The following is a 901333-nucleotide window of genomic DNA, read 5'->3' as shown; positions in this document are numbered from 1 at the left end:
GCACCTGGCTCCTCGGCTGGTCGTTCGGCACCGAGCTGGCGCTGCGGTGGGGGCGTGACCCGCTGGTGGAGGGGGCGATCCTGCTGTCGCCGCCGCTGCACCGCGCCACCGACGCCGACCTGGACGCGTGGGCGGAGTTCGGCCGTCCGCTGGTCGCGCTGGTGCCCGAGCGCGACGACTACCTGCGGCCGCCGGAGGCGCGGGAGAGGTTCAAGCGGGTGACCCAGGCGGAGGTGGTGGGCGTCGACGGCGCCAAACACCTGTGGGTCGGTGAGCCGTACGTCCGAATCGTGCTGAACGAGATCGTGAAACACGTGGCGCCGGAGGCGTACCCGCTGCCCACCGAGGTCCTCTAGGCTCCGCCGCCCCAGAGCCCCGGCCACGGTGCCCGGCCGTTCGCCCTAAACGTCGAAGACCGATCACGGCCACGGTTCTCGGCAGGACGGGAATCAGGAGTGACGATGAGCGGGGTCCGGCGTGCGCCGGACCGGGGCGGGCCGTCCGCGCCGAGCGGACTCGCCGGCTGGCCCCGATGGGGTCCGTTGCGGAACGGGGAGGGGCACCGTGCAGTTGTACACCCGCGACATCGGTGGCGGGACGCCGTTGGTGCTGTTGCACGCGTTTCCGCTGTCGTCGGCCATGTGGCTGGCGCAGCGGGAGGGCCTGGCGGCGCGATTCCGGGTGCTCACCCCTGACCTGCGCGGATTCGGTGGTTCGTCCCTCGGTAGCGATGATCCCTCCATCGACGTCATGGCCGACGACGTCGCGGCCCTGCTCGACGCCAAGAACATCGATCGCGCGATCGTCGGCGGCCTGTCGATGGGCGGGTACGTGACGCTGGCGTTCGGCCGGCGGCATCCGGACCGCCTCCTCGGCGTCATCCTCGCCGACACGAAGGCCACGGAGGACGCCCAGGCCGCGCGTGCGGCCCGCATCCGGACCGCCGAACGCATCGAGGCCGAGGGCAGCGTCAACGTGCTCCTGGAGGAGCTGCTGCCGCGGCTGGTCGGCCCGACGACGATGCGCAGCCGCGCCCTGGTGTACGGCCGGGTGCGCGGGCTGGTGCAGTCGACGCCGCCGGCGGCCGCCGCCTGGGCGCAGCGCGCGATGGCCGCGCGCCCGGACTCGGTCGGCGCGCTCGCCGGGTTCCGCACGCCGACCCTCGTGCTGCACGGCGCCGAGGACGCCCTCATGACCGAGGACGACGCCCGGACCATGGTCGATGCCCTGCCCGACGCCGAGCTCATCACGATCCCCGGGTCCGGCCACCTCACCGCCGTCGAGCAGCCGCAGCTGTTCAACGACGCGGTCACCGAGTTCGGCGCGGCCCTGACCCGTACGGTGCGCTGAGGGGCGCCGAGTCGATCAGTGCGGGCGCCCTAGGACTCCTCCTGACGTGGCATCACGACCTCGCGCAGGATCAGCGCCACCGCCGCGGCGGCCGGGATCGCGAGGAGCGCGCCGATCACGCCGAGCAGCGCGCCGCCGATCAGCGCGGCGATGATCGTCACCGCGGGCTGTACGTCGACGGACCGCTTCATGACCCTCGGCTGGACGATGTAGTTCTCGACCTGCTGGTAGATCACGAAGTAGATCGCGGTGGCGATGCCGACCCACAGCCCGGAGAAGAACGACAGGCCGGTCACGAAGACCGCCCCGATCGTCGCGCCGACCAGCGGGATCAGGTCGGTGATCGCCACGAGCAGCGCGAGCGCGAGCGCGTACGGCACGCCGACGATCAACAGGAAGATGTACGACGTCACGCCGGCGATGAGCGAGATGAGCAGGTTGCCCGCGACGTACCCACCGATCCGGGCGAGGATCTCGTCGCCGAGGAGCGCCACCCGCGCCCGCCGCGACCGCGGTGCCAGCCGGTACATGAAGCCGGTGATGCTCGGCAGCGAGCTCAGGAAGTACAGCGTGAGGATCAGTACGGTCAGCGCGCTGAAGACGCCGCTGACGACGATCTGGCCGACTCCGACGACGCCGTTCGCGGCGCGGGTGCCCAGGTCCTTGCTCTCCAGCGCCGACCTGGCCTTCTCCAGCAGGTGGTAGCGCTTGTCCAGGTCCTGAAGTTTCGGGTTGTTCTGCAGTTGTTCGAGGTAGCCGTGGCCGCTGGTGAGATTGTGAATGATCGCGGTCGTCTGCTCCGACAGGGGCGGCACGATGGCGAATCCGAACCCGACGAAGAATCCCACCAGCGCCAGGAACACCAGCAGCACCGACCACCGCCGTGAGACGCCGATGCGTTCGAGCGCCTCGACTCCCGGGTTGAGGCCGACGGCCAGGAACAGCGCGACGACGATCAGGATGATGACCGAGCGGGCGTTGGTGAACGCCTGGACCAGCATGTACGCGGCGAGCACGCCGAGCGCGCCGTAGAAGCCGAAGACGAACGGATGGTTGCGGGTGAGCGGCCGGCCGGGCCGCCCGAACGGGAACAACTCGTCCACGCCCGCCTCGCGCTCCCGGGCCTTCACGTCGGTGACCGGATCCGCCTGGGCGACCCGGCCGCGCCGCCGTATGAGCCCCCCGCCGCCTTCTTCGGAGACCTCGTCGGCCGTGTCTTCGGCGGCTTCCGCGGTGGCCGTGCTCCTGGTGGCTTCGCCGGATGTAGCGGCGGTGTCCTCGGCTCCCTCGGCCGCCGTGGCGGCGGCCGGGCCGTCGGACTTCGCGCCCGCCGTCGCTCCGTCGACCACCGTGTCAGAGTCCTTGCGCCGGAGCTCCCACGGGACTCGCTTCCGCAGGTGGTGGGCCCATAGGCGGAGGTTGACAAGATCCGTCTTCGCGGCACCCGACTCGTTCGGATCTGCTTGCGATCCACCGGATGCGGCCCCGTTCCCCGCTTCGCCCGTCTCCGACGCTCCGGCATCGGCCGTATCGGAGTCGGCCCCGTCCTGGTCGGCCGACTTCTTGGCACGGCGGCGATCCCGGGCCAGCAGGCCCCGGTCCGCGCGCCGGTCGCTCTCAGAGAGCTCCTCAGGCACCCTTCACCTCCCGTGAAGTGCCCCAAATTACGGCAAAAAGCCTAGAGGAAATCTCCTCTAGGCTTTCCGCCGTCTCGCGCTGTGTTGCGGGATTCGCCGCTTTATTCGGTGCGGGCGCTGATGGTCACTCCTGCCACCAGTCGTCCTCGTCGTCCTTCTTGCGCTGCTGGGAGGGCTGCTGCGCCTTCGGCTGCGCGGCCGGCTTCGGGTCGGCAGCGGCGAGCGCGGGCTTCTCCGGCGGCGCGGCGATGGCCTCGTCGCCACCCGGGGTGGCGACGCCGCCGATGAGCTGGCGCAGCTGGTTGAGGTGGCTGGTGATGCTGTCGCGCTGGCGAGTGAGCTCGTCGACCTGGCGCTGAGCGGTGGTGCGCATCTTCTCGGCCTCGGACTTGGTGTCCGAGAGGAGCTGCTCGGCCTGGGCCTTCGCCTCGGCGATGACCGAGTCGGAGTTCTTGCGGGCGTTGGCGACCAGCTGCTTGGCGTGGTTGTCGGCCTCGCGGCGGGTCTGCTCGGCCTGCTGGGTCGCCTTGGTGGCGCGCTGCTCGGCGGAGGCGGCACGCTGCTCGGCCTCGGCGACGAGCTTCTGCGTCGCGCTCTGCGCGGCGGCGTGACGCTCGTTGTCCTGGCGCTCGGCCTCCTCGCGGCGGGCCGCGAGCTGGATCTCGAACTCGCCCTCGGCCTGGGCGCGCTGGGCCTCGCTCTCCTCGAGGATGCGCTGGGCCTGGGCCCGCATCTCGTCGGCCTGGCGCTTGGCCGTGGTGAGGATCTCGTCGCGCTCGCGCTTGGTGGACGCCCGCAGCTGGGCGACCTCGCGCTCGGTCGTGGTGCGGAGCTTGGCGATCTCACGCTCGGCGGCGGCGCGCTTCTCGGCGACCTCGTGGTCGGCGGTGGCGCGCAGCTTGGCCACCTCACGCTCGGTCGTGGAGGTCAGCTCGTCGGCCCCGCGGCGGGCGGACGTGCGCACCTCTTCGGCCTCGCGCTCGGCCATGTTGCGCATGTCCTCGCCCTCGCGCTGGGCGGTGGCGCGGAGCTCGGCGGCCTCGTTCTCGGCGGTGGCGCGGAGCTCGGCCGCGTCGACCTTGGCCGCGGCCTTGATCTCGTTGGCCTCGGACCGTGCAGCCTGCACGAGCTCGGTGGCCTGCTCCTCGGCGAGGCGGAGCAGCTGCTCGATGCGCGCGCCTAGGCCGGAGTAGGTGGGCCGTTCCTGCTCCTGCAGCTGGCGATGCGCGTCGGACAGCTCGCGCTGCATCGCCTGGGCCTGCTCACGGCTCTGGCGGACCTCGTTGTCGAGCTGCTTGATGTGCTCCTCGACCTGGTGCCGGTCGTAGCCGCGTAGCACCACGTCGAACTCGCGTGGGGGCGTGTCTTCGAAGAAGTTGCTGAGCTGGGCGTCGATGTCGGACTGCATGAGGCTCAATCCTGCTGTGACGAGACGGCTACCGGTGGGTGGAGATATCGGATCATGGCCGCGCGAATACTGCGTGTTACGGGGTATTGCACGCGCTGGACCACTTCCGCGACAGCAGAGTACTCCGGACACTGCCGTGTTGGGGGCTCAACTTGACGCCCTGGGTGAAATGTCTTGGTTGTTATGAGTAGTCAGGCGTTGTGTCGACCCTGGAGAGGATCTTTCGCCGCCTGTACCAGCTCGGTCAGCACCCCTCCGACATCCTTCGGATGCAGGAACGCGATGGAGGCTCCCATCGACCCATGGCGGGGACGCTCATCGAGCAGGCGCACGTGCTTGGCCCCGATCGCCTCGAGCGCGGCCGCGACGTCGTCCACACCGTAGCCGACATGGTGCACGCCTTCGCCGCGCTTGGCGAGGAACCGGCCCACCGGCGTGTCCGGGCCCAGCGGTTCAAGGAGCTGGACGTACGAGGAACCGGCCGGGCCGTCGGCGACGTGGAGCATGGCCTCTTTCACGCCCTGCGCCTCGTTGACCTCGCGCGAGGCCACGACCAGGCCGAATGTCGACTCGTAGAAAGCGATCTTCTCCTCCAGGTCGTGGCAGGCGATGCCGACGTGATCGATCCGCGTGAGTCCGGTGAACATGGCGTTGGCCTCCCAGGAAGTGCACTGTCCCCGTGTGGGTATGTTGGCAAACGTCGTACCGACCGGGTGCTGGAGGTCCTATTCATGGCCGGATCCGTCATCGTCGCCGGGGCGCGCACGCCCATCGGCCGTCTGCTCGGTTCCCTCAAGGGGTTCGCCGCCGTCGATCTCGGCGCGCTCGCGATCAAGGCTGCGCTCGAACGCGCGGGCGTCACCGGTGATCAGGTCGACTACGTGATCATGGGGCATGTGCTCCAGGCGGGGGCCGGTCAGATCCCCTCGCGTCAGGCCGCGGTAAAGGCCGGCATTCCGATGAATGTCCCGTCGCTGACGATCAATAAGGTCTGCCTGTCGGGCCTTGACGCCATCGCTCTCGCCGACCAGCTCATCCGGGCGGGTGAGTTCGACGTCGTCGTGGCGGGCGGCATGGAGTCGATGACCAACGCGCCGCACCTGCTCCCGAAGGCGCGGCACGGGTACAAGTACGGCTCGATCGAGGTGCTCGACGCCACCGCGCACGACGGGCTCACCGACGCCTTCGACGGCGTCTCGATGGGCGAGTCGACCGAGGGCTACAACGCCAAGCTCGGGATCAGCCGCGAGGAGCAGGACGAGTTCTCCGCCCGCTCGCACCAGCGCGCCGCCGCCGCGGCCAAGAACGGCCTGTTCGACGACGAGATCGTCCCGGTCGAGATCCCGCAGCGCAAGGGCGACCCGATCGTGTTCAAGCAGGATGAGGGGGTGCGCGCCGACACGACCGCCGAGTCGCTCGGCCGGCTGCGGCCCGCCTTCAGCAAGGACGGCACGATCACCGCCGGGTCCTCCTCGCAGATCTCCGACGGCGCCTGCGCGGTCGTCGTCATGTCCAAGGCCAAGGCCGAGGAGCTGGGTCTCACCTGGCTCGCCGAGATCGGCGCGCACGGCAACGTCGCGGGCCCGGACAACTCCCTGCAGTCCCAGCCGAGCAACGCGATCAAGCACGCGCTCGGCAAGGAGGGCCTCGACGTCGCCGACCTGGACCTCATCGAGATCAACGAGGCGTTCGCCTCCGTCGGCGTCCAGTCGATGCGCGACCTCGGCGTGGACGAGACCAAGGTCAACGTCAACGGCGGCGCGATCGCGCTCGGCCACCCGATCGGCATGTCCGGCGCTCGCATCGTGCTGCACCTGGCGTACGAGCTGCGCCGGCGCGGCGGCGGCGTGGGCGCGGCCGGGCTCTGCGGCGGCGGCGGTCAGGGCGACGCCCTCATCCTCAAGGTCTGACCCGGTGGCGCGTACGGCCGACGTCGACGACCTGGTCGCGCGGGCGCGCAAGGGCGAGCCCCGCGCGGTCGCGCGGCTCATCACCCTGATCGAGAACGCCTCGCCGCAGCTCCGTGAGGTCATGGCGGCGTTGAACCCCTTGGCGGGCCGGGCCCGCGTGATCGGCCTGACCGGTGCGCCGGGGGTCGGCAAGTCGACCTCCACCAACGCGCTCGTACGCGCGTTCCGCCGTCAGGACCTGCGGGTCGGCGTGCTCGCCGTCGACCCCTCCTCGCCGTTCACCGGAGGCGCGCTCCTCGGCGACCGCGTGCGCATGCAGGACCACGCCTCCGACGCGGGCGTCTTCATCCGCTCGATGGCCAGCCGTGGCCATCTCGGCGGGCTGGCGTGGGCGGCGCCCCAGGCGATCCGGGTACTCGACGCGGCCGGCTGCGACGTGGTCCTGGTCGAGACGGTCGGCGTCGGCCAGGCGGAGGTGGAGATCGCCTCGCTCGCCGACTCCACCATCGTGCTCGTCTCGCCCGGAATGGGCGACTCCATCCAGGCGGCCAAGGCCGGCATCCTGGAGATCGCGGACGTCTTCGTGGTCAACAAGGCCGACCGCGACGGCGCGCAGCAGACCGTACGCGACCTGCGCAACATGATCGCGCTGGCCGCGCCGGAGGGCTGGAAGCCGCCGATCGTGCCGACGGTGGCGGTCAAGGACGAGGGCGTCGCCGACGTCGTGCGGAAGCTGGACGAGCACCTGGCGTGGATGGAGGACTCCGGCGAGCTGAACCGGCGACGCCGCGCCCGCGCCCGCGACGAGATCGAGGCGATCGCCGTCACGGCCCTGCGGGAGCGCATGGGCGACCTGCACGGCCACCAGCGCCTCGACGTGCTGGCCGAGAAGGTGCTGGACGGCTCCTGCGACCCGTACGCCGCAGCCGACGAACTGGTCGAGGGCCTCACCGAGTCCGGCTGACGGACCTTCGAGGGGTGCCGTCACCAGCCTGGGGTGATCGGCAGGGCGTAGGAGTCCTCGGGGGCGGTCTCGGCGTGTCCCCGGCCGCTCTCGCCGGCCGGGCGCCAGTGGCCGAACTCCAGCGTGAGCAGCGCCACCGCGATCGGCAGCAGGCTCGCCCACGACGGGAACACCACCTTGCGTCCGACGTAGCGCGGCTTGAACTTGCGGTTGAACAGGTACAGCGACTCGACCTTCACGAATCGGTCGAGCAGGTGGATCACGTGGTACGTGCCCTGCTCCAGCGCGCTGCGGTCCTCGGTGTCGAACAGCTCGCGGAACGCCGCGAAGTTGAGCGACACCTCGTCCACACCGTGCTCGGCGGCGTACTCCATGATGTCGGCGATCATGCGTTCGTTGAGGCCGTTCGGGGAGCCCGGCGCGCGGCGCATCACGTCGAGTGACAGGCGGCGGGCGGACGCGCTCGGCAGGTAGCGCTGGAAACCCACCGGCGCGCCGTCGGCGTCACGGGCGACCACGAGCACCGGGAAGGCGTGCCGCCCGGTGAGCAGACCGTCCATGTTCATCGAGAAGCCGCGCTCCTCGACGCCGCCGAGGGCCTCGGTGGCGAGTGCCCGCAGCCGTTCGCGGTCGTCCTCGGCCAGGGTGCCCTCGGGCAGGACCTCGGTGGTCACGCCGGCGTTGTGGGTGCGGCGCACCGCCTGGCGCACGTTGCGCATGCTCCGGCCGTTCAGCCCGAACTCGCCGGGCGTGAGCAGGACCTCGTCGCCGATGCCGATCGCGCGCATGCCGTACGGGGTCCACAGCTCCAGCAGGTCCTCGCGGGCGCCGAGCACCGCCATCCGCCAGCCGGAGCGGCGGGCCAGCGCGACGAACTCGGCCACCGCGCCGGGGTAGGAGCGCGGGTCGCCCACCGGGTCCGCGCCCGCCGCGGCGACGCCGAACAGGACGCGGTAGCCGATCACCGCGCGGCGGTCGGGACTGAAGACGTAGGACTTGTCCCCGCGCAGCAGGAACGGCGCCAGAGTGTCGGAGCCGTCGGCGTCGACCAGGCGCGCCGCCTCGGCGCGCTCCTCATCGGTGCCGGGCGGCGGCGGGGGCGCCGGCGAGAGCAGCGTGACGAACATCGCGAGCAGGCCGCCGCCGCCGAGGATGCCGAGGCTGGCCAGGAACCAGTGGTCGGCCGAGCCGTCGAAGTGCAGCGGGCCGGATCCGGAGGCGCTCAGCCCGGCGAGGATCTCGCGCCCCGCCTCGCTCGCGGACGGGCCCGGCGTGATGTGGTGCCGCTGGGCGATCATGATGACCAGCCCGTACGCGACCGCCACCCCGTACGTGACCACGCCGGCGCGGACCGCGGCGCGGAACCGGCTCGGCGTGGTGTCGAACTCGCGGCGGTAGCGGACGAAGCCGATCGCCGCCACGCCGAGGATGAGCAGGCGGCCGAACTCGCGCACGCTGACCGCGTCGAGCATGGACAGGATGGTGAGCGCGAGGACGACGTAGTACGCCACCCGGCGGCGGAGCAGCAGGCCGCGGGCCGCGGCCAGCAGGACCAGCGCGAGGAGCAGCTCCTGCCCATCGGGGAACAGGTCGCCCACGAGGAGCTCCGCGGGTCGCGCGGAGAAGGAGGGGACGAGCGCGGGGAGTCCCACCGCGACCGCGGCGGCCGCCACGGGTACCGCGAACGGCCATGTCGGCCGTCGTACCGGGTCGTGCGCGACTGTCGCCGCTTCTGCTGCGATGGACACAGCGAATCACCCCGACTCGTCCCCAACCACGCCTCATGGAGAGGTATTCCCCCGGTGATCCTTCGCCCTCATTCAGGAAGATGTGGCAAAGGTCACGGTAACTGTTTTGAAGCCCAAAGCCTTCAACATGTTCGTGAGCATCTGCTTGGTGTTCGCGTCGGCACGCTGCGCGAGCCCGCTGGAGTTCGCCGCGTCCTGGATCTTCTGGGCCGCGAGGACGTACAGCTGCTGCTGCTGGTTGGGGTTGGAGCCGAAGAAGTCACCGAAGCGGTCGAACAGGCCGCGCTGGGTGGCGAAGACGTAGCTGTGCTTGGGGTCGAGGTTGGTCTTCTCCAGCTGGGCGTGGGGCATCCGGACGGTCACCGTCTCACGGGTCTTGTCGACCGTGAGGGCGCCGTTGCCGATGTGGGAGAAGTCGACGTAGGCGTCGACGGTGCCGTTCCCAACGAAGAGCGTGCGCTTTCCGCGCAGCGCGCTGGGCAGGAATCTCGCGTCTTTCTCCAGGTCGACGACGACCTGGTAGTTACCGCTCGCGGCCTCGTAGCGGGAAAGGTTCTGGATGGAGTTCAGCACGACGGGCGCGCTGCGGTCCTTGGTCGTCTCGCCGAACGGGTTGAGCCAGTGCGGCAGCTTGTGCGCCGCCTGCAGGCCCGCGTAGACCAATGCGACGAGTACGACGACGACGGCGACCGCGCGCAGGACGGGCCTGCGGGGACGCTCGGATATCTGTGTGTCCTCGGTTGTGTCCGAGTGCGCCATTTCGCATCACCTCTGGGGTTAGCTCAACCCGGCTATTCCCCAGATAGACGCGAAAGTCACCCCGCCGGCTCCGTGTGTGATGTGACGGCCGCCTGTTCGACCTCGATCAGCGACTCGCCGCGCCGCCGGGCCTCGTACGCCTCCTTGCCACCACGGATGCCGAACAGCCGCTTGGACACCAGCAGGTACACGACGAGACCCGCGTTGATCACCAGCGCGCCCGCGCGGACAGCGGTGATCCGCTCGGTCAGCTCGTAGATCTCCAGCGGCAGCCCGCAGGCGGTGGCGACAACCGCGAAGTACTCGCCCCAGCGCTTGAGGAGCCACAGGCCGACCGCCTCGATCAGCTCGATGAGGCCGTAGGCGAGCAGAGCGAGGGCGAACCAGGTCAGCGTGCTGGACTTGAGCACGAAGACATGGCGGATGCTCTCCACGACGTGGGAGTTGTCCAGATCCCATCCCACCTGGCGGGCGATGGGCTTGAGGAGCGGGATCTCCTTCTCGAAGACCTTCTCGATGGACCCGCGGTGGGCGGAGAACCGCCACACGCCGTACGCCGCGGCGGCGATCACCAGGCCGCGGATCACCCGCTCCAGGGCGAAGAACCGCATGATGAGCGCTTCGCGCAGCTCATGCCCGCGCATGACGAGCGGCGCCCGGTCGGCCGGGCCGCTCCCGTGGGGCTCGCCGTGGACGTACGTGCCGCAGCGCAGGCACCGCCACGCCTCTCCGGCCGGCGTCTCGACGTGCAGCCGGTCGCGCAGGGCGGTCTCGTCCGGCGCGTACGTGATGTGGCCCTTGCGGGCGCAGGTCAGCAGGCTCCAGTCCACGCCGCTGACGATAGTCAACATTACGGACGCATGTGGTGCTCCTGAGATCACCGGCCGTATTCAGGGGTACGCGCTGTTCGTCGCCGAGAAGCTCGGCGTGAGCCGGCCGGCCCGCGGCGAGCACATGAAGATCCTCAGCCAGGCCGGCCTCGTACGCGGCACGAAGATCAAACAGTGGGTGTTCTACCGGCGTGACGGAGGTCGCATCGCTGAGGCGAAGGAGATGTTGAGCGGTGACTGGTGATCCACAGGCCGTGGCGTCCGCGCCGGCCCGCTACGACCGACTGGTGGCGGACCCGGACGCCGCGGGCGCGCGCTACCGGCTGATCGACCATCCGCCCGAGGGGCGCACCGACCTGGTCAGCGCCCTTCGCGAGCACGACGTGGCGCACGCCGCCAAATGCCCTGCGGCTCGTGCTCATGATCGAGAAGGCCGGCGTCGTCGCCACCGGCGACTGAACCGGTCAGACGGTGCGGAAGTCGAGGCCGCGCAGCGTGCAGGAGCGGTAGCGGGCGTAGTGGAGGCGCAGCCAGTGCCGGCGGCGCGCCTCGGCCCAGCGGCCGAAGGCGCGGGCGGCCGTCGCGTCGGTCATGTGGGGCGGTGTCTCGTCGAGCAGCCAGGCCGACACCAGCGCGGTGTAGCGCACGCCGACGGCGTGCGCGGGGTTGCCGCACGTGCGCGCGTCGAGCAGGCTGATCTGGATCTCCTGCTCCGCGCGGTGCTCGTACCCCGGGGACAGGTCCGTGAGGTGGATGTAGACCACGCCGTGCCCAGGACGCGGGAAGTCGTTGTCGGGCCGGTGCTCGACCCGCGTGAATCCGCCCGGCGTGCCGCTCAGGCGTGTGGCCAGCGGGGTCAGGGCGGCCTCCAGCGACGGGAGCGCCGAGCGCAGCGCCGGGTGCACGCACACGGTCAGCGGCCACTGGCGGCAGGAGTACTCGAACGCGCGGGGGGCGAGCGGCGTGCGCTGCTGAGCGTGGATCCACAGGGTGGTGAGCGCGATCAGCCCCGCCGCCGCGACGAGAGGCAGGGCGAGCCGCGCGCGCCGCGTGAGCGTCCACAGGTAGCCGCTGACGAGGAGCCCGCCGAAGCCGAGTGACCACAGCGCCTGCCCGGCGAGCAGTTCGGTGCGCAGGCCGGCGAACGGATGGATGTGCTCGACCCCCGGCGGCGGCAGGAGGTACGTCCACGTGCCGGGGCGGGCGACCCCCCACAGGCAGGTGACGGCGGCCGCGGCGGCGACCGTCGGCAGCCGGGGGACGGCGCGGCCCGCGAGGTAGCCGATCACGGTGTAGTCCAGCAGGGTGAGCGCGCCCGCGAGCAGCCCGACCACCTGGGGATGCCCGGCCTCGACGTGCAGCAGGGTCTTCACCACGACGATCGCGGCCACGACGAGGTACGCGCACAGCGAGACGACGCCGAGCAGTGTCAGGTCCAGCAGTGGCCCGAGCGCGGGCGATCGGGCGCTCAATCCTCGCAGGTAGCCGAGCCGGTGTTCGCGCAGCGCCACCCACGCGGCGAGGGCCGCGGAGGCCGGCCCGAGCACGCGCACCGACGCGAACAGCGCGGCGACGGCGTCGTCCCAGTACGCGACGCCGGGCAGCAGGGCGTGCCAGGCCGCGACCGCGCCGAGCAACGCCAGGGCCGGGACGGCCAGGAACGGGGCGGTGCGGCGGGCGTCGATCCGCAGCACCCGCCCCAGGTCAGACACCGGCCGGCACCCGGGACCACGTTCGGCAGACCTCCAAGGACTCGATCAGGCGAGCACGGGCGATGGTGAAGACCCGGTCGCACCACCCCGTCAGCTCCGCCGGATCGGGCGCGGTCACGACCACGGCCGGGGCGAGCGCGCGCACCACGCCGATCAACTCGTCGCGCTCCGAATCGGCGATGGATCCGAGCGGTTCGTCCAGGAAGACCAGATCGGGCCGATGCACACAGGTCGCCGCGAGCCCCGCCCGCAACCGCAGATCGGCGGGCAGCATGTCCATCTCGAATTCCGCGGCATCGGTCAATTCAAATCGCTCCAAAATCGCCTCGGCCGCGTTCTTCGGCGTGGCTTTGAAATAGGCGGCGTAGGCCACGTACTCGCGGGCGGTGACCCCGGCCGCCCAGCCGAACCGGTGCGGCAGCAGGCCGAGCCGCGGGCGTACGGCCCGCTGCCCGGCCGGCCCGGTCACGTCGTGGCCCAGCAGCTCCAGCTCGCCCACGCTGGGCCGGCGCAGCGTGGCCAGCGTCGTCAGCAGCGCCGACCTGCCCGAGCAGGGCGGACCTGCGAGCCCGACCACCCCCGAGGTGATGCCGAACGTGGTGGGACGCAGGATCCACCGCCCCCCGCGGCGGATTCCCATGTCCCGAGCCACGATCGTGGAGAAATCCGCGATCATTCACTACCCCCCGAAATCTCGGTGCGCGCTCGAGGCTAGAGGCGGATCAGCCCGATGAACGGCCGCGTCGACGCCCCCCTTTGCCGTCGCCGCACGCACCGACAACGGAACTATAACTTGCCTTGGTGATGACTGTCAGCGTTGTTGTGTCCGCCGGTGTCGTTGGCAATGATTTGAGGAGAATGCGGGAAACAATTGTTGTTATAGGTCGGTAAATGTCGGATGGATGCTCGCCGGAGAGTCGCGGAGCCCAGGCGCTACCGTGTCCGGGTGTCCAAGCCGCTCAACCTCCCCTTCGACCCCATCGCCCGAGCCGGTGACCTCTGGGAACGCCGGTGGGGGCGCTCGCCCGCCATGCTCGCCGTCACGTCGATCATGCGCGCCCAGGCGATCCTCATCGCCGAACTCGACGCCCGGCTCAAGCCGTACGAACTGACCTTCGCCCGCTATGAGGCCCTCGTGCTGCTGACGTTCAGCAGCAAGGGCGCGCTGCCGCTCTCCAAGATCGGTGAACGGCTGATGGTGCACCCGACGAGCGTGACCAACACGATCGACCGGCTGGAGAGGCAGGGCTACGTCCTCCGCCGCCCGAACCCGCGCGACGGGCGCGGCGTGCTCGCCGAGATCACCGAGAGTGGCCGCGACACCGTCGAGCGCGCCACCCGCGACCTCATGGCCGCCGACTTCGGTCTGGGGGCGTACGACGCCGAGGAGCTGGGAACGATCTTCGACGTGCTGCGGTCGCTGCGGGTGACCGCGGGCGACTTCCAGGACTGACCGGGCTCTCTCCGCGGCGCGCGGGCCTGGAAACGGCTCCGGACCGGCTCGCGGTGGCTCCGCGACACAAATTACTAGGACGTCCTAGTATCTTGGAGTGAGGAGCAACCCGGAGGAGCGCTCATGGACATGCAGGACATCGAGGAGGGCCGCCGGCGCTGGCAGGAGCGGTTCGACGCGTCGCGCAAGCGGGACGCCGACTTCACGACGCTGTCCGGCGCCGAGGTCGACCCGGTCTACGGTCCGCCGGCCGACGACCCCAGGTTCGAGCGCATCGGCTGGCCGGGGGAGTTCCCGTACACCCGGGGCCTGTACGCCACCGGCTACCGCGGGCGGGCCTGGACGATCCGGCAGTTCGCCGGCTTCGGCAACGCGCGCCAGACCAACGAGCGCTACAAGATGATCCTCGCGGCCGGCGGCGGAGGGCTGTCGGTCGCCTTCGACATGCCCACCCTCATGGGCCGCGACTCCGACGACCCGCGCTCCCTCGGCGAGGTCGGCCACTGCGGCGTCGCGATCGACTCGGCCGCCGACATGGACGTGCTGTTCGACGGCATCCCGCTCGGCGAGACCACGACCTCCATGACGATCTCCGGCCCGGCCGTGCCGATCTTCTGCATGTACCTCGTGGCGGCCGAGCGGCAGGGCGCCGACATCCACGGGCTGGACGGCACGCTGCAGACCGACATCTTCAAGGAGTACATCGCGCAGAAGGAGTGGCTGTTCGCGCCCGAGCCGCACCTGCGCCTCATCGGCGACCTGATGGAGTACTGCGCCGCCGAGATCCCGGCGTACAAGCCCCTGAGCGTGTCGGGCTACCACATCCGCGAGGCCGGCTCCACGGCCGCGCAGGAGCTCGCGTTCACGCTCGCGGACGGCTTCGGGTACGTCGAGCTGGGCCTGTCGCGGGGTCTCGACGTCAACGCCTTCGCGCCCGGCCTGTCGTTCTTCTTCGACTCCCACATCGACTTCTTCGAGGAGATCGCCAAGTTCCGCGCCGCACGCCGGATCTGGGCCCGCTGGATGCGCGACGTGTACGGCGCGACGTCGGAGAAGGCGCAGTGGCTGCGGTTCCACACCCAGACCGCCGGGGTGTCGCTGACCGCGCAGCAGCCGGACAACAACGTCGTACGCACCGCGCTGGAGGCGCTCGCCGCCGTCCTCGGCGGCACCAACTCCCTGCACACCAACGCCCTGGACGAGGTGCTGGCGCTGCCCAGCGAGAAGGCCGCCGAGATCGCCCTGCGCACCCAGCAGGTGATCATGGAGGAGACCGGCGTCGTCAACGTCGTGGACCCGCTGGGCGGCTCCTGGTACGTCGAGGCCCTCACCGATCGGATCGAGGCCGGCGCCGAGAAGATCTTCGCCCGGATCAAGGACATGAGCCCGGACGGCTCGATGACCGGCGGCATCCTGCGCGGCATCGAGGACGGCTGGTTCATGGCCGAGATCGCCGACGCGGCCTTCGCCTACCAGCGGCAGCTGGAAAAGGGCGAGAAGCGCATCGTCGGCGTCAACACCCACACGCAGAGCATCGAGGAGCCCCTGGAGATTTTGCGGGTCAGCCACGAGGTCGAGCGCGAGCAGAACCGCCTCCTGGCGGCCCGGCGGTCCGAACGCGACCAGGCGGCCGTGGACGCCGCGCTGACCCGCATGATCGAGGTCGCCCGTACGGAGGAGAACCTCATCCCGGCCATGCTCGACGCCGCCCGCGCCGAGGCCACCCTTGGCGAGATCTGCGGCGCGCTGCGTGACGAATGGGGGAGCTACTCAGAGCCCGCCCGCTTCTGAGGCGGTCGCTCGTACGCATTCGCCGGTGTATGCGGCAGGATGGATGCATGACGTCATCGGACTTCTCGTTGCACGGCGCCGTCGACCTGGGCGCCCGGCAGGCCGCGGCGAAGCGGGCGCAGCAGCGTCCGGCCTCCGCGGGTGGCCCCGCCTCCGTCATCGACGTGACCGATGCGACGTTCAACGCCGAGGTCATCGACAGGTCGCGTACGGTTCCGGTGCTCGTGGACTTCTGGGCCGACTGGTGCCAGCCGTGCAAACAGCTCGGCCCGATCCTGGAGAAGCTCGCCAACGAGGCGGCCGGGGCCTGGCTGCTGGCCAAGGTCGACATCGACGCGAACCCGGCCCTCGCCCAGCAGCTCAGCCGCATGGGCGTGCAGGGCATCCCGTTCGTCGCCGCGGTGGTCGCCGGTCAGATGCTGCCGGTGCTCAACGGCGCCGCGCCCGAGCCGCAGGTGCGTCAGGTCCTCGACCAGCTGTTCGACGCGCTGCGCGAGCAGGGTCTGATGCCCGAGGGCGCCGGCGCCCCCGCCGCGCCTCAGGAGCCCGCCGGCGACCCCCTCCAGGACGAGGCCGAGGCCGCGCTGCAGCGCGGCGACCTCGACGCGGCGGCGAGCGCGTTCGGCAAGATCCTCGAGTCGCAGCCGAGCGACGTGTACGCCAAGAGCGGCCTGGCCCTGGTCGAGCTGCAGCGCCGGGTGACCGACCTCGACCCGCAGCAGGCGCGCAAGGACGCCGCCGACCGTCCGGACGACGCCGAGGCCCAGACCCGCGTCGCCGACCTCGACCTCGTCGAGGGGCGTGTCGAAGAGGCGTTCGACCGGCTGATCGGCACCGTACGCCGCACGTCCGGCGACGACCGTGAGCTGGCGCGCAAGCACCTGCTGTCGCTGTTCGAGGTGCTGCCGTCCGAGGACCCCCGCGTGGGGCAGGCACGGCGCCGGCTCGCGTCGGCGCTGTTCTGACCGGGCGGACATCGTGGCCGGCGTCGTGACGATCTCCGCGGCGTTCGGCGCGGGGGGCAGCGTCATCGGCCCCGCGGTCGCCGAGCGTCTCGGCGTGCCCTTCGTCGACCGGGCGATCCCCTACACCGTGGCCGCGGAGATCGGCTGTTCGATCGAGGAGGCCCTCGACCACGACGACCGTGCCGAGCACGGCCTCGGCCGCATCCTGTCCAGTGCCTCGCGGCTGCCCAACATCACCCTCGGTGGCGGGATGGACGACTATCTGTCCGACCGCGGCTTCGTGCCGGAGGAGGAGTTCCTCATCCGCACCGAGAAGGTGATCAAGCAGATCGCCGAGCACGGGGGCGGTGTGATCCTCGGCCGTGCCTCCCAGCTCGTGCTCGCCGGCCTCCCGGGCGCCCTGCACGTACGCCTCGACGGCTCGCGGAGGCGGCGGCTGGCGAACGTACGGGAAGCGCTGGACCTGTCCGAGCGGGAGGCCGAGCGGCTCCTCGACGACAACGACCGGGCGCGGACGGCGTACGTCAAGCACTTCTACCGGGCCGACCCGGCCGACCCGGCGCTCTATGATCTGGTCATCGACAGTACGCGGCTGGCGGCGCCGGCCTGTGCCGACATCATCGTGACGGCAGCGCTCGCCATCCTCTGAAAAACAAAGCCGACGCCCGAGGCCCGGACCCCGCCGGACGCGTGAAATCATCGCGAGGCGAAGCCCTGACCAGGCAAAAGGAGCAGTTGACGTGGCGACCGTGCCCAGCGTGTCCTACTCGATCACCGTCCGCCTCGAGGTGGCGGCCGGCGGCAATGCGGTGAGCCAGCTCACCGGTGCGGTTGAGCAGGCCGGCGGCATCGTCACCGCCCTGGACCTCACCCCGGCCGGCCACGACCGGCTCCGCATCGACGTCACGTGCGCCACGCGGGACACCGAGCACGCCCAGGAGATCGTCGACGCGCTGGAGCAGGTCGACGGCGTCACCATCCACAAGGTCAGCGACCGTACGTTCCTCATGCACCTCGGCGGCAAGATCGAGATGCAGTCGAAGGTGCCGCTGCGCAACCGCGACGAGCTGTCCATGGCCTACACCCCGGGCGTCGCGCGGGTCTGCCTGGCGATCGCCCGCAACCCCGACGACGTGCGGCGCCTGACCGTCAAGCGCAACAGCGTCGCCGTGGTCACCGACGGCTCGGCCGTGCTCGGCCTCGGCAACATCGGCCCGGAGGCCGCCCTGCCGGTCATGGAGGGCAAGGCGGCCCTGTTCAAGCGGTTCGCCGGCATCGACGCCTGGCCGATCTGCCTCGACACCCAGGACACCGACGAGCTGGTCCGTACGGTGCAGATCCTCGCGCCGGCGTTCGGCGGCATCAACCTGGAGGACATCTCCGCGCCGCGCTGCTTCGAGGTGGAGCGCCGGCTGCGCGACCTGCTCGACATCCCGGTCTTCCACGACGACCAGCACGGCACCGCGATCGTCGTGCTGTCCGCGCTCATGAACGCCCTGCGCGTGGTGGGCAAGGACCTCGCCGACGTGCGCGTGGCGATGGCGGGCGCGGGCGCCGCCGGTACGGCCGTGCTCAAACTGCTGCTGCACGCGGGCGCCAAGAACGTCGTCGTCTGCGACTACCGCGGCGCGGTGCACACCGGCCGCGACGACCTGGACGAGTCGCTGCGCTGGATCGCCGACAACACCAACCACGAGGGCTACTCCGGCGACCTGCGCGGCGCGGTGCGCGGTGCCGACGTGTTCATCGGCGTCTCGGCGCCCGGCATCCTCACCGGTGAGGACATCGCCACGATGAACGAGGGATCGGTGGTGTTCGCCCTGGCCAACCCCGACCCCGAGGTCGACCCGGCGGAGGCGCGCGAGCACGCGGCGGTGGTCGCCACCGGCCGCAGCGACTACCCGAACCAGATCAACAACGTGCTGGCGTTCCCGGGCGTCTTCCGCGGCCTGCTCGACGCCCAGAGCCGTACGGTCACCCAGGACATGCTGCTCGCCGCGGCCCGCGCGCTCGCCGAGGTCGTCACGGACAAGGAGCTCGGCCCGAACTACATCGTGCCGAGCGTGTTCCACGCGGACGTGTCCCACGCGGTCGCCGCGGCCGTCCAGAAGGCGGCCACCGCGTCGCGCTAAACGCCTCGCAGGGCGTCGCGGTTGCGCGCGCACCAGTCGGCGAAGGTGCGGGGGCGGCGGCCGAGCAGGCGTTCGACGGTGTCGGTCCGCACCCCGGTGGTGTCGGCGCGCATGACCGCCGCGGCCTCGAGCACGGCGTCGGCGAGCGGCTTGGGAGCGCCGCCGGGGTAGCGGGACCCGACGATCTCCTCGGGGGTGGTCGCGGCGCGGACCTCGATGTCGCGGCCGATCGTGTCGGCGATGATCCGCACCTGCTCGGCCGTGGTCAGGGCCTCGTCCCCGGTGAGGACGTAGGTCCGGCCCTCGTGCCCGTCCTGGGTGAGGACGGCGGCGGCGACCGCGGCGATGTCGGCCGGGTCGATGGCCGCGGCCCGGCCGGGGCCGATCGCGTCGACGACGTACCCGTTCTCGCGGATGGAGGGCACCCATTCGAGGGCGTTGGTGGCGAAGCCGCCGGGGCGCAGGATCGTCGCGGGTACGCCGGATGCCTCCAGGAGCCGCTCGCGTTCGCGATGCCAGCGGCCCATCGCGGGCACCGGGTCGCCGTCGGCCCAGATGGACGACAGCAGCACGATGTGCCGTACGCCTGCGTCGCGGGCCGCGGCGATGGCGTTCGCGGCCTGGTCGACGCCGATGCCCGGGGTGAGCAGGAAGAGCCGGTCGGCGCCGTCGAAGGCGGGGATGAGCGTCGCGGGTTCGTCCAGGTCGCCGACCACGCGCTCGGCGCTGGTGGGCAGGCCGGCCGCGCGGGCCGGGTCGCGCACGAGAACGCGGGTGTCCGCCTTCGCCGCGTCGAGCTCTCGCACCAGCTCACGGCCGATTCTGCCGGTGGCCCCTGTGATCAGTATCATCGATGCTCCTAGTCGTTTGCCGTCTAACGATCGGCTGAAGAGAACGTTAGACGGCAAATGATTAGCCGTCAATCGATCTGCTCGCATGGAGGCGGCGATGCCCGAGTTCCTCGACCTGCACAGCCAGACGACGAAGGTCCTGCGTGCGCTGGCCGAGACCGCCATGCGCCGCCACGGCCTGCACCAGGGGCAGAACCACCTCCTGGCGGCGCTGTGGGAGCGCGACGGCCGTACGCCCGGCGAGATCGCCGCCGCGCTGCACGTCACCACGCCCACCGTCGTCAAGATGGCCACCCGGATGAGCGCCGCCGGCCTGCTCACCCGCCGCCGCGACGAACGCGACAGCCGGCTGGTCAGGCTCTACCTGACCGACGCGGGCCGGGCGCTCCAGGAGCCGGTCGAGGCCGAGCGCCGCGGCCTGGAGGAGAAGGTCACCGCCGACCTCACCGAGGCCGAGCGCCGCTGCCTGATGACCGCCCTGGCCAAGGTCCACAGGTCGGCGAGCGACCTGCTGTGACCGGCGTCAGTGGCCCGGCGTGGCGCGCGAGTGGAGGGGCCGTCGACCCGGCGTCCAGCAGGGGCTGGATGCGGTGGGCATCCCGGAGGTGCTGCGGGGTGGAGCAGGTGGCGAGGGGTGTCGCGATCCGTGGTGCCTCACGGGTCAGGCGTTCCGGCGGTGAAGCAGCCCGATGGCGATGCCGATCAGGGCCGCGGCGAGGCCGATGAACAGCGACGCCTCGATGATCTGGAAGGTCCAGAACCGACTCGCGGGCTGGTAGACGACCTTGAGGTGGAGTCCGAGTCCGCGGAGGTAGGCGTCGGCGGCGGGGCCGTCGAGAGCATCCACTCGCCGGGAGATCTGCTCCTGGAGGGCAGTGGAGATCGGGTGGCCGGTCTTGTCGACCAGGCCTTTGCTGAGGGTCCAGCCCGGCGTGTCCGGCGTGATGGGCGCGGCCATCGGGCCGATGGGGCCCCAGTGGCCGGTCGGAGGGAGCAGGCGGGTCGCCGGCGGCTGGTACCGCTGCCGCAGCCAGAATTCCACCGGAAGACGTAGCGCCATGAACGCGGCGAATGCCGCGACCATCGCCGGTACCGTACGGCGGAACAGTTGCCCGGCCAGGACGCCCGCCGCGAAAGCGAAAAGCGTGTATCCGGTGAGCGAAAGCCCTTCAAGATCGAACGCTCCCGAGGAGAATCTGCTGGACACGTTGTCTATCGGGGCGCGGAACCAGCCGAAGACGGCGCTGAGGCTCGCGGTGATCGTCACGATTCCGAGACCGACGAGCAGGACCTTGGCCGTCAGCCATCGCGTCCGGGGTACGGCCTGGGTCCAGGCCAGGCGCCAGGTGCCATGCTCATACTCGCGGCCGAGCAGGCTCCCGCCGACGACCGCGCCGATCAGGCCAGGTATCGGAGTGAACCAGGTCAGCAGGTGGTTGGCGATGCCGTTGAACTGGCTCATGAACGCGGACATGGCCGACTGACAGTCGTCACCGCCGGTGCCGTGGACCAGGCACGGTCCAACGCCGTGCTGGTCATAGGCGCCGCGGATCGCGTGGCCGTACGGCAGGAAGACCAGGGCGGCGAGGCCGATCAGGGTCAGGCCGGCGAACGCCTGAACGCGGTGCTGCCGCCAGGTGAGCCAGATCATCGGGCGATCTCCGTCGGTTGTTCGAGGTAGGCGAGGATGAGCTCCTCCAGGCCGACCGGGTGGGATCGCCAGGCCGGATGGAATTCGGGCCGGTCGGTTCCGGTGCGGACCAGCAGGTCGGTGTGACGGTCGCTGTGGGTGGCGCGGACGAGCCCGGGAACCGGCGGTTCGGCGTCAGTGCGCGGTCCGGTGAGAATCCGGTGACCGGCCAGGACGTCGTCGATCGCGCCGGCGAGCTGAAGCCTGCCGTCCTTGAGGAGCACCAGTTGGTCGCAGACGGCCTGCAGATCGGCGATCACATGGGAGGACAGCAGGACGGTGACCTCGTCCTCGGCGACGGCGACCATCACCGTGCGCATGAAGTCGCGGCGAGCGATCGGGTCCAGGTTGGCCAGCGGCTCGTCCAGCACCAGCAGCGCGGGACGTTTGGCCAGGGCCAGTGCCAGGGCGACCTGGGCCTGCTGGCCGCCGGACAGCGCTCCGGCGCGTTGGGTCAGGGGAATGCCGACGTCGGCCAGTCGTCGCTCGGCCATCGGCCGGTCCCAGCGCAGGTTGAGCGAGCGTCCCATTCGCAGCAGGTCCGCTACGGACATGCCCCGGTAGAGCGGGTGTTCCTGGGCGACGAAGCCCACCTGGGCCAGTGCCTCGGCCGAGCCGGTACGGGCGTCCCGGCCGAGGACCTCGACCGTTCCCTCCGTCGGGCGCAGCAGACCGGTGATCAGTTGCAGCAGCGTGGTCTTCCCGGCGCCGTTCGGGCCGACCAAGGCGATCACCGAGCCGGTGGGCAGCCGCAAGGAGCAGCCCCGCAACGCCCACTTCCGGCCGTAGCGCATGCCCAGGTCCCTGGTCTCCAGCGCGGTGCTCATGCCGCCCCCTCCGTCCGCAACTCGCTGTGGACGGAGGCGAACATGGCCGTGACCGTCTCGTCGTCCAGCCCGGCGGCATGGGCATCGCGGACCCACTGCTCGAGCGAGCGACGCAACCGGGCGTAGGGTCCCGGGGCGACCGGCTCGATCGAGGCGGTGATGAAGGTGCCCTGGCCCGGCCGGGCGTTCACCATCCCCTCGTGCTCCAGCTGGCGATAGGCCTTCACCACGGTGTTCGGATTGATCGCCAGGGAGGCGACCACCTCCTTCACGGTGGGCAGTTGGTCCCCGGAGCGCAGATGGCCCAGGAGCAGCCCCTGTCGTACCTGCTGCACGAGCTGGAGATAGGGCGGGACGCCGCTCGAGCCGTCCAATCGGAACTGGAACACGCTCATCCCCTTTCACTATGATGTTAGTAAAACGGTAGCGATCGCCTTGAGATCGCGTCAAGGCGGGGAATCGGCCCAACGGTGGTGACGGCTCGCCGAGCGCAGGCAGGAGCCACCGGCCCAGTGCGGAAAAGGAGCAACCCCCCGGACGCGTGCGCCCGGGGGGTGAGGGATCCCGGCCCTTCAGGGGCCGGAGGAGGTCAGTTGTCGCCGAACATCTTGTCCTTGCGGCCCGGCCACACGCGGCCGTACCAGAAGATGATCAGGCCGGTCAGCATCGCGGCGACGCCGGTCGCGACCCTGGCGATGATCATTCCGCTGTCCGGGCCCGTGTGCGGCAGCGTGTGGCCCGGCGTGTTGCGGGCACAGTGCGCCGTACGGTCGAGGCTCTTGACCGGGACGTTGTGCCAGGTCACGGCGATCGTGGTGGCGTGGTCCTCCTTGATGGTCAAGGTGGACTTGCGGGTGGCGCCCGCCGGGATGCGGTCGGCCACCGAGATCGAGCCGTCGGTGGTGATGGTGTAGTCCTCGATGGCCTTGCCGCTGTTGGTCACCGACACCAGCACGCTGCGACCCGGGCACCGGACGGTGCCGATGGCGACCTTCAGCGGCGCCTGGGGCGTCACCGACGGCGTCGGGGCCGGCGTGACCGGGTGCTTGCTCGGGGTCCGGCTCGCCCGCGTCGGAGAGGGGCGGTGCGTGGGCGTGTGGGACGGCTTGGCGGACCTGGAGTGAGAGGCCGAAGGCGACGCCGAGACGTTGGGTGAGGGGGTGGCGCTCGTCAGCTGTGAGGGTGAGGAGCCGCCCAACAGCATCGGGATGATGATGAGCGCCCCGACGACAAAGAACACGGCCGCGATGGCGACCCTGGAAAGCTGCATCGGGGTCCTCCGTAGGTGGGGGGGCACACCTTCGTGATCTAGTTTGTGATCTAGGCCCGTATTCTGCCGATTACCCAAGGGGTGAGGGCGCGTAACCGACGTACTCGGCCGTGCACTGTTCGCATGCGGGCCCCGGCACAGGATGATTGAGTCATGGACGACGGGATAATCGCGGGCCGGCTGCTCGTCGCTACTCCAAAGCTGGCCGACCCGAACTTCCGGCGCACCGTGGTCCTTCTCGTGGAACACGAGGAGGAAGGCGGCACGCTGGGGGTCGTGCTGAACAGACCCACGGAGGTGCCCGTCGAACAGGTCCTCCCACCCTGGTCGGAGCTGGTGACGGGCCCGTCGGTGGTGTTCCAGGGCGGACCCGTCGCGCTCGACAGCGCGCTGGCGCTCGCGCACATCCCCGGCACCGACGAGCCTCTGGGCTGGCGTGCGCTGAACGGCAGCCCCGCGGTGGCGCGCGTCGGCCTCGTCGATCTGGACGCGCCGCCGGAGCTGCTCGCCACCGAGGTCACGAAGCTGCGGGTTTTCGCCGGGTACGCCGGATGGGGGGTTGGCCAGCTCCGGTCAGAGGTCGAAGAGGGCGCCTGGTACGTCGTGCCGGCGGAGTCGGGGGACGCGTTCCGCGACGATCCGGGGCGTCTGTGGCAGGACGTCCTGCGGCGACAGGGCGGGGATCTGGCGTTCGTCGCGACGTTTCCCGAGGATCCGTCACTAAACTGAGCCCGTGAGTACGAAGATCCTTCCTGAGAGCGACACCCGGCCGGACCTCTCCCACGGCGACGGCGGTCACGAGCGTTTCGCGCACTACGTGCAGAAGGACAAGATCATGGAGAGTGCCGTCAGCGGCACACCCGTGATCGCGCTCTGCGGCAAGGTCTGGGTGCCGAACCGCGACCCGAAGAAGTACCCGGTCTGCCCGGAATGCAAGGAGATCTACGAGTCGATGTCCGGCGACGACGACGAGTGAGCGTCAAATCGGCTTGACGGATCCGCGCGTCGGGCGCTCCGCGCCGAGCCGAGGTCCTAGCCTCTCCGTCTCAGGGGGAATCCATGAGACGGAGAGTCCTGTGGGGCCTGTTCGGAGTCGTTCTCGCGTCGTGCGCCACAGTGCCCGCGAGCAGCTGCGCGCCCGCGGCCCGCGGAGTGTCCTGCCTGCGGCGCGCCGCCGCGGCCACGCTCCGCACCAGCCGTCCGCGTGACGACGACGGCCTGTCGCCGTCGCAGGTCAAGGCGATGCTGCGCGACTTCACCGAGACTCTGCGCCGCAGGTACGGGGTCGCCGACGAGCGGCAGCTGGAGGCCGGCCGGCGGCTCGCGGGCCGCCTCGTCGTCCCGGTCCGCTTCCACGTCATCACCGACGGGCGGAACGGCCGGCTGACCACGGCCACCATCGACCAGCAGATCCGCGGCCTCAACGCCGCGTACGGGGGCGCCACGGGCGGCGCCGACACGGGGGTGTCGTTCCGGCTCATCAGCGCCGACGCCGTGAGCAACGCCGACTGGTTCGAACGCCCGCACGAGCTCCAGGGCCCGATGCTGGGCGCGCTCGTCAAGGGCGGCCCCGGCACGCTGAACCTCTTCACCGCCGAGGTCGGCTCGGAGGTTCTCGGCTTCTCCTCGTTCCCCCAGGCGTACCGCTCGCGGCCCGGGCTGGACGCCGTGGTCGTCGACTACCGCAGCGTCCCGGGGGGATCGTTCGCGCACTTCAACCGCGGCTACACGGCGGTGCACGAGATCGGGCACTGGCTCGGCCTGTTCCACCCGTTCGAGAACGGCTGCGTCCCGCCCGGCGACGGCGTGGACGACACTCCGTACGAGAGCACGCCGACCACGGGCTGCCCCTCGTTCAAGGACACCTGCCCGCAGCCCGGCAGCGATCCGGTGCACAACTTCATGGACTACGCCTGGGACCCGTGCATGACCTCGTTCACGCCGGGCCAGGGCCTGCGCATCCGCGCGATGTGGGCGGCCTACCGCGCCGGACCGGCCGGCTCGCCCCTGCTCCGCCAGGCCCGCACCAACGCCCAGGTCCGAAAATAAGGTTTTGGCTCTCCATTTAGAAGGAAACGTCCGCTAGCGTGTGCGCTGCCCGAAGTTGATCAGGGAGCAGCGCCATGTTCGGTCGCATTACTGTCGCGCTAGCAATTTGTTGCGTTATGTCCTGTTATGCGACGGTGGCGAATGCTGTCACAAGGCATTCCGGTGCGAGCTGTCACGCGACACAGGTGCCGGTCTCCATTCCGGCTGTGGGCCGTGCGCGCATCTACGGAGAGCTGTGTGTCCCGGAGGGCGCCGGAGGCAGGGCGCGGACCGTGCAACTGCTGGTGCACGGTGGCACGTACGACCACAACTACTTCGACTGGCCCCAGGACCCCGGGCGCTACTCATACGTCGACAAGGCGCTGAAGGCCGGGTATCCGACGTTCAACGTCGACCGGCTCGGAGACGGTGAGAGTTCCCGCCCGCCCGGCGTGTCGGACACGTTCGAGAACGGAGCCGAGGCGATGCACCAGGTGATCGCCAAGCTCCGTGACGGAGGCGTCGGCGGCCGTCCGTTCTCCCGCGTCGTTTGGGTCGGGCACTCGATGGGCTCGCTCACCGCCTGGTTCGAGGCCCACAAGTACCACGACGTCGACGCGTTCGTGCTCACGGGGGCGCTCCACAACGTGAATCTCACCTTCGCGACGAAGCTCGCGAATCTCCTCGGCCCGGCGATCGTCGATGACAAGTTCCGGGGCAAGATCCTGGACCCCGGTTATCTGACCTCGCTTCCGGGGACACGAGGCGACACCTTCTACTACCGGCCGGGCGTCGACCAGGCGGTCATCGACGAGGACGAACGGCTCAAGCAGACCATCTCCGTGCCGGAACTCGCCCAGATCACGGCCGTCGAGCTGCCACCCCTGCTGACGCTCACTCGCTCGATCACCGTGCCGACGCTCCTGGTCATGGGCGACCACGACGGCGCGTTCTGCGGGCCGCCGGTCGGCCACGACTGCACCCCCGCGAGCATCCTGGCCGCCGAGAAGCCCTACTACCGGCCCGAGGCGCGTCTGCGGGTCGTCGTCGCCCGGAACAGCGGCCACGACTTGCAGCTTCACCGCTCCGCGCCCGAGGCCGACGCGGCGATCACGCAGTGGCTCGACGGCCTGTCGTAGCCCTGCCGGGTCCGGCTGCCGACGGCTTCATCGCGCAATCCGCGGCGGAGCCGCCGGCTCGCCACAGTGCCTAACACCTACCGCGCGGGATCCTGTGGATCGCATCACGCTCGGCATGTCCTGTCAGTGCTTACGGGTAGCCTCTCTTCACCGTGAGCACGTTCGCCGCATCCGACACCCCTCCCGCGCTGCCCGGGCGGGCGCCCTGGGGCACCGCCCCGGCCCTGCGCGCCTGGCAGCAGGGAGCGCTGGAGGAATACTTCCGGACCGAGCCCCGTGACTACCTCGCCGTCGCGACGCCCGGCGCGGGCAAGACGACCTTCGCGCTGCGGCTGGCGGCCGAGCTGATGGGGCGCCGGGTGGTCGACCGGATCACCATCATCTGCCCGACCGAGCACCTGAAGCGCCAGTGGGCCGAGTCGGCCGGGCGCGTCGGCATCAAGATCGACCCGGAGTTCAAGAACGCGCACGGCCGTACGGCCAAGGACTTCGTCGGCGTCGCCGTCACGTACGCCCAGGTCGCCGCCCACCCGGCGCTGCACCGCAACCGCACGGAGGACCGCCGCACCCTCGTGATCATGGACGAGGTCCATCACGCGGGCGACGGTAAGTCGTGGGGTGACGCGATCCGAGAGGCGTTCGAGCCGGCCGCGCGGCGGCTCGCGCTCAGCGGCACGCCGTTCCGCACCGACATCAACCCGATCCCCTTCGTCACGTACGAGGAGGTCGGCGGCGTCCGCCGCAGCCGCGCCGACTACACCTACGGCTACGGCCCGGCACTGGCCGACGGGGTGGTCCGGCCGGTGATCTTCCTGGCGTACGCGGGGGAGATGCGCTGGCGCACCCGCGCCGGCGACGAGATCACCGCGACGCTCGGCCAGCCGCTGACGCAGGACCAGATGTCCCAGGCGTGGCGCGCCGCGCTCGACCCGAAGGGCGAATGGATCCAGCAGGTGATCGCCGCCGCCGACCGCCGGCTGACCGAGGTGCGCCGCGGCGTGCCCGACGCGGGCGGCCTGATCATCGCGAGCGATCACGAGACCGCGCGGGCGTACGCCAAGATGATCCGCAACGTGACCGGCGCCGGGGCCACCGTGGTGCTGTCCGACGATCCGTCGGCGAGCCGGAAGATCAAGCAGTTCAGCGAGTCCGAGGACCGCTGGATGGTCGCCGTGCGCATGGTCTCCGAGGGCGTTGACATCCCGCGCCTCGCCGTCGGCGTCTACGCCACCTCCACCTCGACCCCGCTGTTCTTCGCCCAGGCGATCGGGCGTTTCGTCCGTGCGCGGCGGCGTGGTGAGACCGCCTCGGTGTTCCTGCCGTCGGTACCGACCCTCATGGGCCACGCCGCGGAGATGGAGACCGAGCGCGACCACGTTCTCGACCGTCCCAAGCGTGAGGACGGCCTGGACGACGACCTGCTCGCCGAGGCCAACCGCAAACGCGACAACCCCGACGTCGGCGAGGAGCTCCCCTTCGAGACAGTCGAGGCGTCGGCCCACTTCGACCGGGTCGTCTTCGACGGCGGCGAGTTCGGCATGGGCGGCGCGCCGGGCTCGGCCGAAGAGGAGGACTTCCTGGGCATCCCGGGCCTGCTCGAACCCGACCAGGTCGCGAGCCTGCTGAAGCAGCGGCAGGCCGAGCAGCTGGCCGCCCAGCGCAAGAACGGCGCGAAGGCGGAGAAGAAGGACGACCGCACGACCGCCGAAGACCTCCACGCGCTGCGCAAGGAGCTGAACAACCTGGTCGGCGCCTGGCACCACCGCACCGGCCAGCCCCACGGCGTGATCCACGCCGAACTCCGCCGCACCTGCGGCGGCCCCCCGTCCGCCCAGGCCAGCACCGAGGACGTCCAGAAGCGCATCGCCAAGATCCGCGAATGGGCCGCCCGCCCGACCCCCCGCACCAAGGACTAGCCGAGTAAGTCCGGCCGGAGGCGGGGGTGGCCGATGACGGCGAACACCCGCCTCCCGTGCGGCCCGGTACGCACGGTGGACCGGACGCGTCCCGTACGGTCTGGCGGGGGAGACTCAGGTGTGTTGACCTGGGACGACGTCAGGGGAAGCGATGACGGGCGAGGACGTCTTCGACGTGGTGGTGATCGGCGCGGGGCCGGTCGGGGAGATCGCGGCCGCACGGGTCGTACGGGGCGGCCTGACGGCGGCCGTCGTCGAGGAACGCCTGGCGGGCGGCGAGTGCGCGTACTACGCCTGTGTCCCCAGCAAGGCCCTGCTCCGGCCGATGGAGCTGGCGGCCGAGGTGGAGCGGATGCCGGGGCTGCAGCTGCGCGGGCCGATCGACGCGCCGGCGGTGCTGGCCCGTCGCGACAGGACCGTGTCCCACCTGGACGACCGCGGCCAGGTGAGCTGGATCGAGGACCTGCCGGCGACGTTCGTCCGTGGCCGGGGACGCCTGGCCGGGCCGCTGCGGGTCGAGGTGACCGCGCCGGACGGCACCCGTTCGCTGCGGGCGCGGCACGCCGTGGTGATCGCGACCGGCAGCGATCCGCTGATCCCGGACGTGCCGGGGCTCTCGGCGGCGCGCCCGTGGACGAACCGTGAGGCGACCAGCGTCCAGCAGGTCCCGAAACGGCTGGCAGTGATCGGGGGCGGCCCCGTCGCCTGCGAGATGTCCCAGGCCCTGCACTCGCTCGGTGCCCACGAGACGACCATGCTCGTACGCGGTGACCGGCCGCTGGGCCGTACCGAGCCGTTCGCCGGAGAGCTGCTGACGGCGTCGCTTCTGGAGTCGGGGATCGACGTGCGTCTCGGCCGTTCGGTCACCGAGGTCCGGCGGCCGGTGCCGGACGGCCCGGTGACCGTCCACACCGACGACGGAGCGTCGGTCGAGGCCGACGAGGTCCTCGTCGCCACCGGCCGGCGGCCCGCCACGCACGCGATCGGCCTGGACACGATCGGCCTGGCGGCCGAGGGCCCGATCCAGGTGGACGCGAGCATGCGGGTGGCGGGAGTGCCGTGGCTCTACGCCGTCGGTGACGTCAACGGGCGCAGCCTGCTCACCCACATGGGCAAGTACCAGGCGCGGGTGTGCGGCGACGTGATCGCCGTCCGTGCGACCGGCGCGCCCGACGACCGGCCGGGGCTCCGCGACACCGCAGACGACCGGGGCGCGCCGCAAGTGATCTTCACCGACCCGCAGATCTGCGCGGTCGGGCGGACCGAGGCGCGGGCCCGTGCCGACGGCTTCGCCGTACGCGCCGTCGAGTACGACATCGGCGCGGTCGAGGGCGCGTACCTGCGGGCCGAGGGCTACACCGGCCGGGCGAAGATGGTCGTCGACGAGGACCGGCGGGTGCTTCTGGGGGTCACGTTCGCCGGCCCCGGGGTGGTCGACCTCCTGCACGGCGCCACGATCGCGGTCGCCGGGGAGGTCCCTCTCGACCGGCTGTGGCACGCCGTCCCGGCCTTCCCGACCGTGAGCGAGATCTGGCTGCGCCTGCTGGAGGAGTACGGACTGTGAGGTCGTGGGGGCGTCAGGCGCCCCCGCCCAGCCCCGCCCGGTCGATGATCCGCTGCACGACCTGGTCCGGCGGGCCGTCGATGGACACGACGACCGGGTCCTCGTCGGGCCCCGGGGCTTCGAGGTCGGCGAACTGGCTGTCCAGCAGCTGCCGGGGGAAGAAGTGCCCTTGCCGTGCCGCCAGGCGTTCGCCGATCAGTTCCTTGTCGCCCTCCAGGTAGACCAGGCGCAGATCCGGCCGGCCCTCCCGCAGCAGGTCGCGGTACGTGCGCTTGAGGGCGGAGGAGGTCACGACGGCGGGTGCGGTCTGGTCCCGCATCCACCTCGCGGTGGCCTCCAGCCAGGGCCGGCGGTCGTCGTCGGTCAGCGGAATCCCGGCGTGCATCTTCTCCACGTTCGCGCGCGGGTGGAAGTCGTCGGCCTCGGCGTAGGTCCAGCCGAGCCGGCCGGCCAGCATCGCGCCGATCGTGGTCTTTCCGCTGCCGGAAACGCCCATCAGCAGCAAAATCGGGTTAGACATGGACGGCAACGTACCGGGCGGCACGTGATCAGGGCGCGAGGACCGGCTCTCCGGTGAGCCGCACCCCCGCGTCGCTCAGCTCCTGCAGCGCGCGCTCGGTGGTGGGCCGGGCCACCCCGGCGGTCATCCTGAGCAGGACACGGGTGGACAGCCCCGCGCCCCGGGCGTCCAGCGCGGTCGCCCGTACGCAGTGGTCGGTGGCGATCCCCACGACGTCGACGCTGTCGACCTCGTGCTTGCGCAGCCACTCGGCGAGCGGCGTGCCGTCGTCGGCGACACCCTCGAAGCCGCTGTAGGCCGCCTCCCGCTCGCCCTTGCTGAACACGGCCTCGATCGGCGCCAGGTCCAGATTCGGATGAAAGTCCGCCCCCGGCGTGCCGATCACGCAGTGCGGCGGCCAGGAGTCGGTGTAGTCGGGATGCTCGGCGAAGTGGTCGCCGGGATCGAGGTGGAAGTCGCGGGTGGCGACGACGTGGTCGTACTCGCCGCGGTGCGCGGCCACGAACGAGGAGATCGCCGCGGCCACGTCCGCCCCACCGGCGACGGCCAGCGACCCCCCTTCACAGAAGTCGTTCTGCACATCAACGATGATCAACGCTCGGCTCATGACCAGCCCCTCCCCAGAGTGATCCCCACGGGGAAAGCTACCCGCGTGAGCCCCGGAACATCAGTGCCCCGGACGGTCAGCCGGTGAACTCCGTCGGGACGGCCGGGTAGCCGCGGGAGAGCTGGAACCCGTGGGAGGGGAGTTCGGCCAGGGCACGTTCGTGGCGGGCACGGGCTTCGGCCAGGGGTTCGCGGCCGATGATCTCTCCGCCCCGTACGAGCGGCGTCAGCAGCGGCCGGTCGAACGGGCCCGGCGTGGGTTCGGCCGTGGAGACCATCTCCGCGATGGCCTTCCCGTCCTCGCCGATGTGGCGGACCGCCCACTTGCGGCCGCCCCGGCTCGGCTTGCCGACCGAGCGCTTGGCGACGGGGCGCAGCAGGCCGTCGTCGGCCTCCTCGCGCGCCACCAGCTTGTACACCAGCGCCGCCGTCGGCGCGCCCGAGCCCGTGACCAGCGACGTCCCGACCCCGTACCCGTCGACGGGCGCGGCGGACAGGCCCGCGATCGAGTACTCGTCCAGGTCGCCGGTCACGATGATCCGCGTCTTCGACGCGCCCAGGGAGTCGAGCTGGGCACGCACCTCGTGCGCGGTCTCGGCCAGGTCGCCGCTGTCGAGCCGTACGGCGCCCAGCTCCGGCCCGGCCAGCTCCACGGCCACGGCGACGGCACGGGCCACGTCGTACGTGTCGACCAGCAGGGTGGTGTCGCGGCCGAGCGCCTCGAGCTGGGCGCGGAAGGCGTGCCGTTCGCTGTCGTGCAGGAGCGTGAACGCGTGGGCGCTGGTGCCCGCGGTCGGCACGCCGTAGGACCGGCCGGCCTCCAGGTTCGAGGTCGAGGTGAACCCGGCGAGGTAGGCGGCCCGCGCGGACGCGACACCGGCCATCTCGTGCGTACGGCGGGAGCCCATCTCGATGATCGGGCGGCCGCCCGCGGCGTGCACCATGCGGGACGCGGCGGACGCGATCGCGGCGTCGTGGTTCAGGATCGACAGCGCGAGCGTCTCCAGGATGACCGCCTCGGCGAAGTTCCCCTCGACGACGAGGATCGGCGAGCCGGGAAAGTAAAGATCGCCCTCCGCGTATCCCCAGATGTCACCGGAGAACCGGTACGAGGCCAGCCACGCGGCCGTCGGCTCGTCCACGATGTCATGGGAGGTGAGGAACTCCAGCGCGGGCTCGTCGAACCGGAAGGCCGCCAGGGCGTCCAGGAAGCGGCCGATCCCGGCCACGACGCCGTACCGGCGGCCCTCCGGGAGATGGCGCGCGAACACTTCGAACACCGCCCGGCGTGCCGCGGTGCCGGCGGCGAGCGCACCGCGCAGCATGGTGAGTTCGTAGCGGTCGGTCAGCAGTGCCGTCGTCGAAAGATCCACGAATGGCAGATTACGGTGAAGGTGTGCACGATGATTGAGGGGAGCTCCCGTTAAGGAGGCACCAAAGTGACCACGGCTCCCGTCGAACTCGGTCGACCGGACGCCGCCGAGGACGTACGACCGGACCGTCCGTGGGTGGCGATCGTGTGGAACGATCCCATCAACCTCATGTCCTACGTGACCTACGTGTTCCAGGCCGTCTTCGGCTACTCCAAGCGGAAGGCCGAGAAGCTCATGCTCGACGTGCACCACAAGGGGCGCGCGGTCGTCTCCAGCGGCACCCGCGAGGAGATGGAGCGCGACTGCGAGATCCTGCACTCCTACGGGCTGTGGGCGACCGTCAAGCAGGACGTCTGATGAACGGCGGCTTCACCAGCGCCCGCGGCGGAGGTGTGCGCCTGCGCATCGGCTCGGAGGAGGCGGCCGTCGTGCGCCTGCTCATGGGCCAGCTCATCGACCTTCTCGGCGAGGGCGGCGAGCCCGGCCCCCGGCCCGACGACGGCATGCCCGATCTCCAGCTGTCGGAGAACACCGCGGTCTCCGACGACCCGGTGCTGGCCCGGCTGTTCCCGGACGCCTACGGCGAGGACCAGAAGGCCTCCGCCGAGTTCCGGCGCTACACCGAGGCAGGGCTGCGCGAGGGCAAGCGCGCCGCGGCCCGTACGGTGCTCGCGACGCTCGGCGAGGGCGGCGAGATCGTGCTCGGCCCCGACGAGGCGCAGGCGTGGCTGCGGTCCCTCAACGATCTGCGCCTGGCGCTCGGCGTGCGCCTCGACATCACCGAGGAGACGCTCGACCAGATGCGGAGCTTCGACTGGGACGATCCGCGCAATGCCGGATACGCCGCGTACGACTGGCTGACGTACCTCCAGGAAAGCCTCGTACGCGCCCTCTGGTGAACGGGCCTTTGAGGGGTCGTCGCTACGCTGTGCCCATGCTGATGATCGAGCGCGCCATCGTTGACCAGATCATCGCGCACGCGCGCGCCGACCATCCCGACGAGGCGTGCGGCGTCGTGGCCGGCCCGATCGGCTCCGACCGGCCCACGCGCTTCGTCAGGATGGCGAACGCCGAGCGCTCGCCGACCTTCTACCGCTTCGACTCGATGGAGCAGTTCCAGGTGTGGAAGGAGATGGACGACCGCGACGAGGAACCGGTCGTGATCTACCACTCCCACACCGCCACGGAGGCGTACCCCTCGCGTACCGACGTCTCCTACGCCTCCGAGCCGAACGCCCACTACGTCCTGGTCTCCACGCGCGAGGCCGACGAGACGGAGTTCCGCTCGTACCGGATCGTCGACGGCGAGATCACCGAGGAGGAGGTCTCCATCGTGGAGGCCGGCGAATCCGACTCGGTAAACTGACCAGCGTGATGACGACGATGATGAAGCGCCGCGGACGCGGGCGTGTCGTCGCACCCGTGCAGAACTTCCTGTTCGGCCACAGCCGCGCCGAGATCGTCTACGACTGTCACTGAGGCATTTCCCCCGAGGCCTGGAATCCCCGGGCGATGCCGTGTGTTGGCGTGCGTTGCCGGGGACCGTACGACGAAGGAGCACATCGCCATGGCGATCGAGGTTCGCATTCCGACGATTCTTCGCAACTACACCGACGGCGCGAAGGCCGTCGAGGGTGGCGGGGCCACCCTCGACGAGCTGTTCACCGACCTGGAAGGACGCCACCCGGGCCTGCGCGACCGGCTGGTCGACGACAAGGGTCTGCGCCGGTTCGTCAACGTCTACCTGAACGACGAGGACGTGCGTTTCCTGGGCGGGCTGGAGACCAAGGTGTCCGACGGTGACACCGTCACCGTGCTGCCCGCCGTCGCGGGCGGCTGACGTGCGCTACGACTCGCTGCTCGACTCGCTGGGCCACACGCCGCTGGTCGGCCTGCCGAGTCTGTCGCCGTCGGCCGACGTGCGCCTCTGGGCCAAGCTGGAGGACCGGAACCCGACCGGTTCCGTCAAGGACCGGCCGGCGCACTGGATGATCAACAAGGCGGAGAAGGAAGGGCTGCTGACGCCGGGCTGCACGATCCTGGAGCCCACGTCCGGCAACACCGGCATCTCCCTGGCCATGGTCGCCCGCCTGCGCGGTTACCGCATGGTGTGCGTCATGCCCGAGAACACCTCCGCCGAGCGCACCCAGCTGCTGAAGATGTGGGGCGCCGAGATCATCCCCTCACCCGCGGCGGGCGGCTCCAACGAGGCCGTACGCGTCGCGAAGGGGCTCGCCGCCGAGCACCCCGACTGGGTGATGCTCTACCAGTACGGCAACGAGGCGAACGCGCGTTCCCACTACGAGTCCACCGGCCCGGAGCTGCTGGAGGACCTGCCGACGATCACCCACTTCGTCGCGGGCCTCGGCACGACGGGCACGCTCATGGGCGTGGGCCGGTTCCTGCGCGAGCGGGTGCCCGGCGTCGCGATCGTCGCGGCCGAACCGCGCTACGGCGAGCTGGTGTACGGGCTGCGCAACATCGACGAGGGGTTCGTGCCGGAGCTGTACGACGAGTCGGTGCTGACCACGCGGTACTCCGTGACGTCGGAGGACGCCCTGCGGCGCACGCGTGAGCTGCTGGCGGCGGAGGGCATCTTCGCGGGCATCTCGACGGGGTGCGCACTCCACGCGGCACTGGGCATGGCGGCCAAGGCGGTCAAGGCGGGGGAGCGCGCCGACATCGCCTTCGTGGTCGCCGACGGAGGCTGGAAGTACCTGTCCACCGGCGCGTACGACGGCACGCTGGACGAGGCGGAGAAGCGCCTGGAAGGGCAACTCTGGGCGTAGGCGCCGGTGGGCCCTCCCACGGATGGGAAGGACCACCGGTGCCGCGGTGAGGTCGTCAGCAGGCCGTGTCGGGGTCGTAGTCCGTGGGCAATCCCTGCACCAGCCAGGGCTTACCACCCCCGAACCAGTACGACGAGGCGTTGGCCGGATCGCAGTAGGTCGCGCCCGGATGGCTCCAGCCGGCGATCCAGATGGGCAGCCCGACCTTGAAGCCGTTGGTGATCTTGCCCCACTGCAACTGCGTGGAGTAGATGCCCGCCTGTTTGTGCTGTGCCGTCAGAGCGGCGATCGCGGCGCCGACTATGGTGCTGTTGACCTTCGGATCGCAGGTCCAGAAGTTCGCCGCGTAACAGTCCGGGCCGGGCTGGTTGATGCTGGTGGCGGTCGGAAGCTCGACGTCGAGCCAGTAGGAATTGCTCGTCGCGCCTGCGGCTGTCGCGATCTGGACCGAGTAGTTCGCGGCGTTCCAGCCCCAGTTGAAGGCCTGGCAGTAGTAATTGTCGGACGCGCAGTTTCCGGCCGGCCCGTGGTAAGCGTATTGGAGTGCCGTGTCAGTCGTGGAACCGATGGGCGAGTCGAGAATCATGTACTGCGCATGGACGCCGTTCGGTGACCAGGCCAGTTGCTGTTCGATGCAGGGGAGTGCGGTGAACGGAGTTCCGTCGTTCACTCCCACGACCGCGATGTCGGAGTCGGGTGGCAACACGGGATTGTGCGCCGGACACTGGGGCCAGGAGATGTCGTAGCCGGTTGCTCCGGTAGGCCAGATGTTCTCGGCCCTGTGCGCCGGCGTGCCCGTGCGGGCGGCGTTCGGGAGGCTGGAGCGTGCCGGTGCTTGAGGGATGTACTCCTTCGTTCCGTCGAGGCTCTTGATGGGCAATCCGCCGATCGCGTCAGACGCCACAGTGTGAATGACTTCCGGCCGAGTGGTGTCCGCCTGGGCCGGCACGGCCGCTGCCAGAGTCGAGCCGGCCACCAGCAGCGCCGACATTCCTGACCAAATCTTACGCAACTATTACTCCTTTTACCGGTAATTTTTCCGTATGGTACAGACCGCATATAGGCGCGGCGGTGATCTCGCGTAATGTTTCAACAAAGAAGCCCTTCTTGCCCTTGTCGGGGGTGGCGGCATGCGGTGGCCGAGGAGTCTCACACCGGTACTTCGCCGCAGCGCCCGATCTCGTTCACGGATCCGCGTAGGCGGAGAAGCGCGCGGCGGTCATGGTGCCGCCAGAGCCGGTAAGGATCGCCGATCGTGACGTGCTCGCCGTCGGCGGCGGAGGTACGTGCGTCTGTGGGACGCCGTCTCTCGGCGCCCGGCTCAGAAGAACGGCCGGTTAGGCGGTCGGCTCAGTCGCGGTCGGTCGGGGGAGGGGTGAACTCTCCGGTCTTGGCCAGGCGTTCGGCGACGTCGCGCAGTTTGACGTTCGAGTGCTGGGACGACGCGCTGAGCAGGGCGAACGCCTCCTGGGCGTCGACCCTGTACCGCTCCATCAAGATGCCCTTCGCCTGTCCGATGACATCGCGGCTCTCGAGCGCGGCCCGCAGTTGCGTGCGTTCGCCGATGGTGGCCATCGCGATGGCGGCGCAGGCCGCGATCGAGGTGCCGATCCGCTCGGCGGCCGGGGAGAAGGCGTGCGGCTTCGGGGAGTACAGGCTCAGGACGCCCACCGTGCCGATCCGTACGGACAGGCGGTACGTCAGCACCGAGCGTACGCCCAGCGCGACCGCCACCGGGGCGAACCTCGGCCAGCGTGACTCGTAGGCCAGGTCGTCGGCCCGCACGATGTCGGTGAGCAGGGCGTCCAGGCACGGGCCCTCGCCGACGTCGTACTGCAGCGCGTCCAGCCGTGCCGCCAGATCGCCGGTGTAGAGGGGCGTCGACGCGCCGTCCTGGCCCAGCATCGTCGCCCCCGCATGGGCGGTGCCGGGTATCTCGTTCTCGGCCAACCGCAGGAGCTGCTGGACGACGAGGGCCGCGTCGTCCTCGGCCTCCAGGACTCGCGCGAGCCCCGCCAGGTGATGGCTCACTCCATCAACCGGCGTCATCTCGTCAGACGGCATCGCCCCGCGGTTCTGATCCGGGCCGGGCACACCGCCCGGACATTCTCCACGTCGACCATCCCAATCCGACGGCCACCTGGAAAGCCAGGACGCGAACGGACCGCCTCGTACTATCCCGAGAGCGAAGGAGGGTCGCCGCGCGTGACCCTTCTGAGGTGTCCCGGTATGGTGCATACCGAATATCGTTCTAATTTTCCGGTTGGGGGCTGGCATGGGCGGATTCGGCGAGGCGACGGCGGTACGGCGTACGGGCGAGGGGCGTTACTCCGCCGTGCTCGACGCCGACTTCGGGTTCGAGCAGGCGCTCAACGGCGGCTACCTGATGGCCGTCCTCGCCCGGGCCGCCCTGGACGCCGCCGGCCGCCCGCACCCGATCTCCACCGCCGCGAGCTTCTTGCGGGTCGCCAAGCCCGGCCCCGCCGAGGTGCTCGTCGAGACGCGCAAGTCCGGGCGTACGGCCGAGGTCGCCCGCGTCTCCCTCGTCCAGGACGACACCCCGATCGTCGACGCCCTGATCACCACCGGAGCCCTCGACGGCGACGCCGAACCCCTCTACTCCGAGGACGCCGGTCACCTCCCGGCGATCGAGGAGTGCGTCACCTTCGGCGGCGACGGCGGCGGGAAGGACGGGTTCGCCGCCCAGATCGACATGCGGTACGACCCGGCCACCATGGGCTGGCTCGACGGCCGGCCGAGCGGCCGGCTGGAGATGCGCTCCCACTTCCGGCTCCGGGAGCCGTACGAGCCCGACGGCGTCCTGCTGGCGCTCGCCGTCGACGCGCTCCCGCCGGTCGTGCTGAACACCGGACGGTACGGCTGGTCGCCCACGGTCGAACTGACCTGGCACATGCGGGCCGTGCCGGCGCCGGGACCGCTCGCCCTGTACGGCAGCGGCCGCCTGGTCAATGACGGCTGGTTCGACGAGGAGGTCGAGGTGCGGGACGCGGCCGGCCGGCTGGTCGCCCAGAGCCGCCAGCTCGCCCGCGCCGGTCGCCGTCCCTCCTGACGAGTCCTGGAAGTCGTTCCACCTGGAGGTCGGCCGTGCTCGCCGGCGTCGGCGGCCGCCTGGTCGGCCTTGTCGGAGGCATGTCCGGTGGCGGGCACGGAAGCCGGGGCGCGAACGTGCTCGCGGCGGCGCGGCCCGTCAGACCGCCCGAGCGGGCCGCAACCGTCACCGACCGGGCACGCGTCGCGAGAGGCCGGCGAAATACCCGTGTGACATGCAGCGCATTGATGCCGCGTCGCCCGCGGCGTTCTCTAGCCTGTGGGGTCATGTCTGACGCTTCGATCGGAATCTTCGACAGCGGCGTCGGCGGGCTGACCGTCGCCCGTGCGATCCTCGACCAGCTACCGGACGAGCCGCTTTTGTACGTCGCGGACACGGCGCGTTTCCCGTACGGGCCGAAGCCGATCGCCGAGGTGCGCGCGAACGCCCTCGAGGTGCTGGACCACCTTGTCGAACAAGGCGTGAAAATGCTCGTGATCGCCTGCAACAGCGCCAGCTCCGCGGTGCTGCGCGACGCGCGTGAGCGCTATCAGGTGCCGGTGATCGAGGTCATCCAGCCCGCGGTACGGGCGGCGGTGAGCGCGACGAGTACGGGAAAGGTGGGCTTGGTCGCGACTCGTGCGACGGTGACCAGTCGCGCCTATGAGGACGCGTTCGCCGCTGCGCCTCATGTGACACTGACAAGTGTCGCCTGTCCGCGTTTTGTGGAGTTCGTGGAGCGGGGCATCACCAGGGGCGACGAACTACTCGGCGTCGCACGAGAGTATTTGGCACCGATTGTCGAGGCGGGCTGTGACACGCTCATCCTCGGTTGCACGCATTACCCCTTGCTGACCGGAGTGATCTCCTACGTCGCCGGAGACCGGGTGACCCTCGTCTCCAGCGCCGAGGAGACCGCCAAAGACGTCTACCGGGTACTGCACGACCGCCGCCTGGCCAGAGCGGAGGGCTCCCCGGAACCGTGCCACCGGTTCCTCGCGACGGGGGATCCCGCGCCGTTCGGCGCACTCGGCCGCCGCTTCCTCGGCCCGGAGATCGGGCTTGTCGAATCCGCACCGGTGGGCATCACGTTCTCGGCGTGAGAACGGCCCGCGGGACACTGGAAGAGGGGAGCGTCGATCCAGGTGGATGACGCACGAAGGCGACAGCGGAACCGATCGTCCTGCTCTCGGGCGACGTGAGGAGGCCGGCAACGTGCGGATTACGGTGATCGGCTGTTCGGGGAGCTTTCCGGGGCCGGACAGCCCGGCCTCGTGTTATCTGGTCCAGGCCGGCGGCTTCGCGCTGCTGCTCGACCTCGGCAGCGGCGCCCTCGGCGCGCTGCAGAACCACATCGGCCTCTATGACATCGATGCGATTCTGTTCACTCACCTGCACGCGGACCATTGCCTGGATCTCTGTGGTTACTGGGTGGCGCGCAAGTACGCACCGGACGGCCTGAAACCACGCATCCCGGTCTACGGGCCGGGCGGAGTGGCCGAGCGGATGGCGCGCGCGTACGACCTGGATCCCGAGCCGGGCATGTCGGAGGCGTTCGACTTCCGCACGCTGGCGCCGGGGACGTTCGACGTCGGGCCGTTCACCGTGACGGCCGCGACGGTGAACCATCCGGTCGAGGCGTACGGGTTCCGCGTGGAGTACGAGGGCGCGGCCCTCGCCTACACCGGCGACACCGGAGAGTGCGAGGCGCTCGTGGACCTGGCGCGCGGCGTCGACCTGCTGCTGGCCGAGGCGTCCTTCGTCGAGCGGGAAGGGCTGCCGGACGATCTGCATCTCACCGCGCGGCAGGCGGGCGTGTACGCCACGCGGGCGGACGCCGGGCGGCTCGTCCTCACCCACCTGGTCCCGTGGAACGACCCCGGCCACACGCTGGCGGAGGCGAAGTCCAGCGGTTACCGGGGTCACATCGAACTGGCCAGCCAAGGAGCCGTGTACGACCTGTAGATCGCGCCGGGCCGCCGCCCCCGGCGGTCCGGTCTCGATAGGGTGAACGACATGGCTCGTCCCGACGATCGTTCAGCCGACCAGCTCCGCCCCGTCACCATCCGTCGCGGATGGCTCACCCATGCGGAGGGCTCGGTGCTGGTGGAGTTCGGCGGCACCCGCGTTCTGTGCGCCGCCACGGTGCAGGGCTCGGTGCCCCGGTGGCGCCGCGACTCCGGACTCGGCTGGGTCACCGCGGAGTACGCGATGCTTCCACGCGCGACCACGACGCGCAACGACCGCGAGTCGGTCAAGGGGAAGATCGGCGGCCGTACGCACGAGATCTCCCGGCTCGTCGGCCGGTCCCTGCGGGCGTGCGTCGACTTCAAGGCGCTCGGTGAGAACACCATCCTGCTCGACTGCGACGTGCTGGAGGCCGACGGCGGCACCCGCACCGCCGCGATCACCGGGGCGTACGTCGCCCTGGCCGACGCGGTCGCCTGGATGCGTGACCGCAAGATGGTCAAGTCCAGCCCGCTCGTCGGTTCCGTCGCCGCGGTGAGCGTCGGCATCATCGACGGCGAGCCCCGGCTCGACCTGTGCTACGAAGAGGACGTCGCGGCCGAGACCGACATGAACGTCGTCTGCACCGGCGACGGCCGCTTCGTCGAGGTCCAGGGCACGGCCGAGGGCCAGCCGTTCGACCGTTCGGAGCTCGACGCGCTGCTCGACCTGGCGGCCGGCGGCTGCGCCGAGCTCACCCGCATCCAGCAGGAGGTCCTGGGCTCGTGAAGGTCGTCCTCGCCACCCGCAACCAGGGCAAGGTCGTCGAGCTGCGCCGGATCCTCGACGGCGTCGACGTCGTCGGCCTCGACGAGTACCCGGACGCGCCCGACGTCCCGGAGACCGAGCTGACGTTCCAGGGCAACGCCCTGCTGAAGGCGCGCGCGATCGCCGCGCACACCGGCCTGCCCGCCGTCGCCGACGACTCCGGCCTGTGCGTCGACGCGCTGAACGGCATGCCGGGAGTCTTCTCCGCCCGCTGGGCGGGCCGGCACGGCGACGACGAGGCCAACATCGACCTGCTGCTGGGGCAGCTGGCCGACGTGGCGCCGGAGCTGCGGGGCGCCCGCTTCGTCTGTGTCGCCGCCGTCGCCTGGCCGTCGGGCGAGGAGGAAACGGTCGAAGGCCAGCTGAGCGGCCACGTCATCGGCGAACGCCGCGGCGCGAACGGCTTCGGCTACGACCCGATCTTCGTCCCGGACGACGAGACCCGTACGACCGCGGAGCTGTCGCCGGAGGCGAAGGACGCCATCAGCCACCGCGGCAAGGCGTTCCGCGCCCTCGCCGAACGCCTGGCCCAGCGGCCGGCGACCGCGTAGTCGCCGCTCCGTAGTCCTACAAATAGGACGTAGGGGCATGACAACGACAAAGTTGCCTTAGGCGTCAATCAATCGTGTCCAAATTGATCATGCGCCGGATGGCGTTCCTTGTCGCACTGCCGATCCTCGCCACGGGCTGTGGTGGCTCGTCCTCCGGCGACTCGAAGGGCGAGAGCACCGGCGCCCCGACGTCTCCGGCCGCGACCCGGCCCGCGGCGGCCGGCGCCGGCACGACCGGCTACACGACGCCCATGCAGATCGCCCAGAAGATCAAGAAGGCCGGTCTGGGCTGCGCGAGCCCCAAGCCGGCCGAGGTGGCGGGGGGTAAGAAGGTGACCTGCACGGTCAACGGCGAGCAGGTCAACATCGAGGTCTATCCGTCGGAGCAGGTCTTCAAGCAGGTGATGAAGGCCGTCTGTGGCACGGGCGTCAAGATCGCGGCCGTCTCCGACAACCAGCGGTGGGACGTCACGCCGGACACCGCGCGTACCGCCAAGCGCCTGCAGAAGGTGGTCGGGGGGCGGGCGGAGATGCTCTGCGCCCACATCTAGCCGCTGCCGCGCCCGCGTCCGTCAGCGGGTGCGGACGCGCAGGCGGATGTCGGTGCCACCCGGGCCCGTACGGAGCTGGACCAGGGGGCACAGCATGCGGACGCCCCACAGGCCGAAGCCCGCGCGGACGAACGGGTCCGGCGGCAGGAAGCCCGGCAGGCCCTCCGGCGTCCAGTGACCGCCGTCCGTCACGTCGACCACGACGTCGCCGTTGTCCGCCCACGTGCGGCAGGTGACCGGGGGCAGGCCGTGCCGGATCGCGTTGGTGGCGACCTCCGTCGTCGCGACGAGCAGATCGTGCAGGCGGGCGGAGGAGATGCCGTGGCGCTCGGCGTGGTCACCGATGAAGGCGCGCAGCCGCCGCAGGTCGATGTCGTCGACCGGCATCGCGTACGCGTCCGGGGGAACGGGGGGCAGCGGTCGCCCGTCGATCTCGGCGTACACCGTGGCCGGGTCGGTGTACGCCGCGTTGGCGTGCGGGCCGGAGTCGCCGAGCAGCTCCGGATGGGTGCGCAACGCGCCGTCGAGCACGTCGGCGGCCGTGCCGCGTGCGTCGTACAGGCACAGCACGGACGCGTCGACCTGCGCGAACGCCTGGTTGACGATCGACTCGTAGCGGGTCCACTCGGAGATCTCGGCCGGTGTGCCGCCCTCCCAGCCGGGTTCGGCGAGGACGCGGAGGTGCCGGCCGGGGTTGTGGTCGATGAAGGAGCTGTACGCCGCGATGGTGCGCGTCGGCTGGGCGTACCAGCATGCCGCGTCGCGAAACTCCACGTCGCCGGTGCCGAGGGTCCGGCGCAGCAGGTCGAGCGAGGAGGCGGGCGCGACGGCGAGCACCACCTCGCCGGCGACCAGGCCCTCGTGGAGGAACGGGATCGTGGCGTCGAGGAAGGCCCGCTCGTCGGCGTAGACCATGGCGCGGTGGAGCAGTCTCGTCATGGGCGCGCCCCCGTGCCGATCTTCAGCCAGGGGTGCATCGGCCCGCCGACGAGCTGGACGACCTCGGTGAGGTCGGGTGGCGGCTCGTCGAGGATCAGGCTGCCGCGGCTGGCCATGCGTATCGCCGCGCCGGCCATCATGTTCAGCGCTCCGAGGTCGATGAAGCGCAGGTCGCGAAGGTTGAGGTGGATGTCGCCGCCCTGGGCCGTCACGGAGTGCAGGGCTTCGGCGAACACCGTGTGCCGCGCGCCGTCGAGCTCGCCGGTCAATCGCAGGCCACGCGGCGCGAACGTGCGGGTGATGGTGAGGACACCATCGTCGAATTCCGGGTCGGCGCCCACGAGGACCTCATGTGTCTCTTTGAGTGCGGCGAGCTCGTCGCGTGTGCACGAACGCCGGTCGACCTGGCAGATCGCCATCGCGGTGGTGCTGGGAGCGATGGCCGCGTCGACGCCCGCCTCGCAGTCGAGGACGCGTAAGCGGCCGCTGCGCTGCCGGATCGCCCAGGTCATGTCCGCGGTGATGCGAACGCCGCGGAAACGGTCGCGCTCCGCGCGGGCCAGCGCGTCCTCGAACGAGGCGGCCATCCGGCCGGGGTCCAGGACCCCGGCCGTCAGGCAGGTCTCCGAGCGCGGGAGGACGGCGAGCTGACCGGTGCGCAGGTAGGAGTCGAGGTCGAAGCCGTCGCTCCCGCGTAGGCCGGGAAGCTCGTGCGGGTCGGCGTCGGTCACGTAGATGACCTTGTCCGCCGTGAGGAGTCCGTCGCGCAGGAACGCGCCGATGACGTAGTCCTGCTCCTCCTGGCTGGAGTAGGAGAACCAGGCGTGGTCTCCGGGCAGCATCTGCCCAACGGATCGTTCGGCGAACCAGCTGTCCATGGGCTCCACCCCGACGGCTCCGGCAGGTGCGTTCAGCTTAAGCCCAACGACTCGACGTGTCTTTGACTCGCACTGCCTACGTATGCGGATCGAAGCGGCCGTACCGGCCATGGTGGTACAGGAGCGGCTCTCCCGAATCGCCCAGCTCGGAGCCCACGACGAGGCCGACGACGAGCCAGTGGTCGCCCAGCGCGATGGTGTCGTACGGCTCGCAGACGAGGTGGGCCGCCACCCCGGCCAGAATCGGCACGTCGTACGGGCCGGAGCGCCAGCGCGTCGGAGCCGCGAACCGGTCGATGCCGCGCCCGGCGAACCGCGCCGCCAGCGCCGCCTGGCCGCTCCCGAGCACGTTGACCGCGAAGTACGGCGCCTCGCGCAGGTCCGGCCAGGTGGTCGACTCGCGGTTCACGCAGAACGACACCAGCGGCGGATCGAGGCTGACCGAGGTCAGCGAGGTGGCGGTCATGCCGACCGGTCCCGGACCCGTGACCACGACCACCCCGGCGGCGTGCCGGCCGAGCGCACGGCGGAACCGGGCGGCGTCCACGATCGGGGTCTGACTCACTCTGGTGCCCATACCGACTCCGGTATCCGTAGCGTGGCCGCCCATTCCGCCAGGACCTCCCCGAGGCGTTCCAGGTCCGACTCGACGACCGCGAGGCCCGGGGTGGGCACGGTCGCGCCGAGTTCGACCAGGAGCGGGCGCAGGTGTACCTCGACGGCGAGCGCGTGCCGCGGCGAGCCCATCACGAGCAGCGGCACCGCGGTGACCCCGGCCAGCGAGCGCACCCGGTCGAGGAACGCCTTGAGCAGGCCGGTGTACGTGCCCTTGTACGTCGGGCTCGCCACCACCAGGAGCCCGGCCGTGCTGACGCGCTCGACCGCGTCCTCGACCGCGGCCGAGGGCGTGGGGCCCAGCAGGACCGGGGCGAGCGCGGTCAGGTCGATCACGTCGGGCGTCGCGTCCGGCGCGAGGGCGCGGGCCGCCCGCACGGCGACCGTGTGCGTACGCGACGCCGGGCGCGGGTTGCCGACCAGCGCGACGACGCCCCCGCCGCGCAGGGTCGGTGCCGGGGCGCTCACCTGGCCCCGCCTTCCCGGCCGGGACTCGGAACGCCTGACGCGGCGAGTTCGGATGTTCTCATGCGGCCTCCTTCAGTAGCTTCGGCAGCACGCCCTCGCCGAACCAGTACGCCTCCTCCAGGTGCGGGTACCCGGACAGGATGAACTCCTCCAACCCGAGTGAGGCGTACTCCGCGATGCGTTCGGCCACCTGCGCGTGGCTGCCGACGAGCGCGGTGCCCGCGCCCCCGCGTACCAGGCCGACGCCGGCCCACAGGTTCGGGTAGATCTCCAGGTCGTGGACGGAGCCGCCGGACCGGTACTCCTCGTGCAGCGCGCGCATCCGCGCCTGGCCGACCGACTCGCTGCGCGCCAGGCCGCTCTGGGCGGCGGCGATCTCGGCCGGGTCGAGGTCGTCCAGCAGCCGCTCGGCGGTCCGCCACGCCTCCTTGGCCGAGTCGCGGGTCACGACGTGCAGCCGGATGCCGAAGCGGATCTCACGGCCCTCGCGCTCGGCGAGCTCGCGGACCCACTCGATCTTGCGTTTCACCTGGGCGGGCGGCTCACCCCAGGTCAGGTAGACGTCCACGTGCTTGGCGGCCACCGGTCCGGCCGCCGCCGAGGACCCGCCGAAGTACAGCCGGGGCCGCGGGTCCGGCGGCGTGGAGACCGTCGCGCCCTCCACCTGGTAGTGGTCGCCGCTGAAGTCGTACGGCCGTCCGCTCCACGCGCCGCGCAGGATGGACAGGAACTCATCCGTGCGGGCGTACCGCTCGTCGTGGGAGAGACGGTCGCCGAAGCGCGCCTGCTCGGCCGTCTCACCGCCGGTGACGATGTTGAGCAGCAGCCGCCCGCGCGACAGGCGCTGGTAGGTCGCCGCCATCTGCGCGGCGAGCGTGGGCGACAGCGCGCCGGGGCGGAAGGCCACGAGGAACTTCAGGCGTTCGGTCTCCCGGGTGAGCGCGGCCGTGGTCAGCCAGGCGTCCTCGCACTGTGTGCCGGTGGGCGTGAGCACGCCCTCGAAGCCGAGCTGCTCGGCCGAGCGGGCGATCTGCGCGAGGTACTCGATGTCCGGCGGCCGCTGCACCCCGCGCCGGGCGGCGCCGTGCCCGCCGCCGACGAGGTTGCGCCCGTCCCCACTCGTCGGCAGGAACCAGTGAAAGGTGGTCATGAGCCCTCCTTCGTCGGGGGTGAGACCAGGTCGCCGTGCTTGCCGATTCCCTCGCTTCGCTCGGTCATGAGGATCCTTTGGGAACGATGTCGTTGAAGCGCCGGTCGACGAAGTCGGCGATCTTCAACCGGCCGGGGATGAGCTTGGCGTCGGAGAAGGCGTCGGCGAGCGGCTGCTCGCCGGCGATCACGGTGTCGTCGACCGGCACGGGCTTGGTGATCCGCCGGTGCGCGGCGACCTTGGTGACCGCCAGGGGCAGGCCGATCTGCGCCGACCACGTTCTGGCCCACTCGTCGGGGTGGTTCGACGCCCAGAGAGTGGCGCGCTCCAGGCGGCTCAGGTAGTCGCGGATCGCCGCGACCTTGGCCTTGTCCTTCAGCGCCTTGGCGGCCGCGACGTTGAAGTTGTAGTTGGTGCCGAACCCGTTGCCCCACACCAGGATGCGGGCGCCGGTCTGGGCCTGGGCCTGCGCGGCGTAGGGGTCCCAGATGGACCAGGCGTCGACCTTGCCGCCGCTGAACGCCGAGAGGGCGTCGGCGGGCTGGAGGTACTCCGGCCGGATGTCGCCGAAGCCGATGCCGGCCTTCTTCAGCACGCCGAGCAGGAGCGCGTGCGCGGAGCTGCCCTTGGCCAGTGCGACCTTCTTGCCCCTGAGGTCCGCGATGGTGCGGATCGGGGAGTTCCGGGGGACCAGGATCGCCTGCGCCTGGGGGTTCTGGGATCCCGCCGCGACGATCTTGATCTTGGATCCGGCCGCGGCGGCGAAGATCGGCGGGGTGTTGCCGACGGCGCCGATGTCGATGGCGCCCGCGTTGACGGCCTCCAGCAGCGGCGGACCGGACGTGAACTGCGACCAGGTGATCCGGTACTTCACGCCGGTGAGCCCGCCGGCGGCCTGGAGCAGCGCCTGGGAACCGGCCTTCTGGTCGCCGACGCGCAGCGTCACCTTGCTCAGGTCGACCGAGCCGTCCTTGCGGATCGCCGCGGTATCCGCGCCGTCCGTACCGCCGCAGCCCGCGAGGAGGACGAGCGCGCCGAGCAGAGGGAGGAGCCTCCTCATCGGGTCCCCTCCTCGACGCCGAGTTCTCCGAGCAGCCGGTCGCGCAGAGCGGTCAGGTCGGTGATCCGGCGTGGCCGCTCGGCCTCGATCCGCGACTCGTGCGCGATGCGTCCCTCGCCGAGCACGAGGACCCGGTCGGCCAAGAGCAGCGCCTCGTCGACGTCGTGGGTGACGAGCAGCACGCTGGTGTCGCGCGCATGGTGGTCCCACAGGTCGAGGACGAGCCGGTGCATGGTGATGCGGGTCAGGGCGTCCAACGCGCTGAACGGCTCGTCGAGCAGCAGCAGCCCGGGCTCGCGTACGAGGGCGCGGGCCAGCGAGGCGCGCTGGGCCTCGCCGCCGGACAGGGTGAGCGGCCACGCGTCGGCGCGCGCGGTGAGGCCGACCTCCCGCAGCGCGTCGCGCGCCCGCTCCCGCCCGCCGGGCGGCAGGCCGAGGGCGACGTTGTCGATCACCCGTTTCCACGGCAGGAGCCGTGGCTCCTGGAAGGCCACCGCGACGGTGCCGTCGATGGCGAGCTCGCCGGTGGTGTCCCGGTCGAGGTCGGCCAGCGCGCGCAGCAGCGTCGACTTGCCCGAACCGCTGCGGCCGAGCAGCGCGACGAACTCCCCGCGCTCGATGTCCAGGTCGAGCCGGTCGAGGACGGGGCGGTCGCCGAAGGCCCGGCTGAGCCCGCGGATCCGCGCGGTGTGCTCGGGTGCTACGCGGGTTGGAAGGCGCGTCGCCATGCCAGTGCCCTCCTCTCGATGAGTCGTACGACGGCGTCGGTGATCAGCCCGAGAGCGCTGTAGACCACCAGCCCGACGACGATCACGTCGGTCCGCATGAACTCGCGGGCGTCGTTGATCATGTAGCCGAGGCCCGCGTCGGCGTTGACCTGCTCGGCGACGATCAGCGCGAGCCAGGCGACGCCGAGGCTCTGCCGCAGCCCGACGAGCGTCTGGGGGAGCGCGCCCGGCAGGATGACGTGCCGGATGAGCGCCGTGCGGCCGAGCCGCAGTGTCCGCCCCGCCTCGATGAGCCCGCCGTCGACGCCCCTGATGCCGGCGTAGGTGTTGAGGTAGAGCGGAAAGGCGACGCCGAGCGCGACGAGCGCGACCTTGGGCGTCTCGCCGATCCCGAACCAGAGGATGAACAGCGGGATGAGCCCGTAGAACGGCAGCGCCCGCAGCATCTGCATGGGCGGGTCGATGGCGTTCTCTCCGACCCGGCTGAGGCCGGCGGCCAGAGCCAGCACGACCGCGGCCACCGCCCCGATCACGAAGCCTTCGACGACTCGCTGGAGCGAGACCCCGATCGCGTTCGGCAGGGTGCCGTCGGCGGTCAGGTCGACCGCCGTACCGGCGATCTTCACGGGTGCGGCGATGAGACGTTCGGGGAGCAGGCCGGAGGAACTGGCGGCCTGCCAGAGGAGGAGAAGGACGATCGGGCTGATGAGCCGTTGGAGGCCGGTCGCCCGCGGGGCGCGGGCGCGGGTTCGGGCAGCCTGCCGGGCCGCCCCGAGATCAAGGGCAGGTGAGGACATGAGAGACAAGACCCTTTGAGCGTGAGTTGTGCGGAGCAGGAGTGGCGCTCCGGAAGCCGAGGTTCGTTGGCTGCGGGGATCAGGTGGTCGGCGCACAGAGCGCGCTGGCCTGCCGCCGGAGGTCGACGTGCGGGCGCGTCACGAGGAGCTGACCTGTACTCACGCGCCCATCGTGAGCGACGTATTCGACAAAGTCAACCGGTAATATCGGGAATGTCGCCCGCTGGATACGATCGACCCCATGGCAGTGGTGGCGGTCGTGACCGGGGCGGCGAGCGGTATCGGACGGGCGACGGCGCTGGCCCTGGGCGCGCGCGGACTCACCGTGATCTGCGCCGACGTGGACGAGGAGCGCGCGGGCGAGGTGGGCGTGCCGTACCGGGTCGACGTGAGCGACGCACCGGCGATGGAGCGGTTCGCGGAGTGGGTGCGCGCCGAGCACGGCGCGCCGGCCGTCCTGGTCAACAACGCGGGCATCGGCATCGGCGGTTCGTTCTTCGACCACACGGTGGCGGACTGGCGGCGGATCGTCGACGTCAACCTCATGGGCGTCGTGCACGGCTGCCTGTTCTTCGGTCCGCAACTGCTCGAACGCGGGCGCGGGCACATCGTCAACGTCGCCTCGGCCGCGGCGTACACACCGACCCGGACCCTGCCGGCGTACGGCGCCACGAAGGCCGGCGTGCTGATGCTGACCGAGAGCCTGCGCGCGGAGCTGTCCGGCACGGGCGTCGGGGTCAGCGCGGTGTGCCCGGGATTCATCGCGACCGGCATCTACCGGGCGTCCCGGTACGCCGGCGTGGACCCCGCGGAGGGGACGCGCCGGGGAGAGCTCGCCGAGCGCCTCGCGGGCCGCTGGGCGCCGGGCCCGGAGACCGTCGCGAGGGCGATCGTGCGCGCCATCGAGCACGACCGCCCCCTGGTGCCGGTCACCGCGGGCGCGTGGGGCGCCTACGCCCTGGCCCGCCTGTCACCCGCGGCGATGCGACGCCTGGCCCGCCTGGGCGGCGACGATCCGTTTCTCCTGGTGGAGCGTTTCGCCGGGCGGTTCTTCCGTAAGAACACGTAGCCGATGGCGGCGGGCGCGCCGTCGCGCGCCCGCCGTCAGCGCACCGTCAGGAGGAGGGGACGGTGCCGATCCTGTCGACCCAGCCCTGGCGTTCGAAGGCCAGGTACTCGCCGGTGGCTCTCCGGGCGGCCTGGGGCAGCTGCTCGAAGTCGAGGAGCTGAGCGGTCGCCGGGTCCACCACGAGCCGCACGCCCGTGCCCCGGGCGGTGATCCCCACCCCGGACCGGCCCTCACGGTCGCGGATGCGTCCGGTGACGTGGACGGACGAGGAGTCCGCGAGGATCCGGTAGAGGGCCGCGCGGGTGCCGGGGGTGGTCGGGGCCATGAACAGGTCCCAGGCGCTCACGAAGACGTACTGGCCGAAGTCGGCGGTCGCGGTGTAGCCGTTCGCGCCGCCCACGCGGTCCTCCTGCCACAGCCTCCGCAGGTAGGCCTCCAGGCCGCTCTTGGTCGCCGGCAGCTTCGGCACGGTCCTCCACTCGATCTCGTGGGAGCCGATGTCGGGGTTCACCAGATGCGAACCCTTGTCGTACGTGACCGTGTGCGGCTTGGTGGCCGTCGTGCCGCCGTTGACGTCGAGTGGAGGGGAGCCCGCCGCCTTCCAGGCCGCCTCGTCCCTCTTGGCGGGGAAGGTGACCTGGACGTCCAGCGGCAGGTGCGTACGGAACCGCATGCCGGTCCCGCCCGGCAGCGTGCAGCTCCAGTTCTCGGTGCTGCTCGCGGTCCGCGCCTGGAACGCGGGGCCCTGGCCCTTGGGCGTCGGGAGCCCCGGGCCGGACTTGGCGGGCCCCTGGTCCTGCCACATGCGGGTCCGGGAGTACCAGCAGGTCCCGTGGGTGGCGGGCTGCTTGGCGGCCGTCTCCGCACTGGCCAGCAGGAACGTACGGGTATCGGTCGTGCTGCTCGGTCCGGTGCCGCCGTCGTGACCGCCGGACAGCGAGCCCGCGGCCAGCACCGCCCCGGCCGCCACCACCGCGGTCACGCCGATCGCGAAGGCCGGCCGCCGGACCGTTCGCCGCCTCCGTACCGGATCCGGGCTCGGGACGGACGTGCCGGCGCGCGTACGGACCAGCGCCGCGTCGGGGCGTCGTGCGTAGGCGGCGTCGGCGAGTTCGTCGACCATCGCGGGCCGCAGGGCGTGGATCACGCCGTCGAGTTCGTCGTGCTTCACGGCTTCTCCTGAATGACTCGGGGGCGCGGAGCGGGTGCCTCCGTGCCGGGGTCGGGGGACGCGTCGAGCGCCCTGGCCAGCCGGCGGCGGCCACGGTGCAGCCGGACGGTGAAGGCGGTGCGGGAACAGCCGGCGACCCGGGCCGCCTCGGCGGGCTCGAGCCCGTGCCAGGCGGTCAGCGTGACCGCCTCGGCCTCCTTGGGCGACAGCGCGCGCAGGGCGGCGAGCGCCTGGTCGCGGGCCACGACGTGGTCGGCGGCGTCCCAGGCGAGCCGGTCGGCGTCGGTGGTCAGGCCGGCCAGCCGGTCGACCAGGCCGCGCTCCTGGCCGGCCGCGCCGTGCGACCGGCGGGCGAGGTTCTTCGCCACGCCCAGCAGCCACGGCAGCGCCCGCTCAGGCACCTCGTCGATCTTTCGCCACGCGATCGTGAACACCTCGCCGGTCACGTCTTCGGCGGCCTGGGGCGCGACCCGCAGCACGACGTAGCCGAAGACGTTGCGGTAGTACGTCTCGTAGAGGCGGGTGAATCGGGCCTCTCGCTCGTCCACGCCACCTCCTCTCTTCTCGGGGGCGATACGTCGAGAAGTCGCCGTACGCGCCACCGGATTACGTCGGCGACCGAGGATTCTGCCCGAGCCGGGGACGGTCCTCGCGGTGGGGCCGGGCGGCTTCCGCTTCCGGCCAGAGCCGTTGACCTCACGCCTGACTGGGTTAGTTTCGGCTTGCTGGACGGCTTTGCGGCTATATGACCGTGACGCGGTATTCCGCGTTCGGGATAGAGACCATTCCCGTACAGGAGGTCGGATTTGAACCCCCGCCGAAGACTCGCCGTCGTCCTCACGGTCATCCTCACAACGGCCCTTACTCTGTCCTCCGTCTCCACCGCCGGCGCCGCCACGAGCTCGTCGAAGCTCAGCGTCGGATTCGGGTGTGCCTCGGCGACGGGCGCCGGGCGGCTGCACTGCTTCGGACGCATCCGGGCGCACCGCGCGAGCAACGGGAAGATCGCTCCGCTGACCGTCACCAGCCCGACCGGCCTGCTCCCGGCCGACCTGCAGTCGGCGTACAAGGTGGCCGGCCTGAACGGCGCCGGCCGTACGGTCGCGATCGTGGACGCACAGGACGACCCGAACGCCGAGGCCGACCTGGCCCACTACCGCTCCCAGCTCGGGCTGCCCGCCTGCACGACCGCGAACGGCTGCTTCAAGAAGGTCAACCAGAACGGCCAGGCCTCGCCGCTGCCCACCGCCGACTACGGCTGGGCGGAGGAGATCAGCCTCGACCTGGACATGGTCTCGGCGATCTGCCCCAGCTGCCACATCCTGCTGGTCGAGGCCGACGAGCCGACCGACGCGTCGCTCGGCACCGCCGTGGACACCGCCGCCGCCACGAGCGGCGTCGTGGCCATCTCCAACAGCTACGGCGGCGCGGAGGACTCGTCGATCCTCGCCGCGGACGCGCACTTCAACCACCCCGGCATCGCGGTGACGGCGAGCTCCGGTGACTCCGGCTACGGCGTCAGCTGGCCCGCCTCGTCGCAGTACGTCACCGCCGTGGGCGGCACGACCCTGACGAAGGCGAGCAACGCGCGCGGCTGGACCGAGACGGCGTGGTCGGGCGCCGGGTCGGGCTGCTCGGCGTACGAGCCCAAGCCGTCGTGGCAGCACGACACCGCCTGCGCCAAGCGCACGGTCGCCGACGTCTCGGCGGTCGCCGACCCGTCCACCGGCGTCGGCGTCTACGACACCTACAACAGCTGCGGGACCAGCTCCTTCTGCGACCTGCTGATCTCACTCGGCCTCGCTCAGGGCCTGGACGGCTGGGCCGCCGTCGGCGGCACGAGCGCGTCGTCACCGATCATCGCGAGCGTGTACGCGCTGGCGGGCAACACCGGGTCGACGACGTACGGGTCCTACCCGTACGCGCACACCTCGGCGCTGTTCGACGTCACGTCCGGCTCGAACGGAAGCTGCGGCGGCACCTACCTGTGCACCGCCGGAACCGGCTACGACGGGCCCACCGGACTCGGCACGCCGAACGGGACCGGAGGCTTCTGACGCAGGGCTTCACCCGGCCGTACGCGGCTCTCTCCGGAGCGCCGCGTACGGCCGTTCGCTCTTGTGCGAGCTTCACGGCTGGGGCCGGAATCGAGTCTGTCGTCGTTCTGGTAAGTGCGCGCCATGTGTTCGACGACAAGGCGCTGCATCGGCAGTAGCCAGGTCTGGCCCGCCGAATGGGTCCCGAGACTTCTGACACAGGGCTTGACCAGGCCGTACGTAGCCATCTCCGGAGTCTCCCGTGCGGCCGCCCACCCTGGGCCTGGAAGATGTTGACAGCACTTATTGGCAATTTGTCCCTGTCGCAGTTGATAAGGCGCGTGTAAAGATCGTCACGTCGTACCCCCCGCTCGCTCTTAGTTAGGAGAGCACATGCGACGACGCCTCACCGGGACCGTTCTGGGCGGACTGATCCTCGCCCTCGTCCCCTTCCTCACCGTGCCGGCCCAGGCGGCCGTGCCGTTCCACCATGCGTGCGCCACCGTGCACAAGGGACGGGCGAGCTGCACGGCGCTCGTCCGCAGCGATATCGCCATGAGCGCGAAGTCGCTGCGGAAGAAGGCCGCCGCCCCGTCCGGGCTCGCCCCGGCCGACCTGCAGGGCGCGTACAAGCTGCCGTCGTCGACCGCCGGCTCCGGCCAGACGGTCGCGATCGTGGACGCCTATGACGCTCCGACCGCAGAGGCCGACCTGGGCGTCTACCGGAGCCAGTACGGGCTGCCGGCGTGCACGACCGCGAACGGCTGCTTCAAGAAGGTCGACCAGAAGGGCGGAACGTCCTACCCGAAGAAGGACGGCGGCTGGGCGCAGGAGATCTCCCTGGACCTCGACATGGTCTCCGCGGTCTGCCCGAACTGCAAGATCGTCCTGGTGGAGGCGGACTCCCCGTCCTTCGCCGACCTCGGCGCGGCGGTGGACACGGCCGCCGGGCTCGCGAACGTCGTCAGCAACAGTTACGGCGGCTCGGACGCCTCCGACGACGACTACGGCAAGTACTACGACCACGACGGCGTCGCCATGACGGTCAGCTCGGGTGACTCCGGCTACGGCGTGGAGTACCCGGCCTCCTCGAAGTACGTCACGGCGGTCGGCGGCACCTCGCTGAAGACCGCGAGCAACAGCCGCGGCTGGGACGAGACAGTGTGGGACGGCGCGGGCAGCGGCTGCTCGGACCAGAACGCGGCGCTGTCTGCCCAGGCGGACGCCGACACCGGCTGCTCCGGGCGCGCCGTCGCCGACGTCTCCGCGGTGGCCGACCCTGCCACCGGCGTCGCCGTCTACGACAGCACCGCCTACCAGGGGCAGAGCGGCTGGATGGTCTTCGGCGGCACCAGCGTCGCGGCACCGGTCATCGCGGGCGTGTACGGCCTCGCCGGCAACGCCTCCGACGTCGACAACAACACGCCGTACGCGCACAAGGACGCACTGTTCGACGTGACGTCCGGTTCCAACGGCGCCTGCCCGACCGCGCAGCTCTGCACCGCGCGGACCGGCTGGGACGGCCCGACCGGTCTCGGCACGCCGAACGGCGTCGGGGCCTTCTGAGTGAGCGGGCCCGGCGCATCGGCGCCGGGCCCGTTCCGCCCGTATCGGGACCGGTCCCGTGACCGTTCGGCGAACATCGGTGCCGTCGCCCACGGTTCACGGAGGATCGAGATGATCGCGATACGGAATCGGATCACGCTGTTGAGCGTGGCCGCCCTGGCGTTGACCGGCTGCGCAGGAGCCGGCGGCTCCGCGTCGTCGTCGCCCGGCCGTTCCACTCCCGCCGGCTCCGGGAGATCGGCGGCGCCTGGACCGCACACGCTGGTCTTCTCGGTCACCGGGAAGGGCCACGTGGCGTCGATCACCTATGTCATCGATGGCAGGAAGGCCACGGAACGTTCGGTCGAGCTGCCCTGGCGCAAGACCGTGCAGGTGCCGCCGCGCGCGGGCGGCCACACCTGGGATCTGAGGACGCACCACGCGCGCGGAACGTCCACCGCCGTCGTGTACGTGGACGGTGCCGCCTACGGCGGCGGGACGTGCAGCGGAGCCGACTGCGAAGGCGGCAGCTCCGGCTCGATCGCCGGCTGAACCGGCGAGCGTACGGACTGCCGCCTCACCCGGCCGGGCGGGTGAGGCGAAGGCGGTCGCGGGTGGACTCGTCCCGCGGGGGATAGACGGCGACGGCAAGGCCGGCGGCGGACGGGAAGGTCAGCTCGGTCCGGTTGAACGTCAGGTCGCCCGCGACCGGATGCCGGAACCGCAGGACGCGGTCCCTCGGCTCGGCCACCTCGTGCCGTGCCCACATCTCGGCGAACTCCGGACTGGTCTCATGGAGACGGCGGAGGTCCTCCTCCCACGACGGGTCGCCGACGTGCCGGCCGTACGCCTCGCGGAGCCGCGCGACGAGATGCGGGACCTCCCGCTCGAAGTCGGGGAACCACTCGCGCGCCCGCGGCTCGGTGACGCAGCACCACAGAAGGTTCTTGTGGACGCACGGCAGGCTGTGCCAGTCGGCGAACAGGGCGACGTGCGCGGCGTTGGACTCGATGATGTCGAAGCGGCTGTTGGTCAGCGTGGCGGGGATCGGGTCGAGGCCGTGGAGGACGTCGCGCACCACGTCGGAGACCGCGGTCGTGCCGGCTCCGGCGCGCAGCGGAGTGGCCTCGGCGAGGCGGTAGAGGTGCTCGCGCTCGGCGCGGTCGAGCCGCAGCGTGCGGGCCACGGCGTCGAGCACCTGGCCGCTCGCGTTGATCGGGCGGCCCTGCTCGAGCCAGGTGTACCACGTGACGCCGACGCCGGCGAGCATCGCGACCTCCTCGCGCCGCAGCCCCGGTGTGCGGCGGCGAGGTGCCGGCGGCAGGCCGACCTCCTCCGGGCTCAGCCGGGCCCGGCGAGCCTTGAGAAAGCCGGCCAGCTCGACCCGGCGTGGTCGAACGGCGGCGTCGGTCGTCACGGCAGCCCCCTCACCCTGATTTCCCGTTTCCAACGTTAGGGACGGGGTCTGACATTTCCGGGCCGGCCGCCGACGGGCACGCCCTCCTGAGGCCACTGGATGGCGGATAGCCTGACCGGAGGGCGCCGCATCGGGCGCCGGCGGCCGGCCGGCGCCACGGGGTGATCAGGAGGCGCCGTGCAGACATTCCTGCCGTACGCCGGCTTCGCCGCGACCGCGCGGGTCCTCGACCCGCGGCGGCTGGGCAAGCAGCGGGTCGAGGCCCTGCAGGTGCTGCGCGGCCTGACCGTGCCGGACTACGGCTGGCGGCATCACCCGGCGGTGCGGATGTGGACGGGCTGCGAGGAGGCGCTGACGCGCTACGGCCTGGAGATCTGCCGCCAGTGGTGCAGTGCCGGACGGCGTGACACGTGCGCCGCCGCGCTGGTGACGCAACTGCGTACGACGCTGGGCCTCGACGCGCCCCGGAGCCAGACCGAGCTCCGCCGGGCCGGCGCGCTGCCCCGCTGGCTGGGCGACCCGGAGTTCCACCGCAGCCACCAGTCGGCCCTGGTGCGCAAGGACCCGGCCTACTACGGCCCGCTCTTTCCCGGGGTCCCGGCCGACCTGCCGTACGTGTGGCCCGGCGCCTGACCGGCCGTCCTCGCCGGAGGACGTCACGGCTGGACGCCGAGCGCGGCGCAGGCGGCGGCCACGGAGGCCCTGCGCAGGGGTTCGGCCGGCACGTCGGGGAACTGGATGGTGCAGTCCTGGAGTCCGCCCAGGGCCAGCGCGGCCCGGGCGGCCTGCTCCAGCGTCGGGTCGGGGCCGAACAGCAGGGCCGCGAGCCGTTCGCGCCAGGTCAGCACCGTCTCGGTCAGGCCCAGCTCGGTCAGCGTGGTCAGCTCCGTCAGGACGAACACGATGCCGTCGCGGTGTCGGTGGTGGAAGTCGAAGTAGCCCTCCAGCAACGCCCGCGGGTCGACCTCGTCCAGCGCCTCCTGCCCTGAGACGAACGCCTCGCCGTCGTCGATCAGCGGCTGCACGATGCTGCGCACCAGCTCCTCGCGTGAGCCGAAGTGGTAGTACAGCGCGGGTTTGGTGATGCCGAGCCGGTTCGCGATCTCCTGCAGGCTGGTCTTCTGCACGCCCTTCGCGGCGAACAGCTCACGGGCGACCATCTGGATGCGCTGCTTGGTGTCTGAGGGCTTCGGCACGGCTCCCACCCTAGCTTACTTAACGATAGGTAAGCTACGATGCGCTCCTTACCTATCGTTAAGTAAGGAGCGTTATGCGCATCCTCGTCTCCGGCGCCAGCATCACGGGCCCGGTGCTGGCCTACTGGCTGTCCCGGTACGGCTTCACCGTCACGGTGGTCGAGCGCGCGCCCCGCCTGCGCAAGGCGGGCGGCCACGCGGTCGACCTGTTCAGACCCGCCATGGACGTCTCCGAGCGGATGGGCGTGGTGTCCCGGATCGAGGAGATGAGGACCGGCACGGACCGGATGACCGTCGTACGGCGGGGCGCCCGGAGGCCGGTGACCCTGGACCTCACGAAGGTCTTCCACGCCACCTCCGACCGGCACGTCGAGATCATGCGCGACGACCTGAGCGAGATCTACCACGACGCCACCCGCGACGACGCCGAGTACGTCTTCGGCGACTCCATCACCTCCATCTCCGCCGACGGTGAGGTGACGTTCGAGAACGGCGCGCCGCGCCGCTTCGACCTCGTGATCGGCGCCGACGGGCTGCACTCCAACGTGCGGCGCCTGGTCTTCGGCGACGAGTCCCGGTTCAGCAGGTTCATCGGCGTGTACCTGGCCGTGATGTCGGTGCCGAACGACCTGCGGCTCGACGGTGAGATGCTCAGCCACATCGACGTCGGCCGCATGGCCGGCGTGTACGGGGCGCGGCACCTCGACGACGCGCGGGCGAGCTTCCTGTTCCGCAGCTCACGCGAGCTCGACTACCACTACCGGGACGTGCCGCGGCAGAAGGAGATTCTGCGCGAGACGTTCGCCGGCATGCACCCCGACGTGGACGGCCGGCTCGCCGAACTCGACCGGACGCCGGCGTTCTACTTCGACTCGATCACCCAGCTGCGCATGGACACCTGGTCCCGGGGACGGGTGACGCTCGCGGGCGACGCCGGCTACTGCCCGGGGCCCGCCGTCGGCGGCAGCACGAGCCTGGCGGTCCTCGGCGCGTACGTGCTGGCCGGCGAGCTGGCCGAGGCGCGAGGCGATCACGAACGCGCGTTCCCCGCCTATGAGCGCGCGATGGCGGAGCTCGTACGGGGCAGCCGCAGGTTCGCCCTGGGCGCCGCCAGGAGCCTCGTGCCGGACTCCCGTCTCGGCCTTTGGGCGCTGACACAGGGCGTACGGCTGGTCTCCGCACTGCCCGCCGGGGTCAGCCGGGCGGCGGCGCGCCTCAACTCCAAGGGCGTGCGCCTGCACGACTCGATGACCGTCAAGGACTACGCGGCCGCGGCGGGCGTCTGACCGTCTCGGCTACGTGGCCGCGGGAGCGTTCTCGCTCGAGGCGCGTACGACGAGGGCGGGGGTCAGGCGTTCGGACGCGGCGGGTTCGCCGGCCAGGACCCGTAGGAGGAGTTCGAGGGCGCGGGCGCCCATCTCGTGCATGGGGGAGCGCACGCTGGTGAGCGGGATGGGCAGTTCGGCGGCGAGCGGCGTGTCGTTGTAGCCGGCGATCGCGACGTCGTGGCCGGGGCGCAGGCCCTGGTCGCGGAGGGCGCCGAGCGCGCCGATGGCGGCGAAGTCGTTGACGGCGAAGATCGCGGTCGGCCGGGCGCGGGAGCGGAGCAGACGGTCGGCCGCGGCGCGTCCGCCGGCGGCGTCGAAGTGCGAGTGGACCACGCGTGAGGCGGGCACGTCGACGCCCGCCTCGCGGTAGCGGTCCAGGAAGCCGGTGGTGCGGTCGATGCCGGTGCTGGCGAAGGGCTCGCCGGCGATCACACCCACTCGCGTGTGGCCGAGTTCGAGGAAGTGCTCGGCCACCAGGCGGCCGCCCTCGTAGTCGTCGCAGGTCACCGCCGGATGGTCGCCGGCGCGGCGGTTGACCAGGACGAACGGGACCTGCTGGCCGGCGATGTCGTCGAGGAACGCGCCGTCGATGTGCGCGTCGCCGAAGATGAGGCCGTCGACCCGGCGGGACAGCGCGAGTTCGGTGCGTTCGCGCTGCTCGGCGGCCTGGTCGCGGCTGTTCATCACGAAGGTGGTCATGCCGTGGCGGGCCGCGGCGTCCTCGATGCCCTCGTACACCGTGGCGAGGACGAGGTCGGACAGGCGGGGCACCAGCACGCCGATCAGGTTGCTGCGCCGGGTGCGCAGGCTGGCGGCGTGCGGGTTGGGCCGGTAGTTGAGCCGGGCCGCCCACTGGCGGATCTCCTCCGCGGTCCGCTGCGACGCGGCCCGCTGCGCGTCCTCGGGCGAGCCGTTGAGCACGCGGGACACCGTCGACACGTCGACCCCGGCCGACTGCGCGATGGCGCGCAGCGTGGCGTGTCGTTGCCCCGTTCGAGCCACCCTCGTCCCGCCTCTCGTGGTGTCGCGCCGGCAGCGATCTTCTCATCCCACCCTTGACAGTTCAGCGAAGTGCGCCTTTCATGCTACCCAAACGTTTGAGCCAAACGTTTGGGTCACCACTTCGAGGCACCCAAACGTTTGGGCAAGGAGGTGGAGTGGTGCGACGACGCACCCAGGTCGTCCCCGGACGCTACGTGTCGCCGGCCCCGCACGCGTGGCGGATCCGGTGAGCCGGCTGCCGTCTCCGGCGGGGGCGGGTTACTTCGCCCGGCACACGGTGACCGGGTTGACCGGCGAGCTCCGCGCCGGCCGCGTGTCACCGGAGGACCTCGTCGAGCAGGCGCTGGCCGCGGCCGCTCGCCTCGAACCGGAGCTCAACGCCTTCGTCACCCTCGACGAGGACGGGGCACGGGCGGCCGCTCGCCGCGCCACCGAGGAACTGGCGGCGGGCGTGGACCGCGGTCCGCTGCACGGGATTCCCGTGGCGGTCAAGGACGTGGTGGACACCGCCGGCCTGCGCACCACGATGGGCTCCCGCCACTTCGCCGACCGGGTGCCGGACCGCGACGCGACCTGCGTACGACGGCTGCGGGCGGCGGGCGCGGTCATCATCGGCAAGACCGCGACGCACGAGTTCGCGTACGGGCCCACGGGCGACCGTGCGGCGGGCGGGGCGACGCGCAATCCGTACCGGCCGGAGCGTATGGCGGGCGGGTCCAGCAGTGGGTCCGCGGCCGCTGTGGCCGCCGGCGTCGTTCCGGTGAGTGTCGGCACGGACACCGGCGGCTCGGTGCGCATCCCGGCGGCCCTGTGCGGTGTCGTCGGACTGAAACCGTCCCACGGCGCCGTGCCCGTCGACGGGGTGTACCCGGTGGCGCCCTCCCTGGACACGGTGGGGCCGCTGGCGCGCACCGCCGCGGACTGCCGTCTGCTCTGGAACGTGCTCGCCGGCCGCACGGCGGCCGAACGCGACGACGCGCCGCCGGTGGTCCGGCGCGTGGGCTGGATACCGCCGGACACGATCCACCCCACCTCGCCCCGGGTGGCCGAGGCGGCCCGCGCGTGCCTGGCCGGCGGCGGGTTCGAGGTGGAGGAGGTGGCCGTTCCCGAGGCGGCCGCGCTGGCGAGGGCGTACCACACGATCCAGGGCAGCGAGGTCTACGCCGTGCACGCCGATCGGATGGCCACCGCCGCCGACCTGTACGACGAGGAGGTCGCCGAACGGCTCCGCGGGGCCGCGCGCGTGCGCGGCTGGGAGTACGTGCGGGCGTGCGACCTCCGCGACCGGGCACGCGAGGCGGTCACCGCGCTGCTGCGCGTCCACGACCTGCTGGCCCTGCCCACCGTGCCGATCCCCGCGCCCCCGCTGGACGCCCGCGCCCGGCGGGCGGGCGACGCCGGCGTCGACGTCCGTACGGCACTGCTCGCGCTGACCAGCCCCTGGAGCGTGCTCGGCCTGCCCGCCGTCACCCTGCCCGCGGGGCTGGTCGACGGGCTGCCCGCAGGCCTGCAACTGGTGGCGCCGGCCGGCGGCGAGGAGCTGCTGCTGGCCGTGGCGCAGGAGTTGCACGACGCCACGACCGAGACCGAGCCACCCGTACCGGCCCGACACTGAAGGGAAACGCCATGTCCTCTGCCCCTCCGCCCGCCGCCACCAGCCCGGTGACGGCCGCCGCCATCCAGTTCGACCCCCAGGTCGGCGTGGAGAACAAGGACCGGAACCTGCGGCGAACGCTGGAACTGGTCAACGAGGCCGCCGACCGGGGAGCGACGCTCGTCGTGCTGCCCGAACTGGCCGGCACCGGCTACGCGTTCGCCACCCGCGAGGAGGCGTACGCCCACGCCGAGGAGGTGCCCGCCGGCCCGACCACGCGGGCATGGATCGCGCTCGCCCAGGAGCGCGGCATCCACCTCGTCGGCGGCCTGGTCGAACTCGACGACGACGGGGTCCGCCTGTTCGACACCGCCGTGCTCATCGGTCCCGACGGGCTGGTCGGCAAGTACCGCAAGACCCACCTGTGGGAACGAGAGAAGCTGATCTTCACCCCGGGCGATCTCGGCTTTCCGGTGTTCGACACCAGGATCGGCCGGATCGGCCTGCTCATCTGCTGGGACATCTGGTTCCCCGAGACGGCGCGGCTGCTGGCCGTCCAGGGCGCCGACGTCATCTGCAGCGCCAACAACTGGGTGTGGACCCCGCCGCCGCTGTTCGACGAGGCCGGCCGGTGCATGGCCGCCTATCTGACGATGACCGCCTCGCACGTCAACAACGTCGCGTTCGTCGCCGCCAACCGGGTGGGGGAGGAGCGGGGCGGCCGGTTCCTCGGCTGCTCGCTGATCACCGGCACCAACGGATGGCCGATCGGCCCGGTCGCCTCCGCCGAGGACGAAACGATCGTCTACGCCGGCCTCGACCTGGTCGCGGCGCGCTCGGCACTGGTCTGGAACGACCTCAACGACCTCGCCCGGGACCGCCGGACCGACCTTTACGACCCACTCCTGGGCTACCGCGGCGGCGACGCCCTCCCGCGCTGAAGGAGGCTCCCATCATCGAGAGAATCGCCGGCCGCTCCGCCGCGAGGGGCGCCTCGGCCGCGGCCCTGCGGTGGCCGGCCGGCCTCGCCCTGATCGCGGTGACCGCGGCCGCCGCCGTCGTCCTCAGCCGCGTGACCGGCCGGCTGCCCCACCTGCTGCCCGGTTACGCCCACTGGGAGCGGCAGGCGTACACCCGTGTCCCGCAGTTCCTGCGGTGGTGGATCGGCGACACCACCGAGGCCGAGTTCTTCAAGAGCGGCCTCGGGGGACTCGGCATGCTCGCGGGCGGCTGGATCGCCCACGCCGCCGGAAGGCGCGGCCGGCGCTGGGCGGGCTTCCCCGTCGCGTGCGGCAGCGGCCTGTGGCCGTGGATGACCGGTTCGGCCGCCCTCGGCCTGCTGCTGTCCGACGTCGCGTGGGGGTGGACGCTGCCCGCCTCCGGGACCTGGCAACCCACGTTCGTGCCGTTCGTCTCCGTCCCGCCGGCCATCGTCCTGGTCTACGGGGCGGGGTGGGCGGTCGCGGCGACCGGTGCCGTGCTCGGCGCCGCCCTGACCACCCCGGTCGCGCTGCTGCTGGTCGACTTCGTCTGCCTGCCGCTGCACCTGCCCACGGTGATCGGCAACGTCACCGGCATGTGGGTCGGCGCCCTGATCGCCTTCGCGCTGTGCCGCCGCCTGCCGTGGATGCCGCCCGCCCTGGCCGCGCGGTCCACCCCGGCATCCGATCCGCCGGGCGGGGCCGCCGAGCCGTCCCCGGACCAGGGGCCGGGCTGGGTGGTCCGGCGCGTCCTGGCCGACTTCACCGAGGCCCAGTTCTTCGGCAACGAACTCGCCTCGATCGGCCTGGTCGGCGGCACCGTGCTGACCTTCCTGCTCAACCCGCTGACGCCGGTCTACGGCAGCGGTCTGCTGCCCGCCCTGCTGACCTCCCAGGTCATCGCCGCCACGGTCGGGGTGCTGGTCCACCGGCGGCGCTGGGCCGAACACGGCTGGTACCCCACCTTCGTGCCGGTCGTCTCCGTCGCCCCGGCGACCGTGCTGACCTACGGGCCCACCGTCCAGGCCGTCATCGCCGGAGCGGTGTTCGGCGCGCTCGCCGGACCGCCGCTGGCCGCGTGGATCTCCCGCCGGCTCCCACCGGACTTCCACCCGTTCATCGGCAACGTCGTCTCCATGACCGCCTGCACGCTCGTCGCCGTCCCGCTGCTGGGCACGCTGCCCGGCTTCACGGCGGCCTGACCACACTGAATGAAAGGGTTCAACGTGCGAACGCTCACGTTCGACCACGACGGAACGACGATCAGCGCCCGAAGGCGCGACGGGGACGGTCCGCCCCTCGTCGTTCTTCCCGGCATCATGGCCGACGCCGCCACCTGGCAACCCGTCGTCGACCACCTCACCCCGTCCAACCCGGTCATCGTGCTCAACCGCCGAGGCCGCGCTCCGAGCGGCCCGCTCGGCGCCGGGTACACCGTGCGCACCGAGATCGACGACCTCCACCACGTGCTCGGCGTCCTCGGTGAACCCGTGCACCTGTTCGGCTGGAGCTACGGCGCGCTGATCGCCGCCGAGACCGCCACCGAGCGTGCGGGCCTGCGGTCGCTGACCCTCTATGAGCCGGTCGGGCGGCCCTTCGCCCCGGAGGCGGTCCCCCTCCTGCGCGACGCCATCGACCGCGGCGACCTCGACAGGGCGGTGGAGATCGTCAACATCACCGTGTCCGGATTCACCGCCTCGTACGTGGCCGCGCTGCGCGAGGACCCCGTCTGGCCGGTCCTGCGGACCCTGGCCGCGTCGTTGGCCGACGAACTCGCCGCCATCAACGACCACCGCCCGCGTCTCCACGAGTACCGCGACCTCGACCTGCCGGTCACCCTGCTCCTCGGCGAACTCAACGAAGGCACGGCTCCGTACGGCACCGCGTTCACGCCGTTCGCGCAGGCGCTGCCGCAGGCGCGGATCGTCCGCGTCCCCGGCCAGGGCCACCTCGCGCACGCCCAGGCCCCGCGCCTGCTCGCCGAGTCCATCGCCGACGCGCTCAGCGGAACGCCGGCCGGCCGGTGATCGCCTGGCCCACGACCAGGGTGTGCATCTCGACCGTGCCCTCGTACGTCAGCACCGACTCCAGGTTGGTCATATGACGGATCACCGGGTACTCGAGGGAGATCCCGTTGGCGCCCAGGACCGTACGTGCCGTGCGGCAGATGTCCAGAGCCTCGCGCACGTTGTTCAGCTTGCCGAGGCTGACCTGCTCGGGGCGCAGCGTCCCGGCGTCCTTGCGCCGGCCCAGGTGGAAGGCGAGGAGCAGTCCCTTGGTGTACTCCAGGGTCATGTCGACGAGCTTCTGCTGCGTCAGTTGGAAGGCGGAGATCGGTTTGCCGAACTGCGTGCGCTCGCCGGCGTAGGACAGCGCCGCGTGAAGGCAGGACCGGGCCGCTCCCATCGCCCCCCAGACGATCCCGAAGCGCGCCTCGTTCAGGCAGCTCAGCGGCCCCTTCAGTCCGGTGACCTCGGGCAGTACCGCGTCGGCGGGGAGCCGGACCCCGTCCAGCACCAGCTCGCTGGTCACGGACGCCCGCAGCGACAGCTTGTGCTTGATCTCCGGCGCCGAGAAGCCCGGGGTGCCGGCGGGCACGACGAACCCACGGACTCCCTCGTCGGTCCGCGCCCAGACCACGGCCACGTCGGCGACGCTCCCGTTGGTGATCCACATCTTGCGGCCGTCGAGGATCCAGTCCGACCCGTCCCGGTGCGCCCTGGTCCGCATGCTGCCCGGGTCGGAGCCGGCGTCGGGCTCGGTGAGCCCGAAGCAGCCGATGGCCTCTCCGGCCGCCATCGCGGGGAGCCATTGCCGCTTCTGCTCCTCCGAGCCCCACCGCCAGATCGCGAACATCGCCAGCGACCCCTGCACGGACACCAGTGAGCGCACCCCGGAGTCCGACGCCTCCAGCTCCATGCACGCGACGCCGTACTCGGTGGCGGACATGCCGGCGCAGCCGTACCCCTCCAGGTGCATGCCGAGGACACCGAGGCCGCCCAGCTCCTTCGCGAGGCCGCGTACGTCGGGGATCTGTCCGCGTTCGAACCAGTCGGCGACGAACGGATCGACCTGCTCATCACAGAGCCTGCGCACCGCGGTCGCGACCGCCCGCTCGTCGGGCGTGAGCAGCTCGCCGAGCCCGGCGGGATCCCGGGGGTCGAGGGCGGGCGGGCGCGTCGTCGTGCTCATCGGGTCTTCTCCTCTGCGAGCCAGCGGCGAACCTCGTCGCTGTGTTGTCCGAGCCGGGGCGGGGGCGCGTAGTGCGTGACGGGCGTCTCCGAGTAGCCGATGGGGTGGCGGATCTGCGGCGGCGCGGAGTCGCCGACCGGGACGGTCGCCTCCAGGCCGAGCGACTCCGCCAGCCTCAGCCCGTCGGCGATGTCGCCGACCTTGCCGGCGGGCACCCCCACCGCGGTGAGGCGGGCGGTCCAGGAGGCGACGGTGTCCTGGCTCAGCCGCTCCTCGAGAGCGCGGCGCAGCGCCGGGCGGTTCAAGACGCGCGCCTCGTTCGTGGCGAAGCGCTCGTCGCCGGCCAGCTCGGCGGCGCCGAGGACCTCGGCGAGCCGGCCGAACTGCCGGTCGTTCCCGCACGCGAGGGCCAGCATGTCGTCCTTGCACCGGAGAGTCTCGTACGGCGCGATGGACGGGTGCCGATTGCCCATCCGCCGAGGCGACCGGCCTGTCGCGAGGTAGGCGGAGGCCTGGTTGGCGAGTGAGCCGAGCAGGCTGGACAGCAGATTGACCTCCAGCCGCTGCCCCCGCCCGGTGGCGGCCCTCGCGTGCAGCGCGGCGAGGATGCCGATGGCGGCGTCCTTGGCGGTCAGGACGTCCACCAGGGCCACGCCGACCTTCGCCGGCTCGCCGTCCTCCTCACCGGTGATGCTCATGAGCCCGCCCATCGCCTGGACGAGGAAGTCATAGCCCGGCATGGCCGCGCCCCCGCGGCTGCCGAAACCGCTCACGGAGCAGTAGACGATCCCGCTGTTGGCGGCGCGGACGGACGCATAGTCGAGTCCCCGCCGGGCGAGCGCCCCGTCGCGGAAGTTCTCCAGGAGCACGTCGGCGCGCCGGGCGAGCTCGCGCGCCAGGGCCAGGTCCTCCTCGTCGTCGAGGTCGAGCACCACGGAGCGTTTCGACCGGTTCGCACACTCGAAGTACGAACTGGAGTTGGCCGTCCAGGGCGGTCCCCAGCTGCGGGTGTCGTCGCCGACGTCAGGCCGTTCGACCTTGATCACGGTCGCCCCGAGGTCGGCCAGCATCATGGCCGCCAGGGGTCCGGCCAGCACCCGGCTGAAGTCGGCGACGATGACTCCGTCCAGCGGCATCGCCATGCCACCACTCCCTCGCGGTCTCGGCTCAACTTCTTCGCATATTGGCATCTTTCTACGTATTTACGCAATAACCCTGGGGTAGGGTCTCCTGGGCACCACCGAGCGAGAAAGCGCTGATGTCGTGTCGACGCACCCCACGCCGCATGGCCGTCCGAGGCCTCGCCACCGCATGATCGACAGGGTGGCGACCATCCTCGACCTGGCGGCCCGGTCGCGGTCCGGGGTCACGCTGACCGAGTTCGCCCGCGAGCTGGACGCGCCCCTGAGCTCCGTTCAGGGGCTGGTCAACGGCCTCGTGGCGACGGGATACCTCGATGAGCGCGAGCGGCGCTACACGCTGGGGCCGGCCCCGTTCCTGCTGACCCGGCTGGCCGGGCGGCCGGCCGTCACCGCCGTCACCCACCAGGACCTGGTGGAGCTGCACGAGGAGACCGGCATGACGGCGGTGCTCGCCATCGTCGTCGGCAGCGACCTGTACTACGTGGACTACGCGTCGTCCGACCCCAGGTACGCGTACCTGGCCGAGGGCTTCGTACGGCGCTCCCTCATCCGCACGTCCACCGGGTGGATCCTGCTGGCCGGGATGGAGAAACGCGACCTGTGGGCGCAGATCGGCGCGCTGCCCCCGGCCGAGACGGAGCGCGTGAACCGCTTCCTCTACTCCCTCGCGCGGATCCAGCGCGAGGGCCTGGTCGCCGCCCCCGGCGCGTCCACGGAGGCGGACGGCGTGTCCGTGGCGGTGATCGAGGACGGCAAGACGGTCGCCGCCGTCGGCGTCATGGGCGGCCACGCCGAGGTCGCCGAACGCAAGGACGAACTCATCGAGGTCCTGACGCGGCGCCGCCGCGAGTGGGAAGGCCGCGCCCCCGCGATGGAATAGCGGCCGGGGCCGGTCTCACCAGTTCGGAAAGGCCAGATCCATGATGACTGCGACCTGATAGCGATCATCGGCCGTGCCGAGTCCTGGTCTGTCCACTATCAGGACACCACAGTCATACGCCGTCCTGAAATGCTGTACGGCCCTGTTGGTGTCACCTATCTGAAGACACGCTATGCCGCACCAGTAGTGCGCGTAAAAGGTGCTGAAAGAAGCTTCAGCGCCTCCTGCGTAGGAGGAGTATGAGCCGTAGGAGCTGACCAGATTCGCATGTCTTTCATCGTGCGTGCTCGCGATCGCGGCATTGTGCATATGGACATGGCCGGTCGTCTCTGATTCCCAAAGGTCGCCGCGATTCGCCGGATCGAGCGCCTCTCGAACATGTGCGGCGACCGCATCGATCAGCTCGTTGATGACGTGTGTCGCCACCTGTTGGCCGACAGGATTGTCCAGTACGACTTTGATGCACCTGGCGGCTCTCTCTAAATTGGGTGACGGCATCCCGGCCTCCGTTTACAGTAGATGTCGCCAGACCTATTCCTTGTCACCTTACGTCGCAAGTGTCGCGCTGTCGCGTGAAGTTTCCAGGATTGATGATTCTGTGATGATCGGCCTGTCATCAAGATCAAATTTCAGGCGTTCCCGAACCGTCGAGTAGGGGCGCGCTAAATACCGGGCAGACCGAATTACGGCCCCTCGCATCGGGGCTTTCGGGGGTCGTCCCCCGGGTGGGCGCAGCGGTGGGGCCGGTGGGATTCGAACCCACACTGGCGCGATCCTAAGTCGCGTGTCTCCTGCCTGATTGGACTACGGCCCCTGGGGCGAGCGGCGCGTCAGACGCCGAGCTCGCGAAGAATGCGTTCGACGTGGCCCGTGGCCTTCACGTTGTAGAACGCCTTCTCGATCCTGCCGTCCGCGTCCACGATGAACGTCGACCGGCGCACGCCGATGAACGTCCGGCCGTACAGCTTCTTCTCCCCGTACGCGCCGTAGGCCTGCAGGACCTTCGTGTCGGGGTCGGAGAGCAGCGGGAACGTGAGGTTGTCGCGCTCGCGGAACTTGGCGAGCTTCGAGGGCTCGTCCGGGGAGATGCCGAGCACCGCCACGTCGGAGCCGGTGAGTTCCTCCAGGTGCTCCTGGAAGCCGACCGCCTCCTTCGTGCAGCCGGGGGTCATGGCGGCCGGGTAGAAGTAGACCACCACGCGCCGACCGCGGAACGACGACAGGGAGACGCGCTTGCCGTCGGCGTCGGGGAGGGTGAACTCCGGGGCGGCGTCCCCGGGCTCCAGCCGCTGTTCCGTCACGAGAGTACCTTTCCGTTCGAGCCGGGGCCCGTTCCGCGAGCCCCGCCTCGCGCGGGACCGGAAACAGAACCTTGCCCAACCCTACTCGTCAGGGTCCCCACGCAACGGGATCGGGTACAGAGTGGGCAGGAAGCGGTGTCGCGGGACCGTTCCTGACAGACTGATCATTGCTTCGCCCGGTGACAGCGCCGCAGGAGGTACGAGACGAGATGGCCGACAAGACCCGCGACCCCGCGATGATAGAGCGCGAGATCGAGCTGACGCGTCAGGAGCTGGCGCGCAGCGTCGACCTGCTCGCCGAACGCCTGAGCCCCAAGCGCGTCGCGCAGCGTGGGGTCGCCAAGGCCAAAGAGGAGGCCGGCAACGTCGCCACGGACATCAAGACGATCGTGCGCCGGGAGTCGGCCGAGCGCCTGAGCCCGCTGACCGGCCCGGTGCTGATCGGCGCGGGTCTCCTGGCCGCCGGCGTCGCCCTGCGCCTGCTGCTGCGCCGGGGCAACCAGGACTGCTGACGGCGGACCGCCGGGACACGCGGTCCCGGCGGTCCAGAGGGCACTCAGTCCGACGCGGTGGCGAGGCGGCTCGAGCCCGACGCGCGGGGCGTCGCGATGTTCTTGATCGACACGCCCGCGGTCTCCGGGATCAGGAGGATCGGCACCAGGGCGATCAGGCCGGCGACGACCAGGTAGAACGCCGGGATGTAGTTGGTGTGGAACACGCTGATCAGCGAGTCGATCACCAGGGCGGACGTGCCGCCGAACACCGACGTCGAGATGTTGTAGCCGATCGCGAACGCGCCGTACCGCACCTGCGTGGGGAACATCGCCGGGAACGTCGAGCCGATCACGGCCAGCATCAGCACGAGCAGCGCGCCCATGATGGCGAAGCCGGCCGTCACCGTCACCGGGTTGTGGAGCTGCATCAGCTTGATCGCGGGGAAGCTCAGCAGGATGTAGCCGGTGGCGGCGGTGGCCAGCAGCGGCTTGCGGCCGACCCGGTCGGACAGCCGCCCGAGCGGCGCGATCACCAGGAGCATGCCGAACTCCACGCCGATGGTGGTGAGCTGGGCGGCGACGTCGCCGATGCCGAGGTTGTCGGTCAGGTACGACGGCATGAACGTCAGCAGCGTGTAGTCGGCGACGTTCAGCAGGATGACGATGCCGATCAGGTTGAGGATCATCCGCCAGTGGTGGAGGAGGGTCTCCTTCAGCGGAGAGGAGGCCTTGTGGCCCGTCTCGTCGAGCTCCTTGAACGCCGGGGTGTCCTCCAGCCGGACGCGCACGTACAGGCCGACGAGGCCGAGCGGCAGGGCGAGCAGGAACGGGATGCGCCAGCCCCACGCGTGCATGCGGTCCGCGCCGAGGCTCAGGTTGACCAGCAGGACGAGACCGGAGCCGAGGATGTAGCCCCACAGGGTGCCGAACTCCAGGAAGCTGCCGAGCACCCCTCGTCGTCGTGTCGGTGCGTACTCGGCGATGAACGTGGCCGCCCCGCCGTACTCGCCGCCGGTGGAGAAGCCCTGGATGAGGCGTACGAGCAGGAGCAGGATCGGCGCCGCGAGACCGATGGTGTCGTAGCCGGGAAGGACGCCGATGACGAAGGTCGACCCGGACATCAGGATGATCGTGGTGGCGAGGACGCGCTGCCGCCCGAGCCTGTCGCCGAGCGGGCCGAAGAACATGCCGCCGAACGGCCGGATCACGAACGCCGCCGCGATCAGCGCGAACGACTTGAGCGTCGCGCTGCCGGCGCTGTCGTGCGGGAAGAAGACGGTGCCGATGATGGTCGTCATCACACCGGCGCTGAACACGCCGAAGTCGAACCATTCGATGCAGTTGCCCATCGCCGACGCGACGACGGCTCTGCGTACGGTCGCCTGATCGGGTGGGTCCTCAGCTCCGGAAGCGACCTGTTCGACATCCTCCTGCATGGAGTGTCCTTCCTCCTCGACGCCTGAGGCGGCGGGTGGGACCCAAAAGACCGTCACGGTTGGTCTTAAACCCGTCACCGACTGCCAGACAGGCTGCCCACGTGAATGACCGCCAAACGTGACATTTCTGGTGAAAGGGAGTTACCAACGCCGAGCAGCGGCCGAGCGACCGAGGTTTCAGCCGAGGTGGGCGGCGGTACTCGCGGTGCCGCCCGCCTCGGCCTCGAACGCGACGGCGAGGGTTCCGGTCGTGCCCGGCACGGTGACCGTGGTGGTCCCGGACCGGGTGATCTCGACCTTCTTCTGGCCGAGGATCTTCCCGTCCCACACGTAGGCGTACGCGACGCCCGGACCGCCCGCGCGCAGCCGGAAGGTGACCGAGCCGTCTCCGGCCCTGGGTCGCCCGGCCAGGCGAACGGCGAACGGCGCGGCCGGGCCGGCGGCGAGCGGGACGCGCGTCGACGCGGCCTGGATGATCGACTGTGGTGAGTTGACCGACAGCGCCGCGGTCTGCGGCATCACCGGCGGCGGGGCCGTCGTGGGCCGGCCGGGCGGCGGCGTGTAGCCGGGCAGGGTGGCCAGGCCCCAGCGGTACGGGTCGCCCTGGACGCCGCCCCACGTCGACCAGCCGATGCGCGTCTGGCCCGTCTTGTCGGTCGTGTCGGAGTCGTAGACGAAGATGTCCAGCGCGAGCCGTGACGGGTCGACCGCCGCGGGCAGGTCGGCGAGCGGGATCTTCGTCTCCACCGTGTAGCCCGTGTACGGCGCGGACACGGTGGAGGCCACCTGCATGCCCGGAGCGGTCTCCGCGCCCGGTCCCTGGTGGTTGTCGGCGTCGCGTTCGAAGCACGGGCCGCCGCCGGAGGTGAACGGCAGGATGCCGGTCTTGAACGTCGTCGAGGTGTTCTCCGCGTCGCCGCGCGGGTCGAGCGCGATCTCCACCGAGTCGGTGCGCCAGTGCCGCTTGCAGTCGGCGGCGTCCAGGGCGCTGCCCTGCTTGTCGTCCTTCACCTGCACCAGCACGTACAGCGCGTCGTCGTACCAGGTCGCCTTCGCGGTGGCCGAGCAGTCGGCGGCCGACGAGCACGCCGTGCCCTCCCACAGCCGCGACAGGTCCAGCGACGGCCCGGAGTACTCCCCGGCCGACTCCTTGCCGTCCACGTCCGGGGCCGCGCTCGCCTGCGGGATCGTCGTCCGCGGCACGAGTTCCAGCGCGGCGTTCGCGACGTCGGTGGCCGCGCCGTCGGCCGTCGTGCTGATCGTGTAGTCGTAGTCGCCCGCGCTGCCGCCCTGGTTGGAGGTCGGCAGGGACGCGTCCGTGTTGCGCACGGTGAAGGTCACCGAGCCGGTCTGACCGGCCTCCAGGGTGTACGGCCGGTTCGCGGGCTCGGCGGTGAAGCCCTGCGGCAGGTTCAGCGTGACGGTGCCCTGGTGCGGCCGGTCCGTGGTGTCGGCCAGGTCCACGCGGACCGTGCGCGAGTCGCCGGATCCGAGCGTGAGCACGCGTTCGACCCGTCCGGACAGCTGCGGGACGCCGGTGGACGCGGCCCAGGCGTCGAAGTCGGACACGCGTGGCAGCGGCTGCTGCGCGCCGGTGACGGCGTTCCGCACCTCGACGGCCCGGCCGGTGGTGCCGGTGCCGTGCGCGGTCCGCACGGTCGCGCCGAGCCGTACGCGCCCGGCCTTCGCGTCCGCGGCGGGGGTGACGGTGAACTTCGCCGTGCCGTCGCGCACCGTGCCGGAGCCGGCGGCCGTCCAGCCGGCGGGCAGCGAGAGCACGACCCGCCCCGCGGGGGCGTGCGCGGTGACGGTGAACGGCTCACCGGCGGCGACGCCGAACTCGCTGGTGGTCAGGGAGAACTCGGTGCCCAGCGGCAGACCGCCCCTGGCCGGGTAGACCGCGCCCTCCAGCGCGGCGTCCGGAGCGTGGTTCCCCGGAGTGAAGGGCACGCGGCTGTCGACCTGGGTGAAGTAGTCACAGCCGATCTTGTTCGGGTCGGAGGGCGGGTCGGCGGTGCCGGCCCAGCCCTGGCTCGCGTAGAAGCGATCGGCCTCGGCCTCCACCTGCGCCCAGGTCGCACCGCTCCGCGACCGGCGCCCGGCCCAGACGCCGTACACGTCGGCGGACGGGTCGGTCGGGGTGAACGTCGTCTCGCAGCCGGGCCCGTCGCCGCTCTTGACCAGGTGCTCCTGGTGGAGGAGGCGGCCCGCCCGCCAGGTGCGCAGGTGCTCCTTGGACAGCTGTTCGGGGAAGGCCTTCGGGTCGGCGGCGAGGTAGTACGCCTCGACGGCGAGCCGCCCGGCCTCCTGGTGGTTGCCGTGCTGACTCGGGATCGGCGACGGCGTCATCGTGACGATCACCTTGGGCCGCGTCTCGCGGACGAGGCGGACGACCTTGGCGATCGTGGAGTCGTGGTCCCAGGCCTTGCGGGTGAGCTCGTCGCTGACGGTGTAGTAGAAGTCGACCTTGTCGAGGTAGTCGATGTCGGCGATGCCCGCCTTCGCGACGGCCTTGCGCTCCTCGGCCTCGCGGAGCAGGCCGAGCGCCGGCCCCTCCTCGGTGCCGACCGCGTTGCCCCCGCCCTCGCCCCGGGTGATGGTCAGCACGCCCGTACGGAGGTGGCGCTGCTCGTTCCACTGACCGAACGTGGACAGATCACTCGACTCGTCGTCGGGGTGGGCGCCGACGAACAGCACGTCGAGCCCGCCGGGAGCCGTGGGTGCGCTTGCGGCGGAGCTGGGAACGTTCCGGCCGGGCGCCGCCCGGCGTACGGCCGGCGCCGCCGGAAGCGCGGCGGACCGGGCGTACGACGTCTGGGTGTACGCGCTCGCGGCGGCGTTGACCTGCCGCGACTGGGGCGCCGAAGGCTGCCGTGGCGACGTCGGCGGGACGGCCGAGGGCAGCAGCGAGACGACCAGACCGGCGGCGAGCGCCATGGGCGCCCCGAACCCTCCGCGCATGGCGGCCAACTCCTCTTAAACGATCACAGCCGATCGACTGAGGGTACGTTGCGAACTCATTCTTTGACAGCCCCGGAAAGCATGCCCGCGATGAAATGGCGTTGCAGGAAAACGTAGACGATGACCACCGGGGTGGCCACGATCAGGGCCCCCGCCATGAGCAACTGGTACTCCGTCTGGTGCTGGCCCTGGAAGATCGACAGGCCGAGCGGCGCCGTGCGCCGGCCCTCGTCGGAGTTCACGATCACCAGGGCGAGCAGGAACTCGTTCCACGTCCACATGGCGATGAGCAGCACCATCGTGAGGATCGCGGGCCGGCCGACCGGCACCAGGACCCGGCGCAGCGTGGTCCAGCTCGACGCCCCGTCGATGCGCGCGGCCTCGATCAGCGAGCGCGGCGCGGAGCGGAAGTAGGCGCGCATCCAGAAGACGCCGAATGACACCGACTGGGCGATCTGCGGGAGCATCAGGCCGGGCAGGGTGTTGTCCAGCCCGGCCGAGCGCAGGTCGAAATACAGCGGGATGACAATGGCCTCGGTAGGCACCATCAGTCCCAGAAGGAACAGATAGAACAAAGCGGTCGAACCGCGGAATTCCATGGTGCCCAGGGCGTACCCGGCCAGGATCGACAGCGCCGACGCGACCACGACCACCACGGTGACGACGATGAGGCTGTTGGTCAGGTAGCGGGCGAAGTGCCCTTGCCGCCAGGCCTCGGTGAACGCGCCGAACGACAGGTGCGGCAGGCCCAGCGCCTGCGCGGCGACGGCGAGCAGCGGGAAGACGGCCACGACCGTGAACAGGCTCAGCACGCCGTACGTCGCCAGGCGCTCGTTGCGGGACGTCATGAACGCCCCTCGACGACACGTGTGATCCCGGCCGTGAGGATGAACACGACGATCGCGATCGTGATGCCGATCGCGCAGGCCAGCCCCACCTCGCCCGTGTTGAACGCGCGGTCGTACACCTCGTAGGCGGGCACCTTGGTGGCGTCGCCCGGCCCGCCGTTGGTCGTCAGGTAGATCAGGTCGAAGTTGCGCAGCGCGGCCACCGTCGTGAGGGTCAGCGCGACGGCCAGCTCCCGCCGCAGCCCCGGGAGCGTGACCGCGAAGAACTCCCGTACGGCACCGGCGCCGTCGATGCGCGCCGCCTCGTACAGCTCGACCGGGATCTTCTGCACGCCGGCGAGGAACAGCACCATGGCCAGTCCGATCTCCACCCAGGTGCCGATCAGGCCGACCGACGGCAGCGCCCAGCCGAAGTCGCCCAGCCAGCCGCGCGTCAGGCCGCCCAGCCCGACGAACCGGAGCGTGCCGTTGACCGGGCCGTGGTCGGAGTAGATCCACTGCCAGGCCACCGCGACGGCCACCATCGCCACGACCTGCGGCAGGAACAGGACCGTACGGAAGAACGTCATGCCGCGCGGCCGCGAGCGGGACATCACCGACACCAGCACGAAGGCGATGCAGCAGGGCAGCACGGCGTAGAAGAAGAGCAGGACGAAGGCGTGCCAGAACGAGCCGCGCAGGCTCGGGTCGGAGAACGCCTGGGTGTAGTTGCCCAGCCCCGCCCACGTGCCGAGGGTGAGCCCGTCCCAGTGGAACAGCGACAGGTACGCCCCGTGCACCAGCGGCCACAGCAGGAACAGGGCGTAGACCACGAGTGCCGGCAGGACGTACAGGTAGCCGATCCGGCGCGGCTCACCGGGCGGCCGGGCGCGCCCGCTCACTTCTTGGCCAGGAAGGCGCTGTAGTCCTTCTGGGCGGCGGCCATGCCCTGCTGTGGCGTCTTACGGCCCGCGATGATCTCCTGCAGCGCGCCGCCGAGCGTGTCCATGAACGTCGTCGTCGAGTAGTCGAGGTAGGGGACGAGGAGGTCCTTGTCGCTGGCGGTCCGGTAGGCCTGGAACACGTCCCGGCCGACCGGCGAGGACGGTGTGGCGCTCGCCGGTTTGGCCGAGGGCAGCCCGCCGGTCTGGACGACGACGTCCATCGCCTGGGGGCTGGTCATGAAGTTCAGGTACGCCGCGGCGACGTCGGGGTGCTTGGACTTGGAGGTGATCGCCAGCGGCAGGCCGGGGCCGCCGAGCGTCGGAGGCTGGGCCTGACCGGCCTGCGGGGGCGGCGGGAGCATGAAGCGGACCTTGTCTCCCAGCTTCTTCTGCAGGTCCGCGGCGAACCACGGCCCGCCGATGAGGAAGACTCCGTCGCCCTTCGCGAACGCCGACGGCGAGTCGTTGTACTTGCCGGCGTTGGCGGTGCGCGGCAGGTAGCCGTTCTTCGCCCAGCCCGCCAGCCTCTGCGCGGCCTGCACCACCGGCGGGTCGGTCCACGCGCCGCCCTGGCCGAACACCAGGTTGCGCAGCGCGCCCTTGTCGGCGGTCTGGCCGAGCAGCACGCCGAGCTCGTGGATGGCCGGGAACTTCTCCAGGTTGGCGAAGTAGAGCGGCGTCTCGCCCTTGCTCTTGGCGAGCGCCAGGTCCTGCTCGAACTGGCTGAAGCTCGTCGGCGGCTGGATGCCGAGCTTCGCGAGTTTGTCGGTGTTGTAGTAGATGCCGACCGCCTCGCCGGTCATCGAGACGCCGTACAGGCTGCCGGAGCCGATGGTCTTGCCGTCCGTGGTGACGCTGTTGAGCTGCGAGACGCCCGCAGGGAACCGCGTGTGGAAGCCGTAGACCTTGTCGTACGGGTCCAGGGGGACCAGCGCGCCCGCCTTGACCAGCGCGGCCATGATGCCGTACCCCTGGTTGGCCTCGACCACGTCGGGCGGGTTGTCGCCGGACAGCGCGAGGCGCAGGGTCTTCTCCAGATCGCTGAACGACCGCGACACCCGCTTGATCGTGACGTTCGGGTACTTCGCGTGGAAGGCGGCGTTGAGCTTCTGCATCTGCTCGTTCTGGCCGCCGAGGACCTCCTGGTCCCAGACGGTCAGCGTGACCGGCCCGGCCTTGGCGATGTCGGTCTGCACCGCGCTCGGCGGCTTCTGCGTCGGTTTCGGATTGTTCGATCCCGGGGCACAGGCGGACACGGAGATCAGCATCGTGGCGAGGACCATGATCGGTTTCCGCATGGCGGGGGCTCCTTCGTCAACCGAACCGAGGCTTCGGTGCCTTTTTACAAGATCTTCATCCTCGGCGCACCGTCCTCCCGGAACGGTCCAGCGGTTCTCACCACGCCCCGCGAACGGTCGGCTCGGCGCGGGTCACGTTGATCGGGGCCGCGTCGGGGATGTACGGCACGAGGAACGAGTAGTCGCGAAGGATCTCTTCGGGCAGCTCACCGGACTCGCCGAACGCCGCGATGTCGCCCCAGCAGGGCGAGCCGAGCGAGCCGCTGTGGTGACGCACGGACAGGCCGGCGCACAGGTTGGCGAAGCGCAGGCGTTCGAGCAGCGGCCACTGGGCGAGCGTGCCGTAGACGAACCCGGCCCCGAACACGTCGCCGGCGCCGGTCGGGTCGAGGGCCTCGACCGGCAGTGCCGAAGCGTCGGCCCGCTCGCCGGTGGTGCCGTCGATCGCGATCGCGCCGTCGCCTCCGCGCTTGACCACGACGACCGGCACCCGCTCGCTGAGCGCCGCGAGGGCCAGCTCGGGCGTCGCGGTGCGGGTGTAGGCCATGGCCTCGATGGCGTTGGGCAGGAACACGTCGACGTGGTCGAGCCGGTCGAGCACGTCGCTGGACCAGGTCTCGGTGGAGTCCCAGCCGACGTCGGCCACCACGATCGCGCCCCGGGCACGCATCTCCCGCGCCCAGTCGGGCACGGGGTGGTCGATGTCGAGGAAGCAGGTGCGGGCGGCCGGCGGAGTCGTGATGAGCTCCTCCGGCATCACCGGCATCGGCCGGTGGTAGGTGACCATGCTGCGGTCGGCGTCGTAGGCCAGCGACACGGTCACCGGCGTCGGCCAGCCGGGCAGCCGGCGTGAGTGATCGAGCCCGACCCCCTCCTGCTCGGAGAGGGTGCGCCACAGATAGGCGCCGAACATGTCGTCCCCGAAGGCGGCGGCGAGCCCCACATTGAGGCCGAGCCGGCTCATCGCGACCGCGATGTTGGCGATGCCTCCGGGAGCCGATCCGAGCCCGTCGGTGATCAGCTCGGTGCCCGGCGGGGGCAGGCCGGGCAGCCCGGTGAAGATCATGTCCATGAAGACGGTGCCGGCGAGGAACACGTCGAGCCCGTCGCGCCCGGGATGCAGCAGGTCCCCGGCCGCCCCGCGTTCGGCGCAGGGGTCGTGCAGGCGGGGCTCGGGCGCGTGGCCGGGCCGGGCCGCGATGTTCTCCACCTGACCCATGGGCGTGTCTCCTCACCGGATCTCCGGGCCTGAGGTAACGACCATACGCGCCCGCGCAAGCCCCTCATCAGCCGATCCGCCGAACCGATGATCACAAACCGCCCGGCGACCCCGTACGGCCGGTCAGAGGAACGTCTTGCCCTCGCCCCGGTAGGTGGGGACGGTGTCGACGAGACGGTCGCCGTCGATCAGGTGGAGCTCGGCGAAGCGCTCGCACAGCTCGCCGGCCTTGGCGTGCCGGAAGTAGACCCGGTCGCCGATCTCCAGCTCGTCGGCGGCGGCGCCGACGAGCGGCGTCTGCACCTCGCCCGCGCCCTCCTTGGAGTCGAACCGCAGCCCGGCGGGCAGGAAGGGCTGCGGCAGCCGGCTGCGGTCGCCGACGCCCGACGCGGGATAGCCGCCGCCGAGGACCGTGACCACGCCGGGGCCGGGACGGCGGACGACGGGCAGGGCGAACAGCGCAGCCGGACGGCCCGTGAAGTTGGTGTAGTGGTCGAACAGGACCGACTGGTAGAGGCCGGAGCCCGCCGCGACCTCGGTGACGGAGACCTCCGCCGCGGTCTTCTCCACGCTGCCGGTGCCGCCGCCGTTGACGAACTCCAGGTCGGCCTCGGCCCGGACCGCCTTGACGATCGCGGCGCGGCGGCGGGCCAGCTCGACCCGCGACTGCGCCTGGACGAACCGGACCGCCCGGGAGAAGAACGGCTTGCCGGGCGGATTGTCGCCGACCCCGGCGATCTGCGACTCGTACGCCATCAGCCCCACGAGGCTCAGCGTGGGCCGGCGGGCGACGTCGCGGGCCAGCGCGGCGGCCTCATCGGCGGTACGGATGGGGGAGCGCAGGGCACCGATCCGCACCCGGCCCCCGGCCGGACGCCACGCGGCGTCGATGTCGATGCAGACGCGGATCGGCCGGTCGCCGCCGGCGGACTCGGCGATGTCCTCGATCATGTCGAGGTGCTGGACGCAGTCGACCATGACGGTGACCGTCGCCGCCGCCCTCTCGTCGCGGGCCAGCTCGGTCAGGACGCGGCGGTCCACGGTCGGGTAGGCGACCAGGATGTCGTCGCTGAGCCCCTCCGACGCCAGCCAGAGCGCCTCGGGCAGCGTGAACGCCATGATCCCGTGGAACCCCTCGGTGGCGAGGACCTGTGAGAGGAGCGTGCGGCAGCGCACCGACTTGCTCGCCACCCGGATCGGCTTGCTCCGCGCGCGGCGTACCAGGCCGGCGGCGTTCGCGCGGAAGGCGTCGAGGTCGACGATCGCGAACGGCGGCTCCAGGTGGGCTGTCGCGGCGTCGTACCGCTCACGCAACGTCATAGCCGCAGATTGCCACATTTTCGGCGAATATGAAAAGCCTTCACCTTCAGTGGAGGTCAGCCCTCGGCGGGCCGGAGAGTGAAACCCGGACGTTGATCGGCGCCGGGAGAGGCGTCCGTCGCGGTGACCTCCGTGGAGCCGCCCGCGGGGGCGTCCGCCGTCGGGGAGCCACCCGCCGGGACGGTCTCCTGGAGGGCGACCACGGCGGCGGCCAGCGCCAGGGGCACGGCGACGGCCAGCGCCAGCGCCGGCACCGCGATGCCCGAGTCGTTCACCGCCCCGCCCACCACGGCGGTGACGAAGGCACCGGACAGCCCGGCCCGCAGCATCGGCGCCCGCTCGTACGCCCGCTGCAGGCCACCGGCGCCCGCGCGCCCCGGACGGTGCAGCACCAGCAGGACGAACAGGAACCCCGCCACCACGACCGGCAGGAGCGTCGGGTTGCCGAACGTGTGCACCATCGCGGCGAACTTGCGCTCCAGCCAGGGCAGCGAGTCGCCCTCGACGAGTTGCCCGAAGAACCGGCCCATGTGCGTCTGCCGCGACGGCGGACGCAGGTAGTCGATCCAGGCGACGCCGAGAACGAGCGCCATCCCGGTCGCGCGCAGCAGTTGGAGCCGCAGGAACGACACCCGCCGCCCGGCCACCAGCAGCGCGGTCGTCGCCAGGCCCGGCACGAACGCGACCAGGCCGCCGAAGTCGCTGCCCCACGCGGTCCAGCTGTCCAGCAGCGCCGCGGTCAGGGTCAGGGCGAGGACGACCGCGACGGCGGCCCGGCGACCGGCGCGGGGTTCGAGCCACTGGGCGATCCCGGCCGACGCGAGCAGGGTCGAGGTGGCCAGCACCGCGAACGCGATGTTGCCCATGCCGTAGTACCGCCCGCCCACCAGCGGCGAGTACCCCATCATGCTGTTGAGCTGCAGGTGGGTTCCGGTCAGCAGGTCGGCGGCCAGGACCGCGGCGGTCACGCCCGCGATGACCGTCCCGGGGCCGAGGAGGTGGCGGCGCCACGGCCCGCACATCGCCAGCCCGACCACGAGCGCGTCGCCGGCCGCGATCCCGGCGACCAGCCAGAGCGCGGGCCGGGACATGTGCCACCAGGGCACCAGGTTGACGAGGTAGGTCGAGACCGGGACCGCGGCGGCGATGAGCGCGGTCAGCCGGGTCGCGGACAGGATCCGGCGACGCCGGCGCAGGGACCCGTGCCGCAGCGCCAGCGCCGCCGCCGCGTACAGGAGGACCTGGCTGATCACGAACCCGGCGAAGAAACGCGGGAGCAGCCGCCGGTGGGTCTGCGCCGCGACGTCCTGGGAGGACAGGTCGGCCACCGAGTCGGCGAGCGCGGGCCGTACGGCGTCCGGCAGCAGCGGCGTTCCGATCAACCCGGCCGGTGCCGGGACCCCCGCCGAGGCCAGCAGCGTCGCGGTGAGGTCGGGCAGGATCACCATGTTCGCGCGCCGGGTGGAGTCCGAGCCGAGGTAGCGGCCCGCGGTCCCGGGGCCGGTCGCGATGGCGAGCCGCAGATGCGGCGTACGGCTCAGGTCGTCGGCCACGCCCGCCACCACCACGCCGGTGCCGGCGGGCAGGTGCGCCAGCACCGTCCCGACCGTCGTGTCCGCCCGGCGCGCCGCGGAGGCCCGGTCGCCGCCGCCGACCATGCCCGCGTCGACGATCGAGACCGCGCATCGGGACCACGCGCCCGGCGGCAGCGCGGCGGGCGCCGGAGCGTACGTGTCGACGCGCCCCCGGCCGTCGGCGGCGGCCAGCGCCGCTCCGGCGCCGACGGCGTTCACGCAGCCGCCCGCCCGGTGCACGGCGTCGGCCAGCAGCCCCACCGGGCCGAAGCCCGCGTTGATCCGCCGGATCCGCTCGGTCTCGCCGACCATCGCGCCCTCACCGTGCCGGGAGAGGTGGACCGGCCGGTGGCAGTACGGCCCGGCGGCCGACCGGGCGCCCGCCGAGACCGTGACCCAGCCGTCCGCCGGGCAGGTCAGGGTGCCGACCGCCCGTACCGACAGCAGGCCCGTCCCGGCGGTGCCGGCGAGGCGCCACAGGTTCGGGGTGACCGAGGGCCCGACGTCGTTCCACCGCAGCCCGGGAACGCCGATGAGGACGACGTGCCGCGCCGGGGCCGCGTGGGCCGAGGGTGCGTGGGCCGGGGTCGCGCCCGCACTCGGGAAATGGGCGATGAGAGCCGCGGCGGCCAGTGCCAGCGCGGCGGCGACGCGTTTCGGCAACGATCGGCTCCCCGGCGAGTTCGCGACATGGCGGGGGAGATGATGCCCGCCGCTCGCGGCGCCCCCGCGCCGCGCGAGTTAAGCGCCCCCGTCCGCTCGGTGAAGTATGGACGGCGCTCTCGCGGCGAGGGGCGCCGTCCACCGGCATGTCGCCGGTCTTTGCCGGTTACTGGCACGAGCCGCCCGAACGCACAAGGCTCGACGCCCCCACGGTGGTTACCGTGGGGGCCATGGTTCACCCATCCGAAGTCACGCCGGAGACACACGCGCGCCGGGCCTCGTCGTTCGGCGCTCAGGCCGCCGCGTACGCGGCCGAGCGGCCCGGCTATCCCGAGGCCGCCGTCCGCTGGGTGCTGGAGCCGGTGTCGGGGCGCTCGCCGCTGCGGGTGCTCGACCTGGGTGCCGGCACCGGCAAGCTGACCGCGAGCCTGATGCGGACCGGCGCCGAGGTCGTCGCGGTCGAGCCGGACTCCGGCATGCTCGCCGAGTTGCGCCGCGCGCTGCCCGGCGTGCGGGCGCTGGCCGGCTCGGCGGAGCGGATCCCGCTCGCCGACGGTTCCGTGGACGCCATCGTGGTCGGGCAGGCGATGCACTGGTTCGACCTGGACCGCGCCGTGCCCGAGATGTCCCGCGTGCTCACGCCGGGCGGGGTCGTCGGCGGCCTGTGGAACCGCGAGGACGACGACGTGCCGTGGGTCCGCGGATACCAGGAGATCGCCCGGGGCTGGGCGGCCGTCCGCCGGCGGGAGAGCGTCGCCGAACTCGATCTGGGCCCCCGCTTCCCCACGCTGGAGCAGGAGACGTTCCGCCACGTCCAGCGGCGTACGGCGGACTCCCTCGCGGCCACCCTCGGCACCCACTCGCACGTGCTCGTGATGCCGGAGGAGGAGCGGGCCGCACTGCTGGACCGCGTCCTGGAGTACCTGCGCGCGACGCCCGAGACGGCGGGGGAGTTCGACCTGCCTCTGGTGACCCTGACCGTCCGCGCGGTCCGCGCCTGACCGCTCCCGCTCACGGCCGGGTCGTGAGGTCCTGGGTGCCGACGACCTTGAGCAGGCGGAGCGCCTCGTGCGACGGAGTACCGGGGGCGGCGGTGTAGAGCACGATCCACTGGTCCTGGTACGGGTCGTGCAGCGCCTCGCAGTCCAGGTCGAGCCAGCCGACCAGCGGATGGCGCAGCCGCTTGCTCGTCGAGCGGCGGACCCGCACGTCCTGTTCGGCCCACAGCTCGCCGAACTCGGCGCTCGCGGCCAGGAGCCGGTCGACCAGCCGGCGGATGCCGGCGTCGCGGGGATACCGTGCGGCGGCCGCGCGCAGATCGGCGACGGACTCGCGGGCGAACCGGCGGCCGCCCTCGGCGTCGTGCCGGTCACGTGCCGCCGCGTCCGTGAAGAACCGCCAGATCACGTTCCGCTCGCCGGGCGGCAGCGCCGAGTAGTCGCCGAGGAGGGCGGCGGCCATCGCGTTCCACGCGAGCACGTCGTACTTCGCGTCGCAGACGAGCGCGGGAGTGTCGTCGAGCCGGTCGAGCAGGTGCGCCACGCCGGGCCGTACGTCCCGTCGAGGGCCGGGCGGCGGTCCGGGCACCTCGCCGACGAGGTGGTGCAGGTGGGCGCGTTCGTCCTCGGACAGGCGCAGCGCACGGGCGATCGCGCCGATCATCTGCCGGGACGGGTGTGGCCCCCGGCCCTGCTCGAGCCGGATGTAGTAGTCCACCGACATGCCGGCCAGCTGGGCGACCTCCTGGCGGCGCAGGCCGGGCGTGCGCCGGCGGTGGCCGGCCTCCAGCCCGACGTCGGCCGGCTGGACCCGCGCCCGCCATCGCCGCAGGAAGGCGGCCAGCTCCGCCCGATCGAACTCGTTCACCCGCCCAGCGTGCCTCGCCGGAGCCGCCGCCACCATGGGACCGCCGGTACCAGCCTCGGCCGTGCTCTCCCGGCCGCGCCGGTCCGGGGTCAGGGTGAGGGCATGACCGACCACAAGATCATCTTTATCACCGGAGCGAACAAGGGCATCGGGTTCGCCGCCGCACGCGAACTCGCCCGTGCCGGGCACACGGTCCTGCTCGGCGCGCGGCACCCCGGCCGGGGCGCGGAGGCCGCCGCCGAGCTGACCGCACAGGACCTCGACGTACGGTTCGTCCACCTGGACGTGACCGACCCGGACACGATCAAGGCGGCGGCCGGCCTGATCGACGCCGAGTACCGCCGCCTGGACGTCCTCGTCAACAACGCGGGAATCTCCCGCGACCGGCCGCACCCGCCGGCCGAACTGCCGGTCGCGGCGCTGCGCGAGACGTACGAGACGAACGTGTTCGGCGTCGTCGCGGTGACCAACGCCATGCTGCCGCTCCTGCGCAGGTCGCCGGCCGGCCACATCGGCAACGTCTCCAGCGGCCTGGGCACCGTCGGCTTCCTCACCGACCCGGACTCCCCGCTGTGGCGGTACGCGAACCTGCTCGGCTACAACTCCTCCAAGGCCGCGCTCAACGCGATCACCCTCATCTACGCCCACTCGCTCCGCGACGCCGGGATCAGGGTCAACGCGCTGTCACCTGGCTTCTGCGCGACCGACCTGAACGGCCACGCCGGCCACCTGAGCGCCGACGAGGGCGGCGCCCACATCGCCCGCCAGGTGCTGTCGCCCGGCGAGGACACCACCGGCGTGTTCCTCAACGAGAACGGCGGCACTCATCCCTGGTGAGCCGCCAGAAGGTGGCCCACCTCCGGAGCCGTGTCGCCCGTACTCAACCTCCGTGGTCAGTACGGCTAGCCGACGCGTGGTGTCGGAGGGGTTCTCGCGGGGGCTCTCGGGGGTACCCGCCACTCGCCGAGCTCGGGGGCGTACCCGGCGTTCAGGGCGTACTGGACGCTGACGATCTTCGCCGCCCTCGGTACGGCGAAGACGATGTAGCCGCTCCGGACCTGGCCCCGTACCAGGCTCATCACACGGGGGAAGGGCGGTCCCGCCGACACCGTCGCGACGGTCGGGTCGTATCCGTGACCGGCCGAGTCGATCACCTTCGCGCCGAAGGTCGGGCTGTCGTGGTACGGCGTCGCGCCCATGTTCTTGAACACGAACCGCACGGCGGCGAACCGTTCACCCTTGCGGGGCTTCTCGAACGCGCCGCGTCCGATGGCCGTGGCGACGACGTTCTTGACCTTCACGGCCATCCGCAGCGTGCCGGTGCCGTTCGCGTCGTCCACGCCGGCGAGGACGACGGCGTCCCCGACGTTCACCTGGCGCACCCGCGGCCGGGAATCGCTGGGCTGAGGGTTCTTGGCCGTCTCGGCGGCGGATCCGCACCCGCCGAGCAGCACCGCGAGCCCCGCGACGAGAGCCAGCCTCCGCACGTTCCCGGTCCTCCATCGCCGACCCGAGCCACCAGAACCGGATGATCATGATAGGGGCCGCGACATGCCCGGAGCGACCGATTCGGCCCGCGTCAGGCGAGTGCTCGGGTGGAGGCGTGGAGGATGTCGCCCAGAGCCGTACGGGCGCGGGCTACTTCGGCGCGATGCGGAGCCCCTACCCGGCGGCCTGAGCCTCAGGCGGCGAGGCGGCGCAGGGCGAGTTCGGCGAGCAGCGCGGACCCGTCGGGCAGCACCGCGTCGTCGAAGACCGCCGTCGTGGCGTGGTTGAACGGCGCCGTGGCCGGGTCGCGGTCGGGCGGGCACGCGCCGAGGAACACGAACGCCCCCGGCACCTCCTCCAGGACGTAGGAGAAGTCCTCCGCCGTGGTCATCGGGTTCGGCACCCAGATGAAGCGCTCGGGCCCGTACAGGTCCGCGACCGCGCCGGCCGCGAACTCGGCCTCGGCCGCGTCGTTGACCGTCACCGGGTATCCCATCTCGTGCTCGAGTTCGGCGGTGAGCCCGTGGGCGGCCGCGATGCCGTCGACCAGCTCCCGTACGCCGTCGATGACGCGGGCGCGGGCCGCGGGGGAGAAGGAGCGGATGGTCAGGCCGAGCTGCGCCTCGTCGGGGATGATGTTGGGCGCCGTGCCCGCGTTGAAGCTGCCGACCGTGATCACGACCGGGTCGAACGCGTCGAACCTCCGGGTCGCCAGCGTCTGCAGGGCCGTCACGATCGCGCTCGCGGCGGGGATCGGGTCCTTCGCCAGGTGCGGCTGGGACCCGTGGCCGCCCGCGCCACGCACCGTCACGCGCATCTGGTCGGCGGCGGCCATCAGCGGGCCGCGCCGGGTGAGGAAGATCCCGGCCGGGATGAGCGAGGAGGTCACGTGCAGCCCGTACGCGGCGACCGGCCGCGCTCCGGCCGCCTCCAGCAGGCCCTCTTCGATCATCAGTTTCGCGCCGCCGTTGCCCTCCTCGCCGGGCTGGAACATGAAGACGACGCTGCCCGCGAACGACCGCTCGGCGAGCAGCCGGGCCGCGCCGACCAGCATCGCGGTGTGCAGGTCGTGCCCGCAGGCGTGCATGGTGCCCGGGATCTGCGAGGCGTACGGCACGCCGGAGCGCTCGGTGAGCGGCAGCGCGTCCATGTCGCCGCGCAGCAGCACGACCGGGCCGGGCGACGAGCCCCGCAGCACCGCGGTCACCGAGGACAGCGCCGTGCCGGTCGTGGTCTCCAGCGGCAGCCCGTCGAGGGCGGCGAGCACCTTCTCCTGGGTACGCGGCAGGTCGAGCCCCACTTCGGGCTCGCGGTGCAGGTCACGGCGGAGGCGGACGAGATCGTCGTGGAGGTCGCCGGCGGCGGCACGCAGAGAGGACATGACGCCTCAGATTACGCGGCGATCCTCATTTCGGTCAGCACGCTTCACCCGGAAGTCGATCACACCGCCGAGGTCGGCGCGGTTCAGCGTCGTGCGCAGGCGGACCATGGCGTCGTCGCGGATGCGCCACGCGAGTTCGCCCAGGTCGGCGTCTGCTTCGCACATCACCCGTACCCGCATCGCGGGGCGCCGGGCGCTGCCGGAGAGCCGCGTGCGCACCCGGCGCACCCCCGGATAGGAGGTCACGTCGGCCGCGATGGCGCGGGCGGCCACGCGCGCCGCCATGCGGGTCGTTCGGGCGCGTGCGTCGCCCATCGCGAGCCGCCGCAGCGTGCGGCACCGCCACTGCGCGGCCAGCCACGCGCTGCCCAGCATCGCGACCGTCAGCGAGCCGCCCGCCACGGCCGGCCAGAACCAGAGATGCGCCGCCACCCACCGCGACGTCGACGCGGTGACGAGCGGACGGCTCGCCCGGAACAGCCCGGCGGCCAGTGCCGTGCCGCCGCCGCCCAGCAACACCAGGCCGGTCAGCGCCAGCCAGACGCGGTTGAACATCCGATCAGTCCTTACGCTCGCAGACGCGTACCGCCACCTCCGGCACGCGAACCGGATCGAGCTCCTCCAGCCGGTCGCGTACGGCGTCGGCCACCTGCTCGCCGAGGTGCTCGGGGTCGCTGAACCCGGTGACCGCGCGGATCTCCGCCCGCGGCCGCAGCCGTCCTCGCAGGCGCACGGTCGCGGTGTCCACGCCGGGCACCTCCAGCACGCTGGCGTGCAGGGCCGCCCGCAGCGACGCCCGGCCGAGGCCCGTGACGAACCTCGGGTCGTCGCCGGCCAGCGGCGCCGTGCTCGTACGGCCGGGCAGCACCGCGGCCAGCACGAACAGCAGCCCCGCCAGCGTCATGCCGCCACCGGTGGCCGCGACGGCCGGGTCGTCCCACGCCAGCCGGGAGAGCCGCGCGGTGACCTCCGGACGCACGACCGGATGGCCGAGCCGGCTCGAGATGACGTGCACGGCGACGGACGCCCCGGCGGCGGTCAGCAGCGAGGCGGCCAGGCTCGCCGGCAGCACCCGCCGTGGGCGGAACGCGCGCACCGCCGCGCGGCAGGCACGGGAGCGGTCGTTCGCGGAGTCACCTCGATCACGCACCGTGGCATTGAACCACGGTGCGTGACGCGAGGTCGCGGACGACAGGTCAGCGGAGCACCACGGTCCGGTCGGCGTTGATCAGTATGCGGTGCTCGGCGTGCCAGCGGACCGCGCGGGCCAGCGCCAGGCACTCCATGTCGCGGCCGACCGCCATCAGCTCCTCCGGGCCGTGGGTGTGGTCGACCCGGGCGACCTCCTGCTCGATGATCGGCCCCTCGTCCAGGTGCGGGGTCACGTAGTGCGCGGTGGCGCCGATGAGCTTCACGCCGCGTTCGTGCGCCTGGTGGTACGGCTTGGCGCCCTTGAAGCTCGGCAGGAAGGAGTGGTGGATGTTGATGATCCGGCCGGGCAGCTTCGCGCACAGGTCGTCCGACAGGATCTGCATGTAGCGGGCGAGGACGACGAGGTCGGCCCCGTAGTGCTCGACCAGCGCGAGGATCTCAGCCTCCTGCGCCGCGCGGTTGTCGGCGCCGACCGGCAGGTGGTGGTAGTCGATGCCGTACGACTGGGTCAGCGGCCGCATGTCGGGGTGGTTGGAGGCGACCGCGACGACGTCGACGCCGAGCAGGCCGGAGCGCTGGCGGTAGAGCAGGTCGTTGAGGCAGTGCCCGTGCTTGGAGACCAGGATCAGCACGCGGGTGCGTACCGCGAGGTCGTACAGGTGCCAGTCGAGGCCGAAGTCGACGGCCAGGGCGGAGAACGCCCCGGTGAGCGCGTCGCGTAGACCGTCCGGCGCGTCGAACTGCGTGCGCAGGAAGAACCGGCCGGTGCCCCGGTCACCGAACTGCTGGCTCTCCACGATGTTGCAGTCGCGGTCGGCCAGCACTCCGGACACCGCGGCCACGATGCCCGGCCGGTCGGGGCAGGACAGCGTGAGCACGTACTGTGTCATGCCCCGAGCTTACGGTGAACGCCGAGCTCAGACGGCCGGGCAGCCGGCATCGGCGGTCGCGTCGCGGTCGCGGCGACCGTATGCCACGCCCCGGCCGCCGCCAGGCACAGCAGCGCGGCGAGCAGCACGGTCACCTGGAGGAGGCCCTGGGCGGAGGTGCGGGCGCCCAGGTAGACGCCGCCCAGCGTGGCGATGGCCAGGGTGTTGGCGAGCAGCGTGCCCGTGTTGGTCAGCGCCGACACCGCGGACGCCCGCGCCGGGCCCGCCGTGGCGGCGAGCCGCTCGACGAGCGGGCTGAAGCCCGCCGCGTGACCCGCCCCGGCCACCACCAGCAGCGGGATCACGAGCGGGGACCAGCCGTGCCGTACGGTCAGGGCGATGAGCGGGGCGGCCGCGGCGAACACCAGCGGCCCGGCGACCGGCAGCGGCCCGCGTACCGGCAGGCGCGGCCAGGACAGCCCGGCGGCCGCGAAGCCGGCCGTGTACGGCAGGAAGGCCAGACCCGCGCCCAGCGGCGACAGGCCCAGGCCGCTCTGCAGGTGCAGGGCGAGCGAAAAGATCAGACCCGTGTAGGCGCCCATGACGGCGCACGCCGCGAACAGCCCCGGCGCGACACCGGGCGCGCGCAGCACGCCGAGGTCCAGCAGCGGGCTCGCCGCGCGCCGCTCGTACCACGCGAAGGCGGCCAGGCCGGCGCATCCGGCGGCCAGGCACACCCAGGTCCACGGCGGCCGGCCCTCCTCTTGGCCGAACACGAGCGGCACCACCACGGCGGTCATCGCGGTGGACAGGATCAGCACGCCGGGCACGTCGAGCCGGGACCGTACCCGCTCCCGCCCACCGGGCAGCGAACGGGAGCCGACGGCGATCAGCACGGCGCCGACGGGCACGTTGAGCAGGAACACCGGACGCCACCCGGCCGCGCTCACGATGAGGCCGCCGGCGATCTGCCCGATCGCCACTCCCAGCGCGAGCACCATCGAGTACAGGCCGAGCGCGCGCGCCCGGGCCGGCCCGGAGAAGCCGAGCTGGACGAGGGACAGCACCTGCGGCAGCACGAGCGCCGCCGAACCGCCCTGCGCGAACCGTGCCGCCACGAGCGCCGGGCCGTCCGGCGCCAGCCCGCAGGCCAGCGAGGCGGCGGTGAACCCGGCGAGCCCGCAGCGGAACAGCCGGCGGTGCCCGTACAGGTCGCCGAGCCTCGCCCCGGTGACCACGAGCGACGCCATGGCGAGGATGTAGCCGCCGGTGACCAGCTGCAGCAGCGCGTCGGAGGCGTGCAGCCCGGTACGGATGTGCGGCAGGGCGACGGTCACGATCGATCCGTCCATCGACACCATGACCTGCCCGGTCAGCAGAACGACGAGTGACCCGCGACGCATGCGCCCTCCCAAGACGACCTCGGGCAGTCTGCGCCGCCGGGGCGGGTGCCGGCTTGACGATTCTTGCTCTCTCGCGGACCTTTTCGGCTTCGTTAGTGTGGCGGGGTGCTGTCCAGTGTTCCGCTCGCCGGCGGACCCGACTTCTCGGTCGCCACGGTGCGTTGTGCCGAGCACCGGCCGGGATGGTCGCCGCCCGAGCAGGCCGGGCGGCATCAGGTGGTGCTCGTACGCTCCGGCCGGTTCCGGCTGCGCTCGGAGGGGCGCGACGCGCTCGCCGACCCCACGGCCGGCTACCTCCAGGTGCCCGGAGACCTCGTGAGCTTCGCGCATCCGGCCGGGGGCGACGTCTGCACCGCGGTGACGTTCTCACCGGCCCTGTGGCGGTCGGTGGCCGGGGACGACCGGCGTCCGGCGTCGGCGTCGGTGTACCTCGACGGGCGGCTCCAGCTCGCCCACCGGCGCCTTCTGCGCGCCGCGCCGGACGTCGCGTTCGCGATGGCCGAGCAGCTGGTCGGCCTGCTCGACGGCCTGCTGCGTGGCCCCCGGAGGCGGCCCCCGCGCCGCGGCAGCCGCCGGACCCTGGCCGACGAGGCCCGTGAGGCGCTGCTGACGGACCACCCGGAGGCCGGAGGCCTGATCCCCCTGGCCCGGCTGCTCGGCGTGTCACCCAGCCACCTGAGCCGGACGTTCCAGCATGAGACGGGCACGAGCCTCACCCGCTACCGCAACCGGATCCGCGTGACCCGGGCGCTCGACCACATCGAGCAGGGCGCGGACCACCTCGCCGGCATCGCCGCCGACCTCGGCTTCGCCGACCAGGCCCACCTGTGCCGCACCGTACGCACCGAACTCGGCCACACTCCCACCGAGGTAAGGCGCCTGCTCGGAGCGTGACCGTCGCGGTCGCCGCCGGACGCCCATCCCGCGGAGTGACCGCGCTGGTCAAGGAGGCCCTGCTCAGTCGTCGGCGGCCTGTACCGCGACGGCGATCGGCTCGAGCGCCGCGACCAGCTCATCGAGCTCGTCCGTGCTGAGCACGTCGTACGCCGGTGCCGCCAGCTCGTCGGTGAGGGCCTCGATCCGCTCCCTGGTCTCCCGGCCGGCGTCGGTGAACCTGCCGGCGGCGTCCACGAGGCCGCGGTCGCGCAGCCCGTCGACGACGGCGGCCAGCCGTGCCTTGGGCAGGTGGTGGATCCGGCCGAACTCCTCCGGCCTCATTCCGAGGGAGAGCGCGATGAGGACGTGGGCCTCGGTACCGCCGATGCCGTGGGCGACGAGCGCGGCGTTGTGGCCGTCCCCACGGTGCTCCCGCAGCAGCGTCGCCGCGTGCCAGAGCCTGGCCACCGGCTCCTCCGGCACGTCGAGCGCCCGGAGCGCGGCGTACAGCACTCGGCCCTCGGTCGGCGCGCCGACCGCTGCTCGGGTGGCGAGGTCGGCGACCCGCACCAGACCGGGGGAGTCGGCGAGCTCCCCGATCATCTGCCGCAGCGCGGCGACGCTGCCCCGCTCGCGTACGGCGATCGCCTCCTCCGGGGTGGTCTTCCCCCAGACCCACGGGATGTGGCGCGCCACCTCGCCGTCGGCGAAGTTGTAGAAGACCGCGTGCACCACCTCGGCCGGTGCCGGCCCCAGCGGCGCGGCCCGGCCCGCGAAGTATCCGTCCCAGTAGTCGCGCATGCCGAGTGCCAGGAACGCCTCGTTCGGCACCTCGGAGAAGGTGACGGTGGCGATCGGCTCGACGAGCTCGAACATGCGGTGAACCTTGGCCTGTGGGTGCGGCATCGGTCGGTACCTCCGGTGGTCGTGGCAGCCCCTCGTAGGCGGCCTCTCACCCTCTCTACGAACGACGCGGCCCGGATCCGACAACCCCGGCCTCGACGAGCCCCACCGGTAATGGAAAAGAGCGGTGAACGCAGTGAGGCCGGGTACGCATTCCCGGTCTCCGGAACGCGCGGTTTCGCATTTTGACGTTCTGCGAAACGACGGGCCGGTTCATCGCCGGCGTGGATTTCGCGCGGCGCGTTCACGCTGTACATCGACGCGGACCGCATCGCCCGGGGGACGTTCAAGATGCGGTTCGCCTTCACGCACCCGGAGTCACTCCAGGGCAGGGACCAGCTCGGCCCGGACGGGACGCTTCGATTCGACTCGTCGCCCGACATGAGGGCCAAGCACCAGAACGGCGTCATCTTCCCGGCGACGTCGTACCTGACCTTCAGCCTCCAGGACCCGAAGGCGCCGCAGAGCATCCGCACACGTACGGTAAGCCGAAGAAGACCGACTGCGACGAGTACCCCTTCGCCAGCACCTACCAGGGGGCGGCGCGCGCGCACGGCAACTTCTCCGTGATGATCGTCCCCGATGGGGACAACCGGAGCTCGGGCTCGCGGCCGGGCAACTGGTACGCCACCGACCGGGTGCTGGACGGCGACCCCTTCTACATCAACGTCGTCGGCACGCCCCCGGCCACCCTGCCCAGCGCGCCGATCTTCCACCTCCCCTGACCGGAGGGACCGCGTCGTGACCGAGTGTCTCCAGCGCCTCGAGACGATCGTGCTGCACGGCGCGGTGTCCGTGACCGAGGTCACGACCGGCTCAAAGATCGGCGCTCGATTCTTGTAGGAGTCGGCGCTAGCGCTAACACGGCGCCTGTGCCGACGGCCGAAAACCGTTACTGAACGTCGTAGGTCCGCCTTTTGTAAGTGACGTGTCATTTTCCGCAAGAGCTGTAGTCATAACGTAACGTCCACATTCGGACGGTGATCGTAGTCAGGCCTTGAGTCAATATCGGCTTGTTCAGTGACCCGTATCGGGTCATCGATTCCCCCCGCTGAGGAAGGCCTGCATGCCCCAACCCTCCAGGGCGCGGCGTACCCGCCGCGTGTCTGTTCTCGCCGCGGCCGATCCCGCGGCGAGGAGACTGAGCGCCTGGCTGCTGGCGCTCGCCGTCGCGGTGGCCACGGTGATCGCCGTCCCCGCCGCAGCCGGCGCGTCCACCAAGGCGCCCCTCCCACGTTCCAAGGCCACGAGCCCGACCTCCGCCGGCCAGCACCCGACCCACAACGTCTGTGCCGAGGCCGAGAAGGCCGGGCAGGCGTCCTGTATGTCCGTGGTCCGCGACGACGTGATCGGTCCGAAGGGCGTCCAGCCGGCCGACACCCCCGCCGGCTTCGGGCCGGCGGACCTGCTCAGCGCGTACAACCTGCCCTCGGGCGGGGCGGGCCAGACGGTCGCCATCGTCGACGCGTTCGACGACCCGACCGCCGAGAGCGACCTGGCCGTCTACCGGCAGCAGTACGGCCTGCCGCCGTGCACCACGGCGAACGGCTGCTTCAAGAAGATCGACCAGCGCGGTGGAACGAGCTATCCGCCGCCGGACGCCGGTTGGTCCGGGGAGATCTCGCTCGACGTCGACATGGTGAGCGCGATCTGCCCGAGCTGCAACATCCTGCTCGTCGAGTCGGACGACAACTACATGGACAACCTCGGCGCGGCCGTGAACCAGGCCGTCGCGCAGGGCGCCAAGTACGTCTCCAACAGCTACGGCGGCGGCGAGGGATCCGACGAGACCTCCTACGACGACTCCTTCTTCCACCACCCCGGCGTCGCCATCACCGCCAGCACCGGCGACGACGGCTACGGGACCAGCTACCCGGCCGTGTCCCCGTACGTCACGGCGGTCGGCGGCACCTCGCTCGCCAAGGACACCTCCACCACGCGGGGCTGGACCGAGGCGGCGTGGAGCGGAGCCGGCAGCGGCTGCTCCACGTACGAGACCAAGCCCTCGTTCCAGACGGATTCCGGCTGCTCGCGCCGCGCGGTCGCGGACGTCTCCGCGGTGGCCGACCCGAACACCGGCGTCGCGGTCTACTACGGCGGCTGGCACGTCTACGGCGGCACCAGTGCCTCCGCCCCGATCATCGCGTCGACCTACGCGCTCGGCGGTACGCCGGCGGCCGGCTCGTCGCCCAACTCCTTCCCCTACGACCAGACCTCCGACCTCAACGACGTCACCTCCGGCAGCAACGGCAGCTGTGACCCGGCGTACCTGTGCAAGGCCGGCACCGGCTACGACGGCCCGACCGGGCTCGGCACGCCGAACGGTACGGGAGCGTTCCACTCCGGCCCGCGCGGCGTCGTGTCCGGTACGGTCACCGACGGCACCAACGCCCTGGCGGAGGCCAAGGTCAGCGTCGGCGACACCACCACCACGACGGACGGTCAGGGGCACTACTCCCTGAACGTGCCGGCCGGGACGTACGACGTCACCGCGAGCAAGTTCGGGTACACCTCCAAGACCGTCTCCGGCGTCGCGGTCGAGGACGGCCAGACGGTGACCGAGAACTTCGCGCTGACCGCGAGGTCGAACGTCCACGTCACCGGCACCGTACGCGACGGCTCGGGCCACGGCTGGCCGCTGTATGCGACCGTACGGGTCAAGGGTGAGACGACGGCGGTCGCCTACACCGACCCGAAGACCGGGCGCTACGACATCACCGTGCCCGCGGACGACACCTACTCACTGCAGGTCGACGCGCTCTACCCCGGCTACACGCAGGGCACGGCGGACATCACGGTCGGCTCGGCGGACGCGAACAAGGACGTCGACGTCGCCGTCGACCAGACGACCTGCAGCGCGGCCGGCTACGCCTACCACTACGACGCCGGCACCACGCAGTCGTTCGACGGCACCACCGCGCCGAGCGGCTGGACCGTCGACGACAAGGTCGGCAACGGCCAGACCTGGGTGTTCACCGACCCCGGCAACCGGACCAACCACACCGGAGGGTCCGGCGGCTTCGCCAACATCGACAGTGACAAGTACGGCAACGGCGGCAGCCAGAACAGCTCGCTGATCAGCCCCGTCGTCGACTTCACCGGGAAGGCTCATCCGTACCTGTCCTTCCGCTCCGACTACTACGGCATCAGCTCCTCGGTCGGGGACGTCGACTACAGCGTCGACGGCGGCCAGACCTGGAGCAACGTCTGGCACCACACCAGCGACAGCGCTCGCGGGCCGCGGACCGAGTCCGTGGACCTGTCCGCCGCGGGGAACAAGAGCGCGGTCCAGCTGCGGTTCCACTACACCGGGAAGTTCAGCTGGTGGTGGCAGGTCGACGACGTCTTCCTCGGCAGCCGCAGCTGTGACCCGACCTCGGGTGGCCTGGTCGTCGGCCAGGTCCTGGACAAGAACACCGGGGCCGGCGTGAACGGCGCCTCGGTCACCTCGGCCGACAAGCCGGCGGAGAAGGCGATCTCGGCGGCGACCCCGAACGACCCGAACCTGGGCGACGGCTTCTACTGGCTGTACTCCTCGGCCACCGGAAGCCACAAGTTCACCGCCACCGCGTCGAACTACACGTCCCAGGACGTCACCGTGAACGTGGCCGCGAACTGGGCGACGGGGGCGAACTTCTCGCTCGGCGCGCCCCAGATCACGATCACTCCGAGTTCGGTCGACAAGACGGTCGCCTGGCAGGGACAGGCCAGCCAGACCGTGACGCTGAAGAACACCGGCACCGCACCGGTCACCGCCAAGATCGGTGAGAGGTCGGGCACCTACCAGCCCGCGGCGCAGGGCGCCCCGCTGCAGAAGGTGAAGGGAGACTACTCGTCCGGACGGTTCCAGTCCGGCAAGGTGGACGCCAAGGCCAAGGCGAAGGCCGCAGCCGCGGCCGCCGCGAGCCCGTACGCACCGCCGTGGACCGCGACGGCCGACTACCCCTCGGCGGTCATGGACAACGGCGCGGCGACGATCGACGGCAAGGTGTACTCGGTCGGCGGCGTCGACGGCCTGGCCACCAGCGCCAAGGCCTACGTCTACGATCCGGGCACCCAGGCGTGGAGCGCCCTCGCGAGCATGAGCGCCGGACGCGAGGCGCCGGAGGTGGCCGCGCTGAACGGCAAGCTGTACGTCTTCGGTGGCTGGTCCGACTCCGGTGACACGGTCGCCAAGACGGAGATCTACGATCCGGCCGCGAACACCTGGACGACCGGGGCCGACAACCCCAAGCCGTTCGCCGGCGCGGGGGTGACCGTGGCCGACGGCAAGATCTATGTCGTCGGCGGCTGCGCCGACGCCTGCGGTCAGACAGGCGTGCAGGTGTACGACCCCGCGTCGAACTCCTGGAGCTCGGCGCACGCGTACCCCGAGTCGACCGCCTGGCTCGGCTGCGGCGGCCTCGGCGACAAGGTGTACTGCGCCGGCGGCACCGCGGGCACGGCCTCGTCCAAGCACGCCTACGCCTACGACGCGTCGTCCGACAGCTGGAGCTCCGTCGCCGACCTGCCGATCGACCTGTGGGCGATGAGCTCGTCGACGGCCAACGGCCAGCTGCTCGTCTCGGGCGGCGTGACCAACGGCACCAGCACGCTCACCAACCAGGGCTTCGCGTACGACCCGGACGCGAACGCCTGGACCGCGCTGCCCAACTCCAACAACACCCTCTACCGCGGCGCCGCCGCCTGCGGCTTCTACAAGATCGGAGGTTCGACCGGCGGCTTCAACGCGGTCAAGAACAGCGAGCAGCTGCCCGGCTACGACCAGTGCGACGCCGCGGGCGGCGACGTCCCGTGGCTGTCGGAGGACAAGTCGGAGGTGACGATCAAGGCGGGCGGTACCGCGAAGGTCGTGGTGTCGCTCAACGCGAACGTCGACACGATCACCCAGCCCGGCACGTTCACCGCGCAGGTCACCATCGGCGCCAAGACCCCGTACGGGGCCCTGGCCGTCCCGGTGACGCTCACGGTGAACCCGCCGAAGACCTGGGGCAAGATCACCGGAACGGTGACGGGTGCCGGCTGCACCGGCACACCGGCACCGCTCACCGGGGCGACCGTGGAGATCGACTCGTGGACGGCGAGCTACACGCTCAAGACCGACAAGAACGGTCAGTACGTGCTGTGGCTCGACACCCGCAACAATCCGCTCACCCTGATCGCGGCCAAGGACGGCTGGGCACCGCAGACCAGGTCCGTCAAGATCGCCAAACTGGCCACGACAACGGCCGACTTCGCCCTGAAACCCGACCACACCTGTAGCTGACCCACGATGACCGTACGGGCCGGCCTCCCCGGCCCGTACGGTCGCCTCCCCCTGCTCGGCGACGGTCGCGCAGGCGTACGTGGCGGCCGAGCAGGCGGCGCATGGCGCCGTAGCTCATGCCGAACTCCTGGGCGACCCGGCGGATGCTCCAGCCCATCTCATAGAGCCGAACCGCGTCCTGTTCACGGGCGGCGGGGGACACGTCGGCGTCTGTACGCGCATCGAGGAGCGTCTGAACATCGGCCCGGCGGTACCGCCGGTGCCCGCCCGGCGTCGGCACGGCGGTGATGCGCCCTTCGCGTGCCCACCGGGCGATGGTCGTCGTACGGACACCGAATATCTCCGCCACCTCTCGTGGCCGGAGCAGGTCGTCGTACGGGTTCAGAGGGCGGTCGTTCAGCGGCACGTGAGAACCGCCCAGACCGTTTTCCCGCCGTCGGGGAGCACGTCGAAGCCCCATGCATCGGCCAGCGCCGCCACGACGAGAAGGCCACGACCGTCCTCCGCCCGGTCGTCCCCGATCCGTGCCCTGACGATCGGTTCGTCCACGGAGTGATCACTTACCTCGATCCGCAGCGTTCGCTCGTTCACGATCAGGCGCAGCCTGAATTTCTGTCCCAGTTTGGTGGCATTCGTAGTGAGTTCGCTGACGACGAGAGTGGCGTCGTCCAGCAATTCCTTCATGTCCAATTCACGGAGGAAATGCGTCGTCGCCGACCGGGCCTGACGGGCCGCTTCCTTGGCCGGAGCGAGCGTAAGCGTGAACAAATCCGAGACCATAAGCACCTCCTTTTGCTACTTTTCGAATCAGCACAATGGAGGCGTGCGACTCAGCTGTCGCTGGCTCGACGAGAAGCAGGCGGCGAAGCTCGACTCGCTCTGGAACACCCACGGGCACTTCACGCGCCTCCTTGAGTACGCCTGCCGGGCCCACAATCCCGCCTGGATGAAGCAGCACGCCGACAAGGAGAGCCGGGCTGCGGAGAGGTCTGGGCGGTTCCTTCAAAATCCTCTAAAACGAAACCGGGGATGTGGCTTACTCCGAGGCTCAGTTCGGTGGGAGGCTGCTGGTGGCCGCAGCCGAGGTGCGAAGCCTTGCGGTACTGTACGAGCGAGTCGGAGCGCACGCACTTCCCGAGAATCAATCTCGGGAAATGATCAAGCGAGCCTTGGAGAGCCTCTTATGACAACGCTTGACTGGCGAAAGAGCAGCCGAAGCAACGCCCAGGGTGTGGATTGTGTCGAGGTCGCGCGTATTTCCTCCGAAGACGCCGAGCGCTTGGCCGACTAGTACTCCAGCCGTAGTTAGTGATCTTGTTTGTGTTGATGCTGGTAGTGGCATCGTCGGGTGGCCGGCAGAGCATCGCGAATAGTCGGCGGAGCTCGTGGGCCGCAGCGCGCAGCCGGCCCACGCCGGTGGGGACCTGATGAGCGCGTGAGACGGCCAGGACACAGTTGATCCGCCGGTCTTCCAAGAACCGGCGCAACGGCCCGTTATCGCCATAGGCCTCATCGGCGGTGACCCAGCCGAACGGCACCCCGGCGGTACACCTGAAGCGTCCAGCGGTGGCCGTCTCATCTCTCCATGCCTACGTCTACATGCGTCTCGATACGTCTCCAGACGTGTGCCTACGTGTCGAGATGCAGCGACACGTACAACCCCCGACGAACACCTCATCCGGCAGCCCGACCAGCGATGATCACCATCTGCGGCTGGAGTACCAGGGCGGCCGTCAGCTTCGCTCCCGCCGGAACCACCGCTAGGCCGGGCCGGTGGTTGGGGTCGGGGCGTGAAAGCGCTGAGGGAGATCGGGTGAGACCTGGGTGACCGCCAACGCGCCATAGAGAGGCCGCACATGAGACGGAGCCCAATGTGACCGCTGCGATCGGAGATCCAGCGATGCGCGCGGCCAACGACGCCGCCGTGATCCGCGAGTCCCGGGATGTCCCTGAACGCTTCGGAGCGATCTTTGATGCCTACTTCGCCGAGATCCACGCGTATGTGGAGCGGCGGATCGGGCCGGAGAATGCCTCCGACGTGGCCGCAGAGACATTCCTGGCCGCGTTCCGTAAACGCGACCGGTACGAGCCCGCGCGTGCCAGCGTGCGTACCTGGCTGTACGGGTTCGCGACCAATCTCGTCGGCAAGCACCGGCGCGGTGAGGTGCGAGCACTGCGCGCCATGGACCGGATCGCCGGGGACGCGGGGTCCATCGCCGGGGACGCCGGGTCTGAGGAACTCGAAGCGCGGATCGCCGCTGAGGGCCTGCGGGGGCGGCTCGCGGGGGCACTCGCCGCGCTGTCCGCCGGGGACCGCGATGTGGTGTTGCTCGTCGCGCTCGCCGAGTTGAGCCATGAGGAGGTGGCCGCCGCGCTGGACATCCCGTACGGCACGGTCGGGTCACGACTGAACCGGGCCAGAAGAAAGCTACGTGAGGCGCTGGGCGGGACCAATCCACTGCTCGACCTGGAGGAACACGATGGATGAGATCCAGCTGGTCCGCGATCTCTACGACCGGCCCGCGCCCGTGCCGGCGCACAAGGTCGCCGCGGCCCGCGCCCGTCTCGATCGGCTGAGCCGGCCCTCTCGTCGGCGGCTCTTCGGCGGCTCGCGGTTGTTGCCGTTCGGGCTCGGGCTGGCGGCCGCAGCCACCGCGGTGACGCTGACGGTCTTGTCGGCCGGCACCGGTCCAGAGTCGGAGACAGACCAGGATTCCGGCCGTCGGCTCCTGCTCGCGGCCGCGGAGAAGACCGGCCACCAGCCACAGCCCAACGGACGGTATTGGCATGTGCGGATACAGGTGAGCGACCTGTTGCTCTTCGGCACACAAAGCAACCCGTACTGGATCAAGACGCACGACCGTCTGGAGTACTGGATGGCGCGCGATCCCGAAAAGCCCGGCTGGGACCTGACACAGCACCTCGGTGCCGAACCGGCGAGTCCGGCCGACGCAGCGGCCTGGCGGCGCGCGGGCTCGCCGTCACCGTTTGAGAACAAACGGCTCCCGGACTTCCACGCGGAGGTCACGCCGGGACCAGGGAAGGCGACGCTCGAGCAGAGTGATCCGAACCTTGAGATCCTCACCGGACGGCCTTTCTCGCTCCGGCAGGTCTTCGCCCTGCCCGCGCGCTCGGACGAGCTGGAGGCGACCATCCGCGACTACCTCAGCCGGCAGGCCGAGCACAACGGCGAAGATCCTCCGGACGATGCTCGAATCTTCGACTTCGGCAGCGAACTGCTGGTGCGCGCGCCGCTGACGCCCCAGGTCCGCGCGGCCACCTACCGGATGCTCGCTGGGCTTCACGGCGTCAAGAAGGCAGGCGCGGCGAAGGACGAGGCCGGCCGATGGGGCACGGCGATCGCCATAGGCGGCGGCACGGACAAGGACGGGAACCACGTTCCGCAGTTCCGGCTCATCATCGATCCCTCGACAGGCCAAGCACTCGCCGACCAGACGGTGGTGCAGAAGTCGGACACGAAGGTACCCGCCAAGCCCGGCGCCGCGTTCACCTCCTTCACCATGCTGGAGTCCGGCTGGACCGACACGGCGCCGAAGTGACCGCACCCTACGGGGTCAAGGCGGCCACCTCGACGCCGTAGGAACCACGTCCGGCCGGGGGTGCAGTAGCCCGGCCGCGAGTGCTCCGCAGGTGACGGCGAGGATTCCGCAGACGGCGAGTGCGCCGGTGACACCCGCTGCGGCGCCTCCGGGAGTCGGCGGGCGGCTGTGGAAGACCGTGCCGCAGGTCGCGACGCCGAGGGCGAGCCCCAGTTGGCGGGCGCTGTTCGCGGCGGCGCCGGCGGTGCCGGCGTGGGAAGGCGGTACCGCGGTGGTGGCGACCGCGGGCAGGACAGGGGAGACCACGCCGGCTCCGGCTCCGGTGAGCACCAGGAACGGCAGCAGTGCCGGCCAGCCGGATCCGGCGTCGAGGGCGAGGCCGGTGAGGCAACCGAGACCGACCGCGACCGTTCCCCCGCCGAGCGTCCAGCTCTGGGGCAGTCCGTGCAGTCTGCTGCTGACCAGCCCCGACACGCCCATGAACACCACCAGCTGGACGGTGAGCACCAACGAGGTCGCGGACGAGCTCGTCCGCAGTTCGGACTGCAGCCATGTGGAGATGTCGGGCAGTGCGCCGAAGGCGGCGAAGTAGTAGGCGAACGCCGCCAGCAGCACGCCGGCGAACGCCCGGGTGCCGAACAGTGCCGGCGGGAGGATCGGGTGGGCGCCGGCACGTTCGGCCAGTACGAAGCCGGTGCCGGCGGCCACGGCGACGGCCAGGCCGAGCAGCGTACCGGGCGCCGACCAGCCGGAACCGGTGATGACGGTGTAGGCGAGTGAGGTGACCGCCACGCTGATCGTGACGACTCCCGGCCAGTCGATCCGCCCCGGAGTGGCGGGCATGTCGGGCAGTGAGGTGACGGCCAGCACCAGTGCGAGGGCGCACAGCGGGAGCGCGGCGAGGAACGTCGACCGCCAGCCCAGATGCTCGGTGAGCACACCGCCGCCGACCGTGCCCACCGCCGAGGCGGCGCCGGCCACCGCGCCCCACACCGCGAACGCGGTTCCCCGCGCCCGGCCGGTGTAGGTCAAGGCGATCAACGGCAGGATCGTGGCGAACATGGCGGCCCCGGCCACCCCCTGCACCGCACGGGCCACGATGAGCATCAGCGGTGTGTCCGCCAGCCCGCAGGCCAGCGTGGCGACGCCGAACACGGCCAGCCCGACCGTGTGGACCCGCCTGCCGCCCAGCACGTCGCTGAGCGACCCCGCTCCCAGCAGCAGTCCGGCCAGGGCGAGTGTGTACACGTCGATGATCCACTGCTGGGCGCCGAACCCGGCGTGCAGTTCGGCGCCGATGCGCGGCAGGGCGACCGTCACGATCGTCGTGAACAACAGCAGCAGGAACGTGCCGAGACAGCACGCCACCAGTGGCAGCCAGTACCTCATGCCCGACACTGTGCTGTAATGCCCTTATGCCGGTAAACCCTTACAATCTGCCGTTGCTGCGCAACGTCATCGACCTGCTCAACCGGCCGCCGACCAGCCCGGACGAACTCGCCGCCCGCTGGACCGCCGCCGGAATGCCCCTCGACCGGCCGGCCGGCGGCCGTGACCTCGACGTCGTACTGGACTACCTGACGCGCTGGGCGCGGCTGGTCGACGCCGCCACCGACCGGCACCGCGTCGCGCTGCTCAACGACCTGCTCTCCCGCTACGCGGGTCATCCCACCGTCACCGACCACGACGGCAGCGGCTGGCACATCCACTATCGGCCCGGCGGGGCCGGTCTGGCGGGCATCCTCACCGCGGCCACCAGCGTCGCCATCGCCCAGCACCTCACCGACCGCGGCATGCACCGCCTCGGACGCTGCGCGTCGCCCGAGTGCGGCAACGCCTACATCGACCACAGCCGCCCGGGACGGCAGCGCTACTGCTCCCACGCCTGCGCCAACCGGGACGCGGTGCGTCGCCACCGCCAGGCCGGAGCAGCCTGACCGAGAGGGCACGCTCGCCGGGCCATCGGCCGGCCCCCGTACTTCGGAACCGCTTCCTCACCGGAAGCGTGCCGCCGGCCGGTCGCGGCAGTACGGTCCCCTCCACGGTGTGCATTTTTTGTTCGGGCTCTACCGATCAATCAGAACAATCATTCTGATGTCGCCAATCAATAACGGCGGTCCTAGAAAGGAGGTCAAGCGCAAATCGCCATCAGGGCGAGAAAGGCAGGCAGCATCCCATGACTCGCACAACCGCCACACGGCCCGGTCCCAAGCGCCTGATCATCGTGATCGCCGCGGCGATCGTGACCACGCTGACCGCCGGTATCACCGCCGCATCGGCCGCTCCGGCCCACGCCGCCGTGCTGTCCGTCGCCGGCGAAGGCGACTCCCAGGCCGGGTCCGCCGCAGTGAATCCGGCGGACATTCAAATGCCGGCATCCATCAATTTCGACCGCACGTGCTACACATTCGCTGGAGATACGGAGGAAAGCTGCGGAATCCGGCTTGATCGGGGAACCAGCGAGGCGCTTTTCAACGCGGCCAAAGGAGTCGCAGTCGGTGCGTTCAACCTGGTGTGCGTCCCGCTGCTCACCCCCTTCGTCGGGCACGACTCCGCCACTCTCACCTGCACCGGAATCGCCGCCTACGCGACCTCGTGGGCGAAGCTGCCTGACGGGCAGACCTTCTGGATCGGAACCTCCGGCCCCAAGATGGCGCATATCTACCTCGTCGACGCCGACGCCGCCATGACGGGTTCCGCCCCGTCCGCCGCCCGGCTCGTCGCCTGAACGGTTCCTCAGTCCCGGCCTCCCGCCTCGTACGAGGCGGGAGGCCGGTCCGCGGTGCTGAGACGCGGTGCCGGCCGGCCGTGGATCTGCCAGGTACGAGCGGCCCGGTCCCAGGAGAGTTCGTGGCCGCGGCTCGCCTCGCCGGCGAGGTCCAGATCGGCCAGGGCGGCCGTGGCCCCAGCGGTGGCGGGCCGCGGCAGGACGAGCAGTGTCGGCACCGGCGTGCCGGGCACGGTGATCTCCAGGCTCCGAGGCCGGCGCCGGTCGCGGACCCGCCGAATCCGGTGGGACGCCTGGTCGGTGGGTTCCCTCAGCTGGGCGCCGAGAGCCACTTCGAGGGCTTCGAGGAGCGCCGTGGGAAGCTCATCGGCGCCGTCGGTCCCCGCGGGCACGGCCAGTCCCTCAAGGTACGGGCAGGGCGCGCCGTCTTCGATCAGCTGGTCGAACAGCTCGTGTGCGTCGGCGTCCGTGAACGGCCTTCCGCCGAGTCTGTCGTCCAACCGCGCGTCGCACCACATCGCGTGCTCGCGCGACCGGACCGCCGCCTGACCTCGGCCGATCAGGTCGAACGCCTCGGCGGCGTCGCGGTAGGCCGTCCGAGCGTTGTGCAGGCGGAGTAGTTCGTGGGTGAAAGCCCCTGTTTCACGCTCGATGCCGGGCGCGAGTGCGGCCAGCGCCGAGGCCGCCCGCGCGATGACACGGCGGTCGTCGACGGCCCGGGCCGCCCGCAGGCCGCGCCGGTAGAAGCTCGCCGCGGTGCCGAAACTGCCCCGGGAGGCGAAGGTGCGCCCGGCGGAGACGCAGATCCGGGCCACGGCGTCCTGGTCGTCGATCCGCCACAGGGCCTCGTACCGGAGGCTCGCCTGTTCGGTCACCGCGTGCGCGACCGTCGCGCAGATCCGGGTGACGGCCGCCTCATCGGCACGCCGCCGCGCCTCCGGCAGCTCCACGAGCAGCATCGCGTTGTAGTCCACCCGCCTCATGTTGCCTGGTGATCATCAGACCTCACCGAGAAGCCACGGAAATAAGCGATGGGATGGGATGATGGCCGCCCAAACCGACGGGAGGAAAGCAGCGTGACTCCGCCTGCGACCATGGACCCGAAACGACTGGGTGCCATCGTCAACAAGTTCAGCGGTGCGTTCATCGAGACCCCGGAGGACGCGGATCTCGTCGACCGGACCCGCATGGCGCTGAAGTCATTGCCGGACCGGACCGTACGGGAACTCGACGAGGCCATCAGCACTCTGGCGCTGCTGACCAAAGAGCGTCTCGCGGAGCGGGTGGAGTCGGCCACGAACAACGAAGAGGAGCAACGGCTTGCCCGGCCTGGACGAGAAACTGCATGACATCTACGACGAGGTAGTACGGCGCAACGCCGGCGAGGCCGAGTTCCATCAGGCGGCGCGCGAGGTCCTGACCAGCCTCGGTCCGGTGGTCGCCAAGCACCCCGAGTACGCCGACGCGGCCGTGATCCGCCGGCTGTGCGAACCCGAGCGGCAGATCATCTTCCGCGTCCCGTGGGTCGACGACGCCGGCACCGTGCAGGTCAACCGTGGCTTCCGGGTGGAGTTCAACTCCGCGCTCGGCCCGTACAAGGGCGGCCTGCGCTTTCACCCCAGCGTCTACCTGGGCATCATCAAGTTTCTCGGCTTCGAGCAGATCTTCAAGAACGCCCTCACGGGCCTGCCGATCGGCGGCGGCAAGGGAGGCTCGGACTTCGACCCGAAGGGTCGCTCCGACGGCGAGATCATGCGGTTCTGCCAGTCCTTCATGACCGAGCTCTACCGGCACATCGGCGAGCACACCGACGTGCCCGCGGGCGACATCGGCGTCGGTGGCCGCGAGATCGGCTTCCTGTTCGGCCAGTACAAGCGGATCACCAACCGCTACGAGTCCGGTGTTCTGACCGGAAAGGGGCTGGCCTGGGGCGGCTCCCAGGTGCGCACCGAGGCCACCGGGTACGGCACCGTCTTCTTCGTCGAGGAGATCCTCAAGACGCGCGACGACTCCTTCGACGGCAAGCAGGTGGTGGTGTCGGGTTCGGGCAACGTCGCCATCTACGCGATCGAGAAGGTCCAGCAGCTCGGCGGCACCGTGATCGCCTGCTCGGACTCCGGCGGCTACGTCGTCGACGAGAAGGGCGTGGACCTCGACCTGCTCAAGGACCTCAAGGAGGTCCGCCGCGGCCGCATCTCCGAGTACGTCGAGGCCCGAGGCGATTCCGCCCGGTACGTCGAGGGCGGCTCGGTGTGGGACGTTCCCTGCGACATCGCCCTGCCCTGTGCCACGCAGAACGAACTCAACGGCACCGACGCCGCGACCCTGGTCCGGAACGGATGCGGCATCGTCGCGGAAGGCGCGAACATGCCGTGCACCCCGGAGGCCGTCCAGCTCATGGCCGAAGCCGGCGTGGCCTTCGCCCCCGGTAAGGCCGCCAACGCCGGAGGCGTCGCGACCAGCGCACTGGAGATGCAGCAGAACGCCTCCCGCGACTCCTGGGCCTTCGACCACACCGAGCAGCGCCTTGCCGACATCATGCGCGGCATCCACGACCGCTGCGTGGAGACGGCCGACGAGTACGGAAGCCCCGGCGACTACCTCGCCGGAGCCAACATCGCCGGGTTCGTCCAGGTCGCCGACGCGATGCTCGCCCTCGGCGTCATCTGAGGCGGACGTTCGCTCACCGAACCTCGCCGTCGCCGCTCAACCGCGCAGTCGCGTGTTGAGGCGTGCGGCCTGTCGTGTGAGGTGGTCGCGTTCGGGGAGGTTGGGCGCTGATCGGGCGGCTTCGGCGTAGAGCCGTGCCGCGGTCGCCAGGTCGCCGTCGCGTTCGTGTAGGTACGCCGCGGCGGCGGTGTGGCGGGGCAGGGCGGGGTCGAGCTCGGCCAGGGCGGCCAGGCCGGCCCGTGGGCCGTCGGCCTCGCCCACCGCGACGGCCCGGTTGAGGCGGGCCACCGGGTTGTCGGCGAGGCGTACCAGTTCGTCGTACCACTCGACGATCTGTACCCAGTCGGTCTCTTCGGCCGTCCGGGCGTCGGCGTGCAGCGCGGCGACGGCGGCCTGGGCCTGGAACTCGCCCAGGCGGTCGCGGGCGAGGGCCGCCTGGAGCACGTCGATGCCCTCGCTGATCAGGCGGGTGTTCCACCGGCTGCGGTCCTGTTCGGCGAGGGGGACGAGCCGGCCGTCGGGACCGGTCCGTGCCGGGCGCCGGGCGTGGTGCAGCAGCATGAGTGCGAGCAGGCCGGCGACCTCCTCGTGGTGGGTCCTGGCTGCCAGCCGGCGGGTGAGCCGGATCGCCTCGGCGGCGAGGTCGACGTCGCCGGAGTAGCCTTCGTTGAAGACGAGGTAGAGCACGCGCAGCACCGTGGCGACGTTTCCGGGCTGGTTGAACCGGACGCCTGAGACGGTCCGTTTGGCCCTGCTGATCCGCTGGGCCATGGTCGCCTCCGGCACGAGGTAGGCCTGCGCGATCTGGCGCGTGGTCAGGCCGCCGACCGCGCGCAGCGTGAGCGCGACGGCCGAGGCCGGTGTCAGGGACGGGTGCGCGCACAGGAAGTACAGCCCGAGCGTGTCGTCCACCGCCACGGCCGGGCCGGGTACGGGCTCGGATTCGAGGCGTTCCTCGCGGTGCCGTCGTGAGGTGTCGGCGCGGGCGGCGTCGAGGGCCTTGCGCCAGGCCACGGTGACCAGCCAGCCCTTGGGGTCGCGCGGTGGGTCGTCCGGCCACACGCGTATGGCCTCGACCAGGGCGTCCTGCACGGCGTCCTCGGCCGCCGCGAAGTCGGCTCCGCGACGGACGAGGACACCGATCACCGCGGGCACCAGCTCCCGCAGCAGTGACTCGTTCACTCGGTGGCCGTGGACGCATCGCCCTGGAAGGGGCGCACCTCGAGCCACTCGTGGATCGGCTTGCCACCCGCGCCCGGAGCCGCGGAGAGCTCGCCGGCCAGCTCGAGCGCCCGCTCGTAGGTCTCGACGTCGATCACCATCCAGCCGGCGATCAGGTCCTTGGTCTCGGCGAACGGGCCGTCGGTGACCGGCGGCCGCCCCTCGCCGTCGTAGCGGACGAACGTGCCCTCCGGGGAGAGTGCCTGACTCTCGACGAACTCGCCGGTGCCCTCGATCCGAGTGGCGAAGTCCCGCATGTACTGCATGTGCGCTGAAATCTCCTCCGGCGTCCACTGCTCCATCGGCGTGTCGTTGACCGCTGCCGGTGCGCCACGGTAGTGCTTGAGCAGCAGGTACTTGGCCATGGTGTTCTCCTTGGTGTGGTACGGCCCATGTTCACTCCAGGGACGGAGCCGCGTCCGGGTTCTCGACATCCCACCGCGAGATTCTCCCGGCCGCGACGGGCCGTCAGCCGAGCTGCTCGGCCAGGGCGACGATGATGCCCGCGGGGCCGCGTAGGTAACAGAGCCGGTAGCTGTCCTCGTACTGCGTCACCTCGCCGAGGAGTTCGGCGCCGTGGGCGCGCAGGCGGGCGACGGTGTCGTCGATGTCGTCGACGGCGAACATGACACGATGCAGGCCCAGCGTGTTGGGCGGCGGGTTCTCCGAGCCGGCGCCGATCGCCGCGGGGGTGTGGTACTCCGTCAGCTCCAGCCTGCCGTGGCCGTCGGGGGTCCGCATCATCGCGATGTCGGTGCGGACCCCGTCGAGTCCGACGATGCGGTCGACGACAAGGCCTTCGAGCTGCGCCTTGCCTTCCAGGTTCATACCGAGTTCGGTGAAGAACGCGATCGCGGACTCAAGGTCGTCGACGATGATGGCGACGTTGTCCATCCGCTGAATCGTCATGGTGGTTCTCTCTCTCCGTCGCGCGGCCCGTCCTGGCCACATGTGTACCTGGGACGGAGCCGGCGCGGCGTTCTCGACATCCGAGAACGCGCGGAGTCCTCACCTCAGCACTCGATGACGTTCACGGCGAGGCCGCCGCGCGAGGTCTCCTTGTACTTGTCGAGCATGTCGCGGCCCGTGTCCCTCATCGTCTTCAGCGCCTTGTCCAGCGACACGAAGTGGCGGCCGTCGCCGCGCAGAGCCAATCGGGACGCGCTGATGGCCTTGATCGACGCGACCGCGTTGCGCTCGATGCACGGCACCTGCACCAGCCCGCCCACCGGGTCGCAGGTCAGGCCCAGGTTGTGTTCGATGCCGATCTCGGCGGCGTTCTCCACCTGCTCCGGGGTGCCGCCGAGCACCTCGGTCAGGCCCGCCGCCGCCATCGCGCACGCCGAGCCGACCTCGCCCTGGCAGCCGACCTCCGCGCCGGAGATCGAGGCGTTCTCCTTGATGAGCACGCCGATCGCCCCGGCCGTGAGCAGGAAGCGCACGACGCCCTCGTCGGACGCGCCCGGGACGTACTTGTCGTAGTAGTGCAGGACCGCCGGGACGATGCCCGCCGCGCCGTTGGTCGGGGCGGTGACGATCCGGCCGCCCGCGGCGTTCTCCTCATTGACCGCGAGGGCGAACAGCGTCACCCAGTCCATCGCGTGCAGCGGGTCCGCCTCGGTCTCGGCGAGCAGCTTGCGGTAGAGCAGGTGCGCGCGGCGCCGTACCTTCAGGCCGCCCGGCAGCAGCCCCTCGTTCGTGCAGCCGCGCGTGACGCTTTCCCGCATCACCTGCCACAGCCCGAGCAGGTCCGCGCGGATCGTCTCCTCGTCGCGCCCGAACGCCTTCTCGTTCTCCATCATCAGCGCCGGCACCGACAGCCCGGTCTCCTCCGTCAGTGACAGCAGCGAGGCCCCGGTCGCGAACGGGTACGGCACGACCGTGTCGTCCGGCTTGATGCGGTCGGCGCCGGTCGCGTCCTCGTCCACGACGAAACCGCCGCCGACCGAGTAGTAGACCTTCTCCCGCAGCACCTCGCCCGCGTCGTCGTACGCCGTGAAGCGCATGCCGTTCGGATGGTGCGGCAGCGACTCCTTGCGCTCGAAGACCAGGTCCGAGCCGACGACGAACGGCACCTCGCGCGAGCCGAGCAGGCGGATCGTCCCCTGCGAACGCGCCGATGCCAGCCGCGCCGGAACACCGTCGACGTCGACCGACTCCGGCCGGTCACCCTCCAGGCCCAGGATGACCGCCTTGTCGCTGCCGTGCCCCTTGCCGGTCAGGCCCAGCGAGCCGTACAGCACGGTGCGTACGGACGCGGTCTTCTCCAGCAGGCCGTCGGCGGAGAGGGAACGCGCGAACCGGTGCGCGGCCACCATCGGCCCGCCCGTGTGCGAGCTGGACGGACCGATACCCACCTTGAACAGGTCGAAGACGCTGATCGCCATGACTACTCGGCCACGACGCCGCGAGCCTCCATGGCCTGCTGGTAGAGACGCCCGGCGCGGTAGCTGGAGCGTACGAGCGGCCCGGACATCACCCCCGCGAAGCCGATCTCCTCGGCCTCGGCCTTCAGCTCGACGAACTCCTCCGGCTTGACCCAGCGCTCGACCGGGTGGTGGCGGGGGGTGGGCCGGAGGTACTGCGTGATGGTGAGCAGCTCGCAGCCCGCGTCGTACAGGTCGCGCATCGCCTGCGTGATCTCCTCGCGGGTCTCGCCCATGCCGAGGATGAGATTGGACTTGGTGACCAGCCCGTCCTCACGCGCCTGGGTCAGGACCGACAGCGACCGCTCGTACCGGAAGGCCGGCCGGATCCGCTTGAAGATCCGCGGCACCGTCTCCAGGTTGTGCGCGAGCACCTCAGGCCGGGAGGAGAACACCTCGGCGAGCTGCGACGGCACGGCGTTGAAGTCCGGGATGAGCAGCTCGACGCCGCAGCCGGGCAGCGCGGAGTGGATCTGCCGTACCGTCTCGGCGTACAGCCACGCGCCGCCGTCCGGCAGGTCGTCGCGGGCGACGCCGGTGATCGTGGCGTACCGCAGGCCCATCCGCTCGACCGACTCCGCGACGCGCCGGGGCTCGTCCGGGTCGTACGCGGCGGGCTTGCCCGTGTCGATCTGGCAGAAGTCACACCGGCGCGTGCACTGGTCGCCGCCGATGAGGAAGGTGGCCTCGCGGTCCTCCCAGCACTCGTAGATGTTCGGGCAGCCCGCCTCCTGGCACACGGTGTGCAGGCCCTCGCTGCGCACCAGGTCGGTCAGCTCCCGGTACTGCGGCCCCATCTTCAGCTTGGTCTTGATCCACGGCGGCTTGCGCTCGATCGGGGTCGCGGCGTTGCGCGCCTCGACGCGGAGCAGCTTGCGGCCTTCCGGGGCGATGGTCATCTCATCTCACAAACTGGGATATAGCGGGTGCTGTTCGGCCAGGGCGGTCACCCGGGCCGAAAGCGCTGCCTCGTCGAACGACGGCTGCAGCGCGAGCGCGATGATGTCGGCGACCTCGGCGAAGTCGGCCTCCTGGAAGCCGCGGGTGGCCAGCGCGGGCGTGCCGATCCGCAGCCCGGAGGTCACCATCGGCGGCCGCGGGTCGTTCGGGACGGCGTTGCGGTTGACGGTGATGCCGATGGAGTGCAGCCGGTCCTCGGCGTCGCGGCCGGTCAGCTCCGAGTCGACCAGGTCGACCAGGACCAGGTGCACGTCGGTGCCGCCGGTCAGCACCTTCACGCCCGCCTTGGCGGCGTCCTCGCGCGACAGCCGCGCCGCCAGTGCCTTCGCGCCCTCGACCGTACGGCGCTGGCGCTCGGCGAACTCCTCGGACGCGGCGATCTTCAGGGCCACGGCCTTGGCGGCGATCACGTGCTCCAGCGGCCCGCCCTGCGTGCCCGGGAACACCGCGGAGTTGATCTTCTTGGCGAACTCCTCGCGGCACAGGATGAGGCCGCCGCGGGGCCCGCAGAGGGTCTTGTGCGTCGTGCTCGTGACGACGTCGGCGTGCGGCACCGGCGAGGGGTGCAGCCCGGCGGCGACGAGCCCGGCGAAGTGCGCCATGTCAACCATGAGCAGCGCGCCCGTCTCGTCGGCGATGCGGCGGAACTCGGCGAAGTCGAGCTGCCGCGGGTACGCCGACCAGCCGGCGACGATCATCTTCGGCCGGTGCTCGCGCGCCAGCCGGGCGACCTCGTCCATGTCGACCAGGCCGTCCTCGCCTACGTGGTAGGCGGCGACGTTGAACATCTTGCCCGAGTAGTTGATCTTCATGCCGTGGGTCAGGTGCCCGCCGTGGGCGAGGTCCAGGCCCAGGATGGTGTCGCCCGGCTGGAGCAGCGCGAAGTACACCGCGATGTTGGCCTGCGCCCCCGAGTGGGGCTGCACGTTCGCGTGGTCGGCGCCGAACAGGGCCTTGGCGCGGTCGATCGCGAGCTGCTCGGTGACGTCGACGTACTCACAGCCGCCGTAGTAGCGGCGGCCCGGGTAGCCCTCGGCGTACTTGTTCGTCATCACCGAGCCCTGGGCCTCGAGCACGCCCACCGGGGCGAAGTTCTCCGAGGCGATCATCTCCAGGGTCGACTGCTGGCGGTGCAGCTCCTCGGCGATGGCCGACGCGACCTCTGGGTCGATCTCGGAGAGAGGGGCGTTGGACAGGCTCATCTCACGCCTCCTCGATCAGCTTGGAGTAGGCCGGCGCGTCCAGCAGGTCGGGGCCGTCACCGTCGGTACGGATCTTCAGTAGCCAGCCCTCCCCGTACGGGTCGGTGTTGATCACGGCCGGGTCCTCCTCGACCGCACCGTTCACCGCCACGACCTCCCCCGTCACCGGCGCATAGATGTCACTCACCGACTTGGTCGACTCCGCCTCGCCACAGGGCTCCCCGGCCTCGACCGTGGCGCCCTCCTGCGGCAACGAGACGTACACGATGTCACCGAGGGCGTCGGCGGCATAGGCGGTGATCCCCACAGTCACAACACCGTCGGACGGCTCGGTAATCCACTCATGCTCTTCGGTGTAGGAAAGGGTCTCGGGAACGTTGCTCACGGGGTCCTCCTATAGAAAGGCAGGGCGACCTTGTCGACCGGCTCATGTTTGCCGCGGATGTCCACCGCCAGATCGGTGTCTTCGGTGTGACCCGCGTGGATATAGCCCATGGCGATGGGCTTGCCCAGTGTCGGGGACGGCGCGCCGCTGGTCACGACTCCGCACGGCGTGCCGTCTGATCCCACGATGTCGTACCCGTGCCGGGGCACCCGCCGTCCCCTGGCGACCAGGCCGACGAGGGTGCGCTCCGGCGCCTTGTCGGCGATCGCGGCCAGCGCGGCACGTCCGACGAAGTCGCCCTTGTCGAACTTGACGGTACGGCCGAGGCCCGCGTCGAACGGCGTCGTCTCGGCGGTCAGCTCGTTGCCGTACAGCGGCATCCCGGCCTCCAGGCGCAGCGTGTCGCGCGAGGACAGCCCGCAGGGCCGCAGGTCGTCGCCGCCGGCCTCGGTCAGCGCCGCCCAGGTCGCCACGGCGTCGCCGGCGGAGACGAACAGCTCGAAGCCGTCCTCGCCCGTGTAGCCGGTGCGGGCGATCAGGGCGTCGACGCCGGACACCGCGCCGGGCAGGATCGCGTAGTACTTCAGGTCGCCGAGCGCGGCGTCGGTGAGCTTGCCGAGGATCCCCTGCGCCTTCGGCCCCTGGACCGCGACGAGGGCGTACGCGTCGGAGCGGTCGTCGACGGTGGCCCCGTCGAACTTCTCGGCCCGCGCGGTCAGCTCTGAGCGTACGGTGGCGGCGTTCGCGGCGTTGGCCACGATCAGATAGGTCTCGGCGGCCAGCCGGTAGACGATCAGGTCGTCCAGGACGCCGCCGTCGGCGTCGCAGATCATCGTGTAGCGCGCCCGGCCCACGGCGAGCGCCGAAAGGTGTCCGATGAGGGAGTAGTCGAGCGCCGCCCCGGCCTGCGGGCCGGTCACGAAGATCTCTCCCATGTGGGACAGGTCGAACAGGCCGGCGCTGGTACGGACCGCCTGGTGCTCGGCGGTCTCGCTGCCGTAGCGCAGCGGCATCCGATAACCGGCGAACTCGGTGACGGTGGCGCCGAGGCCCTCGTGGACCTCGTGGAGTGGTGTCTTCTTGGTGTCCGGAACGGACATCGCGGCAGGCTCCTTATCGCGCGGGCGATCCGGGGGTCATATCGTCCCACTGGTTCGCGTGCGGTCTCGGCGCCTCCCCCTCTGTCATCGGCGCCTGAGAGCTTCGCCCGGGGGGCTTGCACCTTCGGCGGGAGCAGTGCTCCGCTTTCCAGAGGTCGCCTGCTCCGCGCGGTCTTCGTCGCCTGAGAGGTTCCGGGGAGGAGTTGCTCCTTCGGCGGCCCGGACTGGCGGTCCGGGCGCTCTCCCGCGCGGGATCAACGGCTGCCGCCAGGCTAGCAGCGCCCGTCGCGCGGCGACAGCCCGCACATCGGCCCACCTGGCCACGCGGATACACGCTGAGTGTATAGACGGCGAGTATACGCGCGACGTACCCTCCGTCTCATGAGCGTTCCCTACGCCCTCCTCGGCCTGCTCGAACGGGAGCCGAGCCACGGGTACGACCTGAAACGCGACTACGACGCGCTGTTCGGCCGGGGCAGGCCGCTGTCCTTCGGCCAGGTCTACGCCACCCTCGGCCGGCTCGCCCGTGCGGGGAAGGTGGTCGTGGGCGAGACCGAGGCCGGCTCGGGCCCCGACCGCAAGCGGTACGTCATCACCGAGACGGGGGCGACCGAGTTCGAGTCCTGGCTCGCCGAGCCGGTCGAGGCCGAGCCGCACCTGCAGACGGTGCTGTTCACGAAGGTCGTGCTCGCGCTGCTGCTCGACCGCGACGCCGAGGCGTACCTCGACGCCCAGCGCGCCGCCCACCTGAAACGCATGCGCGAGCTGACCGAGACCAAGCGGACCGGCGACCTGGTCGACGCGCTGCTCGCCGACCACGGCCTGTTCCACCTGGAGTCCGACCTGCGCTGGATCGACCTCACCGCGGCCCGGCTCGACGCGCTGAAACGCGAGGTCCTGCCGTGACGACTCTCGTGGAGGCGCGCGACGTGACGCTGTCGTTCGGCAGCACGCCCGCGCTGCGGGGCGCGAGCCTGTCGGCCGAGGCCGGCGAGATCCTCGCCGTCATGGGCCCGAGCGGGTCGGGCAAGTCGACCCTGCTGCACTGCCTGGCCGGGATCCTCACGCCGGGTTCCGGCGAGGTCCGGTTCGACGGCCGCCGGGTGGACACCATGGGCGAGGCCGAGCGCAGCGCCCTGCGCCGCGACCGCTTCGGCTTCGTGTTCCAGTTCGGTCAGCTCGTCCCCGAGCTGACCGCCGAGGAGAACGTCGCACTGCCACTGCTGCTCGGCGGCATGCGCCGGGGCGCGGCCGTCCGGCAGGCCCACCCCTGGTTCGAACGGCTCGGCCTGGACGGCCTGGAGCGGCGGCGGTCCGGCGAGCTGTCCGGCGGGCAGGCCCAGCGCGTCGCACTGGCCCGAGGCCTGGTCGCGAGCCCGCGGGTGCTGTTCGCCGACGAACCGACCGGCGCGCTCGACTCGCTCACCGGGGAGCAGGTCATGGAGCTGCTCGTGTCCGCCGCCCGCGAGGAGGGCACCACGGTCATCCTGGTCACCCACGAGCCGCGGGTGGCCGCGTACGCCGACCGCGAGGTCATCGTCCGCGACGGGAGGACCACGTCGATCGGGGTGATCTCGTGATCGGGTTCGGTGTGCGGCTGGCCGTGGCGGGCGGGCGAGAGGCGGCCGTGCGGCTGGTGGTCACGGCGGCCGCCGTCGCGCTGGGAGTCGGGCTGCTGCTGGCGACCTTGGCGGGCGTCAACGCGGTCAACGCGCAGAACGCCCGCTACGCCTGGCTGAACTCCGCGTCCCCCGAGGCCACGGCGGGTGTTCCGCCGTCCCCGGACCCACTGTGGGCCACCCTCGGCTACGAGCGCTACGAGGGCAGGACGATCACCCGGGTCGACGTCGCCGCCACCGGGCCCCGCTCACCCGTTCCACCCGGCATCCCGCGCCCGCCCGGGCCGGGGGAGTACTACGCGTCACCCGCGCTGACCGCGCTGCTGCGCACGGCACCGCCCGGCCGGCTCGGCGACCGCTACCCCGGCCGCCGGATCGGCACGATCGGCCCGGCCGCGCTCCCGTCCCCGGACTCGCTGTACGTCATCGCGGGCGCGAGCGCCGCCGAACTCTCGCGCGCCCCCGGCGCGGCGAAGGTGACCGCCATCGCCACCAGGACGCCCAGCAGCTGTTCGAGCTGCAACGCCGGCACCAACGCGAACGGCATCGACCTCATCCTGTCGGTCACGGCGGCGGCGCTGCTCTTCCCCGTGCTGATCTTCATCGGCACGGTCACCCGGCTCGTCGCCACGCGTCGCGAACAACGCTTCGCCGCCATGCGCCTGGTCGGCGCCACGCCCCGGCAGATCTCCCTGGTCGCGGCCGTCGAGTCCAGCGTCGCGGCGGTCGCGGGCACCGCGGGCGGTTTCGGACTGTTCTTCCTCTTCCGCACGCGCCTGACCGCGCTCCCGCTCACCGGCGAGCGGTTCTACGCCGCCGACCTGTCGCTCAACCCGCTCCAGGTCGCGCTCGCCGCCGTCGGCGTCCCGATCGGGGCGATGATCGCGGCGCGCCTCGCGCTGCGCCGAGTGCGGATCTCCCCGCTCGGCGTGAGCCGGCGCGTCACTCCGCGCCCGCCTCGCCCGTACCGGCTGATCCCGCTCGTCGCCGGCGTCGCCGAGCTGGCGTTCTTCGTCGGCCGTCGCCCCGACACCACGAACGGCCAGATCTGGGCGTACCTCACCGGGATCTTCCTGATGATGGGCGGCCTGGTCGTCGCCGGGCCGTGGCTGACCATGGCCGGCTCACGCGTCGTCGCGCGGTACGCCCGCCGTCCCGCGGCGTTGATCGCCGGGCGGCGGCTCGCCGACGACCCGAAGGCCGGCTACCGCGCGGTCAGCGGCCTCGTGCTCGCCCTCTTCGTCACCAGCACGGCGGTCGGAGTGATCAACACGATGGTGGCCGAAGAGGGCCTGCCCGAGAGCGACGCGGCGGCCCGCGGCACGCTGGTGGCCGAGTACTCCCACGGCTGGACCAGGACGCCGGGCGTGCCCCGCGCCTCCGTCCCGGTCTCCGACCAGGTCCTGGCCCGGCTGCGCTCGATCCCCGGCGTACGGGGCGTCATGCTGATCCACACGAACCCGCTCGGCACGACGCTCTCGCTGGGCGGCCCCCGGCCGATGGTGGCCGGGCTGATGTCGTGCCGCGAGCTGGCCGGGGTGCCGCACTTCGGGCGGTGCGCCGCCGGCGCGGACGTGGTGTCGGTGCCGCCCGACTACGTCTTCGACTCCGAACGCCTCCCCGGCACGGACTGGCCCGCCGCCGCCCTGTCCTCGTCGCGGGCGCGGCGCCTCCCGGTCCAGACGGTCGTCGTCGGCACCGACGGGTCGGCGTCGGCGGTCGAACGGGCGCGGACCGTGCTCGCCGTCGCCTTCCCGCACCGCGAGCCGGCGGCCACCGTCCGGGAGATGCGTGCGAACGCCGACACCGCGCGGCTGCTCAGGGGGTACGAACGCCTGGCCGACGTGGTGATCGTCGTCAGCCTGTGCATCGCCGGGTGTGCCCTGGCGGCGAGCGTGGTCGGCGGCCTGAACGAGCGCAAACGGCCGTTCAGCCTGCTGCGGCTCACGGGCGTCCGGCTCGCGACCCTCGGCCGGGCCGTCGTCCTGGAGAGCGCGGTCCCGCTGCTGGCCAACGCCGTCGTGGCGACGGGGGCGGGGTTCCTGGCCGCCGGGCTGTTCCTGAGGTCACAGCTGGACTACCCGCTGCACCCGCCGGGCATCGGCTTCGCCGTCACGGTCGTGGCAGGGCTCGCCGTCTCCCTCGGCGTCATCGCCGCCACCCTGCCCCTGCTCCGGCGGATCACCGGGCCCGAGACCGCGCGGAACGAGTGAGGGGGCTCACCGATCCCCTCACTCGTTCGGCACGCCTACGTCCCGATGCCACCGTAACTGTGCGTCGCTTGGCGGGTTTTATCTGTCGGCTGGTACGAAACACAGTTCGAGGATTCCGGAGGGGAAGGCCGTGCTTTTCACCAGGCGCAGCTTCCGAGCCTCGTCCAGTTCGGGGACCAGTGGCGCGCCCTTGCCGGTGATGGCGGGGAGCACCCACAGGCGGTACTCATCGACCACGCCGAGCTTGATCAGCGATTGCATGAACTCGGTGCCGCCGCAGGCGACGAGGTCCTTGCCGGGCCCGGCCTTGAGCTTGGCGATCTCTTCCGCGGTGTCACCGCCGGCGATCCGGGTCTCGGGCCAGTCGTCGGCGGTTTCGAGGGTGCGGGAGAACACGACCTTGGGGATCTCGTTCATGGCCTTGGCGGACGGGTGGTCGGAGGTGGGCCAGTATCCGGCACAGATCTCGTAGGTCTTGCGGCCCATGAGGAAGGCTCCGGCCTCCCACAGCCGGCTGACGAAGTATTCCTCCTGCTCGGGGTCGTCGATGCTGTCCATGACGTCCCGGATTCCGTTGTCCCCGTCGGCGCTCTTGCCGTCGAGTGAGACGTAAAAGCCCAGAATCAACCTACGCATCCGACGCCTCCGTTTGTTTCTTCCCGCGCCGGGACGGTCCCAGCGCAGGTCCAACGCCCCTCTTGGACACCTACGACGCGAGCCAGGACCGCCACGCCGACTCGATCTCCTTCTCGTCCTCGTCGGCGGAAAAGCCGTGGTACCCGACGACGAGCGTGTTCCGGTAGCCCTTGATCAACAGGTGGATGCCGTGCGGGGTGCGCACACCGACGAAATATGGCGTGCCGAGGAACTCGACCACACCGTCGGTGGCGGGCAGGCCGGGTACGTTCAATCGCACGGGCGCACCCTGGTTCATCTCGCCGGTCAGCGAGAGCGCGGCCGCGAACCGCGACCACACCCGCTCGTTGTCCGGCACGGCCGGGCCGACCAGGAACAGGTTGCGCGTGGCGTAGCGGCCCGGGAAGTACTTCAGGTAGGCGGCGAGCTGCTTGAGGTACATCAGGTCGCCTGCCTTCATGCTGTCGTAGTACTCCGCATCCCAGTCGTCGCTCAGGATGCCGCTGTGCACGAACCGCAGGACGGTGCTTCCGCCGTCCCGGCCCTCCAGCAGGTACTCGCAGGCCGTGAACGTGCCGTCCGGGCTGTCCTCCCGGAAGGCCAGGCGCTCGCCCGGCTCCCACGCGGTGATCGTGGACTTCTGGACGAAACCCATCGCGCCCATCATGTCCAGGCTGTTCGTACCGCCTTCCCCTGGTTCGATCTCGGTGCGTCCCATGAACCACGAGTCGACGCCGGGACCGGTGGCGATGGCCTCCCACACCTGCTGCGGGGTGGCCTCCAGGGTGATCTCGTCGGCGATCTCGAATTCGTGCGACATGTCAGGAATCCTCGTGCAGACAAATATAGATGTCAAGACGAAAATTTTTGTCGGTGGCGCACGTCGATCGCCGCTGGTCAGGCGCTGAGCGCGGCGGCGGGGGTACAACCTCCGCCGCCGCGAGAACGGCCGCCCGGGGGCGAACAGGGCCCTGGGCAAAGCCCGCGCCGGTCTGCCAGCCCGCACCGTGGTCGACGCGACCACGGGTGAGGGGCTCAGCGCACGAAGGTCACGTCGGGGTACCGCGGCGACGGCCGGTCCAGCAGGTCGTCGTCGCGGCCGCGCAGCCACCGGTCGAAGAAGGCCGCCAGGTACGCACGCTGCTCGGCCACCGCCCGCGAGGAGTCGATCCAGCCGGTGTCCGCGTCCACCTTGAGCTGCGGCGCCAGTGACTCCAGGTCGGTGTAGGTGTGGTGCGCCGAGCCGCGCAGGTGCAGGTCGCGCTTCCAGCCGGTGCTGTGGTCCCACAGCGCCTCCCACGACCGTACGGTGTGGTGGTCGCTCGCCTGGCTGCCCATCAGCAGGAACGGCCGCCGCAGGCCGCTCTCGGCGAGCGACGACAGGCCGGGACCGCCGTCGCTCTGGTCGAAGCCGACCGTGCCGTCCAGGTCCGCCGCGGCCCGTACGCGCGGGTCGTCGTGCAGCGCCTGCAGGGCGGTGAACCCGCCCGCCGACTGGCCTGCCATGCCGATCCGCCCGGGGTCGACGGCGTCGCCCAGCCCGTTCGGGAGCGTGCTCAGCCGGTCGAGCACGAACCGCGTGTCGGCGGTCCGTACGCTCACGACCTTCTTCAACGTCTCCAGCGGGTCACCGTCCAGGGGCAGCTTGAACGGCTCGACCCGGCCGCCGGGGAACTCCACCTCCGACGCGTCATAGGTGTGGTCGATCGTCACGACGACGTAGCCGCGCGAGGCCAGGTCCTCGGCGAAGGTGGTGCCGAGCGTGCGCGGGTCGCCCAGGCCGGGGGAGAACAGCACGACGGGATGGCGGCCGGCCGTCACGGGCGCGCCCTGGTGGGAGTGCGTCATCGTGGCGCCCCAGTCGGCGGCGCCGGGCTTGATGCCCAGGCCCTGGTGGACGGGGGTGCCGAGCGAGGCGTCGAAGTGCTTCGCCGCGCCCGGTGTCATCTGCGGCGCGAGCGGGTGGGCCGCGGCGTCGCGCGCCGGGTAGAACACGCTGACCATCAGCTCCCGGTACGCCTGCGCGGGCACCCACGGATCGTGCCGTGAGTCGTCGACCAGACGCACCGCGACCGTGCCGACGTCGTCCGGCCCACTGGGAGAAGGCAGCGTGAGCCGCGCCGCGTTCGTGGACGCCGCCGTGTGGACGTTCGGCCGCAGCGGAACGGCCGAGGAGACGGTCGGCCCGGCCGCCAGCAGAGCGGCCGTGGCCAGGCCGCCCGCCACCAGACCGCCGATGAGACGGGAACCGTTCACGAGCCCTCCTTCGTCGGTGGAGTGATCCAGACGCGCGTGTTCTTGACTCGCTCGCTTCGCTCGCTCATGAGATGACCTCCGGTGTCGCAGGAATGGCCTCAATGCTGGTCGGGCGGGCGCGGCGGCGGAATCGTGCCACCACGCCGATCGGGGGTTCGGTTTTCCCGACCTCTCACACGACGACGACGGGTGCGGGGACGGCCGCGGCCGCCACCAGCGCGGAGAAGACCGCCACCTCCGCGTCGGCCTCCGGATGCCACTGGACGCCGACCGTGAACGGGTGCCCGTCCAGCTCGGCCGCCTCGATCAGGCCGTCGTCGGACCACGCGCACGCGGTGAGGCCCCCGCCGAGCCGGTCGATCGCCTGGTGGTGCAGGCTCGGCACGTCCAGAGTCGTACGGTTCAGCGCGCGGGCCAGGACGCAGCGGGGATGCAGGTGCACGTCGTGCCGGACGAAGACGCCGTCCCCGCCCGCGTGTCCCTCGTGGCCGACGACGTCCGGCACGTGCTGGTGCAGCGTGCCGCCGAGGGCCACGTTCATGAGCTGGAGGCCACGGCAGATGCCGAGGATCGGCAGCCGCAGCGCGAGCGCCTCCCGCAGCAGGGCCAGCTCGGCGGCGTCGCGGACGGCGTTGACCGGCCCGCTCGCCCGATGCGGGACCGCGCCGTATCGCGCCGGGTCGACGTCACCGCCGCCGACGAGCAGCAGCCCGTCGAGACGCGACAGCACGCCGTCGACGCCGGGCAGGGCCGGCAGGACCACCGGCGTCCCACCGGCGGCGAGAACCTTGTCGAGATAACGCTGGGGCACGACGCTGGCGGGCATGTCCCACGCCGCCCAGCGGGCCCGTTCGGCGTAGGCGCTCACGCCGATCACAGGTCTTGTCACGGCAAACGATGAAAGCGTGACGCGACGTCACGCCCCACCGACCTGGAATTCGCCTGGTCGCGATTTGACCTGTCGCTGACCGGGCCGGCCGTCCGCCGCCGCGACCAGGGCACGGAACAGCGACGGGTCCGCGTCGACCTCCGGATGCCACTGGACGCCCAGCGTGAACGGGCGGTCGCCGGCCTCGGCGGCCTCGACCAGGCCGTCGTCGGACCACGCGGTCGCGGTCAGCCCCGCCCCGAGCCGGTCGATCGCCTGGTGGTGGTAGTGCGACACCGTGACCGTCTCCGCGCCGAGCGCCGCGGCCAGCCGCGTGCCCGGCGCGACCTTCACCGGGAACCGGCTGTAGATCCCGGGGCTCCGCGAGTGCCGGACGTCGCCGCCCACGTCCGGCACGTGCTGGTGGAGCGTGCCGCCCAGGGCGACGTTGAGCACCTGGAGGCCACGGCAGACGCCGAGGAAGGGCAGGCCGAGCTCCAGCGCGCCGCGCACGAGGGCGAGCTCCGCCTCGTCCCGGAAGTCGCGGACGTGACCGGTCCGCTCGTGCGGCGCCGCGCCGTACGACGCGGGGTTCAGGTCGCCGCCGCCGGACAGCACGAGCGCGTCGAGGCGCGGCAGCACCGAGGACGGGTCGCCGGCCGGCGGCAGCAGCACGGGCTGCCCACCGGCCCGGACGATCTGCTCGACGTACGCGTGCGGCAGCAGCGTCGCCGTTGTCTCCCAGACCGTGAACCGCGCCGGCTCCACGTACGACGTCACCCCGATGACCGGCGGGGTCACGAGAGCGGAGTGACGTACGCGCCGGAGATCCCGCCGTCCACCAGGAACTCCGAGGCCGTGACGAACGAGGCGTCGTCGCTGGCCAGGAACGCCACGGCCGCCGCGATCTCGCTCGCCTCGGCGAACCGGCCGACCGGGATGTGCACCAGCCGCCTGGCCGCGCGCTCGGGGTCCTTGGCGAACAGCTCCTGGAGCAGCGGGGTGTTCACCGGCCCCGGGCACAGGGCGTTGACCCGGATGCCCTCGCGGGCGAACTGCACGCCCAGCTCCCGCGACATCGCCAGCACGCCGCCCTTGGAGGCGGTGTAGGAGATCTGCGAGGTCGCCGCGCCCATCACCGCCACGAACGACGCCGTGTTGATGATCGAGCCGCGTCCCTGCTCGCGCATGTACGGGATGACGTGTTTGCAGCACAGGTACACGCTGGTCAGGTTGACCTCCTGCACGCGGCGCCACGCGTCGATGCCGGTCGTCAGGATCGAGTCGTCGTCGGGCGGGGAGATCCCGGCGTTGTTGAAGGCGATGTCCACCGAGCCGTAGGCGTTCTTGGCGAAGGCGTACATCCCGCGCACGTCCTCCTCGCTGGTGACGTCCGCGCGGACGAACAGCCCGCCGACCTCCTCCGCGACGTTCTTGCCGGTCGTCTCGTCCACGTCGGCGATGACGACTCTGGCGCCCTCCTCGGCGAATCGCCGTACGGTCGCCAGGCCGATGCCGCTGGCACCGCCGGTGACGACCGCGACGCGGTCCTGCAGACGCTGCATTGATCCTCCGCTCCCGGGAGACCGGCCGTCAGCCGGTCGCGATGAAGACGTTCTTGGTCTCGGTGAAGGCGTCCAGGGCGTCCGGGCCCAGCTCACGGCCGAACCCGGACTGCTTGAAGCCGCCGAACGGGGTCCAGTAGCGGACCGCCGAGTGGGAGTTGACGGACAGGTTGCCCGCCTCGACGGCACGCGCGACGCGCAGGGCCCGGCCGACGTCACGGGTCCACAGCGAGCCCGCCAGCCCGTACACCGTGTCGTTCGCGATCCGTACGGCGTCGGCCTCGTCCTCGAAGGGCCGCACGCTCACAACCGGACCGAAGATCTCCTCGTCCCAGGCGCGGCCCGTCCCGGTCAGCACGGTCGGCGGGAACCAGAACCCCGGCCCGTCCGGGCAGCTCCCGCGGAAGGCGACGCCGTCACCGGTGAAACCGCGCACCTTCTCCCGGTGCGCCGCGCTGATCAGCGGTCCCACTTCGGTGTCCTCGGTGCGCGGGTCGCCGACGCGCACGCCGCGTACGGCCGGTTCCAGAAGTTCCATGAACCGGTCGTACACGCTGCGCTCCACGAGCACGCGCGAGCGGGCGCAGCAGTCCTGCCCCGCGTTGTCGAAGACGGCGTACGGCGCCGTGGCGGCGGCCCGCTCCAGGTCGGCGTCGGCGAAGACGATGTTGGCGCTCTTGCCGCCCAGCTCCAGCGTGAGCCGTTTCACCTGGTCCGCGCATGACCGCATGATCTCCTTGCCCACGCGGGTCGAGCCGGTGAAGACGACCTTCCGTACGTCCGGGTGCGCGACGAGCCGCCGTCCCGCGACCGGCCCCTCACCCGGCACCACCTGGAGCACGCCCTCGGGCAGCCCGGCCTCCAGGGCGAGCTCGCCGATGCGGCGCGCGGTCAGCGGCGTCGCCTCCGCGGGCTTGACGACCACGGTGTTCCCGGCGGCGAGCGCCGGGGCCATGCCCCAGCCCATGACCGGCATCGGGAAGTTCCACGGCACGATGAGGCCGACCACGCCGAGCGGCTCGCGGAACGTCACGTCCAGCCCGCCCGGCACGGGGATCTGCCGGCCGAACAGCCGCTCCGGCGCGCCCGCGTAGTAGTCGAGCACGTCGCGGACGTTCCCGGCCTCCCAGCGTGCCTGGCCGATCGGGTGCCCGGCCTCGGCCACCTCCAGGTCCGCCAGCTCCTCGACGTGCTCGTCGACGGTACGTGCGAAGGCGCGCAGCAGCCGGGCACGGTCGCCGGGCGCGACGTTCCGCCAGGTGGCGTACGCCTCGCGGGCGCGCGCGACCGCGGCGTCGACCTCCTCGGCGCCCGCCATCGGCACGGCCGCGACGACCTCCTCGGTCGCCGGATTGATCACTTTGAAGTCGGCCACGCGATCCCCCCGGTCAGGTGCGCTCGAAGTTGCGGAACAGCTCCCAGTCGGTCACCGCGCGGTCGTAGGCGGCCAGTTCGACGTTCGCGTTGTTGGCGTAGTGGTCCACGACCTCGTCGCCGAACGCCGCGCGGGCCAGGTCGCTGCCGGTCCAGTCGGCGGCGGCCTCGCGCAGCGTGGCGCGCACCTGGGCGGCGCCGGAGGTGTAGGCGTTGCCCTCGTAGGCCTCTTCCAGCGGCAGCTCGTTCTCGATGCCGTGCAGACCGGCCGCGATCAGCGCGGACACGGCGAGGTAGGGGTTCACGTCGCCGCCGGGCACGCGGTTCTCCACGCGCAGGGACGGTCCGGAGTGCCCGACGAGGCGCAGCGCGCAGGTGCGGTTGTCGCGCCCCCACTTGATCGCGGTCGGCGCGAACGAGCCCGGCGCGTACCGCTTGTAGGAGTTGACGTTCGGGGCGTACAGGAGCGTGAAGTCGCGCATGCAGGCGAGCTGCCCGGCGATGAAGTGCGCACCGATCTCCGACAGGCCGTGCGGGCCGTCGCCGGCCATGATCGGGGTGCCGTCCCGGTCCCGCAGCGAGATGTGGATGTGGCAGGAGTTGCCCTCCCGCTCGTTCGGCTTGGCCATGAAGGTGATCGAGCTGCCCTCCTGGGCCGCGATCTCCTTCGCGCCGGTCTTGTAGAGCACGTGGTTGTCGCAGGTGCTGAGCGCGTCGGCGTACCGGAAGGCGATCTCGTGCTGGCCGAGGTTGCACTCGCCCTTGGCCGACTCGACGTACATCCCGGCGCCGTCCATGGCGTTACGAATGCGGCGCAGCAGCGGCTCGACGCGCGACGTGCCCATGATCGAGTAGTCGACGTTGTACTGGTTCGCCGGGGTCAGGCCGTGGTAGCGCCGGTTCCAGGCCTCCTCGTAGGTGTCCTGGAAGACCAGGAACTCCAGCTCCGTGCCGACGTACGCGCCCCAGCCGCGCTCGGCGAGCCGGGCCAGCTGGCGGCGCAGGATCTGCCGGGGCGACGCGACGACGTCGGTGCCGTCCCGTTCTTCACCCCCGTGGCTACGCCCCTCCGCCCCCCAGGCGAGATCGGCGAAGACCAGGGCGGAGCCGGGGTGCCAGGGCAGCCACCGCAGCGTGGGCATGTCCGGGCGCATGACGAAGTCGCCGTAGCCGCGCTCCCACGAGGACATGGCGTACCCGTCGACCGTGTTCATGTCGACGTCCACCGCGAGCAGGTAGTTGCACCCCTCCGAACCGTGCGCGACCACCTCCTCCAGGAAGTACCGGGCGGACAGGCGCTTGCCTTGGAGCCGTCCCTGCATGTCGGTGACGACGATGAGGACCGTGTCGATCCGGTCCGCCTCCACCTCGACCCAGAGTTGTTCCAGCGTGAGCAGACCTCGGTTCGGCACGATGGCGCCCTTCGGGGGAGAGGCCATTGCTTGAAAGGCCAATGGTGTTATTTGTGACCATTGAGAGCCCTGAGCCGTGGCCGTGTCAAGACTCGCGCGTCAGGTACTGCGCGGTTTGTCCCAGGTCAGGGAGTAGCGCCAGAGGAGATGCCGCCGGAATCGGCAGCCCGGCAGCAGGCGCTGCGCGTCGCGGCGGATCTCGCCCCAGCTCATGGCCGGATCCTTCATCGGCAGCCCGTCCGGCTGGGTCTTGCCGCCGTTGCGGCGCCGGTGCCAGGAGGCGGCCGGGACGCCGGCGCCGCTCAGGATCCAGTCGAGCGGCGTCCCGTTGCGGGCGAGCCCGACGATCACTGCCCGGCCGCCCGGAGCGAGCAGGCGCTCGACCGCCGCGAGCGCCGGCGCGAAGTCGACGTGGTGGATGACCGCGACGGCGCTGACGAAGTCGAACCGGCCCTCGCCGAGCGGCTCGCGCTCGTGGTGCAGGAAGTCCGCCTCGGCGAACGTCACGTTGTCCAGGCCCTTACCGCGTTCGCGGGCCAGCCGGACCATCTCCGCCGAGACGTCCACGCCGACGACCGTGTCGCTCCGCCGCGCCAGCCGCCGGGCCAGCAACCCGTCGCCGCAGCCGATGTCGAGCGCGGCGTCGCAGCCCTCGGGAACCGCGCGGAGTACGAGCGGGTGGTAGTGCACGTTGTGGTTCCAGTACTCCTCCGCCATCGGCGCACCCTATCGAGGGGGCGTCCGCCCATCCGGGACCGAACAAAATTCGGGCACCCTCTTGACGCGATCTTCGGCCGCTCGCAGACTTCCGGAACAACATCAGGCCGCTGGACTGCCCTTGTGTTTCCAATGGGTTAAGGACAGGCCATGGTCACGAGCCTCGAGGAGGCACTGATGGCCACCCACCTCGATGACGACGCCAAGAGACTTGCCGAGCTCGGCTACACACAGGAGCTGGAACGCTCCTGGAGCGGCTTCTCCAACTTCGCGATCTCCTTCTCGATCATCTCCATCCTGTCCGGCTGCTTCACCACCTTCGGGCAGGCGTGGAACAACGGCGGGCCGGTCGCCATCACCTGGGGCTGGCCGTTCATCTCGGCGTTCATCCTGATCATCGGCTTCTGCATGTCCGAGCTGGTCTCGGCCTATCCCACGGCCGGCGGCATCTACTGGTGGGCGGCGACCATGGGCCGGCCCGTGCACGGCTGGTTCACCGGCTGGCTCAACCTCATCGGCCTGGTCGCGGTGACCGCCTCCGTCGACTACGGCTGCGCGACCTTCCTCAACGTGCTCCTCGGCATGCTGCACAAGGGCTGGGACGGCGGCCTGAGCTTCGTCTTCCTGCTGTTCCTGATCGTCCTGGTGCTGCACGCGCTGATCAACATCTTCGGGCACCACCTCGTGGCGGTCCTGCAGAACGTCTCCGTGTGGTGGCACGTGTTCGGCGTCGCGGCGATCGTGCTGATCCTGGTCTTCGGCCCGGACTCGCACCAGAGCCTGTCGTTCGTCCTCGGCCACCGGATCAACAACTCCGGGTTCTCGAACGGCATGTACTGGTTCTACGTGCTGCCGCTCGGCTTCCTGCTGACCCAGTACACGATCACCGGTTTCGACGCGTGCGCGCACGTCTCGGAGGAGACCCGCGGCGCGGCGCTCACCGCCGCGAAGGGCCTGTGGCGCTCCATCGCCTACTCCGCGGTCGGCGGCTGGATCCTGCTGCTGTCGTTCCTGTTCGCCGCGACGGACGTCAAGGGCATCGACGCCCAGGAGGGCGCGGTCACGGCCATCTTCACCACCGCGCTCAGCCCGGCCCTGGCCAAGGTCGTCGTCGCGATCTCGGTGGTCGGCCAGTTCTACTGCGGCATGAGCTGTGTCACGAGCACGTCTCGTATGACGTGGGCGTTCTCCCGCGACCGCGGCGTCCCCGGCTGGCGGCTGTGGTCGAAGGTCGACCGCAACCGCACTCCGGTGAACGCGATCGTCATGGGCTGCGTGGCGGCGCTCGTGCTCACCCTGCCGGCGCTGTACAAGAGCCCGACCGGCACGCCCGTCGCCTTCTACGCGGTCGTGTCGATCGCGGTGATCGGCCTGTACCTGGCCTTCCTCATCCCGATCTACCTGCGCCTGCGGATGGGTGACCGGTTCCGGCCGGGACCGTGGACGCTGGGGTCGAAGTACCGGGTGCTCGGCTGGATCGCCGTCATCGAGATCATCGTGATCTCGATCTACTTCATCATGCCGCTCGCGCCGGCCGGGGTGCCCGGCGACAAGGCCTGGAGCTGGAGCGCGGTGAACTACGCGCCGATCGCGCTCGGCGCCGTACTGCTGCTGGTCGGCGGCTGGTGGGGGCTGTCGGCCAGGAACTGGTTCACCGGCCCGCGCCGTACGGTCGACGGCGTCGCGGAGTCCCTCGAACCGGGCGACCTGGACGCGGGCCCCGCGACCGCCTGACCGGCCGTGGGCGGCGTCACGGCCGGCTCGAAGCCCGGCCGGCCGTGACGCGGGCGACGAAGCCCCTCGGTGCACGCGGACTCCGGATCACGGACTCGCCTCATGGCGGCCATGGTCCCAGCCCGGTTCCGGGCCGCCCACGGCTCGCTACGCTGAGCCGCATGAGCGAAGGCGGCCCGCGTTGAGCGACCGGCCGGCCGACGTCACGACCTCGGCGGTCTTCCGCCCGGTGCGCGAGGGGAACGCCTTCGAGGAGACCGTGGAGCGGCTCCTCCAGGCCGTCAAGCTCGGCGTGGTCGGTCTCGGCGAGCGGCTGCCGCCCGAACGCGAACTCGCCCCCCGGCTCGGGATCAGCCGGGTGACGCTTCGCGAGGCGATCCGCGCGCTCCAGCACGAGGGGTACGTCGAGTCGCGGCGCGGGCGCTTCGGCGGCACGTTCGTCACGTACCGGCCGCCCGAGCCGCGCAGGGGCGACCTCGAACGCGTCGCCGCCGGCATGGGCGACCGGCTCAACGACGCTCTGGTGTTCCGCATGGCGGTCGAGACCGGCGCGGCGCAGGCGCTGGCCGCGCGGCGGCTCGGCGACGAGCAGGTCGCCCGGCTGCGGCAGTGCCTGCGCGAGACCGACACCGCGGCGCCGGCCGACTACCGGCGGCTCGACACACGCTTCCACCTGACCATCGGCGAGCTGACCGGCTCACCGACGCTGGCCGCCGCGTGCGCCGACGCGCGCATGAGGCTCAACGACCTGCTGGGCGCGATCCCCGTGCTCCGGCGCAACATCGAGCACGCCGCGGTCCAGCACGCCGCCATCGTCGACGCCATTCTGGCCGGTGACCAGGACGCCGCGCGCCGGGCCGTGGCCGAACATCTTGAAGGCACCGCGGCACTACTACGCGGCTTCCTGACATGAGTTTGCCTTCACGGCATACGCTTGTCCGACTGAGGCATCGTTCGTCGGCTCGCCGCCGTTCGGGGCGCCTCCGGCACGACTGATGTGGAGCATTGAATGAGCTGGCTGTTCGTGGTGGGCATCGTCGTCTTCTTCTTCGGACTGCTCGCCTCGATCGCCCTGCATGAGCTGGGCCACCTGTCATTCGCGAAGCTTTTCGGCGTGCGCGTGCCGCAGTACATGGTCGGGTTCGGCCCGACGATGTGGTCTCGGCACACGGGCGAGACCGAGTACGGCGTCAAGTGGATCCCGCTGGGCGGCTACATCCGCATGATCGGCATGCTGCCTCCGCGCAAGGACGACCCGGAGGGCATGCTGCGCGCCTCCTCGACCGGGCGGTTCCAGACGCTGATCGAGTCCGCGCGCGGCGCCTCGCTCGAAGAGGTCGGTCCCGGCGACGAGGACCGCGTCTTCTACAGCAAGAAGTGGTGGCAGAAGGTCATCATCATGTTCGCCGGGCCGTTCATGAACATCGTGCTCGCGTTCGTGTTCATCAGCATCGTGGTGATGGGCATCGGCGTGTCGACGTACCAGCCGGTCATCGGTGAAGTGGCCAAGTGCACGATCCCGGCGGCGCAGGCCGGCCGTGACTGCTCGGCGAGCGACCCGGCGACCCCGGCGGTGCAGGCCGGGCTCCGGCCGGGCGACCGGATCCTGTCCTACGACGGCCACAAGATCTCCTCCTACGACAAGCTCCAGGGGCTGATCCGTGCCTCCGGCGGCCGTACGGTGGCGGTCGTCGTGCGGCGCGGCGGCCAGACGCTCGACCTGAATGTGCCGGTCACCACCAACCAGATGCAGTCGCTGACCGACCCCGACAAGACGGAGAAGGTCGGCTTCCTCGGCATCACGCCGACGAACGCGCGCGAGCGCCAGGGCCCCGGCATGGTGGTCAGCACGATGTCGGACCTGACGACGCGCACGTTCGGCTCGCTGGTCAACATGCCCAAGAAGATGGTCGGCGTCTGGAACGCCGCGTTCAGCGACAAGAAGCGCGACCCCAACGGCCCGATCGGCGTGGTCGGCGCGAGCCGCATCGGCGGCGAGATCGCCGCGTCGCACGAGCCCGGCCTGGACAAGCTGGCGTTCTTCCTGATGATGCTGGGCACGGTCAACTTCGCCATCGGGATGTTCAACCTGGTGCCGTTGCTCCCGCTGGACGGCGGCCACATCCTCGGGGCGCTCTGGGAGGGCGTCAAGCGTGGCGTGGCGCGGCTGACCCGCCGGCCCGACCCGGGTCACGTGGACGTCGCCAAGGCGCTCCCGCTGACGTACGCCATGGCGGCGGTGATCATTACGATGGGCGCGCTGCTGATCTACGCGGACCTGGTGAACCCGGTACGTCTCAACGGCTGACCGGCATTACGCTTCGCTGACCTGGTATTTCCCTTAGGGGCAATCGTCGCCGACGGCCGGAATGGGTCATGATGAGGGCGTACGAACTCGGGGGCGAATCGTGGGGGAGTTCTTCACGCAGCGAATCGTGGATACCGGCAGGTTGCCGCTGTTCTGCTTCTTTGTGGCGTTCATCGTCACGTTCGTGGCGGTACGCATCAACGTGCGGCTCATCCGGGCCAAGGTCCGCTGGTGGTTCAAGAACGTGCAGGTCGGTGACCTGCACATCCACCATGTGGTCTTCGGCGTGGTGCTCATGCTGGTCGGCGGGGTGGCCGCCTTGTCCATCCCGGACGCGTACACGATCTGGTTCGCGGCGGCGGCCAGCGTCTTCGGCGTCGGCGCGGCGCTCGTGCTGGACGAGTTCGCCCTGATCCTGCACCTGCGTGACGTGTACTGGATGGAAGAGGGCCGCGCGTCGGTCGACGCGGTGTTCATCGCCGTGGCCGTGACGGGCCTGATCCTCGTCGGCGTCCGCCCGATCGGCTTCAGCGACGTACGGGACCTGGGCCCGGACCGTACGGTGCCGGTCGGGGTGTTCCTGCTGGTCCTGTCGAACGTGCTCGTCAACCTGGCCCTGGCCATCGTGACGCTGTTCAAGGGCAAGATCTGGACCGGCCTGCTGGGGCTGTTCTTGCCGGTGGTGCTGGTGGTGAGCGCGTTCCGCCTGGCCCGGCCCGGCTCTCCGTGGGCCCGCTGGCGGTACGGGACGGACACGAGGAAGCTCCACCGGGCCCTGCGCCGGGAGGAACGCCTCAGACGGCCCCTGATCCGGGCGAAGATCTGGGTGCAGGAGTTCATCGCGGGCCGGCACGACCTGATCGTCCAGGACCACCGCCGGCGCCACCGCCGCTGAGGCGGTCAGAAGGCGGCGGTGGCGCGCACGCTGTCGATCGTGTCCGCCTCCTCGGCGGTCTTGTCGGGGCGGTGGCGCAGCACGCGGGCGAAGCGCAGCGCCAGGCCGCCCGGGTAGCGGGGGCTGCGCTGGACGCCGTCGAAGGCGATCTCCACGACCAGCTCCGGCCGGACGTACACCGTCCACTGGTCGCGCCGCTCCTCCAGGCCCAGGAGGCGTTCGGTCTGCCAGCGGAGCATCTCGTCGGTCAGGCCCTTGAACGTCTTGCCCAGCATGACGAAGCCGCCCGACTCGGGGTCGCGGGCGCCCAGGTGCAGGTTGGACAGCATGCCCTGCCGCCGTCCGTGACCCCACTCGACCGCCAGCACGACCAGGTCGAGCGTGTGCCGGGGCTTCACCTTGATCCACCCGGCTCCCCGGCGGCCCGCGGTGTACGGAGTGTCCAGCGACTTGACCAGCACGCCCTCGTGGCCGTGGGCGAGCGCGTCGCCGAAGAACGCGGTCGCCTTCTCCACCGAATCGGTCACCAGACGCGGCATGCGCAGCGGCTCCGGCACGAGCGCCGCGAGCGTCTCATTGCGCTCGGCGCCCGGCCGGTCGATGAGATCGGTGCCGTCGGCATGCAGCACGTCGAACAGGAACACCGACAGCGGCACGTCCTGCCCGGCACCGCGACGGGCCACCCGCGCCGACGTCACCTGGAACGGGTGCGGCCGCCCGTCGTCGCGCAGGGCGATCAGCTCGCCGTCGAAGACCGCGGAGCGTACGGGCAGTGCGCCGATCGCCTCCACCGCCTCCGGCAGGCGGGCGGTGATGTCGTCGAGCGTGCGGGTGAACAGGCGCACCTCGCCGTCGCGTACGTGGGCCTGCACACGGATGCCGTCGAGCTTCCACTCGACCGCCGCCGGACTGACCTTGTCCATCGCGGCCTCGACCGACGGGGCGCTGGCGGCGAGCATCGGCTTGACCGGGCGGCCGACCTCCAGCCCGAAGCCGCGCAGGCCCTCGCGGCCCGCCGTGAGCGCCGCCTCGGCCACCGCGAACAGCGAGCCGCGGAACATCGCCGCGCGCCGTACCTCCGCGGCGGGCACCTTGGCCGCGGCGGCGATCGCGTCGGCCATGACCCCGTCGAGCGCGCCCTGGCGCAGCTCTCCCGAGAGCAGCCGGAGCAGGAAACCGTGTTCCTCGGCCGTCGCGCGGGCGAACAAGTCGGCCAGCAGGGCTTTCCGGGTGGCCACGGAACCCTTACCCGAGACCTGGCCGACAGCGGTGAACGCGGCATCCACGTCGGCCAGTGTGAGGGTGGCCTCCGTGGCCGGAGCGGGCCGCTCGCGAAGAACGGCCCAGCCGACGCCGATCTGGCGTTGGGGCAGCTCACCGGACAGATAGGCGACCGCGATGGCCACCTCGTCCGGCGTCGCGAGGCGGAGGCGGTCGGCGAGCAGCTCGCGCTTGGCGAGCCGCGCCGACGTCGCGGCGACCGCGCGTGAGGTTTCGGCGATGTCCGTCAGCAGCACATTCGCATTGTGACTCTGGGGGCCGACAATCGAGACGACCCCCCACCCCCCGAGCGAGGAGCGGCATGGCCTCCCGTCACAGACCGGCGGCACCACCACCATCGACCGAAACCGGCCCTGGTATACCGGCCGGTTCCCCGGTTACCTTCTCAACGAGCGATCGTCCCGGCCCGGCGGCCGGGGATTGGGGAGAGGGATTGGGTCTGCCGCGCCTACCGGAGCCCTTCCACCGGGTGTACTCCCCGCCGGACGCGCCCAAGGCGAAGGCGCGCCGGTCGGGTGTCGTCGGCGCGATCCTCGCGGTGGTCGCCGCGGTGGCGCTGGCCGCCGTGGGCGTCTTCGCCTTCGCCCGCGACGGCGCGCGTCCGAAGGCCGGGTCGACGATGGTCGACCGGCCGCCGCGGTCCGGCGTCTCGACGACGGCGCGGCCGGCGCCGCCCTCCCAGGCACCGGTGTTCGCGACGATCCCGAACGCCTGCAACGTCCTCCAGCCCGCGACCGTACGCCGGTGGGTGCCCACCGACCGTCCCACCGTCGACAAGATGGGCGCCGAGACCGCCAGCGTCTGCAAGTACTCCCTGTCGCAGGGGCAGCGCTACCGGGCCGTCCAGGTGGACGCCCGCGCCTTCCTGCCCAAGTACATGCACGAACAGGCGACCAGCATGACGATCTGGTCGTACGAGGCGCAGTGGAAGCAGGCCGTCAAGGACCTGACCCCCGACACCCGCTCGCTGCGCCGCATCGGCGGGCTCGGCGACGCGGCGTTCGAGCGCTACTGGATCGACCGGGACGTGCACGTCGCGGTGGGGGAGGCGACGGTCCGCTACCGCAACGTCGTCCTGCGCATGCAGTACACCGAAGAACAGCCGGCGGCGAAGGACCGCGCCGCCAGCGAACAGCGGTGCCTCGCGAACGCCATCGCCGCGGCCCGCGCCGGCCTGCCCGCCTTCCACTAGACAGAAGATTCTGGGGCGCGTCGCCATCCGTCCCATAGGGTGCGAATCATGCGCGATGTTGTCGTCTGTTCCCCTGTCCGTACGCCGGTCGGCCGCTACGGCGGCGCGTTGCGCGACGTGGGCGTCGCCGAACTGGCCGCCACGGCGATCCGCGCCCTGGTCGCCCGTACGGGGATCGAACCCGCCGAGGTGAGCGACGTCATCCTCGGGCAGGGCTACCCGAACGGCGAGAGCCCCGCGATCGGCCGGGTCGCCGCACTCGACGCCGGGCTGCCGGTGGAGGTCGGCGGGTACCAGATCGACCGCCGGTGCGGCTCCGGTCTCCAAGCGGTGATCAACGCCGTCATGCAGGTGGCCACCGGGGCCAGCGACGCGATCATCGCGGGCGGCGCCGAGAGCATGAGCGGCGTGGAGTACTACGCCGACGACCTGCGCTGGGGCCGCCCCGGCGCGGAGATCAAGTTCGCCGACCGGCTGGCGCGCGCCCGCGTCACCGCCGGCGGCCGCGACCATCCCGTACCCGGCGGCATGCTCGAGACGGCGGAGAACGTCCGCGCGCAGTACGGCATCGGCCGCGAGGAGCAGGACGAACTGGCGTTGCGATCACACCGGCTGGCCGTCGCGGCCCAGGAGGAGGGCCGGTTCGCCGACGAGATCGTGCCGGTCGAGGTGACCGACCGCAAGGGCACCCAGATGGTCGACCGCGACGAGCACCCGCGCGCGGACACCTCCCTGGAGCGCCTCGCCGCGCTGAAGCCGGTGATGAGGATCGACGGCGCGACCGTCACGGCGGGCAACTCCAGCGGCCAGAACGACGGCGCGGCCGTCTGCCTCGTCACGACCCGCGAGAAGGCGGAGGCGCTCGGCCTCGCTCCCCAGGCACGGCTCGTGTCCTGGGCGGTGGCCGGCGTGCCGCCCCACCTGATGGGCCTGGGCCCGGTGCCGGCGACCGCCGAGGCCCTGCGCCGGGCGGGACTGAGCCTGGACGACATGGATCTGATCGAGCTGAACGAGGCGTTCGCCGCCCAGGTCCTCGGCGTCCTGCGCGAGTGGAAACTGCCCGACCTGGACCGGTTCAACGTCAACGGCTCGGGCATCTCCCTCGGCCACCCGGTCGGCGCGACCGGCGCCCGCATCCTGACGACCATGCTGTACGAACTCCGCCGCCGCGAGGCGAGGTACGGCCTGGAGACGATGTGCATCGGCGGCGGCCAGGGCCTGGCGGCGGTCTTCGAACGCGTCGCCTGAGAGCTCGCCCGTAGCCGCGGTGGTTCCTGTGCGGCGGTGGTTCCTGTGCGGCGGTGGTTCCTGTGCGGCGGTGGTTCCTGTGCGGCGGTGGTTCCTGTGCGGCGGTGGTTCCTGTGCGGCGGTGGTTCCTGTGCGGCGGTGGTTCCTGTGCGGCGGTGGTTCCTGTGCGGCGGTGGTTCCTGTGCGGCGGTGGTTCCTGTGCGGCGGTGGTTCCTGTGCGGCGGTGGTTCCTGTGCGGCGGTGGTCCCCGCCCGGAGACAGTCCCCGCCCGGAGACAGTCCCCGCCCGGAGACAGTCCCCGCCCGCCTCGGGGGGCTCAGCCCACTTCCATTGTCAAGCGCTGGAACCCCCGGCGAAAGACCAGCGGGCGGCTGGGGATAACTCGCGCGGCGACCCCGGCTCTCACGGCGCGCCGCCGCGCCGGTGCCGGCGTGAGGGCGCGGTTCCCCTGAGCGCGAGGGCGCGGTTCCCCCTGAGCGTGAGGGCACGGTTCCCCTGAGCGCGAGAGCGCGGCTCACCCCGTGTCAGCGCACGGCGACCGGCTCCATACCTGCCCCTACCAGCGATTTCGCAGAACGCGACAATCCGTCCCGATCTCGGGGAGATCCGGGGAATAGTCGCGCCGCGTCAGGTGATTGGACTCTGGAGTGGCCCGACCGGGCCCGGTTTGCGTCCCTCGACTCTCTCCTGATGCCTTATGACGCTTCAGCCTGTCTCCTTCCGAGTCTCCGAGCCCCTGAACCTCATTCGCCGCAGGGCCCAGCCGACGGCCGCGCTGGTCGCCCGGCTCACGGGCACCGCCACGGTGGCGTACCTGATCGCCCTGCTGTTGCCCGGCACGACCACCAAGCCGACCCTCGCGCCGCTGACCGCGCTGCTGGTCCTCCAGGTCAGTCTGTACCGGACGCTGCGCAGCGCGGTCCAGCGGATCGGCAGCGTGGTCGGCGGCGTCCTGATCGCCGTCCTCCTCGCCATGGTCCTCGGGTTCACCTGGTGGACCCTTGGCCTGGCCATCGGGGCGGCGCTCGTCCTCGGCCACGTGTTGCGCCTCGGTGAGCACATCCTCGAGGTGCCGATCAGTGCGATGCTGATCCTGTCCCTGCCGACCGGCGTCAACGCCACCGACCGGGTCGTGGAGACCCTGGTCGGCGCCGCCGTGGGGCTGGCCGCCGGTCTGATCCTGTCGCCGGTACGCGTCCAGCCCGCCGAAGAGGCGGTGGAGGACGTCGGCCTGGAGATGGGCCGGCTGCTCCAGGAGATGGCCGACGGGCTGCGCCAGACGCCCTCCCACGAGGAGGCCGTCGGCTGGCTGAACCGGGCGCGCACGCTCGGCAAGGAGCTGGGCCGGGTCGACCGCGCCCTCGGCGACGCCGAGGACAGCATCCGGCTCAACCCGCGCGCGACCGGGTTCCCCCACGCGTCTCTCGTGCTCCGTACGGGCCTGGACTCCCTGGAGCACCTCTGGATCAACATCCGCGTCCTCGCGCGCGTCATCGCCGACAGCACGCATGAGCGCGACGATCCGGCGTTCGGCCGTGCCGCCCAGGAGCATCTCGCGGGCATGCTGGCGGACCTCGCCGCGGCCATGCGCGTGTACGGGCGCGTGATCAGGGCCGAGGTGGCCGGGGACACGGGTCCGGCGGACGGGGAGCTCCGCAGGAGCCTGGGCCGGGCCGAGCACCACCGCGACCTGCTGGCCGAGGAACTGCTGAGGATGCCGGCCGGCGACTCCGGCGAGTGGTCGCTGCGCGGCGAGCTGCTGGCCCACCTGGACCGGTTGTCGGACCAGCTTCGCGTGGAGCACCGGACGCACGCGCGGCAGAGCCGGTCGCGTCGCCGGGCGGCGCGGCGCCTGCCGGTGCGGGTGACGCCGGACGGGTCCCGGCCCAGGGACTCTCGCCGGGCGGCCCGGCGCGGCTCTCGCCGTTCCCAGGCACATGTAATTTGAGCGGACCTCTGCCGGCATGCCCGGTTCGCGGTTTGTCTCCGGTGGATTTCCGGGCGGAGATGTGCTTTCGAACCGGGCCGAGCGGCTTTATGCGGCGATCAGCCGATAAGAAGGCGATCGACCGTACGCCGTGAGCGAGCGTTTTCACGGTGAAGAGCGATATCTGTTTGCTATGCGGCGCGACGTCCGCGGCCGGCCCGGCTCGGTGTCCGGCGTGGGCGCCGCGCGCCTGGCGTCCGTACGCAGCGGAATGTCGCGTCGTGTCGGATAGGTGAACCGCCGAAAGCGGCTCCGACGCCCTCGTCTCATCGTCTACCGTGCCACAACCACACTTTGCGCTACGAGCCGCCTTAGCGAGCTACAAAGCCGGACAAGAAGCGCCAATCCACTGCTCACGACGGACGAAATCGGCCGTTCTCCTAAGCCGCATGATCTGCACCGTAATCATTAGCTCAAGAGGATAGTGATCTTGGTCGTACTGCCCGCATTGCGGGAATGAGGGGGCTGGTGGCGATGCCGGCAGCCGGGAGGAGTCCGGGCTGCCGCTGACATCTAGGGGGGACCCATGAGGGTCAAGACTCTGACCCTGACAACCGCTTCAGCGGCCGCACTGACCATCGGCTTGGCCTCACCTGCGCTTGCTCTGGCGTCAACGGCCGACATGCTCGGGGCAGTGCACAACCAGACGGGTTTCGGGGCGCACCACCAGGGTGTGCTCCACAACGGGATGCACCAGGTGGCGCTTCCCAAGGGTGACGATGACGACGATGAGGGCGACGACGACGGTGGCGGCGACGCCGAGATCGGCGGCGTTCACCGCTCGCACCACGCCAACGGCCCGCGCGGCCTGTGTGGCGTCGGCGGCCGCATCGGCGGCATGGCTCACGGCTGTGGCGAGGAGTCCGGGGACGACGACGATGACGACGAGGGCCCCGGCGGCGGCGACTTCGCCTCCGAGCACTCGAGCGCCTGCTGTGCCGGGGGAGCCGCTCGCGTGAAGGTGACGCGTCCGGCGCCGGCTCCGCCGGCTCCGCGTCACTACGTTCCCACGGGCGCGGTGCGTACGGGCTTCGGTGGCACGCAGGGGGCGAACGTCCCGCTGGGTGTCGCGGGGATGTCCCTGCTGCTCGGCGGTGCGGGGCTCCTCCCGCTGGCCCGCCGGCGTCTCCAGGCCAGTGCCCGTTCCTGACTCATCGGCACGACCGCGTGGCGGCCGTCTCCTCACCGGGACGGCCGCCGCCCTGATCGCGGCGGGCTCGGCGGTCCTGGGGTTCGACGCCTGTCAGAACTCCGGGCCGCCGCGGCCTGCTCCGGGGGCGGCCCGGCCAAAGGCCGCGAACCCGCCGTCGGGACCCGTGCTGGCGGCCTCCACCCCGGTCCACGTCGACATCCCGCGGATCGGCGTCCACTCCAAGCTGCTGTCCCTCGGGCTGGAACACGACGGCACCATCGCCGTGCCGCCCCTGTCCAAGGCGCAGCTCGCGAGCTGGTACGACAAGGGGCCGACTCCGGGGGAGCGCGGTCCGGCCGTGATCGTGGGACACGTCGACACCAAGAAGGGTCCGGCCGTCTTCTTCGCGCTCGGCCGGCTGCGGCCCGGCGACACCGTCGACGTCACGCGCAAGGACGGCAAGGTCGCGGCGTTCTCGGTGGACTCCGTGGAGAACGTCTCCAAGAAGCACTTCCCGACGCAGCGGGTGTACGGCGAGCTCGGCTTCGCCGGGATCCGGCTCATCACCTGCGGCGGGGACTTCACGGGGCACAGCTACGACGGGAACACCATCGTGTACGGCCACCTCATCGGCCAGCGGCCCCGCTGACGGTCTTTCTGACGCGCGGCCTTTCGCTCCCGGACCGGGGATGGTTAACGTAAGTGAAGCCGGTCACAGCGAGTCGGGAGGCCACATGCGCATCTCAGAAGTTCTCCGGAGGAAGGGCGGAGAAGTCGCGACCATCGAGCCGGAGGCGAACGTCCGCCGCCTGCTCGCGATGCTCGCGGAGCACAACATCGGCGCTGTCGTCGTCTCCACGGACGGGAGCACCATCGAGGGCATCGTCTCCGAGCGTGACATCGTCCGCCGGCTGGGCGAGCGCGGAGCCGGGCTGCTCGACGAGCCGGTCTCGTCGATCATGACGGCGACCGTACGGACCTGCGCGCCCGGCGACAACGTCGAGGACCTGCGGGCCACGATGACCGAGCACCGCATCCGCCACCTGCCGGTCGTGCGCGACGGGCGGCTCGCCGGCATCGTCAGCATCGGCGACGTGGTCAAGTCCGCGATCGCGGAGCTGGAGAGCGAGCGCGAGCAGCTGGTCGACTACATCAGCCGTTGAACGGCCGTGCCCAGGGCCCGCGGGCGCGCCGCCGCGTGGCCGGCGGCACCATGGAGGGCATGATCGATCAGCCCCTGACCTTGTACTCCATGGACGGCGTGCGCATCGACGCCGGACACCTGCCCGGCGCGGACGGCCTGTGCGTGGTGCTCGCGCACGGCTTCACCGGCAACCGGCGGCTGCCGGCGCCCCGTCGCATCGCCGCCGCACTCAACCGCGTGGCCGGCGTGATCTCCATCGACCTTCGCGGGCACGGCAGGTCCGGTGGTCTGTCGACCGCCGGCGACCGCGAGATCCTCGACGTGGACGCCGCCGTACGCCACGCGCGGCATCTCGGGTACGAACGCGTGGCCCTGGTCGGCTTCTCGCTGGGCGGCATGATCGTCATCCGGCACGCGGCCCTGCTCGGCGGCGTGGACGCCGTCGTGTCGGTCAGCGCGCCCGCCCGCTGGTACTTCCGTGACACCAAGCCGATGCGCCGCGCGCACTGGGCGATCGAACGCCGCTCCGGCCGGCTCGCCGTACGCCTGGCCCGGCGGACGCGCGTCACCGCGCGGGGATGGCTGCGGGAGCCCGAGCCGCCGTACGCCGTCGCGGGGCGCATTTCTCCGGTGCCGTTCCTGGTGGTTCACGGTGACAGTGACCCTTTTCTTCCAGTTGAACACGCAGAGCAGTTGTACGATGCCGCGGGCGATCCGCGTGAGCTGTGGATCGAGCCCGGGTACGGGCATGCCGAGGGTGCCGTGACCCCCGCGCTCATCGGGCGCATCGGCGATTGGGCCGCCGCCCGTTCCCGGGAAAACCACCGAAGCCGTTCCTAACCGGCGGCGATTACAAAAAGTATTTCCGAGCGTCACGGAGTGCACCGCCGGGAATGCTCTAATCCGCTACCGTTACGCACCATACGGGTAACGGTGACGCGGGTCGCCGGGTGCGTGTGCGGGGCGCGCCGAGGGGCGATCCGCCGGGCGCCGTGTGCCCGTTCGTGGGTCGGGAGGCGCGGTGAAGAGGCTGTTGCAGGTGACGGTGGCGCTGGTCGTGGTCGCCGGATGCGGCAACGGCGGTCAGCTGCCCGCTTCGGCGCCGGTCGCCCCCTCGGAGTCGAGCGCCGTGGCGATGCCCGCGTTCCTGCGGGTGTCCGGGCGGCCCACCAGTTCGATGATGGCCGTCGTCTGGCGCAACGGCGTCGCGACGATCACCAGTCGGCTCGGCGGGCGGAAGGTCACGATCGCCGGGAAGGCCGGGCGGTACACGCGCAACGGCCGGCTCCTGGCCGTGGTCCGGAACTACCGCGACGGCGTGCGGTTGAAGAACGCCACCGGCGCCACCCTCTGGCGCGCCCGGATCTCGCGGACCCAGGTGCAGATCCTGCGCGGTGAGACCGAGATCCGCTACGTGTTCCGGCCGTACGGCGACGACCGGATCCTCGTCCGGCAGGGCACCCTCCTCGTCGGCAGCGTCCGCGCCGTGGAGAACGGCGCCGAACTCGTCAACGCGAGCGGCGTACGGCTGGGAACGTCCTCCTCGCGGCCGGGCAACGACATGGCCGTCCTGCTGTGCTCGGAGATCCCTCCGGACCTGCGCGCGATCCTGACCGCCGTGCTGATCCGCCGCCGCTGAGCCCCGGGGCGTCGTCAGGACCCGCCTCCCGCGAACCGGCAGTCGATGAGGACATGGCCCGACGAGACCGTCCGGACGTCGGCGACCTCCAGTCCGGCGGACGCGGCCAGCGTGCGGTAGTCGCCGGGGCCGCGCTCCCGCCCGCCGCACAGCACCAGCATGCGCAGGTCCATCTCGGCCGATACGGCGGGACCGTCGCCGGAGGTGCCGTACCACTCGACGATGACGACGCGACCGGTCTCCCCGGCGGCCTCGGCGCACCGGCGCAGGATCGCGGTGGCCGGCTCGTCGGCCCAGTCGTGCAGGACGCCGCTGAGCAGGTACACGTCGGCGCCGGCCGGCAGCGGGTCGAAGAAGCTCTGGCCGGCGAACTCGCACCGCCCGTCCAGCCCGCGTTCGGCGATGAGGTGGCGTCCTCGGGCCACGGTGCCGGGCAGGTCCACCAGCGTGCCGCGGACGCCGGGCGCGGCGCGCAGCACCTCGGCCAGCAGCGCCCCGGTGCCGCCGCCCACGTCGACGACGTGCCGCACTCCGGACCAGTCGTAGCCGGTGATCGCCGTGGTCCGCAGCGAGCCCGCCATCGTCGCGTCGAACGAGGCCGCGAGCGCCGGATCGGCCGCGAGATGGTCCCAGAACGGGGTGCCGAAGACGGTCTCCCAGGCGGGCCGGCCGGTGCGGACGGTGTGCATCAGGCCGGTGAACGCCAGGTCCATCCGGCCGCCGAACCCGTCCAGGTCCAGCCACATCCGCATCCGCGACGGGTGGTCGGACCGCAGCAGGCCGGCCGTCTCGTTGAGCGCGAACCGGCCGGGTGACGGCTCGGCGAACACGCCCTGAGCGATGAGGTGGCGCAGTAGCCGGCGCAGAGCGTCGGCGTCCGTGCCGCTCCGTTCCGCCAGTTCGTCGGCGTCTCGCGGGCCGTCGGCCAGCAGGTCGGGAAGCCTCAGCGTGGCGGCCACGCGGACCGCCATCGGGGTCACCAGGTCCATGACCGGAGCCAGCAGCTGCCAGGCCGACGGAATGCTCTCGTTCGACGTCATGGCTCGCAACGTAACCGCCGCGCCGCCACCCGGATTGGACGAATGGGACCTGCCGAGGGCCCCGGCTTCCCCGTCCGTTCCAGTGTCGCCCATAATATAGAACGACGTCCCGTACAGCGGAACAAAGGGAGCCGGAATGGACCATGTCGCGATCGAGCGGGCGATCGGGGAGGCACGTCTGCTGCCCGTGCTCCGCACTCCGGACGCCGGTGGGGCCGTGCGGGCGGCTTCGACGCTCATCGACGCGGGCCTCGGCGTCGTGGAGCTCACCGCCACGACCCCCGGCTGGGCGGACGCGCTGCGTGACGTCCGGCAGGCCCATCCCGGCGCGGTTCTCGGCGCGGGCACGGTGACCACCGAGGCCGACGCGCGCCGCGCGGTCGAGGCGGGCGCCGACTTCCTCGTCAGCCCGTACCCGGCCGAGGCCGTCCGCGTGTTCGCCGCCGACACGGGCACGGTGTTCCTGGAGGGCGGGTTCACGCCGGGCGAGGTCGCGGCGGCGTCCGGGCGCGGCATCGCCAAGCTCTTCCCCGCGCACGTCGGCGGTCCGGCGTACCTGCGTTCGGTCCTGGCCGTCCTGCCGGGCGCGCGCATCGTCCCGACCGGCGGCATCGGCCTGGGCGAGGTCCGCGCCTACCTCGACGCGGGCGCGTACGCGGTGGGCGTGGGTTCGGAGCTGGTCAAGTCCCCCGACCCGGCCGCGGCCGTACGGGAGCTGCTGGAGGAGTTGTCGTGAGCGGTCATCCGGACGTCGTCGTCATCGGCGAGCCGCTGGTCGAGTTCTCCGCGCCCACGCCGCTGACCAGCGCGGAGACGTTCCGCCTGTCGTTCTCCGGCGACGCGCTCAACGCCGCCGTCGCGGCCGCCGCGACCGGCGCGCACGTCGCGCTGGTCACGCGGACCGGAGAGGACGAGTTCGGCGAACGCCTGATCGCCTTCGCCGACGCGCACGGCATCGACACGCGCTGGATGTGGCGCGGGCCGGGCCATTCGGGCGCGTACGCCGTTGGTGCGGACCCGGACGGCGATCGCGCCTTCGCGTACATGCGGTCGGGCAGCGCGGCGTCACGGCTGTCCCCGGCGGACGTGGCCGCCGCCCCGGTGGCCGAGGCCGGAGCGGTGCTGCTGAGCGGCATCACCGCGGCGCTGTCGGCGTCCTGCGCCGCCACCGTCGTGGCCGCGGCGGAGGAGGCCCGCGGCGCGGTCGTCTACGACCCGAACTTCCGCGGCCGGCTGATCACCCCGGAGGCGGCGCGGGAGACCCTCGTGAAGGTCGCCCCGCATGCCGCCCTGATCACCCCGTCCTGCCCGGCGGACAGCGTCGCGCTGCTGGGCACCGCCGATCCGGGGAAGGCCGCCGAGGCGTGCCTCCGGCTGGGCGCGGCGGCGGCCGCCGTGACCCGCGGCGCCGACGGCGTGCACGTGGCGTCGGCGGCCGGCCGTACGACCGTGCCCGCCGTACCGGCGGAGGTGATCGTGGACGCGACGGGCGCGGGTGACGCGTTCGCCGGTGTGGTGACGGCCCGCCTGGCCGCGGGCGCGTCGCTGGTGGACGCGGTGCGAGCGGGTGCCGCGGCGGCGTCCGTGACCCTGGCGGGCCAGGGCGGCACCGGCCGCGTGGCGACCGCCGCCGAGATCGACGCCCTGCTGCGCGAGTTCTAGAGCGAGCCGGCGGGACGGATGGGAGGCCGCGTCGAGCGGTCTCCCAGGGGTGCTTCGGCGATGTCCGTGCCGTCGACGGCGCGGTCCGCAGGGGCGCCCAGGGCCAGGGAGACCTCGCGGGCGGCGGTGACGACCTCGTCCGCGAGGGCCTTGTCGTCCGGGGTGACCTCGAAGGTCAGGCCCGAGATCGAGATGCCGCCCATCACGGCGCCCGTGTGGTCGAAGACCGGCGCGCCGATGCACCGGATGCCGGCCTCGTTCTCCTCGTCGTCGACCGCGTAGCCCCGGCGGCGTATCTCCGCCAGATGGTCCAGCAGCGCCTTCGGCTCGGTGATCGTGTGTTCGGTGCGGCGTTCGAGTCCCGTACGGGAGGTGATCGAGGCGACCTCCCCGTCGCGCAGCCGGGCCAGGATGGCCTTGCCGATCGAGGTGGAGTGCAGCGGCATGCTCATGCCGACCCGTGAGGCCATCTGGTACGGGCGCAGGCCTTCGAGCTTGCGCACGTAGACGGCCTCGTCGCCGCTGCGGACCGCGAAGTGCACGGTGAAGCCCGTACGGTCGCGCAGGCCCCGCAGGGCCGTGTCGGCGTGCTGGGCCGGGTCGAAGCGGCTCATCACCTTGCCGGCCAGCGTCAGGATGCGAGGGCCCGGCACGTAGCCGCCGTTGCCGTCGGGGTGGGCGAACCCCCACCCGACGAGCGACTGCAGGATGCGGTGCACCGTCGACTTCGGCAGCCCGGTGCCGGTCGCGATGTCGGTCACCCGCCGGTGCTCGGCGAGCGCCTCCAGCACCGTGAGCGCCTTGTCGATGGAACCGCCGGTCGAGCTCACCACACGCTGAGCCTATCCCCGTGGCCGTCCGCGAAACCGGGCAGCTCACCGCAGGTATGCATCGCGCGCCGGTGTGAGGCCCTCACGCCTTGCGGCCCACTCCGGCGAGCAGCCGGCCGGCCGACATCCGGTACGGGCGGTCGGGACGCCATCGGGGCGCTTCGACGACGCCGGGGTCGAGGAGGTCGAAGCCGTCGAAGAGCGCGGCGACCTCGGCCCGGCCGCGCACCGTCACGCGTTCGCGCAGCTCGGCGAAGACCTCGCGGACCGCCGCGATCTCCTCCTCGGCCAGGAAGTCCAGCGTCGGGTGGCTGAGGACCAGGTGGCTGCCGGAGGCCAGCGGCTCGCGGAACTCGCGCAGGATCCGCGCCGGGTCGTCCTCGGGCGTGACGAGGTGGAAGAAATAGGTCGTCAGCAGGCCCACCGGCTCGGCGAAGTCGATCACCTCGCCGACCACGGGGTGGGAGAGGACCTCGGCGGGCCTGGTGGCGTCGGCGCGGATCGCCCGTGCGGGACCGGTGGAGGGCAGCACCGCCTGGAAGTGGCTGACCGCCACGGGGTCGTAGTCGACGTAGACGACGGCCGCGTCCGGGCCGGCCACCTCGTGCACGTTGCCCTGGCGCGGCAGGCCGCAGCCGATCTCCAGGAACTGCCGGATGCCGGCGTCGCGCAGGTAGCGGATCGCGCGCCGGGCGAACCTGCTGTTCTCCACGATCGGGCGGCCGATGCCGGGGACGAGGGACATGAGCTTGTGGGCGTACGCGCGGTCGATGGCGTAGTTGTCCTTGCCGCCGAGCGCGTAGTCGTGGACTCTCGCTTCGGTCGGCCGGTGTGCGTCGACGCCTCGGGGCAACCAGGCCTGTTCGGTCACCTGCGCCTCCCGGTCCCGCTCGGTGAGCGTCAATGTACGCGGGGACCACAGGGCCGCCGCCCGCGTCGCATCCGGAAAAGCTCGCGTTGTTTCCGAAAAGGAAACTACCAGCGCGCTGCCGGGGAACCTGGTGCTGTGGCCGTTTTGTAACGAATGCCCGAGACGAGGCGATCGGCGGGAGTGGCGGGGTAGGACCGGATCAGCACCAGAAGGCCGTCATGCGCCAGTGGCCGTGGTCGCACTCGAGTTCGTACGTGCGCTCCGGCGCGTCCGCGGACCGGGCCCGCACCTGCCAGAGCTGGGTGTCGACGCCGTCCTGCGGACGGCGGAAGGCGAGCATCTTGAGGAAGGTGATGACTTCGTAGTCGCAGTCGTCCTGACGGAAGCAGGCCGGACTGTCGCCGCGGATCTCGACCTGGACCGGGTGATCGCACGTTCGCCGCTTCATGTCCTCATTGTATCGAACATGAGTTCGAATGGCACGTATCTGCGATCTCACCGCAACCAACGTTCACTTCCCGTCGCCGAGAGTCGTAACCCGCCTTTGCTCAGACTTTGCTCATAGTTGACTATGCAATGTTTCATTACGGTGAAATCCGCCGTGACCAGCGGTTTCATCCATTGCATGGCAGTGCGGATCGGCCTACTCTCCCTCCAGCGCTCGCGCTCCTCGGGCTGTCCGCGGCGAGCGGTCGCGGCTGCCCGGATGAGGCCGTGAGTGCCGCGCGGACGACACTCGATAGAGACCCCTGCTTAGGGAGGCGGCATGGCGACCACCACGACCGGCGCAGTCGGTTCGGGGAGACATCTGCGCCGAGATGTCGGATTTTGGGGACTCATGTTCGTGTCCCTGGGTTCGATCATCGGGTCGGGTTGGCTACTCGGCGCGCTGACGGCGGCGAAGCTCGCCGGACCCGCGTCCCTGATCTCCTGGGTGCTCGCCGCGATCATGCTGGCGCTGCTCGCCCTGGTGCACGCCGAACTCGGCGCGGCCTACCCCGTCGCGGGCGGCACCGCGCGGTTCCCGGCCTTCGCGTTCGGGCCGTTGGCCGGCTTCGCCGCGGGATGGATGGCCTGGATCCAGGCGGTGTCACTCGCCCCGATCGAGGTCGAGGCGACGCTGTCGTACTCCGACCACATCGGCTGGGTCCACCGGAACTTCCCGCTGCTGCACACCGACGGCACCCTGACCGGCACCGGGTTGATCGTCGCGAGCGTCTTCATGCTGATCTTCATTGTGATCAACATCGTCGGGGTCAAGTTCCTGTCGGAGTCCAACTCGATCGCCGTGGTCTGGAAGACGGCGATCCCGCTGCTCACGATCGTCGTCCTGATGCTGCTGACCTTCCACGCCGGCAACTTCACGGCCGGCGGCGGATTCGCGCCGTTCGGCGCACACGGGGTGTTCGCCGCGCTGCCCGCCGGTGTGGTCTTCGCCCTGCAGGGCTTCGAGCAGGCGATCCAGCTCGCCGGTGAGGCCAGGAACCCGCAGCGGGACGTCTCCCGCGCGGTCATCACCGCCACCGTGATCGGCACGGTCATCTACATCCTGCTGGAGATCGCCTTCATCTGCGCCCTCGACCCGGGCAACCTCGCGCACGGCTGGGCCAACCCGATCGGCAAGGGCGACTTCGGCCCGTACGCCACTCTGGCGACCGGAGCCGGCGTGGCCTGGCTGGCGTGGATGCTGTACGCCGACGCCGTGATCTCCCCGGCCGGCACCGGCCTGGTCTACATCGCGACCTCCTCACGCCTGTCCTACGCCCTGGGCCGGGAGAAGGCGCTGCCCAGGCAGGTCGCCCAGGTCAGCAGGAAGGGCGTGCCGCTGATCTCGATCATCATCGCGTTCATCGTCGGCGAGCTGTGCTTCCTGCCCTTCCCGAGCTGGAGCAAGCTCGTCTCCCTGGTCACCGAGGCCACCGCGATCATGTACGCCTTCGCGCCGATCGCGATCACCGCGCTGCGCCTGCGCGACCCGGAGCGGCCCCGGCCGTACCGCCTGCCCGCCCTCCACGTGCTCGCGCCGCTCTCCTTCGTCGGGGCCAACCTGATCATCTACTGGTCGACCTTCCAGGCCGAGTGGAAGCTCGGTGTGGCGTCCCTCCTCGGCCTGATCATCTTCGCGGTCAACCGGGCGATGCTGCCCGCCGGCGAACGCGTCCGGCTCAACCTGAGGTCCTCGCTCTGGATCTGGCCGTGGTTCGGCGTCATGGTCGTCATCGGCGCCCTCGGCCGGTACGGCGGCAACAACACGATCCCCGAGTGGGCGGACATCGCGATCGTCGCGGTCTGGGCGCTCGTCGTCTACTACGTCGCGGTGTCGCTCGCGGTCTCCAGCACCGAGGTCAACGCCGCCGTGGAGGCGGAGGAGGCCGAGCTCAGGTCGGCCCCGGCCCTCAACCTCGCCGACTGACCCCCACATACAACGGAGCGCCCGCCGGTCCCTGCGGACCGGCGGGCGCTCTCGTGGTGTACGGGCGTCAGGACAGCAGCCGCAGCCGGACCGTCGTCGGCAGGTCGCGGAGCTGACCGATCACGTCGGAGGTGTACTGGCTGCCGATGTCGGTGATCACGTACCCGAGGTCGCCGCGGGTGCCGAGCAGCTGGCCCTCGATGTTGACCTGGTGGTCGGCGAGCACGCTGTTGATCGTCGCCAGCACGCCGGGCGTGTTGCGGTGCAGGTGGGTCAGGCGGTGCACGCCGTTCTGCGAGGTCAGCGAGACCGGCGGCAGGTTCACGCTGAGCGCGGTGTTGCCGGTGGAGACGAAGTCGTGCAGCTTGCCGGCCACGAACTGGCCGATGTCCTGCTGCGCCTCCTCGGTCGATCCGCCGATGTGCGGCGTGATGATCACGTTGGGCAGCCCGCGCAGCTCGGAGACGAACTCGTCCCCGCGCTTCTTGGGCTCGTTGGGGAAAACGTCGACGGCGGCGCCCGCCAGGTGCCCGGACTCGATGTGCTGCCGCAGCGCCTGGTGGTCGACGACGAAGCCGCGCGAGAGGTTGAGGAACAGGCTGCCGGGGCGCATCCGCGCGAACTCGGCCTCGCCGAACATGCCGCTGTTGCCCGGCCTGCCGTCCACGTGGAGCGTCACGATGTCGACCGTGGCGAGCAGCTCCTCCATGCTGGAGCAGCGGCGCGCGTTGCCCAGGGCGAGCTTGTCGGCGGTGTCGTAGAAGAACACCGACATGCCGAGGTTCTCGGCGAGCACCGACAGCTGGCTGCCGATGTTGCCGTACCCGATGATGCCCAGGCGCCGCCCGCGTACCTCGTGGCTGCCCTCGGCGGACTTGTCCCACACGCCGGCGTGCATCCCGGTGTTCTTGTCCACGAGACGGCGGGTCAGCGCGATGATCTCGGCGATGACCAGCTCGACCACGCTGCGGGTGTTGGAGAACGGGGCATTGAACACGGCGACGCCGCGCGTGGAGGCGGACGCCACGTCGATCTGGTTCGTGCCGATGCAGAACGCGCCGACCGCGAGCAGGTCGGGCGCCGCGGCCAGCACCGCGTCCGTGACGTTCGTCTTGGAACGGATGCCGAGCAGCTCGACGCCGCCGAGGCGGGCGATCAGCTCGTCCTCGTCGAGCGCGCCGGCGACGGTCTCGACGGCGTAGCCGTTCTTCTCCAGACCGGAGACCGCGTCGGGGTGAATGTTCTCCAACAGCAGCGCGCGGCGGGGTGCACTAGCGGGGCTCACCTGGAAATCCTCCTACCGGATTCGGTCGGTATTCATGCTATGTGAGGCCGCCGCGCCGGTGCGCCACCGCTGCGGTCAGCACTTCCGAGCGTACTGGGCGGGGGAGATGCCCAGCGTCCGGGTGAAATCGCGGGTGAAGTGGGACTGGTCGGCATAACCCAGTTCGGCGGCCAGCGCGGCCCAGTCGACGCCGGTGCCGGCCGCCGCGCGCTCGGCCGCCTCCTGCATCCGGTGCCGCCGGATCACCCACTTGGGGCCCACGCCGACGTACTCGGCGAAGATCCGCTGCAGCCGTCGCGCCCCGACGCCCAGGGCCGCAGCCAGATCGTCCACGCGCAGCAGGGCGGGGTCGGCGGCGATGCGGTCCACGATGGCCGCGACCTCGGCGATCACCGGGTCCGGCCGGTCCGGCGCACGGGACCGCAGCAGATCCTCCGCCAGCTCGGCGGCGCGGTCCCGGTCCGGCTCGGCGATGATCGCGTCCGCGACGGCGCGGGCGGAGGGACCGAAGATCTCCTCGACCGGCGTGAACCGGTCGGTGAGGCCGGACACCGGCCCACCGAGGAAGGGCCGGAACCCGCCCGGCCGGAAGCACACGCCGATGACCCGCCCCCGGCCCGCGATCGTCTCGCCGAACACGTCGCGGACGACCCCGACGACCCTCGCTCTGCCTCCGGTCGTGAAGGTCAGGTTGATCGCCGGGCGGGTGAGCACCTGTTGCCGGTGTGGCTCATGGTCGCGCAGGTCCCAGGTGAGGATCCAGAGGTAGTCGGCGAACGCCGCGAGGTCCGGCGAGGGCGCCCGGCGCTCGATGGCGAACCGGTCGAGCGCGGTGCGGCGCCGGAGGATGCCGCGCCCTCCCCCGTATGCCCCTTCGGCCATGGGAGCAGTGTCGCATTTGTTCAATACCGGTCCGCCGGCGCGCCGCTACGGTGGCGTACTCGTCATGGGGGAGCGGCGGATCGGGAGGAGAGAGGTCATGGAGCTGCGGCCGTTGATGGTGCGGGCCGTCGAGGCGTCGAACGCGGTGGTCCGGGGGATCGGGCCGGACATGATGGACCGGGCCACGCCGTGCCCGGAGTTCGACGTGCGCGCGCTGCTCGGCCACCTGTCGGGCTGGATGACCGAACCGGCGCGGGCGGCGGCGCTCAAGCGGCCGAACACCGGCGCCCCCGACGAGGACTTCGCCCCCGAGCCCGGCTGGGCGGAACGCCTCACCGAACGGACCCGCGCGACCGCCGAGGCCTGGTCCGAGCCGGCCGCCTGGGAGGGCACCGCCACTCTGTCCGGAGAGATGGAGATGCCCGCCGGGACGATCGGCGGGCTGGTGTTCGCCGAGTTCCTGCTGCACGGCTGGGACCTGGCCACGGCGACCGGCCAGGAGTTCGCCCTCGACGACGACCTGGCCGAGGCGCTGTTCGGCCAGGTGTCGTCGATGGCGGACATGGGGCGCCGGTACGGGGCGTTCGGACCGGAGGTGCCGGTCCCCGCGTCGGCCTCGCCCGTCGAACGCGCGCTGGGCCTCGCGGGGCGCGACCCCGCCTGGCGGCCCTGAGCGCCGGACGGGCGGGGTTCACGGGCGGTCCTTCAGCCGTTCAGGCGCGCGAACGTGCCTTGCGGGCGCGACGCTTCGCGGCCTTGATCCGACCGCCGGACCTGCCCCCGGTGGACTGCCGCTTGCCCGCGGCGTAGGCGAGGGCGGCGGTCATGGCCAGGACGACGAGCGGCATAATCGGACGGCGCGAACGCGAGAATCCCATCGTTGCACTCCTAGGTACGGTTACCGCTCCGAGCGGGCGGTGGTGGGTGTGATGAACCCGGTATGCCCGGACATCGGTCACGATCAGATCGTGCTCGCGTCAAGTTCTGGGCCGTCGATGATCGACACGGGTTCGACGCCGCCGCGCGTGCCCGGTCAGTGCTCGTCCCAGTGACCGCTGTGCGCGGCGTGCCGGTGCCCGTCGTGGATGTAGTCGACGTGGTCGCCGTGCGGGACGGCGACGTGCCCGCAGCCCTCCCGGTGCTGGTGCTCGTGGTGATCGTGCTCGCTGTGGCCACGGGGCTCGCACTCTTCGCAGTGCCCCTCGTGCATGGCGTCCAGGTGGCCCTCGTGCGCGTAGTCGACGTGGTCGCCGTGCGGGACCGCCACGTGGCCGCAGGCGGGCCCGTGCTCGTGGCCGTTGTGGTGCGACATGGTTCCCCCTTGTTGGTCCCCTTATGACTGGCATTCCCGAATTCCTGCGGGCGGACCCGTCAGGCTAAGTTGATCACCGGTCTCGCGAGGGAAGGAGTTCAACGTGCGGGTGGGCGTGGCGCTGAGCCAGTACGGGGCGTTCGCACGGCGCGACGCGGTCATCGAGGTGGCCCGCGCCGCCGAGGCGCTCGGCTTCGACAGCCTGTGGACCGGCGACCGCATCCTGGACCCGGTGCACCCACGCGATCGCTACCCCGGCAGCGCCGACGGGCGGATGCCGGCCGAGTACACCACCTTCCTCGACCCGCTGACCGTGCTCACCGCCGCCGCCGCGGTCACCGAGCGCGTCCGGCTCGGCACCAGCACACTGAACGCCCCCTGGTACTCCCCGGTGCTGCTCGCGCGGAGCCTCACGACCCTCGACGTGCTGAGCGAGGGCCGCCTCGACGTGGGCCTCGGCCTGGGCTGGTCCTCGGACGAGTACGCGGCGGCGGGCGTGCCGTGGGCGCGGCGCGGCGCGCGGCTGGAGGAGATCATCGACGTCCTGGAGCGGATCTGGGCGGACGACCCGGTCACGTACGAGAGCGGGTCCTTCTCCGTGCCGGAGTCACGCATCGAGCCCAAGCCGGTCCAGCGCCCCCGCCCGCCGATCTACCTGGGCGGCTACTCCTCCGCGGCGCTCGGGCGCATCGGCCGTCGCGCCGACGGCTGGCTGGCCGGGGGCGTGCCGCTGCCGGTGCTGACCCCGATGTGGGACGCCGTGCGACGCGCGGCCGAGGACGCCGGCCGCGACCCGGACTCGCTGCGGATGATGCTGCGCATCAACCCGAGGATCACCGACGAGCCGGCCGCCGCCGACCTGGTGCCGCGGACCGGCACCATCGAGCAGATCGCCGAGTACGCCCGGTCGACCGGCGCGTACGAGGTCTTCACCGACTTCCAGCAGACGACCGGGGACCTGACGCGGATGCTCGACCTCGCCGGGCGCTTCCGCGAGGCGATGGGCTGACCGCTCCTCTCAGGCCCGCGCCAGGGCCGGATCGGGCGTGCGGCTCACCGGGAGCCCGGCCCGCCCGGCGAACCGCCCGAACCGGATTGCGTCCCGTACGGCCGCGCCGCCGGGGTCGTTGTTGAAGTAGACGTAGGCGTCGTCCGGCCACGCGTCGCCGATACGGCCGACCCACGCGCGCAGCGCCTGGTCGCCGTAGCCCGGCCACGGTTTAGCGGCCCCCTCGTGGAACCGCACGTACCCCCAGCCGGCCGTCCGCCACAGCGGCATGAGCGGCCGGCCGAGCCGGTCGGCCCAGCAGAGGGCGGCGCCGCGTTCGGTGAGCAGGTCCCGTACCTCGTCGGTCCACCAGGAGTCGTGGCGCGGCTCGACCGCGACCCGTACGCCCGGCGGGAACGCCCGCAGGCAGCGGTCGAGCCGCTCCGGCTCGGCCCGGAGCGTGGGCGGGAGCTGGAGCAGGATCGGCCCGAGCCGGTCGCCGAGGCCGCGCACGGAGTTCATCAGGCGCTCGACGGGTTCCTCGGGCTCGACGAGCCGCTTGATGTGGGTGAGGTAGCGCGAGGCCTTGACCGCCATCACGAACGCCTCGGGCGTCAGGCCGCGCCAGCGTTCGAACAGTTCCGGAGCGGGCAGGCGATAGAAGGCGTTGTTGTTCTCCACCGTGCCGAACGCGGCGGCGTACGTCTCCAACCAGCGGTTCTGCGCCAGTCCGGCCGGATACAGCAGCCCCCGCCAGTCCTTGTACTGCCAGCCGGACGTGCCAACGAGGATCGGCATGCCGCGTACATACCCGCGGAGGGCGAAGTACGCCTGCCGCCTTTCAGGGCAGCGACGCGTGGACGCCGCCGATGATCAGTTCCAGACCGGCGTGGAAGTCGCGGTCCCGGCGGTCCCGGGGGACGGCGGCCTTACGCGCCTGCTCCTCGAACGTGTAGCCGTTGACGAACGCCAGGACGGTGTCCACGGCGACGACGGCCGCCTCGGTGGTGAGCCCGTCCGCGCCGAGGGCGGCGACGAGGTCGTGGAAGGCGGCGACGGCGGCGCCGCCCGGGTCCTGGAAGCCGGCCATGAGGCGCGCACCGTCGCGGTGGGCCAGCATGACCTCGCGGACGCCGGTCGCGACGTGGCGCAGCCGCTCGTCCCACGGGCCTTCGGGCGGCGGAGGGGCGGCGGCGGGCGGCGTGGCCAGGTGGGCGACCATCGCGTCCAGCAGGGCCTGCTTGCTCGGGTAGTGCCGGTAGAGCGCGCTCGCCCGTACGCCGAGCCGGGCCGCCAGCAGCCGCATGGTGAGGCCGTCCAGACCGACCTCGTCGAGCAGCTCGATCGCCGCCCGAACCACCTCGACGCGGCGCTGCCCCATTGAAGTCCTCCCGATTGACAACTCGGCGTGCCCGATGTGAACATTGTACACGTGAACGTTGTTCACATCGAATGGGGGGGACGGGATGGACGGACGCGTACTGGTGATCGGAGCGGGGCTCGGCGGCCTGACGCTCGCCCACGCCCTCGTGCGCGCGGGTGTCGACGTGCGGGTGTACGAGGCCGACGACGGGACCGGCGACCGCTTCCAGGGGTACCGGATCGGCCTGGCGCCGCCGGGCCTGGAGGCGCTGCGGGCGGCCCTGCCGGAGCGTCTGTACGCGCTGGCGGAGGCCACGGGCGGGTGGCTGACCGGCCCGGGGCTGCTCTTCGACGAGCGGCTCACGGAGTTGAGCCGTGACCACGAGGGGCCGCCGCAGGGGGCTCTGGCGACGGACCGGCAGGTGCTGCGGCGAATACTGCTCGGCGGGCTGGGCGACCGGGTCGCGTACGGCAGACGGCTCGTGGACTTCGCCGAAGACACGGGCGGGGTCACCGCGTGCTTCGCCGACGGCACGGAGTCCCGCGGTGAGGTGCTGGTCGGCGCCGACGGCGGGAACTCCGCGGTACGGCGGCGTCTCGTGCCCGAGGTCGGGCTGGCCGACGCCGACCTGTGCGGGGCGATGGGCCGCACCACCCTCACCGAGCGGTTCCTGCGGCTGGTGCCGGGCCGCGGCACGATGGTGAGGGGCCCGGGGATCACGCTGATGCTGGGACCGATGCGGTTCGGCCGTGAGCCGTCCACGGCAGCCGCCGAGCTGGCTCCCGGCCTGGACCTGCCGTATCGCGACGACTACGTGCGCTGGGTGCTGCTCGTGCCACCGGGGCATCCGGCGGTCACCGCCGTGGAGGACGCGCGCGACCTGGTGCTGGAGCTCATCGACGGCTGGCACCCCGACCTGCTCGACCTGGTGCGTTCCTCCGACATGAGCGCGGTCGGCCGGTCCAAGGTCCTCGACCGGCCGATGCCGCCCTGGCCGGTGGGGCGGGTCACGCTGCTCGGCGACGCCGCGCACCTGACCCTGGCCAGCGGAGGCAACGGCGCGAACACCGCGATGCAGGACGCCGTACGCCTGAGCGCGCGGCTGGCCGAGGCATTGGAAGGCGAGCGGGACCTGTCGTCGGCCTTGGGGGAGTACCAGCGCGACCTGCTCGAACGCGGGAACGCGGCGGTGGAGGTCGGTAAGCGGGCGGCGAAGCGGTTCGTCCCATCGGACACCGCGAACCGGGAAGAGGTGACGCTGTGAGCGAGCGGAGCGAGCGACCTCACCGGGCTCGCCGAGGCCCTCGCGGACGACTTCACCGTCTACGTGCCCGACCGCCGCGGACGCGGGCTGAGCGGCGGACACGGCGAGGACTACGGCGTCGCACGTGAGGTGGAGGACGTGCGGGCCCTGGTCGCGGAGACGGGGACGAACCGGATCTTCGGCCTGAGCTCCGGCGGACTCGTCGCCCTGCGCGCGGCCCTCGCCGTACCCGAACTGGAGCGGATCGCGCTCTACGAGCCGCCGCTGGACGCCGGCGGCGCGATGCCGTTGGACTGGCTGCCGCGCTACGAGCGGGAGCTCGCGGCCGGTCATACGGGCGCCGCCCTGGTCACGGTCCCCCGCCTACCTCCGCGCCGCGCTGAGCCGGCTCGCCGCCGTGCTCCCGCACGCGCGGTGCGTGACCTTCCCCCGCCTCGACCATTCGGGCCCGGCGAACGACGGGGACCCGCTCGTCGTGGCCGATGCGCTGCGGGACTTCTTCACGGCCGATCCCGGCCGACACGGGCGGCCAGGCGGCGCAGGGCGTTCTCGGTGATGGCGAAGTGCTCGCCGGCGACCTCGGCGGCGCGTTCCGCGTCGCCGCCGAGCACCGCCTCGGCCAGGTCGCGGTGGTGCGGCCTGGCCTCCTCGTAGATCTCCCAGGTGTACGGCTCCTCCGACACGCCCAGGCTCACCTCCGACAGCAGGAGCTGGTGCAGCCGTACGAGGCGGGCGTTGTGCGTCGTGCGGGCGATCACCAGGTGCAGTTCGGTGTCGTGGCGGCGGGCCTCGGCCGGGTTCGCCGACCCCTCGAAGGCGGTCAGCGCCGCGCGGATGGCCGCACGGTCGTCGTCGGTGGCGCGCTGGGCGGCGGTGCGGGCGATCAGGCTCTCGATCAGCCGCCGGTAGTCGAACAGGGCCTCGAAGTCCTCCCACTGCGCGAGCAGCGCCTCGCGTACCGAGGTCTCGCTGGACTCGGCCCACTGGGCGCGGACGAACGCGCCGCCGCCCCGGCCTCTCCGCACCTCGATCAGGCCGGCCTCGGTCAGCCGCCGCAGCGCGGCGCGTACGCTCTCGCGGCTCACCTCGAGCAGCGCGGCCAGCTCGCGCTCGCTGGGCAGCCGGTCGCCCAGGCTGAACTCGCCCAGCGCGATCGCCGTCGACAGCCGGTGGGCGACCTGCTCGCCGGTCGTCGCGGCCCGCAGCGGGCCCAGCGGTGGCGGTTCCTCGGCCAATGCGCACCCCGAAAGTCCGGCACGTAAAGGTCTGGAAACTAGACCTTTACCCTCTTATGCTGCGTGGAATGTGATCCCCAACTCTAGGAGGGTCTGCCGGTGAACGAGGGATACGCCGACTTCCGCGGCCACCGGACGTGGTACCGCGTGACCGGGAAGCTGGGCGCGGACAAGGCGCCCCTCGTGGTCCTGCACGGCGGGCCCGGCTGCACGCACGACTATCTCGACTCCCTGGCCGAACTGGCCGGCACCGGACGGGCGGTCGTCCACTACGACCAGCTCGGCAACGGCCGGTCCACGCACCTGCGCGACCGGGGCGCCGGCTTCTGGACCGTCGAGCTGTTCGTGGAGGAGCTGGCCAACCTCATCGCCCATCTGGGCATCGGCGACCGCTACCACGTGCTGGGCCAGTCGTGGGGCGGCATGCTCGGCGCCGAGCACGCCGTCACCGGGCCCGCGGGCCTGCGGTCGCTGGTCATCGCCGACTCGCCGGCGTCGATGGAGCTGTGGCTCGCCGCGGCCGGCGAACTGCGCGCACGGCTCCCGGCCGACGTCCAGGCGACGCTGCTCCGCCACGAGGAGGCCGGCACCACCGGCTCGGAGGAGTACACCCGGGCCACCCGGGTCTTCTACGACCGTCACGTCTGCCGGGTCCCGTGGCCCGAGGAGGTAGCGCGGACCTTCGCGGCGATGGACGAGGACCCGACCGTCTACCACACGATGAACGGGCCGAGCGAGTTCCACGTGGTCGGGACGCTGAAGGACTGGACCATCATCGACCGGCTCGACCGCGTCGCCGTGCCCACCCTGCTGATCTCCGGGAAGTACGACGAGGCCACCCCCGAGGTCGTCCGGCCCTACGCCGACGGCATCGCCGACGTCCGGTGGCAGATCTTCGAACACTCCAGCCACATGCCGCACGTGGAGGAGAAGGACGCCTGTCTCAAGGCCGTCGCCGCCTTCCTCGACCAGCACGACTGAGCCCTGCGAGCAGCACCACCGACTGAGGAGGCCCCCACTCCCATGTCCTCAGAGACCCTCCACTCCTTCGGGTACGAGCAGGAGCTCAAGCGCTCCCTCAGCCTGGCCGACCTGATGATCTACGGCCTGGTGTTCATGGTCCCGATCGCGCCGTTCGCCATCTTCGGCGTGGTCTTCAACGGCGCCAAGGGCATGGTGCCGCTCACGTACGTGATCGGGCTGGTCGCGATGCTGTTCACCGCGCTCAGCTACCGCGAGATGTCGCGGGCCTTCCCGATCGCCGGCTCGGTCTACTCCTACGCGGGCCGCGGCATCAACGACAAGGTCGGGTTCCTCGCCGGCTGGGCGATCCTGCTCGACTACCTGCTGGTTCCCACCCTGCTGTACGTCGTCAGCGCCGCCGCGCTCACCTCGCTGCTGCCGGGCGTGCCGCAGTGGATCTGGATCGTGGCGTTCGTCCTGGTCAACACGGTCGTCAACTATCTCGGCATCGAGTCGACGGCCCGGCTCAACCGGCTGTTCCTGCTGCTGGAGATGATCGTGCTGGCGCTCTTCACGGCGTTCGGCATCGCGGCGATCGCGGCGCACAAGAACGGCGCGCACTTCTCGTTCGACCCGCTGCTCAAGCCGCACCTGGTCACGCCCGGCCTGATCTTCGGGGCGCTGTCCATCGCGGTGCTGAGCTTCCTCGGCTTCGACGGCATCTCGACGCTGTCGGAGGAGGTCAAGGACGGCGACCGGCGTCTCGTCGGCCGGGCCACGGTGCTGTCGCTGTGCGCGGTGGCCGCTCTGTTCATCGTCCAGACGTACGTGGCGTGCCTGCTGGTGCCGCACCAGACGTCGTTCGCCGACGGCGACCCGACCAACGCCGCGTTCTACGACATCGCCAAGATCGCGAGCGGCGCCTGGCTCAAGACGACCGTCGCGGTCGCCTCGGCACTGGCCGCGGGCGTCGCCAACTCCCTCGTCGCACAGGCCGCCACCTCGCGCCTGCTGTTCAGCATGGCGCGCGACCGCAAGCTGCCCGCCTTCCTCGCGCACGTCCACCCCACGAGGAAGATTCCCGAGCGCGCCATCCTGTTCGTCTCGGTGCTCTCGCTGATCCTCGGCCTGACGTTCGTGGGCCAGGTCGACCTGCTGTCGTCGCTGGTCAACTTCGGCGCGCTGTTCTCCTTCCTGCTGCTGCACGTCTCGGTGTTCGTGCACTTCGTGCTCAGGAACGGGAGCCGCCGCTGGCATCTGCACCTGATCGCCCCCGCCGTCGGCTTTGTGATCATCGGTTACGTCCTGGTCAACGCGGACACGCGCGCCAAGGTCGGCGGGATCATCTGGCTGGCCGTCGGCGCGGTCCTGCTCGTCTTCTACCGGCGGACCGGCCGGGGCACCGAGCTCTCTCTGGAGGACTGACCATGCACGTCAAGCGGACCGAGACGCACACCGCCTGGGACCGCGCGCTGGACCCGATCGCGACGGTCGCGCCCGGCGACGAGATCACCGTCGAGACCGCCGACGCGAGCGGCGGCCAGCTCACCGCCGGCTCGACCGCCGCCGACGTGCCCGGCCTGGACTTCACCCGGGTCAACCCGGTCACCGGCCCGTTCGCGGTCGAGGGCGCGCGGCCGGGTGACGCGCTCGTGGTCGACATCCTCGACGTGGAGGTCGGCTCCTGGGGCTGGACCGCCTGCATCCCCGGCTTCGGCCTGCTCGCCGAGGACTTCCCCGACCCGCACCTGCGCGTCTCCACCATCGCGGACGGCCGTGCCGAACTGCTGCCCGGCGTCTCGGTGCCGGTCGTGCCGATGATCGGCACCATCGGCGTGGCGCCGCCCGAGCCCGGACCGCACCCGATGGTGCCGCCGAGCCGCTGGGGCGGCAACCTCGACGTGCGCCACATCGGTCCCGGCGCACGGCTCGTCCTGCCGGTCGGCGTCGAGGGCGCGCTGCTCTCCCTCGGCGACGCGCACGCCGCGATGGGCGACGGCGAGGTGAGCGGCACCGGCGTGGAGACCGACGCGACCGTACGGCTCCGGGTCGGGCTGCGCCGCGACGCCGCGCCGGGGACGCCGGTCATCGAGACGCACCCGCGCACCCACCGCACCGGGGCGGCGCTCGCCACGACCGGAGTCGGGCCCGACCTCATGGCCGCGGCGGTGGAGGCCACCCGCGCGCTCGTGGCGGAGATCGCCGCCCGTACCGGATTGGCCCCCGTCGACGCGTACCTGCTGGCCGGCGTCGCCGCCGACCTGAAGATCTCCGAGGTCGTGGACGCGCCCAACTGGGTGGTGTCGGCGCATCTGGAGCTGGTCCACCTCGGCTGAGGCCTCAGCCGAGGTGGAGGGTCACCGCCGCCTCCGTCTTCTCCTGCACGACGCTGTAGCCCGTGTCGCGCAGGAGCGCGGTGAACCGGTCGCGCGGTCCGCCGTCCGGCACCTCGACGCGCGCCCGCGCCGCCGGGGAGTAGCGCCGGCGGATGGTGGTCCCGTCGTACTGGTACAGCCCCCACTGCGCCCACGGCACGTCCGGCGCTGGATCCTCGTGCTGCATCCAGGCCATCCAGACGTCGCCGTGGACGTACCAGCAGTGGATCGCGCCCTTCCGCCACGCGCCCCGGTGACGGATCCAGACCCAGGGATTCCGAGCCTCGACCCGGTAGGAGCCGGACGGATAGTGATCGAGCTGACGGGCATCGCGCATGACCAGGCATTCTCGAACAAACTTTCGAATGATCGCAAGTTCGCCCTGGTCAAGAATTGATCCGTATCGCCTGGCGGAACGAAGTGCCGATCAGCGCGTACTCGCGCCTACGACCCCGTCACCTTGCCGTTCACCGCGAGGACGGCCGCCGCGCACGCGGCGCCGACCTCCTCGATCGTGGGCGCCGGGATGTCCTCGCGCGCCGGCTCCGGGCGCAGGTCCGCCGCGTCGCCGATGAGCGTCACGCCGCTGTCCAGCAGGTCGGCGACGTCCTCGGCGCTCCAGGCCGCGACGCACGACCGCCAGTGTGCCGGGATCGCGATGCGCGGCCCGCGCTCGGCGCGCGACTGGAAGCCGTCGGTCAGCACCGCCTCCCGCAGCCGCCGGGCCCGGTCCGACGGCCAGCCGGCCGACGCCAGCGCGGCGTTGAGCGAGGTGAGGACCACGGCCTCGGGCGCGGTCAGCCCCGTGTGCACGGGCCGCTCGGCCTCGTCGGAGCGGAACGTGAGACCGGGCACGCCGATCGCCTCGGCGAAGCGCGCCCACAGCAGCTCCGGCGGACGGCCGGGACTGGTCACCACGCGCACGCGGGACTCGCCCACCTCGCGCGCCCAGCGCCGTACGAGGCGCCCGATCGCGAACGCCCGCCACAGATGCAGGTCGACGTCCTCCTCGATCCGCGCCGACGGCATGCGTCGCTGCTCGGCCAGCATGTCGAGGTAACGCTCGAATCCGAGACGCCGGCCGTTGCGGACGTGCTGCTGCCACAGCGACGGCAGCGACCGGCTCAGGCTCCGCGCGGTCACCACGACCTCGACGTCCCGTACGGCCAGCCGGTCGAGCAGCGCGCGGATCGCCGACGCGCGGAGCACCGAGAGCGCCTCGGCGGACAGCAGGACCGTCCCTTTGGTGCGGGCGACCTGGCGTTCGAGGGTCTTCCACGCGCCCTTCTCCGCCGCGGCCCGCTGCTCGGACACCCAGGGGTACTCCGGGCCGAGCAGGCCGTAGGAGGCCCATTCGTGGTTCTCCGTGCGGCGCCGCCGCTTGCCGGCGGGTGTCACCGGGTAGACGACGCCGGCGTCGGCCAGTTCCCCGGCGCCGCTCGCGATGAGCTCCTGGAGGTAGGTCGTGCCGGACTTCTGCAGGCCTATGTGCAAGATCAGGCGGGATGCCATCGGCCACCGTTCGCCGCAAAGGAATGGTCAAGGGATGGCAAATGAGATTAGACGTGATGCGACCGGCGGCCGTTGCTGTGCCGGAATCACCGGGTGAACAGATCATGACCAAACCCGGACGCGGGCATGAGCGTTCGCTTGACGTCGACTGCGTGTTCCCTTGTGAGAGGGGGTGACCGGTGATCCGCGAGAACCCGCCGGTGCTGTTCCGCGCCGCCTGCGTCCTCACGCTCGACGGGCCGGAGACCGAGGCGTTCGCCGTGGACGGCGACCGGATCCGCGCCGTCGGCGACCTGGCCGCGCTGCGGTCGCGGTTCCCCGGCGCCCGAGAGGTCGATCTCGGCGCGGCCACGGTCGTCCCCGGCCTGCACGACGCCCACGTCCACCTCGTGCACGCCGCCGAGGAACTGCTGCACCTCGACCTGTCGGCGGCCGCGGTGAGCGGGGTGGAGGACCTCCTGGGCCGCGTCGGCGCGGAGACGCGTACGACCGAGGCCGGGACCTGGATCCGCGGCGGCCGGTACGACGACGCCAAGACCGGGCCGCTCACGCGCTGGGACCTGGACCGGGCCGCGCCGGACCACCCGGTGCTCGTCGTGCAGGTGGCCGGGCACTGGGGCGTCGCGAACTCCCGCGCGCTGCGCGAACTGGGCATCGACGAGTCCTCGCCGCCTCCGGCCGGGGGAGAGTACGGCCGTTCCCCCGACGGGCGCCTGGACGGGCGGCTGATCGAACGCGCGCTGCTGAACGTGGCCTATCGGGGGACGGCGCGCGGCGGCGCCGTGCTGCCGGCCCCCTCGCCGGAGGAGCGGCTGCGCGGCCTGGAGCGGGTCGTCCGGCGGTGGCACGCCGCGGGCCTCACCTCGATCTGCGACGCGCTGGTCGCGCCGCCGGACGTGGAGCTGCTGCGGCGGGCGCGGGACCGCGGCCTGCTGACGCTGCGGGTCGGCATGCTGCTGTCCGTCGACCACTACGACCGGGCGCGCGCCCTGGGGGTCGGGAGCGGCTTCGGCGACGACTTCCTGCGCTTCGTGGGGGTGAAGGCGTTCGCGGACGGGGCGGTCGGCGGCCGCACGTGCCTGCTGTCCGAGCCGTACGCCGACGGCGGCGGCCACGGCATGCAGACGACCTCGACGGAGGACCTGTTCGAGGCCGTGGCGACGGTGCACCGGGGCGGCGACCGGATCGGCGTGCACGCGAACGGCGACGCGGCGATTCGCCTGGTCCTGGACGCCTTCGCCGCCGCGCGGCGGGACTTCCCCCGGCCGGGCCTCCGGCACCGCATCGAGCACTGCTCGGTCGTGGACGAGGACATCCTGGCGCGGATGCGTGACCTGGACGCCGTCGCCGTCCCGTTCGCGGGCTACGTCGCGTACCACGGGGACGCGCTGAACCACTGGTACGGCCCGTCGCGTACGGAGCGGATGTTCGCGCACCGGTCCTTCCTGGACGCGGGCGTGACCGTGGCGGGCTCGTCGGACCATCCGTGCGGCCCGTACGAGCCGCTGGTGGGCGTCCAGTCGATGGTGACGCGGGAGGGCCTGGACGACGGGGCCCCGGTCGGCGTCTCGCAGCGGGTGAGCGTGGAGGAGGCGCTGCGCGTCTACACGATCGGCTCCGCCGAGGCGGAGGGCGTGGCCTCCACGCGCGGGCGCCTCGCGCCCGGGTACGCGGCCGACTTCGTGGTCCTGGGCGAGAACCCGCTGACCGCCGACCCGCACGGCATCGCGTCCATCCCGGTGCACGCGACGTATGTCGCCGGCCGCCGCGTCCACGGCGGCGTTTGATGGTCGCGCTCGCCTCCTCACTCGCTACGCGGACGGCTCGTCCCTCACCGTCCACTCCGCTCGCTCGTCGGCTCGCCGCACGCATTTGCCGGTCGCGCTCGCCTCCTCACTCGCTACGCGGACGGCTCGTCCCTCACCGTCCACTCCGCTCGCTCGTCGGCTCGCCGCACGCATTTGCCGGTCGCGCTCGCCTCCTTACTCGCTACGCGGACGGCTCGTCCCTCACCGTCCACTCCGCTCGCTCGTCGGCTCGCCGCACGCATTTGCCGGTCGCGCTCGCCTCCTCACTCGCTACGCGGACGGCTCGTCCCTCACCGTCCACTCCGCTCGCTCGTCGGCTCGCCGCTCCGGGTCAGCCGACGAGTTCCAGGGCGAGGGTCAGGCCGGCGGCGTGGCGTTCCTCGGCGGTGATGTCGGTGTCCTGCAGGACGAACATCGCGGCGTTGATCGAGGCCAGGGCCATCACGCACTTGAGCTGGGCGAGGGCCGGGGCGTCCCGGTCGGTCAGCAGGCGGACCATCGTGCGCATCCGCTCCTGTAGCTGTTCGCCGACGGACAGCTCACGCATCGAGGAGCGTACGTCCTGGAGCAGCCGTCGCATGCCGGGCGGGCTGTCGTGGGCCAGCCGGGCGTACCGCTGGACCAGCTCCCTGCGGGTCTCCGGGGTGCGGGGCTGGTCGCGGAGCCAGGCGATGATCGCGTCGGTCTCGGCGATGAGGCCGTCGAAGAGGCTGACGACGATGTCCTCTTTGCTGTTGAAGTGGTAGTAGAGCGCCGCCTTCGTCACGTGGAGACGCTCGGCGATCTCCCGCAGCGAGGTCTTCTCGTAGCCGTGCTCGGCGAACAGCTCCAGCGCCGTCGCCTGGATCCGCTCGCGTGTGTCGCTTCGGCGCTCGCCCATCCCCCGCCCCACCTGCCTTACTTGACGCCCGGTTAGTTGGTAGCTTACCGTACGGCAAGTAAGATTGCTATTGGTGGGAATCGGGGTACCTGATGTCCTTTCGGGGAGGGGTGGACCAATGACGGTCACGGACACCGCGGAGGTGACTCCGCCGGAGACGGCGGCACCACCCAGGAGCACGCGGTCGATCTACATCGCGATGATCGGCCTGATGCTCGGCATGTTCCTGGCCATGCTCGACAACCTCATCGTCGGTACGGCCCTGCCGACGATCGTGGGGGACCTCGGCGGCCTCGCCCACCTGTCCTGGGTCGTCACCGCGTACGCGCTCGCCACCGCGGCCGCGACGCCCATCTGGGGCAAGCTCGGCGACCTGTACGGCCGCAAGGGCATGTTCATGTCCGCGATCGTCGTGTTCCTCGCGGGCTCCGCGCTCTCGGGCATGTCGCAGAACATGGACCAGCTCATCGGCTTCCGCGCGCTGCAGGGTCTGGGCGCCGGCGGTCTGATGGTCGGCGCGATGGCGATCATCGGTGACCTGGTCCCGCCGCGCGAACGCGGCCGCTTCCAGGCGCTGATCGGCGGCATGATGCCGGTGGCGTTCGTCGGCGGACCGCTGCTCGGCGGCTTCCTGACCGACCACGCCAGCTGGCGCTGGGCGTTCTACGTGAACCTGCCGCTGGGCGCCGCCGCGCTGCTGGTGACCGGCCTGGGCATGCGCCTGCACACCCAGCACGTCAAGGCCAAGATCGACTTCATCGGGGCGTTCCTGCTGACCGTCGGCGTCGTCTCGCTCACCCTGGTCGCGAGCTGGGGCGGCACGGAGTACCCCTGGCTGTCCTGGCAGATCATCGTGCTGGCGATCGTCGCCGTCGTGACGCTGGTGCTCTTCGTGTACGCCGAGAGCAAGGTGTCGGAGCCGATCCTGCCGCCCCGCCTGTTCCGCAGCCGCAACTTCAGCGTCGCGCAGATCCTCAGCTTCCTGGTCGGCGCCGCGATGTTCGGCGCGGTCAACTTCCTCCCGCAGTACATGCAGTACGTCCAGGGCGCCTCGGCCACGGCGAGCGGCCTGCTGCTCCTGCCGCTGATGTTCGGCATGCTCATCGTGATGCTGACCACCGGCCAGCTCATCACCCGCAACGGCCGCTACCGCATCTACCCGATCATCGGCGGCGCGATCCTGACCGCCGGCATGCTCATCCTCCTCATGCTGAAGGTGGACACCGGCACGGCGGCGAGCTCCGCGCTGACCCTCGGCGTCGGCCTGGGCATGGGCTTCATCATGCAGAACACGATGCTGGTCACCCAGAACAGCGTCGAACTGCGTGACATGGGCGCGGCCAGCGGCTCGGTCACCCTCTTCCGTACGATCGGCGGCTCGCTCGGCGTCGCGCTGCTCGGCTCGATCTACACCAACCGCCTCCAGGACACCCTGTCCGAGCACCTCGGCTCCAAGGCCGGCGGCTCGCTGACCGACGGCGGCGTCCACGTGACCCCCGCGGCCCTGCACAAGCTGCCGCAGATGGTCCGCGACGCGTTCGAGCTGGGCGTCACGAACGGCGTGCACGGAGTGGTCGTCGGCGGGGCCGTGCTGGCGTTCGCCGGGTTCCTGGTCGCCTGGCTGATCCGCGAGGTGCCGCTGCGCGGAAGCGGCCCGGCGGCCGCCCCCGCCGCCCCGGCGGCTCCGGCGGCGGTGTCGGCCGCGCCGACGGCCCCGGCCGCTTCGGTCGCCGGGCCCGCTCAGGGCGTGGGTCGTCACGCGGCCCCGACCGTCGTCGACCCTGTGCCGCCGCGCGGCAGCGTGATCCACGGTTTCGTCGGCAGCCCCGAGGGCGCCCCGGCGACCCGGGCGGTGCTCACGCTGATCGACATCCAGGGCCACCAGCTCGGCCGCACCTCCGCGGGGGCGGACGGCCGGTACGAGCTGACCACGCCGGGCGCGGGGACGTACGTCCTGGTCGCGTCGTCGGAGGGCCACGAGCCGCAGGCGAGCACGCTGGTGGTCGGCGACCGGCCGGTGGAGTTCCACCCGGTCCTCGCGGGCTCGGCGGGACTGACCGGCCTGGTCCGCGACGCGCACGGCGAACCGGTCCCGGACGCCCGGGTGGTCGTGACCGACCTGTACGGCGAGGTCGTGACGACCGGCACCACGGGCGCCGACGGCCAGTACGCCTTCTCCGGCCTGCCCTCCGGCGCCTACACCCTGGCGGTCAGCGCGGCGACGCACCGCCCGACCGCGATCCCGGTCGAGCTGAACGGCGCGCGCACCCACAAGGAGATCGAACTCCCCGCGGGCGCCCGCATCGGCGGCACGATCCAGGCGGAGGGCCGCGGCCCGCTGCCGGACGCCCGGGTCACGCTGGTGGACGCCCAGGGCAACGTCGTGGGCGTCACGACCACCGGCCCGGACGGCACGTACACCTTCGGCGACCTGACCAGCGGCCAGTACACGATCACGGCCTCCGGCTACCCGCCGGTCGCCTCCTCCGTGGTGCTGAACGGCAAGGACGAGGAAGCCCACGACGTGTGGCTGGGCCACTGATCCGGCACCTGACCGGCCGACCTCCGGTCTGACTCACGGGCGACCGCCGTCGACGGCGGTCGCCCGTCGCGTTTCAGGGCAGGGCGGAGAGGCCGAGGACCCGCGTCAGCCCGTGGTCTTCGCCGGTAGCGATCACGCTGAGCCGAGGCCGGCCACGATGACCGTGGTCAGCCGGCTCAGGTAGGCGTCGTCGACCGGTCCCTCGTCCAGCAGAAGGCGCACCAGCAAAGGCGAGATCAGCAGGTCGAGGCCGAGCTCGTGGTCGATGTCGGCGGGCAGTTCGCCGCGTTCGACCCCCCGGCGCAGAACGGCGGCGGCAGCGGCACGACGTGGTCCGGCCACCGCCTCGCGGAGCGCGGTGCCGAGTTCGGGACTGCGCGTGGTCTCGGCCATCATGTCCAGCGCGATCCGTCTGACCCACGGATCGCCGGCCTGCGCGACGATCACATCCAGGAAGCCGCGCACATCGCCGGTCAGAGACCCGGAATCCGGCACCTCCGGCACGTTCCGGCGCACCGCCGCCTCGAGCAGGTCGAGCAACATGGCCTGCTTGGACGGCCAGCGGCGGTAGATGGCGGCCTTGCCGACGCCGGCCCGCCGGGCGACCGCGTCGACGGACATGCGGGCATATCCGGTCTCGGCCAACTCGTCGAACATCGCGGTCGTGATCGCGCTGGTGACGGACTCCTGGAGCACGGCGGCGCCGGCCGGCTCGCGCTTGTGCGGCATGCCGCGCAGTATAGCCACGACGGAACGGTTGCGTTCCATCGTTGCCATTACTACCCTTCGCCATGGAACGTCGGAACGGACCCGTTCCGACGTATCGGAGGGGAGTCGGTCTTGAACATCCACCCGCTGCGCATCGGTCGCACCAAGGTTCCGTTCGGCCAGTTCTACGGTGGCCTGCAAGGGTTTTCCCTCAGCGAGTTCGCCGCCGACAAGGACCACTTCATCTGGGTGCCGATCCACGCCTACCTGCTTGAGCACCCGACCGTCGGCCCGCTTCTGGTGGACACCGGGATCAGCCCGGCGCAGGCCGCGCACACCGACTACTACCGCAGTTCGATCATGGAGCACGTGATGGACGCCGACGAGTACGACCTGCCGGCCGAGGAGACGATGCCGGCCCGGCTCGCGCGGCTCGGCCACCGCCCGGAGGACATCCGCGCGGTGTTCATCACGCATTTCCACGAGGACCACGTCGGCGCGCTCAACCTGTTCGCGCACGCCCCGGTCTACCTGGGCGCGGCCGAGTACGCGGCGCGCGAGGACAAGGTGTTCGGCCTCGTGCCACTGGCCTACCCGCCGTCGATCGCGGCGATCACCGACTGGCGCCCACTCGAATTCACCGGCCCGGCCCTCGGCGGTTTCGCCGGTTCAGCGGACGTGTTCGGCGACGGCAGTGTCATCGCTCTGCCCACCCCGGGGCACAGCCCCGGCAGCACGAGCGTCCTGGTCGACCACCGGTTCCTCCTGACCGGCGACGCGATGTACACCATCCGGCACCTCGCGGTCGACCAGGTGCGCGCCATCCAGACCGGCGGCGAGACGCGCTACGTCGACTCGATCCGCCGCATCCAGTGGCTGCGCCGGGAACTCCCGGAACTGCTCGTCCTGACCTCGCACGACCACACCGAATACGGCGAGCGGTTGATCACCGGCCTGGCCACCGGCCAACTGTCCGATGCGGACCTCACCTGGGCCAAGTCCTACGAACGGGCCACCTTCGACGAACTCGCCAACATCAACCCGGCCCGGCTCCCTCGCTTCGTGCCGGCAGCGGACGGCGGCCCGGTCGGCCACGCCGAGTGAACAACGTCGCGCTCCCCTCCGGGACGCGGTTCGCCTCTCTACCAGGACCAGTAGTAGCGGCCGTCCGCGGCCCAGGTGCTCGGGACGGTCTGACGGATCGCGAAGGCCATGCCGAGGCCGCGGGCGATGTACTGGGTGCGGTCGATCCGCAGGCTGTAGGCGTGGCCGTTGTCGTCCCACCACTGCTCGTGCTGGCTGAGGCAGGTCCGGCCGGTGAAGTAGGCGTTGGAGCAGGACGCCGGCGCGGTCCACCGCTGCCTGTGGCGGAAGTGGACGACCGTGCCGGCGGCCGGGGACGTTATGGTGCCGGACGCGTCCAGGCAGTAGCCGGCGGACGGAATGGTCCACCGCACGTAGTGCTGACGGCCGCCGTCGGAAGGCAGATCCGTCATGTTTCCGCAGCCGGCGTCGCCGATCTTTTCCGACGTGACGCGCTGCACCTGGGTGACCGGCTTGTCCTGGCCGCCGGAGTACCCCTCCAGCTCCACCCAGTCGCCGCGGCGGACGAAGCGCTCCGCGTAGGCGGGCGGCCACTGCGCGGGGTCTCCCCAGGAGATGTCGCTCGTCGATGAGTCCTGCGGGCTCCAGGCCCACTGGCCCCCGACCTGGCTGCCGGACCAGTACTGGCCCGCGGATCGGGAGAACATGCGCGAGTAGTCGCCGTAATTCTCCGCCGCGGCCGTGGCAGCCGATCCGGATGCCAGTACGACCATCGCCGACCCGGCCGCCGCCAGCGCCGAAAGCCTCTTCCGCATGCGTGTGCACCCCCGCCTGATGACAACGTCTGAATTCGAGCCGGAAAGTATCAGGGAGGATCGGCCGCATCGGCACGCTTCAACGATTTTGGTAACGCGCGGTCGACTCAGCGGCTCCAGGCGGTGGAGCCGCCGATCAGGGCGTCCGCGACGGTGTCGCGGACCTCGGCGTGCGACGGCGTCGGCAGGCCGCGTGCGTCGGCGACGCGGCGCAGGGACGTCATGGTCACGTCGTGCAGGCCGCAGACCGTGAAGCGGTCGAATGCGCTCATGTCCGGGTCGACGTTGAGGGCGAAGCCGTGGCTGGTGACGCCCTGGCGGATCCGCATGCCGATCGAGGCGACCTTGTGATGGTCCGGGGTCCAGACGCCGGCCAGGCTGGTGGCGCCCGGCGGAGTGTCGCGGCGGAGCGCGGGGAAGCCCAGGCGGCCCAGCGCCTCGATGAGGCCGTTCTCCATCCAGCGGACGATGTCGACCGGCCCGTGCCGGCCGATGTCCGCCACGAGATAACCGACGAGCTGCCCGGGACCGTGGTAGGTCGCGAACCCGCCCCGGTCCACCTCCACCGTGCGTATCCCCAGGTCGGCGGGGAGATCGGCGGCGGACGTGCGCGGGCCGTACGTCACGATCGGCGGATGGCTCAGCAGGAACAGCCGGTCTCCGGCGAGACCCTCACGGCGCTCCTTCACCCATCCCGCCATCCGCTGCCGTGCGTCCTCGTACTCGACCTCACCCAGGTCGACGCGTTCGAGCATGTCACCCTCCGACGAGCCTGATGAACACCAGCCAGTATCGTCCGGGCTCAGGCGCTACGGGCCGGGGGATCGACGCGGCGCAGGCCGCGCTCGGTGGCGGCGAGCACGCCGACGCCGTCACGGGCCGCCAGGGCGTTCACCGCGCCGGTCGTGTCGTCCCGGCCCGCGGCCCGGCCGGTCTCGGCGTCCAGCCACACGACGCCCGAGTCCAGGCCGACGGCCAGCCACGCGCCGTCGGGAGTGAAGCACAGTGACGCCGACGAGGCCTGACCCGGCGCGACGTCGTCGTCGATGTGCAGGTCCCAGGCGGGTTCGCCGGACCGCGTCCAGATAACGGCGACGAGCCCGCGAGGTCCGCGCCGGCCGTGGTCGGGACGGACCCAGGTCGCGAACCTGCGCCCGTCCGGGGCGAAGGCGACGTCGGTGACGATCTCGGGGCATTTCCCGGTGGGGAGCCCGGTCGTGCGCTCGTAGCGTCTCCGTAGGTTCCCGTCGTCGCCGACGTCGAGCACGGTCGGCCACCACGTGCCCTGCATGGAGTTGCCGACCGCGAGCACCGTCCCGTCGGGGCTGAACCGCGGCACCACGCTCCAGTCGCCGAAGCCGGCCGGCTCGCAGACCGCCTCGCCGCGGCCAAGGTCGATCAGGCGCACGCACTCAGACGCGGGGACGACCAGATACCGCCCGTCGGGGGACGGCACCGGCGTGCCGTACATGTCGTCCGGGAGCGCCTCCAAGGGGAGCTCACGAGAGCGCCGGAGGTCGGCCCAGTCCCGCGACCACACCGAGTCGCCGTCGGAGAAGGCCAGCACCGTGCCCCCGCCGTACGGTCCGCGGACGGGCCTGCGCCCGCCCACCCGGATGACCTCGACCGGCGCGATCGACGGTGCCAGCCGCCACCGTACGAGCACCGCGCCGGAGAACGCGGTGGTCAGCGCCTCCGGCCGATCCGGGTGGACCGCGACACGCCCCTGCGGGCTCACTGCGGCCTCGTCCAACGTCAGTTCCACCGGGCGCCCGGACGCCTCCACCATGGCGACCAGTCGTTCTCGCAGCTCACCCGGACCGGTCAGGTCCGAGGCCAGCGCGCCGAACGGGTCGCGCAGTCCCGGATCGGCGCCGCGTTCGAGCAGCAGCTCGACCACCGGCACCCAGTCCTCGTCGGAGGCGGCCCGCCGGGCGGCGTCGTGCAGCGGCAGGCCCGGCCCGCCGGTCCGGTGCGGAGCTCCGGCCTCGACCAGCAGCCGTGCGACGCGCGGGTCGCCGGCCATGTCCAGCGGTGTTCCGCCGCGCGAATCGAGCGCGGCGGGGTCGGCGCCCGCGGCGAGGAAGGCCCGCACCACGTCCAGGCGGTCGTTCTCGACCGCGATGTGCAGCGGCGTCTGGCGGAACAGGTATCGCGCCGCCAGCCCGCGCGGCCCGGCGGCCTCGGCGAGGAGCTCCGCCACCTCGCCACCGGCCGCCCAGTGCAGCGCCGTGTCGCCGTTCGTCCGGGCGGCGAGCGGATCCGCGCCGCGTTCGAGCAGCAGCCGGACCGCCGGCGCGGAATCGGCTCGCCACGTGGCCGCGATCAGCGGGGTGATGTCCATCCAGCCCCGGACGTTCACCGACTCCGGGTCGGCGTCCAGCAGCTCCGCCAGGAGGTCCGTGTCACCGGCCGCCGCCGCCTCGATGATCGGGTGATCGTTCCGCAAGACACTTCCTCACCAGAGCCGACGACTGCCCGCAATCTATCGGTGGATCAGCGGGCGTACGCGGCGGCGAGGGCGTGGAAGACCTCCTTCGGCTCCCACCGGGTCTCGTCGAGGAACTTCACCACCCCGTACGAGGCGAGGTCGAGGTCCTCGCGCGGGTCCGCCCGGTGCGGCAGGCCGTACCCGGCGAAGGTGAACCAGAAGGCGCCCTCCACGCTTTCCTCCTCGAAGATCTCCAGCAGTTCGCGCAGGTAGGAGACCTGTTCTCCCTCGTCTCGCACGTAGTCGCCGTTGATGCGGGAGGACCGGCGGTCGGCGATCATCCAGCCGGTGCCGCCGCGGCCGGCCGCGCCGCGGAACGCGCAGCAGCCGAACTCGCTGACCACGACCGGCCTGCCGTACGCGAACCGCCGGCGTAGCTCGGCGCGGAACCCGGCGGCGTTCGACTCGTCCCGGTACGCGTCGACGGAGACGATGTCGAACGGCGTCCAGTCGACGTCCTCCCACAGGCCCGACGCGTAGGTGACCTTCCCGCCGAACCGCCGCCGCACGGTGCCGGCCGCCTCGGCGAGGAAGCCGTTCACCTCCCGTACGAGGCCGGGGAAGGCGGCCACGACCTCCGGATCGCCCGACATGACGCCCTGGATCCGCTGGAAGACGTCCTCGCCGGGCAGGAAGCCCGCCGCGAACAGGCTCAGCTCGCAGCCGGTGACGAAGACGACCTCCGCGCCCCCGCGCCGCAGGTCCTCCGCGTGCCCGGCGCACTCCTCGAACAGGCGCAGCATCGGCTCGGGCGTCAGGTCGCAGGGGAACGGCGAGAACCAGACCTCCAGCCCGGCCTCGGCCGCGTACCGTCCGGCGACGGCCAGCCGCCCGGCGTCGTCGCCGGTGATCCGTACGGCGTCGCAGTGCAGCCGGTCGGCGATGACGCGCATCTCGCGCCGTACGGTCTCGTGGTCGAACCGCTCACGTGACAGCCGGCCTCCCGGGCGGAACCCGGTGTCGTAGGTGATGCCTCCGCGCATGGTGCTCTCTCTCGTGTCGCTTGCCCGCGACCAGCGTGATCGAGCCCTCGAGCACCCGGCAGATCGATGTGTCCACGATTCGCAAGTACAAGTGTCCTATTTCGCAAATTTTTGGGTATCAAGGCGGCGACCATGACCTTGGAGGTATTCATGAGAGTCACGACAGCCGTGGTCCTCATCTGGCTTATCATCGGCGCCATCGCCGCCGGTCAACGGCACTACTACAGTCGCGGCCCGAGCAACTGCTCCCAGGCCGGCACGCTCCTCGTCACGATCATCGCGGGCCCGCTCAACTACGTCGGCGTGAACCCGAAGATCTCCTGCAAGACTCCCGAACCCAGCAAGTGACCCACACGTGGCACGGGGACCTCGCCGCGAACGGCGGGGTATCTCGTTGCCCTCCGTCGAGGCGAGGGCGGCAACCGCGCTCGGCCGCCCTCGCCTGACGGCGGACCCTCCTACCGGGTCAGGTCCCACAGCCGGATGCTCCGGTCCTCCGCGCCCGTGACCAGGGTGCGGCCGTCCGGGCTGAACGCGAGCGCGTCGATCCGGCCCTGATGGCCGTCGAGGACCCCGAGCCGCGTGTTGGTGAGGATGCCGTTCAGGAGGACCTTGTGGTCTTGGCCGGCGCTCGCGAGCGTCCGGCCGTCCGGGCTGATCGCGACGGCGTCCACCACGCCCCGGTGCCCGGTGAACACGCCCATGCCCAGGTGGGTCCGTACGTTCCAGAGCAGGACCTTCTCGTCCTCCCCGCCGCTGGCCAGCATCCTCCCGTCACGGCTGAAGGCGATCGCGTGCACCGGCGCGGCGTGCCCGTCGAGCACCGCGGCCTGAGCCCACGACGCGGTGTTCCACAGCCGTACGGTGTGGTCCAGCCCGCCCGCGGCCAGCAGGGACCCGTCCGGGCTGAACCGCACCGAGGTCACCGCGCCGCGGTCGTCGCGGAGGACGCGTACGGTCCGGCGCGTCCGGACGTCCCAGACACGGATGGTGTGGTCACGGGAACCGCTGGCCAGATAACGTCCGTCGGGGCTGAAGTCCACCGACCAGACCTCGGAACGGTGCCCGGACAGCACCGCGAGCTGCCGGTCGGAGGACAGGTCCCAGAGACGTACCGTCCGGTCGTCGCCGGCCGTGGCCAGCAGCCGGCCGTCGGGGCTGAACCGCACACCCTCGATCGGCGCCGTGTGGCCCGGTAACTGTGCCAGCTCGACGCGCCGCGCCACGTCCCACAGGCGGACCGTGGTGTCCGACCCGGCGCAGGCGAGCCTCCTGCCGTCCGGGCTGAACGCCACCGAGAAGATGTTCGTGTCCGACTTCAGCCGGGTGGACGGGAAATGGATGCCGAGGTGCACGACCGGAGGGGCGGGCGCGGCCGCCGGCGCCCGGTGCGGGGGACGCCGGGGCAGCCAGATCGCGGCGGCGGCGACGCCCAGGGCGAGCGTCAACAGGAGGGCGAGCAGGAGCGGCGTACGCGAGCGGCGGCGTCGTGGCGGCGCCGTCTCCTCCTCCGCCTCCGGGGGCGGCGGCTCGGCGGGTTCGGGCTCGCCGCCGGTGAGGCGGGAGAGGTGCGCCGCGAGGACGTCGGCGGGCATGCGCATGCTCGGCTCCTTGGCGAGCAGCCCCGCGATGACGGGGGCCAGCGGCCCGGCCCGGCCCGGCGCCGGCGGGTCGGTGGTCAGCAGCGAGACGAGGACGGTGGCGACCGTCTCCCCGTCGAACGGCGGCTGCCCCTCGACCGCCGCGTACATCGTCGCGCCCAGCGACCACAGGTCCGACGCCGGCGTGGCCTCAGCGCCGCGCGCCTGCTCGGGCGCCATGTAGGACGGTGTGCCGAGCATGGCCCCGGTCTCGGTGAGGACGGTGCCGCCGTCGAGCGAGGCGACGCCGAAGTCGGTCAGCACCGTACGGTCGCCGTCCAGGATGACGTTGCTCGGCTTGACGTCACGGTGCACGACCCCGGCGGCGTGCGCCGCGCGTAACGCGGTCAGGATCTGCGCGCCGATCTCCGCCACCCGCGCAGGCGGCAGCGGCCCGTCCTCCTTCAGCACCCGCGCGAGCGTACGGCCGTGGACCAGCTCCATGACGATCCACGGCCGGCCGTCGTCACGGACGACCTCGTGCACGGTGACGATGCCGGGATGACTCAGCCGCGCGGCGGCGCGTGCCTCCCGAAGGGTGCGCGCCCGCAGCGCCCCGACCTGCTCGACGTCCAGACCTGCCGGAAGCCGGATCTCCTTGACGGCCACATCACGGCCGAGTGACTCGTCGTGCGCCCGCCAGACGACTCCGATGGCGCCTTCCCCGAGGACCTCGATCAGCCGGTACTTCCCACCGACGAGTCGCTCACTCCCCATCGTCACGCTCCGAGCGTAACCGGACGCGAAGCGTGCATCTCGGAATCATCTGTTTTGGCGGTGCTGGTCCAGGGGGGCGACCCCCTGGAACCCCCGATGTGAGGGGCTCCGCCCCCCACGCCCCCCCACGGGCTGAGGTCTCAGCGTCCCTCCTCCGCGGAGAGGTTTGGAAGAGATCCGGGAAGTGTGTCGGGTTGGGGCGGTGGTGTTCGTAGCAGGGGTGAGGTCGCCGCAGGGCGCGGCGTGACCGGCTTCTCATGAGGAGACACCATGACCGCCACGTACACCTTCGACGTCTTTTCCACGCTCGACGGGTTCGCCGACCACGACGGCGACTGGGGCGGCTACTGGAGCAAGCAGGGGCCCGAATTCCTCGCGCATCGCGCCGCCGCCTACCGCGACCCGCTGCGCATGGTGCTCGGGGCCAAGACCTACTCCTCGAACGCGCCGTTCCTCAGCCCGGGCTTCGACCGCGGCCTGTTCGACGGGTGGATCACGCGCATGTTCGACTCTCCGGTCACGGTGCTGTCCCGCCGGCTGACCGAGCCGCTCGACTGGCCGGACACGACCATCGAGTCCGGCGATCCCGTCGAGGTGGTCAGGCGGCTCAAGGCCGAATCCGACGTGCCGCTGCGTTCCCACGGCAGCCTGACGCTCAACCGGGCGCTGCTGAACGCCGGCCTGATCGACGCCATCGAGGTGACGGTCTTCCCCGTGATCTCCGGGACGACCGGCGTGGACCGGATCTTCGACGGCGCGGACGACTTCGACCTCGAACTGCTCTCGGCCCGGACCTTCGACGGCCACACGCAGGTCCTGACCTACCGCCCGACCCGACACGCCTGACCGGCGACGGGGCGGCCGCCATAGGTTGGCGTCGTGGACGGAAGGCAGGTCGGCGACCGTCTCGGCGGTCTTTCCCTCGCGGCTCGGGCGGCTCTCGCGGCGTCAGTGGCCGGTCGGCTCCTGCCGTACTTCCGGCGGTTTCACGAGGAGACCGGGCAGGGTGATCCGGCGGTGCTGCGGAGCGCTCTCGACGGTGTGTGGGACCGGTTGGAGCACGGGGCCGCCCTGGACGTCGTCACCGTGGGCGTGGCCTGCATGGAACAGGCGTTCGTCGCCGCGGACTTCGGGTTCGCCCTCGCCGGGACGAGGGCGTGGGAGGCGTGGCGGGTGGTGAACGGCGCCGCCACTCCGCTGGCGGAGAACGCCGTGCACGCCGCCTGGGCCGCGGCCGCTGCCTGTCATGTCGCCGTCCACGGCCGGGTCACCGAAACGCTGCACTGCCTGCGGTACGGCCGGGACGCCGCACTGGCCGAGGCCCTCTCACGGCGGAAGGACGCCCTCGCGGAGAGCGATCCGCTGGTGGAGAAGGAAAACCGCCGCCAACTGCGCGACCTGGACATGCTGGAACGCTCGGGACCCACGGCTCGGGTCCTCGCCGAGCTGCGAACCCCGGCTATCTGATGACCAGGTGCGACTTCTCCGAGAGCCGGCAGCGGACCCTTCGCTTGCACAGCTGCGTCTGGGTCACCGTCGCGCCGCCGGAGTTCGCGTTGATGATGGTCTGGGCTCCGCGGATGAAGTTGGGGCTGTTGAAGGGAGCGGAGACTCTGTTGTGGCTGCCATTACCGTTGTGCTGGTCGCCGCCTCCCCAGTACATGGCGAGCCCGGCGCGGGTCGACGCCCGGCTCTCAGGCGCGGCCGTCAGGCAGGCCACGGCCGGCAGCAGGAAGACCATGGCGTAGAGCGCACTGCGATCGAGCATGCGTCCTCCTGATGGTGTCAGTGCGCTGTCGGCGATGGCAGTCGTACCCGCCTACCGCTGGTGACCACCCCCTTTGCACTCGCATATTACGAATGACGTTCCTGGGCATTTACTTGTGCGTCGTAGGCCCCCTGGGCGGCGGCGACCTCCTCGATGTGCGTCTCCGCCCAGTCCTTGATGGCCCGCATCACGGGCAGCAGGCTGACGCCGAGCGGGGTGAGTTCGTAGTCGACCCGTACGGGGACCGAGGGGGTGACCGTACGGGAGACCAGGCCGTCGCGTTCGAGGCTCCGCAGGGTCTGGGTCAGCATCTTCTGGCTGACGCCGGCGACGGTGCGGGACAGGTCGCTGTAACGCTGCGGACCGCCGGCGAGCGCGTTGAGGAGGAGGCTCACCCACTTGTCGCTGATCCGGTCGAGCAGCGTCCGGGCCGGGCACGTCGCGAGGTAGGCGTCGTACGCGACACGCGCGTCCTGGCGTCGCTGGGCGGCGGTGCGGGTGGCCATGGCTCTCCTCGGCGTACGGTACGCACCTCGAAGTGCGTACTCTCCATCAGAGAGTAGCTCTCCTTAGAGTCGTTCCGAAGCCTCTTCGAACGTAGGGAGATCTCATGCGAGCGGTCGTCATTCGCGGTTTCGGCGGACCGGAGGAACTGCGGCTCACCGACGTCCCGGTCCCGGTCCCGGCACGGGGCCGGGTACTGATCCGGGTCGAGGCCGCGACGGTCAACCCGGTGGACGTGGCCACCCGTTCAGGCGCGCTCGCCGGGGCGGGCCTGATGCCGCCACGCGAGGTGATCGGCATCGGCTGGGACGTGGCGGGCGTCGTCGAGCGGACCGGGCCGGGCGTCACGGGGCTGCGCGCCGGGGACCGGGTGATCGGCCTGTCCGACCGGCTCGACGTGCCGCTCGGTACGCAGGCCGACCAGGTCGTCCTCGACGCGGACGCCGTCGCCGCCGCGCCCGCCGGCACGTCGCCGGTCGAGGCCGCGACGCTGCCGTTGAACGGCCTCACCGCCGTCCAGGCGCTCGACCGGCTCGGCCTGTCGCCCGGCGGCACGCTGCTGGTGACCGGCGCGGCCGGGGCCGTCGGCGGTTACGCGGTCCAACTCGCCGCCGCACGCGGGCTCCGGGTGACGGCCGTCGCCGCACCCGCCGACGAGACGCTGGTACGGGAACTGGGCGCGGCGGAGTTCGTCCCGCGCACCGCGCGGCTGGGCGAGGCGGTCCGTGCCCTGGAGCCCGGCGGCGTGGCCGCGGCCCTGGACGCCGCATCGGTCGGCGTGGCCGCCCTCGACGCGGTGCGATCGAGCGGGGCGTTCGCCGCGGTGGTCGGCGGTGCGGCACCGCCGCCGCTGCGCGGCATCCGTGTCTTCAACCACTGGATCCACGCGGACGGCGAACGCCTGCGCGACCTGGCCGCCCTGGCCGAGGCGGGCACCCTCACGCTGAGAGTCGCCGGAACCCTGCCGTTGGAACAGGTCGCCGAGGCCCACCGGCACTTGGAGAAGGGCGGCCTGAGAGGCCGTCTCGTCTTGACGCCGTGATGCCGAGGGGGCGCTCCCTGTCACCCTCCGCTCCACCACGGTGCGTCGACGCCGCCCAAGACGGTCAGAGGTCGTGGCGCCAGTCGTTGCAGCGCATGAAATGGCCCTTGGGGAACTCGAAGTCATGCTCGCCGGCGAACGTGAAGCCCGCCTTGCGGCAGATCGCGTTGGACGCCGGATTGTCGACGGACGGGTACGCGTGGAGGCGACGACGGCGCCCCTCCGCGCGGGCCTCCTCGATGATCGCCAAGGCCGCGGCCCTGGCGATACCGCGTCCCTGGTGCTCCGGCAGGACGTTCCACCCCGTCTCGTACACCGTCTCGCCCTGCCACTCGCGCTCCCAGTAGCCGATCGTGCCGGCCTTGACGCCGCCCGGCAGGACCACGGTGAACATGCGCCCCGGCTCGCCCAGGTCGAGGTAACGCCTGTGGCGCTCCACGACCTTCTCCTCGGTCTCCGGGCCGCCCAGATGGGCCCAGATCTCCGGCGTGTTGAGCCGTCGCAGCAGATCAAGGTCGTCCTCGGCCCACGGCTCGAGTGTTATCTCCGTCATCGTCCTCACCTCGGGACGCAGTCTGCCGCACCCCACCGACAGTGCTGGTCCAGGGGGGTGACCCCCTGGAACCCCCGATGTGAGGGGCTCCGCCCCCCACGCCCCCCGGCGGGCCGGGGTCGGAGCGTCCCTTCAGGTTTTCAGGTCGCGGCGCATGCAGACGCGTGGCCAGCGGTCCAGGCCGTGTGCGGCCTCTCGTCGGCGGATCTCGCGTAGGCCGGGTGTCAGTCTCGCGTCGTCCAGCCGTTGGAATCCGCACTTTTCGTAGTACGGGGCGTTCCACGGCACCTCGGCGAAGGTCGTCAGTGTCAGGGCGGGCAGGCCGTCTTTCGTCGCGACGTCCGCGACGTGGTCGAGCAGGGTCCGGCCGATGCCGCGTCGCGCGGCGGACGGGTGCACCGAGACCTGCTCGACGTGCATCGCGCCGTCGATCACCTCGGCGATCAGGTACGCGATGGGCCGGTCGGTCGCGTCCGTCGCGACCCATGCGTGACCGTTCCGGCGGTAGGCCGCGAGGACCTCGGCCGGGAGCGGCTCGTCGTCGGCGATCTCGGGCATGCCGACGTCGCGGAAGCACTCGCCGGCCGCCCGCTCGATCGCGCGCAGGACCGGCAGCTCGTCCTCGCGGACCGTACGGATGCGCATGTGGGTCATTGTCGCGGCCGGCTCACGACCTTTCGCGGGGAGTGGGGGAGAGGACATGGCCACGGCTCCGCAAGGGCACGCGTTCGCGGAGAATGCGACGCATGGTGCCGTAGCTGCACTCGAAGCGTTCCGCGACCTGCCGGATGCTCCAACCCTGGGCGTACAGGCGGGCGGCGTCCTCGGCCATCAGCTGGTCGGTCTCTTCGGGCGCCGATCGCTCCAGCACGTCGCGGATCGCCGCGCGGCTGTACCGGCGGTGGCCGCCCGGCGTACGCAACGGTGTCAGCCTTCCCTCTCGGGCCCAGCGGGCGATCGTCGTCGTACGGACGCCGAAGATCTCCGCCACCTCCCGTGGTTTCAGCAGGTCATCCTGGTCTCGCATGATCTCTTTCCGTCGGACGTTCACGGGTAACTCACATCCGCGGGCCGCACGGCGGCGCCGCACCGGTGTCGGGGCCCTCGACCAGGGCCCACACGGTCTTGCCGCCGGGCTCTTCCAGGCGCCAGCCCCAGTCGCGGGAGCACGCCTCCACCAGGAGCAGCCCGCGTCCGTCGACCCGGTCGAGGGACCGCCGCCGGCGGTCGGGGGAGGCCTCGCTGCGATCGGTGACCTCGATGAGGGCGGTGTCGCCCTGGCGGGACAGGCTGAGGTGAAAGACGTCACCGAGTTTCACGGCATTCGTAACGAGCTCGGCGACAATAATGAGGGCGTTGTCGATAATGTCGTTTATCTTCCGATCAGCGAGCGCTATCTTCATCAATACGCGCGCCTGCTCGGCCGCGATCGGATGAGGAGGAAGTGGAAGCCGATACGTGCGGCTCTCCGCCATGTCCTGCGGCGATGAACACTCTTCGCCGCAGGTTTTCGTATCCGGTGCCGCGTGCAATCCGCCGCCCTCCTTGCCGTTCGCTTTTTCGTCCAGAACTGCGAACAAGAATGCATGGGGCGGGTTAATCTGTCGCCGTTCCACTCAAGACCTGGAAGATTATGGACATCACGGAGGTGCGCCGTGCTCCCCAAGCCATCCCCGGACCCGAAGTCATCGATGTGGGCCTGGCTGGCCCATGACCTGCGCTACTACCGCCTGCGGCGCGGCCTGTCCGGCGACGCCGTGGCCCGCCTGCTCAACTGCGGAAGATCCACCATTTCCCGCCTGGAGAACAACGAGGCCAAGCCAACGGAACGCCAGATGGAGATCCTGGACGCCCGCTGGGAGACCGGCGGCCACTTCAGCACGCTGCTCTTCTATGCTCGTCTCGGCCACGACCCGAACTGGTTCCAGCAACACATCGACGTTGAGTCCGAAGCCTCGGTTCACAAGGTCTTCGAGTCGCAGGTCGTGCCCGGTTTGCTGCAGCTACCCGAGTACGCTCGCGCGCTGATTGCGGAAAGCGGCGCCTCGAACGTCGAAGAACTCGTCGAGGAACGAATGGGTCGTCAGGCGATCTTGACCAGAGAACCTCCGCCCGTACTATTGGTGTTACTAACGGAAAACGTGCTCGACTGGCCCGTGGGAGGTTCAGGCCTGATGCGGGAGCAGCTCGCCTACCTCGGCGAGGTATCGGAGCGGCCGAATGTCGGGATCCGTATCGTGCCGAAAGCGGCTGGTGCCCATTACGGCATGAACGGAAGTTTCAAGGTGATGACCGGACCGTCGGGAGACGTGGCCTTCACCGAGGCGACCGGTGGCGGAAGGTTGGTGCTTTCCCCTACGGAAGTCCGGTCATACGTTCTACGTTATGACCGGATTGGGCAGAAAGCGTTGCCTGAAGACCAGTCCCGCGTGTTGATCAAGCAGTACATGGAGGCATTGGGATGAGCGCTCTCGATTGGCGTAAGAGCACCCGTAGCGGCAACCAGCAGGGTGACTGCGTCGAGGTCGCCGTGGCTGAGACCGTTGAGTCGGCGTGAGCGCTCCGGCGTGGCGCAAGAGCACCCGCAGCGGCAACCAGGAGGGCGACTGTGTGCAGGTTGCGGTCATTGAGGGCGGCGAGTGAGCTGTCACTGAGCGCTTCTTGGCGCTGATCAGTGGGCGTGGAGTTCTCTTAGGAGTGCGGCGCGGTGGGAGGCGTCGTCGGCCCAGTCGAAGACGTCGACGATGAGTGGGCGTAATGCCTCGAACGCGCCTGCGGGAGAGTCGGACCGTAGTGCGCCGCGTAGTGCTCCGGCCAGACACCACAGGCGGGTGGCTTGGATTCTCTCTTCTTCGGTCATGCGGTGGCGTTCGGTGGGGTCGGTCAGTACGTGGTGGGCGCGTCTTCCGTTCATCAGCCAGTCGCGTACGCGGTGGCCCAGGGCGGAGCCGGCGGGTACGGCCACGCTTCCTTCGCGTTCGGCCGTATCCAGGGCTTCGGACACGTCCCGGTGATGGGCGACGTCGAGCAGTTCGGCCAGGCGGCGGACCTCCCGTACGGCGCAGGGAGGCGGGGACGGCGGTCAGGGCGTCGGTGAGTTCCTCGTGCGAGAGGCGGTGGACGGCCGAGGGCTCGGTCGCGTTGAACCATGGTTCGAGGTGGGCACTCGCCAGCGGGCCGCCGGTGAGGTCGGGCAGGAAGCCGGTGATCTGACCGACGAGACGCAAGATCCCGACATGGGGGTGTATCAGGGGATCGCCGTCGTCAGGTCCCTCGGGATCCAGGCCGGCGGCGCGTAGCTGGGGGAGGATCCGGTCCGGTTCGGTTCCGCGGCGGATCGCGGGTTTCGCGCCGACCAGCTCGGTCACCAGCTCGCCGTCGACGCTGTAGGCGAGGTGGTCATTGGCGTAGTCGTGGCGGAGCACCGACACCGCTTCGGTGCCCCGTGACACGGCGTTCAGCAGCTGGGCGCCGGACCCGTGGACCCCGCTCGGCTCGATGACGACCGTCCACGGTCCGGCGTTCAACGCCTGGGCGATCGTGGGGTATCCGGCCTCGTACGACCGCATCTCCTGCCACACGTGGGCCAGCGGGCGGGGCCGGATCGTGTCCGCTAACCCGCCCATGCGCAGCAGGGCCCCGGTCTCGTCGACGCCGCGAACGAAGGTGAGGCAGTAGATCTCACCGAGCAGCTCTTCGTACCGGTCGAAATGACGTGCTGACATTCAGGACGCCGCGTCGGTGAGCTCGGCGATCACTTCCGAGGTGGTGACCGGGTCCAGGTCGCCGAAGGGCAGCCCCTCGCGTCTCGGCGACCAGTAGCCGTCTTCCGGGCGGTCGTCGAGCCGGATCTCCTCCAGCTTCTGGTCGGGGCTGTCCTCCACGTAGCCGATGACGATGCCGTGGTCCAGTTTGATGTTGACGTACCGGCCGCCGGGGACCTCGCGGAAGACGCAGAACTGGATTCCGGCGTCCATCGGGGAGCTGCGCTGCCATCCTCGGCCTTCCAGGCCGAGGATGGCAGCGGGCGGTACGGTGACGCCCTCGAATCGCTTCAGTCGCCGGCTGGCGCGTTCGGCGTCGGTCAGGACGTGGACTTCGCGGCCGAGCTGCGGGAACGGCTGGAGGATCTCGTAGTCGGCGAACACCGCCGACCACGCGTCCAGCGCATCGCCCAGCTCCAGCGGGTGCGGGATGCCGATGAGCGCCGTCTCGGGCAACGTCAGCACGTCGTCGTCGACGTCGGCGAACGTGCGGTCCTCGGCCACGCGGAACGCGGTCGCCTTGCCGCCGTCCTCGCTGACCCACACCAGACGCCGCGCGATGTGCCAGATCAGCGGGTGCGCCACGAACAGCCGGCGGAACTCTTCGGTCGTCCAGCGGCGCCGGGCCACCATCGCCGACTCCAGCCGCCGGATCTGGCCGGCGGCGACCGTGCGCACGTCCTTCTTCAGCGCGGTGAACCGCTGGTACGCAGCCTGTGCCGGCTCCTGGTCGTCCTTGGCGCCCGGCTTGGGCAGGGCCTTGCGGCGGCTGCCGCCCTCGTCGGCCACGTACGGCCGGAGCTGCTCGTCGAAGCCGACGACGAAACGGCGCGGCCCATAGTCCAGGACCAGCCCGCCGTCGGAGTCCAGGCCGAAGTCGGGGACCAACCGGTCGCCCAGCTGCTCGGCCGTCAGGCCGAACCCGTCGGCGACCTCCTCGATCTTCTCCTGCGCACGCGCCTTGAGGCCCTTGAACCTCACCTTCTGCGCGATGCCGTACAGGTGCATCAGCGCCACGTCCGTGCCGATCGCGGCCAGGACGTCCAGGCCCGCGACCGCCTTGGCGTGACCGCCCTCGCCCGGCCACTTGCGGATGAGCGGCGTCAGCCGGCGGACGGTGTCGTCGTCGCCGAACCAGCCGAGTTGCGTCAGTGCCCATCCGTCCTTGGCCGGCGCGTCGCCCCGCTGCCACTCCTCGAACAACGCCCATCCGAACGCGGCGAGCGAACCGGCGTCGCAGGCGTCCTTGACGATCCCGACGCCCGCGTACACCTCGTCGGGCTTGGACATGGCCAGCATCGTCAGCAGGTGGCGGACGGCATCGGCCGGGAGCGCGTCGTCCCGGTCACGGAGCCGGATCTGCGGCAGCCGTATCGCGTCGGCCCACTCGCCGACCACCGGTATGCGTTTCGGCAGCAGCTCCAGGGGATCCACCGAGAGCAGCGCCTTCAGAGCGTCCGCCGCCTCGTCGCCGTGCACGCGCGCCGTCGCCTCGACGACGCTCTCGTTCCCGTGCTTTCCGGCCAGCAGGCGCAGCGCGGCCTCGGCCTCCCGGCGCGGCGCGCCCGGCTTGCCCAGCGCGGCCGGCACCAGCAGAGGCACCGCGTCCACGCCATGCCGGTCGAACCAGGAGAGCGCGAGTTCGCGACGCTTCGGCTTGGCCAGGCCTTCGGCCATCACCCGCGCGACACCGGCGTCCAGGAACGGCAGTGCCCGATCGGCGAGACCCGCCGGGTCGGCCTCCGCGATCCGCCGTGCGACCGGCAGCGCGTCGACACCGGACCGGGCCACGATCGGCCGTAGCCAGATCTCGGCCTCCCACAGTTGCGGGGACCAGTCGGCCAGCAGCGGGCCGACCTTCTCCACGGGGCCGTACGTGAGGACGCCGAATCCGTACCCGTTGGCCTTCCCGGCGCGGAACTCCTCGATCAGCTTGTCCCAGTCGTCACTGTCCGGGACCCTGTGCCGCTGATCGGTCTTGGCCCACTGCTCCTGCTCACCGGGCTCCCACCGCATCCCGGGCTCGGCGGGCGGAGTGAGCCCGTTGACGACGACCGGCTCGGCCGGCGCGGTGGTGCGCAGCCACGGCGGGTCGGCCAGCGGTCGCGGCAGCGCGTCCGCCGGGGCGTCCGGCAGCCGGTCCTGGTCGTCCAGCGAACCGATCGCGTCCTGTAGCGCGGGCGGCAACTCGGCCACCAGCTCTTGGTGGGTCCGCGCGTGCGCGGCCAGCAGATCGGCGAGTTGCGGCGCACCGGCCAGCAGCCGCAGCGCCCGGGCGGGGAAGTGCGTCATCGCCGTGAGCAGGGCGGCCCGCACGTACTTCTGGTCGGCGCGGTCGACCAGAGCCTGGAACGCCTCGTCGCTCGGCACGATCGCGAGCGTCTCCAGGATCAGCTTGCGAAGGTCCGTGAGGTAGAGATCGGCCTCGAAGGCCTTCACGAGCAACGGCACGGCGTCCGCGCCGACGCCGTCCAGCAGGGTGACCAGGTGCGACCGGTTCCACGAATAGTGGAAGACGACTCCGTGCGGGGCGATCAGCTCCACATGGCGGGACGATCCCAGCGAGCAGTACAGCATCCACCAGAAATGGGCCTCGTGCCTGGCGTCGGGCGGAGCGGCGCAGCACTCTTCCACCCAGTCGTGCCGGGACGGCACCAGGAAGGAGACCACCACCCGCTGTGACGCGGTGCGGCGGCGCCCCGCCAGGCCGTCGACGGCCTCCGCGTACTCACGGTCGCCGGCGACGGCCAGCAGGCCCCGCAGCCGCACACCGGCCTTCGCCGCGGGACTCGCGACGACCGACGAGGCACTGCTTCCGTCCCCGATGAGCCGGAGCTCGGAAGAGTCCCACTGGAGCTGACTGAACTCGGCGAACGCGCAGGCGGCGAAAGGCAGCCCGTGCTCGGTCACCCACGCGTCCGCCAGCGGCACCGCGAGCTTCTCGATCGCGTAGTAGCCCGGCCGCTCGCCGAGGAGCAGCGTGGCGGCCACGGCCGCACCCAGCGGATTCGCGCCGCCGGAGACGTACTCCCGTGCCGCTTCGGCCAGGCCCGGCTCGACATCGGCCCGTTCGGCGAGTGGCCGCGCGGCCTCCATCCGCTGGAGCTTCTCGCGTACGTCCGCGACCGCCGAGCGGTCGACCTTGACCGCCGGTCCCGGCCGCCCGCCGCGCCGTGGATACAGCCGGCGCCGCCACGACTCCGGGATGTCCAGGGCGTCCTCGTCCGCTGTCGCAGCATGGTTGTCTCCCACGGCGCCCGACCCTAGAGCAGACCTACGACAGGGACCGCCACAATGATCACCTTTGGGCGGTGAACGGCGTCGGAGCGGCGCCGCGCAGCGCGCCCTCCATGGACGCCCGCCAGATCGGGCCCACGTTGGCGCCGAAGACGCCGGGGCTCGGGTCGCCGAACGGCGCGGCCGGGTCGCCGAACCAGACGGCCGCCGCGAGGTCGGGCGTGTAGCCGGCGAACGCCGCGCACGAGAAACTCTCACAGGTGCCGGTCTTGGCGGCCGCCGGACGGCCGATGCCCAGGCCCCGGCCCGTGCCCTTGGTGAGCACCCCCCGCAGGATCCGCGTCGCCTCGTCGGCGACGCCGGCGTCGACCGCCTTGTCGCACTCGGCCCTGGGGACGTCGATCCTCTTGCCGGTGGAGTCGGTGACGTCCGTGACGGCGATCGGCGCGCAGTACCGGCCGTGGGCGGCGAAGGCGGCGTACGCGGCGGCGAGGTGGGTGACGTCGATGTCGTTGGTCCCCAGCACCTGGGAGGGCACCTGTTGCAGCGGCCGGCCGGTCGCCTGCGCCATGCCGAACCTCTGTGCCATGCGGACCGAGTCGCACAGGCCCACGCGCTGTTCGAGGTAGGCGTAGAAGGTGTTGAGCGACTCCCAGGTGCCGGTCGACAAGCTGGCCGAGGACGCCTTGGTGGTCTCCGCGTTGCGTACCGACCACGGCTCGAAGTGGTTGCCCTCGCAGTCGGTGTAGCCGCTGACGGTGGTGCTGTTGGGTGCGGGGAGGGTGGTGCCGACGCTGTAGCCCTTGTCGAGGGCGGCGGCGAGGGTGAAGATCTTGAAGGTGGAGCCGGCGGAGTAGCCGCCGTTGCCGCCGTGGGCGTAGTCGGCGGCGAGGTTGAGGGTGGTCTGGCCCTTCTTCCTGCTGTCGCCGTAGGTCTTGCTGACGACCATGGCCTTGATCTCGCCGGTGCCGGGTTTGACCATCGCCTCGGTCGCGGTCTTGGCCTTGTTCGGTCGTAGCGCCAGTGCTCTTTGGGCGGCTTTTTGTGCCTTCATGTCGAGGGTGGTGCGGATGGTGAGGCCGCCGCGGTAGAGGAGGCGTTCGCGGTCGGCGGCGGTCTTGCCGAACGCGGGGTTGCCCAGGATCTCGTCCTTGACGTACTCGCAGAAGAACGGGGCCTTGCTGTCGACGCAGTCGGCCTTGGGCTTTTTGATGTGCAGCGTGATCGGTGTCGCCGCGGCGGCGTCGGCCTGCGCCTTGGTGATCATCTTCAGCTGCGCCATCCGGTACAGCACCGTGTTGCGGCGGTCGGTGGCGCCCTTCTGGTTGATCTCCGGGTCATAGAAGTACGGGCTGTTGGTGACACCGGCGAGCAGCGCCGCCTCCGACAGCGTCAGCTGTGAGGCGTTCTTGCTGAAGTAGTACTGCGAGGCCGCCTGCACCCCGTACGCGCCCGACCCGAAGTACGCGATGTTGAGATAACCCTGCAGGATCTGCTGCTTGGTCAGCCGCTTCTCCACATTCACCGCGTACCGGAGTTCCCGCAGCTTCCGCCCGAAGTTCGGCGCCTTGGCCGCCTGCGCCTCCTCGTCCGTCCTGGCGTTCTCCACCAGCAGGTTCTTGACGTACTGCTGTGTCAACGTCGAACCGCCCTGCTTGATCCCGCCGTCCTGCGCGTTGGTCACCAGCGCGCGGAAGGAGCCCTTGAAGTCCAGCGGGCCGTGGTCGTAGAACCGGTCGTCCTCGATCGCGACGATCGCCTTCCGCATGACGGGCGCCACCTGGTCCAGGCTCACCGACTCACGGTTGTGGTAGTAGAACCGTGCGATCACCTGGCCGTCGGCCGAGTACACCGTGCTCCGCTCCGGCGGCGGCGACAGGCTGAAGTCCGGCATGTCCTGGAAACCCGCTGACGCGTCCCGCGCCGCCATCCCCACACTGCCCACACCCGGCAATGCCAGCAGACCGACCAGTACCCCCGCGAAGGCAGCCGCCCCGAGCAGTCGCAGCAGCTTGACCAGCGCGCTCATCCGGCGGCCTTGAGGAACTTCGCCGCGATGGGCGCGGCGGCTTCGGAGCCGGTCCCGCCGCCCTCGACGATCACGGCGAAGGCCAGGTCGCCGTGGTAGCCGATGAACCAGGCGTGCGTGGGCGGCTCGGCGCCGGTCCCGTACTCCGCCGTGCCGGTCTTGCCCGCCGTCCCGGACGGGAAGTCGACGCCGGCGGCGGTCCCCTCGCTGACGACGGCGGGCATCAGGGAGTGCAGCGCCCGCTCCACCGCGGGCCGCAACCGGTGCGGCGGCTCGGGCCGGTGGCCGCCGGCGTCCACGGCCTGCGACACGAGTGAGGCGTCGACCAGCCGGGGCGAGCGCCAGGTGCCGTCGGCGGCGGCCGCGGCCACGCTCGCCATGTTCAGCGGGCTGGTGAGGACCTGCCCCTGCCCGAACGAGGCGGCGGCGAAGGAGGCGTCGTCCTTGTTGTCCGGGAACGAGGCCCGTACGGCGGGCAGCCCGGCGATGATCGGGGCGTTGAAACCGAACTCGGTGGCGACCTGGCCCAGCCGCCGCTGGCCGAGCCGGTCCACGGCGAGACGCGCGAACGTGGTGTTGCACGAGTGCGCGAACGCCTCCCGGAGGGCGACCGTCCCGAAGTCCTCCTGCTGGTAGTTGTGGAACGAGCGGCCCCCGACCGTGGTGGTGGCCGGGCAGCCGACCCGGGTCCCGGCGTCCATGCCGCCCGCGACCAGCGCCGCCGCCGTGACCACCTTGAACGTCGAGCCCGGCGGGTACTGGCCCATCAGCGCCCGGTTGTAGCCGCCGGGCTTGTTCGCCACGGCGAGGATCTCCCCGGTGGAGGGTCGCAGCGCGACCAGCGACGTGGGCTTGGCCACGTCGGCGAGGGCGTCACGGGCGGCGCTCTGGACCTTCGGGTCGAGCGTCGTCCGCAGCGGCCGGCCCTCGGTGCCGCCGAACCGCTGGAGCGTCCGCACCGGCGTGCCGTGCGCGTCGACGATCTGCACGGCGAGGGCGGGCGTACCGGCGAGACGGCGCTCGTACTGCCGCTGGAGCCCGTCCACGCCGATCGTGTCGCCCGCGCGGTACGGCGCGCCGAGCTTCTTCGCGGCGGCGGCGGACGCGGGGCCGAGCGGACCGGTGAGCTGCTGGACGGACCCGGACGGCGACCCGCTCAGACCGCTGCCGTCCGCCGCCTCGATGTCCGCCCGGTCCGGCCACGTGCGCGCGGCGCGGAGCCGCTGCCCCTCCTCGAGACCCGGGTACATGACCCGCGGAGACCAGGCCACCCGCCACCGGCCGTCCCGCTCGACGAACGGCAGCGACCCGCCGTACGTCCAGACGCGTCCCCCGGACAGCGTCAGCTCGGCCCGGTACGAGCCGCCCGCCTCGCCGTCCTTGGCGTGTCCGACCGAGGCGATCCGGTAGTGCTGTCTGGTGACGCCCAGGTCGTCCCGCATGCGGGTGAACCGGGTCGCGAAATCGGCGGGCGGACGGTCGGTCAGGGCGCGCATGGCGACGAAGTCGCCGCCGCTCCAGGCCGCGAGGTACCGCTTCGCGGTGTCGCCCGGCCCGTCGTCGTCACGCAGGAACCACACCGCTCCCACCCCCGTGAGCACGGCCACGGCCGCGACCACCGCGACGGCGACCATGCGGGATCGGCGCATCATCGGACTCCCCTCTGTCCGCCAGACTTCGTCAGGCCGACAAGGACAGCAGCTGACCAGCGAAAAGTCCAAGATGCATATGAATGGGGAGTGATAGGCGTTTCGATATCCTTCCTGCCCACAGCGCCCGGTCACCGAGCTCCGTCACAAGGGAAATCAGCCGGGTCAGGGCGTGGCGGACGGTTCCGCATCGGCCTCCAGCGGACGATGATCAGCTGGTCCGATGCGCATCCGTAGGAGGGCCTCTCATGCTCAGACGCATGATCGCGACGATGGCGGTCGCCGCGTCGCTCGTGGCGCCGGCCGGTCCGGCACACGCCGACGACGTCGGCGGTGCCAAGGTCGTGCCGGTCCAGGTCACCGGCGATCCGGCGAAGCGGTTCAACGTCGTCATCCTCGGCGACGGCTACACCGAGGCCGACATGCCGAAGTTCCGCGAGAACGTCGACCGGGAGGTCAGCACCCTCTTCGGGTTCGAACCGTGGAAGTCCTACCGCAGCTACGTCAACGTCTACCGGGTCGAGATCACGTCCGGCGAGTCGGGCGTGAGCTGCGACCCCTCCGTGAACTCCGCCAAGCGCACCACGCCGCTGAGCATGCGGTTCTGGAGCGGCTGCCGGACCGACGGCATCCAGCGCCTGCTGGTCATGGACGATGACGCGGCCGGCAGGTACGCGGACCTGGTCACCGGCACCAGCGCCGCCAACCGGCAGATCGTCGCGCTGGCCAACAGCACCACGTACGGCGGCGCGGGCGGGACGTACGCCACGGCGTCCGGCGGCAACGCGATGTCCTCGCTGATCATGCCGCACGAGATCGGCCACTCACTCGGCGGCCTGCAGGACGAGTACAACTACTACCAGCGGGGCGTGCCCGGCGGCGCGTACACCGGCGGCGAACCGGACTCGATCCACCACACCCTCCTCACCGAGCGGCAGATGCGCGAGCAGCACGCCAAATGGTGGCGCTGGCTCGGCGACCGCAGCACGGCCGGCGGCGTCGTCGGCCGCTACGAGGGCGGCGTCTACGACACCACGGGCGTGTGGCGGCCGAGCGAGCACTCGATGATGAAGACCCTCGGCTACGCCTACGACCAGGTCGAACGCGAACGGATGACGCAGGCCATCTCCGCCAAGCTCGACCTGGTGCAGGACCAGACCCCGACCGGGGCGCCCGTCGGCGCGGACCGCGTCGTCTGGCTGGAGACCCTCCACCCGGTGAGCCACCCGCTGCACATCACCTGGACCCTCGACGGCCGGACCGTCCCCGGCAGTACGGACCGGCACAACCTCGACCTGGCCCGGCGGCACCTCAGGCCGGGCACGCACACCCTGACCGCGAAGGTCGACGACCCCACCGGCTTCGTACGCGACCCGGCGATCAGGTCCTCCGCGGCCCTCACCCAGACCCGTACCTGGACGGTGGACACCCGGCTCACGACCGCGCCGGTGGCCCCCGCCGTGGGCTTCACGGACGCCACCCCCGCCGGCACGGACGTGGGCGCGAACGACGTGATCTACGCGGAGACGACGCACCCGACGGTGTCGGTCCCGGCGGTCCGGTGGACCGTCGACGGCCGGCGGGTGACGACCCCGGGGAACGACCGCGACCTCGACCTGGGGCGCTTCCACCTGACCTCCGGGACGCACACCGTCACCGCGCGAGCGGCCGACCCCGCCACCGGCGCCCGGTCGGCGCCGCTGTCCTGGAAGGTCGACGCGCGACGTCCGGCGATCGCCGCGCAGTTCTCCACACCGGCCGCGACGCACGGCGGCACCAAGGTCTTCGACGACCGGTTCACCATGAAGCTGAACCCGTCCGACGACGGGCCGGGCAGCACACTGGCGGAGTTCCAGGTCGACGGGGACGGCTGGTACCGCTACTTCGGCTGGCCGACCGACTCCACCGCGCCGTTCGTGTTCACACCCCTGGGCACGAACATCGACGACCTCTACTACGGCAAGCTCGGCAAACCCGCGCGAGCCGTCGCCTGGGAGAACGTACCGCCCGGCTACGGCCGGCACACCATCGAGTACCGCGCCATCGACGCCGCCGGAAACGTCGGCCCGGCCACGAAGGTCACGGTGATCCTGCGCAAGAGCGGCTGACGGCGTTTCCCCGGCCCACGGTCCCCCGGCCCGCCGCGGAACGGTGGGCCGGGGACGCCCCGCTTACTTCTTCGGCATCAGCACCGAGTCGATGATGTAGACGGTGGCGTTGGCCGTCTGAACGTTGCCGCAGACCACGTTCGCGTCGTTGACCTTGTACGACTCGCCCGAGCCACTGGTGTTGACCATGCCGCCCTGGAGGGTCTTGAAGCTGCCGCTCGTCAGTCCGCTGGGCGCGACCTTCTGGCCGACGACGTGGTACGTGAGGATGCTCGACAGGGTCTTCTTGTCCGCGAGCACCTTGTTGAGCGTCTTCTTGGGGATCTTGGCGAAGGCGTCGTTGGTGGGGGCGAACACCGTGAGGTTCTGCGCGGAGTTCAGCGTGTCCACCAGGCCGGCCTTCTTGACCGCCGTGACCAGCGTGGACAGGACCGGGTTGTTGGAGGCGGCGGTGGCGACCGGGTCCTGCGCCATGCCGGAGAAGCTGCCCTTGCCGGAGTCCGGCACGGCCGAGCAGCCGGAGCCGAACGGCTTGTCCGCCATCGCGGCGCTCGACGTCGGCGCGCCGCCGCCCGCCCCGGCGGAGGAGGCGCCGTCGCCGCTCTTGCCGTCACCGCCGCAGGCCGCGGCGCTGAGCAGGAGACCACCGGTGAGCATGCCGACGGTCAGAACACGGGTCTTCACGAGACTTCTCCTTCAACTGTGGGTTTCCTGTGGGCCCGTCAGGTGACGGTGACCACGATCGAGTGCCAACCCGTCGCCCCATCGGGGATGGGCGGCACGCGTGTACTCGGCTGGATCGCGCCGGTGCCGTCGGTGGCCCGGACCTCCAGCCGGTGTGAGCCCGGCGTGGCGTCCCACTCGAGGACCCACTGGCGCCAGGTGTCCAGTCCGGACACGGGGGCGAGCTCCGCCCGCCGCCAGGGCCCGCCGTCGACGCGGACCTCGACCGCGTCGATCCCCCGGTGCTGCGCCCACGCCGTACCGGCCACCGGCACTCGGCCGGCCTTGACTTGCGCGAACGCGCGGGGCACGTCGATGCGGGACAGCGTCTTGACGGGCGCGTGGTCGGCGTAGCCGCGTTCGGTCCAGTAGGCCTTGTCGGTGGCGAACCGGGTGACCTTCAGGTCGACCACCCACTTGGTCGCCGAGACGTAGCCGTACAGGCCGGGCACCACCATGCGGGCGGGGAACCCGTGGGCGACCGGGAGCGGCTCGCCGTTCATGCCGACCGCCAGCAGGGCGTCGCGGCCGTCCATGATCGTCTCGATCGGTGTGCTGACCGTGAAGCCGTCGGCGGAGCGGCTGAGGATCTGGTCGGCGCCGGACCGTAGCCCGGCCTCGCGCAGGAGCCCGGCCAGGGAGGCGCCGAGCCAGCGGGCGTTGCCGGCGTACCTGCCGCCGACCTGGTTCGAGACGCAGCTGAGGGTGATGTCGCGTTCGAGCATCGGGCGCTTCAGCAGGTCGTCGAAGGACAGCTCGACCGGGTGGTCGACCAAGCCGTGGATCCGCAGCGTCCAGTCCCGCGGCGCGACCTGCGGCAGCGTCAGCGCCGTGTCGACCCGGTAGAAGCCGGGGTTGGGCGTGACGAACGGCGTCATGCCGGGCACCCGGATCTGCGCGCCGGCCGGCACCGCCCTGGCCGCGGAGGCCGCGCGGGGCAGCCGTACGGACCTGCGGGCGGCGTCGACGTTCCCGCGCTCCAGCAGGAGGCGGCCGCCGAGACCGGATGCCCCGGCGACCGCCACCGCCCCCGCGCCGGTCAGGAGGAGGTTCCGCCGATCCGCGCCGACGGCCTGACCGGTCCGTGGGTGATCATGGGGGCGTACGAGAAGAGCCAGCGCGGCCATTCCCGCGAGGCCGCCGACGATCGAGGGGATGACGGCGGTCCAACCGGCGGCCGGCCGGGTCACCGCCGCCACGGCGCCCAGTACGGCCAGGGCGCCGAGGCCCGCCAGACCGATCACCGGATGCCGACGCGTGATGATTCCGAGGATTACGGCTATCGCCGCTATGCCGGCGCCAAGGCCGATGAGCAGGACGAGCTTGTCATTCGTCCCGAAATGCCGGATAGCAAAATCCTTGAGCCACTCCGGGGCCAACGTGATGCCCGCCGCACCCACCGCGATCAGCGGCGATGCCTGCTGCCCACCGGCGGCGGCCGCGGACAACTCGGCGACGCCGAGGGCCACTCCGCCGGCGATGACACCCGCGACGCCGTCTGCCGGTTTTCCGTCCATGCCCCCTTATTCGGGGCCGGACGCGGAGCGGATTGGCTCCTTTCTCGGATCAGATCTCGATGATCTGCAGACTGTCGATTCCGCGCAGGTGGCAGCGGGTGCCGGCGAGCGTGATCGGCACCGTGTCGAGCCGCATGTCGGCCACCCGGGCGGCGTAGCTCGGCGCGAGGCCGCCGAGTGGGATGGGGATGGTCCAGGGTTCGGCGGCGCCGGACGCGGCGGTGCCGGGGTTGTCCAGCGCCATGAGCCACTGCCCCTCGACCAGCGCGAACGTGTACTCGACCGTACGCGCGACCACGCACGCGTGCCCGCCGAGCGGCGTCACGCCCGTGTACGCGCCGTCGAGGTCGAGGTGGTGCACCCGCCAGGTGCCGTCGTCGGCGGACTCGGCGCACAGCGCGACCCCGTCCGGTCCGACGGCGGCGCTGTGCACCCGGCCCGGCACGGTACTGGTCCAGCGCCGTACGCCGGTGGCCAGGTCGATGGCGTGCACCCCGGTGTCGTGCGCCCAGGTGACGAAGTCGTCGTCGCGCTCGCCGCGATCGGAGCGGTCGAAGGAGGCCAGGTCGATGGCGATCAGCGCGTCACCGGCCCGGCCGGCCAGCACGTACCCTGCGGTCTCGGTGAACCACCGGGTGGTGCCCGTGGCGGCGTCGCGTCCGACCCAGCGCTGCGCCGGTCCCGGCCGGCCGTAGTCGGGCGAGGTCGCGCCGACGACGATGTCGCCGCTCGCGTGCAGCAGCCATTCCTCGCTGCCCCACAGGTACCCGTCCTCGCCCCAGCGCCGGTAGGTGATGCCCTGCCGCCGGCCCTGCCGGTACAGCCACGAGCACAGGTACCCCTCGTCGTCCAGGGCACGGACCGCCACCCGCAGCTTGCTGCCCAGGTCGTACGCGACGATGTCGTACGGCTCGTCGTCGGGGAGCGCGTCCACGGCGCGCACGTCGCCGTCGCGGGCGATCCGCATGACGTGGAGCGAGGTGTCGTGTTCGTAGACGGGCAGGACGATGTCGCCGCCCGGAGTGGTGGTGATCTCGCCGGGCTCGATCTCCCGGCCGCTGGCCTCGCGGGTCAGCCGGAACCGCTCTCCCACGCCGTTCTCATGGTCGATCGCCTGCAGGATCGGCGCGTCGCCGACCTCCTGGCCGCTCGCGCCGCCCGCGAGCAGGATCAGGTCGTCGCTGACCACGGGCGCCGCCGACCAGCCGCAGGTGGACTCGATGACGGGGAAGCGCGGTCCGTTTCCGAACACCACACGATTATGTCCTCGCGGGGGCGATCCTGGTACGGTGCCCCCTTTTTCGGTGCGGTCGGCGACACGCCACGGAAAGCGGCGGTACGCCCGTGGACGCGGCAATACTCTTCCTTCACCGAAGCATGAACCTGACGGGGAGTATCCGCATTCTCATGTCGGGGCAAGTCACCAAAGAGAACCGGCACTCGGGGAGGCGCAATGGGCGGACTTGACCGACGTCAGGTATTGCTTACGGCGGCCGCCGGGACCCTCGGCCTCCTGGCCGGAGGCGGGCCGGTGATCGTACGGGCGGTTCAGCCGGACACGAAGCCCGCGAAACGGCGGGCCCGTACGGCGGCCGCGCATCGCCCTCCGCCGGATCCGGGGTACGCCCATGGGCCGATCCAGGCGCTCCAGCGTCCCGTGCACGGGCTGAAGGACCTGTCGCCGCCCGCTCCGGCCACGGCCGTCGCGCTGACCATCGACGACGGTCCGCACCCGACCTGGACGCCGAAGATGCTGGACCTGCTCGCGGAGTTCAAGGTGCCGGCGACGTTCTCCCTCATCGGCGAACAGGTGATCGAGACTCCACAGCTGGTCAAGCGGATCGTGGCGGCGGGCCACCAGGTCTCGGACCACACGATGACGCACCCGCTCAACCTGCCGGGAATGGGCTCCGACAAGATCAGGCAGGAGATCGGCGAGGCGCACGACCGGATCGCGCAGGCCACCGGGGTCGCGCCGAAGTTCTTCCGCTCGCCCGGCGGCGCGTGGTCGACCCAGGTCCTCGACACCGCCGCCGAGCACGGCATGATCAACATCGACTGGGCGGTCGACCCCCGCGACTGGGCGCGCCCCGGCACGAGCCACATCACCGAGACGATGCTGGCCGCCAAGCCGGGCGACATCCTGCTCTGCCACGACGGCGGCGGCGACCGCTCCGAGACGATCGAGGCCCTGCGCACCGTCATCCCGGCCCTTCAGCAGCGCGGCCTCACGTTCGTCGCCCTCTGAGCCGTCCGGCCTACTTGAGCAGGTCGAGGTCCACGGTCTCGGCGAGGGCGCGGGCACCCGCGTCTCCGGGGTGCACGCCGTCGCCGGAGTCGAAGGCCGCGGGGAGCCGGGTGGGGTCGTCCTGGTCGGCGAGGGCGGCGGCGAAGTCGGCGACCGGCCAGTCCCGCTGGCCGGTGACGGCCTGGTTGACGGCTCGCCGCTCGCCTTCGAGACCGTCGGCCTGGAACATCTCATAAGTGCTGCCCCCGACCGGGGTGATCGTGCCCAGGATCGGCTGGGCGCCGTGCTCCTGCGTACGGCGGGCCAGCGCGAACAGGGCCGCGGTGATGTCGCCCGCCGTCGATCCCATGGCGAGGTCGTTGAGCCCGCCCATGATCAGGACGTGGGTGACCTCGGGGACGCCGAGCACGTCGCGGGTGAACCGCTCCGTCATGGTCGGCCCGAACAAGGGGCCGAGCAGCCGGTTGCCGCCGATGCCCGCGTTCAGGACGACGGCGCCCTCGATCCCGGCGGAGAGCAGCCTCCGCTGCAGGTGATCGGGGTACCGCTGGTCGCGGTCGGCGGAGGTGCCGTCGCCTCGGGTGATCGAGTCGCCGAGGGCGACGACGACCGGTCCGGTCGCGGGCGCGTCGGTGTGGACCCGGTTGATCCAGTAGAGCGAGGGGAACCGTTCGGCGCCCGGGAGGATCTCGCCGGTGCGCTGGGCCGAGTGCAGGTACGCGGCCGGTTCGGCGCGGCCGGCCACGAAGCAGCGGACCTGGAGTTCGTCGCCCGCCGAGGTGTCGAGGGGGACCGGGTCGCTCGTCGCGGTCTCTCCTGGCGGGATCTCCCAGCGCGTCCCACCGCGGTACGGGACGGGCACGCCGCCCGCCACCGTCACCTCGTCGATGACCAGCGGCGTACGGCCGAACTCGTTGCTCAGGGTGAGCCGCAGGGAGCGGCCGCCGCGCCGCAGCCGGACGGCCTGCCGCACCGTCTGGGCGGAGAACGACCGGGGCTGTGGCATGAAGGGCGGCGTTCCGTCCGGGTCACCCAGCGCGGCGAGAAAGGCGGTGGTCCAGGTCATGACACGCTCCATATATCGATGTCCGTCGATGTCTGTAACGTTAGTCGATCAGATCGATAGTTGTCGATATGGTGGGGTCATGAGTGACGACCGGCATCCCGCGACCGAGGATCTCCGGCTGAGGAAGGTGCTCGCGGCGCTCGCGGATCCCGTCCGCCTGACCATGGTGCGGGCCCTCGCGGCGCTCGACGAGTCACCCTGTGTCGAGCTGCATCACACCGCGGGCCTGACGATCAGCCAGCCGACCTTCTCCCACCACCAGAAGGTCCTGCGCGAGGCGGGGATCCTCCGTGAGCGCGTCCACGGCGCCCAGCGCATCATCAGCCTGCGGACCGAGGACCTGGACGCCTGCTTCCCGGGGCTGCTGAAGGCCGTACTCGCCACGCCGGAAGACCTCGTCTAACGGTCGATTCCAAGGGGCGAGAGGCGGGTGGTTCCTCTCGAGGGGTTCTCCTGACAGGAGAAGTTTCTCCTCCCAGAAGAAGCCCGCCATCGGCTACCCCTGCCTCCGGCGCGTGATGTACGGGCGGTGACTCGTCACCATGCTCGTCCAGAGCGGCTCCGGGCCGGTACCCCGCCCGGCTCCCGGCGATCCATGCGCGAACCGCCCGGGAACCCTCGCCCGTCACTCGACGGGACATGGTTCTCCGGGCGGTCCGGGGAAGCTGCGGGACGGCACGGTCACGTGTCTCCTCCCGCCTCGGCGACGACGCCGAACGGCGTCCCGGGATCCGGCGGTGCCGGCTCCGGCGTACCGGGCTCACCGATGCCGAAGCGCGCGGCGTACCGCATGAGGAGGTCGAGCGCGTCCCGCAACTCGGTTCCCGGCCGTGCCTCCGCCGCCGGACCCGCGGCGACCGGGACGGGCGCGCTCGCGGCCACCGGCCCGGAGGCGGGCCCGGAGACAGGAGTCGTCTCGGCCTCGGCCGCCGGTCGCGGCGGAAAGATCGGCCCCAACGGCGGAGCGCCCTCCCGCGCGACGGCGCCGAGCGAAGCTGCTCGTTTCCGCGCCCCCGGCGCCGCCGAGGAGTCCCGGTCCTCCGTTCCGCCGCTCGTGCGGGGCCTCGGGGCGGTCGTGCCGCTTCGCGTCCGTCGGCGGGGGGCCGCTTCTCGGATCTGCTCTCCGCGTTCCGTACGGTCGTCGCGAACGTCGGTGCGTTCCGGCGTCGCCGAGCGGTCCCGCGCGCCCTCGCGGGTCCGGTCCTCCGCGCCGGTTCGCGTCCGTGGGCGGGGAGCCGTCTCGCGGGTCTGCTGTCCGCGTTCCGTACGGTCGTGGTGCACGTTCACGGTCCGGCCCGTCCGGGCGTCCCCGCGTGCCGGTGGCCTTCCGCCCGTCCGCGGCCGTGCGTCGTCGGGCAGGGTGCCGAACTGGGCCGGCAGCTTGCGGAAGTGCCGGGGGATCCCGAGTGTCAGGACGTACCCCCAGAGGATCATGAGGTTGCGGTAGATGTCGTAGCGCTCCCGGTCGTCGGCCCGGACCACCGCGAGCGCGAAGAGCAGTGCCTCGCCGAGGATGAGCAGCAGCCCCCAGGACGCCACCACCACGACGACCATCGCGAGGACGAACTCCGTGAAGCGGCCCTCCGCCGGTGACCTCCCGACCAGCCGGCCGCCCCACACCGAGCCGCACAGCCAGTAGCCGGGCCCGAGCAGGCCGCCGAGGACGAAGAGGATGATGCGGCAGCGCCGCGGGCCGCGACGGCCCGCCCGGTCCCGCTCGCTCCCGGATTCTCCGGAGCGCCGGGACCGCGGCGCCTGGTCACCCACGACCGCCACCGGGGGCCGGGTCCGGCCCGCCGCCGCTCCCGGTCGCGTACCGCGCCCAGGCCGACAAGGCGTGACGTGCGGTAGGTCCGGACAGCAGCGGGTCGTCGCCACGATCACCCATGAACCGCAGCGAAATGGTCATCATTGCCATTTCATCACACTCCTGCATCGCGCCTGTTCTGCAAGAGCGAATCGGGACAATTCACATTGGGTGCGCGACCGGTCGCATCGCCGCTCGTCATGGCGGTACGGTGTCGGCGGTCTCGCGGTTTTCTGTTGTGAAGCTCCGGCTCACTCTCACCCGGATTCCTCCCGCAAAAATGACCAAGGAAATCCAGCGGCCATTACCCGGCTTCGGAAAGTCAATCGCGCACCGCTTCTTCAGGCACACTTTATCGCTCACCCTGCGTGACACCGCACATGCGACAGAGCCGGACGAATGGGGTGGCATAGTCGCACATACATCCCAGCCGTCCCCGGCCTCGACTCACGGAACGTCATCGGCGCTCGTTTAGGACACCCCCCATTGTTCGCACTGCTAAAGACATCACCCTGGGCGTCGGCTCGGTTACAGGCTGTCAATGTAAGTCGATAGCGGGCCGGGCAAATGACCCCTCTTCGACGTCACTTGTCCACTCGACGGCGGTGCCGCGTCATCGAGCCGTTTGCGCCCGAAATTCCAGCGACTACCTAAGAAATGTCACCTATGTTCCGACTCGTACTACTTGGACTCAATGCGGCCCAGTGGGTGGGTGCCCTCCGTCAGGGCCTTTTCCGCCGTACGCCAGCCGGCGTCGTCGATGCCGAGCGCGTGGCGGAGGTAGGCCCAGGTGAGCCGCTGGACCAGGGCGACTCGTCCGGGGTGCTCGTCCGTCGTCTCCCTGACCTCGTAGCCGGCGATTCCGCCGAGCGAGTGCTCCGCCCCGAAGAGAGTGAGCAGGCTCTCGCCGCCGGGGCTCAGGAGGTACGGCTCGGTCATCCAGTCCGGCCCGCGAACGGTCAGCCGGTGCTTCCGTGGGGTGTCGTCCCGGTCCCCGGCGACCACGAGGGTCGGCGTGGTCAGGTGTGCGAAGTTCGGGTTCATGTACGCGAAGTGCTCGGCCGCGAACGGCGTCAGGTTGGCCCCGCCCTCTCCTGCCGTGGCGAACAGGACGCCCGCCCTGACCCGCGAGTCGGACAGGTCCGCCTCCTCCTTGGTCTCCGGATCGAGGACGCGCAGGCCCAGCAGATTGCCCGCCGTCTGGCCGCCGAAGGAGTGCCCGGCCGCGGCGATGCGGCTCCGGTCCAGGCGTCCACCGAGGCCGGGAACGGCGGCCTCCAGGAGATCGAGCCGGTCGAGCACGTGCTTGAGGTCCTCGACCCGGAGGCGCCAGATCCGGGGTGTGCGGGGATCGTCGCGAGGGATGCCCAGCGTCCTGGAGTCCAGATGGGTGGGCTGGATGACCACGAAGCCGTGAGCGGCCCAGAAGTCGGCCAAGGGGCCGTAGCCGTCCAGCGACGAGCCGGAGCCGTGCGAGAAGACGATGATCGGCAGGTCGCGCCCGGTCGTCGGCGCGGACACCTTCACTTGCAGGTCGTCGCCCCGGCCTGGCGCCGGCAGCGTTATCGGCTTCACCGAGACGATCGGCGTGGGCGCGCCGAGGCCGATGGCCGCGTCCGTGATCGCCGGGTCTGATTCGGTCATGTCGGGATCTTCTTTCGGCTGGTTCGCGGCGGGCGGCCCGGCGGGCGCGCGCGGCTTGGTGCCGGGCCCGTGATCTGGCATGATGGATAAGTGGGACGTTGTCCCGTTTTGAACATACGGGACACTGTCCCGCTTAGCAAGGCCGGTGGCGAAGGGAAGGGCGCGTGAGCGACCAGAGCGCGGGGCGTGCGGACCGGCCCAAACGGGCGGACGCGCGGCGCAACAAGGAGACCCTGCTCGACGCGGCCGCCGCGGTCTTCGTCTCCTCGGGCGTGGAGGCGCCGATACGCGACATCGCGGCCAAGGCCGGCGTCGGTACGGCCACGATCTACCGCCACTTCCCGACACGGGCGGACCTCATCATCGCCGTCTACCGGCATCAGGTGGAGGCTCTCGCCGAGGCCGGCCCCGCCCTCCTGGCGGAGGGCCCGACGCCGTACGCCGCACTGGGGCAGTGGATCGACCTCTTCGTCGACTTCCTGGTCACCAAGCACGGACTCGCCGCCGTACTGCAGTCCGACGACCCCTGCTTCGACCCCCTGCACTCCTACTTCGTCGACCGCCTCGTGCCCGTGTGCGCCCGGCTGCTCGACGCCGCGGCCGGCTCCGGCGAGATCCGCCCCGGCCAGGACGCCTACGAGCTCATGCGCGGCATCGGGGGCCTGTGCGCGGGCGCCGGCAACAGCCCCCGCTACGACGCGCGCCGGCTGGTCGGCCTCCTGATCGCAGGGTTGAAGCTCAAGTCGCTTGAGACCTCATAGTCGTTCGCGCCGGAACGACGAGAGGAGCGGCGGTGACGGTCTCAGAGCATGTCGTGCCGTCGGACGGCGTGGGCATCGCGGTACGCGACCACGGCGGAGACGGGCGTGCGGTCGTACTTCTGCACGGCGGCGGGCGGACCATGGACGACTGGGACGCGGTGGTCCCGCTGCTGGTCGCGGCCGGACGCCGGGTCGTCACCGCCGACCTGCGCGGGCACGGGCGGTCGGGGGCGGCGCTCTGGTCCTGGCCGGGCGCGGTCGGCGACCTGGCCGCGGTCATCGCCCATCGCGGGCTGGCGGCGCCGGCGGTCGTGGGCCACTCGCTCGGCGGCCTCGTGGCGGCGATCTGGGCGACGCGGCACCCGGAGTGCCCGCTCGCGGTCAATTTGGACGGGCACACCAACCCGACCGGCCCGTTCGAGGGCGTCGACGCCGCGGCCGCCCGGCGTACGATGCGCGGGTTCCTGGACGCGTCGTTGGAGCAGGCCGGGGATCCCGCGCTGACCCGCCTGATCGCGGAGTTCGACGCACTGGACCTGTTCGCCACGTACGCCGCGCCGCGCTGCCCGCTGGTCGTGGTCTCCTCCGCGCGGCCGGAGATGGAGGAGCTCCTGCCGCCCGAGGTGGCCGAGGCGTTCGGGGCGTACCGGCGCGGCTTCGCCCGGCGCCTGCGCACCGTCGCGGCGGCCACCCCGCTGCTGCGCCTGCTCGACGTCCCGACCGGCCACGACGTCCATCTGGAGGCTCCCGGCACGGTCGCCGGTCTCGTGCTGGAGGAGGGATGAGCGACACTGGGCGGCATGGACGACCTGCGGACGATCGGCCAGGTGGCGCGGCTCAGCGGCCTGTCCGTGCCGACCGTACGGTTCTACTCCGACGCCGGTCTGCTGCCGGTCGCCGCGCGGACGGCCGGCGGCCACCGGCTCTACGACCGGGAGGCACTGCGCCGGCTGGAACTGATCCGCACCCTCCGCGACCTCGGCGTCGACCTCGCCACCGTCGCGCGGATCCTCGCCGACGAGCGCGCGGTCGCCGACGTCGCCGCCCGTGAGGCCGCGGCGCTGGAGGAGCGGATCGCCGACCTGCGCGTACGCCAGGCCGTGCTCCGGTACACCGCCGCGCGGCACACGGACGCGGACGGGCTCGTACGGGCCGGTCGGCTGGCGCGGCTGTCCGGCGGGCAGCGCCGTGCGCTGGTCGCCGGGCTCGTCGCCGAGGCCACGGCCGGGCTCGAGCCGGAACCGGGCTTCGCCGCCCGGCTGCGCTCCCTGCTGCCCGAGCCACCCGACGACCCCGAGCGGATCGAGGCCTGGGTGGAGCTCGCCCACCTCGTGAGCGACCCGGATTTCCGCTCGGCCGTACGGCGGGCGCTCGAACGGCACGCGGCCGACCGGGCGACCGGCGCCGACGGCGGGGACCCGGGTGACTGGCAGGCGGCCGAGGAGGCGGTACTGGAACTGGCCGGCGGAGCGCTCGCCGACGGGCTGCCACCCGCCTCCGCGGAGGCCCGCCCCATCGTCGACCGGCTCGTCGCGGTGTTCGCCGAGGCACACCGCCGCCGCGACGACCGGGAGTTCCGCGCGTGGCTGGCCGAGCGGATCCGCATCGGCGCCGACGCCCGGGTGACGCGCTATCTGCGGCTGCTCGCGACGATCAACGGCGCGCCGGCCCGTACGGACCCGGTGCCGGCCGCGCGATGGTTCCTCGCCGCGCTCTCCGCGTAGGCGATTGACCACTGTTTCATCGTGATTTCATCGCCTCTCCTTACCGTGGTCTCGCGCGCCGGAATTCGATCGCGGAAGCAGGTCAGGGGCGATGACAGACCAGGCGTTGGACGGATATACGGTCGAGACCGCGGGACTGCGGGATTTCCGCGACGGCACTCTGACCAATGTCGCCGAAAGCCTGCCGGGTCTTCATCAGGCGATCGCGGCCGCCGGCCTTTCCGCGGACGCCTTTCCGGCCGTGGTCGCAGACGCGGCGAAGAACCGCGACGTGGCGCTCGACGGCCTGCACGACGTCGTTCAGGGAGCCCGTCGCCACGTTGACGGCCATATCGATGACATGGACACGGCGATGGCCGGCTACGGGCAGGCCGAATGGCGGTCCTGGCTCGCCTCGCAGCCGGGCGTCGCGGCGGATCCGCCTTCCTCGCCGCCGGGCACCCCGCCGCAGCCGACCGGGCAGACCCTGGACACCACGGCGGCGACCACGGTGACCTCCTCGGACTCGACCTCCGCCGAGGACATCTTCCGCCTCTACCAGAGCCTTCAGAAAGCGGCGAATCTCGTCGGACTCGGACATCTCGTCCAGCCCATCGGTGCGCTTCTTCGGAGCAACGTGCGAGACCCCGGGCAGTACCTCCAGGCGGCCGACCGGCTGGACGGCGTCACACGCACCGCGAACCGGCTGCACTCCGCCACGCTCGATGGGCTCGAACGCCTCGGTGACTCGTGGTCGGGGCGGGCGAGCGACGGCCACCAGGCCTGGACGCAGGCGACCTACCATCAGCTTCTCGGCGATATTCAGACGCAGGCCAAAAACCAGAGTGCCATGGACAGGAACAACGCGGAGACGATCCAGGCCTTCAACTGTCACACGCGAAAAGTCATCGGTATCGCCATCGCGGCGACCTTCGCCCTGCTGGTGTTCGCCCCCTTTTTCGTCGCGGGTGTTCTCTCGTTGTGGGAGGCGGAGCAGTACCTGTGGGCCGCGACCGTGGTCCTCGCCGCCTTGATCGCGTTGATCTACCTGGTGAAGTGGCTGTCGAACGTGTGGCAGAGCAATCCGTGCCCCGCCCCCGAGTACGGTTGACGCGCGGAGGTCCCCGACCTGAACGCCATAGGTGACGCTGCGGGGCGGCTGGGGCCCTTCCAGGTCGCGACGCGTTTCTTCCGTGGCGCCGCTCTCGGCCGGGGGACCGCGGGCCGGCGCCTGACCGGACCGCTGACCACCGACCCCGTCCTGGTGGTGCTCATGGGCGTCCCCGGTTCCGGCAAGTCCACGGTCGCCGCGAAGTGGCGCCCGTCCCAGGTGCTCAGCCTGGACGGCTTCCGGAAGATCGTCAGCGGCGACGAGAACAACCAGGCCGCGACCGGCGAAGCCGTGCGCGCCCTGCACACCGTGCTGGACGGCAGGCTTCGCCGCCGCCTCACCACCGTCGTGGACGCCACGAACGTCGAGGCCGCCGCACGCCGCCCCCTGCTCGATCTCGCCGCCGCGCACGAGATGCCCGCCGTGGCCCTCGTGGTCGACACGCCTCTGCATCTGGCCCAGGCGCGCAACGCCATCCGGCCCGGCCCGATCGGCTCGGCACGCTGGGGACGACGCGTGCCCGCCGAGTTCGTCGACCGGCAGTACGACCAACTGCGCGCGTCGATCCCCGGCCTGCGCGCCGAGGGCTTCGCCCAGGTCATCATCCACCGCGGCTAGTACGCCGGTACGACTTCGCGATCTTGTTACGTCTCGCCCGACCAGGGCGGCAAGGCGATCACAGGACGAGGATGAGCTTGCCGCCGGGCCGGCGGGACCGGCTGAGCTCGGCCGCCTCCTGGATCTGGTCGAGCGTGTAGGTGCGGGCGACCGATACGACCAGGACGCCTTCGCCGGCCAGCCGGGCGAACTCGCCCAGCAGGTCGTAGCGCATGTCGATGCGGGTGACCCGGGTGCCCAGCTCGGCCGCGGCGGCGAAGTCCGAGACGGTGAGGACGCGGTCGGGGTCCCCGGTCAGCTCGATCAGGGTCGGCAGCGAGCCGCCGGCCGGGCTGGCCTGGTCGGCGCGGTCGACCCGGCCACCGGTCGGGGCCGTGTCCAGAGCACGGTCGACGCGGCCACCGGCCAGTGCGGCGACGCGTTCGGCCATGCCGTCGCCGTAGCCGGTCACCCGGGCGCCGATCTCTTCCAGGGCGGCGGCCCGCGCCGGCCCGGCGGTGGCGATCACCCGGACACCCCGGTGCAGCGCCAAGCGCACCGCCGCCTCACCCACGGTGGCGCCCGCGCCGTGGACAAGCAACAGCTCACCCGGCTGGACACCGAGGTCGTCGAGCGCGCGCCACGCCGTCTCGGCCGCCATCGGCAGCGCGGCGGCCTGCTCGGCGGCGACGCCCTCGGGGATGCGTGCCCAGGTCGCCATCAGCGCGTACTCGGCGGCCCCGGCCGTCGGGCCGTCGAAGGTCGCCGGGCCGAACACACGGTCGCCGATCTCGACACCGTCGACGCCCGCACCGAGCGCGTCGACGGTGCCCGCGACCTCGAAGCCGAGCCCGCGCGGCAGCGGTGGCAACTGGTCGGCGAGGAGGCCGTCGACCGTGTGCCAGTCGGCCGGGGTCAGGCCGCACGCCCGAACGGCGATCCGGATCTGGCCGGGTCCCGGCTCCGGCTTCGGGACGTCGCGGAGCACGATCACGTCCGGGGATCCGAATCGGTCGAACTGAAGAGCCTTCATGACGATCTCCCACCTGATGACAGCATCTGTTGTCATCGACCGTAGCACTGCGACGACAGCCTCTGCTGTCATAGCCTGGTGGGCATGCCAAGGTGGGAGTCCGACGCACAGGGCCGGCTCGAGCGCGCGGCGCTCGAGCTGTTCGAGACGCAGGGGTTCGAGCGCACCTCGGTCGCGCAGATCGCGCGCACCGCCGGTCTGACCGAACGCTCCTTCTACCGTTACTTCCCCGACAAGCGGGAGGTCCTCTTCGCCGGCGACGAGCTCGAGGCCCACCTCGTCGCCCAGGTCGAGGCGGCCGATCCGGGCCTCACACCGTTCGAGGCGCTCCTGACCGCACTGGGGACCGCCGACGAGATCTTTCGCCCGCGCGAGCTCCTGCTGCGCCGCGTCAAGGTGATCGCCGCCAACCCGGCACTGGCCGAGCGCGATCTGAACAAGCTCGCCGACATCGCCGGCGCGCTGGCACGGGCGCTCGAGCGTCGCGGCGTCGAGCCTGGCGAGGCACGCTTCGTCATCGACGTGGCGATAGCGATCTCCCGGCGCGCCACGTCCCGCTGGCTGGCCGACCCGGACGCGACCCTCGCCGAGCTCGTCGCCCAGGCCGCCGCCGAGCTGCGCGAGGCGGTCGCGCCGCCGGCCCCGACGGTCCGCTGAGTCCGCCTCTCGCGCCGCTCAGGCGGGTACGGCGGCGGTCTCCCGGTTGAAGTGGCGGTGGGCCGCCACGGCGTCGCCGAACTCCTTGACGAAGGCGCCGTCCGGCCGGTCCGTCACCACGACGCCCAGGTCAAGGCCGCCGTCCGGGACTCGGGCGGCGGACAGCAGGTCGCGGCCCTCGCCGAGCGCGCCGATCGCCTTGTAGTGCTTGTACGCCTCGGTGAGGAAGTACACCGCACCGCCGTCCTGGGACAGCGTCCGTACCGACTCCGCGCCGCCGGGCACCACCACCGCGTCGTACAGCACCGAGTCGACCGTCGGCAGCGCACGGGTGACCTCCACGGCCGCACCGTCGGCGGACCGTACGGAACCGTCACGCGGGGCCAGCACCTCGGGCGTCGCCCCGATGTCGCGCAGCCCGTCCCGTACCGTCCCGACGTCCTCGGCGTTCACTCCGTCGGCGACCAGGATCGCGATCTTGCGGGTGGCGGGACTGTGGGCCGTGTTGGCCTGGCTCAGGGCCGGCGAGCTGCGCCCGTGGTTGTCCGTCACCGGTTTCTCCGGCGGCTCGACGCCGACCCCCTCGGCGACCGCGACGGCGAGGTCGTGGTCGACGTGGTTGAGGTTCTCCACCACGCCCTCGCGCACGTAGTGGCGGTCGACCTTGCCCAGCTCGAACCGGAACGCCGCGACGATGTGCTCCTTCTCCCAGTCCGCCATGCTGTTCCAGAACAGCGTGGCCTGCGAGTAGTGGTCGGCGAAGCTCTCGGGACGCCTGCGCGTCTTGTGGCCGGCGAGGTACTCCGGGAAGTGCGTGTACGCGTTCTCGTCCGCCAGGGCCGGGCAGCCGCCGCCGATGGAGTTCGGGTGGTAGGTCGCGCGGCTCTGCGGGATCCGCGTCTGGTGCGGCCCGTCCACCTGGTGGTTGTCGACCCGCGCGACCGGCTGGTTCACCGGCAGCTGCGTGAAGTTCGGGCCGCCGAGCCGCAGGAGCTGGGTGTCGAGGTAGGAGAACAGCCGGGCCTGGAGCAGCGGATCGTCGGTGAAGTCGATGCCCGGGACCACGTTGCCCAGGTGGAAGGCCACCTGCTCCACCTCGGCGAAGAAGTTGTCCGGGTTGCGGTCCAGCACCAGGCGGCCGACCGGCCGTACCGGGACCTCCTCCTCCGGGATGATCTTGGTCGGGTCGAGCAGGTCGAAGTCGAACCGGCCCTCCTCGCCCTCGGGCACGAGCTGGACGCCGAGCTCGTACTCCGGGTACTGGCCGGACTCGATCGCCTCCCACAGGTCGCGCCGGTTGAAGTCCGGATCCTTGCCCGCCACCTTCTGGGTCTCGTCCCAGACGAGTGAGTGGGTGCCGAGTTTCGGCTTCCAGTGGAACTTCACGAACGTGCCCTTCCCGGCCTCGTTGACCAGGCGGAAGGTGTGCACGCCGAAGCCCTGCATCATCCGGAAGCTGCGCGGCAGCGCCCGGTCCGACATCATCCACATCATCATGTGCATGGTCTCGGGCTGGAGCTGCACGAAGTCCCAGAGCGTGTCGTGGGCCGAGGACGCCTGCGGGATCTCGTTGTGCGGTTCCGGTTTCACGGCATGGACGAAGTCGGGGAACTTGATCCCGTCCTGGATGAAGAAGACGGGCATGTTGTTGCCGACCAGGTCGAAGTTGCCCTCCTTCGTGTAGAACCGGGTGGCGAATCCGCGCACGTCCCGCACGGTGTCGGAGGACCCGCGCGACCCGGCGACCGTCGAGAAGCGCACGAACGCCGGCGTGCTCGCCGAGGTGTCGCACAAGAACCGCGCGCGCGTGTACTCACCGAGCGACTCATAGAGCTCGAAGTGCCCGTAAGCCCCCGCGCCCCGGGCGTGCACGACCCGCTCCGGGATGCGCTCATGGTCGAAATGGGTGATCTTCTCGCGGAAGTGGAAGTCCTCCATCAGCGTCGGCCCGCGTTCACCCACCGTCAGGGAGTTGTCGGTCTCGCCGATCGGAATCCCCAGATCCGTGGTCATCTCGGCGGCGCACGGATCGACCCGGTAGGCGTCGAGCTGCCGTTGCTTGTCATCCGGAGATGTCATGTCTTTCCCCCCGTCGAATCCGCCCGGGGCCGGGGCGGCGAACGGTCTGGGCCCCTCACTCCCAGACTAAGCCGCAGGTCGCGGCCGGTTCAGGGGGGTGAGGGGCCCGGAAGCCGCGCTCAGGCGTGCAGGGCCGCGTGCACCATCGCCATGATGTCGGCGGCCATCAGCACGCCCAGCCCGGCCATCCCCAGGCGGTTGTCGCTCCGGGGGAACATCGCGACGAGCAGGGCCACGCCGCAGACCGTGACGACCACGACGCAGATGGCAAGAGTGGACATGGAGACGTCTCCACGTGGAATCGGCGGACGGCGGAAGACGCACCGTCCGTGCGTGACACGGGTCCCGTACGGACACCGCGGGCGCGAACCGGCCCGGCCGGACGGTCCTCCCACGACCGCCCCGCCCGAAGGCCCGTCCTCACAGCTCCGCGGTGAGAGGGCCCTGGACCGGTGGGGAGGCCGGGGGAGCCCGGCCGCCGCGCGGCGGGCGGCCCGGGGCTCCTCGCGCCGCGCGCGCCGGGATCCGGCGGAGCCGGCGGCCGAGCAGCAGGATGACGAGCAGCGCGGACGGCACCGCCGCGGCGTCCGCCCGAGGCGCACCGAGCCGGGGCTGGGCGTGGAGATCGAGAACGGCCTGCGGGCCGGGAACGCCGGACGCGGCGGTCACCATCGGGTGCCCGCCGCCCGCTCCGGCGCCCATCTGCGCGGCGCCGCTCAGCCCGAGCGCGAGAGCCAGCGCGACCAGCAGGCAGGCCAGCGGCGACCTGCGCGTGCGGTCGGCGGCCGGCATGAAACCTCCTGGTCGGTGGCCTTCGAAACTACTCCATACCCCGCCTACCGGGGGTCCGGAACGGTTCGGTGATCACTGCGCGTCAGGCGAACGTGTGACGGCGTACGTGGACGGCCTGGAGCAGGCCCAGCGCGACCATGTTGGCGAGCGTCGCCGATCCGCCGTACGACAGGTAGGGCAGGGGTACGCCGGTGATCGGCATCAGGCCGAGGCACATGCCGATGTTCTCGAAGGCCTGGAAGCCCAGCCAGCACGCGACACCCGACGCCAGCAGGACGCCGAAGCTGTTCTCGCAGTTGATCGCGATGCGCAGCGCACGCCACACCACCAGGCCGAGCAGCGCGACGATCAATGCGGACCCGATGAAGCCGAGTTCCTCCCCGGCCACGGTGAAGATGAAGTCGGTGTGCTGTTCGGGCACGAAGTGACCCGCGGTCTGCTGCCCGCGGAACAGGCCGCGGCCGAACACGCCGCCCGAGCCCACCGCGATCCGTGCCTGCGCGGCGTTGTAGCCGACGCCCTTCGGGTCCGCGGCCGGGTAGGCGAAGGCGATGAACCGGTCGACCTGGTACGGCTTGAGCACGTGCAGCTGCCAGCCGGCGACGGCCGCCGCCACCGCGCCGCCGGACAGCGCGAACAGCCAGCGCCGGGACACCCCGGACACCGCCACCATCGCCAGGATCAGCACGCCGAGGACCATCGTCGTGCCGAGGTCCGGCTGCATGACGATCAGGCCGACGACCACTCCCGCGAGCAGGAGGGAGGCGAGCAGGTCGCCGGCGCCGGGTTCGGTGTGGCCGTCGCGCGGCTCGCCGAGCAGGACCGCGAGCACCATCACCAGCCCGACCTTGCCGAACTCGGCCGGCTGGAGCTGGAAGCCGCCGCCCACCTCGATCCACGAGTGGTGGCCCTTGATCGTCGAGCCGAGCGGGGTGAGCACCGCGACGAGCCCGATGCAGGAGGCGACGTAGAGCACCGGCGCGTACGCGCGGACCAGCCGGTAGTCCAGCATGGACACCGCGAGGGCCAGCATCAGGCCGACCGCCACGGTCAGCAGGTGCTTCTTCAGGTAGCTCTCCGGGTCGCGGCCGGCCTGGACGAGGCCGGGCCGGGTCGCCGACCAGACGAGCAGCGTGCCCAGCCAGGTCAGCCCGAGGACGGCGCCCAGCAGCACCCAGTCGAGGCGCCGGAAAATCGACCCGCGGCCGATCGCGCGTCTTATCGGCGAACGCCGGAAGGTGGACAGCGAACCGCCGTAGCCAGCGGACATGCAGGGTGCCTACCCGGCCCGGCGACGGCCGCCGCCCCGGTTTCCTCCCATTCACGCAATTGTTTGACAAGCCCGGTGAACTGCGGTTTCACTGAAAACGGCGCCTCATCGCGAGGCGTGACGCATGTCTGAGGAGGTGAGACGGAGTTGAGTTCCTGTCATCCCGGCCGGTGTCCCACCGGCGACGATCCGTCGCACCCGGCATGCGCCGTCGCTGACGCGTGACGGGTCCGGCGCCGCGCCCTCCGGCGCGGAGACGGGAGGTCCGTCATGACCATCGTTATCAGCATCCCCGGCGACCTCGCCGCGGTGATGCGCGCACTGTTCCCGCTCCTCGAGCCGATCGCGCTGGCGATCGCCGGCGCCTGCGGAGCGGGCGTACTCACGCAGTTCGGGCTGGACCTCGGGTTCCGGCTCGCCCGGCGCGCGCTGCGCGTCTGAGCGGGCGGGTCACGACTCCGGGCGGCGCTTGCCGAACGTGGCCGAGCGCAGGCCCGGAGCCAGCCCGTCCAGGTCCGCGTCCGGCCACTTCTGCCGGAGCGCGCGTACCAGCGCGATGACCATCCCCCGGCCGCCGATGCCGGGGGAGGTCTTGCCGGAGTGGCGGGCCCACAGGTCGTTGACGATGTCGAGGTAGGCCTCTGACGGCGGCACGCAGGCGGCCTCGCGGAGGAGGTCGACCGTCGTCGCGACCGGCAGCGAGCGGGCGTCCTCACGCAGTCGGAGCAGGACCAGCCGGCCCAGTGCCGGGAACGCCGGCAGGGCCTCGAAACAGGGCGCGTAGTGTTCCACGCGTTCCCACGCCGGCGCCTCTTTGGTGTGGTCCAGCAGCGAGAGCAGGTACGCGGGCAGGATCGCGCCGTCCTCGCCCCGGCGCCAGCGGAGCTGCTCGCCCATCGCCCGCAGGTACGGCACGGCCTGGAGCAGCAGCATCCCCGTGTGCCAGTTCGGCAGGAACGCCAGCTCCCGGATCGACAGGCCGAGGTAGCTCGACGCCGGCACGGCGAGGTCGCAGGTCTTCGGGTCGTGCGACAGGAGCACGTCGTAGTCGGTGGTGTCGGTCACCGCGCCGGGTGGCACGATGACGAACGTCTCCAGCAGGCGCGCGGGGGAGCCGTCCTCGCGGGTCAGGGTGACGTCGACACCCGCCTCGCCGCGGCTCACCCGGCCCCGTACGGTGTTCACCAGGCCGCTCCACTCCGACGGGGTCAGCTGGCCCTTCCACAGGTGGCCGTGCTCGACCCAGCGTTCGACGGCGGCGCCCGCGAACATCGCGCGTACCCCGATGCCCTCGGCGGACAGCAGCACGAGCAGGACCGTCAGGTTCGCGGAGTAAGCGGCCAGGCGGCGCGTGAGCGGGTGACGCGCCGGCTCGTACGCCGCGTAGGACCGGCTCGGATGGGTGTACAGCGCGCCGTCGAGCACTTGGAGCAGCAGCTCGCGGTAGCCGTCACGGGTCTCCTCGGGAAGCCCGTGGAAGATCGCGGCGAGGAAGTCGGTCACGGGCGCCCGCTCGGCCACGCACGCGAACGACAGGACCGCGAACAGGAAGCCGTCGTCGAGCCGCCCGGCGGCCGCGGTCGGCCGGTCGCGGACCAGGTCGTGCACTGCCACGAGGTCCCCGAGCGTCCGGTTGGTCAGCCAGGCGACCAGGAACTCCCCGAACGTCGTGTGCAGGAACTCGTACGTGCGGGTGCGGTGGCCGCGGGCATGCGCCTCGGACCGGTGGATGAAGAAGAACCGGCCGATCGCCCGCTGGGCCAGGCTGAGCGCCGCCTCGTCGCCGGGATCGACGGCGTCCGGCTCCGGGCGCAGGAGCGCCAGGTCGCGGTCGAGTTCGGCGTCGGTGATGCTCTGGCGGCCGCGCGCGAACATGCCGAGCGCGACCATCGCCAGCCGGTCCAGCTCGTTCTCGGCGAGCTTGCGCTGCGCGGACGCCGACAGCGACTGGTTGCCGGGATACTTGCGGATCTCCCGGAGCGCGAAGTCCATCAGCAGCGCCTCGTACAGCTCGGCCTGGCCGAGGCCGGCGTCGCGGGTCACCAGGGCGTTCTCGGTCGCGTCGAAGATCGCGAGCATGAGCAGGAGCAGCGGCTGGCAGGCCAGCTCGCGGTGCGCCAGCGCGGCCTCGGGGGTCAGCGGGCGCAGGTCGCGCGCCCGCAGCAGGTCGGCGTTGTGCCGCCGCCAGACCTCCAGCCACTGCCGCACCTGGGCGTCGGTGAACGGCTGGAGCTGGAGCGCGATGCTGCCCGCCGGGTACCGCACCCGGTCGGCGACGACCGTACGGCTCGTGACGAGCACGACCACGGGACGGCCCAGCGCGAGCTGCCGCCGCTGGAAGTCGCGCACCTGCTCCAGGTAGTCGTAGCGGTTGACCCCGGCGGCCTGCAGGAGCTCGTCGAAGCCGTCGAGCATCACCACCGGCAGCGCTCCGGCGGCCGCGTCGAGCAGGTCCTGGAAGGAGACGCGCTCGCCCGCCTGCCGGAAGATCGCCTGCTCGATCTGCTCCTGGATCAGCGACTCGGCCTCGACGTCGCGCAGCTCGACGCGGATCGGCAGGAAGTCCTGCTCGGGCAGGCGGGCGGCGAGGACCTCGGTGAGCTTGGACTTGCCGGAGCCGGGCTCGCCGAGCACCACGAGCGGCACCCGCACCGCGCGCGGCAGCGTGAGGTACCCGGCGAGGAACCTCTCGACGTACGGCACCGGCTCGTGGGCGTCCCACCACTCCTGCCCGGACGGCGTGTCGCCCGGACCCACCTCGGCCGCCTTGCAGCGCGGGCTGATGTACGCCTCGCCGAGCGGAGGCAACGAGACCCACTCCGGGGCGTGCCCGGTGGTCACGACCGGTTCGGCGAGTGCGGCGCGGTAGGCGCGGATCAGGTGGCTGCGCGGCCGGTCGCCGGCCTGCCGGCCCGCCATCTCGCCGAGCAGCCGGCCCACCTCGGCCAGGCCCGCGCTCAGCCCGGACGCCTCGGTGAAGCTGGCCCACACCTCGAACTCGCGGTTGTCGGAGGCCAGCCGGCGGAACGCGTCGTCGTACGCGCTGAGCGCCTGCGGCGGCATGCGGCGCACGGCGTCCAGCACGCGGGTGCGCTCGCGCCCGGCCAGGGCGCTCCACTCCGGCGCGGCGCGCAGCAGCGTCGTGAGACGGCGTGACATCAGGTCGTAGACGCCCTCGATGGCCTCGCGCGTGCGGGCGTACGGCACGTGCGGCTCGGGCATCGGCAGCCGGTCGCTGAGCAGCCCGTCGATCAGGTCGACGTACCCCTTGGACGGGCTCTCGTCCGGCGCGAGCCGCTCACCGGCCGCGACGGCGAGCCGGTCCGGCGTGAGCGGCAGCTCCGTACGGTCCAGCGTCTCGAAGTAGGACGAGACCACGAGCACGGCGTGCGCGGCGGCGAGCCGCTGGGTGCGGTCGTACCGGGACAGGCCGTTGCGGCGCTCGGAGATCCGGCGCATCGACTCGTGCCCGAACCGGACCACCTCGTCCTTGAGGTCGAACAGGTTCATCGGCGCGGACGCGTCGCCGCCCATCGTCCACGCGGTCGCCGCCCAGGTCGCAAGGCCCGCCGACATCACGCCGTCGAGGAGGCTGACGAGTCGGCTCTGGCGATCACCAAGGATTCTCAGCGCGTCGACATAGGTCAACGACTCTGACACATCGGCTCCACACGGCTTTTCGGGGAAGTGGCGGTGCGTTTCATCATCGCCCATTTACGTGCCCGTGGAACAGCGCGGCGTGTCCGCGGGCGCCTTTCCGGCGGCCCTTACGGCTCATTCGACGAGCGCGGGCCGATCGGGGTGGTCCATGCGGACGACCAGATCGGCGGTTCCGGCCGGGTCGGCCTCGCGTTCGTACCGCTCGTAGGCCGGCAGCGTCCACGCTTCGTCGGCCGCGACCTTGCGCCGCAGCGCCGCCGGGGAGAGCCACAGATGCGCCGTCAGGTCGAACGGGAGGCCGCGGCCGAGCAGCAGCGCGCCGTACACCAGCACCACCCCGCCCGGCGGCAGCGTGACGTACGCGGCCCGCACCGCACGGTCGGTCTCGCTGTCCCACAGGGCGGGCAGCACCCGGCCCGTGCCGCCGGGCCCGAGCGGACCGAGGACCTCCCGGTCCAGCGCCCCCACGTCGAGCCAGTCGTCGTAGAAGACGTCCGGATCGGTACGGCCGTGCTCGAAGCGCAGCGACGCCGGGCGCAGGAAGTCACGCGCGGAGACGCGCACGACCGCCCGGCCGCGCAGCCGCAGCGGCCCGGCCAGCGCGTCGGCGAGCTCGTCCGGCCGCGCGGGCGGCGCCCCGTCGACGGCGACCCGCACCCAGGGCGTTCCGGCGGACGCGACACGGTCGGCGATCTCCTCGATCAGGAGCGGAGGGGTGATCGGCCGGATGCGCACCCCGCCATCCTGCCCGCCGACCCGGGTACGGCTGGGTAGGTACCCCGGGTGAGGAGTCTCGGGAAGAGGTGAGACCGATGTCGATCCAGTTGAACCACACCATCGTCGCGGCCCGCGACAAGGCGGCCTCCGCGGAGTTCACGGCCCGCGTCCTGGGCCTGGAGGTCGGGGCGCCGTTCGGCCCGTTCCTGCCGGTCCAGACGGCCAACGGCGTCACGCTGGACTTCATGGAGGCCGAACCGGACCGGATCGTGCCGCAGCACTACGCGTTCCTGGTGTCGGACGAGGAGTTCGACGCGATCTTCGGGCGCATCCAGGACGCCGGGATCCACTACTACGCCGACCCCGCCCACCACGAGGAGGGAAGCATCAACCACCGCGACGGCGGCCGAGGCGCGTACTTCGACGACCCGAACGGCCACAACCTGGAGATCCTCACCCGCCCGTACGGCAGCGGCGGCTGATCGGACTCGGATCACCCATCATCTAGGCCGCCTGGCCGCCGCGGCGGCGGGTCAGTTCCTGGCCGATGGCGAACAGCAGCCAGCCGAACGCCGTCGCGTCGTCGATCACGCCGACCGGCAGCAGGAAGTCGGGGATGATGTCGATCGGGGACACGATGTAGATCACCGCGATGACCATCGCGATGATCTTGCCCTTGCTCGTGCGGTACACCCGGTCCCGGTGGCCGGCGACCCGCTGCCGGCTGCCGCGGCGCAGGCGCAGCAGGCCCGCGATGAGGATCAGGGCACCGAGGATCATCACGATGACGCCGACCGTGCCGACGCCGACGCCCCCGACGTCACCGTGGACGGCGAAGGCCAGCACCGCGCCGACGAGAAGCGCGAGAACGCCGGGAAGGATCATGCGATCTCCTCCGTACTCGGGGGCTCCACGCGGAGTATGTCCCGCCTAGCCGTTTTCATTCCCGTTGGATTCGCGCGGGACGGCCGGGGTTCCCCTCTCCGCCGTCCCGCGAGAGCCTGGGGCCACGTAGTTTCGGACCGAACGCGTGTTTTGGAGCTGACATGACCCTGGACCTGGCATCGATTCGCGCAGCGTACCCGGCCCTGCGCGATGGCTACGCCTACCTGGACGGAGCGGCGGGCACACAGGTCCCCGAGTCGGTGATCTCCGCGATCGCGGGCGCGTACGTGGGCGGCATCGGCAACGTCGGCGGCGCGTTCCCGGCCAGCGACCGCTCCGGCGCCATCGTCGAGGACGCCCGCCGGGCCGTCGCCGACCTGGTCGGCGGTGATCCGCGCGGCGTCGTGCTGGGGCCCAACATGACCACACTGACCTACCGCTTCTCGTACGCGCTCTCCCGTACCTGGCGTCCCGGCGACGAGATCGTGCTGTCCCGCCTGGACCACGACGCGAACGTACGGCCCTGGGTTCAGGCGGCCGAGCGCGCCGGCGCCACCGTCCGCTGGGCCGAGGTCGACCTGCCCGCCGGCGAACTGCCCGCCGAGCAGTACGACACCCTCCTCGGCGACCGCACCCGGCTCGTCGCGGTCACCGCCGCCAGCAACATCCTCGGCACCATGCCCGACGTCGCGGCGATCACCAAGCGCGCCCACGACGCCGGCGCGCTCACCTACGTCGACGGCGTGCACGCCACCCCGCACACCCCGATCGACGTGTCCGCGCTCGGCGCCGACTTCTACGCGACCAGCGCCTACAAGTGGTCCGGCCCGCACATCGGCACGGTCGTCGCCGCGCCGTCGCTGCTGGAGACCGTCCAGCCCGACAAGCTCGCCTCCTCGACCACCGAGGTGCCCGAACGCTTCGAGACCGGCACCGCGCCGTTCGCCGACCTCGCGGGCGTGACCGCCGCCGTCGACCACCTGGCCGGACTCGGCTCCGACGCCACCGGCACGCGGCGGCAGCGGATCCTGGCCTCGATGACCGCGGTGGAGGCGCACGAACAGGCCGAGCTCGCCCACCTGCTCGACGGGCTCGCCGCCCTCCCCGGCGTACGGCTCATCGGCGCTCCCCGGCGGCGTACCGCCACCGTCTACTTCACCGTCGACGGGCACACGCCGCGCGCGGTCGCCGAGCACCTCGCCTCACGCCGGGTGAACGTCTGGAACGGGCACAATTACGCGTGGGAGCTCACCGCGGCCCTCGGCATCCGCGACCAGGGCGGCGCCGTACGCGCCGGGCTTGTGCACTACAACGACCGGTCCGACGTCGAACGGCTGCTGGCGGCCGTATCAGAATTGCGTTGAGCACCATCCGACAGCGGTCAGTGAGGACACCGTATGACGTACACCGTCGATTCCGGCCATCTGGAGCGCGCCCGCGCGCTGCTCGCCGGCCACCCCGTGGTTGACGGGCACAACGACCTTCCGTGGGCGCTGCGCGAGAAGTTCGGATACGACCTCGACGCGTGCGACATCGCCGCCGACCAGACCGGCCGCCTGCACACCGACCTCGCCCGCCTGCGCGCGGGCGGGGTGGGCGCGCAGTTCTGGTCCGTGTACGTGCCCTCGGAGCTGGGGGGCGACCACGCGGTCAGCGCGACGCTGGAGCAGATCGACTGCGTCCGCGCCCTCGCCGCGCGCTACCCGGACCACCTGCGCATCGCCCTGACCGCCGACGACGTCGAGGCGGCGTGGGCGGACGGCCGGATCGCGTCGCTGATGGGCGCCGAGGGCGGCCACTCGATCGACAACTCGCTGGCCACGCTGCGCGCCCTGTACGCGCTCGGCGTCCGCTACATGACGCTGACGCACAACGACAACGTGCCCTGGGCGGACTCGGCCACCGACGAGCCGGCCGCGAACGGCCTCACCCGCTTCGGCGAGGAGGTCGTCCGCGAGATGAACCGGCTGGGCATGCTCGTCGACCTCTCCCACGTGGCCCCCGACACCATGAGGGACGCCCTGCGCGTCAGCCGGGCCCCGGTGATCTTCTCGCACTCCTCCTCGCGCGCCCTCTGCGACCACCCGCGCAACATCCCCGACGACGTGCTGACGTCCCTGGCCGCCAACGGCGGGGTCGCGATGGCGACGTTCGTGCCGAAGTTCGTGCTGCCCGAGGCCATCGACTGGACCAAGGCCGCCGACGAGCACGTCGAGGCGGCCGGCTTCCGCCGCTTCGACACCGGTCCGGAGGCCACCAAGGCACGGACGGAGTTCGAGACCGCCAACCCGCGGCCGGTCGCGACCCCGGCCACGGTCGCCGACCACCTCGATCACATGCGCGAGGTGGCCGGCATCGACCACCTCGGCATCGGCGGCGACTTCGACGGCATCCCGTTCACCCCGGACGGCCTGTCCGACGTGGCCGGATACCCGAACCTGATTGCCGAACTGCTCGGCCGCGGCTGGTCCGAGCCGGACCTGGCCAAGCTCACCTGGGGCAACGCCGTACGCGTCCTGCGCGCCGCCGAGGACACGGCCCACGACCTGAGCCGTACGGAGGCGCCGTCGATCGCGACGATCGAACAACTGGACGGCTGAGGGGAACCCGATTCGCGGGTACGGCGTCCGAATTAAATACGTTGCCCTCGCGGCGAGGGTTCTTATGATGGAAGCATCAGAACGACAGGAGAGGAGGAAGCGCGAATGAATACCGCGCACTGGCAGATGTCGCAGGGCACGCGATATGAGCTGCTGCATGTCCTCCTCAGGGGATCCTCGGGATAGGTCGCGCCTGTCGTGACGGGCCGCCCGAGGACATCGTCCCGGGCGGCTCTTTTCATAAGTAAGCCACGCTTGTGGGTGAGCCAACGGATAGGCGGCCGGTTTCCAAGTCCGGCGAGAAGCGGGTTCGACTCCTGCCACCCATGCTTTTCTCCTGCCTATGGCGGGGGAGCGCGTTTTGACAACTCCACAGCGGAAGACATTTACGCGCGGCGGCCTTTTCCGGGTTCCCGGCCGCCGCGCCCAGCCTCTGTAGCTCAGTGGAGAGAGCGCCCGCTTGCGGAGCGGGAGGCCCCAGGTTCGAGTCCTGGCGGAGGCGCGTACGTGGTCATTCCCTGGTCGTCCAACCGGAAGGACATGCGGCTCTGGACCGCACGATCGAGGTTCGAATCCTTGCCAGGGAGCGAGGCCGCCGCACACGGCTTGTGACCCCGCCTTCGTACAGCGGGTGGCCCGGGTCGGCACCGGGCGGCGGCTCTTTCGTCAAGCGCTCGTGGCCCAACTGGCAGAGGCACCGGCCCGAGGAGCCGGAGGTGCGGGTTCGAATCCCGCCGAGCGTACGCAGTTTCACCACGCCGCCATGGCCCAACCGGTAGAGGCGTCGCGCTCAGGACGCGAAGGTCAAGGTTCGAATCCTTGTGGCGGTACGCGAGAGACGACCGGGCCGTCCTGACGGGGGCGACGGCCCGGTCATCGACGCAATGGAAGGTTGGCGGAGTCCGGTATCGCGCCCGTTTCGAAAACGGAGGCCAGGGTCGCACCTGCGGGGGTTCGAATCCCTCACCTTCCGCCAGAAGAAAATCACAGCGCAGTAGGGGAGTCAGGCCGTCCCCACCGGCCCCATAAGCCGGGAGATCGTGGGTTCGAATCCCACCTGCGCGACTGGTCCGGTGTCATCCAACGGCAGGATGCGCGGTTGTTGCCCGCGACATGCTGGTTCGAATCCGGCCACCGGAGCCAGACCCTCGTAGCTCAGCGGAAAGAGCGCCCGCCTCCGGAGCGGTAGGTCGCCGGTTCGATTCCGGCCGAGGGTACGTCACGACCGGTAGCTCATCGGCAGAGCGGCGCCTTTACACGGCGCGCGTGGCAGGTTCGACTCCTGCTCGGTCGACCGCGTCCCACGGAAAAGGGACGCCATGGTGATCATGGTGTAACGGAAGCACGCCGGGTTGTGGCCCCGGAAGAGGCGGGTTCGAATCCCCCTGTTCACCCTTTGCATGGGCCTGGTCATGGGTGAGACCAAGCGGCTTTGACGAGCTCCCCGGTCTTTGGGCCGGGGATTTCGGCCTGGGGCGTTTGCCCCTTCCGATGGCTTCCTGCTTCAACGCGCTGTGCCAGGACTCTCGTCCTGGTCTTACTTGCGCTCTGCGAGGCGTTTAGTCTGTCGGCCCGTCCGGCCGCCAGGATGTTGCGTGCTGCGTTTATATCGCGGTCATGGACGGTCTTGCACTTCACGCAGGTCCATTGTCGGACGTTGAGGGGTTTGGGGCCGTCCTTGGCGCCACAGGCCGAGCAGACCTGAGAGGTCGGTTCAAAGCGGTCGATCTTGCCGACATAGCGGCCGTGCTTGGTGGCCTTGTACTCCAGCATGCTCACGAACTGCGTCCAGCCCGCATCGTGTACCGACTTGGCCAGGCGGGTGCGGGCCAAGCCGTTGACTGCGAGGTCTTCCACGTAGATCGCTTGGTTATCGCGAATCAATTCGGTGGAGAGCTTGTGTAGCCAGTCCCGGCGTTGGTCGGCTACGCGAGCGTGCTGGCGTGCGACCTTGGTCCGCGCCTTGGCGCGGTTGGTGCTGCCCTTGGCCTTGCGGCTGAGGGTCTTCTGCATTCTCTTAAGCTTCTTTTCCGCCCGGCGCAGGAAGCGCGGAGAGTCGACCTTGGTCCCGTCGGCGAGCACTGCGAAGTGCCCCAGCCCGAGGTCTACGCCGGTCTCGGCGCTGGTGGCAGGCAGGTGCTGGGGGTCCATGTTGATGACGAAGCTGAGGAAATATCGGCCGGAGCTGTCCTTGGTGACGGTCACCGATGATGGCGTGGCGGGAAGCGGACGGGACCATCTCACCTTGAGATAGCCGACCTTGGCCACGTACACTGTGCCGTTGCCGCGGATGGAGAATGCGTTGGTATTGAGGCGGATTGATTGCCGTGTGTCCTTCTTCGACTTGTACCGGGGCGGCCCGGCCTTAGGCCCATTGCGCTTGCCGTTAACCGACTCGAAGAAGTTTTTGAACGCGGTGTCCAGGTTCCGTAGGGACTGCTGGAGGACGACCGCTGACACATCGGCCAGCCACTCCCGCTCTGGGCTGCGCTTGGCCTCGGTGATGAATGTCCTGGACAGCTCCGCCGACGTGACATACGGCAGCCCGGCGGCGTGCGCGTCATTGCGAGCGCGCAAGCAGTCGTTCCACACCACACGCGCACATCCGAACGCTTGGGCCAGCGCGCGGCGCTGGGTGGCGTCCGGGTAGGTCCGGTAGTTGTAGCGGAGCTGCATGACCAAAACCATAGTGCTTCATTACTTCTGCCGATGGCTTTTGTTGTGACCGGCACATAGTCGCAGAATGTGCGGTCACTCGTTTCAGGGCATACCGGTGTAAATGGTGAGCGATTTTTATGGAGTTGCCCGCTTCGCATTGTGCAGGCTCGACTCCTGCCCCATGCACGATGTCTTCCGCTGTGGAGGGGCCGCCGAGAATTCTCAGTCGGCGGAGCCGAGCCGGTTGCCGACGATCCAGCCCATGCCCATCGCGGCGAGCAGGCCGTTGCCCGAGCTGTAACCGTCGGGGGACGGGCCCGAGATGCCCGTCGCGGCGCCGCCGGCGGCCGACAGGCCCGGGATGGGGGTGCCGTCCGGGCGCAGCACGTGGCCCTCCGCGTCGATCAGCAGGCCACCCTGTGTGGTGAGGATGCCGTGCGTGATCCACGCGGCGTACCAGGGCGGCCGCAGGCGTTCCACGGGACGTTTCACCAGGTCCGACGCTGCGACGAAGCCGTCCAGCGTCCGCCCGAGCGTGTCCTCGGGGAGGCCGAGGCCCCCGGCGAGCGACGACAGGTCCGCGTAGCGGCGGAACGCGCCCGCCGCGATCGACTCGCGCATCAGTTCCGAGTGGCGTGCCACCTCGTGCGCCGGTTCGTCCCAGATCATGACCGCGCGCTCGCCGGGAAGCCGGCGGATCAGCCCGCCGAGCCTGGAGTATCCCTGCGCCTTCTCGTCGCAGAACCGGCGGCCGGCGCCGTCGACCATCAACGCGCCGAGGAACGGCAGGTTCGGGTTGAGCCGGGTGCCGTGGCCGGCGACGACCTGGCCGTGGCCGAGGTAGGCGCCCATGTTCCGCAGTCCCGCGCCGATCCGCTCGCCCCAGATCACGGCGTCGCCGCGGCTCGTGCTGACGCCGCCGTGGAAGGCGGTCGCGGCGTCCGGTGTGAAGCGCCGCAGCAGGTCCGGGTTGTTGCCGTACCCGTCGCAGGCCAGCACCACTTCGTCGGCGGTGACCTCCTGCTCGCCGGTGTGCTCGCGCACCCGTACGCCGGTGACCCGCGCGCCGTCGTACCGCAGGCCGATGACGGGGGTCTCGTCGACGAACGTGATGTCCGCGACCGCGGACATGGCGCGGCGCAGCGTCTGCACGAGCACCTTGCCGCCGCCGCGGCCGGGGTCGGTGTGGAGCCGCGGGACCGACTGGCCCGCGCGGGGCATGTCGATGCCGAGCTCCAGCGGGTGGTCGAGTTCGTCGACGAGCCAGTCCACGTATCGCGGTGCCGCGGCGCAGACCGCCCGTACCAGCGCGGCGGCGCCGGGATCCCCGCTGGCGGCGAGGATGTCGCGGGCGTGCCGCTCGGGCGAGTCCTCGATGCCCGCCTCCGCCTGCAGCCGCGTGCCGCCCGCGGCGAGGCTGCCGCTGGAGTACTGGGTGTTGCAGCCGTGCCGGGTGCTCTTCTCGAACACGATGACCCGGCCGCCGCGGGCCGCGCGCAGCGCCGCGGTCATGCCCGCGGCGCCGGCGCCCACGACGACGACCTCGGCGTCGGTGCTCATTCGGCCGCCCCCCGGTAGAACTCGCGCGCCGCCTCCAGGACGGGGGCGGGCGGTGTCTCGAAGAAGAACCCGCGCCGCGAGGGGACGAGCCCGCTCGTGCGGTACATCCGCGCCCGTACCTCGCACAGCGCGAGGCCGACGCCGAGAGAGTCGATCACCGGGACGTCGTCGACCCGGGACACGCCCTGGTCGGCGAGGAAGATGTTCAGCGGACCCTCGCCGGGGACGATCACCTGCGCGCCGTCGGCGATCGCCCGCCGCGCCGCGACGGTGAAGGCCGCCAGCAGCGGTGCGGGGTCGTCGTAGGCGGAGACGATGTCGGTGAAGCCGCGTCCGATCGAGACGATCGGCCCGACGATCTCCCCGAAGCCGTAGTCGCGCATGTTCCGGTGCAGCTGCGGCTGGAGCGCGTCGATGAAGTTCACGATGCCCACGGTCGGCGCCAGCGTCGCGGCGAAGGCCACCGAGGCGTTCCCGAACGCGACGACGGGGAGGTCGACCAGCGAGCGGATCTCCTCGAACCCGGTGTCCGGGATGGTGGCGATCAGGAACGCGTCGTAGTCCTCGGCCCGGGCCTGAAGCGCCGCCGCCACGAACTGCTCCTTGTGCAGCCCGGACAGGTAGGAGTAGCGGATGTGCGTGCCGGGATACGCGGAGGGGTAGGTGCCGGGCCGCATGCCGTGGAAGTCGATCGTGGTGTCCGGCAGCCTGCGGGCGTCGAGGTGCCGGCGCATCGCCTCGACGTACGGGCCGACGTCCTCCAGGACGGTGAAGCTCTGGTGCCAGACGCGCGTCATGCCGGGACTCCGACGGCCGTCGCGGCGTTGCGTCCGCCGATGCGGCCGAAGACCGCCCCGCGCAGCACCGAAGTCGAGCCGGTGTAGTTGGAGTAGTAGAGCCCGGTGAGCTCGCCCGCGGCGTACAGGCCGGGGATGGCGCGGCCGTCGCGGTCGAGTACCTGCGCGTTCTCGTCGGTGCGCAGCCCGCCGAAGGTGAAGACGTTCGCCGCCATGATCGGGTAGGCGTGGAACGGCGCGGCGGCCACCGGCCGCGCCCAGTTGGACTTCGGCGGCACCAGGCCCTCGGTGGCCAGGCCGTCCGGGCCGCCGTGGTCGAACGTGCCGGGACGGCAGGCCGCGTTGAACTCCTCGACCGTCCGGTGTAGCGCGTCCGGCGGGACCTCCAGACCCGCGGCGAGCTCGTCGAGGTCGTGCCCGACGATCGGCGGCAGGTCGGTGCGGATCGAGGCGCGGATGTTCGGTACCTTCTGCGCCTCCGCGTCCAGGATGAGGTAAGCCACGCCGCGGGTCTGCGCCTGGATGATGCGGGTCACCCGCTCGTACCACGCGTCGGACGGCCCCGGCGCCTCGTCGGTGAAGCGCCGGCCCTCCGCGTTCACCAGGATGCCGTACGGGAAGGCGAAGATCGCCGCCTCGGGCTCGCCCGAGCGCGGGTCGACCGGCTCGGCGTGGAACAGCGCGAAGTTGCCGGCCGAGGCCGCCCCGGCGGCCAGGGCCATCTCGATGCCCTCGCCCTTGTTGTAGTGCCCGCCACGCGCGACCGGACGGCAGAGCATGCCCTTGTCGCCGTGGTACCGGGCCAGCAGTTCGGGGTTGCCCTCGTAGCCGCCGCAGGCGAGCACCACCCGCCCGGCGAGCTCCACCGGGCCGTCCGGGCCGAGCCCGCGTACGCCGCGGACCGCGCCGCCGTCGACGACGAGTTCGCGGACGGTGGTGTCGAAGTGGAAGGTCACGCCGACCGCACGCGCCGTCCGCGTCAGCGACTCGACGAGCGCCAGGCCGCCGCCGACCGGCGCCATGCGGCTGGTGGACGTGGTGGGGAACGGCGTGGGCAGCGTGGCGAAGCGGACGCCGAAGCCGGTCAGCCAGCGCAGCGTGGGTCCGGCCTCGTCCAGCAGCGTGGAGACGTACCCGTGGTCGACGATGTTCACCGTCGCGGTCGGGCCGTCCCAGCGGCCGCGGTCGGCGAGGGTGCCGGCCACGATGCCGGGGTCGGGGTGGCCCTGGAAGTCGCCCAGCAGCTGGTCGGCCAGGTCGTCGGCCGGCTCGTCCAGCGACTTCATCCGCAGGAACGCCTCGGTGTAGCGGGTGTTGCCGCCACTGGCCGCGGCGTCCGCGCGGTCGACGACGGCGACCGTCGCGCCGGACTCGTGGGCGGACAGCGCCGCGGACAGCCCGGCGACGCCGGCTCCGACGACCACGACGTCGTACTGAGTGGTCGCCATGTCAGGCCCCTTCGGCGATGGAGGAGAGGAACCGCTCGCTGTCGGACACCTCGGCGAACAGCGGCAGCGTGCGGGTGACCGCGAAGTCGTGCATGTCCGCGGCGAAGGAGGCGCACAGGTCCTCGAGTACGACGACGTCCAGCCCGGTGTCGACCGCGTGGCGCGCCGCGGCCTCGACGACGAGATTGGTGGCCACGCCGCCGAGGGCGACCCTCGTGATCGCGTTGCCCAGCAGCATCTCCGTCAGGGGCGTCCCGATGAAGGGGTTCACGCCGCCCTTGGTCACGATCGGCTCCGACGGCAGCGGCGAGACCTGCGGCACGAACTCCGCCTCCGTCGAGCCCAGCAGCATGGCGGCGGCGGTGCGGTAGGCGGTGAAGCGCGCCGAGCGGTTGGTGCGCAGCTCGTACGAAGGGTCGAACGCGAGGCGTACGTGCACGACGAACAGGCCGGCCGAGCGCGCCGCGTCGAGCGTCTTCGCCGCGCGGGCGATCACGTCGCGTGCGGCGACCTGCTCGGCCAGCGCGGGCTGGCGGCCGTGCGGGCCGGAGTCGCACATCGCGACCTGGTAGTCGAGCATCAGCAGTGCGGTGCGACTCATGTCTCGTCACCTTTCGTCGTAGGGGAGGTCACCACGCCGACCAGCCTCCGTCCGCGTAGATCACCTGGCCGGTGACGTACGATCCGGCCGGCGACGCCAGCAGCAGCAGCGGGCCGTCGAGGTCGGTCTCCGGGTCGCCCAGCCGCTTGAGCAGCGTCCGGTCGGAGAACCAGGCCAGGGTCTCCGGAGCGTCGGCGAGGGGCGCGGTCATGTTGGTGGGGTAGAAGACGCCGAGCGCCAGGCAGTTGACCCGTACGCCGGCGGTGCCGAACTCGCTGGCCATCGACCGGGTCAGGTTGGCGACACCGGCCTTGGAGGAGTAGTAGGCGGACTCGGGCACCGGTCCGACGCGTTCTGCGTAGACGGTGGCGAAGTTGACGATCCGGCCGCCGCGCTGGGCGGTCATCCGGGCGCCCGCCGCGCGACCCAGCAGCCACGCGCCGGTCAGGTTGACTCGCAGGACGCGTTCGAACTCCTCGACGGTCGTCTCGGCCACCGGCTTGCGGAGCATGACTCCGGCGGCGTTGACCAGGACGTCGAGCCGCCCGGCGTGCCCGACCGCCTCGGCCACCGACGACTCGTCGGTGACGTCGCAGGTCAGCGCCTCGACGGAGGCGCCCGCCGACACGAGCGAGTCGACCGTCCGGTCGAGGTCGTCCGCGCGGGAGGGCAGGTCGGCGACGAGTACCCGCGCACCGCGCCGGCCGAGGGTCAGTGCGGCGCGGGCGCCGAGCCCGCCGGCGGCCGCGCCGACCACGAGCGCGGTGTCGCCGGTGAGGTCGAACGGATCAGACATGGCGGGCCTCTTCTCGTGTCGTCGCGCGGGCCGCGTGCCGGGCGGCCTCGCGACCGGCGATGCGGCCGAAGACGGCGGACTTGCCCAGGGACGTTCCGGTGACGTAGCCGGCGCCGTGGAAGCCGCCGGTGACCTCACCGGAGGCGTACAGGCCGTGGATCGTCTCCCCGAAGACGTCGAGCACGTGCGCGGCCGGGTCGACGGTCAGCCCGCAGTACGTCGAGAGCAGGACGGTGGTGCAGGGGTAGCCGTAGTACGGCGGGCCCTGGATCGGCCGCGGCGTGCCGACGCCGCCGGAGAGCGTGGCCCGGCCGAACGCGTCGGGCTCGCCGCGTTCGAGGCGTCCGTTGTAGTCGGTGACACCGGCCTCCAGCGCGTCGGCCGGGATGCCGAGCGCGTCGGCGAGCCCGGCGAGGGTGTCGGCCCGCTGCACCTGGCCGGCCGCCAGACGGGGCGCGAAGTCGTAGATGGCCACCTCGGGATCGGTCTGCGCGAGGACCGAGTCGTCCATGATCTGGAAGGCGATGCCCTCGGGCTGCGCGAGGCAGGCGTCGCCGATCTCCTTGTACGGACGTGACTCGTCGACGAAGCGGTGGCCCTCGCCGTTGACCGCGATCGCGCCCTTGTAGACGGCGAGGATGCCATGGCCGCCCTCGGCCGGAGAGGGCCACGGGAAGATGCCGAACGTGCCCTTGACGTAGGGCATGTCGGCCAGTCCCGCGCCGGCCTTGCACCCCATCAGCAGCCCGTCGCCGGTGTTGGCGTCGCCGCCGGCCTTGAGTGCGCGCTCCATGGCGGGCGCGAAGGCGGCGAGCAGCCGCGGGTTGCGTACGAAGCCGCCGGTGGCGATGACGACCGCGGGCGCGGTCACCTCCGACACGCCGCCGGACCCGTCGAGGACGACCCCGGCGGCGTGGTCGCCGTCCATGAGGAGCCGCCTGGCCCGGGACCGGTGGCGCAGTTCGGCGCCTCGCGCCCGCGCCCGCCGGGTGAGCGAGTCGATGAGCGCCCCGACGTCCACGGGGTGCGAGCGCGGCACGGACTGGCCTGACGCGGCGCGCGGCGCGCCGAAGACCGCGCCGTGGGAGCGCAGCCAGTGGTACGTGCCGATCTGCTCCGCGCAGTAGGTGTCGATGAGGCTCTCGTCGGCGCGGTGCGCGCCGACCTCCACCAGGTCGCTGCGCAGCAGGCCGGGGCCGTCGTCGATGCCGGCGGCACGCTGTTCGTCGGTGCCGGCGAAGGCGGTGAGCCCGGCGCTGAGCACCGAGCTGCCGCCGAGGACCGCACGCTTCTCCACCAGGAGCACGCGCGCGCCCTCCTCGGTGGCCTGGGCCGCGGCGGCGGCTCCGGCCAGCCCGCCGCCGAGCACCACGACGTCGTAGCGCTCGCTCATCCCTCCGCTCCGGCGATCACCTCGGCGAACGCGGAGTCCAGGGCGGTGAGGCCAGGCAGCGCGAACAGCTCCTGCCGCTGCGCCCACGGCAGGATCCGGTCCGTGAAGCCGTTCGTCTCGCCGTGCTCGGCGAGATACCGCAGCGCCTGCTGACCGGCGAACGCCATCGCGCGCATCAGGAAGTTCGCGTACAGCACGATCGAGAAGCCCAAACCGGACAGCTCGGCGACGGTCAGCGGCACCGTCTTGCCGCCCTCGACGATGTTCGCCACCAGCGGGACGCCACGGAACTCCCGGCCGACCCGCTCCAGCTCCTCCACGCCCTGCGGCGCCTCGACGAACAGCCCGTCGGCACCGGCGTCGAGGTACACGTGCGCCCGGCGCAGCGCCTCATCGAGCCCGTACACGCCGCGGGCGTCGGTGCGCGCCAGGATCACGAGCGCCTCGGCGCCCTGACCGGACCGGGCGCGCCTCGCGGCGTGGATCTTGGCCACCATCTCTCCGGCGTCGACCAGCTGGTGGCCGTCGAAGTGGCCGCAGCGCTTCGGCATCTGCTGGTCCTCGAGCTGGATGCCCGCGGCGCCCGCCCGTTCGAGCAGGTGGACCGTGCGCATCACCGACAGCGGCCCGCCATGCCCGGTGTCGCCGTCGACGATGACCGGCCGGCCGGTGGCGTCGGTGATCCGCTCGACCTGCTCGACGACCTCGCCGAGCGAGACCAGGCCGACGTCGGCGACGCCGAACTGCGCGTTGGCGATCCCGGCTCCGCTCGCGTAGCAGGCCGCGAACCCGGCCCGGTCCGTGAGCCGCGCGCCCAGCGCGTCACTCACGCCGGGCAGGACGAGCGGCTCCGGGGCGCTCAGCAGATCGCGCAGGGCCGCGCGCCGTCGGGCCGGGTCGGTGTCGCTCGCCAGGCCGTGCGGTACGCCCGGTCCGTCAATTGCGGACATCGAACTTCTCCCTGTGGGGCTCCGCCGCGACGTCCGTCCATCCGGGACGTCGCATGGAAGCATGTAGTGATTGCTACAGGGACATTCGCATGACACACCGCCGTAACGCAAGAGGCAGTTCGCCGGGCGCTACGGGCGGGACCTGGGAAACGGCCGCGCGGGCAGGCCGAGAACGACCAGGGCCCGTCTCGACCGCGCGGTGGGACGGCGGGCGGCCGAGACGGGCCCAGAGTTCAGGAGCGGCGGGCCTCAGGCGTCCGCGCCGGTGGAGCCCGAGCGCTTGGAGCCTGTCGCGGGCCGCTTCGCGGGCTTGGCCTGCGCCGTCTTGGCGCGGGCGGCTCGCGCGGGTGCCGCCTTGGCGGCGGCCGGCGCGGCGCCCGCGCCTCCGGCGGCCGCCGCGGCGTCCTCGTCTCCGGCGGCCGCCAGGAAGTGATGGACCACGCCGCGCATGCCGATCGTCATCAGCTCCACGAGCCGGGCGTGGTCGAAGCCCTCATCGGTCTGCGTCGCGATGAACAGGCCGTCGGAGACGGCGATCATCATCTGGGCCAGCTCGTGCGGGGCCTGCGGGTGGGCCGCGATCGCCGAGCTGGGCAGCACGCGGTGCCACCAGCCGGTCATCATCATGATCGTGTCGTCGCGTACCTTGCGGAAGCGGGCCCGGGCGCTCGCCTCGACCGCGCGCCGTTCGAGGGCGAGCATCAGGCCGAGCCGCTGGAAGGACGGCTGGTCGACCAGGCCGGTGGCCAGGTTGCGCAGGGCGGTCTCGACCTGGACGTCCAGGTCGGCGTTGTCGGCGAGCTCGGTCCAGGACGTCCGGCTGGCGCGCCACTGACGGTAGTTGTGCTCGATGGCCTCGGCGAGCAGCTCGTCCTTGTTCTTGAACTGCCAGTACACCGAGCTCGCGGGCAGGCCGGCGCGCTTCGTCACCAGGGCGAGCGTGGTCCCGTCGTAGCCGCGTTCGGAGGCGATCTCGAAGGCCGCGTCGAGGATGCGCTGCCGTGACTCCTCGCCCTGCTGGTGGCGGCGCTGGGACTGTCTGGGCATCGTGTTCGACTCCTGCGGGGGATCGGCCATGTAGCGCGGCGTACACGGAAAGTGTACTTGTGCGGGGTCGTTCGCGACGGCCGTCGGCCTGCCCTGCTTCGCTGGCCAGTAAGGGAGCGGAGATTACGAAAAGGTTACGATCGATGCCCGCTCTTGTGTCATCCGCGTTACCGGCCACATGCTCCTGCCGTAACGGTCACTACAGGGAACCGTAGCAGTCAACACAGGGCCTTGACCCTGGACCCCGCGATGCGACGAGCCGCACGAGACCGGGGCCTGAGTCACCACACCTCCACCGAAAGGTCCAAGTCCCGTGGCACTTCCCATACGTTCCAAGGCCGCCGCGTCTCTCGTCGCGGCCGTGGCCATCGCCCTGCTCACCGCCTGCTCCGGCGGCGGCACGACCGATTCCGCCGCCGTCGCGGGCGGCGACTCCGGAGCGGTCGGTACCGGCGTCGCGTACGCCAAGGCGCAGCTGAAGAAGTACGAGGTGACCCGGGACGCCTACGGCACGCCGGTCTCGGTGCCGAAGCCTCCCGAACTGCACGGCAAGACCGTCTGGTACGTGCCCATCGGCACCGGTGTTCCGGTGCTGGCCACCATCGGCACCCAGATGCAGAACGCCCTCGGCCGGCTCGGGGCGAGCGTCCACGTCTGCGACGGCAAGTTCCAGCCGACGACCATCGCCGACTGCATGAACACGGCCGCGACGCAGGGCGCGAGCGCCGTCGTCACCGGCTTCGTCGACTACGCCAGCGCGCCGTCGGCCTTCCAGAGCCTGGTCGGCAAGGGCATCCCGGTACTCGTCGGCGGCGTGCCCGTCACCGGCGGCGCCAAGCCCGGCAAGAACCTCGGCTTCTTCGACCCGTCCGGACTGACCCAGCAGGCGTTCAGGCTGATGTCCGACGCCGCCATCGCCGACAGCGACGGCAAGGCGAAGGCGCTGGTCGTGAAGCTGACCGACTCCAGCGTGACGACCAAGAACAACGAGGTGGGCATCGAGGAGCTGAAGCAGCACTGCCCGAAGTGCGAGGTCACCACCGTCGACACGCTCACCGCCGACATGAGCAGGCTCGGCTCGGCGATCAGCGCGAAGCTCGCCGCCAACCCCGACATCGACTACCTGATCCTGCCGCAGGACGCGTTCCTGCAGGCCGCGCTGCCCGGGATCCAGAGCGCGGGGTTCACGAACAAGCTGAAGGTGATCGCCGCCGGCGGCACCACGGCGGGCCTGCGGGCACTGAAGGCCGGCCAGCTCGCCTACAACGTCGGCCAAGGGGCCGTCTACAACGGCTGGGGCTTCGCCGACGCCACCGTACGCCTGCTGGCCGGAGCCCCGATCCAGCCGGAGAACGACGGCGCGATCCGGGTCTTCACCAAGGACAACGTGGGCGGCCTCGACCTGAGCGACGCGAACTACAACGGCACCGCGTGGTACGGCGGTGACCGGTGGCAGCGGGACTTCCTGACCGCCTGGGGCGTCAAGTCGTGAGCGCAGGGGCCACGCCGCGGCTGGAGGTCGCGGGCATCGGCAAGACCTTCGGCTCCGCGTGCGTCCTGTCCGACGCGCGGCTCACGGTGCGGCCGGGTCAGCTGCACGCCCTCGTCGGCCAGAACGGCTCCGGTAAGTCGACGCTGGTCAAGGTCCTCACCGGGTACCACGCCCCCGACGCCGGCGGCACGATCCGGGTGGACGGTGCGGAACTGCGCCTGCCGGTGCGGTGGGCGCAGGCGCACGCGGCCGGCGTCTCGGTCGTCCACCAGGACCTCGGCCTGCTCGACCACCTGACGGTGGCGGAGAACATCGGCGTCGGCGGCTACTCCCGCACCCGCTACCTGCGCCGCGTCGACTGGCGGGCCCAGCGTACGGTCGCGGCGAAGGCACTGCGCTCGCTGCGCCTGGACCTCGACCCCGCCGCGCCGGTCGGGACGCTCGGCGCCGCTCACCGCGCCGGCGTCGCCATCGCACGGGCCATGCGCGACCTCGTTCCCGGCGGCGGCCTGGTCATCCTCGACGAGTCCACCCGCTCGCTCGGCCGCGACGAACTGCGCCGGTTTCACGAGATGCTGCGCCGCGTCATGGACACGGGCACCTCCGTGCTGCTGGTCAGCCACAGTCTCGACGAGGTCCTGACGTTCGCCGACCGCGTCACCGTGCTGCGCGACGGGCGGGTCGTGGGCCGGGATCTGGACACCGCCGGGCAGACCGAACAGGCCGTCGCCCGGCTCATGCTCGGCAAGGACGTGGACCGCGTCACCGCACCCGCCGCGGGCGCGCGTCCGGCGCCGGCCGCGCGGGTCAGCGGGCTGTACGGGCCGGGGGCCGCCGGCCTCGATCTCAGCATCGGCGCGGGAGAGGTCGTCGGGCTGACCGGCATTCCGGGCAGCGGCGTGGAGCACCTCCCTTATCTGATCGCCGGGGCCCGGCCGGCCCGGGCCGGCCGGCTCGCCGTCGGCGGCACCGTGGTCGACCTGCCCAAGGCCGGCGTCGGGGCGTGCATCCGCGCCGGGGTGGCGCTGGTCCCCGAACGCCGCGACCGGGACGGCCTGGCCATGAGCCTGTCCGTCCGCGACAACATCTGCCTGCCGAGGCTGCGCCGCGACGGCAGGCGCTACTGGGTCGGCCGGCGCTGGCAGCAGCGGGAGACGGCCGAGGCGATCAGGAGCCTGGGCATCCGGCCGAACACCCCGATGCGGCTGGTCGGCGAACTCAGCGGGGGCAACCAGCAGAAGGTCCTGCTGGCCAAGTGGATGTCGGTCGGCCCGAAGCTGGTGATCCTGCACGAGCCCACTCAGGCGGTGGACGTCGGGGCGCGCTCGGACATCCTCAACGCGGTCCGTCGCGCCGCGGACTCCGGCGTCGCGGTGCTGCTGGTCAGCGCCGAGGCCGCCGACCTCGCCGCCGCGTGCGACCGGATCCTCGTCTACCACGGGCCCGACCGGCTCGAGGAGATCCGCACCGACGACCCGGACACCGTGCTCGGCGCGGTGTACGCCACCGCACCCACGCCGCCGACCCCCACCGCGTCCTGAGCGAAGAGGAACGATGCAGACCAACGCCCAGCCTCCAGAAGCCGGCCCCGCGATCGACCCGCCCGCGATCGACCAGTCCGCCACCGATCCGCCCCCGCCCGCTCCGGACCCGTCCGGGAGAGGGAGCCGGCTCGGCTCATTGGGGAGCCGGTACGCGCTGGTGGGCGTGTGGGTCGCGATGGCGGTCGTCTACCTGGCGATCATGCCCGACAAGTTCGCCAGGACGACCTCCATCCAGGCGATCTTCGGTTCACAGCAACTGCTCGTCTTCCTCGCCATGGCGGCGCTGAGCACGCTGGTCGTCGGGGAGTTCGACCTGTCCGTGGCCTCGGTCATGGGCATCGCCGCGACGATCATCGCCGCGCTCAACGGCCGGCACGGGGTCGACATCTGGCTCGCCTGTCTGGTCGCCGTGCTGGCGGCCACCGCCTGCGGCGCCGTGAACGCCTTCTTCGTCGTGGTGCTGCGGGTGCCGTCCCTCGTGGTCACGCTCGGCACCGGGACGCTCGCCATCGGCATCGCCAAGCTGCTGGCCGGCTCCGGCGCGGTCTCGATCATCCCGGACGAGGCGTTCCGTGACCTGACCCAGTACGGCGTTCTCGGCATGCCGGTCAGCTTCTGGTACGGCCTGGTGCTCGTCGCGGCCTTCGCCTACGTGTGCTCCTGTACGCCGCTGGGCCGGCACCTGATGTTCGTCGGTGCCAGCCGGGAGGTGGCGCGGCTCGCCGGCATCCGGGTGAACCGCATCCGCGCCGGGTCGTACCTGACGGCCGGGTTCCTCGCCGGCCTGGCGGGGGTCGTGCTGGTCTCGTCGGTCGGCGGGTTCAACCCGACCGACGCGGCGACCTACCTCCTGCCGACCCTCGCCGCGGTCTTCCTCAGCACCGCCGTCGTCCAGCCCGGCCAGTTCAACGCCATCGGCACGATCATCAGCATCTACGTCCTGGAGACCGGCATCTTCGGCCTGCAGTTGCTCGGGCTGTCCGGCTGGATCCAGGACGTCTTCTACGGCGGCGGCCTGGTCTTCGCGGTCGCGCTCGCGACCCTCGTGCGCCGCCATTCCACGACCGCCTGACCGTCGGGCGCGGCTCAGACCCTTGCCAGCGATCGATCGAGCGGATACCGTCCGTCCCATCCCTGTAGTGATTGTTACAGGGAAGAAGAGGTGATAACAGATGAGCGTCATCGATGAAATCCGGCGTCTCGCCGACCAGTGGCGCGGCGGCGAGGAGGAGGCCGCGGAGAATCGCCGCCTGAGTGACACCACGTGGAAGCACCTGCACGAGCTGGGCATCCTCCGAGGGCTCCAGCCCGCGCGCTGGGGCGGCGGCGAACTCGACCTCGCCGAGCACCTGACCAACGTGTACGAGGTGGCGCGCCTCGCGCCGTCCGCGGGCTGGGTCGCCGGCGTCGTCTCCTCGCACCCGTGGCAGATCGCGCTGATGGCCGACCAGGCCCAGCAGGACTTCTGGAGCGCCGACGCGGCGAAGACGACCTCCTCGTCCTACGCGCCGACCGGCAAGGCCGAGGTGGTCGACGGCGGCTACCGGCTCAGCGGCCGCTGGTCGTTCTCCTCCGGCTGCGACCTGTGCGACGGCGTGATCCTCGGCGCCAACGCCGGGTTCGTGCAGGCCGGCGACGCGAAGGTGCCCAACTTCGGCTCGTTCCTGCTCACCCGCGACCAGTACCGCATCGAGGACAACTGGTTCACCGCGGGCATGCGGGGCACCGGGAGCAAGGACATCGTCGTCGACGACGCCTTCGTCCCCGGGCACCGCGTGCTGCTGAGCCTGAAGTACGAGTACAACCCCGACACGCCGGCGCCCGGCCAGGCGCTCAACGACGGCTGGCTCTACCGGCTGCCGTGGGCCGTCATGTTCAACCTCGTCCTCGTCGCCCCGATGCTCGGCGCGGCGCGCGGCTTCCTCGACGCGTGGACCGGCGAGACGGCCCGCCGGCGGCTCAACTGGGGAGGCATGGTCCGCGACGACCCGCTGACCCAGCTGCACCTGGCCGAGGCCGAGTACGCGCACGAGGCCGCGGTCATGAAGATGTACGACGCGGTCGCCACGATCACCGAGGCGGCGAAGGCGGGAGTGTTCCTGGCCAAGCCCGAGCGGGCCCGCCTGCGCTGGAACATCACCCGCGGCTGCCAGGAGGCCGGCGCCGCGATCAACCACCTGTACCGCATCTCGAGTGGTCGCACCGCGTACGTCGACCACCCGCTGCACCGGCTGTTCCAGGACGTCACCACCGAGCTGGGGCACGCCTTCCTGTCGTCGGAAGCCATCGGTCAGTACTACGGCGCCGGCAAGCTCGGCGCCTCGGCCCCGGAGGTCATGCTGTGAACGCGATATCGGAACTGAGCTACCTCGGAATCGTCTCCCCGGCGTACGAGGAGTGGATCGGCTACGGCACCAAGGTGCTGGGCGCCGAAGCGGCTCCCGCGGGCCCCGACGGCGCGACCAGGCTGCGGGTGGACGACATGGGCTACCGCATCGCCGTCCATCCCGGTGAGGAGGACCGGCTCGGGTACGTCGGCTGGGGCGTCACCAACGAGCGGCACCTCGCCGAGTTCGTCGAGCACCTGCGCTCGCACGGCGTCGAGGTGCACCACGCCGACGAGCAGACGATCGCCGAACGCCAGGCCGCGGACGTGTACTGGTTCGCCGACCCGTTCGGCATCCGCCACGAGCTGGCGTGGGGCCGCTCGTCGTACCCCGGCACGTTCACCCCCGGCCGGCGCCTGGAGGGCAAGGGCTTCGTCACCGGCGACCTGGGCCTCGGCCACGTCGTACTGATCGTCCCCGACATCGAGGCCGCCAACGCCTTCTACGCCGACGTGCTCGGCTTCCGGCTCTCCGACCGGATCATCTCCGACATCTTCAACCTGCGCTTCTACCACTGCAACGAGCGGCACCACTCGCTCGCGGTCGCGCACATCCCGGGAATGGTCGGCATCAACCACCTCATGCTGGAGGTGCGCGACTTCGACGACCTGGGCCACTGCATCGACCTGTGCGGCGAGAACGACGTCGACATCCTGCTGTCCCTGGGGCGGCACACCAACGACCTGATGACGTCGATCTACATCGCCACCCCGTCCGGCATGCAGGTCGAGTACGGGTACGGCGGCCTGCGCGTCGACGACCTCACCTGGATCGCCCGTACGAACCACCATCCGAGCATCTGGGGTCACCACCGCAGCGAGCGGTACATGACCGCCCCGCCCGGCATCGTGCACAAGTTCGAGGGGCAGGCCACCCGATGACCGCGACGTCCACCGACGCCGTGCGCACCTCGGACGTACCGCTGAAGGACGCCTTCTCCACGCGCGTCTACGAGACCGGTGAGCCCGGTCGGCCGGCCGTCCTTCTGCTGCACGGCTCCGGTCCCGGGGTCAGCGGCCTGTCGAACTGGCGGGAGGTCATCACGACCCTGGCCGACCGCTTCCACTGCGTCGCGCCGGACATCATCGGCTTCGGCGACTCCACGCATCCCGACCCCGCGCCGCAGGGCTTTTTGGCCAACGCCGAGCTCCGCGTGCCCAAGCTCATCGAGCTGCTGGACGCCCTCGGCATCGACAAGGTGAGCCTCGTCGGCAACTCGATGGGTGGGATGTACTCGCTGCGCCTGGTCCAGCTCGCGCCGGAGCGGGTCGACAAGGTGGTCCTGATGGGCTCGGGCGGCATGCCCGGCCTGAAGCCCACCCCGGACCTGGTCAAGCTGATCACGTTCTACGACGACCCGACCAGGGAGGCGATGGCGGACCTGTTCCGCGCCTTCGTCCACGACGTCGGCTCCTTCGGCGCGGACATCGACGCGATCGCCGAGCAGCGGCTGACGGTCGCGTCGCGACCGGAGGTGCGGCGCTCGCACCTGGGAACGTTCGCTCCCGGGCCGATGCTCACCTTCTCCCCGGAGGAGCTCGCCGCCATCACGCACAAGACGCTGGTCATCCAGGGCCGTGAGGACCGAATCGTGCCGCTGGAGGCCAGTCACTACCTGGCCCGGCACATCCCGGCCGCGGACCTGTACGTCATGGCCAAGTGCGGGCACTGGTCGCAGTTCGAGCAGGCCGCGCTGTTCAGCAAGGTGATCGGCGACTTCCTCAGCGGCTCTCTCGGCGATGGGACGACGCCATGACCCTGACCCGTACGACCACAGGAGCGGTCGACGAGATGATCGACCCGGAGTGCTTCCGCTCGGTGCTCTCGCACTACCCCACGGGCATCTGCGCCATCACCGCCATCGACGACGGCGAGCCGACCGGGTTCGTCGTCGGCACCTTCACCTCCGTGTCGCTGGAGCCCCCGCTGGTCGGCTTCTTCCCCGACAAGAAGTCCACCACCTTCCCGAAGGTACGGCGGGCGGGAGCGTTCTGCGCCAACGTCCTGTCGGCACAGGACGAAGAGCTGTGCCGCCTGTTCGCGGCGAAGGGCGCCGACCGGTTCGCCTCCGTACGGTGGCGGCCGGGTCCCACCGGCTCGCCCATCCTCGAACGCGCCACGGCCTGGATCGACTGCGAACTCGAGCAGGTCCACGAGGTCGGCGACCACCTCCTCGTCGTCGGGCGGGTGGTCGACCTCGCCACGCGGTCGGCGGACGAACCGCCCGAACCGCTGATCTTCCACCGTGGACGCTTCGGCAGCTACGCCCCCAACCACGCCACGCCCAAGTGACGAAGTGAGAACAGACATGAGCATCCTCGACAGCGCCCGCGAGGCCGGGCCGGCGCTGGCGGCCAGCGACGCCGACAGCGCCAGGCTCGGCTACCTCAGCGACGAGGCGTGGGCCCAGCTGCAGCGGATCGGCGTCCTGCGCGCGCTGCAACCCAAGCGCTGGGGCGGCGGTGAAGTGCCCTTCGCCGAGTACCTCGCCACCATCGTGGAGATCGGCCGTCATTCGCCCGCCGCCGGCTGGGTGGCCTCGGTCGTGGGCGTCCACCCGTGGCAGATCGCGCTCTTCGACGAGAGGGCCCAGGCCGAGCTGTGGGGTGACGACCCGGCGCTGGTCATCGCGTCCTCGTACACTCCGACCGGCAAGGTCGAGGCGGTCGAGGGGGGATTCGCGGTCTCCGGACGCTGGTCGTTCTCCTCCGGCTCCCACCACGCGGACGCGATCATCCTCGGCGGCATCGCCGGCACCCGCGAGTTCGACGGCAGGGAGTACGGCGATTTCACCTCGGTGGTCGTGGCCAAGGGCGACTACACGATCGACCAGACCTGGAACACCGCCGGCCTGCGGGGCACGGGCAGCAACGACGTCGTCGTCGACAACGTCTTCGTCCCGGCGTACCGGGCCCAGTCGCACCTGGACTACACGCACGGTCTCGGCACGCCCCTGCCGGGGCAGGCCGTCAACGACGGCCCGCTGTACCGGCTGCCGTGGGCGGTGGTCTTCGGCGCCATCATCTCGGCCGCGGCGGTGGGCGCCGCCAAGGGCTTCCTCGACCGCTGGACCGCCGAGACCAGGAACCGCCGTACCAACTACGGCGGCGTCCTCCGCGACGAACCCGTCGTACAGAACCACCTCGCCAAGGCGGCCTGGGCCGTCGACGCCGCCGAGCTGAAGCTGCGCCGCGCCGCCACCGAACTCACCGCCGCCGCCGAGGCGGGCGCCGTCCCCGGCAAGGAAGAGCGGGCGTTCTACCGCTGGGACGTGGCCCACGCGGCGCAGGTCGCGGTGGATGAGATCGTCAGCCTGATGCGGACTGCCAGCGGCCGGGCCGCCTACGTCGACCACCCGCTGCACCGCGCCTACCAGGACGTCATGGCCGCGATCGGCCACGCCTTCCTGGTGGAGGAGCCGCTCGGCAACGCCTTCGCCGGCCGGCGGCTCGGCAGCGGCAACCTCCCGGAGGTGCACCTGTGACCGAACGAAGTGAGGGAACCGGAAAGCACAGCACCTTGGGCACGGGGCCGACGAAGGAGGCCCCGTGACCGAACGAAGTGAGGGAACCGGCAGGCACAGCACCTTGGGCACGGGGCCGACGAAGGAGGCCCCGTGACCGAACGAAGTGAGGGAACCGGCAAGCACAGCAGCGCGCGTGTCACCAGCCGGGACGTGAAGGTCGGCGACCTGACGTTCCGGCTCCACGAGGCGGGGACGCCCGCCGACGAGGCGATCCTGTTCCTGCACGGGTCGGGCCCCGGCGCCACGGGCCTGTCCAACTGGGAGCGGATCATCGCCGACCTCGGTTCCTCGTTCTACTGCATCGCCCCCGACATGATCGGCTTCGGCGACTCCAGCCATCCCGACCCGGCGCCCCAGGGCATGGCCGCGTTCAACGAGGTCCGTACCGCGGCGCTGTTCGGCCTGCTCGACGTGCTGGGCCTGGCGAAGGTGCACCTCGTCGGCAACTCCATGGGCGGCTCGATCGCCCTGCTCATGGTGCTCCAGGCGCCGGAGAAGGTCGGCAAGGTCGTGCTCATGGGCAGCGGGGGAGCGCCGGACCTGCCGGCCAGTCCCGGCCTGCGGCACCTGCGCGAGTTCTACGCGGACCCCACGCACGAAAGCCTGCGGGAGCTGCTGCGGCAGTTCGTGTACGACCTGGAGCCGCTGTCCGGTCGCATCGACCAGGTCGTCGCCGAGCGGATGTCCTACGTCGTGCGCGAGGACGTGCGGCGCTCCCACGCCGGCAGCTTCAACATGGCCCCGGCGCGGCGGTTCTTCCACCCGGACGAACTCGCCACCATCGAGCACGACGTGCTGGTCGTCCACGGCCGGGACGACCGGATCATCCCGCTCGCCGCGAGCACCTACTTCGCCACCCACATCCCCAGCGCCAATCTGTACGTACTCGGCCAGTGCGGACACTGGACGCAGATCGAACACCCCGAGAAGTTCGAGTACCTGGTCACCGGATTCATCGCCGGCGAGCTGTGACCGGCGCGAGCACCCTGGAGCCGACGTGCGCATCGCGAATCTCTCCGGCCGCCTGGCCGTCCTCGACGGCGGGCTGGCCGTCGACGTCGAGACGGCCAGCGGCGGCCGGTTCGGCCCGGACCCGCAGGCCGTCTACCAGCGGTGGGCCGAGTTCACCGCGTGGGCGGGCCGGGCGAGCCTGCCGGCCGGGCAGGCCTACGACCCGCGAGCCCTCGGCTCGCCCGTCCCGGCCCCCCGGCAGGTGTTCGCGATCGGCCTGAACTTCGACGAGCACGCCGCCGAGTCCGGATTCGTGCCGCCGGACACCGAGCCGCCGGTCTTCACGAAGTTCGTCTCCAGCATCACCGGCCCGTACACGGAGGTCGTCATCCCGCCCGGCGGGAACGTCGACTGGGAGGTCGAGCTGGTCGCCGTCATCGGCGAGCCCGCCCGCGACGTCGCTGCCGGCGACGCCTGGTCCCACGTGGCCGGGCTGTCGGTCGGGCAGGACCTGTCCGAGCGGGTGCTGCAGATGGCGGCCACGCCGCCGCAGTTCAGCCTCGGCAAGTCCTATCCCGGCTTCGGCCCGATCGGCCCCTGCCTGGTCACCGTGGACGAGTTCGACGATCCGGACGACCTCGAGCTCGGCTGCGCGATCAACGGCGAGACCGTGCAGAAGAGCCGTACCTCGGAAATGATCTTCCCCGTGCCGCAGCTGATCGCCAAGCTGTCCGCGGTGACGCCGCTGCTCCCGGGCGACGTCATCTTCACCGGCACGCCCGCGGGCGTCGGGCTCGGCCGCACCCCCCAGCGCTGGCTGGCGCCGGGCGACGAACTGGTCAGCCACGTCAGCGGCATCGGCGAGCTGCGGCAGCGCTTCGTCGCCGCGAGCTGACCGCGCCGAGCGGGGATCAAAGGTGGGCCGGCAGGCCGAAGAGCGGGAACAGCCGGTCGACGTCCAGGAAGTAGTTGAGGCGGATCAGGCGGTCGCCGCGGAACTCCAGTACGTGCAGGGAGAACGGCTCGTGGCGGCCGCCCGGCCCGCTGGGGCGGTATCCGCCGAAGGCGGGGGAACCGTTGGCCGCCGTCGGCAGCAGCCGGGAGCCCCGGCACTCGATGCCCGGCCCGCTCCACCACTCGCGCATGCGGGCGGGACCCCGGACCCACATGTCGTAGGGCGGCATCGACTGGGTGGCGTCCTCGTGCAGCAGCGCGACGAGCGCGTCGAGGTCGTAGCGCTCGAAGGCGTCGCAGTAGCGCGTCACCAGTGAACGCTGCGCGGCGTCCAGCGGCTGGAGGTCGGAGGAGTCGTCGAGGCCGAGGTCGTCGAGCGTCGCGCGGGCCCGCTGAAGGGCGCTGTTGACCGAGGCCGGTGAGGTGCCGAGCAGCTCGGCCACCTCGGCGGCCTTCCAGCGCAGGACCTCGCGCAGGATCAGCACCGCGCGCTGGCGGGGCGGCAGGTGCTGCAGCGCGGCGACGAAGGCCAGGCGGACGGTCTCGCGCGAGACCGCCTCGTCGGCGGGGTCGCCGCCACCGCCCGGCAGGACGCGGGCGTCCGGCACCGGCTCGACCCAGGTCGACTCGGCGAGCGGAGGGCCGAGCGCGGAGCCCTCCCACGCGGGACCGAGGTCGATCGGCCGGGCGCGGCGTCCGCGCCCCTTGAGCAGGTCGAAGCAGACGTTGGTGGCGATGTGGAACAGCCACGACCGCAACGCCGAGCGTCCCTCGAAGCGGTCGAGCCCGCGCCACGCCCGTACTAGCGTCTCCTGGACGGCGTCCTCCGCCTCGAAGGGCGAGCCGAGCATGCGGTAGCAGTAGCCCGTCAGCTGCACCCGGTACGCCTCGAGCTCGTCGGGGTGGGGCTGAGCTGTGATGACGTCGGCCATGTCGACCATAGGGGGACCACCTCCGGGAACGGCGTGCGTCGGGCGGCCCATGGTAGGCGGTGCCACTGACACCCCGGCCGAGTCAAGAGCAGTCAGGTTCTGGCCAGAAAGATGTGACAATCGCGTTAGATTTCACTCGATCTTCACGTAAATGTGGGTTAAGTTCCTCACTGTTCACCAAGATTCCCGGCGGCATGGCGACATGCCACGAGGGGGAGCGTTGCGTCGAAGATCTTTCACCATGTCGGTGCTCGGGGCCGCGGCGGTGCTCGCGACCTCGACGGCGGCGTACGCCGCGAGCGCGTCCAGTCAGAACAAGCCGCTGTCGGACCACCTGGTCGGACGGCAGAGCGACGGGTCCGTGCTCAACCCTGACAACCAGTACGTCACGCCCGCGGGCGTGAGCATCGAGCAGACCGGCCGGCCGATGGACCTGGCCGTCCGGCCGGACGGCAAGACCGCCGTCGACCTCACCAAGTCCGGAAGCGGCCTGTTCACGGTCGTCGACCTGGTCAACCACAAGGTGCTGCAGCAGTACACCCCGCCCAAGGGCACCGGCGCCGGCAACGTCGGCGTGGTCGGCCTGCTGTACTCCCCGGACGGCAACACGCTGTACGCCACGCAGACCACCGACATCCTGAAGTTCTCGGTCGCCGCGGACGGCACGCTGAGCATCCCGAGCGTCATCAAGATCCCGGCCGACGCCGACGTGCCGAAGAACCCCGCCGGCGCCGCCGCGGCGCCACTCCCGTCCGGGATGGTGTGGGCGCCCGACGGCACGCACATCATCACGGTTCTCGACGGCTGGGACCGCGTGGCCGTACTCGACCCCGCCTCGGGTACGTTCAGCGCGCCGACCAAGGTCGGAGTGGCTCCCCGGGACATCGTCCTCATCGGGAACCACGCGTTCGTCAGCAACGAGGGCGGCCGTACGCCGACCGACAAGGACTTCACCAACCTCAGCTACGACTCGCCGGTGGTCGCGGACAAGAGAGACGGCCGGGCCGACACCGGGACCGTCTCCGAGATCGACCTGGCGACGAACCAGGTGGTCAACACCTACAAGGTCGGCCTCGACCCGAGCAGCCTGCTCGCCCACGGCACCGACCTGCTGGTCACCAACTCCAGCGACGACACCGTGTCGATCATCGACACGGCGAAGGGCCGCGTCGCGCAGACCCTCAACGTCAACCCCCTGCCCGGCCAGCCGTTCGGCAGCTCACCGAACGCCCTGGAGTTCCTCGACTCCTCCCACCTCGCGGTGAGCCTGGGCCGGGACAACGCGCTGGCGGTGTACGAGTACCGCGGGGCGCGCCGGCCGGCGAGCTTCGACGGCCTGATCCCCACCGCCTGGTACCCGGGCACCCTGCACTGGGACAAGGCGCTGAACCGGCTCATCGTCGCCAACCAGGCCGGCGTCGGCGCGCTCGGCAAGGACGGCACGATCAGCGAGGGGCCCGGCACCACCCCGGCGACCGGCCGTCAGGTGTTCGCCGACGTGGGCACGATCGGCATCGTCGCCACGCCGACCCGGCAGCAGATCGCCAAGTACACCGCGCAGGTCTTCGCCAACAACCGGTGGTACGGCCTGAAGGACCGCAACAAGCAGGGCTCCGGGCACGCGAGCCCGGTCGCGGTGCCGCTCCGCACCGGCGACCCGTCGAAGATCAAGCACGTCTTCGTGATCGTGCAGGAGAACCGGACGTACGACCAGGTGCTGGGCGACGACCCGCGGGGCAACGGCAAGCCCGACTACGCGCAGTTCGGGCAGAACGTCACGCCGAACGCGCACGCGCTCGCCAAGCAGTTCCCGCTGATCGACGACCTGTACTCCGAGGGGACCAACTCCGCGGTGGGTCACACCTGGCTCGACGCGGGCTTCGTGAACGACTACCTGGAGCGGTCCTACGCCAACTACACCCGCTCCTACGGGCAGCCGGACGCGATGGTCTACCCCAAGTCCGGGTTCCTGTGGGACAACGCCCAGGCGCACGGCCTGACCGCCCACGTCTGGGGGGAGTACGCCGAGTTCTGGAACGGCCCGGACAAGTCCACCTGCCCGGGTACGTGGACGGACTGGTACAAGGACTCGCAGATCCTGGAGGGCAAGGCCACGGGCACGCCGCACGTGCCGGTGGGGTACTGCCAGACCACGGCCGACGTGCCGTCGCTGGACAAGATCCTCTCCCGTGACTTCCCGAACTTCCAGACGAACATCACCGACCAGTACCGCGCGGACCTGTTCGAGCGGGACTTCAAGCAGTACGAGAAGGACGGGAAGCTGCCGTCGCTCAACATGCTGTGGGTGATGGACAACCACACCAACGGCCTGAACGCGGGCTACCCGATCCCGTCCGCCATGGTCGCCGACAACGACCTGGCCACGGGCCGCATCATCGACACGATCTCGCACTCGAAGTACTGGAAGGACAGTGCGGTCTTCGTCGTCGAGGACGACTCGCAGAACGGCATCGACCACGTCGACGGGCACCGCGCCCCGGTGTACATCGCGAGCCCGTACGCGCGGCACGGCGCGGTCGACCACACCTACTACAGCCAGGAGAACGTGGTCCGGACGATCGAGCAGATCCTCGGCCTCCCGCCGATGAACCAGCTCGACATGGCGGCCGAGCCGATGTACGGCGCGTTCAGCGACACGCCGAACTACCAGCCGTTCGACGTGCTGCCGAACAACATCCCGCTCGACACCATGAACGTCACGGCCGCGCAGGCCACGAACCCGATGCAGAAGACCTGGCTGGAGTGGTCGGAGAAGCAGGACTTCCGCTCGGAGGACCAGCTGGCGTTCGCGCCCTTCAACCGGATGACCTGGTACGCCACGACCGGCTGGAAGCGGCCGTACCCGGGCGACTCCAAGGTCATGACGCCGGATGAGGTCCTGAAGAAGTTCCCGCAGACCACGGCGCCCAACTCGGTGGACAACGACCTGCCGTCGAGCCGGGCCCAGACACCGCACAAGGCGAATGGCTGACAATCAACCCGCCGTCGAGGCGCACGGTCTGGTCAAGCGCTTCGAGGACACGACGGCCGTGGCCGGGGTCGACCTTCGGGTCGGCCCCGGCCGGGTCCACGGAATGGTCGGCCCGAACGGGGCCGGCAAGACCACTCTCCTGACCATGCTCATGGGTCTCGTACGCCCCGACGCGGGCACTATCAGAATTCTTGGACAACAGGGCGGGTCGCTCGACGGGGTCGCGGGGTTCGTGGAGGCTCCGCGCTTCTACCCGTACCTGTCGGGGCGGCGCAACCTCGCGCTGCTCGCCGACCTCGACGGCGGCGGCGCGAGGGCGCGGATCGACACCTCACTCGAGGTGGTGGGCCTGAGCGACAGCGCCGGAGCGCGGGTCGGCGGCTACTCCGTCGGCATGCGGCAGCGGCTGGGCATCGCGGCGGCGTTGCTGCGCGACCCGAGGCTGCTGATCCTGGACGAGCCGGCGAGCGGCCTCGACCCGGCCGGGATGCGCGACATGCGCGCGTTGATCGCCCGCCTCGCCGAGGACGGCGTGACGGTGCTGCTGAGCAGCCATGACATGGACGAGGTCGAGGACCTCTGTGACGACGTCACGATCATGCGAGCGGGGCAGGTGGTCTTCGACGGGACGATGGACGAGCTGCGGGACAAGGCGCCCGACCCGGCGTTCCGGCTGGCCACGAGCGACGACGAGCGGGCGCTCGCCCTGGCGGGCCCCGGCGTCGAGGTACGGGCCGAGGGCGACGGGCTGCTCGTGCACGCGCAGCGCGAGCAGCTCGACGCGTACGTGATCGCGCTCGGCCGGGACGGCGTCGCCGTACGCCGGTTGGACCTGGAGTCCTCGGCACTGAAGGCGCTGTTCTTCCGCCTGACCGAGAGCGACGCCGAAGAACGCGGCGTACCGACCAAGGAGGGACCGTGACGGCGGTCGCGGAGCGCACGGAGACGCGCCCGGCGGCGCGGGCCGGGGCGTGGGTCGTCTACCGGTGGGAGCTGATCAAGCTCAGCCGGCAGGTGAAGGCGCAGGTGGTGTTCGGGCTGTGCCTGCTCGCCCCGTTCCTGTTCGTGGCGGCGCTGAACGTGCAGAGCAACACGCCACAGGACACCCTGTTCGGCCGGTGGGTGCACGACTCGGGCTTCTCCGTCCCGCTCGTCGTGCTCGGGTTCGCCGGGCAGTGGGCGCTGCCGGCGGTCACCAGCGTGGTGGCCGGTGACATCTTCGCGTGCGAGGACCGGTACGGGACCTGGAAGACGATCCTGACCCGGTCCTGCGGGCGGTCCCAGATCTTCGCCGGCAAGACCCTGGCCGCGCTGACGTTCTCGGTGGCCGCGACCGTGCTGCTCGGGCTGTCGAGCCTGGCCGCGGGCGTGCTGGTGGTCGGCCGGCAGCCGCTGATCGGCCTGTCGGGGACGCTGTTGTCACCCGGGCACAGCACGGTGCTCGTGCTGGAGAGCTGGGCGACGACGCTGCTGCCGGTGCTGGGCTTCACCGCGCTCGGGCTGCTGCTCTCGGTGGCGAGCCGCAGCAGCGCGGTCGGCGTCGGCGGGCCGGTCGTGGTCGGGCTGGTGATGCAGCTGGCGTCCCTGGTCAACGCGCCGGCGGCCGTCCGCGCGCTGCTGCTGACGACGCCGTTCGGCGCGTGGCACGGCCTGTTCACGGCGACGCCGTTCTACGGGCCGCTGGTCCAGGGCGCGATCGTGTGCGCGGGCTACTTCGTCCTGTGCGTCGGCGGCGCGTACGCGCTGCTGCGCCGTCGCGACATCACGGGAGGCTGATCATGCGTTCGGGTGCCCTGGGGCGCGCCGCCGCGGTCGCGGCCGCCGTCCTCGTCGGCGTCTCCGGCTGCGGTTCGTCCGGCATCACCAAGGCGCGGCTGGACCACGCGGTCGCGCCGACGTTCGCCAACCTGTACGTCATCCAGCAGTCGCTCCGCGGCCGCAAGGTGACCGCGGCGTCGCTGAACTCGAAGGCCGACTGCTCGCGCGGGGACGCGCAGACCGCCGACAGCGGCGCGGGCAACGACTGGACCTGCACGGTGACCTGGTTCAACACCGGGCCGAACATCGCGGTGAACGCGCAGTACCAGGTGCACGTCCAGACCAACGGCTGCTACACGGCGGACGGCGACGGGCCGGTCGACCTCAACGGGCAGCAGCTCATCACGGCTGCGGACGGCGCCACGGTGACCAACCCGCTGTGGGAGTTCGACGGCTGCTTCGACACCACCTGACCCGGATCAGGACCGGGTCGCGGGCAGGCCGGAGTAGATCACCAGGGTCTGCTCCGGCCGCTCCGCGACGTGGAACGCGGTGTGCGCCAGGGTGATGACGCCGAGCCTCGGGTGGCGCAGCCGCTTGGTGCCGGCCCGGCTGCTCTGGATGTCGTAGCGGGGCCACCAGGCGCGTACCTCCGGGCTCTCCGCGTGCAGCTCGTCGACCAGGCGGGCGAAGCGGGGATGGTCCGGGTGACGGCCGGCGGCGGCGCGCAGGCGGGCCAGGACGTTCTGCGCCTCCTGTTCCCAGTCGACCAGGACCCGCCGCGCCGCGGGTTCGGTGAACACCCAGCGGGCCAGGTTGGGCTCGGGTGACGTGTCGATGCCGGTGAGCAGTTCCGCGGCGGCCGCGTTGTGGCACAGCACGTCGTAGCGCATGCCCGTGACGTACGCCGGGTTGGGCTCGACCAGCGCCGGGACGCCGGCGACGCCGGGGGCGAGCGGCTCGGGCTCGTCGGCCTGCTCGGCCGGGGTGTCGCCGGCCAGGTGGAACAGGTGGTCGCGCTCGTGTTGGCTGAGCCGCAGCGCCCTGGCGAGCGCCTCGAGCACCTGGCCGGAGGGGCGGACGTCGCGGCCCTGCTCCAGGTAGGTGTACCAGGTGGCGCTGATGCCCGCGAGCAGGGCGATCTCCTCGCGCCGCAGCCCGGGGGTGCGGCGCCGGCCCGTCGTCGGCAGCCCTGCCTCGGCGGGGGAGACGCGCTCGCGGCGGCTGCGCAGGAAGGTGCCGAGCTCGCGCCGGCGCAGGACGCGAGTGGTCACGGTAGTCACAGTTCCAGAATAAACCGGCTCTGGATACCAGGTTGAGACGCTCACAGACTGGTCGGTATGCGTGCATGGACACTGGAAGAAGCAGGACGACCGATACGGCTGGCGGAGGTGCCGGAGCCGGCGCCGCGCGGCGGCGGCGTGATCGTCAGCGTGCTCGCCGCGTACCTGCCCGCCTATACCGAGGCCCTCTCGCAGGGGGCGCGGGGCGCCATCCCGACGCCGCTCGTCCTCGGCGCGGGCGGCATCGGACGGGTCGAGTCCGTGGCCGACGACGTCTTCAACGTCGCGCCGGGTGACATCGTGATGATCAACCCGCTGCTGAGCTCCGGCGAGACGGACGGACCGCAGGAGATCCTCGTCGGCTGGACAGGCGTGGGCGGACGGGGCAGGGCGACCGCGACGACCACCGCGATGCGGGCGGTGTGGCGCCACGGGCTCTGGGCCGAGCGCGCCCTGTGCCCCAAGGAGACCGTCGTACGGCTGGCCGGCGCCGAGGAGTACGCGCGGCTCGACCGGCTGGCCGTCCTGGGGTGGTTCGCCATCGCGGCCGAGGGGCTGAACAGTGCCGGTCAGCGGCCCGGCCAGACCGTCGCGGTCATCGGCGGCACCGGCCAACTGGGCGTGGCGACCCTGCTGACCGCGCTGGCCCGCGGGGCCGCCGGGGTCGTGGCGGTCGGCCGCAACACCGCCGTCCTGGACCGGCTCGCCGGGATGGACCCGCGCGTGCGGACCGTGGCATTCACCGGGGACCGGGCCCGCGACGCCGCCGCGATCGGCGAGGTGGACGTGGTGATCGACGCTCTCGGCTCCGTGCCCGGCCCGGAGCCGACGCTGACCGGCTTCGACGCCCTGCGTCCGGGCGGGACGATGGCGCTGATCGGCGGGGTGCGGCAGGACCTGCCGCTGCCGTACGGCGAGATCATGCGTCGGCGCCTCACGGTGCGCGGCTCGTGGATGTCCCCGCCGGAGACCGTCCTCGACGTGTGGCGCATGGTCGCCGCCGGAACGCTGAACCTGGACGTCCTGGAACCGCGCACGGTCGGCCTGGACGACCCGGCCGGCGCGATCAAGCTGGCGGCCGGGGCGTCCGGACCGGAGTTCGCCGTGCTCATCCCGGACGCCGCCATGCGTTGACATGGAACGACGGGATCCGGAAGATCCGAAATATGCCTCTTTTGCCTGGTAACCCCGAGTCGGTGTTCACCTACGGCGCGCCGCAGCTGAAGTTCGGCGCCGGTTCCTCCGCGGAGATCGGCTACGACCTCGGCCAGTACGGCGCGCGGCGCGTCCTGGTGGTCACCGACCCCGGGGTGGCCGCCACCGGCGGCCCGCAGCGGGTCGCCGAGCAGATGAAGGCGTACGGGATCGAGGCGGAGGTCTTCGACCGGGTCCACGTCGAGCCGACGGACGCCTCGATGAAGGAGGCCGTCGCGTACGCCCGCGAGACCGGCCCGTGGGACGCCATCGTCGCGGTCGGCGGCGGGTCGAGCATCGACACCGCGAAGGCGATCAACCTGCTGACCACCAACGACGGTGAACTGGCCGACTACCTCAACCCGCCGATCGGGGCCGGGCGCGCCCCGGCGCGTCCGCTGAACCCGCTGGTGGCCGTGCCGACCACGACCGGCACCGGCGCGGAGAGCACGACCGTCTGCGTGCTCGACGTCCTGGCCCTGCGGGTCAAGACCGGCATCAGCCATCCGCGCCTGCGGCCCACGCTCGCGGTGGTCGACCCGGAGCTCACCCGCAGCCAGCCGGCCGGGGTCACCGCCGCGGCCGGCATGGACATCGTCTGCCACGCGCTGGAGAGCTACACGGCCCGGCCGTACACCTCCTACGAGCGCAAGCGGCCCGAGCAGCGCGTGCCGTACTGCGGTGCCAACCCCGTCGCCGACATGTGGTCCGAGCGCGCCCTGGGGCTGATCGCCCGGTCCTTCCGCACCGCCGTACGCGACGGCGACGACATGACGGCCCGTACGGAGATGGCCCTCGCCGCGACCTTCGCCGGGCTCGGCTTCGGCAACGCCGGCGTGCACCTCCCGCACGCGAACGCCTACCCGATCGCCGGCCAGGTCAAGGACTTCCACCCCGACGGCTACCCGGACGAGGAACCGATGGTGCCGCACGGAATGGCCGTGGCACTGACGGCGCCGGAGGCGTTCCGGTTCACCTTCGAGGCCGGCCCGGACCGGCACGTGCGCGCGGCCGAACTGCTCGACCCGGAACTCGACCACGGCGGCGACCCGTCGGAGCACCTCCCTGCCGCCCTGCTGCGCCTGATGCGCGACATCGGCCTGCCGAACGGGATCGGGGCGACCGGCTACACCGAGTCCGACGTGCCGGACCTGGTCGCGGGCACGCTGAAACAGCAGCGCCTGCTGGCCACCGCGCCGCGCGAGGCGACCGAGGAGGACATCGCGGACATCCTCACCCGGTCCCTGGCCCTCTGGTGACCCGCCGGGGTCAGGTCTTGAGGCCGACTCCGGCGTAGCCCCACGCCTGCTCGGGCCGTTCGAACGTCAGGTCGCCCTCCTCCGGGCGCCACTGCGGGAGGTAGACCAGGCCCGGCTCGAGGATCTCGAAGCCGTCGAAGAACGCCTTGACGCTCGCGTGGTCACGGGGCCGGCCCGGCGCCGAGGTGCGGGAGTACAGCTTCTCGACGGCCTCGTTCACCTGGGGCGCGCGGCCGTCGAGCGTCGCGTGCGAGATGACCAGGTGGCTGCCGGGCACCAGGGCGTCCGCCAGCCGCCGCACCAGGTCGCCGGGGTGCTCCTCCTCGGTGATGAAGTGCAGCACCGCGACGAGCAGGAGCCCCACCGGCCGGTCGAAGTCGATGAGCCGCTTGACGTCGGGGTGGGAGAGGATCACGTCGGGCTCGCGCAGGTCCGCCTGGACGATCGTGGCCTGGTCGTTGCCGGCCAGGATCGACTTGCTGTGCGCGATGGCGACCGGGTCCGTGTCGACGTACACCACGCGGGCGTCCGGGGCGGCCGACTGCGCGATCTCGTGGACGTTTCCCAAGGTCGGAACGCCGGACCCGATGTCAAGGAACTGCCGAATTCCAGACTTGACGAGAAACCTGACCGCCCGGCCGAGAAACTGCCGATTCGCGCGTGCGGCCTCGCGTGATGACGGCTCGATCGCGGTCAGTGCGCTCGCGACGTCCCGATCGACGGCGAAATTGTGCGAGCCGCCGAGCAGAGCGTCATAGATCCGGGCCACGTTGGCGCGCTCGACGTCGACTTCCGGAGGTGCCCAGCTCTCGTGCTCCACGTGCCTGCCATTCGTGTACCGGGGTCATGGGCTCGGCCGGAACGCTGACAGAACGCCCGGCCCCGAGTCAGCCTAAAGGCTGGCGCGGCACAGGTCGATGGCAGCGCCACTTATGCGAATATAGTTCGGCAAATGCCAATGCCGGAGTGGATGATTTCCGCCGCTGACACGCGCGCTGAGGAGGATCGAGTGACCGTCCCCGGGCTGAGCGCGCTCGTCACCTTAGGTGTGGCGGCGACCGGTCACGTGCTGCGCTGGAGTCCGGCGGCGGCCGAGCTGTTCGGCCGGACCGACGCCGAGGTGCGCGGGCGCGACCTGTGCGACGCGGTCCTCGGCGGCGAGCATCGCGAGGCGTTCGACGCCGCCGTCACACGCGCCGCCGCGGGAACGGCCTCCGTGGGCTCACTGCCCGTACGGCTCCCCGGCGGAACCGTCGTCCCGGTGGAGTTCCGCTGGGAGCCGGTGATCGAGCCCACCGGCGAGGTCAGCGTCGGGATCAGCGCGCTGCCGCACCGGGACGCCCCGCCCGAGGACCCGGACCAGGCGGTGCTCGGCATCGGCGCGACCCTGGACCTGCGGCAGACCGCCCGCGAGCTCGCCGACGTCCTCGTGTCCCGCCTCTGCTACGGGGCCGGCGTCTACCTCCTCGAACGCCTCCTGGTCGACGACCACCTTCCGTCGTACGAGGACAGCGAGGCCCGTGTCGTCGTACGCCGGATGGCGCTGCGCGTCTCCGACGTGACGCAGCTCGAGTGGTCCTCGGCGTTCCCCGCCGACGAGGTGATCGCCTTCCCGGCCGACACGCCGGTCGTCCGCAGCATGACCAACGGCCGCCCGATCGTCTTCACCGCGCTCGACAGCACGACGTTCGGCCGGTTCAAGAACCGGCTGTCGATCCGGCCGCGCATCAACGAGGCACTGCACTACGACAGCTTCCTGGCCGTCCCGCTCATCGCGCGCGGCAACGTCCTCGGCTTCGCCGTCCTCGCCCGCCGGTCCGGCGACCGGCCGTTCGGCACCGCCGAGGGCAGGCTCGCCCGCCGGCTCGCCGACCACGCCGCCGTCTGCATGGACAACGGCCGCTTGTACGACCGCGAACGCCGCACGTCCAAGACGCTCCAGCGCAGCCTGCTGCCGGTGGCGCTCAAGACGCCGCCGGGAATGCGGATCGCCCACCGCTACCTGCCCGCCGGGCAGACCAGCCGGATCGGCGGCGACTGGTACGACGCGATCCCGCTGCCCGGCGGAAAGGTCGGGCTCGTCGTCGGCGACGCCATGGGCCACGGCACCGCCGCCGCGCTCGTCATGGGCCAGCTCCGTACGGCCGTGCGCATCCTGGCCCGCCTCGGCCTGCCCCCGGCCGACCTCCTGGGCCACCTGGACGAGATCGCCCAGGAGCTGACGACGGCGCAGTTCGCGACCTGCGTGTACGCCCTCTGCGACCCGGGCCGCCGCGTCCTCACGATCGCCCGGGCGGGTCACGTGCCGCCGGTCCTCGCGGCTGCCGACGGCTCGTCCCGGATCCTCGACCTGCCCCCGGGCCTGCCGCTGGGCGTGGGAGAGGCCAGCTACGAGGCGCTCGAACTGCGGGTGCCGGAGGACAGCACCCTGATCCTCTGCACGGACGGCCTGATCGAGAGCCGCACGCGCGACATGGACGCGGGACTGGCGGAACTCCGCTCCCTCCTGCCCGGCGCGTCCCCCGACCTCGAGAGCACCTGCGACACCATCGTCAAGCACCTGCACAACGGCGACAGCGCCGACGACGCCACCCTCCTCCTCGCCCGCCTGGAGCCGTGACCCGCAGCCCGGCGCAGGGCTGATCGACTCCCGGACGGTGAAGGGGCGCCGACACCGCCGGGCGCGCGTGCCGCGGTCAGAAGGTGGCGATCGGGTTGACCGGGCTGCCGGACGTACCGGCGAAGCGGACCGGCGCGACCGCGAGCTGGAAGTCCCACTGGCCGAGCTCGGCAGCCGTCGTCGCGCACGCCTCCAGGTGGCAGTTGTCGAGCAGCCACAGACCCATCGCGACGAGGCTCACGGCGTGAACCGGCATCAACACGAGCTCGTCGTCGCCCCACCATCCGTTCGTCGCCGGTGCCCTAGGGGTACCGGCCGCGTGGTGCCACCCGCCCAGAGTCGATCACACGGCGGGTGAGTCGGCGGCGTCCGGAACGACGGCCGTGCTGTCCGCCGCTCGGCGTCGCACCAAGAGGCACGAGACGACACCGACCGAGATCACGGCGATGGGCAGCGCCAGGGTCGGCCGCATCGCGTGGACGAAGCCGTGCTCGAACACCGACGCGGCCAGCTGGTGAATGTGCCGGGCGAGACTCGCCGGCGTTCCCGGCGCCGGCTTCAGCACCACGCCGGTCTGCCCGGCGCCGACTTCCAGACCTGCCTTCCCCGCATCGTCGAAGCCGGCCACGAACCGGCCGCGGACGCCCGCCGGAAGGCCGGCTCCCCGCTTGGCCGCCTCGGCGTGAAGTGAGGCGGCGAGACGGTTCTGCAGCACCGCGCCGACCGCGGCGCTGCCGGAGATCGTGCCGATCTGCCGGATCGTGTTCAGCACGCCGGAAGCGGCTCCGGCCATCGCGGGCTCCACGTTGCGCATCGCGACCGTGACCATCGGGCCGAACACACAGCCGATGCCGAACCCGGCCACGATGAGGGCGGGCTGGAACTCCCACCACGCGCGGCCGACGCCGGTGACCAGGGCGAGCCAGGCCATGCCGACCGCGAACAGGCTCAGGCCGGTCATCAGGATGTACTTGCCGCCGATCCGGTCCGACATGCGGCCCGCGACCGGCGACAGGAACGCCGACACCACCATCGACGGCGCCATCACCAGACCGGCATTGAGCGCACTGAAGTGCAGCACCGACTGCAGATAGATCATCACCGGCAGGAACAGCCCGATCATCCCGACCTGGACGGTCGCGGACACGAAACTCATGACCGCGTAACCGCGGTCGCGGAAGAGTGCGAAGGGCAGCAGCGGTTCGTCATCCTGCCGGGTGCCCTGGTAGATCAGGAACACCACCAGCAACAGCGCGGCACCGCCCAGCAGCGCCCATATACCGGCGTTCCAGTCGTACCGCTGGCCCTCGGTAAGCCCGAAGGTCAGGCAGAACAGTGTCGCCGTGGCGAGCGCGACGCCCGGCACGTCCAGCTTGTGGCGGACGCCGCGCCGGACGTCGGGCACGAGCACGACGGCCATCGCGAGCACGACCGCGCCGATCGGAACGTTCACGAAGAAGATCCAGCGCCAGCCGACCGCGCTGACGAGGAACCCGCCGAGTGTGGGTCCCGCGATCGTGGCCACGCCCGCGACCGCGCCCCAGACGCCGAGTGCGGTGCCGCGGCGCTCGGCCGGGAACGTGCCGATGATGATCGTCATGGTCTGCGGCACCAGCGCCGCGGCACCCAGTCCCTGCGCGACACGGGCGGCGATGAGCTGGGCCGGATCCTGCGCCAGGCCACACAGCACGGACGCGACCGTGAACAGCGTGACGCCTCCGATGAACATGGTGCGCGGCCCGCGCACGTCGCCCAGCCGTCCGGAGGTGATCAGCAGAGCGGCGAGAACGAGGATGTAGGCGTTGATCACCCACAGCATCTCGTCGAGCGACGCGTGCAGCTTATCGATCATGCTGGGGATGGCGACGTTGACGACCGTGATGTCCAGCAGCGTCATGAAGAATCCCAGGCTGAGGGTCAGCAGCACAGCCCAGGGGTCGCCGCGCCATCTGTTCATCCGTATCCCTCCGTAGGTCATGGCCACCGCGGTCGCCGGCGGTCCGGGCCGGCCGGTTCCGATCGGCTCGCCCGGACCGCCGGCATGTGTCAGTGCTCGGCGGGGGCTTGCAGGCTCCAGACGCGCCCGTCGGGGTCGCGAACGGTCATCTCCCGGGTGCCGTAATGGGTGTCCTCGAACGGGGTCACCACCTCGACGGCGGGATCGTGACGGAATTCGTCCGCATCGGACACCTTCAGCGCGACCTGCATCTGGGGCTCTCGATCCTCGGGGATCTCAGCGACCACGAGATAAGGACCCTCGCCGTTGCGGAACACACCGGAGCCGTCGCCGGCGGAGATTTCCAGTTCGAAGCCCAGTGCCTGGAAGAACCTCGCGGTCTTCCCCCAGTTGCGGGTCTCCAGGAACACCGCGTCGAGCCCTTCGGTCGCCATGTCATGACTCCTTTTCGGAAGACTGCTGTCGCTGTCCGTGAGTGTCGTCGAGGTAGGCGCGCAGCGCGTCGGCGACCAGCGCCGACAGGGACGTGCCCGCCTCGATCGCGTGATGCTTGACCTGCCTGATCAGTCCGATCGGCAGGTACACATTGAACTGCTTGACCTCCTCGTGACCCATGATGTCGAGGCTAACATGCTAGCAAGCTAGGCCATCAATCCAGCATTCTCTTCATCATCGACGGAACGCTCGAGCTGCTCGTCGGATCGGAGATCATCACTGCGAACCCGGGCGATTTCCTGGTCGTTCCAGCGAGTTGCGACCACGCCTTCCGCGCCACCCCGCTCAGCACCGCCGATGCCCTGATTGTGATCACCCCTGGCGTCGAGCGGTTCGACTACCTTCGCCAGGTCGCCCGTATTCGCCGGGGGGAGGCCGGCCGCGACAGCCTGCTCGCCGAACAGGATCGCTACGACACGCACTTCGTCGCCAGCCCTGTCTGGTGAGGCGGTGAGCATCCGGAATCCGTCCGAGGCTCAGGTGCCGGCGGCGCGGGTGAAGCGGGTGCCCCATTCGCGGATGAGGTCGGTCAGTTCCGGCGGATCGACCAGCTCGAACTCGGCGCCCGCCATGCCCAGGACCAGGGCCGGCCAGGTGAGGGAGTCGGCGGTCATCCGGAGACGGCAGCGGTCGTCGCCGTCCTCCTCGATCGTCGTCCACTGGCCCACCTGGACGCGGACGCTCGCCGCCGGCGCGTGCACGATCGCCTCGATCGCAAAGGGCGTGGGGATGGCATCGATGCCGGCGCGGACGAACGCCACGGGGTCGCCGCCCGGCAGTTCGCGCGGGCGGAAGCGTTCGCTCGTGCCCTCCGGGCGCTCCAGCCGGTCGAGCCGGAAGCTGCGCCAGTCGTGCCGGGTCAGATCGTACGCCACCAGGTACCAGCGGCGGCCGAGCGAGACCAGCCGGTGCGGCTCGACGAAGCGGGCGGTCCGCTCGCGGCGGTGCGCCGTGTAGGAGAACCGCAGGCGTACCTCGTCGCGGCACGCCTGGGCCACCGTGGTCAGCACCTCCGAGTCGACGGTCGGGCCGGTGGCCCACACGGCGGGCACCGTGGCGGTCCGCAGCGCGTCCACACGCCGGCGCAGCCGGGGCGGCATGACCTGGACGACCTTGGTGAGCGCACGGATCGAGGCCTCCTCGATGCCCGCCACCGCGCCCTGGGCGGCGGCGCGCAGGCCGATGGCGAGCGCGACCGCCTCCTCGTCGTCGACCACGAGCGGGGGCAGCGCGGCGCCCGGCGCGAGCTGGTAACCGCCGTCGACGCCCCGCTGGGCCTCCACCGGGTAGCCGAGCTCGCGCAGCCGGTCGACGTCGCGGCGCAGGGTGCGCACGGAGACGCCCAGGCGTCCGGCGAGCTCGGCGCCCGGCCAATACCGGTGGGTCTGCAGCAGGGAGAGCAACCGCAGGGTCCGTGAGCTCGTGTTCGCCATGCACTCATCATGCACGGGCCAGCGGTCAGGAACCGGCCGCTATTCGGCTCAGGACGGCATCGGGATGCCGACGTCGAGGGACGTGCCGCCGCCGGCCGGGCTGATCACCTCGATCGTTCCGCCGAGCGACTCGATGCGGTCCTTCAGCCCGGCCAGACCGGAACCGCGGGCGGGATCGGCCCCGCCGATGCCGTTGTCGTCGACCCGTAGCCTCAGCGTCCCGTGCTCCAGCGTCAGCGCGATGTGGGCGACGGCCGCGTGGGAGTACTTCGCCACGTTCGTGAGCGCCTCGGACACCGTGTAGTAGATCGCGACCTGGATGTGGTCGGGCAGCGGCCGGTCGACGCGCATGTCGAGCCGGGCCGGCACCTCCGACCGCTCGCTCAGCGCCTCGAGGGCCCGCCGCAGGCCGCTGCGTGACAGGGCCGTCGGATGCAGCCCGTGGGAGATCTCCCTCAGGTCGTCCAGCACGCTGTCCACGCCCTGGACCGTCCTGGCCAGCTGGGCTCTCAGCTGTTCGTGTTCCGGCGCGATGAGGGCCTGGGTGTGCCGCAGCTCCTCCCCGAGGGCGGTCAGGCGTCGTTGCGGCCCGGTGTTCAGGCTGCGCTCGATGCGGCGACGGGCCTCGTCAGTGGCGGCGACGATCCGCGCCGAGGAGGCCAGGAGCTCGTTGCGGTTCTCGGCATTGGCGATCGCGGTGGCGAGGAGCTCGACGAACCTCATGAGGCGATCCTCGGTGTGCTCCGGCGGCGGCCGGTCGCTGCGCGAGAACACCGCGATCATGCCCCACAGGTGCCCGCCGACCGTGATCGGGCAGCCCACGACGTACCGGATCCCGTGGAGGCGCGACCAGACGCCGATCGTGCTCGTGGCCGTGTCGGTGTTCATCCGCGCCGGCCTGCCCGTCCGGACGATCCGCGCGGCGACGCTCTCCTCCTCGACCGGCCAGCGGCCGTTCACCGGCGGCAGGATGTTCGCCGCGCCGGAGGCGGTCCAGTAGCCGACGGACGTGGCGATGAGCGCGGGATCGAAGCGGTTGATCACCGCGTACTGCATGTCCTGGACGCGGCCCAGCTCGCTGGCGACCGCGGTGAAGATCTCCGCCGGTGACACGCCACGGGCGATGAGCGTCGCGATCCGGCGGAGCGCGCCCTGTTCCGCCACGACCCTGCGGAGCTGCCGCCGGTCCGCCTCCAGCGATCCCGCCATCACGTTGAACGTGCGTTCGAGCACGCCGACGTCGTTGTGCGACACCTCGGGGATCCGTACCGACAGGTCGCCGCCGGCCAGGTCGCCGGCGATGGCCGCGGTACGCCGCACCGGGCGCAGGATGGCGCGTGTCAGGTACCCGGAGAACAGCAGGAGGAGCAGGAGCGCACCGCACGCTCCGGCCGCCGCGATGGCCGTGGCCCGGGCCGCGTCGGTGCTGGACCGGTCCTCGTGCGTCTGGACCAGCGTCCGCTGCGCGGTCATGAATCGGTCCAACTCGTCGCGCAGGGGCTGGAGGCGCTGCTCGCTCTCGGCAATCGTGGCGAGTGCCCGTGCCGACGCGGGCTGCTGCCGGATCGCCGCCAGCAGCGGAATCGAGTAGTCCCGCACGTACGCCTCGGCGTCGCTCACGATCCGGCGGGCCTGCCCGGCCTGAGCCGGATCGCTCCGCGCGGTGAGCCGCTCCAGCCGCCGGCCCTCCTCGACGGCCTGGCCCTGGGCGTCGGTGACCGGCGCCAGCAGGCGCCGGTCACCGGTGATGATGAACCCGCGTACGTCGGTCTCCAGGTCGGTCACCAGCCGCTCCAGCCGGTTCGCCGAGGACAGGACGGTCTTGGACCGGTTCGCGAGAGCGGCGGAGTCGCGCAGGTCCATGATCACCGAGAACAGCAGGGCGTACGCCCCGATCGCGAGCAGCATGACGACCGCGCTCGCGACGACGATACGGCGAGTGAGTCCTGGCCGCGGACCTGACGCCGGCCGGACGCGGCACAGCGCCCGTGCGCCCACTGGTCATCCCCCCGAACAGCCTGTGACGGCGCGTCCCTGCCTGTCACTCTACGGCGGAGAACAGCCGGTTGACGACCGCCGTGGCCTCCCGCTCAACACGCTGACCAGGCGTTTCTCTGGCACCACTCTCAGTGCCGGAGGCGGCTCACGAGAGTCTGGAAGCCCTCCCGCCGGTACCACGCGATGATCGCGAACAGCACGCCGTACGACGCCGGCAGCAGCGCCCACGCGGGAGCGAGCACGAGCAGCTGGGTGAGCACCGCGCCGATCATGAGGCCGATGAGGCCGATCGCGGCGGGGGTGGCGAGCCGGGGGACGAGGAGGCCGATCGCGCCGGCGGCCTCGCAGGTGCCGGTGAGGTAGCGGAGCCACTGGCCCCAGCCGATCTGCCGGAAGGTCTCCACCGCGTCCCGCTGGCCGGCGAACTTGGGCGCGGCGGAGGCGATCAGCAGGAACGCCGCCAGCAGGATCTGGATCGTCCACACTGTGATGTTCACGGCCGTACGGCGGTCCGTCGTCGTGGCGGGCGTCGCGAGGGTCTGGGTGCTCATGTCGGTTCCTCTCGTCGGACGGCCGGAGATCGTGTCTCGACCCGGCCTCGTGCTGACGCGTCGAACGAGGGACGGCCGGATCGACACCTCGCCTAAGTTTTTTTCCGGGAAGTTTTTTCGAGCGAGGTGTCGATCCGGCCGCGGCCCGTTCGACGCGTAGGGGACGGACCGGGATCGGACCCGGCCCGAGACCGCTTCGACAAGGAGACAGGCGATGCGATTCCTGCTGATGACCAAGGGCGACGAGTCCTCCACCGGCAACCCCCCGGACGAGAAGCTGATGAGGGAGATGGGGCAGTTCATCGAGGAGATGACCAAGGCGGGCGTGCTGCTCGCGACCGGTGGGCTGGACCCGAACGGCATCCACATCAAGAGCTCCGGCGGCGACGTCACGGTCACCGACGGGCCGTTCGCCGAGGCCAAGGAGGCCGTCGTCGGGTTCGCCCTGATCGACGTCAGGTCGCGGGAGGAGGCGATCGAGCTCTCCAAGCGGTTCTGGTCGATCGTCGGCGACGGCGAGGGGGAGATCCGTCAGGTCTTCGGCCCCTGAACCGGCGGCCGGCGCCGCACTCGCCACCGGCCCGCTTGCGCCCCAGCCGGCGGAAATGCTCTGATCGGTCGCGTGACCGCTTCGGATGTCCATGATGTCCATCGCGCGATCGACGCGGTGTGGAGGCTCGAGTCGGCGCGGATCATCGCCGGCCTGATGCGGATCGTGCGCGACGTCGGCGTCGCCGAAGAGCTCGCGCAGGACGCGCTCGTCGTCGCCCTGGAGAAGTGGCCGGAGTCCGGTGTTCCCACCAACCCGGGCGCCTGGCTCATGGCCACCGCCAGGCACCGGGCGGTCGATCGGGTCCGTCGTGACATCCGCCTCGAGAGCAAGCAGGAGCAACTCGGTCACGAACTGCGGACCGAGCAGGCCTCCGCCGAGGACGAGGTCGACGCCGCGCTCGACGACGAGGTCGGCGACGACCTGCTGCGCCTGATGTTCATCTCCTGCCATCCGGTGCTGTCCACCGAGGCGCGCGTCGCGCTCACGCTCCGCCTGCTCGGCGGCCTGACGACCGACGAGATCGCCCGGGCGTTCCTCGTGCCGGAGCCGACCGTCGCCCAGCGGATCGTCCGCGCGAAACGGACTTTGGCCAGGAAACAGATCCCCTTCGAGGTCCCGCCGGCCGATGAGCGCGCCGCCCGGCTGTCGTCGGTGCTGGAGGTGCTGTACCTGATCTTCAACGAGGGGTACTCGGCCACCGCCGGAGACGACTGGATGCGCCCGGCGCTGTGCCAGGAGGCGCTGCGCCTGGGCCGGATCCTGGCCGAGCTGGCGCCGGACGAACCCGAGGTGCACGGCCTCGTCGCCCTCATGGAGATCCAGTCGTCCCGCGCGGCGGCCCGTACCGGCCCCGGCGGCGAGCCCGTCCCGCTCCTGGAGCAGAACCGCGGCCGCTGGGACCAGCTCCTGATCCGGCGGGGCTTCGCCGCGCTGCTCCGCGCCGAGAAGGCCGGCGCACCGCTCGGCCCGTACGTCGTGCAGGGCGCGATCGCCGCCTGCCACGCCCAGGCCCGGAGCGCGGAGGAGACCGACTGGGAGCGGATCGCGACGCTGTACGGGGCGCTCGCTCAGCTGACCCCCTCACCCGTCGTCGAGCTGAACCGCGCGGTCGCCCTCGGCATGGCGTTCGGCCCGGCTCGTGGGCTGGAGCACGCCGACCGGCTCGTCGGGGAGCCGGCGCTCGCCAAGTATCACCTGCTGCCGAGCGTGCGCGCCGACCTGCTGGCCCGGCTCGGCCGCTTCGCCGAGGCGCGTTCGGAGTACGAGCGCGCGGCCTCGCTCACACGGAACGCGCGGGAGCGCACCCTCCTGCTCGAACGCGCGGCCGCCTGCGCCCCGTAGGAGTGCGGCCCTCACCGCATCGGAAGGCAGACGGACAGCGTGGTGCCGCCGGCGGGCGGGCTCTTGATCTCCACCCGGCCCCCGAGGGCCTCGACGCGGTCCCGCAGGCCGATCAGCCCGGACCCGCGGCCGGGGTTCGCGCCGCCGATGCCGTCGTCGCTCACCGTCAGGTGCGCCTCCCGGTCGGTCGCGGTCAGCGTGATCCGCACGTACGAGGCGTGGGCGTGTTTGGCGGCGTTCGTCAGCGCCTCGGACACGACGTAGTAGATGGCCACCTCGACGCGTTCGGGCAGCTTCCGGTCGACCCGCAGGTCCGTCTCCACCGGGAGGGGCGAACGCCGGGCCAGCGCGGTGATGGCGGGGACGACGCCGCTCTTCGTCAGGATCGCCGGGTGAATGCCACGAGAGAGCTCCCGCAGCTCCTGCACGACGTCGGTCGTCTGGGTCACCAGCCCCGCCAGCCGGTGCCGGAGAGTCGTCTGGTCAGGCGGCACATCGTCCTCGGCCAGGCGCAGTTCGAGCCCGAGCGCCACCAGCCGCTGCTGTGTTCCGTCGTGCAGGTCGCGCTCGATGCGGCGGCGCGCGGCGTCCCCGGCCGCCGCGATGCGGGCCCGTGAGGCGATCAGCTCGTCGCGGTTCCGCTCGAGGGAGCGGGCCATGGTGTTCATCGAGTGTTCGAGGTGACCGATCTCCGCCTTCCCCGTCTCGCGCAGCCGTACGGTGAGATCGCCCCGCGCGACCGCGACGGCCATTCGCGAGACGCGCCGCACCGGCCGTACGACCTGGCGCGTCAGGTGGCCGCTGAAACCGGTGATCAGCAGGACCGACCCGGCCGTGCCGCAGACGGCGACGAGGACGGCTCGCCGGGCGGCGTCGTCGGAACGCGCGACCCGGTCCGCCGCGCGTTTCTGCTCGAACCTCACGAAGTCGTCGAAATCCGCCCGGATCGTGTCGACGCGGCGTTTCTCCTCCGCGATCCTGGCGGGCGTCGCCACGGCGGCCGGGTCCCGCCGCGCGTCGCGGATGAGCGGCTCGGAGTACTGCGTGAGGTACGCGCGCCCGTCCCGGGTGATCCTCTTGGCGCGTTCCTGCTGTGAGGGGTACCCGCCGGAGAGTTCGCGCAGCTGGGCGGCCTGAGGCTCGAACCGGGCCCGCGCGATCTTCCAGGGGCCCAGGAACGCCTCGTCGCGGGTGAGGAGGTAGCCGCGCTCCCCGGTCTCCAGGTCGACGACCACCCGTTCGAGGTCGTACGCGGCGGCGAGCGTGCGTTCGGAGTGACGGGCCAGCGTGGCGGTGTCCCGCATGCTGATGACCGCCATGATGAGATAGGTGAACACACCGCCAATGAGCAGCGACAACAGCGCGCTCGCCATCGCCAGACGGGCGGTGAGGCCCCACCGCCCGCCGAACCGCTGCCGCCGGGCTCCTGTCCTCATCTCTCCCCCGGCCGGTGAGGTGGCCGGCCCCACGAATGAACGTGGATATCGTCACTTTACGTGCACGGTGACGCGGCGCCGAGCGCGGGGAGGGTCAGGTGGTCTGGGCGATCGTCTGGGGCACGAAAAGGCGCATGGTGCGGACGAGCAGGGCCCCGAACGCGACCTGGAACGCCACCTGTCCCTGGAGGAGGAAACCGTGCTTGGGCAGCACGTACACCGCGCAGAAGACACCGCTGACGAACTGCGCCAGCAACAGCCCGGCTGTCCAGCCGTCACCGCCGCTCCAGCCGAGCAGCCGCAGGCCGAGCACCAGTTGCAGCACGAACAGGAAGGTGCCGGCCAGAGTGTGCACCCAGTCGAACACCAGGTTGGCGCTGTACGGGGTCAGCACGACGAGCACCGAGAAGACGGCGAGCCAGTTCGCCATGCGGCGCACGTAGACCGGTGCGGGCGCGAACGGCGCCGCCGAGCGCAGCGCCGTCCAGATGAAGTACCCGGGCCCGAGGATCGCGATCGCGTACGGCACCACGGTCTGCCGGAAGTTGCCGTAGTAGCTGATCCCGTCGTTGGCGCCGAGTCCGTCCGGCTTGAGCGCCACGCACATCAGCAGGCCGACATAGAGGACGGCCTGGCCCAGTATGAGGTTACCGACCACCTTGCGTGTCATGATCCCCGATCTCCCCGGAACTGCGCGCGGCGGGCTCCCGCCGACTCGGGTGGACCGCTGCAAACTGATCGCAGCACTGAGGTTATCCCCGGCGGACGAGTGCGACGCGACCGGCTGGCCGGTTTCGGCCCAGGTCAGCGCGGTGCGAGCCGTCGCCTGACGTGTCCGGGCGGTCACCGGGTGGCGGAGGCCACGAACATCGGGACCGCGACGAAGAGCCGGTCGGTCCGCGAGCGGTCGGTCTGCTCGGCCGCCCACGCCGCGGCCTGTTCCTCCGTGACCGCGCCGGCCGCGCGGGCGGCGCCGGCGAGCCCGGTCAGCAGGGGCAGCGCTCCCGCACCGGTGAGGACGGCGGTGCGCACCTCGACGGCGACGTCGGTGAATCCGGCGTCGAGCAGCAACGCCCGGTAACGGCGGGCGACGCGGGGACTCGGGATCGTTTCGGCCCGCGCGTGGACGATCGCCCGGGTGAGCGTGCCGTCCGCGGCGTCGACCACGAGCGTGTCCCAGTCCTGGCCGACGAGCGCGATCCGCCCGCCGGGGGCCAGCACCCGCCGGGCCTCGCGCACCGCGCGGACCGGGTCGCGGAGCTCGTGGTAGACCTTGTCCGCACGGTAGCCGTCCATCGTGCCGGCCTCGAACGGCAGGGTGTACGCGCCGGCCATCCGGAAGTCGGAGCCGGGCCAGCGCCGCCGCGCGATGCGGAGCATCGGCTCGGCGACGTCCACGCCGACCGCGTCGGCGCCGCTCTCGGTCATCTCCGCGACCGCCCGTCCCGCGCCACAGCCCACGTCCACCACACGCGCCCCCGTACGCAGGCCGAGCAGCCGGTACGAACGGTCGCGCAGCTCCGCCGCGCCGGGGAACGCGTCGGCCGCGTCCAGGCGCGCGACCAGCGCCTCGATCTCGTCTTGTGTCGACATGCGCGACATGCTGCGACTTAATGTCGGCATGAAGTCAACCGACGGCATGGGCATCGGCGCGGTCGCCGCGCGCTTCGGCCTGGCGACGCATGTGCTGCGTCACTGGGAGTCGGTGGGTCTGCTCAGCCCCGAGCGGGTGGGCGACCGGCGCCGGTACGGACCCGATGACCTGTACCGGGTGGCGGTCATCCTGCGCGCGAAGGAGGCCGGACTCGCGCTGGAGGACTTCCGGCGGTTCATCGCGGCCCGGGATCCGGCGGCTCGGCGGGCGACGCTGGAGCGGCACCACTCCGACCTCACCCGCCGCATCGCGCGGGCGCGGGCGTCGCTCGAAATGGTCGAGTCGGCGCTGGCCTGCACTCACGAGGATCTGACCGAGTGCCCGCATTTCCGGTCCGTCGTGACGCGCCGCGCCGAGGAAAAGGCGGCGTGCGGGCAGGGCGATATGAACGACGTCGTATGGCGCCGTTCTCTCGAATACTGAAAAGGACAGCACCGTATGGCGGTCGCCATTCAGGCGACCGCCATACGTGCCATTCATCAGGCGGGCAGAAGACTCATCCGGCGACGGTCGATGTCGACGACGTTGACGCGTACCCGGATGTCGGCGCCGACCTCCGGACGTGTCGTCCACTCGACGCTCGGCAGCAGCCCGTGGATGCCGTCCCCCACCTCGACGAACGCGCCGAACGGCACGACGCTCGCCACGCGTCCGTCCAGCGCGCCGCCCTCCGCGTGCCGGACGAGGAAGTCCTGCCAGGCGGACAGCGGGGCGGGTGTGTGCGGCTGACTCATGTGATCACCTCCCTTCTCCGCGCGACTCCGTTGGTCGAAGCGCGGAGAATCGGCGGGCCGCGGGCCCGCCGACCGGCGATCACGGCATGGCCGGCGAGCTTTCTCGGTCGTGGCCCAAGGCCGATCCGGCAATCACGTGAATTACGTTAGCAGGAGATTCTGCCGTCTGCCAGTTTTGTTTCTCATAAATGCGTTAGTCGGTGATGTCCTTCGCGCCGGTGAGCTCCAGGCTGTGCCGCTACAACCGTCGCGGCTGGTGCTCCGCTCCCGTCCCTCCGGCAGGCCCGAGCCGATGCCCGCGTTGTCGACCAGCACGTCGAGTCGTCCGGTCGCCTCGCGGACCTCCCCGGCCGGCCGCCGTACCCGGGTCGGCTCGGCGTGGTGTGTGCGCGTCCGCTGTCGGCGCGCTGCCGGACCGGGGTGCCCTCAGTCGTGGTGCCCGCGTCCGTCCGGCTGCGGGCACCACCCCTGTCGGCCTCAGCAGGTCTTGTAGGTATATGCGCCCGAGACGTCGTATGCCTCACCGAGGTAACTCATTATGTAGGACGGAATGCAGGCATAGGTGAGCTGTCCGTTTTTGTGCACGACCCTAAGGCCTGCGTCGAATTGGGAGCAGTTATAGTAGTAGCTTCGCCCGTCCTCGATGAAGAAACCGCACGGGTACGGGCTCGCGGTACCCGCCTCCGCGGGAACCGCGGTCACCGTCGCCAGCGCACTACCGGCGGCGACCAGGACGGCCGCCAACATTGCCTTTTTCATCGCGGATGCTCCTTGTATCGGGGAGAATGCCCAAGCGTGCGACGAGACGTTAGCAGGAAAATCAATGGGCCGGGTGCGCTTGGCCGCCATAGCGCATCCACGATGTCCTGGCCTGCTGGGTTTACGATTGGCGCATAATGCACCGGCGGCGGCGGATCGCGTACCTGTGGCTCGGCGTGCCGGCGCGCTGCCGTTGCGTGGCCGGCCGCCGGACTGGGGGTGGCCAGCGCCGACGTGGTCGGCGCCCGTCGACCGCTCGCCGCCGCCAGCCCGTTCTCCACACCGAATGAGGGTGGCACCGCCGACGCTTCGAACACCTCCTCCGGCAAGGGCCTGAGTAACGGCTGTTCGACCGCGAAATGCTCTCCGGCCGTGCGGTGTCGTCTTCCACCCCGCCCTATTCATGAGTGCCCCCGATGTCCGGCCGGCAATAGAACGGATCGAAGAACGCCTCCTGGCCGCTGGAGGCGAACATGCGGTGGACGGTCTCACCCGCGTATGACATTCCTAACGCGAGCATCATCGCTTTTAGCTGCTTACCGGCCGGCCGGCCGACGACCATTCGACGGTATGCCGCTGTAACGCGACCTTCTCCGACTGTGACGCCACGGCACCCTCGCACCGCACTCCGTTTCCGGAAAGGCGCTAGTCGGTGATGCCTTTCGCGCCGGTGAGTTCCAGGCTGTGCCGCCAAAGCCGGGCGCGGGCGGCGGGGTCGTACGCCTGGGCGTCGGCCCGTGCCTCCCGGGTGCGGTCGAAGAAACGGCCGGTGGTCGTGGCCAGGCTCTCGTCGCTGACGAGCCGGTCCGTCGCCGCCACGCCCGTCTCCAGGCTGTCGGCGCTGTGGCCGATCTCCTCGAGCACCATCTTGGTCGGCATGTACGTCGCCGGGTGCAGGCTGTTGACCGTGACCTCCTCGGCCGGGAGGCGGCCGGCAAGCTCGAAACCGGACATGATCTGCGCGAGCTTGCTCTGTCCGTACGCCCGGCCGCCGCTGTAGCCGCGTTCGATCATCAGGTCGTCGAAGTCGATCGGGTGCTGGCCGAGGGAGGCGACGTTCACGATCCGGGCCGGCGCCGAACGCCGCAGCAGGGGGAGGAGCTCCAGGGTGAGCAGGAAGCCGGCGAGGTAGTTGACGGCGAAGCGCAGCTCGTACCCGTCGCGGCTGGTGCTCCGCTCCCGTCCCTCCGGCAGGCCCGAGCCGATGCCCGCGTTGCCGACCAGCACGTCGAGCCGTCCGGTCGCCTCGCGGACCTCCCCGGCCAGCCGCCGTACCTGGTCGAGCTCGGCGAGGTCGGCGCGCAGCGTGAGCGGGCGGCGTACGCCGTTGGTGTCGCGGATCTCGTCGGCCACGGTGTCGAGCCGGCTCTGGTCACGGCCGTGGAGCAGCACGGTGGCGCCGCGCGAGGCCAGGCGGCCGGCGAGCGCCCGGCCGAGCCCGTCCGTGGCGCCGGTGATGAGGATGGTCCGCTCGTCGGTCAACGCTGTCTCCTGGCGGTGAGTACGGTGATCAGCTCGTCGATGAGTGCTTGGTCGACGGGCCGGTGGGCGGCGAGGATCCGGTACCAGAGCATGCCGAACACCAGGTCGACCACGGTGTCGGGCGTCAGGCCGGGCGGCAGCTCACCACGGGCCTCGGCGCGCTCGACGATCACGCCGAGGGCGGCGCGCCGTTGCCGCAGGAACGTCTCGCGGAACCGCTCGCCGAACTCCGCGTTGATCTGCGCCTCGGCCATCAGTGCCCGCAGCAGCTGGACCACCTGCGGCCGGCTGCCGAGCGTGAACGTCGCGGCCAGGAAGGCCCGCAGGTCGGCCTCGTACGCGCCCTCGTCCGGGATCGGGATGTGCACGTCCGCCTTGGTGGCGAGCGCGTCGAGCAGCACGTCGGCCTTTGACGGCCACCAGCGGTAGATCGTCTGCTTGCCCGCGCCGGACCGGGCGGCGATCCCCTCGATGGTCAGGTTCGCGTAGCCGACCTCGGCGGTGAGCTCCGCCGCCGCCGCGAGGATCGCGCGGCGGCTCTCCTCGCTCCGTTTACGGCCGGGCCGGCCGGGTTGGGTGCTCATGAATCCATGCTAGCGTTATTTCGAGACGAGACGTTACGGTTCGAAATAGGAGATGTGATGAGCGATCACACCGCACTCGTCGTCGGCGGGACCTCGGGCATCGGGCTGGCGACCGCCCGCCGCCTGCGGGAACGCGGGGCCACCGTCCACGTGGCCGGGCGCGGGGCCGAGCGGCTCGCCGGCCTCGCGGCCACCGACCCGGAGATCGTCGGCCACCGCGCCGACGGCGGCGACCGCGACGCGATCGCGGCCGTCGTGGAGGAGATCGGCACGATCGACTGGCTCGTCGTCGCGCTCAGCGGTGGCGAGGGGGCAGGGCCCCTCGCGGACCTGGACCTCGGCGTGCTCCGCCGGGCCTTCGACGCGAAGTTCTGGGGTCAGCTGACGACGATCCAGGCCGCGCTGCCGCACCTGGCGCCCACCGGTTCGATCACGCTGGTCAGCGCGATCACGGCTCGTACGGGCATGCCGGGCACGGCCGGGCTCGCGGCGGTCAACGGCGCCGTCGAGGCGCTCGTCCGGCCGCTCGCCGCCGAGCTCGCCCCCATCCGGGTCAACGGCGTGTCGCCGGGCATCGTCGACACACCGTGGTGGAGCGGCCTGCCGGACGACGCGCGGCGCGACTACTTCGCCAACGCCGCCAGGGTGCTCCCGACGCGGCGGATCGCGACCGCGGACGACGTCGCGGAGGTCGTGGTCCTGGCCGCCGTGAACCCCAACATGACCGGCACGGTGATCGAGGCCGACGGCGGCGCCCGTCTGGTCACCCTGGCCTGAGCCGTCGAGCTCACCGATCGGGCGGGGACCAGCGGGGGTTCCGGCCGAGGAGCGCGACGACGGCGTCCATCGCCGAGCCGCCCGGATCCTCGGCGACGGGCCGGCGGTAGACGCCGCCGGGCCCGTTCAGGGGACTGTCCGGGGCGGTGTTGGCGCGTGCGAGCGGCAGGGCGGCGTCGGTCAGCCGTCCCGGTACGACGAGTGCGGTCCGCAGGGCGGCGGCCAGGTCCCAGCGGTGGACGAGCATGTCGACGAAGTGGATGCCGAGCACGCGGTCGGTCGGTGTCGGGCCCCTCCCGGGAAGGTCCAGGGTCGGGCCGGTCCTCTCGGCGGCGGCGAGCCAGCGCGCGGTGATGCGGGCGAAGTCCTCGCGCGGGTCGTCGCTCTCCGCGTCGAGGGGCGGCAGCACGGTCCGGTTCACGGCCTCGTGCCGTTCGTTCATGTGGCGGATCAGGTCCGCGACCGTCCAGCCCTCGCACGGCGTCGGGTTCGCCAGTGCCGAATCGGGGATGAGCGCCACGTCGTGGCCGAGCAGAGCGAGTGCGGTCGCGTCGAGGCGCAGCAGGCTTACGTCCACGGATCCACTTCCAGGGGTGTCGAAGATAGCGAACGGTCGTACGTTATCTGATTAGCGTACGCCCGTTCGCTATAGTCGGGGCATGTCTCCTCGGAGTTCGATGGCCGAAGCGGAACGGACCCGTACGCGGATCGTGCGGGCCGCGGTCGACGAGGCGTCCCGCCTGGGCCTGGAGGGGCTGACGGTCGGGTCCCTCGCGCGGCGGCTCGGCATGAGCAAGGCCGGGCTCGTCGGCCCCTTCGGTTCCCGAGAGCAGCTACTCGAAGCCGCCCTCGAACACTCCGGCAAGATCTTCTGGTCGGCCGTGATCGAGCCGCTGGCCGACCTGCCGCCGGGCCGGAGCCGCCTGGAGCGGCTGATCACGGCGTGGGTGGACTACCTGGCCGACTGCCCGTTCCCCGGCGGATGCTTCGTCACCGCCGCCTCATCCGAACTCGACGGACGCCCGGGCCCGCTGCGCGACCGCCTGCGAAGCACGGTCACCTCGTCCCGCGAACGCCTGGCCGCGGAGGTCGCCGCCGCCCAGGCCGAGCTGCCCGGCCCGCACCGGCCGCCGGAGGAGGTCGTGACGACGCTGATCGGCCTTTCGATGGCCGCCAACCAGGAGATCCAGCTGCTGGAGGACCCGTCGGCCCCGACCCGCGCCCGAGAGGCCATGCGCCACGCGGCCGGCCTCGACCGCTGATCTAAAACCACTCCGCCCCCTGCGCTTCGGGTTGTCCACAGCCCAGGGAAGCGCCGTGCCCCCACCGACCACGGTGCTTGACGATGGAACTGGGATGGGCCCCTCCACCCGATCCCAGGACGGCTTCGACTCCGGCGTGTTCGTTACTTGACCTGGTCGGCGGCCCATTCGGCCCACTCGCGGCGCATGGTGTTGAAGCGCAGGCCGTACTCCAGGGCGATCCGGCCGTACAGCGACAGGTCGCTCTCGTCCCATTCGACGGCGTTCTCCAGTTCCCGCAGGGCGTTCTCCTCCGTGGCGAAGCGCGTGGCCAGGTCCGCGAGGTAGGACTGGGCCTGTTCCCGGCTGACCACGCCCAGGAAGAACACCCGGAGCAGCACCTCGCTGCGCACGTTGCGCTGCGGCTCGGTCTCGGTCAGCCAGCGGCGCAGCTCGGCGAGGCCGTCGTCGGTCAGCGCGTACTGCTTGCGGCCCCGCGGGCCCTCGGCCGCGATGGTGATCAGGCCCGTGTCGGCGAGTTTGTTGAGCTCCGCGTAGATCTGGCTCTGCGTCGCCGGCCAGACGTTGGCCAGTGAGGTGTCGAACAGCTTCAGCAGGTCGTAGCCGCTCGCCGTGCGGTCGACGAGAAGTCCGAGCAGGGCGTGTCGAAGGCTCATGCGGCCACTCTACATTCCAACGTTGACATGTCGCGACTGGACCTTCTACTGTCGACATGTCAAAACAGGAACGTCTGCCGAGGAGCCCGCGATGACGTACGTCCGCACCTTCCTTCCCTGGATCGTCTACGCCGTGGTCCCCTCCGGCAGCTGGCGGTGGGGAGCGCTCGCCGCCCTCGTCGTCGCGCTCATCCTGATCGCCGGGCAGGTACGGGCCGGCCGGGGCGCCGATGCGATGATCATCGAGATCGGTTCCACGGTCTTCTTCGCCGTGCTCGCGGCCATCGCCTTCGCCGACCCGCACTCGGGCCTGCATCCTTACTCCGCCGCGCTCGCCAACGGGACGCTCGCGGTGATCGCGCTGGTCTCCCTCGCCGTACGGCGGCCGTTCACGCTCGGCATCGCCAAGCAGACGACGCCGCGTGAGTACTGGGAGCTGCCCGCCTTCGTCCGGGTCAACACGATCATCACGTCGGTGTGGACCGCCTCGTTCGTCGTGGCCGCCGTCGTGCTGGCCGCCGTCGCCCACGGCAACGTCGCCGCGACCGTCGCCGTCCAGATCGCCGCCCTCGTCGTCCCGATCGTCTTCACTCAGCGCTACGTCTCCCACGTCCGGGCCAGGGCGCGGCGCGCCTGACCGCCACAGCACCGAAGCAAGCAAGGAGAAGCCGATGCCCGCAGCGCACCTCGCCGGCAACTACGCCCCCGTCGCCGAAGAGCTCACCGCGTACGACCTGCCCGTCACCGGCCGAGTGCCGGACGCACTGAACGGCTGGTACCTCCGCAACGGGCCCAACCCGCACGACGCCGCCTCCGGCCACTGGTTCTTCGGCGACGGCATGATCCACGGCGTACGCCTCGGCGGGGGCCGCGCCACCTCGTACCGCAACCGCTGGGTCCGCACCAAGACCTTCACCGACGGCGCGCCGCTGCGTGACCGGGAGGGCCGCCTCGACCTGGCGGCCGGCGTCGCCAACACCCACGTCGTCCGGCACGCGGGCCGTACGCTCGCCCTGGTCGAGTCGTCCTTCCCGCACGAGCTGCACCTGTCCGGGACCGCGCCGCTGCCGCCGGGGATCTGCGACCTCGACACGGTCGGCCCGTACGACTTCGGCGGACGACTGACGACCGCGATGACCGCGCACCCGAAGACGTGCCCGGCGACCGGCGAGATGCACTTCTTCGGCTACGGCATCGAGGCGCCGTACCTCACCTATCACCGTGCGGACGCCGCCGGTGACCTGGTCGTCAGCCGGCCCGTCGACGTGCCCGGTCCGACGATGCTGCACGACTTCAACCTCACCGCCGGCCACGTCGTCTTCATGGACCTGCCCGTGGTGTTCGACCTGGAGCTGGCGCTCGCCGGCACCATGCCGTACCGCTGGGACGACGGGTACGGCGCCCGCCTGGGCGTCCTGCGCCGCGACGACCCGTACGGGACGGTGCGCTGGTTCGACCTCGACCCCTGCTACGTCTTCCACCCGCTCAACGCGCACGACGACGGTGACCGCATCGTCATCCACGTGATGCGCTACGCCGAGCTGTGGCGCGGCGGTCCGCGATCGGGCGGTGTGCCGGAGCGGGCCACGCTGTGGCGCTGGACCCTCGACCTGACCGCCGGCACGGTGCGCGAGGAGCAGATCGACGACCGTGCGGCGGAGTTCCCGCGCGTCGACGACCGTCTCGTCGGGCTGGACTCCCGGTTCGGGCACGTCACGGTCGGCGAGGGTCCGGAGGGCGGCGCGCTGCTCCGGTACGACCTGCGGACCGGGGCGGTCGCCGCGCACCGGTTCGCGCCGGGGCGCTTCCCGGCCGAGGCGTCCTTCGCCCCCGCCGACGACGTGCCGGGCGGTGCGGGCTGGCTGCTGACCTACGTGTACGACGCCGCGACCGACCGTAGCGACCTGGTCATCCTGGACGCCGACGACCTGGCCGCGCCGCCCGTGGCGAGCGTCCACCTGCCCGCCCGCGTCCCGTACGGCTTCCACGGCAACTGGCTCGCCGACACCTGAAGACCGCCATATGCCGGTATTCGGCGGGTTCGGGGCCGTACGGTGGCGTGTGTTCCTCGTACGGCCCCTGACAGCCGCCGCGGCTGATGGAGGTGGACATGGCGCAGCACATCTGCTCGCTGAAGTTCGACGCCGAACGGGACGGCGGACCGCTGCCCGTCGCGGCCGGCGATGACTACCACCTGGTGCCCTTCCCGTACGGATCGGCGGAGAACTACGACCCCGACAACATGCACGCCGAGACACGCGGCGGGACCCGTCACCCGTTTCCCTCCGACAAGGCCAGCGCGCTGATCTGGCCGGCCCACGAAGCGTGGGGGCGGCTGTACGCGATGATCCAGTGGGAGACCGCCTCGGGCGGCGCGGCCACCGAACTGCGCGACCAGTTCGCGCGCGATCCGCTGGGAAAGATCGACACCACCTGTACCGAGCACCGCAGGGCCTCGCCCGGCATGCAGTGCTTCGCCAAGTCCTGGGCCATCTTCGTCTCTCCCGACGTGCCGCTGGGCCTGCGCGTCGCCCACAACGCCTCCCGTTCGCTGGACGTCGTGTTGGCGGAGTTCAAGCTCGAGTACCAGGCCTGACCGGAGACTGTCGCACCCCCTCGTTACGGTGACCCGCGAACCGCTCGAACGGACGGCTGTGGAGGCACGCGTGCGGCACGCCGAGGTGGCCGAGGAGAGGCGCCCTCTCCCGGACGAGGAGACCTTTGAGATCCCTGGTTCTCCCGCGAGGCCGGGCCCGGCCGCTTCGTCGTCCGCGGCATCGCGGCGGGTGACCTCGACGACGTCCCCGGCCGGTGGCTCGCCGCGGTCCGGATCGGCACCGTCCCGGACGGCCACCGGCTCTCGGGGGAGCCCGCGCTGCGGTTCGGTGACCTCGACCCGGTGACGGCGCCGGAGGTGCTCGCGGAGCTCACCGAGCCGGCGGGCTGACACGTGACGCCCACGCGCCCGCGCGAGACCCGTATGACCTAGATGATCCCCCTACGCCCAGCTATTCATGAGAACAGGTATGAACGCCACTGACTTCGCGGTTTCGGACGAGGACACCTTCGAGATGCCGGCCTCCTGGCGGCGCGTCGTACGCCGCCGGCGCGGCGGCCCGCCCCGGACCCCGGTCACCGTCGACGACGGGGCCGTCGCCACGGTGGCCGGGTGGACCGAGCGCGCGGCCGAGCGTACGGAGCAGGCGCTGGCCGACCCGGAGAGCGACCAGGCCCTCGCCGAAGAGCTGCGCGCCCACCTCTCCGGCCGGGTCACCCCGCGCGCCGCCGCCCTGCTCGCGCACGTCATCGCCGCGCCCGCCGACGACGACCGCACCGCCGTCGGTGACCGCGGGGCCTTCGCCGACGCCTGGGCGTCGGCGCACGGCCTGGCCTTCGCCGCCGCCGCGACGGCCGAGATCGCCGATACGGACGTCCAGGTCTGGTGGCAGGACACCAACCGGCGGCGGCGCTGGTGGCGGCTCCGCACCGGGCCCACCGAGCAGCGCTCGTTCTGGAGGTGGTCCTGGCAGGCGACGGCCGACCGGATGCGCGACCTGCTGGCCGACGCGTCCGAGGAGGACTACCGCGCGGCGGTCGAGGCGCTCGCCGGCTGCCGGCGGACCGGGGCGCAGCGGGTGCTGGTGTCCTACCTGGCGCCGACCGAGACGGACTGGATGGACGAGTGCTGCGCCGAGGCCGCCGGCCACCTCGACTCGCTGCGGACGATGCTGTTCTGCTCCGTCGGGTCGGCCGAACAGCTCACCGCCCTCCTCGCGAGGGCACACTTCGGGTACGGGGAGTGGTCGCGCGGCGTGATCGCCACCCTGATCGAGGCGGCCGGCGTCGACGCGGTGGTCGCGATGATGGCCGGCGCGTTCGACGCCACGTACGCCGATGACCGCAAGGTGGGCGCGGAGGTGCTGAGCCGGTTGCCCACCGACGAGGCCTTCGGGGTGCTGCTCGACCACCGAGGCGAAAAGCATGTGACGCCCGCACTGTTCGACGCGATGAAGCGCTATCCGGTACGCGCGGTGCGGCTGCTGGCCGTCGCCGCCGACGGCTCCTCGAAGGACGCCGCCGCGGCCCGGGACCTGCTCGCCGGGCACGTCCACGGCCATCCCGAGGCGGCCGCCGCCGCGCTGCCCGCTCTGCCGGCCGGAGCGCGGGCGATGGTCGAGCGGATCGCCGCCGAGACGGGCGACCGGGCCGAGCGGGTCGCGTCGGCGCCGGCGGAGGCGTTGCCGCCGCTCCTGGTCGCGCCGCCGTGGACGCGCCGCCGCAAGCCGGCCAAGCCGATCGTGATCCCGGACCTGACGCCGCCGGACGGTTCCTCGATCGTCTGGCCGGACGGCCTCCGCGACGAATGGCTGCGCTCGGCCACGCCTTACGCCCGCCACCTGGAGGAGAGCGACTGGCCGGACATGATCCGCCGGTACGGGGCCCGCGCGTTGAACTCCATCGAGGAGGAGGCCCTGTTCACCCTGGGGCCGGTCGACGCCCTCCGCCCGTACGTCGCCGACTGGCCGGCTCCGCGCCGGTACGGCGCGGAGTACTGGATGCGCCCGATCATCGCCCGGTTCGAGCTCGACGCGCTGCGGCTCACGCTCGGGCTCGTCCTCGAGGACACTCCGAGTGTGGTCGGCGGTCTGCTGCTGCCGTTCCTCGACGTCCGGGTGGCCCGGCTGGTCGCCGACTGGCTGGCCCGGCTGAAGTCCGCGCGGAAGGTCGCGACCGGCTGGCTCGGCGCGCACGGCCTGAACGCCGTTCCGCTGCTGGTCCCCGACGCCGTCGGCCCGGCGGGCCGGGCCCGCACCGGCGCGGAGGCCGCGCTGCGGCACCTCGCGTCGACCCACGACGCGAACGCCGTGGTCACGGCGGCGAAGGTCCACGGCGACGAGGCGGCGGCGGCCGTCGAGGTGATGCTCGCCGCCGACCCGCTCGACGCCGTACCGTCCCGGCTGCCCAAGATCGGCGACTGGCTGGACCAGGAACGGCTGCCGCAGGTCCTGCTGCGCGACCGCGAGCGGGCGCTGCCGCCCGAGGCCGCCGGGCACGTCGTCACCATGCTCACGATCTCCAAGCCGGGTGAGCCGTACGCCGGGCTCGAGATCGTCCGGGAGGCGTGCGACCGGGCGTCCCTGGCCGAATTCGGCTGGGCGGTGTTCCGGCAGTGGCAGCTCGCGGGGATGCCGGCCAAGGACGGCTGGGCGCTGACCGGCCTGGGTCGCCTGGGCGATGACGAGACCGTACGCCGGCTCACCCCGGTCATCCGGGCCTGGCCGGGCGAGGGCGGTCACACGAGGGCCGTCGCCGGGCTGGAGGTGCTGGCCGAGATCGGCACCGAGATCGCTCTCGTGCACCTGAACGGCATCGCCCAGCGGGTGAAGTTCAAGGGGCTCAAAGAACGGGCCCAGGAGAAGATCGAGGAGGTCGCCGAGGGTCTGGGGCTGACCCCGGAGCGGCTCGCCGACCGGCTCGTACCCGACTTCGGCCTGGACGAGAACGGCAGCATGACCCTCGACTACGGGCCGCGGCGGTTCGTGGTCGGCTTCGACGAGCAGCTCAAGCCGTACGTCCTCGACGAGAACGGCAAGCGGCGCAAGGACCTGCCGGCGCCGGGGGCGCGCGACGACGACAAGGCGGCCGACGAGCGCAAGCGGTTCGCCGCGCTGAAGAAGGACGTGCGGACCATCGCCGGGGACCTGATCCGGCGGCTGGAGACGGCCATGGTCACGCAGCGCGGCTGGACTCCGGCGGAGTTCGCGGACCTGTTCGTCGGGCATCCGCTGACCTGGCACGTCGCCCGCCGCCTGGTCTGGGTCGGCGCCGGCGGCGCCGAGTTCCGCATCGCCGAGGACCGTACGCTCGCCGACGTCGAAGAGAACACCGTGTCCGTGCCGGACGGCCCGATTCGCATCGCCCACCCGTTCGACCTGCCCGGCACGCTGGCGGCGTGGTCGGAGGTGTTCGCCGACTACGAGATCCTGCAGCCGTTCCCGCAGCTCGGCCGGCCGACGTACACCCTGACCGAGGAGGAACGGGCGGGCTCGCGGCTGACCCGGTTCGAGGGCGCCACGGTGCCCAGCCGCGCGGTGATCGGCCTCGAACGCCGCGGCTGGCTCCGCGAATTCCCGCAGGACGCCGGCATCCAGGGCTCGATCTCCCGCCCGGCGGGAGACGGCCGCTTCATCACGATCGGCCTGGATCCCGGCATTGTGGTGGGCTACCCGGATGAGTTCCCCGAGACCCGGCTCGACTCGATCTGGATCACTGACCGGCCGGACGGCTACGCGCGCCACGACGGAGACCCACTGCGGCTGGACGACCTCGACCCGGTGACGGCGTCGGAGGTCATCGCCGAACTCACCGAGCTGACGGCCTGACCCCCGGAGCACCCGAATGACGACCGAAGAGACCTTCCAGCGCCCGCCCGCGGAGATCCGTTACGCCGACGAGCTGGCCCGGCTGGGCGAGGACGATCGCGGCGGCCGGCCGCCGGGCTGGGCACTCAGCCTGGAGGCGGCACGCGCCTTCATCGTCGGCGACGAGCGGCGCGGGATCCGCCGCAAGTTCGTCGGCGACCCCTCGCTGATCGACCGCGCGCTGGTGAGCCTGGCCACGAGCCGCGGCCTGCTCCTGGTCGGCGAGCCCGGCACCGCCAAGTCGCTGCTGTCCGAGCTCATCGCCGCCGCGGTGAGCGGCACCTCCACCCTCACCATCCAGGGCGGCGCGGCCACCACCGAAGACCAGATCAAGTACTCCTGGAACTACGCGCTCCTCGTCTCCGAAGGGCCCTCGCCGCGGTCGCTCGTCCCGGCGCCGCTGCTCAAGGGCATGGCCGAGGGCAAGATCGTCCGATTCGAGGAGATCACCCGCTGCCCGCTGGAGGTTCAGGACTCGCTGTTGTCACCGCTGTCCGAACGCGTGCTGGCGATCCCGGAGCTGAACGGCACCGACGGCATGGTCTTCGCCCGCCAGGGCTTCAACGTCATCGCCACCGCCAACACCCGCGACCGAGGCGTGAACGACATGAGCGCGGCCCTGAAACGCCGCTTCAACTTCGAGACCGTGTTCCCGATCGCGGACTTCGCCACCGAGCTCGACCTGGTCGAGGCCGAGGCGCGGGCGCTGCTGGAGGCCTCCGGCGTCACCGTGCCGCCGCGCCGCGACGTGCTGGAGGTGCTGGTCGCCACGTTCCGCGAGCTGCGCGCCGGCACCAACGCGGACGGCGGTCCGGCCGACCGGCTCTCGACCGTGATGAGCACCGCCGAGACGGTGTCGGTGGCGCACGCGGTCGGGCTGCGCGGCTGGTTCCTGCGCGGCGAACCGGGCACCGCCGCCGACATCGTCGCGTGCCTCGCCGGCACGGCGGCCAAGGACAACGCCGACGACCTGGCACGACTGCGCCGCTACCTCGAACAACAGGTGCCCCGGCGGCGCGGCGACCAGTGGCGGGCCCTGCACGACGCCCGGCACCTGCTGCCCGGCTGATGGCCGTCACCTTCATCGGGGTCCGGCACCACAGCCCGGCCTGCGCCCGGCTGGTCCGCCGGACCATCGAGACGCTGCGGCCCGCGTACGTCCTGGTCGAGGGGCCGGCCGACGTCAACGACCGGCTCGACGAGCTGCTGCTCGGGCACCAACTCCCGATCGCGATCTTCAGCCACTATCGCGACGACGAGCGCGCCCACCTGTCGTGGGCGCCGTTCTGCGCGTACTCGCCCGAATGGGTGGCGCTCACGGTGGGCCGCGCCCACGGCGCGAAGCTGCGGTTCATCGACCTGCCCGCCTGGCATCCGGCGCTGGCCGGCCGCCGCAACCGCTACGCCGACGCCGAGCAGCGCTACGCCGACGCGGCCGACCGGCTGTGCCGGGCGTTCGCGGTGGACAACGTCGACGCCCTGTGGGATCGCCTGGTCGAGGTCGAACCCGACGACGGCCTGGAGGAGCGGCTCGCGACCTATTTCGACCTGGTCCGCGGCGAGACGGAGACGGGCGAGGACGACACCGCGCGCGAGGCGTACATGGCGGCCTGGGTACGCGCGGCCGCCGCCGACGCGGGTGACCGCCCGGTCGTCGTCGTGACCGGCGGCTTCCACCGCCCCGCCCTGCGGCGACTGGTGGCCGAGCCGGGAAGCGTCGTGCCGGAGATCATCAACGTGAGGGCCGTTCCGGTGGAGGTGACGAGTGGCCTGCACCGGCCTGTCCCGCGAACAGGGACGGAGGAGCCGGCCGGCCCGTTGGAGGTGACCGACCGTTCGCAGGCGCCTGGTGCGTCGCCGGTCGCCGACGCGGGGGATGGTCCGGTGGGGGTGGGCGGAGGTCTTCATTCGGGCGGTGACGGGCCGGAGGCCGCCCGTGCCGATGTGGGGGCTGATCCGGCGGGGGCGGCCGACCGCTTGCCGCGGTCCGCTGCGTCGCCGCTGGTAGCGGCGTCGAGCGGCTGGCCGGAGATTCCCCGCCCGGCGGCCGGGGCGGTGGGCGGGAGTTACCTGGTGCCCTACTCGTTCCGGCGGCTCGACGCCTTCTCCGGTTACCAGTCCGGCATGCCGTCGCCCGAGTACTACCAGCGGCTCTGGGAGCAGGGAGCGGACGCCGCCGCGGACGGCCTGGTCGAGGCGGTCGCGACGAGGCTGCGGGGGCGCGGCGTGGCCGTCTCGACCGCCGACCTCATCGCCGCCCGCACCCTGTCCGCGGGGCTCGCGCGGCTGCGCGGCCACCCGCACCCGGCCCGTACGGACATCCTCGACGGGCTGGTCAGCGCGCTCGTCTCCGACGACCTCGACCAGCCGCTGCCGTGGACCCGCCGCGGCGCGCTCGAGCCCGGCGCCCATCCGGTCGTGGCCGAGATGGTGGCCGCGCTGAGCGGCGACCGGACCGGCCGCCTGCACCCGGACACGCCCGCGCCGCCGCTCGTCCACGACGTCGACGCCGAGCTGGCGCGCCTCGGCCTCGACCGTACGGGCACGGTCGAGCTGGACCTCAGCGATGCCGGCGATCTCGTCCGCGCCCGTGCGCTGCACCGCCTGCGGGTGCTGCGGGTCCCCGGATACAGGCGAGTGTCCGGGCCGGTCTCCGGCGCGGACCCGGTGCTGGACGAGCGCTGGGAGCTCACCGACGACGAGGAGCGCACGGCCGCGCTGATCGAGGCCGGGGCGTACGGCGGCACGCTGCGCGACGCCGCCACCGCCGTGCTCGCCGAGGGCGTCGCCGCCGCGGGCACGAAGCCGGACGGTCTCGCCGCGGTGCTCTTCGACGCCGCCCTGTGCGGCGTCACCGACCTGTCCGAGCAGATCGCCGAGCTCATCGCCGCGAACATCGCCGGCGCGCGCGAGCTGGGTCCGCTCGGCGACGCCCTCGCCACGGTGCTCGCCCTCTGGCGGCACGACCGCGTCCTCGGCACCGCCGGCAGCCCGATGTACGCCGCGGTGATCGACGGCGCGGTGACGCGGGTGCTGTGGCTCGCCGAGGGGGTGCACGGCGGTCCCGCGCCGGCCGACCCGGCCCGGCTGCGCGCCGTCACCGCCACGAGGGACGCCCTCCTGCACGCGCACGAGGTGCTCTCGACCGGCCGGGAGGCCGCCCTGGACGTCATGGCCCGCATCGGCGCCGACCGCGAGGCGCCGCCCGACCTGCGCGGCGCGGCCTTCGGGTTCGGCTGGTCGCTCGGCGCCTCCGCCGATCCCGTACGCGCGCTGCGCGGCGCCGCCGGCGCGGACACGCTCGGCGACTGGCTCGCGGGCCTGCTCGCGCTGGCCCGCGACGAGGTCCTCGCCGACGGGGGGCCGGCCGGGGGCGGCGTGCTCGCGGTGCTGGACGACCTCGTCACCACGATGCCGGACTTTCTGGCGGGACTGCCCGCGCTCCGCCAGGCGTTCGCCTACTTCCCGCCGCGCGAGCGCGAGCTGATCGCCCGACGGCTGCTGGAACGCCGCCGGCTCACCGGATCGGCGCGGGCCCTCCTCCGTACGACGGCCGACCCACTACTGATCGCGGAGGCGAGAGCGCTGGAGGAGCGGACGAGCCGCCTGCTCGCCGGAGAGGGGCTGCTCCCATGACCGAGCGGAGCGAGGGAATCGAGGGCACGCCCCGGTGGTCGCTCCTCCCGGCGGGGGAGGCCTCGTGACCGAGCGGAGCGAGGGAATCGAGGACACGCCCCGGTGGTCACTCCTCCCGGCGGAGGAGGCCTCGTGACCGAGCGGAGCGAGGGAATCGAGGACACGCCCCGGTGGTCACTCCCCCCGGCGAAGGAGGCCTCGTGACCGAGCGGAGCGAGGGAATCGAGGACACGCCCCGGTGGTCACTTCCCCCGACGAAGGAGGCCTCATGACCGAGTGCGGTGAGGGGACCGACGGCACAGTTCCGGTGACCTCTGGCGGAGGAGATCTCGTGAGCGCACCCGATCCGGGGCTCGAACGCTGGCGGCTGGTGCTCGGCGCGCCCGCCGAGACGTGCACCGGCGGGCTGAACGGTAACGCCGCCGCGAGCGACCGGGCGCTGGACTGGCTCTACGGCCGCGACCCCGACCTGGCTCGCCGCGGCGTACGGCGCGGCGGCACCCGAGAGAGCGGCACCCGTGAGGGCGGCACCGGGCCCTCGGCGCTGACCACGGTCGACTGGCTCGACGACATCCACCGGCTGTTCCCCCGCGAGACCATCGAGCGGCTCGAACGCGACGCCGTCGAGCGGTACCAGATCCACGAGGTGGTCACCGACCCCGACGTCCTGTCCCGGGTCGAGCCCAACCCGACCCTGCTCCGCGCCGTCCTGCGCACCAAGCACCTGATGAACCCCGAGGTCCTGCGGCTCGCGCGGCGCATCGTCGAGGCCGTCGTACGCGACCTGATGAAGCGGATCGTGCCCGAGGTACGGCAGGCGTTCAGCGGCACCCGTACGCGCCGGCCGAGCCGGTTCCGCCAGGCGCGCAACTTCGACTTCCACGGGACGATCCGGGCGAATCTGGCGCACTATCAGCCGGAGGAGCGGCGGATCCTGATCGAGCACCCGAAGTTCGTGTCGCGCGTACGCCCGCACCTCGAACAGTGGCAGCTCGTGCTCATCGTCGACCAGTCCGGTTCGATGGCCGGGTCGGTGATCCACTCCGCCGTCACCGCCGCCTGCCTGTGGAACCTCCCCGGCCTCAAGACGCACCTCATCGCGTTCGACAGCAACGTGGTGGATCTGACCGCGGACGTCTCCGACCCGGTCGAACTGCTGCTCAAGGTGCAGCTCGGCGGCGGTACGGACATCGCGCGTGCGGTGGAGTACGGCGCGAGCCTGATCGAGAACCCGCGTCGTACGATCCTCGCCGTCATCACCGACTTCTACGAGGGCGGCGACGAGCACCGGCTCGTCCGTACCGTCGCCCGCCTGGCCGAACAGGGCACCCGCGTGCTCGGGCTCGCCGCGCTCGACGAGGAGGCCAACCCCTCCTACGACCGCGCGCTGGCCCAGCGGCTCGCCGACGTCGGCGCCCACGTGGGGGCGATGACACCGGGTCAGCTCGCCGCCTTCGTCGCCGAACGGATCGGCCGATGACGCGCGCCGACCTGCTCGCCCTCGACACCGACGCCCTCGTCGCGCTGGCCAACCGCGGGCTGGTCAAGCGCGCGGCCAGAGAGCTGGACGCCGGCGCCGTACCGGCCCTGTCGACCGACGCCGACGGCACCGTACGCGGGCGGTTCCCCGACGGGGTCGAGGTCGCCTTCCCGGTGGGCGCCGGGCTGGACACGGCCTCGTGTACGTGCCCGGCGACGGGCGTCTGCCGGCACCGTGTCGGGCTCGTCCTCGCCTACCAGCGCGAGACGGAGCCCGCCGAACGGGGGCCGGCGTCGGAGTGGTCGCCGGGAGGCATCGACGACGAGACGCTACGGCAGGTACTGGGCGCCCGGACCCTGACGGCGGCCCGCCGCCGACGCGCCGCGGGCTACTCGGCGTACGTCCACCGGGACGCGCCCGCGCCGTGGGTCGAACTGGCGACCTGCACCGTACGGTTCCTGGTCCCGGGCGAGCTCGGCTACGCCCACACGGACGCGGTCGGCCCCGAACGCGCCGAGGCGATCGCCCTGGCCGTCTGGGCGTTCCGCGAGGCGGACGAGCATGCCCCGGGCGAACGAGAGGTCCGCCTGGACGTGGTCGAGCGGGAGAAGATCCCGGCGGAATCGAGCGGTGGTGCCGCGTCGCGGCAGAGCGGTGCGCGGGGGCCGGAGTCCGGTGCGGGGCCGGGAGCGGACGCAGCGGCGGCGTCAGGTGGCGGTACGGGAGCGTCCGGCGGCGGTGCTGCGTCGCGGGAGAACGGATCCGGGCCGGGTGGAGATGCCGGGTTGCGGGAGGGCGATGCGGGGGCCAGGCCGGGAGAGGGCGGAGCGGCGGGGCCGGCGCCGGGTGGAGATGCCGGGCTGCGGGAGGGCGGTACGGGGGCATCGGACGGGGCCGGGCCGCAGGACGGCGGAGCGGCGGGGCCGGATGGCCGGGGCGGTGCGGTCGGTGATCGGGCTGGGGGTCGCGAGGGCGGTCTGGCCAGGCCGGGCGTCGAGGTTCCGGCCGGTATGGAGTCCGCTGCCGGGCTCGCCACCGAGTTGCTGGCCGAGGGGGCGATGCACGCCGGTCCGGTGCTCGGGGCGGCGTTGCGGCGGATGTGCCGGACCGTCGGCGAGCAGGGGCTGCACTGGCCCGCCGGGGCGTTGGAGGATCTCGTCGAGCAACTGGACGCGTACGCCGCGCGGGGCGCGCGCTACTCGGCGGAGCACTACGCCGAACTCCTCACCGAACTGCACGCGCGCAGGCGTGCGGCCGCCGCCGGTGGGCTGCGTTCGCAGATCCTGGGTGGCGGTGAACCGGGCCGTACGCCGCTGCGCCGCGTACGGCTCGTGAGCCTCGGCTGCCGCGTCGGCGGCACGGTGGACGAACGCGTCGCCGAGGTGTTCTTCGCGCACGCCGGCGACGGGACGGTGCTGGTGCTGCGGCGGCGCTGGGACGTACCGCCGGACACGCAACCGACAGGGCACGACCTGGCCGGACGCCGGGTCGCGGGCACGTCGCTCGGGGCTCTGGCCGTGGCCAACCTGGTCTCGGAGTCCGCCTCGCGCAGCGCCAGCCGGGTCGTGCACATCGCGCCGGGTCGGGTCGCCAGGACGACGGTCACGCCGGTGGGCGACGCCTGGTCACGGCTGCCCGCACCGGTGATGGTCCGCGACCTCGCGGCGGCGTCCCGCGCGCTGGAGGAGCTGCCGCCCCGGCTCATCCGGCCACGGGTGGCGGCCGAGCACGTACGGGTCGTCGAGGTCGCCGAGGTGCGTGAGGTCGGCTATCACCCGGGCGCCCAGCGGCTGGACGCCGAGATCGCCGACGCGGAGGGAGGCACCGCCAGGCTTACGGCGGAGTACCGCGCACACTGTCCGGGAGCCCTGGACGTCCTCGCCGCCGCGCTGGCCGACGGCCCCCGCGTCATCACCGGTTTCCTGCGCCGCGGCCGGGGCGCCCTGGTGATCGACCCGATCGCGGTCCTGACCGCCGGAGGCGTCACGGTGCCGGACCTCGCTCCGGGCGAGGGCGACGGCGACCTGGCCGTCCACGTGCCCACCGCACGAGACCGCCTGGACACGGCACTGGAGGCGGCGCTCACGGCCTTCGCGGAGATCGCCCACCGCGGGCTACGCCACGCGACGCCGGGCGTCCACCGGAGAATCGAGGAGGCGGCCGTCGAACTCCGCCGGGTCGGCCTGACGGCGACGGCGGACGCGGCGACCGCCTTCCTGGCGGCCTCCCGGATCGGCGAGGCGGACGCGATGACCCGAACCTGGGTCGACGCCCAACTCCGCCTCATCACCGCCGCCGACCTTCGCTGACGGACCGCCCGCCGACCACGATGTGGCCGCCGCCCGTGCCGATCCCGGTCGTCGGAGTCCGGGGTCGTCGCCCTCGTGTGGAGAGTGGTTTTCGCGGACGTTCCACGGGCCGCGTGTCACCCGGCGGGAGTGGCTCGGCGCCAGGTCAGGAGGCGCTCCACGTGATGGCGGGCGAGTCCGTCGTCCGGGGCGACCGGGACGAGCAGGATGCCCCGATAGGGCCACGCCTGCCGCCGGACTCGCATCGGGATGACGTCGTCGACCCAGGCGAACGGGCGGCCGTCGGCGTGGCGGAGGATCGGGGCCCACTTGCGTGACTCGAAGAGCTGGAGGATGCCGAACCTCGGGTCGTCATGCCGGCGCCGGTACGCGGAGAACTCCACGACCGGCAGTTCCGGCAGGCCGAGCAGCGGGCCGAGGTGCTCATTGGCGAGATGTTCCCATGTCGTCGCCCAGACGAGCTCGTAGCGTGCGGAGAGTTCCCGCAGCCAGCCGCCGTGTTCCGGGCAGAGCCGGACGGCCGGTCCGCCCGTCTCGTGGCGTACGAACCGTGCCGGGTCGGAGGGCGACAGGGGGTTCAGCACCCCGTCGACGTCCAGGTACAGCAACGGCCGGTCGGCCGGCCGGCTCCCCGGCCGGGGAACACCGCGGATGCCCCACGCCATGGGATCAGGGCTCGTCAGAAGGCGCGCAGGTACTGGTCGGGCCAGGACGGGGCGGCACCGAGTTCGTGGGCGGCGCGGTTGGGCCAGTAGGGGTCGCGCAGCAGCTCACGGGCCAACAGTACGGCGTCGGCCTGCCCGGAGGCGATGATCTCCTCGGCCTGCCGCGGTTGCGTGATCTCGCCGACCGCGCCGACGGGGAGGTCGGTCTCGGCCTTCACCTTGGCCGCGAACGGCACCTGGTAGCCCGGGCCGGTGGTGATCCGTGCCCTGGGGGCGGCGCCGCCGCTGGAGACGTCGAGCAGGTCGACGCCGTGGGCGAGCAGTTCCTTGGCGAGGCGTACGGTGTCGTCGACGGTCCAGCCCTCGCGGTCGTCCTCCGGGTTCTCGGTCAGCCAGTCGGTCGCCGACACGCGGTAGACCAGCGGCAGCGAGGCCGGCCACACCGCGCGTACGGCGTCGACCACCTCCAGGGCGAACCTCGTCCGGTTCTCGAACGAGCCGCCGTACTCATCGGTGCGCCGGTTGGTGTGCGGGGAGACGAACTCGTGGATCAGGTAGCCGTGCGCGCCGTGGAGTTCGATCACCTGGAAGCCGGCGTCCAAGGCGCGCCGGGCGGCGGCCGCGAAGTCCTCGGCGATGCCGTGGATCTGCTCGCGGGTCAGTTCGGCCGGCGTCGGGTCGCCGTCGTGGAAGGCCACCGGGCTCGGCGCGACCGGCCGCCAGCCGTACGGGTCGTCGGGTGAGATGGCCCGGCCGCCGCGCCACGGGCGCTCGGTGGAGGCCTTCCGCCCCGCGTGGGCGAGCTGGATGCCGGGCACGCTGCCGTGTTCACGCAGGAAACCGGTGATGCGGGCGAGTCCGCGCTGCTGGCGGTCGTTCCACAGGCCGAGGTCCGCGGGGCTGATCCGGCCCTCCGGGTTGACCGCGGCGGCCTCGGTGAAGATCAAGCCCGCGCCGCCCACGGCACGCGCCGCCAGGTGGGCGAGGTGCCAGTCGCCGGCGACCCCGGTGTCCGGTCCCTCGTCGGGCGCGGAATACTGGCACATCGGCGACATCCAGATCCGGTTCGGGATCCGCACGTCTCGCAGGGTCAGGGGCTCGAACAGTGCGCTCACGGCCGCGCTCCTCCATCATGGTCCGGTACGAAAGACGCCATAGTACGGCGCTTATCGAACTACGATACACGTCAAATTACGACGGCTCTCGTACAATGGCCGGAGCCGGCGGCGAAGGGAGCCCACCGTGACCGTCCGGACCCTCGATCACCCCACTCGCGCGGAGATCAGGCTGGAGGCCGTCCTCCACGCGCTGTCCGATCCGGTACGCCTCCAGGTGGTGCGCTTCCTGGCCGGGCTGGCGGAGGGGGAGGAGGCGCCGTGCTCGGCCATCGACCTGGCGGTCACCAAGTCGACCACGACCCACCACTTCCGCGTACTGCGTGAGGCCGGTGTGATCCACCAGGTCTACCGGGGCACGGCCAAGATGACCGCGATCCGCCGGGACGACCTCGACGCGCTCTTCCCCGGCCTGCTCGACGCGGTGCTGACGGCCGACGCCACCCAGCGGTCACGCGTGCCGGTCGGCTGACCGCCACGGCCGGGTGTGGTTGTCCACCAGGGCGTCTGGGGGTGGCCCACCATGCGGGACCGGGGCCTGCGGAGTCATATTGGAGACATGGACATGCGCTGCCTGGTCGTCGACGACGACACCGGCTTCCGCACCGCTCTGTGTCACATGCTCGAACGCGGCGGGGCGGTCGTCGCGGCCACGGCCTCGAACGGCGCGGAGGCGGTCGAGCGCGCGACGGACACCCACCCCGACATCGTGCTGGTCGACGTCCGCCTGGGGTCCGAGAGCGGTTTCGACGTCGCCTGTCGCATCGACGAGAGTGCCGCCGGCACGGGCTGGAGTCCGGTCGTCATCCTGGTGTCGACCCAGACCGAGGATGAATTGACCGCGTTGGTGGCCGCCCATCCGGCGTTCGGCTTCCTTGACAAGACCACCGTCTCGCCCGCGCGCATCCGGGAACTCCTGTCCGCGTCCAGCGGTTCTAGTCGGCGTTGAGGAAGGCGAGGACCGCGAGGACCCGCCGGTGGTCGGCGTCGGTCTCCGGCAGGCACAGCTTGGTCAGGATGCTGTGCACGTGCTTCTCCACCGTGGGCTCGGTTATCCACAGCTTGTGGACGATGCCGGCGTTCGACCGGCCTTCCGCCATCAGGGCGAGGACCTCGCGTTCGCGCGCGCTCAGCTTGGCCAGCGGGTCGACGCGCCGGTGAGCGGCGAAGAGCCGCTGCACGAGGTACGGGTCGATCACCGAACCGCCCTTGCCGACGCGCTCCAGCGCGTCGATCAGCTCGGACGGGTCGGTGACCCGCGTCTTGAGGAGGTAGCCGATGCGGTCACCGCCGGACAGGAGTTCCAGGGCGTGGTCCACCTCGACGTACCCGGACAGCACCAGGATCGCCACGGAGGGGAACCGCCGGCGGATCTCCGTCGCCGCCTGGAGTCCCTCGGTGGTGCCCGTCGGCGGCATGCGCACGTCCACGACCGCCAGGTCGGGAAGGTGCTCGCGGACCAGTTCGAGCAGCCGTGCACCGTCGCCGGCCTGGCCGACCACGTCGAATCCCTCGCGTGTCAGCAGGCTCGCCACGCCCTCGCGCAACAGAACGTCGTCGTCCGCGAGGACCACGCGTCCTCGTTGAGGGACCGGGCCATCGGGTTCGTGCCCGATCTCGGGCCGCCACTGTCCTAGCATCGCCAGCTTCCATGCTACGCGCGCCACCGTACGACCAGCGGTGATGTCCGAACGTCACGGTGTACTCCCGCGGTGTCATCGACCGGTCGTAGGTCCCGAAGGAGCGGGCGGGACGCGACCTGGATCGACGATACGGAGGGAATCATGGCGGCATACTCGCCAATCGGCGGCTTGTCCCATAGGGTCAAAACCAATACGGCGACGGGGGATGTCGCGTACGGCGATGCGAGGCTCGCCACAACATGATCGTCCAGGCGCGGCCTGGACCGGTTCGTACCCTGCCCGCCGTCTCCTGCCGGGCGGGGCCGGACGACACGGTCGCCCGCTTCCGTCCGTCGGACTGCGGTTGACGGGCGCCGCCGATGCCCTCACTTCGGACCCGATCAGGTCAGTCCGGCGTACCGGCTCGTGCTCCGATCCGCGCCCACAGATGAGCGCCGGAGGACCGGCCGTACGGGGGGAATTTCCACGTGAGCACGACTACGGCAAGAGAAGTGAATCATCCGCCCGGCGACGGATGGATCCGGGTGAGCGAGCTCCGGCCGCTGCTGGCCGCGATGCCGGCCCTGCGCGACGGCGACTTCCGGGCGCGGTTGCCCGCCGAGCACGAGGGGATCACGGCGGACCTGGCACGGGCGTTCAACCAGATCGCCGACCGGCACGAGCACTTCGCCGGCGAACTGGCCCGGGTGACCCGTGAGGTGGTACGCCACGGCCGGCTGGACGAGCGTCTCTGCCCGGCGCCGGGCGGCGCCTGGTCGGGGAGCGTCGACTCGGTGAACACGCTGATCGACGCGCTGGTGATCCCCACGGCGAACGCCACCCGGGTGCTGGACGCGGTGGCGGGCGGCGACCTGTCCCAGCGGATGGACACCGGCGACGGCAAGCACCCGCTGCGCGGCGACCTGCGCCGGCTCGGCCAGCGGATCAACCAGATGGTCGACCAGCTGTCGATGTTCACCGGCGAGGTCACCCGCCTGGCCCGTGAGGTCGGCACGGAGGGCCGGCTCGGCGGGCGCGCGAAGGTGCGCGGGCTGTCGGGCAGCTGGCGTGACGTGACCGAGGCGGTCAACACGATGGCCGACCGGCTGACCGCCCAGGTGCGCGACATCGCGGTGGTCACCAAGGCGGTGGCGAGCGGCGACCTGACCCGGTCCGTGACGGTCGAGGCGACCGGCGAGCTGCTGGAGCTGAAGCTGACCGTCAACACGATGGTGGATCAGCTGTCGGCGTTCGCCGGTGAGGTGACGCGGGTGGCCGGCGAGGTCGGCACGGAGGGGCGGCTCGGCGGCCGGGCGCAGGTCCGCGGCGTGTCGGGGGTGTGGAAGGACCTGACCGACAACGTGAACTTCATGGCGTCGAACCTGACGTACCAGGTGCGCAACATCGCCCAGGTCACCACGTCGGTGGCGAACGGCGACCTGTCCAAGAAGATCACGGTGGACGCGCAGGGCGAGATCCTCCAGCTCAAGTCGACCGTCAACACGATGGTGGATCAGCTGTCGGCGTTCGCCGGTGAGGTGACGCGGGTGGCCCGCGAGGTCGGCACGGACGGCAACCTCGGCGGCCGGGCCCAGGTGCCCGGCGTCTCGGGGGTCTGGAAGGACCTCACCGACAACGTCAACTTCATGGCGGACAACCTGACGTCCCAGGTGCGCAACATCGCCCAGGTCGCGACCGCGGTCGCGCGCGGCGACCTGGGCAAGAAGATCGACGTCGACGCCCGCGGCGAGATCCTCGAGCTGAAGACGACGATCAACACGATGGTGGATCAGCTGTCGGCGTTCGCCGGTGAGGTGACGCGGGTGGCCCGCGAGGTCGGCACCGAGGGCAACCTCGGCGGGCAGGCCCAGGTCCGCGGCGTGTCGGGGGTCTGGAAGGACCTCACCGACAACGTCAACTTCATGGCGTCGAACCTGACGTCGCAGGTGCGCAACATCGCCCAGGTCACCACGTCGGTGGCGAACGGCGACCTGTCCAAGAAGATCTCCGTGGACGCCCAGGGCGAGATACTCCAGCTGAAGACCACGGTGAACACCATGGTCGACCAGCTGTCCGCCTTCGCGGACGAGGTCACGCGCGTGGCCCGCGAGGTCGGCACCGAGGGCAACCTCGGCGGCCGCGCGCAGGTCCGCGGCGTGTCCGGGGTCTGGAAGGACCTCACCGACAACGTCAACTTCATGGCCGCCAACCTGACCTCGCAGGTGCGCAACATCGCCCAGGTCGCGACGGCCGTCGCCCAGGGCGATCTGGGCGCGAAGATCGACGTCGACGCCCGCGGCGAGATCCTGGAACTGAAGACGACGATCAACACGATGGTCGACACGCTGTCCTCGTTCTCCTCGGAGGTCACCCGTGTGGCCCGCGAGGTCGGCAGCGAGGGCCGGCTGGGCGGCCAGGCGCGGGTCGAGGGCGTGCACGGCACCTGGAAGCGCCTGACCACGAACGTGAACGAGCTGGCCCGCAACCTCACCACCCAGGTCCGCGCGATCGCCGAGGTCACCTCGGCCGTCGCCCAGGGCGACATGTCGCGCCACATCACCGTCGAGACGCACGGCGAGGTCTCGGAGCTGAAGGACAACATCAACCTGATGGTCTCCAACCTCCGCGAGACGACGCGGGCGAAGGACTGGCTGGAGTCCAACCTGACCCGTCTCGCCGGCCTGATGCAGGGCCACCGTGACCTGGTGGAGGTCGCCGACCTGATCCTGCGGGAGCTGACGCCGCTGGTGAACGCCCAGTACGGCGCGTTCTTCCTCGCCGACACCGAGGCCGGCGGCGACTGGCCCGGCCGCCCGGCCGGTCACCGGCGCGGCCTCGCGCTGATCGCCGGGTACGGCCTGCAGGACGGCGACACCGAGTCGTCCGGAGCGCTCGCCCAGGGCCTCGTGTGGCAGGCCGCCCGGGAGAAGAAGCGGCTGCTCCTGGAGGACATCCCGCCGAACTACATCAAGATCAGTTCCGGGCTGGGGCAGTCGTCCCCGGCCAGCATCGTCATCATCCCGATCCTGTTCGAGGACACGCTGCTCGGCATCATCGAGCTGGCGTCGTTCTCCCGCTTCTCCGACGTGCACCTGGCGTTCTTCGACCAGTTCGTCACCACGATCGGCGTCGCGCTCAACACGATCCTCGCCAACGCCCGCACCGAGATGCTGCTCGCCGAGTCCCAGAACCTCGCGCAGCAGCTCCAGGAGCGCTCCGACGAGCTCCAGCGGCAGCAGGGCGAGCTCCAGCACTCCAACGAGGAGCTCGCCGAGAAGGCCGCCCTGCTGGCCTCCTCGTCGCAGTACAAGTCGGAGTTCCTGGCCAACATGTCGCACGAGCTGCGCACGCCGCTCAGCTCGATGCTGATCTACGCGCGGCTGCTGGCCGACAACGCGCGGCGGAACCTCTCGGACGAGGAGGTGACCTTCGCCACCAGCATCCACCGCTCCGGTTCCGACCTGTTGCAGCTGATCAACGACATTCTCGACCTGTCGAAGGTGGAGGCCGGCCGCCTCGACATCCGCCCGAAGAAGCTGCCGCTGGTCACGCTGCTCGACTACGTGAACGCGACGTCCCGGCCCATCGCCCGCGACCGCGGCCTGGACTTCGAGGTGCACGTGGCCCAGGACGCGCCCGGCGAGCTGTTCTCCGACGAGCAGCGGCTCCAGCAGATCCTGCGCAACCTGCTGTCGAACGCGATCAAGTTCACGCCGCAGGGACGGGTCACACTCCGCGTCGAACGCGCCGGCACCGAGGCCGCCCGCGACCTCGGCGACACCATCGCCTTCACCGTGGAGGACACCGGCATCGGCATCGCCCGCGAGAAGCTCGGCACGATCTTCGAGGCGTTCGAGCAGGCCCACGGTGCCGGCAGCCACAAGTACGGCGGCACCGGCCTGGGCCTGTCGATCAGCCGCGAGCTGGCGACGCTGCTCGGCGGCCGCATCACCGCGGAGAGCGAGCCCGGCGTCGGCAGCTCCTTCACCCTGTACGTCCCGGTCGTGCACCCGGGCCATCCGGTGGTCGCTGAGCCGCCGGTGCTGGTGGGCAGGGTCGCGCCGGGAGCCATCGCCGAGGACGAGGACACGGACGCCATGCGCTGGCAGGCGCGGGACGACCGGCCCGGCGCCGCGACGCGGCTGGAGGAGTGGAACGCCGAACGCGCCGCGCGGATGCTGTCGGGCAAGGTCCTCATCGTCGACGACGACATCCGTATCGTCATCGCGCTGACCCGCCTGCTGGCACGTGTCGGCCTGCCCGTCCGGTACGCGCTGAACGGCCGGGAGGCGATCGAGATCCTCGAGCGCGACCCGGACGTGTCGCTTGTGCTGATGGACATCATGATGCCGGTGATGGACGGGTACGAGGCCATCCGGGCGATCCGCGCCGAGTCGCGGTTCGCGAGCCTGCCGATCGTCGTGCTCAGCGCCAAGGCCATCCCCGGCGAACGCGAGAAGGCCCTGGCGAGCGGCGCCAACGAGTACCTGCAAAAGCCCGTTGTCGACGTGGACCGGCTGCTGAAGATCGCGTGCGACCTGCTCGACCCGATGGCCGCCGAGAAGACCTGCGACGGCTCGCGGGCGGAGCGGCCGGGCCCGCGCGACTCCGGGACCGGTCCGGAGCCCCGCGAGGACGGTCCGGCGGCCGGCGACACGGAGACGTGAGGGGGTTCCGCCCGGAAGTTCTGCCTGTGCTTCTGCCTGGCCCGTGACCAGGGCGCTTGTTTGCATCGTCACATCGGAGATGACCGCGTGAAGCTGGAGCGCCCCCATGAGTCCCCTCGCACCGGAACGCCACCGCCGCCCGTCCCGCGACACCGGCCCGCTGCCGGAGGACGAGGGCCGGACTCTGGTCCACCGGCTGTACGCCGACCACGGCGCGATGCTGCTCGCCTACGTCACCCGATTGCTGTCCGACCCGTACCAGGCTGAGGACGTCGTCCAGGAGACCATGCTCCGCGCCTGGCGCAACGCCGGGCGCCTGAGCTCCGGGCAGGGCTCCACCGCGGCCTGGCTGAGGCGTGTGGCGCACAACATCTGCGTGGACCGGTTCCGCGCCCGCCGGGCGCGCCCGGCGGAGGTCGCCGCGGACGCCGCCGCCGCCCCGTCCGCGGAGGACCACGCGGGCGCCGTCGTGGACTCCGTGGTCGTCGCCAGGGCCTTATCCCGGCTCGGGCCCGCCCACCGTGAGGTCCTCAGCGTGGTCTACTTCGCCGACCGTACGGCCGCCGAGGCCGCCGTGCTGCTGGACCTGCCCGTCGGGACCGTCAAGTCGCGCGTCCACCACGCCCTGCGCCGGCTCCGGCTGCACATCGACGAGCTGATGGACGAACCGGCGTAAGGGGGCCGGCCGGTTCACACTCGACCCGCCGACGATCTAGGCGTTCCGCCGTGCGCGGAGGCAAGATTGGCAGGCGTGCCGAAATCCGGGTGCGGCGGTTCGCCGTCGCACCCGGAGGGCGGCGCGGCCGGGATCCGTGGCGGCCGTGTTTCCGATGCAAGCAGGGGCTCGCCCGGCCCGGCCAGGCAGAAGTACCGGCAGAAGTAGGCGTTCGCCGGTCGCGGCCGACGGCGGGTGAGGTGGCGATGGTACGGACCGGAGCGTTCGGCGAGCTCCTGCGCGGATACCGGCACGCGGCGGAGCTGACCATCGAGGATCTCTCCTCCGCCTCCGGCGTCAGCGTCCGCGCGATCGGCGACATGGAGCGCGGGCGCAGCCGGGGCCCTCAGCGGCGTACGGTGGCGGCGCTCGCGGACGCGCTCGGGCTCGGGCCGGTGGAGCGGCGGGCGCTGGAGGACGCGGCGCGGGCGGGACGGCCGCGCGCCCCGGCGTCCTCGGCGGGCGGTTGCGAGCCGCCGCGGGGCGTGGGCGACTTCACCGGCCGTGCCGCCGAGCTCGCCCGGCTGAAGCACCTCGCCGCCGAGGCCGCCGGAGACGGCCCGGCCGTGGTCGCCACCGTGTCGGGCGGTCCGGGCATGGGCAAGACCGCGCTCATCGTGCACGCGGCGGAGCTGTTCGCGGACCGCTTTCCCGACGGCTGTCTCTTCATCGACCTGCGCGGCATGGACGCCACCCCGGTCGCCGCCGGAGCCGCGCTGACCCGCCTGCTGAGGGCCTTCGGCGTGGCCGAGGCCAGGATCCCGAAGGACGAGGAGGAGCGCGCCGGCTTCTACCGTTCCGCACTGCGCGACCGGCGGAGCCTCATCCTGCTGGACAACGCCCTCGACGAGGCTCAGGTGCGCCCGCTGCTGCCGGGAGGCGGTCGCAGCCTGGTGCTGATCACCAGCCGCCGGTCGCTCGCCGGTCTCGAAGGGGTGCACCAGGTTCCCCTGGCCGGAATGCCGGTGGAGGACTCGGTCGCGATGCTGCGCCGCATCCTCGGCGGCGAACGTGGCGGGGCCGGCGACCTGGATTCCGTCGCGGGGCTGTGCGGTCACCTGCCGCTCGCGATGCGGATCGCGGGCAACCGACTGCTGAGCCGGCCCGGCTGGACCGCCGGGCAGCTCGCGGGGCGGCTCGCCGACGAGGAGCGGCGGCTCGACTTACTCGCCGCCGGCGACCTGCACGTGGCCGCGGCGTTCGCCCTGTCGTACCGGCACCTGTCCGGTCGCGCGGCCGAGCTGTTCCGGCGTCTCGCGCTCGTCCCGGGGCCCGACTTCGGGGTGGCGATCGGCGCCGTGCTCGCGGGCGTCACGCCGGACGAGGCGGAGGACGCGCTCGAGGAGCTCGTCGAGCTCGGCCTGCTCCAGGCGCCGTATCTCGCGCGCTACCGGCTGCACGACCTCGTCCGGCTGTTCGCCCGCGCCCGGCTGACCGAAGAGGAGCCGGAAGACGCGCGCCGGAGGGTCCTCCGCCGCATGAACTCCTGGTTGCTCGACGTCACGACCGTCGCGGGCCGGTGGTTCGAGCCGGAGTACGGCGAGCCGCCGGCCGGCTTCGACGGCCTCGTGTCGCTGGGCACTCGCGAGGAGGCACGGGCCTGGCTGGAGGGCGAGAGCGCCAACTGGCTGGCCGCGCTGCGCTCGGCCGCGAAGGAAGGCGAGCACGCCCGGGTGGTCGAGGTGACCGGCGCGCTGCACTGGTTCTCCGACCTGGTGGTGCACTGGGACGACTGGGTGGAGCTGTTCGAGCTGTCGAGCGGCGCCGCCCGCGCGCTGGGGGACCGGCACGCCGAGATCGTCCACCTCAACTACCTCGCCTGGGCGCTGTGCGCCTGCCAGGGGCGTTTCCAGGACAGCGTGGACCGCGCGATGCGGGCGTACGAACTGGCGGTGGAGGAGGGCGACCTGCGCGAGCAGGGCTGGGCGCTGCAGTACGCCGGCCTGGCCCTGCGGCGGATTCCCGGCTCGCTGGAGGCGGCCGCCGACCACACTCGCGAGGCCATCGCCCGGTTCGAGGCGGCCGAGGAGTGGGACGGCCGCCGCCAGGCCATGAGCGCCTACGGCGACGTTCTGCGGTTCCTCGGCCGTCCCCGTGACGCCCTCGCGCAGCATCGCGCGCTGCTCGAAGAGCTGCGCGATCCGGCGTACCGAGGCGGGCCCTTCCTTCGCCGTACGACGTTGGCCCTGGTGCTGGCCCGCCTCGGCGCCGACCACGCGGCGCTGGGCGAATGGCGGGCGGCGGCGGACAGCCTGCGGGAGTCGATCCCGCTGCTGCGCACGCAGGGCGGTCCGCTCTGGGTCGGCGACCGCAGCCATGATCTCGGCGTCGCCCTGCGGGAGCTGGGCGAGGCGGAGGCGGCTCGAAAGGCCTTCGAGGAGGCTCTGGCCTGCTACGCCGCGATCGGCGACGAGCGTGCCGAGAGCGTACGCGCGGAGATCGCGGCCCTCGACGGCGGCTCTCAGGCGGAGCGGCCGGGCGTACGCGCCTCCGGGCCGGGTCCGAAGGTCCGCCAGGCCGGTACGGCGAACGAGGGCACGGACGCGAGCAGGTAGACGCCCGCGAGGACGACGACGGTGACGGTGCGCCCGCCGACCGTGGTGAGCGCGCCGGCCGGCGGCCCGCCGAACGGCATCCCCGCGTACGCGACCGCGCCGACGAGCAGGCCGCCGAGCGGCGCGCCCACCGTCTTGGCGCCGCGGTACGTCCCGTCGTAGGCGGCCGCGGCCCGCTCCACGGAGACGCGCGCGTGCACGGCCAGGTCGGGACGATCGACTCGCACGCGGTCTCGCCCGGCGTGACGAGCAGCCAATGGGCGAACAGAAATGCCAGGCGATGGCTCCACGCCAACCCCCCCGTGCCGCGCGGCGGTCTCCGCGCATCACCGACAACGAGAGGAGTCTTGACAAAAAAAGTTGTCGGTACCAGAGTGGGGGCACGCGATCACGACGGCAGGACCCTGCCGCGGATCCCAGGAAGCCAGGAGAGCAGCGATGAAACTGACCGTGACCACGTTCCTGTCCCTCGACGGCGTCATGCAGGGCCCCGGCGGCCCCGAGGAGGACCCGAGCGGCGGGTTCGACCTCGGCGGCTGGCTGGTGCCCTTCGCGGACGAGGACATGGGCCGTCACGTCGTCGAGTGGTTCGCGACGGCGGACGCGCTCCTGCTCGGCCGTACGACCTACGAGATCTTCGCCTCGCACTGGCCCCGCGTCACCGACCCGAACGACCCGGTGGCCGCCGCGATCAACACCCTGCCGAGGTACGTCGCGACCCGGACCCTGGAGACGGCCGCGTGGGAGGGCACCACCCTGCTCAAGGGCGACGTGGTGGAGCAGGTCAGGGAGCTGAAGGATCGACCCGGCCGCGACCTGCAGGTGCACGGCAGCGCGGGTCTCCTCCAGACCCTGGTGGCCCACGACCTGGTCGACGAGTACCGGCTGTTCGTGTACCCGGTGGTGCTCGGCCGGGGCAAGCGCCTCTTCGGATCCGGCGCCGTGCCCGCGACCATGCGCCACGTGGCGACCCGGACGACCGGCGCCGGCGTCACCGTGCACACCTACGAGCGCGCCGGCGACCCGGCGTTCGGCTCCTTCGCGCTCGACCCCTCCTGACGACCTTCGGGGAGCAGCCCCGTGCGGGTGGCGGCGGCGACCGCCTCACCGCGGCTGTGCGCGCCGAGCTTGCGCAGGATGTGCTTCACGTGGTCACGGGCGGTGTGCTCGCTCATGCCCAGCCGGGCCGCGATCGCTCGCGCGCCGAGGTCCTCGCCCATCAGCGCCAGCACCTCGCCCTCGCGCCGGGTGAGGGCGACCCGCTCCTCCTGGGCGGCCTGCGCGTGCCCGGCACGACGGAACTCGGCGATCAGCGCCGTGAACGTGCCGCCCGCCACCATCGCGCGGGCCGTCGGAGGCGTGCGGATCGCCGCGAGGACGTCGGGGAACGGCCCGTCCTTGGCCAGGAACCCGGCGGCTCCCGCCGCGAAGGCGGCGGCGAACAGTTCCGCCGTGGCGTCCGCGGTCAGGACGAAGACCCGGACGTCCGGGCACGCCGCCTTGATCAGCCGGGTGCCGCTGATGCCGTCGGCGCCCGGCAGGTGGACGTCCATGAGCACGACGTCCGGAGCACGCGTACGGGCCAGCAGCAGCCCTTCCTCGGCGGTGCTCGCCGCCCCGACGCACTCCAGGTCCGGCTGCGCGTCGATGGCGATCGCGAGAGCCTCGGCGAGGGTTCGCTGATCTTCCACGAGCAGTACTCGTGTCATCCGAACGCACGGCCCATGATCGGCTTGCCTCCAGACGGCCCGTGACCGCCACCGGACCCGGTGTCCGGACCGTACGGCGCGGGTAGGCCGAGGAACAGGACATTTCCTAGCGTACCCAGGCATGTCATCCCACCGGCGACCCGAGCGCGGTGAGGGCACCTGAGAGCACGGCCCCGGTGGTCACTCCCTCCGGCCCAGGAGGATTCATGGCCGACTACTCCTTCCGGCTCTACGTCGCCGGGCGGACCGCCAGGTCCCAGGCGGCCGAGTCCAACCTGCGCCTGCTGTGCGAGGCGCGCCTGGCTCGCCACGCGATCGAGATCATCGACGTCGCGGAACGGCCCGACCAGGCGGAGGAGGCCCGGATCCTCGCCACCCCCACCGTCATCCGGCTCACCCCGGCGCCGCAGCTGCGGGTCATCGGCGACCTGTCGGACCACGAACGCGCGGCCGCCGTGCTCGGGCTGCCCAGCGCGGTGCTGGAGGAGGGACCACGATGACGGCACGCGGGCCGATCGAGCGGCTCCCGACCGGGATCAGCGGCTTCGACGACATCGCCGCGGGCGGCCTGCCCCTGGGGCGGCCCACGCTCGTGACCGGGACGACCGGCAGCGGCAAGACGTGCTTCGCGATCGAGTTCCTGGCCCGCGGCATCGTGCTCTTCGGCCAGCCCGGGGTGTTCGTGACCGCCGAGGAGACCGCGGACTCGGTCCGATCGAGCGCGGCGTCGCTCGGTTTCGACATCGAGCAGTGGGAGCGCGAGGGCCGGTGGGCGTTCGTCGACGCCTCGCCGATCGAGGGCGAGGAGGAACCGATCAGGACCGTCGGCGCGTACGACTTCGGCGCGCTGATGGCCCGGATCGACCATGCGATCCGCCGTAGCGGGGCGCGGCGGGTGTCCTTCGACTCGTTCAGCTCGATCATCGGCCGGTTCACCGACCTCGGCGTCATGCGGCGCGAGCTGGTCCGGATCGTGGCGGGCATGAAGTCGCTCGGCGTCACCCTCATACTCACCTCCGAGCGGACCGAGGAGTACGACGGCATCTCCCGGTACGGCGTCGAGGAGTTCGTGCTCGACAACGTGATCGTGCTCCGCAACGTCCTGCGGGACGGGCGACGGCGACGGACCGTCGAGATCGTCAAGTTCCGCGGCCTGCCGCACCGTACGGGGGAGTGGCTGTTCACGATCGACTCGCGTGAGGGGTTCGTGGTCATCCCGCTGGGCGTGGCCCACCCGCCGGCACACGCCTCCACGGTCCGCGTGTCCACCGGCAACGCCGGGCTGGACCAGATGGTCGGCGGCGGCCTGTTCAAGGACGCGATCGCGCTGCTCACCGGCCCGGCGGGCGTCGGCAAGACGCTCACCGGCCTGAGCTTCGCGTGCGGGGCGGCCGGCACGGACGAGCGCTGCCTGTACTGCACGTTCGACGAGACCCACGACCAGCTCGTGCGCGACGCCGCCAGCTGGGGCCTGCACCTGGAGGCGATGGAGGCGGCGGACCGGCTGCTCGTCAAGGCCGACTACCCAGAGTCGGCGTCACCCGAGGACCACTTCATGCACCTGAGGCACGCCGTGGCCGACTACGCGCCCACCCGCGTCGTCGTCGACACGCTCTCGTCGCTGGAGCGGGTGGTCTCGACGCAGTCACTGCTCGACTTCGTCATCGCGCTGACGACCATGGTCCGCGAAAAGGAGATCACCACGCTCATCACGGCCGCCTACACCGGCCAGGCGCCGCAGGGCGGGCAGCCGTCGTCCGGTGGGATCGACCTGGCGCGGGTCACCGACGTCACCATCATGCTCCGCTACGTCGAGCGCATCGGCGACATCCAGCGTGCGATCGCCGTCCTCCAGGCGCGCGGCAGCGACCACGACCACGCCATCCGGCAGGTCACCGTCGACGACGCCGGGATGCACATCGGCGATCCGCTGCCGCGGGTCGCGCACGTGCTGTCCGGCAGCGCGGCGCTGACCGAGCAACCGCCGTGGCCGGCCGGGCCGGACGCCGCCGTGCGCGAGCCCGCTGCGGGAGGCGGCGACCAGGCGGGCGCATCATGAGCGAGCGAGCCGGCGAGCACGGCGCGGCGGGCTGAGGAGGGCACATGAGCATCCCCGTCTCCGGCCACAGGGCGCGGGCCGGTCCGGACGCCGGGCAAGCGATCATCTCGGCGTCGGCGGACGGCATCGTCCTGGTGGGCGGCGACGGGCGCATCCGCTTCTGCAACCCCGCCGCCGAGGAACTGTTCGGCCGTCCCGCCGAGGACCTGCTGGGCGGTCCGTTCGGCTTCCCGATCGTCGCCGGCGGCGCCACCGAGGTGGAACTCATGCTGCCGGACGGCGGCGAGCGGATCGTGGAGATGCGCGTCACCAGCACGATCCTGGACGGAGAGCGCCTTCACGTCGCCGCGCTGCGCGACGTCACCCGCCGGCACCACCTCGAACAGGAACTGGGGCGTGCGCTGGAGCGCCAGCACGCGACCGCGGGGGTGGTGGCCCACGAGCTCCGCAACCCGCTGGCGGCGATCCGCACGCTCACCGACGTGCTGCGCGACCCCACCGCGACGCTCACCCCGGAGCGCCGCGCCGACGTCGTCGACCGCATCGCGGAGCGGACGGTGTTCCTCCAGGCGATGGTCGCCAAGCTGCTCACCGCCGCGCGGATCGACGAGGGCACCGTACGGGCGCCGCCCGAACGCGTGCCCCTCCTCGAACTGGTCCTTGAACGCCTGGCGGAGTTCGGCGAGCAGGCCGGCGACGTGGTCGTCACCTGCGACGCCGGCCTGACCGCGCTCGTGAACCGCGGTGAGATGTCGGAGATGTTCGTCAACTGCCTGGAGAACGCCTTCGCGTACGGGCGGCCGCCGATCACGGTGAGCGCGACCGGGTCGGACGGCCGGATCGAGCTGTGGATCTGCGACTGCGGTCCGGGCGTCCCGGAGGACTTCGTGCCCCGCCTGTTCGACCGTTTCGCCCGGAACCCGTGCGGGGAGCGGCGAACCGAGGGCTCGGGGCTCGGACTGTGGATCGTCCGCTGCCTCGCCCGTGCGAACGGCGGCGAGGTCCACTACGAGCCGGGCGACCACGGCGGCGCCTGCTTCCGCATCAGCCTGCGGCGCGCGCCGGAACCCTGACCCCGCGCGGCTGTCAGTCTGTACGGCGTCCCCTGAGAGTGACGTCGAGGAGTCCGATGAGACCGAAGGTGCGAGTCGCCCTGATCGGCCTGGGCCGGATGGGGCGCGTCCACGCGCGCAACCTGGCCGGGCGCTGCCGGTCGGCGGAACTGGCCGCCGTGGCCGATGCCGACGCCGGCATGGCCGAGGCCGCCGGCGCGGAGTTCGACGTGCCCTGGACCACCGACGCAGGCGCGCTCCTGGACGACCCCACGGTGGACGCCGTGGCGGTCGCCACCCCCACCGCCGCCCACGCCGATCTCGTGGTCCGCGCCGCGCGGGCCGGCAAGCACGTCTTCTGCGAGAAGCCGATCGCCCTCGACCGGCCCGCGACCGTACGCGCCGTCGAGGCGGTCGCGGCCACGGGCGTGCGGTTCCAGATCGGCTTCCACCGGCGCCACGACCCCGACTGGGTGGCCGCGACCCGGCGCATCCACGCGGGAGAGATGGGCGAGCCGTACCTGTTCCGTACGTCGCTGCGGGACATGAAGCCGCCGCCGGTGGAGTTCCTGGCCGGCTCCGGCGGGTTCTTCGTGGACATGACCATCCACGACCTGGACACCGCCCGCTGGATGGTCGGGGAGGTCGTCGAGGTCGCCGCGTACGGGACGGCCCTCGCGGACCCGGCCATCGGCGAGATCGGCGATCTGGACACCGCGCTGGTCGTGCTGCGGTTCGAGAGCGGAGCGCTCGGAGTGATCGACAACAGCCGCGCGGCGGGGTACGGGTACGAGTGCTCGACCGAGGTGATGGGCCGGTCGGCCACGGTGCGGATCGACCGGCCGCAGCACCGCCACTACCAGTGGCTGACGCCGGACGGCGCGACGTACGGGATCAATCGCGACTTCGAGGAGCGGTACCCGCTGGCCTACGCCGAGGAGATGGAGGCGTTCGCCCGCTGCGTCCGCGACGGCACCGAGCCCGCCGTCACCGGCCTGGACGCGCTCGCCGCCTTCGACCTGGCGACCGCCGCGGACCTCGCGTGGCGGACCGGCCGCGCGGTGCCGGTCGTGCCCGAGCGGAGGGATGGCGGCGTCGTCTACTCCTTCGCGGGCCGGGCTTGAGTACGTCCCCTCATCAGGCGTCAGGGGAATGACACCTGGTGGAGGTGGCAGAACCGCACCCGCTTGCAGAACGCGTTGCGGCTCGAGCTCGCCCCGCCCGCGTTGGCGTTCGAGATGGCCTGGAAGCCGCTGTTGCGGGTCGGGCTGCGGATCGAGAACGCGTTGTGGTTGTACGAACCGTTGCCGTTGTGGTTGACGTCGCCGCCGAGAGCCGCGCCGTACGCCGGGGCCGTGACCAGGCAGCTCCCCAGGGCGAGGAAGACGACGAGGCCGCCATTCCCTCTCATGGACGGATTCCTTTCGGCGGGAGCGCGACCGGCTCGGCGCGGACATCAGGGTGCATTCGCTCCATACCCGGTCGCCGCCGGGGCACCGCGTACGGGCGCGGATGATGGCCCTCTCTTTGCCCCGGCCGGAATCAGCCGAAGAATCCGAACGGCAGGGGGAAGGCTCCGGTGCCCGCCGAGGTGCCGAAGCCCGTTCCCCCGTCGGACGCCATGAGCACGAACCCCTCCGGGCCCATGTACATGAACGGGGCGCGCGGGCGGGGTCGCGGTCGTGGCGCCGTCCTGGTCTGTGGCACGATCGTCCGCGGCACGGTCTGCGGTGCGGCGGTCTGCGGTGCGGCGGTCTGCGGCACGATGGTCTGCGGCAGGACCTCGACGGCCGGGGAGGCGGGAGCCGGCGCGGGCCGCTCCGGCTGGATGATGTTCACCTTCTGGCTGATGGTGCAGGAGGTGACGTGCCGGCAGAGCGCGTTCTGGACCGGGTTCGTACCGCCGGCGTTGCCGTTGCTGGTGTGCTGGTAGCCGCGGTTGTGGGTGGGACTCCCGGACGAGATCACGTTCCGGTTGTGGTGCCCGTTGCCGTGGTGGTCGCCATCGCGACGCACGATGGCGGGCGCCGCTTTCGACGGCGGGGTGCGGGTGGTCCCGATGAAGGTCGTCGCGGCGGAAATGGCGACAACATGGTGAATCATTCCTCGTGACCTCGGTTACGTCGGGGATTGTTGCGGTAGCGCGCTCCGCTGGCGTACCCGATGCGAGAGCGATGATCGTGCTCCCGCCGTTTGCGGGCGGGATTATTACCGCACCTTGACGATGCCCGGCGTCCGCGTCGTCGTGGCGGCGGTCGTCTCGGCGTCCGTGGATGACGCCCTGGAGGCCGGGGGCGATCGATGACGCGGTTCTTCCGTGAGTAGAGAATTCTGCTGTCATGAGAACGTCGCAGACCGGCACCTGCCACCCGCCCGGTCCTACACGTCCGCGTCCGCCAACGCCACGCGCCGGCGGACCTTCGGTCTCGAACCGCATCCTCGAACGTCTCGCCGGATATCCGAACCGAACCAACGACTCAGGACACCAGGCCGTGGGCCCGCCGCTGTTCGTGCGGCGGGCCCATCGCCGGTGTCAGCCGTCGTGGCCGCGGTGGCCGTCGTCGTTGCCGTGGTCGTCCGTGCCCGCGCCGTGGTGGCCGTGGTCGTCGCCGGGTTCGGCCGCGTGGCCGTGGCCGTGGTCGTCCGTCGCGTCGTCGGTGCCGTGCCGGGCCTCGGTCTCCCGGCCGCGGTCGTGGCGCTGGGCGGTCGCGGCGTGCCGGGGTTCCGTCGCGCGGGAGTCATCGTGCCGGCGGCCGGTCGGCGTGCGCCGGTCGGTGCGGTCACGGAGGACCTTGCCGGTGCGCGCGTCGATGTGCAGGTCGTGCGTCACGCCGTCCTTGACGACACGGACGGACCAGACCGGCGCGCCGTGTTCGGTCTCCCGCTCGGCCGAGCGCACCCGGCCGCCGGGAACCGCCGTGAGCGCGATCTGTTCCGCCTCCGCCCGGCCGATGCTCCGCACCGACGGCGACGCCGCCGCCGGGCGCGCCGCCGCGGTCCGTTCCGCGGAGGCCGTACCGCCCCCGTTCAGGCCGAGCACCAGCGCGCCGCCCAGCACGGCCGCGGTGACGCCGCCGGTGATGACTGCCTTCTTACGCATGTCGTGACCCTCCTCGCGTGCGACCTCCGTCTCGTGGAGGCCGGCGTGAGAAGAGGTTCGCCCAGGGGCGGATAGGGCCGCGCTGCGCCGTTCCTAAGGAACCGTTAAGACCGAGAGCACCGCCGATGGAGCGACCCGGGACCCCGGACGAACAGGTGCGTCAGGGGGCGGCGAGGTCGAGGGTTACGAGGGCGCCGCCGGGCGTAGAGCGGCCCAGGGTGAGGGTGCCGCCCGAGGATTCGGCGGTGCGGCGGACGATGTCGAGGCCCAGACCGCTGGAGCCCGCACCGCTCACTCCCCGTTCCTGAAGGTCCGGGGTGGCGAAGCCCGGGCCCTCGTCGGCGACCGTCAGGCGGGCGCCGCCCTCCGGTCGTGCGGTCAGGCCCACGGCGAACGGGGTTCCCTCCGGTGTGTGCGCGAAGACGTTGCCGAACAGCGCGTCGACGCACGCGGCGAGGTCGTCGCGTGAGACGGCGACCGGGAGAGGGCCGTTCGCGTTCGGGAAGGTCAGGGGCCGGTTCTGGTCCTCGGCCAGCACGGCCCAGAACCGGACCCGTTCACCGACGACCTCGGCCGCGTCGCATCGGCCGCCCGTGGCCGTACGCGAGGGGCGGCGCGTGTCGGCGATGATCTGGCTGACCGCGCGCTCCAGCGCGGCGACCGACGCCTCGGCGCGCGCGGCCTCGTCGGGGTCGCGCAGGGACTCCAGTTCCAGGCGGAGCGCCGTAAGCGGGGTGCGCAGCCGGTGGGAGAGGTCGGCCGCCGCCTCGCGTTCCTGCGCGATGAGTTCCTGGATCCGGCCGGCCAGGTGGTTGAGCGCGGTCGCGACGTCCCGCAGTTCGGGCGTGGCGCCCGGCTGCGCCCGTGTGCCGAGGTGGCCGGCGGCGAGCTCGTGTGACACCGAGGCCAGTTCGCGGGCCGAGCCGACGAGGGAGCGGGCGAGCCGGTCGGCGACCAGCAGTCCCAGGCCGAGGAGCGCCACGCCGAGGATCGCCAGGATCAGCCAGGCCCGCGTGACGCCTCGCGACAGTTCGCCGTCCGAGACGTACGTCCGGACCACCGCCGTGCCCGCCGGCATGCCCTCGACGGCGACCAGGATCTCCCGGCCGCCGGGCACTTTCGCGGTGACGCTGTTGCCGCGTGCGGCCAGGTCGACGGCGGCCGACCGGCGTGCGGGCGCGCCGACCGTGCTGCCGTCGGGGAAGAAGACCGTGACCGGCCGCCCGCCGGACGCGGCGGCCTGTTCGAGTGCCAGTGTCAGCGGCTGCCGGTCGACCGTCGTCACGAGGGAGGCGAGCGACTCGACCTCCAGGGTGGCTCCGCTGAGCGCGCGGTCGGCGGCGACCGTACGGACCAGCAGGGCCAGCGGCACGAGGAAGGCCACCAGGACCAGGGAGGTCGTGGCGGCGACGAGCAGGGTGAGCCGGCGTCTCATCGCGTCGCGTCCGGGTCGACGAGCTTGACGCCGACGCCGCGTACGGTGTGCAGGTAGCGCGGCTGCTGCGCCGTCTCACCCAGCTTGCGGCGCAGCCACGACAGGTGCACGTCGACCGTCTTGTCCGTTCCGCCGTACGGCACCCGCCAGACCTCGGTGAGCAGGTCGCGTTTGGTCACCACCTCGCCGTGCCGCGCGGCGAGGTAGTGCAGCAGGTCGAACTCCCGTGGGCTGAGGTCCAGCGTGACACCGTCCAGCACGGCCTCGCGGGCGCGGGGGGAGACGCTCAGCGCGCCGACGGTGATGATCGGCGCGGCCTCCTTCTCGGTGGCGCGGCGCAGTACGGCCCGGATGCGCGCCTCCAGCTGGGCGGTGCCGAACGGCTTGATGAGGTAGTCGTCGGCGCCCGCGTCGAGCAGCCGGACGATCTCCTCCTCGGCGTCCCGCGCGGTCGCCACGACCACCGGGACGCGGCTGACGGCCCGCAGCATCCGCAGCACCTCGCGGCCGTCCAGGTCGGGCAGGCCGAGGTCCAGGACCACGACGTCCGGCCGGTCCTCCACGGCGCGCTGCAGACCGCTCATCGCGGTGTGCGCGGAGGAGACGGCGTGGCCGTGTTCGGTGAGAGCCCGCACCAGTGAGGCGCGGATCTGGTTGTCGTCCTCGACGATGAGCACCTGGGGCACCCGAGCACGGTAACTCGTGGGGGTATCGCCGGGCTTCCCGCCGGACGCGCCTTACCTCCGTCTTAACCCCGTCTTAGCGGTCGGCGGGGGGATGATGGCGGCATGAACCGGCGCGTCCTCCTCGGCATCACGGGCTGGCTCGCCGTCGCGGCGGCCGCGACCGCGGCCGGAGTCGCCGCCATCGACGTCCTCGAAGGCGGCATCACCGGACGGAGCGTGCGTCCCCTGGACGAGGACGCGGTGCACCGGGCCCTCGGCCGTACGGGCGGCACGTCACCGGCCGCGCCGCCGAGTCCGTCGCCGAGCGCGTCCGCGACCGGAGGCGTCACCCGCAGTCTCGGCACGGGCGGCGGAACGGTCACCGCGCGCTGCGCGGGCGGGAGGGTGACGATCGTGGCGGTCACCCCGGCGCAGGGCTTCCACACCGACGGCTTCGCGCGCGGACCGGCGCCCTCGGTCACGCTGAAGCTGGAGTCGGACGAGGAGGAGTACGCCGTCACGGTGGCCTGCGAGGGCGGCTCCCCGGTCGCCCGTTCCGCGGCCGACGACGGGCACCACGGCGGGCGTCGCGGGCGGGGATGAGCACGGCTCGGTAAGCTCGGCGGCGACGCATCGGGGGGAGCCACGCGATGAAGCCGGCGGGTCGAGTTCACATGGTCATCACCGATCGGCTCGGTGGCGTCAGCGCCGCGCCGTACGACGGCCGCAACCTGGGCGGAGCGGTCGGCGACGACCCGGAGGCGGTCCGCCGCAACCGCGAGAAGACGGCGCTGGAGTTCGGGGCCGACCCGGCGCGCGTGGTCTACATGCGGCAGGTCCACAGCGCGGACGTCGCGTACGTGACCGCGCCGTTCGGAGCCGAGCCGCCCGCGCTGGACGCCGTGTTCACCGACGAGCCGGGCCTGGCCCTGTGCGTGCTGGTAGCCGACTGCGCGCCGGTGCTGATCGCCGACGCGGACGCCGGGCTGGTCGGCGCGGCGCACTCCGGGCGGGCCGGCACCGAACAGGGCGTCGTGCCCGCCCTGGTCCGTGCGATGACCGCCCGCGGCGGTGATCCGGCCCGGATGCGCGCCCTGATCGGCCCGTGCGCCTGCGGGCTCTGCTACGAGGTCTCCGCCGAGCTGCGCGACCAGGTCGCCGCGAAGCTGCCGGAGTCGTGGTCCACGACACGCGAGGGGACCCCGGCCCTCGACCTGCGGGCCGGCATCACCGCGCAGCTCGCCGCCGAGGGCGTCACCGAGATCCACCACGACGGGCGCTGCACCATCGAGACCCCGGAGCTGTACTCCTACCGCCGCGACCGTACGACGGGCCGTTTCGCCGGCTACATCCGCCTGGAGGACGCATGATTCGACGTTGGAGCCCGGACGGCGTGGCCGCGCCCATCGGGCAGTACAGCCACCTGGCCTCCGTGCCGTCCGACCATGAGCTGGTCTTCATCTCCGGGCAGGTCGGCGTGCTCGACGACGGCACACTCGCCGGGCCGGACGCGGAGTCGCAGACACGTCAGGCGTTCGTCAACATCGCGACGCTGCTCGACTCGATCGGCGCCGGTCCGGCGCACCTCGTCAAACTGCTGACGATGGTCTCGGCGCGCGAGCACCTCGCGGGCAGCCGCGCGGCACGGGAGAAGATCTTCGCGGCGTGGTACCCGGAGGGCGACTGGCCGGCCCATTCGCTCATGGTCGTCGACTCCCTGGCCGCGCCCGAACTGACCGTGGAGGTCGAGGGCGTCGCCGCGGTGCCCCGCCGCTGACGGATCCTAGGGCCGGCGGGAGGCCGGCGGCTCGCCGAGGGCGCGGCGGAAGAGGGCGTCGATCTCGTCGCGGGTCGGGGGCGGGTCGGCGAGCAGGGCCTGCATCAGCAGGCCGCAGAAGGCCGCGGCCAGCAGCCGCCCGGTGACCGCGTCCGTACGGGAGGCGAACAGCTCGACCAGCGCGTCGTCCCAGTTGTTGCTCGCGTGCCGGAGCGGCGGGCGGTGGAGCGCGGCGACGTACAGCTCGTACTCCACGACGGTCTGCGGGCGTTCGTCGGTGAGGCCGCGCATCACGAGTTCGGTGAGCGCGGCGGCGAGGTCGGCGTCGGCGGGCAGGTCGCGCTCCCACGCGCGCAGGCGGGCGACGTTGTGGTCGGCGGCCGTGCGGAGGGCGTCGGCCAGCAGGTCGTCCAGGGTCGCGAAGTGATACGTCGTCGACCCCAGCGGTACGCCGGCGGCCGCCGCGACGGCGCGGTGGGTCACGCCTTCGACACCCCGTTCGGCCACGACCGCGATGGCCGCGTTCGCGATCTTCTCCCGGCGGGCCGGATCGGTCGGCCCCCGTCCTCGTCTGCCGAGGTCCCCGTCCGTCGACATAGCTCAGCAGTCTCCCAAACCGCGGCCGAGGCCGCACGGGTGCATTGACGCCGGTCCCTCACTTATGTACAAACGTACGCAAGGGGAGCGAAAGGGGTAAGACGAGAGGAACCTCGGCATCAGGCAGCTCTACCTCGACGGCGTGTGGACGAACTCCTCCACCGGTGCGACGTCGACGACGCTCAATCCCTTCGACGCGACCGTGCTGGAGATGGTGGCCGAGGCGTCCGCCGACGACGTCGACCGCGCGGTGGCCGCCGCCCGCGCCGCCTTCGACTCCGGCCCCTGGCCGCGTACGCCCGCGACCGAGCGCGGCCGTACGCTCGCGCGGATCGCGGACCTGCTCCAGCGCGACCGCGAGTCGATCGCCCGCACCGAGAGCCTCGACACGGGCAAGACGCTGAAGGAAGGGCGCGCCGACGTCGACGACGTCACCGCGGTGTTCCGCTACTACGCGGGCCTCGCCGGGACACACGCGGGCCGGGTCGTCGATCCGGGGCGGCCGGACGTCGTCAGCCGGATCACCCACGAGCCGGTCGGTGTCTGCGCCCTCATCGCGCCGTGGAACTACCCGCTCCTGCAGATGTCATGGAAGCTGGCCCCCGCCCTCGCCGCCGGCAACACGACCGTGCTCAAACCCAGCGAGCTCACCCCGCTCACCACGGTGGCATTGGTCGAACTGGTCGAGGAGGCGGCGGTGCCACCCGGCGTCGTCAACCTCCTGCTCGGCGCCGGCGGCACGGCCGGGCGGGCCATGGTGGCCCACCCCGGCGTCGACCTGATCTCCTTCACCGGCGGGCTGGCCACCGGTCAGGAGATCATGGCAGCCGCGGCGCGAGGCGTACGCCGGGTGGCGCTGGAGCTCGGCGGCAACAACCCCAACGTCGTGTTCGCCGACGCCGACTTCGACACCGCGGTGGACTACGCGCTCACCGCCGCCTTCCTCCACTCCGGCCAGGTCTGTTCGGCCGGCGCCCGGCTGATCCTGCAGGAGGAGATCCACGACCGGTTCGTCGAGGAGCTGGCCGCCCGCGCCGACCGGATCCGCCTCGGCAACGGCCTCGATCCCGGGACCGAGTGCGGGCCGCTCGTCTCGGCCGAGCACCGCGCCAAGGTCGAGGGCCACATCGAGCGCGCGCTCGCGGACGGCGCGCGGCTGCTCGCCGGCGGCGCCCGTCCGGCGGACCCGGCACTCGCCGGCGGGTTCTTCCTCCGCCCCACCGTGCTCGGCGACTGCACCCGTGAGATGGCGGTCGTCCGCGAGGAGGTGTTCGGGCCGGTGGTGACCGTCGAGCGGTTCGGCACCGAGGAAGAGGCGGTACGGCTCGCCAACGACACCGGCTACGGCCTGGCCGGAGCGGTCTGGACGGCCGACGCCGGACGGGCGGAGCGGGTGGCCGCGGCGCTGCGGCACGGCACCGTCTGGATCAACGACTTTCACCCCTACCTTCCGCAGGCGGAGTGGGGCGGCTTCGGCAAATCGGGGATCGGCCGTGAACTCGGCCCCTCAGGCCTGGAGGAGTACCAGGAGAAGAAGCACATCTACCACAACACCGCCCCTGAGCCCACGCGCTGGTTCTCCGGCTGAGGGTCGATCGAACAAAGGAGCCGGCCATGGCAGTCCATGGCGATTCACTCCCCGTGAACGCGGGGCGCGACGACACCGACAGCGCCGACCTCGCCGGGTTCGGCTACAAGCAGCAGCTGGAACGTTCCCTCGGATCGTTCTCCAGCTTCGCCTCCGGGTTCAGCTACATCTCGATCATGACCGGGGTGTTCCAGCTCTTCTTCTTCGGCTTCGGATCGGGCGGCCCGGCGTTCATCTGGACCTGGCCGCTGGTCTTCCTGGGCCAGCTGGCGGTGGCGTTCTGCTTCGCCGAGATGGCCGGCCAGTACCCGCTCGCCGGATCGGTCTACCAGTGGTCCAAACAGATCGCGCGGCCGGTGACCTCGTGGTTCGCCGGCTGGATCATGGTCATCGGAGCGGTGGTCACCGCCGCCGCCGTGGCCGTGGCGTACCAGATCATCCTGCCGCAGGTCTGGTCGGGCTTTCAGATCGTCGGCGGCGCCGCGGACATCGGCGCGACCTCGACGCCGGGAGGCGCGAAGAACGCCATCGTGCTCGCCCTGGGCCTCGTCGTCTTCACCACGGTCATCAACATCGTCGGCGTCCGGGTGATGGCCAAGATCAACAACTTCGGCGTCGCGGTCGAGCTCGGCGGCATCATCCTGCTGATCCTCGCGCTGGCGGTGCACATCAAGCGCGGCCCGCAGGTGGTGCTCCAGACCAGCGGCTCGGGCGCGGGGCACTCGGCCGGATACCTCGGCGCGTTCCTGGTGGCCTCGCTGATGAGCGCGTACGTCTTCTACGGCTTCGACACCGCCGGGTCGCTGGCGGAGGAGACCGTCGAGCCGCGGCGGCACGCGCCCCGCGCGATCATCCGCGCCATCACCGCGGCCTTCGTCGTCGGCGGCCTGCTGATGCTCGTCGGCATGATGGCCGTGGGCGACATCCACGCCAAGGAGCTCGGCGTCTCCGGCATGCCCTACCTGCTGAAGTCCACCCTGGGCAACACGCTCGGCGACGTCTTCCTCATCTGTTCGGCCATCGCGATCACGGTCTGCTGCCTCGCCGTGCAGACCGCCGCCATCCGCATGATCTTCGCGATGGCCCGCGACGGGCGGCTGCCCTTCGGCGCGTCCTTCTCGCGGGTCTCGCCGCGTTCGAAGACGCCGGTCGTGCCCGCCCTGATCACCGGCATGCTCACCATCGTCGTGCTGCTGATCAACATCGGCAACCAGCGTGCGTTCTTCGTGCTCACCTCGACCGCGATCATCCTCTTCTACATCCCGTACCTGATGGTGACCGGGCCGATGCTGCTCCGGCGGCTGCGCGGAGCGTGGCCGGGCCCCGACCACGGGCCGTACTTCCGGATGGGCCGGTTCGGCCTCGCCGTCAACGCCTTCGCCGTCCTGTACGGCATCGCCATGATCGTCAACCTGTTCTGGCCGCGCGGCGCGGTCTACGGCACCGACCACTGGTACTACCAGTGGGGCGCGCTGCTCACCAGCGTGCTGATCGTCGTCGTGGGCGGCGTGATGCTGGCGATACGTCGCCGGGCGTGGACGAGGCCGGACGACGCCGAGGTGGTGTCGTGAGCCGCGAGCGGTACGACTACGTCATCGTCGGGGGCGGGTCGGCCGGCAGCGCGCTGGCCAACCGGCTGTCCGCGGACGCCGGGAACACCGTCCTGGTGCTGGAGGCCGGCCGTCCGGACTACCGCTGGGACGTGTTCATCCACATGCCGGCCGCGCTGACCTTCCCCATCGGCAGCCGGTTCTACGACTGGCGCTATGAGTCCGAGCCCGAGCCGTACATGCACGGACGGCGGATCTACCACGCCCGGGGCAAGGTCCTCGGCGGATCCAGCAGCATCAACGGGATGATCTTCCAGCACGGCAACCCGATGGACTACGAGCGGTGGGCCGCCGACGAGGGCATGGAGGACTGGGACTTCGCCCACTGCCTGCCCTACTTCAAGCGCATGGAGAACTGCCTGGCCGGCGACGAGAAGTGGCACGGCCACGAGGGCCCGCTGGTGCTGGAGCGTGGGCCGGCGGCCAACCCGCTGTTCGAGGCGTTCTTCGCCGCCGCGGAGCAGGCCGGCTACCCGCGTACGGACGACGTCAACGGCTACCGGCAGGAGGGCTTCGCCCCGTTCGACCGCAACGTCCACCGGGGCCGGCGGCTGTCGGCCGCCCGCGCCTACCTGCACCCGGTGAAGAACCGGCCCAACCTCACCGTACGGACCCGTGCGCACGTCACGAAGATCCTTTTCGCGGGCGAGCGCGCGGTGGGCGTACGGTACGGCCACGGCCGTGAGGCGTACGGCGGGGAGATCATCCTGTGCGGCGGGTCCATCAACACCCCGCAGCTGCTCCAGCTCTCCGGCGTCGGGGATGCCGCCGAGCTGCGCGCCCTGGGCGTCGACGTGGTGGCGGACCTGCCCGGCGTCGGGGAGAACCTCCAGGACCACCTCGAGGTCTACGTCCAGTACGCCTGCAAGCGGCCGGTCTCGGTACAGCCCGCGCTGGCGAAGTGGCGGCGGCCGCTCATCGGCGCGCAGTGGCTGTTCCTGCGGTCCGGGCCGGGCGCGACCAACCACTTCGAGGGCGGCGGCTTCGTGCGGAGCAACGATGAGGTGGCCTACCCGAACCTGATGTTCCACTTCCTGCCGATCGCGATCCGCTACGACGGCTCGGTGCCGGCCGGCGGCCACGGGTACCAGGTCCACGTCGGCCCGATGTACGCCGACACACGCGGGTCGGTGAAGATCCGCTCCACCGACCCGGCGGAACATCCGGCACTGCGCTTCAACTACCTGTCCACGGAGAACGACCGGCGCGAATGGGTGGAGGCGATCAACGTCGCACGCGACATCCTGAACCAGCCGGCCCTGGATGAGTTCAACGGCGGCGAGATCTCGCCCGGTCCGCGGGTGGGAAGCGACGAGGAGATCCTCGACTGGGTCGCACGGGACGCCGAGACCGCCCTGCATCCCTCGTGCACCGCCAAGATGGGCACCGACCCGATGTCCGTCGTCGACCCGGGCAGCATGCGGGTCCACGGCCTGGACGGACTACGGGTGGTGGACGCGTCGGTCATGCCGTACATCACCAACGGCAACATCTACGCGCCGGTGATGATGGTGGCGGAGAAGGCCGCCGACCTGATCCTGGGAGACACACCGCTGAAGCCGGACGACGCGGAGTTCTACCGCGCCCCAGGGGGCTGAGAGCCCGGAATGAAGCGGCGGCGAGGGTCTTCTTCCACCTGTCCTCCGTCCTGATGTCACAGCCGGCCGGGCTGTCTCGTCTCAGGCAGCGAAGGTAGACGCTCATTTCTCCCGAAGGGACCCGAGTGAAGATCACAAAGCGCTCCGCGGCCGCGCTCGCGCTCGCCGCCGCGGCAGCGGTGACCGGATCGGTCGCCACGAGCACCCCGGCGTCGGCGGCGTCCTCTCCGATCGCGGCATGTAACGCGGACGGCACTTCGTACCACGAGATCGACTCACACGATCTCGGCCCGGCCGTCGTCTACCTGATGTACAACGGCACCAAGAACTGCGTCGTCACGTGGAAGGACAGCCCGAACGGCAACTGGGTCGATGCCCAGGTCGAGATCTACGGTACCGACGATTACGATTTCGACGGCGATTACTACAGCACTTACGCGGGCCCGGTGAGGGTCACGGCCCCAGGAAAATGCATCGATTGGGAAGGTACCGAGATCATCGCGGGGCACCAGTACTACTGGGACTCAGGAAAATCTCACTGCGGCTGATCGCGTCCTTGCACGAGAGGACCGGCGCGGGTCCCTGCGAGACTGGCCGCAGGACGCGGTGTGAAGGGGGATCGGTGCGGATTCTGGTGATCGGTGGCGGTGTCGGCGGGCTCTCGGCGGCACTCGCGCTGCACAAGATCGGGGCCGAGGTGACGGTGTACGAGGCGCACCCGACCAGCGGCGACGACCTCGGCGCGTTCCTGACGCTCGCCACCAACGGGATGATCGCGCTGGCCCAGGTCGACGCCGCGCGCCGGGTGGCGGACGCGGGCTTTCCGCTCACCTCGATGCGGGTGACCGGCGCCGACGGCGCCGCGCTCGCCACCGTGCCGCTGGGCCGCCACGACGAACCGCTCGCCCGCTACCGCTGCCTGCGGCGCGCCGAGCTGTGCGCGGCGCTGCGGGCCGAGGTGCTCCACCGAGGCATCCCCGTACGGCACGGCCGGCGGCTCGTCTCGGTGACCGAGGGGCCGGACGAGGTCGTGGCGCGCTTCGCGGACGGCGACGGCGCGGCCGGTGACCTCCTCGTCGCCGCCGACGGGCTGGGCTCCGCCGCGCGCGCGGCGGTCGATCCGGACTGCGGCCCGCCGCGCTACGCCGGACAGCGCGTCTTCTACGGCTACACCACCACCGCGTACGGGGAGCCCGAGCGGATCGAGATGATCCGCGGCAGTGCCGTCGCGTTCGGGCACGCCGTCTCTCCCGCCGGGGAGACCTACTGGTTCGCCCGGGTCGCCGGGGCCGCGCTGACGGCCGGGGAACTCACCGGCGGCACTCCGGATGCGTGGCGCGAGCACCTGCTGCCGCTGCTGCGGCCCGACGCCACCCCGGCCGCGGACATCGTCGCCGCCACCGGCGACCGGCTGATGGCCGTCAACGCCTGTGACCTGCCCCCGGGCGGGCGCTGGCGCACCACGCGGACGCTGCTCATCGGCGACGCCGCGCACGCCGCCTCCCCGGCGACCGGGCAGGGCGCCTCCATGGCGATGGAGGACGCGATCGTGCTGGCCAAGGCGCTGCGCGACGCACCGTCCACGGACGCGGCCCTGGAGACGTACGAACGGCTGCGGCGTCCCCGCGTGGAGCTCAACACCGCCACCAGCGCCCGGCTGACGGCGGGCCGCGCACCCGCCCGGCGGCCCGGCACGGGGCCCGCGGGGATCCCCGACGAAGAGGTCGTCCGGCGTCTCGACTGGTCCGTCCCGCTCTAACGCCGGGAGAGCAGGGCGAGGGCCGTGAGGACCACCGCGGCGGCCAGCGCGGCGTACACGCCTGGAGACAGGGAAATGTCCAGGGCGTAGCCCATCTTGTGCAGGTCGTCCACGGAGAGCAGGCCGAAGTTCGGGTGCTTGCTCAACAGGTCCTGCCGCCGGACGACGAACCCCGCGATCGAGACGATCGTCACCCCGCCGGGGACGGCCGCCCAGACGGCCGACAGGCGCGGCGAGAATTCATCAATGATCGCCAGGTTGACGGCGATCACCGCCATGACCAGGATGAGCACCCCCCAGAGCGTCCGCAGCCCGCTGACGCCGACGACGTCGATCGGTACGGATGTTCCGATCAGCCGCCGGCCGACGTGCGCCCAGGGCAGCAGCGTCGTCACGCCGAGGACGACGGCGGCGACGCCCATCGCGCGTGTCAGGGCCCGGTGACTCCTCGGTGTCCCGCCGCGTACGGCCACCGGCTGCCCGGGCCCGTACGCCTGCCCGGCCGGCCCGTACGCCCGTTGAGTTGGACCGTACGCCGGCGAGGACGGATCGCCGGGCGGCCAGGGGCGCGTGGCGTTTCGCGGGCCCGGCGGCGACGCCGATATCCGGGCACCCTCGGTGAGCAGGGTCTTTGGGGTCACGGCGGATTCGGCCCCGCCGAGCAGCCGGAGCAGGATCTGCCGGGCGCTCGGCCGCCGGTCCGGCTCCTTCGCCAGGCACGCGGCGACGATCTCACGCAGGGGCGTGGCCAGCCGGCCCAGGTCGGGTTCCTCGTGCAGGATCCGGTGCATCACCGCAGGGATGGAGTCCTGCCCGAAGAGCGTCACGCCGCTCGCCGCGAAGGCCATCGCGCAGCCCCAGGCGAAGATGTCCGCGGCCGGTCCGATGGCGCCGCCGGCGATCTGTTCGGGTGCCATGTACGCGGGCGTGCCCACCACGGCGCTCGACAGGGTGCCGGTGGCGTCGAGCGCGCGTGCGATGCCGAAGTCGATGACGCGGGGACCGCCGGGGCCCATGATGACGTTGCCGGGCTTGAAGTCACGGTGCACGACACCGGCCTCGTGGATCGCGGCGAGCGCCGTGACCGTCGCAATGGCGATCCGCTCCAGCGCCGATCCCTCGGGCGGCGGCCCGCTGGCGATGACGTCGGACAGCGTGGGTCCCTCGACGAACTCGCTGACGATGTAGGGACGGTCGCCGTCCAGGTCCGCGTCGAGGACCCGGGCCGTGCAGAACGGTGCCACGCGCCGGGCGTGGGCGAGTTCGGCCGCGAACCGGGCACGGGCTTTGGCGTCCCCGCTGAACCGGGCGTGCAGCAGCTTGATCGCCACCGGCTCGCCGCGCGGAGCCTCGCCGCGGTAGACCGCGCCCTGGCCGCCCTCCCCGAGGAGCCCGACCAGCCGGTAGTCGCCGATCTTCTGGGGGTCTCCGGTGCGCAGGGCCTGCGGCATTGATCCTCCAACGACGGATGCGACGAAGGTGACAGTACCGGGGGAGACCGGAGCAAATGTCGTATCCGGCGTTTAGCATTCGACGCGTCCGTATTCCGTATTCGTTGTGGACGCGAGGACGACCTGATGACCAACCGGCGCTTCGCGCAGGCGCTCGAGTCGATGCGGAGCCCGGACGCGCGGCTCCGGACGCACGGCTTCGACTTCCTGCGTGAGCACGCGGACGCGTACGTGGACGAGCTCATCGCCGAGTTCGGCCGAGAAGGGGATGACGAGCTGCGCTGCTGGCTCCTTGAGCTGATCTCCGAGGCGCGGTCGCCGCGCGCCCTGCGCGTGCTGACCGGTGAGCTGGAGAGCGACGACGACTCGGTGCGGTTCTGGGCGATCCGCGGGCTGGAGATGCTCGACACCCCGGGGGCGCACGAAGCGCTCGAGCAGGCGCGGGAGGGCGGCTGGATCGCCTGAGCGTGGTGCACGGAGGCCGGGGATCCGTCGATGGGATCCCCGGCCTCCGCCTGGCGGGGCCGGTGGTGGTTCAGCCGTGTGACAGACAGGTGGTCCGCGAGGCGTGCGCCGGGTCCAGGGCGTTCTCGGTCTCGTGCAGCGCGACCGGGTCGAAGGCGATCGCGACGTGCTCGGAGATGTCGGCGGCGCACAGGTCCTGCAGCGTCACGTTGTGCACGCCGCTGCCGCTGAGGAACTGGGTGGAGTACGGCGTGACGACCTCGTCGTACCGGCTCGCGATCACGGTGTAGCTCACGCCGGGGACGGTGTCGCCGCCGGAGTTCAGCCGGCTGAGCAGGTCCGATCCGGCGAACTGGTCGACGCAGGCGGGGCAGGCGGAGTTCAGGACGTCGGTCGCGCCCGGGAACTGCGTGGCCAGCGCCGCGAGTCCGTCGAGCGTGGTGCCGTGGTTGGAGGGCGCCAGGCCGACGAGCGTGTGCACCTTGGCCGCGCCGCCGAGGAACTTCAGGTAGTAGCGCGGCATCATGCCGCCCTGCGAGTGCCCGACGATGTCGACCTGGGACGCCCCGGTCGCGGCGAGGACGCCGTCGACGAACGTGGACAGCTGCGCGGCGGAGCCGGCCACCGGCCCGATGGCCCGCAGCACCGGGACGCCGGCCTGCGCGCCGTACGTCAGGGCGAAGACGCAGTAGCCCCGCGCCGCGAGGGCGGGAGCGGCGGCGACCCAGTTCACGGTGCCGTCGGCGAACGTGCCGTGGACCAGGACGACCGGACGCGGGTGTGCGGCGCTCGGGTGGCACGACCAGTCGTTCGCGCCGGGCACGCCGGGTGCGGCGAGGGCCTTGGCGGCGTCGACGGGGTCGGTGGCCTGGGCGGCGGAGGCGAGCAGCGTCGTGCCCAGCAGGGCGGTGACGGCGACGAGCAGGGACCGGAGTGCGCGGCGGGGCAGCACGGATCCTCCCGGGGGCGAGGGGGAGCAGGGGACGGCGTGCCGGAGGGGTGTGAAGCAGGTCACATGGAGGTTACTGACCAGTAAATTAACTGAGTCAGAGATGCTTGACCAGTCGGTAACAAGTAACGGTTGAGTAACGGACGTACGCCGCCGTCCGGTGGGCCGAGGTGGTGGGCTGTCGGTGCCCTGCGGGACGATGCTTCGGTCCGGTGGGCCCGGCGGGAGGAGAGCCGATGGAGGATGTACGCGCGACACTGGCGGAGGTCGAGGCCGCGAGTAAGCGGCTGACGGCGACCGCGGCGGAGCTGACCGACGACGACCTGCGTGCCCCGTCGCGGCTGCCAGGCTGGACCCGCGGGCACGTGCTCGCGCATCTCGCCCGTAACGCCGACTCGTGCTGGAACCTGCTCGAATGGGCCCGGACGGGGGCGATGATCCGGCAGTACCCGGACGACCGGGTCCGCGAGGCCGGCGTCGAGGCCAACTCCGGCCGCCCCGCGACCGAGCTGCGCGCCGAACTCCGCCTCGCGGTCGAGCGGTTCGCCCTCCAGGCCGCCACGCTGCCCGAGGCCGCGTGGCGGTCCACGGTCGCGGCCCGTTCCGGCTGGACGCATCCGGCCTGGTACGTCCTGCACCGCCGCTGGCGTGAGGTCGAGGCGCACCACGTCGACCTGGACTTCGGCTACACCCACACCGACTGGTCGCCGGCGTACGTGCGGTGGGAACTGGGCGAGACGCTCGCGGCGATCCGGCTCGACGGCGGCCTGGCCGCCGGCCGCGTCCGCGCCACCGACCTCGACGTGGACGTACGCCTCGGCGACGGCCCGGAGATCAGCGCGCCGGGCCACGAGCTGCTGGCCTGGCTCACCGGTCGCGGCGGTGCCTCCGCCGCGCGGTGGCCCGCCCCGCCGACCTGGCCGGGGGCCCCCGCCCGCTGGCGCGAGTCCTGAGGCGGCCGGGGTGACCGCGACGACTCCGGAGATCCGGCGGTCGCTGTTCCTGCACGCGCCGATCCGCCGGCGGCCCCGCGTCGTGCTCGAAGGCCTGCTCGCCCTGGTGGACGCCGACACGCCGCCCGACGGGCCCGACGGCCCGATGGCGGTGCTGGAACGCCGCCTCGCCGCGCTGCTGGGCAAGGAGGCCGCGCTGTTCTTCCCGAGCGGCACGATGGCGCAGCAGGTCGCGCTGCGGGTGCATGCCGAGCGGAGCGGGCGCCGTGGGTTCGCCGCGCACCCGCACTGCCACCTCGACCAGTGGGAGAGGCAGGGCTACAACGCCGTGCACGGCCTCTGGTACCACCGCGCCGGGGACCCGAACACCTTGATGACCGCCGCCGACCTCGCGGCGATCGGCGAGCCGCTCGCCGCGGTGCTCTGGGAGCTGCCGCAGCGCGACCTCGGCGGCCTGCTCCCCGAGTGGGACGACCTCGCCGAGCAGGTCACGGTCGCCAGGGCCGGCGGCGCGGCGGCTCACCTGGACGGCGCCCGCCTGTGGGAGGCCCAGACCTACTACCGTCGCCCGTTCGAGGAGATCGCCGGCCTGTTCGACACGGTGTACGTCTCTCTCTACAAGAGCCTTCAGGGCACCCGAGGCGCGGTCCTGGCCGCGGACGCGGCCACGATCGCCGCCGCGGACGTGTGGCGCACCCGCCTCGGCGGCTCGATTCCCGACGCGTGGCCGCTCGCGCTGACCGCCCTCGCGGGCCTCGACACCATCCCGCCGCGCATGCCGGTCTTCCGCGAGCACGCGCTCGCCATCGCCGCGGCGGTCAACGCCGACGGTGCCGCCCGCACGTGCCCGGAGCCGCCGCAGACGCCCCTCTTCCACATCCACCTGCCGGCGCCGAAGGACGCGGTCGAGCGGGCCGGGGCCGCGCTGCTCGCCGAGACGGGCGTGCAGCTGTTCCCCCGCGTGCGCTCACTCCCGGACCCGCGCCGGTGCGCGTTCGAGATCAGCGTCGGCGAGAACGCCATGGAGTTCACCCCCGACGAGGTCGTCGGCCTGGTTCACGAGCTGCTCGACCGCGCCGTAGCGAGCGGATGAGCCGCAGCGCGGCATGAGGAGGATCCGGTGAAGTACCTGTTGTTGATCTGCGGTGACGAGTCCGCCGCCGAGCACGCCGACGACGGCTGCGGCGGCTGGAGCGAGGAGATGCTGCGCCGGGGGGTCGTACGCGACGGGGCCGGGCTGCGGCCGCCGTCCGAGGCCAAGACCGTACGCGTGCGCGACGACACCGTGCTGCTGTCCGACGGGCCGTTCGCCGAGACGAAGGAGCAGATCGGCGGGTTCTGCCTGATCGACTGCGCCGACCTGGACGAGGCGCTGGAGATCGCCGCCCGGCATCCGGCCGCGGCCTACGGCACCATCGAGGTCCGGCCCGTCCGGCAGCCGTGACGACCGAGGTCGAGGCCGCCGTCGACCGGGCCTTCCGCGACGAGTGGGGCCGGGTCGTCGCGACCCTGATCCGGGTCACCGGCGACTGGGACCTCGCCGAAGAGTGCGCGCAGGACGCCTTCGCGCAAGCCCTGCGGCACTGGCCGCGCGACGGGATCCCGCGCCGGCCCGGCGCGTGGCTGACCACGGCCGCGCGCAACCGCGCCGTCGACCGGCTGCGCCGCGAGGCGATCGGCGCCGCCAAGCTGCGAGAGGTCGCCGCCCTGTCCCCGGCCGAACCCGGCGAGGACGCCGACGACGGCGGCGTGCCCGACGACCGGCTGCGCCTGATGTTCACCTGCTGTCATCCCGCGCTGGCGCCCGAGGCGCGCGTCGCGCTCACCCTGCGCACCCTCGCCGGACTGACGACCGCCGAGATCGCCCGCGCGTTCCTCGTCGGCGAGGCGACGATGGCCAAGCGGCTCGTACGCGCCCGGCGGAAGATCCGCCACGCCGGCATCCCGTACCGGGTGCCTCCCGCACACCTGCTGCCCGAACGCCTCCACGCCGTCCTGGCCGTGCTGTACCTGCTGTTCAACGAGGGTTACTCCGCGACGGCCGGCGCCGACCTGACGCGTCCCGACCTCGGCGCCGAGGCGATCCGGCTGGCCCGCGTCCTGGCCACGCTGATGCCGGACGAGCCGGAGGCCGCTGGCCTGCTCGCCCTCATGCTGCTGCACGACGCCCGCCGCGCCGCCCGGCTCGACGCCGCCGGCGACCTGGTGACCCTGGAGGACCAGGACCGCCGCCGGTGGGACGCCGCCGGGATCGAGGAGGGCGTGGCCCTGCTCGACGGCGCGCTCGGGCGCGGGGCGCCGGGCCGCTACCAGGTACAGGCCGCCATCGCCGCCTGCCACGCCACCGCCGCCGGCCCGGCCGACACCGACTGGCCCCAGATCGCCGCCCTGTACGGGCGGCTCGCCCGGTTCGTGCCCACCCCGGTGGTGGAGCTGAACCGCGCGGTGGCGGTCGGCATGGCCCACGGGCCGGAAGCGGGACTGGCGCTGGTGGACCGGCTCGACGAGTCCGGCGCCCTGGCCGGTTACCACCTGCTGCCCGCGACCCGCGCCGACCTGCTCCGCCGGCTCGGCCGTACACACGAGGCCGCGGCGGCCTACCGCGCGGCGCTGGAACTGACCACCACCGACACCGAGCGGCGCTACCTCGGCCGCCGGCTCACCGAGATTCTGGCCTGAGGGTGTCCTCCCGCGTCCGGGCCGTTCGTCGGTGGGGTGAACCGGAAGACCATGACGACGAACGGAGGAGACGGCAATGGCCGACCTCGACGATCTGCGCCGCCTGGCGCTCGCCCTCCCCGAGACGGAGGAGGGGACCCACTTTCGGCTGGTGGACTTCAAGGTGCGCCGCAAGGGCTTCGCCGGAATGCTGCCGAACGGCCACGCGGGCCTGTCCGTGCCGGCCGAGCAGGTGCCTGCACTGGTCGCCGAACACCCGGTGCTCACCGAGCTACGGCGCTTCGACAAGGTCATCGGTGTCGAGCTGGACCTGGGCGAGGCGGACGTGGACCTGCTCGGCCGGCTGGTCGAACTCGCCTGGCGTACCCGCGCCCCCAAGCGCGTGGTGGCGGCGTGGGAGGCCGGGAACCGATGAGCGAGATCCGGGAGCAGATCGCGGAGGAGCGCCGTGAGCTGGCCGCCGTGCTCGCGGGCCTCCCCGCCGACGCGTGGGACGCCGACTCCCTGTGCGCGGGCTGGCGGGTGCGCGAGGTCGTGGCGCACATGACGATGGCGTTCCGCTACTCGGCCCCGAAGGTGATCTTCGGGCTCGTACGCGCGAGGGGCGGCTTCGACCGGATGCTGGACCGCGCCGCCCGCCGCGACACGGCCGCGCTGTCGGCCGGAGAGCTGACCGCCGTGCTGCGGGACAACGCCGAACACCCGTGGAAGCCACCGCGCGGCGGGTACGGGGCGGCACTCACCCATGACGTCGTCCACGGGCTGGACGTCACGGTGCCGCTGGGCCTCGACCGGAAGGTCCCGGAGGAGCGCCTGCGCCTCGTCCTGGACGGCCTGGCGAGCGAAAGGGGCCTGAAGTGGTTCGGCGTCGACCTGAACGGCGTCGAACTGCGCGCGGACGACATCGACTGGTCGTACGGGTCGGGCGAACCGGTCACCGGCGCCGCACAGGACCTGGCGGTGCTCCTGTGCGGACGGCGCCTGCCCCCGGACCGCCTGACGGGCGCACCCGCCGCGCGCTTCACCCGCCAGGGCTGACGCGCTACAGGAGCTGGTCGCGCACCTTGTGCGGGCGGCGGCCGCCGGCGCGCCGGCCATGCCAGGGCTGGCGCGGTACGTGCCGGAGCCGGTCCAGGGCTTGGTCGTGCTCTTGTGCGGGCGGCGGCCGTCCCGGGCCGCCTGGCGCGCCGGCCGTGTGCCTCGCCCGTCAGGGGTGAGGCGCTACGTGCCGGGTTCGGCGGCCGTGCCCCGCGCGCCGTAGCGGAGGCCGTCCATCAGCAGGTCGAGTATCCGGCCGGCCTGCTCGCGCTGAGTGGGCTCGGCGGCCATCAGGGAGACGCCGCCGAGACTCGCCACGAGGTCGGCCGCGTCGACGTCGGGCCGTACCCGGCCGGCGTCGACGCCGGCGCGCGTCAGCGTCGTGACGGCCTCCGTCAGGCGGGCCTTGCTCTCGGAGAACGGGTTGCCGCCGGAGGCGATGACGGCGCGCAGGGCGTCGGCCATGCCGCGCTTGGTGGTCATGTAGTCGACGAAGCGGTCCATCCAGGTGCGCAGCGCCTCGTCGGGAGGCAGGCTCTCCAGCAGCTCCGACGTGGCGTCGCACAGGCGCGCGAGCTCCTTGCGATAGGTGGCCTCCACGAGAGCCTCGCGGGTGGGGAAGTGCCGGTACAGCGTGCCGATGCCGACGCCGGCGTCCTTGGCGATCGCGTCGAGGGTGACCTCCGCCCCGCCGGCCTGGGAGAAGGCGCGGGCGGCGGCGTCGAGGAGACGATCGCGGTTGCGTTGGGCGTCGGCGCGCAGCGGTCGGGGGCCGGTGGGTGGCACGGCTCCTCCTCGGGTGGCGCGAGACTTGTAAATGGAGGATCCTCCGCTTAAAGTGGCAGTCATTCGGAGGTTCCTCCGGTTCACATCCTACCGGCCGGACCTGCGCACCGCAGGACCCCGGGGAGACGGAAAAATCATGGCAACACGTATCACCACGCCCTTCGGCTTCGCCTCCACGGCCGCCGAGGTGCTGGACGGCGTGGACCTCACCGGACGCCGCGCCATCGTCACCGGCGGCGCGTCCGGCATCGGCGTGGAGACCGCGCGGGCACTGGCCGGCGCGGGCGCGGAGGTCACGATCGCGGTCCGGAGGCGCGAGGCCGGAGAGCGCACCGCCGAGGACATCATCGCGACCACCGGCAACAAGCAGGTCCTGGTCGCCGACCTCGACCTCGCCGACCAGGCCTCCGTGCGGCGCTTCACCGCCGACTGGGAGGGCCCGCTGCACATCCTCGTGAACAACGCCGGCGTCATGGCCGCGCCGGAGACCCGCACGCCGGAGGGCTGGGAGCTGCAGTTCGCCACCAACCATCTCGGCCACTTCATCCTGGCCACCGGCCTGCACGAAGCGCTCGCCGCCGCCGGGGGCGCGCGGGTCGTGTCCGTCAGCTCCAGCGCGCACCTGCGGTCCGCGGTCGTGTTCGACGACATCCACTTCCGCGAGCGCCCGTACGAGCCCTGGTCCGCGTACGGCCAGTCCAAGACGGCCAACGTCCTGTTCGCGGTGGAGGCGACCCGGCGCTGGGCCGGGGACGGCATCGCCGTCAACTCCCTGATGCCGGGCGGGATCCGCACCAACCTGCAGCGTCACGTCACCGACGAGGAGCTCGACCGGCTTCGCGCGGCGGTGGGCGGCGGCGGCCCGAAGTGGAAGACCCCCGAGCAGGGCGCCGCGACGTCCGTCCTGGTCGCGGCCTCTCCGCTGCTCGACGGGGTGAGCGGGCGCTACTTCGAGGACTGCGATGAGGCCGAGCCCCACCGGCCCGGCACCCGTTCCGGCGTCGCGGCCCACGCCCTGGACCCCGAGGCGGCCGAGCGCCTGTGGCAGGTCAGTGTCGACACTCTCGGGTGAAGATGGAGTGTGGCCCCGTGGGTGTTGCACGTCGACCTCGACCAGTTCCTGGTCGCGGTGGAGGTGCTGCGCCGCCCGGAGCTGCGCGGCCTCCCGGTCGTCGTCGGCGGCGACGGCGACCCGGCCAAGCGCGGCGTGGTCAGCACGGCCTCCTATGAGGCGCGGGAGTTCGGCGTGCACTCCGGGCTGCCCCTCCGTACGACCGCGCGGCGGTGTCCCGGCGCGGTGTTCCTGCCGGTCGACCGGCCCGTGTACGAGGCGGCGTCCGCCGAGGTGATGGCGGTCCTGCGGGCGTACGACGCGGTCGTCGAGGTGCTCGGCTGGGACGAGGCGTTCCTGGCCGTCGACACCGGCGACCCGGAGGCCGACGCTCGCGAGATCCGCCGCCGCGTCCACGCGGCGACCGGCCTCGACTGCAGCGTCGGGATCGGGGAGAACAAGCTCCAGGCCAAGGTCGCCACCGGCTTCGGCAAGCCCGGCGGGATCTTCCGGCTGACCGGCGCCACGTGGCTCGACGTGCTCGGCGACCGGCCGGCCGACGCGCTGTGGGGGATCGGGCGCAAGACCGCCCGGCGGCTCGCCGCGCTGGGCATCGGCACCGTACGGGGGCTCGCCGAGACCGAGCCGGACGCGCTGGCCGCCCGGTTCGGCCCGGCGACCGGTCCGTGGCTGGTCCGGATCGCGCGGGGCGAGCACTCCTCGCCGGTGAGCGCCGCGCCGCACGTCCCGCGCTCGCGCGGCCGGGAGACCACCTACCAGCGCGATCTCGACGACTGGACCGAGGTGCGCGCGGAGGTGGCACGGCTCGCGCGGCGCGTCGCCGAGGAGGTCGCCGCCGACGGGCGCCGGGCCGTCCGGGTCGTGGTGAAAGTGCGGTACGCGCCGTTCACGACCCGGACGCACGGCCGGACGCCGGCCATGCCGACCGCCGAGACGGACGCGGTCGAGCGGGCCGCGCTCGCCGCCCTCGACGCCTTCACCCCGGACCGGCCGGTGCGCCTGCTCGGCGTACGAGCCGAACTGGAGCGGTGAACCGGACGCCACACCGACCCGTCCTACTGCACACCGGAACATGCTTGGCATGATCGGACACGGGGCACGGCGGGGGTCGAAGGAGCGTGAGGCGGATGCGTGTTCGCCTGGTCACCGCGGACGGGGTCGAGGATCGCCGCGCCGAGGAGCTGCCGGCGCTGGTGCACGGCGAGGAGGGGCTGGTCTGGGTCGACATCCCGGCATGCGACGAGGACGCCGCCCACGCGCTGTCGGAGGTGTTCGGGTTCCACCCGCTGGCGGTGCGTGAGTGCGTCGAGCGCAACCGGGTGCCGAAGATGCACGCCTATCCCGACCACGTCTTCGTCGTCCTGCACACGCCCAAGCGCGGCGAGCGCGGCCACGTGCACTACGTCGAGCTCGACCAGTTCGTCGGCCGGAACTATCTGGTCACCGTGCACGGCCCGGTCAACCCGGCGGTGCCCCCGGAGGCGGCCCTGCGGGAGACCGGCACCGTGCTGCGGCGGATACGGGCGGGCCGCCTGCGCCCGTCCTCCTCGTGGGAGCTGTCGCACGCGATCGTCTCGGCCATGATCCGCACCCAGGAGGAGTTCGTCGAGACCGTCACCAAGGACGTCTGGCGGCTCGAACAGCGGGTCACGGGCGGGCAGGTCGGCGACCCCGAGGAGTTCCTCAACGAGCTGTTCCGCGCCCGCCACGGCCTGCTCGCCGTACGGACCATGGGCGCGCTCGGCGCCGCGACGTACGGCCGGATGCAGGCCCTCACCGGGATCTCACCGGCCGGGCGCCCGCTGGTGGCCGACGCGGCCGACCGGCTCGCCCGCGTGCGCGACCTGGCCGAGGGCGAGCAGGAGTACCTCCACGGCGTGATCGAGTTCTACCGGACCGTGCTCACCATCAAGTCGACGCTCATCGGCCAGGCGCAGAACGAGGAGGTCAAGCGCCTGACCGAGGCCAGCTTCGCGCAGAACGAGGACCTCAAGAAGATCTCCGCCTGGGCGGCGATCTTTTTCGCCCCCACGTTCGTCGGCACGGTGTACGGGATGAACTTCGAGCACATGCCGGAGCGGCACTGGGTGGCGGGCTATCCGTTCGCCCTCGCCCTGATGCTGCTCGGCTCGATCGTGGCGTACGTGCTGTTCAAGCGCCGCGACTGGCTCTGATCAGCCCGCCCGTCCGGCCGCCTCCTCCAGGCCGCGGCGGACCAGTACGCGGGCCAGGTGCTTGCGGTACTCCGGGCTCGCGTTGCGGTCGGCGAACGGCGAGGTGCCCTCGGCCGCCCGGGCCGCCGCGTCCGTGATCGAGGCGCCGTCGGCCAGCGCCCGCTCCGTCGCGGTCGCCCGCAGCGGCGTCGAGCCCATGTTGACCAGCCCGACCGACGACCCCTGGACCGCGACCGCCACGATGGCCCAGTCGATGGCCCGGCTCGTCAGCTTCTGGAACGACCAGCCCGGCGACGCGGGACGGGGCAGGCGGATCTCGGTGAGCAGCTCGTCGGGCTCCAGAACCGTCTCGAACGGCCCCAGGAAGAACTCGCTCGACGGGATCTCCCGTACGCCCGACGGGCCGGACACGACCAGCGTGCCGTCCAGCGCCAGGACGACGGCCGGCACGTCCGAGGCGGACTCACCGTGCGCGATCGAGCCGCCGATGGTGCCGCGGTGCCGTACCTGCGGGTCGCCGACCTTGCCCGAGGCGTGCGCGAGCAGCGGCAGCTCCGCCGCGAGCAGCTCGGAGTGCTCCAGGTCGTGGTACCGGGTGAGCGCGCCGACCGCGATGTGGTCGGCCTCGCCGCGGATGTAGGACAGCTCGTGGACGCGGCCGATGTCGATGAGGAACTCCGGCTGCGCGAGGCGCAGCTTCATCAGCGGCAGCAGCGAGTGCCCGCCCGCGAGGATCTTGGCCTCGTCGCCGTACTCGGCGAGGAGGCTCACCGCCTCTTCCGCCGAGCCCGCGCGCCGGTAGGCGAACTTCGGGGGGATCATCGCGCACCCTCCGCGCTCTCGGCGGCCGACATGATCGCCTGGACGATGTTGTGGTAGCCGGTGCACCGGCACAGGTTGCCCTTGAGGGCGGCCCGTACCTCCTCCTCGGTCGGGTGCGGGTTCTCGCGCAGCAGCGACGTCGCGGCCATCACCATGCCGGGGGTGCAGAATCCGCACTGGAGGGCGTGGTGCTCCCGGAAGGCGCTCTGCATCGGGTCGAGCTCGCCGTTCTCGCCGGCCAGGCCTTCGAGGGTCTGTACCTCGTCGCCGTCGACCTGCGCCGCGAGCACGGTGCACGACTTGACCGACTCGCCGTTGACGAGCACGGTGCACGCCCCGCAGGTGCTGGTGTCGCAGCCGACGTTGGTCGCGGTGAGGCCGACCACGTCCCGCAGGTGGTGGACCAGCAGCGTGCGGTCCTCCACCTCGTGGCTGGTCTTCTCGCCGTTGACAGTGATCGTCACGTTCACTGGGCGGTCCTCGCTTCGTTGATCGCGGTCCAGACGCGTTCGGGTGAGGCGGGCATGTCGATGTGCCGTACCCCGAGGTGGCCGAGCGCGTCCACGACGGCGCTCTGTACGGCGGGGGTGGAGCCGATGGTCCCGGCCTCGCCGATGCCCTTCACGCCCAGCGGGTTCACCGACGTGGGCGTCTCCATCGGCACCAGCTCGAAGCTCGGCAGCTCGGCGGCGCTGATGAAGGTGTAGTCCAGCAGGGTGGCGGTCACCGGGTTGCCGTACTCGTCGTAGGAGACCTCCTCGAACAGGGCCTGCGCGGCGCCCTGGGCGATGCCCCCGTGGCGCTGGCCCTCGGCGAGGATCGGGTTGACCACCGGCCCGGCGTCGTCGACGGACACGTGCCGTACGAGCCGTGGCCGGCCGGTCTCCATGTCGACCTCGACGACCGCGACGTGCGCGCCGAACGGGAAGGTCGACTGGTCCGTGGCGAACGTCGTGTCGGCGGACAGCCCCTCCGGCCCGGCGCGCTCGGCGAGCTGCGCCCAGGGCACGCCCCGGCCCGGCACGCCGCGTACCGTCCACGTGCCGCTCTCCAGGTCCAGCACGAGGTCGGCCGGGTCGGCCTCCATCTCCTCGGCGGCCAGCTCGCGCGCCCGCTCCTTGATCTCCACGGCCGCGTTCCGTACGGCGGTGCCGCCGATCTGCAGGGACCGGGAGCCGAAGGTGCCGACGCCTTCGGTCAGCACGTCCGTGTCGCCGTGCCGTACGGTGATGCGGTCCATCGGGATGCCGAGCTCGTCCTGGACGAGCATCGCCCACGCGGTCGCGTGGCCCTGCCCGTGCGGCGAGCTGCCGGTCCAGACGGTGACCGTGCCGTCGGGGTGCACCGAGACCCGGGCGGTCTCGCCGGCGTCCGGGCCGCCTCCGGTGATCTCCACGTAGGCCGAGACGCCGATGCCGAGCTGGATCGGGTCGTCGCGCTCGCGGCGCCGCCGCTGCTCGGCGCGCAGCTCGTCGTAGCCCGCGGCCTCCAGCACGGTGTCCAGCGCCTTGGCGTACTCGCCGGTGTCGTAGGTCGCCCCGGTCGGCGTAGTGAACGGGAACTTGTCGGGCGCGACGAAGTTGCGGCGGCGTACCTCGGCGGCGTCCATGCCGATCTCGGCGGCGAACAGGTCCATCGCCCGCTCGATCGCGGCGGTCGCCTCCGGGCGGCCGGCCCCGCGGTACGCGCCGATCGGCGTCGTGTTGGTCACGACGCTGCGGAAGGCCGTCTCGACGCGCGGCAGGTCGTACACGCCGCTGGCCATGAGCATCGTCAGGTGCGGCAGCATGCCGCCCATGCGGACGTACCCGCCGCAGTCCTGGACGATGTCGAGCCGGTAGGCCTGGACGCGGCCGTCGCGGCTGCCGCCGATCGTGATGGTGTGGAGCTGGGCGCGGCCCTGCGACATGGCCATGAGGTTCTCGTTGCGCGTCTCGACCCAGCGGACCGGCCGGCCGGTGCGGCGCGCGGCCCAGCCGACCACGACCGTCTCCCGGTCGGCGCCGATCTTGGCGCCGAAGCCGCCGCCGACATCAGGGGCGATCACGCGGACCGCCTTCTTGTCGAGGCCGAGCTTCCCGGTCAGCTCGTCCCTGACCCCGTGCACGTTCTGCGTGCTGGACCAGAGCGTCAGCCGGTCGTCGGCCCAGCGGGCGGCGGCCGCGCGGACCTCCAGCGGAGCCGCGGCCACGCGCTGGTTGACGATGGTGCGCTCGACGACGACCTCACAGTCGGCGAAGGCCTCGTCGTCGAACTCCTTGGCGCCTCCCCGGCTGAGGACGTTCGTGCCCTTGTCGGGGAAGAGCAGGGTCTCGTCGGTGAGCGCCTGCTGGACGCCGACGACGGCGGGCAGCTCGTCGTAGTCGACGCTGACCAGCTCGGCGGCGTCCTCACCCTGGTAGTGCTCTTCGGTGAGGACGATCGCGACCGGCTCGCCGACGAAGCGCACGACGTCCTTGGCGAGCAGCGGCTCCCGGCCGGGCGGCGACTCCGGGATGTCGTCGAGGTCGTCCGCGGTCAGCACGGCGACCACGCCGGGTTCGTCGAGTGCCGCGGAGACGTCGATGCCGGTGATCCGCGCGTGGGCCATCGGACTGCGCACGAAGGTCGCGTACGCGGCGCCCTGGAGTTCGGGCAGCCGGAGATCTTCGAGATACTGCGCGCCGGTGGTGAGCAGGCGCGGATCCTCGGTTCGCACGACGCGGGTGCCGACAATGCTCATAACCCCTCCGAGGTCAAGGGCAGGATTGACCACATCCTATGAATCGCGACATCGGGCACGAAAACGGGTGTGGTACGTCCTAACGATCATTCCACTGGCCGGGGCGGCGCGGCCACCGTTCCACGCCGTTCGGCGGTTCGGCGCAGTCCGTCGACGAGGACGGCGACCATGCGCTGGTTGTAGTCGAGCCCCTCGCCGCGTACCGGCTGGCACAGGAGGGCGACGGCGTGCAGGAGGTCCTTCGCGCTGACGTCGGCGCGGACCTCGCCGGTCGCGGCCGCCGCGTCGAGCAGCGCCCCGAGGACGGGTTCGAGCCGCCGCATGAAGTAGCCGGGCAGGGCGTCGAACGCCGGATCGCCCGAGTGCAGGGCCGACGCGAGCCCTCGTTTGGTTCCGACGAACTCGGTGTACCGGTGGAGCCACTTCATGAGTGCCGTGCCCGGCTCGTGCGCGGCGCTCAGCGCCGGGCCCGCCTCGGCGCAGACGTCGATCCCGCGCTGGAGCACGGCCGCGACCAGGTCCGAGCGCTGCGGAAAGTGGCGGTACAGCGTGCCGACGCCGACGCCGGCCAGATCGGTGATCTCCTTCGCGGGGGCGTCCACTCCCGAGGTGGCGAACACGGTCTTCGCCGCTTCGAGCAGGGAGTCGACGTTGCGCTGCGCGTCGGCGCGCAGCCGGCGCGGCGTGCGTCCGGCCGACGGGGTGTTCTCGGTCACCACACTCCTCTGGTTGCATAACCGGAAAGCCTTTCCGTATAGTTCCGGAAGAGCTTTCCACTTAGGTCGAGGATAGGGCATCGGCCGTCATCTCAGGAGTGATCGCATGCAGTACCGCACCCTCGGCCGGACCGGGATCAAGGTCAGTCCGTACGCGCTCGGCACACTGATGTTCGCCACGTCCGTCGGCAACCCCGATCCCGACGACTCGGCCCGCGTCATCCACAAGGCGCTGGACGCGGGGATCAACTTCATCGACACCGCCGACGCCTACGGCGACTCCGAGGAGGTCGTGGGCAAGGCGCTCAAGGGGCGCCGGGACAACGTCGTCCTCGCGACCAAGGTGAGCCGCCCGATGGGCGACGATCCCAATCGGCAGGGCGCCTCACGGCGCTGGATCATGAAGGCGGTCGAGGACTCGCTGCGCCGCCTCCAGACCGACCACATCGACCTGTACCAGATCCACCGGCCGGACCCCGCGACCGACGTCGAGGAGACGCTGTCGGCGCTCTCCGACCTGATCCACAGCGGAAAGGTCCGCGCGATCGGGACGTCCGGAATACCGGCATCGGACCTGGTCGAGGCGCAGTGGGTCGCCGAGCGGCGCGGACTGGAACGGTTCCACACCGAACAACCGCCGTACTCGATTCTCAGCCGCGGCATCGAGCGCGAGGTGTTGCCGACCGTGCGGCGCCACGGGATGGGCGTGCTGGTGTGGGGGCCGCTCGGGCAGGGAATGCTGACCGGCCGCGTCCGCAGGGGCCGGCCGAACGACCTGCGCCGCGCGGGCCTGGTCAAGCACCTGAACGACGAGCGCCGCATCGACGTCGCCGAGCGGCTCGCCTCCCTCGCCGACGAGGCGGGCATGCGCCTGACCCACCTGGCGACGGCGTTCGCCATCGCGCACCCCGACGTGACCAGCGCGATCATCGGACCGCGCACGATGGACCACCTCGACGACCTTCTCGGCGGCCTCGACGTCGCCCTCACCGACGAGATCCTCGACCGGATCGACGAGATCGTCCCGCCCGGCACCGATGTCGGCACGCTCGACCAGGCCTACCTGCCCCCCGCCCTGCGGGATTCGGCCCTCCGTCGCCGGCCGGTCAGTGCGCGCAGCGCCGCTTAGCCTCCTTCATCGCTATGGCGATCGCTATCGATCGCTTATGCTATTCGGCCATGGAGTCGACTCAGGTCGCCGCCGCGCTGCGGCAGATCAGCAAGGGTCTGACCGCGCTGGCGGACGCGCTCGACGGCGGCACGGGGGAGCGGTCCGAAGAGGAGCGCCACCGTGACCTCATGGTCGCCTGGGGCCGGCGTGGTCTGACCCGCGCCGAGGCCAGCGACCTCTTCCGCCGGCACGGCTTCTCCCCCCAGGCGGCCGGGGGCTGGGTCCGCGGCGACTGGCTGGAGGTCCGCGACGACGGGCTCCGCTACCTGACCACCCGATCGGTGCGGTGGCTCGCCGAACAGGAGCCCGGCCATGAGCTCTGACCCCTTCTCCGTACGCCTCGACGTGCGGCTCTACGACCTCGACGCGCAGTTGCACGTGAACGGCGCGGTCTACCACCAGTACGCCGACCACGCACGGTTCGCCTGCGTCCAGGCGGCCGGGGTCTCGGTGGACGAACTGATCGCCGACGGCATGGGCCCGGTCAACCTCGAAACCGTCATCCACTACCGGGCCGAGCTGCGCGGCGGCGACACGGTCGACGTCTCCTGCGCCTGGGCCTGGCGGCCGGGCCGGACGTACGAGGTGCGGCACGTCCTGCGCCGGATCGACGGGACGGTCGCCGCGGAGCTGAAGCACGTGAGCGGCCTGCTCGACCTGCGGACGCGACGCCTTGTCCGGGACCCGGCCGCGGAGTGGCGCCGGCGCGCCGTACGCCCGGAGTTGCTGGGCTTCGCCGTCCCGAGTGATGGTTATTCTGTGTAGTCATTCCGACACCATAGGTAACCATCACATGGGAGAGTGCATGCACACCCACACACCGCAGCCCGGTCGCCGCACGGGCAACCTCTTCTGCCGCGTCCGAGGAGGCGCCGTGGGCGTCGCGGCGGCGGCCGGGGTACTGCTGTCGACGGCCGGGACCGTTCCCGCCTACGCCCAGACCCAAAGGGTTTACGCCGCGCCGGGCACGAACACCTTCACCGTGCCCACCGGTGTGTCCCGGATCAGGGTCGTCCTGACCGGTGCTGGGGGAGGCGGCAGCATGGGGACATCCAATACCGTCTACCTGTCCTCTGGCAGTGGCGGGGGCGGGGGCGCCACGTCGTTCTGCACGCTGGCCGTCCATCCCGGTGACCAGATGACCATCACCGTCGGCACCGGCGGTGCCGCACCGAACGGCGACGGTCTCGCCGGGACGGCCTCCTCCGTCGCCTACGCCGACGCCGGCGGCGCCAGCGCCGACGCCGGCGGCGGCGGCCATACCGGCCCCGGCGGCCACGACAACGCCGGCGGCGCGGGAGGTATGAACGCCACCTGGTGCGCCGGTGACGACGCCGGTCAGAACTTCGGCCAGGCCGGCACGGCCGGAGTCAAAGACACGGGAGGCCCCGGAGGCGCGCCCGGCGCCGGGGTCTCCAGCGCCTGCCCCGCCGGTGTCGGCCGAGGCGGAAACGGCGCCGACTCGGCTCCTGCCCCCTACCGGCGCGGCTTCCCCGGCGCGAACGGCTGCGTCGTCCTCACTTACTGACACCCCAAGACAGCGCCGGCGGCTCCACTGCCCCCGCCACAGCGGGGGCGGTGGAGCGCTCACTCCAGCCGTGGAGCGTTCAATCTCCGAGCTCAGGTGGTACCACAGTGAAGATCCCGGCCGTGGGCGCCTCAGCGGCTGGCCCGTCCGCGGCCATCGGCCTCCTCGCCGTCCCCGCTGCCCAGGCGCGAGCGGTGCCCCTGACGCCGGTGGCCCGGACGGCCGCGCTCCCCACAGCCGTCCGACTCCTGACCGGCGAACTCCAGGCGGACTTAACGCCAAGCAGGTCACCGAAACCACCAGAGCCTGCCCAGACAACCGCTGCTCCACCGACCAGCACGTCTACGGCTTCCAATAGCCCGCCGTACGCGCCTGGACGGCGCGTGGCCCCGGCGCCTGGAAGGCGCCGGGGCCGTCCGCCTCCCCTTATTGGACGTTGATCGTGAACGTCGACGTCGTGTTCCGGATGTCGACGGCGTTGTCGCTCAGCTTGAGGTTGTTGAACGTCGCCGAGCCGACCGCCGGGCCCTGGCCGGACTCGGGCAGTTCGTTCGCCCAGATCCCGAAGCCGGACTTGGCGTCGTACGCGTCGCCGCTCTTGTGCGCGCCGCTGATCGTGATGTTGGTCAGCACGGTGTCGGTGACCGGGTTCAGCGGCCGCCCTCCGCTGTAGTCGGTCTGGAACATGATCCCCGAGTACGTCGGATCGATGATGTCGACGTCACTGACCCGGATCGCGCGGAACTGCTTCGAGGCCGAGAACATCCAGATCCCCGGGAAGGTCTGCGCGCCCCAGAAGTGGCCGCCCGCCCGCACGATGGAGATGTTGCCGAAGTTCGTCGGGTCCGGTCCGAAGTCCTCCATCGGGTAGCCGAAGTCGAGCGAGCTGATCGTGATGCCGGAGTAGGTCAGCGTGTCGGCGATGTAGACGTTCTTGACGGTGTTGTCCTGCCCGCCGTACACGGCGACGCCGGCCGCGCGCCACGGCAGGATCGCGGTGAGGTTCTGGTAGGTGTTGTTCTTCTCCCCGGTGCCGCCGGAGTCGGTCGCGGCGAACAGCGCGAAGCTGTCGTCGCCGGTCGAGCGGGCCTCGTCGTTGGACACCAGGTTGTCCGAGCTGCCGTTCGTCATGTTGACGCCGTCGGCGAAGGTGTCGCGGATGCGGTCGTTCGTGATCGTCATGTGGTCGGTGTTGTTGCCCCAGTACATGCAGACCATGTGCTCGACCCAGATGTTGTCGATCGTGTCGTTCGCGACGTTCTGCAGGTCGAACACCTTGCCCGGCCCGTCGATGCGCGAGGTGTAGTTGCCGAAGTAGGCGAACCCGGAGAACGTCGAGCCGTTCGCCGACGAGTCGGCCCGGATGCCGACGTCGGTGTTCTCCTGGCCGGTCGGCGCCTGGAACTGCGTGTACCAGGGGCCCGCGCCCACCATCTTGATCGCCTTGCCGTACACCTGGAGCTTGCTCGACGTCTGGTACGTGCCGGCGGGCAGGTAGACGCCGACGAGGCTCGGGTCCTGGCGGGCCTTGTCCAGGGCGTTCTGCACGTCCTGCTGGGTGAACCCGGCGGGCACCGTGTACTTGCCCGGGTCGGGGTTGGCGATGGGGGAGACCTGCTCGGTGTCGATGAAGTCGATCGAGTAGTACGCGGCCGTGTTGGCCGCGTCCTTCTGCAATCTGATCCTGCTGCCGGCCGGGACCGTGGTGCCGAGCATCGCGTGCGCCTCGTCATAGATGTGCCGGGGCGTCGAGCTCGGCGCGTTGTTCGGGCTGGTCTCGTCGCCGTACAGCCAGGCGAAGTGGGAGGTCAGGTCGATCGCCTTGAGGAAGGTGCCGTTGACGTAGACGTCCAGGGTGGAGTTGATCCCGCCGCCGCCGGAGGCGTCCGGCATGGCGAACCGCGTGACCAGGGTGTTGGTGGACGCCTTGGTGGTGAACTCCACGCTGGCGCCGGTGCTCGCCAGCTTGACCGCCCGGCGGCCCGAGGCCTCACCGGCGAGGTCGCCGATGGTCCGGTTCGGGCCGACGATCGTCGCGCCGCCCGCGAGGACGCCGTCCTCGGCCTCGTAGGCGTCATAGGGCATGTTCGCGCCGCGGCCGACGAAGAACGGCGTCGTGCTGGTGTTGTTGGCCTGCTTGACCGGCAGTTCGTTCGGGTCGTTCGCGAGGACGGTCTTGACGGTGTACTTGCCGTTGACGGCCGTCCACGAGCCCAGGGTGACCGGTGCGGCGGTGGCGCCCGCGGCGATCGTCCCGCTGACCGAGCCGGTGAACGTTTTGACCACGGAGTTGTTCGCGTCGAGCAGCGACAGCGTGATCCCGTGCGAACCCGAGCCCGAGGCGACGGTGCCCTGGTTCTTGACGGTCACGCTGAACGACACGTTGTTTCCGCTCGCCGGGTTGCCCGGCGTCCAGCTGACCGACGAGGCGACCAGGTCGGAGCTGGCGACGGGCGAGACGACCAGCGAGGCCGGGTTCGTGTACGTGTTGTTGTTCTCGTTCAGCTCCAGCACGGTGTCGGACTCGTCGACCTTGCCGACGAGCTGGTACGTCCCGGCGGTCCGCGTGCCGACCGAGGCGGACACCGAGGCCGAGGCGCCCGCGGCGATCGCGGGGACCGACGCGGTGCCGGCCTTCTGCCCGGACAGGTAGAAGTTGACGTTCGTCGCGTCGGAGGCGGCGGTGCCGATGTTCTTCACGGTGGCCTTGAGCGTGACCGTGTCGGTCTCCACGGGAGAGGACGGGGTCCACGACATGTCGCCGATCGTCAGGTCGGGCGCCGGGGCCGGGGAGCCCATGACCTGGAGCTCGCCGACCTGCCCGCCGGGCGCGCCGGAGTTGCTCGTGAACGCCAGCTGCACGTCGGCGACCGTGGCGGAGACGGGGATCGTCACGGTGTTCGCCCCGTTGTTCGGGTCGAAGGAGTAGCTCTTGGCGCCGACGAGGGTGGTGTAGCCGCCGGAGTGCGTCGCCCGGCCGAGTACCGCGATCGTCTGCGTACGGGCGGCCCAGATCGGGTCGGGGTTGAGCTTGATCACGACGGAGCTGATGACGGCCTTGGCGCCGAGGTTGACGCTCAGGGTGGCCGGGTACGCGCCGGAGGCGCTCTCCCAGTAGGTGCCGACGTTGTTGTCGTTGGCGTTCGTCTCGACGAAGTCGTACACGTGCGAGGAGGCGGTGATCGGCTTTCCGGCGGCGAGGTCGGTGTCGGCGGCCGGACGGGGCGAGGAGGGCACGGGGGACGCGGCGGCGGGGGACGCCAGTCCCAGGGCGGCGAACAGGCTGATCACGGCGGTGGCGGCGATCAGCCGCAGGCGGGTGTGGTGGGGTCTCATTGCGCCTCTCGTCTGCGACAGCGCCGACCGCGCACGGTCGGCGCTCTGGAGGGGGCACGTGCCTGGGGGAGGCATGTGGGACGCATCACAGAGATTAGATTCGCCGACAAGGCAACGCAAGAGGCCGACTTTTGATTGCAAAAAGTCGATGGACGGCCTCGGTCGTCCGGCGTCTGGCCGGGCTCCCGTCCGCTGCTCCAGACTCTTGGTCGTCGGACGGTGTGAGAGAGAGGCGGGGCGGATGCCGGAGCGGGTGGCGTTGGTGACGGGTGCGTCGAGGGGCATCGGGGCGGCGACCGCGCGGCGGCTCGCGCGGGACGGGATGGCGGTGGCGATCAACTCCCACCCGGAGGAGCGGATGGTCGCCACGGCCGACCGGGTCGCCGCCGGGATTCGCGACGACGGCGGCACGGCCGCGGTGTACGTCGCGGACATCGCCGAGGCCGGCGCGGTGGACGCGATGTTCGGCCGCTGCGAGGAGGAGCTGGGCCGGATCGGCGTGCTGGTGACGAACGCGGCGGTGACCCGGCGCACGGAGTGGACCGATCTCACCGAGGCCGACTGGGACCGGATCCTCGGGGTCAACCTCACCGGCGCGTGGCTGTGCGCGCGGCGCGCCTTCGGCGAATCGCCGGCCGAGGGCGGCGCGATCGTCACGGTCAGCAGCGTCCTCGCCCGGATCGGCGCGGCGGACTCGGTCCCGTACGCCACCACGAAGGCGGGCCTGCTGGGCTTCACCCGCTCGATGGCCCGCGCCCTCGGGCCGGCGGGCGTACGGGTCAACTCCGTGATGCCGGGCGCGATCCGGACCGAGGAGGAGCTGGAGGCCTACCCGGACCAGGAGGCGATGGAGCGGCAGGCCCTGTCGCGTCAGGCGCTCCAGCGCCGGGGCCTGGCCGAGGACATCGCGAACGTGGTGAGCTTCCTCGCCGGCCCGGACAGCGCCTTCATGACCGGTCAGACCGTGTGCGTGGACGGAGGCTGGGTCCTGCACTGAGGACGGGCACTAGCCCACCGGGAGTTCGAAGCGCCCGAACAGCCACGTGCCGGGTGCCGCGGGGTCGTCGCCGGCCCAGAAGTCGGTCCACAGCCGGACGAACTCCTCGCGTGACAGGTGGCCGTCGCCGTCGAGGTCGAGCAGGGGGAAGACCTCGTCGGTGTCGGTCGGGCGGCCGCTCCATGCCTCGATCAGCCGGTTGTACTCCCAGGCGGAGATGCGCCCGTCGCCGTCCTCGTCGACGGCCACGAACATCGCCTCGGCGGTGTCGGTGACCGCTCCGGGCATGCCGCCGAGCCGGTCGACGACCAGCAGGACCTCATCGAGGGTGATCTTGCCGTCCCGGTCGGCGTCGGAGGCGGCCAGCAGCGTGTCCCACCAGCCCATCATGATCGAGGTCAGCCGGACGCTGCCGCTCGTCCCCCGGATGGCGATCCAGCGTGCGGTCAGGGCCGCGAAGTCGGCCTCCTGGAGTAAGCCGTCGCCGTCGGCGTCCATCGCCTCGAACACCCCGGCGATCTTCTTCCTCTGGAACTCACTCGCCATGTGATCGGTCCTTCCGGTACGTCTGATGTGCAGGTGAAAGCGCAGCTTCATGGTGGTGACAGGCGTTCGCTGCTTCAATCGCCCGGAAGCGTTACCTTCTTCTCCGTCGGTAACTGAACCATCACCCAAAGTGTGAGGTCGATTCCGAGACATCCCGTATGCCGGGAATGTGGCCTATAGGAGAGATGAGGCGCTCACCGCCGCCACCGGTGCGGCGGAAGACCCTGGCCGGCGAGCGTGGGGACGCGAGCGCCGATGGGGGAAGTGACCAGGGCTGGGCGGTGACGGCGGTGAGCGGACCGGCGGCGGGCCGGGGACCCGCCGCGCCGACGGCGAAACGCATGGCCCAGGGATGCCGAGGGGCCCGGTGCCGGGGAAAACGTGTTCGCGGTCACGCTTCCGGTATAACGCCGCGTGGCCGAAGGAGCGGACGAAGTTCACGAAAGTTGAATCGCCCTCAGGCGCCGGACGGCCGGTCACGTACGGTGAGAACCGTGGAACTACGGCAACTCGCGTCGTTCCTGGCGGTCGTCGAGGAGGGCCAGTTCGCCCGCGCCGCCGCCCGGCTGTTCCTGTCGCCGCCCGCGGTGACGGGCCACATCCAGCGGCTCGAACGCGAGCTGGGCGTGCAGCTCCTCGAACGCTCACCGATCGCGCTGACCCCGGCGGGCGAGCGCCTCGTGCCCCACGCCCGTACGATGCTCGCCGCGGCGAACGCCGCCACCGACGCCGTCACCGATCTGCGCACCGACGACGATCTCCCGCTGCGCGTCGGCGTGATGGCTCCCGGCTCGGCCGAGCTGACGCCCGTGATCCTGAGGGCCTTCCGCAGGGCGCAGCCCACCATCCCGCTGATCGTCGAGAGCCTCGCCTTCGCCGAGCACACCACCGCGCTGACCGAGCACCGGGTCGACCTGGCGTTCGTCCGCCCGCGGCCCGACGACGAGCGCCTCAACGTGGACGTGCTCACCACCGAGCCCCGGGTGCTGATCCTGCCCACGGCCGGCCCGGTCGGCGACGCGGAGGCGCTGCGTCTGAGCGACGTGCTCGACCTGGCCTTCGTCGGGCTGCCCGAGGGCGTGCCCCGGGTGTTCACCGACTACCTGTACTTCGCCTCGGCGCGCAACGGCATGTCGCCACGGTGCGGCGTCGACGAGGCGGCGACCATCCAGGACGTGCTCACCAGTGCTTCGGCCGGGCGGGCGATCGGGGCCGCGCTGTACTCCTTCTCCCGGCTCTATCGCTGGCCCGGCATCAGGTTCGTCCCGGTGATCGACGCGCCTTGGGCGCAGAGCGTGCTGGCCAGCCGGAGGGACGACATCCGCCCGCAGGTACGGGCCTTCCGCGCGTTGGCCACCACGCTGGCCCGCGACCTGGGCCCCGGCCTCGCGTCCGCCTCGGAGGCGGCCGGGCCGCTCATCCTTCCCGAGCCGTGACCGGGGCCGGCGACGGGTTCATCCGGACTCGTCGGAGCGGGCCTGGATGAGGGCCTGGAGGCCGTCGAGGATCAGTCGGAGGCCCAGTTCGAACGCGCGCGCAGGGTCGTGCGCGGACCCGTACTCGGCCCCGGCGGCGGCGCCGACGCGTGTGGCCGTGGGGAAGCGGGTGACGTCGAGCACCTTCTCCAGGAGCGGGGCGCGGGCCTGCCACCACTCTTCGTCGGTCAGGTCGGTGCGCCGCTGCGCCTGCGCGGACTCGACCGCGCCTCGTACCGCGCCGTGGACGTAGTCGGACAGCACGCTGACCACCAGGTCCATCTCGATGTCCGAGAGGCCGAGGCCGTCGACGGCGCGTAGCTCGCGGTCGTACCTGGCCGTCTCGTTGGGGCCGAGCACCGGGCGGCTGGTGGCGACCTGGAGGAGCCAGGGGTGGCGGAGGTACCGCGCCCGGTTGTCCCGTGCGATCGCCTGGAGCCGGGCCCGCCAGTCGCCGTCCTCGGGCGCGGCCGGCGTCGTGGTCTCGCCGTAGACCCGGTCCAGCATGACGTCGATCAGCTCGGCCTTGCCCGGCACGTAGGTGTAGAGGGACATGGCGGTGACGCCGAGGCGTTCGGCGACGCGTCGCATCGACAGGGCGGCCAGCCCCTCGGTGTCGGCGATCTCGATCGCGGCCCGCACGATGCCGTCCACGGTCAGCCGTGGCTTGGGGCCGGGTCTGCCGGGTCTGTCGTCGCGCCCCTCGGCGCCCCAGAGGAGCTCGAGGCTGCGCTTCGGGTCGCCCGCGGCGCTGTACTCCGTCGTCACCCCGCCATTGTCCTTGCGTCAGCAGGCCGGCTTGAACTCTCTACGGCGTAAGGTAATCTGTGCGTCCAACTTTATACGGCGTAGAGAGATGGGGCTCATGAGCTTGACCGACTACGCGGTCGTCGCCGAGGGGCTGCGCAAACGCTTCCGCGGCACGACCGCGCTCGACGGGTTCGACCTGGCCGTACGGGCGGGCACGGTGCATGGCCTGCTCGGCCGCAACGGCGCGGGCAAGACCACGGCCGTACGGGTGCTGACCACGCTGCTGCGGTCCGACGGCGGGCGGGCCGAGGTGGCCGGGTACGACGTGGGGCGCCAGGCCGACCGGGTGCGCGCCCGGATCGGGCTGGTCGGGCAGCAGACGGCCGTGGACGAGGCGCTCAGCGGGCGGCAGAACCTGACGATGTTCGGCCGCCTGTACCACCTCGGGGCGAGGGCGGCCGCGCGGCGGGCGGACGAGCTGCTGGAGCGGTTCGGGCTGGCCGACACCGGGCGGAAGGCCGTCAAGGACTATTCGGGCGGGATGCGCCGTCGCCTCGACCTCGCCGCCGGGCTGATCGTCGCGCCGCCGGTGCTGTTCCTGGACGAGCCGACCACCGGCCTGGACCCGCACAGTCGCAACGAGGTCTGGGCGGCCGTGCGCTCACTGGTCGCCGACGGCACGACCACGGTGCTGCTCACCACGCAGTACCTGGAGGAGGCCGACCAGCTCGCGCACGGCATCTCGGTGATCGACTCCGGGCGGGTGATCGCCGAGGGCGGCCCGGAACGGCTGAAGGCCGCCCTCGGCGGCGATCGGCTCGACGTCGTGGTGCGCGACGTCGCCGACCTGCCCGCGACGGCGGCCGTCGTCGGCCGGGCGCTCGGCGCGCGACCGGAGACCCACGAGGACACCCGTCGGGTCAGCGTGCCCGTGCGCCCGCCCGCCGACCGCGTCGCCGCCCTGGCCGAGGCCGCCCGCGCGCTCCGGGACGAGGGCGTCGTGGCCGAGGACATCGCGCTGCGCCGCCCCACCCTGGACGAGGTGTTCCTGCACCTGACCGCGGCGCCGGGCGACCGCGTCGACGCGGAGGCGAGCCGATGACCCCCACCACGCCGGCCCCGGCGCTTCCGCGCGGGCCGCTCGACCGGATGCGGTGGGCGGTCGCGGACGGCTGGACCGTCACCCGCCGCGACCTCACGCACTGGGCCCGCCGGCCCGGCGCCGTCATCGCCGGCAGCGTGCTGTTCCCGATCATGATCGTGCTGATGTTCGGGTACCTGTTCGGCGGCGCGATGAGGACGCCCGGGGACGGGCGGTACCTCGAATTCCTGATGCCGGGCATGTTCGCGATGACCATGGTGTTCGGCATCGGGGCCACGCTGGTCTCGGTCAGCACCGACGCGGCCCGGGGCGTCACGGACCGGTTCCGCTCCATGCCGATGGCGCCGACGGCCGTGGTCGTCGGCCGCGCCGCCGCCGACATGCTCAACTCCGCTCTCGCGCTGGCCGCCATGATCGCGTGCGGGCTGGCGGTCGGCTGGCGGGCCCGCGGCGGCCTGGGCGACGCGCTGCTCGCGGTCGGCCTGCTCCTGCTGCTGCGGTTCGCGTTCGTGTGGGTGGGCGTCTACCTCGGCCTGACGTTCCACCGCAACCCCGAGGCGGTCACGGCGGTGCGCACGCTGGAGTTCCCGATCGGCTTCCTGGCCAACGCGTTCGTCTCCCCGGCGACGATGCCCGGCTGGCTGGGCGCCATCGCCGAATGGAACCCGCTGTCCGCCACGATCTCGGCCACCAGGCGGCTGTTCGGCAACCCCGGCTGGGGCGGCGACTCGTGGATCGTCCACCACGCGCTGCCCATGGCGGTCGCGTGGCCGCTGCTGATCGTGGCGATCTTCTTCCCGCTGTCGGTGCGGAGCTTCCGGCGGCTGCGCCGCTGATACGGAGAGAGGGCGGTTTCGAAACGTCGAAACCGCCCTCTCGTTACTAGTCGACCTCGACGACGGCCTGCGCGAACTGCGCCGTGTACAGGCGGGCGTAGGCCCCTTCCGCCTTGAGCAGCTCGTCGTGGGTGCCCTGCTCGACGATGCTCCCCGACTCCATGACGAGGATCAGATCCGCGTCCCGGATCGTGGACAGCCGGTGGGCGATGACGAAGCTGGTGCGGCCCTCCCGCAGGGAGTTCATCGCCCGTTGGATGAGGACCTCGGTGCGCGTGTCGACCGAGCTCGTCGCCTCGTCCAGGATCAGGATCGACGGCCGGGCGAGGAACGCGCGGGCGATGGTGATCAGCTGCTTCTCGCCCGTGCTGACGTTGGCGCCCTCGTCGTCGATGACCGTGTCGTAGCCGTCCGGCAGCGTACGGACGAACCGGTCGACGTGGGTGGCGCGGGCCGCCTCCACGATCTGCTCCTGGGTCGCGCCGGCCGCGCCGTACGCGATGTTCTCCGCGATCGTGCCGCCGAACAGCCAGGCGTCCTGCAACACCATGCCCGTACGGGCGCGCAGGTCCTCGCGGGTCATCTCGGCGACGTCGACGCCGTCGAGGGTGATCCGGCCGCCGGTGACCTCGTAGAAGCGCATCAGGAGGTTCACCAGCGTGGTCTTGCCGGCCCCGGTCGGGCCGACGATCGCGACCGTCTGCCCCGGCTCGACCGTCAGGGACAGGTCCTCGATCAGCGGGATCTCCGGGTCGTAGCTGAACGAGACGTGCTCGAACGCCACCCGTCCGCGTACGTCCTGCGGGCGTACCGGCGTCACCGGGTCCGGTTCCTGCTCGTCGGCGTCCAGCAGCGCGAACACCCGCTCGGCCGAGGCCACCCCCGACTGGAGCAGGTTCGCCATGCTGGCCACCTGCGTGATCGGCTGGGTGAACTGCCGGGAGTACTGGATGAACGCCTGCACCTCGCCCAGCGACAGCGATCCCGAGGCCACCCGCAGCCCGCCGACGACGGCGACGAGCACGTAGTTGAGGTTGCCGATGAACATCATCGCCGGCTGGATCATGCCGGAGATGAACTGGGCGCGGAAGCTGGCGGCGTACAGGGTCTCGTTGTGCCGCTCGAAGGTCTCCCGCGACTCCTTCTGCCGCCCGAAGACCTTGACCAGCGCGTGCCCGGTGAACATCTCCTCGATGTGCCCGTTGAGCCGGCCGGTCGTCGCCCACTGCTTGACGAACTGCGGCTGGGCCTTCTTGCCGATCCGCGCCGCCACGAAGACCGACACCGGCACGGTCACCAGCGCGATCAGCGCCAGCAGCGGCGAGATGACGATCATCAGGGTGAGCACGCCGACGATGGTGAGCAGCGAGGTCAGGATCTGGCTGAGCGTCTGCTGCAGCGTCTGCTGGAGGTTGTCGATGTCGTTGGTGACGCGGCTGAGCACCTCTCCGTGCGGCTGCCGGTCGAAGTAGCCCAGCGGCAGCCGGGCCAGCTTCGTCTCGGCCTCCTCGCGCAGCCGGTACATCGACCGCTGCACGATCGTCGTGGTGAGCCGGCCCTGCAGCAGCCCGAACACCGCGGCGACCACGTAGAGGGCCAGCACGACCAGCAGCACCGTGCCGACCTTGCCGAAGTCGATGCCGTGACCCGGCACGAAGTCCATCGAGTTGAGCATGTCCGCGAGGGTCGTCTGGCCGCTCGCGCGCAGGTGCGCGACCATCTGGGCCTTGGTGAGCCCGGCCGGCGCCTGACGGCCGACCACTCCGGCGAAGATCAGGTCGGTGGCCCGGCCGAGGATGCGCGGACCGATCACGGTGGTGGTGACGCTGGCGACGGCCAGCAGCAGCGTGACGATGATGAGCGGCCGCTCGGGCCGCAGCATGCGCAGCAGCCGCCGGCTCGATCCCCGGAAGTCCAGGGACTTCTCGACCGACCGCCCGGCCATGAACGCGGCCGGTCCACGGGCCGTACCGGGTGCCGGTCCCGGGCCGCGACCCGGTACGGGACGTTCCCCAGCGGGGCGACTCATGCGGCCTCCTGCTCGGTGAGCTGGGAGAGGACGATCTCCCGGTAGGTCTCGTTGGTGTCCATCAGTTCGTGGTGGGTGCCCGTGCCGACGACGCGGCCCTCGTCGAGGACGATGATGCGGTCGGCGTGCCGGATGGTGGAGACGCGCTGGGCGACGATGACGACGGTCGCGTCGGAGGTCTCGGCGGCGAGCGCCGCCCGCAGCGCCGCGTCGGTGGCGTAGTCCAGGGCGGAGAAGGAGTCGTCGAACAGGTAGATCTCGGGCCGGCGTACGAGCGCCCGGGCGATGGCCAGGCGCTGCCGCTGGCCGCCGGAGACGTTGGTGCCGCCCTGATCGATCTTGGCGTCCAGGCCGCCGTCCATGCGCTCGACGAAGTCGCGGCCCTGCGCGATCTCCAGGGCGTGCCAGATCTCCTCGTCGGTCGCGTCGGGCTTGCCGTACCGGAGGTTCGAGCCGACCGTGCCGGAGAACAGGTACGGCTTCTGCGGCACGATCGCGACCGCCTCCGACAGGACGTCCGGGTCGAGCGTGCGCACGTCGATGCCGTCGACGAGCACGGTGCCGGCGGTGACGTCCATGAGCCGGGGGATCAGGTTGAGCAGCGTGGTCTTGCCGCTGCCCGTCGACCCGATGATCGCGGTGACCTCGCCCGGCCGCGCGACCAGGTCGATGCCGCTCAGCACGGGCTGCTCGGCGCCGGGGTAGCGGAACTCGGCGTCCCGCAGCTCCAGATGACCGTGCACGGCGAGCGTACGGACCGGCTCGTCCGGCGCGACGACGCTCGGCTCGGTCTCCAGCACCTCCTGGATGCGCTCGGCGCACACCTCGGCGCGCGGCACCATCATGAACATGAAGGTGGCCATCATCACCGACATCATGATCTGCATGAGGTAGCTGAGGAACGCGGTCAGCGCGCCGATCTGCATCGACCCGTCGTTGATCAGGTGGCCGCCGAACCACAGCACCGCGACGCTGGAGACGTTGACGACGAGCATCACCGTCGGGAACATCAGGGCCATCAGCCGCCCGGTGCCGAGCGAGACCTCGAGCAGCTCGGTGTTGGAGGTGGCGAACCGCTCCTGCTCGGGCCGGTCCCGTACGAACGCCCGGATCACCCGGACGCCGCCGATCTGCTCGCGGAGGACCCGGTTGATCGTGTCGATGCGTTCCTGCATCAGCCGGAACAGCCGGCGCATCCGAGTGATGATCAGGCTGATCACCACGCCGAGCACCGGCACGCTGACCAGCAGCAGCGAGGACAGCTCGACGTCCTGGTTGAGCGCCAGCACGATGCCGCCGACCCCCATGATCGGCGCCGACACCATCATCGTGAACGTCATCAGGGCCAGCATCTGGACCTGCTGCACGTCGTTCGTGGTCCGGGTGATCAGGGACGGCGTGCCGAACCGGCCCACCTCACGCGCGGAGAACTCCTGCACGCGATTGAAGATCCCCGCCCGTACGTCACGGCCGAGCGCCATCGCCGTACGGGCGCCGAAGTAGACCGCGGTCGCCGAGCAGACGATCTGTACGAGAGCGACGGCGAGCATGATGCCGCCGGTCCGCATGATGTAGCCGGTGTCGCCCTTGACCACGCCGTCGTCGATGATGTCGGCGTTCAGGCTCGGCAGGTACAGGGTCGCCAGGGTCTGCACCAGCTGAAGCACCACCACGAGCGCCAACGGCTTTCGGTACGGGCGCAGATAGGCGCGCAGAAGTCGGATCAGCACACGCAACTCTTCCTGTCGGCGAAAGGAATCCGGGCAAGCGCCACCGTCTCCACAGGAGATGGCTCGGGGGACAGGTACGAAAAGTACCTCTAAATCAGAGGTGATTGCGCGTGATTTTTCCTGAAGCTGAATCGTTAGTGGCGCTATATCCGCAGGTCGGGTCGGCTGGCGGGATTCGGCGGTGTCCGGGGGTGGCCTGCCCTGTACAAACCCATGCGCGACGGCTACGCCCTGTGACGCCCGGCCGAACGCCATTCCAAACTCGCCCGACCCGGCCGTACGGCCTGCCCGGGACGTTCCCGGCAGGGCGTACAACCTGCCCGACCGGCCGATGTGGGGACGGGGGGCTTCGCGGAGCATGGCGACATTGCCGCTTTGCCGCCGGTGGCCACCTGGACCGCCTGCCGTATCGATCAGGAGGTGAGCGTGAGGGTGCCGGGCCCGGGCCCAAGGTGGAGGATCGTGCGGCGGAGGGGGCCGGCCTTTCGGCTGATCCTCGTCGGCGGTGTCATGGCGCTGCCGATGATCGGAGCGTTCGCGCTCCTGTTCTCGGCGGTGACCGCCCTGCGGGACGCCGATGCGACCGCCCGGCGGTCCGCGGCCGTGCTGATCTCCGCCGACCGGCTCGACCGGCTCGTGCTCGCCCTCGATGGGGACGCGCGTGCCCTGGCGCTCACCGGTGCTCCCGCCTACCTCCGCGCCTACGACGCCGAGCGGGCCGCCTTCTCCGGAGAGGGGGCGAACTTCGCGCGGCTCACCGCGCGGGTCGACCCGGACGAGGCCCGCCTGGCCCGGGAGATCGTTCAGGCCGACGACGCCTACGTGCGCGACCGGCTCACCCCCCTGGTGAACGCCGCCCGCGGCGATCCCGCCGGGGCGCGCGCCATGGTGCGTGACGGCCAGGGGCTGTCGCGGCTCTCCTCGTTGCGGGAGCGGAGCGCGGGCTTCGAGGCGACCCGGACGAACGCGGTCGCCGGCTCCGGGCGGCACGCCGCCGAGGTGGCGCGGAGGATGACGGTCTCCGCGGTGGTCTGCGCGGCCGCGGCGCTGCTGTTCGTCTCGTTCGTCGCCTTCCTTCCCCGGTTGGTCGTCCGCCCGATCCGGCAGGCCGCCGACCTCGCCGACGCCCTCGCCGACGAGCAGCGCGCGCTGCGGCGCGTCGCCACGCTGGTCGCGTGCGGGGTCTCGCCGGCGCAGGTGTTCGACGCCGTCGCCGCCGAGGTCGGGCGCGTTCTGAAGGTGGAGCACACGTCGATCATCCGGTTCGAGCCCGACGAGACGGCGCGGGTGGTCGGCCACTGGAGCGACCCGCGCGTGCCCAGGGCCATGCCGCCCATGGGCGGGCGCTGGCCGGTCGAGGACGGCACCGTCACGGCCGCGACGCGCAACACCGAACGCCCGGCGCGGATGTGCGACTACGAGCGCGCCACCAGCGCGATCGGGGTCTGGGCGCGCCAGGCGGGGATCCGCTGTGTGGTGGGCTGCCCGGTGAAGGTCGAGGGCCGCGTCTGGGGCGCGATGTTCCTGCACTCGATGGACGAGGAACCGCCGCCGGGGGGGACCGAAGAGCGGATGCGGCAGTTCACCGAACTCGTCGGTACCGCGATCGCGGGCGCCCAGAGCCGCAGCGACCTCCTCGCGTCGCGGGCCCGCGTGGTCGCGGCCGCCGACGAGAGCCGCCGCCGCATCGAACGCGACCTGCACGACGGAGCCCAGCAGCGGCTCGTCGCGCTCGCGCTCCGGGTCCGTACGCTCGAGACCGCGGTCGCCCCCGGTCAGGAACGCCTCAGGGCGCAGATGTCCGCCCTCGTCGACGATCTGTCCGGCGTGCTGGACGACCTGCAGGAGGTCTCGCGCGGCATCGTCCCGCCGATCCTCGGCCGGAGCGGCCTCGGCCCCGCGCTGCGTTCCCTCGCCCGGCGTTCACCCGTCACCGTACGGCTCGGCACGGGCTTCGCGGAACGCCTGCCCGAACGCGTCGAGGTCGCCGTCTACTACACCGCCGCCGAGGCGCTGACGAACGTCGCCAAGCACGCGCGGGCCTCCGAGGTACGGGTCGACCTGAGCCTGGAGAACGGGGCCGTACGGCTGTCGGTCCGCGACGACGGCCGTGGCGGAGCCGACCTCACCCGGGGGTCCGGCCTCGTCGGCCTGAAAGATCGGGTCGAGGCGCTCGGCGGGACCATAGAGATCATCAGCCCGCCCGGCGGGGGCACGTCCGTTCTCGCCGCCATCCCGGTGGAGCCCGCGGAAGACGACGCCGAAGACGGCGCCGAACGCCCGGATCGGCCGGTGCGAGCCGCGGGCGCGAGGAGTGAAGACCTCGCAAAGAAAGGCTCTGACCTGCTCTAACGGGAATCACTTGGGTAGAGTCGATACAAAAGACACCGCGACCCGCGGTCGGCCGCGTCGCACGACTCGGCTCGCGCCCGGCCCCTGGCGACAAGGACCTTGGCCGACGGACGCCGGTCCCGAGACCGCCCTCTCTTCCCTCCGAGGCCCCGGAGGCCACGGCCAGGCGGCTTCCGCGCCCCGACACCGTCGTCAGGTACCGCTGAGTTCTCGGGTCGCGCCGGGGGGAGCGCAGGGGGGAGATGGCATGAAGTGCGGAAGTCAGATCGCCGTCGCCGTCGTCGGGGGCTATGTCCTGGGGCGGAGCCGTAAGACCCGGATGGCGATCCTGCTGGCGCTCATGGCTGCGGGGGGCGGCAAGCTTCCCGTCGGGCCCGAGGATCTGCTGCGCAAGACGCCGCTGGGCGGGCAGCTCGACAAGCTCACCGGAGATCTGCGCGGCCAGATCGTCGACGCCGGCATGTCGGTCGCGAAGAAGGCGGCGAGCAGCCGCATCGACTCGCTGAGCGACCGGCTGCAGGAGCGCGCGGAGACGCTGCGGTCGGGCACCCGGAGACGCGAGGAGGCCCCCGAAGAGGGCGAGGAGGAGCCGGAGCGCGCCCGGCCACGGCGCGAGCGCGCGGAGCCCACTCGGCGCAGGCGCGAGGAACCGGGCCGCCGCGAGCGGGGCCGTGAGGAACCCTCCCGGCGCAGGCGCACACGCGAGCCGGAGTACGACGAGGACGAGTACGACGAGGACGAAGACTACGAGCGCGACGAGGACGAGCGCGAGGACGACCGCCGAGGTCGCGAGCGCGCGCCGCGCCGCGGCGACTACGACGAGTACGAGGACGAGGACGACTACGACCGGGACGACTACGACCGGGACGACTACGACCGGGACGAGTACGAGGAAGAGGAAGAGGACGAGCGCGGAGGCTCCGAGCCGGAGCGGCGTCCCCGTCAGGACCGCCGCCCGCCGGCCCGTTCGTCGCGGCCGGAGCCGCGCCGCCGGACGCCGAGGCGTGAGGACGACCGCCCGAGAAGGGGACGGTCACCCCGCTGACGGCTCTCCGGGGCCGCCGTACCCGTGAGCCGGGTCCGCCGGGGCCGATCTCGCGACCTTGAGCGAACGCCCAGGGGAGGGAGCAGCGATGACCGAGGGTGACCGGCTCGGCCGGGAGAGCGCCCAACTGACCGAGAGCCTGCCCACGCAGAGGCTCGCCAAGGAGGCCAAGAGCCTGCTGGAGGCCTTCGCGGAGAGGGTCCTGTCCTCGGTGGGAGACAGGGTCAGCGACAAGGTCAACGAGTTCAGCCACGGGCTGCTCGAGAAGGTCGGTGACGCGGAGGGCGCCGGCCCGGGGGTCAAGGCCGCGGTCTCGGGGCTGACGGCGCTGACCGAGGGCAAGGGGCCCGTACGCGCGGCGCTCGGCGCGGGCGCCACCGGGCTGAAGGAGAAGGTCAAGAAGCTCTTCGGCGCCGGCAAGGGCAAGAAGGCCAAGCTCACCAACATCGTCGAGACGATCGACGTCGGCGTGCCGCTGCGGGTCGCCTACAACCAGTGGACCCAGTACGAGGACTTTCCCTCGTTCATGAAGAAGGTCGAGCACGTCGAGCGTCCGGAGGACGAGAAGTCGAACTGGAAGGCGCAGGTCTTCTTGTCCCACCGCTCCTGGGAGGCGACGACGCTCGAACAGGTGCCCGACTCCCACATCATCTGGCGCTCCAAGGGCGCCAAGGGCTACGTCGACGGCGCGGTCTCCTTCTCCGAGCTGGCCCCGAACCTCACCCGTATCTGCCTGGTCATGGAGTACCACCCGCAGGGCCTGTTCGAGCACACCGGGAACATCTGGCGGGCCCAGGGCCGGCGCGCACGCCTGGAGTTCAAGCACTTCCGCCGGCATGCGATGGTCCACGCGCTGCTCCGGACCGACGAGATCGAGGGCTGGCGCGGAGAGATCCGCGAGGGCGAGGTCGTCAAGACCCACGAAGAGGCGCTCGACGAGGAGGAACGGGCCCGCGAGGAGGAGGAAGAGCGGGCGCGCGGCGAAGAAGAGGAGCCCGAAGAGGAGGAGCGCGAGGAGGCCCCCGAAGAGGAAGAAGAGGGCGAGGAAGAGGAGGAGCCCGGCGAGGCCGCCGAACGCGAAGAGGGCGAAGAGGAGCCGGAGGAGCCGGAAGAAGAGCGCGAGGAGCCCGAGGCGGAGCGCCCCCGGAGGCCGAGACGCCGGCGCGCCGAGGAGGAGGCCGAGGAGGAACGGCCCCGCCGCCGTCGCCCGGCCGAGGAACCCGAGGACGAGGACGAGGAACGGCCCCGGCGCCCGGCCCGGCGCCGTCGCCCCGCCGAGGAGCCCGAGGACGAGGACGAGGAACGGCCGGCGCGGATGCCGAGGCGCCGTGGGCCCGCCCGCCCTCGCGAGGACGAGTCCGAGTGACCGGAAGGAAACACGCCGAACGGAGGTGACTCCCCATGACGGTCTCCCCGTACGAAGGGTCGGGGCCCGTCCAACGGTCGTCCGGAAGCGCGCTGGTGGATGTGGTCGACACGATCCTGGACAAGGGTCTCGTCATCGACGCCTTCGTCCGCGTGTCCCTGGTGGGCATCGAGCTGATCACCATCGACGCGCGCATCGTGGTGGCGAGCGTGGACACCTACCTGCGCTTCGCGGAGGCCACCAACCGCCTGGACCTGTACGAGAAGGGTGGCACGGGGCTGCCCGATCTCGTCGGCGAGCTGACCGAGAAGGGCACACGCGGCGGGGCCAAGGGCAAGACCAAGGGCATGCTCGACGCCGCGCGGGAGACGGTCGGCGAGGTGCTGGACGAGCGCAAGGAACGGGCGGAGGAGCGGGAGCGCCGCCGGTCCTCGCGTAGGGAGCGTGAGCGGTGACGACACGACCGAGGAGCGAGGCGCCCGAGCGCGCCCCCGGCGACATGGCCCTGGCCTGCTACGTGTACGGCGTGGTCCGCGCGGACGCGCGGCTGCCCGAGGACCTGACCGGGATCGCGGGCGGCGAGGTGTTCCTGGTCCGGTACGGCGACCTGGCGGCCGCGGTGAGCGAGATCTCCCCGGTGCAGGCGCTGGGCACCCGCGACGACCTGCTCGCGCACGAGGCGGTCGTCGAGGCCCTCGCGAACGAGACGACGACCCTGCCGCTGCGGTTCGGCGCGGTGGTCACCACGGCGGACGCGCTGGCCGAGGAGATGCTGGCACCGCATGAGGACTGGTTCCTGGACGTCCTGGACGACCTGGGCGGCGCGCGGGAGTTCGCCGTCTCGGGCGTCTATGCCGAGGACGTCGTCCTCCGCGAGGTTCTCCGGGAGGACCCGCAGGCGGCGCGGCTACGGGAACGGGTCCGCGAACTGCCGGAGGACGCCGCCTACTACGACCGCATCCGCCTGGGCGAGCTGATCGTCAAGGCGCTGGACGAGAAGCGGCAGGCCGACACCGACGAGCTCATCGACACGCTGGAGCCGTACTCCCGTGCCGTGGCGCCGCGGGCGCCGGCCGGTGAGGACGCGGCGGCCGACGCGGCGTTCCTGGTGGCCGACCGGGACCTGGAGGAGTTCGAGCGGGCCGTGGACCGGCTCGGCGAACGCTGGGGCGACCGTGTCCGGCTGCGCATGGTCGGCCCGCTCGCGCCGTACGACTTCGTTCCGCCGCCGCCCGGAGGAGGGAACTGAGACATGGGACTGCTCACGGGCCTGCTGACCCTGCCGCTCGCGCCCGTGCGGAGCGTCGCCTGGCTGGCCGAGCGCATCCTGGAGCAGGCCGAGCGCCAGCTGTACGACCCGGCGCTGATCCGTAAGCAGATCGCCGAGATCGAGGCGGAGGTACGGGCCGGCCGGCTGCCGGAGGACGAGGCGGCCGCGCTGGAGAACGAACTGCTGGCCCGGATGATGTCGCGGCAACGCTCCGGCTTCCCGGAGGGCGGGAATGGACGACCGCCGGAACGATGAGCCGAGGCGCCGTACCCGGCGCCCGCCTCCGCCGACCGCGGACCGCGCCGCGCGGCTGGCCGCCGACCACGTGGCCGAGATGACCGGCAAGGATTTCGAGGGGATCACCTCGCTGGCACAGGCGGAGGACGGCCGGTGGACGGTCGGCGTGGAGGTCGTCGAGACGCACCGGATCCCCGCGACGACCGACATCCTCGCCGTGTACGAGGCCGAGCTGGACCCGGAGGGCGAGCTGCTGGCCTACCGCCGCGTCGACCGCTACATCCGGTGCCAGGTGGGGGAGAGGTGACGTGACGGATCCGATGGAGCGGGGGCTGACCGGATACGGCTATGGACGGCAGCCCGCGCAGACACGGCGCCCGGAGTCGGCGAACCTCGCCGACATCCTGGAGCGGGTGCTCGACAAGGGCATCGTCATCGCCGGTGACATCCAGGTGAACCTGCTCGACATCGAGCTGCTGACCATCAAACTGCGGCTGGTGATCGCCTCGGTCGACCGGGCCAAGGAGATGGGGATCGACTGGTGGGAGCACGACCCCACCCTCTCGTCCGCGGCCCACCGCGAGGAGATCGCGGCGGAGAACCGCCGGCTGCGCGAACGGCTCGCCGCACTGGAGGGCGCGGACGACGAGGAGGAGCGCGCCGAGCCGGAACTCCGGCACCGGGACCGCCGCGCGGTGAGCCGGGCGGCCCGCGACGACCCTGACGACGAGTACGAGTACGAGTACGACTACGACGACGAGTACGAGGAGGAGCGGGAGCCCCGCGGTCGCCGGGGCCGGCGGCGTCCACCGGAGGAGACCGACCGTGGATGAGACCGCGATCTACGTGTACGGCATCGCCCGCGACGTGCCCGCCGAGGCGGTGGCGGGGGTCCGCGGCGTGGCCGGCGCGCCCGTGGCGACTCTCGACGCGGAGGGGCTGACCGCGGTGGTGAGCCGGGTGAGCCTGGCCGAGTTCGGCGAGGACGCCCTGCGGCGCAACCTGGAACACCTGGACTGGTTGGAGGCGACCGCCCGCGCGCACCACGCCGTCGTCGACGCCGTCGCGGAGCACGGGGTGATCGTCCCGCTCGGCCTGGCCACGGTGTACCGGAACGAGGACCGGGCGCGCGGCGCGCTGCGCGAGCGGCACGACGAGTTCACCCGGGCGCTCGGACGGATCACCGGCCGTACGGAATGGGGCGTCAAGATGTACGCCGACCTCGCCGAGGCCGCGTCACGGGAGGCGGCGCCGGCTCCGGCGGACGCCCGGCCCGGCACCGCGTACCTGCGGCGGCGCAGCGCCCAGCGTCACGACGAGGAGGAGACGCGCCGCGAGATCCTCACGCTGGCGGGCCACGTCGACGACGAGCTGTGTGCGATCGCCGCCACCCGGCGCCTGCACCGGCCGCAGGACCCCCAGCTGTCCGGCGAGCGCGGCTGGATGATCCTCAACGCCGCCTACCTCGTCGACGACGAGCGCGCGGAGGACTTCCGCACGGCCGTCGCGCGGCTCGCCGGGACGCGCCCGGAGCTGCGGCTCCAGCTCACCGGCCCCTGGGCGCCCTACTCGTTCGCCGCCGAGGAGGAGGCGTGGACCGAGTACTGAGCGACCTGCCCGAAACGCGTACGCCGGTGCCCGCGCGGGGCCGGCGCATCGCCCTCGTGGACCTGCTGGACCGGCTCCTGGCCGGCGGCGTCGTGATCACCGGTGACGTGACCATCTCGATCGCCGACGTCGACCTCGTACGGGTCTCGCTGCGCGCGATCATCGCCTCGATCCGGCCGGAGATGGAGCGGGTGGTGGCGGCCGAGCGCTCCGACGAGCCGATCGAGGGCGTGGTGACCTGGGAGGATCCCCCGCCGTGAGCGAGCGGTCCGACAGGCACGGCGGCGCGTACCGTCCGCGTCACGCCGCCCCCGAGGACGGGCGCGGTCACCGGATGCCGCACCGCCTGGAGACCGACTCCGAGCAGGTGGAGCGCGATCTCGTACGTCTCGTGCTGACCGTGATAGAGCTCGTGCGTCAGCTCATGGAGCGCCAGGCCCTGCGTCGCGTCGACGCGGGCGACCTGCCCGACGACAAGGTCGAGGAACTCGGGCTGGCGCTCATGCGGCTGGAAGAGGCGATGACGGAACTGCGGGAGCGCTTCGGCCTCGACGCCCGCGACCTCAACCTCGATCTCGGTCCCCTCGGACCTCTCCTGCCGCCCGAGTAGTCGTCGCGGTCGCGGGGTGCCGCAAAAGTTCACTTTTGAGGCTCTCTGTACGGGTAAGGCGTTAGTACCGCCTGAAGTGCCGATACCGGATCGAGGGAGAGACCGTGGCACGCCACATCGAGCTGGAGCGCAAGTACGACGCCGAGGCCGATCTCGCACTGCCCGACCTGCGCGAGGTCGGCGGATGCGCAAGGGTCGGCCCGCCGGAGACCCACATCCTCCGCGCCTCCTACTTCGACACCGAGGACCTGCGGCTGGCCGCGCGCGGGATCACGTTGCGGCGCCGGGAGGGAGGCGGCGACGAGGGCTGGCACCTGAAGCTGCCGGCCGGCAAGGACATGAAACGCGAGATCCGGACGCCGCTCGACGCCGGGACGCACACGGTGCCCGCGGAGCTGTCCGAGCTCGTCGCCGCGCACGTCCGCGGCCGCCCCCTCATCCGAGTCGCGGAAGTGGAGACCCACCGCACCGAACGCGGGCTGCTGGGCGAGGACGGCACGGTCCTCGCGGAGCTCGCGGACGACACCGTGCACGCCCGCCGCCTGAGCCGGGACGGCCATGAGGTCGCGCTGATGCGCTGGCGCGAGCTGGAGGTCGAGGCGGTCGAGGGCTCCCGCGAGGTGGTGGAGAGCATCGGCGGACGCCTGCGCGAGTCCGGCGCCCGCGAGTCGGCGGCCGCCTCGAAGCTGGCGCGGGCGCTGGAGGACGACATCACTCCCGTCCGGCGGCCCACCGCCACCCGTACCGCCGGGGACGTGCTGCTGAGGTACCTGGGCGAGCAGGTCGAGCAACTGCTCGCGTACGACCCGCGGGTGCGGCTCGCCGAGAACGACGACGACTCGGTGCACAAGATGCGCGTCGCCGTCCGTCGGACTCGCAGCGTCCTGCGCACCCACCGGCGCCTCCTCGACCCGGTACGGATCCGGACCCTGGACACGGAGCTGAGGTGGCTCGCCGGCGCGCTCGGCGACGTCCGCGACCTGGAGGTGCAGAACGCGCGCTTCCACCGCCGCCTCGCCGAACTGCCCGGCGCCCACCCGAGCCCGGCGTGGCTGCTCGCGATGGCGGACGAGGAGCACCGCGCCCGCGACCAGGTGCGCGAGGTGCTCCTGACCCGGCGGTACTACGACCTGCTCGACGCCCTGGACGCCTTCCTGGCCGATCCGCCGCTGCGCGCCCGCGCGGCCCGTCCGGCGGCCAAGGAGACGCCCCGGCTGGTGGCCAGGGCGTGGCGGAAGATGATGCGCCGGTACGACCGGGCCGCCCGTCTGCCCGCCGGGCAGGACCGCGACGCCGCGCTGCACGACACGCGTAAGGCGGCCAAGCGCGCCCGGTACACCGCCGAAGCCGCCTCGGCGGCGCTCGGCTCGCCCGCCGCGAAGCTCGCCCGTCGCGCCGAACGGCTCCAGGACGTCCTCGGCGAGCACCACGACGGCGTCGTCGCCGCCGAGCGCCTCGCCGCCACCACCGGATGGCCGGACACGCCCGCCGCCGACACGTTCGTCGCCGGCCGGCTGGCCGAGGTGGAACGGCGAGAGGCGGCGCGCGTGCTGGAGGACCTGCCCGCCGCGGCGAAGAAGGCGGCCAAGCGCAAGCCGCTGCGCAAGCTCGGGAAGAAGAAGTAGGCGGATGACCGAGACGTACGGAACGGAGCGGGGCGCGGGCGGTGGCGACCAGGGCCCCGAGGAGGAGAACCGCGACGAGACCGGCTCGTACGGAACGGCGCGGCGCGGGACGCGTGGCGACGCGGAGCGGGCGGAGGAGAACCGCGACGAGACCGGCTCGTACGGAACGGCGCGGCGCGGGACGCGTGGCGACGCGGAGCGGGCGGAGGAGAACCGCGACGAGACCGGCATGGAACGCTGGGACCGCAACTTCGTCGAGCTGCTACAGGAGCTGCGGGTCGCCCAGACCGGCGTGCAGATCCTGTTCGCGTTCCTGCTGACGCTCCCGTTCACGAACCGGTTCGGCGACGTCGGCGACCGGGACAAGGTCGTCTACGTGATCACCCTGGTCGCGGCGGCGGCCGCGACGGCCCTGCTGATCGCGCCGGTCAGCGGTCACCGCCAGGTCTTCCGGCAGGGCCGCAAGCCCCAGCTCGTCCGCACCGCCTCGACCCTCGCGCAGGCGGGCCTGGCGGCCCTGCTGGTCGCCATGATCGGCGCGGTGTTCCTCGTCCTGGACGTCGTGGCGGGCCTCGGCTGGGCGGCCGGGCTCGGCGCCGCGATCGCGGCGCTGTTCGTCGGGCTGTGGTACCTGCTGCCGAAGCTCATCCGGGCCGAGGGCCCCTGAGGGTAATTCGGCATGAACCTCGCTCATAAGGGCATATGCGGGCACAGGAGGTGACTGACCATGGTCCCGTTGCTCCTCGTGCTACTCCTCGTGCTGATCCTGTTCGGCGCGGGCTTCGCGCTCAAGGCCCTCTGGTGGATCGCGATCATCGTGCTCATCCTGTGGCTCCTCGGATTCGTCTTCCGCGGCGCCGGTTCGGGCGGCGGTCGCGGCCGCTGGTATCGCTGGTGAGCTGACGTCTGACCCGGTGGGCCCCTGACATCCGTCACGGGCCCACCGGTCCCTTTCCGCCTGCTTTTGGCGGCTTTACCTGCGGGATGCCCGTACGCGGGTTTCCGTCGCGCCGCCGGGGAAGGCCGTGAAGAGAGGCCACGGTGGAAAGGAGAGATCGTGATGGCTCCTACCGTTGCGGATTACCTGTTGCAGCGTCTGCGGGAGTGGGGGGTCGAACGGCTGTTCGGCTATCCGGGTGACGGCATCAACGGGATCATCGCCGCGCTGGGCCGGGCCGATGACCAGCCCCGGTTCGTCCAGGCCAGGCACGAGGAGATGGCCGCCTTCGAGGCGGTCGGCTACGCCAAGTTCAGCGGGAAGCCCGGAGTATGCCTCGCGACCAGCGGGCCCGGCGCGATCCACCTGCTGAACGGCCTGTACGACGCCAAGCTCGACCATGTTCCGGTGGTGGCGATCGTCGGGCAGACCGCCCGCAGCGCGATGGGCGGCAACTACCAGCAGGAGGTCGACCTGCTGAGCCTGTTCAAGGACGTCGCGAGCGCGTACGTGCAGGAGGCGAACGTCTCCGCGCAGCTGCCGAACCTGCTCGACCGCGCGATGCGAATCGCCATGGCCGAGCGCGCGCCCACGGCGATCATCATCCCCTCCGACCTGCAGGAGGAGGAGTACGAGCCGCCGTCCCACGCGTTCAAGAACGTCCCGTCGTCCACACCCGGCTATGTGCCACCGGTGACGCGGGCGCCGCAGAAGGAGATCGAGAAGGCCGCCGAGATCCTCAACGCCGGGTCGAAGGTGGCGATCCTCGTCGGCCAGGGGGCCCGGTCCGCCGCGGCGGAGGTCATGGAGGTCGCCGAACTCACCGGCGCCGGAGTGGCCAAGGCACTGCTCGGCAAGGACGTCCTGCCCGACGACCTGCCCTACGTCACCGGCGCGATCGGCCTCCTCGGAACGCGCCCGTCGTATGAGCTGATGCGTGACTGCGACACCCTGCTGATCGTCGGATCCAACTTCCCCTACAGCCAGTTCCTGCCCGAGTTCGGGGACGCCAGGGGAATCCAGATCGACATCGACGGTCGCATGATCGGCATGCGCTACCCGACCGAGGTCAACCTCGTCGGCGACGCGGCCGAGACGCTGCGCGCGCTCATCCCGCTGCTCAAGCGGAAGAAGAAGCGCTCCTGGCGCGAGACGGTCGAGGAGAACGTCGCGCGCTCGTGGTCGGTGATCGAGCGGCAGGCCCACGTCGAGGCCGATCCGGTCAACCCGATGCTGCTGTTCTGGGAGCTGAACCCGCGTCTGCCCGAGGACACCATCGTGACCTCCGACTCCGGTTCGGCGGCGAACTGGTACGCCCGTGACCTGAGGTTCCGGGCCGGCATGCGCGGCTCGCTCTCGGGCACGCTCGCGACGATGGGCTGCGGCGTGCCGTACGCCATCGGCGCGAAGTTCGCCCACCCGGACCGCCCGGTCATCGCCTTCGTGGGCGACGGCGCGATGCAGATGAACGGCATGAACGAGCTGATCACCATGAAGCGCTACCTGTCCGAGTGGAGCGATCCGCGGCTGATCGTGGCGGTCCTGCACAACAACGACCTGAACCAGGTGACCTGGGAGCTGCGCGCGATGTCCGGCGCCCCGAAGTTCGTGGAGTCCCAGGCGCTGCCCGAGATGTCGTACGCCGGGTTCGCCCGGTCGATCGGCCTGGAGGGCATCGAGGTCGAGAAGCCGGACGCCATCGGCCCCGCGTGGGACCGCGCCCTGGCCGCCGACGTGCCCGTCGTCATCGACGTCCGCTGCGACCCCGACATCCCGCCGATCCCGCCGCACGCGGACTTCGAGCAGATGAAGGACGCCGCCGAAGCGATCATCAAGGGCGACCCGGACGCCTACGGCGTCGTGCGGAAGGGCCTGAAGACCAAGGCACAGGAAATGTTCGCCCGCAAGGGCTGATGCCGAAGGAGACGCATGACGAGGTTCGGGTACTTCCTGTCGAGCGAGGAGCACTCACCGCGTGAACTGGTCCGCCAGGCACGGCTGGCCGAGCAGGCCGGGTTCGAGGCGCTGTGGATCTCCGACCACTACCACCCGTGGCTGGACGAACAGGGCGAAGCGTCATTCGTGTGGTCGGTCGTCGGGGCACTGTCCGAGGCGGTGTCCCTGCCGATCACCACGGCGGTGACCTGCCCGCTGATCCGCATCCATCCGGCGGTCATCGCCCAGGCCGCGGCCACGAGCGCGGCGCTGAACGAGAACGGCTTCGTGCTGGGGGTGGGCTCGGGGGAGGCACTGAACGAGCACATCCTGGACTCCCGCTGGCCGCCGGCGAGCGAGCGGCTGGAGATGCTGGAGGAGGCGATCGGCCTGATCCGGCGGTTGTTCACCGGAGAGCTGGTCACGCACCACGGCAAGCACTACCACGTGGACACCGCCCGGCTGTACTCCCTGCCGGACCGGCCTCCGCCGATCTACATGTCGGGCTTCGGCGACCGCGCGGCCGAGCTGGCCGGGCGGGTGGCGGACGGCTTCATGTGCGTGAAGCCCGACGCCGACCTGGTCAAGACGTTCCGTGCGGCGGCCGGAGGGGACAAGCCGGCCCAGGGCGGGTTCAAGGTGTGCTGGGCGCCGGATGAGGCTCAGGCCCGTCGCACCGCGCACCGCCTGTGGCCGAACGACCAGCTTCCGGGGGAGGCCGCGCAGCTCCTGCCGCTGCCCCGCCACTTCCAGCAGCTCTCGTCGCTGGTGACCGAGGAGATGGTGGGGGAGAACGTGCCCTGCGGGCCGGACCCGCAGCGGCACATCGAGGCCCTGCGGGCCTTCGTCGACGCCGGGTACGACGAGGTCTACGTCAACCAGATCGGCCCGGACCAGGAGGAGTTCTTCGCCTTCTACGCCGAGCAGGTGCTTCCGGAGGTGTCCGCCTGACGTGACCGCCGCGGCCCGTGTCACGGGCCGCGGCGGACGTACGTCAGCGCGCGCCGCGTACGTCCCAGTCGTTCGGGCCGATGCGCGCGCCGTGCTCGCCGGTCTCCACCATCTCGAGCGCGGTCAGCCGGTCGACCGCGGCGCGTACGGTGTCCTCCGCGAGGCCCGTCTTGCCGGCGAGCCCGTCGACGTCGACGGGGCCGCGCAGAGTAGCGATCGCCTCATAGACGATCAGCTCGTCGCCGCTCAGGACCTGCGGCTCGCGCTTCGGCGCGGCCTGGGCATCGTGCTGTTCGGGTGCTGTCCGGTCGCTCATGGGAGCGTCCTCTCGTCGTGCCGGTCGGCTCGATGAGACTCCGGGATGCCCGGTCGGCCGGGGTGTCAAACCTCCTGGTCCGGCAGGGCGAGCCAGTCCGGACGGCTCAGCTCGTACACCCGCACCGGTTCGCCCACGCGGCCCACCGTGTCGCTGTGGCGGCGCATGCCGATCTTGATCATTACGCGTTCGGAGCCGGTGTTGGCGGGTTGGTAACGAGCGGCGATGCGCTCGGCGCCCAGGTCGGCGAACGCCTCGTCGCGCAGTGCGAGGGCGGCCTCGGTGGCGAACCCCCGTCCCCACCATCGCGGGTCGATCCACCAGCCGATCTCCAGCGCCGACTCCTCGATGCCGGGCACCAGGGAACCCAGGCGGTTGAGGGCGGCCACACCGGCGAAGTCGCCGTCGTGGTGGATCGCCCGCCAGCCGTACCCGTGCCGTGCCCAGTGCTCCAGGTGCTCCCGGTGGCGTTCGGTGACGCGCTCGCGGCTCCACGGCCGTCCGTCGCCGATGAAGCGCGTCACCCGTTCGTCCGAGGCGAGCCGGAGGAAGTCATCCTCGAAGCGCGCGTCCCAGGGCCGGAGTTCCAGCCGTGCCGTCGTCAGCGTACGCATGCGCCCAGCGTAGGAGCCGATCGCCGGCGGAGGCATGGCCGGGAACGACGGGGTAGGGATGCAGGGAAGGTCAAATCAGTACATAAAGCGGCATCGGGGTGCGTCGGATGCGCTGAGCCCGGCCGCGGGAACCCGGGAGGAGTGCCGACGCTTGTCCGTTGACACCCGTGATGACGGCCGCCCGGCCTCGGACGAGGTCACCGGGCGGCGCTGGCAGGCGCTGGCGGTCTGTCTCGTCGCCGCGTTCATGACCCTGCTGGACGTGAGCATCGTCAACGTCGCGTTGCCGTCCATCCGTTCGGGCCTGCACGCCTCGCCGGACGGCCTGCAGTGGATCCTCAGCGGGTACGCGCTGGCGTTCGGGCTGGTGCTCGTCCCGGCCGGCCGGCTCGGCGACGCCCGCAGCCGCCGCGCCGTCTTCATGGCCGGGCTGACGCTGTTCACGCTGTCCAGCGCCGCCGCCGGGATCGCGCCGGCCATCCAGTGGCTGGTGGTGGCCCGGCTGGTCCAGGGAGTCGCCGCCGGCATCGTCAACCCGCAGATCGCCGGGCTGATCCAGATCCTGTTCCGCGGACACGAGCGAGGCCGCGCGTTCGGTGCGCTCGGCGCCACGATCGGCATCGCGACCGCCGCGGGCCCCATCCTCGGCGGAGCGCTGATCTCCCTCGCCGGCGCGCAGGACGGCTGGCGCTGGGTGTTCTACGTCAACATCCCGGTCGGTCTCGTCGCCCTTCCGCTCGCCTGGCGCCTGCTGCCGCCGCCGGGCGAGGGCCGTCGCCGCGAGAGCCTGGACCCGGTCGGCGTGCTGCTCCTGGGCGCCGGCGTGGTCGGCCTGCTCCTGCCGTTCGTGCAGGAGCAGCAGTGGCACGGGAGCGCGAAGTGGCTGCTCATCCCCGCCGCCGCGGTGATCCTGCTGGGCTTCCTGCAGTGGGAGCGGCGGCACCGGCAGCCCCTGGTGAACCTGTCCCTGTTCCGCCGCCGGTCGTACGCTCTGGGCTCGACGATCGCCCTGCTCTACTTCGCCGGGTTCACCTCGATCTTCTTCATCTTCACCCTCTACCTGCAGAACGGCCTGCACTACAGCGCCCTGTTCGCCGGCCTGTCGATCACCCCGTTCGCGCTGGGCTCGGCCACCGGGTCCACGATCGGCGGCCGGATGGTCGGCCGCCTCGGTCGGCCCCTGGTGGCGCTGGGACTCGTCCTGGTCGCCGTGGGCCTGACCGCGGCCTTCCTGGCCGTACGCGCGGTGCCCGGCTCGCACGCCGCGCTCGCCACCGCCCTGCCGCTGCTGCTGGGCGGCTTCGGCAGCGGCCTGGTGATCTCCCCGAACCAGGCGATCACGCTGTCGGAGGTGCCGCCGGAGGGCGGCGGAAGCGCCGCGGGCGTCCTGCAGACGGGCCAGCGCATCGGCACGGCGATCGGCATCGCCGGGGTGGGCGCGGTCTTCTTCGCGGCCGTCGGCGCCTCCCACGGCGACTGGGCGACGGCCTTCCGCCGGGGACTGCTGGTGGTGACGGCGTTCGTGCTGATCGCGCTGTGCGCGGCCGTCGCGGACCTGGTCGCCGGGCGCCGCCCGAAGCCCGGCCGGTAGCCCGGGGCGGCGGCTGCGTCGCGGATCTGGTCCGTGGTCCGCCCTTCCGCGCGGGCCGCGGATCGGATTGGATGGCAGGTATATGAAGGCAGTAGGTGTTTCCCGTTTCGGCGGGCCCGAGGCGCTCGAGGTCGTCGAGCTGGACGAGCCTCATCCCGGGCCGGGTGAGATCCGCGTCCGCGTGCACGCGGCGGCCGTGAACCCGACCGACACGCTCTTCCGCGCCGGCGTGACGAGCGCCGAGGCGCTGCGCGACCGGCCGCCTCCGTACATCCCCGGCATGGACGTCGCGGGCGTCGTCGACGAGGTCGGCGAGGACGTCCGCCAGTCCGTCGGCGACGACGTCATGGCGATCACCCTGCCTCGCAGCAGACTGGGCGGCGGGTACGCCGAGCACGTCGTCGTGCCGACCGACTCGGCCACGGCGATGCCGATCGGCGCCACGTACGCCGAGGCGTGCACCCTGCCGATGAACGGCATGACCGCGCAGCTCACCCTCGACCGTCTCGCGCTCGAACCCGGCCGTACCCTCGCGGTCACCGGGGCCGCCGGGGCGTACGGCGGGTACGTCGTGCAGCTCGCCAAGGCCCGCGGCCTGCGGGTCGTCGCGGACGCCTCGCCCGAGGACGAGCCGCTCGTCCGCAGGCTCGGCGCCGACGTGATCGTGGCGCGCGGCGACGGGGTCGCGTTGCGCATCCGGCAGGCGCTGCCGAACGGCGTGGACGCCGTGGCCGACGGCGCCGTCATCGGTGCTCCTCTGCTCGCGGCCGTACGCGACGGCGGCGCGCTCGCCGCGGTGCGCGGCTTCGGCGCCGAGACCGAGCGCGACATCGCGGTCCACGAGATCTGGGTCAGCGGGTACGCCCGCGAGTGGGACAAGCTGGACGAACTGCGCCGTCTCGCCGAGACCGGCGCCGTCACGTTGCGCGTCGCCCAGACGTACCCCCCGGAGCGGGCGGCCGACGCCCACCGCCGCCTGGAGGCGGGCGGCGTCCGCGGCCGGCTGGTGATCATGTTCCGGCCGTGACCTCGCGGGCTCTTACGCCGGGCATGAGGAGCGCGGGCACCAGGGCGAGCGCGCTGAAGCCGATCGCCCACCAGAAGGTGTGCGCGTACGCCGTGCCCCGTGGGTGCGCGGCGAGCTGCCACTGCAGGATCACCGCGAGCAGCGCGGCGCCGAACGACCCGCCGACCTGCTGCAGGATCCGCGTCGCGCTGCCGGCGTGCGGGATGTCGGCGGGGTCCAGCCCCTGGTACGCCGCGGCCATGACGGCGATGTTCGCCCCGCTCATCCCGGCGCCGCGTACGACGAGGGAGACGGCGAGCAGCCACTCGGGTTCGCCGCGCGTGAACGCCAGCGTGCCGAGCGCGGTCAGCACGGTGCCGATGAGGACGAACGGCCGCGGACCGACGCGGTCGACGAGCGTGCCGAGCGGACCGCGCGTGAGCAGGCTGCCCAGGCCCTGCGGCGCGAGCAGCAGCCCGGCGGCGATGACGCCCTGACCGCGGACCTGCTGGTAGTACAGCGGCAGCAGCAGCATCGCCCCGAACAGCGACAGGCCCGACAGGAAGAGCAGGGCCGACGACGCGGCGAAGGACCGTACGCGGAACAGCCGCAGGTCCACGGCCGGTTCGCCGCCCGTACGCAGGGCGTGCCCGACGAAGCCCAGGAGCAGCAGCACTCCCGCCGCCAGCGGGTACAGGACGGTCGCGTGCCCGAAGCCGCCGTGCGCGCCGACCTGGGACAGCCCGTAGATGATCGCGGCCAGCCCGGGTGACAGCAGCACCAGCCCGACCAGGTCGAGGCGCTGCCCGCCGCGCGGCGCGTCCGCGGGCAGGCCGCGCCAGGCCAGGATCAGCGCGACGGCGCAGATCGGGACGTTGACGTAGAAGATCCACCGCCAGCTCGCGTTGCCGACGATCAGCCCACCGATCACCGGGCCGAGGATCGGGCCGACCAGCGCCGGGATGGTGATCGTGGCCATGAGCCGGCCGAGTGACCGCCCGCCCGCGGCGCGCAGCAGCAGCGTCTGCAGGATCGGCAGCATCAGCCCGCCGCCCACGCCCTGCAGCGCGCGGAAGGCGATGAGGCTGCCGGCGTTCCAGGCCAGGCCGCACAGCATCGACCCGGCCAGGAACAGCACCAGCGAGATCAGCCACATCCGCTTGGCCCCGAACCGCCCGGTCAGCCACCCGGTCGCCGGGATCGCCATCGCGAGGGCCAGCAGGTACGCGGTGACCACCCACTGGATCGCCGCCAGCGACGTGTGCAGGTCGCGGCCCAGCGCGTCGATCGCGACGTTGACGATCGTGCTGTCCAGCAGCGGCGCCAGCGCACCGACGACCAGGATCATCGCGAGCTTGAGCACCGCCGGGTCGAGCCGCTCCGCCCGTGCCGTGTCCGCCACGGTCCACCTCCACACGAATAAGAGACGCCCTGTCTCTAATGCCGAGGAGTGTAGAGTGGCGTCGTTAGGAGACGCAAGGTCTCTTATGGAGGGTGCGATGAACGACGACGCCCCGGCCGTACGACGCCGGCGCGGCTCCGAGCTGGAGGCGGCGATCCTGCGCGCCACCTGGGAGGAGCTCGGCGCCGTCGGCTACATGAACCTCACGATGGAGGGCGTCGCCGACCGCGCCCGGACCGGCAAGCAGGTGCTGTACCGCCGCTGGCGCAACCGGGCCGAGCTGGTCCTGGCCGCCATGCGGTCCCGCGTCGTGTCGATCGCCGACGACGTTCCCGACACCGGGGAGTTGCGCGGCGACGTCCTCGCCGTGCTCGACCGGATGGCGCGGCGCTACGACGACGTCGGCCCGGACGTCGTGCACGGCCTGATGGCCGAGGCGCGCGACCTCGACCCCGTGTTCTTCTCGATCATGACCGGCGTGATGGAGACCATCCTGAGGCGCGCCGCCGACCGCGGCGAGATCCGGCCCGGGGCGGTCGGCCGGCGGATCACCACCCTGCCGGCCGACCTCCTCCGGCACGAGATGCTGCTGACGTCCGCCCCGGTTCCGGAGTCCACGCTCGTCGAGATCGTCGACGACGTCTTCCTCCCGCTGGTCAATTCCCGTGCGGGTCGGCGGCGTTGAGCGTCGCGACGACCTGGTCGTAGTCGCCGCGCGCCTCGCCGTACCGCAGGAACTTCACCCGCTCGACCTGGATCTCCTTCGCGTCGGGCTCCGTCTCGAGCAGCGCGACGACCTCCGCCACGAACTCTTCCAGCGGCATCGCGAACTCACTGCTCTCCTGCCCCGGCAGCAGCGCGGTGCGGACGGAGGGCGGCACGAGCTCCACGACCTTCACGCTCGTGTCGGCGAGTTGGAGCCGGATCGACTCGCTGAGCATGTGGATCGCGGCCTTCGACGCGTTGTAGCTCGGCGTGACCTTGAGCGGCGTGAACGCCAGACCCGAGGAGACCGTGACGATCGTGGCGTCCGGCCGGGCCCGCAGGTGCTCGACGAACGCGGCGATGAGCCGGATCGGCCCGAGCACGTTGGTCGTCACGACCGACTCGGCCGAGGCGAGGAACGACTCGGGCCGGTGCCAGTCCTCGATCTTCATGATGCCGGCCATCGTGACGAGGACGTTGAGGTCGGGATGCCTCGCCAGCACCTCCTTCGCGGCGGACTCGATGCTCGCGGCGTCCGCCGTGTCGATCCGGACGGTGTCGATGCCAGGGTGCTCGGCGGCGATCCGTTCGAGCAGCTCGGTACGGCGGCCGCCGACGATGACGGTGTTGCCCTTGGCCTGAAGTTCCAGGGCGAGGGCCAGGCCGATGCCGCTGGTGGAGCCGGGGATGAAGATGGTGTTTCCGGAGATGTTCATGCCCCGATCCTGTCCACGCGGCCGTCCCGGTGGCAGAGACCGTTCATCGGGGGATCGGCGATCCCTGGTTCACCTGCGAAACCGGCCGATAATGGTGTCCATGGATCGCGCAGCACTGGCGGACTTCCTGCGCCGCCGCCGAGAGGCGTTGCAGCCGGAGGACGTCGGCCTTCCCTCGGGCGCCCGGCGCCGGGCCCCGGGCCTGCGGCGTGAGGAGGTCGCGTCCCTCGCCGTGATGTCGACCGATTACTACACGCGCCTCGAACAGCGACGCGGTCCGCAGCCGAGCGAGCAGATGCTCGCGTCGCTCGCCCGCGCGCTCCGGCTGACCGGCGACGAGCGCGACTACCTGTTCGAGATCGCGGGGCACAGCGCCCCGACCTCGGTGTCGGCCGCGACGCACGTCGCCCCCGCCCTGATGCGGGTGCTGGACCGTCTCGACGACACTCCGGCGCTCATCCTGTCCAACCTGGGCGAGACCCTCGTGCAGAACCGCATGGCCGACGCCCTGTTCGGCGACAGGTCGGGCTACACGGGCCTGGCCCGCAGCGAGGTCTACCGCTGGTTCACCGACCCCTCCGAGCGGCTGCGCTACCCCGAGGACGACCGCGACCGGCAGAGCCGCGCCATGGTCGCGAACCTGCGCGCCGCCTACGGCCCGATGGGCTCGCGGTCCCGAGCCGGCGAGCTCGTACGGGCCCTGCGGAAGGAGAGCACGGAGTTCACCGAGCTGTGGGACCGGCACGAGGTCGCCAAGCGCTTCGAGGACCACAAGACGCTCATCCACCCCGAAATCGGCCCGATCGAACTGGACTGCCAGGTGCTGTTCACCGAGGACCAGTCACAGGCGCTGCTCGTGCTCACCGCGCCCCCGCGCACCGAGGGATACGAGAAGCTGCAACTGCTCGCGGTGCTGGGTCAGGACCGGTTCGCCGAAACGCGCGGTTAGAGCCGGCCCCAACGGTGTGGTCGCCATGGAGCGCACCGGCCTTCGCCATTTCGCGCACGGGCGGAGAGACGCTTCGTCGGCGGGCATTAGCCTCCAGGGGTGAACAGCCCTTACCGGTTCTTCCGGGCACTCGCCGGTTTCGGTCTGTCCGTTGCCCTGTTCACCGCCTGCTCGGGGAACGGCGCGACGGACGAGCCGAGTGAGTCGGCGCTGAGTCCTCTGCCCACGCAGACGACGATCGCCGCCGCGCTCGGCAGCACCATCAAGCTGAGGTCGGGCGTCGGCACCGACAAACCGGACCCGAACCTGGGACCGTCGGAGATCGAAGTGGCCGCCACCAAGGTCGCCGACCCGGTCAAGGGCGGGGACGACCCACTGGCGAGTCCGGCTCCCGGCAACCGTCTCGTCGCGGTCGAGTTCACCTTCACCGACCGGGGCGTGAACCCCTTCAAGACGGCGGTCGACGCCGCGACCGTCGTCGACGCCCAGGGCAAGTCCTACAAGGACAAGGTCGCGTTGCACCTGTCCGTGAACCCGCTGATCAGTACGGTCAACGTCCCGGCGGGCGGCACGCAGACCGGCTACATCCCCTTCGAGGTGCCCCAGGACGCGACGATCACCAAGGTCCGCTGGGCGATGGACCTGGGTGCCGGCCAGACCGGGGAGTGGAACCTCGGCTAGAGCCGGGTCCCGTGCCGGCCGGCCGGCGAGGGGCTCCGGGTGGCCGATGGCGGGCTTCTTCTCGCCTGCCTCCCGCCCGGTCCGATACGTCACGATCTTCTAAGAGGCTCGTGCGGCCTCCGCGAGGAGGTCCTCCTCCGACGCGCCCCGGCGCCAGTAGCCGGTGAACTTGACCGCGCGACGGTCGAAACCGCGTTCGCCGACCAGGTGGCGGCGTAGCGCGCGGACGGATCCGGCCTCACCGGCGATCCAGGCGTACGGGGTGCCGGCGGGGAGCGCGGCGTCGCGGATCGCGTCCACGGTCGGGCGGGCCGGGGCGGCCTGTCCGCGGACGAGCCAGGTGATCTCCGCGTCCGCCTCGGTCGGCAGCCGCCGGATGTCATCGGCGTGCGGCACCTCGATCCACGCGCGGGTGCGCGTGCCGGGCGGCAGCCAGGACAGGATCCCGGCCACGGCGGGCAGCGCGGTCTCGTCGGCGGCGAGTAGCACCCAGCCGGTGTCCGGCGGCGGGCGGAAGTCGACGCCGCCGTTGTCGGCGGCCGTCGGGCCGAGGACGGCCACGCGGTCGCCGGGCCGCGCCGAGGCCGCCCAGCGCGAGGCCGGCCCCCTGTCGCCGTGCAGCGCGAACTCGACGTCGAACTCCTCCGGCTCGCGCCGCTGCCCGCACACGGTGTAGGTGCGCATGACCGCGCGTACGTCCGGGTCCATGGCGCACCAGCGCGGATACCAGTCGTCGTCCCCGCCGGGCATCGCGGGCGTCTCCTGGTGCCGATGGGGGAGGAACAGTTTGACCCGCTGGTCGCGGCCCCCGCACGTCAGGCCGGCCAGCCCCTCGCCGCCGAAGGTGATCCGCCTCATGGTGCGGCCGACGAGTTCGGCGCGGACGACGTGGACGTCGAAGAAGCAGAACGGCGCCGTCCGCGGGCGCGTCGCCGCGGGCGCCACGTCAGCTCACCTTCTTGGCGTCGCGTACGGCCTTGGCGAAGGCCTCCAGCACCGGCGCGCAGCCCGCGTAGCTGAACCGTGCCTCGCTCAGCCAGGGGGTGATCTGGCCGGCCTTGACAGCGGGCAGCTTCGACCAGCTCGGCTTGGCGGTGAGGTCCTTCGGCTGCAACGCGGCGGTCCGGTTGTCGAGCAGGATGATGTCGGCGGGGTACTTGTCGGCGTTCTCCCAGCTCAGGTTCTCGAAGAAGCCACCGGTGACCTTGTTCGGCACGATCATGTCGACGCCCAGGCTCTGGAAGTAGGACAGGTCGGCGTACACGCGCGGGTCGGAGACGTAGAACAGGTCGGGGCTGCCGGACGCCGCCAGCACCTTGATGCCGGGGTTGGCCTTGGCCGCCGCGCGTACGGACTCCACGGCCTGGTCGAAGCGCGCCTTGGCGGCGGTGACCGGCGCGGCCTTGAGGTCGGCGCCGAGCGCGGCGGCGAGCTGCTCGTGCCGCTGGATCGGCTGGGGCAGGCTGACGTGTGAGTCGGTGAACCCGATGCTCGGCGCCAGCGGGAGGATCTTGTTCTTGCTGTCGTCCGGGACGAACCACAGGTTCGGCGGCTGGAACATCTCGGTGACCAGCAGGTCGGGGTGGAGCGCGGCGTACTTCTCGATGTTGAACTCGCCGTAGGCGTTGCCGATGATCGTGACCTTGTTCACGTCGAGGCTCCCGGCCAGCGGGTCGGGGCGACCGTCCTTCAGCTTCGTCGGCCCGAAGACGCCCACGAGCTGGTCGCCGACGCCGAAGTCGTGCAGCGCGGCGGCGGTGCCGACGTAGGCGACGACCCGCTTCGGCCGGCTCTTCGCGGTGGCCTTCTGGCCGCGGTCGTCGGTGAACGACCAGCCTCCGGAGGTCGTGGCGCGGGCGCCGCCGTTTCCGCCGCAGGCGGCGAGCAGCGCGCCGAGTCCGGCGGCGCCGCCCGCGGCCAGGAGACCGCGACGGGACAGATCGTGCGTTCCGGGCATGGCGAGGCCTTCTCTCGTCACTAGGAGGGAATGGTCACCGAAGTCATGCGGGGGCTGATCGTCGGGCCGGACTTAGGTTAACCTAACCTAAGTCCGGCCTGTCCAGTAGGGGCCGGGCCTCTCGATCCGGATCGGAGCTGGTACGTGCCTGTCACCGACCTGGCGCGCGTCGAGTCGCGACCGGACGCGCCGGCCGGCGTCCGCCCCCGCGCGGTGCGCGTCGCCGGTCCGTTCGCCGCGGCGCTGTTCCTGCTGGCCGTGCTCGTGCTGAGCCTCGCGTTCGGCGCCAAGCAACTCTCCCCGGCCGAGGTGTGGCACGGGCTGACCGACCCCCACGCGCCCGGCTACACCGTCGTCCGTCAGATCCGGCTTCCGCGCACGCTGCTCGGCCTGCTGGCCGGAGCGGCGCTGGGCCTCGCCGGCGGCCTCATGCAGGCCCTGACCCGCAACCCGCTGGCCGACCCCGGGCTGCTCGGCATCAACGCCGGCGCGGCCTCCGCCGTCGTCTCGGCCATCTCGTTCTTCGGCATCAACTCCTTCACCGGCTACGTGTGGTTCGCGTTCGCGGGCGCCGGCGCGGTGTCGGTCCTCGTCTGGGCGGTCGGCGGCGGGCGCGGCGCCACCCCGGTACGGCTGGCGCTCGCCGGCACGGCCGTCAACGCGGTGATGTACGCCTACGTCAACGCGGTGCAGCTGCTCGACACCGACTCGCTGGACCGGATGCGGTTCTGGACGGTCGGCTCGCTGGCCTCCGCGCGGCCCGCCACGGTGACCGGGATCCTGCCCTTCGTCGCGGCCGGCGCCGTGCTCGCGCTCCTGCTGGCCCGCCCGCTGAACGCCCTCGCGCTGGGCGAGGAGTCCGCGAACGCGCTCGGCGCGCGGCCCGCCCGTACGCGAGCGGGCACGATCGTCGCCGTCACCTTGTTGTGCGGCGCCGCCACCGCCGCGTGCGGGCCGATCGTCTTCGTCGGCCTGATGGTGCCGCACGTCGTACGCGCCCTGACCGGTCCCGACCTGCGCCTGCTGCTGCCGTACTGCGCGCTGCTCGCGCCCACGACCCTGCTCGGCGCCGACGTGCTCGGGCGGGTGCTCGCCCGGCCCGGCGAGGTGCAGGTGGGCATCGTCACCGCGGTGCTCGGCGGCCCGTTCTTCCTGCACGTGGTCCGGCGCGGACGGTGGGCGCGCGCATGATCCTGCGGACTCCCGGCGGATGGTCGGTGCGTGTACGGACGCGCGCCCTGGCGGTGGGCGCGCTCTGCCTGCTGGCCGCGCTCGTGTTCGCCGTCGTCGCGATCGGCAGCGGCGACTACCCCATGAGCCCGGCGGCGGTGGTGCGCACGCTCGCCGGGTACGGCTCGGCCGCCGACGCGTTCATCGTGGAGCAGGTACGCCTGCCCCGGGTCCTCACCGCGCTCCTCACCGGGGCGGCCCTCGGACTCTCCGGCGCCCTGTTCCAGTCGCTCGTGCGCAACCCGCTGGGCAGCCCCGACCTGCTGGGCTTCACCCAGGGTGCGGCGGCGGGCGCGCTCGTGACCGTGGTGGCCGGCGGCGGCAGCGTCGCGCTCATGGGCGGCGCGGTGGCGGGCGGCGTGGCCACCGGCGTGCTGATCTACGCCCTCTCCTGGCGGCAGGGCGTGCACGGCTACCGGCTCGTGCTCATCGGCATCGGCGTCGCGGCCATCCTGACCGGCGTGAACGGCTACCTGCTGACCCGCGCGGACATCCCGGACGCCACCCGCGCCGTGCTCTGGCTGACCGGCAGCCTCAACGGGCGCGGCTGGAACGACGTGGTGCCCCTGCTCGTCGCGGTGACGGTCACCGTGCCGCCGGTCGTACTCGGCGGCGGGCGCGGCCTGCGCATGCTGGAGATGGGCGACGAGACGGCGTACGCCCTCGGCGTGCGGGTCGAGCGGCTGCGGCTGATGCTGCTGGCCGCGGCCGTGCTGCTCGCCTCGTTCGCCGCGGGCGCGGCCGGCCCGGTCTCGTTCGTCGCGCTCACCGCGCCGCAGCTCGCCCGGCGGCTCACCGCCGACCCGGGCCCCAACCTCGTCGCCTCCCTGTGCATGGGCGCGGCGCTGCTCACCGGCGCGGACCTGGCCGGCCAGCGGATCATCCCGGGACACCAGCTCCCGGTGGGCGTGCTGACCGGTGTACTCGGCGGCGGCTATCTACTGTGGCTGCTCGCCACCCAGCGAAGGAGGGGACGGATATGACACGCCTGCGGGCGAACGACCTGACGCTCGCCTACGAGCGGCGCACGGTCGCCGAGGGACTGAGCGTGGCCGTGCCCGACCGGTCGTTCACCGTGGTGGTCGGCCCGAACGCCTGCGGCAAGTCGACGTTGCTGCGCGCCCTGGCGCGCACGCTGAAGCCGCGCTCGGGCACCGTACTCCTGGACGGGAACGACATCCACACGCTGCCCACGCGTGCCGTCGCCCGTACGCTGGGCCTGCTCCCGCAGTCACCGATCGCGCCGGACGGCATCACCGTCGCCGACCTGGTCGCCCGCGGCCGCTACCCGCACCAGCGCCTGTTGCGCCAGTGGTCCGGCGAGGACGAACGGGTCGTCACGGAGGCGATGGCCGCGACGGGCGTCACGGACCTGGCCGGCGCGTACGTGGACGAACTCTCCGGCGGCCAGCGGCAGCGCGTCTGGATCGCGATGGCGCTCGCCCAGGAGACGCCGCTGCTGCTGCTCGACGAGCCGACGACGTTCCTCGACATCGCCCACCAGATCGACGTCCTGGACCTGTGCGCCCGGCTGCACCAGGAGGAGGGCCGCACGCTGGTCGCCGTCCTGCACGACCTGAACCACGCGGCCCGCTACGCGACCCACCTGATCGCGATGCGCGACGGCGAGGTGGTCGCGGAGGGCGACCCGTCTACGGTCGTGACGGCGGAACTGGTGGAGGAGGTCTTCGGCCTGCCGTGCCGCGTCATCCCCGACCCGGAGACCGACACTCCCATGGTCATCCCCGCCGTACGCCGCTCCGCCACCGTCTAGCTCATCGAGCGCTCGTGGCCCGGGCCACCGCTCGGATCAGTCGGCGACCAGGCGGGCGCGGCGGCCCTCGACCTCGCGTTGGCGGCGAACCGCGTACTTTCCGGGGGCGCAGCCTGTCGCGCCGTGTTCCGCGTGCAGCAGGTACACCGGGGCGAGGGCCTCGAAGGCGCCGAGAGTCAGCCCGTTCGTGTCGGTCCCCATGCCGGTCCAGCGGCAGGTGCCCGGCGCGGCGACCAGCGTGTGCGAATGGCCGCCGGCCGTATCGCGCAGCGGCTCCACCCCCTCCGGAGGCACCGGCGTCCAGCGGACGCCCGGCCGGCGCGGCCGTCCGGGTCGTGCAGGCGTACGTTCCCGTTGTCCTGCCACACCTCGGTGCTGAGCGAGACGGGGCGGTCGGAGACGACGCAGACGCGTTCGCGCGGCCACCACCAGCCGCAGGAGCGGGCCGGCACCGCCCACGGGTCGAACCGCCGCGTCTGATCCGCCGTGAACGGTTCGCCGCTCAGCCGCCGGAGCGCCTCATAGTGCGCGATCCGCGACGGGCACTGCACCCGATACCAGTAATTGCGCCAGGACGACGGACTCGCCGCCCGCAGCGCGGTGGTGAGCGAATCCCGGCACGAGTGCGCGAGAGGCCCGCTCACCTCGCACCGTCGGTTCGATCGAACGGCTGGCGATTCGGAAGCGTTCGTCGAGTTGCAGGAACAACGCGGTCTGCATCGCGGAGAAGCGCTGGGGCAACGGCCATTCGGAAAGGCGCTCGACGCTTTCCGAATGTCGTGGCCCCAAGCCCGGCGGGACGGACAGACGAAACCGGATGCTGTCCACTCGGCGTGTGCTACCGGTGGCTGGGTTCGGGCGTCACGGGCGCGGACGCCTGCCGCCGCGGGCGGGCCCGCAGCATCAGTACGGCGACCACCGCCGAGGCCAGGCCGGCGATCACACCGACGACGGAGATCGTCGTCATGGCGTCCACGAAAGCGCCCTTGGCCGTCGAGGCGAGGGCCGCGTCACCCCGGGAGGCCGCGACGGCGAGGGCCTCACCGATCGAGTGGCGGGCCGGGCCGGTGACGTCGTCCGGCATGTTGGCCGCGTACGCGGCGGTCAGCACGCTGCCCAGCACGGCGATGCTCAGCGCCTGGCCGATCTGCGACACCGTGTCGTTGACGGCCGAGCCGACGCCCGCCCGGTCCTTCGGCAGCGCGCCCAGCAGCGTCGCGTACGCCGCGGGGCCCGCCGTGCCGCTGCCGGCGCCCATGACGATCAGGGCGATCACGAGCGTCCCGTAGCCGTCGTCCCGCGACAGCAGAGAGAGAAGGCCGAAGCCCGCGGCCAGCAGCACCAGCCCAGTGGCCAGCGTCGCGCGGGCCCCGAACCGCTTGTCGACGGCCACGCCGATGCCGTTGAAGGCGATCACGGTCACCAGCAGCGGGATGAACGAGACCCCCGCCTTCATCGGGCTGTAGCCCAGCACGAACTGCAGGAACTGGGTGAGCGCCAGCATCAGGCCGCCGGACGCGAACGACAGCAGGACGACGGACAGGCCGGCGCCGCTGAAGTCGCGATCGCGGAACAGGGCCAGCGGCAGCATCGGCGCCCGGCTGACGCGCTGCCAGACCGCGAACGCCGCCAGCGCGACGACCGCGACGACGAAGCCGCCGATCGTCTGCGCGGACGACCAGCCGTCCTTCGCCGAGCCGATGACGCCCCAGACCAGCGCCGTCATGCCGACGGTCGACAGGAACGCGCCGAGCAGGTCGGGCCGGCCCGCCGGGCCGCGGCTCTCGGGGATGAGCAGCAGGGACGCGACGATGCCGAGCGCGGCGATCGGGACGTTCAGCAGGAACACCGATCCCCACCAGAAGTGGTCCAGCAGCAGGCCGCCGACGACGGGACCGCCGAGCGCTCCCAGCATGAGCACCGAACTCCAGATGGCGATGGCCTTCTTGCGCTCCTCGTCGTCGAAGACCGTCGTGAGGATGGACAACGTGCCCGGCATGAGGAAGGCCGCGCCCGCGCCCATCAGCGCCCGGGAGGCGATGAGCTGGCCGGAGGAACCGGAGAAGGCCGCCGGGACCGACGCGCCGCCGAAGAGGATCAGCCCGATGACCAGGCCGGTGCGCCGGCCGTACCGGTCGGAGAGGGAACCCGCCGTGAGGAGAAGCCCGGCGAGGACCAGCACGTACGCGTCGAGGACCCACTGGATGTCGGCGTTGCTCGCGTGCAGGTCGCGGATGAGCGAGGGGATCGCGACGTTGAGGACCGTGTTGTCGATCACGACGACGAGCAGGCTCAGGCACAGGACGCCGAGGATCAGCCATCGGCGCGGATGAGGTGACGTCTCGCCCGCGGAGCCCGCCGAGGGCGCGGGGCCTTCCGGGGTCGGGGGAGTGGACATGGGTCCTCCGTTCGTACGGTGTGCGAGTCTGTCGCACAGCGTACTACCGTCCTCGAACAGTGTGCGAGGGCCGATATCCTGCGATGGAGCGTTTCTCGTGCGAAAGGCGTCCGATGCCACGCGACACCGACCCGATCTCCACCTCGGTCTGGGTGCGACCGTCCCGGCCGCGCCGGAGCGAGCAACCCACGTTGAGCCGGGAGCACATCGTGCGCGCCGCCATCGAGCTGCTGGACGCCGAGGGTCTCAGCGGCCTGAGCATGCGCCGGCTCGGCGCCAAGCTGGGCGCGGGCGCCACCTCGGTCTACTGGTACGTGGCGAACAAGGACGAACTGCTCGAACTAGCCCTGGACGAGGCCATGGGCGAGGTCGAGCTCCCCGACCCGGCCGCCACCGGCTGGCGGTCCGCGGTGGCGGAATCGGTCCGGAGCGTACGGACGGTGATCCTCCGCCACACCTGGATGGCCGGCCTGTACGGAATCCACCCCGCGATCGGCCCCCAGGCGATGCGGCTGAGCGACCGGCTGATCGCCGTGCTGACCGCCGCCGGCTTTTCGGGCCTCGAACTGGCCCATGCGAGCTCGCTGCTCATGTCGCACGCGCTCGGCTCGGCCGTTATGGACGTGGCGATGCACACCGCGACCACCCGATCCGGCAAGGGCGCGAACGAGCTGGTCCAGCAGCTGGAGCCGTACTTCGACCGCATCGCCGGGGAGTACCCGAGCTACACGAAGTGGTGGTCGCAGAACAAGGACGCGGACCTGGAGCGGCTGCGCGAGGACGGCTTCGAATTCGGCCTGCAACGCCTGCTCGATGGCCTGGAGTCCTGGCTCCGGCCCGGCGGCTGACCCGCGGACGGTCCGGCGGCGCTTGGGGGAGTCGGTAGGAGCCGATGGCGCTTTTCGGCGGCGTGGCTGGACCGACGACCGACCCGATGCGGTGGCGGCTGGGGCCGCGAGTCGCCTGCAGCTCGGCTTCATGGGGCGGATGCTTCCGCGAATGGGGTGGCGTCCGGCTCGCAGACGGTGCCGGTGGGAGGAAGGGCGCCGGTCAGCAGGTAGCGGGTCTCGTACTCCACGGCGCAGGCACTGGGGTTCGAGAAGACGGTGTGGCCGTACCCGTCGACGGTCAGCAGGCGGGCGCGGGCCAGATCGTGGGACATGGCGACCGCTCCCTTGTAAGAGGTGGCGGGGTCCTTGGAGTTGTTGAGAAGGAGGACGGGATTGGCCGTGCGCTTGTTCCACGGTCCCGTGTACCGGTCTTCGCCCTGCGGCCATCCCGCGCACGGCTCTGTGCTCCAGGCGGGATCGAGCCCCATCGGGCCCGACCTGGCGTAGGCCAGCCGCGCGGCGCTCGTGTAGGCGCTCGGGTCACGCGGGTTGGGACTGTCGGAGCAGACCATGGCCAGGAACTGCTCCCTGCCGGTGTAGACGGCCGTCGACGGTGCGTCGGCGCCGGATCCCTTGGCCTGCCGCTTCGGAGCGGACGGGGAGGAGGCCGCCGGTGCGCCCGATGAGGCCACCCACATCTGTTGCAGCAGGTCGGCGCCCAACGCCCACTGGGACACGCTGCCCAGGGGGATGCTGAGCACCCCGCAGGCGTAGCCGCAGTTCTGCGTGTCGCCGACGGTCACCGGATGTCGACGCAGGCGGCGCAGCAGCGTCTCGTATTTGGCGTGTGTCGCGGCCGGAGTGCCCGCGGAGAACGCGCACGCGGTCGTGGACGCCTCGCCGCACAGGTCGAGAAAGTCCTTGAACACCGCGGCGGACGCCTGGTCGTTGCCTGTGCTCAGAAAGGTCGGCAGTCCGTCCTTCCCGTTGGTGTAGGCGACCGGGTCGAGGACCCCGTCCAGCGCCATGTGCCCGACCTCGGCGGGGAACAGGTTGGCGTACGTGGCGCCGAGTATGGTGCCGTAGGACAGGCCCATGTAGTTCAGCCTCGGGTCGCCGACGGCCTGGCGTAGCAGGTCCATGTCGCGGGCCACGTCCGCCGTGCTGATGTGTTGGAGCAGGCTGCCGTTGAGCTCGGCGCATCGCGCGTCGAAGCCGGTCCACGTGCGAATCCAGGCCGAGGTCTCCTTCGCGCCGACGGGGAACCCGATCGGCGCGCCGGACAGGAACTCGTCTTCCGCCTCGGTGGTCGGGAAGCATCGCACGGCGGTGCTGGAGCCGAACCCTCGCAGGTCGAACCCGACGATGTCGTATCGGGCTCGCCAGGCTGCGGGAAGCTGCTCGTAGCCGGCCGTGAAGCCCGCCAGCTGCACGCTGGGACCACCGCCGTTGACGAACAGTGAGCCGATGCGGTGCGCGGTGTCGGTCGCCCGGTGTCGCTCAACGGCAACGGTGATCGTCTTGCCGCGCGGGTCCCGGTAGTCCAAGGGGACCCGCGCCGTCGCGCACTGGAAGTCCCCGTCGCAGGTCTTCCAGTCCAGCTTTGGCACCGGCGGTGCGGTCGACGTCGAGGCGGTGGCCGGCGTCGCCGCATCGCCTGGCTGTGACGTGGCGACGGATAGGGAAACGACGGCGAGCAGGCCGAGCGCCCATATCGCGGCGGTCGGCCGCGGAGATCGGGTGCCGGCCGTGCGAGGCCTGGCGGAGCGCGGTCGGTGATCGGAATGGTCGGCGGTCGACGCGCGGTCTCGTTGCATCTTCTCGTGTCGTCCTCTCTCCATCGCGTGAAATGCGAGCTCGGTGCCGTGTCTCATCGGGACAGGCGGCGGATCCACCAGGCGCCGAACCCGGCCAGCAGAAGAGTCAGGCCGAGGTAGAGGGCCGTTTCATTTCGCTGAATGCTCCAGAAGCTGCCGGCGGGATGGTAGGTCACCTGTTGCCGGTAGCCCAGGTGAGCGAGTTTGGCGAAGCACGCCTGGCGTTCCTGCTCCGACCGGCCCACGCAGTCCACGAACCAGGAGGGCACCGCGGCCGGGCGACCGGCCGCGTCGACGGTCTGCTGAGCGGCGAGCCAGGCGCCGGGTTCGTCGATGGTGACCGTCACGTGATCGAACATGTTGATGTTCAGCATGTTGTGGCTCGAGATCGTCGTGGTGATGCGCTCAGGGGCGGTGAGGTGCGGCCGGACCGCCATCGACATGGTGATCTGAATGGCGACGAACAGGACGCCGAGGATCGCCATGGCGGGCAGGGTGCGGCGTACGAGGATCCCGATCGTGACGCCGAGAACGAAGAAGAACGCGGCGTAACCGATGGGGACGATGCCGCGTGAGTCGAACACCTCGGGGGCCAGCCTCGGGAAGAGGAGGAACCCCGGCCCGGGAGCGCCGTTTCTGGCCGCGATGGCCTTGTCGATCGGACCGGCCCACCAGGTCACCGCGAGGCCGAGCAGCCCGGAGGCGGCCATGGCGGCCAAGCCGATGAGACCGAGCTTGGCGACCAGCCAGCGGGTGCGTGTGGTCATGGTCCAAGCCAGCCGATGGGTGCCGGCGTCCAGCTCGCGGGTGACCAGCGGGGCGCCCCAGAACATGCCGATGAGGGCGGGCAGGACCAGCAGCGCGAGGACGGTGCCGAGGTAGAGGTTCGTCTCGAGACCGCCGATGCCGTCGAGGAATCGGTCACCGCGGGTCTGCTGCAGGTGGGCCAGGTGCGGGCCGGTGGCCGCGAGGGCGGCGAGGATGACGACGACGGCGCCGAAGGCCACCGTCGCCTGCGTGCGGAACTGGCGCCAGGTCAGCCAGATCATCGGAGCGCCTCCGGTACGGGAACGGACTGGCTCATATAGGCCAGGGCGAGATCTTCCAGACTCACCGGACTGGCCATCCAGGCGGGGTCGTCCACCCCTGAGTCGGACCGGACGAGCATCGTGGTCCGCCGGTCGGTGTGGTCGGCCGAGACGACGTGCAGCCCAGCCGGAAGGGCGGCCGGGTCCAGGCGGGGGGCGGTCATCACACGGTGGGTGGCCAGCAGTTCACGGACGTCACCGGCCAGCCGTACGCGGGAGGCGACGAGGACGATGAGGTGGTCGCAAACCCGCTCGATGTCGGAGACCAGGTGGGAGGAGTGCACGACACTGAGCTGCTGCTCGGCGGTCGCGGCGCGCAAATCCTCCAGGAACTCGCGGCGGGCGAGCGGATCGAGTGCGGCGACCGGCTCATCGAGGATGAGCAGCTCGGGCCGCTTGGCGAGGGCGACGGTCAGGGCCAGCTGAGCGCGCTGGCCGCCGGACAGGCTCCCGGCCTGCTGGTCGGAGCGCAGGCCGAGGCGCTGGATCCGCTGTCGTGCCAGCCCCGCGTCCCATCGGGGGCTGAGCCTGGCGCCGAGCTTGAGGTGGTCGGCGACGGTCAGCCGGGCATAGGTCGGTGTGTTCTGGGCGACGAAGCCGACCCTGGCCAACTGCGCCCGGTCGGCGCCTGGCCGCCCGCCGCACACCTCGATCGTGCCCGCCGTCGGTGTCAGCAGGCCGCCGGCGAGGCTCAGCAGGGTGGTCTTCCCGGCGCCGTTGGGGCCGACCAGGCCGACGACGCGCCCGGCCGGGACGTCGAGGGTGCACTCCGACAGCGCCCAGCGCCGCCGGTATCTCTTGCCCAGGTGCCGGGCCTGCAAGACAGCGGTCATGCCGGCTCCTTGTGGGTGGTTGGTCGGAAGAGCATGCGGTCAACTGTGCCGATGCCGATCGGAAGCGTGTACCGGCTGAAAGTACGGTTCGCGCAGGCCGGACAGTACTTTCGACCGGTGTCCCGGGCCCCGCCGTCTGCGTAGCCTGAACCGCGTGAACCTGCTGGATCGCCTCGCCAGATGGCGCGGGGCAGCGGTCAACACCGGCCTCGCCGTCGTGTTCGCCGTCGTGCTCGCCGTGGAGGACCACAACATCGCGGTCCTCCACCAGATCTGGCTGCTCGACTGCGCCGTCGGACTGGTGGTGTGCACGGCCGCCCTCCTGCGTGCGCGCAGCCACGTGTGGACGGCAGGGGTGAGCCTCGTCGTCGCCGGAGCCGCCGAGCTGGTCGCCGAGCTGTGGGATCTGCGCGGCCAGCCGGGCATCGCGGCCAGCCTGGCCCTGTTCGTCCTCGTCGGTTCCGCGATCCGGGTGCTTCCCTTCCAGTCGGCAGCGCTCATCGTGGCCGGCGGGGGAGCGGTGGCGATCGGTGCGATGAGCGGTCATTCCGCCGTGATGGGCATCCTCGGACTGGGCTGGGGCACCGCGTTCGCGGCCGGGCTGTGGCTTCGCCTCCTCGACGCCCGCCGCCGGGCCGTCATCGAAGCGGTACGGCGGGACGAGCGCCTGGAACTGGCCAGGGAACTGCACGATTCGGCGGCGCACCACATCACCGGCGTCGTGCTCCAGGCACAGGGCGCCCGTATCGCCGCCCGCAAGCACACCGAGACACTGGACGCAACCCTGGCGGAGATCGAGTCCGCCGGGAACGACGCGCTCACCTCCATGCGCCAGGTCATCGCTCTGCTCCGCAACGGCGACGACGCGGGCGGACGCGCACCCGCCCCGGAACAGCTGACAGACCTCGTCGACCGTTTCGCCCAGCACGGCCCCAGGGTGCGGCTCCATCTGCCGAACGGCCCGCCCGATCCGACCTGGCCGCCAGAGGTGACCACCACCATCCACCGGATCGTCACCGAAGCCCTGACCAACATCAAGCGTCACGCATCCGGCACGCGCCAGGCCACCGTGACCCTCACCCACGACGAACGGGCCATCACCGTGGAGATCATCGACGACGCGCCCCCGGCCGCCTCGCCCCGGTTCCATCACGGCAGCGGGTACGGTCTCGTCGGGATGCGCGAACGGGTCGAGGCCCTCGGCGGCACCCTCATCGCCGGCCCGCGCCCCGATGTCGGCTGGTCGGTGCACGCCGCACTGCCCGCTCCTGGCAAGGCATGACCGTGCGTGTCCTGATCGCCGACGATCAGGCGATGGTCCGCAACGGGCTACGCCTCATCCTCCAAGACCAGCCCGACATCACCGTGGTGGCGGAGGCCGCGGACGGTGCGGAGGCCATCGCCCTGGCCCGGCGCCTGCGTCCCGACGTGTGCCTCATCGACATCCGGATGCCCCGTCTCGACGGCATCGAGGTCACCCGCGCCCTCGCCGGTCCCGACGTCCACGACCCGCTCCGGGTGGTCATCGTCACGACCTTCGACCTCGACGAATACGTGTACGGGGCGCTGCGAGCCGGGGCCGTCGGCTTCATCCTCAAGGACGCCGGTCCCACCCTGCTCGTCGAAGCGGTACGGGCCGCCGGCACGGGAGACGCCCTGATCTCCCCATCGATCACCGTACGGCTCCTCAAGCATCTCGCCCCCGTCAAGGCGCCGGGCGTCTCCGACACCGCGAGCCGGCTCTCCGACCGGGAGACCGAGGTCGTCCGGGCCATCGCCAGAGGCCGTACCAACCAGGAGATCGCCACCGAGCTGTTCATCTCCATGAGCACCGCCAAGGGCCACGTCGCCAGCGTCCAGACGAAGCTGGGCCTGCGCAACCGAGTGGAGATCGCCGCCTGGGCCTGGGAGAACCGCCTCGCCGAACCTCCCAACGACCGGCGAGGCTAGGCCGGAAGCGGGTGACGCCGTGGGGAGCGTTCGTCCGGGGGCGTCGGGGCCGGCGGAGATGCTGTCAGGGCAGGGTCTGGATGCGGGCGGTGGCGGTGGCCACGGCGACCGTCTTGCCATCGGGGGTGGAGAGTTCGCCGGACAGGAAGCACACCTCCCTGCCTCGCTGGACGACGCGGCCGCGGCCGGTCAGGCGGCCCGGGCGCGCCGGGCGCAGAAACTGGACGTGCAGGTCCAGGGTGGGGGCGAACTGGCCCTCCGGCAGCGTTGCGACCAGGGCCGGGCCCAGCGTGTCGTCCAGCATCGCGGCGAGGAAGCCGCCCTGGATCACGCCCGCCGGGTTGACGAACCGCTCGCTCGCGTCGAAAGCCACCTCGATGGTGCCGCGCGCCGGGTCCACCGAGACCAGTTGCCAGCCGAGCGTCTCGGCCGCAGGAGGGGGAGCGACCCGCCCGGCGAGTACGTCCCAGAACAGCCCTTGCCTTTCGTCATGCTCTGTCACGCCTTTCATTTCACCAGCACCCGCCGACATTCCCCGCGCTGAGTCACTCGCACGTCGGGAAAAGTGGCCATGCGGTGTTTTCTCAATCGGGCGTACCTCGACAGCCGGCTCGGGCTGACCGTCTAAAGCGTCGGGTCGCGGCGGGCCAGCATCCGGCGTTTTCCCCGTTCATCCGTGAGGTCGAGCACGGTGAAGTCCTCCGGCAGCAGCACGGCCGGCTCGCCCGGGGCCAGGCACCACGACGCGGGCAGCGGGCGGTGCCGTCGGGCGTCCTCGGTGAACGCCTCCCATGCGATCGCGCCGCCGGGAAGTACCGCGGCGGCGGCCGGGCCGAAGAGCTCCCGGTCCCAGTAGCCGAAGCAGCGCACCGCCGCATACGACGACCGGGGCGGACGCCATTCGAGCAGGTCGGCGTGGACGAGCGTGATCCGGTCCCCGAGGCCCCGCCGGCGTACCTCCGCGTCGAGACGTTCGAGGGCGACGTCGGAGACGTCCACCGCGGTCACCGCCCGTCCGGCCTCCGCCGCCGACAGCGGGTCGCCCGAGATCCCGCACGCCAGATCCAGCACCGGACCGTCCGGCAGGGGCAGGGCCAGCGCGCGACTGGCCAGGGGATGGACGGAAAAGGACGATGTCGTCCGCGCGGCGTACTTGGCGTTCCATCGAAGCCGGTCGGGCGAATTCATGCGCCGCACGTTACTCCGGCGCAATCGGCCGCACCTCGGCTGGAGGCACACGAAACGGTTCAACAACGATTTCGACCATTTCTAGCAAATCGGGTCTATTGTTCTGACATGACGCAACCGCCTGATCACCCAGAGGAACGAGCAGGCGCCGAAGGCGCCGCCCCGCCACCCGACCCAGGCCCGGAAACCACCTCCGCGGCGTCCCCACCCCCGGCCGCGGAGCCGTACCCCGCCGCACCGCCGATCGCGGAACCGTACGGACAGTCGGCCCCGCCCGGAATCACGGCGGAACTCGCAGGCCGCTGGTCGCGCCTGTTCGCCGCGATCATCGACGGAATCATCTACAGCGTGATCGGCTGGATCATCGCGGCACCGTTCGCCGGCGCGAGTGCGATGTACGACAACAAACACCTCGGCAGCCGGCTGGCAGCGAACGGCGTCACCGCGATCATCGCGATCATCTACTTCACGTGGCAGCACGGGAAGTGGGGCCGGACGATCGGCAAACGGGCCCTGGGCATCCGGGTCGTCCGGGCACAGGACGGCGGCCCGATCGGCTACGGCACGGCCGCCTGGCGTGTGCTGTTCACCTACCTCATCACGTACGTCACCTGCGGACTCGGCGGCCTCCTCGACGACCTGTGGATCCTGTGGGATTCCAAGAAGCAGGCCCTGCACGACAAGGTCGTCAAGACCTACGTGGTCAAGGCCGACGGCCCCGACCCGTACGCCGGTAACTGAGCGAGGCGACCAGCGGTCGGCGGAAGGCGCTCATGGTTATCCACAAGCCATGAGAGCGCCTTCCGCCGACAAGCCCCCACGCTGGACACTGGAAGTGGGATGGTCCCCCGGGCGGGAGGGCTCCGGCGGGAGGGCTCCGGCGGAAGGGACCCGGCGGGAGAGGAACCGCGGCCGGGAGGACCCAGCGCGAGGCCACGGGCGAGAGGGGCCCAGGCGACGGGCTCAGGCGGAGGACGAGGCGGTTGGTCCACGGTTACGGGCGAAATGCCTTGATGACCGGCTGGCCCCACGCGGAGAAGGGGAACGTCGATCGGGGCACGGTGCGGAAGTGGTCCGCCCCCACGTTCCAGAGGGTCGACGTGCCGGGGACTTCGGCGGTCGGCGTCTCACCGTTCTTCGTCGTCGCACCCCGTAGGGGCTGTGGCGCGCCCGTCCAATGCCGGCTGTCGCCGCGGATGAGGCTGTGGCCGTCGGAGGACCAGAGCCACAGGCCCCCATGGCCGTCACTGGTCGCCTTGTCGATGTCGAAGCCCATGGGAGTGCTCCGTCGGGTCCAGCGACGTCCATCCCACGCGCGTACCAGTGTCCGGTGCGACGCGTCTTCCTGGCTGTCGTACTCCTCCGTGGTGACCGTGCACGTGCCATCACTCGTCACGGCCACCGCGGTGAGATCGCTGTACCTTCTCGACCGCGGTACGGGCAGGAGGGCCCACCGCCCGTCCTGGTAGTGCGCGATTTCGGCTCTGTCCGGGGTCCCCTGGAGGCCCAGCCACAGCCCTCCGGCCGGATCCACGCCCATGGCGGACGAGTAGTCGAGGTCCCCCATGGGCGGTCCCGGCACCGTGACCCGTGACCACCAACCCGCCTGCCGGCGGACCAGGAACGGTGAGGAGGCGTCGCCCGTGTCGGCGACGCCCCAGACCCCCGACGACGTCACGGCCAGGGCCTCGAACGCGGCGTTCCTCGGCAGGCCGCCGGCCGCCGGCGACCAGCGGTGTCCATCCCAGTGGATCGCGGCAGGCGGAGAGATTCCCGGCGCGTGCGAGGGACCGGCCGTCGCCCACGCATCGCGCGGCGAGACAGCCACGACCGAGGTATAGCTCTGTGCCCGCGGCGTGGGGACTCGCAGCCACCGGCGTCCGTTCCAGTGTTCGATCAGGCCGACGTACGTCCCCCACACACCGGGGGCTCCGGTCGTGCCGCAGTAGCCGGCGGCCCACGCGTCGTGCGGTCCCGTCGCGGTGATCCCCGACAACTCGCCGAACACGTCGCGGCGTCCCATCACGTTCCGGCACGCCACGCTGGGCGTCGTCCGCCAGCCTGATCCGCCGGGCAGCCCGTCGCCAGTCCGCGTGTACCGGCGCACCGCGATGGCGTCCGACGCGGCCACCAGGGCTCCGACCACGGCCACGACCGCGATGACCCGGCCCGATCGCCCGATGTCCACCATGCGCGCACACCATAGACAACGGGTCCCCGGTATGGCGCCGTGATCAGTGAGAGTCATGCATTCCCCACACGCGCGGCACGCGGAACGGCCTACCGGCCGCAGGGTGGGCCGGTCCGCGGAACCGGCCAGCGGTAGCGGTCGAGGAGGTGGCGGGATATGCCGTCCTGGCGTGGTGGCGGTTCGGCGGGTGGCGGTGGGAGTGGGCGAGCCCGCCCCGCGGGCACACGTACCGGTAGCGGTAGCCCGTCGAGGAAGTGGCGGGACATGCCGTCCTGGCGTGGTGGCGGTTCGGCGGGTGGCGGTGGGAGTGGGCGGGAGCCGAGCCCGCCTCGCGGGGCAGACGGCGGGCTACCGGTAGCGGTAGCCGTGGAGGAGGTGGCGGGACATGCCGTCCTGGCGTGGTGGCGGTTCGGCGGGTGGCGGTGCGGGTGGGCGGGAGCCGAGCCCGCCCCGCGGGCAGACGACGGGCTACCGATAACGGAAGCCGTCGAGGAAGCGGCGGAACACACCGCCCTCGCGCGGTAGGGGCTTGGACGGTGGGGGTGCCGTCTCGCGTTGCCGCGCCACCGGCTGGTCGTAGTCGGTCCGCGCGATGGCGTCGACGACCTGCTCCTCCGTGAAGTCCGCCGAACCCTCGATCTTCGGTACGAAGCCGACGAGCATCCCGTTGCGCATGACCTGTGCCTCCAGGCCGGCGGTGCCGTCGGTGTCCCACTCGGCGTCGCGTCCGCCGGGCAGCGACACGCGTACGCCGAACTGGCCGACGCCGGCCCGGAGCAGATGCGCGTTGATGCCCCGGTCGCGCAGCGCGTCCACGACCCGTCGTGCTCGGTTCTCCTCCATGCGCTCAAGGTAGCCGCCCAGGTGAACGGCCGGTACCGCCGGCGGCCCGTGACCAGGCCGCCGGGGCAGGGCTGCGTCAGGCGGCGCGTTCGCCGTCGCGGCGGTGGGTGCGGATGAGGTCGCCGTACCGGTGCCCGCTGCCCTTGATGATCCGCTGCTGCGTCTCATAGTCGACGTACACGAGCCCGAAGCGCTTGTCGTACCCGTACGCCCACTCGAAATTGTCCAGCAGCGACCACACGAAGTAGCCGGCCACCGGCGCGCCGCGGCGGGACGCGCGGACGCAGGCGGCCAGATGTTCCTCCAGGTACCGGATCCGCTCCGGGTCGTCGACCTGCCCGTCCGGGCCGACCACGTCGGGCCAGGCGGAGCCGTTCTCCGTCACGTGGATCCGTGAGGCGCCGTAGTCATCGGTCAGCCGCATGAGCAGCCGCTCCAGCCCCTCGTCGCGGATCTCCCAGTCCATCGCCGTGCGGCGGACGTCCGGCCGGTGCACCTCTCGGGTGAACGGCGGGGGTCCGGACGGGTCGTCGGCGATGGTGGTCGGGAAGTAGTAGTTGAGCCCGAGCCAGTCGAGCGGCGCGGCGATGGTCTCCAGGTCGCCGGGGCGTTCGGGCAGATCGACGCCGTAGACCTCGACCATGTCCGCCGGGAAGCCGCGGCCGTGGACCGGGTCGAGCCACCAGCGGACCGAGTGCCCGTCGGCGCGGCGGGCCGCCGCGACGTCGGCCTCGGAGTCGCTGGCCGGTTCGGCGTACCCGAGGTTGTTCACGATGCCGACCTGCGCGTGCGGTACGGCCGCGCGGATCGCCTGGGTGGCCAGGCCGTGGCCCAGGAGCAGGTGGTACGACGCCGGCACGGCGACCGCGATGTCCGACAGGCCGGGCGCCATCGTGCCCTCGAGGTGGCCGATCCACGCCGAGCAGAGCGGCTCGTTCAGCGTGGTCCACTGGGTCACCCGGTCGCCGAGCGCGGCGGCGACGTGGGCGGCGTACGCGGCGAAGTGCTCGGCGGTGTCGCGGACGGGCCAGCCGCCGCGGTCCTGGAGCACCTGGGGCAGGTCCCAGTGGTACAGGGTCGGGTAGGGCGTGATGCCGGCCTCGAGGAGCGCGTCGACGAGCCGGTCGTAGAAGGCGAGGCCGGCCGGGTTGACCGGGCCGTCGCCGCCGGGCACGACGCGCGGCCAGGCGATCGAGAAGCGGTAGGCGTTCACGCCGAGCCGCTTCATGAGCTCGATGTCCTCGGGCCAGCGGTGGTAGTGGTCACAGGCGACGTCGCCGTTGTCGTTCCCGTCGATCTTGCCGGGGGTGTGGGAGAACGTGTCCCAGATGGACGGCGATCGGCCGTCCTCCGCGACGGCGCCTTCGACCTGGTACGCGGCGGTGGCCGTGCCCCAGACGAAGTCGGCCGGGAGAGAGGTGAGGTCGTGCACGGACTGCCCTTCTGTGTGGGTCACTTGACGGCCCCGGCGGTGAGACCGGTGACGAGGTAGCGCTGAAGGAGCAGGAACCCGGCGACGACCGGCACGCTGACGACCAGCGAGGCGGCCATGACCTGGTTCCAGTAGACGTCGTACTGGGTGGAGTAGCCGCGGAGGCCCACGGCGAGGGTCCGGGTGACGTCGTTGGTCATGACGGAGGCGAACAGCACCTCGCTCCACGCCGTCATGAAGGCGTAGACGGCGACGGCGACGATGCCGGGAACGGCGGCCGGGATGACCACGCGGAACAGCGCGCCGAGCGGCCCGCACCCGTCGACCATCGCGGCCTCGTCCAGGCCGCGCGGGATCGACTCCATGTACCCGGCGAGCATCCAGATGGAGAACGGCAGGGAGAAGGTCAGGTAGGTGATGATGAGCCCGCCCCGCGAGCCGTACAGCGCGATGCCGGTGACGTTCCCGATGTTGACGAAGATCAGGAACAGCGGCAGCAGGAACAGGATGCCGGGGAACATCTGGGTGGACAGCACCGTGATCGTGAAGATCCGCTTGCCCTTGAACCGGTAGCGGCTCACCGCGTACGCCGCGAAGATCGCGATGAGCACCGACAGGCCGGTCGCCGCCGCGGAGACGATCGTGGAGTTCACGAAGTAGTGCGCGAGCGGCACGGTGTGCCAGATGTCCACGTACGGGCGGAGCGTGAGGCGGCCGGGGAACCAGCGGAACTTGTCGGTGACGTCCTGCAGCGGCTTCAGCGACGTGCTGATCATGACGTAGACCGGCACGGCGGCGAAGAGCCCCATCAGGGTCAGCACGATCCGCCGGGTCCACACGAACGACATCGGCCGGGCGGTCGGCGACCGGTACGCGCTAGGCATTGCTCCTCCGGTTGCTCAGGGAGGTGACGGCCAGGTACGCCGCGGTCACCACGAGGAGGAAGAGCAGCATCAGCACGGACATCGCCGAGCCGGAGCCGAAGTTCCAGGTGTGGAACGACGCCTGGTAGATGTGCACGGAGATCAGGTCGCCCGCCGGGGGCGCCGACTGGCCGAACAGCACGTACGGCACGTTGAAGTCGTTGAACGTCCACAGGAACAGCACGAGGACGAGCACGCGGTTGATCGGGCGCAGGGACGGCATGGTGATCCGCCGGATCTGCTGCCAGATACCGGCGCCGTCGATCGCGGAGGCCTCGTACAGCTCGTCGGGGATGTTCTGGAGGCCGGCCATGATCACGAGCAGCGCGAACGGCCAGTTGCGCCAGACCGAGACGACGACCACGGAGATGAAGCTGTTGCCGCCGATCAGCCAGAACGCCGGCTTGGAGGTCAGGTGCAGCTGGTCGTGCAGCACGTGGTTCACCAGGCCGTTGTCGTGCTGGAGCATGAACGCCCAGATGATGACGGACGCGTAGACGGGCAGCGCGTACGGCGTCATGAACAGCGCGCGGAGGAAGCCCCGCCCGCGGAAGGTGTCCTGCATCAGGATCGCCCCCGTGATCCCGAGCAGCCAGGAGAACCCGACGGCGAGCACGGCGAACGCGCAGGTGATGAGGAAGGAGTGCAGCAGTGCGCTGCCGACCGCGCCGTTGACGTCGACGACGACGCGGTAGTTGCGCAGGCCCGCCCCGGGCGCCTGTCCCCAGTTGCGGATGTAGAACTGGGTGAGTTCCTTGAAGCTCATCACGACGCCGACGACCATCGGCACCAGGTGGATCAGCAGCTCCATGAGGATGGCGGGCAGCACGAGCAGGTACGGAACGGCGCCCCGGCCGACCGAGTAGCTCCGCCGGGGTTTCTTGCGCCCCCGCGCCGAGCCGGGAAGAGAACCGTCCTCCCGGCTCGGCGCGGTCGCGCTGGTGGTCGCGGCCATGGGGGCGACCTCAGCCCGCCATCTGCTGCTGGGCCTTCTCAAGGCGCTTGCGGACCGAGTCGTCGGTGACCGGCCGGCCGGCCGCGGCGTCGGCGAACAGGTCCTTCAGCGCGGGGCCGACCACGTCCTCGAACTGCGACTCCTTCGCCACCTGGGGGAGCGCCACGGCGCTCTTGGCGAGACCCTGACGCAGGACGGTCTGCTCCGGGTTGGAGAACTGCGGGTCCGACTGCGCGGAGGTCACCGGCGGGATCGAGCCGTACTTGCCGTTGAGGATCTTCTGCTCCTCGTCGCTCGTCATGAACTTGACGAACTTCAGCGCGCCGTCGCGGTTCTGGGTGTTCTTGAAGACGGCGAGGTTGATGCCGGCGACCATCGTGTCGACCTGGGTGCCCTGGCCCGGCGCGCCGGACTGCACGGGCACCGGGGCGATGCCCCAGTCGTCCGCCTTCATGCCGCGCTGCGCGAGCTGGACGCCCGCGGCCTGCCAGAGCAGCATCCCGGCCTTGCCCTTGGCGAAGTCCTCCAGCGACTGGTTCTGCGCGTACTCGGCGTCGCCCGCCGCGGTGATCTTGTCGCTGGCCATGAAGTCGACGAACTGCTTGACGCCCGCGACGGCACCGGGGGAGGTGAAGGTCGGGTTGCCGGAGGCGTCGAAGAAGTCCCCGCCGTGCTGTTTGGCGAAGATGTACGCGTGGTGGATGTTCTCGGCGTTGTTCGCGCCCTCGATGGCCAGGCCGTACTTTCCGCCGCCGGTCAGCTTCTTGCCGTCGGTGATCAGCTCGGACCAGGTGGCCGGCGGGTTCGCGATGCCGGCGTCCTTGAAGAGCTTCTTGTTGTAGTAGAGGCCGTAGGCGAGGGAGTAGAGCGGCACGGCCGCCGGGTCCTTGCCGGCCGCGCCGGTCGAGCCGAGCGCGGAGGCCACGAACCGCTGCTTGCCGCCGATGGCATTGAAGTTGCCGTCGTCGAAGGGCAGCAGCGCGCCCGTGGCCTGTAGCGACGCCGACCAGGTGTTGCCGATGTTGAGGACGTCGGGGCCCTGGCCCGAGGAGGCGGCGGTCAGGATGCGGTTGAGCAGATCCGGCCAGCCGACCACTTCGAGCTTGACGTGGATCCCCGTCTGCTTCTCGAACTTCTGCAGTTCGGGCGTGAGCTTCTGCTTGTCATCGTCGAGGTTCTTGCCCTGGTTGCTCGCCCAGTAGGTGAGCGTCTTGGGACTCTTGTTACCGCCGTTGCCGGTGGCGGTGCCGCCGCCACATGCGGTCAGGGCGGCGGTGGCGACGGTGATGGCTGCTATCGCAGCGGTGATCCGGGTCCTGCGCATGGTCGGGGCCCTCTCCGGAGGCGACTTCGGCGGGGAAGTTAATTTAGGTTATGAGTTAAGACGTGAGAGAAGATCCTCGTCAAGACTTTGGGGGCGGTAGGTTGCGTCATCGGGGAGGATGGCCGTGATGAGGGATCGAGAGAAGCGGACGGTGCGCGATCTGCGCCGCACCAACCGCTCGGCCGTGCTGCGCAAGCTCTACTTCGACGGGCCGCTCAGCCGGCAGGAACTGGCACCGGCCACCGGGCTCAGCTCCGGTTCGATCAGCAACGTCGTCGCGGAGCTCACCGCCGACGGGCTGCTGGAGGAGGCCGGCTCGGTCGGCTCGGACGGAGGCCGCCCCCGCACTCTGCTGCGCGTCGCGCGCCGCAGCGCTTACCTGATCGGCGTCGACGTCGGTGAGACGCGGGTGCGCGTGGAGCTGTTCGACCTCGCGCTGACCGAGCTGGCGCGCGCCGAGCGGCCGCTCGCCGCGCGCGGGTACGACGTCGACCGGATCGTCGGGTTCATCCGCGACGCGGTGGCCGACGTGCTGCGCGAGGCGGACGTCGCGCCCGAGTCGCTGCTCGGCGTCGGCGTGGGCGTGCCCGGCATCGTCGACCGCAGTTCGCCCGGCGGCGCGGTCGTGCACGGGCAGACCGTCGGCTGGGACGCCGTGCCGATCGAGTCGCTGCTGCGCGACGCCGCCGCCCTGCCGCCGGAGGTGCCGCTGTTCATCGACAACGGCGCGAAGACCCTCGGCCAGGCGGAGATGTGGTTCGGCGCGGGCCGGGGAGCGCGTCACGCGGTGATCGCGCTGATCGGCTCCGGCGTCGGCGCGTGCATCATCACCGACGGCGTCCTGTACGGCGGCGCGCACAGCAGCGCGGGCGAGTGGGGCCACACGACGATGCAGGTGCGCGGCCGGGCGTGCCGCTGCGGCGCGCGGGGCTGCCTGGAGGCGTACGCCTCCGCCGAGGCCGTCCTGGAACGCTGGGCGGAGATCGGCGGCGATCCGGGTGACGCCGACGAGGAGACCGCGCTCGCCGCGTTCCTCGCGTCCGCCGCGCCCGACGACGAGGGCGACCGGGGCGCCGTGGACGAGAAGGCCGCCGCGCTGCTGGAGGAGACCGCCGAGTACCTGGGCGCCGGCATCGCCGACCTGGTGAACCTCTTCAACCCCGAGCGGATCATCATCAGCGGGTGGGCGGGCCTCATGCTCGGCCGGCACTCCCTGCCCGCCGTGCGCCGGGCGGCCGGCGCGTACGCCCTGCGCCACCCGGTCGAACGCACCACGATCGAGCTGGGCCGGCTCGGCCCGGACGCCGTCACGGTGGGCGCCGCGACGCTGCCGCTCGCCGACTTCCTCAGCCGGGGCGGCCGTGGACGAGAGTCGGCCCCGGCCGCACGATGACCGTCGCCCGGCCGGGCGACGGGCACTTGACGCACGGCGGCTCTGCCGTACGGTCGGGTGGGGGTGGGCCGGGCGGAAGGATCACGGGTGAGACGGTTGACGATCGTGGCGGGCGTGCTCGCCGGAGTCGTGGTCCTCGGCGGCGGCGCCTTCGCGCTGTTCCACGACGACGAGCCGTTCACGGTCTCCCGCTACCGCGCCATGTGCGACAAGCCGCACGGCTTCAAGCAGGCGGCGGCGCGTTCCGCGACGCAACCGCACCCGGTCTTCGTGTACGGCTACTGGAACGTGCGTGAGGACCATCCGGAGGCGTTCGGCGCCGGGGCGCTCGACGTCTGGGATCCGGCCGACCCCGCGAAGGTGCAGCTCGTCGCGTGCGTCGACACCGCCGGCCGGGGCGCGTTCGTGAAGCGCTGCGACTACACCGCGCAGTCCGGGCCCATCGACGGCCCGCTCGGAGGCCCCGGCGGGCCCACGGGAAACTACTCCGTCGACCTGTACAAAACGGAGTTTCGCGTCACCCTGTACGCGGCCCGCACCGGCGCACGCGTCGCCACCGCGCGGTTCTCCGGCGACCGGTTCGGCGCGGACGAGGACGAGAACGGCGACCCCTGCTCACCGGCGACGGTCGTCCACGCGAACGACCCCCGTGGCAGCGTGCGGGAGGGCACCCCGTACATCCGCCAGATCCGTGACGCCCTGACCCCCTACGTGACCCACTGACGGCTGCGAGTTCCGGAAGGATCATGGCAGGATCGCCGCATGACGACCGCTGACGACCCTTTCATCGCCGTACGCGACGGTGCGCGGCACCGGGCGCTCGCCGAGCTGGCCGCGGCCGGCCCGGTGCACCACCTGAGGCTCGCGACCGGCGCGGACGCCTGGGTCGTGACCGGTCACGCCGAGGCCAGGGCCGTGCTGACCGACCCGCGGGTGGTCAAGAGCGGCGCGTCCACCTCGCCGTACGGGGCCGAGCTGTCGGCCGAGCTGGTGACGGCGCTGGACTCCCACATGCTGAACACCGACCCGCCCGAGCACACCCGGCTGCGGCGCCTGGTGTCGGCCGCCTTCACCCGGCGGCGGGTCGAGGCGCTGGCGCCGCGCATCGAGCGGATCTGCGACGAACTGCTCGACGGGCTGGAGGAGACCCTGAAGGCGGAGGGCGAGGCGGACCTGATCACCGCGTTCGCCGCGCCGCTGGCCATCACGGTGATCTGCGAGCTGCTCGGCGTGCCGCCCGGATCGCGGGAGGACGTGCGCGCGTGGGCCGGGCCGCTGCTGGCGGGCCGGTTCGCCGGGTACGAGGCCTACCACCGCGCGTCGGAGGAGATGGTGGCGTTCCTGCGCGGGCTGCTGGCGGACAAGCGCCGTGCCCCGGCCGACGACCTGCTGTCCGCGCTGATCGCGGTCCGCGACGGCGAGGACCGGCTGACCGAGGACGAACTGACCTCGATGGTCCACCTGCTCCTGCTCGCCGGGCACGAGACGACTGTCAACCTCATCGCCAACGGGATGAACGCGCTGTTCGCCGACCCCGCCCAGCTCGCGCTGCTGCGGGCCGAGCCGGAGCGGCTGCCCGCCGCGGTCGAGGAGCTGCTGCGCTACGACTCTCCGGCGCAGGTGCCGATCCCGGCCATCACCGCCGAGCCGATCGAGGTGGCCGGGCGGCGGATCCCGGCGGGGGAGAACATCGTCGTCGCGCTGCTGGCGGTCAACCGCGACCCGGCGCGCTTCCCCGACCCCGGCGTCCTCGACCTGACCCGCGACGCCGGCGGCCACCTGGCGTTCGGCCACGGCGTCCACCACTGTCTGGGCGCCCCGCTGGCCCGGCTGGAGACCCGGATCGCGCTGGCCGCGCTGCTGCGCCGGTTCGGCGACCTCACGCTCGCGGTGCCCGCCGAGTCGCTGGAACGGCTGCCGTCCCTGATCATCAACCGGCTGGCGACCCTCCCGGTACGGCGGGGGCACTAAGGTCACGGGCATGCCGGACACCCAGTACGAAGACCTGCTCCGCCACGTGCTCGACACGGGCGCCCGCAAGGAGGACCGCACCGGTACGGGCACCCGGTCGATCTTCGGGCACCAGCTGCGCTACCGGCTGTCCGACGGCTTCCCGCTGATCACGACCAAGAAGGTCCACTTCCGCTCGATCGCGTACGAGCTGCTGTGGTTCCTGCGCGGCGACGCGAACGTCACGTGGCTGCGGGAGAACGGCGTGACGATCTGGGACGAGTGGGCCGCGCCGGACGGTGACCTCGGCCCGGTCTACGGCGTGCAGTGGCGGTCGTGGCCGACGCCCGACGGCGGGCACGTCGACCAGATCGGCGAGGTGCTCCGCACGCTGCGCGAGAACCCCGACTCCCGGCGGATCATCGTGTCCGCGTGGAACGTCGCCGACATCCCGCGAATGGCGCTGCCGCCGTGCCACGCGTTCTTCCAGTTCTACGTCGCCGACGGCCGGCTCTCCTGCCAGCTGTACCAGCGCAGCGCGGACCTGTTCCTCGGCGTGCCGTTCAACATCGCGAGCTACGCGCTGCTGACGCACATGATCGCCGAGCAGGTGGGCCTCGGCGTCGGTGACTTCGTCTGGACCGGGGGCGACTGTCACATCTACGACAACCACGAGGACCAGGTCCGCACGCAGCTCGCCCGCGAGGCGCGGCCGTTCCCCACGCTGGGCCTGAAGCCGGCGGACAGCCTGTTCGACTACACCTACGAGCACATCGCGCTCGACGGCTACGACCCGCACCCCGGCATCAAGGCACCGGTGGCGGTGTGATCGGGCTCGTCTGGGCGCAGTCGGCGAACGGCGTCATCGGCCGCGACGGCACGCTGCCGTGGCGCCTGCCGGAGGACCAGAAGCACTTCCGCTCCCTGACCGCGGGCGCGGCCGTGCTCATGGGCCGCCGCACCTGGGAGTCGCTCCCGCCGCGGTTCCGGCCGCTGCTGGGCCGGCGCAATCTCGTGCTGTCGCGCACGCCGCAGGAGGGCGTGGAGACGTTCCCCGACCTGCCGCAGGCGCTCGCCGCGGTGTCCGGTGACGTGTGGGTGATGGGCGGCACCGCGGTGTACCGGGCGGCGCTGCCGTTCGCGGACCGGATCGTGGTCACCGAGATCCGGGAGTCCTTCGAAGGTGACACGCACGCACCGGACGTGGGGCGCCCACCGGACTCCGTCGGGGCGTGGCAGGAATCGTCGACCGGGCTGCACTACCGGTTCCTGGCCTGGGGCTGAGGCCGGGAACCGGCCGGCCCGCACCCAGCCATGGTGGGCACGGGCCGACCGGTTCGCGCTCATTGAAACACGCCGGCCGGGCCCTGCGGCCCGGCCGACGCCGCGATCACGGGTAGCTGGTGATGTCCACCGGCACCGTGTCGGTGCCCTGCGCGGCGGCACCGGTGCTGTTGATCACGTGGTTGATGACTCCGTTGCCGCCGAGCGACACCGTGAGCAGGTCGTGGAACTTCACGCCCGAGTTGTTCGGCACCTCGAAGCCGTGCTCGTCGACGATCGACGGATCGACGTTGAAGTAGCAGTAGCTGCCCAGGCCCCAGCCCTCATGGCTGGTGACGTTGTCGGCCACCTTGTAGGCGGCGTAGCCGCGCGTGCTCCCGTTCATGTAGGCGGCCTGGTTCGGCGGGTCGTACGGCAGCTCGTTCTGGAAGAAGATCGTCTTGCCGCCCTGGCCGTTCCAGATGACGTTGTACTTCTGGTAGTGCTCGACGAACAGGCCGTACGCCGTGACGTTCGCGCCGTTCACGATGAGGCCGGTGTCGGCGGTGTTGGTGGTCCAGCCGACGCCCGATCCGTGGTCGGCGCGCCAGGCCCAGATGTGGTCGATGATCGTGTTGGCGCTGTTCACGACCAGGCTGTTGGTCGCCTTGCCCGCCCCGGCGCCGCCGATGCGGAAGAAGACGTCCTGGATCGAGGTCGGGTTGCTCGCGTGGCTCGCCGACGAGCCGCTCGGGCCGACCTGGAGCAGCACCGGCGAGTTGGTCGTCCCGGCGTCGAACAGCAGCCCGGCGATCTTCACGCCGTCGACGTCGGCGACCGTCATGGGGGTCGCCCCTCCGTCCGGCACGATCGTCGCGTAGCCGAGGCCCAGGACGACGGTGTTGGCGCGGGTCACGTTGATCGACTGGCTGACGTGGTAGACGCCGGGCGTGAACAGCAGGTTCAGCCCGGAGCTCAGCGCGGCGTTGATGGTGGCGGCGCTGTCACCGGGATGGGCGACGTAGAACTGGCTCAGCGGGATCGACGTGCCCGGGGTGGAGCCGCTCGCCCAGGTGGTGCCGCGCGAGTTGGTCCGCAGGCTCGGCACGAGCACGTTGTAGTTGCCCGCGCCGTCGACGTACAGGTAGGGCTTCTCCCGGGTCACCGGGCTGTTGGCCAGGACGGTGTACGGCGGGTTGGGGAAGCTCTGCGCGGGCGCGCCGACCACCCCGGAGAACACCATGTTCCAGACACCGTTGAGGTTGCCGCCGATCTGGCTGTCGCGCGTGAGCCACTGCTGCTGGGAGTACGGCTGGACGGTGCCGTCGATCTTGGAGTCGGCGATGTACCCGCCACTGGCCCAGCCGTACCCGGTCGGGGAGAGGTTGAGGTCACCGCGGACGTGGACGCGGCGGAACGGCGCCGCCTGCGCGACCGCCCAGCGGTCGTACCCGCCGGACGGGGTGATCGACAGGTTCTCCGCCGAACGCCAGAAGTTCTGGGTGGCGTTGCCGTTGAACCAGCCGGCGTCGACGGTGACTCCGCCGTTGATGGTCACGTCGTCGACGTTGCGGCCCAGACCGGCGATCGAGGTGTAGAAGCCGATGTTGGCGTTGACGTTGTAGCTGCCCGGCTTGAACAGCAGCGCGTACCGCTGTGAGCCGAACTGGTTGCTCTCCTGCTGGCTGAAGACCGAGTCGAGCTGGCTCTGAATGCTGCCGCTCGACATCGACGGGTCGAAGACCTTGACGTTCGGTCCGAGGTCTCCACCGCCGGCGGGCGGGGGCGTGCCGCCGCCGGTGGAGCCGTACACCTGGAACTCCCACAGCGAGTAGCCGTACTGGGTGTGCCGTGCGGTGCCGTACATCCGGACGTAGCGGCCGGTGCCGCTGACGGTCAGCGTCTGCGTGCCGCCGGCGCCGGTGGTGGTGGAGTAGACGGTGCTCCAGCTGGAGCCGTCCGCCGACACCTGGATCTGGTACGCGGTGGCGTACGCGGCCTCCCAGTTGAGCACGACCTGGCTGATGGTGGCGGAGGCGCCGAGGTCGACCTGGAGCCACTGGGGATCGCTGAAGGCGCTGGACCAGCGGGTGCCGGTGTCGCCGTCCACCGCGGCGGAGGCGGGGGTGCCGGAGTTCTCGGTGGAGGAGGCGGTGGCGGGCCGGCCCTGCGAGAGCAGGGTGTCCGCCGCGTGGGCGGGCCGCGGCGGGGCGACGAACATGACGGTGAGTGCGACGACCATGGCCCAGAGGACCGTGGCCACGCGGGGACGGGGCAGAGATCTCATGGATCGTCTCCTGAGGGGGAGTGGAGACCGGGCGGCTCTGGCGGGGCCTGGGGTCTCCACACGGTCTGGGGCTTAATTCATGGCGTGATTAAACAAGGGGAAAACAGACCCGTCAAGAGATCGAACTCGCTGGTTAATCGCTTCTTTATCGGCTTGATTAAAGTTGTGAAGTGATTCCTGACCCGTTGCTGGTCCGTCCCGGCGCGCTGACGTGGGCGGGGGCCGTGCGACCGGGGTATGACCCGTGCTGTGATCCGAAGCGTCGCCCACGAGGTGAACCGACTGGAGGTCGCCGCCGGCGTGCCCTACGGGGAGTTTCGCCGACGGTACGAGCGGGCGGTGCCGGCGTTCGACGCGGATCGGTTCGCCGAACTCCAGCGGGCCGGTGCGCCGTGGGAGACCGTCCGGCGGGCCACCGAGGAGAGCGCGCCGCACGGGTTCCTCCGCTACTGGGGCTTTGACGTCACCCCGCTCATGAACCTCGCCGGCGACCGGTGGAACTGCGTGGAGTACCTCATGGGCGACCACACGACCGCGCAGCGGATGTTCACCCGGGACCCGGCCGTCATGCTGTACGCCCCGCTGCGCACCGCGATCTACGAGGACGCCGAGGGCCGGACGTGGTTCGCGGTGGACCAGCCGAGCACGCGGTTCGCGAGCTTCGGCGACGCGGCGATCGCCGCGGTCGGGGTCGAGCTGGACCACCGGCTCGCCGCCCTCCTGGAGCGCCTGGGCGCCCCCGTGCCCGAGGTCCTCGGTCAGCGTGAGTAGTACTCCACGACGAGCTGGACGTCGCACCGTACCGGGATCTCGTGCCGCTCCGGGAGGCGTACGAACCGGGCGGCCAACCGGGGATGGTCGGCCTGGAGGTAGTCCGGGAGGCGCTCCGGCGCGTGCGCGCCCGCCGCGGCCTCCCGGAAGGGCGGCATCGCCCGGCTGCGCTCGGCCACGCTGATCACCGAGCCGGGCCGTACGCGGTAGGAGGGCACGTTGACGCGCTCGCCGTTCACCAGGTTGTGCCGGTGGGAGACGAACTGCCGGGCCTGGTAGATCGTGCGGGCGAACCCGGCCCGCAGCACCACGGCGTCGAGCCGGGTCTCCAGGTCGGCCAGCAGCGTGTCGCCGGTACGGCCCGGGCCGCGCGCGGACCGGTCGAAGGCGCGGCGCAACTGCTTCTCGCTCACGTTGTACTGGGCGCGCAGCCGCTGCTTCTCCAGCAGCCGCGTCTTGTAGTCCGACGTCTGCTTGCGCCCGCGCCCGTGCACGCCGGGCGGGTACGGGCGGCGCTCGAAGTAGCGGACGCACTTGGGCGTGAGCGGGATCCCCAGGGCGCGGGAGCGTTTGGTTTTCGGGCGCGAGCTGTTCACGGACGTCCCTTCGGTGACTAAGGTTAGGCTTACCTTACTTAGGGAGGCTGGATGTCCGCCACCGATCACCCCACCGCGCCCGTCGCGGAGCCGACCCCCGCCGAGCTGGTCCGCTCCGTGCTCGCCGCGGCCCGCTCCCTGACCCTGACGACCGAGGCGCACCGCGTCGACCTCGTCGGCCTGCACTCGCTGGAGGCTCCCGGCCGCCTGCTGCTCAACGTGCCGGCCGGCAGCCACGTGGGCGCGGAGGTCGCCCGGGCGCCGGGCGGTGACCTGGCGGCCTCGCTGGAGTTCACCGACGTCGCGCCGGTGTCGGTGCCCGACCGGATCCGCGCGCGCGTGCTGCTGGGCGGATGGCTGAGCGTCGACGGGCAGGGCGCGAACGCGGAGGCGCTGTGCTTCGAGACGGTGACCGCCGAGCTCGGGCACGACGGGCGGCGGTTCGAGCTGGAGGTGGACGAGCTGACCGCCGCCGAACCCGACCCGCTCGCGGCGACCGAGGCGGAGCTGCTCACCCACCTCGCCGGCGCCCACGGGGACGCCGTCGAGCTGCTGGCCCAGCTGGTCGACCACCGGTCGCTGCTCGGCGTGACCCGCGTGGACCCGTTGCGGGTCGACCGCTACGGCATCGTCCTGCGCCTCAGCCGGGCGAGCGGGTACCACGACGTGCGCCTGCCGTTCCCCGTCCCGCTGCGCAATCCGGCCCACGGCGTGCTGCAGATGCGCACCCTGCTGACCCGGGCGAAGGCCTGCCCCCGCCGCTCGCGGCGCTGATGGTTCGACCGGCCGGCACCGATCATGACTGGAGTGTTCGGGCGAGTCTGGTCGCGGCGAGGACGCCGGCGACGCTGACGATCGCCATCCACAGGGTGCTGGTGGGCAATGCGGTGGTGTCGCCGTGGGAGAGGTAGAGGGTCCCGAAGGCGGCGACGCCGATGACCTGCCCGAGTTGCATGGTGGTGCCGAGCAGACCGCTGGCGTCGGCGGCCTGGCCGTGGGGCACCTGCCGCAAGGACTGGGTGAGCAGTGGGCTGGCGGACAGCCCCATGCCCACTCCTGTCAGGATCAACGCGGTCCAGGTCAGCGGACCGCTGTGGTCGCCGTCGATGGCGATGGCCGAGTACGCCAGCGCGCACAGGGCGAGACCGGCCGGGGTCACCATGGAGTGCAGGCGGTGGGGCAGTCGCCGCCAGCAGAATCCGACCAGGCCGAACGCTATTGACATCGGCAGGTAGGTCAGGCCGGCCATCAGTGGACCGGCGCCGAGCCGGTTCTCCAGGTGCAGAGTGAAGACGAACAGGAACCCGCCGTAAGTCACCTGCATCGCCGACAACGTCGCTACGCCGGCGCGAAGGCCGGGCGCGCGGAGGACTCCGAGGTCCAGCAGCGGGTCGCCGCCGCGCGCCATGACCCGTCGCTGGACGGGGGCGAACAGGCCTGCGAGGACGAGACCCGCGCCGATGGCGACGAAGGTCCAGGCGGGCCAGCCCAGCTCCCGTCCGAGGACGAGCGGCAGGACCACCAGGAACACCGCCGGCGCGACGATGAGCAGTCCGAGGAGGTCGAGCCCGCGGCGCCGCGCCGGCCGGTCGGCGGGGACCAGGCGCGGAACCAGGACGGCGAGCAGGATGCCGATGGGGACGTTGACCAGAAAGGCCGGGCGCCAGCCGGTGCCGAAGAGGTCGGCGTTGACCAGCAGGCCACCGGCGATCAGTCCGGCGACGGCGCCGATGGAGAGGACCACCCCGTACGCGGACAGGGCTCTGGCTCGCTCGGGGCCTTCGAATCTGGTCTGGATGATGCTCATGATCTGTGGTGCCATCACGGCCGCGCCGGCGCCCTGGACGATCCGAGAGGCGATCAGCGCCAGGCTGCCGGGTGCCAGCCCGCAACACAGCGACGCGGCGGTGAACATGATGACGCCGATCAGGTACATCCGCCGATGGCCGAAGATCTCGCCCAGCCGCGCGGCGGTGACCAGCGACATCGCGTAAGCGGCGGTGTACCCGCCGACGACCAGTTGCAGCGAGCTGCCGGACGCGGGCAGTTCGACGCCGATCACCGGCATGGCCACGTTGACGACGAACACGTCGAGCAGGCCCATGAACTGCCCGAGCAGCAGGACGGCCAGCATCGGCCGCCGGCGCACGGTGGCCGATGCGCCGGTGCCGGTGCTGACGTTGGTGAGCGTGGTCATCGGTTCGCGGGGGTGTTGGTGTAGGCCGCGACCTTCCACTGGCCGTCCGCACGGATGAGGACCCAGGTGGCGCGGACCTCCCGGTCGTCCGGCACCTCGGTCTCGCCGGCCGGCACGATCCCGGCCCTGCTGACGACGATGGCGGTGTCGCCCCACACCCGGATGTCCAGGGGCTGGTCGACACCGCGCGAACCCTTCAGCGGTCCGGCGAACCCGGCGGCCATGTGCTCATGTACGGCCGTGCGCCCCTTGTTGAACACCCCGGGCATCGCCACGGTGACGTCGTCGGTGTACACAGCGGCGAACGCGTCGGCGTCCCCGGCCGCCCAGGCCGCGTACACCTGGTCGAAAACGGTCTTGATCTCATCGCTGAGCGCGACGGTGGAGGTCATCGCAGATCCTTTCCATGATTGTGATCGCCGGCCCGGACGGTGAGGGGATGTCGTCCGGCGACGTGGCCAACTCTGGAGGACGCGTCCGCCCGGCCGGTAGATGCCGAAGTCGCAGATAGGCGATGATGTTCGTCATCAGTGATCGACGACATCTGGATCTGCTCTCGCGGCCGGTGACGGTGCAGGATGCGGGCATGACCGTGATGCTCGCCGCCGCTGGGCACCACCCCTGTTCGGCGTCGGCGGCAGCGAATGCCCCCGATGCCCGGCACGCCGTGGCACGCCGGGACGCATCGGAGGCGGTGAAGGGCACGTTGGACCGGATGACCGCGCGGCTGCCCCGCTGGGCCATCGCGGGTGTGCGGGTCTTCAGCCTCACCGTGCCGGCGATGAACATCACCGCGGTCTTTCTGAGCACCACGTCGCGGTCGCCGCTGGTCATCTACTCCATCGGCACCGCGTTGTACGTGCCGTTCTTCCTCCGCCTGGTGTGGAGGGAGACCCAGGGCCGGCGGCCGGGGCACGCATGGTGGCTCCTGGTGGCGATGGCGCTGATCATCATCGGCCTGGCTCCGTGGGCCGGGCCGTTGTGGCCGCGCTCGTTCGGGCCGCTGGCGTTGGCCGTGCTGATCGTCGTCCGCAGACCGTGGTCGCCGATGCTCTACGGGCTTCTCCTGGTGGCGCCGATCCCGGTCGACCTGCTGCTGGGGGCGCCGGAGGAGTGGATCTGGGGCTCGTTGAGCGTCAACGCCGTGCTGGGCCCGTATGTGCTGTTGTTGCTGGCGCGCTCCATCGGCCGACTGGAATCGGCGCGGCAGTTGCTGGCGGCGCAGGCGGTCGTACGCGAGCGCGAGCGCGTCGACGACGAACTGCGCGACTCGATCGGAGCCGAGTTGGCTGCCATAGCGGACAGGGCGCAGGCCCTGGCGGTCACGGACCGGCCGGTGACTCCCGAACTCGACGACCTCGTGGCCGCGTCCCGGCGGACCCTGGCCGGCGCCCGGTTCCTGATCCGCGGCTACCAGCAGCCGTCGCTACGCCGCGAACTCGACACGGCGGTCGCGCTCTTGGCGGCCGCCGGTGTGTCGGTCGGTGTCGTGGCGCCGCGTCAGCCGTTGCGCCCCACGGCCGATGAGCGGGCGCGGCCGGCGGTGCGGGAGGCCGTGGCCCAGCTGCTTCGGCGACCCGGCGGTTCGTACGTCCTCACCATCGATGCCGACGGTGACGTCATCCTGCGTGAGCGCGGCCGATGAGCGGCTCCCGGTGGCTCATCGTGGCGGTCACCGTCGCCTGGCTGGTGCCACCGGTGGCGTACACGGTCACCGGGCAGGAACCGGGGACGAGCGTCGGAAACCCGCTGCTCGTGGTCGTCATCGCCCTCGCCGTCGGAGCGCTCCATGTGTGGCACGCGATGTCCTGCCTGCGCGGCGGCCCATCGCCGGGATGGCCGGTGTCGCTGGCACTGTTGATGGTCCTGGTCTACCTGCCGCTGCAGTGGTGGAGCTGGAGCTGGGTCAGCACCCAGTGTTTCGGCGTGGCCTCGCTCGCCCTGCTGTTGCGGCCGCGTCCGAAGCTGTGGCTGCCCATCGCGGCCGGGCTGCTGATCGCTCCCGCGTTGATCGACGCGGTCCGGCTGGGCCCGCTCTTCGGCATGTTGAGCGCGGCCTACGACCTGGCGGCGCTGACCGTCGCCGCAGGCTCGCTCTACGGATCGGTGCTCCTGGTCCAGGTGGTCGAGGAACTGCGGGAGACCCGGCCGGCGCTGGCGGCGGCGGCCGTCAGCGAAGAGCGGCTGCGGCTCTCGCGTGACCTGCACGACCTGCTGGGCCAGAGCCTGTCCGCGGTCTCGCTGAAGGGCGATCTCGCGCTCGCCCTGTTCGACCAGGACCGTCTCATGGCTCGCGCGGAGGTGGCGGGCATGGCCGAGGTGGCTCGCGACGCGCTGCGCGACATTCGCGCCATCACCCGCGGCGAACACTCCGTGTCACTCCGATCGGAGCTCGACGGCGCCGCCGTGCTACTCGACACCGCCGGCATTCAGACCGACATCACCGCGGATCTCCCGGCCGACCTCGGGTCACCGGAGGAGAGGCTCCTGGCCTGGGCCGTCCGCGAAGGCGTGACCAACCTGCTGCGCCACAGCCGAGCTCGCACCTGCGCGATCACCATCGCCCCGAGAGCCGGGACCGTCGAACTGACGATCGTCAACGACGGTGCCTCGGCCGGCAGGGGCCGCGGCAGCGGGTTGGCCGGCCTCGCGGATCGGGCCCGCGCCCTGTCCGGGACCGTCACGGCCTCCCACGACGGCGAACATTTCCGTCTGGGCGTCTCGATTCCCCATGCTCCCGACCGGAAGACACGATGATCAGAATCCTGCTCGCGGAGGACATGCACATCATCCGCGCCGCCCTGGTCGCCCTGCTGTCATTGCAAGCCGACCTCGAGGTCGTCGCCGAGCTCGACCGTGGTGACGAGGTGCTCACCGCCGCGTTGCGGACCCGCCCGGACGTCGCCGTGCTCGACATCGACCTGCCCGGCATGGACGGGCTGGCCGTGGCCGAACAGCTCGCGGCCGAGCTGCCGGGCTGCCGAATCCTCGTGCTCACCGGCCTCAGCCAGCCCGGCAATCTGTTGCGCGCGCTCAAGGTCCATGTACGCGGCTTCATCGTCAAGGACGCGCCGGCCCATACCCTCATCGATGGCATCCGGCGGGTCGCGGCCGGCGACCGCGTGATCGATCCCGACCTGCTCGCAGCCGCGCTGGAGACCGGCAGTTCCCCGCTGACAAACCAGGAACGCAAGGTGCTACTGGCAGCCGAGAGCGGCAAGCCCACCGATCAGATCGCCAGACAACTCGCCCTCTCGCCGGCCACCGTGCGCAACTACATGTCCCACGCCATCAGCAAAGTCGGCGGCCGCAACCGACTTGACGCGATCCGCATCGCCCGCGACGCCGGCTGGCTCTGACCAAGACGGCGGGTCGCCAGGGTGTCGAGCGCCGATGATTCGACCGGCGTGGAAATGATCCGCGGCTACGGTCTCGGCTCATGGAGATCCACACGGCGGAACACCAGGTCATCACGCCCAGCATCCTGTACTTCGGCACGCCGGTCGTGCTGCTCAGCACCGAGAACGAGGACGGCACGGCCAACCTCGCGCCCATGTCGTCGGCCTGGGCGCTCGGGCAGACGGTGGTCCTCGGGCTCGGCGCGCACGGACAGACCGGTCGCAACCTGCTCGCGCGTCCCGAGGTCGTGATCAACCTGCCCGCGCCCGAACACTGGGCGGCCGTCGAACGGCTGGCGCCGCTGACCGGGCACGATCCCGTTCCCCCGCACAAGCGGGGCACGTTCCGGTACGAGCCGGCCAAGTTCGGCACCGCGGGACTGAGCCCGCTGCCCGCCGAGCTGGTCCGGCCGCCGCGCGTCGCCGAGTGCCCGATCCAGCTGGAGGCCCGCGCGGTCGACGTACGGCCCGACAGCACGGACGCGTTCCTCATCGTCGAGGCGCACGTCCTGCGGGTCCACGCCGATCCCCGGCTCGTCGTGCCGGGCACCCAGCACGTCGACCCGGCGCGCTGGAGCCCGCTGATCTACAACTTCCGTCACTACTTCGGCCTCGGCCCCGAGCTGGGCCGGAGCTTCCGCAGCGAGACGCGTGCCGCGCGGGCGTGACCCGGCCGGCTCAGTCGACCAGGGCCTGGTAGACCAGCTGTTTCAGCCGGGTGCGGATCGGGTGGGTGTTCGAGGGCAGCAGCTGGGTCAGGAAGACGACCGCCAGCTCCTCGGCCGGGTCGACCCAGAACGCCGTGCTCGCCGCGCCGCCCCAGTTGTACTCGCCCTTCGACGTCAGCGACTTCGTCTTCGCCGCGTCCTCCACGACCGCGAACCCGAGGCCGAAGCCGATCCCCGCGTAGGAGACCTCGGCGAACACCGGACGGCCGTACTCCTCCAGGTCGGCCCCGCCCGGCAGGTGGTTGCGCGTCATGTACGCGACCGTGCGCGGGCCCAGCAGCCGTACGCCGTCCAGTTCTCCGCCGCGCAGCAGCATCTGGCAGAACCGGTGGTAGTCGCCCGCGCTGGAGATCAGGCCTCCGCCGCCCGACAGCGCGCGCGGCGGCCGGAAGGCGGTGTCGCCCATGTCGAGCAGCTTGGCGCGGCCGTCGGCGCCGGCGAAGTACAGGGACGCCATCCGGTCGGCGTCGTCCGTGCCGACGTGGAACGCCGTGTCGGTCATCCCCAAGGGGTCGAAGATCCGCTCGGCGAAGAAGCGGTCCAGCGGCTGCCCGGACACCACCTCGACCAGCCGCCCGAGGACGTCGGTCGCCATGGAGTAGTTCCACTGAGAGCCGGGCTCGAACAGCAGGGGCAGCTCGGCCAGCCGGTCGACCGCGCCGGCCAGGTCGAGGCCGCGCGGCGTCGACCGGTCGAAGCCGGCCGCGCGGTACAGCTCGTCGACCACGCTGACGTGCTGGAACCCGTACACGAGCCCGGACGTGTGGCTGAGCAGGTGCCAGACACGGATCGGCTCCGCCGCGGGGCGGGTGATGGGCGCCTCGGCCGTGCCCTTCTCGTACACCCGCATGTCGGCGAACGCCGGGAGGAAGCGGCTGATCGGGTCGGTCAGCTCGAAGGTGCCCTCCTCGTACAGCATCATCGCCGCCACCGAGGTGATCGGCTTGGACATCGAGTAGATGCGGAAGAGGGTGTCGGTCTCGACCGGAGCGCCGGAGGCCAGGTCGCGCGCGCCGTACGCCGACAGGTGGGCGATCTCACCGCGCCGGCTGACCAGAGTCAGCCAGCCGGGCAGCCGTCCGTCGTCGACGTAGGGGGCGAAGTGGGAGTCGATGCGGCGCAGCCGCCCCGCATCGAGGCCCACCTCCGCCGGATCGCACGTGACCTTCAACTCGCCGCCCATCGGCCCCTCCGTTGATCGCGGAAGCGTTTTTTAGAACGTCATTCTAGGCTAGGCCGGTGCAGGGGCGGAGGTAGCATGGCCTCGCCTTTGATGGGGAGTTTGCGGATAACGAGGTTGTGCGGTGGCGGCTGGCAGCATTGTGCGGTTCGACGAGGTTCGCGGGTACGGTTTCATCGCGCCGGAGGGTGGCGGGGAGGACGTTTTCGTCCACGCCAACGACCTCGTGGCGGACAAGGCCCTGTACAAGGTCGGCGCCCGGGTGGAGTTCGACATCTCCGAGGGCGACCGCGGACTCAAGGCGTCGACCGTGCGCCTCGTGCGGCAGTCCGGCCCGCCGTCCCGGCGAGGCGACCTGCCGGACGCCGACGAGCTGTGCGACGTGCTCTCGGCCGGTGAGTTCACCCAGGACATCACCGAAGTGCTCCTCCGCGTGCCCAGCCTGACCGGCGAACAGATACTCCAGCTGCGCCGGCACCTGCTGGAGCTGGCCCGCGACCGCGGCTGGGTCGACTCCTGACCTGACGCCGCACCGCCCCTCGTCGAATCGACGAGACGGGATTCGTCGCGGAGGATGAGGACACCGCGGAATCCCCGGCCTACGTTCGCGTCATGCGAGTCATCCGATGCGAGGGGCTGACCAAGCGGTACGGATCCACGGTCGCCGTCCACGGCCTGGATCTGGTCGTCGAATCCGGTCAGGTGTTCGGTTTTCTCGGGCCGAACGGGTCGGGCAAGACGACGACGATGCGGATGCTGCTCGGCCTGATCAGACCGAGCAGCGGGCGAGCCTGGGTGAACGAGCGGCGGCTTCCGGATCCCTCCGGGCTGTCCCGGATCGGAGCGATGGTCGAGGAGCCCGCGTTCCATCCATGGCTGAGCGGCCAGCGCAACCTCGAGGTCCTGGCATTGCACGGGCCGCCGCTGCCGAACCCCGACGGCGTCCCCGCCGCGCTGGAGCGGGTCGGCCTGACCGCCGTCGCGCGGCGGAAGGTCAAGGCGTACTCCCAGGGCATGCGGCAGCGGCTGGGATTGGCGGCGGCGTTGATGCGCGAGCCCGCGTTGCTGCTTCTGGACGAGCCGACCAACGGCCTGGACCCGGCCGGCATCCGCGAGTTCCGTGACCTGCTGCGCTCCCTGGCCGGCGACGGCATGACGGTGTTCCTGTCCAGCCATCTGCTGAGCGAGGTGGAGCAGGTGTGCGACCAGGTCGCCGTGATGAGCCGGGGTCGGCTCGTCGAACACGGCCGTGTCGGTGAGCTGGCGGCGACCCGGCCGAGGGTGCGTGTCGCCGTGGACGAGACCGAGCAGGACGCCGCGCAGGCGCTCCTTTCCGCATGGCCGGTACGCACGGACGGTGAGCGGATGCTCGTGGTCGACGGTGCGGACGGGCGTGAGGTGAACCAGACGCTGGGCCGGGGTGGAGTGTGGGCGCGGCAGATCCGGACCGAGCGCCCTGGGCTTGAAGAGGCTTTCCTGCGGCTGACCCTCACCGAGGAGGAACGCGATGCGTCTTCTGCGAGCTGAACTGCGCAAACTCAACCGGCCATTGCTGTGGGGGGTGACGCTCGCGGCCATGTTGTTCTGCGTGCTGCTGGCCATCGGCGGTGCCGCCAACGCCCACCGGTACACGGTGGAGGCGACGCGTCCGGTCTCCTGCTCGGCGATGGGCGTGCCCGAGGGGCCTGCCTGCGCGGATGTACGGGCACGGATGGGGGACCGGCTCGCCGAGAACCGCCGCCAGATGCTGTCGGCCGCGACGCGCACCTCCGCGCAGCTGAATCCGGTGGCCGCCGGCGCCGAGGCCGCCGGGCTCATGGCCTCCCTGCCGGGGGCGCTGGTTCTCGCGCTGCTGGCCGGAGGGCATGTCGGCGGGGAATGGTCGGGCCGCACGCTGAAGAACGTGCTCACCCAGTGCGGCCACCGGTGGCGGGTGCTGGTCGCGAAGTTCGTCAGCCTCTGGCTGGCCGGCGTCGGAGTGATCGCCGCGTGCTGGGCGGCACTCACGGTGGCCGGCCCGATCCTCACCCGTGCGTACCGGCTGCCGGATCCGCACGAGCCGGTGGGACAGGCGGCGACGTGGGCGGGCTCCCAGGCGGGACGGTCGCTGCTGGTACTCGCCGCGTTCGCCGGGATCGGCCTGCTCGCCGCCGTCGTGACCCGCGGAACGATCGGCACGATGGCGACCTCCGCCGGGATCGACATCGCGATGCTCGTCGCGGCCGCGGTGCCCGGCATCGGCCGGTGGACGCCCGCCACCTGGGTGCAGGGCTGGATGGGATTCGCGGCCGGGCAGCGTTCGATCACCGCGCTGCCGGACAACTTCTGGTCCCGGTTCATCGGCTCCGGCGGCGCGACGCCCGGCCATCTGTTCGGCCTGGTGGGACTGTCCGCGACGCTGGCCGTGTGCGGGGTGGCCGCCCTGGCCCTGTTCCGCCGCGCCGAGGTGACCTGATGAGAACCCACAGTCGGATCATGCCGCTCAATCCGGCCACCGCGCGGCGGGTCGACCTGCTCATGGCGGTAGGACTGTTCGCGTGGGCGGCTCCGGACGTGCCGTGGTGGTGGCGGCCGGCCGGACACGTACCCGCCACCCCGGTCGTCCTGGGGTACCTGGTCCTGGCGCTGGCCGCGTCGGTTCCCTTCGCATGGCGCCGGCGTTCTCCCGTTCTGGTGTTCGCACTCGCGGCCGCGGTGCTCCTGACCCGCCACGCACTGCACCAGAACCAGATCGCGGCGTTCGCCGCGGTGCTGGTGGCCGCGTACGGGCTGGGCGCCTACTCCACCGGCGCCGGGCGCCACGCCGGTCGGCTCGGCCGGCTCAGCCTGATCATCGCCGCCGTGATCGGGGTGACGTTCAACAACGATCGGATGGCGGGCCTGCCGTTCGCGCTGATCGGTGCCGCGTTCCTGGCCGGCGACGCGGCCGCCGCGCGCCGTAACGAGGCCGCTGCCGCCGCGGAGGCCGCCCACCTGGCCGAACGCACCCGGATCGCCCGCGAGCTCCATGACGTTCTCGCGCACCAGCTCTCGGCGATCACCCTCCAGTCCGGCGTGGCCCGGATCACCGGCTCGGACCCTGACGGGACGCTCGCCACGGTCGAACGGCTGTCCCGCGAAGCGCTCACCGAACTCAATCACCTGCTCGGTGTGCTCCGAGACGACGACGCGGACCACCCGGGCCGGCGTCCGGCTCCCTCCCTGGCCGAGCTGGGCTCGCTCCTGAAAGCCGCCCGGGACGCCGGTACCCCGGCGGACCTGGCGGTCATCGGACCGGAGCGGGATCTCAGTCCGGGCCTGCAGCTGTCGGCCTACCGGATCGTGCAGGAATCACTGACCAACGTGCTCAAGCACGCCCCGGGCGCCCGAACCTTCGTGACCCTCCGCTATCAGACCGACCACCTGGCGCTGCGGGTCGTGAACGGACCCCCTCCGCAGGGGAACGCCACCGCCGTGATCCGGACGGCGGTGGCGCGTCCGGGCACGGGCGGCCGTGGAGTGCCGGGCATGCGAGAGCGGGCGGAGCTTTACGGTGGGCGGCTGCACGCCAGGGCGGCGTCCGGCGGGTTCGCGGTGGCCGCCACGCTTCCCTACGACGACCGCGGGGGACGGCCGTGAAGCCCGATGGGCCGCTGAAGGTGCTGGTCGCCGACGACCAGGCGATGGTCCGTGCGGCCCTCGTCGCGCTCCTGACGTCGCAACCCGATATCACCGTCGTCGCCGAGGCCGCCAACGGCGCCGACGCCATCGCCCTCGCCCACGAGCTCGCACCCGAGATCGTCCTGATGGACGTGAGGATGCCCGTCATGGACGGCCTGGAGGCGACCCGCCGGATCGTCACCGGCGCCTCGGCCAGTGCGCCCAGGGTCGTCGTCCTCACCACCTACGACCTGGACGAGTACGTCTACGACGCCCTCCGCGCCGGGGCCTGCGGCTTCCTGCTCAAACACGCGCCGCCGGAGGAACTGCTCCTCGGCGTACGCGCCGCCGCCGAAGGCGGTGCGCTGGTCTCACCGGCCGTCACCAAGCGCCTCATCGGGGCGTTCACCACCCGGCCCTCCGCATCCGCTCGTCCCCCTGCCGCACTCGCCCGGTTGACCGCCCGTGAACGCGAGGTCTTCGACCTGGTCGTCGCAGGTCGGACCAACACCGAGATCGCCCGAGCGCTTCGCATCGCCGAGACCACCGTCAAGACCCATCTCGGTCACGCGCTGGACAAGCTGGACCTGCGCGATCGGGTCCATGCCGTCGTGTACGCGTATGAGAATCGGCTGGTCTCACCGCGCGATCATGTCGACCCGTGACGTCCGAGGGCCCTCGCCGGTGAGATGGCAGGCTTCATGGAACGCATCCGGCTTACCTGAGAGGTAATCGACCGGATGACCCCGCGGCGGCGAACCTTACGGCATGAGCACCGCGATCATCGAAAGACCGGCCCAGGAGCGGGCCGCCGCCGTACCCGGCCTCGGGACACTGCTCGTCCTGCTCGCCGGGACCTTCGTCACCACGCTCGACTTCTTCATCGTCAACGTCGCGATCCCGGCCACCCAGCGGGACCTGCACGCCGGGCCGTCCACCATCCAGTTCGTCGTCGCCGGCTTCGGGCTCGCATTGGCCGCCGGGCTGATCACCGGGGGACGGCTCGGTGACCTGTACGGCCGGCGGCGGATGTACACGCTCGGGCTGACCCTGTTCACCCTCGCCTCGCTCGCGTGCGGGCTCGCGCCGACTGCCGGGTTCCTCGTCGGGGCACGCGTCGCGCAGGGCATGGCGGCGGCGCTGCTCATGCCGCAGGTGCTCGGCATCATCGGCACCGTCTACACCGGCGAGCGCCGGGCGCGGGCCTTCAACGCGTACGGGCTGGCGATGGGGTTCGGCGGCGTGTTCGGGCAGCTCATCGGCGGGCTGCTCATCAAGGCGGACATCGCCGGGCTCGGCTGGCGCACCGTCTTCCTGATCAACGTGCCGGTGGGGCTCGTGGCGGTGCCGGCGGCGATGCGCCTGGTGCCGGAGTCGCGGGCGGGCAAGGCCCGGCTCGACGTGGTGGGCGCCCTTCTCGTCACCGCCGGGCTGGTGTTGATCGTGCTGCCGCTCGTCGAGGGACGCCAGGAGGGCTGGCCGCTGTGGACCTGGCTGTGCCTGGGCGCGGCGCCGTTCGTCCTCGCCGCCTTCGCCGTGTACCAGCGGCGTGCCGGTGAGCGCGCGCTGATCCACCTCGGCCTGTTCCGGCACCGGGCGTTCAGCGTGGGCGCCGTGATCGCGCTGCTCAGCCAGATGGCCGTCGCCTCGTTCTTCCTGATCCTCGCGCTGTACCTCCAGCAGGGCCGCGGGCTGTCGCCGCTGGAGTCGGGCCTGATCTTCCTGGCGCTCGGGGCCGGCTACTTCGTCTCGTCCTCGCGGGCGGTGCAGGTCGCGGCCCGGCTCGGCCGTCAGGTCCTCGCCCTCGGCGCGCTGACCATGGCCCTCGGGTACGGCCTGCTGGCCCTCGTCGCTGGGGCGACCGACGGCGGGATCGGCTGGCTGATCCCCGGGCTGCTCCTCGCGGGCTGCGGCATGGGCCTGGTGATGGCGCCGCTGCCCGCGACCGCGCTGACCGGGGTCGAGCCGCGGTACGCCGCCTCGGCCGCGGGTGTCGTCTCCACCTCGCTGCAGTCCGGCGGCGCGATCGGCGTCGCGGTCGTCGGCGTCGTCTTCTACGACGTCCTCGGCACGACCCGCTTCTCGGCCGCGTTCGTCGCCGGCCTCACGACGGTGATCGCCTGCTGCCTCGTCACGGCCGCGCTCGTCCAGCTCCTGCCGGGCCGGCGGCCGGGGGAGGGGCACTGATCGCTCCCGGCCCGGTACGGCGGTACGTGGGTCCGGCCCGAAAGGGCCGGGCCCATTTTGTTCGGGTGTCCTAGCGCCGCTAGGGCTTCGGCGGTACCTCGTAGTGGATGTCGTACTTCGCGGCGATCGGGTTGATCTTCGCCGGGTCCAGTGCGCCGTCGGTGAGTACCGACGGACCGGCCTCGAAGAGGTCGGCCAAATAGCATTCCCATCCGCCGGGTGAGGAGATCTGCAGCACGCGGGGCGGCGGATCGGAGGCGCGGCGCAGGGCGTGCGGCACCCCGTGCGGTAGCAGGACGAAGGACCCCTTGCTCACCGTGAGACTCCGGTCGTCGAAGTCGACCCCGAGGTCGCCGTCCAGCACGTAGACGCACTCGTCCGCCACGTGGTGGGTGTGCCGGGGGATGTCGCGCTCCAGGCGGACCTCCAGCAACGAGAACCGTCCTTCGGTGTCCTCGGTCATCGCCTTGACCGCGAACGCGGGGGGCATCGGTACACGGCCCGGTCGCGCCTCGCCGGGCTCGAGCACAAGGAAACGATCTTCAGACATCGGTAGTATCCTCTTCGGTAGATAAATGGAATAGGAATCCGCTTCCGGTTCGGGGAGCGTCGCAGAGGAGCGTCATCCTTGTCAAGGCCGCCATCCGCCAGCCGTAGACCGCGTGCCGACGCCGAGCGCAACCGCCTCCGCATACTGGACGCGGCGCGTACGCTCTTCGCCGAACGCGGCGCCGAGGTCCAGATGCCCGAGATCGCGCGGACCGCCGACGTCGGGATCGGCACCGTCTACCGGCACTTCCCGACTCAGCGCGCGCTCATCGAGGCCGCCGCCGACCACCGGTTCGCCGAGATCCAGGACTTCGCCCGCACCGAATGCCTGGACAACGCGAGCCCGGGTACGGCGCTGGCGTGCTACCTACGTCACGTCGGAGAGATCCTGGCGGGCGACCGGGGACTGTCCATCGCCATCGAAACGTCCCGGGCCACGCCCGGAAGCGAACCCCGGGGAACCGTACGCGCCGACCTTGAATCGACCGTGCGACTCCTGATCGAAAAAGACCAGGCCGCGGGAGCGCTCCGCGAAGACTGCACGGTCGGGGACGTCTACATGATCGCCGGCTCGCTCTCCGCGGCCATCCGCACCGGCAGCGGCGACTGGCGACGACTCCTCGACCTGGTACTCGATGGCCTGCGCCCTCGCTGAGCCGGGGTCGGCGGACCGGCGGGCGGACGCGGTCGGGAGCCGTGTTCGCCCGCCGGAGTTCTATGCGCCGATGGCGTAGCCGTCGCCGTACACCTTCCAGGCGAGCGGCGGGGTGAAGTCGAGATTTCCGTTGTTCAGGAAGACGCGCTGCTCGGTGTCGACGCGACTCGTGTCGCTGTGCGCCTCCTCGCGTTTCATCGCGACTTTCCGCGCGTCGAGGAACGCGTTGAGATAGGTGACCTCGCTGCCGCCCTGTGCCGGGGGCTCGGCCTTCGCCAGGGCGGCCGCGCGGATTCCGCCGAAGCTGTCCGCGTCATCTCCCGGCCCGTGCATGACCATGGCGTCGTAGTAGATGAACTGCCCGAGCGCCCGCAGACCGTCGCTTCTCGCCTGCCGGACGGCGGGGTCGAAGTACGCCGAGTCGCGCTCGTCGTCCTGGGCCCGCTGGAACGCCGGGTCGGCGGCGGCCTTGCGCCAGGCGGCGGGAAATCCCGGGTCGAGGCCCTCGTGGGAGTCGGTGCCGTTCACCGCGCGCAGCGCCGGCAGGTACTTGGCGAGGGCGTTGCCCGGCTCCGCGTCGGTGTAGGCCTGGACGACCTTGAGCATGTCGCCGGTGCCGGAGCAGAAGCCGATGACGCCGCCGGTGTAGCCGCGCCCGTCGTCGATGTCCTCGATGTACTTGTACTGCGCCCGCCAGTCGAGCGAGGAGTTCTCCGCACTGGAGACCACCTGCATGGCGATGTCCTTCTCGCGCGGGTCATTCAGGTCGACGGCCGTCGCCCGGGCGGAGAGCGCGGCCCGCGCTCCGGAGGGGTGCCCGTCACGGGGGAAGGTCAGCAGCGCGGACACACCACCGGCGAGAAGGACGGCGAGGGCGGCGATCGTCCATCGAGCGGATTTCCGTGGCACGAATGATCCTGAGGGGCCGGGGGTGTACGGCGAATGGCGCTGGCGGATGAAAGCATGAATTCTGGCTTGATGTCAACTATTCGGTAAGGAAGGTGCTAATAACGGAAAGTAGTGCCGTAGCCAGAGTCGTGCGCCGTGTAATTGCCGACGGTGACAATTCCGCCGTCGTCGTCCGCCGCGCAGACCTCAGGGAAGGATGCCGCGGAGGAAGGCGGCCTGGCCGGCGTGCTGGGTGTCGTCGTTGATGACGCTGACGAGCCGTACGCCCAGCGTCACCGGCGGGTCCCACGCCTCGTCCACGACGCGGTCGAGGTCGGCGTCCTTCAGTCCGGCGACATACCGCAGGGTCTGCTCGTGCACGGCGTCGTAGTAGCCGGTGAGGAGTTCGCCGGACTCGACGCGGACCGCCGCTACGGCCTCCGCGTCGTGACCGTACCCGGTGTCGGACGGCGGCAGCGGCAGGCCGAACCGCTCCGCCCACCCTCCGGCGGTCCACACCTGCTCGACGCCCGCCACGTCGGCGATGTGGTCGTCCTGCACGCGGGTCAGGTGCCAGACGAGCCACGCGATCGAGTTGGAGTCCTCCGTCAGGCGCGCGGCGAGCCGGTCCGGGGACAGGCCGTCCACGACCTCGTGCACGGTCTCGCGAACGCGTTCGAAGGCGTCGGTCAGCAGTTCGGCGCTGTTCATCGGCTTCGTTCCCTTCCTGGCCGTCATCGGTCCGCTCGCTTCGAGGATGCCAGGCGCGGGCGCGGCGCCGGGCCGTGGGTGGTTCAACGCACCTCGGCGGCCGCCGCTCGGATGAAGCCTTCGACGTGTCGCTCTGTACGCTCGCCGTGCTCCATCAGCTCGGTCGCGTCTTTGGCGCGGTGAATGTCGGCCACCGCATCGATGGACTGGTCGGCGAGTTCGATCAGTCCCTGTTCATCGGCCAGGAGCTGGACGCGGTATCTCGCTCGCAACGCCACCGAGCGGAGACGCCCTTGTTCGACCTCGAAGCGCTCCGGAAGAGGATGGGTGAGTTCCCCATGACGGTGCAGCCATACCTTCAGCTCTTCGTGCCGGTACTCCATGACCGCCTCGGCGAATGCGCTGTACGCCGACAAACGCTCCTGCCGCAGCCGCTCGTCCCGCGCGAACCGCTCGGCGCGCCCCGCGGTTCGTCGCTGGAAGACATAGGTCAGAGCCGAGCCGAGCAGCGTGCCGGCCACCGCGACCAGGCTCGTGAGCGCACCCCCCATGCCAATAGTGGATCACACCGGGCACCGGCATGGCGTCGGCGCGGGTGGGTAGCGGTGACCGTGGACGGAGAGGAACGTGACCGAGGGGGAGCTCGATGGGCGGCAAGCGGGTCGTGGTGGTGACCGGCGCGAGTGGTGGGATCGGCCGTGCGGCGGCCCGTGCGTTCGGCGCCCAGGGTGACAAGGTCGCTCTGCTGGCACGGGGTGAGACCGGCCTGAACGCCGCCGCCGAGGACGTGCGCGCGGCCGGCGGTGAGGCGCTGGCCATTCCCACCGACATGGCCGACTTCGACCAGGTACGCGCCGCCGCCGAGCGTGCGGAGGCCGTGCTGGGCCCGATCGACGTGTGGGTGAATGTGGCGTTCAGCTCGGTGTTCTCCGAGTTCGTCGACATCGAGCCGGCCGAGTTCAAGCGGACCACCGAGGTCACCTACCTCGGCTTCGTTCACGGTACGAAGGTCGCGCTGGACCTCATGCTGCCGCGCGACCACGGCACGATCGTGCAGACCGGGTCGGCCCTGGCCAAACGCGGCATCCCGCTCCAGTCGGCGTACTGCGGCGCCAAGCACGCCGTCCAGGGCTTCCACGAGTCGCTGCGCACCGAGCTGCTGCACCGGGGCACCAACGTACGGACGACCATCGTGCACATGCCGGCGGTCAACACCCCGCAGTTCGACTGGGTGGAGTCGAAGCTGCCGAACCACGCCCAGCCGGTGCCCCCGATCTACCAGCCGGAGGTGGCCGCGCGGGCGCTGGTGTACGCCGCGGACCATCCGAATCGGCGGGAGTACTGGGTCGGCGGGAGCACCGTGGCGACCCTGCTGGCGAACCGGGTCATCCCGGGCCTGCTGGACCGCTACCTCGCCCGTACGGGCTTCGACTCCCAGCAGACCGACCAGCCGCGCGACCCGCACCAGCCGGCCAACCTGTGGAAACCCGCCGACGGCAAGGACGGCCACGACTACGGCGCGCACGGCGGCTTCGACGACAGGGCCCATCCGCGCAGCTACCAGCTGTGGGCCGCGCAGCACCGGGTCGCCCTCGCGACGGCCGCGGGCGCGGCACTGGGCCTGGCCGGCCTGGGCCTGCTGCGGGGCCGGTGCCGATGAGGGGCCTCGCGGCGGCGCGGCTCGCGTGGGGCGGGCTGCTCGTGACCAGGCCGGACCTGGTCCTGGGTACGCTCACGGGCCGTCCGGCGACGCGGTCGCAGACACGGGTCCTGCGGGTGCTCGGCACCCGCCACCTCCTGCAGGCGGGCGTCGAGCTGGCCCGTCCGACACGTGGTCTCGCCCGCGCGGGCGCGGCGGTGGACCTGCTCCACGCGGCGACGTGCGCGGGTGCGGTGGCGCTCCTGCCGACCTGGCGACGGGCGGCCCTGATCGACGGTACGGGCGCGGTGGTCTTCGCCACGGGCGGCCTGACCCGCGCCCGCCTTCCGTCGACCCCCTAGTGGTCGCGCAGGGCCTTGACGAGCTGGGCCTTCGTCATCGTGGAGCGGCCCTTGACGCCGATCTCGCGGGCGCGCTTGACCAGGTCGTCCTTGCTCCAGTCGTCGTACGACGGGCTCTTGCCGCCCTTCTTGCCGACCGAGGAGCGTGAGCTGCCCGCCGACGCGTTGGCGATCCGGGCGGCCTTCTCCTTGCTCTCGCCCTTGTCGCGGAGCTTCTGGTAGGTCTTCTCGTCCTTGATCTGTGCTCTCGGCATCGAGGTGCTCCTTTCGCGGTCGGCCGTCACGCATTCGCCTACCCGCTCTGTGCGTTTCACACCTGCTGACGGGTACGCGCCGGCGCGGTGATAGGCAGGAGGAGAGGCGGGTAACGCGAAGAGGGTGAGTGACACGCAGGAGGACGTCGTGACGGTCGAGCTCGCGCGCAGCGACCTCGGCGGCCCCGGCATCCGCCGGAGGCGGTGCGGACGCGGGTTCCGCTACTTCGACGGAGAGGCCGTCGCGATCAAGGACCCCGAGACGCTCGCCCGCGTGAAGGCGCTGGTGATCCCCCCGGCGTGGGAGGACGTGTGGATCAGCCCCGACGAGAACGGGCACATCCAGGCCGTCGGCACCGACGCGGCGGGCCGGCGGCAGTACCGTTACCACGACCGGTGGCGTGAGCAGCGCGACCGGGAGAAGCACGACCGGATGCTGGCGTTCGGCGCCGCCCTGCCCCGGGTCCGCGAGCGGGTGGAGCGCCACCTGAGCGGGTCCGGGCTGAGCCGCGAACGCGTGCTCGCCGCCGCGATACGCCTGATCGACCTTGGCTTCTTCCGGCCGGGCGGCGAGGAGTACGCCGCGGAGAACGGCACGTACGGCCTGGCGACGATCCGCCGTGAGCACGTGACGTGCTCCCACGGAGAGATCGTCTTCGACTACACCGCCAAGGGCGCCAAGGAGCGCGAGCAGGCCCTCGTCGACGACCAGGTCATGGCCGTCGTACGGAGCCTGAAGCGGCGGCGGAGCGGCGGGGACGAGCTGCTGGCCTACCGGAGCGGTCCGCGCTGGCACGACGTCACCGCCGGGGACATCAACGACTACCTCCGGGAGATCTCCGATGGAGACTTCACCGCCAAGGACTTCCGCACCTGGCACGCCACCGTGCTCGCCGCGGTGGGACTCGCCGTCTCCAAACCGGCCGCGACCAGCGAGAACGCGCGTAAGCGTGCGGTCGTCCGGGTGGTCCGCGAGGTCTCGGAGTACCTCGGCAACACCCCCGCCGTCGCACGGGCCTCCTACATCGACCCGCGGATCATCGAGCTGTACGAGCAGGGCATCACGATCGAGCCGGCGCTCGCCGACCTCGGCAAGGGACGCGACCTCGGCGAGCTCGCCACGCGCGGGCCGGCGGAGAAGGCCGTCTGGGAGATCCTCACCGACCACGGCGGTTCATCGTGACCGGCCCGCGGCGACCGTGGCGTTCCGGCCGGCCCGCTCCCGGGCGTACGCCGGCGGGGGACGCCGACGGCCGAAGGAGTGCTGGATCAGGCCGCCCAGCTCGTCGGTGACCGTGAGCGCCGGGGAGGTCCGCGTGCGGCGGACCGCGATCCCCTCGCGCAGGGCCCACGGGCAGACCTCGGCGTCCTCTAAGCCGAGCGTCGTCATCAGGGCCTCGGCCAGGATCGCTCCCGCGACGAGCTGGTGCACCCGGCTCTTCGCGACGCCCGGCAGCCGGGCCCGGCGCCGGTCGTCGTACGCGGCGAGCTCGGGGATCCGCTCGCGCAGCAGGTCAAGGCTCAGCACCCGGCGCGCGTACGGGCCGGCGGCGCCTCCCGGCGCACCGGTCAGGCGGGCGAGCTGCTTGAAGGTCTTGGACGTCGCCACCACCCGCCGCGCCGGGGGCAGGCCGCGGATCCGCCCGCCGACCTCGGCCAGGCGCTCGTACACGAGCCGCCGCAGCAGCCGTACGTCGCGGGGAGACGGCGGGTCGCCCGGCAGGTACGCGCGGGTCAGCCGGCCGGCGCCCAGCGGCAGGGACAGGGCGAGCGCCGGCTCCTCGCCGTCGCCGTAGGCGAGTTCGGTGGTCCCGCCGCCGATGTCCATCAGCAGCATCCGCCCGGCGGAGCAGCCGTACCAGGCGCGGGCGGCCAGGAAGGTCAGGCGCGCGTCGTCCCGGCCGGACAGGTGTCCCAGCCGGATCCCGGTCTCGGCCGCCACCCGTTCGAGGATCGGCTCCCGGTTGGCCGCGTCGCGGACCGTCGAGGTGGCGAACGCGATCAGCTCGTCGAGGTGCTCGTCCTCGGCCGCCCGCGCGGTCGCGCCGACCGCCTCGACCAGGCGCTCGACGGCCGGTGCCCCGATCCGCCCGTCCGGGGTGATCGCGTCGGCGAGCAGCGTCGGGTGCTTGACCGACCGGACCGGCCGAGGCGGCCGCCCGGGCCGGAGTTCCACGATCTTCAGGTGGGCGGAGTTCGATCCGACGTCGAGGACACCGATGCGCATGGGTAACGCTCTACCCGCCGCGCCGGAATCTCACCCAGGAGGCCCGGCGCGACCCAGGTTACGGACGTGACTAAACGTTCTTCCGGTGCTCCTCGGGAGCGTCCTGACGCGGGGCCTCACCGGTCAGGATGTTCTGCCCCGGGTCGCCGTGGATCGCCCCGCCCGAGACCGGGCCGCGCTTGAGCCTGCCGCCCGGGTCCTTGCTCTTCATCGGGTGCCGGTTCGCTCGCACGGTCATGAAGATCCAGCCGATCAGGACGATCACGATCAGGATGAGCCCGATGACCGCCAGAATCCCGATATTGCTCATGAGGCCTCCTCTCGCCTGGAGCCCTACCCAGCGCCCGCCGTTCATGCGCTCAGCCGAGCGTGGTGAGGAGGTGCCCGAAGCCCTGCGGTGCCCGGTAGCGGCGCCGCGCGGAGGTGATGACCTCGACCTGCGGAGTGTGCAGCACGCGGTGGCCGGCGGCGGTCATCGCGGCGACGAGCGCGCGATCCTCGCCCGTGCGGACCGGCGGGAATCCGCCGGACGTGACGTACGCGTGCGCGGTGAAGCCGAGGTTCGCGCCGTGCACGGGAGCGGGGTCGCGCGCGTAGTGGCCGGCGTAGGCGGCGACCCGCCGGGGCGGATGCCCCGCCCAGTCCGTGACCTTGACCGTGCCGACGACCGCGTCCCAGCCCCGCGCCGCGTACCGCAGCTGGGAGTCGAGCCAGTCCGCCGGCACCAGCGTGTCGGCGTCGGTGGTGGCCACCCACGACACCCCGTGCCGCAGCAGCGCCCGGACGCCGGCCGCGCGGGCGACGCCGACGTTGCGCGCGGCGATCTCCACGACCTGCGCCCCGTGCCGGCGGGCCACCTCGGCCGTACGGTCGGTGCAGGCGTCGGCGACGACCACGACCAGGGCGTCACGGAGCGCGGCCAGGCAGGCCGGCAGCCGTTCCTGTTCGTCGTGCGCGGGCACCACCACGCCCGCTCGGGCTTTTTGGTCGCGTCCGCTCCTCACTCGCTCCGCGGGCGGCTCGTCCCTCACCGCCCACTCCACTCGCTGCGTCGCTCCCGCTCGGGTTTCCTGGTCGCGTCCGCTCCTCACTCGTTCCGCGGGCGGCTCGTCCCTCACCGCCCACTCCACTCGCTGCGTCGCTCCCGCTCGGGTTTCCTGGTCGCGTCCGCTCCTCACTCGTTCCGTGGGCGGCTCGTCCCTCACCGCCCACTCCACTCGCTGCGTCGCTACCGCTCGGGTGATCACGTGAGGCCCTCGGCGGCGGCCACTGAGACCGGTTCGCCGTTCACGTACACCTCGGCGACGAAGTCGGCCTCCCGGTGCTCGGCGAGCCGGGCCAGGCCGGTGGCGGCCAGGGCCGCGTGCACCGCGTCGCCGCTCTGCGGGTAGTCCGCCACGGGGTGCCGCCAGTGCACGGCCAGCAGGGTGCCGTCCGGCTTGAGGGACTTGGTGGCCAGGTCGAGCACCCGGCCCAGGTCCGCCGTGCCCAGGTAGTACAGGAACTCCGAGAACACGATCAGGTCGAACGTTCCGTCCGGCCAGTCCTGCGGGAGCGTCCGCCGCTCCACCCGCGCTCCGGGCGCCCGCTCGCGGGCCTGCCGTACCGCCTCCGGCGAGACGTCGCAGGACAGGAGCCGGTCGCAGCGCGGCGCGAGCATCGCGGTGAGCACGCCGATCGAGCAGCCCGGCTCGAACGCGTCCTCGTAGTGCCGGCGCGGCAGCATCGCCAGGCTCAGCGCGTACTTGCGCTCCTCGTACCAGCGGCTCGTGAACCCCCACGGGTCGGACGAGGCGGCGTAGACGCGCTCGAAGTACTCCGGTCCGAGCGTCAATGGAAGAGCACCTCCCACGGCCGCGTGAAGTGCGCCACGACGCCCGGCGGCAGGATCGGCTCGGCGCCTTCGAACTGGCTGGTGAAGCAGTCGATCGCCGCCCGCTTCCGCTCACGGGCCGGCGGCGGCAACGGCACCCGTACGGCCCGTTCCCAGGGCAGCCGAGGGTCGCGTGGGCGCGCCCAGTGCCAGGTCCAGATGGGGAACCGCCACACCTGGCCGCCGCAGGCCAGCGCCGCGCGCCCCACGGCCTCGTGGTCGGCGTGCACGTCGTACTCCCACGGGGTGAGGCACGCGTCGAAGCCGTCGATCAGGCCGGGCAGCAGCCGGCGCAGCTCCTCGTCCTTCACGCCGCTGTCGGGCAGCCCCAGCCGTACGGTCTCGCACGCGCCGATGTGCGCCAGCGCGGCGGCCGACTCGGCGATCCGGCGGGCGGCGATCTCCTCGGGGGCGACGGCGGGGTGGGAAGCCTCGCCGTCGGTGACGGCGACGAGCCGCAGGCGTACGCCGCGGTCGGCGAGTATCGCCATCAGGCCGCCCACGCCGAGAATTTCGTCGTCCGGGTGCGCCGCGACCACGACGACGCTGCGCCACGCGGACGCGTCGAGCGCGGGCAGCTCGGCCAGGCCGTCCCACGCGCGCCACTCGTCCTCCGTCGTGCCGGGCGCATCGATGGGGTTCGGCTCGATGGGGTCGGCGCTCACCAGTCGTCCCCGGTGACCATCGCGCCGAGGGCGGCCAGGTCGCGTTCGGCGTGGTGCTGGCGGATGTACACGGTCAGGTCCGCGACCCGCCGGGCATGCGCCTCGTCGTGGGAGAGCGGTCCCGCGCCGAGAGCCCGGCCCGTACGGTCCAGCACCTCCGCCGCGACCTCGGCGACCAGGGACCGCACCCGCAGGGCGCGGGCCGCCGCCTGCTGCTTGCGGTCGAGCGGGTCCGCGTCGATCTCGTCCGCCGCCCGTTCCAGCGCGTCGCGCGCCGAGGTCAGCGCGATCTCCACCGCGCCCAGGTGTGCCAGCGCGTGCGGCTCGCGGACACCGAGCAGCGGACGGGCCACCGCACGGGCCCCGCCGTACCAGACCGCCGCGACCCCGACGCCCCCGTGATGGAACCCGGGCCGCCCGGTGTACCCGCCCGGCGGCCCGACCTGCTCGGCCGGAACGCCCTCGAACCGCACGTCGAGGCTGTCGCTGGCCGCCATGCCGGTGGCCGGCCAGGTGCCTTCGACCGGCTCGCCGGGCTCCACCGCGAACAGCAGGTCGCCGGCGGTGACCAGCGCCCGCGTGCAGACGCGGGCTCCGCTGCAGTACGGCTTGACGCCGCTGACCCGCCCGCCGTCGGCCTCCAGACTCGGCGGCTTGGCCGCCCACACGCCCCAGAGGTCGCCGGGGGCCGGTCGCGGCCCGTTCAGCTCGGCGAGGATCGCCAGAGCGTCGAAATGCCCCTCGCTGAGCCGGGCGAGGGAGAGGTCCTCCTCGGCGAGCAGGGCGAACAGGGCCCAGCGCTCACGCGTCGCCCCGCTGCCGGGCAGCGGGACTCGCAGCCCGGCGACGTCGGTGAATCGTTGTTCGACATGTCGCTGCCATGGGGTCACGAGCCCTCCGCTACCCCGGTTTCGGCGTATCTAGCATCCGCCCGCTGAGGTCCACGCCACATCGGCGCTCGCGAATATGCAGGTCGGGCCACGGGGATTGAGGGGGCGGGAGCGTCGGAGGTGGTTACTTCATCCCGAGAGACTTGGCCTCTTCCCGCGTGACGACCTTGCCTTCGACACACTCAGTGCTTCCACTGCGGGTGCTCTTCCGCCAGCCGTCTCGTGTGATGTGTCTGTCCACTACACGGCCTCCAAGCTCAAGCCTTGACCACCTTGACCTCTACGCACTCCGGGTTATTGGCCCCACTTCGGGTGCTCTTCCGCCATCCGTCGTCGGTGACCTGCCGGTCCATCAGAGAGCCTCCATGACTCGTCGGATCATCTCTCGGGACGCCGATTCGGGGAGGGCCGCCTGCCCGATCCGGTCGTACTGGAGACCGAACTCCCGGATCTCGCCGCTATCGGCCACCAGCCTCCCTCCACCTGGCGACTCGGTATAGGCGACGTCCCCTTCGCTGCCCGATATGAGGGAGAAAGACCCATCTACCCCAGCATGGGCTCCTGCGGTCCGGGGGACAACCCTCATGCTGATGTTCGGCCGATTGGACATGTCCAAGAGGTGGGCGAGTTGTTTCCGCATGACCTCCGGGCCGCCAATCGGCCAGTCGATCACGCTCTCCGGGACGATCGCCCAGTACAGAGGCGGGTCGCTCTTCTTGAACACGTCCGCCCGTGCCATGCGCTGGCTTAATGGTCCCTCGAAGTCGATCACGCCTCCACCTCGAAACAGCGCGGTGGCGTACTCCGGGGTTTGGAGAAGGCCGGGGACCGTGATGGCCTGATAGGTCTTGATCAGGCGGGCCTTGATTTCGAGGTGGGCGTACTGCTTGAACCAGTCCGGGTCATGGCCCCGGCGAGCGAACCGCAGCAGCCGGGAGAAGTGGCCGCCGGTCTTGAATCGCACGTCGAGGGCGAGGGCCTGCTCGTCGGTGAGCTTCCTCCGCCCGGCTTCGATATTTGAAACATTCGGACCGCTGCTCTGGATGACCGTGGCCAGCTGATGCAGCGTGAGGCCGTATTTCTTCCGATAGAAGCGTACGTCGTGAGCCAGCCAGGCCCACAGCGACGAATCCGGATCGACCAGTTCATCGACCATGGTGACCCCTTTCAACTTTCCGTCCTTTCGAAAAGGTATCGCCGCCTTGTGTCATGGGTCCAGGCTTTCTTAAAAGAAAGCCAGGAGGCAAGTATGGACCGCTGTAACGCGCCACAATTCGGACTAATCCTGCATAATTCCGATAATCCACTTCGGCAGGAACGGCGCTTGCCGCCCTTTCTCGCCTCTGCCGGTGTGGCGCGTGACTTCGTCGCCTCCAGGCTTCGCCTTTGGGGGCGGTCCCACCAGGTGGACGACGGTGTTCAGCTCGTCAGCGAGATGTTCAACAACGCTCTCATCCACGCGCCGAGTGCGGACTATGTCGTCGCCGTCGACTGGAACGGCGGAAGGGTTCGCCTTGAGATATGGGACTCGTCGCCGCACCGTCCGATCGTGCTCCCGATCGACTTCGAGCAGGAGCACGGGCGGGGCATGCACCTGATCTCTGCCCTCGCGGAGTCGTGGGGGTGTCACGTCGCGACCTCCGGCAAGTGCGTGTGGGCTATTCTCGCCGGCGCGCCGAAGACTCCATGAATGCGAATGCCGTTCCCCTCTCTCTCCCGACGAACTGGATTGGTCTTCCTCTGTGCCTCCCCATAGCACTTCGCCCGATGATGATCTGCTCCGGCCGCGTGAGGTCGCCGAGATGTTCGGCGTACGCACGACGACGATCGCCCGATGGGCGCGCGACGGAATCCTCTCCGCCGTGGCGACGCCGGGCGGCCATCGCCGTTACCGCCGTGCCGAGATCACCGCGGCCCTGCGATCGGTCCGCTCTTCCGGACGAGAGCGAACCGAACAGGACGCCGTACGCCTGTACGACCAGGGGTGGCCGATCCGGCGCGTCGCCGAGGAGTTCGGCATGAGCTACGGAGCGATGCGCCGGCTCCTCGTGAACAACACCCGCCTGAGAGAGCGCGGAGCCGTCAGGCGGTCGCCGGGTGGGACCTGATCGGCTCGTAGTCCAGCCACGCGTCCTGGAGGAACGCGCTCCGGTGGGACGCGTGGTCGGTGTTGCTGAGCCGGAAGTACAGCGCGCGCCGTGTCTGGTCGGACTCGTAGTTGCCGCCGATGTTGTGGCCGAGGAGGTAGTGCGCGAGCAGCAGGTCGCCGGCGCGTCCGGTGATCTGCTCGGGCTCGGGCAGGTCGATCGGCGGGTAGGCGCAGAACATGCGCGGGCCGTGCTCGCGGAAGTACGCGGCATGGGTCAGATGGGTTCCCGGCCAGACCCACAGATTGCCGGCGTTCTCCGTGAGCTGGTCGGTCATCAGGATCCCGGCCAGCAGGGTGAACGTGCCGCGGATCGGCCCGTCCTCCGGCTCGGCGTGGGCGGCGTCGATGTGCGGCCCGCCGGGGCGGTGGGAGTACGGCGGGATGTTCAGCGCGACCTGGACCTGCCAGGGGACGTCCAGCGTGCCACGGCCGGCCAGGTCCTCGGCGAGTCCGAAGGCCGGGCTGCCGGTCAGCGGCGCGATCAGGGCCGGCTCGTCCTTGGTCTCCAGGAAGTAGAAGTGCGGCCCGCGCTCGTCCTCGGCGGGCGGGTCGGCCGCGGCGACCTCGTCGATCCGCCGGGCCGCCTCGTCCAGGAGGTCGCCCGGCACCACCTGCGGGACCAGGACGTAACCGCGCTCGGCGAACTCCTTGATCTGCGCGTCGCTCAGCACCCGGCCGACCCTAGACAGCCACCCCGGCCGGCGGCGACCGAATTTCGTCGGGGCCGAAGACGATAATGGCTCGCCGGCTCCGTCTCAGGGGCAGGCGCGGCCACCGTGGCCGTACCAAGCGAAGGGGGCCCAGCGTGGCGATCCAGCGGATGGACAACGTTCTCATCGTCGTCGAAGACCTTGACGCGGTCATCGCGTTCTTCGTCGAACTCGGGATGGAGCTGCAGGGCAAGGGGCCACTCGACTGGCCTGGGGCCGAACGCGTCGTCGGGCTGAAGGACGTCCGCCAGGACGTCGCCATGCTGCGGACCCCGGACGGCCACAACGGAATAGAACTGGTGAAGTTCCACCAGCCGAAGGCCATCACCCCCGAGCCGAAGGACGCGCCGGCGAACACGCTGGGCATTCGTCGCGTCATGTTCGCCGTCGACGACATCGAGGACGTCATCGCCCGTCTGCGCACCCACGGCGCCGAACTCGTCGGTGAGCTGGAGCAGTACGAGGACGTCTACCGGCTCTGCTATGTCCGCGGCCCCGAGGGCATCGTCGTCGGACTGGCGGAGCAGCTCAACTGAAGCCCCCGGCGGCTACGGGACGACCGTCACCGGCCAGCGGCCCGCGCGGACCAGGCGGGACGCGACCGAGCCGATGAGCCGGTGGCCCGCCTGCTCGGACGAGCCGACCACCACCATGTCGGCGTGCAGCTCGGTCGCGGCGTCGCGCAGTTCGACGAACGCGTCGCCGCGCCGTACGACGAAGGTGATCGGCACGGCGATCTCGTCGGCGCGTTCGCGGATCTGCGTGCGCAGCTCGTCGATCAGCTCCCCGAACAGCTGCTCCTGCGCGGCGACCGCCGGCCCGGCCGACATGCCGGTCCACAGCGACGGCGCCGCGACGTACACGAACACCAGGCGGGACCGCTGGCGGCGGGCCAGCCCGGCGGCGTACGCGCCGGCGCGCATGGCCGTCGGCGAGCCGTCCACGCCGGCGAGGATCATCAGCGGACCGTCGGTGCCGCGCTCGAACACGCCCGGCGCCCACTCGGGTCCGTACTCCTCCACCAGCTGGACCGTCCCGGTCTCATCGGTGCTCACGAAGCCAGTATCGATCAACGGAGGCCGCCGGGCGACAACGGGCCCGGGGAAGGATCGCGGGTGCTCGTTGGTTGTGCGGCACGGAGATCTCGATCAGATGAGGTGAGGCACATGCTGTTCGGCCGGGAGCACGTCGAGCGCTACCAGGAGACCGGCGGCGCCGAGGGGCACGACTGGCAGGGCACGACGACCCTGCTGCTCACGACGGTCGGCCGCAAGAGCGGGCAGAAGCGCACGACGCCGCTGATCTACCGCAGGAAGGGCGACGACGCCTACACGGTGATCGCCTCCAAGGGCGGGGCCGACGAGCCGCCGCTGTGGTTCACGAACCTGCAGGCCAACGCGGAGGTCGAGGTCCAGGTGCGGGGCGACAGGTTCGCCGCACGGGCCCGTACGGCGACGCCGGAGGAGAAGCCCGAGCTGTGGAAGGCGATGGCCGAGACCTGGCCCGCCTTCGACGACTACCAGAAGAAGACCGAGCGGGAGATCCCCGTCGTCGTCCTCGAACGCGTCTGACGCGACCGTCCCGCCCGGCGCCGGGCGCGTCGCCCGGCGACCGGCGGGGGCCGCGTGAATTCCGTTGCCCTCCGGGCGGTCACCTGCTGTAATCCCGCTGTCAGGTAGCCCACCCACGGAGAGACCAATGCGCCAGGCGTCCATGTCCACACGCGAAGGAGTTATCGCCTACCTCAAGGACATGACGCTCGGTGACAACGCTCAACCTCGGGATTCTCGCGCATGTCGACGCCGGTAAGACCAGCCTGACCGAGCGGCTCCTCTACGCCGCCGGTGTCATCGAGGCGGTCGGCAGCGTCGACGACGGCAGTACCCAGACCGACTCCCTGGCGCTCGAACGACGGCGCGGCATCACGATCAAGTCCGCCGTCGTGTCGTTCCGTCTCGGCGACGCCACGGTCAATCTGATCGACACGCCCGGCCACCCGGACTTCATCGCCGAGGTGGAGCGGGTGCTCTGCGTCCTCGACGGGGCCGTGCTCGTGGTCTCCGCCGTGGAGGGCGTGCAGGCGCAGACCCGCATTCTCATGCGCACCCTGCGTCGCCTCCGCATCCCCACGCTCGTCTTCGTGAACAAGGTCGACCGGCGGGGCGCGCGGTACGACGGCCTGCTGCGGGCGCTGGCCGAGCGGCTGACGCCCGCGATCGTGCCGATGGGCCGGGTGCGCGGCCTCGGCACACGCCACGCGGCCGTCACCCCGTACGGCCCGGCCGACGAGGACTTCCGCGCCGCGCTCGCCGACCTGCTCACCCGGCGCGACGACGACCTGCTCGCCGCGTACGTCGAGGATGAGACGGCGGTCACCCACGCCCGGCTCGGCGGGGCGCTCGCCGCCCAGGTGCGGCAGGGGCTGGCGCATCCGGTGTTCTTCGGTTCGGCGATCACCGGGACGGGCGTGGACGCGCTGACCGCCGGCATCCGCGACCTGCTGCCCCGGGCCGGAGGCGACCCGGACGGCCCGGTCTCGGGCACCGTCTTCAAGATCGAGCGGGGCGCGGCGGGGGAGCGGATCGCCTACGCGCGCCTGTTCAACGGCACCGTCCGGGTGCGGGACGCGCTGCGGTACGGCGACAAGAGAGAGTCGAAGGTGACCGCGCTCAGCGTCTTCGACCGCGGGAGGGCGGTGCCGCGCGGCCGCGCCGGGCCGGGGGACATCGCCCGGCTGTGGGGGCTCGTCGGCGTACGGATCGGCGACTCGCTGGGCGAACCACCGTCCGGCGACGCCACCGGTCACTTCGCGCCCCCGACGCTGGAGACGGTGGTCGTGCCGCGCCGCCGGTCCGACCGGGGCGCGCTCCACGCCGCGCTCACCGAACTCGCCGAGCAGGACCCGCTGATCGGCCTCCGGCAGGACGACCTCCGCCAGGAGATCTCCGTGTCCCTGTACGGCGAGGTGCAGAAGGAGGTCATCCAGGCGACGCTGGCCGGTGAGTTCGGCCTCGACGTGGAGTTCCGCGACACCACGACGATCTGCGTCGAGCGGCCCGCCGGCACCGGAGAGGCCGTGGCGGTCGGGCAGAAGGACGGCAACCCGTTCCTCGCCACGATCGGGCTGCGCGTCGATCCGGCCCCGGCGGGCTCCGGCACGCGTTTCGGGCTGGAGGTCGAGCTCGGCTGCCTGCCGTACGCCTTCTTCGCCGCGGTCGAGGAGACCGTGCGCGCGACGCTGCGGCGGGGGCTGAGCGGCCGGCAGGTCGTCGACTGCACGGTGACCATGACCCGGGCGGGCTACTTCCCCCCGGCCAGCACCGCCGGCGACTTCCGCGGCCTGACGCCGTCGGTGCTGACGGCGGCGCTGCGGCGGGCCGGCACGGTCGTCTGCGAGCCGCTGCAGCGGTTCCACCTGGAGGTGCCCGAGGACACGTACGGCGGGCTCGCGCCGGTGCTGGCCCGGCTGGGCGCCGTGCCGCGCACCACCGACGTGCACGGCACGGTCCGTACGGTCGAGGGCGAGATCCCGGCGGCACGAGTGCACGAGCTCGAACGGCGGCTGCCGGGGCTGACCCACGGCGAGGGCCTGCTCGAGTGCGCCTTCGAGCGGTACGCGCCGATGCGCGGATGACCGGGACGCGGTCAGTCTTCGGCGAGGTGCGGCGTGGCCAGCGCGGCGAGCTCGGTGCGGTTCGTGACGCCGAGCTTGGCGTAGACGTGGGACAGGTGGGTCTTGACCGTGCTGCGGCTCATGAACAGCCGCGCTCCGATGCCGGGGTTGCTGAGGCCCTCGGCGGCCAGCCGTACGACGCTGCGTTCGGCCGGGGTGAGCGCCGACCAGCCGCTCGACGGCCGCCGGCGCGGGCCGCGGGCGCGCCGGGCCCACTCGACCGCCGCGGGTACGTCGAGCGCACCGCCCTCGGCCCACGCGGCCGCGTACGCTGTCTCGCCCAGCGCCGCGCGCGAGCCCGGATCGGCGGGCACGGGGGCAAGGCCCATGTCGGTGCGCGCGCGGTCGCAGGCGGCGAACAGCCGGGTCGCCTCCGCGTGCGCCCCGGCCGCGACCGCGATCCGGGCGATCGCGTCCAGACTCCCGACGCAGCCGAGCCACAGGCCGTGTTCCGCGCGCAACGCCAGGGCCTCGTGGTGCAGCCGCTCCGCGCCGGCCGGCTCGGCGAGGCGGGCCTGCCGTTCGAGCGCGTCGGCGATCACCCCGGGCATGCCGACCGCGCGGGCGACGGTGAGAGCGCGTTCGCAGGCGGACGCCGCGGCGGCGTCGTCCCCGGTGGCCTGGAGCGCGGCGGCGAGCCCGGTCAGGGTCTGCGGGGACAGCGCGGCCTCCTGACCGGCGCCGTCGCCGAGCCAGCTCGTCTCCGACCGGAACCAGGCGACCGCCTCATGCGGCCGGCCGGACCGCAGTTCGAGCTCGCCCATGGCCCGCGCCAGGCCGGGCACGAACGGCGGCCGCTCGGCGCCCTCGACCAGCCGGACCAGCGGGGCGAGGGCCGCACGCGCCTCGTCGAGGCGGCCGGCCGCCGTCTCCACGGTCGCCAGCACACTGGCGGCCGACCCGACGCGATGGTGGTCGGCGAGCGGGCGGGCCGTCCGTACCGCCTCGGCCGCGAGCGCGCGGGCCCGTTCGACGTCGCCGGTGTAGAGCGTCCCGCAGGCCCAGAATCCGAGCGTCGTCGAGGCGACACCGCGGTCTCCGCGCCGCAGCAGGCCCTCCGTCGCGGTCCGGAAGAGGTCCTCGGCCTCGTCGTGCTCGTCGCGCAGGTGCCGGATCATCCCCATGAGGGCGGTCGCGCCGTCGGCGACGAACTCCTCGCCGGACTCCCGCGCCTCGCTCCGCGCCGTCTCCGCCAGTTTCCAGGCGGTGTCGAAGTCTCCGAAGAACAGGCCGACGGCCCGGAGCAGCCGCGCCAGGCAGGCGGTCGCGACGTCACCGGCCTCGACCGCGATGTCCAGCGCCGTCGCCGCCGCGTCATGGTCCGGCCCGGCCGGGTGGGTCGTGTCGGCGACCAGCGCCAGGCCGGTCAGCAGGCGGGCCTGGAGCGCGGTGCGGTCGTCCGGCGCGCGGTCGACGGCCCGCCGCAGCAGTTCCAGGCCCTCGTGACCGCGCCCGTTCAGGTGCCACAGCCAGGGCAGGCCCGCGAGGAGCAGACGGCCGCGTCCGGGATCGTCCCGGGACAGGCCCCACGCGGCGGCGGCGCACAGGTTCTCGTGCTCGGCGCCGACGGCGGCGCGCCAGGCGTCCTTGTCGCGGGCCAGCAGGGGACGGACGTCGTCCGTCAGCGCCAGGTACGTGTCGAGGTGCCGGTCGCGGACCCGGTCGGCCTCCTCCGATGCCTCCAGCAGCGCCACGGCGTAGGCGCGGACCGTCTCGGGCATGCGGTACCGCGCGACGCTGCCTCGCGTGTCCGCGACGACCAGCGACTTGTCGACGAGCCGCCCCAGACCGGCCAGCACCGACATCCCGTCGAGCGGGCCGAACCCGCAGACCCCGCGCGCCGCGTCGAGCGTGAAACCTCCGTGGAAGGCCCCGAGACGGCGGAACAGGGTCCGGTCGTCCTCCTCCAGCAGGTCGTGGCTCCACGCCATCGACGCGGCGAGCGTCTGGTGCCGCGCCGCGACGCCGCGCGGGCCCCGTACGAGGAGGGAGAACCGGTCGTCCAGGCCCTGGAGGATCTCCCGGGCCGACAGAGTGCCGGACCAGGCCGCGGCGAGTTCGATGGCGAGCGGGATGCCGTCGAGCCGCGCGCAGGCGGTGCGCACCGCGTCCCGGTCCGGCGCCGGCACCGGTCCGGCGCGCTCCTCGAAGAGCGCGACCGCGTCCTCGGCGCCGAGCGGCGGAACGCGCCAGACGACCTCGCCCGGCACGCGGAGCGGTTCGCGGCTCGTGGCCAGCACCGTCACGCCGGGGCAGGCGCGCGTCAGCGCGGCGGCCAGCTCCGCGACGGCCTCGACGACGTGTTCGCAGTTGTCCAGGCACACGAGCATCCGGCGGTCGCCGAGCTGCCGGGCCAGCGAGGGGATCGCGTCCCGGTCCGCCGCCGGGAGGACCCCGGCGGCCGTCGCGACCAGCTCGGGAACGATGAGGGCGTCGGCCGTGGTCGTCAGATCCGCCCAGCAGACCCCGTCCGGCCGGCGTACGGCCTCCGTCGCCGCCGCCTCGATCGCCAGCCGGGTCTTGCCGCAGCCGCCCGGCCCGGCGATGGTGACCAGCCGCGCGTCGCCCAGGGCGGCGGCGAGGGCGCGCAGCTCCGGTTCGCGGCCGACGAAGGTCGTCGGCGGAACCGGGAGGTCAGGTCGGATCGCGGACATCTCGGCACAGTCTGCCAGCCGCCCTCATCCACCCGGGCTCCCGGCATCGGCCAGGTGGCCGATGTTCCGCGTCGCGCGCTCCGCCAGCATTGAACACGTCACCGAGAGAACACCTAAGGAGATTCGAAATGGGCAAGGTCATCGCGAACATGTCGATGTCGCTGGACGGCTTCATCGCCGACCCCGCCGACGGGATCGACGAGCTGTTCGGCTGGATGGGCAGCGGCGAGGTGGAGGTGCCCACCGCCGTGGAGTGGGCGACGTTCCGCATGTCGCCGGCGAGCGCGGCGTACATGCGCGAGTCGATGGCGAGCGTCGGCGCCCTCGTGGCGGGCCGGCACCTGTTCGACATCACGCACGGCTGGGGCGGCACCCACCCGCTGGGCGTGCCGGTCGTCGTGGTCACCCACGAGCCGCCGGCCGACAAGCCGAACCCGGACACCTTCACCTTCGCCGACTCGGTCGAGAGCGCGGTGAAGGTCGCCCGCGAGGCCGCGGGCGACAAGAACGTCGTGATCGCCAGCGCGAAGATCGCCCAGCAGTGCCTCGACGCCGGGCTGCTGGACGCGATCCACGTCGACCTGGTGCCCGTGCTGCTCGGCACCGGCGTCCGGTGGTTCGAGAACCTCGCCACGGCGCCGGCCCGGCTGGAGGGCCCGGAGGTCATCGAGGGACAGGGCGTGACCCACCTGGCCTACAACGTCCGCCGGTCCTGAGCGTCCCGTGCCGGGGGCCGCGGCCCCCGGCGTCAGCCCGGGATGATCTGGTTCTTCTCGATCACGCGGACGCCGTTCGGCGTGACGGTGAAGCGCTCCTGGTCCTCCTCCAGGTCCACGCCGATCCGCGCGCCGTCGGGGACGCTCACGTTCTTGTCGATGATGGCGTGCCGTACGACGGCGCCGCGCCCGATCCGTACGCCGTCCATGAGGACCGAGTCGCACACCGACGCGCCGGAGTCCAGGTGGACGTCCGGCGACAGGATCGACCGCTCGGCCGTGCCGCCGGACAGGATCGCGCCGGGGGAGACCATCGAGTCGACCGCGTACCCGCGCCGGCCCTCCTCGTTGAAGACGAACTTGGCCGGCGGGAGCGGGTCGTGGCCCGAGAAGATCGGCCACCGCCGGTTGTAGAGGTTGAAGATCGGGTGCACCGAGATCAGGTCCATGTGCGCCTCGTAGAAGGCGTCCAGGGTGCCGACGTCGCGCCAGTAGCCCCGGTCACGGTCGGTGGAGCCGGGCACCTGGTTGTCGGCGAAGTCGTACACCTGCGCCTGCCCGGCCTCGACCAGCTTGGGGATGATGTCCCCGCCCACGTCGTGCCGGCTCGCGGTGTCCAGCGCGTCCCGCTTGACGATGTCGATGAGCACGCGGGTGTCGAAGACGTAGTTGCCCATCGAGGCGTAGATCTGGTCGGGCGCGTCGGGCAGGCCGACGGCGTCCTTCGGCTTCTCCCGGAACGCCGCGACACCGCGCCCGTCGGGGCCGGTCTCGATGACGCCGAACTGGTCCGCCAGCGACAGCGGCTGGCGGATCGCCGCGATCGTGACGCCCGCGCCGGACGCGATGTGCTGGTCGACCATCTGCCGCGGGTCCATGCGGTAGATGTGGTCGGCGCCGAACACCACGACGTGATCGGGGCAGTCGTCCTCGATGAGGTTGAGGTTCTGCAGGATCGCGTCGGCCGAGCCGGAGAACCAGCGGGGGCCCAGCCGCTGCTGGGCCGGCACCGGGGTGACGTAGTTGCCCAGCAGGGTCGACATACGCCACGTACGGGAGATGTGCCGGTCGAGGCTGTGGCTCTTGTACTGCGTCAGCACCACGATGCGCAGGTAACCGGCGTTGGCCAGATTGGAGAGCACGAAGTCGATGAGCCGGTACATGCCGCCGAAGGGCACCGCCGGTTTGGCCCGGTCGGCCGTCAGCGGCAAGAGTCGCTTGCCCTCGCCACCCGCCAGCACCATGGAAAGGACCTGAGGCGTCGCCATGGAGTGACCATAACCGCCCAGGTCACCCCCGGAACAGACGTGATGGGATCTTTCGCTCTACCCTACTGAGCATGCGCGTCGATCTGCTCAGCCGTGAGTACCCGCCGGAGGTCTACGGCGGCGCCGGGGTGCACGTGGAGTACCTCGCGCGGGAGCTGCGCGCGCTCTGCGACGTCCGGGTGCACGCCTTCGGTGCCGAGCGCGACGAGCCGGGCGTCTCCAGCCACCGCGTTCCCGGCGGCCTGGAGTCGGCCAACGCCGCACTCCAGGTGCTGGGCGTCGACCTGGAGATGGCCGCCGCCTGCGCCGGCGCGGACCTCGTCCACAGCCACACCTGGTACGCCAACCTGGCCGGACACGTCGCCAAGCTGCTGCACGGCGTCCCGCACGTCGTCACCACGCACAGCCTGGAGCCGCTGCGGCCGTGGAAGGCCGAGCAGCTCGGCGGCGGGTACGCGATCTCCTCGTGGGCCGAGCGCACCGCCATCCTCGCCGCCGACGCGGTCGTCGCGGTCTCCGAGGGCATGCGCCGCGACGTGCTCGCCTGCTACCCGGAGGTCGACCCCGAGCGGGTCACCGTGCTGCACAACGGGATCGACACGGCGCAGTACGCGCCCGACCGCGGCACGGAGGTGCTGGAGCGGTTCGGCGTTGACCCCGGCCGGCCCTCGGTGGTGTTCGTGGGCCGGATCACCCGGCAGAAGGGGCTGCCGTACCTGCTGCGGGCGGCCCGGGCCTTCGACCCGTCCGTGCAGCTCGTGCTCTGCGCCGGAGCGCCGGACACCCCCGAGATCGCCGCCGAGGTCGACGCGCTCGTCGACGGCCTCCGCCGCGAACGCGACGGCGTCGTGTGGATCGCGGAGATGCTGCCCCGCCCGCAGGTCGTCCAGCTGCTCAGCCACGCGAGCGTGTTCGCCTGCCCGTCGATCTACGAGCCGATGGGCATCGTGAACCTGGAGGCGATGGCCTGCGAGGCGCCGGTCGTGGCCACCGCGACGGGCGGCATCCCCGAGGTCGTCGCCGACGGGGAGACCGGGCTGCTGGTGCCGATCGAGCAGGTCGCCGACGGTACGGGCCTGCCGGTCGACCCCGAGCGTTTCGTCGCCGACCTGGCCGAGCGGGTCAACGCGTTGATCGCCTCGCCGGACCGCGCCGCGATGGGCCGGGCGGGCCGCCGCCGGGCGGTCGAGCACTTCTCCTGGGCGCGGATCGCCGAGCGCACCCGCGAGCTGTACGCCGGGCTCGTCGACCCGCCCTACTCGACCCGGGCTCTTGGCACGGCGGGCGACGGCGGGTAGTCGTCGACCGTCATGGAGTTGTAGAGACGTGCGCTTCCGGTGGTGAGGCGGAGGAGCGCGCGGCCGGGGCCCGCGGGGAGGGCGGAGATCAGGCGGGCGCCCTGGGCCAGTCCGGACACGCCGAGGCGTGAGGCGGGGATCAGGGTCCTCGCGGCGCTCAGCGCGACCGCGCGGCTCGCGCGCACGTGGTCCGCCATCGCACGCTCGTAGGCGGGGAACGCGACCTCGTGGTCGCCGTCCGCCCGTGCCAGCTCCCCGGCGAGGACGTACGCGCCGACGACGGCGAGGGTGGTGCTGCCGCCGACGGCCGGGCCGGGGCAGTAGCCCGCGTCGCCGACGAGCGTCACCCTCCCCCGTGACCAGGTGTCCATGTGGAGCTGGCTGATCGAGTCGAAGTAGAACGCCGGGGTGCGGTCGAGCTCCTCCAGCCAGCGGTCCACGTCAGGGTGAAGGCCGGCGAACGCCCCGCGCAGCAGCTCCTTCTGCCGGTGAACGTCGCGGTGGTGGTGGTCGAGTTCGCGCTCGCTCCGGAACAGGAACAACGCCCGCGCGTCGCCGAGGTGCCGCGCGCCGTACATGCCGGCCGTGCGGCCGACGCCGACGTGCATGAGGAGTTCGCCGTCGAGGCCGGCGGTGTTGGCCAGGGACAGCACCCCGAAGTAGGCCCCGATATGGCTGCTGAAGCGGGACTCCTCGCCGAAGGTGAGGCGGCGCACGTTGGAGTGCAGCCCGTCCGCGCCGACGACGAGGTCGAAACGGCGCGGCGGGGCGTTCTCGAACCGCACCTCGCCGTCGGGCGAGATCGTGGTGATCGAGTCGTCGAAGACGTACTCGACGTCCTCGCGTGTGGCGTCGTAGTAGATCTCGCTCAGGTCGTCGCGCATGACCTCGACGTGCCGGTCGGAGGCGGCGCTGAAGATCTTGGAGAGGTCCGCCCGGACGGGACGCCGCGCGCCCTCCCGATGGACGGTCATCCGGTTCGTGCCGGTGGCCCGCTCCTCGACGCGCGGCAGCACGCCCATCTTCTCCGAGATGTTCATCGCGGGCCGGAAGAGATCGACCGCGTGGCCGCCGGTCTTGCGCAGACCCGACGCGCGCTCGACGACGGTGACGGAGAAGCCGTGCCGGGTGAGCCAGTACGCCAGCACCGGGCCGGCGATGCTGGCGCCGGAGACGAGAACCCGCTTGGCACCCCTCGTCCTCATTCGGTCCCCCGTACGGTGAAGGCCAGGAGAAGCGCGGCGGTCCGCGGCGGGTCCTCGAGCAGGGGCGAGTGCCCGAGACCGGGCAGCAACTCGACCCTCGCGCCCGGAACGGCGCGGTAGTCGGCGGCGGATGAGGATCGCCATCGGCGGTCGTCCTCGCCGAAGATCACCAGCAGCGGCTTGCCGAGGACCGCCAGCCGATCCGGCAGCGCCTGCTGTTCCAGGTAGGAGGTGGTGGCCCGCATCGTCGCCATGAGCGCGTGGTGGGTCATCCCGCGCGCGTCGTCCAGGAGCTCTTCGGGGATCTGGTAGCCCGCGCGGCTGAAACCGGTGCTCGCGAACAGCCGGAGCTGCTCGTCCGTCGGCGGCCACTGCGAGGGCGCGGCCGTCTCCGGTGCGATGAAGGCGTTCAGGCTGGGTCCGGTGTTGATGAGCGCGAGCGCGGTCACCAGGTCGGGCCGCTGTTCGGCGAGGGCGGTGGCGGCCGCGCCGCCGCTGGAATGACCGACGACCACGGCACGCTCGACGCCGAGCCGGTCCAGTACCACGCCGGCCCGGCGTGCCTGGTCCGGGAGCGCGTAGCCGCCGTCGGCGGGTTCGGAGGACCGGCCGTGCCCGAGCAGGTCGATCCGGATGAGGCGGTGAGATCCGGCCAGCAGCGGAACCAGCGCGTCCCATGAGCGGGTCGAGGACGCGGTCCCGTGGATGAGCAGGAGTGCGGGGGCGTCGCGGGGGCCGTCCTGGCACACGTGGATGTCGCCGTCGTCCAGCGACAGGGTCGTGCTCTCGGCGCCGCCGTTCACGTACGGACCGCCGTCAGAAAGGGTCATGAGCCCACTGTCGTCTCCGGTACGCGCCGGAGGATTGGACAAATGTTCCCCTCGAACCGACTCCCGTAGCATGGGACGGTGCGGACGTTCGTGCACGGTGCGGCGGTGTGGGATGTCGCGTGCCCGCGGCGGCCCAGCCGGGTGGCCGGGGTCACCATGGCCGGGTTCCGGGTCCGTGACCTGGACGAGCTCAGGATGGTTCCGCATCCGGCCGTGACGGTGCTCCTGGAGTTCGGCGCCGGTTCGCCCGTCCTTGGCAGTGCGGCCGGGCGGCAGCAGCGGGGGTGCCTCGTCGCGGGGCCCGGGCTCGGCTCCGGAGGTGCGCTCCGGGCGCGGGGACAGAACGTCGAGTGCGTGCAGGTGCGCCTGTCCCCGGTGATCGCAGGCGCGGTTCTGGGCGCCTCGCCCGCCGACCTCGACGGCGCCGTCGTGCCCCTGGGTGACCTGTGGGGCCGGGAGGCGGCACGGATCCGCGAGCGGCTGAGCGATGTCTCGTCGTGGCAGGAGCGCTTCGCGTTGATCGACGCGCTGCTCGCCCGCCGGTATGAAGAGGGGCCACCGGTGGATCCGGAGGTGGCCTGGGCCTGGCACCGGATCGTCGGCAGCCGCGGCCTGGCCCGGGTCGACGGACTCGCGGCCGAGGTCGGGTGGAGCCGGAAGCGGCTGTGGTCCCGGTTCCGGTCGCAGCTCGGCCTGCCGCCCAAGCGCGCCGTGAGGCTGGTCCGCTTCGACCATGCCGCCCACCGTCTGGTCGCGGGTGACGGCGCGGCCCGGGTCGCGGCCGACGCCGGCTACGCCGACCAGTCCCACCTGCATCGGGACGTCATGGCGTTCACCGGGGCGACCCCCGCGACCGTGGCCGCCGAGCCGTTTCTCGCCGTCGACGACATCGCATGGCCCGGCCGCGGAACACTCGCGAACGAGCCGGCGCGGAAGTAGCGGGCGCTGTGCTCAGGGATCAGTAGTACGGCGTACAGCTTTTCGCGCGTCCCCTCTGCTGCACGCATGCGTGCGAGAGCATGCCCCAGTCGTTGACCGAGGTGGTGACGACGTGCGGGTTGTAAGCCGCAGCGGTCGCCCCGGAGACCTTGTTGTACACCCAGATCTCCCATCCGGGAGAGTCGTCCCAATCGATCATGTACGCGCGTACATAGTGGCAATTCGAGTTGTATTGAAGGGCGACCTCATCTGCCCCGGATCGTGCGGTGTGAACGGTCCGCCAAGACGTGCACGCGGCACGGGTGGTAGCGGCGGGGGTGGTGGCGGCCGCGTTCGCGGGGGCGGCCGTCACGGTGAGCAAGCCGATGGCCGCAATCGCACCCGCGGCCATGCCTTTCCTGATCATTTCACTTCACCTTTCGGTCGTGGCGGGATCGCCCACATCAGGGTTTTCCACGATGTATTTGCTGAGACGATTTGATTGGCTGCTGGGAGTGACTCGAACGTCATTGGCACTGAGCGCACGAATCATTGACGTGGAGGGCAACGGCAACGGGAGGTGATTCCGGTTGATGGAGGTGTGCAGTTCCGACGTACCGGTCGCCGACCGATTCGACTGGTGGTGTGAGCTGACGGCTCAGGACCTGGTGCCCACGCGGTTCGCCGTCGACTCGGTGGCGGATTTCCGGACCTCTGCGCGGCAGCTGGACCTGGGGCGTCTCACCGCGTTGGTGCTGGAGTGCTCCGGGGTGCGATCGGTGGTGCGCACCCACCATCTGGTCCAGCGTTCGGACCCGGAATGGTGGGAGCTGATGCTGGTGCTCGAGGGCTCCTATTGGATCGAGCAGGGTCGTAACCGGGCTTGTCTGGAGGCTGGCGACCTGGTGATGTACGACACGTCCCGCCCGTACGAATCAGGTGCCATTCGTGGCGTAGGCGACACCCATTCCGTGATGCTGCACCTACCACGGCAGGCCCTGCCGGTTCCGGAGCAGGCGCTTCGGAGTCTGGTGGCGCGGCCGATGCCGTCGCGAGCGGGAGCGGGGGTCCTCATGGCCCGATTCCTCGAAGGGCTCGCCGAACAGGCGACCGTGCTTCGGCGCGGCGTGACCGACCGGCTGGAGTCCGCGGCCATCGGTCTCGCGACGGCCTTCCTCGCCGGCCTGACCGATACGGAATGCCAGATTCCGCCGCAGACCCGGCAGCAGGCACTCCTGCAGCAGATCAAGACATTCGTATTCGGCAACCTCCACGACCCCGACTTGTCGCCTGCGATGATCGCCGCGGCACACCATATTTCGGTGCGATATCTCCATCACCTGTTCCACGAGGACGGGCGGAGCCTCGGCGAACTCATCCGCTGGCAACGCCTGGAACGCTGTCGCGCCGACCTCGCCGACCCACGGCTGATCAACCGGACCGTCGCGGACGTGGGCGCGCAATGGGGCTTCCGGGACGCCGCGACCTTCAACCGGGCGTTCAAGGCGGCGTACGGAGTTCCTCCCGGCGAGCACAGACGACGGATCGCCGACCTGTGGCGCACATCACATTCCTCCGTGGGGAATCGATTGACCGGGCGGCCAGTTATGACGAGGTGATTGACCGTCCGGCCAGTCAAACGAGACGGAGGTGGCATCATGAAAGCCTGGACTCGATGGCAGGACTGGGTGGCGTTGGTCGCGGGTCTGTACGCGGCTCTTTCTCCGATCTGGGTCGACACCACGCACGAAGGCGGAGCCGTGGCCTCGCTGATCGTTCTGGGTGCGCTGCTCGTGGTCACGAGCCTCGTCTCCCTCGCCCGCGCGGCCGGTGCCGTGACGGAGTGGCTGATCGCTCTCTGGGGCGTCCTGCTCTTCGTCGCCCCCTGGGTGATCACTTACACGTCGCACAGCGGTGCCGCGTGGACCTCCTGGATCGTCGGTGTCATCGCCGTACTGGCCGGCCTCGGCGTCGGCGTCACCGGCGACCTGACGCACCGCCGGGCCGTCACCCACTGATCCCCACCGACACACGTACCCTGACGAGGGGCCGGGCGGGCAGCCCGGCCCCTCGCCGTATCCCCGGAGAGCCGTATCTCAGGGAGGAGTCCCCATGCCCGGCACCTCACGCGTCCGGTCGGCCGAGGACAGCCGGGCGCGCATCCTGGACGCGGCCGAGGCGCTCTTCGCCGAGGAGGGGTACGACGCCACGCCCACGTCGCGTATCGCCGAGCGCGCCGGCGTCTACAAGGGGCTCGTCTTCCACTACTTCGCCCGCAAGATCGACATCCTGCTGGCCCTCGTCGACCGGGTGCCGATCGAGCAGATCGCGTCGCTGGAGACCGAGGTGGTGCCGGGCGACGTCCCCGCGACCCTGCGCAATGTGGCCGCCGACTTCGACGTCTGGTACACCCGGTCGTCCGGGGTGCGGCTCATCCTGTTCCGCGAGGCGGCCACCCACCCCGAGGTCAGCGGGGCGCTCGCCGAGGTGAACGCCAAGCTCATCGGCCTCGTACGCCGGGCCGTCGACGGCGCGCTGGCCGACCCCGCGGTGCCCGAGGGCCGACGGATCGCCGCCGCCACCACCTTCGCCGTCGCCCTGCTCAACCACGCGCACTGGCGCGACGTCGGCCTGCCGGCGTTCGACCTCGCCGGCATCGCCGACCTTCTCGGCGCGGGGCTCGCCTCGTAGCGGCGCGCGTTTGCCGCAGGGGATAACCTGTCACACAGGGGCGTTAGTTAGGTTGACCTAAGCAACCCGTTGAGGAGTCTTCGATGGCGAACGACCGACCGGCCCGCAAGGGCAGAAAGCTGACCCGGGCGAAGGTCCTGCGGGTCCAGTGGATAACCCCGCACATGATCCGCCTGGTCATCGGCGGTGAGGGCCTCGCCGGCTTCGGCGCGGGCGCGTTCACCGACCACTACGTCAAGCTGCTGTTCCCGGTGCCGGGCGTGAGCTACCCCGAGCCGTTCGACATGGACGTCATCCACCGTGACCTGCCCCGCGACCAGTGGCCCCGCACACGTTCCTACACCGTACGGAGCTGGGACCCGCACGCGCTGGAGATGAGCATCGACTTCGTCTACCACGGCGACGAGGGCCTGGCCGGCCCGTGGGCCGCGGGGTCCCAGCCGGGAGACGACATGCTGTTCCTCGGCCCGGGCGGCGCCTACCGGCCGTCCCCGGAGGCCGACTGGCACCTGCTGGTCGGCGACGAGAGCGCCCTGCCGGCCATCGCCGCGTCTTTGGAGGCCCTGCCGCCGGGCGCCCCGGCGCGGGTGTTCGTCGAGGTGTCGGGCCCGGGGGAGGAGCAGGAGCTGACCACCCGGGGCGACGCGAAGCTGGTGTGGCTGCACCGCGGCGACGCGCCGGTCGGCGACGCGCTGGTCGAGGCGGTGCAGGAGTTGGAGTTCCCGGACGGCGAGGTGCACGCGTTCGTCCACGGCGAGGCGGGCTTCGTCAAGCGCCTGCGCCGCCACCTGCGCGTCGAGCGCGGCGTTCCGCTGGAGCAGCTGTCCATCTCGGGCTACTGGCGATACGGCACCGACGACGAGGGCTGGCGCGCCGGCAAGCGCGAGTGGAACCGCCAGATCGAGGAAGAGGAAGCCGGGAGCACGGCCGGCTAGTAGTGCTTTGTTAGGTGGGTAAGGCGAGGGGTTGTTGGCAGGTGGGGCAGTGGCCTGTCCAGGTGGCGAGCAGTGCTTGGAGCTCGCGGAGGATTGTGTAGAGGGTCAGGCTGCCCCAGCTGCTTTTGGGCTGGTCAGGCGCAGGGTTGTGAGGAATAGGTGGGCGGCGGTCACGAGGGTGACGTGGCGGTTCCAGCCTCTCCAGGAGCGTCCTTCGTAGTGGTCCAGGCCCAGGCCGGTTTTGAGTTCGCGGTAGTCGTGTTCGATGCGCCAGCGGATCTTCCCGAGCCGGACCAGCTCCTCCAGCGGGGTGTCGGCGGACAGGTTCGACAACCAGTACTTGACCGGCTCGTCCTCGTCCGCCGGCCACTGGGCGACCAGCCAGGCTTGCGGGAGTGTGCCGTCATCGCCATAGCGGGGCTTGCGCCCGGCGGGGCGAACGCGCAGTGCGATGAAGTCACCGGCGAGTTCGCCTTTGGAGCCTTGGCGCCAGCAGATCCGCTGAGCGCTGGTGCGGCCGGCGGCCAGCACATGCTCCCGCAACGAGACCGGCTTGCTGCGATAACGCGGCACGCCACGCCAGCCCTTGCCCTTGGCCGGCAGCAGTTCAGGGACGGCGTCGGCGGCATGGGCGGTGCAGGCGCCCTTGACCTGCACGATGTAACCCAAGCCCCGCTCGGCCAGCGCGGCCCGGAACACAGCGTTGTCGCCGTAGCCGGCGTCCGCGCAGATCACCGGTGCCTCCAAGCCCCAGCCGCGCAGTTCGTCCAGCATCTCGATCGCCAGTTGCCACTTCGGCCGGTTCCGCTCGGCAGCCGGGATACTCGACCGCGTGCGCCTGCCTTTGATCTCCTCGGCCATGACCGGATCGTCGGTGCACGTATCGTCCCAGGACTCGGGGATGAACAACCGCCAGTCCAACGCGGCCGAGGCGGCATCGGTGACTCCGTGCACGCTCACCCCGATCTGACAACTGGCGACCTTGCCCAACGTGCCCGAATACTGCCGGGCCACCCCCGGCGAGGACGTCCCGTACTTGGGGAACCCGGTGTCATCGATCACCCACGCCACCGGCGCCACCACCTGCTCGATCCGCGCAGCCAACCGACGCCGCACCCCCACAAAATCCCACGTCGAAGACGTCATGAACTGCTGCAACCGCTGATGATCCACCCCCAGCCGCTCCGCCATCGGCTGCATCGACTTACGCTGCCCATCCAGCAACAAACCCCGCACATACAACCCACCGGTCACACGCTGATCCGACCGCGGCAAACCCGCAAACACCTCCGCCGCGAACTCCTCCAACCGCGACCGGACCGCGGCAACCTCCCCAGACCTCACACACGATCATCGCAACCAAGATCACAAACGTAACAAAGCACTACTAGAGGACGAAGCCGTGGGGCAGGGGGTCGGCCGGGTCGAGCAGGTAGTTCGCCGTGCCGGTGATCCAGGCGCGGCCGGAGATCTCCGGGATCACGGCCGGCACTTCGCCGACGCGCGTCGTGTCCACGAGCCGGCCCGTGAAGCGGGTGCCGATGAACGACTCGCTCACGAACTCCGCGCCCAGCGGCAGCTCGCCCCGCGCGTGCAGCTGGGCCATCCGGGCCGAGGTCCCCGTGCCGCACGGCGACCGGTCGAACCAGCCCGGATGGACGACCATCGCGTGCGGCGACGACCGCGCGTCCGCCCCCGGCGCCAGGAACTGGACGTGCTTGCAGCCCGCGATCAGCGGGTCGGCCGGGTGACGCGGCATGCGCTGCTCGTTGACCGCCGCCATGACGGCCAGGCCCGCCTTGAGAATGTCGTCCTTGCGGGCGCGGTCGAAGGGCAGGCCGACCGACGACAGCTCGACGATCGCGTAGAAGTTCCCGCCGTACGCCATGTCGTACCGCACTTCGCCCAGGCCCGGCACGCTCACGGTCAGGTCGTGGCCGAGGGCGAATGACGCGACGTTGCGCAGTGTGACGCGTTCGGCGTGCCCGTCGCGGACCGTTACCCGCGCCTCCACCAGGCCCGCCGGGGTGTCGAGCCGTACGACGGTCTCCGGTTCGGCGACGTCCACCATCCCGGTCTCCACCAGCACCGTCGCCACCCCGATCGTGCCGTGGCCGCACATCGGCAGGAAGCCGCTGACCTCGATGTAGACCACACCCCAGTCGGCGTCCGGGCGCAGCGGCGGCTGCAGGATCGCCCCGCTCATCGCCGCGTGCCCGCGCGGCTCGTCGACCAGGAAGCGGCGCAGGTCGTCCAGGTGCTCCACGGCGTACCGCCGGCGCTCGGCCGCCGTCGCGCCCGGAATCGGCGCCACCCCGCCGGTGACGACCCGCGTCGGCATGCCCTCGGTGTGCGAGTCGACCGCGCTGATCGTACGGATCGATCTCACCGGGCTCTCCTCCGCTTCCTCGCGAGGGCGGCGATCGCGCGGTCCATGTCCGCCTTGACCTGGGCGCGCTGCTCGCCGGTCAGCGGCCCGCGCGGCGGGCGGCAGGGACCGCCGTACCGCCCCACCTTGTCCATGCCCAGCTTGATGGCCTGTACGAACTCCGTACGGGAGTCCCAGCGGAACGCCGCCACCAGCGGTTCGTACAGGTCCCGCGCCTCCTCCAGCCGGCCCGCGACGCCCAGCTCGTACAGCAGCGCCGACTCGGCCGGAAAGACGTTCGGGAAACCGGCGAACCAGCCGGTCGCGCCCATGAGCAGCGCCTCCAGCGTCACGTCGTCCGCGCCCGCGACGACCTCCAGGCCCGGCGCCTTCTCCTGGATCTCCAGGACCCGCCGTACGTCGCCGGAGAACTCCTTCACCGCGACGATGTTCTCGATCTGCGCGATCTCGGCCAGCAGGTCGGGCGTCAGGTCCACCTTCGTGTCGATCGGGTTGTTGTAGACCATGACCGGCAGGCCGACCGAGGCCACCGCCTCGAAGTGCGCGATGACGTCGGCGCGGCTCGCCCGGTACATCGTCGGAGGCAGGCACAGCAGCCCGTCCGCGCCGTCCTCGGCCGCCAGCTCCGCCCAGTGCCGGGCCAGGTGCGACCCGGGTGCGTGCACGCCGACCACGACGACGGCCCGGTCACCGACCGCCTCGATCGCCGTACGCGCGACCCGGCGGCGCTCCTCGTCGGTGAGGGAGGAGTACTCGCCGAGCGAGCCGTTCGGGCCGACGCCCCGGCAGCCGCCGTCGACCACCCAGCGGCAGTGCTCGGCGTACCGGTCGTAGTCCACCGCGAGCCCGGCGGGCGCGGAGGCGTCCTCACGGTACGGGAGCGCGGTCGCCACGATGACGCCACCGAGCCCTTTGACCTGCTTGTTCAAGTGCCCTCCTTCGGTTCTGCGGGCGGGTTCGCGAGTTCGCCGAGCCGGATGGGCCAGGCGATCGGCCGGTGGTGCGGGTTCGTGTCCAGCAGTTCGGCGAGCGTGGGGCCGCAGATCCGCGCCTGGCAGGGGCCGAGCCCGGCGCGGGTGCCGAGCCGTACGGCACGGGCGTCCAGCCGCGACGCGGCGGCGTCGCGGAGGGTGCCGTAGTCGGTCTCCTCGCAGCGGCAGACGATCGTGTCCGGGCGCAGCCAGCCGGCCCAGCGGCGGCCGATGGGGTGGGCGGCGGCCAGCCGTGACGCGAAGGCGCGCCCCTCGTCGCGCCGCCGCCTCGTGGCGCCGAGCCGTCCGGGCGTGCCGCCGCCCGCCGTCCAGCCGGCCACCACGCCCTCGGCCCGCGCGGCCGGCGCACCGGCGATCCCGGTGACCTCACCCGCCGCGTACACGCCGGGAACGCTCGTCGCCTGGTCCTCATCCACCGCGACGAAGCCGTCGAGGAGCGCGCAGCCCGCAGCGACGGGCAACTCGAGCCGCGGGGTGAACCCGTGGGTGACGCAGAGCGCGTCCACGGTCATGACCTGCTCGCTGCCGGGCACCACCGACCAGTCGCCGCGGAGCCGCGCGGTGACCACCTCCTCGACGCGGCCGTCGCCGCGCGCCTCGACCACCCCCCGGCCGGTCCGGTACGGGACGCGGCCACGGGCGAGCCGCGCGGCGTACGCGGCGACCTCCGCGCCCTTGCCCGCCTGCCCGGCGAGCTCCCACGGCCGGCGGGTCCAGCCACGCAGGAGCGCGCCGGCGGTACCCGCCTCCAGCACCCCGAGGACGTGCGCGCCCACGTCCAGCAGCGACGCGGCCACCGGCAGCAGGAACGGACCGGTACCGGCGACCAGTACACGCCCGCCCACCGCGACACGCTCGCCCTTGGCGAGGACCTGGGCGGCGCCGGCGGTCACGACGCCGGCCAGCTCCCACCCGGGAAAGGGCAGCACCCGATCGTGCGCCCCCGGGGCGAGAACCAGCGCGTCGGCCCGGAGAACGCACCGGCGGCGCCCGTCACCGTCCGCGTCCGGCCCACGCACGACGTGCACGCGTGGTGGGCCGGAGTCGCGTCGCTCGAGCGCCCACACCGCGGCCCCGGGCCACCAGTCGCAGCGTTCACTCTCACAGATGCGAAAGGGACGCCTCGCCTCGTACGCGTCGGGCGGCATCCGGTGGTACTGCCCACCTGCCTGATCGGCGGAGTCCAGCAGCGTCACCCGTGCCCCGGCGCGTACGGCGGCGGTCGCGGCGCCGAGCCCGGCTGGTCCGGCACCGATGACGACGACGTGACGCGTCACGGCGCCCCCTTCGTGCGGGGCTGGGTGGTGATCGCGTCGCCGTCGTCCGCCCTGCGGAGGCAGGCGCGTACGTCTCGGGTGCCGTTCACGGTCACCAGGCAGTCGAAGCAGACGCCGATACCGCAGAACACCCCACGTGGGGAACCGGACGGTCCGCGTCGCCACGAGTGGCGGCCTGCGGCGATGAGGATCGCGGCGATCGTCTGTCCGGGCCGGCCGGTCACGGGGGTGCCGTCGACGGTGATTCTCACGCCGGGCGGCTTGTGGGGCATCACGCGGCTCCCCGGCGCAGGACGGCGGGCCGGTCAACGCGGAACGGCGCGGCGTCGACCTCCGGTGTTCGTCCGGTGATCAGGTCGGTGAGGAGGCGCGCGGTGCCCGGGGCCAGGCCGATGCCCGCGCCCTCGTGGCCCGTCGCGTGCCACAGGCCGTCGAGGCGAGGGTCGGGGCCGATGATCGGCAGATGGTCCGCCACGTACGGGCGGAAGCCGCCGTACGCGCGCATCACGGGCACCCCGGACAGGCACGGGAACAGCCGCAGGACCCGCTCCGCGATCACCGAGAGGATCTCCGGCCGGAGCCGTTCGTCGAAACCCGCGGCGCGGCGTGAGGAGCCGAGCAGAACGGTTCCGGCGGGCGTGGACTCGACCACGGCCGAGGCCTGGAGTTCGGCCGCGTCGCCGCCCACCGCACCCACGTAGTCGGCGTCGTACACCTTGTGGAAGACGGTCGGTGGCAGCGGTGTCGTGACCAGGATCTCGCCGCGCCGGGGCCGTACGTCGATCGGCGCGCCGAGGCTGCGGCTCAGCGCGCCCGCCCACGGGCCCGCGGCGTCGACGAACAGGTCCGCCGTCAACGTGCCGCCCGTGGTGCGGACCGCTCTGAGGCGTCCGCCGGAAACCTCCGCGCCGAGGACCTCGCAGCCGGGCAGCAGCGTGGCGCCCTCGCCTAAGGCGGCGTCGAGCAGGGCCTGGGCGGCGCCGGCGGGCTGGACCTGGGCGTCGTCCGGATAGTGCACGGCCGCGGTGACGTCGCGGGTGAGGTACGGCTCGGCGCTCGCGAGCCCGGCCGGGTCGAGCGGCTCGGCGCGTACCCCGGCGGCCCGCTGGGCGGCGGCGAACGCGGTGAGCTCGCGGGCGCCCTCCCCGGTGGTGGCCACGACGATGCCGCCCTTGGCCTGCCACTCCGTGCCGTCACCGGCCACCTCGGGCCACAGCCGCCGGGAGAACTGAGCCAGCCGGAGTTCAGGGCCGGGCCCCTTGTCGGAGACGAGGACGTTGCCCTCGCCGTGCGCGGTGGTCGCCCCGGCCGCGCCGGCACGGTCGACGAGGGTCACGCGGACACCGGCGAGAGCGAGCTCACGGGCGCACGCGGTGCCGATGATCCCCGCGCCGATCACGATCGCCTTGATCCGTTCGATGAACCGAACGTAAGACGGCTATCGCGGCGAGTCAACGCGCTCCGGCGGCGCTGTCGTGCGGCCGATCGAACGAGAGGGAGTACCGGCGGGCCGGACGCCACGTGCCCGTCGCGAACCTGCGCCGGGCCCGTACGGCGCGGAACCTGTCGCTGTCCGAGCTCTCGCAACCGGAGGCCGACCTGTCGCTGTCCGAGCTCTCGCAACCGGAGGCCGACGCGGGCGACCGATGACCGAGCCGGTGCCCGTGCCCGACCCGTCGTGCGGCGGTGGCCCGACCGTGGTGCACGGCACGGAGGTGGAGGTGCTGCGCGGCGACCGTTGCGCGTGCGGTCGGCCTGGTGTTCCGCCGCCCGCTGACACAGCTTCTCGGCCGGGTGCACAAGCTGCGGTGGGGAGAGAAAGAAGCGGAGCTGACGGGTCTCGTGGAGGCCGCCAGTGACATACAGGAGGCCGTGAAGGCAGCCGCCAGCCCGCTTCCCGAGGACGGTACGGAAAGCGAACACGCACGCCGTGAACGGATCGAGCGCCTCATGCGGGACGCCGCCACATGGGGTTTCAACCTGAGCGCCGTTCTCGGACTCAGGAAGATGCCCGAAATGCGACTCCAGTGGAGCGCGGACCAGCCAGTGATCGTCACAGATCTCTTAGCGCCATCCGAACCTGAGCAGCCGCCGGTCGACATGGACGTCGCCTTTGACGACTGGCTCGCGGGCGCCCTTGCCAAATTTCATGACGACAATAAGCGCCGCCGAAAGTGACGGTCCAACCCCGCCGCTCACGCCGCGGCCCAGCCGCGTCTCGGTCGGGACCCGCGCGCGGTTCACGCGGTGGCATCCCTGTGGCCGTGGCTGTCCGCGCCGACCGAACGTCGCCCATCCGATGGACGCCGTCTCTCGCGAGTCCGGTACCAGCCGTGCTTGCCGACAGTCCACCGGCGCCACATGGATCAAGAGGATCTCGGCACGGACGGCAACGGCCCGGCCGAAGGATCTCGGCCGGGCCGTCGAACGTGGGCAGGGGAACCTGCCGGTGCGGACCGTCAGTGCATCGGGACCGCGGCCGGACCGTCGGAGCTCGGGTCCGGGCGGTGGCGGGGCAGGAGCAGTGCCGGCAGGAAGGCCAGGGCCAGCAGGCCGACCGACCACCAGTAGGTGTTCTGGAACGCCTCCGCCATCGGGCCGGCGATCTTCTGCATGAGCGCCGGCGGGATGTTCTGGGTGGCGGACAGGCCGCCGCCCGACGAACCGCCGCCGAGCTTGTCGGACAGGTTGTTGGCCAGCAGGACCGACATCAGGGCGGTGCCGATGGAGGCCGACACCTGCTGGATGATGTTCAGCATCGTGCTGGCGCGCGGCACCTCGTCGTGGACCAGGGTCTGGATCGCGGCGGCCATGGTGGGCATCATCGTCAGGCCCATGCCCAGACCCATCACGAACAGCACCGAGCCCAGCGCCCAGTACGACGTGTCGGCGTGCAGCAGGCTCGTGAAGCCCGCGACCGACGCCACCACCACGACCAGGCCGATCAGCACGACGCGGCCCGGGCCCATGCGGTCGGTGAGCTTGCCGCCGATCGGCATCGTCACCATCGCGCCGATGCCCTGCGGGGCGAGCAGCAGGCCCGCGGACAGCGCGCTCTCCTGCCGTACGACCTGGTAGTAGAGCGGCAGCAGCAGCATCGCGCCCATGAACGCGCACATGAACAGCACCATCGTGCCGGACGCCGCGGCGACCGAACGCCGCTTGAGCAGGCGCAGGTCGATCAGCGGGTTGCTCGCCGTGAGCGCGCGGACCGCGAACAGGACCACCAGGACCGCGCCCGCGATCGTGGTGATGAGGACCTCGGCCGAGCTGAAGTCGCCCTTCTGTGCGCCCTTGGCCAGGCCGTAGATGAGCGAGGCCAGGCCCGGCGACAGCAGCACGACGCCGAGCACGTCGAGGCGCTCACCCGGACGCGGCGTGTCGCGCTTGAGGATGCGGGCGGCCAGGAACAGCGCGACGACGCCGATCGGCAGGTTGATGAAGAAGATCCAGCGCCAGGACACGTCGTCGACCAGGTAGCCGCCCAGGATGGGACCGCAGATCGGGCCGAGCAGCATCGGGACGCCGACGATGCTCATGACCTGACCCACGCGTTTCGGGCCGGCGGCCTGTGTGAGGATCGTCATACCGGCCGGCATGATCATGCCGCCGCCCAGACCCTGCAACACCCGGAAGGCGATCAAAGACTCGGCCGACCAGGCCATGCCGGCCAGCGCCGATCCCATCACGAAGAGCGCAATCGAGATCATGTAGAGGCGTTTGGTGCCGAACCGGGCGGACGCCCATCCCGTGAGCGGGATCACCGTGGCGAGCGCCAGCGTGTAACCGGTGGCCACCCACTGGATCGTGGACAGCGGAGATTTGAACTCGCTGGCCAGATCCTTGATCGCGACGTTGACGACGGTGACGTCGAGGATCGACATGACCGCGCCGAGCACGACGACCGTGGCGACGGCGAGCACGCCCCGGTCGAGCTTCCCCGACGAGCCGGACGCCTCAGGTGGGTCGTTGGTGACCTCAGGTGAGGAAAGGGTGCTCAATGAAGGATTCCAATCGTCAATGCGCGGGGGGACCGCTGTCTTCAAGATGGTGCGGCAACATGATGGCGGGGAGCACTGACATTTTGGCAAACGAATTAGCCGCGCTGGTCAGGACCCCTCTCCTAGGGAGCGCCCCGCGCGACGCCCCGCACACCATTGCTCGCGGGCAGTGAGGAGCATGCCGATGAAAGCCGCCGATGTCGTCTTCGCCGGGGGTCCGGTGCACACCGTCGACGCCGCCCGCACCCGTGCCACGGCCGTCGCCGTACGCGGCGAGCGGATCGTCGCGGTCGGCCACGACGAGGTGCGCGACCTGGTCGGGCCGGATACCGAGGTGGTCGACCTGGCCGGGCGGCTGCTCGTGCCGGGCTTCCAGGACGCGCACGTGCATCCCGTCGGCGGCGGCCTCGAACTGGGCCGGTGCGACCTCAGCGGCGCGGTGACGCTGGAGGAGTACCGGCGGCGGATCCGCGCGTACGCCGACGCGCACCCGGACCTGCCGTGGATCACCGGCGGCGGATGGTCGCTGGAGACCTTTCCCGGCGGCACGCCGACCCGTACGGAACTCGACGCGCTGGTCCCCGACCGGCCCGTTCACCTCGCCAACCGCGACCACCACGGAGCCTGGGTCAACACCCGCGCCCTGGAGCTGGCGGGGATCACCGCCGCCACCCCCGATCCGGTGGACGGGCGCATCGAGCGCGAGGTCGGCGGCGGCCCCTCCGGGATGCTCCAGGAGGGCGCGATGCGCCTGGTCGGCGACCTCGTGCCCGCTCCGACGGCCGAGGAGGAGCTGGAGGCGCTGCTCCGGGCGCAGGCGCTGCTCCACTCGTACGGGATCACCGCCTGGCAGGACGCGATCGTCGGAGCGAACCCGGTGACCGCCGACGGGGCGCCCGCGTACCTCGCGGCCGTGCGCGACGGCAGCCTGACCGCCCGCGTCGTGGGCGCGCTGTGGTGGGACCGCGCCCGTGGCGCCGAGCAGATCTCCGAGCTGGTCGAGCGCCGCGAGCGGCTGACCGGCGGCCGCCTGCGCGCCACGAGCGTGAAGATCATGCAGGACGGCATCGCGGAGAACCACACGGCCGCGATGCTCGGCCCCTACCTCACCGCGTGCGGCCACGCGTCGGACAACGCGGGCATCTCCTTCGTCGACCCGGAGGCGCTGCGCGCGTACGTCACCGCGCTGGACGCCGCCGGCTTCCAGGTCCACTTCCACGCGCTCGGCGACCGTGCCGTACGCGAGGCGCTGGACGCGGTCGAGGCGGCGCGGCGGGCCAACGGCTGGACCGACACCCGACCGCACCTGGCCCACCTGCAGGTCGTGCACCCCGACGACGTGCCGCGGTTCCGCGCGCTCGGCGCCGCCGCGAACCTGCAGCCGCTGTGGGCGGTGCACGAACCGCAGATGGACGAGCTGACCATTCCCTTCCTGGGCGCCGAGCGCGCCGCCTGGCAGTACCCGTTCGGCGACCTGCTGCGGGCCGGGGCCACTCTCGTGGCGGGCAGCGACTGGCCCGTCAGCAGTCCCGACCCGATCCAGGGCATGCACGTCGCGGTGAACCGGCGGCTTCCGGGCGTCGCCGCGCCGGCGTTCCTGCCCGGCCAGCGGCTCGACCTCGGCACGGCGCTGGCGGCGTACACCGCGGGCGGCGCGTACGCGAACCACCTCGACGACACGGGCACCATCGCGCCGGGGATGCTGGCCGACCTGGTCGTCCTCGACCGCGACCCGTTCGCCGGGCCGCCGGAGGAGATCGCCGCGACCCGGGTGCTGCGGACGTACGTCGGCGGCGAACGCGTGTACGCCGCCGACGACGCGTGACGCGGGCCCCGTGTGCCGGCGGGCGTCTCGTCCTAGAGTCCTGGGTGTGGCAGACGTCGAGGGATTCTGTGACGAGCGTTTCGCCGCGGTGCGCGAGGCGCTGACCGCGAACCTGGCCGGCGGCGCCGACGTGGGCGCGTCGGTCGCCGTGTACCTCGGTGACGAGCCGGTCGTCGACCTGTGGGGCGGGCAGACCCACGACGGTCCGTGGCGGCGCGACACCATCACGAATGTCTGGTCCATCACCAAGACGATGACCGCGCTGTGCGCACTGATACTGGCCGACCGCGGTGAGCTGGACTTCCACGCGCCGGTCGCGCGGTACTGGCCGGAGTTCGCCGCGGCGGGCAAGGAACGCGTGGAGGTCCGGCACCTCATGGGCCACACCGCCGGCCTGCCGAAGTGGACCGGCCGGTTCAACGGCGCCGACCTGTACGACTGGGAGAAGGCGACGTCGCTGCTGGCCGCCCAGGAGCCGGAGTGGGAGCCGGGCACCGAGTCCGGCTACCACGCGCTGACGCAGGGCTACCTCGTCGGCGAGGTGGTGCGCCGGATCACCGGCCGGACGCTCGGCACGTTCTTCCGCGAGGAGGTCGCCGGCCCGCTCGGCGCCGACTTCCACATCGGCCTGCCCACCGAGCACGACCACCGGGTGGCCCACGTCATCCCGCCCGAAGACGCCCCTCCACCGGCCCCGCCGCGGCACATGGCCGAGGTGAGCTGGACCACGGAGTGGCGCCGCGCCGAGATCCCCGCCGCCGGGGGCCACGGCAACGCCCGGTCGGTGGCCCGGATCCAGTCGGTCATGGCCACCGGGGGCGGCTCGCTCCTGTCGGCCGCGGGCTGCGAACGCGTCTTCGAACAGCAGTCCGACGGTGTCGACCGCGTGCTCGGCACGTGGGTGCGGTTCGGCCTCGGGTACGGCCTGCCCTCCCGCGGCCTGCCGCTGCCGAACCCCCGCACCGTGGCGTGGGGCGGCTGGGGCGGCTCGGTCGTCGTCGCGGACCTGGACGCCGGGATGACCGTGTCGTACGTCATGAACCGCATGGCCGGCGGCCTCACCGGCGACGCCCGCGGCGCCGGTCTCGTCCTCGCCGCGTACGCCGGACTCGCCGAGACCTGACCGTACGGCACCGGGCCGCTGAGCCGGCCGGTGCGCCGGACGCCGCCCCATGCAAAGAGTCTTTGCAAAAGCTCTTTGCGAGTGCTTATGATCAACGGGTGGCAGATCGTCCTCCGGCTCAGCAGATCACCGACGCCGCGGCGATCCGGCTGCTCGCGCATCCACTCCGGCGCAGGATCGAGGAGTGCCTGCGTGATGGGCCGGTGAACTCCGCGACCCTCGCCCGGGCGCTCGGCGAGAGCACCGGAGCGACCAGCTACCACCTCAGGCAGCTCGCCAAGCACGGCTTCATCGAAGAGGTGCCGGAGCTGTCCAAGGGACGGCAACGCTGGTGGCGCGCCGTGCCCGCTGATCGCCGGTTCCCGCCGTACAGCCGTCAGACACCGGAGGTGCGTGAGGCGCTCTCGGAGATGATGCGGCACAACGTCGCCGAAGTCGTCGAGCTGGTCTCCCGCTTCGCCGCCGACCCCGAGGCGCTGGGCGAGTGGGCGGATGCGTTCTTGTTCTCCCGCGCCACCCTTCGTCTCACCCTCGACGAGGCGAAGGAGTTCTTCGAGGAGTACATCGCGATGATCTACCGCTTCTCCCGATCGACGGAGGAGATGCCTCCCGGCGCACGCCCGGTACACGTCCGGCTGCTCGGCGTCCCCGAGGCGGCCGCCGCCGAACCCGCGGAATGACCCGGGTCGCCGAGCCTGCACGCTCGGCGACCCGTTGAGCGGAACCCGTATCACCACGCCCTCGGCGGGCGTGTCTTCGCGTACACGAATCCCAGAGAAAGGAGAGCACGTCGTGCTGCTCTCGTTCAAATCCCGCGGATCCCGGCGTGCGGCCGGGTGGGCGATCGGGCTGCTGGCGTCGCCGCTCTTCGCGCTCATGCCGACGCCGGCGACGGCGGCCCCCGCCTCGTACGACGCCGCGGCACCGCGTTCCGCCGGCGACGGCCTGACCCGCACCGATGTCTCCTTCCGCGGCGGCAACGGCCTGACCCTGCACGGGACGGTCGTCGCGCCGATCAGGAGCACGGGCCGCGTTCCGGGCGTCGTCCTGGTGGGCGGATCCGGTCCGGGGCCGCGGCAGGAGTACGCGCAGGAGGCCGAGGCGTTCGCCCGCGCCGGGATCGCCGCGCTCGTGTACGACAAGCGGACCATCGGCTATTCCAAGATGCACCGCGACTTCTCCCTCCTGGCCGCCGACGCGCTCGCCGGCGTACGGACCCTCCAGGCCAGTCCCGGCGTCGATCCGGCGACGGTCGGCCTGTGGGGTTTCAGCGAGGGCGGCTGGGTCGCCCCATTGGCCGCGTCGCGGTCCTCGGACATCGCGTTCCTGATCACGATCGGGGGCCCCGCCTACACGCCGCTGCGCACGCAGACCTGGGATCTCGCCGTCCATCTGCGCCACGACCATGTCTCCGGATCCCTGCTCGACACGATCGCCGGCCCGGCGGCGCACCTCGTCGATGGGGCGGGCCTGTTCCCCGCGGCCGGGTACGACCCGGTGCCCTTGCTCGCACGCTTTCGGCAGCCGGTGCTCGCGCTGTGGGGCGAGCACGACACCCAGGTGCCGCCGCGAGAGAGCGCGCAGATCTTCGAACGCGTCCTCGCTCGCGCTGGGAACGATCACGTGACCATCCGGTTCGTCGCCGGCGCGGGCCACAACGGTCACCGTACGACCGACGGGTTCGAGAATCTCGGCGGCCCGCTGTTGGGCGGCCACCCACTGGGCGCCCTCGCCCCCGGCTACGCGGCCACGATGACGGCGTGGATCCACCAGGTCGCCGACGGCCGTCCGCCCCTGTCCAGCGCCGCCGCGCCTCCACGGCAGGCGCTCACCAGCCGTGCCCCGTCGAACGGTGTCTGGTACGAGGCCAACGGCGTTCAGTGGGCCGTGATCGCGTTCTTCCTGCTGGTGTTCGTCGGATACCCGGTCACCGGGATCGTGGGCCGGATCACCGGGCGCTCCGCGGCGGCCGCGGCCCGCCGTCCGGCCCGCCTGCTGGCGGCGGCGGGCCTGATGGCCGTCGTCGGAACGCTGCTGTTCGCGCTCTCGGTCTTCGCGACGAGCGGACAGCTCATCGGCCCGGTCCTTGCCGGTCGCCCGCTCCCGTGGCTGATCCTCCAGCTCCTCGCCGTCATCGTCGCCGTCGCCACGGTCGTCACCGCGATCTCCGCCTGGCGGAACCGGCGTACGCCTGTGACAGGTGGTCGCGTCCGCGTCGCCGCGCTGGTGGCCGCAGGAGCGATCTTCGTCCCGTGGGCGGCCTACTGGGGGCTCCTCGCCTGGTGAGGAACGGTCGCGCCGCTGTCCCATGGCCGCGCCGCGCCAGCCGGTCCATGAGCCGGCCGAACGTCGCCGGGTGCAGGACGAGCTGCATAGCATTAACCCGCCATTTAAGTTTTTCGCTAACCTTCGGTGTACGTCCGGAAGGTGAGGTATCGGCATTTCCCACGACCGCCCGCCGAAGCGCTTCAATCCCGCCGTGCCCAATGAGGCTCGGATGTACGACTATGCGATGGGCGGCAAGGACAACTACCGGGCGGACCGGGACGCCGCGGAGCAGATCGGGGCCGCCCTGCCCTCGGCGCTGGCCGGGGTCCGGGAGAACCGCCAGTTCATGCGGCGGGCCGTACGCCACCTGCTGTCCGTCGGCGTCCGGCAGTTCCTCGACCTCGGCTGCGGCATGCCCGGACGCGGCAACGTCCACGACCTCGTGGCCGCCGCGGAGCCGTCCGCCACGGTCGTCTATGTCGACAACGAGCCGATGGTCGTCAACCACTTCCAGGCGCTGCTGTCCAGCTCCAGCGTGGCGACCGCGCTGCTCGCCGACATCCGCCGGCCGGGCGACATCCTCTCCAGCCCCGAGGTGGGCAAGCTGATCGACTTCCGCCGGCCGGTGGGGATCGTGCTGACCGCGGTGCTGCACTACTTCGAGGACGAGGACGACCCGGCGGGGCTGGTGAAGGAGTTCGTCTCCGGCGCGGCCCCGGGCAGCCACGTCGTACTGACCCACTACCACCCCGAGGGCATCCCGCCCGAGGACCGGGCGGTGACGGCCGAGTTCGCCGCCTCCCTCAACGTGACGATGGCCCAACGCAGCCGCGCGGAGATCGAGGCGCTGTTCGGCGACCTCGTCCTGGTGGAGCCGGGCCTGGTCCCGCCGCCTCGATGGCGCCCCGACCGTCCGCTGCGCGACTCGACCGGATGGCTTCTCGCCGGCGTCGCCCGCAAACCCTGACCGGAAAGAGAGGGCGTCCCTCATGCGGCAGTCGTCATCGTGAGGCCATCGTGACGCGTTACCTCGCCAACTGCTCGATGCTGTTCACCGAGCTGCCGCTGCTCCACCGCCCCGCCGCGGCACGGAAGGCCGGGTTCGAGGCGGTCGAGTTCTGGTGGCCGTTCGCCTCCCCGGTGCCGGGCGACGCCGAGGTCGACGCCTTCGTGTCCGCGATCCAGGACGCGGGCGTACGGCTCGTCGGGCTGAACTTCTTCGGCGGCGACCTGGCCGGACCCGACTGCGGCGTGCTGTCCATCCCGCGGCGGGCCGGGGAGTTCCGCGCCAACGTCGAGGTCGCCGTCGGCATCGGCGAACGCCTCGGCGTCCGCGTGTTCAACGCCCTGTACGGCAACCGGGTCGAGGATGTGGCGTCCGGGCTCCAGCACGAGACGGCCATGGCGAGCCTCGCCCTGGCCGCCGAGGCGGCCGGCCGGATCGGCGCCGTCGTGCTGATCGAGGCGGTGAGCGGGCCCAAGCCGTACCCGCTGCGCACCGCCGGCCAGGCCGTCGCGGTCGTCGACGCGGCGAACGCCGCGGCCGGAGCGGACAACGTCGGGTTCCTCTGCGACCTCTACCACCTGGCGGTCAACGGCGACGACGTCGGCGCCGCCATCGCCCGGCACGTCGGCGCGATCCGGCACGTACAGATCGCGGACGCGCCGGGCCGAGGCGAGCCCGGCACCGGCGACCTCGACCTCGCCGGTCACCTCGCCTCGCTGCGGCACCATGGCTACGACGGCTGGGTCTCGCTGGAGTACCGGCCGTCCACCACGACCGACGAGAGCCTGGCCTGGCTGCGCCGGGGCGATCTGGAGGGGCAACGATGACGACCGTCGGGTTCATCGGACTGGGCATCATGGGCGGCCCGATGGCCGCCAACCTGGTGGCGGCCGGCTTCGAGGTCATCGGATACAACCGCACTCCGGCCAAGATCGAGCGCCTCGTCGAGCGCGGCGGCCGCGGCGCGGACGGCGTCGCCGAGGCGGTACGCGACGCCGACGTCGTCGCCACGATGCTGCCCGACTCACCGGACGTACGCGCGGTGCTCACCGAGGTCTTCGCACACGCGCGGCCCGGCACGCTCGTCATCGACTTCTCCACGATCCGGCCCGACGTCGCGGCCGAGCTGGCGGCCGAAGGGGCCGAGCGCGGGTTCCGCGTCCTGGACGCCCCCGTGTCCGGCGGCGAGCAGGGCGCGATCGACGGCAAGCTGTCGATCGCGGTCGGCGGGGCGGACCGCGACTTCGCGGACGCCGTTCCGGTCTTCGAGGTGGTCGGCGCCACCATGGTGCACGTCGGACCGTCCGGCGCCGGCCAGACCGTCAAGGCGGCCAACCAGCTCATCGTCGCCGGCAACCTCCAGCTGCTCGCCGAGGCGATCGTGTTCCTCGAGGCCCACGGCGTCGACACGAACGCCGCCCTCCAGGCGCTCCGCGCCGGCATGGCGGGCAGCGTCGTACTCGAACGCAAGGGCTCCTCGATGGTCGCCCGCGACTTCGAACCGGGGTTCCGCGTCGAGCTGCACGACAAGGACATGGGCATCGTCACCGGCGCCGCGCGGGAGGCGGGCGTCGTCATTCCGCTGGGTGCGGCGGTCGCCCAGCTCCTCGCCGCGCTCAAGGCCCAGGGCGACGGCGGCCTGGACCACTCCGCGCTGTACGCGCTGGTCAGCCGGTTGTCCGGCCGGGACGCCTGAGCCGCCGCCCGGCCGTACGGGATGCGGCGTGCCCGTGCACGGCTTGGCGGGGCGGTTGACTGCGGACGGTCGCCGGGTGGATGGTGGAGAGAGCCGCCCGCCGCTTGTCGCGGGCGAAGGGTCCAAACACGCGGCCCTCACCATTTGCGATGTGAGGAGCCGGCAATGCCTGCCTTGACGCCATTCCAGCTGCCCGTGACAACGGTGCGCGGAGACACCGTGGTCGTGCTGCCGCCCGAGATCGACGCCTACAACGCGCCGATGATCCGTGACGCGCTGTTCAGCGTGCTGGACCAGGGCGTGGCCGGGCTGATCGTGGACCTGACGACCACGAGCTTCTGCGACTGCGCCGGCCTGCGCGCGATCACGCGGGTCCGGCGGCGGGCCGACGTCCTGCACACTCCGGCGTGCGTGGCGCTGCCGGACACCGGTTCCGTCCGCCGGGTCGCCGAACTGGTGGGCTTCGCGTGCGACGACCAGGTCGCGACCGGTCTCGCGGCGGCCCACCGCCGGCTGCACCGGGTGTGAGAGGCGCTCGGGTTCCTCACGCCCCGTACGGGTAGGGCGCGGGCATGACCGCAGCAGACGCCCCGGTCCATGGGACCGGCTACCCGAGCATCGCGGTGATCACCGGTGCCGACTCCGGCATCGGCAAGGCCACCGCGGTCACGCTGGCCGAGCGCGGCCTCGACGTGGGGATCACCTTCCACCGTGACGAGGACGGCGCACGGCGTACCGCCGAGGAGGTCCGCGCGCTCGGCCGGACGTGCGCGGTGCGCCGCCACGACCTGACCGATCCGGTCACCGCGGCGGGCGTCGTGGACGAGCTCGCCGACGAGCTGGGCGGCATCGGGGTGCTGGTCAACAACGCCGGCACCGGCAGCGGCCGCTCGCTCCTGGAGATGGAGTACGACGAGTGGCGGTCCGTGCTGTCGGTCGACCTCGACGGCGCCTTCCTGTGCGCCCAGCGGGCGGCCCGCCGGATGACCTCGCAGGGCGGCGGGGGCCGCATCGTCAACGTGACGAGCGTGCACGAGGAGTATCCGCGGGTCGGCGCCGGGCCGTACTGTGCGGCCAAGGGCGGCCTGAAGATGCTGGCGCGGGTGCTCGCGCTGGAGCTCTCCCCGTACGGGATCACCGTGAACACCGTCGCGCCGGGGGAGATCGCCACGCCGATGACGGGCCAGGAGGACCAGCCGCCCCGTCCGGACACCCGTCCCGGCTACCCGCTGGGCCGCCCGGGCGACGCCCGCGAGGTGGCGGCGGCCATCGCGTTCCTCACCGACCCGTCCGCCTCGTACGTCACGGGCGCCTCGCTGTTCGTCGACGGCGGCCTGGTCCTGATGGGGCCGCAGGCGGCGGGCGCCCTGGACTCCGCCGCCTGGCGCGAGGGCTGAACGCCCCGGTCCGGTAGGCCGTCGTCGGCCGAGGCGGTCAGCGGAGGCACTCGGCGGTGGTGACGATGTCGGCGCGCATGTTCCGTTCCATCATGCGGAGTGCGGCGTCGCCCAGTTCGGGGTCGATGCAGGCCACGGCGTCGCGGGGGATCATGATCGGGAAGTGGCGCACGTACGCGTCCAGGGCGCTGTAGAGCACGCACTGTTCGGTCACCTGGCCGGTGAGGATGAGGCGTTCGGCGTCGATGCGCTGCAGCAGGTACTCCAGCGGCGTTCCGTAGAACACGCTGTGCCGCACCTTGGTCAGGAACGTCGCGTCCGGCGGGGGGACGATCGGCTTCACGATGTCCGGCCGGCGGCCCTTGAGGGCACGGTCGACCAGGTCCTGCCGGCTCGCCGAGAAGTCGCCGAAGTTGTCGTTGACGTACACGACGCGGACCTCATCGTGGTCGCGTGCCCGTTCGATCAGCCCGTGCAGGGGTTCGGCGATCTTCTCCGCCTCGGCCGCCAGCAGGTCGCCGTCCTCGTGGTCGTACGGGTTGAGCATGTCGATGACGACCAGAGCCGTGACACTCACGATCTCTCACCTGCCCCCTTCGCGGAAGAACGGGGTGTCTACGCGTCCCGGTCGCGGGAGTGGTCGGCGGCGCGGGCCTCGGCGCCGGTCTCCTCCGCGTAGCCCACGTCCTGGCCCGTGACCCGGCCCACGAACTCCTCGTCCGGCGTGGTGCCCGTCGTCGTCGCCTGGTCGGGCTGGTCGGGGTCGGGCACGCCGCCCGTGTCCCGGCTGGCGGCCACGGCCTCGTCCGGCTCCACATCGCGTTCGGTGTGCTTGTTCCGCTTCATGCTTCCGGCCCTACCCGCCAGGTCAGGGACCATTCGGGCATTGCCGCCCCGCCGTTTCGGGCCGGGCCGCACGGGTAGCGCGCCGACCGTACCAGCAGCCGATCGAAGGAGGGTTCATGAGCGACAAACCGGCGCAGAGCCAGCCGTACCCGGGCGAGACCGGGGAGATGACACCGCGGCCGCGTGACGAGATGCGCGACTACACCGGGAGCGGGCTGCTGGCGGGCCGGCGGGCGCTGGTGACCGGGGGAGACTCCGGGATCGGCCGGGCGGTGGCGGTGGGGTTCGCCAAGGAGGGCGCGGACGTGGCCATCACCTACCTGGACGAGGACGCCGACGCGCGGCACACCAAGAAGCTGGTCGAGCAGGAGGGCCGGCGCTGCGTGACTCTGGGCGGCGACATGGCCGACGAGGCTCACACACGTGAGGTGGTACGCCGCGCCGCGCAGGAGCTCGGCGGCATCGACGTGCTCGTCCTCCACCACGGCACGCAGAAGCCGGTCCAGGACGTTCGCGAGATCACCACGGACCAGCTCGAACGCACGTTCAACGTCAACGTGTACAGCCTGTTCTGGGCCGTGCAGGAGGCCCTGGACCACATGCCGGACGACGGGTCGATCGTGTTCACCGGCTCGATCAACGGGCTGCGCGGCAACAAGACGCTCATCGACTACGCGGCGAGCAAGGCGGCCGCGATGACGTTCGCCCAGTCGATGGCGCAGTCACTGGCCGACCGTGGCATCCGGGTCAACTGCGTCGCGCCGGGTCCGGTGTGGACGCCGCTGATCCCGGCCACGTTCGACGCCGAACGGGTGGAGGGCTTCGGCGAGCAGTCGCCCATGGGCCGGGCGGCCGAGCCGGACGAGATCGCGCCGTCGTACGTCTTCTTCGCCAGTAACCGGCTTTCCTCCTTCTACACCGGACAGAACCTCGTGCCCGCCGGAGGTGAGATCCATCCGGGATAGCGGCCGGATCGGCTTCGCCGGGCTGGGCCGGATGGGCGCGCCGATGTGCGCGAACCTCGTACGGGCCGGCCGTACGGTCGCGACCACCGACATCCGGCCCGAGGCGGTCGTCGCCGGGGCCCGCCCGCTGCCCGGCATGGCCGACCTCGCGGCCGAGTCGGACGTGCTCATCACGATGCTGCCCGGTCCCCGCGAGGTGACGGACGCGATGGCGGGTGCGGTGGACGCGCTGCGGCCCGGCGCCGTCTGGATCGACATGACCAGCAACGACCCGGCCGCCACGACCCCCGTACGCGAACGGGTCCTGGCGCGCGGAGCGGACGTGCTGGAGGCGCCGGTCGGCGGGGGCGTGGAGGCGGCCCGCGCCGGCACCCTGCGGATCTTCGCCGGTGGCGAGGAGGCGGTGTTCGCGCGGTGCCGGCCGATCCTGGAGATCCTCGCCGATCCCGCCCAGATCGTGCGCGTCGGCGGGCACGGTGCGGGCTACACCGCGAAGCTGCTGGTCAACCTGTTGTGGTTCGGGCAGGCCGTGGCCACCGCCGAGGCTCTGCTGCTGGGCGCGAGCGCCGGCCTGGACCTCGGTACGCTCCGGCGGGTCCTGGCCGGCAGCGCCGCGGGGAGTGAGTTCATCCGCCGCGACCTGACCGCCCTGTTCGCCGGCGACTACCTGACGTCCTTCGGCCTCGACCGGTGCCTGGAGGAGCTCACCGCCGTGACCGGCCTCGCCCGCGCGCACGGGGTGCCCTTCGCGCTGTCCGAGCTGGTCGAGGACACCTATCGGCGTGCGCTGGACCGCTTCGGGCCGGTCGACGGCGAACTGCTGGCCGTGGCGCTGCTGGAGGAACGCGCGGACCGGCGGCTGCGGCACCCGTACGAGAATTGACCCGTGCCGACTGTGATCACCGGCCTGGCCGGCGCCGGCCCGGCGCGGCCCGCGCCCGTCGTGTCGGCGCTGGTGGAGTTCGGCTCCGCGCTGCACGTGCTGCGTGACCCCGGCCACCACGGCGCGGACCCCTGGGCCGCCGGGATCCGGGCTTCGCTGAGCCCTCGCCTCGCGGAGTGGACCGAGTCGTGGTGGTGGACCGCCCAGGCGATCAGAGCGACGCCGTTCGTCACTCCCGAGCCGCCGGACGACTCCGGCGCGTTCGACCGGCTGCGGGCCGTGCCCGCGCGGCTGCTCGCCGATCAGCTGCTCCGGCCGGTCTCCCGGTCGGGTGACGTTCCGGCCGCGCTGCGGTGGGCGCGTGCGCGCCGGCCCGCGGTACGGGCGCGGGTCGAGGCGCTCGCGGCCCGGCCGGAGGAGGCCGTGGCGGACTTCCTCGGGTTCCTCGAACGCAGCCGGGAGGAGTGGTTCGCCGCCGAGTGGGACCGGATCCGCCCGGTCCTGGCCGCGCGGGCGAGGCGCTTCGCCACCACGGTGGACGCGCACGGCGCGGCGGCGGCGCTGACCACGCTCGACCCGTCGGTGACGCTCGGCGCGGCCGGCGGGGAGGTGCGGATCGCCAAGATCCAGGACGTCCGGCACGACGTGTCCGGCCGCGGCCTGCTCGTGGCGCCCAGCGTGTTCGTCCGCCCCCACGTGTACGTCGCGGACGTGCCCGGCCGGCCGCTCCTGCTCATCCACCCGGCCGCCCCCGGCGGCACGCCGGTCCCGTCCGTGCCGGAGCTGCTGCGGAGGCTGGAGGCCGTGGCGCATCGGGGGCGGCTGGAGGTCGCTCGCGCCATCGCGACGGAGCCGCGGACGGCCGGCGAGATCGCCGCCCTGTGGAACGTCGACCCCACGCTGGTCAACCGGCATCTGCGCGCCCTGGCCGCGGCCGGTCTGGCCGGCACCGTCCGTCACGGCCGGTTCGTGCGGTACCACCTCGACGTGGCCGCCGTCGAGGCGCTCGGCACGGACCTCGTCGCCCTGCTGCTGCGCTGAGACACCGCCGGACGGCTGACGGTATCCGTCAGTCCGCTGGCCCGCGCCGGTTCCGCGTGATTCCGTCGTTGGCCCGTACGACGAGAAGGGCGAACATGGACATTCTGCCGATCGGGGAGGCGACACGTCGTCTCCGTGCCGACCGCGAGCTGCTGCTCACCCGAGTCGAGGGGCGCGGCGAGGAGGAGCTGACCGCCGAGTACCGCGTGGACTCCGGGCCGCTCGGCGACTTCTGCGCGTCACTGCACGACCTGGTCGCGCACGTGCTGATGTGGGACGAGATCAACCTGGCCGTGCTGAGCGAGGCGGCCGCGGGCCGGGCGCACTGGAGCCTGGACGCCCGCTGGGAGACGCCGGACGCCGGGCGGATCCTCAACCGCGCCGGCGTGGAGGCGGGCCGGGAGATCCCCTCGGAGCTGCTGCTCCACCGGCTCGGCGCCGTGCACGACGCGGTGCTGGCGGAGTTCGGCCGCATCGAGCCCTCCGGCGCCGCGCTGGCGCAGCGGGTCTGGACCGTGCCGGGCCGCCCCGCGTACTGGCACGCCGCGATCCACCTCGGCCGCCTGCCCGAGGCGTCGTCGTGAGGGCCCGCGTCATCCGCGAACCGGGGTTCGCGGAGGAGACCGACGCCCTGCTGGCGCGGATCGGTCCCGTCGAGGAGATCACCGACCACGCGAGCCTGCTGGCGGCCCGCGCCGACCCGGCCGACCCCGGCCTGGCCGGAGCGCCCGACCCCGCCGTACGGGCGGCGGACCTGTACCTGCCCGCCCGGGGAGGGCCGGTCCTCGTCCGGCTCTACCGGACGCCGGGCGGGCCGCGGCCGATCCTGCTGTGGCTGCACGGCGGGGCCTTCATCGGCGGCTCGGTGGGCGACCTCGACCACGTGTGCTCGCGGCTCGCACGGCTGTCCGGGTGCGCGGTGGCCTCGCTGGAGTACCGGCTCGCCCCCGAGCACCCGTTCCCGGCCGCCCTGCACGACACCTGCGACGCGATGTGCTGGCTGGCCGAGCACGGGCCGGTCCTCGGCGGCGACGGGCGGCTCGCCGCGGGCGGGCAGAGCGCGGGGGCCAACCTGGTCGCCGCCGCCTGCCTCGCCGGGCGCGACGAGGGCGACCCGCCACCGGCCCGCCAGGTCCTGTGCTACCCGTTGCTCGACTTCGGCCAGGACACCGACTCCGCCCGTGAGTTCGACGGAGTGTTCCTCAGCGCCCGGCCCGGCTGGGCGAACGCGGCGTACCTGGCCGGGCGGGAGGTCACCCCGTACGCGGCGCCGCTGCGCGCGGCGAGCCTGGCGGGGCTGCCGCCGGCCCTGGTCATCGGCGCCGGGCGTGACCCGCTCCGCGACGACGCGCGCGCCTACGCCGCCCGCCTGGACGCGGCGGGCGTGGACGTGACCCACGTGGAGTACGCCGGGACGATGCACGCGTTCTTGAACTTCTGCGGCGCCCTGTCCGCCGGGGACCACGCGATCGGTCTGATCGCCGCGGAGCTGCGCGAGGCCTTCGGCGAGCCGTGACCTGCCGGTCGGCCGCTTGGTCGTCGTGGCCGAAGGCGGCACCAGGTGTCATCGGCGGGCCGTAGCGGTCCGCCGGGTCCGCGGTACACGATGGGGAAAGGGGGGCGTGAAGGGTCCGCGGCGCCGTACGGGGGCGCATGTTCCGTGGCGGGAGGGTAGAGCGGGAACCCGGTGACAGGTCGGCGGCCGACGAAGGGGGAGGCTCATGGCGTCACGCGTCACCGTGGTCATCGCGACCCGGGACCGGCGGGACGAGCTGGCGCACACGCTGCGCCGGCTGCGGAGGCTGCCCGACCGTCCCGAGATCATCGTCGTCGACAACGCCTCCGCCGACGGCACCGCCGAGGCCGTGCGCCGTGACTTCCCCGGCGTACGGGTGCTCGCCCTCCGGCGCAACCTCGGCGCGGTCGCACGGAACCTGGGGGTCGAGGAGGCCCGCACGCCGTACGTCGCGTTCAGCGACGACGACTCCTGGTGGGAGCCGGGCGCGCTCGCCACCGCCGCCGAGCTGTTCGACGCCCATCCGCGCCTGGGCCTGATCGCCGGGCGGCCGCTCGTCGGGGACGAGCGGCGGCCCGACCCGATCGCCGGCCTGATGGCGGACAGCCCGCTGCCGGCCGACGACCGCCTGCCGGGCCCCGCGGTCCTCGGCTTCCTGTGCTGCGCCGCGATCGTGCGCCGTACCGCGTTCCTGGAGGTCGGCGGCTTCAGCGAGGTGCTGTTCTTCGTGGGGGAGGAACGCCTGCTCGCCTACGACCTGGCAGCGGCCGGCTGGGGGCTGAGCTACGTCTCCTCGGTGGTGGCGGTCCACCGGCCCTCGCCGGTGCGCGACGCACCCGAGCGCCGCCGGGGCCTGGAGCTGCGCAACGAGATGCTCACGGCCTGGCTGCGGCGGCCCGTGCCGTTGGCGCTCGCCCGGACCCTGAGCCTGGCGGGCCGCGCGGCGACCTCGGCCGCCGCGCGGTCGGCCTGGCCGTCGGCGCTCGTCCGCCTCCCGGCCGCGCTGCGCGACCGGCGGCGGCTGCCGGAGCCCGTCGAGCGTCACGCGCGACTGCTGGAGACGGTGTGAGGGCCCGCGACGAGCGGGTGACCGTCGTCATCATCACCCGTGACCGGTGCGCGGAGCTCGCCCGCACTCTCGGCCACATGGTCGCGCTGCCGGAACGCCCGGAGATCATCGTCGTCGACAACGGCTCACGTGACGGCACCGCCGCCATGGTCGCGGACCGCTTCCCCCGGGTACGGCTTTTGCGGAGCGACCGCAACCTCGGCGCGACCGCGCGCAACGTGGCCGTGCACCAGGTCGCCTCGCCGTACGTCGCGTTCTGCGACGACGACACCTGGTGGGAGCCGGGCGCCCTGAGCACGGCGGCGGACCTGCTGGACGCCCACGCCGGGCTGGCGTCGGTGACGGGCCGGATCGTGGTCGAGCCCGGCGGCGCGGAGGACCCGATCGTCGCCGAACTCGACGGTTCGCCGCTGCCCGCGCCGGGCTGGCTGCCCGGCCCCGCCCTGCTCGGCATCCTCGCGGGCGCCAGCATGCTGCGCGTGACGGCGTTCCGCGAGGTCGGCGGGTTCTCACCGCGGCTGTGGCTCGGCGGCGAGGAGGAGCTCCTCGCGATCGACCTGGCCGCGCGCGGCTGGTGGATGTGCTACCGCGGCGACGTCGTGGTCCACCACGCCGCCTCGTCCGCCCGCGACGCCACCGAGCGCCGCCGCCTGGGCATCCGGAACACGCTGTGGACGACCTGGCTGCGGCGGCCGGTCCGGGACGCGCTGCGCCGTACCGGCGTGGTCGTCGGCTCGCTGCCGCGCGACACCACGAGCGCCCGCGCGCTGGCCGCCGCCGTCGCCGGGCTGCCGTGGGTGGTGCGCGAACGCCGCGTGGTGCCGCGCGACGTCGAGGAGGGACTGCGGCTACTGGAGGAGCCGCAACGCAGGTCCGTCGCCCGAAGGTACGTGGGGTAATGCGGGAGAAGGGATTGAGCTGTGACGATGCGAACCTTTGAGCGTGCCGTGGTCACCGGTGGGGCCGGCTTCCTGGGCTCGCACCTCTGCGAACGCCTGCTGGAGACCGGCACGGAGGTCGTCTGCCTGGACAACTTCCTGACCGGCGCCCCGGCCAACCTGGCGCACCTGCAGGAACATCCGCGGATGCGGATCATCCGCTGCGACCTGACCGACTTCGTGCACGTGCCGGGGCCCGTCGACCTGGTCCTGCACTTCGCGTCGCCGGCGTCACCGATCGACTACCTGCGCCTGCCGCTCGACACGCTCAAGGTCGGCAGCCTGGGCACGCTGCACGCGCTCGGCCTGGCCGTCGAGAAGGGCGCGCGCTTCCTCCTCGCCTCCACCTCGGAGGTGTACGGCGACCCGCTCGTCCACCCGCAGCCGGAGTCGTACTGGGGCAACGTGAACCCCGTCGGCCCGCGCGGCGTGTACGACGAGGCCAAGCGGTTCTCCGAGGCGCTCACCACCGCGTACCGCGCGAGCAAGGACGTCGACACCGCCATCGTCCGGATCTTCAACACCTACGGCCCCCGCATGCGCCCCGACGACGGGCGCGCGATCCCCACCTTCATCCGCCAGGCGCTGCGCGACGAGCCGCTGACCGTGGCCGGCGACGGCTCCCAGACCCGCTCGATCTGCTACGTCGACGACACCGTGTCCGGCATCCTCGCCCTCGCGGGCTCCGCGCACCCGGGCCCGATGAACATCGGCAACTCCGAGGAGATGAGCGTCCTGGACCTGGCCGAGCGGATCCGCGCGCTCGCCGGCTCCTCATCGGAGATCGAGTTCATCGACCGCCCGGTGGACGACCCGCGTGTACGCCGGCCGGACTGCTCACTCGCCGAACGCGAGCTGGGCTGGCACCCCCGGATCGACCCCGACGACGGCCTCGCCCGCACCGTGAAGTGGTTCCAGGAGTACCTCGCGGACACGTGAGCACGCGCGTCTTCAGAAGCGAACGCCGCGTCTCCGGCCTCCTGCCGCTATCGGTCCAGCCGGTGGCGGCGATCCTGACCTGCTACGCGCGTCGTCGCGTCGAGTACCTCCTCGACGGTGATCAGCAGGAGCCGGGGGTCGGTCTCGGTGCCGTGGGCGTCGCCGGGCCGGCCGCCGGTGCCGTGCCAGAGGGCGACGTGTTCCGGACGGTCCGGCGGGGGACCCCACAGGGCCGGGGACACCGGCCCGAAGAGCGTGACGGAGGGGGTTCCGTACGCCGTGGCCAGGTGTGACGTGCCCGTGTCGTTGCTGATCACGGCGCGGGCCGACGCGATGACGGCCGCCAGTTCCGCCAGTGTCGTCTCCAGGGCGGCGTCGGGCGGCAGGCCCGCCTCGGCCGCGACCCGCCGGGTCAGGTCCTGCTCGTCCGGCGCGCCGGTGAGGACCACGCGGTGTCCCTCGGCGGTCAGCGCGCGGGCGACCGCCGCGAACCGCCCGGCGGGCCAGCGGCGGCCCGTGCTCGCGGCGCCGGGGTGCAGCACGACCGCCCCCGCGTACGGAGAGGGGCCCGGCGAACGCAGCCGCAGGTCGCCGGGGTCCGCCGGCACGCCGTACCACTCCGGCAGCCGGCACCACCGCGTGACCTCGTGCTCGCCAGGGTCCCACCAGGGACCCTTCGCGTCCGGTGCCTGCGGCGAGGCGTAGAGCATCGTCAGCGGGGCGGAAAGCTCCTCCACGAGGCGGTGGCTGGCCGGGCCGTCGCCGTGCAGGTCGACCGCGACCTCCGGCGGCGGGCCGTCCCAGGAGAGCCGCTCCAGCTCACCCGCCGGCAGGAGCCGGTCGATCGCGCCGGTCAGTTCCGCCAGGGGCGCGAGCACGGGCGGCGCGGCCAGGACCGTCTCGTGCTCCGGGTACGCCGCGCGCAGCGCGCGGTAGGCCGGCACCGCCGTGAGGAAGTCGCCGAGCCCGAGGGCCCGCAGCATGAGCACCCTCATGATCGATGTGCCAGGATCCGCGTCGTGGAGCGTCCGGGCAGGTAGGGCAGCACGACCGTGCGCCCGCCCCAGCTCGCCACGACCGACGCCTCGGGGAGCCGGTCGACGGTGTAGTCGCCGCCCTTGACCCACACGTCCGGGCGCAGCCGGCGCAGGATCTCCTCCGGCGTGTCCTCCTCGAACACCTCCACGGCGTCGACGCACTCCAGCGCGTTCAGCACGGCGGCCCGGTCGGCGGCCGGGTTGACCGGGCGGTCGGGGCCCTTGGCGCGGCGCACCGACGCGTCGGAGTTGAGGCAGACGACGAGGCAGTCGCCCAGCGCCCGCGCGGCGCGCAACGTCGCCACGTGCCCGGCGTGCAGGACGTCGAAGCAGCCGCCCGTCGCCACGACGGTGCCGCCCGCCTCGCGCACGGCGGCCACCGGGTCCCGCACGGGCCGGGGCGCCGGGGTCTGGGAGAGCGCGGAGGCCGCGCCCCGCTCGACGAAGGCGGCGGCCGCGGCCACGGCGGCCTCGACCGCCTCGGACGGCAGCGCGCCCCGGGCCAGCAGGCGGGCCGCGGTCGCGGCGAACCGGTCGCCGGCCCCGCACGTGTCGCGGCCCGTGACCGGCTCGGCGGGGAAGATCTGCGGAGCGCCCGAGCCGTGCGACAGCAGCGCGCCGCGCTCGCCCATCGTCACCGCGACGCCGTCGGCCCGGTAGCGGCGCAGGATCTCCTCCGCGCTCCGGGTCACCGCGTCGAGGTCGTCCTCCCGCCGGTCGCACCAGGCGAGGGCCTCGCTCAGGTTCGGGCAGATCAGCCGGGCGCGGGGCACCGGGTCGGCGCCGCGCGGGTGGGGGTCCCACACGAGCGGCACCCGGCGCGCGGCGTCGGCGAGCAGCTCGCGCATCCGCGGCTGCGCCGCCGTGCCCCGGCCGTAGTCGGAGACGAGGACCGCCCCCGCGTCGGCGAGCACCGCCTGGACCTCCCGGCCCGGCTCGCCGACGGCACCCGGCGCGGTTCGGTCGATCCGCACCAGCGGATGGCCGCCCGCGCGGACGCGGGTCTTCTCCGCCGGGCTCTCGCTGAGCGGCAGCGCGACCACGCGCACGCGCGGCGCGAGCAGGTCGCGCAGCGTACGGCTGACGCGGTCGGCGCCGAGCGGCGTCACCAGGACCACGTCCGGCCCGTCGTCGGCCGCCAGCAAGGCGGCCAGCCCCGCGCCTCCGGGACGGGTGTGCTCCTCGACGGCGTCGACCACCGGGACCGGTGCGTCCGGGCTGAGCCGTTCGGCCCGCCCGTCCAGGTCGCGGTCGAGCATCACGTCGCCGACGATGACCACGGGCTTCATCGGATCTCCTTCACTGGCTCGCCGCCATGGGCCGCCGCCGTGCCAGCCGGTCGTAGACGGTCTCGGTGCGGGCGGCCACGTGCTCCCAGGAGTAGCGGGAGCGGGCCCGCTCGGCGCCGGCGCGGCCGTACGCCGCGAGACGCTCCGGGTCGTCCAGCAGCGCGCGCAGCGTGGCGGCCAGTACGTCGGGCCGGCGCGGCGGCACGTGCTCGCCGGTGACCCCGCCCGCCACCGTGTCGACGATCCCGCCGACCGCCGAGGCGACCACCGGCACGCCGCACGCCATCGCCTCGACCGGCGCGATGCCGAACGGCTCGTACCAGGGGGTGAAGACGGCCACGTCGGCCGAGCGCAGCAGCGCCGGCACGTCCACCGGGGGCACACCGCCCAGCATCACCAGCCGGTCGGCGACGCCCACCTCGGCGGCGACCTTCCGGAGCCGGCAGGCCTCACGGTCGCCGTCGAGCTCGCTGGCGGCGGGGCCGCCGGCGACGACGAGCTCGGCGTCAGGCAGGTCCACGAGTGCCCGGACGGCCGTCTCCACGCCCTTGCGCTCGACGAGACGGCCGACGTAGATGAGCCGGTGGCGTTCGCGGCGCGGCACGCGGTCGTCGGCCGGCCCGTCCGGGCGGAGCCGCGCCAGGTCCACGCCGCAGGGCACGATGGTCGTCCTGCGGTGGGTCACGCCCATCGCGGCCAGTTCGAACACCTCGTCGCTGCACGTGGCGATGATGTGGTCGGCGTCCTGCCCGATGCGGCGCTCGACGTCGAGGCGGTCGGCCGGGCTCGGGTCGTCCTCGCCCAGGTGACGCCGCTTGACCGTGCCGAGCGCGTGGTAGGTCAGCGCGACCGGGACGGCGCCCTCGCTCGCCGCGAGCGACGCCAGCCCCGACATCCAGAAGTGCGCGTGCGCCACGTCGGGCGGCCGGGCCCGCCACCGGCGGCCCAGCTCCTGCCCGAACTCCCGCATGTGCGGCAGCAGCAGGTCCTTGGGCACCGGCTCGGGCGGTCCCGCCGGCACGTGCTCGACCGTGTATCCGGCGTCGACGACGACGCGGTCGGGCAGGCCGGGGTCGTCCCGGCGCGTGTGCACGGTCACCTCGTGACCGCGTCGGCACAGGTGGTCGGCGAGCGCCGCGACGTGCACGTTCTGCCCGCCGGCGTCCGCTTCGCCCAGCACGGCCAGTGGACTGGCGTGTTCGGAGACCAACGCGATCCTCATGCCGTCACCTCTTTCAGGACGCGGTCCCAGTCGTCGAGGAACCGCTGGAGGCCGTACCGGCCCAGCACGCTCTCGCGGGCGGCGCGCCCCGCCTCGGCGGCCTCGCCGGGATCGGCGAGATACCGCCGGATCGCGGCGCGCAGCACGTCGACGTCGGTCGAGATCGTCCCGGCCGAGGACGGCACCGCCTCGACCACCTCGGTCGTGGCGAGCGCGACCACGGGCATCCCCAGGTGCATCGCCTCCAGCAGGGACAGGCCGAGCGAGGTCCACCGGATCGGGTGGACGTAGACACGGCGGCGGGCCAGCTCGGCGTGCATCCGGTCCTGGGGCAGGTCCTCGTACGTGCGGCAGCCGGTCAGCCCGGAGACCTTCATCCCGAACACGTCCAGCGGCGCGTCCAGCCGGGGCAGCAGGTCGGTGCCGACGTAGCGTCCCCGCCGGACCGGCTCGTTGACCACCACGGCGGCGCGCGGTACCTCCCCGGTCCACAGCGGTCCCGGGTCGACCACCCCGTGTTCGACCACGGTCGTCGGAGTCGTGCCGCAGTCCCAGAACAGGTCGTTGAAGTGGGTGACGTGCACCAGGCGCAGGTCCGGCCGGTCGGCCAGCGGATGCCGGCTGAGCGGCACGTCCCCCCAGGGGGCGTCGTGCTCGAGGTAGACGGTCGGCACCCGGCCCAGAGGCCGTACGAGCTCCTCGTCGTGCGGCCGTTGCAGGATGACGATGTCGGGCTCGGTCTCGGCGATCCGGTCCAGCGGCACCTCCCGGACGGACGCGGGCCAGTCCCAGGTACGGGCGCGGCCGAGCCCGTCGGGGCCGCGGTCGGGCGTCACCGGGACGAAGTACTCGTGCCGCCCCTGCACGAGGGCCGTGGTGTACGAGCCGTGCACGTGCCAGAGCAGGATTCTCACGTCAGCACACCTCCTCGACGGCGGCCACCACGTCGGCGGGCCGCACCGAAGTCAGGCACGGGTGCCCGGCGACGGGGCACTCACGTGCGCGCGTGTCACGACAGGGGGCGTCCTGGTCGCCGAGCAGCACGTGCCGCACGCCGTACGGCGCCCAGCGGACCGCGGGCACGACCGGCGCGAACAGCGAGACCACCGGCGTGCCGACGGCGGCGGCCAGGTGCGCGGGGCCGGTGTTCCCGGCCACGACGGCGCTCGCCCCCGCGAGGACGCCGGCGAGTTCGGCGAAGGTCGTACGGCCGCCGAGGTCCAGGCCCGCGTCGCCCGCGACCCGCGCGGTCAGCGCGCGTTCGCCCGGCCCGCCGGTCACCACGACCCGCCGGCCGCGCGCCGCCAGCTCGCGTACGGCCCGCGCGCAGTGCCCCTCGGGCCAGGCGCGCGCCGGCACCGACACCCCTGGATGGAGCACGACGTACCGGCCGTCGAGCGGCGCGGGCGGCAGGGGACGGCGGACGGCGAGGCGGCCGTCGTCGCCGGCCGGCAGGTCGAAGCCGGCCGCGCGGGCCAGCGACAGCGCGCGTTCGGCCTCGGGGATGTCGTCGTCGACCCGGTGACGTACGTCGAGCAGGGAGCCCGGATAGTCCTCGCTGATCGCCGCGATGTGCCCGACCCCGGCGAGCCGAAGCAGCAGCGCGGCCGGCAGCGGCGACTGGTGGAAGGAGGTCAGGATCAGCGCACGGTCGAAACCGCCGAGCCGCGCGACCAGGTCCGCCACCTCACGGCGGTCCACCGGCGGCGGGTCGAAGCCCGCCCAGGGCGCGCGCCACACGATCACCTCGTCGACGCCGGGCAGGAGCCGCGCGGCGTCCGCGCCCTCCGGTCCGGCGAGCAGCGTCACGTGCCGGGACCCGGCGGCCGCCGCGCGGACCGCGGGGCCGCACAGCAGTACGTCGCCCGCGTTGTCCAGGCGCACGACGAGAGTCCTCATCGCCGCTCCCCGAGCGCGAACCGCACCGCCTCGGTGAGCGACCCGGCCACCCGCGCGCCCCGGCACTCGGACTCCAGCGTCTCGGCGGTCGGCACGAGGACGCTGCGGGCTCCGGCGGCGCGGGCGGCGGCCACGTCCGAGCCGATGTCGCCGATCAGCACGCACTCGTCGGGGCGGACCCCGAGGGCGGCCGCCGCCTGGAACACCAGGCCGGGCGCCGGCTTACGGCAGGCGCATCCGCCGTCGTGCGGGCACACCTGCCACGTGTCGAAGGGCCCGAGCAGCTCGTCCACCCGCTTGTTGACGCGCTGGACGTCGTCCTCGGTGATCAGGCCGCGCGCGACGCCGGACTGGTTGGAGACCACGCCGACACGCACGCCCGCGTCACGGGCCAGGCGCACCGCGGAGGCCGCGTCCGGCATGGGCTCGACCTTCTCCGGATCGCCGTTGTACGGGACGTCGTAGACGAGCGTGCCGTCGCGGTCGAACAGCACCGCCTTCGCCGGGCCCGGCCAGGCACGCTCGCCGCGGGTCGTCGCGAGGCCGCGCAGCCAGTGCCACGTGGCCATCGGGGGGATGAGCGCGCTGGTGGCCGCCATGGTGAGGATCTCGTCGCGGGTCCGGGGACCAGGCGCGACGCGGGCTGCGGCGAACTCGGCGATCCCGGCGAGCGCGGCGGCGCCGGCCAGCGTCCCGGCTCTGGGCCGGCCGGCGGCGGTCAGCCCGGCGGCGAGCGCGCCGGCGGCGGTGATCGCCAGGTGCCGTCCGCGACGCCCGGGATCGGCGCGGGCCCGGCTGTGCCATCCGGGTCCGTGGACGGCGCGCATGAGCGCGTCGTCGGCGTTGCCGGCCTGCGCGCGCACGCTCGCCCACCGGGACGCGGCCCGTACGGGGTGCACGGTGCGCCGCTCGCCCTTGGTCAGCACCCATCCGGCGTCCATCGTCCGCAGAGCCATGTCGGCGTCCTCGCGGAACGCGCGGGGGAAGCGCTCGTCGAACCCGCCGGTCTCGACCAGCGCGTCACGCCGGTAGGCCATGTCCGCGGTGATCCACCAGGCGTCGGCGAGCCCGACCGTGCCGCGCTCCCAGTCGGTCGGGCGGCGCCCGTCCGGCAGCGGCACGGTGACGCGGCCCTGAATCCCGCCGGTCTCCGGCGAGGCGTTCTCCAGGTCGCGCCGCAGGTCCTCCCGCCAGGTCTCGGTGACCCGTACGTCGTCGTCGAGGAACGCCACCCAGGGCGCGGTGGTGATCCGCCAGCCGGTGTTGCGGGCCGCCGCAGGGCCACGACCGCCGCTGCGGACGACCGTGCCGGGCACGTCGAGCGGGAGGCCGCCGGCTGGCCGGTCGTCGACGACCACGATCTCGTCGGGCTCCGGACCACGGGACCGTTCGAGGGCGTTCAGGCAGTCGGCGAGGCAGGCACGTCCGATGGTCGGGATGACGACGGCGTACCTCATGCCGGCCTCCGGAGGACGAACGGGCCGATCGCCAGCAGGTCGATGGGAGTGGCGCCGAAGCACTCCAGCGCGTCTCGGGGACTGTCGACCATCGGACGCCCGGCGGTGTTGAGGCTGGTGTTGACCACGACGGGCAGGCCGGTACGGCGTTCGAAGGCAGTGAGCATCCGGGCCACCAGCGGCTCGGCCGCCGGATCGACGGTCTGCACGCGCGCGGTGCCGTCCACGTGCACCACGGCCGGGATCCGGTCCTGCCAGGCGGACGTCACGTCGTGCACGAAGAGCATGTACGGGCTGGGCAGCGGGCCACGCGTGAAGATCTCCGCGGCCCGGTCGGCGAGCACCATCGGCGCGACCGGGCGGAACTGCTCGCGGCCCTTGACGTTGTTGAGCCGCTCCAGGTTCGCCTTGCGCCCCGGGTGGGCGAGCAGCGACCGGTGGCCCAGCGCCCGCGGACCGTACTCGGCGCGCCCCTGGAACCAGGCGACGATGCCGTCGTCCGCCAGCGTCTCGGCCACGGCCTCGGCGACGTCCGGCGGCCGCTCGTACGGCACCCGCGCCGTACGCAGCGCCTCCTCGATCTCCGCGTCGCCGAACTCGCGCCCGAGGCCGGGGGCGAACTCCAGCGGTCCGCTCCGCGCGAGGTGCACGGCCGCGCCGAGCGCCGTGCCGGCGTCCCCGGCGGCGGGCTGCACCCAGACGTGGTCGAACGGGCCCTGTTCGGACAGGACGGTGTTGGCCACGCAGTTGAGCCCGGTGCCGCCCGCGATCATCAGGGTGCGGTCGCCGGTGCGCTCGTGGATCCAGTTCGCCAGGTCGAGCAGGACCTCCTCCAGCCGCCGCTGCACGCTCGCGGCCAGGTCGGCGTGCTCCTGCGTCCACTGCTCGTCCGGGGCGCGGGCGGGCGCCAGGCGTTCCCAGTCGATCGCGCCGGTGACGAACCCGCCGTCCTCGGTGGCGCGCACGGACTCCCGCAGCAGGTCCAGGTGGCGCGGCTTGCCGTACGAGGCCATCGCCATGACCTTGTACTCGTCGCTGGAGCGCAGGAAGCCCAGATGCTGCGTGAGGTCCTCGTACATCAGGCCGAGGGAGTGCGGCAGTTCCTGGCTCGCCAGCACCTCCAGGCCGTCGGGGGAGTCACGGCCGCTCAGGTGGGAGGCGCACTCCCCGCGGCCGTCGCAGACCAGGACGCTGCCCTCGCGTCCGAGCAGCGCCGAGGCGGCGTGCGCGACGTGGTGGGGGACGAACCGTACCTTGGCCGGATCCAGCCCCGGCAGGGCGTCGGCCAGCAGGCTCGGGGCCTGCTCGGCGTACATGATCCGCAGGTGGTCCCAGGGGTCGTGCAGGCCCATCGACTCGGCCGGCCGTGCGAGCGAGGGATCGTAGGAGAAGCCGACGAGATCGAGGTCCTCGGGCCGCAGACCGGCCTGCTCCAGGCACCAGCGGGCCGACAGGACGGGCTGTTCCCAGGCGGAGAACGGGACCGGCCGCTTGCCGTGCTTGCGTCTGCTGAAACGTTCCTCTTCGGCCGCCGCGACGATGCGACCGTCGGCCACGAGCGCCGCGGCCGGATCGTGAAAGATCGCGTTGATCCCGAGTACCCGCACGTTGACCTCCCTCGCAAGAGCCTGTCTGTCGCCTTTCCCGGGGCACAGAGCGCTCGCGCTGCCCCACAAGCCGCTCGGCAAACACCGCCCCGGCCTGCCGGAGCGCCTACGCGACCCGGCGGTGGGACCGGGCGAGCATGCCTCGCCGCCCCCGCCCGGCCGGGCGGGCAGGACCACCGACGCCGAGCGCGATCGCCGGCCCTGCGGGCACGTCGCGGCGGCGATCCGCCGCCCGCGCAGCCCGGCGCCCGATCCGCGTTGTCCACAGGCCCCGCGCCGGTCTTCCGCCCGGAGACTTCGGCGTTTGACAATGGAAGTGGGCTGGCCCCCCAGGGCGGGCGGGGACCCCTGGGCGGGCCCTCGGGCGGGCCCCTCGGACGGAAGCTTTAAGACAGGGTCTACGTGCAGCGGTGGCCGGCCCACAGGTCCGGCCACATGCTGTCCTGGTCGCAGGCGTCGGGGCTCTTCGGCGTACGCGGGCGGCGTGGCCGTGGTCCCCGTGCCGATTCCGGCTCGTGTGGGAAGCGTTCGCGGACGCGGTGGGCCAGGTCGCCGGCCTCGGGTGGGCGGGCGGGTGCGGTCAGGTCCGACCGGCTCGGCGCTCGGTTGATCGCGGATTCGACCCGTTCGCCGAGCCGCCGCAGGTCCTCCGGGCTCGCGTGTTCGGCGAGGCGGGGGAGCAGCGCGTGCTGTTCCTCCCGCATGTGCTCGTGCACCTCGTCCATGAGCCGCCGGGTCAGCGAGGCGAAGACGCGGTCGGCGGCGGCGGATCGCCGGAGCTCCTCCAGGAGCCGTTCGACCTGCGCGTTGTCCGAGGCGTACTTGTCGGCGACCCGGTCGCCGTCCGGCAGGTGCCGGCGCACCGCCGGGTACAGGTGCGTCTCCTCGACGACCGCGTGCCAGACGAGTTCGATCGTGACGTCGTCGAGGATGCGGCGGCGCTCGCCGAGGTCCCGTGCGGCGGTCAGTTCGCCGAGCAGGTCCTCCAGCTCCCGTTGGTCATGGGTCAGTATGTCGATCAGATCGTGCGCGTTCTTCGTCATCAAGGCCCCCCGTCCGTGACGACCAGCGAACCGTGTTGTCTGGTTCTCTACCCCCGCTACTCACGTCACACAGGTCAAAACACACGGTTATCGCGCGAAACGGCTCGCGGGATCGGCCGAGCACAACCCGCCCCCCAGGCGGAACCTCCTCGTCACGACTTGGCACCACCATCTCCCGGTCGCGGTTCCCGGTCAACCCGCTGACCTGGGTAAAGGCGCCGGTCGCGTACGATCAGGCGGCGGACGTGGCCAGCCGGGCGCCGGCGCGGAGCCGCAGTTCCTCCAGCGTCTCCGCCTGCCGCTTCGCCCGGCGGAGGAGATCGTCGAGGCGTTCGGGGTCGAGCCGGTCGTCGTGGTCGGCCAGGGTCCGCAGCACCCGCCAGCAGGCGGACTTGCCGACCACGCCGAGGGTCATGGCCTCCAGCTCCTCCAGGCTGCTGAGCGGCGAGCGTTCCAGCAGCCGCCCGTTGGGCTTGAACCGGCCGGCCTTCTCGGCCGCCCAGCCCAGCAGGACCTTGTACTGCCGGACCGGAACCTCCAGGGCCGCCATCAGCTCGATCAGCGCGGCCCGGTCCTCGCGGATCTCCGTGGCGAGGCGTTCGAGGACGGCGCCGTCCTCCGAGTCCCGGTGTGCCGACGCCAGCCGTGCGGACAGCTCACTGCCGAGTGTCGCCCCGGCCAGATGGTCGTTGAGGTAGACGCCGAGCAGTCCGGGATCGGCCTCCGCCGTCCGTCCGGTCCGCTTCGAGTCGCTGTCCATGATTCCTCCCGTAGTGACCCGGTGCGCTTCAGGCCGGGACCTACCCCCGGGGGCTTCCGCCTACCGCGACGGCTGACGCAGCGCCTATCCCCCGGGTACACGCGGTGCATAGAGCCGGTAGAAGAGCGGCTCACCGAGGAAAAGCGGCGTTTGCCGTGAGCGCGGCGCGGGCAGCCGAGTGGTGCGGGTCACCGGGCCGGACAAGCCAAGAATGAGCCGAAAAGGAGGTGGCGTGGGCCGCCTCACCGTCGTGGTCATCACCCGGAACCGGCGGGCCGGCCTGCTGGACACCCTGGCCCGGATCGAGGCGCTGCCCGAGCGCCCGGTCGTCGTGGTGGTCGACAACGGCTCGGACGACGGCACCACCGCGGCCGTCCGGGCGGCGCATCCGGACGTCCGCCTGGTGCCCCTCGGCCGTAACCACGGCGCCGCCGCGCGCGACATCGGCGTCCATCTCTCCCGTACGCCGTACGTCGCCTTCAGCGACGACGACTCGTGGTGGGAGCCGGGCGCCCTGGCCCGCGCCGCCGCGCTGTTCGACGCCCACCCGCGTCTCGGGCTGGTCGCGGCGCGGGTGCTCGTCGGCGAGGAGCGCCGCCCCGACCCGATCAACGCGGCGATGGCCGCCTCACCCCTGCCCGCCGAGCCCGGGCTGCCCGGCCCTCCGGTGCTGGGGTTCCTCGGGTGCGCCGCGATCGTCCGCCGCCGGGCGTTCCTCGACGCCGGAGGTTTCAGCCCGCTGCTGTTCTTCGTGGGGGAGGAGCGCCTGCTCGCCTACGACCTGGCGGCCGCCGGCTGGGCCCGGTGCTACGTGCCCGGGATCGTCGCGGTGCACCATCCGTCACCGCACCGTCCCGTCGCCCGCGACCGGCGCCGTGCGGAGCTGCGCAACATCGTGCTGACCGCCTGGATGCGCCGTCCCGCGCCGGTCGCCCTGGCCGAGACCGCGCGGATGGGCCTGGCGGCGGTGCGCGACGGCGACGCCCGCGCCGCGCTGGTGGCCGCCGCGCTGCGCCTGCCGGCCGCGCTGCGCCGGCGCCGGCCCGTGCCCGCATCGGTCGAGAGCGCCATTCGCCTGCTGATCGAGGAATGGCCGGACCGGTAAAACCCGCTTAAAGGGTCATCGATCGAATAATTACCTTTCTGGCGTGTATTGATCATGCTCGGACAAGTGGGGTTTCGGGGGTTGTTATCCGGTAATTGTGTCAATACGGCCGCCTGATAAAGGAGTGACTCATGAAGATCGAAATGGTCTCGGAGCACGCGAGCCCGCTCGCGCGGGTGGGCGGTCCGGACGCGGGCGGCCAGAACGTCCACGTCGGCGCGCTGGCCGTGGCGCTGGCCCGGCGCGGCCACGAAGTGGTCGTTCTCACGCGTCGTGACGATGCGCACCGCCCGACCGTGGTGCCGTTCGCGCCCGGGGTCACGGTCGAGCACGTCCCGGCGGGGCCACCCCGCCGGGTGCCCAAGGACCGGCTGCTGGCCTATATGCACGACTTCGCCGCCGCCCTTTCGCGGCGGTGGCTGGTCCGTCCGCCGGACGTCGTGCACGCGCATTTCTGGATGAGCGGGCTCGCCGCCCTCGACGGCGCGCGGGGCCGCGGAATTCCGGTCGTACAGACCTTTCACGCCCTCGGCAGCGTCAAACGCCGGCACCAGAGAGAGGCCGACACCAGCCCGGAGAGCCGGATCCACCTGGAGCGGCGGATCGCCTGCGAGGCGGATGCGATCATCGCGACCTGCACCGACGAGGTGCGGGAGCTCACCGCGTACGGAGCGCCGCCCGGCCGGGTCTTCGTGGTGCCCTGCGGTGTGGACACCACGTGCTTCCGCCCGGACGGCCCGTCGGACGCGCGCGACGGGCGGTTCCGCGTCGTGACGTTCGGCCGGCTGGTGCCGCGCAAGGGCGTCGACACGATCATCGAGGCGCTCGGCCGGGTGCCCGACGCGGAACTGCTCGTCGCCGGCGGCCCCGACCGCGGCTCCCTCTGCCGCGACGCGGAGGTGCGCCGGCTGGCGCGCGTCGCACGGGAGGAGCACGTCGCCGGCCGGGTGACGTTTCTCGGCCGGGTCGCGCACGATGACCTGCCGTCGCTGATCCGCTCCGCCGACGTGGCCGTGTCGGTGCCCTGGTACGAGCCGTTCGGGATCGCGCCGGTGGAGGCGATGGCCTGCGGCGTGCCCGTGGTCGTCTCGGCCGTGGGCGGGCACCTCGACACGGTCCTCGACGGAGTGACCGGCCTGCACGTGCCGGCCCGGCGGCCGGGCACGCTGGCCGCGCAGCTGCGCCGCCTGCTCGCCGATCCGGAGCTGCGCTGCTCCCTGGGCGCCGCGGCGGCCGAGCGCGTTCCCGCCCGCTATGGCTGGGAGCGGATCGCCGCCGAGACCGAGGCCGTCTACGAACGTCTGATCGCGGCCTCCGCCGCCCCGGTCGCCGTCGCGGACCGCGCATGAGCGCCCTGGTCTCCCACCTCGCGGCGCTGGAACAGGCCGTACGCCGGTTCGACGCGCACGCGGCGCACATCGAACAGTGGGGGCGGCGGCTCGCGTGCGTGCTGGAGTCCGGCGGACGGCTGCTCGCCTGCGGAAACGGCGGCAGCGCCGAGCAGGCGCAGCACCTCACCGCCGAACTCGTGGGCCGGTACGAGGACGAGCGCCCGCCGTACGCGGCCATCCCGCTGCACGCCGACCTGCCGGCCCTCACCGCCATCGTCAACGACTACGGGCCGCAGGAGATGTTCGCCCGGCAGGTACGCGCGCACGGCCGGCCCGGGGACGTGTTCATCGGGCTGTCGACCAGCGGCGAGAGCCGCAACGTCATCGCCGCCGCCGAGGCCGCCGCCGACCTCGGCATGCGCACCTGGGCGCTGACCGGCCCCGGGCCGAACACGCTCGCCGGCGTCTGCGACGACGCCGTCGCCGTCGACGCGCCGCGCACCGCGACCGTCCAGGAGATCCATCTCGCCGCCATCCACATGCTCTGCGCCTCCGTCGACGCGATCGTGTGCCGCCCGGACCGCGCCGCCGGAGAAGGCATGGCCTCATGACGGAGGAGACCCCGTGATGTCACGGGGCAGGCCACGGGGCGGGCCGCTGGTCGTGGTCGGCGACGCGCTCCTCGACATCGACCTCGAGGGGACCGCGGGACGGCTCTGCCCGGACGCGCCCGTCCCGGTCGTCGAGCGGACCCGCGAACATCGACGGGCCGGCGGCGCGGGCCTGGCCGCCCGGCTCGCCGCCGAGATCACCGGACGGGACGTCGTCCTCGTCACCGCCGTCGGCGACGACGAGGCCGGGCACCGCGTGGGCGCGCTCCTGGCGGCGTACGCCGACGTCGTCCGCCTGCCGATGGCCGGGACGACCAGCTGCAAGACCCGGATCCGCGCCGGGGGCCAGACCCTCGTGCGGATCGACGAGGGCGACGGCCGCGCGGCCGACGGACCGCTGCCGCCGCGAGCGGCTGAGGCCCTCGCGCGCGCCGGCGCCGTACTGGTCTCCGACTACGGGCGCGGCGTCGCCGCCCACTCCGGGATCCGCCGCCTGCTCGCCACCCTGCCCGACGGCGTGCCGGTGACGTGGGACCCGCATCCGGTCGGCCCGCGGCCCCCGCGCGGCACGCGCCTGGTCACGCCGAACCACGCCGAGGCACGCCGGTTCGCCGGGGGACCGGCGGCGGACGAACCGCTTCCGCAGGCCGCCGCCGACGCGGCCGCCCTCGTCGGCCGGTGGCGGGTGACCGGGGTCGCGGTGACGCTGGGCGAGCACGGCGCCCTTCTGTCGATGGGCGGGGCGGCGCCCCACGTCATCCCGGCTCCCGTCGTCGCCGGACCGCGCGCGGACGGGTGCGGGGCCGGCGACTGCTTCGCGGCGGCGGCCGCCCACGTACTGCACGACGGCGGCATGGTCACCGAGGCGGTCGCCGAGGCCGTACGGCGCGCGAGCGCCTTCGTCGCGGCGGGCGGAGCCGCCTCGCTCGGTGCGCCCGCCACCCCGCGGGACACCGCCGCCGTGGCGGCGGACGACGTGTGGGACCTGGTGCGGCGCACCCAGGCCTCGGGCGGCCGCGTGGTGGCCACCGGGGGATGCTTCGACCTGCTGCACGCCGGCCACGTCGGCCTGCTGCGGGAGGCCCGGCGGCTCGGCGACTGCCTCGTGGTCTGCGTCAACTCCGACGCCTCCGTACGGGCGCTCAAGGGCCCGGACCGCCCGCTCGTCCCGGCCGGCGATCGCGTGCGCGTGCTGGCGGCGCTGGAGTGCGTCGACGCCGTCGCCGTCTTCGACGAGCTCACGCCCGTCGCGCTGCTGGAACGCCTGCGGCCCGGCATCTGGGTCAAGGGCGCCGACTACGCCGGCATCGACCTCGCCGAGGCCGCGGTGGTACGCCGCCACGGGGGCGAGGTGGTGCTGCTGCCCTACCTCGACGGCCGTTCGACGAGCCGCCTGGTCGCGCGGGCCCGCGAGATCACGAGCGTTCTTCCCGGAGGTGATGGCCAATGATCGAACACGCGGTGGTCACCGGGGGCGCGGGCTTCCTCGGCTCCCACATCTGCGAGCGGCTGCTGGCGCAGGGGGCCGCGGTGACCTGCATGGACAACTTCCTCACCGGATCGCCGCGCAACGTCGCACACCTCCTCGGCGAGCCCGGATTCCGGCTCACCGAGTGCGACCTGACCGGCTTCGTGCACGTGTCCGGAGGCGTCGACCTCGTCCTGCACCTGGCGTCGGCGGCCTCACCGGTGGACTACCTCCGGCTGCCGATCGAGACGCTCAAGGTGGGCGGGCTCGGCACCCTGCACGCGCTGGGCCTCGCGCGGGAGAAGAACGCCAGGTTCGTCCTGGCCTCCACCAGCGAGGTGTACGGCGACCCGCTCCGGCACCCCCAGCGGGAGGACTACTGGGGCAACGTCAACCCGGTCGGGCCGCGCAGCGTGTACGACGAGGCGAAGCGCTACGCCGAGGCGCTGACGACCGCGTACCGCGTCAGCCGCGGCGTGAACACCGGCATCGTACGGATCTTCAACACCTACGGCCCGCGCATGCGGCCGAACGACGGGCGGGCGATCCCGACGTTCGTCTGCCAGGCGCTCATGGGCCGCCCGCTGACGGTCGCGGGCGACGGCGGCCAGACCCGGTCGATCTGCTACGTCGACGACACGGTCGCCGGGATCCTCGCCATGGCCCGCGACGACTTCGCCGGTCCGGTCAACATCGGCAACCCGGAGGAGATGACCGTCCTGGACCTGGCCGTGACCATCCGCGACCTGGCCGGAAGCGAGTCGCCGATCACGTTCGTCGAGCGTCCGGCCGACGACCCGGCCGTACGGCGGCCCGACACGGCACTCGCACGCGAACGGCTGGGCTGGCGGCCCACGGTGCCGAGCGCGGACGGCCTGCGGCGGACCATCGACTGGTTCGCCCGCGAGCTGGACGTACGGGCGGCCGACGGCGCGATCACCACCTGACGGCGGCGTGACTGCGCGGCACCCACGTGCCAGCACCCTGGGGCTGGCCCCAGCAGAACCCGCCAGCTCACCGGATCGTCCCGGCGTACGCCGGAAACCTAGCGTCTTCTCTGGCTTCCTCGAACGGAGAACCAGTGAATACGCCGCCACCCCAGCCCCGGACCGAGCCCGTGCCCGCCGTCGCGTTGCGTGGCGTGCGCAAGACCCACGGGCGTCACGCCTCGTCCGTCCAGGCGCTCGACGCCGTCGACCTCGACTTCTTCGCCGGCACGTTCACCGCGGTCATGGGTCCGTCCGGGTCCGGCAAGAGCACCCTGCTGCACTGCGCGGCGGGCCTGGACCGGCCCAGCGCCGGCACGGTGATGCTCGGGGGCACCGACCTGGCCGGGCTGTCGGAGACCGCGCTGACCCGGCAGCGCCGCACCCGCGTCGGCTTCGTCTTCCAGGCTTTCAACCTCGTTCCCGCGCTCACCGTGCGGGAGAACATCCTGCTGCCGTCGCGGCTGGCGCACGTACGGCCGGACCGGCGATGGCTGGCCGAGGTCGTGGAGCGGGTGGGCCTGCGGGACCGGCTGCGCCACCGGCCGGCCCAGCTGTCGGGCGGTGAGCAGCAGCGGGTCGCGATCGCCCGCGCCCTGTCCGTACGGCCGCAGGTGATCTTCTGCGACGAGCCGACGGGCGCGCTCGACACGACCACGGCGGCGCGCGTGCTGGCCCTGCTGCGCCAGGCGGTCGACGCCGACCGGCAGACCGTCGTCATGGTCACCCACGACCCCGTGGCGGCGTCGTACGCCGACCGTGTCGTGTTCCTGGCGGACGGGAGGATCGTCGACGACCTGGCGGCTCCGGGCGTGGACGCGATCGCCGAGCGCCTCGCGCACCTCGGGGCCGCGCGCGCCGGAGGCGAGGCGCCGGCATGGTGAGGATCGCCTGGCGGATGCTGACGCAGCGTCCCGCGAGCATGCTCGCGACCTTCCTGGCCCTGTGGTTCGCCGTCGTGATCGTGACGATGTGCGGCGCCATGCTCGAGTCCGGGGTGCGCTACAACGGCACGGTGGCGCGCTACGCCGCCGCGCCCGTTCTCGTCGCGGCCACCGACATCCAGGTGACCTTCGGCCCGCGGCAGGAGCCCGACACGGAGCACTACCCGCTGGCCGTGCGCGGGCGGCTGGACCCGTCGCTGCCCGCGCGGATCGCCGCGGCTCCGGGCGTGCGCGAGGCGGTCGCCGACGTCGCGCTGCCGGCTCGGCTCGACGCGGGCGGGCGTACCGCGCCCGTGGAGGCGCACCCCTGGTCGGCGGCGCGGCTCGCGCCGTTCACGCTCCGCGCCGGGGCCGCCCCGGCGGCCGGCCAGGTCGTGCTCGACCAGAACCTCGCCGCCCGCATCGGCGCGCGGCCGCGTGCACGGGTACGGCTCGGGTTCGCCTCCGCCGCGCGCACCTACACCGTGGCGGGCGTCGCCGCGCCGGCCGGCACGGCGCCGGAGACGCCCACGGTCTTCCTCGACGACGCCGGGGCCCGCGCGCTCGCGGGCGGCGTCACGCAGGTCATCGGCGTGCTGCCGGATCCGGGCGTCGGGCCGAAGACCCTGGCCGGCGCCGTACGCCGTACGCTTCCGCCGGCACCGGCCCGCCTGACCGGCGCCTACCCGCACGTGTACTCCGGGGTCGGCCGCGGCACCGTCGAGTCGCCCGCCGTCGGCAACGGGCGTGAGTTCGCCATCTCCGTCTCGGGGGTGTTCGGGGGCTGCGCGCTGCTCATCGCCGTCCTCGTCATCGCCGGTACGGTCGGCCTGTCGGTCCGGCAACGCCACCGCGACATCGCCCTGCTCCGCGCGCTCGCGGCGACCCCGCGCCAGGTACGGCGGATGGTGGTGCGGGAGGCCATGGCCCTCGGGCTGCTCGCCGGCGCGCTGGGCGTGGGGCCCGGCCTGCTGTTCGCCGACCGGCTGCGCGACCAGTTCGTCGCGCGCGGCATGGTCCCCGAGACCTTCCGCACGCACCTCTCGTGGCTGCCGCCGCTCGTCGCCGCCGGATCCGCACTGGTCATCGCGGTCGTCGCGGCATGGATGGCCAGCCTTCGCGCCAGCCGGATCCAGCCCACCGCGGCGCTCGCCGAGACCGCCGTCGAACGCGGCGGCGTCGGCCTGGTCCGGTCCGCGCTCGGCCTGGTCGCGCTGGCCGGCGGGATCACGTTGTGCGTGGTGTCCGGCTCCGTGTCGGGCGACAGCGCGGCCGGTACCTCGATCGGCACGGTGTTCACCCTGGTGGTGGCGGTCGCGCTGCTGAGCCCGCTGCTGATCCGCGCCGCCGCCGCGACGTTCGGCCGCCTGCTGCACCTGGCCGGCGCCACCGGCAGCCTCGCCAGAGCCACCACCGCCACCTCGGCGCGGCGGCTCTCGTCCGTGCTGAGCTGTCTCGTCCTCGCGGTCGGGCTCGGCGGCTCGCTGTGGTTCATGCAGACCTCCGAACTGCACGTCGCGAGCCGCCAGAGCCGGGCCGGGCTGGTGGCCGACCAGGTCGTCACGCCCGCCGCGCCCGGCCTGCGGCCCGAGGAGGCCGCGGCGATCCGGCGCATCGGCGGCGTGACCGCCGCCACCGGTGTCGTGCACGGCACGCTCTTCACCCGTCAGGGCGGCGGCATCACCGACCTCCCGGCGCAGGGCGTCGACACCGAAGGCCTCGCCCGGACACTGGACCTGGACGTGACCCGCGGCGACCTGGCCGGCCTGCGGGGCGACGCGGTCGCCGTGGACGCCCTCACCGCCCAGTCGATGCACCTTCGCGTCGGCGGCCGCTTCCGCGGCTGGTTCGGCGACGGCACGCCGGTGACCCTCCGCGTCGTCGCGATCTACACGCGCGGCCTGGGGTTCGCCGCGCTGACCCTCCCGCACGACACGCTCGCCCCGCACACCGGCTCCGGGCTGGACGACGCGGTGTTCGTCGCCACCGCGGACCCGCACGCGACCGCGGCGCTCCGCGCCGAGCTCGACGCCGTGGCGCCGGGCTCCTCGGTCGTCAGCCGCGACGCCTTCCAGGTCGGCCTCGACCGGAACCTGGAGGAGAACGCCTGGACGAACAAGGTGGTCACCGCCGTCCTGCTGATCTACGTGGTGATCGCGGCGGTGAACACCCTGGCGATGTACGCGCTGGGCCGCCGCCGGGAGTTCGCGGTGCTGCGCCTGTCGGGCACGACGCGCACGCAGGTGCTGCGCATGGTCCGGCTGGAGCAGGTCCTGCTGCTGGGGCTGGCGCTGGTGCTCGGCGCCGCGATCGCCGCGGGCACCCTCATCCCCATGGTCCGGGGCATCACCGGCTCCGCGACGCCGTACATCCCGCCCGGCGGCTGGGTCGCGGTGCTCGGCGGTGTCGTGCTGATCGGCGTCGTGGCGACCCTCCTGCCGTCCCGGCGGGTCCTGCGGACCCGCCCCGTCGACGGCATCGGTCTTCGTGAGTAGGAGAGGAGCGCGCGCCGTACGACCTCCGCATGAGCCGTCCCCCTCCCGGGGGACCTGGAAAGGGTCCCCGAGAGCGACGCGCCGAAGCGGTCCCCGTCCCTAACGTAGAAGCAGGTCATCCCAAGGAGGAATACGACATGAACGGTCTCCACCGCCCGCGCCAGGGTCGCGTCATCGGTGGCGTGTGCGCCGGGCTCGCCCGCCGGTTCGGACTCGGCGCCTGGACCGTACGGCTGCTGGCGATCATCTCCTGCGTGCTGCCCGGCCCGCAGTTCCTCGTCTACATCGCGCTGTGGATCATGATGCCCGACGAGCGCAGGCACGCCGCCTCGACGATGTGACGGCCCTCAGAGGCGCTCGACGGTGTCCGACGGCGGCAGCACGCCGCGCGTGTCCAGCACCAGCGGCGCACGCGTCGCGACCAGCGACAGGTCGAAGGACCGGTGCGGCTGGAGCAGGATCGCCAGGTCGGCGGCGTCGAGCGCCTCTTGCAGGTCGGGCACCCGCCGCACCGGCACCCCGCCGGCCGGCCAGTCGTCCATGAGCGGGTCGTGGTAGCTCACCCTGGCCCGCGCGGCGTGCAGCCGCCGGGCGAGGGGCTCGGCCGGCGACTCGCGGCCGTCGGCGATGTCGGCCTTGTAGGTCACGCCGAGCAGCACGACCTCGGCGCCGTTGGCGCAGCGGCCGTGCCGGTGCAGCAGGCGCGTGGCCCGCTCGGCGACGTACGCCGGCATCCGGTCGTTGACCTGCTGGGCCAGCTCGGCGAACTGGAACCGGTGCCCGAGGCGCCGCACCCGGTGGGACAGGTAGCTCGGGTCGATCGGGATGCAGTGCCCGCCCACGCCGGGGCCGGGCCGGAACGGCTGGTAGCCGAACGGCTTGGTGGCCGCCGCCGTGATCGTGTCCCAGACGTCGATCGACAGCTCGTCGCACAGGACGGCGATCTCGTTGACGAGCGCGATGTTGACCTGGCGGTAGGTGTTCTCCAGCAGCTTGGCCATCTCCGCCTCGCGAGTGCCGCGCACCGGCACGACCTGCTCGACGAGCTTGCCGTAGAACGCCATGGCGCGGTCGAGGCACGAGCCCGTCACGCCGCCGACGATCTTCGGGGTGTTGCGCAGGTCGTAGACCGGGTTGCCGGGATCGATCCGCTCGGGGGAGTAGGCCAGGTGGAAGTCGATCCCCGCGGACAGGCCGCTCTTCTCCAGCAGCGGGCGCAGGACCTCTTCGGTCGTGCCCGGCCACGTGGTCGACTCCAGCACGACCAGCGTCCCCGGGCCGAGCCGGTCCGCGACCATGCGGCCGGCCCCGATCACCGCGCCCAGGTCCGGCCTGCGATCCTCGTCCAGCGGCGTGGGCACGCAGATCACCACCGTGTCGGCGGCGGCCAGCACACTGTCGTCCGACGTGGCCAGGAAGCCCTCGCCGAGCAGTGTCGTGACCTCGCCGTCGGAGATGTCGTCCACGTGCGAGATCCCGGAGTTGAGCCGGGCGATCCGGGCCGGGTCGACGTCGAGCCCGGCGACCCGCATCCCGCCCCGCACCGCCTCGCGGGCCAGCGGCATCCCCACGTAGCCCAGGCCGACGACGACCAGGTCCCATTCGACGAGCCGATCGCCTTGTGACCGATCCATGATGTCCCCCAGTTCCAGAGTGAGCGCGCAGGTCAGCGCGCGGCCGCGTACACCGGACGCCCGCGGAACCAGGCCACCGTCCGCCGGAGTCCCTCCTCCAGGGGCACGGCCGTGGCGCCGGGGAAGAGCCGCCGGAGCCGCTCGTCCGCGGCCTGAGAGTCGCGGACGTCGCCCGCGCGCGGCGGGCCGTGCCGCACCTCGACCGGCGTGCCGAGCACCCCGGACAGCCGGCGGGTCAGGTCCAGCACCGATACCCGGGTGCCGAACGCCAGGTTCACCGGTTCGTCGCTGGTGACCCGCCGCAGGACGGCGTCCGCGAGCACCTGCGTGACCGTCCCGACGAACGTGAAGTCGCGCGTCTGGTGGCCGTCCCCGTGGACGAGGAGCGGCTCGCCGCGCATCGCCGCGTCGACGAAGGCCGGCACCACGGCGGCGTACGCGTGCCCGGCCGGCTGCAGCGGGCCGTACACGTTGAAGAACCGGAAGGCCAGCGACGGCAGCCCGAAGCTCGCCCCGTACGCCAGGACGTACGCCTCGGCCGCGAGCTTGCTGGCCCCGTACGGGCTGAGCGGCCGCGTCGGCAGCCCTTCGTGCTTGGGCAGCGACGTGACCGAGCCGTACACCGAGGAGGACGAGGCCGCCACCACGTGGACCGTCTCGCGCCGGCACGCCTCAAGGACCCGGACCGTGCCGGTGGCGTTCACGTCGTGGCTGGCCACCGGGTCGGCGAGCGACCGGGGGACCGACGGGCGGGCGGCCAGGTGCACGACGGCGTCGGCGTCGGCCACGAGCCGGGCGAGCACGGCGGCGTCGAGGATGCTGCCCTCGACCAGTTCGGCGCCGGTGCCGTCGAGGTTGTCGGCGCGGCCGGTGCTCAGGTCGTCGAGCGCGACCACCCGGTCGACCTCGGGCCGCTCCACGAGCTCGCGGCACAGGTTGGCGCCGATGAAGCCGGCGCCCCCGGTGACAAGGACGTTCATCGGGCCTCCTCCTTCTGTCGTACGGGCCACCAGCCCCGTTCCTCGGCGATGGACCCGTAGATTCCGGTGATGTCGGCGACGAGTCGCTCGGCGCCGAACCGCTGGGTGGCCCACGCCCGCGCCCGGCGGCCCATCTCGCGGCGCCGGGGATCGTCCAGGAGCAGACCCGCCGCCCGGCGGGCCAGCGTGCCCGCGTCGCACGGCGCGAGCAGACCCGTGACACCGTCGTGCACGACTTCCGCGACGCTGCCGACGCGGGTCGCCACGACCGGCAGGCCGGACAGGGCCGCCTCGATCAGCGAGACCGGCATCCCCTCGTTGTCGGAGGTGAGCAGGACCAGGTCGGCCGCGCCGTACACGGTCTCGACGTCACGCCGCCAGCCCACCATCCGCATCGCGCCGTCGAACTCCGGCGCCGCCGCGGCGATCTCGCCGGCGGCGTCGCCGCTCCCGCAGATCACGAACCGTACGCCGGGGACGAGCCGGCGCAGCTCCCGCGCGACCTCGACCAGCCGGTCCGGTCGTTTGACGCCGGTGAGGCGGCCCACGAACGCGACGACCGGCCCGTCGCCGGGCAACCCGAGAGCCAGCCGCGCGGCGGCGCGAGCGGGCGGCGGGCGGAGTTCGGTGCCGGGCGGCACGACGGCGTACTGCTCCGCCCGGCCGATGCCCGCCCCGATGAGCTCGTCGCGCACCCGCGTGCCGACGGCGACGAGACGGTCGCAGAGCCGGGCGGACATCCGCTCGCTCTGCACCACCAGCTGCGTCTTCGCGGGCGAGAAGTAGCCGTAGAGAAGGTGGCCGTGGTAGGTGTGCACGCGCGCCGGCACCCGGGCGAGGACGGCCGCCGTACGCCCGAGCAGCCCCGCCTTGGCCGTGTGCGTGTGCACGATGTGCGGGCGGAACCGCCGCATCTCGGCGACGAGCGAGGCGACCGCCCGCGCGTCGTCGGCCGGACGGATCGACCGGCCGAGCGTGGCGATCCGGTGCGGCGTGACGTCACGCGCGCGCAGCTCCAGATAGTCCGCCTCGCCCGGCTCGACGGTCCCGGTGTAGAGGCGCTGGTCGAACAGCTCCCGGTCCAGGCCGCGCATCAGGACGCTCGCCTGCAGCGCCGGCCCGCCGACGTTCATCCTCGCGATGATCCGCATCACCCGGATGCGCTCCCCATCGATCATGAGCCCTCCTTCGTCGGGGGAGGGACCAGGGCGCCGTGCTTGTCGATTCGCTCGCTTCGCTCGTTCATGGTGACACCAGGTCCGCTCGTGGGGCCGCCTCGCGGCGCGCCTCGGTGATGGCGTCGTTCAGCACGTCGGCGAGCGTGTAGCGGGGCTGCCAGCCGGTGAGGGCGCGCAGCTTCGTCGTGTCGGGGACCCGCCGCTGCATGTCCTCGAAGCCGGCCCCGTACGCCTCCTCGTAGGGGATCAGTTCGATCCGCGACCGGCTCTCGCACCGGGCGATGATCGCTTCGGCGAGACGGCCGATGCTGATCTCCTCGGAGGATCCGATGTTGAACGTCTGGCCGACCGCCGCGTCGTCGTCGAGCAGCCGCAGCAGCGCGTCGACGACGTCGAGGACGTGCGCGAAGCAGCGGGTCTGCCGCCCGTCCCCGTAGACGGTCAGCGGCTCGTCCCGCAGGGCCTGCTGCACGAGCCGTGGGATGACCATCCCGTACGCCGGGCTCTGCCGCGCGCCGACCGTGTTGAACAGCCGGACGACGATCGTGGGCAGGCCGCGCTCGCGGTGGTAGCAGTTGGCGAGGATCTCATCGACGGCCTTGGCGGTGCTGTAGCCCCAGCGGACGATCGACGGGTCGCCCAAGATGCGGTCCGCGGTCTCCCGCAGCGGCCCGAGGGAGTTCTTCCCGTAGATCTCCGACGTGCTGGTCATGAGGATCTTGCGGCGGTACCGGTGGGCCGCCTCGACCACCACCTGCGAACCGCGGATGTTGGTGGTGAGCGACTTCAGCGGCTGTTCGACCACCAGCCGGACGCCCACCGCCGCCGCCATGTGCACGACCACGTCGCACTGGTGCACCAGCTCGTCCACCACGAGTTCGTCGAGCACCGAGCCGTGCACGAAATGGAAGCGCGGAGACGCGCTCGCCTCTTCGAGATTGGCCAGCCGCCCCGTCTGCAAATTGTCCAGGACGACAACGGTGTCACCACGGGTTAATAGTGCATTAGCGAGATAAGAACCGATGAAACCGGCGCCGCCCGTCACCAAATAGCGCGTTCCAGTACTGTCCGCCATGACACGCCCTCTCGAAATTCCGAGTGGTCAGTGCAGGTAGCACTACCCTTCGTGATCACTTAGTCACTTCGGGCCGGATCCTGGTGATCAAAAAAGTCGGTCATCAGAAACCCGGCCACGACATCAGCGCGGTGCCGGATCGGCGGAGTCCGCGACGGCGGGCGGGGGGCGATGCGACGCGGCGGCACGACCACGGACGCGCTCGCGGCCTCGCTCCGCCGCGCGGCGGCCCGGCCGTCGTCCCTGCTGCCGCTGTCCGCCCCGGTCGTCGCCTTCCTCGCGGTCAACCGCTCATGGCCGGTGCTCGGTGCGGTGGCGATGCTGGTCCTCGGCGTGCTCACGGTGGCCGGCCCGGCGGGCGTCCTGCTGCTGATCCCGGTGAGCCTGCTCGCCGGGCTGTTCGACGCGCCCACCGTCACGCTCGGCGCCATCGCCGTGGTGACGCTGGTCGTGGCGGTCCAGCTCGTGGCCGGCACCCGGACGCCCCGTCCGGCGCACCTGTGGATCGCGGTGCTCGGGCTCCTGGTGCTCCTCGCGTACGTGCTGCCCGCCGGCGGGCCGGGCGGCTCGCCCGACCGGTTCTCGGACCTGATCTGCCTGCTCGCCGGGCTGGGACTGGCGGCGGCGGTCGCCGCGTCCCCGCCACCGCCGGGCCTGATGGCGCGGGTCGCCGCGGCGGCCGGGTCGGCCGCGGCCGGATGGGCCCTGGCGGCCGGACACCGGGAGGGCGGACGGCTCGTGGGGTTCGCCCAGAACCCCAACTTCCTCGGCGCGCTCCTCGCGCTGCCGTTCGTCGCCGCGGCCGGGCTGGCGCTCCGCCACCGGCGGCCCGCGTGGCTGGTGCCCGCCGGGGTCTGCGTGGCCGCGATGGCCGCGACCCAGTCGCGAGGCGCGTTCGTCTCGGCCGGGGCCGGGCTGGCCGTCGTGCTGCTCCAGGGCCGGCGGCGCGGGATCCAGGTGGCGATCGTGGCCGTCGCCGTCGTCCTCGGCACGGTCTTCCCCGCCGCGATCGACTCCGCCGAGCACGTGGCGGTCGGCCACCGGACGGCCACGGAGCTGAGCCAGAACTCCTCCGTCCGCGAACACGTCGCGTGGTACGCCGCGAAGGTCGCCGCCGAGCATCCGCTCCGCGGAATCGGCTACGGCGTTTTTCCCTTCCATGCCGCGAACTCCTCCCAGATCGGCATTTACATCGCCACCCACAACGACTACCTGCGATTGGCCGCCGAGACCGGAATTCCGGCGCTCATCGTCTTTCTCGTATTGATCTGGCTTGCGATGAGAAGTCCGGCGTCCGGCGAGGCGGCGATACAACGCGCGATGGTCGCCGCCTACGCGGTCGGCATGCTCTTCGCCAACCCGCTGGCGAACCTCGTGGTCAGCACGCCGTTCTGGCTGGCCGTGGGCGGCCTGCTCGCCGCTCCCGCGTCGCGGGAGCACTCCATCACCTCGGCACCGGGAGCACAGAAATGATCGACGGCAGGCAAGAGGTCCTCGACGGTGATCGGTTCGCCTTCGGCAACAACTGGCGTGCCTTCATCGAGCTCGTCGACGAGGGGAGGATCAAGGCCGCCGCCGGCTCACTCGCCGGACCGCTCGGCACCACCGATCTGACCGGCCGGACCTTCCTCGACGTGGGGTGCGGCAGCGGCCTGTTCTCACTCGCCGCGCACCGCATGGGCGCTCGCGTCCGCTCCTTCGACTATGACCCCGACTCGGTCGCCGCGACGCTCGCCCTGCGCGACCGGTTCGCGCCGGACGCGGACTGGACGGTCTCGACGGGGTCGATCCTGGACGAGGAGGGCGTCGCCGGGCTCGGCCGGTACGACATCGTCTACTCGTGGGGGGTGCTGCACCACACCGGTGAGCTGTGGCGGGCGATGGACAACGCCGCCGGCCTCGTCGCGCCGGACGGCCTGCTGTTCATCTCCATCTACAACGACCAGGGCATGGAGAGCCGCATGTGGCGGCGGGTCAAGCGCCGGTACAACAGGTCCGGCGCGCTGGCGCGGCGGATGCTCGTCCTCGGCAGCGCCGCCTACCTGTACCGCCGCAAGCCGCTGGCGACCGCCCTCCGGATGGTCCGCGGCGAGACCACGCTCGTACGCCCGCCGCGGGCGCGCGGCATGTCGGTGAGACACGACCTGGTCGACTGGGTCGGCGGCTACCCGTTCGAGGTGGCCAAGCCGGAGGAGGTGTTCGCCTTCATGCGCGAGCGCGGCTTCGAGCTGCGCCACCTCAAGACCTGCGCCGGCGGCATCGGCTGCAACGAGTACCTCTTCGAACGCGCGTCAGGCACTCCGGCGCGCGGCTGACAGCCCCGCCAGCCGGCCCCGCGCGTACGCCACCTCCGCGGGGCCGGGCAGCAGGTCGCGGGGTGACGCGCCGCTGGCGCGTACGAACCACGCGACCTGCAGGGCGGCCAGCGTCGCGTAGGCGATGCTGGAGGCGACCGCGCTGCCGACGATGCCGAAGAACGGCACGAGCGCGAGGTTCAGCGCCACGTTGACCAGGAGCGCCGCCACCGACATGGATGAGGCGAGCATCGGGCGGTCCAGCCGCAGCAGGTACGCCCCGATCGGCCGGGTCGCGCCGAGCGCCAGCAGCCCCGGCGCGAGCGCGATCAGCGACGGCACGCTGCCCGCGAACGCCGTGCCGTACACGAGAGGGATCAGCGGCGGCGCGGCCAGGCACATCGAGGCGACCGAGGCGACCGCGACGATCGTGCTGAGGCGCGTGACGGCCAGGGTCGCGGCGGCCGCCCCCTCGTCGTCGGTGCCGAGCTGGCGGGGCAGCGCGATCTGCGCGATGGCGTCCGTGACCAGCCGGGTCAGCTCCGCGAGGCTGACCGCGAGGGAGTACAGGCCCACCGCCGCGGTCGTCGTCATCCCGTCGAGGATCAGGATGTCGGCGCGGAACAGCAGGAACAGCGAGGTCAGGCCGAGGTGGTACCGCAGGCCGCGGTCGACCGCCCGCCGCGCGAGCGACCGGTCCCAGTGGTGGAGCCGCGGGCGCGCCGCCGGTACGAGCACCGCGAGCGGGACTGTCACCGACACCGCCCACAACAGGACGACCTGCGCGGGAGACAGCCGGGCGACGGCCGCGAGGAGCAGCAGCGGCCCGCACTGCAGCACTCCGCCGAGCAGCGCGGCCGTGTTGACGACCTGCACCCGCGAGCGCAGGACGAGGATGTTGTTGAGATAGACCACGGCCATCGCGCACGGGATCGCGGCGAGCGCGGTGGCGAGCTGCCCGTAGCCGGCGATCGGGATGACGTCCTGGCCCAGCACGCCGACGAGCACCCCGGCGGCGACCGCCGCGAGCGCGCCGACGGCCAGCCCGAGCACCAGCCCGTTCGCGGTCAGGGCCCGCCGGTCGGCGCCGCGGGACCACAGCCACACCTGCGCCTGTTCGATGGACAGGTGGCCGACGGAGATCGTGATGGTGCCGATCGTGGTGATGACGTAGTACGCGCCGCGCCCCTCCGGCTGCAGCGCGCGGGCGATGACGATGCCGCTGACCGCGCCCAGGACCACCAAGAGGGCGCGGATACCGACCGTGTGCGCGACCTGGCGGACCGCGGTCCTCACCGCAGCAGCCGCCGGTACACCGCCTCGTGCCGGGCGGCGCACTCGTCGACGCTGAGGCGTTCGGCGGCGCGCCGCCCGGCGGCGCCCATCGCCCGCCGCAGCTCCGGATCACCGGCGAGCCGCTCGATCGCCGAGGCCAGTGCGGCCGGGTCGTGCGGCGGTACGACGAGGCCCGCCACGCCGTCGGCCAGCACCTCGGGCACGCCGCCGACGCGTGTGGCGACCACCGGCAGGCCCGCGGCCATCGCCTCCAGGACCGCGTTCGGCAGCCCCTCGGAGTGGGAGGGGAGCACGGCGAACTGGTGGTCGGCGAGCAGCGCACGCGCGTCGGGCGCGCCCCCGGCGAGCCGGACGACGTGCCCGAGCCCGCGCGCCTCGATCAGCGCGGTGAGCCGCTCGCGCTCAGGTCCCTCGCCGACGAGGCGGACGGGCGGAGGCGCGTCCAGCAGCGCGAGCGCCTCGATCAGGTCGGCGTGCCCCTTGTAGGCGATGAGGTTCGCGACGACGATCCCGCGCGCCGGGCTCCGGGCGGGATCGGCGACGCGGGTGGGCGGCTCGACCCCGTTGGCGATCACCTCGATGCGACCGGCGGGCACCTTCTCCTCCCGTACGAGCCGGGCGCTCAGGGCGCGGGAGTTGGTCACGTACAGGCTGGAGGAGCGGTGGCCGGCGAAGTCCAGCGCCGCGCGCAGGAGCCCGGTCGGCTGCTGCGGGGCCGCGCCCCGGCGCCCGTTGACCCGCGCCGGTACGCCCGCCAGCAGGGCGAGCGGCAGGACGTGGGTGTAGCAGGTGAACAGGAACCCGTGGCAGACGTCGGGCCGTAGCGCCCGCAGGTGCCGCCATATGGCCAGGAGCTCGCGGACCTCGGCGAGCAGGATCCGCGGGTCCCGGCGGCCGGAGGGGGCGCGCGACCTCAGCCCGGAGTAGGAGAAGATCCGCGTGGGCACGCCCAGCGCCCGCAGATCGTCCTCGTACGGTCCGCCGCGGCGGACCGCGAGCACGTGCACCTCGTGGCCGCGGGCGGTCAGGCGCCCTGCCAGCTTGACCAGCTGGGACTCGGTCCCGCCGACCTGGAGGGACCCGATGGACAGCACGATGCGCAGCGGCCGGTCGGCCATCAGGCCCGCCAGCTGTCGACGCCCGCCGCGATGGCGGTGTCGGCCCGCGTGTGCGCGCCGTCGATGAAGACGCGGTGCCACAGCTCGAACTGGATCAGCGCCCAGATGCGCGGGCTGTGGTCGGTGCCCTCCTCATGCTGCCGGAGCAGCCGTTCGACGGCGTCGTGGCGGAACAGGCCGCGCGATCGCGCCGTGTGGTCGGTGAGCAGGTCCCGCGACAGGTCGCGCAACTCGGTCCGCAGCCAGGCCGCGAGCGGCACCCCGAAGCCCATCTTCGGGCGGTTGACCAACTCGGGCGGCAGCCACTCCGCCACCGCCTTCTTCAGCAGGTACTTGGTCGTGCCCGACCGGATCTTCAGGTCGGCCGGCAGCGCCGCGGCCCACTCCATCAGGTGGTGGTCGAGGAAGGGCGAGCGCGCCTCGATGGAGTTGGCCATCGTGGTGATGTCGGACTTCACGAGGAGGTCGCCCGGCAGGTACGTGTTGACGTCGACGTCCATGATGGCGCCGAGCTGGGATCCGGCGCACGAGGCGGTGAACGCCGCGTCCAGGATCTCGTAGCTGTCCACGCCGGCGAGCCGCTCGCGCAGGGCGTCGGAATAGATCGCCAGCTTCTGCTCGGGGTCGAAGTAGGACATCATCCGCGCGTAGCGGCGGGACGGCGGGTGGCTGAGCAGTTCGAGGACGCGCCCGGCCTTCCACGCGGGCGACTGCGGCGCGTTGCGCGAGGTGAGCAGCGAGCCGAGCCGCCCGAGCCGGGGCCGCAGCGCCGCCGGCAGGTGGATCCGCCGCGTCCGGTTCATCGCGACGTACCGCCGGTAGCCGCCGAAGGTCTCATCGCCCCCGTCGCCGTTGAGCACGACGGTCACCCGTTCGCGGCTCATCCGGGCGACGTAGAAGCTGGGGATCGCCGACGAGTCGGCGAACGGCTCGTCGAAGTGCCACGCCAGCGCCGGCAGCACGTCGAGCGCGGACGGGCGCACGACCAGCTCGTGGTGGTCGGTGCCGTACCACTCGGCCAGCCTGCGGGCGTAGTGCCGCTCGTCGAACTTCTGCTCCTCGAAGCCGATGCTGAAGGTCTTCACGCGGCCCGTCGTCTGGCGGGCCATCGCCGCCACGACCGCCGAGGAGTCCAGGCCGCCGGACAGGAAGGCGCCGAGGGGGCGTTCGCTGACCATCCGCACGCGGGTGGCGTCCAGGAGTCGTTCGCGCAGTTCCTCGGCCGCCTCGCGCTCGTCGGCGACGTGGCGCGGCGTGCAGTCCAGCCGCCAGTAGCGGCGGACCTCGTGCCGGCCGTCCTGCCAGACCAGCACGTGCCCGGGCGGGAGCTTGCGCACCCCCTGAAGGATCGACCAGGGAGCCGGGACGTACTGGTAGGTGAGGTAGTGGTGCAGCGCGACCGGGTCGACCTCGCGCGGCATCGACGGATCCTGCATCAGCGCCTTCAGCTCCGAGCCGAAGACGAGCGAGGCGCCGTCGGAGCGGTAGTACAGCGGCTTCTTGCCGACGCGGTCGCGGGCGAGCAGGAGGCGCCGCCGGCGCGCGTCCCAGATGGCGAACGCGAACATGCCGCGCAGCTGGTCGACCAGGCCGTCGCCGTACTCCTCGTAGAGGTGGACGAGGCACTCGGTGTCGCCCTCGCTGGTCAGGCGGTGCCCGCGGTGGCGCAGCGAGTCGCGCAGCCGGCCGTAGTCGTACAGCTCGCCGTTGAGGACCGCGGCGACGGTGCCGTCCTCGTTGTAGACCGGCTGGTCACCGCCGGCCACGTCGATGATGGCGAGCCGGCGCATGCCGAGCGCGGCGTGGTCGTCGGTGTGGAAGCCCGCGCCGTCGGGGCCCCGGTGCACGAGCGCGTCGCACATCCGGTGGACCAGCCCGGCGTCCGGTGCGCCGGCCGACACGGTTCCCGCTATTCCGCACATCGGCGCTCCAGCAGCTCTCGGTAGATCTGGACGTGGCGGTCGACCATCGCGTCGACGTGAAGGTGCCGCAGGCTCCAGGCGCGCGCCCGCGCGGCGAGGCGGTCGCCCAGTCCGGGGTCGCGCAGTACGCGACCGAGCCCCTCGGCGAGCGCCGCGGCGTCGGAGGGCGGCACCAGGACGCCGCGGTCGCGCAGCAGCTCGCCGGTTCCGCCGACGTCGGTGGCGACCACCGGGCGCCCGGCGGCCATGGCCTCCATGACGGCGTTGCTCATGCCCTCGTGCAGGGACGGCAGCGTCACGACCTGAGCGCGGGCCAGCAGCGGCTCGATGTCGGTACGGGTGCCGAGGAAGCGCACGTCGACACGCAGGCGCGCCGCCTGCTCCTCCAGCGCGCGGCGCTGCGGCCCGCCGCCGACGAGGGCGAGAGTGGTCGGCAGGCCCTGGTCGCGGAGGCGCGCGACGGCGTCGATCAGGAAGCGGTGGCCCTTGTCGGGCTTGAGGTTCGCGATGCACAGGACGACCGGCGCGGTGGTGTCGATGACCGCGGGGGCGGCCGGGGCGAACGCGGAGTCCGGCAGGCCGTTGTAGACGGTGGTGATCTTGTCGGAAGAGACCTTCTCCTGGCGCCGTGTGTCCTCGGCGACGGCCTCGGCGTTCGCCACGAGCAGGTCGGTCATGCCGGTGGCGAGGCGTTCGACCGCGAGCATGACATGGCGGCCGCGCTTGAAGTCACCGAGGCTGCGCCGGCCCGCGACCAGCACCCGGACGCCGGCCAGGCGCGCGGCCGGGGCGGCGGTCACGTAGCTGTGGAAGAGGAACGCGTGCACGACGGCGGGCCGCAGCCGCCGCAGGTGGCGGACGAGCCGCGCGAAGGCGACCGCGTTCGCCGGCAGCATGCGCGCTCCCACGGCACTGGAGGCGAAACCCAGATGGACGACGGGCACACCGGCCGCCCGCAGCGCGCTCTCCCGCGGACCGCCCTCGAACATCAGGAGCACGTGAGCGTCGATGCCGCGGGCGCGCAGGCCCTGGGCGAGCAGGACGACCTGTTTCTCGGTGCCGCCGAGGCCGAGCTGGCCGATCAGCAGGCAGACGCGTGCGGGCCCGGCCGGGAGGGCCGCCGTCGGCGGTCGTCCGTGGCCGGCGGACCGGCGGCCCGTGTGCCCGTCGCTGGTGCGGAGTTCAGCCATGCCGGCCACCACGCATCTCCATTCTCGGGCGGTCGTCGCCGGGTACGCGCGTACCCGGCGACGACCGCCGTGACGGGTCGAACCCGGGTCAGTTCGTGCAACCGAACAGCGAGCCCAGAGGCACGCAGTTGTTCGGTGTGTTGTGCTGGATGAGGCTGTTGTTCAGCGACACCCGGCTCGGAATGCCGCCGTTGAAGATCCCGCCGCCGTTGGTGGCGGAGTTCAGCTGGACCAGAGTGCTTCGCAGGAGCAACCGCGCGTCGGCGGTGTTGTAGAGACCGCCGCCGTTGGCGCCCGCCGTGTTGTGGTCGATCGTGGTCCGGTACGTCTCGGCCCGGCCGCCCTGGCCGTTGTAGAGACCGCCGCCGTTCGTGTTGGCGCGGTTGCCCCTGATAATGCTGTTGGACGCCATGATCGCGCCGTCGTTGTACACGCCGCCGCCGCCGCCACCGCCAGCGCGCGTGGAGTTGTTCTGGACGAGTGTGTAGCTGGTGATCAGGCGTCCGCTGTCATTGGAGATCCCGGCGCCGTTGTCCGCGGTGTTGCCGGAGACGGTCGTACGGTACAGCACGATTGTTCCGCGGGAATTGAGGATGCCGCCGCCCGAGTCATTGGCGGGCACCGTGTTGTCGGTCAGTCCCCCGGAGATGAAGACGTTCCGCAGGTAGAGCCTGGCGCCCGATCCGACTTCGAGGACCCGGAACGCCGCGACAGTGGCCGACCTGGTGATTCGCGTCGAGCTGCCGCCGATGATCGAGATGTCGCCGGTGACCAGCAGCCCGTCCGGGCCACGCCCGGTCGCCGACGGGGCGGTCAGGACGTAGTCGCAGTTCGAGGCGAGCCGGAGCGTCCCCGAACCGATGGTGTTGGCGCCATTGACCGCCGCGATCAGCGCCGCCGTGTTGCAGGGCACGTACACGATCTGGCGGGCGTACGCCGGCTGTGCGACGGCCATTCCAGTCATCATCAGTGCGGCGGCGGCGATACCGCCAGATACTCTAATTGCCGAACCCATCAGGCCCCCCTGGCCAATCTGGACATTTCGTTATCCGCGCGCTTGAACTGCCCTCTGTGCCATTCCGGAAAATGGCATGCGTGGTCCCGTTCAAAAATCAGCCGCACGCTATCACGCTGGGCCGATTCTTTGAACCCTTGCAAATATTGACCACCGTTGACAATCTTTTGTTCGGGTGAATGTTTCGATTCGCGGTGTCCCGAAACGTGCACGGCTGTGCCGACTGTTCTCCCGTGCGCCGGTGTTTTGCGGGCCGTCTCTCGCGGTAACAGAGCTGAGAAGCTGCTGCCGTCAACGAGAGACCAGAATCAATGGCAATGACGTGGGTGGCGGTCGCTGCATTCGTGTTGGTCGCGATACTGACCGAATTCGTCCGCAGGCTGGCCGTTCGGCTGGCACTGACCGATCGGCCCGGCATGCGCAAGAGTCACGAGCGGCCGACGCCGTACCTGGGCGGCGTCGTCATCGCCGCCGGCGTGATCGTGCCGACGGTCGCCGCGCTGAGCGGTGCGGAGGCGCACCTGCGGATCCTGCTCGTGGCCGCGACGGCCGTGGCGCTGCTCGGCCTCGTCGACGACCTGCGGCCGCTGTCGCCGTACCCGCGACTGGCCGTCGAGGGGGTGGCCGCCGCGGCCGTCGTCGGCGCGGGCGGCCACGTGAAGATCTTCGGGAACTGGCTCGACTACGTCCTGCCGGTGCTGTGGATCGTCGTCATCACCAACTCCTTCAACCTGCTCGACAACATGGACGGCGCCGCGGCCGGCGTCGCCTGTGTCACCGGCGCGTCCCTCGCCCTGCCCGCGACGATGGTGGGGCAGCGGGGCGTGAGCGTGCTGCTCGTCGCGCTGGCCTGCGGATGCGCCGGGTTCCTGCCGCACAACTGGACGCCGGCCCGGATCTTCATGGGCGACGCCGGCTCGCTGTTCATCGGCTTCGTGATCTCGGCGTCGGCGCTGTTCGTGTTCGCGCGGTCGGACGACACGGGCGTCGCCGGGCCGCTCATGGTGACCTTCGTCGCCACCGTCGACACCTGCGTCGTCCTGGTGTCACGGCACCGTGCGGGCCGGCCGCTGATGCTCGGCGGCACCGACCACGTCTCACACCGGCTGCGCCGGCTCGGCCTCAGCACCGGACAGGTGGCGCTCGCGCTGTCCGGCGCGGCCGCGGTCACCTGCCTCGCGGTCCTGCCGGTCCTGTGGGACTGGGTGCCGGCGCCCGTGCCCCTCGCCGTCGCGACCGGGCTGGGCGGCGTGTTCGTGTGGCTGCTGCTGAAGGTGCCGGTGTACGCCAAGCACGACGAGCGGCTTCGCACCACGTGAGTTCCGGCCGGAAGGGGAGCGCGATGGAACCGCTGTACTACCTTCGCCTGCTGCGGCGCCGATGGACGCTGGTCGCGGCCTCGATTCTGCTCGCCCTCATCGCGGCGGCCTTCGCCACGACGCGGATGAGCCCGCGGTACGCCGCGACGATCACGATGATCGTCTCCGCGCCCGCCAACGGGGGGAACGCGGCAGTGGCCTACCAGGGCGCGCTGCTGTCGCAGGACCGCGCGAAGTCGTACGCCAAGCTGATCCAGAGCCGGACCGTCGTGGCCGCGGTGGCGGCGGCGCTGGGCGACGGCATGACCGCCGACGAACTACAGCCGAAGATCAGCGCGATGGCGGTGCCGGACACCGTCCTGGTGCGCGCCACGGTCACCGACGGCTCTCCGGAGCTGGCGACGCGGATCGCGCGCACCCTCGGCACCACCTTCGCCGGCTACGTGGACCGGCTCGAACGGCCGGACCGGAGCGCGCCGGCCGGCGTACGCGTCACGGTCGCCGACGACGCGGATCAGCCCCGAGGACCGGTGAGCCCGCGGCCCCTGGTCAACCTGGGGATCGGGCTGGTGATCGGCGCCGCCGTCGGCGTGGCCGGCGCCGTCCTGCGGGACCGCGCCGACACCTCGATCCGCTCGGCCGGCGCGCTGCGGGAGGTCGCGGGCGGTACCGCGCTGGGCGCCGTGCCCGCCGACGGCCGCATCGACCTCGGCGTACGCGGCGACGCGCCGCTCGCCGAGGCGTTCCGGCGAATCCGTGCCAACCTGCGGTTCACCGAGGACGGTGACGCCCTGCCCCGATCGGTGGTCGTGACCAGCGCCCTTCCCGGCGAGGGCAAGACCACCGTCGCGTGCAATCTCGCGGTGTCGCTGGCGGAGGCGGGCTGGAAGGTGATCCTCGTCGACGCCGACCTGCGCGGTTCGCCGCTGGCCTCCCGGCTCGGCGTCGAGGAGGCCGACGGGCTGGCGGAGCTGCTCAGCGGCGGCCGTACCGTCGATGAGGTGCTCCGGCAGTGGGGCCCCGACACGCTGTCCGTGCTGCCGGGCGGCGCCGCCAGGGGCAACCCCGGAGACCTCGTCGCGTCGCGGTCGATGCCCTCGGTCATCCACGCGCTGAGCGATCGGGCCGACATCGTGCTCATCGACACGCCACCGGTGCTGTCCGCCACCGACGCCGCGGTCCTCGCGCACGGGTGCGCGGGCGCGCTCGTCGTCGCCCGGCACGGCCGGACGCGGCGGGAGGACGTCGCCCAGGCGGTCGAGCGGCTGGAGACCGTGCGCGCACGCGTGCTCGGCACCGTCCTCAACGGCGACCAGCCGGCGCGCGGCGCGTACCCCGGCGGCGACCTGAGGTTGTTCCGGCCGGCCGCCCGGCGGCGGCTCGCGGCGCAACGCTGAGCGCGCCGGACCCTCAGGCGCGGCGGCTCACAGGAGACAGCGCCTCCAGCGGCAGCGGCAGAATCCGGCCGATGCCACGCCGCAGGCCGGTCGCGACGACGTCCCGCACCGCGGACACCACGGCGATGGGCAGGCGCGTCCGCGCCGGGTGGCCGGACGCCCGGCCGCCGGACAGGCCGCAGGAGACGGGGACCGCCACGGAGCCGGCCGGAAGCAGCACCAGGGGCAGCTACCGCAGTTGGTCCACGCGGGCGTCCATACGCGGCCGGGATGATCGCTCACCGGGTGATCCCGGCGTACGGGCGGGGGCGCGGGACCGGCGTGCCCGTGACGCGGTCGGCGACCGGCCGTCCCGACAGGAGCGCGGTGGGCACGTCGAGACCGGGGATCGCGCCGTGGCCGGCGAACACCACGTTGTCGGCCGTACGGGCGAGGGCGGGGCCGGAGATCTCCGCGCCGTCCGCGGTGAAGGCGGCGAGCGTCTCCACCCCGCTCAGGCCGCACCGGGCGGCGACGAGAGCGACCGTCTCCTCCGAGGACGCCTGCGCGGCGCGTTTCGCGCCGTCGCCCGGACGGGGCAACGGGACGGACACGGACAGGATCTGCCGCCCGCCGGGCGCCAGCGCCGGGTCCGTCGCCGTGGGTCGCGTCACCAGCAGCGGCGTGTCGCCCGCCGGGTCGCCGAACAGCAGGTTGTGGTGCGCCGGGCCGTCGCCGGTCGCGCTCAGGTGCACGACGACCGCCGACGGCGCGGCCCGGTACGGGTGCGACGGCGCGTGGCCGAGCAGGCGGCGGGCGGTCGCGGGCGCACAGGCCAGCACGATGGCGTCGCACGGGATCCGCTCACCGCCGGTGGTGTGGGCGGCGATGACGCGGCGGCCGTGGCGCTCCAGGGCCGACACGGTGGTGCCGTGGCGCAGGTCGACGCCGGCTCCCGCGGCGGCTCCGGCCAGGGCGTCCGGCAGCGCCCGCATCCCGCCGTGCGGGAACCAGGCTCCGCCGGCGGCGTCCATGGCGGCGACCGCGGCCAGCGCTGGGGACGGCTCGGCACGGGGGAACCGGTGACCGAAACCGCCGGGCAGGAGCGCCGGCGTGCCGGAGAGCCGGGTGTACGGGGCTCGGCACAGCCGGGCGAGCCGGTCGCGCAGCCGCCCGTACCGGGCCGCCTCACGCGGGCCGGCGTACGCGCGGAGCGCCTCGGTCACGGCGTCCCGCCCGGCCCGCACGTCCAGCGCCGAGCCGTCCGGGAGGTACGCGCGGCAGATCGGGTCGAGGCGGGTCAGCGTTAGCCGGTCGTCGAGCGCGACGCCGACCGCGTCGAGGGTCTCCTCGACGACGTCCGGCATCGTGAGCACGGCGGGCCCGGTGTCGAGCCGGTGACCGCGGACGTCACGGCGTCCGACACGCCCGCCGGGCACGGCCGCACGTTCCAGGACGGTTACCGACCGGCCCCGCCCGCACAGGTGCAGGGCGGCGGCCAGCCCGGACAGGCCCGCACCGACGACGACCACGTGGTCGGTCGGGCCCGCGACGATGCGCATGTCGCATCGATTACCCCGCTGACCAGTCTGTTTACACGAAACAACGCGCCATGATTGTCCTCGCGTTCGGACGCTCGGCTCTCTGCTCTCCGCGGGCGTACCGGTGTGTCCGAGTCGCGATACTCCCCGTGCTGTGATCTATGCCGGATTAGCAGTAAATCGGTGTATCTATCAGGGAATGAGGGGATAACCTCCTGGCAAGGGGAGCGTCTCATCAGAGTGGTGACCGCCGGACGGGGGATGTCCGGCCGCTGATGCGAAACACCGCAGGATCCGAAGGCGTGCCGCAGGGGGCGGCGCGTCGTATCGGTGAGACGAGTCGTCGCGGTCCAACAGTGAGGCCGCCCCACCATTCGGAATGACACAAGGGGGATCTGGATGGTACGGGCCGTGGTTTCCGCTCTGCCCACCTGGCGCACCAGCCGCTACACCGTCGTCGAGCTGCCCGAGCAGGTCGACACGTCCAACGCCGACGGGGTCCGTGAGCAGTTGCTCGCGTTGCTCAACTCCGGCGACGAACCGATCATCGCCGACCTGACCGGGACGACGTTCTGCGACTCCTCAGCGGTCAACGCGCTGCTGCGCGCGAACACCCGGGCCCGTGCGACGGGCCGCCCGCTGTACGCGGCGGTGGCGCCGAGCGGCATCGTCCGCAAGGTGTTCGACATCACGGCGGTCGCGCGCGCGATCCCCACGTTCGACGACGTCGGCTCGGCGGTCGCGACGGCCGTCGTCACCGCCCTGGAGGAGGACGCCGCCGCCGGCCCGTCCGGCTGACGCGCGGCTCACCTACCGCGTGGTGGTCCGCGCGAAGTCGCCGAACGGCATGCTCGTGCCGCGCCCGACCGGATGGAGCCTGTCGGTGAAGCCGCGGTCGCGGGCCTCCGCCTCGAAGTCCGCCAGCCCCGACGTGAAGACGGTGTAGTCGTCGTAGTGGACCGGCACCACGCGGCGGCAGCGGATCATCTCGGTCCAGTCGGCGCCCTGCCGGGCGTCCATCGTGACCATCGACAGGCCGAGCAGCGTCGTACCGCCCAGGTGCACGACTCCCAGATCGATGTCGGGATAGCGGCGGGGGATCTCCTTCAGCCCGTCGTACATCAGCGTGTCGCCGCTGATGTACATCCGCAGCTCGGTGCCGCCGCCGGCCGGGCCGAACTCCAGCATCGAGCCCATCACCGGCGGAAGCATGCGGCCCGTGAGACCGAAGGCGTGCCGGCCGGGCATCGAGGTGATCCGTACGCTGCGCCCCTGCTTGATGAACTCGTGCTCCTGCCAGACCCGCAGGGGACGGGTACGGCCGAAGCCGCGCCGGGCCAGTCCCCGCGACGCATGGGACGTGGTGACGATGGGAAGGTCGCGGTCGAGGTGCCGGGTGGTGACCCGGTCCCAGTGGTCACCGTGCAGATGGGACAGGACGACGGCGTCCACCCGGGGCAACTCGTCGATCGAGATCGCGGGGTCGCGCAGCCGGCGCGAACTCAGCCCGTAGCCGAGGTACGCCCGCTGGCCGTGCCGCAGGAAGTTCGGGTCGGTCAGCAGGGTGAAGCCGCCGTAGCGGATCACCATGGTGGCGTTGCCGATGAAGTACAGCCCGTCGGCGTCGGTCAGACCTGCCATCGTTCCCCCTGTTCACCCGGTCGCACCGCGCACGGCGTGGGGTAGGTTCTACCCGTTACGGAGAGGATCAGTCCCGATGCCGGGAGTCACACGACGTGGGCGAGGGCCGAGGAGAGGGCTCCGGCCGCTCCCGACGCGGGTGGCATGGACTTCTGAGTCCGTCGGGAGCGGCGTGGACCTGTCAGCCGGTTGATCAGCCGGTTTCGAGGGCCAGCAGAGTGCGCTTGGCCTCGGGGCCGCCCGCGTACCCGCCGGGTGTGCCGTCGGAACGCACCACCCGATGGCAGGGCACGACGATCGGCAGCGGGTTGGTGGCACACGCGGTCCCCACCGTCCGTACCGCGCGCGGGCGGCCGGTGGCCGCGGCCACCTGGGCGTACGTCTCGGTGCGGCCGTAGCCGATGTCCGGCAGGTGGGACAGCACGTCGCGCCGGAACCCACGGGACAGCCGCCAGTCGAGCGGCAGGTCGAACCCGGTTCGCCGGCCGGTGAAGTACTCCTCGATCTGCCGGCTCGCCGCGTCCAGCCGTACGGGCGCGTGGAGGACACGGGGGCTGACCTGGTCGGCGAGCAGGCGCAGCGCCGCGTCGTGGTCCTGGACGGCGAAGGCGACCCGTACGAGGCCCCGCGCGGTGGCGGCGATCAGGAGCGAGCCGACCGGCGTGTCCAGCGTGCGGTACGCGACGTCGAGGATCCCCTCGCGTTCGGCCCGGTCCGCGAGACGGTCATGCAGCCGGGCCAGCGCGGGTTCGTCGTCGGCGGGCAGCGCCGCGAGCAGGTGCTGAGGGTCTTGTGCGGTGTTCATCGAGCCATCTCCTCGTGGTCGGTGGCCGGGTAGGTGGAGCGCAGGGTCCTCAGACCGTCGGCCGCCGCCCTGCGCGCGGCGTCCGTGCTCCCGCCGAGCAGCCCGGCGATCTCCTTGTACGGCAGTCCGGCGAGGTAGTGGTACGCCACGGCCTGGCGCTGTTTGGCGGGCAGGCCGAGCAACGCCTGCCACAGGTCACCGTCCCAGTCCTCCGGCCGGCCCGTACGGCTGGGACGCTCGGGCAGGGCCTCGACGGGCGTGGGCCGGCGCGCGGCGGCGCGGGTGACGTCGATGGCCTTGCGGTGGGCGATCGTCACGAGCCAGGCCTCGACGTTCGCGCCGGCGGGCAACCCGGGGTAGGCCCTCATCGCCGCGACGAAGGTCTCGGACCAGGCGTCATCGGCGTCCTCCGGCCCGAGCACGGCCCGGCAGACGCGCAGCACCATCGGGCCGTACGCGGTCACGATCTGCTCGAACGGTTGCATGGTCACATCTTGTAGACGCGCCACGGCGCCAGAACGTGAGATCGCGACTCGGCGCCGGTGCGGAGGAGCGGAGTTTCCCGTACGGGGCTGGTTCCCCGCTGCGGATTCGCCCACCCTCCGCGCAGCGGCGGGGGCCGTGCGTCCGTCGACCTTGTGACGCCCGGCGGCGAGAACAGGAGATCGCCGGCTCAACAGCCGCGGGTCCCCGCGGGCTCGGCGGCCCATGCGGGCGGGGGCAGCGGCGCCGGGGCCGGCAGGACGGGGGGAAGGCGCCGGCGGCCCCGGCGTCCGCTGGGGGGATCCCGTCGCGGCCTGGCCGGTGACACCACCCTCCCTCCGGTACGGGCGGGAGACATCGGGATTAATACCCGTGTTCCTACGTGTGCCGTTATGGGAGTTCGATCTCCCGCGCCGCCCGGTGGCGATCACGCCGCACGTGTCACACACGGCAACGTCCACGCGGCTGGTTCGCGTTGTTGACCGGACTGATGGGCGACACGCCGGGAGCGCGCACATCCCCCGTAAGCCATATCCCCTCGATATATCGATTCGATACATTGGGGCAAAGCGCCAGGCGCACGGATGGGGACAGATGATGCGACACGGCACCCGCGACGATCTCCTCGGCCGACTGATCGCGGAGATCGGATCCGCCACGACCACGCACCCGCTGAGGGTCGCCATCGACGGGCCGCCCGCCGCGGGCAAGACCACGCTGGCCGACGAACTCGCCGTCGTTCTCCGTGCACAGGGCCGCGAAGTCATCCGCGCGACGATCGATGACTTCCTGTTCCCCCGCGCACAGCGCTATCGACGCGGCCAGTATTCGCCCGAAGGCTGCTACTTCGACGCCCACGACCACGACTCGATGCGCCGGGTGCTGCTCGACCCGCTGGGCCCGAACGGAGATCGAAGGTTCCAGACAGCCGTCTACCACCGGGAAACGGACACCACACTGTCGCTCCCGGTCGCCACGGCCCGCGCGGACGCCGTGCTGCTCTTCGACGGTGTCTTCCTCCTGCGCCCAGAGCTGCTCGACCGGTGGGACCTGAGCATCTTCATGGCCGTCACGTTCGATCGGACGTTGGATCGCGCCCAGGCCCGCGGCACGGCACTGGCCGGACTCACCGCCGACACGACCGAGATCGAGCGGTCCTGGCGCAACCGCTACATCCCCTCCCAACGGCTCTACTTCACTCGGGACCACCCGACCGACCACGCCGACATCATCGTGAACAACGACGAGCTCCAGCGGCCCGCCTGGGACGTCAGAAAGCACCGGTCGGCACACGAGATCTGACACGGATCAGCGTCGGCTCGAGACACAAGCCGCGATGCACGCTGCGGGTGGGTTCGATGGCGCCGGCCGGTCAGAGGTTGATGATCTCGAAGGCGACGCCGTAGCGGGTGCCCAGCCGGGCTCCGACCGGGCGGGCGAGTTCGGCGAGGAACTTCTCCGGGTCGCTCATCGCGTTCTCGCCCAGGCCGCGCAGGTACTCCGCGTGCGCTCGAAGGGAGGCGACGCCTTCGTCGAAGGTGGCGGTGACGTCGACGCCGTGTGCCGCCCGTGGGCTGGAGGCCACGAGTACCCGTGCGGCGCGCCAGGGGGCCAGGCCCTCGTCGAGGAGTTCGCGGAACACCCACCGGTTCGCGGCGTCGCGTACTCCGTCGATCACCGCGCGACCCAGCGCGATGTGGTCGGCCTGGTTGGGGGCGCCGGGCCCCCACGTGTCGTGATGGTTGCCGGTGATCACCACGTCGGGCCGGTGTCGCCGTACGGCTCGGGCGATGTCGCGCCGCAGGTTCAGGCCGTACTCGATCACGCCGTCCGGATGACCGAGGAACTCGACCTCGTCGACGCCCACCAGTGCCGCGCCCGCGCGTTCCTCGGCCTCGCGCAGCGGGCCGGCCGTTTCGGGGGCGATCGCGTCGATGCCCGCCTCACCGCTCGTGGCCAGGCAGTACGTGATCCGCTTGCCCTGGCGGGTCCAGCGGGCCACGGCCGCGGCGGCCCCGTACTCCATGTCGTCCGGATGCGCGACCACGGCCAGGGCGCGCGACCACGACTCGTCGACCGGGTCCAGCGGCTCACTCGGGGGACTCATGTCCGCCGACCCTACTCAGCGGCGGGTACCCGCCGTTCGCCGCATGGGGTTTCCGGGATGGGTGAAGGCGGCGATGCCTTTTCGACGGGAGGGCGAATTCTGGTTCAGCGGAATGGGTGGGGAGAAAAGGGTGAGGCCCGGGAGGAGAAACTTCTCCCGGGCCTCGGGTTCACATGGTGGCCGGTTCAGGCCACGGCTGGGGCGTGCTTTGGATTCGGCCCGTATTCGTTGTCGCCCGGCTGGCCGTCGGTGGCCAGGAAGACGATCAAGATGATCGTGCCGATGATGGGAATCAAGCCGATGAGCGTCCACCACCCGGTCCGGCCGGTGTCGTGCAGACGGCGAACACCCACGGCGATCGACGGGATCAGCACCGCGAGCGCGTAGATCAGGTCGATGAAGCTGAACACCTTCGCCCAGGTCGAGAGAATGTTCAGTACGACGGAGATGACGAAGTTGACGAGGAAGAACATCCAGTATTCGGTCCGGTGTGCCCGGCCGCTGAAACCCGCGTAGTTCTTGAGTACCGCCACGTACCAGTTCACGGCATTCCCCTTCTGCCTCGCGTCGCGCTTTAACCCCGGATTCCGCGAGAGCAGAAACAGAGTAAATCCAATTACCCGTGGTGGCCAGTGAGATCCGCCGGGAAAATCGGCGGGCGCCATTCGATCTTTCCGGCGGCCGATCGTGTCGATCCGGACCGTACGAGCCGGGGGGGGGCCGGCAGCGCGTGTGCCCGCCGCGGGACCGTCCCCGCCGGGCACCGCGACCCGTACCGGCGCGAACCCCTCCGCGTACGGCGAACGGAACCGTCCGGACGTCCACAATTAGCGTCAGTGTCTGCCAGAATCCTCCCGTACGTCCGTCGCTTCTCTACTAAGATCGTTTATCGCGGCGGGGAGGCATCGTGTCGGCGCGACGATCCGTCGGCATGGCTTGGACGGAGGCATTCCCATCGGACAGCAGAGCGACCCCACGATCCCCCAGATCGACGTCAGCCGGCCCAGTGTGGCGCGGATGTACGACTACTACCTGGGCGGCAAGGACAACTACCGGGTGGACCGCGAGGCGGTCGACCGCGTCGCCGACGCGATGCCCGAGATCCGGCAGCTGGCCCAGGAGAACCGCGCGTTCCTGCGTCGCGCGGTGCGGTACATGGCCCGGCAGGGCATCCGGCAGTTCATCGACATCGGCTCGGGCCTGCCGACGGTCGGCAACACGCACGAGATCGCGCAGGAGATCAACCCGGACGCACGGGTGGTGTACGTCGACAACGACCCGGTCGTGCTCGCTCACGGTCGCGCGCTGCTCGCCGCCGACGACAACACGGCGGTGGCGACGGCCGACATGCACTATCCGGACCAGGTGCTCGAGCACCCGCAGACGCTCAAGCTGATCGACTTCAACGAGCCGGTCGGTGTGCTGATGATCGCCATGGTGCACTTCCTGACCGTGGAGGAGCGGTCGGCCGTCATGAGCCGGCTGCGCGACGCGCTCGCCCCCGGCAGCCACCTGACGGCGACCCACGTGACGACCGACGGCAAGGCCGCGGAGGCCGTCGCGCAGATCGAGGCGGTGTACGCCACGACGCCGACGCCGATCTACTTCCGCGACCACGCGGAGATCGGTCACTTCTTCGACGGGTTCGACCTGGTCGACCCGGGCCTGGTCACACTCGACGTGTGGCGCCCGGACCCGGAGGACCCGGCGCCGGACGCCACCGGGTGGCTGTACGGAGCGGTCGGCCGCAAGAGCTGACGTCTCCTCGTGCCACGGTCCGCCCGCCGGTCATCCTCGGCGGTACGGCGGGGGGCCCGGGGTACGGCGCTGGGGGAGAGGTACGGCGGGCCCGCGCGGGCGGAACGCGCCGTCGACGACGGTCTCCGTCACCCATGAGATGACAGTCCGGTGACGCGCGGACCCGGCCGAAGGCCCTGGGTCCGCGCGTCACCGCGTCACCGCGTCACCGCGTCACCGCGTCACCGCGTCACCGCGTCACCGCGTCACCGCGTCACCGCGTCACCGCGTCACCGCGTCACCGCGTCACCGCGTCACCGCGTCACCGCGTCACCGCGTCACCGCGTCACCGCGTCACCGCGTCACCGCGTCACCGCGTCACCGCGTCACCGCGTCACCGCGTCACCGCGTCACCGCGTCACCGCGTCACCGCGTCACCGCGTCACCGCGTCACCGCGTCACCGCGTCACCGCGTCACCGCGTCACCGCGTCACTCAGCGGTGGTCCCAGTGGTACCGGCCGACTCTCGGGTCGTAGCGGTAGTAGCCCCAGCGCGGGTCGTGCCGGTAGTAGCCCCAGCGGGGGTCGTAGTGGTTGCCGTTGCGCGGGTCCCAGCGCGGGTCGCGGTTGTGACCCCAGCGGTCCTGGCCGTGCTCGTGGTCCCAGCCGTGGTCGTGGTCCCAGCCCGGCATCCCGGCGTGGGCCGCCGGTGCGGCGGAGGCGTGGCCCGCGGGAGTCGCCGCCTGCGCGGCGCCCGCCAGCGCCCCCACGACGACGGCCGGCCCGACGAGAAGGCCCGCCACAGTGGAGCGAGTCGCTTTCATGGATCCCCCCTGACGATGTGGTCCGTACTGACCAATCGCTCCCTACCCGTGCGCGACGGAATGGCAAGCCCAACGAATATTCAATCCAAGGCCGAGAATTGCGGTCCGCTATATCCCGCAAAAAAGCGTCGCGGCATCAACAGTTACGCCAACTAATGGTTCTGCCGCGAATCTAGAATATGACCAGGTAGCAGGCCTGGTGCGCGCCCCGTCGACGGCACGAAGAGGCGGAAAACCGGCGCGATACATAAGGGCGTCCGCCGACCGGGTCCTTACCCGCTGTTCTGACCGCCGTCACGCCGGCCGCGTCACTTGACGTGCTTGGCGGCGTCCGCGCTCGCCTGGTCGGCGCAGACCCAGACGCCGGAGTTCGACCGCAGCCCCGGCAGCCACGTTCCCGGTTCGTCGCGGCAGGCCGCGAGCTGCTGTGCGGCGTGCTCGCGCATGACGCTGTGCGCGTGCGCCAGGTGGAGACCGACCAGGCCGAAGCCGGGGTAGCCCACGTCGTTCCCCTGCGCGTGGTCGTACGCTCCGGCGAGCGTCTTGGCGGCGTTGCGGTCCAGATCCTTGCTCAGCGCGGTGAGCGACGCGGGCTCGATGTTCCTGATCGCGTTCTCGTCGGCCGCGCTGGGGGCGTGGTAGCCGGCGGGCACGGCCTCGCCGGACGCCAGCCGCCGGGGCCAGGTGAGCGTGGTCTGGGTGCTCTCGAAACTCGGCGCCGCCGCGGCGCCGATGTAGGTGCCGCTCATCAGCGAGCCGGCCCCGGTCGCGAGGAGCAGCTTCACGCTGGAGACGTCGCCGATGATCTTAATGGCCACGCCATTGATCGCGGCCAGGCCCTTGATCAGCGCCCGGACCGTCTGAGCGGCCTGGACCATCAACCTGTTCGCCACGTACTCCGCGGCGACGTCCACCGCGGGCACGACCGCGGCGGCGAGCTTGGCCGCCACGAAGTTGAGGAGCGCGGACCCGATGACCGCCGACGCCATGCCCGCCACCGTGTAGCCGACCGCGCAGCCCCAGAGCGTGTCCCGTACGTTGTCGTACATGTCCGCGGCCGCGCCGAGGGTGTCCTGGTAGGGCTTGACCCGGTTGGCGATGAAGGCGTCCTTGCCCTTCTCCTTCCAGTGGTCCGCGGAGGCGTGCCGTTCCACGGCCTGCGAGACCTCCGAACTCGCCGTCCGGAGGCGGTCGGCGACCTCGCCGTACCGCTGGCCCGCGTGCCACATCTGCGCGGGATCCGACACGAGCGTGGCGAGCGGCACCGCGACGAAGGCGGCGAGCGGGTAGACGATGGCGGCACTCGCCGCGTTCGCGGCACCCCACGTGCTCGGCGCGGACGTGATCACATCGGAGACCGTCAGTCCCATGGTGGTTTCCCCACTGCCGGATTAGCCGGTGATCAATGAGCGTACGGCGTGCCGCCGCGTCGCTCAACGCATTCCGCGGAGTACGCGATGCCCTGGGACGCCTGGAGCAGGTGGCGCAGACTGGAGGACATGACACCGGAAGAGCGACGCAGGTTCGTCCGTGACCACCGTACGGCGATCTTCGGCTACTCCCGCAAGAACGACGGACCCGCGATGTCGGCGCTGTACTACATCGTGGAGGGTGACGAGATCCTCGTCTCCACCATGCGGGCGCGGGCGAAGGCCGCGGCGGTGCGCCGCGACCCGAAGGTCTCGCTGTGCGTCCTGGACGAGAAGTGGCCGCCGACCTACCTCAACGTCTACTGCGACGCGGTCGTGGACGACGACCCGCAGGCCGGCGCCGACCTGTTCTTCAAGATCATGGGCGTCATGGCGGGCCGTCCGCTGAGCGAGGACTCCCGCGCCGAGGTCGAGGAGATGGCCCGGCGGGAGGAACGGGTCGTGCTGCGCCTGCGCCCGTACGCGACGTTCGCCACCCCGCCGCGCCACGTCACCACCGAGGCGGACCTCGCCGGCCTCACCCATTGGACCAGCGCCTCGGTCCCCTGGGACGCCTGACGACCCGAGTCTTTCCGACGATCCGGTTCCGCTCGTCCCATGTTGCATAGATCACATTTCCACGGCCTTTTTAAGGCGTAGAGTTCCGCTTCGGAGCGCCGGGAAGCCTGGTCGGCAACAACGACAGGCATGCCGGGGGAGGCGCGAGAGATGACGGAATTCCTACGGGTGGCATTGGATTTTCCGGCGGTCGTTCCGGGCCTTTTCCTCCTCGTGGTGCTCGCCTACTGGGCGCTGGTCGCGTGCGGGGCGCTGGACGCGCTGGCCGGCGCCGCCGTGGCCGTTCTGGTGTCGTTGTTCGTGGCGGTCGCCTGGTTCGCGTGCCTGGCCGGAGCCGTGCTGCTGCGCCGGGGCGACGTGTCGGGCGTGTTGCCGTCCACCGGCGTGCTGGTCGCCTCCGTGTTGCTGTCCGCCCTGCTCACCCGCCTGCTGATGCGACCGCTGCGGCGCATGATCGCCGAAGAGGCGGTGCCCACCCGGCGTGACTTCGTCGGCCGGATGTGCGTGATCAGCACCGGCCGGGTGGATCTCCGTTTCGGTCAGGCCGTCGTGCGCGCCGCCGACGGCTCGGCCGCCGTCATTCAGGTACGGCAACAGCGGAACCGGGACGACGAACCCGCCCTCAAAGCAGGTAGTACCGCACTGATCTTCGACTACGACGCCGAGGGCGAGTTCTTCTGGGTGATGCCGTATGACGCGGAGCTCGACCCCCACCGTTCACCTCGCTGATTCAATTCTCACTCCCGCGATGAAGGACCACTGATGGATTCGCTGTTCGTCGGGCTCGGCGTGCTGGTCGCCGCGATTCTGCTCGTGCTCGCCGGTGTCATCGTGATGCTCCGGCTGTTCCGCAAGGTGGAGCAGGGGCGCGTGCTGATCGTTTCGAAGATCAAGAAGGTGCACGTCACGTTCACCGGCGCGATCGTGCTGCCGATCCTGCACAAGGCCGAGGTGATGGACATCTCGGTGAAGACGATCGAGATCGAGCGCTCGGGCGCCGAGGGCCTGATCTGCCGGGACAACATCCGCGCCGACATCCGCATCACGTTCTTCGTCCGGGTCAACAAGACCGTCGAGGACGTCATCCAGGTCGCCCAGGCCATCGGCACGGCGCGCGCCAGCCACGAGGAGACGCTCCAGACGCTGTTCAACGCCAAGTTCTCCGAGGCGCTGAAGACCGTCGGCAAGCAGATGGACTTCGTCGACCTGTACACCCACCGGCACGAGTTCCGCGACCAGATCGTGCAGATCATCGGCACCGACCTGAACGGCTACCACCTCGAGGACGCGGCCATCGACCACCTCGAGCAGACGCCGCTGGACAGCCTCAACCCGACGAACATCCTCGACGCGCAGGGCATCCGCAAGATCACCGAGCTGACCGCGATCGAGCACGTGCGCACCAACGAGTACCAGCGCAACGAGCAGAAGGAGATCACGCGGCAGAACGTCGACGCGCGTGAGGCGATCCTCGAGCTCGAACGCCGGCAGGCCGAGGCCGAGGTCAAGAAGAAGCGCGAGATCGAGACGGTCCGGGCCCGCGAGGAGGCCGAGATCGCCAAGGTGCAGGCCGAGGAGCGGCTGACCTCCCAGAGCGCGCACATCCGTACCGACGAGCAGCTCGGCATCCAGCAGGAGAACCGCAACCGGGAGATCGCCGTCGCGGAGAAGAACCGCGAACGCGTCATCGCGGTGGAGAGCGAGCGCATCGAGAAGGACCGCCTGCTCGAGGTGATCGCCCGCGAGCGCGAGACCGAGCTGTCCCGGATCGCCAAGGACAAGGAGGTCGAGGCGGAGAAGCGGGAGATCGCCGACGTCATCCGCGAGCGCATCGCGGTGGAGAAGACGGTCGCCGAGCAGGAGGAGAACATCAAGAAGCTCCGCGTCGTCGAGGAGGCCGAGCGCACGCGCCAGGCCCTGGTCATCCAGGCCGAGGCGGAGGCGCAGGAGAACCTCGTCAAGGGCATCAAGGCGGCCGAGGCCGCCGAGGAGGCGGCCAAGTTCCAGGCCCGCCAGGAGCTGCTGCTCGCCGAGGCGCGGCAGAAGACCGCCGAGCTCGACGCGCAGGCCAAGATCCGGCTGGCCGAGGGCGTCCAGGCCGAGGTCGCGGCGGAGGGCCTGGCCGAGGTGCAGGTGCGCGAGCGGGACGCCGAGGCCATCGAGAAGGTCGGCAACGCCGAGGCCGCCGTCGACCGGCAGAAGGCCCTCGCCGCCGCCGACGGCATCCGCGAGAAGCTCAAGGCCGAGGCGGAGGGCCTCACCGACAAGGCCGCCGGCATGGCCGCGATGGACGACGCGACGCGGGGGCACGAGGAGTACCGCCTGCGGCTGGAGGCGGAGAAGGAGATCCGCCTGGCCGGCCTGGACGTCCAGCGGGAGGTCGCCGGCGAGCAGGCGACGGTACTGGCGTCCGCGTTGGAGAAGGCCGACATCGACATCGTCGGCGGCGAGAGCACGTTCTTCGACAAGGTCGTCGGCGCGATCGGCGTCGGCAAGAGCATGGACGGGTTCGTCGAGCACTCCGGCGTGGCGCGCGGCCTCGCCGGGCCGTGGCTGAACGGCGACCGCAGCTTCCCCGAGGACCTCACCCGGCTGCTCGGCTCGGTCAGCACGGACGACGTGAAGAACCTCACCCTGTCCGCCCTGCTCATGCAGCGGATCCGGGGCGGCGGGTCGGATGGCGCCAAGGCGCAGGAACTGCTCGACCACGCCGAACGCCTCGGTGTCGCCGACGCCGCCGTCTCCTCCGTCGCCGTCATCGACCAGTGACGGTAGGAGAGGAGAAGCCTGAGCCGAAGCTGGACGCGGGCACCTACGAGGTGCTCCGCGCCCGGCTCGGCGAGCAGGCCGAAGCGCTGGCGGGCCGGGCCGAGACGCTGAACGCCCGGCGCGTGGAGACCTTCGGCGGCGCCGAGCTGCGGCTCGTCGGCGCCGAGCGGATCCGCACCGAGAACAACTGCGTGCCCCGCGACGTCGCGGCCGTCGGCGAGCTGCTGCTGTTCGGGTACAACGTGTTCATCGGGCTCCGCCCGGAGACGTCGGTGGACGACGTGTTCGCGGTGCACCGGTTCGTCCGGGACGGCGAGAAGTTCCGGTTCGAGGCCGCCGAGTCGGACCTGCTGCGCGACCCGCAGTTCGAACGCGACTTCACGGAGCTGTACCGCTACTACCGCGACAGCCGGCTGCTCCAGCTCCGCCACGTCGAGGGCAAGCTCCTGGCCGTCTTCCAGACCGGCCTGGAGGCCGAGCACGACACCCGCGTGCTCCGATGGAAGACCAGGACGGACGGCACCGTCGTCTACCAGGACAACCTGGGCGAGCCGGACCACGTCTTCCCGCCGTCGCACGACTTCACCTGGACCGAGACGACCCGCGACGACCACGTCCTGGGCCGGCACCCCCACATCTCGATCGAGGACGAGATCTTCGTCGAGACCGTCGGGGGCGACCTGACCGTCAAGCTGGAGAACAACACCGAGACCGGGGAGGGCGTCTACCGCGAGCCGGTCGCCGAGCCGCTGCAGAGCCTCGCCGACGCCGAGGTGGAGTACGCCCGCGTCGGCGCGCTGATCCTGCTGCGCGTGCGGCCGTACAAGGAGGAGGACCGGCGGCACCTGGTCTTCAACACCCGCACCCGGTCCGTCGTACGGCTCGACGGCATCGGCCAGGCGTGCCGCCGGCTCCCGGAGGACCAGGGGATCATCTTCCCGGGCGGCTACTACCTGGTCACCGGGACGGCCAAGACCTTCGACACCGAGACCGACCGGCTGGAGTACGAGCGCGTCATCCGGTCCCCGAACGGCGAGGACGCGCTCTACGTCTTCCACGCCCGAGAGGCCGGCCGGTACCTCCTGCTGCCGTACAACGTGATCCGCAAGGAGGTCGCCACCCCGATCACGTGCCACGGCTACTCGCTGTTCGACGACGGCACGCTGGTCTCGTTCCGCGCCGACTCGGCCGAGCCCACCCGGGTGCACCAGATGCAGGTGTGGCAGACCCCCTACGTGTCGGACACGTACGCGGCGGCGCAGCCGGTCGGCACCGGGCCGCTGGAGCGCGTCGGCAACGCCGACCTGGTCCGCGGCATCTCCGACGCCCTCTCGATCGCCCGTACGGTGGCCGAGAGCGAGCCGTCGGAGGCGGTGCTCGAGGCGTTGATCGCGGCCTGTGACCGGGCCGCGGACCGCTACTTCTGGTTCGGCGAGCAGGGCCTGCGCGAGCCGCTCGACGGTGTGCGCGCCGCCGCCGAGCAGGTCCTGGAGGAGTACGAGAACGTCCAGCGGCTCACCGCGCAGGCGTCCGGCGCGCTCGCCGAGGCCGAGGAGCGGATCACCACCCTGATCCGGCAGACGAGGGGCGAGTCGCCGGCCACCGCCGACGCGTGGGTGAGCCGGCTCGCCGAGCTGCGCCGCTCGCAGGGGCGGCTCGAGACGCTGCGCGAGATGCGGTACGCGGACACGGCGGGGATCGACGCGCTGGCCGGGCGGCTCGGCGACGAACTCACCGCGACGGGCGGTCGCGCCGTGGCGTTCCTCCAGGGGCCGGACGCCTTCACCGGCTACCACGAGCGGATCGGCCGGATCGCCGCCGACGCCGAGGCGATCGCGACCGCGGCCGAGGCCGATCCCGTACGGGAACGGCTCGCCGAGCAGACCCACGGCCTGGAGACGCTCACCGAGGTCGTCGGATCGCTCGACGTCGCCGACGCCCGCGTCCGCACCTCCATCCTGGAGCGGATCGGCGAGGCGCTCGCCGAGATCAACCAGGCTCAGGCGAGCCTGACCGCCCGCCGCCGCGAACTGCTCGACGCCGAGGGCCGGGCCGCGTTCGCGGCGGAGTTCGCGCTGCTCGGCCAGGCCGTGACCGCGGCCCTGGCGATGGCCGACTCTCCCGCGCACTGCGACGACCAGCTCGGCCGCATGATGCTCCAGCTGGAGAACCTGGAGTCGCGGTTCGCCGAGTTCGACGACTTCGTCGCGCAGCTGTCCGCCCGGCGCGAGGAGGTCTACGAGGCGTTCTCCACGCGCAAGCAGGCACTCGTCGACGAGCAGGTACGGCGGGCGGACCGGCTCGCCGAGTCGGCCGAACGCGTCCTGACCGGGATCCAGCAGCGCGTCGCCGAACTGGACTCCCTCGACGAGATCAACACCTACTTCGCCGCCGACCCGATGGTGGCCAAGGTCCGCGGCGTCGCCGATCAACTGCGGGACCTCGGCGACGCGGTGCGCGCGGAGGAACTCGCCGGACGGCTCAAGGCCGCCCGGCAGGACGCCGGCCGGGTCCTGCGCGACCGCGTCGACCTGTACGAGGGCGGCGGGCAGGCGATCCGCCTCGGCCGGCACCGGTTCGCGGTCAACACCCAGCCCCTCGACCTGACCCTCGTGCCGTACGAGGGCGGCCTGGCTTACGCGGTGACCGCGACCGACTACCGGCAGCCGGTGCGCGACCCGGACTTCGCGGCGACCCGGCCGTACTGGGACCAGTCGCTGGTCTCCGAGACGCCTGAGGTCTACCGCGCCGAGTACCTCGCCGCGGACCTGCTCACCGGCCCCTCGCTCGGCGCGCTGCGGCGCGCGGCCGAGTCCGCCGACGGCCTGTTCGCCGAGGTGCGGCGCGCCGCCGAGACCCGGTACGACGAGGGCTACGAGCGCGGCGTCCACGACCGCGACGCCGCTCTGATCGTGGCGGCGCTGCTGCGGCTGCACGACGACGCCGGGCTGCTGCGCTACCCACCGGCCGCGCGTGCGGCCGCCCAGCTGTTCTGGGCGCACGGCGCCGCGAAGGAGGACCGTACGTCCTGGGCCGCGCGGGCCCGGTCCCTCGCCCGCGCGCGTGCCGCGTTCGGCGACGCGGCGGCGGTCGCGGGGCTGCGCGCCGAACTGACCGCGGCCATCGCGGCCTCCGCCCTCGACGCCGGGCCGCACGACCTCGCGGGGGAGTACCTGTTCGAGGAGCTGGCCGCCGCGCCGGAGGGCTTCGTCACCGGCGCGGGCGCCCGCGCCCTCCTGGACGGGTTCCGGCGGGCGCTCGGCGGCGATCCGGGGTTCGAGGCCGACCTGCGCGAGCTGGGCGACGACCTGGCGGCACGGCGGCAGCTCGTCGAGGCCTGGCTGAGCGCGTACGTGGCGTCGGACGCCTCGCCCGCCGGCGATCTGGCCGAGGCGGTGGCGATCGAGCTGTGCGGGCCGCTGCCGCGCTATGAGTCCTCCGCGCCGCTGACCGCGACCGTCGAGGGCCTGCTCGGCACGCACCCGCGCGTCACCGGCCGGCGGCTGGAACTCCGCCTCGATGAGGTGCTGACCCGTACCCGCCGGTTCCGCGCCGAACGCGTGCCCGCCTACCGGGCGTACCAGAAGCGACGCGGGGAGCTGGTCGCGGCCGAGCGGTCGCGGCTGCGGTTGGAGGAGTACCGGCCGAAGGTGATGAGCGGGTTCGTGCGCAACGCCCTGCTGGACGAGGTCTACCTGCCGCTGATCGGCGACAACCTGGCCAAGCAGCTCGGCGCGGCGGGCGACGCCAAGCGCACCGACCAGATGGGCCTGCTGATGCTCATCTCACCGCCCGGGTACGGCAAGACGACGCTGATGGAGTACGTCGCGGGGCGGCTCGGCCTGATGTTCGTCAAGATCAACGGGCCGGCGCTCGGCCAGTCGGTCACCTCGCTGGACCCGGCCGAGGCGCCGAACGCCACCGCGCGCCAGGAGGTCGAGAAGATCTCCTTCGCGCTGGAGATGGGCAACAACGTGCTGCTCTACCTCGACGACATCCAGCACACGTCGCCGGAGCTGCTGCAGCGGTTCATCTCGCTGTGCGACGCCCAGCGCCGCATCGAGGGCGTCTGGGAGGGCCGCACCCGCACGTACGACCTGCGCGGCAAGCGGTTCGCGGTGTGCATGGCGGGCAACCCGTTCACCGAGTCGGGCCGGCGGTTCCGCGTCCCGGACATGCTGGCCAACCGCGCCGACGTGTGGAACCTCGGCGACGTGCTGTCCGGGCGCGAGGAGCTGTTCGCGCTCAGCTACGTGGAGAACGCCCTGACCTCCAACCCCGTGCTCGCCCCGCTGTCCACCCGCGACCGCGCCGACGTCGAGCTGTTCGTACGCCTCGCGCGCGGCGACTCCACGGCAATGCCCGACCGGCTCGTCCACCCGTACTCCGCGACCGAGGTCGAGCAGATCACCGCCGTGCTGCGCAAGCTGCTGAGGGTGCAGCGGGTGGTGCTCGCGTGCAACCGGGCCTACATCGCCTCGGCGGCGCAGAACGACGCGTCGCGGACCGAGCCGCCGTTCCAGCTGCAGGGCTCCTACCGGAACATGAACAAGCTGGCCGAACGCATCGTGCCGGCGATGAACGACGCGGAGCTGGAGGCGGTCGTCGACGACCACTACCTCGGCGAGGCGCAGACGCTGGCCTCCGGAGCCGAGGCGAACCTGCTGAAACTCGGCGAGCTGCGCGGCACGCTGACCGCCGAGCAGAGCGAGCGCTGGGCGGAGGTGAAGGCGGCGTTCGTACGGGCCCGGGCGCTGGGCGGTGAGGAGGACGACCCGATGAGCCGGGCGGTCGGCGCCCTCGGCCTGCTCGCCGACCGGATCGCCGGAGTGGAGACCGCCATCGCCCGCACCGGCCGGTCCGGCCGTCCGCCTACGGGATGACGGTCAGCGCCGGAGGGGAGGCGGCGGCGCGCGCCGCGAGTGCGGTGACCAGTGCCGTACGGATGTGGTCGAACAACGCGAAAAGGTCGGCACAGTAAACCGAACGATGGTCGAACCCTTTTTGGTCCTGATAACGATGGGAATAATGTCCGCCCGCGCATACGGCCGCCCAGCGGCACTCGCGGCACTGCCCGGGTATTCCGGTCATGCCTAATTGGCGAGCGATGGTGGCAGGATGTCGGAGCGCGGCATCGAAATCGTCATCGCCGACGTCCAGGCCGAGGTACGCGGCGCCGTCGAAAGCCGCGGCGAGGATATCCGACTGCTCGATCTGCCCGTCGGTCTCCACGACGATCATCGCGGCGGGGCTCGTCCCGATCCCCTCGACGGCCGACGCGCCGCCGAGAAGCACATTGATGATCTCCTCGAACAGCCGGATCCGCGTCTCGCGCACCGGTGCGTGGAACCAGCGGTCGAAGATGGGGATCAGCCAGGCCGCGTACGCGCCCGCCGGCCCGGCCGGCGGGTTGCTCCAGTTGGCGTGCGGCAGCAGCAGGTCGATCGCGGGCGGCGAGAAGGCCAGCAGCGCCTCGTAGGTCGCGATCGGGTCGTTGGCCAGGTCGATGACGCACAGCAGCCCGGAGAACAGGTGACCGAACTCCGGGCCCGTCAGCGCGTCCAGCCCTCGCGTGACCTGGGCGTGACTGCCGCCTCGCGGCCTGCGCCGGGCGCGGTCGTGGGCGGCCGCGTCGCCGTCCAGGCTGACTCCGACGCGGATCCCCAGCTCGTCGAACAGGGTCAGGAAGCGGCGGTCGAGCAGGGTCCCGTTGCTCTGGAGGGAGAAGTCGACCGTCGCGGCGTCGCCCACCGCGCCGCGCACGGCCGTCACGACGTGGCGAAGCCGATCGGGGCCGGCCAGGAGCGGTTCTCCGCCGTGCAGGACGACCGCGATGTCGGTCAGGTCGTGCGACCGCACGTGCTCGGCGATCCGGGCCGCGGCTAAGTCCGCGATTCGGGCGGACATGACGGGTGGCCGATGCCGCCAGCGCTGATCGGCCATCGTGTACAGATAGCAGTAGGTGCAGGCGAGATTGCACCGACTGTGCACCTTGAGAATGAACTGACGGAAGGGGGTCGGCTTCTTGATCGGCCGATTGCGGCCAATAAGTCCGTTGATCATGAACCGGAGCCTACGCCGGGTCTAGGGGGTCGATAGTGTCGAGTGACGCTTTACAAACCACTTTAGTGGGGGACCATGTAAAAAGCGGTGTCTATTATAGAAGTCGGTTCTGGGTGCGGGCGGTGGAGGCATGCGGGGAAACGGGCAGCCGGCTCTGGTGGACCTCTCGGGGGTCGATCTGGAGGCTCCGGACCTACAACAGGACGAGTCGGTCATGGGCTGGGCGCTGGCCCGGAGACGCCGCGAGGGCGACGAGGGCACGCCGGGATACGCCAGCTTCATCAATGACACGGTCCTCGAAGGCTCGCGCCGGACGGAGCGCGGCACGAGGGCAGGCGGCACGGCGTGACCGGCCGTCGCTCGACCCGGTGCGTGACGTTCACCTCGGCGGCGCGGGGGCTCGGCCGCACCGCGGCCGTCGCGAACACCGCCATGATCCTGGCCGGAGCGCGTGAGCGCGTCCTCGTCGTCGACTGGAGCGGCGAGCGCCCCACCGATCGCGGCTACTTCAAGCCCTTCAGCGTCGGTGAGCCGCCCGAGGTCGCCGCGCTCGGCGCGCTCCTCGACCGGCTGACCGGACAGGACCCCGGCACGTGGCGGCCCGAACGGTTCCAGCCTCCCGGAGACGCCGGCCCGGTCGACCTGGTCACGCCCCTCGGCCCCGGGCGAGGCGAGTCGCTGCCGGGGCTGCCCTGGGCGGAACCGATCGACGTCATCGTCCAGCGGCTGCGCGACGCGATGGAGGACCTGCCCTACGGCTACATCCTCGTCGACGCGCCCACCGAGCCGAACGCCGACATCATCGACGTCATCGCCCGGGGCAGCGACGTCGCCGTCGTGGCCTTCGGGCCGGGCCGCCTGGCCGCCCTTCAGGCGGCGAACCTCGCCGAGGCGATCCAGGCGCAGGCCGCGGCCGGGATCGACCTGCTGCCGCTGCGGGCCGGTCCCCGCACCACCGGGCCGGAGATCGCCCAGGTCGACGCGGACCTCCTCACCCAGCTGTTCGAGGCACCGCCCGGCACCGGCAAAGAGGTCCTCACCGTCCCGTTCCTGTCCCGGCAGGCCGGCCGCTCCATCCTCGCGACCCTGGCGGAGGAGCCGGACAGCGAGGTGGTGCGGGCGTACGGCCGGCTGACCGAGCGGCTCTCCGGCGGCGTCGTCACCGGTCACGCCGAGCTGCCGGCCGCGCTGCGGGCGAACTACCGCATCGCCGTCGGTCTGGACGAAGCCCGCGAGACCGAGCGGTTCACGGTCGTCCACGACCGGGCCGACCGCCGCTGGGCCGACTGGGTCCAGGCGCAGCTGCGCGGCCTCGGCGCCGACGTCACGCTGGCCGCGGAGGGCGAGCCGGTCACGGGCCGGGTCGTCGTGATCGCCTCGGCCCACCTGCTGCCGGCGCTCGCCGACGCGCGGCACGGCACGGACCCCGCCCTCGTGCTCTGCGTGTCCGACGACGTCGCCGAGCGGCTGCCGGACACGCCGCTCACGCTGAACCTCGCCGGCCGGGAGCAACGCGAGGCGATCCGGCTCTTACAAGGCCGGCTCGGCCTCGTCGCCGGCGGCCTGCCCTCACCGCCCGTCGGCTTCGTCCCCGCGTATCCGCTCGACCCGCCCCCGGACGGCGCGGTCGCCAACCACGTCCTGCCCGACGACGGCCCGTTCGTCGGGCGCGACGGAGACCTGGCCGCGCTGCGCGACCGGCTGATGCGCGACATCGACGGCTGCGAGCCGCACGTCCTCGGCGGCCCGCCGGGCATCGGCAAGACCGCCATGGTCGAGCACTACATCCGGGCCTTCGGCGAGGACTACGGGATCATCTGGTGGGTCTCGGCGCGCACGCCGGAGCTCGCACGGCTCGACCTGAACGCCCTGGCCGCGCGGCTGCGGGTGTCCCCGGAGGGCGACCCCGCGGCGGCCGTCGTCACCGCGCTGCGCTCCTCCGGGCAGGACAACTGGCTGCTCGTCTACGACGACGCCGACGACCTGGCCGCGCTGGAGGACCTCATCCCGTCCGGCGGTCCCGGCCACGTGCTCATCACCAGCCGTACGGCCGGGGACGCCGCCGACCGCCTCGGGCCGGTCGACACCGGCCCGGGACGGCGTTTCCTGCGCGAGCGGATCGACGGGCTGTCGGACGAGCACGCCGAGACCGTCGTCGGCATCGTCGAGGGCCTGCCGCTCGCGCTGAGGCTGGCGGCGGCGTGGATCCGCGAGGCGGTCGACTACCTGCTGGCCATCAGGGCGCTCGACACCGACGGCGCGACGGCGTGGGCGGTGGCGGAGTTCAAGGCACGCGTCGCCCAGCGGATGAGGACGCCCGGGACGGAGCCGACCGCGGCCTGCCTGGACGTGACGTTCGAGTCGATGGAGGACGGCCCGCTCGGGTGCCTCGCGGCCCGGCTGCTCGAACTCTGCGCCTGGCTCGCGCCCGAGGGCGCGAGCCACCGGCTCTTGGCGTCGGCGCCGTTCCTCGACCGGCTCGCCGTCGCGGCCGGTCCGGAGGCCGGCGAGCTCGTCGCCGCCGACAGCATGGTGCTGGACCAGCTGCTGCGGCTCTGCGTGCGCTTCGGCCTGGCCGACGTCCAGTGGAGCCGCGATCCGCGGATCCTGCTGCACCGGAGGGTGCAGGAGCTCATCCGGGACCGCCTCTCCCCGGAGCAGGCGGCCGAGCGGCAGGGGCAGACGATCGGCGCCCTCGCGGACATCGTGCCCGTCGAGGCCGACGGCCCGGTGAGCCTCCACGGGGAGGTGTTCTCCGAGCTCCACCGGCATCTGGGCCCGTCCGGGGCCGCCGAGAGCCTCGACGCCCACGCTCGCCGCTGGCTCGTCGAGCAGGTGCGATTCCAGTACGTCACCGGCGACCGGGGGAGCTGGAGCCTCATGCTCCCGATGGTCGAGGAGCTGCTGCCGGCCTGGCCGGACGACCTGCTCAAGGGGCGCCTGCTCGTCCAGGTCGCCAACCTCCGCCGTGACCTCGGCCGGTTCGACGACGCCCTGCGGGCGAGCGAGCAGGCGCTGACGATCCTGCGCGGAGCGGACGCCGCGGGCCGCTACTGGGCACTGACCGCGGGCCGCGGCCGCACCGGAGACCGGCGCGGCCTGGGGCAGTTCGGCCAGGCGCTGGGCGAGATCGAGGGCGTGTACGAGGAGACCCGGCTGCTCCTCGGCGACGGCCACCGCGACACGACCATCGCCCGTAACAACCTCGCCGAGGCCGCCTTCCTCACCGGACAGCACCAGCTCGCCGAGGACACGGCCGTACGCGCGTGGCGGCAGCAGGTGGCCGAGTTCGGGGAGACCGACCCGATCGCGTTGCGCATCGCCCGCCGGGTCGGCGACTACAAGTTCGCGAACGGGCGCAAGGACGAGGCGCGGCGCCTGCTCGTCATGAGCCTCGGCCAGGCGCGTGACCAGAAGACGCCCGACCGGCTCAGCGAGATGGACCTGCTGAGGAGCCTCGCGATCGTCGACCGGCAGCGGGGGGTGGACGCCGCGGACGAGAAGATCCGGAGGGCCGTGCGCGGGTTCCGCGCGGTCCTGGGCGCCGGCCATCCCAGCACCCTGGCCGCCGAGCTGAGCCTGGCGATCGAGCTCGACGAGGCCGGCGATCACCTGGGGGCCTCGCGGCTGGGCCGGCGGCTCCTCGACGACCTCGTCGGCGTGTACGGCCCCGGCCATCCCTTCGTCCAGCTGTGCCGGCTCGACCTCGGCCTGTTCGAGGGCACGATGGAGGCGCCCGAGAACACCCTCGCGACGGTGCGGGAGGCGAGACAGCGGCTCGTCGCCGCGCTCGGCGAGCAGCATCCGTGGGCGATGGTGGCCGCGCTGCACGAGGCACGGGCGCTGACGGGTCTCGGCCGGGCCGACGAGGCGCTGCGACTGCACGAGGCGACCGCCGCGGACCTGCTCGACTATCTGGGGGACGAACACCCCTATACCGAGGTCGCCGCCGCGGCGCTCGAGACGGCTGAGGGCCTGACCGAAGCGAGCATTACTTCCGCCATTTATGTGGACATTCCAATCATCTGATGGGGAAAAGCGGGTTTTCGAAGGAGGCGGCAATGGGGGAGCTTCGCACAACTCGTGCGAGTGTCCATGAATGGACGGGCAGCCGCAGCATCGAGCAGGTTACGGTCAGCACTTTTCACGACTACGTATGCCGGCAGGGAGGTCCGCACTACCTGGCCAAGTACGACCACGGCGTCTATGAGTTCGCCGTGGACGTGCTCGACGCCGGGGAGCTCTTCTCGGCCGGCTCCGACGCGTCGCCGGACCGGCGCCACTTCTACCAGGCGGCCGGGCAGCAGCTCGCCTTCATGATGACCGCCCTGGACCAGCAGCTGAACGACCTCGAGACGGGCCGGCTGATCCGCATGGTGCTGCACGCGGAGCGCGGGGCCATGTTCTGCATGTCGGTCACGCCGAAGAACTACGTCCTGGCGATCGTCTTCGGAGCCGCCGCCGCCGTGAAGGGCCGGACGGCCCGGGTGTTGCCACAGGTCGGTCTCGTCCGCGACGCCGATGTGTTCGTCAGCGGCATCGTCGACGGGCTCCGCGACCGGCTCGGGATCCCGTCCCAGAACCCCGGCGGCTGGAAGAGTACCATGCCGGCGGCGAACGCGCCGTCGGCGGACGAACCGGCGAACGACGAGACCTTCCGATCCGCGGTCCAGCGACGGAGCTCGCCGCTGTCCACGCTGGGTGGCCGGCTGCCCGACCTGCTCAGACCGGACGAACTCGTCTACCTCGCGCACTGCCGGTCGGGAGACATCGTCGCGGAGGCGGACCTCCTCGACCACGAGCAGGTCGTCGCGCTGCGGCCGGCGCATCTGCCGCCTCCGGCGATGCGGACGCTCTACCGGCGCACGGCCGAGGGGTTCGTCACGTTCACCCGGCAGCTGAGCCAACTCGCCCGGCAGGCGGTTCGCGGCCGGATGCTGCGCATCGTGCTGGACGTCGAACAGGGCGCCGTCTACTACTACCGCCTCGGCCCCCGCGACTACCTCGTCGGGGTGACCGTCAACCAGAAGCGCGTGAGTCAGGCCGACCGGAGAATGGGCGAACTCGTGGCCGGCCTTGTCGGCGCCGGGGCGAGTTTCGGACAGTAACAATTGCCGTCGGTCTGACAATATTCTACACTCGAAACGACAGCGTCGTCATTGTCTTTGTCCCCTGCTCGCGGGAAGTGTCCGGCGCCATGGCGAAGCGATTTGCGTTAATGCTCGTAATAGTCGGATTAGGCGCTCTCGCAGGCGGATACTTCGGACATGTCGGGGCGCTGCTCAACAGCGGTTACTACCCGGCGGTGGTGACGGGGCTTCTCGCGCTGGGCCTCTACGGCAGCACGCACGCCATCGACCTCGAGCACCTGCGCGGCGACCTGCGTACGGTCGTGCTCGCCGTCACGGTGGGCGTCCTGTTGAAAGCCGCGTTGATCAGCGCCGTCATGCTCGCGTTCTTCCCCAGGCCCGGCTCGCTGGTGCTCGGCATCGCCGTGGCGCAGATCGATCCGCTGTCGGTGGTGGCCCTCGGCGGCTCCTCCCGGCTCTCCGCGCGCGGACGTGGCCTGCTCCTCGCGTGGGCGTCCTTCGACGACCCCGTCACGACGCTCCTCACGATCTATGTCGGGGCGCTGGCGCTGTCGGCGCGGCACGGCGGGTCGGCCGCCGCGCTGAACCTCGGCGGACCCGGGTCCTTCGCCCTCGACCTTCTGGGCAACGTGCTGCTGGCCGGCGCGGTGTTCCTGGCCTACCGGTGGGTCCGGCGGTTCCGTCCGTGGCCCCGGCTGGCGGTCACCTGTCTCCTGCTCGCCGGCACGGTCGCCGTCGCGATCTGGCAGGTGTGGGTGCTGGCCGTGGCCCTCGTCGGCCTGGCGGTGCGGCCGGTCATCCCCGGCCGGCCGCGCGCCGTCGGCCGGCTGCTGGACCGGGCCGTCGATCTCGCCTTCGTCCTGGCCACGGGTCTGCTCGGCCTGATCCTCTCGCTCGGGATCTCGCCCGGAGCCGGGCTCGTCCTGGGGCTCGCGGCGTTCGGCGCCCAGGCGGTCGTCAGCCTTCCGCTGACACGTTCGCAGAGCAGCGGCGACACGGTGTACCTGGCGCTGGCGCAGCAGAACGGCATCACGGCGATCGTGCTGGCGCTGCTCCTCGAACCCGCGTTCGCCGGGACGGTGGCCGTGGTCGCCCCCGCCATCCTGGTCATCAACCTGCTCTATCTCGTGAGCAACACGGCGTACGCCCGGCTCGTCCCCTCAGCGGCCGTGGAGCCCGCCGGGGCCGGTGGCCGAGAAGGCCTGCCGGACGCGGTGCCCGAGCTCGCTGAGCAGCACGTACATGTCGGCCTGCCGACGAGACCGGGTGCGTTGCTCGATGACCGCGGTCCGCGATGAGGGTCGCGCGAGCAGGTCGTTGAGCGTGTTCAGCTGGTAGACCGGCAGCTCCTCCAGCACCGTGTCGAAGGCGCGGCAGAAGACGGCCAGCCGTTCGAGCTGCCGCGCGCTGGGCGTCGCACCGTCCAGCTGCCCGTACCAGTCCTCGACCGCGGTACGGAAGGCCGCGATCAACGCCTCGGTGAGCTTCGCGACGCCGACCGTGCGCACGGCCTCGCTGCTGTGCAGCCGCAGCAGGACGCCGCTCACGCTCCCCGGCGACTCGGCGCCGAACAGCTCGCCGAGGGCGGCGTCCAGGCCGGTCAGCGCCTTCAGTTCGGTGACCACCTCCGTGAAGATCACTTCAACGTGCTCGGGCAGCGGCCGCTGGCGGCGGCGCGGATCGAGGTCCTGCAGATCGCGGGCCAGGGCGGCGTACTGGCGTTCGGTGGTGTCGCGCATCGACTCGACCTGGAGTGCGAGCTCCTCCAGATAGCGCTGCGCGTTGGTCTGCGCCGCCGCGAGCCGGCTGATGTTGGCCCGGATCACGGCCGTCTCGCCCTCGGCGGCCTCCAGCGGTCCGGTCAACCGGCGCAGGAGCGACTCGAAGTCTTCGGAGAACCGCTCCCTGGCGAAGATGAGGGGCGGCTCGGAGAAACTCTCCTCCAGGTCCCGGCGCACCGGGTCGGCCAGGAAGCCGTTGACGATGAGCGCGGTCCTGCTGCGGGGAGCCGTCGTACGGACCGCCCTGGCGTTGGCGATCAACCGCTGGGCGTCGGCCTCGTCCAGGACCGAGTCGGTGAGGAAGATCGCGCACCCCGAGTCGTAGACGGGGACCCAGTAGGGGGCGCGGGGGCCGTCCTCGCCGCCGACCGGGTGGTCGGTGTGGTACTCGCGAGCCTGTTTCTGCAGCTCGGTGGCGATCTGCTTGCGGACCGTACGTTCGTCGACGACCTCGGACTTGCCTTTCGCCGCCCGGCGGACCATCAATCGGTCGACCCGGCCGGTGTCGAGCGACATGCGGTAGCACGACTGGCAGATCTGGATGATCCGGCGAGCGTTGCCCCCGGTGAGCAGGTAGATGAACTGGATGATCTCCGCGCTGAAGGGACCCAGCCCCGGCCCGTAGCGCGTGGCGGCCATGCTCTTGTCGATGTAGTCGAGCACCTGTTCCGCCGACAGGCCGTCGTCGGTGGAGATCGTCGCCGTGATGGCGTGTTCGGCGTTGTTCTGGCCGATCGCCTCCAGGAACTCCGGCAGGCCGCAGAGCACGAGGAAGATCCCCTGGCGCGTCGCGAGGTCGGTCAGCGCGCGGAACGCCGCGATGGTCTCCGCGGGGGGACGGCTCGAACTCGGAAGCACCTTCTCCAGTTCGTCGAAGACGAGGACGAAGTGGCGCGAGCGGCCGCGGTAGAGGAGCGCCAGCACGCCCATCGCCTCGAGCGCACGTGGCTCGTCGTCGATCCGGCTGGTGATGCCCCGCTCGCGGAGCAGGGGATCGGGCTCCTCTCCTCGCAGCCACTCCCAGACCTGATCGGCCAGGTCGTTGCGTAGCAGGAGCATGAGGGCGGTGCCGTACTCCTCATTCCGGGTGACCTTCGCCAGATCCGCGTTGAGTCGTTGCAGGAAGGTGCTCTCGGCCAGATTGAACTGCGTGACGAAATGCTGTGGATCGATCTCCAGCTCGCGCAGGCGACGAGTGACCTCAGGAGGGAATCCGGTATTCTCCAGCGAGTCGGCCACGATGTGGGCGTAATATTCGCGGATATGGCGGATCACGTCGTCGCGATTGAAAGTTGCAAGATAGTTGCCGCGATAAAGAGTGTGAAACCCGCCCTCCTGCGCGCCCACATAGGCGTAGCGTGCGTCGTCGCCGTGCGATGAGCGCACCTTGCGGAGTAACTGGGTCGCCAGGTGGGTCTTTCCGGTGCCGTAGTCGCCGGAGACCGCCAGCACGACACCCTCGGTGCCGTCTTCGGCGAGGTGGGCGTCGAGCAGCCGCATCGCCTCGTCGATCGCCGGCGTCGGCACGCTGACCACGTCGACGCCGAGCGCCCAGGGGTCGGCTGAGGGGCGAGGGAAGGGATTGTCGTCAATTAGCTGTTCTTGGCGCGCATTAGGGGCATTCATCACAACTATCCCGCCCGCCCCTCCAGCTCGCCCGCTATGAAGCTCGTCAAGTCATCCAGTGTTACTATATCTCCGGTCGGCCACGGATTACTCTTATAATGTTCGTAGATCTTCCATAGCAACGTCTGCACAAATCCGATGGACAACTCTTGACCTCCAGTGAGTGCGTCAATGGCGTCGGGTGCCAGATCGGGAAAGGTTTTCTTCAGGCCCGGAACATTGATTCTGGCATTGCGGAAGACGGCGCCGTCGCCTGGTCGTAGCGGTCCGGTCCTCAAGTAGATCGGCTGCGCCACTTCATTGATCTTCCACTCGTTCTTGCGTCGCTGGAGGCTTTCGTCGGCCGATTCGGAGAACACCAGCATCTTCCGCTGCGTCGCCGCCCAGTATCCGGCGACCTCGGAGGACCGCTCGGCCGGCGGGGCGACGACGATCAGAGCGGTCTCGGGCTTCATGGTCGTGCTCAGCGTGAACGTGAGCTCCTCCAGGTCGGCCGTCCAGTCGATCTGCGGGAGGTCGCCCTCGACGAGCTGCTGGTTGCGCGAGACCGCCCGGTACATCCTGGTGCCCACCTTGCGGACGCGCCGGTCGATGGTCTGCCCGTCGCGTTCGAGGCCGCTGAAGTTGAGCGGAAGGGTCTTGACGCCCTTGTCCTCCAGGTGTCGCTGGGCCCAGACGGCGCACCGGTTGACCAGCGAGGTCTTGCCGCAGCCGGTGGGGCCGCCCACCGCGACGAAAAGGCCGGTCTGCTGGAGCGTCCCGACGCCGTTCAGCGCGGTCCGGAAGAGCTCGTAGCTCTCGCCGGCATGGTCGACGTCGACGTGGCACGTGCAGCTCTCGGGATGGAGGCACTTCAGCGGCGGGTTGGGCATGGTGTGCCCCTCGTCCCGGCAGAAGGGATTGACGCGTTCGTCGGGGTGGCTCATGGCGGTGTCTCGTCGTGCTCGGTCCGCACCGGGCCGTACCACCGCCAGGGGCGGTCCAGCCGGGAGACGACCTCCATGGCGTCGGCGTGCCGTGCCTCCAGCCGGTCCAGGAGCCGCTGCGCGTCCTGTCTCAGCCGCGCGGGCTCGGTCGGCCAGTCGGCCTCGCGGATGTCCCGGTCGAGGATTCTGATCGCCGTGATCAGCCGTTCGAGTCTCCATCGGGGATGACGGCTCTTGCGGCGCTGGAGGTCGGCCAGCAGCGCGCTGAGCGGTGCGTCCATGGCCGCTTCGAGGGACCGCCCCTGGCCTCGGCGCCAGCCGATCAGGCAGTCGCGGCAGGCCCGCTCGTAGGCCGTCGCCGCGGCGTGCAGCTCTCCCGCCGCCCTCTCCGCGCTCGCCTTCCGTGTGGTCAGCATGCCGGAGCCGAGCGCGAGCAGCGCGCCGACCCCGACGGGGATCAGCCCGATCACCGTCTTGACCAGCTCGCCGGTCCAGCCGCTCGAGGTCTCCGGCAATTTCCGGACCGCGACGAGCGCGGCACAGGCACGGCCGAAATCGAGGGGGAAGGCCTGCCGCCAGTCCTTGACCGCGTAATCGCGGCCGTTGACCTTAAGCGGCTTGTCATGAGTTCCCCGGCCGGCCAGGCCCAGCGCCACCGCGGTGTCCACAAGCGGACGCTTGTTTCCCGGTTTCGCGCAGTAAAGCGTCTGGGCGTCTCCGGCGGGATCGGCGTGGGCGGGGGAGACGGCCGGGCCGCAGACCGCGGCTCCCAGCAGCGCGGCGACCGTCAACCACCTGGTCTGCCGCAACATGTGAGGACTCCCCCTTTGCCGACCCCAAACCACGATAACGTCGAAGAAGCGGAGAGATAAGAAGCTTAACGGAATCTCCATCGGATCCCCGGTCGGGGTTTTGCCGCTGCCGCTATTCGCAATAGGCGGGCGTCCCTCGGTTGGACGCATGGAGCTCATGTGGACCGGACTCGCCGCGTGTAATTAAATGTCGATTTCGGCATGTCCTTAATGAGGGTGGGAATGGCGTGCGCTGGGCGTCCGGCGCCCGCCATGAGGATCCACTCCGCCGCGCGGCACCCCGGCGCCTGACCACGAAGCCGGGTGCCGGTAGATCTCGTGGAGATCTACCGGCACCCGGGACGGCGGCGCTACCGCATGACCGGCATGGCTACCGGTGGATGACGCCTGGGTCGGGTTCGAGGGTGATGGAGTCGAGGTTGACGTTGCCGTTGTCGTTCGGGCCGAACACGAAGTTCAGCGGGGCGGCCTGGCTCAGGGGGAGGCTGACCTGGTGGTCCGACCAGACGTCCCAGGTGGCCAGGTTCGGCAGCCCGAGTTGGACGGTTCGCGTGCCGCTGGTGAGGGACATGGTCTGGGTCGCGCCCATGGCATTGGCGTAGCGGAGGCGGACGGTGTAGACGCCGTCGGCGGGGACCGGGGCGGTGAAGCGTACGCCGCTGTCCTTGGTCTTCAGACAGGCCACGAAGCCCGTACCGGTGTAGCCGGTGTGGTCGGTGCGCCGGCACGCCGCGCCGAGGAGCTGGGCGGACTCCGCCTCGATCGTACGGGGCGCGGTGGCGAGCATCCGGCCGGTGGCCAGCAGGTCGGCCGCGGCGTCCGGGGTGATCGGTCCGGCCTCGACCAGGGTCGTGAACCGGCCCAGGGCCTCCCGCATGTCCCCGGGGTTCTTCGCGACCGCCGCCGCGACGGCGGCCTTGACCTCGGAGGCGAGCCTGCCGGACAGCGCGGAGTCGACGGCCCCCGTGTCGGTGGCCTGCCGCACCTTCAACGCGAGGGAGAAGAGCCCCTGCGGTGCGCCGAGCCGAGGGGCGAGCCGGTCGTCGATGGCGGTACGGGCCGGCGCGGTCACGTCGGTGAGGGGCAGGTCGTAGAGGGCGAGCCGTACGTCCTGGAGGGCCAGGAGACGGCCCGTCGGGTCGCCCTGGCGGAGCGTGGTCTCGGCCCTGTTGATCGCGGGCTGGAGGCGCGCCAGCGCGGACGACGTCACTTCGCCGGACTTGTGCAGTTCCCGGACGAGGTCGAGCACCGAACGGGTCTGTTCCACCGGCACCGGCTTGCCGCGTTCGCCGCCGGGCGCGCCCACCGCGACCCGGAAGTCCCGGTCCGGCACCTCCGCGGCGGGGAGCGTCCACTCGACGGTCCGGGTTCCGCCGCCCGCGACGCGGACGCGCCGCGCCTCACCGGCGGGGCGGCCGTCGAGGAACACCTGGGCCTCGAACGCGGCCACGGTGCTGCCGCCGTTGGTGAGCGGGACCTTCACGGTCAGCTGCTGGGTGGCCGGGTCCAGTACGGCCTGGGTGGTGCCGTAACCGGCACGCGGCGCGGCGTACCAGGGCAGGTCCGCCAGATCCGCGGCGGTCGCGGGCCTGAGCTTGACCGCCTGGCCGCCGGCGGCGACCAGCGACATGGACAACCGGGTGGACGGTTTGACCAGCGTCCTGCGGATCTCGACGGGCAGCGGGTCGCCCTTCCAGGTGGTCTCCTGGGCATCGGCGTAGATCTCCGCCACGAAGGTGCCGTGCGAGAGGAAGGACAGCGGCACCTGGAGGGTCCGGTCGTTCTCGTCGGTGATCGCGCCGAGGTACCAGGTGTCGTCCTTCCGCCGGGCCGTCGTCGTGTAGTCCCCGATGGCGCTGTCCAGGACGCGGGTCTCGTCCCAGGTGGTGGGCATGTCCTTGAGGAAGGCGAAGCCGGGGTGGGCGGCGTAGTTCTCGGGGGTGTCGGCGAGCATCTGCAGGGGGCTGAAGAATGTCGGGTACAGCGCGAGCTGCGCGGCCGAGGTGGTCTGGACGCGGGTCCCGAGGTGGGCGGGGTCCCAGGTGACGTTCAGGACGCCGGGCGTGTAGTCGGCGGGCCCTCCCATGTACCGGGTGAAGGGGAGAATCGTGGCCTGCGCGGGCGGGTTGCCGTTGACGCCCATGTAGTTCTGCTGCTCCATGCCCGCGACGCCTTCACCCGTCATCATGTTCGGGTAGGTGCGCGCCAGACCGGTGGGTTTGATCGCCTCATGGGCGTCGACCATGATGTGGTGCCGGGCCGCCGTGTCGATCACCCGCTGGAAATGGCGGACGGCCTCCTGGTCGTAGTGGCTGCGGTTGACCCCGCCGAGCACGAACTTGGTGGCGTAGCCGGTCTTGATCCCGTGAATGCCGAGTTCCTCGTACCGGGAGAAGATCTTCTCCATGTTCTGGTCGTAGTAGTCGACATCGCCCCGGGTCTCGTTGTGCGCGATGAACCCCACGCCGTTGGCCTTGGCGTACCGGAGCACCTCGGGAAGGTCGAAGTCGGCCTGCGGGGTCAGGAAGTCCTGGCCCGTCCAGGCTCCGCCGGAGTTGGTGTTCCAGCCCTCGGCGAGGACGAACTTGGCACCCGCCTGCTTGGCCAGGTCGATGTACTGCTTGACCCGCGCGGTGGTCGCGCCGTGCTTGGGCCCGGCGTTCCAGGTGGTCTCCCGCCGCTGGAGTTCCCACCAGACGCCCGTGTACGTCGCGGGCTTGATCCAGGATGTGTCGTCGCAGATCGCGCACGGGTCGTTGAGGTTCTCGGTCAGATGGGACTCACCCAGGTCGCCGGGTCGGTCGCCCACGGTCAGGGTGCGCCAGGGCGTGGCGAACTCGCCGTTCAGCTTGGCCTTGGTGCCGTCGGGGAGGGAGATCAGGTCGCTGGAGAACCGGCCGGGCTGCCCCGGCACCGCTTTCAGCGTCATGCTGGGGTAGTCGGTCAGGTCGGCCTCGTGCACCACCACATAGGAGTCGGCGGCGGGTGAGGCGGTGATGGGCGTCTGGGCCGTGGCGACAGCGGACAGGGGCAGGTCGCGATAGTGCTGCTCGTCGGCGCTCCAGGTCGTGCCCGCGGCGATCGACCAGCTCCTCGCACCGGGATCCAGAGCGAACTCGGTCTGCTCGGCGGTGACGGTGTAGGCGCCCAACCCGGGCTGGCCGGGGAAGTGGTAACGGAAGCCGACCCCGTCGTCGAAGACCCGGAACACCAGGTCGAGCTCGAACCCGGTGCCGGCCTGGACCGCGTGGACGGTGAGCTCGCGCGCGTGGTTCCGGACCGTGCTGGAGGTTCCCCATACGGGCTTCCACGTCTCGTCGATCGTGCGTCGTTCGACGGACTTGATCGACATGCCCTGGGTGAGGCTGGGGCGTCCCGCCAGATCCACGCCGAGTCCGGAGGCGCCGACGAGGACCCTGTCGCGCTTCCTCACGCTGTACGTGAGACGTCCGCCGTCGGAGGTGACCGCGACCCGCAGGTCGCCGTCCGGCGAGTCGACGACCTGAGCGCCCTTCCCAGCGACCTCGACGAGACCGCTGGGCGCGGCGGGCTTCTCGGCTCGGGTCTGGGCCTGCACCTGAGGCGCCACGACTCCTCCTGAGATCAGCAGGGCCGCCGTCATCGTGAGCAGTCCCACCCGTCTTCTTCGCCACTCCGTGCCATCACGCTTCATACATGCCTCTTCGTGTGGGAGGGGTGGAGTGGCGGAGAACACTCCACGACAAGCTTCGTGATCGTAGATACACAGAAAGACTCTGGTCAATATTCTTAATACAACCTAATTAGGGTGCTAAGCATCGTAATTAGGTACGCTCGGCCCGTGGCCACCCCACCGAACCAGCGGCTCGAACGCAGCAGGCGCACGATCCTCGACGCGCTGAACCAGTCCTTCCCCGCGACCCGGCAGGAGCTGAGCCGCCGGACCGGGCTCGCGCCGAGCACGGTCGCGGGGATCGTCCGGGGGCTGCTGGCCGAAGGGCTGGTGCGGGAACACGCGGCCGACGGCCAGACGGGACGCGGCCGGCCGTCGTCGCGGCTGTCCCCCCGCCGCCCGCCGGGACACCTCGTCGGGATCGACTTCGGGCACACGCACATCGCGGCGGCGCTCGCCACGACCACGCAGGAGATCGTCGCCGAGGCCAGGACGCGCCTCGACGTGGAGGCCTCGGCCGGCAACGCGCTCGACCAGGCGGCGGTCCTGGTCGCCGACCTCCTAGACCGGACGGGAGTCCCGGCCGGCTCGGTGCTGCGGACGGCGGCGGGGATCCCGGGACCGGTCAACCAGGCGACCGGCCGGATCCAGTCGGCCACGATCCTCGCGGGCTGGACCGGAGTCCGTCCCCGGCAGGAGCTGACCGCCCGCCTCGGCGGCGAGGTGCTGATCGCCAACGACGCCGAGCTCGCCGCGCTGGCCGAGCACACCCACGGGACCGGGCGGAACGCGTCCGACCTGATCTACGTCAAGGCCTCCCACGGCATCGGGGCCGGGCTGATCCTCGCGGGCCGGCGCTACACCGGAGCGTACGGCGCGTCGGGGGAGATCGGGCACACGCTGATCCAGGAGGGCGGTGCGCAGTGCCGGTGCGGGCAGCGCGGCTGCCTCGAGTCGGTGGTGTCGATCGGCGAGGTGTGGCGGCAGCTCGTCGCGGCGGGCCTGCCGCTTCCCGAACGAACCGAATGGCCCGACGACCTCTCCCTGGCCGCCCTGGCCGGCAACCCGGTCGCGGCCCGGATCATCACCGACGCGGGACGCCGGATCGGACGGGTCCTGTCCGACCTGTGCAACGCCCTGGACCCCGCGATGCTCATCATCGGCGGCGAACTCGCCACCGCGGGCGACGCTCTCCTGGAAGGGATCCGCGAGTCCCTGCGCCGCTTCGCGCAGCCCGCGATCAGCGACCGCGTCCAGGTCCGCACCTCCTCGCTGGGCCCGCGAGCGGGCCTGATCGGAGCGCTGACCCTCGCCGCCACGGAGTCCGCCGCCTAGGAGCGTGGGTCAGTAATGCCAACCCCGCTGAAGAGTGGTTTGGCGGTCCATGGCTCCGGGGTCGTACCCTGCCCGGCCCTACTCCTCGTCGGCTTCATCCAGCAACATGCGCGGGTAGTATGCGCCAGGCGTGTCCTGCGGCCACGCAGCCATGAGGCGTTCCACCACCTCACGGTGGGTCGCCAGATGGGCCGCGGCGAGGACCGATGCGACGCTGACTTGAAGCTGGATTTCGTCGGACTCGGTGAGCCGCATGACGATCTCGGCGCCTTCGGCACATTGCGCGAACCTCAGCGTCTCCATCACTTCGGCCCGGGTTCGGACGTCCCGCGAGTCGTCCGTGGCGATGCGGCCGATGACTTGGATCAGCCTGGGGTTCGGCGTGTCGGCCTGTTCGAGCGGCTTCGTCGCCGCGCCGCTCGCGTTCGACAGCACCTCGGGGTCGGTTGTCCGTTCCATCACGTCGGCGATGAGCTCGGCGTCCTCCGGCTGCGCCAGATTCGTCATGGCCAGCAGCGCACTGGCGTGATCGGCCCCGTCTCTCCCGGCGCCGCTTTCCGCGGCCGTCAGCGGAGGCTGCCGCAGGACCCAGCGGGCCCGCTCCAGGATCTCCGCTTCGTACGGCTCGCATGGATTGCCGCCGCCCCACCTGCTTTCAGCCTCCGCATACTGGAACCGCGCGAGGGCGACGCTGACGGGCACCCGCTGCCCGCTTCGCAGGAGCTTGAGGAGGGCGTCGACGAACGCGGCGCCGCTGGAGGACTTCACCAACTCCGCGCGGGCGGCCTCCAACTCCGACGCGTCGAGGGAAACCGAGTCCCAGTAGTAGGTCGTCACGCGGGAAAGCCTCGCACAGGCGTCAGCGGGCACAACCTACCTTTTCACGGTCGCCGATCGCTGTCGTAGATCGGGCGTCTAGGAAGCTACGAGCGTTGGTCGGCACGCCAACCCCACCAGCCGTTCGTGCGATCTTTTGCATAAGAAGATCTTGTTATGTCTGGCGGGGATGGCCTGTTCGAGGTGGATCCGGCGGGAGTGGAGCCGAGGGCCGCGCCGCCGGTGAAGAAGACGTTCCGGGCGCTTGCACCGGATCAGATGCTGTTGCTGCCGCCGTCGCTTGATGAATGGCTGCCCGAAGGGCATCTGGCCCGGTTCGTGGCCGAGCTGGTCGACGAGGTCCTGAACCTCGGTCCGGTCCTGGCGGCCTACACCGAGAAGCGCGGATTCCCGCCGTATGACCCGCGGCTGATGGTAGGTGGACAAGGAGGAACGCGTCGAAGCCGAGATCGCCCAGCTCGAAGCCGCCGCCGCTGCGCTGCTGGCCGACGCCGCAGCCGACGCCGCCGAGGACGAGCGCTTCGGCGTGAACGGCAAGGACGCCGACCTGTCGGCCGAGCTGGACCGGCGGGAGAAGCGCCTGGCCAGGTTGCAGGCCGCTCGCGCGCAGATCGAGGCCGAGGCCGCCGCCAAGGCGCGCAAACATGCCGAGGACAAAGAACGCCGCCGTCAGGACCGGTCCGGCGACGACGACCCTGGGGCTGTCGAGGCCGCCGGCCGCCAGGCGCAGGCTACGGCCCGCCCGAAGGACAAGGCCCAGGCCAACTTCACCGACCCGCAGTCGCGGATCATGAAAAACGGCGACGGCGCCTACATCCAGGCCTACAACGCCCAAGCCGTCGTGGACGACGCCCACCAGATCACCGCCGCCGACGTCACCACGAACCCGTCGGACGCGCTGAACTACACGACGATGCTGGACCAGTCCGCCACCAACACCGGCATCCATGCACGTCAGGCCCTGGTCGACGCAGGGTACTGCTCCGAGGCAAACCTTCAAGCCGCCGCTGCGCGCAAGGCCGAGCACGGCACCGACACCTTCATGGCCACCGGCCGCCTCGCCCACGACCAGCAGGTCCCGGCGCCACCGCGCGGACGCATCCCGACCGACGCGGCACCGAAGGAGCGCATGGCCCGCAAGCTGCGGACCAAACCCGGACGGGCCGCCTATGCCCGCCGAAAAGCCATCGTCGAACCCGTATTCGGCCAGATCATGACCTGCCAGGACGGCCGGGAACTCCTGCTGCGCGGCGAGGCCGGAGCCCGCGGCGAATGGCGGCTACTGGCCGCCTGCCACAACCTCCGCAAGATCTTCCGGCACGCCGGAACCGCCGGGCTGCCCGCAGCCCGAGCCTGACGGCCCCGGCGGCAGGACTGCCACCCGCCCCTGGGACAACACCGGACATTGTCGCTGCCGCCCTGGACCCGCCCCGTCACCACCACAAGACCCCGAACGGCCGGACAGTCGATCACGACCGCTCGGCGGCTTGTCCGTTACCGACCCACGCTCCTAGCCCGCGCCTCCCCGGTCACTTCCGGCGTCCGACGGTCAGCAGGCCGACGAACGTCGCGGTCAGATGTGGATCGCCGAGCGACTCCAGGCGGTGCCGTACGCGGGTCAGGAACTCGGTGCGGCGGGGTTCGCCGAGTGCGTTCGTGCCCGACTGGGTGGCGAGATTGGCGACGTAGTCGTCGGCGCGGTAGACGACCTCGAAGGGGTAGCGCAGGCTCGCCACCTCTTCGAAGAGGCGCTCCGCCTCCGGCGGGAGGTGGCGCGGGCCGATCCGCTCCGGTGGCGGCGGCGGGTCGCCCTCGAAACCCACGGCCTGGTAGTCCTCCTGCACCTCCGTCCAGAAGGGGTCGGCGTCCGTGGGCCGTGCCCACAGGCAGCCCGCGACGGCCAGGGCGCCCCCTGGACGCAGCAGGTCGTGGGGCTTGGCGTAGCGAAGTGCCGGGTCGACCCAGTGCAGGGAGTTGACGGCCACGACCGCGTCGACCGGGGCGCCTCCCGGCCGCCAGTCCTCGAACGAGGAGGTCACCACTTCGGTGGCGGGGAATCCGGCCAGGCGCCGCCGGGCGACGGCCGCCAGTTCGGTGCCCGGCTCGACGGCGGTGACGGCCAGTCCGCGCCGGGCGAGCGGCACGGTCGCCTGCCCCGTGCCGCAGCCGATCTCGACGACCCGGTCTCCCGGCTCGAGCCCGGCCTGCTCGACCAGGTCGTCGAACAGCCGAGGCGGGCAGACCGGCCGGGTGCGCTGGTAGTCCTCGGCCGCCGCGTCGAACCCGCCGCGCAGGCGCCGCAGTTCGTCCGCGGCCGCATGATCGGCATCCACGGTCGTCGATTATCGAGGATGGTCGTCTCGCACGCCGATCATCACGCGCGCGGACCGATGCCGTCCTGACCGGGACCGTCCGCACCTGGTCAGGAGCCGCGTAATAGCATGTCAGGGCAGTGCCGTGCCGCCCGACCGGTGAGAGAGAAGCGAGGCTCCGCCAGGTGAGTTCCCGACCGGTCTCCCTGCTCAGGGTCGCACCGGCGGTGTTCCTCCCGACGCTCATCTTCGAGATCGGCATGGGCGCGCTCATCCCGATGATCGCGTTGAGCGGGCGGGGTCTCGGCGCCTCCGTGGGGATGGCCGGGCTGGTGCTCGCGCTGCTGGGCGTGGGCCAGATCCTGGGGGACGTGCCCGCCGGGGCGCTCGCCGCCCGCGTGGGCGACCGCCGGGCGATGCTCATCGCCGCCGGGGTCGCCATCGTCACCCTGCTCGGCTGCGCCCTGGCCGACACGCTCTGGCAACTGGCGGTCGGCGTCGCCGCCACCGGGGCCACCAACGCCGTCTTCATCCTCGCCCGGCAGGCGTACCTCACCGAGGTCGTACCCGAGCGGCTGCGCGCGCGGGCGCTGTCCACGCTGGGCGGCATGACGCGCGTCGGCGCGTTCGCCGGGCCGTTCATCGGCGCCGCGGTGGTGCACGGCCGTCCGGTGCGCGACATCTACTGGCTGGCGCTGGCCTGCGCGATCGCGGCCGGGCTCGTCGTGCTCCTCGTGCCCGACGTGGCCGGCCCCGCGACGGCGCACGGGCCGCGGCGCGACCCGGTGTCCGTACGCTCGGTCGTGGTGCGGCACCGGCGGGTCTTCCTGACGCTCGGGCTGGCCGTGCTGCTCGTGGCCTCCGTACGCGCCACCCGGCAGACGGTCCTGCCGCTGTGGGCCGACCACCTCGGCCTGAGCCCGTCCACGACGAGCGTCGTCTTCGGGCTGGCCGGGCTCGTGGACACCATGACCTTCTACCCGTCGGGCAAGGTGATGGACAGCGCGGGCCGCCTGTGGATCGCGATCCCGTCGATGCTGGTCCTCGGGGCGACCCAGGCCGTGCTGCCGCTCACCCACGGACTGGTGACGCTGGCGGTGGTCGCCATGCTCATGGGGTTCGGCAACGGCATCGGCAGCGGGCTCCTGATGACCCTCGGCGCCGACGTCGCGCCGCCGCGGACCCGCTCGCAGTTCCTCGGCGTGTGGCGGCTGTGCTCGGACTCCGGTACGGCCGCCGGGCCGCTGGTCGTCTCGGCCGCCGCCGGGCTCGGCAGTCTCGCCGCCGGGATCGAGACGATGGGCGTGGTCGGCGTCCTGGCCGCGATCGCCCTGCTGCGCTGGGTGCCGCGCTACTCGCCGTTCGCCACCACCGGCACGCGGACGCGCCGCGCGAGGCCGAGCGTGGAGGAGCCCGTGGGTTAGATTCGGGTGCCGGACCCGGCCCGAACCATGCCCGGAGGCACCCGTGCTCCGTCCCCAGGACACCTCCAGCCGCGAACGCGTCCGCCTCGACGGGCTCTGGGCCTTCGCCTTCGACCCCGCCGACCGGGGGCGCGCCGAGGAGTGGTGGCGCGGTGACCTGCCCGGCGCGGTGGAGATGCCCGTGCCCGCCAGCTACAACGACGTGCCCGCCACCCGCGAGGCCCACGACCACGTCGGCGACGTCTGGTACCAGCGGCACGTACGGGTGCCGGCCCGGTGGGACGGGCGCCGCGTCGTGCTGCGCTTCGACGCGGCCGCCCACCGCGCCGTCGTCTGGTGGAACGACGTCGAGGTCGGGCGGCACGAGGGCGGCTACACGCCGTTCGAGTGCGACGTCACCGCGCACGTACGGTCCGGCGAGACCGCACGGGTCACCGTCGTGGTCGACAACCGGCTGCACCTGGCCTCCATCCCGCCCGGCATCGTCGACGTCCTGCCGGACGGACGCCGCCGCCAGCGGTACTTCCACGACTTCTTCAACTACGCGGGCCTGCACCGTACGGTCTGGCTGTACACGACGCCCCCCGAGTACGTCGAGGACATCACCGTCACCACGGAGGTGACCGGCGCCGACGCCCGGGTGCGCTACCGCGTCGACGTCGCCGGCGGACGGGTGGCCGAGGTGGTGCTGCGCGACGCCGACGGCACCGAGCGCGCGCGGGCCGCGGCCGCCGAGGGCACGCTGGAGGTCGCGGACGCGAAGCTGTGGCGGCCCGGCCACGGTCACCTGCACCACCTGGAGGTCCGTACGGCCGGCGCCGACCCCGACGAGTACGTCCTGCCGGTGGGCCTGCGCGACGTACGGGTGGACGGCGACCGGTTCCTGATCAACGGGGAGCCGTTCCGCTTCCGCGGCTTCGGCAAGCACGAGGACGGCGCGGTGCGCGGCAAGGGCCACGACGACGTGCTCATGGTGCACGACTTCGCGCTGCTGAGGTGGATCGGCGCGAACTCCTTCCGCACCTCCCACTACCCGTACGCCGAGGAGGTGCTGGAGTACGCCGACCGGCGCGGCGTGGTGATCATCGACGAGACGCCGGCCGTCGGGCTCAACTTCGAGATCGCCCACACGCTGGTGCCGGGCGACCCGGAGCACATCTTCGCCGCCGTCGACGACACCACGCGGGCGGCGCACCTGCGCGCGATCCGCGAACTCGTGGCCCGCGACAAGAACCACCCCAGCGTGGTCATGTGGAGCATCGCCAACGAACCGGACTCCGCCCGGCCCGAGGCACGTCCGTACTTCGAGCCGCTCGTCGCGGCGGCGCGCGCCGCCGACCCGAGCCGGCCGGTCTGCTTCGCCCAGGTCCAGCTGCCCCCGGACCGGGACGTCATCAGCGACCTGTTCGACGTCATCTGCCTCAACCGCTACAACGGCTGGTACGTCGACACGGGCGACCTGGCCACCGCCGAGCGCGAGCTGGAGGCCGAGCTCCGGGAGTGGGTACGGCGGCACGGCAAGCCGATCATCGTCACCGAGTACGGCGCGGACGCCGTCGCCGGCGTGCGCTCGGTCACGGCGGGCACCTGGACCGAGGACTACCAGGTGGAACTCCTGGAGACCTTCCACCGGGTGTTCGACCGGATCGACTCGGTCGTCGGCGAGCACGTCTGGAACTTCGCCGACTTCGCCACCGGATACGGCGTGAACCGGGTGGACGGTAACAAGAAGGGCGTCTTCACCCGCGACCGCCGCCCGAAGTCCGCGGCCTTCGCCCTGCGCCGCCGCTGGAGGGGCACGGACTCCCCTCAATGACTCGGCGACGCTCATCCGCCCCTGCGATCGTCGGCGTCGTTGCGACGACGGCGATCATCCCGCCGCGCGCCGGTACGCGTTGCTGCTGACCGGGGCGGGCAGGGTGGAAGAAGCGCTGGATCACCTGACGCCGTTTCTCCCCGGCGGAGACCGGCTCGTCCGGCAGTGGGCCGGAGGAATACTGCCGGCGTCGGGGAGACAGGAGGCCGCGGCGCGCAAGCCGGTCGACCTGCCGGCCGGGGCCGGCGACACGGAGCGGCTGCGGGCGCTGGTGCACTCCGGCGAGCCGTCCGCGGCGCGGTGACTCATCGAGCGGCTCCGGGCCGACGGGCAGGGCCACGAGGCGGACCTGCTGGAGAGGTTCGGCTTCGCTCCGGACGGCTCGGTGGCACGGGGGCCGATCGACCGGACGGCGTGACAGGGCGCACCACCGCCCCGGGCGCCGTGGCCGGGTGCGGACACCGGCGTCCGGCCTGGGCTGCCGTGACGTCCACCCTTTACCGGACGGATACCCGCGCGCCAGGTCATGCCGGAGACTTCGGCACCGTGGCGGCGTACCGTCCGGCTCATGCCTGGCTGTGACTTCACCCGCCGCGACCTGCTCCGCTGGTCCGCGGTCGCCGCCGCCGCGTCGCCGCTGGCGGCGACCGGCCTCGCCCGCGCCGAGACCCGGGCGACCGGCAGGGCCACGGCGGTCCCGGTCGACCTGGAGCTCGTCACGCTCACCGAGGACCGGGCGGTGATCACCTGGTACACCGGGGAGGCCGGCACCGACGACGGCCTGGGCCGCATGGTGCCCGCGCCCGCCGACGGAGAGGTCCGGTACGGCACCCACCCCTCCCGGCTGAACCACGTCGCGGGCGGGATCTCGTCCCACACGCCGTACCACCACGTCGAGCTGACCGGCCTGGAGCCGGGCCGCACGTACTACTACGAGGCGCGGTCGAACGGCCGGCGCGCCGCGCCGACACCGTTCACCCTCATCGCGGGCAACGCCGTCGGCACCTCGGACTACGGCCTCGGCACGAACGGTCCCTTCTCCTTCACCACGCCGCAGCCGCCGCCCGGCCGGTTCCTGTTCTCCATCGTGCTGTGCAACGACCTGCACCTGGGCGAGACCGTGGCCGGTCTGGTCGGCGGCCAGCCGCAGTACCCCGGCATCTCGCAGCTGCCGGGGCTGCCGCCGTACCCGGAGATCATGATCGAGTCGCTGATCGAGGACGTCGCGCGGCTCGGCCCGGCGTATCTGCTGGCGGCCGGTGACATCTCCGCCGAGGCGGTGCCGGCCGACCTCGGCCGGGCCGGGCACTTCCTGCGCCGGTTCGGCCGGTACCGCGAGGACTGGTTCGTCGTGCGCGGCAACCACGACCGGGCGCACACCGGAGACCCGTACGCCGCGTGCCGTGCCGGGCAGTGGCAGGGCAACGACTGCTTCCACGACGCCTACTTCCCCGGTGACGAGCCGACGTACTTCTCCGCCGACCTGTCGGGCCTGCACGTCATCGGGCTGGACACCTACGACAAGCCGGGCGGCGGGGGCGACGCCGGGGCGCTGTCGGCGGAGCAGCTGTCGTGGTTCCGCGCCGACCTCGCCGCGCACCGGGACCAGCCGACGCTGGTGTTCGGGCACCACCCGCTCGTCGTGGAGGAGTCGGCGTTCCCGACCAGCCCGAGCAACGCGCTCGACGCGGCCCAGGCGGCCTCCATCCTCGACGCCTACGCGCGTACTCCGGGCGTCTTCCTCCACCATGCGGGCCACACGCACCGCAACCACCGGACGGTCAGCCCGGCCGCCCCGGGGGTGACGCTGCAGGAGGTCGCCGCGGTCAAGGAGTATCCGGGCGGGTTCTCCCTGCTGCGCCTGCACACCGAGGGGTACGCGCTGAACTTCCACAAGTCGCGCGGCGAGCAGGCCCGAGCGTGGAGCGAGCGCAGCCGACAGGAGATCCTGGGCTACTGGCCCCAGTTCGCCTTCGGCAACACGGTCGCCGACCGCAACACCGTCGTGAGACACGACCTGTCCGGCCTGCGCCGACCGCGGGGGCGGTCACCGCGCGGCTGACCGGGCGGCGGGCGGATACGGTGGAACCCGCCATCAACGCGTCAGCTGGAACCCGCGAGGTGCACATGCGGATCGGGGAACTCGCCGGGCGTACCGGTGTGAGCGAGCGTTCGCTGCGCTACTACGAGGAGCAGGGGCTGCTCGTGGCCGGACGTACCCCCGGCGGCCACCGCGACTACCCGGACCACGCGGTCGACCGGGTCGTCCTCATCCAGGAGTTGTTCGCCGCGGGCCTGCACAGCACCAAGATCGCCGAGTTGCTGCCCTGCATGCGCGACGCCGACGGCGGGCCGTCCCCGCTCGCGACGCCCCGTCTCGTCGCCGACCTGACCGCCGAGCGCGACCGCATCGACCGGATGATCGGCGACCTCGTCCGCTCCCGTGAGGTGCTGGACGAGGTCATCGAGACGGCGTCCGGCCGGGCCGGCCTTCCCGCTGGATGACCGGCCCGGCAGAGGTCAGCGGCCGACGCCGAGGGCGCGGCTCAGCGTGTGGAACAGGTCGGTCTGGTCGGTGACACCGACCACGTTGGCCGCCTGCGGGCCCTGAGCGGCGATGCGCACCTCGGTGCCGGTGTGCTCCTGGGAGACTCCCGGCTTCGTGGTCGCGTAGTTGATCTTCATTGGGGCGCCGTCGGCGGTGATCAGCGTGGCGGTCTGGCCCGGGCTGTCGGCCTCCAGCGGGATGATCTGGCTGGTGTGACCGTGGTCGGCGGTGACCACGACCAGCGTGTCGGCGTGGTGGCGCGCGTAGTCGAGCGCGGACTTCACCGCGTTGTCGAACTCCACGTGCTCGCCGATCTGACCGCACGGGTTGGCGGCGTGGTCCTGCTTGTCGATCGACGCGCCCTCGATCTGCAGGAAGAAGCCCTTCTTGGCGTGCCTGGTCTGGGCGTCGAGGAGCTGGAGCGCCTTGTCCGCCATGGCGGTCAGGTGCGGGCCGGTGAACTCACCGTTCGGCGCGCAGCGGGACGGCTCGGTGCCGCCGACCTTGGCCAGGGGACCGGTCTGCTCCAGCGGCAGGTTGCCGTCGGCGAACAGGCCCAGGAGCTTGCGGTCCGGCTTCGCGGCGGACAGTCCGGCGCTGTCGGTGACGACGTTGTAGCCGGCGGCCTTCGCCTGGTCGATGACGGTCTTCCCCTGGTACGGCCCCGCCTTGACCGTCTGGGCGAACCGGGACCGGCCACCGCCGAGGTAGACGTCGGCTCCGGTCTGCACCTGCTGCTCGGAGATCGAGCCGGGACCACCGTTGACCTTGTCCTGTTTCGGGCACTTGGCCATGTCGGCCGGCCCCTCGCAGGACCGGTCCTCGACGTGCGCGGCCTGGACGGCCGGAGTCGCGTCGCCGAGCTCGGCCGTCGTGACGTCGCCGGTGCGGAAACCGGCCTTCTTGGCGAGCTCCAGCACGGTCGGCTGCGCCTTGCCGTCCGGGGTGACGGAGATCGCGCCGTTGTAGGTCTTGTGGCCGGTCGACCATCCGCTGCCGCTGGCGGCCGAGTCGGTGACGTAGTCCGGCTTGCTCGGGTCGGTCTTGTTCACCGAGTACGTGGTGTACGCACCCGTCAGCGGGAGCGTGTCCATCGCCAGCCGGCCGGCCGCGCCCTTGGCGTAGTTGCGGGCGATCGTGATCTCCGAGTCACCCATGCCGTCGCCGATCAACAGGATGACGTTGCGGGCCTTCCCGCCCTTGACCGCGGCGCGGACCGCGGTGGTCTTGTCGCCATCGGAGGCGAACGTCGGGAGTGCCGCCGCCGTCAGTGCCCCGAGGGCGACGGCGGCGACGGCGCCTCGGCGGATCAGCCTCGACGATGCGGTCATGAAGAGTTCTCCTCTGCGGGGAACGGATGTTGCGAGAACGTCATCAGTGCCCGATGGCCGCCAGCCCGTGAATGGGTAAAGGGCCGGTAAAGCAGAGGCAAAAGGACCTGGTCGTGTGCTCGCCCGCTCACGCGCGGTCGTCGTACGGAGTCGCGTCAGGTCTTCGTTCGGCTTCGTGGGCCGGCGTGACACGTGGAGCGGGACCCGGATCCGGTCGGCCACGGTGCCGGGCGTGACGGCGAACACGCTGCCGGCCGCGACGGTCACTCCGTCGCGCCGGTGCGCTCGGCGAAGATGGCGGTGGCGAGCCGGCAGTCGGGCCCGCAGGTGGGGTCCGCCGGTAGCGCCTAGTCCAGATCGGCGGCCGTGGTGGGACCAGGTCCGCGTACGTTCGGCGACGACCGGACCGCCGACGCGGTCATCGCCGCCGTTCAGGCCGACCGCGCCGTGCCGGGCGGGCGGCGCCGTACGGCACGGCGAGCGCGCCATGCGCATCGGCGTCCGCGACGCCTCGACGACGACCGAGGACATCACCCGAGGACATCACCGTCTCGGCGGAGGTCATCCTCCGCTGCCGGCCGCCCGCGAGGAGCAGGCGGCCGGCGAGGGCGTCAGGCCCGCTTGAGGAAGATCGGGTTCGTGAGCGCGGCCATCGGGCCCCAGACCAGGGCGGGTCCCATCGTGTTGCCCTTGCCGGGGCTGCCGTCGGCCATCGGGTGGCGTACCTCGGCCCGCACGTACGCCGCGAGCGACGTCGTGGTGCGCCACACCACGGTGCCGGTGCCGGAGGCCGGCAGGGACTCCTGGTGCATCTGGCCCTCATCGGTGATGAACCGTACGGTGCCGTTCGGCACGCCGGCCACCTCCAGCCGTACGTCCACCGGCGCGTCGGCGCGGGCGGTCAGCGTCTCGGCGATGCCCGCCTCCCGGCCGGCGCCGGACGCGGTGAACGTCAGGCTCACCGACGACGACTCGGCGATCCAGTTACGGCCGGCGCGGATCCCGCTGACGATCGCGTCCGTGGTCAGGCCGTCGGCGTACACGACGTTGTGCGGCAGCCCGATGACCTGCGGCTCGCTGTGGGCGTCGCTGTTGCCCATCGCGGGCAGCCAGCGACCGCCCGTGCGCACCGCCTCGGCGAGCCCGGCGTCCCAGGTGTCCACCGCGGACTCGTCGTCGTAGGTCCACGGGCCGTTCCACACCTCGACCGCGTCGGCGTCGGCGTAGCCGAACTTCCACTGGGAGGCGATGTACGGGCAGTACGGGTGCGCGGGCACCACGAGGCCGCCGGAGCGGTGCACCTGGCGGGCGAACCGGCCGAAGGCGTCGTCGCGCGAGCGGTAACGCCAGTCGATCCACTCGCCGGCGGGCAGGCCGAGCGCCAGCCAGTGGCCGTTCCGGGTGGTGACCTCCTCGCCGGTGATGATGAGCAGGTCCTGGCCCGCGTACTCGCCCCAGACCGCGTGCGCGGAGGAGGTGTTGTGGTCGGTGGAGACCATGAAGTCCAGCCCGGCCTGCCGCGCCCCGGCGGCCACCTCGGCGGGGAGACGCTTGCCGTCGGAATGCACGGTGTGCAGGTGGCCGTCGCCCCGGTACCAGGCGCGGCCGCGGCCCTTGGCCTTCGTCGGCGGGTGGTTCGGCGTGAAGGGCGCGCCGTCCGCGCCGTAGGTGAGAGTGATCTTGACCTGGTAGTTCATGCCCTGGGGTGCGACCTGGTACGGCCCGAGCACGATGTTCCACGTACCGGCCTCGACCGGGCCGGGCAGGTAGCCGGGCGTGGCCTCCGTGGCGCTGATCTCGAACGCGGTGCGGGCGCCGCCGGACCAGCCGCGGAAGCCCTTGCCGCCGAGCTTGGTGCCGCGCTGGTCGAAGACGCCGATGTCGCAGGAGTTGCCGGGCGTGCCGGCCGGTACGGACGGCTTGTCGTAGGAGTACTCGACGGCGATCTTCCGCACGCCCTTCGGCACCTGGACCGGCAGGTAGACGAAGTCGGCGGCGCCGGTGTCGAGGTGCCCGGTGACGGTACGCGTGACGTCGCCACCGTCGGGCGTGCCCTTCGGCGTGCCGGCGGCGGCGCGCCCCTGCATGAAGGAGACCGGGGCGAGGGTGAGCGCGGCTCCGGTCGCGGCCGCCATCAGCAGCCGCCGCCGGTCGAGCGCGCCGCCGCCGTCGCGGTCACCGGTCGCGGGCCGGGCGGCCGCGTCGTGCTCACAAGCTCCGTCAAGGCACATGGTGGTCCTCATTAAGTCGGTCAAACCGCACGTAACGCGGCATAAGCCCCTGAATGCTCGGCCAGTGCGCCGAACGTCAGATGATCGTTCGATGTCCCGGGCCGATCGCGTACGTGACGAATGCGCCGGTTTCCCATGCCCCGGCGTGGTCGCCGGTTTGCCCGACTTCATTCCGGGGATGCAGGCGGCGTGAAGTTCATGATGCGCGAACGCGTCTTCAGCATCGGCGACGACTTCTGGGTCGAGGACGAGGCGGGACAGCGGGTTTTCCTGGTCGACGGCAAGGCGCTGCGGCTCCGCCAGACCTTCGAGCTCAAGGGGCCGGACGGTGAGGTCCTGGCCGTCATCCGCAAGAAGATGGTCAGCATCCGCGACACGATGGTCGTCGAACGCGAGGGCGAGACGGTGGCCAAGGTTCGCAAGAAGCTGTTCAGCCCGCTCCGGCACTCGATGGCGATCGAGCTCGCGGACGGGCAGGAGTGGACGGCGACCGGCGACCTCATCGAGAAGAACTACGAGATCGAGAGCGACGAGGGAACCGTCGCCACGACCTCGCGCAAGTGGTTCCGGATCCGGGACACCTACGGCATCGAGATCGGCCACCCGGACGTACCCCTGGTCCTCGCCGTGGCCGTCGCCGTCGACGAACTCGCCGCCGCCGACCGCGAAAAGGACGACGATTGACCCGCGGGTAAACCGCCGGGCAGGTCAGCCGACGCCGGTGGTGGCCAGGTCGTAGCCGACGTACACCGGGCTGACCGCGGCGTTGGTCAGCCGTGTGCCGCGGTACAGAACCACCTTGTCGTACACGAGCGGCACGATCGCGGCCGTGGCCATCACCGCCTGGTCGATCCGCGCGGTGAGGCCCTCGCGCGTGCTCTGGTCCCTGGCCTGGTCCGCCTGGTCGAGCAGCCCGTTGACCGTCGAGTCGTTCAGCTCGGCCAGGTTGTTGTTGCCGCTCGACAGGATCTGCCGGCCGTCCACCACCAGCGGGAAGAAACCGGTCGCGGTCGGGAAGTCCGGGCCCCACACCGACAGGATCATGCCGATGTCGTGCCCATGGACGTACGACGGCTTGCCCGCGTAGTCGGTGAAGAACCGCGCGGTGTCGTACTGCTGGACCTTGACCTCGATGCCGGCCCGTCTGAGCGACTGCTGCACCGCGCCGGCGACCGCCAGGTCCTTCGGCCGGCCCTGCCGGATCGCCAGCGTGGTGGTGAACCCCGACGGCTTACCGCACGCCGTCAGCTCCTCCCGCACCTTGTCGGCGCTCGCCGGGTACTGGTCGAACCGCTGCCGGCCCACGAGAACCGGCGGCGCCATGTTCGTCGCGACCTCGGCGCCCTGCGGCCCGCCGTCCGCGGTCTGCACCGCCGTGCGGTCCACCGCGTACTGCACGGCGCGCCGGCAGTGCACGTTGTCGAACGGGGCGACCTTGGTCGACAGCGCGATGTAACGCAGGTATCCGCTGGTCAGCGAGTCGGTGTTCTTCTTCAGGCTCGGGTCGGTGAACGCCTTGGCCCGCGCCGCGTCGGCCAGCCCGACGCCGCTCGGGTTCAGGTCGGCCTGCCCGCCCAGGAGCTGCTGGTCGACGGCGTCCGCGGCCAGGCCGAACTGGACCTCGATCCGGTCCGGCAGCTGCGTGCGGATGCCGTCGGAACCCCACGCCGGGTCGCGGACCAGCGACAGCGACTTCCCCGGCGAGTACGACTCGAACTTGTACGGCCCGGTGGACACCGGATGGTTCTTGTACTGCGCGCCGGTGTCCTTGGTCCCCGGCACCGGCGCCGTCTGCGGGAGGGCGGCCAGGTAGTCGAAGTCGGCGAACGGCTTCTTCAGGTGGAAGACCACCGTCTGGTCGTCGGGCGTGGTGACGCCGTCGAAGTCGTCCAGGTTCTTGTCCTTGTACGGCCCGGCGTACGATCCGGCGTCGAGCATCTCGCGGAAGTACTGCGGGCCGAGGAAGAACACGTCCGTCGCGAACGTCCGCGCGACCGCGTACCGCACGTCCTTGGCCGTGACCGGCGTGCCGTCCTCGAACTTCACGCCGGAACGCAGCTTGTACGTCCAGGTCTTCAGGTCATCGCTCGGCTGGCCGGGGCCGTTCGCCAGGTCGGGCACCGGGCGCAACCCCGCGGCGCCGGCTCCGGCCCGGTAGGTGAGGAGCGACCGCGCGTACAGCCGGCTGATGTTCCACGACCCGGCGAGGTACATGTCGCCGGGGTCGAGCGAGTCGAAGTCGGAGGGCTGCGTCAGCCTCAGCGTCCCGCCCTTGGCGGTCGAGGGGTTGACCACCTTGGTGAGCGCCGCGTCGGCGGCCGCCGCGACGCCGGCCTTGCCCGTCGGCCCGGGCGACGGGTGATCACCTTTACGGGTGAGCTGGACGATCGCGACCGAGGCGGCGGCCACCAGCACGACGCCGGCGGACGCGGCGACCGCCGGCAGCCAGCGGCGGTTCTTCCGCACGCCGGGAGGCGGCGTCGTGTCGTGCGGCGGAGCACCCCACGGAGGCTGGGTGGGCGGCGGCGCGGCGGGCGGAAGGCTCTGCCAGCCGCCCTCCCACTGGCCGGGTCCGGCGCCCCACGGTGACGCCGGCTCGGGCAGTGCGGCCGGCTGCGGTGTCGGTGTGGGCGCGAAGGTGCCCGCCGCCGAGGTGTTCTCCTCGAGGCCGGCCAGGAGCTGGGGCACGGTGGGGCGGTGCGCCGGGTCCTTGTACAGGCAGTACCAGACCAGCTCGCGCAGCGGGCTCGCGATGGCGCCGATGTCCGGGTCGGCGGTGAGGATCCGGTTCATCATCGCCGGGATCGAGTCCTGGCCGAACGGCGACCGGCCGGTCGCGGCGAAGACCATGGTCGCGCCCCACGCGAACACGTCCACCGCCGGGGTGAGCCGGTGCCCGTTCAGCTGCTCGGGCGCCATGTACGCGGGCGTGCCCACGACGCCGCTCGTCATCGACATCGTCGAGTCGAGCGCCCGCGCGATGCCGAAGTCGATCACGCGGGGCCGGTCGGCGCTGAGCAGCACGTTGCTCGGCTTGAAGTCCCGGTGCACGACGTTGGCCTGGTGGATGGCGGCGAGCGCGCGCAGCGTGCCGACCGCGAGGGCGTGCAGTTCGGCGCCGGCCAGCGGGCCCTGCTCCCGTACGGTGTCCGACAGCGGGCGGCCCTCGACGTACTCGCTGACGATGTACGGGGCACGGCCCTCGACGTCGGCCTCGACGATCCGGGCGGTGAACGAGGGGTCGATCCGCTGCGCGGCGGAGAGCTCGCGGGCGAAGTAGCGCCGCGCCCGCTCGTCACCGCTCAGGTGGGTCCGCAGCAGCTTGATCGCGAACCGTTCCCGTGACGCGTCGCCGGAGGACTCGCCGTCGGAGGCATCGCCGTCGTCGAGCCGCTCGCCGAGATAGACGACGCCCTGCCCGCCCTCACCGAGCAGGCCGATCAGCCGGTAGTCGCCCAGCCGCTCCGGATCGTCCGGCCGTAGTGGTCGGGAACCCGGCATGGTCGCCTCCGGTGAACGGTTGGTGCGCGTGGGGAACGCCCATTGTCCACCGTGTGGCGGTATGACTGCTACGCGCTTGGCCGGCCCCGCCCGGGGCGGCGCGGTGCCCGAGCCGCCCGTCACCGGTGTTCGCGCAGGTCACGTACGCTGTCCCGGTGAGTGTCATGGTCGATCGGTACGGGCGGCGTGTCGAGGTGATCCGTCTCGATCGTGGTCATGGCCCGCAGCAGTGGATCCGCGTCTCGTGGCGCCGGGTGCTGCTCGGCCCCGGGACTCCGGGCCTCGGGCAGGGGTACTACCGGTCGGCGGAGGCAGCGCTCGCCCACGTCGACGTCGAGAGCCTCGTCGAGGTCATCGAGTTGCGCCGCTGACCGCGTCCGACGTCAGCGCGGCGCCTCGCCGACGAAGACGGCGAGGCCGTCCAGGAGGCGTTGCAGGCCGAACTCGAAGAGGCCGTCGAGGTCGAAGTCGTACCCCTCCGTGTTGAGCCGTTCGAACAGCGGGAACCGGCCGGTGGCGAAGATCTCCCGCAGCGCCGGTTCCTGGCCGTCCATCCACTCTTCGGCGTCCAGGCCGCTGAGAGCCTCGGCCTCCGCTTCGGCCTCCATGCTGATCGCGGTGGCCCGCACCCAGTTGAACAGGGTGAGGTGGATGGTCAGGATCGTCTGCACGTCGAGCCGGTCCGCCAGGGAGCCCAGCATCCACTCGGTGAACGGGAGGGCGTTGGGCAACGGCTGCGGCCGGGTCACCGAGAGGGCGGGCGCGAGCCAGGGGTGACGGCGGAACATCGCCCACAGCGTCCGGGCGGCGAGCTCCAGCCGGTCGCGCCAGCCCTCCGGCGGTTCGTCGGGAAGGGGCTGCTCGGCGAAGGCCGCGTCCATCATCTGCGCCAGCAGGTCGTCCTTGTCGGTGACGTACCGGTACAGCGACATCGTCGCCATGCCGAGTTCGGCGGCGACGCGGCGCATCGAGACCGAGGCGAGCCCCTCCGCGTCGGCGACGGCGATCGCGGCCGCGACGATCCGCGTGGACGCCGCCTGCTCGTCCCCGCGCCTCTGGCGCGGCCGCGGCCCGCCCGGCCGCGCGGCGGCGGGCCGCGGCGCGGAACCCGTGCCGGTCGCCACGACCGTGCCGACGCCGGGCACCGCGCGGACCAGGCCCTCGTGGCGGAGCTGCGTGAGCGCCTTCGTGGCGGTCGCCATCGCGACGCCCCACCGCCGGGTGATCTCCCGGGTGGAGGGCACGCGATCGCCCGGCGCCAGCTCGCCCGTCACGATCCGGTGCCGCAGCTCGGCCACGATCTGGCCCGAACGCGACGTTCCCCGTTCCACCGGAACCACCTCCGCACTAGTGCACTCACCCTAGCCGCCACGCTGCGCCGACACCCGTGACCGCGTCGCTCCGCGAGCGGCGAGTACTCCTAGAGCACTAGTGCACCACTTGAAAGTTCACTGGTCACAGCCTTGCAAGGCGCGATATGTACACCGTACATTCCAGTCATGCGAAACACCGAGGTACTCGTTTCCGGCGGCGGTATCGCCGGAGCGGCGCTGGCGTACTGGCTACGCGCCGCGGGCTTCACGGTCACGGTCGTGGAGCGCGCCCCGGGCCCGCGCCCGGGAGGGCAGACCGTGGACCTGCGCGGCGCGGGCCGTGAGGTGGTCGCCCGCATGGGACTGATGGACCAGGCGCGCGCGGTGGCCGTCGACCAGGAGGGCATGGCCCTCGTCGACGCGAAGGGCCGGGTCAAGGCGACCATGCCGGTCGACGCCTTCGGCGGTGAGGGGATCATCTCCGAGATCGAGATCCTGCGCGGCGACCTGGCGCGCGTGCTGTACGAGGCGACGCTGCCGGACACCGAGTACGTCTTCGATGACACGATCACCGACCTCGACCAGGACGACGACGGCGTCACCGTGACGTTCGAGAAGGCGCACTCGCGCCGGTTCGGCCTGGTCGTCGGCGCGGACGGTACGCACTCCGTGGTGCGCGCGCTCGCCTTCGCCCCCGAGTCGGACTGCGTCCGCCCGCTGGACGTCTACAACGCCTGGTTCACGACGACCGACGCCATGGAGCTCGGCGGCTGGTACAAGATGTTCAACGCGCCGGGCGGGCTCGTCGCGTCGGCGCGCCCGGGACGGCTCCCCGGCGAGGTCAAGGCCGCCCTCGCCTTCCGGTCCCCGCCGCTCGTGTACGACCGGAGCGACCTCGGCGCCCAGCGGGCCCTGGTGGCGAGCCGCTTCGCCGGCGTCACGGGCTGGGAGGTGCCGCGCCTGCTGCGGGGGATGGAGACCGCGTCCGACTTCTTCTTCGAGTCGATGGGGCAGGTGCACCTGGACGGCTGGTCGCGCGGGCGGGTGGCGCTCATCGGCGACGCCGGCCACTGCCCGACGCCGCTCACCGGGTTGGGCACCAGCCTTGCCCTGGTCGGCGCGTACGTGCTGGCCGGCGAGCTCGCCACGACCGGCGACCACCGTGCCGCGTTCGCGCGCTACGACGAGATCATGCGCCCGTACGTCACCGAGGCGCAGAAGCTGCCCCCGGGCGGCGCCTCGGGGTTCGCGCCGTCCAGCGCTCTGGCCATCCGCATGCGGGCCGCGTCGATGCGCTCGATGACCCGGTGGCCGATGCGCTCGCTGATCGCCGCGCAGTTCGCCAAGGCGGGGAACATCACGCTGCCCGACTACCGCCCGCTCGCCGTGCGGTAGGACGGACCGGACCCTCAGTGGCGCCGCCTCGTCCAGCGAGGTTCGACGGCCGACCACTCCTCCTCCCAGCAGGCCATCCGCCGCCGGTCCAGGACGTGCCGTACCGCCTGCCGGGCGCCGATGAGGGCGAACGACAGCGCGGCGAGCGCGAACCCCGAGACGATGGCCTTCTGCCCGGCGAGCTGCGACCGCCGCAGCGGCGGATCGACGGACCGGCCCTCGCCGTCGATCCAGACGGCGGCGGTGCCACCGGCCTTCTCCCCCGAGGGCACCCGAAGGTCGCCGAACCGCGCCGAACCGTCCGGCGCCGCCCAGCGGGCCGGGACCGGCACCTTCGGAACGGCCGTGCCGAGCCGCCCGACCGGTGGCTCCGCGTCGCGTAGGAGCGTCGCGGTGACGCGATGGCGGGCCGTCTCCGTCCGCTCCGCCCGCCGCCAGGAGGTCTCCAGGTGGTGACCGACTCCCATGACGACCAGCGGGACGAGGAGGAGGAACACCGTCGCCAACCCGACCGCGGCCGCCGTGTCGGCCCGGTCGGCGGGCCGCCGCATCGGGTTGCGGTCCAGCCCGAGCCGCCGCGCCGCCGGGCGCCAGAACGCGCGGGCCCGGGCCGGCCTCGGCGTCCACACCCTCCGAGGGGGACGACGGCCCGGCACGGTCACGACGCGGCGCCCACGCCGACCGGACGGTACTCACGGAGGGCTTCTTCCACCGACGTGTGGAACGTGACGCCAGGGGAGAGGCGGCCGGCCTGGAAGACGTCCCGGATCGCCGCTGGCGCGCCGGCGAGCGACAGCCGGCCGCCACGGGCCCGCACACGCCACCAGAACCCGATGAGGAGGGCCGCGGCCGTGGGGTCGGCGAACACGGCCCTCTCCAGGTCCACCAGGAGATGGACCGCGCCCACGTCGATCCGCGCGAGCACGGACTCGCGCAGCCGCGGCGCGGTGAAGATATCGATCGTCCCGGTCACCGTGACCAGCGTGACCTCGGGGCGGGCCGTACGAGGATCGTCCATGACGGGCGACGCTAGGCGCGTCCGATCCGGAGGGGTACGGGCGCGAACGGATCCTTCACGGCCGTGCCCCGATCCTTAACGAAGTGCGCCCGGTCGTCGTCAGGAGCGCGGAGCCGCGCCGCTCTGCTGCTCGACCACCCACGCCGCGATCTCGGCCCGGCTGGTGAACCCCAGCTTGCGGAGGATGGCGCTCACGTGGGACTGGACGGTACGGGGGCTGAGGAACAGCACCGAGGCGATCTGCTTGTCCGTCTTCCCCTCGGCGATCAGCTCGGCCACGGCACGCTGTTTGTCGCTGAGCAGCCGGTTCACCGACCGCCGCCGGGCCGGAGCGTCGGACCGGGGCGTGGACGGCTGGCCCAGCGCCAGGTCGACCGCGGCGCCGAGCTCCATCTCCGCGCCGTAGCTCTCGGTGACGTCGTACGCCTCGCCGAGCGCCAGCCGGGCCTGTTCGGCGCAGGCGGAGTGCGCCTCGGCCCAGGGCCGCAGCCGGTGGATGGCCACGCCGAGCGTCTCCTGCATGTTCCGCGCGGCGCCCAGGAGCAGGGCCGCCTCCTCGTGGTGGCCGCGGGCCATCGCGCACCACGCGAGCGACTCCATGGACCAGACCGCCCCCCAGCGTTCCCCGATGTCCCACTGGGAGCGCAGCGCGGACCGGAACAGCGCGACGGCGGACCCCGCGTCACCGTGACGGAGCTCGGCCAGGGCACGGGCCCACTCGGCCCAGGCGGTCGCACAGGGCGCGCCGTGGGCGCGCGCGTCGGCGAGGTGCCGCTCGGTGACGGCGAAGGCGTCCGGCGCGGGCGCGGTGAACGCGGCGGCGATGGCGTGGAACATCTCGGCCATGGGCAGCACACGTGTGTCGTTCATCGCGGCCAGCTCGTCGCGTACGCCGGCCCACAGCGGGAGCGCCGTCGAGTCGCCGTGGAGGATCAGGGCCGTCGATGCGATGAAGTAGCGGTGGACGGCGAGCGCGAACGCCGCCTCGTCTGCTCCGGACACCTCCGATGCCAGCGCCCGGCAGCGGCGCAGCAGGGACTCGGTGCTGATTTCGTCGCCCAGGCACAGCGCGATCCAGCCCGCGTGCGAGAGCGCGGTCAGCCGGAGGGGGGCGGCCGCCGCGTTGGCGGCCAGGGCCTCCTCGGCCCGCGTCAGGGCGCGCATCCCCTCGCCGAGCGTTCCGCCGAAGAACCACAGCCGCATCTCGGTCAGCGCGACGGCGAGCCGCGCGCCGACCTCGGCGCCCTCCCGCGTCGTCGCGGCGGCGCACCGGTCGAGAACGGCCCGGTGGTTCGGCAGGTCCTGGCGCGCCTCCGACAGGTACCGGGCCTCGTCCGGTCCGTACCAGTGCCGGCTGCACCATTCGGCGCGATCGAGGAAGTGCGCGCTGAGCCGGCGGTGCGCCTCGATCTCATCGTCGGACGGCGGCGCGGGCCGGCTCTCCGGCTCCGGCAGGTCCCCGGTGCGCGAGCCGAGGCGTGTCAGGCCGTACTCGCGCACGGTCGCGAGCATGGCGTACCGGGTCGGGATGGAGTCGGTGTCGGCGACGATGATGCTCTTGGCGGCCAGTTCGCCGAGGACCATCGGCACCTGCCCCGCCTCCAGCTCGCCGCCGGCGGCGACGGCCATCGCGGCATCCATCGTGAAGCCGCCCGCGAACACCGCCAGCCGGACCCACAGCAGCCGTTCGGCCGGCGAGCACAGCTGGTAGCTCCACTCGAAGCTGTCCCAGAGGGTCCGGTGGCGGGTCGGGGCGTTCACGCCCTCCGACAGCGTGCGCAGCCGGAACACCGACAGCATCGACACGATCTCCGCGACGGACATCACGCGCACCAGCGGCGCCGCGAGCTCGATGGCGAGCGGGATGCCGTCCAGCATCCGCACTAGACGCGCGACGTCGGCCGCGCTCCGCGGCGTGATCGCGAAGTCCGCGCGCGCGGCGGAGGCCCGAGTCTCGAACAGCCGTACGGCCTCGTACTCGGTCACCACCGCGCGGTCGGGGTCGGCCGGAACGCTCAGCGGCGGCACGTCGACCAGATGCTCGCCCTCGCAGCGGAGCGGCACCCTGCTGGTCGCGATGATCCGCAGGTCGGGGCAGCCGCGCAGGAGGCGGACGACGAGGGGCGCAAGGGTCCCGATGAGGTGCTCGCAGTTGTCGAGCACGAGCAGGGCCGCCCGTCTGCTCAGCGCCGCGACCAGGACGTCTCCGGGCTCCCGGGCCGACACGTCGTCGACGGGCAGCGCGTCCAGCATGACCCGTCCGACCGAGGCCGGGTCGGTGTGGGAGGCGAGGTCGACCCACCACACGCCGTCGGGGTGGGCGCGGCGGGCGTCGTTCGCCAGCCGCATCGCGAGCCGGGTCTTGCCCGTACCGCCGGCGCCGGTCAGGGACAGCAGCCGGACGCGCGGGTCGGACAGGCGCGCCTTCGCCGAAGAGAGCAGCTCCCGGCGGCCGACGAAGCCGTTGAGCTCGGCCGGGACGTAGCCGTCGCGCCAGCCGTCCGCCGTGCGTTCCGTCACTCGATCCGCCCGTCTTCGCGCCCCGCCGCGGGTGTGCGTACGTCACATGATCACCTGAATGGTAGTGATTCCGCCGCCGTCCCGTGGCCGAGTCGGCAATCCGTTTCACCGTCGGCGGGAGACCCCGGTATGGGGGATTACGTACCGGACTCCGTACATCGACGGATGCCCCGTGGACCCGTGCGGCGACACCATTCCCGGGTGCATCACGTTCCGGCGGCACCGTCCGCGACCACCTGCCGCCCATGAGCGGTGAGACACCGCTCCGGCGTGCCGACGGGCCGATCCGCGCCCCCCGGCCCGCGGTGACGTGGGCGGCCCCATCGATCGCCCGCGTCGTGGACTGCCTGCTGGGCGGCAAGGACAACTTCCGCGTCGACCGCGAACGAGCGGCGGCGGCGCTCGCCGCCGACCCGCGGATCCGGCAGGTCATCGTCGAGAACCGCCGGTTCGCCCGCCGGGCCGTCCAGTACCTGGTCCGTGAGTGCGGCGTCACCCAGTTCGTCGACATCGGGTTCGGCCTGCCGGCCGCCGAGAACGCCCACCACATCGCCCAGCGCGACGACGCGGGCGCCCGCGTGCTCTATGTGGACAACGATCCGATCGTCGTGGCCCACGGTCAGGCGATGCTCGCCGAGAACGACCGCGTCCGGGTCGTGGGCGCCGATCTGCGCGACCCGGCCGGGATCCTGGGCCACCCGGAGTTCACCCGGCTCATCGATCTGGACGAGCCGGTCGCGGTGCTGCTCACCCCGGTCCTGCAGTTCCTCTCCGACGCCGACCGCCCGGAGGAGATCGTGCGGACGATCCGTGACGCACTGGCCCCCGGCAGCCACCTCGTCATCTCCCACGCGTGCCCGGAGGCGCGCCCGGGGCAGGTCGGACGCGTCATGGACGTCTACCGGTCCATCGTGTCCTCGGCCACGGCGCGCGAGCGCGAGCGCATCACCGGCTTCTTCGGCGACTTCTCCCTCGCCGAACCCGGTCTGACCTGGCTGCCGTCCTGGCGGCCGGACCTCGCCGTGCCGCACCGGGTGGCCGAACGCGTCTGGCAGCTCGGCGGTGTCGCCCGCAAGCCGGACGCCCCCTCAGCCTGACCTCGCACCACGACCAGCCACACATCGGAGAACGAACGCCTATGAGACCGGTCCGCCGTTTCCGCGAACTGGGAGCCGCACGGCCGCCGGCCGACACCAGGGTCCTGCTGCGACGCGCCGTCGTGCTGGGCGGCAGCATCGCCGGGCTGCTCGCGGCACGCGTCCTCAGCGACCACGCCGCCGAAGTGATCATCCTGGAACGCGACGACCAGGACCCGGGCCGGACCAGGCCCGGGGTGCCGCAGAGCACGCAGGTGCACGTCCTGCTGGACGGCGGGCGGGTGCAGCTGGACCGCTGGTTCCCCGGGTTCTCCCACAGCATGCTCGCCGACGGCGCGGTGCTGTCGAAGAGCGACGCCATCCGCATGTACGTCGACGGCAACCTCAAGGTGCCGGCGGACGGCGACATCCTCAGCGCCGGCCGGCCGTTCCTGGAGAGCCGCGTACGCGCCCGTGCCCTCGCCCTCCGCAACGTCCGGCTCGTCGCGGCACGGGCCCGTGGGCTGACATTCAGCGGGGACCGGGTCACCGGCGTGCGGTACACCGCCGACGGCGATCCGGCCGACCGGGTCACGGACCTGCCGGCCGACCTCGTCGTCGACGCGATGGGCCGCTCCAGCCGGCTCGGCGACTGGCTGGAACAGGCCGGCTGGTCCCGGCCGCCGATGCGGCGGGTCGGCATCGACCTCGGCTACGCCACCGCGCAGTTCCGGCGCGACGACTCCCGGCCCGGCGCCTCCACCGTCCAGGCGGTCGTCCTGCCGGGCTCAGGGCAGCGCCCGGGGGTCAGCGTGCTGACCGCGGTGGAGGACGGCCGCTGGTCGATGCTGCTGTCCGGATTCGCCGACGACCACCCGACACGGGACCCGGAGGACTTCCGCGCGCGCTGCCGGCGGCTCCCGGAGATCTTCTCGAGCGTGGCCGAGAGATGCCCGATGATCGGTCCGGTCGCGACCTACCGGCAGGCCGACTCCCGGCGCCGCGACTTCCACGCGTCGCGGCGGCTGCCGGCCGGGCTCGTGGCCGTGGGCGACGCGGTCGCCTCGTTCAACCCCGTGTACGGCCAGGGCATGTCCTCGGCCGCGCTGCACGCCTCCTGCCTGTCGGCCTACCTGCGGTCGGGACCCACGATCTCGGCGCCGGCCCGTGGCTACTTCGACCTGGTGCGGATCGTCGTCGACGCCGCCTGGCAGACCTCGACGACCAACGACCTCGGGCTGCCGCACGTCGACGGCCCGTACCCGCGCGGCTTCCGGGTCGCGCACCGCCTCAGCGACCTGATCCTGAGGGCCTCGGTGACCGACGCGGACATCAACCACCGCTTCCTCCAGGTCACGCACATGCGGGCGCACCCGAACACCCTCATCCGGCCCGGTCTGCTGCTCCGCGCCGTACGCGCCACCCGGGCGCGGACCCCGGCCGCACACTGACCTCGCCGATCAGATCGAAGGAACCACCATGGACACCGCGCCCCGCCGAGCCGGCCATGCTCCGCCGCCCGCGCCCGCCGAGCAGCTCGAGCGGGTACGGCTGTACGACCAGGCCTTCGCCTCGGACCCCGCGTGGGCCTACGCGCGGATGCGGGAGTACGGCGAGGCCGTGCCGGTCGAACTGGCGCCCGGCGTGCCGGCGACCCTCATCATCGGTTACGAGGCCGCGCTCGAGGTGCTGCGCGATCCGGTGACCTTCCCCAAGGACCCGCGCCAGTGGCAGCGGCACATCCCGCCGGACTGCCCGGTGCTGCCGCTGATGATGTACCGGCCGAACTGCATGTACACGGACGACCCGGTGCACACGCGGCTGCGGCAGGCGGTCACCCACGCGCTGGATCTCATCGACCCGTCCTCGCTGCGTGAGCAGGTGGGCGACATCGCCGAGGAGCTCATCGCCGGGTTCGCCGCCGCGGGTGAGGCCGACCTGCTGGCCCAGTTCGCCCGGCCCCTGCCGCTGCTGCTCTTCAACCGGCTCCTCGGCTGCCCGCCCGCCCTCAGCGAGCGGCTGGCCCGCGGGTACAAGGGCATCTTCGACGGCGTCGACGCGGAGAAGGCCAACGCCGAGCTCAGCCGGGGCGTCGCCGAGCTGATCGCGCTGAAACGGCGCCGGCCGGGCCAGGATCTGACCTCCCAGATCCTGGCGGACCCGGCGGGGCTGTCCGACGAGGAGGCGCTGCACCAGGTGCTCCTCCTCATGGGCGCCGGGGCCGAACCGCAGCAGAACCTCATCGCCAACGGCGTCCACCTGCTGCTGGCCAGCGAGGAGGTGGCCGGCGACGTCTGGGGCGGCAACCTGCTCATCGAGGACGCGCTGGACGAACTGCTGTGGACCGACCCGCCGATCGCGAACTTCGGCTTCACCTATCCCCGGCACGACGTGGAGTTCCGCGGGACGATCCTGCCCGCGCACCAGCCGGTGGTGATCGGTTACTCCGCCGCGAACACCGACCCGTACACCACGGCGGGATCACGCGTCGGCAACCGGGCGCACCTCGCCTGGGGTGCGGGCCCGCACGGCTGCCCGGCGAAGCGGCCGGCGCTCCTCATCGCGACGGTCGCCATCGAGAAGCTGCTCGACGGCCTGCCCGGTCTGAGGCTGGCGTTCCCGCGCGGCGAGGCGACCTGGCGGCCCGGCCCGTTCAACCGCGCCCTGACCGCGCTGCCCGTACGTTTCACCCCGGCCGCCGCCGGCCGGCACCGCTACGGCGTACCGCGGAACCTCGGCTGAGCACGAACCTCCTGCCGGACTGCAAGTACTATCGCGGTAGTTGATCGGTTTGAGCGGATTGGGGCTGGTGTGAGGCGACGGTCCCGGCGGTCCGCGGATCCCGATGGCGTGCGGGCCGGGGAGCCTCTCCGGCGGCCCGCCGTGAAAGTGCTGCTGGGCGCCGGCGCCGCACTGGCGGTGGTCGTCCTGGGCGTCGCGCATCGTACGGCCGTCGACGCCGGCGGGGACAGCCTGGCCGGGGCGGACGGGGAGTGGCTCGTACTCGCGGTGCTCGCCACCGTGGCGATGTGGCTCGCCGGCGCGGTGTCGCTGCTCGGCACCATCCCGGTGCGCCCGCCGCTCGGGCGGGTGCTCGCCGTCCAGTTCGCGGCGTCCTTCGCCAACCACCTGCTGCCCGCCGGCTCGGGGGCGATGGCGGTCAACGTGCGTTTCCTGCAGCGACAGGGGATCAGCCGCGGCGCCGCCGTGGGCGCGGTGGGACTGAACTCCCTGGCCACCGGGATCACCCACGTCGTGCTGCTGGCGGCCGCCGTCGCGGTCGCCCCGTCGACGCTGGTCCGCGTGGGCGTCCACCTGCCGCGGCCGGACGTACGGACCATCGTCCCGCCGTCGTCACATGGGCCGGTCGCGTTCGCGGCCGTCGGAGCGGCCGTGCTGTCGGCCGGGGCCCTGGTCGCGCTGCGCGGATCGAGGCGGCGGCTGCGGCGACGCGCTCGACGGGTGGCCTCGGCGGCGCGGCGGCTCGTACGGGAGATGCGCGAGCTGGGCGAGGTCCTGCGCCATCCGGGCCGGGCCGCCGCGCTCTGGCTCGGCTCGCTGACTCTGCCGCTCTTCCACGCGCTCATCCTGTTCTCGCTGCTGCGCGGCCTCCAGGCATCGATCGGCGCCGGGACGGTGCTGGTCGTCTACCTCGGCATGTCCTCGCTGACGGCGGTGGTCCCGTCGCCCGGCGCCATCGGAGGCCTGGACGTGGCCCTGGTCGCGGGACTCGTCGCCGCGGGCGTCTCCTCGACGGCCGCCGTCGCGACCGTCCTCGGCTATCGGATGATCACGGTCTGGCTGCCGCTGCCACCCGCCGCGTGCACCTTCGCCGTGCTGCTGCGCCGCCGCGTCATCTGATGCCGTGATCCGTCCGAGGGCTTCGACCCGGAGCGCGCGGTCGATGTCCTCGTCCTTCAGTCAGATGTATCGGCCCCACCTGTGCGGCGTCGCCTGCGCCGCGTCATCGTGGTGGTCGGCAGGTGCGGCGAATATGGCGAATGCGGCGCTGAGCTGCGGCGAGCGGGTTCACTATCGCGGTAGTACTACCGGAGAGTACGCTCGGCGGAATGAGTGCCGAGTCCCCTGCGCGCGAGCCCTCCGTCGGGCGGTCCTCCGGCGGTGGCGCCAGGCGTCAGCCCGGGATGCTCGAGGACGAGGTGCTGGCCGTGCTCTGGACGGCCGGGCGGGCGATGACGCCCGCCGAGGTGCGGGACCGGCTGGACGACCGGCTCGCCTACACGACGGTGATGTCCACTCTGGCGCGTATGCACCGAAAAGGGCTGGTGTCTCGCCGCCCGGTGAAGAAGGGGTACTCCTACCTCCCCACCGTCGACGAGGCCTCCCACACCGCGCGGGCGATGACCGATCTGCTGAGTCGCCGCCACGACCACGCGGGAGTGCTGGCGAGGTTCGTGTCGTCGCTGAGCCCGGAGGACGAGGCGCTTCTGCAGCGGCTGCTGCGCGGCGGCGAGGACGCCTGAGGGGCGGCCCCTCGGCCTGATCGACGCCCGGTTCGCCGCCGGGCGGGTCCGGTGTGTGCGCGTATCCCTCATCGTCGTCGCGCCGACGCGTGCTCCCGCATAGGTAAGCACACCTTTGCCTTCCGGTAACCCACGCCCTCCTACTGTCGCGGTCGTACTACCGAAATAGTAGATATCTCCTCACGGTCAGGGCGATGAGTGTGAGCCTTCCGGTAAGAGAACCCGACGTCACGGTCATCGTGATCGTCTATAACGACGCGGGGCGCCTGGCCCGCGCGGTCCGCTCGGTGCTGGCGCAGTCTCTGGCGGGCGTGGAGGTCGTCATCGTCGACGACGCCAGCACGGACGCGACCCCACGAGTGGCGGCGCGGCTCGCCGCCGGGCGGCCGGACCGCGTCCGCGTGATCACTCTGCCCGAGAACTCCGGCGGGTGCGGACGCCCCCGCAACGCCGGGATGGAGCAGGCGCGCGGCCGCTACGTGATGTTCCTCGACAGCGACGACACCCTCGATCCGCACGCGTGCCGGAACCTCGTGAGCGCCGCCGAGGAGACCGGGGCCGAACTGGTCTCCGGCCGCTGCGTCCGGGTGCTGCCGGAGCGCGAGCAGAACTGGTACCCGTCGCTCTACCGCGAGTCGCGCGTCGTGACGAACATCCTGGACGAACCCGACCTGCTGTACGACACCCTCTCGACCAACAAGTGCTACCGGCGCGACTTCCTCGAACGCGAGGGGCTGCTGTTCGTCGACCGCCTGCATTACGAGGACCTGCTGTTCAGCGCGCAGGCCTACGTCAGCGCGCGAAAGATCGCGATCATCCCGCACCGGGTCTACAACTGGCTCATCGTCCCGCGCGGAGAGACGCTGTCGATCACGCACCGCCGCGCCGAACTGCGCAACTTCGCCGACCGGCTGGAGATCCACCGGCGGATCGACGCCACCTTCCGGATCCGTGGCGCCGAGGAGCTCGCCAAGCACAAGAACGTCAAGTTCGTCAACCACGACCTGCTGCTCTACCTGCGCGAGCTCCGCAGCCGCGACCCGGATTACCGCGAGGCCTTCCTCGAACTCGCCCAGGGATACCTGGCGACGATGGACACCGCGGTGTTCGAGGAGTGCAACCCGATGGCCGCGATCGCCGGCTTCCTCGTCGGGCAGGGCGACCTGGACGGGGCGATCGCGGCCGCGGACCGCGCGCCGAGGAGGGACGTGCCCCCGACGCTGTCGATCGCGCCGGTCGAACGCGACGGTCTGATCTACTGGTCCGAGGCATTCCTCGACACCGCGCCGGGCCGTCGCATCCTCGACGTCACCGACCTGGGCATCCACTCCGTGCCGCTCGAGCAGCTCCGGCTCGGCGGCCGGCTGACGGCCATGAGGACGAAGGGGCACGAGCTGTCCCTCGCGGGCGACTTCATCAATCCTCTGGGGCGGATCGGCGCCGCCACGGAGCTCACCGGCAGGCTGGAGATCCGGGACCGCCGCAGGAAGGGCCGAGCGTTCCGCGTTCCGGTGACGTTGCGCCACGAGGGCGACCGGATCGGCTGGCAGGCGAGGTTCGCGCCGGTCCGCCGGATCCGGCCGATCGGGCTGGTGGACCAGACCTGGGGGCTCTGGCTGTGCGTCGACGTCGGTGAGGAGACCGTCGTGGTCCGCCTGACCTCGACCGGCACCGCCCACAAGGGCGTCGAGGTGCCGGTACGGCCCCGGCTGACCCGGATCGTCGGTGACCGTCTGGAGGCGTACGTCGCCGACTCCGGAGAACTGGCGTTCCGCATCGTCGGACGCCGCCTTCCCGCCCGCGCCGTCCTGCCGCTGATCCGTGACGTCGCCCGCACCGGACTGGGAGTGCGGTTCTGGCGGAGCCTCATACGCGCCGAGAAGGCGCTGCGCAGGCGGCTCACCGGCCGCGCGACGAAGATCGCCGTGTTCAACCGCGTGCTCGTGCGGCTGCCGGTCAGGAAGGGCACCGTCGTCTTCGAGAGCCACCTCGGAGCCCAGTACTCCGACAACCCGAAGTACGTTCACCTCGAACTGCGCCGGCGCGGTACGTCGTACCGCGCGATCTGGTCCTACGACCAGAGCAGGCGGGGCTTCCCCAAGGACGCCGTCCTGGTCAAGCGCGGGTCGTGGGCGTACTACCGCGCGCTGGCCCGCGCCGAGTTCTGGGTCGACAACCAGGGTTTCCCCGCCGGGCTCACCAAGCGCCGTCAGACCACCTACATCCAGACCTGGCACGGCTCGGCGTACAAACGCATGGGCTTCGACGAGCCGTCCGTCAAGCAGGGCACCAGAGCCGAGCACGTACGGCGGCGCACCATGGCCGGCCGGTTCGACCACTTCGTCGTACGGTCCGAGCACGACGTGCGGACGCTGGCCGGAGGCCTCGGCGTGACCGCACCGCCCCTGCGGGCCGGGTACCCGCGCAACGATCCGCTCGTGAGCGGCGGCGACCCGGAGGAACTTGCCGAGCTGCGCCGCCGCCTGGGGCTCGACGGTGACGCCCGTACGGTCGTGCTGTACGCGCCGACGTTCCGTGCCGACGAGGAGGGGCGGCCGGTCGCACGGTTCGAGCCGCCGTTCGACCTCGAACGCTTCGCGCGCGAACTCGGCGACTCGCACGTGCTCCTCATCCGCGCGCACTACCTGAGCACGGCGGTGGTGCCGCCCGGCCTGCGCGGCACCGTCGTCGACGTCGGCGGAGTCCACGACGTCACGCCGCTGCTGCTGCTCGCCGACGCGCTGGTCACCGACTATTCGTCGGTCATGTTCGACTACGCGCTCCGCGACCGCCCGATGATCTTCTACACGCCCGACGGCGACGACTACGCCCTGCGGCGCGGCGCGTACTTCGACCTGGCCGCTCACGCACCGGGGCCGATCGTCGCCGACGAGGACGGGCTGTTCGCCGCGCTGGCCGACCTCGACCACGTGCACCGGGACCACGCCGACCGGCGCCGGCTGTTCACCGAGCGCTTCGGCGAGTACGACACCGGCACCGCGGCCAAGGCCATCGTCGAGCGTTTCTTCACCGGAGGCGGCCGTGACTGAGTCCCGCGACATCTTCATCGTCTGCAACAACGTCGAGGAGCTCGGCGGCCTCCAGCGGTGGGCGCACCACATCGCCCACCTGTTCGCCGACCGCGGCCACCGCGTCCACCTCGTCGGCGTGACGCACGCGGAGCGGTCCCACGACTACGGCCGGGACCCGCGGTACACCGTCACCGTTCTGCACGAACGCCGGCCGGGGCCGCGCCGCGGGCCGGTGTCCCGGCTCGCCCACCGGGCCACGGTCCGCCAGGGCGCCGCGCGTCTGAGCGCGCTGCTGCGCACCGCCCGGCCAGGCGGCGTCGTCATCGCGGCGCAGGTCTGGGCGATGGAATGGGTCGCGCGTGCCGACACCGCGGGGATGCCGGTCATCGGCATGAGCCATGAGTCGTACGCGGCGACGCGGCGGTCGTCGCGGTACCGGCGGGTGAAACGCCACTTCGCCGGGGCGGACCTGTTCCTCGCGCTCACCCGCGCCGACGCGGACGCCTGGGCGTTCGACGACATGTCGGGGGCCGCCGCCATGCCCAACCCGCTCCACGTCGAACCGGCGTCGCCGTCCCCGCGCACCGAGCCGGTGGTCGTACGGCTCGGGCGGCTGTCCTTCGAGAAGGGGCAGGACATGCTGCTCGAGGCCTGGGCGGAGGTGGCCGCGCGCCACCCGTCCTGGCGGTTGCGCCTGTACGGGACGGGCCCCGAGGAGGACGCGCTGCGGCGCGGCGCGGCCGCGCTCGGCCTGGACGCCAGTGTGGAGTTCCCCGGCTCGACCTCCGACCTGGAGAGCGCGCTGACCGGCGCCTCGATCTTCGCGCTCTCCTCACGGGAGGAGGGCTTCCCCATGTCGATCATCGAGGCGATGGCGTACGGGCTGCCCACGGTCGCCTTCGACTGCGCGCCGGGCGTGCGGGAGCTGCTCACCGACGGGCGGGACGGGCTGGTCGTGACGCCGGGGAACGTGATGGAGTTCGCCGCCGCCCTGGAGCGGTTGATGGACGACCGGCGACTCCGTGACACGCTGGGAGACGCGGCGCGCGTCTCGGTCCGCAGGTATGCCCCCGACACGATCGTCGACCGCTGGGAACGGGCCTTCGCGCTCGTGGACGGCCGGACCGGCTGAATCTCGGCCGCTCCCCCCAGTTTCACTTTATAGCAGATAAGTGCGCCTCATGAGGCGCCAAAAATTGCTTCATACTGCCGCCGTTGCGAACCGAATCGACGCAAGGAGCAACGGAATTGGCCTACGTGATGGGCTTCGAGAAGATCGACGCGACGAATGTCGCGGACGTCGGCGGAAAGGGGGCACACCTCGGCGAGCTCTCGCGAATCGATGGCGTCCGCGTGCCGGACGGCTTCTGCGTCACGACGGACGCCTTCCAGCGGATCATGGCCGAGGCGCCGTCGATCGACGCTCAGCTCGACCTTCTGTCGCGCGTGGAACCGGACGACCGCGAGGCGATCCGCACCCTGAGCGCCGAGATACGCCGCGTCGTCGAAGACGTCGCGATGCCCGACGATCTCGTGGCGGCGATCAGCGAATCGCTCACCCGGCTCGGGGAGCACGCCTCCTACGCGGTGCGTTCCAGCGCGACGGCCGAGGACCTGCCGACCGCCTCCTTCGCCGGCCAGCAGGACTCCTACCTGAACATCGTGGGCCTGACGGAGATCCTTCGCCACGTCCGGCGGTGCTGGGCCTCGCTGTTCACCGAGCGGGCCGTGACCTACCGGTGCCGTAATGGCTTCGACCACCGGAAAGTGCGGATGGCCGTGGTCGTGCAGCAGATGGTGTTCCCGGACGCGGCCGGGATGCTGTTCACCGCGGATCCCGTGACCTCGGACCGGAAGACCGCCACCGTCGAGGCCGGGTGGGGGCTCGGGGAGGCGCTGGTCTCCGGTCTGGTCGCCGGGGACGTCTACACGGTGCGTGACGACCAGGTCGTCACCACGACGGTCGCCACCAAGGAGCGGTCCGTCCAGGCGTCGCCCGGAGGCGGTGTTCAGGACACGCCGATCGAACCGCGGCGGCAGACGCAGCCGGCTCTCACGGACGCGCAGGTCGTGCGCCTGGTGCGGCTGGGCCGGCGCATCGAAGCGCACTTCGGCCGGCCCCAGGACATCGAATGGTGCCGGACCGGCGACGACTTCCACATCGTCCAGAGCCGGCCGATCACCACCCTGTTCCCCATCCCGACGACCGAGGACCAGGAGAACCACGTCTACGTCTCCGTCGGTCACCAGCAGATGATGACCGACGCGATGAAGCCGCTGGGACTCTCCGTGTGGCAGCTGACGACCCCACATCCGATGCCCGAGGCGGGCGGCCGGTTGTTCGTCGACGTGGCCCCCGTGCTGGCGACGAACGCGGGTCGCGTACGCCTCATCGACACTCTGGGGAGGTCCGACCCGCTGATCCGGGACGCGCTGCGAACCGTCGTCGACCGCGGCTTCGTCCGCACGCTCCCGGAGGACGAGGATTCCGGCGCCGCACCCGTCGGTGACCCACCCGCCCCGATCGAGACCGATCCGGCCATCGTCACCCGCCTGATCCGGCAGAGTCAGGAGTCCGTCGCCACCCTGCGGCGCGAGATCGAGGATCTGTCCGGGCCGGCGCTGTTCGACTTCATCCTGGCCGACATCGCGGAGCTGAAGCGCGTCCGGTCCGATCCACAGAGCCTCCCGGCGATCATGGCGGGGATGGAGGCGAGCTGGTGGCTCAACGACCACCTGGAGACGTGGCTGGGCGAGAAGAACGCGGCCGACGTGCTCACGCAGTCCGTCCCCCACAACGTCACGTCGGAGATGGGGCTGGCGCTCCTCGACGTCGCGGACATGGTCCGGCCGCACCCGGACGTCATGGCGTTCCTGCAGCGTGTGGTGGACGAAGGCCGGGAGGGCGACGGCTTCCTGGACGAGCTGGCCGGGTTGCCCGGCGGACGGGAGGCGCGTGACGCCATCCGGGGCTACCTCGACGAGTACGGCATGCGCTGCGCGGGCGAGATCGACATCACCAGGACGCGCTGGAGCGAGCATCCCGCCACGCTCGTCCCCACCATTCTCGGCAACGCCAAGAACTTCGAGCCGGGCGCCGGCAGGCGACGCTTCGAACAAGGACTCCAAGAGGCGCGACAGAAAGAACAGGAACTGCTGACGCGGTTGCGCGCACTGCCCGACGGGGACGAGAAGGCCGAGGAGACCAAGCGGATGATCGACCGTGTCCGCACCTTCGCCGGATACCGGGAGTACCCCAAGTACGACATGGTCAGCCGCTACTTCATCTACAAGCAGGCGTTGCTGCGGGAGGCCGATCGCCTCGTCCGGTCCGGCGTCCTGCGGGAGAGGGAGGACATCTTCTTCCTCCGGTTCCAGGAGTTGCGGGAAGTCGCGCGAACGGGCGACGCGGACGCCGGACTCATCCGGGAGAGGCGGGAGGCGTTCCGGTCGTACGAGGCGCTCACACCGCCCCGGGTCATCACGTCGGACGGCGAGGTCATCGTCGGCCGGTATCGGCGTGACGACGCCCCGCCCGGCGCGCTGGCCGGCCTCCCGGTCTCGGCCGGGACCGTCGAGGGCCGTGCCCGAGTCATCCTGGACATGGCGCAGGCCGACCTTGAGGAGGGCGACATCCTCGTCACCGCGTACACCGATCCCAGCTGGAGTCCTCTGTTCGTCGCCGTCGCCGGGCTGGTGACGGAGGTGGGCGGCCTGATGACGCACGGGGCGGTGATCGCGCGGGAGTACGGCCTGCCGGCCGTGGTGGGCGTGGAGCAGGCCACCCGGCTGATCCGGGACGGGCAGCGGATCCGCGTTCACGGAACCGACGGATACGTCGAGATCCTCGACTGAACCCCGAGCGCAACCCGCCGTTGGCGATTTTCCGTTGGGACGTGTCACTCACGCCGCTGGAGGCGGTCCTGCGGCCTGCGTAGCTTGGGTTTCCGGTGCGCGGAGGTGCCCTCCGCGCACCGGTTCCGCGCTGAATTCTCACGGCATTGGAAAATGACATTGGACTACCTGCGGTTCATCGCGCCGGTCGGCATCGGCGTCGCGTACGCCCTGCTGATGTCCCTCATCCGCGAACCGCACCGGCGGCGCGTCAACGCGCTCACGATCGCCGGAGCCGGCGCGACCTATTTCAGCGGCGGCGGTCTGGGCGCCTGGGAGCTCGCGTTCGGCGCGCTGCTCGTCTATGTCGCCTACCGCGGCCTTGAGTCGTGGACGTTCGTCGGCATCGGCTGGCTGCTGCACACCGCCTGGGACGTCGTCCACCATCTCAACGGCCACCCCATCCTGCCGTTCGCCCATGACTCGTCGCTGGGCTGCGCGATCTGCGACCCGGTCATCGCCCTGTGGTGCTTCGGCGGCGGCCGGTCGCCGCGTGAGCTGTTCCGTCGCACGAAGCGCCCGGCGGGGATTCGGGAGCAGATGGCCCGATCGTAATGCCCAATTTGGGCTCTTGACTGATCGCCCTGACCTGACGGATCGTCGGGTGTCCGTAATGCGAGTCTTTGTTCGGAATATCGAACAAGGCGCCTCCTGCACCCGAAGGGCACCGATGTCCGGAACCTTCCGCGCCGCCTTCGCCGCCCGGCTGCTCGTGGCCGTGTCGCTCGTCCTCGCCGCCCTCCCCGCCAGGGCGCAGGCCGCCGCGCCACCTCCGCGATCCGCCGTCACCGAACACGTGGCCGGCACCGGGCGGAGCGTGGACTTCGACCAGGACTGGCGGTTCGCCCTCGTCAACCCGGAAGGCGTCACCGACCCCACCGGCGCCTACGCGCACGTCGCCGATCCGGGCTACGACGACTCCTCGTGGCGCCGGGTGAACCTCCCGCACGACTGGAGCATCGAGCGCGACCCGACGCCCGACGGCGGCACCAACGCCGGCACCGGCTTCCTGCAGGGCGGGCTCGGCTGGTACCGCAAGACCTTCACGCTGCCCTCCTCGATGGCCGGCCGGCGGATCTCCGCGGAGTTCGACGGCGTCTACATGGACTCGGTCATCTACTTCAACGGTCGGCAGGTCGGCGCCCACGCGTACGGCTACACCGGGTTCGATGTGGACCTGACCGACCTGGCGCACACCGACGGGACGACGCCGAACGTGCTCGCGGTCGAGGTGCGCAACCAGCTCCCCAGCAGCCGCTGGTACTCCGGCAGCGGCATCTACCGTGACGTCCACCTCACCGTCACCGCGCCGGTCCACGTCCAGCGGCACGGCGTCTTCGTCACCACGCCGGACCTGGCGAACACCGTGAAGGCGGGCTACGCGAACGTCCACGCCCGTACGGACGTCGCCGGCGCGACCGCGGACACGCAGGTCGTCGCGACCGTACGGGACGCCCGCGGCCGTACGGTCGCCCGGGGAGCCTCCGGCGTGTCGGCGGGGACCGCGGCGGCGGACCTGCGCGTCGATCACCCCGAACTCTGGTCCACCGCCCGCCCGTACCTCTACACGCTGCGCACCGACGTCGTCGTGGCGGGCCGGACCGTGGACACGACCACGACCCGCTTCGGCGTCCGTTGGTCCGCCTTCAGCCCGGACGGCGGTTTCTCCCTCAACGGCCAGCGGATGAAGCTGCAGGGCGTCGACCTGCACCACGACGGAGGCGCGCTCGGCGCGGCCGTCACCGAGGACGCCCTGTACCGGCAGATGAAGATCATGAAGAGCATGGGCGCCAACGCCTTCCGCACCTCGCACAACCCGCCGTCGCCGGCGATGGTGCGGGTCTGCGAGGAACTCGGCATCGTGATGATGGTCGAGGCGTTCGACACCTGGCACACACCGAAGGTGAAGTACGACTACGGCCGGTTCTTCGACGCGAACAGCGACGCCGACATCACCGAGATGGTGAACGCGGCCAAGAACTCACCGGCCGTCGTGATGTGGTCGATCGGCAACGAGATCCCCGACTCGACCTCCGTCACGGTCGGCGTGCCGATCGCGCGGCGGCTCATCGCCGACGTCCGGGCGGTCGACACGACCCGGCCGATCGTCATGGGGTCGGACAAGTACCGCAGCGTGCCGGCGCCCGGATCGGCCCAGGACCAGATCCTGCGGATGCTCGACGGCATCGGCCTCAACTACAACACCGCGGCCTCGATCGACGGGCTGCACGCCCGTTATCCGGACAAGTTCTTCTTCGAGTCCGAGTCGTCCTCGGAGACCTCCACGCGCGGCGTCTACCAGGACCCTCAGCAGCTCAACACCGGCGAGAACCACACGCCGGGCAAACGCGGGGCCTCCTCCTACGACAACAACCTCGCCTCGTGGACGATGAGCGGGGAGTACGGGCTGAAGAAGGACCGCGACCGCGCCTGGTACGCCGGGGAGTTCCTGTGGTCGGGCATGGACTACATCGGCGAGCCCACGCCGTACAACGTGTTCCCGGTCAAGGCCTCCTTCTTCGGTGCGGTGGACACCGCCGGCTTCCCCAAGGACATGTACTACCTGTTCAGGAGCCAGTGGACGACCGCGCCCATGGTCCACCTGCTGCCGATGAACTGGACCGACCACCGGCGCGGCGACCCCGTGCAGGTGTGGGCGTACTCCAACGCCGACACCGTGGAGCTGTTCCTGAACGGCCGGTCGCTGGGCACCCGCCGGTTCGACCACAAGACCACCACGGACGGCCGGGGGTACCTGGAGACGACGGAGGCGACCCACGACGACAAGACCGTGACCTCGGGGCCGTACCCGGGCAGCTACACCAGCCCGAACGGCAGCGCGGGCAAGCTGCACCTGACCTGGGACGTCCCGTTCGAGCCGGGCACGCTGAAGGCGGTCGCCACCCGCGACGGGAAGGTCGTGGCGACCGACGTGCTGAAGACGGCGGGCGCGCCGTACACGGTCCGCCTGTCACCGGACCGCCGGACGATCGACGCGGACGGCCGGTCGCTGTCCTACGTCACCGCGGACGTCGTCGACGCGCACGGCGTGACCGTGCCCGGCGCGGACGACTCGCTGCGCTTCACCGTGACCGGCGGCTCGCTGGCCGGGCTGGACAACGGGCAGGAGGAGAGCGCGGAGAACTACAAGGCGCCGGTCCGCGCCGCGTTCAACGGCAAGGCGCTGGCGATCGTACGGTCCGGGACCGCACCGGGTCCGATCACGGTGACGGTCACCGGCGCCGGCCTGCACCCGGCGTCCACGGTCATCCACGCCACCGGCGGCACACCCGGCGCGACCGTCGCGGCGCCCGTGCCGGTGCGGGCCGCTCCGGCCGCCGCCCCGACGGTGACCGCGGACGCGAGCTACTCCGGCGCGCCCGGCACACTCCCGGCCGCCCTGCTGGACGGCGACACGGAGTCGGGCGGCTGGTCGAACTACTACAACAAGCCCGCCACGGCCCTGCTGCCGGCGTACAGCCTGGCGCATCCGCGCGAGTGGGTGTCGGTGACCTGGCCGAAGACCCGCACGCTCGGCGGCGTCACGCCGTACTTCACCGTCGGCGCCGGTCGCGCGCTGCCGGCGTCGGTCGCCGTGTCGTACCTGCGCGACGGCCGGTACGTCCCGGTGCGGAACCTGAGCATCACGTGGGCGACCGGCTCGAACCAGCCGACCGAGATCACCTTCGACCCGGTCCGTACGACGAGCGTGCGACTGGACCTGGCGAGCCGCGCCCCCGGCACGCCGGACGGCTTCCTGCAGATCGCCGAACTCCGCTTCCCGGGAGACTGACCGCGCTTGCGCCGGTCCACCCGGCTCGGCCAGAGTGACCGGCCGTGAAGCTCAACGACGATCTGCGCACGCTGCTGCGGCGGCCGAGCACCTGCTACCTCGCCACGACGATGCCCGACGGCTCGCCGCAGGTGACCCAGACCTGGGTCGACACCGACGGCGAGCACGTTCTGATCAACAGCGTCCAGACCCACGTGAAGACCCGGAACATCGAGCGTGACCCGCGGGTCGCCGTGGCCGTCGCGGACCCGGACCGGCCGTCGCGCTACGTCCAGATCCGCGGCCGCGTGCTGGAGGTCACCACCGAGGGCGCGGCCGCCCACATCGAGGAGCTCGCCCAGCGGTACCTCGGCCGGCCCTACCCCTGGTACGGCGGCCGCGACCAGGCCCGCGTCATCTTCGTCATCGAGCCGGAGTCCGTCACCGGGACGGGGTGACTCGCCGGCGCGTGGCGCCGCGGGGCAGGAGCAGCCGGAGCGTCGTACGGGCGTCCTTGCGGCGCCGCGGCGTGGGGGCGGCGACGGAGGTGATGGCGGTGACGGCGACCGTCAGCGCGTAGAGCACGCCGGCGGCGCCGCCCGCCGCGTACACGTGACGGAGCAGTGCGAGCATCGGGAGACCTCCCTGGGAATGAGGCGGGAACTCTCGCCCGCCGGGGACCTACTGAATGCCACGTCCGAAGGGTTTCCGGCGATCCATCGTCAGGCGCGACGGCCCCGACTACCCTGGCCGGACGGGAGATCTCCGGTTTTCCGGGCGAGGGGAGCCGATGGGCACGGGCGGTGCGGTGGAGCGCTTCTCCGCCGAGCTGAGGTCGTTGCACCATGCGGCGGGCCGCCCGACGCTCGACCGTCTCGTCCGCCACTGCCGCGCCCAGAAGCCGCCCGTCACGACCAGCGACGCGACCATCCACGGCTGGCTGACCGGGACGAACATCCCCTCGGAGCGATCCGAGCGCGCGTTCTCCCAGATCGTGGGATACCTCCGGCAGGAGGTGCGCGAGCGTGGGGGTGACCCGTCGGCGCACTTCCCCGACGGCTGGAAGAACGCGCTCGCGCGGGCACGCGAGGAGAAGCGGGCGAACCGCGGCGGCCGGCCCCGCCGGACGAGGACGGTCCGCGCCACCGGCGGCTCCGCACCGCGGCCGATGACGCTGCCGCCCGACCCGGCGGGCTTCACCGGCCGTGCCGCCGCCCTGGCGGAGCTGGCGGAGCGCCTGCGGAGCACGGACGGCACGGTCACGGCGGTCACCGGCATGGGCGGCGTGGGCAAGACCGCGCTCGCGGTGCATGCCGCGCACCGGGCCGGCCGCTTCTCCGGGGGGATCCTCTTCCTCGACTTAGGAGGCTTCGGCCAGGGCCGGCCGCTGGAGGCCGGAAGCGCCGCCGAACGCCTGCTGCGCATGCTCGGCGTGGCAGAGCCGGAGCCCGGCGACGCCCCGCCCGAGCCCGTCGGGCGGTGGCGGACCGCGCTCGCCGGTTCGGCGGGCAGCCCGCTGCTGATCGTGCTGGACAACGTCGCGTCCGCCGGCCAAATCTCGCCGTTGCTCCCGGACCCGCCGCACCACGTGATCGTCACGTCGCGCAACACGCTCTCCAGCCTCGCGGCACACCGGGTCGGCCTGACGCCGCTCGACGCCGGGGAGTCGGTGCGCCTGCTCGACCGGGCGCTGCGGCGTACCGTTCCGGGCGACGACCGGGTGGCCGCGGGCCCGGGGGACGCGGAGCGGCTCGCCGAGCTGTGCGGGCGGCTGCCGCTGGCGTTGCGGATCGTCGCGGCGCTGCTCCTCGACGACCCGCACCGGTCGCTGTCCGCCGAGGTCGCCGCGCTGGGCGAGGCACGGGACCGGCTCGACCGGCTGCGGTACGACGACGTCGACGAGCAGGGCCGTGCCCTCGGCGTCCGCGCGGCGTTCGACCTGTCCTACGCGCGCCTCGGCGAGGAGCAGAGCCGGGCCTTCGACCTGCTCGGCGTGGTCCCCGGCCCGGACTTCGGGCCGGACACCGCCGCCGTGGTCCTCGACCGGACGCCGCCGGAGGCCGAACGGCTCCTGGCCGACCTGACCCGTCTCCACCTGATCCGGGGACATCCGGGTCGCCGGTGGGACATGCACGACCTCGTCCGCCTCTACGCGACCGAACACGCCCGCGCCGACGCCGGACGGTATCGCGGCGCGCTGGACCGGCTGCTGGAGCACTACGAGAGCGCCGCCACCGACGCCGACCGGCGGTTCGCCGCCCCCGGCACGCTCCGCCTCTTCCACGTCAACCGGTTCGCCTCCCGAGCCGAGGCGCTGGACTGGTTCGACGCCGAACACCGCAACGTCGCCGCCGCCGTCGCGGCCGCCCACGAGGCGCGACTGTGGCGCCGGGCGTACGAGCCGGCCGTCAGGCTCGCCCGTTACCTGGAGTTCCGCCGCCACACCGACGAGTGGGTCGCCTGCGCCCGCCTGGCCCTCGACGCCGCCGGGCACCTGGAGCCCGAGCGCGTACCGCCGGCCGCGCTGTCGCTCGGCAACGCCTGCCGGGCCGCCGGGCGGTACGAGGAGGCGGAGCGGCAGCTGCGGCGGGCGCTCGACCTGGCGCCGGACCGCCCGGCGGAGGGGAACGCCTGGCACGACCTCGGCCTCGTGTACTTCAACCTCGGCGACTACGCCAGGGCCGTCGAGTGCCACCGGAACGACCTGCGCATCTGCTCGGACGCCGGCGACCTGCTCGGCGCCGCCCAGTCGCTCTGCGCGCTGGGCGACGCGCTGCGGATGCGGGAGGAGTACGAGGAGGCGGCCGCGTCGCTCGTACGGGCCATCGAGGTGTTCGAACACCTTCAGGACGCCGGCGGCCTGACGCAGGCCCGGATCAACCTCGCGCTCGTCCTGCTGGGCTGGAATCCGGTGTGGTACGGCGGCTGCGGGATCTGGCACCTCTGCCACGCCCTCCGGCTGGCCCGGGAGCGGGACGACCACCACGGACAGGCCGTGGCACTGCTCGACCTCAGCGTGCTGTACCTGAGCATCTGCCCGGCCTGTTACGGCCGCGCCGTCGTCCGATGCGCGACGCGGGCCATGCATCTCTTCGAGCGGCAGGGCGAGCCGCTGCGCCTGGCGTACGCGACCCGGGCGCTCGGCCGGGGCCTGCTGGCGGTCGGCGACCTCACCCGGGCGCGCCGGGCCCTGGACCGGGCGAGCGACTCCCTGGAGGCACTCGGCGTCCGGCCGGACGCCGGCGACGTTCCGCCCGGCACCGGGACGAGGACGCCGCACATCCCCGGGTGCTTCGGCCGGTCGGACAAGAACCGGTTCCGGTGGCTCGCGCGGCTGCCGGACGACGTCATCCGGGGCGACTTCCGGCATCTGGACGGGTACGCCTGGGAGGGCTTCCGTTTCCTCGTCCTCACCGAGCCCGGGCGTCCGCCGTCCTCCGGCGAGGCACCCTCACCGCCGCGCCCCGCCGGCGAGGGCGCGGTAGCAGGCGATGTGGGCGACGACACCGATGACGGCCGCGATGCCGCAGGCCGCGAGTGACCTGCCGACGGTGCTCGTGGTGGCCGCGCTGTCGCCGCGGGCGCGGACGCGGACGTCCTGGTGGACCAGGCCCCGGTGTGCGCCGTCGATGGTGCCCGACCGCCGTGCGCCGCCGGCCGTCCACGAGCCGTGGCAGGTCGTCTCGTCGTGGCCGTTGCCGTGCTGGTCGACGTGGACCGACGTCTCGCAGGACTCGACCCTCGCGACCGTGGGTTCGCCGAGCGCGTACGTCCAGAGCGGGGGCGCCAGGACGATGAGGCCGCCGACCGACAGCGAACCCCAGACGATGACCGGCGCGAGCCACCGCGCTCTTCTCTGCTGGGGCGTCGTCTTTCCGGTCACAGAGAGGAACTTAGCGGACACCCGCGTCGAGAACGGAAGAGTGCCTGGTGATTGGCAGAAATTGGTGGTAGATCTTCCACTTTTGGCTAATTGACCTTTCTGTAATTGGCGTGTCAGTCTGTCGGACTGTCTTTTGGGGCCTCTCCTTCGGCAGGGGGACTTTCGTGCCGTACATACGCCGGGCCGTCGTCGCGCTGGCGCTGCTTGTCGCCGTCGCGGTCGTCGTCGTACGTCCCGGAGACCGGGCGTACGCGGCGGACCAGCAGGGCAAGGTGACCCGTCCGGTGCCGCTGCTGGAGCTGCGCACCGCGGGGAACGCCGGCTGGTTCTGGACGCTGAACGAGGCCGAGGCGAACAGCGCCGCGAGCAGCGGAATGAGCCTCCAGCACACCCGGCTGGGCTACCTGCGGGCCCAGCCCTTCAGCGGCTCGCAGCCGATCTACCGGATCCGTGTTCTGGCGAAGCCGACGTACCTGCTGAGCGCCTCCAAGCAGGAGTGCGACACGCTCGACCAGTCCGGAGGCTATGACTGCGAGGGGATCGTCGGCTACGCCGCCGCCTCGCAGCAGCCGGGCACGGACGAGCTGTGGCGGATGTCGAACGGATCGGAATGGCGCGTCGTGCCCGAGGCGCAGCGCGCCGCGTTCACGGCGAAGGGCTACCGCACCGACGGGCCGCTCGGCTACGTGTACCCGACCTACGACCAGGTGGGCGCGATCTACTTCGGCAGCTTCGACGCCGACGGCAACCAGGACCTCATGGCGCACGTCAAGTCCGTCTACGGGCGCGACGGGGACTGGTGGGGCGGCGTACGGGACTTCGCCGGCTCCGGCGTCCCGGTCAACCGGTGGCACTGGCCCCAGACCGACTTCTCGGACTTGGAACCGTCGATCGGCTACTACGACGACTCCCAGCCGGCCACGCTGGAGAAGCAGATCTCCGCCGCCTCGTCCGCCGGGCTGTCCTACTTCACCTTCTACTGGTACTGGAATCCCGCCGGAGGCGGCGCCGAGCAGTACATCGACGGGCTGAAGGCGTTCCTCAAGGCCGCCAACCGGTCGAGCATGGACTTCAGCGTCATGCCCTGCCTGCATCCGTGGTCGAACGGCGACGTGTCCCTGCACCTGCCGGAGGACCAGATCGACAAGGCCGCCAAGACCATCGCGGACGAGTATCTGGGGCAGCCGAACTACCTGCGCGCCAACGACGGCCGCCCCATGATCCAGGTCTGCGACACCCGGGGGATCGGTGACGGCACCGCGACGTCCGTCGACGCGGAGGCGACCAAGCGGTTCACCGACGCGCTCCGCACCGAGGCGCGGAACGAGTACGGCGAGGACCTGCTGATCACCCTCAACGCCGACCTCGGCGTGCCGGCGGGTGCAAGCGGCTTCGACGGCACCCAGTGCCAGGGACAGTACGACACGTCCCGGTCCTTCCAGCACTACGCCGACAACCAGCGCGCGTACTTCGCGAACTTCCCCGGTACGCTCATGCGCTGCGCCTCCTCGGGCTTCGACGACCGGCCGCGGGACGGCATCGCCATCGCCGACCCCGGCGCGAACGCGACCGAGCAGCAGCTCGAAGCGTCCTTCCACTGGTACGACGACCACTCGATCGACCGCTTCGGCACCCTGCTGGCGAACGTCCAGTCCGACATCGACGCCTCGGCGCGGCCCCCGGCCGTCGACAATTTCGTCCTGGTGTACGCGTGGAACGAGTGGCACGAGGGCGGCCACATCGAGCCGAACAAGCGGGACGGCTGCGCCTATCTCGCTGCCATTCAGGCGAAACTGCACCTGCTCGGCTCGGGCTGCGCCTCCTGACCCGCCGGCTTACGAGATTTCTTGAAATGTCGCTCTTGGTATGACATCGGGAGAGACCCTCCGAGCAAGGAACCCTGGTCGGGAGGGAGGCACGCCATGCGCAACCGCGACGCCTGAGTCTGAGCGAGAGGCTGCCCGGAGCCCGATCTCCTGCCGCGCGGCGGCGCTTCTCGAGTGAGGTCAGGGAGACCCTCCGGGCAAGGAACCCTGGTCGGGAGGGGAGGCACGCCATGCGCAACCGCGACTTCTGAGTCTGAGTGAGAGGCCGCCCGGAACCGGGTCCCCTGCCGCGCGGCGGCGTACCGCGGACGCTTCGCCTCCCGGCCCGCCGCCCGCGGCCGGTTCCGGGCGGTCTCCGACCGGTGACGGTGGCGAAGGTCGTACGAGCACGGGCGATCGGTCGCGCCGGACCGGTCTCCAGGTCAGGGCACTCCGATGGGCGCGGCATACGACGCCGCGCCAACGCTGGCCGAAGGTCCGGCTCAAGTGCGGCGCCATAGGACGGCCAGGCAGGTGCGGCTGGTGCAGCCCGTCTTTCTCAGCACGCTGGTGAGGTGCTTCTTCACCGTGTCGACGGTGACGTGCAGGCGCTCCGCCAGCTCGCGGTTGGTCATTCCGGCGGCGACGAGTTCGGCGATCTGGCATTCGCGTTCGGTCAGGGACCACTCGGCGCCCGGGCGCGGGTGGGCCGTGAAGTGGGCGCGGAAGGACGGGGCCAGCAACCGGCCGAGCCGGTCGGCGACCGTGCGCTCTCGTGGTCCGGCGTCGCGTCCGCTGGCCAGCGGCACGACGATCGTCGCGGTGATGCCGGGGTTCGCCGCCACGCGGATCCGCAGCGCGGTGCCGGCCGATCCGGCGGCGGGCCGGGACGCCGTGTCGCCGTCGAGCAGGTACGCGCCGGTCCAGCCGAACTCCCGCGCCAGCGAGCGCAGCAGGCGATCGCGCAGGTCGGTGTGGCTCGTCGCGCCGGCGACGGTGTCCATGACGTTCACGATGCGCCGGTAGTCGTCGAGCCCGAGGTCGTCGTGACAGCCGACCGGAGATGTGACCATGACGCCTTCAGAGGTGACGAGAAGGGCGATGAGAAGCCTGTCACCCGCGCCGCACGCGGGTCGAACTTTTCGAACAACCTGGAAATGCGGCCTGGGTCCTGGCACGTGCTCTGAGCACTGCACGATGGGGATTGCACTCGGGAAGTTCATCACCCCGCCCGCGCGCCCGATGAGAGCGCATAGCGATTGCGAGCAGGCCGCCGCCGAACGCCAGCGCGTACACCGGGGCCAGGTGGCCGTGAAGGGCGAGCGGCGGCCGGCCGGACGCGGCGTCCCACGTCCGGACGACCCGGTCGTATCCGGCAGAGGCGAGCACGGTGCGCCCGCCGGCGTCGCCCGCCGCCACGGCCGCGACCGGTCCGGTGTGGCCGAGCATCCGGTCGCGGGGGACGCCGGACCGCGCGTCCCAGGTCCGTACGGTGGCGTCCGCGCCGCCGGACACCAGGAGGTCGCCGGCGAACGCCAGGGCGAACACCGGCGCGGTGTGCGGCGTCAGAGTCCGAACCTCCTCGCCACTGTCGAGATCGTGCACCCGCACCGCGCCCTCGTCCGTACCGCAGATGAGGCCGCCGGGCCCGAACGCGACCGCGGTGACCGCTCCGCCGGACGCGGGGATCGTACGAGCGAGGGTCCCGTCGCTCCAGAGGCGCAGCGAACCGTCCTTGTGGCCGGCCGCGACCAGGCGGCGACCGCAGGCCACGGCGCTCGGGGCGGGTCCGTCGGCGAGCACGGCGATCGGATCGCCGGTCAGTGCCGCCCACAGGCGTACGCCGCCGTCGGTCGCGGCGGTCACGACGGCCGGTCCGTCGTCGGTGCCGGAGAAGGCGATGGCGGCGAGCCAGTCGCTCCGCGCGGGCCGGGCGGCCAGCGGTTCGCCGGTGCGCGCGTCCCAGGTGCGGACGGTTCCGTCGAGTGAGCAGGAGCCGGCGAGCGTACGGTCCCCGGCCCTGGTCAGCGCCACGCCGGTGACGCTGTCATCGTGCCCGGTCAGCGCGTGGAGCTCCCGTCCGGCGGGCAGCTCCCACAGCCGTACGGTCCCGTCCGCGCCACCCGACGCCAGCAGGTCGCCGTCCATGGCGAGCGCGCCGCCCGGCCGGAGTGACCGCGCAGCGTGCCGATGACGTCGCGGTCATCGGCGCTCCACACCCGGATGACGCCGTCGTCGGCGCCCGCGCAGACCAGGGCGCGGCCCGCGACGCGGGCGTGGCAGAGGCCGGTCACCCCGGCGTCCCCGAGGGAGACGGACCCGAGGTCGTCGGCGGTCTCGGCGTCCCACATCCGTACGTCGCCGTCGTCCCCGGCCGACAGCACCACCCGCCGGCCGGCGAACGCGGCCGCCGCCACCGCGGTCACCGGGCCGTCATGACCGGCGCGGGCGTGCGGCGGCCGGCCGGTATGCGCGTCGTACACCCTGATCGCCCCGTCGTCGCCGGCCGTCGCGAGGAGGTCGCCGTCCCCGCTCGTCAGGGCCGGGGCTCGCGGCGGAGCCTGGCCACCGGTGGACAGGGCCGTCCGGTCGTGCCCGGAGAAGACCGCGCCGTCGCCGTCGAGGATCGCGTACGCGGGCCGCCCGCCGACGGTGCCGAACGCCGCCGCCCCGGCGGACGTGGCGCGCCGCCGGAGTTCGGGCACGCGCCGGTGCACGACCGGCGGGAGCGCGTCGGCGGTGGACCGCAGCGCGCCGTCGCTGACCTGCCGTACGAGCGCGTCGAGAATCCGGAAGGCGGTGCCCAGCGCCGGCGGTACGGCCGCGTTCCAGCCGACCGTCAGTGTGCCGCCCGGCTCGACGGCGAGCTCCCGCAGCGCGCTGTCCGGAGGGATCGGTCCCGTTTCGACGTCCGCGAACCCGGACGGGTCCAGCGCCTCGACGACGGGCGGCGCCAGGCAGAGGACGGACACCGTGATCCCCGTGGGTCGCCATTCCGTGCACCGCGACCAGGCAGGTCACGCGTTGTGCCGGTCGGCCCGTGCCATGAGGCGGAACTCGGCCGCGGTCAGTCCGAACTCCTTCTTCAGCGCCCGGCTGAGATGCCCGTGGTCATGGATCCCCCAGTGAGCGGCGATCACCGCGGTGGTCCGGGTGGCGAGCGCGGGATCCATGAGGTCCCGGCGGATGCGGATGAGCCGTTCGTGCCTGACCCAGGCGGCGAAGGTGAGGTCGCGCCGCTGGAACAGCTGGTGGAGGTAGCGCGGGGAGATGCCGTGGCGCCGGGCGACGGAATCGACGGACAGGGCCGGGTCGCTGAGGTTCGCCAGGGTGTGGGCGAGGATCTGGTCGGTCATGGCGTCGCCGGCCTCCGCCGATTCCGGCGCCGGCTCCGCGAAGGCCGCGACGATCAGGGAGACCAGCGCGTCCGCCAGGTGGATGTCCGGCATGCCGACGAGGCCGTCGATGCGATCGGCCAGGCCGGACAGGAAGGCGGCGAGGACCGCCCAGGCACCGTGGTCGCACCGCCGGGGGGTGGCGACGTGGCGGCCGACGAGGTCGGCGTTCGCGCCGAGCATGCCGTGCGGCAGCTCGATCACGACGATGTCGCAGGCACCGGCCATCGAGAGCTCATGCGGCCTGCCGGTGTCGAGGACGACGAGGTCGCCGCGGCCGGCCTGGAAGCGGCGGCCGTCCTGCGCCACGTGCGCCGTGCCGCTCCGATACAGCGCCACCGCGAACCGGCCGCGCTCGGCGGAGACGACCCGGCGCATCTCGTACGCCGTCTGGGGGAAGACGCCGCGGATCCGGGCCACGGACATCGGGCCGACGCGGGCGGAGTCCACGTGTGTCCGGAACGGCGCGGCGTTGACTGCTGTGGAAGGAGTCGCTTTGGTCTCCATAACAGTGGACACGGTCCTCAGTAGAACCGTTGACGTGGAGGGGTGTCAACCTGCATGAAGGACGAATCGCCCTCGTCCACACCAGTCGAAGCCGAAGAACCGGCGGCCGATCCGGTCGCCTCGGCGTTCCTGCACGACGCCCTGCACTCCTCAGCCGTCGTGTCCCCGAGCCCGGAGGGGACGGCTCGGGGACGCGCGTACGTCTCAGGACGTCGTGACGGCGGTGTCGTCGAGGACGAACGAGGTCTGTTTCTGGTAGTCCTCGGCGCCGGTGAACCGCACCGTGACCGTCTGGCCCACGTAGGCGTTCAGGCTGACGCTGTGCTGGACGTATCCGCTCACGTGGTCGAGGTTGGAGTAGGTGGCGAGAGTCGCCAGGACGGCACCGGACGAGTTCAGCAACTGGACCTTCAGCGTGTCGTACGCCGTGGTGCCGGTCTCGGCGGTGTCCACGTGGAGCCAGTACGAGAGGGTCGCCGAGCGGGCGGTGGCGGGGATGGTGACCTGCTGGCCGAGGGTGTCGGTGGTCGTCGTGCCGTACCCGTCGAGCCAGGCGTCCCACGATCCGGAGCGTGCCGGTTCCTTCGTGCCGCTGTAGACGACGTTGGCGGTCTGGGTCCAGGGCGCCGCGCTCCCGGTCTCGAAGCCGGGGTTGCCGAGCAGCTGGGTTCCGCCTCCGCCGCCGGACGTGCCGCCGCCGGAACCGGCGAGCCACGCGGTCGTGTTCAGGGCGATGGCCGCGTCGGTCCCCTCGGGGTCGTTCCAGCCGTCGTACAGGGTGTTGCCCGACTGGCCGGTGCCGTCGTCGATGGTGGAGCTGTCGCCCCAGATGGCGACCCGCCCGCTGCCGAACGTGCTGCTGACCAGGAACGCCCCGGTGGTGCCCGACGGGTTCGCGCTGGTCAGCCAGACCAGGCCGCGCACGTTCGGGTTGTCGGCCGGGTGGAGCGTGAAGGTGGTGCCGTTCCGCAGGATGCTCCCGGTGACCGTGCCGAACGGGCCGTTCAGGATCGGGTTGGAGCCGTCGTGGATCGCCACCGGGTCGTCGGTGGTGATGTTCAGGCTGTCGATCGAGAACCCGAACGGGTCGGTGTCGTCGACGCCGTTGTTCGTCAGCAGGTCATTCAGGATCTTGGGGGAGTCCCAGCCGTCGTTGTTGCGGTCACTGCCGGTGTGGTCGGAGATGAGGAAGAGCCCGCCGCCGTTCTGCACGAAACGCATGACCGCGGTCTTTTCCGCGGCGGTGAGCTGGACGTTGGGCTCGGGCAGCACGAACGCGTCGAAGTGCGACAGGTCCAGCGCGCTCGACGTGTTGCCGTACGTGATCGTGTTGCCGGCCGGGAGCGTGTCGAGGGTGTACTGGCCGGTCTTCTGCAGCGCCACTCCCCAGGAGGACAGCGCGCCCGTCCAGTCGGTCTCGGCCTGCGGTGACGCGTCCTGCTGCAGCGGGTCGGGCTGACTGGTGCTGATGATCCAGTCGGCGTTCCCGGCCGTCTCGGCCTTGGTGTTGTCGAACAGGATCCGGTGCGTCGTGGCCGCGGGCGCCGCCGTGCGCGGCGCGGCGCCGGCCGGTGCGCTGACGGAAACGGTCAGGACGAGCGCGGCGAACCAGATCAACGTGCGTCTGGCGCGGCGGAACAAGGGACGCTGCACGGTGCCTCCTGGCGGGGAGAAACGAGAGGGCATCCGTATGATGAGCGCCTTAATTCGCAAAAGCCACCATGAGCAACAAAACACTTCAACGTCCGTGCGACCGTCGCAAGCCGCCGTGATCATTCCGGCTACTGTGGGCGGCATGGCGATGTCCGAACCGCTGGGCGCGGCCACCGCCGCACGGCACCGGTTCTGCCGGCCGGACGAACAACTGCTCTGGGCGGCGTACCGCCGGGTCTTCTACTTCGACCTGCCGGGCCACGACCCGTACGGCAAGCCCCACAAGAGCCTGTTGCGGCGGGGCGCGGAAGGCTTCGGCGGTTTCCTGCTCGACGGCGTCGAGGTCATGCTCGGCGACGACGAGGGCGGGGAGAGCGGCGACCGGCCGCCGCCGCCCGACCTGATCGTCTTCGGGCCCGCGCCCGGCTGCCTGGCCCACCGGGCCGCGACGGAATTCGGCACGCCGGGCACGAGCGGCCGGCGCCTGTGGGCGCTCACCGCCCACCGCCTGGGCGTGCTCGCCGTCGCGCCGCCCCCGGACCCGCCGAAGAAGAAGGAGAACCGGTCGCTCGCGAGGCGGGCGGCGGGATTCGGCAAGGGCCTGGTCGAGACCGGACGGGACATCGGGCGGATCCTCGCCGACTCCCGGGAGCGGTACGGCGACAACATCGAGGGCGAGCCGCTCGCCCTGCCCGAGTGGTCGCCGGTCCAGGAGTTCGCCCGCGAGCGGATCGTCAGCGTCGGGCCGGACACCCGGGCCCAGGGGCGCCGCACCGTGCCCTGCCTGCGCGTGGTGCTGGCCGACGGCTCGGGCCTGGACTTCCTGCTGCCCGCCGCCGACCCGGCGATGATCGAGCATCTCGCGGTCCTGGTCAGCGGCCGATGACCCCGGTACAGCGCGGCCACGACAAGGACGACGAGATCGTCGAGCGTGAGCTGCCCAAGCACTGGATCCGGCCGGGCGAGCGGCTGCTGTTCGGCTGCGCCCCGATCCGCGGGTACGTCGCGGCCCGGATCGGGACCGACTTCCGGCTCCCGTACGAGCCCCTCGGCCCGGTGCCCGAACTCGACCTCGGGCGGTGCCGCTGGCCGCTGCCGGCGGACGTCGAGCCGGACCACTGGACCGACGATCCGACCGTGGCCTTCGTCGTGGAGGCCGCGCACGCGGAGCAGCAGGCCGTCCGACTCGGCGACCACCTCGCGCACAGCCGCGGCGAGGCGCGCCTGGTCCTGACCAGTCACCGGGTCGCCGTGATCTACACGACCAGGCTCTTCCACACCCCGGCCCCCGGCGAACCGCTGTTCCAGACGTTCGCCGAGCAGCCGTCCGGCTCCGTGCTCGGCTACTCGGCCCCGTACGCCGGCCGCAGCGTGCCGCCGGTGCAGATCATCCGCGTCGACTTCACGGACGGCTCCACCCTGATGCTCCGCGACCCGCTGGCCGGACGGCGCGTGGGGCGGGCGCGAAGCCGGCAGTCGCAACCCCGTTGAAACGGTCCGTACGGGGCAGAGTGACCTTGTGGGCATTCCGCCGAGAGAGAGCGTGGACCGATGGCCGACGACCAGCCCCTGCGTCCCGGACGGTGGCCGCTGCGCACCGTGCCCCGTGGGCGGTGGTCGGCGCAGACACCGACCGCGGACGACGCCGACCCGGCGCTGATCACGGCGGCGCTGAAGCGTGCCCAGGCACGGCCGTCGGGCAACTGGTTCGTCGTGGCGTCGAGCCGGGTCGTGCGCGCCGACCGGCCGCTCGGCACGAAGGTCGCGGGACGCGAGGTCGTCCTGTGGCGTGACCGTACGGGGCGGCCGGTGGCCGGTCCGGGCGCGTGCCCGCATCTCGGCGCGCGGCTCGCCGAGGGGCGCGTCATCGACGGTTGCCTGACGTGCCGGTGGCACGGCCTGCGGCTGCCCGCCGAGGGCACCGGGGAGTGGCGCACCCTGCCCGCGTACGACGACGGCGTGCTCGTGTGGGTACGCCACGACCGGGCCGGCGGCGAGACCCCGCTCGACGTGCCGGTGGCCGCCGCCCGGCCGCGCCTGGCCGGCGGCGTGGGGGCGGTCGCCCGCATGGTCGGCGTCTGCGAACCGGGCGACGTGGTGGCGAACCGCCTCGACCCCTGGCACGGCGCCTGGTTCCACCCGTACTCCTTCACCCGGTTGCGGGTCGAGTCCACGCCGGACGAGACGGACGACCGTTTCCTGGTGCGGGTGACCTTCCGGGTCGGGCCGTGGCTGGGCGTCCCGGTGCTCGCGGAGTTCCTCTGCCCGGACCCTCGCACCGTCCTGATGCGCATCGTCGAGGGCGAGGGTGAGGGAAGCGTGGTGGAGACCCACGCGACGCCCCTGGGGCCGGGCCGCGACGGCCGCCCGCGTACGGCGGTGGTCGAGGCGGTGGTCGCCACGTCCGGCCGGCCGGGCTTCGCGGCCGCCCGCGCCATGGCCCCGCTGATCCGCCCGGCCATGAGCCGGGCCGCCGCCCGCCTGTGGCGCGACGACCTGGCCTACGCCGAACGCCGCTACGCGCTGCGCTCCGGAACGCTCTGAGACCGCGGCCGGGGGAGGGGCAGCCGCCCGTGCAGCGGCACGGTCGTCAGCGGATGGCCGGCCACGCCCCAGTCCGACAGCAGCAGGTTGGCGGCCTGCCAGCCGGTCGTGGCGGCGCGTTCCATCAGGGCCACGGGCAGGTCGACGCGGATGCCGTCGCCGGCCAGTACGAGGCCGGGGACCGGTCCGGCCACGGCGGGCCGGTCCGCGAACGTGCCGGGCGCGAACAGCGGGCAGTCGGCGCGCCACTCGCTGAACTCGCCGAGCACCTTGGCGGCCGCCGTCTCCGGGTAGAGCTCGTGCAGGCGGTCGAGCAGCCGCTCCGCGGCATCCTCCCGTGAGCCCGTTACCGCGTACGCGTGCAGCTCGACCACGGATCCGCCGGTGGTGGCGGCCCACGCCGCGGCCTGCCGGTCGTAGCGTTCGAGCACGCTGACGTTGTCGAGCGGCGGCAGCCCGCCGGTCGCCAGGAACGCGGGACGGTCGGCGGCGACGGGCCGGTCCAGCCAGAGACGGCGGACGAGGAACGGCGGCGCCGTCCGCTGGGCGGCGATCCGCCGCCGCCAGGCCGGGGTGCCGAGCCCCGGTGAGGCGGCGACCAGGTCGCGCAGGCCCGGCAGGTCGAGGGCGAGGACGACGGCGTCGGCGTCCACGGTGCCGCCCGCGGCGTCCACCGCGAACCCGGACTCGCCGGGCCGGACGGCCGTGACCGGCGTACCCGGGTGCACGCGGCCGCCGAGGGAGGTGAGGTGCTCGCCGAGCGGCGTCCACAGCTCGGGCGGCGGCACACCGGGCACGTCGAACAGCAGCCCCTCGGCCGAGCCGAGGAAGTACAGGTGGAACATGACCGCGAGCTCGGCCGCCGACAGCCGGCCGGGCGGTGCGAAGAAGCTGCGGGAGAACACCTCGAAGGCCAGGTGGCGCGCTGCCGGCGGAAACCGCAGCCGGGCGAGGAAGGTCTCGGCGTCCAGGTGGTCCAGCCGCTCGTACGTGCCGGGGACGCTGACCCCGATCAGCGGCAGCGCGGCGCGGGCGTTCAGGCGCAGCAGGTCGCGCGGCCGGAAGGTCGGGCTGCGGAGCGCGAAGAGCAGGGCGTTCCACGGCGGGGTGCGGGGCAGGCCGCGGAAGGTGTCGGTACGGCCCTCCGCGTCGACGAGCGGGTAGTCCGGCACGGCGGTGAGCCGGTCGAGCCCCGGGTCGGCGCGGCGCAGCAGCGTCCGCAGGTTGTAGTACTGCCGGAAGTAGGCGTGGAAACCGCGGCCCATGCCGACGCGGGTGCCGTCCGGCAGCGCGGCGTCCCAGCCGCCCGCGCGGCCCCCGAGATGGCTCTCCCGCTCGTACAGGTCGACGGTGACGCCGCGCTCGGCCAGGGCGACGCCGGCCGTGAGCCCGGCGATGCCCCCGCCGACGACCACGGCACGCGGCCGCCGGGACAGCCGGCCGGCGTCCGGCACGCCGGGCGGCGGCGGATGGTGCACCCGGCGGCGGTCGGCGCCCGGCGCGCGCCCGGCGGTCACGACGCCGGGTCCGGTCGCCGGCCGCCGAACGCGTGCACGATGCCCCGCTGCCAGCCGGTCATGGTGGCGGCGTGTACGTCCGTGAAACCGGCGCGGCGCAGGCGCTCGGCGAACTCCGGCGGCCGGTCGAAGTCCAGCGCGCTCCGCCACAGGTAGCGGTACAGGCCCGCGTCGCCGGTGGTCAGCCGGCCGGCCGGGATGATGACGCTCCAGCACACGGCGTGCCAGACCAGCCGGGCGAGCGGATGATCGCGTACGGAGTAGTCGTGCACGATGAGGCGGCCGCCGGGCCGCAGCAGGGACCACAGCGACGCGAGCACGGCGTCCGGGTCGGGCAGGTTGCGGATGAGGTAGGCGGCGAAGACGCCGTCGAACGGCCCGGTGACCCCGGCGCCCGCCAGCTCCTCGGCCCGCGCGTGCACGAACTCCACGCCGTCCGGCCACCGCTTGGCGCGCGCACGGGCGAGCATGCCCGCCGAGGCGTCGACGCCGACGACGCGGGCGTTCGGGGCGGCGGCCAGGAGCGCCGCGGTGGAGGCGCCGGTGCCGCAGCCCAGGTCCAGCAGGCGGACCGGCCGGTCGCCGAAGCCGAACGCGCGGGCGGACCGCCGCAGGTCCGCGTGGTAGCCGGGGTTGGCTCCGACGAGCCGGTCGTACGCGGACGCGCCGCGGTCGAACGCCTCCGGCACCCGCCGTCGCACCAGGGGGGTCATCGGGTCTCTCCGGTCTTACGCGCGTGTTCCCACAGGAGCAGGGTCGCGGTGATGAGGGAGAAGCCGAAGAGGAAGTCCTCCACCGGGATGTCGAACGGGAACCGCAGGCCGGACAGCTGGTGAGGGGCGTAGCTGACGATCGGCGAGGACAGCTTGGTCAGCCGGCCGTCGACCACGGCCTGGAACGCGAACACGATCACCATCGTGATCCAGTACGCGCCGCTGCGGAACAGCCCGGTGCGCAGCCGGCCGAGCTCCAGGGCGACGACGGCCACGACGGAGGCGACGGCGGGAACGGTGTACCCGACTCCGCTCATCTGGCGTCCTCCTTCTCTTGTGCGGGAGCGCGCCGCCGCGGGGCGAGCCTGCGGACGGTCTCCAGCGTCAGTACCCCGCAGACCGGGATGACCAGGAAGAACAGCGCCTCCTCCAGCGGCAGGGACAGCGGCAGGGTGATGCCGGTGACGTATCGGGGGTTGTACCACCAGACGCCGGCCGCGATCGCGACGACGTCCCACACGACGAAGACCGCGGCGACGGGGAGCACGGCGCGGGCGAGCCGCCGGGGCCGCCGGTAGACCCGGCTGCCCGACAGCTCCAGCGGCAGGGTGACCGCCACACAGCCCGCGAGCAGGGCCAGGTACTGCAGATGGTCCATCTCGTTCCTTTCCGCCGCCGTCACCGTGCCTCATCGGCGGGCGCCCGTGCGCGCGCCCACAGGGAGCGTGCGACGGCGCCGCCGGCGAGCGCCAGCCGGCGGCCGGTGCCCACGGAGACGCGCCCGTCGAAGACGTTGTAGTCGTGCGCCTCGATGCGGTCGAGGATGTGGGAGTAGAGCGTGCAGGCGGTGGCGATGCAGGGCCGTGAGGCGGGATGCAGCAGGTCGATCCCGGGCCGGGCCCGGCCGTACACCTCGCGTGTCCGGGCGATCTGGTCGGCGAGCGCGCGCCGTACCCGTGGCTCGGCCCGGCCGCTTCGCCGGCACCCGGCGAGCACCTCACGGTCGACGCCGAACGCCGCGAGCTCGTCGGCGGGCAGGTAGACGCGGCCGCGGTCCAGGTCCTCGGCGACGTCGCGCAGGAAGTTGGTCAGCTGGAACGCCTCGCCGAGCGCCGCGGCGGCGTCGGCCGCCTCGGCGGGATCGCAGATCGTGCCGAGCACGGGCAGCATCTGCCGCCCGATCACCTCGGCCGACCCGTACACGTACTCCCGCAGCGCCGCTCGCGTGGGATAGCCGGTCACGGTCAGGTCCATCCGCATCGAGTGCAGGAACGCGTCGAACAGACCGCCCTCGATGCCGTGCCGGCCCGCGGTGTGCACGACCGCCGCGAGCACCGGGTCGTCGCTGCGGCCGGCGCGCAGGCCGCCGGCCAGCGCGGCGGCGAGCCGGTCCAGCGCGGCGGCGATTCGCGCGACCGGCGTGCCCGGCGCGGGTTCGTCGACGATGTCGTCGGCGTGGCGGGCGAAGCCGTACAGGGCGTGGACGGCCGGCCGCCGCGACGGCGGCAGCAGCCGGGTCGCGAGGAAGAACGTCCGGCCGTGCCGGGCGTTGAGCGTCCGGCACCGGAGGTAGGCGTCCCGCAGGGACGGGTCGGTGATCCCGGCGGCGTCGAGCTCTCTGGCGGTCACGGGTTGCCGGTGATCCGGTCGGCGGCCAGGCGGCCGGACACCAGCGCGGTCGGGACGCCGACGCCGGGTACGGTGCCGCAGCCGGCCAGCACCACGTTGTCCGTCGTACGGGGGAGGTTGGCGGGCCGGAACGGCCCGGTCTGGCCGAACGTGTGCGCCAGGCTGAATGGTGTGCCGGCGAGGAGCCCCTGGCGGCGCCAGTCGGCGGGGGTGATGACGTGCAGGACGTCCTTCACGTGGACGCGCAGACCGGACCGGACGGCCGTGGCCTGGATGACCTCTTCCGCGTACGCCGGGCCGATCCGGTCCCAGTCGAGCCGGGCCCGGGCGAGGTTGGGCGCCGGGGCGAGGACGGACACGAGCTGGCGTCCGTCGGGGGCGAGCGCGGGATCGGTGACCGTCGGGCGGGTCAGCAGCAGCGACGGGTCGCGCATCGGCCGGCCGGCGCGGATCAGGTCGTCGAAGGTGGTGCGCCAGGCCCGGCCGAACAGCAGGTTGTGGTGGGCGGTGCCGTTCGCGCCGGCCCGGTCGCCGGGCCGCCCGTCGCCGGAGACGCCGAGGTGCACGACGACGGCCGACGGCGCGGCGACGAGGCGGGCGGGCCGCCGGGGGACGTGGCCGAGCAGCCGGTAGGCGGCCGGCAGGTCGCAGCTGAGGACGACGGCGTCGCACGGGATCCGGTCGCCGTCGGCGGTGAGCGCGGCGGTGACGCGGCGTCCGCGGCGTTCGAGTGAGGTGACGCGCGTGCCGTAGCGGAACTCCACACCGGCGTCGGCGGCCGCGCCGGCGAGGGCGTCCGGGAGCGCCCGCATGCCACCGCGGGGGAAGAACACGCCGCCGACGGTGTCCATGTAGGCGATGACCGCGTACAGCGCGAGCGCCCGGCGTGGGGACAGCCCGGCGTACAGCGCCTGGAAGGTGAAGACCCGCAGCAGCCGTTCGTCGCGCAGGAACCGGCGGACGGCGCTCTCCCACCGGCCGAAGCCGCCGAGCGCCGCCAGCCGGGCCAACCGCGGGGTGAGCAGGCCGAGCGGTGAGTCGACGTTCGCCGCGATGAAGCCGGCGTACTCGACCTCGTACAGCCGGGTCAGCCAGGCGCGCAGCCGCGCGTAGCCCTCCGCCTCGCGGGGCCCGGCGAACGCCCGTACCGCCTCGGTCATCGCCTCGGCGTCGGTGTGCACGTCGAGCGACGAGCCGTCGGCGAAGAACGTCCGGTACGCCGGGTCCAGCCGGATGAGGGGCAGCCGCTCATCCATCGAGGCGCCGGTGGCCGCCAGCGTGTCGCGCACGATGTCCGGCATCGTGAGCACGGTCGGCCCGGTGTCGAGTCGGTAGCCGCCGATGTCGAGGCGGCCCGCCCGGCCGCCCGGCACTCCGTCGCGTTCGAGCACCGTCACTGTGCGGCCGCGCCCGCACAGGTGCGAGGCGGCGGCCAGGCCGGACAGCCCGGCACCGACCACGATCACGTGATCGGTCCTGCCCGGCACGGTCGAACAGTGAGTCATGTCGCATCGACTACCCTCCGGGATCGCCCGATAACGTCGAACGCGCCGCGTGGATCACTCGGCGCCGTTCGCGCCGCGGCCCCGGCTCACCGGGACCGCAGAGGGGATTCGGAGCGGATGACTGCCTGGATTGGTGCGGATTTCCGGGAACGCGCCGGAAACCGGGCGAGACCCGCTACGCCGGGCCGAAGACGTCCTCCAGGCGAGTGAGGGCGTCTTCGGCGTGGTGGCAGGCGGCCAGCCGCGCTCGCTCCTGCGCCTCGGACGGCCGGCGCAGCGACGGCACGTCGGTCCGGCAGTCGTCGCGGGCCATCCGGCACCGGGTGTGGAACCGGCACCCGGGCGGGGGACTGGTCGGCGACGGGGGGTCGCCGTCGAGCACGATCCGTGCCGCCATCCGTCCGCGCCGCGCCCGGTCCACCACCGGCGAGGCGGACAGCAGCGCCTGGGTGTACGGATGGGCGGGCGCCTCGTAGACGGTGGCGGTCGGTCCGATCTCGGCGATCCGCCCGAGGTACATCACCGCGACGCGGTCGGCCACGTGGCGGACCACCGACAGGTCGTGGGCGATGAACAGCAGCGTCACGCCGAGCCGTCGTTGCAGGTCGCGAAGGACGTTGACGACCTGCGCCTGCACCGAGACGTCGAGCGCGGACACCGGCTCGTCGCACACCAGGACCTCCGGCTCCAGGGCCAGCGCGCGGGCGATTCCGATCCGCTGCCGCTGTCCGCCGGAGAACTGGTGCGGATAGCGTTCCATCAGGCCGGGCGCCAGGCCGACCAGGGAGAGCAACTCGGCGACCCGATCGCGCCGCGAGGCCCGCGTGCCCGTACGGGACGCGGTCAGCGGCTCGCCGACGATCTCCAGCACGGTCATCCGCGGATCCAACGAGGTGTAGGGGTCCTGGAAGACCATCTGCACGCCTCGCCGCAGCAGCCTCCGGTCGCCGCGACGGGCGGCGGTCACGTCGCGGCCGCGGTAGCTGATCGAGCCCGAGTCCGGCACCTCCAGGCCGACGAGCATCCGTGCGAGGGTCGACTTGCCGCAGCCGGACTCTCCGACGATCCCCAGCGACTCGCCGGCCCGCAGTGACAGGCTGATCCCGTCCACGCTGGACACGCGGGTGCGGCTGAGGCCGCCACGTCCGGTGGTGAAGGTCTTCACCAGGTCTCGCGCCTCCAGCACGACCTCTCCGGGCGGCGCGGTTCCGGCCGGCTGCGGCGTGTGGGGGCTACTCGTTGCCGGCACCGACGACCTCCTGACCGCGGTGGCAGGCGGATTCGCGCCCGCGCCGCACCTCGATGAGAGCCGGGCGTGTCTCCCGGCAGGCCTCCACCGCCCACGAGCAGCGGGGATGGAAGGCGCAGCCCGGCGGGACCCGCTCCGGGTTCGGCGGGGAGCCGGGGATGGTCACCAGGTCCCGGCCGAGGCCCTCCGCCTGCGGCACCGACGTCAGCAGCGCCTCGGTGTAGGGGTGCGCGGGCCGTGCGAGCAGGTCGTCGCCGCTGCCGCGTTCGACGATCCGCCCGGCGTACATGACGGCGACCCGGTCGGCGACCTCGCTGACCACCCCGAGGTCGTGCGTGATGAGCAGGACCGCCATGTCCAGCTCGCGGCGCAGCCGGTCGAGCAGTTCGAGGATCTGCGCCTGCACGGTGACGTCGAGGGCGGTGGTCGGCTCGTCGGCGAGGAGCAGTTCCGGTTCGAGCGCGATCGCCATGCCGATGAGGATCCGCTGGCGCATCCCGCCGGAGAACTGGTGCGGGTAGTCCCCGACCCGCCGGGACGCCCCGGGGATGCCGACCATCCCGAGCAGCTCGACCGCGCGGGCGCGGGCGGCACGCCGTGAGGTGTCGGTGTGGGCGCGGATCAGGTCGCCGATCTGGTCGCCCACCGAGAGCACCGGGTTCAGCGCCGACAGCGCGTCCTGGAAGACCATGCTCATCCGGTGTCCGCGGAGCCGGCGGCGCTCGTCGCCGCTCAGCGCCAGCAGGTCGGTGTCGCCCAGCCGCATCTCGTCCGCGTTCGACCGCGCGTTGTCCGCGTCGAGACCCATGATCGAGCGCACGGTCACGGACTTGCCCGATCCGGACTCCCCGAGCAGCGCCACGAGCTCGCCCGGCGCGACGTCGAGATCCACGCCCCTGACCGAGGGCACCGGACCCCGCCGCGTCCGAAATTCGACGGACAGGCCGCGTACGCGCAACGCGGATCGCGTCGTCGTCGGTGAGGTTGACGTAACCGCCACGAAACCTCCTAGCGCCGGATGTAACAAGCTGAGACGTGTATTCGGCCGGAATATTGCCGATACCTTGACACTCCCGCCGAAGTTTGGCAAGAGTATGCGGCCATACGAACTCCCGACTATCGGACGTGCCGCAACGGCGATATCGGTCCGGGTGAGTCGGGAGACGAGAGGAGAGCCAGTGCTCGAGCCCGCGAAGCGCTACACCGGTTACACCGCCTACGAGTACCTCGAGCGCGGCAAGGACTACCGGGACATCGCGTACGCCAAGCAGATCGGCCGGGTACCGCCGTACCAGGGCCTCGAGCTGTCCGACGCGCAGCTGGAACGTACCAAGCGCCTGCTGACCGACGAGGTCGTGATCTCGCTGCACGAGCACGTGCAGGTCTTCCCCGACGACATGTCCGACCTCCGGGAGCACATCCGGCAGGGCCGCGAGCCCACCGGCTACGAGGGCCTCTCCCGCTCGGGGATGACCGCCGTGTTCGACAACGGCATGGACGGCACGTGCTGCATCAGCAGCGACGCCGGCTGGAAGTACCAGGACGTCCTGTTCGACCTCGGCGTACGGATGGCCGACCTCGCCCACCAGGACTTCGTCGTCAAGGGTGAGACGGTCAAGGACATCCACGACGCTCACGCGTCCGGCCGCGTGGCGCACATCTTCGGCCTCGAAGCCGCGACGATGATCGAGAACGAGGTCGACCGGCTCGACGTCCTGTACGGCTTCGGCGTCCGCCAGATGGGCATCGCCTACTCGGAGGCGAACACACTCGGCAGCGGCCTGAAGGAGCGCGGCGACGGCGGGCTGACCTACTTCGGCGAGCGCGCGGTCGAGCGGATGAACAAGCTCGGCATCGCCATCGACGTCTCCCACTCCGGCGACCGGACCGCCATGGACGTCATCGAGAAGTCCACCAAGCCGATCTTCATCACGCACTGCGGGTCACGCGAGGTGTGGCCGACCAACCGGATGAAGCCCGACGCGGTCATCAAGGCCTGTGCCGAGCGCGGCGGAGTCCTCGGGCTGGAGGCCGCGCCGCACACGACGCTGTCCCACGCCCATCCGCGCCACTCACTGGAGTCGGTGATGGACCACTTCGTGCACTGCGTGGAACTCGTCGGCATCGAACACGTCACCTTCGGGCCCGACACCCTGTTCGGCGACCACGTGGGCCTGCACGACGCGTTCTCCGCCAACCTCTCGATCGGGCAGGCGCACAGCGGCGTGGAGTTCCCGAAGGTGGAGTACGTCGACGGCCTGGAGAACCCGGCCGAGTGCTTCTACAACATCATCGGCTGGCTGGTCTCCCACGACTACTCCGACGATGAGATCCGCGCCGTGGTCGGCGGCAACACCCTACGCGTGCTGGAAGAGGTGTGGGTGTGATGCGCCGGCGCGCCGGACTCATGGCCGGCACGGCCGCGGTGACCGTGCTGACCGGCGCGCTGGGCGCCTGCGCGCCCAGCAAGAAGGCGGCGGAGTCGGGCTCGGGCGGGGGCGCCGAACTGCGGATCGCCACCACCACCGACGTGGTGAACTTCAACCCCCTCATCGGCAACAGCCGGACCGACTACTGGCTCACCAACCTGATGTACCCCCACCTGCTGACGGTCGGGAACGACGGAAGCAAGCGTCCCTCCCTCGCGACCAAGTGGGGGTACACCAACCCGACCACGGGGTTCTACGAGATCCGCGGCGACATGAAGTGGAGCGACGGAACGCCGCTGACCGCCTCGGACGTGGCGTACACGCTCAACGCGGTGAAGAAGGACAAGCCGTCCGGCACGCTGTACGGGCAGCTCGCGAACTTCTCGTCGGCCAAGGCCGTGTCACCCACCCGGGTCGAGCTCAAGCTGTCCAAACCGGATGCCACCGTCATTCCTGAGGTCGGCTTCTGGGGCAACGTCGTCCCCGAGCACGTGTTCGGCAAGGCCGGCAGCGTCGCGAAGTTCGCCAACAACGCGAACTGGGTCAGCGCCGGGCCGTTCAGGCTGACCAAGGTGGCGAAGGGGCAGAGCTACACGCTGGAGCGGGTCACGCCGTACCCCTTCGCGCCGGGCGGCCGGCCCACGGTGAGCCGGGTCGTCTACAAGGTCTACCCGGACGTCAACACCGAGATCCTGGCGCTGAAGAACGGCGACGTGGACGCGATCGCCAACGCGCTGCCGCCCGCGCAGGTGCAGCCGCTCAAGAAGGCCGCCGGCATCACGGTCGAGGAGGTCCCGGGTCTGGGCTACGCGCACCTGGCGTACAACATGGACAAGAAGCCCCTCGACAATGTCAAGGTGCGCCAGGCGCTGTCCCACGCCGTCGACTACGACGCGATCCGCAAGGTCGTCCTGCAGGGTCAGGCGGTCTCCACGGGCAGCAGCCCGATCATGCCGGTGCTCAAGCAGTTCCACGACCCGTCGCTCCAGGAGTACACGTTCGACCCGGCGATGGCGCGCAAGCTGCTGCAGGACGCGGGGTACACCGCCGACGGCAGCGGAAAGTTCCCGCTGTCGTTCCGGATGATCTACTCCCTGCAGGACCCGGTCACCGCGCAGTGGGCGACCCTGGTCAGGGACGACGCGGCCAAGGCGGGGATCACCATCAAGCCGCAGGGCCTGGAGCGCAACACCTACCTGGCCAAGACGGACGCGGGTGACTACGACATCTACGCCGGCAACTTCGCCATCATGGACGACCCGGCGACGAACATGACCCTGACGTACCTGCCGAAGGGCATCATCAACTACTCCCACGTCGACGCTTCCGACCTGTCGACGCTGGTGACCAAGGCGCAGGCGACGACCGACGTGAACGAGCAGAAGAAGCTCGTCCAGGCCGCCGCCAAGCTGGTGCACGACCAGGTCTACGACAACGTGATGTACACGCAGAACCTCTACGTGGCGCACCGTTCGAACTGGACCGGGTTCGTCGTCAAGCCGAGCGAACTGCTGTCGATCGTCGATCCGCAGTCGCTGGCCAACGTCAAGTCGAGCAGCTGACGAAGGGCCACCGCCATGCCGCCTCTCGCCCGGTTCGCGCTGCGACGGGTCCTTCGCGGAGTGGTCACGATCTGGTTCGCCGTGACCGTCACCTTCCTCATGCTCCGCCTGCTGCCGGGCGACCCGGCGCTGGCGGTGGCCAACCCCAACATGACGAGGGAGACGCGGCAGGCGCTCCTTCACCAGTACGGCCTCGACCAGTCGCTGGCCGTGCAGTACGGCAAGTACCTGTGGCAGCTCCTGCACGGCAACCTGGGCGTGTCGTTCAGCCAGTCGGTGCCGGTCACGACGGCGCTGATGGACCGGCTGCCGTGGACGCTCCTGCTCACCCTCTCCGCGCTGGTCGTCACGATCGTCATCGGCGTCCCGCTCGGGGTGCTCGCGGCCTCGCGCCGTGGGTTCTGGGACCGGGCCGTGCAGCTCAGCGGCGTCGTCGGGCAGTCCCTGTTCGTGCCCAGCATCGGGATCTTCCTGCTGTACCTCCTCGGTCTGAAGCTGCGCTGGTTCCCGATCGGGGGCGCCTACACGGAGAACACCTACGGGATCGCCTGGTACGGCAGCGTGCTGCGGCACCTGGTCCTGCCGTGCCTGTCGCTGGTGCTCGTCCAGCTCGGCTCGTACGTGCTCACGCTGCGGTCCACGCTGATCGACGCGCTCGGCGAGGACTACTGCACGCTGGCCCGCGCGAACGGGCTGGGTGAGCGCAAGGTCCTCTGGAAGCACGCTCTGCGCAACGCGCTGCTGCCGACGACGACACTCGTCGGGCTCCAGCTCGGCTTCGTCGTCGGCGGCGCCGTACTCACCGAAACGATCTACGCCTACCCGGGGATCGGGCGCGGCATCTACGAGGCCGTGACCCAGCTGGACTTCCCGGTTCTCCAGGGCGCCTTCGTGCTCCTGTCGGCGACGGTGATCGTCGCCAACCTGCTCACCGACCTCGCCTACGGGCTACTCGATCCACGGGTGCGAACCGCATGACCTCACTCATCGAGTCCACGGCCGGCACGGCGGACGCGGCGGACGTGGCGGACCGGCCCGCCGCGGCGAAGGCGACCTGGGACGCGTTCCGCCGCAATCCGCTCGGCATCCTCGCGATGGTGCTGCTGGCACTGCTCATCGTGGTCGCGCTCGTCGCGCCGCTGCTCGCGAGCTATCCGCGCGGCCACGGCACGGCGATCCTGCGACCGCCCTCGGCCGCCCACTGGTTCGGCACCGACAACCTCGGCCGCGACGTGTTCGCCGAGGTGGTCTACGGCACGAGGTCCAGCATGCTCGTCGCGGCCGGCGCGACCGCGCTGGCGATCGTCATCGGCGTGACCGTGGCCGTGTGCAGCGCGTACTTCCGCTGGGTCGACGGGGTGATGGGCGTACTGGTCGACCTCTTCCTGTCGCTTCCGGTGCTCCCGCTGATGATCCTCGTCGCCGCCCTCGTCGGGCCGAGCCTGCAGACCATCGTGCTCGTCCTGGCCTTCTTCTCCTGGCCCGAGGTCAGCCGCGTCGTGCGGTCACAGGCGCTCGCGGTCGTACGGCTGCCGTACGTGGACGCCGCGCGGCTGGCCACCGGCTCGCCGCTGTGGATCATCCGCAAGCACCTGCTTCCGGCCGTGGCACCGGTGATCGCGGTCTCCGTCGTGCTCACCGCGTCCCGCGCGGTGCTGTCCGCGGCGGGCCTGGCGTTCCTGGGGCTCGGGGACCCGAACAGCTGGTCGTGGGGCCGGATCCTCTTCGAGGCCCAGCAGTCCGGCGCCATGCAGGAGGCGTGGTGGACGACGCTCTTCCCGTCGTTGGCCATTCTCGCGCTGGTGGTGGCCGCGACCCTGCTCTCCATCGCCTACAACGACGCCCGCGACCCGCGGACGAGGAAGGACTGAGCGTGGCGTTCGACCAGCGGCTTCCCGCCGCCTTCTACGCCGACGTGCAGGACGGCGTACGCGCGGCTCTCGCCACCGAGCGGGTGGACGCCCTCCTCACCGACTCTCCGGAGGACGTGGCGTACCTGACCGGGTTCTTCCACCATCCCTGCGAGCGGCCGGTCGCGGTATGGATCGGCGTGGACGGGACCACGGCCCTGCTGCTGCCCGAGCTCGAAGTCGAGCACGCCCGGGTCCAGAACACCGTGGCCGAGCTCGTGGTCTATCCGGAGTATCCGGGGGTCGTCCCGCCCTTCGACGCGCTCGCCGGGCGGGTGCCCCGCGGCCGGCGCGTCGGCCATCCGGGCGGCATGGCGGTCGACCGCCTCGCCGCCGTCCGTGCCGCGTTTCCCGGTGCCGATTTCGTCCGGACCGGTGTCGCCGAACGCGCCCGCCTGCGCAAACGGCCCGAGGAGATCGCGCTGCACCGGGAGGCCGGGCGGATCACCGACGCGATGCTCACCGCGGGGCGAGACCTGATCGAACAGGCCGTCGGCGCCGGCGGGGAACTGCCGAGCGAGGCCGAACTCGCCGCGCACGTGACCTCGTTCGGCAGCCGCACGATGTACGCCGAGCACGACGACGTCGTGGTGGTCTCGCCGCTGGCCGGCGGCCTGGTCTACGCGGCGGAGAACAGCGCGCGGCCGCACGGGCTGCCGTCGGCTCGCCGGCTGCGCCCCGGCGACACGTTCGTGCTCTCACTCGGGTGCGCGGTCGGCGGCCGGTTCGTCGAGGGCGAGCGGACGTTCGTGCTCGGTGAGCCGTCGGCGGAGCAGCGTCGCTACTACGAGGCCGTACGAGAGGCCCAGGCCGTGGGCGCGGCGAGCATCCGGCCGGGGGCGCGGTGCGCGGACGTGAACCGCACCTGCCTGGACGTCATCCGGGACGCGGGGCTGGAGGGATTCCTCAGACACCGCCAGGGACACGGCATCGGGCTGGGCATGCACGAGCCGCCATGGCTGGAGGACGGCGACGCCACGGTCCTGGAGCCGGGCATGGTCGTGTCCAACGAGCCCGGCATCTACGTCACCGGGCACGCCGGATACCGGATCTCCGACAGCATGCTCGTCACCGATGACGCGGCCACCCCCTTCACCTTCTATCCCCGCTCGCTCGACGACGTCGTCGTCCCCGTCTAGCAAGGAGGGATCGTGTTCGTCACGATCAATGGCAACGAACTGGCGGTGGAGGTCTTCGGAGAGGAGGGCGCGCCCGTCCTCATCGCGCACCACGGTGCTCCCGGGTTGGGCTCCCGCGCCGAGCCGCGGGCGACCTTCGCGCCGTTCGCCGACACCTTCCGGGTCGTCGTCTTCGACGCCCGCGGATCGGGGGAGAGCGGCGGCAATCCGCCGTTCACCCACGAGCAGTGGGCCGCCGACGTCGACGGGCTGCGTGAGTGGATCGGGGCCGAGCAGATCGTCATGGCCGGCGGATCGTACGGCGGTTTCATCGCGATGGAGTACGCGATTCGCCATCCGCGGCGGGTCAAGGCGCTCGTCCTGCGCGACACCTCACCCGACCATGACAATGAGGAGGCCGCGCGCCGCAACGCCCTCAACTCGACGAGGGTCACCGTCGACGTGGAGAAACTCGACCGCATCAACAACGGCCTCGTACGCGACAACGATGACCTGCGCGACTGCTGGCGCGAGATCCTGCCGCTCTATGACCATGTCTACGACCCGGCGAAAGTCGAAGAGAAGGTCGCGGCCACCCCTTACCGGTATGAGACGCATAACTTCGCCTTCGCGGTCAACCAGCCGGGTTACGACATCAAGGCGCAGCTGCCCGATATCATCTGCCCGACCCTCGTCACCGTCGGGCGTGATGACTGGATCACCCCGGTCGAGAGCAGTGAGAAAATCGTGTCGCTCATTCCTGACGCCGAATTGGTCGTCTTCGAGAAGTCGGGGCACTCTCCCCAGATCGAGGAGGCCGTGCGGTGGCGAACGGTCGTCCGCGACTTCCTGCGCGACGTGGGCGCCGATCAGCGATAAGGCATGAGCATCAATCCGGTTCTGAACCAACTCGACGAACTCGACCGGCGCATCATCGTCGCGCTGCAGAGCGATGGCCGGGCGAGCTGGACGTCGGTCGCCGACGTCTGCGACACGTCGGTGCCGACGGTGGCGCGCCGCGCCCAGCAGCTCCTCGCCGAGGGCATCGTCCGGGTCGGCGTGACCCCGGACATCAGCCACGCGGGTCCGGTGAACCTGTTCATCCTCCGCATCGGCTGTGAGCCGGGCCGCCAGACCGAGGTCGCCCTGGAGCTCGTCCGCCGCGAAGATGTCCGTTTCCTCACGCTGGTGACCGGAGAGACGGACATCATCGCCGAGCTGAACGTGCGGACGGACGATTCGCTGCACACGCGCCTGATCGACGAGGTGCTGGCGATCGACGGTGTGTCGCGATGCGAGACCGACCTGCTGCTCCACACCTACAAGGCCACGAACGACTGGAGCCGTCAGCTCCTGACCGGAAAGGATCACGTCTACACGCCCGTCGAGCCGCACGAGTGCGACTCCAGTCACTTCAACGACACCGACCGGGCGATCGTCGCCGTGCTCCGCGACGACGGCCGGGCCAGCTTCCAGGGCGTCGCGGACGTGATCGGGGTCAACGAGAGCACCGTCCGCCGCAGGTTCGAGACGCTGCGGGCGAGGGGATGCATCCTGGTCAACACGCTGGTCCCCGCGCCCGCGCTCGGCTTCGAGTCCGAGATCATCTTCATGATCACGGTGACGCCGGCCAACCTCGACTCGGCCGCTCGTGAACTCGCCACCTACCGAGGCGTCCGGTACGTCGCGGCCACGCTCAACGGAAGCTCGTTGATGTGCGAGGTGATCCTGCCGACGACGCGCGACGTGTTCGACTTCGTGACCAGGACGCTCGGACCCCTCCCCGGCGTCCAGGGCTGGACCGCCAATATGGAGATGCTCAACCTGAAACGGGGTTTCATCGAGACTCCCTGGTGGCGCGGCCGCCTCAACGGGTCCGGCCCGAGCGGCGGGGACGCCTGAGGCGGCCGATTCGCCGTTGCCTAACCGCGGGCCAGTTCGTGGTCGAGCGTCGGGGCGTCGACGAAGGAGGTGTGCGTGCCGGCGGTGCCGCAGGCGTAGGCCCCGGCGATCGCGCCGGCCCGCGCCGCGTCCGCCCAGGAGTCGCCGCGCAGCCGGGCGTACAGGAACGCCGCGACGAAGCAGTCCCCGGCGCCGTTGCTGTCGACGACCGGCCGGCCGGGCAGCGTGACGGCGGGGATCGCCCGGACCGGTTCGCCGCGGACGGTCAGGCGGCAGCCCGCGGCTCCGGCCATGACCACGACGGCCTGCGCCCGGCCCCGTTCGATGATCTCCCCGGCCACCGCGTCGGCCCGGTCGCCCAGCTCGGCGGCGGACACGAACACCACGTCGGCCCGTCTGGCGAAGCGGCGGTGGTGGTCGTCCTCGCCGTTCCAGTCGTGCAGATCGGTGGAGGTCGGCGTCCCCGCGGCCACGGCCGCGGCCAGCGCCTCGGCGGCCCACGGCATGATCGACACGTGCACGTGCCGGGCCTCGCCCACCGCCGTCCGGTACAGCGCGGGATCGACGTCCAGGTCCGACGGGTGCCGGGGGTCGTACAGCGACAGGCGGTTCCCCTGCGGGTCGACGAGGTTCACGCTGCGGCGCGTGCCGCTGGGATGGGTCGTGTACCGGAACGGCAGACCGGCCTCCTCGTACGTGCGGCGCACCAGGCGTCCCTGGTCGTCCTCGCCGATGACGTCGACGAACGCGGTCCGCAGGCCGAGCGCGTGGCAGCCGAGGGCGACGCCGTTGCCGGTGTGCGCGGTGAAGTCCTCGATCGGGGGCACCGTGATCGAGTCGCGGACCGGCAGCGGCAGAGCCGGTACGCGCACGATCGTGTCGACTCCGGCGCCGCCGACCACCAGCACGTCCGTTCCGCTCATCCGCACACCGTCCCGTCGCTCGCCGTCACCGGCCGGGCGGTCCCCGCGCCGGCCCGTCCAGTGTCGCGGTTACGGGCGTCCAGGCGGGCCGACCGTCGGATCGACGCTAGATCTTCATCTCCGATCGCATGTGAGCGGGCTATGCTCCGGCCTTACAGGTGCCCCCCGGAGGCCGGATGAGTTCGGACCGACCACTTCGCGTGATGATCGTCGATGGCGACCCCTCGCTCACGTCGTCGCTCAGGAGCAGTGATGAGGTAGAAGTGCTCCCAGAGCCGGCCGAGCCGATCGAGGCCGCCGAACGCCTGAGGCCGGACGTCGTGCTGCTGGGTCTGTCGTCCGCCGCGCACACCGCCCCACTGAGCCGTACGGCCTGCGTCTTCGTCCTGTGCCCCTCGCCTTCGGCGGCGACCGCGGCCCTGCGCGAGGGCGCCAGCGGCTGCCTCCGCCCGAAGGAGCTGACCCCGAGAAGGCTGCTCCAGGCCGTACGCGCCGCCGGCCGCGCCCACTTGGGCCTGTCCGCGAGAGAGGCAGAGGTCATGGACCTGATCGCCAGCGGCCGCTCGAACGGGGAGATCGCCAGGGAGCTGTTCCTGAGCGAGAAGACGGTGAAGAACCACGTCAACCGCATCTACGCCAAGCTCGAGGTGAACTCCCGAGGGGCCGCGATCAGCCTGTGGCAGACCCGGCACTGAACCGGATCCGAGGGCGGGATCGTTCGATTCGCGAGGGTGTGAGGGGGCTGCTAGAGTAACGGATGTCGCAAGCGCCGCTAGCTCAATTGGCAGAGCAGCGGACTCTTAATCCGCGGGTTCGGGGTTCAAGTCCCTGGCGGCGCACCCGTGCTGAGCTGGGCATTCTCGACGCTGTCGAGAGTGCCCAGTGTGCGTTGTGGGGCGGTTTGCACCCCGTGGATGTTCGGTGGGTGCTCGAATGTCACGATCTTGTCGGACGGGGCCGTCAGCTGGCCTCCAGTGATGCTGAAGAGAGCGTTGTCCTACCTGGCAGTCCTCGTAAGGGCGGCTCACGCTGAGCGACTCAATCCGAGTGTCGACTCTTCTTCGGCGAGATGGGGGCTCTGTACGGCGGCTGGACACGAACCAATAAGCACATGCTTTCGTCCTCAGCAAGTCGTTCCTGCTCGGGAGGTGGTGATCCCCGATGTCGAACGCCCAGCGCACCGATGACGACTCATGGTGAAGTTGATTCTGGCGCCCGCCTCCCCGTCGCGCCTGGCCCTGCTCCGGCGGGCAGGCCTGGACCCCGTCGTCCAGGTCAGTGGCGTGGACGAAGGCCTGGTCGTCGGCTGCGACTCGGTGTTGGAGTTCGACGGGACGGTGCACGGCAAGCCCGGGTCCGCAGAGGTCTTCAAGATCGACGGTCTCGGCGGCTGGTTCGTCGAGTCGATGGACGGCGATCTCGGCACCCTTCGGGGATTGTCGCTTCCGACAATGCGCCGGCTGTCGGCAGACCTGGACGCGCACTCCCCGAACCGTGGACGCAGGGCTCCGCCGAAAATCGGCTTGGAGGAGGTGTAGGCGACGTTCGTCGAGGCTGACTGACCACACCGAGCGTGGTGAGTCCGGCGGCGAACGTGGCCGTCGCCGCGCCTTCAGCGGTGGGTCGGCTGATCGCTGCCTGGCCGAGCCGTGCGTTGATCGGCTCGGATGAGCTGCTGAGGCGGCAGGTCAGGCGCACTGCCGCCCGGATGTCCGTCTTCTTCCGCTGGGGCGACGAGCGCCGGGTTGCGCCGTACCGCCACCAGGCTTGCGACCGTGGTGATGGCGAGGACGCCCACGATGACCATGAGCGAGATCTCGATGCTGATCTCGGGGATGGGTATGGCGTTGCCGTCGTTGAGGAACGGCAGTTCGTTCTCGTGCAGGGCGTGCAGGACCAGCTTCACGCCGATGAGCGCGAGGATGGCGGCGAGCCCGTAGGAAAGATAGACCAGCTTCTTCAGCAGCCCGCCCAGCAGGACGTACAACTGCCGGAGCGCCATCAGCGCGAACGAGTTCGCGGTGCAGACCAGAAACGGCTCCCGGGTGAGGCCGAAGATCGCGGGGATCGAGTCGAGTGCGAAGAGCAGGTCGGTGAGGCCGATCGCGATCATCACGATCAGCATCGGGGTGAACCAGCGCTTGCCATCGAGCCGTACGGTCGTCTTGGCTCCGCAGAACCGATCGGTCACCGGGAGCAGCCGACGCACCAGGCCGACGACCTTCGGCTCGGTCCACTCCTCGTCCGCGCCCATGCCCTGCCGGACCAGGTTCACCGACGTGTAGATCAGGAACGCGGCGAAAAGGTAGAAGAGCCAGCTCAGGGCATTGATCGCCAGGGCGCCAACGGCGATGAACGCGCCCCGCATGAACAGCGCGATCACGATGCCGACCAGCAGCACGCGGTGCTGATGAACGGCCGGCACCCGGAACGATCCCATGATGATCATGAAGACGAACAGGTTGTCGACCGAGAGTGAGTATTCGGTGATGTAACCGCCGAAGAACTCACCGGCGTACGTACCGCCCGCGAAGAACCAGATCCCCAGACCGAACAGGACCGCCAGACTTACGTAGATGCCCAGCCAGCGAGCGGCCTCGGGGACGGTCACCGTATGACGGCGGCGACTGTCGGCTGTCAGATCGGCCAGCACCACGAGCAGCAGACCGGCGATGGTGACCGCCCAGAGCCAAGCGGGCACGGACACGGGAGCCTCCAGGAGTGACCGCGGACGGTTCAGGTCGTCCGCTCCGCCGCGTGATGGCGGTTCAGGCGTCGATGTGCCGGTGGCCGACCCATCCGACGAGGGCGACCGCGAGGACCAGAACCGCCGCCACGAGCGGCCCGAGGCCGATGTGGACGGTCAGCAGCGACGCCCCGGCCAAGGCGCCCGCGGCGATACCGGCGATCGCGAGCACACGCCGGACCCACGGCTGGCGCTCGGCGCCGCGCCAGCGGTCCGCTGCGAGGCTGGTGATCGTCGAGGTCACGACGACCGTCGTGACGTCCTTGACCGCCACATGCCGCGCGGTCGCGGCCTGCGCCCCCATCGCGAGGGCCAGCATGGCCGTGATGACCAGGTTCCATGGCCGTACCGGCCGGGCTTCGGACGCGTAGAGGAGCGCGGCGGCGACGGCGAGCACGACGCCGACGACCACGAGCAGGGCGGTGTGCACGCCCGACCAGCCCTTCGCCTGGACCGGCCGCAGGAGCCGTCCGACCGCGGCGGCGCCGAGCACGAACGCGACGAGCGCGAGTGCCGGACCGAGGCTGGGAAGGCCGTCCGCCCCGTTGAGCCCCATGCCCAGGATGACGACGTTGCCGGTCATGTTTCCGGCGAAGACGTGGTCGAGGCCGAGATATCCGATCGCGTCGACGATGCCGGTCGCGAACGTGAGGACCAGCATCAGTGTCAGATCGAGCCGGTCCGCGGCCGGGCGTCGTGCCGCAGGGGCGCCGGCAGCGGCAGTACCGGTGGCAGGGGTCGTGCCGACGGCGGGTGCGCGCTGTTCCCAGTGGAGGGTCATGAGGTCGCGGTCGGCGGGCTCAGGCGGCGCGAACCTGCGGCGCGGCGGCGCATGGCGGCTTCGGCCAGCTCGTCGTCGATCCCGACGAAGACGTGCCCGTCCTTCTCCATTGCCGGGAAGACGGTGATCGGGCGCGTGGCGGGTGGTTGAAGTGGCTCGCCGGACTCGTAGTCGAACACGCTGCCGTGGCACGAGCAGAGCAACCCCTCGTCGGTCACCTTGCCGCTGGAGAGCAGGCAGTCGAGATGGCTGCAGTAGTTCGATGTCGCGTGGATCTCCCCGTCGGAGCGGGCGAGCGCGACCTCGACCTCTCCGACGAAGAAGCGGCGGACGACCCCTTCGGGTATCTGTCCGGAACGGGCGATCTTGTGGAACTCCACGGTCTTTCTCCCTCAGGCGCCGATCGTGTCAAGGAGATCGAACAGGTCGGTGTCGTCGGCGGCCAGGGCCTCGGCGGGCACCGGCAGTCCGAGTGTGATGAGCTGCTTCGCGGCGGGGATGTCGCCACCTCGGTCGACCGTGAAGGCCGCGTGGACGATCCCGTCGGTGGTGTAGAAGGCGGTGAAGTCGCGGTCGGCGACGTTGCCCCGGACCACGAGTTCGGCGCCGGGGTGCGGGCGGCAGACGAACTGCAGGTCCAGTCCGTACTGATCCGACGAGAACCACGGAGTCTCATCCGCGCCGCCGACCGGCTTGCCGATCAGTGCCTTCGCGACGGCGGCGCCCTGTGTGGTGGCGTTGTCGACGTGCTCCACGCGGGTGTACCGGTCCTGGACCGCACGCGTCGCGATGTCACCGGCGGCGAACACGCCCGGCATGGCGGTGCGGCAGGCGCTGTCGACGATGATTCCACCGCGGGCCGGATCGACGGCGAGCCCGGATCTCCGTGCGACCAGGTCGTTGGGTACCGCTCCCACCGCGACCACGACGAGGTCCGCCTCCACCGTGCCGTCCGCGGTGTGCAACGCCACCCCCGCCGCGGTGCTGTCGGCGGTGTCGATCTTCTGACCACAGCGCAGGTCCACACCGGCCTCGCGGTGCAGGTCCGCGTAGAAACGGGCCATCCGCGGGCCGAGTTGCGCGAGCATCGGCAGTTCCGCGACCTCCAGTACGGTCACCGCGATGCCGGACTCACGAGCCGAGGACGCGACCTCGGAGCCGATCAGCCCGCCGCCGACAACGGCGATCCGCTCGGCGGACGGGAGCAGGTCACGCAGCCGGACGGCGTCGTCGAGCGTGCGGAGATGGATCACCCGGTCGCCGTCGACACCGGGCAGGCGGCGGGCGCGCACGCCGGTGGCGATCAGAATCGCCTCGCCCGGTACGACCGATCCGTCCGCCAGCCGTGCCTCGCCTGGCGCGACGGACTCGACCGGTGCGCCGAGGCGCAGGTCGACGTCGTTGGCGGCGCACCAGGCCTCGTCGAGCAGGGTGACCTCTTCGGTGGTGGTCTCTCCCCGCAGGAAGTCCTTGGACAGCGGGGGGCGCTGGTAGGGAGCCCGGGTCTCGTCGGAGAGTACGGTCACGGGTCCGTCGAAGCCGCGACGGCGCAGCAGGCGAACGGCGGCCACGGCGGCCTGGCCGCCCCCGACGGTGACGAAGCTGCGAGGCAGGTCGGACATGGGAGGCCTCCTCTAGCCGCGCGGGAAGGCGGTGACGTGCACAACGCCGTCGATCACCCGGACGTCGTGGACCGGCTGGCAGTCGTCCTGGTCTTCGGCCTCGCCGGTCTCGGGGTCGAAGGTCCACTGGTGACCAGGGCAGACGACCTTGCCCTGCCAGATCACCCCGCGGGACAGCGAGCGTCCCTTGTGAACGCAGACATCGTCGAGAGCGAAGACCCGGTCGCCGACCAGGAACAGGGCCACCGCCCGGGCCCCCACCTCGACGCGGGTCTTCTTGCGACGCTTCAGGTCCGCGAGCGGCACCGTGGCCACCCAGTACTGAGTCTCCGTGTCGCTCACGGTGTGACCTCCTGGACGGGTGGCGGCGAGCGCGGGCGTGTGCTCGCCGCGACGGGATCGGTCGGTGCGTTACAGCGAGGGCGCGACGTAGGTGTCGTAGAGCGCCTTCGTGTAGGAGAAGCGCATCTCCGCACCCCACCGGACGAGCTGTAGGCAGCGCTGCTGCAGCTCGGGGGTGTCGGCGTGGTTGAGCACGATCTGGTAGCCGCGCTCGCCGTGCACCTCGTCGGAGGTGATGTGCAGGTCGAAGAACTCGATCTCGTCCTCGCTGAACTTGTACTTCTCACGTAGCGGGACGATCTGCTTCTTGTAGATGCTGGGAACCTGCGATTCCAGGCCGACGACCAGCGCGGCGGTGGCGACCACGAAGTGCTCGCGCATCGCGACCGCGTAGCACCAGGCCTGCAGGCCGCGGGTGACCGCGTTCATGTTCTCCGGGTTCTCGATGCGTTCCCTCGTCGTACCGCACGCCTCGCCGAAGCGGATGAGGAGATCGGTGTGCCGGATGTCGGCGAGCTCCTCCTCGTACATGTTCTGCAGCGTGAAGTCCTTGGCATCGGTGAAGTGGTCCGGGGTGTTGCCGTAGATGTAGCCGAGGTAGTCCGCGAACGGGCCGACGTAGTGGTAGTGGTTCTCGGCCCAGCGAGAGAAGTGCTCGCGGGTGAGTTCGCCGTCAGCCCACGCCCGGCTGAACGAGGCGTTCTTGGCCTCGCGCCCCTTGATGGCCTTCTCCAGTGCCGCGCGGAAGTCCTCGCGGGACAGCATCCCCGGCGTGCCGGAGCCGGCGGGGTTGTCAACCGTCAGGGTCATGGCGATCCCTCCTCAGGAGTCGCTTGGGAGTGGTGGAACCGGGTGGCCGATGGCGCTCCGGCCTGACCCGATGTGAAGAACGCTAGTCCGGAAGAATCGCCAGATCCTGGTCAGTACGCACAGGAAATAGGGAGTTCTTGCAGCACCTCGCACAGCCTGCCGGACGCACGAACGGCTCCGGTGCACGAGGCATCGGAGCCGTCCGAAGGGCAGCGAGAAGACGGTCTACAGCACGAGCGCCGCCACCAGAGTGGACAGGATCAGGCCGGCGCACACGGGGAGGAAACACTTGCGCGCGAGGTCGAGCACGGGAACGCGGGTGACTCCCGCCACCACGAGCAGCGACGACCAGGCGATGAGCACACCTCCACCAGCCCACACCGAGCCCATCTGGCCGACCGCGGCCAGGGTCGCCGGATCCATTCCGTGGTTCGTCCCAAGTGCCCCGGCGAGTGAACCGGTCAGCGGCAGCCCGGAGAAGCCCGAGCCCTCCAGTCCGCACGCCATCCCGATGATGAGCACGCCGAAGCACATGACCACCCGGTTGCCGGGGATGAACCGTTCGCCCGCCGTGACGAGGTCGACCAGGAGGCCTGGGGCATGGTGACCGTTCTCGTAGCCCAGTATCTTGCCGGCGAACTCGGCGTTGCCGAGGAAGAAGAACCCCGCGATCGGGAGCACGACGCCCATCGCACGGACGGCGAAGATCAAGCCGTCCGTGACATGCTCGCCCACCGACCCCAGTGCCTTCTTCGGGCCGTCGAGTGCCACCACGGCGATGATCAGCAGGATGGCCGCGAGCCCCCCGGCCAGCGCCGCGGCCGAACCGCCCTCGAGCGACGGCACGAGCCGGGTGAACTTTCCGAGCACCATGTACGCGATCATCAGCACGAACACGACCGGCACCCCGACGGAAAAGATCTTCGCCAGGCGGGTGATCCTGGGGTCGTCGAGCTCCGTCTCCGGCTCCTCCGGGTTCGCCGTCACGGTCAGCGGATCTTCGCCTGCGCCGTCTCCGCCCGCTCCGCTGGGGCGAGGCGCACCACCTGGGCCGGGCGGCGCGCCCGTGTCACCGATCGCGGCGCCGACGGTGACCTTTTCCTCGACTTCCTCGACGACGGAGATCGGCTCCGGGCTCGGCTCCCGGGGGGCCGACGCCGACATACCGCGGAGAAGCCGCCGCGCCGGGCGGGGCTCGGCCACGACGCCCGCTTCCCATCGCTCCAGGTTCTCAGGGGACGGCGCGCGCATGTGGCGGCGCAGCATGACCGCGGTGATCGCGAGCGCGGTGAGGCCGGTGATCAGTGAGAGGACGAGCGCGGCGTCGGCCACGGCGGTGCCCTTGACCCCGGCCGCGGTTCCGGACAGCCCAGGCGCGACTTGCAGGACGTAGTCGCTGGACAGGGCCATGCCCTGTCCAGCGACGGCGATCGCCATCGCGGCCCCCATCGCCGGTAGCCCGGCCCGGATCGCCGCTGGGACGAGGATCGCGCCGATGAGGGGCACGGCAGGCGTCGGCCAGAAGAACAGGCTGATACCGTACGTGACCACGGCCAGTACCGCGTAGGCGGACCAGCCGCCCCGCATGACCTTCTGGAACGGCGTGACCATACGCTGGTCGGCCTTCATCACCCGTAGCGCGCCGAGCAGCGCGGTGACCATGGCGATGATCAGGAGAATGTTGAAGAGTTCGGACGCTGCGACCAGGCTGGCGTTGAAGATCGCCTGGATGCCGGTGATGGGGCTGCCTGTCATGACCCAGGCCGTGGCGCCGGTGGCGAGCAGTGCGGGGATCAGGACGTTCTTGCGTGCGATGGTGACTCCGATGATGAGGAGCACACCCGCTAGGTAGACCCAGTGCGCTGCAGTCAGGCCCACTGCGGCCTCCTTCCCGACCAACGATGGCGGTCGTTGTGGTGGTGTGGCGGGTCACGGTGCTCTCAGCTGCGGTGATGCGGCTATGACAACAATGCACATATCGCAGGTTTCGGATTGTGCATATTGCCGGGTCGTCAGAGTGCACAGATCGATCGACCGACCATGTGCAGTCCGCCCCTACTGAATCCGCCCGGCCGTGCGTCATGGTGCCCGGATGACCGTCAGCGCACCACCACCCCCGTTTCCGGACGCGCTCAGACCCTCCAGCCTTGGCAGCGAGGGGATGGCCGCCGCCAGTCACCCCGCGATCAGCCGCGCCGGCGCGGACATTCTCGCGCACGGCGGTACGGCCATCGATGCCGCACTGGCCATGGCCGCAGTGGCGTGGCTCGCTCTGCCTGGGCAGTGCGGTATCGGAGGAGATGCGTTCGCCCTGGTCCATGAGCCGGATGGCACCGTCCGCGCGTTCTGTGGCAGCGGCTTCGGCCCCGACGGCGGTACGCCCGAACGTTATGCGGACATGCCTCGCCTTCCCCGGCATGGTGCCCTTTCGGTCGCCGTGCCGGGAGCGATCGCGGCGCTCTCGGCACTCCACCGATCCGGCGCGACGCGCTCACTCACCGACCTGTGGGCGCCGGCCGTCGCACTGGCGCTGCGCGGTGTGCCGTGCACCGCGCGGACCGCCGGGGACATTCAGCGCCACATGCCTCGCCTCGCCTCGGATCCGGATACCGCCGCGGCGTTGCTGCCCGACGGGGTGGTCCCGCCGGTCGGGACCCGGCTTCCGCAGCCGCTGCTGGCTTCGTCCATCGAGCGATTGGCCGCCGACCCCGCCGCGTTCTACACCGGTGAGCCGGCCGAACGAGCCGTCGCGCACCTCAACGGACTCGGCGCGCCGTTCTCCGGCGACGAATGGGCCGCGACCGGTGCGGTGAGGCCCGAGCCCGCGCCGCGCCGCCGTTACCGCGGCCACTGGGTGTACCAGACCCCGATCCCGTCGCCGGGCTGGATGGTCCTCGATCAGCTCGCCATGTGCGAGGGGGAACTCGGCGGCGCCCCGCTGTCGGCCTTGGAGGTGCACTGGCTCGCCGGGGCCGCCCGGATCGCCTTCGCCGACCGTTACGCCCGGGCGGGGAGCGACTCCGACGGCTGGCGGCGCGGCGGCGAGCCCGCCACCGTCGAGGCGGCCCGCGCCCGCATCCGCGCCGGCGACCTACCCGGGCCCGCCGGAGCGTGGCCGGGCGGGGACACCACCTCGATGGTCGCCGTCGACGGCGAGGGCCGCGCCGTCAGCCTGATCCATTCACTCGCGTTCACCTTCGGCGCTGGGATCACGATCCCCGGCACCGGGATCGTCCTGAACAATCGGCTCGGCCGCGGCGCCTACCTGTTGCCCGGGCACCCCAACGAGGTCCGGCCGCGGCGTAGGCCGCTGCATACCCTCAACGCCTGGCTCGTGACCGATGCCGACGGCCGGCTCCGGCACGTCGGCAACACCCCGGGTGGGGACGGCCAGGTGCAGTGGAACGCTCAGCTGCTGTCCCATCTGCTCGATCACGGCGCCGGACCGCAGGCCGTCGTCGACGCCCCGCGCTTCTCCGTGTTCCCCGGCAGCGATGCCGGGGACCTCGGGTCCCCCTCCGAGCTGCGCGCCGAGGACCGGCTCGGGCCGGACGTCCTGGACGCGCTGCGCCATCGGGGGCACGCGGTGGTCCCGGTCGGCGACTGGGGTGCGGGCGGGAGCGCGCAGGTCGTCTCGGTCGACCACGAACGCGGTTGCCTCGTGGGTGGATCGGACTCACGCCAGGAAGGGGTGGCCCTCGGTGTCTGAGCACAGTTCCGAGCCGCAGCTTCCCGCTCCCCCGGTCCCGCAGGGCCGATACCGGGCCGCGTTGCTCGACGGCGGGCTCGCGTACAGCGCCGGCATGACTCCCCGCCGCCAGGGCCGCCTCGTCGTGACCGGCCGGGTCGGAGAGGACCTCGACGCTGCCATGGCGGCTTGGGCGGCGGGGCTCGCGGCGGGCAACGCCCTCGTGGCGGTGAGCGAAGCGGCGGGCGGGCTCGACCGCATCAAGCGTTGCGTCCGGATGACGGTCTATGTCCGCTGCACGGACGATTTCACCGGGCTGTCCGCCGTCGCCGATGGAGCTTCCGAGACGCTCGCCGCCCGGTTGGGTGAGGAGTCCCTGCCCGTCCGAACGGCCGTCGGAGTACGCACGTTGCCGGGTGGTGCCCCCGTCGAGGTGGAGTTGATCGCGGCCGTACGTTGAGGCGGCGGCGGAAGATGGAGAGGCCGGCACGTGACCGGAGCAGTACGAGAACGTCCCACGAGCTCCGTGAGCAGCGGTCCCCTCGGGTTGCTCACCGCGGCCCTGATGGTCGGGACCTTCGCCAGCACGATCGCGAACACTCTGGTCAACGTGCCGCTGGCGGTGATGACCGCGGATCTCGGCGCGCCGCTGACCAGCGGGACGCTGATCGTCGTCGCGTTCAATCTGACCTGTGCGGTCGGGCTGCCCTTCGCGGGCTGGCTCGGCGACCGGCTCGGCCGGCGGCGAGTGTTCCTCCTGTCCATGATCGGTGTGATGCTCGGCGCCCTGGGCGCGGCGACGGCGCCGACGCTGGGCGTGCTCGTCGTGTTCCGGCTGGTGCAGGGCTTTTCCGGGGCCCTCGTGCTGCCGACCGTGCTCGCGTTGCTCACCGCGGCCGCCGGGGCCGAGCGGCGTGGGCGGGCCGTGTCCTGGTGGGCCGCCGCCAACGGGGCGGGCCAGGCGGCGGGCCCGACCGTCGGCGGACTTCTCACCGACGCTTTCGGCTGGCGGTCGGTGTTCGTCGTGATCGTGCCCTTCGCGGCGGTGGCATTCGCCGGAGGCTGGCGTTCGATACCCCGGACTCCACCGCGAGTCGTACGGCTCGACCTGGCGGGGGCACTCCCGCTTGCCGCCGGCGTGGCGTTCGTGCTCGTCGGGGCCTCGGCGGTGGCGCCCGCCGGCCTGTGGTCGCCGGTCGTGTGGGCCGGGCTCGGGTCCGGGATCGCCGCGCTCGGCGCGTTCGTGCTGGTCGAACGGCGCCGTGCGGAACCATTCGTGCCGTTGGGGCTGTTGGCCGAGCCGCGTTTCGTCCGCTCCGCGGTGGCCGCGCTGTGCCAGATGTTCTGCCTGACGGCCACGCTGCTCACGGTTCCGTTGCATCTGACGGCGCGCCTGGGCGTCAGTTCTCACGCGGCCGGGATGCTCGTCGTCGCGCTGCCACTGGCGATGACGCTGCTCGCTCCGGTGGCGGGCCTGCTCACCGAGCGTTGGAGCCCGCGCCGCGCGCTCCGGGGCGGGCTCGTCTGCCTGGCCCTGGCCGAAGTCGCCCTCGCGCTCGTCGTCGCGGTGGGCGGGTCCGGCGGCGGACCGATGATGGCACTCGTCACCGTGGTGACATTCATCGGCGCGGGGATGGCCCTGACCCAGACGCCGGCGACCGCCGGGGCCAGCCGCTCGGCTCAGGAGGCCGACTCGGGCACCGGCCTCGGGGTCTTCAACATGCTCCGTTTCGTCGGCGCGACACTCGCCGGCGCGGTCGTCGCCGTGATCGCCGGTGACGCTCCCGGCGGAGATGGCTCGTCCGAGGCCATGGCCCTCGTCTGCGCGGGTATGGCCCTGCTGGCGCTGCTCGTGTCCTTCGCCGGCCGTACGCCTCGCTGAGAACGGTCCGGGTACTTCGGACCGTACGACGGCGGTGCGAGGTACCCGGACCGGACGCTCAGGCCGTGGTGGTGCCGGCGACGTGCTCCACGAACGCAGCGAGTGCCGCCGCCCCGACCGCCTTGTCCTGCTCGCCGTTGCCCCCGCTCACGCCGACCGCGCCGATGACCTGGCCCTCGTGCACGATCGGGAAGCCCCCCACGAACACGGTGAACTTCCCGGTGTGCATGTGCTGAATACCGAAGGCCTCATTACCGGGCAGCGCGGGCCCGTCCGGCGGCTCGTTGAACAGGTGGGTGGCGCGCTGGTGGCCGGCGGCGGTGAAGGCCTTGGCGATCGCGATGTCGACGCCGGTGAGCCGGGCCCCGGTCATCCGGTGCAGCGCGATCGGGTGAGCGCCGTCGTCCGCGACGCAGATCGTCTGCTTGACGCCGATCCGCTCGGCCTCGGCCTCGGCGGCCTTGAGGATGACCAGCGCGTCCTCGAGGGTCAGGCGGTGGATGACCTGCATCATTTCGCTCCGTGGGTGAGGTAGACAGTCTTGGTGTCGGTGACGAAGTCGAGGGCTTGGCGCCCGCCCTCGGGAAAGGCGCCGCCGGAGGACGCCTTCCAGCCGCCGAACGGTGGGGCCACGCCGTTGCCGGTGGTCGGCGCGTTGACTTTGACGATCCCGCAGCGGGCGGCCGCGGCGAACCGGTGGGCACCGGCGAGGTCGGCGGTGTGCACGCCGGTGACCAGACCGTGTGAGGAGGCGTTGACGATCGCGAGGGCCTCCTCCACGTCGCCGACGGGGACCACCGAGCAGAACGGACCGAACACCTCGTCCGCGACGAGCGGGTGATTCTCCGGGACTTCGGTGAACAGGGTGGGGGCGACCCAGTATCCGTCCGGGTCACGGCCGTCGAGAAGCTCGGCCTCGGCCACCGCCCCGGCCCCCGCGGCCAACGCGTGATCCTTCAGGGCGGTGAGCCGCTCGAACTGGGCGGCGGTGGCGACCGGTCCGGTAGTCACCCCGTCTCGATCGCCCGGGCCGACCCGCAAGGCACGGACCTTCGCGGTCAGCAAGGCCGTGAACTCGGCCGCGACCGGCTTGGCGACGAGTACGCGGTCCGTCGACGTACAGGCCTGGCCGGTGAGGCCGAACGCGCCTGCCACGATGTCCGCGGCGGCCTTCTCGAGGTCGGCGTCCGCGCACACGACGGCGGCGTTGCGGCCGCCGAGCTCCAGCTGCAGCCGAGCCTGGCGGTGGGCGTGAGCGCGGATCAGCGCGCCGACGCCGTCGGAGCCGGTGAAGCTGATTCCCCGGATCCGCTCATCGCCCAGCAACGCGGCCATCGCCTCCGAATCGTGCCCCTGCAGCACTGGCAGCACCGGTGCGGGGAGCCCTGCCTCGACGGCGATCTCGACCAGGAGCGCGCCGGTCCCCGCGGTGACCGGAGAGGGCTTGAACACGACGGCGTTGCCGACCGCGAGCGCGGGCGCGATCTTGCGGGCGGCCAGGGAGAGCGGGAAGTTCCAGGGAGTGATGGCGGCGATCACTCCGAGCGGTCCGCGCAGGGTGAAGGCGAAGGTCCCCGGGGCCTCGCCCGGGTATGTGGTGCCCTCGACGAGGTAGGCCAGCTGGGCGGCGAGCCGGAACTGTTCCGCGGACTTGCCGACCTCGCCGCGCGCGGCACCGGCCGGCTTGCCCTCCTCAGAAGTGATCAGAGCGGCCAGCTCATCGCGGCGGCGTTCCAGCCCGTCGGCGATCCCGGCGAGGACGGTCGCTCGGCGCAGCGGTGTGCTCGCCGCCCACTCGCGAGCGGCGGCCTCGGCCTCGTCGATCGCGGTATGGACGTCGGCCGCCGTGGCCGGCCGGAAGGTATGGACGACCCGTCCAGGTGCGGCGGGATCGACGGACCGGCCGTCTGCGGGGTCGGGTGGCGCGAGCCCCCCGACAGGGGAAGCCGATGGTGCGAAGTGCACGAAGAACCTCCGACGAATTGTGGACTGTGACGGCTTCCGGAAATTGTCGGGCAAGAGCACCATTGCTGAAACTGGACGAAGTGCACCGGCTCGACAATCGGATGTGGGCATATGGCACAGAGGCAGGGCGATACGCCGGCGACGGAGGCGGATCGATCGCTCCTGGACGAGGCAGAGGCGCCCGAACCGTTGACGGTCGCCGCGCTACTCGCTGAACCGTTGCTGCGCAACACCCTCGTCGCCGGCTCGTCCGGGACCGACCGGTCGGTGCGCTGGTGCCTGCCGCTCTCCGAGTTGGCCACGACCGCGGACGGCGAAGACATCGCGGTCTACGCCCCGGTGGAGCTGATCCGCGGTGACGTGGCCCCGGCGACCGTTCGGCACGCGAAGGACGAGGGCGCGGTGGCGCTCCTGGTCCGGCTCGAGCCGCCCGACGTGGGATCGCCCGCAGCACTGCGGTCGGCCTTCCCCGAGGCAAGAGCGGCCGCGGACGCGACCGGGCTTCCCCTCGCGCTCCTGCCTCCCGGCGCCGATTACCGGACGGTCAACCAACTCGTGGCCACAAAAGTGCTCGCCCAGTCGACGCACGTGTTGGAGTACCGCGACCGGGTGCACCGGTCGCTCGGCGAGATCCTCACTCGGGGAGCCGGAGTGTCGGCGCTGGCCTACGGCATGGCGCGCATGGCCAAGGCCCCTGTGCTGGTCGTCGATCTGGACGGCGCGCTGCTGGCGTACGAGAGCGTCTGCGGGGCCGAGAAATCGTCTCCGGAGCCGCTTGTCGGTGCGCTGATCAGCCACGTCGAGGGCCTGCCCGCCGCGACGTTTCCGGCCGGACCGGCCGTTCTGAGCCCCGTGGGCGACGATCCGAACGGCCTCATGCTCATCGCTTCACCCGTGACGTTCGGAGGCGAGATCACCGGGATCGCCGCCGTGCTCGAATCGGCCGACGCTGATTCGCATGACCGCGCCCAGCATCGGATCATCGCCCACGAGGGCGCCGTACTGATCGGCTCGGAGATGCACCGGATCCGATCGATCACCGAGGCCGAGGAACGGACCCGTGGCGACTTCATCGTGGAGCTGGTACACGGCCGTTTCGCCGACGGCCAGCAGTTGCAGGCACGGGCCCGGCACCACGGGTTCGATGTCGACGCCGCCTACGCGGTCTGTGTCGCCGAGCTGGATCCGCCCATCACCGACGACGCCAGGGCCGTGCGCCGGTTCAGCGCCGCGGCGCGCGCCGTCGAGCGCCTGGACCCCGACGCGAGCCTGCCCACCCTGGCGACGCAGATCGGCGGGAAGCTCGTCGCGGTCTGCCCCGTCAGCCATACCGCAGACAACACCGCGATACGGGAGATCACCGGCGCCATCCGTCGCGTGCTACGCGAACGCCTCGACTCGGAGCCGCGCGTGGCGTTCGGGCGGTCAGGAGCCGGCGCCGGCAGAATCGCCGCCAGTTACCGCGAGGCTCGCACGGCGCTCGCGCTGGCCCGCCGCGTCGACGCACCTCCGGTCGCCGGCTACGACGACCTGCGCATCTTTGTCGCCATCCGCGAACTGGCCGACTCCGAGAGCGGTCGTCAGTTCGCCGCCGAGCTCCTCGCCCCGCTGCGTCGCGCGGACGGCAACGCATGCAGCCTCGAAACCGTCGTGCTCGCCTATGTGGCGGAGTCGGGCAACCTCAACGCGGCGTCCCGGCGCCTCGGGCTGCACCGCAACACGACCCTCTACAAGCTGAACCGCGTCAGCCGCGCACTCAACATGGACATTCGCTCAGCGGAAACCCAGTTCATGGTGTGGCTGGCTCATCACATCGACACGCTGACGCGGGTGAACGAGGCGCTCGACTCCGAGCTCGCCCCGCCGCCTTGACCGGTGCCGAGAGATCGGCACGGCGGGTTCGGCGAGCGGCCTGGGGAAAGGGACCGAGAGCAACCCAGGTGCCGCTTCCCAGGCCGACTGGACCGGACCTGTGTGGCCAGGCGCGGCCGTGACGGGGCTTGCGTAGTCGTGCCGGCCCCAGCCCGTAGGGCCGCGAGCCGACCGTCTGGGTGCCGCGCAGCCGAGACGGCTCCGCGTGGAGGGTGACCCGCGGCCCAGTCGCAGCGACTGCGCAGGTGGGGGCGCGGTCGCTGACCCGGTGACCGCGCGCCCTTGCGAGACGACGGTCGCGCAGGACGGGAATGCACAGGTCGCAGGCCGCCTTGACGGCGGTATGTGAACACCCTCACCACCACCGGCCAACCGACGCCCACGACCCGGCCGGACGGCCCCGCATCCCGCCCGGCGGCCCTCCCGATCGCGGCACTCGCCCTCGGGAGTTTCGCGATCGGCACGAACGAGTTCGTGTCCATGGGCCTGCTGCCCGAGATCACCCGAGGCGTCGGCGTGGACATCCCGACCGGCGTTCACCTCATCTCCGCCTATGCCCTCGGTGTGGTGATCGGCGCGCCGGTAATCGCGGCGCTGGGTGCCCGGCTGCCGCGCCGCCGGCTTGCGCTCGGTCTCATGGTCGCGTTCCTGCTCGGCAACGCGCTGACCGCGCTGGCGCCGGACTACGGCACGTTGCTGGTGGCGCGGCTGGTCGCCGGCCTGCCGCACGGCGCCTACTTCGCGTGGCCTCGCTCATCGCCGCCTCCCTGGTGCTGGCCGGTGACGTCGCGGGCGGTGGGCGCGTCCAGCGCGTCGGCGGTGTAGGAGCCGGGGCCGTCGAGGTAACGGGCGAGGACCTTGCGGAACAGTCCCTCCTTGTTGCCGAAGGCGGCATAGAGGCTGGGATGTCGACTTGGTCGTCGTATCGGTGAAGGCCTCTGGGGATGCCCCGACTGTTCGGGTAAGTCCAGCGCTTAGTGACCAGCCGGCGGTGCCAGGCCGACAAAGTGCCTGGTGTGACGATGCGGTGGAGCCGAAGCCGCTTGGGCAGCCGCCGCGCGAGAGCGACCAGCACCGCCCGGTCGGCCCAGTACTGATCACCGTCCTCGGCACCAAAAATCAACCTTCGCGGTGACGGCGTAGCCGAGTATCTGGCCTGGCCAGACCTACGGTTAAGGCATGATCCGTTTCCGGCTGGCGACATCAGATGCCGATTCGGGACAGGACCGGTCTCGGCTCTCTCGAAAGTCGGGCGGTGGCTTGCGGTGGCGTCCGCGTACCTGGCAGAAGGTAGGACAGTACCGACCGTCGGGATGGTCCGGGCCAGTGCCGGATTGCGGTGGACCGGCAAGGCGGGAACCGGGATGGGTGGCGTGGCTTCCGCTTGTCGGTTGGGCTGCCCTGATCGTGGTCGCGTTCGGGGCGGGTGCGGTGCTGCGCCGGGCCGGGGCGCTGCCGGTGGATGCGTTTCCGCCGTTGCACGCCCAGGCTCGGTTGTTGCTCGGCCCCTTGCTGCCCGCCGCGGCCGTTGGACTGGTCGCGGTCACGGTGCTGCCGGTGACGGCGCGGTGGCTGCCGTGGCGGCCGCTGCTGGTGTTCGCGTGGCTGGGATCGGCCGGCTGGGCGGTGCTGCTGCAACTCCCTGATGGCCTCGCCCGGCCACTGACCACCCCGACCGAGTATCTGGCCGGGCTTCCCGCCATGGGCGACGATCCCCTGGGTTGGCTGCGGGGCTTCACCAAGGAGATGCAGGCCTACCCCACACACGTGAAGGGGCATCCGCCGCTGCCCATGCTGGTTTTGTGGACGATGCAATGGATGGGGCTGGCCGGCGCGGGGTGGGCGGCGGCCCTTGTGATCGCGGTTGGGGGGTCGGAGGCGGCCGCGATCGCGGTCACGGTGCGGGTCATCGCTGGTGAGGACGTCGCGCGCCGGGCGGTGCCGTTCCTTGTGCTCTCGCCGATCGCGCTGTGGATCGCCACCAGTATGGACGCCTTTTTCCTCGGGGTGGCCGCGTGGGCGGTGGCGCTGGTCGCTGTCGCGGCCGCCGAGTCGGGCTCGTCCCTGAGCAGTACGCTCGAACGTGATGTAGGTACCGAATCGTCCGCATTGGGGATGGCCGCAAGAGCGTTCGCGGGCGGGCTGCTGCTCGGTTCTCTGCCGTACCTGAGTTATGGCCTGCTGCCGATTTTCGCGCTGCCGCTCGCCGTGCTCATCTTGACGCGGCCCGGATGGCCGGTTCTCATCGCGCTGGCCGCCGGATGCCTGGTCGTTCCGATCGTCTTTACGATCGCCGGATTCTATTGGTGGGACGGGGTGGTCGGTACACACGCCGCTTGGCTCATCTCTCTCGGCTCGAGGCGACCGTATTCGTACTTTCTCGTCGGCGACTTGGCCGTTTTGGCCCTTCTGATCGGTCCGGCGGCCGCTATGCCCCTGCCAGCCGCACTTCGGCGTGCCGCCGGTCTCGTATTCACCACGCCACCCGGCGGTCAAGGGCACCCTGGCTCGGGCAGGCTCGGGTGGCTCGCCGCAGCCGCACTCGCCGGGGTGCTCGCGCTGGACCTGTCCGGCGTCACACGTGGGGAGGTCGAGCGGATCTGGATCCCGTACGCCGCGTGGGTCGTGGCCGTGGCGGCCGTCCACCGCCCACCGGCCCGTACGATGCTGCTCGCGCAGGCGGTGACCGGGCTTGTGATCGAGGCCGTCGTGCGTTCGCCATGGTGAAGCACATCTCGTCGGCCGGGCTGCCTCAGGCGCTGTGTGCCGGCGCGCTCATGACTGCGCGGCGAACGCGGCCATTCCTTCGTCGAACCGGATCGAGGAGCGAAATCCCAGGTCGATGGCGGCTCGGTCAGGGGATGCGACGATGTGGCGCACGTCGCCCAGACGGTACTCACCGGTCACGACCGGATCCGGTCCGCCGTAGGCCTTCGCGAGGGCGACCGCCATCTGACCGACCGTGTGCGGCTCACCACTGGCGATGTTGTAGGCGCGCAGTTCACCCGCGCCGGGCGCGGACGCCAGCGCCAGGACGTTGGCGCGGGCGACGTCTCGGACGTGTACGAAGTCGCGCCGTTGGCCGCCGTCCTCGAAGACGTGGGGCGGCTCGCCGCGTTCCAGACAGGACCGGAAGATGGCGGCGACGCCCGCATAGGGGGTGTCGCGCGGCATCCGCGACCCGTACACGTTGTGGTAGCGCAGTGCCACCGCGGTGCCGCCGGTCGCCCGCGCCCATGAGGCCGCGAGGTGTTCTTGAGCGAGTTTGGTGTCGGCGTAGGCGTTGCGCGGGTCCATGGGGGCGTCCTCCCGGACGGTGGCGGGTGTCAGTGACGCGGCGCAGACCGGGCAGCGCGGTTCGAAACGGCCGGCCGCGAGGTCGCCGACCGCACGAGGGCCGGGCCGCACCCGGCCGTGATCCGGGCAGCCGTAGGCGCCCTCGCCGTACACCACCATCGACGAGGCCAGCACGAGCCGGTCCACACCCGTCCGTGCCATCGCGGCGAGCAGCACCGCGGTGCCCAGGACATTCGCCGAAGCGTACGCCGGGAGATCCGACACGTCGACGCCGAGGCCGACCTTGGCCGCCTGGTGGCAGACCGCGTCCAGCCCGGTCAGGCGGCGCGTGAGCGTCGCCTCGTCCCGGACGTCCTCACCGGACCGCAGGTCGAACGTGCGCACGTCATGGCCACGCTCCCGCAGCGCCTCGACGACGTGGGAACCGATGAATCCGGCCGAGCCGGTGACCAGTACGTGCATGCCCGCACGCTAACCAGAGACGGCCCGGCTGAGTTCCGCAGCGCGACCGACCGTACGCACCTCGTAAGAAGCTCCGCATTTCATGGGCGTACGCAGACCATCGGTCGCCGATGAGGTGTGATCACCGTGGACTCATCGGCGAGGCGGGGCGGCGGTGAACGCCATGACCTTGAGGCTGCATGGCCTGGTGACCTCACGACTGCGATCCGTCGTGAGGGCGTCCGCCTTCGCAGTCACGGATGGCACTCGCGGCGTTGATCAGGCCGATGTGGCTGAATGCCTGTGGGAAGTTGCCGATGGGTTCACCGGTGTCGGAGTCGACTTCTTCGGCCAGCAGACCGACGTCGTTGGCGTGCTGGACGGCGGCCTCGAACACGTGTTGGGCTGGTGTGGCCTGGCCGGTCAGGGCGAGGGCATGGGCCAGCCAGAACGTGCAGAGAAGGAAGCTTCCTTCGCCGCCGGGCAGTCCGTCAGAGGCGGTGTATCGGCGGACAAGACCGCGTGCGTCGGTGAGGTGCGTCGCAATGGCGTTCACGGTGGCCCGGACCCGGGGGTCATCACCGGGAAGGAACCCGACCATCGGCATGGTCAGGGCGGATGCGTCCAGGCTCGGGTCGCCGAAGGCCTGGGTGAATGCGCTGGCATTCGGGTTCCAGCCTTGCGTCAGGATCGCCGCGCGGATCTGGGAACGGGTCTGTTCCCAGGCGCCGACGCGGTCGGCGGCTCCAAGGACCGGGGCCAGGGCGATGCCGCGGTCCAAGGCGACCCAGCACATGAGCTTGGAGTGCAGGAAGTGCCGGCTTGGCCCGCGGATCTCCCAGATGCCCTGATCTGGTTGTTGCCAACGGCGGGCAGCCGTCTCGGCGGCGCCGAGCAGGAAGGTGCGCGTGACCGTCTCGTACTCCTGGCGCGCCGTGTCGGAGCACAGCTGGTGGGCGGCATCGAGGAGTTCACCGTAGACGTCGAGCTGGCGCTGGCGCCATGCATCGTTTCCGACGCGTACGGGGGTACTGCCGCGCCAGCCGGTCAGATGCGGCAGTAGGCGTTCGCTGAGATCGCGTTCTCCGCCGACGCCGTACATGATCTGCAGATCGGAATCGCGGTCGAGCCGGGTGGCCGCAGCGCGGGCGAGGAAGCCGAAGAACGCGGCCTCCTCCTTCTCGCACGCCGCGGTGTCGAGGGCCTGCAAGGTGAAGCTCGCGTCCCGGACCCAGGTGTAGCGGTAGTCCCAGTTGCGTACTCCGCCGGCCTCCTCCGGTAGCGAGGTGGTGGCCGCGGCGACGATCGCACCGGTAGGAGCGAATGTCAGTGCGCGAAGCACCCGTCCGCTGTGAGCCACCTGGTCCTGCCAGGGGCCCTGGTAACGGGCGTGTTCTCGGGACCAGGACCGCCAGCCTTCGATGGTGTCCTTGATACGGCGGTGGATGAGCCGCCGATTCCAGCACCCAGGTTCGGTCTCCCAGCCCGCGCCGGCGTGCAGGGCGAAGCCGAGCCGTTGTCTCGCCGTCAGGGTGACCGTGGCGCGGGCGGTCGAACCGTCCACTTTCAATTCGGCGGGGACCGACAGCGTCAGGACGTGAGCGCCGCCTCGGGCGATCAGGCCACCGCGGACGGGCTCCATCAGGGGACGCACGAGTCCGAACTCCGGGCGTGGCGCGTACGCCATCTCCAGTGTGACGGTGCCTTCCACGCAGGTCGCTTCGCGAAGGAGAACACCCGGCGAGGACACGCCGATGCCGTGCCCGCGCTCGCGCCTGCCCAGAGCGAGCGCATCGACGAGCACGACCGTGCCACCGCTGGTACGGAAGGTGGTCTCCAGGACGAGCGTGTCCTCCACGTACCTTCGGGTGACCTCAGCGGGACCGGCGGGACGGATCGACCAGTGCCCGGCGTCATCGTCGAGCAACCGAGCGAAGATCGCCGGACTGTCGAATCGGGGGGCGCACAACCAGTCCACCGAACCGTCCGAGGTGACAAGAGCGGCTGACCGGCAATCTGCCAGTAGTGCGTAATCGCTGATCGGACGTGTGCTCACCAGGCATCCCCCCTACTCCCGGCGAGGTCTTTTCGGCCGTTGTTTCGGGCGCGGTCCACGCCGTGCGGACGCTGCTGACCGTAGGCGCACGGCATAGGCAAGGGCGGATCCGGCGAACAGCACTCCGGTCACCAAGAACCACCGCCCCAGAAAGGGGCTGATGTCCAGCCCGACCGTCTTGCGGTAAGTCTCGCCGGACAGCCGGAGGATGAGCGGGAACCAGATGAGTAGCAGCAGCCCCGACAGCCCGGCTGGTATGCGCAGATAGTTGATCCACGGTTTCCACTGGACGTGCGGGCTCGGCCGGCGCCGTGCCCACCGGCGTCGTTGCACGGCGACGTCGGCTAGCGCGTAGAGCGGGAACAGCACAAGGTCGTGCACGATCGCCGAACCGATGAACCAGATCGCGAAACCGACCCAGATTCGCTGCCCTCGCGGATCAGTGGCGGCGACGACCCGGCTCGCGGCGTAACCGGCCAGGGCGAAGCAGGCGATCAAGGCGAGCAGGTGCAGCGGGTCGGCGCCGTAATATGCGGCGATTCGCCGGCGGACGGCACGGATCCGCGATGGCGACCTGGCGCTCATGGTCCTGCGGGCCTGAAGCTGAGCCGGGTGACCCACTTGGTGTTGTGCACGCCCGGCGCGTTCGGAACGATGATGCGGGCCGGGAACCCGTGGTCGAGGGACAGGTCAGCGGCGTTGACGCGCAGCGCGAGCAACGAGGCCCGGTCTGCGACCTGGCGGGCGTTGAGGGTCACGTGGCCGAAAGCGCCTCCACGCTCGAGGGACTCGACGAAGACCTCATCTCTGCCGGGCGTGGCTCCGACCAGCCGGGCCAGGTCGGCGAGGCGCACGCCGGTCCACCTTTGTTGTGTGGACCAGCCCTCCACACAAGCGATCGGCAGATCGTACGTGTACAGCGGCATCGCCAGTAGATCCGGACGGGACACTCGCATCCGCCGCGGGCCGACCAGTTCCAGCCTCCAGCCCGGGCCGACGTCGCGCGCTGTGATTCCCTTGGCGGCTGCGGTCTTGTTCACCTGGAAGTCGTTGGGCCCAGGGCCGTACTCGCGTCCGCGCGGCGCCAGCAACGCGGTACGCCGCAACGGCCCGTCGATGGTCTGGCCGATCGACAGGCCGAACACCGTGAGCGAGGCGCCGCCGACGAAACCGAGCAGCCCGCGCCGCGAGACGGTCGGCTCTCCGGGGCGAACCGCGACCAGACCATCGGGGTCAGGCGGTTCTGGTCGGGTGTCGGCCAGGCCGGTGCGCAGCTCACGGCGGAAACTGCGCGACCTGAGCGCGCTGACCATCCGCGGCAGCTTCAACGCGACATGCACGACGAACGCCGCCAGGAAAATCCACGCCCCATACAGGTGTGCCGGGTAGAAGAACGGAAAGACGTAGAACAGCTGGATGTTGAGGATGCCGGTGACGAACTCGAACACCGCACCACCGACCAGCAAGAGCAGGCTGATCCGCTCCAGCGCCTGAGCCGGAGAACGCGCCGGCGGCCAGTCGAACAGCTTGGGAATGACCGACCACAGTTTGGCCAGAAGGATCGGAACGAGCGTGAGCCCGAGGATCACGTGAACCGTCTGGCTGAGCCGGTAAAACCAGACCGGATGGGTGGGCCAGTCGAATAGGTAGAAGCCCAGCAGGCCCTTCCGCGGTGTCATGTCGTTGCCCGCCAACCGCGGATCGTAGGCGGCGTAAGACAGCAGCCCGGTGACGGCGACCAACGTAATCCCGATCAACAGGACGGCGCCGAATACTGACGTCAGCCACGGCCCGCGCAGCGGGCTCCGCCAGAACTCCCGGCGAAACGGCCCAGGTGGCGGGTGCGCGCGAAGCCACGCGGCTCGTCCCCGTCCACGGAGCTTGCCACGTCGGCCCGGACGGTCAGCGGACCGGGCCTCGTGATGCGCGTCCCCCGGCGATGGCCGATCTGTCACAAGTCCCCCTGACTGCCACTTCCCCTCCCATTCCCCACGCCGCCTGGCCCGACTCCCCACACCGGGCGGCGAGTCATCGAGCGAACCGTCGCCGTGGCCCGGAAACGGCAGGGGTGAGGTCGCGTACGCAGGCGGCGAAACGGGTCCATGGGGCGAGATGAGCGACCGCGGCGGCGTCCGCGGCGGTGTCGACGTCCTGCAAAAGAGGAAGATCCGCCACCCGCAGACCGGCAGCGCACAGCCGCCCCCGCTGCACAGCGCCGGTGGCCGGAGTGGACATGGCCACGCCCCGCAGCAGGCCGGGGTCAGGCTCACGTAATCCCAAGGCCCAGAAGCCCCCATCGGCGGCCGGACCGAACCACGCGTCCACCTCATCCCAGCCGACGGTGAGCAGATCAGGTGTGACCTGTGGAGTATCCATACCGATCAGCAGCGCCGGCCCCGACACCGCCCCGAACGCCGCGGCCAATCTCTCGTCCAGTTCCCCCGAGGCTTGGGGGACGATCTCAAATCCGTCCGGAAGCCATGGCCCAGGTCGCCCATCCAGGACCAGGACCCGGCGACAGGCGGGCGCGGCGAGCATCGCGCGCAACGTGTCCGCCAGCGCGGCCTCGGCGAGCACAGCCGCCTGTTCGAAGGAGTACGGCGGCACCAGCCGTGTCTTGACCCGCCCCGGCACCGGCTGTTTCGCGATGACCAGCAGCGTCGTTACCGAATCGCCGTTGAACCCGACGCTGCCGCCTTTCACCGGGTGAGCACCGCGCTCATGTCCTGGACCGCCTGCCGGAAGCCGCGCAGCGTCCCGGTGACCTTCGATCGGCCGAGCCGTGGCAGGTAGTCCACCTCAGCCTCACGCACCCGCCAGCCGGCATCCACGGCACGCACCAGCATCTCCAGCGCATAACCGCACCGCCGATCGGCCAGCCCCAACGCGAGGAGGTCCACACGCCGGGCTGCCCGCATCGGCCCGAGATCACGCACCCGGAAGCCGGTGCGCCCCCGAATACGCCGCACCAGCTCTCGGTTGGCCAGCCGACCAGGCAGCGGCCAGACCCCACGTGCGATAGGGCGCCGGTATCCCAGCACCAGATCAGCAGAGCCGTCCAACACGGGCGCCGCGACCCGGGGCAGCTGCCGGGGATCCAGACTCGCGTCGCAGTCGCAGAAGCAGACAACCTGGGCGACGGCCGCCGAAAGACCCGCGTGACATGCCGCGCCGAACCCACGCTGCGGCTCCCTGATCACCACAGCGCCGAGTGACCGGGCAACCTCCCGCGACCCGTCCGTGGAGCCGTTGTCAACCACGATCGGGCGAAAACCCTCGGGGAACCGGCCAAGCACCCACGGCAGGGCTTCGGCCTCGTCCAGGCAGGGCAAGACAACATCAACGACCACGTCGGTCACACCCAGTGACATTCCCTAGCGCCGGTCCATCACACGACCCTGACCGGCGGATCCGTGCCTCCGCGACCAAGCCGACCCGGTGAAGGCCCTGGTCGTGGCACCGTAGACGCTGTGCGTTGTCGCCATATCGACCCACCAGTAAGGGGCCTGTCACCAGGTACACACGGTGGGGGCCGTTCGTTTTGGGCTACGCCGGTGGGGCATGGCTACAGTGACTCGACCGGTCCAGGGCCGAATTCCTGACTGGTCTGAGCACGCCGGTCCCAGCGCGTGTCGGCCTCGACACGGTCGATCCTGGCCGACGCGGAACCGCCGAAGCGGCTCGCAGCTTTCCTCCAGCTAACCGACAGGAGGACGACCGTGAGGATGTTCGCCTTTCCAGAACCGCGGAAAACTCAGCGTCGGTCTATGCTCGCGCCAGCCGTGGCGGTCTTGGCGCTCGGCGTCCAAAGCACCCCGACATCCGCCGCCCATACCGCCCCGTTCGCGACCGCGAGTGTCGTCGAGAGGCCGCCGCAGGACAATGTGGTGATCGAGTGGAACCGGACCCTGCTCGGGATCGTGCGGACTCCGCACGCACAGCCGGCCACCGTTCAACCCACCCGTAACTTCGCCATCATGAGCGCAGCCGTCTATGACGCGGTTAACGCGATCAGCCGTGCTCACACCCTCTACGGCATCAGCCTCACCGCACCGCGAGACGCCTCCCGCCCCGCCGCAGCTGCGGCGGCCGCGCACGACACCCTCACCGCCTTGTACCCGGCGCGAAAGACCAGCCTGGACCAGCAGTTGGTCGGCGACCTCGCCGGCATTCCGAACGGCCGCGCCAAGCAGGAGGGCATCCAGGTCGGTGCCCGAGCGGCCCATGGCATCCTCGCGCTGCGTGCGCACGACGGTGCCGACGCCACCCCGCCGCGCTATACCACCACCGGCAAACCCGGCGACTACCGGCCGACCCCGCCCGCCTTCAAGACACCGGAATTCACCCACTGGGGCAACGTCGCCCCGTTCCTGCTTCGTACCGGCCACCAGTTCCGCCCCGCCGGGCCCCCGCCGCTGGCCAGCCCTGCCTACGCGGCCGCCATCAATGAGGTCAAAGCCATCGGCGCCGCCCACAGCACGACACGCACAGCGGAACAGACCACGGCCGCCAAGTTCTGGGCTACCCCCGCCCAGTACGCCTGGAACGACATCGCCCAGCAAGTCGCCGCGCGGCACAGCGACCTCGACCAGTCGGCAGACCTGTTCGCCCTGTTCAACCTCACTGTCGCCGATGTCACCATAGGCCTCTACGACGCCAAATACCACTATCGGCTCTGGCGGCCGGTCACCGCCATCCGCCTCGCCGCCGGCAACCCGCAGGTCAAACGCGACCCCGCATGGACCCCCCTTGTCATCATCCCCCCCGACCCGTCCTACCCGGGCTTGAGCAGCGGGGTGAGCGCGGCCGCCGCGGCAGTACTCGCCGGCTTCTACGGCGACCGCAACACCTTCACCCTCACCTCACCGGGCACGCCCGGCGTCACCAAGACCTTCACCAGTTTCAGCGGCGCCGCGACCGAAACCGGGCTCAGTCGCACCTGGGCGGGCGCGCACACCCGGCTCGACCACCGATCCGCCAACGAACTCGCCGCCGCCGTCAGCCGCTACGCGCTCAGCCGGCTGAAGGTCGCCCCAGCCACGCCGGGTTCCCCGACCGCGAAGACCCCCGCCGGCAGCTGCCATGCCGCGGGCGTTCCCGTCGCGGTCCGTGACTCCAAACTCGGCAAGATCCTCGTCGACGGCCAAGGACGCACGCTGTACCTGTTCGAGGCGGACAAGGGCACCAAATCGACCTGCTACGGCGCCTGCGCGAGAGCCTGGCCACCGCCGCTGTACTACTTCGTCAGCGACACCAAGCCCGGCGACATCACCGGCCAAGCCCTCAACTCCTTTGGCGCCAAGTGGTACGTGCTCAACCCGAAGGGCAACAAGATCGACACGAGTTGAACGCGGTCCGCCACGATGAGCCACCACGCGTGGAACGCTGAGCAGGCTCTTGGCGGCGTCGACGGCCGGGATCACGAAGGGATCACACCACCGTGAGAGCAGGACGGACGATGCCGCCCCTGAACCGCTCCGGAATCGGTGGAGGCTCTGGTCTGCCCCGGGATGGGTGGAGTCGATAAATTTGACGAATCGGCTGGGGGCCCACCTCCGTAGTGGTCGGTTGGCGAGCATGGATGACGTCGAGATCACGCATGTGTGCGGATGTGAGGACGACGTGTTTGTGGCTGAACACCTGAAAATTCAGCAGTTGCGCAAACAGGGCATCCCCTTGTCGAATGACTATAATTCTCCTGGGAAGAGCATGCTCGATAGGCGTAACCAGCCGATGCTTCCCGGTGCCGAGGAGTGGGGTCAATAATGGTTGCTGATTTCTGGTCAGTGATCGGCTCGAATGCTGTTACGGGTCGGGCGGACGTCGAAGCGGCAGTGGGGCGGGTTGAGCGGCGACTGCGTACGCTGGGCGGGAAAGGGTGCGGGTGGTGCTCGATTATTCGGAGCGCTTCATTGACTTTGTCGCTCCCAGGCTCCAGTCGGCTGAGACGCTGCTTTATCTCGCTCGAACCGAATATCAAAGGCGCACGGGCCAGTCAATGAGATAATCCTCCAGGGCCGCCTGCGAGATACGTTCGTGACGTCGTGACTGGTCAGCTCTTCTCGAGCAGTCCGCTTTGATCTTGGTTGTCCTGACTGTCGATCATGGTCGGGTGCCCGTCGCTGACAAGCCCTGCTATGAGGAGTTGGCGGCGTTGGTGGTGGAGCTGTCGGCTCGGCTGGAGCGGGCGGAGGCGAGGATCGCCGAGCTTGAGGTGCAATTGGGCAAGAACTCTTCGAACTTTTCTAAGCCGCCGTCGTCGGACGGTCGGTCAAGCCGCCGCGGAGATCGTTGCGGGCAGGAGCGGGCGGTGGCCGGGCGGGCAGGCCGGGCATCGGGGGGCAGACGTTTGTGTCAGGTCGCCGAAAGCGATCGGCGTGAGCGGCATGAGCCGGGCTGTTGCCGGGGCTGCGGTGAGGACTTGGCGGGGCGCTCGAGGCGGGGGGTGGAGCGGCGGCAGGCAGAAGGTCTCCGGCTGCCTGTGCACCCTCGCCGGAGCCGAGCACTCCCGGTGGGGTGTCGAAGTCGTTGAACTTTACCGAGAGCTATTCCAGGCGGCCAAGAACGAGGCTGTCACTACCGAGTTCGTGTACACCGCCTGGTACCGGCACGTCACCCTCGCGATGATCGCCCTCGCCCACCTGGCCTTCCTCGCCGCCGACCCGCTCCACAGACCTGCCTGCGGGCAGGACGAGGACCACCGGGGTCTCGCCACATATGGGCCCAACCAGCAGGGACGATCACATCGCGGAACAATGAAGAGATCAAAGCCCTGTCCGCCGGTGTGGCGCTCGCCCCGGTATATGAACCAGCTACGGATAGGGTAATTACGGGGATTTTCGATCGGGTGACGTTGTGGATTTCAGGCAGGCGCAGGCGGATATAATGGCCCTATTGGGCGAATCGCCAATTGTCAGGAGTGGCGCACGTGCTGACGTCAAGCAGTTGGTTTATGTGGGTGAGATAGGGATGGCGTTTGATACTCTCTGCTCCTGGCTGTACGAAGATTCACTTGCCATATCGCGTGATTTTTATCAACGCCTCCTCCGGCTGTCGGCTGATTTGGAGGAGCCCGAAGCAGTGGAAAGACTTGATGAGCTTGTGACCGATTGATGCTAGGGGAGTATGGGATGGCGACAGCCTGAGCCGGTGACGCGCGAGCTTGGCGCGCTTGCTCGTCGTGGCCGATCAGTCGACGATTGTGCGGGAGTAGATGTCTACGACGAACGCGACACAAATGATCCCGGCCTACGTGGCCATGTGGCTGAAGTTCGCGACTCGGCGTTGTCGCCTGGGGTCGAGCCGCATGAGGTGGTGGGACCGCTGGTGGCTCATGCAGGCGGGGTGGTCACTCGGTCCGCAGGAGCTTGCTGATCTTTTGAAGGAGTGTGGCTACGCAGCAGGTGGACGTCCGCGAGGTGGTCCCGGCCATGCGCATCGATCCTTCGCCCTGGAGTATCGTCTTCGGCCCGGTGACAGCCAGGCTCGGGGTGTCGACCAGCGAGGCGAGTGCCGCCGATCCGCGGCGGTCGCGTTCGTAGGCCTGTCTGGCCGTCGCCGTGTCGGCGGCCGGGCGGCGCAGGAGCATCCAGACATCCTCCAGTACCTGGTTCGCGCCCAGCGCGAGGCGGTGGGAGGCATCGCATGGGCCGCGTCGCCCAGCGGCACGCGCCGGCCTCGGCTCGCGCCTCCAAGTCCACGACCCCGTTCCCTGCAGGATTTCGGACACACAAGCTGTCACGACTATCCGGCTTTGCTGACCAATATGTCGCGGATGATGGGTGCTCCGTGGGTGCTCGTATGTCGCGGTACGTGCCGTTACGAAGCGACGCGATTTGGACACCGCCTGCATCTCCGTCATGCAATGAGAGAACCTGAGAACCCTGGCCGTAAGGTTGAGGCTTGAGCCCCCTCACGGACATCTCCGTGCTTCCCGGAAATGACCTGTGTACCACGCCTGACACAGCTCCCCTCGGGACCCTCTTACATATCGTGGGGACCACCTACGACGATCTCGAACCGACCGTCCACCGGCGCCTGGCTCGCGACTACGAACGCCAATCCGCCACCTCTGAGGTCATGATCCGCTGGGCCGAGATCAAGACGATAATCCGCAGAATCCGACCGAGTGGATCCCCTCCGCGTAGAAGATCCTGGTCGCCATGCCGAGCAGGAGGGAGCGCGCCTCGGAGGGCCGGCCTTCGGATTCTCGCCTCATGAAGGCAGTCTATGGGGTAGAACGTTCGGTCTTGACAGCGCATGGCGAAGTTGCCACGCTCATCAAGACAGAACGTTCGTTCTATCAGAATATTTTTGTCCCTTAATGTGGCCGGGGTGCCCGCGTAGTCGGGTGGGAAGACTAGATCACCGGGTGCCCCCGGCATCCTCGACGCTCCAGGGAGCGGGCAGTGAACGAGAACATTGAGCAGGCCGAAGGTCTTGAGCGGCTACAGGCTGCGTTGGCGGCACGATCTGCGATGAGGAGCTGGGCCGAGGGCGCGGAACTCATCGAGCTCGTCCAAGCGGCCTACCACGCGGGCTGGCTCGATCAGCTGCGAGGCGAGACGACCGCCGAGGAACTGGCTGCCTCTAACGGTGTCTCGGTTGAGCAGGTCTCGAACGTGTTGACGGTACTCACTTCGGCCGGCGTGGTGCAGGCCAAGGCAGCCTCGTTTTGTCTGAGCACGACGTTCGACGCCCTCGTTGACGGTGTTTCCGGCTTCGACATGACCGTACCGTTCGACGCCGTGGACCTGGCGCGCGACCAGGCCAGGCAGGCAGTCCAGCCGACTGATCGCCGACGCGGTCTCGATGGTGGGCAGGCGCTGGTGCTCGCCCGCGACTGGGGATTGCGGCCCACCATCGGGGTGCAGCAGTTGTACGGGCTGATCTACCAGGCGCTACCGGAATACCGGGACCGGCTCGAACAGGGCGGTCCCCTACTCGACGTCGGCAGTGGAGTCGGAGGTGCTCTGCTCACGACGCTAACCCTGTTCGACGAACTTCACGCTGTCGGCGTCGAGATCGTTCCCGAGATCGCCGCCGAGACCCGCCGCCGCGCGCAGGAGGCCGGCGTCGCCGACCGCCTCGAGGTCCGCGCCATTGATGCGCGTGCCCTGAACGAGGAGTCAGCCTTCACCGTTTCCTACTGGGCCCAACCCTTCTTCTCCACCAGCACTCGCGCAGCCACCATCGCCACGATCTTCCGCGCCTTGCAACCCGGCGGTCTGCTCCTGATGCAGGAGCTTTTCCCGCCGCTGGCCACACAGGACGAGCCCTCCATCCGTGCCCAGCTCGATCAGCTCTTCTACCGACAGCAGAACGCCTCCTACGGACTCTCCGCCGAAACCCTTGCCACTGAAACGGGTGAGGCTGGGTTCCAGGACGCCCAGATCGTCGCCAGCCCGCTGGGCCGGCTCGTCCTCGCACGCAAACCCGGCCACTGACCCGAACGCCTGTACTGGCCGCCCTGGACGGTGGCCCAGGGATCCGCAGATAGCCCCGGTACATTGCCGCACCGGGGCCACCCCAAGTGATCTAAGGCGGCCTGTTGCCGAGGATCCGGCGACGAAGGCGAAGGCGGCCGACATCTGGCACGCCGGGCTCATGGCCGGCGCTCCCGACGAGCACAACTCCGCTCCGCTTCCGACCCGGCGTCCTTCTCCCGAAACTGTCCTGAGCCGCCAAGTAGCGCCTGACCAGACAGAAAGAGAAGGCGTTGAACATCTACGCGGGCAGCTTGGCCTTGGCCTCGTCGGTGAGGCGAATCTTCCCGGCGATGCGCCGCGCGCCGAGATCGGCGACCCGGACCTGGGGAAGGCGCTGGGCGCGCACACGGGAGTTGATTCCGTCCGCGGCGATGAGCCCGTCGGCCTCGGCCGTGGTCCCGCCCTCCAGCAGCACGGTGACCGTCGAGTCGGGGTTGGTGCGGTAGCCGGTGACCCGAAAGGCACCCGACGATCACTTCCTCGCAGATGTGTGGCGTGACGTATCTGGGGAGAAGCCGAAGAACTGGCTGCATTATCTGCACAACAAGGCCACCACGGCGGAGGAGCCCGTGCGCGACCAGCTCGCCGCGGCAGGCGTCCTCACCCTCTCCACTAAACGAAGTCTTCTGTCACCGATCGCTTCCCACCAAGTCACCGTGAACGATCCGCAACAGCAGCGCCGACGCCCGCGTTCGCGTCGCTGGTAGTGGTGTCGGCGGGCGGTGTGCTGGTGTCTTCGTCGCCGGCGTGAGCGGCGCAGCTGAGCGCAGGACGTCTCCTTCAGTTTCCGTTCGCGGCCGAGCGTGGTGGCTGTCGTGCCTGGTTCCGGAACTGTGCGGGCGATGAGCCGACCACGCGGCGGAACGCGGTGCTGAACGCGCTCTCGGACAGGTAGCCCGTGGCCCGTGCGAGCTCGGAGATCGACAGAGTGTCGCGGGCGAGGGCGTCGCGCGCGAGGCTCATGCGCCATTGGATCAGGTACTCCAACGGCGGGACCCCGACGTGGCTCTTGAATGCCTGGGCGAACGCGGAACGCGACATGTGGCTGATCTCGGCGAGCTCCTTGAGGCTCCAGGAGTGGGCCACGTCCGCGTGCACGGCACGCAGGGCGGCACCGATGCCGTCCTCGTTCAGGGCGCCCAGCCAGCCGGTGGGCCGGTCTGTCTGACCGGCGTGAGCACGCAGCATGTGCACGAGCAGGATCTGCGCGAGGTGGTTCTGCACCAGCGGGCCGCCGGCGGCGGCGACCCCGACCTCGGTGGCCAGGAGATCGATCAGCTGTGCGAGCCGCCTGCCATGAGGATCGTCCACGCGGACGATCACGAGCGGCGGCAGGAGATCGGTCAGGAGGGCCGCGTTCCTGTCGTCGAACGCGATGTGCCCGATGCAGAGGTAGAGGTCCTCCTCAGACTCCGGGCCGATCCGCACGAACCCGTCTTCGGCACCCGCCAATACCGGCTCCGCAGGGCGCGGGCTTGCGTCGAGCGTGCTGGCGAGCACGTAAGGCGGCGGGTTGCCCAGCATGAAGGTGTCACCCTCCCGCAGGAGCACCGGCTCGTGCCCTTCGAGGATCAACCAGCACGTGCCGCGCACGAGGCCGCCGATCCGCACGTGCAAGAACGGGTCGAAGCGCAACGCCCACTCACCTGCGGCCCGGAGGCTGGGCCCGATCACCGTACGGGGACGGAGCAGGCCGATCGCGTCAGCCACTGGATCCCGAAAGCCAAGCAACGACGACACCTCCTGGACGATACGTAAAGAAATGTGGACCATGCGCTATGGATCGTACTTCGTTTCTCGCGCAGTATCGATGTCGCAAGTGAACGATGAGCACAGAGTGCAGCCCGGACACGGGCGAGAAAGGCAGTCATGTCCGACTTCAACACGCGCGAGTTCTACGACCGCTACTGCGAGGCCCTCAATGCGCATGAGTGGGACCGTATGGACGAGTTCGTTAGCGAGTCCATCCTCTCGCACGGCCAACCGGCCACTCGTGCGGATGTCGTCGCGGCGCTCAAGGGCATCGCCGACGCGGTTCCCGACATCCACTGGGAGATCAAGGAGGTGGTGATCCATGGTGAAACTCTGGCCTGCCATTCCGTCAACCACGGCACCCCCACCAAGGAATGGCTCGGGGTGGCTCCCGCGGGCGCTCCCATCGAGATCGACGAGGTCGCCATGTACCGGATCCACGACGGAAAGTTCGTGCAGATGTCAAACGTCCACGACGTCGAGGCGCTGAAGAAGCAACTCGCGGGCTGACCCGGTCCGGCTCACCGACGACCCCTCCTGGACGATACGTAAAGAATGCCGGACTCTGCATCATGGATAGTATCCCCGATCTCCCGCAGTATCGATGTCGAACAGATCGGCATCGAGAGAGTGATGGAGACGCCAACATGGGACAGCTGGAAGGCAAGACGGCGGTGGTCACCGGGGGCAGCACGGGTATCGGTCTGGCCACCGCCGTACGCCTGGCGGACGAGGGCGCGTACGTGTTCGTCACCGGCCGACGCGAGTCCGAACTGGAGGCCGCCGTCAAGACCATCGGAGCGGACCGGGCCACCGCGGTCGTCGGTGACATCTCGAAGCTGGAGGACCTGGACCGGCTCTACGGCGCGGTCCGGGCGCGAGGCGAGGGTTTGGACGTGCTCGTGGCGAACGCGGCGGTCGGTGCGTTCGTGACGCTGGAACAGACCACCGAGGAGCACTTCGACCAGACTTTCGCGGTCAACGTCCGAGGCACACTGTTCACCGTGCGGAAGGCGTTGCCGCTGCTCAACGACGGAGCCTCGATCGTCCTGGTCGGTTCGACGGCCGGCGACCGTGGAGTAGAGGCGTTCGGCGCGTACGCGGCGTCGAAGGCGGCCGTCCGGTCCTTCGCGCGGACGTGGTCCAACGAGCTCAAGGGCCGTGGCATCCGGGTCAACGTGGTTTCGCCGGCGTGGATCGAGACTCCCGGGGGCACCGCCGCTTTCGGCGACGAGGAGACCGCCCGGGCCGTCAAGGAGAATGTCGCCGCGACCGTGGCCAAGGGCCGCATGGGCCGGCCTGAGGAGGCCGCCGCAGTCGTGGTCTTCCTGGCCTCGGAACAGAGCAGCTACGTCGTCGGCGCGAACTTCTACGTCGACGGTGGCACGAACCAGATCTGAGCAGGCATCACACGGTGGGTGGCGTCTGAAGCGTTCCAGTCCGAGCAGGTTCAGACCGTGCGCTCGACCAGTCTCGAGCTGATGATGCTCAACAGCATCGCCGTCGCCGATCGTCAAGCGGGCACAGCGGTGACCCCGGCGAGCCGGCGCACCGACCGATACCGCGACCGATTCCGCACCACGACCGTCCGACGTAGGTTTCGACGTGTCGCAGGGCCGTGCTGTCCGGGGAGGTGAGTCACGGTGCAGGACATGGGCCATTCGAAGGGCGATGATGAACGGTCGGCGGACGTGTTCGACGTGTATGGGCGCGGCGTATTCGATCGCCTTGTATCCGGCCGAGGTGGCGACGATGAACGCTCCTCGTCCGTCGTCGGGACATTCTTCTTCCTTGGCCACCAGTCCGCGTTTCGTCATCCGCCTGACCTGGTGGGACATACGGCTCTTCTCCCACTCCACCAGCTTCACCAGGTCCATGAAGCGCATCCGCCCGTCACCGGTTTCGGTAAGCCACCCGGCGAGCGTCGACAGGTCAACGACTCGGCAACTAGTTGACGAATCAACGACTGGCGCCTAATCTAGATGATGCGTCAACCAAATTGTCTGGGCCACCGGCCGGTGAGCCCGTAATCGGCTCACTGCAGGCATCGAGATGTCGGTGCACCGTCTGGGGCCCGCGGACGCGAAGCTCCAGAAGGGGGCTCCCATGAGCACTGAGAACAAGGCCGGACTCAACGCGTTGCCGACGCCCGAGGAGGGCGTGCTCGTACTGATCGACGACATGGTCCAGGCGGGCGTGGTTCCGATCGCCTGGCCGGCCGTCATGGGCGAGTGGCAGCGCGACCGGGCCCGCGAGAAGACCGTGCCGGGTGCCGCCGAGCTCCAGCAGGATCACGGCGGTGCCACCGGTGTGGCCTTCGCCTGGGAGATGCGGCTCCTTGCCGAGCGCGCCGCCGGAAGCGGCGCCTGACATGCCTACCGCGCCGGTTCCCATCCGTATCGGGTACTGCCTGTCGCTGACCGGTTCCCTCGCGGACAACAGCCGGTCGTCGGACTCATGGGCCTTGGCGTCAACAACGCGCTCCTTTATCCGAACTACTTCGCCATGATCCCCACCGGGCCGGATCCGAATGCCGCACTCACTATTGGGCGCCGGTGCCCAAAATGATGTTCCCGGGCGTTGAGGAACTGCTGATCGCCTATCAGGAACGGGCCGGCGACGCCGGTGTCGACCTCCTGGGGCAGGTTCGGAGCCAAGGGCGAGTGGTTGGAGCCACGTGTCCTGCAGGTCCAGTTCCAGGGAGTTGGAGGCCAACCGCACCTTTTCGTAACGGGTCGCCGGATATGGCGGCGTTGCGGTAAGTGGATGTGGCCGCGCTTGCGAATTGGACAAACTGATTAATCAGCTGGATTGGGTTCAGCGTGAAGCAAGTCTCACGCGGAAGGCACATGGAGGACACATGGCAGTGGAAGTGAGTGACGTTCCCGAAGCCAAGCGGTACGAAGCCCGGGTCGATGGAGAGTCCAAGGTCGCGGGCGTCGCGGAGTACATCCGTACGACGGAACTCGTCGCGTTCGTGCATACCGAGGTCTCGCCGGAGTACGAGGGCAGAGGGGTTGGGGCAGCGCTGGCTCGCACCGCTCTCGACGAGGCGCGCGCCGCGAACCTGCGGGTGCTACCCACCTGTCCGTTCTTCGCGGGGTGGATCGCCCGACACCCCGAGTACCAGGACCTGCTGTATCAGTCCCGCAGCAAAGTCAGCGACTGAACACCGGGCATGGCAGCGACGGAGGTCGGCATGAGCAGCGGAACCCGGAAGGCGTACGAGGGCCAGTCGATCACCGTGACCTTCGAGGCCAGGCGCTGCCTGCACGCCGCCGAATGCGTCCACGGTTTGCCGGAGGTCTTCGACCCGGGCGAGCGCCCGTGGATCCGGCCGGACGGCGCCGAGGCCGAGCGCGTGGCCGAAGTCGTGCGGCGCTGTCCCTCGGGTGCGCTGCAGTACGAACTCGTGGACGGACGGGCGGAGACCCCGGACCGGCCTACGCGGATCACGCGCAAATCCGTCGGGCAGTTGATCGCGCGCGGCGAGTTGAGCATGGACACGGCGGCGGGCCCGCGCGCGGAGACCAGGGTCATTCTGTGCGGTTGCGGGCAGAGCAGTCTTCAGCCGTACTGCGACCACGCGGGGCCATGCGGTCAGACAGCGTCGGGCTGACCCGCCCTCTCACGCGTAAGTGCCCCAGAAGAACCAGGAGTCGAGCAGATGTCCCTCGCAGTGCAGTTCTCCGAGTACGCCACCCCTGACGTGCTGCGTGTCGTCGATGTTCCGTCGCCCAACGCGGGTCCTGGCCTGGTGCGGCTCGCGGTGCGGGCCGCGGGTGTCAACCCGATCGACTGGAAGATCCTGCATGGCTACATGCGCCAGGCGATGCCCCGCGACCTCCCGGGTGGTCTCGGATCCGACGTGGCCGGTGTGGTCGACCAGGTGGGGGAAGGCGTGACCGCCTTCAGCGTTGGGGACGAGGTGCTGGGAGCCTCCATCACCCCGTCCTACGCCCAGTTCGCGCTCGCCGACCCGGGTGCGCTGGTCGCCAAGCCGGCCTCTGTCCCGTGGGAGGTGGCCGGAACCCTGGCCGGCCCGGGTATCACCGCCTGGGAAGCGCTGAACAAGCTCAAGATCGCCAAGGGTGAGACCCTCCTGGTCCATGCCGCCGCCGGTGGTGTGGGTACGTTCGCCGTGCAGCTTGCCGCCGACCGGGGGGCGCTCGTCATCGGCACCGCGAGCGAGGGTAATCACGAGCAGCTCCGCTCCCTCGGAGCGAAACCGGTCACCTATGGCAAGGGGCTGGTCGAGCGTGTGCGGGGCATCTCTCCGCAGGGAATCGATGCGGTCCTCGATGCCTCCGGTCGTGGTGAGATCCCGGACTCGATCGAACTCGCCGGCGGCCCGGAACGCGTCCTCTCACTCGTGGCTTTCGATGCGGCCGGGAGCGGTATCCACATCCACATGACCGAGCCGGGATCCGGCGGGCTACGAGCGCTCAGGGACATCCTCGCCCTCATCGAAGCGGGGCGGCTGCGCGTTCCGATCCAGCGGACGTATCCCCTCGGCGAGGTGGCAGCCGCGCTCAAGGTCAGCAAGTCCGGGCACCTGGGAGGCAAGCTCGTACTGCTCCCCGCGTGAGCGCGCGATTCCCCACGAACAACGACAGCACGCCCTTCGAGGCCCAAAACAACAGCCGGTCCGGAAACAAGATGGGGGATCGTCATGATCGAGCAGCTAGTAGGTAAAAGCTACAGATTCAACATGGGCGCATCGCCAATGGGACGGTGTACTCCAACGTGACTGTCGACGGCACTCTCTGCAACTTTGTCGGAACTATCGAGGAGGCATAACCATGACTGGTGACCGGTACTGGGCTGAACCCTACGTGCAGCACAGTCCCCAGATGCCCAGCGGCCTGGATACGCTTCGCGCTGTCGTGCCGGGGCTGGAGGGCTTCTACGCGACCGTCAGCGGCAACCCGATGGTCTGACACCAGGCGGGCAGGATCGTACCAGCGCGCCGCTGCACCTTGCCGATCGACGCTAGAACACAGGGGATCTGATCCTCCGGGCCTCGACGCCCACAGCGACTCAGAAGGGACGAGTAAATGGGGTACATCACCGTAGGGAATGAAAACAGCACGCCGATCGAGCTCTACTACGAGGATCAGGGCGCAGGTCAGCCCGTCGTCCTCATCCACGGATACCCACTGAACGGTCACAGCTGGGAGCGTCAGACGCGAAATCTCCTAGCCGCCGGATACCGCGTCATCACCTACGACCGTCGGGGCTTCGGCAAATCGTCAAAGGTGAACTCCGGGTATGACTACGACACTTTCGCCGCAGACCTGAACACCGTGCTGGAGACGCTCGACCTTCGCGACGTCGTCCTGGTGGGATTCTCGATGGGTACGGGCGAAGTCGCCCGTTACGTCTCACAATTCGGACATGAAAGGGTCGCTAAGATGGCGTTCCTGGCTCCGCTGGAGCCTTTCCTCGTCGCCCGGGACGACAACCCCGAGGGTGTGCCGCAGGAGGTCTTCGACGGAATCCAGGCAGCGGCAAAAGGTGATCGATACGCCTGGTACACGAATTTCTTCTCGGACTTCTACAATCTTGAGGAGAACCTTGGTAGTCGGATCAGCCAGGAGGCCGTCACAGCGAGCTGGAACGTGGCGACTTCGAGTGCCCCCGTGGCGGCCTATGCGGTCGTTTCCGCTTGGATCGAAGACTTCCGCGCCGACGTCGAAGCGGTCCGCGACAGCGGCAAGCCGGCTCTGATCCTGCAGGGCACAGCCGACAAGATCCTACCCATCGACGCTACCGGCCGCCGCTTTCGACGGGACTTGCCCGAGGCGCAGTATGTGGAGATTGAGGGCGCCCCACACGGGTTGCTCTGGACGCACGCAGATGAGGTTAATTCAGCCCTGCGCTCCTTCCTCGGCTAGATCCGCGACGAGACCGGAAAGCATTCGTCACCGGCTGTTGGCTGCTGAGGTGTGGTTCCTTACCTGCGGCGCATCCCGGAGCAGTATTGGTGGCGTGAAGACCCACAGGCCACTGGCCGGTGGCCTACTGTTACCAGGCCTGTGGCATTTTATGAGAGGCGATCTCCCTGTGCGCGCACTCGTCGTGGACCACACCTCACCCGGTCACTTGTCACTGACGGACGTCCCCGCCCCGCGACCCGCCGCCCACGAGGCGCTCGTGCGGGTCGAGGCGGTCTCGCTGAACTTCGGTGAGGTCCATGAGGCCACCCGTCCGGAGATGCCGGCCGGCACAGTGCTCGGGTGGGACGCGGCCGGCGTGGTCGTCCAGGCGGCCGCCGACGGCTCGGGTCCGGCCGAGGGAGAGAGGGTTGTCACCCTCGGTGAGGCCGGCTGGGCCGAGTTGCGGGCCGTACCCGCCGCCCTGCTCGGCACCGCGCCGAAGGACGCCGATCCCGGCGCGTTGAGTACCGTTCCCGTGGCCGGGCTGAGCGCCCTGCACGTGCTGCGCCGGATGGGACCGCTGCTCGGTCGCCGCGTGATGGTCACCGGTGCCTCCGGCGGCGTCGGCCGCTACGCCGTCCAGTTGGCCGCCCGCGCCGGCGCGCACGTCGTTGCCATCAGCCGAAGCCCCGCCCAGGCGGACGGGCTGCGAGCCCTGGGCGCCCACGAGGTCCACCCCGGGCCGGCCGCCGTGCAACAGCCCGTGGCAGCCGTTCTTGACAACGTCGGCGGACAGCACCTCGTCGACGCCTTCGCCTCCCTGTCGGCCGGCGGCAGCCTTGTCAGCGTAGGCCGCTCCTCCGAGGCCGACGCGGTGCTGTCACCGGATGCCCTGCTGGGCAACGAAGGACGGCACGACCGGTCGATCCGCACCTTCTTCCTCCTCGGCGACCCCACCACCGACTTCTCTGCGGATCTGACCTGGCTGGCCGGAGAGATCGCCGTAGGCCGCCTCGATCCGGGCATCAACTGGCGCGGCCCCTGGACTCGCCACTCCGAGGCGGTCAAGGTTCTGCTCGACCGTCGCCTCCACGGCAAAGCCGTCCTCGATCTCAAGTAACCGGCTGGTTTGACGCCGTCACGACCTCCGTCGGTACCGTACGACGCTGATAGAGGCTGAAGACAGGCTGCGACCGACGGGCGAATGATGGTGCCGGCACGAGACGGGCACGGATCTGGCGGAGCATGCCGCAAAGGAGCGTGACACCAGGCGTCTGTTCGTGACACCCCCTGCTCAGGTAGGTCGTTGGCTCGTCCCGAGGTAGGCGGCGAAGCCGATCAGGCAGACACCGGTGACTCGCGCCACCAGGCGGTCGATGCGGGCGGAGATCACGATGCGCCGCAGCTGGGAACCCAGGACGGCGTAGACCAGAGCGACGAGGGTCTCCACCACGAGGTAACCAGCGCCGACCAGCAGCAGGCCGCCGACGATCGATCCGGGTCCCGAGACGAACTGGGGCAGCAGGGCGGTGAACAGCAGCACGGCCTTCGGATTGCCGGCGGCGACAAGGAACTCCTCGCGACTGAATGCCAGGCCCCCGGTATCGGGTCTGTGTCGACCGGGCTGGTCGACTCGGCTGGGCCGGCAAGGTTCTCCTTTGAGAGGGAGAGGTCGGCATGGTCCGTTGGGCTCGGGTAGGGGGAGCGGTTGAGGGTGCAGTTGATGTACGTCGCGCGCAGCCCCGTGAAGGCGGGCTTCTCGGTCACGGATGCGGTCAGGGAGTCCTTCTGATGGGTGTTCCGGTTAGTGGCCTGCGGCCAGCCGGGTCAGGACGTCGCGGGGTAGCGGTTGTCGGCTCGTTCGACGGTGGGGTGTGTCATCTGCGGCTCCGGGGGGAGAGCCGCGCGTTGGGCAGTGCGGGCGCGGGCAGGCGTTGTGGCGTGCCGGTGTAGCCGTCGATGCGGCCGAACTGGTCGGACTCGCTCTCCCATGCCTCGCGGAAGGCCACGATCTCGTCGTGACCGCGGGCCACGAAGTTCCACCACATCACGATGTCCTCGTCGAACGGGGCGCCTCCGAGGAGCAGCACCCGGGCCGACTGCCCGCCGGGGTTGGCCAGCTCCAGGCTCGCAGCGCCGGGCGCGAGGTAGCCGAGGTCGGCCCGGGCCAGGCCGGTGCCGGCGAGCACGACCGTCCCGGTGTCGACGAGGACGCCGTGTTCGTGGGTGGGGTCGACGGCGAGTGTGATGCGGGCCCGCGGATCGAGGACGATCTCGGCGCCGAGCAGCGGGGTGAAGGTCGGCACGGGGGAGGTCTCGTCCGCGAGGCTGCCCAGGAACACTCGCGAGGTGGCGCCGCCGATGTCGATCGAGGGCGGCGTGTGGTGGTGGAAGGCGCGTGCTGTGTGGCGGTGCGTGTCGGGCAGGGCGACCCACAGCTGCACGCCGTGCAGGGTCGTGGCGCCCGCGGTGGAGACCTCGGAGTGGCAGATGCCGTGCCCGCCGGTCATCAGGTTCAGCTCGCCGGGCCGTACGATCGCGTGCGTGCCGAGGCTGTCGCGGTGCTCGACCTCCCCGGTGAAGAGCCAGGTCGCGGTCTGCAGGCCGGTGTGCGGGTGCGGGGGCACGTCCATACCTCCGCTGCGGTCGATGGGGGTAGGTCCGTAGTGGTCGGCGAAGCACCATGCGCCGATCAGCGATCGCTTGCGCTGAGGCAGCGTGCGCCGGACCGTCATCGCCCGAGGACCACCGAGCGGCACCTCCCGTGCGGACAGGACCTCGACCCCGCCGGTGCCGGGCGCGCCGCCAGGGCAGGTGAGTTCGACCGGGACCGTTTCGGTGTTGCTCATGTGATGGTCTCGACGGTGACTTCGCCGGACCCGGCCGAGCGGGCTCGCGCGACGACACGGCCGCGCGGGGACCCGGGGAAACGCTCGAGCATGGCGCGGACCTCTTCTGCGTCGACATCCGCACCGAACAGTTCGGCGCCGGGCTCGAAGCGGACGCCTTCGGCGAGGGGACCTGCGATGACGGGGTCGAAGCCGAGCGCGTCGACGAGCTGGGCGACGGCGGTGACGTCGGCGGCATCATCGCCTGCGATGGCGAGCGCCTTGCGTCCGGGCGTTGCGGCTGGGCGGGCTTCGGCCTCGAGATCGTGGTAGCCCATGTGGTTGAACGCCTTGACCACACGTGCTTCGGGCAGGAAGGCCTGCACGGTCTCGCTGGAGGAGGTGCGCGGGTCCGTGAGGTCGTCGCGGATGCCGTCGGTCTCCCACCAGTAGTTCATGGCGTCGATGACGAGCTTGCCGCGCAGCGCGTCGGCGGGGATGGTGCGGTGCTTGCCGAGGGGGAGGGCGAGGATGACGAAGTCGGCCTGCTCGGCCGCCTCGGCGGCGGTCGTGGCGGTCGCGCCGGGCGTGACGACCTCGATGATGAGCGCGATCTTCGCTGGGTCGCCCGAGCCGGCGACGAGCACGCGGTAGCCGGCGGCGATGGCGAGCCGGGCGAGCACGGTGCCGACCTTGCCGGCCCCCAGGATCGCGATGGTGGTGTTCATGTCGTCTCGGCGAGGATGTCGCGGACCATGGGGATGACCTTGGTGCCGTAGAGCTCGACGGCCCGCAGGCGGGCGCTCATCGGCTGGGAGCCGCTGGTGTAGACCAGGTCGAACCGGCCAACGCCGAGTGTGCGCACGGAATTGGCGATCTTGCGGGCGACGGTCTCCGGGGAGCCGACATACAGCGAGCCGTGCTCGAGATCGGCGTCGTACTCCTCGCGGCGCAGTGGTGGCCAGCCGCGCTGGGCGCCGATGCGGTCGCGGATGACCTTGTAGCGGGGGTAGTGGAGCTGTTTGGCCTGCTCGTCGGTGTCGGCGACGAAGCCGGGTGAGTGCATGCCGACCGGCCGCGCGGGCGTGGCGAGCCGGTCGGTGGCGCGGCGGTAGAGCTCGATGAGCGGGGTGAACCGCTCGGGCGGGCCGCCGATGATGGCGAGCATGAGCGGCAGGCCGTAGCGGGCGGTGCGGATGATCGACTGTGGTGAACCGCCGACGCCGACCCAGGTCGTCAGGCGTCCGGAGTCGGTCTTGGGGTACACATCGGCGTGCTCGAGCGGGGCGCGCACGGTGCCGGTCCACGTGACCGGCTTCTCGTCGAGGAGCTGGACGAACAGCTCGAGCTTCTCCTCAAAGAGCACCTCGTAGTCGGCGAGGTCGTAGCCGAACAGGGGGAACGACTCGGTGAACGAACCGCGCCCGAGGATCACCTCGGCGCGGCCCGACGAGATCGCGTCGAGGGTGGAGAAACGCTGGAAGACGCGCACGGGGTCGTCGGAGCTGAGCACGGTGACGCCAGAGCCGAGGCGGATGCGGGAGGTGCGGGCGGCGATACCGGCGAGCACGGTCTCGGGTGTGGAGATCGCGTACTCGGGCCGGTGGTGCTCGCCGAGAGAGATGGCGTCGACGCCGAGTTCGTCGGCGAGGGTCGCCTCGGTGACGACCTGGCGGATCGCCTCGGCGTGGGAGACGGGGGCGCCGGAGTCGTCTTCGGGCACGTCACCGAAGGTGCCGAGGCCGAGCACGAGGTCGCTCATCGGGTTGCTCCTGGATGTCCATCGCACTTGAGTCTTCAAGTGTCGCCAAGAATATGACACGTCAACAAAATGTGGCGGGGTCGGCGTTGCGCTGCGCCGGCCCCGCCGCTGTGCCGGTCGACCACGTTGCTACGCGCGGGTGCCGGTGGTGGGGGTGGGAGTGTTGAGCAGCTGCGTCTCCCAGGCGAATGCGACCCCGGTAGCGCCTTGGTGCTGTGTTCACATCTAGTACCGACGCAGGCCGGACGGCCATCGTCGCCGCCGCTCCCGCACACGTCGCCGCCGTCCGGCGGCACTTCATCGGCGCGCTCACCGACGCCGAGCTCGATGTCATCGGACCTGCGCTCGAACGGGTCCTCGACCGGCTCCCCGACAACGACGGATGACACCGCCTCCTCGATCTCCTGGACGGGGTCGTGTCCGACCGGCTGGACTCCCGGCGAGCTCCGCACCTGGTCGTGTAACTGTCGGGTGGCTCATGGCACTTCCTCGATCGAACTTCCCCGGCTCGACCGTGGTCGCGGACGAGCCGACCTGCCGGGAGTCTCGGCAGTACGGCCGCGCGGAGGGATCACGCGATCGAGTGTCGGGCGCCGCGGCCTTCACCGAATCGGCCGGTCAACCGGTCGCCCGTGATGGGCAGATCGGGCTATAGCCTCGAAACGGCCGCACCATCGCGGCCTGGCGGGACGTTCTGGGGTGGGACATGGAGCTGTTCGGGCGGCGCGCCGAGACCGCGGCCTTGGATCGGCTGCTGGATCGGGCGGCAGATGGCGCGGGCGGCGGGCTCGTGGTGTGGGGTGAGCCGGGTATCGGCAAGACCGCCTTGCTCGACTACGCCGTCGCGGCGGCGTCCGACGCCACGGTGCTGCGGTGCCGGGGCACCCGGATGGAAGCAGGGCTCGCGTTCGCGGCGCTGCACGAGCTGCTGTGGCCGGTGATGGATCGGCTGGAGACGCTCGCCGCCCCGCAGGCTGCGGCGTTGCGCGGTGCGCTGGGGATGAGCCGGGACACGACCAGCCCGTTCCTCATCGGTGCGGCCGTGCTGTCACTGGTCGCCGGTCTGGCCCGGGAACGTCCGGTGCTCGTCGTGGTGGACGACGCCCAGTGGGTCGACGAGGCGACCGCGCACTGCCTGGGCTTCCTCGCGCGACGAGTGGCGACGGACCCGGTCGTGGTGCTGTTGAGCGGGCATGAGGATCCCGCCTCGGGGCCGTGGGAGGGGTTCCCGGCGATGGAGGTCGTGGGCCTGGCCGACGACGACGCACGCCGGCTGGTCGACGCCGTCGTGCCGGACGCCGACGAGGCGCTGGTCGACCACACGATCCGGGCGGCAGGGGGCAACCCGTTGGCGCTACACGAGCTGCCCACCCTCGATCGCGAGACCGACGGCGAGGCGCCTCTCCTGCCGTCCGGGGGACCGGTGCCGGTCGGGCCACGGTTGCGGCGGGCGTTCTGCGCGCGGGTCGAAGCCCTGGAGCCGTCGGCCCGGGCGCTGCTGCTGCTGGCCGCCGCCGAGGACCGGGGCGACCGGCACGTCGTGCACCGCGCCGGGTCCGGATGGGGCGTGGACACGTCCACCTGGGAGGAGGTCCTGCGCTCCGGTCTGATCCGCGCCTCGGGGGCCCGGCTGGAGTTCCGGCACCCGTTGATCCGGGCGGCGGTCTACGACGGCGCCCCCTTCCTGGAGAGGCAGGCCGCGCACCGGGCGCTGGCCGCCGCCCTGCCGATGGACGCCACCGCGGAACGGGCCTGGCACCTGGCGGCGGCCGCCGAGGGGCCGGACGAGGACGTCGCCACCCTGCTGGAGCAGGCCGCCGAGCAGTGCCTGCAACGCAGTGCGGGGCCCATCGCGGCGCGCACGCTGCGTCGGGCCGCGGAGCTCTCGCCGACGCCGGCCGCGGCTGCGCGCCGGCTGGCCGCGGCCGCCCGCGCCGCGTGGGCCGCCGGCAACGCCAAGGCCGCGCGGCAACTACTCGAGGACGCCGAGCGCCTGTGCGGTGAGCCTCCCGTCGCGCGGATGAGCGGCGGATTGCGTGGGATCCTCGAGTTCGCCTACGGCATGCCCGAGCGGGCCCACCGTTACCTGGTCTGCGACATGGCCGTGGTCCCCGAGACTCCCCGCACGGTGGAGCTGGGAACGGTGGCGGTCCGCGCCGCGTGGTCGGCCGGTCGGCCCGACCTCCAGCAGGAGGCGCTGCAGCAGGTGCGGGCCGTGAACACCGACGGGGACCCCGCCCTGTCGGAGCTGTTGCCCGTGCTGCGGAACTGGTGGTCCTGCTATGACCAGACCGGTGAGGTCACCCCGATCCCCCTGGACATGGCCAGCGGCACGGTCGGCCGGCTCGGTACGGCCGCGTGGGAGCTGCTCCCGCCCGTGCCGTTGGTCCAGGCCTGGGGCATCGAGGGCGGGCTGCTCGATGTGCTGCGTGTGCAGGCCGCACAGCTGCGGCGTCGGCACGAGCTCGCCGCACTGGCAGTGGTGCTCTCTCAGACCGCGGTCCTCGACCTCGGCGCGGGCCGGTGGGGTGCCGCCGAGGCCGCGGCGACCGAGGGGCTGCAGCTGGCGGAGGAGGTCGGGGCGGATCACGTGGCGACGCAGTGCCACGCGTCCCTCGGGTCGTTGGCCGCCGCCCGGGGCGACAGCCGCGCCGTCGCCGAGCACACCACCCGGATCCTGCAGGTCTCGGTTCCGCGTGGGGTACGAGCGCTCAGCGCAGCGGCTTACTGGCACCGTGGACGGGCGGCGCTGTTCGACGGTCGTCCCCAGGAGTCGCTGAGTGACCTGCTGTGTCTCGCCGAGCCCGGCCACGAGGCCGCTCACCCCACCTGCGCGCTGTTCGCCGCTGTGGACACCGTCGAGGCGGCGGTGCAGGTCGGGAACACTGACGTCGTCGAGGCTCAGGTCGCCATGGTGGAGGAGTGGGCGCAGCGTACGGGCGCGACCTGGGCCCGCACGGCCGGCCACCGTCTCCGCGCCCTCGTCCAGGGCAGGTCGGCGGCCGAGGCCTCGTTCCGAGCCGCTCTGGACGTCGTGGGGGCGGCGGGTAATCCGTTCGAGTACGCCCGCACCCGGCTGCTGTACGGGGAGTGGTTGCGGCGGGCGCGCCGCCGGGCCGATGCCCGGCTCCAACTCGCCGGGGCCGCCGAGGTCTTCGACCGTCTGGGGGCGGAACCGCTGCGAGCGCGGGCGCTACGCGAGCAAGCCCTGACCGAACGACCGACCGCCCCCCACGTACCCGGTTCTCCAACGGCAGCCGGGCTGACTGCGCAGGAGCTGCGGGTCGCGCGGCTGGCCGCGGACCGTCTGACCAACCGGGAGATCGCGGCGAAACTGTTGATCAGTCCTCGAACAGTCGGCCACCACCTCGCCAATGTCTACCCCAAGCTGGGCATCACCTCCCGCGCCGACCTGGCCCGGATCGACTTCGCGGGGGGCCTACGGTTCAGCACGGCCGGTGACTGACCCGGCGGTGTGCCGATGATCGATTGCACACCTGCGAGGCCTGGACATGACCTCGTTCCTCGTCCTCGTCGGGGCGAACTCATCATCACGGAGACGTCCACATCCGGAAAGAGGGAGGACAGCTGCGCGGTGACGTCCTCGGAGCGGTTCCCACGGACCGCGGCCGCCATCCGGCTCACGACCGCGCGTGCGGCCCGATCGCCCTCCTGCAGGCTCCTGAACTGGATGTCGTTCTGCTCGCCCATGCCGGCGACGAAGTCGAGACCCGACGCGGTGGGGGAGCAAACGACGCACTGATCAGAACACCGGAGACACGGTGAGCGTCCACTGCGGCGCTCGCCAGCGCATGGGGACCCCCGCCGGACCAACCGAAACCGCAGTAGCCGGCGATACCCAAGTGATCGATCAGGCGAGCACAGTCCGCCGCCGTCTCGGCCACGGTCCGGCTCGGGACGGGGGTGGACCGGCCGTAGCCCGACCGGGAGTCGTCCCAGCAGCATGCGTTGGCCTAATCAGTCGTAGCGGATCGCCGGTGCTGGAAATCACTCCTCGTACCCGGGCCCTCAGGCATCCTTGTTTCCTTGAGGTGCAGGGGTTCGGTGCCACCGGAAGGGGTTGTCTTCCAGCGCGGGGCGGTCCCAGTGTCCGCGGTTCGCGGCGGCTTCATAGGTGGTGTGGAGGAACTCGGTGACCGCGCGGTCGGGGTCGGGTGCGGCGCGGGCGGCCTCGTAGGGCAGCAGGAACTGCTGGAACTCGGTGCTGAAGTAGGCCCCTTCGGGGCCGATCGGCTGATCGGCGAACCCATCGGGTTGGGGGTAGGCGTAGGAGTAGAAGGCGCCTTCTTCACCACCGCCGGGCCAGAACCCGCAGCTGGACAGTTCCCGGGAGTAGCCCTCGACCATGACCCAGTCCCCGCAGTTGGGTGCTCCACCGGGGTGCGGCGGAGCTGCCCGCCCGGAGAAGCGGGTGCAGGCGAGGTCCATCCCTCCCCAGAAGAAGTGCACCGGACTGACCTTGCCGACGAAGTGCGACCGGAACTCGCCGATCACCCGGTTCGCCTGCAACAGCTGTCGCCAGAACAGGGCGGCCGCCTCGCCGTCGTAGGAGGCGTGGACGTGGTCTTCGGCGAAGGGGATCGCCGGCTCGACCTCGTTGGGGTGCGGCCGGATCGGTGCCTCGATCCTGAGCTGGTCGAGCATGTCCAGGATCCGGGTGTAGAACTCGGCGACCGGCATCGGCCGGAGCGGGAGGCTCCGGGTGCCGCTGTCGCTGCTGCGGACCTCGAGCTGGTGGCCGACGAAGTCGAACTCGATCTCGAAGGCGCCTGTGCGGTGCGGGATGGCCGACGTCGTCAACCCGCGTGGGCTGACGTACAGGGTCACCTGCCACCAGTGGTTGAGCATCGGAGCGTGGGCCATGCGGATCTTGCCCACGATCTGGGTCCACATGTGCAGCGTGTCGCGGGTGGGGGTCCAGTCCGAGACCCGCAGGCTCGGCCAGCTCGTCGTGGCGGGGGTGGTCATCGGTCATCACGTCCTTCGCGGCGCCACGAGAGGGTGGCGGTCGTGGTGTTCATGTCCCGCGGACGGGCTCCTCCGGTCATCGGTGAACTGCGCGTCCTCGTGCGACAACGCTGGGCGGCTGCACGGGGCGGTGCCCGACAACGACCCGCGGCGGGACCAATGTCAGTCCCCTGCGCACCGGGGCGTCGGTGATGTAGATGCCGATCACGAGTGAGCGGACCAGACCTCGTCGTCGGGACGGGGCCCCGACCTCGACGTCGATCCAGACGAAGGAACCGTCTTCTCCTCGAGCACGGCGCCGCGTGCGGGCTGGCTCACGTGTCGAGCGTAGGGCGCTGCGGACCCCGCCAGATCGGTCGGTCGATCTGTCGTCCATCGTGATCGATGAGGGGCGATGCTCGGGCGGCGGACGGTACGGGTCCGGACTCGTGGTGTGGGGTGAGCCGGGTATCGGAACGTACTCGGCGATGGGTATGCCCGCGACAGCGCGACGATCGATCGATGCGCCAATGGCCGCCCGCCACGACTCCGGCCAGGTCGACGACTCCCTTCGAGCGGGTAGCCGATGAGCACGGCGCCGCGCATCACGCTGTCGGGGGTGTGCGCCCGGCCCGCTCGAGGACGGTCACTCTGAGCCCGCGGCCGGCAAGCGCTTGTGAGGTGGCGAGGCGGCGAGTGATCCGCCGACGATGATCGCGTGGAGCGGAGGGCTCATGCGAGCGGGACCACCCGGAGGGTCGCTTCGCGTGCGGGGGAGCAGGTCATCTGGCGCGGTGTGCTCGCTCGCGAAGCCAGACGAACACGAGTACGGCCACGTTCACGACGGCCAGAACGATTAGCGTGGGACCGCCACCCGCGCCTTCACGGCGATCGACAACAAGAGCGCCGCCCCCGGCCATGAGCACGTTCACGGTCGTCGTGACCAGGTTGTTCGCGATGTGGAACCCCGTCGCGGCCTCAAGGCCGCGAGTGATCAATCCCATGAGCGCCGTGCAGACTGAGAGGAACACGTAGTAGCTGATGAGCCAGGGATCTCCGGCCCCATGCAGGGCGGCGAATGAGAGGCTCGAGACAACGAGCCCGGCGATGAACGCCGGTCGCACTGCACTGAACCACGAACCAGCGGCCGGGAGTGCCATGCCCCGGAACATGATCTCCTCGCCGGCCGACTGGAGCGGAGTGGTGAGAAACACGACCACCAGCATCGCCACGGTGGTGCCGCTGACACCGAATCCGACCCACCCCGGAGCGTCGGGTGCCACGACCGCCACGACAGCGGTACCTGCGCCGACGAGCACGGCGGAGCCCGCGAAATAGGTCACGAGACGCCGCTGATCGAAGCGCCGAGGCGAGCTGAAGACGCGGCGCCACGGCACCCTCGCGAACGAGGAGAAGAGTGCCAGGACAAGCAACGCCGTCAGGACAGTGCTGATGTTGGCCGCCAAGAGCTTGAGCGGAGTGAGCGTCGACTCGAGGGGATCATCGTCGCCGCCGACGAGGCCGGCCAGCAGATAGAGCCCTAGCTGAAGTACGAGCAGCATCACCGGGATCGCGACGATGACGATCAGCGACTTCCACCACGCCAGCCGAATGTGCGTACCGAAGGGACGCGTGTCATCCAGCGCCCGTGCCGTTGTTCCAGGGTCAACGGCGTCCGGTGCGCTGGGGTTGGTCTGCGAGTTCATGAGGAGCCTCAATCCCTTTCCTGATTATCGGCTCGTGACGTATCGGACTCGGCATCCGGCCACGGATGAAGGGGCAGAAGGGAAGAACCCTGAGCCCTCGTTCCCCGGCGGCATCGCCGGACGACGCCGCCACTCTTTGAACCTGTCCCGGTTCCCGTTACTCGCTCGGCTCCGCCGCGCAGGCGAGGTCCTGCGGCGGGCGTTGCCCAGTGGTCAGGAATGCCGTCACCGCGTCCTTCGCGCACGTGTTGGGGCCGAACGGATAGACGCCGTGCCCGCCCTGGTCGGCCGTCACCATCGTGGCCCGCTTCCCGAACGCGTTCCGCAGCTTCTGGGCGCCGGCCAGCGGTGTCCCCGGGTCGCGTTCGTTCTGCACCATGAGCACGTTCGACGGGCCCCGGTCACCGATGCGCACCGGCGGTTCGATCCGCTCGTCCGGCCAGAACGCGCATGGTCCGATGCTGGCCGTGGACCCGCCCAGCATCGGGTACTTCAGCCGGTCGACCGCGACGTTGCGCTGATAGTCCTGGACCCTCCCCGGCCAGCGTGTATCACTGCATATCACTGAAAAGCGGGAGGCCATGCTGTTCTCGATGTTCTCCGGCAACGGCAGTGTGGGCAGAGGCCGGTCCTTCTCGAGTGCTTGCCAACTGGCGGCCAGCAGGGGCATGGTCGCATCGCTGTAGAGGTACTCGAACGTGAGCCCGCGGAACAACGTCCCGTCGATGCCCTGGACCGGCTTCGCCTCCAACCGCTTCGCGAGGTCGAAGAACTTCGCGGTCACCTGCTCCGGCGTGGTGCCCAGACCGTACTCGGGACGCGCGGCCGCGAACGCCGCGAAGTCCGGGAACCGGTCCTCCATTCCACGGGCGAACAACCGCATGGCCGTGACGTCGTAACCGCCCGGGCCCAGGTTGCTGTCGAGCACGACCCGGTCGCCGCGCTCGGGGAACATCGTCGTGTACACCGCACCGAGGTAGGTGCCGTACGAATGACCGAGGTACGAGAGCTTCGGCTCGCCCAGCGCCACCCGGATCCGGTCCATGTCGCGCGCGGTGTTCGCGGTGGTGGTGTACGGCAGCATCCACGCCGTCCGCGAGGTGGCGCACTGCTCGGCGATGGTCCGCGCGTACCTCGCCTCCCGCGCGACATCGGCCGCGTTGTGCGCGTACGGCGGGAAGTTGCGGCGTGCCTGCTGTTCCGGCGTCAGATCGCAGGTCACCGGCGCGCTGTGGCCGACGCCGCGTGGGTCGAAACCGATCATGTCGTAGGAGTCCAGCACCTTCTGGGGCAGTCCTGAGCCGGCGAGAAGGGCCGGGTAGTCGAGTCCCGTACCGCCGGGGCCGCCTGGATTGGTCAGCAGCACGCCGCGGCGCTGCGAGGGGTTCTCGCTCGCCAGCCGCGAGATCGCCATCTCGATCTGCCGACCGGCGGGATCCCGGTAGTCCAGGGGGACTTCGAGCGTCGAGCACTCGAGACGGGGTGAGGCGATGTCCTCCGGGCACGGGCCCCACCGCACGGTGTCCGGCGTCGTCGCCAATGAAACTCCCGGAATCGCGGTCACCGCCACCGCGGTGGCGGCAAGGGCGAGGGAGAGGGTTCTGCGCATCTGATGTCCTCCTGAAGGGGCGCATGGGGATGCCGGAACGAGGGCTCGGAACGCCCGCCGCCGGTCCTGCCGGCCCGTGGAGGCCGGCCGGACAGGACCTGGCCGCGTGCCGGATCGCGTCAGGCCGTTTCTCGGCAGCGGATTTCTCCGGAATCACCGGCCCACCCGGCGTCCGGTTCCCGGTGGGTGTGTGCCCAGCCACCGAGCACCATCGCGACGAGCGCGATGGATCCGAGAAGAGCCATCCGGCCGGCAAGGCCGCCCGGGACCCAGTCGAAGATGCCCCACAGCAACTCGGAGTCCCGGTTGAGCAGACCGCGGATCACCGCTTGGGCGGCCAAGCCGTGATCACCATCCCCACCGCCTCAAGGGCTCCGAAGCCACCCTCGCGCATCGCGCTTCTTCGTCTCGTGTCCGGTTGTCTCGGCACGTGAACGAGTCTGTCCGTGCGGCGCGGCCTCCACATCAGCCCGACGGCTCGAAAGGCCTTTGACCACAGGCGAGACGGCTCGAAAGGCCTTCGACCACAGGCGAGACGGTCATTCGACTTTGGTCCGGGGCGTATCAGCCCTCGGTCTGACTCACCGGACATACGGTGTCGCGATAATGACCAGGTGAACACGGACGTCGCACCATTGCTCGGGTGGTGGCCGCAGACCTGGCGGCTGGCGGCGGCCGCGGCAGTGGGCATACCGGTCTGGCTCGCCACCGGTGTGCTGCTGAAGGGACAGGCGGCCGGAACGGGCTCCTGGTTCCTGATCGGTGATCCGCTGGTGGCGCTCGGCTGCTTGACGGCGCTCGTGTGGCGGCGGCGGTTCCCGCTCGCCGTCACCACGACGGTCGCGATCGCGTCGACCGCGTCGGCACTCGCCACCGGCGCCGCGCTCGTGGCGCTGGGTTCGGTCTCCACCCGTCGCCGTCCGCTGGAGATCGGGGTCGTCGGGCTGGCCTACGTGACCGCGGCACAGTTCGCCGTCGGGCTCAACCCGGTCCGGGGCCCGAGCCCGTCCGGCCCTTGGTGGGTCCCGCTCGCGTTCTCGGCACTGACCGCGGGCATCGCGGCGGCCATGGGCATGGCCATCGGCGCGCGGCGTGTCGAAGTGCGGTCCCTGCGGGACCGGGCGGAGAGCGCGGAACGGGAACAGACCGCGCGAGCGGCGCAGGCACGGGCCCTGGAACGCAACCGGATCGCGCGCGAGATGCACGACGTGCTCGCGCACCGGATCTCCCTGGTCGCCATGCAGGCCGGGTTGCTGGACCACCGCGGCGACCTCACAGCGGAGGAGAACCGCGTGCTGGTCCGCTCCATCGCCGACGGCTCCCATCAAGCCCTGGAGGAACTACGGGATGTCCTCGGTGTGCTGCGGGCCGACCCGACCCGCCCGGAACCACCACAGCCCTCCCTCGACCGCATCCCCGAACTGGCAGCCGACGCCCGCGCATCCGGACTGGACGTCACACTCACCACCAGCATGACGGCAGATCCGCCCGACGTCGTAGGGCGAACCTGCTACCGGATCGTCCAAGAAGGACTGACGAACGCCGCCAAACACGCCCCGGGCGCACGCATACACATCACCCTCGAAGGAACAGAAGGCGGCGAACTGGAGGTCAGTGTCCGCAACTCCCCAGCCAGCACGAAAAACGTGCGACCGCCGGCGTCGGGATTCGGCCTGCTCGGCCTCGGTGAACGAATCACTCTCGCCGGCGGAACACTCGACCATCACCCCACACCCGACAACGGATATGTCCTCACCGCACGACTACCCTGGCCGAACCCCACCCACGAAAAGAGAACATGAGTGGACAGCGAGCGGGAGCCGGTGCGCGTCGTCATCGTCGACGACGACCAGCTGGTGCGCGGGGTGCTGCGGCTTGTCATCGACGGCGAACCGGACCTGACCGTCGTCGCGGAGGCCGCCGACGGGGACGCCGCGATCACCGCGGTGGATGAGCAGCGGCCGGACGTCGTGCTGATGGACGTGCGGATGCCCGGCCGTGACGGTCTCAGCGCGACCCGGGAAATCCTCACCCGCCGGGCGCCACCCCGGGTGCTCATGCTGACCACGTTCGACTCCGATGCTCTGGTGCTCGGCGCGCTGGACGCAGGCGCACTCGGGTTCGTCCTCAAGGACACCCCACCGCCGCGGATTCTCGATGCGGTGCGGACCGTCGCGGAGGGCAACCCCGTACTGTCTCCAGCGGCCACGGCACGTGTGATCGCCGCGGCCACCGGTCCACGGTCCTCCTACGCTCGCGACTCGTCCCGCGAAGCCGCACGGAAACAGCTGGCCGCGCTGACCGAACGAGAACTCGAAACCGCCCAGGCCATCGCGGACGGGCTGGGCAACCCGGAGATCGCCCAAAGGCTGCACATCAGCATCGCGACCGTCAAGGCGCACACGAGCGCCCTGTTCGCCAAGCTGGCGGTCGAGAACCGGGTACAGATCGCGCTCCTGGTCCGCGACGCGGAGGAATGACGGACCCCGCGACGAGGTGACCCTCGAGCGGGTCGCCACGCACCGGCCGGTCACTCCACCGCTCGCCTGGGCGTTCTGTCGGACGCGCCTCGCCCCAGAGCGGGCGTAGGTGCGACAGCGCCGCAGCGAGAAGTCGTCCACGCTCAGTACCCGCGGCGTCGCCACCAGCGGAAGCGGGATCCGCAGCAGCGCCCGCAACGCGGCATGGGGGATCCGCACTCCCAGCGCGGGGCAACACGCGGGCGCTAACTCCCGTACCACCGCTGTGACCTGGATGGCCAGGCGGGCGGTCCGTCTCTGGTACCGCTCCAGCACCGGTCACTGGGCGATCAGCCAGGCCTGCGCCAAGGTGCCGTCATCGGCATGGCGGGGCTTGCGTCCGGCGGGGCGGACGCGCAGCGCGATGAAGTCACCGGCCAACTCGCCTTTGGAACCTTGGCGCCAGCAGATCCGCTGAGCGCTGGTGCGGCCGGCGGCCAGCACATGCTCCCGCAACGAGACCGGCCTGGTGCGATAACGCGGCAGGCCACGCCAGCCCTTACCCTTGGAGGGCAGCAGCTCAGGACGGCGTCGGCGCCGTGAGCGGTGCGGCTGCCCTTGACCTGAACGATGTAACCCAAGCCACGCTCGGCCAGCGCGGCCCGGAACAAGGCGTTGTCGCCGTAACCGGCGTCCGCGCAGATCACCGGTGCCTCCAAGCCCCAGCCGCGCAGTTCGTCCAGCATCTCGATCGCCAACCGCCACTTCGGATCGACTTACGCTGCCCGTCCAGCAACAAACCCCCCACATACAATCCACCGGTGGCACGCTGATCCGACCGCGGCAACCTCCCTAGACCTCAGACAAGATCATCGCCACCAAGATCACAAACGTGACAAGCACTACTAGTGGCCGAGGTTGACCTGTGCCCTGTGGTGGTCGCCTTTCTCGATCAGATCGACGAACCCGAGGGCGTAGTCCGCGGCGGAGATCGCGCCGCCGTCTTCCGGCTGAACCGCGACGTCGTCGCCGATCCGGTAACGGCCGAGTCGTTCGCCGGGCATATGTGCGCCGAACCTGAGCGCCGGGCTCACGAAGACCCAGTCGAGGGTCGGGGACGTGGCCGGGAGGTCCTCGATGATGAGCGCGGCTCCGGCGCGGATCTCGTCGTGGAGCTCTGCGGGGATGTGGCTGAGGTCGGTGACGAAGCGGGCCGCCCCCGGGGCGGGGCGCAGGGAGGAGTAGCCGCCGACGACGTACAGGGGTAGGCCCGCGGCATCGGCCAGACGCGCGATGGTGCGGTAGACGTCGCGGAAGGTGACGGCCAGCGGGCCGCGTGGCGCGAGTGCGGCCACGACGACATCCGCGCCCTCCATGGACGCTGAGAGAGTCGTCTCGTCGGCGGCGTCGCCCTGGACATAGTCCACGTCCGGGATCGGTGTGTCGGGGAGCGAGCGGCTCAGCGCGGTGACCTGGTGGCCGCGAGCGGCGGCCTCCGCGACGATGGCCGAACCGGCGTAGCCGGTGCCGCCGATTACGGTGATACGGAACACGAGGTGCCTTTCTCCGGGACGGATGGCGTCAGGTGACGCCCTGTGGTTACCGTAGGAGCGCAGCTCTCTGATGGGAAGAAGGCACTTTGTGGTAACCACTCACGCCGAGTCGGTGCTCCGCGGCAGCCCCTATCGTGCGGACTGTCCGACCCGCCATATCCTGGATCGCATCGGCGACCGTTGGACGGTGCTCATCGTGGGCGCCCTGTGGGACGGCAGTGTCCGGTTCTCGGAGCTGCGCCGACGTATTGAGGGCATCTCGCAGAAGATGCTCACCCAGACTCTCCGGGGACTGGAACGGGACGGGCTCGTACGCCGTACGGTCCACCCCGAGGTTCCGGTCCGCGTCGAGTACGCGCTGACCGAGGCGGGCCGCACTCTGCGCGAACCGCTGCGCGCGCTGGAGGAATGGGCGATCGCGCACCTCGGCGAGGTGTCGGCGTCTCAGGAAGCCTACGACCACGCGGAACAACCTCCGTCCAACTCCGCGGACCGCGAGACATGACGCTGCGATAACGGTGCTATCTGCTGCCGATCAGGAACCCGGGCCGACAGGGGATCTGACACCGGCTCGTTTTTCGATCTCCGAACTGCCGAACAAACTGCTCGCGGCCCGTTCGAATTCGTTGTGATCAGGGGTGGTGCGATCACCTACCCAGGCGACGATGCCGTCCGGCCGGACGAGCACGGCACCCAATCCGAGGTCGTTTCTGGCCTGCCCGCTCGTATACCGAATCCGGCTCTCCCAGCTCATGGCTGAACCGCGTAGGCTCCGGTCGGGGCTGAAGTCGAGCGTGACGCCTCGTCCCTCTCGCATCAGCTCGCCGAGGCGAGTGCCGTCCTCGAGATGGAAGTCCGGAGCGTCGCGGCCGACCAGTGGATGCTCGCTTCCGAGGTCGTAGCGGTTCGACGATCCCGATATTCGTTCGTACATGTAGGTCGTTCCGTCACGGGTTCCGATCAGGTCTCGAACCAGGCTCTGGATCGCCTGGGCGTGCGGGTCCGGCTTCATGATCGCCGTTTGGGCGCGCGTCCAGTCGAGCACCCGGGCGCCGATCGGGTGGCGCTCGCGGGTGTAGGTGTCGAGAAGCCCGTCGGGGGCGTACCCGTGCACGGTCGCCGCGAGCTTCCAGCCCAGGTTCACGGCGTCGCCGATGCCGGTGTTGAGACCCTGCGCTCCGAGGGGCGAGTGGATGTGGGCGGCGTCGCCCGCGAGCAGCACGCGCCCCTGCCGGTACGTCGTCGTCTGCTTCGCCCGATCGGTGAAGGTTGAGGCGAGATGGACGGCGCTCAGCGTCACGTCGGTGCCGGATACACGGCGCAGAACCGCCTGGAGATGGTCCAGGGTCGGCGGTTGCGAGCGATCGAACGCGCCGCCGTCGAAGTCCATCAGGCCGAGGTGTCCCTCGAAGGGCGTCCGGAGGTACATGCCCGTCGGCGTCAGGTTGAACCCGGGGGGCAGCTTCTCCGGATCGGCGATGGTGACGAGCGCCGCGTAGCCGGTGAACTGCGGTTCGGTGCCGACGAACTCGAAGCCGGCGAGCCCGTGCACCACGCTGCGTCCGCCGTCGCAGCCGACCAGCCAGCGCGCAGCGTACTCGTGCTCGCCTGCTCGAGCGACCACGCACTCGTCGTCCTGCGCGATGGCCGAGACCGGGACTCCGCGCCTGATCTCCACGCCGAGCTCGGACGCCCGCTCGGCGAGCACCGTCTCGACCGCTTCGAGGCTCGACATCATGCCGTCCAGAGCCGGGCCGGGAAGCCGGAACGGAAGGGCGGCGACCTCGACGTCGGCCGGGTCGAGCATCATGCCGGCGAAATGGCCCACGCCACGAGGAGGCGGCGGCTCGTCCGTATCGGAGTTCGCACCGGGATCGTCGCGGACGCCCGACGCCGTCAGCAGCGGCTGCCGCATCCCGCGGCGGTAGAACGCCCCGACCGACGCGGCGGACAGGCCGCGCATCCCCAGCGGGATCGCCTTCCACGGGGAGCGGGGCTCGGGGTCCCGCTCGATCACCAGGACGGAGCAGCCCGTGAGGCCGAGCTCGCAGGCGAGGAACAGGCCGACCGGGCCGGCGCCGACGATCACTACGTCATGCACGAGAAACTCCCCTCACCCGAACAGCGACAGGTCGATGGACTCCGCCAGCGCTCGGTAGCCTGCGTCGTTGCCGTGCGTGTAGTCGCCCATGTGGAAGCCGTCCTTGATCCGGCTGGGGCGGGCCGGGTCGCGCCACATGGCGTCGAAATCCATCACCCCGTCGAAGGCGCCGCTGGTGCGGATCCAGGCGTTGACCGCCAGGCGTGCGCGCTCGCCCGCGGGCGAGAAGGTCTCCGAGTCCTCGTAGGGCGGCACCGTGGTGGCGTGGATCTTCACGCCGCGTTCGTGCGCGCGGGCGATCAGCCGGCGGTACCCCGCGATGATTTCGTCCGTGGTCACCGGTTCACCGGGGAATCTCGTCAGGAACCCGGCCGGCGGACCGCCATCGTCACGTGGGGCGAAGGAGATGGCGATGTCGTTGCCGCCTGCGGACACCACCACGTGGCCGAGGCCCGGCGTCGCCAGCACGTCGCGGTCGAACCGGGCCAGGGCGGAGGTGCCGAGGCCGTCGTTCAGCATCCGATTACCGCTGATGCCCTGGTTGGAGACGTAGACGGCGGCCCCGCCCCGCTCGAGGAGACGCTCGGCGAGCAGGTCCGGCCAGCTCTGGTTGGCGTCAGGGGTCGAGCCGATCCCGTCGACTCGGGAGTCGCCCAACACGACGATGGCCTCGGCCGGGGAGTCGGGAAGCACCTCCACCGCCGAGATCAGCGCCCGCACCGGCAGCGACCCGGCGTTCTCGGGAAGGGCGGGTGCGGCCACGACGTCCCCGGGGATCATCCAGCCGGTATCCAGCGCCGGGTCGTGGCAGGTGCAGCTCGCCACGCGTCGCGGCAGGTAGAGGTCGATGGACAGCCGGGCGAGGGCGGGCACGGGCAGGTCAACCGGATCGCTGAGGATCAGCGCGCCCGTCGCGACGGTGGCCGTCGGCCTGCCGGCGAAGGTCAACGCCCGGCCGCTGCCCGGCCGAACCCCGCCGCCGGGCGTCGCGAGGCCCACGTGCGCCGCGCCGATGTCAAGGGGCGTGGTCCCGAACTCGTTGGTCATGCGGATACGTAGCTGACGCCCGCCGCCGCTGATGCGCACCACTTGGCGCAGCGTCACGTCGGTGAAGGCCGGACAGGTCTCGAGCGAGCCGAGCACACCCGGGGCCATCTGAGGCGAGGCGCCCCAGGTCCGGACCCAGCCGTCTGTGTTCATCAGTGTTCCTCTCCCTCGTGTTCGTTGAGCCACGCAAAGGCTGACGCGGACCGCTCACACGGAGCGCACACGGCGCTCACACGCGGCTGTTGGCCTTACCCCCGAGCCGGGGACTCGCGGGTACGCACGCGAAGATCGGGAGAGGGACAGGGATGCGCGGCCTCGCATCACGCTGCTCGGCGCTTTAAGGTCCGTCGCCGTGCCTCACGGGGCTGGTTTCGTGAGGCACGGCTTCAACTCGCGACCATGCCGTCCCTGGTTTCCTGGGCGGCACGGTGAGCGGGCTAGTTCCCGGCGAGGGTGGCGCCTCCGTCAACGGTGAGGATGGTTCCGGTGACGAAGTGGTTCTCCATCAGGTACAGGTGCGCCGCGGCGATCTGGTCCGCTTCCCCGATCGACTTGGTGAGCGTCTGATCAGCGAGGGTCGAGAACAGCGCGGCACGCTGCGGCTCCGGAACCGGGTCCCACAGCGGCGTGCGAATCGCTCCCGCCCGGACCGCGTTGACGCGGATCGGGGCGAGCTCGGCGGCCAGCCCTCGTGTCAGGCCCTCTGTGGCGGCGGCGGCACCGGCCGCGAGCGCCGTACCGGGTGCGGGGCGGACGGCGACCGTCCCGGACGTCAGCACGATCGAACCCCCATCACGGACGCGTCCTGCCGCGTGCTTGACCGCGGCGACCGTTCCCCAGAAGCGGACCTCCAACAGCTTCCGGGCGGCGTCGAGCGGCAGGACTGCCAGCGGCTGTGGACGCACCGCGTCACCCGCCGTGTAAACCAGGTGGTCGAGCTCGCCGACGCGGTCGAACAGTGCGGCGACGCTCGTCTCGTCGCGGGTGTTGACGACCACCCCCTCACAGGTGTCCGGCAGCTGCGCGAGTGCGGACTTCAGGCGCCCCTGGTCGCTTGAGGCGATCGTGACCGCCGCCCCGGCCGCCGCCGCGGCGCGGGCCGTGGCCAGCCCCATTCCTGAACTGCCGCCGATGATGACGATGCGCTGACCTGAAAGAGCCATGGCGTCTACTCCTCTGCCTCGAACGCTGATGTCTCAGTGAGTCATCACCATAGCAGCGGTGATGTCTCACTGAGACATCACCGCTAGGATGGTGGCCATGCCGCGATGGGACCCGTGTGCCGAAGACCGCCTCCGCGAGGCGGCGCTGGAGCTGTTCCTTGAGCATGGATACGAGAACGTCACCGTCGCGCAGATCACCGAGCGGGCCGGGCTGACCCGGCGCACGTTCTCCCGTTACTTCACCGACAAGCGGGACGTCCTGTTTGCCGGATCCGAACAACTTCCGGCCGTCCTCGCCCGGTCCATCCGGCACGCCGACGACACCCTCTCGCCCTTCGAGGCACTCCTGACCGGTCTCGTGGACGTGGCCGGCGGGCTGGCCGACCAGGCCCCGCTAGCCGTACAACGGCGCGCGGTCGTCCAGGCCAGCCCGGAACTGCAGGAACGGGGGCGGACCAAGTTCGCGGCCGCGACCGAGGCGGTGGCGGACGCCTTGCGAGACCGGGGCACCGCCGCATCGGAGGCGACGCTGCTCGCGCAGGTCGGTGTCGCCATCTTCCGCGCCGCGTTCGACCGCTGGACCGACCAGCCGGACGACATCGGCCTGCCGGCCCGCATCCGGGAGGCCGCCGCCGAGCTCGCCGCCAGCCTGGGCACGGTGGACTTCGCCGCGCTGCCCCCGCCCGTGACGCGATGACCGCTCCCGGATGAGCGCTGCTTACGGACTGCGCACCATAACGGCGCCACCGCCCCGCCGCGCTGTCACCAAGCCGGCCGCCTCGTTCCCTGTACGGCAGGCGGACGACGTCTGCGACGAACAGGAGTCTTGTGGCGCTACGACTCTTCTATCCCATCTTCTTCCGTGTACTCGGTTGGCTCGCGCTGCTGGCGCGGTCGGATGCTTCCACAGGAACCTGCTGATGGGGCTGGGCGGGCGGGGTCGTTCATTTTCTTGATCGCGCGTACCGTTGCCCAGGCTCTGGAGCCTCGGATGGGCAGCGAGAAGCAGACGGCCGTCCAGGTTGAGGCCACTCGCCGTCGCAACGGCACTGGACCTCGCCGAACTCGGCTACCGGGAGCCGGCCATCATCGCCGGCCCCGAGTACGCGTCGACGGCGACGCACCGTGTCGCCGGTTTCCGTGCGGGGCCTGGACGCCCACGGGCTCGACCTCCCGGCACAATCTTGACTGACTAGACACTCTCTTATACCGTCCCGGGCATGCCCAGACCACGGAGTGAGGATCGGCGTAACGCGATCCTGCAGGCGGCCACCCGCGTCATCGCGTCCCAGGGGCTCGGGGCGGCCACAGCGGCGATCGCGAAGGAGGCATACGTCTCCAACGGCTCGTTGTTCACCTACTTCGACACGAAAGTGGAGCTTCTGAACGAGCTCTACGTCGCCCTGAAGACGGAGATGGGCGCCGCGGCAACCGCCGATCTCCGCGCCGGAGACGGACCTCGCGAGCAGGTCCGCCAGATGTGGACGCAGTGGTGGCGCTGGGCGACGGCCAACCCGGACAAGCGGCGGGCGCTCGCACAGCTCCAAGTGGCGGATGACATCACCGCCGACAGCCACCGGGCGGCGAGCCAGGCGTTCAGCAGCATCGCCGACCTGCTGGAACGAAGCCGGGCCCACGGGCCGATGCAGGACGTGCCGCTTGGCTTCGTCCTGACCCTGGTGAACGCGATCGCCGAGGCGACGATCGACGAGATGATCCGCGAGCCTGCCGAGGCCGAGGCCCGCGGCAGTGTCGCGTTCGACGCCATTTGGCGGGTGCTGGCCGGCTCCTCCGCTGCGCCCGCCGTCTGATCTCCATCCATTCCCATAATCTCCACCGCGAGGGAACCGACGTGCCGAACTCCAGCCGCAGCACATCGCCCGCCAGGACGTGGATCATCACCGGGCCGACGTCCGGAATCGGCCGGCGCACCGCACTCGAGCTCGCCGAGCACGGATCCGTCGTGCTGGTGGGCCGCGACCCGAACAAGCTCGCAGAGGTCGAAACCGCGATCAACGCCCGGCCCGAGGGTCATGCGGTATCGGTGGTCTGCGACTTCTCCGACATCGCGAGCGTGCGGCGCGCGGCCGCACGGATCGTCGCGCTCGGTCTTCCGATCGCCGGCCTGCTCAACAACGCGGGCATCATGCCGACCCGCGCCGATCAGACCGCACAGGGGTGGGATCTCGCCTTCACGACCAATCACCTCGGACCATTCGCACTGACGGAGGCGCTCATTCCACACCTTCCCGACGGTGCGAACGTCGTGTTCGTCTGCTCGGGCGTCGAGGATCCGGAGCGGAGGCCCGCGGTCGCCGCCGGCTTCCGCGGCGGGCGTTACATCTCGGCAGAAGCCGGCTTGCGCGGCGCATGGCAGCCCGGCGGCTCGTCCAAAGCCGGATTCGACGCCTACGCCACCTCGAAGCAGTGCAACCTCGCAGCCGTGCTCGCGTTCGCGCGTGAGACTCCGCGGCTGCGCTTCAACGCGGTCGAACCGGGCTTCAATCCGGGCACCGGCCTCGGCCGCGACGCGAACGCCGCCGCCCGGTTTCTGGCGAAGTACGTCGCCGCGCCGCTCGCGCCCCTCATCAAGTACTGGAGCACCCCGAAGCGTGCCGCCCGGATGATTACGGGCGTACTGACCGACGGGTCGGATCGGACCGGGGTGTACTACGACGAGAACGGCAAGCCGATGGTCGGCTCCGCTCAAGTCCGTGACCCCGCTTTCGCTGACCGCGTCGTCGCCGAGACCCGCGCGCTGCTCGCCACCATTCCCGTGGACACGGCACCCACGAATCGGTAATCGCCGACCGCGACATGGTCGTGGACCAGCCCGCCCAGCCGGCGAAGGCCTTGGCGAACCGCTCGATCCGCGTAGGCCGCACGTCGGCGGTGGCCGGGAGCCGCCCGTCGGCGAGGACGCGACGCGGCGGATGTTCGAGGTGCCGGCCGGCGCGTGGACCACCCAGGCCCTGTGCACGACCACCGGGCTCGGCATGACGTCGCGGACCGGAGCACTCCGAGACGTCGCGCGGCTCTATGGCGGGATCTTCTACCGCGGCTTCGGCTCGCTCGCGCGTTCCGTCCGTACGGGCGAGAACTCTTTCGCGCACGCCCTGGCCCGCCACCGTTCGACTACCCGAACGAGCATCCCGAGCAGGCCTGCGGCTCGTGACCGCGGTGGGATGCCGTCACGACGGCGGCACCGGGGAGTTGTCCAGGGCGTCGAGCTGGGAGCGGCAGAGCTCGGTGGCCATGTCGCCGGGGCCTTGGATCGCTTCGATGATGGCGAGGCGGCGCCGCAGGACCGGCTTGGCGGCGTGCGCGTCCCCGGCGTCGGTCAGGATCCGGGCGAGGTCCCCCAGAACGTAATAGACCTGGAGGGAGTCCGGGCCGTGGAGCGTCTCGGTGATCAGGACTGATCGTTCGAGCGCCGCCGCAGCCTCGTCGTTCCTTCCGGCCGGCCACAGGTAGTCGGTGGCCATGACGCGGAGAAGGCCGGCGACCTCGGCGGAGTCGGGGCCGAGCTCTTCGCGGATGGCCAGCTCGCATTTCACGACGCTCTGGGCGGCGGAGCGGTCACCGTTCCTGCGGAGGCGGTCGGCCATTTCGTGCAGGGCTTCCGCGGCCGCTTCGGAGACCGCGCCGTCCGGCGTCTTCGCGTGGTGGTCGATCTCTTCCGCGGCGGCGGCGTGGTCGCCGATCTCGTGCAGCAGAGCGACGAGGCGTGTGGCCGCCTTCGTGGTCTCGGGGTCCTTGAACGGGTAGATCTCGCGGCGGAGTCCCTGGGCCCGGCGCAGCAGGGCGGCCGCAGCGGTGGGCTCCCTGTGCCGTACGAGGTGGGCGGCGACCTGGTCGAGGAGCATGATGGCCAGGATCGGGTGGCTCGCGGCGGTCTCATCGGCGAGCCCGGCCGCGTGCGGCACCAGCGGAGCGGCACGATTCGGGGATCCGGTCAACCCGGTCAGGACCAGCATGGCGGCCTGTTCGCGGCGGTTCCGGAGCTCGTCCGGTGTGAGGCCGCGTTTGACGGCCTCCGCGACGGCCGGGCTGATGCGGGCGGCCGTCCCCTCGCGTGCCAGGAGGGCGAGCCGGGTCAGCGCGCTGAGCGGTCCGGCGAGGCCCGGGTCGGACTCGGCCGCGGCGCTCAGCGCGTCGGGCAGCAGGTCGATCGGGGCGGTCAGCCGGTCGAGCGGAATGTCGGCGACGGGGGAGAGGAAGGCACAGATCCGCAGGAGTTCGATACCTGCGGGGTCGGTGAGCCGGCTCAGCGCGTCGTCGGGAGCCTCGGCGCTGTCGCCGGTCGTGGCGATCAGGACGTTACCGGTGCTGAGGGCGGTGAAGTGTGCGAGCTCCTCCGATGACGCGTCGGCGAAGACCAGCAGCCAGTCCGGACGGCGGGCCAGTTCGGCGGCCACCTCGGGGAGGGTGGACCGGACTCCGATCCGTTCGGCCAGCCGGGACAGGTCGTTGAGCAGGGTGATCCGCGACCCGGCATCGATCCACCCGACGAGGGAGTGGGGGGCGGTGCGCGCGTAGGTCAGGGCGGCGTCCCTGACGGCCGTCACGACGCGGGAGGTACGGAACGCCGCCTCGATCCGCTCGTCGTGGGCGGGGCGACCCGGGCTCCGCGGTGGCAGGCTCCGCGTCTCCGGCGTCGGGATGCCGGTCATGCGGCGGGTGACGGAGACGATTCTGCGGTCGGCGAGCTCGCGCTGCTCCACCAACCGCGTGACCAGTTTCGCCCGCTCCCGCAGGATCTCCGAGTTCCTCCTCGCCCGCCGCGCGTGTTCCTCCTGGAGGCGCGGCAGCCAGGACGAGACGCGCCGGTGGAGCGTCCTCATCTCCGCTTCGGCGTGCACGACCTCCTGGACGCGGCCGGTGGCCCTGAGCAGACGGATCCGGTGTCCCGTCAGCTTGGCGAACGCCAGCCAGCTCTGGGGGTTCTGGAGGTCGCCGTCGGTCATCCGCGCGACCACCAGGCGTTCTGCCCTGACCGCCTCTGTCGTCGCCCGCAACGCCTGCTCGACCTGGCCCGCTCGTTCGAGTTCGGCGGCCAGCGCCTGCAGTCGGCGAGCGAAACCCCGCAGGTCCTCGCTGGAGATCGGATCCACCCAGCCGGGTTCGAGCCCGTCGAGGTCTTCCGGGGTCAGCCGGCCGCCGGAGGGCGGCCCACCGCCGGTCCTCTCGACTCGTTCCGTCGGGTCCTCGCGGGTCGGTGCGTCCGTGACGGGGACGTGCTCCGCATCCCGGACCTGGGCCGGTGAGGGGCTTGGGGCCCCGGCCGCCGTGGCGTCGCCGAGCCGTTCCAGCACGTCCGCGAGGGCCTCACGGGCGCGCCGTGTCTCGGCGTGGTCGGGACCGTGGGCCGACTCGCAGAGCCCGACGGCCATCTCCAGCAGGGTCCGCGCCCGCTCCAGATCCCCGGCGCGGTGAACGACGAGCGCGATTTCGACCGCGAAGCCGGCGGTCTTCGGGTGGCCGCGACCGCGCAGCCGGGTGGTGACCGTGAGCGCGCGCTGGAGGACCGGCAGCGCGGCGGCGAGATCGCCCGCCGAAGCCTTGGCCGCACCGAGTTCGAGCAGAACGGCGGCCACCGCCTCGTGATCGCCGTAGCGCTGCTCCTTGGCCTCGGCCAGCCGTTCCAGGGCCGCGACGACCGCGGCCTGGTCACCTCGGCGGCGCTGGACGTCGGCCAGCCGGGCCAGCGATGCGAAGACCTCAGGGTGCTTCGGGCCGTAGCCGGACTCCTTCGCCGCGGCGATGCGCTCCAGGGCCGTCGCCGCCATGTCGTCGTCGCCCTGCCTGACCAGGGAGTCGACCAGCGCGGTGGTGATGCCCGCGAAGTCGGAGTGGTCGAAGCCGAGGTGAGGTGTGTAGAGGTCGAGTAGCCGCCCGGCGACGGCGCGGGCGGCCGGGCGTTCGCCGAGCGCGGCGGTGACGTCCAGCAGGCCGCGCCCGATCGCCTCCCGTGGGCGATCCGGGGCGAAGGACGCCTCGTGGACGGCCAGGGCGCGTTCCAGCACCGTTCCCGCTCCGGCGAGGTCGCCCTCCTCCCGCAGAAGTCCGGCCAGCGGCAGCAGAGTGTCCAGGAGTTCCGGGTCGTCCGGGCCGAAGAGGCGGTCGCGGACGGCGAGCGCCCGCCGGTGCACCGCGATGGCCTCCGTACGGTCGTCCAGCTCGGCCAGGAGGCCGCCCATCCGGTCGAGGATCTTCAGGTACGTCTCCGGGCGGATGTCGGGTGCGTCCTCCAGCAGCGCCCGGGCACGTTCCAGTGCCGCGCGTGCCCCCTGATGGTCGCCGAGTTCGATGAGAGAGTCCGCGTGTCCACGCAGGAGGTGCGCGATGGCGCTCGCGTTACCGCCGAGCCTGGCCTCCTGGATCGCGAGGGAGCGGTCCAGGGCGGCCCGTCGGCCGGTGACGTCGCCGAGCTCCCAGCGGATCCGGGCGAGCAGGTCGAGAGCCGAGACTGCCTGGCCGGAGTCTGGCGGCAGCTCCCGTTCCTTGATCGCGAGTGCTCGCGCCGCGGTCCGCTCGGCCTCCGCGAACTCCCGGCGCGCGATGTGGCGGGCGGCGAGCGCGTCGAGGAGCATCGCGCTCAGCGGCGGGGCGGTGTCGCCGAGGGCGGCGACGAGCGCCACCATGTGCGGAGCCAACGCCGTGGCTCCCGGCTCGTCCTCAGGCTGGACCCCCTGTAGGGGGTCGGTCCGCGGGAAGGCCGCGAGCAGGAGCAGCCCGGCGGTCTCGCGCAGTGCGTCCCCGCGATCGCCGAGCGATCCGCACACCATCGCCTGCACCAGCGGATCGACGCGGACGGTGGCGGCACCGGTGCGGGAGAGCAGCCCGAGCCCGGTCGCCACGCCGATCGCCGCGGCGAGGTCGTTGTCCGTCGCCGCACGCAGTGCCGGGGGCAGCGGCTCCGCCGCCGCGAGCAGGCGGTCCAGCGGAATGTCCGCGTCGGCGGCCAGGCAGGCGCACAGCTCGAGCAGCTCGCGGGCGCTCTCACTCCGCGCCGCCAGGTGTTCCAGGCTGAGCAGGCACGCGCGCGCCGCCGGTTCGGGACAGCCGGCCGGCACCCCGGAGTTCCACAGCCTCGGCGCCGCCTCCTCGTACCTGACGACGTACGTGCCGAGATCGACGTCCTCGACCTCGGCGACGTAGCGACCCGCCAGCACCAGCGCCGGTGCGATCCGCCCGAGGACGTCGCCGGCCCGCCCGGCGTGTTCCTCGCCGCCGTCTCCGGTGTACGCCAGCAGGATAGACCGGGCCGCATCGGCCGTGACCTGGCCGAACTCGTTGGCTGCGGAGAGATCGACCTGTGGCGGGTCAGACGGAACGGGCAGCGCGGCGAGCCGCCGCGCGATCGCCGGCGCACCGGCCCCACTCTCCTCCTTCGCCTTCCGTACGGTGCTCTCAAGCCATGACCAGCGCTGAACGACGTCGTGCCGCGCTCTCATCTGATCCAGCCGATGCCGGGCGACCGTGGTCTGACGGTGCGCGCTCTCCTTGACCCGTTCCCGGATCGCGACGGCCTGTTCGGTGAGCCGCTGGATCTCGTCCGTAGGGTCCGCCGCGGTGAGGAGCCGTGCCTGGCGTGCTACCGCACGGGCGTGGCCGGCGAGGACGAACGGCCGAGGCGGTCGCCCCGGGCCGAGCAGTGCGCGATAGATCCTGAGCGCCGTGCCGGAGGCCGACAGCGCCTCGGCGGCGCTTCCGGTGGCGGACAGCCGGTCCGAATACCCGCCGAGACGCTCGGCGAGATCGGCGAGCTCCTCGTCGGACCTTGCTTCGATCCAGGCGCCGTCCGGATCGCGGATGAACGCGGCGAGTTCATCATCGCCTCCGGCCGTTCCTTCTCCCGGCGTTCCGTATCCGGTCGTCACATGGATCCCTTCGATCAATAGTCCTGAGACCGCCGCTCAGAACGGCCCGACACGCCAACGCGGCCCGGCACAGGTCTGGTTCATGGTCGACGGCTGGATCACGAAGGTGCTGACCTTTCGCTCTGGCCCGAAACGATGGCATCACGCGGCGTTCAGAGGATTTCCTACGGGGCGGTGCGAACTCCCGGACGGATCGCGTAAATGGAGAGCGATGCTGATCACGAATCCAGGTGCGATCCGTATGGGATCTCGGGTCCTCCTCTCCCTGGGGTCCGCACTGCTCATCGCGGGTTGTACTGCGAGCACATCGAGCCCGTCGTCCTCGGGGCGGCCCGTACGCGTCGCCGCCCCCACGTATGCCGAGTTCGGCGACGGAAGCGCCTTCCCGCTTCCGGTGGCCCGCTTTCCGGAGGACTCCGCCCGGCTCGTCGGCCCGCACTACTCGCTCCAGATCGACCGGGTCGCCTTCGCGGATCGGCTCACGCAGGACCAGGCGATCGGGTTCGAGCAACAGGTCAGCGACATCGGGCCGATGCGTGCCGCTCCGGGCCATCGCTTCATGATGCTGCTCACCGCGCGGCACAAGGTGACGGCGGCGCTGGAGAACGACCCGATGAAACAGGTTTCACCGGATGGGGTGCGGGCCGAGTTGCGGGTCGGTGGGACGACGCTTCGGCTGCCCGGCGGCTTCTCGGACCTTGCCGTCGAGAACACGATCCTGATGAGCGTGCCGGCCGCGGGTGACCCGGTGCTCGCGGTGACCGACTCCGGTCGCACGCAGAGCCTCGACCTCGCCACCGGGAAGCGGGGCGCGGACGCGATCGCCGGTTACTATCCGGTGCCGAAGGGCAGTGGGTTCAACGCGTCCGTGTCCGGCATCGTCGGCCGGGCCCCCTACGGCCTGAGCGTCAGCACCAAGGAAGCCACGCTGCAACCGTACCTGCCCCGCGCGGGATGGGCGGGCAAGGGCAGGGCCTGGCTGTGCCTCAACGGCGACGCGGCCGCGGTCTCGCCGCCGGTCGGGCCCAAGGCGTTCGGCTACGACCTCGACGTCGGCGCCAGCTTCACCTTGGATCTCACCGGTGGCGGAACCGCGCGCGGCCACGGGCAGGTCGGGGCAGCTGTCGCGGCGGATTCGGCCTCCTTGGCGTCGCTGGCCGACACGCGGCTGTACTTCTCGGTGCCGGCCGGTTTCCGCAGTGGCACCCTGCGGTTCCACCCGACGGGGTCGTTCCGGGTCGGCGGGCGCAAGGTGTCATGGACGCCTGGCCGCCGGCCCGGTCCGATCCACATCCGCCTGCACGCGTGACGGGGCCGCTCAGCGAGTACGGCTACCGGCGGCCGGCCCGGCAGGAGTCGTCATTCGAGGTGTTCAAGGCGATGACCGTCAGATGGTCGAGCGACCGCACACCTTTGATCACCAGGAGGTGTCGCGTGTCGTTCCCCTTGAACGTGTAGGTCGTTCCCGAGGTATCCGGATCTCCGGTGACCGGATTATCGTCCTTGTCATCCGCCTCGAAGTTGATGGTCGCCGGAGTCTTCGCCACCTTCGCGGTGATCTCGACCCCGGCGGAGGTGACCCGGTAGGAGATGGTCGAGCACATGCCGGCGGCGCTGTCACCGACCGGCGAGCCGGACGGCAACGGCCCGTCGACGGACCCTGGCCGGCCGTTCGCCGACGTCGAGGCCGTGGCGTGATGGGTACCTCCGCCGCCACACCCAGCCATTCCAAGACCGGCCACTACGACGAGGGCGAGCTTCCGCAAGGTGAACGCTCCGAGGTGAGTTGGTTTCGGCTGAATAGCGTATCGGGGGCGCCATGTCACGCGATATCTGTAGAACCCCTATTGGCTGTTGACAAAGCGTCGTACTCACGGACTCTGTGGTAGAAACAAGTCGCTTGTGTCACCTGCTGGGTCTTAGGAGCGGATATGCAGGTCAGTCTTCGCAGGACCGTCGCTCTCGCGGCGATGTCGGCGTCCGTCCTCGTGCCGGCGCTGGCCGCTCCGGCGACGGCGTCTCCTGCCAGGGCGTCTCTCCAGGCAGCCGCCATTCCGACGATGCAGTTCGGCGACCGCGGACCAGCGGTGAAGCAATTGCAGGAGCGTCTGAAGGCGATGCACTACGACCCCGGGACGATCGACGGCATCTGGGGCAACAACACGAGTGTCGCCGTGTGGGCGTTCCAGAAGGTGAACCACATCAGCCCGGCATCGAGGGTCGGTAGCCAGACGAAGGCCGCGCTCGCCCATCCGCGCACGCCTGCGCCTCTCGTCCCCAAGGGAGCCAAGAACCGGGCCGAGGTCGACATCAAGCACCAGCTGCTCTACATCTACAAGAGCGGTCGTCTCGTGCTGACCAGCCACATCTCGAGCGGCTCCGAGAAGCGTTACTACTCCCAGGGGCACTGGAGCGTCGCGCATACGCCCCGTGGCGACTTCTCGGTCTACCGGAAGGCCGCAGGCTGGGAGACCTCGCCGCTCGGCAAGCTGTACAAGGCCAACTACTTCCGTGGCGGCTACGCCATTCACGGCGAGCCCGAGGTGCCGCTGCACCCCGCCTCGCACGGCTGCGTGCGGGTGCCGATGCACACCTCGAACATCGTGGCGGCGCTACTGCCGATCGGCACGCGAGTCTACGTCCGCGGCTGACATGGACCGATGAAGTACGGTTCCCCCCGCTGGACCGGGCTCTGTCGACGATCGAGCTGACCAGGGGGTCGGCGGAGGATACACAGGGGAAGGCGCCCGTCGCTGGAGATCGCAGTGCGGCCGTCATCACAGCGGGGCGCGCGCGGCCTGGATTAATAAGGTAATCGCAGGTCAGCGACCCTCTGGATTCCCGAGCTGTAAGGGTAGGGTTCCCCGAAGACTGACAGTTTCGCTGCGTTTACCGAGGTCATCCGTGGGTACCCGTCGGTCTCCGTCGTGTCTGAGGAGCCGGATTGACCCAACCGCGGAGTGTTCCGATGTAGGTCCGAATCACTCAGTATTGTGACCCCTGTTGTTCGACCGGTCCCCCCCGCCCCAAGGACGCCGATGTCTGAGTTCGCCCAGCCTGCCGTTGTCTCCGAACGCCAAGAGGCTGGACGCCATGGCAGGCCATCGCGTCGCGGGAGACGTCGTCCGACCAGCTTTCACGCGCGGCACATGTGCATTTCCATCCTCCCGGCGGCCGCCATGGCGCTGCTGGGGGTGGCCGCCGTGATCGACCTGTTCGCGGCGGGATCCTCGTCGCCGAAGTCTCGCCTCGTACTGGTCGTCATCGCCGCGGTGGCGGTGGTGGTCATGGGCGCCGCGGTCTTCGGGGCGGACACCGCGACCCGCCGGGAGCGCCGGGCGACCGGCCATCCACCCGCCGGGACGGAGGCGATGCAGCGGCGACTCGGCGAGCTGGGATCCCTGATCGCCCGCGGTCGTCAGGACCTCCAGGGCCTGACGGAGCGGATCGCGGCCGGCGAGGCCGTCTCACCACGCAACGTCGACTCCTGGCCCGACGCGAACGGCGATCCCTTCGCGTACCTCGCGCGTGAGCTGCAGAAGGCTCAGATCGAAGCCTGGAACGCGCTGATCGGCGCGGCGGCGAACCAGCGGAACACCGGCGCTTCCGTGCAGAGGGTCGAGGTCTTCGTCAACCTCGCCCGGCGAATGCAGTCGCTGTCCCACCGCGCGATCCAGGGACTCGACGAGCTCGAGAACCAGGTCGAGGATCCGGATCTGCTCAAGGGCCTGTTCAGGGTCGATCACCTCAGCACGCGCATGCGCCGTCAGGCCGAGAGCCTCGCCGTGATCGGCGGGGCCGCCTCGCGGCGTCAGTGGAGTAGGCCCGTGACCGTGTACGAGGTCCTGCGCTCGGCCATCGCCGAGGTCGAGCACTACAGCCGGGTCAAGGTGGTGCCACCGGTCGAGGGAACACTGGAGGGGAGCGCGGTCGCGGATGTGATCCATCTGCTGGCCGAGCTCGTGGAGAACGCCACCAAGTTCTCACCTCCGCACACGCAGGTGCTGCTGCGCGCCGAATCCGTGACCGCCGGCCTGGCCATCGAGATCGACGACCGCGGCCTCGGCATACCGCGCGAGACCCAGCATCGGCTGAACGGCCTGCTCTCCAACCTTCAACACGTCGACGTCGACGAATATGTGAAGGACGGCCGCATCGGACTGCTCGTGGTGTCGGCTCTCTCACGCCGGCACAACGTCGTCGTCAGGTTGCAGACCAACCTCTACGGCGGCGCCCAGGCCGTCGTCGTGATACCGAATGAGTTGATCGGTTCGGAACAGCAGGAGGCGAGCACCCGGCGGCTGGAACCGGCGCCGGAGCCCGCCGAAGCCGTACCGGCCCTGTCGGCCGGCGCCACGGGCGTACCCTCGTCCTCGACACCTGTCTCCGGCCTTGTCGAAGGAAGTCCGGTACCCAGCGGCTCCGCCGGCCCCCGTGCCCGTACAGGCGTTCCCTCGGGGACACGACAGACTCAGGGCGCTGCCGCGCCCGCCCGGCAGACGGACAGGCGCACCGACGTCTCCCCGCCGAGGGCCGAGGGGCAGCGCCCGGAACTGCCGAGACGTCGCGCTCAGTCGAACCTGGCACCTGAGCTCCTCAACACTCCCGCATCCAAGGACGACGAGGATGACGACGCGGACACCGGCTACAACCCGGGCCTGATGGCGGCGTTCCAGAACGGAATGCGCAGCGGTCAGGAAGAAGACACGACGGACAGAACCGGTGGCGGTGCCTGATGCAACGTCACCTACCTAGAAGGAGCGTCCATTGAACGCCGTCTCGCCGAACCAGGCGCAGGATCTTGCCTGGCTGCTGAAGGGCCTGGCGGACGAGGTCCCCGTCATTCGCGGCAGTGTGCTGCTGTCTTCCGACGGAATGATGAAAGCCGCCCACGGCATGGATCGCGCGAGTTCAGAACATCTCGCGGCACTCGCCTCGGGTCTGTTCTCCATGGCGCGGAGCGCCGGCGCCAAGTTCGACGGCAACAACGAGGTGCGTCAGGTCGTCGCCGAACTGAAGTCCAGCCAGCTGTACCTCACGTGGGCGGGCTTCAACTCGGTGCTCGCGGTGCTGGCGACGGGCGAGGCCGACCCTGCCGTCGTCGGCTTCGAGATGGCCCGGTTGATCAAAGCCGTCCGGCCCTTCCTGGACACCGCGGCCCGGCCGCCGGCCACCGCGTCTGACGACTGGAACAGGTGAGAATGACGGTAGCCGGTGACGACGAGGTATGGCTCGACGAGGAGGCCGGCCCTCTCATTCGCCCGTACACGGTGAGCGCGGGCCGCACTCATCCCACCGTGAAGCTGGATCTGGTGTCATTGGTGATCGCGATCGCTCAGCCCCCGAGAGGCATGGATCCCGAACACCACAAGGTGCTCGGACTGTGCCGCAACCCGATCTCCGTCGCCGAGGTGGCGGCGCACATGCGCCTTCCGGTAGCGGTCACCAAGATCCTTCTTGCGGACCTGGTGGAGTGCGAGGCCATGGCGATGCGGGCCCCGAGTACTACTTCCGGCGCCACCGACCGAGTTCTATTGGAGAAGCTGCTCGATGGCCTACAAGGAATCTGATTTGTTCCCCACCCAGGTCAAGATTCTGATCGCGGGTGGCTTCGGCGTCGGAAAGACGACATTCGTCGGCGCGGCGAGCGAGATCGAGCCGCTGAACACGGAAGAACTCATCACCGCGGCCAGCGTCGGTGTCGACAGTCTCAGCGGGATAGAGGACAAGTCCACCACCACGGTGGCCCTCGACTTCGGCCGTATCACCATCGAGCAACACGAAATCGTGCTCTACCTTTTCGGCACCCCGGGGCAGGAGCGCTTCTGGTTCATGTGGGACGAGCTGTCCGCCGGGGCGCTGGGCGCCATCGTGCTGGCCGACACCCGTCGCCTGCAGGCCTGTTTCGAGGCCGTGGACTTCTTCGAGAACCGGGGCATCGAATTCCTGGTCGCCGTCAACGAGTTCGACGGCGCGTTCCACTACGAACCAGAAGAGGTGCGAGCCGCTCTCGAACTCGACCCCCGTGTGCCGATCGTGATGTGCGACGCTCGGGACACCCGTTCCGCGACATCGACGCTCCGGTCCCTGATCCGCCATCTCCTCGCCGCTGTGCCCGCCCAGTCCGCCTGATACACCTGTAGCCCCTCACATGGAGGCCTCTGTGACGAACGACCAGATGTTCGAGTCCCCCGGTCACCTGCTGACGCCCGATGACCCCGAGGTGCCCCGACGCATGGCGCGACTGCGAGCACTGGGCCTGGGCCAGGCGCCGGACCGCGAGTTGGATGCGTTCGCCCGCGAGCTCGCCGAAGCCGCCCAGGCGCTCTCAGGAGCCGATCACACTCCCTTCGCGATGGTGAACTTCGTCACGGACCATCAGTTTCTCGGAGGTCTTTACACCCCGCCGGGTGCCTCTCCCGCCAACGCCCTGCTACAGAACCGGGAAGCCCCCCTCGACCTCGGCTTCTGCCCGCATGTCGTCGTCCGGCGCAAGGCCCTCGTCCTGGACGATGTCTGCGACTACCCGCGATTCGCCGGCAACGCGATCGTTGACGGGCTGGGCATCCGGACCTATGTCGGAGCTCCGTTGATCGACCACACGGGCACGGCTCTCGGCACGGTCTGTTTCGTCGACAGCGAGCCGCGCCCGTGGGGTCGTCCCGGACTCAACCTCATCAAGGAGAAGGCCGCCGACCTGATCCAGTTGATCGACCGTCTCGATGGCCTGCCGGGCTAGAGCCTTCGTACTCCGCCCGTCCCGTCACGCCCTGGCGTGGAGAGGGATGGACTGAGAAAGCACGCCGGTCGACTGCGCCGGGACTCCGTCGTCGGCGTCGAGTATGCCTGTTGCCAGCAGGCGGAACTCCGTGGTGACTCCGACGATGTCGGTCTTGAGGAACTCGATGGCGGGCAGGACCCTGCCCGAGTCGGCGTTGGTCTCGGCGGCCCACTTGAGAACCTGGGCGATCGCGAACAGGTAGGCGATGGCGCGGCCGGCCAGGACCATGTGTTCCTGTCCGAGTTCCTGGTCGAGGAATCTCAGGTCCAGCCGCAGCGTCCTGACGGCGGGCGCCGTGAGCGGCCAATCGGCCAGGAAGCCGCTGAGGGAGCGGCCCTCCAGCCGGGCCAGGCAGTACTCGGTGAGCTGTTGGCTGAGCAGGTCGTTGTTACCGTCGAAGATGGTGAAGACCCTCGAATCGAGGAAGGCCTGACCGGCGATGTTGGTGGGTGAGCCGCACCGGTACCCCTCGCCGCCGGCCAGTTGCTGGTAATGGTTCGCCGCGCTGACCATCCGCTCGGTGACGACGGTCTTGATGGCCTGTACGGCGGGGAACGCAGGGGTCATGTCGGCCTTGAGGTCCAGCACCGTCCGCAGATAGTGGTTGAGCGCCTCGGCGATGGTGTAGGAGCCGTCGATCATCGCGAGCCGGTAGCGGGCGAACCGGATCGCCGACAGCGGTGCCCGCCCGATCAGGCGGCCATCCGCGTACGCGTGCGCTTCGCGGCTGATGCGGCGGAGGAAGCCACACCCCATCGCCGCCATCATCGCTCGCGAGGCCATGAGTATCTCCACCATGGCACTCAGGTTCCGTCCATCGGCACTGATCCGCCGATGCCGGGGGACGACCACGTCGATCTCGTTGACTCCGTAATCGACGACCTTCAGGCCCAACGGCTCGTAGCGCTGCACGGTACGGAATCCCTCGCTGCGCTTGACGAGGAAAAAGCCGTACTCGCGGCGACCATGGTCCTCGTTCTTCGCGCTGACCAGCCACCAGTGCGCGGAGTAGCTGAGGGCCTGCCAGTGCTTGCGGCCGCGGATCCGGTAACCTCCGTCGGTCTCCTCGAACGTGGTGGTCATGCCGGACATGGCCGAGCCGCAGCCCGGTTCGGTGGCGGCGAATCCGGCCATCAGCGGATCGCTGCCGGCGAACAGCGGGAGCATTTCCTGTTTGGCCTCCTCGCCGGCCCACATCGCGATGGGCCGCAGCCCGAGGACGGTATTGACCGTCACATGTACGCCGAGCGCCAGGTTCTGCTCCGACACGACCTCGGAGACCCGGCACATGTCAATGTGGCTGTCGCGGCCCCCGTACTCCTTGGGCAGGGCCGGCAGGAGTACGCCGCTTCCCACCAGGAGCGCCCAGTCGTCGGCGGGGAGGTTCTGCTGTGGGTAGGTTGCGGAGTCGAACTTGGACGCGACAGCTTCGACGCCAGCGATGAAGTCGTCGGTCGACAGAGACAGAAGAGCCTTGGTCATGGTGTCCGCTCTCATAAGTCGGGGTCTAAAAAGGGGAAGTGGTCAGGTCCCGACGACTATGAACGCTCTAATGTCTGTCCAATGGCGAGACTGCCGGTCACACGAAACCTCCTGTCGAATGTGCTGTTACCTGGACGGCGGCCTACGGAATCATCGTGAGCACAGAGATCACTAAACGCAAGACACCTGAGGCAGGCTGTAATCATCCGTCGAGGCTCACGGCCATCCCGGGCGTCTAGGGGGCTGGACAACCAGTGGATCTTAGTTCCCCCCGCGTGAGCTCGCCTAACGCGGGTTCCCCGCGGTCCGGGATCAGCACGGACCGTACGCCTCATGTGGGCGTACGCCGCTATCGACGGGGGCGGGAACAGTCAACGGCACTACCGCGGCGACGGCGTTTCCGATCTGAGGTAGCCGGTTCTGGGCTGCGCGTTCGTAAGCCGACCAGGGAAGAAGGGGTGAGCGCTCCAGACAGTCAGAGGTTGTTGACCATTGTTGTCAGAGGTACGGCAGAGAGTCGAGGTCCGGATGTGGCCATCGGTCACGGCCTACGTCCGGCACCGTGACGCGACACTCGGGTACGGCGTCGACTCGCAGGCGGTCGCGGACATCGACGAGGTGCTCAGGGGTGATTGACGCCTGCGTCATGCGACCTGGCGCCTTTTGGGATCCGTGGATCTGGCCGAACGGCGCTGGCCCCCGCGGATGAGCGGGGGCCAGGCGATGAGTGGCGCGAGCCGGATTTGAACCAGCGACCTCTGGGTTATGAGCCCAGCGAGCTACCGAACTGCTCCATCGCGCTGTTGATGATCATAGGGCAGAAGCGGCGGCGAAGGCGAACCGATAACGACGAAAGCCGCCGCCCGCCGGGCGATCGCCCGGTTCAGGCATCTGGTCTGCGGCCCAGGAAGGCGAGCAGCCGGTCGCCGGGATCGGCCCGCCGCGGCACCGGGGCCGGGGCGGCGAACAGCGGCCGGCGGGTGACCTCGGTGACCAGGATCGGTGCGACTCGCAGCATGTCGGTGGCCAGGGCGGCCGGGATCGGCCGGTGATGTCCGCACGCCCGGGAGACGTCCCAACCGTGTACGGCGATCTCGAGCGCTCCGGTACAGGCCACGATCTCGTTCGGCACCGGGAGGCACGCGATTTCGGTGACGTGGTCCCGGCAGGCGGAGGCGGACCACGATCCCAGCAGGTGGGTCGCCCGGCGCCGAAAGTGCGCCACGGGGTCGGTCATCGGCCGGTCGTCGTGGGGGGCCGGAACGGCGCTGCCATCGAGGTGCCGGGTATCGATGATCTGCTGGAGCACGTCGAGTGAGTCGTTGAGGTGGTCGAGCAGCGTCCGTAGGTTCCAGGCCGTACAGGGTGTGGGGTTCGAGTGCTGTTCCGGCGATACGCCTTGGACGGCGCCGAGGGCATAGCCGATCGCGCGCTCCAGCATCGCGGCTCCGTCTGCCGGAGTCGTCATGGCGTCGACCCGAGTGTCCGGGGGAAGTCGAAGAGTTCGAACAGGCCCGGCTCGTGGAACCTGACAATGCGCGTGATCCCGGCGGCGGAGATCGAGAGGACCATCACCGCATGTGCGTGATGGACGCCGTCCGGGCCGCGCTGGTACAAGGCGAGCGCGGGCTGCCCGTTGGCCGTGGTCGCGATCGTCCGGAAGGCGCCGGGAACCGTGAGAACCCTGGACCTGAGGAAACGGCCGATGGACTCGCGGCCGGCGAACCAGGTCGGGGTGGGCGGCATCTCCAGTACGGCGTCCTCGGTCAGCAGCCCCATCAGGGCTTCGACGTCGGCGTTCTCGAAGGCCGCGGCGTAGCGGTCCAGCAGTTCACGCTGCCGCGCGCCGGAGGCCTCGGTGGTCTCGTCCTCGGAGGGCGCCACCTGGCCGAGTTGGGCGCGAGCGCGCTGCAGGATGCTCTTGACCGCGGGGACGGAGATGTCGAGCAACTCGGCGACCTCCGCCGCGCGCAGCGCCAGTACGTCACGCAGGATGAGGACGGCGCGTTGGCGCGGGGGGAGGTACTGCAGGGCGGCGATCAGGGCGAGCCGCAGAGTCGCCCGCGCGGCGACGATGGCGGCGGGATCGCCGGAGTCGGCGTGGACCAGACGGTCGGGGATGGGCTGGAGCCAGGCCACTTCCGGCGGTGGTGCCAGCGGGCCTTCGGGGTCGTCGGCGGGACCGCCGAGGCCCGAGGGCAGCGGCCGGCGCTTGCGATGCTCAAGCGCGGTGAGGCAGACGTTGGTGGCGATCCGGTAGAGCCAGGTGCGCAGTGACGCCCGGCCTTCGAACGCCTCGTACGAGCGCCACGCGCGCAGGTAGGTCTCCTGGACGAGGTCCTCGGCGTCGTGGGCCGAACCGAGCATGCGGTAGCAGTAGGCCAGGAGCTCCGGCCGGTACGAGTGGGTCAGCCGGGCGAAGACGTCGCCGTCCGCATTGACGTCGGTGCGGCTCATCCGCGTCACCTCCCCGGTGCGGGTCTCTGCCATGCTTCGCCCCTTCGGTCATCATCGAAGTTCCCCTCGCACCTATCGACTCGGCGAGTCGCCGAAAGGAATCGGTCGAGGTCGAACCCGCCCTTGTGACCTACATCACCTCTCTGGCTCGGATCGCGGAGACGGATTCTTCGGCGGCGGCTGGTCTAGATACCGACCGCACTCGACTCGACTCTCGGAGCGTCTGATGTCCGATTCCTTCCCAACGGCCGTCGTGACCGGGGCCGGCCGTGGCTTCGGGCGGGCGATCGCCGCCGCGCTCGTCGCCGCGGGCACCGGTGTCGTCGGCATCGCCCGTGACGAGCGGGAACTCCGTACCGTAAGTGAGGAACTCGGGGGAGGCTTCACCCCGGTCGTGGCCGACGCCACCGACGAGGCGCTCGCGCATAGCGTGATCCGCGAATACCGTCCCGGCCTGCTCGTCCTCAACGCCGGGGCCAGGCCGCACATGGCGCCTGTGCACGAGCAGACCTGGGAGACCTTCAGCCGTAACTGGCACGTCGACACCCGGCACGTCTTCGCCTGGACCCGGGCGGCGCTGGTAGAGCCGCTGGCGCCCGGCAGCGTGGTCGTCGCGATGTCCAGTGGGGCGGTCGTGGCCGGGTCCCCGCTCAGCGGGGGGTACGCCGGCGCCAAGGCCGCGATCCGGTACATCAGCGACTACGCCGCCGAGGAGTCGAACAGGGCGGGCCTCGGCATCCGCTTCGTCGCGCTGCTTCCGCAGCTCACGCCCGCGACCGGCCTCGGGGCGGAGGGGATCGCCGACTACGCTGCCCGGCAAGGCGTCGACCAGGACACCTTCATCGGCGGCCTGCAGCCGATCCTCACCCCGGAGCAGGTCGCCAAGGCGGTCGTGGATCTCGCCGGCGACCGCGACGGCGCTCCGGCCTACCTGGTCGCCGGCGCCGGGCTGCGCCCGCTCGGCTGAGCCGTGAACAGCACCGTACCCACGGGAGAATCCGCGATGCCGACGGACGCCGAGTTCGCCGCCCTGGTGGAGCCGTTCCGGCCGGAACTGCTCGCGCACTGCTATCGGATCCTGGGCTCGATCCATGACGCCGAGGACCTGGTGCAGGAGACGTACGTGCGTGCGTGGCGCGGGTTCGGGCGGTTCGAGGGCCGCTCCTCGGTCCGCCGGTGGCTGTACAAGATCGCCACGATGGCATGCCTGACGGCGCTGGAGAGGCGCGCCCGGCGGCCCCTTCCGTCGGGGCTCGGCGCACCCTCGGACGATCACCGGGTGGCCGTCGCCGAAAGCGAGCCGTCGGTGGCGTGGCTGCAGCCGGCACCGGACGCGCTGTTCGCCGCCGGCGACCCGGCGGCGATCGTGGCCGACCGTACGGGAGTGCGGCTCGCGTTCATCGCCGCGCTCCAGCTCCTCCCGGCCCGGCAGCGGGCCGTCCTGACGCTGCGCGACGTGCTGGCGTTCCGTTCGGCCGAGGTCGCCGAGATGCTGGACACGACGACCTCGGCCGTGGACAGCGCGCTTCGCCGCGCCCGGTCTCGCCTGGCCGAGGCCGGACCGGTGCAGGACGACCTGGCCGAGCCGGACGAGGCGGTCCGGCGGGCCCTCCTCGACGACTATGTCGCCGCGTTCACCCGCGCCGACCCCGACGCCCTGGTGGCCCTGCTGCGCGCCGACGTCGAGCTGGAGATGCCGCCGATCCCGACGTGGTTCACCGGCCGGTCCGCCGTCCTGGGATTCCTGGCGAACCGGGTCCTGAGCAGGGACCTGTGGCGGCTGGTGCCTACCAGCGCCAACGGCCAGCCCGCCTTCGTCATCTACGAACGCACTAACGACGGCGGGTACGAGGCGTACGGCATCCAGGTGCTGACTCTGGTCGGGACCCGGATCAGCCGCATCACCGCGTTCATGAACCCGGACCTCGTACCGATCTTCGGGCTCGCCCCCGAACTCGCGAAATAGACCGGGCGGCTTACACCCCTGCATGGGAAAAGGAGATCGTCATCATGGCGACAATCGCCGACAAGGCAGTTCTCGTTACCGGCGGTAACCGCGGTATCGGGCAGGCGTTGGTCGAGGAGGCCCTGAGGAGGGGCGCGAGCCGGGTGTACCTCGGTACGCGTACTCCTGTGGACCATCCGGATGGGCGGGTCACGCCGGTGGCTCTGGACGTGACCGACAGGGGCCAGATCCAGCTGGCCGTCGATGCGGTCGAGTCTCTCGACATCCTCATCAACAATGCCGGCATCGCGCTTTACGACGACTTGAGCGACCGTCACGTCCTCGAGCGGCACCTCGCCGTCAACCTTTTCGGGACCTACGACGTGACCCGGGCCTTCCTGCCGTTGCTCACGCGTTCTGGGGGAGTGATCGTCAACAACCTGTCGGTCAACGCCTTCGCCCCGTTCCCGGTCATTCCGGCATATTCGATCTCCAAGGCGGCTCTGTTCAACCTGACCCAGTCGCTGCGTGCCCTCCTGGCCGGGCAGGGCGTGCGTGTTCATGCCGTCCTCACCGGCCCTGTGGACACCGATATGAGCCGGGACGCCGACATACCGAAGTCGGCTCCGGAGTCCGTCGCCCGCGGAATCCTCGACGGGGTGGAGAGGGAGGAGGAGGACATCTTCCCCGATCCGATGGCTGCGACCATGGCCGAGAGCTGGCGCGGAGGCGCGGCGAAGGCGCTCGAGCGTCAGTACGCGGAGATCGCCGGAATGGTAGTCGCCGATCAAGGCCGTGGCGTCGGACGGGATCCGTCCTGACCGGGTCGCACGTCACGCGTTGGCGGTCAGGAACTGTTCCCAGGTGCCGTTGCCGGTGGGGGCGTCCTCGGTGAGGTTGGCCCCCGACCGGTAGGCCCTGCCGACCTTGCCCGGGACGTGGATCGGGAGCCGGATCCGGTGCTTGCCCACGGCGGCCAGGTAGGTGCGCTGGAGTTCCTCCAAGGTGTAGACGCGCGGTCCGGCCAGGTCGGGGACGCGGCCTGCGGGGTCGCCCAGGGTCAGTTCCGCCAGCCGGACCGCCACCTCACGGGTGGAGACCGGCTGCCAGCGCACCCCACCGGGCGCCAGCAGGATCGGCGCCTTCGCCATGGCCCGTACGGTCTTCAGCGCGAGATCGTGGAACTGCGCGGCGCGCAGGAGCGTGTACGGGATGCCGGAGGCGACCACGATGCGCTCCGCCTCCGCCTTGCGGGCGAAGTAGCCGATCGGCACGGTGTCCGCGCCGATGACCGAGATGAGCACCAGGTGTTCCACCGTGCCCGCACGCTCGGCGGCCTGGACCAGGTTCCGGGTGCCGACATCGTCGCCCTTGGGCCCTCCGGCGAGGTGCAGCACGGTCCGTACCCCGTCGAGCGCCTCGTCGAGGCCGGCCCCGGTCAGCAGGTCGACGGCCACGTACTCCACGCCGTCGCCCGGTTCCCGATCGTGCCGGCTCAGCACCCGGACCCTGTGCCCGGCCTGCCGAAGGAGCGGAACCACCTGCGAACCGAGAAGCCCGGTGCCGCCGGTGACCAAAATGGTGGAGGACATGTCCTGGTCTCCCTCTTGTAGATTCGCGATGCGACACGGCTATGACCCGGCCGGGCTCAGGAATGTGACACGGTGATCCAAGACTTTCCGGCGATCGACAGGTTCGAGGCGGAGCGGCCCCGGCTGCGGGCGCTGGCCTACCGGATGCTCGGCTCCGGCGCCGAGGCGGACGACGCGGTGCAGGAGACCTGGCTGCGGTTCGACCGGACCGACCTGTCAGAGGTGGAGAACCTGGCGGCCTGGCTGACGACCGTGGTCAGCCGCGTCTGTCTCAACCTGCTCCGCGCGCGGCAGTCCCGGCGCGAGGAGCCGCTGGAGAGCTTCACCTCCGACTGGCTCGGCGCGGCCGACGAGGATCGGCTCCCGCAGGAGGAGGCCGAGCTGGCCGACTCGGTCGGGCTGGCGATGCTGGTCGTGCTCGATCGGCTGAGCCCGGCGGAGCGGATCGCGTTCGTCCTGCACGACATGTTCGACGCGGCCTTCCCCGACATCGCGCACATGATGAAGCGCGATCCCGCCGCGGTCCGGAAACTCGCCAGCCGGGCCCGCGCCAAAGTACGGGGGACCGGGCCACGACCCGTGGATCCGGCCCGTCGGCGTCACGCGGTCGAGGCCTACCTGGCGGCAACGCGCACCGGGGACTTCGAGGCGCTGTTGACCCTGCTCGACCCCGAGGTCGAACTCCGCGCCGACGCGGCGGTCACCGGTGCCGCCAAACCCCTCACCCTGCAAGGCGCCCTGGCCGTCGCCAGAAGCGCCCTCGCCGCGGCCCCCCGCGCCCGCTCCACCGCGCTGGCCCTGGTCGACGGAGACCCGGCCCTCGTCATGGCCCCGCTGGGCAGGCTCTCGCTGGTCATCCAGTTCACCTTCAGCGGGACGGCGATCAGCGCCATCGACATCACCGCCGACCCGGACCGCCTCCAAGGCATCACCATCACCCTCGACTAGGGGCTCGGCGCCGTCGTGTTCGCGCCGGGCGACTCCGGGCCGATTCCTTTCGGTGGGCCGGCGAGTCGGTAGGAGTGACGGACTTTCGTCCGTGCCTATCGATGACCAGGAGGAACGGTGCTGCTCGAGAACAAGAACGCGATCATCTACGGCGCCGGCGGAGCGGTCGGCGGCGAGGTCGCCCGCACCTTCGCCGCGGAGGGAGCCCGGGTCTTCCTCGCCGGGCGCACCGGCGCCGCACTGGAGGCCGTCGCGGAGAAGATCCGCGCCTCGGGCGGCGTCGCCGACGTCGCCACGGTCGATGTGCTGGATGAGGACGCCGTAGAAGCACACGCCGACGCGGTGCTCCAGGAAGCCGGATCCCTCGACGTCTCCTTCAACGCCACCAGCCTGCCCCAGACCCACATCCAGGGCACCCCGTTCGTCGAACTGCCCGCCGACGACTTCGACCTGCCCATCACCACCTACCCCAGGGCCAACTTCCTCACCGCCAGAGCCGCCGGCCGCCGCATGGCCGCCCAGGGAACGGGCGTGATCTTGACCATCACCGCGTCTCCGTCCCGTACCGCCGTCCCGCTCATGGGAGGCATGGCGCCCGCATGGGCGGCGGTCGAAGCACTCTCACGCGGCCTGGCCGCCGAACTCGGACCCCAAGGCGTCCGCGTCGTCTGCCTCAACGCCGCCGGAATGCCCGAGACCACCCAGCTCAACGAGGTCTACACCCTCCACGCCAACGCCTACGGCATCACCCGCGACGCGTTCGAGACCCGCATGGCCGAGCGCACACTGCGCAAGAAACTGCCCACCGTCGCCGAAATCGCCGACGTCGCCGCCTTCGTCGCCTCCGACCGTGCCGCCGCCATGACCGGAGCGATCGCCAACCTCAGCGGCGGCATGATCGCCGACTGATGCTCACGCGCGATTACTCGAACACTCCTAAGGAAACGCATGGCCAGGAAGACGAGTGGTTGGCTGCTCGGCCTCACCGCGACGGCGTCGCTGATGGTGGCGCTGGACGCGACCGTGATAGCGACCGCACTGACCAGGATCCGGCTGGATCTGTCGGCCGGCATGGAACAGCTCGAATGGACGGTGAACGCGTACAGCCTGACCTTCGCCGTGCTCCTGATGACCGGGGCCGCGCTCGGGGACCGGTTCGGGCGCAGACGGATGTTCGTGGGCGGGCTGTCGCTGTTCACGGCGGCCTCGGCGGCATGTGCGGCGGCCCCCGGCATCGGCTGGCTGATCGCCGCCCGCGCCGTGCAGGGCGGTGGGGCCGCGCTGGTGATGCCGCTGGCGATGGCCCTGCTGAGCAACGGGTTCCCGCCCGAACGGCGGGCCAGGGCCTTGGGCGTCTTCGCCGGCCTTACCGGGTTGGCGGTAGTGGGCGGTCCGGTCGTCGGCGGGATCGTCACCCAGGGGCTGGCCTGGCAATGGATCTTCTGGCTCAACGTGCCGATCGGCCTGGTCGTCATCCCGCTGGTGTTCCAGCGCATTCCGGAGCACCGCGGCGCCGGCGCCTCCTTCGATCTCGGCGGTGTCGTCTTGGTGACCGGGGGCGCGCTCGGATCGGTCTGGGGCCTGATCCGCGCCAACAGCGTCGGCTGGGGTGCGCCCGAGGTGGACGGCGCACTGGTGGCCGGGGGCGTGCTGCTGGCGGTGTTCGTCGTTTGGGAACTCCGCGTCCGGCAGCCGATGGTGCCCATGCGACTGCTGCGGTCGCGCGGCTTCTCCGCGGGCAACGCGGCCGGGCTCTTCATGTACGCCTCGCTGTACGGCTCGTTGTTCTTCATGGCCCAGTTCCTGCAGACGGGCTTGAATGACGGGCCGATGGGCGCCGGACTTCGGCTCATGCCATGGACCGGGACGGTGACGGTCGTGGCGCCCGTCGCGGGAGTGCTGGTGAACCGGCTCGGGGCCCGGACGCTCACGGTCGCCGGGATGACGCTGCAGGCCGTCGGGATGAGCTGGATCGGGCTCATCGCGGAGCCGTCACTGGGCTATCCGCGGCTGATCGCGCCGATGATCATCGCGGGCGCCGGAGTCAGCATGGCGATGCCCGCCACGCAGATCTCGGTCATCAACGCCGTCGCGCCGCAGGAGATCGGCAAGGCGTCCGGGGTCTTCAACATGCTCCGGCAGTTCGCCGCGGTGTTGGGAGTGGCGGTCCTTGCCGCGGTGTTCACGGCCAAGGGCGGGTACGGCACCGCACGAACCTTCTCCGACGGCTTCGCGCCCGCCATCGCGGTCAGCGGCGCACTGTCACTCGCCGGTGCGCTCTCGGGCCTGCTCATTCCACGGCGAAGCCGGGTGTCCCGGCAGCCGACCGTGCGGGCCGTACCTCGGCCTGCTCAATCATCGGCGCGCCACATCTAGGACGCGCCCTGTTCTCACCTGGAGGATGTCGATGTCTGCTGACGTGGCGGACCTGAAGAGGAACGCCGAAACACTCCGTGATCTGCACAGCGGAGAGATGCTCGTGCTGCCCAACGTGTGGGATGCGGCGAGCGCGAAGGTCGTGGCCGAAGCGGGGTTCCCCGCGATGGCCACCGCGAGCGCCGCCATTTCGGCGATGCTCGGTCACCCCGACGGCGAGGGTGCGCCGTGGCAGGAGATGTTCGCCGCGGCCGGGCGTGTCGCCCAGGCGGTGTCGGTCCCCGTCACGGTCGACGCCGAGGCGGGATATGGCATGCGACCGCGTGAACTGGTGGACCGGCTGCTGGACATCGGTGCGGTCGGCTGCAACCTGGAGGACACCGACCACCGGACGGGCGGCCTGCGCGAACCCGGTGAGCACGCCCAGTGGCTCGCGGACGTGCGCTCCGCCGCGAGCGACGCCGGAGTGCCCATCGTCATCAATGCCCGCGTGGATGCCTTTCTGCCCAGCAGCGGCATACCCGAATCGGGGCGGGTCGCGGAGGCCGTACGGCGGGGCCGGCTCTACCGGGACGCCGGCGCCGACTGTATCTACCCGATCGGCGTGCGCGACCGGAGCGCCATCGCCACAGTGGTCGCTGAACTGGCGATTCCCGTCAACGGCAACAGCAGTGAACATCTGGACCTGCGCACACTCCGAGAACTGGGCGTGGCGCGAGTGTCCTACGGCCCCCGCTTCTACCGCGCGGCGCTGGCCGGCCTGAAAGCCGCCGTCCAGGAGCTGCCGGCCTGATCCCGCCGTCGCCGGCGCACCCCCGCGCTTCTACGCGCGGTCACCGGCCTGGACGTCCACCGGGTTCGTCCGATCTTCGGAGGGCCACGGGTCGGTGACCGCGTGCAGCAGCCGGCCGATCGCCGACAGATCTCCTACGACGGCGACGCTGCCATCGGCGCACGCGGTCGCGAGTGCGGCGGGATCGGTCAGCAGGGCGCTGAGGGTCTTGGGCTCCGCACGGAGCGAGACGTCTGCCGTCGCGGGTTCACCGGGCTGCACCTGAACCCGTCCGGACGCCAGGCGGACCGTCCAAATCCGACCGTCGAGCTCGAGACGGCAAGTCGTCGGAGGTGCCGCGGGGTCGGGGCGCGCGGCACCTCGCAAGAAGATCAGTACGGAGGTGGCGCTGAGCGCGGTCGGGGGCGGGGGCTGCGGGGCGTCGATCCCCCAGTCGCCCAGAGCCAGCAGGATCGGTTCCAGCTTCCGGCCCCGTTCGGTCAGCTCGTAGACCTGCGGGCCTTCCGCCGGTGCCGTTCCACGGCGGATCACTCCGTTGTGTTCGAGCTCTCGGAGCCGGTCCGAAAGCAGGTTCGAGCTGACGTGGGGCAGAGCACGCCGCAACTCCGAGAAACGTTGAGGCACCAGGAGCAGCTCGCGGACGATCAGCAGGGCCCATCGTTCCCCGACGACGTCGAGCGCCCGGGCGATCCCGCACGAGTCCCGATAGCTACGGCTGGTCGGCATGGCCACCCCCTTGTCCAAGTTGATCCTAAACTACTGTCGGTACTAGTTGTTTTTAACAACCATGACTGGTTACTATTTTGCTCGGAATCAATCACCTGGAAGAGGCGCACATGAGTGGATTGCTGCTTGAGGACAAGAACGCTGTGATCTATGGAGGCGGGGGCGCCATCGGCGGTGCCGTCGCGCGGGTGTTCGCCCGGGAAGGCGCGAGGGTCTTCATCGCCGGGCGGACGCAGGCGAAGCTCGACACCGTGGCGCGTGACATCGCCGCCTTGGGCGGAACGGCCGAGACCGCGCAAGTCGACGTTCTCGATCAGCAGGCGGTCGAAAAGCACGCCGACGCGATCGCGTCGACGGCCGGCGGCATCGACATCGCCCTCAACGCCGTGAGCGTCATGCACGACCAGGGGACTTTGCTGGCGGATCTCTCGCTGGAGGAGTTCATGCGGCCGATCGATGGTTTTCTGCGGGCGCTGTTCATCACGAGCAAGGCCGTGGCGCGGCACATGGGGCGCGAGCGTCCCGGCGTCATCCTGACCCTGTCGGAGCCGGGTGCCAAACTGGCGGTGGGCGGCATCTTGGGGCACGGCGTGAGCTCGGCCGGCAAGGAGGCGTTCTCGCGGCTCCTGGCCGCGGAGCTGGCACCCGGCAACGTCCGGGTCATCGACATCCGTCCCCACGCCGTCATCGACGCGCCGGCGGCGGGTTCCTACACCAAGGACCTCTTCCAGCGCTCCGCGGCGGCGGCCGGGCAGTCGGTCCAGGAGTTCCTCGACCGCGGGGGAATGGTGCAGGGGACTCTCCTGAAGAGGCTTCCCACGCTGTCCGAGATAGCAGAGACGGCGGCGTTCCTGGCCTCGGATCGCGCCGGTGCCATGACCGGAACAGTCGCCAACCTGTCCGGCGGCGCGCTCGTGGACTGAGTCCCGGCTCTCGCGGTCAGGGGGCACGCCCCGCCTCACTGATCGCGGGAGGACGCCGGCGAGCGGGTGGAGCCGACGGCAAAGTGGCAGGTCAGCGCATTAAATCCGCATACACTCCATCTGATGGAGAGGGCAGAGGCGGATCCACTCATCGGGCAGGTGCTCGATGGGCGCTACGTCGTACGGTCCCGGATCGCCCGTGGCGGCATGGCCACGGTCTACGCCGGGCACGACACCAAGCTGGACCGTACGGTGGCGCTCAAGGTGATGCACGCCAACCTGGCTGGCGACGAGGACTTCGTGCGGCGCTTCGTCGACGAGGCCAGGCACGCCGCCGCCCTGTCGCACCCGAACGTCGTCGCGATGTACGACCAGGGCACCGATCAGGGGCGCGTGTTCCTCGTGATGGAGTACGTCGCCGGGCGCACTCTGCGCGACCTGCTGACCGAGCGGGGCCGGCTCGGCCCGCGCGCGGCGCTCCAGGTTCTGCGGCCGATACTCGCCGCGCTGGGCGCCGCGCACCGCGTCGGTCTGGTCCACCGGGACGTCAAGCCGGAGAACGTCCTGCTGGCCGCCGACGGGCAGGTCAAGGTGACGGATTTCGGGCTGGCCCGAGCGGTGACGGCGAGCAGGCAGACCCAGACGGGCATGCTCATCGGCACGGTGGCCTACCTCGCGCCGGAGCAGGTCCTGACAGGCGACGCGGACGCTCGCACCGACGTGTACGCCGCCGGGATCATGCTGTTCGAGCTGTTGACCGGGTACCAGCCGTACCAGGCGGGCACCCCGCTGGCCGTGGCGTACCGGCACGTCAACGAGACGGTGCCGGCCCCGTCGAGCGTGATCCCGGGCCTGCCGCCACAGTTGGACGCGCTGGTGGCCGGGGCGACCGACCGCGACCCGGCGCGGCGTCCGCCCGACGCCGGCCGGTTCGACGCGGCGGCCGGTGAGGTGCTCCACGCGCTGCCGCCGGACATCGACTCGACGTCGGCGTCCGTCGTGCCGGTGCCGCTCGGGCCGTCTCAGGCGGCCGACGGGGCGCGAGCGCCGCTGTCCGAGCGGGTGACGCAGAATTTCCGGGTGTCCCCGGACGCGCCGTCGTCCGGCCACGACGTGACGCCGAATCCGCACACCATGGTGATCTCCGGTTTCGAGGGTCCGCCTCGGACGCGGTGGCGTCGCCGACGCACGTCCGGGCTGTTCGCCGCCTGCGTCGTCGTCGCGCTCCTGTTCGGGGGCTTCGTGTGGTTCCAGACGGAGGGACGCACCGCGCGCGTGCCCCAGCTCGTGGGCCTGTCGGAGGCGGACGCCCGTCTCCGGGCCGAGAAGCTCGGGCTCAAGGTCAAGGCCGGCTCGTCCCGCCAGGACCCGAGGGTGCCCAAGGACAAGGTCGCCCAGGTCGAGCCGGGCGTCGGCACGCAGGTCAGGACGGGCACACTGCTCACTCTGGTCCTGTCGACGGGCAAGCCGCCGGTCGCCGTGCCCGACGTTCGGAAGCAGCCACTCGACCAGGCGGAACAGCTGCTGCGGCAGGCGGGACTCCAGCCGGGCCGGCAGGTCCGGCAGGACAGCGCCACCGTGCCGCGCGGTGACGTGATCACGACCAGGCCGGCGGCGGGGAAGAAGCAGAACCCGGAAGAACCCGTCACCATCGTGGTCAGCCGCGGCATCACGATGCCGGATCTGAGCGGCCTCACTCCGAGCCGGGCCGCGCGGAAGCTGGCCGCGCTGGGCCTGAACGCGCAATGGCGGCAGCAGGCCCCGGACAACGGCCAGCAGCCGAACACGGTGGTCGGCCAGGACCCTCCCGCGGGACAGCCCGTCAACCGGGGCGACGCCGTCCAGGTGACCTTCACCGACCAGAGCCAGTGCCAGTGGGACCCCTTCTGCTCCTACGGCGGCGACCAGAACGACGGCGGCGGGTAGGCCGCCGCCCGTCAGAGTCTCCTCGGAAGGGTGGCGAGGAAGGCTTCGGCCGCGTCCTGGACCCGCTCCCGGTCTCCGGTGGCGAGCAGGTCGAGGAGCAGCCCACGGATGGTGGCGATCACCAGTGTGGCCGTGCGCGTCGCGGTCTGCGGGTCGGTGCCGGGTCCCTGGGCGTCGCGCAGGGCGTTCATCCAGTCGGCGACGACCCGGTCGAGGAAGCCCGCGAACTGCTCCGGCGCCTGAAGAGCGCGTCCGTAGACGGCGAAGAACAGCCTGAACTCCGCCTCCCGCTGCGGAGCCGAGGTACGCGTCCAGGCCGCGCGCGCCGCCGTGGCCAGGTCGGGGTGCTCGCCGAGCGTTTCGCTGGTGGCCGCGAAGATGCGTTCGCGCAGGCGGGCGAGGATGGCGACCAGCATCTGCTCCTTGGTGCCGAAGCGGTGCACCAGCGTCGTCGTCGAGACCCCGAGGGCGGCGGCGACGGGCCGCCACGACAGGTCGGAGAACCCGTGCTCGACCGTGTAGTCGACCACCGCGTCCAGCAGCTCGGCTCGCCGCTGATGGTCGACGGGACGCCCCGCCATCGCCGCCTCCCGGTCTCGGCTTGACATTTATAGTACGACCGTACAAAGAATGGAGCACGACATCAAGGGTCACCGGCCGACGGGGGCCCGGATCCTGGAGGTTGCTCATGCGCGTTCTCGTCACCGGAGCGTCCGGCTGGGTCGGCCGCGGGCTCGTCCCCGAGCTGATCGCCGCCGGCCACGAGGTCACCGGGCTCGCCCGCTCGGATGCCGCGGCCCGGACGCTGCGCGCCGCGGGCGCCGAGGTCCGCGCCGGATCGCTGGACGACCTGGGCACCCTGCGCACGGCCGCCGCCTCGGCCGACGGCGTCATCCACCTCGCGTTCAGGCACGACATCGCCTTCGCCGGCGACTACGCCACGGCCACCGCCGCCGACCGCGCGGCGATCGAGGCGTTCGGCGAGGCCCTGGCCGGCACCGGCAAGCCGTTCGTCATCGCCTCGGGCATCCTGGGCGTGCTCGGCCTCCCGCCCGGCGCCGTCGCCACCGAACGCGACGGGCTCGCCCCCGGCACCGGGGACCGCGACGTGCCGATCGGCGGCGCCAACGGGCGGATCGCCAACGCCCACTACACGCTCGCCCTCGCCGACCACGGAGTTCGCTCATCGGTCGTACGGCTGCCACCGGCCACTCACGGCGCCGGCGACAACGGGTTCACCTCGACCGCGATCGGCTTCGCACGCGAGAAGGGCGCCGCGGCGTACGTCGGCGACGGCGCCAACCGCTGGCCGGCGGTCCATCGCGACGACGCCGCGCGCCTGTTCCGCCTCGCGCTCGAGTCCGCGCCGGCCGGGTCGGTGCTGCACGCGGTCGGCGATGAGGGCGTGCCGATCCGTGAGGTCGCCGAGGTCTTCGCGGAGCACCTCGGCGTCCCCGCCGTTTCCGTCACGCCTGAGGAGGCCGGAGAGTACGTCGGCTGGCTCGGCCGGTTCTGGGGAACCGACGGTCCCGCCTCCGCGCGGATCACCCGCGACCTGCTCGGATGGCAGCCGACCAGCCCCGGGCTGATCGCCGATCTCAAGGAGGGCCACTACTTTCGGTAGGAACGGCTCGTCGACAACAGTCCGGCCAGTGCCGTGGCGGCGAGCGCCAGGATGAACAGGGCGTAGTCGCGGGCGGTGCCGATGAGCCCGCCGCCGTGGACGACCAGCACTCCGGCGGCGACGGACGGCACGCCCATCCCGCAGTAGCAGATCACGTAGAGGACGGACAGCACGCCCGCCCGCTCGTGCGGGGCGGCGAGGGGGACGACGGTGCGGATGCCGCCCTGGAACCCGGCGCCGAATCCGATCCCGGCGACGAAGGTGCCGGCGAAGAATCCGGCCGTCGAGGACAGTTCGACCGCGATCAGAATCCCTGTCGACGCCACGGCGAGCATCGTGATGCCGAACAGCATCACGGTCCGGGGCGGCGTACGGTCGAGCGCGACGGTGGCCAGCGACCCGACGACGGCCAGCAGGAAGAAGCCGAGTCCGCCGACGACCACCGAGGTGGAACCGGACAACTGCCGCGCGAGCGCCGGGCCGAGCGAGCCGTAGAAGCCCGCGAGCGCCCACACCGCGAACAGGATCGGCGCGGCGGCGAGCACGGGTCCGCGCAGGCCGGGTGGCACCGCGAGTTCGGGCACGAGAGCGGCGCGCCCGCCCGGCCGGCGGGTGACGGTCTCCGGCATCAGGACCACACCGACGCCCTGCAGGACGAACGTGCCGATGAGCACCAGATAGACGAGGTGCGTCGGCGCCGGCGCGTACTGGACGAGCAGCCCGGACAGCAGGACGCCGGCGCCGGTGCCCATCCCCGGCGTGGCGGCGTTCGTGATCGCGCCGCGTCTGGGGTGTACGTCGAGCATCGCCGCGCCCAGCGCGCCGAGGGCCCCGCCGGTGGAGATTCCTTGGAGCAGCCGGCCGGCGAGCAGGGCGTCGACGCCGCCCGCGGTGGCGAGCACGACCGTCGCGACCGTCTGTACGGCGAGCGCGGCCAGCAGCACCGGCCGGCGGCCGACGTGGTCGGACAGGCGGCCCAGCACGAGCAGGGCGAGAAGGACGGCGATCGCGTACACGCCGAAGACGACGGTGGTGGTGATCGGCGAGAAGTGCCACCTTCCCGCGTAAGTGGCGTACAGCGGCGTCGGCGCGCCGGAGGCGGCCAGGAAGGAGACGACGATCGAGGCCGGCAGCGCCAGCGCGCCGCGCCGGGGACGCCGTTCGGCGACCGGCGGCGCGATGGCCTCCCGTCCCGCGGGGCCGCGCATGCCGTGGTCGGTGATGGGTTCGGTCATACGTCGAGGTTCGTCCCACCGTGTGTGTATCCGCGAGTGGCGGTATTGCCCATTTTCGTTAGGATCCTGCCATGTCGGTTCATCGTGTCGCCGTGCTGGCGCTGGACGGCGTGACCCCGCTCGACCTGGCCATTCCCGCGCAAGTGTTCAGCGCGCGGCCGGAGACCCCGTACGAGATGACGCTGTGTGCGCCGACCGATCGGGTGACGACGACCGCCGGCTTCCAGCTGGTCGTGGACGGCGGGTTCGACGAGGTCCGCGCCGCGGACACCGTCATCGTGCCGGGCGTCGAGCCGCCCCTGCGGCCGCCACCGCCGGTCGTGCTCGACGCCCTGGCCGAGGCCCGTGACCGGGGCCGGCGGGTCGTGTCGATCTGCACCGGCGCGTTCGCGCTGGCCGCGGCCGGCGTACTGGACGGACTGCACGCCACCACGCACTGGAGGCACATCGACGACCTCGAACGGGAGTTCCCGGCCGTCCAGGCGGACCGCGACGTGCTCTATGTCGACGAGGGGGAGGTGCTCACCTCGGCCGGAGCGTGCTGCGGCATCGACCTGTGCCTGCACATCGTGCGCCGGGACCTGGGCGCCGTCGTGGCCAACCGGATCGCCCGGGGCCTGGTCGCCGCGCCGCACCGCGACGGCGGGCAGGCCCAGTACGTGCCCGCGCCGGTGGCCGCGACCGGCGACACCGGTCTCGCCGAGACCCGCGCCTGGGCGTTGCGTCGTCTCGACCGGTCGCTCTCGGTCGCCGAACTGGCCCGCCACGCCGGCGTGTCACAGCGTTCGTTCATGCGCCGCTTCGCCGAGGAGACGGGCACGACGCCGTTGCAGTGGCTGGTCAACGCACGGGTCGGCCTGGCGCGGGAACTCCTGGAGACCACCGACCTGTCGATCGACCAGGTGGCGCGCGACTGCGGGCTGGGCACCGCCGCCAACCTGCGCCTGCACTTCCGGCGCACGCTGAACACCACCCCGACCGCGTACCGGCGCACCTTCACGCGCGGTGCCGGAACCCAGGACCTCCAGGCCACCGGCTGAGCGACGACGGTGGACGGGGTCAGGGCTTGCGGCCGACCGCGCCGTACAGCCAGCACGGTTGGGGCACCGGGGCTTCGGCGTCGGGGCGCCACTCGTTCAGCATGACCAGGCCGGGAGGCGCGAGCTCGAACCCGTCGAAGAAGCGCGCGATCTCCTCCCGCGGCCGGAAGTGGATCGGCGTGGGTGTGGTCGCGTAGACGGCTTCCGTCTGCGCCACCATTTCCGGCGACAGGACGTCCGTCGTGGCGTGCGTGGCGGTGAAGTGGCTGCCCGGCGCGAGCGCGTCATGCAGGCGGCCCATGACGTACGGCCGCTCCTCCAGGGTGAGGAAGTGGACCATTGCGATCATCAGCACGCCGACCGGCTGGTCGAAGTCGATGAACTTGGTGGTCTCCGGGTGTTCGAGTACCTCGGCCGGCCGGTGCATGTCGGCGGTGACGACCGTGGTGTGGCTGTTGGCGGCGAGCAGCGCCCGGCCGTGGTTGAGCACGACGGGATCGTTGTCGACGTAGACGACCCGCGCGGACGGGTCGACCTCCTGCGCGATCTCGTGCGTGTTGCCGACCGTGGGCAGCCCCGAACCGATGTCGATGAACTGCCGGACGCCCTGCTGTGCCATGTAGCGCACGGCGCGCCGGAGGAAGGCGCGGTTCTGGTGCGCGACCTGACGGGTCCCGGGCATCGCCTCTTCGACCCGGTCGACGGCGTCCCGATCCACCTGGTAGTTGTCCTTGCCGCCCAGGTAGTAGTCGTACATCCGGGCGACGCTCGGCCTGTTGGTGTCCAGGCGCCCAGGCGCGCGTTCGCCGCGGTCCGGCACGACATGACCTCCTCGGGCGATCGGGCGGGCGATCAGACTTTAGACGATCAGCCCGGCCGGGGGTCGACGTAAGGGGACTTCGCCCCCAGGTCACCGGCCCAGGGGAGCGGCTACCCCACTCTCGTCGCGTCGACGGAGTTCGACACCTGTAGCGCGCCGGATGGAAGTCCTTTGAACTCGTCGCCCCGCTTCATGTAGTCCGCCATGAGCTTATCGGCCTTCGCGTCGGCGTCCACGATGAACAACGACCTTTCGGGGCCTACGTCGAGATCCTTGAAGGACCGGGGAATCGAATAACCGGGCCTGTTCGGCGCGAGTCGCTCCCACGGGGACTGCAGCGGAGGCCCCTTCCGGCCGGGGAACTGCGCGACCAGCCACAGCCGGTGTCCCGCCTGCGGCTGTCTGGTCACCTGCACACTGATCGTTCGCTCCAGGTCCCTTCCGGTGCCGCTGATCGCGATCGTCGCCTGCGCCGGCGAGTCGCCTTCCGCGGTGGCGGACACGCTCGGAGCCGGAGCGGACGAAGGCGCGGGCGGCGAGGAACCTTCCTGCGTCGGTGAGACGGCCGGCCCTGCGGCAGGCGGAGGTGTGGCGGGGCCGCCCGCCGAACCGGCTCCCGGATCGCCGAGGCCCCGCAGATTCACCGTCCAGCCGAATGCCGCGATCGTGGCGGCCATGGCCAGCGTCAGAACTAACAGCAGGGACATGACGGCGAACTGTTTCCTGCTCGGCATCGAGTACCCGAAACGTTTTCCGACATTCCACGCCATTCGCCAGTGCATCATTGTCGTTCCTACCTGGGATGCGCGAGGGCGTCCAGCGGTTCACTCGGGCCGGCATGCTCACACGAGAGGAGGACGCCCTCTCATCTCGTTCCGAGGCCGTCGGCCCGCCGGCTGCGGAAAGTGCGGCGGTACGTGTCGGGTGGCACGCCGACCGTTCGGTTGAAATGGCGGCGGAGCGTGGTCGCGGTGCCCATGCCGGTGGCCTCCGCGATGGCGTCGATGCTCTCGTCGGTGGTCTCCAGGAGTTCCTGGGCCCGGCGGATCCGCTGGGTCAGCAGCCACTGCAGCGGGGTGGTGCCGGTCATCGACCTGAAGTGGCGGCCGAGGTGGCGTGAGCTCATGTTCGCCCGGCGGGCCAGATCCTCCACCGTCAACGGCTGGTCCAGCCGCTGGGCCGCCCAGGCGAGCAGCCCGCTCAGGGGGTGGTCGCGCTGTTCGGGCACCGGAGTGGCGACGAACTGGGCCTGCCCGCCGGGGCGGTGCGGCGGTACGACCAGCCTCCGGGCGACCGCGTTGGCGACCGCCGAGCCGTGGTCACGGCGGACCAGGTGCAGGCACAGATCCATCGCGGCGGCCTTGCCGGCGGAGGTGAGCACGCTGCCGTTGTCGACGTAGAGGACGTCCGGGTCGACCTCGACCCGGGGAAAGCGGGTGGCCAGCGCCCCGGTGTGCGCCCAGTGCGTGGTGGCGCGCCGCCCGTCCAGCAGGCCGGCGGCGGCCAGTACGAAGGCGCCCGTGCAGAGGGAGGCCACCCTCGCGCCGGCCTCGTGGGCTCCGCGTACGGCGTCGACGACGTCCACCGGCGGGTCCTCGTCGACGTCGGCCCAGCCGGGCACGATCACGGTGTCGGCCAGCGCGAGCCGGTCGAGTCCGCAGTCCGGTTCGAGCAGGAAGCGGCCGTCGGCCCGTACGTCGCCCGTCCCGCAGATGACGAGCTCGTACCAGGGCTCGACCGGGACCGGCGGTGCGGAGCTGAACAGCTCGCACGCCAGGGCCAGTTCGAAGTGCAGGATCCCGTCGGCGATGACCATCGCGACTGTGCTCACGTCCGGAATTGTATGCATCGTGTCGTTCCAGACGCTCGCGCGGGGATCCGGGCGGTCGCCACGATGTCCGGAACGAGCTACCGGACAGGGGAGAGCTGATGGGAACGGGTCGTACGGTGGTGGTCTTCGGCGCGTACGGGCACACCGGCCGTTTCGTGGTGGCGGAGCTGCTGGAGCGCGGGTTCGTCCCCGTTCTGGCCGGCCGGGATCCGGAGAAACTCGGCGCTCTGGCCGCGTCGCACCCGGGACTCGACGCCCGGCGGGCGTCGGTCGACGACCCGGCGTCCCTCGACCGCGCGCTGGCCGGGGCGGACGCCGTGATCAACTGCGCCGGGCCCTTCGCCGCCACCGCCGCCCCGGTGATCGAGGCGGCCCTGCGCGGCGGAGTGCCGTACGTCGACGTCGCGGCCGAGATCGAGGCCATCGTCGACACGTTCGCGCACTTCGCCGACCGCGCCCGCGCCGCGGGAGCCGCGGTCGTGCCCGCGATGGCCTTCTACGGCGGGCTCGCCGACCTACTGGTCACGGCCGCGATGGACGAGTGGACCGGCGCCGATGAGGTGCACGTCGCGTACGGCCTCGACAGCTGGCACCCCACGTACGGGACGCGTGCCGCGGGCGCGGTCTCCCGGCAGCGGCGGGACGGCCGGCGGGTCCGCTACGCCCGCGGCCGGCTGGAGTACCGCGACGACGAGCCGCCGGCCCACAAGTGGGTCTTCCCCGATCCGATGGGCGCCCGCGACGTGATCGGGGAGTTCACGATGGCCGACGTCGTGACCATTCCCAGCCACGTGTCCGTCCCGGAGGTGCGCACGTACATGACCGTCGAGGCGGCCAGGGACGTGGCCTCCCCGGACACACCGGCCCCGGTCGCGGCCGACGAACACGGGCGGTCCGCGCAGTCGTTCGTCGTCGACGTCGTCGTGCGCTCGGGTGTACGGGAACGGCGCGCGGCGGCGTACGGCCGGGACATCTACGCCGTCACCGCACCGCTCGCCGTGGAGGCCGTCCACCGGATCCTCACCGGCAGGACCAGAACGGCCGGCGTCGCCTCGGCCGGGGAGATCTTCGACGCGCCGGACTTCCTGACGGCCCTGGCACCGCACATCACGGTCGACCTCGATCGGACGGACGCCGCCGAACTGAGGCCGGACCCCCGCCGGGCGATCGGCGTGCCGGGAGCCGAGTGACTCTCTTCGCCGGGGCAGCGGCAAGATCGTTGAGTCACGCGGTGGCGAGGCGGGCGGCGGTGAGGGCGCTGTTGATGGAGACCTCACCGCGCACGCCCGGGGCCGCCCCCATGTCCCCGACGAGCCGGCGGAGCTCAGGTCATTTGATCCGGAAGGCGTTGAGGGTTCGCCGGATGAGGTAGGACCATTCGTCGCGGGTGCGGGCCTTGTCCTCCTCGGCTGCGTCGGCCAGGGCCAGGCCGGCCCCGCCGAGGATCCAGAAGCAGAAGCGCACCGTGCTCTCGATCGCCCGGTTCTCGACGTAACCCGCGTCGACCAGGGCGTGAATGAACCCTTCGACGAGCCCGTAGGCGTACTTCTCCTCGGTCTCGTGCCAGCGCTGCCACCCCAGCGCGGTCGGGCCCTCCTGCCACACCAGCCGTCCGTACGCCGGGTCGCAGCACTTGTCGAGGAAGGCGTCCAGGGCGAGCAGCGCCGCGTCCCACGGATCCGCGGCGGTCGCCGCCGCGGCGATCTCGTCGAACGCGCGTTTCTCCTGGTCGTCGAGGACGGCCTCGAAGAGTGCCTGCTTGTCGGCGAAGTGGTGGTACACGGCGCCGCGGGTCACCCGGGTGGCCGACGCGACGTGCTCCAGGGACGTCGCGGTGTACCCGCGCTCCGCGAACAGCCTGGTCGCCTGTTCCAGAATCGCGGCCCTGGTGGCCTCGGAGTAGGCCTCGCGTCGACTCTTGACAGGCGGCATACGGTGAGTCTATTGACATACACAGAGTATGTGACATTCAAAGAGTAGGTGACCGTGCATGGCGGGTTGGGAACAGGCTCGGCGCAGGTACCGGCTGGTGCACGACGTCGCCGGGGACGTCGCGAGGAACGGGCCGGGAGCGGTCGACGAGTGGTTGCCCGCGATCGAGGCGGAGTTCGGCGACCTCGGCGAGCTGTTGCACGACGTCCAGCGGCGTCTCCAGACCGCCGCCGAGGCACGGCTGGACGCCCTGATCGAGGCGCCTCCCGCCCACCCGGAGGCGTCGGTCATGGCGGTCCTCGACGAGGTCGCCGAGACCCATCCGGACCTGCGGCGCCTGGTGGACGCGTACGCGAGCCACCCCGCCGTCGCCGAGGGCACCGCCCGGTTCCACCGGGCCGTACGCGCCGCCACCGGCGTCGACCTCACCCAGGTCCGGTCCGACCGCTCGCGGTACGAAGAGAAGGGATCCAGTCGTGACCGAAAGCCCGCCTTCCGCCTTGGTCTTCGACCCGTTTGCGCCTGGCTTCACTGACGATCCGTATCCCCACTACGCCGAGATGCGCGACGGCGCGCCGGTGCATCAGCACCCAGTCGGGTTCTGGCTGCTCACCCGGTACGAGGACGTCTCGTGGCTGCTGCGGGCCGGCCTCTCGGTCGAGGACCGCAACCTGGCCGAGAGCAGCCCGTTCCGGATGATGCAGGAGGCCATGTACGGCGACCGGCTGCCGCGATTCGACGCCCGGTCCATGCTGGACCGGGACCCGCCGGACCACACCCGCCTGCGCCGGCTGGTCGCCAAGGCGTTCACCCCTCGTGCGGTACGGGCCCTGCGGCCCCACGTCGTCGAGCTGGTCGACGGCATGCTCGACGCGATGGGCCGGGCCCGCCGCGTCGACCTCATCGAGTCCCTCGCGTTCCCGCTGCCGTTCGCGGTGATCGCCAAGATGCTCGGTACGCCTTCCTCCGACCACGAACGCATCCGGGAGCTGACCGGCGTCGTCGTACGTTCGCTGGAGCCGGTCGCCGACCCCGACCTGGTCTCGGCGATCGTGGCGGCCGACGCCGAACTGGCCGGCATCGCCGCGGAGATGATCGCCTGGAAACGCGAGAACCCCGCGGACGACCTGCTCACCGCCCTCATCAACGCCGAGGACGACGGTGACGTGCTGGGTGAGGAGGAGCTCATCGCCCAGACCCTGCTGCTGTACATCGCGGGCCATGAGACGACGGTGAACCTCATCGGGGGCGGCGCGCTCGCCCTGCTGCGCGACCCCGGGCAGCAGGCGCTGCTGCGCGACGATCCGGGGCTGGTCGCGAACGCGGTGGAGGAGATGCTCCGCTACGACAGCCCGGTGCAGGCGAGCCGGCGGATCACCGTCGAACCGGTCACCGTCGGCGGCGTCGAGATCCCTGCGGGCGCGTTCGTCATGGCGAGTCTCGCCTCGGCCAACAGGGACGAGCGTTTCTGGGGGCCGGACGCCGGTGAGCTGCGGCTGAACCGGGAGAACGCTCGCCAGCACGTGTCGTTCGGCGCGGGCCCGCACCACTGTCTCGGCGCGTCCCTCGCGCGGATGGAGGCCTGCATCGCCTTCGAACGGCTGACCGCGCGCTTCCCCCACCTTTCCCAGGACGGTGAGGTGAGGTGGAACGGCCGCATCAACCTGCGCGGTCCGTCATACCTCCCGGTGTCGACCGGCTAGCGCGGCTTCATTCACCGTTCACGCTCGCGGCGAGATCATTCAACAGACATGAATGTATGTTTGAGTGGTGAGTGGCTTTCTCCGCGTCTCCGGCCTGCGCGCGAAGTTCTCGCTGACGGTTCTGGCCGTGGTGCTCTACCGGCTCGGGCAGAACCTCCCGAGTCCGGGCGTGGACGTCCGGGCGCTCCGGGCGGCCGCCGACGCGGCCGTCCGCGACGACCGGTTCTACGGCCTGATCGACATGCTCAGCGGCGGGGGACTGCTCCGGCTCTCCGTTCTCGGGCTCGGGGTGTTCCCGTACGTCGCCGCGTCCGTCGTGGTGCAGCTGCTCGTGGTGACCGTCCCGCGGATGAGGGCGCTCGCCGCGGCCGGCGGGGCGGGCGCCGCCAGGATCCAGCGGTACGTCCGGATTCTCGCCGTCGTGATGGGCGCCCTGATGGGAACGGCCGTCGCGGTCGCGGCGGCGAAGGGACGCCTTCCCGGCGGAGACGTCCTGGCGGGCTCGGGCGTCGGCACCGTCCTGGCGCCGGCGGGCGCCATGACGGCCGGCACGCTGGTCACCACCTGGCTGATGCGGCTCATCTCCTCGCGCGGGCTGGGCGACGGTCTCGCGGTCCTGTTCTTCGTGCAGCTCGCCGCCGTCTTCCCCGGCCTGCTCTGGCGGGTACGGCAAGAAGAGGGCACGGGCGCGTTCGCCGCCACGACGGCCGCCGTCCTGGTGTCCGTGCTGCTCGTCATCGTCGCCGTGCTCGTCCTGGACCGGGCCGAACGGCGGGTGCCGATCCAGTACGCCCGGCGGATGATCGGGGTCCGCCGGTTCGGCGGCGCGGCCACCTACGTCCCGCTGCGCCTCGACCACGCCGGGCTCGTGCCGGCGTTCACCATGCTGGCGCTGCTGCACCTGCCCGGCCTGGCCGCCCGGCTGTGGCCCGGCGGCGGGCGGCCGGACGGACTGTGGACGTCGCCCGACCAGGGCAGCGTCTGGTTCATGGTCGTGCTGTTCGTGTCGGTCGCCGTCCTGAGCGTCTTGAGCTCGGCGGGAGCGGTCGACCCCGTGCGCGTCGCCGACAGGCTCAAGCGGGAGGGCGCGTTCGTACCCGGCATCCGCCCCGGCCGGCCGACCGCCGACTACCTGGGGTACGTCCGCCTCCGCGTCACCGCCGGCACACCGTTCGTCCTCGGCCTCGTCGCCGTACTGCCCTCGGCGGCGCTCGCGCTCGCCGGCGACCAGCCCTTCGTCACCGGCACGTGCGTGCTGCTCCTGGCCGGGGCCGGCCTGCGCACCGCCGGCCGCATCGCCGACCGGTGGGGACAGCACATCTAGTGCGGTGACCACGAACGTTCGCCGGGTCTGGTGACACGCCGGTCGGCGTCCGTGATGGCGGGGCTTGGAACTCCTAACAGAATGATCTTGGTCCGTGCCTGCCCGGACGGTTGATCGTTGATCTCGGCATGAGGAAGGGTGAGCAACCCGCACCACCTGATCAGTGAGGGCAACGGCATCCCGCTGGCCATCTCACTCACCGGCGGCAACCGCAAAGACATCACCCGGCTCATCCCGCTGATCGAGGCCATACCGCCGGTGCGCGCGCACAGTCGCTCCCTCTTTGAAGGGCTTTCGACACTGGTTTGCTTCCGTATCTGTTAGAACGGGCCAACGCGCTCGACAGCGACGCGTTCTGGCGCTACGTCGACGGGATGATCTCGCTCAAGCAGCTGGCGCCCACCGGCAAGCCGAAGAACGTGCCGATCAGCTCGGCGGCGTCGGCTTCGCGGCTGGTCCTGCCGAGCACCGCCGGGTTCTTGGCCGGGCCGGGAACGGTGTGCCCGCCGCGGTGGATGGTGTAGAGCACCACCGGCGGCTTCCCCTCCTCGCGGTAGTCCGAGCGCTCGACCTCGGTGACGGCACCGGCAGGGGCCGGATCACGCGTGACGACGGGCGCGGCGGTGATGCCGTTGCGTTCGGCGAAGTATCGCGCGGTGCGGGGCGCCGACCAGCTCCCCCCGCCGACCTTGAACAGCCGCCGCTGCCACCAGCTCATCGTGCCGCCCTCGTAGGCGACGATCGGGTCCTTCGTGCCGTGGACGAGCATCACCGGCAGCGGCGCGGGCGGGGTGTCCGCCGCGAGGAAGTTCTCCGGGGCGGGCATGGTCGCGGCAAGCACCGCCGCGCCGGCGAGAAGCCCCGGCGCCTCGTGAGCGAGCCGCATGACCAGCTGGCCGCCGTTGGAGTAGCCGATCGCGAACACCCGGCGCCGATCGATCCGGTGCTCGCCGGCCAGCTTGGTGATCACCGCCCGCGTGAAGGCGAGGTCGTCGACGCCGTCGCGCCGGGCCGGGAACCAGCTTTCCTTGCGGGCGTCGTTCCAGTTCCCGCGGTAGCCGTCCAGGTAGGCGACCACCGCGGAGCCGGCGGCGAACCGGTCGAAGGCCTGGCCGGTGAACGCGCGGTGCTTGTCGCCGCTCTGGCGGGAACCGTGGAAGACCAGGACCAGCGCGCGGCCGACCCCGTCGCCGGCGGGGCGGACGGTGGTGAACGTGCGTCTCGTCCCGGCGACATCGACGCTGTCGCGGGTGGTGGTGAGCATGGCAGCCCTCCGAAAGATACGGATGGTCTATCCGTTTCACCATAGCGCAAGTAGATAAGTTATCCGTTTATGATGTGGTGGTGCCCACCACTCCGCTGCGTAAGGATGCCGCCCGCAACTGGGAGCGCATCGTCGCGACCGCCCGCCGCTACGTGGACGAAGGCAAGCCGCTGCAGCTGAACGACGTTGCCCGGGCGGCGTCCATGGGGGTCGCCACGGTCTACCGGCACTTCCCCACACCGGAGGCGCTGCTGGAAACCGTCGCCGCACCGACGTTCGAGGCTCTGGCTGAGCGCGCCGAGCAAGCGCTGGCCGACCCGGACCCGTGGCAGGCGCTGCACGGGTTCCTAGTCGAAGGCATCCGGGTGCAGCTGACCGACGCCGCTGTCGCGCCGGTGCTCGCCGCTGGCACCGACGCGCTCCCGTGCACCACCGAGCTCAAGCACAAGGTCACCAGCCGGTTCGGCCGGTTGCTGGCCCGCGTCCACGAGGCCGGCGTGATCGACCCCGGCGTGTCCGAAGCCGATCTGGTGTCCCTGATGTGCGGGATCGCGTACGCGGTCAACATCCACACCGGACTCGACGCCACCGAGCGGGCCGCCGCTGGCCGCCGTTATCTGGGCATCCTGCTGGCGGGCCTGCGACAGCCCCGGCCCGGCAGCGTGGAATGACGGGGAAGCGTGCCCTTCGGCCCGGTCGGGCTCAGGCGGGTGGCCAGAACCACGGCGCGGCGTCGGCCGCCCGCCGGCGGTCTTCCCTGGTTGCGCCGCCCGCCGCCTGCACGGCACGCCCCCTGCCAGGTCGGGCTTCGCCTCTCCGGCCATGTCGCCTCCCGGCGACTCAGCGAGGCGCCCGGCTGGTGCTTTCCTTCGCCTGGTGATCGGGTGTTCCGTCGATCTTCGGAGGCGTATCCAGGGACGGGACACGTTCGGCCCGCACGGACAGCACAGCGGAGCCGAACAGCAGCGTGGCGATGAGGACCGACACCGCGGTGATGGCGTGAGCCGAGCCGAACGCGCCGGCGGCGGTGTAGTAGACGCCGCCGATGACCGCGACCGACAGGGCGGCGCTGATCTGCAGGGTGGCGTTGACCAGACCGCTGGCCAGGCCGGCGAATGCGCGCGGGATGTGGGTGACCGTGATCCGGATCAGCGACGGCAGCGCGAGTCCCTGGCCGAAGCCGATGAGCGCCAGGGGTGCGGCGGCCCAGGGTGTCTGGCCGAACGCGGCGACGAGCCCCGCGAACACCAGGAAGCCGACGGTTTCCAGCCCCAGGCCGAGCGCGGCGATCCGGCGCGGCAGTACCCGCATGAGGTGCGGCACGGTCAGCGGGCCGATCAGGAACCCGATGCCCAGCGGCAGGATGTCGAGGCTCGCCTGCAGCGGGGTGCGCCCGGCGGCCTGCTCGCGTTCGGAGAAGACGAGGAAGAATGAGGCGATCGAGTAGAACAGGGCGACCGCCACCAGCGCGATCCGCACTCCGGGCGCGGTGAGTGCCCGGGGTGGCACCAGGGGCATGACGCGACGGCGCCGCCGTTCGCCGTCGAGCGTGGTCTCGTAGCGCCAGAACCTGTGCAGCAGGCCGGCCGCGGCGACCAGGACGACGAAGCACCACCATGGCCAGTCCAGGGCGCGCCCCTCGACCAGGGGTACGACGATCCCGGCGAGACCGACGAAGAGCAGGATCGCGCCGGTCCAGTCGAGTTTCGCCTCGCCTCGGGTGTGCGGGTCGGGCAGGAACAGGCTGCCCAGCAGCGCCAGCGCGGCGATCGGCAGGTTGATGAGGAAGATCGCCCGCCAGCCCAGGCCCCAGAGATCGGCGGTGACGAGCAGGCCGCCCGATGACTGGCCGATGACCGCGGCGAGCCCGAGGGTCGCACCGTGGAAGCCGAGGGCGATCGCCTGGTCTCGGCCATCAAGGCTCGCGCGGATGAGCGCCAGGGACTGCGGCGCCATCAGCGCGGCGGTGAACCCTTGCAGGACGCGCCCGATGAGCAGCAGCCAGGGTTCGCCGGCCGACCCGCACAGCAGCGAGGCCAGGGCGAACCCGACGAGGCCGACGACGAAAGCCCGCCGTCGTCCGTGCAGATCGCCGAGCCGCCCGCCGAGGGTGAGCGTCACGGCGTAGGTGGCGGCGTAGCCGGCCACGACCTGCTGGCCCAGGATGTCACCACCGCCGAGGTCGTCTTGGATCGACGGGATGGCGAGGTTGACGATGAAGAAATCCAGTGGGGGCAGCAGTGTGCCGGCCAGCAGTGTGAGCACGCCCAACCACGTCCGGGCCGATGTCTTTGATGTCGAAGTCATTGTTCAGTAGGTGAAAGGGACGTCGCGGTGGAGGGCGGTGCTGGACTCGAGTCCGTACGGTTCCCACGCTTTGCGCACCAGGGGGAGGTGCTGGGACACGTAGGAGTCGTGGTCGAACCGGAAGTCCTTTCCGCCCGACCTGTAGATCACGAAGACGGTTTCCATGGTTTCCTTTTTCGTCATCAGGCAGCAGACACGGAAAGCTGCGGGCTGTTCGAGCGGGGTGAGATGAGGCGCACGATGCGTCCGCGTTCTTGACACGCGGGTGCGCCGCCACAATTGCTTGGTTCTCTCGAAGCAATGGGCCGACGAGTGCGAGAGTCGGTTATGCCGCCGCGTCGAGCTCGGCCAGCTCCGCGTCGCTGAGGCGGAGCCGGGACGCGGCCAGGTTCTCCTCCAGGTGGGCGACCTTCGACGTGCCGGGAATGGGCAGGACGACGTCGGATCGGTGCAGCAGCCAGGAAAGCGCGACATTGGCCGGGGTGGAGTGGTGCGCCGCGGCGATGTGGTCGACCGGCCCGCCGGGGCGGGCCAGCCGCCCCGCGGACACGGGCGCCCAGGGGATGAACCCGATGCCGTGGCGGGTGCAGTAGTCCAGGACGTCGGCGGAACCGCGGTCGGCGACGTTGTACCGATTCTGGACCGTGGCGATGTCCGCGATCCGCCGCGCCCGCTCGATCTGGCCGACCGTGACCTGTGACAGCCCGATCGCGACGATCTTGCCCTCGTCCTGCAGGTTCTTCAGCTCGCCGACCTGGTCCTCCAGCGGAACCGCGGGGTCGACACGATGGAGCTGGAACAGATCGATGGCCTCGAGGCCGAGGCGGCGCATGCTCAGCAGTGTCTGCTGGCGGAGATACTCCGGGCGACCCACCGGAGGCCAGGCCCGGGGCCCGAGGCGTACCAGCTCGTCTCCCCGCCGGATGACGTCCGGGCCGTTGCGCGTCAGGCCCGCCTTGGTCGCGATCAGGACATCGTCCGGGTACGGGTGGACGGCCTCGCGGATGATCTCCTCGCTGACATGGGGTCCGTAGGAGTCGGCGGTGTCGATGAGCTGCACGCCGAGTTCGACGGCGCGCCGTACGACACGCACGCATTCGGCGCGGTCTTCGGGCTCGCCCCAGATCCCGAGCCCGGTCAGCCGCATGGCGCCGAAGCCCAACCGGGCGACCTTCTTCCCGGCGATTTCGAAGGTGCCTGCGCCGTCCGCGAGGGAGGCGGTCATGATCGGGTGTCCCCTTTCTCGAAAGCCTGCTCCGATGCGGAGTTCTCGGCATCGGTGGCTGCCTGCTCGGCCAAGCGGCGCAGGAGGACCAGGCCGTCGTGGCCGGTGCTGCCCGGTTCGGCGCTGTAGACGGACAGGTGCTGCCCGGGCGCGCTGGCGACGGCGAACGTCTCGAAGTGCAGCCGCAGTTCGCCCACCCGTGGATGTACGAAGTGCTTCACCTCGCTGGTCCGCGGACGCACCTCGTAGCGGGCCCACAGGTTCACGAACGCCGGGCTGCGCAGGCTCAGTTCGCCGACGATCCGCTCGATGTGCTCGTCCGCGGGGAACTGCGAGGACGACGCTCGCAGGTTGCTCACCGCGAGCCGCGACGCGGCGTCCCAGTCGCCGTAGAAGGACCTCGCGTACGGGTCCAGGAAGATCATGCGCAGCAGGTTGTCGTACCGGGCGAACCCGCGGTAGAGCTCCCGTGCCATCGCGTTCGCGCCCAGGATGTCCTGCGCCGCACTGACCAGGAAGGCAGGCACGTCCGGCATGCCGTCCATCAGGCGCACCAGCTCCGGAGCGGCGGTCAGCGACGTGGCCGCACGCGCCCCGAACACCGGCAGGCCGAGCCGGAACAAATGCGCCGCGGCGTCGTCATCCAGCTGCAGTGCCCTGGCGATCGACCGCAGCACCTGATCGGAGGGATGCCGTTCCCTGCCCTGCTCCAGGCGCATGTAGTAGTCCGTGCTCACCCCTGCCAGCAGCGCCACCTCATCGCGACGGAGCCCCGGCACCCGCCGCGGACCGTCATCGGGCAGACCGACGTCCTGCACCCGGATCAGCGCCCGCCGAGCTCGCAGGTAGTCACCGAGCTTGTTCTCACTGTCCACGTCGACGACAGTAATCTGGCCCGGCGCCTGGCGCGTGGGTGCAGCGCACCCATGTTGAGCCACCTGCGCCGATCTGCCGTCGGGGGTGAAGACAATTCACCGACGAAGGAAACGAAGACTCTGACCGCCCGTTCCCGTGGACCTTGGGCTGGGACTTCGCCGGCATGGTGATCGACCTCGAGCCCTCCAGCCGCGAGTCCCTACGGATCGCCGCCACCCCCTGGAACCCGATCAGGTCCACCCGGCCGGTGATCAGGTTCGGGCACGGCGGTTGACCGATCAGGAGGGGTCAGCGGCTGACCCAGACCGTGCGGCGGGGCAGAGGCGAGTCGATCCGGGTCCGCCGGGCGATGATGATCATGGCCTCGGCGTCGGGGACGCCGGTGCCAGCGATCGCCCGGCTGGTCGCCGCGGACGAGGACACGGTCCGGAATGTGATCCACGCGTTCAACGAACAGGGGCCGGCCTGCCTGGACCCTAAGTGGGCGGGAGGCCGTCCCCGCCTGATCGGTGACGATGACATCGCCTTCATCGTCGAGACGGCCACGACGCGCCCGGCCAGACTGCGGCGTCCGTTCGATTTCCCCGAGCGGTGTTTCGCCTTCGACCAGTTCGGGCCGATCTCGATACGCCCCTGCCACGGGTCGGCGTGGGCGCCGGCCTGCCGGCCGGACCGGCTCCCGGCGACCTACCGCCGCACCCACGGCTCGCTACTTCCACGGCTGTTCCGCAGCGAACGCAGGCAACGCTGGGGCCGCCCACGCCCCAAGGCAGCATGATCAAACCCGGCGACCGTTCGTGGTCACCGCACTAGGCCCGCCGTTTACGGCCGGATCCTCGGATGCCGAACGTGACCAGGCCCAGCGCCGCGACGATGAGGACGAGGATGCCGGTACGCCCGGTCACGAAGGCGCCGACCGTGCCGCTGACCCTGGACCACAGGCCGCTGTTCCCCGACCCGGCACTCTCTCCCAGCCAGATCGAGCCGTCCGAGGCCTTGGCGGGGTGGGTGCCCGACGCCTTGACGATCTGCGACAACCGCGGGAGCCGCTGGTTCATCTGCGCCGCGCTGAGCCGTGCGGAACTCAGCTTGCTGAAGTCGACGCCGCCATAGGTGATCGTACGGATGACGCGGGTGTCGCCCACGCGCATCGTCTGGTGGTAGGTGAAGTCCTTGTCGTGGAGCGCGCGGACGTAGGAGTCGAAGACCTGCCGGGGCTGCCAGCCGTCCGTGAGCACGGCCGGACCCAGGTCACCCGAGTCGATTAGGCCGTCGAAGGACGTGTGGTGACCGCTCTGGTGCCGGTCCCGGATCCACTGCGCCACGACGCGGGCCAGGAAGGCGCGGCGTATCGGCGCGTACTCCGGCGCGGTGTTGACCGCCTCCTCGACCTTGGGCACGAGCATCGTCTGCTCCAGCCGTTCACCCCGCGCGTCGGAGGCCGGATCCGAGTCGCAGCCGTACCCGCCGCCGAGGTGCTGCGCCTTCGCCTTCACGTGGAGCGTCGCCTTGACGATGTAGAGAGAGGAGCCGTCCTGCCGTACCTCGACGTCGCCGGGCACGATCCACAGCCGCGAGGAGTAGCAGATCGTGTCCGTGGGGCCGCCCATCGCTTTCCAGTACCGGGCGCCGAGCGGGGTCTTCGGATCGATCAGCTTTCCCTCGGTCTGCTTCATCCGCAGATCGGCCTCGAGCAGCGCCTTCCCGGCGTTCGTCCGTCCGAGCTGAGGGTCCACGATCCGGTTCGGCTCGGTCGGGTTGAGGTTGACCCAGAACTTGCTGGGATCCAACGCCAGCCAGGTCCGCAGGTCGGCGGTGCTGTTCGTGAGCGCGTCAAGGCCGGAGTCGGCGTCCTGGGAGGAGCCGGGAGCGGCCGGACGCCCGGAGAGGGAGTACCGCACGCCGCCCGAGCCGGGGTTGTCCGACATATAGCGGATCCCCAGTGTGGAGAAGTCGACGCCGCCGAGGTTCTGTGACGAGAGTGCCTCTGCCAGCGGGCTCAGGGCGGTCCTGGAACAGTCATCGGCGGGCGGAGCGGCCCACACCGCCATCCGTACGCCGTTTCCGCCGAAGTCCTCGCCTGGCCGCCGCAGGCCCCCGGACGAGTGACACTGGCCCAGGTCCTGGGTGGCCATCTCCTCGGCCTTCTTCGCCTTCTCCTTCACGCCGTTTTCTTGGCGGCTGAGCTCGGCCTCCCCCTCCTGCATGACCCTGCGCACAACGGTTTGCGCGATCCTGGAGCTCGCCGTTCCCGCCTTGGTGTAGTCGGCGATCGCCAGATTCCTGGAGAACGCCTTGGTCTGGATGTCGCACCGTCCGGCGCAGGGGGTACGTTGCCCGGCGAGGCCGCGGGGAGCCCGTGCGAGGATCCGGTTCGTCTCCTTCTTGAAGGAGTTGAACCCCATCTGTTTCCGGCCGATCGTCTTCTCGGCCAGGGTACGGAGCGACGTGTTGACGGCGCGGGTCGTCCACTCGAGCCCGTTCTCCTCCGAGTGGCCCGCCCACTTCTCGTTGCCCGTCGCCACCTGGAACAACAGGCCGTTCTTGGGCACGCCCAGCGAGTCGTACAGGTCTGCCTCCGTATCCACGGCGACCGATTGTGTCGTCACGCGGTAACCCTCCGGATCCTTGAACCCCGGATACCGGCTCACCGCCTCCGTGAGGATGCGGTAGAAGTCGTCGACGTTGTTCCGCAACCAGACGGGTAGCTGCGGATCGCTCTCCATCCAGCTGAAGTCGAACCACTGGACGGAGATGTTCGAGGGCAGGCGCAGTCCTTTCGCCCAGTCCCTCCAGGCCCGGATGAGCGCACGTCCCCTCGGGTCGGCGGCGAGCCGTCGGCCGGCCTCTTTGTAGGCCTCATCGAGCTGGGCGGGCGTTGTCTTCTTGGAAGCCGGATCCAGACCCGGCCAGATGACGGTCGTGGAGCTTGAGTCGTGCGATGGGGGCGGCGTCGGCCCGGCGAGCGCACCCGGCGCCGCCAGGGAGAACGCGGTGACCGCCGCCGCGAGGAGCGCACCCAGGCGGCGTCGGAAGCGCCGGGTCGGCGTGGCGTCGACTCGCCCCCTCCGGCGGAGGTCAGGAACCTGGACGCCCATGGTCGCCTCCTGTTTCCACCGGCCCGCGGCCCGGAGCGGCGGGCGGGACGATGCCCGCCGCGTCGAGGTAGCGGATGAGGGCCGTGTTCGGTGCGGCCTGGTGCGGTGCCTGGTGCGGTGCCTGGTGCGGCGGGGGCGGCCAGGGTCCGGTGGGCCCGGGCCATGCCTGTCCCGTCGGCGGGGCCGCCGGACCGGGGTGGCCGGGAGCGGGGTGGCCCGGACCCGGGTGGCCCGGACCGGACGGTGGCGGTGTGGACGTCCGGAGGCGCGTCTCGGCCTTCCGATACGCCAGGGCGCCGCCGGCGACGACCGCGCCCACCGCGAGCAGGGCGACGAAGAAGGCGCCCGCCAGCGAGGTGCCGGTCGAGCACGCCGCGCCGCGTCCGAAGTTGGGCTTGTTCAGGTTCAGCGACGGCTTGTAGCCGTAGCTGACGTCGCAGGCCGAGGCCGGCTGGGCGGTCAGCGGCAGAGCGAGGACGACGAGGAGGGCCGCCGTGGCGACGGCGGCGAGTCCACGGCGGATCATGGCGCCACCACCCGCTGCGGGCCGGGGGCCCGCTTCAACCGCAGCACTCTCGCGCGCAATCGGTCTCCCTCCTCGCGGGCCGCGGGCTCGTCCGCGGAGTCCCGCCGCTGCCAGCGCCAGGCGGCCAGGGCGAGCTGGGCGGACTGCAGGCGCAGGAGCGCGAGCGCGGCGGGCTGACCGTACGAGCGCCAGGTGCTCACCACCGCCCAGAGGCGCAGCGCCGGGTCGGTCAGGTACGGCGCCTCGGCGGGGGTGATCGCCGAGTCCGGCGCGGACGCCTCCGCCGTCACCGCCGTCCGGGCCGCGGCGGCTCGCGTACGCCGGCCCAGCCAGAGGAGCAGCGCGGCCAGCAGGATGAACGGCGCCTGCGGGACCAGCCACAGGAACGGAGAGACGATCAGCGTGTCGAAGGCCCCACCGGTCGCGAGGTGGTCGTGGACCCCGTGGGAGAACCAGCCCGCCAGCGTCTCCGTGCCCGCGGAGGCGCCGATGGCGGCCACGACCGCCGCGACGGCGATCAGCGGGCGGTGCCGCCGCGACTGGACGGCGAGGCCGAGCCCGGCGCCGAGCAGCGCCCCGAACGCCGCCTGCCCGCCGAGCAGGCCGATGGCCTGCCGGACGTAGTACTCGAAGCCGCCCGTCGCCCCGCTGATGAACGAGCCCAGCGACCCGTAGATCCGGATGAACAGGACGCTCTCCACGAGGTTGTAGCCGAGTCCGGCGGCCGCCCCGAGGACGAGCCCGGTCACCGCGTCGGTGACGCGATGCCGGAACAGGACGAACAGGAGGAGGACACCGGCCGCGACCAGGAAGGCGTTCACGATGCTGAGGTGCAGGATCATCAGGTCGATCGCGTGGTACTGGTTCTTGATCTGCGAGCCGAGCGAGCCCGACGGCTTGCCCAGGTAGCCGTTGAGGGTCCCGAACGCCAGCCCGGTGTACGCGCGGCCGAGACCGAAGACGACGAGCGCGCCCCAGCCGAACGCGACGAGCAGCACCGGAAGAGGCATCCGGGCGAACCGCTGGCCGCCGTGCAACAGCAGCAGGACGAAGGCGGTGCCGGGCACGCACACCAGCGCCTGGAACGGGTACGCCAGCACGACCGCCAGCGGGATCAGCGTGAACGGGCCCAGCAGCAGCACCAGGGTCACCCAGGTCAGCACCACCGCCCGGCGCCCTTCCGGTCGCCTGACCGCCGCGAAAGCCTGGATCGCGGCGCCGGCCACGATGCCGGCGAGCACGGTCCAGAAGATGGCGGGGGGCAGGGACAGCAGCCGGCCGATCGAGCCGGAGGTCCCCGGGAGCTTCTGGAAGATCGACAGCGTCGGCTCGTTCGCCTGGACGTGCGGCCGGAGGTAGTTGAGCAGCAGCTCCACCAGGTAGACCGCGATCATCAGCCGGGCGATGAGCAGGGCCCGTCCCCGTGCGAGAGCGTCGTCCTGGACCAGACCGCCCATCGTCGGCCCGCCCGTCACGGCGCGCTCCCGGGAAAGCTCGGCATGGTGGGCAGGTCCGTCGGGAAGGACGGCAGCGTCGTCGGAATGCCGGTCGGTACCCCGGACGGGAACTCGGACGGCATCGGGGGCATGCCCGGCATCTTCGGCACCGACGTGGAGCCCGGGGTCGGCAGCTGCGGAGTCCGCGCGTCGTTGGCCCCGGTGAGGTCGATCACCACGGCCGCGCCGAGGAGCACCACGCCGACCACCGCACCGGCCGCCAGCACCCGGACCTGCGGGCGCAGCGTCTCGTCGGCCGGGTCGGCCGACCGGTTCACTTCATTCACCCATCGCTCCGTACACCTAGTCCGGCCCGGTGTCCGTGGAGCGGCTGACGTCACGACGGCCGGGGAGGGCACCGCCGATCACGTACGGAGCCGCTACCCCGACCGGCGTTGGGAACAGAGCGTCCACGCTAGGCGAGCAGCGGGTGACCGGCTCGCCGATTCGTGCACGGGGAGTCGCCAGATCGTGCTCGGCGCTGGTCGGGCTATCCGGCGGAGCCGGGGCCCGGTGCCGGAGGGCCGGGCACGAAGTCGGGCAGGGCGGCGAACGCGGGATCGACCGTCGCCGTGGCGAGCACCCACCGCACCCACGCCCGTACCCGCGACAGCGGATGTTCGGGGAACCGCGCGTCCCACGCCGGGTCGTCGCCGCGATGGTACGGCAGTCGGCCCCGCAGCTCGGGGGCGTACGGATGCGGCAGCACCCAGCCGTCCGGCATGAGGCCGAGCTCGGCCATGATCGCCGCCTCGCGCACTCCGGTGATCCCGCTTTCCCCCGCGGAGCAGCCGAACATCACGTGACGGTCGGCCTTCGCCAGGAAGATGTTCGCCAGGAAGACCTGCCCGCTGGGCGCGTTCGGGATCGGCGCCTTCACCACCTGGCACACCCCGCGAACACCGCCGAGGACCACCGGCTCGGCCTCGATGAGGCATCCCATCTGCGCGTACTCGACGGCGAGGTTGTGCCGCATGGCCGGGATGTTCTCCAGCCAGGCCGGCTCGCTCAGCGGTGAGCCGTTCAGCGAGATGTGGATCCGGTCCCCGCTGGCGGGATGCGCCCAGGTCGTCTCGTCGAGACGCTGCAGGCCGGTTGAATCGAAAGCGACGACCACGTCTCAGAGCCTTCCGGAGCCGAACCGATGACACGCTGCCGATCGCAACGTACAGCACTGTCTGCCGGACTTGTGCGGATCTGAGTCCCCAGCGAGCACACGCCGCCGGGGATGCGAGATGTGGCGAACGCCGGTGCGTTATTTGGCGATTCGTCCCGGCATGGCGGATCTAGCTTGATCGATACACAAAGATCCGTACGGCGGGTACGGCGGTGGGCTCCGCGATCGGCCCGCGGCCGGCGGGGCTGAGGGAGCGGCTGTGGAGTTCGAGGTCCTGGGGCCGTTGGCGGTGTCGAGGTCCGGCGTGCCGGTGGACCTGGGCCCGCCGAAGGCCCGGGCGCTGCTGGCGGTGCTGCTGGGCCGTCCCGGCCGGGCGGTGGCCGGTGGCGTGCTGACCGAGGCGCTGTGGGGGGACGAACCGCCGAAGAGCGCCGCCAAGAACATCCAGACCTACGTTCACCAGCTGCGCCGCCGCCTGGGGGACCCCGGGCGCATCGTCCATCAGAACTCCGGTTACCTGCTGCGGGTCGGGCGGGACGAGTCGGACGTCACCCGGTTCGACGACCTGGTCGCGGCCGCGCGTGCGGTCCATGCGGGCGGCGAGCCGGTGCGGGCGAGCGAGCTGTTCCGCGACGCGCTGGCGCTGTGGCGCGGCGAGGCCTATTACGGCATGGTCGACATCCCGATCGTGGCGGCGGAGGCCGCGCGGCTGGCGGAGGTCAGGCTGTCGGTGCTGGCGCAGCGCGTCGACGTCGACATCCGGCTGGGCCGCCACACGGAGCTGGTCGGCGAGCTGACCGCGCTGGCCGGGGAGCATCCCCTGCGGGAGTGGATCTGGGCGCAGCTGATGCTGGCGCTCTACCGCTGCGGGCGCCGCGCGGACGCGCTGAAGGCCTATCTGCGAGCGCGGGACGTCCTGGTCGAGGAGACCGGCCTGGAACCCGGGCGCGAGCTGCGGGACCTGCATGAGGCGATCCTGGTCGGCGCGCCCTTCCTCGACCTGCCCGAGCCGGAGGCCGCGGGCGCGCGGACCGCCGGCCCGCCGGAACCGGGGTCGCGGGGGACCGCCGTGCCCCGGATGCTGCCGGGCGACATCGGCGACTTCACCGGCCACGAGGCCGAGCTGGCCGGCATCGACGCGGTCCTGAGAAGCGACCGCGAGCCGGACCGGCCGGCGCCGGTCGTGGCCGTGTCGGGCGAGGGCGGGATCGGGAAGACGACGGTCGCGGTGCACGCCGCGCACCGGCTGCGGAAGGCGAACCCGGGCGGCCAGCTCTTCGCCGTCCTGGACGGCGCGCGATCGACGGCCGCCGATCCGCACGAGGTGCTCGGGCGGTTCCTGCGCGCGCTCGGCATGCCGGACGCCGCCGTACCCGGAAACGAGGACGAGCGCGCCGCGGCCTATCGGAGTCTGCTGGCCGACCGGCGGGTCCTCGTGGTCCTCGACGACGTCCGGGACGAGCGGCAGATCGAGCGGCTGCTGCCGGGCAGCGGCACCTGCGCGGTGATCGTCACCAGCCGGCGGAGGCTCGGCGGGCTGGCCGGAGCGCACCGGATCGACCTCGGGGGGCTGCCGGAGGCGGACGGTGACACGCTGTTGCGCAGGATCGTCGGAAGCGGGCGGCTCGCGGCCGACCCGACGGAGCTGAAACGCCTGCTGGAGCTGTGCGCGGGGCTGCCGCTGGCGCTGCGGATCGTCGGTTCGCAGCTGGTGACCCGGCCGCACTGGAAGGTCGCCGACCTCGTCGCGCGGCTGGCCGACGCCCGTCACCGGCTCGACGGTCTCCGCCACCGCGACCTGGGGGTGCGGGCGAGCTTCCGGCTGAGCTACCGGGCGCTCGACCCCCCGGCGCGCCGCCTCTTCCGGCTGCTCGGCCTGCTCGACACACCGGACTTCGCGGTGTGGACGGCCGCCGCCCTGCTGGACGGTACGCCGCGTACCGCCCAGGACCTGCTGGACGAACTGGTCGACGTGCGCCTGCTGAGCGTCACGGCCACCTCGGCCGCGCGCGGCGTCCGGTACGGCTTCCACGACCTGGTCCGTATCTACGCGCGGGAACGCGCGGAGGCGGAGGAGCCGGAGGACGCGCGCCGGGCGGCTCTCGTACGGGCGTTCGGCGCGGTTCTGGCGCTCACCGAGATCGTGCACCGCGCCGACGAGGGCGGCGACCACACGATCATTCGCGGCGACGCGCCTCGCTGGCGGCCGGACCTGGTGGCCGGAACGCTGCCCGAGGTCGCCTCCCCGCTCGCCTGGCTGCACGTCGAACGGCTGTCGCTCCTGGCCGCCGTACGGCAGACCGCCGAGCTCAGGCTGGACGAGCTGTGCTGGGAGCCGGCTCTCGGCGGAAACCAGCTCTACCAGGTCATGTGTTACTTCGACGACTGGCGGGAGACGCACCGGTGCGCGCTGGCCGCGACCGAGGCGGCCGGCAACCGGCGCGGCCGCCGTCGCGGAGGAGGCCGGGTGTGAGGCGCGTCAGGTCTTCGCCCGAATCGGCTCCTCCGAGACCGAGACCGGGACCGCGGCGCCGGTCCTCCCGGCTCAGTAGCCCGGCCGCCCGGCCCGTTCGGTCATACGGCGGGGATGCCGCGCCAGAGGTGGGGCATCCCCGCCGTACGAGTGAGCCGTCAGACCGCGGTACTCAAGGACCTGTGCGGTGGGTTCCGCCGCGGGCCGGTACCGGCCGGGTACACACGCGGTATCGCGGCCCCCGGCTCACCGCCGTGCCCTCGCCGCGGCCGCGTACGACTGGACGTACCGCGTCGAGGGCGCGCCGAGGCCGGTCACGTTGTCGAAACCGGCGACGGCGTGCAGCGGGCCGTCCTCGCCGAACGTCCACAGGCGGGTGATGACCGGGCTGCTGGAGTCGGACGGGTCGGTGTAGTCGTTGCGGACGACGCCGAGCAGCGTTCCGGCGCCCTTCGGGGTGTCGGTGACGTCCTCGTAGGCGGACGTGCCGTGCCTGGCGTAGAGCACCGGGTTGGCGAAACCGATCTTCTCGCCGCCCTGCGCCTGCTGGGCTATCGCCTGCAGACCGGCGAACAGCGGACCGGACAGGCTCGTGCCGCCCCAGCGGGTCTCGTGGTAGTGCGGGGTGCCGTCCTTGTACAGCTGGGTCTCCCCGACCAGCATGCCGGTGTTGTTGTCCCCCTCCGTGGCGACGTCGGGAAGCACGCGCATGGGCGTCGTCGTGGTGCTCCCGTCCAGGAGGGTCTTCGACAGGCTCGCCGGAACCACGCCGGCCTGGTAGGACGGCTGCTGGTAGTCGGTGCTGGTGCCGCCACCGCCGCCCTGGTAGAAGTTCGCCGGGTAGCCGGCGGGCGGCACCGGGGTCCACCCCGTGCCGTCGGAGGTCTTCGCCGACCTGACGTTCCCCCACCCGGTCTGGAACACCTCACGACCGTCGCCGCCGACCGCCAGGGTCGTGCCGCCGACCGCGGTCACCCAGGGGCTCTCGGCGGGGAACGCGACCTGCTGGGCCGTGGAACCGTTGCCCGCGCCGCAGGGCGTCGCCGGGTCCCAGGTACCGCAGTCGCCGGTGATGAAGTAGAAGCCGATCCCCTCGGTGGCTCCGAGCTGGAAGATCTGGTCGTACTCGGCACGGAGCGCCGGCGGGGTGCCGTTCAGTTCGGTGCCCCACGAGTTGGTGACGATGTCGGCCAGGTGGTCGTCGACGATCCGGCTCAGCGCGTCGGCCAGGTCGGTGTCCTGGCACGAGGCCGCGCCGACGTACGTCACGCCGGCGTCGGGCGCCACGTTGTGCACGGCTTCGACGTCCAGCGTCTCCTCGAGCCCCCAGATCGGGCCGCCGCACTCCTCGACGCTGTTGTAGTCGTCCGGCAGGTTCTGGGTGAACTGCCCCGCCTTGAAGTCCGCGGTGCCGTGGATCCTGCTGTAGAGGGTGACGTCGCCGGCGATCGTGGGCGAGGCGAACGCGTCCACGACCGCGACGGTCGAACCGCTGCCGGTCGCGGCGACCTTGTCCAGGCCGTAGACGGAACGGATCTGCTGCGGTGTGTCACCGCACTGCGTCCACACGCCGGTGTGGCCGTAGGCCGGCGGCTGGTCGGTCGCCTTGGTCTCGCCGTAGTAGTGCGAACAGGGAGCGGCGCGGATGGTGACCGTCGGAGGACCGGGCGGGTCCTCGGCGGGGCCGGCCTGGTGCTTCCCGTCGTCCAGTCCGGTCACGCCGAGCACGTCCGGCGCGACGGCCGCCGGCACGGTCACCTCACCGGCCGGCCCGCGCAGTGTCGCGTTCTTGACGGTGTAGTCGTGCAGCGCGACGCCGAAGGCCTGCTGCGCCGACGCCACCGAACCGCGGACGGACACGTAGTGGTCGGTGACCTTGTCCACCTTCAGCCCCGAACCGGTCAGCCACGACGTGACCGCCTTGGTCTGGGCGGCCGTGCCGCCGAAACGGGACCGTGTCTGCGCGGGCGTCAGATAGTGGTGGAAGGCCGCGCTGTGCGGGTCGGACACGGCCGCCGCGTAGGCGGCGAGCCCTTGCGGGTCGCGCCCGGCCAGGTAGACCCGCAGGTCCAACGAGGTCGAGGGGTTCGTGGGCCCGCGGTCGGCCGAGGCGTTCGTCCAGGCCGGCCGGGAGTTCTCAACGGTGACCCGGCCACCCGGAGTGGCGGCGGCCGAGGCGATCGCCGGCGTTCCGAGCACCAGGGGCAGAACCGCGCCGGCCAGTACGAACGCCCGGCGTCTCGCGGAATTTCGACGTGGAAACATCGGTCCCTCTCTGCGCATTCGACAGATTCTGAGACCGGAGGATGACCCAGCCGGGTACTGATCGGGTACACGCGCGTCCCCGCCGGTCACGTGGTTCCCATCACCTGGTTACGATCAGTGCTCCGGTGACTATGGAGGAGGGAAAACATGTCGGCTGACTACAAGGCGGTGTTCGCGCGGTACGACACCGACGGCGACGGGCGGCTCACCGCGGACGAGGTGACCTCGGCGATCGCGGGGATGTTCCCGGCGGCGGAGGTGAACGACCTGTCCGGGATCGTCAAGGCGCTGTTCGAGCAGTACGACGTCGATCACGACGGGCTGCTGACGGTGACGGAGTTCGTGCCGCTGGCCGAGAACCTTCCCGAGCTCGGTTCCTGACCGTGAGAGTACGCCTCGCCTACGGCGAGACCGGCCTGGACATCGACGTCGACCCCGAGACGGCCACCGTCGTGGAGCCGGTCCACCATGAGGCCGCGCACGATCAGGCCGGCGTTCTGACCGCCGCGCTGCGCTCGCCCGTGGCCGGACCGCCGCTGCGCGAACGCGTGCGGCCGGGGCAGTCGGTGGCGATATCGGTGTGCGACGGCACGCGCCCGCAGCCGAGGCATCTCATGGTCCCCGCCGTGCTGGCCGAGCTCGACGGGATCGTCGATCCGGACGACGTGGTGATCCTCGTCGCCACCGGCACCCACCGCGGCAACAGCGAGAGCGAACTGCGGCAGATGCTCGGCGACGAGGTCGTGGACCACGTGCGCATCGTCAACCACGACGCCCGCGACCGCGAACAGCTGACCTGGATGGGCACCTTCGGCGACGAGGTGCCCGTGTGGCTGAACCGGGAATGGGCCCAGGCCGACGTACGGATCACCACGGGCTTCGTCGAGCCGCACTTCTTCGCGGGCTTCTCCGGCGGGCCCAAACTCGTGGCCCCCGGTCTGGCGGCGCTGGAGACGGTCCTGGTCCTGCACGACGCCGCCCGGATCGGCAGTCCCCGGGCGACCTGGGGAGTCACCCACGGCAACCCGGTGCATGACGACGTACGCGCCATCGCCGAGGCGACCGGCGTCACCTTCGCCCTCGACGTGGTCCTCAACCGGGACAAGGAGATCGTCGCCGCGTTCGGCGGAGACCTGCCGGCCATGCACGCCGCCGCGACCGCGTTCGCCAAGCGCACGGCGATGCGGCCGGTGCCGGCGCCGTTCGACGTCGTGGTGACGACCAACTCCGGCTTTCCCCTGGACCAGAACCTCTATCAGGCCGTCAAGGGCATGTCCGCCGCCTACCAGGTCGTACGCCCGGGCGGGACGATCGTGTGCGCCGCCGAGTGCCGCGACGGATTCCCCGACCACGGCTCCTACCGTGAGGTGCTCGCGTCGGCGCGCTCCCCACGGCACCTGCTGGACGGCATCGCGGCACGCTCCGCCCGTGAGACCGTGCCCGACCAGTGGCAGGTGCAGATCCAGGCCCGCATCCAGTGCGACACCCAGGTCGTGATGCACACCTCCCATCTCAGTGACGACGACCTGGCCTCCGCGCATCTGCGGCAGACCGGCGACGTCTCCGAGACGGTCGCCCGGGCCCTGGCCGCCGCCGGACCGGACGCACGGCTCTGCGTACTCCCCGAGGGACCCCAGACGATCCCCTACCTGGCTTGAGGTTCTGCTAGCGGGTGGTGCACACCCAGGTGATCCAGTGGCCGCCGCCCGCGTTGGAGATGGCGTTCCGCTCGGCCGCGGCCTTCGTGGAGCCGTGGCCGCCCCAGTACCGGTTGGTACGCGGGTTGAACGCGACGGCGCCGCAGGCGTTGACGAAGGTCACGAGGACTTTGCAGCCGGAGCGGGGACACTCGTTCATCGCTCGCCGTTTGGCGCCGGACTCCGAGCCGTAGTCCCACGACTTGCCGAGGCTGCCATCGTGCGCCACCGCGATGGCGCCCCAGTGTTCCGGCGGCGGGGGCGGCTCGTACGGCGTGGTCGGATCGGTCTCCGGGGGCGCGGTGGTCGGGTCCGGGTACGGGGCGCTCGTGGTCGGGTCCGGGTAGGGGCTGGTCGGGTCCGCGTCCGGGGTGCTCGTGGCCGAGTCCGGTAGCGGATACGGAGTGCTCAGCGCGCTCTTGGTGCCGCCGCCGCTCTGCAGGGCCACGATGCCGAGCACGATCACGGCCACCGCCACGATCGGGGCGAGGACGATGGCCGCCGTCCGCGCTCCCGACGGGGCGGCCGGCCTCATCGGACCGGGGTAGGGACCGGGCCCGTACGGCGGTCCGGGTGGCCCGGGCGGTGGCGGTGGCCCGAGCGGGCCGGGCGGCATGGGGGATCCCGCCGGCAGGGGTGGTCCGGGCGGTAGAGGTCCGGGTGGGATGGGCGGTCCCGGCGGCAGGGGCGCCATACCCGGCCACGGACCGCCGGCCATGGCGGGCGGCGGCGCGTTGTCCCCGAACCGCCGGCCGTGCCGGTCCAGCACCGCGAGGGCATCTCCACGAGGGCTCGTGCCGTCCTCGCCGAAGAACACGCCGCGCAGCGTGTCGCGCCACTCCGCGGCACCGGGGCGGGCGTCGGTGGCGTACGGGTCGCCGAACGCGCGGTCGAACAGGGCGCGCAGCCGGGGGTCGAGCTCGCCGGGCAGGTCGGTGGGCCGGTGCCAGGCGTCCCCGGCCAGGGCCGGTGGGGGAGAGCCCGGCAGCAGGGCGTGGTGCACCAGGACGGCCAGGCCGTAGCGGTCGCTGTGCTCGTCGTGCGCGGCGATCCGGTGAGTGATCCAGCGTGGGTCGGCGAAGCCCGGGGCGCCGGCGCCACGGGTGCCGAGCGAGCCGGCCGGCCGCAGGCCGTCACAGCCGATGAGGTAGGCGTGCGGCCGATCGGGCCGCCACAGCAGATTCTCCGGGGAGACGCCGCCGTGGACCAGCCCCGCGTCCTCCAAGACGGCGAAGATCTCACAGACCCGGAGCAGCACCCCGACGCGGAAGGCCGCGGGAGGCGGACCGGCCGGGCTCGTCCACAGGTGGTCGAGGGTGCGGGGCCGGCCGTCGTCGTACCGGAACGGCCGGGGGACGAACGGCAGGACCACGCCGACGACGGCCTGCCGGTCGACCAGGACGTCGACGGGGAAGTTGATCGAGGTGTCCGCCGCTTCGGCCACCGTACCGGCGGCCTCCGCGCCGGTGACGACCGCCGCGCCCCGCGCCGCCGCCGCGCGAATCGATTCGGCGGCCTGAGGGTCGGCGACGGGAGCGGGGTAGAGCTTGGCGACGCGTTCGCGTCCGGCGTGGTCGCGGCAGAGGTGCAGCCTCGCCCGGCCGCCCGGGGGATTGAAGGGCGCGTCCTCCACCTGGTAGACCGCGCCCGACCCGTTGTCCAACGAGAACACCATCCGCCTCCCGACTCCACCGGCACGGCCCGGGGCGTAGCCGAACCAAACAGACATAATCGTCTGCCTGAAGCATAGGCCGCGATCCGGTCTGAACGGCTCACTCGCGGGTGGGAACTTCGGTGACGTCGGATGGGCTGCACCGACGACTCCACGATGAGCTTGCAGCGCTCGTAGCGGCGCTCGGTGTACCGCCGGAACGCCTCTTCGCGGCCCTCGTGAACGGCCAGGCAGTCGGCGAGGACGACGCCGTCCTCGATCGCCTGGGCCGCTTCCTGGCCCAGGTGCGGGGGCACGGCCACCCGATCGGTGCGGATGAGGACCCCGTCCATCCTAAAATCGCAAGTCGGCGGGCGAGCGGTACTGCGGGGGAATACGGCTGAGTGGGCCCTTGCTGTGGGGATCTCTGGGTGGCGCTGAGGTGATCGAGGGTCTGGGGCGGGTGGCCGCGATGTGTCGGGAGACGCTGGGTGACGGGCCGGGAATCAGACGTCCTCTGGCGGAGGATTCGTCCCTCGACATTGTCGAGATCACCTGTTGTGACGACCGGCGGTCGTTTCGTCCGCCGGTCTTGGTCTCCGGGCCCGAGGCCGGGGTCACGCGGATGCTGTTGGTCCGCTCCGGCGGGTTCTTGGCGCGGGTCAACGGCCGTGAGGAGTTCACCGACCCGGTCACGGGATTTGTGCTTCGCCAGGGCGATGAGGTGGCCTTCGCCCACCCGGCCCACACCCGCGACATCAGCACGATGCTCGATCTCGGCCAGGACGTCTACGGTGACCTCCTGCCACCGGCCCAGAATCCTGTCGTACCGGTTACCGCCGCGCTCGACCTGGCCCACCGGCGGCTGGTCTCCGCCTGCCGGGCAGGGATTGACCGCTTCGAGGTCGCCGAGCGGGTGCATCACCTGCTCACCACGGTCCCCACCCCGCACACTCTGGCACGGACCGGGCGGCGCGCCGCCACTGTCCGGGCGCACCGCAGGCTGGTCGACCACACGCGGGCGGTGCTGATCGACGGGCCGCTGACGGTGAGCCTGGAGGAACTCGGCCGCCAGGTGGGCTGCTCCCCCTTCCACCTCAGCAGGGTGTTCCACCAGGTCACCGGGCAGACCCTCAACCACTACCGCAACCAGCTACGGGTCCGCGCCGTGGCCGAAGACCTCGCCGACGGACACTCCTCACTGCGGACGCTGGCCGCCACCTACGGCTTCGCCGACCAGGCCCACCTGACCCGCGTGTTCCGACAGCACACAGGACAGCTACCCAGCGCGGTCCGGGCGATGCTGAGACCGGCCGGCCCGGGTGAGCGGATATGAACAGGAATCTTCTACGCCACCGCGGTACGCCTACTTGATGATCATAAACATGAAGACCTCTACGTTCTCTGTTGCATGCCGTGCCTCGCGTGCACACCGATCTCTCGCACATCTCTTTCCTCTGGGCCAAATGAGAGGGAACTGAGTGAAATACCGCACTATCGGCGCTGACCCGGCGACGCGGCGTGAGGTGAGCGTGCTCAGTCTCGGCGCGATGTTGTTCGGCACGACCATCGACGAGGAGACGTCGTTCGCGATTCTCGATCGGTATGTCGAGGCGGGCGGCACGTTCATCGACACCGCGAACAACTACGCCTACTGGAACACCGGCAGCCAGGGCGGGGAAAGCGAGGCGCTGCTCGGCCGCTGGCGGCGCAGCCGCGGCGTCGGCGAGGAGATCACCATCGCCACCAAGCTCGGCGGCCGGCCGACCGCCACCACCAAGCCGACCGGCTCCACCAGCAGGCTGGTCCCCTCAGACGGCGTTGAGGGGGTGAACGCCAAGGTGATCCGGGAGTCCTCGGCCGCCAGCCGCGAGCGCCTCGGCGTGGAGAGGCTGGACCTGTTGTACGCGCACATCGGGTTCCCGGACGCGCCGTGGCAGGAGATCGTTGAGGCGTTCGGCGCACTGGTCGCAGACGGCACGGTCGGCCTGCTGGGCGCCAGCAACCACTGGGCGTGGAGCCTGGAGCGGGCCAGGAACCTGGCCGCCGCCGCCGGCCTGCCCGGCTACGAGGTCCTCCAGTACCACCACAGCTACCTGCGGCGGCGGGGCGACCTGCCCAGCAGGCGCTCCCCGGACGGGGAGATCGGCACAGTCTCCGGTGACCTGCTCAGCTATGTGCGGGCCGAGCCCGGCCTCGCGCTGGTCGCCTACTCCCCGCTGCTGGGCGGCGCCTACGTACGCCAGGACAAGCCCCTGGACGCCGGCTTCGACCACGCGGGCACGCCCGCCCGCCTCGCGGCGCTGCACCAGGTGGCCGACGAAACCGGGGCGACCCCCAACCAGGTGGTGCTGTCCTGGCTCATCGGCGGCGAGATACCGGTCATCCCCCTGGTCGGCGCGTCCTCGGTGGCGCAACTGGAGGAGAGTCTGGCGGCCGTGGACCTGGAGCTGACCGGGGAGCAGCGCGCCGAACTGGACGCGGCACACTGAGCCTCTCCGTAACGGCCGGCGACGATGTGTGATCGCCAGGACGGCCTGCCCGCTGGCCCAACACCCGGAAAGCCGCAAGCCTCGGCTAGAAGTGATCTTGACCTAGAGATCACTTCTAGCCGAGGCCTCGCGTGTCATCCTCATCCGCACCGATATGACCTGCGCCCGCGGCGTCATCGACGCACTCGCCGACCGAGAAAGGCTCACTGAGCGCCCCGTGAGGTGGGAAGACGGCCGGAGCGCGACATTACGTTGCGCGGTGATCTCCTTGCGTCGCCCGGGAAACGCTGCTCTCCGGGTGGGCTCAGGTGGGACGGGCGAAGCCGATGGGGTTCTGGGTTTTGTAATTCTGGATCTGGACGTAACTGCCCGTATGCGGTGCGACGATCATCGTGCCCTTTTCGGGGTCCAAGACGATGCCGACGTGTCCCGGTCCGCTGTTGCCCATGTGGAAGAAGACCAGGTCGCCGGGCTGCTCATGGCCCGCCGGGACCGACGGCTCCTGCTGCCACTGCACGTCGGAGGTGCGCGGAATGTCGATACCCGCGGCGTGGTAGGCCTGCGAGGTGAGACCCGAGCAGTCGAACCGGTCCGGTCCCGCGGCGCCCCACACATAGGGGTCGCCGAGCTTGGTGAGCGCCCAGTTGATTATTTGCTGTGCGCGGGGGTTGGGCGCGAGGGTGCTGGCGTTGGCCGGCACCGGGATGCTGCCGGAGTGCGCGTAGTCGACCGGGGCGGACAGCGGGGTCCCGTGTCCGTTTCCAGGGCCGGTGCCGTTGCCGCTCGACAGGTCGGTGCCGGGCATCAGGTCACGCAACGCGGTCGCGACCGAACTGTCGGCGCTGGTCGCCTCCTTGAGGGCGGCGTCGATGTCGTCCTGGTATCCCTGCTGGATTGTCGCCCGGTCCGTGTCGCGCTTCGTGTCGGTGGGCGGCCGGGTGTCGGTGACCTTGCCGCCCGTGCAGTCGAAACCATTGGCCGTCGCCAGTTGAACGGTCTGCACCAGCTTGTTGTGCGCCTCCGCGAAATTCGTGTACGCGGTGGTCAGCGTGCTTTCCACCTGCGCCAGAATCCTGGAGGACTCCTGCACTTTCAAGTGCTTCGCGTCGATGAACGCGTGCGCCTCGGAGGCCGCGGCGCTGTCCCAGTTTCCGGACACGTGCTGATTGACCGTGAGGAGGTCACCGCCGTGCTTGTCCACCGCGTCCCGCCACTTACCCCACGCGTCGGCGGTGCTCTTGTACTGGTGCGGAGTGGCGTTCAGCAGATCGTCGTAGGTGATGCCGCCCATGTGATCACACTTCCTGGATGCCGGGCGGTGGCACCACCGCGTTGCTGCGCCGGTGCGAGTCCAATTCCGCGTCTACATAGTTGCCGCGTGTGCGATGGATCCGTTGGCCGATGTCATGGGCGTCGTCGACGATTCCGCGAAGATGCGAGGCCCACGCCTCGACGCATTCGTTCAGCGCCGCGGTGGTCTCCCAGCCCCTGTGGGTGTCACCGGCCGCCGCACAGCCGGAGAGGTGTTCGTTGACCTTTCCGGTCAGAATGTCGGCGGCCTCCCGGCTGTACCGGGTGGCGCGCGTCAGGCCCGCGTAATGCACATCGAGCGGCTGCTCCGTCATATCGCACCCCAACCGCATAGCGTCGAAACTGCCGAACCAGGTTAACGCCTCGGACGGGGAATGGGCAGCGGTCGATGATCACCGTTCCGCTATCCCGGCCCTGCCGCGGTGAGCGTCCCGTTTCTGACCGTCGCCACCGGCACGATGTGCGCCTGCGGATCGAGTATCACCCCGCGGGCGTCCTTGTAAGTCCGGTGTGGCGGGGCCGTCTCGGTCAGCCGGAACACGGTCGCGTGGCGCACCACGCCGTCCTCGTCCAGCCAGGGTTCCGCCGCCCCCAGGATGTCGCGCGGCGCGCGGGTCACCGCGGCGACGACGTCGTCGAGCGGCATGCCGCACGCGAGCAGTTTCGTCATCGTCGTCGGCAGATCGTGGACCGGCCCGCGGATGTTCCGGACGTGGACGTCCGTGCTGATCGAGTGCGGGGGGAACCCGGCGGCGATGGCACGGCGCGCGATGTCGGCGGCGAAACTCGCCGCGCCGTGGCCGACGTCCAGCCGGACGCCGCGGTTCAGCGCCCGGTCTAGGGCCGGAGACGGCCGGCCGTCGGCTCGCCAGGGGTGACCGGTCTTGCCGTGGTAGCAGTGGGTCACGACGTCGCCGTCGCCCAGCAGGTCCAGGACGTCCTCGATGAGCGGTGGCGCCTCGCCGATGTGCACCATGAGCGGCAGTCCCGCCTCGCGTGCGACGAGCCGGCCGAGTTGCAGCGGCTGGAGTCCCATCGCGCCGACGATCACTCCGCTGGAGCGGACCTTCACACCGCAGACGATGTCGCGGTGGCGGTCGATCGCCGCGAGCGTGGCGTCGACGTCGACGTCGCGGATGTCGGCGGTCTCCCGCATGTGGACCAGGCCGTACGACCCGATGTTCACCCACGCGCGGATGCGCACCTCGGCGGCGGGGATCACGTACTTGACCAGCCCGTTCAGCGTCGCCGCGCCCGCGCTGCCGGCGTCGCCCAGCAGGTGGACGCCGGTGGCCAGGCCGACCTCGTCCGCCGCCACGCCGATCTCGGTCATGCCGTCGTAGACGTGCGCGTGCGCGTCGGCCCATCCCGGGCCGACGAACAGCTCGCCGGGCGGTCCGTCGTCCGGTGTGAGCCGCACCCCGTCCGGACCCGGTGCCAGCCGGGCCGTACGGCCGCCGATGACCCGCAGCGGCTCGTCGATAATCATGACGCCGCCAGGCACGCGGTCACCGCCGCGTTGTGGAAGCGCGGCCGGAGCCGGGTGATCGCGTCCGAGTCGCGGGTGGGGTGCACGCGGTTGGTGAGCAGCACCACGAAGACGTCGAGGACGGGGTCGACCCAGATGCTGGTCCCGGTGAAACCGGTGTGCCCGTACGCCGCCGGGGTCAGCAGGTCGCCGCCGCAGCAGCGGTGCGGGTCGCGGCCCTGCCAGGCGAGGGCCCGCCGCAGCGGGAGCCGGTCGGTCCGCGGCTCGGTCATCACCGCGAGGGTGCGTTCGGCGACGATCCGGCCTCCCGTTCCCCGGCCGCCCCGGCAGAGGGCCTGGCCGAGGGCGGCGAGGTCGTTGAGTGTGCCGAACAGCCCGGCGTGCGCCGCGACGCCCCCGAGCACCTCGGCGTTCTCGTCGTGCACCGTGCCCCGCACGATCCGGCCGCGCCACGGGCAGTCCTCCGTGGCGGCCGCCCGCGCGCGGTCCTCCTCCGGCAGCAGGAAACGGGTCTCCTTCATGCCCGCGGGCGCGGTGACGCGCTCGGCGACCAGCGTGTCCAGGGGAGTACCCGAGGCGCGCTCGGCGATCAGGCCGAGCACGATGAACCCGGCGGAGCTGTATTCCACCTCCGTGCCGCGCGGGAAGCGCAGTGGCAGCTCCCGCAACGCGGTCAGCAGCTCCGCGCGGGTCGCGCACCGGCGCCACAACGGCTCCTGCCCCGGCAGGCCGGACGTGTGGGTCAGCAGTTCGAAGACGGTGATCTCGGCCTTGTCCGTGCCGGCGTACTCCGGCAGGTGGGCGGCGATCGGATCGTCGAGGGTCAGCGCTCCGGCCTCGACCAGGCTCATCACGGCGAGCCCGGCGATCGGCTTGGTCACCGACGCCAGGTCCCAGAGCGTGTCGTCCCGTACCGGGTCGCCGTCCCACGACAGCGTGCCGAACGTGCCCCGGTCCACGACCCCGGCGCTGCCGCCGTACGCCCATGCCGCTCCGGAGAACGTCCGGTCCGCGCGGGCCCGGGCGATGATGCCGGCGGGGTCCACCGTCATGAACTGTTCCTTTCCGTGGGCATGCCCAGCGCAGTGGAGATGCGGCGGGCCGCCGCCACGACCATCGGGCCGAGCAGCCCGACGTCGTCCTCTTTCAGGGTGAAGGTGAGACCGGAGACGCTGACCCCGGCGATGGCGGTGCCGTGCCGGTCGCGGACCGCGGCGCCGACACAGCGGACGCTGCGCTCGTTCTCCTCCTCGTCGATGGAGTAGCCGCGTTCGCGCACCGCCGCCAGATCGGCCAGCAGCTCGTCCGGCTCGACGAGGGTCGCCGGCGTGTGGCTGATCAGCGGTGAGGACGCCGCGATGACGGCGCGCACCTCCTCATCGGGGAGGCCGGCGAGGAGGGCCTTGCCGATGGCCGTGCAGTGCAGCGCGATCTGCATGCCGACCTTGGACGCCATGCGGTACGGCTCCTGGGACTCGACCTTGGCCAGGTACACCGCGACCGTGCCGCTCCGTACCGCGAAGTGAGCGGTGTGCCCGGTCTGGCGCTGCAGGTTCTCCAGGATGGGCCGGGCCACGGAGGCGAGGTCGCGGTCGGCCAGGGCGGAGCCGGCCAGTGCGAGCAGCGCCGGTCCGGAGGCGTACGCGCCGTCGCCGCTCGTGACCGCGTACCCCTCCGCGGTGAGGATCTGCAGGATCCGGTGGGCGGTCGTCTTGTTGATGCCGGTTCGTTCCGCGATGTCGGCGAGCCGCCGGGGTTGGTCGGGGCTGGAAAGGGCGCGCAGGACCGCGAGTGTCTTCTCCACCGAGTTCATTCACGCACCTAAAGGGTTGACCGGCCGGACCGATATGCGGCATATTCAACCATACGACACGGCGTTTCACAATATGAAACGCAAAATGCCCGATCGCGCCCTGTCCGTCACTTCTTTCCCCTTGGGTGCGGCGCTGCGGGAGTTACGAGGAAGGCAGCGAGACGTGACCGAACGCATCACGATGGGCCGCCGTGAGCTGCTGAGATTCGGCGGGCTCGCGGTCGCCGGGATATCCGTGCCGGGCCTGCTGACGGCATGCAAGGCCGGCTCCAACCCCGCGAGCAAGGCGGGCAACGTCCTCCGGGTGACCCAGCCCGCCGACGCGACCACGCTGGACCCGCACAAGCAGGGCGACCTGCCGTCGATGAACGTCCTGATCAACATCTTCGACACCCTGACCGTGCGCGACGTGAACGATCGCCTGGTCGGGGGCATCGCCGAGAGCTGGGAGTCGGTCTCGCCGACGACCTGGCGCTTCCACCTGCGCAGCGGGGTGACCTTCCACAACGGCGAGCCGTGCGACGCCGCCGCGGTGGCGTACAGCCTCCAGCGCCTGATCGACCCGGCGACCAAGTCCCCGATCGTCGAGTTGCGGTTCGTCACCAAGGCCAAGGTCGTCGACGCGCGCACGGTCGACGTGATCACCAGCCAGCCGGACCCGATCCTGCCGCAGAAGGTGTCGCTGTTCGGCGGCGTCATCGTGCCGCCCAAGTACATCAAGGAGAAGGGCGACGCCGCCTTCGCGGCCAACCCCGTCGGCACCGGCCCGTACGTCTTCCAGTCCTGGCAGCGCGACAACCAGATCGTGCTGAAGGCGAACCCGAAGTACTGGGGCGGCAAGCCGGGGGTGGAGCAGGTCACCTTCAAGGTGATGCCGGACGCCGCCTCGTCGCTGGCCGCGTTGCAGTCCGGCGGCGTGGACATCGTGTCCCAGCTCAGCCCGGACGCGGCGCAGCAGCTTGGGAACGGTCCAGGCCTGAAGGTCGTGACCTCCCCGGGGATCCGTACGTTCTTCGTGTCCATCGACACCCTGAGCGGCGGCCCGCTGGGCAAGAAGGAGGTGCGCCAGGCGCTCAACATGGCGCTCGACGTGCCCACGCTCATCAAGTCCGTGCTGAACGGCGCCGGGCAGCAGACCCCCACGCTCATCCCGCACCAGTCGTTCGGCTACGACCCCTCGGTCCAGGCGTTCCCGTACGACCTGGCCAAGGCGAAGAACCTGCTCGCGCAGGCCGGTTACCCGAACGGCTTCACTACCAAGCTGACGGCCTCCGCCGTCGACAAGGACATGGCGCAGGCCATCTCCGGTCAGCTCGCCAAGATCGGCGTGACGGCGAGCGTGTCGATCATGGACGCCGCGACGTTCAAGCAGCGGCTGGTCTCCTCGAACAAGCAGGCCCTCGGCCCGATGTACTTCACCGGCAACACCGGCTGGACGATGGACGCCGAGAGCAACCTGCAGTCGTTCATCCGGCACGACCGCCGGCAGAGCCGCTGGAACAACCCGCAGGCGGACAAGCTCATCGACACCGAAGAGGGCTCGGTCGACTCCGCGACCCGCAAGCAGGCCTTCACCAAGCTCCAGCAGCTCCTCGTGGACGAGGCGCCCTTCCTGTTCCTCTACCAGGCCAGGAGCCTGTTCGCGGTCAACGACCGGGTCCAGTGGAAGACGAACTCGAACGGGACACTCGCCATGGCGAGCGCGAAGCTCACATGAGCGGAGACCTGACGGCCCGGTCCGGGGGGCTGACGCTGCCCCGGATCGGCGACCGCGCGCTCTGGTCCTTCGTCGGCCGGCGGATCGGCCACGCGGTGCTCGTGCTGTTCTGCGTCGCGACCGTGTCGTTCTTCCTCGTCCGGATCTCCGGCGACCCGGTACGCCAGATGCTCCCGCCCGACGCCACGGCGGCGCAGGAGACGGCGCTGCGCGCCCAGCTGGGTCTCGACCAGCCGCTGCTCGGCCAGTACGTCTCCTACATGACCGGCCTGCTGCACCTGGATCTCGGCCAGTCGCTGTTCTTCCACCGCCCGGCGTTCGACGTGATCGCCGAGCGGCTGCCCGCCACGGTCACCCTGGCGGCCGGCGCGCTGGTCGTGGTGCTGGTGGTGGCGATCCCGGCCGGCGTGGTGTCCGCCCTGCGGCGCGGCACCGCCACGGACACCACGGTGATGGCGGCCGTCCTGGTCGGTCAGTCGACGCCCGCGTTCTTCGTGGGCATCCTGCTCATCCTGGTCTTCGCGGTGAACCTCCAGATGCTGCCCGCCTCGGGGATGGGCGGCATCGAGAACCTCGTGCTTCCCGCCGTCACCCTCGGGCTGTACTCCATCGCGATGGTCGCCCGGCTGTTGCGGTCGTCGCTGGTGGACGTGCTGGGCGAGGACTACATCCGTACGGCGCGGGCCAAGGGCCTGACCGGCTGGCGGATCGTGACCGCGCACGGGTTGCGGAACGCCTCCCTCCCCGTGGTCACGGTCGTGGGCCTGGAGATCGGCAACCTCCTCGGCGGAGCGATCCTCACCGAGCAGGTCTTCGCCTGGCCCGGTGTCGGACGGCTGACCGTGGAGGCCGTCACCTACCGCGACTACCCCCTGATGCAGGCGACCGTACTGTTCCTGGCCACGGTGTTCGTGGTCGTGAACCTGCTGGTCGACCTGTCCTACGCCGCCCTCGACCCCCGAGTGAGGCTGAGCTGATGACCACCGCGACGGCCGGGCGGACCGGTGCTCCGGCGCGGCCCGCCTCGAACACCATGTGGCACGCCGTCCGGCGCGCGTTGCGCCGCAACCACGCCGCCAAGGTGGCGATCGGCGTCCTGTTCCTGGTCGTGATCGTCGGCGTGTTCGCGCCGCTGATCGCGCCGCACGACCCGAACGCCCAGAACCTCACCCTCAAGCTCCGTCCGCCCTTCTGGTCGGCCGGGCACCAGCCCGGATATCCGCTCGGCACGGACAATCTCGGCCGCGACGTGCTGAGCCGGATCGTGTACGGAACCCGGATCTCCCTGCTGGTCGGCGTCTCCGCGACGCTGCTGTCCGGTGTCGTGGGCACCGCGGTCGGCCTGGTCAGCGGCTACTACCGCGGATGGCGCGACCAGGTGTTCATGCGGCTCGCCGACATCCAGCTGGCCTTCCCCACGATCCTGCTCGCGCTGGCGATCATCGCGGTGCTCGGCCCGAGCCTCTGGTTCGTCATCCTCGTCCTCGGCCTGACCGGCTGGGTCAACTACGCACGCGTCGTCCGCGCCGAGGTGCTGTCGCTGCGGTCGCGGGAGTTCGTGGTGGCGGCCCGGGCGATCGGCGACAACGACCGGCAGATCATGACCCGCCATCTCCTGCCGAACATCACCGCGCCGCTGGTCACCATCGGTACCCTGCAGGTCGCGGCGATGATCATCGCGGAGGCGTCCCTGGGCTACCTCGGGCTCGGCGTGCCGCCCAGCATCCCGACCTGGGGCGGGATGCTCGCCGACGGGCAGCTCTACCTGCGCAGCGCCTGGTGGATCGCGGTCTTCAGCGGAGCGGCGATCATGCTCACCACACTCTCCATCAACGTAACCGGCGACATGCTCCGGGACGTCGCCGACCCGAAGGCATACACGAAATGAACCTCGCGTCACACTATGTCTGCGACGACTGCCACGCGCGTACGCCGCTGGACACCCCGGCTCTGCTCTGCACGGCGTGCGGCGGGCTGCTGGAGATCGAATACGACCTGACGCGCGCCTCGCGCGAGATCCTCACCCGCGCGGCCGGCCGCCGCGACATCGGCCTGTGGCGCTGGGCCGACCTGCTCCCGGTGACCGACGGGACCGAACCGCTGTACCTGGGCGAGGGGGACACGCCCCTGCTGACCACGCGGCTTCTCGGCGACCGGATCGGCATCCCGAACCTGCGCGTCAAGAACGACACGTTGATGCCGACCGGCAGCTTCAAGGACCGCGGGTTCGCGGTCGCGGTCGGCTTCGCCCGCTCCCTCGGGGTCGAGGAGGCGTTCACCTACAGCTCCGGGAACGCCGGCGCGTCGTTCGCGACCTACGCGGCACGCGCCGGCATCGACGCCACGGTCCTCGTCGAGGACGTCGCCAACCCCACGAAGGTCGCGGCGATCAGCCTGTACGGCGCGCGGGTGCTGCGGCTGCGCTACCGCTCCAGCCTGGAGATCTTCGCCGGTGTCAGCGCGCTCGCCGAGGCGGGCTTCTACTCGTTCGTCAACTTCATCAACCCGGTGCGGCACGAGGGCATGAAGACGTACGCCTACGAGATCTGCGAGGCGCTCGGCTGGCGTGCCCCGGACGTGATGGTGCACCCCGTCGGCACCGGCGGCGGCCTGTGGGGCGCGTGGAAGGGCTTTCGCGAACTGCGGCGCATGGGCGTCATCGACCGGCTGCCGCGCATGATCGGCGTCCAGCCCTCCGCCTCCGCGCCGATCGTACGGGCCTTCACCGACGGCCGGACCACCGCCGGCGCGCACGGCGACGCCACGCGGACCGTCGCGCAGAGCATCGCCGGCGACGCGCCGATCCAGGGCGGGGTGCGCGTCCTGCGCGCCATCTACGAGTCCGGCGGCCGGGCGGTCGCGGTCGACGACGGCGACCTGTTCGAGGCGATGCGGCTGCTCGGCGCCGAGGGAGTGACGGCCGAGCCGTCCGCGGCGGCTTCGGTCGCCGCGCTGCTGCGGGCCCGCGCCCAGGGCTGGGTGTCGAAGGACGACGTGGTCGTCGCGGTGGTGACCGGCTCGGGCCAGAAGCAGCCCGACGCGCTGGAACGCGCGGCGCCGCCGCCGGCCGGCGACGTCCGCGCCGACCCGGACGAGCTCCTCGCAGTGTTCGGCGCCCCGGTGAGGAGCGGCGGATGAGCGACGGCGCGACGGTGATCCAACGGCTCGCGACGTGCGTCGCGCTGCCCAGCCCGACCCCGCCGGGCGACGTCACCCGGGTCGCGGACTGGGTGGCCGGCTGGGCCACGGACTTCGGCGCCTCGGTGACACGCCAGCACGTCACCCCGGTCGCGGACAACGTCCTCGCCCGCCTCCGCTTCGGCGACGGACCGCGCCTGGTGTTCAACAGTCACCTGGACGTGGTCGACCCGTCGTCGCAGGACTGGGCGACGCCGCCGTACCAGCCGGTCGTCCGGGACGGGCACATGATCGGGCGGGGCACCTGCGACGCGAAGGGCAGCCTCGTCGCCATGCTCTGCGCCATGGAACGGCTGGCCGCCCGGCCGTCCGGGCTGACCGGCGAGATCCTGCTCACCGCCGTCATGGGCGAGGAGGCCGGCGGGCTCGGCAGCGCGCACCTGGTGGAGCGTGGCCTGCGGGCGGACGCGGCCGTGGTCGGCGAGCCGACCGGGCTGACCGTCGCCCGGGCGCACAAGGGCACGTACATGAAACGCCTGCGGTTCCGCGGCCGGGCGGCGCACAGCGCCTCGCCCTGGCTCGGCCGCAACGCCGTCGCCGACGCGGCGGCGTTCGTGACCGCCTGCGAGGAGGAGACCGAGCGGCTCACCGCCTTCCCGCACGAGGCGCTCGGACCGGCCACCATGACCGTGACGATCACGTCCGGCGGCGCCCTGCAGAACACGGTCCCGGACGAGGCGACGCTCATCGTCGACCGGCGGCTCGTCCCCGGTGAGACGCACGAGGACTGCGACCGGCGGCTCGCGGCGATGCTGGCCGGGCTGTGCACCGCCCGACCCGGACTGGACGTGGCCGACCCGGAGGTCGTCGTGGCGACCGTCCCGTCCGAGACCGCGGCCGGCGAGCCCGTGGTGGCCGCCGCGCTCGCCGCGCTCGGCGACGCCGGACGGCCCGCCGACCGGGCGACCGGCTTCAACGCCGGCTGCGACATGAGCAAGCTCGTCGGCGCCGGCATCCCGACGGTGATCTGCGGCCCGGGAAGCCTGGCGCAGGCCCACCGGCCGGACGAGTCCGTGCCGCTCGACGAACTCGTGGACGCCGTCGACGTCTACGAGGGAATCGCCCGCCGCCTGCTGGCCCGTACCCGGGAGGGGTGACCGCCGTGCCGGTACTCGAGGTCAATGACCTGCATGCGGAGTTCCGCCTGGACACCGGGACGGTCCGTGCCGTCAACGGCGTGTCCTTCTCGGTCGAGCCCGGGCAGACGCTCGCGGTCGTGGGGGAGTCCGGCAGTGGCAAGACCGCCACCGCCCTGTCGATCCTGCGGTTGCATCCCACGCCGCCATGCGTCTACACCGGCGGCGAGATCGTCGCCGGTGGCCGCGACCTGCTGACGCTGCCGGAGCGCGAGATGCGCCAGGTCCGCGGCAACGAGATAGCGATGATCTTCCAGGACCCGATGACCAGCCTCAACCCGGTCAAGACGGTCGGCGCGCAGATCGTCGAGTCGCTGCGCCGGCACCGGTCGCTGCCGCGCGGCGAGGCGCGCGCCCGCGCGGTCGAGGCGCTCCGCGAGGTCGGCATCGCCCACCCGGAGGCGCGCGCGGGCCAGTACCCGCACCAGCTCTCCGGCGGCATGAGGCAGCGTGTCATGATCGCGATGGCGCTCGCCTGCCGGCCGAAGCTCCTCATCGCCGACGAGCCCACGACCGCGCTCGACGTCACCGTTCAGGCGCAGATCATGGAGCTGATGGCCGATCTGCAGGACCGGTTCGGGATGGCGATCGTGCTGATCACGCACGACCTGGGCGTCGTGGCGCAGGTGGCCGACAAGGTCCTGGTCATGTACGCCGGGCGGCCCGTGGAGGCGGCCGGCGCCGACGACCTGTTCGAGCGCCCGAGGATGCCCTACACGCGGGCGCTGCTGGAGTCGATGCCCCGGCCGGACGTCCCCGGCGGCGCGGTCCTCGACCCGATCCGCGGCGCACCGCCCAACCTGCTGGACCTGCCGTCCGGCTGCGCCTTCCACCCACGCTGCGGCTTCGCCCGGCCGGAATGCGCGAGCACCGTACCCGCCCTGGAGGAGAAGGCGCCGGGCCACGCCGCGGCCTGCGTCCTGACCGACGACGACCTCCCGGGAACGAGCGAAGGAAGGCGGGTGAGCGGAACGTGAGCACGCGGGACGAGCCGCTGCTGTCGTTGCGGGGCGTGCGCAAGGAGTTCGCCGGCCGCGGGCCCGGATCGACGGTGCTCGCCGTCGACGACGTCTCGCTGGACGTCCGCCCGGGCGAGACGCTCGGGCTGGTCGGCGAGTCCGGGTGCGGCAAGACGACGCTCGCCCGGCTGATCCTCCGTCTCGTCGACGCGACCGCCGGCGAGATCCGGTTCGGCGGGCGCGACCTGCTGAAACTGTCACAGCGCGAGATGCTGTCGGTACGTCAGGACCTCCAGGTCGTCCTCCAGGACCCGTACGCCAGCCTGAACCCGCGGATGCGCATCGGGGAGATCGTCGCCGAGCCCCTGATCACCCATCACAAGGTGCCGCGGGGCCGGCGCGGCCGCGCCGCGGCACGGGAACGCGTCGCGGAGCTGCTGGACGCCGTCGGCCTGGACGCCTCGGTCCAGGACCGGTACCCGCACGAGTTCTCCGGCGGACAGCGGCAGCGGATCGGCATCGCCCGCGCGCTGGCCCTCGAACCGAAACTGGTGATCTGCGACGAGCCGACCAGCGCCCTGGACGTGTCGATCCAGGCCCAGATCACCAATCTGCTGCGGCGCCTGCAGCGCGAGCGCGGGCTGACGTACGTCTACGTCTCCCACGACCTGTCGATGATGCGCCAGATGGCCGACCGGGTGGCGGTGATGAACCTCGGCCGCATCGTCGAGCTGGCCGACACCGAGGAGCTCTTCACCAATCCGCGGCACCCGTACTCGCACTCCCTGCTGTCGGCCGCGCCGATCGCCGATCCGAAGGCCGAGCGGGCGCGTCGCCGCATCGTGCTGCGCGGTGAGGCGCCCTCGCCCGCCGACCCTCCGTCCGGGTGCGTCTTCCGCACCCGCTGTCCGGTCGCCCGCGACGAGTGCGCCGGTACCCGGCCGCCGCTCGTCGACCACGACGTGCCGGGGCACGCGGTGGCGTGCCTGTACCCGGTCCGCGCGGCGGCGGACCTGCTGAACGAGACCACGAGCTGAAGGAGCATCGATGACACGACAGGAAGTACGGACCGAGGACGCGCCGCGCCCGGCCGGCGCCTACTCACAGGGCATCGTCGCGAACGGGTTCCTCTACACCGCGGGGTTCGGCCCGCAGGACCCGCGCACCGGCGCGGTCGCCGACACCATCGAGGAACAGACCGCGCAGGTCATCCGCAACGTCGAGGCGGTCCTCGCGGCGCGTGGCCTGACGCTGGCCGACGTCGTCAAGGCAACGGTCCACCTGCAGCATCTCCACCGCGACTTCCCGGGCTTCAACGCCACGTACGAGTCGCTCCTGCCGAAGCCCTACCCGGTGCGGACGACGGTCGGTTCCGACCTCGCGAACATCCTCGTCGAGATCGATGTCGTGGCGGCACTGCCGGACGGCTCAGGCGCATAGTGGGGACCGCGTCTCGACCCCAGGCCGAAGGGCAGCGGAAACGGCACGGTCATTCCTTCTTGCGATCCCGGCGCGACCGCCTCTTCGGTTGGTTGCGGACCACGCGTGCCGGATCCGGCCGAGACTTCTGGCCGTGGCCGGGCGGATCCGAGCGAGACCGGTAACGTCTGAGCTCGGCCACGTACTTCCGGAGTTCGGGGGAGCGGCGGCGCGCGAGTTCGAGTCCGCCCGTGGCGGCGAACATCAGGACCTTGTCGTCGATCGCGGTGGCGATCCGCTCAGACTCGGCAAGAGATTCGACGGCCGCTCGCGCCTTCCCCGGCCGGCCGAGAAGGATGACTCCCTCCGTGCCCAGGGTGTCCGCCAGGTTCCGCAGATAGACGGCGGGGAGCCGTTCGGCCAGCGGCCGGTAGATCGAGACGGCCTCCTCGATGTGTTGGGCCGCCTCCTCGTCCTCGCCCATTCGGTGCAGCGTCTTCGCCAGGTTGTGCAGGCCGGACGCGAGGTCGTGGTCGAAGAGGGTCGGGTGGTCCTCCACGATGCGGCGACGGGTGTCGACCACCTCCCGGTGGATGGCCAGACCCACGGTCTGCACACCGAAGTCGATCAAGCGGTTCGCCCTGTTCGTCCCCGCGCTGGTGGCGATGATCGTCAGCCAGGGATCGGGCTCCGCTACCTGGTGGTAGACCTCCAGCGCATGTTCCGCCGTGCGCAGGCTTCCCTCTCGATCGCCGGACTCGTTAAGGATCGCGGACAAGTTGGACAGCGCTTGCACGGTGCCGTGGAGATCGGGCGGGTTCTTCCGCTCCCATTGCTCTACCGACTCCTTCGCCGTGGCCAGAGCCTTCCTGGTCTGCCCGTGACTCATGTACAGGTTGGCGAGGAGACCCAGCGCGGGCGCCAGCCCCGTCTCGGCATCGTCCGGGAGCTCACGCCCTAGGGACACTGCCTCTTCGAGGCTCTCCTGCGCCTCCTTTGTCTCACCGACGGAGTTCAGCCGTTCCGCCAGCGCGAACAGCTGCGAGGCCAGGCGGGGCCGATGGGTCGCCGGGTCATCACGGGCGAGTTCGCGGTAGCGGTCGACGAGACGGCGGAACGCCTCGATGCTCCACCGGCCGAAGAGGGAGGGCGCGGCCCAGGTGACGGCGATGAGCTCGTCGAGCCAATCGGGCTCTGCGGTGACCTGGGCGGTCAGTGGTTCGATCGCCGTGATCAGCGGGTCCGGCTGATCGCTGCGGGTCGCGGCGACGGCGGCGACGGACGCGAGCTCGGGCCGGGACGACACCAACCGTGCGATGGTGTCCGCGGCGGCCGGCCGGAGTGCCGCCGCCCGGCTGAGCACCTCGAATCCGTATTGCGTATCGCGCGCGGGCACGTGCCCGAACAGGCCGTCGAACAGGTCGGTGTCCTCGGCGGTGACACGAGCCACCAGATATTCACCGAGGCGGTCGGGCTGCAGGCGGCCCCAGTACCGGCTGTCGGCGGCGGGGTAGAGGTCGTGCAGCCACTCGGCAAGGGCCAGAAGGCGTTCCTCGGGCTGGTCACGCAGGCCGGGCACGCCTCCCAGCAGGTGCGCGGCCTCCGTCTCGGTGGTCGCGCTGAAAAGAGTCGCCGTGGCGACGGCCCTGCGGAGAGCCTTCGAGTACGCGAACCGTAGGCCCCGCGCGTAGGCGGTCCATCCCCAGTAACGCTCCTCGTGGCCGAGCAGGACGTCCTCGACGCCTTCCCCTTTCTTCTCCGGTACCGGCTCGAACCCGAGCTGGAGCAACGAGGCGAGCGCCGTCATGTGCACGGTCAGCACGGAGCCGTACCGCGGGTGGCCCAGATCGTCAGGCGGGTCCGGTAGGTCGGGCCCGATCTGGTCGCCGCGTCGGCGTAGGGCACGCGCGAAGTGCTCCACCGCCGTGGCGAACAGCGGCGCACGCCTTTCCGCGGTGTCCTCCAGCGGAGGCAGCTCAGTGACGTGCCGGCCGAGCGCCCGCTCGATCACCGAACTCCCGATGACCAGTTGCCGCCACCATTCACCGGCGTGGCGGGCGAGCAGTAGTAACCGCACGCGCAGCCCGGAGTCCCGTACGGCACCGATCCGGGTGGCGAGCCGCCGTATTTGATCGGTCCTTGTCTCGGCGTAGTCGACGATCACCAGGACCGGAACCGCCGACGCGGCGAGCGGGCCCACGTCGAGGGGATCCCCGTTGTCCGGACGCAGCCATCCGACCGCCCAGCCGGCCGCTCGCCGCCGGGCGGCGAACTCTCGCGCCAAGCGCGTCTTGCCCTGGCCTCCCGGGCCGGTCACCAGCCAGGTCGAGACGGTGTCCGGCTCCTCGCACCACGCCGAGAGCTTCGCCAGGAGTTCCGTTCGGCCATGGAACGGCACGACCTCCGCGTCGGCCGCCAGCAGGTACGCGGGGGACCGCGATCCGCCCACGACCGTCGGGGGCTCGAACAACGGCGCGAGCTCCACCGACTCGGTGGTCTGCTCGCCAACGAGTGCTACGAATCCGGGATCGTCCAGGAACCGTGCCACCGGAACCGCCGTCAGCCGCCGGCTCCCGAACTCGGGCGGATCGGCCACCAGCACACCGGTGAGCAACGCGTCCTCGCCGCAGAACAGCGCCGCCCCGGAGATGCCGGCCCAGGCCGAGGAACGCGTGCGGGAGTCAGGCCAGGCGTCTACCAGCACGTCGTAACGGCGGGCCTTCGCCCCGGTGCCGGGATTGATCGTGCCGGACAGGTGCTCGGTGTCTCGTATGTCATCCGGACCGCGTTGTGCGTCCGGGAACCCGGTGGCCTCGCACCGTACCCCGCCGCGTGTGCCAGTGAGTCGTCCCCAACGGACCGTAGCCGCCTCGGGCACGTGTTCCGCCGGGCCGGTGACCTCCACCAGCGCCGCGTCGACCGTGTCGTCATGGCGCCACCACGCGACCCGGCCGGTTGGCGTCGAAGGGTCGCCGAGGAACCGCACCATGACCGTCGGCGCCGGAGCGCCGTCGACGACGACCGCATGCGCCGCCGTCAGCACCAGCCGCGGTGCGATGAGATAGCCCGAGCCGAACTCCCATGTGCCGTCCGCGCGTCGCGCGAACGTCTCGGCGACTTTCTCTCGTCTCACCATCGTCGATTTCCTCACCGGTCGGGAACGTGTGTTCCCTGGCCGGTCACGTACGGTGCGCGCCCATAGCCGTCCTTGGGCGTGAGGAGCAGTTTCAACCGGTGCGTCGACCCGGAGGTGACGGTGCCCTTGGCGCCGAAGGACACCACCCCGAAGCGCACCCCGGCCTCGGCGCCGCCGTCCTTCTTCACATCGACGAGAAACTCCAGCTCGACAGGGCCGAGCTCGAACCGGACCTCGGCCTCCGAACCCTCCGCGGTCGCCTGCGCCAGCTCCCGGCGGAGAGCATGCACGACATCTGCCAGATCAAGCCAGTCTCCGTCACTCATCACGGCTCCCTTCACCGTTGCCGAAACCCGTTGCGGCGCGGATCCAGCGTGAGTTCGGTGATGGGTACCGGGCAAGGCCAGGCCAGGAACTCCGATCAAACAAACAATGCGGCGAACAATTCGGGGCCTGTTCGCCGCTTGACGGTCGGTCTGGGTCTACCTTACGTTCGCGGTGTCACACATTCTAGGATGTTGTCATGAAATATAGGACAGACGCCAACGACTCCGCGAGTACGCGGCCGATGTCGTCGGCCCTGAAGCTGCTGCGGCTGCTCGACGTCGTGGGCGAGTCGGAGGATCCGGTCCGGGTCGCCGATCTCGCACGGACCCTCGGGGCCACCCGGTCGGAGGTGCACCGGCACCTCGTCACGCTGGTCGCCGCCGGGTGGATGGAGCGGCTGCCGGACGGCGCGTACCAGCTCACGGTGAAGGCCGCGCACCTCGGGCACGCGGCGTTGCAGCACGCCGGGTTCGGCGACCGGGTCTCCGCGATGCTGGTCGACCTGGCGGCGGAGACCGGGCAGTCCGTCTGCCTGGCCGTGCTCGACGACGATGCGACGCGCGTGGTCAAACGGGCCGAGCCGGGCACCGCCGCGCACGTGACGCTGGCCCTGGGCCGCCGGCTCGACCTGCGGTTCGGCGCCACCGGACGGGTGCTGCTCGCGTTCGCGGACCCCGCCGTCGTCGCCGGCCTGCGCGCACGGGACGTCGACGTGCCGACCGACGCCGAACTGGCCGAGATCCGTGCGCAGGGATACGCGCTCATTCCCGAGGCGGACCCCGACGGAGGGCTCGCCGCGATCGCCTTCCCGGTCTCCGGCCGTACCGGGGAGCCCAGCGTGGCGCTCTGCGCGGTCGGGTCCAGGACCGGCTTCGACCCGCTCACCGCACGGGAGCCGCTCGCGGCCGCCGCCGCCCGGCTGTCCCGCCTGACCACCAGCGTCGACCCGGGGGCGGACGCTCCCTGGGGCTCCTAACCCATCACCCGTACAGGAGGGACATGCAGACCGCCGCGCCCGACACCGATCCGGCCCTCGGCCCCGATCCAGAGGCGTTCATGCGTCCGGAGCGGCTCGCCACGCTGCCGCCCACCCGGCTTTCGGCCAGCCGCGCGCTCATCAACCGGATGAGCCGGGAACGCTGGCGCATCGAGGTCGTCCGGTTCGACATCGACGACCGGGCCCGGGGAGACGCGCTGTACCGCGTGCACGCCCCCGGCCGGACGTTCGACTTCATGGTGTTCTCGTTCGAGCCCAAGCTGGAGGGGCGCACCGGGCGGATCATCGGCACCGACTGGGACATGATGGGCGCGCTCGTCGAGGGCGAGGCCGGCGAGGCGGACATGCGCGCCACCCGCGCCGAGTTCCCCAAGCTGTACGCCGGCCGCGCCACGCCGGGCACGCTCGTCTGGTGCCGGTCCAACCGCAGCCTGCGGCTGTTCGACCACGTGATCGAGCGGCTGGCGAGCGGGCGCCAGCCGGACGTGGACGAGCTGTGGCGCGTCGGCTACCTGATGCGGAACACCGGCCTGGACGGCAACGGCACGTTCGGCACCCGTTCGTACCTCGCGCTGGAGGACGACCACCCGCTGCGCGGGCCGTACCAGGCCCAGATGCTGTCCGCGTACCTGATGCGCGAGTTCTCCTTCGACCTGGCCGAGCACCTGGCGCGGCTGGCGAACCCGGGCGCCGTCCGGCTGGACGCGGACCTGAAACGGCTGCTCGGGCTGGGCAACGGCTCGGCGCTCGGCCTGGTCTTCTTCGCCAATAACCACCCGGCGCTGCTGGACCGCTGGCTGACCCTCCGGTTCGCCGCCGTCGCCGAGGCGCGGGCCCGGCCGGCGGTGCCCGGCGACGCCGAGTGGAACCGCGCCGCCGAGCTCCTGGAACGTGCCATCGCGTTCTACGACGAGGACCCCTTCCGGTACCACTCGTTCACCCCGGCGGCCACGGTCGCCGACGGCCTGCGCCTCATCGTCAAGGCCATGGCCGGAGCCGAACCGCCCCGCACGTTCGGCGAGCTGGTGGACGCCGCCGCCGAGGTGGGGCCGGACGCGGTCGAGGTGGGCAACGCGATCCTGCTCGAACTGCGGCCGGAGACCACCGACGCGTGGCTGCGGTACCAGCCGGTGGACGAGACGCTGACCCGCCGCCCGGCACAGCGCGTCGGCGAGCTGCGCGAGCTGCTGGACCGCGAGTACGCGTGGACGCGCCGGTTCGACCTGGCCGATCCCGCGCAGCGCCGGTTCCGCTGGTACAAGTCGCGCGACGCCGAGGAGCCGCGGCGCGGGCCGGTGGATGAGGTGCCCGAGGGCTTCGAATGGGCGCTCGACCTGCCCGGCGACGTCCAGCGGCTCGCCCGGGCGCTGCGCGACGAGCCGGCCGGCCGCACGGTCGGCGAGTTCCTGGCGGCGCACCCGGCCGAACGCGCCACCGTGCAGCGCGTGCAGGGCCTGGCCGGGCGGAGGTACCACTCGCCGCACATGAACATGCTGGCCGGCGACTTCACCCCCGCGCACATCGTGCGGCTGATGAACGCCGCGTTCCACGGGCTGGACAAGACCGTGGACGGCCTGGGCCGCAACGTGCTCGGCCTGCTGTTCCACGGCGCGCCCGTCGCGACCGATCTCGCCGCCGGGCACGCCGCCGACTGGATCTACCCCCGCCGTCCGGAGGAGCGATGACCACCATGCCGGAGACGACCGCGTTGCCGGAGGAGACCGGCCCGGACGTCATCAACGTGTCGCTGCGCGAATGCCGCCTGGTCGGCTACCGGGTGCTGTGGCACCACGGAGCACCGGCCGGCGCGATCCCGGCGATCGTGGACGCGATCGTCGCGGCCGAGGCCGCCGGGCTGGAGGGGCTGCGCGCGCTGCACGCCGACGGCGCGGCCATCGGCGCCACGGCCGCCCGTCCCGTCACGTACACGAGGGCGGGGGACGAGCTGGTGATCGACGCGGCCGGCAAGCACGCGCTGGCGGCCGTCCCCGACATCGTCGACCTCGCCGCCGCGCTGGGCGACGCCGCCGTACTGGTCACCGGCGCGGAGCGGGACGAACTGCTCGCCGTCCTCCCGCACGTGGCGCCCGACCACGGACTGACGCTGGCCCCGGACGGACCCGGCCGCTTCAGGTGCCGTCCCGCCACCCCGTCGTACGAGGGCTCCGGGCCGCCGTCGGCCGCGGGCATCCTGCACGACGGCACGGACGTCCCCGCCCACCTGTGGTGGGCCCTGTTCCACCTCGGCAACCTCGCGCTCACCCCCGACTCGGTGGTGTCGCGCCGCCACACCGGCCGGTCGGTCTTCGACGCGCAGGGCCGCATCGTCGGCGAGCTCGGCGAGGACGCGCAGGAGCCGGACGCAGCCACCCCCGCCACCCGCTGAGCGCGCTCACCCCCGAGACGGAAGAGGACACGGCACATGTACATCGACGGGCTGGAATGCAGCGTCTATGACCGGGAGGTCTTCCAGGAGCTGCGCGACGGCGACCTCGCCTGCGTCACCAACACGGTGGCGTTCTGGGAGGACGCCGGGGAGACCATGGACGAGATCGGCCGCTGGCGCGACCTGGCCAGGGAGAACGCCGACCTGATCACGATCGCCCGCACCGCCGACGACATCGAGGCGGCGCACGCGTCCGGACGCACCGCCATCCTGCTCGGCACGCAGAACTCCTCGCCGATCGAGGACCGCATCCGGTACGTGGAGCTATTCCACGACATGGGCCTGCGGGTCATGCAGCTCACCTACAACAACCAGAACGCCATCGGCGGCTCCTGCTACGAGCCGCACGACTCGGGGCTGACCCGCTTCGGCCGGGAGGTCGTACGGGAGATGAACCGGGTCGGCATGGTCGTGGACCTGTCACACGTGGGCGAGCGCACCGGCATCGACGCGATCGAGGCGTCCGAGGCGCCGGTCGCGGTGACCCACGCCAACGCCCGCTCGCTGTACGAGCACGCGCGCAACAAGGGCGACGATCTGCTGCGCGCGCTGGCCGAGAACGGCGGCGTCATCGGCCTGGCCACGTACCGGAACATCAGCGGCCCGTGGGCGGAGTCGCGCGAGACATGGTGCGACATGGTGCGCCGCACCGTCGACATCGTCGGCCTCGACCATGTCGGGATCGGCACCGACCTCAGCCGCAAGAGCGGCGACAGAGAGCTCCAGTGGATGCGAAAAGGCCGCTGGACGCGCACCACGCAGTACGGCGCCGGATCGGCCGGAAACCCCGGCAAGGCCAAGCCGGTGGAATTCATGACCTCCACCCGCGACTTCCCCGCGCTCGCCGAATGCCTCACCACCCATGCCGGATTCGGCGACGAGGAGACCGCCAAGATCATGGGCGGCAACTGGATGCGTTTCTACCGTCACGTATTTAAGGGCTGACCGGCCTCAAGGGCTGACCGCCCGGCACGTGTGAACGCGGAAATGACGAGTCCCGGTGACGAAGAAAGCGAGTGTTCTTCTCGACTGATCCCGGCGTCGCCACGTGCGACGCGCTTTGCCGAAAGGCGATGGTCATGGCTGTATCCTCCTCCTCTCAATCGTCCTCCGACACCTACGATGACGGGCGGGCCGCCGCCGCGTACGCCGAGGTGGCAGCGCGGCTGGACCGCCTGCCGTTCACCTCGGTACAGCGCGGAATCCTGCTGAAGGGCGGTCTCACCACCACGTTCGACGGGCTCGACAACGGAATCGTCTCGTTCCTGCTGCCGATCGTCACGGGCGTTTTCTCGCTGTCCGGAGTCGAACAGGGATTCCTCGGCAGTTCGTCGCTGATCGGAGCGTTCGCCGGCGCGATCGCGGTGAGCTTCATCGGCGACCGTACGGGCCGCAGAAATCTGCTCCTGTACTCCATGGCGTTCTACAGCGCCGCGATGATCGTCGGCGCGGTCTCGCCGGACGGCGCCTTCCTGATCGTCACCCGGGTGGCCGCCGGTGTGGCCATCGGAATCAACGTCAACATCATCATTCCGTACCTGGCGGAATTCGCGCCGGTGAAACAGCGCGGCCATTTCGTCGGGTCGCTGGCCGGGTTCTTCGGCTTCGGGTTCGTGCTGGCCGCGCTGATCGGCTACTTCGTCATCCAGACGATGGACCAGGGCTGGCGGATCGCGCAGCTCATCGTGGGCCTGCCGATCATCCTGGCCGTCCTCTGGCGGCGCAACCTGCCCGAGTCGCCGCGCTACCTGCTCTCCAAGGGCCGCATCGACGAGGCACGGGCGATCATTGACGACCTGGAGGCGAAGGTCTGCCGGGTCACCGGCAAGGACCTGCCGCCGGTGGACACCGACGTGCGGTACGAGCCGGACAAGCACCTGTCCATGCGCAGCGTGCTCGAACAGTTCGCGGCGCTGTGGCGGCCGAAGATGCTGCGGCAGACGATCCTGATCTGGGTGCTGTGGTTCTGCTTCAGCTTCGCCTACTACGGCTTCCTGGTGTTCCTGCCGACGCTGCTCGTGGACAAGGGCCTGACCATCAGCGAGAGCTTCGGCTACTCGATCGTCATCGAGGTCGCGCAGGTCCTCGGGTACTACCCGGCGGCGGTGCTGTCCGAGCGGCTGGACCGCAAGTGGAGCATCGTCGTCTTCCTGGCGGCCAGCGCGCTGTCGGCGGTCGGCCTGGCCTTCGCCGGCGGCAACGTGCAGGTGCTCATCTTCGGCATCGCCCTGGCGTTCTTCCTCAACGGCGCCTACGCGCCGCTGTACACCTACACGCCGGAGGTCTATCCGACGCCGATCCGCGCCACGGGGGTGGGCGCGTCGGCGGTGTTCAGCCGGGTCGGTGCCGCGCTCGCGCCGATCATCATGGGCGCGACCTACACGTCGCTGAAGTTCTCCGGCGTGTTCCTGACCCTGTGCGCGGTGATCGCCGTCGCGGTGGTCGCCGTGGTCACGATGGGCGTCTCCACGCGCCGGCGCTCCCTGGAGGAGATCGCCGGCTGACCCTACGGGTCCGGCACCGCGCCCGAGGGCGGTGCCGGGCCCGGTGTCATGTCGCCAAGGTATCGAGCCATCCCAATGCGGTGTTGGACGAGAATCGCGGCGTCTTCCTACAGTCGCGGTAGACCGCACTCCCGCGCCCAGAAGGAGACCGTGGCATGGCCAACCGCACGCCCGGGGAGGTCGCCCGGCAGCTCGGGTCGGGCCTCCTGTCCTTCCCGATCACTCACCTGACCAGGGACGGCGCCTTCGACGAGCCGGCCTACCGGGAGCATGTCGCCTGGCTCTCGCAGTTTCCGGCCGCCGGCCTGTTCGCCCCGGGCGGCACCGGCGAGTTCTTCTCCCTCACCCTCCCCGAGGTCGAGAACGTCGTCACCGCGGCCGTCGGCGCCGCCTCCGAGGGGCTGCCCGTCATCGCGCCCGCGGGGTACGGCACGGCCACCGCCGTGGAACTGGCCCGGACCGCCGAACGCGCGGGCGCGCACGGCATCCTGCTCTTCCCGCCGTACCTCACCGAGGCGGGGCAGGAGGGGCTGCGCGCGCACGTACGGGCGGTGTGCGACGCGACGAGCCTGGGGGTGATCGTCTACAACCGCGCCAACGCGAGGTACACCGACGAGACGGTCGACCGCCTCGCGGAGGAGTGCCGGAACCTGGTCGGCTTCAAGGACGGCGTCGGCGACATCGAGCAGATGGCGCGGATCTACGCCCGGCTGGGTGACCGCCTCACGTACATCGGCGGGCTGCCGACCGCGGAGATGTTCGCCCTTCCGTATCTCTCGCTGGGGCTGACGACGTACTCGTCTGCCATCTTCAACTTCCTGCCGCGCTACGCCGCCGGCTTCTACGACGCGGTCCGCCGCCGTGACGACGCGGCCGTGATGGCGGCGCTGTCGGAGTTCGTGATCCCGTACACCGACCTGCGAAACCGCCGGCCGGGGTACGCGGTCAGCATCATCAAGGCCGGGATGAGGGTGATCGGGCGGCCGGCCGGCCCGGTCCGCCCGCCACTGACGGATCTCACCGACGCCGAGCTCGCCGAGCTCGAGACCCTCGTGCGGAAGGTGAGCTGACCATGGCGGAGCCCACGGAGAACACCGACGCGCCGCTCACCGGCCGGTCCCTGGTCGGGGCGGTGGACGTCATGGGGACCGGGGGCACGTTCCACGCCGTCGATCCCGCGACGGGCGCACGCCTGGAGCCCGGGTTCGGCGAGTGCGGCACCGCGGAGGTCGAGCAGGCCGCCGAGCAGGCTTGGCAGGCCTTCGACGCCTACCGTGCCACCACGCCCGAGGTACGGGCGGCGTTCCTGGAGTCGATCGCGGCCGAGATCGAGGACGTCGCGCCGGCCCTGGCCGCGCGGGTCCAGGAGGAGACCGGGTTGCCCGCGGGCCGGGTCGCCACGGAGACCGCCCGCACCACCGGCCAGCTCCGGCTGTTCGCCGGCGTCGTACGGGACGGCGCCTGGCGGCAGGCCCGGATCGACGCGGGCGACCCGGACCGCGAACCCGTGCCCCGGCCCGACATCCGGCAGCGGTCGGTCCCCGTCGGCCCGGTCGCGGTGTTCGGCGCGTCGAACTTCCCGCTCGCCTTCTCCGTCGCCGGCGGCGACACGGCGTCCGCCCTCGCGGCCGGCGCGCCCGTCGTGGTCAAGGGGCAGCCGGCTCACCCGGGGACGGCCGAGATCGTCGGCCGTGCGGTCCGGGCCGCCGTGCGGAAACACGATCTGCCCGCGGGCACGTTCAGCCTGCTGCAGGGCACGAGCACCGACCTCGGGCACGCGCTGGTCACCCACCCGTACATCCGGGCGGTCGGTTTCACCGGCTCCCGGCGCGGTGGCCTCGCGCTGGTCGAGGCGGCCGCGCGCCGTCCCGTACCGATCCCCGTCTACGCCGAGATGTCGGCGGTCAACCCGGTCTTCCTGCTGCCCGGCGCGCTCGCGGAGCGGGCGGTCGCGCTCGCCGCCGGGTTCGCCGCCTCCATGACCGGGAGCGCCGGTCAGCTGTGCACGAAGCCGGGACTCGTCTTCGTCCTCGACGGGCCGGACGCGGACCGCTTCGTCGACGCGGCGAGCGAGGCGGTCCGGGCCGTCGCGCCCGCGCCGATGCTCAGCGCCGGGATCGCCGCCGCGTACGAGAGCGGCGTCGGGACGCTCCGATCGATCGGAGCGGTCGAGGAGGTCGCGCGGGGTGCCATCGGCGGGCCGCTCGCCTGCCCGGGTGAGCCGCACCTGTTCGTCACGACGGGCGAGGCGTTCCTGGCCGACGGGCGGCTGCACGAGGAGGTCTTCGGCCCGGCCGCCGTCATCGTCCGGGTCCGCGACGAAGAGCGGCTCACGGAGATCGTGGACCGCCTCGAAGGGCAGCTCACGGCAACGGTCCACCTCTCGCCCGGCGACCACGGCACCGCCGCCCGGCTCCTGCACCGGCTCGAACTGGTCGCCGGACGCCTCATCGTGAACGGCTGGCCCACCGGGGTGGAGGTCGGGCACGCGATGGTGCACGGCGGTCCGTTCCCCGCCACGTCGGCGCCGGCGACGACGTCCGTCGGCGCCCGGGCCATCGAGCGTTTCCTCCGGCCGGTCGCCTATCAGGACGTGCCCGCGGACCTGCTTCCACGCGAGCTGCGCGACGACGACCCCGACGGCGCCGTCCGGTGGCGCGACGGCCGGCCGGAGACGGATCGTACGGGACGGGGCGGCGACCGATGACCGACCGGATCGCCCACGTGAGGCTCTCCTCCATCGTCCTGCCGCTGGCCGATCCGATCAGCGACGCGAAGGTGCTCACCGGCCGGCAGCGGCCGATGACCGAGGTGGTCTTCCTCTTCGCCGAGATCGTCAGTGCGGCCGGCCACGAGGGCATCGGGTTCTCCTACTCCAAGCGGGCCGGCGGCCCCGGCCAGTTCGCCCACGCCCGGGAGATCGCGCCCGTCCTGATCGGGGAGGACCCCGCCGACATCGGCAGGATCTGGACCAAGCTCACCTGGGCCGGCGCCTCCGTCGGCCGTTCCGGCCTCGCCGTCCAGGCCATCGCGGCGATCGACGTCGCACTGTGGGACCTCAAGGCCAAACGCGCGGGGCTCCCGCTCGCCAAGCTGCTCGGCGCGTACCGCGACTCGGTCCGCACGTACAACACCTCCGGCGGTTTCCTGCACACCCCGGTCGACGAGGTCATCGAGAACGCCAGAAGTTCGCTGGCGGCGGGCATCGGCGGCATCAAGCTCAAGGTCGGCCAGCCCGACTGGCGCCAGGACATCGCGCGCGTGACCGCGGTACGCGAGGCGCTGGACCCGGACGTCCCGCTCATGGTCGACGCGAACCAGCAGTGGGACCGCGCCACGGCGATGCGGATGGGCCGGCTGTTCGAGCCGTTCGGCCTGGTCTGGATCGAGGAGCCGCTGGACGCGTACGACGCGGAGGGCCACGCGAACCTGGCGCGCGCTCTCGACACGCCCATCGCCACCGGCGAGATGCTCTCCAGCGTCGCCGAGCACGTCCGTCTCATCGACGCCGGCGCGGCCGACATCGTGCAGCCGGACGCGCCCCGCATCGGAGGCATCACGCAGTTCCTCAAGCTCGCCGCCTACGCGGAGCACCGGCAGCTGGAGATCGCGCCGCACTTCGCGATGGAGATCCACCTGCACCTCGCCGCCGCGTACCCGATCGAACCCTGGGTCGAGCACTTCGACTGGCTGGCACCGCTGTTCAACGAGCGGCTGGAGACGCGTGGCGGTCGCATGTACGTCTCCGAGCGGCCCGGTCTCGGCATCACCCTGACCGAGCAGGCCCGCGCCTGGACGGTGGGGACCGCGGAGTTCGGCGGGCGACCCTGACCGGTCAGCGGACGAACGCGGGCCGTTTCGGGTCGAAGGACCAGCCCGGCACCAGGCACCGCATCGCGACGGCGTCGTCGCGTGCTCCCAGCGCGTGCTCGACGTACAGCTCGTGCGCCGCCGCCACCGCGTCGCGGTCCAGCTCGACGCCGAGACCGGGGCTCTGGGGTACGGCGATCCGGCCGTCGTGGATCTCCAGCGGCGCGGTGGTCAGCCGCTGGCCGTCCTGCCAGATCCAGTGAGTGTCCAGAGCCGTGATCTCGCCCGGTGCGGCGGCGCCGACGTGGGTGAACATGGCCAGGGAGATGTCGAAGTGGTTGTTGGAGTGCGAGCCCCAGGTCAGCCCGAAGTCGTGACACAGCTGGGCCACGCGGACGGCGCCGCGCATCGTCCAGAAGTGCGGATCGGCCAGGGGGATGTCGACCGCGTTCGCGCGGACCGCGTGCGCCAGCTGACGCCAGTCGGTCGCGATCATGTTGGTCGCCGTCGGGAGCCCGGTCGCACGGCGGAACTCCGCCATCGCCTCCCGCCCTGAGTAGCCGTCCTCGGCGCCGCACGGGTCCTCCGCGTACGCGAGGACGCCACCGGCGTCGCGGCACAGCGCGACGGCGTCGGAGAGCGACCAGGCGCCGTTGGGGTCCAGCGTCACGCGGGCGTCCGGGAAGCGGGCGGCGAGAGCGCGTACGGCCTCCATCTCCTGCTCACCCGGGAGCACACCGCCCTTGAGCTTGAAGTCGTGGAACCCGTAGCGCGCCTGAGCGGCCTCGGCCAGCGCGACGATCGATCCGGAGTCGAGCGCCTCGCGCCGGCGCAGCCGTTCCCAGTCGTCGGCGGCCTGCTCCTCGACGACGTACGGGAGGTCGGTCGCGGTGTGGTCGCCGACGTAGAACAGGTAGCCGAGCACCGGTACCGCGTCACGCTGCCGGCCGTCGCCGAGCAACGCGGCGACGGGCACCTCCAGATACTGACCGAGCAGGTCCAGCAGCGCGGATTCGAGCGCCGTGAGGGCGTGGACGGTCGTGCGCTGGTCGAAGGTCTGCCGGCCGCGACCACCGCGGTCACGGTCCGCGAACCGGAGGTCCACGTCCCGGAGCAGGGAGCCCAGCAGTGCGACGGGCCGCCCGACGAGGAGCTCAGCGGCGTCGTTGATCGTGTCGGCGATCGGCGCGCCCCCGGGCACCTCGCCCAGTCCCGTACGGCCGTCGCTGTCGGAGACGACGGCGATGTTCCGCGTGAAGAAGGGGCCGTGCGCGCCGGACAGGTTCAACAGCATCGAGTCGTGGCCGGCGACGGGAATGACCTCGACCGACGCGATGGTGGGTGTACGTGCCACCTGATCACCCTTCGTAGGACCGGCGGGGAGTGCCGTACGGCACGACCACGTTAGAACGGCCCGTGATACCCGGCCAGGATCAACTTTGCATCGACTGATACTCGCGAGGCATCGCGTGGATCACACCTGGAAGCCGTCGAGATGGCCGAGGACCTGCCACAGAGCCGGGTTCTTGGCGTCCTTCAGCCAGAGCAGGTGCAACTCCACCGGCTTGTCGACGCCGGCGAGCGGGAGGAACTCCACACCCTCGATGCCCAGGCGGGTGGCGGCCTCGGGGATGAAGGCGATCCCCCGGCCCGCGGAGACCAGCCAGACCATCGTCAGGACCTGGCTGACGCTGTGCACGACGTTCCGATGGCTGATCGGGACCAGGCTGACGACGAGATCGTAGAAGTAGCGGGCCTTGCTCGGGGCGTGCATGATCAAGGGTTCGGCGGCCAGGTCGCGTGCCTCGACGGGGCGGCCCAGGCCGGTGAGCCGGTGGCCGGCCGGGACGGCGACCATGATCGCCTCGCGGCTGATGACCCGTGAGCCGAAGACGTCCGGGTCGAACGGCGGGCGGGCAACGCCGAGGTCGAGCTCATGGGCGAGCAGCGCGTCGATCTGCTCCCCGGTGACCATCTCGTACAGGTCGACGTCGACGTCGGGCAGCCGCTCGTCGATGCGGCGCAGCACCGCGGGCAGGACGGCGAGCATCGAGACCGCCGTGAACCCGATGCGGACCGTGCCCGCCGACCCGGCCGAGATCCTCCGGGCCAGGTCGGGCGCGTTGTCCGCGAGCGCGAGGAGGCGTCTGGCCTCGGACAGGAAGGCCGTCCCGGCCGCGGTCAGCTCGACGCGGCGGTTGTCGCGCTCGAAGAGCCGGACCCCGATCGCCCGCTCCAGTTTCTGCACCTGCCGGCTCAGCGGCGGCTGCGTCATGTTGAGCCGTTCGGCGGCGCGTCCGAAATGGAGTTCTTCGGCCACGGCGACGAAACCGCGGAGCTGGTCGAACGAGAACATGATGCCGTAAAGGTATCACTTGATGTCTCATCGGGTTTGGACACGCATTAGTCGACGATTTTACGCTCCTCGATACCACTGCCCGTGACGTGCGTCACATGCCCGGTTCATGCCCGCCGGCGCCCGGGCCACGTCGCAGGAAGGAGAGAGCGAAATGCCCCTGATCATCGTGGCGCTCGCCGTAGTGCTGCTGCTCGTGTTGATGACCAAATTCAGGATCAACGGCTTCATCGCCCTGTTCGTCGCCGCTCTGTTCGTGGGACTCGCGCGCGGCCTGTCGCTCACCAAGATCTACGACGCGATGGTCACCGGTGTCGGTGACCAACTCGACGAGCTGATCCTGATCCTGGGGTTCGGCGCCATGCTCGGCAAGGTTCTCGCCGACAGCGGCGCCGCGCAGCGGATCACCACCTCGGTGGTCGACGTCTTCGGCATCGGCCGCGTCCAGCTCGCCATGGTCCTGACCTCGACCTGCATCGGCATCACGATGTTCTACGAGGTCGGCTTCGTGCTCCTCATCCCGCTGGTGTTCACCATCGTCCGCGAGTGCAGGCTGCCGCTCCTGTGGGTGGGGCTGCCCATGTCGATGACCCTGTCGACGATGCACAGCTTCCTGCCGCCCCACCCCGGTCCGGCCGCCGTGACCGGCACCTTCCACGCCAGCCAGGGCCTCACCCTGCTCTACGGTCTCCCGATCGCGATCGTGTCCGCCTCGATCATCTGCTACGTGTGGCCGCGGCTGGCCTTCGTGAAGCGGATCAACCCACGCGTCCCGGTCTCGCTCATCACCAACCGGGTGTTCGCCGAGGACGAGCTGCCCCGGTTCGGCACGTGCATCGTGATCGTCGTCATCCCGATCGTGCTGATGGGCGCCTCGGCCGTCGCCGAGCTCAGCATGAGCGACGGCAACACGGTCCTGCCCTACCTGGAGTTCTTCGGCAAGGCTCCGGTCGCCCTGCTCATCGCCCTGCTCCTGGCCGTCATCCTTCTCGGGCCGAAGATCGGCGGAACCGAGGACGCCGGCGACTCTCCGGCCGAGGCCGGTGGCACGGGCGGCGTTCCCGCCGGCGGTGAGGGTACGGCCACGGCGACCGCCGCCCCCGCGGTGTCCGCCGCCGAGACCGCCGTCGTGGAGCGCGGCCGTTTCCAGGCCGCGATGGACTCGTGCGCCGAAGCGGTCAAGCCGATGGCCATGATCATCCTGGTCATCGGCGCGGGCGGCGCCTTCAAGGAGGTCCTCGTCAAGTCGGGGATCGCCGACTACATCGCCGACTTCACCAAGGGCTGGCACGTCTCCGCGCTCATCCTGGCATGGGCCATCGCGGTGCTGCTGCGCATCGCCGTCGGATCCGCCTCGGTCGCGGTCGTGACCGCCGCCGGCATCGTGCTCCCGCTCGTGCAGGGCTCGGGAACCTCGCCGGAGCTGATGGTGCTCGCCGTCACCTGCGGCAGCATCGCCGCCAGCCACGTCAACGACCCCGGATTCTGGCTCTTCAAGCAGTACCTGAACCTCTCGGTGGTGGACGCGATCAAGATCCGCACGACCTACACGACGGCCCTCGCGGTGCTCGGCCTGGGCGGTGTCCTCCTCATGAACACCTTCGTCGGCGCGTAGCCCGCAATGCGTCTTGCGTAGCCGGATCGCCCCTGCGAAGATCGCCGTCGCACTGCCGAGCAGGGTCAGAAGGAGCCTCCATCAACGGGTCACGCAACCTGGTCGTCTCCGCGTTCGTCGCCTTCGCCGCCTTTGGTTCGTTCTGGGGTGTGTGGGGGGCCTCGGTACCCCGGGTGCAGCACCAGGCCGAGGTCACCGACGGCCAGCTGGGGTTCGCCCTCCTGTTCGTGGGCGCCGGCGCCCTGCCGGCGATGTTGCTGGCGGGCCGGGCGCTCGACCGCTGGGGGCTGAACGTCGCCGCCGGCGCGATCGCCCTGCTCGGCGTGGTCGGCGCCGGCCTGGCCCTGACCGCGGTGAACCTGCCGAGCCTGTGCGTCGGCCTCGGGGTCGCGGGCGCCTCCAGCGGCGCGGCCGACGTGACGATGAACGCGGTGGCCGGACGCGCCGAGAAGAACGCCGGACGGCCGGTCATCACCCGGGTGCACGGCGTCTTCTCCACTTTCGTGGTCCTGACCAGCCTCGGCGCGGGGATCACCTCCGCCGCCTCCTGGCCGCTCGCCGTGCCGTTCATCGCGGTGGCGGTTCTCTGCCTGGTCGCCGGGGCCGCCATGTTCGCGGCGGTCTCGCGCGGCGTGCCCCCCGACGACGAGGGCGACGACGAGGCGCCGGCGCCCGCCCGGAGCGGCCGGCTCGCGCCGCTGCTGATCATCGGCGTGCTGGGGGCACTGGCGTTCGCGAGCGAGAACGCCCACCAGAGCTGGAGCGCGGTCTTCGCCCAGGACGAGCTGAAGGCCGGAGCCTGGCTCACCACCGTGGCGCCCGCCGTCTTCGCGGGAACCGTGGCGATCACGCGGTTCTCCGTCGGGGGCCTCAAGACCGCCCATGCCCGGTCCGTCATCCTCATCGGCGCGCTGGCCGCCGCCGGCGGCGCGCTCGTCATCGCGAGCGCCCCGACCCTGTTCGTCGCCGCGCTGGGGCTCGTGCTCGCCGGCGCCGGAACCGCCGTGCTCTTTCCCACGCTCGTCGGCGTCGTCTCGCGCAACGTCGAGGAGCGTTACCGGGGGCGCGCGACGTCCATCGTCAGCACCGTCTCCTACCTCGGCTTCCTTCTCGGGCCCGTGTACGTCGGCGCGTGGGCCGACGCCGCGGGACTGCGCGGGGCGATGGTCGCCGTCGCTGCCCTGGCCGCCGCCCTGTTCGTCCTCACGCCGGTGCTGCTGCGCCTCAGCGGATTCGCCGCCGGTGATACGGCGCCGCGCACCCCCGAGGTCTACGCCGACCGCTGACCGCGCGGCCGCCCGTCAGCGATGGAGGAGGCGGTACCGGCCTGGGCGGATGCGGCGGTGACCGCAGACCGTCGATGTCCTGCTCGATGCGGCCGGGTCGAGCGAGCCGGAGAGCATCCTGCGGACGCTTTGAACGCCGCCGTTCTTTAGCTGGGGTCAAGGAGCGCCATGGTCGCGGGCTGCCCGGCATCTTCGGCACCCGGTCGCCGGTGGCTCCCTGAGGTCAGGTGTGGTCGGCCGCGCGCAGGCCCTCGAGGGCGGCGTCGGCGAAGGCGGCGACCGCGTCGCCGGACTGCGCCGGCCGCCACACCGCCGACGTCGACCAGGTGAGCCGCGGCTCGTCGATCGGCCGCCAGACCAGGCCGGCGGGGAGGGCGCCCGCCGGGGGTTCGTTCAGATGGACCCCCAACCCGGCCAGCACCAGGCCGAGGACGAAGTCGGGGTTGCGGGCATGGCGGATGGCGCCCGGCAGGAAGCCGTTGTCGCGGCAGGCCGCCAGCATGTGGTCGTACAGCCGGGGCGCCATCTCGCGGGGGAAGATCACCAGCGGTGAGCCGTTGAGGACCCGGAGCCGTACGAGCTCCTGATCGGCCGCGGGGTGGCGTTCCGGCAGGACCACTCCCAGCCTCCGGTGCACCACCGGGCCCGACGCCAGGCCCACAGTGTCGCACGGGTGCCGTACGAGACCCGCGTCCAGTTCGCCTTCACGCAGCCTGCCGAGCTGTGTCTCGGTGGTCAGCTCGTGGAGTTCGACCAGGACGTCGGGGACGCGTTCGGTGAACGCCGTCACGAGGGTCTGGAGCGTGCGCGGCGCCGTGTCGGGTGGCACCCCGGCGCGGAGCACCCCGGAGGCGCCCGGCCGGATGCGGCGCATCGCCTCACGGGCCGCCTCGGTGCCGTCCAGGATCGGGCGGGCGTGTTCGAGCAGCAGCGCGCCGGCCTCGGTCAGCGTCACCCGGTGCCGGGTCCGGTCGAAGAGCGTGACGCCGAGTTCGCGTTCGAGATCGCGGATGCGCTGGGACAACGGGGGCTGTGCCATGTGCAGGCGCTCGGCGGCGCGACCGAAGTGGAGTTCTTCGGCGAGGACCGCGAAGTAGCGCAGATGTCGCAGCTCCACCGCCGAATCATATCGTTCCGATATGACGGCCGGTCGTTATTGATGTTGGCCTGTTCGGCGCTCTCCCTGTTTGTATCCCGGCAAATGTCTTCCACATGAAGCCGGGAGGAACCCACATGACTGATGATCAAGCGAACTCGGTGCTGCTCGACCGTGACGGACCCGTCGCGCTGATCACGTTGAACCGCCCGGAGAAGCTGAACGCCTGGACCGCGCGGATGCGGGACCTGCTGATCGAGTCGCTCGCGAAGGCCGGTGCGGACCCGGACGTGCGCGCCGTCGTGCTGACCGGCGCGGGCCGCGCGTTCTGCGCCGGCCAGGACCTCAAGGAGACCGCGGGGATCGACCCGGACGACCACGCGGCCTCCGACGCGTGGATCGACGGATTCGACCGGCTCTACCGGGCCGTCCGCGACCTCGACAAGCCGACCATCGCCGCCGTGAACGGGGTGGCCGCCGGCTCGGGGTTCCAGTTCGCGCTGCTGGCCGACCTGCGCGTCGGGCACCGGGACGTGCGGATGGGGCAGCCGGAGGTGCTGTCCGGAATCCCGAGCATCACCGGCATCTGGGCGATGTGGGACGTCCTCGGACGGGCCAGGACGGCGGAGCTGGCCCTCACCGGCCGGCTCGTCGACGGCACCGAGGCCGAGCGGCTCGGCCTGCTGACCCGCCTGGTGGACGCCGAGCAGGTGCTGACCTCCGCCGTCGAGCAGGCCCGCGAGCTCGCCGCGCTGCCGCCGGGCGCGCTGGCGCTGACCAAGGGACGGCTGCGCGAGCTGGACGACGACGCGCTCGCCGCCGCCGTACGGGCCGCCAAGAAGGTGCACGCCGCGGCGTACGCGAGCGGCGAGCCCCAGCGGGAGATGGCCCGGTTCCTCGCCGGCCGTCGCCGCTGAGCAGGGGAGCGTCAGGGATGAATGACACCTACACCCGGATGCGGGACGGACACCGCTGGGAGGTGCCGGAACGGTACAACATGGCCGTCGACGTCGCCGACCGGCACGAGCGCGGCGACCTCGCGCTGATCTACGAGGACCACACGGGGGCGCGCCAGGAGGTCACCTGGGGGCAGGTGCAGGACCGGTCGCGGCGGGTGGCCACCCATCTGCGGGGGCTGGGCGTCCGGCCCGGCGACCGCGTCGCCGTCATGTTGCCCCAGCGGCCGGACACGCCGGCGGTCTACCTCGGCGTGCTGCGGACCGGGGCCGTGCTGGTGACCATGTCGCTGCTGTGGGCCGACGAGCCGATCCGCTACCGGCTCGCCGACTCGGGCACCGGCGTGCTGGTCACCGAGCCGGGCGCGGTGCACCGTGCCGGGGACTTCGGGGGCGTGGTCGTCGACGTGGACGACCCCGCGATCGACACGCTGCCGGCGAGCTTCGACGACGCCGACACGGCCGCCGACGACCCGGCGTTGATCTTCTACACGTCCGGCACCACCGGTGCGGCCAAGGGGATCGTACACGCGCACCGCACGCTGCTCGGGCACAACGAGTTCCGCTACTGCCACGACCTGCGGCCGGGCGACGTGTTCTACGGCGCCGGCGACTGGGCCTGGTCCATGGCCAAGCTCATGGGGCCGCTGCGCGCGGGCGCGGTCCACCTGGTCTACCGTCCGGCGGGAGGCTTCGACCCGGCCGGGCTGCTCGCCGCGATGTCCCGTAACAAGGTCACCACCGCGCTGGTCAACCCCACCTTCCTGCGCAAGATGCGCGCCGACGTGCCCGACGCTGGGCGGCGGCACCCGCAGTCGCTGCGGGTGGTGTGCTGTTCGAACGAGCCGCTCACCGCGGACCTGATCTCCTGGTTCCGCGACCAGTTCGGCATCACCCCGCTGGACTACTACGGGTCGACCGAGTCCTATCCGCTCATCGGCAACTTCCCGGGCGTACCGGTCAAGGAGGGCTCGATGGGCCGCCCCCTGCCGGGCTGGGACGTCGCCTTGCTCGACGAGCACGAACGGCCGGTACCCTGCGGAGAGCCGGGGGAGGTCTGCCTGCGGTCCCGCAGCAACCCGCAGTTCCCGCTGGGGTACTGGGAGCGGCCGGAGGACTCCGCCGAGGTCTTCGGCGGCGACTGGTTCCACACCAAGGACCAGGCCGTGGCCGACGAGGACGGCTACTACTGGTTCCTCGGCCGCACCGACGACGTGATCAAGACCTCCGGCTACCGCGTCGGGCCGTACGAGGTCGAAGAGGCGCTGCGGGCCCACCCGGCGGTGCGCGACGTGGGGGTCGTCGGCGTGCCCGATCCGGTGCGCGGCCAGGTCGTCAAGGCGTGGGTACAGCTCGCACCGGGCCACCGGCCGAGCGACGAGCTCGCCCGGCAGATCAGTGAATACGCCAAGGCGGCCCACTCCCGGTTCGCCTACCCGCGGCTCGTGGAGTTCGTCGACGACCTGCCCCGCTCGGCGACCGGCAAGATCCGGCGCGCCGAACTGCGTCAACGCGACGCAGGCCACCGACCCGGCATCGGTTGAGGAGACCGCTCATGACTCTCGTTCCAGCGGCGGACGCGCGTGCGATCCGCCGGACGGTCATCCTGTCCTCCGCGATCGGCAACTTCGTCGAATGGTTCGACTCGGCCGCCTACGCCGTGATGTCCGCGACGATCGCCGGGCGTTTCTTCCCCACCTACGACCGGACCGCGGCGCTGCTCGCCACCTGGGCGATCTTCGCGGGCGGGTTCATCGCCCGCCCGCTCGGCGCCGCGTTCTTCGGCCGGTACGGCGACCGGATCGGCCGCAACCGCATGCTGGCCCTGACCGTGCTGGCGATGAGCGGCGCGACCTTCCTCGTGGGGCTGCTGCCGACGTACGCGATGATCGGCGTGGCGGCGCCGATCCTGCTGTTCCTGCTGCGATGCGTGCAGGGCTTCTCGACCGGCGGTGAGTACACCGGCGCGTCGGCGTTCATCATGGAGTACGCGCCCGACGGGCGGCGCGCGCGGTTCGCGTCGGCCGTCCCGGTCACCGTCGGGCTGGCCAGCGTGGCGGGCTCCGGCCTCGGCTTCCTGCTCACCTCCGCGCTGAGCACGTCCGCGTTGCAGAGCTGGGGCTGGCGGATCCCGTTCCTGCTGGCCGCGCCGCTCGGCCTGATCGGCCTGTACCTGCGGTCCCGCGTCGAGGACACGCCGGTGTTCCAGGCGCTGGAACGCCGGGACGACATCGCGCAGACGCCCCTGCGCGACGCCGTACGGCGGTGCGGCCGGCAGATCGCCACGCTGTTCGGGTACAGCATCACGAACGCGATCGGGTACTACCTGATGAGCAGCTACATGATCGCGTACATGTCGGAGGAGCTCGGCTACGCCAAGAGCGAGGCCCAGCTGACGAACGTGATCTCGATGCTCGCCTACAGCATCGCCTGCCCGTTCGCGGCCGCGGCCAGCGACCGCTTCGGCCGCAAGCCGATGCTGCTGATCGCCTGTGCCGGGTTCGTGGTCGCGCCGCTTCCGGCGTTCGCGCTCATGAGGGCCGATCTCACCGGGGCGATCGTCGGCACGTCCCTGCTCGCCGTGCTGGTCGCGGTGATCGGCAGCTCGAACGTGCCGGCGCTCGTGGAGATGTTCCCCGCCCGGCTGCGGGCCAGCGGATCGGCGATCGGCTACACCGCCGCGTACGTGCTCTGCGGCGGCACCGCACCGTTCGTGGCGACCGGGCTGGTCTCGGCCACGGGCAGCTCTCTCGCCCCGGGCGTGTACCTGATGTCCATCGCCGTGGTGTCCACCCTCGTGGTGCTGCTGGCGTTCCGCGAGACCCGCGACCTGTCCCTCGGCCGCGACACCGTACGCGAGACGCCCTCGGGCACCGAACCCGTCTCCGCCTGACCGGCGACCAAGGAAAGAGAAGATCATGGACGCGATCACCCGTCCGCCCGTGCCCCGCAACGAGCCCGTGCGGGAGTACGCCCACGGGACGCCGGAGCGGATGAGCCTGACCGCCAGGCTCAAGGAAATCGCCGACCGGCGGTACGAGCTGACCTCGACGATCGACGGCCAACAGCGGATGGCCGGTGGCGAGCGGTTCGACGTCGTCGCCCCGCACGACCACGCGCGGGTGCTCGGCACCACCGCCAACGCCACGCACGAGGACGCCCGGGCCGCCGTGTCCGCCGCGCTGCGGGCCGCCCGGGACTGGCGGGACACGCCGTTCGACGAGCGGGTCGCGGTCCTGCTGCGCGCCGCCGACCTGCTGTGCGGGCCGTGGCGCGACACCATCAACGCGGCGACCATGCTCGGCCAGTCCAAGACCGCCGTCCAGGCCGAGATCGACGCGGCGTGCGAGCTGGCCGACTTCTGGCGGTTCAACGCGCACTTCGCCGCGCAGGTGTACGCCGAACAGCCGCTCAGCGGGTCCGGCGCCTGGAACCGGTTCGACCATCGCCCGCTGGAGGGGTTCGTCTACGCGATCACCCCGTTCAACTTCACCTCCATCGCGGCCAACCTGCCGACCGCGCCGGCGCTGATGGGCAACACGGTGGTGTGGAAGCCGTCGCCCACGCAGGGACTGGCCGCCCACCTGACGATGCGCCTGCTGGAGGAGGCCGGCCTGCCGCCCGGAGTGATCAACCTGGTGACCGGTGACGGCCTGGCCGTCTCGGAGGTGGCCCTGGCCGACCCGTCGCTGGCCGGCATCCACTTCACCGGATCCACCGCGACGTTCCGGCGGCTGTGGTCGCAGGTCGGGGCCCGCATCGGGGACTACCACGGCTACCCGCGGCTGGTCGGTGAGACGGGTGGCAAGGACTTCGTCGTCGCGCACACGTCGGCCGACCCGGACGTCCTGCGCACCGCGTTGCTCCGCGGCGCCTTCGAGTACCAGGGGCAGAAGTGCTCGGCCGCCTCCCGTGCCTTCGTCCCGCGTTCGGTGTGGGCCCGGATGGGCGACGACCTGGCCGCCGAGACCGAGTCGCTGACGGTCGGCGACGTCGCCGACCCCGGCACGTTCATGGGCGCGGTCATCGACCGGCGTTCCTTCGACCGGCTCACCGGCGTCCTGCGCGACATCCACGAGGCGCCCTCGCTCAAGGTGCTCGCCGGCGGTACGGCGGACGGCTCGAACGGCTACTTCGTCCGTCCCACGGTCGTGGTCGGCGACGATCCCGCGCACGAGGTGTTCACCACCGAGTTCTTCGGGCCGATCCTCGCGGTGCACGTCTACGACGACGCCGACTTCGAGCAGGTGCTGCACCGGATCGACACCGGTTCGGACTACGGGCTCACCGGTTCGGTGATCGCGAACGACCGGGCGGCCGTGCAGCGCGCGAGCCGGGTGCTGCGGTTCGCCGCCGGGAACTTCTACGTCAACGACAAGCCGACCGGGGCGGTCGTCGGCCGGCAGCCCTTCGGCGGCGCGCGGGCGTCGGGTACCAACGACAAGGCCGGTTCGGTCTACAACCTGCTGCGCTGGGTGAGCCCCCGCACCATCAAGGAGACCTTCTGCCCGCCGAGGTGATCCGTCACCGGCCTCGGCGCTGAGCCGCTCAGCGCCGTACGGTCCGTCGCCGTTTCCAAGGTCTCGGAGAGGACGGTGAGGGCCGCGACGATGCGCTCGCGGTCCTCACCGAGGCCGGCCACGAGCTCGGGCTCGACGGCGCCCCCGCTGGTCGGTCTGTTCGGCGAGCGGAGCTCACTGCCGATGGCCCTGGTCATGCTCGCGGCCCTGGCTCTGGCGGTGCCGGCACTGGTCGTCCTGGTCCGCCCGCGCCAGGACCGCGGCGAGGTGTGCTAGCCGCCCGCCTGGGAGCTGTCCTTGAAGCCGCCCCAGCCGTGCCAGCGGTCGACCTCGATCCAGGCGCTGACCCGGCCGCGGTCGCGCTGCGGGTACGGCCGGCCCGTGTAGTGCTGGGACAGCCGGTCGATGTCGGCCAGGGTCTCGTCGTCGCGCGTCTCGGCGACGTGCCCGATCAGGGTGACGTGGTTGTACCAGTCGTCACCGTCGAGGACCGTCAGCGAGACCCGCTGATCACCCCGGATGTGGTCGAGCCGTTTGCGGCCCTCGTCCATGTTGATCAGCACCCGGCCGTCGTCCCAGAGGTACCAGGTGGCCGTGGACACCGGCTGACCGTCGGACCGCAGGGTGGCGATGACCGCCGGGTTGGCCTTCTCGAGCATGGTGACCGCGGACTCGGGGAGGGGCGGCTTCGACATGATCTCTCTCCTTCACCTGGTGACGGACCCCGCCGGCCGATCCGTGCGACGGGTCTCGTCCGCTGCCCTACCCACGAGAAGCGGTCTCACGGGCGGCCCGGCGGCTTCGCGGCCGAACCTTGGACGCCGTTCAGCAGGCGTTCCAGTGCGTAGTCCCAGCGGTCGTCGAATCCGGTCAGAGTACGGCCGGCCTCCGCGGTCATCCGGGCGAACATCGGGTGCTCGCCGCCGCCGATGACCGATTCGATGTACGGGACCTGCCGCCGCATCCAGTCGGCGAGGTCCGCGCCGGTGCGTCTCTGACCCTCCTGATCGGCGAGTTCGATCTGCACGAACCCGTGGACGTGGACGAAGATCATGCTCATGGTGGTGAGCATCGCGTCCATGCTCAGCCCCAGATCGTCCAGGACGCCGAGGACCTGCTCGAAGAGCCGGATCCGGTTGGGGCTGGCGGCCTGGCGCCGTAGGCCGAGTTCCGCCAGCCAGGGGTGGCGGTGCATGGCCGACCGCATGCGGTCCGCCAGGCCGCGTACCTCGCCCCGCCAGTCGCCGCGCGCCGTACCGTCCGGGCGGAGGAACTCGGCGGTGACGGCGTCGACCATCAGTTCGATGAGCTCGTCCTTGCCGGTGATGTAGGAGTACGGCGACATCGGGCCGGCGTCCAGGTCGGCCGCCAGCCGTCGCATGGACAGAGCGGCCAGGCCCTCGGCGTCCCGGCGTTCGCCCGGCCGGCGCTCGTGCCCGGCCGGATGCAGAATCTCGGCGAGCTGGCCTACCTGTTCGTCCGCGACCAGATCGCCCGGCCGATGATGGGCGCCCAAGGCGACCGCTGGATGGCGGGCTGGAGTTCTTGTCCACGTTCGTCCTGCGGCCGTTCACGCATGCCGTGCGGCTGTTCGCCACCATGTTCGCCGGCCATCTGCTTGTGGCTCTCTTCGCGACGGTCGGCTACCACTTCCTCATCCAGGCGCCGACGCCGCTCGGTGTGCCCGTCGGCGTCGTCGGCGTCGCCTTCACGGTCGTCGTGACCGCCCTGGAGGTGTTCGTCCAGGCCGTGCAGGCGTACGTGTTCACCCTGATCGCCGCCTACTCCATCGGCGACGCGTGCCGGGCCCCCGTCAAGGGTTCCGGCTGAAGCGGCGGCTCGCCAGGGCGAGCATCGCGACGCCCGCCACGACGATGCATGCCAGTTCGAGGAGCACGGGTGGACGCCAGCCGCCCCACCGGGGTCCGTCGAACAGCGTCGCGGGTACGGGGCCCGGCAGGCGGGCGACGGTCGTACGGCGGAGCGCGTCGACGGCGTAGCTCACCGGGTTGACCAGGACCGCGGAGAACAGCCAGCCGGGCAGGCCGCTCACCGGGAACATCGCTCCGGACAGGAAGATGAGCGGCATCGTGACGATGCTCAGTACGGCGTAGAAGGACTCGGTGCGGGTGATCGCTATGGCGAGCAGGACACCGAGCGCGGTCATCATGAACGCGTTGATCACCATTTCGCCCAGCAGGAGGGCGAGCGTGATCGGGTCGTAGGGCAGCCGGGCGATCCCGGCCAGCGGCAGGAGCAGGGCGCCCTGGCAGGTGGCGATGCTGGCGCCTCCCAGGCATCGGCCGATGAGCACGGTCTCCCGGCGTACGGGGGCCATGACGATCTCACGGAGAAAGCCCGACTGCCGGTCGGTCACCAGCGCGACACCGGCCGAGATGGCCGGGGCTTGAACCGTCATCATCAACATGCCCGGGAACAGGAAGGTCCGGTAGTCGGCGCCTCCGGGGGTGGCGGGCAGCAGCGAGGCCAGGCCCGCGCCCAGGACCGTGAGCATCATGATCGGCTGGAGCACGGTGACGAGGATCTTGAATCGGTCGCGGCGGTAGTGCAGCATGTCGCGTTGCCAGATCACCAGCAGGGCGGCCAGCTCGCCGGTGAGCCGCCGGGCGGCCCGGGGGGCGGCCAGAGCGGGTGCCGGTACGTTCATCGCCCGGCCTCCGGCTGGTCGGTCTCGCGGATGGTGCGTCCGGTGTAGTGGAAGAACACGTCGTCGAGGCTCGGTCGCGTGACGGTGACCGATCGGATCGCCACGGTGAGGGCCGAGCACATGCGGGGCACGAAGGCGGCACCGTCTTCGACACGGAGCCACAGGGAGTCGCCGTCGGCGACGGCGTCGAGGCCGAACCGGTCGCGCAGTTGCGCGGTGGCGGCCCGGTCGTCGTTCGTGCGGAGTTCGACGCGGTCCGCGCCGATGACGGTCTTGAGCGCCGCAGGGGTGTCCTCGGCGATGATCTGGCCGTCGTCGATGATGGCGATGCGGTCGCAGTGCTCGGCCTCATCCAGGTAGTGCGTCGTCAGGAAGAGCGTGATCCCCTCTTGGCGCCGTAGCCGGTGCAGGTGGTCCCAGATCTGGGCGCGTGTCTGCGGATCGAGGCCGATGGTCGGTTCGTCCAGGAACAGCACACGGGGTCGATGCATGAGACCGCGCACGATCTCCAGGCGGCGTTTCATACCGCCGGAGAAGGTCCCCACGAGGGAGTCGCGCCGGTGGCTCAGGCCGGCCAGGTCCAGCAGCTCCCGCGCACGTGTCTGGGCGGTGGATGCCGGGACGCCGTGAAGACGCGCGTGGAAACGGAGGTTCTCCCAGGCGGTGAGCCCCTGGTCGAGAGTCGTGTCCTGGAAGACCAGCCCGATATGGCGCCGTACCTGGTGCGCGTCGGTGGTCACGTCATGGCCGGCGACCCGGGCCCGTCCGGCGGACGGCGCCGTCAGTGTGCACAGCATCGCGATGGTGGTGGTCTTCCCGGCGCCGTTGGGGCCGAGGAAACCGAACGTCTGACCGGCCGGAACGGTCAGGTCGATCCCTCGTACGGCGGGCCCCTCCGGATAGGACTTGGCCAGGCCACGAGCGTGGATGACCGGCACCGCCGCCGCGGCGCTCGGCGAGGATCCGGTGTCCTCGCTGCCGGGAGCGGACCGGCTGTCGCCGGGGGGCAAACGGGTGGTCATCTGATCTCCCATGGTTCATGGTGCGTGGTGCTCGAACGTCGCCTTCTATTGCCGTCCAGCACCGTTATGTTACTCTGTGCATGCATTCCATGACAGAGAGTGACCAAGGAGGAGAGCATGCTTACGCTGACCGAACCCCGCGACGCCGGTGTGATCGAGCCGGAGTCCCTGGCCGCCGTACCGTCGGAGGCGCCGGAGTTCCAGGCCAACAGCTGCACGGTGTGTCACTGGGGGATGACCAAGCTGTGCGACGACTTCAGCACCCAGGCCTGACCGGGCGACCGTGCTGACGCCCGCGGCGAGCGTGCTCTGACCGCCGGGCGGCCGAGGGGCCATCGAACGTGATGGTCCCTCGGGCTTTTCACGGACCGGCCGTGCGCCGGCGAGGAGTATCGAGCGGGAAGGCCGGCGAACATGCCCATCGACACCGCCCTCGGGCCCCAAGAGGAAGCCGTCCGTGCCGCACTGGCCGAGTCGGTCGCCGGGCACTCCCGGCCGCACCACCCGAACGGCATGTGGCTCGTCGTCGAGGATCCGGGGTTCCGGCTTCCACCGCAGGGCTGGAAGATCCACCTGGCCGCGCGCCCCGTGACGCTGCTGGAGACGCTCCGGCGGAGCCTGCCCGCGCTGCTGTCCGTTCCCTGCCACTTCAAGGTCATCAGGTCCGGCCCGCTGTTGCGGGACCTCAACTCCTCCAACAACCATCCCGGCTCGATCGGTAAGGCCGTGACGATCTATGCCGACGAAGCCGATGTGGTGGATCTGGCCCGTCGGCTCGCCGCCGACCTCGCCGGGCTGGAGGGGCCCCGCGTCTACAGCGACCGTCGCGTCGCGCCGGACGCCCCCGTCTACTACCGGTACGGGCCCTTCCGCGCGACCTACGCCGACAACGACGATGGCGACCTGGAACTCGTCGTCACCGGCCCGGACGGCCGGACGTCACCGGGCGCCGCGGGCGAATCCTTCTGGCAGCCTCCGTGGGCCCCCGACCCTTTCGCCGCCGCCGCCGTCGAGCGCGCCGGCGAGGCCGGGGCGGCCATGCTCGGCGGGCGCTATGAGGTGGTCCGGGCGCTGACCCGCAACGGCAAGGGCGTCGTGTACCGAGCGGTCGACCTCGCCGGAGACCGGGAAGTGATCATCAAGGAGGCGCGGGCCTTCGTCAACGAGGACTCCCGGGGACGCGACTCGCGGGCTCGGTTGCGCAACGAGCGGTACGTGCTGGAGAAGCTGCGCGGCCTCGACGGGATACCCACGGTGGTCGACCACTTCCGGCACGGCGACCGCGAATATCTCGCCATCACCGACATGGGCGCGCTGGCGCTCGGCCGGGACGTCGCCGAGAACGGGCTCTACACCGCCGACCCGGCGCCACGCGGCCGGAGCCTTCCCCGGCTGGCCGCCGCGTTGGGTGCGCTCCTCGACCAGGTGCATGAGCGAGGGGTGCTGGTACGCGACGTCGGCCCGACCAACATCGTTCTCGACGGCGCCACGGGCCGTCCCTGCCTGGTCGACTTCGAGATCAGCCATGTCGAGGGCCCGCAGATGTTCGGGTGGACCCCCGGCTACAGCCCGCCCGAGCAAGAACGCGACGAGCCGGCCACCGTGGAGGCCGACTACTACTCCTTGGGCGCCACACTTTTCTACGCCGCGACGGGCCTGCCGCCGACCTGGCTCACCGACGATCCGTACAACCACGACACCGAGCGCGCCGCCGCCGTCCTGGACGGGCGTGGCGGAATCAGCGACACGATCCTCGGGCTGCTGGCCGCCGACACCGGACGACGGCGGATGGCGGCGGACGCGATCCGCTCGGGCCGCTTCCGCGGCGAACCCGCGGTCCCGCCCTCCTCGCATGCCCCTGTACGGTCCGCCGCCGAGCGGACCCGTCGGCTGAACACGGCGATCGAGCACAGCGTCACGGAGGTCTCACGGTACGCCGTCCGGCTCATGGCCGGCACGGATCTCACCGGCGGCATCGTGGCCAGCCCCGTCAACGTCTACCGCGGCGGCGCCGGCATCGGCATGGAGCTGTTGCACCACGGGCCCGCTCAGGACCTGGCGCGGGCCCTGGCCTACTGGACCAGCGGGCAGCGGACCCTGCGCCACGGCCGGCCCGCGTTCTACACGGGCGACACGGGCATCGCCGTCTTCCTCGCCGCGGCCGGCATCACGCTGGACGACGACATCCTGGTCTCCCTCGCCGAGCCCATGGCCCGGCCGGTGCTCTCCCGCGTGACCGCGGACGATCAGCACAACGGCCTGGCGGGCATCGGCACCGGGCAACTGCTGGCGTGGCGGCTCACCGATGACGCCCGCCGCAGGGACCTCGCCGCGGAGTGCGCGGCACGGCTCCTCGCGAGCGACTCGGCCCTGACCGAGGAGACGCCCGACTACGCCGACTGCGCGCAGGTGTCGCGCACCCTGGGTTTCTCGCACGGCCTCGCCGGGATCGTGCACTTCCTGCTCACCTACCGGGTGGTCGCGACGGGCGACGCCGTCGAACCCGCCCTGCGCAAGCGATGCGACCTGCTCGCCCAGCATGTGGTGCCACTGATCGACGCCGCCAGGTCCCCCTCGGCCAAGCCGATGCACGCGTCGTTCTGCCAGGGACTCGCCGGGATCGGCGCGACACTCGTACGGGCCGCCCACGAGCTCGGCGCGGACGGTCATCTGGATCTGGCCCGCGAAGCGGCCGCGGCCTGCCGCGATCTCGCGCCGCGCATGTACGCGCTCACACAGTGCTGCGGGCTGGCCGGAATCGGGGAGTTCTTCCTCGACCTCGTCCAGCTGACGGGAGACGAGACGTACCTCGGCCAGGCGCACCGGGTCGCCGACCTGATCCTCGACAGGGCCGGCGGGCCGGCCGACGCCCCCGTCTTCCCCGACACCTCGCTCCACGGCAGCAGCGGGAGCTGGTCGACCGGCACCGCGGGCGTGCTGACCTTCCTGCGCCGGCTCCGTGACCCCGGCTCGCCGCGGCTGTGGCTGGACCCCGTGGCCCTATAGCCGATCGGCGTAGCGGTACAAGGCCCACACTCCGTCATCGAAGTCCGGGCTCCACAACGAGGTGTTGGCCAGGTCGGTGTTGGTGGTCACTCCGCCGATGTAGCCCCGGCCGGTCGCCGCGTCGAAATCCTCCAGCCACGGGCCTCCGCTGGCACCGGTGGTCAGCGGACACGCCATCCGCAGGCGGCGCCCGGCCGGCACGGTGACGCCCTGACAGGAGAACTGCCGGTCTCCGGGGTAGGGCGGCAGGAAGGGATACCCGAGGATCGTCAGCCGCCGCGTCCGAGACGAGGCTCCGACGCGGATCCCGTTGCCGCCGACCGCATCGACCAGCGATCCGCCATCGGCGGCGGCCACCTTCACGAAGGCCACGTCGAGGCCCGGCTCCGTCCGCCCCACCCAGCCGGTGAAGGCGGCCAGCCAGGTCGCGCGCCAGATCCCGTACGGCCGCCGGCCGCGATCGAAGAAGGGAACGAACACCCAGTTCTGATGCCAGCCGCCGTCCCGGTTGTACACGCAGTGACCCGCGGTACTGATCAGATTTCTGGACGGGCTACTGACCGCCGCGGCGGAGCATGAGTAGTCCCGGCCGCTGGCGGAGCTCCGGAAGAAGACCTTCCCCACCGTCCGGCTGGTGATCCGACCCGTGCTCGTCTTTTGATCCACGGCCCGTACGGGCGGGAGCCGCCGACCGGCATCAGGACGGCCCCCCGGCACATGGTCGGCCGCTTCCATCCGATCGGCGGTCCAGTAATCGGCGACGGCGGCGTCGGCCGACACCCGCTTCCGGGCCATCGCCCGAAGCACTCCGGCGCTGAGCGGAGCCCGGACCGCCACCGGAGCCCGCGCCTCCTCCGGTCCGGCGGCCGTCGCCGCTCCCACGCGATCGGTCGGGGCGAGGAGGATCGGCAACGACACCATGGTGCGCAGTACAAGGCGTCTCACGTCCCGATGCCTATCACGGACCGGAGCCGGATCCGGGAGGAACGGAGTCCGCTGTTCCCAGCGTCCGGGTCGTACGGACGTCATTCGGCGGGTATGTCCCTGAACAGGGACTTTGTAAGGAGGCGCGACATGGCGCTGTTCTTGGCCCTCATCCTCCTGGCGGTGGGACTCGGCATCGCGGGGTGGGTGGTGAAAGGCCTCTTCTTCCTGCTGATCATCGGGATCGTGGTCTTCATCGCCGACCTGGTGTTCGGCGGAATCCGGATCGGCCGCCGTCACGGCGGCACCCGCGCCGTGCACTGACTCGCCGGGTCCCGGCCGACCGCGGACCGCTCAGCCGTCCTCGGCCTTGCCGGTGAGGGAGGCGAGCTGGGCCAGGATGGACGGGTCGCTGATCTTCTCGTCCTCGGCGAGCAGGAGCACCTTGCTCAGGATGATGCTCGTCATCCGGTCCTCGTCGGCGAACGGCAGGAACAGCCGCCGGTGCGCCGTGGCGCCGAACGAGGCGGGCACCACGCAAAGGTGGCCGCCCGGGTCGACGTGGATGCTGCCGCTCGTCAAATGCACCCGGTAGGTCGCCCGGGTGCCGCTCACCACGGCCGAGTTTCCCTCGACGGCGACCCGGGCCGGCCCCAGGTCGGCGATGAGCGCCGCGAGTATCTGCGCCCGGCCGGCCGCCTGCGCCGGCGACAGGTATGTCTCCGGCTCGGTGCCGGCGACCGACACCACCAGGTCCAGGTCTCGCATGACCTCGGAGAAAACCGCCGGCGGCACGTCGGCCAGCGGCACCGGTGTGCCGCCGACGCTGCCCGAGCCGGTCGGGGCGCCGTAACGGCCCGGGCCGCGGTGGCCGCCGGTCAGGAAGCGGACCTCGCCGACGAGGACGTCCCCCAGCCCGAAGTAGCCGTGGAAGTCGCAGCGCAGCGCAGCGATGAGACCGTCTCCGACGGCGCGGGTCGCCTGGTGGTCGTCGTACTCGCCGTGGGTGAACCAGCCCCGGCCGGACAGCAACCGGCCCGCGACCGCGCCGCCGACCGTCTGCCCGGCGAACCGCCGCGACACGTCGCCCGCCTCGCGTTCCGCCGGAGTGAGCACGTACAACTCACGGAACGCCTGCTTGACCGGCTGGCGGAGCCGACGCCGCACGATCTCCGCCTGCCAGCGGGAGAGCACTCCTCGCTCGTGCAGTTCGACGGGGTGCACGGCGGTGACCGGACCGGTGGTGTCGAGCTGGTCGAGCAGGTCGATCGTCCCCGCGCGGTCCCGCCAGAGCAGCGCGGGCAGCATCGCCGCACCGGCGGGCAGCGACCGTAGCCGGGCCAGTTCGTCCGGCGTCAGCGTCCCGGCGGTGGCGACCAGCCGCTCCACCAGCCCGGTCCGCATCCGGCGAGCCTGGTCCCGCAGTCGTTCCTGATGCTCACGCAGCCCCTGGTAGCCGGGGTCGGAGCGGACGGCGGCCGGCACCGACTTCAGTGCCCTGCCCGCCCGGCGGACCGTCATCGTCGGGTCGGCGCCGTCGAACCGCAACGCGATCCGGTAATCGCCGACGTCGACCTCCGCAGGCGTCTCGGTGGCGATGCGCGCCTCGCAGTCCCATTCGAGGCGGCTCGCGTCCGCGACGCCGGCCACCTGCGCCAGATGGTCGAGGGCGACCGCGATCGCGGCGGCGTGGCTGTGCCTGCGGTTGGGCCCGAGCTTGGCGCCCTTCTTCGCGGACTCGCGCAACGCCAGGTAGCGGTCCAGAACCGTTTCGTCCGGGGCGAGGGGCAGCATGCCGAACGCGGCGATGCCCTGCAGCGCGTGGTGCTTGACGCGTTTCAGCACCTGGACGCGGTTCGACCCCATGACCGCGGAGACCAGTTCATTGGGTACGAGCTCCAGCAGGCGCCGGGCGGCGTCCGTGCCGGCGTCCTCGATTGCGGCGAGGAGGACGGCCCGGTCGTGACGGGTGGCCTCGCCGACCGGCATCGCCCGGATCAGGCGCAGCAACGGCGCGGCGCGTTGCAGGCCGAACAGCGGCAGTAGCGTGTCGGCGTCACCCGCGTGCAGCCGCCACTCGAACGCCTGGCGCTGCTCCTCCACCGGCCGGTCCCGTAGCAGGTCGAGCAGGGCGGTGCGTTCCTCGCCGGTCAGTTCGGCCACGCCGAGATGGTCGGCCACGCGCTGGTCACCGTGCCAGGTCAGCGCCGCCCGCACGAATCGCAGGCCACGAGGCGTCGGCACCTTGGGCAACTCGTCCCAGTCGGCCGGGACCGGGGCGGAGACGAGTCGCCAGGTCAGCGCGTCCACATGGTCCCGTACGGCGTCCGCGCAGGCCAGCGGCCGGCCGGTCGGGTCGCCGGTCGGTGACCGGCCGAGAATGGCGTAGCCGAGGTAGTGGTCATCGGTGAAGGCCTGTTCGACCACGGTGGCGTCCAGGGCGTCCGCCCGGTGCAGCCGGTCGAGAACGCGCGCCACCGTCTCCCGGCCCAGGGTGCCGAGCGGAGTGAGAATGAGGATCCGCAGCAGGTGCGTGTCGGCGGCGGCGATGGCCCGCTCCGCCACCTCGTCCAGCACCAGCCGGTGCCGGACGTCGCACCCGAGGTATGCGGCGAGCAGGGCCTTCCGGTGAGCCGTCGGCCACGGCGCGGCCAGCAGGGCGGTGATGTCGTCCGGCCGGCCGGTCGGGAAGACGGCGTCGTAGAGCTCGTCGAGCTCCGCGACGATGTCGTCCACGTGCGGTGCGAGGTTGCCGATCGTCTGGTCGTCGCCCTGCTTGAGCCGGAGCCGAATCTCCTGGGCGGTGTCCCGAAGGGCCGTCGAGTCGCCGGTTTTCGCCGCGATCCGCGCCTGGTCCACCAGCCGCCACAGTGCCGCGCGGTGTGCGTGGACGACGTCGACGTAGCCCTCGGGGATGGGGCGCTCCACCCCGATCAGCCTCCCGCCAGAGCGACCAGCCGCAGGAACACGACCGGCTCACCGAGCCGGAGCGCGACCTCCTCGTCCAGGTCGACGACCTGCCGCCCGCCGGCGAAGATCGCGAACGTGCCCCGGGAGAAGGCCCGATGCGCCCGGCCCACCTCCGTGGTCACGTCCGGGTCCGCCGGCGCCTGCGGCGGCATCTTGATCGCGCCGTTGCGGGCCTGCGTCCGGAGATCGTCGTCGGACAGGTACTGGCGGTCGAGGATCCGGCGGCAGCGCGCCGTGTCGGCGCGCAGGGCCCGGATCTGCTCCTCGACCGTGCGCCGGATCAGCTCCCGCACCGTCGTGCGATCCTCGGCCAGCCGCACCAGCACCGCCGGCAGATCGTCGCCGGACGCGCCGGGCATCCGGCTCCGCACCTCGATGTCGACCATGGCCGTCACCCTAGGACAGCGGTCGGACAGGCCGGACCGCCGGACCTGGTGACGTCGAGTGTCTGGCTCCAAAGACGCGTTGTCCGTACATGTGGATCGTGAGTACTGGGCAGGGCACTCACTGCGGGGCCAAAACGACTTTGCATCAGAACGGACGCAGATCGAGGTACGCGGACCATTCCAGTCTCTGCTGATCTGAACGAGCTACGCCGGGTCGCGGACGAGCAGGCGGCGTTGAGGCGTTTGGCGACGCTCGTCGCGCGCGGTGCCCCCCCGGGCGAGATCTTCGGTGCGGTCGCATGCGAGTTGGGACAGATCATGGGGGCACGGCATGCGGCAGTGATCCGCTACGAGCAGGACGCCACCGCGACCTCGGTCGGTATCTGGAATGCCGGTCATGTCGCTACGTTGCCCCTCGGCTCGCGCTTCCCGCTCGAGGTAGGGACCGTCCGGGAACTCGTGGCGAGGACGAAGGCGCCGGTACGCATGGACGACTTCGAAGCCGTTGTAGGTGGCGGTGAGGTCATTTCTGCGCTGCGCAGTATGGGGGTCAAAGCTGAGGTCGGGTGTCCCGTCAAGGTCGGTGGGCGCCTGTGGGGGGTGGTGCTCGTCGCGTCGACGTCCGATCCGCTGCCCGAGGGCACCGAGGAGCGGATGCTCAACTTCACCGAGCTGCTGGTCGTCGCCATCGAGAACGTCGAGAGCCGCGCCGAACTGCGAGCCTCCCGAGCCCGCGCCATCGACGCGGCCGACGCGACCCGCCGCCTCATCGAGCGCGACCTGCACGACAGAATGCAACAGCGTCTGGTCTCGCTCCTGCTCGAAATGCGTTCTGTAGAGGCCGCAGCGCCGCCCCAGCTGAGAGCACGGCTGTCTCACATGGCTCAAGCTTTGGACGAGGCCATCGCAGATTTGAGTGAGATCGCCCGAGGCCTTCTTCCGGTACTCCTGTCCAGGAGGGGCATCGAACCCGCCCTCAGGACGCTTGCGCGCCGTTCCCCCATTCCAGTTGAGCTCAACATGTGCGTCGCCCAGGATTTGCCGGAGCGTTTCGAAGCGACCGTCTACCACGTCGTGTTGGAGATACTGACGAACGCGGCCGAGCACGCGGACGCTTCCGTGGTACACGTCGGCCTCGTCGTCGAGGGTGCGATCATCCGGCTCGCGATCCGTGACGACGGGAAGGGAGGAGCCGATCCCGACCGCGGATCAGGACTCCTCAGCATCAAAGACCGTGTCGAGGCACTCGGCGGCACGCTCAAGATCACAAGTCCAGCAGGCGGCGGCACATCACTGCTCATCGAGATTCCGATGGCCGACGACCGATGACGCGGCACACGGCTTAGGAAGGCTGGCTCGTACAGCCCGCTGATCTGGTCCGGCGGAAGACGAGAGGCCGGCGGAAGACGTTCCGCTGGCCAGCCGGATGCCCGTCCGGCGGGGCCTGACGCCGCACGGACCGCGGCATAGTCACCAGCCGTGGATGGACGACGCCCAGATCCCCTATGTGCTCCAGTCCGAGCGAATGGGGCACTAGGTCGGGAGCAACACCAAGGGCCTGGTCGTCGATGCCGACGACCAGGCCCTTGGCCTTCGTACTACTTGGGGTGAGTGAGGGGACTTGAACCCCCGACACCCAGGACCACAACCTGGTGCTCTGCCGACTGAGCTACACCCACCGCGGCCGCACAAGGCGGCATGAAGCAGTGTAGCGGTTCCCGACGGGTCCTCAGTCACCGAGCTTCGCGGCGATGGCACGCGCCGTCTCCGAGTCCGGGCCCGGGTGGGGCACGAACACGGCGGCGCGGTAGTAGCGCAGCTCCGTGATGCTCTCGGTGATGTCCGCCAGGGCCCGGTGGCCGCCCTTCTTCGGCGGGCTGGCGAAGTACGCCCGCGGGTACCAGCGGCGGGCCAGCTCCTTGATGGAGGAGACGTCGACCATGCGGTAGTGCAGGTGGGAGTCCAGCGCGGGCATGTCACGGGCGAGGAAGGACCGGTCGGTGGCGATCGAGTTGCCGCAGAGCGGGGCCTTCTTCGCCCCCGGCACATGCTGGCGCACGTAGTCGAGGACCTTGGTCTCGGCCTCCGCCAGCGTGATCCCCGAGGGCAGTTCTTCGAGCAGGCCCGAGGTGGTGTGCATCTCGTGCACGACCTCGGACATCTGGCGTACGGCCTCCTCCGGAGGCTTGATCACCAGGTCGATGCCGTCGTCGAGGATGTTCAGCTCACCATCGGTCACCAGAGCCGCGATCTCGATCAGCGCGTCGTGCCGCAGATCGAGCCCGGTCATTTCACAGTCGATCCAGACCAGCCGGTCGTTCATGACCTTCACCATAAGTCCTGCCAGGACACTTTGAGTGAGGAGAACCGCGGATCCGGCGACCGAGGCGGGCCGACTGTGGGGTACGTCACACGTAGGCGATGCCCGGACGCAGCTTCGGGTCGGGCACGGGAGGCCCGAACGACTGGACCGCCGGCACCAGGCCCGCCCACACGTCCAGCGCGTAGTCCTCCTCGTCGTCGCTCGGCTGTCCCTGCCGCGTCTTCACCGACGCCTCCTCCAGGGACAGGGCCAGGACGGAGGTCGCGGCGAGCTCCTTGCGGGTGGGCCGGCGGGCGACGTTCCAGCGCCCCGGCGTCAGCTGCTCGACCAGCGCGCGCAGGCCGGTCAGCTTCTCCTCCAGGTCGGTGACCGTGCGGGGGCGGCCGAAGATCAGGGCGCTGCGGTAGTTGATCGAGTGGTGGAACAGCGACCGGGCGAGGACGAGGGCGTCGAGGTGGGTGACGGTGACGCAGACGTCCTCGGTGGTACGGAGGCTGGTCGCGCCCGTCGAGCCGTGGAGGTAGAGCGTGTCGCCGTCCCGCCCGTAGCCGGTGGGGATGACGCGGGGCGACCCGTCCACGACCACACCGAGGTGGCAGATCCGGCCGGCGTCGAGGATCTCATAGAGGGCCGAACGGTCCGACGCGGCACGTTCGGGCAGCCGCCGGATCCGGGTGCGCTCGGTACTGGAAAGGGGCGCTGAAGTGCTCATACGTCCCACGTTAGGATCCAAGTGGCTTGTAGAGAATGGCCACTGAGACGTCGAAGAGGGAAGCCACTTTGCCGCGGAACCAGTTCGACCTGCCGGTCGTCGTCGAGCGGGACGCGAAGCAGCCGCTGAGCGTACAGCTCGGCCGCCAGCTCCGCGAGGCCATGAACGACGGGCGGGTGCGCGCGGGGGAGCGGCTGCCCTCCAGCCGCGCGCTCGCCTCCGCGCTCGGTGTCAGCCGCACCGTCGTCACCACCGCGTACGAGCAGCTCTACGCGGAGGGCTGGCTGGAGGGCCGGCACGGCTCGGGCACGTACGTCGCCGACATCGCCGCCCAGAGCGTCCCGGCCGAGCCCGCGTACGCCCCGCGGGACGAGCCGGCGGAGACCGGCGTCATCGACCTGAACCCCGGCATCCCGTGGGTCGGCGCGCTCGACACGCCCGCGTGGCGGCGCGCCTGGCGGCTCGCGGCGGGGATACCGCCGGTGGCCCGGCCCGACCGCCGCGGCCTGCCGGGGCTGCGCGCGGCCCTGGTCGACTACCTGCGCCGCAGCCGCGGGGTGTCCTGCCCCTCCGAACGCGTCGTGGTGACGCGCGGCGCGACGAACGGCTTCGACCTGCTGGCCGCGACCGTCCTGCGGCCCGGCGACCGCGCCGGCGTGGAGGAGCCGGGCTACGCCAACGCGCGGGAGGTGCTGGCCGCGCGGGACGTGGAGGTGGTGCCGTGCCCGGTGGACGAGGACGGGCTGATCGTCGACGCGCTGCCCGCCGGCCTGCGCCTGGTCTACACGACCCCGTCCCACCAGTACCCGCTCGGCGGACGGCTGCCGGTGCCGCGCCGGCAGGCGCTGCTGGCCTGGGCGCGGCGCGAGGACGCGCTGATCGTCGAGGACGACTACGACAGCGAGTTCCGCTACGACGTCGCCCCGCTGCCCGCCCTGTACGGCCTCGGGCCCGACCACACCGTCTACCTCGGCACCACGTCCAAGACGCTGACGTCGGGCGTCGGCACCGGCTGGCTGGTGGCCCGGCCCGATCTGGTGGAGGCGATCGCCCAGACCCGGCTGCGCCTGGGCGACAGCACGGCCGTCGTGTCCCAGGAGGCGGTGCGGATCCTCCTCGAACGCGGTGACCTCGATCGCCACGTGCGCCGCATGCGTGCCGAGTACGGTCGCCGGCGCGCGGCGATCGTGGAGACGCTCGGTCACCTGCCGCTGCTGGGCGACACCGCCGGCCTGCACCTCGTCGTCGAGCTGCCGGCCGGCGTGACGGATGTGGTCATCGAGCGCGCCGCCGAGCGCGGCGTGCTGCTGTCCTCCCTGCGGGAGCGCTACTCGACCAGCCCGGGCGTGCACGGGCTGGTCCTCGGGTACGGCGGAGCGACGGTCTCCCAGGTCAGGTCGGGGTGCTCGCTCGTACGGGAGCTGGTCCGGGAGGCGAGTCGGCGGTAGGCCCCGTGGGCGCCTCGATCGGAGGCTCAGGGGTCGTGCCGCCGGTGACCAGGTGCGCGATGGGCAGGCTCTCCGCGCCGGGCAGCGACACCTCGCCCACCGTGATCCGTGGCATCTCCGGGGGCGTGACCGGACCGGTGATCCTGCTGGTGTCAATGGCGCCGGGGGCCGGGCCCTGCGCGTGCGGCACCTGGGACACGCCGAAGTGACCGCCGCGTGCCCACGGTCTGCGATCCCGTGGGGCGCTGTACGCCTCCGGGGGCGCCAGCGGATCGCCGGCCGGCCAGCGCCGCGGCACCTGCCACGCGTCGAGCCAGTCGACGATCAGGCCGAGGCCCTGCATCGCGCCGTCGGTGAACGGCTCGCGGGCGAGCCCGACCACGAGGATCTGCAGGCACCTCCGGCCCTCCCGGCCGACGCCGTCCGGGAGCAGGAGCGCGGCCTGGGTGGCCGGCACCATCTGCACGATCTCGCCGGAGAAGGGGTTCCAGACGATGTGGGCGTTGGTCCCCCGCTGCTCGAGGTGCTGTGCCACCGAGCGCGCGGAGATCGCCAGTGGGTCGTGCTCGCTCGTATGCCAGACGGCGCGAGGCGCTCCGCCCCGCAGTGAGCCACCGTCGTGTCGGGATTGCAGTCGTACGGCGCCGGGCAGCCATGCGTCGGCCACGATGAGTCCCCCCAGTCGGGTCGGGTCGTGTCCCGAACGGTCACTGTGCAAGTCTTTACCAAGGTGGGGCGGAGTTCGCTCCGACCATGTGAACTTTGCGAACTTATGTGCCAACCTCCCCTGTTGGTCCAGTTTTGATGCATCGACGGTTTGACGGCGTACCCTTCGTGACTCCCGGCCACCCTCCCGGGGCCGGATCCGGCCGATGCGTGGCGACGGCGCCTCCGCGGTGATCCCCGGAGGCCCCGAACCCGGGTCGCGCGGGCCGACCGAGTCGCGTTCTAATAAGCGGGAGCCGAACGAGGAGAGCCCATGACCGAGCGAAGCGAGGGAATCAAAAGGCACGCGCCTGTGGTCACCCCCTCCGACGAAGGAGGACCCATGGCTGATCAGGTGTCCGTCCCTGGAATCGACGTTCCTCACCTGTCGTCCTGGCTGGCGGAGGCGCTGCCGGGGGAGGGGACGATCACGGGGATCGACCTTCTCGCCGGGGGCCGGTCCAACCTGACCTATCTCGTCCGGCTGGAGAACCGCCGCGTCGTGCTCCGCCGCCCTCCGCTCGGCCACGTCCTGCCCACCGCGCACGACATGCGCCGCGAGTACACCGTGCTCTCGGCGCTCGCCGGCAGCGACGTGCCGGTCCCGGCGCCCCTGGCCCTGTGCACCGACGAGGACGTCATCGGCGCGCCGTTCTACGTCATGGACCACGTCGAGGGCCGGGTCATGCGCACCCCCGAGGACGCCGCCGACGTCACCGCCGCGGAGGCGCGCGCCCTGTCCGAACGGCTCGCGGAGGCGCTCGCCGCCATCCACCTCCTCGACGTCGAACGCGCCGGGCTGAGCGACTTCGGCCGGCCGCACGGGTACATGGCCCGGCAGCTCAAGCGCTGGTGCCGCCAGTGGGAGTCCTCGCACTCGGCCGAGGAGGGCGGGCGGACCGACGAGGCGTACGACCGGCTCGTCCGGCGCCTCGGCGAGCGGCTGCCGTCCGAGGGGCTCACCGGGCTCGTGCACGGCGACTTCCGGCTCGACAACGCGCTCGTACGCCTGCGGCCGGAGCCGGAGATCGCCGCGGTCGTCGACTGGGAGATGTCCACGCTCGGCGACCCGCTGTCCGACCTCGGGCTCACGCTCACCTACTGGGCCGACGCCGGTGAGGCCGACCGTACGCCGACCGCCGTCGGCTCGACCGTGACCTCGGCGCCCGGCTTCCTGACGCGGGCGGAGTTCGCCGGCCGGTACGCCGACCTGACCGGCCACGACCTGTCCCACCTGGACTTCTACGTGGCGTTCGGCTGCTTCAAGCTCGCCGTCATCCTCGAGGGCATCCACGCGCGGTACCTGCAGAAGGCGACCGTCGGCGAGGGCTTCGACCGGATCGGCGCGTCGGTCCCGGTCTACCTCGACCGCGCCCACCAGGTCCTGGACGAGGGCGCGCTCTGACCGGCCGCGCACCCGCGGTCAGCAGTTGAAGGTGTGACGGTGGCTGTCACGTTCGCGTTGAAGGTGACCGACGCGCTGGGAACGCCGATGCAGAACCGGTCGGTACGGGTGACGGTGACCGAGGTGCTCTGGCCCGCGCGGAGCCTTCCGCCGCCGCTCGCGGTGACGGTGCCGGTGGTTCCGGTCACCCGCCAGGCGACCGGGCCGCCCCGGGCGGTGACCTTCACCGAGCAGTGCCGGGTGCCGCGCATGTGGCAGCCGGTCACCGACAGCGTCCCCGTCCGCTGCGGCGAACTCGGGCGCCGGGTGTACGGCGTCGGCGGAGCCGGCTTCGGGGTCTTCTTCACCGGCGTCGGGCTCGGCGTCGGACCGCCGGCCGGCTCGGGCGAGCCCACCAGCGGGCCGTCGGCCGAGGACGACCCGCTCGGCGCGGACCGGCCGCTCGCCTCGTCCTGGCCCGGCCCGGGCAGGAGGAGGAACACGCCGCTCACGACGAGCAGGACGCACGCGACGGCGGCGACGACCGGCCACCGGCGCCGTCCGGCGCGGTCGGGCTCCGGTACGGCCCCGGGCTCGGGAGGCGGGGGATCGGCGCGCCGCGCGATCGTCGCCCGCAGGTCCGCGAGCGCGGGAGCCGAGGCCGTGTCGAGCACCCGGGAGCGCAGCGCGCCGGGGAGGGCCGCCGTGGGCATGGCCTGAAGCAGCCGCGCGTTGGTGGCCGTGAGGTCGCGCCGCGAGCCGCAGATCGGGCAGCTCGCGATGTGGCGGGCGAGCCGCCCGCAGGTGGTCGTGTCCAGCGGCGTGCCCGGCGGGGCCGGCTCCTCCACGCCCGAGCACTCCTCGCGCCCGGTCGCCGCCACGAGGACGGCGGAGAAGGCCTCGTCCAGGTCGTGCCGGGCCTGGGCCACGTGCATGGACACCTCGTGCGGCGACATGCCGAGGATCTCGGCCAGTTCGTCCGCGTCGAGCTCGTGCCGCAGGAACAGGTCGAGCGCCTCGCGCTGGGCGGCGCTGAGCACGTGCAGGGCGGCGCGCACGAGCGGGCGTGTCGCCTCGTCCGCCTCGGCCCCGGCCGCCTCCGGGACGAGGAGGCGCTCGGCGGGCGACGCGGCCAGCCGCCGGTCGGCGTCCCGGTCGAGACTCGGCCATCCCGCCACGAGTGCTCCTGCTGAACTATGGGACACGAGGTCACAGGGGTTCCCACCGGTCGTGGGAACACAGGATCCTGCCGGCATTGAGAGCGACTGTGGCGCGTTTGATCGCGATGTGATCGCGATTGCACGCAAGTGACATCGCCGAGGCCGGAAGCGGGTCAGTACGGCGCGGCGCCGTCCCGCAGCCGCCCGGCGAGGTCGCCGAGCACGGCCATGGTCGCGCGGTGCAGGCCCGGCCCGAACGTCACCCGTGCCACGCCCAGCTCGGCGAGCCGGACCGGTGACGGCATGCCGGGCCGGTAGAGGACGCTGACCGGTCCGGGAAGCCGTTCGACCAGCGCGCCGATCGCCGCCTCGTCCGTGACCATGATCGGGAACACGCAGTCGGCCCCCGCGTCGAGGTACGCGCGGCCGCGCGCCACCGCCTCTTCGAGGATCTCCGCGGGCGAGGCGCCCGGCAGCGCGCCGTCCTCGAACACGTCGGTGCGCGCGTTGATCACCAGGTGGGGATCGGCCGCCCGCAGCTCACGGATGCGGTCGGCCTGCGCCTTCAGGTCCGCCAGGACGTGCCCCGCCATCCGGCGCTCCTCACCGGCTGCTTCGCCGGCCGCCTCGCCGTGCAGGGTGTCCTCCAGGTTGCAGCCGGCGGCGCCGGCCTCCCGCAGGCACTCGGCGAGCTCCGCGGGCGTCAGCCCGTAGCCGGACTCGGCGTCGACGGTGACCGGCACGTCGACGCTGCGCGCGATGCGGGCCGCCGCCGCGAACATCTCCTCGGGCGGCGCGCCCTCACCGTCCTCGTAGCCGAGCACGCGCGACACGGCGGCGCTGGCGGTGGCGAGCGCCGGGAATCCGGCGGCGGCGAGCACCTGGGCGCTCGCGGCGTCCCACGCGTTGGGCAGGATGAGAAGCGACCCGCTCTGGTGCAGCTCGCGCAGCCGCGCGGCCTTGTCGATGAGACTCATGCGCCCGACCGTACGGCCCGGCGCGACCGGACAGAAGGGCCACTTGAGGCCCGCGGCGCCGGACCACCCGGTGGGCCGGGTCAGCAGCTCCAGGTGACGTTCGCCAACGCGCCCGAGTCGAACGTCACCGAGCCGCTGCCGCTGCCGAAGCAGAAGCTGTCGGTCCTCGTGACGGTGACCGAGGCGTGTCCGCCCGCGCTGAGGCTTCCGCCGCCGCCCGCGTTGATGCTGCCGCTGGTCCCGGTCACGCTCCAGGTGACCGGGCCGCCCTTGGCGGTGACCGTCACCGAGCAGTGGCGGGTGCCGGACATGTGGCAGCCGGAGACGGACAGCGTGCCCGGCTGCTGCGGCGGCTTCGGCTTCGGGTGGTGGGTGCGCGGTTTCGTCGTGCTCGGGGTCGGCGTCGGGGTCTTGCTCGACTTGGACGGGGTCGGGCTCGGCGTGTCGCTGGCGGACGGCTCGGGCGCGGCCGAGTCCGACGGGAGCCGGTCGTCGGCCGACGATGACTCGCTCGGCGCGGCGATGGGCTGCTGGCCACTCGTCTTCTCCTGGCCCGACCCGGGCAGCAGGAGGAACACCCCGATCACGATCACGAGCACGCACGCGACGGCGGCGAAGACCGGCCACAGGCGCGAGCCCCTGCGCTCCGGCCCCGGCTCCGGCACGGGTTCCGGCTCGGGCGCGGGATCGGCGCGCATCGCGATCGTCTCCCGCAGCTCCGCGAGCTCGGGGGCCGCGGCAGTGCCGAGCACGCGCGAGCGCAGCGCGGCGGGGAGGGCCGCCGCGGGCATGGCGTTCAGGAGGCGCGCGGTGGCGACCTTGCGGCTGCCCCGTTCGCCGCAGATCGGGCAGCTCGCGATGTGGCGGGCGAGCTTCCCGCAGGACTCGGTGTCCAACGGCGCGTCGGGCGGACCGGCCAGCGCCGCCACGCTCGGGCAGTCCTCGCGCCCGGTCGCCGCCACCACCACGGCGGCGAACGCGTCGTCCAGGTCGTGCCGGGCCTGGGCCACGTGCACGGACGCCTCGTGCGGCGTCACGTCGAGGACCTCGGCGAGCTCGTGCGGGTCCAGCTCGTGCCGCAGGAACAGGTCGAGCGACTCCCGCTGGGAGCCGTTGAGCACGAGCAGCGCCGCGTGCACGAGCCGGCGCGTCGCCTCGTCCGCCTCGGCCCCGTCCGCCTCCGGCGCGCGCTGGCGTTCGGCGGGCGCCTCGCCGTACGCGCGGCGGCGCAGGCACTCCTCCCGGGTCACGGCGTACAGCCAGCCGCGGAACAGGCGCGCGTCGGTGATGCGCCCGATGCGCTCCTGGACGGTGATCAGGGAGTCGTGCAGTGCCTGGGCGGCGGCCTCCTGGTCGCGGAGGAGGACGTGGCAGTAGTCGAACAGCCGTGGGGCGTACGAGTCGTAAATCTCCGGCAGGGCGTTGGGATCACCGGCGTACAGCGACTGCGCGAGTCGCTGGTCGGCGGCCCTGTCGATACTCGGCCATGCGGCCACTGAGTCCTCCTGCTGAACTGGTGGGGCACGAGGTCACAGACGCCCCACCCGGTGCGTGGGTTCACAGGATCCTGCCACCATTTACAGCTACTTTGGAGGATTTAATGGCAATTAAGTCATGATCAGCTACCGAGCGTTGTCAGATCCGGCGATCTTCCGCGAGTCCCGTGACGGACGGTCACCGGTGACCCTCGACCCTCCGGCCCCTCAGCTCTTCAGGTCGGGGAAGTCCTCCTCGCGGAACTCCTCCGAGCGGCGTTCGCCGTCCTCCAGCCCCCGCAGCTCGACCCGGCGGATCTTGCCGGAGATCGTCTTGGGCAGGTCCGTGAACTCGACGCGCCGCACCCGCTTGTACGCCGCGAGGTGCTCCCGGCAGTGGGCGAGGATCGCGCGCGCCGTCTCGGCCGTCGGCTCGTGCCCGGCCGCCAGGCTGACGTACGCCTTCGGCACCGCGAGGCGTACCGGATCGGGCGCGGGCACCACGGCGGCCTCGGCCACCGCCTCGTGCTCCAGCAGCACGCTCTCCAGCTCGAACGGCGAGATGCGGTAGTCCGACGCCTTGAACACGTCGTCGGTACGGCCCACGAACGTGATGTAGCCGTCCGCGTCTCTCGTCGCGACGTCGCCCGTGTGGTAGTAGCCGCCGGCCATGGCCGCGTCGTTCAGCTCGGCGTCGCCGTGGTAGCCGACCATCAGCGCCGCCGGGCGGTCGGACAGGTCGATGCAGACCTCGCCCTCGTCGCCCTTCTCACCGGTGGCCGGGTCGATCAGGGCGATCGTGTAACCGGGCAGCGGCCGCCCCATGGAGCCGGGCTTGAGCGGCTGGCCGGGGGAGTTGCCGATCTGCGCCGTCGTCTCGGTCTGGCCGTACCCGTCACGGATGGTCAGGCCCCAGTGCTTGCGCACCTGGTCGATGATCTCCGGGTTCAACGGCTCGCCGGCCGCCACGACCGTGCGCAGCGGGAGCCGCCACGCGGACAGGTCCTCCTGGATGAGCATGCGCCACACGGTCGGCGGGGCGCAGAAGCTCGTGACCTCGCAGCGCTTCAGCACGTCGAGCATCGCGGGCGCGGAGAAGCGCGTGTAGTTGAAGACCAGCACGCAGGCGCCGGCGTTCCACGGCGCGAAGAAGTTGCTCCACGCGTGCTTGGCCCAGCCCGGTGAGGAGACGTTGAGGTGGATGTCGCCGGGGCGCAGCCCGATCCAGTACATCGTGGACAGGTGACCCACCGGGTACGACGCGTAGGTGTGCTCGACCAGCTTCGGCTTGTCCGTCGTGCCCGAGGTGAAGTACAGCAGCAGCGTGTCCTCGCCGTGCGTCGTCTCCTCACCCCCGGCGTACGGCTCGGCGCCGTACGCGTCCTCGTACGACAGCCAGCCCTCGGCCGAGCCGACCGAGATCCGCGTCCACTCGCCGGCGAGACCGTCGAACTTGGCCGTGTCACCGGCGCCGGTGACGACGTGCCGGACGCCGCCGCGTTCGATGCGGTCGGTGAGGTCGGTCGGGGTGAGCAGCGTGGTCGCCGGGATGACGACGGCGCCCAGCTTCATCGCGGCGAGCATCGTCTCCCAGAGCTCGACCTGGTTGCCGAGCATGAGCAGGATCCGGTCGCCCCGTGCGACGCCGTGGCTCCGCAGCCAGCCCGCCACCCTGCTGGACCGCCCGGCGAGCTCGGCGAACGTGAGCTTGGTCTCCGAGCCGTCCTCTTCCACGATCCACAGCGCCGGGGCGTCCGGCGACTCGGCGGCGAGCACGCCGTCGAACCAGTCCACGGCCCAGTTCAGGCCGGGCGCGTCGGGCCATCGGAACCCGCTGCGTGCGGCGTCGTAGTCTTCGGCCCGCGCCAGGAGGAAGTCGCGAGCCGCTTTGAAGGTGGCGGCATCGGGGGTCATGTGCGCATCCTGGCACTGCCCCACCGATCAGGTAAATACCGTGACGATCAGCCGAAGATGCCGCACGACCACGAGACGCTGGTGGAACCGTTCGGCGAGAAGAACACCTTGGCGCTCTTCGTGTCGGGGCAGGCGTCCTCGCTCTGCGTCACCGTGACGGTCACACTGCCTCCCCTCGCCAGCTTGCCGCTCGACGGGGAGACCGAGATCGGCCCGCTGGTCGAGGAGTTCCACGACACGGGACCGCCGACGGCCTGCACCCTGATCGTGCAGTCCTGGCCCGAGTCCATGTCGCACGTGCCGTCGACGGACAGGGTGCCCGGCGTCGGCTTGGGGGCCGGCTTGTGGGTCTTCGGCGGGGCCGGGCGGTGGGTGGTCGGGGTCGGCGTCGGCGTGTGCTTGGTGGGAGTGGGCGACGGCGAGTGCTTGGTCTTCGACGGGGACGGCTCGACGCTGTCGGTCGGCGAGGGGAAGTCCGACGGGCTGTCGCTCGGGGGAGCGGCCGCGGCGTCGCCGGGGACCTTGTTGTTCAGGTTCTTGGGGGCGTCCGACCCGCCACCCGTCAGCAGGAAGATCGCCCCGATGACGAGCACGACGCACGCGGCCACCGCGACGGCCGGCAGCAGGTGCGAGGACGTCCCGTCGCCCCGCTTCTCCTTGCGGGCCGGCTGCGCGCGGCGTTCGAGGCTGGTCGGCCAGCCCCACACGTCGAACGGCTCGGCGCGCTGCGCGATGCGCGTGCGGTTCTCGTGCTGGTCGGGCGCTTCGGCGAGCGACAGCACCGCCATCCGCAGGTCGGACGGGATCGCCGCGACCGGCAGTACCTGCATCAGCCGGTTCGTGGAGACCTTGCGCTTGCGGCGGTCGCGGCAGACCGGGCAGGACTCGATGTGGCGGATCAGCTTGCGCGCGACGTCCTGCGGCAGCGGCCACTCGTCCTCGTTCACTAGCGCGGCCACGCTCGGGCAGTCGCCGCGTCCCGTACGCGCGATGATCGCGGCGGCGAGGGAGTTGTCGAGGTCGTCGCGTGCCTGGGCGACCAGCTCGGTCGCCTGCTGGGACGAGATGCCCAGCACGCCGCCGAGCTCCTCGGCGGACAGGTCGTGCCGCGCGGACAGGTCGATCGCCTCGCGGTGGCGGGCGGCCATCCCGGCGAGGGCGCTGTGCACGAGCTGCCGGGTCTCCTCGAGCCGCTGACGCTCCTCGGCGTCGAGGAAGGCGTCCTCGTTCTGCTCCGGCGCCGCGTGGCCGTGTTCGGGCCGCTCCGGGTCGGCGAGCTGCCGCAGGCACTCGTTGCGGACGATGGCATAGACCCAGCTGCGGAAACGCTCCGGCTCGCGCAGCTTGCCGATGTGCTCCTGCGTCGCGATGAGCGAGTCGTGCAGGGCGTCCGCGGCCAGGTCCTGGTCGCGGAGCAGTGCGTGACAGTAGTCGAACAGGCGTGGCGCGTAGAAGTCGTAGATCTCCGCGAGTGCGGCGGCGTCACCGTCGCGCAGCGACTGCGCCAGCCGACGATCCTCTACACGGCCGAGACTGGGCCAACCGGCCACAGGGTCCTCCCGAGAGTGTCATGCCCGGACAGGCCCCCGGAAGTGAAGAAGGAGGCCCGACGCCCCGCTCCCGTCGGGCCTCCTTCATGTACAAGACGCCGCAGCCGGGAGCCTGGTTTACAGGATCCTGCCACTACTCCAAGAAAATCCTCTCGCGAATGATTAGACCGATATGAACTCGTGTTGGCGATTTCAGTGGCACTGCGGCGCGCAGATGCGCCGCGCGATCGTCTCCAGCAGGAAACGCTGCACGTCCTGAGGCTTCAGGGCGTGGAACGCCTCACCGTTGGTCTCCGCGGCGACCTTCTGCATCGCGGACATGTCCACGTCCGGCCCGAAGCCGATGAAGACGACCTCGACGGGCCGGTCCGGGTCGGCCTCCTTCTTCAGCGTGCTGAGCAGGCCGGCGAGGGAGATGCCGTGGACGTCGTCGTTCTTCCCGTCGGTCAGCACGAGGACGGAGTGGTAGTAGCCCGGCTTGTAGGTCTTCTGCAGCGACCGCACGCTCGCGAGTACCGAGTCGTACAGGCCGGTGTTGCCGGTCGGCTTCGGGCGTACGCGGCCGAGAGCGGACAGGATCGCCTGCCTTCGCGTGCCCGAACCCAGACGCGTGGACAACGGTCCGATCGGCACCTCGGTCCGGTAGTCCAGGGCGCCGTTCAGGTTCGTGGAGAAGGTCCACAGCCCCAGGTCGGTGTCGTCGGGCAGCATCGCGAGGCCGTTCTGCGCGATCTGCGCGGTCGCCTGCATGCGCGTCAGGCCGTTCCCGACCGGCTGGGCCATCGACCCCGACACGTCGAGGAGAGTCAGCATCCGGGTGCGCAGCGAGAGCTTGGTCCACGCCTGCATGACGTCGGTGACGTCACCGGCGGCCGGGGTCGGCAGCGCGCGCGGCACCCGTGGGCTCAGCCCGTTCTGGGTGGTGAAGCCGTCGCCCGGATGGCCGTCGGGGGTGCGGAAGCCGAGCGAGCGCACGGCGTTCTTCGCCTCGGTGCCGCCGAGCGCCTGCTCGAGCAGGCCGGCCGCGCTCACCTTGTCCTCGTCGTCGGTGGCGAGCGTGAACGGGTAGTCGAGGCTCAGCAGGCCCTCGCTGGGATACAGCGCCGTGGCCGGAGCGGAGGGGTTGCCACGGTTGAACTTCCATACCGCCTGCTCGGGCACGATCACCACCGGCGCCCGTCCGTGCAGGTCGCGGTGGAAGCTGGCGAACAGGGCCTGCGGCGTCGGCGAGAGGCTGTTCTGCACGTTGCGGACGATCTGGGTGAAGATCGGGTCGGCGTTCGGGTCGCCCTGCAGCAGCTCGCGGGTCATGACCACCGCGCCGATGCCGCCCGCGTTGCGGTTCGGGTCGAGGATCTGCAGGTGCACCGAGTCGGCGGGGAGCATGTCGTTCTTGCTCACCGCGCCCGCGGAGAGCGCGTCGGTGGCCTTGAGCAGCATGTCCCACGTCGGGCGGATGCCCTCACTGTGGATCTTGTTGGCGAACGTCCGCGACGTGGCGACGACGATCGGCGTCTTGGCCAGCGAGGTCGGGGTCAGATGCACGCTCGACGCGCCCTTGGCCGTGCTGCGTACGAGCGTGACCCACAGCGAGGAGTCGGGGATCCACACGTCCGGGTCGGCCTCGCCCGGCACGGACCCTCCGCCGGACAGCACGGTGGACATGCCGGCCGGGTCGGACGCCTTGACCGTCGCCTGCACGCACTTGCCGTTCACCGAGTGCCGCGCGTCGTCGAAGGACTTGGTGACCTGGCTGATGGCCGGGGCGATCTCCGGCGCCGCCGCCACGTTGAGCTTGATCGCGTGGCTGCCGCAGCCCCGCGGTCCCGCGAGCGCGTACGCGCCCGCGCCGAGCAGGATGGCAAGGCCGATGGCGCCCGCGAGCGGGCCGATCAGCGTGCTGAGCGACCGGCGGCGTGCGGCGCGGCGCCGCCCTCCGCCGCCCGGGGCCGAGCCCGCCCGGCGGCGGCCGCCCTCGTCGCGTCCGCTCCCGCGCCGTCTCCGACCGTCGCGGCCGTGACCGTCCTGCCCGAAGTCGTCCTGCCCGAAGCCATCTTGCCCGGGACCGCCTTGACCTGGACCGCCTTGACCCGGACCGCCTTGACCCGGACCGCCTCGACCGGGGCCGCCTTGACCCGGGCCGCCTCGACCGGGGCCGCCCTGTCCGGGGCCGCCTTGACCCGGACCGCCTCGACCGGGGCCGCCCTGTCCGGGGCCACCTTGACCGGGGCCGCCCTGTCCGGGACCGCCTTGAGCCGGACCGCCCTGGCCCGCGCCGCCGGGGCCGCCCTGGGGGGGAAGGCCCTGACCCGGACCGTTCGGCGGCCCTCCGTAGTTTCCGTATCCCTGGCTGCGGAAGTCCGAGCCGCCGTACCCGCCGGCCGCCATGCCGACACCGGACCGGCCGAGACCGGGTCCGGTGTAGCCGTCGCGCCCCTGCCCGGGGCCCCGGTCGTCAGCCGGGCCGCCCGCGTACCCGCCACCGCCCGCGGGGTCGTTCGGGTAACCGCCGTACGGGTCGCGTCCGCCGCTCGCGCCGAACGGATCCCGCTGGGACGGCGGGTGTTGAGGACCCGTGTCGCCGGAGTTCGCGCCGGTGGGCGGCACCGGACGGCCCGGCCACCCCTCCTCCGGCGTGCCGCCTGAGGGCTCCTCCTTGCGGCGACGTCCGCTCACGATGTCCTCTTTCGCGGGAGATGGGTGGATATAGAGCGGCACTGTAGCCTCCCCTTCCCGATGTGACCAAAGAGGCCAGTGAGAACTTTCCGCAGGTCAACGCGGGCCGGTCATGACTGGAAACCTTGCTCGCCGGTAAAGAAACGAACTTCGGTGAGCGCCCGTGAGTTGACTTCCGGGCCGATGCGCTGCGCCGTCGTGGAAAGGAGGCGGTAAGGAATCCGGTCACGGCCGGTTGACCCGATCGCCCCGGGCGAGCGCCGGTGACGGCCCGCCCACGTCGCGTCAACGGATTCGGTCTGGTATACGGGCGAACCTGAACCCGCCGGTCAGCTTCGTCGTGCACAGTAGGGCAGGGGCCCACGTCGACGGGGGAGCGGCAGATGACGAGACTCGCGACCGTACGGGACGACGACGCGACGGCACACCCGGTCACGCGACGGCGGTGGACAACGGTGATCACCTGGATTCTCGTGGCCGTCTGGCTGCTCTGGGCGGTCGCCCGCCTCGTCGGCGTCGACCGGCTGTCCTCCTTCTCCTCGATCCTGATCCCGGCGATGGCCGTGGTGCCGTACGTCGCGGCGGGCGTGGTCATCCCGCTCGCCGTCGCCGCACTGACCCGCGACCGGGTCGCGCTCGCGGTCACGGTCGCCGTCGCCGCGGTGTACGCCGGCATCGTGCTGCCCAGGGCGTTCGGCGGCGGGCAGCCGCACGCGGCCGGCCCGCGGCTGCGGATCCTCACCGCCAACCTCAAGTTCGGCCAGGCCGGCGACGAGGGCCTGGTCGACCTCGTCCGGCGCACCGGCGCCGACATTCTCAGCGTGCAGGAGTTCACCCCGGCGGCGGCCGAGCGGCTCGACGCGGCGGGCATCGAGGGCCTCATGCCGTACCGGGTGATCGACCCGCGCGGCGGTCCGGAGGGCACCGGCCTGTACTCCCGCTATCCGCTCACCGAACAGCCCGACCGCGGACCCACCACGTTCGCGATGGTGAACGCGATCGTGCGGGTGCCGGACGCCGCGCCCGTACGCTTCACCGCCGCGCACCCGCCGGCGCCGCTCGGCCCGGACGCCGCGAGGTGGCGGCACGACCTGAAGGAGATCCCGCCGCCCACCCCGCACGGGGAGGTCGGCATCGTGGCGGGCGACTTCAACGCCACACTCGACCACGCACCGCTGCGCCGCCTGATCGGGGAGGGCTTCACGGACGCCGCGGACGCGACCGGACAGGGCCTCGTGCCGACGTTCCGCCCCTGGCCGCCGATCACGATCGACCACGTGCTCGCCGACCGGCGCTGCGCGATCGAACGGGTGAAGGTCTACCTCCAGCCCGCCAGCGACCACCGCGCCCTCTTCACCGAACTCCGGCTGCCCTGACCGAGCGCAGCGAGGGAATCAAAAGGCACGCCCCGGCGGCCGCTCTCTCCGACGTAGGAGGACCCCTGGCCGAGTGGAGCGAGGGGATCAAAGGGCGCGCCCCGGCGGTCACCTTCTCCGATGTAGGAGGACCCCCGGCCGAGTGGAGCGAGGGGATCAAAGGGCGCGCCCCGGTGGTCGCTCTCTCCGATGAAGGAGGACCCCTGGCCGAGTGGAGCACGGTCTTCGCCGTGGGGGCCGCGATACTGGAGGCATGGCCCGCCTGATCCCCGTCGCCGACCCGGCCGACCCGCGTCTCGCCGACTACACCCGCCTGCGCGACGTGAACCTCCGCAAGAGCCTGGAGGCCGAGCACGGCCTGTTCATGGCCGAGGGCGAGAAGGTCATCCGCCGGGCGATCGCCACGGGCCACCCCGTACGGTCCGTGCTGGCCGCGCATCGCTGGGTCGAACCCCTGTCCGACGTGCTCGGCGACGCGCCGGTGTACGTCGTGGACGACGCGGTGGCCGAGGCGGTGACCGGGTTCCCGGTGCACCGCGGCGCGCTCGCGTCGATGGAACGCCTGCCACTGCCGTCCGTCGGCGCGCTCCTGCCGGGCGTACGGCGGATCCTCGTCCTGGAGGACCTCGTCGACCACGGCAACGTCGGGGCGATCTTCCGGTGCGCCGCGGCCCTCGGCGTCGAGGCGGTCGTCCTGTCACCCCGCTGCGCGGACCCGCTGTACCGGCGGTCGGTCAAGGTGTCGATGGGCGCGGTCTTCGCCGTGCCGTACGCCCGGATGACCGACTGGCGCGGCGGGCTGGCCGAACTGCGCGCGGCCGGGTTCACGCTGCTGGCGCTCACCCCGGACCAGTCGGCCACGCCGCTCGGCAAGGCGCCGCTGGGCGCGCGGGTCGCCCTGATGCTCGGCGCGGAGGGCGACGGCCTGTCCTCCCGCTGGCTCCGCGAGGCCGACGAACCCGTCTGCATCCCGATGAGCGGCGACGCCATGGACCTCGGCGTCGACTCGCTCAACGTGGTCGCGGCCGCGGCGATCGCCTGCCACGAACTGATGCGCCCCGGCGTCCTGTAGCACCAGCGGCCGGTTCGCTGGGACTAGTGCGCGGCGCCGCCGGAACGGCGCGTCCTGCGGTGCGCGCCCTTCTGCTTCGGCGAGCGAGCGTTCGCCCGCCCGAGCCGTACCTGCGTCAGCAGCAGCGAGAAGGCGACGAGCAGCGCGGCGAGCCAGGCCGCCTGGGTGCTGGCGAGCTTGTCGAAGGTGAGCTCGTCGGCGGCGTCGGTGGTCCCGCGCATCTGCTGGGAGTTGCCGGTGTTCACGACCGGCGCGGTCGACGGCGCCTGCGTCGGCGCGATCGAGGGCAACACGGCCGGATCGTTCGAGGGAGCGACCGACGGCGTAGCCCCGGCCCCGGACGACTTACCCAACCCGCTAGGCAGGTTCGACGTGCTCGAACTGCCACTGCTACTGCTGCTCCCACTGGAGCTGCTGCTCTTACTCGACCCGCTGTTGGACTTCGACGACGATGCCTTCGCCTTCACCGTTAGGGACAAGGACGGGCTCGCCTTGACCGCAGGGGTGTTGTCTGCGTCGGCCTGCGCCCATACGACCACCTTGCTCTTGGTGGACGCCTTGTCTGGGACGTCGACGGTGATCGCTACCGATTTCGTGTAGGCCAGCGACTTGATGGCGAGGTCGTGCTTGCTGTTGGACTCGAACAGGACAGTCGCCTGCGAACTCCCGACATGCAACGTGAGTCCGGTGGGGGCCTTGGAGCCTTTCGGAATGTGCGGTGTGACCTGCACATACATGGTCGCTTTTTGCCCCTGGAGCACTGAGCTCGGCGTGTGCGTGAAGCCCACAGACAGCGTCGGGTCCGGCGGTGGCGTGGGGGTCGGGGTGGGCGTCGGGGTGTCGGAGCCCGTCGGGGAGGCGTCCACCGTGGGCGAGGGGGTGTCCGTCGCAGCGATGGCTGCCGCGGTGCCACTGACCAGGACGATGCCTGTGCCAACGCTGATGATCAGTGGGGTTCGTACCGATCGTGCGAGCACCGCCCACGACCTCCTCAACGATCGCCGTTGATATCAACCCTACGCTTCGTCATGCGTGGGGTAAGAATCATGCGATCACGTCAAGCCCGATCAATCAACAGGGCAGGCGAACTTGTCGCCTCCAATGCCCTAAATGTTCTCTTCGCGTAGTTGGTCGATCTCTTCGCGTGAGACCCAGATCTGGTACACGCCGGCGTCGACCGTCTCCAGGCCCAGCGCCACCGCGACCGGGGCGCGGCCGCCCGCGTACTCCAGCCGCACCCAGCCGCCGTGCTCGCCGATGACGACGAAGGGCTCTCCCCGCCACGTGCAGTGCGTCCGGACGTACCGCAGGTCGTCCACCTCGGCGTCGCGGACGACCCGCACGAACCGGCCCGGGCGTACCTCGTCGAACCCCTCCTCCGGCGCGGTGGCGTAGAGCCGCACCTCGCCGTCCACGCCGGGCGTGGCGTCGTACTCCGCGTCACGCCAGCGTGCGGTGTAGCCGTCGCGAATCACTCCGTGTCCCCCCAGACCAGCCGGTCGGCGTCCCAGCGCGCGACGAAGCGTTCGGAGCCGTCGCCGCCGATGGCGTACATCTCCGAGCCGTGCGGCAGGCGCATGCTGTCGACCTTGTACTCGCGGATGCTGCCGGCGCTGCCCGGCGCGAAGCCGTCGCCGCCGAAGGGCGGGAGTTCGAGCACCCAGCCGCCGTCGCCCCACGACCGCATCGCCTCTTCGGTCTGACCGCCGAACGGGATGCGGTAGAGCCCGGAACGGTACGCGGGCCAGCGGATGACGTGGACCTCGGCGTCGTCCGGGTGGAACGGCGAGCCCTCGCGCAGCAGGCCGAGCGACTCGTACAGCAGCCTCGGGGTGTTCAGGTCGACCACGTCCTGGACCCGGTGCACGAAGCCGGCCACCCGGTCGTACGCCTGCTCCAGGTGCCACGCGACCTGGTCGTGCGGCACGACCTTCTGCATGATGGCGAACGGCCCGCGCGGCGCCTCCACCGGCCGGTCGGCGGCGGGTGCGGGCCGTGCCCCGGCCTCCTGCGCCGCCTCGGCGTCGCCCTCGCGGCGCGGCTCGCCGACGGACACCGGGGCCGCGGCGCCGCCGAGCGGCATCCCGCCCTCGGGCATGGGCGGGGGGATGTCCTCGGCCACCCGCTCCGGGCCGACGGCGGACAGCGCGCGGATCTGCTCCCCGGACAGGACCAGCTCGATCGGCGTGCCCGGGTTGACCGAGACGCTCCAGCCGTGGTCGGGCCAGCCCGCCACCAGCTCGGCGAAGGTCGGCATGACGAAGCCGGTCGTGCCGACCGCCGCCTTCATCCAGTCGAAGGACGTGAACGCGAGCACGGACGGCCGCCCGCGTACGGGAACGGCCGACCAGGGGAAGGACGGGTCGCCGGGCCGTGTCTGCACGGCGGGCGGCGTACGGCTCCAGACCGGCAGGAACACCGTGGCGTCCATGAGGACCTTCACGATCATGTCCGCGTCGCCGCGCACGTCGAACATCTGGCGTTCGGCGTCGCTCTGCGCCGGGAAGTCGCGGGCCAGCCGCGCCGCGGCGGCGGCGTCGACCTGCTCGGCCATCGGGGTGACGCGGTCGCCGGGGAGTGACGCGCCGATCGCGGTGCCGCCGTTGATGACCAGCTCCAGCGCCGGGTCCGGCCAGAACCGCAGCACCTTGGCGAGGTCGGACAGCACGAACGGATGACCGCCCATCGCGTCGCGCATCCGCCCCGGCCCGGTGTAGATCGGCACGGCGGGACGCCCGGAGGAGTCGTCGACGTACCACTGGAACCCGGGGCGTCCCGGCGCCAGCATCGAGTCGCCGCCCTCGACGACCGGCACCCAGATCTGGCGTACGCCGAGCAGGGTCCGCAGGAACTCCTCGCGGTCACCGCGCGTCGCGGCGTCCAGCAGGCTCCGCTCCTCTTCGTCGAGCGGCGTGAACTCGGCGTCGGGGGTGAAGTGCAGCACGAGCGGCGACGCGTCCACGTCGAGCGGCCCGTCGAGCGGCGGCGGCACGTCGTACGCCGGCGCGGGCGGCGGCGCGCCCTGCGCGGGCTCGGCCACCGGGTCGGCGACGCCCACCGGCACCTGCTCGACCGGACCCTGCTCGGCCGGCACGGGCTCGGCCGGTGCGGGCTCGGCGGCCAGAGGCTCGGCGGGTACGGGCTCGGCGGGTACCGGCTCGGCCGGTGCGGGAACGGGCGGCGGGGGAGCGGGCGGGCCGGACTCCGGAGCCGGCACGGGCTCGGGCGCCGGTACGGGCTCGGGCGCCGGCGTGGGTTCGGGCGCCGGAGGCGCGCCGTGCTTCGGCATGATCGGGATGCCGTCGTGCACGGTCGTCTCGAAGGCGTCCTCGGACGGTATGGCGTCCGGGTTCGCGCCGTTCTGCACGGTCGCCGGCGCCACCTGCTGAAGCGGTGCGGTCGGCGGCACCGACTCCTGCGGCGGCGCGGCCTCCTGGGCCGGGACGGGCGGCGCGAGGGCCGGGTCCGGAGCCGGGGCGTCGCCCACCGGCGGCGCCGGCGCCTCCTGCGCCTGCGGGGGCGGCGCGGTCTCCGCGCCGGGAGCCGCCGCGACGCCCTGCTGCGGCTCCTCGCCGGGAACCGGCGCGATGCCCGCGGTGAGCTGACCGATGAACCAGGCCGGCAGATAGCCCTCGATGGGCAGGCCGGAGTTCAACGCGAGCCACCACTCCTGGTCCGGCCACGTGCGGGCCATGTCGGCCAACGTCATGTGGACGAAGTGCTGGTACGCCGGGCCGAGGCACGCGCGCCCCGCCTCACCGGAGGTGTAGGCGAGCACCTGCGTACGGCCGTCGCGGGTGCTGGTCGGCCAGGTGAACGCCCCCGGGTCGGCCAGCACCGACTCGGCCTCGCCCGGCGGCAGCGGAACGAACAGCTCCGCGCCGCTCACGAGTTTGAAGTAGGTGTCCTGGTCGCCATCGCGCAGCGCGTCACGGAGCTGGTTTTCGAGCTGATTCGCTGGCTCCCACGCGTCGGTCAATGTCGCCACCCCCCGGAAGCTCGATAGCGGAGTGTCCACCGTACCCGGATGAAACCGGCGGTGCTGCGGAGTATGCCGAGTCCGGTGGGACGGCCCGGCGCGCTCCGGACATCTGGGTCGCCCTGTCGGTGCACTTCGTCGATGACATGCGACTTTCAGTGACCGAGCCGCCGCAGGGCGGTGAGCAACCGGTCGATGTGCTGCTCGGTCGTGCCGATGCCGAAGCTCGCGCGCAGCGCCGTTCCGTCACCATTCTCACAGTCGCCGGCGCCCTCGCCGAGCAGCCGCCGCAGGAACGGATGTGCGCAAAACTTTCCGTCACGGAGCCCGATTCCGTACTTTTCGGACAACTCGGTCGCGACGTCGCGTGCGCGGCGGCCCTCCACGACGAACGACACGATGCCGACGCGCGGGCTCAGGTCGCCCCACAGGGACAGCTCACGTACGCCCGGGATGGCGGCCAGGCCGGTGCGCAGGCGGGCCAGCAGTCGCTCCTCCTCCGCGATGAGCCGGTCCCAGTCGGTGAGCGCCTCGCACGCCGCCGCGAGGGCCACGACGCCGAGGACGTTCGGGGTGCCCGCCTCGTGCCGCGCCTCCGGGTCGGTGGACCAGACGACCTGGTCGCCGACGCTGGCGGTCGCGCCGCCGCCGAACAGGTACGGCTCGGCGGCGCGCAGCCAGTCGGCCCGGCCGACGAGGCAGCCCGCGCCGAACGGGGCGTACAGCTTGTGCCCGGAGAACGCCACATAGTCCACGTCGAGCGCGGTCATGTCGAACGGCCGGTGCGGGACGAGCTGCGCCGCGTCCACGGCGATGCGCGCGCCGTGCTCCCGCGCCACCTGGGCGAGCTCGGCGACCGGCCACAGCTCGCCGGTCACGTTGGAGGCGGCGGTGACCACGAGCAGGCGCGGTCCGGCCGGGGCGGAGGCCAGCGCCTCGTCGGCGGCGGCGACCGCCGCGGACGGCGAGACGGGGGCCGGCAGCCGGACGACCCTGCCGCCGCGCTGCCACGGCAGGAGGGTCGCGTGGTGCTCGGACTCGAAGACGACCACGGTGGTGCCCTGCGGCAGCGCGTGCGCGAGGAGGTTCATGGCGTCGGTGGTGTTGCGGGTGAACACGACCGCGTCGCGGCGCCAGGCGCCGACGAACGCGCGCACGGTGCTCCGCGCGCGCTCGTACCGGTCGGTGGTCACCTGCGAGGCGTGGCCCGCCCCGCGGTGGACGCTGCTGTAGTAGGGGAGGGCGGCGTCGATCGCCGCGCGCACGTTCTCGAGACAGGGCGCGCTCGCGGCGTAGTCGAGGTTGGCGTACGGAACGCTGCCGCCTGAGACGGGGACGGGAACGTCCTGACCGATGACCCGGAGGGGAGCGGGGGCGAGGTCGATGACAGCGGACGCAGGGGACATGCGTAACCTCCAGCGGAGTCCAGGGACCCGCGAAGGGGTCCGCGCTTGCCTGACACGGTCGTGCCGGACCTGGTCATCACCCGGGGCACCCCGCCACGGACGGAGGGTTGCCGGCCAGCAAGCCGGGGCTTGACGCTGGCGCTCATGACCTGACGGAGAGAATACAACACCCGCCCGACGCGCCCCGTTGACGGGTGCTTCGGGCGGGTGTGCGGTTCGCGGTTGGGTCAGCCGGACAGGTTATGGATCCGGTGACCGTGCCGCTGCAGGCCGCGCTGCTGCGTGCCACCGGTCGGCGGCGGGTCCGTCGGCGGCTCGCCGCCACCGCCGTTGCCGCCTCCGGGCGGGTCGACCGGCGGCGGCACCGGATCCGTCGGACCCGACGTCGGCGGGGCCGGCGGCCGCGACCCGGTCGGGTGCGGGCGCGGGTTGACCGGGACGGTCGTCGACCGGCCGCCCCCGCCGGTGTACACCGACGGCGCGCCGAACGACTTCGGCGGCAGGTGGAGCGCCTGGTCGGCCTGGACCACGTACGAACGCCAGATCCGCGCCGGCAGGTCACCGCCGTACGAGGAGTAGCCGGGGATGACCAGTGGCTTGTTGTCGCTGCGGAAGATGCCGACCGAGGCCGTGAGCTGCGGGATGAACCCGTTGAACCACAGCTGCTTGCCGTCGCTCGTCGTCCCGGTCTTGCCGGCGGCGTTCCGGTCGGGCAGCCCGGCGTTGGTGCCGGTGCCGGCGTCGACGACCTTCTGCATCGCGTACGTCGCGTCGCGCGCCACGGTCGTGCTGAACACGCGCTTGCCCGGCTCGGACACCTTGCGCGGCTTGCTGCCGGGAGCGGTGACCGACCTGATGACGTGCGGCGCGTGGTAGACGCCCTCCGAGGCGAACGTCGCGTAGCCCGCCGCCTGCTGCTGGACGCTGACGTCGGCGACGCCGAGCGGGAGCGTGGCGGCGTCCTTGTGCGGCTCCAGCTGCGCGGCCGGGATGCCGACCTTCTCCGCCATCGACACCACCTTGCCCAGGCCCACCTTCTGGCCGAGGTTGAGGTACGCGGTGTTGATGGAGTCCTGCGTCGCGGTGACGAGGTTCACCATGCCGAAGTTCTCGTTGTTGTCGTTCTGCAGATCGACCCCGGCGAAGCGCTGCGGCGAACTGCCGTCGACGTAGGTGTTGAGGCTCTCGCCGTCGGCCAGCGCGGCGGCCAGCACGTACGGCTTGAAGCCCGAACCCGCCTGGACCTTCGCGTCGAAGGCGTTGTTGAACTGCTGGTCGACGTAGTCCTTGCCGCCGTAGAAGGCGTTGATCTCACCGTTGTCCGGATCGATCGACACCAGCCCGGTCAGGATCTTCTTCGACGTGCCGGACGGCATGTTCTGCTTGACCGCCTGCCGCGCGGCGGCCATGAGGTCCTTGTCGAAGGTGGTCCGGACCTTCAGCCCGCCCATGTTGATCTGGTTGTCGGTGTAGCCCATGCGGCGCAGCTCGGCCTTGGCCTGGCTGACCATGTAGCCCTTGTCGCCGGCGTAGATCGATTTCTGCTTCTGCTTCGCCGGGGGAGGGAACTTCATCGTCGCGGCCTGTTGCTGGCTGATGGCGCCCATCTGGACCATGCCGCTGACGACGTACTGCCACCGCGCCTGCATGTACCCCTGGGCGCCCGGGATGGTGAGGTCGCCGGCGTAGGTCGGCACCTGGATCGCCGCCGCGAGGTAGGCGCCCTCCGCGGGGGTGAGCTGCTGCACGTCCTTGCCGTAGTACGCCTGCGCGGCCGACTCGATGCCGTACGCCTCGCGGCCGAAGTAGATGGTGTTGAGGTACTGCTGGAGGATCCAGTCCTTGTTCTTCTCGCGCGAGACCTTCAGCGCGACCATGATCTCTTTGAGCTTCCGGCCCGCGGTGCGCTGCTGGGACAGGCCGCTGTAGTAGTTGCGCACCATCTGCTGGGTGATGGTCGAGCCGCCCTGCATCGAACCGCCGGTCAGCGTCGCCCAGACCGCGCGCGCCGAGCCCTTCACCGAGACGCCCGAGTCGCTGTAGAAGCTGCGGTTCTCCGCCGAGATGACCGCGTCGCGCACCTGCGGGGGGACGGCCTTCAGGTCGATCGGGCGGCGGTCGAAGTCGCCGGTGCGCGCGATGACCGTCTTGCCGTCGTTGTAGTAGAACACCGACTGCTGCGCCTTGGCGGTGGGCTGGGCGGAGCTGGGGACCGGTGTCATCAGGTAGACGACGATGAAGCCGATGATGGGCAGCAGCACCAGGACGCCGAGCACGTACGCCGCCCGCCGCGCGTACTTGATGCGGCGGTCCTGCGGTTTCTTGGTCTTCTTTCCCGCCTTGGCGGGCTTTCCCGGCGCGTCCTTGGAGGCGGCGGCCGCGAGGCGTACGCCCCCGGGCTCGTCCGCGTCCTCGTCGGCCTTGTCGTCCTCGGGCGGGATGATGACCGGCTTGGTCGCGTCGGCCGGGGCGGGCTCGTCCGTCGATCCGGGGGAGGGGGTGTCGCCCGGAGGGGGCGTCGCGGCCGTGGCGTCGTCGCCCTTTTCGCCGTCGTCGTCGGCGAGGTCGCGTTCGGACGTGTCGTCGTTCCGGTCGGCTTCGTCGCGCTCGTCGTCCGTGTCGCGCATACCGGCGACCGGGATGTCGCGGGCGGTGGTCGCCGCGCCGCGGACAGGAGTCTCCTCGGCGGCCGGGTCGGCGTCGCTCACGGGCGTGTCGTGCGCCGTGTCCTCGGGGTCGTTCGTGTTCTCCGTGACCTCGTCACCGCGCGTCGCCGCGGCGTCCTCGTCCGGCTCGCGTCGCGAGCCGCCGCCGTCCGCGGACAGGTTCGCGTCACCGTTATTTACTGGCTTGTCAGACATTTCGGGCTCCCCAGCCCTTGATGACGTCGTTGATGTCGCTCATCCATCCCCCGTGACCTGCCGGAGTTCACGAAACTGCCCAAAGGGGTTCGGCTGATCGGTTCAACCGTGTTGGGTGTCCGGGGTCTTGACGATCCTAAGCCAAAGAGACTAAGGATTCCGTTAGGCACCGGCCACCGTCGCGCCGCGCGGCCGGACCTTATCCCGCGCTCTCGGCATCACGCCCGCTCTGCGGCGAAGACGGACGCCGAGCTCGGAATTCCTCGTACGCGGATCGGTCGAACGAGCCCGCGAGAGGAGCGAGCACGGCCGCGGCCGACAGCGCGGCCGCGTCGGCGAGGAGGCCGGGCCACGACACCGCGCCCCCGGCGGCGACTCCCGCCGCGAGCGCCGCCACCACCGCGTCGCCCGCGCCGGTCGGGTTGCCGGACACCCGCCGCGGCGGCGCGGCACGGTGCACCCCGCCGGCGGTGACGGCGAGCAGCCCGTCGGCGCCCAGCGACACGACCACCGCGGACGCCCCCAGCATCCGCGCACCGGCCACCGGGTCGTCGGTGCCGGTCGTCCCGGCGAGCTCCTCGGCGTTGGGCTTGACCGCCCAGGCGTGCGGCGCCGCGCGCAGCAGGGCCTCGCCGGACGTGTCCACGATCACCGGGACGCCGCGCGCGGACAGCCGCGCGGTCAGGCCGGCGACGGCCTCGCCGTCCACGCCGGGCGGCAGGCTGCCCGAGATCACCAGCGCGTCGGCGTCCGGCACGCGCGCCTCCAGCGCCGCCCACTCCTCCGGCGCGACGGCCGGTCCGGGCTCGCCCAGCATCGTCGCCTCGTCCCCGGCCACCACGGTCACCGTCCGCCGCGTCTCCCCGGCGGCCGGCACCAGGTCGTGCGCCAGCCCGGACGCCTCCAGGTCCGCGCGTACGGCTTCGCCGGTCGGGCCGCCCGCCAGGCCGAGGACGAGCACGTCATGGCCCAGCGACCGCAGGACCCGCGCGACGTTCACGCCCTTGCCGCCCGCCCGCGCGTGCACCGAGTCGACCCGGTTCGTCTCGCCGGGGCGCAGCTCCGTCACCGCGTACGTGACGTCGAGCGCGAGGTTCGGCGTGATCGTGACGATCATGCCGTGAGGACTTTCCGTACCCCCAGGTCGTCGTCGAGCACCAGCAGGTCGGCGCGGAGCCCGGGAGAGACGGCGCCGCGGTCGGACAGCCCCAGCAGGGCGGCGGGGGTGGTGGCGGACATGCGCACGGCCTCCTCCAGGGACAGCCCGGAGTCGCGCACCGCGCGGCGGAAGATCTCGGCCGCCGTCGCCGTGCTGCCCGCGATCGAGCCGCCGTCGGTCAGGCGCGCCACCCCCTCGCGCACCTCCACGCCGAGCCCGCCGAGCTCGTACTCGCCGTCGGACATGCCCGCGGCGGCGATCGAGTCGGTGACCAGCGCGGCGCGCCCGGTCCCGGCCGTACGGGCGGCGTGGCCCACGACCGCCGGGTGCAGGTGCGTGCCGTCGCCGATCAGCTCGACCACGACGTCCGGCGCGTCCAGGAGGGCGAGGATCGGGCCCGGTTCACGGTGGTGCAGGGGGCGCATCCCGTTGAACAGGTGCGTGGCCACCCGCGCGCCCGCGCGGACCGCCTCGCGCGTCACCTCGTACGTCGCGTCGGTGTGGCCGACGGCGGGCAGGGCGCCGGCCTCGCGGACCCGCCGCAGCGCGTCCAGGCCGCCGTCCAGCTCGGGCGCGATCGTCATCATCCGTACGTGCGGGACCCTGAGCAGCCGTTCGACCGTCGCGGCGTCGGGGTCGCGCAGGAGCGTGGGATCGTGCGCGCCCTTGCGCGCCGGGGACAGGAACGGCCCCTCGTAGTGGATGCCGGCGACGACGCCGTCGGCGGCGAGCTCGGACAGCACGGACGCGCGGCGTTCGAGGACGTCCGGAGCCGCGGTGACCAGGCTCGCCACCAGCGTCGTGGTGCCCCGCTCCCGGTGGAACGCGGCCGCGCGGGCGCACTCGCCGGAGTCGGCGGAGTCGAACGACGCGCCGCCCCCGCCGTGGCAGTGCAGGTCCACGAAGCCCGGCACGATCACCGCGCCGTGCAGGTCGGCGTGCTCGGGCACGCCGTGGCCGACGGCCATGATCCGGCCGTCCGCCACCTCCACCCAGCCGGGTTCGAGGACGCCGTCCAAGGCGACGACCCGGTCCGCGCTCAACACGGTCATTGCGTCTCCAACAGGTCGAGTGCCCACAGTCCGGCGCCGACACACCCCGCCTCGTCGGCGAAACGCGCCGTGGTCAGGCGCGGCCTGCGGTGGAACGTCAGGCGTCCCTCGATGTCGTCGGCGAGAGGTCCCAGCAGCAGGTCGCCGGCGCGCGACAGGCCGCCGCCGATGACGATCACCTCGGGCGCGGCGAGGACGGTCGCGGCGGCGAGCGCGGTGCCCAGCCAGCCGACCGTCTCGGCCCACACCGCCACGGCGTCCGGCTCGCCCTCGGCGACCAGCGCCGCGACCGCGTCCGCGGTCGTCTCCCGCCCGGTGCGCCGGGCGTACCGGCGGGCGATCGCGGGCCCGGACGCCACCGCCTCCAGGCAGCCGGTGCCGCCGCACACGCAGGGCTCGTCCGCGCCCACCGACATGTGCCCGATCTCCCCGGCGTAGCCGCTGCCGACGCACAGGTGGCCGTCGATGACCATCGCCGCGGCGATGCCGGTGCCGATCGGCACGACGAGGGAGTTGCGCGCGCCGCGCGCCGCGCCGAGGCGCTGCTCGGCCGTGCCGCCCGCGCGTACGTCGTGGCCGACCGCGACCGGCAGGCCCGTGCGCTCCTCGATCAGGGCGCGGAAGGGCACGTCGCGCCAGCCGATGTTCTCCGACCAGGCGGCGACGCCGGTCTCGTCGTCGACGATGCCCGGCACGGCGAGGCCGACGGCCTCGGCCCCGGGGGCCTGCGCCACCAGCTCGCCGACGGTGTCCAGGACCGCGGCGACGGCGGCGTCGCCGCGTGGGGTGGGCCGCCGTACGGTGGCCGTCCGCTCCAGGTCGCGATCCATGACCGCGCCCTTCATCGACGTGCCGCCGACGTCGAGAGCGACGATCATGGGAGGACGACCGAGCGGGTGAGGGACCGCGGCCGGTCCGGGTCCAGTCCTCTGGCGCGCGCGTGGGCGACGGCGAGCCGCTGGGCGACGATGAGGTGCGCCATCGGGTCCAGGTCGCTCGCGGCGAACGCCGCGCCGGCGGCGGCCACGTCCTCGGCGAGCCCGTCGGGCGCGGAGCCGAACATCCAGGTCAGTCGGCCGGGCTGGGCGATGCTGATCGGTCCGTGGCGGTACTCCATCGCCGGGTAGGACTCGGTCCACAGCTGCGCGGCCTCGCGCGCCTTCAGCGCCGCCTCGTCGGCCAGCCCGACCGTCCACCCGCTGCCGAGGAAGGTGATCTGCCCGGCCTCCAGCCACTCCGGGGCGAGCGGCTCGCCGAGCGCACGCACCGCGTCGGCGTCCGGCACGGGGTCGCCGAGGGAGGCGCGCAGCAGCGCGAGCGCCGACGTGGCGAACCTCGTCTGCACCACCGACCGCTCGTCGGCGAACTCCAGGACGACGGTACGGATGCCGGCGGGCACCGGCGCGTCGGGCACGGCGGTGATCACTGTCGTCCCGGGCAGCCGTTCGAGGGCCCGCAGCACCTCCGTGGTCGTGCCGGAACGGGTGATCGCGACGTGGCGGTCGTAGTCACGGCCGTAGGGCAGCTCCGACGCGGCGAACGCGTCGGTGACCCCGAGACCCCTGGCCTCCCGCAGGGCGGCGTACGCCTTCGCCATGTACAGCGACGTGCCGCAGCCGAAGACCGCGACCCGCTCGCCGTCGCGTGGCAGCGCGTCCCGTACGCCGGGCAGCCGCTCGGCGGCCTGCCGCCAGCACGACGGCTGACTGTCGATCTCCGCCTCGACGTGATAGTCCGCCAAACCCGCCTCCACCACGTGCTCGTTCCTGCGCGAATCGTGCTCGCATCATGCACTAATGAACACATACTCGCCAAGAGAATGAAACCGTGCGCGGGCGGGGCCCCGATCAGCGTTCGTGATGGCGGCTGATGTTGCGTTCGAGCAGGTCAAGGCAGTCCGCGACGCCGACGGAGTCCTCGGGCAGCCGGCCGTCGTCCTTCGCGAGCCGGGTGAGCGCCTCCTCCATCGCGGACTGCGCGGCGAACAGACACGGTGTGCTGTAGATCGCCACGTCGACGCCGAGCTCGGCCAGGTCGCTCAGCGAGAACCGCGGCGACCTGCCGCCCGCGATCTGGTTGAACAGCAGCGGCTTCCCGCCGGCGACCGCTCTCACCTTGCGGATCCACGCGGCGCTGCGCACGCCGTCGACCAGGATGACGTCGGCGTCCGTGGCGGCCAGCGCCTCGGCGCGGCGGAGGATCTCCTCTTCGCCGGTGGCGTCCGTACGGGCCACGACGACGAGGTCCCGGCGGGTCTCCAGCACCATGCGCAGCTTCTCCAGGTACTCCCCGAGCGGCAGGATCCGCTTGCCGTCGACGTGACCGCAGCGGCGCGGCCGGTCCTGGTCCTCCAGGACCACGCCGGAGGCGCCGATGGCCTCCAGCTGCGCGACGACGTGACAGGCGACCTCGGGGTCGGCGTAGCCGTCGTCGATGTCGACCAGCAGATGGTGCCGGGGAAACGCCTGCCGCAGACGCTGCACGAAGGCGACGATGTCCGGCCAGGCGATGAAGCCGATGTCGGGCAGCCCGTAGTAGGAGGCGGCGAAGCCGAACCCCGAGACGAAGAGCCCGTCGTAGTGCCGGGCGGCGACGGACGCGGAGAACATGTCGAAGATCCCGATGAGAGGGGTGACCCCGCAGACCCGTACGGCGTCTCTCAACCGCCTCCCGGCCCCGCCCGTGTACGGTCCCGGCCCGGTGCTGCTCGCGTGGCGTCCTGGCCCGCTCGGGTTCGGCCCGGCGCCCTGCGTCGTGGTCGGGCTCATCGCGTCCATTGGCCCCCGATTCGCCGTTCTCTCCCTTTGTTTCACGCGTCACGCTAATCGAGGGGTCCTTCGTCCCGGCGAAGCCATTGGTTAAATGTCGGTCACCTCGCCGCGCATTTAAGATCGTTTCCACAAACGGCTTGGCTTATGCCCGTATTACGGGCGGACCCGCAGGTGGCCGCGGGAACCCGGCGGTGTCCGGAAGCGGTCGCCCCGGACGTGTGTGAAACCGCACGGACGGATCATTCGGCGCTCATCGTGCACGACATCGCAGGTCATTCGTCCCGATAGTGGACATGCCGCGAGGTATCCCATCCGGGCGCCTCTTCGAGAGGTCGGAATCGGCTCGTTTCACGGCTTCACCACGGTCACCCAATGTGATAGTCAAATAACGCTCAGCACATGCCGGGCATCCGCCCCTCCCCGCCAGCCACACAAAGACCTGGAGCCGGTCATGCTCGTCTGCATTCTCGCCGTCGTCGCGGCGGTCGGAGTCGTCGTCGCGGCGGCCCTGCTCTTCCGCAAGTTCGGCCGCGGCTCCGACGACAGTGATCCCGGCGGCGCCACCGCGGGTCACGCCGGCTCGATGCTGTCGGCGCTGTTCCTGCTGGTCTTCGCCATCGCCATCGTCATCCCGTGGACCAACGCCGACTCCGCGCGCGAGAACACCTACACCGAGAGCCGCGCGCTCGTCGAGGCGTACTGGGCGGCGGCCGCGCTGCCCGCTCCTCAGGGCCGTGACGTGCAGGCCGACCTGCGCGCCTACACCGACCTCGTCGTGGGCCGCGAATGGAACTCGATGAAGCGGGGCCACGTCACCGCCGAGGGCGACGACCGGCTCACCGCGCTCCGCTCGAAGCTCAACGCCCTGCCCGTGGCCAACGACGACCAGAAGGACGACCGCGACGCGGTCGTGGAGCAGCTCCAGGCCCTGGCCACGGCACGCGGCCAGCGCGCGCTGGACGCGCGGACCCACCCGCCCGCGGGCCTGCTCTACATGACCATCCTGACCGGTCTCGTCGTCCTCATCTTCCCGTTCATGGCGGGCGCCCGGCCCCGTGCGATGACGATCGTGCCGCTCGGCGTGATGGCGGCCCTGCTGGGCTTCGGCGTCTTCCTCGCCTTCGACATCTCCCACGTCTTCACCGGTGCCCTGCGCGTCAAGCCGGACGCGTACATCACCGCCCAGCACGAGTTCCAGCAGATCCCGGAGAGCCGCTGATGCGTGTCGCCCCCACCCCTCGTACCGCCGGCACCGCCTGCGCGGCCGTCCTCGCGGCCGGTACGGTCGTCGGCCTCACCGCCACCCCCGCCCTCGCGACCGTCCCGAACACCGACCAGCCCCCCGCCACCCGAACCGACCAGCGACGCCCCCGCCCGTCGGCCGACGGCTCACCGCGAACGCGCCCCCAACGGCGCGACGCCGACACGACAGACCCAGAGGGGAAGGCCGGGCCACCCCCAGCAGCCGGGAACCCCGCCGCCGCCCCACGGAGCGACACGGGTACGCCGACCCGGGCGCGCCGGCCGTCCGCGGGGCGCTCCCCACGGATGAATGCCGGGTCGCCCAGAGGAGCTGACGTTCCTCGTGCCGGTGCCTCTCCACGAAGGGAGGCGGCTGTCCCGGGCCGGTCCGCTCAGGCGTCCGCCGGATCGCCCGTACCAAGCACAGGAGACGCGGGCGCGCCGGTTAGGTCCGGTCAGAGGCCTGCCGGGCGTGCTTCGGATGGGCGGGCCGGGTCGCCCGTGCCGACCTCTGGCCTCGCCGGCGGCCCGCTTTCCGCCGGTGCCTCCTCGCGAGGAGACGCGGGCGGGCAGGCCGGGGCGCCCGCGGGACTCGCGAGCCTTTTCGGCGGCCCGCCCTCTGGCGGTGCCGCCCCGCCGGGAGACGTGGGCGCGCCGGTCAGGGCCGGTCAGACGCCTGCCGGGCATGCTCCGGATGGGCGCGCCCCCGGTCATCCGTCGTCCGCCGATGCCTCCCGGCCGGAAGACGCAGGCGCGTCGTCCTCCTCCCCGTCTGGGCATGCCGCCGGCGACATGGGCGCCGCCAAGCCCCGGGAGCGCGGCGCGCCCGAGGCGTCCGCAGGAGAGGGAGGCGCCGCCGATGAGCGGGCCGCCGGCGGTTCTCCGGCGTCGGCCCTCGACCCTGGCAACGGTCCGCTGGCCCTGGTGAAGGCGCTGCGGCTGGGCGGCGCCCCCACGACGTCGCCCGTGCTCGCCGCGAAGCCCCGGAAGCGCGGCGCGCCGGAGGGAAGCGCCGCCGATGAGTCGCCGGTCGCCGGCGGTTCTCCGGCGTCGGCCTTCGGCCCTGGCAACGGTCCGCTGGCCCTGGTGGGTGCGCTGCGGCCGGGCGGTGGCCCTACACCTCTGCCCGTGCTCGCCGCCAAGCCTCGGGAGCGCGGCGCGCCGGAGGCGTCCGCAGGGGAGGGAAGCGCCGCCGATGAGTCGCCGGTCGCCGGCGGTTCTCCGGCGTCGGCCTTCGGCCCTGGCAACGGTCCGCTGGCCCTGGTGGGTGCGCTGCGGCCGGGCGGTGGGCCCACGCCTCTGTCCGTGCTCGCCGCCGACCTCGGTGTCGGCTCCGCCTCCTCGGCGGCCGCCGGACAGCCGGACATCGCGCACGTGAGCGTCCGCGCCATCTACCCGCTGTGCGTCTACGTCAGCGTGCTCAACCTCGTGACGGTACGCGCGGAGCTCGGCGACTGCGGCCCGGCACCGTCACCGCCGGTGCCCCCGCCGACGCCACCGACTCCGCCCCCGACACCGCCGGCGCCGCCGCCGAGCCCGGCACCACCGCCGCCCGCCGCTCCGCTTCCTCCTGGCGGCACATCCCCGGCCCCGGTGGCGCCCGTCGTGGCCCGTGCCGTGCCGGCCGCCCCGACGCGTACACCGCCCGCGGCGCACCGGCCGTCCGCGCCGGTCACGGCGCAGCACCGCAGGGCGTCCAGGCCGAAGGCCGCGCCCGCGCCGCCCCGGCACAAGAATCCGCTGACCACGCTGATGGTGCTCGTCGTCATCACGGCCGTCATCGCGGCGGGTGCCGGCGTGGCGTTCGCGGCTGCTCCGTGAGCGTGCGAGAGCCCGTGACGGCGCGCCTCGGCGACCCGGAGAACAACCTTCGATTGCCTATTGTGATCAAAGGGATACACAACGTAATGTCATCCGCGAGCAAAGGTGTTAATTCAGTGCCGGGCCGATATGCCGCCCTTCCTGGCAGCCGGTTCGGCGGCTGAATTAATCACCCGTCGGTTTCCCCAGTCGGTACGAACACGGAATGGTGGTGTGTGTCGTGACGGAGTCGGCGCAGTCGGGTCTGGGTGTTGAGGGTTCGCCGTTGAGTCTGGGTACGGCGGCGGCGCGTAATTTGGCGACGACGACGAAGTCGGCGCCGCAGATGCAGGGGATTTCGTCTCGGTGGTTGTTGCGGATGCTGCCGTGGGTTCAGGCGTCGGGTGGGGTTTATCGGGTGAACCGGCGGTTGAGTTATGCGGTGGGGGATGGGCGGGTGAGTTTTTCTTCGACGGGGTCGGAGGTGCGGGTTGTTCCGCCGGAGTTGTGTGAGCTTCCGTTGTTGCGGGGGTTTGGGGATGAGGGGACGTTGAATGCGTTGGCGGGGCGTTTTGTGCAGCAGGAGTTTGATGCTGGGGATGTGATTGTGGAGGTGGGGAGGCCTGCGGATCAGGTGTTTTTGATCGCGCATGGCAAGGTGAGTCGGGTGGGGGTTGGTAAGTATGGTGATGAGACGGCTTTGGGGGTGTTGGCGGATGGTGATTACTTCGGTGATCGGGCGTTGGCCGGGTCTCAGGAGACGTGGGATTTCACCGCCAAGGCCCAGACCAAATGCATCGTCCTGACCCTTTCCGGGATGGTCTTCCAGGAGATCGTCGACCAGTCCGACACTCTCCGCACCCACCTCGAGCGCTACCGCGAGGGGCCCACCGGAGACCAGAACGAGCACGGCGAGGCCGCGATCGCGCTCGCGTCGGGACACACCGGTGAGCCGGTGCTGCCGGGCACGTACGTGGACTATGAGCTGTCGCCGCGCGAGTACGAGCTGAGCGTCGCTCAGACGGTGCTTCGGGTCCACACGCGGGTGGCCGATCTGTACAACCAGCCCATGGACCAGGTCGAGCAGCAGTTGCGGCTGACGATCGAGGCGCTGCGAGAGCGGCAGGAGAACGAGCTGGTCAACAACCGTGAGTTCGGCCTGCTGCACAACGCCGACCTCAGCCAGCGCGTCTACACCCGCTCCGGCCCGCCCACCCCCGACGACATGGACGAACTGCTGTCGACGGTCTGGAAGAACCCGGGGTTCTTCCTCGCCCATCCGAAGGCCATCGCCGCGTTCGGCCGTGAGTGCAGCCGCCGGGGCGTCTACCCCCAGAGCGTCGACTTCGCCGGCAACTGGGTGCCCGCCTGGCGCGGGGTGCCGATCTTCCCCTGCAACAAGATCCCGGTGAGCGAGGCCCACACCAGCTCGATCATGCTGCTCCGCGTCGGCGAAGAGGACCAGGGCGTCATCGGGCTCCACCAGACCGGTATCCCCGACGAATACCAGCCCGGCCTGTCGGTCCGCTTCATGGGCATCAGCGACCAGGCGATCATCTCCTACCTCGTCAGCGCGTACTACTCCGCCGCCGTTCTCGTACCCGACGCGCTGGGCATTCTCGAAAACGTGGAAACCGCTCCGACGAACGAATAACGGGCCGCCGATGGGCGCGGAGCGGCACGCGCTCCGCGCCTCTCCCCGTACGGATCAACAACTGACAGTGAAAACAGAATGGTGGTGTGTGTCGTGACGGAGTCGGCGCAGTCGGGTCTGGGTGTTGAGGGTTCGCCGTTGAGTCTGGGTACGGCGGCGGCGCGTAATTTGGCGACGACGACGAAGTCGGCGCCGCAGATGCAGGGGATTTCGTCTCGGTGGTTGTTGCGGATGCTGCCGTGGGTTCAGGCGTCGGGTGGGGTTTATCGGGTGAACCGGCGGTTGAGTTATGCGGTGGGGGATGGGCGGGTGAGTTTTTCTTCGACGGGGTCGGAGGTGCGGGTTGTTCCGCCGGAGTTGTGTGAGCTTCCGTTGTTGCGGGGGTTTGGGGATGAGGGGACGTTGAATGCGTTGGCGGGGCGTTTTGTGCAGCAGGAGTTTGATGCTGGGGATGTGATTGTGGAGGTGGGGAGGCCTGCGGATCAGGTGTTTTTGATCGCGCATGGCAAGGTGAGTCGGGTGGGGGTTGGTAAGTATGGTGATGAGACGGCTTTGGGGGTGTTGGCGGATGGTGATTACTTCGGTGATCGGGCGTTGGCCGGGTCTCAGGAGACGTGGGATTTCACCGCCAAGGCCCAGACCAAATGCATCGTGCTCGCCCTGTCGCGCGAACGCTTCGACGAACTCGTCGAGCAGTCCGAAGAACTGCGCGACCACCTCGCCGGCCTGCGCGACCAGGAACGGCCGCCGCAGAACAAACACGGCGAGGCCGCGATCACCCTGGCCTCCGGGCACTCGGGTGAGCCGGTGCTGCCGGGCACGTACGTGGACTATGAACTGTCGCCGCGCGAGTACGAACTGAGCGTCGCCCAGACGGTGCTTCGGGTCCACACGCGGGTGGCCGATCTGTACAACCAGCCGATGAACCAGGTCGAGCAGCAGTTGCGGCTGACGATCGAGGCGCTGCGAGAGCGGCAGGAGAACGAGCTGGTCAACAACCGTGAGTTCGGCCTGCTGCACAACGCCGACCTCAAGCAGCGCATCTACACCCGCTCCGGCCCGCCCACGCCGGACGACATGGACGAGTTGGTCACCCGCCGCCGCAAGACCCGGTTCTTCCTCGCCCATCCGAAGGCCATCGCCGCGTTCGGCCGTGAGTGCAACCGCCGGGGCGTCTACCCCCAGAGCCTCGATGTGGAGGGCCACGCCGTGACCTCCTGGCGTGGGGTGCCGATCTTCCCCTGCGACAAGATCCCGATCGGCGACGACCGTACGACCTCCATCATCGCGATGCGGACCGGCGTCGACGACCAGGGCGTCATCGGCCTGCACCAGACCGGCATCCCGAACGAGGTGCAGCCGAGCCTCTCGGTGCGGTTCATGGGGATCAACGATCAGGCCGTCCTGTCCTACCTCGTCAGCGCGTACTACTCCGCCGCCGTTCTCGTGCCCGACGCGCTGGGCATCCTCGAGAACGTCGAGATCTCCCGCTGACGAGAGGCACCCATGACCGAGCGAGGGAATCGAAGGCACGGTCCGGTGGTCACTCCCTCCGACGGAGGAGGTCCCGTGACCGAGCGAAGCGAGGGAATCGAAGGCACGGTCCGGTGGTCACTCCCTCCGACGGAGGAGGCCCCGTGACCGAGCGAAGCGAGGGAATCGAAGGCACGGTCCGGTGGTCACTCCCTCCGACGAAGGAGGCCCCATGACCGAGCGAAGCGAGAGAATCAGCAGCGCAGCCCCTACGGTCTCCTCGCCGGCGGGGGAGGCCTCATGACCACCACCGACCACCCGGCGACGACGCGCGAGGCGGGCGAGATTCTGGCCTGGAGCCGGAGCGTGGTCGACCCGGCCCTCCGCTCGGCCGTCGACACGCTTCCCGCGCCGATGCGGCTGATCGCGGGCCACCACTTCGGCTGGTGGGACGAACGCGGCCAGCCGGCCCACGCCGCCGGAGGCAAGGCGATCCGCCCGACCCTCACCCTGCTGGCCGCCGAGGCCGTCGGCGCCGCGCCGGCGGTGGCGGTGCCCGCGGCGGCCGCGATCGAGTTGGTGCACAGCTTCTCTCTGCTGCACGACGACGTGATGGACGGCGACCGTACGCGCCGGCATCGCCCCACGACCTGGGCCGCGTTCGGGGTCGGCGCCGCGATCCTCGGCGGCGACGCACTGCTGACACTCGCCTTCGACCTGCTGGCGGCCAGCGGGCATCCGGCCGCCGCCGAGGGCATGCGGTGGGTCAGTGCCGCCGTGCAGAGGCTCGTCGCCGGTCAGAGCGCCGACATCTCGTTCGAGACGCGCACCGACGTGGAGCTGTCCGAGTGCCTGTCGATGGCCGGCGGGAAGACCGCGTCGCTGCTGGGCTGCGCGTGCGGCCTTGGCGCGCTGTTCGCCGGCCGGCCCGATCAGGCGGTCCGGCTGCGTGCCTTCGGCGAGCAGCTGGGCCTGGCGTTCCAAGTGGCCGACGACCTGCTGGGCATCTGGGGCGACCCCAAGCTCACCGGCAAGCCCGTCTACGCCGACCTGCGCCGAAGAAAGAAGTCCTTGCCGGTCGTCGCCGCCCTGACCTCGGGCACGCCGGCCGGCCACGAACTGGCCGCGCTCTACCACCGAGACCTGCCGATGTCCGACAACGAACTGATCCAAGCGGCCGATCTGGTCGAACGCGCCGGAGGCCGCGCCTGGTGCCGCCGAAAGGCCGATGACCTGCTCGCCGACGCCCTCCACCACCTACGCTCGGCCAATCCCGCCGCCCGCCCCGCCGACGAACTCACCACCCTCGCACGAATGATCACCCGCCGCGATCACTAGACGGCGAGCCGTACCCCCGCGCCGAACCACGAGGCGACACACAGGCGCGCTGGAAGGCGTGACCCAGAGGCCGCCGACCGCAGGGGGTGTGAGCTGGGGGTCGGGGTTCGCGGCGCCCGGATCGGGGGTGGTGGGGAGGCGGAGGCGTGTCGCAAGGCGCCGCAGTTCGCGGCGGGTTGTGCGGGGGCGTGAGCTGAGGACCAGGGTTCGCGGCGCCCGGATCAGGGTGATGGGAAGGCAGAGGCGTACTGGGAGGCGTGGCGGGAGGTCGCCGACCGCAGGGGGCGCGGGCTGGGGATCGGGGCTCGCGGTACCCGGAGCAGGGGCGATGGTGCAGGGCGCGGCCTGGAGGCCGCAGGCCGCAGCAGGGTTGTGCCGGGCGTGCGTCGGAGAGGTCGGCGGCGTCCGGGTCAGGAGGTGATGGGATGAGCGGACTGGAAGGCCAGGCGCCGGTCGGCGTCGGCGGCGAGTTCGGTGAGCAGGTCGTCGAGTGTCATGAACACCTCCCACGGCTCCTGCCCGACGGCCGTCGCGAGGTGGTCGACGACACGCTGCTCCAGGTCGGGCACCCGTTTGCCCTTCCACACCTTGTCGGCCAGGCTCACCAGCAGATCCTCGAACGTGACGTCCGGCCCGTCCCAGCTGCCATGCGTACGCGCGAACCGCGCGAGCCTCTCCTCGACGCCGTGGTCCAGCAGTAGCCGATGCCCGCGCCGCTCGTGCTCCGAGCCGGGTCCCGACAACTCCGCGGTCACGTAGGCCTTGCCGACGTCGTGCGTTGCCGCGCCGTAGCGCACCGCCTCCTGATCGACGTCCACGCCGGGGAACCGCTCGTAAAGTGCGTCGAGCAGCCGGCACGCGACATCGTGCACCGCCCGCAGATGCGCCCCGAGCCGAGGAGGCGCGTCGAGCCGGCGCAGCAGCCCGTCCACCTCCTCGGGCAGCGGCCGAAGCCCGGCCTCACCACGCAACGCCCGATCGAGAGCCGAGGATGCCATCCGCGCACGATAGCGAACCCCGCACCACCGCGGAGCCCGTCCGCCGCGGCGTCGATGTCGGTACCAGCCGCTACGGTTCCCGGCATGAGCTACTCGCTGAGCCTCTATCTCGTCGACCTCGAGAAGGCCCGGGGCGCCATCGGCTCCGGCGACGACAAGCTCCGCCGGATGATCGGCGGCCGGTTCAAGACCACGATCGCTCACGCGGACGAGTGGTTCGACAGCGAGATCAAGGCGGGTGCTCCCACGCGGTACGACGCCATCAGGGCGGTGATCGACGGCGGCCCGTACGACGCCGCGTACGGCTTCCAGTACGGCTACGCCTACCAGACGATCTGCCAGTTCCACGGCAGGTTCCTGGACAACAGCGAGTTCTCGCCGTTCCGGGGTGACTGGCTGGAGACGGTCGACCAGGGGCTCGCCGAGCTCGGCATCGGTGTCCGCGTCACCGACTTCATGTACGGCACGGTCCCTTCGGAGCTGCCCCCTCCCGATCATCTCCCTTGCTACGGCGAATGGTCGCCGAAGGAGTGCGCGCAGGCGGTGGCCGGCTGGGAGGCCACGGCCCAAGAGCAGCGCGACGCTCTCGACGAGGAGGTCCTCATGGCGATCGAGTCGTGCGTCGGGTGGGCACGCGAGGCGCAGGCCAGGCCCGGCTGGTCGGTCGCCGGCTTCGGCTTCTGACCGGCGACCCCTCACCCCGGCCGACGACGGCGGTCCACCCTCAGCGGCTCAGCGCCGTCTCCCGCTCGACACGTGACAGCTTCTCGGGATTGCGCACGAAGTAGAGCCCGGTGACGAGGCCGCCTTCGACCCGTACCGCCAGGACGCCGTCGATCTCCCCGTCGAGCCGCATGATGAGCCCCGGGCAGCCGTTGACCTGCACCGGCTCGACCGACGTCTGGGCGCCGACTCGCTCCAGACCGGCCGCCAGCAGACGGGACACCTTGCCGGCTCCCACGACGGGCTGCCGTACGGCCTGCTTGACTCCGCCGCCGTCGCTCAGGGCGACGACGTCCGGCGCGAGGACGTCGAGCAGGCCCTGCAGGTCACCGGTCTCCACCGCCCGTTGGAACGCCTGGAGCGCGGCCCGGCTGTCGGCCGGGGAGACGACGTCGCGCGGGCGGCGGGCGGCGACGTGTGTCCGTGCCCGGTGCGCGATCTGGCGGACGGCCGCAGGAGTCTTGTCGACGGCTTCGGCGATCTCGTCGTAGTCGAGTTCGAACACCTCGCGCAGCACGAACACCGCCCGCTCGGTCGGCGCGAGCGTCTCCAGCACCAGCAGCACGGCCAGCGACACGCTGTCGGCGAGTTCGACGTCATCGGCCACGTCGGGCGTGGTCAGCAGCGGTTCGGGCAGCCAGGGGCCGACGTAGGTCTCCTTGCGCCTGCTGAGCGTGCGCATGCGCATGAGCGCCTGGCGGGTCGTCATCCGCACGAGGTACGCGCGCCGGTTGTGCACCGTGTCGAGATCGATGTCGGTCCACAGCAGCCAGGTCTCCTGCAGGACGTCCTCGGCGTCGGCGGCGGAGCCGAGCATCTCGTACGCGACGGTGAACAGCAGGTTGCGGTGGGCGACGAACACCTCGGTAGCGGGGTCCGGGCGAGCGCCGTCGCTCACGCCGGGTCGTACGTCGTGCTCTGCCACCGATGGCTCCTCATCTCGACACATCACACCACGGCGGGCAGACGGTCGCCGTCTGCCTATGGCGCACGTCACACGCCTGAGCCGTCACACATCCCGCGGCGCCGGCACCTGGTGGACGAACCACCCACAACAGCACACCTTAGGGAGACCTCTCATGAACCTCGCGCTGTGGATCTGCGCCGGCCTGCTGGCCGTGGTCGCCTTGACCGGCGGCATCAGCAAGACATTCGTGCCCAAGGAGAAACTGTCCGCGGCCCCGGGCGGGGGATGGACCGGCGACGCCGGCGTCGGCCTCGTCAAGACCCTCGGCGTCCTCGAACTCCTGGCCGCGGCGGGCCTGATCCTGCCCGCGGTGGCCGGCGTCGCACCGGTGCTGGTGCCGGTGACCGCCACCTGCTGGGTGCTGCTGATGGTCGGCGCGATGATCACCCACGGCCGGCGCGGCGAGCCGAATTTCGTGGTCCTGAACCTGATCTACCTCCTGCTCGCGGCCTTCATCGCGTGGGGCCGCTTCGGCCCTGGATCCTTCACCGGCTGACAAGCGCGCCTTGCAATTTCGCTAATGGAATGCACTTCGCTATATTTTCATAAACTCTGTAGGGGTTCCGGTCCATCGCGTTAACTGGGCATACTGGCATTCCTTCAAAAAGGGTCCCGATCGGAGACAGTGGTGGCGACCGTCATTCCCGCCGCGCCGGGTCGGCTGCCGCTGCTCGGTCACCTGCCGTACTTGTTGCGCGCGCCGTTGCCGTTCATGCGGTCGCTGCGCGCGCTCGGTGACGTCGTGGTCATCCACGTTGCCGGCAAGCCGATGTACGTGGTGAATGACTCAGAGCTTGTCCACCGGATTCTGGTCGCGGACGTGAGTCGTTTCGACAAGGGAGTCCAGTACGACAAACTCAAGGCGCTGCTCGGGAACGGGCTCTCGACGGCCACCGGGGTGGCGCACCGGGACCGGCGCCGATTGATGCAGCCGGCGTTCCATCCGCAGCGCGTTGCCAGATATTCGACGCTGATGGGCGACCTCGCGTCATCGATGGTGGATGACTGGAAGGACGGCGAGGTGATCGCCGTCGACGAGGCGATGCGGCGGCTGTCGCTCATGGTGGTGGTCGGCGCGATGTGCTCGGCGGAGCTGGGGGCCGACGCCGTCGCGGTGATCCAGCGCGATCTGCCGGTCGTGTTGCGCGGCATTCCCTGGCGCGCGCTGTCGCCGATCGAGTCGCTGGAGCGGCTGCCGCTGCCCTTCAACCGCAACTTCGCCGCGGCCAACGCGAGGCTACGGCGCACGGTCGAGGAACTGATCGAGCGCTATCGAGCGGACGGCCTGGACCACAACGATCTGCTGTCTCTCCTGATGAGCGCGCACGACGCCCATACCGGAGCGGGGTTGGACGACACCGCGATCCGCGACGAGGTCGTCAACCTGCTCTTCGCCGGTACCGAGACGACCGGGAACGCGCTGGCATGGGTGTGGCACGCGCTCGCGGCAAACCCTGACGTGGAGCATCTCCTGCACGAGGAGGTCGACGCGGGCGGGTCCGCGTACACGCGGAGAGTGATCCGCGAAGCGCTCCGCCTCTACCCGCCGCCATGGCTGATCACACGACGCGTCCGAGAACCGGTCTCGCTCGGCGGGTACGACCTGCCCGCCGGGGCTTCAGTGCTTTTCAGCCCGTACGCGACCCACCGTGATCCGGCGGTCTATCCCGACGCGGAGCGCTTCGACCCGGACCGTTGGTCGCCCGAGCGAGCCCGCGAGGTGCCCCGGCACGCGTACATGACGTTCGGCGGTGGCGCGCACAACTGCATCGGCGAGGGATTCGCCCTCCTGGAGATGACGACGGTGACGGCGACGATCGCCGCGCGCGTCCGGTTGCGACCGGTCGACCGCACGGTGGAGAAGGCGTCCGCGACGTTGATACCGAGCCGGCTTCGCATGCGGGTCGAGCGGAGAGAGTAAGGCGGGTTGGCGATGCGAACGCTGAAGCACATCGAACGGCTTCTTCTCGACGTGCCGATTGAGGATGCCTACGAGTTCATTTCCGATCCACGCAACGATATCAAGTGGTATCGCGGAGTCACGGGAGTGAGGCTCGTTTCAGAGGCCGACGACGTGTACGAGCAGAGCCTCACGATGTTGGGTCTTCGATACCGGGCGCGGATCCGGGTGAGTGACCCGCGGCCGCCGCATCGTGTCGTGCTTTCGTCGGTCGACTCGCGTATTCCTTTCACCGCGACGTACATCTTCGAGCCGGTGGCTCCCGGCCGCACCCGTTTCACGATGGATGCGACGGTTACCATCACGGGGATCTTTCTTCCGCTCGGACCGCTTTTCATCCTTCTGCTTCGTCGCAGGGTGGGGAGAAACTTCATCCGGCTGGGACAGATCCTGGGAGCGGAAGAGAGTCAGACCGCGTAGTCGCCGGATCCACCGTCGTAGTGGAGGGCGTACATCTTCTCGTGAAACAGAACGAACCTCTTGATGAGCGCCGTGATCCGCTGATCGCGTAGGCGAGTCTCGAGCTGGGCGAGATCGTCGACGAGTGCCCTCCTGTGCCGCGTGTACAGGGCGGTGAAGTAGGCCAGTGAGTCGGACAGCACGGCCAACCCGTCGTGGACGTCGTCCTGTGGGTTCAGCTCGCTCAGGCAGACATTGAACTCACCGTGCTTCAGGTCCTTCCGGAAGCGGTTGAGGACCGGTTCGGCGTCCGAAGCCCGGGTCAGCACCGCGAGCACATCCTCGCCGTCGGCGGGTGGATGGCGCTCAGGCAGCTCTCGCAGGAATGCCCTCTGCTGCTCCCGCGTCATCCTCAGCAGGCGGGTGCCAAGGTCGTTCTGCAGGCGTACCAGCAACGCGGCGTTCGACATCGCTTCCAGCAGCGAGCCGTCCTCGACCGCACGGCGGTAGCCCATGTCCGTCCCGACCACTTCGCCGAGGACGGCCGTGAAGTAGCCGAGAGTCGGCACGACCAGAATTGTCTGGGCACCGAGGACGGCACGTTCCAGACGGGACAGGTGCCGGCTCTGCAGGATCCGGTTGACCGCCTGGTAGCGGTCGATGGTGGTGTCGCGGACCAGCGGCTCCGTGTAGGTTCCCCTGATCGCGGCGAGCACGTCGCGTCCACTTTCGACGTTGGCGACCAGCCCGAGCCAGACGGCGTGATCCAGTTCGTCGAGTGTGACCTCGCCGTGCGCCTCGGCGTAGTGCCGCGTGGCCGCGGTGTGACTGTCGGGGGCCAGGCTCTGCGCTGATCCGGAGAACACCGCCGCCGGGGTGCGGAGCCGGGCGAGCAACTCGGCCGCCGGCGTCGCGGACGGTGTACGAAGATCCGCGATCATGGTGTCGTTGAAGTCGACCAGCAGGTCCCGTTGCGCCGATGGGGCGCCGCGCCGGACACGGGCCAGGCCCAGGCCCAGATTGTCGGAGACGACCTCGAATACCTGGTAGAGGTTCACGGGGACGGCGTGGCGCAGCAGGATCGGCCAATCGGCGGCCTCGCCGAGGCCATCCAGCATCGCGGTGGTCATCACGGCCAGTTGGTTGAGCGCGATGATCCGGCAGAAGCCGTCTCTGTCCGGGTTTTCCGTGGTGAGGGCCCAGCCGTAGAAATCGCGGTATCCACTGGCCGGCATATAGCGGTTCAGGTCGCGGGTCAGTGCATCCCGGATGGCATCGAGTGCCTGGCGCCGGCGGAGGTTCACATCAACCGTCGGCGCCTCGCCCATGGCGGTCATCGGTGAGCCTGACCGCGGCGGACGTGGGTGAGGGCTCGCCTACGTGCTCGTTCGCGGGGAGCGATAGTGCGATGGTGCATGTCGACGACCAGAGGTGTTTTCGGGGGAAATTTCTCTAATGGGAGCCGATCTGCTCGTGTCGTGATGGTAGCAGGTTTTAGGCCGTCCAGTATGGATAATTCGGGCCGTCCGGCGTACCGGCGGCGCCTGCGGGTCAGGCGCGTCGCCCAGCGGCCGACCCCTCTGGACCGTGCCGATAGTGCGCGGCAGTTCCTTCTTGCCTCCTTGACGGAGGACGTCGGCATCGTTTTGGCGTTCTGTCATTCCGTAACTGACTTTTCGAAACAATTTAAACTGTTAGCTGGATAGGCCGACAGCCCGGCTACGATGCCGCGTAGTCGCAACCCCCGACGTGTCTGCAAAACAGAAGAGGGTTCAGGGCCATCCACCCCAGACGGGCCGTTTGAATGACCGCATCAACAGGGTTTGATGTCGCGCCTGAGCTGTGGGTGCGGGCGGGGCGTGGTGTCGATGAGACCTCCTCGCGGTTGGCCGACGGGGTGGATGCGTTCTGCCGGGCGGTGGGTGGGCAGCCGTTCGGTAGTGATGATCTGGGCCGTGGGCTGTTCGAGGGGTTCGTACGGCGCCGGGATGGACTGTTGAAGGACCTGCCTGCGGCGGTGAACCTGCTGCGCGGGATGGGCGCGGGGCTGGTCGATGCGGGCGGCCGGTACATCACGGCCGACGGAACGATCGTCGATGAGCTGGGCGGGCGACCAGGCGCGGTGCCGCCGCCGGGCCTGCCGCCGGGCACCGGTGTGTACCGGCCGCAGCCGGTTCCTGATGGGTCGCCCTCCACGATCTCGCCGCCGGACATCTGGCTTCGGGCGTCATGGTTTTTCGAGACCGCCGGGCTGGGGTTCGCCTGGCCTGATGGCGACGTCGGCGGCGTGGGGGCCTTGCGGGATGCCGCGACGACGATGGCGGCAGTGGTCGATGAGGTGACCTGCCTGGTCGCTGATCATTCGTGTCGGGTGAGCGGTAGCGGGTCCGGAGCCGCCACCGATGCGTTCGATAAGGCCGCGCGGGTGGTGCACGGTGAGGGTGGCCTGCTGGCGGATTTGAAACAGCGCTGTGAGGAACTGGCGGCCTACTGCCGAAAAGGCATCGACGCGATCGTCAAGGCCCAGTGGCATTTTGTGGCCTCAGCGGTCTTCGTGGTGGGGTTGATGGTCGCGGTCAGCATGCTCGGCCCGCTCGTCGAGACCGGGCTGATAGCGGCGTTGGAGCTGATCCGGCGAGAAGGTGAGGCGCTGCGGATCATCCTGCGACTATTGGTCAAGGCCGTGTTCGAAGCCGCGGTCGGCGCGGTGTTCTCCGGCGGACTCGATGTGATCGACCAGTTGTTCCGCACCGGTCACATCGAGTGGGGCGAGTTGGGCGGGGCGCTGGGGCAAGGCTTGATGGTGGGCGGGCTGATGGGCGGCGCCAAGGCGGGCCTGCCCGTACTGCTGCGCCGCGGACCCGCACTGACCCGCCTGGCCAATGCCATGGAATCCCCCGGTTTCGTCGGCATAGTGTCCCGCTTCGCGGTCGGCTTGGGCGTTGGCACCGGCGCCGTCGCGGCCACCAGCAAGATGAGCGGGCACGGCTGGGACTGGGAACACGCCTTCGAGACCGGGTTCGGTATGGCCCTCATCGGCGCCGGCGGCGAAACCATCACCCACGTCAGGGACGTCTTCCGCCTCGCCGGCCAGCCGCCCTCCCCCGTACAAAGCGACCACCTCATGTCAGACGCTGTCGCCGACGGCACAGACGCTGTCGCCGACGGCAGAACACCACAACCACCTCCCACGGCTGCGGCAGAGCATGGGCGCAACAGCCCAGATCGAACCTCCCGTTCCACGCCGGCTGAGACACACACGCAGCCGCCCGGCACGAACCCGGCCAACCCCGGCCACGCCGTCGACCCTGGGGAGGGCACCGTCCACGGCCAACGGATCGCAACCGGCGGTGACCTGGAAAGTGTCCACGCCAACGGTGACGCTGCCACCGCCCCCGACATCGACGGCATTCAGCCCAGAGCACCCGCCCCTCCCGCGTCGGCCACCGGAGCACAGCCTCAACCGCGGCTTGACGCGCCACCGGCAGACGGGCCGGCGGCAGGCCCCGCGACGTCCGCCCTCAGTTCCGTGCATACCGATCTCACCGATTCACCCCCGCCACCCGGCCGGCGCGGCATCGCCGACATCATCAACTTCAAGCCCTCCGGCCTGCCCGACTCCCAGAACCTCACCACGGGGCGGCCGGAGACAGGTCAGTCGGACGTCGTGGCCGCTCTCCCCGGTCACGGCGTCACGGAGGCGGTGAACGTTGACGGCCGACACCAGCCACTGGACCAGCGACACGGTTCCGCCGAACCGCCGGCACCACCCGAAGTCGTCGGGGACTGGAGGGAACAGGCGGAACGTGACTTCTCCTGGATCCGGAAAGTTGATCCGGATATCCGGAGACTGCTCGACGAACTTGACGCCATGACTCCTGAGACGAGGGAGCGGTGGCGGCACAGTGAGAACGCCCAGGAGGTATTGGACCTCATCCCGGAGGATGTGCGGAACAAACCGCAGAACCGGGTTCTGGTCGACGAGGCGGTCGCCGCGGGGGCGTTCCTGCTGGCGCATGTCGACGCCATTTATGGTCGGGCAGACAGTCCTCGAGTGCACGGCGGCACCCATCTGCCCGAGAGCGTGTACCTGTACCACAACGGCGATCACGCCCGGCAGGTGGCCAGAGACTCGCTGCGCTACATCAATGCGATACGGCGCCTGGCGCCCACCATTCATCCGTATTCGGATGTGAAGGTGATCGACAGCATGCTCTCAGGTTTCGGACACGACATCGTCCAGGCCCACGGCAGAGGACCCGACGAACGTATGGCCGCCGCGGTCACGGCCGCGGTCCTGGAACACCTCATGCCGCAGACCTATACCGAGGCGCGAGGGGACTACGCCGTCAACTCCGTCAAGGCGACCAGGTACAACGAACAGACCAAGGCCCAAGATGTCGATCCCGGCCGGGGCGACGCCCCGGGGCAGATCGCCACCAGCGTGGGCGACATCTGGCTCAACGACCCTGCCAGCGGCGAGGCGGGCGCCCGCCTCGCGGTTGAGGAAATAGCGAAATATGAACGACTCGGCCCGGAATTCATGCGAAGACTCCGCCAAGCCGGCCTCGACCCCCACACCGCGACCCCTATGGAACTGCTGAACGCCATCGAATCCGACCCGGTGCTGCGTTCCGTGTACGTCGACCACGCCAAGGGGCAGGTGTGGTTCTACACCTACCAGCGGCCGACCGACGTAATCGTCCACGCCGAATTCCCCGGCCGAATGGACAACATCGTTGTGCACAAGGTCCTGGTCCCGATGCTGGAGGAGGGGCAGATCACTGTTCCTGAGTACTACGTCATCCTCCGCGAGTACGGCCAAGGAAGGGTGACGATCAACGGCTTCGCCGATCGTGTGCAGGAATATCGTCTCAACGGTCTCGACCTCTACATCAGTGAGCCTTCTCCGCCGAGCGGCTGATCTGCTGGTGCAACGGCTCGTCGCCACCGGCCACCCCTCACCCGTACGCCGGGGGAGGGGCGGATCCCGGGTGCGTCCGTCGCACGCCATTCGGCAGCCAGCACTCCAGTGCCGTGTCGGCGATTTCCTGGAGTTCGTCCCGGCCGAGGCCGCTGGCGGCCTGGACGGCGATGCCGAACGTCACCGTCATGACGTATCGGGCGAGCCGTCGAGGGTCGGCGTCGCGCGGCAGATCGCCCTCGTCGACGGCCCGCCGGAAACGCTCCTCAAGGCGTAGAGCCGAAGCGTTCCGCCACTCGACCAGCATGTCGTGCGCGGGCCGCCCCGCTTCGCTCGACGCCAGCGCGACCTGCACGCCCAGGCATCCCGAAGGGCCGCCGGGGGGCGTCGTGGTCTGAACCGCTCCGCGGAGGATCGCCTCGACCACGCCTCGTGCGGTCGGCTCCTCCAGGGCGCGCGTCCCGTAGTCGGCCGGGCCCTCGGTGTAGCGCTCCAGGGCTTTGCGGAACAGCTCCTTCTTGTCGCCGAAGGCCGCGTACAGGCTTGGCTTCGTGATGCCCATGGCCTTGGTCAGATCGGTGAGGCTGACCCCCTCGTATCCCCGTTCCCAGAACATCTGCATGGCGCGCTCGAGCGCCTCGTCGATATCGAACTCTCGAGGCCGACCCATGACGACGTTCCGCGAACCAGCCATGTGCGCAGCGTACTCCCGCCGTTCGCCCTACCTCGGCGTGTCGGTACCTGCTGTCGGTGGTCACCGAGGGCTGCGTGCGGCACGACCCGCATCGCCGCCGTGGGCGGACTTCTATTCCGCTCGGAATAGAAGTCCGGGAGTCGAGGTTCGCCCCTCTGCGGCAGCCGCCGCGACGAGGGCGCGGAAGCGTCGCACGTCATCAGCACCCAGTACCGCCCGATCCCGGGCGACAGAGAGGCATCATGCCTGACACCGACCTGCGCGACATCGAAGCGCTCAACGCCCGTAAGTCCGACGGCATCGCTGTTGTCACCGGCGCCAGCCGCGGTATCGGGGCGGCCATCGCCAGCCGTCTCGGCGCCGACGGGTACACCGTCGCAGTTCACTACCGCCAGGACTCGACCGCCGCGGCCGACGTCGTCGAGAAGATCATCGCGGCCGGCGGCACGGCGTTCTCCTTCGCCGCCGACCTGGCCGAACCCGACACCGGCACCGCCTTCTGGGCTTCCTACGACGCGGCCGCGGGCGCGCTGCGCGACGTGCCCGTGCGGGTGCTGGTGAACAACGCTGGGATCGTCGTGAACGGCGTCATCGAGGAGACCGCCGCCGAGGACTTCATCCGCCAGCAGCAGATCAACACCACCGCGCCGTTCCTGATCATCAAGTCCGCCCTGCCACGCCTGGCCGACGGCGGACGCGTGGTGAACGTCTCCTCAGGCGCCACCCGCGTCCCTATCCCCGGCATCATCGGATACACCATGACCAAGGGAGCCCTCGAAGCTCTCACACTCCCGCTCGCCCAGCACCTCGGCCCACGCGGCATCACCGTCAACGCCGTCCGCCCCGGCACTACCGACACCGACATGAACGCCGACTGGTTGCGCGGCAACTCCGAGGCCATGGCCACCATCGTCGCGAAGAGCGCCCTCGGCCGCGTCGGCGGGCCCGCCGACATCGCCGACGTCGTCGCTCTTCTCGCCTCCCACGACGCCCGGTGGATCACGGGCCAGATCATCGACGCCACCGGCGGCGAGCGCCTGTAGGCGACACAGTCGACACTCGACAGAGCCCGGCCGGCGGCCGGGCTCTCGGAGGTGCGGTGACCTCGGGTGGGGCCGCGTGCGCGGAGGGGTCTACTTCGACTCGACGCGTCCGATCGGTGCTGTGCTGCCGGCGAGCGCTGCAGCGGCCCGCGTCCAGGCTGGATCTTCGGGGTAGAGCTCGCTGCGCAGATAAGCCCAGATGAGCGCTCGTACGGCAGCGCCACGGTCGGGGTTTTCGTCGGTGGTCTCGGCCGCATCGAAGGTCGAAATACCGCCCATGCTCCGCGTCGAGAATCTCCAGTCGAGTCTTCGGCGCGGGAGCCGCGGTGTAGGGATCGCTTCGCCAGTCCCGCCGGTCGGAGAAGAAGGGGTGCCAGTCCTTCTCTCCGACGACGATGAGGATCTTCGGCGTCATGCCGTCGAAATTGGTGCTGGTGAGCGCCGCGTAGGGCTGCGCCGCCGGGCCGTTCAAGTCCTCGCCGCGGCCGGGAGCGGCCTTCCCCGACCGCACCGCGATCATCCGCCTCGTCGGGGCGGTGCTGATGGAACAGACCGAAGAATGGACCGAAGCCCGCCGCTACATGGGCCTGGAATTTCTCGCCGGAACGCGCCTGCGCGTGCTGGAGAGCGAAACGCCGGACAAAAACCCCACCACACAAGGGATCACCTCTTAACCTGCAGAAACAGGATCACGAGGAGGCCGTCTTACACCACTCCGCTGGACGTGACCCGTTTCTTTCGGTGACTTTCTCGGCGTGGCGAAGGACCGCCAGGCGTCGCTGGGCCTGGCGGTCGAGCTGCTGTTGCGGCGATGGGCATGAGAGATCTCCGTAGTCATCGGAGACCCCGATTGTCAACAAAATCCGGCATTTTTAGAAATGCTGGACAGGCCCCCACTCCTGGAGAGATACCTCCTACAGGCATCCGCGTGGCTTGGTCACCGACCGGGTGGAAGGGGACGCTGTGATGGACGGGTTCGCGGTTGTTCCCGAGGCGTGGGTGGGGGCGGCGAAAGGAATCAGTCAGGCTTCGGATGTGCTAGCGGATGGGGTGGATGCGTTTCGCCTGGCGTTGGGTGGTGGATCGCCGTTCGGGAGTGATGATCTGGGACGGGCACTCTTTGAGGGGGACTCCGGCGCCGGGGCATCGGGGTTCGTGGGGATACGCGACGGGTTGTTGAAGGACCTGGCGTGGACGGTGAATTTCCTGCGGGGGATGGCGGCCGGGCTGGTCACCTCGGGCGAGGTGTATGTCGAGGCGGATGGAACTCTGGTGGACCAGCTGCGCGGCCGGAGAACGCGGGGCGCTGCGGTCCCGTCGCCGCGGCGTGGTGCGGCAGGGGTGCCGGAGAGCTATGTGCTGAAGCCGGTTCCGCAAGAGATGGCGGTCACCACACCGGCGCCACCGATCTGGAAACAGGCGGTGTGGATCTTGGAGGCGGTGGGAGCCGGATGTTCCTGGCCGGACGGTGACCTCGGCGGCATCGAGTCGTGGCGGGAGGCGGCACGGACGATGGCGCGTGTGGTCGGGGAGGTGGCCGACCTGGTCGGCGGGCACGCGCGGCGGGTGAGCGGGAGTGGTGAGGGAGCCGCGACCGAGGCGTTCACCTCGACTGCGCGGCGGGTTCACGGTGAGGCGGGGTTGCTGGAGAGCCTGGCGGCCCGCTGTGAGCATCTGGCGCAGTACTGCGAGGGCGGCGCCGATGCGATCGTGAGGGCACGGTGGCAGTGTCTGCCCTCGGCGTTGTTCGTGGTGGCGTTGATGAGGTACGGGGCTGTGCTCGGCGGGTGGGCCGAGGCGGCCGTGCTGCCGTTGATCCGGCTGGAGGGCCTGGCGCTGCGAATCGCGTTGGGGGTGATCCGCCAGGCGGCGCTCGGGTTGGTGTACTCGGCCGGCCTCGATGGGATCGGCCAGTTGGTGCGGTGGGACGGGTTCCATCCAGGTGAACTGCTGGGGGCGTTGTGGCAGGGCGCGTTCGCGGGCGGGCTCATGGGGGTCGCAGACGCGGGACTGCCCGCTCTGGCGGGCCGGTCCCCGGCACTGACCTGGCTGGCCCACGCGATGGAATCACCCGGTGCAGGCGGGAGCGCGACCCGATTCGTGGTCGGCGGAAGTGTCGGCACCGCGGCCATCGCGACGGCCGGCGCGGTGAGCGGGCACGGGTGGGACCTCGAACACGCCGCCGAGACCGGCTTCGGTATGGCCTTCATCGGCACCGGCACCGAACTGGCCGGTAAAGCCCACCAGTGGTTCAGAGCCCGCCGTTCCGCCGCCGCTTCCCCGGGCGGGGTGTCTCGATGGATATCTCCAGACGGCGTTCTCGACAACCCGGACAGAATGTCGCCCTACCCCCTCCGCAGCAAGGAGACAGGAACCGGCTACGACATTCTCGGCGAGGTCGTCGCGAAAGACGGCGGCACCGTTCAGTCCGCCGACCGGATGCCCCGCACCGAGCTCACGGCCACCCCACCTCGCGACACCAGCACAGCGCGCGGCGTAGGAGCGAGGCAGGAGGAGAACACAGGCACCGTTGCCGCGGTCGGCAGACCCGGCGGCGACACGGCTGAGGCTCACAACGACGCGGAGCCGAACACGATCGCCGCGGCGCTCAGCGGGAGAGAACCGGCCGACCGAGGCGGTCACACCGGAGAGCCGGCGGCAGGGGAGCGCGGCGAGGGTACGGCGGTCCGCCCCGACCCGACGTGGCCCGAGTCGACCGAAGCCGCACGAGTCCATCCGGCGCGAGGGGAGCCGACGCAGGACGGGTCGGCGCGGGCCGAGCCGATGCCGACGGCCGATCCGGCGGACCGGCCCGGCGATCCGCCGGGACCGGTCACCCGGGCGAGCGCGGAAAACCCCGGCACCCCGCCCCCGCCCGAGTACCGGCCACCCGTGCGGGACACGCCTACCCCTCCGACTGACGAACCGGTTCACCACGGCGCCACGAACTCTGCCGATCCGGGTACTCCAGCCGCGGAACTGTCCGGTAAGACGCCTTCCGGGCAAGACCCGACCGGCCACGCCCCGGCGGCCTTGTCCTCCCAGCCCCCTGAGACCCCGGCGCGGAACCATGGGGACCCGGGCCAACTCGTCGCTCATGAGCCACCACGCGGCCAGGACGCGATATCGCCCGTTCCGGAACCGCACCGGAATAGGTCTGTGGCGATCGCTTCACATTTGGAAATACCAGGATTCCGCCATGTTAGAAGCGGAAAGGTTCGGGAGATATTTGAGCCAACAATTCAGGCAACTGGGCATATGGATAAAAGCAACCCGTCTGGTGACTTCTTGCTTCTCCTGGCTACCGACCGCCTGTCTGCATTCGACCGATCACTTAACGTGCACCTACCAGGAAAGGGCGTCATTCAAACAGCAATGACGCAATTCTGGCTTGATTGGATGAGTCATCTCATGCCTAATCATATGCTAGGTTGGCGCGCATCGGAAATACCGATTTCTGCGCATCCCTTTATTGGGCGGATAATGAAGATCAAGACTTTGGACATGATTCCGATTGAATGTGTCGCCAGAGGTTTTCTCTATGGCTCGGCGTTGAGCGAGTATTCGAAAAAAGGGACCGTCGCTGGTTACCGCCTTCCAGGCAATCTCCAGTCGGGCGACATGCTCCCTGAGCCGCTCTTCACGCCATCATTGAAAATGTCCACCGGACACGACATGAATCTCACTCGAGAGCAGGCTATTTCGCTGCTCGGAGAAGGGCTGTATGAGAAGCTGAGGGTATTCACTATGTCCGCCTACGAATTTGCCTTCAACTATGCCGAAAAACGAGGAATATTTATTGCGGACACCAAGCTCGAATTCGGAATAGACGGAAAGGAGGTCCGTCTTGCGGATGAGGTCTTCACGCCCGACTCCTCTCGCTTTTGGATTGCTTCTGAATGGCGGCCCGGGAAAGCGCCCGCGTCTCTCGACAAGAGATACCTAAGAGAATGGCTAATGAATTCTTCTTGGGATGGCATTTCTCCTAATCCTCCAATTCCTCAATCCGTCATCAATAAGACAGTAGAGTCTTATCACAGTGCTTTCCAGGCCATCACGGGTATGACGATTGCCCAGTGGCAGATTAATGCTGAGACGACTTGATAAGTGAACCCATTTCATCCTCGCGGGGGATGTGCAGGTCACGGCATGGCTCACGCAAGCCCTGCGGAAGGCCAACAAGGACCGGCTGACCCACGTGACCCTGGACGGGGCCCTCATCCATACCGACCGGGTCAAAGCCGACCGGCCCTACTTCTCCGGCAAGCATCGCGTACACGGGATGAACGTCCAGGTCATCGCCGGACCGGACGGGACGATCCTGTGGACATCGGAAGCGCTGCCTGGCTCCACCACGACCTGACCGCCACACGAATATGGGGCATCCTGCGTGAGCTGGAGAAGGCCGGAATCCTCACGCTCGCGGACAAGGGCTACCAGGGAGCCGAGGGCGCGGTCGTCATCACCCCTTACGAGGGCAAGAACAAGCCGGAGTCTCAAAAGCAGGCCAACCGGTCACACGCCAAGCTCCGCGGACCCGGCGAGCGTGCGAACGCTCAGCTCAAGTCATGGAGGATTCTGCGGAAACTCCGGTGCGGCCCCACCAAGGCCGGCCACCTCGTCAAGGCCATCGCCGTCCTGCAAAATCACCGAGCCGCTCAAGCGACCCGAGGATGAAATGGGTTCAGTGAGATCACGGGGATTCGATCTTCGCGTCCGGGACCATCCCCGCGTGCGCGGGGAGCATGACGTCGTGACCTTCCGGATCCCCTTGTCGGTGGGATCATCTCCGCGCTGGGATGGTCCCACCGCGTCACGGCACGCGGCCCACGTCGGCGAGTGCTCTCCGCGCACGCGGGGATGTTCCCGATTCCCGGCTCGTGGACCGGACCCGCAGATGCAGAACTTGGGCACGTATTCGGCACAGGCACCCGGGGACGGTCGATACGAGTCGCTTACAGTCGGACATCATCTGAGTGGCACCTGACCGCGATGACGCTGGTCACGACTGAGATGCCCCGGGTGGACGGTGGCGCGCCCAGAGGGATTCGAACCCCCGACCGTCGGATTAGAAGTCCGATGCTCTATCCGGCTGAGCTATGGGCGCCGGTCGATCAGAGTGTACGGACTCCGGAGCGTTGATGTGGAGCCGGTGGCCGCTTACCGCCATCGGCCGCCTGCCGGACGGGCTCCGGTGTGGCCGGAACCGGCCGTATCGCCGGGAGCTGCGGCGATGCGTATCAGTCGCATAACTTGTTCGATCTTTGTCTGACATAGACGATCAACCGGAATTCACCTGTCCTGTTACGGACTGTCACGACTCGGAGTGAGGGGCCAGTTCCGGCCACACCCTGATCGTCGTACGGCGTGACCGGAATCCCTCATCCCTGACCGGAACGGCGAGAAGGTGACGGCCGGAGCTCCTACCCGAGGTCATAGACCGTTGTGCCGCCGACGGTCTTGGCGGTGTACGTCTTGGCCACCCACGCGGAGATCTGCTGCGCGTCGTCGCTGCCGGAACTTCCGCGACCGCCGCCCATGGGCGGCGACGTGGCGATGAAGTAGTGGATCTTCTTCTCGCGCACGTAGTGCTGGAACCGGGCCGGCGAGGGCGCCGGGTCGGTGCCGTTGAACCCGCCGAGCGCCATGACCGGCTCACCCGTGGCGAGCTGGTATCCGGCGGCGCTGTTGGAGCCGACCGTGGCGGCGGCCCACGTGTACCTGCCCGCGTTCTGCTTCAACAGTGCGGTCAGGGCCGCGCTGGGGGTGGGGGCGTCGAGCAGCGCGCCGGGCCCGCCCATGCCGCCGCGGCGCATCCCGCCGCCCATGCCGCCGCCCGGATTCTGGCCGCCGGTGCCGTTCGGCGGCTGCGGCATGCCGCCCTGCCCGCCGCCCGTTCCGGGAAAGCCGCCCGCTCCCGGCATGCCGCCCTGTCCGCCGCCCGCTCCGGGAAAGCCGCCCGCTCCCGGGAAGCCGCTCTGCCCGCCGCGCGTACCGTTCGGTGTCCCGTTCCGCGGGCCGCCGGGGAAGCCCCCGCGACCGCGCATTCCCCCCGGGCCGCCCATTCCGGACGGTCCGGCCGACGGGATGGCGCCGTTGTGCGCGGTGGTCGCGGTGTCCACGGCGTACGCCGCGGGTCCCGCGAGCGAGATCACGACCGCCACGACGCCGCCGGCGACCAGCACCCGTCCGGCGAGGCCCGGTGAGCGGCGGGAGAGCCAGCATCCCGCGATCAACCCGGCGGCGGCGATCAGGCCGCCGGCCAGCACGGGAAGGCGCAGCCACGGTGCGAAGTCCGGCGTACGCCCGAGCAGCCGGTACGACCACCAGGCCGTCACCACGACGGTCGCGGCCAGCGCGCCCACGGCCACCGGATGCCGGCGCCGGACCCACAGGAGCACGCCGCCCAGCCCGGCGAGTGCCGCGATCGGCGGCGCGAGCGCGACCGTGTAGTAGCCGTGGAAGATGCCCTGCATCAGGCTGAACACCGCATCGGTGACCAGCAGCCAGCCGCCCCACACGAAGAACGCGGCCGCCCCGCCGTCTGCCCGCAGGCCACCGGACGTCGGGCCGCCGGCCCGCGGAATCCCGGCCCGTGAGATGCCGGCCCGCGGAATCCCGGCTCGTGAGATCCCGGTCTGCGAAGCCTCGGATGCGCGATCCTCGGTCGCGGACGCGGCGGACGCGGCGGACGCGGCGGACGCGGCGGACGCGGCGGACGCCTCATCCGTCTCAAGAGCGTCGGTGCTCGCCCCGTCCTCGTCCCCGGCGGGCACGGCAGGCCGAGGTCCGGCGTCCAGAGCGGCGCGGCGTACGTGACCGGCGGCGATCACGCCCAGGCCGGCTACCAGCAGGATCAGCGCGGCGGGGAGCAGCCAGGCGATCTGCCCGCCGAGCTCCACCCCGAACATGCGCGTCCAGCCCGCGTCCTGGTTCGTGTTGCCCAGGCCGCCCGTCTCATTGCCGCTGAGACGGCCGATGCCGTTGTAGCCGAGGGCGAGTTCGAGCACGCTGTCGTGCTGGGAGCCGCCGATGTACGGCCGCGAGCCCGCGGGGACGGCGGCGACGATCGCGACCCACCAGCCGGCCGAGGCGATCAGCGCGATCGCGGCGACGGCCAGCTGCCACAGCCGGCGGCGCAGGGGAGCCGGCGCCATGATCAGGTACACCAGCCCGAACGCGGGCAGCACCAGGAACGCCTGCAGCATCTTGGCCAGGAACGCCAGCCCCACGCAGCTCGCCGCCACGACCAGCCACCGCGTGCTCGCCCGCTCCTGGGCGCGCAGCAGCGCGTACGCGCCGGCGGTCAGCAGCAGGACCAGCAGCGCGTCCGGGTTGTTGTAGCGGAACATCAGCGCGGCGATCGGCGTCGTCGCGAGGGCGGCCCCGGCCAGAAGCGCGCCGCCCGCGGCGGTGCGCGGGCCGAGCGGCCGGAGCGAGCGCCGTACGCTCGCGTGGAGCAGCGCGACCGTGGCGACGCCCATGAGGGCCTGTGGCAGGAGGATGCTCCAGGAGTTCACCCCGAAGAGGCGCGCCGCCAGGTCCATCGGCCACAGGGCCAGTGGCGTCTTGTCGACGGTGATGAAGTTCGCCGCGTCGGAGGAGCCGAAGAAGAACGCCTTCCAGCTGTGCGCGCCCGCCTGTACCGCCGCCGAGTAGAACGCGTTCGCCCAGTGTGAGGCGCCCAGCCCCCAGACGTACAGCACGGCCGTGGCGGCGAGCAGCACGAGGAGTGCCGGGCGTGCCCAGACCGGGTCGTCGGAGGAGCCGCGGGGGCTTCGGGCCGCCGGCACGGCGCGCCCGGGAGGCAGGGAGACAGACGTCGGCAGGCTCATGGATCCACGGTCGGCGCCCGAGATTGGCCTCCCATGAGGCGATCATTAAAGCCGCGTGAGAACTCGCTCAACGCCGCGAGGCGCAGGCGATGCAGGTGAGTGCCGTGGGGCGTGCGGCCAGGCGTTCGGCGGCGATCGGGGCGCCGCAGACCTCGCACCGGCCGTACGCGCCCTCGTCGAGCCGGCGCAGGGCGCGGTCCAGGTCGGACAGGTGACGGCGCGACTGGTCCAGCAGGGCCTCGATCTGGGCGCGTTCGAACGCGATCGTGGCGCCCTCCGGGTCGTGTTCGTCGTCCACGCCGGTCGAGACACAGGACTCGATGACGCCCTCGCGGTCGTGCGCGAGCGCCGCGATGCGCTCGAGCGTCTTCTCGCGCTCCGCGTTCAGCTGGTCGGCCAGTGACAACGGGTCCATCAAAGGGAAAACGACCTGGTGCGGCCACGAATTCCTCAGGTGGAGCCGCGGACGGTCAGTTCGAGCCGGAGCATGATCTCCCGTACGGCTCCGGTCCCGCCGTCGATCCGCCGCAGCAGCAGCTCCATCGCCGCACGCCCGGACTCCTCCAGCGGTTGCCGTACGGTCGTCAGGCCGAGCGCCTCGGCCAGCTCGCCGTCGTCGAAGCCGACCACGGCGACGTCCGCGGGCACGGCGAGGCCGAGTTCGTGGGCGGCCCGCATGACCCCGGCCGCCAGCGTGTCGTCGGCGGCGAAGACCGCGGTCGGACGCGGCTCCGCGGCCAGCAGTTCGCGCGCGGTGGCCAGGGCCTGGCCCACCTCATGCCGGGCGAGCCGTACGACGGGCGTGTGACCGGCCTCGGCCAGGGCGGTGCGGAAGCCCGCGAGCCGCCGCTGCGACGGGGACACGTACCGGTCGGACCGCTGCTCCTCGCCGAGGAAGGCGAACCTCGCGTGCCCGCGGGAGAGCAGGTGCCCGGCGGCGAGCCGCCCACCGGCCTCATCGTCGGTGTGGACGGAGTCGAAACCGGAGTGGCGTACGTCCACCAGCACGGTGGGGAGGCGCAGGTCACGCAGCCGGGTGGCCACCGCGTCGTCCAGCGGCCGGCTCACCAGGATGATCCCGTCGAGCCGGCCGGTGACCGGCAGGCTTGCCAGGAGCGGCGAGGCGCTCCGGGCGGACGACTCCTGGTCGAACAGCACGATCTCCAGCGGGCGGCTGCCGGTGGCGCTCATCACGCCGTTCACCCGGCGGGCGGCCGAGCGGTAGGCGGAGAACGCCGCGAGCACGCCGATCCGGCCGGCCCCGCGCCGCGCCCGCGCGACGGCGTCGGCCTTCGGTACGAAGCCGAGCGCGTCGACGGCCGCCAGGACCCTGCGGCGGGTCGGCTCACTGACCCGCTCGGGCGCGTTGAGCGCCAGCGACACCGTCGAGACGCTGACGCCCGCCTCGACGGCCACATCTCTGATGGTGGTCATCGAACTGTTTCGATCGAAGTTTTTTGCCACACTAGGGCAAGAACGGCGAAAGGAGAAGCCATGGACCGTTCGTACGTGGTCACGGGAGGAGGCCGGGGCATCGGCCGCGCGGTGGCCGAGCGCCTCGCGCGCGACGGCGGCACCGTCGTGGTGATCGAAAGTGATCCGGCGGCGCTGGACTGGGCGGGCGGGCGTGTCGTCGCGCTGACCGGCGACGCCGCGGACGAGAGCGTCGCGGAGCGCGCCGCCGACCTGGCCGAGGCCGCCGCGCCCCTCGCCGGCTGGGTCAACAACGCGGCGGTGTTCGGGGGGCGGCGTCCTTCCACACCGGGCCGGTACGGGAGGTTCTGGACCGCGTCTCGCTGAACCTCGGCCTCGCCCTGGTCGGCTGTGCGACCGCCGTGCGGAGGTTCCTGGCCGCCGGGACTCCCGGGGCCATCGTCAACGTCTCCTCGCACCAGGCGGTCCGCGCGGTCCCGGGCTGTGTGCCGTACGTGACGGCCAAGGCCGGGATCGAGGGGCTGACCAGGGCGCTCGCGGTGGAGTACGGACGGCGGGGGATCCGCGTCAACGCGGTCGCGCCGGGGTCCGTCGGCACCGAGCGGTACGCGGACCTCCTCGCGGGCCGGGAACCGGACGCGGCCGCGTGGATCGAGGAGGAGATGGCCCGCATCCATCCGGCCGGCCGCGTGGGCCGGCCGGATGAGGTCGCGGCGGCGATCGCCCACCTGCTCTCGGACGACGCGAGCTTCGTCACCGGCGCGACCGTGCCGGTGGACGGCGGCCGCTCGGTGCTCGCGCGCGATCCCGAGGCGCTGGATCAGTAGATGACGCTCAGGTACCCGTTGGCGACGAGCCACATGACGTTCACCGACGACGGCGCGCCCGGCAGGTAGGCGCTCATCAGCACGTACTGCCGGCCTCCGCCCCGCTGCTGGAAGGCGGGCGCGATCGGGCCGGCGTCGACGTCGAACGCCCGGTTCACCCGGTAGAGGTGGTAATTGCACAGATGCGCCGGATCCTCGCTTTTCGTGTTGAGGCTGTCCGGCGGCAGTGCGCGGGCGCTGAAGGCGCTGCCCGCAGGGGCGAGAAAGGCGCCGTACGGGCTGCCGAAGCGGTCGAGGAGTGATCCTTCGGGAAGTGTCTCCCGTTCGCGAAGAATGCGGCCGTTGCTCCAGCCGCCGGAATGGGTGAATCCGAGATCCGGTGGATAGCGCCAGTATGCCGGATTGGCCGCCCCGTCCCAGTAGCGGTAGGTGAATTCCGCCGGGCTCAGTCCGCCGTACCGGACATAGCCGCGGACCAGGGATCCGAAATAGCCGGCACGGGGGAGATGAGCGGGGCCGAGTTCGCCGTGGCCCTTGACGTACGGGCCGCCGCACGCGTCCGGCCGGTCGCGGAGCGCCGCCCGGGCCGCGGCCGCCGCCGCCCCGGGAGTCCGCGGGACGTCGGGGCGTGCGTCCACCAGGGCCGGAAGGGTGTGCGCCCGCTCCGTGACCGGGCAGGTGGCCCCGGTGCAGGAGCCGTCGGCCCACGCGCCCGTGTCCGGTGGCAGCGCGATGACCGCCAGTACGCTCGCGGCGCCGAGCGCCGTGATACGTCCTCGAATGCCCTTCATGAAGCCCCCTGTCGCATTCTGACCGCGCCCTCATGGAATGAAGTCGCCAGGGTACAGAAATGCGAGTGGGGAAAGACCGTCGCGAAGGAATGCCCGGATTGTGGCCTGTCGTGCCATTTTAACTTTGGCTTGCTGTCATTTTTGCCGGGTGATCTGGTATTCGGCCGACGGGCTCGGGTATCACCCTTACGTGTCGAACGGAAACGCCGCCGCGGCCGTCCTGCTCACGGCCGCCATTCTCACCGGCATGCACCAGGCGCACGGTGGCTGGGCGCGCCGGCACGTTCCCGCCCGGCAGTCGTCGAGCCCCGAGCGGGCCGTCCTGGGCGACGCGAACATCCCCGTCCGTGCGATCCGCCGGCGCACGTCCCACGCGTCACCGTCGAGCGCGGGTCCGGAGGGCAAGAGCGCCGTGGTCCACCGCGCCGGCGACAAGGAGTCACCCGAGATCATCGTCGGCTACGTCGACCCCGAACGCGGCCCGGCCGCCTTCCACCGCCTGACGAAGGTCGCCGAGGGCGACCGGGTGAAGGTGGTCCGGCACGACCACAGCGTCGCCTGGTTCAAGGTCGACTCCGTACGCCGGCTTGCGAAGGTCCCGTTCGGCCACCGGAACTCCTCCGACGCGGTCCGCCACGCCATCGCCCGCGAGCGCTCGACCACCGGCCGCCCCGAGCTCCGCCTGATCTCCGTACGCGCCGGAGCGGACCGCCGACGCCGCGACACCCCGCAGAACGTCGTCGTCTCCGCCCACCTGGACCGCCCGCCGGGCTGACGTATCGCCGGGGCCGCTCGGGCCGTTAGGGTCGGCGCGAGGAGGGGCGATGCCGACCGGAGACGATGAGCGAGGCGTACGCGGGCCGGTGGTGCTGGCCGTTCCCGGGACGCTGTGCGCGCCCGCGGTGTTCCGGCCCTTGGCGGGGCGGCTGGCGGGGCAGGTCGAGTTCGACGCGGTGTCCTGGATGACCGAACCCGGTCCCTGGGACCTCGGCACGGTCGCCGACCGGCTCGCCGCGCACATCACGCGGCGGCACGGCGCACCGGTCGTCGTCGTCGGGCACTCCACCGGCGGCGCCATCGCGCTGCGGCTGGTGGCCGCCCACGCCGGCCTGGTGGCCGGTCTGCTGCTGGTCGACACCGGCGCGCACATGCGCGGCCACGGCGATGTGGACGCCATCCTGACCGCGCTGGCCACCGACTGGGGCCCGCGGTTGCACGCCGGTGTGCTGGACCGGTCATTCGCCACGCCGCCCGATCCGGCCTTCCGCGACGAACTGCTCGACTACGCCGCCGCGGTGCCCGTCCAGGCGGCGCTGGACGCCCTGCGCAGTCAACGGGACCTGGACCTGACGCCGGAACTGGCCCGGATCGACTGCCCGGTCACCGTGCTGCACGGCCGGCGTGACCCGACGAGAACACCGGACCAGGCACGAGAGCTGGCCGACGCCATCCCGGGCGCGCGGCTGCACCTGCTGGACGCCGGCCACACCCCGGTCTACGAGGCCCCGGACGAGGTGGCCACCGAACTCCTCGCCCTGCTCACCCGCCTGCGTGGTGCCGGTCCAGGGGGCGGCTCCCTGGAATCCCCGATGTGAGGGTTCCGCCCCCCGCGCCCCCGCGTCATGCCGCGGTCAGGAGAAGAACGGGCTTGCGACGCTGGTGGGGAAGGCGTTGGTCGTTTCGACCGTCTGCTGCTGGATCGCCTTCTTCAGCTCGTCGCCGACGTGGTTCCAGGGCATCCAGTCGTCCAAGAACTCCGACAGGTCGTCTTTCGGTTTCACGGCCCTCTGCCAGGCGCGCTGCTTGTCGGCGTGCCACTGGAGTGCGCTTCCGCTCAACCATGCCGCGCTCACGATGTGCGCGCCGAGATCATAAAGGCGCTCCATGCAGCGCAAGGCCACTCCGGCCGTTGCCCCGTGCCATCCTTTCGCCAGGTCGGATGCCTGTTCGTACAGCACCTTCCGGGAGTCCTCGATGCCGTTCGCCAAACCATGGAAGCGCGTCCCGGCGATGTCCATCAGGTCGGGCCGGAGTGAGTGAACCATCTTGTACAGGTCGTCGTAGCCGGCATCCCAGTCACCATCGGTCGCCTTCTGGCGGATGTGGTCGTAATAGTAGCCCAGGTCATGGTTCTCTTTCCATGCGTTCCCATCCTCGATCAGTGGCCCGGGCACACCGCCGGAGAATTCCGGAAAGTTCGTCAGTCCGTCAGGAGTAAGCCGTGTGGCATTGGTCTTGGCGAGGATGTCACCGGCGTGATCCTCCGCGGCCAGATGCTGCTTTTTCGTTTCGGCGACGAGGGTGGCCACAGTGGCGAACAGGCTGTGGTAGTAGTACCCGATCGCGTACAGCACCCCCGCGGCCTGGTAGCAGGAGTTGACCAGGCCCAGCCCGGCCGGATAGTCGCCGACGAGGAAATAACCGGGATCGTCTGATTCGAGCTCTTTGATAAAGGTCGTCCACTGCCTGAGGTTATCCGGCCGGGAGTCCGGGGGGCTTCCGGGCTTCAGAGCGTCGGCCTCGCACTGTAGTGCACCGATCACGTCGTCGAAGACTTTGTAGTCGACGAAGAATCCGCTCTCGGCTTCAGGTATATCTGGCGACGAAATGTCGGTCGGACCGGTATCGGTCGGATATCGTGGCCATTCGATATCGAGACTCATGTGGCTGTCCTGCTTCTTGAGTAATGCATAACGAACTATATCGATCTTAGTTCTGCGTGCGCCGGTGTCGGGCCGCCGGAAAAGTGAACATGCGGTTTCGGCGGGCTGTCTCGCTGGTTAATTGACGTAGGTCGGTTCGGCGCCATCGCCCGTTACGCCCGGCTCGTCGAGGCGATCTTGGTTAGGGTGCTCCGTGAAGATCACGGAGCATCGGAGGCGTCTTGACGCAGGCAGGGGTGAGCCGTCGCGACTTCGGGCGGCTGCTGGGCGTGGCGGGGCTGGGGATCGCGGCGCCCGCGCTGGTCGGCACGCGGGGCGCGCGGGCCGCCACCCGTACGTGGCGGATGTCGGGGTCGGCCGGGTCCGGACTGGGCGGGTTCGACACGGCGATGAAGACGCTGATGCAGGCACGGAACATCCCGTGCGGCTCGCTGGCGGTCATGCGCAAGGGCAAGCTCATCCTCGCGAGGGGCTACACCTGGAGCGACGACGCCACGCTGAGCGTCCAGCCCACCTCACTGTTCCGGCTCGCCAGCCTCAGCAAGGCGATCACCGCGACGGCCGTGATGCGGCTCGTGCAGGACGGCGCGCTCAGCCTCTCTACGCCGGTGACCCAGCTGATCGACATGACGCCGCCCACCGGCACCACCGCCGACTCGCGCCTGGACCAGGTGACCGTACGGCGGCTGCTGCAACACCTCGGCGGCTGGGACCGCGACATCACGCCCGACCCGACGTACCAGGACCGGAAGATCGCGACCACGCTCGGCGTGCCCCTGCCGATCGGCAAGGCCGACATGGTCAAGTACGGGGCGGGGCTGAAGCTGGACCACGACCCGGGCAGCACGTACGCCTACAGCAACTACGGCTACCTGCTCCTGGGGCAGATCGTGGAGAAGGTCTCCGGGCTGCCCTACGCGACCTACGTCCAGCAGAAGGTGTTCTCACCGCTGGGGATCACCCGCAACCGGCCGGGCAGGTCGCTCCAGAGCGGGCAGGCGCCGGGTGAGGTGCCGTACTACTCCCAGTACACCGGCCCGTCCGTGTTCGACGCCGCCGGCACCACGGTGCCCGCGCCGTACGGTTCGTTCAACGTGGAGAACCGCACCGCGATGGGCGGCTGGCTCAGCTCCGCGGTCGACCACGTGAAGTTCACCCAGATCTTCGACCTGACCACGAGCGTGCTGACGAAGGCGTCGGTCGACGCGATGTTCGCCAAGCCGGAGACCGGGCTGAACTCCGGCGGCTCCTACTACGGCTTCGGCTGGTTCGTACGGGACGTCACGGGCGGCCAGAACACCTGGCACGACGGCAGCCTGCAGGGCACCACCACCATCGTGACCCGCCGCTACGACGGGATCACCTGGGCCGTGCTGTTCGACCAGCGCGACGACCCGTCCGGGCTGCCCTACGACTACACCACCATCAGCGCCCCGCTGCACAACGTCGCCAACGCGACCACGACCTGGCCGACGACCGACCTGTTCAGCCAGTACTACTAGGACTGTGCCGGCCCAGGGGGGCGACCCCCTGGAACCCCCGGTGTGGAGGGCTTCGCCCCCCACGCCCCCCCACGGGCCGGGGTCCGTACGTCGGCGGGACGTGTTCAGTGCGCCGGGAGGTATGCGCGCCGTAGCTCGGTGAGCTGTTCGTGGAACGCCGCGCTCTCGGGCGTTCTGCGACCGGGGACGGCCAGGGCGTCGTCGAGTTCGACCGCGCGCCACAGGTTCGAGGACACCAGGCGACCCGATGCGATCGCCTGCCCTCCGAGCCGGCCGGCCTCATCATGCTCGTTCCGCGCGGCGAGGATCAGCGCGAGGTCGAGGCGGGCCGTGGCGACGCGCCGTCACACGATAAGAGGTGAACGGGAAGCCTGCTCACGATCTCGGCGGCATCATTCAGGGTCCGATGCGTTTCCACGCCGTCCCGCACCCGCGCCCACGCGCGCGCTTTCTGGGCCGTCAGTTGCGCCGAGGCGGAGGAGAACGGGGCGGCCTGTCCGATGCCCGCCTGGCAGATCTCGACCGCCTCGGCGTATTCGCCGTCGAATAGTGCTTGCCACGCCCTGAGCTCCAACGACCAGATGATGAGGCCGGAGTGTTCGGCCTCCTGCCCGAACCGGTGGGCGACGTCACCGCTGGCCTGCGCGGCACGCCGTTGCCCGAGGTCCTCATAGACACAGGCGGCGAGTAGGAGGAGCCATCCACGCCGTACATCACGAGCGAGCCGCTAGAAACCGGCAGGTCAGGACACCATGAGGGTGACCGCCGACTCGGGGTGCGGAAAACCGCAGCAGGCCCGGGGCCCGCGCGTCAGCGGACCGGCGGGGCGGTCTCGCGGAGGGTGTCGTGGACGGCCCGGACGGCCGGGGATCTCCAGCGGGACGACGGCGCGGCCAGCCACAGGTGCTGCCGGGCCAGGTCGGCGGGCGGGCGCAGTTCGACGAGGCGGCCGTCGGCGAGCTCGTCGGCGACCGCGACCGTCGGCAGCAGGGTCACGCCGAGACCGGCCGCGACGCACCGCTTCAGCGTTTCGATGCCGCCGAAACGGGGCGGGTTCGCGATGGGATCGGCGGAGGCGATCAGCGCGGCGAGTTCGTCGCTGTAGGAGCAGCCCTTCTCCAGTAGGAGGACGTCGGCCGCGGACAGCTCGACCGGCGTGACGGGGCGATCGCGGGGAAGGGCGGTGGTGGCCGCCGCGACCAGGGACAGCCGCTGGACGCCCAGATCCACCAGGTCGACGTCGGGCCGGTGCACGGAGGGTTCGAGCACCAGGGCCAGGTCGGCGCGGCGGTCGGTGAGTGCGGTCAGCGCCGTCCGCGTGTCGGCGGGGAACAGTGACAGGCCCACGTCCGGGAACCGCGTCCTCACCTCGGGCAGGAGGGGAGCCAGGCGGTAGGCGCACACGGACTCCGGCGCGCAGACCCGTACCGGGCCGGTCGGCTCGGCGGCGGAGGTGGTGAGCTCGGTGAGCATCCGTTCCTGGAGGTCGAGGATCCGCTGGGCGTGCACGGCGAGCAGTGCGCCGGCGCGAGTGGGCGAGACGCCGGCCGGGTGCCGGTCGAGCAGTGGCGTTCCCACCAGGCGTTCCAGCGCCTGGATGTGCGTGGTGACGGTGGACTGCACGAAGCCGAGCTCCGCCGCCGCGGTGGTGATCCCGCCCACGCGCAGGACGGTGAGGAAGCTGGTCAGCAGGCGGGTGTCCATCGGGTGTTCGAATGCCCTTCATCGGAAACCATCGTTAGACGCGATGTCATCGTAGGGGGCAGACTCCTGGGCATGAACGACACGGCACCGGAGATTCTGCGTTACACCGCCTTCGACGTGGACGGCGAGGGCGGCAACCCCGCTGGGGTCCTCCTCGACGCGCGAGGGATGGACGACACCCGAATGCAGGAGATCGCCGCGGAGGTGGGGTTCTCCGAGACGGCCTTCCTGACGCATGACGGGGGCGACGGTGAGCGCCGCTTCCGAGTTCGATACTTCAGTCCGCTGGCCGAGGTGGCCTTCTGCGGGCACGCGACGATCGCCACCGCCGTCGCCCTGGCCGAGCGGCAGGGGACCGGCGACCTGCGGTTCCTCACCCCCGCCGGCGAGATCGGGGTCGAGACGCGGGCGGCGAACGGCCGGATCCTCGCCACGCTGACAAGCGTCGCCCCGGCCGTCCGCGAGGCCGGCGACGCCGACCTCGCCACCGCACTGACGGCCCTGCGCTGGAGCGCCGAGGACCTCGATCCCCGGCTGCCGCCGCGCATCGCGAACGCGGGTAACGATCACCTGGTCCTCGCCGCGTCCTCCCGCGCGCGGCTCGCCGACCTCGACTACGACCAGGAGGCGCTCGGCGACCTCATGGCGCGTCGTGGCTGGACGACCGTGCACCTCGTGTGGCAGGAGTCCGAGACCGTCTTCCACGCACGCGACCCGTTCCCGCCGGGCGGCGTCGTGGAGGACCCGGCCACCGGCGCCGCCGCCGCGGCCTTCGGCGGATACCTGCGGACCTTCGGCCTCGTCGAACCTCCCGCCCGGATCACGATCCACCAGGGAGAGGACATGGGCCGGCCGAGCCGCCTGCTCGTCGATGTGCCTCCCGAGAACGGCAGCGGTGTCAGGGTGAGCGGAACCGCGGCCTTGATCCCCGGCTGAGCGGTCACCCGGCTCCCCTCAGGGAGAAGGTGCTGAGTCGCAGGTCGCCGTGGAACACCAGGTAGACGTCGTGGCGGCCTTTCGCGCCGTGCAGCGCGGCGGTCGTGGTCGCGTACTCGTAGACGTCCCCGGCGCCGGCCACCGTGGCGGTGCCCGCGAGCGGCCCGGTCGGCGAGTCGAGGTGGACCTCGATGGAGCCGCTGCCGGCACTCGCCGCCGAGCCGGTGAAGGTCGCCGCGCCGGCGCCGAGCGACACGTCGGCGAACCTCAGCCAGTCGCCCTCGGCCGCGCCGACCGCGTCACCGCGCTCCTTTGTCTCGTCGACGAGACGGACGCCCCGGTAGTCGTCGAAGTCGACCGCGCGGGTCGTCCTCGTCAGGTCGCGCGCCGGGATGGTCTCACCGTTCAGGCGCAGCGCGGCCCGCTGCCGGATGTCGGCCGACGACGCGCCCACGAGCACGTCGTACGTCGAGGTCTCGACGACGTTCCTGTCCCGCGTGACGTCCCAGTGCGCCAGGTCGGAGGTGTTGAACGTCAGCCGTACCGTCGTGCTGCGGCCCGCGTTCAGACGCACCCGCTGGAAGGCGCGCAGCTGCCGGGCCGGCTCCTTGTCGCGGGAGGTCCGCTGGTGGGTGTACAGCTGGACCACCTCGTCACCGGCGCGCCTGCCGGTGTTGGTGACCCTGACGGTGGCGGTCACCCGCCCGCCGGCCGCGCTCACCCGCAGGTCGTCGTAGCGGAACGTCGTGTACGACAGGCCGTGGCCGAACGGGTAGAGCGGCGTGCCCCGGTAGTACTGGTACGTGCGGTCGGACTTGATGATGTCGTAGTCGAGGATGTCCGGCAGGTCGCCGTCGGAGCGGTACCAGGTCTGGGTGAGCCGTCCCGCCGGGTCGCTGTCGCCGAAGAGGGTGTCGGCGATGGCGTGCCCGGTCTCCGCGCCGGCGTGCGTGGTCCACAGGATTCCCGGGACGTTGGCCTGCTCCCAGTTCAGCGTGGTCGGGTAGCTGTTCTCCACCACCACGATCGTGTGCGGGTTGGCCGCGCGCACCGCCTTGATCAGATTCTCCTGGCTCTCGGCGAGGGCCATCGTGGTGCGGTCGTGCGCCTCCCGGCCGTTGATGAACGGCATGCTGCCCACCACGACGACGGCGGCGTCCGTGCCCTTGGCCGCCTTGACGGCCTGGTCGGTGCCGCTGGCGATGAGGTCCTTGCTGAAGTGCGACGCCTCGTCCTTGGTCGCCAGGACGAGCGTGCCGTCGACGCCGGCCTTGAGGTACTTCTTGTCGCCGTACCAGGACTCGTCCGTCTCGTAGCCGGCGTACCGCAGCAGGTAGCCGCCGTCGTCCTGCTTCTCCAGCGTGAACATCTGCTGGACGTACCAGCCGTTCGGCTGGGCCTGGTCGTTGACGATCGTGTCGCCCCAGTTGTACCGGCCGGCGTACCTGCCGTTCGCGACGCTGCGCAGGGTGAGCTTGCCCTGGCCCCAGTCGAAGACGTCGAACTGGGTGGTGCTGTCGGCGCTGGTGGCGCTCTCCTTCAGCGCGGCCCCGGACGCGCCCGTCCCGGCGGTGATGTACTTGCCGGTGCCGACGTCCTTGAGCGCGATCCGGTCGGCGCCCTCGCTGTCGGTGACGGTGCCGGCGGAGCCGAGCCTTTCCCTGATCCCGGCGAGCGGGGTGACCGTGTACGGCAGCGCGGCGGAGTACCAGTCGGTGTAGAGGGTGTTCTCCAGCGGGCCGACCACCGCGACCTTCGTGCCGGTCCGGGCGCTCAGCGGCAGGGCGTGGCCGGAGTTCTTCAGCAGCACCGCGGCCTGGTCGGCGGTCTGGCGGGCCAGTTTCCGATGGGCCGGGCTGTCGATCACGTCCGCGCCGATCCCGGCGTACGGCCCGCCGTCCGGGTCGAAGTCTCCCAGCCGCACCCGGATGCTCAGGATGTGCCGCACCGCGGTGTCCACGTCGGACTCCTTCAGCAGTCCCGTGGACAGCGCCTCCTTGACGGCCGTGGTCGTCGGGCCCGCGTTGGTGTCGTCCGTGGTGAAGCTGTCCAGACCCGCCTTGAGAGCCGCGGCGTCACCCGCGGCCAGGGTGGGGTAGTACTTCTCGCTCCCGACCAGGTTGTTCGGGGCCCCGGCGTCGCTGACGTTGAGCAGGTCCCGCCCGGTCCACTTCCGTACGACGTCGTTCAGGTCCGGGTCGACCGTGTCGGGCCGCCCGTTCACCAGGTTGTAGGACGCCATGACGCCGGTGGCCGCGTCGGCCGAGATCGCGGCGGAGAACGCCTTCTGGTCGTACTCGTTCTCCACCCGCGGCCGCAGGTCCGAGGAGGTGGTGTCCCGGTTCGCCTCGTTGTTGTTGGCCAGGTAGTGCTTGAGCACCGGCGCGGCCCTGAGATGGTCCGGGTCCGGTCCCTCGATGCCGGAGCCGTACGCCGTGGAGATCGCGCCGGTCAGGTACGGATCCTCGGAGTACCCCTCCTCGTTACGGCCCCAGCGGGGGTCGCGGAGCAGGTTGACGACGGGCGCCCACAGTTGCAGTCCCCACACGTCCGGGTCGATCGTGTGGTACCCGCGAGCCTCGTCACCGACGGCCGAGCCGACCTGCTTGATCAGCGCCGGGTTCCACGTCGAGGCCAGGCCGACGGCTTGGGGGAAGACCGTGCCCCGCGCGGTGACGACGGCGCCGCCGTTGTGGATGTCGGTGGACCAGGCGACCCCGTGCAGCGCCTCGGTGCCCGTCTTGAACGCCTTGATCCCCAGGCGGGGAATGGCCGGCTCGTACTGGTGGAGCAGCGACACCTTCTCGTCGAGGGTCAGCCGGCCCAGCAGGTCGTCGACGCGGGCGTCGAGCGACAGCTTGGGATTCTGGAAGGGATAGGTGGTCTGGGCATGGGCCGGAGCGCCCAGCCCGACGACGGCCAGCAGGGCCGCCGTCAGGGCTCGTCCGACTAATGACACGGTGACGACCTCCTAGTAGTCGAAGGGTCTGCCGGCGATGTGGTCGCGGTACCAGTGGGCGCTGTCCTTCCAGGTGCGCTCCTGGGTGGCGTAGTCGACGTGGACGATGCCGAAGCGCTTGGAGTAGCCGTGCGCCCACTCGAAGTTGTCCAGCAGCGACCAGACGAAGTAGCCGCGCACGTCCGCGCCGGCCTTCATCGCCCGGCCGACCGCCGCGAGGTGGTCGCGCAGGTAGTCGATCCGCCGCTGGTCGTGGATCCGCCCGTCGGCGTCGATCTGGTCGTCGAACGCGGCGCCGTTCTCGGTGATCATCAGCGGCATGTCCGGGTGGTCCCGGTGCAGGCGCAGCAGCAGGTCGGTCAGGCCGGTCGGGTCGATGCTCCAGCCCATCTCCGTGTACGGCCCGGGCTGCCGGACGAACTCCACGTCGTCGCAGCCCACCCACGGCGACGCGGTGCCGTCGCCGTGCCCGTCCGCGGTGGCGCGCGGCGTGCCGCCGTTCCACGGCCGTACGAGCGTCGGCGTGTAGTAGTTCACGCCGAGCACGTCCAGCGGCGCCGCGATGGTCGCTTCGTCGCCGTCGCGTACGAAGGACCAGTCGGTGATGCGGGCCGTGTCCTCCAGGAGGTCGGCGGGGTACGCGCCGTCGAGCATCGGCCCGAGGAAGACCCGGTTGGCCACCGCGTCGACCCTGCGGGCGGCCTCGGCGTCGCCCCGTACGTGGTGCAGGTTCAGCGTGACCGACACCCGGCCCGGCAGCACCCGCGCGGCCAGGCCGTGCGCGAGGTTGAGGTGGTGCGCGGCGGCGAGCGCCGCCGCCGGCTCGGTGCGGCCCGGGGCGTGCACGCCCGACGCGTACCCGAGGAAGGCCGAGCACCACGGTTCGTTCAGCGTCGTCCAGGTGTGCACCCGGTCGCCGAGCGCGGCCCCGATCCGCTCGGCGTACTCGGCGAACCGGTACGCGGTGTCGCGCGCCGGCCAGCCGCCGGCGTCCTCCAGCGACTGCGGCAGGTCCCAGTGGTACAGCGTGGCGACCGGCGCGATGCCGCGCTCCAGCAGCGCGTCGACGAGCCGCGAGTAGAAGTCGATCCCGCGCCGGTCGTGGATCCGCGGCCACGCGATGGAGAACCGGTACGCGTCCAGGCCGAGCGCGCTCATCGTCTCCACGTCCTGCGCCCAGCGGTGGTAGTGGTCGGTGGCCACGTCACCGGTGTCGCCGTCGCGTACCCGGCCCGGCGTGTGGCTGTAGGTGTCCCAGATCGAGGGCACGCGGCCGTCCTCGTCGGCGGCCCCCTCGATCTGGTACGCGGCCGTGGCCGCACCCCATACGAAGCTCATCCAGCGACTCCCCTTACAGTGATGGCGCCTGCGTGGCTCCCCACCAGCAGGCCCTGTTCGTGTTCCGTCGTCGTGCCGCCCTCCACCGACACCGCGGCGGGCCGTACGCCCGGTAGCAGCAGCCGCCATCGGCCCGCGCCCTCGGCGGCGACCCGGACGACGTCGCCGTCGCGGGTGGTCGTGAACGTGGCCGCGGTCTCCCCGTTCGGGCCCGGGATCTCGGTCGTCACCCGGGCGCCGTCGGGCAGCGCGTACGCGTGCAGGGTGACGCCGTCGGCGTGGTCGTAGTCCGGCCGGTCGTCCACCGCGCCGAACGGGATCACCGAGCCCGGCCGGGCCAGCAGCGGCACGGTCGAGAACCCGTGCCGCTCGCGGACCCAGCGCCCGCCCGCGACCGGCTCGCCGGTCAGCACGTGCGTCCAGGTGCCCTCGGGCACGTAGTAGGCGACCTCGCCGTCCGCGGAGAGGACCGGCGCGACGAGCAGGTCGCCGCCGAGCATGTACTGGCGTTCGAGGTGGGTCACGGCCGGGTCGCCGGGGAACTCCAGCACCATCGCCCGCATCATCGGCAGCCCCTGCCCGTACGCCTCGCGCGCGACGCCCAGCAGGTACGGCATGAGCCGTGCCTTCAGCCGGGTGAACACCCGCAGCACGTCGACCGCCTCCTCGTCGAACAGCCACGGCACCCGGTACGACGAGCTGCCGTGCAGGCGGCTGTGCGAGGACAGCAGGCCGAAGGCGATCCACCGTTTGAACAGTGCCGGGTCCGGCGTGCCCTCGAACCCGCCGATGTCATGGCTCCAGTAGCCGAAACCGGACATGCCCAGCGACAGGCCGCCGCGCAGGTTCTGGGCCATCGCCTCGAACGTGGACTCGCTGTCGCCGCCCCAGTGCACCGGGAACGCCTGCGAACCGGCCGTGGCCGAGCGGGCGAACAGCACGGCCTCGCCCTCGCCGCGGCGCTCGCGCAGCAGCTCGAACACGGTCTCGTTGTAGAGATACGTGTAGTAGTTGTGCATCCGCTCCGGATCGGAGCCGTCGTGGTGGACGACGTCGGTCGGGATCCGCTCGCCGAAGTCGCTCTTGAAGCAGTCGACGCCCATGTCGAGGAGCGCCGCCAGCTTTTCGGCGTACCACTCGCGCGCCGCCGGGTTGGTGAAGTCGACCACGGCCAGGCCGGGCTGCCACTTGTCCCACTGCCAGACGTCGCCGTTCGGCCGTCTCAGCAGGAAGCCGCGCGCCCTTCCCTCGGCGAACAGTGCCGAACGCTGCGCGATGTAGGGGTTGATCCAGACGCAGATCCGCAGGCCCCGCGCCCGCAGCCGGTCCAGCATGCCGCGCGGGTCGGGGAAGGCCCGCGGGTCCCACTCGAAGTCGCACCAGTGGAACTCGCGCATCCAGAACGTGTCGAAGTGGAAGACCGAGAGCGGCAGGTCCCGCTCGGCCATCCCGTCGATGAAGCCGGTCACCGTCTCCTCGTCGTAGGAGGTGGTGAACGACGTGGACAGCCACAGCCCGTACGACCAGGCCGGCAGCCGCGCGGGCCGCCCCGTCAGCGCGGTGTACCGGCGGAGGACGTCCTTCGGCGCGGGACCGTGGACGACCAGGTACCGCATCGTCTGGCCCGCGACGCTGAACTGCGTGCGCGACACGTTCTCGGCGGCCACCTCGAAGGACACGTGGCCCGGGTGGTCGACGAACACGCCGTAGCCGGCGTCCGTGAGGAGGAACGGCACGTTCTTGTACGCCTGCTCGCTGGCCGTCCCGCCGTCGGCGTTCCAGATGTCGACGCTCTGGCCGTTCCTGACGAGCGGGCCGAACCGCTCGCCGAGCCCGTACACGTGGTGGTCGACGCCCAGATCGAGCTGCTCGCGGATGTGGTGCCCGTCCGGCGTCTCCATGATCGCGGTGCTCTTGGCGCCGTTCCCGGTGAGGACGCGGCCGTCGGCGGAGAACTCCACGCGCCACGGCCCGGTGCGGGCGACCCGTACGGACAGCGCGCCGGAGGTGAGGACCGCGGCGTCCTCGTCGACCGACACCACCGCGCCGGCGTCCTCCTCGCGCAGCGCGAACCGGGGCCCGCGCGGCTCCTCACCGGCGAAGTGCGTGATCGTCACCGAGATCACGTCCGGCATGGGGGAGGAGTACGTCAACGTGATCGCCGGCCCCCTGAGCAGGTCGCCCCGGTGCCGGATCGGCTGCGTCGGCGCGTGCACGGTGAACGAGCCGGGCCCCGTCTCGACGTCGAGGACCCCGTTCGGGTAGGAGGCCTGAACGCTGTCGCGCAGCATCCAGTAGCCGTCGGTGAACTTCAACCCAGCCCCTTACTTCGCCGAGCCCACGGTGATGCCGCGGGTGAGAGTGCGCTGGAAGATCAGGAAGAACACGATCGCGGGGAGGACGCCGAGCAGCGCGGACGCGCTGGTCGTCGTGGCGTCCATCATCTTCTGGCCCTGCAGGACGCCGAGCGCCACCGGCACGGTCTGGTTCTCGTTGGAGATGAGGAAGACCAGCGGGAGGAAGAACTCGTTCCAGGTCCAGATGAAGAAGAAGACGAAGAGCACGCCGAGCGTCGGCCGGCTGATCGGCACGACGACCCGCCACAGGATCCGCAGCCGGCCCGCGCCGTCGATCCGGGCCGCCTCGAGGAGCTCGCGCGGGAACGCGGACAGCACCGAGGACAGCAGGTACGTCCCGAACGCGGTCTGGATCGCGGTGAAGATGATGACCACGCTGAGCCGGGTGTCGTACAGGCCGGCCTTCTTGGAGATGAAGTACAGCGGGTAGACGAGGACCTCCTGCGGCATGGTGTTGGCCAGCAGGAAGACCACCATGATGGAGACCCGCCCCCGCACCCGCCCGATGCCGAGCGCGTAGGCGTTCAGCACCGACAGGACCACCGCGAGCACCGCCACCGAGCCGCTGATCAGCACGCTGTTGACCAGCTTGCCGCCGAAGTCGACGCGCTCCCAGAAGTCCTTCAGGCCCTGGAGGTACACGCCCTTCGGCAGGCTGAGCGGCCCGTGCGAGGAGTACTCCGCCGGCGTCTTGACCGCGTTGAGGGCGATGATGACGAACGGCAGGAGCATCACCACCGCGAGCACGATGAGCGAGACGAGGACCGCGTACGACCCCGGCGTCCGTCTGCGCACCATGACCGTCATCGGTTCGCCTCCTCGGCGCGGGCCTGCCGCCGCAGGAACACCACGGTCAGCACGACGGTGATCAGCGTCAGCACGGTCGCGATCGCGGCGCCGTACCCGACCTGCGTCTTCTCGAAGAAGTTCTGCCAGGAGTAGAAGGCGGGCACTCGCGTCGCGTTGCCCGGTCCGCCGCCCGTCAGGATGTAGACCTTGTCGAAGCTCTTGATCGCGGCCACCGTGCAGATCAGCAGCACGACGTACAGCTCGGGCCGGATCTGCGGGATCGTGATGTACCAGAACCGCCGCCACCACGACGCCCCGTCGATCTCGGCGGCCTCGTGCAGCGCGGGGTCGAGGCGCTGCAGACCGGCCATGAACACGACCAGCGGGAAGCCGATCTGCACCCAGACCATGACGCCCATGACGGTGTAGAGCGCGAGCTTCGGGTTCCCGAGCCAGTCCTCGCGGAGCGAGCCGAGACCGACCGCGCGCAGGGTCTCGTTGAGCGCGCCGTCGTCGGGCGCCAGGATCCAGGCCCACACGATGCCGGCGACGGCGAACGGCAGCACCTGCGGCAGGTAGACGCACGCCCGCAGCACCGAGGCCGTCCGCGGGCCGAACCTGCGGCCGATGACGTCGAACAGCGCGGCGGCCAGCACCAGCCCGATCGCGGCCGGGACGATCGCCATGGCGACGACCAGGGCGACGTTGTGCCCGAACGAGGCCCAGAAGTCGCCGTCGGCCAGCAGCTTCGTGTAGTTGCCCGCCCCGGCCCAGCGAGGGCTGCCGATGCCGTCCCACGTGGTCAGGCTGATGCCGATGTTCATCACGAACGGCACCAGGATGACCGCGACGAACAGCACGCCGCTGGGGACCAGGTACACGGCGTAGGTGAGCTCGCGGCGCCGGCGTGCGGCGGGCGTCTGCGTCTGCCTCATGGGTGGCTCAGTGGCCGACGTTCGACAGGTTCTCGTCGTACGGCTTGGCGAACGAGTCGAGCACCTGGGCGGGCGAGGACGTGCCGTTCATGAGCTTCTGCGTGCCGGCCACGAGCACGTCGTAGTAGCCGGGCGCCGGCCAGTCGGGGTAGAAGCCGAGCCCGTCGTTGGTCACGAGCGTGCGGTAGTTCTCGATCAGCTTCTTGTTCTTCGGGTCGGTGACCCCGGCCGGGTCGGCGTCGACCGGGACGCCGCCGTTGTTCGCGAGCAGGTTCTGGATGTCCTTCTTCATCGTGATGGCGATGAAGTCGTAGGCGAGCCGCTTGTTGGACGAGCCCTTCGGCACCACCCACAGGTTGCCGCTCGAACCGAGCGTCATCCTGGTGCCGGGCCACAGGAACGTGTCCCAGTCGAAGTTCTTGATCTCCTTCTCGAAGCGGCCGTACCACCAGCTTCCGGAGAAGAACATCGGGTTCTTGCCGGACATGAACGCCGTGCCCGCGGCCTCGGCCTTGGTGCTCACGGTGCTCTTGGCGATGTAGCCCTTCCGCACCCAGTCGGCGAAGGTCGTCGCCGCGTACGTCCATGCCGGATCGTGGAAGTCGACCTTGCCGGTGTAGCGCTCGAAGCGGTCCACCCACGGACGGTCGGCCCTGCTCAGGGCGAGCTGGTAGAGGTACTGCTGCGCCGGGTACTCCGCGCCGCCGTTGGCCAGGGGAGTGACACCGTGCTTGACGAAGGCGTCCATCGCCGCGGTGAGCTCCTCGAACGTCGTCGGCACCTTCACGCCGTACTTGTCGAACAGCTTCTTGTTGTAGAAGACCTGGAGGTACTCCGCGTAGTTGGGCACGCCGTACCACTTGTCGCCGCCCATGACGCCCTTCGCGTCGTACTTGGCCGTCTCGGCGACGTTGGGGCTGAGCTGCTTGTCCCAGCCGCGCTTGACGACCTCGGAGGACAGGTCGGTGAGCAGGCCCTGCTTGGCGAGCAGGCCGGTGGTCGCGTTGCCCTTGTTGTACTCCAGGATGTCCGGGGCGTCCTTGGAGTTGAGCACCATCGGCGCGGTCTTCTGGATCTGTTCGAAGTTCTTCTCCTCGAACTTCACCTTCACGCCGGGATGGGTCTGCTCGAACTCCTTGATCGCCTGGTTCCACGCCACCCCCATGGCGCTGTCCGGTGTCTCGTAGTGCCAGAGTCTGAGCTCCTTGGCCGAGGAACTCGATCCGTTGCCGCCGCACGCCGACAGGGTCAGCAGGCCCACGGCGAGCGCCGCGAGCGTCTTTCCGGTCTTCAACATGGGGTTTCCTCAGGGGAGGGGCGGAGTGCTCTGCCGGACGACGAGGCGCGGCGGGAGCAGGGTCGCCGCCGGCACCTCCCGCCCGTCCAGCTTGGCCATGAGCAGGGTGACCGCCTGGGCGCCCAGCTCGTCGGCGGGAATGGCGATCGAGGTGAGGCCGAGACGCTCGGCGAGGTCGTCGGGCGCGATGGCGAGGACGGACAGGTCGTCGGGGACATGGCGGCCGGCCGCGCGGAACGCCGTCAGCAGCGGTTCGGTGGCCGGCTCGTTGTGGATGACCACTCCGGTCAGGTCCGGGTGGTCGCGGAGGAGCCCGGCGGCCGTCGACCGGGCGTCCTGAGGGTCGCAGGGCCGCACGACCGTGTGGACGCCGCGCTCGGCGGCGGCACGCTGGAAGCCCGCCCGGGTGCGCTCGGCGAAGCCGGTGCCGCGTTCGTACACGGCGGGCGGCGCGCCGATCAGCGCGATCTCGCGGTGGCCGAGGTCGGCCAGGTGCTCCGCGCACGCCGCGCCGGCCGCCTCGAAGTCCAGGTCGATGCAGGTCAGCCCGGTCGGGTCGGCCGGGAACCCGATGAGCACCGACGGCCGGCCGAGCGAACGGAGGACCGGCAGCCGTACGTCGTGCAGCTCGACGTCCATCACGATGATCGCGTCGACCAGCGCGGTGCCCGCGACGCGTTCGAGCCCGCCGACGCCCTCGTCCTGGGTCAGCAGCAGCACGTCGTGGTCGTGGGTGCGGGCGGTGGTGACCGAGGCGATCGCCATCTGCATCACCACCGGCACGTGGATCCCCGAGCGCAGGGGGACGACCAGGGCGATGACGTTCGAGCGGCTGCTCGCCAGGGCGCGCGCGCCGGCGTGCGGGCGGTATCCGAGCGTGCGCACGCTGTCGAGGACCCGGCGGCGCGTCTCTTCGGAGATGGAGCGCTTGCCGCTGAGCACGTACGACACCGTGCTCGGCGAGACGCCGGCGTGCCGGGCCACGTCAGAGATCTTCACCACGTCTCGCTCCCGCGTCGAAGCGCTTCGACTGCCGCGATGTTAAAACCGTTACATCTCGGATGCAATAGCCTTTGCCGGATTTGTGGGAGCGTTCCCACCGCAGGTCGGAGGCGTTCGCCAGGTGATCTTGAGAGCGGCGGCCCGGCCCGGCGGGCGGGCGGTTCCGTGTGTTCCGGCGCAAGACATGCGTTAGTGCGGTTTTATTGGGAGGGTTGTCGGCTGAAGTTGCGGATGGGGTGTGTTGGCCGCGACTCGCCTTCACTTCATGGGGAGGACACGTGGCCGGCTGGCCGAATATCGAACGAGCCGAGGACCGGTGGCTCGCGGAGTCGCTGGGCTCCGACCGGGCCGCACCGGCTCGTCTGTACGACCTGTACGCCGCGCGGCTGTTCGACTACTGCCACGTCCTGCTGCGCGACGAGCGGGCCGCCGGTCAGGCCCTGCTCGACGCGCTGCTGGCCATGCGCGAGAACGGCGGCGACCCGCGCTCGTTCCGCGGCCGGCTCTACGCCGTGACGCGCGAGGTGTGCCTGCGTCGCCGGCCCGAGGCCCCGGCCGAGCGCCGGCTCGCCACGGAGGCGACGCTCGGCACGACGGACGAGGCGACCCGGCGGCTCGTGCACGCCGCGCTGCTGGTGCTGAGCGGGCGGCAGCGCGAGGTGCTCGACCTCACCCTGCGGCACGGTCTGCGCGCGGACGACCTCGCCCCGGTCCTGCGCACGTCGCCGGACGAGGCCGCGTCGACCGTCGTACGGGCCCGGCGCGAGCTGGACGACGCGTTCGCCGCGGTCCTCGTGATGACGACCGGCCGCGGCGACTGCCCGAGCATCTCCGGGCTCGCCGGCCCGGCGGACCGGCCGCTCGACGCGCGCACCTGTGGCATCCTCGCCCGCCACATCGCCGCCTGCCCGATCTGCGGGACACGCGACGACCTGGAGGTGTCCTCCGCGCGGCTGCTGGACGCGATGCCCGTCGCGGCGATCCCCGACGACCTGCGCGAACAGTTCCTCGCGGCCACGGCCGAGGATCCCTGGTTCGCGGACGCGCGTTCCCCGCTGACGGCGGTCGCCGAGTCGGCGGCCGGCCGCGGCGAGCGGAGGGCCCCGCGCGAACGGTCACGGAGCGGCTCGCGCCTGTGGCCCGTCGCGGGCGGGGTCGCGTTGGCCGTGGCGATGGCCGGCGGCACCTTCTACGCCCTGGCCGGCTCCGGCAGCCAGAACGCCGGCAACACCCAGGCCATGCCGTCCCGGTCCGGTGACCTGCTGTCCGGGACGCCGTCCGCCTCCGACTCCGGCGTTCCGCTGTCCGGCCGGGGCTCCACCTCACCGAGCCCGACGCCGTCCGACTCCAGCGGCACGCCCACGCCCACCCCGACGCCCAAGCACAGCAAGCCGGGGACCACGCCGGACCCGGCCTCCTCCTCCCCGGCGGCGCAGAACCCGCCGCCACCTCCTCCGGCGGGCACCCTGATGGTCTCCGGTTGCTCGATGCGCAGCCGCCGCAGCTGCACCGTCACGGTCACCGCGTCGGGCGGCCCGGTGAACTGGAGCGTCACCGGCACGAGCGACGGCCTCAGCGCGGGCGGCGGCGGCTACCTGAACGCCGGAGAGTCCGCCGGCGTCACGGCGACCCGTGACGGCGGCTGGTGCTGGGGCCACCACAGCGGTTCGGTCTACTTCTCGAACGGCGGGAGCGCCTCGGTCGACTGGAGCTGCTGACCGAGCGCCGGCCGGGAGTCTCCCGCCCGATCCTCGCGTCTCAGCTTCGCGGCGATGGCGTAGTCGATCCGTACGTCGCGGTAGACCACCGACTCGGCCACCTGGTCCGGGAGGTTCGTACGAACGCTGCCGGACGTCGACTCGGCGTCGGCGTCTCCGGTGAACTCCACGGAGGTGTCGGGAACGGTGTGGAAGCGAAGCTCCTCCGCCCGCACGGTCGCGGTGAACACGATGTCCGCCGACCGCCGCAGCCTCCGCCGGGGGTAGCGCCGGGTCACGGGCGCTCTTCCCCTCGTCGCGGGGGGCGGGCCGGGGCCCGGGTGCGTTTGGACGCCGCTTGGAGGAGCGCCCGGCCGAGCTCACGGACCGACTCCTCGGTCTCCCGGAGAGCACCCTGGAGCGCCGTCGTCTCCGCCCCTTCGTCACCGCCCGCCACCGGTCCTTCGGCCGGGCGGCCGGACCTGGGGTGTCGCCGAGCCTCCCGTCTCCACCGTGGCCTACCGCCTTCCGCTTCGCGCGGCGGCGGGCGCCCGGACGCCGGCGGTGTGGTCTCGCCCACGGACCGGACGGTCTCGCCGACGCCTCCGGCCACATCCCGGACGGCGCCTCCCGTGCCTCTCCCGAGCCCGCCGACTTCGCCGCGGACGCTTTCGCTCACACCCTCCAGCGCGCCGCCGACATCGTCGCCCACGTCTTCCAGCGCGCCGCCGGCACCTCGTCCCACGTCCTTCAGCGCGCCGCCGGCGCCTCGTCCCACGTTCTCCACCGCGCCGCCGGCGCCTCTCCCGACGTCCTCCACCGCCCCGGCCACGCCCGTGCCGAGGTCGCCGACGGCCTGCCCGGCGCCGGCGCCGACGTCCCGTACCACCGACTCCAGGCCACGGCCGATCCGCTGAAGGATCTCGGGGTTCCGGTCGACCGTGGTGAGTACGCGGTCGACGATGTCGGCCACATTGTCCAACCGGACCTCCAGGAGCGCCTGCGCGTCCACCCCGGTGATCTCCAGGTCGACCTTGCCGAGGGACACGTCCGCGCCGACGCTGAGGTGCAGGAGGTCGAGGACGGCGGCGTTGAGGGACACGTGGGCCTCGAGGTTCTCGACGTCCAGGTGAATCTCCTCGACCTTGAGGATCGGAACGTCGAGGTAGACGTCCGGTCCCTCGCCCGAGGTCCGTTTCGGTGGCGGCGCGTCATGGTGGGTGCCCTTCTTCACGGCACGTTCGCCGCCGGGCTCTCGCTCGGGCTGCGGCCTCTTCGGTGCGCTTTCGACCATTTCTCGGCCCCCGAATATCCCGCTACCCGAGGGCTTGATCGACAAAACGCGCAGGTCGAACCTAGCGCCAGGTGTCGTTGACGGTCGCGGTCGTGCCGGTGCCCGTCGTGTAGGTGCGGTTCGGGTCGGACTCCCAGGTCACGGAGCCGTCGGTGTTCTTCTTGAGGTACTTGTACTGGAAGGTCGTGGCGGTCGGCAGCGTCACCGTGGCCGACCAGACGGGGTAGCTCGCCGAGGAGAGCGCGACGGCGTTCGCGGGCGCCCAGTTCCCGAGCGCGGGGATCGAGCCGACGACGAAGACGTTCTGTCCCCAGGTGGTCGTCGCGGTCTCGTCGAACGTCACGCGGATGCTGCCGGTGCCGCCGCCCTGGCCGGTCGCGGCCACGTCGATCGCGATCGCGGAGCCCGGGGCGACCTGGAAGGTCGCGTTGCCGGAGCCGTCGACGGTGACCGCCGTGCCGGTGCACGTCCCGCCCGAGACGCCTCCGCCGACGACGTCGCAGTACGTCCCCGCGGGCAGGCCGGTGGCGAACGTGCGGCTCAGAGTGGAACCGGAGTTGTTGATGGCCACGTAGCCCTTCGCGCCGCGGCCGAAGGCGATCTGGTTCGAGCCGTCGGACCACCAGTTCGTGACCGAGGTGCCCGTGACCGCGTTGTGCCAGCCGACCATGCCGCCGAGCGTGCGGTCGAGGCAGCCCTGCCAGCCCGAGGAGCAGTTCGTGCCGCTCACATGGCCGCTGGAGTCGGCCGGCGGCGAGTCGTCGGTCCCGTTGAAGTCGAACCCGGAGTACACCTGCGGCGTGCCGTATCCCCAGGCCAGCGAGAAGATGGTGGCGAGCCGGTACTTCGCGCCGTCCTTGTAGGACAACGTGCTTCCGTTCCGCTCGGTGTCGTGGTTCGCCACGAACACCACGGCCTTGTCGCTCGGCTCGAAGCCCCACGACCGCCCGAAGCTCTGCAGGTTGGCGATGCTGCCGTTGAACTGCTCCTTGAGCTTCTGGCCGTACACGAACTCCAGCAGGTCACCGGAGCCCTCGAAGGCGCCGGGCGCCAGGTCGCCGGAACCGCCGGGCATGACCTCCTGGTAGATGTAGGCGGACCTGGTGAGCCTGGACTCGATCGCCTTCAGGTCGGGTGAGCCGATGTGCTTGGCGGCGTCGACGCGGAAGCCGTCCACCCCGAGGCCCAGCAGGTCGTCGAGGTAGCCGGCGATCTCGCTCCGGACGTGGTCGGTCTCGGTGCGCAGGTCCGACAGGCTGGACAGCTCGCACTTGGTGACCTCGGTGAAGTCGTTCCAGTTGTGGATCTGGTCGTCCGACTCCGGGCAGTCGGCGGGGTAATCGTGGAAGTCGGCGGAGGAGTAGATGCCGGGATAGTTGTACTTGCTGAAGCTCCTGCCGCCGTACGTCGTGCTGCCCTGGCCGGTCATGTGGTTGATGACGGCGTCGGCGTAGACCTTCACGCCCGCGGCGTGGCAGGCCTGGACCATCGAGGTGAACTGCTGCCGGGTGCCCATCCGGCTGTTCACGTCGTAGTCACCGGGCTGGTAGACCTCCCACCAGGGGTGGCCGTCGCGGGTCAGAGAGTCCTCGGGCGGCGCGACCTGCACCGCGCCGTACCCCTGCGGGCCGAGCACGTTGGTGCACTCGGCGGCGACGGAGGGCCAGTTCCACTCGAAGAGGTTGGCGATCACGTCCTTGTCGCCGGGCGGTGACGCCGCGGCGGGTGTCGCCTGGACGGCGGGTACGGCCACGGCCGTCAGCGCGAGGGTCAGGGCGGGTAAGAGGCGGTTCAGCATGCGGGGCCTCCTGGGGCGAAGGGATGGCGGGGTCCCCGAAGACGTGGCGGCCGCTGTTTCGGCTGTGTGTCCAAGACGGTAACTCCGTCCTGAGCGCTCATCAATGTTTCAGAAAACTTGCGCAAGATGAAGCGGAGGATTCGGCGGCCTTACCGCAACGGACTGCCGTCCTGAAACGACGTTCGGCGGTAGATTCGACGCCGTGAGCACGCGCCTGGCGGACATCGCCGCCCAAGCCGGAGTGAGCGAGGCCACGGTCAGCCGGGTCCTCAACGGCAAGCCGGGCGTCGCGCCCGCGACCCGGCAGGCGGTCGTCGAGGCGCTCGACTCCTCCGGCTACGACCGCCCGGCCCGCCTGCGGCAGCCGCGTGCCGGCCTGATCGGCCTCATCGTCGCCGACCTGTCCAACCCGATCTTCCCGGCCTTCGCCGAGGTGATCGAGAACACCCTGGCGGTGCACGGCTACACGGCGGTGCTGTGCGCGCTGGCGCCCGGCGGCATCAACGAGGACGACTACACCGACCTGCTGCTGGAGCGCGGGGTGTCGGGCATCATCTTCGTGTCCGGGCTGCACGGCGACTCCCAGGCCGACCACGGCCGCTACCGGCGGCTCACCGACCGCGGCCTGCCGATCGTGCTGATCAACGGGTACACCGCCGAGGTCGACGCCACCTTCGTCTCCAGCGACGAGTCCGGCTCGATGGAGCTCGCCGTCGAGCACCTGGTGCAGCTGGGGCACCGGCGGATCGGCCTCGCGGTCGGCCAGGAGCGGTTCGTCCCGGTGATCCGCAAGACGCAGGGCTACCGCAAGGGGATGGCCGACCGGCTCGGCGTCACCGACGTGGACCGCTGGATCGCCAACACCATCTTCACGATCGAGGGCGGCGAGGCCGCGGCCCGCGAGCTGCTCGACGCCCACTGCACCGCGATCTGCTGCGGCAGCGACATGATGGCGATCGGCGCGATCCGCGCCGTGCGGCAGCAGGGCCTGCGGGTGCCCGAGGACGTCTCCGTCGTCGGCTTCGACGACTCGACGCTGATGGGCTACATCGACCCGCCGCTGACCACGGTCCGCCAGCCGGTGCGCGAGATGGCGCTGGTGGCCGTCCGCAGCCTCCTGGACGAGATCCAGGGCGTCGGGTCGCCCCACACGGAGCTGGTGTTCCGCCCGGAGCTCGTGGTCCGCCGCTCGACCGGTCCGGTCGCGGCCGACACGGAGTAGCGCATTTCACAAGTTTTCCGCAAGTATTTCAATCAGGCTTCACCGCTGTTACATTCTGCGCAACCCGAATCATGCTCGGGGGGTCACGCACGCTGTCGTCCTTGCGGGAGGAGTTGCGGAATGCGCGGTCGAGGAACGGTCCTGACTCAGCAGCAGTTCGCCGATCCGGCGGCCGAGTCCGCCCATCGCGACGCGCGATGGTGGCGCGACGCGGTCATCTACCAGGTCTACCTGCGCAGCTTCGCCGACGGCGACGGCGACGGCGTCGGTGACCTGCTCGGTGCCCGCAGCCGGCTGCGCTATCTGTCCTGGCTCGGCGTGGACGCGCTGTGGCTCACGCCGTTCTACCGCTCGCCGATGGCGGACGGCGGCTACGACGTGGCCGACTACCGCGCGGTCGACCCGGAGTTCGGCACCCTCGGCGACGCCGAGGCCCTGATCGACGAGGCGCACCGGTACGGGCTGAAGGTCATCGTCGACATCGTGCCCAACCACACGTCCGTCGCCCACCCGTGGTTCGAGAAGGCGGTCGACGCCGGGCCGGGCTCGCCCGACCGCGACCGGTACATCTTCCGCCCCGGCCGCGGCGACCTCCCGCCCAACGACTGGGAGTCCATCTTCGGCGGCCCCGCGTGGACCCGCCTGCCGGACGGCGACTGGTACCTCCACCTGTTCGCCCCCGAACAGCCCGACCTCAACTGGGAGAACCCCGAGGTCCACGCCGAGTTCGAGGACATCATGCGGTTCTGGCTCGACCGGGGCGTGGACGGTTTCCGCGTCGACGTCGCGCACGGCATGATCAAGGCCGAGGGCCTGCCGGACGCCGGGTACACCGGTCAGATCCAGATGCTCGGCCACGCCGAGCTGCCCTACTTCGACCAGGACGGCGTGCACGAGATCCACCGGTCCTGGCGGCGGCTGCTGGACTCCTACGGAGGCATCGCGGTCGCCGAGGCGTGGGCGCCGAACGCCGAGCGGCTCTCCCACTACGTACGCCCCGACGAGCTGCACCAGGCGTTCAACTTCCACTACCTGCAGGCCGGCTGGTCCGCCTCCGGCCTGCGGCGGGTCATCGACGACTCGCTCGCCGCGACCGGCCTGGTCGGCGCGCCGACGACCTGGGTGCTGTCCAACCACGACGTCCAGCGTCACGTCACGCGGTACGGCGGCGGCGAGGTGGGCCTGCGCCGGGCGCGCGCGGCGGCCCTGCTCACGCTCGCCCTGCCGGGCTCGACGTACGTCTACCAGGGGGAGGAGCTCGGCCTGCCCGAGGTCACCGACCTGCCGCAGGAGTACCTCCTCGACCCCCAGTGGGGCAACGGCCTCGGCCGGGAGGGCTGCCGGGTGCCGATTCCGTGGGCCTATGCCGAGCCGCCGTTCGGCTTCGGCCCGCCGACGGTGGAGGAGACCTGGCTGCCGATGCCGCCGGAGTGGCGCGAGCTCACGGTGACGGCCCAGTCCGGCGACCCGCGCTCGATGTTGCGGCTGTACCGCGAGGCGCTCCGGGTGCGCAGGGAGCACCCGGCCCTCGGCGACGGGGAGCTGCGCTGGCTCGACGCCCCGGAGGACGTCCTGCTGTTCGAGCGCGACCCCGGCTTCGTGTGCGCGGTGAACGTCGGCGCCGCCCCCGTACGGCTCGAGGTCGATGGAACGGTCCTTTTGACGAGCGCGCCGGTCGACGGTGGTGAGCTGCCGCCCGACACGGCGGTCTGGTGGACGCGCCCGTAGCCGTCCGAAGCGCGCGGACCGGTCACCGTATCCACGGTGGCCGGTCCGTTTTCGGTTGGACCGCGAGGCGGTGACCGGAGCGGCGACCACTTCCGAGAGCAGTGCTCTTGACTCGCGGGTATCTGCGGGTGCACACTGCTCTTAGTCGAGAGCACTGCTCTCATCTGATGAAGGAGCACCCATGGCCGCCGAACTCCGGGTCGTCAAAGGCAACAACCTCCTGGACCGCGCCACCCGCCGGCTGGTCAGCGGCCTGACGGGCATGGGGATCAGCCTGCTGGGCTCGCGCATCCTCTACGTCCGAGGACGCAAGACCGGCGAGTGGCGCACCACACCGGTCAACCTCCTCGTCCACGAGGGTGAGCGCTACCTCGTCGCCCCGCGCGGCCACACGCAGTGGGTCCGCAACATGCGCGTGTCGGGCGGCGGCGAACTCCACCTCGGCCGCCGGACCGAGGTCTTCACCGCCACGGAGGTGGCCGACGGCGACAAGCCGGAGATCCTGCGGTCCTACCTGCGACGCTGGAAGTTCGAGGTGGCCATGTTCTTCGACGGGGTCGGCCCGGACGCCTCCGACGACAAGCTGCTCGAGATCGCCCCCGGCTACCCCGTCTTCCGACTGAACTGAAACCGCCGCCCCGAGCGGCGCCGGGGATCGTCCGGCGAGGGGCTGAGCGGCCGCAGGTCGCCGGACAGACCACCGGACAGACCAACGGCGCGCGCAAGGGCGCCGGAGACCCCGGATCGGCCAGCCGCCCCAGTCCCCGCCCGCCCCAGTCCCCGCTCGTCACGGTCCCCGTCCGTCACGGTCCTTGCTCGTGACGGTCCCGGCCCGTCACGGTCCCCGCCGGTCGCGGTCCCGGCACATCGCGGTCCCCGCTAGTCACGGTCCCCGCTAGTCACGGTCCCCGCCGGTCGCGGTCCCCGCTGGTCGCGGTCCCCGCCGGTCGCGGTCCCGGCACATCGCGGTCCCCGCTAGTCACGGTCCCCGCTAGTCACGGTCCCCGCCGGTCGCGGTCCCCGCTGGTCGCGGTCCCCGCCGGTTGCGGTCCCGGCACATCGCGGTCCCCGCTAGTCACGGTCCCCGCTAGTCACGGTCCCCGCCGGTCGCGGTCCCGGCCCATCGCGGTCCCCGCTCGTCACGGTCCCCGCCGGTCGCGGTCCCCGCCGGTTGCGGTCCCCGTCCGTCACGGTCCCCGTCCGTCACGGTCCCCGCCCGTCACGGTCCCCGCCCGTCACGGTCCCCGTCCGTCACGGTCCCCGCCCGTCACGGTCCCCGCCCGCCACGGGGGCTCCAGCCCACTTCCATGGTCAAGCGTCGGGACTCCCCGTGGGAAGGCCCCTGGCCCGCCTGTGGATAACCCTACGGGCGGATAACCCCACGGGCCGAAACCCGCCTCCATATACTCAACGGTACGCAATGCGTTGCTTTTTACCCCCTGTTTAGGACATGTAAGCATTTGCCAGGCACCCGATATTAAGCTTTGCTTAGTGTGTGGACGAGGATGAGACACGGTCGACCGCGAGCGCGTTGCGCCAGGCGATGGGCCAGCTCGGCCGTCGGCTGCGTGCCGAGCGCGTCAGCTACGGCCTGAGCCGCAGCAGGTTGAGCCTGCTCAACCTGCTGGCGCTGAACGGCCCGATGACCGCCTCCGCGATGGCCGCCGCCGAGCGCCTGCAGCCGCAGTCGCTGACGCGGATGCTCTCCCGGCTCGAGGACGACGGCCTGATCGTCCGGCATCCGGACGACAAGGACCGCCGCCAGGTACGGATCGAGATCACCCACAAGGGGACCGCCGTGCTCGACGAGGACACCGTCAGGAGAGAGGCGTGGCTGGCCAAGGCGATGGCCGAGCGGCTCACGCCGACCGAACGCGAGCTGCTCCGGCTGGCCGCGGGCCTGATGGAACGGCTCGCCGATGGCTGAGCGCGGGGGCAGGCCGGGGGTGCGGGGCGGCTGGATCCGCCGGATGCTGCCGTTCGTGCTCCGGCAGCGCGGCAGCCTGGTCCGCACGTTCATCGCGGGACTGATCTGGGCGGGCGTGAGCACCCTGGTCCCGGTGGTCGAGCGTCACGTCGTCGACGACGTGATCCTGGCCTCCCGCGCCCCGCTCACGCCGTGGCTGGTGCTGCTGTTCGCCCTCGGCACGGTCGGGTTCGTGGCCGCCCGCACCCGCCGGTTCAACTCCTCCAAGGTCATGCTCGAGGTCGCGTACGGGCTGCGCGGCGCCATCCACCGCGAGCTGCAGCGGCTCGACCTGCAGGCGCACAACGGGATGGCCACGGGCCAGCTCGTCTCCCGCGCCAACTCCGACATCAGCCTCGTGCTGACGGTGCTGCGGGTCCTGCCGACGCTGACGAGCAACCTCGTGCTGATGGTCGCCTCGCTCGGCGTGATGTTCGCCTTCTCACCGCTGCTTGCGCTGATCAGCCTGGTCATCCTGCCGATCCTCGTCGTCGGCGCGTACCGCATGCGCACACGGCTCTACCCGGCGACCTGGGACATGCAGCAGCGGACCGGCGACGTCGCGCAGGTCGTCGACCAGGCGGTCACCGGCGTACGCGTCGTCAAGGGGTTCGGGCAGGAGCAGCGGGAGTTCGAGCGCCTCGCCGGCTCGGCGTCCGACCTGTACGGCTCCAGCATGCGGGCCATCCGCCTGTCGGCGCGCTACCAGCCGCTGCTGGAGTCGATCCCGACGTTCGGGCAGGTCGGCGTGCTGGCGCTGGGCGGCTGGCTGGCGCTCAACGACAAGATCACCGTTGGCACGTTCCTGGCCTTCGCCTCGTACCTGGTCCTGCTGATCAACCCCGCGCGCCTGATCGCGCGGATGCTCAGCGCCGCTCCGCAGGCGCGCGCCGGCGCCGAGCGCATCTTCGAGCTGCTCGACACGACGCCCGCGGTGACCGACGCGCCGGGAGCGCGTGAGCTGCCCCGCCTGCGCGGTGAGATCTCCTTCGAGAACGTACGGTTCGGCTTCTGGCGGTCCGAGCCGGTGCTGGACGGGTTCGACCTGCGGATCGCCCCCGGCGAGGTCGTCGCGCTGGTCGGGGCGTCGGGGTCGGGCAAGTCCACCGCCGCGCACCTGCTCCTCCGGTTCCACGACCCCCAGGAGGGGACCGTACGCGTCGACGGGCACGACGTCCGCGAGGTCACGCTCGCCTCGCTGCGCTCGCAGATCGGCATGGTGTTCGAGGAGAGCTTCCTGTTCTCCGAGTCGCTGCGGGACAACATCGCCTACGGGCGGCCCGACGCCACCGACGCGGAGGTGGAGGCCGCGGCGCGTGCCGCCGAGGCGCACGAGTTCATCACCCGCCTGCCCGAGGGCTACGACACGATCGTCGGCGAGCGCGGCCTGACCCTGTCCGGCGGCCAGCGCCAGCGGGTCGCCCTGGCCCGCGCCCTGCTGTCCGACCCGCGCATCCTCGTGCTCGACGACGCCACCAGCGCGGTCGACGCCAAGGTGGAGGAGAGCATCCACGCGACGCTGCGGCGTGTCCTTCACCGGCACACGACTCTGCTCGTCGCGCACCGCCGGTCCACGCTCCGCCTCGCCGACCGGATCGCCGTGCTCGACGCCGGCCGGGTGATCGACGACGGCACGCACGCCGAGCTGATGGGCCGCTGCCCGCTCTACCGGCGGCTGCTGTCCGGTGAGGGCGACGATCTGGAGCCCTCGCCGGGCCCGGCCGCACGCGCCGAGGCCGGGGACGGACACCGGCCGGGGTTGGGCGGGGCGTTCGCCCACGACGACATGCTCCGGCGCGTCTCGGCGCTGCCGCCCTCGCGTGACCTGCCCGAGGTGGACATCGCACGGGAGTCACAGCCGGAGTCGCGGTTCACGCTGTGGCGGTTCCTGCGGCCGTACCGCCTCCCGCTCGGCCTGGGCCTGCTGCTGGTGATCCTGGACGCGCTGGCCGGCGTCGCCGGACCGTACCTGTCCCGCGACGGCATCGACCAGGGCGTGCTCACCGGATCGCAGCGAGCGCTGTTCACGGCGGCGGGGATCTTCCTCGGCGTGGCGCTCGTGGACCTGGCGATCTCCCGCGCGGTCACGCTCGTGGCCGGGCGTACGGGGGAGCGGCTCATGTTCGCGCTGCGGATCCGGGTCTGGGCCCAGCTGCAGCGGCTGGCCGTGGACTTCTACGACCGTGAGATGGCCGGGCGCATCATGACCCGGATGACCACCGACGTGAGCGCGTTCTCCTCGTTGCTGCAGGACGGCCTGATCAGCGCGGTCGCGTCGCTGTTCACGTTCGTGGGCGTCGCCGTGGCGATGTTCGTCATGAGCCCGGTGCTGACGGGCGCCACCGCGCTCGTGCTGATTCCGCTGTTCGTCGCGACCGTGGCGTTCCGCCGGCTGTCCGCCGAGCCGTACCGGGAGGCGCGGGAGCGGATCGCGATCGTCAACGCCAGCCTCCAGGAGAGCATGGCGGGCGTACGGGAGTCGCAGGCGTTCACCCAGGAGAACCGCAGGCAGCGGGAGTTCAAGCGCATCACGCGCAGTTACACCGACGCCCGCCTCGCCGCGCAGCGCCTCATCTCGCTGTACTTCCCGTTCGTCGACTTCCTGTCCGACGTCGCGGCGGTGGTCGTGCTGGCCCTCGGCTACCACATGGTGCGCGGCCACTCCCTCACGCCGGGCGAGCTGATCGCGTTCGTGCTGTACGTCAACCTGTTCTTCTCCCCGATCCAGCAGCTCTCGGAGGTCTTCGACGACTGGCAGCAGGCCCGGGTGTCGATGGCCCGCATCCGCGACCTCATGGCCGAGCCGGTCGCGACGCCGGTCGCCGCCGCGCCCGTCGACCCGGGCCCGCTCCACGGGGCGATCCGGCTGGAGGGCGTGCGGTTCGGCTATCCGGGGATCGAGGAGGAAGCGCTGCGGGAGGTCGACCTGACGATCGAGCCGGGGGAGACGGTCGCGCTCGTCGGCGCCACCGGCGCGGGCAAGTCGAGCCTGGTCAAGCTGCTGGCGCGCTTCTACGACCCGCAGGGGGGCCGGATCGTCGTCGACGGCCACGACCTGCGCGACCTCGATCTGGACGCCTACCGGCGGCAGCTCGGGTACGTCCCGCAGGAGACCTTCCTGTTCCGCGGCACCGTGCACGACAACATCGCGTACGGGCGGCCGGACGCCTCCGCCGCCGAGGTCGAGCGGGCGGCCCGCGCCGTCGGCGCGCACGACCTGATCATGCGGCTGCCCGGCGGCTACGACCACGAGATCGCCGAGCGCGGCGCCACCCTGTCGGCCGGGCAGCGGCAGCTCATCTGCCTGGCGCGCGCCGAACTGGTCGACCCCGCGATCCTGCTGCTCGACGAGGCCACCGCCAACCTCGACCTCGCCACGGAGGCCCGCGTCACCCGGGCGATGAACAGCGTCGCCGCCGGGCGCACGACCGTACTGATCGCGCACCGGCTCCAGACGGCCCGGCACGCCGACCGGATCGTCGTGATGGCGCACGGCCGGGTGGTCGAGGACGGCACGCATGACCAGCTCCTGCGCGACCGCGGCCAGTACGCCTCCCTGTGGCAGGCGGCCTGACGGCCCGTATGGTGGTCGCGTGTTGGTGTTGAGCCTGCTCGGCGCGATCGCGGCCGCCGTGTGCTTCGGGGTCGCGAGCGTGATGCAGGCGGTGGCGGCGCGCACGACCCCGGTCGGGGCGGGCGTCGATCCCCGGCTGCTGGTCCGTCTCCTCCGGCGCGTCCCGTTCGTGCTCGGCACCGGACTGGACATCCTCGGCTTCTTCGCCGAGCTGGCGGCGCTGCGGTCGCTGCCGCTGTTCGTCGTGCAGGCGGCGGTCGCGGCCAACCTCGCGGTGACGGCGGTGGTCGCGGTCCGCGTGCTGCACGTACGGCTCAGCGGGTCCGAGTGGGCGGCGGTCGCGGCGGTCTGCGCCGGTCTGGCCATGCTCGGGCTCTCCGCGGGCCACGAGAACCCGGCGGCGGTCAGCCTGCGGTTCAAGCTGGTGCTGCTGGGGTGCGTCGTGGTGGTCGGCGTCGGCGGCGCCGTGGCGGGACGGCTACGGGGCCGGGCCCGCTCCGCCGTGCTCGGCCTGGCCGCGGGCCTCGGCTTCGGGTTCGTCGCGATCGGCTCACGCGTGGTCCGCAGCCTGGCGCCGTGGGACCTGCTGCGGGATCCGGCGATGTACGTCGTCGCGGCCGGTGGCCTGGTGGCGTTCCTGTTCTTCACGACGGCGCTGCAGCGCGGCTCGGTGACCGTGACGACGGGCACCGTCGTGGTGGCCGAGACACTGGTGCCCGCCCTCGTCGGCGTGCTGCTGCTGGGCGACCGCACCCGCCACGGGTACGTGGGCCTCGCGGCGGCGGGTTTCGCGCTCGCGGTGGCCGGCGCCCTGATCCTCGCCCGCTTCGGCGAACCGCCGGCGGAGCCGGCCGAGACCCCGGCCTCCCGGGGCTACGCCGGACGGGACTCGTAGACGGCGCCGGCGAAGGGCAGTGCGCCGCCGGTGTCGCGTTCGGACTGGGGCGCCAGGCCCGCCGAGACGGCCCAGGCGTCGACCAGCCCGGCGGGCCAGGGAGCCTGCCCGCCGGTGAGCAGGACGACCGTGCCGCCGGGGCTGACGGCACGGCCCAGCTCACGGACGGTGTGCCGGGGGAACGGGAACGTCTGCGGGTCGAGCCGGCAGACGAGCACGTGCGCGGCCGAGTCGGAGAACGGCAGGTCGATGCCGATGTTCGCGACGATCGGGGCGACCGCCGAACGCTGCCCGGCCCGGCGCAGCGCCCGGCGCAGGGCGCGCGCCCCGCGCCGTCCGGGCACGGTCGCCTCGACGGGCAGTCCGTCGACGACCAGCCGGGCGGCGAGGTCGTGCAGCTGCGCGCCGACCAGCCGGACCGGCCCGGTGCCGGCCGCCGCGGCCGTGGCGAGCAGACTGCCGAGAGCGACCTCGTCGAGCCGGCTCCAGCCGGTCTCGGCCGCCGCCGGGCTGTTCATGGCGTGTGGGGGGACGAAAGGGCGGTGTGGGGGTGGTGGGTCACCGAACCCCTCCTATGTCGCAAGTTTATGTGCAAGGTGCATACGTATCCTAATATGCGCCTTTCGGCCCGGCCAGACGAGATGCGGCCGACTTCGGCCTCATACAGGATGAGTTCATGCGGCACGTTGATGTGGCAGTGGCAGGACTCGGGCTCTCCGGGGCGGCGGTCGCCTGGGCGGCGACGCGGCGCGGGCACACGGTGGCGGCGTTCGAGGCGTACGCGCCGGGTCACCGGCGCGGCAGCTCGCACGGGCACGCGCGGATCTACCGTCGCGCCTACCTCGACCCGTTCTACGTCGAGCTCACCGGCCGGGCCGGGCGGCTGTGGGAGCGCCTGGAGATCGAGGCCGGCGAGCGTCTGCTCGACCGGGTCGGCGGCGTCGACCACGGGCCGGGCCGCGAACCGGAGCGCATGGCGTCGTTGCTGCGCGAGCACGGGGTCGCGGCCGAACTGCTCGACCCGGCCGACGCGGCGGTCCGCTGGCCCGGCATCCGGTTCACCGGCCCGGTCGTCCACGACCCGGAGGGCGGGGTCATCGACCCCGAGGCGACGATCGCCGCGATGACCCGGCTCGCGGCCACCGAAGGCGCCGCCGTCGCGCACGAGACGCCCGTACGCGACCTGGAGCCGGACGAAGACGGGGTACGGTTCCGCGCCGGCGCGGACACCTGGCAGGCGCGGACCCTCGTCGTGGCGGCGGGCGCCTGGACCGGTCCGCTGCTCGGCGGGCTCGTCCCGCTGCCACCGCTGACCGTCACCCAGCAGCAGGTCTTCTTCTTCGCGCCGCGCGAGCCCGGCCCCTGGCCGACGATCGTGCACGGCTCGTCGGAGGAGGCGCTGGAGATGTACGCGCTGCCCGAAGGACCCTGGGTCAAGCTCGGCGAGCACCTGCGGGGCACGGTCACCACCGCCGACACCCGCGACTTCACCGTGGACCCGGAGGCACGCGAGCGCGCGCTCGCGTACGCGCGGGAGTGGCTGCCCGGCGTCGACCCGGTTCCGCGCTCCGAGACGACGTGCCTGTACACCTGGGCGCCGGGGGAGGACTTCGTGCTCGACCGGCAGGGCCCGATCGTCGTCTGCTCGCCCTGCTCGGGGCACGGCGCGAAGTTCGCCCCGCTCATCGGCGAGCTCGTCACCGACCTGCTGGAGGGCGCACCGCCGATCGACCGGTTCGCCCTCCGGCCGCCGCGTTCCTAGTAGCTTTCCGGCTCATGGGGTTTCAACGGCTCGTCCTGGCCTGCGGCGTGGTGTTCGCGCTGACCGGATGCTCCTCGCACAGCTCGCACGCGCCGAAGGCGGCGCTGCCGACGGCGATCACCGTGCAGGCGGTGCAGCCGGAGAAGCGGCACGTTGCGATTCCCGCGACCTCCGGCGAGTCCGGTTATGCCGACGTGACGCAGTGGCCGGACGCGTGCGCCTTCGTATCCAAGGCGGAGCTGACGGCGGTCTTCCCGCAGGCGGCCGACATCTCCTTCGAGGCCCACGACGTCGATCTCAAGACCACCCGGGGGCGTGAGATAGGCGTCGCGAAGAAGGCGGACTGCACGATCGACCTTCTTTTCCCCGGACGCTTCACCGACAAGGCCGGGGCGACCTACCGATACGGGTTCACGTTCGACATCGGCCTCGACGGCGTTGGCGACCCGCAGTGGATGAAACACGACTACGACGAAGATCGCCGCGCCATGAAGGAAGCGGCCGGCGAGTCGTCACTCGGACCTGACGGAAAGTGGGCCAAGGGCTACTGGTCCGCCCGGCGTGATCTGGGCCCCGGTGAATGCTTCACCGATGACGGCACGTGGGAGTGCCACGAGAAACGAATGATCTTCAAGGTCGGGGTCCGCCTGTCCGGCATGCCGACCGGTGAGCACATGAACAGCAGGTTGCGCTTTGACGTCGCGGGGCAGGCGCCTCAGGTCGTGGACATGGTGGACCTCGACCTGGCGAACGAATCCCACCGCTTCGTCGTGCAGAACGTCGTCACCCGGCTCGTCCAGCTGGTCAGCGCCAAATCGACAAGTAGGTGACCGATCGGCCGTTCCGTCGTGAACGCTCGATCTTTCGGCCACACTGATCCCATGGACAAGGAACGGGTGGCCGCGTGGATCGACGGCTACGAGCGAGCCTGGCGTACCCCCGGCACCGAGCCGCTGGCCGGGCTCTTCACCACGGACGCCACCTACCGGCAGGGCCCGTACGACGAACCCCTGACCGGTCTGCCGGAGATCGAGGAGATGTGGGACGAGGAGCGCACCGGTCCCGACGAGGTCTTCGAGATGACCAGCGAGATCGTCGCGGTCGACGGTGACACGGCCGTGGTGCGGGTGGAGGTGACGTACGGCGAGCCGGACCACGAGGAGTTCCGCGACCTGTGGATCATGCGCTTCGCCGAGGACGGCCGCTGCCGCTCCTTCGAGGAATGGTGGTCCGCGCCGGACTAGGCCCTAGGTGTGCTGTCCGGACAGGTTGGTGACGCGGCTGGCTGGGGTTTGGCCGCCGATGCCGGTGTGGGGTCGGTGGTAGTTGTACCAGTCCAGCCAGTCGATGAGGACGGTTTGGCGTTCGGTTTCTGAGGTGTAGGGCTGGTGGTAGGCCCATTCCTCGGTCAGGGTGCGGTGGAATCGTTCGACCTTGCCGTTGGTCTGGGGCCGGTAGGGCCGGGTCCAGCGAGGGCTGATGCCCAGTTCGTCGCAGATGGTGCGCCAGGTGGTCTTGGTGTAGGCCCAGGCGTTGTCGGTCAGGACCCGTTGGATGGTGATGCCGCGGGCGGCGAACCACGCGGTGGCGCGGACGAGGAAGGCGGCGCAGGTGGCGGCGGTCTCGTCGGTGAGGGTTTCGGTGTAGGCCAGGCGGGAGTGGTCGTCCAGGGCGGTGTGCAGGTACAGGTAGCCGATGCCGGCACGTCGCTGGTTTTTGCGGCCGGCGGCGCGGCCCAGGGTCTTGTGTCCGCCGCCGTCGGGGATGCGGCCGAGTTTCTTGACGTCGATGTGGACCAGGTCGCCGGGGCGTTGGCGTTCGTAGCGGCGGATGGGTTCGCCGGTGGCGCGGTCACAGACCGCCAGGGGTGGCAGGCCGTGGCGGGTCAGGATGCGGTGAGCGGTGGAGGGCGCGATGCCGGTGCGGGCGGCCAGCCGGAGCGGGCCGATGCGGTGCGCCCGGCGCAGCGCGACCACGTGTGCCTCGATTTGTGGTGGGGTTCGGCGCGGGCTGTGGTGCGGGCGGCTGGAGCGGTCATGCATGCCGGCGGCGCCCAGTTGCCGGTAGCGGGTGGCCCAGCGTGCGGCGGTGGTGTGGCTGACGCCGAAGCGTTCGGCGGCCCGGCGTAGTGGCCAGCCGTCCTCAACGATGCACTGGGCCAGGCGCAGGCGGCCGGTCGGGGTCAGCGGGGCATTACGGTGGGGCATGAGGGCCTCCTGGACGTCGGTGCAGATGTCGCAATCCACACCGAAACCAGAAGGCCCTCCCCTTGTTCAAGAACCACCCAGGGCGTGTCGCCTGTCACCAACGTCCCCGGACAGCACACCTAGGAACCCGCGCCTCCGGGAGGGACGACCGGCAGACCCGACGGGGCGCCCGCCTCGATGAGCTTGGTCAGCGCGTCGGTGTCCAGATGGTGTTCGACGAGGTCGCCGAGGGCGTCGAGCTGGGCCTCGCGCAGCGCGGCGAAGTCGGTGTCCGGCGCGGGCGTGAAGTCGCGTCCCGCCGTACGCGCGACGTCGGTGAGGAACGCCCGGCGGAAGCCGTTGTTCTCCAGGGCCCCGTGCCAGGTCGTCCCCCACACGGAACCCTCGCGGCAGCCGTCGAGGAACGGCTCGCCGCCCTCCACCGCGACGATCCCGTGGTGGATCTCGTACGCCTCCACCGGCTCGCCGTACGCCGAACCGGCCGGCCGGCGCAGCGTCTTCTCCGGGGCGAACTCCACGCGCGCCGGCAGCAGGGACAGCCCCGGGACGGCGCCGGCGCAGGACTCCACGTCGTCGAGGATCTCCCGCGCCATCATCTGGTAGCCGCCGCAGATGCCGAGTACCGGCTGCCCGGCGCGGGCGCGGCGGACGATCTCGGCGGCGAGACCGCGCTCGTGCAGCCAGCCGAGGTCGGACACGGTGGCGCGCGAACCGGGCAGCACGACCAGGTCGGCGTCGGCGAGCTCGCCCGGCGTCGTGGCGTACGACACGACCACGCCGGGTTCGGTCGCCAGCGCGTCCACGTCGGTGAAGTTGGAGATCCGCGGCAGCCGTACCACCGCCACGCGAAGGGTCCCCTCGCCCGCGCGCGGCGCCGTACGGCGTCCGTCCAGGGCCAGGGAGTCCTCGACGTCGAGGCCGAGCCCCTCCAGCCAGGGCAGCACGCCGTAGACGTCCCGGCCGGTCAGCGCGCTGATCTGGGCCAGGCCCGGAGCGAGCAGCTCTGGAGCGCCGCGGAACTTGTTGATGACGAAACCGGCGACGAGCCGCTGGTCCTCCGGTTCCAGCAGCCCGACCGTCCCGTACAGTGCGGCGAACACCCCGCCGCGGTCGATGTCGCCGACGACGATCACCGGCAGCTCGGCGGCGCGGGCCAGTCCCATGTTCGCCAGGTCGCCGCGCCGCAGGTTGATCTCGGCGGGGCTCCCGGCGCCCTCGCAGATCACCACGTCGTACTCCGCGCGCAGCCGGGCCAGGCTCGCCGCGACGACCTGGCGCAGCCGCGCCCGGTGTTCGCCGTATCCCAGGGCGTCCACCTCGGCGACCGGGCGGCCGAGCACGACGACCTGGCTGCGGCGGTCGGAACCGGGCTTGAGCAGCACCGGGTTCATGTCCGCGGTCGGTTCGACGCGGGCGGCGGCGGCCTGCATGACCTGCGCCCGCCCGATCTCCGCGCCGTCGGCGGTGACCATGGAGTTCAGCGACATGTTCTGCGCCTTGAACGGCGCGACGCGTACGCCCTGGCGGGACAGCCAGCGGCACAGCCCGGCCGTCAGCACGCTCTTGCCCGCGTCGGAGGTCGTCCCGGCGACCAGCAGCGCGCCCTTCACCGGCCACGCCCGAACGCGAGACGGACACCCGCCGCGAGGCCGGCGGCGGCGAGGCCGACCGCGCGGGACAGCCGGACGGCGCGGCGGATGTCATCGGGCTCGGGTGGACGGCCGTCGCCGAGTGCGGGCCGGTGCTCGACGCGGTCGCCGTAGACGTTGACGCCGCCGAGCCGCACGCCGAGCGCGCCGGCGAAGGCCGCCTCGCAGCGGCCGGCGTTCGGGCTGGGGTGCGCGGCGCCGTCGCGGCGGAGCACGCGGTACGCCTCGCGCGGCGAGCCTCCGACGAGCGGCGCGCACACGACGGTGAGCAGCCCGGTGAGCCGGGCCGGCACCCAGTTGGCGACGTCGTCGGCGCGCGCGGCGGCCCAGCCGAAGTTGGCGTAGCGGGGGCTGCGGTGGCCGACCATCGCGTCCAGCGTGTTGACCGCGCGGTAGCCGAGCAGGCCGGGGCCGCCGAGAAGGGCGCCCCAGAACAGCGGCGCGACCGCGGCGTCGGAGGTGTTCTCGGCGACCGACTCGACGGTGGCGCGCGCCAGCTCCTTCGCGTCGAGGGCGTCGGGGTCGCGCCCGCACAGGTGCGGCAGGCGGGCGCGGGCGGCCTCGACGTCGCCGGCCTCCAGGGCCGCCCGCATCGCCCGCCCCTCGCGCGCCAGGGAGGTGCCGCCGAGGACCGCCCAGGTCGCGGCGGCGACGGGCCCCGTACGGCCCCGGCTCGCCGCTCCGAGCCCGGCCGCGCCGAGGACGCAGAGCCCGGCGAACACCGCGCCGCGGACCTTGGAGTCGCCGTACAGCCGGCGTTCGAGGGCCGCCGCCGCCCGCCCGAACGCGGCCACCGGATGGCCGCGCCGCGGATCACCGGTCAGCGCGTCCAGCGTGGCCCCGGCCACCAGACCCCGAGCGATCGTCATGGGACGACCTTAGAGCGACCGGCAACAGGAAACACCTGAGGCGTCGCGCTTCGGTCAGCCGACCGGCGGCCCCTGGCGCTGCCGGGTGGCGCGCGTTGGCGGCCGGAGCAGCATCCACCGGTGCCCGAACGGGTCGACGATCACCGAGCCGCGACCGTAGGGCTGGTCGGCCGGCTCCCGCTCCACCGAGGCGCCGTGGCTCCGGGCCCGCTCGGTCGTGGCGTCGACGTCGTCGACCTCCAGGTGGAGTGTGTGGCTGAACGTCGTGGGGGAATCGGGCGCACGCACGGGCACGTCGGGCCAGAGGTCGGAGGCTTCGGCGAACATCAGCACCGCGTCGCCGATGCCGACCTCGGCGTGGCCGATCGTGCCGTCCGCGTTGACATGGGGCTCGCCGCGGCGCTGTGCGCCGAATACCTCGACGTACCAGTCCATGGCGCGGCGGGCGTCGGACACGACGATGTAGGGGGTCAGCGCCGGAGGCCGGGCGGGCTCGCGCTCGACCGGGGCCGCGACGGTCTGTTGGGACATGGTTCCTCCTGGGTGTGCGAGGACCTCCCGGGTCAGCCGCAGCCGCAGGCGCCCGGCGAAGTCGGGATCGGGATCGACCGGCGTGATGGGCTCGCGCAGAGCCTCGAACGGATCCGTCATCGCGAGCCCTCCTCTCCCTCATGGATCCGGCGGAACGCGGCCCGGGCCCGGACCAGCAGCGCCTCGGTGGCGTGCACGGTGCGGTCCAGGTGCCGGGCCACCTCGGGCACCGGCAGCCCGTCGAGGTAGCGCAGCGTGAGCGCGGCCCGGTGGTGCGCGCCGAGACGGCCGAGCACCTCACGAGCCCGGATCCGGTCGACGGCCGTCTCCCATGGGTCGTCGACGCGGGCCGGCTCGGCGTCCAGCAGGCGCAGCCCGCGTTGCTCCCGCTCGACCCGCCGCCAGTGGTCGGCGAGTTTGTGCCGGGCAACCCCGATCAGCCACGGGATCGACGGATCGGGCGCGCCCGGTTTGCGGCTCGCGTGCACGGCGGCCAGGAACGACTCGGCCGTGAGGTCCTCGGCCAGGCCGGTGTCGCCGCAGCGGGCCAGCAGGTAGCCGTAGACGTGCGGCAGCGCATCGTCGTACAGCTTCAGCAGCCCGAACGCCGGGTCGGGCCGAACCTGCGGGTCCGTCACACTTTCATCGTCGTCCGGGCAGCCGACGCTCCAACGGGTCAGTGCCGAACTTTTTCCGACCGTGGGTGCCGAACATCGTGCGCCGGGTGATGTTGTCACGGCTGGTCGGCGGGCCGGTCGTCGTAGGCCGCGCGGGCGGCGTGGACGCGGGCCGCGTTGGTCAGGGACCAGTCGGCGATCGCGGTGGTCAGGGTGCCGGCCTCGACGCCGAGGTCCGTGAGCGCGTACTCGACGCGCGGGGGGATGGTCGGGTAGACGGTGCGGCTGATCAGCCCGTCGCGTTCGAGGTTGCGCAGCGCCTGGGTGAGGGATTTCTGGGTCACGCCCTCGATGCGGCGGCGCAGCTCGGTGAAGCGCAGCGGCCGCTCGTGACGCCGGAGCAGGCCGAGGACATAGAGCGACCACTTGTCGGCCAGCACGTCCAGCACGGTGCGCGACGGACAGTCCTTCACCGCCAGATCTCTCCCGAGGAGCACCGGGCGGCGATGATCCGAGTAGGCGTGCCCGAGACCGTCCCGGCCTCCAACGCCCAGGTGTTCGGCCTGATCGCCGAAGGCGATGCGGCGTGGCTGTCCGACGACGTGGCGTCGATCACCGGCAATCCGCCGCGCAGCCTGCACGCCTTCATCGCCGATCACATCACCGCCTTCACGATCAGCCGTTTCCGTCACCGATGAGTTCCTGAAGCCTTCCCAGCGCGCGGGCCCCGGCGATGACGTCCGCGTAGTCCCGGCTGTGCCGGATCAGGCCGTCGCGGATGGTCATGACCACGATGTAGGCGCTCGACAGCCGTTCGCCGGACTCTCGTACCCGGCGGTGGAGCGTGAACTCGGCGACGACGACTTCGGGGTCCGTGGTCTCGTGCACCGTCACCTGGTCGACGCCCTCGATCCGCCACACCTTCTCGGCGGACTTGAAGCGCGTGCGGAAGACCTCCCGCCCCTGCGACGTGCGCGGAATCCCGGGCGGCGCGAACGGGATCTCGATCACGGCGTCCTCCGCGTAGAGGTCCGCCAGCTCGTCGTAGGCGCCGCGCGAACTGACCTCGAGAAAGCGGCGCGTGACCTCCAGCGCGGACCGCGCGGCGGTGGAGTCCTGCATCGACATGACGATTTCCCTCCCGGGCGACTAAAGCGGAACGATCGCCCCGCTTCGACGGGGAAGATACGGAACGCACGCCCCGGTTGTCAACGAGAGGACGGTAGGGTGAGCGGATGACGGGCGACAGAGGCGCCGCGCCGATGCGAGCGGACGCGCGGCGCAACCGTGAGCGCGTGCTGAAGGCGGCCGAGGAGATGTTCGCCGAGCAGGGGATCGCCGTGCCGCTCGACGAGATCGCCCGCCGCGCCGGCGTCGGCGCCGGCACCGTGTACCGGCACTTCCCGACCAAGGAGGCGCTGTTCGAGGCGGTGATCGCCGGCCGCGTCGAGGCCCTGCTGGCCGACACCGATCGCCTGCTCGCCGACGAGGATCCGGGCACGGCGTTCTTTCACTTCTTCGACCACAAGGTCAGGCAGGCCTCGCTCAACAAGGCGCTGTCCGACGCGCTGGAGGCGTCACGAGGAGTCCGCTACGGCAGCCCGCGGACGCATGAATCCTTCTGGCGGCTGGTCGACGACCTACTCGCCGGCGCGCAGCGGGCCGGCGCGGTCCGGCCGGATCTGGACCGCGACGACGTGAGGGCGCTCATGGTCGGCTGCATCCGCGCCGTCGACCAGGTCACCGACCCCGCGAAGGTCGATCACCTCATCCAGGTCATGACCGACGGCATGCGCGTGAAGCATGAATAACCGTGATTTAGTCACAGTCAAGCCTTTAAGTTAGGAAATTATCGACTTACCGTCACATCGAATACCCGCCAGAAAGGGGTTCGACGTGGCCTGGATGAAGCGAGGCGGCCTGCTGGCCGCGGTGAGCGCCGGCATGATCATGCTCGGCGCGACGGCCGCGGACGCGGCGACCGGAACGGTCAACACGAGCGGCACGGCTCTTTCCGTACGCTCCGGCGCGGGCACGAGCTACCCGACGGTCGGCAGCGTGGCGGACGGGAAGTCCGTCACCATCAGCTGCCAGACGCGCGGCACGACGATCACCGGCACGTACGGCACGAGCAGCGTCTGGGACAAGATCACGAGCCCGGCCGGCTACGTCTCGGACGCCTACGTCTACACCGGGTCGGACGGCACCGTCGCCCCGCCGTGCGTCACCACGCTGACCGACGACTACCCGTACAAGTCCGACTCCTCCAGCCAGGCGGACCCCTGGAACTTCTACAAGCGGGAGTGCGTGTCGTTCGCGGCCTGGCGGATCCGCCAGCGGCTGGGCGTCGACTTCACCAACTCCTACCGGGGCGTGCACTGGGGCAACGCGATCAACTGGGACAACGCCGCGGCCTCCGCCGGGGTCAAGGTCGACCACACCGCCAAGGTCGGCGCCATCGCCCAGTGGAACACCGGCACGTACGGCCACGTGGCCTACGTCGCACGGGTGAACAGCGACGGCACTATTCTGCTGGAGGAGTACAACTACCTGAGCGCGCACAACTACGACACCCGTACGGTGAGCGCGAGCAGCGTCGGGAACTACCTCCATTTCTGACCCGACCGGAGGAGGATCGTGACTCCTCCGTTCCCTGAGGGGAGCGGCTTCTCGCTAAGCCGCTTGCGCAGCGTCGCGAAGGGCAAGCCCTGCCCTCAAGATGTTGATCGCCGCGTTGATGTCGGCGTGTGCGGTGTGCCCGCACGCCGTGCATCGGAACACGGCCTGGGTGGTGCGGTTGTCCTTCGCGCAGTGCCCGCATTCGGCGCATGTGCGGGAGGTGTTGGCGGGGTTCACCGCGATCAGCTGTCGACCGGCGCTTTCAGCCTTGTGCGACAGGATCGTCAGGAACACCCCCCAACCCGCGTCCAGGATCGAACGGTTCAGCCCGGATTTGGCGGTGGCGCCGTTGGGCAGGTGGCCGCCGTCGCCGTCCGGTCGAGGTGCTGCTCGTTTGGTCATGTTGGTGATCTTGAGCGCTTCGTGGACGATCACGTCGTGGTCGCGGACCAGTGTGAGCGCGGCCTTGTGTGCACTGTCGAGGCGTTGCCGCCGCACCTTCGCGTGCAAGGCGGCGACACGGGCGACGGCCTTACGCCGCCGCCGACCGCCTCGTTTCTTGCGGGCGAGGTCACGCTGTGCCGCCGCGAGACGGCCGGCGGTCAAAGCCAGGTGACGCGGGTTGGCCAGATGCCGGCCATCACTGGTCGTGGCCGGCGACGCGACTCCCAGGTCGATCCCGGCGACCGCGCCCGTCGCGGGCAGCGTCCCGGCGGGTACGTCGTCACACGAGAGCACGACGAACCAGCGGGCGCCTTCTCGCTTCACGCTGATCGTCTTGACGGTGCCCAGCACACGCCGGTGCTGGTGGACCCGCACATGCCCGATGTCCTGCAACCGCACGTAGGTCGCGGTCGGGTGGTGGGGCTGGGAGTCCCACCGGCCCCCGTCGCCGTCCTTGGGCCACTCGACGGTGTTGAACCGGCCCCGTCCCTTGAAACGGGGGAACCCCGGCGTACGGCCTGCTTTGAGGCGGTCGAAGAACGCACGAAACGCCTTGTCCAACCTGTGGAGCGTGGCCTGCTGGGAGGAGAACGACCACCGTCCCTGACCATCGGGGTCGCCGGCGCGGATGTGCTTCAACTCCGCCGACTGATCGCCGTACCGCACCCTCACCCCGGCTCTGCGGTAGGCCGTACGACGGTGTTCCAGAGCGGCGTTGTACAACTCCCGATGGTCATCCAGGCACTGCCTGAGCGCTATGGCCTGCTTGCCGGTGGGGCGCAACAAGAACTTGAACGACCTACGCACACCCACCCCTCACGCTTGGTAACGAGAACACCACGCTATCGACCGGCACCGACAAACCCGCAAGGAAATCCGTGATCCGCCAACCCGACAGGCCAGGCCGCACTCGCGCCTCGGCGGCCTACCCGCTCGCGATCACCCCGTCGCCTCAAAGCGACAGTCCCCTCGGGAGACTCTGATGGAACTCACGGCGGAGCCCTGTTCGCCGGTCCGGGTCGAGCACGCCGAGGGCCCGTTCTGGTACGGCGACCGGTTCGGCTGGGTGGACATCATGGCCGGGCGGCTGTGGCTGGCCGGCTTCGACGGGACGACCCTGACCGCGCCGCGGTCCCACGACGTGGGGCGGCCGCTCGGTGCGGCGGTGCCGGACGCGGCGGGCGGCTGGGTGCTCGCCGCCGGCACCGCCTTCCTCCGGCTCGACGAGGACGGCACCGTGACGCCGCTGACCGAGGATCTCGCCGACCCGTCACCGCTCCGGATGAACGACGGCAAGTGCGACCCGGCCGGTCGGTTCTGGGCCGGCACGATGGCCTACGACGAGTCGCGGCCGATCGCCTCGCTGTACGTCTTCGACGGGCGTCCCGGCACGGTGCTGAACGGCGTGACGATCTCCAACGGGCTGGGCTGGAGCCCGGACCACCGCCTCATGTACTACATCGACACCCCGACCGGGCGCGTCGACGTGTTCGACTACGACGCGGACTCCGGCGCGGTGTCCGGACGCCGGCCGTTCGTCGCGGTGGAGGGCGGGCATCCCGACGGCATGACCGTCGACGACGAGGGCTTCCTGTGGGTGGCGCTGTGGGGCGGCGGGGCGGTGCATCGCTACGACCCGTCGGGCCGGCTCGCGGGCGTCGTGCGGCTGCCGGTGACGAACGTGTCGAGCTGCTGCTTCGGCGGTGCCGACGGCACGACGCTGTTCGTGACGACCTCCCAGCAGGGCCTGTCCGCGGAGCAGCGCGAGGCCGAGCCGGACGCGGGCCGGATCTTCCGCGTCAGCCCGGGCGTCGGCGGCCCGCCCGCAACCCCCTTCGGCTGACATTCGGCTGACCGGAACCTGCCGATCGGGCGATTTCCCACCGAGGCGGCGGGGCCATGCGTCATGATCTCCCTGTGGACGAATGGTCACTTAGTGGATACACCGCCCTCCGAGAGCTGGGCCGAGGCGGCTTCGGCCGCGTCGTGCTCGCCCGCCACGACGCCTCGGGCACACACGTCGCGATCAAGTACCTGCACGTGACCGATGAGAGTTTCCGCACGGAGTTCCGCGCGGAGGCCGGAATCCTGCGCGGGCTACGGGACCCGCACGTGGTGACCCTGTTCGACTACGTCGAGACGCCGCAGGGCGCGGCGATCGTCATGGAGGCGATCGACGGGGTGTCGCTCCGCGCCCTGCTCAAAGAGCGGGGCAACCTCGAACCGGAGGCCGCGCTCGCCGTGCTGAAGGGGTCGCTGCTCGGCCTCGGGGCCGCGCATCGCGTGGGCGTCGTCCACCGTGACTACAAGCCCGCCAACGTCATGGTCGGCGGCGACGGGCAGAGCAAACTGATCGACTTCGGCATCGCGCTGCGCTCCGGCGACTCGGGACAGGTCGTCGGCACCCCGCCGTACATGGCGCCGGAGCAGTGGGACGGGGCGCCGGCCTCGCCCAGCACCGACGTGTACGCCGCGACCTGCGTGTTCTTCGAGTGCGTGACCGGCCGCACCCCATACCGGGCGGACACGCTGGCCGCGTACCGGGCGCAGCACATGGTCGGCCCGATCCCCACGGACGACGTGCCGGAGCCGGTACGGGCCCTGGTCGAACGCGGCCTGGCCAAGCACCCGCAGGGCCGCCCGCCCGGCGCGACCGAGTTCGCCGCGGAGTTGGAGGCGGCGGCCACCGCCGCGTACGGGCCGGAGTGGGAGTCCAATGGCTGGCGGCGTCTGGCCGAGGCGGCGGCCGGCCTGGCCGCGCTATTCCCGTTCGCCATGCTCGTCGCGAAGGTGGCCCCGGGCGGGGCCGCCCACGCGGGCCACGCCGGCGTGGCGGCGGGCAAGGCGGGTGCGGCGGCGGGCAAGGCCGGCGCCACGGCGGGCAAGGCCGGGCACGGGGCGCTGACCAAACTGCTCGGCGGCAACGCCGCGACCAAGGTGATCGCCGTGGCCACCGGCGCGGTCGTGGTGGGCGGGGCGGGCACCGCCGCGATCGTGCTGACCCACCATGACAAGCCGAAGAAGGCCGCCGTGGCGCCGCTGCGCGTCGAACTGGCCTCCTACAACCGGCAGGTCACCGGCCTGGACCTGAGCGGCGCCCACTCCGTCCAGGTGAGCGGCGGGAAGGACGCCGCCCTGCGCCGCCGTATCAACGACGCTCTGGCCGCCCCGCTCGAATGGGCGGCCGACGAGATTCGGCAGATGACCGCCAAGGCACAGCCGCCCTGCACGAAGCCGAGCGTGCTCGGGGCGAAGCCCGAGATCGGGCTGCGCGGCCCGCACCTGGTGACCGTCCGGTACGAACTGCCGAAACAGTTGTGCTACCCGCTCGACTTCGAACTGCCGCACATCACCGTCACCGTCGACCTGCGCACCGGGCAGTCACTGACGCCCGAGCAGGTGTTCGCCGCCGGCACGGTCACGACGAGCGGCATCGACACGTTGATGCGACGCGTGCAGCCCCACACCACCAAGCCGGACCTCGCGCTGGTGTGCACCGAGGGGACGGCCCCCGACGACTTCCGCCCGGGCCGGCCGTTCAACACGAAACGGCCGCAGCCGCCGCGCGTCTCGCCCTTCCTCACCCCGAAGGGCCTGGACGTCACGTGGTCGCACGTGGGCAGCGAGTGCCCGTTCTACGCGGTCACCCTGCCGTACTCCGAGGCACGTGACCTGCTCGCCCCGAACATCGTCGCGGAGCTGCCCAAATAGCACCCACATCAGGCGGGGTCCGCCTCCGGCGCGAACTCATCCAGCATGTTCAGCAGTTGGTCCACGCGTTCCACGATGACGGCGCGCAACCGTTCGGCGAGTCTGTCCCAGTCTTCGCGGGTCGGGGGCCCGCCGGGCGGGAGGGCCGCGAGTGCCACGCGGATCTCCTCCAGGGTGAGCCCGACCCGTTGTGCGGCGCGGATCATCGCGACGCGGCACAGCACGTCGGCGAAGAAGCGGCGCTGGTTGTCGCTCGTCCGCTCGCAGGGCAACAGACCCTGGTCGGCGTACCAGCGCACCGCCGACCTGGCGATGCCCATGCGCTCGGCGACCTGGCCGACCGTGAGGCCGGAGACGTGCCACTCCGCGGCCTCGCGATCGCGCGGCCGCGGGCTTGCGTTCAAGTTCACTTGACCCCCTAGCGTCTCGGCCATCTCACCACGAGACGTACAGGAGGAACACCATGGCCGAAACGTTGCGCGTCGGAGTACTCGTCGGCAGCACCCGCCCGGCCCGGCGGGCCAGGGCGGTCGCCGAGTGGATCTGCGCGGGCCCCGAAGCCGCCGAGCTCGCCCTCGACCTCACCGTCGTCGACCTGGAGGAGGTCGGCCTGCCGATGCTGGCCGAACCCGATCCGCCCGCCTTCGGCCGGTACGCGCTGGAGCACACGAGGGCCTGGGCGGAACTGGTCGCCGGCTTCGACGCCTACGTGCTCGTGTCACCGGAGTACAACCACTCCACCACCGCCGTGCTGAAGAACGCGCTGGACCACCTGTACGCCGAGTGGCAGGACAAGGCCGTGGCCTTCGCCGGCTACGGCACCGGCGGCGGGGTCAGGGCCGTCGAGCACCTGCGCGGGATCACCGCGGAGCTCGGCATGGCCGGCGTCGGGCCGCAGGTGGCGCTCGACCTCTTCGAGGACTTCGACGACCAGGGACGATGCGGGCCGCGGGCACGGCAGGAGGAGGCGCGCCGCCGGATGCTCACCGGCCTGGCGCGCTGGGGACGGTCGCTGCGGGGCCTGCGTTCGACGCCGGACACCCCCGACGGCGAGCGGCCGCGCCTGCACTCGCCCGCGGAGAACGCCGAGGCCTCCGCCGCGGTGGAGCGGCTCATCGAGACGCTCCAGGGCGGCGGCGAGACCGTCGACGCCGACGAGTACGACCGGATGTTCGCCGAGGACATCCTCTGGGGCAGCCCCTACGGACGCACGCTGGCGGGGTACGCGCCGCTCAACGCGATCCACCACAAGCTCATGGCGAAGAGGGTCGCGCCTCCGTCGCGGTTCGAGCCGGTCCAGGTCCTCGCACCGGCGCCCGGCGTGGCCGTCGCCCACATCCGCCGGCGTGCCCTGACCGATGGCACCGACGAGCCCGGCTTCTCCGAGATGGCGATGTACGTCCTGATCAAGCGGCACGGAACCTGGTGGCTCGCCGCCGCCCAGAACACCCCCGTCGCCGACCCGCCCCCGGCGCCGTGACCCCGGAACCGCCGCCCGGCTTCGCCGTGCCGCCACGCCGCTTCACCTCTAGTGCGCGCCGGCTCAGCGGCGCTCGCCCAGGGTGGCGAGGCCGGTGACGAGCAGGTCGACTAGGAGGCGTGCTCGGCTGCCATCCGGGTCGAGATCAGGGTCGAAGACGGTCACCTGGGCTCCGGTGGCACGCGGCGCGAGAGCCGCGAGAAGATCGGTCAGTTCGACGACGCTGAGTCCTCCGGGGTCCGGGGAATCGACGGCGGGCATCACGCTCGGATCGAGGATGTCGACGTCCAGATGCAGCCAGTAGCCGTCGAGGTCGTCACGATCGACGACATCGAGAATCCGGCGCGCGGCTTCCGCGGCGCCGTGCGATCGGATCTGTGCGGCGGTGATGACCGTGCCCAGAAGCGCGGTGGTCTCCTCAAGCGCCGAGTCGTCGTCGCGGCAGCCCGCATGGGCGGTGTCGGTTGGGGCGAAGTACGGGCCGAGGCCATCGATGTCGGCGATCGTGGGCCAGTGCAGGCCCACCGCGGCGGCCAGATCTTCTCCGGCCAGGCTGGCGCACTGGTCGGAGTTGCCGGGATGCCGGAAGTCGGTGTGTCCGTCGAGATGCACCAGGCCGTAACGCCCCGGCGCTCGCCGCAGGGCGATCCCCGTCCCCACGAGCAGGCTGCAGTCCCCACCGACCACCAGGGGTGTAAGGCCGTCGGCGCGGAGGGTCTCGATGCGCTCGGCCAGCCGCCGGGCGTGCTCGACGATGGCCTGGTGATTGCGGAGCACGCCTGGTCGGGCATCGTCGGCGTACCGGCGGGGGAGTACGGCGCCGCGATCGTGCCCGCCGCGCTCGGCGAAGCGTCGGTGAAGGCCGGCCTCACGGAGCGCCTCAGGCGCTTTGGCCGTGCCGGGCACGCTCGTCGGCGCGGGCGGGCGCAACCCCAGGTTGGTGGGGGCGGAGATCAGGCCGATCGTCACCGGTCGAAGCTACACCCGGGAGCGGACATTCTCGGTCGCGCGGGACTCGTCTAGAGCACACGGGAAAGAGCGGCCTCGATGACCTCCAGGCCGGCGACGGCGTCGTCGAGTGTCACCGGGGGCGGCGCTTCACCCCGGATCGCGGCGGCGACCGCCGGGTAGAAGTCCTGGTAGCGGCCGTGCTCGGTGACGTGCGGCCGTGTTCTGCCCGGGGTGCCGAGCAGCCCGTACGCCTCCGGCGGCGTCACGCCGAAACCCTGGTCGTCCGGCGTCAGCCCGTCGCGGAGCTGGGCCTCCTGGCCGTCCAGGCCGTAGGTCGTGTACGCCGCCCGGTCGCCGAGGACGCGGAAGCGCGGGCCCAGCTCGGCGCTGACCGCGCTCATCCACAGGTGCGACCGGACGCCGTTCGTGTGGGTCAGGGCCACGAACGCGTCGTCGGCGGCCTCCGCGCCGGGGCGGCGGACGTCCACCTCCGCGTACACCTCAGAGGCCGGCGGCCCGAACAACGTGATCGCCTGGTCGATGAGGTGCGCGCCGAGGTCGTACAGGACGCCGCCGGCCGCGGCCGGGTCGGCGGTCTCCTTCCAGCCCGGTTTGATCTCCGGGCGCCAGCGGGTGAACCGCGACTCGAACCGCAGCACCCGGCCCAGCGTGCCCGCCGAGCACAGCCGGGCGACCGTGCGGAAGTCGCCGTCCCAGCGCCGGTTGTGGAAGGGGATCACGAGCGGCCCGCCGGCGAGGGACCGTGCCTCGGCCGCGGTCGGCGCGACCGGTTTGTCGACCACGACCGGCAGGCCGGCGTCGAGCGCGGCGCGGGCGAGGGGAACGTGGGAACGGTTCGGCGTCGTGACCACGACCAGGTCGTATCCGCCCGCCCACACCGGGTCCGTACCGTCCAGGATCTCCGTGTCCGGGTACCGGTCGCGGACGCTCGCCCGGCGTTCGGGGTTCGCCGTGACGACGGCGGCCAGTTCGAGGTCCGGCGCGGCGGAGATGAGCGGCGCGTGGAAGACGGCACCTCCGGTGCCATAGCCGATCAACGCGACCCGAAGGGTGTCCACAGATGGCCTCCTCGGGAACCATTTGATCACGCTCCGGGTCTGTCCCGGCACGCCCGCCCGGCCTAATGTCGCTGAGGGGCCCACGATGGGGAGGAGTGTGCATGCCCGGACCATCCCCGGATGCGAATCTGGCGGAGGTGCTCAGGCAGTGGACGAACGCGTTCGGCTGGTCTGAACGGGCCGCGTTCCTGTGCGGTGACGACGTCTACACCCACGGCGAGGTGCACCGGGGCGCGGCCCGCGCCGCGTCGCTGCTGCGCGCGCACGGGGTCGCGCCGAGCGACCGCGTGACGATCGCGCTGCCCGGCTCGATGGAGCTCGTCTGGTCGTTTCTCGGCGCCGTACGCATCGGCGCGATCGCGGTCCTGGCCGACCCGGACGCCTCGGCGCTGCCCCCGGCGGCCTTCGCGGTCTGCTCGCCCGGGCGCCACCCGCACACGATCACGCCTGTGGAGCTGATCGCCGCGCTGCCCGCCGCCGCCTTCGCCGACCCGTACCCGGTGCTGCCCGAGGCGCCGGCGTACGGCCAGCACGCCACGACGTACGCCCACCGCGACCCCGAAGAGTCCTACCTGGCGATGGAGCCGTTCGGGCTGCGCGAGAACGACGTGCTGTTCTCGGTGTCGAAGACCTACGACCCGGTCGGCCTGCGCAACACCATCTTCCTTCCGCTGTTCACCGGCTCCTGCGCGGTCCTCGACTCGCGGCAGCGTTCGATCCCCCTGGTCGCGGAGGGCGTGCGGCGGCACCGGGCCAGCGTGCTGCTGTCGACGTCGGCGTTCCTGGGCCGGCTGGCGGCGGAACGGCCGGAGGGCGACTTCGCGCCGCTGCGGCTCGCGGTGTCCCAGGGGGCGACGCCACCACCGAGCCGGGTCGAGCAGTGGCTCGGCTGCCCGGTGGTGACGCCGTGATCGGTCAGCCGCCGGCCCCGGCGTAGGTGCCGAAGCTCCAGAAGACGCCTTCGGGGTCGCGCACCGTGAAACCGCGCCCGTACGGCTCGTCCTGCGGCTCCTGCACCACCGTGGCGCCGGCCGCCCGCGCCCGCTTGAACAGGCCGTCGACGTCGTCGGTCACGACATAGGCCGAACCGGTGCCGGACGGCAGGCCGGCGATGGAGCTGTCCTCGCGGGACGCGCTGCCGAGCATGACGCCTCCGCCGAGGGGCCAGCGGAGCTCGGCGTGGTCGACGCGGTCGCCGCTCTCGTAGACCGCGACGCGCTCGAAGCCGAAGGCGTCGGTCAGGAACTGGATGGCGGCGTGGGCGTCGGAGTAGCGGAACGACGGCCAGATGAAAGTTTCGCTCATGAATCCTCCTTCGTCGGAGGAGTGACCATGGGCGCTGTGTTCGTTGATTCGCTCACTACGTTCGCTCATGCCGTCATCGTCCGCCGGCGTCCTCGCCGCCGTCTTGGATGAATGGGAGATCGTCGCCGGTCAGCCAGGCCGAGGGCGGGCAGCCGCACAGGTCGTTCCACTCGCGCGCCAGGTGCGCCTGGTCGTAGAACCCGCACACGGCCGCGACCTCGGCGAGCGACGGCCGGTCCCGCCGCGACAACAGCCGCTTGGAGCGCTGGAACCGTACGACGCGCGCCGTCTCCTTCGGCGTCAGGCCGTACTCGGCGGTGAACCGCGCGGCCAGGTGCCGGCGGCTCCAGCCGACCTCGGAGGCGATGTCGGCGACGCGCGCGAGGCCGCCGCTCCCGACGATCAGCCGCCAGGCGTGGCGCAGCTCGTCCGGGGGCGCGCCCGGACGGCCGGCGTCACCGGACAGCACCTCGTCCAGTACGGCGAACCGCGCGGGCCACGACCGCGCCTCGGCCAGCCGCTCGGTCAGCTCGGCCGCCCGCGTCCGCAGCAGCCCGTCGAGCGGGATGACGACCGACGCGAGCTCGCCGGCCGGCATCCCCAGCAGTGACCGGGCGCCCTGCGGGGTGAGGCTGAGCTGGACGCCGTACTGGTCGCCGTCGTGCTCGATCAGCACCGGGCGCGTGTGCATCCCCCCGGCGAGCGCCGGAAACCCCGCGGCGTCCGAATGACGGCCGGGCTGGGTCGCGCGGGTCGGCGCGCCGAGGCTGAGCACCACGGTGAGGTACGGCGAGGGCAGCCCGCGGTGGGTGCCCGGCGGCAGACCCTCGTAGCGGTAGCCCGAGTAGTGGGCGACCAGCGGCGCCAGGCGTGCCGGCGGGGTCACCTCGGCTCGCTCCATGACGAGAGCTGAGCTGCTCATGGCCCCCACGGTAACCGTGACGAACGGCACGTCGCGTCCCTGCCGCGGAGAATTTCCTCCTCATAGACTGGCCGCGCGACGGCGAGGGAAGGAACCCGGTGCGATTCCGGGACTGTCCCGCAACTGTGATCGGATAGCGCACTCGCGCGCGGTGACCCGAGAGTCAGGAGACTTCCCGCCGTCGGCATCGGCACCCGAGCCGGGGCGAGGACCCCCGAGGGAAGGACCCACACGTGCGCGTCTTGCTGCTTTCCACCGCCGACACCGAGTTGCTGTCGGCCCGTTCCGCCGGGTACGCCACGGGCAATCCCGCCCGGCTGGCCCTCGCCGACCTCGACGCGCTCTGCGCGGACGCGGACGCCGTCGTCGTCCGGCTCCTGGGCGGTCTGAAGACCTGGCGCGCGGGCGTGGAGGACCTGCGGCGGCGCGGTCTGCCGCTGGTCGCGCTCGGCGGTGAGGCCACCCCGGACGCCGAGCTGATGGCGCTGTCCACCGTGCCCGCGGGCGTCGCGGCCGAAGCCCTGGACTACCTGCGCGAGGGCGGCGTCGGCAACCTGCGCGAGCTGCGTCGCTTCCTCGCCGGGATGCTGTCGCCGGGTGACGAGGAGCCCTGGGCGCCGCCGCAGCGGATGCCCGAGTACGGCGTGCACGGTGAGCCTGAGGCCCGCGCGGACCGGCCCACGGTGGGCGTGGTCTTCTACCGGGCGCACGAACTGTCCGGCAACACCGCGTTCGTCGACACGCTCTGCGAGCGGATCGAGGCGGCGGGCGGCAACGCGCTGCCGGTCTTCTGCGGCTCGCTCCGCTCCGCCGACGAGGGCCTGCTCGAACTCCTCGGCCGCGCCGACGCCATCGTGGTGACGGTGCTCGCGGCCGGAGCCTCCGCCGAAGATGGGTGGGACGCGGGAGCGCTGGCGGCGCTGGACGTCCCGGTCATCCAGGGCATGTGCCTGACGACCTCGCGGGAGGTGTGGGCGGCCTCCGACGCGGCGCTGTCGCCGATGGACGCGGCCATGCAGGTGGCCATCCCCGAGTTCGACGGACGGCTGATCTCCGTGCCGTTCTCCTTCAAGCAGGAGGGCCCCGACGGTATCCCGGTGTACGCCGCCGATCCCGAGCGCGCCGCCCGCGTCGCCGGCATCGCCGTGCGCCACGCGCGCCTGCGGCACACGCCGCCCGCCGAGCGCAGGCTGGCGATCGTGCTCTCGTCGTACCCGACCAAGCACGCGCGCGTCGGCAACGCGGTCGGCCTGGACACCCCGGTCTCGGCGGTACGCCTGCTGACCGCGCTGAAGGAGGCCGGCTACCAGGTCGGCGACCACCCCGACGACGGCGACGAGCTCATCCACTCGCTCATCGCGGCGGGCGGCCACGACGTGGAGTGGCTGACCGAGGAGCAGCTGCGCGCCGCGTCCGCGCGGGTGCCGCTGGAGGACTACCGACACTGGTTCGCCGCGCTGCCCGACTCGCTGCGTGAGGCCGTACGGGAGCACTGGGGCGAGCCGCCGGGTGAGCTCTACACGGACGGCGACGACATCGTGCTGGCCTCGCTGCGGTTCGGGAACGTGCTGCTGATGATCCAGCCGCCGCGCGGCTTCGGCGAGAACCCGGTGGCGATCTACCACGACCCGGATCTGCCGCCGTCGCACCACTACCTGGCCGCCTACCGCTGGCTGGACGAGACGTTCCGCGCCGACGCGGTCGTCCACCTCGGCAAGCACGGCACGCTCGAATGGCTGCCCGGCAAGGGCCTGGGCCTGTCCGCCGAGTGCGCGCCCGACGCCGTGCTCGGCGACCTGCCGCTGGTGTACCCGTTCATCGTCAACGACCCCGGCGAGGGCACCCAGGCCAAGCGCCGTGGCCACGCCGTCGTCGTCGACCACATGGTGCCGCCGATGGCCCGCGCGGACACGTACGGCGACCTGGCCAAGCTGGAACAGCTGCTGGACGAGTACGCCACGGTCCAGGCGCTGGACCCGGCCAAGCTGCCCGCCGTGCGCGCGCAGATCTGGACCCTCGTGCAGGCCGCCCAGCTCCACCAGGACCTGCACGTGTCCGACGAGCCGGGCGCCGACGACTTCGACGACTTCGTCCTGCACGTGGACGGGTACCTGTGCGAGGTCAAGGACGTGCAGATCCGCGACGGCCTGCACATCCTCGGCGACGCGCCGGACGCGGAGCAGCGGGTCAACCTCGTCCTCGCGGTGCTGCGGGCCGCCCAGGTCTGGACCGGCGGCTCCGGCGCGCTGCCGGGACTGCGCGCGGCCGTCGCCGCCCGGTACGGGCTGGAGGAGAAGGCGCTGCTGGCCGAGCCGGGCGCCCCGGCGGACGCCGGCGGGCTCACCGAACTCGCCGACGGCCCCTCTCGTACCGCGTCCGACGTCATCGACCTGCTCGAGGCGGTCGCGCGGCGGCTCGTCGTCGGCATGGAGACCCTCGGCTGGGACGCCGCGAAGGTCCCGGCGGTCTGCGCCGAGGTGCTCGGCTCGGCGGACCAGAACGTCGAACGGCTCCTGGAGTTCGCGGCGCGCGAGGTCGTGCCGCGCCTGGCGGCCACGTCCGGCGAGATCGACGCCGTACTGCACGCGCTGGACGGCGGGTACGTCCCGGCCGGGCCGTCGGGCTCGCCGACGCGCGGCCTGGTCAACGTGCTGCCGACCGGGCGCAACTTCTACTCCGTCGACCCGAAGGCGATCCCCTCACGCGGCTCCTGGGAGGTCGGCGTCTCCCTCGCCGACTCGCTGGTCGCCCGCCACCTCGCCGACACAGGGGAGTACCCGAGCAGCGTCGGCCTCACGGTCTGGGGCACCTCGGCGATGCGCACCCAGGGCGACGACATCGCCGAGGTCCTCGCGCTGATCGGCGTACGGCCGGTGTGGGACGACGCCTCCCGCCGGGTCACCGGCTTCGAGGTGATCCCGCGCGCGGAGCTGGGCCGCCCGCGCATCGACGTGACGCTGCGCATCTCCGGTTTCTTCCGCGACGCCTTTCCGCACGTCATCACCCTCATCGACGACGCGATCGCGACCGTCGCCGAGCTGGACGAACCGGACAATCACCTGCGGGCGCACGCGCTGGAGGACGCGCGCGAGCACGGTGACTGGCGGCGCGCCACGAGCCGCATCTTCGGCTCCAAGCCCGGCGCGTACGGCGCGGGCCTGCTGCCGCTGATCGACGCGCGCAACTGGCGCGACGACGGCGACCTGGCCGAGGTGTACGCCGTGTGGGGCGGCTACGCGTACGGGCGCGGACTCGACGGGCGCGAGGCGCGCGGCGACATGGAGGCGGCGTTCCGGCGCATCACCGTCGCCGCGAAGAACCAGGACACCCGCGAGCACGACATCGTCGACTCCGACGACTACTTCCAGTACCACGGCGGCATGGTGGCCATGGTCCGTACGCTGACGGGCCGCAGCCCCGCCGCGTACGTCGGCGACTCGGCGCTGCCGGAACAGGTGAGGACGAGGACGCTCGGCGAGGAGACGCACCGGGTGTTCCGCGCCCGCGTGGTCAACCCGCGCTGGATCGCGGCGATGCGCCGGCACGGGTACAAGGGCGCGTTCGAACTGGCCGCGACGGTGGACTACCTGTTCGGCTACGACGCGACGGCCGGCGTGGTGGACGACTGGATGTACGAGAAGCTGGCCGAGGAGTACGTCTTCGACCCGGAGAACCGCGAGTTCATGGAGCGCTCGAACCCCTGGGCGCTGCGCGGCATCACCGAACGCCTGCTGGAGGCCGCCGACCGCGACCTGTGGGCCGAGCCGGACCCCGAGACCCTCGACCGGCTCCGCGAGACCTACCTGCGCCTCGAAGGCGACCTCGAAGGCGGCGAGTGACGCACCTCACACGACACGGCGGAAAGGGGTGACCGTTCGCCCGGGGCGGGTCTACACTTGCGTCGTTCGTTGTCTTGGATCATTCGCGTTATGAAGGTAGGTCTGGCGCCATGACCGCATCCCAGACTCCGACCCCCGCCGAGGAGTTGCGCGGTGCCGGCCTGCGGGTGACCGCCGCACGCGTCGCGCTGCTCGAGACCGTGCGGCACGGTGACCACCTCGACGTCGAGGCGATCGCGTCCGGAGTGCGCGATCGCGTGGGTCACGTCTCCCTCCAAGCCGTGTACGAGGCCCTGCACGCCCTCACCGCGGCCCGGCTCGTACGCCGCATCGAGCCGGCCGGCAGCCCGGCCCGGTTCGAGGGACGCGTGGGGGACAACCACCACCATGTCGTCTGCCGGTCCTGCGGTGTCGTCGCCGACGTCGACTGCGCGGTCGGTGAGATTCCCTGCCTGACTCCGTCCGACGACCACGGCTTCGTGATCGACGAGGCCGAGGTCGTGTACTGGGGCCTGTGCCCCGACTGTTCCACCGCACGCAATTCCTGAGCACCCGCTCTGATCCCGGAAGGATTCCCGTGTCTGACACTCCTGACACCGTTGTTGGAGAGACGAACGATGAGAGCGCGGGCGGCTGCCCGGTCGCGCACGGGCGTGCCCCGCACCCCACTCAGGGAGGCGGCAACCGCGGCTGGTGGCCGGATCGGCTCAACCTGAAGCTGCTCGTCAAGAACCCGCCCATGGCCAACCCCCTGGGCGAGGACTTCGACTACGCCGAGGCGTTCAACAGCCTCGACCTCGCCGCCGTGAAGCAGGACATCGCGCAGGTGCTCACGGACTCACAGGACTGGTGGCCGGCCGACTTCGGGAACTACGGGCCGCTGATCATCCGCATGGCGTGGCACAGCGCGGGCACCTACCGCGTCAGCGACGGCCGGGGTGGCGCCGGGGCGGGGCAGCAGCGCTTCGCGCCCCTCAACAGCTGGCCGGACAACGCGAGCCTCGACAAGGCCCGCCGCGTGCTGTGGCCCGTCAAGCAGAAGTACGGCCAGAAGATCTCGTGGGCCGACCTGATGATCCTGGCCGGCAACGTCGCCCTGGAGACGATGGGCCTGAAGACCTTCGGCTTCGGCGGCGGCCGCGAGGACGCCTGGGAGGCCGACGAGGACGTCTTCTGGGGCCCCGAGACCGCCTGGCTGGACGACGAGCGCTACAGCGGTGAGCGCGAGCTGGAAAAGCCCCTGGCCGCGGTGCAGATGGGCCTCATCTACGTCAACCCCGAGGGCCCGAACGGCAACCCGGACCCGGTCGCCGCGGCACGCGACATCCGCGAGACGTTCGGCCGCATGGGGATGAACGACGAGGAGACCGTCGCCCTGATCGCCGGTGGCCACACCTTCGGCAAGACGCACGGCGCGGCCCCGGCCGACGCCATCGGACCCGAGCCCGAGGGCGCCCCGCTGGAGGACCAGGGCCTGGGCTGGAAGAACTCCTACGGCACCGGCAAGGGCCGGGACTCCCACACGAGCGGTCTCGAGGTCACCTGGACGCCCACCCCGACGAAGTGGGACAACACCTTCTTCGAGCTCCTCTTCGGCTACGAGTGGGAGCTGACCGAGAGCCCCTCCGGGGCGAACCAGTGGCGGCCGAAGGACGGCGCCGGCGCCGGCACCGTGCCCGACCCTGAGGACGGCACGCTGAACCGCGCACCGGGGATGCTGACGACCGACCTCTCGCTGCGCTTCGACCCGATCTACGAGCCGATCTCGCGGCGCTTCAAGGACAACCCCGAGGAGTTCGCGGACGCGTTCGCCCGCGCCTGGTTCAAGCTGACCCACCGCGACATGGGCCCGATCCAGCGGTACCTCGGTCCCGAGGTCCCGTCGGAGACGCTGATCTGGCAGGACCCCGTCCCGGCGGTCGACCACGAGCTGGTCGACGCCGATGACATCGCCGCGCTCAAGGCCCGGCTCCTGGACTCCGGTCTCTCGGTCTCCCAGCTGGTCACCACCGCGTGGGCGTCGGCCGCGTCGTTCCGCGGCACCGACAAGCGCGGCGGCGCCAACGGCGCGCGCATCCGGCTGGAGCCGCAGAAGAACTGGGAGGTCAACAACCCCAACGAGCTGACGACCGTGCTGCGCACCCTGGAGCAGGTCCAGGAGGCGTTCAACGCCGAGCAGACCGGTGGTAAGCGGATCTCCCTGGCCGACCTGATCGTGCTCGGTGGGTGCGCGGCCGTCGAGAAGGCCGCGAAGGACGCCGGCCACGACATCGTGGTGCCCTTCACTCCGGGACGCACCGACGCGTCGCAGGAGCAGACCGACGTCGAGTCCTTCGAGGTGATGGAGCCGTCGCACGACGGGTTCCGCAACTACCTCATGAAGGGCAACCTGCTGCCGGGCGAGTTCCTCCTGATCGATCGGGCGAACCTCCTCACCCTGAGCGCGCCCGAGATGACGGTCCTCCTCGGTGGGCTGCGCGTCCTGGGCGCCAACCACGGGCAGTCCTCCCTGGGCGTCCTCACCGACCGCCCCGGGACGCTGACCAACGACTTCTTCGTGAACCTGCTCGACATGGGCACGGTGTGGAAGCCGGTGTCCGAGGAGTCCGAGACCTACGAGGGACGCGACGCCTCGGACGAGGTCAAGTGGACCGCCAGCCGCGTCGACCTGGTCTTCGGCGCCAACTCCGAGCTGCGCGCGGTCGCCGAGGTGTACGCGAGCGACGACGCGAAGGAGAAGTTCGTGAACGACTTCGTCGCGGCGTGGGACAAGGTGATGATGCTGGACCGGTACGACCTGGTCTGAGCTCGTCTGATCTGATCTGACCTGGTCTGGTGGGTACGTCCAGGCCGGCCCGTGGATGGGCCGGCCTGGACGTTCTCATGTGGCGGGCGCGACGAGGAGGCCTGCCGTCCGCCGCGCCCAGCGGACGGCGAACGGTGTGGCCAGCCCCGTCAGGGCGAACAGCGCCCCGACGACGTACCAGCCGGGGCGGCCCCAGGTGATGCAGAGCGCGATGAGCACGCTCGGCCCGACGGCTTCGGACAGCCCGGCGCCCAGGCCGAACACGCCGAGATACTGCCCGGTGGCATGCTCCGGGGCGAGGGCGAAGGACACCTCGAACCCCCCGCCGGAGTGCCACAGTTCGCCGACCGTGTGGACGACGACCGCGGCCATGAGCAGCGTCGCGGCGGCCCACGCGGGTGTCCCCGCGGACAGTGAGATCAGCGAGCAGGACACCAGGAAGGCCACGCCCGCGCGGCGGTAGGCGACCCCGCCGGCCGTGGGGTCGCTGATGCCGCGGCTGGCCCGTACCTGGAACACGACGACGATGACGGTGTTCACGACCATCGTCCCCGACACGAGCCAGCGCGGAGCGGCGGTGGCCCCCACCAGCCACAGCGGGACGGCCACGGTGAGCACCTTGAACTGGACGGCCATGATGCCGTCGAGCGCGGTGAGCAGAAGATAGGGCCGGTCCCGCAGGGCGATCCAGCGAGGTCCGTGAACGCCGGGCTTCGCCGTGACCGGCGGGAGGAAGGCCAGGATCGCCGCGGAGGCCGCGAAGGCGACCGCGTTGCCGATGACCAGCGTCTGGTACGCGGTGAGGGTGCCCACCTCGACGGCCCAGCCCGCCAGCAGGGCGCCGAGGGAGATGCCGACATTGGTCACGGCGCGGAGATAGGCGCGGAACTCCTGCGGCCGGTCCCCGCCGTACCGCCTGATGATCGGACTGCGCGCGGCCAGTCCCGCCGCCTTGGCCCCGGTGGCCGCGCCCACCGCGAGAACGAACGGCCAGAACCCGTCCACCAGCACGAAGCCGGCCGTGGCCAGCGCCTGGACGACGAGGGTGGCCGCGTAGACGCCACGAGCGCCGCGCCGGTCCGCGAGATGCCCGACGGCGATGCCCATGGCCAGTGAGAGGAGGCCGGCCATGCCGAGCCCGAGCCCCACCTGGCTCGCCGGCAGATGCACCGCCTGGGTGAAGTACAGGACTCCGGCGGTGAGGTAGAGGCCGCTGCCGACGGTGTAGACGAAGTTCGAGGCCGCGACGACGCGCTGGGGTCCGGTGTCCGGGATCAGGTGGGACATGACGCCATCTTGTTGCAACTTGCTCGCAACAGCAATAGCTATGCGACTGGGGTCGTCACAGGGCCTCCAGCGCCTTCTGGATGATGGATCGCGACTCCGTGATCGAGTAAGCGTGGCCTCGGAGCAGGTCGAACCGCATCGCGCAGGTCGCGACGGTGGGCGGCCGGTCGATCAGAGTTCCGTGTCCCGCCGATTCGAGGTAAACGACGTCGCTTTCGCCGTTGAACTCCAGGACCGTGAAACTTCCGGAGAACGCGACATAGTAGTCGGTGTCCTGTGGAAGCACTTGGATGCTGATTTCCGGGCGCTCGGAGAGTCGCAGCAGATGGGCGAGCTGTTCGCGAACGGTGTCGGGCGATCCGATTTTCCGGCGCAGCGCCACCTCGTCGATGACGAGGAAGACGTGCGGGGGATTCTTCCGGTCGAAGAGTGCCTTGCGTTCGGCCTGCGTCCGGATCGTCTCGTCGATCTCGTCGGGGTTCATGACCTTTCCCAGTAGCGCGCGAGCGTAGTCGTCGGTCTGGAAGAGCGCCGGGATGAGACGCGTCTCGAACACGCGCATCGTGTTGGCGCTCCG

General features: G+C 71.4%; 846 protein-coding genes, 16 tRNA genes, 10 pseudogenes and 4 riboswitches (2 of these 876 cut by a window edge). Of the genes and pseudogenes, 453 read left to right on the top strand and 419 right to left on the bottom strand.

What is annotated here, in order from left to right; translation table 11 throughout:
• On the top strand, positions 1 to 356 hold the 3' portion of the coding sequence (locus tag ACQEV1_RS45445; RefSeq protein WP_285579719.1) for an alpha/beta hydrolase. 355 nt of this gene lie to the left of the window's left edge; 356 of the gene's 711 nt are visible here — the last part of the coding sequence; its start codon lies off the left edge, out of view; its stop codon occupies positions 354 to 356.
• A gap of 208 nt (positions 357 to 564) precedes the next feature.
• Positions 565 to 1350 carry an alpha/beta fold hydrolase gene (locus tag ACQEV1_RS45440; RefSeq protein WP_433403426.1) on the top strand — a complete coding sequence of 262 codons (786 nt, stop codon included), beginning with the start codon at positions 565 to 567 and terminating at the stop codon, positions 1348 to 1350.
• 29 nt (positions 1351 to 1379) lie between these two features.
• Here ACQEV1_RS45440 and ACQEV1_RS45435 read toward each other — a convergent pair whose 3' ends face one another.
• The 3 genes from ACQEV1_RS45435 to mce all read right to left on the bottom strand — a co-directional run bounded on the left by ACQEV1_RS45435 (position 1380) and on the right by mce (position 5042).
• Complete coding sequence (locus ACQEV1_RS45435) at positions 1380 to 2699, bottom strand: AI-2E family transporter (RefSeq protein ID WP_285626494.1); 1320 nt, start codon at positions 2697 to 2699, stop codon at positions 1380 to 1382.
• 412 nt (positions 2700 to 3111) lie between these two features.
• On the bottom strand, positions 3112 to 4395 hold the full coding sequence (locus tag ACQEV1_RS45430) for a DivIVA domain-containing protein (RefSeq protein WP_285579724.1): 1284 nt from the start codon (positions 4393 to 4395) through the stop codon (positions 3112 to 3114).
• Between the two features lie 191 nt (positions 4396 to 4586).
• Positions 4587 to 5042 (bottom strand): methylmalonyl-CoA epimerase, encoded by a 456-nt coding sequence (gene mce / locus ACQEV1_RS45425; RefSeq protein WP_285626497.1) that lies wholly within the window; start codon positions 5040 to 5042, stop codon positions 4587 to 4589.
• An 84-nt stretch (positions 5043 to 5126) separates the two neighbouring features.
• Here mce and ACQEV1_RS45420 point away from each other — a divergent pair, with 84 nt between their 5' ends.
• Together ACQEV1_RS45420 and meaB are read left to right on the top strand one after the other, a co-directional pair.
• Positions 5127 to 6305, top strand: a complete 1179-nt coding sequence (locus ACQEV1_RS45420) for an acetyl-CoA C-acetyltransferase (protein WP_433403421.1) — start codon at positions 5127 to 5129, stop codon at positions 6303 to 6305.
• 4 nt (positions 6306 to 6309) lie between these two features.
• On the top strand, positions 6310 to 7269 hold the full coding sequence (meaB, locus tag ACQEV1_RS45415) for a methylmalonyl Co-A mutase-associated GTPase MeaB (protein ID WP_285626503.1): 960 nt from the start codon (positions 6310 to 6312) through the stop codon (positions 7267 to 7269).
• A gap of 20 nt (positions 7270 to 7289) precedes the next feature.
• Here meaB and ACQEV1_RS45410 read toward each other — a convergent pair whose 3' ends face one another.
• The 3 genes from ACQEV1_RS45410 to ACQEV1_RS45400 form a co-directional block, all read right to left on the bottom strand.
• Positions 7290 to 9017, bottom strand: coding sequence for a bifunctional lysylphosphatidylglycerol flippase/synthetase MprF (locus ACQEV1_RS45410; protein WP_433403417.1), 1728 nt, complete (start codon positions 9015 to 9017; stop codon positions 7290 to 7292).
• Positions 9018 to 9089: 72 nt separating this feature from the next.
• The gene (locus ACQEV1_RS45405) at positions 9090 to 9776 is read right to left on the bottom strand and encodes a DUF4230 domain-containing protein (RefSeq protein WP_285579734.1); all 687 of its coding nucleotides are present in this window, start codon (positions 9774 to 9776) and stop codon (positions 9090 to 9092) included.
• A 56-nt stretch (positions 9777 to 9832) separates the two neighbouring features.
• The gene (locus tag ACQEV1_RS45400; RefSeq protein WP_285626507.1) at positions 9833 to 10606 is read right to left on the bottom strand and encodes a DUF2127 domain-containing protein; all 774 of its coding nucleotides are present in this window, start codon (positions 10604 to 10606) and stop codon (positions 9833 to 9835) included.
• 97 nt (positions 10607 to 10703) lie between these two features.
• Between ACQEV1_RS45400 and ACQEV1_RS45395 the strand changes: the two genes are divergently transcribed.
• On the top strand, positions 10704 to 10850 hold the full coding sequence (locus ACQEV1_RS45395) for an ArsR/SmtB family transcription factor (protein ID WP_433403413.1): 147 nt from the start codon (positions 10704 to 10706) through the stop codon (positions 10848 to 10850).
• A 220-nt stretch (positions 10851 to 11070) separates the two neighbouring features.
• Here ACQEV1_RS45395 and ACQEV1_RS45390 read toward each other — a convergent pair whose 3' ends face one another.
• Both ACQEV1_RS45390 and ACQEV1_RS45385 read right to left on the bottom strand, forming a co-directional pair.
• Complete coding sequence (locus tag ACQEV1_RS45390) at positions 11071 to 12318, bottom strand: hypothetical protein (RefSeq protein ID WP_433403410.1); 1248 nt, start codon at positions 12316 to 12318, stop codon at positions 11071 to 11073.
• A complete protein-coding gene (locus tag ACQEV1_RS45385) occupies positions 12311 to 12994 on the bottom strand; it encodes an ATP-binding cassette domain-containing protein (RefSeq protein ID WP_285579744.1) in 684 nt (227 codons plus the stop codon). Before ACQEV1_RS45385 ends, ACQEV1_RS45390 begins: the two co-directional genes overlap by 8 nt.
• Positions 12995 to 13264: 270 nt before the next feature.
• On the opposite strand from ACQEV1_RS45385, the gene ACQEV1_RS45380 reads away from it, so the two are divergent.
• From ACQEV1_RS45380 to ACQEV1_RS45360, 5 genes are all read left to right on the top strand, one after another.
• Complete coding sequence (locus ACQEV1_RS45380; RefSeq protein WP_285626517.1) at positions 13265 to 13771, top strand: MarR family winged helix-turn-helix transcriptional regulator; 507 nt, start codon at positions 13265 to 13267, stop codon at positions 13769 to 13771.
• Between the two features lie 123 nt (positions 13772 to 13894).
• Positions 13895 to 15562 carry an acyl-CoA mutase large subunit family protein gene (locus tag ACQEV1_RS45375; RefSeq protein ID WP_433403406.1) on the top strand — a complete coding sequence of 556 codons (1668 nt, stop codon included), beginning with the start codon at positions 13895 to 13897 and terminating at the stop codon, positions 15560 to 15562.
• 47 nt (positions 15563 to 15609) lie between these two features.
• Positions 15610 to 16527, top strand: a complete 918-nt coding sequence (locus ACQEV1_RS45370) for a tetratricopeptide repeat protein (RefSeq protein ID WP_285626523.1) — start codon at positions 15610 to 15612, stop codon at positions 16525 to 16527.
• A gap of 13 nt (positions 16528 to 16540) precedes the next feature.
• Complete coding sequence (locus ACQEV1_RS45365) at positions 16541 to 17176, top strand: AAA family ATPase (RefSeq protein ID WP_433403403.1); 636 nt, start codon at positions 16541 to 16543, stop codon at positions 17174 to 17176.
• 91 nt (positions 17177 to 17267) lie between these two features.
• Positions 17268 to 18659, top strand: a complete 1392-nt coding sequence (locus tag ACQEV1_RS45360) for an NAD-dependent malic enzyme (RefSeq protein ID WP_433403400.1) — start codon at positions 17268 to 17270, stop codon at positions 18657 to 18659.
• On the opposite strand, the gene ACQEV1_RS45355 is transcribed toward ACQEV1_RS45360, so the two are convergent.
• Positions 18656 to 19510, bottom strand: coding sequence for an NAD(P)H-binding protein (locus tag ACQEV1_RS45355; RefSeq protein ID WP_285626534.1), 855 nt, complete (start codon positions 19508 to 19510; stop codon positions 18656 to 18658). The two genes, ACQEV1_RS45360 and ACQEV1_RS45355, sit on opposite strands and share 4 nt — an antisense overlap.
• 97 nt (positions 19511 to 19607) lie before the next feature.
• Here ACQEV1_RS45355 and ACQEV1_RS45350 point away from each other — a divergent pair, with 97 nt between their 5' ends.
• On the top strand, positions 19608 to 20027 hold the full coding sequence (locus tag ACQEV1_RS45350) for a MarR family winged helix-turn-helix transcriptional regulator (RefSeq protein WP_285626536.1): 420 nt from the start codon (positions 19608 to 19610) through the stop codon (positions 20025 to 20027).
• A gap of 144 nt (positions 20028 to 20171) precedes the next feature.
• Here ACQEV1_RS45350 and ACQEV1_RS45345 read toward each other — a convergent pair whose 3' ends face one another.
• From ACQEV1_RS45345 to ACQEV1_RS45330, 4 genes are all read right to left on the bottom strand, one after another.
• Complete coding sequence (locus ACQEV1_RS45345) at positions 20172 to 21161, bottom strand: ABC transporter permease subunit (protein ID WP_433403397.1); 990 nt, start codon at positions 21159 to 21161, stop codon at positions 20172 to 20174.
• On the bottom strand, positions 21158 to 22027 hold the full coding sequence (locus tag ACQEV1_RS45340; RefSeq protein WP_433403395.1) for an ABC transporter ATP-binding protein: 870 nt from the start codon (positions 22025 to 22027) through the stop codon (positions 21158 to 21160). The genes ACQEV1_RS45345 and ACQEV1_RS45340 overlap by 4 nt, the downstream gene beginning before the upstream one ends.
• Complete coding sequence (locus ACQEV1_RS45335) at positions 22024 to 22422, bottom strand: GntR family transcriptional regulator (protein ID WP_433403392.1); 399 nt, start codon at positions 22420 to 22422, stop codon at positions 22024 to 22026. The genes ACQEV1_RS45340 and ACQEV1_RS45335 overlap by 4 nt, the downstream gene beginning before the upstream one ends.
• 194 nt (positions 22423 to 22616) lie before the next feature.
• Entirely contained in the window at positions 22617 to 23297 is a 681-nt protein-coding gene (locus ACQEV1_RS45330) for a hypothetical protein (protein WP_285626545.1), read from the bottom strand.
• A 153-nt stretch (positions 23298 to 23450) separates the two neighbouring features.
• Here ACQEV1_RS45330 and ACQEV1_RS45325 point away from each other — a divergent pair, with 153 nt between their 5' ends.
• The 6 genes from ACQEV1_RS45325 (at position 23451) to ACQEV1_RS45300 (ending at position 29944) form a co-directional block, all read left to right on the top strand.
• Positions 23451 to 24026: a YqgE/AlgH family protein gene (locus tag ACQEV1_RS45325; protein ID WP_285579763.1), complete on the top strand. Its 576-nt coding sequence runs from the start codon at positions 23451 to 23453 to the stop codon at positions 24024 to 24026.
• A gap of 4 nt (positions 24027 to 24030) precedes the next feature.
• On the top strand, positions 24031 to 24273 hold the full coding sequence (locus tag ACQEV1_RS45320; RefSeq protein WP_285579764.1) for a DUF3039 domain-containing protein: 243 nt from the start codon (positions 24031 to 24033) through the stop codon (positions 24271 to 24273).
• 83 nt (positions 24274 to 24356) lie between these two features.
• Positions 24357 to 25346, top strand: a complete 990-nt coding sequence (locus ACQEV1_RS45315) for a zinc metalloprotease (protein ID WP_285626547.1) — start codon at positions 24357 to 24359, stop codon at positions 25344 to 25346.
• Between the two features lie 272 nt (positions 25347 to 25618).
• On the top strand, positions 25619 to 26464 hold the full coding sequence (locus ACQEV1_RS45310; protein WP_433403387.1) for an alpha/beta hydrolase: 846 nt from the start codon (positions 25619 to 25621) through the stop codon (positions 26462 to 26464).
• 152 nt (positions 26465 to 26616) lie between these two features.
• On the top strand, positions 26617 to 28380 hold the full coding sequence (locus ACQEV1_RS45305; protein WP_285626553.1) for a DEAD/DEAH box helicase: 1764 nt from the start codon (positions 26617 to 26619) through the stop codon (positions 28378 to 28380).
• Between the two features lie 151 nt (positions 28381 to 28531).
• Positions 28532 to 29944, top strand: a complete 1413-nt coding sequence (locus tag ACQEV1_RS45300) for a dihydrolipoyl dehydrogenase family protein (protein WP_433403384.1) — start codon at positions 28532 to 28534, stop codon at positions 29942 to 29944.
• Between the two features lie 13 nt (positions 29945 to 29957).
• Here ACQEV1_RS45300 and ACQEV1_RS45295 read toward each other — a convergent pair whose 3' ends face one another.
• From ACQEV1_RS45295 to ACQEV1_RS45285, 3 genes are all read right to left on the bottom strand, one after another.
• On the bottom strand, positions 29958 to 30464 hold the full coding sequence (locus ACQEV1_RS45295) for a gluconokinase (RefSeq protein WP_285626559.1): 507 nt from the start codon (positions 30462 to 30464) through the stop codon (positions 29958 to 29960).
• A gap of 28 nt (positions 30465 to 30492) precedes the next feature.
• Positions 30493 to 31071, bottom strand: a complete 579-nt coding sequence (locus tag ACQEV1_RS45290; RefSeq protein ID WP_285579772.1) for an isochorismatase family protein — start codon at positions 31069 to 31071, stop codon at positions 30493 to 30495.
• Positions 31072 to 31147: 76 nt separating this feature from the next.
• A complete protein-coding gene (locus ACQEV1_RS45285; RefSeq protein ID WP_433403380.1) occupies positions 31148 to 32443 on the bottom strand; it encodes a nicotinate phosphoribosyltransferase in 1296 nt (431 codons plus the stop codon).
• Positions 32444 to 32509: 66 nt separating this feature from the next.
• Between ACQEV1_RS45285 and clpS the strand changes: the two genes are divergently transcribed.
• The 5 genes from clpS to ACQEV1_RS45260 all read left to right on the top strand — a co-directional run bounded on the left by clpS (position 32510) and on the right by ACQEV1_RS45260 (position 35232).
• Positions 32510 to 32800 carry an ATP-dependent Clp protease adapter ClpS gene (clpS, locus tag ACQEV1_RS45280; protein WP_285579775.1) on the top strand — a complete coding sequence of 97 codons (291 nt, stop codon included), beginning with the start codon at positions 32510 to 32512 and terminating at the stop codon, positions 32798 to 32800.
• Positions 32800 to 33342, top strand: coding sequence for a DUF2017 domain-containing protein (locus tag ACQEV1_RS45275; RefSeq protein WP_433403378.1), 543 nt, complete (start codon positions 32800 to 32802; stop codon positions 33340 to 33342). Before clpS ends, ACQEV1_RS45275 begins: the two co-directional genes overlap by 1 nt.
• A gap of 35 nt (positions 33343 to 33377) precedes the next feature.
• Positions 33378 to 33809, top strand: a complete 432-nt coding sequence (locus tag ACQEV1_RS45270; RefSeq protein ID WP_285579777.1) for a M67 family metallopeptidase — start codon at positions 33378 to 33380, stop codon at positions 33807 to 33809.
• Between the two features lie 201 nt (positions 33810 to 34010).
• Positions 34011 to 34283 (top strand): MoaD/ThiS family protein, encoded by a 273-nt coding sequence (locus tag ACQEV1_RS45265; protein WP_285579779.1) that lies wholly within the window; start codon positions 34011 to 34013, stop codon positions 34281 to 34283.
• 1 nt (position 34284) lies between these two features.
• The gene (locus tag ACQEV1_RS45260; protein ID WP_285580005.1) at positions 34285 to 35232 is read left to right on the top strand and encodes a PLP-dependent cysteine synthase family protein; all 948 of its coding nucleotides are present in this window, start codon (positions 34285 to 34287) and stop codon (positions 35230 to 35232) included.
• Positions 35233 to 35287: 55 nt separating this feature from the next.
• Here the strand turns inward: ACQEV1_RS45260 and ACQEV1_RS45255 are convergent, their stop codons facing one another.
• On the bottom strand, positions 35288 to 36223 hold the full coding sequence (locus ACQEV1_RS45255) for a hypothetical protein (RefSeq protein WP_285626566.1): 936 nt from the start codon (positions 36221 to 36223) through the stop codon (positions 35288 to 35290).
• A 359-nt stretch (positions 36224 to 36582) separates the two neighbouring features.
• A complete protein-coding gene (locus tag ACQEV1_RS45250) occupies positions 36583 to 37263 on the bottom strand; it encodes a GAF and ANTAR domain-containing protein (protein ID WP_433403374.1) in 681 nt (226 codons plus the stop codon).
• 244 nt (positions 37264 to 37507) lie between these two features.
• On the opposite strand from ACQEV1_RS45250, the gene ACQEV1_RS45245 reads away from it, so the two are divergent.
• From ACQEV1_RS45245 to ACQEV1_RS45220, 6 genes are all read left to right on the top strand, one after another.
• A complete protein-coding gene (locus ACQEV1_RS45245; RefSeq protein ID WP_433403371.1) occupies positions 37508 to 38302 on the top strand; it encodes a thioesterase family protein in 795 nt (264 codons plus the stop codon).
• A gap of 35 nt (positions 38303 to 38337) precedes the next feature.
• The gene (gene murI / locus ACQEV1_RS45240; protein WP_433403368.1) at positions 38338 to 39384 is read left to right on the top strand and encodes a glutamate racemase; all 1047 of its coding nucleotides are present in this window, start codon (positions 38338 to 38340) and stop codon (positions 39382 to 39384) included.
• 112 nt (positions 39385 to 39496) lie between these two features.
• Positions 39497 to 40246 (top strand): MBL fold metallo-hydrolase, encoded by a 750-nt coding sequence (locus tag ACQEV1_RS45235; protein WP_285626576.1) that lies wholly within the window; start codon positions 39497 to 39499, stop codon positions 40244 to 40246.
• A 51-nt stretch (positions 40247 to 40297) separates the two neighbouring features.
• On the top strand, positions 40298 to 41017 hold the full coding sequence (gene rph / locus ACQEV1_RS45230) for a ribonuclease PH (protein WP_285626579.1): 720 nt from the start codon (positions 40298 to 40300) through the stop codon (positions 41015 to 41017).
• Positions 41014 to 41607, top strand: a complete 594-nt coding sequence (rdgB, locus tag ACQEV1_RS45225) for an RdgB/HAM1 family non-canonical purine NTP pyrophosphatase (protein WP_285579790.1) — start codon at positions 41014 to 41016, stop codon at positions 41605 to 41607. The genes rph (ACQEV1_RS45230) and rdgB overlap by 4 nt, the downstream gene beginning before the upstream one ends.
• A 98-nt stretch (positions 41608 to 41705) precedes the next feature.
• Positions 41706 to 42158 carry a hypothetical protein gene (locus ACQEV1_RS45220; RefSeq protein ID WP_433403364.1) on the top strand — a complete coding sequence of 151 codons (453 nt, stop codon included), beginning with the start codon at positions 41706 to 41708 and terminating at the stop codon, positions 42156 to 42158.
• Positions 42159 to 42179: 21 nt separating this feature from the next.
• On the opposite strand, the gene ACQEV1_RS45215 is transcribed toward ACQEV1_RS45220, so the two are convergent.
• The 9 genes from ACQEV1_RS45215 to ACQEV1_RS45175 all read right to left on the bottom strand — a co-directional run bounded on the left by ACQEV1_RS45215 (position 42180) and on the right by ACQEV1_RS45175 (position 48956).
• Positions 42180 to 43097 carry an anti-sigma factor RsbA family regulatory protein gene (locus ACQEV1_RS45215; protein WP_433403361.1) on the bottom strand — a complete coding sequence of 306 codons (918 nt, stop codon included), beginning with the start codon at positions 43095 to 43097 and terminating at the stop codon, positions 42180 to 42182.
• Positions 43094 to 43975 carry an MEDS domain-containing protein gene (locus ACQEV1_RS45210; RefSeq protein WP_285626588.1) on the bottom strand — a complete coding sequence of 294 codons (882 nt, stop codon included), beginning with the start codon at positions 43973 to 43975 and terminating at the stop codon, positions 43094 to 43096. Before ACQEV1_RS45210 ends, ACQEV1_RS45215 begins: the two co-directional genes overlap by 4 nt.
• Positions 43976 to 44051: 76 nt before the next feature.
• Entirely contained in the window at positions 44052 to 44552 is a 501-nt protein-coding gene (locus tag ACQEV1_RS45205; protein ID WP_433403357.1) for a flavin reductase family protein, read from the bottom strand.
• Positions 44537 to 45058 (bottom strand): NAD(P)H-dependent oxidoreductase, encoded by a 522-nt coding sequence (locus ACQEV1_RS45200; protein WP_285626593.1) that lies wholly within the window; start codon positions 45056 to 45058, stop codon positions 44537 to 44539. Before ACQEV1_RS45200 ends, ACQEV1_RS45205 begins: the two co-directional genes overlap by 16 nt.
• Positions 45059 to 45116: 58 nt before the next feature.
• Positions 45117 to 46208, bottom strand: coding sequence for an LLM class flavin-dependent oxidoreductase (locus ACQEV1_RS45195; RefSeq protein WP_433403354.1), 1092 nt, complete (start codon positions 46206 to 46208; stop codon positions 45117 to 45119).
• A 64-nt stretch (positions 46209 to 46272) separates the two neighbouring features.
• Complete coding sequence (locus ACQEV1_RS45190) at positions 46273 to 47268, bottom strand: ABC transporter substrate-binding protein (protein WP_433403351.1); 996 nt, start codon at positions 47266 to 47268, stop codon at positions 46273 to 46275.
• Positions 47265 to 47996 (bottom strand): ABC transporter ATP-binding protein, encoded by a 732-nt coding sequence (locus tag ACQEV1_RS45185; RefSeq protein WP_433403348.1) that lies wholly within the window; start codon positions 47994 to 47996, stop codon positions 47265 to 47267. Before ACQEV1_RS45185 ends, ACQEV1_RS45190 begins: the two co-directional genes overlap by 4 nt.
• Positions 47969 to 48793, bottom strand: coding sequence for an ABC transporter permease (locus ACQEV1_RS45180; RefSeq protein ID WP_433403347.1), 825 nt, complete (start codon positions 48791 to 48793; stop codon positions 47969 to 47971). Before ACQEV1_RS45180 ends, ACQEV1_RS45185 begins: the two co-directional genes overlap by 28 nt.
• A 79-nt stretch (positions 48794 to 48872) precedes the next feature.
• On the bottom strand, positions 48873 to 48956 hold the full coding sequence (locus ACQEV1_RS45175; RefSeq protein WP_432705611.1) for a putative leader peptide: 84 nt from the start codon (positions 48954 to 48956) through the stop codon (positions 48873 to 48875).
• A 78-nt stretch (positions 48957 to 49034) separates the two neighbouring features.
• Between ACQEV1_RS45175 and ACQEV1_RS45170 the strand changes: the two genes are divergently transcribed.
• A complete protein-coding gene (locus ACQEV1_RS45170; RefSeq protein WP_433403344.1) occupies positions 49035 to 49862 on the top strand; it encodes an SDR family NAD(P)-dependent oxidoreductase in 828 nt (275 codons plus the stop codon).
• A gap of 46 nt (positions 49863 to 49908) precedes the next feature.
• Here the strand turns inward: ACQEV1_RS45170 and ACQEV1_RS45165 are convergent, their stop codons facing one another.
• Both ACQEV1_RS45165 and ACQEV1_RS45160 read right to left on the bottom strand, forming a co-directional pair.
• Entirely contained in the window at positions 49909 to 51033 is a 1125-nt protein-coding gene (locus ACQEV1_RS45165; RefSeq protein WP_285626605.1) for a CU044_5270 family protein, read from the bottom strand.
• The gene (locus ACQEV1_RS45160) at positions 51030 to 51581 is read right to left on the bottom strand and encodes an RNA polymerase sigma factor (RefSeq protein WP_433403341.1); all 552 of its coding nucleotides are present in this window, start codon (positions 51579 to 51581) and stop codon (positions 51030 to 51032) included. Before ACQEV1_RS45160 ends, ACQEV1_RS45165 begins: the two co-directional genes overlap by 4 nt.
• A gap of 258 nt (positions 51582 to 51839) precedes the next feature.
• Here ACQEV1_RS45160 and ACQEV1_RS45155 point away from each other — a divergent pair, with 258 nt between their 5' ends.
• From ACQEV1_RS45155 to ACQEV1_RS45145, 3 genes are all read left to right on the top strand, one after another.
• Entirely contained in the window at positions 51840 to 53090 is a 1251-nt protein-coding gene (locus ACQEV1_RS45155; protein ID WP_285579816.1) for a S53 family peptidase, read from the top strand.
• 372 nt (positions 53091 to 53462) lie between these two features.
• Positions 53463 to 54635: a S53 family peptidase gene (locus tag ACQEV1_RS45150; RefSeq protein WP_285626613.1), complete on the top strand. Its 1173-nt coding sequence runs from the start codon at positions 53463 to 53465 to the stop codon at positions 54633 to 54635.
• A gap of 111 nt (positions 54636 to 54746) precedes the next feature.
• Positions 54747 to 55166, top strand: coding sequence for a hypothetical protein (locus tag ACQEV1_RS45145; protein ID WP_285626619.1), 420 nt, complete (start codon positions 54747 to 54749; stop codon positions 55164 to 55166).
• A gap of 25 nt (positions 55167 to 55191) precedes the next feature.
• Here the strand turns inward: ACQEV1_RS45145 and ACQEV1_RS45140 are convergent, their stop codons facing one another.
• Positions 55192 to 56031 (bottom strand): helix-turn-helix transcriptional regulator, encoded by an 840-nt coding sequence (locus ACQEV1_RS45140; protein WP_433403336.1) that lies wholly within the window; start codon positions 56029 to 56031, stop codon positions 55192 to 55194.
• 177 nt (positions 56032 to 56208) lie between these two features.
• Between ACQEV1_RS45140 and ACQEV1_RS45135 the strand changes: the two genes are divergently transcribed.
• A complete protein-coding gene (locus tag ACQEV1_RS45135; protein WP_285626625.1) occupies positions 56209 to 56664 on the top strand; it encodes an MSMEG_6728 family protein in 456 nt (151 codons plus the stop codon).
• Positions 56665 to 56687: 23 nt separating this feature from the next.
• Here the strand turns inward: ACQEV1_RS45135 and ACQEV1_RS45130 are convergent, their stop codons facing one another.
• Complete coding sequence (locus ACQEV1_RS45130) at positions 56688 to 57227, bottom strand: TetR/AcrR family transcriptional regulator (protein ID WP_285626628.1); 540 nt, start codon at positions 57225 to 57227, stop codon at positions 56688 to 56690.
• A 74-nt stretch (positions 57228 to 57301) separates the two neighbouring features.
• Here ACQEV1_RS45130 and ACQEV1_RS45125 point away from each other — a divergent pair, with 74 nt between their 5' ends.
• Positions 57302 to 58513: an FAD-dependent monooxygenase gene (locus ACQEV1_RS45125; RefSeq protein WP_285626631.1), complete on the top strand. Its 1212-nt coding sequence runs from the start codon at positions 57302 to 57304 to the stop codon at positions 58511 to 58513.
• Between the two features lie 9 nt (positions 58514 to 58522).
• Here ACQEV1_RS45125 and ACQEV1_RS45120 read toward each other — a convergent pair whose 3' ends face one another.
• Complete coding sequence (locus tag ACQEV1_RS45120; protein ID WP_433403331.1) at positions 58523 to 59557, bottom strand: LacI family DNA-binding transcriptional regulator; 1035 nt, start codon at positions 59555 to 59557, stop codon at positions 58523 to 58525.
• 226 nt (positions 59558 to 59783) lie between these two features.
• On the opposite strand from ACQEV1_RS45120, the gene ACQEV1_RS45115 reads away from it, so the two are divergent.
• The 4 genes from ACQEV1_RS45115 (at position 59784) to ACQEV1_RS45100 (ending at position 64158) form a co-directional block, all read left to right on the top strand.
• The gene (locus ACQEV1_RS45115) at positions 59784 to 61172 is read left to right on the top strand and encodes an amidase (RefSeq protein WP_433403329.1); all 1389 of its coding nucleotides are present in this window, start codon (positions 59784 to 59786) and stop codon (positions 61170 to 61172) included.
• 11 nt (positions 61173 to 61183) lie between these two features.
• Positions 61184 to 62092, top strand: coding sequence for a nitrilase family protein (locus ACQEV1_RS45110; RefSeq protein ID WP_285626637.1), 909 nt, complete (start codon positions 61184 to 61186; stop codon positions 62090 to 62092).
• 98 nt (positions 62093 to 62190) lie between these two features.
• Positions 62191 to 63333 carry a hypothetical protein gene (locus ACQEV1_RS45105; protein WP_285626639.1) on the top strand — a complete coding sequence of 381 codons (1143 nt, stop codon included), beginning with the start codon at positions 62191 to 62193 and terminating at the stop codon, positions 63331 to 63333.
• Positions 63334 to 63357: 24 nt separating this feature from the next.
• Positions 63358 to 64158 carry an alpha/beta fold hydrolase gene (locus ACQEV1_RS45100; RefSeq protein ID WP_433403325.1) on the top strand — a complete coding sequence of 267 codons (801 nt, stop codon included), beginning with the start codon at positions 63358 to 63360 and terminating at the stop codon, positions 64156 to 64158.
• Here the strand turns inward: ACQEV1_RS45100 and ACQEV1_RS45095 are convergent.
• Positions 64133 to 65323 carry an acyl-CoA dehydrogenase family protein gene (locus ACQEV1_RS45095; RefSeq protein ID WP_433403322.1) on the bottom strand — a complete coding sequence of 397 codons (1191 nt, stop codon included), beginning with the start codon at positions 65321 to 65323 and terminating at the stop codon, positions 64133 to 64135. The two genes, ACQEV1_RS45100 and ACQEV1_RS45095, sit on opposite strands and share 26 nt — an antisense overlap.
• Positions 65320 to 66465, bottom strand: coding sequence for a CaiB/BaiF CoA transferase family protein (locus ACQEV1_RS45090; protein ID WP_433403320.1), 1146 nt, complete (start codon positions 66463 to 66465; stop codon positions 65320 to 65322). The genes ACQEV1_RS45095 and ACQEV1_RS45090 overlap by 4 nt, the downstream gene beginning before the upstream one ends.
• A gap of 181 nt (positions 66466 to 66646) precedes the next feature.
• On the opposite strand from ACQEV1_RS45090, the gene ACQEV1_RS45085 reads away from it, so the two are divergent.
• Positions 66647 to 67345: a helix-turn-helix domain-containing protein gene (locus ACQEV1_RS45085; RefSeq protein ID WP_433403317.1), complete on the top strand. Its 699-nt coding sequence runs from the start codon at positions 66647 to 66649 to the stop codon at positions 67343 to 67345.
• A 15-nt stretch (positions 67346 to 67360) separates the two neighbouring features.
• Here the strand turns inward: ACQEV1_RS45085 and ACQEV1_RS45080 are convergent, their stop codons facing one another.
• From ACQEV1_RS45080 to bcp, 3 genes are all read right to left on the bottom strand, one after another.
• A complete protein-coding gene (locus tag ACQEV1_RS45080; protein ID WP_285626652.1) occupies positions 67361 to 67843 on the bottom strand; it encodes a hypothetical protein in 483 nt (160 codons plus the stop codon).
• Positions 67844 to 68083: 240 nt separating this feature from the next.
• Positions 68084 to 68159: transfer RNA gene (locus ACQEV1_RS45075), tRNA-Leu, on the bottom strand.
• 16 nt (positions 68160 to 68175) lie between these two features.
• Entirely contained in the window at positions 68176 to 68646 is a 471-nt protein-coding gene (gene bcp / locus ACQEV1_RS45070; protein WP_433403314.1) for a thioredoxin-dependent thiol peroxidase, read from the bottom strand.
• Between the two features lie 179 nt (positions 68647 to 68825).
• On the opposite strand from bcp, the gene ACQEV1_RS45065 reads away from it, so the two are divergent.
• Entirely contained in the window at positions 68826 to 69158 is a 333-nt protein-coding gene (locus ACQEV1_RS45065; protein ID WP_285626657.1) for a DUF3618 domain-containing protein, read from the top strand.
• 44 nt (positions 69159 to 69202) lie between these two features.
• Here ACQEV1_RS45065 and ACQEV1_RS45060 read toward each other — a convergent pair whose 3' ends face one another.
• The 8 genes from ACQEV1_RS45060 to ACQEV1_RS45025 all read right to left on the bottom strand — a co-directional run bounded on the left by ACQEV1_RS45060 (position 69203) and on the right by ACQEV1_RS45025 (position 81382).
• Complete coding sequence (locus ACQEV1_RS45060; RefSeq protein WP_285626660.1) at positions 69203 to 70576, bottom strand: MFS transporter; 1374 nt, start codon at positions 70574 to 70576, stop codon at positions 69203 to 69205.
• A 177-nt stretch (positions 70577 to 70753) separates the two neighbouring features.
• On the bottom strand, positions 70754 to 73537 hold the full coding sequence (locus ACQEV1_RS45055; protein WP_433403311.1) for a sugar-binding protein: 2784 nt from the start codon (positions 73535 to 73537) through the stop codon (positions 70754 to 70756).
• Between the two features lie 56 nt (positions 73538 to 73593).
• Positions 73594 to 74385: a carbohydrate ABC transporter permease gene (locus ACQEV1_RS45050; RefSeq protein ID WP_285626666.1), complete on the bottom strand. Its 792-nt coding sequence runs from the start codon at positions 74383 to 74385 to the stop codon at positions 73594 to 73596.
• Positions 74382 to 75266: a carbohydrate ABC transporter permease gene (locus ACQEV1_RS45045; RefSeq protein WP_285579850.1), complete on the bottom strand. Its 885-nt coding sequence runs from the start codon at positions 75264 to 75266 to the stop codon at positions 74382 to 74384. Before ACQEV1_RS45045 ends, ACQEV1_RS45050 begins: the two co-directional genes overlap by 4 nt.
• Positions 75263 to 76606, bottom strand: coding sequence for an ABC transporter substrate-binding protein (locus ACQEV1_RS45040; RefSeq protein WP_433403307.1), 1344 nt, complete (start codon positions 76604 to 76606; stop codon positions 75263 to 75265). Before ACQEV1_RS45040 ends, ACQEV1_RS45045 begins: the two co-directional genes overlap by 4 nt.
• A gap of 97 nt (positions 76607 to 76703) precedes the next feature.
• Positions 76704 to 77825 (bottom strand): carbohydrate kinase family protein, encoded by a 1122-nt coding sequence (locus tag ACQEV1_RS45035; RefSeq protein WP_433403304.1) that lies wholly within the window; start codon positions 77823 to 77825, stop codon positions 76704 to 76706.
• 123 nt (positions 77826 to 77948) lie between these two features.
• Entirely contained in the window at positions 77949 to 79145 is a 1197-nt protein-coding gene (locus ACQEV1_RS45030) for an amino acid deaminase/aldolase (protein WP_433403301.1), read from the bottom strand.
• 56 nt (positions 79146 to 79201) lie between these two features.
• Entirely contained in the window at positions 79202 to 81382 is a 2181-nt protein-coding gene (locus ACQEV1_RS45025; RefSeq protein ID WP_433403299.1) for a hypothetical protein, read from the bottom strand.
• Between the two features lie 230 nt (positions 81383 to 81612).
• Here ACQEV1_RS45025 and ACQEV1_RS45020 point away from each other — a divergent pair, with 230 nt between their 5' ends.
• On the top strand, positions 81613 to 82383 hold the full coding sequence (locus tag ACQEV1_RS45020) for a class I SAM-dependent methyltransferase (protein ID WP_433403297.1): 771 nt from the start codon (positions 81613 to 81615) through the stop codon (positions 82381 to 82383).
• 10 nt (positions 82384 to 82393) lie between these two features.
• Here ACQEV1_RS45020 and ACQEV1_RS45015 read toward each other — a convergent pair whose 3' ends face one another.
• Positions 82394 to 83248 carry a helix-turn-helix transcriptional regulator gene (locus ACQEV1_RS45015; protein WP_285626681.1) on the bottom strand — a complete coding sequence of 285 codons (855 nt, stop codon included), beginning with the start codon at positions 83246 to 83248 and terminating at the stop codon, positions 82394 to 82396.
• Positions 83249 to 83350: 102 nt separating this feature from the next.
• On the opposite strand from ACQEV1_RS45015, the gene ACQEV1_RS45010 reads away from it, so the two are divergent.
• Positions 83351 to 84085: an SDR family oxidoreductase gene (locus ACQEV1_RS45010; RefSeq protein WP_433403292.1), complete on the top strand. Its 735-nt coding sequence runs from the start codon at positions 83351 to 83353 to the stop codon at positions 84083 to 84085.
• Positions 84086 to 84150: 65 nt separating this feature from the next.
• On the opposite strand, the gene ACQEV1_RS45005 is transcribed toward ACQEV1_RS45010, so the two are convergent.
• From ACQEV1_RS45005 to ACQEV1_RS44980, 6 genes are all read right to left on the bottom strand, one after another.
• Positions 84151 to 84735, bottom strand: a complete 585-nt coding sequence (locus tag ACQEV1_RS45005) for a DUF4352 domain-containing protein (RefSeq protein ID WP_433403289.1) — start codon at positions 84733 to 84735, stop codon at positions 84151 to 84153.
• Positions 84736 to 84929: 194 nt separating this feature from the next.
• Positions 84930 to 86117: a M20 metallopeptidase family protein gene (locus tag ACQEV1_RS45000; protein WP_433403286.1), complete on the bottom strand. Its 1188-nt coding sequence runs from the start codon at positions 86115 to 86117 to the stop codon at positions 84930 to 84932.
• A 6-nt stretch (positions 86118 to 86123) separates the two neighbouring features.
• A complete protein-coding gene (locus ACQEV1_RS44995; protein ID WP_285579869.1) occupies positions 86124 to 86672 on the bottom strand; it encodes a hypothetical protein in 549 nt (182 codons plus the stop codon).
• Positions 86673 to 86676: 4 nt separating this feature from the next.
• Positions 86677 to 87267 carry a DUF6286 domain-containing protein gene (locus ACQEV1_RS44990; protein WP_285626691.1) on the bottom strand — a complete coding sequence of 197 codons (591 nt, stop codon included), beginning with the start codon at positions 87265 to 87267 and terminating at the stop codon, positions 86677 to 86679.
• Between the two features lie 46 nt (positions 87268 to 87313).
• Positions 87314 to 88159, bottom strand: coding sequence for a formyltetrahydrofolate deformylase (gene purU / locus ACQEV1_RS44985; RefSeq protein WP_285626745.1), 846 nt, complete (start codon positions 88157 to 88159; stop codon positions 87314 to 87316).
• The gene (locus tag ACQEV1_RS44980; RefSeq protein ID WP_433403282.1) at positions 88156 to 89541 is read right to left on the bottom strand and encodes an MFS transporter; all 1386 of its coding nucleotides are present in this window, start codon (positions 89539 to 89541) and stop codon (positions 88156 to 88158) included. Before ACQEV1_RS44980 ends, purU begins: the two co-directional genes overlap by 4 nt.
• Positions 89542 to 89646: 105 nt before the next feature.
• On the opposite strand from ACQEV1_RS44980, the gene ACQEV1_RS44975 reads away from it, so the two are divergent.
• The gene (locus tag ACQEV1_RS44975; protein WP_433403281.1) at positions 89647 to 90435 is read left to right on the top strand and encodes a helix-turn-helix domain-containing protein; all 789 of its coding nucleotides are present in this window, start codon (positions 89647 to 89649) and stop codon (positions 90433 to 90435) included.
• A gap of 63 nt (positions 90436 to 90498) precedes the next feature.
• Here ACQEV1_RS44975 and ACQEV1_RS44970 read toward each other — a convergent pair whose 3' ends face one another.
• A complete protein-coding gene (locus ACQEV1_RS44970; protein ID WP_433403279.1) occupies positions 90499 to 91293 on the bottom strand; it encodes a MarR family winged helix-turn-helix transcriptional regulator in 795 nt (264 codons plus the stop codon).
• A 251-nt stretch (positions 91294 to 91544) separates the two neighbouring features.
• Here ACQEV1_RS44970 and ACQEV1_RS44965 point away from each other — a divergent pair, with 251 nt between their 5' ends.
• Positions 91545 to 92045: a NucA/NucB deoxyribonuclease domain-containing protein gene (locus ACQEV1_RS44965; protein WP_433406108.1), complete on the top strand. Its 501-nt coding sequence runs from the start codon at positions 91545 to 91547 to the stop codon at positions 92043 to 92045.
• 341 nt (positions 92046 to 92386) lie between these two features.
• Positions 92387 to 96586: a carboxypeptidase regulatory-like domain-containing protein gene (locus tag ACQEV1_RS44960; protein WP_433403276.1), complete on the top strand. Its 4200-nt coding sequence runs from the start codon at positions 92387 to 92389 to the stop codon at positions 96584 to 96586.
• Here ACQEV1_RS44960 and ACQEV1_RS44955 read toward each other — a convergent pair.
• Positions 96519 to 97046, bottom strand: coding sequence for a helix-turn-helix domain-containing protein (locus ACQEV1_RS44955; RefSeq protein ID WP_433403273.1), 528 nt, complete (start codon positions 97044 to 97046; stop codon positions 96519 to 96521). The genes ACQEV1_RS44960 and ACQEV1_RS44955 overlap by 68 nt on opposite strands.
• Entirely contained in the window at positions 96983 to 97366 is a 384-nt protein-coding gene (locus tag ACQEV1_RS44950) for an ATP-binding protein (RefSeq protein WP_433403270.1), read from the bottom strand. Before ACQEV1_RS44950 ends, ACQEV1_RS44955 begins: the two co-directional genes overlap by 64 nt.
• 251 nt (positions 97367 to 97617) lie before the next feature.
• Between ACQEV1_RS44950 and ACQEV1_RS44945 the strand changes: the two genes are divergently transcribed.
• Both ACQEV1_RS44945 and ACQEV1_RS44940 read left to right on the top strand, forming a co-directional pair.
• Positions 97618 to 97773, top strand: coding sequence for a hypothetical protein (locus ACQEV1_RS44945; RefSeq protein ID WP_433403267.1), 156 nt, complete (start codon positions 97618 to 97620; stop codon positions 97771 to 97773).
• Positions 97770 to 97877 carry a DUF397 domain-containing protein gene (locus ACQEV1_RS44940; protein ID WP_433403265.1) on the top strand — a complete coding sequence of 36 codons (108 nt, stop codon included), beginning with the start codon at positions 97770 to 97772 and terminating at the stop codon, positions 97875 to 97877. Before ACQEV1_RS44945 ends, ACQEV1_RS44940 begins: the two co-directional genes overlap by 4 nt.
• A 103-nt stretch (positions 97878 to 97980) precedes the next feature.
• Here ACQEV1_RS44940 and ACQEV1_RS44935 read toward each other — a convergent pair.
• Positions 97981 to 98133: pseudogene (locus tag ACQEV1_RS44935) on the bottom strand (transposase); the annotation flags it as partial.
• Between the two features lie 326 nt (positions 98134 to 98459).
• Between ACQEV1_RS44935 and ACQEV1_RS44930 the strand changes: the two are divergent.
• Together ACQEV1_RS44930 and ACQEV1_RS44925 are read left to right on the top strand one after the other, a co-directional pair.
• The gene (locus ACQEV1_RS44930) at positions 98460 to 99074 is read left to right on the top strand and encodes an RNA polymerase sigma factor (RefSeq protein ID WP_285626761.1); all 615 of its coding nucleotides are present in this window, start codon (positions 98460 to 98462) and stop codon (positions 99072 to 99074) included.
• On the top strand, positions 99067 to 100146 hold the full coding sequence (locus ACQEV1_RS44925) for a CU044_5270 family protein (RefSeq protein WP_433403261.1): 1080 nt from the start codon (positions 99067 to 99069) through the stop codon (positions 100144 to 100146). Before ACQEV1_RS44930 ends, ACQEV1_RS44925 begins: the two co-directional genes overlap by 8 nt.
• Before the next feature lie 15 nt (positions 100147 to 100161).
• On the opposite strand, the gene ACQEV1_RS44920 is transcribed toward ACQEV1_RS44925, so the two are convergent.
• On the bottom strand, positions 100162 to 101535 hold the full coding sequence (locus tag ACQEV1_RS44920; RefSeq protein ID WP_433403258.1) for an MFS transporter: 1374 nt from the start codon (positions 101533 to 101535) through the stop codon (positions 100162 to 100164).
• A gap of 53 nt (positions 101536 to 101588) precedes the next feature.
• On the opposite strand from ACQEV1_RS44920, the gene ACQEV1_RS44915 reads away from it, so the two are divergent.
• The gene (locus tag ACQEV1_RS44915; RefSeq protein ID WP_433403255.1) at positions 101589 to 102083 is read left to right on the top strand and encodes a CGNR zinc finger domain-containing protein; all 495 of its coding nucleotides are present in this window, start codon (positions 101589 to 101591) and stop codon (positions 102081 to 102083) included.
• Positions 102084 to 102322: 239 nt separating this feature from the next.
• Positions 102323 to 102874, top strand: coding sequence for a hypothetical protein (locus ACQEV1_RS44910; RefSeq protein WP_433403252.1), 552 nt, complete (start codon positions 102323 to 102325; stop codon positions 102872 to 102874).
• An 8-nt stretch (positions 102875 to 102882) separates the two neighbouring features.
• On the opposite strand, the gene ACQEV1_RS44905 is transcribed toward ACQEV1_RS44910, so the two are convergent.
• Positions 102883 to 103857: a hypothetical protein gene (locus ACQEV1_RS44905; RefSeq protein WP_433403249.1), complete on the bottom strand. Its 975-nt coding sequence runs from the start codon at positions 103855 to 103857 to the stop codon at positions 102883 to 102885.
• 93 nt (positions 103858 to 103950) lie between these two features.
• Here ACQEV1_RS44905 and ACQEV1_RS44900 point away from each other — a divergent pair, with 93 nt between their 5' ends.
• On the top strand, positions 103951 to 104223 hold the full coding sequence (locus ACQEV1_RS44900) for a hypothetical protein (RefSeq protein ID WP_285626780.1): 273 nt from the start codon (positions 103951 to 103953) through the stop codon (positions 104221 to 104223).
• Positions 104195 to 105544 (top strand): NADP-specific glutamate dehydrogenase, encoded by a 1350-nt coding sequence (gene gdhA / locus ACQEV1_RS44895; RefSeq protein ID WP_433403246.1) that lies wholly within the window; start codon positions 104195 to 104197, stop codon positions 105542 to 105544. The genes ACQEV1_RS44900 and gdhA overlap by 29 nt, the downstream gene beginning before the upstream one ends.
• Positions 105545 to 105580: 36 nt before the next feature.
• On the opposite strand, the gene ACQEV1_RS44890 is transcribed toward gdhA, so the two are convergent.
• The 8 genes from ACQEV1_RS44890 to gcvT all read right to left on the bottom strand — a co-directional run bounded on the left by ACQEV1_RS44890 (position 105581) and on the right by gcvT (position 112838).
• Entirely contained in the window at positions 105581 to 106726 is a 1146-nt protein-coding gene (locus ACQEV1_RS44890; protein ID WP_433403243.1) for an RNA polymerase sigma factor, read from the bottom strand.
• Complete coding sequence (locus ACQEV1_RS44885; RefSeq protein ID WP_433403240.1) at positions 106723 to 107130, bottom strand: YciI family protein; 408 nt, start codon at positions 107128 to 107130, stop codon at positions 106723 to 106725. The genes ACQEV1_RS44890 and ACQEV1_RS44885 overlap by 4 nt, the downstream gene beginning before the upstream one ends.
• 103 nt (positions 107131 to 107233) lie before the next feature.
• On the bottom strand, positions 107234 to 107659 hold the full coding sequence (locus ACQEV1_RS44880; RefSeq protein WP_433406106.1) for a VOC family protein: 426 nt from the start codon (positions 107657 to 107659) through the stop codon (positions 107234 to 107236).
• A 119-nt stretch (positions 107660 to 107778) separates the two neighbouring features.
• A complete protein-coding gene (locus ACQEV1_RS44875) occupies positions 107779 to 109152 on the bottom strand; it encodes an L-serine ammonia-lyase (protein WP_433403237.1) in 1374 nt (457 codons plus the stop codon).
• 2 nt (positions 109153 to 109154) lie between these two features.
• Positions 109155 to 110090, bottom strand: coding sequence for a lipoyl synthase (gene lipA, locus ACQEV1_RS44870; protein ID WP_285579895.1), 936 nt, complete (start codon positions 110088 to 110090; stop codon positions 109155 to 109157).
• Positions 110091 to 110096: 6 nt separating this feature from the next.
• Complete coding sequence (glyA, locus tag ACQEV1_RS44865) at positions 110097 to 111353, bottom strand: serine hydroxymethyltransferase (protein WP_285626798.1); 1257 nt, start codon at positions 111351 to 111353, stop codon at positions 110097 to 110099.
• A gap of 1 nt (position 111354) precedes the next feature.
• Positions 111355 to 111738, bottom strand: a complete 384-nt coding sequence (gcvH, locus tag ACQEV1_RS44860) for a glycine cleavage system protein GcvH (protein ID WP_285579899.1) — start codon at positions 111736 to 111738, stop codon at positions 111355 to 111357.
• The gene (gene gcvT, locus ACQEV1_RS44855) at positions 111735 to 112838 is read right to left on the bottom strand and encodes a glycine cleavage system aminomethyltransferase GcvT (protein WP_433403232.1); all 1104 of its coding nucleotides are present in this window, start codon (positions 112836 to 112838) and stop codon (positions 111735 to 111737) included. Before gcvT ends, gcvH begins: the two co-directional genes overlap by 4 nt.
• Before the next feature lie 71 nt (positions 112839 to 112909).
• Positions 112910 to 112996, bottom strand: a riboswitch (glycine riboswitch).
• 1 nt (position 112997) lies between these two features.
• A riboswitch (glycine riboswitch) is annotated at positions 112998 to 113095 on the bottom strand.
• A gap of 124 nt (positions 113096 to 113219) precedes the next feature.
• On the opposite strand from gcvT, the gene ACQEV1_RS44850 reads away from it, so the two are divergent.
• From ACQEV1_RS44850 to ACQEV1_RS44840, 3 genes are read left to right on the top strand one after another with little or no spacing between them, the layout of a single operon-like run.
• A complete protein-coding gene (locus ACQEV1_RS44850) occupies positions 113220 to 113744 on the top strand; it encodes a PadR family transcriptional regulator (protein WP_433403229.1) in 525 nt (174 codons plus the stop codon).
• Complete coding sequence (locus ACQEV1_RS44845) at positions 113741 to 114418, top strand: ABC transporter ATP-binding protein (protein WP_285626805.1); 678 nt, start codon at positions 113741 to 113743, stop codon at positions 114416 to 114418. The genes ACQEV1_RS44850 and ACQEV1_RS44845 overlap by 4 nt, the downstream gene beginning before the upstream one ends.
• The gene (locus tag ACQEV1_RS44840; protein WP_433403225.1) at positions 114415 to 116670 is read left to right on the top strand and encodes an FtsX-like permease family protein; all 2256 of its coding nucleotides are present in this window, start codon (positions 114415 to 114417) and stop codon (positions 116668 to 116670) included. Before ACQEV1_RS44845 ends, ACQEV1_RS44840 begins: the two co-directional genes overlap by 4 nt.
• Positions 116671 to 116748: 78 nt before the next feature.
• Here ACQEV1_RS44840 and ACQEV1_RS44835 read toward each other — a convergent pair whose 3' ends face one another.
• The 9 genes from ACQEV1_RS44835 to ACQEV1_RS44795 all read right to left on the bottom strand — a co-directional run bounded on the left by ACQEV1_RS44835 (position 116749) and on the right by ACQEV1_RS44795 (position 125498).
• On the bottom strand, positions 116749 to 117306 hold the full coding sequence (locus tag ACQEV1_RS44835) for a dihydrofolate reductase family protein (RefSeq protein WP_433403222.1): 558 nt from the start codon (positions 117304 to 117306) through the stop codon (positions 116749 to 116751).
• A 70-nt stretch (positions 117307 to 117376) separates the two neighbouring features.
• Positions 117377 to 118126, bottom strand: coding sequence for an SRPBCC family protein (locus tag ACQEV1_RS44830; RefSeq protein WP_433403220.1), 750 nt, complete (start codon positions 118124 to 118126; stop codon positions 117377 to 117379).
• 215 nt (positions 118127 to 118341) lie between these two features.
• Positions 118342 to 119562, bottom strand: a complete 1221-nt coding sequence (locus tag ACQEV1_RS44825) for an alpha/beta hydrolase family protein (protein WP_433403218.1) — start codon at positions 119560 to 119562, stop codon at positions 118342 to 118344.
• Between the two features lie 172 nt (positions 119563 to 119734).
• A complete protein-coding gene (locus ACQEV1_RS44820) occupies positions 119735 to 120451 on the bottom strand; it encodes a gamma-glutamyl-gamma-aminobutyrate hydrolase family protein (protein WP_285626822.1) in 717 nt (238 codons plus the stop codon).
• A gap of 27 nt (positions 120452 to 120478) precedes the next feature.
• Complete coding sequence (locus ACQEV1_RS44815; protein ID WP_433403214.1) at positions 120479 to 121231, bottom strand: gamma-glutamyl-gamma-aminobutyrate hydrolase family protein; 753 nt, start codon at positions 121229 to 121231, stop codon at positions 120479 to 120481.
• A complete protein-coding gene (locus ACQEV1_RS44810) occupies positions 121228 to 121995 on the bottom strand; it encodes a 3-oxoacyl-ACP reductase (protein ID WP_285579914.1) in 768 nt (255 codons plus the stop codon). Before ACQEV1_RS44810 ends, ACQEV1_RS44815 begins: the two co-directional genes overlap by 4 nt.
• Positions 121996 to 122023: 28 nt before the next feature.
• Positions 122024 to 123370 carry an aldehyde dehydrogenase family protein gene (locus ACQEV1_RS44805; protein ID WP_285626828.1) on the bottom strand — a complete coding sequence of 449 codons (1347 nt, stop codon included), beginning with the start codon at positions 123368 to 123370 and terminating at the stop codon, positions 122024 to 122026.
• Positions 123371 to 123383: 13 nt separating this feature from the next.
• On the bottom strand, positions 123384 to 124808 hold the full coding sequence (locus tag ACQEV1_RS44800) for a glutamine synthetase family protein (protein ID WP_433403210.1): 1425 nt from the start codon (positions 124806 to 124808) through the stop codon (positions 123384 to 123386).
• 72 nt (positions 124809 to 124880) lie between these two features.
• Entirely contained in the window at positions 124881 to 125498 is a 618-nt protein-coding gene (locus ACQEV1_RS44795) for a class I SAM-dependent methyltransferase (protein ID WP_285626833.1), read from the bottom strand.
• Positions 125499 to 125648: 150 nt separating this feature from the next.
• Between ACQEV1_RS44795 and ACQEV1_RS44790 the strand changes: the two genes are divergently transcribed.
• The 4 genes from ACQEV1_RS44790 to ACQEV1_RS44775 all read left to right on the top strand — a co-directional run bounded on the left by ACQEV1_RS44790 (position 125649) and on the right by ACQEV1_RS44775 (position 130435).
• The gene (locus tag ACQEV1_RS44790) at positions 125649 to 127232 is read left to right on the top strand and encodes an amino acid permease (protein ID WP_433403207.1); all 1584 of its coding nucleotides are present in this window, start codon (positions 125649 to 125651) and stop codon (positions 127230 to 127232) included.
• Positions 127233 to 127413: 181 nt separating this feature from the next.
• Positions 127414 to 128145: a FadR/GntR family transcriptional regulator gene (locus tag ACQEV1_RS44785; RefSeq protein WP_285579921.1), complete on the top strand. Its 732-nt coding sequence runs from the start codon at positions 127414 to 127416 to the stop codon at positions 128143 to 128145.
• A gap of 96 nt (positions 128146 to 128241) precedes the next feature.
• Positions 128242 to 129540, top strand: coding sequence for a M50 family metallopeptidase (locus ACQEV1_RS44780; protein ID WP_285626839.1), 1299 nt, complete (start codon positions 128242 to 128244; stop codon positions 129538 to 129540).
• A gap of 100 nt (positions 129541 to 129640) precedes the next feature.
• On the top strand, positions 129641 to 130435 hold the full coding sequence (locus tag ACQEV1_RS44775) for a hypothetical protein (RefSeq protein WP_285626841.1): 795 nt from the start codon (positions 129641 to 129643) through the stop codon (positions 130433 to 130435).
• A 5-nt stretch (positions 130436 to 130440) separates the two neighbouring features.
• On the opposite strand, the gene ACQEV1_RS44770 is transcribed toward ACQEV1_RS44775, so the two are convergent.
• Positions 130441 to 131952, bottom strand: coding sequence for an ATP-dependent DNA ligase (locus ACQEV1_RS44770; RefSeq protein ID WP_433403202.1), 1512 nt, complete (start codon positions 131950 to 131952; stop codon positions 130441 to 130443).
• 197 nt (positions 131953 to 132149) lie between these two features.
• Between ACQEV1_RS44770 and ACQEV1_RS44765 the strand changes: the two genes are divergently transcribed.
• The 3 genes from ACQEV1_RS44765 to ACQEV1_RS44755 all read left to right on the top strand — a co-directional run bounded on the left by ACQEV1_RS44765 (position 132150) and on the right by ACQEV1_RS44755 (position 136104).
• Positions 132150 to 132908 carry a hypothetical protein gene (locus ACQEV1_RS44765; protein WP_433403200.1) on the top strand — a complete coding sequence of 253 codons (759 nt, stop codon included), beginning with the start codon at positions 132150 to 132152 and terminating at the stop codon, positions 132906 to 132908.
• Between the two features lie 48 nt (positions 132909 to 132956).
• Positions 132957 to 134156, top strand: coding sequence for an acetyl-CoA C-acetyltransferase (locus ACQEV1_RS44760; protein WP_285626843.1), 1200 nt, complete (start codon positions 132957 to 132959; stop codon positions 134154 to 134156).
• A gap of 697 nt (positions 134157 to 134853) precedes the next feature.
• Positions 134854 to 136104, top strand: a complete 1251-nt coding sequence (locus tag ACQEV1_RS44755) for an FUSC family protein (RefSeq protein WP_285626846.1) — start codon at positions 134854 to 134856, stop codon at positions 136102 to 136104.
• A gap of 649 nt (positions 136105 to 136753) precedes the next feature.
• Here ACQEV1_RS44755 and ACQEV1_RS44750 read toward each other — a convergent pair.
• A complete protein-coding gene (locus tag ACQEV1_RS44750) occupies positions 136754 to 137065 on the bottom strand; it encodes a hypothetical protein (protein WP_433403197.1) in 312 nt (103 codons plus the stop codon).
• A 33-nt stretch (positions 137066 to 137098) separates the two neighbouring features.
• On the opposite strand from ACQEV1_RS44750, the gene ACQEV1_RS44745 reads away from it, so the two are divergent.
• The 5 genes from ACQEV1_RS44745 (at position 137099) to ACQEV1_RS44725 (ending at position 140058) form a co-directional block, all read left to right on the top strand.
• Complete coding sequence (locus ACQEV1_RS44745) at positions 137099 to 137293, top strand: hypothetical protein (RefSeq protein WP_433403195.1); 195 nt, start codon at positions 137099 to 137101, stop codon at positions 137291 to 137293.
• A complete protein-coding gene (locus tag ACQEV1_RS44740; RefSeq protein WP_285626853.1) occupies positions 137280 to 137924 on the top strand; it encodes a class F sortase in 645 nt (214 codons plus the stop codon). Before ACQEV1_RS44745 ends, ACQEV1_RS44740 begins: the two co-directional genes overlap by 14 nt.
• Before the next feature lie 85 nt (positions 137925 to 138009).
• Positions 138010 to 138438, top strand: coding sequence for a CBS domain-containing protein (locus tag ACQEV1_RS44735; protein ID WP_285626856.1), 429 nt, complete (start codon positions 138010 to 138012; stop codon positions 138436 to 138438).
• 59 nt (positions 138439 to 138497) lie between these two features.
• Positions 138498 to 139259 carry an alpha/beta hydrolase gene (locus ACQEV1_RS44730; RefSeq protein ID WP_285626858.1) on the top strand — a complete coding sequence of 254 codons (762 nt, stop codon included), beginning with the start codon at positions 138498 to 138500 and terminating at the stop codon, positions 139257 to 139259.
• A 181-nt stretch (positions 139260 to 139440) separates the two neighbouring features.
• On the top strand, positions 139441 to 140058 hold the full coding sequence (locus ACQEV1_RS44725) for a hypothetical protein (protein WP_433403190.1): 618 nt from the start codon (positions 139441 to 139443) through the stop codon (positions 140056 to 140058).
• A gap of 14 nt (positions 140059 to 140072) precedes the next feature.
• Here ACQEV1_RS44725 and ACQEV1_RS44720 read toward each other — a convergent pair whose 3' ends face one another.
• Positions 140073 to 141098 (bottom strand): methyltransferase, encoded by a 1026-nt coding sequence (locus ACQEV1_RS44720; RefSeq protein ID WP_433403188.1) that lies wholly within the window; start codon positions 141096 to 141098, stop codon positions 140073 to 140075.
• A 136-nt stretch (positions 141099 to 141234) separates the two neighbouring features.
• Here ACQEV1_RS44720 and ACQEV1_RS44715 point away from each other — a divergent pair, with 136 nt between their 5' ends.
• Both ACQEV1_RS44715 and ACQEV1_RS44710 read left to right on the top strand, forming a co-directional pair.
• Complete coding sequence (locus ACQEV1_RS44715; RefSeq protein ID WP_285579942.1) at positions 141235 to 141834, top strand: bifunctional 4-hydroxy-2-oxoglutarate aldolase/2-dehydro-3-deoxy-phosphogluconate aldolase; 600 nt, start codon at positions 141235 to 141237, stop codon at positions 141832 to 141834.
• Complete coding sequence (locus tag ACQEV1_RS44710) at positions 141831 to 142760, top strand: PfkB family carbohydrate kinase (RefSeq protein WP_433403186.1); 930 nt, start codon at positions 141831 to 141833, stop codon at positions 142758 to 142760. The genes ACQEV1_RS44715 and ACQEV1_RS44710 overlap by 4 nt, the downstream gene beginning before the upstream one ends.
• On the opposite strand, the gene ACQEV1_RS44705 is transcribed toward ACQEV1_RS44710, so the two are convergent.
• From ACQEV1_RS44705 to ACQEV1_RS44695, 3 genes are all read right to left on the bottom strand, one after another.
• Positions 142757 to 143593: an IclR family transcriptional regulator gene (locus tag ACQEV1_RS44705; RefSeq protein ID WP_285626867.1), complete on the bottom strand. Its 837-nt coding sequence runs from the start codon at positions 143591 to 143593 to the stop codon at positions 142757 to 142759. The genes ACQEV1_RS44710 and ACQEV1_RS44705 overlap by 4 nt on opposite strands.
• A 79-nt stretch (positions 143594 to 143672) precedes the next feature.
• On the bottom strand, positions 143673 to 144461 hold the full coding sequence (locus tag ACQEV1_RS44700) for an SAM-dependent methyltransferase (protein WP_433403183.1): 789 nt from the start codon (positions 144459 to 144461) through the stop codon (positions 143673 to 143675).
• Positions 144462 to 144660: 199 nt separating this feature from the next.
• A complete protein-coding gene (locus ACQEV1_RS44695) occupies positions 144661 to 144909 on the bottom strand; it encodes a hypothetical protein (protein ID WP_285579951.1) in 249 nt (82 codons plus the stop codon).
• A 318-nt stretch (positions 144910 to 145227) separates the two neighbouring features.
• Here ACQEV1_RS44695 and ACQEV1_RS44690 point away from each other — a divergent pair, with 318 nt between their 5' ends.
• The gene (locus tag ACQEV1_RS44690) at positions 145228 to 146874 is read left to right on the top strand and encodes an APC family permease (RefSeq protein ID WP_285626872.1); all 1647 of its coding nucleotides are present in this window, start codon (positions 145228 to 145230) and stop codon (positions 146872 to 146874) included.
• Between the two features lie 67 nt (positions 146875 to 146941).
• Here ACQEV1_RS44690 and serA read toward each other — a convergent pair whose 3' ends face one another.
• Entirely contained in the window at positions 146942 to 148159 is a 1218-nt protein-coding gene (gene serA, locus ACQEV1_RS44685) for a phosphoglycerate dehydrogenase (protein ID WP_285579953.1), read from the bottom strand.
• Positions 148160 to 148234: 75 nt separating this feature from the next.
• On the bottom strand, positions 148235 to 149041 hold the full coding sequence (locus tag ACQEV1_RS44680; protein ID WP_433403179.1) for a helix-turn-helix domain-containing protein: 807 nt from the start codon (positions 149039 to 149041) through the stop codon (positions 148235 to 148237).
• A 97-nt stretch (positions 149042 to 149138) separates the two neighbouring features.
• Between ACQEV1_RS44680 and ACQEV1_RS44675 the strand changes: the two genes are divergently transcribed.
• Complete coding sequence (locus tag ACQEV1_RS44675) at positions 149139 to 149714, top strand: TIGR03086 family metal-binding protein (protein ID WP_285626877.1); 576 nt, start codon at positions 149139 to 149141, stop codon at positions 149712 to 149714.
• Positions 149715 to 149754: 40 nt separating this feature from the next.
• Here ACQEV1_RS44675 and ACQEV1_RS44670 read toward each other — a convergent pair whose 3' ends face one another.
• Complete coding sequence (locus ACQEV1_RS44670) at positions 149755 to 149889, bottom strand: hypothetical protein (RefSeq protein WP_285626880.1); 135 nt, start codon at positions 149887 to 149889, stop codon at positions 149755 to 149757.
• 185 nt (positions 149890 to 150074) lie between these two features.
• Positions 150075 to 150353 (bottom strand): hypothetical protein, encoded by a 279-nt coding sequence (locus tag ACQEV1_RS44665; protein WP_285579960.1) that lies wholly within the window; start codon positions 150351 to 150353, stop codon positions 150075 to 150077.
• Between the two features lie 103 nt (positions 150354 to 150456).
• Here ACQEV1_RS44665 and ACQEV1_RS44660 point away from each other — a divergent pair, with 103 nt between their 5' ends.
• A complete protein-coding gene (locus ACQEV1_RS44660; protein ID WP_433403175.1) occupies positions 150457 to 151362 on the top strand; it encodes a TIGR03619 family F420-dependent LLM class oxidoreductase in 906 nt (301 codons plus the stop codon).
• A 9-nt stretch (positions 151363 to 151371) separates the two neighbouring features.
• Here ACQEV1_RS44660 and ACQEV1_RS44655 read toward each other — a convergent pair whose 3' ends face one another.
• Complete coding sequence (locus ACQEV1_RS44655) at positions 151372 to 152139, bottom strand: DUF72 domain-containing protein (protein ID WP_285579964.1); 768 nt, start codon at positions 152137 to 152139, stop codon at positions 151372 to 151374.
• Positions 152140 to 152182: 43 nt separating this feature from the next.
• A complete protein-coding gene (locus ACQEV1_RS44650) occupies positions 152183 to 152722 on the bottom strand; it encodes a TetR/AcrR family transcriptional regulator C-terminal domain-containing protein (RefSeq protein WP_285626885.1) in 540 nt (179 codons plus the stop codon).
• A gap of 85 nt (positions 152723 to 152807) precedes the next feature.
• Here ACQEV1_RS44650 and ACQEV1_RS44645 point away from each other — a divergent pair, with 85 nt between their 5' ends.
• Positions 152808 to 153968, top strand: coding sequence for an FAD-dependent oxidoreductase (locus ACQEV1_RS44645; RefSeq protein ID WP_433403170.1), 1161 nt, complete (start codon positions 152808 to 152810; stop codon positions 153966 to 153968).
• A gap of 36 nt (positions 153969 to 154004) precedes the next feature.
• Positions 154005 to 154445 (top strand): annotated as a pseudogene (locus tag ACQEV1_RS44640) (alpha/beta fold hydrolase); the annotation flags it as partial.
• Between the two features lie 23 nt (positions 154446 to 154468).
• On the opposite strand, the gene ACQEV1_RS44635 reads toward ACQEV1_RS44640, so the two are convergent.
• The gene (locus tag ACQEV1_RS44635) at positions 154469 to 155203 is read right to left on the bottom strand and encodes a FadR/GntR family transcriptional regulator (RefSeq protein ID WP_285626890.1); all 735 of its coding nucleotides are present in this window, start codon (positions 155201 to 155203) and stop codon (positions 154469 to 154471) included.
• Between the two features lie 99 nt (positions 155204 to 155302).
• On the opposite strand from ACQEV1_RS44635, the gene ACQEV1_RS44630 reads away from it, so the two are divergent.
• Genes ACQEV1_RS44630 through ACQEV1_RS44620 form a run of 3 tightly spaced genes read left to right on the top strand, consistent with a single transcriptional unit; the run spans position 155303 to position 158502 of the window.
• Positions 155303 to 156184 (top strand): proline iminopeptidase-family hydrolase, encoded by an 882-nt coding sequence (locus tag ACQEV1_RS44630; RefSeq protein ID WP_433403167.1) that lies wholly within the window; start codon positions 155303 to 155305, stop codon positions 156182 to 156184.
• 42 nt (positions 156185 to 156226) lie between these two features.
• Entirely contained in the window at positions 156227 to 157591 is a 1365-nt protein-coding gene (locus ACQEV1_RS44625; RefSeq protein WP_433403165.1) for an APC family permease, read from the top strand.
• A gap of 2 nt (positions 157592 to 157593) precedes the next feature.
• Positions 157594 to 158502: an acetamidase/formamidase family protein gene (locus ACQEV1_RS44620; protein WP_285626900.1), complete on the top strand. Its 909-nt coding sequence runs from the start codon at positions 157594 to 157596 to the stop codon at positions 158500 to 158502.
• Between the two features lie 4 nt (positions 158503 to 158506).
• On the opposite strand, the gene ACQEV1_RS44615 is transcribed toward ACQEV1_RS44620, so the two are convergent.
• Together ACQEV1_RS44615 and ACQEV1_RS44610 are read right to left on the bottom strand one after the other, a co-directional pair.
• Positions 158507 to 158878 carry a hypothetical protein gene (locus tag ACQEV1_RS44615; RefSeq protein WP_285626902.1) on the bottom strand — a complete coding sequence of 124 codons (372 nt, stop codon included), beginning with the start codon at positions 158876 to 158878 and terminating at the stop codon, positions 158507 to 158509.
• Between the two features lie 107 nt (positions 158879 to 158985).
• The gene (locus tag ACQEV1_RS44610) at positions 158986 to 160053 is read right to left on the bottom strand and encodes a hypothetical protein (protein ID WP_285626904.1); all 1068 of its coding nucleotides are present in this window, start codon (positions 160051 to 160053) and stop codon (positions 158986 to 158988) included.
• 179 nt (positions 160054 to 160232) lie between these two features.
• On the opposite strand from ACQEV1_RS44610, the gene ACQEV1_RS44605 reads away from it, so the two are divergent.
• Positions 160233 to 161840 carry an amidohydrolase gene (locus ACQEV1_RS44605; protein ID WP_433403162.1) on the top strand — a complete coding sequence of 536 codons (1608 nt, stop codon included), beginning with the start codon at positions 160233 to 160235 and terminating at the stop codon, positions 161838 to 161840.
• A gap of 352 nt (positions 161841 to 162192) precedes the next feature.
• Here the strand turns inward: ACQEV1_RS44605 and ACQEV1_RS44600 are convergent, their stop codons facing one another.
• On the bottom strand, positions 162193 to 162741 hold the full coding sequence (locus ACQEV1_RS44600; RefSeq protein WP_433403159.1) for a TetR/AcrR family transcriptional regulator: 549 nt from the start codon (positions 162739 to 162741) through the stop codon (positions 162193 to 162195).
• Positions 162742 to 162859: 118 nt separating this feature from the next.
• On the opposite strand from ACQEV1_RS44600, the gene ACQEV1_RS44595 reads away from it, so the two are divergent.
• Complete coding sequence (locus ACQEV1_RS44595; RefSeq protein ID WP_433403156.1) at positions 162860 to 165283, top strand: DHA2 family efflux MFS transporter permease subunit; 2424 nt, start codon at positions 162860 to 162862, stop codon at positions 165281 to 165283.
• Positions 165284 to 165415: 132 nt separating this feature from the next.
• Here ACQEV1_RS44595 and ACQEV1_RS44590 read toward each other — a convergent pair whose 3' ends face one another.
• Entirely contained in the window at positions 165416 to 166051 is a 636-nt protein-coding gene (locus ACQEV1_RS44590) for a TetR/AcrR family transcriptional regulator (protein ID WP_433403153.1), read from the bottom strand.
• A 72-nt stretch (positions 166052 to 166123) separates the two neighbouring features.
• Here ACQEV1_RS44590 and ACQEV1_RS44585 point away from each other — a divergent pair, with 72 nt between their 5' ends.
• Entirely contained in the window at positions 166124 to 167095 is a 972-nt protein-coding gene (locus ACQEV1_RS44585) for an N-acyl homoserine lactonase family protein (protein WP_433403152.1), read from the top strand.
• Positions 167096 to 167133: 38 nt separating this feature from the next.
• Here ACQEV1_RS44585 and ACQEV1_RS44580 read toward each other — a convergent pair whose 3' ends face one another.
• The 4 genes from ACQEV1_RS44580 to ACQEV1_RS44565 all read right to left on the bottom strand — a co-directional run bounded on the left by ACQEV1_RS44580 (position 167134) and on the right by ACQEV1_RS44565 (position 171324).
• Complete coding sequence (locus ACQEV1_RS44580; RefSeq protein ID WP_433403149.1) at positions 167134 to 167850, bottom strand: hypothetical protein; 717 nt, start codon at positions 167848 to 167850, stop codon at positions 167134 to 167136.
• Between the two features lie 107 nt (positions 167851 to 167957).
• Positions 167958 to 168605 carry a lipoyl(octanoyl) transferase LipB gene (lipB, locus tag ACQEV1_RS44575; protein ID WP_433403147.1) on the bottom strand — a complete coding sequence of 216 codons (648 nt, stop codon included), beginning with the start codon at positions 168603 to 168605 and terminating at the stop codon, positions 167958 to 167960.
• 47 nt (positions 168606 to 168652) lie between these two features.
• A complete protein-coding gene (locus ACQEV1_RS44570; protein WP_433403145.1) occupies positions 168653 to 170299 on the bottom strand; it encodes an ankyrin repeat domain-containing protein in 1647 nt (548 codons plus the stop codon).
• A 47-nt stretch (positions 170300 to 170346) separates the two neighbouring features.
• Positions 170347 to 171324: a hypothetical protein gene (locus tag ACQEV1_RS44565; RefSeq protein ID WP_433403143.1), complete on the bottom strand. Its 978-nt coding sequence runs from the start codon at positions 171322 to 171324 to the stop codon at positions 170347 to 170349.
• 150 nt (positions 171325 to 171474) lie between these two features.
• Between ACQEV1_RS44565 and ACQEV1_RS44560 the strand changes: the two genes are divergently transcribed.
• Entirely contained in the window at positions 171475 to 171672 is a 198-nt protein-coding gene (locus tag ACQEV1_RS44560; RefSeq protein ID WP_285626925.1) for a hypothetical protein, read from the top strand.
• Between the two features lie 110 nt (positions 171673 to 171782).
• Here ACQEV1_RS44560 and ACQEV1_RS44555 read toward each other — a convergent pair whose 3' ends face one another.
• Complete coding sequence (locus ACQEV1_RS44555) at positions 171783 to 173681, bottom strand: WD40 repeat domain-containing serine/threonine protein kinase (protein WP_433406104.1); 1899 nt, start codon at positions 173679 to 173681, stop codon at positions 171783 to 171785.
• 270 nt (positions 173682 to 173951) lie between these two features.
• Here ACQEV1_RS44555 and ACQEV1_RS44550 point away from each other — a divergent pair, with 270 nt between their 5' ends.
• Entirely contained in the window at positions 173952 to 174527 is a 576-nt protein-coding gene (locus tag ACQEV1_RS44550) for a dihydrofolate reductase family protein (RefSeq protein ID WP_433403141.1), read from the top strand.
• Positions 174528 to 174560: 33 nt separating this feature from the next.
• Entirely contained in the window at positions 174561 to 175148 is a 588-nt protein-coding gene (locus tag ACQEV1_RS44545; RefSeq protein ID WP_285579993.1) for a DUF416 family protein, read from the top strand.
• Here ACQEV1_RS44545 and ACQEV1_RS44540 read toward each other — a convergent pair.
• Positions 175141 to 175449 carry a hypothetical protein gene (locus ACQEV1_RS44540; protein ID WP_285626929.1) on the bottom strand — a complete coding sequence of 103 codons (309 nt, stop codon included), beginning with the start codon at positions 175447 to 175449 and terminating at the stop codon, positions 175141 to 175143. The genes ACQEV1_RS44545 and ACQEV1_RS44540 overlap by 8 nt on opposite strands.
• A gap of 86 nt (positions 175450 to 175535) precedes the next feature.
• Positions 175536 to 175955 (bottom strand): winged helix-turn-helix transcriptional regulator, encoded by a 420-nt coding sequence (locus ACQEV1_RS44535; RefSeq protein ID WP_285626931.1) that lies wholly within the window; start codon positions 175953 to 175955, stop codon positions 175536 to 175538.
• 104 nt (positions 175956 to 176059) lie between these two features.
• Here ACQEV1_RS44535 and ACQEV1_RS44530 point away from each other — a divergent pair, with 104 nt between their 5' ends.
• A complete protein-coding gene (locus ACQEV1_RS44530; RefSeq protein WP_433403137.1) occupies positions 176060 to 176995 on the top strand; it encodes an NADP-dependent oxidoreductase in 936 nt (311 codons plus the stop codon).
• Between the two features lie 64 nt (positions 176996 to 177059).
• Here the strand turns inward: ACQEV1_RS44530 and ACQEV1_RS44525 are convergent, their stop codons facing one another.
• The 4 genes from ACQEV1_RS44525 to ACQEV1_RS44510 all read right to left on the bottom strand — a co-directional run bounded on the left by ACQEV1_RS44525 (position 177060) and on the right by ACQEV1_RS44510 (position 179128).
• Positions 177060 to 177548 carry a GNAT family N-acetyltransferase gene (locus ACQEV1_RS44525; RefSeq protein ID WP_285626936.1) on the bottom strand — a complete coding sequence of 163 codons (489 nt, stop codon included), beginning with the start codon at positions 177546 to 177548 and terminating at the stop codon, positions 177060 to 177062.
• Positions 177549 to 177680: 132 nt separating this feature from the next.
• Entirely contained in the window at positions 177681 to 178193 is a 513-nt protein-coding gene (locus tag ACQEV1_RS44520) for a GNAT family N-acetyltransferase (RefSeq protein ID WP_433403136.1), read from the bottom strand.
• Between the two features lie 22 nt (positions 178194 to 178215).
• Complete coding sequence (locus ACQEV1_RS44515; protein WP_433403133.1) at positions 178216 to 178575, bottom strand: helix-turn-helix domain-containing protein; 360 nt, start codon at positions 178573 to 178575, stop codon at positions 178216 to 178218.
• Between the two features lie 31 nt (positions 178576 to 178606).
• Positions 178607 to 179128 carry an ATP-binding protein gene (locus ACQEV1_RS44510; protein ID WP_433403130.1) on the bottom strand — a complete coding sequence of 174 codons (522 nt, stop codon included), beginning with the start codon at positions 179126 to 179128 and terminating at the stop codon, positions 178607 to 178609.
• 75 nt (positions 179129 to 179203) lie between these two features.
• On the opposite strand from ACQEV1_RS44510, the gene ACQEV1_RS44505 reads away from it, so the two are divergent.
• From ACQEV1_RS44505 to ACQEV1_RS44495, 3 genes are read left to right on the top strand one after another with little or no spacing between them, the layout of a single operon-like run.
• Positions 179204 to 180013 (top strand): helix-turn-helix domain-containing protein, encoded by an 810-nt coding sequence (locus ACQEV1_RS44505; protein ID WP_433403128.1) that lies wholly within the window; start codon positions 179204 to 179206, stop codon positions 180011 to 180013.
• Positions 180010 to 180105 (top strand): DUF397 domain-containing protein, encoded by a 96-nt coding sequence (locus ACQEV1_RS44500; protein WP_433403125.1) that lies wholly within the window; start codon positions 180010 to 180012, stop codon positions 180103 to 180105. The genes ACQEV1_RS44505 and ACQEV1_RS44500 overlap by 4 nt, the downstream gene beginning before the upstream one ends.
• Positions 180102 to 180191 carry a DUF397 domain-containing protein gene (locus ACQEV1_RS44495; RefSeq protein WP_433403123.1) on the top strand — a complete coding sequence of 30 codons (90 nt, stop codon included), beginning with the start codon at positions 180102 to 180104 and terminating at the stop codon, positions 180189 to 180191. Before ACQEV1_RS44500 ends, ACQEV1_RS44495 begins: the two co-directional genes overlap by 4 nt.
• Positions 180192 to 180219: 28 nt before the next feature.
• Here the strand turns inward: ACQEV1_RS44495 and ACQEV1_RS44490 are convergent, their stop codons facing one another.
• Positions 180220 to 180552 (bottom strand): hypothetical protein, encoded by a 333-nt coding sequence (locus tag ACQEV1_RS44490; protein ID WP_433403120.1) that lies wholly within the window; start codon positions 180550 to 180552, stop codon positions 180220 to 180222.
• Between the two features lie 154 nt (positions 180553 to 180706).
• Between ACQEV1_RS44490 and ACQEV1_RS44485 the strand changes: the two genes are divergently transcribed.
• Complete coding sequence (locus ACQEV1_RS44485; protein ID WP_433403117.1) at positions 180707 to 180847, top strand: hypothetical protein; 141 nt, start codon at positions 180707 to 180709, stop codon at positions 180845 to 180847.
• Between the two features lie 21 nt (positions 180848 to 180868).
• Here the strand turns inward: ACQEV1_RS44485 and ACQEV1_RS44480 are convergent.
• The 4 genes and pseudogenes from ACQEV1_RS44480 to ACQEV1_RS44465 all read right to left on the bottom strand — a co-directional run.
• A pseudogene (locus ACQEV1_RS44480) lies at positions 180869 to 181273 on the bottom strand (DUF6461 domain-containing protein); the annotation flags it as partial.
• On the bottom strand, positions 181274 to 184564 hold the full coding sequence (locus ACQEV1_RS44475; RefSeq protein WP_433403114.1) for a DUF4132 domain-containing protein: 3291 nt from the start codon (positions 184562 to 184564) through the stop codon (positions 181274 to 181276).
• Positions 184565 to 184610: 46 nt separating this feature from the next.
• The gene (locus ACQEV1_RS44470; protein WP_433403111.1) at positions 184611 to 186578 is read right to left on the bottom strand and encodes a transglycosylase domain-containing protein; all 1968 of its coding nucleotides are present in this window, start codon (positions 186576 to 186578) and stop codon (positions 184611 to 184613) included.
• The gene (locus tag ACQEV1_RS44465; protein ID WP_433403108.1) at positions 186575 to 188230 is read right to left on the bottom strand and encodes a penicillin-binding transpeptidase domain-containing protein; all 1656 of its coding nucleotides are present in this window, start codon (positions 188228 to 188230) and stop codon (positions 186575 to 186577) included. The genes ACQEV1_RS44470 and ACQEV1_RS44465 overlap by 4 nt, the downstream gene beginning before the upstream one ends.
• 245 nt (positions 188231 to 188475) lie before the next feature.
• Between ACQEV1_RS44465 and ACQEV1_RS44460 the strand changes: the two genes are divergently transcribed.
• Positions 188476 to 190335, top strand: coding sequence for a M64 family metallopeptidase (locus tag ACQEV1_RS44460; protein ID WP_433403106.1), 1860 nt, complete (start codon positions 188476 to 188478; stop codon positions 190333 to 190335).
• Positions 190336 to 190398: 63 nt separating this feature from the next.
• Here the strand turns inward: ACQEV1_RS44460 and ACQEV1_RS44455 are convergent, their stop codons facing one another.
• The 3 genes from ACQEV1_RS44455 to ACQEV1_RS44445 form a co-directional block, all read right to left on the bottom strand.
• Positions 190399 to 190992, bottom strand: a complete 594-nt coding sequence (locus ACQEV1_RS44455) for a fasciclin domain-containing protein (protein WP_433406103.1) — start codon at positions 190990 to 190992, stop codon at positions 190399 to 190401.
• A 65-nt stretch (positions 190993 to 191057) separates the two neighbouring features.
• Positions 191058 to 192575 (bottom strand): molybdopterin-dependent oxidoreductase, encoded by a 1518-nt coding sequence (locus ACQEV1_RS44450; RefSeq protein ID WP_433403103.1) that lies wholly within the window; start codon positions 192573 to 192575, stop codon positions 191058 to 191060.
• A gap of 49 nt (positions 192576 to 192624) precedes the next feature.
• Positions 192625 to 193827, bottom strand: a complete 1203-nt coding sequence (locus tag ACQEV1_RS44445) for a hypothetical protein (protein ID WP_285626971.1) — start codon at positions 193825 to 193827, stop codon at positions 192625 to 192627.
• Positions 193828 to 194028: 201 nt separating this feature from the next.
• Between ACQEV1_RS44445 and ACQEV1_RS44440 the strand changes: the two genes are divergently transcribed.
• A complete protein-coding gene (locus ACQEV1_RS44440; protein WP_285626973.1) occupies positions 194029 to 194823 on the top strand; it encodes a polysaccharide deacetylase family protein in 795 nt (264 codons plus the stop codon).
• Positions 194824 to 194833: 10 nt separating this feature from the next.
• On the opposite strand, the gene ACQEV1_RS44435 is transcribed toward ACQEV1_RS44440, so the two are convergent.
• Positions 194834 to 195889 carry a GDSL-type esterase/lipase family protein gene (locus ACQEV1_RS44435; protein WP_433403100.1) on the bottom strand — a complete coding sequence of 352 codons (1056 nt, stop codon included), beginning with the start codon at positions 195887 to 195889 and terminating at the stop codon, positions 194834 to 194836.
• A 79-nt stretch (positions 195890 to 195968) separates the two neighbouring features.
• Between ACQEV1_RS44435 and ACQEV1_RS44430 the strand changes: the two genes are divergently transcribed.
• A complete protein-coding gene (locus tag ACQEV1_RS44430) occupies positions 195969 to 196292 on the top strand; it encodes an ArsR/SmtB family transcription factor (protein WP_285583739.1) in 324 nt (107 codons plus the stop codon).
• 278 nt (positions 196293 to 196570) lie between these two features.
• Here the strand turns inward: ACQEV1_RS44430 and ACQEV1_RS44425 are convergent, their stop codons facing one another.
• Together ACQEV1_RS44425 and ACQEV1_RS44420 are read right to left on the bottom strand one after the other, a co-directional pair.
• On the bottom strand, positions 196571 to 197656 hold the full coding sequence (locus tag ACQEV1_RS44425) for a hypothetical protein (RefSeq protein ID WP_433403096.1): 1086 nt from the start codon (positions 197654 to 197656) through the stop codon (positions 196571 to 196573).
• 721 nt (positions 197657 to 198377) lie between these two features.
• Positions 198378 to 199340, bottom strand: coding sequence for an alpha/beta hydrolase family protein (locus tag ACQEV1_RS44420; RefSeq protein WP_433403093.1), 963 nt, complete (start codon positions 199338 to 199340; stop codon positions 198378 to 198380).
• 164 nt (positions 199341 to 199504) lie between these two features.
• On the opposite strand from ACQEV1_RS44420, the gene ACQEV1_RS44415 reads away from it, so the two are divergent.
• The 5 genes from ACQEV1_RS44415 to ACQEV1_RS44395 all read left to right on the top strand — a co-directional run bounded on the left by ACQEV1_RS44415 (position 199505) and on the right by ACQEV1_RS44395 (position 203533).
• Complete coding sequence (locus tag ACQEV1_RS44415; RefSeq protein ID WP_433403090.1) at positions 199505 to 200101, top strand: TetR/AcrR family transcriptional regulator; 597 nt, start codon at positions 199505 to 199507, stop codon at positions 200099 to 200101.
• Positions 200102 to 200133: 32 nt separating this feature from the next.
• Positions 200134 to 200886, top strand: a complete 753-nt coding sequence (locus ACQEV1_RS44410; RefSeq protein WP_433403088.1) for an alpha/beta fold hydrolase — start codon at positions 200134 to 200136, stop codon at positions 200884 to 200886.
• 15 nt (positions 200887 to 200901) lie between these two features.
• A complete protein-coding gene (locus tag ACQEV1_RS44405; RefSeq protein ID WP_285626989.1) occupies positions 200902 to 201825 on the top strand; it encodes a MerR family transcriptional regulator in 924 nt (307 codons plus the stop codon).
• Positions 201826 to 201916: 91 nt separating this feature from the next.
• Complete coding sequence (locus ACQEV1_RS44400) at positions 201917 to 202915, top strand: hypothetical protein (RefSeq protein ID WP_433403085.1); 999 nt, start codon at positions 201917 to 201919, stop codon at positions 202913 to 202915.
• An 18-nt stretch (positions 202916 to 202933) separates the two neighbouring features.
• The gene (locus ACQEV1_RS44395; RefSeq protein WP_433406102.1) at positions 202934 to 203533 is read left to right on the top strand and encodes an AAA family ATPase; all 600 of its coding nucleotides are present in this window, start codon (positions 202934 to 202936) and stop codon (positions 203531 to 203533) included.
• Positions 203534 to 203591: 58 nt separating this feature from the next.
• Here the strand turns inward: ACQEV1_RS44395 and ACQEV1_RS44390 are convergent, their stop codons facing one another.
• Positions 203592 to 204545, bottom strand: a complete 954-nt coding sequence (locus tag ACQEV1_RS44390) for an NADP-dependent oxidoreductase (protein ID WP_433403082.1) — start codon at positions 204543 to 204545, stop codon at positions 203592 to 203594.
• A gap of 84 nt (positions 204546 to 204629) precedes the next feature.
• Here ACQEV1_RS44390 and ACQEV1_RS44385 point away from each other — a divergent pair, with 84 nt between their 5' ends.
• Positions 204630 to 205202, top strand: coding sequence for a TetR/AcrR family transcriptional regulator (locus ACQEV1_RS44385; protein ID WP_285626997.1), 573 nt, complete (start codon positions 204630 to 204632; stop codon positions 205200 to 205202).
• An 18-nt stretch (positions 205203 to 205220) separates the two neighbouring features.
• Here ACQEV1_RS44385 and ACQEV1_RS44380 read toward each other — a convergent pair whose 3' ends face one another.
• The 4 genes from ACQEV1_RS44380 to rodA all read right to left on the bottom strand — a co-directional run bounded on the left by ACQEV1_RS44380 (position 205221) and on the right by rodA (position 209343).
• Positions 205221 to 207281 carry a catalase gene (locus tag ACQEV1_RS44380; RefSeq protein ID WP_433403078.1) on the bottom strand — a complete coding sequence of 687 codons (2061 nt, stop codon included), beginning with the start codon at positions 207279 to 207281 and terminating at the stop codon, positions 205221 to 205223.
• 119 nt (positions 207282 to 207400) lie between these two features.
• The gene (locus ACQEV1_RS44375; protein ID WP_285583722.1) at positions 207401 to 207562 is read right to left on the bottom strand and encodes a hypothetical protein; all 162 of its coding nucleotides are present in this window, start codon (positions 207560 to 207562) and stop codon (positions 207401 to 207403) included.
• A 139-nt stretch (positions 207563 to 207701) separates the two neighbouring features.
• Positions 207702 to 208073, bottom strand: a complete 372-nt coding sequence (locus ACQEV1_RS44370; RefSeq protein WP_285627004.1) for a hypothetical protein — start codon at positions 208071 to 208073, stop codon at positions 207702 to 207704.
• A gap of 82 nt (positions 208074 to 208155) precedes the next feature.
• Positions 208156 to 209343, bottom strand: a complete 1188-nt coding sequence (gene rodA / locus ACQEV1_RS44365; RefSeq protein WP_285627007.1) for a rod shape-determining protein RodA — start codon at positions 209341 to 209343, stop codon at positions 208156 to 208158.
• A 270-nt stretch (positions 209344 to 209613) separates the two neighbouring features.
• Between rodA and ACQEV1_RS44360 the strand changes: the two genes are divergently transcribed.
• Complete coding sequence (locus ACQEV1_RS44360; RefSeq protein WP_285627010.1) at positions 209614 to 209784, top strand: hypothetical protein; 171 nt, start codon at positions 209614 to 209616, stop codon at positions 209782 to 209784.
• A 9-nt stretch (positions 209785 to 209793) separates the two neighbouring features.
• Here the strand turns inward: ACQEV1_RS44360 and ACQEV1_RS44355 are convergent, their stop codons facing one another.
• Together ACQEV1_RS44355 and ACQEV1_RS44350 are read right to left on the bottom strand one after the other, a co-directional pair.
• A complete protein-coding gene (locus ACQEV1_RS44355) occupies positions 209794 to 213003 on the bottom strand; it encodes an NACHT domain-containing protein (protein WP_433403074.1) in 3210 nt (1069 codons plus the stop codon).
• 114 nt (positions 213004 to 213117) lie between these two features.
• On the bottom strand, positions 213118 to 213738 hold the full coding sequence (locus ACQEV1_RS44350) for a uridine kinase (RefSeq protein WP_433403071.1): 621 nt from the start codon (positions 213736 to 213738) through the stop codon (positions 213118 to 213120).
• Between the two features lie 77 nt (positions 213739 to 213815).
• Between ACQEV1_RS44350 and ACQEV1_RS44345 the strand changes: the two genes are divergently transcribed.
• On the top strand, positions 213816 to 214202 hold the full coding sequence (locus ACQEV1_RS44345; RefSeq protein WP_285627019.1) for a VOC family protein: 387 nt from the start codon (positions 213816 to 213818) through the stop codon (positions 214200 to 214202).
• 22 nt (positions 214203 to 214224) lie between these two features.
• Here ACQEV1_RS44345 and ACQEV1_RS44340 read toward each other — a convergent pair whose 3' ends face one another.
• On the bottom strand, positions 214225 to 214605 hold the full coding sequence (locus ACQEV1_RS44340; protein WP_285583709.1) for a YkvA family protein: 381 nt from the start codon (positions 214603 to 214605) through the stop codon (positions 214225 to 214227).
• Positions 214606 to 214766: 161 nt separating this feature from the next.
• On the opposite strand from ACQEV1_RS44340, the gene ACQEV1_RS44335 reads away from it, so the two are divergent.
• The 13 genes from ACQEV1_RS44335 to ACQEV1_RS44275 all read left to right on the top strand — a co-directional run bounded on the left by ACQEV1_RS44335 (position 214767) and on the right by ACQEV1_RS44275 (position 218600).
• Positions 214767 to 215969, top strand: coding sequence for a cysteine desulfurase-like protein (locus tag ACQEV1_RS44335; RefSeq protein WP_433403069.1), 1203 nt, complete (start codon positions 214767 to 214769; stop codon positions 215967 to 215969).
• A gap of 33 nt (positions 215970 to 216002) precedes the next feature.
• On the top strand, positions 216003 to 217205 hold the full coding sequence (locus ACQEV1_RS44330) for a dipeptidase (RefSeq protein ID WP_433403066.1): 1203 nt from the start codon (positions 216003 to 216005) through the stop codon (positions 217203 to 217205).
• Between the two features lie 257 nt (positions 217206 to 217462).
• Positions 217463 to 217534, top strand: a tRNA-Gly gene (locus ACQEV1_RS44325).
• A 100-nt stretch (positions 217535 to 217634) separates the two neighbouring features.
• Positions 217635 to 217707, top strand: a tRNA-Arg gene (locus ACQEV1_RS44320).
• A gap of 13 nt (positions 217708 to 217720) precedes the next feature.
• Positions 217721 to 217792: transfer RNA gene (locus ACQEV1_RS44315), tRNA-Gln, on the top strand.
• Between the two features lie 83 nt (positions 217793 to 217875).
• A tRNA-Leu gene (locus ACQEV1_RS44310) sits at positions 217876 to 217948 on the top strand.
• A gap of 14 nt (positions 217949 to 217962) precedes the next feature.
• A tRNA-Leu gene (locus ACQEV1_RS44305) sits at positions 217963 to 218035 on the top strand.
• A gap of 56 nt (positions 218036 to 218091) precedes the next feature.
• Positions 218092 to 218181 (top strand) — tRNA-Ser (locus tag ACQEV1_RS44300).
• Positions 218182 to 218193: 12 nt separating this feature from the next.
• Positions 218194 to 218270 (top strand) — tRNA-Met (locus tag ACQEV1_RS44295).
• Between the two features lie 4 nt (positions 218271 to 218274).
• Positions 218275 to 218348: transfer RNA gene (locus tag ACQEV1_RS44290), tRNA-Asn, on the top strand.
• Between the two features lies 1 nt (position 218349).
• A tRNA-Arg gene (locus ACQEV1_RS44285) sits at positions 218350 to 218422 on the top strand.
• A 5-nt stretch (positions 218423 to 218427) separates the two neighbouring features.
• A tRNA-Val gene (locus ACQEV1_RS44280) sits at positions 218428 to 218499 on the top strand.
• A 27-nt stretch (positions 218500 to 218526) separates the two neighbouring features.
• A tRNA-His gene (locus ACQEV1_RS44275) sits at positions 218527 to 218600 on the top strand.
• Between the two features lie 15 nt (positions 218601 to 218615).
• Here ACQEV1_RS44275 and ACQEV1_RS44270 read toward each other — a convergent pair.
• The 9 genes from ACQEV1_RS44270 to ACQEV1_RS44230 form a co-directional block, all read right to left on the bottom strand.
• A complete protein-coding gene (locus ACQEV1_RS44270) occupies positions 218616 to 219881 on the bottom strand; it encodes an RNA-guided endonuclease InsQ/TnpB family protein (protein ID WP_433403063.1) in 1266 nt (421 codons plus the stop codon).
• A 204-nt stretch (positions 219882 to 220085) separates the two neighbouring features.
• Entirely contained in the window at positions 220086 to 221423 is a 1338-nt protein-coding gene (locus tag ACQEV1_RS44265) for an FAD-dependent oxidoreductase (RefSeq protein WP_433403060.1), read from the bottom strand.
• On the bottom strand, positions 221420 to 222220 hold the full coding sequence (locus ACQEV1_RS44260; protein WP_433403058.1) for an aspartate/glutamate racemase family protein: 801 nt from the start codon (positions 222218 to 222220) through the stop codon (positions 221420 to 221422). Before ACQEV1_RS44260 ends, ACQEV1_RS44265 begins: the two co-directional genes overlap by 4 nt.
• A complete protein-coding gene (locus tag ACQEV1_RS44255; RefSeq protein ID WP_433403056.1) occupies positions 222217 to 223668 on the bottom strand; it encodes an FAD-dependent oxidoreductase in 1452 nt (483 codons plus the stop codon). The genes ACQEV1_RS44260 and ACQEV1_RS44255 overlap by 4 nt, the downstream gene beginning before the upstream one ends.
• A gap of 1 nt (position 223669) precedes the next feature.
• Positions 223670 to 224269: a cysteine hydrolase family protein gene (locus ACQEV1_RS44250; protein WP_433403053.1), complete on the bottom strand. Its 600-nt coding sequence runs from the start codon at positions 224267 to 224269 to the stop codon at positions 223670 to 223672.
• Positions 224270 to 224297: 28 nt separating this feature from the next.
• Complete coding sequence (locus ACQEV1_RS44245; protein ID WP_433403050.1) at positions 224298 to 225065, bottom strand: SDR family NAD(P)-dependent oxidoreductase; 768 nt, start codon at positions 225063 to 225065, stop codon at positions 224298 to 224300.
• Complete coding sequence (locus ACQEV1_RS44240) at positions 225058 to 226458, bottom strand: FAD-dependent oxidoreductase (RefSeq protein WP_433403047.1); 1401 nt, start codon at positions 226456 to 226458, stop codon at positions 225058 to 225060. The genes ACQEV1_RS44245 and ACQEV1_RS44240 overlap by 8 nt, the downstream gene beginning before the upstream one ends.
• Positions 226455 to 227408: an isocitrate lyase/PEP mutase family protein gene (locus ACQEV1_RS44235; protein WP_433403045.1), complete on the bottom strand. Its 954-nt coding sequence runs from the start codon at positions 227406 to 227408 to the stop codon at positions 226455 to 226457. The genes ACQEV1_RS44240 and ACQEV1_RS44235 overlap by 4 nt, the downstream gene beginning before the upstream one ends.
• Before the next feature lie 249 nt (positions 227409 to 227657).
• The gene (locus ACQEV1_RS44230) at positions 227658 to 228455 is read right to left on the bottom strand and encodes a TetR/AcrR family transcriptional regulator (protein WP_433403042.1); all 798 of its coding nucleotides are present in this window, start codon (positions 228453 to 228455) and stop codon (positions 227658 to 227660) included.
• A 313-nt stretch (positions 228456 to 228768) separates the two neighbouring features.
• Between ACQEV1_RS44230 and ACQEV1_RS44225 the strand changes: the two genes are divergently transcribed.
• The 10 genes from ACQEV1_RS44225 (at position 228769) to ACQEV1_RS44180 (ending at position 239250) form a co-directional block, all read left to right on the top strand.
• Complete coding sequence (locus ACQEV1_RS44225) at positions 228769 to 229947, top strand: sugar ABC transporter substrate-binding protein (protein WP_433403039.1); 1179 nt, start codon at positions 228769 to 228771, stop codon at positions 229945 to 229947.
• A complete protein-coding gene (locus ACQEV1_RS44220; protein WP_433403036.1) occupies positions 229944 to 231488 on the top strand; it encodes a sugar ABC transporter ATP-binding protein in 1545 nt (514 codons plus the stop codon). The genes ACQEV1_RS44225 and ACQEV1_RS44220 overlap by 4 nt, the downstream gene beginning before the upstream one ends.
• Positions 231489 to 231501: 13 nt before the next feature.
• Complete coding sequence (locus ACQEV1_RS44215; RefSeq protein ID WP_433403033.1) at positions 231502 to 232563, top strand: ABC transporter permease; 1062 nt, start codon at positions 231502 to 231504, stop codon at positions 232561 to 232563.
• A gap of 100 nt (positions 232564 to 232663) precedes the next feature.
• Positions 232664 to 233836, top strand: a complete 1173-nt coding sequence (locus ACQEV1_RS44210) for an acyl-CoA dehydrogenase family protein (protein ID WP_433403030.1) — start codon at positions 232664 to 232666, stop codon at positions 233834 to 233836.
• A complete protein-coding gene (locus ACQEV1_RS44205; RefSeq protein ID WP_433403028.1) occupies positions 233833 to 234759 on the top strand; it encodes a VOC family protein in 927 nt (308 codons plus the stop codon). The genes ACQEV1_RS44210 and ACQEV1_RS44205 overlap by 4 nt, the downstream gene beginning before the upstream one ends.
• A complete protein-coding gene (locus ACQEV1_RS44200; protein WP_433403025.1) occupies positions 234756 to 235634 on the top strand; it encodes an alpha/beta fold hydrolase in 879 nt (292 codons plus the stop codon). Before ACQEV1_RS44205 ends, ACQEV1_RS44200 begins: the two co-directional genes overlap by 4 nt.
• A complete protein-coding gene (locus ACQEV1_RS44195; protein WP_433403022.1) occupies positions 235631 to 236170 on the top strand; it encodes a flavin reductase family protein in 540 nt (179 codons plus the stop codon). Before ACQEV1_RS44200 ends, ACQEV1_RS44195 begins: the two co-directional genes overlap by 4 nt.
• 16 nt (positions 236171 to 236186) lie before the next feature.
• Positions 236187 to 237362: an acyl-CoA dehydrogenase family protein gene (locus tag ACQEV1_RS44190; RefSeq protein WP_433403019.1), complete on the top strand. Its 1176-nt coding sequence runs from the start codon at positions 236187 to 236189 to the stop codon at positions 237360 to 237362.
• A 132-nt stretch (positions 237363 to 237494) separates the two neighbouring features.
• A complete protein-coding gene (locus ACQEV1_RS44185) occupies positions 237495 to 238376 on the top strand; it encodes an alpha/beta fold hydrolase (protein ID WP_433403017.1) in 882 nt (293 codons plus the stop codon).
• Between the two features lie 25 nt (positions 238377 to 238401).
• On the top strand, positions 238402 to 239250 hold the full coding sequence (locus tag ACQEV1_RS44180; protein ID WP_433403015.1) for a fumarylacetoacetate hydrolase family protein: 849 nt from the start codon (positions 238402 to 238404) through the stop codon (positions 239248 to 239250).
• 16 nt (positions 239251 to 239266) lie between these two features.
• Here the strand turns inward: ACQEV1_RS44180 and ACQEV1_RS44175 are convergent, their stop codons facing one another.
• The gene (locus ACQEV1_RS44175; RefSeq protein WP_285627030.1) at positions 239267 to 240250 is read right to left on the bottom strand and encodes a sigma-70 family RNA polymerase sigma factor; all 984 of its coding nucleotides are present in this window, start codon (positions 240248 to 240250) and stop codon (positions 239267 to 239269) included.
• A gap of 232 nt (positions 240251 to 240482) precedes the next feature.
• On the opposite strand from ACQEV1_RS44175, the gene ACQEV1_RS44170 reads away from it, so the two are divergent.
• The 4 genes from ACQEV1_RS44170 to ACQEV1_RS44155 are packed head-to-tail and all read left to right on the top strand — an operon-like array spanning position 240483 to position 245464.
• Entirely contained in the window at positions 240483 to 243233 is a 2751-nt protein-coding gene (locus ACQEV1_RS44170; RefSeq protein ID WP_285627043.1) for a bifunctional YncE family protein/alkaline phosphatase family protein, read from the top strand.
• Positions 243226 to 244155: an ABC transporter ATP-binding protein gene (locus ACQEV1_RS44165; protein ID WP_285627046.1), complete on the top strand. Its 930-nt coding sequence runs from the start codon at positions 243226 to 243228 to the stop codon at positions 244153 to 244155. Before ACQEV1_RS44170 ends, ACQEV1_RS44165 begins: the two co-directional genes overlap by 8 nt.
• Entirely contained in the window at positions 244152 to 245009 is an 858-nt protein-coding gene (locus ACQEV1_RS44160; protein WP_433403012.1) for an ABC transporter permease, read from the top strand. Before ACQEV1_RS44165 ends, ACQEV1_RS44160 begins: the two co-directional genes overlap by 4 nt.
• A gap of 2 nt (positions 245010 to 245011) precedes the next feature.
• The gene (locus ACQEV1_RS44155; protein ID WP_433403009.1) at positions 245012 to 245464 is read left to right on the top strand and encodes a hypothetical protein; all 453 of its coding nucleotides are present in this window, start codon (positions 245012 to 245014) and stop codon (positions 245462 to 245464) included.
• 6 nt (positions 245465 to 245470) lie between these two features.
• Here the strand turns inward: ACQEV1_RS44155 and ACQEV1_RS44150 are convergent, their stop codons facing one another.
• Positions 245471 to 246265 carry a helix-turn-helix transcriptional regulator gene (locus ACQEV1_RS44150; RefSeq protein WP_433403006.1) on the bottom strand — a complete coding sequence of 265 codons (795 nt, stop codon included), beginning with the start codon at positions 246263 to 246265 and terminating at the stop codon, positions 245471 to 245473.
• A gap of 66 nt (positions 246266 to 246331) precedes the next feature.
• Here ACQEV1_RS44150 and ACQEV1_RS44145 point away from each other — a divergent pair, with 66 nt between their 5' ends.
• Complete coding sequence (locus ACQEV1_RS44145; RefSeq protein WP_433403003.1) at positions 246332 to 247408, top strand: zinc-binding dehydrogenase; 1077 nt, start codon at positions 246332 to 246334, stop codon at positions 247406 to 247408.
• Between the two features lie 32 nt (positions 247409 to 247440).
• Positions 247441 to 248727 (top strand): hydroxyacid-oxoacid transhydrogenase, encoded by a 1287-nt coding sequence (locus ACQEV1_RS44140; protein ID WP_433403001.1) that lies wholly within the window; start codon positions 247441 to 247443, stop codon positions 248725 to 248727.
• Positions 248728 to 248737: 10 nt separating this feature from the next.
• Here ACQEV1_RS44140 and ACQEV1_RS44135 read toward each other — a convergent pair whose 3' ends face one another.
• On the bottom strand, positions 248738 to 249547 hold the full coding sequence (locus ACQEV1_RS44135; protein ID WP_285627069.1) for an SAM-dependent methyltransferase: 810 nt from the start codon (positions 249545 to 249547) through the stop codon (positions 248738 to 248740).
• 189 nt (positions 249548 to 249736) lie between these two features.
• On the opposite strand from ACQEV1_RS44135, the gene ACQEV1_RS44130 reads away from it, so the two are divergent.
• Positions 249737 to 251347, top strand: a complete 1611-nt coding sequence (locus ACQEV1_RS44130) for a SpoIIE family protein phosphatase (protein ID WP_433402998.1) — start codon at positions 249737 to 249739, stop codon at positions 251345 to 251347.
• A gap of 76 nt (positions 251348 to 251423) precedes the next feature.
• Here ACQEV1_RS44130 and ACQEV1_RS44125 read toward each other — a convergent pair whose 3' ends face one another.
• From ACQEV1_RS44125 to ACQEV1_RS44110, 4 genes are all read right to left on the bottom strand, one after another.
• Entirely contained in the window at positions 251424 to 251603 is a 180-nt protein-coding gene (locus tag ACQEV1_RS44125; protein WP_433402996.1) for a hypothetical protein, read from the bottom strand.
• Between the two features lie 87 nt (positions 251604 to 251690).
• Positions 251691 to 253304 carry a DHA2 family efflux MFS transporter permease subunit gene (locus tag ACQEV1_RS44120; protein ID WP_433402993.1) on the bottom strand — a complete coding sequence of 538 codons (1614 nt, stop codon included), beginning with the start codon at positions 253302 to 253304 and terminating at the stop codon, positions 251691 to 251693.
• 89 nt (positions 253305 to 253393) lie between these two features.
• Positions 253394 to 253738: a VOC family protein gene (locus ACQEV1_RS44115; RefSeq protein WP_285627081.1), complete on the bottom strand. Its 345-nt coding sequence runs from the start codon at positions 253736 to 253738 to the stop codon at positions 253394 to 253396.
• A 1-nt stretch (position 253739) separates the two neighbouring features.
• Positions 253740 to 253919: a CopG family transcriptional regulator gene (locus tag ACQEV1_RS44110; protein ID WP_285627083.1), complete on the bottom strand. Its 180-nt coding sequence runs from the start codon at positions 253917 to 253919 to the stop codon at positions 253740 to 253742.
• Between the two features lie 44 nt (positions 253920 to 253963).
• On the opposite strand from ACQEV1_RS44110, the gene ACQEV1_RS44105 reads away from it, so the two are divergent.
• On the top strand, positions 253964 to 254245 hold the full coding sequence (locus tag ACQEV1_RS44105) for a cupin domain-containing protein (RefSeq protein ID WP_433406100.1): 282 nt from the start codon (positions 253964 to 253966) through the stop codon (positions 254243 to 254245).
• A 30-nt stretch (positions 254246 to 254275) separates the two neighbouring features.
• Here the strand turns inward: ACQEV1_RS44105 and ACQEV1_RS44100 are convergent, their stop codons facing one another.
• The 3 genes from ACQEV1_RS44100 to ACQEV1_RS44090 form a co-directional block, all read right to left on the bottom strand.
• The gene (locus tag ACQEV1_RS44100; protein ID WP_285627089.1) at positions 254276 to 255232 is read right to left on the bottom strand and encodes a helix-turn-helix transcriptional regulator; all 957 of its coding nucleotides are present in this window, start codon (positions 255230 to 255232) and stop codon (positions 254276 to 254278) included.
• A 48-nt stretch (positions 255233 to 255280) separates the two neighbouring features.
• On the bottom strand, positions 255281 to 257140 hold the full coding sequence (locus tag ACQEV1_RS44095; protein ID WP_433402988.1) for a CHASE3 domain-containing protein: 1860 nt from the start codon (positions 257138 to 257140) through the stop codon (positions 255281 to 255283).
• Positions 257141 to 257358: 218 nt separating this feature from the next.
• Positions 257359 to 257781 (bottom strand): DoxX family protein, encoded by a 423-nt coding sequence (locus tag ACQEV1_RS44090; protein WP_433402985.1) that lies wholly within the window; start codon positions 257779 to 257781, stop codon positions 257359 to 257361.
• A gap of 214 nt (positions 257782 to 257995) precedes the next feature.
• On the opposite strand from ACQEV1_RS44090, the gene ACQEV1_RS44085 reads away from it, so the two are divergent.
• Positions 257996 to 258331 carry a YciI family protein gene (locus ACQEV1_RS44085; RefSeq protein ID WP_285583652.1) on the top strand — a complete coding sequence of 112 codons (336 nt, stop codon included), beginning with the start codon at positions 257996 to 257998 and terminating at the stop codon, positions 258329 to 258331.
• Between the two features lie 156 nt (positions 258332 to 258487).
• Complete coding sequence (locus ACQEV1_RS44080) at positions 258488 to 259675, top strand: RNA polymerase sigma factor (protein ID WP_433406098.1); 1188 nt, start codon at positions 258488 to 258490, stop codon at positions 259673 to 259675.
• 11 nt (positions 259676 to 259686) lie between these two features.
• Here ACQEV1_RS44080 and ACQEV1_RS44075 read toward each other — a convergent pair whose 3' ends face one another.
• The 3 genes from ACQEV1_RS44075 to ACQEV1_RS44065 all read right to left on the bottom strand — a co-directional run bounded on the left by ACQEV1_RS44075 (position 259687) and on the right by ACQEV1_RS44065 (position 262704).
• Positions 259687 to 261111 carry a CHASE3 domain-containing protein gene (locus ACQEV1_RS44075; protein ID WP_433402981.1) on the bottom strand — a complete coding sequence of 475 codons (1425 nt, stop codon included), beginning with the start codon at positions 261109 to 261111 and terminating at the stop codon, positions 259687 to 259689.
• 94 nt (positions 261112 to 261205) lie between these two features.
• Positions 261206 to 261781 carry a hypothetical protein gene (locus tag ACQEV1_RS44070; RefSeq protein ID WP_433402979.1) on the bottom strand — a complete coding sequence of 192 codons (576 nt, stop codon included), beginning with the start codon at positions 261779 to 261781 and terminating at the stop codon, positions 261206 to 261208.
• Between the two features lie 173 nt (positions 261782 to 261954).
• Positions 261955 to 262704, bottom strand: coding sequence for a methyltransferase domain-containing protein (locus ACQEV1_RS44065; RefSeq protein WP_433402976.1), 750 nt, complete (start codon positions 262702 to 262704; stop codon positions 261955 to 261957).
• A gap of 28 nt (positions 262705 to 262732) precedes the next feature.
• On the opposite strand from ACQEV1_RS44065, the gene ACQEV1_RS44060 reads away from it, so the two are divergent.
• A complete protein-coding gene (locus tag ACQEV1_RS44060; RefSeq protein ID WP_433402973.1) occupies positions 262733 to 263188 on the top strand; it encodes a MerR family transcriptional regulator in 456 nt (151 codons plus the stop codon).
• A gap of 56 nt (positions 263189 to 263244) precedes the next feature.
• On the opposite strand, the gene ACQEV1_RS44055 is transcribed toward ACQEV1_RS44060, so the two are convergent.
• The 4 genes from ACQEV1_RS44055 to ACQEV1_RS44040 all read right to left on the bottom strand — a co-directional run bounded on the left by ACQEV1_RS44055 (position 263245) and on the right by ACQEV1_RS44040 (position 266324).
• Entirely contained in the window at positions 263245 to 263499 is a 255-nt protein-coding gene (locus ACQEV1_RS44055; protein WP_433402971.1) for a S1 RNA-binding domain-containing protein, read from the bottom strand.
• Between the two features lie 477 nt (positions 263500 to 263976).
• Positions 263977 to 264258 carry a hypothetical protein gene (locus tag ACQEV1_RS44050; protein ID WP_285627109.1) on the bottom strand — a complete coding sequence of 94 codons (282 nt, stop codon included), beginning with the start codon at positions 264256 to 264258 and terminating at the stop codon, positions 263977 to 263979.
• Between the two features lie 645 nt (positions 264259 to 264903).
• Positions 264904 to 265740 carry an SDR family NAD(P)-dependent oxidoreductase gene (locus ACQEV1_RS44045; RefSeq protein ID WP_433402968.1) on the bottom strand — a complete coding sequence of 279 codons (837 nt, stop codon included), beginning with the start codon at positions 265738 to 265740 and terminating at the stop codon, positions 264904 to 264906.
• Positions 265737 to 266324, bottom strand: coding sequence for a TetR/AcrR family transcriptional regulator (locus ACQEV1_RS44040; protein ID WP_433402965.1), 588 nt, complete (start codon positions 266322 to 266324; stop codon positions 265737 to 265739). The genes ACQEV1_RS44045 and ACQEV1_RS44040 overlap by 4 nt, the downstream gene beginning before the upstream one ends.
• Positions 266325 to 266381: 57 nt before the next feature.
• On the opposite strand from ACQEV1_RS44040, the gene ACQEV1_RS44035 reads away from it, so the two are divergent.
• Complete coding sequence (locus tag ACQEV1_RS44035) at positions 266382 to 267101, top strand: SDR family oxidoreductase (protein ID WP_433402962.1); 720 nt, start codon at positions 266382 to 266384, stop codon at positions 267099 to 267101.
• Positions 267102 to 267111: 10 nt separating this feature from the next.
• On the opposite strand, the gene ACQEV1_RS44030 is transcribed toward ACQEV1_RS44035, so the two are convergent.
• A complete protein-coding gene (locus ACQEV1_RS44030; RefSeq protein WP_433402959.1) occupies positions 267112 to 267678 on the bottom strand; it encodes a maleylpyruvate isomerase family mycothiol-dependent enzyme in 567 nt (188 codons plus the stop codon).
• A gap of 82 nt (positions 267679 to 267760) precedes the next feature.
• On the opposite strand from ACQEV1_RS44030, the gene ACQEV1_RS44025 reads away from it, so the two are divergent.
• Positions 267761 to 268363 carry a TetR/AcrR family transcriptional regulator gene (locus tag ACQEV1_RS44025; RefSeq protein WP_433402956.1) on the top strand — a complete coding sequence of 201 codons (603 nt, stop codon included), beginning with the start codon at positions 267761 to 267763 and terminating at the stop codon, positions 268361 to 268363.
• 143 nt (positions 268364 to 268506) lie between these two features.
• Here ACQEV1_RS44025 and ACQEV1_RS44020 read toward each other — a convergent pair whose 3' ends face one another.
• The gene (locus tag ACQEV1_RS44020; protein WP_285627127.1) at positions 268507 to 269019 is read right to left on the bottom strand and encodes a PadR family transcriptional regulator; all 513 of its coding nucleotides are present in this window, start codon (positions 269017 to 269019) and stop codon (positions 268507 to 268509) included.
• Positions 269020 to 269110: 91 nt separating this feature from the next.
• Between ACQEV1_RS44020 and ACQEV1_RS44015 the strand changes: the two genes are divergently transcribed.
• The 8 genes from ACQEV1_RS44015 (at position 269111) to ACQEV1_RS43980 (ending at position 282866) form a co-directional block, all read left to right on the top strand.
• Positions 269111 to 269656: a hypothetical protein gene (locus ACQEV1_RS44015; protein WP_433402952.1), complete on the top strand. Its 546-nt coding sequence runs from the start codon at positions 269111 to 269113 to the stop codon at positions 269654 to 269656.
• Positions 269657 to 269690: 34 nt separating this feature from the next.
• On the top strand, positions 269691 to 271031 hold the full coding sequence (locus tag ACQEV1_RS44010; RefSeq protein ID WP_433402949.1) for a carotenoid oxygenase family protein: 1341 nt from the start codon (positions 269691 to 269693) through the stop codon (positions 271029 to 271031).
• A gap of 98 nt (positions 271032 to 271129) precedes the next feature.
• Positions 271130 to 271615, top strand: coding sequence for a hypothetical protein (locus ACQEV1_RS44005; RefSeq protein WP_285627136.1), 486 nt, complete (start codon positions 271130 to 271132; stop codon positions 271613 to 271615).
• Between the two features lie 430 nt (positions 271616 to 272045).
• The gene (locus ACQEV1_RS44000) at positions 272046 to 275402 is read left to right on the top strand and encodes a DUF4132 domain-containing protein (RefSeq protein WP_433406096.1); all 3357 of its coding nucleotides are present in this window, start codon (positions 272046 to 272048) and stop codon (positions 275400 to 275402) included.
• Between the two features lie 16 nt (positions 275403 to 275418).
• Positions 275419 to 276510 carry an ATP-binding protein gene (locus tag ACQEV1_RS43995; protein ID WP_433402946.1) on the top strand — a complete coding sequence of 364 codons (1092 nt, stop codon included), beginning with the start codon at positions 275419 to 275421 and terminating at the stop codon, positions 276508 to 276510.
• Positions 276510 to 279077, top strand: coding sequence for a DUF5682 family protein (locus ACQEV1_RS43990; RefSeq protein WP_433402944.1), 2568 nt, complete (start codon positions 276510 to 276512; stop codon positions 279075 to 279077). Before ACQEV1_RS43995 ends, ACQEV1_RS43990 begins: the two co-directional genes overlap by 1 nt.
• A gap of 331 nt (positions 279078 to 279408) precedes the next feature.
• Positions 279409 to 280557: a VWA domain-containing protein gene (locus ACQEV1_RS43985; RefSeq protein WP_285627146.1), complete on the top strand. Its 1149-nt coding sequence runs from the start codon at positions 279409 to 279411 to the stop codon at positions 280555 to 280557.
• Entirely contained in the window at positions 280554 to 282866 is a 2313-nt protein-coding gene (locus ACQEV1_RS43980) for a hypothetical protein (RefSeq protein WP_433402940.1), read from the top strand. The genes ACQEV1_RS43985 and ACQEV1_RS43980 overlap by 4 nt, the downstream gene beginning before the upstream one ends.
• A gap of 116 nt (positions 282867 to 282982) precedes the next feature.
• Here ACQEV1_RS43980 and ACQEV1_RS43975 read toward each other — a convergent pair whose 3' ends face one another.
• Both ACQEV1_RS43975 and ACQEV1_RS43970 read right to left on the bottom strand, forming a co-directional pair.
• Positions 282983 to 283531, bottom strand: a complete 549-nt coding sequence (locus ACQEV1_RS43975; protein ID WP_433402938.1) for an HAD domain-containing protein — start codon at positions 283529 to 283531, stop codon at positions 282983 to 282985.
• 14 nt (positions 283532 to 283545) lie between these two features.
• A complete protein-coding gene (locus ACQEV1_RS43970) occupies positions 283546 to 284646 on the bottom strand; it encodes an NADH:flavin oxidoreductase/NADH oxidase (RefSeq protein WP_433402935.1) in 1101 nt (366 codons plus the stop codon).
• Between the two features lie 127 nt (positions 284647 to 284773).
• Here ACQEV1_RS43970 and ACQEV1_RS43965 point away from each other — a divergent pair, with 127 nt between their 5' ends.
• Positions 284774 to 285118, top strand: coding sequence for an ArsR/SmtB family transcription factor (locus ACQEV1_RS43965; protein WP_285583611.1), 345 nt, complete (start codon positions 284774 to 284776; stop codon positions 285116 to 285118).
• An 87-nt stretch (positions 285119 to 285205) separates the two neighbouring features.
• On the top strand, positions 285206 to 285595 hold the full coding sequence (locus ACQEV1_RS43960; RefSeq protein WP_433402932.1) for a response regulator: 390 nt from the start codon (positions 285206 to 285208) through the stop codon (positions 285593 to 285595).
• Here ACQEV1_RS43960 and ACQEV1_RS43955 read toward each other — a convergent pair.
• Positions 285582 to 286220 (bottom strand): response regulator, encoded by a 639-nt coding sequence (locus ACQEV1_RS43955; protein WP_433402929.1) that lies wholly within the window; start codon positions 286218 to 286220, stop codon positions 285582 to 285584. The genes ACQEV1_RS43960 and ACQEV1_RS43955 overlap by 14 nt on opposite strands.
• Positions 286221 to 286843: 623 nt before the next feature.
• On the opposite strand from ACQEV1_RS43955, the gene ACQEV1_RS43950 reads away from it, so the two are divergent.
• The 3 genes from ACQEV1_RS43950 (at position 286844) to ACQEV1_RS43940 (ending at position 294205) form a co-directional block, all read left to right on the top strand.
• The gene (locus tag ACQEV1_RS43950; RefSeq protein WP_433406094.1) at positions 286844 to 290935 is read left to right on the top strand and encodes a HAMP domain-containing protein; all 4092 of its coding nucleotides are present in this window, start codon (positions 286844 to 286846) and stop codon (positions 290933 to 290935) included.
• Positions 290936 to 291041: 106 nt separating this feature from the next.
• Complete coding sequence (locus ACQEV1_RS43945) at positions 291042 to 291611, top strand: sigma-70 family RNA polymerase sigma factor (RefSeq protein WP_285627160.1); 570 nt, start codon at positions 291042 to 291044, stop codon at positions 291609 to 291611.
• 245 nt (positions 291612 to 291856) lie between these two features.
• On the top strand, positions 291857 to 294205 hold the full coding sequence (locus tag ACQEV1_RS43940) for an ATP-binding protein (RefSeq protein ID WP_433402927.1): 2349 nt from the start codon (positions 291857 to 291859) through the stop codon (positions 294203 to 294205).
• On the opposite strand, the gene ACQEV1_RS43935 is transcribed toward ACQEV1_RS43940, so the two are convergent.
• Positions 294112 to 294432: a hypothetical protein gene (locus ACQEV1_RS43935; RefSeq protein ID WP_433402925.1), complete on the bottom strand. Its 321-nt coding sequence runs from the start codon at positions 294430 to 294432 to the stop codon at positions 294112 to 294114. The two genes, ACQEV1_RS43940 and ACQEV1_RS43935, sit on opposite strands and share 94 nt — an antisense overlap.
• Before the next feature lie 211 nt (positions 294433 to 294643).
• On the opposite strand from ACQEV1_RS43935, the gene ACQEV1_RS43930 reads away from it, so the two are divergent.
• Positions 294644 to 295264, top strand: a complete 621-nt coding sequence (locus ACQEV1_RS43930) for a dihydrofolate reductase family protein (RefSeq protein ID WP_285627164.1) — start codon at positions 294644 to 294646, stop codon at positions 295262 to 295264.
• On the opposite strand, the gene ACQEV1_RS43925 is transcribed toward ACQEV1_RS43930, so the two are convergent.
• On the bottom strand, positions 295210 to 295896 hold the full coding sequence (locus tag ACQEV1_RS43925; RefSeq protein ID WP_433402922.1) for a response regulator transcription factor: 687 nt from the start codon (positions 295894 to 295896) through the stop codon (positions 295210 to 295212). The genes ACQEV1_RS43930 and ACQEV1_RS43925 overlap by 55 nt on opposite strands.
• A gap of 224 nt (positions 295897 to 296120) precedes the next feature.
• Between ACQEV1_RS43925 and ACQEV1_RS43920 the strand changes: the two genes are divergently transcribed.
• Genes ACQEV1_RS43920 through ACQEV1_RS43905 form a run of 4 tightly spaced genes read left to right on the top strand, consistent with a single transcriptional unit; the run spans position 296121 to position 300149 of the window.
• Positions 296121 to 296414: a circadian clock KaiB family protein gene (locus ACQEV1_RS43920; protein ID WP_285627168.1), complete on the top strand. Its 294-nt coding sequence runs from the start codon at positions 296121 to 296123 to the stop codon at positions 296412 to 296414.
• Entirely contained in the window at positions 296411 to 297973 is a 1563-nt protein-coding gene (kaiC, locus tag ACQEV1_RS43915) for a circadian clock protein KaiC (RefSeq protein ID WP_433402918.1), read from the top strand. Before ACQEV1_RS43920 ends, kaiC begins: the two co-directional genes overlap by 4 nt.
• Positions 297974 to 298017: 44 nt before the next feature.
• Positions 298018 to 299046 (top strand): PAS domain-containing sensor histidine kinase, encoded by a 1029-nt coding sequence (locus tag ACQEV1_RS43910; RefSeq protein WP_433402915.1) that lies wholly within the window; start codon positions 298018 to 298020, stop codon positions 299044 to 299046.
• Positions 299047 to 299102: 56 nt separating this feature from the next.
• Positions 299103 to 300149 carry a Gfo/Idh/MocA family oxidoreductase gene (locus ACQEV1_RS43905; RefSeq protein ID WP_285627174.1) on the top strand — a complete coding sequence of 349 codons (1047 nt, stop codon included), beginning with the start codon at positions 299103 to 299105 and terminating at the stop codon, positions 300147 to 300149.
• 20 nt (positions 300150 to 300169) lie between these two features.
• Here ACQEV1_RS43905 and ACQEV1_RS43900 read toward each other — a convergent pair whose 3' ends face one another.
• The 5 genes from ACQEV1_RS43900 to ACQEV1_RS43880 all read right to left on the bottom strand — a co-directional run bounded on the left by ACQEV1_RS43900 (position 300170) and on the right by ACQEV1_RS43880 (position 304246).
• Complete coding sequence (locus tag ACQEV1_RS43900; protein WP_433402911.1) at positions 300170 to 300436, bottom strand: hypothetical protein; 267 nt, start codon at positions 300434 to 300436, stop codon at positions 300170 to 300172.
• 131 nt (positions 300437 to 300567) lie between these two features.
• Positions 300568 to 301128, bottom strand: a complete 561-nt coding sequence (locus ACQEV1_RS43895; protein WP_433402908.1) for a hypothetical protein — start codon at positions 301126 to 301128, stop codon at positions 300568 to 300570.
• Positions 301129 to 301558: 430 nt separating this feature from the next.
• Positions 301559 to 302125 (bottom strand): PepSY domain-containing protein, encoded by a 567-nt coding sequence (locus ACQEV1_RS43890; protein ID WP_433402905.1) that lies wholly within the window; start codon positions 302123 to 302125, stop codon positions 301559 to 301561.
• A 160-nt stretch (positions 302126 to 302285) separates the two neighbouring features.
• Positions 302286 to 303560, bottom strand: a complete 1275-nt coding sequence (locus ACQEV1_RS43885) for an ATP-binding protein (RefSeq protein WP_433402902.1) — start codon at positions 303558 to 303560, stop codon at positions 302286 to 302288.
• Entirely contained in the window at positions 303557 to 304246 is a 690-nt protein-coding gene (locus tag ACQEV1_RS43880) for a response regulator transcription factor (RefSeq protein WP_285627185.1), read from the bottom strand. Before ACQEV1_RS43880 ends, ACQEV1_RS43885 begins: the two co-directional genes overlap by 4 nt.
• 102 nt (positions 304247 to 304348) lie before the next feature.
• On the opposite strand from ACQEV1_RS43880, the gene ACQEV1_RS43875 reads away from it, so the two are divergent.
• The 3 genes from ACQEV1_RS43875 to ACQEV1_RS43865 all read left to right on the top strand — a co-directional run bounded on the left by ACQEV1_RS43875 (position 304349) and on the right by ACQEV1_RS43865 (position 306002).
• Positions 304349 to 304828, top strand: coding sequence for a hypothetical protein (locus ACQEV1_RS43875; protein WP_285627187.1), 480 nt, complete (start codon positions 304349 to 304351; stop codon positions 304826 to 304828).
• 71 nt (positions 304829 to 304899) lie between these two features.
• The gene (pgeF, locus tag ACQEV1_RS43870; RefSeq protein WP_433402897.1) at positions 304900 to 305595 is read left to right on the top strand and encodes a peptidoglycan editing factor PgeF; all 696 of its coding nucleotides are present in this window, start codon (positions 304900 to 304902) and stop codon (positions 305593 to 305595) included.
• On the top strand, positions 305592 to 306002 hold the full coding sequence (locus tag ACQEV1_RS43865) for a RidA family protein (RefSeq protein WP_285583579.1): 411 nt from the start codon (positions 305592 to 305594) through the stop codon (positions 306000 to 306002). Before pgeF ends, ACQEV1_RS43865 begins: the two co-directional genes overlap by 4 nt.
• A 6-nt stretch (positions 306003 to 306008) precedes the next feature.
• Here ACQEV1_RS43865 and ACQEV1_RS43860 read toward each other — a convergent pair whose 3' ends face one another.
• Positions 306009 to 306599, bottom strand: coding sequence for a TetR/AcrR family transcriptional regulator (locus ACQEV1_RS43860; protein ID WP_285583577.1), 591 nt, complete (start codon positions 306597 to 306599; stop codon positions 306009 to 306011).
• Positions 306600 to 306717: 118 nt separating this feature from the next.
• Here ACQEV1_RS43860 and ACQEV1_RS43855 point away from each other — a divergent pair, with 118 nt between their 5' ends.
• From ACQEV1_RS43855 to ACQEV1_RS43835, 5 genes are all read left to right on the top strand, one after another.
• The gene (locus ACQEV1_RS43855; RefSeq protein WP_433406092.1) at positions 306718 to 308187 is read left to right on the top strand and encodes an aldehyde dehydrogenase family protein; all 1470 of its coding nucleotides are present in this window, start codon (positions 306718 to 306720) and stop codon (positions 308185 to 308187) included.
• A 26-nt stretch (positions 308188 to 308213) separates the two neighbouring features.
• The gene (locus ACQEV1_RS43850; RefSeq protein ID WP_433402893.1) at positions 308214 to 309758 is read left to right on the top strand and encodes an amino acid permease; all 1545 of its coding nucleotides are present in this window, start codon (positions 308214 to 308216) and stop codon (positions 309756 to 309758) included.
• Positions 309755 to 311395 (top strand): choline dehydrogenase, encoded by a 1641-nt coding sequence (gene betA / locus ACQEV1_RS43845; RefSeq protein ID WP_433402890.1) that lies wholly within the window; start codon positions 309755 to 309757, stop codon positions 311393 to 311395. The genes ACQEV1_RS43850 and betA overlap by 4 nt, the downstream gene beginning before the upstream one ends.
• 125 nt (positions 311396 to 311520) lie before the next feature.
• Positions 311521 to 311943, top strand: coding sequence for a spore-associated protein A (locus tag ACQEV1_RS43840; protein WP_433402887.1), 423 nt, complete (start codon positions 311521 to 311523; stop codon positions 311941 to 311943).
• Between the two features lie 74 nt (positions 311944 to 312017).
• Positions 312018 to 313154, top strand: coding sequence for an FAD-dependent monooxygenase (locus tag ACQEV1_RS43835; protein WP_433402884.1), 1137 nt, complete (start codon positions 312018 to 312020; stop codon positions 313152 to 313154).
• Here ACQEV1_RS43835 and ACQEV1_RS43830 read toward each other — a convergent pair.
• Entirely contained in the window at positions 313151 to 314605 is a 1455-nt protein-coding gene (locus ACQEV1_RS43830; RefSeq protein ID WP_433402881.1) for a serine/threonine-protein kinase, read from the bottom strand. The two genes, ACQEV1_RS43835 and ACQEV1_RS43830, sit on opposite strands and share 4 nt — an antisense overlap.
• A 126-nt stretch (positions 314606 to 314731) precedes the next feature.
• On the opposite strand from ACQEV1_RS43830, the gene ACQEV1_RS43825 reads away from it, so the two are divergent.
• Positions 314732 to 315070, top strand: coding sequence for a HEAT repeat domain-containing protein (locus tag ACQEV1_RS43825; protein ID WP_433402878.1), 339 nt, complete (start codon positions 314732 to 314734; stop codon positions 315068 to 315070).
• A 70-nt stretch (positions 315071 to 315140) separates the two neighbouring features.
• On the opposite strand, the gene ACQEV1_RS43820 is transcribed toward ACQEV1_RS43825, so the two are convergent.
• Positions 315141 to 316022, bottom strand: coding sequence for an esterase/lipase family protein (locus tag ACQEV1_RS43820; RefSeq protein WP_433402875.1), 882 nt, complete (start codon positions 316020 to 316022; stop codon positions 315141 to 315143).
• Between the two features lie 233 nt (positions 316023 to 316255).
• Here ACQEV1_RS43820 and ACQEV1_RS43815 point away from each other — a divergent pair, with 233 nt between their 5' ends.
• The 6 genes from ACQEV1_RS43815 (at position 316256) to ACQEV1_RS43790 (ending at position 320689) form a co-directional block, all read left to right on the top strand.
• Entirely contained in the window at positions 316256 to 316972 is a 717-nt protein-coding gene (locus ACQEV1_RS43815; RefSeq protein WP_433402872.1) for a maleylpyruvate isomerase family mycothiol-dependent enzyme, read from the top strand.
• A 10-nt stretch (positions 316973 to 316982) separates the two neighbouring features.
• Positions 316983 to 318065, top strand: coding sequence for a threonine aldolase family protein (locus ACQEV1_RS43810; protein WP_433402869.1), 1083 nt, complete (start codon positions 316983 to 316985; stop codon positions 318063 to 318065).
• A 27-nt stretch (positions 318066 to 318092) separates the two neighbouring features.
• Positions 318093 to 318416 (top strand): YciI family protein, encoded by a 324-nt coding sequence (locus tag ACQEV1_RS43805; protein WP_285627214.1) that lies wholly within the window; start codon positions 318093 to 318095, stop codon positions 318414 to 318416.
• Positions 318413 to 319651 (top strand): RNA polymerase sigma factor, encoded by a 1239-nt coding sequence (locus ACQEV1_RS43800; protein ID WP_433402867.1) that lies wholly within the window; start codon positions 318413 to 318415, stop codon positions 319649 to 319651. The genes ACQEV1_RS43805 and ACQEV1_RS43800 overlap by 4 nt, the downstream gene beginning before the upstream one ends.
• 76 nt (positions 319652 to 319727) lie before the next feature.
• Positions 319728 to 320066 carry an MmcQ/YjbR family DNA-binding protein gene (locus tag ACQEV1_RS43795; RefSeq protein WP_285583555.1) on the top strand — a complete coding sequence of 113 codons (339 nt, stop codon included), beginning with the start codon at positions 319728 to 319730 and terminating at the stop codon, positions 320064 to 320066.
• A complete protein-coding gene (locus tag ACQEV1_RS43790) occupies positions 320063 to 320689 on the top strand; it encodes a maleylpyruvate isomerase family mycothiol-dependent enzyme (protein ID WP_433402864.1) in 627 nt (208 codons plus the stop codon). Before ACQEV1_RS43795 ends, ACQEV1_RS43790 begins: the two co-directional genes overlap by 4 nt.
• A gap of 183 nt (positions 320690 to 320872) precedes the next feature.
• Here ACQEV1_RS43790 and ACQEV1_RS43785 read toward each other — a convergent pair whose 3' ends face one another.
• Positions 320873 to 321475 (bottom strand): TetR/AcrR family transcriptional regulator, encoded by a 603-nt coding sequence (locus ACQEV1_RS43785; RefSeq protein WP_285627223.1) that lies wholly within the window; start codon positions 321473 to 321475, stop codon positions 320873 to 320875.
• A 136-nt stretch (positions 321476 to 321611) separates the two neighbouring features.
• Here ACQEV1_RS43785 and ACQEV1_RS43780 point away from each other — a divergent pair, with 136 nt between their 5' ends.
• The 3 genes from ACQEV1_RS43780 to ACQEV1_RS43770 all read left to right on the top strand — a co-directional run bounded on the left by ACQEV1_RS43780 (position 321612) and on the right by ACQEV1_RS43770 (position 324721).
• Positions 321612 to 322547 carry an SDR family NAD(P)-dependent oxidoreductase gene (locus tag ACQEV1_RS43780; protein WP_433402861.1) on the top strand — a complete coding sequence of 312 codons (936 nt, stop codon included), beginning with the start codon at positions 321612 to 321614 and terminating at the stop codon, positions 322545 to 322547.
• A gap of 21 nt (positions 322548 to 322568) precedes the next feature.
• Positions 322569 to 323579 (top strand): DNA polymerase IV, encoded by a 1011-nt coding sequence (locus tag ACQEV1_RS43775; protein ID WP_433402858.1) that lies wholly within the window; start codon positions 322569 to 322571, stop codon positions 323577 to 323579.
• A 95-nt stretch (positions 323580 to 323674) separates the two neighbouring features.
• Positions 323675 to 324721: a magnesium transporter CorA family protein gene (locus ACQEV1_RS43770; protein WP_433402855.1), complete on the top strand. Its 1047-nt coding sequence runs from the start codon at positions 323675 to 323677 to the stop codon at positions 324719 to 324721.
• Here the strand turns inward: ACQEV1_RS43770 and ACQEV1_RS43765 are convergent, their stop codons facing one another.
• From ACQEV1_RS43765 to ACQEV1_RS43750, 4 genes are all read right to left on the bottom strand, one after another.
• Positions 324722 to 325543, bottom strand: coding sequence for an FAD binding domain-containing protein (locus tag ACQEV1_RS43765; RefSeq protein ID WP_285627235.1), 822 nt, complete (start codon positions 325541 to 325543; stop codon positions 324722 to 324724).
• Complete coding sequence (locus ACQEV1_RS43760; protein WP_285627238.1) at positions 325540 to 326013, bottom strand: (2Fe-2S)-binding protein; 474 nt, start codon at positions 326011 to 326013, stop codon at positions 325540 to 325542. Before ACQEV1_RS43760 ends, ACQEV1_RS43765 begins: the two co-directional genes overlap by 4 nt.
• Positions 326010 to 328265 carry a xanthine dehydrogenase family protein molybdopterin-binding subunit gene (locus tag ACQEV1_RS43755; protein WP_285627241.1) on the bottom strand — a complete coding sequence of 752 codons (2256 nt, stop codon included), beginning with the start codon at positions 328263 to 328265 and terminating at the stop codon, positions 326010 to 326012. Before ACQEV1_RS43755 ends, ACQEV1_RS43760 begins: the two co-directional genes overlap by 4 nt.
• 86 nt (positions 328266 to 328351) lie before the next feature.
• Positions 328352 to 328981, bottom strand: a complete 630-nt coding sequence (locus ACQEV1_RS43750) for a TetR/AcrR family transcriptional regulator (protein ID WP_285627243.1) — start codon at positions 328979 to 328981, stop codon at positions 328352 to 328354.
• 106 nt (positions 328982 to 329087) lie between these two features.
• On the opposite strand from ACQEV1_RS43750, the gene ACQEV1_RS43745 reads away from it, so the two are divergent.
• From ACQEV1_RS43745 to ACQEV1_RS43730, 4 genes are read left to right on the top strand one after another with little or no spacing between them, the layout of a single operon-like run.
• Positions 329088 to 330110, top strand: coding sequence for an aldo/keto reductase (locus tag ACQEV1_RS43745; protein WP_433402851.1), 1023 nt, complete (start codon positions 329088 to 329090; stop codon positions 330108 to 330110).
• A gap of 50 nt (positions 330111 to 330160) precedes the next feature.
• Positions 330161 to 330475, top strand: coding sequence for a hypothetical protein (locus tag ACQEV1_RS43740; RefSeq protein WP_433402848.1), 315 nt, complete (start codon positions 330161 to 330163; stop codon positions 330473 to 330475).
• On the top strand, positions 330465 to 330917 hold the full coding sequence (locus tag ACQEV1_RS43735) for an acyl-CoA thioesterase (RefSeq protein WP_433402846.1): 453 nt from the start codon (positions 330465 to 330467) through the stop codon (positions 330915 to 330917). Before ACQEV1_RS43740 ends, ACQEV1_RS43735 begins: the two co-directional genes overlap by 11 nt.
• A gap of 40 nt (positions 330918 to 330957) precedes the next feature.
• Positions 330958 to 331680 (top strand): hypothetical protein, encoded by a 723-nt coding sequence (locus ACQEV1_RS43730; RefSeq protein ID WP_433402844.1) that lies wholly within the window; start codon positions 330958 to 330960, stop codon positions 331678 to 331680.
• Between the two features lie 426 nt (positions 331681 to 332106).
• On the opposite strand, the gene ACQEV1_RS43725 is transcribed toward ACQEV1_RS43730, so the two are convergent.
• Positions 332107 to 335016 (bottom strand): CARDB domain-containing protein, encoded by a 2910-nt coding sequence (locus ACQEV1_RS43725; RefSeq protein WP_433402841.1) that lies wholly within the window; start codon positions 335014 to 335016, stop codon positions 332107 to 332109.
• A 241-nt stretch (positions 335017 to 335257) separates the two neighbouring features.
• Here ACQEV1_RS43725 and ACQEV1_RS43720 point away from each other — a divergent pair, with 241 nt between their 5' ends.
• Positions 335258 to 336013: an SDR family NAD(P)-dependent oxidoreductase gene (locus ACQEV1_RS43720; RefSeq protein WP_433402839.1), complete on the top strand. Its 756-nt coding sequence runs from the start codon at positions 335258 to 335260 to the stop codon at positions 336011 to 336013.
• 9 nt (positions 336014 to 336022) lie between these two features.
• On the opposite strand, the gene ACQEV1_RS43715 is transcribed toward ACQEV1_RS43720, so the two are convergent.
• On the bottom strand, positions 336023 to 336559 hold the full coding sequence (locus tag ACQEV1_RS43715) for an EF-hand domain-containing protein (RefSeq protein WP_433402836.1): 537 nt from the start codon (positions 336557 to 336559) through the stop codon (positions 336023 to 336025).
• 494 nt (positions 336560 to 337053) lie between these two features.
• On the opposite strand from ACQEV1_RS43715, the gene ACQEV1_RS43710 reads away from it, so the two are divergent.
• A complete protein-coding gene (locus ACQEV1_RS43710; RefSeq protein ID WP_433402833.1) occupies positions 337054 to 337995 on the top strand; it encodes a LysR substrate-binding domain-containing protein in 942 nt (313 codons plus the stop codon).
• Positions 337996 to 338013: 18 nt separating this feature from the next.
• Here the strand turns inward: ACQEV1_RS43710 and ACQEV1_RS43705 are convergent, their stop codons facing one another.
• The gene (locus tag ACQEV1_RS43705) at positions 338014 to 338802 is read right to left on the bottom strand and encodes a TetR/AcrR family transcriptional regulator (RefSeq protein WP_285627269.1); all 789 of its coding nucleotides are present in this window, start codon (positions 338800 to 338802) and stop codon (positions 338014 to 338016) included.
• Between the two features lie 97 nt (positions 338803 to 338899).
• On the opposite strand from ACQEV1_RS43705, the gene ACQEV1_RS43700 reads away from it, so the two are divergent.
• On the top strand, positions 338900 to 339886 hold the full coding sequence (locus ACQEV1_RS43700; RefSeq protein WP_433402830.1) for an ATP-binding cassette domain-containing protein: 987 nt from the start codon (positions 338900 to 338902) through the stop codon (positions 339884 to 339886).
• Complete coding sequence (locus ACQEV1_RS43695; RefSeq protein WP_433402827.1) at positions 339883 to 340722, top strand: ABC transporter permease; 840 nt, start codon at positions 339883 to 339885, stop codon at positions 340720 to 340722. Before ACQEV1_RS43700 ends, ACQEV1_RS43695 begins: the two co-directional genes overlap by 4 nt.
• A 46-nt stretch (positions 340723 to 340768) precedes the next feature.
• Here ACQEV1_RS43695 and ACQEV1_RS43690 read toward each other — a convergent pair whose 3' ends face one another.
• Positions 340769 to 342751 (bottom strand): ABC transporter ATP-binding protein, encoded by a 1983-nt coding sequence (locus ACQEV1_RS43690; RefSeq protein ID WP_349497999.1) that lies wholly within the window; start codon positions 342749 to 342751, stop codon positions 340769 to 340771.
• The gene (locus ACQEV1_RS43685; RefSeq protein ID WP_433402824.1) at positions 342748 to 344481 is read right to left on the bottom strand and encodes an ABC transporter ATP-binding protein; all 1734 of its coding nucleotides are present in this window, start codon (positions 344479 to 344481) and stop codon (positions 342748 to 342750) included. Before ACQEV1_RS43685 ends, ACQEV1_RS43690 begins: the two co-directional genes overlap by 4 nt.
• A 462-nt stretch (positions 344482 to 344943) precedes the next feature.
• On the opposite strand from ACQEV1_RS43685, the gene ACQEV1_RS43680 reads away from it, so the two are divergent.
• From ACQEV1_RS43680 to ACQEV1_RS43605, 16 genes are all read left to right on the top strand, one after another.
• Positions 344944 to 346833, top strand: a complete 1890-nt coding sequence (locus ACQEV1_RS43680; RefSeq protein ID WP_433402821.1) for a GAF domain-containing protein — start codon at positions 344944 to 344946, stop codon at positions 346831 to 346833.
• Positions 346834 to 347080: 247 nt separating this feature from the next.
• Positions 347081 to 347878, top strand: coding sequence for a hypothetical protein (locus tag ACQEV1_RS43675; protein ID WP_433402818.1), 798 nt, complete (start codon positions 347081 to 347083; stop codon positions 347876 to 347878).
• An 88-nt stretch (positions 347879 to 347966) separates the two neighbouring features.
• The gene (locus ACQEV1_RS43670; RefSeq protein WP_285627289.1) at positions 347967 to 349244 is read left to right on the top strand and encodes an SRPBCC family protein; all 1278 of its coding nucleotides are present in this window, start codon (positions 347967 to 347969) and stop codon (positions 349242 to 349244) included.
• A gap of 35 nt (positions 349245 to 349279) precedes the next feature.
• Positions 349280 to 349699 carry a gas vesicle protein GvpJ gene (gene gvpJ / locus ACQEV1_RS43665; protein WP_285627294.1) on the top strand — a complete coding sequence of 140 codons (420 nt, stop codon included), beginning with the start codon at positions 349280 to 349282 and terminating at the stop codon, positions 349697 to 349699.
• Positions 349696 to 350493, top strand: a complete 798-nt coding sequence (locus ACQEV1_RS43660) for a GvpL/GvpF family gas vesicle protein (RefSeq protein WP_285627295.1) — start codon at positions 349696 to 349698, stop codon at positions 350491 to 350493. The genes gvpJ (ACQEV1_RS43665) and ACQEV1_RS43660 overlap by 4 nt, the downstream gene beginning before the upstream one ends.
• 3 nt (positions 350494 to 350496) lie before the next feature.
• Positions 350497 to 350769 carry a gas vesicle protein GvpG gene (locus ACQEV1_RS43655; protein WP_285627298.1) on the top strand — a complete coding sequence of 91 codons (273 nt, stop codon included), beginning with the start codon at positions 350497 to 350499 and terminating at the stop codon, positions 350767 to 350769.
• Positions 350747 to 351058 carry a gas vesicle protein GvpO gene (gene gvpO / locus ACQEV1_RS43650; RefSeq protein WP_285627301.1) on the top strand — a complete coding sequence of 104 codons (312 nt, stop codon included), beginning with the start codon at positions 350747 to 350749 and terminating at the stop codon, positions 351056 to 351058. Before ACQEV1_RS43655 ends, gvpO begins: the two co-directional genes overlap by 23 nt.
• A gap of 1 nt (position 351059) precedes the next feature.
• Positions 351060 to 351584: a gas vesicle protein GvpJ gene (gene gvpJ / locus ACQEV1_RS43645; RefSeq protein WP_433402812.1), complete on the top strand. Its 525-nt coding sequence runs from the start codon at positions 351060 to 351062 to the stop codon at positions 351582 to 351584.
• On the top strand, positions 351577 to 352359 hold the full coding sequence (locus tag ACQEV1_RS43640; RefSeq protein ID WP_285627304.1) for a GvpL/GvpF family gas vesicle protein: 783 nt from the start codon (positions 351577 to 351579) through the stop codon (positions 352357 to 352359). Before gvpJ (ACQEV1_RS43645) ends, ACQEV1_RS43640 begins: the two co-directional genes overlap by 8 nt.
• A complete protein-coding gene (locus tag ACQEV1_RS43635) occupies positions 352344 to 352619 on the top strand; it encodes a gas vesicle protein (protein WP_433402808.1) in 276 nt (91 codons plus the stop codon). The genes ACQEV1_RS43640 and ACQEV1_RS43635 overlap by 16 nt, the downstream gene beginning before the upstream one ends.
• Complete coding sequence (locus ACQEV1_RS43630; RefSeq protein ID WP_285627309.1) at positions 352616 to 352969, top strand: gas vesicle protein K; 354 nt, start codon at positions 352616 to 352618, stop codon at positions 352967 to 352969. Before ACQEV1_RS43635 ends, ACQEV1_RS43630 begins: the two co-directional genes overlap by 4 nt.
• A gap of 104 nt (positions 352970 to 353073) precedes the next feature.
• The gene (locus ACQEV1_RS43625; RefSeq protein WP_285627311.1) at positions 353074 to 354594 is read left to right on the top strand and encodes a CYTH and CHAD domain-containing protein; all 1521 of its coding nucleotides are present in this window, start codon (positions 353074 to 353076) and stop codon (positions 354592 to 354594) included.
• A gap of 4 nt (positions 354595 to 354598) precedes the next feature.
• The gene (locus ACQEV1_RS43620; protein ID WP_433402804.1) at positions 354599 to 355261 is read left to right on the top strand and encodes a DUF6328 family protein; all 663 of its coding nucleotides are present in this window, start codon (positions 354599 to 354601) and stop codon (positions 355259 to 355261) included.
• A gap of 60 nt (positions 355262 to 355321) precedes the next feature.
• Positions 355322 to 355492, top strand: coding sequence for a hydrophobic protein (locus ACQEV1_RS43615; protein WP_285583496.1), 171 nt, complete (start codon positions 355322 to 355324; stop codon positions 355490 to 355492).
• A 162-nt stretch (positions 355493 to 355654) separates the two neighbouring features.
• Positions 355655 to 357445 carry a thiamine pyrophosphate-requiring protein gene (locus ACQEV1_RS43610; RefSeq protein ID WP_285627319.1) on the top strand — a complete coding sequence of 597 codons (1791 nt, stop codon included), beginning with the start codon at positions 355655 to 355657 and terminating at the stop codon, positions 357443 to 357445.
• 15 nt (positions 357446 to 357460) lie between these two features.
• A complete protein-coding gene (locus tag ACQEV1_RS43605) occupies positions 357461 to 358417 on the top strand; it encodes a TIGR03557 family F420-dependent LLM class oxidoreductase (RefSeq protein WP_285627322.1) in 957 nt (318 codons plus the stop codon).
• A 43-nt stretch (positions 358418 to 358460) separates the two neighbouring features.
• On the opposite strand, the gene ACQEV1_RS43600 is transcribed toward ACQEV1_RS43605, so the two are convergent.
• A complete protein-coding gene (locus tag ACQEV1_RS43600) occupies positions 358461 to 358733 on the bottom strand; it encodes a hypothetical protein (protein ID WP_285627325.1) in 273 nt (90 codons plus the stop codon).
• Between the two features lie 65 nt (positions 358734 to 358798).
• Complete coding sequence (locus tag ACQEV1_RS43595) at positions 358799 to 359347, bottom strand: GNAT family N-acetyltransferase (protein WP_433402799.1); 549 nt, start codon at positions 359345 to 359347, stop codon at positions 358799 to 358801.
• Between the two features lie 151 nt (positions 359348 to 359498).
• Between ACQEV1_RS43595 and ACQEV1_RS43590 the strand changes: the two genes are divergently transcribed.
• Positions 359499 to 360938 (top strand): DHA2 family efflux MFS transporter permease subunit, encoded by a 1440-nt coding sequence (locus ACQEV1_RS43590; RefSeq protein WP_433402796.1) that lies wholly within the window; start codon positions 359499 to 359501, stop codon positions 360936 to 360938.
• 82 nt (positions 360939 to 361020) lie between these two features.
• Positions 361021 to 361965 carry an NADP-dependent oxidoreductase gene (locus ACQEV1_RS43585; protein WP_433402794.1) on the top strand — a complete coding sequence of 315 codons (945 nt, stop codon included), beginning with the start codon at positions 361021 to 361023 and terminating at the stop codon, positions 361963 to 361965.
• Here ACQEV1_RS43585 and ACQEV1_RS43580 read toward each other — a convergent pair.
• Positions 361949 to 363346: a DHA2 family efflux MFS transporter permease subunit gene (locus ACQEV1_RS43580; protein WP_433402791.1), complete on the bottom strand. Its 1398-nt coding sequence runs from the start codon at positions 363344 to 363346 to the stop codon at positions 361949 to 361951. The genes ACQEV1_RS43585 and ACQEV1_RS43580 overlap by 17 nt on opposite strands.
• Positions 363347 to 363443: 97 nt before the next feature.
• Here ACQEV1_RS43580 and ACQEV1_RS43575 point away from each other — a divergent pair, with 97 nt between their 5' ends.
• Positions 363444 to 364031: a TetR/AcrR family transcriptional regulator gene (locus tag ACQEV1_RS43575; protein ID WP_285627342.1), complete on the top strand. Its 588-nt coding sequence runs from the start codon at positions 363444 to 363446 to the stop codon at positions 364029 to 364031.
• Here the strand turns inward: ACQEV1_RS43575 and ACQEV1_RS43570 are convergent.
• A complete protein-coding gene (locus ACQEV1_RS43570) occupies positions 364003 to 364767 on the bottom strand; it encodes an SDR family oxidoreductase (RefSeq protein ID WP_433402787.1) in 765 nt (254 codons plus the stop codon). The two genes, ACQEV1_RS43575 and ACQEV1_RS43570, sit on opposite strands and share 29 nt — an antisense overlap.
• Before the next feature lie 100 nt (positions 364768 to 364867).
• On the opposite strand from ACQEV1_RS43570, the gene ACQEV1_RS43565 reads away from it, so the two are divergent.
• Entirely contained in the window at positions 364868 to 365716 is an 849-nt protein-coding gene (locus ACQEV1_RS43565) for a helix-turn-helix transcriptional regulator (protein ID WP_433402784.1), read from the top strand.
• A gap of 99 nt (positions 365717 to 365815) precedes the next feature.
• On the top strand, positions 365816 to 366397 hold the full coding sequence (locus ACQEV1_RS43560; protein ID WP_285627351.1) for a DUF4352 domain-containing protein: 582 nt from the start codon (positions 365816 to 365818) through the stop codon (positions 366395 to 366397).
• A 99-nt stretch (positions 366398 to 366496) separates the two neighbouring features.
• On the opposite strand, the gene ACQEV1_RS43555 is transcribed toward ACQEV1_RS43560, so the two are convergent.
• Together ACQEV1_RS43555 and ACQEV1_RS43550 are read right to left on the bottom strand one after the other, a co-directional pair.
• Entirely contained in the window at positions 366497 to 367342 is an 846-nt protein-coding gene (locus ACQEV1_RS43555; RefSeq protein ID WP_433402780.1) for a siderophore-interacting protein, read from the bottom strand.
• 1 nt (position 367343) lies between these two features.
• Positions 367344 to 368354: an ABC transporter substrate-binding protein gene (locus tag ACQEV1_RS43550; RefSeq protein ID WP_433402778.1), complete on the bottom strand. Its 1011-nt coding sequence runs from the start codon at positions 368352 to 368354 to the stop codon at positions 367344 to 367346.
• 144 nt (positions 368355 to 368498) lie between these two features.
• On the opposite strand from ACQEV1_RS43550, the gene ACQEV1_RS43545 reads away from it, so the two are divergent.
• From ACQEV1_RS43545 to ACQEV1_RS43535, 3 genes are read left to right on the top strand one after another with little or no spacing between them, the layout of a single operon-like run.
• Positions 368499 to 369545: a FecCD family ABC transporter permease gene (locus ACQEV1_RS43545; protein ID WP_433402775.1), complete on the top strand. Its 1047-nt coding sequence runs from the start codon at positions 368499 to 368501 to the stop codon at positions 369543 to 369545.
• Positions 369542 to 370567 (top strand): FecCD family ABC transporter permease, encoded by a 1026-nt coding sequence (locus ACQEV1_RS43540; RefSeq protein ID WP_285627362.1) that lies wholly within the window; start codon positions 369542 to 369544, stop codon positions 370565 to 370567. The genes ACQEV1_RS43545 and ACQEV1_RS43540 overlap by 4 nt, the downstream gene beginning before the upstream one ends.
• A complete protein-coding gene (locus ACQEV1_RS43535; RefSeq protein WP_285627365.1) occupies positions 370564 to 371358 on the top strand; it encodes an ABC transporter ATP-binding protein in 795 nt (264 codons plus the stop codon). The genes ACQEV1_RS43540 and ACQEV1_RS43535 overlap by 4 nt, the downstream gene beginning before the upstream one ends.
• Positions 371359 to 371394: 36 nt before the next feature.
• Here the strand turns inward: ACQEV1_RS43535 and ACQEV1_RS43530 are convergent, their stop codons facing one another.
• From ACQEV1_RS43530 to ACQEV1_RS43515, 4 genes are all read right to left on the bottom strand, one after another.
• Complete coding sequence (locus ACQEV1_RS43530; RefSeq protein ID WP_433406211.1) at positions 371395 to 371652, bottom strand: hypothetical protein; 258 nt, start codon at positions 371650 to 371652, stop codon at positions 371395 to 371397.
• Positions 371535 to 371810, bottom strand: a complete 276-nt coding sequence (locus tag ACQEV1_RS43525; protein ID WP_433406090.1) for a DUF6745 domain-containing protein — start codon at positions 371808 to 371810, stop codon at positions 371535 to 371537. The genes ACQEV1_RS43530 and ACQEV1_RS43525 overlap by 118 nt, the downstream gene beginning before the upstream one ends.
• Before the next feature lie 67 nt (positions 371811 to 371877).
• Entirely contained in the window at positions 371878 to 372186 is a 309-nt protein-coding gene (locus ACQEV1_RS43520) for a hypothetical protein (protein ID WP_433406209.1), read from the bottom strand.
• Between the two features lie 10 nt (positions 372187 to 372196).
• A complete protein-coding gene (locus ACQEV1_RS43515; protein ID WP_433402770.1) occupies positions 372197 to 373756 on the bottom strand; it encodes an MFS transporter in 1560 nt (519 codons plus the stop codon).
• Between the two features lie 113 nt (positions 373757 to 373869).
• Between ACQEV1_RS43515 and ACQEV1_RS43510 the strand changes: the two genes are divergently transcribed.
• On the top strand, positions 373870 to 374604 hold the full coding sequence (locus ACQEV1_RS43510) for a TetR/AcrR family transcriptional regulator (protein ID WP_285627377.1): 735 nt from the start codon (positions 373870 to 373872) through the stop codon (positions 374602 to 374604).
• A 128-nt stretch (positions 374605 to 374732) separates the two neighbouring features.
• On the opposite strand, the gene ACQEV1_RS43505 is transcribed toward ACQEV1_RS43510, so the two are convergent.
• From ACQEV1_RS43505 to ACQEV1_RS43495, 3 genes are all read right to left on the bottom strand, one after another.
• Positions 374733 to 376196, bottom strand: a complete 1464-nt coding sequence (locus tag ACQEV1_RS43505; protein ID WP_433402767.1) for an alpha/beta hydrolase — start codon at positions 376194 to 376196, stop codon at positions 374733 to 374735.
• 260 nt (positions 376197 to 376456) lie between these two features.
• Entirely contained in the window at positions 376457 to 377452 is a 996-nt protein-coding gene (locus ACQEV1_RS43500; RefSeq protein WP_285627381.1) for an ABC transporter permease, read from the bottom strand.
• Entirely contained in the window at positions 377449 to 378324 is an 876-nt protein-coding gene (locus ACQEV1_RS43495; RefSeq protein ID WP_433402764.1) for an ABC transporter ATP-binding protein, read from the bottom strand. Before ACQEV1_RS43495 ends, ACQEV1_RS43500 begins: the two co-directional genes overlap by 4 nt.
• 154 nt (positions 378325 to 378478) lie before the next feature.
• Between ACQEV1_RS43495 and ACQEV1_RS43490 the strand changes: the two genes are divergently transcribed.
• Together ACQEV1_RS43490 and ACQEV1_RS43485 are read left to right on the top strand one after the other, a co-directional pair.
• The gene (locus ACQEV1_RS43490) at positions 378479 to 379606 is read left to right on the top strand and encodes a sensor histidine kinase (protein ID WP_285627386.1); all 1128 of its coding nucleotides are present in this window, start codon (positions 378479 to 378481) and stop codon (positions 379604 to 379606) included.
• Positions 379603 to 380274, top strand: coding sequence for a response regulator (locus ACQEV1_RS43485; protein ID WP_433402761.1), 672 nt, complete (start codon positions 379603 to 379605; stop codon positions 380272 to 380274). The genes ACQEV1_RS43490 and ACQEV1_RS43485 overlap by 4 nt, the downstream gene beginning before the upstream one ends.
• A gap of 64 nt (positions 380275 to 380338) precedes the next feature.
• Here the strand turns inward: ACQEV1_RS43485 and ACQEV1_RS43480 are convergent, their stop codons facing one another.
• Both ACQEV1_RS43480 and ACQEV1_RS43475 read right to left on the bottom strand, forming a co-directional pair.
• Positions 380339 to 380776: a PaaI family thioesterase gene (locus ACQEV1_RS43480; protein WP_433402759.1), complete on the bottom strand. Its 438-nt coding sequence runs from the start codon at positions 380774 to 380776 to the stop codon at positions 380339 to 380341.
• 122 nt (positions 380777 to 380898) lie between these two features.
• Positions 380899 to 381462: an SAM-dependent methyltransferase gene (locus tag ACQEV1_RS43475; protein WP_433402756.1), complete on the bottom strand. Its 564-nt coding sequence runs from the start codon at positions 381460 to 381462 to the stop codon at positions 380899 to 380901.
• A 108-nt stretch (positions 381463 to 381570) separates the two neighbouring features.
• Between ACQEV1_RS43475 and ACQEV1_RS43470 the strand changes: the two genes are divergently transcribed.
• Positions 381571 to 382203 (top strand): RDD family protein, encoded by a 633-nt coding sequence (locus tag ACQEV1_RS43470; protein WP_433402753.1) that lies wholly within the window; start codon positions 381571 to 381573, stop codon positions 382201 to 382203.
• A 253-nt stretch (positions 382204 to 382456) separates the two neighbouring features.
• Here the strand turns inward: ACQEV1_RS43470 and ACQEV1_RS43465 are convergent, their stop codons facing one another.
• The 6 genes from ACQEV1_RS43465 to ACQEV1_RS43440 all read right to left on the bottom strand — a co-directional run bounded on the left by ACQEV1_RS43465 (position 382457) and on the right by ACQEV1_RS43440 (position 389130).
• Positions 382457 to 383653, bottom strand: a complete 1197-nt coding sequence (locus tag ACQEV1_RS43465) for a hypothetical protein (protein ID WP_433402750.1) — start codon at positions 383651 to 383653, stop codon at positions 382457 to 382459.
• 468 nt (positions 383654 to 384121) lie between these two features.
• The gene (locus ACQEV1_RS43460) at positions 384122 to 384496 is read right to left on the bottom strand and encodes a hypothetical protein (RefSeq protein ID WP_285572906.1); all 375 of its coding nucleotides are present in this window, start codon (positions 384494 to 384496) and stop codon (positions 384122 to 384124) included.
• A gap of 76 nt (positions 384497 to 384572) precedes the next feature.
• Complete coding sequence (locus ACQEV1_RS43455) at positions 384573 to 385952, bottom strand: GH1 family beta-glucosidase (RefSeq protein WP_433402747.1); 1380 nt, start codon at positions 385950 to 385952, stop codon at positions 384573 to 384575.
• A complete protein-coding gene (locus tag ACQEV1_RS43450) occupies positions 385949 to 386812 on the bottom strand; it encodes a carbohydrate ABC transporter permease (protein WP_285572908.1) in 864 nt (287 codons plus the stop codon). The genes ACQEV1_RS43455 and ACQEV1_RS43450 overlap by 4 nt, the downstream gene beginning before the upstream one ends.
• Positions 386805 to 387806: a carbohydrate ABC transporter permease gene (locus tag ACQEV1_RS43445; RefSeq protein WP_285572911.1), complete on the bottom strand. Its 1002-nt coding sequence runs from the start codon at positions 387804 to 387806 to the stop codon at positions 386805 to 386807. The genes ACQEV1_RS43450 and ACQEV1_RS43445 overlap by 8 nt, the downstream gene beginning before the upstream one ends.
• A 10-nt stretch (positions 387807 to 387816) precedes the next feature.
• A complete protein-coding gene (locus ACQEV1_RS43440; protein WP_433402742.1) occupies positions 387817 to 389130 on the bottom strand; it encodes an ABC transporter substrate-binding protein in 1314 nt (437 codons plus the stop codon).
• A gap of 127 nt (positions 389131 to 389257) precedes the next feature.
• Here ACQEV1_RS43440 and ACQEV1_RS43435 point away from each other — a divergent pair, with 127 nt between their 5' ends.
• From ACQEV1_RS43435 to ACQEV1_RS43415, 5 genes are all read left to right on the top strand, one after another.
• A complete protein-coding gene (locus tag ACQEV1_RS43435; RefSeq protein WP_433402739.1) occupies positions 389258 to 390523 on the top strand; it encodes an ROK family transcriptional regulator in 1266 nt (421 codons plus the stop codon).
• Positions 390524 to 390610: 87 nt separating this feature from the next.
• On the top strand, positions 390611 to 391246 hold the full coding sequence (locus tag ACQEV1_RS43430; RefSeq protein ID WP_433402736.1) for a hypothetical protein: 636 nt from the start codon (positions 390611 to 390613) through the stop codon (positions 391244 to 391246).
• Positions 391247 to 391285: 39 nt separating this feature from the next.
• The gene (locus ACQEV1_RS43425; protein ID WP_433402734.1) at positions 391286 to 392494 is read left to right on the top strand and encodes a cytochrome P450 family protein; all 1209 of its coding nucleotides are present in this window, start codon (positions 391286 to 391288) and stop codon (positions 392492 to 392494) included.
• 10 nt (positions 392495 to 392504) lie between these two features.
• Entirely contained in the window at positions 392505 to 393302 is a 798-nt protein-coding gene (locus ACQEV1_RS43420) for a thymidylate synthase (protein ID WP_285627415.1), read from the top strand.
• Complete coding sequence (locus ACQEV1_RS43415; protein ID WP_433402731.1) at positions 393299 to 393757, top strand: dihydrofolate reductase; 459 nt, start codon at positions 393299 to 393301, stop codon at positions 393755 to 393757. Before ACQEV1_RS43420 ends, ACQEV1_RS43415 begins: the two co-directional genes overlap by 4 nt.
• 106 nt (positions 393758 to 393863) lie before the next feature.
• Here ACQEV1_RS43415 and ACQEV1_RS43410 read toward each other — a convergent pair whose 3' ends face one another.
• A complete protein-coding gene (locus tag ACQEV1_RS43410) occupies positions 393864 to 396023 on the bottom strand; it encodes a discoidin domain-containing protein (protein ID WP_433402728.1) in 2160 nt (719 codons plus the stop codon).
• A 249-nt stretch (positions 396024 to 396272) separates the two neighbouring features.
• On the opposite strand from ACQEV1_RS43410, the gene ACQEV1_RS43405 reads away from it, so the two are divergent.
• On the top strand, positions 396273 to 396794 hold the full coding sequence (locus ACQEV1_RS43405; RefSeq protein ID WP_433402725.1) for a DUF302 domain-containing protein: 522 nt from the start codon (positions 396273 to 396275) through the stop codon (positions 396792 to 396794).
• Here ACQEV1_RS43405 and rpsD read toward each other — a convergent pair.
• The gene (rpsD, locus tag ACQEV1_RS43400; RefSeq protein ID WP_433402722.1) at positions 396782 to 397390 is read right to left on the bottom strand and encodes a 30S ribosomal protein S4; all 609 of its coding nucleotides are present in this window, start codon (positions 397388 to 397390) and stop codon (positions 396782 to 396784) included. The genes ACQEV1_RS43405 and rpsD overlap by 13 nt on opposite strands.
• 51 nt (positions 397391 to 397441) lie before the next feature.
• Here rpsD and ACQEV1_RS43395 point away from each other — a divergent pair, with 51 nt between their 5' ends.
• Complete coding sequence (locus tag ACQEV1_RS43395; RefSeq protein ID WP_433402720.1) at positions 397442 to 398164, top strand: DUF2470 domain-containing protein; 723 nt, start codon at positions 397442 to 397444, stop codon at positions 398162 to 398164.
• A gap of 22 nt (positions 398165 to 398186) precedes the next feature.
• Here the strand turns inward: ACQEV1_RS43395 and ACQEV1_RS43390 are convergent, their stop codons facing one another.
• Together ACQEV1_RS43390 and ACQEV1_RS43385 are read right to left on the bottom strand one after the other, a co-directional pair.
• Entirely contained in the window at positions 398187 to 399587 is a 1401-nt protein-coding gene (locus tag ACQEV1_RS43390) for an MFS transporter (protein ID WP_433402717.1), read from the bottom strand.
• On the bottom strand, positions 399584 to 399979 hold the full coding sequence (locus ACQEV1_RS43385; protein ID WP_433402714.1) for an SgcJ/EcaC family oxidoreductase: 396 nt from the start codon (positions 399977 to 399979) through the stop codon (positions 399584 to 399586). Before ACQEV1_RS43385 ends, ACQEV1_RS43390 begins: the two co-directional genes overlap by 4 nt.
• A gap of 194 nt (positions 399980 to 400173) precedes the next feature.
• On the opposite strand from ACQEV1_RS43385, the gene ACQEV1_RS43380 reads away from it, so the two are divergent.
• From ACQEV1_RS43380 to ACQEV1_RS43365, 4 genes are all read left to right on the top strand, one after another.
• Positions 400174 to 401232 carry a hypothetical protein gene (locus ACQEV1_RS43380; RefSeq protein WP_433402711.1) on the top strand — a complete coding sequence of 353 codons (1059 nt, stop codon included), beginning with the start codon at positions 400174 to 400176 and terminating at the stop codon, positions 401230 to 401232.
• Positions 401229 to 402344, top strand: a complete 1116-nt coding sequence (locus tag ACQEV1_RS43375) for a sensor histidine kinase (protein WP_433402708.1) — start codon at positions 401229 to 401231, stop codon at positions 402342 to 402344. Before ACQEV1_RS43380 ends, ACQEV1_RS43375 begins: the two co-directional genes overlap by 4 nt.
• Positions 402341 to 402946, top strand: coding sequence for a response regulator transcription factor (locus ACQEV1_RS43370; protein ID WP_285627441.1), 606 nt, complete (start codon positions 402341 to 402343; stop codon positions 402944 to 402946). Before ACQEV1_RS43375 ends, ACQEV1_RS43370 begins: the two co-directional genes overlap by 4 nt.
• Positions 402947 to 403026: 80 nt before the next feature.
• Positions 403027 to 403653, top strand: a complete 627-nt coding sequence (locus ACQEV1_RS43365; RefSeq protein ID WP_433402704.1) for a flavin reductase family protein — start codon at positions 403027 to 403029, stop codon at positions 403651 to 403653.
• Positions 403654 to 403663: 10 nt separating this feature from the next.
• Here ACQEV1_RS43365 and ACQEV1_RS43360 read toward each other — a convergent pair whose 3' ends face one another.
• Positions 403664 to 404896: a serine hydrolase domain-containing protein gene (locus ACQEV1_RS43360; protein WP_433402702.1), complete on the bottom strand. Its 1233-nt coding sequence runs from the start codon at positions 404894 to 404896 to the stop codon at positions 403664 to 403666.
• A gap of 121 nt (positions 404897 to 405017) precedes the next feature.
• Between ACQEV1_RS43360 and ACQEV1_RS43355 the strand changes: the two genes are divergently transcribed.
• The 6 genes from ACQEV1_RS43355 (at position 405018) to ACQEV1_RS43330 (ending at position 410719) form a co-directional block, all read left to right on the top strand.
• Positions 405018 to 405413 (top strand): cold-shock protein, encoded by a 396-nt coding sequence (locus ACQEV1_RS43355; RefSeq protein ID WP_285627450.1) that lies wholly within the window; start codon positions 405018 to 405020, stop codon positions 405411 to 405413.
• 92 nt (positions 405414 to 405505) lie between these two features.
• Positions 405506 to 406420 (top strand): ABC transporter ATP-binding protein, encoded by a 915-nt coding sequence (locus ACQEV1_RS43350; RefSeq protein WP_433402698.1) that lies wholly within the window; start codon positions 405506 to 405508, stop codon positions 406418 to 406420.
• A complete protein-coding gene (locus ACQEV1_RS43345) occupies positions 406401 to 407348 on the top strand; it encodes a hypothetical protein (RefSeq protein ID WP_433402696.1) in 948 nt (315 codons plus the stop codon). The genes ACQEV1_RS43350 and ACQEV1_RS43345 overlap by 20 nt, the downstream gene beginning before the upstream one ends.
• Positions 407348 to 408511: a sensor histidine kinase gene (locus ACQEV1_RS43340; protein ID WP_433402694.1), complete on the top strand. Its 1164-nt coding sequence runs from the start codon at positions 407348 to 407350 to the stop codon at positions 408509 to 408511. The genes ACQEV1_RS43345 and ACQEV1_RS43340 overlap by 1 nt, the downstream gene beginning before the upstream one ends.
• Complete coding sequence (locus ACQEV1_RS43335; protein ID WP_433402691.1) at positions 408508 to 409197, top strand: response regulator; 690 nt, start codon at positions 408508 to 408510, stop codon at positions 409195 to 409197. Before ACQEV1_RS43340 ends, ACQEV1_RS43335 begins: the two co-directional genes overlap by 4 nt.
• Positions 409198 to 409300: 103 nt before the next feature.
• Complete coding sequence (locus ACQEV1_RS43330) at positions 409301 to 410719, top strand: MFS transporter (RefSeq protein ID WP_285627464.1); 1419 nt, start codon at positions 409301 to 409303, stop codon at positions 410717 to 410719.
• 79 nt (positions 410720 to 410798) lie between these two features.
• On the opposite strand, the gene ACQEV1_RS43325 is transcribed toward ACQEV1_RS43330, so the two are convergent.
• Positions 410799 to 411269 carry a cupin domain-containing protein gene (locus ACQEV1_RS43325; RefSeq protein ID WP_433402687.1) on the bottom strand — a complete coding sequence of 157 codons (471 nt, stop codon included), beginning with the start codon at positions 411267 to 411269 and terminating at the stop codon, positions 410799 to 410801.
• A 78-nt stretch (positions 411270 to 411347) separates the two neighbouring features.
• Here ACQEV1_RS43325 and ACQEV1_RS43320 point away from each other — a divergent pair, with 78 nt between their 5' ends.
• A complete protein-coding gene (locus ACQEV1_RS43320; RefSeq protein WP_433402684.1) occupies positions 411348 to 411923 on the top strand; it encodes a TetR/AcrR family transcriptional regulator in 576 nt (191 codons plus the stop codon).
• A gap of 60 nt (positions 411924 to 411983) precedes the next feature.
• Here ACQEV1_RS43320 and ACQEV1_RS43315 read toward each other — a convergent pair whose 3' ends face one another.
• The 3 genes from ACQEV1_RS43315 to ACQEV1_RS43305 all read right to left on the bottom strand — a co-directional run bounded on the left by ACQEV1_RS43315 (position 411984) and on the right by ACQEV1_RS43305 (position 414043).
• A complete protein-coding gene (locus ACQEV1_RS43315) occupies positions 411984 to 412832 on the bottom strand; it encodes a chitosanase (RefSeq protein WP_433402682.1) in 849 nt (282 codons plus the stop codon).
• A 186-nt stretch (positions 412833 to 413018) separates the two neighbouring features.
• Positions 413019 to 413522 (bottom strand): mycothiol transferase, encoded by a 504-nt coding sequence (locus ACQEV1_RS43310; protein ID WP_285627478.1) that lies wholly within the window; start codon positions 413520 to 413522, stop codon positions 413019 to 413021.
• An 83-nt stretch (positions 413523 to 413605) separates the two neighbouring features.
• Positions 413606 to 414043 (bottom strand): hypothetical protein, encoded by a 438-nt coding sequence (locus ACQEV1_RS43305; RefSeq protein WP_433402679.1) that lies wholly within the window; start codon positions 414041 to 414043, stop codon positions 413606 to 413608.
• 125 nt (positions 414044 to 414168) lie between these two features.
• Between ACQEV1_RS43305 and ACQEV1_RS43300 the strand changes: the two genes are divergently transcribed.
• Together ACQEV1_RS43300 and ACQEV1_RS43295 are read left to right on the top strand one after the other, a co-directional pair.
• Positions 414169 to 415182 (top strand): SDR family oxidoreductase, encoded by a 1014-nt coding sequence (locus ACQEV1_RS43300; protein ID WP_433402677.1) that lies wholly within the window; start codon positions 414169 to 414171, stop codon positions 415180 to 415182.
• The gene (locus ACQEV1_RS43295; protein WP_433402674.1) at positions 415179 to 415523 is read left to right on the top strand and encodes a hypothetical protein; all 345 of its coding nucleotides are present in this window, start codon (positions 415179 to 415181) and stop codon (positions 415521 to 415523) included. The genes ACQEV1_RS43300 and ACQEV1_RS43295 overlap by 4 nt, the downstream gene beginning before the upstream one ends.
• Here ACQEV1_RS43295 and ACQEV1_RS43290 read toward each other — a convergent pair.
• Positions 415520 to 415777: a DUF7218 family protein gene (locus ACQEV1_RS43290; protein WP_285572956.1), complete on the bottom strand. Its 258-nt coding sequence runs from the start codon at positions 415775 to 415777 to the stop codon at positions 415520 to 415522. The genes ACQEV1_RS43295 and ACQEV1_RS43290 overlap by 4 nt on opposite strands.
• A 124-nt stretch (positions 415778 to 415901) precedes the next feature.
• Here ACQEV1_RS43290 and ACQEV1_RS43285 point away from each other — a divergent pair, with 124 nt between their 5' ends.
• Positions 415902 to 416960 (top strand): DNA topoisomerase IB, encoded by a 1059-nt coding sequence (locus ACQEV1_RS43285; RefSeq protein ID WP_285627493.1) that lies wholly within the window; start codon positions 415902 to 415904, stop codon positions 416958 to 416960.
• On the opposite strand, the gene ACQEV1_RS43280 is transcribed toward ACQEV1_RS43285, so the two are convergent.
• The 8 genes from ACQEV1_RS43280 to ACQEV1_RS43245 form a co-directional block, all read right to left on the bottom strand.
• Complete coding sequence (locus tag ACQEV1_RS43280) at positions 416952 to 418004, bottom strand: Ppx/GppA phosphatase family protein (protein WP_285627496.1); 1053 nt, start codon at positions 418002 to 418004, stop codon at positions 416952 to 416954. The genes ACQEV1_RS43285 and ACQEV1_RS43280 overlap by 9 nt on opposite strands.
• A 70-nt stretch (positions 418005 to 418074) precedes the next feature.
• Entirely contained in the window at positions 418075 to 418314 is a 240-nt protein-coding gene (locus tag ACQEV1_RS43275) for a hypothetical protein (RefSeq protein WP_285627499.1), read from the bottom strand.
• 49 nt (positions 418315 to 418363) lie between these two features.
• Positions 418364 to 419035, bottom strand: a complete 672-nt coding sequence (locus ACQEV1_RS43270) for a glycosyltransferase (RefSeq protein WP_285627504.1) — start codon at positions 419033 to 419035, stop codon at positions 418364 to 418366.
• A gap of 212 nt (positions 419036 to 419247) precedes the next feature.
• Positions 419248 to 419838, bottom strand: a complete 591-nt coding sequence (locus tag ACQEV1_RS43265) for a class I SAM-dependent DNA methyltransferase (protein WP_433402668.1) — start codon at positions 419836 to 419838, stop codon at positions 419248 to 419250.
• A complete protein-coding gene (locus tag ACQEV1_RS43260) occupies positions 419835 to 420542 on the bottom strand; it encodes a PIG-L deacetylase family protein (protein ID WP_433402665.1) in 708 nt (235 codons plus the stop codon). Before ACQEV1_RS43260 ends, ACQEV1_RS43265 begins: the two co-directional genes overlap by 4 nt.
• A complete protein-coding gene (locus ACQEV1_RS43255; protein ID WP_433402662.1) occupies positions 420539 to 421432 on the bottom strand; it encodes an acyl-CoA dehydrogenase in 894 nt (297 codons plus the stop codon). The genes ACQEV1_RS43260 and ACQEV1_RS43255 overlap by 4 nt, the downstream gene beginning before the upstream one ends.
• A gap of 257 nt (positions 421433 to 421689) precedes the next feature.
• Positions 421690 to 421785 (bottom strand): DUF397 domain-containing protein, encoded by a 96-nt coding sequence (locus tag ACQEV1_RS43250; RefSeq protein WP_433402659.1) that lies wholly within the window; start codon positions 421783 to 421785, stop codon positions 421690 to 421692.
• A complete protein-coding gene (locus ACQEV1_RS43245; RefSeq protein WP_433402656.1) occupies positions 421785 to 422588 on the bottom strand; it encodes a helix-turn-helix domain-containing protein in 804 nt (267 codons plus the stop codon). Before ACQEV1_RS43245 ends, ACQEV1_RS43250 begins: the two co-directional genes overlap by 1 nt.
• On the opposite strand from ACQEV1_RS43245, the gene ACQEV1_RS43240 reads away from it, so the two are divergent.
• Both ACQEV1_RS43240 and ACQEV1_RS43235 read left to right on the top strand, forming a co-directional pair.
• A complete protein-coding gene (locus ACQEV1_RS43240; RefSeq protein ID WP_433402653.1) occupies positions 422493 to 423122 on the top strand; it encodes an ATP-binding protein in 630 nt (209 codons plus the stop codon). The two genes, ACQEV1_RS43245 and ACQEV1_RS43240, sit on opposite strands and share 96 nt — an antisense overlap.
• Before the next feature lie 52 nt (positions 423123 to 423174).
• On the top strand, positions 423175 to 423540 hold the full coding sequence (locus ACQEV1_RS43235) for a helix-turn-helix domain-containing protein (protein WP_433402650.1): 366 nt from the start codon (positions 423175 to 423177) through the stop codon (positions 423538 to 423540).
• Here ACQEV1_RS43235 and ACQEV1_RS43230 read toward each other — a convergent pair.
• On the bottom strand, positions 423515 to 424252 hold the full coding sequence (locus ACQEV1_RS43230) for a phytanoyl-CoA dioxygenase family protein (RefSeq protein WP_285627523.1): 738 nt from the start codon (positions 424250 to 424252) through the stop codon (positions 423515 to 423517). The two genes, ACQEV1_RS43235 and ACQEV1_RS43230, sit on opposite strands and share 26 nt — an antisense overlap.
• Before the next feature lie 149 nt (positions 424253 to 424401).
• Between ACQEV1_RS43230 and ACQEV1_RS43225 the strand changes: the two genes are divergently transcribed.
• On the top strand, positions 424402 to 424827 hold the full coding sequence (locus ACQEV1_RS43225) for a VOC family protein (RefSeq protein ID WP_433406088.1): 426 nt from the start codon (positions 424402 to 424404) through the stop codon (positions 424825 to 424827).
• Between the two features lie 12 nt (positions 424828 to 424839).
• Here the strand turns inward: ACQEV1_RS43225 and ACQEV1_RS43220 are convergent, their stop codons facing one another.
• Positions 424840 to 425346 (bottom strand): universal stress protein, encoded by a 507-nt coding sequence (locus tag ACQEV1_RS43220; protein ID WP_285627525.1) that lies wholly within the window; start codon positions 425344 to 425346, stop codon positions 424840 to 424842.
• 111 nt (positions 425347 to 425457) lie between these two features.
• Between ACQEV1_RS43220 and ACQEV1_RS43215 the strand changes: the two genes are divergently transcribed.
• Together ACQEV1_RS43215 and ACQEV1_RS43210 are read left to right on the top strand one after the other, a co-directional pair.
• Positions 425458 to 425862: a nitroreductase family deazaflavin-dependent oxidoreductase gene (locus ACQEV1_RS43215; protein ID WP_433402646.1), complete on the top strand. Its 405-nt coding sequence runs from the start codon at positions 425458 to 425460 to the stop codon at positions 425860 to 425862.
• A 191-nt stretch (positions 425863 to 426053) separates the two neighbouring features.
• Positions 426054 to 427925, top strand: a complete 1872-nt coding sequence (locus ACQEV1_RS43210; protein ID WP_433402643.1) for a GTP-binding protein — start codon at positions 426054 to 426056, stop codon at positions 427923 to 427925.
• 11 nt (positions 427926 to 427936) lie between these two features.
• On the opposite strand, the gene ACQEV1_RS43205 is transcribed toward ACQEV1_RS43210, so the two are convergent.
• A complete protein-coding gene (locus ACQEV1_RS43205) occupies positions 427937 to 430618 on the bottom strand; it encodes a helix-turn-helix transcriptional regulator (protein ID WP_433402641.1) in 2682 nt (893 codons plus the stop codon).
• Positions 430619 to 430746: 128 nt separating this feature from the next.
• On the opposite strand from ACQEV1_RS43205, the gene ACQEV1_RS43200 reads away from it, so the two are divergent.
• Positions 430747 to 431334, top strand: a complete 588-nt coding sequence (locus ACQEV1_RS43200) for a dihydrofolate reductase family protein (RefSeq protein ID WP_285627532.1) — start codon at positions 430747 to 430749, stop codon at positions 431332 to 431334.
• Between the two features lie 32 nt (positions 431335 to 431366).
• Here ACQEV1_RS43200 and glgC read toward each other — a convergent pair whose 3' ends face one another.
• Positions 431367 to 432602: a glucose-1-phosphate adenylyltransferase gene (glgC, locus tag ACQEV1_RS43195; RefSeq protein WP_285627535.1), complete on the bottom strand. Its 1236-nt coding sequence runs from the start codon at positions 432600 to 432602 to the stop codon at positions 431367 to 431369.
• A gap of 71 nt (positions 432603 to 432673) precedes the next feature.
• Here glgC and glgA point away from each other — a divergent pair, with 71 nt between their 5' ends.
• Positions 432674 to 433900: a glycogen synthase gene (gene glgA / locus ACQEV1_RS43190; protein ID WP_433402637.1), complete on the top strand. Its 1227-nt coding sequence runs from the start codon at positions 432674 to 432676 to the stop codon at positions 433898 to 433900.
• Here glgA and ACQEV1_RS43185 read toward each other — a convergent pair.
• Together ACQEV1_RS43185 and ACQEV1_RS43180 are read right to left on the bottom strand one after the other, a co-directional pair.
• A complete protein-coding gene (locus ACQEV1_RS43185) occupies positions 433858 to 435105 on the bottom strand; it encodes an FAD-dependent monooxygenase (protein ID WP_433402635.1) in 1248 nt (415 codons plus the stop codon). The genes glgA and ACQEV1_RS43185 overlap by 43 nt on opposite strands.
• Positions 435102 to 435935, bottom strand: a complete 834-nt coding sequence (locus ACQEV1_RS43180; RefSeq protein ID WP_433402632.1) for an alpha/beta fold hydrolase — start codon at positions 435933 to 435935, stop codon at positions 435102 to 435104. Before ACQEV1_RS43180 ends, ACQEV1_RS43185 begins: the two co-directional genes overlap by 4 nt.
• Before the next feature lie 78 nt (positions 435936 to 436013).
• On the opposite strand from ACQEV1_RS43180, the gene ACQEV1_RS43175 reads away from it, so the two are divergent.
• Complete coding sequence (locus tag ACQEV1_RS43175) at positions 436014 to 436874, top strand: helix-turn-helix domain-containing protein (RefSeq protein ID WP_433402629.1); 861 nt, start codon at positions 436014 to 436016, stop codon at positions 436872 to 436874.
• 19 nt (positions 436875 to 436893) lie between these two features.
• Here the strand turns inward: ACQEV1_RS43175 and ACQEV1_RS43170 are convergent, their stop codons facing one another.
• Positions 436894 to 437280: a hypothetical protein gene (locus tag ACQEV1_RS43170; RefSeq protein WP_285627549.1), complete on the bottom strand. Its 387-nt coding sequence runs from the start codon at positions 437278 to 437280 to the stop codon at positions 436894 to 436896.
• Between the two features lie 166 nt (positions 437281 to 437446).
• On the opposite strand from ACQEV1_RS43170, the gene ACQEV1_RS43165 reads away from it, so the two are divergent.
• The 4 genes from ACQEV1_RS43165 to ACQEV1_RS43150 all read left to right on the top strand — a co-directional run bounded on the left by ACQEV1_RS43165 (position 437447) and on the right by ACQEV1_RS43150 (position 440479).
• Entirely contained in the window at positions 437447 to 438472 is a 1026-nt protein-coding gene (locus ACQEV1_RS43165; RefSeq protein WP_433402626.1) for a helix-turn-helix domain-containing protein, read from the top strand.
• A 39-nt stretch (positions 438473 to 438511) separates the two neighbouring features.
• Complete coding sequence (locus ACQEV1_RS43160; RefSeq protein WP_285627552.1) at positions 438512 to 438871, top strand: SPW repeat domain-containing protein; 360 nt, start codon at positions 438512 to 438514, stop codon at positions 438869 to 438871.
• A gap of 94 nt (positions 438872 to 438965) precedes the next feature.
• Positions 438966 to 439544, top strand: a complete 579-nt coding sequence (locus ACQEV1_RS43155; RefSeq protein WP_433402623.1) for a TetR/AcrR family transcriptional regulator — start codon at positions 438966 to 438968, stop codon at positions 439542 to 439544.
• Positions 439545 to 439627: 83 nt separating this feature from the next.
• Positions 439628 to 440479: a siderophore-interacting protein gene (locus ACQEV1_RS43150; protein WP_433402621.1), complete on the top strand. Its 852-nt coding sequence runs from the start codon at positions 439628 to 439630 to the stop codon at positions 440477 to 440479.
• A 105-nt stretch (positions 440480 to 440584) separates the two neighbouring features.
• On the opposite strand, the gene ACQEV1_RS43145 is transcribed toward ACQEV1_RS43150, so the two are convergent.
• The 6 genes from ACQEV1_RS43145 to ACQEV1_RS43120 are packed head-to-tail and all read right to left on the bottom strand — an operon-like array spanning position 440585 to position 446536.
• Positions 440585 to 441823: an IS701 family transposase gene (locus tag ACQEV1_RS43145; protein ID WP_433402618.1), complete on the bottom strand. Its 1239-nt coding sequence runs from the start codon at positions 441821 to 441823 to the stop codon at positions 440585 to 440587.
• Positions 441824 to 441866: 43 nt separating this feature from the next.
• Positions 441867 to 442868, bottom strand: a complete 1002-nt coding sequence (locus ACQEV1_RS43140; RefSeq protein ID WP_433402616.1) for a proline racemase family protein — start codon at positions 442866 to 442868, stop codon at positions 441867 to 441869.
• Positions 442865 to 443797 carry a dihydrodipicolinate synthase family protein gene (locus ACQEV1_RS43135; protein ID WP_285573006.1) on the bottom strand — a complete coding sequence of 311 codons (933 nt, stop codon included), beginning with the start codon at positions 443795 to 443797 and terminating at the stop codon, positions 442865 to 442867. The genes ACQEV1_RS43140 and ACQEV1_RS43135 overlap by 4 nt, the downstream gene beginning before the upstream one ends.
• The gene (locus tag ACQEV1_RS43130; protein ID WP_433402612.1) at positions 443794 to 445137 is read right to left on the bottom strand and encodes an FAD-dependent oxidoreductase; all 1344 of its coding nucleotides are present in this window, start codon (positions 445135 to 445137) and stop codon (positions 443794 to 443796) included. Before ACQEV1_RS43130 ends, ACQEV1_RS43135 begins: the two co-directional genes overlap by 4 nt.
• Positions 445134 to 445409, bottom strand: a complete 276-nt coding sequence (locus ACQEV1_RS43125; protein ID WP_433402610.1) for a (2Fe-2S)-binding protein — start codon at positions 445407 to 445409, stop codon at positions 445134 to 445136. Before ACQEV1_RS43125 ends, ACQEV1_RS43130 begins: the two co-directional genes overlap by 4 nt.
• Entirely contained in the window at positions 445409 to 446536 is a 1128-nt protein-coding gene (locus tag ACQEV1_RS43120; protein WP_433402607.1) for an NAD(P)/FAD-dependent oxidoreductase, read from the bottom strand. The genes ACQEV1_RS43125 and ACQEV1_RS43120 overlap by 1 nt, the downstream gene beginning before the upstream one ends.
• A gap of 122 nt (positions 446537 to 446658) precedes the next feature.
• Here ACQEV1_RS43120 and ACQEV1_RS43115 point away from each other — a divergent pair, with 122 nt between their 5' ends.
• Positions 446659 to 446787 (top strand): hypothetical protein, encoded by a 129-nt coding sequence (locus ACQEV1_RS43115; protein WP_433402604.1) that lies wholly within the window; start codon positions 446659 to 446661, stop codon positions 446785 to 446787.
• Between the two features lie 108 nt (positions 446788 to 446895).
• Positions 446896 to 447315, top strand: coding sequence for a hypothetical protein (locus ACQEV1_RS43110; RefSeq protein WP_433402602.1), 420 nt, complete (start codon positions 446896 to 446898; stop codon positions 447313 to 447315).
• Between the two features lie 281 nt (positions 447316 to 447596).
• Here the strand turns inward: ACQEV1_RS43110 and ACQEV1_RS43105 are convergent, their stop codons facing one another.
• Positions 447597 to 449138: a DHA2 family efflux MFS transporter permease subunit gene (locus tag ACQEV1_RS43105; protein WP_433402599.1), complete on the bottom strand. Its 1542-nt coding sequence runs from the start codon at positions 449136 to 449138 to the stop codon at positions 447597 to 447599.
• A gap of 184 nt (positions 449139 to 449322) precedes the next feature.
• Between ACQEV1_RS43105 and ACQEV1_RS43100 the strand changes: the two genes are divergently transcribed.
• The 9 genes from ACQEV1_RS43100 (at position 449323) to ACQEV1_RS43060 (ending at position 458453) form a co-directional block, all read left to right on the top strand.
• On the top strand, positions 449323 to 450963 hold the full coding sequence (locus ACQEV1_RS43100) for an amidohydrolase (RefSeq protein ID WP_433402596.1): 1641 nt from the start codon (positions 449323 to 449325) through the stop codon (positions 450961 to 450963).
• 46 nt (positions 450964 to 451009) lie between these two features.
• Entirely contained in the window at positions 451010 to 452086 is a 1077-nt protein-coding gene (locus ACQEV1_RS43095; protein WP_433402593.1) for a serine hydrolase domain-containing protein, read from the top strand.
• A gap of 98 nt (positions 452087 to 452184) precedes the next feature.
• Positions 452185 to 452766: an ArsR/SmtB family transcription factor gene (locus tag ACQEV1_RS43090; protein WP_285634066.1), complete on the top strand. Its 582-nt coding sequence runs from the start codon at positions 452185 to 452187 to the stop codon at positions 452764 to 452766.
• 112 nt (positions 452767 to 452878) lie between these two features.
• Positions 452879 to 454372: an alpha/beta hydrolase family protein gene (locus tag ACQEV1_RS43085; RefSeq protein ID WP_433402589.1), complete on the top strand. Its 1494-nt coding sequence runs from the start codon at positions 452879 to 452881 to the stop codon at positions 454370 to 454372.
• A gap of 148 nt (positions 454373 to 454520) precedes the next feature.
• Entirely contained in the window at positions 454521 to 455321 is an 801-nt protein-coding gene (locus ACQEV1_RS43080; protein WP_433406086.1) for an SAM-dependent methyltransferase, read from the top strand.
• 77 nt (positions 455322 to 455398) lie between these two features.
• Positions 455399 to 456187 (top strand): hydroxypyruvate isomerase family protein, encoded by a 789-nt coding sequence (locus ACQEV1_RS43075; RefSeq protein WP_433406084.1) that lies wholly within the window; start codon positions 455399 to 455401, stop codon positions 456185 to 456187.
• Positions 456184 to 457056 carry an NAD(P)-dependent oxidoreductase gene (locus ACQEV1_RS43070; RefSeq protein WP_433402586.1) on the top strand — a complete coding sequence of 291 codons (873 nt, stop codon included), beginning with the start codon at positions 456184 to 456186 and terminating at the stop codon, positions 457054 to 457056. Before ACQEV1_RS43075 ends, ACQEV1_RS43070 begins: the two co-directional genes overlap by 4 nt.
• Positions 457057 to 457221: 165 nt before the next feature.
• Positions 457222 to 457584, top strand: coding sequence for an STAS domain-containing protein (locus ACQEV1_RS43065; protein WP_433402583.1), 363 nt, complete (start codon positions 457222 to 457224; stop codon positions 457582 to 457584).
• A gap of 44 nt (positions 457585 to 457628) precedes the next feature.
• On the top strand, positions 457629 to 458453 hold the full coding sequence (locus tag ACQEV1_RS43060) for an SDR family oxidoreductase (RefSeq protein ID WP_285634055.1): 825 nt from the start codon (positions 457629 to 457631) through the stop codon (positions 458451 to 458453).
• Positions 458454 to 458490: 37 nt separating this feature from the next.
• On the opposite strand, the gene ACQEV1_RS43055 is transcribed toward ACQEV1_RS43060, so the two are convergent.
• Both ACQEV1_RS43055 and ACQEV1_RS43050 read right to left on the bottom strand, forming a co-directional pair.
• A complete protein-coding gene (locus ACQEV1_RS43055) occupies positions 458491 to 459030 on the bottom strand; it encodes a cysteine hydrolase family protein (protein ID WP_285573036.1) in 540 nt (179 codons plus the stop codon).
• A gap of 38 nt (positions 459031 to 459068) precedes the next feature.
• Positions 459069 to 459299 carry a hypothetical protein gene (locus tag ACQEV1_RS43050; protein WP_433402579.1) on the bottom strand — a complete coding sequence of 77 codons (231 nt, stop codon included), beginning with the start codon at positions 459297 to 459299 and terminating at the stop codon, positions 459069 to 459071.
• A gap of 116 nt (positions 459300 to 459415) precedes the next feature.
• On the opposite strand from ACQEV1_RS43050, the gene ACQEV1_RS43045 reads away from it, so the two are divergent.
• The 8 genes from ACQEV1_RS43045 to ACQEV1_RS43010 all read left to right on the top strand — a co-directional run bounded on the left by ACQEV1_RS43045 (position 459416) and on the right by ACQEV1_RS43010 (position 466650).
• Positions 459416 to 460264 carry an SDR family oxidoreductase gene (locus ACQEV1_RS43045; RefSeq protein ID WP_433402576.1) on the top strand — a complete coding sequence of 283 codons (849 nt, stop codon included), beginning with the start codon at positions 459416 to 459418 and terminating at the stop codon, positions 460262 to 460264.
• The gene (locus ACQEV1_RS43040) at positions 460245 to 461147 is read left to right on the top strand and encodes an NAD(P)-dependent oxidoreductase (RefSeq protein ID WP_433402573.1); all 903 of its coding nucleotides are present in this window, start codon (positions 460245 to 460247) and stop codon (positions 461145 to 461147) included. The genes ACQEV1_RS43045 and ACQEV1_RS43040 overlap by 20 nt, the downstream gene beginning before the upstream one ends.
• 3 nt (positions 461148 to 461150) lie before the next feature.
• Positions 461151 to 462188, top strand: coding sequence for an ArsR/SmtB family transcription factor (locus ACQEV1_RS43035; RefSeq protein WP_285634040.1), 1038 nt, complete (start codon positions 461151 to 461153; stop codon positions 462186 to 462188).
• Positions 462189 to 462283: 95 nt separating this feature from the next.
• On the top strand, positions 462284 to 462772 hold the full coding sequence (locus ACQEV1_RS43030; RefSeq protein WP_433402570.1) for a hypothetical protein: 489 nt from the start codon (positions 462284 to 462286) through the stop codon (positions 462770 to 462772).
• Positions 462769 to 463704, top strand: a complete 936-nt coding sequence (locus tag ACQEV1_RS43025) for an alpha/beta hydrolase (RefSeq protein WP_433402567.1) — start codon at positions 462769 to 462771, stop codon at positions 463702 to 463704. Before ACQEV1_RS43030 ends, ACQEV1_RS43025 begins: the two co-directional genes overlap by 4 nt.
• 205 nt (positions 463705 to 463909) lie before the next feature.
• Positions 463910 to 464773 (top strand): glycosyltransferase family 2 protein, encoded by an 864-nt coding sequence (locus ACQEV1_RS43020; protein WP_285634031.1) that lies wholly within the window; start codon positions 463910 to 463912, stop codon positions 464771 to 464773.
• Entirely contained in the window at positions 464770 to 465672 is a 903-nt protein-coding gene (locus ACQEV1_RS43015) for a glycosyltransferase family 2 protein (protein ID WP_433402564.1), read from the top strand. The genes ACQEV1_RS43020 and ACQEV1_RS43015 overlap by 4 nt, the downstream gene beginning before the upstream one ends.
• Positions 465673 to 465699: 27 nt before the next feature.
• Positions 465700 to 466650 carry a UDP-glucuronic acid decarboxylase family protein gene (locus ACQEV1_RS43010; protein ID WP_285634026.1) on the top strand — a complete coding sequence of 317 codons (951 nt, stop codon included), beginning with the start codon at positions 465700 to 465702 and terminating at the stop codon, positions 466648 to 466650.
• Positions 466651 to 466697: 47 nt separating this feature from the next.
• Here ACQEV1_RS43010 and ACQEV1_RS43005 read toward each other — a convergent pair whose 3' ends face one another.
• The 9 genes from ACQEV1_RS43005 to ACQEV1_RS42965 all read right to left on the bottom strand — a co-directional run bounded on the left by ACQEV1_RS43005 (position 466698) and on the right by ACQEV1_RS42965 (position 476964).
• Positions 466698 to 467645: a glycosyltransferase family 9 protein gene (locus ACQEV1_RS43005; RefSeq protein WP_433402561.1), complete on the bottom strand. Its 948-nt coding sequence runs from the start codon at positions 467643 to 467645 to the stop codon at positions 466698 to 466700.
• A complete protein-coding gene (gene rfaE2 / locus ACQEV1_RS43000; protein ID WP_285634021.1) occupies positions 467642 to 468976 on the bottom strand; it encodes a D-glycero-beta-D-manno-heptose 1-phosphate adenylyltransferase in 1335 nt (444 codons plus the stop codon). Before rfaE2 (ACQEV1_RS43000) ends, ACQEV1_RS43005 begins: the two co-directional genes overlap by 4 nt.
• Before the next feature lie 10 nt (positions 468977 to 468986).
• On the bottom strand, positions 468987 to 470198 hold the full coding sequence (locus tag ACQEV1_RS42995; protein ID WP_285573066.1) for a glycosyltransferase: 1212 nt from the start codon (positions 470196 to 470198) through the stop codon (positions 468987 to 468989).
• On the bottom strand, positions 470195 to 471112 hold the full coding sequence (locus tag ACQEV1_RS42990) for a glycosyltransferase (RefSeq protein WP_433402557.1): 918 nt from the start codon (positions 471110 to 471112) through the stop codon (positions 470195 to 470197). Before ACQEV1_RS42990 ends, ACQEV1_RS42995 begins: the two co-directional genes overlap by 4 nt.
• 1 nt (position 471113) lies before the next feature.
• Entirely contained in the window at positions 471114 to 472097 is a 984-nt protein-coding gene (locus tag ACQEV1_RS42985) for a glycosyltransferase family 9 protein (RefSeq protein ID WP_433402554.1), read from the bottom strand.
• Positions 472094 to 473554, bottom strand: a complete 1461-nt coding sequence (locus ACQEV1_RS42980) for an HAD-IIIA family hydrolase (RefSeq protein WP_433402551.1) — start codon at positions 473552 to 473554, stop codon at positions 472094 to 472096. The genes ACQEV1_RS42985 and ACQEV1_RS42980 overlap by 4 nt, the downstream gene beginning before the upstream one ends.
• Positions 473551 to 475161: a carbamoyltransferase family protein gene (locus ACQEV1_RS42975; protein WP_285634006.1), complete on the bottom strand. Its 1611-nt coding sequence runs from the start codon at positions 475159 to 475161 to the stop codon at positions 473551 to 473553. Before ACQEV1_RS42975 ends, ACQEV1_RS42980 begins: the two co-directional genes overlap by 4 nt.
• A gap of 398 nt (positions 475162 to 475559) precedes the next feature.
• Positions 475560 to 476204 (bottom strand): hemerythrin domain-containing protein, encoded by a 645-nt coding sequence (locus tag ACQEV1_RS42970; RefSeq protein ID WP_433402548.1) that lies wholly within the window; start codon positions 476202 to 476204, stop codon positions 475560 to 475562.
• 232 nt (positions 476205 to 476436) lie between these two features.
• The gene (locus tag ACQEV1_RS42965) at positions 476437 to 476964 is read right to left on the bottom strand and encodes a hypothetical protein (RefSeq protein WP_433402545.1); all 528 of its coding nucleotides are present in this window, start codon (positions 476962 to 476964) and stop codon (positions 476437 to 476439) included.
• A gap of 211 nt (positions 476965 to 477175) precedes the next feature.
• On the opposite strand from ACQEV1_RS42965, the gene ACQEV1_RS42960 reads away from it, so the two are divergent.
• From ACQEV1_RS42960 to ACQEV1_RS42925, 8 genes are all read left to right on the top strand, one after another.
• On the top strand, positions 477176 to 478069 hold the full coding sequence (locus ACQEV1_RS42960) for a glycosyltransferase family 2 protein (RefSeq protein WP_433402542.1): 894 nt from the start codon (positions 477176 to 477178) through the stop codon (positions 478067 to 478069).
• A gap of 131 nt (positions 478070 to 478200) precedes the next feature.
• Complete coding sequence (locus ACQEV1_RS42955) at positions 478201 to 479418, top strand: glycosyltransferase (protein WP_285633991.1); 1218 nt, start codon at positions 478201 to 478203, stop codon at positions 479416 to 479418.
• The gene (locus tag ACQEV1_RS42950; RefSeq protein WP_285633988.1) at positions 479415 to 480011 is read left to right on the top strand and encodes a D-sedoheptulose-7-phosphate isomerase; all 597 of its coding nucleotides are present in this window, start codon (positions 479415 to 479417) and stop codon (positions 480009 to 480011) included. The genes ACQEV1_RS42955 and ACQEV1_RS42950 overlap by 4 nt, the downstream gene beginning before the upstream one ends.
• A gap of 16 nt (positions 480012 to 480027) precedes the next feature.
• A complete protein-coding gene (gene rfaE2 / locus ACQEV1_RS42945; RefSeq protein ID WP_433402538.1) occupies positions 480028 to 481461 on the top strand; it encodes a D-glycero-beta-D-manno-heptose 1-phosphate adenylyltransferase in 1434 nt (477 codons plus the stop codon).
• Complete coding sequence (locus tag ACQEV1_RS42940; protein WP_433402535.1) at positions 481458 to 482426, top strand: UDP-glucuronic acid decarboxylase family protein; 969 nt, start codon at positions 481458 to 481460, stop codon at positions 482424 to 482426. Before rfaE2 (ACQEV1_RS42945) ends, ACQEV1_RS42940 begins: the two co-directional genes overlap by 4 nt.
• Before the next feature lie 134 nt (positions 482427 to 482560).
• Positions 482561 to 483349, top strand: a complete 789-nt coding sequence (locus ACQEV1_RS42935) for an ABC transporter ATP-binding protein (RefSeq protein WP_433402533.1) — start codon at positions 482561 to 482563, stop codon at positions 483347 to 483349.
• Complete coding sequence (locus ACQEV1_RS42930; protein ID WP_433402530.1) at positions 483343 to 485883, top strand: FtsX-like permease family protein; 2541 nt, start codon at positions 483343 to 483345, stop codon at positions 485881 to 485883. Before ACQEV1_RS42935 ends, ACQEV1_RS42930 begins: the two co-directional genes overlap by 7 nt.
• A gap of 137 nt (positions 485884 to 486020) precedes the next feature.
• The gene (locus tag ACQEV1_RS42925) at positions 486021 to 486224 is read left to right on the top strand and encodes a PspC domain-containing protein (RefSeq protein ID WP_285573104.1); all 204 of its coding nucleotides are present in this window, start codon (positions 486021 to 486023) and stop codon (positions 486222 to 486224) included.
• A gap of 6 nt (positions 486225 to 486230) precedes the next feature.
• On the opposite strand, the gene ACQEV1_RS42920 is transcribed toward ACQEV1_RS42925, so the two are convergent.
• The 4 genes from ACQEV1_RS42920 to ACQEV1_RS42905 form a co-directional block, all read right to left on the bottom strand.
• Positions 486231 to 487517, bottom strand: coding sequence for a nucleotide sugar dehydrogenase (locus ACQEV1_RS42920; protein ID WP_433402527.1), 1287 nt, complete (start codon positions 487515 to 487517; stop codon positions 486231 to 486233).
• A gap of 32 nt (positions 487518 to 487549) precedes the next feature.
• Positions 487550 to 488497 (bottom strand): NAD-dependent epimerase/dehydratase family protein, encoded by a 948-nt coding sequence (locus ACQEV1_RS42915; RefSeq protein WP_433402525.1) that lies wholly within the window; start codon positions 488495 to 488497, stop codon positions 487550 to 487552.
• The gene (locus tag ACQEV1_RS42910) at positions 488494 to 489675 is read right to left on the bottom strand and encodes a glycosyltransferase (RefSeq protein ID WP_433402522.1); all 1182 of its coding nucleotides are present in this window, start codon (positions 489673 to 489675) and stop codon (positions 488494 to 488496) included. Before ACQEV1_RS42910 ends, ACQEV1_RS42915 begins: the two co-directional genes overlap by 4 nt.
• Positions 489676 to 489739: 64 nt before the next feature.
• Positions 489740 to 490750, bottom strand: a complete 1011-nt coding sequence (locus ACQEV1_RS42905) for an NAD-dependent epimerase/dehydratase family protein (RefSeq protein WP_285573117.1) — start codon at positions 490748 to 490750, stop codon at positions 489740 to 489742.
• A 171-nt stretch (positions 490751 to 490921) separates the two neighbouring features.
• Between ACQEV1_RS42905 and ACQEV1_RS42900 the strand changes: the two genes are divergently transcribed.
• The gene (locus tag ACQEV1_RS42900; protein ID WP_433402519.1) at positions 490922 to 492223 is read left to right on the top strand and encodes an O-antigen ligase family protein; all 1302 of its coding nucleotides are present in this window, start codon (positions 490922 to 490924) and stop codon (positions 492221 to 492223) included.
• A complete protein-coding gene (locus tag ACQEV1_RS42895; RefSeq protein ID WP_433402516.1) occupies positions 492220 to 493065 on the top strand; it encodes a class I SAM-dependent methyltransferase in 846 nt (281 codons plus the stop codon). Before ACQEV1_RS42900 ends, ACQEV1_RS42895 begins: the two co-directional genes overlap by 4 nt.
• Here the strand turns inward: ACQEV1_RS42895 and ACQEV1_RS42890 are convergent.
• From ACQEV1_RS42890 to ACQEV1_RS42870, 5 genes are all read right to left on the bottom strand, one after another.
• Positions 493042 to 494340: a polysaccharide biosynthesis C-terminal domain-containing protein gene (locus ACQEV1_RS42890; RefSeq protein ID WP_433402513.1), complete on the bottom strand. Its 1299-nt coding sequence runs from the start codon at positions 494338 to 494340 to the stop codon at positions 493042 to 493044. The genes ACQEV1_RS42895 and ACQEV1_RS42890 overlap by 24 nt on opposite strands.
• A complete protein-coding gene (locus tag ACQEV1_RS42885; RefSeq protein ID WP_433402510.1) occupies positions 494337 to 495458 on the bottom strand; it encodes a glycosyltransferase in 1122 nt (373 codons plus the stop codon). The genes ACQEV1_RS42890 and ACQEV1_RS42885 overlap by 4 nt, the downstream gene beginning before the upstream one ends.
• A complete protein-coding gene (gene asnB / locus ACQEV1_RS42880; protein WP_285633951.1) occupies positions 495458 to 497380 on the bottom strand; it encodes an asparagine synthase (glutamine-hydrolyzing) in 1923 nt (640 codons plus the stop codon). The genes ACQEV1_RS42885 and asnB overlap by 1 nt, the downstream gene beginning before the upstream one ends.
• Entirely contained in the window at positions 497368 to 498570 is a 1203-nt protein-coding gene (locus ACQEV1_RS42875; RefSeq protein ID WP_433402508.1) for a glycosyltransferase, read from the bottom strand. The genes asnB and ACQEV1_RS42875 overlap by 13 nt, the downstream gene beginning before the upstream one ends.
• An 88-nt stretch (positions 498571 to 498658) precedes the next feature.
• Positions 498659 to 499525 (bottom strand): hypothetical protein, encoded by an 867-nt coding sequence (locus ACQEV1_RS42870; RefSeq protein WP_433402505.1) that lies wholly within the window; start codon positions 499523 to 499525, stop codon positions 498659 to 498661.
• A gap of 404 nt (positions 499526 to 499929) precedes the next feature.
• Here ACQEV1_RS42870 and ACQEV1_RS42865 point away from each other — a divergent pair, with 404 nt between their 5' ends.
• Together ACQEV1_RS42865 and ACQEV1_RS42860 are read left to right on the top strand one after the other, a co-directional pair.
• Positions 499930 to 500904, top strand: coding sequence for an MraY family glycosyltransferase (locus ACQEV1_RS42865; RefSeq protein ID WP_433402502.1), 975 nt, complete (start codon positions 499930 to 499932; stop codon positions 500902 to 500904).
• A 23-nt stretch (positions 500905 to 500927) separates the two neighbouring features.
• Positions 500928 to 502301 (top strand): polysaccharide biosynthesis tyrosine autokinase, encoded by a 1374-nt coding sequence (locus ACQEV1_RS42860; RefSeq protein WP_433402500.1) that lies wholly within the window; start codon positions 500928 to 500930, stop codon positions 502299 to 502301.
• A gap of 13 nt (positions 502302 to 502314) precedes the next feature.
• Here the strand turns inward: ACQEV1_RS42860 and ACQEV1_RS42855 are convergent, their stop codons facing one another.
• Complete coding sequence (locus ACQEV1_RS42855; protein WP_433402498.1) at positions 502315 to 502521, bottom strand: hypothetical protein; 207 nt, start codon at positions 502519 to 502521, stop codon at positions 502315 to 502317.
• A gap of 58 nt (positions 502522 to 502579) precedes the next feature.
• Positions 502580 to 503842, bottom strand: coding sequence for an FAD-dependent oxidoreductase (locus ACQEV1_RS42850; protein WP_433402495.1), 1263 nt, complete (start codon positions 503840 to 503842; stop codon positions 502580 to 502582).
• A gap of 390 nt (positions 503843 to 504232) precedes the next feature.
• Here ACQEV1_RS42850 and ACQEV1_RS42845 point away from each other — a divergent pair, with 390 nt between their 5' ends.
• Positions 504233 to 504619, top strand: coding sequence for an STAS domain-containing protein (locus tag ACQEV1_RS42845; protein WP_433402493.1), 387 nt, complete (start codon positions 504233 to 504235; stop codon positions 504617 to 504619).
• A gap of 12 nt (positions 504620 to 504631) precedes the next feature.
• Here ACQEV1_RS42845 and ACQEV1_RS42840 read toward each other — a convergent pair whose 3' ends face one another.
• From ACQEV1_RS42840 to ACQEV1_RS42830, 3 genes are all read right to left on the bottom strand, one after another.
• Positions 504632 to 505462 (bottom strand): MBL fold metallo-hydrolase, encoded by an 831-nt coding sequence (locus ACQEV1_RS42840; protein ID WP_285633928.1) that lies wholly within the window; start codon positions 505460 to 505462, stop codon positions 504632 to 504634.
• Between the two features lie 193 nt (positions 505463 to 505655).
• Complete coding sequence (locus tag ACQEV1_RS42835; RefSeq protein WP_433402490.1) at positions 505656 to 506267, bottom strand: methylated-DNA--[protein]-cysteine S-methyltransferase; 612 nt, start codon at positions 506265 to 506267, stop codon at positions 505656 to 505658.
• Complete coding sequence (locus ACQEV1_RS42830) at positions 506264 to 506752, bottom strand: RNA polymerase sigma factor (RefSeq protein WP_433402488.1); 489 nt, start codon at positions 506750 to 506752, stop codon at positions 506264 to 506266. Before ACQEV1_RS42830 ends, ACQEV1_RS42835 begins: the two co-directional genes overlap by 4 nt.
• Positions 506753 to 507347: 595 nt before the next feature.
• On the opposite strand from ACQEV1_RS42830, the gene ACQEV1_RS42825 reads away from it, so the two are divergent.
• Positions 507348 to 508052: a cytidylate kinase family protein gene (locus ACQEV1_RS42825; protein ID WP_433402485.1), complete on the top strand. Its 705-nt coding sequence runs from the start codon at positions 507348 to 507350 to the stop codon at positions 508050 to 508052.
• Between the two features lie 70 nt (positions 508053 to 508122).
• Here ACQEV1_RS42825 and ACQEV1_RS42820 read toward each other — a convergent pair whose 3' ends face one another.
• Positions 508123 to 508857, bottom strand: coding sequence for a PIG-L deacetylase family protein (locus tag ACQEV1_RS42820; protein WP_285633921.1), 735 nt, complete (start codon positions 508855 to 508857; stop codon positions 508123 to 508125).
• Positions 508858 to 509042: 185 nt separating this feature from the next.
• Entirely contained in the window at positions 509043 to 509522 is a 480-nt protein-coding gene (locus ACQEV1_RS42815) for a DUF805 domain-containing protein (RefSeq protein WP_433402483.1), read from the bottom strand.
• Positions 509523 to 509793: 271 nt separating this feature from the next.
• On the opposite strand from ACQEV1_RS42815, the gene ACQEV1_RS42810 reads away from it, so the two are divergent.
• On the top strand, positions 509794 to 510615 hold the full coding sequence (locus tag ACQEV1_RS42810) for an SAM-dependent methyltransferase (protein ID WP_433402480.1): 822 nt from the start codon (positions 509794 to 509796) through the stop codon (positions 510613 to 510615).
• Between the two features lie 473 nt (positions 510616 to 511088).
• Here ACQEV1_RS42810 and ACQEV1_RS42805 read toward each other — a convergent pair whose 3' ends face one another.
• Together ACQEV1_RS42805 and ACQEV1_RS42800 are read right to left on the bottom strand one after the other, a co-directional pair.
• Positions 511089 to 511418: a hypothetical protein gene (locus ACQEV1_RS42805; RefSeq protein WP_285633915.1), complete on the bottom strand. Its 330-nt coding sequence runs from the start codon at positions 511416 to 511418 to the stop codon at positions 511089 to 511091.
• Between the two features lie 308 nt (positions 511419 to 511726).
• Complete coding sequence (locus ACQEV1_RS42800; protein WP_433402477.1) at positions 511727 to 512788, bottom strand: hypothetical protein; 1062 nt, start codon at positions 512786 to 512788, stop codon at positions 511727 to 511729.
• 129 nt (positions 512789 to 512917) lie between these two features.
• Between ACQEV1_RS42800 and ACQEV1_RS42795 the strand changes: the two genes are divergently transcribed.
• From ACQEV1_RS42795 to ACQEV1_RS42780, 4 genes are all read left to right on the top strand, one after another.
• Positions 512918 to 513406, top strand: coding sequence for a pyridoxamine 5'-phosphate oxidase family protein (locus tag ACQEV1_RS42795; RefSeq protein ID WP_433402475.1), 489 nt, complete (start codon positions 512918 to 512920; stop codon positions 513404 to 513406).
• Positions 513407 to 513556: 150 nt separating this feature from the next.
• Positions 513557 to 514135, top strand: a complete 579-nt coding sequence (locus ACQEV1_RS42790) for a hypothetical protein (RefSeq protein WP_433402473.1) — start codon at positions 513557 to 513559, stop codon at positions 514133 to 514135.
• Between the two features lie 33 nt (positions 514136 to 514168).
• The gene (locus ACQEV1_RS42785) at positions 514169 to 516175 is read left to right on the top strand and encodes a flotillin family protein (RefSeq protein ID WP_433402470.1); all 2007 of its coding nucleotides are present in this window, start codon (positions 514169 to 514171) and stop codon (positions 516173 to 516175) included.
• Complete coding sequence (locus ACQEV1_RS42780) at positions 516172 to 521058, top strand: DNA repair ATPase (protein ID WP_433402468.1); 4887 nt, start codon at positions 516172 to 516174, stop codon at positions 521056 to 521058. The genes ACQEV1_RS42785 and ACQEV1_RS42780 overlap by 4 nt, the downstream gene beginning before the upstream one ends.
• Here ACQEV1_RS42780 and ACQEV1_RS42775 read toward each other — a convergent pair.
• On the bottom strand, positions 521048 to 522238 hold the full coding sequence (locus ACQEV1_RS42775) for an FxsB family cyclophane-forming radical SAM/SPASM peptide maturase (protein ID WP_433402465.1): 1191 nt from the start codon (positions 522236 to 522238) through the stop codon (positions 521048 to 521050). The genes ACQEV1_RS42780 and ACQEV1_RS42775 overlap by 11 nt on opposite strands.
• A 130-nt stretch (positions 522239 to 522368) precedes the next feature.
• On the opposite strand from ACQEV1_RS42775, the gene ACQEV1_RS42770 reads away from it, so the two are divergent.
• Genes ACQEV1_RS42770 through ACQEV1_RS42760 form a run of 3 tightly spaced genes read left to right on the top strand, consistent with a single transcriptional unit; the run spans position 522369 to position 527346 of the window.
• Positions 522369 to 522587 (top strand): hypothetical protein, encoded by a 219-nt coding sequence (locus ACQEV1_RS42770; RefSeq protein WP_433402462.1) that lies wholly within the window; start codon positions 522369 to 522371, stop codon positions 522585 to 522587.
• Positions 522584 to 526267, top strand: coding sequence for an FxSxx-COOH system tetratricopeptide repeat protein (gene fxsT / locus ACQEV1_RS42765; protein WP_433402459.1), 3684 nt, complete (start codon positions 522584 to 522586; stop codon positions 526265 to 526267). The genes ACQEV1_RS42770 and fxsT overlap by 4 nt, the downstream gene beginning before the upstream one ends.
• Before the next feature lie 32 nt (positions 526268 to 526299).
• Positions 526300 to 527346: a hypothetical protein gene (locus ACQEV1_RS42760; RefSeq protein ID WP_433402456.1), complete on the top strand. Its 1047-nt coding sequence runs from the start codon at positions 526300 to 526302 to the stop codon at positions 527344 to 527346.
• A 1142-nt stretch (positions 527347 to 528488) separates the two neighbouring features.
• On the opposite strand, the gene ACQEV1_RS42755 is transcribed toward ACQEV1_RS42760, so the two are convergent.
• The 4 genes from ACQEV1_RS42755 to ACQEV1_RS42740 all read right to left on the bottom strand — a co-directional run bounded on the left by ACQEV1_RS42755 (position 528489) and on the right by ACQEV1_RS42740 (position 536146).
• Entirely contained in the window at positions 528489 to 530735 is a 2247-nt protein-coding gene (locus ACQEV1_RS42755; RefSeq protein ID WP_433402454.1) for a hypothetical protein, read from the bottom strand.
• Positions 530736 to 530740: 5 nt separating this feature from the next.
• Complete coding sequence (locus tag ACQEV1_RS42750; RefSeq protein ID WP_433402452.1) at positions 530741 to 531661, bottom strand: hypothetical protein; 921 nt, start codon at positions 531659 to 531661, stop codon at positions 530741 to 530743.
• Positions 531658 to 532473 carry a hypothetical protein gene (locus ACQEV1_RS42745; RefSeq protein WP_433402449.1) on the bottom strand — a complete coding sequence of 272 codons (816 nt, stop codon included), beginning with the start codon at positions 532471 to 532473 and terminating at the stop codon, positions 531658 to 531660. The genes ACQEV1_RS42750 and ACQEV1_RS42745 overlap by 4 nt, the downstream gene beginning before the upstream one ends.
• Positions 532474 to 532843: 370 nt before the next feature.
• Complete coding sequence (locus tag ACQEV1_RS42740) at positions 532844 to 536146, bottom strand: glycoside hydrolase family 97 catalytic domain-containing protein (protein ID WP_433402447.1); 3303 nt, start codon at positions 536144 to 536146, stop codon at positions 532844 to 532846.
• Between the two features lie 147 nt (positions 536147 to 536293).
• Here ACQEV1_RS42740 and ACQEV1_RS42735 point away from each other — a divergent pair, with 147 nt between their 5' ends.
• Positions 536294 to 537460 carry an ROK family protein gene (locus tag ACQEV1_RS42735; protein ID WP_433402445.1) on the top strand — a complete coding sequence of 389 codons (1167 nt, stop codon included), beginning with the start codon at positions 536294 to 536296 and terminating at the stop codon, positions 537458 to 537460.
• Positions 537461 to 537538: 78 nt separating this feature from the next.
• On the opposite strand, the gene ACQEV1_RS42730 is transcribed toward ACQEV1_RS42735, so the two are convergent.
• Complete coding sequence (locus ACQEV1_RS42730) at positions 537539 to 538297, bottom strand: hypothetical protein (RefSeq protein ID WP_433402443.1); 759 nt, start codon at positions 538295 to 538297, stop codon at positions 537539 to 537541.
• 222 nt (positions 538298 to 538519) lie between these two features.
• On the opposite strand from ACQEV1_RS42730, the pseudogene ACQEV1_RS42725 reads away from it, so the two are divergent.
• Positions 538520 to 539654, top strand: a pseudogene (locus tag ACQEV1_RS42725) (transposase).
• 172 nt (positions 539655 to 539826) lie between these two features.
• On the opposite strand, the gene ACQEV1_RS42720 reads toward ACQEV1_RS42725, so the two are convergent.
• Positions 539827 to 540630, bottom strand: coding sequence for a class I SAM-dependent methyltransferase (locus tag ACQEV1_RS42720; RefSeq protein WP_433402441.1), 804 nt, complete (start codon positions 540628 to 540630; stop codon positions 539827 to 539829).
• Between the two features lie 164 nt (positions 540631 to 540794).
• Between ACQEV1_RS42720 and ACQEV1_RS42715 the strand changes: the two genes are divergently transcribed.
• The 5 genes from ACQEV1_RS42715 to ACQEV1_RS42695 all read left to right on the top strand — a co-directional run bounded on the left by ACQEV1_RS42715 (position 540795) and on the right by ACQEV1_RS42695 (position 546354).
• Complete coding sequence (locus ACQEV1_RS42715) at positions 540795 to 542033, top strand: MFS transporter (protein ID WP_433402439.1); 1239 nt, start codon at positions 540795 to 540797, stop codon at positions 542031 to 542033.
• A gap of 43 nt (positions 542034 to 542076) precedes the next feature.
• Positions 542077 to 543849, top strand: a complete 1773-nt coding sequence (gene uidA, locus ACQEV1_RS42710) for a beta-glucuronidase (RefSeq protein ID WP_433402436.1) — start codon at positions 542077 to 542079, stop codon at positions 543847 to 543849.
• Positions 543850 to 543952: 103 nt separating this feature from the next.
• Positions 543953 to 544153 carry a hypothetical protein gene (locus ACQEV1_RS42705; RefSeq protein WP_433402434.1) on the top strand — a complete coding sequence of 67 codons (201 nt, stop codon included), beginning with the start codon at positions 543953 to 543955 and terminating at the stop codon, positions 544151 to 544153.
• A 264-nt stretch (positions 544154 to 544417) separates the two neighbouring features.
• A complete protein-coding gene (locus tag ACQEV1_RS42700; protein ID WP_433402432.1) occupies positions 544418 to 545911 on the top strand; it encodes a metallophosphoesterase in 1494 nt (497 codons plus the stop codon).
• A 65-nt stretch (positions 545912 to 545976) separates the two neighbouring features.
• Entirely contained in the window at positions 545977 to 546354 is a 378-nt protein-coding gene (locus tag ACQEV1_RS42695) for a MerR family transcriptional regulator (RefSeq protein WP_433402429.1), read from the top strand.
• 15 nt (positions 546355 to 546369) lie between these two features.
• On the opposite strand, the gene phoA is transcribed toward ACQEV1_RS42695, so the two are convergent.
• Positions 546370 to 547728 (bottom strand): alkaline phosphatase, encoded by a 1359-nt coding sequence (gene phoA / locus ACQEV1_RS42690; RefSeq protein ID WP_433402426.1) that lies wholly within the window; start codon positions 547726 to 547728, stop codon positions 546370 to 546372.
• A 487-nt stretch (positions 547729 to 548215) separates the two neighbouring features.
• Between phoA and ACQEV1_RS42685 the strand changes: the two genes are divergently transcribed.
• Positions 548216 to 548353 (top strand): hypothetical protein, encoded by a 138-nt coding sequence (locus tag ACQEV1_RS42685; RefSeq protein WP_433402424.1) that lies wholly within the window; start codon positions 548216 to 548218, stop codon positions 548351 to 548353.
• On the opposite strand, the gene ACQEV1_RS42680 is transcribed toward ACQEV1_RS42685, so the two are convergent.
• Complete coding sequence (locus ACQEV1_RS42680; protein ID WP_433402421.1) at positions 548340 to 549959, bottom strand: CehA/McbA family metallohydrolase; 1620 nt, start codon at positions 549957 to 549959, stop codon at positions 548340 to 548342. The genes ACQEV1_RS42685 and ACQEV1_RS42680 overlap by 14 nt on opposite strands.
• Before the next feature lie 189 nt (positions 549960 to 550148).
• Between ACQEV1_RS42680 and ACQEV1_RS42675 the strand changes: the two genes are divergently transcribed.
• Positions 550149 to 550643 (top strand): LURP-one-related/scramblase family protein, encoded by a 495-nt coding sequence (locus tag ACQEV1_RS42675; RefSeq protein WP_433402419.1) that lies wholly within the window; start codon positions 550149 to 550151, stop codon positions 550641 to 550643.
• Between the two features lie 24 nt (positions 550644 to 550667).
• Here ACQEV1_RS42675 and ACQEV1_RS42670 read toward each other — a convergent pair whose 3' ends face one another.
• Positions 550668 to 553460 (bottom strand): ABC transporter substrate-binding protein, encoded by a 2793-nt coding sequence (locus tag ACQEV1_RS42670; protein WP_433402416.1) that lies wholly within the window; start codon positions 553458 to 553460, stop codon positions 550668 to 550670.
• Positions 553461 to 553615: 155 nt separating this feature from the next.
• Between ACQEV1_RS42670 and ACQEV1_RS42665 the strand changes: the two genes are divergently transcribed.
• Positions 553616 to 553831: a hypothetical protein gene (locus tag ACQEV1_RS42665; RefSeq protein WP_285573244.1), complete on the top strand. Its 216-nt coding sequence runs from the start codon at positions 553616 to 553618 to the stop codon at positions 553829 to 553831.
• A gap of 12 nt (positions 553832 to 553843) precedes the next feature.
• On the opposite strand, the gene ACQEV1_RS42660 is transcribed toward ACQEV1_RS42665, so the two are convergent.
• A complete protein-coding gene (locus ACQEV1_RS42660; RefSeq protein ID WP_433402412.1) occupies positions 553844 to 554791 on the bottom strand; it encodes a TetR/AcrR family transcriptional regulator C-terminal domain-containing protein in 948 nt (315 codons plus the stop codon).
• A gap of 168 nt (positions 554792 to 554959) precedes the next feature.
• Here ACQEV1_RS42660 and ACQEV1_RS42655 point away from each other — a divergent pair, with 168 nt between their 5' ends.
• Positions 554960 to 556168: an FAD-dependent monooxygenase gene (locus ACQEV1_RS42655; protein ID WP_433402409.1), complete on the top strand. Its 1209-nt coding sequence runs from the start codon at positions 554960 to 554962 to the stop codon at positions 556166 to 556168.
• A 14-nt stretch (positions 556169 to 556182) separates the two neighbouring features.
• Here ACQEV1_RS42655 and ACQEV1_RS42650 read toward each other — a convergent pair whose 3' ends face one another.
• The 3 genes from ACQEV1_RS42650 to ACQEV1_RS42640 all read right to left on the bottom strand — a co-directional run bounded on the left by ACQEV1_RS42650 (position 556183) and on the right by ACQEV1_RS42640 (position 559706).
• Positions 556183 to 556797, bottom strand: coding sequence for an Rv1733c family protein (locus ACQEV1_RS42650; RefSeq protein WP_433402407.1), 615 nt, complete (start codon positions 556795 to 556797; stop codon positions 556183 to 556185).
• 29 nt (positions 556798 to 556826) lie between these two features.
• Positions 556827 to 557186, bottom strand: coding sequence for an STAS domain-containing protein (locus ACQEV1_RS42645; RefSeq protein WP_433402405.1), 360 nt, complete (start codon positions 557184 to 557186; stop codon positions 556827 to 556829).
• Between the two features lie 99 nt (positions 557187 to 557285).
• The gene (locus ACQEV1_RS42640) at positions 557286 to 559706 is read right to left on the bottom strand and encodes an ATP-binding protein (RefSeq protein ID WP_433402402.1); all 2421 of its coding nucleotides are present in this window, start codon (positions 559704 to 559706) and stop codon (positions 557286 to 557288) included.
• A gap of 245 nt (positions 559707 to 559951) precedes the next feature.
• Between ACQEV1_RS42640 and ACQEV1_RS42635 the strand changes: the two genes are divergently transcribed.
• The 11 genes from ACQEV1_RS42635 to ACQEV1_RS42585 all read left to right on the top strand — a co-directional run bounded on the left by ACQEV1_RS42635 (position 559952) and on the right by ACQEV1_RS42585 (position 576422).
• Positions 559952 to 560803, top strand: coding sequence for an SAM-dependent methyltransferase (locus tag ACQEV1_RS42635; RefSeq protein ID WP_433402399.1), 852 nt, complete (start codon positions 559952 to 559954; stop codon positions 560801 to 560803).
• Between the two features lie 41 nt (positions 560804 to 560844).
• Positions 560845 to 562233, top strand: coding sequence for an FAD-dependent oxidoreductase (locus ACQEV1_RS42630; protein ID WP_433402396.1), 1389 nt, complete (start codon positions 560845 to 560847; stop codon positions 562231 to 562233).
• A 28-nt stretch (positions 562234 to 562261) separates the two neighbouring features.
• On the top strand, positions 562262 to 563524 hold the full coding sequence (locus tag ACQEV1_RS42625; RefSeq protein ID WP_433402393.1) for a cytochrome P450: 1263 nt from the start codon (positions 562262 to 562264) through the stop codon (positions 563522 to 563524).
• 141 nt (positions 563525 to 563665) lie between these two features.
• A complete protein-coding gene (locus tag ACQEV1_RS42620) occupies positions 563666 to 564643 on the top strand; it encodes a lysylphosphatidylglycerol synthase transmembrane domain-containing protein (RefSeq protein ID WP_433402391.1) in 978 nt (325 codons plus the stop codon).
• 209 nt (positions 564644 to 564852) lie between these two features.
• Positions 564853 to 565266, top strand: coding sequence for a BlaI/MecI/CopY family transcriptional regulator (locus ACQEV1_RS42615; RefSeq protein ID WP_285633852.1), 414 nt, complete (start codon positions 564853 to 564855; stop codon positions 565264 to 565266).
• A gap of 194 nt (positions 565267 to 565460) precedes the next feature.
• Positions 565461 to 568316 (top strand): bifunctional glycosyltransferase/CDP-glycerol:glycerophosphate glycerophosphotransferase, encoded by a 2856-nt coding sequence (locus ACQEV1_RS42610; protein ID WP_433402387.1) that lies wholly within the window; start codon positions 565461 to 565463, stop codon positions 568314 to 568316.
• Positions 568309 to 569430: a glycosyltransferase gene (locus ACQEV1_RS42605; RefSeq protein WP_433402384.1), complete on the top strand. Its 1122-nt coding sequence runs from the start codon at positions 568309 to 568311 to the stop codon at positions 569428 to 569430. Before ACQEV1_RS42610 ends, ACQEV1_RS42605 begins: the two co-directional genes overlap by 8 nt.
• A 128-nt stretch (positions 569431 to 569558) precedes the next feature.
• Positions 569559 to 572153, top strand: coding sequence for a rifamycin-inactivating phosphotransferase (gene rph, locus ACQEV1_RS42600; protein ID WP_433406082.1), 2595 nt, complete (start codon positions 569559 to 569561; stop codon positions 572151 to 572153).
• 153 nt (positions 572154 to 572306) lie between these two features.
• Positions 572307 to 572747 (top strand): DUF6010 family protein, encoded by a 441-nt coding sequence (locus ACQEV1_RS42595; RefSeq protein ID WP_433402382.1) that lies wholly within the window; start codon positions 572307 to 572309, stop codon positions 572745 to 572747.
• Between the two features lie 115 nt (positions 572748 to 572862).
• Positions 572863 to 575985, top strand: a complete 3123-nt coding sequence (locus ACQEV1_RS42590) for a glycoside hydrolase family 2 TIM barrel-domain containing protein (protein ID WP_433402379.1) — start codon at positions 572863 to 572865, stop codon at positions 575983 to 575985.
• A 44-nt stretch (positions 575986 to 576029) separates the two neighbouring features.
• The gene (locus ACQEV1_RS42585) at positions 576030 to 576422 is read left to right on the top strand and encodes a PPOX class F420-dependent oxidoreductase (protein ID WP_433402376.1); all 393 of its coding nucleotides are present in this window, start codon (positions 576030 to 576032) and stop codon (positions 576420 to 576422) included.
• Here ACQEV1_RS42585 and ACQEV1_RS42580 read toward each other — a convergent pair.
• The gene (locus ACQEV1_RS42580) at positions 576406 to 576597 is read right to left on the bottom strand and encodes a hypothetical protein (RefSeq protein ID WP_285573281.1); all 192 of its coding nucleotides are present in this window, start codon (positions 576595 to 576597) and stop codon (positions 576406 to 576408) included. The genes ACQEV1_RS42585 and ACQEV1_RS42580 overlap by 17 nt on opposite strands.
• 157 nt (positions 576598 to 576754) lie before the next feature.
• Between ACQEV1_RS42580 and ACQEV1_RS42575 the strand changes: the two genes are divergently transcribed.
• Positions 576755 to 579505 (top strand): ATP-binding protein, encoded by a 2751-nt coding sequence (locus ACQEV1_RS42575; protein WP_433402373.1) that lies wholly within the window; start codon positions 576755 to 576757, stop codon positions 579503 to 579505.
• On the opposite strand, the gene ACQEV1_RS42570 is transcribed toward ACQEV1_RS42575, so the two are convergent.
• Entirely contained in the window at positions 579416 to 579847 is a 432-nt protein-coding gene (locus ACQEV1_RS42570) for a hypothetical protein (RefSeq protein ID WP_433402371.1), read from the bottom strand. The two genes, ACQEV1_RS42575 and ACQEV1_RS42570, sit on opposite strands and share 90 nt — an antisense overlap.
• A gap of 164 nt (positions 579848 to 580011) precedes the next feature.
• On the opposite strand from ACQEV1_RS42570, the gene ACQEV1_RS42565 reads away from it, so the two are divergent.
• Complete coding sequence (locus tag ACQEV1_RS42565; RefSeq protein WP_433402368.1) at positions 580012 to 581673, top strand: glycoside hydrolase family 99-like domain-containing protein; 1662 nt, start codon at positions 580012 to 580014, stop codon at positions 581671 to 581673.
• 482 nt (positions 581674 to 582155) lie between these two features.
• Here the strand turns inward: ACQEV1_RS42565 and ACQEV1_RS42560 are convergent, their stop codons facing one another.
• From ACQEV1_RS42560 to ACQEV1_RS42540, 5 genes are all read right to left on the bottom strand, one after another.
• Positions 582156 to 582725, bottom strand: a complete 570-nt coding sequence (locus tag ACQEV1_RS42560; protein ID WP_433402365.1) for a helix-turn-helix transcriptional regulator — start codon at positions 582723 to 582725, stop codon at positions 582156 to 582158.
• A 40-nt stretch (positions 582726 to 582765) separates the two neighbouring features.
• Entirely contained in the window at positions 582766 to 583800 is a 1035-nt protein-coding gene (locus ACQEV1_RS42555; protein ID WP_433402362.1) for a WD40 repeat domain-containing protein, read from the bottom strand.
• Positions 583713 to 584624, bottom strand: a complete 912-nt coding sequence (locus tag ACQEV1_RS42550) for a hypothetical protein (protein WP_433402360.1) — start codon at positions 584622 to 584624, stop codon at positions 583713 to 583715. The genes ACQEV1_RS42555 and ACQEV1_RS42550 overlap by 88 nt, the downstream gene beginning before the upstream one ends.
• A gap of 45 nt (positions 584625 to 584669) precedes the next feature.
• On the bottom strand, positions 584670 to 585554 hold the full coding sequence (locus ACQEV1_RS42545) for a helix-turn-helix domain-containing protein (RefSeq protein ID WP_433406080.1): 885 nt from the start codon (positions 585552 to 585554) through the stop codon (positions 584670 to 584672).
• A 204-nt stretch (positions 585555 to 585758) separates the two neighbouring features.
• Positions 585759 to 587207: a hypothetical protein gene (locus ACQEV1_RS42540; RefSeq protein ID WP_433402358.1), complete on the bottom strand. Its 1449-nt coding sequence runs from the start codon at positions 587205 to 587207 to the stop codon at positions 585759 to 585761.
• A gap of 142 nt (positions 587208 to 587349) precedes the next feature.
• Here ACQEV1_RS42540 and ACQEV1_RS42535 point away from each other — a divergent pair, with 142 nt between their 5' ends.
• The 3 genes from ACQEV1_RS42535 to ACQEV1_RS42525 are packed head-to-tail and all read left to right on the top strand — an operon-like array spanning position 587350 to position 589751.
• The gene (locus ACQEV1_RS42535; protein ID WP_433402355.1) at positions 587350 to 588093 is read left to right on the top strand and encodes a hypothetical protein; all 744 of its coding nucleotides are present in this window, start codon (positions 587350 to 587352) and stop codon (positions 588091 to 588093) included.
• The gene (locus ACQEV1_RS42530) at positions 588090 to 588698 is read left to right on the top strand and encodes a hypothetical protein (protein WP_285633813.1); all 609 of its coding nucleotides are present in this window, start codon (positions 588090 to 588092) and stop codon (positions 588696 to 588698) included. The genes ACQEV1_RS42535 and ACQEV1_RS42530 overlap by 4 nt, the downstream gene beginning before the upstream one ends.
• 60 nt (positions 588699 to 588758) lie before the next feature.
• On the top strand, positions 588759 to 589751 hold the full coding sequence (locus ACQEV1_RS42525; protein ID WP_433402353.1) for a DUF5914 domain-containing protein: 993 nt from the start codon (positions 588759 to 588761) through the stop codon (positions 589749 to 589751).
• Here the strand turns inward: ACQEV1_RS42525 and ACQEV1_RS42520 are convergent.
• The 8 genes from ACQEV1_RS42520 to ACQEV1_RS42485 all read right to left on the bottom strand — a co-directional run bounded on the left by ACQEV1_RS42520 (position 589724) and on the right by ACQEV1_RS42485 (position 597256).
• Complete coding sequence (locus ACQEV1_RS42520; protein WP_433402350.1) at positions 589724 to 591268, bottom strand: hydroxysqualene dehydroxylase; 1545 nt, start codon at positions 591266 to 591268, stop codon at positions 589724 to 589726. The genes ACQEV1_RS42525 and ACQEV1_RS42520 overlap by 28 nt on opposite strands.
• Entirely contained in the window at positions 591265 to 591981 is a 717-nt protein-coding gene (locus ACQEV1_RS42515; RefSeq protein WP_433402348.1) for a class I SAM-dependent methyltransferase, read from the bottom strand. The genes ACQEV1_RS42520 and ACQEV1_RS42515 overlap by 4 nt, the downstream gene beginning before the upstream one ends.
• Positions 591978 to 592298, bottom strand: coding sequence for a lycopene cyclase domain-containing protein (locus tag ACQEV1_RS42510; RefSeq protein WP_433402345.1), 321 nt, complete (start codon positions 592296 to 592298; stop codon positions 591978 to 591980). Before ACQEV1_RS42510 ends, ACQEV1_RS42515 begins: the two co-directional genes overlap by 4 nt.
• A complete protein-coding gene (locus ACQEV1_RS42505; RefSeq protein WP_285573326.1) occupies positions 592295 to 592639 on the bottom strand; it encodes a lycopene cyclase domain-containing protein in 345 nt (114 codons plus the stop codon). Before ACQEV1_RS42505 ends, ACQEV1_RS42510 begins: the two co-directional genes overlap by 4 nt.
• A 20-nt stretch (positions 592640 to 592659) precedes the next feature.
• The gene (locus ACQEV1_RS42500) at positions 592660 to 593610 is read right to left on the bottom strand and encodes a phytoene/squalene synthase family protein (RefSeq protein WP_433402341.1); all 951 of its coding nucleotides are present in this window, start codon (positions 593608 to 593610) and stop codon (positions 592660 to 592662) included.
• Positions 593607 to 595115, bottom strand: a complete 1509-nt coding sequence (crtI, locus tag ACQEV1_RS42495) for a phytoene desaturase family protein (protein WP_433402338.1) — start codon at positions 595113 to 595115, stop codon at positions 593607 to 593609. The genes ACQEV1_RS42500 and crtI overlap by 4 nt, the downstream gene beginning before the upstream one ends.
• A 175-nt stretch (positions 595116 to 595290) precedes the next feature.
• Positions 595291 to 596364 (bottom strand): ABC transporter ATP-binding protein, encoded by a 1074-nt coding sequence (locus ACQEV1_RS42490; RefSeq protein WP_285633799.1) that lies wholly within the window; start codon positions 596362 to 596364, stop codon positions 595291 to 595293.
• Complete coding sequence (locus ACQEV1_RS42485) at positions 596348 to 597256, bottom strand: ABC transporter ATP-binding protein (RefSeq protein ID WP_433402334.1); 909 nt, start codon at positions 597254 to 597256, stop codon at positions 596348 to 596350. Before ACQEV1_RS42485 ends, ACQEV1_RS42490 begins: the two co-directional genes overlap by 17 nt.
• 286 nt (positions 597257 to 597542) lie before the next feature.
• Between ACQEV1_RS42485 and ACQEV1_RS42480 the strand changes: the two genes are divergently transcribed.
• Genes ACQEV1_RS42480 through ACQEV1_RS42450 form a run of 7 tightly spaced genes read left to right on the top strand, consistent with a single transcriptional unit; the run spans position 597543 to position 605285 of the window.
• Positions 597543 to 598751, top strand: a complete 1209-nt coding sequence (locus ACQEV1_RS42480; protein ID WP_285573338.1) for a dipeptidase — start codon at positions 597543 to 597545, stop codon at positions 598749 to 598751.
• Entirely contained in the window at positions 598751 to 600355 is a 1605-nt protein-coding gene (locus tag ACQEV1_RS42475; protein ID WP_433406078.1) for an ABC transporter substrate-binding protein, read from the top strand. The genes ACQEV1_RS42480 and ACQEV1_RS42475 overlap by 1 nt, the downstream gene beginning before the upstream one ends.
• A 15-nt stretch (positions 600356 to 600370) precedes the next feature.
• The gene (locus ACQEV1_RS42470) at positions 600371 to 601333 is read left to right on the top strand and encodes an ABC transporter permease (protein ID WP_285633790.1); all 963 of its coding nucleotides are present in this window, start codon (positions 600371 to 600373) and stop codon (positions 601331 to 601333) included.
• Positions 601330 to 602226 carry an ABC transporter permease gene (locus ACQEV1_RS42465; protein ID WP_285633787.1) on the top strand — a complete coding sequence of 299 codons (897 nt, stop codon included), beginning with the start codon at positions 601330 to 601332 and terminating at the stop codon, positions 602224 to 602226. Before ACQEV1_RS42470 ends, ACQEV1_RS42465 begins: the two co-directional genes overlap by 4 nt.
• A gap of 2 nt (positions 602227 to 602228) precedes the next feature.
• Positions 602229 to 603404 carry a M24 family metallopeptidase gene (locus ACQEV1_RS42460; protein ID WP_433402329.1) on the top strand — a complete coding sequence of 392 codons (1176 nt, stop codon included), beginning with the start codon at positions 602229 to 602231 and terminating at the stop codon, positions 603402 to 603404.
• A gap of 12 nt (positions 603405 to 603416) precedes the next feature.
• A complete protein-coding gene (locus tag ACQEV1_RS42455) occupies positions 603417 to 604262 on the top strand; it encodes an alpha/beta fold hydrolase (protein ID WP_285633781.1) in 846 nt (281 codons plus the stop codon).
• Between the two features lie 3 nt (positions 604263 to 604265).
• Positions 604266 to 605285 carry an Lrp/AsnC family transcriptional regulator gene (locus ACQEV1_RS42450; RefSeq protein ID WP_285633778.1) on the top strand — a complete coding sequence of 340 codons (1020 nt, stop codon included), beginning with the start codon at positions 604266 to 604268 and terminating at the stop codon, positions 605283 to 605285.
• A 20-nt stretch (positions 605286 to 605305) separates the two neighbouring features.
• Here ACQEV1_RS42450 and ACQEV1_RS42445 read toward each other — a convergent pair whose 3' ends face one another.
• Positions 605306 to 606208, bottom strand: a complete 903-nt coding sequence (locus ACQEV1_RS42445; RefSeq protein WP_285633775.1) for a carbohydrate kinase family protein — start codon at positions 606206 to 606208, stop codon at positions 605306 to 605308.
• Positions 606209 to 606471: 263 nt separating this feature from the next.
• Between ACQEV1_RS42445 and ACQEV1_RS42440 the strand changes: the two genes are divergently transcribed.
• The 3 genes from ACQEV1_RS42440 (at position 606472) to ACQEV1_RS42430 (ending at position 607746) form a co-directional block, all read left to right on the top strand.
• Positions 606472 to 606903 (top strand): response regulator transcription factor, encoded by a 432-nt coding sequence (locus ACQEV1_RS42440; protein ID WP_285633772.1) that lies wholly within the window; start codon positions 606472 to 606474, stop codon positions 606901 to 606903.
• A 71-nt stretch (positions 606904 to 606974) separates the two neighbouring features.
• A tRNA-Lys gene (locus ACQEV1_RS42435) sits at positions 606975 to 607047 on the top strand.
• A 354-nt stretch (positions 607048 to 607401) separates the two neighbouring features.
• Positions 607402 to 607746 (top strand): hypothetical protein, encoded by a 345-nt coding sequence (locus tag ACQEV1_RS42430; protein WP_433402322.1) that lies wholly within the window; start codon positions 607402 to 607404, stop codon positions 607744 to 607746.
• A gap of 74 nt (positions 607747 to 607820) precedes the next feature.
• On the opposite strand, the gene ACQEV1_RS42425 is transcribed toward ACQEV1_RS42430, so the two are convergent.
• The 7 genes from ACQEV1_RS42425 to ACQEV1_RS42395 all read right to left on the bottom strand — a co-directional run bounded on the left by ACQEV1_RS42425 (position 607821) and on the right by ACQEV1_RS42395 (position 614387).
• Entirely contained in the window at positions 607821 to 608915 is a 1095-nt protein-coding gene (locus ACQEV1_RS42425; RefSeq protein ID WP_433402319.1) for a TerC/Alx family metal homeostasis membrane protein, read from the bottom strand.
• 61 nt (positions 608916 to 608976) lie between these two features.
• The gene (locus ACQEV1_RS42420) at positions 608977 to 609735 is read right to left on the bottom strand and encodes a YoaK family protein (RefSeq protein WP_433402316.1); all 759 of its coding nucleotides are present in this window, start codon (positions 609733 to 609735) and stop codon (positions 608977 to 608979) included.
• Positions 609732 to 610115 (bottom strand): Rieske (2Fe-2S) protein, encoded by a 384-nt coding sequence (locus ACQEV1_RS42415; RefSeq protein ID WP_433402313.1) that lies wholly within the window; start codon positions 610113 to 610115, stop codon positions 609732 to 609734. The genes ACQEV1_RS42420 and ACQEV1_RS42415 overlap by 4 nt, the downstream gene beginning before the upstream one ends.
• A 12-nt stretch (positions 610116 to 610127) precedes the next feature.
• Entirely contained in the window at positions 610128 to 611357 is a 1230-nt protein-coding gene (locus tag ACQEV1_RS42410) for an NAD(P)/FAD-dependent oxidoreductase (protein ID WP_433402310.1), read from the bottom strand.
• A 12-nt stretch (positions 611358 to 611369) separates the two neighbouring features.
• A complete protein-coding gene (locus ACQEV1_RS42405; protein ID WP_433402308.1) occupies positions 611370 to 611699 on the bottom strand; it encodes a Rieske (2Fe-2S) protein in 330 nt (109 codons plus the stop codon).
• Positions 611700 to 611768: 69 nt separating this feature from the next.
• Entirely contained in the window at positions 611769 to 612509 is a 741-nt protein-coding gene (locus ACQEV1_RS42400; protein ID WP_433402306.1) for a TenA family transcriptional regulator, read from the bottom strand.
• Positions 612510 to 612734: 225 nt separating this feature from the next.
• Positions 612735 to 614387: a hypothetical protein gene (locus ACQEV1_RS42395; protein ID WP_433402304.1), complete on the bottom strand. Its 1653-nt coding sequence runs from the start codon at positions 614385 to 614387 to the stop codon at positions 612735 to 612737.
• 214 nt (positions 614388 to 614601) lie between these two features.
• On the opposite strand from ACQEV1_RS42395, the gene ACQEV1_RS42390 reads away from it, so the two are divergent.
• The 3 genes from ACQEV1_RS42390 to ACQEV1_RS42380 all read left to right on the top strand — a co-directional run bounded on the left by ACQEV1_RS42390 (position 614602) and on the right by ACQEV1_RS42380 (position 618079).
• On the top strand, positions 614602 to 616218 hold the full coding sequence (locus ACQEV1_RS42390) for a gamma-glutamyltransferase family protein (RefSeq protein ID WP_433402302.1): 1617 nt from the start codon (positions 614602 to 614604) through the stop codon (positions 616216 to 616218).
• The gene (locus tag ACQEV1_RS42385; RefSeq protein ID WP_433402300.1) at positions 616211 to 616657 is read left to right on the top strand and encodes a RidA family protein; all 447 of its coding nucleotides are present in this window, start codon (positions 616211 to 616213) and stop codon (positions 616655 to 616657) included. The genes ACQEV1_RS42390 and ACQEV1_RS42385 overlap by 8 nt, the downstream gene beginning before the upstream one ends.
• 66 nt (positions 616658 to 616723) lie before the next feature.
• A complete protein-coding gene (locus tag ACQEV1_RS42380; RefSeq protein WP_433402298.1) occupies positions 616724 to 618079 on the top strand; it encodes an MFS transporter in 1356 nt (451 codons plus the stop codon).
• A 58-nt stretch (positions 618080 to 618137) separates the two neighbouring features.
• Here the strand turns inward: ACQEV1_RS42380 and ACQEV1_RS42375 are convergent, their stop codons facing one another.
• Complete coding sequence (locus ACQEV1_RS42375) at positions 618138 to 618593, bottom strand: GlcG/HbpS family heme-binding protein (protein ID WP_433402296.1); 456 nt, start codon at positions 618591 to 618593, stop codon at positions 618138 to 618140.
• Positions 618590 to 620044 carry an aldehyde dehydrogenase family protein gene (locus ACQEV1_RS42370; protein WP_433402294.1) on the bottom strand — a complete coding sequence of 485 codons (1455 nt, stop codon included), beginning with the start codon at positions 620042 to 620044 and terminating at the stop codon, positions 618590 to 618592. Before ACQEV1_RS42370 ends, ACQEV1_RS42375 begins: the two co-directional genes overlap by 4 nt.
• A gap of 111 nt (positions 620045 to 620155) precedes the next feature.
• Between ACQEV1_RS42370 and ACQEV1_RS42365 the strand changes: the two genes are divergently transcribed.
• The 3 genes from ACQEV1_RS42365 to ACQEV1_RS42355 all read left to right on the top strand — a co-directional run bounded on the left by ACQEV1_RS42365 (position 620156) and on the right by ACQEV1_RS42355 (position 624643).
• A complete protein-coding gene (locus tag ACQEV1_RS42365; protein ID WP_433402292.1) occupies positions 620156 to 621916 on the top strand; it encodes a helix-turn-helix domain-containing protein in 1761 nt (586 codons plus the stop codon).
• 345 nt (positions 621917 to 622261) lie between these two features.
• Positions 622262 to 622741 (top strand): MFS transporter, encoded by a 480-nt coding sequence (locus ACQEV1_RS42360; RefSeq protein WP_433402290.1) that lies wholly within the window; start codon positions 622262 to 622264, stop codon positions 622739 to 622741.
• A gap of 543 nt (positions 622742 to 623284) precedes the next feature.
• Positions 623285 to 624643: a hypothetical protein gene (locus ACQEV1_RS42355; protein WP_433402289.1), complete on the top strand. Its 1359-nt coding sequence runs from the start codon at positions 623285 to 623287 to the stop codon at positions 624641 to 624643.
• Positions 624644 to 624691: 48 nt separating this feature from the next.
• Here the strand turns inward: ACQEV1_RS42355 and ACQEV1_RS42350 are convergent, their stop codons facing one another.
• The 6 genes from ACQEV1_RS42350 to ACQEV1_RS42325 form a co-directional block, all read right to left on the bottom strand.
• Positions 624692 to 625675, bottom strand: coding sequence for an NAD-dependent epimerase/dehydratase family protein (locus ACQEV1_RS42350; protein WP_433402287.1), 984 nt, complete (start codon positions 625673 to 625675; stop codon positions 624692 to 624694).
• A 193-nt stretch (positions 625676 to 625868) separates the two neighbouring features.
• On the bottom strand, positions 625869 to 627710 hold the full coding sequence (locus ACQEV1_RS42345; RefSeq protein ID WP_433402285.1) for a glycoside hydrolase family 15 protein: 1842 nt from the start codon (positions 627708 to 627710) through the stop codon (positions 625869 to 625871).
• Between the two features lie 12 nt (positions 627711 to 627722).
• Entirely contained in the window at positions 627723 to 628295 is a 573-nt protein-coding gene (locus tag ACQEV1_RS42340) for a hypothetical protein (protein ID WP_433402283.1), read from the bottom strand.
• Positions 628292 to 629452, bottom strand: coding sequence for a molybdopterin-dependent oxidoreductase (locus ACQEV1_RS42335; RefSeq protein WP_433402281.1), 1161 nt, complete (start codon positions 629450 to 629452; stop codon positions 628292 to 628294). The genes ACQEV1_RS42340 and ACQEV1_RS42335 overlap by 4 nt, the downstream gene beginning before the upstream one ends.
• A gap of 286 nt (positions 629453 to 629738) precedes the next feature.
• On the bottom strand, positions 629739 to 630413 hold the full coding sequence (locus ACQEV1_RS42330; protein ID WP_433402279.1) for a TIGR04282 family arsenosugar biosynthesis glycosyltransferase: 675 nt from the start codon (positions 630411 to 630413) through the stop codon (positions 629739 to 629741).
• Positions 630410 to 631069, bottom strand: a complete 660-nt coding sequence (locus ACQEV1_RS42325; protein ID WP_433402277.1) for a glycosyltransferase family 2 protein — start codon at positions 631067 to 631069, stop codon at positions 630410 to 630412. The genes ACQEV1_RS42330 and ACQEV1_RS42325 overlap by 4 nt, the downstream gene beginning before the upstream one ends.
• A gap of 408 nt (positions 631070 to 631477) precedes the next feature.
• Here ACQEV1_RS42325 and ACQEV1_RS42320 point away from each other — a divergent pair, with 408 nt between their 5' ends.
• The 4 genes from ACQEV1_RS42320 (at position 631478) to ACQEV1_RS42305 (ending at position 634823) form a co-directional block, all read left to right on the top strand.
• The gene (locus ACQEV1_RS42320) at positions 631478 to 633058 is read left to right on the top strand and encodes a hypothetical protein (protein ID WP_433402275.1); all 1581 of its coding nucleotides are present in this window, start codon (positions 631478 to 631480) and stop codon (positions 633056 to 633058) included.
• A 229-nt stretch (positions 633059 to 633287) separates the two neighbouring features.
• Positions 633288 to 633476: a hypothetical protein gene (locus tag ACQEV1_RS42315; protein WP_433402273.1), complete on the top strand. Its 189-nt coding sequence runs from the start codon at positions 633288 to 633290 to the stop codon at positions 633474 to 633476.
• A gap of 346 nt (positions 633477 to 633822) precedes the next feature.
• Entirely contained in the window at positions 633823 to 634242 is a 420-nt protein-coding gene (locus ACQEV1_RS42310) for a DUF6444 domain-containing protein (protein WP_433406076.1), read from the top strand.
• A gap of 323 nt (positions 634243 to 634565) precedes the next feature.
• Positions 634566 to 634823 (top strand): MafI family immunity protein, encoded by a 258-nt coding sequence (locus tag ACQEV1_RS42305; protein WP_433402271.1) that lies wholly within the window; start codon positions 634566 to 634568, stop codon positions 634821 to 634823.
• A 235-nt stretch (positions 634824 to 635058) separates the two neighbouring features.
• Here ACQEV1_RS42305 and ACQEV1_RS42300 read toward each other — a convergent pair whose 3' ends face one another.
• Positions 635059 to 635298, bottom strand: a complete 240-nt coding sequence (locus tag ACQEV1_RS42300) for a hypothetical protein (protein ID WP_433402269.1) — start codon at positions 635296 to 635298, stop codon at positions 635059 to 635061.
• Between the two features lie 434 nt (positions 635299 to 635732).
• Between ACQEV1_RS42300 and ACQEV1_RS42295 the strand changes: the two are divergent.
• A pseudogene (locus tag ACQEV1_RS42295) lies at positions 635733 to 635831 on the top strand (IS5/IS1182 family transposase); the annotation flags it as partial.
• A gap of 287 nt (positions 635832 to 636118) precedes the next feature.
• The gene (locus tag ACQEV1_RS42290; RefSeq protein ID WP_433402268.1) at positions 636119 to 637156 is read left to right on the top strand and encodes an SAM-dependent methyltransferase; all 1038 of its coding nucleotides are present in this window, start codon (positions 636119 to 636121) and stop codon (positions 637154 to 637156) included.
• A gap of 280 nt (positions 637157 to 637436) precedes the next feature.
• Here the strand turns inward: ACQEV1_RS42290 and ACQEV1_RS42285 are convergent, their stop codons facing one another.
• Positions 637437 to 637613 (bottom strand): hypothetical protein, encoded by a 177-nt coding sequence (locus tag ACQEV1_RS42285; protein WP_433402266.1) that lies wholly within the window; start codon positions 637611 to 637613, stop codon positions 637437 to 637439.
• A gap of 34 nt (positions 637614 to 637647) precedes the next feature.
• Between ACQEV1_RS42285 and ACQEV1_RS42280 the strand changes: the two genes are divergently transcribed.
• Positions 637648 to 637905: a GPP34 family phosphoprotein gene (locus ACQEV1_RS42280; RefSeq protein ID WP_433402264.1), complete on the top strand. Its 258-nt coding sequence runs from the start codon at positions 637648 to 637650 to the stop codon at positions 637903 to 637905.
• A gap of 73 nt (positions 637906 to 637978) precedes the next feature.
• Here ACQEV1_RS42280 and ACQEV1_RS42275 read toward each other — a convergent pair whose 3' ends face one another.
• Positions 637979 to 638908 (bottom strand): AraC family transcriptional regulator, encoded by a 930-nt coding sequence (locus tag ACQEV1_RS42275; RefSeq protein WP_433402262.1) that lies wholly within the window; start codon positions 638906 to 638908, stop codon positions 637979 to 637981.
• A gap of 159 nt (positions 638909 to 639067) precedes the next feature.
• Here ACQEV1_RS42275 and ACQEV1_RS42270 point away from each other — a divergent pair, with 159 nt between their 5' ends.
• From ACQEV1_RS42270 to ACQEV1_RS42225, 10 genes are all read left to right on the top strand, one after another.
• Positions 639068 to 639460 carry an ester cyclase gene (locus tag ACQEV1_RS42270; protein WP_433402260.1) on the top strand — a complete coding sequence of 131 codons (393 nt, stop codon included), beginning with the start codon at positions 639068 to 639070 and terminating at the stop codon, positions 639458 to 639460.
• A gap of 137 nt (positions 639461 to 639597) precedes the next feature.
• Positions 639598 to 640350 (top strand): SDR family NAD(P)-dependent oxidoreductase, encoded by a 753-nt coding sequence (locus tag ACQEV1_RS42265; protein ID WP_433402258.1) that lies wholly within the window; start codon positions 639598 to 639600, stop codon positions 640348 to 640350.
• A gap of 243 nt (positions 640351 to 640593) precedes the next feature.
• Entirely contained in the window at positions 640594 to 640905 is a 312-nt protein-coding gene (locus ACQEV1_RS42260; protein WP_433402257.1) for a hypothetical protein, read from the top strand.
• A 151-nt stretch (positions 640906 to 641056) separates the two neighbouring features.
• Positions 641057 to 641320 (top strand): hypothetical protein, encoded by a 264-nt coding sequence (locus ACQEV1_RS42255; protein ID WP_433402255.1) that lies wholly within the window; start codon positions 641057 to 641059, stop codon positions 641318 to 641320.
• Positions 641321 to 641810: 490 nt separating this feature from the next.
• Positions 641811 to 642119: a GNAT family N-acetyltransferase gene (locus tag ACQEV1_RS42250; protein WP_433402253.1), complete on the top strand. Its 309-nt coding sequence runs from the start codon at positions 641811 to 641813 to the stop codon at positions 642117 to 642119.
• A 30-nt stretch (positions 642120 to 642149) separates the two neighbouring features.
• Positions 642150 to 642569, top strand: a complete 420-nt coding sequence (locus ACQEV1_RS42245; RefSeq protein WP_433402251.1) for a (4Fe-4S)-binding protein — start codon at positions 642150 to 642152, stop codon at positions 642567 to 642569.
• A gap of 48 nt (positions 642570 to 642617) precedes the next feature.
• Positions 642618 to 643538 carry an NADP-dependent oxidoreductase gene (locus tag ACQEV1_RS42240; RefSeq protein ID WP_433402249.1) on the top strand — a complete coding sequence of 307 codons (921 nt, stop codon included), beginning with the start codon at positions 642618 to 642620 and terminating at the stop codon, positions 643536 to 643538.
• 214 nt (positions 643539 to 643752) lie between these two features.
• A complete protein-coding gene (locus ACQEV1_RS42235; RefSeq protein ID WP_433402247.1) occupies positions 643753 to 643890 on the top strand; it encodes a hypothetical protein in 138 nt (45 codons plus the stop codon).
• 117 nt (positions 643891 to 644007) lie between these two features.
• A complete protein-coding gene (locus ACQEV1_RS42230) occupies positions 644008 to 644847 on the top strand; it encodes an alpha/beta fold hydrolase (RefSeq protein ID WP_433402245.1) in 840 nt (279 codons plus the stop codon).
• 169 nt (positions 644848 to 645016) lie between these two features.
• The gene (locus tag ACQEV1_RS42225; RefSeq protein WP_433402243.1) at positions 645017 to 645949 is read left to right on the top strand and encodes a zinc-binding dehydrogenase; all 933 of its coding nucleotides are present in this window, start codon (positions 645017 to 645019) and stop codon (positions 645947 to 645949) included.
• A 174-nt stretch (positions 645950 to 646123) separates the two neighbouring features.
• Here ACQEV1_RS42225 and ACQEV1_RS42220 read toward each other — a convergent pair whose 3' ends face one another.
• From ACQEV1_RS42220 to ACQEV1_RS42205, 4 genes are all read right to left on the bottom strand, one after another.
• Entirely contained in the window at positions 646124 to 646423 is a 300-nt protein-coding gene (locus ACQEV1_RS42220) for a LysE family translocator (RefSeq protein ID WP_433406074.1), read from the bottom strand.
• Between the two features lie 283 nt (positions 646424 to 646706).
• Complete coding sequence (locus tag ACQEV1_RS42215; RefSeq protein ID WP_433402241.1) at positions 646707 to 647678, bottom strand: pirin family protein; 972 nt, start codon at positions 647676 to 647678, stop codon at positions 646707 to 646709.
• Positions 647675 to 648385 (bottom strand): NADPH-dependent F420 reductase, encoded by a 711-nt coding sequence (locus tag ACQEV1_RS42210; protein WP_433402239.1) that lies wholly within the window; start codon positions 648383 to 648385, stop codon positions 647675 to 647677. Before ACQEV1_RS42210 ends, ACQEV1_RS42215 begins: the two co-directional genes overlap by 4 nt.
• A complete protein-coding gene (locus ACQEV1_RS42205) occupies positions 648382 to 649419 on the bottom strand; it encodes an LLM class flavin-dependent oxidoreductase (protein ID WP_433402237.1) in 1038 nt (345 codons plus the stop codon). Before ACQEV1_RS42205 ends, ACQEV1_RS42210 begins: the two co-directional genes overlap by 4 nt.
• Before the next feature lie 215 nt (positions 649420 to 649634).
• Between ACQEV1_RS42205 and ACQEV1_RS42200 the strand changes: the two genes are divergently transcribed.
• Positions 649635 to 649805, top strand: coding sequence for a hypothetical protein (locus tag ACQEV1_RS42200; RefSeq protein WP_433402235.1), 171 nt, complete (start codon positions 649635 to 649637; stop codon positions 649803 to 649805).
• Between the two features lie 320 nt (positions 649806 to 650125).
• Complete coding sequence (locus ACQEV1_RS42195) at positions 650126 to 652885, top strand: helix-turn-helix transcriptional regulator (protein WP_433402234.1); 2760 nt, start codon at positions 650126 to 650128, stop codon at positions 652883 to 652885.
• Positions 652886 to 653448: 563 nt separating this feature from the next.
• Here the strand turns inward: ACQEV1_RS42195 and ACQEV1_RS42190 are convergent.
• The 4 genes from ACQEV1_RS42190 to ACQEV1_RS42175 all read right to left on the bottom strand — a co-directional run bounded on the left by ACQEV1_RS42190 (position 653449) and on the right by ACQEV1_RS42175 (position 658043).
• Positions 653449 to 654408 (bottom strand): DUF5996 family protein, encoded by a 960-nt coding sequence (locus ACQEV1_RS42190; RefSeq protein WP_433402232.1) that lies wholly within the window; start codon positions 654406 to 654408, stop codon positions 653449 to 653451.
• Positions 654409 to 655169: 761 nt separating this feature from the next.
• On the bottom strand, positions 655170 to 656093 hold the full coding sequence (locus ACQEV1_RS42185; protein WP_433402230.1) for a lysostaphin resistance A-like protein: 924 nt from the start codon (positions 656091 to 656093) through the stop codon (positions 655170 to 655172).
• A gap of 157 nt (positions 656094 to 656250) precedes the next feature.
• On the bottom strand, positions 656251 to 657702 hold the full coding sequence (locus ACQEV1_RS42180; RefSeq protein WP_433402228.1) for an alpha/beta hydrolase: 1452 nt from the start codon (positions 657700 to 657702) through the stop codon (positions 656251 to 656253).
• Between the two features lie 119 nt (positions 657703 to 657821).
• Positions 657822 to 658043 carry a hypothetical protein gene (locus tag ACQEV1_RS42175; protein ID WP_433402226.1) on the bottom strand — a complete coding sequence of 74 codons (222 nt, stop codon included), beginning with the start codon at positions 658041 to 658043 and terminating at the stop codon, positions 657822 to 657824.
• A gap of 273 nt (positions 658044 to 658316) precedes the next feature.
• Here ACQEV1_RS42175 and ACQEV1_RS42170 point away from each other — a divergent pair, with 273 nt between their 5' ends.
• Positions 658317 to 659504, top strand: a complete 1188-nt coding sequence (locus ACQEV1_RS42170; RefSeq protein ID WP_433402224.1) for a sensor histidine kinase — start codon at positions 658317 to 658319, stop codon at positions 659502 to 659504.
• A complete protein-coding gene (locus ACQEV1_RS42165; protein WP_433402222.1) occupies positions 659505 to 660182 on the top strand; it encodes a response regulator transcription factor in 678 nt (225 codons plus the stop codon).
• 321 nt (positions 660183 to 660503) lie between these two features.
• Here the strand turns inward: ACQEV1_RS42165 and ACQEV1_RS42160 are convergent.
• Both ACQEV1_RS42160 and ACQEV1_RS42155 read right to left on the bottom strand, forming a co-directional pair.
• A pseudogene (locus ACQEV1_RS42160) lies at positions 660504 to 660931 on the bottom strand (transposase); the annotation flags it as partial.
• Positions 660932 to 661066: 135 nt separating this feature from the next.
• Positions 661067 to 661714: an NAD(P)-dependent oxidoreductase gene (locus ACQEV1_RS42155; protein WP_433402220.1), complete on the bottom strand. Its 648-nt coding sequence runs from the start codon at positions 661712 to 661714 to the stop codon at positions 661067 to 661069.
• Between the two features lie 70 nt (positions 661715 to 661784).
• On the opposite strand from ACQEV1_RS42155, the gene ACQEV1_RS42150 reads away from it, so the two are divergent.
• Positions 661785 to 662219: a winged helix-turn-helix transcriptional regulator gene (locus ACQEV1_RS42150; protein WP_433402218.1), complete on the top strand. Its 435-nt coding sequence runs from the start codon at positions 661785 to 661787 to the stop codon at positions 662217 to 662219.
• Between the two features lie 30 nt (positions 662220 to 662249).
• On the opposite strand, the gene ACQEV1_RS42145 is transcribed toward ACQEV1_RS42150, so the two are convergent.
• The 3 genes from ACQEV1_RS42145 to ACQEV1_RS42135 form a co-directional block, all read right to left on the bottom strand.
• Positions 662250 to 663803 carry an FAD-dependent monooxygenase gene (locus tag ACQEV1_RS42145; protein ID WP_433406072.1) on the bottom strand — a complete coding sequence of 518 codons (1554 nt, stop codon included), beginning with the start codon at positions 663801 to 663803 and terminating at the stop codon, positions 662250 to 662252.
• Between the two features lie 24 nt (positions 663804 to 663827).
• Positions 663828 to 665015 carry an SGNH/GDSL hydrolase family protein gene (locus ACQEV1_RS42140; RefSeq protein ID WP_433402216.1) on the bottom strand — a complete coding sequence of 396 codons (1188 nt, stop codon included), beginning with the start codon at positions 665013 to 665015 and terminating at the stop codon, positions 663828 to 663830.
• A gap of 284 nt (positions 665016 to 665299) precedes the next feature.
• Positions 665300 to 666025: an SDR family oxidoreductase gene (locus ACQEV1_RS42135; RefSeq protein WP_433402214.1), complete on the bottom strand. Its 726-nt coding sequence runs from the start codon at positions 666023 to 666025 to the stop codon at positions 665300 to 665302.
• Between the two features lie 97 nt (positions 666026 to 666122).
• Between ACQEV1_RS42135 and ACQEV1_RS42130 the strand changes: the two genes are divergently transcribed.
• From ACQEV1_RS42130 to ACQEV1_RS42120, 3 genes are all read left to right on the top strand, one after another.
• Positions 666123 to 666722 (top strand): TetR/AcrR family transcriptional regulator, encoded by a 600-nt coding sequence (locus ACQEV1_RS42130; RefSeq protein WP_433402212.1) that lies wholly within the window; start codon positions 666123 to 666125, stop codon positions 666720 to 666722.
• Between the two features lie 523 nt (positions 666723 to 667245).
• Positions 667246 to 667836, top strand: coding sequence for a TetR/AcrR family transcriptional regulator (locus ACQEV1_RS42125; protein WP_433402210.1), 591 nt, complete (start codon positions 667246 to 667248; stop codon positions 667834 to 667836).
• Between the two features lie 41 nt (positions 667837 to 667877).
• Positions 667878 to 668828, top strand: a complete 951-nt coding sequence (locus ACQEV1_RS42120) for an SDR family NAD(P)-dependent oxidoreductase (RefSeq protein WP_433402208.1) — start codon at positions 667878 to 667880, stop codon at positions 668826 to 668828.
• Between the two features lie 388 nt (positions 668829 to 669216).
• Here ACQEV1_RS42120 and ACQEV1_RS42115 read toward each other — a convergent pair whose 3' ends face one another.
• Positions 669217 to 673908 carry a tetratricopeptide repeat protein gene (locus tag ACQEV1_RS42115; RefSeq protein ID WP_433402206.1) on the bottom strand — a complete coding sequence of 1564 codons (4692 nt, stop codon included), beginning with the start codon at positions 673906 to 673908 and terminating at the stop codon, positions 669217 to 669219.
• A gap of 241 nt (positions 673909 to 674149) precedes the next feature.
• Between ACQEV1_RS42115 and ACQEV1_RS42110 the strand changes: the two genes are divergently transcribed.
• On the top strand, positions 674150 to 675217 hold the full coding sequence (locus tag ACQEV1_RS42110) for a hypothetical protein (protein ID WP_433402204.1): 1068 nt from the start codon (positions 674150 to 674152) through the stop codon (positions 675215 to 675217).
• A 22-nt stretch (positions 675218 to 675239) separates the two neighbouring features.
• On the opposite strand, the gene ACQEV1_RS42105 is transcribed toward ACQEV1_RS42110, so the two are convergent.
• Entirely contained in the window at positions 675240 to 675512 is a 273-nt protein-coding gene (locus ACQEV1_RS42105) for a hypothetical protein (protein WP_433402202.1), read from the bottom strand.
• Between the two features lie 327 nt (positions 675513 to 675839).
• On the opposite strand from ACQEV1_RS42105, the gene ACQEV1_RS42100 reads away from it, so the two are divergent.
• The 6 genes from ACQEV1_RS42100 to ACQEV1_RS42075 all read left to right on the top strand — a co-directional run bounded on the left by ACQEV1_RS42100 (position 675840) and on the right by ACQEV1_RS42075 (position 680647).
• Positions 675840 to 676559 (top strand): L,D-transpeptidase family protein, encoded by a 720-nt coding sequence (locus ACQEV1_RS42100; protein WP_285630445.1) that lies wholly within the window; start codon positions 675840 to 675842, stop codon positions 676557 to 676559.
• A gap of 498 nt (positions 676560 to 677057) precedes the next feature.
• A complete protein-coding gene (locus ACQEV1_RS42095) occupies positions 677058 to 678644 on the top strand; it encodes a sensor histidine kinase (RefSeq protein ID WP_433402200.1) in 1587 nt (528 codons plus the stop codon).
• Between the two features lie 31 nt (positions 678645 to 678675).
• The gene (locus tag ACQEV1_RS42090; RefSeq protein WP_285573650.1) at positions 678676 to 679107 is read left to right on the top strand and encodes a roadblock/LC7 domain-containing protein; all 432 of its coding nucleotides are present in this window, start codon (positions 678676 to 678678) and stop codon (positions 679105 to 679107) included.
• Positions 679108 to 679109: 2 nt separating this feature from the next.
• Complete coding sequence (locus tag ACQEV1_RS42085) at positions 679110 to 679478, top strand: DUF742 domain-containing protein (protein ID WP_433402198.1); 369 nt, start codon at positions 679110 to 679112, stop codon at positions 679476 to 679478.
• Positions 679459 to 680040, top strand: a complete 582-nt coding sequence (locus ACQEV1_RS42080) for a GTP-binding protein (RefSeq protein WP_285630451.1) — start codon at positions 679459 to 679461, stop codon at positions 680038 to 680040. Before ACQEV1_RS42085 ends, ACQEV1_RS42080 begins: the two co-directional genes overlap by 20 nt.
• Before the next feature lie 31 nt (positions 680041 to 680071).
• Positions 680072 to 680647 (top strand): GAF domain-containing protein, encoded by a 576-nt coding sequence (locus ACQEV1_RS42075; protein ID WP_433402196.1) that lies wholly within the window; start codon positions 680072 to 680074, stop codon positions 680645 to 680647.
• A gap of 24 nt (positions 680648 to 680671) precedes the next feature.
• On the opposite strand, the gene ACQEV1_RS42070 is transcribed toward ACQEV1_RS42075, so the two are convergent.
• The 4 genes from ACQEV1_RS42070 to ACQEV1_RS42055 all read right to left on the bottom strand — a co-directional run bounded on the left by ACQEV1_RS42070 (position 680672) and on the right by ACQEV1_RS42055 (position 684661).
• The gene (locus ACQEV1_RS42070; protein WP_285630455.1) at positions 680672 to 682171 is read right to left on the bottom strand and encodes an acyl-CoA dehydrogenase family protein; all 1500 of its coding nucleotides are present in this window, start codon (positions 682169 to 682171) and stop codon (positions 680672 to 680674) included.
• Positions 682172 to 682899: 728 nt separating this feature from the next.
• A tRNA-Met gene (locus ACQEV1_RS42065) sits at positions 682900 to 682973 on the bottom strand.
• Between the two features lie 81 nt (positions 682974 to 683054).
• Complete coding sequence (locus ACQEV1_RS42060; RefSeq protein ID WP_433402193.1) at positions 683055 to 683639, bottom strand: TIGR03086 family metal-binding protein; 585 nt, start codon at positions 683637 to 683639, stop codon at positions 683055 to 683057.
• Complete coding sequence (locus ACQEV1_RS42055; RefSeq protein WP_433402191.1) at positions 683636 to 684661, bottom strand: sigma-70 family RNA polymerase sigma factor; 1026 nt, start codon at positions 684659 to 684661, stop codon at positions 683636 to 683638. Before ACQEV1_RS42055 ends, ACQEV1_RS42060 begins: the two co-directional genes overlap by 4 nt.
• A 193-nt stretch (positions 684662 to 684854) precedes the next feature.
• On the opposite strand from ACQEV1_RS42055, the gene ACQEV1_RS42050 reads away from it, so the two are divergent.
• Genes ACQEV1_RS42050 through ACQEV1_RS42040 form a run of 3 tightly spaced genes read left to right on the top strand, consistent with a single transcriptional unit; the run spans position 684855 to position 687394 of the window.
• Positions 684855 to 685595 carry an SDR family oxidoreductase gene (locus tag ACQEV1_RS42050; protein ID WP_433402189.1) on the top strand — a complete coding sequence of 247 codons (741 nt, stop codon included), beginning with the start codon at positions 684855 to 684857 and terminating at the stop codon, positions 685593 to 685595.
• Positions 685596 to 685598: 3 nt separating this feature from the next.
• Positions 685599 to 686594, top strand: a complete 996-nt coding sequence (locus ACQEV1_RS42045; RefSeq protein ID WP_433402187.1) for a sigma-70 family RNA polymerase sigma factor — start codon at positions 685599 to 685601, stop codon at positions 686592 to 686594.
• A 44-nt stretch (positions 686595 to 686638) separates the two neighbouring features.
• Positions 686639 to 687394, top strand: coding sequence for an SDR family NAD(P)-dependent oxidoreductase (locus ACQEV1_RS42040; RefSeq protein WP_433402185.1), 756 nt, complete (start codon positions 686639 to 686641; stop codon positions 687392 to 687394).
• Positions 687395 to 687406: 12 nt separating this feature from the next.
• Here ACQEV1_RS42040 and ACQEV1_RS42035 read toward each other — a convergent pair whose 3' ends face one another.
• Entirely contained in the window at positions 687407 to 688165 is a 759-nt protein-coding gene (locus ACQEV1_RS42035; RefSeq protein ID WP_433402183.1) for an SDR family oxidoreductase, read from the bottom strand.
• 72 nt (positions 688166 to 688237) lie between these two features.
• On the opposite strand from ACQEV1_RS42035, the gene ACQEV1_RS42030 reads away from it, so the two are divergent.
• The 4 genes from ACQEV1_RS42030 (at position 688238) to ACQEV1_RS42015 (ending at position 692282) form a co-directional block, all read left to right on the top strand.
• Positions 688238 to 689113 carry a sigma-70 family RNA polymerase sigma factor gene (locus tag ACQEV1_RS42030; RefSeq protein WP_433402181.1) on the top strand — a complete coding sequence of 292 codons (876 nt, stop codon included), beginning with the start codon at positions 688238 to 688240 and terminating at the stop codon, positions 689111 to 689113.
• A 117-nt stretch (positions 689114 to 689230) separates the two neighbouring features.
• Positions 689231 to 690022, top strand: a complete 792-nt coding sequence (locus tag ACQEV1_RS42025; RefSeq protein WP_433402179.1) for an SDR family NAD(P)-dependent oxidoreductase — start codon at positions 689231 to 689233, stop codon at positions 690020 to 690022.
• Between the two features lie 39 nt (positions 690023 to 690061).
• Positions 690062 to 691489, top strand: a complete 1428-nt coding sequence (locus ACQEV1_RS42020; protein WP_285630472.1) for an MFS transporter — start codon at positions 690062 to 690064, stop codon at positions 691487 to 691489.
• Positions 691490 to 691520: 31 nt separating this feature from the next.
• Positions 691521 to 692282: an isocitrate lyase/PEP mutase family protein gene (locus tag ACQEV1_RS42015; RefSeq protein WP_433402176.1), complete on the top strand. Its 762-nt coding sequence runs from the start codon at positions 691521 to 691523 to the stop codon at positions 692280 to 692282.
• A gap of 30 nt (positions 692283 to 692312) precedes the next feature.
• Here ACQEV1_RS42015 and ACQEV1_RS42010 read toward each other — a convergent pair whose 3' ends face one another.
• On the bottom strand, positions 692313 to 693008 hold the full coding sequence (locus ACQEV1_RS42010; protein ID WP_285630476.1) for a winged helix-turn-helix transcriptional regulator: 696 nt from the start codon (positions 693006 to 693008) through the stop codon (positions 692313 to 692315).
• Positions 693009 to 693118: 110 nt separating this feature from the next.
• Here ACQEV1_RS42010 and ACQEV1_RS42005 point away from each other — a divergent pair, with 110 nt between their 5' ends.
• Together ACQEV1_RS42005 and pknB are read left to right on the top strand one after the other, a co-directional pair.
• Positions 693119 to 693931 carry an SDR family NAD(P)-dependent oxidoreductase gene (locus ACQEV1_RS42005; RefSeq protein WP_433402174.1) on the top strand — a complete coding sequence of 271 codons (813 nt, stop codon included), beginning with the start codon at positions 693119 to 693121 and terminating at the stop codon, positions 693929 to 693931.
• A 123-nt stretch (positions 693932 to 694054) separates the two neighbouring features.
• The gene (gene pknB / locus ACQEV1_RS42000) at positions 694055 to 695857 is read left to right on the top strand and encodes a Stk1 family PASTA domain-containing Ser/Thr kinase (protein ID WP_433402172.1); all 1803 of its coding nucleotides are present in this window, start codon (positions 694055 to 694057) and stop codon (positions 695855 to 695857) included.
• 11 nt (positions 695858 to 695868) lie between these two features.
• Here pknB and ACQEV1_RS41995 read toward each other — a convergent pair whose 3' ends face one another.
• Positions 695869 to 696465 (bottom strand): TetR/AcrR family transcriptional regulator, encoded by a 597-nt coding sequence (locus ACQEV1_RS41995; RefSeq protein ID WP_433402170.1) that lies wholly within the window; start codon positions 696463 to 696465, stop codon positions 695869 to 695871.
• An 80-nt stretch (positions 696466 to 696545) separates the two neighbouring features.
• On the opposite strand from ACQEV1_RS41995, the gene ACQEV1_RS41990 reads away from it, so the two are divergent.
• Positions 696546 to 697481, top strand: coding sequence for an SDR family oxidoreductase (locus ACQEV1_RS41990; protein ID WP_433402168.1), 936 nt, complete (start codon positions 696546 to 696548; stop codon positions 697479 to 697481).
• Here ACQEV1_RS41990 and ACQEV1_RS41985 read toward each other — a convergent pair.
• On the bottom strand, positions 697469 to 698716 hold the full coding sequence (locus tag ACQEV1_RS41985) for an MFS transporter (protein WP_433402166.1): 1248 nt from the start codon (positions 698714 to 698716) through the stop codon (positions 697469 to 697471). The genes ACQEV1_RS41990 and ACQEV1_RS41985 overlap by 13 nt on opposite strands.
• A 71-nt stretch (positions 698717 to 698787) precedes the next feature.
• Between ACQEV1_RS41985 and ACQEV1_RS41980 the strand changes: the two genes are divergently transcribed.
• Positions 698788 to 699756 carry a GlxA family transcriptional regulator gene (locus ACQEV1_RS41980; protein WP_433402164.1) on the top strand — a complete coding sequence of 323 codons (969 nt, stop codon included), beginning with the start codon at positions 698788 to 698790 and terminating at the stop codon, positions 699754 to 699756.
• A gap of 19 nt (positions 699757 to 699775) precedes the next feature.
• On the opposite strand, the gene ACQEV1_RS41975 is transcribed toward ACQEV1_RS41980, so the two are convergent.
• The 3 genes from ACQEV1_RS41975 to ACQEV1_RS41965 form a co-directional block, all read right to left on the bottom strand.
• Positions 699776 to 700576: an SAM-dependent methyltransferase gene (locus ACQEV1_RS41975; protein WP_433402162.1), complete on the bottom strand. Its 801-nt coding sequence runs from the start codon at positions 700574 to 700576 to the stop codon at positions 699776 to 699778.
• 110 nt (positions 700577 to 700686) lie between these two features.
• On the bottom strand, positions 700687 to 701361 hold the full coding sequence (locus ACQEV1_RS41970) for a hypothetical protein (protein WP_433402160.1): 675 nt from the start codon (positions 701359 to 701361) through the stop codon (positions 700687 to 700689).
• A gap of 80 nt (positions 701362 to 701441) precedes the next feature.
• Positions 701442 to 702407, bottom strand: a complete 966-nt coding sequence (locus ACQEV1_RS41965) for a helix-turn-helix domain-containing protein (protein ID WP_433402158.1) — start codon at positions 702405 to 702407, stop codon at positions 701442 to 701444.
• A 98-nt stretch (positions 702408 to 702505) separates the two neighbouring features.
• Here ACQEV1_RS41965 and ACQEV1_RS41960 point away from each other — a divergent pair, with 98 nt between their 5' ends.
• Positions 702506 to 703597 (top strand): saccharopine dehydrogenase NADP-binding domain-containing protein, encoded by a 1092-nt coding sequence (locus ACQEV1_RS41960; protein ID WP_433402157.1) that lies wholly within the window; start codon positions 702506 to 702508, stop codon positions 703595 to 703597.
• A gap of 139 nt (positions 703598 to 703736) precedes the next feature.
• On the opposite strand, the gene ACQEV1_RS41955 is transcribed toward ACQEV1_RS41960, so the two are convergent.
• Positions 703737 to 704339 carry a TetR/AcrR family transcriptional regulator gene (locus ACQEV1_RS41955; protein ID WP_285630507.1) on the bottom strand — a complete coding sequence of 201 codons (603 nt, stop codon included), beginning with the start codon at positions 704337 to 704339 and terminating at the stop codon, positions 703737 to 703739.
• A 58-nt stretch (positions 704340 to 704397) separates the two neighbouring features.
• Here ACQEV1_RS41955 and ACQEV1_RS41950 point away from each other — a divergent pair, with 58 nt between their 5' ends.
• The 4 genes and pseudogenes from ACQEV1_RS41950 to ACQEV1_RS41935 form a co-directional block, all read left to right on the top strand.
• Positions 704398 to 704874: a hypothetical protein gene (locus ACQEV1_RS41950; RefSeq protein WP_433402155.1), complete on the top strand. Its 477-nt coding sequence runs from the start codon at positions 704398 to 704400 to the stop codon at positions 704872 to 704874.
• 43 nt (positions 704875 to 704917) lie between these two features.
• Positions 704918 to 706042 (top strand): cytochrome P450, encoded by a 1125-nt coding sequence (locus tag ACQEV1_RS41945; protein WP_433402153.1) that lies wholly within the window; start codon positions 704918 to 704920, stop codon positions 706040 to 706042.
• Between the two features lie 67 nt (positions 706043 to 706109).
• A complete protein-coding gene (locus ACQEV1_RS41940; RefSeq protein ID WP_433402152.1) occupies positions 706110 to 707366 on the top strand; it encodes a preprotein translocase subunit SecY in 1257 nt (418 codons plus the stop codon).
• Positions 707367 to 707498: 132 nt separating this feature from the next.
• A pseudogene (locus ACQEV1_RS41935) lies at positions 707499 to 707630 on the top strand (IS5/IS1182 family transposase); the annotation flags it as partial.
• 97 nt (positions 707631 to 707727) lie between these two features.
• Here ACQEV1_RS41935 and ACQEV1_RS41930 read toward each other — a convergent pair.
• Positions 707728 to 708630, bottom strand: coding sequence for an alpha/beta hydrolase family esterase (locus ACQEV1_RS41930; protein ID WP_285630519.1), 903 nt, complete (start codon positions 708628 to 708630; stop codon positions 707728 to 707730).
• A gap of 80 nt (positions 708631 to 708710) precedes the next feature.
• Here ACQEV1_RS41930 and ACQEV1_RS41925 point away from each other — a divergent pair, with 80 nt between their 5' ends.
• Positions 708711 to 709301 carry a TetR/AcrR family transcriptional regulator gene (locus ACQEV1_RS41925; protein ID WP_433402150.1) on the top strand — a complete coding sequence of 197 codons (591 nt, stop codon included), beginning with the start codon at positions 708711 to 708713 and terminating at the stop codon, positions 709299 to 709301.
• A gap of 169 nt (positions 709302 to 709470) precedes the next feature.
• Here the strand turns inward: ACQEV1_RS41925 and ACQEV1_RS41920 are convergent, their stop codons facing one another.
• The 4 genes from ACQEV1_RS41920 to ACQEV1_RS41905 all read right to left on the bottom strand — a co-directional run bounded on the left by ACQEV1_RS41920 (position 709471) and on the right by ACQEV1_RS41905 (position 713037).
• Entirely contained in the window at positions 709471 to 710895 is a 1425-nt protein-coding gene (locus ACQEV1_RS41920) for an MFS transporter (protein ID WP_433402148.1), read from the bottom strand.
• A 45-nt stretch (positions 710896 to 710940) separates the two neighbouring features.
• A complete protein-coding gene (locus ACQEV1_RS41915) occupies positions 710941 to 711102 on the bottom strand; it encodes a hypothetical protein (RefSeq protein ID WP_433402147.1) in 162 nt (53 codons plus the stop codon).
• A gap of 160 nt (positions 711103 to 711262) precedes the next feature.
• Entirely contained in the window at positions 711263 to 712162 is a 900-nt protein-coding gene (locus ACQEV1_RS41910) for an aldo/keto reductase (protein ID WP_433402145.1), read from the bottom strand.
• Complete coding sequence (locus ACQEV1_RS41905) at positions 712159 to 713037, bottom strand: helix-turn-helix domain-containing protein (RefSeq protein ID WP_433402142.1); 879 nt, start codon at positions 713035 to 713037, stop codon at positions 712159 to 712161. The genes ACQEV1_RS41910 and ACQEV1_RS41905 overlap by 4 nt, the downstream gene beginning before the upstream one ends.
• A 271-nt stretch (positions 713038 to 713308) precedes the next feature.
• On the opposite strand from ACQEV1_RS41905, the pseudogene ACQEV1_RS41900 reads away from it, so the two are divergent.
• A pseudogene (locus ACQEV1_RS41900) lies at positions 713309 to 713763 on the top strand (helix-turn-helix domain-containing protein); the annotation flags it as partial.
• A gap of 84 nt (positions 713764 to 713847) precedes the next feature.
• On the opposite strand, the gene ACQEV1_RS41895 reads toward ACQEV1_RS41900, so the two are convergent.
• The 5 genes from ACQEV1_RS41895 to ACQEV1_RS41875 all read right to left on the bottom strand — a co-directional run bounded on the left by ACQEV1_RS41895 (position 713848) and on the right by ACQEV1_RS41875 (position 719275).
• Positions 713848 to 716136, bottom strand: a complete 2289-nt coding sequence (locus ACQEV1_RS41895; protein ID WP_433402140.1) for a hypothetical protein — start codon at positions 716134 to 716136, stop codon at positions 713848 to 713850.
• Positions 716117 to 716662, bottom strand: coding sequence for a hypothetical protein (locus ACQEV1_RS41890; RefSeq protein WP_433402138.1), 546 nt, complete (start codon positions 716660 to 716662; stop codon positions 716117 to 716119). The genes ACQEV1_RS41895 and ACQEV1_RS41890 overlap by 20 nt, the downstream gene beginning before the upstream one ends.
• Positions 716659 to 718137, bottom strand: a complete 1479-nt coding sequence (locus tag ACQEV1_RS41885; RefSeq protein WP_433402136.1) for a PrsW family glutamic-type intramembrane protease — start codon at positions 718135 to 718137, stop codon at positions 716659 to 716661. The genes ACQEV1_RS41890 and ACQEV1_RS41885 overlap by 4 nt, the downstream gene beginning before the upstream one ends.
• Positions 718134 to 718445 carry a hypothetical protein gene (locus ACQEV1_RS41880; RefSeq protein ID WP_285630549.1) on the bottom strand — a complete coding sequence of 104 codons (312 nt, stop codon included), beginning with the start codon at positions 718443 to 718445 and terminating at the stop codon, positions 718134 to 718136. The genes ACQEV1_RS41885 and ACQEV1_RS41880 overlap by 4 nt, the downstream gene beginning before the upstream one ends.
• 203 nt (positions 718446 to 718648) lie before the next feature.
• Positions 718649 to 719275 carry a hypothetical protein gene (locus ACQEV1_RS41875; protein WP_433402134.1) on the bottom strand — a complete coding sequence of 209 codons (627 nt, stop codon included), beginning with the start codon at positions 719273 to 719275 and terminating at the stop codon, positions 718649 to 718651.
• 259 nt (positions 719276 to 719534) lie between these two features.
• On the opposite strand from ACQEV1_RS41875, the gene ACQEV1_RS41870 reads away from it, so the two are divergent.
• Positions 719535 to 721748 (top strand): BTAD domain-containing putative transcriptional regulator, encoded by a 2214-nt coding sequence (locus tag ACQEV1_RS41870; RefSeq protein WP_433402132.1) that lies wholly within the window; start codon positions 719535 to 719537, stop codon positions 721746 to 721748.
• 246 nt (positions 721749 to 721994) lie between these two features.
• Here the strand turns inward: ACQEV1_RS41870 and ACQEV1_RS41865 are convergent, their stop codons facing one another.
• A complete protein-coding gene (locus ACQEV1_RS41865; protein ID WP_433402130.1) occupies positions 721995 to 724013 on the bottom strand; it encodes a S53 family peptidase in 2019 nt (672 codons plus the stop codon).
• A gap of 147 nt (positions 724014 to 724160) precedes the next feature.
• Here ACQEV1_RS41865 and ACQEV1_RS41860 point away from each other — a divergent pair, with 147 nt between their 5' ends.
• On the top strand, positions 724161 to 724394 hold the full coding sequence (locus ACQEV1_RS41860) for an EF-hand domain-containing protein (RefSeq protein ID WP_285573763.1): 234 nt from the start codon (positions 724161 to 724163) through the stop codon (positions 724392 to 724394).
• Between the two features lie 2 nt (positions 724395 to 724396).
• A complete protein-coding gene (larA, locus tag ACQEV1_RS41855) occupies positions 724397 to 725671 on the top strand; it encodes a nickel-dependent lactate racemase (protein ID WP_285630562.1) in 1275 nt (424 codons plus the stop codon).
• Between the two features lie 7 nt (positions 725672 to 725678).
• Here the strand turns inward: larA and ACQEV1_RS41850 are convergent, their stop codons facing one another.
• Positions 725679 to 727385 (bottom strand): DUF4189 domain-containing protein, encoded by a 1707-nt coding sequence (locus ACQEV1_RS41850; protein ID WP_433402128.1) that lies wholly within the window; start codon positions 727383 to 727385, stop codon positions 725679 to 725681.
• Between the two features lie 601 nt (positions 727386 to 727986).
• Between ACQEV1_RS41850 and ACQEV1_RS41845 the strand changes: the two genes are divergently transcribed.
• Both ACQEV1_RS41845 and ACQEV1_RS41840 read left to right on the top strand, forming a co-directional pair.
• On the top strand, positions 727987 to 728697 hold the full coding sequence (locus ACQEV1_RS41845; protein ID WP_433402126.1) for a helix-turn-helix transcriptional regulator: 711 nt from the start codon (positions 727987 to 727989) through the stop codon (positions 728695 to 728697).
• A gap of 145 nt (positions 728698 to 728842) precedes the next feature.
• Complete coding sequence (locus tag ACQEV1_RS41840) at positions 728843 to 729853, top strand: aldo/keto reductase (RefSeq protein WP_285630572.1); 1011 nt, start codon at positions 728843 to 728845, stop codon at positions 729851 to 729853.
• Between the two features lie 304 nt (positions 729854 to 730157).
• Here the strand turns inward: ACQEV1_RS41840 and ACQEV1_RS41835 are convergent, their stop codons facing one another.
• The 5 genes from ACQEV1_RS41835 to ACQEV1_RS41815 all read right to left on the bottom strand — a co-directional run bounded on the left by ACQEV1_RS41835 (position 730158) and on the right by ACQEV1_RS41815 (position 734466).
• Positions 730158 to 731144: a C40 family peptidase gene (locus tag ACQEV1_RS41835; RefSeq protein WP_285630575.1), complete on the bottom strand. Its 987-nt coding sequence runs from the start codon at positions 731142 to 731144 to the stop codon at positions 730158 to 730160.
• Between the two features lie 4 nt (positions 731145 to 731148).
• Positions 731149 to 731478 carry a hypothetical protein gene (locus tag ACQEV1_RS41830; RefSeq protein WP_285573782.1) on the bottom strand — a complete coding sequence of 110 codons (330 nt, stop codon included), beginning with the start codon at positions 731476 to 731478 and terminating at the stop codon, positions 731149 to 731151.
• An 89-nt stretch (positions 731479 to 731567) separates the two neighbouring features.
• Positions 731568 to 732653: an amidohydrolase/deacetylase family metallohydrolase gene (locus ACQEV1_RS41825; RefSeq protein ID WP_433402123.1), complete on the bottom strand. Its 1086-nt coding sequence runs from the start codon at positions 732651 to 732653 to the stop codon at positions 731568 to 731570.
• Positions 732650 to 733705 carry a serine hydrolase domain-containing protein gene (locus ACQEV1_RS41820; protein ID WP_433402121.1) on the bottom strand — a complete coding sequence of 352 codons (1056 nt, stop codon included), beginning with the start codon at positions 733703 to 733705 and terminating at the stop codon, positions 732650 to 732652. The genes ACQEV1_RS41825 and ACQEV1_RS41820 overlap by 4 nt, the downstream gene beginning before the upstream one ends.
• Positions 733702 to 734466 (bottom strand): IclR family transcriptional regulator, encoded by a 765-nt coding sequence (locus ACQEV1_RS41815; protein ID WP_433402119.1) that lies wholly within the window; start codon positions 734464 to 734466, stop codon positions 733702 to 733704. Before ACQEV1_RS41815 ends, ACQEV1_RS41820 begins: the two co-directional genes overlap by 4 nt.
• Before the next feature lie 163 nt (positions 734467 to 734629).
• On the opposite strand from ACQEV1_RS41815, the gene ACQEV1_RS41810 reads away from it, so the two are divergent.
• From ACQEV1_RS41810 to ACQEV1_RS41775, 8 genes are read left to right on the top strand one after another with little or no spacing between them, the layout of a single operon-like run.
• Positions 734630 to 736183: an ABC transporter substrate-binding protein gene (locus ACQEV1_RS41810; RefSeq protein ID WP_285630587.1), complete on the top strand. Its 1554-nt coding sequence runs from the start codon at positions 734630 to 734632 to the stop codon at positions 736181 to 736183.
• Complete coding sequence (locus ACQEV1_RS41805) at positions 736180 to 737160, top strand: ABC transporter permease (protein ID WP_433402117.1); 981 nt, start codon at positions 736180 to 736182, stop codon at positions 737158 to 737160. Before ACQEV1_RS41810 ends, ACQEV1_RS41805 begins: the two co-directional genes overlap by 4 nt.
• Positions 737160 to 738071, top strand: a complete 912-nt coding sequence (locus tag ACQEV1_RS41800) for an ABC transporter permease (RefSeq protein WP_285630591.1) — start codon at positions 737160 to 737162, stop codon at positions 738069 to 738071. Before ACQEV1_RS41805 ends, ACQEV1_RS41800 begins: the two co-directional genes overlap by 1 nt.
• Complete coding sequence (locus ACQEV1_RS41795) at positions 738068 to 739321, top strand: threonine synthase (protein WP_433402115.1); 1254 nt, start codon at positions 738068 to 738070, stop codon at positions 739319 to 739321. Before ACQEV1_RS41800 ends, ACQEV1_RS41795 begins: the two co-directional genes overlap by 4 nt.
• A complete protein-coding gene (locus ACQEV1_RS41790; protein WP_433402113.1) occupies positions 739318 to 740478 on the top strand; it encodes a M20 family metallopeptidase in 1161 nt (386 codons plus the stop codon). The genes ACQEV1_RS41795 and ACQEV1_RS41790 overlap by 4 nt, the downstream gene beginning before the upstream one ends.
• 5 nt (positions 740479 to 740483) lie before the next feature.
• Positions 740484 to 741494: an ABC transporter ATP-binding protein gene (locus tag ACQEV1_RS41785; RefSeq protein ID WP_285630600.1), complete on the top strand. Its 1011-nt coding sequence runs from the start codon at positions 740484 to 740486 to the stop codon at positions 741492 to 741494.
• A complete protein-coding gene (locus ACQEV1_RS41780; protein WP_433402111.1) occupies positions 741491 to 742513 on the top strand; it encodes an ABC transporter ATP-binding protein in 1023 nt (340 codons plus the stop codon). The genes ACQEV1_RS41785 and ACQEV1_RS41780 overlap by 4 nt, the downstream gene beginning before the upstream one ends.
• Before the next feature lie 10 nt (positions 742514 to 742523).
• Entirely contained in the window at positions 742524 to 742916 is a 393-nt protein-coding gene (locus tag ACQEV1_RS41775) for a RidA family protein (RefSeq protein ID WP_285630606.1), read from the top strand.
• Positions 742917 to 742965: 49 nt separating this feature from the next.
• Here ACQEV1_RS41775 and ACQEV1_RS41770 read toward each other — a convergent pair whose 3' ends face one another.
• Positions 742966 to 746031: a tetratricopeptide repeat protein gene (locus ACQEV1_RS41770; RefSeq protein ID WP_433402108.1), complete on the bottom strand. Its 3066-nt coding sequence runs from the start codon at positions 746029 to 746031 to the stop codon at positions 742966 to 742968.
• Positions 746032 to 746042: 11 nt separating this feature from the next.
• Positions 746043 to 746357 carry a trypco2 family protein gene (locus ACQEV1_RS41765; RefSeq protein ID WP_285630612.1) on the bottom strand — a complete coding sequence of 105 codons (315 nt, stop codon included), beginning with the start codon at positions 746355 to 746357 and terminating at the stop codon, positions 746043 to 746045.
• Positions 746358 to 746554: 197 nt separating this feature from the next.
• Between ACQEV1_RS41765 and ACQEV1_RS41760 the strand changes: the two genes are divergently transcribed.
• The 8 genes from ACQEV1_RS41760 (at position 746555) to ACQEV1_RS41725 (ending at position 756136) form a co-directional block, all read left to right on the top strand.
• Positions 746555 to 747334 carry an IclR family transcriptional regulator gene (locus ACQEV1_RS41760; RefSeq protein WP_433402106.1) on the top strand — a complete coding sequence of 260 codons (780 nt, stop codon included), beginning with the start codon at positions 746555 to 746557 and terminating at the stop codon, positions 747332 to 747334.
• Positions 747335 to 747357: 23 nt separating this feature from the next.
• On the top strand, positions 747358 to 749040 hold the full coding sequence (locus ACQEV1_RS41755; protein WP_285630618.1) for a hypothetical protein: 1683 nt from the start codon (positions 747358 to 747360) through the stop codon (positions 749038 to 749040).
• Positions 749037 to 749741 carry a hypothetical protein gene (locus ACQEV1_RS41750; protein WP_433402103.1) on the top strand — a complete coding sequence of 235 codons (705 nt, stop codon included), beginning with the start codon at positions 749037 to 749039 and terminating at the stop codon, positions 749739 to 749741. The genes ACQEV1_RS41755 and ACQEV1_RS41750 overlap by 4 nt, the downstream gene beginning before the upstream one ends.
• A gap of 36 nt (positions 749742 to 749777) precedes the next feature.
• Complete coding sequence (locus tag ACQEV1_RS41745; RefSeq protein ID WP_285630624.1) at positions 749778 to 750746, top strand: dipeptidase; 969 nt, start codon at positions 749778 to 749780, stop codon at positions 750744 to 750746.
• A gap of 134 nt (positions 750747 to 750880) precedes the next feature.
• Positions 750881 to 752305 carry an MFS transporter gene (locus ACQEV1_RS41740; RefSeq protein ID WP_285630625.1) on the top strand — a complete coding sequence of 475 codons (1425 nt, stop codon included), beginning with the start codon at positions 750881 to 750883 and terminating at the stop codon, positions 752303 to 752305.
• Between the two features lie 155 nt (positions 752306 to 752460).
• On the top strand, positions 752461 to 753375 hold the full coding sequence (kdgD, locus tag ACQEV1_RS41735; RefSeq protein WP_433402100.1) for a 5-dehydro-4-deoxyglucarate dehydratase: 915 nt from the start codon (positions 752461 to 752463) through the stop codon (positions 753373 to 753375).
• A 2-nt stretch (positions 753376 to 753377) separates the two neighbouring features.
• Entirely contained in the window at positions 753378 to 755012 is a 1635-nt protein-coding gene (locus ACQEV1_RS41730; protein WP_433402098.1) for an aldehyde dehydrogenase (NADP(+)), read from the top strand.
• A complete protein-coding gene (locus tag ACQEV1_RS41725; RefSeq protein ID WP_433402096.1) occupies positions 755009 to 756136 on the top strand; it encodes an L-talarate/galactarate dehydratase in 1128 nt (375 codons plus the stop codon). The genes ACQEV1_RS41730 and ACQEV1_RS41725 overlap by 4 nt, the downstream gene beginning before the upstream one ends.
• Positions 756137 to 756140: 4 nt before the next feature.
• Here ACQEV1_RS41725 and ACQEV1_RS41720 read toward each other — a convergent pair whose 3' ends face one another.
• The gene (locus ACQEV1_RS41720; protein ID WP_433402094.1) at positions 756141 to 757469 is read right to left on the bottom strand and encodes an enolase C-terminal domain-like protein; all 1329 of its coding nucleotides are present in this window, start codon (positions 757467 to 757469) and stop codon (positions 756141 to 756143) included.
• Positions 757470 to 757589: 120 nt separating this feature from the next.
• A complete protein-coding gene (locus ACQEV1_RS41715) occupies positions 757590 to 758471 on the bottom strand; it encodes a LysR family transcriptional regulator (RefSeq protein ID WP_285630639.1) in 882 nt (293 codons plus the stop codon).
• Between the two features lie 154 nt (positions 758472 to 758625).
• Between ACQEV1_RS41715 and ACQEV1_RS41710 the strand changes: the two genes are divergently transcribed.
• A complete protein-coding gene (locus ACQEV1_RS41710; RefSeq protein WP_433402092.1) occupies positions 758626 to 760086 on the top strand; it encodes an SLC13 family permease in 1461 nt (486 codons plus the stop codon).
• Between the two features lie 32 nt (positions 760087 to 760118).
• Positions 760119 to 761372, top strand: a complete 1254-nt coding sequence (locus ACQEV1_RS41705) for an MFS transporter (protein ID WP_433406070.1) — start codon at positions 760119 to 760121, stop codon at positions 761370 to 761372.
• A 223-nt stretch (positions 761373 to 761595) separates the two neighbouring features.
• On the opposite strand, the gene ACQEV1_RS41700 is transcribed toward ACQEV1_RS41705, so the two are convergent.
• Positions 761596 to 762489 carry a LysR family transcriptional regulator gene (locus ACQEV1_RS41700; protein WP_433402090.1) on the bottom strand — a complete coding sequence of 298 codons (894 nt, stop codon included), beginning with the start codon at positions 762487 to 762489 and terminating at the stop codon, positions 761596 to 761598.
• Between the two features lie 116 nt (positions 762490 to 762605).
• Between ACQEV1_RS41700 and ACQEV1_RS41695 the strand changes: the two genes are divergently transcribed.
• The 5 genes from ACQEV1_RS41695 to ACQEV1_RS41675 all read left to right on the top strand — a co-directional run bounded on the left by ACQEV1_RS41695 (position 762606) and on the right by ACQEV1_RS41675 (position 768220).
• The gene (locus ACQEV1_RS41695; protein WP_433402088.1) at positions 762606 to 763385 is read left to right on the top strand and encodes an enoyl-CoA hydratase/isomerase family protein; all 780 of its coding nucleotides are present in this window, start codon (positions 762606 to 762608) and stop codon (positions 763383 to 763385) included.
• Positions 763386 to 763402: 17 nt separating this feature from the next.
• Positions 763403 to 764968, top strand: coding sequence for an acyl-CoA synthetase (locus ACQEV1_RS41690; protein ID WP_433402086.1), 1566 nt, complete (start codon positions 763403 to 763405; stop codon positions 764966 to 764968).
• Positions 764969 to 764979: 11 nt separating this feature from the next.
• Positions 764980 to 766317, top strand: coding sequence for an MFS transporter (locus ACQEV1_RS41685; protein ID WP_433402084.1), 1338 nt, complete (start codon positions 764980 to 764982; stop codon positions 766315 to 766317).
• Between the two features lie 25 nt (positions 766318 to 766342).
• Entirely contained in the window at positions 766343 to 767944 is a 1602-nt protein-coding gene (pruA, locus tag ACQEV1_RS41680; protein WP_433402082.1) for an L-glutamate gamma-semialdehyde dehydrogenase, read from the top strand.
• Positions 767945 to 768019: 75 nt separating this feature from the next.
• A complete protein-coding gene (locus ACQEV1_RS41675) occupies positions 768020 to 768220 on the top strand; it encodes a hypothetical protein (RefSeq protein WP_433402081.1) in 201 nt (66 codons plus the stop codon).
• On the opposite strand, the gene ACQEV1_RS41670 is transcribed toward ACQEV1_RS41675, so the two are convergent.
• On the bottom strand, positions 768217 to 768639 hold the full coding sequence (locus ACQEV1_RS41670; protein WP_433402079.1) for a PPOX class F420-dependent oxidoreductase: 423 nt from the start codon (positions 768637 to 768639) through the stop codon (positions 768217 to 768219). The two genes, ACQEV1_RS41675 and ACQEV1_RS41670, sit on opposite strands and share 4 nt — an antisense overlap.
• Before the next feature lie 86 nt (positions 768640 to 768725).
• On the bottom strand, positions 768726 to 769460 hold the full coding sequence (locus ACQEV1_RS41665; protein WP_433402077.1) for a TetR/AcrR family transcriptional regulator: 735 nt from the start codon (positions 769458 to 769460) through the stop codon (positions 768726 to 768728).
• Positions 769461 to 769489: 29 nt separating this feature from the next.
• Between ACQEV1_RS41665 and ACQEV1_RS41660 the strand changes: the two genes are divergently transcribed.
• Positions 769490 to 769774 (top strand): F0F1 ATP synthase subunit A, encoded by a 285-nt coding sequence (locus ACQEV1_RS41660; RefSeq protein WP_433402075.1) that lies wholly within the window; start codon positions 769490 to 769492, stop codon positions 769772 to 769774.
• Here ACQEV1_RS41660 and ACQEV1_RS41655 read toward each other — a convergent pair.
• Both ACQEV1_RS41655 and ACQEV1_RS41650 read right to left on the bottom strand, forming a co-directional pair.
• Positions 769758 to 770612, bottom strand: a complete 855-nt coding sequence (locus ACQEV1_RS41655) for an ABC transporter permease (protein WP_285630674.1) — start codon at positions 770610 to 770612, stop codon at positions 769758 to 769760. The two genes, ACQEV1_RS41660 and ACQEV1_RS41655, sit on opposite strands and share 17 nt — an antisense overlap.
• Positions 770609 to 771634 (bottom strand): ATP-binding cassette domain-containing protein, encoded by a 1026-nt coding sequence (locus tag ACQEV1_RS41650; protein WP_433402074.1) that lies wholly within the window; start codon positions 771632 to 771634, stop codon positions 770609 to 770611. Before ACQEV1_RS41650 ends, ACQEV1_RS41655 begins: the two co-directional genes overlap by 4 nt.
• A gap of 117 nt (positions 771635 to 771751) precedes the next feature.
• On the opposite strand from ACQEV1_RS41650, the gene ACQEV1_RS41645 reads away from it, so the two are divergent.
• Together ACQEV1_RS41645 and lanL are read left to right on the top strand one after the other, a co-directional pair.
• Positions 771752 to 771907 carry a hypothetical protein gene (locus ACQEV1_RS41645; protein ID WP_285573865.1) on the top strand — a complete coding sequence of 52 codons (156 nt, stop codon included), beginning with the start codon at positions 771752 to 771754 and terminating at the stop codon, positions 771905 to 771907.
• A gap of 141 nt (positions 771908 to 772048) precedes the next feature.
• Positions 772049 to 774640, top strand: a complete 2592-nt coding sequence (gene lanL, locus ACQEV1_RS41640; protein WP_433402073.1) for a class IV lanthionine synthetase LanL — start codon at positions 772049 to 772051, stop codon at positions 774638 to 774640.
• Here the strand turns inward: lanL and ACQEV1_RS41635 are convergent.
• Entirely contained in the window at positions 774635 to 775585 is a 951-nt protein-coding gene (locus ACQEV1_RS41635) for a trypsin-like serine peptidase (RefSeq protein ID WP_433402071.1), read from the bottom strand. The two genes, lanL and ACQEV1_RS41635, sit on opposite strands and share 6 nt — an antisense overlap.
• A 129-nt stretch (positions 775586 to 775714) precedes the next feature.
• Between ACQEV1_RS41635 and ACQEV1_RS41630 the strand changes: the two genes are divergently transcribed.
• Positions 775715 to 775888, top strand: coding sequence for a hypothetical protein (locus ACQEV1_RS41630; protein ID WP_433402070.1), 174 nt, complete (start codon positions 775715 to 775717; stop codon positions 775886 to 775888).
• A 30-nt stretch (positions 775889 to 775918) separates the two neighbouring features.
• Here ACQEV1_RS41630 and ACQEV1_RS41625 read toward each other — a convergent pair whose 3' ends face one another.
• Together ACQEV1_RS41625 and ACQEV1_RS41620 are read right to left on the bottom strand one after the other, a co-directional pair.
• Positions 775919 to 778492 (bottom strand): DUF4132 domain-containing protein, encoded by a 2574-nt coding sequence (locus ACQEV1_RS41625; RefSeq protein ID WP_433402069.1) that lies wholly within the window; start codon positions 778490 to 778492, stop codon positions 775919 to 775921.
• Between the two features lie 5 nt (positions 778493 to 778497).
• Positions 778498 to 778920 carry a hypothetical protein gene (locus ACQEV1_RS41620; RefSeq protein ID WP_433402068.1) on the bottom strand — a complete coding sequence of 141 codons (423 nt, stop codon included), beginning with the start codon at positions 778918 to 778920 and terminating at the stop codon, positions 778498 to 778500.
• Positions 778921 to 779163: 243 nt separating this feature from the next.
• Here ACQEV1_RS41620 and ACQEV1_RS41615 point away from each other — a divergent pair, with 243 nt between their 5' ends.
• Positions 779164 to 780249, top strand: coding sequence for a GAF domain-containing sensor histidine kinase (locus ACQEV1_RS41615; RefSeq protein WP_433402067.1), 1086 nt, complete (start codon positions 779164 to 779166; stop codon positions 780247 to 780249).
• Between the two features lie 274 nt (positions 780250 to 780523).
• Here ACQEV1_RS41615 and ACQEV1_RS41610 read toward each other — a convergent pair.
• From ACQEV1_RS41610 to ACQEV1_RS41600, 3 genes are all read right to left on the bottom strand, one after another.
• Positions 780524 to 780599 (bottom strand) — tRNA-His (locus ACQEV1_RS41610).
• A gap of 50 nt (positions 780600 to 780649) precedes the next feature.
• Positions 780650 to 781243, bottom strand: a complete 594-nt coding sequence (gene orn, locus ACQEV1_RS41605; protein ID WP_433402066.1) for an oligoribonuclease — start codon at positions 781241 to 781243, stop codon at positions 780650 to 780652.
• 85 nt (positions 781244 to 781328) lie between these two features.
• Entirely contained in the window at positions 781329 to 781955 is a 627-nt protein-coding gene (locus ACQEV1_RS41600) for a pyridoxamine 5'-phosphate oxidase family protein (RefSeq protein WP_285630698.1), read from the bottom strand.
• A 68-nt stretch (positions 781956 to 782023) separates the two neighbouring features.
• On the opposite strand from ACQEV1_RS41600, the gene ACQEV1_RS41595 reads away from it, so the two are divergent.
• On the top strand, positions 782024 to 783403 hold the full coding sequence (locus ACQEV1_RS41595; RefSeq protein ID WP_285630701.1) for a PLP-dependent aminotransferase family protein: 1380 nt from the start codon (positions 782024 to 782026) through the stop codon (positions 783401 to 783403).
• On the opposite strand, the gene ACQEV1_RS41590 is transcribed toward ACQEV1_RS41595, so the two are convergent.
• Entirely contained in the window at positions 783348 to 784070 is a 723-nt protein-coding gene (locus ACQEV1_RS41590; protein WP_433402065.1) for a hypothetical protein, read from the bottom strand. The two genes, ACQEV1_RS41595 and ACQEV1_RS41590, sit on opposite strands and share 56 nt — an antisense overlap.
• 381 nt (positions 784071 to 784451) lie before the next feature.
• On the opposite strand from ACQEV1_RS41590, the gene ACQEV1_RS41585 reads away from it, so the two are divergent.
• Positions 784452 to 785513, top strand: coding sequence for a phosphotransferase family protein (locus ACQEV1_RS41585; RefSeq protein WP_433402064.1), 1062 nt, complete (start codon positions 784452 to 784454; stop codon positions 785511 to 785513).
• Here the strand turns inward: ACQEV1_RS41585 and ACQEV1_RS41580 are convergent.
• The 7 genes from ACQEV1_RS41580 to ACQEV1_RS41550 form a co-directional block, all read right to left on the bottom strand.
• The gene (locus tag ACQEV1_RS41580; RefSeq protein WP_433402063.1) at positions 785468 to 786670 is read right to left on the bottom strand and encodes a hypothetical protein; all 1203 of its coding nucleotides are present in this window, start codon (positions 786668 to 786670) and stop codon (positions 785468 to 785470) included. The two genes, ACQEV1_RS41585 and ACQEV1_RS41580, sit on opposite strands and share 46 nt — an antisense overlap.
• Before the next feature lie 155 nt (positions 786671 to 786825).
• On the bottom strand, positions 786826 to 787629 hold the full coding sequence (locus ACQEV1_RS41575) for an isocitrate lyase/PEP mutase family protein (RefSeq protein WP_433402061.1): 804 nt from the start codon (positions 787627 to 787629) through the stop codon (positions 786826 to 786828).
• Between the two features lie 80 nt (positions 787630 to 787709).
• Positions 787710 to 789125 carry an RNA polymerase sigma factor gene (locus tag ACQEV1_RS41570; RefSeq protein ID WP_285630715.1) on the bottom strand — a complete coding sequence of 472 codons (1416 nt, stop codon included), beginning with the start codon at positions 789123 to 789125 and terminating at the stop codon, positions 787710 to 787712.
• 207 nt (positions 789126 to 789332) lie between these two features.
• Positions 789333 to 791018: an AMP-binding protein gene (locus tag ACQEV1_RS41565; protein ID WP_433402059.1), complete on the bottom strand. Its 1686-nt coding sequence runs from the start codon at positions 791016 to 791018 to the stop codon at positions 789333 to 789335.
• Between the two features lie 47 nt (positions 791019 to 791065).
• On the bottom strand, positions 791066 to 792568 hold the full coding sequence (locus ACQEV1_RS41560) for an RNA polymerase sigma factor (protein ID WP_433402057.1): 1503 nt from the start codon (positions 792566 to 792568) through the stop codon (positions 791066 to 791068).
• A 192-nt stretch (positions 792569 to 792760) separates the two neighbouring features.
• A complete protein-coding gene (locus ACQEV1_RS41555) occupies positions 792761 to 794356 on the bottom strand; it encodes a substrate-binding domain-containing protein (protein ID WP_433402055.1) in 1596 nt (531 codons plus the stop codon).
• Between the two features lie 104 nt (positions 794357 to 794460).
• On the bottom strand, positions 794461 to 794787 hold the full coding sequence (locus ACQEV1_RS41550; protein WP_433402054.1) for a hypothetical protein: 327 nt from the start codon (positions 794785 to 794787) through the stop codon (positions 794461 to 794463).
• 840 nt (positions 794788 to 795627) lie between these two features.
• Between ACQEV1_RS41550 and ACQEV1_RS41545 the strand changes: the two genes are divergently transcribed.
• Positions 795628 to 796620: an endonuclease/exonuclease/phosphatase family protein gene (locus ACQEV1_RS41545; RefSeq protein WP_285630724.1), complete on the top strand. Its 993-nt coding sequence runs from the start codon at positions 795628 to 795630 to the stop codon at positions 796618 to 796620.
• A 253-nt stretch (positions 796621 to 796873) separates the two neighbouring features.
• Positions 796874 to 797692 (top strand): TrmH family RNA methyltransferase, encoded by an 819-nt coding sequence (locus ACQEV1_RS41540; protein ID WP_433402052.1) that lies wholly within the window; start codon positions 796874 to 796876, stop codon positions 797690 to 797692.
• A gap of 23 nt (positions 797693 to 797715) precedes the next feature.
• On the opposite strand, the gene ACQEV1_RS41535 is transcribed toward ACQEV1_RS41540, so the two are convergent.
• Complete coding sequence (locus ACQEV1_RS41535; RefSeq protein ID WP_285573919.1) at positions 797716 to 797937, bottom strand: hypothetical protein; 222 nt, start codon at positions 797935 to 797937, stop codon at positions 797716 to 797718.
• Between ACQEV1_RS41535 and ACQEV1_RS41530 the strand changes: the two genes are divergently transcribed.
• On the top strand, positions 797930 to 798292 hold the full coding sequence (locus ACQEV1_RS41530) for a hypothetical protein (protein ID WP_433402051.1): 363 nt from the start codon (positions 797930 to 797932) through the stop codon (positions 798290 to 798292). The genes ACQEV1_RS41535 and ACQEV1_RS41530 overlap by 8 nt on opposite strands.
• A gap of 506 nt (positions 798293 to 798798) precedes the next feature.
• Here ACQEV1_RS41530 and ACQEV1_RS41525 read toward each other — a convergent pair.
• From ACQEV1_RS41525 to ACQEV1_RS41485, 9 genes are all read right to left on the bottom strand, one after another.
• On the bottom strand, positions 798799 to 799167 hold the full coding sequence (locus ACQEV1_RS41525) for a hypothetical protein (RefSeq protein WP_285630734.1): 369 nt from the start codon (positions 799165 to 799167) through the stop codon (positions 798799 to 798801).
• Positions 799164 to 801680, bottom strand: a complete 2517-nt coding sequence (locus tag ACQEV1_RS41520; RefSeq protein WP_433402048.1) for an SseB family protein — start codon at positions 801678 to 801680, stop codon at positions 799164 to 799166. Before ACQEV1_RS41520 ends, ACQEV1_RS41525 begins: the two co-directional genes overlap by 4 nt.
• Positions 801681 to 801826: 146 nt before the next feature.
• On the bottom strand, positions 801827 to 803077 hold the full coding sequence (locus ACQEV1_RS41515; RefSeq protein ID WP_433402046.1) for an aminotransferase class V-fold PLP-dependent enzyme: 1251 nt from the start codon (positions 803075 to 803077) through the stop codon (positions 801827 to 801829).
• 36 nt (positions 803078 to 803113) lie between these two features.
• Positions 803114 to 803227, bottom strand: a riboswitch (SAM riboswitch).
• 77 nt (positions 803228 to 803304) lie between these two features.
• Positions 803305 to 805938 carry a transglycosylase domain-containing protein gene (locus ACQEV1_RS41510; RefSeq protein WP_433402045.1) on the bottom strand — a complete coding sequence of 878 codons (2634 nt, stop codon included), beginning with the start codon at positions 805936 to 805938 and terminating at the stop codon, positions 803305 to 803307.
• A 199-nt stretch (positions 805939 to 806137) separates the two neighbouring features.
• Entirely contained in the window at positions 806138 to 807055 is a 918-nt protein-coding gene (locus ACQEV1_RS41505) for a 1-phosphofructokinase family hexose kinase (protein WP_433402043.1), read from the bottom strand.
• On the bottom strand, positions 807052 to 808149 hold the full coding sequence (nagA, locus tag ACQEV1_RS41500) for an N-acetylglucosamine-6-phosphate deacetylase (RefSeq protein WP_433402041.1): 1098 nt from the start codon (positions 808147 to 808149) through the stop codon (positions 807052 to 807054). Before nagA ends, ACQEV1_RS41505 begins: the two co-directional genes overlap by 4 nt.
• Positions 808146 to 809027, bottom strand: a complete 882-nt coding sequence (locus ACQEV1_RS41495) for an ROK family protein (protein ID WP_433402039.1) — start codon at positions 809025 to 809027, stop codon at positions 808146 to 808148. The genes nagA and ACQEV1_RS41495 overlap by 4 nt, the downstream gene beginning before the upstream one ends.
• A complete protein-coding gene (locus ACQEV1_RS41490) occupies positions 809024 to 809890 on the bottom strand; it encodes an SIS domain-containing protein (protein ID WP_433402037.1) in 867 nt (288 codons plus the stop codon). Before ACQEV1_RS41490 ends, ACQEV1_RS41495 begins: the two co-directional genes overlap by 4 nt.
• 106 nt (positions 809891 to 809996) lie before the next feature.
• Positions 809997 to 810917 carry an isocitrate lyase/PEP mutase family protein gene (locus ACQEV1_RS41485; protein WP_433402035.1) on the bottom strand — a complete coding sequence of 307 codons (921 nt, stop codon included), beginning with the start codon at positions 810915 to 810917 and terminating at the stop codon, positions 809997 to 809999.
• A 454-nt stretch (positions 810918 to 811371) separates the two neighbouring features.
• Between ACQEV1_RS41485 and ACQEV1_RS41480 the strand changes: the two genes are divergently transcribed.
• The 5 genes from ACQEV1_RS41480 (at position 811372) to ACQEV1_RS41460 (ending at position 818427) form a co-directional block, all read left to right on the top strand.
• Positions 811372 to 812139 (top strand): DUF4239 domain-containing protein, encoded by a 768-nt coding sequence (locus ACQEV1_RS41480; RefSeq protein WP_285630753.1) that lies wholly within the window; start codon positions 811372 to 811374, stop codon positions 812137 to 812139.
• 815 nt (positions 812140 to 812954) lie between these two features.
• Positions 812955 to 813983 carry a hypothetical protein gene (locus ACQEV1_RS41475; RefSeq protein ID WP_433402033.1) on the top strand — a complete coding sequence of 343 codons (1029 nt, stop codon included), beginning with the start codon at positions 812955 to 812957 and terminating at the stop codon, positions 813981 to 813983.
• 205 nt (positions 813984 to 814188) lie between these two features.
• Positions 814189 to 815616, top strand: coding sequence for a family 2B encapsulin nanocompartment shell protein (locus ACQEV1_RS41470; protein WP_285573947.1), 1428 nt, complete (start codon positions 814189 to 814191; stop codon positions 815614 to 815616).
• A 93-nt stretch (positions 815617 to 815709) separates the two neighbouring features.
• Entirely contained in the window at positions 815710 to 817110 is a 1401-nt protein-coding gene (locus ACQEV1_RS41465; RefSeq protein ID WP_433402030.1) for a family 2B encapsulin nanocompartment shell protein, read from the top strand.
• A gap of 279 nt (positions 817111 to 817389) precedes the next feature.
• Positions 817390 to 818427 carry a family 2 encapsulin nanocompartment cargo protein polyprenyl transferase gene (locus ACQEV1_RS41460; protein WP_433402028.1) on the top strand — a complete coding sequence of 346 codons (1038 nt, stop codon included), beginning with the start codon at positions 817390 to 817392 and terminating at the stop codon, positions 818425 to 818427.
• 410 nt (positions 818428 to 818837) lie between these two features.
• Here the strand turns inward: ACQEV1_RS41460 and ACQEV1_RS41455 are convergent, their stop codons facing one another.
• On the bottom strand, positions 818838 to 819425 hold the full coding sequence (locus tag ACQEV1_RS41455) for an HD domain-containing protein (protein WP_433402026.1): 588 nt from the start codon (positions 819423 to 819425) through the stop codon (positions 818838 to 818840).
• An 84-nt stretch (positions 819426 to 819509) separates the two neighbouring features.
• Between ACQEV1_RS41455 and ACQEV1_RS41450 the strand changes: the two genes are divergently transcribed.
• Positions 819510 to 820109, top strand: a complete 600-nt coding sequence (locus tag ACQEV1_RS41450; protein ID WP_433402024.1) for a DUF7691 family protein — start codon at positions 819510 to 819512, stop codon at positions 820107 to 820109.
• 40 nt (positions 820110 to 820149) lie between these two features.
• Here the strand turns inward: ACQEV1_RS41450 and ACQEV1_RS41445 are convergent, their stop codons facing one another.
• Positions 820150 to 821073 (bottom strand): RNA polymerase sigma-70 factor, encoded by a 924-nt coding sequence (locus ACQEV1_RS41445; protein ID WP_433402023.1) that lies wholly within the window; start codon positions 821071 to 821073, stop codon positions 820150 to 820152.
• A 154-nt stretch (positions 821074 to 821227) separates the two neighbouring features.
• On the opposite strand from ACQEV1_RS41445, the gene ACQEV1_RS41440 reads away from it, so the two are divergent.
• The 3 genes from ACQEV1_RS41440 (at position 821228) to ACQEV1_RS41430 (ending at position 823495) form a co-directional block, all read left to right on the top strand.
• A complete protein-coding gene (locus ACQEV1_RS41440; protein ID WP_285630774.1) occupies positions 821228 to 821611 on the top strand; it encodes a DoxX family protein in 384 nt (127 codons plus the stop codon).
• A 132-nt stretch (positions 821612 to 821743) separates the two neighbouring features.
• Positions 821744 to 823036: a cytochrome P450 gene (locus ACQEV1_RS41435; RefSeq protein WP_433402021.1), complete on the top strand. Its 1293-nt coding sequence runs from the start codon at positions 821744 to 821746 to the stop codon at positions 823034 to 823036.
• Positions 823037 to 823048: 12 nt separating this feature from the next.
• Entirely contained in the window at positions 823049 to 823495 is a 447-nt protein-coding gene (locus ACQEV1_RS41430) for an SRPBCC family protein (protein ID WP_433402020.1), read from the top strand.
• Here ACQEV1_RS41430 and ACQEV1_RS41425 read toward each other — a convergent pair.
• Positions 823483 to 824802, bottom strand: a complete 1320-nt coding sequence (locus ACQEV1_RS41425; protein WP_433402018.1) for a hypothetical protein — start codon at positions 824800 to 824802, stop codon at positions 823483 to 823485. The two genes, ACQEV1_RS41430 and ACQEV1_RS41425, sit on opposite strands and share 13 nt — an antisense overlap.
• A 476-nt stretch (positions 824803 to 825278) precedes the next feature.
• On the opposite strand from ACQEV1_RS41425, the gene ACQEV1_RS41420 reads away from it, so the two are divergent.
• Complete coding sequence (locus ACQEV1_RS41420) at positions 825279 to 828398, top strand: hypothetical protein (protein ID WP_433402017.1); 3120 nt, start codon at positions 825279 to 825281, stop codon at positions 828396 to 828398.
• Between the two features lie 37 nt (positions 828399 to 828435).
• Here the strand turns inward: ACQEV1_RS41420 and ACQEV1_RS41415 are convergent, their stop codons facing one another.
• Positions 828436 to 829092, bottom strand: a complete 657-nt coding sequence (locus ACQEV1_RS41415; RefSeq protein ID WP_433402015.1) for a TetR/AcrR family transcriptional regulator — start codon at positions 829090 to 829092, stop codon at positions 828436 to 828438.
• A gap of 242 nt (positions 829093 to 829334) precedes the next feature.
• Between ACQEV1_RS41415 and ACQEV1_RS41410 the strand changes: the two genes are divergently transcribed.
• From ACQEV1_RS41410 to ACQEV1_RS41395, 4 genes and pseudogenes are all read left to right on the top strand, one after another.
• A complete protein-coding gene (locus tag ACQEV1_RS41410) occupies positions 829335 to 830135 on the top strand; it encodes an SDR family oxidoreductase (protein ID WP_433402013.1) in 801 nt (266 codons plus the stop codon).
• Between the two features lie 497 nt (positions 830136 to 830632).
• Positions 830633 to 830809 (top strand): annotated as a pseudogene (locus tag ACQEV1_RS41405) (IS256 family transposase); the annotation flags it as partial.
• 292 nt (positions 830810 to 831101) lie between these two features.
• Entirely contained in the window at positions 831102 to 834239 is a 3138-nt protein-coding gene (locus ACQEV1_RS41400; RefSeq protein ID WP_433402012.1) for a phosphoribosylaminoimidazolesuccinocarboxamide synthase, read from the top strand.
• A 49-nt stretch (positions 834240 to 834288) separates the two neighbouring features.
• A pseudogene (locus tag ACQEV1_RS41395) lies at positions 834289 to 834812 on the top strand (transposase family protein); the annotation flags it as partial.
• A 353-nt stretch (positions 834813 to 835165) separates the two neighbouring features.
• Here ACQEV1_RS41395 and ACQEV1_RS41390 read toward each other — a convergent pair.
• The 4 genes from ACQEV1_RS41390 to ACQEV1_RS41375 all read right to left on the bottom strand — a co-directional run bounded on the left by ACQEV1_RS41390 (position 835166) and on the right by ACQEV1_RS41375 (position 839404).
• A tRNA-Arg gene (locus ACQEV1_RS41390) sits at positions 835166 to 835242 on the bottom strand.
• 316 nt (positions 835243 to 835558) lie between these two features.
• Positions 835559 to 837970 carry a glycosyltransferase family 39 protein gene (locus tag ACQEV1_RS41385; RefSeq protein WP_433402010.1) on the bottom strand — a complete coding sequence of 804 codons (2412 nt, stop codon included), beginning with the start codon at positions 837968 to 837970 and terminating at the stop codon, positions 835559 to 835561.
• Positions 837971 to 838037: 67 nt separating this feature from the next.
• Complete coding sequence (locus ACQEV1_RS41380; RefSeq protein ID WP_433402009.1) at positions 838038 to 838385, bottom strand: TraR/DksA family transcriptional regulator; 348 nt, start codon at positions 838383 to 838385, stop codon at positions 838038 to 838040.
• A gap of 35 nt (positions 838386 to 838420) precedes the next feature.
• On the bottom strand, positions 838421 to 839404 hold the full coding sequence (locus tag ACQEV1_RS41375; RefSeq protein WP_433402007.1) for a LacI family DNA-binding transcriptional regulator: 984 nt from the start codon (positions 839402 to 839404) through the stop codon (positions 838421 to 838423).
• 60 nt (positions 839405 to 839464) lie between these two features.
• Here ACQEV1_RS41375 and ACQEV1_RS41370 point away from each other — a divergent pair, with 60 nt between their 5' ends.
• Positions 839465 to 839770, top strand: a complete 306-nt coding sequence (locus ACQEV1_RS41370) for an SDR family NAD(P)-dependent oxidoreductase (protein ID WP_433402005.1) — start codon at positions 839465 to 839467, stop codon at positions 839768 to 839770.
• Positions 839686 to 840231 carry an SDR family NAD(P)-dependent oxidoreductase gene (locus ACQEV1_RS41365; protein WP_433406068.1) on the top strand — a complete coding sequence of 182 codons (546 nt, stop codon included), beginning with the start codon at positions 839686 to 839688 and terminating at the stop codon, positions 840229 to 840231. Before ACQEV1_RS41370 ends, ACQEV1_RS41365 begins: the two co-directional genes overlap by 85 nt.
• Here ACQEV1_RS41365 and ACQEV1_RS41360 read toward each other — a convergent pair.
• On the bottom strand, positions 840225 to 841022 hold the full coding sequence (locus ACQEV1_RS41360; RefSeq protein WP_433402003.1) for a TNT domain-containing protein: 798 nt from the start codon (positions 841020 to 841022) through the stop codon (positions 840225 to 840227). The genes ACQEV1_RS41365 and ACQEV1_RS41360 overlap by 7 nt on opposite strands.
• Before the next feature lie 190 nt (positions 841023 to 841212).
• Here ACQEV1_RS41360 and ACQEV1_RS41355 point away from each other — a divergent pair, with 190 nt between their 5' ends.
• Both ACQEV1_RS41355 and ACQEV1_RS41350 read left to right on the top strand, forming a co-directional pair.
• Positions 841213 to 841797 (top strand): class F sortase, encoded by a 585-nt coding sequence (locus ACQEV1_RS41355; protein ID WP_285630818.1) that lies wholly within the window; start codon positions 841213 to 841215, stop codon positions 841795 to 841797.
• 49 nt (positions 841798 to 841846) lie between these two features.
• A complete protein-coding gene (locus ACQEV1_RS41350; protein ID WP_433402001.1) occupies positions 841847 to 842617 on the top strand; it encodes an alpha/beta fold hydrolase in 771 nt (256 codons plus the stop codon).
• Positions 842618 to 842653: 36 nt separating this feature from the next.
• Here the strand turns inward: ACQEV1_RS41350 and ACQEV1_RS41345 are convergent, their stop codons facing one another.
• Positions 842654 to 843685 (bottom strand): hypothetical protein, encoded by a 1032-nt coding sequence (locus tag ACQEV1_RS41345; protein ID WP_433401999.1) that lies wholly within the window; start codon positions 843683 to 843685, stop codon positions 842654 to 842656.
• Positions 843686 to 843921: 236 nt separating this feature from the next.
• Here ACQEV1_RS41345 and ACQEV1_RS41340 point away from each other — a divergent pair, with 236 nt between their 5' ends.
• Positions 843922 to 845187, top strand: a complete 1266-nt coding sequence (locus ACQEV1_RS41340; RefSeq protein WP_433401997.1) for a serine hydrolase domain-containing protein — start codon at positions 843922 to 843924, stop codon at positions 845185 to 845187.
• Positions 845188 to 845291: 104 nt separating this feature from the next.
• Here ACQEV1_RS41340 and ACQEV1_RS41335 read toward each other — a convergent pair whose 3' ends face one another.
• From ACQEV1_RS41335 to ACQEV1_RS41325, 3 genes are all read right to left on the bottom strand, one after another.
• Positions 845292 to 845423: a hypothetical protein gene (locus tag ACQEV1_RS41335; RefSeq protein WP_433401995.1), complete on the bottom strand. Its 132-nt coding sequence runs from the start codon at positions 845421 to 845423 to the stop codon at positions 845292 to 845294.
• Between the two features lie 71 nt (positions 845424 to 845494).
• The gene (locus ACQEV1_RS41330) at positions 845495 to 845761 is read right to left on the bottom strand and encodes a hypothetical protein (RefSeq protein WP_433401993.1); all 267 of its coding nucleotides are present in this window, start codon (positions 845759 to 845761) and stop codon (positions 845495 to 845497) included.
• Positions 845762 to 845997: 236 nt separating this feature from the next.
• On the bottom strand, positions 845998 to 846891 hold the full coding sequence (locus ACQEV1_RS41325) for a LysR family transcriptional regulator (RefSeq protein WP_433401991.1): 894 nt from the start codon (positions 846889 to 846891) through the stop codon (positions 845998 to 846000).
• 72 nt (positions 846892 to 846963) lie between these two features.
• On the opposite strand from ACQEV1_RS41325, the gene ACQEV1_RS41320 reads away from it, so the two are divergent.
• Positions 846964 to 847827, top strand: a complete 864-nt coding sequence (locus tag ACQEV1_RS41320; protein WP_433401989.1) for a PhzF family phenazine biosynthesis protein — start codon at positions 846964 to 846966, stop codon at positions 847825 to 847827.
• A gap of 4 nt (positions 847828 to 847831) precedes the next feature.
• Here ACQEV1_RS41320 and ACQEV1_RS41315 read toward each other — a convergent pair whose 3' ends face one another.
• Genes ACQEV1_RS41315 through ACQEV1_RS41285 form a run of 7 tightly spaced genes read right to left on the bottom strand, consistent with a single transcriptional unit; the run spans position 847832 to position 858501 of the window.
• Positions 847832 to 850786 carry a glycoside hydrolase family 3 C-terminal domain-containing protein gene (locus ACQEV1_RS41315; protein ID WP_433401987.1) on the bottom strand — a complete coding sequence of 985 codons (2955 nt, stop codon included), beginning with the start codon at positions 850784 to 850786 and terminating at the stop codon, positions 847832 to 847834.
• A gap of 12 nt (positions 850787 to 850798) precedes the next feature.
• A complete protein-coding gene (locus ACQEV1_RS41310) occupies positions 850799 to 852124 on the bottom strand; it encodes a GH1 family beta-glucosidase (protein ID WP_433401985.1) in 1326 nt (441 codons plus the stop codon).
• On the bottom strand, positions 852121 to 854439 hold the full coding sequence (gene yicI / locus ACQEV1_RS41305) for an alpha-xylosidase (protein ID WP_433401983.1): 2319 nt from the start codon (positions 854437 to 854439) through the stop codon (positions 852121 to 852123). The genes ACQEV1_RS41310 and yicI overlap by 4 nt, the downstream gene beginning before the upstream one ends.
• A gap of 9 nt (positions 854440 to 854448) precedes the next feature.
• Complete coding sequence (locus ACQEV1_RS41300; protein WP_433401981.1) at positions 854449 to 855288, bottom strand: carbohydrate ABC transporter permease; 840 nt, start codon at positions 855286 to 855288, stop codon at positions 854449 to 854451.
• A complete protein-coding gene (locus tag ACQEV1_RS41295) occupies positions 855285 to 856205 on the bottom strand; it encodes a carbohydrate ABC transporter permease (protein ID WP_433401979.1) in 921 nt (306 codons plus the stop codon). Before ACQEV1_RS41295 ends, ACQEV1_RS41300 begins: the two co-directional genes overlap by 4 nt.
• 7 nt (positions 856206 to 856212) lie before the next feature.
• Positions 856213 to 857502 carry an ABC transporter substrate-binding protein gene (locus tag ACQEV1_RS41290; protein ID WP_285630854.1) on the bottom strand — a complete coding sequence of 430 codons (1290 nt, stop codon included), beginning with the start codon at positions 857500 to 857502 and terminating at the stop codon, positions 856213 to 856215.
• Positions 857503 to 857511: 9 nt separating this feature from the next.
• The gene (locus tag ACQEV1_RS41285) at positions 857512 to 858501 is read right to left on the bottom strand and encodes a LacI family DNA-binding transcriptional regulator (RefSeq protein WP_285631127.1); all 990 of its coding nucleotides are present in this window, start codon (positions 858499 to 858501) and stop codon (positions 857512 to 857514) included.
• A 281-nt stretch (positions 858502 to 858782) separates the two neighbouring features.
• Here ACQEV1_RS41285 and ACQEV1_RS41280 point away from each other — a divergent pair, with 281 nt between their 5' ends.
• Positions 858783 to 860222: a hypothetical protein gene (locus ACQEV1_RS41280; protein WP_433401977.1), complete on the top strand. Its 1440-nt coding sequence runs from the start codon at positions 858783 to 858785 to the stop codon at positions 860220 to 860222.
• Here ACQEV1_RS41280 and ACQEV1_RS41275 read toward each other — a convergent pair.
• The 3 genes from ACQEV1_RS41275 to ACQEV1_RS41265 form a co-directional block, all read right to left on the bottom strand.
• Positions 860177 to 860500 (bottom strand): hypothetical protein, encoded by a 324-nt coding sequence (locus tag ACQEV1_RS41275; RefSeq protein WP_433401975.1) that lies wholly within the window; start codon positions 860498 to 860500, stop codon positions 860177 to 860179. The two genes, ACQEV1_RS41280 and ACQEV1_RS41275, sit on opposite strands and share 46 nt — an antisense overlap.
• Positions 860497 to 861495: a hypothetical protein gene (locus tag ACQEV1_RS41270; protein WP_433401973.1), complete on the bottom strand. Its 999-nt coding sequence runs from the start codon at positions 861493 to 861495 to the stop codon at positions 860497 to 860499. Before ACQEV1_RS41270 ends, ACQEV1_RS41275 begins: the two co-directional genes overlap by 4 nt.
• A 61-nt stretch (positions 861496 to 861556) precedes the next feature.
• Positions 861557 to 863293: a carbohydrate-binding module family 20 domain-containing protein gene (locus ACQEV1_RS41265; RefSeq protein ID WP_433401971.1), complete on the bottom strand. Its 1737-nt coding sequence runs from the start codon at positions 863291 to 863293 to the stop codon at positions 861557 to 861559.
• 202 nt (positions 863294 to 863495) lie between these two features.
• Between ACQEV1_RS41265 and ACQEV1_RS41260 the strand changes: the two genes are divergently transcribed.
• From ACQEV1_RS41260 to ACQEV1_RS41235, 6 genes are all read left to right on the top strand, one after another.
• Positions 863496 to 864515, top strand: coding sequence for a LacI family DNA-binding transcriptional regulator (locus ACQEV1_RS41260; RefSeq protein ID WP_285574053.1), 1020 nt, complete (start codon positions 863496 to 863498; stop codon positions 864513 to 864515).
• Positions 864516 to 864635: 120 nt separating this feature from the next.
• Positions 864636 to 866243 carry a glycoside hydrolase family 13 protein gene (locus tag ACQEV1_RS41255; RefSeq protein WP_433401969.1) on the top strand — a complete coding sequence of 536 codons (1608 nt, stop codon included), beginning with the start codon at positions 864636 to 864638 and terminating at the stop codon, positions 866241 to 866243.
• Positions 866244 to 866424: 181 nt separating this feature from the next.
• A complete protein-coding gene (locus ACQEV1_RS41250; protein ID WP_433401967.1) occupies positions 866425 to 866871 on the top strand; it encodes a nitroreductase family deazaflavin-dependent oxidoreductase in 447 nt (148 codons plus the stop codon).
• Positions 866872 to 867738: 867 nt separating this feature from the next.
• Positions 867739 to 868170 carry a MarR family winged helix-turn-helix transcriptional regulator gene (locus ACQEV1_RS41245; RefSeq protein ID WP_285574062.1) on the top strand — a complete coding sequence of 144 codons (432 nt, stop codon included), beginning with the start codon at positions 867739 to 867741 and terminating at the stop codon, positions 868168 to 868170.
• Positions 868163 to 871783, top strand: a complete 3621-nt coding sequence (locus tag ACQEV1_RS41240) for an ABC transporter ATP-binding protein (protein ID WP_433401965.1) — start codon at positions 868163 to 868165, stop codon at positions 871781 to 871783. The genes ACQEV1_RS41245 and ACQEV1_RS41240 overlap by 8 nt, the downstream gene beginning before the upstream one ends.
• A 19-nt stretch (positions 871784 to 871802) precedes the next feature.
• Positions 871803 to 872678, top strand: a complete 876-nt coding sequence (locus ACQEV1_RS41235) for a hypothetical protein (RefSeq protein WP_433401963.1) — start codon at positions 871803 to 871805, stop codon at positions 872676 to 872678.
• On the opposite strand, the gene ACQEV1_RS41230 is transcribed toward ACQEV1_RS41235, so the two are convergent.
• The gene (locus ACQEV1_RS41230) at positions 872657 to 873196 is read right to left on the bottom strand and encodes a hypothetical protein (RefSeq protein WP_285630876.1); all 540 of its coding nucleotides are present in this window, start codon (positions 873194 to 873196) and stop codon (positions 872657 to 872659) included. The genes ACQEV1_RS41235 and ACQEV1_RS41230 overlap by 22 nt on opposite strands.
• Positions 873197 to 873354: 158 nt before the next feature.
• On the opposite strand from ACQEV1_RS41230, the gene ACQEV1_RS41225 reads away from it, so the two are divergent.
• The 3 genes from ACQEV1_RS41225 to ACQEV1_RS41215 are packed head-to-tail and all read left to right on the top strand — an operon-like array spanning position 873355 to position 875684.
• Positions 873355 to 874440, top strand: a complete 1086-nt coding sequence (locus ACQEV1_RS41225; protein WP_433401961.1) for an FAD-dependent oxidoreductase — start codon at positions 873355 to 873357, stop codon at positions 874438 to 874440.
• 47 nt (positions 874441 to 874487) lie between these two features.
• Entirely contained in the window at positions 874488 to 875270 is a 783-nt protein-coding gene (locus ACQEV1_RS41220; RefSeq protein WP_433401959.1) for a hypothetical protein, read from the top strand.
• A gap of 51 nt (positions 875271 to 875321) precedes the next feature.
• A complete protein-coding gene (locus ACQEV1_RS41215) occupies positions 875322 to 875684 on the top strand; it encodes a YybH family protein (RefSeq protein WP_285630880.1) in 363 nt (120 codons plus the stop codon).
• A 3-nt stretch (positions 875685 to 875687) separates the two neighbouring features.
• Here the strand turns inward: ACQEV1_RS41215 and ACQEV1_RS41210 are convergent, their stop codons facing one another.
• From ACQEV1_RS41210 to ACQEV1_RS41185, 6 genes are all read right to left on the bottom strand, one after another.
• Positions 875688 to 876647, bottom strand: a complete 960-nt coding sequence (locus ACQEV1_RS41210) for an IS481 family transposase (RefSeq protein WP_433393274.1) — start codon at positions 876645 to 876647, stop codon at positions 875688 to 875690.
• A gap of 119 nt (positions 876648 to 876766) precedes the next feature.
• Positions 876767 to 878257, bottom strand: coding sequence for a cobyric acid synthase (locus tag ACQEV1_RS41205; protein ID WP_433401957.1), 1491 nt, complete (start codon positions 878255 to 878257; stop codon positions 876767 to 876769).
• Positions 878254 to 879165 carry a cobalamin biosynthesis protein gene (locus ACQEV1_RS41200; protein WP_433401955.1) on the bottom strand — a complete coding sequence of 304 codons (912 nt, stop codon included), beginning with the start codon at positions 879163 to 879165 and terminating at the stop codon, positions 878254 to 878256. Before ACQEV1_RS41200 ends, ACQEV1_RS41205 begins: the two co-directional genes overlap by 4 nt.
• Positions 879166 to 879219: 54 nt before the next feature.
• Positions 879220 to 879816: a VOC family protein gene (locus ACQEV1_RS41195; RefSeq protein WP_285630887.1), complete on the bottom strand. Its 597-nt coding sequence runs from the start codon at positions 879814 to 879816 to the stop codon at positions 879220 to 879222.
• Positions 879813 to 880334, bottom strand: coding sequence for an RNA polymerase sigma factor (locus ACQEV1_RS41190; protein ID WP_433401953.1), 522 nt, complete (start codon positions 880332 to 880334; stop codon positions 879813 to 879815). The genes ACQEV1_RS41195 and ACQEV1_RS41190 overlap by 4 nt, the downstream gene beginning before the upstream one ends.
• 95 nt (positions 880335 to 880429) lie before the next feature.
• The gene (locus ACQEV1_RS41185; RefSeq protein WP_433401951.1) at positions 880430 to 880786 is read right to left on the bottom strand and encodes a winged helix-turn-helix transcriptional regulator; all 357 of its coding nucleotides are present in this window, start codon (positions 880784 to 880786) and stop codon (positions 880430 to 880432) included.
• Between the two features lie 48 nt (positions 880787 to 880834).
• On the opposite strand from ACQEV1_RS41185, the gene ACQEV1_RS41180 reads away from it, so the two are divergent.
• A complete protein-coding gene (locus ACQEV1_RS41180) occupies positions 880835 to 881011 on the top strand; it encodes a hypothetical protein (RefSeq protein WP_433401949.1) in 177 nt (58 codons plus the stop codon).
• Here ACQEV1_RS41180 and ACQEV1_RS41175 read toward each other — a convergent pair.
• Positions 880989 to 881441, bottom strand: coding sequence for a nuclear transport factor 2 family protein (locus ACQEV1_RS41175; RefSeq protein ID WP_285630900.1), 453 nt, complete (start codon positions 881439 to 881441; stop codon positions 880989 to 880991). The genes ACQEV1_RS41180 and ACQEV1_RS41175 overlap by 23 nt on opposite strands.
• Positions 881442 to 881548: 107 nt before the next feature.
• On the opposite strand from ACQEV1_RS41175, the gene ACQEV1_RS41170 reads away from it, so the two are divergent.
• Positions 881549 to 882124, top strand: a complete 576-nt coding sequence (locus ACQEV1_RS41170) for a TetR/AcrR family transcriptional regulator (RefSeq protein ID WP_433401947.1) — start codon at positions 881549 to 881551, stop codon at positions 882122 to 882124.
• A 94-nt stretch (positions 882125 to 882218) separates the two neighbouring features.
• On the top strand, positions 882219 to 882932 hold the full coding sequence (locus ACQEV1_RS41165; RefSeq protein WP_285631132.1) for a CHAP domain-containing protein: 714 nt from the start codon (positions 882219 to 882221) through the stop codon (positions 882930 to 882932).
• A gap of 54 nt (positions 882933 to 882986) precedes the next feature.
• On the opposite strand, the gene ACQEV1_RS41160 is transcribed toward ACQEV1_RS41165, so the two are convergent.
• Entirely contained in the window at positions 882987 to 884183 is a 1197-nt protein-coding gene (locus ACQEV1_RS41160; protein WP_433401945.1) for an RNA-guided endonuclease InsQ/TnpB family protein, read from the bottom strand.
• Between the two features lie 175 nt (positions 884184 to 884358).
• Between ACQEV1_RS41160 and ACQEV1_RS41155 the strand changes: the two genes are divergently transcribed.
• Together ACQEV1_RS41155 and ACQEV1_RS41150 are read left to right on the top strand one after the other, a co-directional pair.
• A complete protein-coding gene (locus ACQEV1_RS41155) occupies positions 884359 to 885219 on the top strand; it encodes an SMP-30/gluconolactonase/LRE family protein (protein ID WP_433401943.1) in 861 nt (286 codons plus the stop codon).
• Between the two features lie 74 nt (positions 885220 to 885293).
• Entirely contained in the window at positions 885294 to 887087 is a 1794-nt protein-coding gene (locus ACQEV1_RS41150; protein ID WP_285630912.1) for a serine/threonine-protein kinase, read from the top strand.
• An 8-nt stretch (positions 887088 to 887095) separates the two neighbouring features.
• Here ACQEV1_RS41150 and ACQEV1_RS41145 read toward each other — a convergent pair whose 3' ends face one another.
• A complete protein-coding gene (locus ACQEV1_RS41145) occupies positions 887096 to 887497 on the bottom strand; it encodes a MerR family transcriptional regulator (RefSeq protein WP_285630915.1) in 402 nt (133 codons plus the stop codon).
• A 53-nt stretch (positions 887498 to 887550) separates the two neighbouring features.
• Here ACQEV1_RS41145 and ACQEV1_RS41140 point away from each other — a divergent pair, with 53 nt between their 5' ends.
• Positions 887551 to 888567, top strand: a complete 1017-nt coding sequence (locus ACQEV1_RS41140) for an SgcJ/EcaC family oxidoreductase (RefSeq protein ID WP_433401940.1) — start codon at positions 887551 to 887553, stop codon at positions 888565 to 888567.
• 63 nt (positions 888568 to 888630) lie between these two features.
• Here ACQEV1_RS41140 and ACQEV1_RS41135 read toward each other — a convergent pair whose 3' ends face one another.
• Positions 888631 to 889536, bottom strand: a complete 906-nt coding sequence (locus ACQEV1_RS41135) for an arginase family protein (RefSeq protein WP_433401938.1) — start codon at positions 889534 to 889536, stop codon at positions 888631 to 888633.
• Between the two features lie 50 nt (positions 889537 to 889586).
• Positions 889587 to 890597 (bottom strand): Gfo/Idh/MocA family oxidoreductase, encoded by a 1011-nt coding sequence (locus ACQEV1_RS41130; protein ID WP_433401936.1) that lies wholly within the window; start codon positions 890595 to 890597, stop codon positions 889587 to 889589.
• Between the two features lie 101 nt (positions 890598 to 890698).
• On the opposite strand from ACQEV1_RS41130, the gene ACQEV1_RS41125 reads away from it, so the two are divergent.
• A complete protein-coding gene (locus ACQEV1_RS41125; protein ID WP_433401934.1) occupies positions 890699 to 891508 on the top strand; it encodes an AMP-binding protein in 810 nt (269 codons plus the stop codon).
• 4 nt (positions 891509 to 891512) lie between these two features.
• Here ACQEV1_RS41125 and ACQEV1_RS41120 read toward each other — a convergent pair whose 3' ends face one another.
• Positions 891513 to 891902: a VOC family protein gene (locus tag ACQEV1_RS41120; RefSeq protein WP_433401932.1), complete on the bottom strand. Its 390-nt coding sequence runs from the start codon at positions 891900 to 891902 to the stop codon at positions 891513 to 891515.
• Between the two features lie 73 nt (positions 891903 to 891975).
• Positions 891976 to 892824 carry a helix-turn-helix domain-containing protein gene (locus ACQEV1_RS41115; RefSeq protein ID WP_433401930.1) on the bottom strand — a complete coding sequence of 283 codons (849 nt, stop codon included), beginning with the start codon at positions 892822 to 892824 and terminating at the stop codon, positions 891976 to 891978.
• Positions 892825 to 892874: 50 nt separating this feature from the next.
• Positions 892875 to 893018: riboswitch (cobalamin riboswitch) on the top strand.
• Between the two features lie 39 nt (positions 893019 to 893057).
• On the opposite strand from ACQEV1_RS41115, the gene cobN reads away from it, so the two are divergent.
• From cobN to katG, 3 genes are all read left to right on the top strand, one after another.
• Positions 893058 to 896663 (top strand): cobaltochelatase subunit CobN, encoded by a 3606-nt coding sequence (gene cobN, locus ACQEV1_RS41110; RefSeq protein ID WP_433401928.1) that lies wholly within the window; start codon positions 893058 to 893060, stop codon positions 896661 to 896663.
• Positions 896664 to 896773: 110 nt separating this feature from the next.
• The gene (locus ACQEV1_RS41105) at positions 896774 to 897211 is read left to right on the top strand and encodes a Fur family transcriptional regulator (protein ID WP_285574122.1); all 438 of its coding nucleotides are present in this window, start codon (positions 896774 to 896776) and stop codon (positions 897209 to 897211) included.
• Positions 897212 to 897240: 29 nt separating this feature from the next.
• Positions 897241 to 899469 (top strand): catalase/peroxidase HPI, encoded by a 2229-nt coding sequence (gene katG / locus ACQEV1_RS41100; protein WP_433401926.1) that lies wholly within the window; start codon positions 897241 to 897243, stop codon positions 899467 to 899469.
• A 75-nt stretch (positions 899470 to 899544) separates the two neighbouring features.
• Here the strand turns inward: katG and ACQEV1_RS41095 are convergent, their stop codons facing one another.
• Both ACQEV1_RS41095 and ACQEV1_RS41090 read right to left on the bottom strand, forming a co-directional pair.
• The gene (locus tag ACQEV1_RS41095) at positions 899545 to 900756 is read right to left on the bottom strand and encodes an MFS transporter (protein WP_433401924.1); all 1212 of its coding nucleotides are present in this window, start codon (positions 900754 to 900756) and stop codon (positions 899545 to 899547) included.
• Between the two features lie 55 nt (positions 900757 to 900811).
• Positions 900812 to 901333, bottom strand: the 3' portion of a protein-coding gene (locus ACQEV1_RS41090) for a helix-turn-helix domain-containing protein (RefSeq protein WP_433401922.1). The gene runs 333 nt beyond the window's last position; only the last 522 of its 855 coding nucleotides appear in the window; its start codon lies off the right edge, out of view; the stop codon is at positions 900812 to 900814.

Origin of the sequence: Actinoallomurus sp. CA-142502, from assembly GCF_050936355.1 — a bacterium.
GTDB classification, from domain to species: domain Bacteria; phylum Actinomycetota; class Actinomycetes; order Streptosporangiales; family Streptosporangiaceae; genus Actinoallomurus; species Actinoallomurus iriomotensis.
The sequence above is the reverse complement of the archived record's forward strand: the minus strand, read 5'-3'. Positions and strand labels throughout refer to the sequence as shown.

Excerpts from the sequence above, each read along its gene's own strand:
- ACQEV1_RS41410 (WP_433402013.1), top strand. The coding sequence starts at position 829,335 with ATGCCTGACACCGACCTGCGCGACATCGAAGCGCTCAACGCCCGTAAG.
- ACQEV1_RS44195 (WP_433403022.1), top strand. The coding sequence starts at position 235,631 with ATGACCCTGACCCGTACGACCACAGGAGCGGTCGACGAGATGATCGAC.
- ACQEV1_RS43330 (WP_285627464.1), top strand. The coding sequence starts at position 409,301 with ATGAGCACCGCGATCATCGAAAGACCGGCCCAGGAGCGGGCCGCCGCC.
- ACQEV1_RS43440 (WP_433402742.1), bottom strand. The coding sequence starts at position 389,130 with ATGCGCAGGACCCGGATCACCGCTGCGATAGCAGCCATCACCGTCGCC.
- ACQEV1_RS42010 (WP_285630476.1), bottom strand. The coding sequence starts at position 693,008 with ATGCCGACCAGCCGTAGCTATCGGGACTCGTGCGGGATCGCCCGGGCG.
- ACQEV1_RS43010 (WP_285634026.1), top strand. The coding sequence starts at position 465,700 with ATGCGAACCTTTGAGCGTGCCGTGGTCACCGGTGGGGCCGGCTTCCTG.
- ACQEV1_RS45295 (WP_285626559.1), bottom strand. The coding sequence starts at position 30,464 with ATGTCTAACCCGATTTTGCTGCTGATGGGCGTTTCCGGCAGCGGAAAG.
- ACQEV1_RS43165 (WP_433402626.1), top strand. The coding sequence starts at position 437,447 with ATGGAGGTGTGCAGTTCCGACGTACCGGTCGCCGACCGATTCGACTGG.
- ACQEV1_RS44215 (WP_433403033.1), top strand. The coding sequence starts at position 231,502 with ATGCAGACCAACGCCCAGCCTCCAGAAGCCGGCCCCGCGATCGACCCG.
- ACQEV1_RS42830 (WP_433402488.1), bottom strand. The coding sequence starts at position 506,752 with ATGCAACCGTTCGAGCAGATCGTGACCGCGTACGGCCCGATGGTGCTG.
- ACQEV1_RS45150 (WP_285626613.1), top strand. The coding sequence starts at position 53,463 with ATGCGACGACGCCTCACCGGGACCGTTCTGGGCGGACTGATCCTCGCC.
- ACQEV1_RS42430 (WP_433402322.1), top strand. The coding sequence starts at position 607,402 with ATGGTGAAGTTGATTCTGGCGCCCGCCTCCCCGTCGCGCCTGGCCCTG.
- ACQEV1_RS45185 (WP_433403348.1), bottom strand. The coding sequence starts at position 47,996 with ATGGCGACGCGCCTTCCAACCCGCGTAGCACCCGAGCACACCGCGCGG.
- ACQEV1_RS42895 (WP_433402516.1), top strand. The coding sequence starts at position 492,220 with ATGATCGACGGCAGGCAAGAGGTCCTCGACGGTGATCGGTTCGCCTTC.
- ACQEV1_RS41170 (WP_433401947.1), top strand. The coding sequence starts at position 881,549 with ATGACGGGCGACAGAGGCGCCGCGCCGATGCGAGCGGACGCGCGGCGC.
- ACQEV1_RS45145 (WP_285626619.1), top strand. The coding sequence starts at position 54,747 with ATGATCGCGATACGGAATCGGATCACGCTGTTGAGCGTGGCCGCCCTG.
- ACQEV1_RS44810 (WP_285579914.1), bottom strand. The coding sequence starts at position 121,995 with ATGCAGCGTCTGCAGGACCGCGTCGCGGTCGTCACCGGCGGTGCCAGC.
- ACQEV1_RS42230 (WP_433402245.1), top strand. The coding sequence starts at position 644,008 with ATGGGGTACATCACCGTAGGGAATGAAAACAGCACGCCGATCGAGCTC.
- ACQEV1_RS41980 (WP_433402164.1), top strand. The coding sequence starts at position 698,788 with ATGTCGGTTCATCGTGTCGCCGTGCTGGCGCTGGACGGCGTGACCCCG.
- ACQEV1_RS44360 (WP_285627010.1), top strand. The coding sequence starts at position 209,614 with ATGACCATCGTTATCAGCATCCCCGGCGACCTCGCCGCGGTGATGCGC.
- ACQEV1_RS44695 (WP_285579951.1), bottom strand. The coding sequence starts at position 144,909 with ATGAAGCGGCGAACGTGCGATCACCCGGTCCAGGTCGAGATCCGCGGC.
- ACQEV1_RS44420 (WP_433403093.1), bottom strand. The coding sequence starts at position 199,340 with ATGACCGAATCAGACCCGGCGATCACGGACGCGGCCATCGGCCTCGGC.
- ACQEV1_RS44875 (WP_433403237.1), bottom strand. The coding sequence starts at position 109,152 with ATGGCGATCAGCGTCTTCGACCTGTTCAAGGTGGGTATCGGTCCGTCC.
- ACQEV1_RS44540 (WP_285626929.1), bottom strand. The coding sequence starts at position 175,449 with ATGCTCGATCGCAGTGCGCTCTACGCCATGGTCTTCCTGCTGCCGGCC.
- ACQEV1_RS44100 (WP_285627089.1), bottom strand. The coding sequence starts at position 255,232 with ATGGCGAACACGAGCTCACGGACCCTGCGGTTGCTCTCCCTGCTGCAG.
- ACQEV1_RS42555 (WP_433402362.1), bottom strand. The coding sequence starts at position 583,800 with ATGGACGGCGACCTGCTGGCGTCGGGTGGCGCGGACGGGACCGTACGG.
- ACQEV1_RS45210 (WP_285626588.1), bottom strand. The coding sequence starts at position 43,975 with ATGGACAGCTGGTTCGCCGAACGATCCGTTGGGCAGATGCTGCCCGGA.
- ACQEV1_RS41575 (WP_433402061.1), bottom strand. The coding sequence starts at position 787,629 with ATGAGTCTCATCGACAAGGCCGCGCGGCTGCGCGAGCTGCACCAGAGC.
- ACQEV1_RS42515 (WP_433402348.1), bottom strand. The coding sequence starts at position 591,981 with ATGACCCCCCTGGTGCGACGGCGGGTGCCGGAGGCGTTCGACCGCGGC.
- ACQEV1_RS43325 (WP_433402687.1), bottom strand. The coding sequence starts at position 411,269 with ATGTCTGAAGATCGTTTCCTTGTGCTCGAGCCCGGCGAGGCGCGACCG.
- ACQEV1_RS44400 (WP_433403085.1), top strand. The coding sequence starts at position 201,917 with ATGACAGACCAGGCGTTGGACGGATATACGGTCGAGACCGCGGGACTG.
- ACQEV1_RS43990 (WP_433402944.1), top strand. The coding sequence starts at position 276,510 with ATGGCCGTCACCTTCATCGGGGTCCGGCACCACAGCCCGGCCTGCGCC.
- ACQEV1_RS45050 (WP_285626666.1), bottom strand. The coding sequence starts at position 74,385 with ATGACGTCCCGCAACGAGCGCCTGGCGACGTACGGCGTGCTGAGCCTG.
- asnB (WP_285633951.1), bottom strand. The coding sequence starts at position 497,380 with ATGTGCGGAATAGCGGGAACCGTGTCGGCCGGCGCACCGGACGCCGGG.
- ACQEV1_RS41460 (WP_433402028.1), top strand. The coding sequence starts at position 817,390 with ATGACCACCACCGACCACCCGGCGACGACGCGCGAGGCGGGCGAGATT.
- ACQEV1_RS43960 (WP_433402932.1), top strand. The coding sequence starts at position 285,206 with ATGGACATGCGCTGCCTGGTCGTCGACGACGACACCGGCTTCCGCACC.
- ACQEV1_RS42850 (WP_433402495.1), bottom strand. The coding sequence starts at position 503,842 with ATGCGCATCGTCGCGGGCCCGACCGACCACGTGGTCGTCGTCGGTGCG.
- ACQEV1_RS41990 (WP_433402168.1), top strand. The coding sequence starts at position 696,546 with ATGCGCGTTCTCGTCACCGGAGCGTCCGGCTGGGTCGGCCGCGGGCTC.
- ACQEV1_RS44645 (WP_433403170.1), top strand. The coding sequence starts at position 152,808 with ATGGACGGACGCGTACTGGTGATCGGAGCGGGGCTCGGCGGCCTGACG.
- ACQEV1_RS44550 (WP_433403141.1), top strand. The coding sequence starts at position 173,952 with ATGACCGCCACGTACACCTTCGACGTCTTTTCCACGCTCGACGGGTTC.
- ACQEV1_RS42195 (WP_433402234.1), top strand. The coding sequence starts at position 650,126 with ATGGAGCTGTTCGGGCGGCGCGCCGAGACCGCGGCCTTGGATCGGCTG.
- ACQEV1_RS43295 (WP_433402674.1), top strand. The coding sequence starts at position 415,179 with ATGAGGGGCCTCGCGGCGGCGCGGCTCGCGTGGGGCGGGCTGCTCGTG.
- ACQEV1_RS45195 (WP_433403354.1), bottom strand. The coding sequence starts at position 46,208 with ATGACCACCTTTCACTGGTTCCTGCCGACGAGTGGGGACGGGCGCAAC.
- ACQEV1_RS42100 (WP_285630445.1), top strand. The coding sequence starts at position 675,840 with ATGCAGGTCAGTCTTCGCAGGACCGTCGCTCTCGCGGCGATGTCGGCG.
- ACQEV1_RS41645 (WP_285573865.1), top strand. The coding sequence starts at position 771,752 with ATGCTTACGCTGACCGAACCCCGCGACGCCGGTGTGATCGAGCCGGAG.
- ACQEV1_RS41310 (WP_433401985.1), bottom strand. The coding sequence starts at position 852,124 with ATGAGCTTCGTATGGGGTGCGGCCACGGCCGCGTACCAGATCGAGGGG.
- ACQEV1_RS41360 (WP_433402003.1), bottom strand. The coding sequence starts at position 841,022 with ATGAAGGGCATTCGAGGACGTATCACGGCGCTCGGCGCCGCGAGCGTA.
- ACQEV1_RS41225 (WP_433401961.1), top strand. The coding sequence starts at position 873,355 with ATGCGGCACGTTGATGTGGCAGTGGCAGGACTCGGGCTCTCCGGGGCG.
- ACQEV1_RS42365 (WP_433402292.1), top strand. The coding sequence starts at position 620,156 with ATGGCACAGAGGCAGGGCGATACGCCGGCGACGGAGGCGGATCGATCG.
- ACQEV1_RS42125 (WP_433402210.1), top strand. The coding sequence starts at position 667,246 with ATGCCCAGACCACGGAGTGAGGATCGGCGTAACGCGATCCTGCAGGCG.
- ACQEV1_RS43390 (WP_433402717.1), bottom strand. The coding sequence starts at position 399,587 with ATGACCACGCTCACCAACGTCAGCACCGGCACCGGCGCATCGGCCACC.
- ACQEV1_RS44680 (WP_433403179.1), bottom strand. The coding sequence starts at position 149,041 with ATGGCCGAAGGGGCATACGGGGGAGGGCGCGGCATCCTCCGGCGCCGC.
- ACQEV1_RS41930 (WP_285630519.1), bottom strand. The coding sequence starts at position 708,630 with ATGCTCACCACCACCCGCGACAGCGTCGATGTCGCCGGGACGAGACGC.
- pruA (WP_433402082.1), top strand. The coding sequence starts at position 766,343 with ATGGACGCGATCACCCGTCCGCCCGTGCCCCGCAACGAGCCCGTGCGG.
- ACQEV1_RS43595 (WP_433402799.1), bottom strand. The coding sequence starts at position 359,347 with ATGCGTACGCTGACGACGGCACGGCTGGAACTCCGGCCCTGGGACGCG.
- ACQEV1_RS45290 (WP_285579772.1), bottom strand. The coding sequence starts at position 31,071 with ATGAGCCGAGCGTTGATCATCGTTGATGTGCAGAACGACTTCTGTGAA.
- ACQEV1_RS41265 (WP_433401971.1), bottom strand. The coding sequence starts at position 863,293 with ATGCTGAACCGCCTCTTACCCGCCCTGACCCTCGCGCTGACGGCCGTG.
- ACQEV1_RS44005 (WP_285627136.1), top strand. The coding sequence starts at position 271,130 with ATGGCGCAGCACATCTGCTCGCTGAAGTTCGACGCCGAACGGGACGGC.
- ACQEV1_RS42815 (WP_433402483.1), bottom strand. The coding sequence starts at position 509,522 with ATGGCGCCCGCCGATTTTCCCGGCGGATCTCACTGGCCACCACGGGTA.
- ACQEV1_RS41710 (WP_433402092.1), top strand. The coding sequence starts at position 758,626 with ATGCCCCTGATCATCGTGGCGCTCGCCGTAGTGCTGCTGCTCGTGTTG.
- ACQEV1_RS44255 (WP_433403056.1), bottom strand. The coding sequence starts at position 223,668 with ATGGCGACCACTCAGTACGACGTCGTGGTCGTCGGAGCCGGCGTCGCC.
- ACQEV1_RS41165 (WP_285631132.1), top strand. The coding sequence starts at position 882,219 with ATGAAGCGAGGCGGCCTGCTGGCCGCGGTGAGCGCCGGCATGATCATG.
- ACQEV1_RS42950 (WP_285633988.1), top strand. The coding sequence starts at position 479,415 with ATGAGCGCCCTGGTCTCCCACCTCGCGGCGCTGGAACAGGCCGTACGC.
- ACQEV1_RS42255 (WP_433402255.1), top strand. The coding sequence starts at position 641,057 with ATGAGCACTGAGAACAAGGCCGGACTCAACGCGTTGCCGACGCCCGAG.
- ACQEV1_RS43570 (WP_433402787.1), bottom strand. The coding sequence starts at position 364,767 with ATGAACATCTCCGGAAACACCATCTTCATCCCCGGCTCCACCAGCGGC.
- ACQEV1_RS42340 (WP_433402283.1), bottom strand. The coding sequence starts at position 628,295 with ATGAGCGCCAGGTCGCCATCGCGGATCCGTGCCGTCCGCCGGCGAATC.
- ACQEV1_RS43815 (WP_433402872.1), top strand. The coding sequence starts at position 316,256 with ATGGAGGATGTACGCGCGACACTGGCGGAGGTCGAGGCCGCGAGTAAG.
- ACQEV1_RS42350 (WP_433402287.1), bottom strand. The coding sequence starts at position 625,675 with ATGCACGTACTGGTCACCGGCTCGGCCGGATTCATCGGTTCCCACGTC.
- ACQEV1_RS44525 (WP_285626936.1), bottom strand. The coding sequence starts at position 177,548 with ATGACGGAGATAACACTCGAGCCGTGGGCCGAGGACGACCTTGATCTG.
- ACQEV1_RS41470 (WP_285573947.1), top strand. The coding sequence starts at position 814,189 with ATGGTGGTGTGTGTCGTGACGGAGTCGGCGCAGTCGGGTCTGGGTGTT.
- ACQEV1_RS42450 (WP_285633778.1), top strand. The coding sequence starts at position 604,266 with ATGAGCATCAATCCGGTTCTGAACCAACTCGACGAACTCGACCGGCGC.
- ACQEV1_RS43675 (WP_433402818.1), top strand. The coding sequence starts at position 347,081 with ATGAAGTGCGGAAGTCAGATCGCCGTCGCCGTCGTCGGGGGCTATGTC.
- ACQEV1_RS42670 (WP_433402416.1), bottom strand. The coding sequence starts at position 553,460 with ATGCCGGGTTCCCGACCACTACGGCCGGACGATCCGGAGCGGCTGGGC.
- ACQEV1_RS44650 (WP_285626885.1), bottom strand. The coding sequence starts at position 152,722 with ATGGGGCAGCGCCGCGTCGAGGTGGTTCGGGCGGCGATCGAGCTGCTC.
- ACQEV1_RS41690 (WP_433402086.1), top strand. The coding sequence starts at position 763,403 with ATGAATGACACCTACACCCGGATGCGGGACGGACACCGCTGGGAGGTG.
- ACQEV1_RS44460 (WP_433403106.1), top strand. The coding sequence starts at position 188,476 with ATGCTCAGACGCATGATCGCGACGATGGCGGTCGCCGCGTCGCTCGTG.
- ACQEV1_RS43155 (WP_433402623.1), top strand. The coding sequence starts at position 438,966 with ATGCCCGGCACCTCACGCGTCCGGTCGGCCGAGGACAGCCGGGCGCGC.
- ACQEV1_RS42240 (WP_433402249.1), top strand. The coding sequence starts at position 642,618 with ATGTCCCTCGCAGTGCAGTTCTCCGAGTACGCCACCCCTGACGTGCTG.
- ACQEV1_RS45420 (WP_433403421.1), top strand. The coding sequence starts at position 5,127 with ATGGCCGGATCCGTCATCGTCGCCGGGGCGCGCACGCCCATCGGCCGT.
- ACQEV1_RS44070 (WP_433402979.1), bottom strand. The coding sequence starts at position 261,781 with ATGACACGCAAGGTGGTCGGTAACCTCATACTGGGCCAGGCCGTCCTC.
- ACQEV1_RS41725 (WP_433402096.1), top strand. The coding sequence starts at position 755,009 with ATGACCGACCGGATCGCCCACGTGAGGCTCTCCTCCATCGTCCTGCCG.
- ACQEV1_RS44520 (WP_433403136.1), bottom strand. The coding sequence starts at position 178,193 with ATGCGCATCCGTACGGTCCGCGAGGACGAGCTGCCGGTCCTGCGCGCG.
- ACQEV1_RS42235 (WP_433402247.1), top strand. The coding sequence starts at position 643,753 with ATGACTGGTGACCGGTACTGGGCTGAACCCTACGTGCAGCACAGTCCC.
- ACQEV1_RS41210 (WP_433393274.1), bottom strand. The coding sequence starts at position 876,647 with ATGCCCCACCGTAATGCCCCGCTGACCCCGACCGGCCGCCTGCGCCTG.
- orn (WP_433402066.1), bottom strand. The coding sequence starts at position 781,243 with ATGAACGACCGGCTGGTCTGGATCGACTGTGAAATGACCGGGCTCGAT.
- ACQEV1_RS44175 (WP_285627030.1), bottom strand. The coding sequence starts at position 240,250 with ATGGTCGACATGGCCGACGTCATCACAGCTCAGCCCCACCCCGACGAG.
- ACQEV1_RS45035 (WP_433403304.1), bottom strand. The coding sequence starts at position 77,825 with ATGGGTCAGGTGGAGAACATCGCGGCCCGGCCCGGCCACGCGCCCGAG.
- ACQEV1_RS44595 (WP_433403156.1), top strand. The coding sequence starts at position 162,860 with ATGACGGTCACGGACACCGCGGAGGTGACTCCGCCGGAGACGGCGGCA.
- ACQEV1_RS44235 (WP_433403045.1), bottom strand. The coding sequence starts at position 227,408 with ATGTCCGCAATTGACGGACCGGGCGTACCGCACGGCCTGGCGAGCGAC.
- ACQEV1_RS42590 (WP_433402379.1), top strand. The coding sequence starts at position 572,863 with ATGTCCGGAACCTTCCGCGCCGCCTTCGCCGCCCGGCTGCTCGTGGCC.
- ACQEV1_RS42185 (WP_433402230.1), bottom strand. The coding sequence starts at position 656,093 with ATGAACTCGCAGACCAACCCCAGCGCACCGGACGCCGTTGACCCTGGA.
- ACQEV1_RS43485 (WP_433402761.1), top strand. The coding sequence starts at position 379,603 with ATGACCGTGCGTGTCCTGATCGCCGACGATCAGGCGATGGTCCGCAAC.
- ACQEV1_RS42760 (WP_433402456.1), top strand. The coding sequence starts at position 526,300 with ATGGGGGAGCTTCGCACAACTCGTGCGAGTGTCCATGAATGGACGGGC.
- ACQEV1_RS44670 (WP_285626880.1), bottom strand. The coding sequence starts at position 149,889 with ATGCCGCTCGTCGTCCTGGCCATGACCGCCGCCCTCGCCTACGCCGCG.
- ACQEV1_RS45355 (WP_285626534.1), bottom strand. The coding sequence starts at position 19,510 with ATGATACTGATCACAGGGGCCACCGGCAGAATCGGCCGTGAGCTGGTG.
- ACQEV1_RS42040 (WP_433402185.1), top strand. The coding sequence starts at position 686,639 with ATGGCGACAATCGCCGACAAGGCAGTTCTCGTTACCGGCGGTAACCGC.
- ACQEV1_RS41425 (WP_433402018.1), bottom strand. The coding sequence starts at position 824,802 with ATGGGCGAGGCGCCGACGGTTGATGTGAACCTCCGCCGGCGCCAGGCA.
- kdgD (WP_433402100.1), top strand. The coding sequence starts at position 752,461 with ATGGCCAACCGCACGCCCGGGGAGGTCGCCCGGCAGCTCGGGTCGGGC.
- ACQEV1_RS42745 (WP_433402449.1), bottom strand. The coding sequence starts at position 532,473 with ATGTTGCGGCAGACCAGGTGGTTGACGGTCGCCGCGCTGCTGGGAGCC.
- ACQEV1_RS43385 (WP_433402714.1), bottom strand. The coding sequence starts at position 399,979 with ATGACCTCCACCGTCGCGCTCAGCGATGAGATCAAGACCGTTTTCGAC.
- ACQEV1_RS42655 (WP_433402409.1), top strand. The coding sequence starts at position 554,960 with ATGCGAAACACCGAGGTACTCGTTTCCGGCGGCGGTATCGCCGGAGCG.
- ACQEV1_RS43475 (WP_433402756.1), bottom strand. The coding sequence starts at position 381,462 with ATGAATTCGCCCGACCGGCTTCGATGGAACGCCAAGTACGCCGCGCGG.
- ACQEV1_RS42820 (WP_285633921.1), bottom strand. The coding sequence starts at position 508,857 with ATGAGTCCCCCGAGTGAGCCGCTGGACCCGGTCGACGAGTCGTGGTCG.
- ACQEV1_RS44800 (WP_433403210.1), bottom strand. The coding sequence starts at position 124,808 with ATGGCCTCTCCCCCGAAGGGCGCCATCGTGCCGAACCGAGGTCTGCTC.
- ACQEV1_RS42700 (WP_433402432.1), top strand. The coding sequence starts at position 544,418 with ATGCCTGGCTGTGACTTCACCCGCCGCGACCTGCTCCGCTGGTCCGCG.
- ACQEV1_RS42795 (WP_433402475.1), top strand. The coding sequence starts at position 512,918 with ATGACACCGGAAGAGCGACGCAGGTTCGTCCGTGACCACCGTACGGCG.
- ACQEV1_RS43065 (WP_433402583.1), top strand. The coding sequence starts at position 457,222 with ATGCCTGCCTTGACGCCATTCCAGCTGCCCGTGACAACGGTGCGCGGA.
- ACQEV1_RS42740 (WP_433402447.1), bottom strand. The coding sequence starts at position 536,146 with ATGAAGCGTGATGGCACGGAGTGGCGAAGAAGACGGGTGGGACTGCTC.
- ACQEV1_RS45040 (WP_433403307.1), bottom strand. The coding sequence starts at position 76,606 with ATGCGGAAACCGATCATGGTCCTCGCCACGATGCTGATCTCCGTGTCC.
- ACQEV1_RS44560 (WP_285626925.1), top strand. The coding sequence starts at position 171,475 with ATGAGAGTCACGACAGCCGTGGTCCTCATCTGGCTTATCATCGGCGCC.
- ACQEV1_RS41505 (WP_433402043.1), bottom strand. The coding sequence starts at position 807,055 with ATGATCGTCACGATCACGCCGAACCTCGCGCTCGACGTCACGTACGCG.
- ACQEV1_RS42410 (WP_433402310.1), bottom strand. The coding sequence starts at position 611,357 with ATGTCCGACCTGCCTCGCAGCTTCGTCACCGTCGGGGGCGGCCAGGCC.
- ACQEV1_RS44340 (WP_285583709.1), bottom strand. The coding sequence starts at position 214,605 with ATGATCCTTCCCGGCGTTCTCGCGCTTCTCGTCGGCGCGGTGCTGGCC.
- ACQEV1_RS42530 (WP_285633813.1), top strand. The coding sequence starts at position 588,090 with ATGACCCCGGTACAGCGCGGCCACGACAAGGACGACGAGATCGTCGAG.
- ACQEV1_RS44795 (WP_285626833.1), bottom strand. The coding sequence starts at position 125,498 with ATGGCGGAGGAGTACTGGAACCACAACGTGCACTACCACCCGCTCGTA.
- ACQEV1_RS44515 (WP_433403133.1), bottom strand. The coding sequence starts at position 178,575 with ATGCGAGACCAGGATGACCTGCTGAAACCACGGGAGGTGGCGGAGATC.
- ACQEV1_RS43275 (WP_285627499.1), bottom strand. The coding sequence starts at position 418,314 with ATGAGCAATATCGGGATTCTGGCGGTCATCGGGCTCATCCTGATCGTG.
- ACQEV1_RS43980 (WP_433402940.1), top strand. The coding sequence starts at position 280,554 with ATGACGCGCGCCGACCTGCTCGCCCTCGACACCGACGCCCTCGTCGCG.
- ACQEV1_RS43770 (WP_433402855.1), top strand. The coding sequence starts at position 323,675 with ATGCGTGTTCGCCTGGTCACCGCGGACGGGGTCGAGGATCGCCGCGCC.
- ACQEV1_RS44000 (WP_433406096.1), top strand. The coding sequence starts at position 272,046 with ATGAACGCCACTGACTTCGCGGTTTCGGACGAGGACACCTTCGAGATG.
- ACQEV1_RS42635 (WP_433402399.1), top strand. The coding sequence starts at position 559,952 with ATGAGCGGTGAGACACCGCTCCGGCGTGCCGACGGGCCGATCCGCGCC.
- ACQEV1_RS43150 (WP_433402621.1), top strand. The coding sequence starts at position 439,628 with ATGGCGAACGACCGACCGGCCCGCAAGGGCAGAAAGCTGACCCGGGCG.
- ACQEV1_RS43225 (WP_433406088.1), top strand. The coding sequence starts at position 424,402 with ATGGACAACGTTCTCATCGTCGTCGAAGACCTTGACGCGGTCATCGCG.
- ACQEV1_RS44200 (WP_433403025.1), top strand. The coding sequence starts at position 234,756 with ATGACCGCGACGTCCACCGACGCCGTGCGCACCTCGGACGTACCGCTG.
- ACQEV1_RS44190 (WP_433403019.1), top strand. The coding sequence starts at position 236,187 with ATGAGCATCCTCGACAGCGCCCGCGAGGCCGGGCCGGCGCTGGCGGCC.
- gcvT (WP_433403232.1), bottom strand. The coding sequence starts at position 112,838 with ATGTCCGTTCCGGACACCAAGAAGACACCACTCCACGAGGTCCACGAG.
- ACQEV1_RS44620 (WP_285626900.1), top strand. The coding sequence starts at position 157,594 with ATGCACGTCAAGCGGACCGAGACGCACACCGCCTGGGACCGCGCGCTG.
- ACQEV1_RS45095 (WP_433403322.1), bottom strand. The coding sequence starts at position 65,323 with ATGAGCACGACGACGCGCCCGCCCGCCCTCGACCCCCGGGATCCCGCC.
- ACQEV1_RS41450 (WP_433402024.1), top strand. The coding sequence starts at position 819,510 with ATGAGCTACTCGCTGAGCCTCTATCTCGTCGACCTCGAGAAGGCCCGG.
- ACQEV1_RS41695 (WP_433402088.1), top strand. The coding sequence starts at position 762,606 with ATGACTGATGATCAAGCGAACTCGGTGCTGCTCGACCGTGACGGACCC.
- ACQEV1_RS43795 (WP_285583555.1), top strand. The coding sequence starts at position 319,728 with ATGGCCGACCTCGACGATCTGCGCCGCCTGGCGCTCGCCCTCCCCGAG.
- ACQEV1_RS44580 (WP_433403149.1), bottom strand. The coding sequence starts at position 167,850 with ATGCGGAAGAGGCTTTCGGCGCTGGCGGCGGCCGGGTCGGCGATGGTC.
- ACQEV1_RS45030 (WP_433403301.1), bottom strand. The coding sequence starts at position 79,145 with ATGACGTTGCGTGAGCGGTACGACGCCGCGACAGCCCACCTGGAGCCG.
- gvpO (WP_285627301.1), top strand. The coding sequence starts at position 350,747 with ATGGACGACCGCCGGAACGATGAGCCGAGGCGCCGTACCCGGCGCCCG.
- ACQEV1_RS41755 (WP_285630618.1), top strand. The coding sequence starts at position 747,358 with ATGCAGACCGCCGCGCCCGACACCGATCCGGCCCTCGGCCCCGATCCA.
- ACQEV1_RS44435 (WP_433403100.1), bottom strand. The coding sequence starts at position 195,889 with ATGACCTGGACCACCGCCTTTCTCGCCGCGCTGGGTGACCCGGACGGA.
- ACQEV1_RS42775 (WP_433402465.1), bottom strand. The coding sequence starts at position 522,238 with ATGATCAACGGACTTATTGGCCGCAATCGGCCGATCAAGAAGCCGACC.
- ACQEV1_RS44335 (WP_433403069.1), top strand. The coding sequence starts at position 214,767 with ATGACCCTGGACCTGGCATCGATTCGCGCAGCGTACCCGGCCCTGCGC.
- ACQEV1_RS43020 (WP_285634031.1), top strand. The coding sequence starts at position 463,910 with ATGGCGTCACGCGTCACCGTGGTCATCGCGACCCGGGACCGGCGGGAC.
- gvpJ (WP_285627294.1), top strand. The coding sequence starts at position 349,280 with ATGACGGTCTCCCCGTACGAAGGGTCGGGGCCCGTCCAACGGTCGTCC.
- ACQEV1_RS45010 (WP_433403292.1), top strand. The coding sequence starts at position 83,351 with ATGACCGACCACAAGATCATCTTTATCACCGGAGCGAACAAGGGCATC.
- ACQEV1_RS41815 (WP_433402119.1), bottom strand. The coding sequence starts at position 734,466 with ATGAACTCGGTGGAGAAGACACTCGCGGTCCTGCGCGCCCTTTCCAGC.
- glgC (WP_285627535.1), bottom strand. The coding sequence starts at position 432,602 with ATGGCGACGCCTCAGGTCCTTTCCATGGTGCTGGCGGGTGGCGAGGGC.
- ACQEV1_RS41230 (WP_285630876.1), bottom strand. The coding sequence starts at position 873,196 with ATGAACAGCCCGGCGGCGGCCGAGACCGGCTGGAGCCGGCTCGACGAG.
- ACQEV1_RS43720 (WP_433402839.1), top strand. The coding sequence starts at position 335,258 with ATGCCGGAGCGGGTGGCGTTGGTGACGGGTGCGTCGAGGGGCATCGGG.
- ACQEV1_RS42400 (WP_433402306.1), bottom strand. The coding sequence starts at position 612,509 with ATGACCCTGACGGTTGACAACCCCGCCGGCTCCGGCACGCCGGGGATG.
- ACQEV1_RS41655 (WP_285630674.1), bottom strand. The coding sequence starts at position 770,612 with ATGAACGTACCGGCACCCGCTCTGGCCGCCCCCCGGGCCGCCCGGCGG.
- ACQEV1_RS41215 (WP_285630880.1), top strand. The coding sequence starts at position 875,322 with ATGGACAAGGAACGGGTGGCCGCGTGGATCGACGGCTACGAGCGAGCC.
- ACQEV1_RS44910 (WP_433403252.1), top strand. The coding sequence starts at position 102,323 with ATGACTCGCACAACCGCCACACGGCCCGGTCCCAAGCGCCTGATCATC.
- ACQEV1_RS45430 (WP_285579724.1), bottom strand. The coding sequence starts at position 4,395 with ATGCAGTCCGACATCGACGCCCAGCTCAGCAACTTCTTCGAAGACACG.
- ACQEV1_RS45080 (WP_285626652.1), bottom strand. The coding sequence starts at position 67,843 with ATGCCGTCACCCAATTTAGAGAGAGCCGCCAGGTGCATCAAAGTCGTA.
- ACQEV1_RS43730 (WP_433402844.1), top strand. The coding sequence starts at position 330,958 with ATGCACACCCACACACCGCAGCCCGGTCGCCGCACGGGCAACCTCTTC.
- ACQEV1_RS44735 (WP_285626856.1), top strand. The coding sequence starts at position 138,010 with ATGCGCATCTCAGAAGTTCTCCGGAGGAAGGGCGGAGAAGTCGCGACC.
- ACQEV1_RS42610 (WP_433402387.1), top strand. The coding sequence starts at position 565,461 with ATGAGTGTGAGCCTTCCGGTAAGAGAACCCGACGTCACGGTCATCGTG.
- ACQEV1_RS42080 (WP_285630451.1), top strand. The coding sequence starts at position 679,459 with ATGGCCTACAAGGAATCTGATTTGTTCCCCACCCAGGTCAAGATTCTG.
- ACQEV1_RS43005 (WP_433402561.1), bottom strand. The coding sequence starts at position 467,645 with ATGAGGGTGCTCATGCTGCGGGCCCTCGGGCTCGGCGACTTCCTCACG.
- ACQEV1_RS43690 (WP_349497999.1), bottom strand. The coding sequence starts at position 342,751 with ATGAGTCGCCCCGCTGGGGAACGTCCCGTACCGGGTCGCGGCCCGGGA.
- ACQEV1_RS44835 (WP_433403222.1), bottom strand. The coding sequence starts at position 117,306 with ATGCGTAGGTTGATTCTGGGCTTTTACGTCTCACTCGACGGCAAGAGC.
- ACQEV1_RS43920 (WP_285627168.1), top strand. The coding sequence starts at position 296,121 with ATGGCCGACTACTCCTTCCGGCTCTACGTCGCCGGGCGGACCGCCAGG.
- ACQEV1_RS42265 (WP_433402258.1), top strand. The coding sequence starts at position 639,598 with ATGGGACAGCTGGAAGGCAAGACGGCGGTGGTCACCGGGGGCAGCACG.
- ACQEV1_RS42960 (WP_433402542.1), top strand. The coding sequence starts at position 477,176 with ATGAGCCGAAAAGGAGGTGGCGTGGGCCGCCTCACCGTCGTGGTCATC.
- rfaE2 (WP_433402538.1), top strand. The coding sequence starts at position 480,028 with ATGTCACGGGGCAGGCCACGGGGCGGGCCGCTGGTCGTGGTCGGCGAC.
- ACQEV1_RS44500 (WP_433403125.1), top strand. The coding sequence starts at position 180,010 with ATGAGCGCTCTCGATTGGCGTAAGAGCACCCGTAGCGGCAACCAGCAG.
- ACQEV1_RS42505 (WP_285573326.1), bottom strand. The coding sequence starts at position 592,639 with ATGGACCATCTGCAGTACCTGGCCCTGCTCGCGGGCTGTGTGGCGGTC.
- ACQEV1_RS44555 (WP_433406104.1), bottom strand. The coding sequence starts at position 173,681 with ATGGGGAGTGAGCGACTCGTCGGTGGGAAGTACCGGCTGATCGAGGTC.
- ACQEV1_RS42420 (WP_433402316.1), bottom strand. The coding sequence starts at position 609,735 with ATGACCCTCCACTGGGAACAGCGCGCACCCGCCGTCGGCACGACCCCT.
- ACQEV1_RS41440 (WP_285630774.1), top strand. The coding sequence starts at position 821,228 with ATGAACCTCGCGCTGTGGATCTGCGCCGGCCTGCTGGCCGTGGTCGCC.
- ACQEV1_RS44250 (WP_433403053.1), bottom strand. The coding sequence starts at position 224,269 with ATGAGTCGCACCGCACTGCTGATGCTCGACTACCAGGTCGCGATGTGC.
- ACQEV1_RS42920 (WP_433402527.1), bottom strand. The coding sequence starts at position 487,517 with ATGGATCGGTCACAAGGCGATCGGCTCGTCGAATGGGACCTGGTCGTC.
- ACQEV1_RS44780 (WP_285626839.1), top strand. The coding sequence starts at position 128,242 with ATGAGCTGGCTGTTCGTGGTGGGCATCGTCGTCTTCTTCTTCGGACTG.
- ACQEV1_RS44265 (WP_433403060.1), bottom strand. The coding sequence starts at position 221,423 with ATGAGCACCGACGCCGAGGTCGTCGTCGTGGGCGCCGGCGCCGCGGGC.
- ACQEV1_RS43435 (WP_433402739.1), top strand. The coding sequence starts at position 389,258 with ATGAGGGATCGAGAGAAGCGGACGGTGCGCGATCTGCGCCGCACCAAC.
- ACQEV1_RS42955 (WP_285633991.1), top strand. The coding sequence starts at position 478,201 with ATGAAGATCGAAATGGTCTCGGAGCACGCGAGCCCGCTCGCGCGGGTG.
- ACQEV1_RS44125 (WP_433402996.1), bottom strand. The coding sequence starts at position 251,603 with ATGCCGGTTCACGCCGTGAGCCTCGTCGCGATGGGTCTGTGGCTGCTC.
- glyA (WP_285626798.1), bottom strand. The coding sequence starts at position 111,353 with ATGAGCCTGTCCAACGCCCCTCTCTCCGAGATCGACCCAGAGGTCGCG.
- ACQEV1_RS41915 (WP_433402147.1), bottom strand. The coding sequence starts at position 711,102 with ATGGAAACCGTCTTCGTGATCTACAGGTCGGGCGGAAAGGACTTCCGG.
- ACQEV1_RS42050 (WP_433402189.1), top strand. The coding sequence starts at position 684,855 with ATGTCCGATTCCTTCCCAACGGCCGTCGTGACCGGGGCCGGCCGTGGC.
- ACQEV1_RS44730 (WP_285626858.1), top strand. The coding sequence starts at position 138,498 with ATGATCGATCAGCCCCTGACCTTGTACTCCATGGACGGCGTGCGCATC.
- ACQEV1_RS44925 (WP_433403261.1), top strand. The coding sequence starts at position 99,067 with ATGGATGAGATCCAGCTGGTCCGCGATCTCTACGACCGGCCCGCGCCC.
- ACQEV1_RS41895 (WP_433402140.1), bottom strand. The coding sequence starts at position 716,136 with ATGGGCGTCCAGGTTCCTGACCTCCGCCGGAGGGGGCGAGTCGACGCC.
- ACQEV1_RS43875 (WP_285627187.1), top strand. The coding sequence starts at position 304,349 with ATGAACCGGCGCGTCCTCCTCGGCATCACGGGCTGGCTCGCCGTCGCG.
- ACQEV1_RS41790 (WP_433402113.1), top strand. The coding sequence starts at position 739,318 with ATGAGCGACGGCGCGACGGTGATCCAACGGCTCGCGACGTGCGTCGCG.
- ACQEV1_RS41760 (WP_433402106.1), top strand. The coding sequence starts at position 746,555 with ATGAAATATAGGACAGACGCCAACGACTCCGCGAGTACGCGGCCGATG.
- ACQEV1_RS43600 (WP_285627325.1), bottom strand. The coding sequence starts at position 358,733 with ATGAGCGACCGGACAGCACCCGAACAGCACGATGCCCAGGCCGCGCCG.
- ACQEV1_RS43060 (WP_285634055.1), top strand. The coding sequence starts at position 457,629 with ATGACCGCAGCAGACGCCCCGGTCCATGGGACCGGCTACCCGAGCATC.
- ACQEV1_RS41960 (WP_433402157.1), top strand. The coding sequence starts at position 702,506 with ATGGGAACGGGTCGTACGGTGGTGGTCTTCGGCGCGTACGGGCACACC.
- ACQEV1_RS45255 (WP_285626566.1), bottom strand. The coding sequence starts at position 36,223 with ATGTCGGCGCTGCTGGTGGCCGGCTCGACTCTGGCAGCGGCCGTGCCG.
- ACQEV1_RS41955 (WP_285630507.1), bottom strand. The coding sequence starts at position 704,339 with ATGCCGCCTGTCAAGAGTCGACGCGAGGCCTACTCCGAGGCCACCAGG.
- ACQEV1_RS45270 (WP_285579777.1), top strand. The coding sequence starts at position 33,378 with ATGCTGATGATCGAGCGCGCCATCGTTGACCAGATCATCGCGCACGCG.
- ACQEV1_RS41860 (WP_285573763.1), top strand. The coding sequence starts at position 724,161 with ATGTCGGCTGACTACAAGGCGGTGTTCGCGCGGTACGACACCGACGGC.
- ACQEV1_RS44095 (WP_433402988.1), bottom strand. The coding sequence starts at position 257,140 with ATGCTGCTCGCGATCGGGGCGTACGCCCTGCTGTTCTCGGTGATCATG.
- ACQEV1_RS43185 (WP_433402635.1), bottom strand. The coding sequence starts at position 435,105 with ATGAGGACGAGGGGTGCCAAGCGGGTTCTCGTCTCCGGCGCCAGCATC.
- ACQEV1_RS45385 (WP_285579744.1), bottom strand. The coding sequence starts at position 12,994 with ATGATCGCGGATTTCTCCACGATCGTGGCTCGGGACATGGGAATCCGC.
- ACQEV1_RS42800 (WP_433402477.1), bottom strand. The coding sequence starts at position 512,788 with ATGGGACTGACGGTCTCCGATGTGATCACGTCCGCGCCGAGCACGTGG.
- ACQEV1_RS41600 (WP_285630698.1), bottom strand. The coding sequence starts at position 781,955 with ATGAGCACTTCAGCGCCCCTTTCCAGTACCGAGCGCACCCGGATCCGG.
- ACQEV1_RS45220 (WP_433403364.1), top strand. The coding sequence starts at position 41,706 with ATGGCGTTCCTTGTCGCACTGCCGATCCTCGCCACGGGCTGTGGTGGC.
- ACQEV1_RS41820 (WP_433402121.1), bottom strand. The coding sequence starts at position 733,705 with ATGACGGTGGACCCCGCCGGCATCATCGCCCGGGCCCGCGCGGACCGG.
- ACQEV1_RS44210 (WP_433403030.1), top strand. The coding sequence starts at position 232,664 with ATGAGCGTCATCGATGAAATCCGGCGTCTCGCCGACCAGTGGCGCGGC.
- ACQEV1_RS43540 (WP_285627362.1), top strand. The coding sequence starts at position 369,542 with ATGATCCTGCGGACTCCCGGCGGATGGTCGGTGCGTGTACGGACGCGC.
- ACQEV1_RS43395 (WP_433402720.1), top strand. The coding sequence starts at position 397,442 with ATGTCCGCCACCGATCACCCCACCGCGCCCGTCGCGGAGCCGACCCCC.
- ACQEV1_RS43470 (WP_433402753.1), top strand. The coding sequence starts at position 381,571 with ATGACGCAACCGCCTGATCACCCAGAGGAACGAGCAGGCGCCGAAGGC.
- ACQEV1_RS42470 (WP_285633790.1), top strand. The coding sequence starts at position 600,371 with ATGCCGCCTCTCGCCCGGTTCGCGCTGCGACGGGTCCTTCGCGGAGTG.
- ACQEV1_RS43215 (WP_433402646.1), top strand. The coding sequence starts at position 425,458 with ATGCTGTTCGGCCGGGAGCACGTCGAGCGCTACCAGGAGACCGGCGGC.
- ACQEV1_RS42630 (WP_433402396.1), top strand. The coding sequence starts at position 560,845 with ATGAGACCGGTCCGCCGTTTCCGCGAACTGGGAGCCGCACGGCCGCCG.
- ACQEV1_RS44055 (WP_433402971.1), bottom strand. The coding sequence starts at position 263,499 with ATGAGTCAGCCGCACACACCCGCCCCGCTGTCCGCCTGGCAGGACTTC.
- ACQEV1_RS44040 (WP_433402965.1), bottom strand. The coding sequence starts at position 266,324 with ATGAGCACCCAACCCGGCCGGCCCGGCCGTAAACGGAGCGAGGAGAGC.
- ACQEV1_RS44450 (WP_433403103.1), bottom strand. The coding sequence starts at position 192,575 with ATGGACGGAAAACCGGCAGACGGCGTCGCGGGTGTCATCGCCGGCGGA.
- ACQEV1_RS42210 (WP_433402239.1), bottom strand. The coding sequence starts at position 648,385 with ATGAACACCACCATCGCGATCCTGGGGGCCGGCAAGGTCGGCACCGTG.
- ACQEV1_RS45090 (WP_433403320.1), bottom strand. The coding sequence starts at position 66,465 with ATGGCGATGCCGCTGGACGGAGTCATCGTCGCCGACTTCAGCCGGGTG.
- purU (WP_285626745.1), bottom strand. The coding sequence starts at position 88,159 with ATGACACAGTACGTGCTCACGCTGTCCTGCCCCGACCGGCCGGGCATC.
- ACQEV1_RS44920 (WP_433403258.1), bottom strand. The coding sequence starts at position 101,535 with ATGAGGTACTGGCTGCCACTGGTGGCGTGCTGTCTCGGCACGTTCCTG.
- ACQEV1_RS41830 (WP_285573782.1), bottom strand. The coding sequence starts at position 731,478 with ATGACGGAGCAGCCGCTCGATGTGCATTACGCGGGCCTGACGCGCGCC.
- ACQEV1_RS43585 (WP_433402794.1), top strand. The coding sequence starts at position 361,021 with ATGAAGGCAGTAGGTGTTTCCCGTTTCGGCGGGCCCGAGGCGCTCGAG.
- rfaE2 (WP_285634021.1), bottom strand. The coding sequence starts at position 468,976 with ATGAAGCCCGTGGTCATCGTCGGCGACGTGATGCTCGACCGCGACCTG.
- ACQEV1_RS42595 (WP_433402382.1), top strand. The coding sequence starts at position 572,307 with ATGACATTGGACTACCTGCGGTTCATCGCGCCGGTCGGCATCGGCGTC.
- ACQEV1_RS44940 (WP_433403265.1), top strand. The coding sequence starts at position 97,770 with ATGACAACGCTTGACTGGCGAAAGAGCAGCCGAAGCAACGCCCAGGGT.
- ACQEV1_RS41765 (WP_285630612.1), bottom strand. The coding sequence starts at position 746,357 with ATGAGTGACGGAGACTGGCTTGATCTGGCAGATGTCGTGCATGCTCTC.
- ACQEV1_RS41400 (WP_433402012.1), top strand. The coding sequence starts at position 831,102 with ATGGACGGGTTCGCGGTTGTTCCCGAGGCGTGGGTGGGGGCGGCGAAA.
- ACQEV1_RS42995 (WP_285573066.1), bottom strand. The coding sequence starts at position 470,198 with ATGAGGATCGCGTTGGTCTCCGAACACGCCAGTCCACTGGCCGTGCTG.
- ACQEV1_RS43905 (WP_285627174.1), top strand. The coding sequence starts at position 299,103 with ATGAGACCGAAGGTGCGAGTCGCCCTGATCGGCCTGGGCCGGATGGGG.
- ACQEV1_RS44405 (WP_285626989.1), top strand. The coding sequence starts at position 200,902 with ATGGACGACCTGCGGACGATCGGCCAGGTGGCGCGGCTCAGCGGCCTG.
- ACQEV1_RS42320 (WP_433402275.1), top strand. The coding sequence starts at position 631,478 with ATGCTCGCGCCAGCCGTGGCGGTCTTGGCGCTCGGCGTCCAAAGCACC.
- ACQEV1_RS42860 (WP_433402500.1), top strand. The coding sequence starts at position 500,928 with ATGGAACCGCTGTACTACCTTCGCCTGCTGCGGCGCCGATGGACGCTG.
- ACQEV1_RS45170 (WP_433403344.1), top strand. The coding sequence starts at position 49,035 with ATGGCAGTGGTGGCGGTCGTGACCGGGGCGGCGAGCGGTATCGGACGG.
- ACQEV1_RS41845 (WP_433402126.1), top strand. The coding sequence starts at position 727,987 with ATGCTGTTGGTCCGCTCCGGCGGGTTCTTGGCGCGGGTCAACGGCCGT.
- ACQEV1_RS42835 (WP_433402490.1), bottom strand. The coding sequence starts at position 506,267 with ATGAACACCGCACAAGACCCTCAGCACCTGCTCGCGGCGCTGCCCGCC.
- ACQEV1_RS41295 (WP_433401979.1), bottom strand. The coding sequence starts at position 856,205 with ATGAGGCAGACGCAGACGCCCGCCGCACGCCGGCGCCGCGAGCTCACC.
- ACQEV1_RS45350 (WP_285626536.1), top strand. The coding sequence starts at position 19,608 with ATGCCCGAGTTCCTCGACCTGCACAGCCAGACGACGAAGGTCCTGCGT.
- ACQEV1_RS45330 (WP_285626545.1), bottom strand. The coding sequence starts at position 23,297 with ATGCAGCTTTCCAGGGTCGCCATCGCGGCCGTGTTCTTTGTCGTCGGG.
- ACQEV1_RS42900 (WP_433402519.1), top strand. The coding sequence starts at position 490,922 with ATGCGACGCGGCGGCACGACCACGGACGCGCTCGCGGCCTCGCTCCGC.
- ACQEV1_RS42315 (WP_433402273.1), top strand. The coding sequence starts at position 633,288 with ATGGATGACGTCGAGATCACGCATGTGTGCGGATGTGAGGACGACGTG.
- ACQEV1_RS44995 (WP_285579869.1), bottom strand. The coding sequence starts at position 86,672 with ATGTTCAACCGCGTCTGGCTGGCGCTGACCGGCCTGGTGTTGCTGGGC.
- ACQEV1_RS43125 (WP_433402610.1), bottom strand. The coding sequence starts at position 445,409 with ATGCCCCACAAGCCGCCCGGCGTGAGAATCACCGTCGACGGCACCCCC.
- ACQEV1_RS43245 (WP_433402656.1), bottom strand. The coding sequence starts at position 422,588 with ATGGTCGATGAACTGGTCGATCCGGATTCGTCGCTGTGGGCCTGGCTG.
- ACQEV1_RS41200 (WP_433401955.1), bottom strand. The coding sequence starts at position 879,165 with ATGACGATCGCTCGGGGTCTGGTGGCCGGGGCCACGCTGGACGCGCTG.
- ACQEV1_RS42915 (WP_433402525.1), bottom strand. The coding sequence starts at position 488,497 with ATGAACGTCCTTGTCACCGGGGGCGCCGGCTTCATCGGCGCCAACCTG.
- ACQEV1_RS42870 (WP_433402505.1), bottom strand. The coding sequence starts at position 499,525 with ATGGCCGTCGCACAGCCGGCGTACGCCCGCCAGATCGTGTACGTGCCC.
- ACQEV1_RS41415 (WP_433402015.1), bottom strand. The coding sequence starts at position 829,092 with ATGGCTGGTTCGCGGAACGTCGTCATGGGTCGGCCTCGAGAGTTCGAT.
- ACQEV1_RS41650 (WP_433402074.1), bottom strand. The coding sequence starts at position 771,634 with ATGACCACCCGTTTGCCCCCCGGCGACAGCCGGTCCGCTCCCGGCAGC.
- ACQEV1_RS44880 (WP_433406106.1), bottom strand. The coding sequence starts at position 107,659 with ATGGACAACGTCGCCATCATCGTCGACGACCTTGAGTCCGCGATCGCG.
- ACQEV1_RS41250 (WP_433401967.1), top strand. The coding sequence starts at position 866,425 with ATGGCCGCCGAACTCCGGGTCGTCAAAGGCAACAACCTCCTGGACCGC.
- lanL (WP_433402073.1), top strand. The coding sequence starts at position 772,049 with ATGCCCATCGACACCGCCCTCGGGCCCCAAGAGGAAGCCGTCCGTGCC.
- ACQEV1_RS44390 (WP_433403082.1), bottom strand. The coding sequence starts at position 204,545 with ATGAAGGCTCTTCAGTTCGACCGATTCGGATCCCCGGACGTGATCGTG.
- ACQEV1_RS41740 (WP_285630625.1), top strand. The coding sequence starts at position 750,881 with ATGGCTGTATCCTCCTCCTCTCAATCGTCCTCCGACACCTACGATGAC.
- ACQEV1_RS41350 (WP_433402001.1), top strand. The coding sequence starts at position 841,847 with ATGCCGACCGGAGACGATGAGCGAGGCGTACGCGGGCCGGTGGTGCTG.
- ACQEV1_RS44010 (WP_433402949.1), top strand. The coding sequence starts at position 269,691 with ATGCCCGCAGCGCACCTCGCCGGCAACTACGCCCCCGTCGCCGAAGAG.
- ACQEV1_RS42545 (WP_433406080.1), bottom strand. The coding sequence starts at position 585,554 with ATGGAGACCAAAGCGACTCCTTCCACAGCAGTCAACGCCGCGCCGTTC.
- ACQEV1_RS45335 (WP_433403392.1), bottom strand. The coding sequence starts at position 22,422 with ATGAGCGTGTTCCAGTTCCGATTGGACGGCTCGAGCGGCGTCCCGCCC.
- ACQEV1_RS43740 (WP_433402848.1), top strand. The coding sequence starts at position 330,161 with ATGGAGTCGACTCAGGTCGCCGCCGCGCTGCGGCAGATCAGCAAGGGT.
- ACQEV1_RS43250 (WP_433402659.1), bottom strand. The coding sequence starts at position 421,785 with ATGGACCGGCAGGTCACCGACGACGGATGGCGGAAGAGCACCCGAAGT.
- ACQEV1_RS45345 (WP_433403397.1), bottom strand. The coding sequence starts at position 21,161 with ATGATCTGGCTCACCTGGCGGCAGCACCGCGTTCAGGCGTTCGCCGGC.
- ACQEV1_RS42840 (WP_285633928.1), bottom strand. The coding sequence starts at position 505,462 with ATGGCAGGTCTGACCGACGCCGACGGGCTGTACTTCATCGGCAACGCC.
- ACQEV1_RS42110 (WP_433402204.1), top strand. The coding sequence starts at position 674,150 with ATGGGATCTCGGGTCCTCCTCTCCCTGGGGTCCGCACTGCTCATCGCG.
- ACQEV1_RS41795 (WP_433402115.1), top strand. The coding sequence starts at position 738,068 with ATGAACCTCGCGTCACACTATGTCTGCGACGACTGCCACGCGCGTACG.
- ACQEV1_RS43790 (WP_433402864.1), top strand. The coding sequence starts at position 320,063 with ATGAGCGAGATCCGGGAGCAGATCGCGGAGGAGCGCCGTGAGCTGGCC.
- ACQEV1_RS44755 (WP_285626846.1), top strand. The coding sequence starts at position 134,854 with ATGACGCTTCAGCCTGTCTCCTTCCGAGTCTCCGAGCCCCTGAACCTC.
- ACQEV1_RS44470 (WP_433403111.1), bottom strand. The coding sequence starts at position 186,578 with ATGAGCGCGCTGGTCAAGCTGCTGCGACTGCTCGGGGCGGCTGCCTTC.
- ACQEV1_RS42580 (WP_285573281.1), bottom strand. The coding sequence starts at position 576,597 with ATGCTCGCACTGCTCCGTCACGTGTACGCGGCGGGCGGCGCCGCCGGC.
- ACQEV1_RS44690 (WP_285626872.1), top strand. The coding sequence starts at position 145,228 with ATGGCGACCACCACGACCGGCGCAGTCGGTTCGGGGAGACATCTGCGC.
- ACQEV1_RS44240 (WP_433403047.1), bottom strand. The coding sequence starts at position 226,458 with ATGAGCGAGCGCTACGACGTCGTGGTGCTCGGCGGCGGGCTGGCCGGA.
- ACQEV1_RS44675 (WP_285626877.1), top strand. The coding sequence starts at position 149,139 with ATGGAGCTGCGGCCGTTGATGGTGCGGGCCGTCGAGGCGTCGAACGCG.
- ACQEV1_RS43895 (WP_433402908.1), bottom strand. The coding sequence starts at position 301,128 with ATGATTCACCATGTTGTCGCCATTTCCGCCGCGACGACCTTCATCGGG.
- ACQEV1_RS43900 (WP_433402911.1), bottom strand. The coding sequence starts at position 300,436 with ATGAGAGGGAATGGCGGCCTCGTCGTCTTCCTCGCCCTGGGGAGCTGC.
- ACQEV1_RS43280 (WP_285627496.1), bottom strand. The coding sequence starts at position 418,004 with ATGCGCATCGGTGTCCTCGACGTCGGATCGAACTCCGCCCACCTGAAG.
- ACQEV1_RS43765 (WP_285627235.1), bottom strand. The coding sequence starts at position 325,543 with ATGATCCCCCCGAAGTTCGCCTACCGGCGCGCGGGCTCGGCGGAAGAG.
- ACQEV1_RS42180 (WP_433402228.1), bottom strand. The coding sequence starts at position 657,702 with ATGCGCAGAACCCTCTCCCTCGCCCTTGCCGCCACCGCGGTGGCGGTG.
- ACQEV1_RS41985 (WP_433402166.1), bottom strand. The coding sequence starts at position 698,716 with ATGACCGAACCCATCACCGACCACGGCATGCGCGGCCCCGCGGGACGG.
- ACQEV1_RS45405 (WP_285579734.1), bottom strand. The coding sequence starts at position 9,776 with ATGGCGCACTCGGACACAACCGAGGACACACAGATATCCGAGCGTCCC.
- ACQEV1_RS42215 (WP_433402241.1), bottom strand. The coding sequence starts at position 647,678 with ATGAGCAACACCGAAACGGTCCCGGTCGAACTCACCTGCCCTGGCGGC.
- ACQEV1_RS42135 (WP_433402214.1), bottom strand. The coding sequence starts at position 666,025 with ATGGCTCTTTCAGGTCAGCGCATCGTCATCATCGGCGGCAGTTCAGGA.
- ACQEV1_RS44170 (WP_285627043.1), top strand. The coding sequence starts at position 240,483 with ATGTCGGTGCTCGGGGCCGCGGCGGTGCTCGCGACCTCGACGGCGGCG.
- ACQEV1_RS41510 (WP_433402045.1), bottom strand. The coding sequence starts at position 805,938 with ATGTCTGACAAGCCAGTAAATAACGGTGACGCGAACCTGTCCGCGGAC.
- pknB (WP_433402172.1), top strand. The coding sequence starts at position 694,055 with ATGGAGAGGGCAGAGGCGGATCCACTCATCGGGCAGGTGCTCGATGGG.
- ACQEV1_RS43310 (WP_285627478.1), bottom strand. The coding sequence starts at position 413,522 with ATGAACAGCGCCGAACTGCTGACCGACGCCTTCGAACGCGTTCGCGAG.
- ACQEV1_RS41730 (WP_433402098.1), top strand. The coding sequence starts at position 753,378 with ATGGCGGAGCCCACGGAGAACACCGACGCGCCGCTCACCGGCCGGTCC.
- ACQEV1_RS42910 (WP_433402522.1), bottom strand. The coding sequence starts at position 489,675 with ATGATCGATGGGGAGCGCATCCGGGTGATGCGGATCATCGCGAGGATG.
- ACQEV1_RS42965 (WP_433402545.1), bottom strand. The coding sequence starts at position 476,964 with ATGGACAGCGACTCGAAGCGGACCGGACGGACGGCGGAGGCCGATCCC.
- ACQEV1_RS43605 (WP_285627322.1), top strand. The coding sequence starts at position 357,461 with ATGACGAGGTTCGGGTACTTCCTGTCGAGCGAGGAGCACTCACCGCGT.
- ACQEV1_RS44270 (WP_433403063.1), bottom strand. The coding sequence starts at position 219,881 with ATGCAGCTCCGCTACAACTACCGGACCTACCCGGACGCCACCCAGCGC.
- ACQEV1_RS43445 (WP_285572911.1), bottom strand. The coding sequence starts at position 387,806 with ATGGCCGCGACCACCAGCGCGACCGCGCCGAGCCGGGAGGACGGTTCT.
- ACQEV1_RS41805 (WP_433402117.1), top strand. The coding sequence starts at position 736,180 with ATGAGCGGAGACCTGACGGCCCGGTCCGGGGGGCTGACGCTGCCCCGG.
- ACQEV1_RS45370 (WP_285626523.1), top strand. The coding sequence starts at position 15,610 with ATGACGTCATCGGACTTCTCGTTGCACGGCGCCGTCGACCTGGGCGCC.
- ACQEV1_RS44430 (WP_285583739.1), top strand. The coding sequence starts at position 195,969 with ATGAGTGACGACCGGCATCCCGCGACCGAGGATCTCCGGCTGAGGAAG.
- ACQEV1_RS42085 (WP_433402198.1), top strand. The coding sequence starts at position 679,110 with ATGACGGTAGCCGGTGACGACGAGGTATGGCTCGACGAGGAGGCCGGC.
- ACQEV1_RS42750 (WP_433402452.1), bottom strand. The coding sequence starts at position 531,661 with ATGAGCCACCCCGACGAACGCGTCAATCCCTTCTGCCGGGACGAGGGG.
- ACQEV1_RS41175 (WP_285630900.1), bottom strand. The coding sequence starts at position 881,441 with ATGTCGATGCAGGACTCCACCGCCGCGCGGTCCGCGCTGGAGGTCACG.
- ACQEV1_RS44080 (WP_433406098.1), top strand. The coding sequence starts at position 258,488 with ATGCGGATCGTGCGCGACGTCGGCGTCGCCGAAGAGCTCGCGCAGGAC.
- ACQEV1_RS41850 (WP_433402128.1), bottom strand. The coding sequence starts at position 727,385 with ATGGTGTTCTCGTTGGACAACGGGTCGGGCGCGGTCTACCAGGTGGAG.
- ACQEV1_RS44230 (WP_433403042.1), bottom strand. The coding sequence starts at position 228,455 with ATGCCCAGACAGTCCCAGCGCCGCCACCAGCAGGGCGAGGAGTCACGG.
- ACQEV1_RS44090 (WP_433402985.1), bottom strand. The coding sequence starts at position 257,781 with ATGAGCACCCAGACCCTCGCGACGCCCGCCACGACGACGGACCGCCGT.
- ACQEV1_RS44885 (WP_433403240.1), bottom strand. The coding sequence starts at position 107,130 with ATGGCCAAGTACCTGCTGCTCAAGCACTACCGTGGCGCACCGGCAGCG.
- ACQEV1_RS44120 (WP_433402993.1), bottom strand. The coding sequence starts at position 253,304 with ATGAACAGATGGCGCGGCGACCCCTGGGCTGTGCTGCTGACCCTCAGC.
- ACQEV1_RS43030 (WP_433402570.1), top strand. The coding sequence starts at position 462,284 with ATGGACATTCTGCCGATCGGGGAGGCGACACGTCGTCTCCGTGCCGAC.
- ACQEV1_RS44535 (WP_285626931.1), bottom strand. The coding sequence starts at position 175,955 with ATGGCCACCCGCACCGCCGCCCAGCGACGCCAGGACGCGCGTGTCGCG.
- ACQEV1_RS41495 (WP_433402039.1), bottom strand. The coding sequence starts at position 809,027 with ATGATCGTCGCTCTCGACGTCGGCGGCACGTCGATGAAGGGCGCGGTC.
- ACQEV1_RS44020 (WP_285627127.1), bottom strand. The coding sequence starts at position 269,019 with ATGAGCCTTCGACACGCCCTGCTCGGACTTCTCGTCGACCGCACGGCG.
- ACQEV1_RS44655 (WP_285579964.1), bottom strand. The coding sequence starts at position 152,139 with ATGCCGATCCTCGTTGGCACGTCCGGCTGGCAGTACAAGGACTGGCGG.
- glgA (WP_433402637.1), top strand. The coding sequence starts at position 432,674 with ATGCGCGTCGATCTGCTCAGCCGTGAGTACCCGCCGGAGGTCTACGGC.
- ACQEV1_RS43700 (WP_433402830.1), top strand. The coding sequence starts at position 338,900 with ATGAGCTTGACCGACTACGCGGTCGTCGCCGAGGGGCTGCGCAAACGC.
- ACQEV1_RS41630 (WP_433402070.1), top strand. The coding sequence starts at position 775,715 with ATGGCGCTGTTCTTGGCCCTCATCCTCCTGGCGGTGGGACTCGGCATC.
- ACQEV1_RS44165 (WP_285627046.1), top strand. The coding sequence starts at position 243,226 with ATGGCTGACAATCAACCCGCCGTCGAGGCGCACGGTCTGGTCAAGCGC.
- ACQEV1_RS41485 (WP_433402035.1), bottom strand. The coding sequence starts at position 810,917 with ATGAGCCCGACCACGACGCAGGGCGCCGGGCCGAACCCGAGCGGGCCA.
- ACQEV1_RS44715 (WP_285579942.1), top strand. The coding sequence starts at position 141,235 with ATGGACCATGTCGCGATCGAGCGGGCGATCGGGGAGGCACGTCTGCTG.
- ACQEV1_RS43340 (WP_433402694.1), top strand. The coding sequence starts at position 407,348 with ATGAGAACCCACAGTCGGATCATGCCGCTCAATCCGGCCACCGCGCGG.
- ACQEV1_RS41155 (WP_433401943.1), top strand. The coding sequence starts at position 884,359 with ATGGAACTCACGGCGGAGCCCTGTTCGCCGGTCCGGGTCGAGCACGCC.
- ACQEV1_RS42070 (WP_285630455.1), bottom strand. The coding sequence starts at position 682,171 with ATGACCAAGGCTCTTCTGTCTCTGTCGACCGACGACTTCATCGCTGGC.
- ACQEV1_RS43200 (WP_285627532.1), top strand. The coding sequence starts at position 430,747 with ATGGGCAAGGTCATCGCGAACATGTCGATGTCGCTGGACGGCTTCATC.
- ACQEV1_RS43240 (WP_433402653.1), top strand. The coding sequence starts at position 422,493 with ATGCAGCGTGAGGCCGTATTTCTTCCGATAGAAGCGTACGTCGTGAGC.
- ACQEV1_RS41240 (WP_433401965.1), top strand. The coding sequence starts at position 868,163 with ATGGCTGAGCGCGGGGGCAGGCCGGGGGTGCGGGGCGGCTGGATCCGC.
- ACQEV1_RS44455 (WP_433406103.1), bottom strand. The coding sequence starts at position 190,992 with ATGCTCACCGGTGGTCTCCTGCTCAGCGCCGCGGCCTGCGGCGGTGAC.
- ACQEV1_RS43865 (WP_285583579.1), top strand. The coding sequence starts at position 305,592 with ATGATTCGACGTTGGAGCCCGGACGGCGTGGCCGCGCCCATCGGGCAG.
- ACQEV1_RS45180 (WP_433403347.1), bottom strand. The coding sequence starts at position 48,793 with ATGTCCTCACCTGCCCTTGATCTCGGGGCGGCCCGGCAGGCTGCCCGA.
- ACQEV1_RS41385 (WP_433402010.1), bottom strand. The coding sequence starts at position 837,970 with ATGAGCCTGCCGACGTCTGTCTCCCTGCCTCCCGGGCGCGCCGTGCCG.
- ACQEV1_RS43300 (WP_433402677.1), top strand. The coding sequence starts at position 414,169 with ATGGGCGGCAAGCGGGTCGTGGTGGTGACCGGCGCGAGTGGTGGGATC.
- ACQEV1_RS44905 (WP_433403249.1), bottom strand. The coding sequence starts at position 103,857 with ATGAGGCGGGTGGACTACAACGCGATGCTGCTCGTGGAGCTGCCGGAG.
- ACQEV1_RS42525 (WP_433402353.1), top strand. The coding sequence starts at position 588,759 with ATGGCCGACGACCAGCCCCTGCGTCCCGGACGGTGGCCGCTGCGCACC.
- ACQEV1_RS43380 (WP_433402711.1), top strand. The coding sequence starts at position 400,174 with ATGACCGTGATGCTCGCCGCCGCTGGGCACCACCCCTGTTCGGCGTCG.
- ACQEV1_RS43180 (WP_433402632.1), bottom strand. The coding sequence starts at position 435,935 with ATGACCCTTTCTGACGGCGGTCCGTACGTGAACGGCGGCGCCGAGAGC.
- ACQEV1_RS43290 (WP_285572956.1), bottom strand. The coding sequence starts at position 415,777 with ATGCCGAGAGCACAGATCAAGGACGAGAAGACCTACCAGAAGCTCCGC.
- ACQEV1_RS44565 (WP_433403143.1), bottom strand. The coding sequence starts at position 171,324 with ATGCGCGGAGGCATCACCTACGACACCGGGTTCCGCCCGGGAGGCCGG.
- ACQEV1_RS41865 (WP_433402130.1), bottom strand. The coding sequence starts at position 724,013 with ATGTTTCCACGTCGAAATTCCGCGAGACGCCGGGCGTTCGTACTGGCC.
- mce (WP_285626497.1), bottom strand. The coding sequence starts at position 5,042 with ATGTTCACCGGACTCACGCGGATCGATCACGTCGGCATCGCCTGCCAC.
- ACQEV1_RS41345 (WP_433401999.1), bottom strand. The coding sequence starts at position 843,685 with ATGAGTCTCGATATCGAATGGCCACGATATCCGACCGATACCGGTCCG.
- ACQEV1_RS43615 (WP_285583496.1), top strand. The coding sequence starts at position 355,322 with ATGGTCCCGTTGCTCCTCGTGCTACTCCTCGTGCTGATCCTGTTCGGC.
- ACQEV1_RS42300 (WP_433402269.1), bottom strand. The coding sequence starts at position 635,298 with ATGCTCCTGCGCCGCCCGGCCGCCGACACGGCGACGGCCAGACAGGCC.
- ACQEV1_RS42060 (WP_433402193.1), bottom strand. The coding sequence starts at position 683,639 with ATGACGACTCCGGCAGACGGAGCCGCGATGCTGGAGCGCGCGATCGGC.
- ACQEV1_RS44035 (WP_433402962.1), top strand. The coding sequence starts at position 266,382 with ATGAGCGATCACACCGCACTCGTCGTCGGCGGGACCTCGGGCATCGGG.
- ACQEV1_RS45325 (WP_285579763.1), top strand. The coding sequence starts at position 23,451 with ATGGACGACGGGATAATCGCGGGCCGGCTGCTCGTCGCTACTCCAAAG.
- ACQEV1_RS41950 (WP_433402155.1), top strand. The coding sequence starts at position 704,398 with ATGGCGGGTTGGGAACAGGCTCGGCGCAGGTACCGGCTGGTGCACGAC.
- ACQEV1_RS41455 (WP_433402026.1), bottom strand. The coding sequence starts at position 819,425 with ATGGCATCCTCGGCTCTCGATCGGGCGTTGCGTGGTGAGGCCGGGCTT.
- ACQEV1_RS42875 (WP_433402508.1), bottom strand. The coding sequence starts at position 498,570 with ATGGCTGAACTCCGCACCAGCGACGGGCACACGGGCCGCCGGTCCGCC.
- ACQEV1_RS42985 (WP_433402554.1), bottom strand. The coding sequence starts at position 472,097 with ATGAGGACTCTCGTCGTGCGCCTGGACAACGCGGGCGACGTACTGCTG.
- ACQEV1_RS41890 (WP_433402138.1), bottom strand. The coding sequence starts at position 716,662 with ATGATCCGCCGTGGACTCGCCGCCGTCGCCACGGCGGCCCTCCTCGTC.
- ACQEV1_RS41670 (WP_433402079.1), bottom strand. The coding sequence starts at position 768,639 with ATGTCGAAGCCGCCCCTCCCCGAGTCCGCGGTCACCATGCTCGAGAAG.
- ACQEV1_RS43830 (WP_433402881.1), bottom strand. The coding sequence starts at position 314,605 with ATGCCGCAGGCCCTGCGCACCGGAGACCCCCAGAAGATCGGCGACTAC.
- ACQEV1_RS44025 (WP_433402956.1), top strand. The coding sequence starts at position 267,761 with ATGTCTCCTCGGAGTTCGATGGCCGAAGCGGAACGGACCCGTACGCGG.
- ACQEV1_RS43950 (WP_433406094.1), top strand. The coding sequence starts at position 286,844 with ATGCCGGCCCTGCGCGACGGCGACTTCCGGGCGCGGTTGCCCGCCGAG.
- ACQEV1_RS43425 (WP_433402734.1), top strand. The coding sequence starts at position 391,286 with ATGACGACCGCTGACGACCCTTTCATCGCCGTACGCGACGGTGCGCGG.
- ACQEV1_RS45205 (WP_433403357.1), bottom strand. The coding sequence starts at position 44,552 with ATGGGCACCAGAGTGAGTCAGACCCCGATCGTGGACGCCGCCCGGTTC.
- ACQEV1_RS43995 (WP_433402946.1), top strand. The coding sequence starts at position 275,419 with ATGACGACCGAAGAGACCTTCCAGCGCCCGCCCGCGGAGATCCGTTAC.
- ACQEV1_RS44610 (WP_285626904.1), bottom strand. The coding sequence starts at position 160,053 with ATGGCATCCCGCCTGATCTTGCACATAGGCCTGCAGAAGTCCGGCACG.
- ACQEV1_RS43620 (WP_433402804.1), top strand. The coding sequence starts at position 354,599 with ATGACCGAGACGTACGGAACGGAGCGGGGCGCGGGCGGTGGCGACCAG.
- ACQEV1_RS43465 (WP_433402750.1), bottom strand. The coding sequence starts at position 383,653 with ATGGTGGACATCGGGCGATCGGGCCGGGTCATCGCGGTCGTGGCCGTG.
- ACQEV1_RS42575 (WP_433402373.1), top strand. The coding sequence starts at position 576,755 with ATGGGCACGGGCGGTGCGGTGGAGCGCTTCTCCGCCGAGCTGAGGTCG.
- ACQEV1_RS43655 (WP_285627298.1), top strand. The coding sequence starts at position 350,497 with ATGGGACTGCTCACGGGCCTGCTGACCCTGCCGCTCGCGCCCGTGCGG.
- ACQEV1_RS43755 (WP_285627241.1), bottom strand. The coding sequence starts at position 328,265 with ATGAGCATTGTCGGCACCCGCGTCGTGCGAACCGAGGATCCGCGCCTG.
- ACQEV1_RS45375 (WP_433403406.1), top strand. The coding sequence starts at position 13,895 with ATGGACATGCAGGACATCGAGGAGGGCCGCCGGCGCTGGCAGGAGCGG.
- ACQEV1_RS42465 (WP_285633787.1), top strand. The coding sequence starts at position 601,330 with ATGACCTCACTCATCGAGTCCACGGCCGGCACGGCGGACGCGGCGGAC.
- ACQEV1_RS41420 (WP_433402017.1), top strand. The coding sequence starts at position 825,279 with ATGACCGCATCAACAGGGTTTGATGTCGCGCCTGAGCTGTGGGTGCGG.
- ACQEV1_RS44980 (WP_433403282.1), bottom strand. The coding sequence starts at position 89,541 with ATGCGTCGCGGGTCACTCGTCGTTCTGCTGACCGGGCAGGTCATGGTG.
- ACQEV1_RS43345 (WP_433402696.1), top strand. The coding sequence starts at position 406,401 with ATGCGTCTTCTGCGAGCTGAACTGCGCAAACTCAACCGGCCATTGCTG.
- ACQEV1_RS41380 (WP_433402009.1), bottom strand. The coding sequence starts at position 838,385 with ATGGACCCGTTGTCACTGGCCGACCAGCTGAACGCGGAGCGCGAGAAG.
- ACQEV1_RS41430 (WP_433402020.1), top strand. The coding sequence starts at position 823,049 with ATGCGAACGCTGAAGCACATCGAACGGCTTCTTCTCGACGTGCCGATT.
- ACQEV1_RS41540 (WP_433402052.1), top strand. The coding sequence starts at position 796,874 with ATGGCCCGCCTGATCCCCGTCGCCGACCCGGCCGACCCGCGTCTCGCC.
- ACQEV1_RS44615 (WP_285626902.1), bottom strand. The coding sequence starts at position 158,878 with ATGCGCGATGCCCGTCAGCTCGATCACTATCCGTCCGGCTCCTACCGG.
- ACQEV1_RS41825 (WP_433402123.1), bottom strand. The coding sequence starts at position 732,653 with ATGATTATCGACGAGCCGCTGCGGGTCATCGGCGGCCGTACGGCCCGG.
- rodA (WP_285627007.1), bottom strand. The coding sequence starts at position 209,343 with ATGTCCGCTGGCTACGGCGGTTCGCTGTCCACCTTCCGGCGTTCGCCG.
- ACQEV1_RS42475 (WP_433406078.1), top strand. The coding sequence starts at position 598,751 with ATGCGCCGGCGCGCCGGACTCATGGCCGGCACGGCCGCGGTGACCGTG.
- ACQEV1_RS44385 (WP_285626997.1), top strand. The coding sequence starts at position 204,630 with ATGCCAAGGTGGGAGTCCGACGCACAGGGCCGGCTCGAGCGCGCGGCG.
- ACQEV1_RS45340 (WP_433403395.1), bottom strand. The coding sequence starts at position 22,027 with ATGAGCACCGCGCTGGAGACCAGGGACCTGGGCATGCGCTACGGCCGG.
- ACQEV1_RS43420 (WP_285627415.1), top strand. The coding sequence starts at position 392,505 with ATGCCGGACACCCAGTACGAAGACCTGCTCCGCCACGTGCTCGACACG.
- ACQEV1_RS42250 (WP_433402253.1), top strand. The coding sequence starts at position 641,811 with ATGGCAGTGGAAGTGAGTGACGTTCCCGAAGCCAAGCGGTACGAAGCC.
- ACQEV1_RS45190 (WP_433403351.1), bottom strand. The coding sequence starts at position 47,268 with ATGAGGAGGCTCCTCCCTCTGCTCGGCGCGCTCGTCCTCCTCGCGGGC.
- ACQEV1_RS43500 (WP_285627381.1), bottom strand. The coding sequence starts at position 377,452 with ATGATCTGGCTGACCTGGCGCCAGTTCCGCACGCAGGCGACGGTGGCC.
- ACQEV1_RS43890 (WP_433402905.1), bottom strand. The coding sequence starts at position 302,125 with ATGCGTAAGAAGGCAGTCATCACCGGCGGCGTCACCGCGGCCGTGCTG.
- ACQEV1_RS43100 (WP_433402596.1), top strand. The coding sequence starts at position 449,323 with ATGAAAGCCGCCGATGTCGTCTTCGCCGGGGGTCCGGTGCACACCGTC.
- ACQEV1_RS44075 (WP_433402981.1), bottom strand. The coding sequence starts at position 261,111 with ATGAGGACAGGAGCCCGGCGGCAGCGGTTCGGCGGGCGGTGGGGCCTC.
- ACQEV1_RS42560 (WP_433402365.1), bottom strand. The coding sequence starts at position 582,725 with ATGGTCACATCTCCGGTCGGCTGTCACGACGACCTCGGGCTCGACGAC.
- ACQEV1_RS42940 (WP_433402535.1), top strand. The coding sequence starts at position 481,458 with ATGATCGAACACGCGGTGGTCACCGGGGGCGCGGGCTTCCTCGGCTCC.
- ACQEV1_RS43860 (WP_285583577.1), bottom strand. The coding sequence starts at position 306,599 with ATGTCGACGGACGGGGACCTCGGCAGACGAGGACGGGGGCCGACCGAT.
- ACQEV1_RS42035 (WP_433402183.1), bottom strand. The coding sequence starts at position 688,165 with ATGTCCTCCACCATTTTGGTCACCGGCGGCACCGGGCTTCTCGGTTCG.
- ACQEV1_RS43910 (WP_433402915.1), top strand. The coding sequence starts at position 298,018 with ATGAGCATCCCCGTCTCCGGCCACAGGGCGCGGGCCGGTCCGGACGCC.
- ACQEV1_RS41775 (WP_285630606.1), top strand. The coding sequence starts at position 742,524 with ATGACACGACAGGAAGTACGGACCGAGGACGCGCCGCGCCCGGCCGGC.
- ACQEV1_RS43550 (WP_433402778.1), bottom strand. The coding sequence starts at position 368,354 with ATGCCCGGAACGCACGATCTGTCCCGTCGCGGTCTCCTGGCCGCGGGC.
- ACQEV1_RS41685 (WP_433402084.1), top strand. The coding sequence starts at position 764,980 with ATGACTCTCGTTCCAGCGGCGGACGCGCGTGCGATCCGCCGGACGGTC.
- ACQEV1_RS42105 (WP_433402202.1), bottom strand. The coding sequence starts at position 675,512 with ATGTGCTCGACCATCTCCTACCGGGTCACCTCCGCCGGGGTCGAGATC.
- ACQEV1_RS44145 (WP_433403003.1), top strand. The coding sequence starts at position 246,332 with ATGCGTGCATGGACACTGGAAGAAGCAGGACGACCGATACGGCTGGCG.
- ACQEV1_RS44065 (WP_433402976.1), bottom strand. The coding sequence starts at position 262,704 with ATGTCGACACAAGACGAGATCGAGGCGCTGGTCGCGCGCCTGGACGCG.
- ACQEV1_RS42930 (WP_433402530.1), top strand. The coding sequence starts at position 483,343 with ATGGTGAGGATCGCCTGGCGGATGCTGACGCAGCGTCCCGCGAGCATG.
- ACQEV1_RS45215 (WP_433403361.1), bottom strand. The coding sequence starts at position 43,097 with ATGACGAGACTGCTCCACCGCGCCATGGTCTACGCCGACGAGCGGGCC.
- ACQEV1_RS43850 (WP_433402893.1), top strand. The coding sequence starts at position 308,214 with ATGGCAGTCCATGGCGATTCACTCCCCGTGAACGCGGGGCGCGACGAC.
- ACQEV1_RS42625 (WP_433402393.1), top strand. The coding sequence starts at position 562,262 with ATGGACACCGCGCCCCGCCGAGCCGGCCATGCTCCGCCGCCCGCGCCC.
- ACQEV1_RS42205 (WP_433402237.1), bottom strand. The coding sequence starts at position 649,419 with ATGAGCGACCTCGTGCTCGGCCTCGGCACCTTCGGTGACGTGCCCGAA.
- ACQEV1_RS41515 (WP_433402046.1), bottom strand. The coding sequence starts at position 803,077 with ATGTCCCCTGCGTCCGCTGTCATCGACCTCGCCCCCGCTCCCCTCCGG.
- ACQEV1_RS42020 (WP_285630472.1), top strand. The coding sequence starts at position 690,062 with ATGGCCAGGAAGACGAGTGGTTGGCTGCTCGGCCTCACCGCGACGGCG.
- ACQEV1_RS44110 (WP_285627083.1), bottom strand. The coding sequence starts at position 253,919 with ATGGGTCACGAGGAGGTCAAGCAGTTCAATGTGTACCTGCCGATCGGA.
- lipB (WP_433403147.1), bottom strand. The coding sequence starts at position 168,605 with ATGCTCGAACGCGTCGACCTGGGTGAGGTCGAGTACGAGGACGCACGG.
- ACQEV1_RS43575 (WP_285627342.1), top strand. The coding sequence starts at position 363,444 with ATGAACGACGACGCCCCGGCCGTACGACGCCGGCGCGGCTCCGAGCTG.
- ACQEV1_RS41325 (WP_433401991.1), bottom strand. The coding sequence starts at position 846,891 with ATGGACACCCGCCTGCTGACCAGCTTCCTCACCGTCCTGCGCGTGGGC.
- ACQEV1_RS41750 (WP_433402103.1), top strand. The coding sequence starts at position 749,037 with ATGACCACCATGCCGGAGACGACCGCGTTGCCGGAGGAGACCGGCCCG.
- ACQEV1_RS43460 (WP_285572906.1), bottom strand. The coding sequence starts at position 384,496 with ATGGAGGAGAACCGAGCACGACGGGTCGTGGACGCGCTGCGCGACCGG.
- ACQEV1_RS43745 (WP_433402851.1), top strand. The coding sequence starts at position 329,088 with ATGCAGTACCGCACCCTCGGCCGGACCGGGATCAAGGTCAGTCCGTAC.
- ACQEV1_RS45315 (WP_285626547.1), top strand. The coding sequence starts at position 24,357 with ATGAGACGGAGAGTCCTGTGGGGCCTGTTCGGAGTCGTTCTCGCGTCG.
- ACQEV1_RS41770 (WP_433402108.1), bottom strand. The coding sequence starts at position 746,031 with ATGGTGAGACGAGAGAAAGTCGCCGAGACGTTCGCGCGACGCGCGGAC.
- rph (WP_433406082.1), top strand. The coding sequence starts at position 569,559 with ATGGGCTTCGAGAAGATCGACGCGACGAATGTCGCGGACGTCGGCGGA.
- ACQEV1_RS44440 (WP_285626973.1), top strand. The coding sequence starts at position 194,029 with ATGGGCGGACTTGACCGACGTCAGGTATTGCTTACGGCGGCCGCCGGG.
- ACQEV1_RS41195 (WP_285630887.1), bottom strand. The coding sequence starts at position 879,816 with ATGACGGATCCGTTCGAGGCTCTGCGCGAGCCCATCACGCCGGTCGAT.
- ACQEV1_RS43495 (WP_433402764.1), bottom strand. The coding sequence starts at position 378,324 with ATGACCGCTGTCTTGCAGGCCCGGCACCTGGGCAAGAGATACCGGCGG.
- ACQEV1_RS41120 (WP_433401932.1), bottom strand. The coding sequence starts at position 891,902 with ATGAGCGAAACTTTCATCTGGCCGTCGTTCCGCTACTCCGACGCCCAC.
- ACQEV1_RS44260 (WP_433403058.1), bottom strand. The coding sequence starts at position 222,220 with ATGACGCGCGTCTGGCACCAGAGCTTCACCGTCCTGGAGGACGTCGGC.
- ACQEV1_RS42095 (WP_433402200.1), top strand. The coding sequence starts at position 677,058 with ATGTGCATTTCCATCCTCCCGGCGGCCGCCATGGCGCTGCTGGGGGTG.
- ACQEV1_RS44330 (WP_433403066.1), top strand. The coding sequence starts at position 216,003 with ATGACGTACACCGTCGATTCCGGCCATCTGGAGCGCGCCCGCGCGCTG.
- ACQEV1_RS41105 (WP_285574122.1), top strand. The coding sequence starts at position 896,774 with ATGACCGCATCCCAGACTCCGACCCCCGCCGAGGAGTTGCGCGGTGCC.
- ACQEV1_RS42130 (WP_433402212.1), top strand. The coding sequence starts at position 666,123 with ATGCCGCGATGGGACCCGTGTGCCGAAGACCGCCTCCGCGAGGCGGCG.
- ACQEV1_RS45020 (WP_433403297.1), top strand. The coding sequence starts at position 81,613 with ATGGTTCACCCATCCGAAGTCACGCCGGAGACACACGCGCGCCGGGCC.
- ACQEV1_RS43170 (WP_285627549.1), bottom strand. The coding sequence starts at position 437,280 with ATGATCAGGAAAGGCATGGCCGCGGGTGCGATTGCGGCCATCGGCTTG.
- ACQEV1_RS42005 (WP_433402174.1), top strand. The coding sequence starts at position 693,119 with ATGAGTGGATTGCTGCTTGAGGACAAGAACGCTGTGATCTATGGAGGC.
- ACQEV1_RS42805 (WP_285633915.1), bottom strand. The coding sequence starts at position 511,418 with ATGAAAGCGACTCGCTCCACTGTGGCGGGCCTTCTCGTCGGGCCGGCC.
- ACQEV1_RS44015 (WP_433402952.1), top strand. The coding sequence starts at position 269,111 with ATGACGTACGTCCGCACCTTCCTTCCCTGGATCGTCTACGCCGTGGTC.
- ACQEV1_RS42695 (WP_433402429.1), top strand. The coding sequence starts at position 545,977 with ATGCGGATCGGGGAACTCGCCGGGCGTACCGGTGTGAGCGAGCGTTCG.
- ACQEV1_RS41375 (WP_433402007.1), bottom strand. The coding sequence starts at position 839,404 with ATGACCACCATCAGAGATGTGGCCGTCGAGGCGGGCGTCAGCGTCTCG.
- ACQEV1_RS44530 (WP_433403137.1), top strand. The coding sequence starts at position 176,060 with ATGCGAGCGGTCGTCATTCGCGGTTTCGGCGGACCGGAGGAACTGCGG.
- ACQEV1_RS41140 (WP_433401940.1), top strand. The coding sequence starts at position 887,551 with ATGGCCGAAACGTTGCGCGTCGGAGTACTCGTCGGCAGCACCCGCCCG.
- ACQEV1_RS43050 (WP_433402579.1), bottom strand. The coding sequence starts at position 459,299 with ATGAAGCGGAACAAGCACACCGAACGCGATGTGGAGCCGGACGAGGCC.
- ACQEV1_RS44465 (WP_433403108.1), bottom strand. The coding sequence starts at position 188,230 with ATGATGCGCCGATCCCGCATGGTCGCCGTCGCGGTGGTCGCGGCCGTG.
- ACQEV1_RS43940 (WP_433402927.1), top strand. The coding sequence starts at position 291,857 with ATGGTACGGACCGGAGCGTTCGGCGAGCTCCTGCGCGGATACCGGCAC.
- pgeF (WP_433402897.1), top strand. The coding sequence starts at position 304,900 with ATGGTCATCACCGATCGGCTCGGTGGCGTCAGCGCCGCGCCGTACGAC.
- ACQEV1_RS43365 (WP_433402704.1), top strand. The coding sequence starts at position 403,027 with ATGGAGATCCACACGGCGGAACACCAGGTCATCACGCCCAGCATCCTG.
- ACQEV1_RS42015 (WP_433402176.1), top strand. The coding sequence starts at position 691,521 with ATGTCTGCTGACGTGGCGGACCTGAAGAGGAACGCCGAAACACTCCGT.
- ACQEV1_RS45125 (WP_285626631.1), top strand. The coding sequence starts at position 57,302 with ATGCGCATCCTCGTCTCCGGCGCCAGCATCACGGGCCCGGTGCTGGCC.
- kaiC (WP_433402918.1), top strand. The coding sequence starts at position 296,411 with ATGACGGCACGCGGGCCGATCGAGCGGCTCCCGACCGGGATCAGCGGC.
- ACQEV1_RS41255 (WP_433401969.1), top strand. The coding sequence starts at position 864,636 with ATGCGCGGTCGAGGAACGGTCCTGACTCAGCAGCAGTTCGCCGATCCG.
- ACQEV1_RS43735 (WP_433402846.1), top strand. The coding sequence starts at position 330,465 with ATGAGCTCTGACCCCTTCTCCGTACGCCTCGACGTGCGGCTCTACGAC.
- ACQEV1_RS43450 (WP_285572908.1), bottom strand. The coding sequence starts at position 386,812 with ATGCCTAGCGCGTACCGGTCGCCGACCGCCCGGCCGATGTCGTTCGTG.
- ACQEV1_RS42825 (WP_433402485.1), top strand. The coding sequence starts at position 507,348 with ATGCGACACGGCACCCGCGACGATCTCCTCGGCCGACTGATCGCGGAG.
- ACQEV1_RS45300 (WP_433403384.1), top strand. The coding sequence starts at position 28,532 with ATGACGGGCGAGGACGTCTTCGACGTGGTGGTGATCGGCGCGGGGCCG.
- ACQEV1_RS43410 (WP_433402728.1), bottom strand. The coding sequence starts at position 396,023 with ATGAGATCTCTGCCCCGTCCCCGCGTGGCCACGGTCCTCTGGGCCATG.
- ACQEV1_RS43930 (WP_285627164.1), top strand. The coding sequence starts at position 294,644 with ATGAAACTGACCGTGACCACGTTCCTGTCCCTCGACGGCGTCATGCAG.
- ACQEV1_RS42390 (WP_433402302.1), top strand. The coding sequence starts at position 614,602 with ATGACCGTCAGCGCACCACCACCCCCGTTTCCGGACGCGCTCAGACCC.
- ACQEV1_RS43610 (WP_285627319.1), top strand. The coding sequence starts at position 355,655 with ATGGCTCCTACCGTTGCGGATTACCTGTTGCAGCGTCTGCGGGAGTGG.
- ACQEV1_RS42785 (WP_433402470.1), top strand. The coding sequence starts at position 514,169 with ATGGATTCGCTGTTCGTCGGGCTCGGCGTGCTGGTCGCCGCGATTCTG.
- phoA (WP_433402426.1), bottom strand. The coding sequence starts at position 547,728 with ATGACCGCATCGTCGAGGCTGATCCGCCGAGGCGCCGTCGCCGCCGTC.
- ACQEV1_RS41545 (WP_285630724.1), top strand. The coding sequence starts at position 795,628 with ATGACGAGACTCGCGACCGTACGGGACGACGACGCGACGGCACACCCG.
- ACQEV1_RS45265 (WP_285579779.1), top strand. The coding sequence starts at position 34,011 with ATGGCGATCGAGGTTCGCATTCCGACGATTCTTCGCAACTACACCGAC.
- ACQEV1_RS44950 (WP_433403270.1), bottom strand. The coding sequence starts at position 97,366 with ATGGTCTCGGATTTGTTCACGCTTACGCTCGCTCCGGCCAAGGAAGCG.
- ACQEV1_RS43780 (WP_433402861.1), top strand. The coding sequence starts at position 321,612 with ATGGCAACACGTATCACCACGCCCTTCGGCTTCGCCTCCACGGCCGCC.
- ACQEV1_RS43945 (WP_285627160.1), top strand. The coding sequence starts at position 291,042 with ATGAGTCCCCTCGCACCGGAACGCCACCGCCGCCCGTCCCGCGACACC.
- ACQEV1_RS43725 (WP_433402841.1), bottom strand. The coding sequence starts at position 335,016 with ATGAGACCCCACCACACCCGCCTGCGGCTGATCGCCGCCACCGCCGTG.
- ACQEV1_RS43825 (WP_433402878.1), top strand. The coding sequence starts at position 314,732 with ATGACCAACCGGCGCTTCGCGCAGGCGCTCGAGTCGATGCGGAGCCCG.
- ACQEV1_RS44590 (WP_433403153.1), bottom strand. The coding sequence starts at position 166,051 with ATGGAACGCAACCGTTCCGTCGTGGCTATACTGCGCGGCATGCCGCAC.
- ACQEV1_RS43360 (WP_433402702.1), bottom strand. The coding sequence starts at position 404,896 with ATGGGCGGCGAGTTGAAGGTCACGTGCGATCCGGCGGAGGTGGGCCTC.
- ACQEV1_RS43885 (WP_433402902.1), bottom strand. The coding sequence starts at position 303,560 with ATGAGACGCCGGCTCACCCTGCTCGTCGCCGCCACGACCTCCCTGGTC.
- ACQEV1_RS45055 (WP_433403311.1), bottom strand. The coding sequence starts at position 73,537 with ATGCGCGGAGGGTTCGGGGCGCCCATGGCGCTCGCCGCCGGTCTGGTC.
- ACQEV1_RS44720 (WP_433403188.1), bottom strand. The coding sequence starts at position 141,098 with ATGACGTCGAACGAGAGCATTCCGTCGGCCTGGCAGCTGCTGGCTCCG.
- ACQEV1_RS41300 (WP_433401981.1), bottom strand. The coding sequence starts at position 855,288 with ATGACGGTCATGGTGCGCAGACGGACGCCGGGGTCGTACGCGGTCCTC.
- nagA (WP_433402041.1), bottom strand. The coding sequence starts at position 808,149 with ATGACCGTGTTGAGCGCGGACCGGGTCGTCGCCTTGGACGGCGTCCTC.
- ACQEV1_RS41565 (WP_433402059.1), bottom strand. The coding sequence starts at position 791,018 with ATGACCCCCGATGCCGCCACCTTCAAAGCGGCTCGCGACTTCCTCCTG.
- ACQEV1_RS44790 (WP_433403207.1), top strand. The coding sequence starts at position 125,649 with ATGGTCACGAGCCTCGAGGAGGCACTGATGGCCACCCACCTCGATGAC.
- ACQEV1_RS41095 (WP_433401924.1), bottom strand. The coding sequence starts at position 900,756 with ATGTCCCACCTGATCCCGGACACCGGACCCCAGCGCGTCGTCGCGGCC.
- ACQEV1_RS43535 (WP_285627365.1), top strand. The coding sequence starts at position 370,564 with ATGACACGCCTGCGGGCGAACGACCTGACGCTCGCCTACGAGCGGCGC.
- ACQEV1_RS43715 (WP_433402836.1), bottom strand. The coding sequence starts at position 336,559 with ATGGCGAGTGAGTTCCAGAGGAAGAAGATCGCCGGGGTGTTCGAGGCG.
- ACQEV1_RS43370 (WP_285627441.1), top strand. The coding sequence starts at position 402,341 with ATGATCAGAATCCTGCTCGCGGAGGACATGCACATCATCCGCGCCGCC.
- ACQEV1_RS42445 (WP_285633775.1), bottom strand. The coding sequence starts at position 606,208 with ATGAGCGGAACGGACGTGCTGGTGGTCGGCGGCGCCGGAGTCGACACG.
- ACQEV1_RS43160 (WP_285627552.1), top strand. The coding sequence starts at position 438,512 with ATGAAAGCCTGGACTCGATGGCAGGACTGGGTGGCGTTGGTCGCGGGT.
- ACQEV1_RS44245 (WP_433403050.1), bottom strand. The coding sequence starts at position 225,065 with ATGTCTGATCCGTTCGACCTCACCGGCGACACCGCGCTCGTGGTCGGC.
- ACQEV1_RS41270 (WP_433401973.1), bottom strand. The coding sequence starts at position 861,495 with ATGGTCGAAAGCGCACCGAAGAGGCCGCAGCCCGAGCGAGAGCCCGGC.
- ACQEV1_RS41620 (WP_433402068.1), bottom strand. The coding sequence starts at position 778,920 with ATGGTCGACATCGAGGTGCGGAGCCGGATGCCCGGCGCGTCCGGCGAC.
- ACQEV1_RS41995 (WP_433402170.1), bottom strand. The coding sequence starts at position 696,465 with ATGTCAAGCCGAGACCGGGAGGCGGCGATGGCGGGGCGTCCCGTCGAC.
- ACQEV1_RS41800 (WP_285630591.1), top strand. The coding sequence starts at position 737,160 with ATGACCACCGCGACGGCCGGGCGGACCGGTGCTCCGGCGCGGCCCGCC.
- ACQEV1_RS44345 (WP_285627019.1), top strand. The coding sequence starts at position 213,816 with ATGTCGATCCAGTTGAACCACACCATCGTCGCGGCCCGCGACAAGGCG.
- ACQEV1_RS44370 (WP_285627004.1), bottom strand. The coding sequence starts at position 208,073 with ATGCCGGCCGCCGACCGCACGCGCAGGTCGCCGCTGGCCTGCCTGCTG.
- ACQEV1_RS44050 (WP_285627109.1), bottom strand. The coding sequence starts at position 264,258 with ATGAAAAAGGCAATGTTGGCGGCCGTCCTGGTCGCCGCCGGTAGTGCG.
- ACQEV1_RS44665 (WP_285579960.1), bottom strand. The coding sequence starts at position 150,353 with ATGTCGCACCACAACGGCCACGAGCACGGGCCCGCCTGCGGCCACGTG.
- ACQEV1_RS43075 (WP_433406084.1), top strand. The coding sequence starts at position 455,399 with ATGCTGTTCACCGAGCTGCCGCTGCTCCACCGCCCCGCCGCGGCACGG.
- ACQEV1_RS42790 (WP_433402473.1), top strand. The coding sequence starts at position 513,557 with ATGACGGAATTCCTACGGGTGGCATTGGATTTTCCGGCGGTCGTTCCG.
- ACQEV1_RS41125 (WP_433401934.1), top strand. The coding sequence starts at position 890,699 with ATGCCCGGACCATCCCCGGATGCGAATCTGGCGGAGGTGCTCAGGCAG.
- ACQEV1_RS44760 (WP_285626843.1), top strand. The coding sequence starts at position 132,957 with ATGCGCGATGTTGTCGTCTGTTCCCCTGTCCGTACGCCGGTCGGCCGC.
- ACQEV1_RS41715 (WP_285630639.1), bottom strand. The coding sequence starts at position 758,471 with ATGTTCTCGTTCGACCAGCTCCGCGGTTTCGTCGCCGTGGCCGAAGAA.
- ACQEV1_RS41290 (WP_285630854.1), bottom strand. The coding sequence starts at position 857,502 with ATGTTGAAGACCGGAAAGACGCTCGCGGCGCTCGCCGTGGGCCTGCTG.
- ACQEV1_RS42190 (WP_433402232.1), bottom strand. The coding sequence starts at position 654,408 with ATGACCACCCCCGCCACGACGAGCTGGCCGAGCCTGCGGGTCTCGGAC.
- ACQEV1_RS42970 (WP_433402548.1), bottom strand. The coding sequence starts at position 476,204 with ATGACGAAGAACGCGCACGATCTGATCGACATACTGACCCATGACCAA.
- ACQEV1_RS41970 (WP_433402160.1), bottom strand. The coding sequence starts at position 701,361 with ATGATGCACTGGCGAATGGCGTGGAATGTCGGAAAACGTTTCGGGTAC.
- ACQEV1_RS42770 (WP_433402462.1), top strand. The coding sequence starts at position 522,369 with ATGCGGGGAAACGGGCAGCCGGCTCTGGTGGACCTCTCGGGGGTCGAT.
- ACQEV1_RS42055 (WP_433402191.1), bottom strand. The coding sequence starts at position 684,661 with ATGGCAGAGACCCGCACCGGGGAGGTGACGCGGATGAGCCGCACCGAC.
- ACQEV1_RS43205 (WP_433402641.1), bottom strand. The coding sequence starts at position 430,618 with ATGTCCGCGATCCGACCTGACCTCCCGGTTCCGCCGACGACCTTCGTC.
- ACQEV1_RS43510 (WP_285627377.1), top strand. The coding sequence starts at position 373,870 with ATGCCACGCGACACCGACCCGATCTCCACCTCGGTCTGGGTGCGACCG.
- ACQEV1_RS42685 (WP_433402424.1), top strand. The coding sequence starts at position 548,216 with ATGCGCATCGGCGTCCGCGACGCCTCGACGACGACCGAGGACATCACC.
- ACQEV1_RS41370 (WP_433402005.1), top strand. The coding sequence starts at position 839,465 with ATGGACCGTTCGTACGTGGTCACGGGAGGAGGCCGGGGCATCGGCCGC.
- ACQEV1_RS43375 (WP_433402708.1), top strand. The coding sequence starts at position 401,229 with ATGAGCGGCTCCCGGTGGCTCATCGTGGCGGTCACCGTCGCCTGGCTG.
- ACQEV1_RS44060 (WP_433402973.1), top strand. The coding sequence starts at position 262,733 with ATGAAGTCAACCGACGGCATGGGCATCGGCGCGGTCGCCGCGCGCTTC.
- ACQEV1_RS45000 (WP_433403286.1), bottom strand. The coding sequence starts at position 86,117 with ATGTCCTCTCTGCGTGCCGCCGCCGGCGACCTCCACGACGATCTCGTC.
- ACQEV1_RS43350 (WP_433402698.1), top strand. The coding sequence starts at position 405,506 with ATGCGAGTCATCCGATGCGAGGGGCTGACCAAGCGGTACGGATCCACG.
- ACQEV1_RS42375 (WP_433402296.1), bottom strand. The coding sequence starts at position 618,593 with ATGATGCAGGTCATCCACCGCCTGACCCTCGAGGACGCGCTGGTCATC.
- ACQEV1_RS42245 (WP_433402251.1), top strand. The coding sequence starts at position 642,150 with ATGAGCAGCGGAACCCGGAAGGCGTACGAGGGCCAGTCGATCACCGTG.
- ACQEV1_RS41835 (WP_285630575.1), bottom strand. The coding sequence starts at position 731,144 with ATGGGCGGCATCACCTACGACGATCTGCTGAACGCCACTCCGCACCAG.
- ACQEV1_RS44970 (WP_433403279.1), bottom strand. The coding sequence starts at position 91,293 with ATGTTCGAGCTCGTCGAGCCGATCGCCACCGTCACCTTCTCCGAGGTG.
- ACQEV1_RS44155 (WP_433403009.1), top strand. The coding sequence starts at position 245,012 with ATGCGTTCGGGTGCCCTGGGGCGCGCCGCCGCGGTCGCGGCCGCCGTC.
- ACQEV1_RS43070 (WP_433402586.1), top strand. The coding sequence starts at position 456,184 with ATGACGACCGTCGGGTTCATCGGACTGGGCATCATGGGCGGCCCGATG.
- ACQEV1_RS45110 (WP_285626637.1), top strand. The coding sequence starts at position 61,184 with ATGTCCTCTGCCCCTCCGCCCGCCGCCACCAGCCCGGTGACGGCCGCC.
- ACQEV1_RS42680 (WP_433402421.1), bottom strand. The coding sequence starts at position 549,959 with ATGTGCCTTGACGGAGCTTGTGAGCACGACGCGGCCGCCCGGCCCGCG.
- ACQEV1_RS43045 (WP_433402576.1), top strand. The coding sequence starts at position 459,416 with ATGAGCGACAAACCGGCGCAGAGCCAGCCGTACCCGGGCGAGACCGGG.
- ACQEV1_RS41320 (WP_433401989.1), top strand. The coding sequence starts at position 846,964 with ATGAACGACACGGCACCGGAGATTCTGCGTTACACCGCCTTCGACGTG.
- ACQEV1_RS43670 (WP_285627289.1), top strand. The coding sequence starts at position 347,967 with ATGACCGAGGGTGACCGGCTCGGCCGGGAGAGCGCCCAACTGACCGAG.
- ACQEV1_RS41475 (WP_433402033.1), top strand. The coding sequence starts at position 812,955 with ATGGGCGCCGCCAAGCCCCGGGAGCGCGGCGCGCCCGAGGCGTCCGCA.
- ACQEV1_RS41745 (WP_285630624.1), top strand. The coding sequence starts at position 749,778 with ATGTACATCGACGGGCTGGAATGCAGCGTCTATGACCGGGAGGTCTTC.
- ACQEV1_RS42905 (WP_285573117.1), bottom strand. The coding sequence starts at position 490,750 with ATGGCGGACAGTACTGGAACGCGCTATTTGGTGACGGGCGGCGCCGGT.
- ACQEV1_RS44140 (WP_433403001.1), top strand. The coding sequence starts at position 247,441 with ATGCCTCTTTTGCCTGGTAACCCCGAGTCGGTGTTCACCTACGGCGCG.
- ACQEV1_RS45275 (WP_433403378.1), top strand. The coding sequence starts at position 32,800 with ATGAACGGCGGCTTCACCAGCGCCCGCGGCGGAGGTGTGCGCCTGCGC.
- ACQEV1_RS41115 (WP_433401930.1), bottom strand. The coding sequence starts at position 892,824 with ATGAGCAGCTCAGCTCTCGTCATGGAGCGAGCCGAGGTGACCCCGCCG.
- crtI (WP_433402338.1), bottom strand. The coding sequence starts at position 595,115 with ATGACTCACTGTTCGACCGTGCCGGGCAGGACCGATCACGTGATCGTG.
- ACQEV1_RS44830 (WP_433403220.1), bottom strand. The coding sequence starts at position 118,126 with ATGTCGCACGAATTCGAGATCGCCGACGAGATCACCCTGGAGGCCACC.
- ACQEV1_RS42925 (WP_285573104.1), top strand. The coding sequence starts at position 486,021 with ATGAACGGTCTCCACCGCCCGCGCCAGGGTCGCGTCATCGGTGGCGTG.
- ACQEV1_RS44085 (WP_285583652.1), top strand. The coding sequence starts at position 257,996 with ATGCGATTCCTGCTGATGACCAAGGGCGACGAGTCCTCCACCGGCAAC.
- ACQEV1_RS42140 (WP_433402216.1), bottom strand. The coding sequence starts at position 665,015 with ATGAACACAGACGGCTGGGTCCGGACCTGGGGCGCCTCGCCTCAGATG.
- ACQEV1_RS44115 (WP_285627081.1), bottom strand. The coding sequence starts at position 253,738 with ATGGCGACCGAAGGGCTCGACGCGGTGTTCCTGGAGACCCGCAACTGG.
- ACQEV1_RS42510 (WP_433402345.1), bottom strand. The coding sequence starts at position 592,298 with ATGAGCGGAGTCGGGTACACCGTTCCCGCCGTCGCCTCCGTCGTGGCC.
- ACQEV1_RS42755 (WP_433402454.1), bottom strand. The coding sequence starts at position 530,735 with ATGAATGCCCCTAATGCGCGCCAAGAACAGCTAATTGACGACAATCCC.
- ACQEV1_RS44380 (WP_433403078.1), bottom strand. The coding sequence starts at position 207,281 with ATGACATCTCCGGATGACAAGCAACGGCAGCTCGACGCCTACCGGGTC.
- ACQEV1_RS41910 (WP_433402145.1), bottom strand. The coding sequence starts at position 712,162 with ATGACCGCCTCCCTCGCGGACGGCGCAGGCACCTTCGAAATCGCCGGG.
- ACQEV1_RS45060 (WP_285626660.1), bottom strand. The coding sequence starts at position 70,576 with ATGCAGGAGGATGTCGAACAGGTCGCTTCCGGAGCTGAGGACCCACCC.
- ACQEV1_RS42885 (WP_433402510.1), bottom strand. The coding sequence starts at position 495,458 with ATGGCCGACCGGCCGCTGCGCATCGTGCTGTCCATCGGGTCCCTCCAG.
- ACQEV1_RS44625 (WP_433403165.1), top strand. The coding sequence starts at position 156,227 with ATGTCCTCAGAGACCCTCCACTCCTTCGGGTACGAGCAGGAGCTCAAG.
- ACQEV1_RS43695 (WP_433402827.1), top strand. The coding sequence starts at position 339,883 with ATGACCCCCACCACGCCGGCCCCGGCGCTTCCGCGCGGGCCGCTCGAC.
- ACQEV1_RS44960 (WP_433403276.1), top strand. The coding sequence starts at position 92,387 with ATGCCCCAACCCTCCAGGGCGCGGCGTACCCGCCGCGTGTCTGTTCTC.
- ACQEV1_RS42980 (WP_433402551.1), bottom strand. The coding sequence starts at position 473,554 with ATGAGGTACGCCGTCGTCATCCCGACCATCGGACGTGCCTGCCTCGCC.
- ACQEV1_RS44375 (WP_285583722.1), bottom strand. The coding sequence starts at position 207,562 with ATGTCCACTCTTGCCATCTGCGTCGTGGTCGTCACGGTCTGCGGCGTG.
- ACQEV1_RS44850 (WP_433403229.1), top strand. The coding sequence starts at position 113,220 with ATGAGCGTTCCCTACGCCCTCCTCGGCCTGCTCGAACGGGAGCCGAGC.
- ACQEV1_RS41585 (WP_433402064.1), top strand. The coding sequence starts at position 784,452 with ATGGCTGATCAGGTGTCCGTCCCTGGAATCGACGTTCCTCACCTGTCG.
- ACQEV1_RS43515 (WP_433402770.1), bottom strand. The coding sequence starts at position 373,756 with ATGTCCACTCCCCCGACCCCGGAAGGCCCCGCGCCCTCGGCGGGCTCC.
- ACQEV1_RS41480 (WP_285630753.1), top strand. The coding sequence starts at position 811,372 with ATGCTCGTCTGCATTCTCGCCGTCGTCGCGGCGGTCGGAGTCGTCGTC.
- ACQEV1_RS42270 (WP_433402260.1), top strand. The coding sequence starts at position 639,068 with ATGTCCGACTTCAACACGCGCGAGTTCTACGACCGCTACTGCGAGGCC.
- ACQEV1_RS45245 (WP_433403371.1), top strand. The coding sequence starts at position 37,508 with ATGGGCGGATTCGGCGAGGCGACGGCGGTACGGCGTACGGGCGAGGGG.
- lipA (WP_285579895.1), bottom strand. The coding sequence starts at position 110,090 with ATGACCATCGCCCCGGAAGGCCGCAAGCTGCTCCGCGTCGAGGCGCGC.
- ACQEV1_RS43565 (WP_433402784.1), top strand. The coding sequence starts at position 364,868 with ATGGATCGCGCAGCACTGGCGGACTTCCTGCGCCGCCGCCGAGAGGCG.
- ACQEV1_RS44955 (WP_433403273.1), bottom strand. The coding sequence starts at position 97,046 with ATGGGGCTTCGACGTGCTCCCCGACGGCGGGAAAACGGTCTGGGCGGT.
- ACQEV1_RS44600 (WP_433403159.1), bottom strand. The coding sequence starts at position 162,741 with ATGGGCGAGCGCCGAAGCGACACACGCGAGCGGATCCAGGCGACGGCG.
- rph (WP_285626579.1), top strand. The coding sequence starts at position 40,298 with ATGGCTCGTCCCGACGATCGTTCAGCCGACCAGCTCCGCCCCGTCACC.
- ACQEV1_RS42615 (WP_285633852.1), top strand. The coding sequence starts at position 564,853 with ATGAGTGCCGAGTCCCCTGCGCGCGAGCCCTCCGTCGGGCGGTCCTCC.
- ACQEV1_RS43975 (WP_433402938.1), bottom strand. The coding sequence starts at position 283,531 with ATGGCGTGGGGCATCCGCGGTGTTCCCCGGCCGGGGAGCCGGCCGGCC.
- ACQEV1_RS42535 (WP_433402355.1), top strand. The coding sequence starts at position 587,350 with ATGGCGATGTCCGAACCGCTGGGCGCGGCCACCGCCGCACGGCACCGG.
- ACQEV1_RS42150 (WP_433402218.1), top strand. The coding sequence starts at position 661,785 with ATGGGAAGAAGGCACTTTGTGGTAACCACTCACGCCGAGTCGGTGCTC.
- ACQEV1_RS42645 (WP_433402405.1), bottom strand. The coding sequence starts at position 557,186 with ATGGACGATCCTCGTACGGCCCGCCCCGAGGTCACGCTGGTCACGGTG.